Genomic DNA, 906,833 nt, shown 5'->3' on the forward strand with positions numbered 1-906,833 from the left:
TATTTAGTTGTTTTTAGTATAATAAATAAAAAACTTAACAACTTTGATAGTTTGTTAATGATAAATCTCTATATCCTAATTCCTACTAATCGTCAGACTTCTTTATAGAATTTACCTTTACACCAAATTTCTCAAAGCTTTCTGGCATAAGCACAACATCAATACCTGAATTTAAGGATTTTTTAATTGCATCTACTAAACTAAAATTATTCACAATTGCTCCCATATCATACGCATCTGTAATTATAACACTACAAATATTTAAATTATGCCTTATAATATTTACAATATCTCTTGACATACTAGTTACATCTCCAGAAATTTTAGGTACAAGTACATGCGCAAGCATAATAAATTTTGCTTCCTTTCCAAAAATAAATGGTACAAAATTATTTATCATCAAAAAATTTTTACTATAAGGCAGTAAAGCTAAATCTTTATGAGTATCAACTTTTGTGCCTCCAAGTCCAGGAAAGTGTTTCACTGCAGCAAAAACACCTTGTCTTTGAATTCCATCGATAAATGCCTCTATCATAAGACCAATATTATAAGATGAATATCCAAAGGTCCTACTACCTAAAGGACTATCGGGGGAAAATTTAGCATCTGCTACAGGTGCCATATTTAAATTGATACCAAGGCGTCTAAGCTGTTTGCCAAGAATTTCTCCAATCTTATATGCAAGTTGAGCATCTCCAGTCTTACCAACAGACTCCATAGCAGGAAATTTATAAACCCCTAACTTCTCATTCTCACCAGTCCTACTAACCAGTCCTCCTTCTTCATCAACAGCAATAAAAATATCAGAACCAAGATATTTCTTTAATTCGCTAATTAATTTTTTGGTTTGTTGAGCATCCTTAAAATTTTCTCTAAATAAAATAATTCCTACTGGGTTTATCTCTTTTAGCTTATCAATCGCATCTTTACTAAGCGATTGTACAGCGGTAGGATTAGAAACATTTCTAATACCAACAAAAAAATAACGTTCCCTCAAAACGTTACTAAAATCAACCCTTCCTAAAAATACATTAATATCTACAAGATCAGACTTATCATTTTCAAAATAACTATATTCTATTTCAGGAACAGCCCCTAATAAAACTAAACTATGAAATAAAAGTCTAAATACTAAAAATCTAAACATTCCATCTCCCCCCTCCAAATACCAAACCACATTTATTCTTTAACACATTACTAAGAGCATTATTCAAATATTTGGAAATATCAGAAAGACTACCTAACAAAAACTTACCATTTATATAATCACTCATAATAAGAACATCAACAAACAATTTTGCAGGCAAGAATCTATCGCCTCGATCGACCTCAAAAATCAACGGATTATCTACTATCTTTATAACTTCCCAAGTTATCTGTTCAATTGCAGTATATTTGCCAAACTCTTTATTCTGTTCAACAACCCTTATAGGCATATTTAATATTATTTCATCGATATGTTTTATCAAATATTCTAAATTAAAAAGACCGGTAGCACAATTAAACAAAATCTTGTTCCCACTATACTCAGCTTGTAGTATAATTTCTTTAGAAATTGTACTACCAATATCAACACAAGCCAAATGATCATCATCTAAGACTAAAACCCCTCCTTTTGTATCCAATGAGGTTTTAACACTAAATTCAAAGCCAGCAGAATTGTTTGTTATAGCCATTATAGCAAGGGCTTTTAAGTTAACAGTAAAACCAATATTATCAACATTACCAATATAAACAAATTTTTTTCCGGAATTATAAAGTTTTAAATAAACATCCCTTAGAACTTTAAAATTTTGACCATGACCAGCAGGCAAAGCTAACAGAGTTTTCTTACCATGATTATTATAATTAAAATACTCATATTGACCGTTGTCTAGTTTTTTATAACAATAAATCAAAGGCTGAATAGCTGTAAAAATATCTTCCTTTTGCAAGCCACAATAATTTAAATCTTTAATCAAGGAATCATCAAAAATATTATCAAAAAAATTAGAAATCAATTTATAAGTCTTAAAATTTGTCATCTGAAAAATAGAAGGCTTAATAGTTTTACCATAAAGATCACAATACTTCTTAGAAAGCATTAAAAGATGTCGTATTTTTAATGCTAAGAATGAAAATCCATAACTACCATCTTTATTAATATATGCAGGTGTTATTCCCTTTGGCAAATCTCCAAAAGACTCCCTAGCCTCAAGTATTTTATCTTTGCACAAAAAATATAATTCTTCATGAAAATCACTATTTTTCAATATATCAAAATAACTAGTTGCAGAACCCCCATTTAGAATACCAAATGAAAGATAAGGATAAAGCAATAAGCCTAGTTCTTCTAGCTTATCACCAGTAAAAACATAAAAATCACCTTCTGATGACAACACAAATCTTGTAAAATCATCAATATATTTCCTTAAATTATATTCAACAAGTTCTTTCTTAAACTTTAATTTAATAGGAGTATCAGCAAGATTTAAAATATTACTATGATTCTCATCAGGAAAATTTTTAAAAGACATGTTTAAAGTCTCAAGTTTATGCTTATTAAGCATATCAAGCATTCTTTTCGAAAAGATCTTATCTATCACTTCACACATACTAAAAACCTCATCTAACACAAGGTAAACAACAACTAATATTTTAAAGCATCATAAGTAATGATTCTTATAATAGAATATGTTAATATAATTATGCTACTACAATAAAGAAAAAATATAAACATATAATAATAAAAAGGAAAATATGCTAAAACACTATGTCTTAAACATGCTAAACTTAAAACATGCTATCAATGAAATGATATTTTCACCTTCAGGATTTAGAAAAATATTTGCAAAATCAAAAGATGAAAATTCAACAGATTATGAAATAAATGATGATGACAAAATACTAATTGCTCTTATAACCTTTACAATATCAAATTATCTCAAAGACAAACCAAAAGAATATATCAATATAGGACTAGATTCAAGAGCAACTGGAAATATAATCTCAGAGATAACAATCAAGACACTAATCTTAAATAATGATAATGTCAATTTTTTTGGAATACTCCCAATACCAGAAATCCTAGCTCACACAAAGATAAGCCAAAATTCAAAAGGATTTATATACATTTCCGCAAGTCATAATCCCAAAGGATATAACGGCATTAAAACAGGCTTAGATGATGGAGGAGTATTAAATTCAAATGAAATAAAGAAAATAATATCTCAAATCAAAGTCAACATTAAAAATAAAAATCTAATAAATAATCTAATAAAAAAGCTACAAAATTTTAATACTAATGCTTCGCACTTAAAAACATATGAAACAATTATCACTACACAGAACCAAAACAAACTAAAATCTTATAACTCATATAAATCACTAATGCAACAAATAATATATTCAGATAAACATAATCAAAAAAATATTGATATCTTAAAAGAAAATATCAAAAAAGAACCCATAGGAATAATAGGTGAAATGAATGGTAGCTCTCGTATTAACTCAATCGATAAAGAGATAATTGAATCTCTGGGAATAAAATCAGAATTTCATAACACTGAAATTGGTATCTTTAAACACGGAATGACTCCTGAAGGAACCTCTTTAAATATGTGCAAACAAATACTAGAACAAAAGTTTAAAAAAGACAATGATTTCCAATTAGGATATGTCCCTGATTGTGATGGAGATAGAGGCAATTTGGTTACTATTCAGAAACAAGAACAAGCAACTATTATTGCACCACAAAAAATATTTGCACTATCAGTACTCTCAGAACTTAGCTATCTATACTATATGGATATTAAAGATAACTTGGCCGTCGTAGTTAATGATGCAACCTCACTAAATATTGAAAAAATTGCCTCTTTATTCAACACAAAAGTTTACAGAGTTGAAGTCGGTGAAGCCAACTTAACTGAAATGGCCGACATTTTACGAAACCAAGGATTAGTAGTAAAAATTTTTGGAGAAGGCTCAAATGGAGGAAATATTACATACCCCTCAAAAGTAAGAGACCCACTAACAACTGTCCTTAGTATCATAAAACTTCTTAAAATTAAAGATCTTTATAAAATATGGTGTAAACTTTCCAATAATTCATAATCAGTTAGCATAACATAAACTATATGTTTACATTACTTTCTAAAATTTTCTCCACATTTCTCCTCACATCATTCCATGTCTTTGATATACCCATTAAATTTTTAGCATTTTTCACAACTTCTACTGCAACTTTTCTAGTCTTACTTGTACCTTCAAATATCACCTCATCAACATAACCTTTTTTGGATTTAAAAAATTCTCTTCTTTCCCTAATTGGCATTAAAAATTGATTCAAAACTCCAAAAAGCCTCTTTTTAACTTCAACATCTCCAATTGTACCTTTTTTATATCTAGTCTTAAGCTCATAAAGCTCATCAATATTACTATTAAAAAGGTCATGATAAATAAAAACAGGGTTGCCATCAACTTCTCCTGGCATATCTGCTCTCACCCTTTTAGGATCTGTAAACATAGACATAACCTTCTTGCGTAATGTTTCCTCATCATCACTTAGAAATATTGCATTACCAAGGCTTTTGCTCATCTTAGTCTTACCATAAATGCCCACAAGAGCCTGAGAATCTGTAAAGATAGCTTCAGGAATTGGAAAAAAATTTTCTCCATAAAGATAATTGAATTTCCTTGCAAGTTCCCTTGTAAGTTCAACATGAGCTTCATTATCACGCCCAACTGGAACTAAATTAGACTTTACCATCAAAATATCCGCACTCATAAGAACAGGATAACCTAAAAGTCCATAAGGAACTTCAGTCAACCCAGCAGCGATACTCATGTCCTTTATACTAGGGATCCTTTGCAGGCGATTAACCATAACAATCATTGACAGTATTAAATTTAACTCCAAAAGCTCAGGTATAGCTGATTGCAAATAGATATTAACTTTTTCAGGATTAATTCCACAAGCTAGATAATCCAAAACCATTTCTCTAACATTAACAGATATCTTACTAATATTTTCTAAATATGGCTTTGTAGTAAGAGTATGCAAATCTGCTATAATAATATAGGTTTCATATTCTCCCTGATATTTTAATCTATTAACAATAGAGCCAACATAATGCCCCAAATGAAGAGGACCCGTAGGCCTGTCTCCTGTAAGTATAACTTTTCTCTGCAAACTTAATTCTCCTTATTACTTACACTATCAATGCCTAATATCTTCGACCCACTTAAAAACACAGAAAAAGGTTTTAAGTACTCTATATTATCTACTATCACTTTTATAATAACTGTAAAAGGATAAGCTATTAAAAGGCCCACAATACCCCACAGCCATCCCCAAAAGAAAAGAAAACAAAGCAACAAAAAAGGAGAAAGATCAAGTCTATGTCCTTGCATCTTTGGCTCAAGGATATTGCCAATCAACATTTGCACAAATGTATTATATATAAAGATATAAAACACCAAATTTAAATTAGGATAAAACTGTACTAAAGCAGCTATCACAATAAAAAAAACAGCCAAAATAGAACCTATACTTGGAATAAAATTGAATACAAATGTAAGCACAGCCCATACACGAGGAAAATCTTGCCCAAACAAATTGAGACCTATAAATACCAAAAAACCTGTAAGAAAACTAACAAAGACCTTTATCCCTAAATATTTACTAATCTGAGTATTGATCGTATTTAAAGCTTCAATAAACATACTCGAAATAGACTGCCTAAAAGCATTTTTAACCTTGATATCAAAGATATGTATCTCTGATATCAAAAAATATAACAATAAAAATAACACTACCAAACTACTTGCAAAACCAATAATTTCATTAGATATCCGCGTTAAAAAAGGATAAATATATTTAGAAAAATCTATATTACTAATAATAGCACTATCTAACTTATATTTTTCAAGGATGTCTATCATAATAAAAATTAATTGCTTTTGATAATAAGGTAATTGCTCAATCAAAGTAGTAACACTATAATAAACAAAACTAAAAACCAAATAAGAAAATGAAAAAAGAACAAAAAAAATCACAAAAACTATCAAAACCCTTGGAATCTTTAATCTTTTAAGAAAAGTATAAATGGGATATACTAAAAATCCAAGAACCACTGCAATAGCTAAAGGTTTAAATATCGTTTGTGCTATTTTTAAAATAGAAATTAACATTATAATCAAAGCTACAACATAAAAAACAGACTGAAGTTTAACAAACTTTAACTTATCAGTTGGTTTCAGATCTAAAGACATCTAAATCTCTCCTTAATACACTCTAACCGTTATTGAGAAATACTTAAAATACTTAAAGGTAGAATCATATTCACTCAAGAATATTTATTTAATTTATTTAAATTTATAACCAAATTATATATTTAAATAAATCTTTTCCATTATCCAATTATATAATTTAGTTCCCTTACTATAATTTGCTTCGGCTAAATCCCCCACTCTTTTCTCTCTAACCAGCCTTTTAGCATTTTCATCATTTCCATAATAAACCGTCAATGTATTTTTATAATGATTTAAATTATTATTCAAAATTTCAAAAGCCGGGATATCACTAAAACCATCCGCAATATAAAACATATTTTCAAAAGGAATGTCTCTCCTACTTTTTGGAATCCTCTTATTAATTTTATCATAAGATCCCTTATTTAACTCAAAAATAACCCGAGTTTTTATTGTATGATCCACGAAATAACATACGCTACTTAAAACACTATTTACTGAAAACTTATTATCCAAATTCTGATAAAAAGGCACAAGATATGTATCTATAAATTCACAAGCCCAAACTTTAGTAATATAAGAAGCAATACTACTTCCCAAAATCATCTGTCTAAAACCACTTGAAACAATATAAACATTTACTACAGTATCTGACTTCTTCAAGCTCCTATTTATTTCATTTATCTCTTTAAATAAATCAATCACACCTTCAAAAAACTTTAATTTCGAGCCTAACGCGAATAATATTTTATTATTGAGCCCTTTAAAAATACCTTCTCTAACATATGTTAAAATATGTGATAAATATATCATCTCATTAGCAATGATATTATAATGATTTTTGTTATAAGTAATAGATAAATTTTCAACCTCATCCCAAAACAAGCCAGCATCAACATTATACTCATCAAAAAGTACCTGCTGCATATTGCCATAAATTAAAGTATCATCAAAATCAAATATCAAAGCTATAATCTTTTCTTTTTTAGCCATAAACAAAAAATAAATTCAAATCAACATTAACTTGTATTAAAATATATATACAACTATGACTATATTCAATATATTGTATATAGCAACAATATTATATAAAACAAATTAAATAGAAATGCTTATGATAGACATGGGTAGTATAAATCAAGTAAAAGATATTTTTTCTAGAGTATTAGATGTAAGTCTAATCAGCATTTTAGTTTATTATATCTATAAAAATGTAATTAATTCTTATTCTATAAACTTACTTAAAGGAATGATCATTATTACATCCATCGGAATCATATCCTACTATTTCAACTTATACACAATAAATTGGCTATTAAATTACATAGCAAATATACTACCCATTGCAATGCTCATCTTATTCCATCAAGAAATAAAAAAGATAATAATGCAAATTGGGAATTTTAACTTATCTTTTAAACTTGCAAATAATAAAGAAGAAACCATTAAAACCATTGCTGAGATAATAAAGGCAATCAAGCATTTATCAGAAAATAAATCTGGTAGCTTAATATGCATAGAAAAAAAAATACAATTAGATCAAATAATAAATAAAGGTATAAAATTAGACTCCATTGTATCTAATGAAATCTTAATATCAATTTTTGATTATGAAACACCTTTACATGACGGAGCAGTCATTATTAGCAACAACAAAATAGTCTATGCTGGTTCTTTTTTACCATTATCCAATATTGAATCTATCAGTAAAACTTTTGGAACAAGACACAGAGCAGGCCTTGGAATTTCTGAAAACTCAGATGCAATAACAATAATAACATCCGAAGAAACTGGTTCTATTTCACTCACACAAAATGGAAAATTAGAATATAATTTAAGCTTAAATGAAATCAAGAAAAAACTAAATCTTGCATTAATAGAATAAATAATGAATATAACTAAGAAACTTAAAAACTTAATGAAATTATTATTTGAAGATTGGCAAAATAAAGCCATTTCTATCTTAATAGCAATTATTATGTTCACAACATCTTACTTTAATAACATAGAATCAATCAAAATAGAAAAAAAATTCAATATTTTATTAGAAGATGAAGTTACACTAGGTAAAATTCCTGATTTTAACAAAATATTGCTCATAGTCAAAATTAATAAACAAGACTTAAAATATTTAGACCTTGATCGAATAGCTCTATTCGTTGAAGCTAATAACATAAAAAAAGCTGGGCAATATGAGCTGCCAATAAAGATCAAAAATTTTAATCCTGTACACATTGTTGAATACAAACTTTCAAAAAACAGAATTGTACTCAACCTCGATAAAAAAATTTCAAAACTGGTCAAAGTTGAACCTAAATTTAAACTAATTGAAAAAGAAGGTAAAGGAGAATACTTCATTGCCAAATATAATATAGTACCTGACAAATTAACAATACACGGCCCTGAAAAAGTGATAAAAACAATAAACTCAATTAAAACCGAAATAAAAGAATTTGATATAAATACTGTATTCATCTCAGAACATCTTGAAGTAATTTCTCCAAACCCACTTATAACACTTGACAAAAACCACGTAATTGTTAACATCACGCTAGGCAAAAAATATATACAGACAACAATAAAAAATCCTAATTTAACTTTCAATAATCTCAAAAATGGATTGAAGATAAAAAACAAAGAAAAAATTTTAGACCCAGAAAATGAAATGTTTATTAAGATAAGAAGCGGACTCTCAGAGAAGATAATTAAAATGTATATAGCCAATAAAAATGTTAACCTCAACCTCGATCTAAGTCAAATTGAAACACCTGGAACTTATGACATCAACACAGATATCTTACTTAAAAATGATACTTCTGGTATAGAAGTATATGAATATGAACCTAAAACAATAAGAATCGAAGTAATTTCAACAGAGCAATAAAATGACGAAATCAATAGGATGTGATATAATAAAAGTTACAAGATTAAAAAGTTTTTTACAAAATAGAAAAAAATTAGAAAGATTTTTTACACAAAGAGAAATTAAAGACTTAGAAATGAAAGGAAAAGGAATTTTAGAAAGTTTAGCTGGCAAGTTTTCAGCAAAAGAATCATTAATTAAAGCAATAAGCCCACTAATAAACACTAAAATAAAATACACACTTAAAGATATTGAAATCATACAATCGCCAAAGGGTAACATAATATTCCAACTATACAATGATATTAAAGCTTTGATCGACAAAATGAATCTAAAATTATATTTGACAATTTCTCATGAAAAGGAATATGCTATTGCATTTGTAATAGTAGAAAATTAACTCATGAAAAAGATATCATACTTCACAAAATATAAAATTGAATGTCCTTTATGTAAGCATAACTTTAGAAAAGAAGAACTATTAACAGGCAGTAGTAGATTAATATCTGGAGAGTTAAAAGTTGATTTAAAAAGAGAATATATAAAAAATGAAAAATATGGTAATATTTATCCCAGAATATACTCAATAACAGTATGTCCTAATTGTTATCTGGCTACCTTCCCAAACGAGTTTAATGCGATATTACTTGTTAATAATAACATCAAGCAAACCCTAATAAACCGTATTGATGAACGCAAAGAAATAAAATCAATTTTTGAAGACGACCTAAACTTTAATGAACCAAGAAGACTCCAAGAAGGAGCTGCAAGCTATATCCTCGCTATCATGTGTTATGAATACCTGGATAAAAATCATAATCCAACTCTCAATCAAGCAAAATGTGCAATAAGATCAGCCTGGACATTTGAAGATCTAGACAAGGAATACCCAAACCAAAATTATAACTATTTGCAAAAAATATTTTATTATAAAGCAGCATATCTTTACAAATTAACAATTGAAAAAGAACAAAATAATTCAGAACCAATTAATGCTGAAACAGTATTTGGTCCTGATACAGATAAAAATTATGGCTATGACAGTGTTTTATACCTATCAGGTTTACTAGAATATTTTTATGGAAATAAAGAAGATAGACAATACAGATATAATCAATTAGTCGAAATAAAAAATTTACTTTCTAAAATAGCCGGAATGGGAAAATCATCAAAAGAAAAACCCTCAATACTCATAGATAAAATAAAAGAAGTTTATTTTAAAATCTCAAAAGAAATAAAAACTTTCAAATAAATGAAAAAAATACTTGCAGAAATAGCATATGATGGTTCGCTATATTACGGATTTCAAATCCAACCCAACAAGCCAACAATTCAAGGAGAAATTGAAAAGGTATTAGAGAAAATAACCAAAACAAAGACTAAAATTCATTCAGCAGGTAGAACAGATACGGGAGTTCACGCAAGAAGACAAATAATATCATTCTATATAAGAATAAATATTAAGCTTAAAAATTTAAAAAAAGCCATTAATTCTCTCTTAAAGGATGATATTAGAATAATAAAGTTAAAGTATGTAGCAAATGAATTTCAACCTAGATTTAATGCCACAAGAAGAAAATATAGCTATTACATACTCAACAATGAAAATTATTATCCTTGGGAAGGATATCAAGCTTACTATGTGAAGAAAAAATTAAATGTTAACAGATTAAATGAAATGGCTGAAATGCTAATTGGAATACATGATTTCACTACCTTTTCATGTATAAGAGACCAAACAAATTCAAAATTAAAAGAAATTTACATTGCCAGATTTAAGAAAAAAAATAAGTTTATAATCTTTGAAATAATAGGTTCTTCATTTTTATGGAAAATGGTAAGATCAATAGTAGGAACAATAATTGATATAGAGATAAAAAATGAACCTGTTGATACTTTTAAGAAAATCTTAAACTCGAAAAATAGAAAATTTACAAGAACAACAGCACCTGCAAAAGCTTTATTTCTAGATAAGGTTTTTTATGAATAAAAGCAAACTGCTAAAAAAACTGATACTTCTCACAATACTTAAAAATAATATATCGGGGAAGATTTATAACAAACAAGAAGAAAAGCTTGAAAAGGTCAAAAATAAAATAATAATAAAAACCAGAAATACAAAAATTTTAAAACACATAAAACAAAAAAACATAAAAAAAAATAATAGACCAATAAAATCCACAGAACATAAAACAAAAAAAACTGACAAAAAAGATCTACTAATAGTATATATAGACGAAAAATATTTAAACCAAAACACAAAAATAATAGTAAAAAAATGGTGTGAAAGCATTAACATTTTAAACTATAAGATAATAGATAATCCCAACACTTTAACATTAGAGATTAACAACAAACAACCCAAAGCAATCCTTGCTTGTGAAGAGGTAGAACTATTCTTAAAACAAAATTTAAGAATTCAAATCGTGCGGGGATTCGAACTAAACTTCAAAGGAATTCCAATAGTATTTACATATCTTCCCAAAAGTCAAATAACAAATCCAGAACTCAAGAAAGAAATCTGGCAAGACTTAAAAATCATAAAAGGTATAATAAAATATGGATAATATCTTAATGCACAATTTTTACTATGAAATTGCGTTTAATATTCCTATAAATAGACTTTTTTTTTATAAATACAACTTAAAATTAGAAACAGGCACAAGAGTAATAACAAACTTTAATGGAAAAAACACAATTGGAATAATAATAAAAAGATACGCCAAGGAAGAATTTAATTCAAATTTTAAGTTTGAAATAAAAAATATATTAAAAATTATTGACGAGAGTGCAATAATAATAGAACATAATATTAATCTTGCACGCTGGATTAGTCAAAAAACATTTTCGAGCTTTGGAGAAGCTCTATTTTGTGGACTACCTAAAATCTCAAATTCAAATAAAGTAATAAAAAGTGATGACAATGAAAATTTAAGCCATAAACTATCTATCCAATTAAATGAAGAACAAAACAATATTTATAAAGAAATTATTACATCAAATACAAAAAAGACATTCTACCTATTCGGGGTTCCTGGTTCTGGAAAAACAGAAATATTTATCAAACTATGTGAACACTACTTGGAACAAAAAAAACAAATAATTTTCTTAATTCCTGAAATTTCCTTGGGCTACCAAATAATTAAAAGAATTAAATCGCACTCAAGCACAAACAAAGTTTATGAATATAATTCAAAAGTATCAAACTCAAAGAAAGCCTTAATATGGAATAAAGTCAAGAATGGAGAGAGTTTAATCATAATTGGTATTAAGAGTGCACTCATGTTGCCATTTCAAAATTTAGGGTTAATAATAATGGATGAAGAACATGAACACACATATAAATCTGAAAACACCCCAAGATTTCACTCAAGACATATAGGATTTTTTCTACAAAAAAGCTTCAATGCTAAATTTGTCATGGGAAGTGCAACTCCATCACTCGAAGCATATCTTGCTATGGAAAATAATCATATCAAAAAAATGGTTTTAAAAAACAAATTCTTTGAAAGAACATTTAAAGAACTTAAAATAATTGACATGAAAAAAGAATGCCAAACAATATCTTCAGAATTGCTTTACAGCATACAAAAAAGCTTAATTGATAAAAGACAATCATTAATATTTATTAATAAAAGAGGATATTCAAAAACACTTGAATGTAATACTTGCGGGCATATAATCTGCTGTCCAAATTGCTCCTTTAATTTAACTTACCATAAGATCGAAAATCAACTCATTTGTCATTATTGTAATCACAAAAAAAACACAACAAGCAACTGTCCTGATTGCAATTCACAAGACATCGTATACAAAACATATGGAATTCAATTTATTGAAAGAGAACTAAAAAAATTCTTGCCAAATGCAAGAATAGCAAGAATAGACTCCGATCTTAATAAAAAAGAAATTATCCAATCAATTAATGAATTTGAAAATGGGCAATTAGATATCTTAATTGGAACACAAATTATTGCAAAAGGTTTCAATTTCAAACAAATCAAAACACTAGGTATAATTAACGCAGATATTGGAATGGGACTTCCTGATTTTAGAAGTAGTGAAAAAATTTTTGCAATAATTTCACAAGTATTAGGAAGAGCTGCAAGATTTCAAAGCGATAATACAATTATCATCCAAACAAAAAATCCTGATTATTATGCTATAAAATATGCATACGAAGGAAAATATGAAGAATTTTACAAAGAAGAAATAAAAATTCGAAAAGAATTAAATTACCCTCCCTTCAAAAAAATAATTAGAATAGTAGTGAGAAGTTACAAACAAGAAGTTGCTAGAGATAAATGCTTAGAATTTTTCGAAATATCCAAAAAATTATTAAATGACGAAATCGAATATCTTGGTCCATCAGAGGCTCCTATGTCAAGGATATCTAAATATTATAGACATAACATAATATATCTATCAAAATCCTTCAATTTACTTGAAAAATTAATACACAATACAAAAGAAAAAGTAAAAGCAACAAGAGATACCTACATCGAAATAGACTACTACCCACTTTCACTACTTTAAAAAAAATCTACACTTTCTTTACCAAGACTTCTTAAGAAAGAAGAGAGAACATAAAGAGCCTTATCATTATGCCCTCCTTCAGGAATAATAAGGTCAGCATATTCCTTAGTAGGCTCAATGAACCTATAATATCCTGCCCTAGTAGTATTCAGATATTGATCAATAACAGACTCCAATGTACGCCCCCTTTTAGATATATCCCGTTCTAGTCTCCTAATAAATCTGATATCACTAGGAGTATCAATATATATCTTTAAATCTATCAAATTGCGCACTCGCTCTTCAACAAAAATCATAATACCTTCAACAATAACAACAGGGGTTGGAACTACCTCAACAGTTTCAACTTTTCTTCTATGATTAATAAAATCATAAAGAGGCATATGAATTAACTTATTTTCTTTTAATTCCTTTAACTGATTGTAGAACAAATTATTATCAAAAGCATCTGGATGATCAAAATTAACATCTAGAAATTCATATTCACAATCACTAACACTTTTATAATAATTATCTTGCGATATAAGAACAAATTCAGGAATAACCTCACTAATTTTATTAACAACTGTAGTTTTCCCACTTCCAGACCCACCAGCTATTCCTATAATCTTAGCCATTAATCTCTTCTTTAGCTTCAAGCAATTTAGGCATATCCTTTAATGTTCCTGCAACAAATACATTTTTAAATCCTAATCCTTTTAAAATCTTCTCAGCTTCAAAAGATTTGCCAAAACTCTTACCATAAATTATTATCTGAGTCTCAAGGCTACCTAACTTATCTTTTTTAGCAAATAAATTATTAAAAGGAATATTAATTGCCTTCGCATAGTGAGACTTATTATATTCCTTAGGAGATCTAATATCTAATATTTTTGCACCATTTTTAATCTTTCCTAGCAAAGCTACGCTAGTCCTTTTCACCTTTAAAATAATAAAGAACCAAATATAAAAAAATAGGAAAACTATTAACCCTATAAGCTTTATATAATTAACAATCATATCTTTATGTAAGATAATAATATCAAAAAAAAAGAAATAATTGCAATAAAATTGAATTGTTTTTTAGTAAAATTAATATAAAATTCAAGTGAACCAATGATTTTATGCCGAAGAGTAAATAACAAAAAATGAAGAAAAAAAAGAACAAATGGACTAAAATAAAGCAAAAAGTCAAGTTTATTATATTAAAAATACTAAGGAAACAACTTAAAAATATCCTCAAAGATCCAAAATTAATACTGATCAGCACATTGCAAATAACAACAGGTTCACTTCTGATGGCAATATCTACAAATATTTTATACATACCACATGGACTCTTAAGTGGAGGTATTGCGGGAATTGCACTTATGTTACATTACCTCTTAAGCTTTAATCTAGGAATTACAATATTCATGCTAAATATCCCTCTATTCATTATTGGAATTAAATTCCTAAATATAACATTTGTAATTCAAAGTTGGATTGCAATGGCTTTATATTCCCTAATAGTCAACTATTCACAATTTTTGCAATATAAAATGCAAATAAATGATATGATACTTGTATCAATTCTAGCAGGGCTCATATCAGGTCTTGGCCTTGGTCTAATATTTAGAGCAAAAGGGTCCTCAGGTGGTACGGACATCATATCTATGATAATTAAAGAAAAATACTCAATTAGTATTGGAACTACAAACTTCCTTTTTAACTTTGCAGTATTACTAATTGCAACTGCCTTTTTCAACATTGAAATTGCTCTTTACACTTTAATTGCTTCATTTGTAACAGCTGTAATGACAGATAAGACAAGCACAGGATTTGGTAATCAAAAAGCAATTTTTATTATCTCAGATAAAGGAAAAGAAATATCTTATTTACTTACCAATAAATTAAAAGTAGCAGCCACACTAATTGATGGAAAAGGTGCCTGGATTGGAAACGATAAAACTATAGTCTTCATAGTAGTACCTACAATGCGTATGTCCAGAATTAAATATATTTCTCAGAAAGTTGATCCTAACTGCTTTATCACAGTACTTAATACAAACGAAATAACTGGTGGAAAAAAAATTATTGAACCAGCTACAAATAAACATGACATTGACTCCTAAAACCTATCTAAAAAAACAATAAAATCATCAATAAGCATACTTATTGATGATTCATCATAAAATAGCGATAAAAAATCAATGAATCTTTGTGGAAATGCTGAAACAAATTTCCTAAAATAACCATCTTCAGTATTAATTTCAAGCTTGAAAGCATGAAGCATCAAAGACATTTCCCTAAACTCTCTGTCCAATTTAGCATAAATACTATCCCCTAATATTGGATGATTTAAATGCTTCATATGAACCCTCAATTGATGCGTACGTCCTGTCTTAGGCTTTAGAGCCACTAAGGAATAATTCCCTACATTAGCTAATACTTTATACTCAGTTAATGCCTTCTTGCCCTTACTCTTATGTACAGCGAATTTTTTTCTATCATATTTATCTCTATCTATAAAAGTCTCAATAATACCAGACTCATCTTTAAAATTACCCTTAACAACCGCAATATAAACTTTGTTTACAAATCTTTCTTTAAACTGTTTAGACAAAAAATTTAAAGTTGTCAAATTTTTAGCACAAATCATTATACCAGATGTTTCTTTATCTAATCGATGTACAATTCCGGGCCTAATTTCATCCTCCTGAAAACTATTTTTCAAGCCTGAGACATGATATAAAAGAAAATTTACAACAGTATTTTCTAAGTTAGATATACCAGGATGACTTAAAATACCTTGAGGTTTATCCAGAACAAGAACATTTATATCCTCATAAAGAATAATAATGGGCAAATTCAAGGGTTTTATATATCCCTTTAAATCAATTTCTTCATTAAACTCTATTAATATTTTATCATTCACAAAAACAGGCTTTGACAACTTTATTGCAACAAAAACACCATTATTACCTTTAAAAGCTTTTACTTGTCTTTTCTTAATTTGACTTCTATTAAAGATACACAAATTTTCAGATAAATAAATATCTAATCTTCTAGAATCTTCATGTACAATAAACTCTCTTGTAAGCTTTTTCATCTAATCAATAAAACAATCAATTAAAGCAATTATTAAAGATAATGTTAATCCAGCTGAAGTCGATATCACAAATTTTTCAAAGGTCTTATCTTTTGAAAGAGCAAAACCATTTGAAAAAGGATATGGAAAATCTTTTCCATCCATATCACTAAAATAATAAAACAAATCAAAACAAAACAAACCTACAAATAAAACTATAGGAAAAGTGCCTACACTTATTGCTGAAAATCTAAATAATTTTTTACCCCAATTAGAATTAATACTCTTTTCTACATTTAAATCCTCATTTTCCTGAATATTCCTATAAAGAAAATCATCATTATCTCCAAATTTCAAAAAGATTTCATTACCAAAACCAATATTATTTTCGCTGGAAGAAATTGTATCTCTCAGCGAAAATTTTTGACTTAAATTCAAATATTCAAAACCAAATTTAGAATAATCTAAAGATTTTGAATAAAGAATAAAAACATTAAATAACAAGAGAAAAAACCTAATAATCATTAATAATTTAATTTTCCAATTCTAATTTTAATGTTAACGTTATCTCATCAACGAGTTTAGAAATACCAAAATATTGAATGGGTCCTGGGTAAACATATAGATTATTTACAGCCCATTCTTCACGATTCTTTACAAACTCATTAAAAGGCGCTCCATTCAAATCGACAAGAGCCTTTTTAATAACAGGTTTTGCAACACCATATCTCTCTTCCATATCCATCATCATTGTTAAAGGTACTCCACCTGCAAGCCACTCAGTAGTACTCTTATTTAAATTTTTAATACTGGACATATAACCTGTTAAACCATTTAAAACAAGTACTGCAGCATTATATCCTAAACTATAGCAATAATCACTATCAAAATTTGAAGGAGCAACACATCTACCTTCATAACCAAAAAAGTGATTAATAGGAATAAACTTACCACTATACTCACCAAGCTTTCTTAATTCTTCTAATCTAACATTAACCATTTCCATAAATAACTTCTCAGTAGGAACTCTTGACAAATTAAAATTACCATGAGGATCCCTTTCTAATACGGAATTTACAAGTTCAATTTGAATAAATAAAGGCAAAGACATATAAAGCTCTTTCATATACCTATCAAGATTAGATATAAAAAGCTCTCTTATAGAGTCAGTATCTAACTCCTTAAACTTACCTTCATTAACATCAAATATACTACACAACTCTGTCATTAAAGACTTAACTTCAGGAATAAACTCAATAACACCTTCAGGAATTATGATAATACCAAAATCATACCCTTTCAAAGAACGCTTTACTACAACAGAAGTTATATCTCCGACAAGTTCTGATAAAGTTTTACTTTTTGCCAAAATCTCCTCAGATATAATGCACACATTAGGATGTGTTTTTAATGCACATTCAAGAGCAACATGAGACGCACTTCTTCCCATAAGCTTTACAAAATGCCAATACTTCCTAACCGACATAGCATCACGACATAAATTACCTATCATTTCTGAATAAGTCTTAGTAGCAGAATCAAATCCAAATGAAATCTGAATATGCTCATTTCTCAAGTCAGCATCAATTGTTTTTGGAACACCAATAACTTGAATATCACAATGTTGTTTCTTAAAAAACTCTGCTAATAAAGCTGCATTAGTATTTGAATCATCCCCACCAATAACAATAAGAGCATTAAGATTATTTTTAAGCATAACAGATAAAGCTTGACTATATTGATCATCAGTTTCTATTTTAGTCCTACCAGAAGATACAATATCAAAACCTCCAGTATTCCTGTAAGAATCTATCAAACCCTGTGTAATCTCAATTCTTTTATCTTCTAATAAACCTGAAGGTCCACCTTTAAACGCAAAAATTTTTGAATTTGAATTAGACTTTTTTATCGCATCAAAAATACCCGCAACAACATTATGTCCTCCAGGAGCAGGTCCACCTGAAAGAATTATTCCCACATTTAAAACCTTTGTAAAATCTACATCTGAAGACCCCTGAGTAAAATTTACAACTGGAAAGCCATAAGTATTCTTAAAAAGATCCCTTAAAGCATCTCTATTCCCAAAAGCTTCCGTTTTTTCACCAATAACCACACTAATATTTTGCAAGTCACATTCTAAAATTTTCGGCAATTTTGGAACATATTTATATCTTTCTTTTTGAAAAATTGACATCATATACCTTCTCCTTTCAAGATGTATCTTAATTATTTTATTAAATAAATAGTAAAATAATTAACCATTAATATCTATATATGGTTTAAAAATAAAGTAGCATCACCATAAGAGAAAAATTTATAATTCATTTTTACAGCTTCTCTGTAAGCATTAAATACAAAATCTTTACCACCAAATGAAGAAACCAACATTAAAAGAGTTGATTCTGGTGTATGAAAATTTGTAAAAAGCATATCAACAAACTTAAATTTATAACCCTTGCCTGGATAAATAAAAAGATCGGTTTTTTGCTCACCTCGCACAAACCCTTTATGCTTATCATAAGCAGATTCCAATGCTCTAAGAGTAGTAGTTCCAATAGCCAAAATTTTCTTACCTAAAGCCTTTGCCTCCTCAAGTCTAAGAGCTACAGAATTCTTTATTGAAAAACTTTCAAAATGCATTTTATGTTCTTCTATCGTCTTAGTTCTCACAGGAAGAAAAGTACCAAGTCCAACATGAAGTGTAATAAAATCGTACTCAATATTATTTTCATCCAATTTATAAAATAGTTCTTCACTAAAATGTAAACCAGCTGTAGCTGACGCTGATGAACCAATATACTTTGAATAAATCGTTCGATAACGATTTTCATCTTCTCTATCATAATTTCTCTTAATATAAGGTGGCAAAGGAATAAGTCCATACTGTTCAAAGTAAGACTCATCCACACACTTATTAAATTTAAGCACAAATTCATTACCTAATTTTGAAATTATTTGGGCCAATAAACCTTGAGGGAATGTATAAACCCTACCAATACTTTGCTTTTTAGCCTTAGAAATCAAGGATGTAAATGTATCCCCTGCCAGTTTATCTAAAATCAAAAACTCAACACTACCTCCATATTCCGTCTTGGCATATATTCTAGATTTTCTCACCCTTGAATCATTAAATATTAAAAAAGTATTGCTATCAATATACTTCAAAATATCGTTTATCGAATCATTATGATAAATTCTCTGATTGCCAGAATCTAGGACCATTAATCTTGATAAACCACGTTTTTTACTTGGATATTGTGCTATTAAATTATATGGTAAATTAAAATAAAACTCCTTGGTATTCATCCTGCCCACTATTCAAATCATTATGACTATTTTTATTCAAATTCAGATGTAAATATGCAAAATCAGTAGCCTTACGACCTTTGCTAGTTCTCTCAATTAGACCCTTCAAAATAAGATAAGGTTCATAAAAATCCTCAAGAGAATCTGCAGTCTCACCAACAGAAATTGCTAAAGTTTCAACACCTACAGGTCCACCTTTAAATTTCAATATTAAAGTCCTTAAAATATTTCTATCTTGATCATCAAGCCCTTCATGATCAATCTTTAACATTTCAAATCCAGATCTTACAATATCCTCTGTAATTAAATCATAACCACCAACTTGAGCAAAATCTCTCATACGCCTTAAAAGCCTATTTGCTACACGAGGAGTTCCCCTAGAACTTTTTGCAAGAAGATAGGCAGCTTTATCCTCTAACTTAATATTTAAAATAATAGAATTTCTTCGTATTATCTTCACAAGTTCCTCTTCCTTATAAAGATCAAATCTAGATACAATACCAAATCTCGCATAAAGTGGAGAAGCAACTTTCCCCGGTTTTGTAGTAGCACCAATCAAAGTGAATTTAGGAATTGGCATTCTTAAAGTCCTTGCAGCAGGACCTTGTCCAATTATCCAATCTATCTTATAATCTTCCATCGCAATATAAAGCATCTCTTCCATGACAGGTTTAAGTCTATGTATCTCATCAATAAATAAAATACTTTTATCATCAAGTGTTGTTAAAATACCAACAATATCCTTTGGCTTATCAAGAGCTGGAGCTGAAGTAACCTTAATTGTAGTATTCATTTCAAAAGCAATAATACTAGCAAGGGTAGTTTTCCCAAGCCCTGGAGGACCACTTAAAAAAACATGATCAAGCGCTTCACCTCTATCTTTAGATGCCTTGATAAAAATATCTAAATTTTCCTTAATGTGAGCTTGTCCTGCAAAATCTCTAAGGGATTTTGGTCTAAGTTCACTTTCATTTCTATCATACAGAAAATTTTCATCAGAATTTAAAAACTTAGATCCATCTCCAAAATCCATCCAAGCTCCCTCTCTTTAATAAAGAATCACTATCTCTGAAATCTAAAATCTAGCTTGAAAGCCTTCTTAAAGTTTCTCTGAACAAAAATTGTTCCTGATCAACTTCCTTCAACATTAGAAATTCATTGGTAAGTAAAATTTCCTTGATCGCAGATACAACCAATTTTCTGTCAAAGCCCATATTAACAATTGACTGCTCAAGATCTTTAAATTTAAACATATCTGAACTCAAATCATCAGTCTTAACAAGTTTTCCCCTAAGCTTTAAAAATATTTTGCCAGCCTTTTTACTTCCAATACCTTTAACCTTAGAAATAAGTTCAACATCCTCCCTCTCAATTGCATCTCTAAATTTATCATATTTCATTCCAGATAATATCTTTAAAGCTGCTCTTGGACCAATTCCATCAACACTAATCAGCTCCTCAAAAATTTCTCTCTCTGATATATCTAAAAACCCAAAAAGTTTAATTTCATCTTCTCTAAGATGAAAATAAGTCAATATTTCAACATCTTCCAGAAGAGCCAATTCCGCCTTGCAAAAAGAACTAACTAAAATCTCAAATTCAAAGGGAAGTGCTGAAATGACAATACTAGAATCTCTCTTTTCTACAATTTTACCATAAATTTTATTGATCATAAAACTCAATTATAATACATAAAAACTCAAGTTTGTCCTACTCCTATTAACAGCAAAATTAACAGTACAAATAAATTCATTATCAGTTACTTTATACCCATACAATACATTCATAATAAATTCAGAGTGAAAAGCCTCAAACATCAACCCAAACACAAAAACTACAATAAATAATAATATCTTTTAACTGAGTTTTTCGATCTTAATAAACTTCAAAAACTGCTGATATAGTCAGTTACAACAATACTACTAATATTTTTTTATTCTTAAATGATTTAGAAACAAAATATAGAGGTATATTATAATCGATGATTGCAATGACAAATTGCAAGCGCCAATGCATCACTACTATGATCACTAGTAAAAACAAAATCAGATTCCATTTCAAGTAAAACACGCATAATGTACTCTACTTGCACTTTTTCAATCCTACCAAATCCAGAAATTGAATTCTTGACCTGTATTGGGGTATATTCATAAAAATCTAAATTCTTCAAAGCAAAGGTTAAGAGAATAGCTCCTCGTGCTTCAGCAACCCTTATAGCTGTTTTCTTATTCTTAGCTAAATAAATATCTTCAATGCTTGCAACATCAGGTTTAAATCGATCAATAATAAGAGCAATCTCATTAGAAATTAATTTTAGCCTATCTTTCAAAGACATAGAAGACTTAGTTATGATAGTTCCATCTTTAACATACATGTAATTACTACCCTTTCGATCTAAAAGTCCCCATCCAACATTTGCAAGACCAGGATCGATGCCTAATATCCTCATACCCAATCTCCAGAAAAAATCCAATCAAAAACTAATCAATTTCATTAACAATCTCTAAATTATGCACAACTTCTTGAACGTCATCAACATTTTCTAATTTTTCAATAATAGCAAGGACTTTATCAATCTGTTCCTTATTCAAGGAAACTTTACTCTCAGGAATAAGAGCAATTTCAGCAATATCCTCCTCAAATTTAGCCCTTAAAACAGATAAAATAGCTTCAAAACTATCAGCACTTGTTATCACCTCTACTTGAGAACCTTCACTATAAATATCTTCTGCACCTGCTTCTAACGCAAGATCCATTATTTCATCTGCAGGATATTTATCCAAGCTATAAGAAATCAATCCCTTTTTGTGAAACATATAAGATACAGAGCCTGGAAACCCAAGCGAACCACCACTTTTTGAGAGCACACTACGTATCTCACTTGCCGTTCTATTTTTATTATCAGTTAAACAATGAATTATTAAAGCTACACCATAAGAAGCATAAGCCTCATAGGTAAGCTCACAATATTCTGCACCTATATTATCACCAATTCCTTTTTTTATTGCTTTTTCAATATTATCCTTAGGCATATTAGAAACCTTAGCCTTATTAACAGCAAGTCTCAATCTAGAATTAGAATTAATATCACCTCCACCCATCTTAGCAGCAATACTTATCTCACGAATTAATTTAGTAAAAATTTTATTTCTCTCAGTATCAAGAGCACCTTTCTTCCTCTTTATAGTTGACCATTTACTATGACCAGACATTTAAACCTCCACTAACTTTAATAACTGTTCTAAAACATCAAACTTATTATGCCTAATTAGATGTGCCTTAATTGTATTAAACATCAACATGAGAACTGTAACAGGACCAATTCCACCTGTTACAGGAGTAATAAATTTAACATTATCTTTAATTGCTTCAAAATCAACATCTCCTACAAGAACATTATTACCATCAATTTCTACCCCAGAAATACCAATATCAATGACACAAGGATGACCAGCAATCATGCTAGCATCTATTAACTTAGGCTTTCCAACAGCAGAAATAATAATATCTGCTTGCCTTACATAAACACCTAAATTAACACTCTTACTATGACAAGTAATTACGGTTGCATCATAGGGTTTACAAGAAAGCAAAATAGAAATAGGCCTGCCAACAAGAGAACTCCTTCCAATCACAACAACAGTTTTACCAGAAATTTCTATTCTCTTATCATACAAAACCTTTAAAACAGCAAGGGCTGTACAAGGAATAAATCCTCTCCTATCACCCAAAACTAATTTACCCAAGCTAATATCAGAAAGTCCATCTACATCTTTTGTACTCACTATACTGTTTAAAACCATATTTACATTTATTTCGTTAGCAAGAGGAAGCTGAACAATAATTCCATCAGTATTTTCATTTACATTTTCAGATTCAATCAATTGTAAAATATCCTCTTGTCCTGAATCTTTGGCTAACTTAATAACACGAAAATTAATACCAATACTCTTAGATACTCGCTCCTTAATAGCAACATAAAGCTTACTTGAAGGGTTATCATTCGCCAAAACTACTTTTAAAGAAATTTTATCTACCAAATCATGGTGTATTAAAAACTCTTTCAATAATAAATAATATCGATTTGCAAAAAGTTTACCATCAAAAACATTGCTCAAGTCAAAACCTCCACCAATTCAGATCAAAACACTATATATTATACTATACTTGAATTTTAAGCATAAATAAAAATAGACTTATACAAAAATCAATTGTAATAAAAGCTTTTTTTCAATATAATAACCTTAAAATAAAAAGTTTTTAAAATGTAGAGAGTAATGAAAAAGAATCTTTTAGTCGGGCTCATCCTATTATCTTTGTCTTATGCAAATGTTAAAAGAATTGAAGCATATTCAATTGATAAAAAAGGAAATTCTATCATAGAAATAGACCTAAGCTTAGGAATTCCCCTCTTTTACAATGATTTATTAAATATCTTTTCTTCAAATCTATACCCAGGAGGAATTGGATCACTTAAATATAAATATCACATACTAAGCGCCTTATCTATAGGTCTCGAGCTTAGATATTTATTTAATTCCGACATCAATCATTCATTTAACTTATTAAACCCCGATTCTGGCATAGGTAAAACGCTCAGCATAGTACCTATCACATTCTTAACAACCTATATCTTTGACATAGGTGAACTTTTTCAAATACCCATATTTTCAAATATAGGATTTGCATTAAGTTCTTACGGAAATAAAAGCGATAGCATCTCAAATTTAAGAACTTTTGATATAATACCTGTAATATCCATTGGTTCTGGAATTTTATGGAATTTCAACTACCAATGGGCTTTAGGACTCACAACTGCATGGTGGACAATGTTTGAATTCGGAAATTCGGCTAAAACCGGTCATTTTTTACTAATATCACTCTCAGTAATGGTAAATATAAACAAATTGTAGGTAAATATGGATAAAAAAGATTTTAAAAAATTTATGATAAAACTAATAGTGTTAGCTTTATTACTATCATGTTCAAGTGAATCTATCTTTTCCCAGCTTAGCAAGCTGCAAAAAATAAATAGCAATAACAACATCTTAGACAGTTCAAGCCCAAATGGCATCTCATTAGTCAATGATACTCTCTATATTGCAGCTATGCATCTATTTAAAAAAGAAAATGGCAATGTTGAAAGAGTAAACTTTAGCAATTCTTACAAGTTTGTCATTGACCTTGTCAATGTATCAGGAATAACATACTTATTAGCTCAAAATAAAAATGGACAATTAGAACTCTATACCCTTGATAAAAACAATTGGAAACTTCTATTTCAAAAGAATCTAATTCCAATGAAATTCTTAAAATCCATAGATAAAAGTGGTGTTAATTCTGCTTTAATTCTAGCATTAGGAGAAAATGACAAGCAAATTATTCTAGATATAAATGGAAATAATAAAACTCCTCAAAGTGCAACTAATAATGACAAATTTTATCAACTCTCAAATGACACTAAATTAATTACAGGAAGATTTGCAAAAATTTGGCAATTAAATGGTATAGGCCCTATAAACGTAAACTCAAAAAATGAAATAATGGCAATAATAGAAACAAGCATTCACGGGAACAAAGAAACTTTAGTATTCACTGGAAGAGAAGATGATACCTTAGATAACAAATTCAAAATATACTCAAGTAAAGATAATTACCAAAACCCAATATTTAATCGCGACGGAATAGGAGAATTTACTGCATACTTTGCAAGAGAAGTTGACGGAGTAATACTTATAGGAAGCAACAATGGATTCGTAGAACTAATCAAAGATAAAGATACGTTTGCTCTGCAATCACCTTCACAATCTGTATTACCAGGCTCCTATAATGGTTCACAATTAAGTAAAACAAAACTTAATGACATTATACCTATATCAAATAAAACCGTCTACATACTAACCCAAGGAAAAGGCTTATGGAAAATCGAAAATAAAAAGTTAACTAAAGAATAAACGATGAAAATTTATTGTGAAATTTGAATATCTAACCTTATTAACTTCCTTATGAAAATGTTTTTTTAATTTAATATCTAAATTAACATTTAATTTAGATCGAAAATACAAATAGTTTATATTATTCACATCAAAAATTTGACCCTCATCATTCATAACTTTAATTTCCAAATCCAATAAATTTTTAACAAATAGTATGTCCCTAGTAATCACCATACTATTCTTATCAACTAAGCCTAAAATAAAAGAATCAACATCGCTTACAGCTTTAATAAAAGTATTCTTCGTCATCTCTAAATTTAACTGTCTATTTGCAACTAAAACAAGTTCCATACTTCTATTTAACACAAAATTTTGTAAAAATCTTATTATCTGCAAATTACAAGAATCAGCATCAACAAAAATTCTATTTAACAATCTTATAACCCATTATCCTTAATACCAAAAAATACAAAATATGGGACTGTTTAACAGGCCCAAACACTCTAGAATCATTTAAAATTCTTGAATTCTCATTCAAGAGAAAAAATTCATTTTTTTTTAAATCAAAACACTTAACCACCTCATCTAATCTAAAAAAATCGTCTAATCTATAATCACGCATAAAATTACCATTCAAATAATAAGAATTGTTAGATTTCCTATGAACCAAGACATCAAAACCCCTAACATAAACTAAATCTCCCTGAGTAGCAGCTATTTTTGCAATTTTATAACTTTTTGCATTAAAAAACTTGTTTAAAAAAAATAAGTCCCTAAAAAAACTTAAAATAAAATTGTTCCTCAAAGTTAAATCTTCATAAAGCACAATATCATTTACTTTTAAAGGAATAAAAAAAGAGCGCATATATTTTGAAATAAAAATTAAACTATGATTCTTTGTTATTAAAGGTAACATATCATCACCTTGAAAAGTAAAAATTTGTAAAACAAATTTTGTAAAAACATAATTTAATATTAAAAACAATAAAATAATCTTAAAAAGTTTTTGCTTTCTCTTTTTTCTTAAAAGTCTTTGTTCGAAGGTTAAATACGCCGCCATATTTAAATCAAACCTACTCTAGAAAAAGGGAAATACACGAAAAAAGCTCTACCAAGAATCTTACTTTTATCTATGACACCAAAAAATCTACCATCATAAGAATTATCCCTATTATCCCCAATAGGTAATATATATCCATAAGGAACATATATCCCATAATCTCTCATTATTGCTTTCTCCATATAATAATCAACATATGGCATAAAAGCCACCAAATAACGGTACTCCAATCTCTCAATTTCAAATTTATCAATTTCCCTAACATTAAAAAATGAAAAATCAGACATATTTTCTAAATTAATGTTTAATTGATTTAATGCAACAAACATAGCAAGATTATCATAAACCTTATAATCCGTATCTTCTATAATCTTTCTAATACTAAAATTATACCCTAATGAAGATTTATAAGAATTTTCCTCCATAAAGCCTTCTTCACCTTCCTTTTGAACCAACACTATCCCATGTCGAAATCTTACAAGCTTACCATCTGCAAACAACGCTCTTTTGACAAGAAACCTAACACTAGAATTTCCATCTTCATCTCTATCAAGATCAATAAAACTAAAAGTCAACATATAAAGTAATCTATGCAGAATATCAAAAAAAAGCCCTTTTGATTTATATTCCACATTTTCAAAAATAACAATCTCTGTTTCATCTGGTTCTTTGATCCCATTTACCTTATATAATCCTGGCAAAAGTTCAGGTCCATAAGAAAATTTGTCCACAAATAATAAGTCTCCAATCTGAAGAGTATTTTCCATTGATCCTGACGGAATTCTATATGCTTGTAAAAAATACTGATTTACTGCTAAAACAAAAACCGAAGCACCTAAAAGTTCAAGCAAAAAGTTAAGAACAAAACCTCGTCTTTTAGCTTTCACCTTATAAAGGTATTTTTGTCTCTTCCTATAAGTCAAATATTTTTCAATGATCTTCACTAAAAAGCTAGCAAACCTATCTAATTTTTCTAAATACATATACTTATCCTCAAAACTAAATTATACATAAAACTAATAATTATCAATACTTTCATAACACAAAGAATTATTAAAAAGAACAAAATCTGCAATTGCATACATAATACTATTTATATTTTTCCCAATTAAAGATAAACACAAACAAAGAAACATATAATATTGAATTTCTTCTAATACTTTTTTATAATCACCTTATATGCTCAACGAAAATGGTAATCTTAACATTAATGAGAAATCATTTATAGTAAAATTAAAACCAATATTAGGAATAAGCCCAAAAATTTACGTTTCATTTATAATACTTATTCTACCCTTAATGATAGCATTTAGTTTAATCGTAAATACCAAAGCAAGTAATCCTGGAGCATACTTAAATATAAAAACTAATATTAATAATGCACATGTTTATCTAAATGAAAAATATATTGGAAGAACTCCTCTCAAAAAATATATAAATGCTACCAAAGGAACCTTAAAGATTCAAAGACTAGGATTTGAGACTTATGAAAAGAAAATTGAGATACAAAACAGGTTTTTCACAAGTTACAAATTCAATATTGACTTAAAATTAAAAAATCCTGATAAGATCATCGCTCAAAGACAAAAAGAACTCTCAGTTATGACAAAAATTAAAAATACCAATGACAATATAAAATTAATTCCCGTCTTCTCGCTAATTGTAAACGACTTACAAAATAGCCCAGAACACATAAAAAAATTTTTTAAAACTTCAATTCCATATATACATTCGAGTACAATGTTTAAAGAATTCCTTGTATCATATAAAAACATCTATTCAATAAACAGTAATAATAACAAAGAAATATGGGAATCCCTACAACAAAACTTTCATATAGGAAATAGAGCAATAATTTGGTTTTTTGAAAATTTAAATAAAGAACAACAAAAACAAATATCCAACGAAAAATGGTTTCAAACATTAATAGAAAATTTAAATAATGAAAATCAAATACTAGAATTTGAAAATAAAAATATAAATTTATACCTAAAGAATTTTAAGAAAATAGCATCACAAAAAATTGAAATTATCCAAAATCATAAGTTATACTCAAAAGACATTACACTCAAAACTACATATAAGTTAAAAGACTTTTTAATCCAGAATAAAAATGTTACTAAAGCTGAATATCAAGATTTCTTAAATGAAAATCCAAAGTGGGCACCAAACAATAAAGATAATCTAATAAAAGAAGAACTTGTAGATGAAAGCTATCTTAAAACTTTCAAACAAATGTCATCAAATGAAGATATCACTTACATATCTTATTACGCAGCAATAGAATATGCCAAATGGTATTCCTCAAATCTACCTAAAGGATTTAAAGCAAGACTTCCTATATCTCAAGAATGGGAACTATATCAAAGAGAAGTACCAAAATCTATAAAGAATATAAATGCCAACGAAATATCTAAAAAAGTTGGATTTTGGAATCTAATGCAAAATTCAAGCCTCAATGATCTCATATTATTTCAAAACGAAAATGATATATATTCTACAAATTCAAACTTCAACTCACTAATTACCGAAATTAGAACATATAACTACAATACCTCAATACTAAAGCCTTCAACAAAAGCTTCATTCTTAAAATATTGGAGCTCGCCCAACATTGGATTTAGATTAGTTATTGAAAAGGAATAGATGTGAGCTCATTACTCCTCGAAAATAAAAAAGCAAAATTTAATTATTTTATTGAAGAGAAAATAAGATGCGGGATTGTTTTAAAAGGAACTGAAGTTAAATCCATCAAGCTAAAAAAATTTTCATTCAATGATAGCTTTGCTAACATTAAAAAAGATGAAATATGGCTTGAAAATTTACATATATCAAAGTATAAAGGAGGTAATATTTTCAATCACGAAGAAACAAGACATAGAAAACTCCTTATAACAAAAAAAGAAATACAAAAGCTAAAAAAGTTTAAAGAAAAAGAAGGATACACATTAATTCCTATATCAATTTATCTGCAAAATTCACTAATCAAAGTAGAACTCGGAATATGCAAAGGTAAAAAATTATTTGATAAACGGGAACTATTAAAACAGAAAAGCATAAAAAAAGATTTAAGTCGTGAAATTAAACAATATAGATAATAAATACAAATTCTAAGCTTAAAAATACAAGTAAAAATAACCAAGATCTTAAAAATATACTCTCACGAAGGTATTTAAGAACAAGTAACTATAAAAATTAATAACATAAAGAGTAGTTATAAAATAAATTATAACTACTCAAATTTTGGTTTAAGCTTTATAATCAATATCTCTTAGTGAAATAAAGATCAAACATCAAATCACCATCTCTGTTAAAATTCATGTCAAAACCAGGTTGCAATCCTCCCAACATAATTCCTAAATTCTGTTGAAGTCGCTTGTTATAACCAGACACATATGTAAAGGGAAGTATAACTTCAACAATTCGGGTTAAAGCCATAGTAACCCCTCCTAACGTCAATATAGATAAACTAACTACTGATGGTTTCTTATCAACACTTTTATAATAAGATTGATACACAGAATATGCACCATAACCTACTAAACCTAAACCCAAAGTATCAAATCCTAAAGACAGTAGCCCACCAGTAATATCACCCTGCACTAAAGAACCTACCCCGAAACCTACAAAAAGATTCAATAAGAAAGGTAATAAAGAACTCTTCTTATAGGTCTCATAAAGTAACATCTTTTCCACATTACCAGAACTATTTGGATTTACCTCATCATAACCTTGGGCAAAGCCAAAAATAGTACTAAGTAAAAACAACACCAAAATAAACATTCTTTTCATAAAAACCCCCATATAACCATTCAATACTTGATTATACACACATCAAGAAAATTATTCAATATTTAATTTGCCATAAATCTATTTAAACCTAACTTTCTTAATAACACTGCTTGAAATCCTCTTACCCAAAGAAAGTCGTGATTTAACCATAAAATCATCAATATTAATCACTTTAATAACATTCTTGCTAGTGGAAAATTCTACAAATTTTGGATTTAAAGCAAAATTTATAAATTCATCCTCATCATTTAAAAAATTATAAACCTTATCTGTAATAAATTTATCTATCCTAAACCTCTTAACATAATAAAAATTATCTGATTTATTAAGATAGATTATAGAAAACACTTGATCTTTAGAATTATTTATATCATATACTAAAACATTCACATTATTCTTATCAATAAAGGTTTTATCCTCAATATTTTTTAAAATATAAGAATTCTTTCTAAATATCAGTATTTTATCATAATAGCTAGCATTACCAATAAAATCACCATCAATAAGACTGGTTCCCACAAAACCTGACTTTAGGTTTAAATAAACCTTCATATTCTTAGTAGCTATTTCTTTAACACTTTTTGACTTAATAAAAGAGATTTCCGTCTTTCTCTGATAAACTTTAGAATATTTTGCAAGAAGCTTATCAATAAAATTTATTGAATAACCCTTAATTGACTGAATATTGCTCTCTACACTTTTTAATTCTTTACTTAAAGTCCGAATATCTTTATTATTTTTATCAATATCAAACATACTTATCTTTCTAATAGGAATTCTAAGCAAATTTTCGATATCATCTAAAACAACCTCTCTAGATAAGCTATCTTTATACTTTAAAATTTCATCCATCACAATACCAATAACATCAGATTCTCTAGAAATAACCTCAAGAATTTTATAAATTTTTTTCTCAATAAATATTTGTTCTAAAGTTTTAGAAAATATCTTCTCAAGTATTTTATTCTTTTCCAATTCAAGTTCCATCTTTAAAACTTTTTGCAAATGCTCAGCATGAAACTTGATAATATCTGTGACAGTATAAATGACAGGATATCTTTCACTCAATAAAAGCAAATTGACAGAAATAGAAATTTGACAATTTGTATAATGATATAACTTTTCAATAACTTCATTCACATTCACTCCTCTTGGAAGAGTTAACTCAATTTCAACATTCTCAGTAGTAAAATCGTTAATGCTTGAAACTTTAATATAATTTTTTCGAATTGCTTTCTCAATTGAAGCTATCAAACTCTCAGTGGTTTCTCCAAATGGCAATTCTTTTATTAAAATGGCCTTATTATCATCTGTAGGCTCAATTCTTGCACGAACCAAAACCTTCCCATTTCCATCAGAATATTCATTAACGTCTACTATTCCACCTGTTGGAAAATCAGGATAAAGTTCATAAGTTTCTCCAAGTAACTCACTTTTAACAGCACTCAAAATCTCATTAAAATTATGAGGAAGAATTTTAGCAGCCATTCCAACTGCAATTCCTTCACTCCCCTGAACAAGTATTACAGGAATTTTGGCAGGAAAAATTAAAGGTTCATCATTTCGACCATCATAAGAAGGTTCATAAGATGTTATTTCCTTGCTATAAAGTACCTCAAATGCCAAAGGAGTTAACCGACATTCAATGTAACGTGATGCAGAAGCAGGGTCACCTGTTAAAAGATTACCGAAATTTCCCTGTTTTTCAATAAACAAATCCTTATTTGCCATATTAACAAGCGCTTCATAAATCGAAGTATCCCCATGGGGATGATATTTCATCGTATTTCCAACAACATTTGCAACTTTATGAAAATTGCCATCATTCATCTCAAAAAGAGAATGTATGATACGTCTCTGGACAGGCTTAAATCCATCAATAATACTCGCGATCGCACGATCTTTAATAACATAAGATGAATATTGTAAAAAATTATCATTAAGTAACGTTTTAATATCCATTAAATTAAATTCTCCATAATAAAGTTTCGCCTCTCAGGAGTATTTGGCCCCATATAAAATCCTAAATGCTCTTTTATTTCCTTAATGTTGATAAGATCTACTTTTGTAAGCTTAATATTAGCAACATCAATAAAACCTCTAAACTCACTTGGAGAAATCTCTCCAAGTCCTTTAAATCTTGTAACTTCAGGATTTTTAAGCTCAAGAATAGCTTTTTGCTTCTCTTCCTCAGAATAACAATAAATAGTAGCATTTTTATTCCTTACTCTAAAGAGTGGTGTCTCTAAAATATACATATGCCCATTTAAAATCAAATCTTCAAAATAAGTCAAAAAAAAGGTTAAAAGCAAATTTCTAATATGAAAACCATCAAAATCCGCATCTGTAGCAATCACTATTTTATTATACCTCAAATTCTCAATTGACTCTTCAATGCCAAGTGCTACCATCATATTATAAAGTTCTTCATTCTTATATATTTCTGACTTACTCTTTTCAAACATGTTTTGTGGCTTACCACGAAGAGAAAATATAGCCTGTGTATAAACATCTCTACAAGACACCATTGAACCTGTTGCAGAATCTCCTTCAGTTAAGAAGATCATAGTAGCATCAGATTGTAGACTCTTTTCATTAAAGTGAAACTTACAATCCTTAAGCTTAGGAATCTTAAAAGATATTTTCTTTGCTCTCTCTTTTGCCTCTTTACGTACACTACTTAATTCTTTTCTAAGACGTTCATTATCAACAACTTTGTTCTCAATTACCTTTGCAAGTATCTTATCCTTATAAAGGATTTCTAAAATTATTCTTTGCACTTCCTTAGCAACATTACTTCTAGTCTCAACATTACCAAGCTTATTTTTAGTCTGACTTTCAAACATTGGGTCTTTTATCTTAACCGAAAGAGTAGCTACAAGTCCTTCTCTAATATCAGTAGATGAATATGTCTTTTTTAGAAAATCATTAATACTTCTAGCAAAACCTTCTCTAAATCCCGTCTGATGAGTACCTCCATCACTAGTATACTGCCCATTTACAAATGAAAAATATGTCTCGCCATAATTATTTGTATGAGAAAAGGCAAATTCCAAAGTCTTGCTAGAATAATAAACAAAATCATAAAGCAAATCCTCAGATTTAATCTCAGCATTCATAAAATCTAAAAGCCCATTATTTGATTGAAAAATTTGATCATTATAATTAATTTTTAAACCCTTATTTAAACAAGCATAATGAAAAAATCGCCTCCGTAAGAAATCTTCACTATATTTATATTTACCAAAAATTTCCGCATCAGCTAAAAATTCAATATAAGTGCCATTTGGTTCATTAGATTTGCCCTCTGTAGTATTAATTAAATTTCCTTTTGAAAAAATTGCCTCAAAAAAGTTACCTTCCCTTATTGACCTTACTAAAAACTTTGAACTCAAAGCATTAACTGCTTTAGTTCCAACTCCATTAAGTCCTACAGAAAATTGAAAAACATCATCATTGTATTTAGCACCAGTATTAATAATAGAAACACTCTCTACAACCTTTCCAAGAGGAATCCCACGACCATAGTCCCTTACACTAACAACATTATCTTCCTTCTTTATAAAAATTTCTTTGCCATAACCCATGATAAATTCATCAATTGAATTATCAATAATCTCTTTAACTAAAATATAAATACCATCATCAATATTAGAACCATCTCCCAATCTCCCAATATACATCCCAGACCGTAATCTAATATGTTCAAGAGAAGACAAGGTAACAATTTTGCTCTCATCATAACTATTTATCTTCATTTAAATTCCCATCAATATTATATTGAATTTTCATTTCTTCTAGTTTTTTAACTATCCTATCTCTAACAATAACATGAAGCTTATTTTTTTCATCATCTGTCAACTTAGAAACATCTATTAAAGAATGAACATGTACATAGATAGATAATCCTGAATTCAATATCCAATTGTTAATAAAAATTTTATGTGTATTAAGCAAAGTAACAGGCATAATTGGAGAATTCGTCTTTAAAGCTAGATTAACAGAACCTCTTTTAAAATCTCTTGTTTTTCCACCTCGATTTCTAGTTCCTTCAGGAAAAATTACAATAGCCCCTCCTTCTTGAATAACCTTAGCAGCTTTCCTTTGAGTAATAGCAGAAGATTTTATACTATTTCTATTTATAAAAATAGATCCCATAGAAATTAATAAGAAATTAATTAACGGAATATATAAAAGCGATCTCTTAGCAATTACAACAAAGGGTCTTACAAATATATATATTAAAAAAAGTGGATCCATCGAAGCAATATGATTTGACATAATGACTACACCACCCTTATGCAAATAACAATCATTATCACTTGTAACAACAACCTTAATTCCAGAAAGCCATAAACTACCCTTAAGAACACATCTAATTAATGGAAAACTAAATTTCATAAAAAAACTCTCAAGCTTAAAAAGCTTAAAAACTAAAAATACTGGAAATAAAACTGCAAAAATCAAAATAAATAGAAAAAAATTAATATAAGTAACAATACTTCTTAAGATTTTCATAAAATTTACCCTAGTTTCTCTATCCTTTCAAGTTTTAATTTTTGACCTTTCACCAAATTTATTTCATCTTTCAAAATTTTAATAGGATTAAGAATAAGCGTGGAAAATTTTTGATTCTGCATTATTTTCTCGCTAAACTCAACAATAAAAGCTTCGCTTATCTTATTCTCACCCATTCTAATTTCATACTCAAGTATTAAATTATCATTTAAACTAAAAACATCAAAAATTCCATAATAAATGTTATCTTCAGCCATATAAATAAGATTAGGATAAGAAAAATCATAAATGACATCCTTATACGCATAATTACCATTTGGAATAAACAAAGAATCCTTACCATCCTCAACTAAAACAGAATCATCAAACCTCTTAAAAAGACCTGAGAATCCATACTTATCATAAGCATCTGTTCCAGTATCAATTTTTATCTCAATATTATTGATATCAATAATTTTAATCCAAAAATTATATACTATCAAATCTGAAAAAATAGATTTAGTACTAATATTAAGAATATTATAGGCAGGTTTCGAGATATACTCAATGTGTGCAATTTCTTGAGAATTGTTTTTTAAAATACTAATTTCATTAAGATGTCTATTAAATGACAAAAATAAAATATTGTCAACATTTGACTTACCTGAATGTTGATATGCATCTCTATCATACCAAACACCATATAAAAATTTATAAACTTCATCTTTTGACAAATTCCCTAAAGTCTTATATACATCATTATCCATTCGTCTGATCTTCTCACTAGTAGACGAAGGATGATATATGCCTTGTAATTGAGAATACTCATACTTTTCTATTTTACTGATCATCATATCTTCACCCTGCTTTTCATATCTTTCTAAAGAAATAGAATAACTCTCATTTGATTGTTTATCATCATAAGCCGAAGATCTCTCATACTTATTTATAATAATACTTCCATTGACTCTATCAAAAAATATAGGCCTATACGATGAAACATCATTAGCAACTGCCCTTTGAAAGACATACAAAACAGAATCCTCACCTAAAAAGCCTTGAACTACTATATCAAGATTATAATCACCAGTAATATCTTCAAGATACATATTGTAAGAATTTTTAGAATCAATATCTACTTGTGCCTTAAAAAGGACTACTTCCTCATGACTTTTTGGATCAAAACCAATAATAAATAAATAGGTTTTAAGATCTGAAAAATTCTGCGCTAAAACCACCTTCTCAAAGTAAACATCTAAATTTAAATTTTCTTGATGAACTGACAAAATCTTGTAACCCTTAAGGTCAATAAGAGAATCAAAAACATCCTCTCCTGTATCGCCACTTGCATCTAAATTAGAATAATTTATCTTACTATTATTTCTAACATCTTTATTAAAAACAACAAAATCCTTATTCCCTTTAACACAAGAAAATAAACTTAAAAAAAGAAATATAATCCATTTTCCAAAACACATACCACATGATTTTTATCTATTATTTATAATAATAACAACATAAATGTCTAAATATACTAATTGCTAGTCTTTAACGCAAAATCTTGTAAAGAAAAGAATGCATCATTAAAATTTTCCTTAAAATTATTTTTACTTAAAATATAATCTAACACTAACTTATTATTTGCCTGATAAAGACTATCAAAAATATGATTTTCCTCACCTAAATTATCAGAACTCACAGAAGTCTTACCACTTGAACGCAAATAAAATAGATAAACTTTGCGATCTGCTAAAAAGGGCTTAGACCACTGATCTTCTTTCAAACCAAAAATGACATCATAAAAATCCTTGCTATTGACAAAAACTGATAACCCTTTTAAAGTGCTAGGATAAATACTTATATTATATGCAAGATTAACAACATCTTCTTTTAATTCCAACTTATGTTTCTTAAAAACTTGTTGCGGTCTACCAGAATTAATTTCAGCTAGAATAGCATTAAGCTTATTCTCAAGAAACGTCTCAATAACATTTGGTTCGTAAGTTTCTATATACCTCCTAACAGAACTAATATCATGTTCTAAATCCTTATCAAAATAATAAATATCACTCAATACCTTGTATATCTCATATTCATTTCCATTCCTAGATTTAATGGGACTTGTAAATTCATTCATATTAAGAGCAAAAATTGCAGCAAGATCTTCCTTTTTCTCAAGCATAAGATCCAAATCAAAATAATATTTCTTAGAAGAAGCAATACCTTTAAAATTAGCAACATCCTCAGAATAAAATTTAGCAATCTCTTCAAAAGGCACACCCTTAGACAATTTCCCATAAGCATCACTAGCATCCCTTAAATTCTTAAAACGAATAGACACAACATCCAAACTCCTAAATAATTTCTGTTTCTGGTTGGCATAAGAGATCACCTCATCTTTCGGAAAATCCTGGTATGAGAGCACAACATATGCAATCTCTTTTCTAACTTCATTCATCCTCTTAATAGAGTTCAAAATAGAATCTGGCAATATGAAGCTACTATTTAAAAAAATTTGCATGTTCGAAGAGAGTAAATTCTCCACTGCTTCACGATGAATTTTAAACTTCTGATAATCAGAAATTTTATTGTATCTCTTGGGACTAAAAGTACCGCTAGAGTCCAAATACACAGGAGAACTCATTAAATTTTTATTCAACATACCTTTTGAAACATAAAAATTATTAGTCTTTGCCAAATCAAGAAAAGCAACATCTTCAATATACTTTTTAAAAGCTAAGTGCCAAATAAAATATTCCATATCAAAATTATTATCTTTTTTCAGCTTAGAATAAAACCTTGAGTAAGAATTAACATATTGAGCAAATTTATTATCTTTTTCATAATAAATCGCTTGTCCTTTATAAGATCCAAACTTTACATTAGATGAACCAGTACTATCAAATAAACCTGGCATTAAGGGTGCAATAATAAATCCAAATACAATTAAGATAAGTGCTAAAAGCCCCCATATCCCAACTCTTTTATCATTAAAATCAATTTTGGATATCACTTCTTTTGTTTGCCTTCCTTTTCTACGCATAAAAACAACCCTTATCATGTAAGTAAAATAACACTTTAGATATTAAAATAACATAATTAAAACATTATTTCAATTAAAACATTTATATCAAAATACATTTTTGATATGATATAAAATATCATATCAAAAATGTATGTAAAATATTTTTGGAACTCAAAAGTTCCCTACAACTTAATAATAAAAAATATGATAGAAAATAATACATATGAATAACGAGTTTAATATAAAAATAAACCAAGAAGAACTAATTAGACTCACCAAAATAATTTATAATAATTTCGGTATTAATCTTACCGAGAAAAAAAAATTATTAATTGAAAGTCGACTATCATCGATAATCAAAGCAAAAAATTTAAATAGTTTTACAGAATATATTAATTACTTAGAAAATCAAAAAAACAAAATATCTTTAATAGAATTAGTGGACAAAATATCGACAAATCATACTTATTTTTTTAGAGAACCTAATCATTTTAAATTTCTAGAGGAAAAACTCTTACCCAAAATGTTTAAACAAATGTCTCAATCAGGAGAAAAAGAAATAAGAATATGGTCAGCCGGATGCTCAAGTGGAGAAGAACCATATACAATTGCAATGATAGTAAATGAACATATAAAAAGCAATCAAATTAATTGCAAAGCAAAAATCCTAGCAACAGATATCTCAATTACCGTTCTTAATGAAGCTAAACAAGGAATCTATACTGAAGATCGAGTAAAGACACTCCCAAAATATTTAAAAATCAAATATTTGAACAAAATCACAAACGACAAATTTGAAGTCAAAGATACACTTAAAGGAATGATTCAATTTAAAAAATTAAACTTAATAAATGAATTTTTTCCTTTCAATAAAAAATTTGACTTGATCTTTTGCAGAAACGTAATGATTTATTTCGATGAAAAAACTAGAAATAAACTCACTGAAAGATTTAATCAGTATTTAAAAGATGGTTCTTACTTACTTATTGGTCATTCAGAAACAATTAAAGGCAATAAAAACCTAGAGTACATCATGCCAGCAACATATAAAAAAATCAGATAAATAGAGTAACTTATAACTGTTTATTCAATAATTAGATGCACACCTACTTAAGTTAGATTTACTTTTTCTCCCACTTTAACAAAATAAAGTAACTCACCTATAGTTGCAACATGGTCTCCAACTCTTTCTAAAAAACTATTTAAAAATAGTATATTTAAAAGATAATCCAAATTCTCTGGATTATTTTTCATTGCATCAATCACAACTGTCTTTTGTTTCAAAAATAATTTATCTATAATATTATCATACTTTACTATTTTAAGTATTTTAACAAAATCTCCATCAAAGTAAGCATCAAAAATATTTGCAAGCATATCTTTTGCTGTATCAGCCATTTCTCTTAAAGGCTTTTGATAAGTATCAACTGAAAAAAAATCTTCTACATTAGATTCTAAAAGGAGTGCAACCTTTACAATTTTAGTAGAATGATCTGCAATACGTTCAAGGGAGTTAATTATCTTAATAATCGCCAAAATTTCTCTAAGTTCAGTAGCAACAGGATGTTCAGTAGCAATTATGCGTCCACACAGATCCTCAATATCATATTGATAATCGTCTATCATTTTTTCATCTTCATTGATAATCTTTTTAGCCAAATTTTTGTCTCTAGATTCCAAAGCTATTAAAGAATTTTCAATTATTTTAAGAACACATTCCTTCATATCCCAAAGATAATCTTTAATCACTTCAAGTTGTTTAGTAAGTTTACGCCTAATCATACCAAATTCTCCTAAAAAAACCTTTTCAAAAACAAATATCTCAATTTAGAAAGATCATAATAACTGCTAAAAGGATAGTCATCAATAACTCTTTTATAGTAACTAATAGACTTTACAAAATCTTTATACTCACTCTCAGTCTCATACAACTTGCCCAACAAATAATTATATCTATCTGAAAATTTTGAGTCCAAATACTTAGGGTAGTATAACAAACTTAAATTTAAAAAAAAATCATATTCACCATTTATTAACAAAAATTCAAGAATATCAAGATAAATTTCCTCACCAAAATCAATATCATTCTTTATCAAAAATCTAACATCTCTTAATACATTCTCCACTTTATTTAACTTAATTCCAAGATTAATCAAATTTAAAAAAATCTGATTAAAAGATTTATCCCTCAAACTCAAATAATTCAAATAAGAATTCAAATAATCTCCATTTTTATAATAAAGTTCAGCCTTTAATAAAGTATACTCATTATCATCAAAATCATACCTACTAAGCAACTCAATAGCTCCTTTATAGTCATTAATATAAGACAAATTCAAAGCCCTTTTCATAACATCTCTCAAGCTTAAATTATTAGCACTCTTGTTACCTAACCCTGAGCTTTTATTAGTTTCAATACCTTTATTTACATCCAAATTATCCCCTAGATTAATTTCATCTAACTTGGATATTCCTTCTTTCTTAACAATCTTCAAAATTACATTTTTGGTAAACTCTCTAGAATCTTTCACATTTTGATATTTAAAAGTCAACATAATACTTCCAAAATTGCTTGAAGTTTGAAAAGTAAATATGGCTACTCCATCCTGGTAAGATTCTGCTAAAAGCTTAATAAAAGACTTATTGTTATCATTCTTAATATAAATCCAAGCATCATCCTTAAAAAAAAAATTAAATTTTGAATTAGTATTTACCAAAAATTCTTGATTCTCACTACTAAAATCAAGATTATAAGTAATGTATTTATTATCAAAGGCTAAAGAAGATGCTATATTAACAATAAACAATAAAAAACTACAATAAACAAAATATTCTTTATTCACTTATAATTTTCCAAAATTTTATTAACTAAGGATTCACTCTCTTTTTCCAAATCAATATTAAATAAATTATCTGACTTTATCCAAAGACTCTTAAGCAGCTCCTCACTAACTGACTGATGATGCATTATACTATCACTTAATTTACCATCAGGAAAATTAAGTTTGGGAAAGAAAAAATCATCCATATTTAGACTAGAATTCAAATCAAAATAAAAATCTTCCATATTAAATAATTTTGATTTTCGATTTAAATCTTTTTCCGTATCTCTGCGAGTCTCTTCAATCATTTTATATGTATAAAAATAAGTAATAAAGGAAATAATAATTACCAAAAACATCAAAACTAAAAAATACGTTCGAAAATGAAACTTTGTCTCTCTCATAATAAATTCCCCAACATATCTAATAAATTATATATTAAATATTACACTTTCTCCATTATCACTAGTAATACCTATTAAATTTTCACTCCTTTGAGCAACATACATATTATGAGTTATTATCAACAACTGAACTCTTTGACCAAGCTCCTTTAGAAATACAGACAGCTTATTACTATTTTCAAAATCAAGGGAAGCATCTATTTCATCAAGCACACAAAATGAAGCTGGTGAATAATAATACAAAGCAAACAAAAATGCTATACTAATTAAAGAATGTTCTCCCCCCGAGAACATTTTATTTCCCTTAGTTAACTTATCTTTAAAGTCTATTTTGATCTCTATATCACCTGAATCCTTACTATAAAAAAGACTCCCATTGCCCTTAAATATTCGATTAAAAAAATAAATAAAATGATTATTAACTTCAACAAAAGCGTCATTAAATCTCTTATCAATTTCCCTCTTTATTCTTCTCCTAAGCTTATTTAGAGATTCCTTAGTCAAATTCAAGTCATCTATTTGCAAATTTATTTTCTCAACTTTTTCTTTTATCTCATTATATTCTCTCTCAACATTAAAGAAAACATAATTATTATTTTCAATCATATTAATTTCTTTTTGTAAAGCATCTATTTTTGCCATATCCTCTGTAAGTTCAAATTTTTCCAAATTCTTATTAACAAGAATAAAATTCTTTATATCATCTTCAATATCTAAGCTAGAATTGAATAAAATATCATATTCTGCCTGTTTTTTCATATATTCATAGTAAGATGAATTTTTAAAAGCATTTAACAAATTTAAAGAGTTAATCTCGTTACTAGAAACCAATTCACTACCTTTAGCTTCACTTAAAAATTTGTCCAAATTAACATTAATATCACTCTTTTCCAGACTTAATTCGCCCAGTTTTAAGTCCAAATTATTCAGTCTTTCTCTAAGTTCATCTCTAGTTTCAAATAAAAATTTCAAATTACTATCTATTAACTTAATCTCATCTTCATTTTTAAGCCTAGAGAGTTCTGTATATTCAATTTCACCTAATATCTCATTTAACTTTGCCGTTTTATCAGATACTAAAGCCTCAATAGTAGTTATTTCCTTTGCAAGACTAGTCTTAGAACTATTCTTTGAAAGCAAAAATTTCCTTAAATCAACATTTTGTTCAAAAATAGGTTCAATTTTTTCTTTCAATAAATTTAAAAGCCTATCTTCCTTGACTATATATTTAAGTAAATTTTCCCTAATCTCTTTAATATACTTTATGCTTAAGGTGTCTTCAAAAAGTTTTAAGGAATTTAAAATATTCTTCTTTAATAATTCAAATTCCTCCATATTACTCTCCTTAGAAATTGATAAAACTAAATCAATAAGTTCAAAAAAACTCCTAGTATACCTATTTATTTCATCAGTAAGAGCAAAAAAATCTCTCTTCTTAGACTGAAGAGAATTATTCAACTTCATTAGTTCCTCATTTACGCTGACCCTTACTGATTCAATTTGTGCCTTATTACTAATAAGGATGTTTATCAAGTTCAATTTTCCTTTTCTATCATGCTCTAATTTTTGAATCTTGATATCCATTTCAAGCAATTTGGATTTTAAGGTTTCAATTTCCTTTTTAATTACTTCAATATTTTTAATAACATTTTTCTCCCTAAAAGAATAAAACTCTAACTTTTCCCTAACACTTTCAATGGAAAAGCTATTTAAAGATAATATCTTATCTATATCCTTAATATCCAACTTACTCTTAAGTTCATTCAACTCAAAATTGATATTAAAAAGTTTTTTTAATCTTAACTCCTTTTCAAACTCTTCCAAATCGCGCTTTAATTTTTGATACTTATCTTTAAGCAAAAAATCATTCCTAATTTTTTCATATTTCTCATTCAGCTCGTTTCTTAAAGTCCAAAGAGAATTTAAATTCTCTTTGGACTTTTCTAACTTTTTATATGCCTGCTCTTCTTCAACCCTAAGCATATCTATTCCACTTGCCTCTTCTACCAGAGTCTTCAAATTAACATTTCCACTTGAAGAAATCCTTTCAATTTTACCCTGATTAATAAACATATAAGGCGAATTCTTCAATCTCAATTTGTTTATAAGACTCATATAACTTTTAAGATTTAAAGTATCTTCATTCAAAAAATATTCACTTGTACCATCTTTATAAAGTCTCCTCCTAATGTAAAACCTATCTCTAAAATCACTAACAGATAAATCTTCATTATTAAAGAAAAGAGTCACTTCAGCAAAATTTGCTTCTCCAGACTTTGAGGCAGAAATCAAATCTGTAATATATTTAACTCTTAGAACATTTAAATTATCTTCCCCTATACAAAAACGTATTGCATCCAACAAATTACTCTTACCACAACCATTAGGCCCAACAATAAAATTTAAACTACTATTTAATCTGAGTTCCTGAATTTTAACAAAAGATTTAAAACCCAAAAGTTCTATTTTCTCTAAAAACAAAGCTACTCCCAATCAAATTACAAATAATATTAATTTATTAAAGATAATTTTATATTATAATGAATAATGATGATTTGTGGAATTGATGAAGTCGGTCGAGGTTGTATCTTCGGACCTGTACTAAGTGCAGCTGTTATTTTTAAAGGGAAACCTAACTTTTTAAATGAATTAGATGATTCAAAAAAACTCAATAAATCAAAAAGAGAATATCTATCATCACTAATACTTGCAAATTCATATTACGAGTTTGCAAAAATATCTAATGAAATTATCGATAAAATCAATATCCATCAGGCTTCACTTCTTGCGATGAAAATTGCATATGAAAAATTAAATATAGAATGCAACTTGGTACTTGTGGACGGCAAATTTATCCCAAAAATAAAAGCTAAAAAGATCCAAGCAATAATTAAAGGAGATTCTTTGATAAATGAAATAAAAGCAGCATCAATCATTGCAAAAGTACAAAGAGACAAATTGATGGATGAATACGATAAAATTTATCCTCTATATGCACTTAAAAAAAACAAAGGATATCCAACAAAAGAACACAAAGAAGCAATAAAAAAATATGGAATTTCAAATCTGCATAGAAAAAGCTTTAAACTAATTTGAACAAAATTCAAATTATTCTCCAAACTACGATTGTCACTTCCAGATCTTTAACCATGACAATCGTAATCATTATGATATTCCTCTCTTGCAACTGAATTTTCAGAAACCTTTTTCTTAATTACAGAAATTGCTCTTAATAAATTTAACTCAAATTTTTCAATATTTTCTTCATAAACAAAAACTGAATGTCTCTCAAAATTTCCATTAACACCTCTTTTGCTCTCTACAATATTCAAAAAATAATCGCCCTTTCTATTCTCTTTAACATTAAAAAAGTAAGTTCTATCAGAATTTGTAAATAACTTATCAGAGTATACTTCCCCTCTCTCTCCCATTAAATCCTCCACACAATAAAAAGCCTTCATAATCATGTCAGCTTTCACAAAAGTTAACATAATTGTACTTACTAAATAAAAAAAATACTAGACAAAATTAACAATAAAATCAATTGACATAAATTGTATTTTTTTATACAATCATCTCTATTCCTTATGCGTCCTTAGTATAATGGCTTATTACCTTAGCCTTCCAAGCTAATGATGTCGGTTCGATTCCGGTAGGACGCTTTTATTCTAAATGACATGTGTTTTAACACAAAATAATAATGGAGATGGCGGGGATTGAACCCGCGTCCTAAAAATAATATCATAAGTATCTACAAGCTTAGCTAGTATTTTTTTTAAGTAATAAGGCTTGGAAAACTAGCAAACCACCAAATTACTCTCAAGTTTAAAAAGTCCCCAAAAACAAACTTGAAATATTTTTAAGCAAGCTTTGATGTCTTGAAAGAGTATAAGCTGAATCTCAAAGCAAAACCCAACAAAACTCTCTGCTAATTTAAGCAGCCATTACAAGATTTGAACTTGTAAAGTTATTATTTTTTGCATTTATTAAAGAAGTTTTAAGAGATTCCCTCTGCTTGCCACTTATGCTACTAAAGTTTTTAGTCAAATCCAAAACATCCCCCTATAGAATATTCTTTAGATAAAAATTATAACATAAACACGTCTTTAAAAAAATAATACAATTTGCAAAACAACATCTAAAAGATTATAATAAGCCTTATATATTAATAAATACATAAATGACGAGAGGAATCCTTTTGAATAACGAAATTTTATGGTGCATCATGTTAATTTGTACCTATTCAATTTTAATTATTATATACAAACTTTTTGGAAAAAAAGGACTATTCACATGGGTAACATCATCTGTAATAATTGCAAACATTCAAGTTTTAAAGCAAATCACAATATTTGGACTTAATGCCACCCTTGGAAATATTATCTATGCATCATCATATGTTGCAACAGACATTTTATCAGAACTCTATGGTCGCAAAAGTTCAAAAAAAGCAGTTTATATGGGATTTATAAGCTTCTTAAGTTTTGCATTCATAACAAATATTCAACTTTATTTTTCAACAAGTAATTCTGATATATATCTAAAAAACCTAGAAAGCATTTTTTCTTCGATTCCAATTTTATTAGCTGCATCAATTATTGCATACATAATATCTCAATTAAATGACATATACCTATTTCAATTTATTAAAGATAAATTTCCAAAATTCCTATTTATAAGAAGCAACGGATCAACATTAGTAAGCGAGCTAATAGACACAATAATTTTTGTAAGCATCACAACTTATTTTAATATATTCCCAAAAGAAGCTTATATGGATATCATAATCACCACATATCTAATTAAAGGACTTGCTGGGATTTTAGGAACTCCATTCATTTATATTGCAAAATATATTCATCAAAATAAAAAAAATTCAACATACTAGCAATATTTGTTTAACTATTACCTACTTAATCTGTTATAATTCACAACATGATGGACATAATCTTGTGGATAGCCTTAGTGGCATTTGTATACCTACAATTAATATTACTATATTACTTATTTGGAAAGTCAGGTCTTTTTTGTTTTAACATCATTATGACAATACTTTCAAATCTTATTATATTGAAAAAAGTATTTATATTAGAACATCAAATAAATCTATCAGGAATAACATTCCTCTCAATTCTTTGTTCATTAAATTTGATTACAGAAAAATACAATGATAAATTAGCAATAAAGTCTATAACATTAAATATGTTTATTCATATAACTTTTGTAATCATGACGTATTTTACATTACATTTTCAACAAAACGAATTTGACACTTCTAACATACACTTAAAAGTATTGTTCTACAATATTTCCTATATTTCAATAATTTTCACCGGAACATATATTATATTTTTATGTAATTACGTTAATATAAAAATATATTCTACGCTCAAGAAGAAGAATATAAGTAATAAATGGATAAATCATAACGTGTCAAGATTATGCTCCTCATTTATAGCTTATGTATTAGCTAACATCTCAATGCATACGATATCACAATTATACCTTGGAACTAACATCAATGTGGTAGAAAGCTCATGGATTTTTACCATTGTAATCATGGTAATTGATACTTTCATCTATTACTTCTTAAATGTTATAAAAGTTAAACAAACTTGGATTCTTCAATAGCATGATATCCTTTTACCATTTTCCTATAATAATCAAGTTTCAAAATAAGTTTCTCATCCTCATTTAACAAGTACTTAATAGAACTTTTTCTTAAACGACTAATCAAAAAATAAAAGACTATTGCAACAGCTACAGAAAGATTATAGCTTTTCGTAAAGCCATACATTGGGATTTTTAAATGCAAATCAGCATTTTCTAAAACCGTATTACTAAGTCCTGTTAATTCTGTCCCAAAAAATATTGCCATTTTAGTATCGATAGGAAAATCTTCAAGAGATATAGCTTTATTATCAAAGGATGTAGCTACTAATTTATACCCATTACTTTTCAGGCAATCAAAAGCAGTCTTAACACATTTATATTTGATTATATTGATCCATTTTGAAGCTCCAAGAACAACACCTGGATCTAAAACATATTTATTATTAGCCTCAATAATATGAATATTACTAAGTCCCAAAATTTCAATTGTACGCATTGTAGCACTTGCATTTTGAGATTGAAAAATATCTTCAAGTACAAGTGTCAAATAATTTGTACGATTATCTAACACCTCATCTATTCTTTTTTGCCGCCTTTGAGTAATAAATTTAGATAAAATTTCTACTTTCTTAGATATGTTATTGATCATGAAATATAATATTATATAAAAAAAACAATAAAATCAAATTTAAATATAAAAAATAAATTATTTTTTATATAATACTAAAGGTGGAAGTAAAGATTGAAAAGTCTTGGAAAGAAATGTTAAAAGACGAATTTTGCAAAGGATATTTCAAAAGACTTGTAAACTTTATCAAAAAAGAATATAAGACCAAAAAGGATCAAATATTTCCACCCCCAAGGTTAATATTCAATGCATTTGATTCTTTACCATTCAAAGACATAAAAGTAGTAATACTCGGTCAAGATCCATATCACGGAAGAAAACAAGCTAACGGCTTAGCCTTTTCTGTTAACTCAGATATCAAAATACCGCCGTCACTACAAAACATTTTCAAGGAAATAGAGAGAAGTTTAAAAATCAAAACTATTCCAAATGGAGACCTAAAACGATGGGCAACACAAGGTGTATTTTTATTAAATTCAATACTAACAGTAGAAGAAGGCCGTCCATCATCTCACAAAGATATTGGTTGGGAAATTTTTACAAACGAAGTAATAAAAATCATTTCAAAAAATCTAAACAATGTTGTATTTATGTTATGGGGTAATTTTGCAAGAGGAAAGAAAGAATTAATAGATAAATCAAAGCATTTAATTCTCGAAACAAGCCACCCGTCTCCCTATTCTGCACATAATGGATTTCTAGGTTCAAATCATTTTAGAGAAACTTTAAAATATTTAAAAGAACACAACAAAACACACATAGATTTCCAATAGATTTATCTAATATTCACTAACATATCAAACAAACTACGGTAATTTAAATCATTTTTTTTCCTTATCTGAAATCTCTTCATTAATAACTTTATTTTCATTTGAATCATCATCCCAAAACGTTGAACCTTCTTCATTGACCTTAACATCTTTTAATAAACTGTCATCAACTCGTTTAGTGTTAATAAAAGATAATGCTATCACAAAAATAAAAAAAAGTATTATAAAAAATGATGTAATTTTTATAGCAACACTTGAAGACTTAGCTCCAAAAATAGAAGAACTACCACCTCCAAATACTCCTCCAATACCATCACCCTGGTCATCTTGAAATAACACTAACAAAATAATTATAAATGAAGTAATAATAAAAAATACAAATATTAAAAACTTAATTAACTCCAAAATCAACCTCTCTATTTGGCCACCTTATTAATTATACTTAAAAATGAATCGGCCTTTAAAGATGCGCCACCAATCAATGCTCCATCAATGTCATCTTCTCCCATAAGTCTCTCTATATTATAAACATTAACAGAACCACCATACTGAATAATAATATTATCTGCTGCCGATCTTGAATACAATGCTTCAATCTCAAGCCTAATTGCTCTGTGAACCTCCTGTGCCTCTTCTTTTGTTGCCGTTTTTCCAGTTCCAATTGCCCATACAGGTTCATAAGCTAAAATTATCCGTTTAAGATCAGATTCAGATACAGAATCCAATCCTCTTCTAACCTGATTTAAAACAATATCTAAAGTCTTATTATTTTCCCTTTCCTCAAGAGTTTCTCCAATACAAAGGATCAAGTATTTAAATGGATATTTAAGTCCCGCAAGAACCTTTTTATTTACCACTTCATCAGTATCTCCAAGATAAGTCCTACATTCAGAATGACCAAGTATCACATAATCAACCCCAAATTCCAAAAGCATAGAAGGTGAAATTTCACTTGTTCTTGCTCCACTATCCTCATAAGACATATTTTGCGCACCAAGAAGAACATTACTTCCTTTAGTAATTTCAGAAACCTTATAAAGAGATGTAAACGTAGGTGTTATCATAACCACAATATCATCTTTAATATTTCGCACCCCATCTACAATTTGTTTAGCAACACCAGCAGCTTCTATACTTGTATAGTGCATTTTCCAATTTCCCGCTAAAAAAATCTTTCTCATTCTATTTCTCCAACACTTTTATACCTGGTAAAATTTTTCCCTCAAGATATTCAAGAGAAGCACCACCCCCTGTAGAAACATGAGTTATCTTCTCAGATAACTTAAATTTATTTACAGCAGCTACTGAATCTCCTCCACCAATAACTGTAATTCCAGAACAATTAGCCATAAATTCTGCAACCTTTGCTGTGCCTTTAGAAAAAGCACTAAACTCAAAAACTCCAAGAGGCCCATTCCAAATCACAGTTTTTGCACTAATGAGAGCTTCCTCAATTTTTTTCAAAGTCTTCTCACCAATATCCATTCCAATCTTATCATCAGGGATATCAACAGAATCAACATATTCAGGAATAGAATTTTCCTTAAACTCACTTGCTACCACATGATCAATAGGCAAAATAACTTTTACACCTAATTCTTTTGCCTTTTTTAAAAAAGATGCAGCCACATCAATATATTCACTCTCTAAAAGAGATTTTCCAATAGAATACCCTTCCACCTTTAAAAAGGTATATGCCATTCCACCACCAATTACCATCACATCTGATTTTGACAAAAGAGATTCCAATACTGCAATTTTTGAAGAAACTTTTGAACCACCAATTATTGAAACAAATGGATTTTCAGGATTCTTTAAAATTTTACCCAAAAATTCATCTTCCTTTTCCATTAAAAATCCACCAACAGCTGGTAAATAAGCTGCAAGCCCCGCTGTAGAAGCATGCGCTCTGTGAGCAGTTCCAAAAGCATCATTTACAAAAACATCACCATTCTGAGCTAATTTCTTTGCAAAAATATCACAGTTTTCTTCTTCCTCTTTATAAAACCTTACATTTTCAAGTAAAACAACATCTCCATTCTTCATGCAAGAAATAGCAGTAGTTACCTCATCACCTATACAATCAGAGAGCATCTTAACATCCTGTCCCAATAGCACTGATAACTTTTTAGCAACAGGCATAAGAGAATATTTAAGATTTTTCTCTCCTTTTGGCCTACCCAAATGACTCATAAGAACAACTTTAGCTCCTTGAGACTTAAGATATTCTATTGTAGGTAATGCGGCCCTAATTCTAGTATCATCAGTAATGTTCCCTTCTTTTAAGGGAACATTAAAATCACATCTTACTAAAGCACGTTTACCTGAAAAGTTAAAATCCTTTACTGTTTTAATTGACATTTATAACTACCTCAAGATTATTTTAGCTCTTATCTAACTAACTTTTGTGCAAGGTCAACTACTCTTGTAGAATACCCAAATTCATTATCATACCATGAAAGTACTTTTACAAAACCATCTGATAACACCATCGTTTCAAGACCATCAACTATCGAAGAATGAGAATTTCCCTTAATGTCTGAAGACACTATTGGATCTTCTGTATATCCTAAAATACCACTAAGCTCTCTAGATTGTGATGCTTTCCTAAACACAGAATTGATCTCTTCTTTTGTAACATCCTTTTTCTTAAGCTGAACTGTAAGGTCAACAATAGAACCTGTTGGCACAGGAACTCTCATAGAGGTACCATTAAGTTTACCCTTAAGCTCAGGCAAAACAAGTCCCACAGCCTTAGCAGCACCTGTTGAAGTCGGAATAATCGAAAGAGCCCCAGCTCGTGCTCGTCTAAGATCAGAATGTGGTAGATCAAGGATTTTTTGATCATTTGTATAAGCATGAACAGTAGTCATAAGTCCTTGTTCAATACCAAAAGTTTCATGCAAAACTTTTGCAAGAGGTGCAAGACAGTTTGTTGTGCATGAAGCATTAGAAACAGCTTTTAAATCAGAAGTAATTTCATGATCATTTACACCAAGTACGATTGTCTTAATCTCATCCTTAGCAGGTACTGTCAAAATTACCTTCTTAGCACCAGCATGTTCAACATGATCAAGATAACCACCTCTATCACTTGTTGCTGATGAAAACACACCTGTCGATTCAATTACAACATCAACTCCAAGTTTACCCCAAGGAAGATTTTTTGGATTACGCTCAGCAATAATCTTTATTTCCCTTCCATCTACTACAATTGCTCCATCTCTTGCCTCGACTTTTTTGTTATATATTCCAAAAGTTGAATCATATTTCAAAAGATGAGCAAGCGTCTTAGGATCTGTTAAGTCATTTATCGCAACAACTTCAATTCCTCTTTCAAAAGCAATTTTAAAAACATTTCTACCTATACGCCCAAAGCCATTAATAGCTAGCTTCATACAAATCCTCCATCTATTATTTATGAGATCTAGAATTATTAAATAATAAATTAATTAATCACAAGTGTCAAACTATTTTTTTATAAAAACAGTATATCCTTCCTGAATATAATCTCTTAAAAGTGCAGATGCTTTTAAAACTCCCCTGGAAATGTAATCACCAATCTCTTCAATCAGAATTTCACCAAGAATATCTGACTTACTATAACTAATAAAACTGGAACTATCACTATTATAATTCAAAGCTCCCTCTTTGAGAACTAAAAATATATCTCCCTTTTTTACATCATTTATATAACCAAGGTTAATGAGAACATCATCTTTCTTAATTTGAAGAATTTCCCCCTTTTTAGGCAAATAATCATTAAAATCTCTAGAAAAGGAACTTAAAATATCACTTAGATATAGCACTCCTCCCGAATTATAGTCAAAAGTCTTAACTTTAATTCCCGTTTTACCTGAAAAAATATCTACCCTTAAATTAGCCAAATTTTTAAAAACATCTACATCAAGATTGAACATTAAAAATAAATCAAGATTATTATTTCTTGCATAAGAGAATTCTTCAGAAAAATTACTTACCAAATAATCTTTATCCTTATTATAATCAAATCTATAATTAACTACTTCTATATTTAAATTACGATCAAGTATCCTCTCAGCATATTTCAAAATTAAATCATTTGCACCAAAAACTTTATTTTCATTTTGAGTAAAAATACCTACTCTATAAACTGTTTGATCATCATAAAGCTTATTTAAATCTCCAATAGTCTTATAACCATACCTAAAAAATAAAGAACGCCTAATATCAAATGCAACCACATCATACAAATCCAAAATTTTAGTATCTGTAACCTTCCTCTGCTCTACCAAATAATACAACTCTTCATAAGCCATCACATCCAACTTCATAAACTTGTAAATTTTAGCAAGTAAAAACCTAGCACTATCATTATCGGGATAAATATCAATAGCATTCCTTATATTAAATACTGCTCTTTCTAAGTTTAAATTTTTAAAAGCCTTAAGGCCTTCGTTTTCATACCTTTTAGAAATTTCTACATTAGTACTATTCTTTCGAAATGAACTCCTAAAATTAGATACGAAAAAACTCTCCTCAAGAGCTATATCATAAAATTCTAAATCCTTTTTCATACTTTTAGCTCTTTCCAAGTTTAAAACGGCTTTATCAACTTTTCCAAGTTTCAAATAAGAATATCCAAGCAAGTAATAAAGTTCATCGGAATTTTGATCAACAAGTATTGCCTTTTGAAGAACATCAGTCGCATCCTCATATTTAGACTGATATAAATATACAAGAGCAAGTAAATGGTAAGCATCAACAAGTCCAAAATCTCTATAAGTAGTTTTCACTAACATTAAATAATTTTGAGCATATTTCTCAGCAATTCCCAAACTATTCGTCTTAATAGAAAATTCTGCTACCCGTTTATGAAAATCTGGCAAAGAAGTAAAGTTACTTCTCACTTTGTTTATTAAATGTTGAGCCTTATCATTCATATTCAATTTTTCATAAATGTTCATAAGACGCTCAAATGCATTATAATTTGTCTGATTATACTCAAGAACAGATAGATAATAATTGGCAGCTGCAATAAGTAAACCTTCTTTCTCAAAGATTGAAGCAAGCCCCACTAAAGCATCAACATTGTTTTTTTGCTTAACTAAAACTTCCGAATAAAATTTCTTAGCCTGTACTGTTACATTATTTTTAAGCAATATATTTGCATAAAGAATTTTATACTCAGTATCATCATTTGACATTTTATACGCTTTCTCTATAAAAAACTGAGCTTGATCATATATCTTTAATAGATAATAAATTTCTGCAATAAACTTATATGCCTCATAATAATTAGGATTAATCCTAACAGCTTCAAGAAGCTCGTCAATAGCATCATAATACCTTTGCATAAGATAATATGCTTGTGCCTTTTGATAATACTCGATTGCAGTTGTAGTGGCGCCCATCAAACTCCCAAAATTTAAATTAAAAATAAAAAGCATTGTCAAAAATCTCTTTAAATTCATAAATCTTCCTTCTGGGAAATTTTTATTACTTTAATGTTCCTTTGATGCATATTTTTAATGGTAAATATTAAATTATTATATTCTATCTTCTCATTTTTCAAAGGAATTCTTCCAAATAAATCGTAAACAAATCCTCCAAGAGTATCAAAATCCCCATCTGGAAGACTCAACCCAAGCTTTTCATTTAAATCTTCAATTAAAACCCTAGCAGTACAAAGATAACCTCCATCATCAAGAGGTTCTATTTCATCAAGTTCATTATCAAACTCATCTTGAATATCTCCTACAATCTCTTCAAGGATATCTTCAAGTGTAACAAGACCTGAAACCCCCCCATATTCATCAACTACAATAGCAATATGAACATGATTTTCTTGAAATTCCTTTAAAAGTGAATCAATCTTTTTACTCTCAGGAACGAACATAACCTTTCGCATAATATCTCTTAAATCTATTTCATAAAAATCTTTCTTACACATATGCAAAAGTATATCTTTCGTATGAATTATCCCAATAATATCATCTATTGTCTCTCTATAAACGGGAAATCGTGAATGATTGCTAGATGTTACAACCTTTAAAATTTCATCTTTACTTCCAGAATAATCAACAAAAACCACACTTATTCTTGGAATCATAATTTCTTTAACAATTGTTTCTTTAAGAGAATTGAAATTCTTAAGCAAAGATGTTTCAAATTTTGATTTTTCCTCAATATTTTTATACTCAATATCCTTTATCCTCTTATTTTTAAAATTCAAAAATTTGAACATTAAAATATCCTTTTAGTTTCTCTTAAAACTCTTTCTTGAACAATTAACATCTCCTCACTTTGAAAATCATTTGTCTCATGATTATACCCTATTAAATGTAAAATACCATGTATAGTATTTCTTTGAAGCTCATCATACATTTCAACATTAAATTCCAAAGAGCTAAACTTTAAGTATTCAAGAGATATTATAAGATCACCTTGTATTTTATGATTTATTTGTCCATTTTCTTCAAGATAATTAAAAGAAAGAACATCAGTAGGCTCAGCTTTTTGTCTAAATTCACAATTCAAATTTTGGATGTATTCATTGTTACATAGGATAACAGAAAGCTCATATTCTTCGATACAAAGAAAACTTAGAACAGATAAAATAAAATCACGATAAGAATCCCAATGTTCAAATTCAATATCCTCTGCCCATAAGTTTAACTCTTCTTTTAACAATTCACTATATCCTAGGACAATTATAACTTAAAAAGAATATTACACAAATAGACAAGATTTCAATTTTCTATTAAAACTTATTACAAATACTAAACTTTAAACAAATCTTTAATTGCATCTTCAAAAGAGTCCTGTTGAATAAAACCAACAGAAATCTTTGGCTTTCCTTCAACAGGAATAAAAATAATAGTAGGAAGACTCCGTACACCAAGTGCTATAGAAACCTCTTGTTCCTTATCAGTATCAACTTTATAAAAATCAATCTTATCTCCATATTTTTTTGAAAGTTCATCATAAATCGGAGCAAGCATCTTACATGGACCACACCAATCAGCATAAAAATCAATTATCGCAGGCTTTTTACCCCTAAAATCCCACTTCTTATTATTCTCATAATCAAAAACCTTATCAATAAATTCCTGTTTAGTCAAACTAATTGCCATATTTTCTCCTAAATCAATTAATTTTTGATTATAACATAAATAAAATATAATTATAATTAATAAGAGATTAGATATATAAATGAACCTAATATTAATAAAACCAGATGAATTTGAAAATGGAATCATGCTCAATGATTCAAGAACAAAACACATTACTGAAATATTAAAACTTAAAAATAATGAAACATTTAAATTTGGTATTCTTGGGAAAGAAAACATTTACTCATGCGTATACAAAAAAGATATAAAACTTTTTTTCAAAGAAAATCATAAAATAGCAAAGTCAAACAAGTTACAAAAATTAAAAGTAATAATCGGTTTAGTGCGCCCAATTGCAGCAAAAAGAATAATCTCACACCTTGGAAGCATAGGAATATCTGAACTTATCTTTTTTAATGCCCTACTTAGCGAAAAATCCTATTCGTGTTCCAAGCTCTTTAAAGAAAAAGAATATGAAAAATACCTAATAGAAGGTGCTATGCAAGGCGGAATTACTTACATACCAAAAGTAAACATCTTTAATAATATAACAGAAGTACTAAACAATATAGAATACAATAGCTCTAATACCACAAAAATATTACTTGATATAAAAAGCACAAACAAATTAGTCGACTTAAATATACAAACAAAAAATACTGTTGTTATTATCGGACCAGAGAGAGGTTTCATAACAAAAGAAATAAACTTAATCAAGAAATTTAACTTTAATGCCTATAATATCTCATCAAATATCTTAAGAACAGAAACAGCCACAATCGTAGCATCCACTATTATCACATCTAAAATGAATAGTAAATAATATATTTTCAAAGACACCAAAACCCAGGTAAAATCTTTTATCTCGAACATCTTAACAAAACAATATACATCATCTTATTAAGATATCCCAAATAACCAAAAGCTAAGTTCCTAGATATTAAATTGTAAATAGATCAGCATCACCAAACATTTTCCTTTCAAAATTCATTTTAAAAGGAACGAACCCAAATATAAGTCATAATTAAGAATAACTTATGATTTAATAAAGCAAATAAACCTAGCACTCAATTTATCACTGTTTGATTTACAAGCTTATCATAAATATAAAGCTCAATTATCGAACCTTTTAATGCCTCATAAGGCAATTTAACAATTCCACCCTTAGATTTAAAAGAATAAAGCAAAGAACTACTACCACTAGAACTCTTCACTTTAACCATCATATCTACACTAGATGGATACATACCTAATTTATAAGTCAAAATTCCAAAAACACCTGCATCACTTATTCTTGGTTCATTAATAGTAATTATTAATTTATCTACACTTTCTAGTTTAGTACCGGGAGACAAAGACTGAAAAACAACACTCCCAAAATCACTACCAGTTGACAAATTTATATCAAAATCAATCTCATCATTTAAAAGAGAAATAATCGCATCTTTATAATAAAGCCCAACATAATTTTTTACATACTTAATAGGAACCTCTCCTTGACCCTTGCTTACTAAAAACTGAAGATCTATTAAGCTTGTAATCTTAGTCCCTGGAGATGGTTCTTGACGGATTATTATACCCTTTGGAAGCATACTCTCAACTTCAATGGGTTTTAACAAATGATAAAGCATTCTATTATTGTTAATTGAATTGGCTTCTAAATTAACCATCACATCATCAACATTCTTCCCAATAAAATTGTCAACCTTATTGATCACAGCTCCTTTACTAACAAAAAGCTTAACCTTACTATCAAGTCTTAAAACAGTACCTGACTTAGGATTTTGATCTATTACTTTCCCTTTATCAAGAGAAGTTGATGAAAATTTAAGCTCAACATAAGGAATAAGTTCTTTATTTTGAAGCTCAGCAATTGCATCCTCAAGATAAAATCCACTAAGATTTGGAACAACAACAATATCATTACTTTCTAAGAATATAAAAAATATCGCACACGAAATAACTAAAGAACCAAAAATAGTCAGTACTAAACCTTTAGTCACATGTTTAGGCAAAATGAGAACCTTGCCATCAAAATTTTCATTATGTCCATACAAATTACTACTACTATTTAGATTTTTACTATCTAAAAACAACTTACTATGTGGTTTATTATCACTCAATATTACACTATCTCCTTACATACAAGACTTAAGAAAAAATTTTACCTATCAAATCTCTATTTCCATTATAAAAAGATTTATAATCCATAACCTTTCTACCAGCCCTTTGAAGTTCTAAGAGCAATAAAATTCCATCTCCCGTATTTACTAAAATACCCCTATCAGGCTCAAAAGAAACAATCTTGCCTATCGCTTGATCTCTATAATCATTACTATTTATAAAATCAGCTCTATGAAAAATAATTTCAACTCCATCAAGCTTAGCTCTTGCCAATGGCCACGGATTGCACGCATTAATCCTATTCTTAATCTCAAAAGCACTCAAACTAAAATCAAGGATCCTATATTGCTTATTTAAAAAAGAACAATATGTGACCTGACTCAAATCCTGAGCAATTCCAATATTTCCTTTACTTAACTTACTTAAAGCTTCTAAAACAAGATTAAAACTATTTAAAGAAACATATTTAAAAATATCAGAACTTGTATTATAACTCCTTATTGCAAACTGACTTTGTGCTAAGATGTTGCCACTATCCATCTCTAAGCCCATTTTTTGAACAGTAATCCCACTAACAACATCACCATTTAAAATGGCAGTTTGAATAGGAGAAGGTCCCCTATATTTTGGTAAAAGAGAGGGATGTACATTAACACAACCCATCGGAAAAATATCCAAAAATTCTTGCTTAAATATCTTTCCATAAGAAAAAACCAACATAAGATCAGGATTTAATCCCTTAACCATTGCTATTACATCAGCATTAAGTGAAACAGGATCTAGAACAGTAATATTTCTATTCATAGCATAAACCTTAATGTCATTGGCTCTTAACAAGAGACCACGACCACTAGGCTTATCAGGAGCAGTCAGCACACCAACTACATTATATTGCTCTGCTACTTTCCTTAAAACTTCCAAAGCAATACTATCAGAACTTGCAAAAAAAATTTTCACAATTTAACAACCCTCCTTTTTTTCATATAAGGACTTAACAATTTATTCCTAAGTTGATCCTCATAATAGTCAATAAAAAGCACGCCTTTTAAATGGTCCATCTCATGCTGAACAATTCTGGCTAAAAAACTTGAATTCTCAATCTTGAAAAACTTACCATTCTCATTATAAGCCTCAACTACAATAGATTTTGGCCTAGAGAGATCATAATAAACCCCAGGAATACTTAAACAACCTTCTCTATAAACAGAAAGCTCAAAAGAAGTTTCTGTTATTAAAGGATTAACAAAAACTAAAGGCTGTGCCATTACATTTTCTCTAACTACAAAAAGAGACAAATCAAGACCTACTTGAGGCGCCGCCAACCCAACACCATTATTAAGATCCATCAAATCTACCATCTCAAAAACAGTCTTTCTAAGTTCATCATCAATATTTAAAACTGGATTTGCGTTTATCCGCAGCAAATCATCAGGATAAAAAACTATCTCCATAAAATCCCCAAAAAAATTAAACTATGATTTTATTTGTCCGAAAAGCTTCCATTCCTCATTTTCTGTCTCTGAAAAATAAATACTACCCTTTCTAGACTTAGGAAAAGCGTAAAGCTTTCCCTCATTTTCATCTTTAAATACTAAAAACTCCTTAAGCTCTATTTTCGAAGGAAGGAGTGTTTTATCTTGACCATTCATTCTTAATTTCCAATGACCATCCAATGTTTTATAAAAAAAAATCCTATCATTAAGGGTATTAATCTCATAATTATTCTTTTTGTGTACATTATCATCTAATTTAAAAATTCCCAACGCATAATTCAAAAACTCTTTATTGCACTGAACAGTATTCTTAATAGACCCAACATATGCGGCCTTAACCTGCTCACTTTTTGAATCAATAAAAAATAAGGCAGGACTTCTTTTTAAATTAATCTCACTAAAAATCTCATTATTGATGTCAATAACCAAAAAAACATTGTTTTTAGCAATAGTTTCAAGCAACTTGTCATCTTCAAAGGACTTTAAAAAATCCTTTATTAAATTATCCTTAATGTCTCTTCCCACTAATATTAAAACATTCTTACATAACTGCCGGGCTTCATCAATAGCATCCTTATAAGAATTATGAAAAATAATATCAAATGAAAGCGAAAGTAAATGCACAAAGCTAAAAACAATCAATATTGTAACTAAGCTTACAAATCTCATATCTTACTAGTCGATATCTCTAAGAACTTCAACTCGTCACCACTAAAATATTCTCTTAAACTAAAATACACAAATTTATGATAACTATTGACATATTCTAATTCATCTTCTGAAAGCATTTCAGTAACTATTAATTCTTTTTCAAAAGGCACAAGAGTTAAATTTTCAAACTCTAAAAAAGTTCCAAATTCATTTGAATAACTTTGCTTCACAAAAACTAAATTTTCAGTCCTAATGCCATATTTAGAGCTTCGATAGATCCCAGGCTCAATTGAAGCAATCTCAGAACCTTTAAAAGGATAACTAGACAAAGGACTAATAGAAACAGGAGGTTCATGAACATTAAGAAAAAATCCTACTCCATGACCCGTTCCATGAGCAAAATTTATTCCCTGTTTTAACAAAGGAAATCTAGCAATCCCATCAAGAGAAGCACCTAAAGTCCCAAACGGAAATTTTAAAGACGCAAGAGCAATAAAAGACTTAAGGACTAAAGTATAATCTTCTCTCTCCTCACAAGATGCCTCTCCAACTAAAATAGTCCTTGTAATATCTGTTGTACCAAGTTCAAGGTAAGAACCCCCAGAATCTATCAAAAGCAACCCATTACTATCAAGATTTTTAGATCCTTTTTTAGGTCTATAATGAGGCAATGCTGAATTTTCTCTAAATCCAACTATTGAATCAAAACTAGAACTGAAAAATTCACTTCTTGCTGCCCTAACATCTAAAAGCATATTAGCAACATCTACTTCATCTAATCTAGAAAGCTCATCCTTACTTAAACTCTTAAATTTATATAAAAATTTAATCAAACTCACAGCATCAATAATATGAGCCTCTTTCATCTTACTAATCTCATAATCAGACTTCATTGCCTTAAGTTCATTAACAATACTTGATCCAAGCACCGCATTTGACTGACCAACAGATTCTAATATCTTAATATTACTTTCAACTGGTATAAAAAATTTTCCTTCACGATTAATCTCGGCTAAAAATGAATAAAAATTACTATAATCCTCAATTTCAAAACCCTCAGCCTCAAGCCTCTCCTTTAAATCAGAATCAAGTTTATCAAAATTAACAAAGAGAACATTCTTATATCTTTCACTTCTAGCAATAAATAAAAACGAATAAAACAAAGCTGATGACTCAATATCCAAACCTCTTAAGTTCAAAAGCCAAGCTATTTCATCTAGAGAACTTATAACATAAAAATCAATGGCATTTTCTTTTAACTTTGCAGTAACTCTATCGATTTTATCTGTTCTCTTATCATTTTTTTCAGCTCCACTTAATTCAAATATTTTATTACTTTCTAAGTTAGGCCTATCCTGCCAAATTTTAGAAACCAAATCTTCATGCAAGATTTCAATATCTGTATACCTACAATTCTTAACCAAATCATTATAAAATTTTATACTAACATCTTCAGAATAAATTCCAAGTCTTAAGCCCTTAAGATTTGCATTTATATAGCCAAAAATATCCAGACACCCCTTAACTCCAAACTTCATCAATTTAAATTCGGTTCCTTCAAGTTCACTTGATGCCTGCAAAAAATATCTTCCATCTGTAAAAAGCACTGCCTCTGTTTCTGTAACAATTACTGTCCCAGCACTTCCTGTAAATCCTGTAATAAATTCCCGAACATTAAATCTAAAATGAGGATATTCACTCATATGTGGATCATAACTTGCTATTAAATATGCATCAATCGCGCTCTTCATCATCAAATTTCTCAAAGACAATATTTTTTTACTAGTCTCCATATAAGCAAGCTCCTTAGATTTTTTAAAATAATTTTTATTTAATTATAACAAATAATTCAATTTTAAAAAATTCCCTTATTTGTTATAATTAAATTTAAAAGTAAAATCAAAGGACAAAATTATGAAAGATATTAAAGCCGTTATCTCTGATCTTGATGGCACACTTTTACTCTCAAATAGTCAGATAGGAGCTTTTAGTGAGCTTGTAATAAAAAAATTAACAAAAGAAAACAAAAAGTTTATTATTGCAACAGGAAGAAGTAAAAATGAAATAATATCTCTTATAACAAACTTAAACTCACATGTTTCATTTTTTATAACATTAAATGGAGCAAGGGTCTACAATAACCAATGGCAATTAATAAGCAGTTACGATCTGTCCTCTGAAATTGTAACTGAGATTTTAAATCTCAGAGAAAACAAATATAAAGACATACCCCACTTTTTACAGAAATCTGAAGATATAGATGAAAGGCTTTACGCTGACAACATAACTAAAAATGCTATAAATAACATGCTAAAAAAACAGGCACTACTAAGAAGAAACTACAAATATATAGAACATGAACTAAAAGATATAGACATAAAATACCATGGAATCAATCATTTCAGAGAAATTAAAAATTTTAATAACATAGCAAAAATTCTATTGTTACATGATGAAGAACCACAACTAATAAAATATGAAGCAATGATTTTAGAAAAATATAAAAAAGAAATAAACGTTTATCTATCAACACCATATTCACTTGAGATTGTTAATAGCAAAGTTTCAAAGGGAAATGCATTAAAAGATGTACTTAAAAGAATAAATATTAGTCTAAATGAAGCCATTGCATTTGGAGATGGATTTAATGACGTTGACATGCTAGAAAATGTAAAAAAAGGATTATTAATGGGAAATGCAAATTATAGACTAAAGAAAATACTATCATATCTAGAAATAATAGACACTAACGATAATGAAGCTGTTGCAAACTACATTAACGAAAATATTTTAGAAGACCCTGTACAGTAATAGGATACAATATGAAGAAAGACTTAATAAAATATGCAGAACTCATTATCTTAAAAGGAATCAACTTACAAAAAAATCAATGTGTACTTATTACAGGCTCAATTGAAAATTACGAATTTTTAAGAATTGTGGCACAAAAAGCTTATGAGTATGGAGCAAAGTATGTAGAATTAAGCATTGAAGACACTGAAATTTTAAAAACAAGATTAAAATCATCACCAGAAGAGTTTTTAAAGTTCATTCCCGATTTCAAGCATAAATTTTTTGAAGAAATCGTAAATGAGAAATGGGCAAAGATACGAATTGATAACACAGAAAATTTAGATGCATTAAAAGACAGCAATAGTAAAAAAATCTCAACATACTTTAAGGCACTAAGTTTAGCATCAAAAAAAGTTTCAAATGCAGCAATGAATAACAAATTATCATGGTGTACCATTTGTGCCCCAGGACCAAAATGGGCTGCAAAAGTATTAAATAAACCTGAGAGTAAACAAACATTAGAAGAATTTTTCGAAATTCAAAAAAAAATCATGCTACTCGACTCAGAAAATCCAATAAAGGCCTGGAACGATCACAACAAAAAACTTCACCAAAGATGCGATATCCTAAATAAACTCAAACTAGAAAAAGTAATCTTTAAAAATCAGAAAACAAATCTAGAAATATATCTTTTAGAAAACTCCATTTGGACAGGAGGAAGCGAAAAAGTAATAGGAACAGATATTGAATTCAACGCGAATATGCCTACTCAAGAGATTTTCACAACTCCAAACTACAAAAAAACAAATGGAATTATGCATATCACTCGTCCAGTCACGATACTCGGACACCTAATAACTGGAATATGGCTAGAATTTAGAAAAGGCAAAATAATCAACTTTGGATGTAATGATGAAAAATCAAGAAATATATTAAAAGAACACATAGAAACTGACATTCAAGCACAATATGTAGGAGAAGTTGCATTAGTAGACAACAGTTCTCCAGTATATCAAAGCGGACTTACATTCTACAACATATTATACGATGAAAATGCAAGTTGCCACATTGCGTTAGGTCATGCTTATTCCTCTTGCTTAAGTAATGAACAAGAACTAAAAACTGACTCTGAAAAATTAAATTATGGATGTAACGTCTCTTTAATTCATACAGACCTTATGCTCGGCAGCAATGACATAAATGTTATTGGCATCGATAAATCAGGCAAAGAATATATAATAATACACAACGGGCAATTCGTAATATAAAACGGAGTAATCAAATAGTGCTAAAAGAATTATTTACAAATGAACTTTTCTTATCTTGTTTCGTTTCAGGCATCACCGCACAAATTATTAAATACCTTATTCAAACAATAAAAATACAGAAATTAAAAATTCATCCAAAATACTTTTTAAAAAGCATCCTCTTGGAAACAGGTGGAATGCCTAGCTGCCACTCTTCAACAGTAACAGCTCTTGCAACATCAATATTAATAAAAGAAGGAATAAATACTAGTTTTATTATCGCTCTGGCGTTTGCATTAATAACAATACGAGATTCGTTTGGAGTTAGATATATGGCAGGAGTTCAAGCAGAATATTTAAACGCTTTGTCAGAACAATTAAAAATGAAAGTCAAAATTGAACCTTTAAAAATTAAAGTAGTTAAAGGCCATAAAAAAAAGGAAGTACTTACAGGAATAATTATTGGAATAATTACTGCATGGACAATATGTAATTGAATAACATAAATAATAGATTTTATAAAGGAAAAAATGAACTTACTAAAGTTTTTGTATATATTGCTAATACCATTACTAATCTCTTGCAACATGCCAAAATTTGGAGATTATAAGCCAATATATTTTAAAGGAGAAAAAGATTTAAAAATCGCAAATGATTATATAAACTCATTAGGATATAAAACAATATCTGAATACACAACAAAGGTAAATATATTAGACTTTCCCAACTTTAAAGAGATAACAATAGATAAGTTAACCAACCTTAATGACTATGATCTACGAAAAGACCTTTTTTTAAAAAAATTGCCCAACCTCTTTAATCTAAGAAATAAGAAAATACTCTACGTTGAATCAGCATTCACTAGTAGCGATCTGAGAAAACTAAATCAAGATAAAAACATTGAAGCAGAAATGCACTCTTTTAATTACAAAACTAAAATCAAATATTTTTCAATAATAACATTCATAATAATCACAATACTTTTATTACTACTAAATATCAAATATGCACCTTTCATAATACTTTTTCTAATAAGCTCATGTACAATATTCATAATTAGCGATGAGACATTATATTTTTATCCTTTAACTATACTTTCTTACCTATTATTCACATTAATTGATAATTTCAATAAAAATTACAATAAAATATACCTAAGAGATATAAGTTTTACAATATTAACCAAGAAAATTAAAGTTCCAATATTTTTATTTCTATTAATAGTACTGTACTTTATTGTGATCATTAACTTTTTAAATACTAATCTTGAATCAATTCTTATCATTTGTGTATCAATATCAACACTTTGTATTTTCCTAATATTCATCTGGATAAAAACTGAAAGCAAGTCTAAACATACATTCTTATCCTTAATTGAAATAAAAGAAAAAAAACAAGGAACAAAAAACCTAAAATTCAAGATCCTAATACATATAATGCTATTTACAGTATCCTTAATGCCATTTTTCTATGCACAAAACATACTAAATTCTTATAAAAATTTTAATTACTTTTACAGCAAAAAATTGAACTATTTTGACTATTTAAATCCAAATAGCATCTACTTAATGGTAGGACATAATGAAGAAATTCCAAATATTGTAGGTTATATGTATCATATATTGTACCAAAATGAGCTTAAATATAAAATCACATCTCAGTATGGAAAAGTAAATACAAATGTAAAAGAAGATTATTTTGAAATAGAAAATAATAAAATAACTATCAATCCAAAAATCGTATATAAAGTAGATAGAGAATTTATATCTCAAAATCTCAATAAAGAACTCTCAAAACTATTTTTAGATAATGGAAAGCCAATCTTAATATACAAAGAAACTCCCAAGAATATCACAATCAATAAAGACAATTTCAAAATTTTATTCATGGTTTCATTGCCATTTTTCTTATTACTATTCCTATTTAAAGCAATAAGATTTACAATTCTTTTAAAAATGAATGAAAAAAACTACAAAAAATATATTATAGGAAACAGTTGATGTTTAACTCAGAAATTCCAAAAATAAAAAGGCAGTACAAAGTAAATATAGATGAAATTCAAATACCTGAATGCGTTTTAATTCCACTAGAAACAGAAAATTCAAATTCCACGATATATATTATCGAAAATCAAAAAATTGTAGAAGGACAAATACTATCAAAAAATAAAAATGCAGAACTATACACATATGCTCCAATATCCGGAACAGTAGAAAAAATATATATGGCGAATCTTCCAAACGGACATCAATTAAAATCAGCATTAATAAGATTTCATGGAAGAATTAATAACGAACAAGAACTCTCAGTTGAAGAAGAATCAAGAGAAAAAACACTAGAAAAATTAATTCGATTAGGAATCCCTTGGTTTAACGAACATTCACTGTTTCAATATATAAGTAAATGTAAAAAAATAGATAAAATGCTGTTGTTAATAAATGGAAAAGATGCGTTTACAAACATATCAGAAATATTAATAAAAGAAAAATTAGATAAAATTATCTATGGATTCGAAACAATAGATAAAATATTCAAATTTAAAGAAATACTGATAGTAATTAACAACTATAATCTCAAAAAACAACTTGAGAATCTAAATACCTTTAACAACAAAAGATTAAAAATCGTATTAATTCCCAATATTTCATATCCATATTCAAATCATGAAATAATAATGCACTTCTTATATAATGAAGAAAGTACAAAAGACAATATAAACCCAAATAAAAATATACTTTTGACTAACGTCGAAGATCTCTACAATGTATATAGTACGCTCAAAACAAACTCTCCATACAAAGAAAAGCTTATAACCATAAACGACAATAAAACAACACAAAGCAAAATAATCAAAGTAAAAATCGGAACATCTATCCAACAAACAATAAATGAAAATATTGATACAAAAAAATACGATATATTTTTAAACAATCCTGCAAACAAGATAAAAATAAATAACTTAAATATGCCTATAACAAGAGACATATATAGCATCACAATATTAAAAAAAGAATCAATCTTTAGTAAAATGAGAATTTTCAAAACACCTAGTTTTTCACCAGTACATATGGAAGAGATCATTTTATCAAAGATTAAAGGCAAAAATAAACTCGCAAATAAACAAGCACAAAATCTCCAATATACTAACACTGAAATAGAAGATGAAATAAACAAAGTGAGAAAAGAAATCAAGGAAAAAATCTTAACTCTAGGTTTAAATAATGAACCAATATATACTGAAAACAATCTAAAAGATATTTACTTAACTATTATCTTAGCCTTAATGCCCAGTTTAATATTCTCCTTTACAAACAACATAAAATTTTTAATTGACACTCTCATATTAACATTCATAAGCTTGTGCGCATACATCTTAACAAGGTTAAAATTCAAACATAAATATCTCTCTTTTTTCATGTATAATGCACTAATAATCAATATAATCTTGCCTCTAAACTTCCCTACTATATTAAAAATAATAGCACTACTTTTTACATTTTTAATATTTTTCTATTTCTCAAAGCTTCACAAAATCCTTGTAAACCCCACATTAATTTCATTTATATTTTTACTACTCAATTTCCCATTAAGCTTTAAACAGACATATCCTAAGGAACTCTCAAAACAAGAAAATATAATTCCTACCTGGAATAAAATAATTAACCAAAATCCAAATATTCAAAGTTTAGAAAGCTTAAAAGAATTCAAAAGACATGAGAATAAGAACATTGATATGATTGAAAAATTTATAAACGACAAAATATTGTCTCATCTAAACATAACAATACCAAGATTTCACACTGAAAATTTGCTTGGACTACAAAACGAAAAATATTTATCTCCTATTTTAATTTATATTGGCTTTTCATTTATCCTTGGAAAATTCATTATATATAAATTAATACCACTATCTTTTTATCTAAGTCTGCTAATAATTACTTACATACTAAAAAATCTTGGTCTTTACAGTTATATAAGTTCGGATATGTTAACTCTAATAACATCACCAATTACAATGATCTTAGTATTTACAATGGGCACAGAGCTCCAAATAGCTCCCCACTTCAAATTCGAACAAATTCTTTATGGAATTGTATTATCTTTAGCATATTTTATAACATTAAGCTATATTCCACTTGAAACTATATCCGCCGTAATATCTATTTTTATACTACAAGTAAGTTCAACTTTAATAAAAAGATATAGCTTAACATTTCAAATTAAAAAAATATTACATCGTTTAAACATTAACGAAACAAAAGTCATAAAACATAAAAAAGACAATGGAGAAGAAATTATAAAATTATGAAAAATAGTTTAATAATGTATTTATTAATAAATAATATGTTACTAATACACTTTATAGGCATTGAAGATATAAAAATAAAAGATAATAAGGCATTATCAAAAAAATATTTAATTATAATAATAACTTCTCTATCAATTTACTCATGCCTTTTTTACATTTATAAGTTATTCTCAGAACATAACTTATCATTTACAATACCAATTATATACACATCATTAATCTATATACTAACGATAATATTAAGAATATTAAACAATATCTTAATTGCTTATAATAACAAACCAAAATATCCAAACGATTTTCTACTATCCAATAGTAGTTTAATTGCAATAACATTTTTTGCCCTAGATAAAAGTCACAACTTTTTAGAAGGAATTAAAATACTCATTTTATCTTCATTTAGCGTCCTAATAGCCCTTACACTAATAATACTAATAAAGAACAGTTTTGAAAAAAGATTAACATCAAAACTACTAGCTAATGAAACAATGTATTTTTTTATAATGTTCATTTTATCTTTAATTCCAAATATAATTATATTAATAAATAAAAGCGAGAGTTTATAATGAAAGAAAAAATAAATGAACTTTTAGAACAAATTGAAAATGTCTGGAGGAAGCTTTGACAGTGATAAGATTAAAACACAACTCAAAGAATATGAAAAACAAATAAATAACGAAAATTTCTGGAACGACAATAAAAAAGCACAAGAGATTCTTAAAAATCAAAAAATCCTAAAATCTAAAATTGAATCTTGGGAAAGCCTAATATGTAAACTCCAAGAATTAAGAGAACTCCACGAAATTGCAGAGAGCGAAGAAGACACAATATTATTAGAAAAAGATATTCATAAAATAAGAGAACAATACAATCATCTCCTTATATTATCTTATTTTAAAGAAGATATTGATATAAGCAATGCGTTTTTAACAATCCACTCAGGAGCAGGTGGCACAGAAGCATGTGATTGGGTTAATATTTTATATAGAATGTACCTAAGATATTCTGAGAGACGTGGATATAAAACAGAACTCATAGACCTAATGGAAGGTGAAGGAGGCATTAAATCTGTTACAATTGAAATAAAAGGAGAATATGCTTACGGATTTTTAAAAAGTGAAGTAGGAATACATCGACTTGTAAGAATCTCTCCTTTTGATGCTGCAAGAAAAAGACACACATCCTTTGCATCTGTTTTCATTGATCCTATAATTGATGACAAAATTGAAATAATAATTAAACCAGAAGACATTAGGATTGACACATATAGGGCCTCAGGAGCAGGAGGGCAGCATGTCAATAAAACAGCATCAGCCGTTAGAATTACTCACCTTCAAACAGGTATAGTAACTCAATGTCAAACTGATAGAAGTCAACATAGAAATAAAGAGCTAGCAATGAAAGTATTAAAATCAAGACTTTACGAACACTACAAAGCACTAGAACAACAAAAAAATAAATCTAAACAAGAGGTAAAAAAAGATATAGCTTGGGGCAATCAAATAAGATCTTATATCTTCCAACCTTATACCTTAGTAAAAGATCACAGAACAAAATTTGAAAATCCCAATATTATCTCTGTCATGGATGGAAATATTGATAATTTTATAGAAGAATATCTAAAATGGAAAAATTTAAGTTTATCATAATAATATTATTCTCAATCTTAATAATAAAATTAGCATATCCTCAAAGTAACATTGAGTATGGTTTTTCTTATATCATAAATACACAAGATGAAAATAAAAATATTAAAGAGGGTATTGAAAAAACACTAGATAAAATTTACATGACAATCAATGAACATATTGTAAATGACAATGACAAAGATTTCATAAGGCGCATCTACATACACCAAAATATACTCAACAAAGAAAAGGAACTCAGCAGTTTAAAAGAAAATATGGACAAAAAAAGACTTCAAAACACAATAAGTCCCAAAAAAGAAAATGAAACAGAAATAAAAATTAATGAAATTAAAAACAACATTGAAAAAATTAAAATTAAACAAAAAGAACTTGAAAAGTACCTTATAAATTTAAAAAAGATGAAAGCAAAATATAAAAAAAATCAAGAAAAAATATATCTATCAAATTTGAATACAGAATTCCTAATAAGCGAAGAATTATTCTTTATTAGCTATATACACTTGAAAAAGATAGAAAAACACTATATAGTCGAAATTAGCAATATCACTCCACAAGGAGTCATAGTTCAAAAAGAAATTTTTAAACTATCATCATCCGTTGATGATATTGCAAATAAAATAGCAAAACTTAGTCTTAAAGAAATACTAGGAAGAGAATTTATTAAGATTAAAATCGATGTAATTAATAACTTAGATGCCAAAATATATATAAACGAAGAATTTGTATCAAAAGGGCTATATAACAATGACACATGGGATATTTCTGAAATCCCAAACAAAGAAATTACCATTAATATTACAAGCACAAATTACAAACCTTACACAATAAAACAAAAAGTAAAAAGCGGCGACACAATTAAATTAAACATTAATTTACAAAAAACAAATTCAAAAAAAATATTAATTAAAAGTAATGTAAAATCTAAGGTATTTAAAAAGGGAATATTCATAGGAGAAACACCAATTGAAATTGAAGAACCTGAGAATACAGAATCTATCTTATTACAAGCGCAAGGATATAAAAATATGTTCAAAATAATAAACAAAGAATATAAAGAAATTAATGCAGAAATGCAAAAAGACAATAAAAATGAGCTTATGAGAAAAAGAGATCTCTTCTATATCAACCTCGGAATCTTTTCATTAAGCTTAATAGGTACTGCCTTTGCCATAACAAAATATAATGAAGCATCAGAACTTTATAATATAGCTCTAAATAACATACTCAAACATAAAATAACACTTCAAGATCTATACAACACAAAAGCAGAACAAATAATTACAATATTTTTACTTGGTACAGGAATAACACTTTCTACTGGAAGTTTTATACCATTAATAATTCATTTGGTAAAATATATTCAAGAGGCAAGTAAAAGTGAATAAATTATTGTAAAATACTTGGGAAACAATAAAAAGATAGGAGAATTAAGATTTTGGGTATTTTTGAGAAAATAAAGAATTTATTTAAAAACAAAGAAAAGACACAAATATTTGAAAATTTGGAAGATATTCTTTTAGAAGCAGATATCAAAAATGACATAGTAATTGAAATATTAGAATATATAAAAAAAGTTAAGGTCAAAGATGAAGGAGAAATACTCTTAAAACTCAAAGAATTTCTGAAAAGTTACATAAACCAACAATCCTTTAACTTAGAAAATAAAAGACTAAACATCTTACTAATAATTGGGGTAAACGGAGTTGGAAAGACTTCAAGCATCATTAAACTTGCAAATAAACTTAAAAATGAAGGTAAAAACGTACTAATAGCTGCAGCAGATACATTCAGAGCAGCAGCAATTGAACAAATTAAAATACAAAGCGAAAAAATTGGAATTAAAGTTATATCTCAAAATCAAGGAAGCGATGCAGCAGCAGTAATATTTGACAGCATTTCAAGTGCAAAAACCAAAAATTATGATATATTAATAATTGACACAGCAGGAAGACTTCAAAACAAAGAAAACCTAATTAAGGAACTACAAAAGATGGATAACGTAATAAAAAAGCAAATAATTGAGACAGATATTAGCTATAAAAAGATACTAATAATAGATTCTATCTCTGGCAAAAATGTAAATAATCAAGCAGAAATATTTAACAAAGCAATAGAAATCGATGGAATAATAGCCACAAAATTTGATTCATCATCTAGAGCAGGTGGAATAATAAATATCTCAAAGTTATTTAAAAAACCAATATACTTCTTTACATTTGGAGAACAAGTAGAACATATCAAAGAATTTAACACTGATGATTACTTGAACAACCTATTATGACAAAGATAGCAACATTACTTCTAACATTTATAATGCCAAGCGCGTATGGACAAAGATATTTTATATCAGACGCCTTTTTCAATAAATACCAAGAAATACATGAAATTCCAAAAACAGGATTTTATATTGAATACACAACAATTGATGAAATTGAAAAATTTATTCTCTTTAAAGACTCAAAACTCATAAAATATAAAACACAAAAAATCATAGAAGATAATAAAAAAAAATTAACATTTTATACTGAAAAAGATATCAAAACAAAAGAAGAAATCTATGATAATTTAAACAACAAAATACAAGAAATAAAATATAGTCCCAAAGGAATAATACTTGAATCTGTAGATTACTTTTACAAAAATAATGATTTAACTCATAAAGAAATCAAAATTTTAAATCAAAAGCCAAAAACAATACACTACATGAAAGACACTAATGGAAAGCTCCTAAAAATAACAGGCTCAGATTTTCAAGTTTGGAATTATGGAACCAATGGAGAAATAAAGTCAACATACTTTGACATAAAAAAATCCAGAACAAAAGTAATCCGATATGATGATCAAAAAAGAAATTTAGAATGCATAACATTAGGCAATGACAAAATCAAATACAGAGAAAAAAATAAATATCTAGATAATAATGAAATCATTAATACTGCCGAAGAAGGAGAGATAAAAACTATATCAAAATATAAAGACAAAAACTTAATCAGAAAAGAAGTATACAAAAATAATGAAATAACAGAGATAAGTGATCTTGAATATAATGAATCCGGAAACGTCATATTTGAAAATATAACTGCAAAAAGAAATAAAAAAGAATATAATACCAAAACAAAATATGAATACGACTTTAACAATAAATTAAAGTCAAAAACAACTTATGAAAATGACTTAATACTATTAAAAACCGACTATTTTAATGACAATGAATACGAGCAAGAAATATACTACAATGGAAATCCTATCTTAAAAGTAAGATACAAAAACGATGAAATTATTGAAGAAATAAATAAATGAAAACAAATATAACTAGAGATAAAAATGGGACTAAATAAACTTTTACTGAAAAGATTAATCTTAGATGAACAAAATAGCTTAACACTAACAATTGTAATAATATTAAGCATAGTACTTGGACAAATAATTATCATCATAACAATATCGATAATGAATGGTTTTCAAAACGACTTTTTCTCAAGTATATCTACCTTAGAGAGTGGTAATTTAAAAATTGAAAGCGAATTAAATATACAAGAGATTAATGCTCTTAAAGAAATTAAAGAAATAATTCAGATAAATAGAATCTATGAAACACAAGGTATTGGAATTGAACACTATTACTATCCAAGTATATTGAATATCATAGCACTTGACACAAAAGATATCATAAAAGATAAAAATTTTATCCTCCTAACAGGTCTTAAACAATCTGAACTCCAACTTAACGATGATGAGATAATAATAGGAGATGTACTTTCACATAATTTAGGTCTATTTGAAGGTGATACAATAGGATTAATATTAAGTGATGAAATAAAAAACTTACAAACACTAAAAAATGAAGTAAAACAATTTAAAATAAAAGCTATTTTTAAGAGCAATTATGCCAAAACAAATGAATCAACAGTGTTTATGAATATTAACTACTTTTTCAAAAAACAAATTATCAAAGACTCAGACATTAGTTATCAAATAAAAACACAAAACTTACATCCTAGCAAAAAATTAATAAACAAAATAAAGAACATTAATCCAAACATTCAATTCAAATCGTGGAATGAATATAACAAAGAATTATATAAAGCTCTAAAAATAGAGAGGAATACAATGTTAATCATCTTAACAGGTATATTCCTAGTCATTGCCGTTAACACATATTATTTCCAAAAAAGAATAATAATAAATAAAAGTAAATCAATTGCAATACTCTTATCCCTAGGTATCAAATCTAAAAAAATTAGGCAAATCTTTTTAATCCACTCAGTAATAATCTGCACATTCGGTGGCATTATTGGGCTTATTGCAGGAATCATAATATCTTTAAACATCAATGAAATCCTAAATGCAATTGACATTTTAATAAACAATTTGATTAACACAATCAATTATATAGCAAAATTAAACCTGGCTAACATAGAAATAAAAATAGTAAAAAATATAATTACACCTAAAATATTCTTAAGTGATTTAATGTTTACATTATTTTTTGCTTGTTTGTTTACAATATACTCAAGCCTAAAGGTAACAAAAAAGATCAAATATGTTGATAAAATCAATGGAGCATCATAAATGAAAAACATATTATGTATAAAAGAAATACATAAAACATACATCAAAAACAAAACAAAAATAAAAGTACTAGAAAATTTGAGTCTAAACATAAAAGATGGAGACTTCATTTCAATTCAAGGAAAAAGCGGATGTGGAAAATCAACCCTTTTTAACATTATATCAGGAATTGATAAAATGGATTCAGGTGATATAATCTCATGCGGAATATCCCTAAAGAATGCAAATGAGAAAACTTTAAGCTTATATAAAAACAAAAAAATAGGTCTCGTATTTCAAAATCACAATTTAATTAATGAGTTTAATGTATTTGAAAATATTATTTTACCTAAAATCATCGAAGGAAAAGATAACTCACAAACAATAAACAAAAAAGCTCTACGCTTAATGAAAATACTAGAAATAAACACAAGATCAGAACACTACCCTTCAGAACTCTCAGGCGGGGAAGCACAAAGAGTAGCAATTGCAAGAGCTTTAATAAATGAACCAAATATAATCTTATGTGATGAGCCTACTGGTAATCTGGACACCAACACTGCTAAAACAGTAGAATCTCTATTAATAGAGACAGCTAAAACATTTAACAAAACACTAATTTTAGTTAGTCATAATCCAGAATTTTCAAACAAAGCAGACATAAAATATGAACTCAAGGAAAAAACACTAAAGAGAATATGACACATCCAAATATCAAAGAACTCTCAAAAATAGCATATATAATATTTCTAAACTCAAAAAACAAAAAAGCCCTAATTGGTTCTGGAATATCCTTAAGTTTAGTCATGATTCCTTTAATTATTGTTTACTATATGTCAAACAATATCATGAATTCCACAATAGAGAAATATATTGAAAATGAAGGATTTTCAGTACAAATTGAATATAATGATATTCAAAAAGACACACATCTTAGATCTAAACTAGAAAAATTTAAAAAAGAATACCAATATAATGAACTAAGATATTTTTTTGAAAGAAGAACCTATGGAATAATCGGAAATAAAAAAAAACAAGGTATACTAATAAGAGCAGTAGAGAACAAATTTATTGATGAAAATAAGCATATAAAATTAATAGATGGCAAAAAGAGCCTCAATAAAAATGAAATATTAATATCAAAACAAATTAAAGACAATCTTAATTTAAATATCAATCAACCCATTTATATAATAGTACCAAATAATAAGAATCAAAAAATACTCCCCAAAGCAAAAAAATTTAATATATCTGGAATCATAGAAACAGGTTTAAGGGAAGTTGATAAAAACTTGGTTTTCATTTCACTACAAGACTCAAATATAATGTCAGAAAAATTTTCTAAAAGTATAATTGGAATTTATATCAAACCCAAAACTAAAGAGCAAGTAAATAATCTAAAGCAAAAAGTTGAAAAAGAATTCCAAGAATACAAAACAAAAACATTTTATGAGCTCTACTTAAATAAATATATGAACTTAGATACCAGCAAAAAGCTCTTAATTTTTATTATGGCATTTATTGTAATATTTTCAAGTATTAATATATCTTCATCTATTTGTATGTTAATACTTGAAAATAAAAATAAAATTGCAATATTTAAGTCAATTGGAATGAACAACTCAAGTCTTAAAATAATATTCATATTAATAGCGCTTGTTCTAAGTTCAACATCTTGCATAATAGGCATAATCATCGGTAATTACATAACTATTAATATAGAACATCTAATTAACATGATAGATATCATTATCAATACAACTTTAAAAATATTTGGAGCTGATAACATGGAACTTTTAAACTCTGATTATTACATCTCTGAATTTAACATCAAAATAAGTACCAAATTTAGCTTAATTATTCTCTTATCCTACACACTCATTAGTGTCACAATAACACTTATTCCTCTCAATATTATTTCAAAGCTCAAAGAAAAAGAAATTTTATAGATCCTATATAATAAATATCAATACTTCTATAAACAAAAATACTATCTTGCAACTACATTTATAATCTTAATAGAAGATACCTCTTCTTGAATGTTTGGATAAATCTCTTTTGGAAAGATAGTCTTTAACGAAAAACTCTGCCTAGAGTAAGGTTTAAGAAAAGAATCGGATTCAGAAATTAATTTCCGTCGTAAAGATCTAATAATCTGACTATCCCTAGAAACATAAACCACTTCAATATCCAAATCTCGAATATTATCCTCTGAATTATTGCAAACCTCTATTAAAGAATGAGCCTCATAAACTCCAAAAGTTTCATTAAAATAACTTCCAAGATATTTAAAATCCAAAATTGAGGAACTCGTCTCTAAATTAACACTAGGAAAATTATTAACTCCATTAAAAAATTCAACTAAACGTATATCAAGAACCACCTTCTTAGGATGTTCATTAATCTCTTTAGCAATATTATATATAAAGTCAATTGGAACATACACACCTTTACGCCACTTATTAGGAAAATTACTCGTCTTTTCAAAAACCTTATTTAAAATAGAATTTCCTAAATCATCATAAATAGTAATACTATAAGAAACCTTTTTAATAGGTTTCTTATCTGAAACAACCCCTGCCCTTAACTGATAAGCATGTGCATCTTCAAAAACTAACACTTTCGCATCTTCAACTTCAACATGATACAAACTATAAGGACTTGCAACAAGATCAGCAGATTCAACCATTAAATCAGACGCCCTTGTAACTGAAGGTAAGCCTTGAACTATAATATTTTGAACATTTTCTACTTCACCATCAAGCTCTTCATATCCAATAAAGAAATGCATCACTTTATATGTAACAAACGCAATAATAAATATTAATATAAAACTTAAAAATAATACTAATAATCGATGTTTTAACCTCTCAGTTTCATAATCATCTCTTAAATTAATTTCACTCACTATTCCAAATTCTCGAGCCTGTAAACTTACATGCACAAACTTTTTATTTACCTCTTTACTATTTATCCTTTTCACAAGTCTATTATAAAAATTAAAAAACGAATCAAAAATAGATTTATCATGCAGAGAATATAAATATATAGTTTCAAGTTCTCTTAAAGAATCGTCCAACTCACCCATTCTCTCTAATTGCAAAGCTCTATCATACACCTTAGAGAAACGCATTTTAATATTTTCAATATCAGCATCAGAAATATCTGCCTGTTCAATAATCTCTTTTATATTTTTTTCTCTTAAAACCCTATTCCTATATTTAGACAGCTTAGATAAATAAATTCTAATTCTATCTTCAGAAGTTTTACTCATTATCCTCTAATTCATCAACTTTCTTTAAGAGCCAATAAGCAATATTTTTGGCAGTATCTTTTGTAATAGAAATTCCAACAAAAGAATTTATTAAAATTATCCTCTCTTTAGAACCCTTAAGATCCCCAGAAATTTCTTCTAAAACACCCTCTTTAGTCTTAGTATAAACAATCTCTTCAGGAATCTCTGTAGATTCAAAAACAAGATCACAAAAAATCTCTCCAGTATTAGTCACACTACCATAAATATTATTAACAGGCACTAATTTATAATCCTCTGCTTTTTCAAATCTATAAATTATTTCTTTCATAAGACGAATTATAACACAAACATATCTTTAAAATACAAAACCTTAAAGTTATAAACAATTATCAAATATCAATCTCAAAACACAAATTGATCTAATAAAAACATAAACATACAAAAAGAAAATATAAGAAGTTTTATATATATAAAACTATAAATTTAATAATAATGATATAATTTTTATAATAAAAATTACTAAATAAAAATAAAGAATACTAAGCAAATGAATCCTAACTTTGTAAAAGATAATAATGAAAAGGCAAGTATCCTAAGAAGAGATTTCCCTATTCTTAACAAAACTATCAATAATAAAAAAATCATTTATTTTGACAATGCAGCAACTTCTCAAAAACCACAAACCGTGATTTCATCTGTAATCGAATACTACTCAAACTATAATGCAAATATTCACAGAAGTGGATATGAGCTTGCAATACAAGCTAGCTTGAAAGTAGAAGAAACAAGAAAAAGTGTTAAAAGATTTATCAATGCAGAATCTTATAAAAACATAATATTCAATTCCGGAACCACAGACGGAACAAATACAATAGCAAATTCATTGCTATTTTCAAAACTTTTAAAAGAAAATGATGAGATTATAACTACAACACTTGAACACAATAGTAATTTACTCCCTTGGATAAATATCGCCAAATTTTTAAACTTAAAAATTAAACTTGCAAAATTTAACGAAATGGGAATAATTCAACCAGAACAAATAAAAAAGTTGATTACAGATAAAACAAGAATTATTGCTATATCTGGCATAAATAATATATTAGGAACCGTACAAGACTTAGAAACAATTGGCAAGATTGCTACAGATAATAAAATTATGCTGTTCATAGATGCAGCTCAAATGGCACCACATATGAACATAGATGTAAGAAAAATAGGCTGTGATTTCCTAGTATTCTCAGGACACAAAATGCTTGCTCCAACAGGAATTGGGGTCTTATACATATCAGACAAAATTATCAATAAACTTAATAGTTCAAAACTAGGAGGCAACACCATAGAAGATATCTCAATAAAAAATGGAGAACTTAACTTCAAAACTCTTGAATCCCCAAATAAATTTGAATCGGGCACACCAAACATCGCAGGAATTATTGGCCTTGGCAAAGCAATAGAATATATTAATAACATCTCAATGGAATTTATTCAAGAACATGACAGCGAACTGACTGAATACTGTGTTGCAAGATTAAAAGAAATCGATGAAGTTGAATTCACCCTCAATAAAGATATAAAACGAAAATCAATAATCTCATTTACAGTAAAAGATATACATTCACATGATGTTGAGACATATCTTGATACAATGGGAATTGCAATTAGATCTGGTAAAACTTGTGCTTACATTACATTTCTATCAGAAAATATAAAAAAAGATCATTTATTAAGAATAAGCTTCTATTTATATAATACAAAAGAAGAAATTGATATTTTTATATCCTGTCTAAAGAGAACAATCAAAGAATTTCATTAAATTTACCTTTAAAAATTTATAAGATCTATTAATAATATCAAATAAATATTCCATTAATTAAATAATGATCAAAGATAATTAGATTTACTCACCAACATTACACAAACTTTAATTAAATCAATAATAATGTTTATTGATTTAATTAAGCAAACTTCTTAAAATTGAAACATGCTTTCAGAAGAAACAAAAAAAGAACTAATAAGACTTAGCAAAATAAAAAAGTATTATTTTCAAACAGATAAAAATCAAAGTTCAGTGTATTATCAGTCTAAATGTGGAGATCAAATAACATTCAAAATTAATGAAATTAAAGAAAAAATCAGACTACAGTACAACGCACATGGATGCATAATACTTCTCTCAAGTGCCTATGTCCTAACTAAGATATGCAATAATAAACCCAGAAAAGCAATACTAGAAATTATAACAAAAATAATCAATCAAAATTTTGAAAACTTAGAAGAAATTGACAAAAGCCTTAAAAATTTTGAAACCTTTTTATATACAAATAGAAAAGATTGCTTTACATTGCCTCACAAAGCTCTAAAAGGGATCCTAAATACCATTGAATAACTCTTAACTTAAGGAGAATTATATGAAAATATGCTCTCATTCATCAATAGGATATAAAGGAGAACTAATTGAAGTTGAAGTAGATATTAAGAAAGGAATACCAGGAATTGATATTGTTGGTCTAGCTGGAAGTGAGATCAAAGAATCAAGAGCAAGAGTAAAAGCAGCCATTAAAAATTCAGGATTTATTTTCCCAAAAGACAGGATATTAATAAATCTTGCACCAGCTGGCATTAAAAAAATTGGAACCGCAGTTGATCTCTCAATCGCAACAAGCATCATGACCATAAAAGAAAATCAAAATAATAATTTAGAAGTTTTAATATTAGGAGAATTACAACTAGATGGACAAATAAGAGCAATCAAAGGAGTATTACCTGCAATTTCACTTGCAAAGGAAAGAGGTATTAAATGCACAATAATACCTTTTGACAATCTAGAAGAAGCTCTTCTAATAGAAGATCTCAATATTTGGGGAGTAAAAACCTTAAAAGAAACTCTAGAAATATTAGAACATCTCAATAATAATATATTCCCACCAAAATCCAAAATCAACTTCAAAATAAAAGACAATGAAAAAAAATTTGAATATGATTTCAAAAATATCAAAGGACAACACAGAATTAAAAGAGCACTCGAAATTGCAGTCGCTGGAGGACATAACATTATGATATTCGGTCCTCCTGGAAGTGGTAAAACTCTCAGCATTAAATGCGTACAATCGATACTACCCCCACTTACAAACAAAGAAATAATCGAAACAAACAGAATTTGGTCAGTTGCTGGCAAATTAATAGATACAAAAATAATAAGACAAAGACCATTTAGACAACCTCATCAAACTGCAAGCAAAGAAAGAATCATTGGTGGTGGACCAAATGTACTCCCTGGGGAAGTATCACTTGCCCACAATGGAATTTTATTCTTAGATGAAGCTCTAGAATTTCAAAAATCAATATTACAATCTCTTCGAGAACCAATAGAAGATAAGACAATTTCAATAGTAAGATCAAGTTCAAGATCATTTAAGTATCCTGCAAATTTTCAGTTAATGATTGCTACAAACCCCTGCCCCTGCGGCAACCTTGGAAAAAACGATACAGAATGTTTTTGCTCACAACAAGAAGTTTCAAACTATTGGAAAAAACTTGGAGCAGCAATGCTTGATAGAATTGATATTAGAGTCCCAGTTAAACCAGTAAATAATGCACAATTATTCCAAGAAAACAACGAAGATTCAAGTGAGATAAGAAAGAGAATAATAAAAGCAAGAAACATACAAAGTAAAAGATACGAAGATATTGCAAATCTTCACAAGAATTCCGATCTTAAACCAGAACATATTGCAAAATTTTGTGAATTAGATAAAATACTACAAGATGAAATGATTTATATATTAAATAAACTTAATATATCATCAAGAGCAACTCATTCAATCTTAAAATTAGCAAGGACAATAGCTGATTTAAAAGAAGAAGACCATATCTTAAGAGAATCATTAATAGAAGCAATTGAACATAGAAAACATGGGGAAAAATTACTAGAAGAATAAAAAAGCCCCAATTGGGGCAACATTAAAATTCTATTTTATCAATATAAGTCTTCAACTGATTAGCAGAAGACTTAAACTTTTCAAGTTCCCTATCACTTATTTTAAATTTAAGAACCTCTTTTACGCCATCTTTACAAACTACAGAAGGTGCTCCAATATAAATATCCTTAATAGAATCCCCATACTGGCCATTAATATATGAAGATATCGGCAAAATAAGGTTTTGATCACTAATTATCGCATTAACAATTCTTTTAATTCCAAGTCCAATAGCATAATAAGTCGCTCCTTTAAGTTTAATCACCTCATAAGCAGCATTAACAACATTTTTATGAATCTCATCAAGTTCTGATTCCGATATTTTCCCTTCATCAATGTATTCTGATAAAGATTTCATAGCTATTTTAGTTTCATCCCAAGTAGCAAAAGAACTATCACCATGTTCACCCATAATATATGAATGTATATTTTGAGTATTAACATTAAGACGCTCAGCTAAAAAATATCTAAGTCTTGAGGTATCAAGTGTTGTTCCTGTACCAATAACTTTATGATTTGGAAAATTGGAATATTTCATTGTTACATAAGTCATAATATCAACAGGATTACTTGCAATTACAAAAATACCACTAAATCCACTCGCAACAATACCCATTACAATGTCCTTAAATATTTTAGTATTCTTGCCAACCAAGTCAAGTCTTGTCTCACCTGGTTTTTGATTAAGACCAGCAGTAATCACAACAACATCTGCATCAGAACAATCATCATAATTGCCAAATGTTATTTTAATATTTTTTTCTAAGAACATCTGACCATGATTTAAATCCATAACTTCACCCTTGGCCTTGTCCTGAGCTATATCAATAATTACAAGTTCATGAACAAGTGAGTTATCTATTGTCAAAGCATAAGCAAAACTTGAACCAACACTACCAGCTCCAACAAGAACAACCTTATTACGTTTAAGCATAAAATATCTCCATATAAAATTATTACATTGATATTAAATAATATTATAACACTTTAATAATATTCTATAACCCGCTGCCTACATATTCAAACATGAAATTAATTATCATCTGATTTAAGAACAGCAAGAAATGCACTTTGTGGTATCTCAATATTCCCTATCATCTTAAGTCGCTTTTTACCTTCTTTTTGCTTCTCTAAAAGCTTTCTCTTCCGAGTAATATCACCCCCATAACACTTAGCAGTAACATCTTTTCTAACAGGTGAAATTGTCTCACGAGCAATAATGTTTGAACCAATAGCTCCTTGAATCGCTATTTTAAACTGTTGTCTTGCAATCTCATCCTTTAATTTTTTACAAACACTTAAAGCCTTTGCTCTTGCACCATCACGAAAAATTAACTGAGATAATGCATCAACTCTATCCCCATTAACTAAAATATCTAACTTAACCAAATTTGTTTTTTCATATCCTAATAGTGCATAGTCAAAAGAAGCGTATCCACGACTCACAGATTTAATCTTATCGTAAAAATCAAAAAGTATCTCTGCAAGCGGCATTTTATAAATAACTTCAACACGTTTTTTATCAAGATAAATCAAATTTTCTTGAACGCCTCTTTTAAGTAAACAAACACTCATAACATTCCCCAAAAATTCAGTGGGAACAATAATATTAGCTCTGATATAAGGTTCAAGTGCAACTTCAATATTTTCATTTCCTGGAAATTGTTCAGGACTTTCAATAAAATAAGGAATCCCTTTGTTAGGAACAATTTTATAACGAACTGATGGTGATGTTAATATCACATTAAGATCAAATTCACGCTCAATTCTTTCCTGAATCACTTCTAAATGTAAAAGTCCTAAAAATCCACATTTAAATCCATGTCCAAGAGCAACTGAAGAATCTTTTTCAAAAGTAAGTGATGCATCATTCAGTTTAAGTCTATCCATTGCTCTTAAAAGATCATCATATTGATTAGCATCAACTGGATAAATAGAAGAAAACACTACAGGCTTAACTTCCTTAAAACCTTCAAGAGGTAAACTCGCTGGATTATCAACAAGAGTTATAGTATCTCCAATCTTAACATCTGATATATTCTTTATTCCCGCAATAAAATAACCAACATCACCGGCTTCCAAAATATCTCTCTTTTCAAGAATTATTTTAAAAATTCCAATCTCTTCCACTAAGTATTCCCTATCTGCATGCATCAACTTAATCTTATCACCAGTTTTGATTTGTCCTTCAAAAATTCTAAAATGCACAATAACACCACGATAAGAATCGTAATGCGAATCAAAAATTAAAGCCTTCAATGGATTATTAACACTTCCCTTAGGAGAAGGAACGTATTTACAAATAGCCTCAAGCAATTCATCAATTCCAATACCATTTTTAGCAGATATAGAAACAGCAATATTTGCATCTAATCCTAAATCGTGTTCTATTTGTTTTTTTACAAAATTAACATTTGCACTTGGCAAATCTATTTTGTTAATCACAGGAATAATTTCGAGATTATGTTCAAATGCCATATAAAAGTTTGAAACAGTTTGAGCCTCTATCCCTTGGCTCGCATCAACAAGCAAAAGCGCTCCTTCACAAGATGAAATTGCCCTTGAAACTTCATAAGAAAAATCGACATGCCCTGGGGTATCTACAAAATTAAGTTCATAAATATTGCCATCACTACACTTGTAATCAATAGTAACTGCTTGACTCTTAATTGTAATCCCCCTTTCCCTCTCAATATCCATACTATCAAGAATTTGACTCTTAAATTCACGATCTGAGATCAGCTTAGCCTTTTGTATAAATCTATCTGCCAAAGTTGATTTACCATGATCAATATGTGCAATAATACAAAAATTTTTTTTATAATAACTAATTTTTACCCCCCTAAGTGAAAATAGGATATTGAAGAATAAATTATATTAATACACATTTTTATTCAGCAAAAAATTTTTGATATGAATCTTTGATTTTGAAAAATAAGGGGAAAATTTAGGAGCAAGATCAACTACTAACTTCCAAGTATCTATAGCCCTCAACTTATATTTATAATCATCATAAACATAAGTTGCAGAAGCGATATTATATACTATTTCCCAAAAATCTGTAGATTCAAAACTAGTTTGAATATCAACATACTCATTTATTTTTTGAGCAAAAGACCTTAAATTTTTAAACTTATAAAAAGGTTCATAATAGCTAACATAATCATACATTCTGGTTAAAATACCAACTGCAGCTACAAGCCCATGAGTAATTGCAAGTTCATAAGCACCAATCTTTAAATATACTTTTGATAATAACCGATGAGTATCGATAATATTATAATTCTTAAACCTATAAAGCTTAAAAGTAAAATCTAAACCTGAAGTTCCTCTCACCTGCTTTAAATAAGAATGCAAATAAAAAGAAATATTAAATTCAAGTTTATTATCTAAAGTATCGTCATATTTTTGAGCGAGATAGTGATACTTATAATAATCATCACCTTTTGAGAATTTACTTAAAATTTCATTTAAGTAATCAACCATATCAACATAATTATCTTCAAGTTCAGCTATTTTTGCCAAAGAAAAAAGCATATTTTGCTCAAAAGATTTATCCAATAAATACTCTTTATTTTCCAAAGCCTTATGAAGATGTAATTTTTCAAGCACAACATTACCAATCATACCATAAGCAATGGACAAATAATAATTGGCCTCTGGATATATTCCTTTTTGAAGCAAAGCTTCCTGTAAATAACTCATTGCATTAGTAAGATTAGATTTAGTAAATCCTTCCTTAGAATAAATAAGTTGTCGCCCTTTTTCAAGCAAAATCCAATACGGAAATTCCTTCATACCTGATGAATTTAAATTTAACGCAAAAACGAAAATAAAAAAAAGTAAGAAAGATCTTAACATACCTATAAACATATTAAATTTTCTCACAAATTGCGAGAAAATTTAATGCCTAAATGCTTTAAAGTCAAACAAATTTAAATATCATCAAAAATACCATTACAAAAAGAGCAACTGATTCTATTAAACCTAAAACCAAAAGATTTGTTGCAAATCCCTTTCCAGTCTCAGCAAAAGCATCACAAGCTCCTGCAGCAGCTCTCCCTTGTGCAAAAGCGGAAATAGAAATTGCAATACCACCACCAAAACCAGCTCCAAATAATAACCAAGGATTAGCCTGTGTCATTATCCCCGCTAAAGTATTCATCAATATATAACCATATATTATTTGTGTCAGGGGTGCTGAAACAAAAACAATTAATAAGAAAGGAGCTGGCTTACCTTGCATATAACACCTCTTCCATGCACCAATAGCAGCACTTCCAGCAGCTCCCATACCCAAAGCTGACCCTATGGCAGCTATTGTTAAAGCCGAATTAACTCCTATCAAACCTATATCCATAGTTCTCTCCTTACTTAATCTTTAATTTTTCTAAAAGGCCTATAAGAATACCCATTCCATTCTTGACCTAAATGGTTTGAAAATTCAAGCATATTAAGTCTTACTCCATGAACAACAACAGATAACAAAGATAATGTTATATTAAGAATATGTCCAAACAGCATTACAATAATACCACTTATTATAAGGCCAATATTAGATGATTTTAATAAAGATGCTGACATACTATTAAAACTATCAGAAATTGCAAGCCCTGCAAGTCCAACAGCAAAAAGTCTAATATAAGATATTATGTCTGCAAATCCTGATACAGTAGCTAAAAACTGCTCTATTATTCCCCCAAAACTCTTCAATATACATACAAAAAAGTTTGAACCATCCTGTCTTGCAAAAACAAAGACAAGTACAACCCCAACATATATCATATTAAGAATAACACTATGCATAGGGAACTTACTTCTGCCAAGTATTAAATTTAAAACAAGATAATAAAGCCCCGGAATTACAATAAGCCAACCAATTTGAGCAATTGAATGTATATGAGGTTTCTCCTTCACTCTTTGAATAAAATTCCAAATGTGAGCTAATGATATTTGTAAAACACCTATTGTAAAACATATAAACATAATATTTTGCATACTATTCTTTCCTGTCAGATACTCAAGTCTAAAAGACCTTAAAATAGGAAAGAAGTCAAGGAGAAAAGAATCACTGCCAAACCAAGTACCTGTCATCGAACCATATATCACTGCAGACGTACTTAAATAAAATATTAAAGCATGAATAGATGTTAAAGGCTTACCTCTCATTAAATTGACTAAACTGAGAAAAATTCCCACTATTAAGAATATTACTCCATAAGCAGCATCACCAACTATCATTCCAAAAAATACAAAGAAAAACAACATAAAAATATAACTAACATCTCTTTCTCTGTATCCAGGAATTGTATCTAAAACATCAAAAATAGGCTTAGCAAGCTTAGCAATACCCCCTCTTTTTATATAAGTTGGAACAAAATCATTATCATCTGGCTCTGCAAATTGTACCACAAAATTACCATTAAGAGTTGCACTTTTGAGATTTTGCTGGTTATCTTCTGGAACAAACCCTGTAATATATACAAAGTTATCACACTCCACATCCATGTCAGCCATAACTTGTTCAAACTCAATAACTTGATCATACTCTTTTATTTTATCTTTTAAAATATCTCTATATTTATTCAAAATTGACAATTGAGTTAGCTTTTGATCTAAAATTTCACTAATAACCTTTAATTTATTTTCAATAAACTCAAGGTCAAACTCAAAATCATATTCTTCAGCTGAATCTATTGTCTGCTTAGAATCATTAATAGCTATAAAATAAGCCGTACCTTTAAAATTATTAACAAGAGCAACTCTAATTTCAGGCAATGCCAATAACTTTTTATATTCACTAATTTCAGACTTAAAAAATTGAACATAGACATTACTATCTCTCAATTTATTGATTAGGTCAAGAGAGAAAGATCCCCAACAAGATATAATGTCTCTTTTATGAAACAATGACTGTTGCATATCCCTTAAATCTTTAATTTCAGAACCTAAATTAACTATACTTTTTGCAACAGCTAAAAAATTCTCATTTGAAGAGCTTAAGATTTTTACTTCAGAGTCATCTCCAAGCAAAGATAAAGCCTGAATTAAAACTCCTCTTTCTTCAACAACTCTTTCTAAAGACTCTAAAACTCTATTGCAAAAATTAATATGAACAACTCCTAATTCTCTTAAAATTTCGATTGACTCCCTTTTATATTTGAGTAAAGTTAAAATTAGAACTTTCTTCATTTTTACAATCATAAACTCATTCCTATCTACTTTTAATCAAACCAGCCTTAGCTATTTTACCTCTTACAACAGCCGCTGTCTGTTGATCACCAAGATAAACATTAATCTTCTTTATATTAATTTTAGCATCAGGTATCATAACTTTTTCAAATAAATTTACCCTCTGAGAAGTAGCGTTAAGTTCTATTTCCAATAATCTAGTTTGCTCATTTAAAATTTCAAGCTCCGCATTTATCTGAACTATACTCCTAATAGCCTCTATTCCCCTATCGACCCAATAAGGGGTATATACAAGGTCATGCTTAATATCTTCATATTCAATAGAATCAAATACAGGAATAGTAATACCTGCAATATTTGTAAAGCTCTTTACCACTTTTCTAATTTTAATCCAATCCTGAAAGGGAAATCTTTCACAAAATAAAGAAACCCAAGATTTAACATACTCCTTAAACCTCTCCTGCTCAAGCTCCTTAGCTCTCTTAAGAGCCTCAACCTTTCTAATCTCCAAATGAAGTTGCTGTTTCTTAAGCTGCAATGTAGGCAAATACCTGCTAAACATCTTAAGACTATCTTTTTGTTTTTTAAGTTCATTCTTAGTTAACTTAACTTTAGGCATTTTTAATCCCTTTTTTGAGGCCAATATTTTTCTACAAGCTCTGTCTTAATTCCAGTTTCTTTAGGGTTAAAACAACTAGAGAGAATCTCCCAACCCAAATCCAAAGCTTCCTCCAGAGGAATATTAACAGATAAGTCCATCAGCTTACTCTCAAACATACCACTGTACTTAAGAAGTTTTTCATCCCACTCTGTCATATTAAATCCCATAGCCTTTTTCTCTACAGATTCCTTAGAAGATGCATAAAGCTTAATCATTGAATCCATAATAGTCCTATGATCATCCCTTGTCTTCCCGTTAACCATTTGCTTAAGTCTTGAAAGAGAACCAAAAGGTTCAATTCTACCCCCCTTTAAATAATACTGTCCTTCAGTAATATAACCCGTATTATCAGGAACTGGATGAGTAACATCATCTCCAGGCATTGTAGTAACTGCAAGTATAGTAATCGATCCTGCTCCTTCAAAATCAATAGCCTTTTCATACCTAGATGCAAGCTGAGAATATAAATCACCGGGATAACCTCTATTAGATGGAACTTGCTCCATAGTAATAGCAATTTCTTTCATAGCATCTGCAAAATTGGTCATATCAGTCAAAAGTACCAAAACCTTTTTCCCTTGCAAAGCAAATTTTTCAGCAACAGCAAGAGAAATATCAGGCACCGTTAAAGACTCAACAACAGGATCATTAGCTGTATTCACAAAAAAGATTGTCCGACTTAAAGCCCCACCCTTTTCAAGCGAATCTCTAAACGTCAAATAATCATCATTCTTAAGTCCCATCCCTCCAAGAATAATTAAATCAACTTCTGCCTGAAGAGCTATTCTTAAAAGAAGCTCATTATAAGGTTCTCCAGATACAGAAAATATTGGTAATTTTTGAGATTCAACAAGAGTATTAAAAACATCTATCATTGGAATCCCTGTTCTTATCATGTTTCTTGGAACAATACGCTTTGCAGGATTAGCTGAAGGACCTCCAATTTCAATTAAATTATCCTCAAGACGCGGGCCTCCATCCTTTGGATTTCCAGCACCATCAAAAATCCTACCAAGCAAATTCTCAGAAAATGTTACTCGCATTGGATGCCCTAAAAACCTAACTTTGTCCGAAGTTGAAATGCCTATAGTGCCATTGTAGACCTGAAGGGAAACTTTATCCCTATCCAACTTAACAACCTCAGCTAAAGAACTTACACCTTTTGACTCCACAATAGCAAGTTCTCCATATTTAACATCTTGTGCCATAACAGTTATTACATTCCCAACAATAGATTCTATCTTGCTATATATTATCTTCATTTATACACCTCAAAAATCCAACCTTTTAGAACGTACTAAATTCTTTAAAATCACTTCTAAATTATTAAACTTTTCTTCCTTAAAGGGAGCAAGATTCATATCCAAAATATTTTGCCTCAGTTCATTCACAAAACCTCTTGCTTCCAGTTTATTCTCAAATTTAAAATCTGACTGTAAAATATCACAAAGTATATCAAACATATAATTCTGACGCTCAGGACTTACAGCAGCATCAACGCTATCAAATGAATTTTGCTGCAAATAACATGAATCCAAAAGCTCAGCCTTCAAATAAATTAAAAAGTCATCAATACTTATCCCTTCCTCACCAACAACCTTCATCATCTGATTTATCTCATTTCCCTTTGCCAAAAAAGCTCTTGCATATTCTGTCTTTCCAGATTCAATAATTCCTCTATATTTACTCCAAGATTCAAGAGGATTAATGGCTGGAAATTTCCTAGCATCTGATCTCTCTCTTGTAAGACCATGAAACGCTCCTACAACCTTTAAAGTTGCCTGAGTTACTGGCTCCTCAAAATTACCTCCAGCAGGACTAACTGAACCCCCAACAGTTACAGAACCAAAATTACCATTATTTAAAATAACAATACCTGCCCTTTCATAAAAAGATGCAATAACAGATTCAAGATAAGCAGGAAATGCTTCTTCACCGGGTATTTCCTCAAGACGACCTGACATCTCTCTCATAGCCTGAGCCCATCTCGAAGTTGAATCAGCAAGCAAAAGTATATCAAGACCCATTTGTCTATAATATTCACCAATAGTAATAGCTGTATAAACTGATGCTTCACGGGCAGCAACCGGCATAGAAGACGTATTACAAATAATGCATGTTCTCTCCATTAATGATTTGCCTGTCCTTGGATCTGTAAGCTCAGGAAATTCCTTAAGGGTTTCTACTACTTCACCTGCTCGTTCACCACAAGCAGCAATAATTACAATGTCAACATCAGCATTACGACTTGTAACCTGCTGAAGAACTGTTTTTCCAGCACCAAAAGGCCCAGGAATACAAAATGTACCACCCTTTGCAACCGGAAAGAACGTATCTATTATTCTTGTTTGAGTTACCATAGGCTCACTAGGTATAAGTCTTTCTTTATAACTGGTAATTGGAACTTTAACAGGCCAATGAAACGACATAGTAATGACATGCTTACCACCAACATTATCCTCAATCACAGCAATTTTATCATCTACAGCATAACTACCACAGCTAACTATCTCCACAATTCTATAAGAATCTCTTTTATCAAATGGAATCATGATTTGATGCTTAATCGTACCTTCAACAACAAACCCAAGATAATCTCCTGCAACAACAACATCTCCAACCTTTGCAGTTGAATTAAAGATCCATTTTTTTTTCCTATCAAGTGCACTTAAATACAAACCTCGCTCCAAAAAAAACCCACATTGAGCAGCAAGTTCTGGCAATGGATTTTGAAGACCATCATACACCTGACTTAAAAGGCCAGGACCAAGCTCTACTGTTAAAAGCTTACCTGTAAACTCAATATCATCCCCAACAGCAATTCCTTTAGTCATCTCAAACACTTGAGCATCAACCTCCCCATCCCGAATACGAATTATTTCAGCTTTTAAACTACGCCCACCTGTTTTAATAAAAACAATTTCATTCATGGAAACCGTATCAACTACCTCAATAGTAACCAAATTTCCAATAACTCCTACTACTTTTCCTTTAGCTTCCATTCAAATTCCCTTCAAAAATTTTTAGTTATTTGCATACTTAATTCTTGACAAACATCATCAAAATTCTTCTCGCCAATCTCTTCTCTAAAGAGACTTCTTCTTGAAATTAACATTAACTTTAAAAAATAAATCACTAATTTTTCAAAGTTAAATTCATTTCCAACTTCAAGTTCTGTTAAAAACAGCCACTTTAACATATCAAGCCCTAAGTCCACCTCAAAAGGATTTTCCTTAAGACAAAGAGATTTTAAAATTCCTAAATAATAACTAGAAAAATAAGAAGACTCCAAATACACATCTCTTGGAAACCCTAACCTCTCAGCTCTAATAACTGCCAGAGTATACCTTATCATTTCTTCAAACTCAAGAAATTGATCAATTACCTTCAAATTTCCTCTAGTCAATCTAGATTCTGATAAGCCCTTTAAAAAAAGAAAATCTTTTCTGCTTAAAACAATCTCAACATTATCAAAAAAATCTGATATACTCCACACTTTGCCAATTTTTAAATCAAGATAAGGTAATGACGATATAACATAGTAATATGAACTTAACATACCACATCTCCTAAACCAACTTTAAAACCTCTTTAAACCTTGGGTTTAAATATTCAAAAAGAACATCAGCAATAGTTTCTGATGTAAAATCATAATATAAATTACCGTCTCTTTGCTGAATTTTAAAACCTTTATTTATTTCTTTGAAAGGTTTAATCTCAATTGTATTACCAAGTCTATTTCCTATCTTTTTTCTTAAAACAGATAATAAATTAGAAAAATCAGACTCATTAAGGATTATATCTATCTTATCACCCTTATTCCAAATATCTACAACCTTAATAATGATTTCTCTCAAAAAATTATCATCATAAACCTTAGAAACAGAATCCTCCAAAGCAGTTTTAAAAAGGGATTTAATACTCTTTTCAGTACCAATAATCAAATCTCTAACTGCTTGACGAGATGCATCAAGAGAATTTTTTTTATATTCACTAGCTTCCTTTTCAGCTTGCATTTTTAATTCCTTAGCATCACTTTCGGCCTTCAAGATAATAGACTCAGCCTCTCTTTTCGCATTAAGAATAATATCATTTGCTAATTTTTCAGCTTCCTCAAGTCCATCTTTCTTAATTTTATTTATCAAATCTTTAACTTCAAACTGCACTAGAACTCCTCAATATATAAAAAAATAACTCAAAATACTCATTAAATAAAGTATATCAACAAATTTTTAATTACTAAAAGTCAAAATACCCAGATTATATATCACCAAAAAAACCTCCAATAATTTTGTAAACGTTAATATCATGAACTATAGAAAGGTTTCTTTCTGGAAACTTTTCTCTCAACTTTTCACTAAAAACCTCAATACCCCTTTCTATAACCCTATTATTAAATTTTATATCAACTACATCAAGAGTTATTATTTCAATGATGATTAAATATCCCCTTCCAAATTTAGAACCATACCCAAGGGTAAAAGAAGTAGTAACACGAAAAAGTCCATCCAAAAGTCCATTGGCTGCCTTACCTCTCGATAGCCTGTTTGGATGCACTTCATAAGAATTACCAAACTCATCTTCAAGAACACAATCAACATAAAGACAAATATTAAACAACTCATTTTCAAATTCCTCAAATCTTGATATACCCATTTAAAATTCTACTATTGTTTTTCCAACTCCCCCATCACTTGGATGAGCAAAATAATATTTCTTAATAAACTTTACATTTTTTAAGAATGAATGTACTCCTTTCACAAGAAGACCCTCTCCTTTGCCATGAATGATTTCAAATCTGCAAACATTTTTCAATAAAATATTATCTATCTTCCTATTTAAAAAGTCTATAGCCTCAAACACTCTCATTCCTCTAATATCAATAGTTAAGTTCAACTCATCATCTTGACCTTCAAAAGAAAAGCTAAAATTTTTCTTATAACCATTTTTAGAATTCTTATTATCAAATATTTTCTCTAAATTAGAAGATGAAACTGTAATATTAAAAACACCAGTATTTACAATAAATCCTTTCTTAGTAACTCCTATTATTTCTCCTGAAGAATTTGAACCAGACACTCTAACCTTGTCACCAACTTTAAACTCAACCCCAACATTAGTAACAACCTCTTGATTAAGCAATTTAATTTTAATAGCCTTGGCAGTTATATTATCCATAATATTAGCTATAAATTCCTTGTTCTTAACAGTACAAATACTTCCCTCTCTGACCTCTCTAACCAAATTTTCTAAAATTTTTCTTGAGCCTTTTAAAAACTCTTTTTGCTCATTTATAAGTCTCTCCTCTAAATCCCTTTCTTTTAAAATAATATTATTCCGAATATTATTAATCTCAATTTCCTTAAGTTCAATAAGATGAAGCTTATCTTTCAATTTCTCTTCAAGTAAATGTATTTCTCTCTCCTTATCTGAAAGCCTTTCCAATATTTCATTAACTTCTGTCTTATTAGATGAATAAATCTCTTTTGCTTTAAGTAATATTTCAGGACTAATAGACGCATTATTTGCAACACTAAAAGCAAAACTTTCACCTGGAACAGAAAAGATTAAATTATAATTAGGTTCCATTTTATCTAAATCCATCTGCATAGAAGCATTAATCACAAATTCATGAGTGTATGCAAAATATTTAAGAGCATTGTAATGAGTTGAGACAATAACAAAAGAGCCAATATTCATTAAATGCTCAAGAATAGCCACAGCCAGTGCCTGTCCTTGTTCAATATCAGTACCTGAACAAAATTCATCAAATATTAAAAGACTATCTCTTGTTGCACACTTTAAAATATAAGCAATGTTATTCATATGACTTGAAAAAGTTGAGAGTGAATTTGCAATTGATTGATTATCGCCAATATCAACTAAAATATTATCAAAAATCTTAAAAGTACTAGACTCATCAACTGGAATAGGAATTCCAAATTGAAGCATGGCACTCAAAAGAGCAACTGTCTTTAAAGTTGCCGTCTTTCCACCAGCATTAGGCCCTGTAATAATTACAGCTCTATTATTTAAAGGACAAAAACTTACAGATTTTGCATTCTGTATCAAAGGATGACGAGCATTAACAATATTAAGATTACTACCAAACTTAGGAAATATTCCTTGACTTTTTATTCCGTAAACTGCTCTGACCCTTAGAGAATCATAATATAAAAAATTATTATAAAGAGTTTCTAAAAGAAGAATATGTTGCCGAATCTTATCTGAAAGTTCTTGCAAAATTCTTAAAACCACACGTGTCTTTTCAAAACTCAAAAAACACAATTTATCATTTTCACTTATTATCTCATCTGGTTCAACATAAAATGTTTGCCCAGAGGATGACATAGACACAATATTACACTTGATTTTATTCTTAAAACTAGATTTAAGCGCAATAGTATATTTACCTGATTTGTAATAAATAAGTGTAGAGGTTAAATATTCTGAATTTAAACCTATTATCTGCTTAATCTTCTTCTCAATCTTCTTACTTAAATTTTTGATTTCAAAATCAATCTCATCATACTCCTTAACAACACCTAGTTTTATTTTAAGTTCATCAACATCAATATACATGCATAAAGTTTCTAATAAATGCTCCAAACTTGAATCCACAAATAGTAATTCCCTTAAAGTTTTAACTTCACTTTGAACTTTGAACTCATTTCTATCTAAAAAAAACACTATTTTCAAAACTTCCCTTAGAAAGACAATAATATTTTTAATCTCTTCAATAGAAACTCTTGAGTTTTCCTTAATAAGTAAAGCAATAGAATCACTTATACTCTCAAGACAAGAACTTGGATATTCATCATAAACTTCAATAAGATTTTTAATCAACTGAACACAAAGACATATTCTATTAACTTCTTCCTCGGTCTTCCATATTTGCTGCTTACTTAGAAGATTAACAGTATCTGAAATAGCTACATAAGAAGAAACTGAAGATAAAATTTGATAAAAATCAATTTTTTCCAAGTATATCTCTTGCATAACTTTTATATCTCTTAAGTTCATTTACAATCTTTAAATAACTATTGTACCTAATTTCTGAAATTGTAAAGCCAATTTGACTTATTATAAAACAATTTGGTTCATTTATATGCACACAAGAATTAAATTTACATAAATCATTTAAATCTTTAAATTCCCTAAAATAACATCTAAGTTTGAGATACTCTAAGCTTTCAATGCCAAACTCCTTTATACCAGGAGTATCAATTACCACCCCATTAGAAGAATGAAAAGCCATAGCATAAACTGTAGTATGTCTACCCCTTGCATATTTATAAGATATCTCATTTATGACCTGTGCTGCATTCAAATCTATTATATTTATAAGAGACGACTTGCCAACCCCAGACTGCCCAATAAAAGACGCTCTTGAATTCTTAATAATTTCTCTTATTTCCTCAATACCCTGAAAAGTAATAGCAGAAGTCTTAATAACCCTATAACCTAAATTTTCATAAATTTTAATAAAAGCATCAACTTTAGTACTTATACCCTCATCAACCTTATTTATCAAAATAATAGGAGTGATTCCCTGTTCCTCAGCAACTATTAATACTCTATCAATAAACGAATTTTTAATCTCAGGAAGATTAGCAGAACTAACAATTAAAACATTATCGATATTTGAAACAATAACCTGCCTAAGAGAAGCCTTTTTATTATAACGCCAAAGCACATTCTTGCGTTCTAATCTCTCTTTAATATATACTTTGCATTCATCATAAATATCCCCACAAACAAAATCACCAGTAACTAAAGGACTATACTCTTTATCCTGAGTATTTAAAATCTTACCCTTAATAACTCCCTCATAAATTAAACCGGTATTAACTTCAGCAATAGAATAGATATTATTAACACCCCATAGGACCTCAAATCTAAAATTATTCAATCGATTATTCCTTTAAAATGCAAATCATAGTTTTTACAAAAATTTTTATAAAAACACAAATTTTTATCTTGTGTCAAATAAAAATAACGTGTAAAAGAAACACCATTACTCTCAATAAACTTTAATGCTTTACCAAGTTCATTGGTCACACATGCACGATTCTCATAAACAGGAATTCCCAAAAAGCTTTCAATCATGTCTTTAATATGCAGATAATGTGTACATCCTAAAAAAATCATATCTCGATTACTAGTTTCAACTTCTAATTTTAACCATCTTAAACATCTCAGTGCATCTTCCTTAAATCTATCTCCATATTCTACAAAATTCACAAGCTCGCTTGCAGACTTTAAGATTAAATCCCAATGACAACTTTTTTCTCTCTTAACAAATTCACTATTAATGGTAAAATCCGTTGCAATTAAAATAACCCTTTTAAATGCAAGACACTTAACTAAATTAACCGAAGGCAAAGTATATATTATAGGAAAACTAAAATTTAATTTGCCATATACACTAATAGAAGCTGTATTACAAGCAATAACAATTGCAACAATGTTACACATTTGTTCCAATTTTGCAATTAACTCTAAAATTTCCTTTAAAAGAAAATCAGAGCTCTTCTCACCATAAGGAAAATTCTTATTATCTGCAATATAGACATAGTTCCTATTAAAAAGTCTTCTATTTATATACTCAAAATAAGAAAGTCCACCAATACCTGAATCAAAAATAACTATAACATCCTTTAAATTGCTCATCAACCTTGCTCAAATTTAAGTATAAAAACTAATTTATTCTCTTTCAATTGCAATTAATAATATTCATTAATTAACAAATCTTAAAACCACAATAATTTATAAAACCACAATAATTTAAACTATAATTAGTATAATACCAAGTTAGATAAGAGGCAAATATGCACAAAAGTATCAAAGAAATTTTAAGTAACCCCGCAATAGATAGTACAATCACAGTAAAAGGATGGATTAGAACAAAACGCAGTAATGGTAAAATCTCGTTTGTAGAAATTAATGATGGATCAAATATTAAAGGAATCCAAGCAGTTATTGATGAAAAAGATCCTCAGTTTAAAGAAAAAGAACTGAAAAAGCTTACAACAGGTGCCAGCATATCTTTAACCGGAATTTTAATATTAAGTCCAGCAAAAGGACAAACCTATGAAATCAAAACAACAAGTTTTAATGTAGTTGGAGAAGCAGATCAAGAAACATATCTTTTACAAAAGAAAAGGCATACCTTTGAATTTTTAAGAGAAATTCCTCATTTAAGAATCCGTACTAACACATTTGGGGCTGTAGCCAGAATTAGAAACCAAATTTCTTATAAAGTTCATGAATATTTCCAAAAAAATGGATTTTTATATATTCATACCCCAATTATTACATCAAACGACGGAGAGGGCGCTGGTGAAATATTCCGTGTCTCTACCCTAGATTTTAATAGCATTGTGAAAGGAAAAGAAGTTGACTTCAAAGATGATTTTTTTGGCAAACAAGCATTCCTCACAGTAACTGGACAACTCCATGGAGAAGCTTATGCAATGGCGTTATCAAAAATATATACATTCGGACCAACATTCAGAGCAGAAAATTCTAATACAACTCGCCATGCCTCAGAATTTTGGATGATTGAACCTGAAATGGCATTCTTTACACTTGAAGATAATATCAATTTAGCAGAAGATTTCCTTAAGTACATTCTAATAGAAACTTTAAATAATTGTAGTCAAGATATGGAATTTTTTGATAATTTTATTGAAAAAGGTTTAATTAAAAAACTTGAAAATATAATAAACTCCAATTTTGAAGTTATTACCTATACCCAAGCTATTAAACAACTTGAGAATGCAACGAAAACATTCGAAGTAAAACCCCACTGGGGGATAGATTTACAAACAGAACATGAAAGGTACTTAACAGAAGAAATTGTAAAAAAACCTACAATCATTATTGATTATCCAAAAGCATTTAAAGCATTCTACATGAAAATGAACGAAGATAACAAAACTGTCAAAGGAATGGACATTTTAGTCCCACGTATCGGAGAAATAATCGGAGGCAGCGAAAGAGAAGATAATCTAGATAAGTTGAATAAAAGAATAAAAGAACTAAACTTAGAAGTAGAAACCCTTAATTGGTACTTAGATTTAAGGAGATTCGGGTCAACACCTCATTCTGGCTTTGGACTTGGACTTGAAAGACTAATACAATATACAACAGGAATGAATAACATTAGAGATGTCATTCCATTCCCAAGAACTCCTAAAACTCTTTATTTCTAATAAGAACCTTTGGAGGAAAAAATTGAAAATCAACATCTTATATAAAATGCTATTAATGTTATCAACGTCCATACTATTTTCGAGTGAACAACTAGAAAATAACATAAAACAACTTTCAAATATAGAGGAAGAAATTATAGATCCAAAACCAAATCACCAATACATTAAAGAAAATCTTAAAATAACTCAATCCAATAAAATAAAATACCCATATAAAAAAGAAGATTACAATCATAAAATTGTCGAGAAAAAAGAAAGAAATCGAAGAATTGATCAAATTAATAAAAAAGATATTAAAAAACCTGAAAATAATATAGTTGAGATAAGAAAAACAAACAAAATATATTATCCCCAAGACAAAACCAATATACAAATATCACATTCAGAACAAAATGTATGGTATAATATAAAGGTTTATCCAACTCATAAAAAAGACAGATTTAAAAAAATAAAAGAACTAAATAAAATTAACATGGAAATAAAAAAAGATTTTGCTTTAATTGGTCCCATCTTAGAAGATAATTTAGGAGAAATAACAAAAGCATTACACATCAGAGGATATAATGAATTAGAATACATAAAAATCAAGCAAAACTAAAGTTTTTTGGACAAAAATCTCAAAATATTACTCAATTCATCATCTAAATTAACAAAATTCAATTTATATTCGTTTTCTGATAAGCCTATTAACTCATGGTTACTATAATGTATCCAAGTATTTAGATCATCTTCACTGGAATATTTATTAACATAATAATCGGGTTTATAATCCATAAATCCACGCTCTTTATAATCATAAACAGCAATCTTAACATTTTGACTATCTATTCCTCTCTTTAAAACTTCCTCTCGCAAATGAATAATTGTACGCCCAGTATCAAAGATATCATCAACAAACAAAACATTATCTCCTGCTCTTAAATATTTTGGATCATAAGTCCATCCATCTATCATTATTTCTTTTTGCTTATTAGAAACATCATATGATCTTGCAACAACAGCAGCATAAAGAAGAGGTTTTTCTACCTTAACAAATTTAAAGAACTCACTAATAATATTACCAAGATAAGCTCCTCCTCTTAAAGAAACATACATAATGTCAGGAATAAAGCCATCTTTATAAATCTTATAAGCAAGCTTAAGACCATTTACCCTTATATCTTCATAAGAAACAAATTTTTTCATCAAGATAACACCTCAAAACATATAAAATTAATATCGCTACCGATATCTTAATCTTCTAAAATTAAAGAATAATTTATATTACTATCTTTAGTCCAAACTTTAATCTAATTATGTTAAGCCTTATTAAAATTTATAAATTACAAAATTATTAACTTAATAGCTAAATAGGCTTAAAGATATTTACTCTTTAAGCCTTATACAAAAATATTATAACACAGTAAAACTTAACTCCTAAAAAGACACTTCAATAGTTTTACCATCTCTTAAAATACTATAAGAATTCTTCTTGAACTCAATAGCATCATAAAAATCCCTTAAGTTTTTAATACTCTTTGAATTAACAACCATAACGATATCTCCTGTTAAAATTTTAGGATTATCACCTAAACTTGAGTCAACACTGTCTACAACAACACCATTAATCCAATTTCTCAAACCAAGTTGAGTCTTAACCTCCTTAGTTAAAGGGTAAACAGTAAAACCAGGTACCAACCTTAAAGTTGAAATATATTCCTTATTATTGTTTATTTTCGGTTTAACATCAAGTTCTATTTCAACATTCTTCTTCTCTTTCCCTCTTAAAATTTCAACTTTAATTTTCTCCTTAGCGTAAAAATCACTAATATAACGAATAACATCATAATAAAAATCCATTGGAACACCGTTAATCTTGCTTACTATATCTCCCGCTCTAAGTCCTGCCTTAAAAGCAGCCATACCATAATAAATACCTGAAATAACTGCAACCGAACTAAAACCATCTTCATAACCTAAACTTTTAATAATTTCTGAATCCCTACCTCTTATATTATAAAAAGCAACTCCCATCCAAGCCGATTCATTCTGCTTACCGCTCATCAAAATATTAAAAATGCTCTTAGCGTCATTAATAGGAATAGCAAATCCAAGCCCAACATTACCACCTCCAATATTAGAAGAGAATATCCAAGTATTGATCCCAATAACTTCTCCCTTAATATTTACAAGAGGTCCTCCAGAATTACCACGATTAATAGCTGCATCTGTTTGAATAAACAAATTCCTTGCTTTTAAATTAGGATTTGCTGAACGATGAAGCCCACTTATAATACCTGCTGTAACTGAAAAACTAAAGGAATGAGGACTCCCCACAGCTATAACCCAATCCCCCACTTCAAGTTTATCACTATCACCAAGTTCAGCTATCTCAATATTTGCATCACCAGATTCAAAACTAATAAGTGCAATATCCTTTTTATCATCCTTACCTATTAGTTTTGCTTTATAACTTTTCTTATCATAAGTTCTAATTTCAAATTCAATAGTATTATCGACAACATGACTATTTGTAAGAACATAAAACAAATTTGATTTTTTAGAATCTTTCCCAATAATTACTCCAGAACCAATCCATTCAGTCTGTCTTTCAACATTAAGTCCTGGCATATCAAAAAAGAAAAGAAAACGAAAAGGATCTCGTGTCTTAACTATCCCAGTAGCATAAATTTCAACAGTTGATGGTAAAATCTTTTTAGACACATTTCGAAAAGAATCTTGAAAAGATTGTACAGCATCACCTTTTTCTTGTGCAAAAACAATAGTACTTTTATCAAAACCTAAATAATATATTCCAACAAAAAATCCACTAATTAAAGCCAAAAAGCTTGCAAAAAATATAGAAATAAAACTTTTATTCATCTTATAGACCTCCTAATATAAACCCAAATCTTTTAAATAACATTTACTTAAAATCATATCTATACATCATATCTATCAAATCCTACTTAAAATTAAAGGCAAACCATCAACAACAGCAACAGTATGCTCAAAATGAGCAGAATAACTAAAATCAGATGCAAACACTGTCCAACCATCACTTTTAACAGAGACTTTATGTCCTCCTAAATTCACCATTGGTTCAATTGCTAAAACCATACCTTCCTGAATCCTAACATTTTTAAAAAAAGACTCATAGTAATTGGGAATACTTGGGTCTTCATGCAAAGCAAACCCAACACCATGCCCTGTATACTCTCTAACAATTCCGAAACCAAATGGTTTAATATAATTTTCTATAGCTTTTGAAATATCTAAGATTCGATTACCAACTTTCATCTCAGTAATTCCTCTATAAAGAGAAGCCTCTGTAATTTCTAATAATTTACTGATCTCAGGGCTTACTTTACCTACTCTAAAAGTCTTAGCCATATCACTATAAAATCCATCCAAAACAATTCCACAATCAACACTAATAATATCCCCTTCTTTAAGTTTTTTATCTCCAGGAATTCCATGAATAACTTCCTCATTTACAGAAGCACAAATAGTTCCCTTAAATCCATTATATCCCTTAAAAGCAGATTTTGCTCCATTTTTAGCAATAAATTCACTAGCAACCAAATCAAGCATTTGAGTGCTAATTCCAGGAGCAACATTTTTTTCAATCTCTAAAAGAGTCTGAGCCAAGAGTTTTGCAGATGCTCTAATTTTCTTAATCTCTTCTCTAGACTTCAATCTTAATTTCAAATATTTAGTTCCTCTCTTTAAGTATTTCCATCATATTCATATAAAGCTTGCCTTTATTAGTTTCATAAAAAGAATGAGAAGTTAAAATGGCCTCTCGTCCTTTTTCAAATTCACCTAAATAAAGATAATTAATTCCCCTCTTCAGATACACTTTTGCCACATCTTCACGTTCTATTAAAGTGATTTTACTTTTATCATCAAGACCGAAAGGTAAAAAATAAACGGCCTTATTAAAATATTCTTCAGATTCTTTGTAATTTTTTTGATAAAATTTTAGAACTCCAAGATTATAATATACACCATACAAATACTTGCCACCTTGATCTTCAAAAATCACATTTTCTGCGGCAATTAAATCTTTTTTAAGAAAAAAATAATAGAACCTATAAAAATAATACCACTCTGGAATCTCACCAACAGGATTATAAAGCCTAAAAAATAAATCCAAATCCTTAAGATCAGAACAAAGAAGCAAATTCCAAGCCAAAAACTGAGCAATGTCAGTACTATAATTTGATCTATAAAATAGACGCCATAAAAAAGATTTTTTAGCCTCATACTTTAAATTAGAATAATTCAAAACAAAATAAAGCTTAAAAAACAAAGGATTATCTTTATACTTTCGTGCAATCTCATTTGCATTAAAATAATCATTAGCTACAAAATAGGCATTGGCCAAATAATAACTTATTATTTCATTTTCTTTAAACTTTTCATTAGCCTTATTTAAATAAGCAATAGCACGTTGCAGATCATTCTCCTTCTTAGCAATAAATGCCAAACCAAGATATACCATCATGCTATAATCAGGAAAATGGGTATAAAGTTTTAAATATTCATTCTTAGCATTGTGAATATCACCCTTTTTCAAGTAAGCATCTGCTAGCAAAAATATCAAGCTTGGTTCATCATCATTATGAATAAGCTTAAGATTGGCAATAACAAAATCTAAATTATCAAGACCGTAAGAAATATAGGCAAGTTCCTTGGCAAAATCTTTATCCTCTGCTATTTTTAAAAGTATTCTTTTAGCAGAATCTAAGTCCTTTTTCTCTATATACAAAAGCATTGCATTAATTAAAAATGCATTATTTTGAAGATTTAAACCTATAGTCTCAAAAGCAAGGACATCTCTATCTTGTTCTATTTTGACTAAAAAGTCTTTAATATCTCTTATATCATAGCTTAAAATTAAACTTTTAATAAAAGCCTCATCATACAAATGCTTATATTCCTCATACCCTAAAAGGTATTGTTTTGCAATATCATAAGCCTCTAAAACAGCGCCTACCCTAAGTTTTGAATATACCTCAAGTGCTCTAAGCTTTAAATTTCCTGGCAAACTCTGAACACTCAGATCTAAAATATCTCTCATCAATAAATAATGTTTAACTTTAGTAGAATAAACTTTTGCCCTTTTAATAAGAGAAAGCCATTTAGATTCAGTATCAGCATAATAAGAATAAAATCTTATTGTCTGTTCAACTCCCTTTAAGTTTCCATTTAAAAGATAACTATCAATTTCTACAATAACCTCATTAAAATCTCTCTCACCCTTTAACACATATAAAACATATGGATTCAAACTCAAATAAACAAAAGTTGATATAAAAAAGACTAAAAATAAAATAAAAAATAACAATACCTTACTTACTTTCAAATGAGCTCTCCATATCTTTCAACAAAGCATCAAGTATCCCATTAATAAATTTATAAGAATTTTTGCTACCATACTTTTTGGCAATTAAAATAGCCTCATCTATTATAACTCTCTTGGGAACATCTAAACTTTGAAACTTCAGTGAGTATACACTCATCCTTAATATAGCAAGATCAACTTTATCCATACGGTCTAAGCGCCAATTAAGAGATATATCACTAATTAACTTATCAATAGACTCTAAATTATCATAAGTACCATTCACCAGAACAGAATAAAACAATTTTAATTCGTCTTTTAAATCCACCCCATGGCCTTCAAGACTAAAAATATCGTAAATATTATCTCTTGCCTTACAATTAACATCAATGCTGTAAATTTTTTGAAAAGCTAAAACTCTAGCTTTATGTCTCAAGTCCATAACCAATATTAATATTTTTTTATTTTAGCTTAGAATCCAAAATTTGTATACTAGCAGATTTACTCAATTTATCATAAATCTCTTGTTGTATTTTAGCAATAATTTGCTGTTGTTGAATATTAATCATATTATTTTTTATGGCATCCTTTACAGTCATATTAACATTAGGAGAGATCTTATCCTGAATACTCAAAAACCTCTGAGAATATGTTTCAGTAACTTTAACTATATGGAAACCTTCCTTTGACGATATTGGCTGAGAAATATCCCCTTTATTCAGCAAAAATACTTCTTTAATAAAATCTAATCCAAGAACCTTTTGTGCATTCTGATCACCCCTTGCCAAGAATCCAAGATCACCATTTTTAACCTTAGAACCTTCATCATCTGAATATTTTCTTACAGCTTCCTCAAAGGTAAGCTTTTTAGATTTTATCTGCTTTACAATATCCTTTGCCTTTGCAAGAACTTCTGATCTCTTTTTATCCTTTGAAGAAAAGAAAACATGACTAATTCTTGCTATATCGGGATTAACAAAACTAGTTTTATTAGCCTCATAATATTCAATCACTTCTTTTTCGGTTGGGGTTTTTATTTCTGAAAACTTAGGCTGAGCTTCTTTTAAAATCAATTTTTGTGCAGAAAGAGACCTCTTCATTGAAGATAAAAGTTCATTCCAATTTGTACCCTGACTCTCTATCATTTGTTTAATTTGTTCATCTGTAAGATTTGCAAGTCCAAACTGAGCTCTAATTGTTTGCATAACTTCCTCATTTTCAACCTTTATTCCCTGTTTTAATGCCTCTTGACCAAAGAGAACATCAGCTATTAAAATTTGCAAAACTTGTTTTTTTTCAGCATCAATTAAATCTTTACCTCGCGTTTTTTTTAATGTATCTACTCTAGAATCAAATTCTTTTTTAGTAATAATTGCGTTACTGTGCAAATTAATAATTGCAATAGGAGTATTTTGAGCAAAAGAAGTTATTCCTACAACAAAAAATAATAGAACATACAAAAACTTACCCATAAAAATCACCTTTATATCAATCATAAACCAAACCAATCAATAAAATTCTAACAAAACATTAAATTTAAATCTAGTCCAAAATAAGAACACCTTTTATCTATATAAAAATGCTGCCATACCTTGCCCTCCTCCAATACAAAGAGAAGCAATTCCTTTTAATTTATTATTTATTCTCATAAGGCGCGAAAGAGTTAACAAAATCCTTGAACCACTAACTGAAAACGGATGACCTAAAGCAATAGCTCCTCCATTAACATTAATAATGCTATCTTTAACGCCATATTTTTGACGTAAAGCTTTCAATACACTCAAAGCTTGTGCAGCAAAAGCTTCATTTGTTTCAATAAAATCAATCTCACTTGGAGTTAAATTAAATTCCTCTATAATTTTCTCAATAGCAAGGAAAGCACCAAATCCCATATAAAGAGGATCTAAGCCTACACTTTTAAAACCACCGATATAAGCTAAAGGTTGTACTCCCATCTTACAAACAAAATCCTCACTAGCCAATATTAAAAAACAAGCTCCATCATTCAAACTAGAAGAATTACCGGCAGTAATAGTACCTCCCTCCCTAAAGACAGGTTTTAAAGAAGCAAGTTTTTCCAAACTTAAACTATCACGTATTTCTTCATCACTACATATAACACTTTTAAGTCTTGTTTTTTTATCAAAAACTGATAAAGGATATATTTCATCATTAAAATATCCTGTGTCCCTGGCTGCCGCTGCTTTTATATGAGAATTATACGCAAACTGATCCTGCATCTCTCTCGTAATTTCGTAAATTTCCGCTAAATTCTCTGCCGTAAGTCCCATTACAGTACTACTTGGAGTATCAACTAAAGCATCCTTGTATATTGTATCCTCTATCTTAAAGTCACCAAATTTTAAACCATCGAACCGAACACCCCTCGGCAAAAGATAAGGTGCATTACTCAAATCTTCTACACCACCTGCTAAAACAATTTCATTACCACCAAGAGCTATAGAGTTAAACGCAAGTTCTAAAGACTTAAGTCCCGAGCCACAAACTTTGTTTACAGTGAATGCAGGAGTAACTTCGTCCAAACCAGCCTTTAGAGTAATCTGTCTGGCAATATTTTGACCAAGCCCTGCCGAAATTACATTTCCAATAATAACCTCATCTACCCTATCAATATTATATTTTCCAAGCAAAGCCTTAACGATATCTGAAGACATATCAACAATGTTCATTCCCTTTAATGCTCCCCCAAACTTAGTAATTGGAGATCTAAGTCCATCAATAATTGCTATTTTCTTCATATAAAACCTCAAATAAAAAACTGATCTTCAACTACATAATAACAAAACACCATCAGAAAAAACACAATATAGATATCATAAATTATTGATAAAAATTATTATCAATAATACTGATTATTAAATACACCTAAATATAATATATGATATATTAATTATACATGTATTTATCAAAATTCAATCTCAAAACGCTTATTATAATGTTAGCAATCAATTCCTACGCATATAACCACTTAATAAAATATCAAAATGATGGAGTTAATAAATATCATTTTAACAACCTAAACGACGGTCTTGGATTTGCACTTTCTGATTTTTTTGATGATCTAAGAAGCGGCTCTTTAATGTTCATCTACGAATCAAAATATAATTTTATTATAAATGCAGAAGCACACATGTTGACTTTCAGAGGAGACAAAGATGATCCTGAACAATCAAGAACAAGAATTGATCTTTTAGAAATTGGCTTTATATATTTTTTTCCATTCTCAATAAAAACGAAAACACAATATTTCGGAAACATAGATATTGGTATTGGTATTAAAAATTTACTCTATGGAAACTGGGGAGGAAAACTGATACAAAAAGCCGTGCATTTTACCCTAAGACAATTACGACCGATTCCTCAAAATTATGAAAATTACAACTATAGAGGATTTTTAAGCACAGCTATCAACTACTCTTACATGAGATTTCTAAACTTTGAAAATTACATAGATTTATCTTACTTTGCAGACTATTTTTTTAAGACAAGTATTGCAATGAACTTTAGAAATAAATCTATAGGAATTGAAACTCAACTCTTCTATCAAACTCAAAGCAAAATAAATAGCATAGAAACATATGCGAAACTACAAGAAGCAGAAAGTGGAATTGGAATTCAATACAGACTTTATTCCAAAAACTTTTTCACAATAAATAACCTTAATTTAAACAATTTCTCAAACAAGGAAAAATTTTTCAGTGTAGGAGGGTTTGGCATAATCTTTTCTGAAGAATATGAAAATACTTCAGAAAATCAGTTATATCTTCTAAGCCAAAATTTCTCTCTCAGATATGATCTTATGATCCCATTCCAAACCAGAAACTCAATATATTATAGAATAATGCCACAATTAAAGTACTATTTTTCCATTGCAACAAATTATGATATCAATTTAGCTATACTAAATAGTCGTACAAATAGATTTTCATCTGGATTAACATATGAATTATTTACAAAAGACAGATTTATGTTATACATATGTTCTGGAATATTTTTGTCTTACAATAAAGACAAAAAAGATGTGAAAGCTATTTATAGACCACTAAAAATGAACAGTACACTACAAGCAGGATTCGAACTTGAACCTGGAATATCAATAAACACAATTACATACAATAAAGTAACATACAATATAAAAATATTTACAAAAATTAATTATTCTCCAATTGCTTATAGCACAACTAACTATACCTTAGAAGCACACAAACTCACTTTTAATTATCTTGGAATTGGAATAGAATTCAATGTCTAAATAACTCAATTTATATAAATATAAAAACACTCTCTTAAAAACTAATAGTCACTTTCATGTTCCTTATTAACAAATTTAACAACATGTGGCAAAAATAATATATCAGCTCTTCCCGTAGGTCCATTTCTATGTTTAGCAACAATAACCCTAGTATCGATAGCACTCATCACCCCCTCATCATCAGAACTGCCCTTGAGATCCTTATCTCTATGAAGTAAAATAACAATATCTGCATCCTGCTCTAGTGCGCCTGATTCTCTTAAACTAGCAAGATTAGGTTCTCTACCTTCAGTATCTCTTGTAAGCTGTGAAAGGGCAATAATTGGAATCTTAAGTTCTCTTGCAAGTTCTTTGAGTGCTTTACTAATTGAGGCCACCTGCTCATGCCTTGGAATATTCCTAGATTCAAGAGAAATAAGACTAATATAATCGACAAACAGTATATCTATATCAGAAAATCTCTTCAGTTTCCTAGCCTGAGTTGAAAGAGTTAATAAACTAATATTAGCAGTATCTTCAATATAAAACTCAGAATTACTAATATCATTTACAACATCATTGATTGCTTTAATCTCATGACCTGACAAAATACTATTTTGAATCTTAAAACTATCAATATTAGCTTGAGCCGATATTATTCTTTTAATTAAAGCATCTGAAGTCATTTCAAGAGAAAAAAAGCCTACTTTTCGTTTTTTATTACTCCTTAATGCAATACTTGATGCAATATTAAGTGCAAAGGCAGTCTTACCAACACTCGGACGAGCACCAATAATAATAAAATCACTCTCCCTAAAACCTCCAATAAGACTATCAACCTTTTTAAAACCACTTGGAATACCAAAATTAACCTCTCGTTTATTTACACTTCTCTCATATATCTCAGCATGTACCCTTTCAGCAACAACTTTTGCATGATTAAGATTTTTACTAGAACAATCTAGCTCAATTGAAAGAATTTGTCTTTGCGCTTCTTCTACAAATTGACCTACTTTCTTTGTAGAATCATTAGCTAAATCATTCAGTTCTCTAGAAATTTTGGAAATATCTCTTCTAATTCGATGTTCCTTAACAATTTTTGCATAGACATTTATAGTCTTGTCAGTAGGAAGATATCCTGAAAGAAAACTTAAATAATCCTGCAATCCTGTTAAAGCTTTAAAATTATTTAAAAGCTGTGATTTAGGCATTAAAGAAGATATTTCCTCAAATACAGTTATTGGATCAATATTTTCCCTTTTTTCATAAAGAGAAATCATAGCTTTAAAAATCATCTCATGATTCTGACTATAAAAATCATCTGGCTTTAGATATAGAGATGCCTCCTCCACTTTATCTGGATTATAGAATATACTTGAAATAACTGCCTTTTCTGCACCGTCGTTAAAAAGAAGTGTAGAGGCCGAATTTACTGAAGTAAAAGCCACAAGCTATACCTCTTAATCAAACTTCTTTTTCAACACTTTTAGACTTCTTAAGAGATTTATTTTTCTCTTCCCTTTTTATCTCAACTTTAATAAGAGCACTAATGCCTTCATAAAGCTTAATAGTCACATCATAAACTCCAAAAGTTTTTAATGTACCACGATGTATATCTATTCTTCTTCTTTCAATCTCAAACCCAAGCTTTAAAAGCTCATCAGAAATATTTAAGCTATTAATACTATGAAATAATTTTCCACTATCATTAGACTGCATTATGAATTCTAAACTAACCTTATCAAGTTTTTCTTTGAGTTCAAGAGCCATTCTCTTTTTTGTTTCCTGTCTCTTAAGTATTGACCTCTTTTTTTGATTAAAAATATCAATATTATGTTTATTCGAAAAAACAGCAAAACCCTTTGGCAATAAATAATTCCTTGCAAAACCATCCTTGACATCAACAATATCACCTTCTTTGCCAAGCTTAATGAAATCTTCTTTTAAAATTACTCTCATAAACCCTCCTTAATTATTGCTTCACAAAAGGAAGTAAAGCCATATATCTAGCTTTTTTAATCTCTAATGCAAGACGTCTTTGATGCTTAGCAGAAGTGCCTGTAATTCTTCTAGGCAATATTTTGCCTTGTTCTGTAACAAACTTTCTAAGGAAATCAAACTCCTTATAATCAGGAACTCTGTCCATATCACAAAACTTGCATGTCTTTTTCTTAAAAAATCTAAAATTAGGGTTTTTTTTAAAACCATCTTGATGTCCATCAGTCCTTGAATCTTTCTGATGTAAATCTATATCTTTATGCATAAATCTAAACTCCTAAAAAGGTATATCCTCATTAAAACTATCGTCAAAACCAACATCTGTAAACGAATCTGGTTTTTTATAACTCTCAAAATCAACACCATTCGTGCCTTGAGCAGCAAGAGGTGATCCAAACATCTGAATTTCATTTACTAAAATACTATACTTGTTTTTCTTATCTCCAGTATTTTTATCTTGCCAACTCTCATATCTTAAAGAACCACTCACTACAACTTGTTTTCCCTTCTTAAGAAAAACACTAAGACTCTCAGCTCTTTTGGCAAAGATTACACACTCAAAAAATTGAGCATAATCTACCCATTCATCATTTTTCTTTAACCTTCTGTTATTCGCCAAGCCGAATTTAAGAATAGCCATACCTGCTTCAGTATAAGTAAGCTCAGAATCTCTCGTAAGTCTACCTGACAAGACTAAAGAATTAATATCGGCCATCTATAACCCCCCAAACCATTTAATTTTTATCGGAAAGATCAGAATCAACGACAGTAGCTTCTGTAAGTTCCTTTTCTTTAATATCTTTATTATCCTTGAACTCTCTAAAATTTCTCTTTCTAACTTTTTTGACATTAACTTTCTTGTTAATCTTAACTAAAATCATGTATCTTAATAAATTTTTAATAAGTTTTAATTGAACCTCAAGCTCTTTTAAATCATTACTATCCATATCAAATTCTATTATCTCATACCTACCACGCGACTGCTTTTTAATAGGATATTCTAATGCTCTCTCTCCAAGAAAATTTTCAACAAAATCACTCGCATTAAAAGCTGTTAACTGTTTCTTAACCTCTTCTAAAGCAGATTTATATTCAAGCTCCTCACTCTTAAATAAAAAACACGCCTCATACTTCTTTATCATTTTAACTCCTCACGGTCTTAATCGTACCATAACTCTCGCGAATTTATGGCAAAGGTTACATTAATACTATAATAGATTGTTCAAATAATAAATAAAAATGTTCCTTTTTTCAAGATTAATCAAAAAATTTTAAAACACTTTTCCAGACAGAGCAAAAATTTTAACTTTTCAGTCTTCAAAAATTATTTGATGATAATACATTATAAAGTAACATATACCATGAAATAAACCATAACTCTAGCATAAGTAATTTCTATTAACATAACTAGAATAAACTACTCCTAAAATAACCCTCGATATCTTCAACAACTCAAAAGCAATTTTAGTTTCTTTAAAAAGCCCTTTAAAACAAAGAACAAAAAAATAATTTATTTAACATAAAAAATAACTATAAATAAATTCTAATTATCTTCATCATCCTTATTAAGTTTATAAAGCTTTCCTGTTACACCTTGCTTTTCAAGTTTATCATCTTCTTTCATCTCAATATACGCTTTAATTCCCTGTTTTACACTATCAGATGCAACAACGACACTAGCTTTAAAGAGCTTTTCAGGAGAATAATTTTCAATAGCTCGTCTTATATAATTAACATTTGCTCCATAATCAATTTTAATTGTATTATCAACTAAAACAATATTTAAAGCACCTGCTTTCTTAAGAAGATCTTCGGATATAAGCTCAGGACTAAAAACCATAAAACTTAAGTCTGTTGAGATAACACCAAACTCCTGAATATTATCAAGACCTCCAAGACCTTGAACTACCAGATGTGCAATACCTATCCCTTCAACTTCCCCTTCAATACCTGTAAAAAACGGCTCATCAATATTAAAAATCTGAAAATCAAAATAATTATAAACCCATTTGAAAGTAAAATAATACAAAATAAAAAATGCAACTCCTAACGGTAACAAATAGATCCAATTTGTCTTGTCATGTCCTTGTAATATTCCAAACATAAAAACATCAAAAAATCCAGCAGAAAAAGTCATTCCAACTGCAATATCAAATACATTAGCAATCAACAATGCAAATCCAGTATAAACAGCATGTATAAAATATAGCAAAGGTGCTGTAAAAACAAATAGAAATTCCAAAGGCTCTGTAATTCCAGTCAAAAAAGCTGCAAAAGCCCCTGAAAATAGCAGAGGAAAGATCTTACTCTTATCATCATGAATGATCCCCCTATAAACCCCAAATACTGCTCCAGGAAGCCCAAACATAATAGAGAGGTAAAATCCACTATTGAATCTTGAAATACTTGAAGAAAATCTTGTAAGATATGGATCTGATAACTGAGCATAAAATATATTCTGAACCCCACCGACAACCTGACCATTAACAAATTCAGTCCCACCCAACGAAGTAAAATTAAAAGGAAATGCAAGAATGGAATGAAGCCCTAAAGGGATAAAAATCCTATTTAAAAATCCATAAAGAAAACTGTCAAAATAGTTAAACTTAGCAATAAAAAAGCCTAAAAAAGTAATCAATCCATTAAAATACGGCCAAACTAAAACAAATGTTATACCTAATAAAACACAGAAAGGAAAAATTATTATAGGAACAAACCGCACCCCAGATAAAAAGCTAAAAGGCCCAGGCAACTCAATAAAATAAAATTTATTATGTAAATATCCAACTAAAAGTCCAACTGCTAAAGCACCAAAAATACCTGTGTTTAAAGTTTGAATTCCTAGAATATTTACTTGACCAACAGAAGACATTAAATTAGGCTCAGCAAGCTCTGAAAACATATCAAGAAAATAATTTTCAGTAATATTAAAAATCAAATACCCAATAAGACCAGAGAGTGCAGCAGGACCCTTTTGAACTCTAGAAACTCCAATAGCAATTCCTATAACAAAAAGCAATGGAATATTTACAATAATAATATTACCTATGTTTTTAATAAGTCCTAAAATAACTTTAAAGCCAATGTTATCAATGTAAAATAAATTAGAAGGATTCGACAGTGCAGATCCAATTCCAAGCATCAAACAGAAAATCGTCAAAACAGAAATTGGTAATCTTACTGCATTAGAAAATTTTTGCAAACTTGCAAATCTAAGAACTTTAAAAGCATCTATCACTCTGGGCCTCTCCCTTCGAAAACTTAAGACAATATCATTATATTGCTTTTTTTACAAAAATCTAGCCTTGAAAAGAAAAATTTAATAAAAAAATTATTTAATAACACCAACTTAATTCTTAGCTTTACATCAAAACATCCTTGATCACTGATCACTTGATTTATATTTTTTTTTGTACTAATATACCTAGGATAAATAAGCGAAAATGAATATTTTTAAAAAAATATGTAGCAAAGAGCAAATCTATGTTTGAAAAAGATAAAAAATATAAGTTATATAATAACGTAGTACCTAAAAACGAATTATTCAGCTCAATATCTCACCTGATTGGTATTATTTTATCGATAATAGGAACAACAATTCTCATTACTTTATCAACTACAACAAAAAAGTATCTCCATGCAGCATTATTTTTTATCTATGGCTCATCAATGACATTACTATATACAATGAGTACTCTTTATCATATCTTTGCGAAGGGAAGCAAAATAAAAGAACTCTTTAGAAAACTTGATCATATCTCAATATTTATACTGATAGCAGGAACATACACTCCACCATGTCTAATTCTCATACCAAACGTTTATGGAAAAATAATCCTTACAACAGTTTGGGGATTTGCTATTTTAGGAATCATTTTTAAGTCAATATACATAAATAGTCCCGGATGGATTAACGGATGCATGTTCATACTTATGGGATGGAGTGCCATATTTGGAGTTAAACTAATTTATAATAGTATTCCTATCCAAGGATTTATATGGCTAACTCTTGGAGGCATTTTTTACACACTAGGAGGAATAGTATATTCAGCAAGCAAAAAACTTAACCCAATAGCAAACATGAGAATGCACGATTTTTTTCACATTCTAATATTGCTTGCATCTTTTGCTCACTTTTGGTTCATGCTAAAATATGTACTCCCTATAGGTTAATATTAGATGACCCATGCTCAAACAAGAAGTAAATAATTACCCTAAATTGTGAAAATCATTTAAAAACCCTAATATAAAAAGAATTAACATCAATAAAATACCAACAATATAGAAATAATAAACAAATTTTGCTCTAAATCGCTTTCCACGCAAGATTTCAATTAAAGTAATAAGAATTTGACCTCCATCAAGCATTGGAATTACAACAAAAAATAAATTCATACCAGCAATAAGTAAATTAAAAATAGCAATAGTATCAAGCCAATATAAAATACCAAAAGAAAAAGATCCAACAAGGATATTAACCACACCAATAGGTCCTGTAAAATTCTTAGCACCACTACTAAAATCAATGAATAACGCAACAATGGAATAGAGAATATTCCCCAAAATACCCAAAACTCTATTAAAAGAATTTCTAATAGCAATTCCCAAATTATCGGCTTTAACCACCCGATTTAAACCAGGCAATAAATAAACTCCTAAACTCTTATTAATATCTTGAAACACTAACTTCGAAGTTAAAATCTCCCCATCTCTTTCATACTTAATATTTACTAAATTAACATTAAGCCGAGCAATCAAATTTCCTAATTCCTCATTATTATTTACAACTATATCATTAATGCTTATTATCCTATCATTCGGCTTAAGACCAGCAACTTCGGCTGAAGAATTCGTCTGAACTTTGGCAATAACAAGATCTACCCAAGGACTAATTTCTTTTAAAAGCTTATCTAAATTTGTATGTTCCTTAAAACTAATACTCTTACCGTCTCTTAAAACTGTAAAAGTTATTCTGGAATCTTCTAATGGGACAACTCTCTTTAAATCAGAAAAATATCTTATATCACTATCATTAATATTTAAAATAACATCCCCATTTCTAAATTTACTCAAAGCACTATTACTAATAACGACTATCTTACTAGAATAATCAGGATAAACAATACCTAGCATTTCTATTACAATAAAAATGACTAATGCAAAAATTAAATTAAAAAGAGGTCCTGCAAAATATATTAATATTTTTTTAAAATTAGAAATACCAAAAATAGAATCCTTATCTGCTTCAAGCTGTCTATTTAATCTAAGCTCATTTTCTAAGTGTTCAGCCCCTTTAAGCTTACAATATCCCCCCAAAAAAATAGGAGAAAATCTATATTCTGTGTCTTTTATTTTAATTTTAAAAAGACTAGGTCCTATCCCTACAGAAAAAACTTCAACCTTAACTTTAAAAAGCTTGGCAAATAAAAAATGCCCCAACTCATGGATGAATATTATAAAAGAAAAAGATAAAACACTAAGAAAAATAGACATTTAAATACCCCTAGAAACTACGATAAATATAAATAAAATATAGGTCCTGTTAAAAGGTATGAATCAATAGAATCAAGAGCACCGCCTCTACCAGGGATAATGTTACCAGAATCTTTAACTCCTGCACTACGCTTAAGCCCAGATTCAAACAAATCACCAATGATAGTAAAAAATCCTATTAAAACACCAAAAATAATAGCTTCTCCATAAGTTAAATTTATAAACCCTAGACATACCACAACCATTGAAAAAATCACAGAAAATAATATACCACCTAAAAATCCCATTATCGTCTTATTAGGACTAACAATTGTAGGTCTATAACTATTTTTGCCAAAGAAATACCCAACAAGATAAGCAAAAGTATCATTACCACTAACCATAGAAAAAAGGACTAACAAAAGAATAGGTGCTCTTGGTAAAGTAGTAATAGCAACAACAAATGACATCAAAACACCCGGATATATAAGTATAAAAATTATTGAGGATGCCTGTGACAAAAAATTAACAATTTCATTCTCCTTAACGAAAACCAAATTAACAATCCAGTTACTAAAAACTAAAGTTATAACTAAGTAAAATACTATGTTTATACCCAAGTCAAAAATATTGCAATGTATATATGTCAAGACCGGAGGAAACATCCCTAAAAAGAAGGATAAAGTATTAGAAAGATAAGAAGACTTAATCTTAAGCAAATCATTAACTTCCTTTGCAGCAACTCCACTAAATATAAAAATTAAAATATTAATTAATAAATAATTCTTAAATTCTAAAAATATTAAAAACAAAATTAAAGGAACAAAAAATAAAAATGTCCCAAGCCGAGCAATAAATGTTAATTTATTAGACCCAAGATTAAATAAATTTTTATCTCCCAAAATTTCTCTTCCTATTCTTAAAACATCCTAAGTCACTCTCATAATGAGAAATAGAATATTCTGGCCATAAAGTACTTGAAAAAACAAGTTCACAATAAGCAATTCTCCACAAAAGAAAATTACTCACTCTCATATCCCCACCAGTACGGATTAAAAGATCAAGATCACAAAGTTCTGGATTATCCAAAAATTTGGAAAATGTAATCTCATTTAAAGCATCAAAAGACAAACCACTTTCCAGAATCTTCTTAGAAGCTCTAACTATCTCATTTCGACCGCCATAATTAATGGCTAAATTCAATACAAGACCATCAAAATTTCTCGTAAAACTGATAGCACCAATAACTGAATCTCTTACTTCCTTACTTAAATCCTCAATATCTCCTGATACTAGCAATTTTATATTGTTTACACTATAAAACTCAAATTCAGCACTCAAATAATCGGCAATCAAAAACATCAAATACTCTACTTCAGACTTTGTTCTATTCCAATTTTCTGTAGAAAAAACATATAAAGATAAATACTTTATGCCTAATTTAACAGAATGCTCAATTATCTCCTTAGCTCTTCTTAACCCTTCTTTATGTCCTTCACAAAATGACAGACCTTTTTTTAAAGCCCATCTTCTATTTCCATCCATGATGATTCCAACATGCATTGGAAGGGAATCACTATTCATAAACTTAAACTTCCATTATCTCTTTTGTTTTTAAATCAAAAACTTCATCTATTTTCTTGATGTAAACATTAGTATCTCTTTGAATATCATCTAAAATCCGCCGCAAATCATCCTCAGTAATCTGAGAATCTCTTTCTTGCTTTTTAGCCCTATTATTTAATTCCTGTCTCACATTTCTGGCTGCAACCTTATATTCTTCAGCAATCTTTTTGGCCTGCTTTACTATTTCCTTACGTCTCTCAACAGTCAATATAGGAACTTTAATCCTAAGAACTGACCCATCATTTGAAGGATTCATAGAAAGATCTGAATTAAGTATAGCCTGCTCTATCTTAGATAATAAACTTTTATCCCAAGGTTGGATTACAATAAGTCTTGCCTCAGGAATACTAACATTGGCAATTCTAGTTAAGGGAACTTTTTCCCCATAACAATCAACTAATACTTTATCAAAAAAAGCACCACTCATCCTGCTAGTTCTTAAAGATTTATATTCACTCTCAAGAGATAAAAGAACTTTACTCATCTTCTCATCTAATAAAGCCTTATATTCCTCCATTCAAGCCTCCTAAAAAATCAAAAGCAAAAAATTCTAACCAACACTTAAATATTTAAAATCTACTATGTCTATCTTAGTTAAAATTGATCTAGAAACCTCTTCAATCTTTTCTTTGACAGTAAGTTTATCATCTTTTACAAATCCTTGCTCTAAAAGAGTAATCTCACCTAAATGCTTCTTAAGCTTTCCAGATACTATGCCTTTGATTACATTTTCAGGCTTTCCGCTGGCTTGTATCTGTTTCACAAAAATTTCTTCTTGTTCTTTAATGTAATTAGGACAAATATCACTAACACTTAAATATAGTGGAGCAAAAGCTGCTATATGTAAAGCCAAATCCATTGCAAGACCATTTAAGTTTTTATCCCCTATTTTTAAAACATCGTCTACCTTCAATTTAACAAACACACCTATCTTAGACTGCTCTCCATGAAGATAGCTCTTTACAAGTTCATTAGATGCAATATTTGAAACATAAAGCTTACTTACATGAATATTTTCTTTGATAGTAGCAGCCAAATTTTTGATTTCAAGTTCTTGCTGCTCATCTAAAAAATTTTGACCACTCTCAACTAGCTGTCTTATCAAAGAATTCCCAAAAGTCACAAAATCATTATTCATAGCAACAAAATCTGTTTCACACGAAATAAGCAAAAGGCCAACTCTCTCCTTACTTACATAAGAAAAAACTCGTCCCTCTTTAGCATCTCTACCACTCCTTTTATCAGCGGCTGAAATACCCATCTCCCTAAGCTTCTTCTTAGCCAATTCAAAATCACCATCAACAGCATCTAATGCTTTCTTACAATCGCCAAATCCAGCTCCAGTTGCATCCCTAAGCTTTTTTACTTCCTGAGGACTAATACCCATATCACTCTCCTTATAATTCCTTTTTTTCATTCTTAACTTCTATCTCATTCATTAAATCTTCTTCATTCAAATTTTCAACTATTTGAATTCCAACCTCTTTATCACTCTCCAAGATAGCATCAGAGATTATTTTAGTAAATAAAGCAACAGAACGAATTGCATCGTCATTTCCAGGAATTGGACAATCAATTACATCTGGATTACAATTTGTATCAACAACTGCGATTATAGGAATACCAAGCTTCCTAGCCTCATTAATAACTATTTGCTCTCTTTTAGGATCAATAATAAAAATAACACCGGGAAGTTCTTCCATATCCTTAATTCCCGTTAAGTTCTTAGCTAATTTTAATTTCTCACGATTAAGTTGAGAAACTTCCTTCTTGCCAATCATATCGAAAGTTCCATCAACTTCCATTTTCTCTAATTTCTTTAATTTTTGAACTGACTTCTTAATAGTATTAAAGTTTGAGAGCATTCCACCAAGCCATCTATTATTAACATAAGGCATATCACTTCTCTTAGCTTCCTGTTCAATTATTTCACTTGCCTGCTTCTTAGTGCCAACAAATAAGACTTTCTTACCACTCTTTATAACACTTTGAACAAGTTCATAAGAATCTTTAATACCTTGCAAAGTTTTTTGCAAATCTAAAATATGTATCTCATTTCTTTCTGAAAAAATAAACCTTTTCATTCTTGGGTCAAGCCTTTTTACCTGATGTCCAAAATGAACTCCAGCCTCTAAAAGGCTCTTCATAGTAATAACTGCCAAAATGACCTCCTAAATCCTTCGCTTTTACTCACTACTTATATAGCGGAAATTACATCCTCTCTAATAAGAATATCATAAAATAAACCAATTGGTAAGCCTATTATATTTGAATAACTACCATTAATATACTCAATCAAAATTTCTGCAACACCATTCTTCAAACTTATACCTCCTGCTTTACCCTTCCAATGTCCAAGCGAAACATAATGATAAACGATATCTGAAGTCAATTCTTTAAATTTAATAAATGAAACCTCGCATGCTTTAACTATTTTCTCTTTCGTTGGAATAAACACACAAAAACTAGTCTCCATCTCAACAAGCTTATTACTATATCCCATTACCTTACTAAAAGCTTCTTTCTCATCTCTTATTTTACCAACATAAACTGAATCATTCTTTAAAAGAGTATCAACAGTAATTAAACACATATCCTTGCCATATTTCTCAATAGCGCTCATAAGTTTAAGAACAGCTATCTTTTCTGTAACACTAACTTCACCTGAATTTATTATTGAATCTTCATCTACATCAACACTAAGGGACAAAAAACTAATCTTTAAAGCCTCTAAAAACTCAGCTCTAGCAAGAGAATTTGACACAAGTGCAATCTCAAAATTCTCCTTATAAATCATTCTTACTCCTCTCAGAAAATCTTAACAAAGATATCAAAACTATCGAACCAATCATTGGAAATAGATAAAACAAAATATCTATTTGCCTATTATAATAATCGGAATAAAAAAAAGGTATAAACAATAAAAATAAAACACTTCCTAGAAAACTTATCAAATAAATTAGCAAAAACCTAAACCTCAATATACCCCCAAAAAAAACAAAAAAACTTACTACAAACGAAACAATAATATTAGTTAAAATTAAATGAAAAAAAAATGTTACCATATGCTGCCTTCAATTAATTCAATAACTCAAAACTATGTAAACTTCCTAAATTTACAATAACACTATACAAATCACTTTCAATAGCATTACCTACCGCCATTACAAAAATTACTAAATTATATTTAGGAGAAACATCTTTTGTAAAAAAACTACCTCTAATATGTCCAAGATCAAATGGCCTATTATCCTTATTTGCAACTTCAGATTTTTTCAAAGCTTCATAAAATTCTCTATACAAACCATCAACAACATAAGACCTATAAATAGTCTTAACACTTCTAAGAAGAGGTGCTGAAGAATCACTACCTTTCTTTATACTAATAAAAGCTGAACCAGGAATATTCTTCCTCAAGTTTTCAAAATTAAGTTCAAAATATAAAGGAAATTTTTGATCAATCCAATGCTTATCCAATTTCAAAGTAGGTTTTCCTGAAAAACGGTCTCTATCCAAATTGATTTTATAAAATCCTCTTTTGTTAAACTCATTAACATTATTAAAAACACTCTTTAAAGCATCAAAATCTCTCTGAACACTCCTCATAAAACTATCAAGATAGTAATTTGAACCTTCTGGATAAAATTTATAATATATATCAATACCCTTAACCTTAGAATTATTTTGCTTACTAAAATACCAAGAAGGTAATGAAAAAGCAAGAGTATCCCTCGAAGCTATATTATCAATTTTCAAAGGAGAATCAACTATGACAATATCATCAATACCACAACTAAAAATTAGTAAAAAAACACCTAAAAATATATCATAATAAAACTCCTATATCCTAAAACAACAAACAAAACAAACTATTTAAGCTCTAAAAGCTTATTCTTGGCAATATTAATATACAAATTATTTTCATAAGGAAAATTAACAATTTGCTCATATGCATCAATAGCCAATTTTTTATCTTTAGTTTCAAGCAATACTGCCTTACTAAGCAAGGCCCTAATTTTAATAAAATCTAACTGAGTTTGACTAATTATATTATTATATATCAACAAAGACTCTTCCAAGTGTCCCATTTTTTCATAAACCACAGCTTTATTAATATAGGCAAGTTCCTTTTCAATCCACTTTGAACTAATCACAATCTCTAAATCTTCAAGAGCTTCTTTGTACAACCCTCTACTTTGAAAATAAGTAGATCTTGCAAGATAAAACCGTGGAAGAAACTCACTCGCAACATCATCTATCTTATTTATATATTCCTCTATTTTAATCTCCAATGTGCGTCTCTCTTCGGTATTATTTGTCCTCAAATAAAGATTTAAATCCTTCTCAAGACTTTCTACTACTCCTCCCCCCACCTTAACATAATCTATATCCATAGAACCATAAAAAAAAACGATAATTCCCACAAAAACAATGACTATAAGAATACCCATAAAAAACTTATTCTTAAACATCAGCATTCCTCTTTAATAAATTCGCGAATGGCTTATAAGATTCTTCATCATCTTCTTTAAATAAATAAGAAGAAATTTCTTCACTCGATTTTTGCTCCTTATACGCCCTATAAGAAAGTAAAACTAACTTATTTTTAAAATCAATATTAGTAATTATAACTTTAAGCTTGTCTCCAACATTTAAATTTTCAAAAGTTTCTAAACTAGACTCTTTTGTAACTCCAAGTTGAATTTTACTAATAAATCCCATTATTTTACCATAAACCCTTACCTGAATTCCTTTAGATTTCTTCTCTACAATTTCAACTTCAAGAGTATCACCCTTCTTATAACTCTTAGAAAAATCATCCCAAGGATTTTCTTCTAACTGTTTAATTCCCAACCTAATGTTTTGCTTCTTTGCATCAAATTCAATTACCTTACCACTAATTAAACTTCCCAATTTAAAGTATTCCTCAGGATTAATTTCGTCCAACCAAGAAATATCAAATTTACTAATATATGCATCTATGCCCTCTTCAATACTTACAAAAGCACCAGTTTTTGTAATATTTTTAACAACACCCTGAACAACCTTGCCAACAGCACACCTCTCAGCTAAACTATGCCATGGATTTTCATTAATTTGCTTAATACCTAAAGATATTCTTTGATTGTCTTTATCTATATCCAAAATCTTAACTTCTACGATTTGTCCGACCTTAACTAATTCTTGAGGGCTTTTTATTACCCTTACCCAAGAAAAATTGCTTATATGCAAAAATCCTGATATCTCACTATCAAGTTCAACCACAACACCAAAAGGTAATATCTTGGCAACCTTGCCCTTAACAATACTCTCAAGCTTATACCTAGATTCAACAGAATCCCAAGGATTTGTCTTTAAAGCTTTAAGAGACAACTCCATCTTTCCTGTATTAACACTTAACTTAATAATTTTCAACCTTAACTTATCACCAACATGAATAAAATCCTCAACATTATCAACACGATTAAATGCAATATTCCTTTTATGCAATATTCCCAAAACAAGATTTTTAACCTTTATAATAGCACCATAACTTGTAATTCTTTCAACAATACCATCAACTATATCTCCCTCACTATAAGAACTAACAATTTCTCTCTTCTTCAAAAGCTCCCGCTCTCGCTCTAAAGTTCGTCTATCAAGAATAAGCCTAAGGTTATTATCTGTTTTATCTGATTGGACAACATAAAACTCAACGATTGACCCTCTTTTTAATTTTTCATCTTTAGACATAGAACTCAAATAAGATGGCATAAATCCAGTAATATTTTCATTAACTTGAACTTTATAACCACTTGAAAGTTCAACTAAAATCTTGCCTTTAAGCACCTTTTTATTTGCAATATACTCATCAATCTTATCTTGTAAATTGATAGAATCAAGCTTTGAAACACTAAGACCTAATCCTAACTCTCCTCCTACTTTTGTAACTATTGCATCAATCTCATCCCCAATCTTTGGAATAGTTTCAAATTCATCGATCTTAATAAAACCTTCAGACTTATAACCAATATCTACAAGCACATAATCTTTCATAACGTTTATAACAACACCAGAAACACTACTACCCAGTTCTACTTTTTCAAGAACCTTTAAATAACTTTCTTGTAAATCTTCTTGATTTTCCATCCTCACCTCTCTATCACTTTTTTTTCAAATTAAACGTCTTCATGATAACATCACATACATCATCCAAGCACTTATAGCTTGAATCAATATAAAAAACTTCTTTATCTAATTTCAATTTACCGTACTCTCTATTTTGATCAATTTCATCTCGTCTCTCTAATGCCTGCTCTAACTTATTTAAGGTTGAAGCATTATCCCTCTGATCATACCGTCTTAAAGCTCTCACTTTAACAGAAGCATCTAGATATATTCTAATACTAGCTTCTGGAAATACCACAGTAGTAATATCTCTACCTTCTATTATATAATCATCATCCTTGAATTTAACTATTTCTCTTAATTTTTTATTCACAATATTCCTAACACCTATATAAGAAGAATAAAAAGAAACCTGAAGATCTATTTTTTCATTTAAAATATGACTCGTAACATTTATACCATTAAGCAAAAAATCAACACCATTAAATTCAATATCATTTTTTGATATAAGCTCCAAAATTTTATTTTCACTAAGTAAATCATATTCGTTTAAAGTAAACCTTTGAGCAATTAAAGTTATTATTCTATACAAATAACCGGAACTAATAAACTTAAAACCCAAACGCATTCCTAACGCTTTCGCAACCGAACTTTTCCCCGAAGCTGAAGGACCATCAATTGCTATTATCATTAACACTTCCCCGAAATCTGTGCCTTAAGCCTATTAATTTTAGCTAAAGATACAATTCTAATTTGTCCCTCTTTTAAACTGTCCAATTTAATATTACCTATTCTGATTCTGTGAATTCTCTTTAAAAAAATATTATTACTTAAAAAAACTTTCCGGATTTCCCTATTTTTACCTTCCGTTAAGATCAACTTAACAGAACTATCACTAAGCATCACATAAGATTTTAACTTAAAAACTTCTCTTCCTATTTTTATTCCATGCTTAAAATTAATAAGCAAATCCTCAGTAATAGTCTTTTTTGCGTCAACAATATACTCCTTTTCAACCTCACTTTTTGGATGAATAATACTATTTGCAAACTGACCATCATTAGTAAAAAGCAAAAGACCAGAACTTTTAAAATCAAGCCTACCAATCGAAAATAAACGTTCTTTAAACAAAGGCTGAACTAAAGAGACCGCCAATTTTCTCCCTTCTGGATCAAAATTGGAACACAAATAATTTTTAGGCTTATGAAGAGCAATATAAACCTTACTTTTAACTTTAAAATCCCTAAAAACAAATACTTGCCTTTTATACTCTACTCTATCGCATAAGAAAACCTTATCCCCAAGCTTTGCAAAATTACCATTTATTTTGACAAGATTTTTTCTTATAAGATCTTCACAAAATCTCCTAGAACCTACACCTCTATCTGCTAAAAAAACATGAACTCTAATCCCTCTGCTGTTTATATTCGTCAATACTCTTTCCTTTTCTTAAAACCAACTCATCATTTACATAAACTAAATCTATAATATTTGACATTTGATATTCAAGGACCACCAAAAAGTAACAGAATCTCTCAAAAAAGTAAAACTCATCATTGCAATTCAATAAAAATTCAAAAATAAAATTATCTTCCTTTGTCAAAAGCGCAATAATCCTTGCTTTTTTATCCAAAATTTTAGCATCATATGTACCTAAAACATTGGACCTAAATTTATTACTACATAGCATATTATCATGCTTTTTAACTACCCTTTTCGCTCTGGTTTTACTCCTAGTCTTATTAATATCAACCTTATAACTCTGAACATTACCCACATTTTCCAAAAAAACACCATTTTCTCTACAAAAAGAAGATTTCAGTACATTTATATGTAAATTCTGAGTTGTAGCTTTGGACTCTGCACATTTTTCACTGAAATTTATTAATTTCTTAACTATCTCCCTTTCAATCAACTTTTTATCTTTTAATTTTATTGGATAAAGAATTTGCGTCTTTAAATAAAGCAGACTGGTTGAAAAAGAATAAAATTTAATTAATTCTTTAACATCCATCTCAATACTCTCAGAAAATACCAAAAAATCTTCTATTATTTTACTTAAATTAAAAGTCTTTAAAATCTCTCTTCTATTTCTCACATAATCAAAAAAAAATTTCATTCCTCCTTTAAAATCATTACAAACAATCAAATAATCATCTAAACTTACCATTTATTCTTTATCCTGCTTAGCATTCGTACCAACTTTAAGAGAATCTGGATTAAATCCTTCAAAAATTATCTTTCTAAGTTGACGCTCAAGATCATAAGTAAGCTCTTTTTCTCTAACAAGATAATTAATAGCATTCTCTCTACCTTGACCTAACTTATCATTTCCTATAGAATACCAAGAACCTGTCTTCTGTACCAAATTATACTTAATAGCAGCATCCAATATACTAGCTTCACGTGAAATACCTTTACCGAAATAAATCACAAGCTCTACTTTACGAAAAGGAGGCGCTACTTTATTTTTTACAACCTTAACTCTTATCTTATTACCAACAATGTCATCCGAAGAAGTACCCGTTACCTGATCAATTTTCCTAACTTCAAGACGAAGTGAAGAATAAAACTTCAAAGCATTTCCTCCGGTAGTAGTCTCAGGATTACCAAACATTACACCTATTTTCATTCTTATTTGATTAATAAACATGATACAAGTATTAGATTTTGAAAGTATGCCAGTAATCTTCCTCAAAGCTTTACTCATTAACCTTGCTTGAAGCCCAATCTGCGAATCACCCATCTCGCCATCAATCTCTGCTTGTGGCGTCAAAGCCGCAACAGAATCAATAATAATTAAATCAATTCCACCACTTCTAATTAAATATTCAGCAATCTCAAGAGCTTGTTCCCCTGTATCAGGTTGACTAAGCCAAAGCTCATCAACATTAACACCTAGAGCTCTTGCATAAACAGGATCAAGAGCGTGTTCAGCATCAATAAAAGCTGCTATTCCACCATTTTTCTGAACTTCAGCAATCGCTTGAAGAGTTAAAGTAGTTTTACCAGAAGACTCAGGACCAAAAATTTCTATTATTCTTCCCTTCGGATATCCCCCAATACCAATTGCCTCATCAAGCAAAATAGAACCACTCGATATACTCTCTATACCCTTACCTACAGGAGACTCTCCCATTTTAATAAGACTTCCTTTACCAAAATCCTTTTCTATCTGAACCCTAGCAAGTTCAACGGCCTTCTCTCTACTTAATCTATCATCTAAAGAAATCTCTACTTTATCTTTTAATTTTGACATTTCACTCTTTCTCATTAATCTTGGCAGATTCTATCTTTTTAACATAATATTGAAAATGAGTATCATTGATCACAAAATCAAGCTCATCACCTTCTTTTGCATCCAATAAATTCTCTCCAAAAGGAGATTTATAAGATATAATACCTTCATCAGGGTTTGATTCCCAAGGTCCAAATATCAAATAAGATTCTTCACTATCTGTAATCTTATTAATCATAGTAACTTTTGTTCCAAACCCAACAACAGAACTTTGAAGTTCTTTAGTATCAACAACTTTTGCAATATCTATCTCCAACATAAGAGCATTTAACCTCTTTGTTAAGAATTGCTGTCGTTCCTTTGCAGAATGATATTCTGCATTTTCTTTTAAATCACCAAGCTCACGGGCTTTACCAATTTCTTTAGAATTCTCTGGTATTTCTACATCTTTTAAGTACTGCAACTCTTTTTGCTTTTTACTAAGAGAACTTAAAATAGTTAAAAATCCTATTTCAACTTTATCCCCCGAGAATTGCATCTTTTCATCTTCAAATTCAATATTACTAAACACAGTTCTTATTGAAGTTTTAATGTGCAAAAGATCCTTTGGAGGAAAATCTCTTATATAAAAACAAGTCATATATATCCTTTTAGCAAGCTCTTCATCCATGACCTTACTTAAAACGATACTAAGATATTCATCCTTTATTAGAAGATTAATCACCATTTTATAAATTCTTTTATTAGCAACAGAATTATTTTTATTATTAATCTTAATAACACTATCTGTTAAAATCTTAATCACATTTACCAACAACTCTGAATCAGAATAATCTAAACTAAGTGAATAAGAAGTATAATGCTTTAAAATCCAAATATAAGCATCCCTATAGACTTTATAATTCTTTATAATATAATTAAAAAGTTGTTCAGTTTCTTTTATATCTTCTTTATAAAGAGAATCGATCAACTTCTTGTTAACATAACAAGGAAAAAGCTGCTTATAATAAGCAACCCAATCAACCAACTCTTCCTTAATTAAGGATACCAACTCTTTTTTAATCTCTGCATTCAAGATTGAAGCAAAAAGATCAACTATATTCTTGGAATATTCCTTAAAGAGAACCTCCAAATTAATATCTTTTTCAAGATTAATCTTAAAAGCAACTCCAATCTCAGAGTTTTTTAAAGCTTTAAGTATCACATAAGAACTGATAACATAATGATCGATCTTTGTAAAATTATTAACATAAATCAAAAAATAATTAAGCATTTCTTCTTCAACATGTAAATCCCTCTCAACACCACTAGTGGTACAATAGTGCATAAAAATTTCATATCTTTTATAAAAGTCCTTTTCTACTTTAAATTTATCATAAATTTTTTCATTAAAGTTGGAAGCTCTTTCATTATATATATAATAATCAACTTTTTCAGATGCCATAACAAAATGGGGATTATCTTTTAGAATTTGCTTAGCTTTTATACTCCAAGAATTCCATGTACTCTGAGACATTAAACTTGGGACAAGTTCTCTTTTTATTCCTTTAAGATCAATTGACTTATAGCTCTTAATAATTATCTTTAAGGCCCATTCAACATCTCTCTTCAGATTTTCTACAAGCTCCTCTTTTGGCTTAATTGCTTTTAAAACTCGAATATCATCCTTTTCAAGAGGAGTTAAAGCAGACATAGCCATATCAAAACTAATAAAATGCCCCCGCTTAGAAACAAAATCAACCACAATACCTTGTTCATTTACATCTTTCACTATTCCTACAAACCAGGTTTGATGATATACAAAATTACCTTTAGCAAAAAATAAATATTTCTCAAAGTCAGAATAAACATCAAAAAAATTTTTGTCAAGATTCTCAATGTCAGATTTTTCAAGATACTCCTCAATATTTTTAACATCCTTATATTTTTCCCTCAAGAAAAGAACTAAATTTTCTCTTGCTTTCTGGTTTTTATTATCAAGCTTTAAAATGCCCTTCAAAATTTCTATTGTTTCATCGATATTTCCGCTCAAAGAATAATGTTCATATAAATCCTCATAAAGAACAACAACCTTTTTAAAGCCAAGTTCTTTCTCAACTTTCTGCAGTATAAGAAGAAAAGAATCAAAATCATCAGAGACATACTTGATCAACTTAGACCATATCTCTCTAATACCTGACATTTGTTTTTTATCAATAAAACGGTAAATAGCTTTTCTAAAAAAATATATTGATTTCTGTAAATCAATATTCTCATAATGCGTAGCAAGTTGCCTTACAAATACAGTATCATCAACATCAGCTTCAACAATGCGCATCCAAATAGCTGGAAGCTTATCATTCTCATTATTCTGCGCATATATCTTTGCAAGCGTATAAAGTGCATGCTTATTTTCAGAAGTTAAAAGCATCTTGTTACATATATGCTCAACAAGAGACCACTTCAAGTTCTGAGAAAATAAGTCTACAACTGTAAGTAAACTCATATCATTAAGCGGCCGCCTACTATATATAAGCATGCCTGAAATATAAAGACCAGCAATACTCTTCTTTATGTCTTTTAAATGCTTACCACAAATATCCAAAGCCTCTTCTGTTAAATTTTCAGAAATTATACTACCTATTAACTCATCCAATTCCTTTATCTTAGCAAGAGAATAATTATTAACAACTATCCTTGTCCATTTATCCTCTTGCAAGATATTATCTAATCTTTCCATAGTAATATTAGACATTCAACTCTCCTAATATCAATTTTATTAAAATCAATCTAATTAACATATTGCTGATATATTCCTATATCTATTTCTTTAATATAAGATAAAATTTCATCAATTCGAACACGATCTTCTTTTATCCTTACATAATGATCAATAAGCCAAAAATACTTATTAATAAGTCTTGGAAGCAATATGCTCTCATTGATTGACCTATAAGATTTCTCCTTAAGCTCATTACGCAAACTATAAACAGATTGCTTTAAATGACCAAGCTCAATAGGCCTTAATTCTCTTTTTATATTAAAAACACCATTGAGTGCCCCATAAACAGGTATCCACTCTTTAACAAGAGTATCGGAAATATTCCTGTCACTCTTAATAGCTTCTATCAACTTAAGTATCATCTCAGATTCAAGAGCATCTATATCTATCCTTTGGGGATTAATAAAAAAAGCCTCTCTAAATAATACCTTAGCCTCCTTAATCTCATCAATAAGGGCATAAGAATCGGCAAGCTCAGCAACTACATCTGCATTGTCTTTTGCATCTCCTAATATCCGCAAAAAAACAGCTATAGCTCTATCATAATTCCCCACTCCCTTGTAAGACTTAGCAATTTTTACTAAAATATCTAAATTTTCTGGTTGTAATTTATATATATTTTTATATATATCTAAACATAACTGAAATACAAAATACTTAATCGAATTACGACCTTGTATAAAATCAAAATTCATCTTTTTTAAATATCTTCTAGCAAAATTATTCCATTCTCTTACTAAAAATTCAGCTTTCTCATAATCTTTATCTATCCGATCAAGACTCTCAATTTGACCATTCCAATATACAGAGCTTTTTAGAGCCGTCAAAATCTCAATATTATCAAAATCAAGAGAATGTGCTTCTTCTGATTTCATTAAAGCTACCTTAAAATCACCCTTCCTGAAGCTTAAATAAATGTCCTTGATTAATTCCGCGATTTTTTCTGATGACACATTCCCACCACTTTTAAAAATATGTATAAATCCCAAACGAGCTTATATAATTATAACATTAATAAATTTTTAGTCAAACCAACCTTTTTAAAACAAAAAATAATATTCTATTTCTTATTTTTTTAAGATAATATTTATATATAAAACAATAATCATGAGGGTAACTTCAAATTTATGGAAATAGAACCTAATAAGCTTATAAATAAATCTATTCGCTATTATAACTCTCACAGATACTCAGATGTAGTAAAACTTCTAGAAAAGGAAATTTTTTTTTATAAGAATTACTATTTCTATCATTATATTCTAGGAATGTCTTATCTTCGAATGGGAAACCTAGGAAATGCTCAGACATATCTAAAAAAAGCTTATACTCTAAATCCAACAGAACCAGATGTCAAACAATCAATCGCAATATTATTTGCAGCTCAAAACAAAGAAGATAAGGCCATACAGATATGGCTTAAAATGATAGAAGAAAATCAAGAAATAAAACGATCAGAACTTTCCCTAGAAACCATTCGAAAAAATCCTATCCAAGGAGCTCTATTCTTAAATAGAAACAAAATATATGATAAGATATTCCCAGAAATTAAAGTCAAAACAGGAAAAAATTTATCTAAACTAATAAAAATATTATTAACATTAGCAATTCTTTCATTCTTATTGATATCAACATTTTTACTTATACATTCCAAAGAAACAATTAAGGTAACATCAAACAACTCTCAAGCAAAAGAAAAAAAAGCTATTAACAACATAGCAGCATACATTGACGATATTAAAATAAATAACAAAGAAAAGATTGAAAACCATGAGGGACAATTCGTATTTATACTCACTGGAACTGAAATCAAAAATTCATTTCAAAAAATAAAAACCTACCTGAAAAAAGGCAAAGACAATTTTGCAAGGATTGAAATAAATAAGATATTAAATTCAAATGCATCAGAATCAATTAAACTTAAAGCTAAAAATCTTGCAAGTTTCATCTCAAGGCCAGACTTTCTCACATTCAACGATCATATAATCTTAAAAGAAATTAAAAAAAATCCACTAATATATTCAAATGTATATGTCAAATGGGAAGGCATTGTAAATAACATCGAAAAGAAAAATAACATAGCCTGCTTTGACTTTTATGTAGGATATAACAAAAATTCTCTTGAAGGCATAATAACAACAAAAACGACTTTTGACATTGATATTAACTTTAAAGATTGCGTTGAAATATTAGGACAAATAGAATATGACTATGACAAAAATATACTAACTCTAAATGCAATCACAATCCGAAAAATAGAAAAACAAAAGAACTAACATTCGCTAAGAAAGCAAATCTACTGACAATCAAGCTTCAAGTTAAAAAGGTGTATATAAAAATTTGTCATTACCCTTAATAAATTTGATAGCCTCATCAAAAGATAATAACAATTCCTCCTTTTTAGTCAGGTCCCTTACCTTCAATTTGTCCTCTCTATATTCCTCCTGACCTACAAAAATCAAAAATCTTATAGATTTATCAAGAGCATATTCTATTTGAGTTTTAATATTTTTACCATCTTTACTCTTAGGATATACCTCACAAGCAATGTTACTTACCTTGGAATAATCATGTCTCCTAAATTTATCTGCAAGCTTATAATAATAATCTTGTAAATTATCATCTATATTGACAATTAATACTCTAGAACTAGCTTTAACCACAAACAATTTAACATAATTAAATTTTTCAATTTCAATTATATCCCGAATCCTATCAATACCAAAAGATCCCCCTACTCCTGAAACTTTCTGCAAAGAGCTAGAAAATAAGGATAATAAATTATCATATCTCCCACCACTACAAATACTCCCCATATTAATGCCCATCATCTCAGCCTCAAATACAAGTCCGGTATAATAATCAAGTCCACGAACTACCTTAAGATTAAAATTAAAAGCATCTTGAATCCCTAATGTACCCAGATGTACAAAAATATCTCCAATTCTCTTAATAGCATCATTATGTCCCAAGATACCTTTTAAGGCCTCCAATTTATCCCAAAAAGTTCCTTCTAAATTGATAAATGCCAATATTAACTCAACATGTTCTTCGCTTAATTGTGAAAGCAAATTTTCTCTTACACTTTCAATGCCTATTTTATCTAATTTATCTATATTTCTCAAAATAAAAATGGCTTTATCCTTTAATCCCAACTGATCAATATAAGCATTCAATATACCAATATGAGAAAAATGAATAACAAACTTTCTATTAATACCTTCTATAAAATTTAAAAAAATCTCTTCAAGTCCACGATATACAATAGACAAAATCTCAGCATCACTACGAAAAGTATCCTCACCTACTATATCAAAATCAAATTGCATAAACTCTCTATACCTACCCCTCTGAGTATTCTCTCCCCTAAATACTTTTCCTAGCTGAGATCTTCTAAAAGGAAATTTAAGCTTAGACCTATTAGTAGCCATAAATCTTGCAAAAGGAACCGTTAAATCAAAACGCATAGAAATATCTCTATCTCCATTATCATTAAACCGATAAATCTGTTTCTCTACATCGTCCCCACCTTTTCTGAAAAGAAATTCAGAATACTCAAGGATAGGAGTATCTATCAAATCAAAATTATACGAAAAAAGAACACTATATATCTGTTTTATAACATGGGTACGAATTAACGCTTCTTTTGGTAAATAATCCCTAAAACCTTTTAAAGTTTTAATATCCACTATATTCAAACCTCTATTAATTTCAAATTTAATCTTTTCATAATATAATATTATAAATATGAGAAAAAATTAATAATCAAATACTAATATTAAAATCCTTAACTATCAAATTTCTAATATAATGTAAGGAGTATATAAAATACTTAATGCATAAAAAGTCTAATAGTAAACTAAGATTAAATTTCATTTTTACAATTTTCTTATTAATAACGCTATTGACAATCTATAAATATTTCATGCTCATGTCTTCAAAAGACATACAATATTTCTCTCAAAATATAAATCACATTTCAAAAAGAGGCAACATTTATGACAGAAATGGTAAAATAATAGCCTTTTCTTCAAAATCACATTCAGTAGGCACAAACCCAAATAAAATAAAAAATATTGTAAATACATCAGAAACCCTTGGTGCAATACTGAAAATTGAACCTCAAATACTTAAAAAAAAACTGTCCTCTAAAAAAGGATTCATATATATAAAAAGAAAAATAACAAGAGAAGAATCTGAATTAATTAAAAGAATTCAATCAGAAGGAAGATTAAAAGACATCATACTTTATCCGGACTACACAAGAATTTATCCATTTAAAGAATTGACAAGCAATATTACAGGATTTGTCGGAACAGATAACATCGGACTTACAGGAATTGAGCTTTCTCTAAATACCTTACTAAATGAAGATCTTACAAAACAAAAATCTATAAATGAAAAACTAAGCACAAACAACATATATCTGACCATAGACATAGATCTTCAAAAAAGTATAAACCAAATAGCAAAAAAATACTTCAAAGAAAACAATCCTGAAAACATGATCACCATAGTAATGGATGCTAAGAATGGAGAAATTTTATCAATGCTTCAATTTCCACAATATGATGCTAATTACTACTCAAAATATCCTAAAGAAATATGGAACAATTTTGCCACTTCATTAACCTATGAACCTGGTAGTATTAATAAAATTTTTACAGTAGCCATCCTATTAGATAGTGGATTATTAAAATTAAATGAAAAATTTTTAGATAACGGCATATACCAAAAAAAATTTAAATCTGGAGAAATAGTTACAATCAAAACTTTAAATCCCCCTTATGACTACATTGATTCTAGTGGGATCCTAATCTATTCATCAAACGTAGGAATAGCTTACATTACAGATAAGGTAAGTAATGAATATTTCTATAACAAATTAATAGACTTTGGTTTTGGAGAAAGGGTCGGATTTCCTTTCCCCGGAGAAACAAAAGGCCTCTTAACACATTATTCAAAATGGTCAGGAAGAAGTAAAGCCACAATAGGATTTGGACAAGAAATAGGTGTATCTGCAATTCAAATACTACAAGCTGCTAGCGTATTAAGTAATAACGGAATTATGTTAAAACCCAAAATCATAAAAAGAATAAGCGATGAAATGGAAAATACAATCCAAGAACTCCCAAATGAAGAAATTAAAAGAGTAATATCTAATCGCACAGCAAAAGAAGTTTTAAAAATAATGAAAGAAGTCGTAAATAAAGGAGGAATACCAAAACTTAAAATGAAACACCTAAACATCTCAGCGAAAAGTGGAACTTCTCAAGTAATTGATAAAAACACAGGCAAATACTCAGACAAAGATTACACTTCCTCAATACTAGTAATATATCCTACAGAAAATCCACAATACATTATATATATAGTATACAGATATCCTAAAAAGATAATATATGGAACAAGAATTGCTGCACCCATGGCAAGAGAAATAATAGAACTAATTGAACATCGAAAAAATAAAAATAAGTATAATGAAATTAAAATTTCTTCAAAAATTAGAATACCAAAACCCACAATAAAACGTGAATCAATGGAATCCCTACCAAATCTTATAGGACTTTCCAAAAGGGATTTAATGAAAATTCTAAAAAACTATAAAAAGAAAAAAATAAAGATAAAAGGAAATGGCTTTGTCTATAAACAATCTAAACAACCTAACACAAAATTAAAAGATATAGATGAACTTGAAATATTCTTAAAATAATTTATGAAAATAAATTATTTATCTCATCTTTATAAAAATTTAAAATATAATTACGCTTAACATCCATCTTAACAGACATCTCCTTACCTACTTCAAATGGCTTTTCCAAAAGAACAAATTTTAATATTTGCTCAAAAGGCTTAAACCCATTAGCCCTACTAATAAGCTTCTTTATCTCATCACTAATGACTTTAATAACAATATCATTCATAATAATTTGTCGCTTATTTTGAACATCAAGAACTTGCTGACCTATACTTTCTAAATACTTATTTATCTCCTCAAAATTAGGAAGAATTAATGCACCTAAAAACTTCTGATCCTGACCCACAACAACAGCTTTCTCAATCAATAAAGATTCTTCAAGTCTAATTTCAATCGGAGCAGGTTCAATATTTTCCCCATTATTCAAAACAATAGTATCTTTTTCTCTTCCTATAATCTCAACAACATTATCTTTTGACAACTTAACAATATCACCCGTATTCAAAAACCCATCAGATCCAATAACCTGTCTGGTAGCATCTTCGTCTTGATAATATCCAATCATAATTTGAGGACCCTTAATAAATAGGACTCCTTTACCTGGTTTTTTAAGTTCATTACCATCCTCATCCCTAATCTCAGCAACAGTTCCAGGCAATATTCTACCACAAGTGCCAATCATTACCTTTTTATGCTCATTAGAAGCAACACCAGGGGATGCTTCTGTTAATCCATAAGCATTAGCAAGCTCAATTCCAATTGAGTTAAAAAATCTAACAACAGACGAAGATATGCTACCCCCACCAGTTATTCCAACAACAAAATTATTGCCTAAAACCTTCCTTATCTTATTAAAGATGATTAAATCTCCCAAAATTGTAACAGGAAATAAAATTATTAAGCCCAAAATACTTAAGATTTTTTTTATAGGAATTAACAAAGTAAATCCGTTATCAGGGTACAATCCTAAAGTTATCCTATAGCAAATATCATTCAAACATGCCGCCTTAACAAAACTCTTAAATGACAGCCTTGCCAAGAACGATTTCTTGGCAACCGCTTTAAAAATATTTTGCTTTATTGCAATCCAAAGCCTAGGAACAGCTGCAATATAATGAGGATTAATATTCTTAATATCATCAAGCATGTTTCTTGGAACAATACTTGAAAATAAACAAGTCATGCCTTTAAGAAAAATGTGATAAGAAAATGATCTCTGAAATGAATGCCAAATTGGCAAAATACACATAAATACTTGTCCTTCACTAACACTAACCATCCGACTAAAACTAGATACTTGATAAAGAAAGTTAGCATGAGAAAGCATTACTCCTTTAGGGTTACCTGTAGTTCCAGAAGTATATATTATTGTAGCCATGTCATTAGGATTAACATTATTTAAAGTTTCAATAATTTCTTCATCTCGTCTTGACTCATCCCCAATTGCAACACACTCTTTATAAGTATAAATTTTAAAATCGTTAAACCGCAGCTTTTCTCTTTCATCTAAATCATCAATAATGATAAAAATAGGGTTAACTTTAAAGTTAACACGAATAACCAAATCAAGAAGACTCAAATTTTCCACTATTACTATACTAGGACGAATATTATTGATAATTACTTCGGCTTCAAAAAGAGTAACATCAGCTCCCTTTGGAACATCTACAGCACCTAAAGCTAAAATCGAAAAATCTATAACACTCCATTCAATTCTATTCTCAGAGCAAATAAATACTTTATCCTGATATCCCAAACCTATCTTTTTTAAGAAAGATGCAAATTTCAAAACATCATTTTTCAAATCCTCATAAGTAACTCTAACATAATCCTTATTGCTTCTATATATCTGTGCAACTTCATTACCACACTTACTAGCAATTCCAAAAAAGGTTTTTACTATTGACATATGATCTCACTATACACTAATAATAACGAATACTACAAATAAATTATAACTCAAATTACCATTAAATATAAGCTTTATAAAGTAAATACATATCATCAAAAACAAACAAATATCTAACTGCCCATAACAAAAAACTGAATTCCCTCAGTAGGACACTCTTGCCTCAAAATCTCAACAGCATTTTTCAATCTTTCTATAACATCCAACTTATCAGTATAGATCACAAGAATAAAATTCTCTTCAGGCCAAATTCCATTACCTTGCTTCTCACCCGTTCTACCTTTTCCATGGACATTATATATCTTAGAATAATATATACATTCTCCCAAATCTTTCTCTATCTTATTCATATATTCATGAAGATCAAGCTCTAAAGATAAATTAGAAATTATTTCCGCTCTATACATACATTCCCCTTATCAATCTCAATCCTCGTCAATAAAAGCATTTTCCGAATTACCATTAACCTTATCCTTTTCCTTAGTACTATCTTTATTATCTGAATCCTTACTTTCACTTGAAAGATCCTCACCTACTCTCTTAAGATCAATCTTATCAACAGAACTCCATAAACGAAACAAGATAAAATCTTTTAAAGAAAGCCCAGAAAAAACTTCAAAAATCATAGGAATAAGAAGCAAAGTCAAAAATGTACTAGCAACCATCCCACCAATAAAGGTAAAAGCAATTGGCTTTACAAGATTAGTATCACTTGAACCTGAAAACACAAGAGGCAAGAGTCCAATTATTGACGTTAAAGCAGACATTAAGATTGGCCTAAATCTAGAACGTCCTGCCTCAAGTACGGCCTCTCTAAGATTAAAGCCTCTATTAAGCAACAAATGAATATAATCTACCAACACAATACCTGTATTAACAACAACTCCAACAAGCATAAGCATACCAACAGCAGTAAAAACAGAAACATTTTCTCCTGATATAAAATAACTCAATACAACACCTATCAAAGTCAATGGCAAGGTAAAAAGAATAATGAATGGTTTTAAAAGAGATTCAAATTGTGCTGCCATTACTCCAAACACAAGCAAGATAGCCATAAAAATTATCACTCCAAATTGCTTCATACTACTTGCAAATTCATCATATTCTCCCCCAAACTTAACCAATATACCATCTTTCTGAGGAACTCTATTAGATACAAAATCCATTACCTTTGCCGTAACCAAAGCCAAATTCTCACCTGGAGCAATACCTGCTGTAAGTTTAACTACCAAGGCTTGATCCTCTCTAGGAATCTTGCTAATTCCTCTTGTTTTTTTCAATCTAACTACTGAAGAGAGAGGAATTTTAACACCAACTTCATTTGTAATAAAGATTTTATCTAAATCTTTCAAACTAGCAACATTGTCTCTATTAAGCCTAAGTAAAATATCATAACTCACACCATCTTCAATATACTTTCCTGCTAAAATCCCATTAATACTAGCCCCAATCTCTCTTGAGAGAGTTTCTATATTAATTTTATAAGCATAAACTTTTTCCCTATCTACTTCTATATCAATTTGTAGCTGTTCCTGTATATCAAGTGTAGGATTAACAAGATTGGGAAACTCTCTTTTTAAAAGATTAACTAATAATTCTCCATATTCTCTTGCATACTCAAAATCCAAAGCAGTAATTTTAATCTCAATAGGAGGACCACCAAAAGAACTTCTTTCTAAAGAGGCACTAGGATTTAAATTAGGATAAAGACTTTCAACTCTCTTATAAACTCTATATTGAATATCTTCTTCACTTTCAACAAATTTCTCATCAATTTCTTCTTTTAAAGGTAATATAACACTAAACACAAAACCACTTGAATCTATTTCAGCAATGATACTCTTATAAACTTTAATCTCACTTTTCAAAATTTCTAAAACTTTATCTGAATAAGATTTTGAAATTTCTAAGCTCGTTTTATGGGGAAAATTAAAATTAAAATGAATTAAAGAAGAACTATCATTGGGCATAAAAGATACATTTAAAAAAGGAAATAAAACTAAACTTAAAATAAAACTAAAGAGAATAATAAGAGAAAAAGCCATTTTTCGAATTAAAATATAGTTCAACAGCTTAACATAATACATCTCTCCAATAGAATAAATTCTATAACAAAAGTCATCAATACGCTTAATCAACTTATTTTTGATAGGTCTTTGAAAGGTAGTATAAAGTCTAACATAATAACTTGAAAGCACAGGAACTAAAAATACTGCAATAACTAAAGAAGCCGTCAAAGATATGACAATAGTAAAAGCAAAATCTCTAACAAAATCACCAATAATACCCAACTCAGCCCTAAAAATAAGCATGGGAGCAAATACACAAATCGATGTTAGAGTCGCAGCTATAATTGGCAGCATCATTTCCTGTGTGCCAAGAATAGCAGATGAAACAAGCTTTGCTCCCTTCTGCCTATATCTATATATATTTTCTATTACAACAATAGAACAATCCACAAGCATACCAACACTCAAAGCAAGACCTGAAAGACTCATAACATTCAGTGAAATACCTGCAAAATACATTAAACAAAAAGTAAGAACAATAGCTATTGGTATTGCAATACCAATAATAACCGTCGCTCTAAAACTTCTTAAAAAGAAGAATATAATACATAATGCAAGAATTGCTCCAGAATAAGCTGAATCAGAAACAGAAGAAATAGCCTTTTTAATATGATTAGCATTATCATAAAAAACATCTAAAGATATATCCCTTGGAAGCATAAGCTTAATTTTCTCAATCTCTGAATTTACTGCATCGGAAACAGCAACAGAATTTGCATCACTTTGTTTTTGTATAGATATCACAATAGAAGGCTTACCATTATAATATGCATAACCCTGTAAATCTTTAGCTGTGCTCTTAACACTTGCAATATCTCTCAGCCTAACCTGAACAAGAGAATTATCGCCCAAAGAATAAGTACTCGATTTTCTATAAGCAACAACCACATCTTCCAAATCTCTAATCGAATTAAATTTTCCTAATACTTGAGTTTGATACTCCAAATTGCTATCTAATATATCACCAACAGAAAATTCAAAATTTTGAGAAGAAACAAACGGAACTATCTCTGATAAAGTAAGTCCATATGCTTCTAACCTATTTTGGGAAACCTCTATTAAAACATGTCTATCTCCACCCCCAACAACTTTTACCTGGCCAACTCCGTTAAGTCTCTCTAACTTCGGTTTAAGAACACTATCTGCATACTTTTTAAGTTCCAAAACAGACCTATCTGCATAAATAACAAATGTTAGTACTGACGAACTATCTAAACGTCCCCTATAAATCCTAGGCAAGTCTACTTCTTTAGGTAGAAGGTTTTTTGAAAGCTCAAGTGCATCTCTTATTTCATTCAAGGCCAAATCCAAATCGGTACCATGATAAAATTGAAGATTAATACTACTTTGACTCTTAAAAGAACTACTAGTTATCTTCTTTATATTCTTTACTGAAGCTAAACTACCTTCTAAAACACTAGTCACTTTCTCTTCAACTTCTTTTGCAGAACTTCCCGCATAATGTGTAGACACAGTGATGTAATTTTCTTCAATGCTGGGCAGTAGATCTATCTTTAATCTTGAAAAAGTATAAACACTAATCATAACCAACAATGAAAACAATATTAACATCGTTATTGGTTTGCCAACAACTCTCTTTACTAACACACTTAACCTCAAAAATCAAACATTGCCTGCAACAGCAAGCCCATCTTGAATATCAACTATATTCACATAAGCTCCATCAGAAAGCGAAGAAATACCCTCAATTACAATTAAATCATCTTCATTAATACCATCATGAACAGCCACAATATTATCTACCCCAAAGCCTATTAAAGGAAAAACCATCTCAACTGTTTTCATATCTGCACTTACCCTAAATACACAAGGTTTACCACCTCGTTCAATAAAGGCATGACTTGGAATTTTAATAACATTTTCTAAACGTTTAGTAATAAGTTTAATCTTAACAAACATACCAACAATCATCTTATTTGTATTGTTCCCTATAGGTTCAAGATATACTACAGCAGCACGACTCTTAAAATCTAAAACGGGAGACATTTCTGAAATTTTAGCTCTAAATTCTTCATTAGGATAGGATTCAAGCTCAATAATTGCATCATTACCAATCTTAATATCTAAGATATCTTTCTCAGAAACATAAGTTTTAATCTGTATTAAATCCATTTTACCTATTAAAGCAATACTTGTTTGAGGCCCAACTATTTCTCCAATTTTTCGACTAATAGATAAAACATATCCAGAAATTGGAGATCTCACTGAATTTTTTAAATAAAGAAAACCTGGCTTTGAAGCATCAAGCGTTGCAATTATTTGGCCCTTCCTTACATAAGTTCCAAGCTTGATATTAAGAGATACTATTTTGCCTGTAACATCTGGAAATACCTCAGCTTTAATTTTGGTCTCTACATCACCATTCAAAGTAATATAATTACTCAAAACACCCCGCCGAACTTTCATTGCAATAACTGGAAATTTATAAACCATATCAGCATCATTAGTACTAATATCTTCTTGAGCTTCACTGTCAAGCTCCTCATTACATGAAAAAGTAAATAACAAAACTAAAAAAAATAAACAATAATTTAAATGATACTTAATATTAAAAATTAAACTCATAAAATATCCTTACCAATTTAACTAATCCAGTAAATCTTGATATTCAAGTACTGCATTAGCATAATTTAGTTTATCTTTTATAAATTGCAAATTACTCTGTTTATAGGAAATTTCTATGTTATTTAATTTTATAAGATCCACAGCCCCTCCATTAAAGGCATCAAAAACCAGATGATAATTCTTCTTAGCAATTTCCAAATTCATCTTAGAATGCTTTAACATAGATTCATATAATCTTACAATTTTACGCTTCTGCACAATGTTGAATTTAAATTCACGTATCTTATTTTCAATTTGACTTTTTAATATTTTTAACTTACAATCTTGTTCCCATATCTCCACAAAGCTTTTAGAAAATGGCAAAATTTCAGTTAAATTATAAGTCAAGCTGAAAGAAAACTGAAATCCCCCTCCCCGATTCAATAAACCTCCCCAATCATTACCCAAAAAAATACTTCCAGGATTATAAGAAACTGATAACGATAATCTTGGCAAGAAGACATTCAGCCAACGATCATCAAGAGAGAGTTGAGTAATTTTAAAAAAATTATTCAACTCTCTTACCTCTAGATGTTCGTTAACATCTATGACTTCATTAAACAATGAAACATTTGACACCTCATCTGATAGTTCTCCTATAGTTTCAAAATCTTGAGAAACATCCAACCCTAACAATAGTTTTAACCTATTTTTTGTCTCCTCAAATTTAATAATTTGTTCATCTAAATCAAGCTGCACTTTACCATACTTTAGTTTAGCATCAAGATAATCTATCTCAGTAATAAGTCCAGAATGATAAGCTACTTTCACTTGATCAAATGTAAGTTTGCCACTCTTAACCTGACTTTTAAAAAAGTCCAAGATACTTTTAAAAGCCAAAAGTTCATTATAAATTTTAAGAACACGCAATTTAATAATTTTAGTAGCTTTCTCTCTGTTTATCTTGGCATTTTCATATTCCAAAATGGCAAATCTAATTTTACTAAAATCAGCAGGAGATATTGCAATATCAGCAGAAACACCAAAACTTAAGCTCCAATCCCCAATTCCTCCCATATTAGGCATAAAAGAGTTTTGTCTTGAAAAATTTGAACTAAACGCTATATTTGGAACAAAAATATTCCATGAATTATCCTTGTATATTTCTTTTATCTTTTCTTTATACTCAGTATCCTTAGGATCCAAACTGTTTTCCAAAGCCATACTAACAGCATCTTCAGCAGATATTTTAATAATTACTTCTGCATAAGAAGAATAAGAAAAAAACAACAAAACAAAAATTAATAATAAACCTTTAACCCTTATTCTATCTATAAATAATAAATAAAGTAAAACATCCATTTGTCACTAATTATATTATAAGATTTAATAATAATAATATATATGTTATTATTATGCACATGTACATCTTACAAAAGATTTTGATGATATCCAATCTAATATTTGTCCTATTGATAAAAATATACCAAAGTACTTTCTCTAAAATTATTGGACCTTGCTGTTTATATAAACCCAACTGTTCAAATTACGCATTAAAATGCCTAAAAAAATACAACATTATGATAGCCTTTATTCTAATTACATTAAGACTGGTTAGATGCAATGCACTATTTAAAGGAGGAGTTGATCCAATACCAACCAAAAAGCCAATACTAAAATCATTAAAAGAATTTAGAACAAGACTAATCAAATAAATGCTTATATTTATCTGGAACCCAATTTTTAACATATTCTTTATGAGTATTAACAAATTCAACAGCATTTCTATATTCCTGTCCAGGCTCCTTATAATTTTTCTCTATTAAAGGCAACAACAAATCATCACCCCAATAAAAATTATCAAATAAATAATAAGCATCAGGATCATCCTCTTGAAGTCCAATCCTAACAAGCGAATGAACATTCTCAGGCCCCCCCATTGATAACAAAGGATCATCTAAAAATTTAATATCATATTTAGCAAATGCCCAATGGGGCTTCCATAAAGGGATTAAAATCCACTCACGCTTCTTAATTGCAGATTCTAGACTCGCAAGCATCACGCTCTCGCTTGAAGAAATAAGTTCATACTCTTTATCTAATTCATAACGATTGAGGGTTTCTTCCACAGAAAGCTGCGTACCTGCTCCAGCATCTATGCCCACAATTTTATTTTTAAATTCAGCTCCTCTACCCTTAAGTTCAGCAATGCTCGAAATTGTAACATAACTTGGCACTACAAATCCTTGCAATGTTCCCTCATAATTAGCACCAAGATCAACAAATTTACCTTTAAATTTTTCATAATAAAATTTATCGGCAGTAGGAATCCAAGCAGATACCATACCATCTACCTGTCCCGATGCCAAATATTGATACATAATAGATGCTGTAACAGGCAATATCTCTGCACTATATCCTATCTTCTCAAAAACAACTTTCATAATATTAGTAGCAACTGTTTCTCCTATCCAATTAACATACGCAATTTTGACCGATCTTGAACTCTGTAAATCACTATCCTTAGAATCATCATTTTTATTACAAGAAAACAAAGTTAAAATAAAGATCATAAAAACAGATATTAATAAACCTTTCATATATTAATCTTCCTCCTATCAAATAAAAATAAAATACTATTTATTATACATTTCTAAAAATCTTTTGAACCTATTTTCTTTTTTTATCCCATAATTATCAGTATTTAAGTAACTAAACTTAATAAAAATAGCCTGCATGATTCTATCTAAAATAATAGCTATTATCACAACAGCTAACCCAGATATTAAACCCTCGCCAAAATGCAATCTTTCAACAGAATATATTACAGTCCTACCAAGCCCCGATGAACCAACCATTGCCGCAATTACTATCATAGATATCGCCATCATTATGGATTGATTAATCCCTTCTATTATGCTTTGAAGAGCCAATGGTAACTGGATCTGAAAAAGAATACGAACATTACTACTTCCAAAAGACTTAGCAGCCTCAATAACTTCACCTGGAACTTGAATAATTCCAAGTCTTGTGTATCTAATAACCGGCGGCATTGCAAAAATTATTGTAGCAAAAATAGCTGAAGACGTACCCATACCAAAAAAAGGTATTGCAGGTATTAAATAAATAAATGGAGGCATTGACTGCATCAAATCAAGCAAAGGTTTTAAAAATACATAAGACTTTGAGTAATATCCACTTAAAATACCTATTAAAATTCCCCAAATCACTGAAAAGAATACAGACACAAAAATAATTGATATCGTATCCATGGAAACTTCCCAAAGATTAAAATATAAAATAAAGCAAAATCCTAACATAATCAAAAGTGCCAATCTTTTTTTTAAAAACAAAAAGCTTAAAACACAAATTATAATAATAAAAAGAACAGGATTAATGAAAAGAAACAATTTTTTCAAGTTGTCATAAAAAAAATTAACGCTCTTTGCAAAACCTATACCGCTAGAATTTGAATAATTGTCAACTAAAAAATTAAAAACTTTATCTATATTAGCAACTATAAAATCTCTACTCATAAACCACTATCTTGCTAATAAACTAGCAAGCTCTCCTAAATCAATATATCCAATAATACTACCTTGCTCTTCTTTTACAATTAAATAATCTAATTTATTCAAATACTGAACAACACTTTTGATCTCATCATCTAAACCTAAATTCAAAGAAACAATATTACTATACTTTTTATTGACAGACATATTATACAGATTAAAATTATCATTCTCTTTTTCAATAATAACATTAAACTTATTAGCATTCCCACTAAGAGTAAAATCCATTTTAATAATATCCTTAATTTTTAAAATATTTAAAACAGGAAGATTCTTAATAAAATTAGCTATAAAATCTGTTCTAGGCTCCCTTAATATTTCTAAGGGCCTACCTACCTGAACAATCTCTCCATCTTTCATAAAAGCAATTCTATTACCTAACTTGAAAGCTTCAATTAAATCATGAGTAATAAACACAACTGTCTTTTTTAACTTATCCACCAACTTTAAAAGCTCACTTTGCATTTCCCCTCTAATCAAAGGATCAAGAGCTGAAAAAGCTTCATCCATCAAAAGTATATCAGGGTTAACCACTAAAGCTCGTGCTATGCCCACTCTTTGTTTCATTCCACCTGAAAGCTCATTGATATACTTATATTTATAATCTTCAAGACCCACCAGCTTTAAAATATCAAAGGCTCTTCGTATCCTAATTTTTTTAGGTACATTCTTAACTTCAAGTCCATAAGTCACATTCCTTAAAACATTCATATGTGGAAAAAGTCCAAAATTCTGAAAAACCATGGCAAATTTATCTTTTCTAAGAGCAGAAAGATCCTTTTGATTAATATCATTCATTTCAATATTATCCACCAAGATAGATCCAGAATCTATCTTGTGTATACCATTCAAACATCTAACAAAAGTAGATTTACCACATCCTGACATACCCATAATAACTAAAATTTCATTCTCATAAACATCAAGATTAATATTTGCATTTGCAATAAAAACAGAAAATTCTTTGTAAATATCAGCTCTATCTTTACCACTTTCATAACTCTTTATGGCCTTAACTATTTGTCTTTTATTTTTATTATAAGAAAATGTTTTATAAAGGTTCCTGACTCTAACACTAGCCTTATACAAAGTGAACTCCTACCATGAAAACATTATAATTCTATATAAACCACTATTAACTATACTAAAATATCAGAATTTTGATTGACACAAACAAAAATAAGGGTCCATTAAGAGACCCTTATTGAAAAATCACACCTATCTAAGCAATGACAATACATATTGAGGCACTTGATTTGCCTGTGCAATCATAGCCATTGCGGATTGTGTTAAAATACTGTTAGTTGTAGATGCTACAATTTCATCTGTCATTGTTGCATCTTTAATTTGAGCATAAGATGCTTTTAAGTTTTCAATAGCATATTCTGTGCTATCCTTAATAGATTCAAGCCTATTTTGGAAAGCACCAAGGTTTGCTCTTTGATCACTTACCATTCTAATAGCATCTTCTATCTTTGCAAGTGACATATTAGCATCAACAGCAGTTATAACATTAATTGGAGAATTAACCCCACCTGGAGCTGGAGCAGCTACTGGAGCTGGAGTTGCTTGCACTCCCTCTTGTTGTGCTCCCTCTTGAGCTGGAGCAGCCTGAGCACCTTCACCTGCAAAAAGATTTGCAACATTAGCTGCATAAATATTAACAGCAATTGCTTCATCCTGATTTGCACCCACATGTACTCTTAATGTCCATGAAGCTTGTGATCCAGATAGTGATGCTGGTGTATTAATTTTTGCAGGCTGCATTCCAAGCTCTTCAGCTGTTCTTACATTTTGAGCAGCTGACTTGTTAGACAACATATGCATTTGATTATATTGAGCTTGATCAGCAATTCTGTTAATTTCATCTGTAAGTTGCTCAATTTCAATTTGAATGGAACCTCTATCTGCATCTGAATACGTACCATTACCAGATTGAACAGCAAGTTCTTTCATTCTTACTAATACTTTCTCTACCTCATTTAAATTTCCTTCTGTTGTTTGAATGAAATTTATAGCTTTTGAAGTATTTCTAGAAGCTTGAGATAATCCTCTAATTTGAGCATTAATCTTTCCAGCAACACCCATACCAGCAGCATCATCAGATGCACGATTAATTCTATATCCACTAGAAAGTTTCTCTTGAGTTTTGCTAAGATTAGTAGCATTAATGCCATTATTTCTTGAAGCATTAATAGCTGACGTATTATGATTTATGATCATATATCATTTCCTCCGTGATAAGTTAATATAATTTTTGATGTTTTTGACAAATCCATTTGTCTCTTTAAAAGGATATCACAAAAACAAGAAAAAAATAAATACTATAACTTTAATTAAAGTTGCTATCTATTCTGTCTATGCAGATTTAAAGATTTAAGGATTTCTTCTTGTTCTTTCATTTTCTTTACAGTGAAATCCAAAGTGTTAAGCTCCCCTTCAATCTTTTTTTCCCTTTCTTCATACTTCTTTTTATAATCCTCAACCACATTTTTTTGATTGGGAATTTTAAGATCATAACTCCTTATCTTATTATAAATAAAACCTCCAGAACTTACTAAAGGAGACAGATATTCGCCAAGCATCTTAGCAATCCCATCATCATAAATTCGGTCATCATTAAAATCAATTGCAAAAAGCTCTTTAACCGAATTAATATTACTTTGTATTATTTCATTAAACTTCTTATCATCAAGTTTCAAATAACGAGAAAGTCCCCCTGATGAAGATATAGAATTAGTAAATACACCCATTTGATTAATAATTGAAAAATTAGGATCATTAGTCCTATAAGCATTAAACATGATTGATTCTAATCTTGATTTAAGATTTTTTAATGCAAACTCAGCTCTAAGGATTCCTAAATTTTTGTAAGCTTCGCTCTTTTCTTCCTCACTCAAATAAGACCACTCTTCCAACACATCTGATTTTTGACCTTCTGAATTACTCTCATTTGAACTTACAATATTAATCTCAGCAAGAACCTCATTATAAGCTACTAAAAAATCTAATAGAAATTTCTTAATACCTTCATAATCAGGCTCAACTCTAACAACAAGAGTATCATCTGATGATTGTTTTAAATTCAACGTGACATTAGGAATTAAATCATTAATAGTATTTGAATCACGATTGACATCAACTCCATCAAATTTTAACTTTGCATTTTCTGCAAAGCTCTTAGCATTTATTGGCAAATAACCATCTCTATTCCTTGGATCAAAAATCTCAATATTGCGAATCATACAAACCTTATTATTCACTTTATTTTCAATATTAATCTCTTTTAAATCCAAAAGTGAACCAATTTCAACTTCAACTTTCTCAAAATCACTTGAAACATTTATTGGAGGCAACTCCAAGGACTTCGTACTACTGTGAATTTTAACTACACTCATCTGAATATAATTCTTTTCTTTCAAAGAAGACTTGTGATCAGATCCAAGATTAATGATGCTATCCTCACCTTCAACCTTAGCATCTTCAAACGTGGCCCCACCAGGATTAAAAACAATTTCATTTAAAATACTCTTATCATTTGTATCATAATACTTAATTTCAAATTTGATCTTACTTTCACTACTAATCTTAATATCCTCTGGAATACCTATTGCAATCTCTGAAAGAGGCTCTAACACAACACTATCATCGTCAAGAAAAATCCTATTACTACTACTTTGCTGACTATTAATAATTTCTGTTAAATTCGGACTAAAATTTGTTGTCAGCTCACTTAAAATACCTATCTGTTTAGCAAAATTTAAAGCCTCATCTTTCATAATAAGTTTATTATCCTCACCTTCCTTTAAAGAACGTAAAATCAATCTACTATTTCCAGCACTATCACTCTTGATAATCTTAGCAGACAAAAAACCTTTGCCCCGATTATTAATATCCTTTACAAGAGACTCAATATCTCCATTATTTTTAACCTTAATTTCTTTATTACCGACTAAAAATGTATAGTCCCCTGCAGGAATACTAATTTCCTTCTGTTTAAAATTCGCAGATAAAAAAACATCAGAACCTGCTATCTGACTCACATCAATTTTATAAGTTTCATTTTTAGATCCATAACGAGCAGATACGGAGAGAACATCTTCATTACTAGAATTACCTGACATATAATGAAAAGGACTATTAAGAGATGTAATTTGCCTTGCAAGTGAATTTAGAGTAGATATTTTTTTATTGATAATTTGCCACGCTCGTTTCTCTTGCTCCAGGCTTTCAAGCTTCTTCACAGATGAATCTATTTTAGCCTTGTCAGACTTAAGCATAGTCTCACGAATTTCTTTAGTATTATATTTACTATCCACACCTGGAACAAAAAATCCCGAAGACATTACAACACCTCTTGATTAGAAAGTTTAACATAAAAATATATAATTATTACACGCAAAATTATATCCTATTTTAAAAATTAACAACAAACACACTGCTAAAGGACACATAAAAAATAATCATCTTTAAAAAACACATTTGCTTATAGTAGAATTTAAGTTTATAGGAGAGTAAATATGCCAAATTTTTGTTTATTCAATGCAAAATCTGTGCTGACAGGAAATGACAAAATAGACAATTCTGCTGTCCTTATCAAAGACAGCAAAATTTTTGATATCGTAACAGCCAATAGACTTGAAAAAATCAATCTACAAAACTATGAGATGATTGATGTTAAGAACAACTATATCACACCTGGTCTTTATGATAATCACATACATGGATTTTACGGATATGGAACTGATCAATGCTCAACAAATTCAATACTTAAAATGTCACAACACTTAGCAGAATATGGGGTGGTAGGATTTTTACCAACACTTTACCCACGTCCAATTGAAGAAATGATTGCAACAATTAAAGCATGCACTGAAGCAATAGGCAAAGAAAAGGGCGCAAAAATTTTAGGACTTCATCTTGAAGGTCCCTTTTTCTCTCCCGAAAAAAAAGGTGTTCATCCTATCTCCTATCTCCAAAAACCAAATATTGAGATCATGAAAAAATTCATAGACGCCGCAGGGGGTACTTTTACAGATTCTTTTGGGAAAAAAAGAACCAACATCGCAACAATGACAGTTGCACCTGAACTTAAAGGAATGAGAGAACTTGCAATGTTTTGTATGGAAAATAATATCACACTTCAAGCAGGACATACCAATGCAAAATATGAGAATATGATTGAGGGTTTCCAAGTAGGCATACTCCACACAACTCACTTTTTCAATGCAATGTCAAAACTCGATCACAGAAATCCAAATGCAATAGGATCGGTTTTAATTCATGGAGATGTATCTTGCGAATTTATTGCCGATGGATATCATGTTCATCCAAAACTCGTTTTAATGCTTAGAAAGCTTAAAGACATAAGCAAATTAGTACTTGTAACTGATGGATTAACTCCAACACTACAACCATCTGGAAAATTAATAGCTAATGGAGAAGAAGTATATCTTAAAAATGACGGATTATTTCATCTTGTAGAAAACGACACAATAGCAGGCTCAGCTCTCACAATGATACAAGGCATTAAAAATCTAGTAGAATTTGGATATAGCTTAAGCGATGCTATTCAAGTAAGCTCATATAACCCAGTAAGGATAATTAATCTTGAAAAAAAAGGATTAATATGTCATGGATATGACGCAAACATAAATGTCATTGACAAGGACTTGAACTTAAAACTAACAATGATAGAATCAAAAATAATTTTCAATAAACTTTGATCTTATTCGTATACAATAGATAAGGAGAAATCAATGAGACTAATCATTAGACCTAATTATAATGAAATTTCAAAATGGGCTGCTAATCATGTAGCTATGAGAATAAAAGAATTTTTACCTACAAAAGAAAACCCATTCATTCTAGGACTTCCAACAGGTAGTTCACCAATTGGTATGTATAAAAATTTAATTGAACTAAATAAGCTTGGAAAAATTTCATTTGAAAATGTAATCACATTTAACATGGATGAATATATAGGACTAGCTAAAAATCACCCTGAAAGCTATCACTCATTTATGTGGAGCAATTTTTTTTCACATATAAACATCAAAAAAGAAAATGTGAATATATTAAATGGTAATGCTGCTAACCTTATAAATGAATGTGAAGAATATGAAAAAAAAATTAAATCTTACGGCGGAATTATGCTTTTTGTGGGAGGTATTGGACCTGATGGTCACATTGCCTTTAACGAACCTGGATCATCACTACAATCAAGGACAAGAATTAAGACCTTAACTAAAGATACAATCATCGCAAATTCAAGGTTTTTTGAAAATGACATTAATAAAGTTCCCAAAAGCGCATTAACAGTAGGAGTAGGAACAATCATGGACTCTAAAGAAGTAATGATCATAGTAAATGGACATAGTAAGGCAAGAGCATTAAAACATGCTATTGAAAAAGGAATAAATCATATGTGGACAATTAGCGCTCTACAATTACATAAAAGTGCAATTATAGTATCAGATGAAGCTGCAACACATGAACTAAAAGTTGGAACAGTAAAGTATTTTAACGATATTGAAAAAGATAACTTCAATAATGACATATAAATATATTTTTTAAAAGAGTAAATACAACATAAACTAAGCACAAGAAATCAATATCTTTAAGCTTAGTTTATGAAACGCTTAAAAACACTATCCTACGATTTCATTATATACCCTTGAAACCTCTTCCCAATTTAAAACCTTAAAGAATGCATCAATATACTCACCTCTTTTATTTTGATACTTAAGATAATAAGCGTGCTCCCAAACATCAATACCCAAAATAGGTTTATAGCCTTCCATTAAAGGACTATCCTGATTTGATCTTGATATTACTTGCAATTCTTTATTTGCATAAATAACTAGCCAAGCCCAACCACTTCCAAAGATACTCATAGCTGAATCTTTTAAAACGATCTTAAGATTATCAAGACCGCCAAAAGTAGCATTAACATGTTCTTCAAAATTTCCTAAAATATTCTTCCTATTTCCAGGTTTTAAAGTCCTAAAATACAAATTATGATTAGAATATCCACCAGCATTATTCTTGATAGCTGGCTGAAATTCTTTAGGAAATCGCTGAATATTTTTTAATATACTTTCAATATCTTGAGAATAATTTATTTCTGTCTTCTCAAGAACGGAATTTAAATTTACGGTATATGCATTATGATGTTTACTATGGTGAATCTCCATTGTCTTAGCATCAATATACGGCTCCAAAGAATCATAAGCATAACCAAGTTCTGGTAACTTAAACACAAAATCCTCCTTTTTAATTTCTTCCATGACAATTTTTATATTTTTTACCACTGCTACAATAACAAGGTGTATTCCTCCCAATTTTAGGAGCACTTCGAATTATTTGAACCCCTGATGTATTATCCCTCTCTCCAGCAACAATACTTGAAAATTTTTTGTGAGTAGCATGAATATTTTTAAGTTTTTTATTTTTATAACCACTAGAATCAATATCAACTTTCATCTGTAAAGTTCGCCTTAAAGTTTCAACCTTAATATCTTTAACAAGATCACTAAAAATTGCAAAACCTTCTTCTTTATATTCAGTAATTGGATTTTTATTAGCATAAGATCTCAGATAAACTGATTCTCTTAAAGAATCAAGATTTGCAAGATGATCTTGAAACTTAGAATCAATATTCTTTAAATACTCATGTCTCAAAAATTCATTTAAAAGTTCAGATCCAATCAATTCTTCCTTTTTATCCAAATTAGCCTTTGCAACTTCCACTAACTTATTTTTCAAATCCAAAATACTCATGGTTTCAACAGAGCCAACATCCTCCATCATATAAGCAAAAATTGAGTTTATTTCATTTAGAACAGAGATCGTAATTACTTCTCCCTTAACTTGATCAAATAAAAAATCAAGATATTCTCTTAAAGAAAGAAGAATACGATCCTTAATATTTTCATCAACAAGAATTGAATCCCTTTGAGAATAAATAAACTCCCTATGCTTTGTTATAACATCATCATACTCTAAAAGATGTTTTCTAATCTCAAAATTTCTATCCTCCACTCGCTTTTGTGCATTAACCAAAGATTTCGTTAATAAAGAATGCGTAATAGGCTCACCTGTTGCCATCCCAAGTCTGCCCATCAAAGCTCTCAAGTTATCGCCTGCAAAAAGTCTCATCAAATCATCTTCAAGCGACACATAAAATCGCGATCGGCCAGGATCCCCCTGTCTTCCTCCTCGTCCTCTAAGCTGATTATCTATTCTTCTTGACTCATGACGCTCACTACCAATAACATAAAGCCCACCAAGAGCTTTCACCTCTTCATAATCTTTCAAATACTGTTCTCGTTCACTCTGCATAGCTCCCTGAAACTCTTCAAGACTCATACTTGTTCCGAACTTTTTACGAACCCGATGCTCAAGATTACCCCCAAGCTTAATGTCAGTACCACGTCCAGCCATATTTGTTGCAATTGTAACAGAATATTTTGCTCCCGCCTCAGCAATAATTAACGCTTCACGAAAATGATTTTTTGCATTAAGAACTTCATGTTTAATACCTTTACTTCTAAACATGTCTGACAAAATTTCAGACTTCTCAATAGAAACAGTTCCAACAAGAACAGGTTGTCCTCTCTTATAAGCCTCATAGACCTCATCAGTAATTGCTTTAAATTTAAACTCTTCAGTATAGTAAATAATATCATCTTCATCTACCCTTGCTACCAACTTATTAGTTGGAACGACTATAACATCAAGATTATATATCCTATGGAATTCTTTCGCCTCTGTATCAGCTGTACCAGTCATGCCCGAAATCTTATTAAACATTCTAAATAAATTTTGAAATGTAATGGTTGCCATAGTTTTATTCTCACTTGCAATCTTTACACCTTCCTTAGCCTCAATAGCTTGATGCAATCCATCAGAATATCTACGTCCCTTTAAAATACGACCTGTAAACTCATCAACAATTTCAACACCAGAATCACCAACAATATATTCTCTATCCTTTAAGAAAAGCAAATGGGCTTTTAATGCTTGAGTCATATAATGAACGTAATTAAAATTAGAACCAACATACATAGAGCCCTTAATTATGCCTCTTGAAGTCAAAATTTGCTCAAGATTATTTAAACCACTTACTGTAAAAGATACTCTCTTACCCTTCTCATCAATTGTATAATCTCCATCAAGCTCATCAACCTCTAAAGGATAATCTCCAGTCTTTGGATCCTTAGAACATTCCTTTAAGAGCGAAACAAGAGAATTAACTTCAAGATAAGCACTAGTATCTCCCTCAGCAGAACCTGAAATAATTAAAGGAGTTCGAGCTTCATCAATCAAAATAGAATCAATTTCATCGATAATACAATAATTGAAATTCCTTAAAGACTTTTGAGATAAATCAACACACATATTATCTCTTAAATAATCAAATCCAAGTTCATTATTTGTAACATAAGTAATATCCTTGCTGTATTCTACCTTCCTCTTAGAAGAATCCATATTTGATAGTACAACACCAACACTAATACCCAAAAGCTCAAAAACTGGTTTCATCCACTTTGAATCACGCTCTGCAAGATAATCATTAACAGTTACAACAATAACACCATTACCTGTCAAACTATTAAGGTAAGCAGCCTGCACTGAAGACAAGGTTTTACCCTCCCCAGTCTTCATTTCTATTATTTTGCCCTGATGAAGCGCAAGTCCAGCAACAAGCTGAACATCATAAGGCCTCTCTTTAAGTCGCCTTCTAGCAGCTTCTCGCGAAAGCGCAAATGCTCTCTCTAAAATATCCTCTAAAGTTTTACCTCTCTTAAGTTCATCTCTAAACTTTTCTGTTTCACTAATAAAATCTTCATCCGACAAAGACAAGGCCCAAGACTCAAGCTTGTTAATATTCCGCAAGATGGGAAGATAACCCTTCAGATCTCTCTTACTCTTTGAACCAATAGTTGCTTCAAATATCGCTTTTAACATATCAGGTGCAAATTCTCCTAAAATAATTGACTTTCTCTCATTTAAAATAATAACATCTAAAACATGAAAAAGTGCTATAAAATTTACTTAAGTCTATTTTTTGTAATTATATCATGTAACAGCAAAACTTTAAACGAACTTGGAGAACAACAATTCAAAATACCATTTGGAACACTACCCGAAGAAATAACACCACTTGCAAACAAATTTACTAATTCAAGCTTTGATATTAAAACATACAACGGACTTGTATACATAGTAGAGACAAAAGCAAATAAGCTCATGATTTTTAACTCATACGGAAAACTAATCCAAACTTACCAAAACGGAATATTCAAAACAAACGCTGACCTTAAAATCAAAAAAGTAGATTTTGAAAATATTCAGGCAATTTATCCATCAAAAGACTTTATTGTAGTATCAGACAAAATAAGTAATAAAAAGTCTAAATTTGATGAGAAAGAAAATATAGCATATTCTACACAAATATTTATTTTAAATAAAGACTCATCTATAGAAGTATTGGGACAAGAAGGACGAAATGGAATACCATTCCCACAGGTTTACGATATCAATATTGATGACGGAAATAATATGGCAATAATAACCATATATCATGAAGGATATATAATATACTCTTATGACAAAGATCTATCACCCCTTTACAAGATTTATGTCAATACAAACATACTACAAATACCGGAAGAAGAAAGAAAAAAATGTAACATATCAATAGATAAAGTATTTTTTGAAGTAAACAAGAAAATTATTTATGTAAAAACAACCCACTACGAAAATATTAAAACCAATGAAAATATTAACGATCTCGGAGTAAGGATCAAAAACCAATATTTCTATACAATTCAATTAAATAAAAACAAAGAATTCGAAATAAAAAATAAAATTACATTGCCTCAAAACCTATTAGATGATCAACAAGAAAGTTTCATTAATATCATTGGAGTTCAAAAAGACAAAATAATTGCATCTACTAACATGAAAAACTTGACTAACACCTTAATATGGAAGCTGGACAACAATGGCAAGATAAAAGAACAAATGATATTAATTGAACCACCAAATCTCAAATTTCTAGCTGAAAGCCTATCTAAGGATGGAATACTTAGCATACTTTATGGAGAAAAAAGTGGAGTCAGCGTTTATTGGTGGAATTTAAATGCTTTACTTAAACTATGAGATATCTAAAAATTAACATCTATGAAAAATAAGCATCGCAAAATACACAATAGACATAGACAACTATTAAAAAAAATCTAATTCTTGGAATAATTTTTATCATCATGCTAATCATTATCAAAATTGTATTAATTCCCAAATTACAAAAATTGGAAAGCAGATACAAAACTATCATCACAATAAAACACAAAATAAAGAATGAAAACCCACATAACAAAATCAATATAAAGGTTGCAACATAAAAGAACTAAGAAAAGCCAATATAGACGTATATTTATATAATAAGATAATAAACTTATCGAAAATGATATGATTTACATAGACAAGATTAACTATACATTATATACTAATGTTGCATACAGGAATGAAAGTTTGCTCAATATAATACTAATAAATCAGAAAGTCAATAAGTCATATTTTAGTAAAAGATTAGATCTTGGAGGATAAGAGATGTTACAAATATATTTTATATCTGTTTTACTCAATATTTTAGGGGGGCTCATATTAGCATTTCCAATTTTGGAAGGAAAATTTAAATGCTTAATCATCTTTGAAGAATTTGTAAATCTAATTAATCATAACAAAAACGTAAGAAGTATTTTCGGAACAATATTCTTAATAATTAGCATCTTTGAAATAATAATACCTTATGATTTACCAATAGTTGGGAATTTACTTCCTGCCATCAGTCTATTTCTTATTGGTTTTATCCTATCCTTAAGTCAAAAAGTGCCCATAAACCTTCAAAATAATAAAGAATATGGCAAATTTACATCTTTCATTGAAAGCAACAAAAAATTAATAGGAATTTTAGCATTAATTATTGGAATAATGCATTTCCTTGCGCCAAAAGTACCCCTTCTGTAAAATCTAGCTCACGGTATGCAATTACAATTTCAAACAATAAGATAATAATATAAAAATTAATATCATGAAACAAAAAAAGGACAATTTAAGTAAAATACTAAAATCTTGTTAAAATCCTATCAATGTATAATGTACTATAATAAACAAAATGGCTAAATATAAAAAAATAATAATAAACCTCAAAAACTTAGAGGATAATATAACCTCAATTAAAAACCATATTCAAAAAAGAGAATTAGTAGCTACCCTAAAAGCTGATGCCTATGGACATGGACTTATTCCAACATTTAAATTCTTAAAAGAAAAAGGAATAAATTATTTTGGTCTTTTTGACATAGATGATGCTTTAAAGCTTAAAAAAATAGATAAAAGCACATCCATATTACTCTACATTAACACAGATAAAAGTACAATAAAAAATTTAGTCAAATTCAATATTACACCCTTTATTGCCGATTTTCAGTATTTATCACTCATAGAACAAGAATGTAATAAACAAAATAAAAGAATCAAGGTTCATCTAAAAGTTGATGTTGGCATGAATAGATATGGAATCAAAATAGAAAATGCACTTAATCTAGCAATTAAAATTCAAAATTCAAAATTAGTAGAATTTGAAGGAGTTTGCACACACTTACCAACAACAGAAAATACAAAAATTACTCAAGCACAACTCGAAAAATTTGTCTATTTCATAAATGAACTTAAGGCCAATAAAATAAATCCAAAGTTCATACATGCTTCCAATTCAGAACACATAGCAAACTACACAATAAACTCAAAATTTAATATGGTAAGACCAGGTCTAATTCTATATGGATATCATACACATTCAAACAGCCCAAATAACAATTTACAACTTAAACCAGTACTAAGCTTATACTCAAAAATCGTATTTCTTAAAAATATAAAAAAGGGAGAACAAATATCATATTCTGGTCTCTTCACAGCAACAGAAGATATGCAAATAGGACTTATACCAGTTGGCTACTTCGACGGAATTCCACAAAACACATCTAACAACTTTTATTGCCTAATAAGAGATAAAAAATGCTTTATTAGAGGAAAAATATGTATGAATATTTCAATTATAGAAATACCCAAAGATTTAAAAATCAACATAGGGGAAAAAGTAGAAATCATCTCCGAAAGATTAAGCTTAGATATACTTAGCAAGGAATCTGGAATAAGCAAATATGAAATACTTTGTTCTATTGGAAAACATGCAAAGAGAAAATATTTATATTAAGTTCCCTAAAGAATTAAACTTTTGAAAATCAACTAAATCTCCCTTACTATCATAAATCCATCTATAAACCGATATACCCCCAATATCATCTCTTAACCTTAAATCTGGACCATGATTCGTTTTTTTCGAAATTTTACCAAATTTATTATACTCATACCTATATACACTAACACCATGAATATCATCTTGTAACTGGCCTAGATTACCAAAATTTTTCTGACTAATAAGTCTATTTTGCTTATCATACTCATAAGCATACTCAAAAACAGCATTCCGATCTGCAACCAAAATCCCATTATTAGAATAATTACTCTTTAAAATCACATTACCATTAACATCATATGCAAATTTATATCTAAAAACACCCTCAGCATCAGCTATAGGATTATCAAAACCTCCATAATGCTCTTGATATTCAAGTAGCCCATCTTCATTATAAGCATACTTATAAATCATTACTCCATTAGAATCACTAATTAAATTAAAATTTTTATCAAAGAAAAGATTCTCAATTAAATAAAATTTATTATCATATTTATAACTATAAACCGCAATACCCTTAAAGTCATCCATTATTTCATATTTTTCCTCATAACTAGCAGGAACATCACTATTATAATTTTTATTTATTATGTTACTGTAGTTTATTACCCTTTTTTCATTATTTTGTATATAAAAAATAGTTTTCTTCATGGCATAACCATTCTGACTAACAGTTAAATTATTGTTAGCATCATAATTATACTCCTTATAAAAACAATCCTTTTCTTTTAAATTATACTCATATCTATATATTGATACATTATTCTCATCAGGAGTTAAATTATTTTTGATATCATAATTCAAAACTTCAATGAGCTTGCCATTAAAATCATAACGATATGTCTTACTTGCCACAGAAAAAGGATTTGTATACAAAGCAGAAACAGAATCTAAATACTCTTCCTTTACAACATTATGTTTACTATCATAAGTTAGCCGAAAACCATATATTCCATTTTTAGCCTTTATATGATAGTTTCTATCATCGTAATATAAAACCGTTTTTGTCCGATCATAATCATCATAAATAACCTTAGTATAACAAACATCATTTAAATCCTTAATCTGCAAACCAACTTCACTAAACCTATAAACATCAAAACTACCATTATCATGGTAAATAAAATGATAATAAGCAACTCCATACTTATCTCTTATAATCTCATTAGATTTATTATAATTAAAAATATTTTTAGGCCTTCCATTTGAAAAGTATTCTACTTGTTCAATATGAACATCTTTTGAATTCTTAACAGCAAAACCCCCATTTAAAAATAATCTTCTCTCTATATCTTTTAAATGTTCTATTTTGATCTGATTTGCACCAAAAATAGAAGGCATCAAAATACCTAGTTTACCAACATAATCAACAAACACAAGTTTACCATCATCATAAGTAAATTTATATCCACACTCCTCCTCTGCATCTTCCTTACTTATTTCATATCTACCAACTAACCTATAATTACTATCATATCCAGCCAATCTATAGTAAATTTCTTCTGCAAAAAGAGCATAAGCCACAAAAAACATAACCAAAAACATAGTCATTCCTTGATCAACAAACCTTATTTTGATAAATTTATTATACAATAAATCAGTATAATGAGGAGTCTAAGATGGCAAAAATTTCGAAAAATGCTCAAAGAATCGGATCTAAAGAGTTAATAAGCAGGTGGGGCGGAAAAATTATAATGAAATCTAAATTTGAAAACGGTAAAATCAAACACTATGCTGAATGTCAAACATCAAAAAATACAGCAAGAAGACCTAAAGATTTATTTTAAAATTTATTTTTTATTCAACTTATCTTCAAATTTTAACCAAGCTTCATCTTGCTCACTTTTAGTATAGGTGCGGTTTAAGGGTTGTTTCTTAGGAGTTCCATTGCTTTTTTTAACATAGGAATTCCTAATTTGATCCTTCATATCTTCCCTCCGTCTTCGTCTTTTATCTAGCTGTCTTTTCACTCTCTCACCTGGATCAAAAAGTCCAATATGACTTTTAGCTACAACCTTAGAATTCAATCTGGATAAAGCCTCCTTATAACTTTGATGTTTCCCCGTTAAGAATAACAAAACCCTCTTTAACAAAGGCAGATCTCTATAAGCAGAATCTAAAAGATTAGGCAAATCAACTTTATAAATCTTATAAAGCTGTAAAAATGTATTACTATTTTTAAAATATTTAGCAGCTTCTGTTTTTATTATATCCTTAAGATGAGTTTGAATATTTTGTGTTTTAGAAACTCGTCTATAATGCGAAATAATAAAATCAAGCAACGCAACCTTATTTTTTAAACAATAATTACTTATATCATAATTAGTTACGAATTCACTTAACATTTTTTCAAGACCTTCTTCTATGAGAACATCAGAAGAATTTTTCCTGTTAACAAACATCTTTGTGAACTCATTCCTCAATTTATCCCTAACATCAACTAAAATCTGATCATATTCCTTTAAAAACATAGAATAAGCACATGGCTTATATAAATACATGCCACGCTTAATGCTAAATATTTTGGGCAACGAACCCTTGATACTAGACTCAAAAAAGTATTCATTAGCTACCTTTAAAAAATTCCTAGGATCAGATAACCCTTCAGCATGCTCTTGAAGAATAACCTTAAATTCCTCTATATTAATAAATCCTGGCTTAAACTCTATTGTTTTTTCAATTGCTTTTAAAGTTTCATCAATCTTAATACTTTCTAAATTTTTAAGTTCTTCTAAATTTTTTTCATTAGTAATATAAATATTCAACATATCTAAAAAAGTAAAGTAATGTTTAGAAATATTAACACCTTTCTTATTTAAAATCTCATCCTTATTTTCTAAAATACCTAAAAGAAGATTATAAGCAACTCCAATACCATTGATACTCTCATCTAAAATTCGATCATACTCACTAAGTTTCAAATTCTTAGCTCTCATAAAAACATCCTTAACTATTCTGTTAGAAGCAATTTTGAATAAAATTCTCTTCATAAATTCGACAAAGTATAAAGCTTGACCTGAAGGAATTATTAAAGAATCCAGCACAAATATCTTCTTTAAAGAAGAATTCTCTTGAAAATATTTAAGATTAACATCTGAATTTGAAAGAGTGATAAACTCTTTTTCAAAAGCTAAAAAATTTTTATCTATATTCTTAATAGTAAGTAAAGTACTAAAAAGTTCTATTCCTACATAATGTTTTAAAAACAGATCCTCAATAGCATAATAATAAAAATCATAGCTATTTTCATCTGTTATGATTATCTTATAAGGTGATAATTCTCCATTTGACGTTGCTTGGTTAACAATAATTCCCCTCTTAACCTCATAAAGCTTGCGAAACAAAAAATCTAACTCACCTTTAAGAGCACGAACTTTAACAGAATAATCCTCAATAAAATTAGCATAATCTATAACGTTATTCTTATATTCCAAAATAATTCTTAAAATCATTTTCTGAGCATCTGAAGAAATCCCTATCTGAGAAATCAAAATATCTACTTCCTTATCATTTAGATAGAAAATTTCAGGTAACTTTTTCATCTTATACTTATAATCTCCTCATATGAAAAACAATAATACCATAATACATGATAACATATTGATAAATGTAATAAAATTAAAAAGCACCAAATAAAAATGAATTATATAAAACATAAAAACATAAAAAAAGAACTGCAGGACCTCGATTAAAAGCTCCTCTAAATCTTACTATGAAGAATAACACTAAAGATACAGCAAACATGATACTAAAATCACCAAAATAAATATCACTCATAAGCACTGGACTTACAAAACTACTAATAGATAAAATAAATCCAATATTAAATATATTACTTCCAATAATATTGCCAAGAGCAATATCCGACTCCTTCTTAATTACTGCAAAAAGAGAAACAACAATCTCAGGTATGCTGGTTCCAAAAGCTACAAAAATAATTCCAATAACTTTCTCACTAATATTGAAAACATTGTGTGCAATATATATTGAATTATCTATTAATAATTTTGAACCTAAATACAAGAAATATATACTTAACAATAGGAGTAAAACATTCAAAAATAAAAACTTAAAACCATAATTATAATTAAGATCCTTTAAATCTTTTGTAACAGAATTATATTTTTTTTCTTCTCTGTAAAATAAAAATAGATAAGATAAAAACAAAACTAAAATCAACAATGAACTGGTCCTATAATAAGGCATCTTAAAAAAAGCCAAAACACCAAAATCAAAAGAAAGCAATAAAAGAAGAGACATCAACAAAAATAAAACTATAAAAGAAAATTTAAGTCTCTTAAAATTAGTCTCAATCTTTAAAAACAACCCTGTTAAAGGCAGTGCAAGTAACATATTAATAATATTACTTCCAATGATATTAGAAACAATAATCTCATTTCTACCCTTAAGCGATGCTATTAAACTTGTAAAAAGTTCAGGAGCACTTGTTGATAATGATACTATTACAACTCCGATTAAAAGATTAGGAACTTGAAAATAAGTAGCAATGTTAACAGAACTTTTTAAAAGATAACTTCCACCAAGATATAAAAAAAATATGCCAAGTATTACATACAAAAAATGAATATACTCCAAAAAAATCTCCTTCCACAAATAATAAAATACATATTAAGAAAAACCTAAAAACTCACTTAAATCATTCTCAACCATATAGTAAATATTAGATGCATTCCATAAACTAAAGCCATTACCTAAAGACTCTTTGACACCTTTTAATTGATGAGAAAAATATTCCAAATAAACCTCCTTACTCACACGGCGTTCAGGACCAAGTAAAAAAGCTTGAACATAAGGCCTAATTATAACATTACCTGAAGCGAATACAGAAGCTCTATTGCTCCCTTCTCTATAAATCTTATAAGCTCTGGTAGTATAATATAACTCATCCTTCAAAAAATCATTAGTGTAATGCGAAGGATAAAACATTGGGGAAATAACGTCAACATAATCTGCAATCATAGAAATATTTTGACCAATACTATTCGTAATAAACCATCCATTATTTCCATAAATATCAATAGAAATAGGAACAGAAAGATTTTTCCTAGCCATAATTAAAAAAGATTCAAGAGCATCAATTGATCGCATATTATATTTGTTAAATCTTGAACTTATAAGGGACACAGGACCATCTGTTGGAAATCTAATATAATCAAACTGAATCTCATCAACTCCAAGAGACTGAATCTCCTCTGCAATAGACAAATTATAATGCCAAGTGTCTGGAGAAAATAGATCTACCCAATGTTCCTTTTGAACAGATTTAAAAGAATCACCTTGCTTAATTTTGACAATATTTGCCCACGGTTGATTGGTCTTTTTATTCCAAAGGGCATACTCACAATTATTATAATAATAGAGCTTTTCATCTTTAAACACAACCACTCTAGCAATAACATATATTCCAAGGTTTTTTGCTTTATTTAAAATATAAGGAACATCTATCAAATTTTTAACAGCTTTTATTTTATTAGGCAAAGCCAATTTACTTGAATAAGTTAAAATACCACCATCATCTTTAAAATCAATAATAACAGCATTCATACCCAATCTCCTTATAAACTCAAGTCTCTCATCAATAGCTGTTTTATTCCGAAGAGTATAAGCCGTTAAATAAATCGAACCCTTATTAGAAGCAAGACTCATCCTATTTGACTTTTGAAGAGAATCATCTATATAAATAGAAAATTGACTACTAAAAGTCCACTTACCATCAACATAGAAATAAAAATGATTATCATAAGTTTTAACTAAAAGTTTTTCTTTCCTTGCATCTGACAAATCAATAATGCACACTATCTGTTTTTTAAAGGGAAAGTCTAACTCCTTAATAACCCCCAAAATTGTATCAATTAAAATAATATTTCCATAAATTCCATGAGAACAATACAATTCATTCGCATTGTTTCTGGAAAACTCTATTGCACTAATCACATCATAATAACCAGCACCAAGATATATTTTAGAAATTAAAGAATTTAAGCTCTTAAAATCCAAATTATCATTAACACTTAAGTAAATTCCACTATTAGAAGTACCAATAGCAATACACTTAGATTCTCCTCGAGATAACGCACTTGATGTAATATAAGAATTTTTATTAAATTTATCATTACCAACTAATTTTATAAAACTTTTAAAATAATCATAAGAAACATAAACAGAGTCACTAGTTGTTAAAAGAGAATTTGGAGAATAAAAATCCTCATAAACAGAAGTTATTCTCTTAGACACAGGTCTTGCAAATGGATATACCCATCTGGTCTCTAACCCCTTAGGTTCAACCTTAAATATCGTATTATTATGCTTCTTATATAAAGCACCTTTATGTATGAAAAACAAATCACCTTTCTTAAAATAATCTACTTTATCTAATGAATGTAAATGAAAACATAAAAAAAAATAAGAAAATAACAAGCAAATCATATAAAAACACATTATACATGCATTAAATTTCATATAAATAACATCCCACCCTTCTTAAAATAAATTCAAAAATAATATTTAAAAAACAAATATTATTCTAACAAATTATTGAAGTTACACTATTAAGAATTAAGATCTTCCATAAAGTTTAGTAATGTTACTTATCTTTTTACTTAAATCATCACTTAAATCACTATTCAGTATCCTAAAATTATTATGCATCGCACCATTCATCCTAAAATCAGCTACCAAATCAAGATAATCTTGCATTAAAACTATTACACTATCTGCAACACTAGACATCGCACCTCTTATCATATCCCAAACAACAGTATCCTCATTGGTATTAAAATAATCAAAAATATATTTTTTATTATCATTATCAATTTTATTGATAAATCCACGAATAGTATTATTCTCACTAATACTTGTATAAACAACACAATTTTTTATATAATTATAAGGAAGGTATATATTTTGGGAATCAAAGTCAAATGCAAACTGCATAACTCTCATTCCAGGAAAACCAAAATGATCTCTTAACCTAAATGTATCCCCAGGATCCTTCACAAGATCTTCAACCCAAATTTCTAAATCATCAATCTCATTTAGAACATAATTAAAAAAATCTTTTCCAGGACATTTCACCCATCGTCCACTAAATACCGAAGATTCTTCTGCAGCAACCTCCCAAGTTGATACAAATCCTCTAAAATAGTCAATTCTAATAATATCTACGTATTTATGCAAAAAACCAATGCGATTAATCCACCATACATAGCCATCTTTTCTTAAAGCCCTCCAATTATAAGCTGCATTATCCCAAAGATATTCTTTATTAGACAAGCAACCATAAGGCATACCTGTTACCTTATCTTTACTTGCATCAAACCTCAACTTAAAATATTTTTGGTGCGCCCAAACATCAGCAGAATCATAAGGCACAAAAATAGGAATATCACCTACTATTTTAATCCCGGCATTATTAGCATATCTTTTTAATGCTTTAAACTGAGAAAAAAAGAAATATTGTAAAACTTGCTGAACCTTTATCTCAACCTCGAGAGTTTCTCTAAGTTTAGCTAAAGCCCTAGTATCTCTTTTCAAAATCTCTTTACTAAATAAAACATTAAAAGTACATGGAGATTGAAATTTAGAATAGTACTCTTTAAAAGCAACAAAACTTGCAAAATCCAAAAGCCAGTAAGCAGCAGATTTCCTAAATTTTTCAAATGCATGCATCTCATCAACTGTTGCTCTATTCAAAAAATTCAAAGCAGCATTTCTTAAAATAATTTCTTTAGCTTTCAACTTATCATAATAAATACATCGACCTTCCAAGCATTCAAGGGTGCTTAAGTCTATGTCAACAAACCTATCAATAGCATCCAAATCAATATAATTAATATTACCAGCAAAAGCAGAACAACTTGGATAAGAAAACCCTATAAAATCAGGAAACGAATAAGATAATATTTGCCAATAACTTTGCGATGAAGCGGCAAGAAAATCTACAAATTTATATGCACCCTTTCCCAAATCACCAATACCATACCTAGATGACAAAGAACTAATACTTAGTAAAATTCCACTTTTTCTTTTCATTTTTTATACCTCAAAATAATTGACTATTTAATTAATATATTAAATCAACTATCCATATACAACTATTATAACTAAAATGTAAAACTCACAAAGCATTATTAAAAAGATTTAACGAAATATTTCTCAAAAAATATTTATTCCAATCATGATATAATTCGTTAAATGAACATTAAAATTGTCAAATTACTACTTTTCACAAACGCTTTAGCATTTTCATCTGAAATATTGGAATTTAAATACACTAAGGGAGCTAAATTCAGAATAGAAATCACAGACAACCAAGCAATTTACCTAAATAAAACATTTGATTCAAGAACTAAGACTAATATCCAAGTCTCAAGCGAAATAAAAGATATAAAGGACAACTTTGCAGATATCAAATCTTACTTCAGAATATTCAAAAGAGATGATGAGAGTGATCTTTACTTACTTAAAGAAGAACTTGAAGAAAATTTCAGTATAAACAAACAAGGCGAATACAAAATTAATAATACTCAAAAAAGACCTTCTGTTAGAGGAATTCCAAGATTTCCCAAAAAACCTATAAGAATAAATGATACTTGGACATATCCAGCAGAAGAATATATTCAAGCATCCGAAATTTCAAAAGAAATAAAAGATTTTATTACAAAATTTGATGTACATTATGTCTATAAAGGCAAAGAAAAAATAGACGGCAAATATTATGAAATAATTCACTCAAATTATGAGTCTAAATATAATATAAAAAACATATTATATTTTCAAAAAGTTAATCAAATAATCTACTTTGATTCAAAATTAGGCAATATACATAAATATAATGACACATATGAATTTCAAATGCAAAATGGCAATGATAATATCGAAATGATTGGAAATTCATATGGAAAAATCATCTCTATTGAATTGCCAAATAACAACACAATAGAAAACGAGGTAAAAGAATATATCAGCAAAAAACAGATAGATTCTATTAACATAGAAAACAATGAAAATGGCATCAAATTAAGCTTAGATATTGAATTCTATCCTGATTCTTTTCAAATTCTTGAAAAAGAATACTCCAAACTACAACAAATAGCCAATTTATTAGAAAAGTTTAAAGACAACAACATTCTCATAGAAGGACACACAACAAAGTTTGGAACAGAAAAAGCAATGCAAGAACTCTCTGAGAAAAGAGCTCACTCAATTGGAAGCTACTTATTAAAAATGAAAGTAAAAAATAAAACCCAAATATTTTTCAAAGGATGGGGTGCTAAAAAACCTAAGTATGCAAACTCATCTCCCTTAGCATCAAAAAATCGAAGGGTAGAAATTACAATCCTAAACAATTAAATACTAACCTGATCGTCTGCTTTTTTTCTCCTTTTTAGTTTGACAATTTATACATAAAAATGCATAAGGAATAGCTTCAAGTCTTTCTCTTGCAATACTTTTATCACAAGCTAAACAACTACCATAAGTATTTTGGGAAATTCGATAAAGAGCCTGATTTATTAAATGTAACTTCTTTTTCTCAACAGAACTTAAAGCTTCAAGATTATTACCATCCATATTGTCAAACGCAATATCAACTATGTCTTTTAGATGCATATCATTATTAATGATCTCTCGCTTACTATCCTCAACAGATCTTATAGAGTTCAATATTTCTTTTTTTGATTCCAAAAGAAAATTTCGCATCCTTTCAATGAATTCATGCTCAAAACTACTTTTCTGCATGATATTACCTCCCTATAATAAATTACAATTTTTAAAAAACTCCGTGTAATTATATAAACAATCCCATATAATGTAAACTAGTACATTAATTCTCAGTAAAAAATAATTGCAATGATACTGTTAATTGTGTAAAATGTATTTTATTATACAATTAACAGGAGGCATTTTGAACACCAAAGAAGAAGCTATTGAAACTGAAGGTACCGTTAAAGAATCTCTCCCTAACACAATGTTTAGAGTAGAACTCAAAAACGGACATTTAGTTCTTGCACATTTATCTGGAAAGATGAGGAAACATTTTATAAAAATAGTTCCTGGAGATAAAGTAAAAGTTGAATTATCACCTTATGATCTTACAAAAGGAAGAATAATATACAGAGAGAAATAAATTATATATATATATATATATAAAGACAACTTAAATCAATTAAAATTAACATTATTCTATATTAAATTATCTTTAACGGATGCAATAAAGTTCTTATGAACCCATCCTTGAAGTCCATGACTTGTTTGAATCAGAACAAAGTCATCTTTTCTATTGAGTATATAAACACTTATATTCCCGTTTAAAAATCGCCAGCTTCTTGAAAAACTATCAGGAACTCTATAAAGAGAAACTAGATCACCTCTAATAATTCCAATTTCAGATTGCTGATCAACATAAAAGTAATATGTTTGAAATAGCGTAAAGCATATAACAGATAAAAGCAAAAATAAAATAATTCTCTTTAAATTTTTTGCATAAAGTTTATAAGAAATAATTACTACTAAAATATTTATTAAAATTAAACTAACAATAAAAAAACTATTAGATAAAACAAAACTATTGTTCCGAATATTGTCATTAACTCCATTTCTAGACTCAATAAAATCAATTACCTTGTAAAAGGTATCATTACTTGGTGAGGTAAAAAATGCTTTATAAGCTGAATAAATTGCATCAAAATATCTATCCATTCTACTCAAAATGAGAGCTCTATTTAACCACAATCCTGAATAATTTGGATTCTTTTTAAGAATATTGTCAACTTTATTAAGAGCAACTTCATAATGACTTAATTTATAATCTTCAATCAAGTCATTTATGTTATCTTCTGATAAAGAACCATCGTTCATGGCATTAAGACTAACAGCAAGGGTTAATATTAAAATAACCAACCCACAACCTGATGCAATAAAGAATTTTTTATACTTAATAAAAATAGCTAAAGAGAACAAGATTCCTGGTATTAAAATTAAGTAATAGATAGGTACAAAAAACAAAAAAGTTTTATTCTTATGCTTCAAAATATCACGATATGAAAGCAAATTAAGATCTGACAATAACTCTTTACGAGAATCATCACTCTTTTTAAATTCTCCGTAATATTCATATTTCAAACGTTTACCACCAAGTTTATAAACCTTCCCATCATCAGGATCTAAATAAGTAAAATCACCAATATTTAAGAATAAATTACCCTGATTATCTGGCTTAATAGTATATACCTCAGATATATTACCCCTATATCCATCTTTTGAAGGCTCAAAATTATAATTTTTTTTCTTATAAATAACTTTCGAATTATAAGTTTCAATTTCTGGAAAACGAATATGTGGAAGATTTCCTTGCCCTATAATTTTTATTAAAATGGTAAACGTATCTTGATTAATTACAGCTGAATTAGGAAATTCATAGTCAATCTTAAAAGCTCCAACAGCTAAAGATTTTACCTCATCAGGAATTGGTTTAACTTTTAAAGAAATCTCAGAACTCATACGAATAACATTTTCACCTATATTAAAAGAAATACTGGGAATAACAATACTCTTTGAGCCTCTAAGAGGAGTTAAAATAAAGTTATAAATGGGTACATCCAAAATTTCTTTACCATTAAAAGTCCTATACCTAATATTTTCAAATATAGGAGTTCTATCAATCATTGCATCTTTGACAGCATTAAAAGAACTGGCGATAGAATTCAAATTATTATTCACAAGCCAATTGGAACGCAGAACAAACCCAATACTCTGATATTCGTAAATTTCCTCTTTATCAAAATCCCAATATAATCTAACTGGCAAGCCAAAGGACTGCAACTCATCTTCTTTTAAAACGACCACTTCAAACTCTGAACTTAAATAAACTTCATTAAGATAAGCCACTTTTAATGGAGGAATCTTAACAAATCCTGGTTCATCAAAATCATATTCAATTTTTATTTCTATAACAACATTATCTTCATATGGTACCTTAGATATTGAGACAACTCTTGCCTTCTCACTAATATCTCTATTTATTTCAAACTTCAATGATTCCTCATCAATATCTTGAGGTAGATTTAACTTAATAATATGTACAAATTTAGAACCCTGAAGCACCTTACTAGATACCAAATAATCAATACCAGATAAAGAGTAAATTTCAAAATTTATAAAAAATAAAACTAAAAAGATTACCAGTCCTCCTTTAAGGATACAGTTTGTTCTTCTTCCGTCATTACCCATAAAACCCTCTCAAGACTTTCAATATACCTTAAAAAATTCTCGTTGTTATCAACAAAATTTTGACTTCTATTAACACTTAAATTATATAAATCATTTGGAATAGTTCTTTTCTTAATTATTGTAAGTTCAAGATTATATTTAGCATTATAACTTGCAGGATTAATCCTTAAAGCTTCTTTAAATGCCACCTCTGCTTTCCTATAAAGCCCTTGATTATAGTATATTATCCCTTCATTGTAGCTTATGCTAAAATTTAAAAAAAAATCATTATCCCTTTTTGCATATGAAAACATTCGAAGAGAACTTTCATATTCTCCTAAAGAATAATATACAATTCCAAGATTATAATAAGCCCACGCAGCACTTTGCTTACCATCCACAAGATTATAATAAGTGGAAATTGCACCTTGATAATCGCCTCTAATATACTCATAATTACCAATAGCCATAAGAGACATAGCCTTAATATTAGAGCAAGATAAAAAGAATGCAAATATAAAACTTATTAACAAACAAATTAAAAAGTTTCGTCCCATTTAATGACCTTAACAAATACATATAGTACTATAAACAAAAAAGAGATAGCTAAAAAAAGCTTATACCTTAGAATACCAATAAGCAAAATATCACTTGAGCTCTTTTTCATTATATCATTCCTTATCTCATCAATAACATAACTGGTACCTTTCAAATACAAATTATAGTAAGAACCCTTAAGAGAGGATGTGAGAAGACGTAAATTATCTTCATCAAGCATGGTTTTCACAACATTGCCTTCTTTATCTTTAACGTTTAAATTATCATCAACTAAGGGAAATGGATTATTACTGCCAATTCCAATTACAAAGCTTGTAACATTAAATGCATCAACCAACTTAGAAAAAGTATAATAATTATTTTCACCCCATTCATCTCCATCAGTTAAAACTATCAAGAAATTATAATAAGAATTATCTTTTATTCCCTGCAAGGCACTAAACACGCCCTCACCCAAAAAGCTACCAGGAGCACTTATTAACTTAGGCTCAATATAATTTAATATCTTATGCAAGCTAGATTTATCCTTAGAAAACGGTAACACTAAAAATGACTTGCCTTTAAAAACAGTAAGCGAATATTCAGCATTCTCAAAATTATTTAAAATCAAGCTAATTAAACTTTTAGCATTCTCAAGCCTGTTAACCGATCTTCCCTCATCAAAGGTTAACATACTACGAGAAATATCAAAAACAAAAGATATCCTTAGATTAGATCTCTCATCCTCAGTAGCTTTTTGCCCCCAAGAAATATCCAAGATAGCAACAATTAAAAAAAACAGATTCAACACAAAAAATAACATCATAAGAATTTTTTTTATATAATAATTTTTAATGTAAGCATTATTAACATACATAAGACTCAAAGTCTTAAAAAGTGGAAGAGATTTTCTAAAATTATAGATATATATAAAAAGCACTAAAAATAAAATTATAAATAAGTAAAAAGCATAATAATTGCCTACACTCATAACACTTCTTTTAAGAATATCTTAGAAAAAATAAAATAAAGAATTAATAAACAAAATATTACTAATAAAAATTCGTTGTAAACATCATCATTATCAACTGCAATTTTAACTTTTCTCTCCACATTTTCCCTCTTAGAAAAATCTTGAATTGCAAGTTTAAACGAAAAATCATCGCCCACAGAATAAAAAACCCCCCCTGTCTTACTTGAAATCTCAAAAAGCATACTAGGATCATAAATCTCCCTTAGAATACCTTGATAAAACTTACCAGATCTCAACTTAAACCCAACATTAAATTCTTCACTGCTGCCAATTCCAACAGAGTAAATTTTAACATTAACTCCTTGAGCAAGACTTATTACCTGATCCTTATAAACTTCATCTGAATTAACCACACCATCTGTTAAAACAATAACTGATCTCTTAGGCGCTTCAGAATGCTTCAAATGAGAAAGAGCAATGGAAATTCCAAGTCCCAAAGCAGAACCATTCCCAAGATCCATGATGTAAATATCATCCAACTTTTTAGAAAAAAAATCTCTGTCAATTGTAAGTGGAACTATCAAAGAAGCTTCCTTTGCAAAAGCCACTAAGCCAATATTATCATTTTCTCTCTGCCAAACAAAATACTTAATCAATTCTTTTGCAAATTCAAGTCTATTTTTAGATGAAAATTCAATAGCACCCATGCTAGGAGATATATCTAGCACAATAACAATATCAGCTCCACTACTAATATAGGTTATTTTTTTCTTTGAAATAGAAGGACCTGCTAAAGTCAAGATCATCACTGTCATTGCCAAATAAAAGAAAACATAAGTTATAAAATATAACAAATTCAATGTATAATCTCTTAATTTGATAGAACCAAAATTCCCGTAAATTGATATTGGGAACCTAACTTTTCCTCCTCTATGCCTAAAAAAATGGCTAAAATAAATTATTAATGGAAGAATTATAAGTACGAATAAATATAAAGGTTCATTGAATGTTAACATTAGTACCTCTATTAAATTCTTCAAAATTAAAAGCTGCCTTCCTTAAATCATCTAAAACAAGCGATAAATTCCCACCTGATAAATTAACTCCACTAAATTTGCTAAAATCAGAGAGTCTAAGCATATTAACAAAAGTTGAACGAATTTCATAAGGAACGTTAAGATTCTGCAAAATCTCAGAAATTTCTGTCGTAGTAATTGCATTAAAATCAAAACCTGTTTTTTTAGATAAATAAACTCTTAAAGATGAATTTAATAAATTATAAAAGATAATTAATTCTTCATCACTTTTAATATAATCAGATAGAATAATTAACTGTTTCTGAAAAACTTTATAAGGCTTTCTCAAATTATGCTTCATTATTAAAAACACTAATAACTGTTTTATAAACTTCAAAAATTTAATAAAAAGATAAGGAAATAATACAAAAGCTAAAACAAAAATAACAAGATAAGTATTTGTTCCTGGAAGGAAAAGTACTCCCTCTATATCCTGAATCTTAAGAGAATTATCATCTGCAATTAACTTGCTAGTATTTATTTTTATGTTATTCAGAACTAATTTAAAAGATTTATCATTGCTGATAATATCTCCAACATAAATGCGCGGAAGAGTATTGCTTCCTACATAAAATGAAACAAAATATATTATTATCTCCCCACTCTCAGGTCTGTAAAGCATTGAATTAACCTCAACAAATTCATTCTTAATTCCCTCAAACTCGGCAGGAACAAATTTTTCATCCTCACCAAGAATTAACGAAAATTTAAACTCAACAGTATCTCCCACATAATAACGAATTGGAATAAATATTTCATTTTTCATCTCATAAGAAGATAGGCTAAAAGATAAAAAAGACATGACAAAAACAATGATATATCTCAAAAACTATTCTCCTTTTTTAAAAGCGCTTTTAGCTTTCTGAAAACATCATCTCTTGTACTAATTTCTATAAAATTAATACCTCTTTTTATGCACTCTTTCCTCCATTTTATTTTATCTAGTGTCCAATAGTTTTTATAACTATTTAATATAGTTTTACTAAACCCTGAAGTCAAAAACTCTTCACAAGTCTCAATGTCTTCATAAGTTAAAACTCCATATTGAGGAAGATTTTCATCAAAAAAATCTGTAAGTCTTATTGCAATAATATTATGACGTTTACTAAGAACAGTTAAAGACTTAAAATAATCACTAGCCTTAAAATCTGAAATAATTATAATTAAAGACCTTTTCTTATAATATTCAGCTGTATTTTTAAATATATAAGGTAAATTACTACCCTCCTTAAGCTGCCTATTTATTGTTTCATTTAAAATACGTCCTAAATGTGAATGACCCTTTCTAGATGAAATAAACTTATCCGTTTCACTTGAAAAAAAAGTTACACCTATCTTATCATTATTAAAAAATGCCATATGAGCAAAAATAGAAACTAATAAATCCTGAATTTCTTTTTTACTAATCAAACTCCCAAGGCTCATTGACAGAGAATTATCAACAAGCAAATGAAGATTCATTCCCCTATCTTCCTTAAACACTTTTGAGAATATACTATCCGTCTTTGAACTAACATTCCAATCAATAAGCCTAGCATCATCCGTATCCTCATAGGGTCGAAATTCATGAAATTCAAGGCCAAGACCCCTAAAAATAGAACGATACCCACCAAAATTAAGCTCCAAAAGCATTTTCCTGGAGAAAAATTTTAAAGCTTTTATTTTGGTTTTAGTACTAGCATTTGACTCATTACTGTAGTGCATATAAAATTAAAATCCTAAGGAAGTGCAACAGCCGAAAGAAGTATCTTAATAATATCGTCAGTATTCATCTCTTCAACCTCTGCTTCATAAGATGGAGTAATTCTATGCCTTAAAACATTATAAGCTACAGCCTTAACATCTTCAGGAAGCACAAACAATCTCCCCTCATAAAGAGCATTAACACGAGCACATTTAAGTAAACTAAGAGATGCCCTAGGAGACGCTCCAAATTCAATATATTTAGTAAATGGATAAGTTTTTTTATCATTTTCACGAGAAGCTGCTATTAAAGTCACAATATAAAGCATTATCTTATCATCTACCTTAACCTTACCAACTATACGCTTAAGATCAGCTAAAGAATAGGAATTCATTACCTTCGCAACTCTAATATTCTCAAGCCCACCATCAACTGAAAATATTTTAAGAAGCTTAATTTCATCTTGAATAGCAGGATATTTCACATTCACTTTCAACAAAAACCTATCAAGTTGAGCTTCTGGCAAATTATAAGTCCCCTCTTGCTCAATTGGATTTTGTGTTGCAAGAACAAAGAATGGATCAGGCAACTTATGTGTCTCATCTCCAAGCGTTACCTGACGTTCACTCATTGCCTCAAGAAGTGCTGACTGAACCTTAGCAGGCGCTCTATTAATTTCATCTGCCAAAACAATATTTGAAAATACAGGACCCTTTCTAACCTTAAAAGTTCCCGTCGTACTCTTATATACCATGTTACCCGTCAGGTCAGAAGGCAAAAGGTCTGGAGTAAATTGCACTCTCTTAAACCCAAGATCAAGAACATCTGAAACTGTTTGAATTGTCAATGTTTTTGCAAGTCCCGGCACCCCTTCAAGCAAGACATGTCCTTCAGTCAAAATTCCCATTAAAATGGCATCTATCATTTCCTTCTGACCAAGAATTCTACTTGAAACTTCTCTTCTAAACTTATTTATTAAACTTAATGCATTTTCTACTTCAGAATCTATTTGAAAACTACTTTTCATACCACTCCTATCGTACTAAATTTTTTTCATTAAAAACAAAATATAAACGATAAAACGCAAAAATAAAATCACTATTTATAAAGCAAAAGAAAATTTCTTTCTTTACCGCCACTTATCGTCGATGATTTTATTTCTATATTATTAAACAAACCTTTAATATGACTAATCTCAAACTTAATATTATCAAATTTTCCTTTATAAGCCATAATCAAACCTCTATCCTCTAAAATCAATTTTAAAATGCTTGCATATTTTCTTATATCTCTAAAAGCCCTAATTGTAATAAATTCATACTTATTTTGCTCCTTCTCAACATCATGTTCTAAAACTTTCACATTAGCCAAATCAAGTTCCAAAATAATCATCCTTAAAAAAGTCGCCTTTTTATTACTACGTTCAAGAAGAATGTATTTTCTAGAATTATCAAAGAGAGCCAAAATAATCCCCGGAAATCCAGCTCCACTACCCACATCAAGTACTTGATGTGGATTATTATCTCTAATAATAGGCAATCCAGTCATAGAATCTAGAGCATGCAAAAGTACTGCATCAAAGTTTCGATCATTACTTGATACCAAGTTAAATCTAGCACCAAATAACAAAACTCTACCTATATAAAATCTTAACTTATCAATGCTTTCTGAAGTAAAAGACACTCCCAAACTTTTCAAAGAAAGTTTAAAGTTACTCATCATAAAGACAAACTAAGCGCTACCTTATTCTTAGAACTTGAAAAATATATAAGCAAAACCTGAATATCTGTATTTCTAACACCAGAAATCCTACTTGCCTGAGCAAGATTAGCTGGCTGAATTTTAACAAACTTTTCCTTAGCCTCTCTAGATAGCCCATCAATCTCGTAATTGAAATTAACTGGCAATTTAATAAGCTCAAGATTATCCATTTTCCTAATCAAATCTCTTTGTCTATTAATGTAGCCCTCATATTTAATATCTAACTCAACCTGTTCAAGAATTACTTTTGAAACATTCAATTTAGGATCTATATTAATAAGATCACCTAAACTAATATATGGATCTTTTACAATATGATAAAAATCCTTGTTAATGTGTCTTCTCAATTGTAAGGTACTAGCTTCCTTTTCTTTAAGACGCCTCTGCCGCAAAAGCTCTTTAATTTCCTCTACTTGTTTCTCCTTTGAAAAATATTTAGAATATTTTTCTTCACTAACCAGTCCAACCTCATATCCCCACCTAATCAACCTCTTATCACTAGTATCATGTCGCAGATTAAGCCTATGTTCAGCCCTTGAAGTAAACATTCTATAAGGCTCCTTAGTCCCCTTGGTAACAAGGTCATCAACAAGCACTCCAATATAAGAACTAGTCCGTGGAAGTATCATCGAATCTTTCCCTTGCAGTTTAAGTGCCGCATTAATTCCAGCCATCAAGCCTTGAGCTGCAGCTTCCTCATATCCTGATGACCCATTAGTTTGCCCTGCAACAAAAAGTCCCTCAACTCTTTTAGTCTCAAGACTTGCATATAATTCAATAGGATTAATGTAATCATATTCAACAGCATACCCAGGTCTTGTAATAACTGCATTCTCAAGTCCATCAATACTATTGATCAACCTTTTCTGAACATCTTCAGGCAAAGACGAACTTAAACCATTAAGATACATCTCTTCAGTACTCAACCCTTCAGGTTCAATAAATATTTGATGTTTATCCTTATCTTTGAATTTTACTATCTTATCTTCAATTGAAGGACAATATCTTGGACCATTCCCAACAATTTCACCAGAATAAAGAGGAGAGAGATGCATATTATCACTGATTATCTCATGGGTTTTTTTATTAGTATAAGTGATATAACAAGAAAGTTGAGCTTTATCTATCTTAGTATTTGAAAAGGAAAAAGGAATGATATCAGAATCTCCAAATTGAACTTCTGTTTTTTCAAAATTTATACTTTTCCTATGAACCCTAGCAGGAGTACCTGTTTTAAGCCTACCCATCTCAAATCCAAGATCAAGTAAAATCTTTTCAAGACCATAAGCAGCAGGCTCAGAAATTCTTCCCATACAAGCTCTATACTCACCAATGAATATTTTACCCCTAAGAAAAGTTCCGGTAGTAAGCACCACAACATGAGATGTAAATTTATTACCCCTCTCTGTAACCACACCTTCTATTTTATTCCTCATAGAATTAAGCAAAAAGTCACTAACAGTATCTTGAAAAAGATCAAGATTACTTTGTCTCTCCAATGTTTCTTTTGCCTTAACCTGATACACCAATTTATCAGCCTGCGCACGCGGTGCTTGAACCGCAGGTCCTCGACTTTTATTTAAAATTCTAAATTGAATCATACTAAAGTCAATAAGACACCCCATTTCTCCCCCAAGAGCATCAATTTCACGTACCATATTTCCCTTAGCAAGCCCACCAATAGCCGGATTACAAGAAAGCTTACCAATTGTATCTAAATTTTGAGTAATCATGAGTGTCTTAAAATTTAATCTTGAAAGAGCTAGAGATGCCTCAATACCAGCATGTCCTCCTCCAATAACAATAGCATCGAAATCCATATCTATTTTCCTAAACAAAAATTCTTAAACATATTGTTAAGTACATCCTCACTAGTAACTTCACCTGTTATTTCACCTAAAAGATTAATCACTTCATAAACATCAAATGCTAACATATCATAGCTTATATCTCGTTCTATTTTATTTAACAACTCAATAACCAAATTATAAGCTTTTTTTAAAAGTTCTGCCTGGCGACTTGATGAAACGACAACATCATAACTATCAATATCAACATAATCAAAACACGCCAATGATCTTATCTTATCATAAAGAGCATCTATACCAAATAAAGTTTTGGTACTAATCCTTACCAAATTTGATGAATTTATATTACCTGAATTAAAAAATTCAACTGTTTTGTCATTTTGTCCTAAATCCATCTTATTTAAAACAAAAAGTACCTTAGAATGTCCTACATAAGAATTAATAAATTTTAAGTCGTCATTCGTTAGTTTCGAACTTAAGTCAATAACATAAAGAACCAAAGATGCTTCCTTAATTAAGGAATTACTCCTAACTATACCCAACTGTTCAACAAAATCACTAGTCTCCCTAAGCCCTGCTGTATCAAAAACGTTAAACAAAATACCATCCAGTTCAAAACTAGCTTGAATGTAATCTCTCGTAGTGCCAGCATAAGAAGAAACTATAGCTCTATCTTCCTTTAGTAACAAATTAAAAAGAGAAGACTTGCCAACATTAACAGAACCAGCTAAAACTAATGTAATTCCATGATCCAACTTCCTTGAAGCATCATAAGAATCAATCAACCTTTTAAGCTCATCTTTACTTTTTGAAATAGCCTCAAAAGGAACCTTAATCTCATCTTCATTGGTTTCATAATCAAGATAAACACTAAGTGCTGAAAGAAAATTTAAAATATCTTTCTTGATTAAATCTATTTTCACAAACAAAGAACCTGAAAGCTTGTTAACAGCAAGAGTATGGGTCTTATTAGTTTTAGCAGCAACTAACTCATTTACTGCTTCTGCTTTAGTAAGATCAAGTTTGCCAGCCAAAAAAGAACGCAAAGTAAACTCACCTGGCTCAGCCATCCTAAATCCCACTTTCAAAAAAAAATCTATAATCCGTTTTATACCAACAAGAGATCCATGAGCCATAACTTCTATTGAATCTTGTCCTGTAAAACTTTTTGGAGCTCTATAAAGACAAACAACAACTTCATCTAACTTTTCACAAGTCTCTTTATCCACTATATACCCATAATGAATCGTATGTCCGGGTGCTTCAAGAAGTCTCTTAGGATCTGAAAATATTTCAGAAAACCTCTCAATTGAAGAAATCCCACTACTACGAATCACACATAACGCACTACTAAGAAAGGGTGTAGCAAGTGCAACAATATCATCTTCTCTTTGAAAAAGCTTATTCATAGACTCAAAAAATTATAACATAGCATAAATAACAATGACAAAGACCAAAACAAAAGAAAAAACTCAAAAAAATAAATAAGATAAATAACTTCAATTTGTAAATATTATAAATTTCACCTATAATTATATTTTGTAAAGATGAAAACCGAATTAGAAACTGAACTGAAAAATACTTTAAAAGAAGAAGTTTTATTAGTAGAAAAGATATATGATATGTATCTAAATATAAAAAAATATCTTGATGAAAAAGATGAAATTATGTTTAAAGAAACAATAAATAAAACGAACACTTATCTTAACAAGTTTAAAGACATCGAGCAAAAGAGAAATGAAATTTGGAGAGAATTTACAGATCATGAAACATTCGACTCAACTTACATGGCTATAGAAAAACTGTGTTCTATTTACAAAAAAGAGATATATAGTTATCTTCATCGACTAAGAATAGGAGTGGTCAATATTCAAAACTTAAATTACCTAATATCAAGTTATGTAGAAACATCACTTGATATCTTAGATCTAATATTTAAAGATGCTCAAGAAAGCGTAGGAAATATAACGTATAAAAACCCCTATGGACCAAGAAGTGGAAGATTAAATGAAACATCCGTCTTAATAAATAAAAAACTTTAACTGATTAAGGAGTTTAAAATGAATTCAACATTCTCAGGAATAGAAATTGGAAAGAAAAGCTTATTTGCACATAAAGATGCTATGAATACAATTGGACATAATTTAACTAACGCCTCAAAACCCGGATATTCAAGACAAAGAGTTATAATGAAAACTGAAATGCCAATTTATGCCCCTCAATTAAATAGAGCAAACAAAGTAGGTCAATTAGGCCAAGGAATAATGGTACAATGCATAGAAAGAATAAGAGACGATCTACTTGACATAAAAATAGCTGAAGAATCACATCGCCTCGGCTATTGGAATTCAAAAGACAAATTTATTTCTCTGCTTGAAAATGTATATAATGAGCCGGAAGAACAATCAATTAGAAAAAGATTGAATGACTTTTGGGATAGCTGGCAAGATCTGTCAAGACAACCTCAAGGATTAGCTGAAAGAAACATTATCCTAGAACGTGGAAAAGCTTTTGCAGAAACAATAAAAAGCAGATTTCACTCCCTTGAACGAATATACACAATGGTAAATGATGAAGTTAAAATTACTACTGAAGAGATAAATAATTACCTTAGAAATATTAGTGATCTTAATAGGCAAATTGCAAAAGCAATCGCCATGAAAGATCAGCCAAATGATTTAATGGATGAAAGAGACTTAATAGTCAACAAACTAAGCAATTTAATTAGTATCTCCATAGAAAATAAGCGAGATCCTAATGAATTCTTAATTCATTCAGAAGGAAAACATCTCATTCAAGGCACAATCGCAAATGAATTCATGTTAGAAGCAGTTAATGGTCCTACAAGAACCAAATGGAATGTTTTATGGAATAATGGAGAAATGACTAACATTGATACAGGAAAATTAGGAGCTCTTATTAATGTAAGAGATAACGAAATTAAAAATGAGATTAATGAGCTAGATAATATGGCAATCAATATCATAGAGCTTGTAAATGAAGTTCATGTATCAGGCTACGGACTTGACAAAAAAAATGGAAGAATTTTTTTTGATCAAGAATACAAGCTAACTGATGAGCTCGGACGATATGACAGCAATGGAAATGGTCAGTTTGATTCCGTTCATATATTCAAAATAAATAGTACAAATGAACTTATTCCAGAAGAAAAGCTAGGATTTGCAGGAATACTCAGATTTCAAACACTCAACACAAATAATTTCATAGAAATACCTTACCATACAACAGATACCGTTCAAGATGTAATAAATAAAATCAATAATTCTAATGCACAAGTTACTGCAAGAATTAATGAAGAAGGAAAATTTGAAATCAAAGCAATCAAAGAAGAAGAAAAAGATAGCGCTGTCTTTAGAATTAGATATATTGAAGATTCTGGGCTATTCTTAACAACTTACACAGGCATTTTAGATGCATCGGGAGCTGAAGGTGCTTATAACTACCAAAACATTAATACTACTAACCAACTAACAAATACAGCTAGCTATTCAATATCTCCTTTAAAAAATCCAGCTGCATGGCTTAAAGTATCTAAAGAAATTTTAGAAGATCCGTCAAAGATTGCATCAGGAATTAGAACTCCAACAAATAATATTCCTATTGGAGATAACGAAGCAGCACTACGTATTGCATCTCTTGTAAACTCACAAATCATGATCGGAAAGAATGAAACACTAAATGACTACTTCGCAAACACAGCTTCCAATATTGCAATAAAAGGACAAATAGCAGAAGTTACAAAAAATAGTCAAGAACAAATACTTAAAAGCTTAACTGATTTAAGATTATCAATATCTGGTGTAAATAAGGATGAGGAATTAGCAAACATGATAGAATTTCAACAATCATTTATTGCTGCAAGTAAATTCATCACCGTTTCTGCTGAATTAATAGATACAATTATAAATAAAATGGGAGTATAATACATGATAAACAGAGTAAGTCACCCTTTAACATATGAAAATTTAAAAGCATCTTCAACAGGAAAAGAAGTAAAAATAACGAGACTCTTAGAAAGTCTATATCAAGGTGGTAAAAAAATCATAAATCTTCGAGATGATCCAACTGGTGTCACTCATGCAATAAGATTAGACAGTGATATGTTTAAACTTAACACTTATGTCAAAAATATCAATAACGCCAAAGGAAAATTAAGATATATAGAAGGATATTTACAATCCCTAGCAAATATTTTAACCCGTGCAAAAGAAATAACTGTCCAAGGATCAAACGGTACATACGGAGCTGATGATAAAAAAATGATAGCAAAAGAAATAAACGCAATACTTGAAGATGTACTTGCAATAGCAAATGCAAAAGGAGCAGATGGATGCAGCATATTTGCAGGAACTAAAGTTGATGCCGAAGCATTCAAAGTAACTAGAGAAAACAGAATAAACAGATTAACCCAAGATAGAGCAGAAACGCAAATAGTAAGAATAGACTACAATGGCAATCAAGCGGAACAGACAACTGAAATATATAATGGAATTTATATCCCAACCAGCTATCCTGGAAGTGAAATATTCTTTTCACAAAATCACTACATAATATCATCAAAAAGTGTTAATGGATTTACTGTAAAAGAAAATACCAAAATATATATCGATAATATTGAAATAGCATTAACACAAGGAGATACTGCTGCTGACATTATTGCTAAGATTAATGAATCAGCTGCTCCTGTTGAAGCTATCCTTGATCCTATTCTAAATTCAATAGCTATAAAAACAACCACACCTCATCAAATATGGATAACAGAAGAAGGTTCAACAGTACTACAAGATCTTGGTATTCTTACCCAAAACAATGATACCAAAGAACCTCCCTATAATATTGCAAGTAACACTGAAGTTAGAAATAGAACTATTTTTGATAGCTTAATTGATCTGAGGGATACTCTAGAAGAAAATAGAGAAGGGATTATTGGAAGTAGAAGTTTAGCTGAAATCGACGAAAGTTTAAATAAAATCTTTTCAACATTGGCTGATCTTGGAACTAAAGATAACAGACTCGATCTAAATCATGAAAGGATCAGTAAAGAAATAATAGATATGAAAGATGATATTGTTAAATATACCGATTTTGACGTAACAAAAACAATAACAGATCTTAATATGACAAGTTTAGCTTATCAGGTATCTTTAGGGGTTTCTGCAAGAATAATGCAAACAACACTATTAGATTTCCTAAAGTAAAATGAAAAATAAACTTAGTATAAAATTCAACTTCCCTGAAGGAATACCAGGGTTTGAAGATATCAAAGAATTTATAATCAAAGACTCTGAACATAAACCGTTCTCTATCATGCAATCAATAAATGGAGAAATAAATTTCTTAGTAACATCTCCCCTTAACTTTTTAGAAAAATATATTCCAAAAATAGAGGAAAAAGATTGGTTAGATATTCAAGCAGAAAATGAAGATGAAAAGGTTATACTATGTATAATTAATATGCATGTAAAAAATTATAAGGAAATAACAGCCAATTTAAAAGCTCCAATCATATTAAACAAAAAGAAACTAATCGGAAAACAAGCTATATCCACAAATGAAGAGCATTATCTTAGATATAGAGTCTTTAAGGAATAAACATGCTAATATTATCAAGAAAAGCAAAAGAAAGCATAAAAATAGACTCCAACATTGAAATTTCAATATTAGAAATAAAAAAAGATAGTGTCAAAATAGCTATAAAAGCTCCTGAAAATATTAAAATACTTAGATCTGAAATATATGATATCATTAAAGAAGAAAACAAAAAATCAATTTTACAAGACAAGAACAACATGCATAAAATAAAAAATTTACTTGATCATCTCAATAAATGAGACTTAATCTCAGCATCACTAAGTCTTACATAAAAGGGTCCTGCCAAAATATTATCGCCATGTCCGCTTTCCAAGTACTTACATTCACCAAGATCCCTCAAAACTGAACCAAAAGATTCCATATCAGTAATAATCTCAAAATTATATTTTTTATATTTAAGTTTTTCATAAATAAATTCAACGCCGTTACCCACAATAACAAATTTCAAGTCAAGACCATCCAAATAGTCAAATAACTCCAATTCAGAAAAACAAAAAATTTTGCCACATAATTTAGAATTTTTATAATACCCAAGAAAATACCTACCAGCTGTAAAACTTAAAGTCAGAACATCCAATCTTGTATGAATTAACCTTGCAAAAACATCAAAAGTAGGTACATTAACAAAAGGAATTGAAAGCCCTAAAGAAAGTCCCTTAATAAAACTTAAACTAATTCTCAAGCCCGTAAAAGAACCAGGTCCAGACGAATTAATAAGTAAATCAAGATTATTAAGATCAATATTATGTTTTAATACAAAATCATTAAATAATTTTGGAACACTAAGAGTATAATTAATCTTATCTTTAAACTTAACTAAAGATAAAACTTCACCATTAATTTTAAAATGAATTAGTAAAGTTTTATATGAATATTCAACTGAAAGAGTATTCATCACTAAATTCTAAAATCCTACTAGTATCTTGTACTTTAAACTTCAAAAATTTCAACCTATTCCGGGGCAAAACATCAATAATCATCTCTGGCCACTCAATAGCTATTATAGATGACATATCTAAGAAAATCTCCATTCCACCAATAAGCTCAAACTCATCTAAACTATTTAAACGGTACAAATCAATATGATAAAATTTAAAATCTACAAAATCATAAACATTAATAATGTTATAAGTTGGACTTGTAAAATAAGAAATACCAAGATTCAAGGCCAAACCTTTTAAAAAGGTTGTTTTTCCAGCACCCATATCACCACAAAAACCAAATACCTTGCCAATAGGTAAGGGACTAAAAAAAGACTTAGAAAAGCCTATCATTTCCTTTTCTGTCTTAAAAAATAATTTCAAGGAAGTTCACCTTTCATATCAAGATCAATGACACATCTCTTGATTGCAATCATTAAACTAAGAGCAGGATAATTTAGAGATTCTAAGAAATCAATAGAAATATGTTTTTCACCCAAAGGAGTCACTTCTATTATAAATTTTACTTGCTTACTCTCCCTAGATCCTTTACATTCATAAAAAGCATCAGCAAAATACACTCTCCTATAATATATATGACTATCTTGCTTTCTAATATTATCAATAGAAATAAGTCTCACAACAGTATTCCTTTAAATAAATCCCAAGAAGCCAACATAGGAACATTTTCATTTAGCGCTATTTGCAAAGGTGGGACTCTCATTTTTAACTTTTAGTTCACCTTACGAAACCATTCATTAAAAAAATACTTAAGTCCCCAACTTTAGTAAGATGTCGCAAAAAATAACTCTAATCCCTATAATTAAACTTCCCAGGAAGCCTTCAACTTTTTATCTCATAAACAATCTTTTTAAAAGTCGTAATATCTTCAATTGCTAGATTAGATAAAATTTTTCTATTAAGCTTAATATTAGCCCTTTTTAAACTTTCAAAAAATCTTGAATAATTAATTCCCATGCCTGTTAAAGCAGCAGAAATTCTTACAATCCATAAGCTTCTAAAATCTCTCTTACGAACCTTCCTATCTCTTGTAGCATACATCATACCTTTACGAAGAGTATCTTTGGCCTTCTTATAATTACTTTTCTTAGTACCCCAAAAACCCTTAGTTTTACTTAAGATCTTTTTTCGTCTTGCAACATGAACTATCCCGTTCTTCACTCTAGCCATATAATCTAATCTCCCTAAATAAATATTCAAGCATAAGGTAACAAGGTCTTGATTCTCTTAACTTCAACACTGGAAACCAAACCTAACTTACCCAACTTCCTTCTTCTTTTTGAAGACTTTTTTGTCAAAATATGCCTTAAATTTTGTCTTTTATGTTTAATTTTACCTTTTGAAGTAAAAGCAAACCTCTTTCTTGCGCTTTTGCACGTTTTCATTTTTGACATTCACATCTCCTTATTACTTACTTCTTAGACTTAGGTGCAATAATTAAAAACATTGTCTTGCCTTCCATCTTAGCTGGTGATTCCAAGACATAATTAGAATCACCTACCTTTTCAAGAATACTCTCCAAAATTCCATAACCCAAATGAGTATGAGCAAGTTCACGTCCCCTAAATCTTATAGTAACTTTTACCCTATTACCTTCTTTGAGGAATCCTAAAATATTTCTATACTTAAAATCAAGATCATGAACATCTATTTTTGGCTGCATCCTCACCTCTTTAAGCTTAATTATCTTTTGATTTTTTCTTTGCTCCTTTTGACGCTTCTCTTGATGAAATTTATATTTTCCATAATCGATTATTTTACACACAGGAGGCAATACATTCGGCGATACCTCAACCAAATCAAGTTCAGCATCCCTAGCATATTTAATAGCATCTTCAATTAACAAAACAGATTGGGTGCCATCATCAAAAATAACCCTAACCTCACGAGCCTTAATCTTATTATTAATTCTTAACTCTTTACTACTTGACTTCGACCTATCTTTATCCTTACCGAAACTTCTATTTATCATCTAAAAATATGAACTCCTCAAACAGCATTAATCAATAACTAATTTTAATATACCTTTACTAAAAAGTAAATTCGAACATGTATTTCTTAAACAACAATAATAGAAAAAATCCTGCAAAACTTTAAAAAGTAAAAATCTAGTTGATTAATACGCCATTTAAAAGTAAAATTTATTTACCATGAATATATTCTTACTAACAAGTCTACCTCTAGTCCTTAAGATATATATGCTAATAAAACACCATCAATCCAAACTCATCAAACAAAAATATATCCTAGCAACATCAATATTACTTGCAATGACTATCTTCTTCCTATTATATCTAATGGAAGAATTCATACTATACAAGAGACTACTAATCAACTATCAAACAAAATCCAGCTTAGCATATTCAATATTCATTAAAGAACAAATATACTATTATGTCTTACCATTATTTATATTCACATTTTTTTTCACATTCAATCCAAATTCATTGCTCAAAAAAAATCCAATATTTTTAATATACTTTGCATTTGGATTAATATTCTCTAAAAATTTAACACTCATCATAACAAACAGTAAAGTTTTTGGCACATATGAGTATATCAAAATACCGCTTTTACATATATTAGAATTCATATTTACAGCAATCATATGTGAAAAAGGAATAAACCTTTATATCACACAAAACATGAATGGATATCAATTAATTTTTATCCCTATCTTAGCCTTAGAAACAATCATCACACTTTTAAAAGTATTAATTTTAATAAACTCACAAATCTATGTTCTAATTATATTTATAATACTACTAGGAATCACAATCTTTCACAAGAAAGCTATTAGAACTGTAAAATAATGCTAAATATAATAAAGAGCCTTACTATTGCAATTGTTTTAATGCCATTTTTTAACTGCAAAAACAATAAAATTATAGACAAGAATTTCAGTTATATCATAATTTTTTCAGATACTACAGAATATTTTTTCAAAATTAATCATACTCCATTTATACAAGAGGAAACACTATTTATCAATGAAAAAGATATCGAACTCATTAAAGGTAAACTCAATAATGTACAAAAAATACTCTTAACACATAAATCAAGTAATGAAATATTTAATGTCAATAAAATCAAAAATAAAACTTTCTATCTCTCTGAAGTAAAATTTTCATTAAGAAAAGCAATAGATTTTATATTAAATGACCCCTCAATAGACCTAAAAACCTCATTAATCATGACAGATAATACACTCAACAAAGAAGATTTAGAGTACTTAGAGCAAAGTACAAGAGCTCAAAACATAAACATTACTGTAATAAACGAAACAAACATTCCGTATCTAAAAAATTTGATTGTTCCTAAAATAACAAGAGTTATCCTATTTTCAATAAAGAATAATCACGTTTTTTTAAAAAAATTATCAGGATCACCTTTTTTTAAAAAAATAGACTTTATACTTATTGGAAATACTAAAAAAAATTTAAAAGAGATTAATGCAAAATATATAATCGGTATTGACGAGCTTAATTTAATCGAAATGACAAAAAAAATTAATAAAAATTTTCAATATGAATTTAACATTTATAAAAAACAAAATAAATTTGACAATAAATCAATATATATTCAAGTAAACTAATGAACAACAATTGACAAACAAAAATCTATCTTTGATAAAAATAATCGTCAAATCAAACCTTCAAACAAATCTTTAAAGTTATCATACAACGCAATCACAACGTCACGCAAATCACAATTTTTAATTTTTGCAATCTCAAGACATGTATATCCTAAAAAAAGCGGAGCATTAATTTTACCCCTTAACGGAACTGGGGCTAAAAATGGACTATCTGTCTCTATCAAAATATCTTTAATATTTAATTTCTTTAAAACCGCTCTTAAAGGCTCCGAATTTTTAAAAGTTAAATTACCTGCAAAAGATATCTTAAATCCAAAATCAATAAATTTTTTAGCATACTCATAAGTACCAGAATAACAATGCAATATTCCTCTACTTATAAAATTGGAAGATTTAATAACATTATAAACATCATCATAGGCATCTCTGACATGCAAAATGACAGGTTTATTGTACTTGCTAGCTAAATCTAACTGAATACTCAAAGCCTCAATCTGTTCAACTTTATTGTCTGCTTTAAAGTAATCAAGACCAATTTCACCAACAGCAACAATGACCTCCTTTGCCAAAATTTTCTCAATCAATTCAAAATCGCACTTTGAAGCCTCATTTAAAGGATGAATCCCAACTGTTAGCAAAATATTAGTATAAGCACCTAGAAGTTGCTTTCTTTCATAAAAATCACTAGGATGTAACCCAATATCGAGAAAATAAGAAAATCCATTTTTAATACATTCATTAATAAGATAATGAACATCGATAAAATTTTTCCTAAGTTCATTAAAATGAACATGAGTATCTACTAACTTTTCTAAAAAAAGAGCTCTTCCAAAATCAAGCTTCATGCATCCATCTTCTTTTTAAGATTATTAATATAATCAATAATGGTAACATTCTTCATTCCAAGTTGCAAAAAACTCGACAAAATATCTACAGCATCTCCAATTTGACCTAACGCCTCATAACACTCAGCAGCATTTACATATAATATTGAGTTCTTAGGATTGGTTTTTATCAAATTTTTAATAGCTGCCAATGCCTCTTTATACTGCCCCTGTTCTTTTTGAAGTAATGCAAGACCAAGTATAGCAAACATATCAAAATCAATATCAAGAGCTTTCTTATAATAAATTTGTGCATTATCATAATCTTTTAAGCAACGGTATGTATCCCCTACTCTCGTTAAAACCAAATTATTTTTGGGGTCTCTATCTATTATTGTAAGCCAATATCTCAAGGCCTCATGATACTCCTTATTTCCCCTATAGCAATCAGCAAGCCCAAAAATAGCATAAAAATTATTGGGAGAGATTTCTAAAGCTCTCCTGAAAAAATAAATTCCTTTACCAAATTCCTTCAATTTCCTATAACAATTTCCAATTGAAGTTAAAACACGAACATCAATCTTAACTTGATTTATTTCATATACCTTAAGCCAATATTTCAACGCTTCTTTATACTCCTTAAAGTCATAATATAAATGTCCAATACCAACAAGAGCATAATCATTATCAGGTGCCAATTCTAATACTCTTAAGTATGATTGTCTAGATTTTTGAAAATCTTTTAACTTCCTATAAGAAGAAGCAATTCTTGTAAGAACCGTAATATTTTCAGGATCATACTTCAAATATTCTTCCCATATATCTGTAGCCTTTTTATAATCACCTAAGCTTCTATAACAATCTCCCAAACCAAAAAGTGCATAATTATTATTTAAATGTTTAGCAAGACATCTTTGATAATAAATTATAGCCTTATCAAAGCTTTGCTTTTTACGTTCAATGTCTCCAAGTCCAACAAGAGCATAGTTATTATTATCATCCTTTTGCAAGATATCATTAAACAATGCTTCTGCTTCAGAAAGTCTATCTTCTTTGATCAACTGATATCCTCTTTTGGATTTTTCAGTAACATCAAGAAGCTCACTATCAGAAATTCGCGAGATATCCTCAAAATCACTTAAAAGTTTTTTGTTTAACATAAATACCCCTTCTTAACTGGTTTATTAAAGACATAACATTCATTTCATATATGCTATTTAACATATAATTCATATTTATATACAAACATATCAAGATATTAATAAATCTTTAACATCCAATCTTAATAAACATATTATATAAAAAATTAAAAAATTATACTTAATTTATATACTTAAACTTACTTATTTAAATGTATATATAAAGCCTATTAGATAAAATCTTGGCCAATTATAACAAAAAATGCAAAATATAGGATAAAATAATACTACTTTACCAGGAGAAAATTCAGATGTTTTTAGAAAAATTAAATCCTATTGAAAGCAAAATAAAAATACTTGAAGAAAAATTACAAGACACAAAATTAGTTAAAAACCAAAAAGAATATGCAAAAATAGTAAAAGAATATCATTATTTAGAAAAAATCAAAGAAAAAAAAGATGAATATGAAAACATATTAAACCAAATAGATGAGCATAAAAATATGCTATCTGAAGAAGAAAATTTAGAAATGAAAGAATTAATCAAACAAGAATTATCTCATTTAAGCCTTAAAAAAAACGAAATTGAACATACAATCAAAATATTACTCTTCAACCAAGACAAAAATGATAATAAAAATACCATTATTGAAATTAGAGCTGGAACAGGGGGAGAAGAAGCTGCGCTTTTTGCACATAATCTTTATGAAATGTACACAAAATATTCTGAGAAAAAAAAATGGAAAACAGAAATCATTAACTTTAATGAAACAGAACTTGGCGGATTTAAAGAAATAAGCTTTGAAATAAAGGGCAAAGATGTATTTAAAAAATTAAAACACGAAAGTGGAGTACATAGAGTTCAAAGAATTCCTATAACAGAATCCAATGGAAGACTTCAAACCTCGGCAGCAACCGTTGCTGTAATGCCTGAAGTTGAAGATACCGAAATTGAAATCAAGGAAAAAGATTTAAGAATAGATGTTTATAGATCTTCTGGTGCTGGGGGTCAACATGTAAACACAACAGACTCTGCCGTTAGAATTACACATTTGCCTACAGGAATCGTGGTACAATGTCAAAATGAAAGAAGTCAGCATAAAAACAAAGATCAGGCCATAAAAGTATTAAGAGCAAGACTTTATGAATTTGAAAACCTTAAAAAACAAGAACAACGCTCAAATAATAGAAAGCAACAAGTAGGTTCAGGTGATAGATCTGAAAGAATTAGGACATACAACTTTCCACAAAACAGAGTAACAGACCATAGAGCAAATATTAGCATTTATAAATTAGAAGAAATTATGCAGGGAGAACTTGATTTGCTCCTTGACACAATAGCATTAAAACTTCAAGAACAAGAATTCAAAGATAACCTAGTATAATTCATAAATTCATAATGACAATAAAAGAAGCCATAAAGAGTTCAAAAAAACATAATCTAAAAACTCTTGAGATTTTACTACTACTTGAAAAAATATTAAAAAGTAGAAAAGAATTAATTCTTGCAAATATAAATAAGAATCTAACAAAACAAGAAGAACATAAATTATTGATTCAAATAAACAATATAAAATTAGGCATACCTATACACTACATAACTGGAAAAAAGGAATTTATGGGAATTAAGTTTTATATAAACAAACATGTATTAATTCCTAGAGAAGATACAGAATGCCTAGCAGAAGAAGCTTTAACCCAAATTAGAAAACATAACTTAAATAAAATTTTAGATTTATGTTGCGGGAGTGGCTGTATTGGCTTAACAATTGCATATTATCTCAAACGCAAAGTAATACTATCAGATATTTCAACTAAAGCCTTAAAAGTCTCACTCAAAAACACACAAAGACTAAAATTAGAGAACTATGTAGAAATACAACATTCAGATCTGTTAAAATGTATAGATAAAGGGTTTGAGCTAATAATAACTAACCCTCCTTATTTAAATAAAAATGAACTAAAAATAAAGGAAAAATTAGCAAAAGAACCAAGAGTAGCTCTTTTAGGATTTGGAAAAGATGGGCTTGGAATTTCAAAAAAAATAATACGCCAAGCAAAGCACAAGCTCACAAAAAATGGACTCTTAATAATAGAAATGGCTCCATGGCAAACAGAATCTCTAAAAAAGTTTGCAATCCAAAAAGGTTTTGAATATCTAAAAACTATATATGACATTGAAAATAGAGAAAGAGCACTGGTACTAAGGATAAAGCATGATACAAGTCTATGAAATTGCATATTTACTTAAAATAACTAACATTGATAAACTAAAAAATATTTTCAGAAAAACAGTTGATAACACTTATCAAGATGAGATTCAAAAAAAATTAATATTTAAAGCTCTAGAAATATCAGAACAATTACACTACGGGCAATATAGGGAAAGTAAAGAGCCATATATAATCCACCCAATAATGGTTGCATTATTCCTTATAAAATTTCAACTAGATTTTAAAACAATAATAGCTGGCTTACTGCACGACGCTCTGGAAGACACAAACATTGAAAAGGAAGAAATAATTAAAGAATTTGATCAAGAAATTTTAAGTTTAATTGATGGTGTAACCAAAATTCATGACTTACACAACAAAACAAGAGCAATAAAAGAAGCAAATACCATTTCAAAAATGTTTTTTGCAATGACTCACGATATTAGAATAATAATCATCAAACTTGCAGACAAACTACATAATATGGCAACACTTTCTCACTTACCTAAAAACAGAAGGGAAAGAATTGCACGAGACTGTCTTGCCACCTACGTACCAATTGCAGAAAGACTTGGTATTTCATCTCTTAAAATATATCTTGAAGATTTATCATTAAAATATCTATATCCTAAAGAATATAAAGAAATCAAAAATTTTCTATCCGCAACAAAAATAGAGAGAGAAAAAAAATTATATAAGGGGAAATTACTCATAGAGAAAGAACTCAAAAAAATTGGAATTGATGTCGTAATCACAGTACGTTCAAAACATTTCTACTCAATATTTAGAAAAATGAAAACAAGGAATAATAATATTTCCCAAATCTTTGATACTCTGGGAATAAGAATAATTTGTAAAAAACAAAAAGAATGTTATGAAATACTAGAAATCGTACACAAGGTCTGGAAACCAATACCTGGAAGACTAAAAGATTACATAGCAATTCCTAAAGAGAACAAATACCAATCGCTACATACTACCGTGAGAATACCTGAAGATAACCAATTGATTGAAGTACAAATTAGAACAGAAGAAATGGATAAAATAGCTAAATACGGTGTCGCTGCTCACTGGCTTTACAAAGAGCAAGTTGAATTAAGAGCTGATGACATATCATTTATTAACCGAATCAAAAAATGGCAACAAGAATCAGTTAATAAAATTCAGTACTCAATGCATGATATACACAAAGAACTCCTAAATACATTTATATACGTCTATACACCAGAAGGAGAAATAGTAGAACTTCCATTTGGCTCAAACTCAATCGATTTTGCCTACACAATACATACAGATATTGGAGATCAAGCGCTTTATGCAAAAATTAATGGTAAAATTAGCTCACTAACCAAACCATTAAAAAATGAACAAATTGTTGAAATATTTACCTCTCCAGAGGCAAAACCTGACTTAATTTGGCTAAATAGCGTTAGGACAAAAAAAGCACGCTCAAAAATTCGATCCTGGCTTAATAAAAATGACGATACAATATTTGTCGATAACAACATAATTGCATATCTTATTGGAGAAAATAAGGAACAAAAAAGACTTTTTAGTTTGTTTAAATCTTTAACAAAATCTAAAATAAAAAGTATTACAATAGCATCTGATTGCACCCCATTAACAGGTGAAGATATCATAGGAATAATACAAAAAGATACAATAGTAGTTCACAAAGAAAATTGCAAAGAAACTACTTATCAGAAGAAAAACCATCTTGTAGAAGTAGAATGGGAAGCAACACCAACAAGGAAGGTATATCATATTATAATATTCTTAAAAAACTTAAAAGATCTCTTTAATTATCTAGATAATATTTTTACAACCTTTGATGCAAAACTTATTAGTAAAAAAATAGAAGACTGCGGAAATGGACATGGAATAATCAATATAATTATCTTATCAAATGACAAAAACGTATCAATGATTTTTACTGCACTTCAAGATAATCCTAACGTACTACAAATAATGCAAGTAGAAGAAGATATAAAAAATTATGATAATTAAGATATTACTCTTAATTTTAACACACATATTCATCTCACATAAAGTAATAAAAGCAGATGAGAGAGCACAATGCATCAAACAAATAAATAAACATATCACAAAAATTAATGAATTAAACAACTCCTTAGACAAAATAAAACGAGTAGAAAACACCTATGATTATATAAAAAACTACTTTTTAAAAAATAAAATTCCATACAAAGAACATTCACTCCAAGAAATTGGATTTATTGGATACTCACAAAAGACAATTCACGTAAAAATAAAAGGCAAAGACAAAACTATTTATAACATTATCATCCCAATCGAAGCACAACATGACTTAAAAAATAACTTAGCAATCGCTATTGCAATCACACTAATAAATAACTTAAAAAACAAAGAGCTCAATAACAACCTAAACATCTATTTCATAAAAGACGATTCATACAAACAAATATCAATGATAAGCAGCAGATTATTATTAAATACAAATGCTCTTGAAAAAAATACAAATACAATATATTTAATGTTAAATGAAAACAAAGAAAATAACCCAATAGAATTTAAAAATCAATCAAATATCATAAACTCAAAAACACCTCTAAGCTTTTTAAAAACCTTTATAAAAACATTTGAAAACAATAAAGTAAATTTTAACATATCAAAAATAAATGATAAAAATATTAATAAAATATATAATTTGCATTTAAAAGAAGAAATTCCAATTTTAATAATAAGCAACAATAAAGAACCTTCTCTCTTAAACAATGTAAAGAATAATAATATTTATAATATTTATAAATCAATTGAAGAGGCAATTAAAGTTAAAAACACAAAAAATGAAAAGACACTGCATTATATTATTATAAATACTCCTTTTAAAAAGTGGATAATAAACGAAACTACACTCATTATAATAATATATATTATTTACAACTGTACTCTCTTAGTGTTAATTACAAGGTTTAAAAGAGCTAGCATCATACTAAGAAAAACTAAAGAAAATTACCATAAAATCATAAAACTATTTTTTATATTATTACTAAGCACATATATGTCTACTTTAATTACAAATAAAATGCTAATAGCATATGAAGATTTCATAGATTATAAAATTATAAACCCAATATACTTGGTAAATTTCCTACTAACACTACTTAACTTCAATATTATATCTTACTTTACATATAACCTTAAAATACATTTAAACCTTAAAGAACTCAAATATTTAGCAATATCAATATCACTAATTGAACTCATTATGGTGTTATATATTAAAATAGAACTCATCTTAACCATAATCTTTAAAAAGATACTAATTTTAATTACTCCTAACAAAGGTAAGATTTTACAAAAAACAGTAATATTACTCATTTGGATAACAAATTTCATGCTAATAACATCAATACAAACAACTTTCATGATCTCAAAACCGCTTGCACTAAGCTATTTTATATCAATATTACTTTTCCCAGCAATACTTACCAATATCACAGAACATTTAAAACATAAAACTGCAACAATAAGACAAGAATTTAAAAAATCCGAAAAAATTGAATCTATAATCCTTTTTTTAATAATCACTATTACCGTAATATCAAATAACATAGAAAAAATTTCAACAATAAAAATAGAACAAATAATAAGCTTTCCAGAAAAAACCAACAAAATTAGAGTAGAATGCTTAAAAGACAATAAAAATACAATTCAAATCTTGACAAAAGATTTTTATTTAAACTTAGAAAAAAATAAAAAATATACAGAAAAGGAAATTAAAATACAAGAAAACTTAATAGATTTATCTGTGCAAAAAACAGATGCTGCTAAAAGAACTATCTACGAAATTAAGATTGCCACCAATAAACTTGCAAAGCAAATTCATCTACTGCTAAAAAATGCATCTGGATTCATTATATATCAAAGTAACACACCATATAAAATAACAGCCAACAATATAATATTCACAGTAGATAATATGAAATCAAATACAGCAAACATAACTTTTACAGCTAAATCTCAAAAACAAATCAAATACGATGCTTTCGCTTACTTTGATACTAATAAACACCATGTAAAAATATATGATCATAAAACAAAAAAAGAAGTTAAAAACATTAACATAGATTATTCATACATAATAAAGTATTCTGGAGTACTTCCAAAGTCTGAAAAATATGACCAAGATCTCTTTTTCAAACTCCAAAATGACAAAGAAATTGAAAATTTAAAAAACTTGAAAATAAATTAGTTTTATAACCGTTCAAAATCAATTCTCTCCTTTCTCTTTGCATAACTTTGTAAAGCTAAGACTATCAATTTATCAACCAAAGACGCATAATTAAGGCCATCATACTCACACATCTTAGCAAACATAGAAATATCTGTAAATCCTGGAATTGTATTCACCTCATTAACATAAATTAAGTCAGTACCTTTTTCAACAAAAAAATCAATTCTTGCCATACCTCTAAGCTCTAAAAACTTATAAGTTAAGAATGCATATTCCTTAATATCCAACAAATGTTTCGTATCAAGCTGAGCAGGAATATTAAAGACAACTGAATTCCCAGGAGCAACAGAATACTTAGCATCATAATCATAAAATACAAAATCCTGTATAACAATTTCCCCAGGAGTAAATATTTTAATTTGCTCATTCCCAATAACAGAACATTCAATCTCTCTTACTTTTACAAACTTTTCTACAACAACTGTTAAGTCATACTCAAAAGCTTCTTCAACACATTTTTCAATCTGAGTATCATCATATGCAATATTGATCCCAATTGAAGAACCAAGCACAGCTGGTTTAACAATTACAGGATACCCTAAAATTTGCTTTATATCCCTTTTAATGCCTTCTCTATCTAAAATATAATCATATTTTCTAAATCCAACAAAGGGTACTAAAGGAACATTAAAACTTTTAAGCAAAAGCTTGAAGAAGTACTTATTACTAGCAATAGCACTTCCTAAAATACCAGAACCAACACAAGGAAGATCCATTATTTTTAAGAGTCCCTGAATAGAACCATCCTCACCTGTCCTTCCATGAATAATGGGAAACACAACATCAATTTTAAGATCCCTACCATTAACAAATATCCCACGACCAGGAACCAAACTAATAACGGAAGAACTATCCTTTTTAATTAACTCAGGACTATCAGGAACAGAATCCAACAGATACCAAATCCCAGTAGTCTTATCAACAAAAATTGAAAACACATTATATTTATCAAGTTTCATAAGAGCCAAGTAAAGCCCATAAGCAGACCTAAGAGAAATTTCATGCTCAAAAGAAACTCCTCCAAATATTAGCATAAGATTTTTTCTCATAAAGTCAGTTCCTACTTCTTGCACTTAAAATAATATCTTTAATAACAGATTGTTCATCCCAAGAAACAATTCGATCTTTATATATTATTGAACTTTCATGGCCTTTGCCAAGAGTAACAACTAAATCGTTAGCACATGCAATATTTATTGCCTTTTCAATTGCACTTTTCCTATCAGGAATGAAAAATAAATCTTTATTTAAAGTCTTTTCTGAAATTCCTTTTGCAATATCTTCAATTATTTGCATACTATCTTCACTTCTCGGATCTTCATCACAAAGAATTATTATATCTGAATACCTATCTGAAATCTCTCCTTGCAACTTTCTCTTAAGAACATCTCTCTCTCCGGCAGAACCAAAAACAGAAATCAACCTATTTTTTGAGAGTCTTTTAAAGATAGGGAAAATTTTAAGAAAAGCCCCAGGAGTATGCGCATAATCAATAATTAAAGAAAAATCCTGTCCAAGATCAACACCTTGCATTCGTCCACAAAGACCTTTAATATTTGCAAGCTTATCAATAAGTTGTGAAATATCAATACCCATAATTTGACTCACAACAATTAAAGCCGCCATAACATTCTCGATATTGAAACTGCCAGTTAAATTAACCCTAGCATCATACTTAATATTCTTATGATAAAATTCAAACTCAGTAAAACCCATATGTTCATTAATCTTACTTACAAAAAAATCAGCATTTTCATTATTTAAACTATACGTATAAACTCTATTAATAGCATTTAAAAAAACAGAAAAATTACTATCATCCATATTGACAATTCCAAAACCACCATTAGCATCTGCAGAAGAAAAAAGACTAAGCTTAACATTCAAATAATTCTGCATGGTACCATGAAATTCAAGATGTTCATGACTAACATTAGTCAAAACAGCAACAAAATACGCAACATCAATGAGCCTTGATGTTCTAAAATCAAGACCATGTGAAGTCGATTCAACAATAGCATATTCAACATTATTTTTTACCATTTGACCAAGAACTAAATGAATTTCTGTTGACTCTGGGGTTGATTGCCTATAAGGATTTTTAACTAAAGTTCCACTTCCATCTTCAAAGAATACCGTTGAAATAAAGCCGACCTTAACACCCATAGATTTCAAGAGAGTATAGATATAAAAACAAACAGAACTTTTACCATCAGTTCCTGTAACCCCTATGATTTTAAGCTTTTTTGAAGGCTCATTATAAAAAATATGAGAAAAATTTGACATAAATCTTCTTATGTCACAAGAATCCACTCTAATATACGTCACATTCGGATCGTAAAAATCAATATCACTTGTATGAACAATAACATTACTACCACGTTGAATTGCTGACTTGATAAATTTTTGACCATCAAAATGAAGTCCTGGAAGAGCAAAAAATACAAAATTAGATAAAACACATCTTGAATCATATGCAAGTCCCAATATTTCTACATCACAAGACCCTATAATTCCCTTTACTAGATTTTTATCTAACCTAGATAAAACATTACTAAGCATTTTTTTATTCATATTTATAAATATTACAAAAATAAAACCCATTTTCATAGAAAAATGTCAAAAGAGCATATTAAAAAATATTTCAATTATAATCATTAAACTAAAAAAGATTAAAATGTACTGTTTACAATTTAAATATTTTTTAATAAACTAACTAATGTTTAACATGGCGCTGTACCCAAGTGGCTAAGGGAGAAGTCTGCAAAACTTCGATTCGCCGGTTCGATTCCGGTCGGCGCCTTGTCACTTTACAAACCTTAAATAAAACCCAAGACAATTTTTTTACAAAGACAAACAAAATTAAAGAAAATGATTTAAAGATAAATTAGAATAATAATTATGTTAGAGTTAATAATTATATTAATATTTATAATACTCTCAGCAATTTTTTCAGCATCAGAAACAGCCTACACATCATTAAGCCTAATGCAACTGCAAGATATAAAGAAAAAAGGCAAACTAGGAACAATGGCATATAATTTATCCCAAAATCCATCAAAACTGGTCACAACAATTTTAATTGGCAATAATATTGCTAATATAACAGCAAGTACACTTACAACAAAATTTGTTCTCGACAAATATGGAAACAATGCACTTGCCTTATCAACTGGACTTATAACAATAACAGTGCTCATACTCTCAGAAATATTTCCTAAACAGATTGCAATTCTGAATAACGAAAGCATAGTTTTATCAACTTCAATCTTACTCAAGATATTAACAATTATATTCACACCAGCAATATATATAATTAACGGAATAGTTAAGATCCTCCTAAACTTATGTAAAATAAAAACAAATCAAAAAATGACCAAAGATAGCATAAAAAACATGCTATTTTTAGCTGAAAAATTAGGAATTTTAGAAAATGATGATAGAATATTTATGCAAAAAATGTTAAATATAGGAGAAGTCAGAGCCTCAGAAGTGATGACACACCGAACAGAAGTATTTTCACTCTCAAGTACATCAAAACTAAAAGATAAGATCAAATTAATTAAAAAAGAAGGATATTCTAGAATTCCTGTATATAAAGGTCAAAACAGAGAACAAATAATAGGAATTTTAATAACTAAAGACTTAATTGAAATAAGCAAAAAAAAACTTGAAAACAACATTATTAAATTTGTAAAACCTGCTGTTTTTGTACAACAAAACAAAAGGATAAAAGACATATTAGATATCATGAAACAAAAACAAAAAATAATGGCCATTGTAATCGACGAGTATGGAGGTTTTTCAGGAATACTTACAATAGAGGATATAGTAGAGAAAATTTTTGGTGCAATATTTGATGAATATGATCTAGAAGAAAAAAAACAACTCATTACTAAAAAAAATGAAAACACTTATCTGATATCAGGGGAGACCACATTTGATGAAATCGAAGAAACAATCGGAATAAAAATTCAACACAAAGATTACATAAACACAATTGGAGGATACATAATGGATTTACTTGATAAAATACCCACGAGTGGAGAAAAGGTTAACACAGAACATGGAGAATATTTAATAGAGGAAATCCAAAATCATAAAATAAAAGAAATAACATTTAAAAAATGTGCAAAGGAATAAGAATGAATAAAAATATTTGGATCAATATTTTTTTATTGCTTAAAGTCCAACCCAAAAATAAAATATACTCTGAAAAAAACATTAAAATAAAAAGGACTTAAGAAAAAATCCAATGATTTTCTAGGAAAAAAGAACAAAAAGGAGGCAAAATGTCAAATAACATCTTAAAATTTTTTAATAAAACATACGAATATATAACAATTTTAATTGTATTAATAACAATATTAATAATAACTATAGCAAATGTTTTTGTGGTTGGACCATCTGATGAAGCTATTGTTCTTCGTCTTGGCAAGTTAAATAGAATACTTGAACCAGGAATCCATATAAAAATTCCATTAATTGAAGAAAAATTAATTGTACCAGTAAAGATAGTACAAGAACTTAAATTTGGTTTCAATACAAACGACAACATAGGAGATAACTTTGTCAAAGATGAAGGCACTATTATTACTGGTGATTTAAACATAATTAATGTAGAATGGTTAATACAATACAGAATCAGTGACCCATATTCTTTCATGTTTAAAGTAGAATACCCAGAAGAAACTATAAAAGACATTGCAAAATCATCTATGAACAGATTAATTGGAGACAACACTATTTTTGAGATCATTAATGATAATAGAGTTGGTGTTACAGAAGGAGTACGAACTTCTATGAATGAAATTATAAAAAAATATGACTTAGGAATCGATATCGTGCAAGTACAAATCAGAAATGCTATGCCACCAAGGGGAAAAGTTTACGAAGCATTTGAAGATGTTAACATTGCAACCCAAGATAAAAATAAATTCATTAATGAAGGAAGGAAAGAATTTAATCAAATTATTCCCAAAATTAGAGGAGAAGCACTTAAATTGATAGAAGAAGCTAAAGGATATAAAGAAAATAGAATAAATACCGCATTAGCAGAGACAGCAATTTTTAATGCAATTTTAAACGCGTACATCAAAAATCCAGAAATCACAAGAGAGAGAATATATAATGAAGCAATGAAAGAAATCCTAGAAAGTAAAGACAATGTTGAAATAATTGATAAAAACTTAAATAATTTCCTTCCATTTAAGGAGGTCAAATAAATGAAATACATACTAAAATTTTTATTCTCTATTACTAAGATTTTAGCTTTTACACTAACATTCGGATTAATATTGCTAGCCATAATACAACCCATCTATATCCTAAAAGAAAACAGAATTTCAATTATTACAAGACTTGGCAAAATCGAGAGAACTGAAAACACTGCAGGACTCAAATATAAAATCCCATTTATTGAAAATGTACAAACATTTCCCAAAAACATACTTAGATGGGATGGAGAACCTCAAAGAATTCCAACAGGAGGAGAAGAAAAGCAATTAATCTGGATAGACACAACTGCCAGATGGAAAATTGCAGACATTAATCAATTTTATACAGCAATCAAAACAATGGACAGAGCTTACAGCAGAATCAATGCCGCTATTGAACCTGCTGTTAGAGGTGTTATCGCTAAGTATCCTTTACTTGAAATTATAAGAAGCTCAAATGATCCAATTCAACACCTATCTAATGGAATTTTAACACCAAAAAAAATTCAAGATAACAAAACTTACAAGATCACAAAGGGTCGAAAAATAATTGAAAACGAAATAATTGAAGTATCAAATAAAAATACAAAAGACATTGGAATCGAAATTGTTGATGTTATCATTAGAAAGATCGGCTACGATCCAAGTTTAATCGATTCTGTACATAACAGAATGATTTCAGAAAGGCAACAAATTGCAGAAGAACAAAGAAGTAGAGGAATTGCTGAAAAAACGGAAATACTTGGTAGCATTGAGAAAGAAAAGCTAAAGTTACTAAGTGAAGCAAAAGCTAAGGCAGCTAAAATTAAAGCCGAAGGAGACAGTGAGGCTGCAAAAATCTACGCAAATGTCTATGGTAAAAATATTGAATTTTACAGATTTTGGCAAGCACTAGAGAGTTATAAAGCAACACTTAAAGACAAACGTAAAATACTCTCAACAGATATGGATTTTTTTAGATACTTACATAATAAGAAATAAAATAACACAAATTAAAGAAAACATTAAATGAAAAAATATAAAAAAACAAGTTACACAAAATGAGCTAATATTTATTTGAATATTAGCTCATTCTAGCAAACACCTAAAGGTAATACTACTACTACAAACACCAAACTTTAATGAGAAATTATAAGTTTAAAAAAACATAAATAACCAGCCTAAAACTTAATGACACTGATTTTAGAGTCACATCCTTTAAACTGAAATAACACTAAATATCAATGCTTTAAAGTTAAAATCACAAATACTTTTTTATTGACAAAAAACTCTGTTTATGAAAAAATTATTTTGGCTAGCCAAAATTCTGATATATTAGAAAAAAGCCAGCCGCTGTAGCTCAGTCGGTAGAGCAGAGGACTGAAAATCCTTGTGTCAGGAGTTCGATTCTCCTCGGTGGCAATTAAGTTAAGAAGTTTTGTCTACACAACATAACCTCAGTTAAAAGGAGTAAGAATAGACTTAAAGTCCAAAGCTACTAAGAGACTATGAAATTATGTAATAAGTATAGTTACATCAGTTATATCCAGTTTGTAAAACATAGGAAAAAAGTCATTGCTTTGCAAATTCGATTGTTTTAAATAACAATAATTAAAGCTTTAAGAGGACTCCCAATGATTTTCAAAGAAATAAAAAAAGTAGAAAACCTAACAGAAGAAGATATAATCTTCTCAAATATCGGAAATCTAGCTAAGTTAAGTACAAGAGTAAATGAAAAGATAATTAAATTTCTCAATAAAGGCAACGTTTCACATATACATGTAATAAATAATTATAACAATATTCCACATGAAACATTAATAAACACAATTAATAAAGAGCTTCTAAATAATGAAATAAACCTTCTAAAGGATGAACTAAAGGAAGCCTTAAAAGATATATATAAACCATTCTCAGAAAAAGATAAAATTTTTACAATCGCAGGTAGAAAAACAATAATTAACTTAAACACACTAATGGAAAAAGAACCTGATCCTATTTACTATAAGGAAATAATTGAAGGCAGTTTCAAGATCTTACCAAGACACAAAATAATATCTATTCAAAAAATACTACTCAAAATATATGATTATTTCGATTTTCAAAAAACCATAAATTCAGATAATTTTCATAATAAAAAAAAGATCAAAAAACTGTATCTACACTCAATCAGAAGAGATTATGAATTTTTCAGAGGACAAATAAAAACAGAAGGAGATTCCATATTGACACATGCAATTGATACTATGATCTACTTCTTAATAACTATTGCACAATTAAATAAGGAACGAGCAGCAAAAGATGCTCCTCGTTCAACATCAAAATTTTTTATTAATAAATCAAACTATACAGAATTTACAGAATTTTTCTACGATAATGATACCATACTGCAAGCTGCACTTGGAGTGCTATTGCACCCAATCGGACTCATGCATACCACAATACTACAAAAATTAAGCGAAAAGATCAGCTTTAAAAACAAAGCAACAAAAGAAAAATATTTCTCTAAAATAGATATTTTAGAGAAAAGTATCAATATTTCTAAAAACTTATTCAGAATGAGAGAAGATATTTCTGCCATTACAAAGATGATAATAAATGGACAAAAAAATTATCTTAATATTAAAAATAGTACAGAGCTGATAACAAAAAAATTTACCCACGAGCTTGTTAGAATTTTCTGTATAATAGATGCTTATGATGAAATGGTCAATCCTATAATCATTAAGGAACCTGTTAATCCTTTAGAAGCCATCGAATTTTTAAAGAAAAACAGTGAAAAATACTATTGGGATAAAGATAAAATAGAAAAATACTCAAAAAATAAAAGATTTGACTCAGAAATGCTAAAAAATTTTTTAAAAATACTTGCACCATTTGACTATGGAACAATATTAAACGTATGCACAAAAGATTGTAATGAGCCTTTATTTAAAGCAGTTGTTTTAGAGTACACAACAGGCATTTTACCTATTTTATCCATAATAAAACAAAATGACAAATCCTACAAAATTGGAGATATAATACTAAACCTTGATTCTAAAGAAACTATCATAAAGGGACAAAATGGGAACATCAAGAAAAATCCAATTAAAAATACTGATAAACTTGAATTAAGACACAACATCGAAGAACTTAAAAGTGATGAATTGCAATTTTTGACTTCTATACAAGATGAATAATCTTATAAATAGGAAACAACTTTAAAAAAATCAAGCCTTGAACCTCCATATTTTCTACAATCGTACTTAGAAAGTCTCAAGATATTGCTGTCCAAATTTTCCCTTGAAGGATAATGAATAATAATTTTTGCATCTTTATCTAAGCTTTTATTTTCTGAGATTATTCTAAGTAAATTCTCTTTAAAAGAATAGCCAAAAGGAGGATCAAGATAAATAAGATTATAAAAAAGATTACTATTTTTAAGAAACAATTCAGCCTTCTTGAAAAAAAACTTGTAAGGTTCACTCACAGCCTCAAAATTCTTAATCAAAACATTCTTAGAAGATCTATTATAATCAACAAGATGAGCAAGACTAGCGCCCCTACTTAGAGCCTCAAGAGACATTATTCCTGTACCTGCAAAGACATCAAGAAAATTTGATCTTAAAACTTGATCAAAAAGAATAGAAAAAAATGCCTCCCTAACAATAGCCATCACAGGACGCACGCCACCTGTTTTAGGAAAAGCAACCCTCCATCCCTTATACTTACCTGCACTCACATGCATAAGAGCAAATTTTAAATCATTTTTAAAAAATATTAAATATTTACAATCCAAATTTTTGATATAATGTTACTTAAGAGAGACGTAACATGAAAGGTATTATCTTAGCAGCAGGATATGGAACAAGGTTCCTACCTATAACAAAAACCATTCCAAAGGAAATGCTACCTATCTTAAATAAACCATCTATTGATTACATTATTGAAGAATTCACTAGCTCTGGAATCAAAGAAACACTAATAATAACCTCAAGGAGAAAGGAAGTTTTAGATAATTATTTTGATAAAGACATTGAACTTGAAACTGCATTTAACAAAGAATGCAAACAAGATTTGCTAGATAAAATTAAGCTTAAAGATATCAAGATTAGTTTTATAAGGCAAACTGAAATGATGGGAACCGGTCATGCTTTACTATATGCAAAACCTTGGATAGGAACTGAAAGCGTAATAGTTGCATACCCTGATGATTTACACGTTGGATCTCCACCCTTAACATCACAATTAATAGAACTGCATAAAAAAACTGGAAAAAACATATTATCTGTAATTACAAATCCTAAAAACATCAATAGATATGGAGTAATAGCATTAAATAAAGATAATATTCATGTAAAAGATATTATAGAAAAACCAGAAGTGGGAAAAGAACCAAGCAATAAAGCATCTGTTGGAAGATTTTTATACACGAATGAATTTTTCAAATTTTTAGAAGAAGGGTTTAAATTCCATCAAAAAGGAGAATATCACCATATTTATGCTTTAAAAAAACTAATGTCTGAAAACAAAGTATTATACAAAGAAATAGAAGGCGAAAGACTTGACATAGGTGATGTTGAAAGTTATTTAGAAACAATAATCAAAATTGCAAAACGTGATGACAAATTACTACAAATAATCAAAGACTCACTAAGGAAATAAATGAGAATAGTAACAAAATATCAAGAATATTACAATACTCTTAGCAGATTAAAAAAATATATACATATGAACATAGAAGAAAAAATCTTAAGATATAGCATCTTATCAAAACTTTACAAACTCAATGAAAAAGAAATTAAAAATCTTATCAAAATAAGTCAAGATTATGAACTTAAAAAAAATAAAATAAATGTCACACTTGAAGAATACTATTACGAAGAAACACAAGATAAAAAGATCAAAGAATGGATACTAGAAATAATTAGAGAAAAAAATTTATTACAAATAAAAAAAGAAACAAATCTTATTAGTAAGAGACATGAAATAACATACAAATTAAACGCCACCAATTTCCTAAAAATTATTGAAATACAAAATAATAGTAAATACACACAAGAAAAAAAAGAACTATACAAACAATTAATACTAAACTTCTCTAGTAACTTAAAAACAGAAAATCTAGAACCAACAATAGATATACTAATAGCTGTAAAATATCAAAACAAAGAAAAAATTAAATATATACTAAGAAATAACCAATCATTTCAAAGATTATTCAAATCAAGCTTAAGCAAAAAACAAAGTAGAGTAATCAAACTAAAAAAATTACTCATTCTAACCTACTGGCCAGTAGGGTGTTTGTCAAAATCACTTTTCAATAAAATTTTAACCAAAAATTACAGATACATAATAGACGAAGTTTTAACCTTAAAGTACGATGAGATTCTAAAATATTTAAAAACAATCAAAACTTTAAGTCTTAATGAAATTTTTTACAAAGGATCAAATAAAAATTCTAATTTTAACTACTTTTTGAGCAAATTCACAAGATATACCCCAAAAGATTTTCAAAACACTTTAAAAACTTATTTATTTTCACTTGAAAAAACTGCAATAAAACAATATTTAGGATGGTTTTTTAAAGACAAAGTCCCAAATGAATGGGAAGATTTCATCTTTGCAATTGAATATATCGAAACACATAAACTACTAAATCTAAATGCAAATATAAGAGATATCATCACAGCAAAATTTAAAGCAGAAGAATTTTTTGCATCTTTCGAAAAAATGAACTTCAATCCATATGAAAGTTCAAAAATATTTCAAAACAAATACATAAAAAGAATATTGCTAAAAAACATAATAAATTACATAAAAGAAAATATAAACAAAATAGATACATATGGATGGATTGCATTTTACATTTATTCAGATAAAGATGATAAGGCAAAATACTCAAAAGACATAAAAAACTTTTTTAAGAGCAAAAATTTTGAAATTCAAAACCAAATATTTATATACTTCCTTTCTTTCTATCCAAATATTGATAAAAAACATTTTGAATTCATATCAGAAATAATGCTACATCTTGATGAAGATAAACTTACAATACCTAAAGAAATAATAAAAATGCAAAAAACAAGTTCCTATGGATTAAATTATTGCAAATCATATATTTTTATCAAATCATTAATTTTAAGAACAAGGGTATTTAAAAAATTACATAAAAATATTAAACCAGAACTACTATTTAAACTAGAAAAAATTAAAAACGAAACATTACTACCTGCAATATGTTATATTACTTATTACTCCAAACCAGATGCATTTAAAGAGGAACTAACAATATCATCAGAACAAAAAGAAGAAATAATGAAATTCATCTCATTTTTAATTAAAGAATAAAACAAATTCGATTGCGAGATACTATGAAATATGGAAATATTTACTTGAAAGTAATAAAATGGTATTTATAAAGTATATGAAAAAACGTTTATTACTGCTTAGAAATTTAATCATCTTACTTATCTTAATACTGAATTACAATTTGGCATACTCTCAAAGACTAATTAAGATTGGACAAGAAGAGATAAAAAATAAAAACTATCCACAAGCAATAAAAATCCTCAGCGAGGCCATTCAGAAATATCCAAAAGTACAAAACGGATACTACTTGTTAGCAATAGCTTACAGAGAAAATAATCAATTAACAGAAGCAGAAGGAGCTCTTCTCGACGGAATTGCAATAGGAGGAGAAATTGATTACAAGTTATATTTTGAACTAGGCAACATAATGTTTAAACGAGGCAAAGGTTACTATAATTTAGCAATCAAATATTATTCCAACTCAGTTAAAAACATGCCCAATTATGACAAAGCACTTCTTAATAGAGCAAATTCCTATGTCGAACAAGGAAAAATTAATTTTAAGGAAAAAGATTACAAAAATGCATGGGACTCATACACCATGGCAATCCATGATTATTCGCAATTTATTACACTAAGATATGACAGCGAAAAAAAAATGATATTCTCTACATGATCAATCTTTTAAGAAATAAAAAAGCTGCTCTTGAAGAACTTGACAAAAGTCTCAAGAACAGAAATGAATATATTGCCGAAAAACAGCAACAAGATCAAATGAATAAACAAGATCAAATGAATAAACAAGATCAAATGAATAAACAAGATCAAATGAATAAACAAGATCAAATGAATAAACAAGATCAAATGAATAAACAAGATCAAATGAATAAACAAGATCAAATGAATAAACAAAATCAAATGAATAAACAAGATCAAATGAATAAACAAGATCAAATGAATAAACAAGATCAAATGAATAAACAAGATCAAATGAATAAACAAAATCAAATGAATAAACAAGATCAAATGAATAAACAAGATCAAATGAATAAACAAGATCAAATGAATAAACAAGATCAAATGAATAAACAAGATCAAATGAATAAACAAGATCAAATGAATAAACAAGATCAAATGAATAAACAAGATCAAATGAATAAACAAGATCAAATGAATAAACAAAATCAAATGAATAAACAAGATCAAATGAATAAACAAGATCAAATAAATAAACAAGATCAAATGAATAAACAAGATCAAATGAATAAACAAGATCAAATGAATAAACAAGATCAAATGAATAAACAAGATCAAATGAATAAACAAGATCAAATGAATAAACAAGATCAAATGAATAAACAAGATCAAATGAATAAACAAGATCAAATGAATAAACAAGATCAAATGAATAAACAAGATCAAATGAATAAACAAGATCAAATGAATAAACAAAATCAAATGAATAAACAAGATCAAATGAATAAACAAGATCAAATGAATAAACAAGATCAAATGAATAAACAAAATCAAATGAATAAACAAGATCAAATGAATAAACAAGATCAAATGAATAAACAAGATCAAATGAATAAACAAGATCAAATGAATAAACAAGATCAAATGAATAAACAAGATCAAATGAATAAACAAAATCAAATGAATAAACAAGATCAAATGAATAAACAAGATCAAATGAATAAACAAAATCAAATGAATAAACAAAATCAAATGAATAAACAAGATCAAATGAATAAACAAGATCAAATGAATAAACAAGATCAAATGAATAAACAAGATCAAGAAAACAAAAAAAAGATGATTAAAGAAAAATTCGAAGACAATTTAAAAACGGATTTTTTAATTGAATTAGACAAAATTAATTGGCAAGAGGAGTTAAACATAGATGAATAAGAGAAAAAATTTATCCATACTAGTAATTTTAATAGTATTACTTACTGCCTCATTTGGAGGCTTTGGTTACTACATATATAAAGAACGACTAAACAAAAATAACCAAGAAATAATGCTAAATGAAGTAAAAAATAGTGTTATGGACAGAAACTATAAAAAAGCACATTCAATAACAAAAATTCTAAAAGAAAAATATCCACAAAATACAGACATTGCAATGCTTGAAAATACTCTCTCAGAACTTGCGAATAACAGTCCTTTTGAATCAAAAGATTTACAAAGAGATACTGCTAATCAGATACTAGATAAAATACAAGGAAAAGAACAATCAATACCTATTAACAATGAAAATTCTGAAATTGCTTTTAATAATAAATATATCAAAGACACTATAAAGATAGAAAATTATGCTGATAGGAAAAAAGATAATGGAATTGAAAAAGAAGACATTCTAGACTTCAATCAAACTACAGTGCCTGAAAACCTAAGCAATAAAATAAGTAAAATAGTAAAACAGCAAGAAGCAAACTCAAACAGCAATGAATCTACTACTAATAGAAATTTATTTAACTTAAAAAAACTAAAAGAGAACCTCAACAAAGAATTAAATCAAGCAAAGATTAACACCAATCAATTAAACACTCCAAAACAAGTCATAAATACACAAAAACAAAATGAGGCCAAACCTATAAAAAAGAATACAGATGACTTTAGAGAAAATAAAACAAAACAAATTAACGAAATCTCTATTATTAAAAAACCAAAGACTAAAATAGAGAGTACAAACATAAAAAATACTCCTCAAAATCAAATAACTGAAACAATAAGGAGCCCTTACAACTATGCAACAAAAAAAACACTCTATGAAATATTAGATAACATTAATACTGGCAATCTTTCTCTCGCCAAAGAAAGACTCAACAAGCTCATTAAAAAGGGCTTGGATGCTAAATTCAATAAGGTCATTGACCTCATTGACAAACTAAAAAACCAAGAAGCATCTAATCTATTAATTAAGTTAATAAAACAAGATATCGAGCCAAATTCAGCTAGCACAGAAAAAGCTCCTTTCAAAAAGGGGCTTTTAAAACAAGAACACCCTAAAAAAACAACTTCTCCTACTAAAGATCATTCAATAGACAATCAAGCCAAAGTAGAAGAAGCTAAAACATATGTAAACCAATCTAGACAAACATTCACAGATTTAAACTCCCTTAAAATGATAGCATCAGCAAATGAGGAAAATAAAGACTTTAAAAAAGCTGAAGAAATTTACGAAAAAATTGCAAGTATTACAAACAATGAAGAAGATCACTACAAAGTTGGCATAATGAAATTTAAACTTAAAAAATATGAAGAATCAATAAAAGCATTTGATAAAACAATATTACTAAATCCAAAGCACAAAAAAGCATATACAAACATAGGAACAAACTTAATATTATTAAACAAACCAAAACAAGCAATTGAAGCTTTCAAAAAGGCAATTGCAATCGACCACAATTACGATACTGCCTACTACAAAAAAGGAATAGCAGAAGAACAAAGCAATGACAAACAAAATTCTTTTTTAAGTTTTAAAAAAGCTTATGAAATTACAAAAAATCCTCACTACGCTTCAAAAGCAGGAATCATAGCAAACCATCTTGGAGATTTTAAAAACGGTGAAAAATACCTAGACAAGGCAATCGCATCGATAAAAGAGAAAAACGATATTATATTTTACAATCTAGCAATGGCAAAATTTGAAAATGATAATCTTAATGAATCATTAAAAATCATCAATAAAGCCCTTAATATAAATCCAGAAAAACCCGAATACTTATATTTAAAAGCCTCTATTTATTTGACTAAAGAAAATTATAATGAAGCAATACCGCTCTACAATGCTGTGATCTTAAAAAACCCCGACAACATTACAGCTCACATCAATTTAGCAAGAGCATATGAAAAGTTAGGTAATGAACTAAAAGCAATTGAGGTTCTTGAAAAAATCAAAAATAAAAATCATTTAACAGCATTAAACAACCTTGGCATACTTTATAAAAACAAAGGAAACTATAAAAAAGCAATAGAAATTTTCCAACAAGCAGAAGCCAACTCAAGTCTTGAAGCAAAATATAATCTTGCAACTACCCTGCTTGCCATTAAAGATAATAAAAGAGCCATGGAAAAGTTAAAAGAATATATCAAAGTCAATCCAAATAACCCAGAAGCTCTACATGCATTAGGCATAATAGAATATAATGAGAATGGAAATGATAAAATACTTAAAGAAGTTATTACCAAATTTCCTAATTATAAAAAAAATAAAACAATAATAAAAATACTAGGTAAATGAATAAAATAAAATTTCTAGATAAAAGTCTAGTACAAAAAATAGCGGCAGGAGAAGCCATAGATAGGCCTTGCTCTATTTTAAGAGAATTACTTGACAATGCAATAGATTCTGAAGCAGATAAAATAGAAGTTTTTCTTGAAGAAGGTGGCATTCGAAGAATACTAATAACAGATAATGGTAGTGGAATAAGCAAGGAAGACTTAAAGATATGTTATCTACCCCACACCACTTCAAAAATAAATGAAGCAAAAGACCTTGAAACAATCCAAACACTAGGTTTTAGAGGCGAAGCCCTTTCAAGTATATCAATTTGTGCAAATCTCATAATAACAAGTTCAACTACAGGAGAAGACAGCTACCAAATTGAAGTTGAAAATGGAATTGAAAAATATCTAAAAAAACAATCAGCAATAAATGGAACAATAGTAGATGTCACAAATCTATTTCACAATTTTCCAGCAAGAAAAAGATTCTTAAAAAAAGATTCTGTTGAGACAAAAATGTGCCTAAAAGTCTTTGAAGAAAAGGCTGTTACTCATCCTAATATTAACTTTAAGCTAAGTATAAACAACGAATTAAGAAAAGTTTACTTTAAAGAAAGCTTAAAAGATAGAGTTCAAAGTGTATATGGAGAAATAATAGAAAATAATAAATTTGGAAAAATAGAAGCTGAATACGAAAATGTCAAAATGAAGATCTTCCTTTCTCCACCCAACTTTTCAAGAAAAGACAGACGCAACATAAAAATATTCATTAATAGAAGACCCGTTGAGGAGAGAAATCTAACTGAAGCAATAATTGACGGGCATAGTAGAATACTAACAAGTAGAAACTTTCCAATATGTTATCTATTTTTAGAAATAGATCCCAGGCATATCGACTTTAATATACACCCTCAAAAAAAAGAAGTAAGATTTTTTGACTTACCATTTCTTTCCAAGCAAATTTCAAACAACATTAACGAATTCTTTGACAGAGAACAAAACGAAATTTTACAAGACTACCATAACATAATAATAAAAAGACAACTAACAAATGATGCCCATCTACTATATCCCAAGGATGCCAACCTAAAATCAGATTTTCAAGCCTACGAAATCACACAAAACGAAGCATCAATGCTAAACAAACCTCAAAACAATAAAATAACAAACATCATAGAAGATAAGGTAAAATTTGAAAATTATAATCCAATTCAAAAAGATAAGCCATCATTCAAGAAACAAATCCAAAAAATTTTTTTAGAAACTTCTACAACACCAAATGATTCCCAAACACCAATAGAAAAACATAAGCTTAGATATATGGGACAACTATTCTCAGAATTCTTAGTAGTAGAAAATGATAATGAAGTCTACTTCATAGATCAACATGCACTCCATGAAAAAATAATATATCAAAGCCTAATAAATTCAAAAAAAACTATTCAAAAACTTTTAGTCCCAATTGAATTTAAAGTAGAATGTGAAGATATAGATAAAATACTAGTAAGTGAACTTAAAGAATATAAAAAAATAGATATTATAGTTACCAAAACAAAGGAACAAACCTATCAACTTGAATCAATTCCAAATATCTGCAATAAATATGAAAATGTTATCATTCAATTTTTAAAGACAAGAAAAAGCAAAACAATTGATTCGCTAGAAGCCGACTTATATGCAACAATTGCATGCAGACAAGCTATTAAACGCAACGACATAATAGGTTTTGAATTTAGTCAATTTTTAATAAATGAATTTATCAACCTTAAACTAAAATATTGTCCACATGGAAGAAAAATTTACCATAAAATATCTAAATTTGAGCTTGAAAAAAGTGTCAACAGAAAATAAAATAAACATGGAAGCTTATCATGACAAAAGATCTTAAATTCAAAATTCACAAACTGATGCTTGAGAGAGATAAAAAATTAGTTGAACTTGGAAAAGTACTCAAAAACAACAATATAATAGAGCTTAAAAAATTAGAATCTTACACATCCCTAAAGCTCATTGAAAAAGAAATATCACAACTTAAATCAAACTTAAACAAAGCAGAAGATAATGAGAGTCAACTAAAAGAATTACATCAAAAGGTAAGAACCTATAAAGAAAGCAAAAAACATATTTTAAAAGCATATCAAATAAAACTGAAAAAAATTATTGAAATAATAATAAATAAATATCCAAATAATTTATCATTAATTCTAGAATACAAAATGAATTTTACCAAATCAACACTTGAAAATCATAAATACAAAACAACAGAAATAATAAAGTTCAATGAAAAAATCAACTTCTTAAAAAAGCTTAGCATGAACATCAAATTCATGCTAAAAGATATAATAAACAAAATAAATATGGCAAAAATGGCAAAAGAATTTGAAAAGAAAATATTAAAAGAACATTTATTCTCAGAAAATTTAAAAAAATTAGTAGACGAATTTGTAGGCAACAAAGATTTAAGCAAAGAAATTATCGAAGAATATAGGTTAATGAATGAAATTCAAGCAGAAATTATAAAAACAAATAATGAAATTAAACATAAAAACCTAAAAGATAATACTAAAAACAAAAATAAAATAGAACATGCTATTAATGCCATGCAGACAAATAAAGAATTAATTTTAAAAAGAATTGCTGAAGAATTTATTGAGATGTCAAAGACAGAAAAGGGATTAAATAAAACCGGAACAATTAATTCATTATTAGAAGTAATAAAAAATATAAATCAACAAATATCTAAATTAAATAAAAATATAATAAAAACAACAAAAATAGAAGAAATTACAAAAATGAAAGTAAAGATGCAACAACTAATAAAAAACAAAGAATCAATAGAGATCAAATTAAACACACTAAATTCAAAAATAGAAACCATACAAAATGAAATTGATAAACTTGACAATCAATAAAAAATAAATATAATGATCTAAGGTATTTTCAAGCTTCAAGGGACATAAAATATGTTTAGTAGCTTTCAAAGAAGACTTCTCTAGCTTGTCTTTACTTACAGGGCCTATAGCTCAGTTGGTTAGAGCACCCGACTCATAATCGGGCGGTCCCAGGTTCAAGTCCTGGTGGGCCCAAACTAACTTAATTTAAAAAATAGATTAGAATGTTTACCTATATAATAAAATCCTATATAAGTATCAAAGTTCAAACTATCATCCGGCTGAACATTCATTAAGTCATCTATCTTAACAACTGAATATACAATACTAATTTCATCTTTAGGAGTCTTAATTAAATACAAATTATTACCACTAATCTCATTTAACTTAAACATATTTTTTGATTTATAAACATAATCATGAACTAAAGCCAATTCTTCTTTTGCTAAACTTAAACTTATAACAATATCTTTACTATATACTCTCATTCCAGAATCAACAAGATGAACTTGTGCCAAAAAATTTTCAAAAGTCTCATCAGCAACATTAAATCTCAAATCTTTACAATAAAGAACATCTTTTCCAAGAACAGAATTAATGAAAGAAGAAACGTATTTGTCCTTAACTACTTCAATAACCTCTTTACTATCAACATTTTCAATAACAAATTTAATCACATTACTAGGATTTAAAACTTTAACGGCAACATCAAAAGTCATAAAATAGTCAAATCTATCTTTAATAAAATAATAATTAATTACATAATCAACTTCCTTTATATCAGGATAATTCAGTTCACAAGAAAAGAAAATAGTAAAAAATAATAACAATAGGTTAATCTTTAACTCTCTCAGCATATTCCTTAGTTTCAGAATTAACTAAAATTTTATCTCCAACATTAATAAAAAGAGGTGCTTTTACAACTAATCCTGTATGAAGGATAATATTCTTCATCGCATTAGTTACAGTATCTCCTTTAACAGCCACTTCAGCATCTACAACTTCAAATGCAACTTTCGAAGGCAATTTAAGATCAATCACCTTATCATCCCATTTAACAAGAGAATAAACCTCAGCTTCTTGCAAAAATAGAACTTTATCTTCAATGTTTGCAACCTCTTTTAAGTTTACATTAAATTGATCATAAGTTTCCAAATCCATAAAAATAAGATTTTCATTCTCTTTGTAAAGGTATTGAGAACTAACTTCTAACACCTCAATTTCTTCTACTGTATCAGAACCCTTTAAAGTTTCCTTAATAACAGACTTATTTTTAAGATTTTTAAGCTTCAATCTTACAATAGAGCCGCCCCTACCCATCTTCGAAAATTCCCGCTCAAGAACAATATGTGGCATACCTTTGAAAAGTAAAAAAGAACCTTTTTCAATATCCCCAGATTTAATCGTACCCATCTAACACCTCAAATTTTAATGTGTATAATAACTTATATCAAAAAATCAAAATATTTACTATTCATTGACTTATCTAAGATTAATGATATTATATATAGTTATAAAAGGAGTTAATTTAATGCAAGCTAACAAAATACTCTTTACCATTTTACTAGTTTTTTTACTTAGCAACTGCACAAACAAAGGCAAAGAAAATGTTATTGCAATTGGTGGGTCTACCTCAACAACCTCTATTATGGATGAAATGATCCTACGATATCAAAAAATAAATGATCAAATTAAAGTAACTTATGATGCCCAAGGAAGTAGTGTTGGTATTAAAGGACTATTTGATGGTATTTATAAAATGGCAATTTCTTCAAGAGACGCAACCGAAGAAGAAATAGCTCAGGGAGCAAAAGTAACAGTTATTGCTTACGACGCTTTAATATTTATTACAAGTCATGATGTCAAGATCACAAATATTACAGAAGAAGACTTAGTAAAAGTACTTAACGGAAGCATCAAGAATTGGAAACAAATTAATGGACCTGATGCTAAAATTAACCTCATAAACAGAGATTCATCATCAGGATCATACTCATCTATTAAAGAACTAGTTCTCGAGAAAATACTAAAAAATCCTGAAGAAGCTCAATTCAGAAAGGATAGTATCGTAGTAAAATCCAATGGCGAAGTAATTGAAAAAGTTAGTCTTACACCCTACTCAATTGGTTACATTAGTTTTGGATATGCAAGAGTTGCAATAGAAAAAGGTCTACATACACTCTCAATAAACAACATATATCCTACAAAAGAAACAATAATAAAGGATAAATATAATATAAAGAGAAAAATAATAGCAATCACAAGCAGTATTTCTGAGGATACAAACACACTTGAATTTATCAACTTTATGCTAAGTCCAAATGGACAAGATATTGTTGAAGAACAAGGGTTCATAAGGATCCATGCAACTGAAAATAATTAAAATTATGACACACTTGACTTAAGAATCTAAGTTAAAATAGACTTAGCAAAATGTGATTTCTATAGGGGAACTCTTTTAAAGAATGAAATTAACCTTAAAGACAAAACGAAATATTGTGAGATTGACTTTCAACTGTTTTATCTTCACATCCGCAGCAATTAGTACTTTGATAATATTATTATTAATCTTATTTATTATTAAAAGTGGAATATCACCTCTACTGCATAATAGAATTAAAATTTTTAATTTCCTATTCAGTACAAACTGGGATCCTACTAGTAAGTTACAAAAATCTTACGGCATTTTATCTTTCATTATAAACTCAGCTTTAACAACATTCTTCTCTGTTCTAATTGCATTACCAATTGGACTTGGATTCGCAATTTACCTGTCTGAAAAAACCAAAGGCATTTATCAAAAAACATTACAAACTATAACAGAACTCTTAGCAGGAATCCCAAGCGTAGTATATGGATTTTTTGGAAGTACATTTATAGCTGCCCTTATAAAGAATATTTTTATAAGAGAAGATAACTTAGGTTATAATTTAATAACCTCAGTAATAGTTTTAAGCATAATGATACTCCCAACAATAATTAGTGTCTCATACACATCACTTAAAGCTGTCCCAAAATCATACAAACTCGCCTCACTTGCACTAGCTGCAACAGAATGGCAAACAATATATAAAGTAATGATTCCTTCAGCTAGAAGAGGCATTTTAGCAGGAGTAATACTAGCAATTGGAAGAGCTATTGGCGAGACAATAGCAGTTTTAATGGTTGGTGGTGGTTCACCTCTATTTATAAAAAATATATTCTCACCCATTAGAACACTAACAGTAAATATTGCAATAGATATAGGATATGCATCTGGAACTCACAAAGAATCCTTATTCTCTACAGCCCTGGTCTTGCTAGTATTAGTAATAATAATAAATTCAATTAAACATTTTATTCTATCTTCATCTAAAAGGCTAAAAATCAAGTGAATACAATCAAAACAAATAAACTATTTAATAAGATTTCATTTTGCATAATCAAATTCATTGCTTATTCTTTGATAACAATACTACTCTTTCTAATATCCTATATCGTATACAATTCATTGTTCTTTACTAGTAAAAAACAAACACTATTTTTAGATGAAACAAAACATTTTTTACCATTTAAATCAAATAATAAAATAATTAAAATCACCTTTATTGTTAATAATAGCATAAAAACAGAAGAAATTACCACTCAAGATATCTATAATATATACAACAATAAAATTTCACATTGGGGAAGCATATCAGATCAAAGTATAGACATAGTTCCAATTGCAAGCTCACAGTCAAGCCTACCCACTAAGATCATACTACAAACTTTCACCAAAGACAATCAGTTCAACAAAAGGTATATAAATATTGTAGAATCAAATGAAAAGATGATAGAAACTATCAATAAAACAGCAGGAGCCATTGGTTACATAACAAAAGAAGAACTCGAAAAATTAGATTTTAAAAAATATTCAGAGATTAAATCCCTAAAAATCAGATCTATGTCTATCTTAGTAGGCAAAAAGACACTAAAAAAAAGTGAAAACGCAATTATTAATACTTTGGGCCTTAATGAGATAAAGAAGTTACTCATAGGAAAGACAGATTGGAATGAATTAATATCTAAAGACATTAAATTGAATATCATAAAATGTCCAGATTACAATCAAAATGTAATACAAGCAGTAGAAAAACACGAAGGAACAATCGCAGTTGTTCCTTGGCATTCTTTCTATAAAAGTAATGCACCCTTTCTTAAATTATATTATATGAAAAAAAGTATGCCTTTAAACCTAAATTTCATACTATCTACTCCAAGAAATTCTGGAAGATATGGAGGAATTTCTTATTTAATCTTAAACACATTCTACGTTATATTACTAACAGCAATAATCTCAATTTCGATAGGAATTGCTACAGGGATAATGCTTGCCGAATATGCCTCAAACAAAGTACTTTATAAAACAGTATCTATGAATGTTGATATCTTATCATCCATTCCTGCTATTATTTTTGGAATCTTTGGACTTATCTTTTTTGTTCCAATTTTTGGCATGGGAATACTTTCTGGAGCATTAACAAGTTCTTTAATGATATTACCAATGATTATTAAAACAACTGAGGAAGCATTAAAATCAATTCCCAAATCATACAAATATGCTTCGGTTGCTCTGGGTGCTAATAAAACAGAAACTATAATTAAAATCTTACTACCCGCCTCTAGCCCAGGTATATTAACAGGAATCGTGCTTGCAATAGGACGTGCTCTTGGAGAAACCGCTATACTCCTTTTTACAATGGGAACAAATTTAGGACTTGCAAGTACTTTAAATGAACCTTCAAGAAGTTTAACTGTACATCTACTCTTACTATTCCAAGAAGGATATTTAGATAAAGGTTTTGCAACAGCATCAATACTCATAATAATGATACTTGCAATAAATTTAATATCAAAATTTTTAATCAATAGACTATATAGGATTAAGTAAATGAATCAAGACAAAGCAATTATTAAAACAGAAAATTTAAACCTATTTTACACAGATTTTAAAGCATTAAATAATATTAATATATCAATATTAAGAAATAGCATTACAGCCTTAATAGGACCATCAGGTTGCGGAAAATCAACATTCCTTAGAACACTTAACAGAATGAATGATCTAGTAGAAGGCGTTAAAATAGAAGGAAAAGTAATGTATGAAGGTAAAAGTATTTACTCCAATAATTTCGATGTTCTAGAACTTAGAAGAAAAATTGGAATGGTTTTCCAAACTCCCAATCCATTCCTAATGTCAGTTTATGACAATATAAGTTACGGACCTAAAATCCACGGAATTAAAGATAAAAAAAAGCTTGATGAAATAGTTGAAAAATCTCTAATAAAAGCCGCACTATGGAATGAAGTAAAAGATAAACTTAATAGCAATGCCTTAAGTCTTTCAGGAGGACAACAACAAAGACTCTGTATTGCAAGAACTTTAGCAATTGAACCAAATGTAATACTAATGGATGAGCCTACTTCCGCTCTTGATCCAATCTCAACAGGTAAAATTGAAGAGTTAATAATAAATTTAAAAGAAAGTTATACAATTATCATAGTAACTCATAATATGCAACAAGCTGGACGTATATCTGATAGAACTGCATTCTTTCTTAATGGTTATATTGAAGAAGAAAGCCAAACAGATGAACTATTCTTCAATCCTAAAAATATTAAGACAGAAGAATACATTACTGGTAAATTCGGCTAATTAACCTAAAGAAACATCAAGAAACATCATTAAAGAAAATCCAATCACTCCAAATATGGTTGGGACTTTATTATCAATATCCTTTCTTTTAGCCTCAGGTATCAATTGCTCAATTGAAACATAAATCATTGCTCCTGCAGAAAAAGATAGAGCAAAGGGTAAAATTCTAGTAAAAGTATAAACTGCATAAGACCCCAAAAATCCCCCAACAATTTCTACTAAACCTGACATCTGACCATAATTAAAACACTTCCATAAAGTAACATTACCTCGCCTTAAAGGCAAAGAAATTGCTGCACCTTCTGGAATATTCTGAATACCAATCCCCAATGTAAGAATCATGGCTCCAACTAAAGTATGAATATCAGGAGAAGAAGCTAAAGCACCAAAAGCAACCCCAACAGCAAGTCCTTCTGGAAAATTATGTAACGTAACAGCTGTAAAAAGCAAAAAATCCTTTTTACCATGTCTTGTTAAATCTTCATCAATAAATGTTAGCTTATCAAGATCTGGCACAAATACATCCACAATATATATAAAAAATGCTCCCAAAAGAAACCCAAAAACTGCTGGTATCCATACAACATAACCAAGACTTTCTGCCATCTCTATTGCTGGTTTAATAAGTGAAAAAAAACTAGCAGCAATCATAATGCCTGCTGAAAAACCAAGCATAGCATCCATTATTTTATTATTTACTCTTCTGAAACAAAAAACAGCAGCAGCTCCAAAAGCTGTAGTAAACCAAGTAAAAGTAGAACCTAAAAATCCTAAAAAAATAGGATGCAAAGTCAACAAATAATCACCTAAATATTTAAACATAAAGTATCCTCCATTAATTCTTAAGTAATCAATCGAGCAGAACTGCCTTTATTCTTCTTACACCTGAAGATGAAGCTTGTTCTTTTTGTATCTTAAAAGTACCAAGCTCACCAGTATTCTTAACATGTGGACCACCACAAACTTCAATTGAAAACCCATCTATTTCATATACACTTACAATATCTTCATATTTTTCACCAAATAGAGCCATAGCACCCTTGGCTACAGCATCATCCAGACTCATCACAAATCGCTTTACAGACAATTTATTTTTAATCTGTAAATTAACCAAATCTTCAACTCTCTTTATCTCACTATCTGTCATCTTACAAGGATGATTAAAATCAAATCTTAGCCTCTCAGCAGTAATATTGCTACCCTTCTGTCTTACATGATCACCTAAAACTAACTGAAGCGCCTTATGAAGCAAATGAGTAGCTGTATGTAACTTAGTAGTTTCATATGTACAATCTGAAAGTCCTCCTTTAAAGATCTTATCAAGTCCTTTCTTAGAAATTTCCTGATGCTTTTTAAAATGCTCTTCAAAGCCTGTTTTATCTACACTAAACCCATGTTCGGCTGCAAGTTCTTCCGTTATTTCATAAGGAAACCCATAAGTATCGTAAAGTTTAAAAGAAATATCACCAGGAATTACTTTTGATGGTAACTTATGAATTAATTTAAGAAACTCTTGCTCACCATGACGCAAAGTCTTTAAAAATTTTTCTTCCTCTACATTTAACTCAGCCTTAATAAAATCTTTCTTTTCTGTTAACTCCTTATAAAAAGACTTATAAACATCTTCAACCGAATCAACAAGATCTGCTAAAACATAAGATTCCATTCCAAGTTTCTTTGCATATCTAATGGCCCTCCTAATTACCCTTCTCAAAACATAACCTTGTCCCACATTAGAAGGAAGAAATGAAAAATTATCAGCTAAAATAAAACAACTAGCTTTAATATGATCAGCAATTATTCGAATAGCTCTATCATCTTTTAAATTCTGTCCATAAATCTTACCAGAAAATTCCCCTATCTTATCAATTATCGGTTTAAAAGCATCTGTGTCATAAACTGAAGACTTTCCTTGTAAAAAAGTAATTGTCCTCTCAATTCCCATGCCTGTATCCACGCATTTCCGATCCAGTTCTTCGTAATTCCCATTTTCATCTCTTTTATATTGCATAAAAACATTATTCCAAATCTCAAAATACTTACCACAAGCACATGTAATATCACATGTACTGGAACATTTCTCTTTACCCGTATCCACAAATATTTCAGTATCTGGCCCACAAGGTCCTATATTCCCAACAGGCCCCCAAAAATTATGCTCTCTTGAGAGATAAAATATTCTATCTTTAGGTATTCCAAGACCTTCCCACACCTTAGCAGTCTCTATATCCCGAGGCACATTCTCATCACCCTCAAAAACACTAACATAAAGTTTATCTTTTGAAATATTTAAATAATCAGGCGAAGTTAAAAACTCAAAACTATATTTTACAGAAAGTTCTTTAAAATAAGCACCAAGAGACCAATTTCCAAGCATCTCAAAAAAAGTTAAATGGCTCAGATCTCCCACTTCATCAATGTCTCCTGTTCTTAAACATTTCTGAACATTAACTAACATATCTCCAGATGGATGTATCTCTCCAAGCAGATAAGGTACAAGAGGCTGCATGCCAGCCGTATTAAAAAGAACTGTAGAATCATTATCAGGAATTAAAGACTTTCCTGCAATTTCACAATGACCTTTACTCCTAAAAAATTCTATATACTTTCTACGTAATTCATCAAGTTTCACTAAACAAACTCCTCATTCTTTCTATATATTGTCAACTTACCATTTAAAGTTAATTCCTTAATATACTTAACAAAAGATGTAGTCATTGCCTTTATATCTCTCTTCTTGACTTTCTTTAAAAAAGACTCTTCTTCTAAGATAATATCCTTACGCCTTCTTGAAACGTTGAAAAGAATTTTATCCCTAACTTCATTACTCTTATCTTTAATAATAATCGCGATATCGTTATCTGAAAATCTTCTTAAAATATTATGCATATCATTATCTGTAATCCTAAGTATTACATTAATGTCAAATATTTTTTCTTTAATTTCACTATCCTTAATAGGATCTAAAGATTTCAGATCAATCTTACTCAAAAGATTTTTTTCATCCTCAGAATCCATGTAGCTTAAAATATCAACAAGTATTTTAGAACCATCCAATTTTTCTGTCTTAAGCTTTCCCTGCATTTCAAATCTGCTCTTCAATCTATCAGAAATAATCTCAACCATATCCATATTTAATTGCCTTGGCTTAGCAAGCTCCTTAATAAACAGTTTCTTAATATCCTTTTCCAACATAGAAAAAACATATTTTTTCTGTTCTTTGGTTAAATAATAATATACTATCAATAGTGTTTTAATATTTTCTTTGCTAATTAATGCCCAAAGTTGCTCATTCTCAATACCAGACAAGTAATCAAAAGGCAAAAACAAATCAACTCCTGTAACTTTTTTATAAATCTCCCTCGCCTTTGCCTTACTTAAAGATTTATTCAATAACTCATAAGCAAACTTATCATCAATTTTTAAATATTTTTTCTCACTTCTTACTAACTCTTCAAATTCTTTAATAATGCGTTTTTTATCATCAGGAGTAATATACTTAACTTTCGTAATTTCCCTAGTAATTGCAATTATATCAGCATCATCAAGCTCAGCCATAATCTCTGCCGATCTTTCAAGACCAATAGCTAAGAAGTACTTTGCTATTTTTGATACCTTACTCTCTTTACGAATAAATCCTGACTTTTCAATCCCTCTCTTAGAAGGATTTGATTCACCAGAACTCTCTCTCTTTCTTCTTCTAATAAGATCAACCCACGATTTAAGAAGTGAACCTTGTATCTCAGAATCGGAAAAATCATTATGCAAACTCCCTTTTTCAGCATTCGTAAAAGAGTTTACTCCTAAATTTTTTGCACTTTGATATTTAAAAAGCCTAGGATCCTGCATATACTCCCTCAATATTTGTAAGAACTAATAAACTCGAATGGTCCTTGAAAATCTTAGCTGGACACCTCCTCAAAGAAATTTCTGAATTTAAAAAATTTTCTAAAGCATCTTTTTTTTCATGACCAATAAATAGTAACACAGCAGCTCTAGATGCAAGCAAAGATTTAGGTGTCAAGCTAATTCGCTTACTCGGAATCTTTGGTGAATCATACTCATATTGATATCCCTCCATCTCAGAGAACAAAAGTTTTTTTGAAGGAAAAAGAGAAGCAATGTGACCATCCTCGCCAACAGATAAAATGCAAAAGTCTAACCTTGTAAATCTAGAATTGAATTCAATATTATAATTATGAATAGATAATGCTTCATCAAATTCACTGTAAATAAACGGATGCAAATTAGAACCACAAATCAAATTCTTTTCCATCATCTTAGAAAAAAATCCTTCACTTAAAAGTTTAAAATTACTATAATCACTATTCAAATCAACACAACGTTCATCTACCAAAAAAAAATGTGATTTTTTAAAAGAATAGTTCTGTTCATTAAAGACATCAAGAAAAGAAATAATACTCCTACCACCACAAACTCCAATACTAGCAAAACCATCTTGACTAACATTACCTAAAAAAAAATCAAAAAACTTTCTTCTTAAATCACTATCTTTATTAGAATACAAAAATTCCATCACTATTCCTTGCAATAAAATTAATTTAAATAATAAGAAACTGTTGTAACGACCCTTAAAATCTTTTTTGAATAACGCTCATGCTCCCCTGAACTCCTATCAATTGGAAGAAACTCAAAGTACCCTTGATTTGCAGTCTTAATTCTTCCTAAAACAGCACCAGAATTATTTGCAAACTCCAAAGCTGCCCATTTAGCATTCTGAATAGAATCCGCTAGCATTTCAGGTTTAACCTCATTGATTTTATCAAAATAATAACTCGGTCCATCATTACCACTGAAAAGTACTCCTTTATTGTAAAGTTCAATAATATTTCTACTTGCCTGCTCCATTTTGTCAATATCTTTAGTATAAATACTCAAAGATACATACGCATTGTACTTATAAAGAATGTCACGATAGTTTGCAATGTGAAAATTCATACCTCTAATATTTATATCATCTTTATAAAATCCATAACTAACAAAAAAATCTCTTATTGCCAAGAAACTTGCATTATTTAATTTATTAATCTCATCTACAGTATTTCCACCCAACTCATACTGCAAGTTCCAACTTGAGGAGGTTGCAGTAACTTCTTTTTCACTCAATCCTTTAACAGTAATGTAATTTTCATTTTTAGTCCCAATATTTCTTATGCTATCAGATATGATAACTACTGCCATAAAAAAAACTAGGGACGACAATAAAAATAACAGCCTCTGCCTCAACATAAACTTGACCTCCAGTTTTTATTAACACAATATTGTCAACTTAAGAAATTTATTTTAACATATAATGTCATGTTAATAAACCGAAAAATAGCAATAGCACCAATGGTAGAAATTACCGATGAACATTTTAGATACCTAATAAGATTACTATCCAAAAAAGTTACTTTATATACCCCAATGATTTCTGCGAAATCAATCATAAAAGGAAATTTAAACACAATTGTTAAAAAAAACTCTACTGATTCTCCAATTGCAATTCAAATAGCAACAAATTGTGAAAATGATGCTGCAAAAGCCATAGAAATTCTTGAAAATAAATTTAACTTTGATGAATACAATCTTAACGTTGGTTGCCCATCACCTCGGGTACAAGAAGCAAATTATGGTGCCTGTCTCATGCGCACTCCAATTCAAGTAGGTAAAATCTTGCAAAACATGAAGAAAAATACAAACAAACCTGTTTCAGTTAAACATAGAATAGGCATAAGAGATAATAAAAGAGAATATTACGAAGAAAACTACACAGAGCTTAAACACTTTGTAGAAAAAATTATAGAATGTGAAATAAAAAATTTTACAGTTCATGCACGAGTAGCCATACTAAATGGATACTCTCCTAAAGATAACCACAATATCCCGAGACTTAGACATGACCTTGTATATCGATTAAAGCAAGATTATAAAGATATATTTATTGAAACAAATGGGGGAATTACTAGTAGCAATCACATAGAAACACATCTATCTCATGTAGATTCTGTCATGATTGGAAGGAATGCAGCAAGAGATCCATATTTTATTGCAAAAATTTCAAGAGAATTTTTAGAAGAGAAAGAAAAAATTCCAACAAGAGAAGAAATATTGCTAAAAATGGTAGAATATATCAAAGAATATGACAAATCCTTTTCAATTAACATCATACTACAACACATAATGAGAATAGTATTTGCTAAAAAAGATGCTTGCAAATTTAGACAAGCCTTAAGTGCACCTTTTCCTAAAAACCTTAAAAACCATGAAATACTCTTAAGTGCAATTGAACACTTAAGAGAAGATACTTTAAAATCTAATTCTTAGGTGATATATAATCAAAACCTGTATATTTAACCAAATTCTTAGGTATCCTTACTCCGCCTCTTTCATCCTGAAAGTTCTCAAGTATAGCAATGATAGTCCTAGTTGAGGCTATTGCTGTCCCATTGATCATATGTACAAACTTACTCTGACCATCATCTTTATATCTAATCTTAAGGCGCCTTGACTGATAATCTGTACAATTTGAAGTTGAGGTTACCTCCCCATACTCACCCTTATCTCCCCTACCCGGCATCCAAGCTTCAATATCATACTTCTTGTAAGCTGGTGCACCAAGATCAAAAGAACAAATATTTAAAACTCTATATGGAATCTCAAGATCGGTATAAATCTCTTCTTCTAATGCCAAAAATTCATTGTGAATACGATCAGAATCTTCACTCTTACAAAAACAAAACATTTCAACCTTACTAAACTGATGCACTCTATAAAGTCCCTTAGAAAATTGTCCAGCTGCCCCAGCTTCTCTACGAAAACAATGAGAAAGTCCCGCCATCTTTAATGGAGACTCAAGATCTAATATAGTATTATAATAATACCCACCAAGAGTAATCTCAGCTGTACCAACAAGATATTTATCTGTATCTTCAATTTTATAAATATTACTCTCAATGCCACGCGGATTAAATCCAATTCCATCAACTATAAATTCCCTTGCAACATCAGGTGTGATGAATAAATCAAATCCCTTGAGTTTAAGCTTATTTAAAGCAAAATTAATCAATGCAAGCTCTAAAAAAACAGCTTCATTTTTAAGATAATAAAACTTATTGCCGCTAACCTCACGTGCCCTCTCAAAATCAAAAAGATCTAAACTAATCCCGATCTCTAAATGATCTTTTGGTTTAAAATCAAATTTTGGAATATTTCCTGACACTTTTAACACAACATTCCCATCCTCACCAATAGGAACATCAGGAGCAAAAATGTTTGGAATTCGCTTGTGTTCAACCAAAAGCCTAGATGTTAAATGACTCAATTTATCTTCTAAAGTTGCAATTTCAGACTTTAAAGCCTTACCTGTTTCTATTAAATAATGCCTACGAGAATCATCCATTTTTCCTTTCATAGCATTAGCGTTTTCATTTCTTGCTGAATTCAACTCGCCTATCTTAGTAACAAGTTTCCTACGTTCATTATCAAGCAAAATTAACAGATTAATATCTAATGTCAACCCTCTAGCTTTAATATTTTTTCGAATAAGCTCTAAATTATCCCTTATAAACTTCAAGTCAAGCATTGCAGAACTCCCAAAACAAAATTAACTAAACATAATTAAAGTCAAATAAAATGAAAAAAATTATATTAAATTTAACACAAGAAATATTATATAATATTTAACAATGATAACAGAACAAACTTATGCACGGAGAAAAATATCTTTATGATAAAATCGTTAAGATCCCAAAAAATTTTAATTTTAATATCGCTATTGATGATTTTTATAGGGTGTACAAAAGAAACAAAAAAGATAAGCTTTAATGACATTGAGCCTCTTTATAATGGAAAAGATGCTATGACAATTCAATCAATTCTAACAGAAGAAGAAAATAAATTCTTTGAATACAAAATTAGAATACCCAAAATAATAGATGCCAAAACGAAGAACAATAGCATAAAAAAATTCAATGATGAAATTGAAAGTTATGCAAATGAAATAGTCAATAACCTAGAAAGTGCAGCTCAAAACACACTTCAAGATTCTAAAAAACCAAGTCTAAACATAGACTATGAAATCTACCATGGATATGACATTTATACAATAATACTAAATGCCACTCAATTAATCAATGATATATCGATCACAAACCATAGAAGTTACTACATTAACAATGATGGAAATTACATTTACAATATAGATGAAATCATTAACGTAGAAAAAGCATTCCCATACTTTACTCAAAAGATTAAAGAAAAAATCGAAAAAACTCAGTCAAATAAATTACTCTTTGATTTACAGCAAGCAGTAATTTATTTTGAAAATAAAAAAATCATAATAAAATTCCCACTTTACGTGTTTAGTTTAGACGATACAAAGAATACCGAAAACATATTCGAATTTAGCGAAGAGGAAACAATAAAATACATAAAATAAGGATAAAACAAATCATAAATGAAAAGAAAAAAAATTTTTAGCTTAATTTCAAAAACCTACCTAGAAGAGTATGATGCTGAAGGATGTTATTTTAAGCATGAAAGCGGATTAGAAATATTTGAATTAAAAAGCAACTCATTTAAAGAGAATGCCTTTGGAATAGCATTCAAAACTATTCCCACAAATAACACTGGAGTCGCCCATATTTTAGAGCACACAATTTTCTGCGGTTCAAATAAATATAAAATTAAAGACCCGTTCCTTTATTTGATGAAAGGCAGTCTAAACACTTTCTTAAATGCAATGACATTTCCAGATAAAACTCTCTATCCAGCAGCATCCACAATCCAAAAAGATTACTTTAACTTATTCAAAATATATGCCGATGCTGTTTTCAATCCATTACTTAAAAAAGAGGCTTTCATGCAAGAAGGTTACAATATAAATCCAACTAACTTTAAACTATCTGGCATTGTTATAAATGAAATGAAAGGTAATTATTCTAATAAAAATTCCTTAATTAACGAAATTGCTATCAACTCCCTCTTTTGTGAAGGTACATACCAATACGACTCTGGTGGCAATCCTATCAATATTATTGACCTTACATATGAAGAACTTATTGAATTTTATAAAAAACACTACACACTAGAAAATTGCAAAATATTTTTATTTGGCAATATCGACACTAATAAAAACCTCAACTTTATTGAAAAATATATAATTAGACCTTACACAAAAGAAAAATTAAATATCAACTATACCATAGATAAAACCACAAGATGGGAGAAAGGCAAAACATTAAGTCACAACATTCCAAAAGAAACTGAAAATACACTCGGAGTATATGCAATAAATTGGCTATGCACTGATATTAAAAATACAAAAGAAAATATTGGACTTGAAATTCTATCAGAAATTCTCCTAGACAGCTCCTGTCAATTCACCATAAACATGCTAAAAAGTGAAATCGGTGATGTAATAGCCGATGTTAGTGGAATCAACACAGACATAAAAGAGTGTGTATTCTCATTCGGCTTACAAAACGTACTTCCAGGCAAAGAAGAAGAATTTAAAAATATGGTTTTTAATGAACTCAAGAATCTTGTTAAGATAAAAATCCCAAAAGAATTAATACAAGGTATTCTCTTTGGTTATGAATTTGCATTAAAAGAAGAAAAAGGACAAGGTTGGTTTATTTCCTTGATGATAAAAAGTTTTAAAGGTTGGATACATGGTATGCATCCAACTGAAACATTACAAATCAATCATCATCTAGATGAGATTAAAAACAAACTAGAAAGAGGAGAACCTTACTTTGAAAACCTAATAGAAAAATACCTACTAAACAATAATCATTACACCTTAATCCATTTCAATCCATCAGATACAATCCTTAAAGAAATGGAAGACAAAATCGAAAAAAAATTAATGGATAGAGAAATTGATATCAAGAAAAATCCAGAAAAACTTGCAGAGTTTACAAAAGATTACAATAAATTTAAAGACTATCAAAAAAAGGCAGACCTAAAGTCCGACATTGTCAAACTTCCCATGATAAAAATAGAAGACTTACCAAAAGAAGTTGAAAAAAGTTTGATTCTTAATGAAACTCCTGAACTTAAAGCACATACATTTGAATTAAAAAAAAATAATAATATCTTCAATGTGTATTTATTCTTTAAATTAGATTTTCTACAAAAAGAAGATTTTATGCATCTCTCTTTGCTAAAGAGGGCCATTCAAGAATTATCTACTCAAAATTATTCCTACGTAGAATTAAATAATAAAATACAAAATACCTTAGGAGAATTCAACATATATGAGAGTTACGAGGAAGATATTCAAGGAAATATGATAAATTTGTTCAATATAAATTTCAAATCATTTAACAATAAAATTCAAGAATCATTTATATTAATTAAAGAAATTTTAATCAATATAAACTTTCATGATTACGATAGATTAAAAGAGATAGTCTTAAGTCTAAAAAATGATTTTAAATCAAGATTAATCCCCAAAGGACACATATTCGCAACAACAAGAGCAGAATCAAAATTAAGTCAAAGCAAATATCTACGAGAACTTCAATTTGGAATTACAGGCAGAGAATACTGGCAAAAAGTCAAAACAGACATAGAATCTTTAAAAGAACTTGCATATAATTTAGAAAATCTAAAAAACAAAATAATTTTTAAAAATAATCTTTCATCATTGCTCATAGGTAATACTAATGATGTCATAAAAAGATTAGAAAGCAAATTATTTATATTAAGAGAAAGCTTAAGTGAAAAGACTTATATAAATACCTCGATTATAATACAACCACCAAGTAATACTTTAAAAGAAATAATTATTATCCCATCGGAAATATCTTTCAACTCAATGTGCTTTGTAAGCTACAAAATAACAGATGAAAATTATCCAAAAATAAATTTCTTAACACATATATTAAGAAGTGGAACTTTATGGGAAAAAATAAGAGTTGTTGGTGGAGCATACGGAGCATTTGCATCCATTACAAACGGAATATTTTCTTTTACATCATATAGAGATCCGAACTTTGTAAAAACATATCAAGCTTTTGAAGCATCCTTGGAAGAACTAGCTAATCATGAAATCAAAAACGAAGAGCTTCTCACATATTTAGTAGGAGTAATTGGTATGAGTACAAATGTAAAAACTAAAGCCACAGAAATATTAGAAAGCTATAAGAGAAAAATGCTAAACATTAGTGACCAACTAAGACAAAACATAAGAAATGCTTACTTTCAAATAACAGGCAGAGACATTAAAAATATCTCTGGACAATTATTATACCAATTAAAACACAAGAACAGCATTACATCTCTTGTAAACAATACAAGCTATGAAAATGAGAAAGAAAAATTAGAATCACTCATTGGAAAAGAATACAGATTAAAAAAAATCTATTAAATTTAACAAAAAGTATAAAAAACTATTTAAGCTTTTTATACTTTTTGTTAAATTTATCAATTCTACCTGCTGCATCCACAAACTTTTGTTGACCTGTATAAAAAGGATGTGATTTACTTGTAATTTCAACAGTAATTAATGGATATTCTTTATTATCATTATATTTAACTGTTTCCTTCGAAGTTAAAGTAGATCTAGTTAAAAACATTGTGCCATTAGCACCATCTTTAAACACTACCAAATTACTAACAGGATGTATATTTTTTTTCATAAAGTCCCTCTCAACTTAAGTTAACTTAATCAAAGTTTATTCTAAATTTCAAACAAAGTCAATTTTACTAATCCCCATTACTCATAGTCTTTAAGAAAATTTCATTGTTTTTACTCTTTTTCATTTTTTCAACCAAAGCCTCAACTCCCTCGTAATCATCAACACCACCTAAAATTTTCCTAATAAGCAAAATTTTAGAGCGTTCCTCTTCATTTAAAAGCAGCTCTTCTTTTCTTGTCCCAGATTTCTTAATATTGATAGCAGGAAAGAGCCTTCTATCAGCTAAACTTCTATCAAGAATCAACTCCATATTACCAGTACTCTTGAATTCTTCAAATATAACTTCATCCATCTTACTACCAGTATCAACTAAAGCTGTAGCTATAATAGTAAGACTACCACCTTCCTCAATATTTCTAGCAGAACCAAAAAACCTTTTTGGCTTATGCAAAGCATTAGAATCAACTCCTCCTGAGAGTATCTTACCAGAAGTTGGCATAGTCTGATTATAAGCTCTTGCAAGTCTCGTAATAGAATCTAAAAGAATAACAACATCCTTTTTGTTTTCAACAAGCCTTTTTGCCTTCTCAATAACCATCTCTGCAACTTGCACGTGCCTACTAGCTTGCTCATCAAAATTAGATGCAATTACCTCTCCCTTAACACCACGAATCATGTCAGTCACCTCTTCGGGTCTCTCATCAATGAGTAAAATCATTAAGACAATGCCTGGATAATTTGTAGTAATTGCATTAGCTATTTTTTGAAGCAAAGTAGTCTTTCCAGCTTTTGGAGGTGATACTATTAATGCTCTTTGTCCTTTTCCAATAGGAGCAAAAAGATTAATAAGCCTAGTGGAGATATTACAATTCTCATATTCAAGATTCAACTTTGAATTAGGATATAAAGGGGTTAAATTATCAAAAGGTATCCTATTTTGTGCAAACGTAGGATCTTGAGCATTAATGCTCTTAATCTTAATCATTGCAAAAAATCGCTCTCCATCTCTTGGAGACCTGATCTGCCCATATAAAATATCACCCGTCCTTAAATTAAAAAGCCTAATCTGAGAAGGTGAAACATAAACATCATTACCTCCTGAGAGATAAGAATTAGATGCTGTACGTAAAAAACCATACCCATCACTCAACACATCGAGAACACCAGTAAATAAAACATCAATATTATGTTCAGTTAATATCTTGACAAGCAGAAATATTAATTCTGTCTTTTTCATTGTTACTGCAATAGTATGATTAGTACCAAGTCCTTCAACAACTTTCCTAATTTCAGTAATTGGCTTATCATAAAGACTGTCAATAACTATAAAATCTTTGCCATCTAAAAAACTAATAATATTACTTTGTTCAAGGGTCTTAATACTGCATTCTAAATCCGGATCAGACATATCATAATCAAAATCCGATGAGCCCCCATGAGATTCTTTTAATTTATCAATATCAGAGTTCTTAAGTCCACCAGAAACAGATTCTTTCTTAGTGACAACCTTAACCACCTTTTTCTTAGAATGATCATCAATTTTTAATTCCTTAGAAGAATTTAAACGCTTCATTTCATCCTCTAAATCAAATTCCTCAAATTTTTTATCCATAATCTCCTCTATGAGATAATTTTTAAGAAGGGTATTTTATCAAAAACTATCAAAAATAATAATTAAACATTAAATAAACATAACACTAATTCATTGTAAAGTATCTTTTAGTTGTGAAACTGTAAAAGAAAATAAATCTATACTCTCATTAGACTTAATCATCTCACACTTACCATCAAAGACTATATTATCATTAATAAATATTTTTTTTGCCTTAACATCACCATATATCTTACAACCACTATTTAAATAAACCTTATTACTAGCATTAACATTGCCCTTCAAAATTCCTTCAATTATTAACGTATCGCACATTACTACATCTGTAACAACTTTACTGTTTTTGCCTATAAAAAGTATTCCTCTTTTTGAAAATATCTCACCTTCAAAAGAAGAATCAAGATATAAAGCGCCTTCAAATTTTAACTTCCCCCTAAAAATCAAGCTTGAATCTAGCCTACAATCCCATTTGTAAGAACCTTCAAAATTAACAGGCATTAACTATCCCTTAATGCTCCATACTCGTTCTTTTAAATCTTTCCCTGGACGAAAATAAGCAACATAATGATCATCAACGTTAACATATTCACCTGTTTGAGGATTGCGAGCATTTTGACGACCCTTTCTTTTCCTAAGCTCAAATGTTCCAAAAGATCTAAACTCTATAACCTTATTAAGACAAAGACTATTTTTAAGCTCTTCAAAAAAAGCATCAACTACAAGTCTTATATACTTTTTTTCTAATCTTTCGTTACCATTTTTAATATTTAAAGATATTTGGTCTACAATATCTGATTTAGTAATTTTGGGTCTTCTTGAAAAAGACATAAATTAATTCCTTACCGTAATAACAAAATACTCAAATTTGACTTTTTACGCGCAGCTTTATTCCTATGAATTATTCTTTTCCTAGCAGCAGTATCTAATTTTTTTGCAACAAAATTAAAAAATTTCAAAGCTTCTTCTTTTTTGCCTTCCTTTATAAGACTCCTACAACGTTTCTCTATCGTCTTTAACTCACTCTTAACACTCACATTTCTCAAATTCCGTTTCAAATTCTGACGAGCTCTCTTTAATGATGATGGATTATTGCCCAAACTAAACTCCTTAATGCAGCAAACATGATAATAAATAAATATATCAACTAATCATAATATAGTCAATCATATATTAAGCACAACCATTACAATATTTCTCAATATAAGCAAATACTTTATGTATCGAATAAGACATTCTCTCATTTCTGATATATAACTTTTGAAAAGCACCTTTATGATTATAAATAAAAGACAAATAACTATTTTTACAAAGCCCATAACCATGAATAGACACATTATCAAAAAATTTATAAAAGTATTCTTTCCCAGAAAAGATTTTTCTCTCATAAACAGAATTCTGTCTAAACTCATAAAAAATAACCAAATCTTTAATAACTAAAATATCATCTATCAAAACCTTAATACCAATAAGTAAAATAAGAAAAAATATTATTATACTACTGAATGCAATATAATATACAAGAATGCTAGTTAAGAGTTGAAATAAAAATACCAATAAATAAATACCCGAGATATAATACCTCATTGGAAACTCTTGAGCCTTTGCAATAAATAAATCACTCTTAATATTCCTAAGCTCCCTTAAAAGCTTGCTTAAATATTCTTTTCTTAAAAAACTCACTTTTATTTTCAATCCATTATTTAAGCCTAAAACTAAAGTATTATCTAATAATCTTTTTTCAATCCATACAATATCATTAAAATCAAAATTAATCCTGAAATAAAATTTTTTATAAAAAATTTTATTTCCCTTATAATCAATCTTATAAAAATATCTTAGACAAGAAATTATTACAAAAAAACTAATCAAAATTAAAACAAGGATAAAAGTACCAAAAATATTGCTATATAACAACATGTAAAATACAGAAAGACTCGCATTAAGAAGAAAAATAAAAATCAATCTGATTTTATCAAAAAACAACTTATTCATATTAATATTACATTAAACATTAAACTTAAAGAAAATTATATCCCCATCTCTTACCAAGTAATCTTTACCTTCAAGCCTAAGACGCCCTTTCTCCTTTACACCTTGAACACCCTGAAACTCAACTAAATCGTCAAATGAATATACTTCTGCTTTAATAAAACCTCTACGAAAATCACTGTGAATTATACCTGCAGCTTCTGGAGCTTTCATTCCATTCATAAAAGTCCAAGCCCTAACTTCTTGCTCGCCCGCCGTAAAATAGGTTCTCAAGCCCAAAGCATAATAGGTTTTTCGTATTAAATTGTTAAGACCACTATCCTTTATTCCCATAAACTCAAGCATTTCCTCACGCTCACACAAATCCTTAATCCCAGCAAGTTCTGCCTCAATCTTAGCACACAAAATTAAGCAATCATTACCTTCACTTAAAGCTATATCCCTCACAATATCTGTATATTTATTACCACAAAGAGAATTTTCATCAACATTACAAAGATATATAACCTTCTTAATAGTCAAAAGATTTAAAGATTTAATAAAATTATATCCAAATTCATCAAACTTAAATTCAATTGCCGGTCTAACATCCATCAAATGTTTCTCAAGACTCTTAAGCATAGTAACAATCATCTTTGCATTATCACTAACCTTTTTATCAAAACTCTTTACATTTTTTTCATTTTTTAAGATGCTCTTCTGTACAGTATCAAGATCTGCAAGACATAATTCTGTATTAACTGTGCTTATATCTCTTTGTGGATTCACATCTCCATCAACATGAATAATTTCTCTATCTTCAAAACATCTAACAACATGTACAATAATAGAAACTTCACGAATATTTGCAAGAAATTTATTACCAAGTCCTTCCCCGTTGGAGGCACCCTTAACAAGACCCGCAATATCAACAAATTCCATTACAGCAGGAACTATTTTCTTTGATAAAACCAAACTAGCAATTTTTGGAAGCCGCTCATCAGGAATTTCCACTATACCTATATTTGGATTAATAGTACAAAAAGGATAATTAGCAATATCTGCTTTTGATGCTGTCAAAGACGAAAACAAAGTAGATTTGCCAACATTAGGCAATCCAACTATTCCTACATTAAGTGACATAAATCAAACTCCATAAATTAAAATCTAATTAACTAAATATGCAAATTCGCCTCTACCTACCTGTTGATTAAAATTCACTTCGACAGACAGATTGTAATATCCATTAGGTTCTTGGGGACCTGGATAATCATATTCAAGCAAATAAGTTCCTGTTTTTTGTTCCATCATCAAATCATAAACTTTAGACACTCCTTCATAAGATGAAAAAGGAATAATTGCACCACCGGTTTCATTCACTAAATATTGAAATTTAGAATCAACAGGATTATTTCCAAATAATATTAAATAAAATCTAATATCATTATTCTTATAGTAACTTAAAATAGTACCCATAGAATATCTATCAAAAGCAGATCGACTTAAAGCCCCATTACTAAAATAAAGCACAGCCCTTCTTGCACTCTTTGACATAAGCTCAGAACCTGCAAGTTTAAGACTAACATCGGTCTTTACATAACTCGAATCATAATTTCCAAGAGAATTTGTCTTATGAATAGTACTTACCAAACTCTCAATATTATCTACCAAAGGCACACTTGTTGCATTTATAAAACTAAATTTCTTATTCTTTCTAGACTTTATAAGGGTATTCACACCCATAATCTGTTCTGACTCATAATCTTTCATAACAAAAGATTTATCAAAAACAATTGCAATATTCATATTATTAGAAGTATTAATATCATAAGCAACTTTAGGCTTAACAATGTAATATTCTTCATTAGCAATCGCAAAATTCTCGCTCTTTAAACCTATTACTGGCAAGCCATTTCTATTACTAACATTAAGCTCAACATAAATTTTAGAACCTCCAACTCTAATCACTCGACGCACATCAACATTTAAACTATCATAAACACTAACATCACTTTTATAAATCGAAATCTTAGCATTGTCAAAGTCTGAAACAATCATTTGATTATTAACATCAACAATTGAAGACAAAATTTTGGAATCAATCTTCTCTGCTTTTAAAAGTCTAACAAATGTTTTTCTTAAAACACTGTACTTATAAACACCATACTTTGAAGATATAATAATATTATTGCTCGCAAAATCACTACTAAGACCTTCTATCCCCTCAAGGGAAGTTGCAATAGAATACAAATGATTACCACTAGTATCAAAAACCTCAATGGAATTTTTAGGAGCATCAGCAACATAAATATTTCCATTTAAATATGTAATACCTGTTGGACCTAGAAGCCCCATATACCCAACTGTTTTAATACCAAAATGTAAAATAAAATTACCCTTAGTATCAAATTTACTTATTCTCTTATTTCCCCATTCACTAACATAAATATAATCTCTCCCATCAACTGTCATATACTGAGGAGCAAGCAATTCACCAGCCTCAGTACCTTTTTTCCCAATTGAACCTCTTTTAATACCAAAAGTTTTATCATATATGCCAATTTCATCATTTGAATAAAGTGTAACATACAAGAGATCACCAAGCTCAATTACGTCATAAGGTGACTTCAAAGAAGTAATCCCATCCTTAATCAAAACATTAACATTGTTATTAGCATCAAAATGTAATATTTCATTTCCTACAAAATTAACAGCATAATATCCACCATATTGATCAGCTTTCAAAGATGTAATCTGGCATCCATTTGGCCGTCTATAAATAGAATTACTAAGCGAAGCAACTTGAATGAACCTTTCAACATCAAGCTCATTATTCAATGATATGCCTCTTCTCTGTTCAATTATAGATATTAACTGCCTAAAATAAGCTGCCTTATACCCTTGGGATTGCAAATTTCGCCACTCTGTCAAAGCTTCTTCAATATATCCCAATCTATAATAAACATTACCTATCCAAAAATGATAATTAAGATTGCTGGGATCAAAACTTAAAACCCTCTTCAAAGATAATAAAGCATCATCATAACGCCCATTATTATAAGAATTCAGTGCCCATTTAAACTCTTCTTGGGCATCATTGTTGGTAACTATAGCCTGAGAATGTAAAACAAATACACTACAAAAAAATAAAATACACACATTAAAAATTATATTAAATATCACTCTCTTTATACTTAAACAAACACTATATAAATTTGATATTATCATACAAAACATATTATATTTATTATACTACGCAATGGTACATATTAATATCTGTAATACTTAATATGCAATACGTTTTTACAGACAAAGAGTAGTAAAAAAGAGATGAAATGAAAACAAGATACTTCTACCTAGCTGCATTTTCCGGAGTACTAACAACTTTGGCAATTCCAAATGAATTGAAAAACATGGGATATTCAAGCATTGGTTTAGTCGCATACATACCACTTTTCATGGCACTAATACAAATCAAGAATAAAACAACTCTCATTCATTTAACAATATTTTACTTCTTAATAGCCAATAGTCTACAAAATTTTTGGCTTGCATTCTTTCATTCATTTGGACCAATTACATTCTTAGGAGCAGTATCTGGATATATCCCTTACACCTTAGTTTTAGGTTATTTGCTATATTATTCATTGAAAACTTTTAAGAATCAAACATTAACTTTGGCCATACTTTTCACATTTTATGACTACTCAAAATCAATCGGATTTGCAGCATATCCTTGGGGATTTTCAGCATTCATGGTAAATAATTTCAATGATTTAATACAAGTAGCTGACATTTTTGGTGTCTTTTTCATATGTTTTGTTGTTTACTTTCTTAACGCAGGAATTGCAAATTTTATCATAAAACAAAGTAAAACAAATACATTAAGTGTGTTACTCTCAATCTTATTAGTAAGTACATCTTTTGCCTATGGAATCATTAAAAAAATAGAATTAAATCCAATTTTAAGTCAAGAAATAGACACTCTAAACATTGCAGCAATCCAACTTAATATTGATCCTTGGTTGCTTGGAAATCATAAAGAAGGCATTAAAAAATCTATAAAACTCACAAAACAAGCCTTAGAAAAACATCCAGATACAGAACTTGTACTTTGGAGCGAAGGGGTATTAACCCTGCCATTCGATTCTTACACAGATTACATTTTTTATGATAAAGAACTGCTCGAACTATATGATTCAATAAACAAATTGATAATAAACAACAAATCCCACTTTGTCATCGGTTCACCTTCCAATAAGGATCAAAAATTATTAACACATCAAAACTCAGTTTATGCAATTAAACCCAATCTTAAGATAGAAAATATATATTCTAAAATATTCTTAGTTCCTTTTTCAGAAAAAATACCATTTTATGAATATCAATTTGTAAGAAAATTTTTCCTTCAAAACTTTAACCTTGTAGGACAAATTAATGGTAATAGGCTTGAAATCTTTAAACTAAAAAAATTCAACTTGGGTCTATTAATATGCTATGATGATGCCTTCCCAGATCTTGCAAGAAACTATAAAAAACAAAACGCAAATCTATTATTAAATTTTTCAAATGACTCGTGGTCACACACAAATTCATCAGAATGGCAACACTTTGTAGTAGCGAAATTCAGAAGCATAGAAAATGGAATTAAAACTGTTAGAGCTACAAACTCAGGAATAACCGCCATAATAAATGAATATGGAGAAATTGTTAAAAACCTGGAACCATTTAAAGAAGGATATCTAATCTCAAGAATAAAATTGCCTCCAAGATTCACAACAATCTATGAATACATTGGAGACTTATTTATATATGCCCTGGCAATAGCAATCGTAATTATGACGCTAAGATCTTATTTTATTGAAAAAAGTACCCATTTATCATTCTTATTTACAAAACATAAAGTCTGAACATCTTTCCAAAATGGGATATTCTTAGTAACATCACTTTTCTTAGCTTTAACTATAACATTATAAGAGGAATCTGTATTTTTCATAATTTTTAAAGATTTGAGGTCATAAAAATCATCAACTGCAAGATAACTCAAATTGTCTTTACCAACGTCATTTAAAGCAAGCCCTAAATCTGAAATCAAACCAGCTTTAGGCTCAACCTTTCCCAAAATTTCAACTTCATCAGCTATAACAGAACTAAGTAAATTTAGATTCTGCAAAAGAAGAGCTCTCACAAATTTGCCGAAATGAAATTTAACTGTCTGTTCTTTATGTTTCTCCCTCTCCCTATCTGCAATATACTCTATCTTAGGAGCATTTGTTATTTCACTAATTTCAATCTTATCATGAGTTATCCCCGGAATATCATCGAGCTTAACATCATCAAATGAAAAAAAACTAGACTCACTCTCCAATTTCATCCTAGAATCAATTCCCTCTACAGCAGCTTTAAGATCAACTTCTTCTTTCAATTTTGGATAAATCTTCAAAGCCTTTTCTTGAAAAAGTTTACCCTTCTTAACTTTACCAACATCAATGTATCGCTGTCCAACTTCATAATAAAAAATAGCAAACTCTTTTTGTTTATCATCAAGTAAAGAACTATTTCCTGCAAATAAACTTGTAAAAGCAAAAGAAAAAAACAATAATACCAATTTTTCCATGCTAACCCCCACTAAAATCTAGATATATTCAAAAAACAAAACTTAAATTATAAACGATTCATAAGCAATTATATTACAAGTTTATCTTTAATGAAAGAAATAAGCCTACTTTTATGTTTATCATCAAAAATATTGATGCTATTGTAATCGAACCTCAATTTAGGCGATAAATTATAACTATCATACCAGCTTAAATATTTCTTATGAAGACCCTCAAGATACTCTCTAGGAATACCTGTCTCAAAAGTCCTATTTCTATTCTTAATGCGACGCTCAGCTTCATCAACACTACAATCAAGATAAATCATCAATACGGGCCTTTGAGAATGTTCCAGCATATTATCAAGCAAATCAAGATATATCTTATATTCATAATTGGAAATATATCCACTATCATTTAAAAGAGAAGCAAAGACACGATCACCATAAAGAGACCTATCAAGTATACCCCTTCTTGTAGTCTTAAATATACCCTTGAGAAGCTTAAATCTTTCATTTAAAAAATTAATCTGAACTGAAAAAGCCCACCTGAACTTATCCTTATAAAATTTATCTAACATAGATAATGTAAATTCATTATTTAATTCACTGTAAAAAGGAATATCAAGCTCATTAGATAAAATATTCCCAAGAGTAGTTTTTCCTACTCCAATTAAACCTTCAACTACAATCACCAAACTTGCCTCCAAAATTACTAACTAATAATTAATGATAATTAAAAATAACATCATCTAAACACATAAAAACATAAATTATTAAAAAAAGATCAAGTAACAAAATATTTAAAAATACGACAAAAGCTTTAACAAAATCAAAAACTTTTCCTAATGAAATTATAGGAATTGAAACTACAAATGACTGAAATAATATTTGTGACTGATATTCTTACTACAACACTTACATATTAGTAATCACCAAAAAATAACTCAAAACTTACAACTATTCTCTCAGAAAAAATAGGACCCTTTAATCTACAGGCCTGTTATGCTTATTAAACTTCATCTTGACCTCACACCAAAAAAATTAGGCACTGCTACAAAATTTACAAAACCATTTAGATATACAGGATAATATATTACTGCTAGTACCATTGCAGAATTTGTGTTGCAATATTTTAGTTGAGATGTTTACTTGTATCTATTAATAGCTGTATATATTGACAATAATATTCATAAGCCTAACAAAATGTACTATAATGTAGTTATCACAATATAAGAGGTTAAATTAAATGAAATTAATAAGATTTAAATTACTAATGTGCGTAATGAACATTTGTCTTATCACTTCCTGCGAAAATGAAAAAATAAGTATGAACAAAAAACCACCATTAGTCATAGCTCACAGAGGTGCCAGCGGATACCTGCCAGAACATATTTTAGAATCTAAAGCATACGCTTACGCTCTAGGAGCTGATTACCTAGAACAAGATGTAGTTTTGACAAAAGATGATATTCCTATTATTATGCATGACCCAGAAATTGATACAACAACAAATGTTGCAAAATTATTTCCCGAAAGAGCTAGAGAGAATGGAAGATATTATGCTGTTGATTTCACGCTAGACGAACTTAAATTACTAAATGTTAGCGAAAGATTTGACCCTGAAACTAGAAAACCAATATATCCTAACCGTTTCCCCTTAAATGAGTACAATTTTAAAATTCCAACTTTAGAAGAAGAAATACAATTGATACAAGGACTTAATAAAAGTACAGGAAAAAACGTTGGAATTTACCCTGAAATTAAAAAACCACTATGGCATAAACAACAAGGTAAAGATATATCTAAAATCGTAATAGAAATTTTAAATAAATATGGATACAAGTCAAAAGAAGACAAGTTTTATCTTCAAACATTCGACTTTGATGAATTAAAGAGAATAAGAGAAGAACTTGGATATCAAGGAAAACTCATAATGCTTATTGGCGAAAATGACTGGGATGAAGCACCAACAGACTATGAATACATTAAATCAGAAAAAGGTATGGAGGAAGTTTCAAAATATGCTGATGGAATTGGACCTTGGATACCCCAAATCATAATTGATGGAAAAATAACAGATCTTACAAGATTAGCACATAAATATAATATGGAAGTTCATCCTTACACATTTAGAATTGACGAATTGCCTTCATATGTAAAAGATGCAAATGAGCTATTAGACCTATTATTTAACAAAGCCAAAATAGATGGCATATTTACAGATTTCACTGACACAGTAGTACAGTTTATTAAAACAATAAAACTATAATTCAAAACAGAACATCTAATTTTATAGAGAAAAATGACAAAAAGCATAAAAGTACTTAATAAGCAAGATTTTGATTTTATCTTATGTAAGATAAAATTTTAATTGTAACAAATGCATCCTTATTAATATAAATTGAGGCTGCATTTGTTACATTCATATACAGCACCTCAAATATCCTTACTACTTGGGATTAAGTTAGTACCTTATGTAATAAGATAAATAACAACAGAATCTTATTTGTTATATTCTGATATTTCAATAGATAAAACTAGAGAAAAATCTAATAAGTTAGAAAGTGAAATTAAATTCATAATAGAAAACATAAATAATTACTTTTATAAATCAAAATAACGCTATACATTATAAATATTAACTCCACTCTTATCTAAGCAAATTGACAAGTAATCCTTGAATTTCCTCAAGACTACTTAAAAGCTTAATCTGAGAAACTTGATTTTGCAAAACAGAATAAGCAAGTTTGTCAAGCTTTTCATTAATAATCCTAACAATTCGATATTTGGGTCTCTTGTGCTCTCCACTATTACCTCCCCTTTGTTCCTTAAGAGAAACAGAGAATGATAAAACAACAGATAAAAATTCCCCTATAGCTTTTCTATAAAAAACCACATTTTGACGAGAAGGTTCACTTAAGAGCTTTTCACCAACATTATTAATTTTGTCTAACATATACTTAATTAATTCAAGATTAAACTCACCATTTTCAAGAACAATAAAATGCTTGTCTTCTTTTATAAGTTCAGATCTCAATATAGAAGAAAAAATACTTGATTTATTAGTAGTACCAACCTTTTTCTTAGTAGTTTTATAATCATTTAAATCTAGATTTAAAGCTCCTGCAACTAAGTTATTAATCTTCATCTCTCTTGCTCATATCATTAAATAAATACTTATCACCATCATCCATACCAACATTTTTAGATGCTTCTTCACGCTTCATTCCTTTATTCACCTCAATCAAAATATCTTCATTAACCTTATAAGAACCTGTATAAATTAAGACATCCTTTTCAGAAAAGCTAAGACTTTCAATACCAATATTCATATACCCATCAATAATTGCACCTTCCTCAACCTCGATTGACCGACATGAAATACTACCAATAATACATCCCGATTGAAAAACTTTAATCTTATTACTAGCATACACATTGCCAAGAATTATACCAGAAACCACAACCTCATTTGCATTAATATTTGACTTAATTCGTCCTGTCTCTCCAATTATAACCCTTTTGGTAGAATTAATAGTCCCTAAAAAATCACCATCAATTCTAATAAAATTATTTGAATTTAATTCTCCTTTAAAAAAATCACCTTTTCCAATAATTGTCTTTACCTCATCAAAAAGAAAAGACGATGAAATATTATTATCCTTCTTAATACCCAATAGATTCAACATTTACTTCGAAGCCCCCGTTGCTAAATTTAAATACATATCAGGATTTACAACTTGAGATCCTATGCGAACCTCATAGTGCAGATGTGGACCTGTCGAATATCCTGTCTGACCAAGAAAGCCAATAACTTGACCCTTCTTAGCATAAGAACCCTTAGAAATGTTCAAACGAGACATATGAGCATAAAGGGTTGAAAGTCCATACTTATGCTTAATTTGAACAAAATTACCATAACCTGTCACCTGATAACTAGCTCTAACCACTTCACCATCAGCAGCTGCCACAATGGCTGTCCCAATCCTCACGCCTGCAAGATCTATACCTTTATGAATATACCATTGTCCGGTGAAAGGCTCAATAGCCGGCCCAAAATGCAAAGAAACAATACCATCACCTTTAACAATTGGCCAAAGAGAAGGAATATCATTTAATAATTTATTTTGAGAGTGAAGTAATTGAACTATATTCTTAAGAGGAGAAATTGAACCCTCTATTGTATTCTTAACATTTCTAAGATCATTTAATTCTTTAAGTACATTGGCTTCCAACATTTGCAAATCAATAAAATCTGCAAGATCCCCATCTAATTTACTCCGATTAAGACCAGCATTATTACCCTTTATTTTTAAGGAAGCACTAAGTTCATCTAAAACTTTAGAAAAATTACTAGCAACAGAATTAATCTCTACAACTGTATTTCTAAAATCCTCAATCTCAGACTCTGCAAGTGCATAGCTTTTCTCAGTAGACTTAACAATAGATTTAAGAGTAACATAATTAACGGAAAGCAAAACAAACCCTATAAAAATCAAAATAAAAAACAAAAAAAATAAAAATAGAGTTAAAAAAGAAATCTTTATAGTTTTAACATCCCCCTTAACATGAGGAATAATCATAAAGCTAATGTTTTGCCTAAAAAAAGAATAAATATTATTTAAAAGCTTAAAAAAGAAACCAAAAATTATAAAAAAGACTTTATCTAATTCTTTTAAAAACGATAAAATTTTAAAGCCTCTTCTTCTCATCACAATCCTCTCACCACACACTCACTAATAAACAGAGGTTTTTAATATTTAAGCCTATTTGAAAGCCATAAATCTTGATTTAATGGTCTAACATCAAATAACAACACCACTAAAATTTACCTCCCATATAACTACTATCATATCCATTAAGTCATAAACCATCTCTATAAATGCAATATAAACACACAAATAAAAATAAATGATTTATTATTATATACAATGAAAACATTGTTATTTGCAACTACTAATGTAAACAAAATAAATGAAGTAAAACAAATTTTAGATATACCAAACATAAAAATAGAAATTCACAAAAATTTTGATGTCAAAGAGACAGGTAAAACTTTTAAAGAAAATTCCTCACTAAAAGCAAAAGCTTTATTTAAATCTTTAGATAAAAAACAACCTGTTTTTAGTGAAGACTCTGGATTATGTATAGAAGCTTTAAATATGGAACCTGGAATTTACTCTAAAAGGTATGACCAATATAAATTAGGGAAAAAATTAGAAGCTAATGAAAAAAATCAGCTTATTATAGACTTAATGAAACACAAAGAAAATAGAACAGCATATTTCATATGTATAGTCACTCATATCTCCGTAGATGGAGTAATAACTAATTTTGAAGGCATATTCAATGGAACAATTGCTCTAGACATTGATTGTTACAAAAAAAATGGATTTGGATATGATCCAATCTTTTTAACTACAAATAATAAAAGACTCAGTGAATTAAGTCTTGAAGAAAAAAATAAAATATCTCATAGAGGAATCGCATTTGCTAAATTTAAAAAATTCCTAATGCAATCTTTAAATTGATATCAGACAACTAAATTTTAAAAACCAATACAAACTAAATTTTTAATTCAATTGTAAAATTGCACGCAAAGATTTAAAATGATCATTATCCATAAATTAATAATTAACATCATATTAAATTTAAAGAAAAGGAGAAAGTTTAGTGACAGAGAGAAGCAAAATCAATGAAGATGACAAATGGGACTTATCTTCTCTATTCAAAAATGATGAAGAATACAAGGCAACAGTCAAAAAAATAAAATCAAAACTCCAAGACTTCAAAAAATATGAAAAACTAGAATTCAATTTAAATACATTTAAGCAGGCATTAAATGATTACTATGAAATTGAAGAAGAGCTAGAGAAAACAATATATTACACAAGCATTCAACTAGAAACAGACGTAAGCAATAAAACTGCAAATGAACTTCGCACAATTAATGTTAACTTAGAAACAGATGCATCAAATGCCACTTCATTTTTTATTCCAAAAATTTTCAAAACAGATACACAAAAAATAAAAGAATGGATCAAAGATAAAGAACTTAAAGATAAAAAAATAGCTATTGAAAAAATACTTAGAGAAAAAGAACACATTTTAAGTGAAGACGAAGAGAAAATATTAGCCAACTATACATCTCTTTATTCATCTTATAATGATATATTCTCTGCCTTAACAAATGCTGACATGGAATTCGGAGAAATTGAAGGAAAACCATTAAGTAACTCCACTTACAGTCTGTTTCTTCAAAATGAAAATCAAGAAATAAGAAGAGAAGCTTTCTTAAAATTTTATAAAGAATATAAAAAACACGAAAATACATTAGCCAACCTCTTAATTTCTGATATCAATAAAAACAAATTCCTGGCAAAAACAAGAAAATTTAAAGATACTATCTCCATGAAGCTTTTTCAAAATAATATTGATAAGAAAGTTTACACAAACTTAATCGAAACGGTTAACGAAAATTTATCCGTACTTCATGAATATTATGAATTTAGGAAAAATACACTTAATCAAGAATATCTTAATCATTATGATATCTACGTTCCTCTAACAAAAGACATTAAATTCAAACACTCTTTTAAAGAAGCTTGTAATAAAATTTTAAAATCACTAGAAATACTAGGAAGCGAGTATACTGAAGTACTTAAAAAAGGACTCTTAGAAGAACGTTGGGTTGACAAATATGAAAATAAAGGAAAAAGAGCAGGGGCCTTTAGTGCAGGCTCATACAATGGCAAGCCTTACATATTAATGAACTATAAAGATGAATCAATAAGAGATATGTTTACCCTAGCTCATGAAGCAGGACACTCCATGCATTCCTATTTCAGCATTAAAAATAATCCATTTCCGCAATATAAATATTCTATCTTTGAAGCAGAAATAGCATCTACAGTGAATGAACAAATACTTGCAGACTATCTACTAAAAAATGAAAATGATATTGAAAAAATAAAATATATTAAGATAAACCAAATCGATGACTTACTTGCAACATTTTTCAGACAAACAATGTTTGCCGAATTTGAATATATAATTCATGAAATGATAAATAAAGATGAACCAGTAATAAAGGAAACAATAAAGACAACTTATTTAAAGTTATTAAAAAAATATTTTGGTCCAAGTCTTAAGTTTGACGAAAATAGTTCATTAGAATGTTTTAGAGTGCCTCATTTCTATTCGTCATTCTACGTATATCAATATGCAACAGGTATTACGGCTGCGCTTTTGATATATAAAAACATAAAAGATAACAAAAAAGATGCTACTAAAAATTACATGGAATTTTTAAAAACAGGAGGTTCAAAATACCCTTTAGAATCTTTAAAAGTTACTGGTGTTAATTTAAGCTTAAAATCAACAATACAAAATACAATTAACATATTCAAAGAGCGTCTTGATGACGTAAAACAACTATTTTAATAAAGGAGTAAGCTTTGAAAATAAACCTTATTTTAGCTTGGTTAGTACATATTTTAACAGCCTCTGGACTAATAATCAGTCTTTACTCAATAATTTCAATAATAAACACAGATTATAGTCTCTTATTAAAACTCACAATTTTTGGGCTTGTAATTGATGGTATTGATGGCACACTGGCGAGAAAATTAAAAATAAAAGAAATAATACCAACAATAAATGGAGAACTTCTTGACAACATTGTAGACTATATAAACTACACATTTATTCCCACATTATTCTTTTATTACGGCAACTTCATAAGAGATGAATACAAATCAATAACTTGTATCGGAATTTTATTATCATCAGCATACCAATTTTCAAGATTAGATGCAAAAACTAGTGATGATTACTTTAGAGGTTTTCCATCTTTATGGAATTTTTTAATAATCCTTAACATAATCTTTAAAATGAATCAAATCACCAATCTTAGCATAATATTATTATGTATCGTATTCAGCTTTGCACCAATTAAATTTATTTACCCTTCAAAAACGAAAGAACTTAGATATATAACACTTCCTGTAACATTAATGACTTGTCTATCAGTAATACTTATAACATTTGTAAGGTTACCAGAAACTTATCTAAAGATAGGCAAAACACTAATAATTTTCTACTGCCTATACCTAATTTTAATAAGTGCATATTTAACTTATAAGACAAGAAAAAAATAATGCGAGGCTCTTATGCATAGCATACTAGAATTTATAGATGTCAATATAAATTATGCACCAATTGTATTTTTCGGACTACTTATTCTTGCAGGATTTAATATTCCAATTTCTGAAGATGCAATAGTGATAATGGGAGGCATACTTTCTAGCCGAAAAAATGAGTATACAATTTTAATATTCCTAGGAATTTTCTGGGGCGCTTATATTGGCGATATAATTTCATTTTATATAGGCAGACTCTTAGTTAACAAACTATTTAAACAAAAAACAAAAACAAATAAACTGATCGATAAAATAAATCAATACTATAAACGCTATGGAAGCTTAACTTTATTATTTGGCAGATTTATCCCTTTTGGCTTTAGAAATGCAATATTTATATCAGCAGGAATGGGAAAAATGAACACTAGTAACTTTTTTACAATTGACTTTTTTGCAGCCATGATATCGATTACAACTTACTTTACACTAAGCTTTAAAATAGGCGAATCATTTAAAATGATAATTCCCAAAATCAGATTTATATTACTAATAACACTTATTATAATCACAACATTAATTTTAATAAATTATATTATAAAGAGAAAAAAGAACCAAAAAGTTGACAAACTTTTTAAATAGAAAATATAATATGTATGCGCTGTGGTGGTGGAAGTGGTATACACGCTAGCTTGAGGGGCTAGTGAGCGTAAGCTCATGCTGGTTCAAGTCCAGTCCACAGCATGCTTTAGGAAAAAAACTAATGTTAAGTTAATAACAGAAATAAATTAATTTACTTTTCAATAAAGTAAATATAAAATACTATATAAATCTTAAAAAAAAGATTACTATTCACCGAGGAACAGATGTCTGAGTACAATTTTACCAAAATAGAAAAAAAATGGCAGAATTATTGGGATAAACACAAAACATATAAAGTTAATGAAGATCCAAGTATTCCCAAAGAGAAAAGAATTTACATTCTTGATATGTTTCCTTACCCCTCAGCTAATGGGCTCCATGTCGGTCATCCTGCAGGTTATACAGCAACTGATATATTAACAAGATATAAACTCTTAAAGGGGTTTAATGTACTTCACCCAATGGGATTTGACAGCTTTGGGTTACCAGCAGAAAATTACGCAATACAAACAGGAGAACATCCAAAAAAAATAACAGAAAACAATATTGCAAGACTGAAAGAACAAATTAAAGCATTGGGATTCGCCTATGATTGGGATAGAGAAATTAGAACTCACGATGAAAATTACTATAAATGGACACAATGGATTTTCTTAAAATTATACAAAAAAGGTTTAGCTTACACAAAAGAAATGCCTGTATGGTACTGCCCTGATCTTGGAACAGTACTCTCAAATGAAGAAGTGATTCAAACACAAGAGGGCCCCAGATCTGAGAGAGGATTTCACAAAGTAACAAGAAAGCCCTTAAGACAATGGATACTAAAAATCACAGAATACGCAGAGAGACTAATTAAAGACCTTGAAGATATAGATTGGCCTGAATCTGTTAAAGAAATGCAGAAAAATTGGATTGGAAAATCAACAGGAGTCGAGATTGAATTTTCAGTAAAGGCAAGCGAAGAAAAGATAAAAGTGTTTACAACAAGACCAGACACAATTTTTGGAGTAACATATTTAGTACTTGCACCAGAGCATAAAATAGTAGATAAAATCACAAAAGATGATCTTAAGCCTATAATTAAAGAATATATAGAAAAAGAAACTCTTAAAAGCGATCTTGAAAGAACATCCCTTGAAAAAGACAAAACAGGAATATTTACGGGAGCATATGCTATTAATCCAATCACCAAAGAAGAAATTCCAATCTGGGTAGGTAGCTATGTACTTGAAACTTACGGCACTGGAGCCATAATGAGTGTTCCAGCACATGACGAGAGAGATTTTAAATTTGCCAAAAAATATAACCTACCAATTAAGCAAGTAGTGTCTCAAACAGGACACAATGAAATACTAACAAAACCATTCACTGAAAATGGCATTTCAATTAACACACCTCAAGAATTTGATAAACTTAAAACCGAAGAAGTAAAAACAAAAGTAATAAAATGGCTTACTGAAAATAAAAAAGGTCAAAAAAAGGTTAATTACAAAATTAGGGATTGGATTTTTTCAAGACAAAGATATTGGGGAGAACCCATTCCTATTATGATTGACGATAATTTAAATGAAATACCACTAGAAGAAGATGAATTACCTTTAAAACTTCCAGAAATAGCAAATTATAAACCATCATGCACAGGTGAATCTCCTCTATCAAAAGTCCAAGATTGGGTAAATGTCAAGCAGAATGGCAAAATATATAAAAGAGAGACAAACACTATGCCTCAATGGGCAGGATCTTGCTGGTATTACATACGCTACCTTGATCCAAATAACGAAAAAGAATTTGCAAATAAAGAAAAAATTAATTACTGGCTGCCAGTGGATCTTTATATTGGTGGTGCTGAGCACTCAGTATTACACTTACTATACGCAAGATTTTGGCACAAAGTTCTTTATGATCTAGGATATGTAAATACAAAAGAACCCTTTCAAAAACTCATAAACCAGGGAATGATAACATCATTTGCCTATCAAGACAAAAATGGCATATTAATTCCCAATGATAAGGTTGAAAAGAAAGGCAATAAGTTTTTCTCCAAAGAAAATAATAAAGAACTAAAACAAATAGTTGCAAAAATGTCAAAATCACTAAAAAACACAATAAATCCAGATGATATCATTAAAGAATATGGAGCAGATTCAATGAGAATCTACGAAATGTTCATGGGACCTTTAACTGATTCAAAACCTTGGAATACTCAAGGATTAATTGGAATTTTTAGATTCTTGAACAAAATATGGACTATTAAGAATAAAGAACTAACAAAAGAATCAGCACCAAAAGAAATAATATCCGAACTTCATAAAACAATCAAAAAAGTAACAGAAGACATAGAAAGTTTAAATTTCAATACCGCTATTTCATCGTTAATGATATTTATAAATGAACTATTAAAACATGAAAAAAATTACTTAGAAATATTCAAACCCCTAACCATTATTATCTCACCATTTGCACCTCATCTAGGAGAAGAATTATGGGAGTATATGGGAGAAAAATCCAGTATATTCAAAAATGCAAAGTGGCCTAAATATAATCAAAATCTAATTATTGACAATACAAGAGAGATTGTATTGCAAGTCAATAGTAAAACAAAAGACAAAATCATGTTAACCAAAGGTACAAATGAAGAAACTCTTAAAGAGATTGCACTCAAAAATCACAAAATCATGAAAAATATACAAAACAAACAAATAACAAAGATCATTACGGTCAAGGATAAACTCATAAATATAGTAACAAAGTAAAGAGGCAAAAATGAATTTAGAAACCTTAAGCATTAAATACAGAATCTTTATAATAATAATATTCACATTAATAACAATTTTATTAGTATCCTTTTTGAAAAACATAGAATTCGATCCTGATATTATAAAACTTATACCAAAAAACGCAAAGACTGAAAAAATAACAGACACAAACAAAAACAATTCTATCTTATCACTAATAGTAATGTTTAAAGACAAAAAGAATATCTTTCATAAAGAAACCTTTGAAAAAATTAATAAAGTAACAGATGATATAGTGAAGATACTAAAAGTAAAACCCAACTCTGTTACAAGCATATTTACTTACTTCCCACAATTCAAAAAAGACACATATACAGATGAAGATATAATTAAAATAAGAAACAAAATCAATTCATCATCATTTATAAAAAATATATTTATAAATGATGATGAAACTTTAATATACTTTCTAATCATACCAACAACAGACGACAAAACAAACTTTAGCAAAAGTTTAAAAAGTGAACTTGAAGAAATGGAAGCAACAATTAAAAGATATGAAACTGATGATCTCAAACTTTACTTAACAGGAGATCTTGTAATAAGGGAAAAAATACTCAGCTATATGGGAGATGACTTTAAATTGTTAGGTCCAGTTGCCACTCTTATAGTCATCCTATCACTTTATCTTATTATAAAAAATATATGGGGCGCAATAATTCCTGTACTCATTGCAACACTTGCATTAGCTTGGACATTTGGAATTAAAAGCCTCGTCATGTCTCCAATTACTGTTCCAGAAACTACAATGATCGTTCTCCTCATCTCTATTGGATGTGCTAATGCTGTACATATAATAAATGGAATACTAAAGAGGATAAAAAACGAACCTTTTACCGAAAAGACAATAATAAATACAATCAAAGCCCTAAAGACACCAATAATTTTAACCTCTCTTACAACAGCTTTAGGATTTTTATCATTAATAAGCTCATCAATTCAGGCATACAGAACAATGGGGATTTTTATGTCAATAGGAGTCATTGCTGCAATGCTTATGTCACTATTAATACTGCCTGGAATATTAATCCAGATACCATTTAAACATAAAAATAAAGACAATAAAAATGCAACAAACTTGCTTCTTGAAAAATTTTCGATAACAAACCAGAAAGTTACAAAATGGATGCTAAATAATAAATATCTTTCATCTATCATAACTATCATTATTCTATTAATCTCAATTGTAGGTCTCTTCAAAATAGAAATTAACTTTGATGAAAAAGAATATTTCAAAGAAAATACAAGTGTCAAACAAACACTCAATCTAATGCAAAAAGAAATAGGGGGAACCTCTATCATCAAAATTGAAATCAACGGCAATCCAGGTGAATTCAAAAATGAAAAAAGTATGAAAAATTTGGATTTACTTACAGACAAACTTGATAAAGTTAATGACAAAACACAATCTAGTTCAATAAACGGAATTATAAGATTTATGAACTTTAAATTTAAAAAAGAAAATCCAAAAGAATATAGACTTCCTGAGAATCAAGTTATCTTAAATAAGCTAATACTGTTAATCAGTAGAAGCAATTCTATCAGAAACATGACTAAGATGTATGTTAATGATGATTGGTCTCAGATATCAATTATTATAAGAACTGATAAAACCTCAACCGAGGAAATCAACAAACTTGCTAACTATGCAAGTAATTTCATTGAAAAATACATGCCTGGGCATGAATATCGATTCTCAGGAGCATATGACAAAATATTAATATCCAAAACTATGGTGATGGAACAAATTACAAATATCATAACAACACTCAGTGCAATAACAATATTGTTAATGGTATTCTTCAAATCTATAAAAACCGGAATAATAATTGTAATTCCAGTAGCATGGTCAGTATTTCTAAATTTTTCTGTAATGAGACTTTTTGGAATAACACTCAATCCTGCAACAGCAACAATTGCATCCGTTAGTATGGGTATAGGAGTAGACTACTCTATCCATTTCTTCAATGCATTTATATCAAATTATCGAATAATTAAAGATTACAAAAAAGCTTTAATTGAATCAATTTCTAATGTATTTAATGGTATATTTGCAAATTCAATATCAGTAGGAATAGGATTCTTAACATTAATATTTTCTACTTATAAAATAATAGCAACACTTGGTGCCATCATAGCCTTTACAATGTTAACAACCTCTATTGCATCATTAACACTACTTCCATTACTAATTTACCTATTTAAACCCACAGTTCAAACATCAAAGTTAATAAATATCAAAACAATAGAATAAAAGAATAGTAAAAGCCAAAATAAAACTCAAAGTCATTTATTATTTTAAATGTTTTAAAATAATAATTTAATTACTTCTTTCATATTATCTACAAGATGAAAATTTATACCATTCCTAATATTAATCGGAATATCATCAAGATCCACTTTATTTGATTTAGGAATAATAACATGCTCAACACCACTTCGCTTAGCAGCAATTATTTTTGCTCTCAATCCCCCAATAGCCATTACATTACCTGTTAATGACAACTCCCCAGTCATAGCCAAATGAGGTCTAACTGTTTTATTAAGAGCTAGAGATATAAAAGCACTAGCAATAGTAATCCCCGCCGAAGGTCCATCTTTTGGGGTCGCACCTTCTGGGATATGCAAATGAATCATATACTTTTCAAAAAAAGACCCATCCAAATTAAGATCATTACTAATACTATTCACGTAAGTAAACGCAATATTTGCAGATTCCTTCATCACATCTCCAAGTCTACCCGTTAACTTGATACCAGGTGACTTAGACTCAGTTTTTACAGTTTCAATTACCAAAGTTGATCCACCATAATTAGTCCATGCTAAACCCCTTACCATACCTGGAGACATACCCTTATTCAAAAACTCTTCTTTCCTAAACACAGGAATACCAATATATTCCTCTAAATTTTCCTTAGAAATTTGGTATGCTTTAACAGACTTATCTTCAACAAGTTTCCTTGCAACTTTTCGAACAATTTGCTTTAAATATTTCTCAAAATTCCTAAGTCCATTATCTCTGGCATATTCCCTAGCGATTTGAACAAGAGCTGAACCCTGAAATTTCAAAGAATCCTTATCAACACCATTTTCATTTAAAACCTTTGGTATCAAATACTTTCTTGCTATCTCTATTTTTTCATCATCAATATATCCTGAAAGATGAATTACCTCCATTCTATTTAGTAAAGGTGTAGGTATTGTCTCAATAGAATTAGCTGTTAAAATAAAGAACACATTAGAAATATCAAAAGGCAAATCAAGATAATGATCTCTAAAATTAATATTCTGCTCAGGATCCAAAACCTCAAGAAGTGCTGAGAATGGGTCTCCATAATTAGATGACGAAATTTTATCAATTTCATCTATTAAAAAAACAGGAGAGTTTGTCTTAGTAATTCTAAGTCCTTGGATAATTTTACCGGGCAATGCTCCAACATAAGTTCTTCTATGTCCCTTAATCTCTGACTCATCCCTCATACCACCTACAGAAAATCTAAAAAATTTTGTCTTAAGAACCTCAGCAATAGCTGTTCCTATAGAAGTTTTACCAACCCCAGGAGGACCAACTAAAAGCATTATAGCTCCTTTCTGAGATTTTCTTAATTTCAAAACAGAAATATACTCAATAATTCTATCCTTAACTTCTCTCATGCCGTAATGCGTTCTATCTAAAATTTTTTCTGCCTTTTGCAAATTAAATCTATCAAAATTAACCTTAGATTCTCCCCACGGAAGATTAGTGATAAGTTCAAGATAATTTCTAACCACAATATATTCAGATGAATGTTTCTCAAGAAATGAAAATTTTTCAAGCTCCCTCTCAACTGTTTCTAAAGCTTCTCCTTTTAAGTCTAAAGAATCAATCTTAGATTTAAGTTTTAAAAACTCACTACTCTTTTCATCTTCAACACCAAGCTCATCTTTAATAGCTTTAAGTTGTTCCTTTAAAAAGAATTCTTTTTGTTGTTTTTCTAACTTTTCCTGAATACCCTTAGCAATTTTATTTTGAATCTCAATTAAATTTAATTCTTCATAAATCAACTCCAAAACCTTTTTAAGCCTATCCTTGACACTCAAAGTTTCAAGAACTTCTTGATGAGACTCCTTTGAAGATGAAATCATTCCTGCAACAACATCACACAATCTACCCTTATCCTCAATGTTCACCATATTTAACTGAAATTCAGGCATCTTTCTATGTGAGAATATTTCCTTAGTTCTAAGCAAAATGCTACTATAAATTGCTTTTGATTGAAGATCATCTTTTTCAATCGGAATTTGCTTTAAATAATCAACTTCAATTATCGGAAAATCTTCATTAATAACAACCTTGACAAACTTAACTCTATCAATAGTTGAAACAAAAATATTATATCCACCATCAGGAAGATTAATCTTCTTTACTATTTTCGCAGTAATACCAACAGAATAAATATCCTTTTTATAATTGATAATCAATTTACCACTCTTATTCCCTGCTTTTTCCAAAAACTTATCACGCAATACAAATAAGGAAACAATACCATTACCTTTAATCACATAATCAACAGCCTTAATATCAGTATCAGAGACTATAACAATTGGAATAAACATACCTGGGAATACAGGATGCGATGGTACCGCAATTAAAGGCACTCTTACAGGTTTATCAAAATGCGGCAAAATGCCTCCAGAATTTTTTGAACGCTTCTTCCCCTTAGAAACAGTATCTTTTACTTCCTCCATAGAATATCCAATCTCCTTAATCATCATTATAACAAAAGAAAATTTTTATGAGAATTCATTTAATAATGAATTCTTTTATTATACAATAATGTATAATGCAGTTTAATAAAATCAATGCTATAATAACAAACTTGTATCATAAAAAAAGTTATTATCTCTTAAGCCTGTTTCATTCAAAAGGAATTACTCACACGATAATTTATAATTCTACTATAAAAAAATTTAAATCAAACATCAATAACCTAGTAAAAGCTAATTTTGAAATAATAAAAGAAAATAATTTATGCAAAATAATAGAAGTTAACGATGAAGAATTTATTGTTAAAGATTTAATCTATGAAAAACTAATAATCATTAATTTTTGGACCAAGCTTATTAATTTAAGTTTTGATGATGGGGAATGCTTTACACTATTTAATGAAGCTATAGAGATTCTAAATACTGCAAGCTTAGAAAAAGCACAATTAATTGACTTACAATATAAAATAAGATTTCTAATAATAAAGGGATTTTTATACTTATCAAAACTATGTTTTCAATGCAATAAAAAAATAGATGAGCATTACTACTATAATACCCACATTAGTGGATTTAATTGCATAAACTGCACATATAATAAAAATAATTATATCAATACAGAAAGTTTTAGATATTTAGAATATACAACTCAAAAGAACATCAATGCAACCTTAAACGTAAATTTAAATAGCAAATCACAAGAACTTATCAAAGCCATAATCAAAAATAAAATCAATACAGAATTTGAACAAACACTCATATAACTCAAGCAAACTGGAACAAAACATGAAAATTTGGAAAAAAAAAGAAACTGATGCCAAAAAAGAAAATATAGTAAATATCGCAAAAAAATATAATATTAGCATTCTTGAAGCAACACTACTACTTAGAAGAGAAATTAAAGAAGAAGACTTCCTATTTTTTATTGAAAGTAGTGTAAATTTAATGCACAATCCATTCTTACTCAAAAACATAGGTAAATTCATTTATAGAATGAATGAAGCCATTGCAAAAAAGGAGAATGTATTAATATTTGGCGACAAAGATGCTGACGGAATTACAGCTACAATCATAATGTATGAAACCCTTAAAGATTTTGGAATCAATGTAACTTATAAGATACCTTCCAACGGAGAATTTTATGGCCTTACAAAAGAAGTTATCGATAAAGCATTTGAAGATAAAATATCAATAATAATTACTGTTGATTGTGGTATCTCTAATATAGAAGAAGCAAATTATGCAAGATCAAAAAATATAGAAGTCATAATAACAGATCATCATCTCCCAAATAAAGAAATTGACACAGAAAATATTATTATTGATCCCCACCTAAAAGGAGATAACTCTCCATTTAAAGAAATAGCTGGATGCTATGTCAGTTTTAAAGCATGTCTTGCACTCTACTTATCTACTACTAATCTTTACAATGAAAATATGATATTTCTATTCCTAGAAAGATTAAGTAACAACATTACGCTTCATGCAATAGAAATAAACAACTATATTCTTAAAAAGTATATAATCCTAAAAAGCAACAATGATTTGCAAATTAATATTAATAAGCTAGAAGAATTTTCAAAGGGTAAGTATATAATCGTATTTAATAAATATGAACAAAATCAACTCATAAATGAATTCTTTAATAAACAAATCGATATCGAAACAATTGATATAAGTGAAAATTTTATAAAAAAATATCCTCAACTTGCCAAAAAAACACTAAAAGAACTAATGCAAATTACTAAATATTTCAAATATAAAGAAACTGATATGAAAGAAAAACTATATTATATGTTTTATAATATAATATTTGAAATAAATAAAGATTTAATCAAAAACTGCCTAAAGAGACTTAAATTTGTTGCAATAGGAACCATAGCTGATAACATGCCTATTATTAATGAAAATCGAATAGTTGTAAAAGAAGGACTTAAAGAAATAGCACTAAGAGAGCACATATCCATTAACTACCTGTTAAAAGAAGTTAATATACTAACAAAACCAATCATCACTTCAACTGATATTGCATTTAAAATTGCTCCAATCTTAAACTCAACAGGAAGACTTGAAAAAGCAGATATTACAATTCAATTCTTATTAACTGAAGATATCAATAAAATAGAAAATAAGTTTAAAGAAATTAAAAACATAAACATTTTAAGAAAACGCAAAGAAGATATATCTTGGAACACACATAATGAAAATACTATTTTCAAAAATGATAAATTCATAGTATGTTATGACAAAAATACTCCAAAAGGAATTAGTTCTCGAATGGCAACAAGACTTTCAGCTTATTATCAAAAAGTTGCCGTCTTCTTAACAAAACAAGAAAATATTATTAAAGGATCCATAAGATCAAATAATAAAGTAAATTCAAAAGAATTAATTTCAATGATACCAACTCATTTAATAATAAATTCTGGAGGACACAAAGCTGCTGCCGGGTTCACACTTTACGAAGATGTATTAAATGAATTCATAAAAGAACTTGAAAATGTTCTTAAAAAGATAGAATACAAAGAATTATATGAAAATTCAATACTGATCGATGCGATTATACCTAAAGACTTCAACAAGAGAGAACTTTTAAAAATAATAGACTTATTCGAGCCTTACGGACACTGTTTTAGAGAATTCATACTAATGATGAAGGATGTATGCATTCACGATCTCAGAACAATTGATAAAAATGGCAATTCAAAACACATAAGCATGAAAATCCAAAATAACAGAGATTATTACAAAGCCATTTACTTTAATGGCACTCACAATATTCAAGAACTTGGTATTAAAAATGGACAAAATATAGACATAATATTTACAGTTGGCGAAGACCTTTACACCCAAAATGACAAAATCTTAAAAATTCTTGACATCAAAAAGAGCAACAATTAGTGTTTAAGATTAAAAACCTTTTATTTACATTTATAATTGGACTAATAAACATAAATGCAACAAGTAATGACATTATAAAAATTTATTATAAAAAAGAAGCTTTCCAGGGAGAGAGTGTTTACTTTGCAAGCAATAAAAACTTCAAAAAATTATCCCTTTTAGGTATAAATCAAAAACCTATTTTAGATGCTTCTCCTTTCAAATTTAACATAGGAAATAGAGAATACTACATAGCTCTAATAGGAATCACACCTATGATCAAAGAGGGAAAAAGGAAAATTAAAATAGAGTTTGAAAACAAAAAATATATAAAGGAAATAGAAATAAAAAAATTCAAATTTAAAAAAACAACAATCAAGCTTAACAAAAAAAAATCCAATCTTATTAAAAGTCAACAATCACCTAAAATAAAAGAACAAACTATCACGTTATGGAATATTATTGGAAATAAAGGAGACACAACAATCTACCACTATGATACATTAGTTCATCCAATCAAAGATCAATATCAAATAAGCAGTCCCTATGGAGATCAGAGAATTTATATGCAAGACAATAAAAAAATATCAAGCAAAATGCATAATGGTAAAGATTATGCTCCATTTAAAAGAGAGAAAACATCTATTTTCGCAGCCGGCAGAGGAAAGGTAGTATTTGCAAGAGATAGAGAAATTACTGGCAAAACCATCATTATTCAACATTTACCAGGAGTATTTACAATTTACTTACATCTTTCCAAATTTGGAGTCGAAGAGAATAAAATAGTAAATACAGGCGAATATATTGGTCATGTTGGTAACACAGGAATCTCAACAGGACCTCATCTACATTTCGAAGTTAGAATCAATGGAGTTGCAATAAACCCTGATTTTTTATTAGAAAAAATGCTTATTGACAAAAATCAAATAATCAATAACATTAAAAGGGTACAGTAAAAAATAAGGGGGTGATTTTTTGGTAACTGTCAATGTTGACAAAAATGAAGGATTAGAAAAAGCATTGAAACGCTTCAAAAGAATGATTGAAAAAGAAGCAATAATCAGAGAATGGAAAAGAAGAGAATATTATGAAAAACCATCTACCATTCGCGTCAAAAAAGAAAAAGCATTTAAAAGAAAACAAGCAAAAAAAGTAAGAAAGTTAAAACAAAAAATCGGAAAATAATAAAACAGGGATATTCACATCGAATGTCCTTTTAAATCTTTTTAACATTTAAATAAAAACATCTCTCGGTTTAGAACCATTTGCAGGGCCTATATACCCCATTTCTTCCATAAGCTCAATAATACGTGCAGCTCTATTATAACCTATCTTTAATCGCCTTTGCAGATAAGACGCAGATGCTTTTCTTGTAGAACGAACAATTTCAAGAGCTTCCTCAAACATTGGCTCATCTGAAGGATTTAAAACCACAGTATCAGCCTCCACAACACTATCAATAAATATCTCATCATCAATATAGTTTGGAGGACCAAATTTTTTAACTTCTTCAACTAATTTGTAAACTTCCTTTTCATTTAAAAAACCACCTTGAATTCTCTGAGGAAAAGGTGTCGTAGGGCTAACGTAAAGCATATCACCTTTTCCTAAAAGTTTTTCAGCACCTGACACTCCAAGAATTATTCTTGAATCCATAGAACTAGCAACCATAAAGGAAATTCTTGAAGGAAAATTAGCCTTTATTACTCCCGTAATAACATCAACAGATGGTCTTTGAGTAGCAAGAACTAAGTGCATTCCAACGGCTCTAGCCATAGCTGCGAGCCTAGAAATTAAATTTTCTAAATCCTTCCTTGCAGAAAGGATTAGATCCGCAAATTCATCAATAATAATTACCAAATAAGGCAGTGGTACTTCATCCAGATTCTCTTCCAGTATTTTTTTATTATAAGCATTAATATCCCTAACAAGAAAATTATCAAGGAGAACATATCTCCTTTCCATCTCATCAAGACACCAACGAAGAGCCTCTAATGCTCTACTTACATTAGTAATAACCGGCGTTAATAAATGTGGAATATCATTAAAAAGCTTAAGCTCGACCACTTTAGGATCTATTAGCACAAGCTTAACATCATCTGGAGATTTTGAAAAAATAATTGAAGCAATTAATGAATTTACACAAACCGACTTCCCAGCACCAGTAGCACCTGCTATTAAGAGATGAGGCGCAGTAATAAGATCAAAAATAACATTACTTCCATTAATTTCTTTACCAAGTGCAAAAGGCACCTTAAAATCATTCTTAAACTCTTTACTATTGATTATTTCTGAAATCAAAATAAATTCTCTTCTTTTGTTAGGAATTTCAATTCCAACAGCTTCTTTACCAGGTATTGGTGCAATAATTCGAACTCGAACTGCCGCAAGCCTTAAGGCAATATTATCAGATATAGAAGTTATTTTTGAAAGCTTAATACCCTTATCAGGACGCACAGCATACATTGTAACAACAGGACCTCTAATAACATCAATAAGCTTAGCATTAATATTAAACTCTCTAAAAGTTTCCTGTAAAATCATCGATTGTTTTTGAATTTCTCTCTCATATTCAATATCTTCAACTTCATCTTTGGGTTCTCTTTGTTCAAAAACAGAAATATCTATCGAGTAAGTACTACTACTATTATTTATTAATAAGTCTTCATTATGACCCTTAGCAATATTATTTATTATTCCCTTATTCCTTATATCACTAGCCCTAATTTTTCCACCAGCCACTAATTTATTATCTTCAAATTCTGTTAATGATTTACATTTATAATCACACTCATCATTTAAATCACACTGAGATTCCTGCGAAGATTGTTCTTCTGACAATTTTTCATCTCTAACTTTTAACTGACAAAAAATAGTTTTATCTAAATCAACATCTAAAGGTTTATTAGGTTTTCTCAAAAAAGATTCAAAAGACCACAAAGCTCGATATTCTTCATCATTAATAATATCATCTTCTTGATCAGAAGTCTTACCTGCATCCAAATTACCATCACAATCTTTATAAATCTTAATATTTTTTTTAATCTCTAAAGTACTTAAAAATGGCAAACAAGCAAATACGCTCTCAAACAAGATTTTAATTTTAAATACTATAAAATGGAAAGTACCTGAAATAAAGCTAGCATCCTTAAAAAACATATAGTTTAAATAAATCCAAATAACAAGTTCCAAAACTAAGACAAGACAAACAAACAAATTGCCAAGCACAATCCCAAAATTGTTCAAAAACCAATTGATGAACTTAGAACCCTCAAGATCAGAATTAATTCTTAACCAAAATGTTAAAGTAAAAAATAGAATAACTGTATAATTCCAATTAAATATAAATTTTTTGCTAAGCATATTATTTCGATAAACATACCAATTTATAAGCGGATAAAGTATCAGATAAAATGATAAAAATGAAAAAGTATTTAAAAGCATATGACCTATGAGATTAAAAATAAAAAAAAAGAATATATTTCCTATAGGAGTTAATGCCACAAAAAGAGAGAATGATATAACAGCCAACATAAAAAAAAATAAAAACTTAAAATAACGATAAAAATTTTTCATACCCTATTAAAATCAAAAAAGGAAATAACCTATACTTGAAAGTATAATTAAATAAACTGAAAAATAATAAAGTTTACTAATTTTAAACATTCTAACAAAAAAATTTATTGAAAATAACCCAACAATAAAAGCAATAATAGCCCCCAAGTTTATCTCAAAAATACTAAAAAGCATATCTGATTCAAATAACTCCTTATATTTCAAAAGTAAACTTCCAAAAACGATGGGAATCAAAGATAAGAAAGAAATTTCAAATGATTCTGATCTGCTAAATCCAAGCAAAACTGAGACAAAAATTGTAATCCCTGAACGAGAAATACCTGGCATAGATCCAATGCCCTGCATAGTTCCAATCAAACACCCTGCAAGCAAAATATTATCTTTCAAATCAAAAATTACAATTCTAGACTCAAGTAAAAACAACAAAATGCTTGTCAAAAAAAAATTAACCAAAACTAAATCAACGGTAAATACTTCCTTAAACCTTTCTATAAAAAATCCAACAAATGCTGTAATAAGAGTGATTATCAATATAAGCAATATTAATCTTAATTTAGCAAAATCTATTTCAGTAACCCTTCCTAAAATAAATTTAACCAAAACTAACATGAGCTCTAATATTCGCCTGCGATAATAAATAATTACAACCAAAACAGTTGAAAAATGTAAGTAAATATCAAATACAATTGGAATATCAATATGCATAAACTTTTTTAAAAGCAATAAATGTCCTGAACTAGATATAGGCAAAAATTCAGCAATCCCCTGAATAAAGCCTAAAATCATAACTCTTAAAACATTTTCCATCTAACTCTCAAAAAACTAAAAACTCTTGGGAAATTTGCCCATAATATACTCTATAATAAAATCCATTCCCTTATTATCATATAAAGCATCATACAATACACAGTAAACCAATATCTTTTTAACATAATTTCTAGTTTGCCCAAAAGGAATTGCTTCAATGAAAAGCTCTTTAGGTAAATGCCCATAATCTTTTTCCCATTTACGCATATTTCCAATGCCACCGTTATAGGATGCAAGAGCTTTATATACTTCTCCTATCATTTTTATCCTTTTATTCAAATAATAAGTCCCTATAATAACATTATCTTTTGGCTGCTTCAAATCATAATCATAATATTTAATTTCTCTAGAAACATCAACTGATGTTAAAGGCATAATCTGCATAAGTCCGATAGCACCAGGCTTAGATACAGCATCTCCTTCAAAACTACTCTCAGCCTTTATTAAAGAAAACACAAGACTAGGTTCAAGGCCTCTTCTCTTTGACCAATACCTAATCAAAGCATTATACAAACATGGATAGAGACGCTTATAATCCTCCCTACTTAAAGCTGCACTATCTTGTCTTACAAGATAGTTAATAGCAAGTGTAGATTCATAATAATACTCATGTTTCACAAGTTCATCATAAAGATTACGGTAAAAATTAGAAGAAAACCTATAACCATTTTTAAAATCATTAGCAACAAAAGCACTAACATAAGAATGAAGATTAAATTTAAAAAACCCCTCTAAAAACCTTTCATAATCAGATTGATCATAATTAACATCTAAATTATTTTCAAAAAAATCATTAATACTTTGATTCAATAAATATTTACTCATAAATGAGGAATAAGATGTACGACTATACCTAATAGCAGAACGCAAAAGTTCAACATACTCATCTTTTGATTTAAGATTAATAAATTTATGATATATAAGCCTTGCATTAATAAAGGCAAGTCGAGATAAAACAGCACTGTCAATAACACCTTGACCATTATGATAAAGTGCATATAAATTATCATAATCCTTAAGCTGAACAGCTTCTAAAATATACTCATCTAATACTTTAATAAAACCAAGATCACTCTTATCCTTATCAGTATAAAATCTAGCTATGTTTTGGGCAAAATAATCTCTTGTATTTTGTAGAAATATTAAATTGCCAAAAATTTCATTAAGCATGCTTAATCTATAAGGTTCATTTTCAAGAAAATTATTTTCTAAATATTTAACTATGGTAAGAAAACCTACATCCTTTTTTAATCTTAAATTAATAAGCCCTAAGTAATAATCCCTATAAACACTATTCAAACTGCTAAAAAAAGATAACGCCTTACTAATATATCCCAAACCCATAAAAGCTTTATAAACATCATTTAGAAATACAAAATTATTATAATATCCTTTAAAACCATCATTTAATATATTAATTGCACCCCTTAAATCTCCATTAGCCATCAAGGTTTTAAACTTAACAAGATTCAAAAAACTCAAATTTAAAAGACTAGACCTCTCTTCAAGAACAAGATAATCATGAGCCCTGACATGCAAATATTCTGCTGGCAAATCTTCAAACAGTTTCTTGAAATAAACCAACGCCGAATTAATATCAGAAGCATTAAAATAAAGCACTGCCTTAAATAAAAGATTTTCATTCTCCTGATACTGTTCAAAATCCATCTTTTCAAGCTTATTTAAAACTAAAAGAGCCTTATCATTCTTTTTCTGCCAATAAAGACTTTTAAAATATCCTAATATAATAAATTTATTATTATATCTTTTGTAAAGCTCACGTCCAAGAAGTTCAGCTTCAGGATATTCTCTTCTAGCATTATAATATTCAAGAAGTCTAACACCAGCAAATTGAGATACAATATCATTACTACTTTTTATTGCCTTATACATATATTCTTTAAACTTTTCATCATATCCTATTTTTTTAAAAAGATAAGCAATATATACATAAGAATTTACATCTATACCAAAATATTCATCGAAATTCTGACTCAAATAGTCAAAATTCCATAACCAATTTAGATGACTCAAATCAAAATCATCTATATTCCTTTTAACTATATTGTTACCTAAAGACCCTTTTCCAAAAGAACAAGACAATAAGCTCAATAAAAACAAACAAAAAAATTTCCTAAGCATGATTACTCTTTTCATATTTAGTAATTTTTGCTTCCCTACAAAAAGAATAATAGGAAACTACAAAATTTTTCGGATTCAAGAGTTTAGAAAAAATCAAAAACAATGAAAAGAATATCAAAAGAAAAAAGGAAATAAGACTTAAATACAGCATAGAAGTTTCAATGAAACCTTCTTCCGGATCTAAATCCAACTGATTCTCTTTAATATCTGTGACAAAACCTTCCTTACTAAAATCCAAAGTAACATCATCAACTCCGTTCCCACCCAAATCCTTATTAATATCTGTAATAATATCATCAACACTCCAATCATCAGAATAAGAATCTTGCAAAGCATGAACATTAACACTACTAAAATTAGTGTTCGAATCCTCAACTAATTTCAAAACATTAGAATCAGAATCATCAGTAACTACATTCGTATCATTAATATCAACAGGAAGGTTATTGAAATCGAGAGTATCTTGACTAACAATATCTTCCTCATCACTAAGGACATGTCCAATACCATCTTTAGATTTATCTCTTTTAAATTCTAATTCTAAACCAAGATTAGAATCAGAATTTAAACTTTCACTTGCCAATGTGTCATTATCTGTACTTAAAGAATCCGATAACAAATCTAAATTCTCAATATTACTAGAAAGCTTTTCATCTTCAAACAAATCTTGAGAATCAAGTAAATTATCAATATTGTCCCCTAAAGAATCATCTTGTTCCTGCACCACAACATTATCTAATTCTTTAACAAACTCATTTTCACGGTCACGATCTACACTACTAAAATTAACAGGCAAATCATTTGATTTAGCATTTTCAAAAGAATCACCTATGTTTCCCGAATTTACATCAAGACTAATAGAGCTTAAATCAAACTTAGATTTACTTGCAATCTCATCACACTCACCGTAAACATAAAGTATCATAGACTCTATTTTAAAATAGATATTTATATTAGAATTCTCTTTTCTAAGATCATTTAAGAAAAAAGACCCAATAAAAACGGAATTAGAAAAGTCTTCATATTCACTAATATAAAAATCTAACTTCACATTAGTTTCATCTTTAAGTCTACCCAATACCACTCTCTTCACAGCAGTATCATCTAAACTTAAAATTGAAAAATACTCATTATTAGAAAGCCTTATGCCTAAAAACCCTTTCAAAAATTCCAACCTTTTTGTTCTTTTGTAAAAAACAAATTTATATATAATTAACTATATCAATAATATAATTATAATATAATTAATATCATATTCAACTTATAAGTAGCTTTCATTTAAAAGAAAAAATACTTAAGGCTATGAACTACTATTTCATATGATATTGATAAATATTTTTCTAGGAGAAGTTAGGGTGTTACCATTATTCATAATACTTTCCTCAATTACAATATCTGTTTTGGTCTTTTTATTCTTTAAAATTGTAATATCAAGCACAAAAATAAGGAAAAAAAGTAAATATAACAAAACATCAGATAAAACAAAAAAATTAATAGAAAAAGCTGTAAACATATTAAAAATAAACCCAAATGATATAAGAGCTTTACAAACTTTAAACGATCATTATTATTCCAATAAAGACTTCGAAAATGGAATTAAATATGCTAGGAAATTATGTCAACTTATAGAAGAAAACCCCACAAATCAAGGAATAGATTCTTTTAAGGCTTTTCTAAGTTACGGTGTTTATAATCTTGAGAGGAACTTTAACGTAGAAGCACTAGAACTTCTTAAAAAAGCCTACATCATGAAAAAAAATGATATAGATGCAAATTACTATCTTGGAATAGCCTTCCTACGAAATGAACATTACAAAGAAGCACTCCATTATCTCACAAAGATATATAAACTTAATAAAAACAAAGATGCCTTAAAGTACATAGGAATAATACTCTTTTATACGGGGAATTATACCAAAGCCGTTGGAATATTTAATAGCATAAGCAAGTACATACAAAATGATATCAATGCTTTATCAGCATATGCTCAATCTCTAGCTCAACTAAATCAAGATCAGCTTGCACTTGAAATTGCAAACAAAATAAAAAATAGAGATGGAATGATATACGAAGCTCTTTTAATTGAATCTGAGATTAATTCAAAAAACAACAATTTGTCGAAATTAGAAAATAATATTAGAGAAATAATGAAAATCAAACCTGATTTACCTACAAAAATATTCCTTAAACTCTTTTACAAACTAGGAGAGCTTTATATAGAATATGAAAACTATAAAAAAGCAACTGAAGTTTTGACTCAAGTTGAAAGAATTGATCCACACTATCAAAAAATAGCTGAAAAACTAGAATTTAGTAAAAGACTAAATGAAAACCTAGCATTAAGAATATATCTTAAAAGTCCAAAAGAAAAATTTGATAGCCTAGCCAGTGCAATTATCCTTAAACTTTATAAAAATAAGTTCCAAATAAGAGATAAAAAGATAAATGAAATAACCTCACAATTCATAGACATAACTTTTCAGCTATCAAATAATCAATGGGAAGAAAATCTAATAGTCCGATTTGTCAGAACAGATCAAAAAAATTTTGGAGAATTATTTCTAAAAGATCTTGTTTCAAAAACCAAAGAAAGCAAATTAAAAGGACTTTGTATTGCACCAGCGACATTCTCTGATAAAGCAAAACAAATCATTGAAGGTAGGTTAATTGACCTTATAGAAGGAAAAAAATTAATACAAATATTAAAAACATTAGATGTATCAAAGTATATATAGCCACTATCTGAGATACTTCATAGGATTTCCTGTTTTTCCATCTTTAAAAATAGTGAAATGCAAATGATTACCTGTACTATGTCCCGTACTACCCATACGTCCTATTATTTGTCCTCTTGAAACTCTTTGTCCCACTTTAACTGCAAAAGAACCTAAATGAGCATAAAGAGTTTGAAATCCATTATTATGAGAGATAATAACATATTTTCCGTATCCTCCGACACTAAATCCAACTGTCACCACAACACCCTCTTTTGCTGCAAGAATGGGTGTATTAGCTGCATTCGCAATATCAACTCCATTGTGAAAACTAATAGTCTTAGTAAAAGGATCACGACGATAGCCATAACCTGAAGTAATAACTCCTTGCGCTGGGAACAAAAAAGTCTCTCCTAAAGCACTTCTAAGTAAATCTTTAGCCATTCTTCCACCTGGAATAAATAACTTTTGACCTAAATATAGAACTTCATTATCAAGATTATTAGCATCAAGAATTTCTACCTTGGGTACATTATATTTATTTGCAATTGATGAGAGAGAATCATTTTTTTCAACAGTATAAAGAATTCCCTTCATATTAGGCACATTAATAACAAAATTGGGCCTAAGACTCCTTACATCCTTAATATTATTATAAGAGATCAAGGTCTCACTTGTTATGCTATATCTGGCTGCAATATGAGAAAGTGTCTCCCCTGGCCTAATTTTATGTTCAACTACCTTTAAAACAAAAGGTTTCTTGACAGTTGCCTTATAATTATTTGTATCAACCCCAAATAGATGGTTATCGCTCTGTCTTAAATCTTGATCGCTATAGTACAAAAAAGTATCAATAAAATAATCCTTAGGAAAACTAAGCTTATTGAGAAAAATATACGAACCATAATACGAAAAAATATCTAAATAAAAGATTAATATCAAAACAAAAATTATTGCATTAGACCTAAAAATAAAACTATAAGTTAAATTAATACTATAAGAATTAATTATTTTAAAGCGAATATCTTTATAACAAGATCGAGATTTATAGTTACCAATACTTACCACTCTATTACTTAAAGCTAAAAATAAAAATTCGATTACATCAAAAATTTCCTTTGGAATATTTATAAAACGAACAAAATTCTTCCGTTTCTTTCCATGAAAGTTGCGAATATTACTAAAATCTCTCAATTCAAAATCACCTTTAAAGGCCCTATCAAATACAAAATTTCTATTTCGTTTTAATACATTTTGATCCTTTTTTGGTATAATCATAACATGCCCTATTATACACTATATACTAGAAATTACAATTTACGAAAAAATCTCAAATGGAAATTTTAAAAATGCACAAAATACATAAACAAGTATTAATACCCATTATACTAGCTTCATTACTCATGCTAGCTATCATCAAAGTATTTCTGTCTTTTCATTTAGTCAAAGGCTCTTCAATGTTACCAATAATTTTAGAGAAACATTGGATAATAAATAATAAACTAGCTTACGGAATAAGACTAAACAATAAAGGAAAATATCTTGTATTATGGAGCACACCTAAAAAAAACGAAATGGTACTTATTAAAGATCCTATAACAAGAAAAATATCCGTTAAAAAAATTTTTGCCATACCAGGAGAAAAATTCAAAAAGTTACAGAAAAATGTAATATCCATACATAACCTAAACTTTAACATAGATAAGAAACATCTTGAAAAACTAGAAAGCATATATATTCCAAAGAATTACTACTTAGTAATAGGAGAAAATAAACAGGTTTCTCTTGATTCAAGAGAATACGGATTTATCAACATCAATGACATTATTGGGAAAATCATATATTGCCTGTAAAAGATCTTAAAATAATAAAATCAATATCCTAATCTAAATAAATTCTTAAAGTATTTCAATCCTGTCTCCCAAAGACACATTCGACTTAATGTCATCTAAAGAAGCAAGAACTCCTTCCTTTTGAAAATTACAATCAGAAGAAGCACTTGTCATTCTTATTTGAATTGACTTAGCAACACTAGTACCTAAATCTTTTGCAGAAATGCTTAAAATACCACTTTCATCCAAACTAAAAAGTATTTCTATCTTGGGAACACCCTTTAAATCCTTCTGTATATTACTAAAGAAAAATCTACCTATAGAATAATTTAAAGATGCCTTTTTATGATCACCTTGAAGTATATGTATTTCAATCTCTTCCTGATAATCATTAGTTGTTGTAAATATTCTTCGCTCACAAACTGGCAATAAAGTATTTTTTTTAATTAATGCAAAAAATCCATCATTACAAGTCTCAATGCCAAGAGAATAAGGCGTTACATCCCTAAAGTCAATAAAAGTATTATTATTTGAAAGACTAAAAGCATGAATGCCCGCCCCATTTGCAACAACTTCATCCTGATTTAAAGAATCCAAAACTTCAATTTTAGGGAAAAATTCCTTCAATCTCTCTTTAACTAAAGGAATTCTCGTTGAACCTCCTGACAATATTATTTTTGAAATATGTTCAAGCTCAACACCTGAATCAACAATACATTCATTCGTAAGAGCAATAGTTTTCTCTATAAATTTCTCAATCATAGAATTAAAATCATCTTTATTAAGCTTACAACTCAAATGCTTACCATCAAGAAAAGGTAATACAATACTAACTTCATCCATAATAGATAAATTCTTTTTAGCTTCCTCAATCCTATCTCTTATTTGCTCAAGAAGAATAATATCATCTAAATTGATATCAGGACATTCCTCTTTAAAATTGGTTAAAACATACCTTTCTATGACTTCATTAAAATTATTTCCACCAAGTTTATTTTCACCCTTAATTGCAAGAACAGTATAAGTATCATTTTGTTTTTCTAAGAGTGTAACATCAAAAGTTCCACCGCCAAGGTCATAAACAAGAAATAACCCATCTATTTGTTTTTCAAAAGCATAAGACAAAGCAGCTGCTGTTGGTTCATTAAGTATTGCCCTGCAGTTCAACCCTGCAAGTCTTGCAGCTTCTACAGTACCTCTTCTTTGAATTTCAGAAAAATAAGCAGGAACAGTGATCACAACATCACAAACCTCTGAACCCAAAAATTTTTCAGCATTCATCTTTACATTCGCAAGCACACAAGAAGCAATATCCTCAGGTTTATATGTACTACTACCCACTTTATAAGAAACTTCAGTACCTATATTAACTTTAAAATTATGAAAAGTTTTATCTGGATTTGCTAATATCTGATGTTTAGCAACACTGCCAACAATCACACCAGAATCTGTAAAAGAAACAACAGAAGGAGTCATTCTCTCTCCCCTATCATTTAATATCACTCTAGACGTAGCATCAAAATAAGATGCTACAGTATTTGTAGTCCCAAAATCTATGCCTATCCATTTTTTCATCAACTACCCCTATGAATTGAAATAATTAATTCAATTTCACCCAAATCCAATTTCAACTTTTTAGCAATAACTTCTAAAGACATTCCTTGCTCATAAAGCGAAATCACCTGCTGGCGAATATTATATCCTTCCTTGATTATATTTTTCTCAATAGTAGGTATTGAATAATCTAAATTACTCTTATAAGCACTACTATCACTTTTCATGCCAAAATTATTATTCCCCATTGAAATTGAATGGGTATTAAAACCTAATAGCCTCTGATCAAGTATTTCTATCCTCTCATCAACTTCTTTAATAATCCTATTTAAACTCTCAATCTTTATTTCAATGATATTTATATTCCTATCAGTAGCTTGATTAATCTCAATAATAGTCTTATCTACCTCGCTCCTAAATTTTCTCAGTATACTATTAGATCTTATTTTTAAACCAATATAAATATGAAAATATATAAAGACAAATATAATCAAAATAAAACAAAAAACAACAAACATAAAATGTCCTATACTAAACTATCTTTCAACATCGACGTTTCTTCCAATTTTTGGATCACTAAACTTAATATCATTCTTAGGCAAATCTCTCTTACTAGTCTTAAGCTTTGACATTGTAAAATCAAGTTTACCATCTATAATATCGCCAGTTGGATATACACTATTTATTTCAGAATCAACATGATAACTCTTGCCTTGATTTAAACTCAGATTTTTATCTTCTTTTATCTTTTTCTTCCTTATATTTTCACTTGAAATTTCACTAGCCCTAAAAGCAGCCTGTGTAATCACCTTTAAAACCTCAGACGAATTATTAATCTCCATAAATCTCCTCTTCAAATTAGTAACCTATTTGGCTTCAAAAGGAACATAAGCTACCATTTTGATAATATTATCATCCTCTACAAAGGTGATATTATGATAGTCTCTTGAAAGCTCATAATAAGTATCTTTAATATGTAACTTAACACCAGCATAAGCTATATATTCAACAAAAATCTTGCCATCAATCTTACTATTCTCAAGCGCCTCTTGTAAACTTTCTTGTCTATCTTTTACCATCTTTATCTCTAAAATCAAAATATCTCTCTCATTAATAAGCTCATTACAACTATCAATCTTTAAAGATTTTTCAGCTTTATCAACAGTCAGTCTAATATTCTTCTTTAAAGCTGAAATATCTTTTGTTAGAACTTCCAACCGTCTCTCAATCTTTACAAGATATTCAGTAAAATCAGATAGTAAAGCTTTTATTGAAGGATCATACCCAACATAAATAGAAGTCTCGGCATTACCCTCAGACCCAATAGAATATGCTCTAACCTCTTCCCTTGAATGAACTTCAGAACCAACTATCTTAGATTTTTTTCCAATACAGAGCACTTTTTTTGTACAAGAAACAAAAGAATTAACAATCCCTCTTACAACTTCAATATTGCCTTCACATCGTACACTAACATTCTCCAAAAATTTGGACTTAATGGATTTCTTTGCATAGATCTCTGAACCACCCTTCCCATTAGCTCCACTACGGAGAACAATAGACCCATCTGTCCTTAAATTACATCTACCAACAAGTCCATTAACTTCTATCCCACTCTTAGCCATAACGTTATAGCCATCCAGAATACTTCCCTTAACAAGCACTTTACCATTATTAACTATATTACCAGTACCAGGTCCAACATCACCTTCAATAACATAAACTTCATGAACAGAAATCACTCCCTTTTCAACAGATATATATCCATTACAGCATGCAATAATCTTAGTCCCTCTCATTAAAGTATTATCTCCCAAAATTAAATCCAATTCTCGACCTTTCTCTGCTTCTAATACTTTCCCAAAAACAGTATATCCATCAATACCCTCTGATAAGGGAATAATTTCTGCCAATTCATCTCCTTCATTAACATTTCGAAACTCATTATCTACAGTATCATACTCACATGAATACTTACTCTTAGCAATAAAATTAAGATAAGAATCTCTTCCCCTAACAGGATTCATTCCTTTTGCCATCTCAACTGGTTCACCATAAAACGGACAATCTACAAATTCTTTTATCTTATCCTCAAGTAATGCTCGATCGGCTATTCCATACTTTTTAAGAATATTATAAATATCTTTTTCTAGAACTTCAGCACCATTAGGCCCAGGAGAAGTAAATTCAACAGTCACTGACATCGAATCTTCTGATATATGAACCATCATAGTTACACTCTCAGCAAGATCAGCCTCAAAAGCAGATACTTGTTCATACTCACCATTAGCATTTGTAACTACCGATCTAACAAAATTTGCATCCAAATTTTTGATGTTACTATATAAAGCAAACTTATCCATCACATCTTTAAACTCAACAACACGTCCATTTCCCTGAGCAGGAGTAACTTTCAAAAATACCCCCTTGACAGTTCTCCTGATAAAAAATTTGCCATCTAAAGATACAACCTCTTCAGAACCACCCTGTGAATTTAAAACATGAGTAGCACTAAACTTTGAATAAGAATTCCTATAAGCAATTATTCTCCATTTTCTCTTACCATATCCAAATAGACCATTATGTCCACGTACCAACACCTCATAATCCAAGTCCTTATAAGGAACTGAAAGTTCTAAAGAAGCATCATTTAAAGCCTCTTCAAGTGTATCTGCTTCTACTTCTATTAAACTAACACTATTCTCCCTTTCTAGATAATGCTTAATCCTATTTCTCAAATCGGCAAAACCGCTAACGTCAGTCATAATTATTCCTTTTTATTAATCAAAGTCTTAATAGCCTCAGCAACAACCTTTGGATCAGCCCTCTCAACATATGAAATCTGATCTGGCAGTTTACCATTAAATTCATTGTTAGATTTACTCTCTTTAGGCACAGTTTTACTTTTACTCAATTTTTCTACAGAATCATAATTATCACTCTTGGTATCCTCATTAGTAGAGACATTTTCAGAAAAAGAGTTCATATTATCCGATTTGGAATTACAGTTATTACTTTCATCAATATCGTCTTCTTTATCATCACTCAAAGTATGATCTTTAAAAAGATCATATAAATACTTCTTATATATAAACTCAAGTAACAATCCAATACAGAAAAAAAATACAAACTGAAAAAATGCCCTAAACAATATTGTAATAAAAGGCACGCGAGCAAGAATACCAAGTACAACTGAAAGAACAAATGCAAATGAACTAAATAATAAAACATATTTGCTTCTCTTATTAAATAACATATGAATTATTCCATGCCAAAAAATTTAGATATAAAACCTATTACGCCCCTTCTTTTTTTATTATCAACAGTAATCTCTTCAAGAGCAGCTACAATAGAATCAAGGCAATAACTCGCCTTGCTATTAGGATTTAATAAAATAAAAGGCCTTTGTTTAAAAACAGAATTCCTAATATTCTGGTCTTCATAAACATATCCCAAATAATCAATATTTAAATTTAAAAACTGATTTGATATATCAATAACCTTTTTAGCCACTATCTTTCCTTCACTTACATTAGCCACTCTATTTACAACTAACCTTAAATTTTTTAAATTTTCCATTCTGTGAGATAAAACCTTAATTATTCCATAAGCATCAGTTATAGAAGTAGGCTCAGGAGTCGTCACAATAACTACATCATCGCTAGAAAATAAAAATGAAATAACCTGTCTTGAAATTCCAGCACTAGTATCTATTACTACTATATCATATTCATAAACTTTTAATAACTCCTTTATAAACTGATTCATCTCAGACTCTGATAAATCTAAAAGCTCTGTTGTTCCAGAAGCACCAGCTAAAAGATCAATATTATACTCTGTCTTTGTTATTACATCCTTAATGCCTCGACCCTGCATAATCATGTGATAAATACTGTATTTTGGAATGACTCCAAGTAAAATATTAATGTTAGCCATACCAATATCTGCATCAAAAACTAAAACTTTCTTACCAAGACTTGCATACTTAAGAGCAAGACCCACAGCAATATTACTTTTTCCAACTCCACCTTTACCACTAGTAATAGCAATAAATCTCGTTCTACTATTTTGAATTTTATCATCAATAACAAAACTAGCCCTATTATTCAATCTCATAATATCACGTAAACTTTGAGCTTGATCTTCCATTATACATTATCCTTAATAATAAGATTTACTTTTTAGCTTTCGAATAAATTCAACATCATCACTTATTCTATATCCATTTATCTTCCTAATAAAGGTAAGCGGCTCTGCAATACTAATATTATGAGGCACAATTTGCCCATCAGTAACATAGGAAACTTCCTTCCTCATTTCATGAATTAAACTTATTAAATTACCAACACATGTTGTCTCATCCAGCTTAGTAAAAATCACAGTCTTATAGCTGAAGGGAGAAAATTGATGAAATATTTCTTTAATATCTGCTGTCTTCGTGGTAGAACTCACAGCTAAGTGAAATTCAGCATCACGACCACAAGCATTAAGAAGTTCCTTCATCTCAGCAAGTTTCATGAAATCCTTAGGACTCTTACCAATTGTATCAATAAGAACAAGATCAAAATCCTTAGATTGTGTAATTTCTTCTTTTAAGTCCTTAAAAGATTCAATTGCCTTAACAGGAATTCCCATAATATCGCCATATGTCTGAATTTGTTTCTTAGCTCCTATACGATAGTTATCAATAGTAATAATCTTAATACTTAAACTCTTATCATCACCATTAATTCCATAAATCGCTGCAAGCTTTGCAATAGTGGTAGTCTTACCAACACCTGTTGGTCCAACTAAAATAAATATTCTTTTCTTCAGATTATCAATAAGAGATCCTGAACATTTAATAGTCTTAGCAATATATATTATAACACTATCTTTAACTTTATCATAATCATCAAGATCTGATAAACTAAACTCCCTCCTAATAAAATTATTAATATCTTTAATATAACTTTCAGAAAAATCATTACTACGCAAAATATCTTCTATCTTTAGAATTGTTGGATGATTAACTTCTTCCTTCTTATGCGCAAGCTCATTTTTAAGCGATTTAACTTCCTTAATTACATCCTCAATTGAAGAACTCTCTTCTTTTTTAATGTTTTGAAGAATCTTGCGCTTTTCCTCTTCAACATTTAGCTGTTGCTGTCCAATATCATATCTAACATAACCTGATACTTCTATCCAATCTCTACTAAATAAGCCAAATATCCCTCCACGAGATATTGTCTTATAAGTCATAACCCTAGCATTCTTTCCATATTTCCTCTTAACGGTTTCTATGACCTCATTATAAGTAGGACCTCTCTCTGTAAAATACTGAACCATAATACTACTCTTCAACCTCTACCGTTTTAAGCACATTAACTTTAACATTTTTAGGCACCTCTAAAACAGATATAACTACAATATCTGAAAGTTCTCTGCCAGTTAATACCCTTATCACAGGTCGAGCGGATTCACTCGATAGTATAACAGGATAATACCCTTGTGATTGAATTTCATTTGCAAGTTTAAAAAGTTCATAAATAAATTTAGTCTTCAAACTCGGATCAAGAGAACTGACAAGATCGTTATTGACCTCAAGGCGTGAATCAATTATTTTCTGCTCAAATACTGGATTTATTGTTATCACATTAAGCTCAGAATTAGAATCTAGATATCCACTAATTATTTGCCTTCCAATTGCTTGCCTACATTTTTCAATTAAAAAGAATGTATCTTTAGTAATACTTGTAAAATCTGCTATTGTTTCAAAAATTGTAACTAAATTACGTATTGAAACTTGTTCTCTTAAAAGACCCTGTAACACTCTTTGAATCTCTCCAACTGAAAAATCCTTTAAAACTTCTTCAACAATAGCCCCATAATCCTTTTTAAACAAATCAAGAATATTTTGAACATCTTGACGAGTCAAAATTTCACAAGCATGCCTCTTAATAAGCTCAGTCATATGAGTAGCAATGATTGAAGGAGGATCAACTACAGTATACCCCAATTTTTCAGCAATTTCTCTCCCACCGTCATTTACCCAAAGAGATGGAAGTCCAAATGAAGGATCTTTTGTAAGATCTCCTTCAATACCAGAATCAGAACCTACATTTATAACCAAAAACTTACCTAACTTAATTTCTCCATGTCCAATCTCCACTCCCCTCAGCTTAAATGAATATTTATTCGGTTCAAGTCTCATGTTATCAACTATTCTAATTTTAGGCACGACTATCCCAAATTCAAGAGCAACCTCCCGACGTATCTTTACAATTCGATCAAGAAGTTCTGAAGTCTTTGAATCATCAACTAATGGAACAAGATTATACCCAATCTCTAAAGCCAATGGATCTAGTGGAACTACCGGTGCAATCTCCTTATCGGAATAACTTAAAACTTGCTCTTCTGCTTTTTGTTTCTCAGCAAGTTCTCTATCCCTAGCTAAGTTAGAAAGTGAATAAGCCAAAAATGCTACCAACAAACCCAAAAAAATAAGTATCAATGTAGGAAATCCTGGAAGAAATGCCAAAAATAATAAAAACACAGATACAATCCAATATATCCCTGAATAAGAAGTAAATTGCTCAATGACTTCTCCTCCAAAACTATTTTTTGATATAGATCTAGTAACAATAAGCCCTGTAGCCGTTGAAATTAATAGTGATGGAAGCTGAGACACAAGTCCATCCCCAACAGTCAAAGACACATAATTATTGACTGCATCGTTAAAACTAAGTCCTTGCAAAGTAATCCCTATAAAAAACCCCCCTAGAATATTTATAAGAGTTATCAAAAATCCAACCTTTACATTACCTGAAACAAATTTAGAAGCACCATCCATAGCACCATAAAAATTTACTTCTGCCTGTAACTCATTTTTTTGTCTTGTAGCTTCTTCCTCTGTTAAATTCCCAGAACTATAGGCAGAATCAATAGCCATCTGTTTTCCAGGAAGAGCATCAAGAGCAAAACGAGCAGCCACTTCAGCAACTCTTGTCGCACCCTTAGTAATAACAATAAACTGAACTGCAATTATAATAAGAAATATTATAAATCCAACAAAAAGACCTTGAGTGCCAGAACTTCCAACAACGAACGTTCCAAAAGCCCTTATCATTTGACCATCAAAACTTATTCCTTTTATTAAGATTAATCTAGTAGAAGAAATATTTAAAACAAGCCCAAAAATCGTCATAATAAGCAGAAGTGTTGGAAAAACTGAAAAATCAAGCGAACGCTTAGAATAAAGAACAATAAGAATAATTAAAAGACTTACTAACAAATTAACCGCAATCAACGCATCTAAAATAAACGCAGGAAGTGGTAAAATAAAACTAGCAACAACAAGTATTAAGCCAACTGAAACTATAAAATCCGCTTTATTATTAAGACCAAAATATCCTAGTACAGAATTTTTTTTTACATCCAAAAACTTAACCTCTAATTAAATTTTTTAGCAATAGAATATACTTTCACAAGAATTTTAGAAACAACCTCCCAATATTCTCTTGGAATTTCTTCATTAACATTAACATTAGCATAAAGACCTCTTGCAAGCGGCTTATTTACCATTACAGGAATATTATTTTCTCTTGCAATTTGTTTAATTACAAACGCAATTTCATCTTGCCCCTTTGCAAGCACCCTCGGTGCTAACATAGTATCACTATCCCACTTAATAGCAACAGCAAAATGCTCAGGATTCGTAATTACCACATCTGCTTGAGGAACTGCTATCCTCAAATTAGTAGTTAAAATCTCTCTCATTCGCTCACGCATTCTAGAACGAAGCAGAGGATCCCCTTCCATTTCCTTTCTCTCTTGCTTTATCTCTTCTTTTGTCATTTTTAAATTCTCAATATAACGAGCTCTTTGAAAAAGATAATCCAGTATACCAATCCCCACCAACACCATTACTGAAAAAAAACATATTCTATAAGCAAGAATTAATATGACAGAAATACCATTTTCAAGACTATACTCAGACATTCTCGATATTTTACTTACATTACTTTTCAGCATAATATAATATATAAAAGATATTATAGCAATTTTTGACAAACTTTTAAATAAATTAAAAAAAGCATCAAACGAACCAAAAGAATTTTTTATCCACTTTGAAAAGTTTGGGCTTACTCTATCCCACCTAGGAATTACAGGTTTAAAGGTTATCAAAAAACCAACTTGAATAACATTAATTAAAAAATTCACTATAAATGATACTAAAAGAAATAAAAGCAAATATCCAAACATCGGCCTGATATATGCGAAACTCAATGAATAAATACTAATAGACATTATTTCTGGAAGCTTATCAGCTTGCCATCTAAAAATATCCATCAATTCTCGAGCAAAATAAGATAGCATAAAGAAAAATACAGCAAATAATATCAAAAGAGTAGTTGCTGCATTAATTTCAGTTGATCTTAACACTTGCCCATCCTCTCTTGCTTTTTGCTTCTTCTGCTCAGTAGGAAGTTCAGTTCTGCCCTCATCCTCTGCAGCAAAAAAATTAAGAGGTATATACCAATATTTACTTAAAAATTCATTCTTAGCACTCATTCCAAGGTCTCAGAAAATAAATTTAAAGCACTTCTCATAGATTCTAAAGCAAGTTCAATTACCCTTTGAACAGACATGACCAAACTTGGAAAACCAATATATAAAACAATTAATCCCAACCCCAATGACACTGAAAAACTAATCATTAACAAGTTAATCTGAGGAGAAGTCTTTGCAAGTATACCTAAAATCAGATACAAAAGTAAAAGTATTCCCAATATTGGAAATGAAATCACTAAAGCCTTTTCAAAAAGAATAGCAAAAGAATAAAATATTAATTTAATAAACTCATAATTTTTGATATTAACCATATGCTCAACTCTAACATTTAAAACAGAATCATGAACTCCAATCATAAAGAAACGCAACAAAACATTATTTGATAAAAATAAAAGCAAAAAAAGATAAGTAAATATCTGAGATATTATCAAACTATCTTCTTCTGCAAAAATATCAAAAATATTTGCGTAAGCAAGCCCCATCTGATTTGAGAAAAAAAATCCAATCAAATGAAAGACATTAAAAATTATACTTACAAAAAAAGCCTGAATAAGACCTAAAATGGCTTCCCCTACCAATATCAATGAAAATGAAATCAAACTATCTAAAGGATAAACAACATTTATCTTGTCTGCAACAATAATCGACAAAATTAAAGCAAAGAAAAAATTTAAATAACTCATTCTAATAGTCGCAAAAAAAGGTGAAAATCTTAAAAAAAGAAAAATCCTAACAAATACAGGTAGGACTACAAAAGCTTTTAAAACTAAAAAATTCATATCCATGTTTTATCCATACATTACATATATTGTATTTGACTAAAAACCAAAAAAGCAAATTGCATAAGCTTTTTTAAAATCCAAGGACCAAATATAACAAGAGTTAAAAGTATTATAATAATCTTGGGAATAAAACTAAGAGTTTGATCTTGAATTGATGTAACAGCTTGAAAAATTGAAACTAAAAGACCAACTATAAGAGCTGTAATTAACATCGGTGCTGAAAGAATAATAATATTCTCAATAGAAATCCTAATTAGATGAACAATTTGTCCTGTTGTCATTGCAATTCTCACATGAAGCTTTTCACAAGCCCACTAGTAATCAAAGTCCAACCATCTACCATTACAAAAAGAATAAGTTTAAATGGCAAAGATATCATCACAGGTGGCAACATTATCATTCCCATTGCCATTAAGACTACAGATACAATAATATCTATTACTATGAATGGCAAAAATATCAAAATACCCATTTTAAAAGCAACTTTTAACTCATGTAAAACAAAAGATACAATAAGAATATGGGTCGGCACTTCACTGAAATTTTTAGGCCTAGAATAATTGCTCATACTCATAAATAATTTAATCTCATCATGCCTGCTATTAGACATCTGCTTATACATAAAATTTCTAAGTGGAGCAATACCTTTATCATAAAATTCATTAAAACCTATTTTTGAATCCTTAAGAGGCAAATATGCGTCTTTATATATTATATTAAAAGTTGGCCACATAGTAAAAAGAGTTAAAAATAAAGCCAGTCCCATTATTACCTGATTGGGTGGAGACTGCTGAAGGGATAATGCCTTCCTAATAAAATCTAATACTATTACTATCCTTAAAAAGGATGTCATTAAAACTAAGAAAGCCGGAGCAAGAGTTATTATAGTTAATACTAATAAAAGTTGTAAAGGAAAAATTATCCCACCACCGACAGAATTTACAAAATCAACAAAAGGAAAATTTATACCAGTAGTAGTCTGAAAAGACTTAGTTTGAGCAAATGAAAAATCTATAACCCCAAAAAACAAAAAAAAACTTAATTTTCTATTTAAATTGAACATCTAAAACTTTTTCAACCTATCCTGCTTACTCTTTAAAGAATTCTCAATATCATGTTCTAACTCCGCACATTCTGATCTATCAAGCAAAAATTCATTTTTTTTGTCCTTATGCAATAGTTTATTTAAAATTGACTTAAACGAATTTATATTACTACGACTATTAGCCTTTTCAAGTTCAAACTCTAAATTATCTAGATCTTCATCCCGTTTAATTTCTCTTAACAAAATAGCAGAATTACTTGATATTAAAAATACATAAACATTACCCAGTATACTGATAATTCTTATAGAATTCTTATTGTCTATTTCATAAAAAGCAAGCTCTCTTATAAGATTTGATTTATCATTATTTTTTGTTTTCTTATAATTTAAAATTATTTTTTTAAGCAAGAAAATACAAACAAAAAAGAAAAGAAAGAACAAAAATATAGTAACTAAATCTGTAATATTGAAAAGAGAGATACTATTCTGTATATCTTTATTATTCAAATCAGCCTTATCATCATCCCCAAATACCGGCAAATCAACCTCATTTTCTAAGCTAGAAGCAGAACTGCTCAAATCAAAGTTACTTTCCTGCGCAAATAAACTTTCAGAAAAAAAACTTAAAAAAATTAGAAACAAAAACTTAAGTGAAATTAACCTACTCATTTCTAATTTTAATTATTTCAGTAATTCTAACACCAAAATTCTCATCAATTACAACAACCTCTCCTTTAGCTACCACTTTGCCATTTACCAAAATATCCACTGGCTCACCAGCAAGTTTATCAAGTGTAATAATTGTTCCCTCAGACATCCCAAGTATATCTTTTATTTTACGCTCAGTCCTACCAAGTTCAACAGTAACCTGCATAGAAACATCCATCAAAAGACCAAAATTACTAGGATCAACACCTTCAGGCAAAGTATCAATTAAATCAGGAAGCTTAACACCTTTTATCTCAGGCTTCTCTTCACCAACATCACTTTTATCATCTACAGACATTAATTTACCTCTTCATTAAACTTATTAACACATTTAAACTTTTAATAAATTACTCAACTTCTTCTGTTAGCTCCTTTAACAAATCAAAACCTTCTATCTCACCTACTTTTTCTGTAATTTGAACCGCAACCTTATTTCCAACAAGACCCATCCTACACTTAAATTTTTCTTTAGTCCCTACCCTTAAAATTAAGTCCTTATCTATTGGGGAATTCTCAAGATTAAGTACATCCCCCTTTTCTAAGGATAATATTTCTCTAACCTTTAATTTCACCTCTCCGATTTCAGCTACTAAAAGCATATCTGTATTTTCAAGCTTTTCCCTGAGTACATCAAGATTCTCACTAGTAGTCCCCACACCAATCAAAGAATGCCAATACCTTGTTGAAAGCTTAGAAACAATAGGTTCTATCGTAATATAAGGCAAACAAAAATTCATAAGCCCTTCAACTTTACCTATTTTAACTTCAAGAGTTACTAAAATAACCATTTCTGTAGGAGGAACTATCTGAGCAAACTGAGGATTAACCTCTATATGCCCAAAACGAGGCCGAAGATCGACTACTTGAGACCAAGCTTCTCTCATATTAGCAAGTATACGGATAATAACACTTTCCATCACAGATTGTTCTATTTCTGTTAAATCTCTACTCTTATCCTTAATAGTATCCCCATCTCCTCCAAATAGCCTATCGACTATTGCAAATGCAATAGTTGGATCAACCTCAAATATAGCAGAACCCTTAAGAGGATCCATGTTAATTATTGCTAAAGTAGTAGGATTTGGGATAGATCTAATAAATTCTTCATAAGTTAACTGATCAACTGAAGCCACATGTACATGAACCATCTTCCTTAAAAGTGCTGAGAGTGAAGTAGTAGTATACCTTGCAAATGCTTCATGAAAACTTGATACTGTCCTTACCTGTTCTTTTGAGAATTTATCCGGTCTTTTAAAATCATAAACTTTAATTTTCTGCTTCTTACCCATAGGACTAGATATGATATTAGAAAGAGAATCATCTGATGATAAGTTATCAGATGCATTAATAGATTCCAAAAGACTGTCTATATCATCTTGAGATAATGATCCTGGATTACCTGCCATTCAAAATTCCTTTTAAAAAATCACATATCAAAAATATCAATTTGCGTCAATGCTATCTCTTTTATCTCACCATTTCTAAGAATACTATTAATCCTAGCCTTAATCTCTGCTTTAATCTGACTTTCATTTTTTATTTCCTGTCCTGTTCTTTGACTAAAATACTCTCTAATAATATCTTTTAACCGTACTTTCTGTCTTCCAAGCTCACTCAAAATATTTACATTATTCTCAGCATAACCTAATGCAAGTTTTATGACAAAAGTCTTTGGGGGAGTATCTTGAGTAGTGCCCCTAATTTCATCTATACTTTCATACCATATAAGCATAGGGGGTTTCCCCAAATATTCATTAGAAAAAATTGGAAAATTATTAGGTGCCCCACTTTGACTTACTACCATCTTAGAAACAAAATAAGAAACTATTATCATGATGACAACGGTAAACAAACCTATTGATAATATTTGCAAAACTTTTATTATAACATCAGGTAGCAAGCCAGTTCTCCTATTATCAGAACCACCTACATCAATATTACCATCATCTTTATCAGACATATTACCTCCTATATAATTTCTTCTTTCATTACTAAAATATTATTATTGATTAATACCTTTAGTAGAACTCAAAGAAGCATCACTAGTAATCAAAATATCTATTCTTCTATTATAAGCCCTACCTTCAGGGGTATTGTCTGTAGCAACCGGCCGGCTACTTGCAAATCCAGACACCTCAAATTTACTTTCAATGCTCTTTATTTTAGACTGATCAGTGTAATTCAAAATCTGCTCTAACATATTTACTGCTCTTGCTGATGAAAGCTGCCAGTTGCTTTTCCAAATTCCATTTATATCAACATCAACACTATCTGTATGTCCTTCGATTTTAAAATTATATCCTTGATTATCTAAAAACCCAATAAAAGAAGCTATCTTTTGTATAGTTTCTCTATTATCATCAAGTTTAACCTCAGCACTAGCTGAATCAAAAAAAGCATCGGCTAAAAGAGATACAATAACACCCTGTTCATGCTGCCTAACAATAACCCTATTAGACTGAATTTTCTCAATAAACTCAATAATAGACTTATTTTTAGACGCCTGAGAAGCTTGCTTATTCTTCTGAGAAGAAGGCAAAGACATAAAACTATTACTCAAATACGAAAGCTTATTAATATCTAAGGTCTTACCACCCTTAAAAAATCCGGAACCTGTAAATGAAGCTGACACTATTTTTAATATATTTTCTTTGACAATAATATCATTTAATGAAAACATAGTAACAAAAAAAACAAGCAACAAAGTAACCATGTCTCCATATGTTAACATATAATCAGGAGCGCCTTCTTCACATTTTGAACGCCTCTTTTTAATTCTCAACGCCATCATTCGCCCCCAAGAATACCACTTCCAAGCTGACTCCTATCTTTAGGAGTTAAAAATGTTACTAATTTTTGTTCCAAAATCCTAGGGTTATCCCCTGCCTGAATTGATAAAATACCCTCGACTATCATCGTTTTAATTGACGTCTCCTCAAGATCTATAGTTTCTAATTTAATTTGAATAGGAAGCAACATTAAGTTCGCCATTATTGTACCATAAAGAGTTGTAATAAGAGCAACAGCCATAGAAGAACCAAGAGCTGACCTGTCTTCCAAATTTCCAAGAAGAGCTATAAGTCCAATAAGTGTACCTGTCATTCCAAAAGCAGGAGCAAGCTTTGCCCAAGTTCCAAAAAGATTAGAACCTACTTTGTGTCTTTCTTGCATTTGGTCAAGTTCAAGATAAAGCATAGTCCTAATGATCTCAGGATCAGCACCATCAACGACAAGTCTCATTCCAGACTTAAAAAAGGGATCATTGATTTGATCAAGTTCATCATCAAGAGATAAAAGCCCTTCTTTTCTAGCTTTTTCTGAAAGCTCCACTAAAGTTTTTATAATAGAAACCTTACCAAAATAACTTTTTTTAAAGAAAAATCCTAAATATGTAGGAATTTTCTTAACAGTGGGAATCTCTGAAGAAGCCACAAGTGCAGAAAAAGAACCAACAACTGTAATAAACACAGAGCTCAAATCCCAAAAAACTCCTAATCCTGTAGGAGTAAATGCCATAGAAATCAAAATAGCACCAAATCCAACTCCCCATCCAATTATACTAGCCAAATTCATAACCCAACTCCCTTATTCTCTTGTGTAATTCTGTTCAACAAAGCAACCTCTCCCCTATATATCTTGATCCTTTCTACCACCTCTACTACACTTTCTTTTACAACTAATTTTTTACCATTCATAAGAAGAATCGTAGTATCAGGATTAGCCTCAATACTCTCAATATGACAAGGATTTAAATAATATCCATCGCCATTAAGCTTAGTTACATAAATCATAAACTACAAACACAAAATTAATTCTTAAGTCTCACAAGCTCTTGTAATAACTGATCCGAAGTTGTTATAGTCTTAGCATTAGCCTGAAAACCTCTTTGAGTCACTATCATGTCTGTAAATTGTTCAGCAAGATCAACGTTAGCCATTTCTAAAACTCCTGCCCTAATAGTACCAAGACCTGCTAAACCAGTTTCACCTATTTTAGCCTGACCTGAATTACTTGTTTCACTAAAATTAGTATCACCTACTTTTGCAAGCCCCCCAGGATTAACAAATGAGGCAAGAGCGATCTTTCCAATATCTCGTCTAATACCATTTGAATAAATTCCTGTTATTACCCCATTTTGATCGATTTCATAGTTTTCCATATATCCCATACCATAGCCATCCTGAATAATAGCCTTTGTAGTACTTGTATCAGCAAATTGAGTAATTGAATCAGTATAGCTACCAACATTCCCAAGTCTAAGATTAATAGTTTGTTGAGCGCCAACTTCTTCAGCATTAGCATTCATAACATTAAAAACTATAGGAAACTCTAATAAATCACCTAGCTGACCTGGTTGACCATTTAAAGAAAGTAATGCCCCTTCATTATTAAAGCCCATCGTAAAACTAGAATTTGCCTCTCCATTTACTAAAACTGTAGCGTTCCATGTATTAGGAGTAATTGCATCCTTTACAACTCTAAGTTCAACAACATTAGTATTTCCAAAACTATCGTAAACAGTCTTATTAACAACCCAAGTACCACGAGCAATATCCACTTCGCTTGCACCTTCTGAAATTATGGGCAATCTCTTATCAAGATTGCAAGCAAAAGTAATGTGTTCAGTAGCCTTAGCAGCTTCTTTATTTCCAATAGAAATAACTAAATCTTCAATATCAGCAGATGTATTAATAACCTGTTCTCCTCCAATAGATTTTGCCATCCAACCTTGAATCCTCATACCATTTGCAGGATTTACAAGATGCCTATCGGAATCAACATCAAATGTACCAGCCCTTGTATAAAAAGAATTATTGCCATCTCTTAAGATAAAAAAACCATTACCACTAATTCCAAGGTCAGAAGCTTTCTGAGTACTTTGAAATGCTCCTTGAGTATGAATAGTATCAATAGTAGCAACATTCATTCCAAGACCAACCTGCTTTGGATTAACACCTCCACGCCCATCAGCAGGACGAGATGCCCCCGAAATACTTTGAGATATAATATCTTGAAAATTAACTCTTCCTTTCTTAAATCCAATAGTATTCACATTTGCAATATTATTACCAACAACATCCATCCTTGTTTGATGATTCTGAAGACCAGAAACACCAGAATATAAAGATCTCATCATATAATTACTCCTCCAATCCTACTGACAAAATATTATTATAAACATAATACTTCCCATCAATCATAATTTGTGGCACCACTCCGGTTTTAACATTTGTAACCTTACCTTTAATAATCTCTCCATCAACATGCTCAAATTCAACTATTTTACCTAATAGATCCAAATTTTTATTGATACCAAGAGCAGACGAAAGATTTTCAAAAGATTTACTCATATTGGTCATTTGCTCAAGAGCTGAAAATTGTGCCATTTGAGCAATAAACTCTTTATCTTTCATTGGATCTGTAGGATCTTGATATTTAAGCTGAGTAATAAGCAATTTCAAAAAATCATCTCGCCCAAGATTGCTTCCTTTAACATCCCTTTCTACCTTAGAATTATACATTTTCCTAGTCTGCCCCATACTAAACAAATGATTGATATTATCAATTGTACTCATATATCCCCTCCACTTTAAACAATAAAATTAATATTTTTTTCCAAATCATCAGAAATTTCAACATCATCTTCAATCTTAAAGACCTTATTCTTACTTAAATAAGAATTCTGACTCTCAACACCGTCCTCAAAATTACCAGAGAAAAATCCAGAACCAGTACCTGCAAGAGAAAGATTCAAACTAGTATTAAAACCATTATCATCTAACATCTTACTAATTGAATACATATTTTGTTCAAAAAGAGTTTTAACATTATGATTATCAACTATTATCTTACCTAACAAATTATTATTAGAATCAAGATTCAAATTAATTCTTATACTACCAAGCCTCTTAGGCTTTAAAATTAACCTAATTTCTCCTGTATCATTCGATTTTAACACAACTTTAGCTTTATTAACAATATTGTGATTAACTTTTAAGTTCCATTCTGAAATTAGATTATCAGCAATTTGACTCACAGAAGATTCTCTAATATACTTCGCATCAGAACTAGAAAGATCGCCTATAAATTTTGCAAATCCATCAAAAGTTTCTTTAAGGTCATATCTACCAACAGAATTCTCACCATTAATTAACCTAAGCCTAGACCCTGAATCAAGAAATTCCTTAACGCCATCATTTTTCTTAAAATTTTTAACATCAATATTAATAACATTCTTTCCCCTATTTCTCTTTACAGCATTTAAATCTTCATGACTAGAATCAATATCAATACCTAAAACATCAAAATTAAAAAGAGAATTTACATTACTAAACAAAATATTAAGATCAGATAAAACCTTCTCAACATTCTTTAACATTTCCGTTTTATCAACAAGCTCAGACTTAAAAGACAAACTTTCACTCAAAACTTTCAAACTTTCGAAATCAAATAAATTATCTACCCTTTTTATTAAAGATTTTAAATCAGAAACAAACTCGTTATCACTAAGTTTTTCAAAAGCCAAAGGACATTTTAAAGACACACTATTAAAACTCTTATTTATAAGGCCATTACTTTTTAAAAATCTTACAAATTCCAGTATTGAATCTCTAAATTTAGACAGATTTTGACTTTCTAAGGAAATAAAATTTGCAAAAACACACCCTTTAGATTGATTCAAGACACTTCCCACATTCAAAATATTAAAATCCCTGCTTAGATTTAACAAATTAGCAGAAATAACTTCTCTTAAATTATTCATATGTTATCACTCCAATGAACTAACAGACATTTTTCTAATCAATACAGCAGCCTTCTTAGAATCCATAAGAGATAGCCAATAAGGAACAATAGATGCCCGCCCTTCCTTTTTAGCCATATCCTCCACCTTACGCATATAAGATATAGCTATTTCATCATTAAGTTCTTCAAGTCTCTTAACAGCATCCTCCGGTGGCATGTTAATTAAATATAAAGCAGCTTGTGCAAAATTTGTGTCTTCGTCTCTATATTTATTGACAATATCATCTATCACTTTCTGTTTCAAATCTAAATCTTTTTGCTTTTGATTAAGTTCAGCTTCCAACTTATTTAAACTATCTTCTCTCTTTTTTAGTTCCTCTCTCAATTTTTCAACCTGCTGGCTTTTAATATAAATAGCCTCTTTTTCCTTTATCATTCTAATCTCGTCAAGACTAATATTTGTATATTCAAGCGACTCAGTATCTTCTCTAAAAAGTAAAGCCCTGATATACACAGGCAAATAATCTCTAGTATGATATATACCAAATAAATCAACCAAAAAAAATGAAAATCCTAAGAAAAAAATAACTAAAAATAACCACAAAAAAAATCTAAGAAAAAATGACAAAAAACTATTCATTACTATTTCCTAATCCCTTACAAATTTTGCAACTAACGTATTCATCTAAAAATAATCTTGCGCTCCTTATTTTTTCTCTAGTTATAGTATTATTTAAAGTTTTTATTAATATGTCAACCCTTTTTTCGTCTCCGTATTTCTTCAAATAAATATCATGGTATTGTTCATACTCCTTCTTAAGTTTTGCAAGCTTTTCTAACTCTTTCTTTTTCTTAAAAGCCAAATAATCCAAACAATTTCCTTGTAAAAAAATATCTATATTATTTAACTTTTTTAAATCTTTAGAGCTTTCTACTAAAAATTCTTCTATTTCTGAAATTTTGTTATTGACTCTCATCAGATCATTTTCGCTAGATTTCTTATTATAAGCTCTAACACCCAATATTTTTTCAAATTTTTTTTTCTTAAAAATTAAATCATTCAAGACAATATCTCTCTCATTTCATTATCCAGATTTTCAAAATCAAATTCTTCATGTATTCCTTGAGACAAAAAATCAATAATCTTTGGATATTTTTCAATTGCCAAATCAACCTCCTTATTAGAACCTTTCATATAAATTCCCGCCTTAATCAAATCCTCATGGCTTTTATAAATTGATAATAAATTTCTAATTTTAGCTATCAATTTCTGTCTTTCAAAATTTACTATTCTATGAAACGATCTTGAAGTTGAACTCAGAATATTTATCGAAGGATAAATTTTTCTATCAGATAAATCCCTATCTAAAATAATATGTCCATCCAAAATAGCTTTCATATTATCAGCTACTGGTTCTGTAAAATCATCACCTTCAACAAGAACAGTATAAAACCCTGTAATACTGCCCTTACTATTAAGGCCTGAACGCTCAAGTAAAATAGGAAGTTCTACAAAAACAGAAGGAGGATATCCTTTAGTAGCAGGTAGTTCTCCCATAGAAAGACCAATATCTCTCTTGGCATTTGCAAATCTTGTGATTGAATCAAACAATAACATAACATCCATACCACAATCCCTAAAGTACTCAGCTATCAACGTTGCAGTATAAGCACCTTTATACCTTGAAATAGGAGATTCATCAGAGGTTGAAACAACCAAAACACTTCTCTTAAAGCCTTCTTCTCCAAGATCATACTTAATAAACTCATTAAGCTCACGACCTCGCTCACCAATCAATGCAATAACATTAACATCTGCCTTAGAATTTTTAGCTATCATACCAAGTAAAGTAGATTTACCAACACCAGAGCCTGAGAAAATACCTACACGCTGCCCCTTTGCAACTGGCAAAAACCCATCAACCACCCTAACACCGGTAACTATCTGCTCAGAAAAAATACCCCTATTTAAAGGATTAATACTACTAAAACTTAATTCCTTATAATAATTACCAAGAAATTGACCCTTATTATCAATAGGTCTACCAAGAGAATCAATCACTCTTCCAAGTAATTCATCGCTAAGATTAATTTGAGGTTTTTTACTTAAAGAGTAAACTTTATCACCAACTTCAATCCCATCAAATCTTTCATAAGCCATAAGACTAATAAAAGGTCCATTAAAACCCAAAACTTCAGCATATATTTTTTTTTCATTCTTAACAATTAAACATAAATCACCAATACCACATTTTGGTCCCAAACTCTCTATTAAAAGTCCTCTAATTTTCTTTACCTTACCAACAAGAGATATAGTCTCAATATCATCCAATACTTCTAAATAACAATTAAAAAAGTTGTCCATCAATATTCCTCTAATCACTAGAATATAGAAGACAAATTCTTAAATTTTTCCTCTATTCTATCAAGTTGAGAAGAAATTCGCGCATCTATTTCTCCAAAATCAGTCTCAATAACACAACCACCTTTTCCTACATTAATGTCTTCAATAACTTCCAGATTGTCTATAAAATCAAATTTCGAAATAAACTCATGCTTCTGATGATTCACAATATCTATGTCATCAAGATTGACACGAATAACAATATTTGTTTTACTTTTGATTTTCTTTAAAGCCTCATTTACATTTTCTATAACAACACCTTTTTGAGAATCTATAATCTTTTTAACAACTTTAACTGCAATCTGCATCACAAGATTCATTATATGCTCACCTGAAGATTCAAGAATTTCCTTTCTTTTTGCAACCAAAGAAGATACCATATTATTTAATTTACCTAATACTTGATCAAAATCTTCACATCCCCTCTTAAATCCCGCATCATATCCTTCATTCCTTCCTCTTTCAAGCTCTATCTCAAACTCTCTTTTTAATCTCTCTTCATGTTCTTTAACTATTTGTTCAATTTTTAAATTAGATTCTCGCTCAATTGCCTCTTTTTTATCCTCAGCTTCTTTCTGCAAAAACTCAGCTCTTTCACTAGCCAAATTTACTATTTTATTAGCTTGTTCTTTAGCTTCTTCAAGAAGCTTAGAACATTCAGTATCTATCTCCTTTTTAGCAAGCTCACGCTCATGTTCAATTGCTTCTCGAAGTTTTGCCCTCTGATTTTCTAAGTCTTCAAGCTCATTGCGAAGCTTAAGGCTGCGGCTATCTATATCAGAAATTTCACTTTCTTTTTTCTTAATTTCCAAAGACTTAAAAATAGGATTTGCAATCTCAACAAATTCCAACTTTGCTACATTTACAACTTCTTTTGATTTATATAAAACCCTAGGCAAATATAACTCCTTTCTCAGACAAGTACATCTTCTTCGCCACCCCTTGAAATTACTATTTCACCCTGCTCCTCTAACTTCCTAATAAGAGAAACAATTTTTTGCTGAGCTTCCTCAACATCCTTACGCCTAGTAGGACCTAAAAACTCCATATCTTCTTTAAGCATACCAGCAGCTCTCCTAGACATATTTTTAAAAATCTTATCTTGAACAGGCACATCAACTGATTTTAAAGCTTTTGCTAATTCCTGACCATCTATTTCTCGTAAAATTCTCTGTATCGATCTATCATCAAGAAGAACAATATCTTCAAATACAAACATCTTCTTCTTTATTTCTTCTGCAAGCTCAGGGTCTTCCTCTTCAAGAGACTCAATAATAAACTTTTCTGTCTTTCGATCAGCCATGTTAATTATCTCAACGACATTATCAACACCTCCAGCTGAAGTATAATCCTCTGAAGATAGTGAAGCTAGCTTTTTCTCAAGCACTCTTTCAACTTCTCTTACTACTTCAGGAGAAGTCCTATCCATCAATGCAATCCTTCTTGCAACATTAGTCTGAATTTCAGTAGGAAGACTAGAAAGAATAAATGAAGCCTTTTGAGGATCAAGATACGAAAGTATTAAAGCAATGGTCTGCGGATGTTCTTGTTGAATAAAGTTTAAAATATTAGCAGGATCTGCTCTTCTAACAAATTCAAAAGGCCTTGACTGCAAAGCAGAACCTAAGTTGTTAATAATATCTACTGCCTTTTGAGTTCCAAGAGACTTTTCAAGAAGCTCCCTAGCATAATCTATGCCACCCTTTTGAATAAACTCTTGAGCCATCATTAACTCTTTAAACTCCAAGAGAACACTATCTTTAAGCTCAGAAGTAACGACATCAAGTCTTGCTATCTCAAATGTTAAAGCTTCTATCTCCTCTTGAGATAAGTACTTAAATATTTTAGACGAAATTTCAGAACCTATTGAAACTAATAAAATAGCTGCTTTCTGTTTCCCTGTTAAAGTAGAAACACCAAATATTTCTTTGTCCTTTTGCTCTTCCATATAAATTATTACCCTTTATACATTCTTCACAATCCATGTTCTAATAAGTTTAGCAACATCTTCGGGTTTTTCTCTAGCTAAAAGTTCAGCATTACTCTGAAGCTCATCTTCTTCTCTAAGTCCACCAACAACATCATCAACACCAATATCCTCATTATCCATTAATACCTGCTGGCGTCTTAAATGTGCTTGCCTTGCAAACTCTTCTTCTCTAAGACGCCTTCTTCTCTCAAGCTCTCTAGACAAAACGAAAAATATTGTAAATATTAATATTAATAATGCGAATATTATACTTGCTATAAAAGCGAAAAATTTAAATTTTTCGCTCGCAAAATAAGCTTCATCTATCTTTCTAAACTCATTCATTCGATCAAAAGCAATATTCCTCACAGTAATTGAATCACCCCTCTCTGGCTTATACTCAAAAGAACTTTGCAAAACATCTGTAATGTTTTTTAAAGCTTCATCAGAAATAGGCTTATACTCCCTCTTGCGCATACCATTTTCCATAACAAAATTGCCAGAATCATCATAAACAAAATCCCAAACACCATCTATAAAGACACCAAGAGAGATTCCTGCAATTCTAGCAGGCTCCTTCTCACTTAAAGATTTCTTCTCATTAAGAGCAACATTTTTTATTTCCTTAAATTCATTTGACTTGCCAATAATATCACTTAAATCCCGGTACTCAGGTGGAGTGTTACCCTCCTGACCAGGTGGTCCCCATGGACTATAACCTTGTCCTTCATACTCTCTTTTATGTACTTGAGAAGAAATCAATGTAGAATCACTAACTTTTCTTGTGTTATAAGAAACTTTTGGATCCTGAGGCTCAATCTCAATAGGCGCATACTCCTTTGATTCTGTAGTTTGACGAGAAGTATCAAGTGTCACATTAACTCTTGCAATCATAAATCTATCAACAGATAAAACCCTACCTAAAGCGGAATCGATTTCATCTCGAAGCATAGATTCATATTTTAACTTGAGCTTTCTTTCCTTTTCAGCTAAATCAATTCTATCAATGCCACCCAAATTAGAAAAATCATTTAAAATAGTCCCTTTATTATCAACAATAGCAATATTATCTGATTCAAGACCCTCAATAGCGTATTGAATCAACTTAACAAGCCCTTCTACCTTTTTACGATTAGTGATGATATCAGACCCTGGCTTAGGAGTAATTCTAACAGAAGCTTTAACTGGCTCTTGTGATTCCTTAAAAATAGCCTTTTCAGGCATAACAAGATTAATACTAACAGCATCAACATCATCAAGAGCAACAATATGCTGCTCAACAGCTCTTGTAATTGATCTTCTAAGATTAACATTTCTCTCGAAATCTGTAATAGTCCATCTATCAATATCAAAAAGAGACCAAGGATCCATATGCACAGGCACAAGCTCCTCTCTTACAAAAATTGCTCTCATCCTCTTCGATATATTTTCGTCACTTAAGTAAATCTTTCCATCAGAAGTAATAGAATATTCAACATTTTCTTTATCTAATCTTTGAACTATTCTATCTAGCAAGTACTGATCCTTAATGCCAACACCAAAAAGAGCAACCCCCTGTTTTTTAGTAGAAAATTTTATGAGAAAAATAAGTGCTAGAATTACAAATAAAGCAATAACACCAAAAGCCATTTTTTGAATCATACTGGCCTTTTTCAAACTCTCATTTACTGATGCAAAAAACTTAGTAATCAAATTGCCCAAAATGTCTAGCTCCTTAACGAATATTAATTACATCTTGATAAGCCTTTATACTTTTCTCAACAATAGCTTTTGTAATACTTAAATTCATATTAGCCTTAGCCATTGCTATTACAATATCATGCACATCAATACTATTTGGGTGCAAAATAGCTTGCTGTGACATTTCAAATACATTTAATTGACTATTATTCACCTCAGATATCAAATTAAAGAATAACTCTTTAAAAGTTTTAGCCTTTTCCTCATGCTTAACATCAAAATCAGAAAAATTTCTATCAAAATGCAAAGGATTTTTACGAATTAAATAAATATTATTATCTGCAAAAAAAGAATCTACTTTCATTTTCTACAAACCCCCCTCTAATTCTGCAGTATTGATAATGCACTTCTAAACATTGCTTTACTACTATTAATGACAGTAGAATTTGCCTCATAAGAACGGGCAGCAGATATCATATCTACCATCTCTTCAACGGCATTCACATTAGGAAATTCCACATAACCTCTTAGATCTCCAGACTTTATTGCATCAGGATGAGTAGGATCATACTTTAGCTTTAAAGGAGACTTGTCTTTCTCAATACCAGCAACTCTTACACCTTGACCAACCCCATTATCAAGATAATCAGGAATAAAAGGGCCCTTCCAATATGGACTTACAACCCTTGGAGCAAAAATTATTCTCTGTCTCCTATAAGAGCCCCCTTCAGAAGTTCTAGTAGTCTCCACATTTGCAATATTATTTGCAATAACATCTAGCCTTAATCTTTGAGCTGTTAAACCTGTTGAAGCAGTATTAATACTTGAAAATAATCCCATATATAATATCCCTTAAGGTTATAGTTTATTTTATTACAATATTTACACTTTTAAAATGATGGGCCTGAATATTTGTAAACAAGTTATACATCATTTGATTCTGAAAAAGGTTTTTCATCTCAGAATCAATATCAACATTATTGCCATTGTTATTAAAAGTAGAAAGATAATCAAGCATTCTGCGAGGTTTAACGTCTAAATACTCTAATTCTTTAAAGCCATCTAAATGTTTATCATTACCTTTTACCAAAGCTAAATTACTTGCTCTTTCACTTAAAATTGCTTGTTCAAATTCAGCTTCAAAAGTGACTTTACTCCTCTTAAAATTCGGAGTATCTACATTTGCAATATTATCAGCCATTACACTTTGTCTTAAACTAAGAACATCTAAATACCTATGTGTCAAATCGATTGATCTTTCAAAATTATTCAAGCTAGTACCCTCACATTAAAAACTAACTTTTACTATATTATATAATAATTTAAGTCTTTTTGTTCGTTAATTTTGATTTTTTCATTAACATAATCCAAATTTATTTCGACTCTTTTTAACTTGCTACCGGGAGCCTCGAAAAAAAGATCGGCAAGAATCTTTTCCATGACCCCATGCAACCTTCTTGCTCCGAGATTTTCTCCCTCAGAATTCATATCAAAGGCAAGCTCAGCTATTCTATCAACTGCCTCTTCACTAAATGTTAAAGTCAAATCATAAACTTTAAACATTGCAACATATTGCCTTATTAAGGAATTTTTAGTGTGCTTTAAAATATTTTTGAAGTCACCCACACTTAAGCTCTTAAGCTCAACTTTAATTGGAAACCTACCCTGAAGCTCCGGTATTAAATCAGACGGTTTTGACAAATTAAAAGCACCTGCAGCAATAAACAAAATATGAGAAGTATCTACTATACCATATTTCGTATTAACCTTAGAACCCTCAACAATTGGCAAAATATCTCTCTGAACACCTTCTCTGGATACATCATTTCCAGTCCTATTTTTAGTAACTATCTTATCGATTTCATCAATAAAAACAATTCCCATATTCTCAACTCTTGATTTAGCAATCTCTACAATATTCTCATGATCAACTAATTTATCAAGTTCTTCAGATATGATTATTTCCCTGGCTTTTTTGATTTTCAACTCCCTTCGCTTCTTCCTATCAAATATATTATTAATTAACCCTCCAATACTCATATCAATCTCTTCAAAATTACTACCAGAAAATATCTCTATAGTAGAAACAGGCATCTTGCCTGAAACATAAACATCAATAAGATTGTCATCAATAGCCCCACTTTTTAATTGTTTTCTAAACTTTTCTCTTAATTGTTCACGAACCCTTTTTTCCTCATCACTTGCATTATCATCCTCAGAACTCTCAGAAGCTTTTAAAAGTTTATCGATAATTCTCTCTTCAGCACGCTTAATAGCCTCTTCACGAACAGAATCATACATTTCTTCTCTGACCATATTCACTGCAATACTCATCAAATCACGAATCATAGACTCAACATCACGACCCACATAACCTACCTCAGTATATTTTGTAGCTTCAACTTTAATGAAAGGAGCCTTAATAAATTTCGAAAGCCTTCTTGCAATTTCAGTTTTACCTATTCCAGTTGACCCAACCATAATAATATTTTTAGGCATTACATCATCCCTTATTTCTTTAGGAAGCTTAGATCTTATATACCTATTAACAAGAGCAATTGAAACCAATTTTTTGGCTTCGACTTGTCCTATTATATATTTATCTAATTCTGCAACAATCTCTTTAGGTACTATATTTTGATTTTCAATCTTATCCATTAACTAATCTCCTCAAGTACAATATTTGAGTTTGTATATATACAAACTCTTGCTGCCACCTTTAAAGACTTAAAAGCAATATCAGAAGCACTTAATTTTTTATTTTCCATATAAGCAAGCGCCGCTGAATATGCATAATTTCCTCCACTACCAATTGATATTACATCCTCTTCAGGTTCGACAACATCTCCAGTACCTGAAATTAATAAAATATTCTCAGAATCAGCGACAAGCATCATTGCTTCAAGTTTATGAAGTATTTTGTCAGATCTCCAATCTTTAGCAAGCTCCACAGCAGCCCTTTTAATATCAATAATTCCATCTTCTCTAGCTTTAACTTTTTCCTCAAATTTCTCAAAAAGAGTAATAGCATCAGAAGTTGAACCTGCAAATCCTGCTAAAATTTTTCCATTAACTAATTTTCTTATTTTTACAGCATTGGACTTTAAAACAGTATATCCAAAAGTTACTTGCCCATCTGCTGCTACTACAGTTTTCCCTCCCCTCCTTATTGCAATAACCGTAGTTCCTTTAAAACTCATGATATCCCCCCCTATTTAGATATTTCATTCAATAATTCATTAATAAGCATACTCGATATATCTTTACCTACACAACAGACATCTAAATCACCACCAATTTCTGGCTCATTATAATGAACATTTAATATCCTATAAAGATCTGGTACTGATTTTATCTCTTGAGCTCCAGAATCATATAAAATCCTAGCACCATCACCAGAATAATCAATGTTATAGACATAAATATCAAGACCTAAATCAAGTCCAAGCTCAGCAGTAATCAAGGCCCCTGATTTCCTCGGTGCATAGGTAATAAAAATAGCATCCGAAAGACCAGCTACTATTCTATTCCTCTTTGCAAAAAAGTAACTCTGTATCCTCTCATAAGGCAAAGTTTCAGTAAGAACACCTCCACCATTTTCTAAAAGACTAGCGACATATTTCCTATTTCGCTTTGGATAAATATTATCAATATCTGTCGCAATAACTGCATATGTTCTTTTTCCCTCATTGATTGCACCTAGATGTGCTGCAATATCAGCTCCTATTGCAAATCCAGATATGACCTCCACATGATTACTAACAAGGTGAGATGACAACTCTTTAATTTTATCGACCAAATCCCTACTGATTTGCCTTGAACCAACAACAGCCCACGACAAGAAATTAGGGCTTGGAAGATTACCCTTATAATAAACAGCAAATGGAGGGTCATAAATCCTCTTAAGCTTTAAAGGATAATCTTTAGAGCCAAGACTCACAACCTTTGCACCTGTTTTATTAATAATTTTTTGCTGCAATTCTACCAATTTTAAATTAGGAAGTCTATGAATTTTTCTAAAATCTCTAGATAAATAATTAGAAATATCTTTTAAACTTAACTTACAAAGATCACTTAAATCAAAAGCATTAAAAATCTTAAGTTTTTCTTCACTCCTTAAGAACCTTAAATTATCAACATAAATCAATTTAAACATAAAAGTTACTTAAAATTATTCATTATTTTATCAACTCCCTCTATTTGCTCTTGAGTTGAAGCTTTACTCTTTGCCTTTCTGTAAAACAATAAAGCATTATCAAAATCTCCAAGAGAATAATAATTTGCACCTCGCAACATAAAAAATTCAAAATAATCCTCTCCCATAGACTCAAGCTTACTTAAATATCTCTTAGCTTCTAACTGTTTATCAAGATCATAAACATACATAGTAGAGAGAGCAAAAATAGCTTCCTTAAAATCACCTTTAATAGAAATTGATTTTAAAAAAGAATTCTCGGCAAGAATGAAATACTCCTCAATTTTTTCTTTAGTCGCCATCCCTTTAGCTAAATTATAAGAAGAAATTCCTATATAAAAATGCGAAAAATAATTATCTGGCCCATACTCTAAATTTTTATTAAAATACTCAATAGCAGGTCCATATTGACCAAGCTTAATAAGTTCAAGTCCAATTAAACTAAAAAATCTAGCCTTTTTATCAATGGAATTTATTACTTTTAAAATATTTTGCTCTTCTTTATCAATAAATTCCTTATAAACTTCAATTTTTTCTAACGACTTCCCCCCTGCTAGCTCGATTTCTCTTATTCTAAGTCCAAGATTGACTTTTTCCTTAGATCTATCTCCACAAGAAACTAAAAACAAAAATATTAACGCCCATTTTTTCATTCAATTGTCACTACTCTTTTTATTTAAATTTCTAAGAAATGTAGGAACATCAATATCATCTTCAAAATAATTAACACTTCTTGACTTAGCTATAAAATTATCATTAGCCTCATAAGCACTCCCTGAAGCATCTTGACTACCTGACATTAAACTATCAAACTCTTTTGAACTTAAAGTATTATTTTCAAGAGTTCCAGACAAATCACTCTGCCTCTTAGAAGAAAAACCAGTAGCAACAACTGTAACATAAATTTCATCATCAAGATTTGAGTTAATTGCATGACCATATATTACGGTAGCTTCATCATCAACACTAGCAGTAATTATTCCCATAATTTCTTCAAGCTCAAGCAATGAAAAATCTTCACCTCCGGTTATATTAACAAGAAGCCCTTTAGAACCTTCTATTCTAACTTCTTCAAGCAAAGGATTACTAATAGCAGAAGTGGCTGCATCAACTGCTCTATTTTCACCTTTACCATAACCAATACCCATTAAAGCATCACCTTGTCCTTGCATAATGCTCTTAACATCAGCAAAATCAATATTAACTTCGCCGTGCTCAATAATAAGACCTGCAATTCCCTGAACACCCATTCTTAAAACATCATCAGCTCTCTTGAAGGCATCCTTAATTGTAGTTCGCTTATCAACAACAGTTAAAAGTTTTTGATTTGGAATAATAATTAAAGTATCAACAGATTTTCTTAAGTTGTTTATTCCCTGCTCAGCTAGACGCATTTTTTTAGGACCTTCAAATTTAAAAGGCTTAGTAACAACTCCAACAGTTAAAATTCCAAGTTCTTTCGCTACTTGAGCAATAACAGGAGCTGCTCCTGTTCCAGTACCTCCACCCATCCCAGCAGTAATAAACACCATATCAGCACCTGCTAGATGATTCTTAATAATATCAATATCTTCTTCTGCCGCAGCTTGTCCAATTTCAGGTCTACCACCGGCTCCAAGACCTGAGGTAACTTTAGCTCCAAGGGCAATCTTTATTGGAGCAATAGAAGTTTGAAGAGCTTGAAGATCAGTATTTGCTACAATAAATTCAACATCCCTCACTCCATATTCAATCATACGATTGACAGCGTTACTACCTCCACCGCCTGCACCAATTACTTTAAGAACCGTAGGATTTGTAGCAGAATCAAACCTTTTTGAATGACTATCAATAATATTATAATCTTTCATTAAACTTCCTCCATGATTGGTCAAAACCACTCCTTCAAAAACCAACCTTTCAATTTTGAAGATATTTTACTTTGTTTCTTAGATTTATTATTTCCTTTATTTAATTTATTGAATTTTTGCTGTTCATGTTTATAAAGAACAAGACCAAGAGCTGAAGAAAATTTGGGATCAATATATTCCTCTCCAACTCCATTAATATTCATTGGAAATCCTATTCTTGATGGATATTTAAATATCTCTTCTGTTAAATTAGAAAGACCAGGAAACAAAGTTCCTCCTCCAGTTAAAACAATTCCCCCATTAATCTTATTATAAAAACCTCGTTTCATTATTTCAGCTTTTATCATCTCAAAAATCTCGCTTAGTCTTGAACTAATTATTATAGCCAATTCTTTTCGACTCTTCTCTTGAGGCGGTCTAGTCCCAAGATTAGGAATAATAACGCTCTCCATTTGACTCTCAAGGGCAGAAATATGAGCAACGCCAGCTGTTATTTTAATATTTTCAGCAACATCTTCAGGTACTTTCCATACCTGTGCAATATCAAGAGTAACTCTATTTGCGCCAATAGGAATTACACCAGTATAATAAGGAGAACCATCAACATAAAGAATTATGTCTGTTGTACCTTTACCCATATCAACAAACAAAACACCCATTTCTCTCTCTTCCTTAGATAAAGTAGCATAAGATGAGGCCAAGCTTCCAAGAACAACTTCATCAACAGAAAATCCAGCACGATTAACACATCTAACTAAATTTTGACTCGAAGAACTAGATCCCGTAATAATATGCACCTCACCTTCAAGACGAATTCCCATCATATCTATTGGATTTTTTATATGAGGAATTCCATCCACAATAAATTCTTGAGGAATCACATGTAAAATTTCTCTATCCATCGGAATTACAATTGCTTTAGCAGCTTCAATAACACGCTCAACATCTTCATTATCAATTTCTCTAGTTTTTGAATTTATTGCAACAACCCCACGAGAATTAGTACCTTCAATGCTACTACCCGACATAGAAACAGAAAGAGTATTAATATCACACCCAGAAATAAGCTCAGCAGCCTCAATAGAATTGGAAATTGAATCAAGTGCCGCTTCAATATTTATAAGGACTCCTTTCCTAACGCCTCTTGATACACTAGTGCCTATTCCTACTATTTCTAACTGATTATTCAAATTTACCTCAGCAACAACAGTACAAATCTTGGAAGTTCCAACATCTAATCCTACTATTAAATCTCTAGACACTAATTCTCTCCTAACAAAATGATATCACCACTTCTTAAATCAACAGCACCAGACGTTCCCTTAAGTAAATCAGATATCATGAATACCTTATGCATTACACTTATTAAATTCATATCCGTTGTTATTAATATCTTATTATATATATTTTTTATATACAAAATAATCTTGTAATCATAAAAATTCAACTTCAAAAAATTAATTTCCGATATTAAATTATACAAAGTATTTTGATTTATTTTAACATAGTTAAGGTTCTTTATAATAGCCAGTATTCTATCCTCTAAAAAATCACCAACTTCATTACCATTTAAGTTCAACCCACTAACTATAGGCAAATCATAAATTAAATCTTTACACTTCTCTAAAATTACACCATCTGAAGAAATAAAATAATAGACAAAACCACCATCAATATTCTCATAAGCAGTAACGATAGGAACTCTTCTTTCTATATTAATTCTAATAGTATTAGGAAATTTAAGTTCTACTTTCACATTCTTCACTCTCAAATCCCTCATAATATTTTTCTCATAAGTACTAATATCAGCATCATAATAATAAGTATTAGGTCTAATTCCTGAAATACTTAATATATCTTCTTTAGAAATATGAATACCATCATTAAAACTAATGTACCTAATTAAGAAATAAGGGGAAATAAAAATAATAAAAATAATTTCAAGCAATATGATAGAAATTATTACGTAAATATACATAATCAAAAATTTTCTATAAATCAACATAGATTTAAAATTAAACTACCATTTTGATAAAAATTTAACTATCTACCTTCAATATCTCTAGAAACATTTGCAATAAGTCCAGAAAGCGCCATTGTAACAACAATAGAAGAACCACCTGATGAAAAGAATGGTAAATTTATACCTGTAGGAGGCAAAAGTCCAATCGCAATTAAAATATTCATGATACTTTGAAGAAAAATTGTAAGACTTGAAATAAATGCAATAAAAAACCTAAATCTAGTCTTAGCAAAGATAGCAACAAAATATCCAAAATAAAAAAATAAAAAAAACAATACAATAGCAAAACAAATTCCTAAAAAGCCCAATTCCTCTCCAAGAACAGAAAAAATAAAATCAGAATTAGCCTCAGGAAGTTTACCAAGCTTGATTTCACCCATTCCAAGACCCTTTCCCACAAGACCACCACTCTTTAAAGCATTAAGTGATGCTATTATTTGATATCCCTTTCCCAAAGGATCATCATAAGGATTTAAAAATGCAAAAATTCGAGCAACCCTATAAGGTTCAAATATTAAAAAAAGCATAGAGATCGGAACAAAAGTGAATAAAATAGCAAAAATATATCCTAACGATATTCCAGAAACAAATAAAACAATAAAAAAAAGAATAGCAAAATAAATAGCTGTTGAATAATCATTTTGCAAAATTATAAGCAACCAAAAAATACCAAAAATTAACATAGGTTTAAGCCAATAAAAGATATTATTATCGAACTTTAATCTAAACTTACTCAAATAGCTTGAAAGATAAATCGTAAAAGACACCTTAAAAATCTCTGAAGGCTGAATACTAACTCCTTGTACAAATATCCACCTTTGCGCCCCAGAAATACTAGGGGAAAAAAAAGTTGCCAAAACTAATGTAAAAGTCAAAAGTAGTATAATAGCAACAGTCTCTTTTAAAAAATTTAAAGAAATTCTCTCAAAAATAAAAAACACAGTAAAACTTAAAAGAAGGTATTTAAGTCGCATTAAGAATAGAAAATTAGGATTCCCTGTAAGCTCTAGACTTAAAAAAAATGAGGATGTATAAAATACAATAATACCATAAGCAATAAGAGACCATAAAACAAGCAAATAACATTCCCTAAGATAGGATTTCTCCACAAACATAACGGCCAATTTAAACTCATCTAATCTTAAGAGTACTTAAGGCAATTATAGCAAATATTAGACCCATTATCCAAAATCTAATAACAACCTGCATTTCAGACCACCCAAGTTCTTCGAAATGATGATGAAGCGGTGCCATTTTAAACACTCTTTTCTTAGTTTTCTTATAAACTAAAACTTGAATAATTACAGATAAAGTCTCAACCACAAAAACTCCTGCAAGAATTGCAAAAAGAATCTCACTTTTTAAGATCAAAGCTGTCATTCCGAGAACTGCTCCGATTGAAAGACTACCGGTATCACCCATCATTATTTTAGCAGGATACGCATTAAACCATAAAAAACCAAAACTACCACCAAGCAAAGCTCCAAGAAATATCACAAGCTCTTCAGAACCCTTAATATTTGGAATATTTAAGTAAAACGCAAAATCCACTCTACTTGTAAGATATGCAATTATGACTAAAGCCCCCGTTATAACAATACTAAGTCCAATAGCAAGTCCATCAAGTCCATCTGTCAAATTAAAAGCATTAGAAGCAGATATTAAAATAAACATCCCAAATGGAATATACAAAATCCCCAAATCCAATTTGAGAGACTTAAAAAATGGAAAATAAATTACGCTAACATGCTCTCCGCCAAAATAATAAAGCATAACAACTGAAGTAAAAGAAAATAATATCTGACCATAAATCTTAAACTTAGGATTAAGACCATCTGAATTTTTTCTTTTTATCTTAAGAAAATCATCTATAAATCCTAAGCAGGCAAAACTAACCATGACAAAAAGTATAATTAAAAAGTAAATATTCCAAAGATTAATCCAGAAAATCAAAGAGATTGAAACACAAAAAAAAATAAGAATACCACCCATAGTAGGAACTCCCGCCTTCTCACTTAAATGGCGCTTTGGACCATCTTCCCTTAAAATTTGATCTAGTTTTAGTTTTTTAAGCCTTAAGATAATAAACGGACCAAAAATCAAAGCAAGCAAAAATGCAAAAATAGTAGCATAAGCGGCTCTAAAAGTAATATATTTTAACAATCTAAGACCTAAAAGATAAAACACAAATCCTCCCCCGTTAACCCTTAAAGATAGCCAAGCACCCTTTCAAGCCTATTTGCCCTTGATCCTTTAATAGCAATAAAACATCCAGATTCCAAATTATTCACAAAACAGGCAATAAAATCCGCAAAATTACTAAAGTAAAATAAATTATCTAAGGTTAACTTTTCAATCCTCTTTACTTCTTGAAATTCCTCACCAATTAAAAATACTTTATCAAAATTCATTAAAATAACCTCTTTAACTGCCGTTTTATGTACTTCATACTCAAATTTTCCAAGTTCTTTAAAAGAACCAAGAACAATAAATTTTTTACTTCTAATTTCAAGATCTAAAACCATTTCCTTTAAAGCCATAAATGAACTTAAATTACCATTATAAGAATCATTTAAAACCAAATAGTCCTTTACTCTTAAAAGCTCTGCCCTACCCTTTTGAAAATCAGCATGTATCAGTCCATTACGAATCTCATTCTCGCTAAGTCCAAGCAATAAGGCTAAATTAATACAAGATATTGCATTAAAAATGTTATGCTTACCAGGTAACAAAATAGAGTAATCAAACCCTTTATAAGTAAAATCATAAGAAAATTTCTCATTTAAAAACGTAAATGACCTAATTTGAAGAGCATGAAAATCAAAATAAAAAATATTAATCCCCGAACTAATAGACTTGGCTATATCTCTTAAACGAGAATGATAAGGACAGTTCTCATTCAAGATGACTACCTGAACACTTTCAGTTATTATCTTGCCCTTCTCAGAAGCAACAACTTCTAGATTCTCAAAAGCTTGCATATGAGCATAACTTACATTTGTTACAATAACAATTTCGGGATTTAATATCTTAGCAAGCAAGTTCATCTCTCCAACGTAACTGATACCAACTTCAAAAACAGCATACTCTTCATCTCCCTTAGTTCTTAAAACACTCAGAGGAAGTCCAATATCCGAATTTAAATTGCCCCAAGTCTTACAAGTTTTATACTTCTCTGACAATATGCTGTAAAGCATTTCTTTTGTCGTAGTCTTTCCATTACTACCAGTAATAGCTATCCTCTTAAAACTTGTTCTTTTAATAAAATGGGCTGCCAAGTTTTGAAGAAAAATGACTACATTACTAGTAAGCAAAAAAACCAAATCTTTATTCCTGTTTAAATACTCAACACACAAATGCTCACAATCCTTAGAACAAACAAAACATCTAACACCAACACCAATTAAATATTCAACAAAACAAAATCCATCTATCTTGTCACCTTTATACGCAAAATAAAGACTAGCACTACTATTCTCTGCATTTATCTCACGACTGTCAAGTGAATAAAACGATACAAACCTTTGCATACTACTTGAATAACCAATAAACTTAATATCATCTAAAGACTCTACAATATCCCCAATTTTTATATCCACCAAACACCCTCACAAATCCTATCGCCTAATAACATTAATATCCTTACTATCCTTTTTTTCTAAATCCAAATAATCTCGACTAAGTTCTTCTATTCTATCAATACTTTGAAGTTCATATATTATGGTTAGCAACCTAAAATTCTCATCAATAATATTATCTTGTTCATCATTTAAATCATCAAACTCACGCAACTTTACAACATACCTAAAATTAAGATAAATATTTAGACATATTACAATTGTTAATATCAAAATTAATACAAAGTATAACCTAACTTCAATTTTTCCTATCTTACTCATACTAATTTTTTTATGGCTCTAAGCTTAGCACTTCTTGATGCATTATTGCATCTTTTCTCTTCAAAGCTTGAGATTATAGGCTTTTTAGTAAGTATACAATATTGTTCTTTATCTAAAGCTTTAAAAAACTCTTTTACAATCTTATCTTCCAGCGAATGAAAGGTAATAATAGCTAAGATCCCATTCCTTGATAAGCTTTCTACCCATAATGGCAAGCTTCTCTTTAAACGAAAAAGCTCGTCATTAACATAAATTCTTAGCGCCTGGAAAGTCTTAGTTGCTGGATTTATCTTAAGTTTTATTTTAGGATATGCTTTGCTAACTATGTTTTGAAGTTCTCTTGAAGTTCTTATTTTTTTAATTTTTCTATATTCTAAGATAGATTTAACAATTCTCTTAGAATAATATTCACCACCTAACTCATATATTAAATTTTCAAGACTTTCCTTATCAAAAGTATTAACAATCTCATAAGCACTAAGACCTCCAATATCAGGATTAAGTCTCATATCTAATCTTTCATCTTCAAAAAAAGAAAAACCCCTCCCACTCATCTTGTAATGAAACATAGAAATACCAAGATCAGCCAAAATAAAATTGGCTTTATTACCTAAAGAATATTCACAAAAGAAATCATCAAACCAGGCATTAAAATATGAAATTTTCCCTTTAAATTCTGCAAGAGACTTTTTTGCCCTATCTAAAATAATAGAATCCCTTTCAATTCCAATAACACTTATGTTTTGATACTTACTAAGCACTGCCCTTGAATGCCCACCTTCCCCGAGAGTGCAATCAACAAAAACGAATCTTTCAATTATATTTACAGTTTCTAAAAGATCAATAATTTTATCAAGAAGTACAGGAGTATGAAAAATGTTATTCATTAAGTGTAAACCTATAAGTTAAACTATGCTCAGTACTATAAACATCTCCATACTTGATCTTAATCTCATTACTACCACTAGTAAATTCAAGACTATTTATCTCAATGCTTCCTTTATTTTTTTTTATGTTAAAAATATCTAAATTATAATCCTTATTTTCACATAAAATATATGAATTATCCTCTAAAGACATACTCTGAAAATCAGCACGAAAGATACTATTATTATTTAGAAATACTTCAAAATAATAAATACCATTAAGAGATTTTAAACTACTAACGTCTTTTTTCAAAAAATTTAGAATAAGACTATAATTACCCAACTCTAAATCTAGATTTACATCTCCTTTTAACTCAAACATTGTATTATCCTTACCTTTTAAAAGGATATTACCCAAAAAAAAGGAAGACCCAATATTTAAATTATTCCTATTCTTTATCACAAATAAAGGATTAACTATCTGACCACTATACTGATCAATAACTACCACATCAAAAACTCTATTATTATTTTTCAAAAAAACTTTCTCATTTTTATGTACAAAATCACCAAAAAATTCCAAACAAAGACTCAAATCTTTATCAAAAATGATTAAGATGCTCCCATCGTATTCACTCATCTTATTTCTAGAATATAAAATTTCATAATTGTCTGAAAAAATAGAAAAGTGCGTATCTAGAGATCTCAATCTTATACCAATACTTAAATCGCCATCTCTTGATTCTCCAAAATCACTCACCAAATCAAATTTCTCACCCTTTTGAAACTCCAAAAATGAATATAAATTAGAAAAATTAAATAAATAAAGAAGAACGGCAATTATCATTATAACTACAGCCCTAAATACTTCAAATTACCCTCATCATTAAAATATAAAATCCCTTCATCAAATTCAACATACGAACTTATCTTATCTTTGAAAAATATATTATCAAATAACTTATAAGAATTTACAAAATAAGTCCTTATATTAATCATATTACTACTCAAATCATAAAAATATATCCTATATAATCTAGAAAAAGCATCATAAGAGGCTTTTAAAACAGAATTTTTATTATTAATTCTAAAAATTTTACCACTTTCAATATTAAGTATTAAGAATGAATCTACAGTTTCAACGAATAAATTATAAAACTTATCAAGCTTAAAAAAAGGACTAAAATCCTTAAGCTTTAAATTGTGCAAATATAAAACCTGATTATATCTATCTTCTAAGTTAACCACCTCTAAAGAATATTCTCCATCTCCTCTTAAAATACATAAATACTTATTATCCAAGCTTAACTTAACACATATAACTGGAAAGCCAATACTTGATAAACTACTACTATAAAACATCTTTCCACGCTTATATACATAAATCTTGCCATCAGAGAGTCCTAAAGTCAAAACATCATTATTATAATCAATGCTTAATATTGAAGCTATAAACTTTAAAGACAAAATTTTACTTCCATCTGCCTCATAAACTGCTAAAGACTTATATAAATTATCTAAAGCAAAAATAGCATTACCTTTTGTAAAAACAAAATCTTTATGTACCAAAGAAAACAAAAATTTATCTGTCTTTTTAGAAAAAACAGAATAATTACTCTTAAACTTGTTAACCACATAATAATGGTCTGAAAAACTAACCAAACGATCACTTACAACATGATAATAAAATTTATCTAGATCTAGATTTAAGATTTGATCTTTAATAAAAACATTCTTTTTTGAAATAATATCAACCAAATTATCAAGTTTCTCAAAATGATTGAACTTATAAAAGGTTGAAATATCAATCGTTGATCTCAGGACAAAATCAACTAGTACTATGAACATCAACAAAAAAATCAATAACAAAAAAGACTTAACTCTTTTAAATTTAATTAAATCTTCCCTATAAAGACTCACAACTATTAACATCCTCCCTCTTGGACTTACTTACTCTTACCTAAATCCGATTGAAACTTAATAGACCAAACTTCATAAAATTTTGCAAACTTATCAGATATTTCTTTTTGAGAAGTAACAGTAGCTAAAATTCGGCCAGCTTCAATATAACTTAAAATCTGCTCTGAGAGCCCATAAAATCCATTTGCTTCATATCTTGCCCTTAACAAAAAGGCTCCTTCTTCCAAGAGATCTAAAGATTTAATAAGATGAGCCAATTGGGCTTTATAAAAAGGACTATCAATAACTAAATTCTTTGATAAATTCTTAAAATCAATAAAATTTTTAGCCAAAACAATAAATTTAAGATATATATCTTCTAAAAAAAGAATTGATTTAGAATCGCCTTTGCCAAAATAAATTCCCAAATCAATAAGATATCCCAACTTCTTAATGATCAAGAGTCGCTCATTAGGGTTTAAATCAATCACAGATTCGCTCACCATAAGTTTGCTAATAGGAATAAGCAAAACTGGACTTACAAACAATGAAAAATCGGAAATAAAACTAAAAAGATTTGTTCTAAAATCATAGTTAACTTTTAATCTAGGCTTTGTGTAAAAATAATTTAATGAGGCAATATAACTTAGAACATTTAAATTTAAATTAATAAACTTAAATGCTACAGCCGAATCTAGCATAAGCTTACCGGACGTCTTTATATCTTTTATACTGTTTAAAGTTTGCAAAATTAGATCATCAATAAACAAAATTCTTTGATAATTTTCATTATGAACCAAATCCATAAATACCCACTTATAATTAATTATTACTCTTTAAAAGCTCTTCTGCATGTCTAAAGCTAATATCATTAATGTCTCCACTAAGCATTCGAGCAACTTCTGAAGCACGATCACTACCCAACAATAAAGAAGCGTGAACATAAGTCTTATTTTCTATACATTCTTTTCTTACTAAAACATGATAATCTGAGAGACTTGCAACATTAGCAAGATGAGTAACAACAAATATCTGCATATTGCCTGACAAGCCCTTTAAATACTTACCCAAACTTACTCCAGATTCACCTCCTATGCCAGAATCAATCTCATCAAATATAACAAGTTTACTCTCATCAACATTCTGAACACTCTTAATGGCTAACATTATTCTTGAAAGCTCACCTCCAGACGCAATTTTATAAATTGGCTGGGCTTTTAAACCAACACTACTTGAGATTAAAAATTCTACCTCATCTATACCTGTTGACTTAATTTCTCCCTTATAGACTGACACAAAAAACTCCGAATGCCCCATGTTAAGCATATGCAAAATCTCAGTCACTCTAGATGCAAAGCTTAAGGCAGAAACTTGTCTAATACTTGAAATATCAGATGCTAATTTTTTCACTCTCTCAAACAAATCTTCTAACTTTTGCTCCCTACTTAGTCTTTCAGTCTCAAAATTAAGTGATGAATCAATAATGTCATCACACCTTTTCCTTAATGCTATGACATCCTCAAGACTTGGTCCATATTTTTTCTTAAGACGAGATAGCTCATATAACCGACTTTCTGTTGATTCAACTTCTTTTGCATCATAGGCTTTGTCAAAAAGATATCTATTATAAATTTGCCCAATATCCTCAAGCTCATAGTAAGAGTTTTTAAGACGATTTTCAAGCTCAAAATAACTATTATTAATTCCTGAGAGATATTCAGCATCACAAATCACTTTTTTTATCTCACTTAAAGCAGAAACACTACTATTTGAGCTTAAAACATCCTTTAAATTCGAAAATGCACGACATAAAGATTCATGATGCCTAAGCTCGTCTAACTTAGTCTTTAAAATTTCCTCTTCCCCCATCTTGGGACTAATAGCATCTATTTCCTCAATTATTTTCTGACACTCTTCTCTACTATCTTTATGTAACTTCTCTTTTAAAATAAAATCGTTATAATCATTTAAATATTGAACATACGATTCATAAGTTAACCTATATTCTTCCAATTGAGCATTTAAATTAGCGTAATTATCCAAAACCTTTAGATTATTGGAAGGATTTTTCAAAATTAAATACTGTTGATTTTGAGAATGCACCTCAATCAACATATTAAAAAGTGGCTTTAATATGATACTAGAAATTGGCTCATTATTAATATAATAATTACTTAAAAGAGTATTTGAAGATTCAAATCTAATTACCCTCTTTATAATAATAAAATCTTCCACAACTATATCTTTAGAAAACAGATAATTCCTCACATCTTCATTTACCCTAAACTGACCAAGTAAAATACACTCTTGCTCTCCATCAATAATTATATTATCTTTAACTTTTCCACCAAATAAATAATAAATTGACGACAACAATAAACTTTTACCACTTCCAGATTCACCTGTTAGTGCTATCAAACCAGTACCGAGCTTAATAGATACTTCTTTAATTAAAATAAAATTTTTTATAAAAAGTTCAATCAACATATAAAATTTAAAAATAAGATATATATTATAATAACTTATTTTTAAGTCTTCTAACAAAAGTATCCGTACAAAATGATGCAAAACGCAAACTCTTATTATCAAGTCCTAACTCAAAAACAATATCAATCCCAAATTTACCAATATTAACGCCATCAACGAAAATCGAGGCTGAATTTAACGCATACCCTTTCTGAAATGAAAGTGAAAGATTACTCCCGCCTGAAAAAACGAAAGAACGATTATAAACAGAATGCGGAGAAATAGGTGTTAAGATAAAAGCCTTAAGATCTGATTCTAAAATAGCACCACCTGCTGAAAAAGAATACCCAGTCGAGCCTGTAGGAGTGGCAAATATTATCCCATCACTCCTATATGAAAGAAAATCTTCCGAATTAACCTTAAGATTTACATAAATCAACTTATTAAGAATACTAGAACGAATAATCACATCATTTAAAGCATACCTAGTAAATATATTATTTCCATTCTCATAAGCACTAATATTAAGCAAATATTTTTTATGAATAACTAAAGAATTATCAAAAAACTTATCTATTACTTCCTTAAAATCTTTAGGTTTTATGTCCGCTAAAAATCCCACTTTTCCCAAATTTATAGAAATAATTGGGATATCGATATCATTTTTCAAAAGCAAGCTACTAGCTAATAAAACTGTACCATCCCCACCCAAGGTTATTGCAAAAATCAAATTATCCTCAGTTAATGACTCCGAAGATTGATTAATCCCTGCAAACAAGCTTAAAATACCATATTTATGCTCTAGATATGTCTGTATCTCACAAGCAAGAACTTCAGCATCTGAGCTTGAATAATTTACATAAATGAGAACCTTACTCTTCATCTTTATCCTTGTATGGAATCCTATCAAATTCACTCTTGTCAAATATCCGTTCAATATCAATTAAAATTAAATATTCACTATCAAAATTTTCATTATCCTCAATCCTAACAATACCAGATATATATTTTCTATCCAAAGTTTGCAAAGTAGCAGGAGGCTCCTGTATCTTAGATGCATCAAAGCTAATAACCTTTAAGACCTTATCTACAAATATCCCTAAAAGCTTACCTTTAATATTAACTATTAAATAACCTGTTAAAAGCTTATCTTCTTCCGTCGTATAAACAGAAGGAATTTTAAATCTCACATTTAAACTCACTAAAGGAATAACATTCCCCCGAAGATTATAAATACCAGTAATATAATCAGGAACATTGGGTACTGCATATATACCTTCTAAAGGAACTTTAATTACTTCTCTAATGTGCTCTATTGCAACTCCATAACTCTCTTTGCCTATTTTAAAACATGCAACTTGCAAATTAAAATTTTTTTCCATAACTTTTTCTTTTACAAACATATCCCAATACCCTTAAAGTAACTTAAATATTTACCTCCAATCCAATAAAATCTTTAGACAAAAAATAAATTTCAAATGAATTTTTTCGAACAGCTTTAGGCCTAATTTTTTTGACAAGCCTGAAATAACTCTTAAGCCTATAAAAAAGCTGTTCTTCTTCACCTCCTTGAAAAACCTTAATTAATAAATTTCCACCTTTTGCTAAGATCCCAAAAGCCAATTCAACTATTCTCATATTCAAGTTAAAAGAAATGCTTGTATCAACTAATCTATTACCAGTGGTTTTAGGAGCCGCATCACTCACAATCAAACTATAAGGTGCAAAAGTCTTGACATTTTGACAAACTTCATCAATATATATATCACCTTTGATAAAATAGAAATTATTAGCGAAATTAAGATTTATATCATTAAGGTCAACGGCAACAAGTACCCCTTTTTTAAGTCTACCATAAGCATATTGAGAAAAACTGCCAGGAGACGCACCAATATCTAGTACATTACCAGAAGAAAACAAAGAAAATTTCTTATCAATTTCAATCAACTTATAAACAGATCTAGCAAGATATCCTTCTTTTTTAGCTCTTTGTGAATACTTATCAACAACATTATACATATTGATTCTCTCTTAAATAAACCCAAAACTTATACTTTTTATTATAATTATAATTATGCAAAATAAATCATTTTTAGATAAGATCGAAAAAAATATTAATAACATTTTTTCAAAAGATTATTTTCTCAACCTCTTTAAAGACAAAGACTTAAAGTTAAAACTTAATATAAAAGAAAGTATAATAAAGACAATCCAAGCGCCAGCAATTGAAATTATAAATAGAGGCGGAAAGAGAATAAGACCGATGCTAATGATTTTACTAGCACATGCATTAGGATATAACAATAGTTATACCGAGGACCTATACAAACTAAGCTTGCTACTTGAATTACCTCATTCTGGAAGTCTAATTATCGATGATATAGAAGATGGAGCTACTAAAAGACGGGGTAGACCTGCTATCCACTTAATTTATGGACTAGATAATAGTATTAACACAGCAAATTTAATTTACTTTCTGCCTGCAAAATTAATACAAACTTCAAACTTAAAGACAAGTCATAAATTATTAATCTACGAAAATTTCTTTACAACTCTCTTAAATCTTCACTTAGGACAAGGAACTGATATTGCATTGCACAATGGAACATATATTCCAAACGTTGAAGAATACATATCTTTAGTTGAACTTAAAACAAGCTCTCTTTTTGGAATGGCTGGATTTTTAGCTGGAATACTCACAAACAATGAAAATAAAGCAAAAAACCTTTATAACACATTCTCAAAACTTGGAACCTGTTTTCAAATAATAGACGATATCAAAAATATTAAAGATGGAATTGATGGCAAAGATTTTGGAGATGATTTAATTGAAGGGAAAAAAAGTCTGCCTATAATATACTTTTTAAAAGAAAAAAAATTTAATGAACAAATTATTCAAGAACTAGACAAAATTAAAAACAAACCTATAGATAAATCAAGGGAAAAAATATTAAAATTGAGCAATATGATTAACTCATCAAGAGCTATCCAAGATGCTTCAAGCCTTGCAATGTCATACCTTAACAAATTCATAGAAGAATTAAATTCATATACATTGCTAAACGAATATAAAGAAATGATAATAGATATTGTCAAAAAAATAAAAGAGGAAAATTTATGAAAAAATATGCAATCATATTAGTCTGGATAAACATCACCACTACTCTCTATGCAACAACTTCTACAAAAGATAAAGGTACAGATAGAAAAAAAATAGATGAACTTTATACAAAATCAATCTTACTCAAAGAGCTAAAAAAATATAATGAATCTAAAGCATTGTTAATGCAAATTATAGATAAAGATCCAAAACAAGTTGACGCATACTTACTAATAGCAGAATTAGAATACTTACTAAATAACTGGTTAGAAGCAATTAAACAAACAAAAACTTATCTACAAATAATTGATTTTAAAGATACAAAAAATTATCTTGACATTTCATGGGCATACTTTCTCATTGGAGAAACACAAAACTCAATGGACCATATAATAAAATTTATTCAAGATAATCAAGAATTACTAAATACAAATATATATATATTAATTGACACTATCTTAAAAAAAGGGTTTTATCATTTCATACAAGATGAAGATTTAATGTTTAATTTAATACTAAATACTATTTTTCAAATAGAAACATATGATGACACAATATTAACTATTTTGCTAAATAGTTTAGCTATCATCAAACAAATTCCCTTTTATGAATTTAATAAAATCAAAATCAAAGACCTAGAACTACAAATTAGATGCTTAAAAAAACTCAAAAACTCAATAAATGATATTGCTAAAATAGCTTAGTTTTCCTAAAAATAGAAACAAATATATTAACTAATATAGCCATATAAAAGGGTAATGAAAGAGCAAAATAAGAATTAACATAATCCTGCAAATTGAAAAACTTATATTCAACAAATACCATAAAGAATGCAATTGGAAAAATAAGCCAAGGATTTGCAAATGCAATATATAATATACAAACAGCAAGCCAACCATTATTTAGACCCAAATTATAAGAATAAACATTAAAATTTATAGCAAGAAATGAACCTGCAATACTTGACGAGATTACGGATATAAAAATAGCAAAAGATTTAAAATCATTACTAATTTGCTCACCCAATATATTTTCACAATCACTCGAACGAATAAACTCAAAAACTATTCTAACCCTTGAATAACTTATTACATAAATACTAAAACCTAAGAAAATGAAAAAAAATATAACAAAACAAACAATAGAAAGATCATTATGAATATTCAAACTAAATCCTGGAATAAAATCGAAATTAGATGTCATTAAAATTCTGACTAAAAAATAGCATAATATATTAATTCCTATACCCGCTATAAAAATGTTATAACCATTCCTTACAATCAAAGATAAAAAAAACCCAAAGATCAAATTAATCAGAACCGTTATAATAACTGAGGGAAAAATCCCATATCCCAAATAAATAAAAAGAGATGTCAAAAAAGCAGATAAAAAGGAAATTCCTTCAATCGATATATTTAGAAGTCCTACTCTTTCGGTATAAAGAATTCCGAGTGCCAAATATGCAAATATTATAGAATGCAAAAAAATACCAAACATCTACTTTTTACCTGAATTAATCAAAAATAATGAGACAAAAATCGAAATAGCCTGATATAAACCAATAAATTCAAATTTAAACGAATAATTTATTTTAAGATAATTATTAAACTCATTAAGTGTTGCAAAAAATAAACTAAAAAATAATACATACGCATAACTAAAACCTGAAACTACAGCCACAACAAAACCATTCCAACCCAGCCCAGAGGTTAATCCTAAAAATAAATAGTTCTTAAAAAAAATTAAAAATATTGAACCCACAAGTCCATTTAAAAAAGCACTAGAAAATACTGTAAAAAACTTATACTTAAACTCATTAATACTAAAAAATTTGCTTAGTGTCTTCCTATCACTTAATATCTCAAGTTTTAATCCTAAAATAGTTCTTTTATGAACAAATACATAACATCCCCAAACCACAATACTAAAAAAAAGCAAATATGGAAAAGCAGTATCAAGAGCAAATATCTTATTAATACTTTTTGTCTGATTTAAAAGTCCATTTGTACCTAAAAGCTTTGATATAAATCCATCAACCAACCTCTGATTTCCATAAGACATCAAAAGGCCTGTAAGCATTCCATTAACTCCACAAAAAAATGTTAACAAAAAAGGAATAACTCCTATCACACCAACCAAAAATGAGCTTAATACCATTATTAATACAAAACTAAAGTATGTAAGTCCACAAAATTCACAAAACACATATGATAAAAATGCTCCACAATAAACTTGACCTTCATCGCCAAGAGTTAAACTATTACTCCTAGCACAAGTTGAAATTCCTGTTGCAATTAATAAGAGCAACATAAAATTCCACAATATCACCTTTATATAAGAAAAACTAAAAAAGCCATCAAAAAAATAGCTAATACCTAGTACACTAAGTGAAAATATTAACAAAATATATCCTCTTCTAAATTTCTTCATATAAACAACATTTCCTTTAAAGTTGCTTTGTTAACATGTTCCCTTTTTAAACTCAATACAACCTCACCAGCCTTTATTGCTAAAATATCATCTGATAAAAGAAAAAGCTCATCTAAATTAGGAGTAATTAATAATATAGGTTTCTCATTAGAAAAATTACGGATAAAATTAGCTATCTCAATATATGCCCTATAGTCTAAATTACTAAGAGGTGAAAAACAAATTAAAAAGCTTTTTGTAATATATTTCTCTCTAAAAAGAGCAAGTTTTTTTAAAGTCCCTCCAGAGAATGCCAAAGACTTAGAATAAAAAGTCTTAAATATCTTGCTATCACAATATTCCATATCGTCCTTAAAAGATTTTTTAAGCTTATTAATGGTAGATTGCTTAATAAAAACTTCATTTTCAAAAGTCATTATCTTAACTAAAAAGCCATCCAATATAGTAGTATTATCAGAAAACAAATTACCAATTCCTAAAGGTAAAAATCCGGCCTTTAGTTCACAAAAATTAATATGCTCATATCTATAACCATTCATTTTTATGCATCCCACAAAAGGAATTTTACCCAAGAATAGTTTTTCCCATGTTTTTATTGCTGCATCTTCTGCAATAATTCCTAAAACTCCTCTTTTTTTTAAAGAAAAACTAATATCATACTTCCAGAAATCTTCAAAAAATAAATTAAATTTTATAAAATCTTCGTTTGACAACCTACAATGTCTAATACTCGTATCAATAAACTTATCAGCAGGAATTTCAAGCTTGCTAAGTATTATTTCTTTATTTGTTGTTCTGAAACATTTTCCCTCTTTTAAAATAATAAATTCGTCACTAAACTTTATGGCATCCCCAATCTCTCTATGCGTAACAAAAAGAGAAGTAATGCCTGCCTTTTTGAGATCTTGAAGCAATTTAATAAACTCTTTAGCCTCTTTTTGGGAAAAGTAAGCCACACTCTCATCAAAAATAATTATCTTTGCATTTTCCTTAAGAGAAGAAATAATAAGCAAAAGATATGTTTCTTTAATATTCAAATCTTGTATACAGATCTCTAGATCAAAATCAATATTATAAAATTGCCTAAGCCATTTATAATATCTATAAGTTTTAGATCTACTTATTGGCATAAAAAATTGAGAATCAAACCAATAAATACTAAGATACTCCCAAACTTTTAAGTTCATATCAAGTTTTGGAACCTGCGACACAATATAAATGCCATTACTTTTTGCCATGTCCACATTCCAGTTTTTCTGCCTATTACTGTTTACAAATACATCACCACTATCAAAATGAATAAATCCAGCTATAATTTTTGATAAAGTACTCTTACCTTCCCCATTTCTTCCAATTACAGTCAAAATTTTAGCTTCCTCAATTCTTAAATTAACACTATCCAGAATAGGCTTTTCAACATCAGGAAAGGATTTTACTATATTTTTAAACTCTACCATAAATCATTCTAAATCTATTTTGATTCCAGTATCATTAATCTCTATCATCTTTTCTTCAAGACTCTTTTTAAGCTTTACATCAATCTTCTCTAAATAAAATTTATTGAACATATTAAACGAGATCCCCTTTTCTTTAAAGCCAAGCACCTTATAAGTTCCATATTCAAGATCTCCTTTGAGAGCATCACTTAAAACTTTTTTTAAATAAAGCCCTTGATTTGTAATGCCTGAACCAATAATATTATCTTTATTATCCAAATAATCCTCACTATCAAAAAGAACAGCAAAAACACCATGCTCACGAACCGACGAGAGAACTCCTTTAATAGCTGTACCCACAATTGGCAGAATTACGGAAACTCCCGAACTTAAAATTAAAGAGTCAGATAAAATTTTTGCCCTATTACTATCATGCCAATTTCCCAAAGTTCTAAAGAATACTTCTGAATCTATAATTTCTTTAACACCATTTTTGAAATAAGGAAAAATATAATTATTCATAACAGGATACTCTTGTCCAGCAATCAAAGCAACATTCTTATTAGATAGACTAGCATCCTTTAAAAATAAACCCACATAATAACCCAATATGTAAGCTTCTTCTGCAACATTATAAGAGAGTGAATACACCTGAGGATTAATATTCTTAACCAAAGAATCAAAAAGCAAGAATTTAGTATAAGGATAATTTTGGGAAATTTTATCAATAATGCCCTGCATTGAATTATTTGTAGTTATCAAAAAATCATAATTTTTAGAATTTAATAATTTTTCAAGCAATTCTATCCATTCATGCTGATTAAACCCAGCTTCGAATAACTTAACCTCAATATCACTCCTACCCTTTTCAAATTCAATCAAAAAATCATACATCGCTTTATAAGAAGGTGAACCACTAATGATTCCAGGAATGAACAACGCAATTTTTTTATTATTAGATAAAGACTTATATTCTCTAATTTTAAAAAAATTAATATAAACAAACAAGAATAAGCAAGTTATTGAAACAAAAATCCAAAAAATCCTAAAGAAAAGAGATCTATTCACAGAAATAAAACACCTTTTTCTCATATAAACGAAATCAATCCTGATAATATGAGAGCAAAACGGCATAACATCAAAAACCTAAAACTCAAAATAAAATCACCTTCCTCAAAAAAGTTTCTTTGTAAAAAGATATCATAAAAGTCTCTATCACGTCTAACTCTATTGATCAAATTTTCTTAAAAATATTAGCCCGCAAGATAATCAATATAATAAAAATTCAAAAGAGAAACTTTCAAAATAAAAATTCCTTAAGATTATACCATAAAAATTACCCAAACTCATGATAAAACACTTAATAACCAATAAACTGAAACCACACACAAAAATTACATAAAATAATGTTAGAATTTGACATTTATATTCTTAATAAATTTAGCAAATTTCATATCTAAATGCATCCACACCAAAATTAAAACTCTCCAGGTCTTAACAAATAAAATTCGTTAATATTCAAATTACTAGGAATATCACCATTCGTACGAACCAAATACATTTTAAAAGAATGAATGGTTTTAAAAAACTTTTTTATTAAAGATGATTGATTTTTTCTATAATTTTCGAAAAATTTTAACATAGACCTATGAATAGATGCTTTATTAAACACATCAGAAGAAAGATTAATAATATCTTCTGTAAAGAAAAACACGTTAGCCAAAAAAATGAAATTATTAAAAAGAATACCTATTCTACCCCTTAGATAATGAACATAATTTACCATGTCAACTCTATTTCCTAAGGTATAATTTTTATCTTCTAAACCCCACTTCGAATATATAGTATTAAATTTAGGGTCTCTTAATAGGTAATCATATATAAAATTAAATCTAAAACTATATTCAACATACTTTGAAAATATGCTATTCAATTGCCTATCATACATAGAAATAAAAGTTTCACGAGAAACCTCTTTCAAACTTTGAATTACATTTTGTGAAACAGAGTCATTAGTTTTATATAAAAAAGAATTACCATCCCAAAGTAAAATGCTAGTGCCTGCCGAGATCCAATATTCATTCTTGTTATAATGTTTAACAAGCCCATCAAAAACACTAACAAAATAATTATTAAAGTATTCACAATTGACATAAAATTTTGCTGGCGAATCAGTCATAAAAAAATAATTATTTATATCCACAGAAAATGAGGAACCTTGAACAACCTCATAAATCACTACCTCTAAACTACCCTTAAATAAATATACTTTTGCATCCTGCATATCTTTAAGAGAAGAATAACAAATAAGACTATGCGTATTAGAATATAAGGTCAAATCCGATGCAACACCATTTATTCCATATAAACCTATTTTAATTTTAGAATTATCTCCCACTTCAATAAAATCATACTCAAAAATCTCATCCCCCAAATCTAGTTTGACAGGAATGGCATTCCTTATAATATTAATACGTCCTTCTATTTCTTTAATAGACGCTACTTGAGAGAATAAGAATAATTGCGAGGATAAAAGCAAAAGGATAACGATATATGATTTCAAAATCAAATCTTCCTCTTTTCTCAAATTTTATGAGATTAATTATATCTTTTTTTAAAAAGATTTACTAACTTTAATAAAAATAAAAAATACGTTATAATTTTAAGAAAGCATAAAAATAATACTTGACATCAAGCCTATTCTTTAGAGAACTTAAGGCTTGACAAAAGCTATACAGTTTATGTAGGTAATCTTATATCAAAAGGATGTATCTATTATGAAAAAAAACAAATTATTATTTTCAATATTGGCCATATTTACTCTTTCACTAATTTCATGTGAGACACCTCCAGAAGAAAGAACATGTGGAAATTACAAAATTTCAAAGACATCTCAAAGGAAAGGAATCTAGACTAGTGATAAAATAAAATGAAACATAATATGTGCAGCAAAAATTGCATAATGTAAAATTGTGTAATAATATACTACTTAAAGACTTTATACAAAGATAAAAGAATTGCTGCCTAAGAGCAAAAATTATTAATTTATGTGGCCAATATCACACAAAAAGGATGTATTTATGATAAAAACAAGCAAGTCATTATTTTTAATATTATCCATATTTACTATTTCACTAATTTCATGCGAGACACCTCCAGAAGAAAAAAAGAGTGCAAACTCCAAAATTTCAAAGGAAGAAACTGGAGATACAAAAAGAGATATTGAAAAGATAAAAAGTGATGTCATAAAAGAGAGAGGGAACATTTTCTATTCTAAGGAATTTAATGAAGCTGAAAAGCTTGAAAAAAAGATGAGAAAAGAATTCGAAGAGGAAAAAATTAAAGAAGGAAACGAAACTGCTCTAAAAGTATTAGAAAGGTATAGAAACATTGCAAGAGACACAATTGAAAAAAAAGAAAAAATAAATTATCTGAAAGAAAACATTGAAAAATACCTAAATGATGCTGAAATTAATGAAGCATATATATGGATCCCGTTAGAAATCGACGAAGTAAATAACTTATATTTTGAGGCAACAAGAAAATACAAAATGTATGATATCGAAAGTTCTCTTGGAATGTATAGTAAAGCATTTAATAAGGCACAACACACTGCTAAAAAAGCAAAAGAAGCAAGAGCCCTTAAGGAAACAGAAGAGAGAATGTATAAACAATTAAAAGCATTAGAAGCTGCTTCTAATCTTCCCATTTACAACAACAACAAACTTATTAAACCATCACCATGGAACGGAAGAGCTTTACTTAAGGATAAAGATGGACGCGTAAACCTTTTAGATTCCCAAGAAAAAATTTACTTACTTGGGCAGCTAGATTCATTAGTACTCGCTTATGAAGAGCAAACTGAAGAGGTAAAGAAACCAGATTCAAATAAACTCAAAACACTTCAACTCATCGAAAAAGCCAGACAACTATGGGAACAAGGACTTGAAGCTAAGCATCTTAATAATCTTAGACTTGCAAACGAACTATTTTTAGATTCTGCAAGATACTTAAATGCTTATCAAAGCTATGCAAGTAAGGAATTATATATAATTCAAATTGGAAATACCTTATGGGGCATTTCTAAGAAATTATATAATGACCCTTATTTATGGCCTAAAATCTGGTTTGCAAACAGACAAAAAATTCAGAATCCAGACTTAATACATAAAAATTGGAAAATAATAATTCCTTCTAAATAAAAAAACAAAAAAAGGAAACAGGCTCATGCTTGTTTTCTTTTTTTATATCTAATAAAATTAATTTAAGTAAATTTTTCTTACAAAAATAAAATAAGAGAATAAAAAATGAAGAAATTAACATTAACATTAACAAGTATAATACTCTTTTCCTGTTACACAGCAGCCCACTTAAACAAACAACTCACAAAAGAAACCCCTTACAGGATTTACTTAAGAGAAGCCCAAAAGACAACTAATGTTAATGATTATCAATCTGCTTTAAAAATATATGAAAAAATGATTGAAAACTACAAAGACAATGAAAGTATTATTGCCATTGGCAAGTATGAAATTGCATTCATATATTACTTGACAAATAAAAAAGAAAAATCAAAAAAGCTCCTTGAAGAATTAATACAATCTAATATACAAACACCTAAATGGATCATCCCTCTATCGAAAAAGATAATAGAAAAAATAAAAACCAAATCAAAAGATAAACCCTAACACTCAATTAATAAAAACAACTACTTAAGCAATATTCCGTAAATTGTAATATCTTTTTCTTTAGCCGCTCTAATAACATCTTCATAAACTATAGGACCTCGGGGATACTCATGTGGAGGTGCATCACCTAATACAATAATAAACCTATTATCTGCCCTCCAATCAAACTGAGTAATAGCAGCATTAACTCCTTCAAATACTGCTTCAGGATAATCTCCTCCACCACCTATATTAATACTTTCAAGCATATTGAGCAAATATTCTTTACCATTAAAATCAAAAGATCTTGTTAAAAAATCTTCAAGATAATCTTTATAAAATACAAAACCTACCCTATAAGACTTAAATTGATTTAGATGAGGTTCTACCATATCAAAAAGATGCTCCTTTAAAATTTCAATATGACTCTTCATACTATCAGTCACGTCAATAACAAAAACAAGATCTAAATCAGCAAGTGAATCTTCTGATTTTTCTAAAATATTTTTTATTTTATCGATAACATCAAGTCCTTTCTCAGCAGTAACAACATTATCAGAAAACCTAGAAAATCCCTCTTTAAAATCATTACTCTCAATCGTACCTTCCAGTTGAGTGTCCCCAAAGAATAGCTCATAAGCATTATCCTTATACCGACCTAAATAATCATTATATTTTTTCTCAAAAGTTCTAATTGAAAACCAAAAAGGCTCTCCCTTTCTCTTTAAAACCTCTAAATCAATATCACCACTTCTTGTTGAAAAATTAGGAAAACCATATCTCAATTTCTTAGGTATTAAGATATGAAAAACTTGTCCAAATCTTTTATCTTGAACAGGTGTAGAAGATGTCAATGATAAAAGATGTCTATTTTGAATAACCCTACCATTTAAAATTCTAATCTCATCTCCATTGACTCTATTATATTCTAACGTCCTAAATGAATAAGTAGAAACATCCTTACTTTTATCTGGAATTTCAAAAGACTCAGTTAAAATAACTGATTCAATACCTGGTTTTTTTCTAACAAAAAGATGAAAACCATCCTCATGAGCTTCAACATATACATCGTCATTATTAATACTTAAGTGGTCACTCATTGAAAAAAATAAATTTAATGTAATCAACAAGGAAATAACAAAGACAGCTTTTTTCATATAAACCCTTACACATTAATTAGGCAACCTTATATGCCACCTTAAAACTAACAAACTCTAAAAAATTTAAAGATTATCAGCCAAATTATCATAAAACAAAATCTTAGAATCAACAAAATCATTCTTAAAAACACTTCTAAGATTTAAACTAGCAAGATCTTTCTTAATATTTTTCACCATATCATCATCACGATTTAATAGATCAAACATTCTAGAAGATTCGGTCAAATTTGCAATTCCCGAATCAAAAAGATTACTATCTTTAACAACGTTATATCCAGCTCTATCACCAAAAGATGCTCTTATTTCAACAATACCAAGATTATTGTAAATCTCAATTTGTTTTACCAATAAAGCTTTATGATGATCATTCTCTTTGGGTTTAAAACCCAAAATGCTAGACTTTTCTGATTCTAAATTCTGCAATACTCTTAAATAATAAGTCCTAGCAGCTTCAAAATTACCCATTTTATAAAGAACAGACGCAATTGAATTTAAAACTTTATTACTATTTGCAAATCCGAACATGTTTTCAACTTTAAATAAATAAGTTAATGCATCTTTATAATTACTTTCCTTATAATTGAGCAATGCCAACTTATAATAAACATCTGGAGAATTCACCCCTTCATTTATTGCCATCTCATAAGAAGAGATAGCTGCTTTAAAACCATTTAAATATCTAAGAATATCTCCCTGTTTTTCATAAATCAAAGCAAGCTCTCTAGATCCTTTAACAATACCATTTCTCCTATAAAAATCATATTCATTTAAAGCCAGATTAATAATGTTACTTGCTTTAAGAGTATCATTTCCTTTTTCATAAATATCTGACAAAATTCTATAAGCAATAATCTTTTCAGAGGCATTTTCAACTAAATCTTCCTTTCTAAAGCTATCTAATGCTGTTAATAAATAACCTTCTGATTTTTTAAGATCGCCCATATAATAAAAATATCTACCACTCTCAAAGAGAGCCTTATTATAATAAGGATTTTTCAACAAAATCCTTCTAAGAATATATTCAATCTCTGAATTTAGATTAACATCACTTAAAGTATTAGATACACTTTTTTCATTTCCTGTTTTAAGACCAGGAAACTCTTTATTAAGTAAGTTCATTTGAGCACTTAAATGTTTCAGATTTCTAGAAAGAGTATTTATCCTTTTATTATAAACTGTAAATCTAAGATATCTATCTATCAATTTTTTAGCATATCTAGTATAAACTACCTCATCAATATCTAATCTTTCATTTGCCTTAATAAAAGCATTCACATTTTCTGCCTCTCTCTCAGCACCAGCTTCAATATATACATTAAAAAGCTTAAATAAAATTTCCTTTCTACGCCCATATTTTGAAAGCAAAATAGTGTAATTATTAATGCTATCTTTGTAATAGGCAGGATCTATCTGAGCCCACTGAAAATAATTATTACCCTTAGTCATTAATGCTTCATAATCATAAATAGCATGAGATATAACCTCATCCAAAATCGAATTGGCAGCAGCATACTCACCAAGTCTCATTTTCATAGAAGCATAAGATATATACCCATCTTTATCAAAATTTTTGCGCCGTCTATCATCAGCTCCCAAAGAAAATGGATCAATGGTAAATAATTCTTCGTATTTTTCCTCAGCACTATCAAAATCTCTCACATCTTCAAAAGCCTTAGCATAAGCTAGAAACCATCTTTTGTTAGGACGCATATAATATGCATCTTTAAAAGCAGCTTTAGCAAGATCTCTTTTATTTTCATATATATATGATATTCCCTCTTTATATTTTCTATCAGATGCAATATAAAAAAACATAACATCAACCAAAAAATAAAAAGATAAAAAGGTTAAAATAACAAAAAGGAATGCAATCTTAAATATTGAAGATAAAGCTTTATAAGCTCTATAGCTAAATTTCCTTTCAAGTTTACTAAATTCCTCTGCTTTATAATACATAACTGGCAACTGAACAGAACGGCCAACGATATCTCCAACAAATTTAGCAATAAACCTAAGTCCCTTGTTATTTTGTTCAATAAGATCAACTAATGCTTCAATCTTATATCTAGAAACATTTTCTAACATCAAAGCCTCAGCAATAGCAATTCTCAAATTTCTAGGATAAGAATTTAAATTTTTAAAAAATAAAGGATAATTAATTTCAAAATCATATTTACCAGAAAATCCTTTCTGGCCATCTTCCAAAAATCTAAAATCATCAGAAAGATTAGACCAATCATTCTCTTCATCATCACTAAGATTCGCAGAACTTTCATTAGAAATGCCAGAAACAGATTCATTACTAGAAGGAATTTCTAACTGATCACTTTTCTCATCTGATACAGTTAGACTACTAATCATATTCTCAAGGTCAAAATCATCATCACTATCATTAACAGATTCCTGGTTCAGATTATCATCACCAATCTCATCATCAAGAAGTTTACTAGAATTTAATACATCTGAATCCAAATCACTACCTGCATCTAAATTTTGCAAACCATTAGCATTATCTAAATCGAAATTAACAACACCATCTAAACTAACAGAATTATCATCAAGAACTTTATTAAGATTTTCTTCAAGATTAGGACTTAAAACATCAAAATCATTATTTAAATCATTAAATTCAGGCTTAATATCTACCCTTTTAGAATCTTTTAATAAAATATTATTCTCATCATATGAGTCCTTCTGAACTTCCTCACTATCCAAGGCACCAAGAATAGAATCTAAATCAAGCTCTTCCTCATCAGGTTCTTCTCCTAAATCAAAGACTTCTCTCTGACTTTCCCAAGGAACAATAATTTCCCCTTCCTTAGGAGGTTCAATATCCATGTTAATACCAAAAAGCTCTTTTTTAGCTCTCTCATCAGAAATACTATCTAATATTTCTCTTTTAAACTTATTTATTTTCTCTATATCAGGCATACTACAAACAGAACCCTAACTTAAATCATTATATATCTTGGATCCCTCTTTATGAAGAACCTCAAAACGTTTTTCTAAATCATCAGCGATTCTAGAACCCAAAATTTCTTTTGTCGGTTTTAATCCTTCCTGACTTAACTTCTCTAAAATTAAATTTTTGTACTCAAATATATCTAATATTTCTGTTGCATTATACACAAGAGTATCCTCTTTAAAAACATCACAAGACATATCTTCGTTTGATGCAACTTCAAGAATGTTTCCGTTAATACCAACCATCATAAAATAATCAAAAAGCTTAAAGTAACTTGAAATTTCTGAAATTATTCTTTTAGTCTCAGGCCTACCTTTCCTATATCTTGTGGCAGTTGGAAAAATAAGAATCATATACCCACTACTCTTTTTATCCACAATACATCTCATAGAATTAGAATTAAAAACTCGCCTTTCTCTGATTGTCTCCTGATCTACTCCAACAAATGCATGCGGAGGATAAATAAATATTACGCTATAACCCAAAGATAAAGTCTTAATTAACAAATCATCTTTAAAAAGTTTAACACCAGCTATAGGAACAATATGCTCTGCAACTTCTTCATAGCCCATTTTATTAAGCAAAAACTGAAAACAAGGAAAATCAAAATTGCTATAGTGTTCCATTAATATGATTGAGGACTTGCCAGATTTGGATTTTTCATAAAGTTTCAAAACATTTTGAACACCAACAATAGTAGAATTCTCCTTAAGAAGCCTTTTAATCATTGTATCAACCAAACTCCTGCTAACAGAATCTGCTTCATGATATGAATTATTCAAACAATTCATCTTTTCAATAGCTTTAAATCTACTAAGGAACTCACTCTTAATACCTTTAAAATATTTGTTAAAACTCTCGTTCTGTATAAACATAAAACTCAATCCTTTAAAGTTCTTGAAAAACAATATACTAGCATATCAAAAATATTTCATGTAACATATGTGTATGTAAACGTTCTATATAATTATACTTTATTTATTTAGCAAATTAAAGTAAAATCCACTCAAGTATGTTAAACAAGAATAATTCAAAAGAAACATAAAAAACACTTAATGAAATAAGGAGAATGAATTATGAAATACAAAATAATAATTATTTTATCTTTTTTGATTGCATGGTTAGCTTCCTGTTCCAATGATGAGCAGAAAGATAAAATAACATTTAGGGTAACGAATGAAGCTGAGCCCGATTCACTGGATCCCCAACTTGCTACATCTTCTCAATCATTTAACATAATTATGAACACATTTGCAGGTTTAACAACAAGAGATACAAAAACCGGGGGACATAAACCAGGACTAGCTAAATCGTGGGATATATCTGATGATGGAACTGTATATACATTTCACTTAAGAGAAGGTGTCATTTGGAGTGATGGAGTTCCTATTACTGCTGAAGGTATTCGCAAGTCTTACCTTAGAATATTAAATAAAGAAACAGGTTCACAATATGTCGATATGGTAAAGTCAACAATCAAAAATGCACAGGATTACTTTGAGGGTAAAATATTGGAATCGGAACTTGGTATCAGAACTATAAATAATTCAACCTTAGAAATAACTTTAATTGCTCCAAAACCTTACTTTCCTGACATGCTAATCCATCAAACATTCATACCAGTACCAATTCATGCTATTGAAAAATATGGAAATGACTGGACAAAACCTGAAAATATGGTAGTAAGTGGCGCATACAAATTAAAGGAAAGAATCCCAAACGAAAAAATAGTGCTTGAAAAAAATGATAAGTACTATAATGCTTTAAATGTTGACATAGACGAAGTAATATTTTATCAGGTACAAACCAATACTGCTTATAATATGTACATAAATGATGAGCTTGACTTTTTAATGAAAATATCAACAGAATATTTAGATGAAGCTAGGCTAAGAAATGATTACTATTCTCACCCTATAAACAGAGTAAACTACCTGTCATTTAATATCAATGCTAAGCCACTTGATAATGTAAAGATTAGGGAGGCTTTAAGTCTTGCCATTGACAGAGAAGCACTCAACAAGATTACTCTAAAAGGACAATCAGAACCAACAAGAAACTTAACCCCAAATTTGGAAAACTATTCTTACGGAAAACAATTAAAATTATTTGACCCAAATAGAGCAAAACAACTACTAGCTGAAGCTGGCTACCCTAACGGAGAAGGCTTTCCTACTCTTAAATATAAGACCCCAAAACGCGATGGAATGGCAATAACCGCAGAGTTCTTACAAGAACAATTTAAAAAAGTACTAAACATCAACATCGAAATTGAAATTGAAGAGTGGAATACATTCCTAAGCAATAGAAATATAGGTAATTACCAAATGTCACATATGGGATGGGCAGGAGATTATATGGATCCACTAACATTCCTTGAAAGTCTATTTACAACAGAAAATCAAGGATTTGGAGCATATGGTTATTCAAACAAAGAATATGACAATTTAATAAAACAATCTAATTTTGCAAAAGATCCAATAGAAAGGCAAGAAATCTTAAGAAAAGCTGAGGCAATAATCATAGAACAAGACTTCCCCATAGCTCCATTATCAATACTTAAATCACACTATCTATTCAGAAATGATAAATGGACTAATTGGATTCCTAATGTTGCAGAAGCTTATCTCTATGAAGAAATAAAATATAAGAGAGAATATACTAATTAACAAAATGATAATAACTTAAGAGTTAATAAAGTAATAAGAAAAATAACAAAAGATCTACCACTTCTATAGATTAGTTTATAGGAGTGGTAAGTGTAACATAATCTTAGATTGTAAAATCACTTCAAATTTTCTGTAGTTGTATTTCTATTTAATAGTAGTTAATTATTTTATCCCGTAAATTATACTATTTACCTAATATAATCTCATCCATTATCTCACAATATCCTATATTGTAGGCTTCCCTCATTGATCTCTTTATACTTATAAATAATCTATGGTATAATTAATTTTCTTATCAATAAATTAAATGGTTCAACTAAAACTTTTAGTTGGAAAAACTTTTAGTTGGGTTAGGGGTAACTTTAATAGACAGGAGATAAAAGAATGAAAATAAAACAACAGCTATTTATAATATTTTTCTTCATAGCTATTTTATCCTGTAGCAAGGAAAACAGCAAAGAACATTCATCATTCAAAATCACAATGGGAGGAGAACCTAAATCAATAGACCCTCAATTAGCTGAAGATAAAATAGGTGCCCATATAATTGCACAAATGTTTAGTGGCATAGTAGAAGGCGATTCAAAAACTGGCGGATACAAACCAGGATTAGCTAAATCGTGGGATATATCTGATGATGGAACCGTATATACATTTCACTTAAGAGAAGGTGTTATCTGGAGCGATGGAGTTCCTATTACTGCTGAGGGTATTCGCAAGTCTTACCTTAGAATATTAAACAAAGAAACAGCATCAAATTATGTTGGTATGGTGAAGTCAACAATCAAAAATGCAAAAGATTACTACGAGGATAAAATATCGGAATCGGAACTCGGTATCAGAGCTATAGATAATTCAACTTTAGAGATAACTTTAATTGCTCCAAAACCTTACTTTCTCGACATGCTAGTTCATCAAACATTCACACCAATACCAATTCATGCTATTGAAAAATATGGAAATGACTGGACAAAACCTGAAAATATGGTAGTAAGTGGCGCATACAAATTAAAGGAAAGAATCCCAAACGAAAAAATAGTACTTGAAAAAAATGATAAGTACTATAAATCTAAAGATGTTGAATTACAAGAAGTAATTTTCTATACAATAACTGATGCTTCAACTGCATACAGAATGTATGAAAATAACGAAATAGATGCACTCTCAATTATCCCACCTGACTTAATAAAAGAAATAAAACTAAGAAATGATTATTACTCATCTGCTATTAATGGTCTTTACTACTTTTCATTTAACACACAAATTAAGCCACTTGACAACGTAAAAGTCAGAAAAGCTTTAACACTTGCGATTGATAGAGAAACATTAATGAAAAAAGTTATAAACAATGGCTCTATTCCTACAAGAAATATAACCCCAACCTTTAATCACTATTCTTACGGAAAACCACTAAAATTATTTGATCCAAATAGCGCAAAACAACTACTAGCTGAAGCTGGTTATCCTGATGGTGCAGGTTTTCCTGAACTAACAATCAAATATAATACAAGTGAAAGTCACAAAAAAATTACTGAATTTATTCAAAATCAATGGGCAAGAATTTTAAATATCAAAGTTAAACTTGAAAACGAAGAATGGGCATCATTCTTAGAAACTAAACAAAAGGGAAACTATGAAATAGCAAGAGCTGGTTGGATAGGAGACTACTCAGATCCATTAACATTCTTAAGCTTATTTCAAAAAGAGTTTTCCCACTTTTCATCATATGAATACTTTAACAAAGAGTATGAAAATTTAATAAATCAATCTGATATAGAACAAGATCCAATTAAAAGACAAGATATTTTAAGAAAAGCCGAGGCAATAATTATAGAACAAGATTTTCCCATTGCACCAATATACATATATGCAGGAAATTACTTATTCAGAAATGATAAATGGACTGGTTGGTCACCTAATATTTCAGAAAGATTTTATTTCTCTGAACTTAAAAGAAAATAATCAAATAACAAATGAACAGACATCTACCATAAATATCCTAGTGGATGTCTGTTCATTAACGATATTTAAAAAAATCATTACACACAAATAAACACTAATTTGCAAAACAAATAAAATAAATTTAGACTTTTTTGAAAAATATGCAATTTGATATGTTATAATGATTAATTATACAATAAAAATTTCTATCAAAATAGGAGCTACTATGTTAAAGTTTACTGTGCAAAAGTTAATGGAAGCAATACCAACTTTAATAGTAATAACTTTTTTGTGTTTTTTAATAATGAAACTTGCTCCCGGAAATCCATTTGATTCTGAAAAACCTATAGACCCCCAAGTAAAAGAAAAACTAATGCAAAAATACCATCTTGACAAACCTTTTTATATACAAGCTTACTACTACATCACAAACATTTTAAAAGGAGACTTTGGACCATCATTAGCAAAGAAAGATTTTAATGTAAATCAATACATAAAATTAGGATTTCCTAAGTCATTTACAATCGGAATAATAAGTTTAATAACGTCTCTTACACTCGGAATTTTTCTTGGATCATTGGCAGCAATCAATAAAAATACTCCCACCGACTATATAATAAGAACAGTAGCAATATTTGGACTTTCCGTACCCACCTTTGTAATTGGACCTGTTTTACAATATTTTCTATCTGTCAAGTTGAAATTATTATATACTTCTGGATGGATCTCAGAACGTGGAGGTCTTACAAATTTAATTATGCCAATATTAACAATGAGTTTGCCATGGATAGCGATTTTTACACGCATTATTAGAGGTTCTATGTTAGAAATACTAAAGAGCGATTTTGTAAGAACAGCAAAAGCTAAAGGATTAAGCTTTAATGTAATAATAAGAAAGCATGTATTAATAGGCTCCATACTACCTATAGTAAGTTATATAGGCCCTGCATTTGCTGGCATAATTTCTGGCAGTATGGTTATTGAACAAATATTTAGAATTGCTGGAATGGGTACATTTACAGTAGAAGCATCTCTAAACAGAGATTACCCTCTACTCATGGGTTCACTATTAGTATATTCAACAATATTGCTCATTTCCATTTTAATATCTGATATTACCTACAAAAGACTTGACCCAAGAATATAGGAGAACAAAATGAACAAATATGAGGAACAAGACACACATTTTGAAATCCAAACAGCAAACAAAAGAGCTTGGTTAAGATTCAAGGAAAACAAACTCGCATTTTCCAGTATATTTATCATTGGATTTTACGTCTTAATCGCAATACTTCAGCCAATACTACCAACATACAAATACTACACTCAAGTAGTAGAACATGCGGATTTGCCACCATCTTTTAGGCATGCTGGACAACTCTGGTATGAAAAGGAACTCAACTTTATAAAAAGATTATCATCAAAAGAAAAACGAGAAATAAATGAAGAAGAAAAAGCAAAATTAGAAGACATAAAAAATAAAATAGAAACTGATATTCAAAAAATTAATGGAAAAGAAGTTAAAATACACAAAAGAATATATTTACTAGGAACAGACAGTCTTGGACGAGACTTGCTTGCAAGAATAATACAAGGAAGTCAGATATCAATATCTATAGGATTTATAGGAGCATTTATATCAATGATTATAGGCACCATAATAGGTGCAATAGCAGGTTTTTTTGGTAGTATTATCGACAAAATAATAACAAAAATAATTGAAATCCTTTATGTCCTACCCACTTTGCTTGTCATAATCACTTTAATGACTGTTATGGAAAGGAATATTATTGGATTATTTATTGCAATTAGTATTATTTCATGGCTAACAATTTCTAGGATTGTAAGAGGTCAAGTAAAATCACTTGCAAAATCTGAATTTATACAAGCTGCTAGAACGCTAGGCGCAACAAATAGAAGAATGATATTCAAACATTTAATTCCTAATAGCCTTGGCATGATAGTAATTATCACAACAATGAACGTCCCATCATTTATTATGCTCGAATCATTTTTATCATTTCTAGGCCTTGGAATATCAGCTCCAATGACAAGTTGGGGAGAATTAATAAAAAATGGAGTTCCAACATTCATTGAATACCCATGGAAAATTTTCATCCCAGCAGCAGTTATGACAATATTCCTACTATTCATGAACTTTTTAGGCGACGGATTAAGAGATGCGCTTGATCCAAAAGACAATCTTTAGGAGCAACTAAATGAAAGAAGACTATATACTAGAAATAAAAAACTTAGCAATTGAATTTAAGTTAAAACATACAACAATAAATCCTGTAAACAATATAAACTTAAGGATTAAAAAAGGAGAAATTAGGGCTATTGTTGGAGAATCTGGAAGTGGAAAATCCGTTACAAGCATGGCAATATTAAAACTATTGCCATCCACAACAGTATATCAAAATGGAGAAATAATATTTGAAGGGCAAGACCTACTAAAGCTTAGCGAACAAGAGATTCAAAACATTAGGGGAAATAAAATAGCAATGATATTCCAAGATCCAATGACTTCTTTAAACCCATACTTAAGAATATCCACACAAATCGAAGAAACAATAATGATACATCAGAAATTAGATAAAAAAACAGCAAAGCAAAAAGCAATAGAAATGCTAAAAACAGTTGGTGTTATTAACGCAGAAGAAAAAATAGAATATTATCCACATCAATTTTCAGGAGGAATGAGACAAAGAGTTATGATTGCAATGGCTCTGAGTTGCCACCCATCATTATTAATTGCAGATGAGCCTACCACAGCCCTTGATGTTACAATCCAAGAACAAATATTACTACTCATTAAAAGCTTATCTAAAAAATTCAATACCTCTACTATATTAATAACCCATGATCTAGGAGTGGTTGCAGAAGTATGTGACACAGTTTCTGTAATGCACCAAGGAAAATTTGTAGAAGAAGGTACAGTACAAGAAATATTTAAAAATCCCAAACATCCATACACAATTGGACTTTTAAAATCAATACTTACTCTTGATAAGGATCCAAATGAAAAACTCTATTCAATGAAAGATTATCCTATCGAAACTACTAAAAATGGAATTGGAGAATGCTAAATGAAAAATGAAAAAGACATAATTCTTAAGGTGGAAAACTTAGTACAAACATTCACAATTGGAGAAGACTTTTTATTTTGGAAAAATAAGCGTAAAGTAAATGCTTTAAATGGTATAAGCTTTGAAGTTGAACGTAACAAAACATTAGGACTTGTTGGGGAATCTGGCTGTGGAAAATCAACAACCTTAAGAACAATAATGCAACTCCACAGACCAACATCTGGTAGCATATATTTCAATGGAAAAGATATGACTAAACTATCAAAAAGAGAACTTCTAAAGACAAGAAAAGACATGCAAATGGTATTCCAAGACCCACACACATCTCTCAATCCAAGAATGACAATAAGAGAGATAATAGAAGAACCATTAGTGATATACAATGAAAACAAAATCCTTCCAAAAACTAAACAAGAAATAGAAAAAAGAGTAAATGAATTAATGAATCTTACCGGACTTGCAAAAAGCATGTTATCTAGATATCCACATGAATTTTCAGGAGGACAAAGACAAAGAATAGGAATAGCAAGAGCACTTGCTTTAAATCCAAAGCTATTACTGCTAGACGAAGCTGTATCTGCGCTAGATGTATCAATAAGGGCACAAATTTTAAATTTGCTTAAAGATTTACAAAAAGAATTGAGTCTATCTTATCTATTTATCTCTCACGACTTGGCAGTAGTAAAATACATGAGCGATAAAATTGCAGTAATGTACATGGGGGTCATCCTAGAAATTGCACCTAGAGAAATTTTATTCTCAAACCCTAAGCATCCATACACAAAAACATTAATAGCATCTATTCCTGAAATTGATCCTGAAAAAATCAAAACTAAAACTATCAAACTTGATGAACCATCTCTAACAACTATACGAAACACATCCTTAACACCAGAAAATGCACCTCTTGAAGAAGTAGAAAAAGATCATTTTGTATCTAAGTATCTTTTTGATGAAATGAACAGCCTGTTAAATAAAAATGAGACTTAATGCAAACAAAAGGTTAAAATTTTACTCGTTCTTAATCTAAAATTTTCCTTTTCAAATTTATATACCTTACGCTATTTATTTAAGTTTAGTTAATGCTTATCTCCAGACGATTATATTTAAGGATTACTACAAGAATTTTAGTTCTCTCCTCTACCTTAAATTTAATTATCGAAATAAGAGACTTCAAAATCTATCTTATTATCAATACCTTCAACCGAATACAGATTAATCCTATTAACATTATTCTTATCTATAACTTTATTTCCAGAATCGACAAAATAATAATAAATTCTACCCTTAGGAAGATCTTTAAGCTTAATAGTATATACACCTTTATAGGGTTCTTGTTCAACCAATCTATTTAAAAATGGATTAAAATTATTAAAGTTGCCAGCTATTGTAACAATCTGTCCAGGACGACCTATATAAAAAATTTCAACTTCTCTACCATCAGAAGAATCAATTGGATTTCGTAAAGACACATAACTATGATCTACATCTATATCAATTATAGAGAATGGTATTAAATCTTTATTAAACACTACATTTCTATTATATTCATCATTTGTCCAAATACCATCTACAACAAGCCTATACTGAATCCTACCAACTCCATGGGGAAGATTTACTTTTACAAAAAAAAGTCCATATTTGTTTTTCTTAAATAAGTACTTTTTTGTATAACTATCAAAATCAAAAGCAGCAAAAATTTTCCTAATGCACTTATTAGAAGGATAAAACATAATGACTCTCTTAGAATCAACAATTGGCTCTAAACTATCCTTTCTAGTTGAAACTTCCAAAAATTCATTTAAAGACAAATCAAAATTTTCAATCACATGAGTCTTTGAGCAAATATTACCAATACCCAAGAAAAAGAATATAAAATAAAATAACCGTCTCAACATCCTTTCCACAATTTAATTGTAAAATTCAATAAACAATTCTTTTATCAAAATACTACACATTTGTCTAATTTGCTATTATACTGAAAACATATACTAAAGTAAATATACAAATATTAACCAATAAGGAGTGTAAAATGGGCTTTCATATTTATGAAATAAAAGCTAGGCAAATAATTGATTCTAGAGGAAATCCAACCGTAGAAGCAGATGTAATACTCGAAGATGGTTCTATAGGTAGAGCAGCTGTTCCATCAGGCGCATCAACAGGAACAAATGAAGCTGTTGAATTAAGAGATGGCAATCAATCTGTTTATATGGGTAAAGGAGTACTCAAAGCAGTTGAAAATATAATAAATATTATCTCTCCAGAACTTGAAGGAATGAGTGCTTTAAACCAAGTAGAAATAGACAAAAAGATGCTCGAACTTGATGGAACTCCTAATAAATCAAAACTTGGAGCTAATGCTATCCTTGCAGTTTCAATGGCTACGGCTAGAGCAGCAGCTGAACACCTTGGGTTAAAAGTTTATCAATATCTTGGTGCCTACAAAGCTAACATTTTACCTACACCTATGTGTAACATTATAAATGGCGGTGCCCACTCTGATAACTGCATTGATTTTCAAGAATTTATGATAATGCCAATTGGAGCAAAAACTTTTAGTGATGCTATAAGAATGTCTGCTGAAGTTTTTCACACACTCAAAGGTATTTTAAGCAAAAGAGGATACACAACATCCGTTGGAGATGAGGGTGGATTCGCACCAAATTTAAAATCAAACGAAGAAGCTTGTGAAGTCATTATGGAAGCCATCAAAAATGCAGGATATACACCTGGCACAGATATCGCAATCGCTCTTGATCCAGCAACGTCTGAATTATATGATTCAAAAACAAAAAAATATGTACTTAGATGGTCAACAAAAGAAGAACTCACTTCTGAAGAAATGGTTGAATATTGGGCAAAATGGGTAGAAAAATATCCTATTATATCAATTGAAGATGGCATGGCTGAAGAAGACTGGGATGGATGGAAAAAACTTACAGATAGGATTGGAAATAAAGTTCAACTTGTTGGAGACGATTTATTTGTAACAAACACATCTTTCCTTAAGAAAGGAATTGAAATGAAAGTTGCAAATTCAATCCTCATTAAAGTAAATCAAATTGGAACATTAACTGAAACTTTTGAAGCTGTAGAGATGGCAAAAAAAGCAGGATATACTGCAATAGTCTCACATCGCTCAGGAGAAACAGAAGATACAACCATTGCTGATCTTGTTGTCGCACTTGGAACAGGACAAATAAAGACAGGCTCCCTATCAAGAACAGACAGAATAGCTAAGTACAATCAACTCTTAAGAATAGAAGAAGAATTGGGAAGTACTGCTGAATACCATGGAAAAGATGTTTTTTATTCTATTAAAAAACAACAATGATACAACTAAGGCCCTCTTATGAGGGCCTTAGTTCATACAAACAAAATATAAAAACAAATACTTATCTTTTTGAGAATTGAAAACTCTTCCTAGCCTTCTTCCTACCAGACTTTTTACGTTCAACTCTCCTTGGATCTCTTGTTAAAAATCCATTGGATTTAAGAACTATCTTATACTCTTCATCAAGATCAAGAAGGGCTCTTGCAACACCATGCCTAATAGCACCAGCCTGACCCGAAATACCCCCACCATAAACATTAATATAAAGGTCATACTTACCAAGAGTCTTTGTTAAAACCAGCGGAGATAGAGCAATCGTCCTAAACTTTTCAAGTTGAATATAAGAATCAAAATCCTTACCATTAATCTTAATATCACCCTTACCTTCTCTAATATAAATTCTAGCAACAGAAGACTTTCGCCTTCCCGTACCCATTCCTAAATTAATACCCTTAACACCTGACTTTGACATTTTGCCTCTCTTAATTTGCTTCTAATTTACAAAGATTTTGAGATGTAAACGTATGCTTAGAATCAGCAAAAACTTTAAGATTTCTAAAAAGCTCACGTCCCAAAGATCCTTTTGGTAACATACCCTTAATAGCTATTTCAAGAGGAGCCGTTGGTTTTCTCGCAGATAATGTTCTAAAAGTATCAGAGTAAAGACCTCCAGGATATCTTGAATGCCTATAATAAATCTTCTGAAAATATTTCTTACCAGTAAGTCTAACCTTTGAAGCATTAACAATTATAACATTATCACCTAAATCCTGGTGAGGAGTATAATAAGGCTTATGCTTGCCTCTCAAAATTTTAACAGCTTCTGTAGCAACTTTACCAAGAACTTTATCTGAAGCATCAATTACATACCATTTTTTCTCTACATACTTCGGCTTAATCCATATTGTCTTATTATTCGTGATCTTATTCATAATAATATATAGCCCTCACTTAGATATCCTATCAAGTTACGCTTCTTAATTGTATTATTTGTAAGTTAATCTGTCAATACTAACAGCCAAATTTATCCCATAGCTTCAGAGAAACTTTTTTAAACCCATCTAAATCTCCCCTAGAAAATTTTAAAGGAACAAGAGAAGGAACATCAAAAACAGGACTAATTAAATAGCCATTTTTTAAATACTCATTAAAAACTTCATCATGATACTTAGAACTATAAAGAGGAAACATATATCTACCAATAAGTCTAAAAATAGGCGTATCAAAAATATCAAAATTAATCTTTAAATTTTTCTCATAAGACAAAATCTTAGTAAGCATATGTCTGGCAACCGCCAAAGTCAAAGCATCAAAAAGATCTCTAAATTCGATTTTTCTAGACAAATTATCTACCACAGCGATGCTAATAGACATGCATCCAGGCATTGGAATATTTATAAGCATAGGATACCTAAAATTATCAAATCCGACCTTGAACTCATACACCCCCTGTTTTTCTTCCCAAGGATTACTAAAACAACTCTGACCTGTTAAAGACAATAAAAAATCTCTGGCATCTCTGTCAAACTTAAAAACATAAACAGAACCCGCCTCTTTAAAAAAAGAAAAAAAAATATTTTCAAACTGTTTCCTAAAAACAGAAGGATAAGAAGCCGTAAGACCTCTTGAAAAAGTCTGCTTAATAATAAGATTTAAACCTTGAACCCTATGCCCTAGAAAGTTCAGTCCACCATTTAAATATAAATCTAAATACCGGTTACCATTAATATCATAAAGATAAAAAAACCTTGCTCTTCTAATTATTGGCAAACAACTAAATGGAGACTTGCTACACATTCCTTAACTTGCTCATTAAAATTTCATTTGCAAGAACGGGATTTGCCTTACCAGAAGTTTTACGCATGATCTGACCCATCATAAATTTAATTGAATGACTCTTACCTCTCTTATAAAGCGCTATGGATTTAGGATTTTCATTTAAAACTTCAAGCACAACTGATTCAATGAAAGATTCATCACTTATTTGCTCTAAATTTTTTTCATTAATAATAACAGAAGGAGAAACATTTCGATCAAGCATTTCTAAAAATATTTCTTTCGCAATCTTACCACTTATCTTGCCATTAACAATGCATTCAACAAGTTCACCAACATATAATGGTGATAAATTAAAATCAAGTATACTTATTGCTCTATCATTTAGTACACTCAACACTTCAGATAGTACCCAATTTGCCACTCTCTTAGGTTCACTCGCACCCATAGCCGCTTCTTCAAAATATTTAACTAGATTTTTATCAGAAGTTAAAGTCACAACATCAAAATCACTAAGACCATATTGATCTTTTAATCTCATTCTCGCATCAAAAGGCAACTCTAACATTCTATCAAAATTTATGCTCTCAATATAAGCATCATCAAGCTCGATTAAAGGCAAATCAGGATCCCTCATATAACGATAATCAATTATCGTTTCTTTACTCCTTTGCAGTACTGTAATACCTCTTTTATCATCAAAGCCCATTGTATGCTTACCCACACTCTCAAAAGTTTTTCTGTGTAAAATCCACTCTTCTTTTTGCCTTGACTCTTCATAATCAATTGCCAACCTCACTGATTTAAAAGAATTTAAATTTTTTATCTCAGAAATAGGAGTTTTATACTCAATATCGTTTTCGTTAATAAGTAAATTAACATTAACATCACAACGAAATGACCCGTTTTCCATATTACAATCAGACAAATCAAGATATCTGAAAATTTCTCTTAAAGCACTCAAATAAGCTATAGCTTCTTCTCCACTATTAATATCTGGTTTTGAGACAATCTCTAGCAATGGTGCACCTGCACGATTAAAATCAATATAACTTTGATTCTCACTCTCAAGCAAATGCAAGCTCTTGCCAGAATCTTCTTCCATATGTATCCTATCAATATTAATTTTTTTTAAACCTGAACTAATTTCAATTAAGATGAACCCATTTTCACAAATTGGCTCATCATTTTGTGATATTTGATATCCCTTAGGTAAATCAGGATAAGCATAATGCTTTCTATCAAACTTAACAATATTTCTAATCTTAGAATTAGTAGCATGCCCAGCCAAAATCGCACTAATAATAAGTTCTTTATTTACACTGGGCAATGCTCCAGGAAGCCCAAGACATATCGGACACGTACGAGAATTTGGAATTCCACCAAAATCATTCTTACATCCGCAAAAAGCTTTAGTCTTTAATCCCAATTGCACATGCACTTCCAAACCAACAAGCAATTTATATTCCATTTACTCCCAATTCCTCTATTACATTTTTCACAAAATTTAAAAGCTCAAAATCTCTCTTAAATTGACCAATTATCTGCATACCAATAGGTAAGCCCCTATCATCTTTAGCAAAGGGAATAGAAAGTGCAGGGACTCCAATAAGATTAGCAATCACAGTACATAAATCAGAATAATACATTTTTATAGGATCATCAAAATTCTCACCAATTTTAAAAGGTTTCACAAAACTTGTAGGAGTAATAATATATGAACAACTACTAAAAATTTCATTGAACTTTGGAATTAACACATTTTCAATAATCTTGCAAGCTTTTGCATAATATTGCAAATCATAACCTTCTGAGCACAAATAATTACCAAGCACAATACGTCTTTTCACTTCTTCTCTTAAAAATAAACTCCTATGCTTACAGTAAAAATCATTAAGACTTAATTCATCATTCAACCTTTTTCCATAATGAAGACAAGTATAACGAGCAAGGTTAGAAGCAGCCTCAACTGGAGATACTGAATAGTAAAGGGAAAGTACAAAATTAACTGCCTCTATTGAAACTTCATGTATTTCAACTCCTCTGCTTAAAAGTTCAGATTTAAATCTAGAAAAATTGCAGGCAACCTCTCTTTCCATCAAATCCTCACTAAGTTCTTTAATTACAGCCACTTTGATCCCTGATAAAGGCTTACTCAACAATGGATAAGGTTCTTGGATAATATCTACGCTAGTAGAATCCATTCTGTCAATTCCACAAGTATATTTTAATATTAAAGCCACGTCATCAATAGAATTAGCAAAAAATCCTATTTGATCAAGAGAAGACACATATGATGCAAGTCCATAACGAGATAAACCTCCATAAGAAGGTTTAAAGCCAATCAAACCTGAAAAGGAAGCAGGAAGTCTAACAGACCCTCCAGTATCGCTACCAAGTGCAAAAGGAGCCTGATTACCAGCAACAACAGCTCCTGAACCACCAGAACTACCACCTACAACATACTCTTTGTTTAAAGGATTAAGAGTAGCACCATAATAAGAAAATTCACAAGAAGATCCCATTGCAAACTCATCCATATTAGTTCTACCAATTAAAATTGCACCGTTATCTTTAAGTCTCTTAATAACAGTTGCATCATAAGGAGAAACATATCCTTGCAAAAGCTCAGATGCACAAGTTAAGCTTTTATTCTTAATAGAAATATTATCCTTAACAGCAATGGGCATACCAATCAAAGGCAAATTTTGTTCTTTACCTTTACCTAAAAGCTCATCATATTCTTTTGCCAATTCTAACGCGTCATCAAAAAACTCAATATATCCATTAATATCTTTATTGACTTCGTAACGCTCTTTATAAAAGAGAATAATATCATAAATCTTGCAGCTTCGAGTCAATATTAATTCTCTAAGTTTTATTAAACTTAAACCTCTTAAATCCAACTCAATACCCCTCCTAATCAAGTACTCTAGGTGATGAAAAGTAACCATCCACAAATACATCACTAAAATTCTTGATAGACTCAATAGTCAAAGAAGGTAAAATCTCATCGTTCCTTAAAGTAGAAAGTTTACATGTTTTTCGTTGAAATCCATCTTTTACTTTAAATTCAGCAATTTTATTTAACATATCAATGATCTTTTCAAATTTCATGACAAACTTCTGTTTTTCACTATTACCTAATCTTAATAAACTTAACTTCAAACTATCTTCTAAATGAATATCTATCAAATTTCACCTCTAAATCTTAGAAAGTCCTTTAATATAGTTCGAGCTTAAAATAGCTTTCCTTCCATTCTTTAGACTAATTTTAATAAATTGCTCGCTATTTTGATACCACTTATCAATCACTACACCATTTTCACCATTATAAGTTATATAATCCCCAATGTTAAAGCTTTTATTAACACTTCCTGAAAAAAAATATTTGAAATTATTTTTTAAATATTCCGGAACAAAAACAATATCATAATTGTCTTTGGCAATATCTTGAAAAAAGACTGACATAGCCGTATTCCTCAGCATACCTCCAAAAAACCTCTGCAAATTCATCGTAACAATAAGTTCAAATTTAGCCCTAGTAATAGCAACATAAAAAAGCCTTCTTTCCTCTTCAAGTCTTTCCTGGGTCAATTCCTCAATCTCAGCAGGTAATAAACCTTTCTCAAGCCCAGATATTATTACTCTATCAAACTCAAGTCCTTTAACTCCATGAATTGAAGAAAGGAGTATGCTAGACTTAGAATCTCCATGAATTAAAGGTGAAAGAGATGAATTTTCCAAAAATATCACAAGCCCTTCAAAACTGCCTGAGTATTCAACCCCACTACTAATAAGTTCATCAATATTTCTAGATTTTTCATCTTTATCAAATTTTTGATAATAAGCCCAAAATCCAGATTTAATTACAACATCCTTAATAAATTCAGATAAATTTATATAAGAAGCTCTTTTTATATTCTCTTCTAGATCATCATATAAATTTAAAAAAGCAACAAGAGAATCTTTTGCTTTACCTTTAAGACCCTCAACAACTCTTCTACTTGCAAGAATTAAATCAAGATTGACACTAAGATCATTTAACATTGCAATTATCTTATCCGTAGTAGTTTTCCCAATTCCCCTAGCAGGCTTATTTATGACTCTTAAGAAAGAAATTTTATCTTTTTTATTTACAAAAAGTCTTAATAAAGAAATTATATCTTTAATCTCCTCTCTTTCATAAAATCTAATTGAACCTAATACTTTATGTGGAATGTTGTGTTTTAAAAAAGATTTTTCAAACTGCAAAGATTGATGATTAAATCTGTAAAGGATCGCTGTCTCAAGTTCATCTTCAAGAAGGAAGTTAGAAAAATAGTCAGCTTCCTCTATAGGATTTTGGAAGACAAACAATTTCATCTTCCTTCCTATCTTGTTCTTCGTAATTATCAACTTTTTATACCTATTTCTATTTTTTGAAATAACATCATTTGCAACATTAACAATACTTAAACTGGAACGATAATTTTGTACCAAAAAATATTTAGATACATTACTAAATACTTTTTCAAATTCAAGAATATTTTCAACTCTAGCCCCTCTGAAAGAATAGATAGACTGATCCTCATCTCCTACTACTATAAAATGCATATCCTTGCAATAAAGCTCTTTTAAAAATAAAAATTGTGAATAATTAGTATCTTGGTATTCATCTACAAAAATGGCTTTAAACTTTTTCTGAACTTTCATCTTGATATCTTGACAACTTTTTAACATCAATACAGCTTTAAGAATAAGATCAGCAAAATCAAAAGCATTGTTTCTAGATTTCTCTTGCTCGTAAAACTTAATATCTCCATGGATCTTCTCATCAAGATTACAATAACAATCTAAAAGGCAATTTTCTTTATGCTTAAGTATAAAAGACGCCACATGCTTTGCAAGCTCAATTGTTGAAGCAAGCCCAATTTGTTTAATAAATCTAACAACATCATTAATATCCCAAATTGTAAAATTCGAATCATAATCTTTATCAAATTCTTTAAAGTAAAGCCTTAAAAGCCAAACACCAAAAGAATGAAAGGTCTGAATATGTAGGGTTTTATTAAAATCAAAAAGATAATTTAGTCTCAAATTCATCTCATTTGCAGCTTTATTTGTAAATGTTAAAGCAAGAATCTCTTCTGGCCTCAAGTTCATTTCCTTTATTAAATAAGCTATTTTAGCCGTTATAACCCTTGTTTTACCACTGCCTGGACCTGCCAAAACAAGAATGGGATTCTTAGTATCATCTAAAACAACTTTTTTCTGATCATAATTTAAACTAAAGATAAATTTTTCTATTCTATCCATTAATAAACTTCAGACACCTTAAGCTCGAAACTTCCAGGAGTTTTTAACCAAAAAAATTGGATTGCCATCACTTCTCTTCCATAATTCTTCAAAATAGAAGTAATGTCTTTACCTTGAAGAAAAATATTAACATCTGAAAGTCTTGATAAAAATAGTATTAAAGATTTTCCAAAATTTAAATGAAGAGGAACACCCTTAGATGCAAGCAAAGATTTACCATAAAGATTATTCTCATCAGCATATCTTAAAAATGTATCATTTAAAAAATTAATTACTAAATCAACTCTGGAAATATCTTGAACAGAATATAAAGTAGGATACTCATTAATTGCTCTACTCTTAGGACCACTAACTTCAAAGCCCCAATTTAAAACATTAAACCTACTAGCAAGACTAGTTTCAAGCACATATTCAATATTAAGCATAAAAGATTCTAAGCCTACATGAGCTTTTTTAACATCACCTTGAGAATAGTTATCATATACAATCTTGACCTTGATATTATCATTCAAAACTATTTCCCGAGATTCGCCTAATTTAAAAATATATCTTCCCTTTCTTAAATCATTTATAATAATCAAATCATCATTCATAAAAGAGATTTTATACTTTGCAATAGAATTCCCATATACTAAGGACAAAAAATCCCCATCTCCAAGAGTAACATTCCAAAAACTTTCCCTATCAAAAAGAACTTCATGAATTTTTGGGGATTGTCTTATAACATTATCTGCTTTGAAAATTTTTCCTAAAAATTGCTTAATCCCAATGAAATTTACAATTAAAATAACTAAAAATATAATGCTAATCATTCCTATCAATATCTTAGTATTCCTAGGAAAATTTATCTTATCAATATCCAAATACTTACCCCCAGGCCTACCTTTAACAAAATTTGAATTGCCATTTTGATCCTCAGTCTTAATTCCAATATAACTACTATTAAGTCTTTTTTTATACTCTTTAAAAAGAGATGAAACATACCAAATATCAACACCTAAATACTCACTATAAGTCCTTAAGAATCCCACAGCTAAAACTTCATTTGGAAACAATTCGACATTAGAATCTTCAAGTGCTTTAAGATATTCGACAGAAATTTTAATATCATCAGATATCACATCAAGAGTCAGTCCTTTATCAATTCGAGCTTTCCTTAAAAAATCTCCAAATCTAATGAAATTATTTATTTCCATCTTTCAATACCTCAAGTTTTTTTGATATCATATAAAAAGCTATCCACCTTATTTGAAGTTTTTGGCAGATCATATTTAAACTTATTATCAGGAATACCAACATTAAACTTCACAGATAAAAGATCAATAATTATTTCTCGACCACCACCCGTAGGATAAGCAATAACTCTCCTGATTGCACCACTTGGAGTAAAAGCAATCATAAAGGAATCAATCGTAGCAGCCCCCTTATAAAGTCGTCTTGAAAAAGTCAATTTTATAACACTCTCTGTATTTCCTCCAGATTCATCAAGAGGTTCTAAATTGGGAGAATTAGTATAAGATACACTATACTCAGTACTTAAAATCTTCATAAAGCCACTCTCCCCTCTTCCTATAGTCAACTGTTGTCTAAAAGAAGTTCCAAGAGCTGGAACATAAACAGTTAAAACTTCACCATCACTCACAAAAACCTGATTATTTGAATCTAAACTAATAATAAATTTATCGGGAAATTTATATAACAAAGTTCCTGTTTGCTTCAAGCCTTTTATGTTCAGGTTAATCTTAGCCTGCATATCTTCTATATTCTTGTACTTTGAATAAACATCCTCGAAATACTGATTGGAAGATACTTGAGCGAAAATCAAACAAGGACAAAAAATAAATATTATCTTTTTCACCATAAAATCGCATCTCACCATGCTAAATTCAACAACAAATACACTTCAAGCCCTACCTTTAATACTCAATAAGTAAAACTTTCTATAATAAGTTATCATTTATAATATAACATTTTGCAAATTAATAATAAACATATTTATCAAAAGACAAAAGGAAAAAAAATGTCATTAAACTACAATGAAATAAACATCATACTTAAAGAACTGCCGTTACAAAATTCATTCTTAAGAAAAATCAAACAGCCCAACCACAAAACTTTGGTTATGGAATTTTATAATAAAGAAATAAATGAAAAAAATTTTAATGTATTAATCGCACTAGATCCAAAAAAAACAAGGATTCAAAAAACAAGTAAGAAATTTGAAAATATCAAGCCCTCTTTAAGATTTTTTGAATTCTTAAAATCAAAAGTTCAAAATGGTAAAATATCTGAGGTATATCAAATAAAAAATGAAAGAATAATTTTAATTAAAGTAATCAAAGAAAAAATAATAACCCTTATCTTCATAAAGTTATGGCCATCATCTCCTAACATAATTGCTACAGACACAAATCTCAAGATCCTCGATGCATACTACAGAAGACCAAAATCAAGAGAAGTTACAGGTGAAATATTCACAAAAGTAAAAGAAATTATTGAAAATAATAATATAACTGACAAACAAGAAGTCAAACTCAAAGATGGATATAACAATAAACTACCCTACTGCGAATTTATTGAAAATTACTATGAGGATTTAGAAACAAAAGAAATCCAAGCAAATAATACAGAACTACTCATAAGAAAATATGAAAAAGAAAAAATAACCCTAGAAAAGAAAATAAACGCCTTAGAAAAACAAATAAATTCAATTAAAAGAATCGAGACTCAAAAAGAGAAAGGCGAAATAATCTTATCAAATATTAACAAAATAAAAAAAGGTATGGATGAAATCATTTTAGAAAACAGCAATGGAAAACAAATTAGAATAATACTGGACAAAGTACTAACTCCTCAAGATAATGCTTTAAAATACTTTAAAGAATACAAAAAAAATAAAAATTCCCTAAGGATCATGCAAGAACAATTAGAATATGCACGAACACAATACGATCTGTTAATATTAAAGGCAAATTGCACAGATGAACAATACTGTAGTAACCCCGAAAATAAAACAACAAAAAAACGAAAAATTATAAAAAAGACCTCTATTGGTCTTAATTTTCTCTCTTGTGGATTTGAAATTGCTGTAGGCAGAAATACAAACGAAAATGATGAACTTTTAAGAAGGTGGGCAAAAGGAAATGATTACTGGCTACACACAAGAGACTATCCCGGTGCTTACGTATTTATCAGAAACAAAAAGGACAAAACACCTCCTCTTAAAGTCTTAATAGATGCAGGAAACCTATGTGTATTTTATACAAAACCTGCAAGACAAGCAGGCGAAGCTGATCTTTACTATACTAACGTCAAACATTTAAGAAGAGTTAAAGGAGAAGGAAAAGGACTTGTAATACCCAATAGAGAAAAAAACTTAAATATCAAACTAGACAAACAAATATTAAACAAACTAAAAAACAAAAGTTAAGTTTATAATATACGCTAACTTGATCTTAAAATAAAATGACAAGTTCTTAAAAAATATTGTTATTGAAGATTAAAAAGAATAAAATTTAACATTGTAGGAGAAAAATAAATGATACAAAAATTAACAAAAATAGTAGCAACAATATCTGACCTTAGATGTGATCCAGAACACATAAAAGAGTTATATAAAGCAGGAGTAAACGTAATAAGGCTTAACACTGCTCATCAATCTCATGACGATGCAATAAGAGTAATAAACAATGTTAGGCAAGTTTCAAATAAGATAGCATTAATGATTGATACAAAAGGACCAGAAGTCAGAACAGCTAATATTGAAAAGCCTATCACAGTTAAGGTAGGAGATAAAATAATAATCTCAACATCTCCTATCAATGATCCTAATGCATTGCAAACCAACTATGATAAATTTGTAAATGAAATTCCAAATGGAGCAAAAATCCTTATCGATGATGGCGAAATTGAAATGATTGTCACTGAAAAATTAGAAGACAGATTAATTTGTGAAGTTAAAAATGATGGACAAATCAAAAATAAAAAATCAATCAACACACCAGGAATTTCACTTAAACTAAAATCCGTCACTGAGAAAGACAAAGGATTCATTGAACTTGCAGCCAAACAAAATATTGATTTTATTGCTCACTCATTTGTAAGACACGAAAAAGATATTCAAGATGTTAAAGATATATTAAATGCCGCTGGAAATCCAGACGTTAAAATTATTGCCAAGGTTGAAAATCAAGAAGGAATTGATAACATTGAAGAGATTGCAAAAGCTGCTTATGGAATCATGGTTGCAAGAGGCGATATGGGAGTTGAGATACCTGCTGAAGATGTTCCTTTAGCACAAATGAAAATAACAAAAACCTGCATTAAATATGGAGTACCTGTAATTACCGCAACACAAATGCTGCACACAATGATTGAAAATCCAAGACCTACAAGAGCAGAAGTATCTGATGTTGCCAACGCAATTCTAAATGGAACTGATGCCATAATGCTATCTGGTGAGACAGCTTATGGTAAATATCCAATTGAAGCTGTCAAGATGATGACTAAAATTGCCAGAGAAGTCGAAAAATATAGAGAAAAAACAATATTTCGAGATGAAATTTTCTGTAGTAAAAAGCTTATTAGAAACTATATTATTAAATGTGCAATTGATGCAACCAAGATAATGCCTATTAAGGCTATTATTGTTGATTCACTCAAGGGAAGAACCGCAAGAATAATGGCAACATATAGAGCAAGTGTGCCTCTATTTATTACAACAAACAATGAAAGAATAGCAAGAGAACTATCACTCTCTTACGGCGTCCATTCTAATCTTGTCGATCACAATTTCAAGAGAACAAATGAATTTGTAGTAACTTCTATTGAAATACTCAAAGCCCAAGGAATAGTTAAAGATTCAGATATCATAGTAATTATCTCTGGAAATCCAAATAGAGATACTAACAAAGGCACAGAATTTATGGAAATAAATACAGTAGAAGAAGCAATTAAGGGGCACAAAATATAGATAAAATAAGAAACAGTTTGGTTAATAATATATTTTATTCAACCAATGATTCTAAATTAAAATCATTCAACCTAAATAAAAAAAAGACTCATAAAGCACTTTTGAGTAGTTATGGTGCTTATGAGTTTTTCTTAGATAAGATTGACCTATTTCAAAAAATAATAACACATAATACAAAGAATGTGTTTATATTCTCACAAACAAAAGAAAATTCACAAATTAATATCTCAGATCATAAAGCTTGGAAATTCCTTAATAAAACAATTGACGTTAATCTAGATATAGTAAGTTTAATAAAAAATCTTGAATTTACAAGCATAGAAAACAAAATAATGGAGAATGACCATAAAATTGAAATTACATTAAATTTTATTAAAGATATAACACAAGATATAAAAATTATCCCTATTATTTTGGGCCAACCAAAAAATCAAATTTCAAGAGAATTTTGTAAATTTTTAAATCCATTTATAACAAAGGAAGAAAATTCTTTTATATTCCTCTGCCACTTCATCGCATGCTCTAAAAACTTAAGAAAAGCCATTCAACTAGAAACAACATTAAAAGAATTCCTAAATACACCTAATTCAAATTCATCCACTTTATTAGAATATTACAATACACACAAAATATTTCCTGAAAATATAAGCGCACTGACCATAATTCATAAGCTTTTCAAAAAATTTGAATTCATAAACCACACACTCGTCAATAACGAGAATGAATATTTAATAATAGAGAATATACTATTAAACTGAAATTGGAAACATGCAATTTTTACATAAAATCTTCTATCTTTTTATAATTTTTCTTCAAAAAAACACTAAGACCTACCTTTGAAATACTTCTTAAGGCACTCGCAGAAATCCTAATGTTAACGCTTTTTCTAAGCTCAGGAACAAAAAATTTTTTATTGATTAAATTTACCTTAAAAGTTCTCTTGGTCTTCACACCAATGTGCTGTCCTGCTCCACCCTTTTTTTTAGCAAGTCCTTTTCTTGGAACATTGTTTCCAAACATCGTCTTTTTACCTGTTATTTCACATTCTCTTCCCATTTAAATCTCCTAAACTGTATTTTTCTTCTCTAAATATAAATCCATCAGCTTTAAAAATAAACTTAAACCATCAACTACATTTTCAATTATACTACCAAAGTTTACATTATTGCCACAACTTTTTACAAGATCAGCATCAAGCTCTTTCCAATTATAAATAAGCTCCTTTTCTGAAGAAGGTTTCAGATAATCTTCCAAACAATCATTCAAACGTTGTCTTAAAGAATTTATTTTTGAATAATATTCATTAAGTAAAACAAAAGCCTTTTTATTAACATCTGTTATTATACTCAACAATAATTTTTCCGACGATTTGTCCCCAACAGAAACTCTGTGCAAAAGAGCATTAATTCTATTACCATAAGTACCCTGTTCACCAAGATTATCATCAAAATCAATAAGATTGGAATAAATACCAATTAAGGAATGAATATCATTAGAAACATCTCTAGACATTTCCATATCCTCCCACTGTCCCTTAATAATAAGGATATTAACAATATCACTGAGATCCTTTTTTACAAAATTAACTGCATGGGTTTTTAAATAACCTAAAAGATCAGAGTAAACATACCCAGTAGTATTAACAACTTTAGATGTAATCTTATCATTCATAAGTTCATTGTAATTATCTAAAGTTGCAATAGTAATTCCGGGAAACAATTTTGCTGCTAAAACCTTAGATTTACTATTCTTTTGAAAAATCTCAATTTTTGATATCTCATTTGAAACATGTTTAGCAAGGTCATTAAAGAAAATTTTTGCCTTGGCCTTCGACTTTTTGACACCAGACATGGGCAAATAATCAGGATCACCACTAACATATCTTATAAGATATAAAATTTCTTTATTTTTATTGATCTCAATTATAGAGGTTAGTATTTTAAGCCAAACATTTGGCTTAACAGGAAAATTTTCTCTATCTCCATATATCTCTAAAAGAACATCGTATAGATTTCTCCAAATAGAAATATCTCTAATAGAATATATACACTCCAAAAAATCTTTAATATCATCAAGAATCACGCCACAATTAACAGAACTAAATCTTGGTTTATATACAAAGTCATCTTCCGGAAATAAATTATCAAAATTTTTCACAATTGAATAATATTGATATGAAACTAAATCAAAAAAGATATCTAAAGCTCCACAAGTCTCATCTATCAACCTGATTTGCTCCTGAGTTACGTTCTTCAACAAATAATTCAAATTATTATCCAAATTCTTAGACATATCAGGCGTAAAATTAACTACATCATTAGCTGAAAAAGAATAAATACATTCCAAAGCTTGCCTTTGATTATCACTCAAATACTTTTCAACAACAAAGTGAATTATTTTATTTGAATTTCGATATCTCTGTGCAAAAAACTTAAAAGGAATAAAAGCCTTATAAAGATTATAAATAAACTTAGCAAATTGAGGCAAAGCCTGAATCTTCGAAGCATTAAAAAAACTACTTATCTTACTTAGATTATTTTTAACTTCTCTAAGTCTTCTTTGCTTCACTTGTTCAGGAGTAAGCTCTCGACTAAAGATAGAAAACAAAAAATCAACCAAACCCAAACTCGTGTACTCTCCTTTAAGACTAAAATCCAGAGTTTTCAAAGATACCTAAAATTATAAAATAACTATAAGAATTATACATAATTTATTGTAAAATAAAAGGAAAAGAACAAATATTTTTTTATGTACATAAAGAAGCTAGTTTTAATCATAATTTTTACATTGATTTTTAGTTGCTCACAAGATGATGCCATCACCATATTAACTGATAATCAAATTATTCCGTTTTATATAAACCAATTCAATATCCAAAATAAAGAAAGCTTTATCATTAAATATAAAGAGCATATTAACATGCAAACGATTAATGAAGAGAATGTGCAAATAATTATATCAAAAAATATAGATAACATAAATATAACTAAAAACTTAAAAAACATCCAAAAATATTATTATCCAGACTATCCAATACTGAATAATATATCGGGAAAGTTTGCATACAGAATTGCCCCCTTAAGCTTTGATATTCCAATATTAATGTATAAAAAAGAGTATGATATACAAAAATATATTGATGTACAAAATATAAAGGAAATATATAAAAGCTTTCAAAAGAAGAAAAAAATTTTTATCTCTCCATATATCTCTGAAAATCTACTTTACACAATATCTGAAATCAATGACATAAACTTTTACTTTAGTAACAACAGACCATCATATGATGAAAAAAAAATGTCAAATATGATAAATCATTTTAAATCTTTCATGGATGTAAATGAACTCAAACTACACAAAAGCTTCACGGAAAAATATAAATATCTAACTCTAGAAAAAATATTGCTTCAAAATAAAACTATTTTAATTGCAGGCTTAACTAACTTAACATATTACAACAGCTTAAACAAAGATATAAGAGACAAAATCAATTTTTCATACCTAACAAATAACGAAAAAAAGTCGTTGGTATGCAACATAAACTTTATTGGAGTTAAAGAAATATCAAAATCTATAGAGAAATTTATCCAATGGATACTGAACCAAGAAGTACAAAAATCCCTAATTAAACTTAAAGAAAAAGCAAAATTCAACGAATATTTTGGATTTGCAAATGGATTTACACCTTATAAAAGTCTTAACTTAAAATTAAAACATATAATAAAAGAAATACCTTCATTTATTGTAGATGAAAATTATCTGAACAAAAATTCGTATATACTAAATACAGAACAAATAACCAAAGAAAATCGCATGATCAATGAATTATTTCTATTAAACCCATAAACAAATAAATATTATACTTCTTGATAATTAACTCGCATTATATACAATATAATACAAAACAAGATAGCAAAAATAAGAATAAAAGATATGTATATATTAACAGATATCTGAATCAAGAGAGCTATCAAAATAAATAATAAGTAATTCATAAAAAGTGAAACGATAACTGAAAAAATAGCTATTATTAAGGATATAAGGAATATCACAATTTTTGAATCAAATTCAAAATTAACCTTAGAAGCCACAGCAATAAACAAAACACCCAAAAAAACTAGTAAAATAGGAGTCATCATTAAAAAAAGACTTGAAGAAAAAATATTTATCAGCCCGAAGCTAAACATTTCAACTTGGCTGAAAGCATTTAAAAGAACTTGAATGGGCAGAAAAATACCACCCTTAACAGAATTTGCAAATAAACGCAAGTTATTAACATCCTTATTAATATTAACGATATTTGGATCACTTAAGTCAAAGTTAATAAGCGATACGATAACCTTAGTAGCAGTAATATCACTATTTTCATTCTTCTTATCTAAAACATTTTGATAAACACTATTACCCTTAAGACTAGCAAATGGCACTTTAATGTGCAATATAATATTTCCTGAGTTATCAAACCTAATAAGCTCAAAATTTTTAATCATCTTAACATAAGAAGAAACAGTATTGACAACCTTTTGCATATAAATATAATCATATGTTTCATTACTAGAATCACGTTGAAATAAAAATATATCGTTAATACCATAATGCTCATAATACTTTTCAATTTCATCAAAAAAGAAATACTCTCCTTTCAGTTTTTCTAAAGATTTATTCTTATAACTCAAAATCTCATTATCATTCGGAAATAAATTATGAAGCTTTAAAAAGCCATAATACGCAGGTTTAAATTTTTCTGTATTAAAATATAAAAAATTTTTTTGTTTTTCTCCAAAAACTAAAGATTTCTTTTCGATTTCGACATTTTTATATTCACGAATAGACTTAAAAGTCAAATCTAGAAGTGCAACAAATTCATCATCTTTAGTAGCAACAAATCCCACATAAGCAAAATAATTAGCTGTAGAATAATCACCTTTATCAATAAATTCATTCACAATATCTTGAAAATCTTTCTTCGTTAGACTTTTAATAAGATACGTTTTAAAAGTCTTTCTAACTTTTTCTAAATCAACATCATAGATAGGCATCCTATCATATTCAGATCTAGCCAAATAATAATTAATTGAAAGCTCATCATTATCAGAAATAAGTCTCATCTTTTCATACATTCTAAGCAATTCGTCAAGGTACTTTCTTTTCTGCTTCAAAATTTCTATTAATTCATCTACATCTAACATCTTATTTGAAGCTGATAAATTTATATCTATGCTTTTAAGCTTACTGTCTATTTCACTCACCTGATCTGAAAGAAAATTATACCTCTCATAGTTATATTCATATTCACTTCTTTGAGAAAGAATATAAGACATAATAGAGTTAAAAATAAACATAAAAACAATACCTATTACAAAAAATAGAAATACAAATGGATAGAGTTTTTTAAATAAATATCCTCTATATTCCCTCAGATAAAGTCGTGTTTCATTCTTAGCTAAAAAAATAAAATAAACTAAAATAAAAAAAACAAAAAATCCATTAAAATAATGATAAAAACTTAAAACAGTATCAAAAAATTTAGCTACCAATATATGCTTGTCTAAATAATTCATCCCAAAGAAATATGTATAACAAAAAATAAAGCCAATAAATAAAAATAAAAAAATAAAAAAATTACTTAAAAATGCATACAATTCTCTTTTCATATCCAACAAATTAGTTTAATGCAAACTATTATCAAATCCTTCACTTATCTTAACATACTCGGAAATAAAACTAACTAAATAAGTAGAAAAGAAAGTAAGTAGACAAAAAATAAAAGGAATATAATTAGAGAGTACATTTTCTCCCATCATCAAATCCAAACTTCTAGGAAATTCGATCGCATAAATGTTATAAACCCTAAAAAACAGTATAATAAAAATAGGATAAAGAAATAAAGACAGACCACCTGAAAATATAAAGTTAAAAAGATAAAGAAATGAAAATAAAAGTAAAGCAAATCCAAATATGTTCAAGATCAAACTAAAAGATGATAAAGAAAACAAAAAATCATTTAAAGCATCCAAATCATTAAAAACATAACTACTTATATCAGTATATAACTTCTGCGCAAAAAACACATTTTCATTAAAATGCATAATATCAGATTCAGAAAAACCCGAATTATACGAAAAGGTTTTAAAATCTTCATCATAAAACTTACTATCTTCAACTTTTAGAATACCTCTAAACCCAAACAATTTAGCATTATCACTATGAAAAAATATCTTATCATCAAAAAAATGCACTACCCCATCTTTAATATTTTTTTCATCTCTACTATAAAAGTCCAAAAAAACAGAATTAAGATTAGCAGACACCAAGAATCCAAAATACGCCAACAGCAATATAAAAATAAAAATGACACCATACATAACCCTGGATACACGTAACGTTTCCACATTAAAAGGATAAGCAATTCTCATGAAAGTAATAACTAAAGATAAAGGAAAGGCATAAAGATAAGCCTCATAATAAAGCTCAAAACTCATAATAGAAAAATTCACATATAACAACTTATATCTTAAGTAAGAGGTACAAATAAAAATTAAGGCAAAGAACAAAAATATAGAAATGAATCTACAGGATATTAAGAAAATAAACCTTACAACAGTCAACATAATAACCTACACGTTATAAACAATCTAAGACTTTCCCATAGATAAAACTTCCTTCATTTTCTGCTTAGCCTCTTCAAAGCTGATTTGCAGTGCCAAACTAATTTCATGCTGCAAAATTAATTCAAAATCATTTAAAATCCTTTTCTCATAGAAAGGCAATTCTTTTTGCATAGATTTTGTATATAAGAACTTATACAATTTAGCAGTATTTAATATATCACTTTGTTTATAAAAATCATGGCTACCATCCTTTATCTTCTTTTGATCTATTTGACCTTCAAAGTCTTTAATGATATCAAAAACTTCTTTTATCTTTTCCTTGCTAACTAAAGCCCTAATTCCAAGATCATCTGCTCTAGAAACTGGAACCATGAAAGTCATTTCATTGAATGGAAAATATATTTCATAATAATCAATAAACTCACCATTAAATTCTTTATTTTGGATATTTTTTATTTTTCCTACTCCTTGCATTGGATATACTACAGCTTGATCTAATACAAACGCCATTTTTTTACCTCATATAAATTTTACCATTGCTTAAAACTAAAAGAAATCACAAAAATACACTTAAATTAGTTCTAATACCAAATTTATTTACATAAAACATATTTTCAAGATAATCATCGCTGCAAAAACTGACTATCATACTAGGAGTAAGTTTATTAATATTAGCAAAAAACATTTCCTTGTTTCTCTTAATAGCTTTCAAATCATAGTAACCAATAAAGTTAATCTCTTTATGTGACTCTTTTAATCTTAAAAAATTTTTCTTAGAAATTACCTTATCTTTATCAATAATATAACACGTTTTATATGTATTTTCCAATACACTCATTAAAACAAGCAAAATCGAATTCGAATTATAGCAACCAACATCTACTCTTTTAAAAAATTTACAAAGAGATCTTAACAAAACAGAATTTGAAAAAACAAGTGAAGCACTCCTAACAAGATTTCGAAACTTTTTAAAAATCAAAAATTTTATTAAAGACTTACAATCAATAAAAATAACCATTGAATGATATGGATGGGACACAAGATATTCAAATCGAGTGATCAATTTATCACTATTTTTAAATACATCTATTGGAACTCCAAAAAAATAAATCCTATCTGGTTTTGAATATATGTCTTTTAAATTAGCCACTTTTACCCTCTAATAATAATTTAAAATGAGCAAGTGAATAAACAATAGCCGTATCTGCTCTTAAAATTGGAGTATTAAATCTTACAAACTTAAAATTTAGTTTTTTAAATAAATTTACTTCTGATTTTGAGAAACACCCCTCAGGACCTACCAAAATCCCAATCTTACCAAAAGTACCAAGATCATCACCACAACGTAGCAAAACACCTTCCTTGTGAGCAACATAATAATCTACAGATGAGGAATAAGGAATGCTAAAAAAATCCTTGTAAAAATTGATGCCAGGCACTCGAGTATTGCCACTTTGCTTTAAAGCTTCATCAATCAATTTTAAAAACCTTGAACTTTTAAATTCCAAATTATCCATATCAATTCTAGCAACAGAATTATCAGCATTAACAATATTGATCTGATCTACTCCAATTTCAACAACTTGTCTTAAACTTAAATCCAATTTCCTACCCTTAAGGTTGGATATAAACATATTTATTTCAAAATCACGTTTGTTAAGCTTCTCCACTCTAAGAGTAGAAAGCCTAACAACATTATTATTTATACTAGAAATCTCAGCAAATCTTACTTCCTTGCCCTTTAAAAGAACGCTTAATGTATCGCCTACCTTAAATCTTCTTACATCAACAAGGTAATGATACATCTTAAAATCATCAATAATGATATCATCATCAAATAGACAACTATCATCTAAGACTATTTGCTTCACAGATCAATTTTTATCCTATTGGCAAGATATTCACAAGCAGCTCTTAAGGACTTATCATAATGTAAATTATAAATTGGCATTTCATTATGGGTGTCTTGATAAAATTGTAAAAACACATAACGCCCTAAAATATCTCTGTCTATATTGTAAGATGGATATTCCTTAATAACTTTATCAACAAAAGCATCTATCTCATCCTCAGTAATTGACTCTTTATCTTTCCTGCCATTTAAGAAATTTTCTATTAACTTCTTATCAACAATTTGCTTGTATGCTGCAATTTCAGCTTCAGAAAACTCTCTCTCTCTAACCTCTAAATCAGGCTTAATCCCAATATTATGAATACTCTGCCCAGAGGGAGTATAGTATTTTGAATTTGTAATCTTAAATCCCCCGGTATAGAAAGGCAATATACGTTGAATCACTCCTTTGCCGTAAGATTTTTCCCCTATAACATAAGCTCTTTGGTTATCTTTTAAGGCTCCCACTAGAATTTCCGACGCTGATGCTGAGTATCTATCAATTAAAACAACAACTGGCATATCCAAAGGTACTATATGTGAAGAACTAGCCTTATACTCTATAGGGATCTTAGAATCTCTTGCCTTCGTTGACACAATAACTCCTTCAGCCAAAATATCATCTGCTATCTCTATTGCATCCTTCATATAACCGCCAGTATTAAACCGTAGATCTATAATTAAAGATTTGATGTTTTGAGAATGCAATTTCTCAAACGCTTTTTCAAAATATATATTAGTATTTGGATTAAAACTTAGTATCTTAATATACCCAACGTCTCTATTAATAATGTCATGCTTAACAGTCTGGATATCTACTTTTTCCCTAACAAGTTCAAATTCAAGTTTTAAATCTTTGTCTCTTAAAACAGAAATCTTAACTTTGGTACCTGCTTTTCCTTTTAAAAGTTCACTAATTTGTTCTATTGTCATTAAAGAAGTACTCTTGCCATCAACAGACATAATGTAATCACCAGATTTCACTCCGGCCTTATAAGCAGGTCCCTCTTCAAAAGCAGTAACAACCATAACGTAGGAAACATCAGAAACACCATTACCAGATTTAACAGAAAGATTCTTTTTAACGATAGCAACTCCAATCCCAACATAATTTCCTTCTGTGGTCTTTGAAAGTTCTAACAAATCTTCTTTTGTCAAATACTGAGAATAAGGATCATTTAATGCCTTAAACATACCCTTTAAAGCCCCTTCAAAAATAGCTTCATCATCAACAGTCTCAACATAAGTTCTCTTAATAAAAGAGAAAGCTTCCATCATCATCTGACCATAATCTGACTCAGACATCTTTCCTTTAGCTAAATCTGATCGTGCAAAAATAGACTCTACAATGACTGCAGAACTGATCATTAAAGCTAATACAAAATATACAAATACTAAAGATTTCTTTTTCATTGAATAATTCCTACAAAAATAAAACTTGATTTTATCTCCATAATATAATATTTTAAGATTATGTTAAAGGCAAATAACACAAAAACAACAAGAATAATTACAGGCCTTATCGCTGTTTTACAAATAGTATCAAGCATATTGATATTAACAGCATTATTTATATTTGCTGAAAGAACAATACCAATACAAAGCCATTCTATCAGGCTAATGATAGCATTCATCATATTTTCGCCAGAATTATGCGTATCAATGCTCACAATACACTATGTAAGTTATGAACAATTTAAAATACTTCATAACTTAATTACTATAACAAAAACTTTTCAAATAATAATGAGTATTTTGCTTATTATACTAGGACTAAGCTTGGACTTAATAAAATTATTGCACATACACCAACTATGGTTCCTTATTCTTTTAGTAATAATAATAACATACGCTATATTTAACACAATGATTTTAATTTTAATCAAAGTAAAAAACAAAATAATGGAGTAAAGGTTTGATTATCATTCCTATAGCTAGTGGAAAAGGAGGTGTTGGAAAATCTATATTTTCGACAAATATTGCAATTTGCCTTGCAAATGAAAGGAAAAAAGTCCTACTCGTAGATCTTGATCTTGGCGGTTCAAATTTACACTCTATGCTAAATATCACTCCTAAGAAAAGTATTGGTACTTTCCTTAAAACAAAAATCCCATTCAAGGATGTAATAATTGAATCAGGAATAAAGAATTTAAGCTTTATCGCAGGAGATTCAGATATCCCCGAACTTGCAAATATAGGAATTTTTCAAAAGAAAAAAATAATAAATAACTTAAAAAATTTAAGTTATGATTACCTAATAATTGACCTTGGTGCTGGTACAACATTTAATACAATAGACTTTTTTCTCATGTCAAATCGCGGAGTAATAGTAACAATCCCAACAGTAACAGCAACAATGAATGCCTATTTATTTTTAAAAAACACAATCTTTAGGCTTATATCAAAAGTATTCACAAAAGAAACAAAAGCATACAAAATAATATCTGACATAAAAAAAGATTCTAGCGATCTACAAAGAATATACATACCGAATCTATTACTCAAAATAGAAACTTACGATCCTGAAAATTATGAAAAATTTATGAAGATATTCTCACAGTTTAGCCCTTTCATGATATTTAATATGTTAAATAAACCTGATGACATCAAGAAAACTGAAAGAATAATAAAATCTGCAAAAGACTATTTAAATATAAAATTACAAAGCATAGGTTCAATTTATAAAGACGAACTTATTGATAAAGCATTAAACCATAAAATACCAATAACTATTTACAAACCAACAAGCTTAACTTCCAAAAGTATTAAAAAAATAGCAAAAAAACTAATTGAACTTGAAACTGTAATAAACAACGTAGAACTATTAAGTGAAGACGATCTAAATGAAAGTCACCATTTTATAATTAAAGAAGCACAAGACGAATATCTAGAAAAGTATGCATATCTTGAATCATTATTAATGAATAAAACAATAGATAATAACGCAATTATTGATATAATAAAATCTCAACAAAAAGAAATTGCAACATTAAGAAAACAAAACATGATGTTAAAAAAAAAGTTATTTATACAATTGAAAAAAGACTGAGGAGAAGAAAATGCCAAATTATATAAATTACCCCAGCTGGTTACATCCTGAAATAATCAAAGGGATCCCAATTACATGGTACAGCCTATCTTACATTATAATAATAATTATTTCTTACAAATTTATTTGGTATCAAATACAAGCTGACAAACTTGATATAGAAAAAAGTGATTATGAAAAACTAATGTTTTCAGCTATTATGGGAGCAATACTTGGTGGAAGACTAGCATCTACATTGATTTATGACAGAAGTGGCATTTATTACACACACCCTTGGCTAATCTTCCTACCATTTGACCAAAACTGGAATTTCACAGGATTTAGAGGAATGGCAATACACGGGGGGTTTTTCGGAATCATTATTACATCAGTAATAATGATAAACACCAAACTTAAAAACACAAATATAAAAAAATATTTCAGAAAGCTAACAGATTATGGATCAATAGCTTTCTCTTCAGGATACATACTTGGCCGACTAGCTAACTTTGCAAATGCAGAGCTTTACGGAAGACCAATGAAAGGCGGAATAATATTTCCCAATGCAGAACCCTTCAAAGTAACTCAAAAAGGAGTAAAAGAATTCGCAGAATCAGTTGGAATGGAAATATCACCTCATGACGTATTTATTAATCTCCCAAGAATTCCATCACAACTCATTGAAGGATTATTTGAAGGCACTGTAAGCTTTTTATTACTATGGTTTCTCTTCAAGAAAATAAAAAAATATGATGGTTTTATCTTTGGAATATATACAATTCTTTATGGATCATTCAGATTCCTAATAGAATACTTAAGAGAACCAGACAAGGAAATAGGATTTGTTATAACTTACAAAACACCTGAGAGCATATTGGATTTCTCATTTCTAAACATATCAATGGGACAAATATTCTCATTAATCTTAATAGTATCGGGAATAATCTGGCTCGCATGGGCTAAAACAAGAAAAGAAAAACTAAAGAAATAAATCATAAAAATATAGATTTATATCAAAATTAATATAAATTTATTTAAATAAGATGAGGAATTCAAATGCAATTGTAATATCTGAAGGAATCATTAATGATAATGATATTACAAAGATAAAATCCATTTTTAAAATATCAAAGATAGTAAAATCTAGAAAAAATATCTCTAGTGAATACATCAAACAAAGTAAAATTAAGTTTGCTATTATTTACAACCATAAAAGACCAATAGATTTTTCAATCAACATGGCAAATGACCTAAAAAGCATTAATAACATTCACTCTATCATCATAAATAATAAGCCTATATATAAAGCAATGTATCAACCAAACTACATAGAAATATTAAATAATATCAATGAATTAAACGATAAACATACACTAATACAACAAAAAAAAATTTACTATGACAATAATAATGCTAATCTTGATTTTTTCTTAAATTTATCTGAACTTATTCAAGAGATCGTGATCATCACAAATACTGACAACGACATCATATACATTAATGAAAAAGGCAGCAAAGAACTCGAACTCCCAATAAAAATTAGAGGAAAAGCAAATAAAATAAGTGAAATAAAAATCATAGACTTAGAAAAAGAAACTAAAATAGATCTAAGTTACAACACAAATGATATTCCTGAATTCAGAAACATATTGATAACCGACTGCATTTTAAAGGTTAAAAATAACAAAAAATTAATTGTAGACTTATTCATCAGTACAATTGCTCAAAACAATATTGATAAGTTAATTACAATAAAAGACATATCAGACTTAAAATCTAAAAACAATACTCAAGACCTCGAAATCATCGATCAACAAACAGATCTGTATAATATTAAAGGACTTGAAAAGCTGTTAATAAACCAAATTGAATCTGCCCATAAAAAAATATATTTATTTGACCTAGATTTACACATAAATACAGAATGTGAAATAACAGGCAACAGAGCAAACGTAGACTCAAAAATACTTAAAAAAATCGCTTTCAGGATAATGTCATTTTATTCAGAGTACATATTTAGATTAAAAGACAATAATTTAATAGTCATTATATCCACAAGCGGAGGAGAACAAAGACTAATTTCAATTGCAGAAGACATTAAAAAAACCATTTCTAGAGAACTCAAAAAAGAAGGTTTTATAATATTTAAATTCAATATAGGAATAATAGAAGTAAACCTAAAAGAAGATATAGAGAAAAAGCTCGCAAAATTAAAAATAGCAACAAAAATATCTGATGAATATAAAGATTCTATGCCTATTTTATATAAAGATGAATTACCAGAAACAATTCTTATTAAAAATCAAAATAAAATATTTGAATATATAGTAAAAGCAATAAAGAATGACTTTTTTAGTCTCTATTACCAAAAAATTACTCCTCTCAAAAAAGACCTAAAACCAAAAATTGAAATATTAACAAGACTTTTTGACTATACAGGAACTCCCATCCCAAACAGCAATGTCTTTAGCTTAATAGACAAGTATAACCTAACAGTTGAAGTAGACAAACTAGTAGTTACTAAAGCTTTAAGAGAATATACAAATTTCGTAGCGAAAAATGGTGTTCATATCTTTTCAATCAACATTTCACCATACTCACTCAAGTCTAAAAACTTCAGAATGTTCTTAAAAGAAACACTTATTAAAAGTCATGTTCCACTTCAGAATATATGCTTAGAAATAACAGAAACTGGAATCTTAGAAAATTTTGAATTAATCAAAACATATTTCAACGAACTTAAAACCTTTGGAATTAAACTTGCACTTGATGACTTTGGCAGCGGATATACATCTCTCTCATATATTAAAATTTTACCAATAGATATCATCAAAATAGATGGTTCCTTTATTCAAGTAATTAACTCTAGTCAAATAGATCTCGTAATAATAAAATCAATAAAAGACATTGCTGATACAAGGAGAATCAAAATTATAGCTGAATTTGTATCGAATGAAGAAATACTTAAAAAGATAAATGAGATCGGAATAGATTATGGACAAGGATTCTTATGGCATAAACCAGAACCAATCTAAAAACAAGAAAATATTTTTTAATGCCAGCAAAAATTAGAAGATCTCTAATTGCTAAATCAATTAGCCATAACAGCATTTAAACTCATTTCACCTTAAAAACAATACTTTAGCTTAAACTTGCCCATAGACATCTGTTTTTCATTGATCAGACCACATTTTAAAAATAATAGAATGTTATAATAAGTAATTAGGAGGAAAAATTTCAATGGTAAAAAAAAATCCTTGGACTTCTTTAAAAGAAGAAGAGAAAAACAATATTTTAGAATTTACCCAAAAATACAAAAAATTTTTAAGCTCAGTTAAAACTGAACGAGAAACAACCAACTATGCTATACAAAAGGCAAAGGAAAAAGGCTTCATTAATACTTGCGAAAAACAAGTACTCAAAACTGGAGATAAAATTTTTTACACATGTCGAAATAAAAATGTTGCTATTGTATTTATTGGAAAAGAACCTATTGAAAATGGAATAAACTTCATCGTATCACACACAGATTCACCAAGACTTGATGCTAAACCATCGCCAATTACTGAAGAGAATGAATTGACACTGATGAAAACAAATTATTATGGAGGCATCAAAAAATATCAATGGTTATCCCTTCCTCTATCAATACGGGGTACAGTATTTTTACAAAACGGAGAAAAAGTAGAGATCAAAATCGGTGACGATAACAATGATCCCGTATTTATAATTCCTGATGTTTTACCACATCTTGACAAAAAAGTTCAAAGAGATAAAAAAGTCGAAAACATCATTGAAGGCGAAAATTTAAAAATCATAATTGGAAGCCTGCCCATTGAGACTAAAGAAAAAGAAAAAGTAAAATCTGCTACTCTTAAGTTACTAAAAGAAAAATATAAAATAGAAGAAGATGATTTCATCTCAGCAGAAATAGAAATAGTGCCAGCAGGAGAAGCAAAAGATGTAGGATTTGATAGGGCACTCATCGGCGCTTATGGCCAAGACGACAAGGTTTGTGTTTATACCTCACTAGAAGCCATACTAAATTTAGAAGAAACTCCAAACAAAACTGCTATATGTTTTTTAGTTGATAAGGAAGAGATTGGATCAACTGGATCAACTGGACTAAACTCAAGATACCTTGAATACTTCGTATCAGACATAATATTTAAACTTGAACAGACTAAATATAATAATCTCTTAGTTCAGAAAGTACTATGGAACTCAAAAAGCATATCTGCTGACGTTTGCAGTGCAATAAATCCCTTATTTAAATCAATTCACGATGAACAAAACGCACCCAAATTGGGATATGGAATATCTGTAATAAAATATACAGGTCACGGAGGGAAAATCATGGCCAGTGACGCTGATGCAGAACTTGTCTCTTACATCAGAAATTTGCTAAACAAGAATAATATAGCTTGGCAAGTAGCAACACTTGGTAAAGTAGATGAAGGCGGTGGAGGAACTGTTGCAAAATTTTTAGCACATTATGGCATAAGAACAATTGACATGGGGCCTGGTGTAATTAGCATGCATTCACCATTCGAAATAACCTCTAAATTTGATGTATATACCTCCTATATGGCTTACAAGGCTTTCTTCAAAGGATAATAAACATGACCAAAGATATAACCAAAACGTCAAAACACATTTTAGAATGCTTTGGAGGCACTTCAAACATCAAAAAAGTGGAAAAAGATCTAACTAGAATAAAAATATTAGTTGATAGTAACTCTTTAGTTAAGAGAGAAAATTTAACAAAGGATAAAAATATCATAGGGGCAATTAAGTCAAACGAATTCACAGAAATTGTAATGAACTTTGAAGTAATTGACGACGTTTATAGTAATATCATGTATATGATAAATGAAAAAATATAGTAGGATCCCGTTTGGGTCCTAAACTTTAAAATTTCTTATACAATCAACAATGGCTTCAGGCTTTAATTCTTTATTCAAAATTTTATACACTATATTCGCTAAACTATGATCATTGGAATCACTACCTAAAGATTTAAAAAGCAAAGAAACTTCCTTAGCAGCAAATATTCCCTCTGGCAAATAACCAATTTTATGGATATTATTTATTAAATCATCTATATCCACTAAACCTTCCAAGATATTTTTATTAACAATTTCACGACCAAATCGTCGATTTCTCCCAAAAACGCTTCTACAAGTAACATCTAAATCCCCAGAACCAGCTAAAAATAAAAATGTTTCTGCATTGCAGGTACCAAGCTTAAAAGCAATATTTTTCATATCACTTAAAGAAACTGAAAATAAAAAAGACTCCGTATTATCGCCTATCAAATTTGTATTTTTATATTCATCTAAAATTCCAAATGCAATTGCAAATATATTTTTCAAAGCTGCTGCTATCTGTACACCAAGAACATCATTACTATAAAACATAGAAATAGAAGTGTCATTAAATAAATTAATAAATTCAAAAGCATTGTCTCTGTTATTACTAGCAGCCACAAGTCCTGTAATCACTCCAAGTCCAACTTCTTCAGCATGACTTGGCCCTGCAATATAAGTAATTTCATCTTTATATCCACTTAAAATACTCTCTGCAGCCTCTACAATCGTGCAAAGTTTGCCATCAATTGTTATAAAACCTTTTGTAAGTATTGCCAATTTAAACTTTTTGGTATAGCATACGTTTTTTAATTCATTCAAAATATTTAAAGTATAAAGGGAAGGTGTCACAACAAAAACATAATCAGACTGGCTTACAACATCAAACAAATTAGAACTTGCAATCAAATTATCAGGCAACCTAATGTCCTTTAAATACTTGACATTCTCATGATCATTATTAATACTATCTCTAACATCTTTTTCAAAAGACCATATCAAAATATTATGTTTAAATTTATCTGCCAAAACCTTAGCAACAGCCGTTCCCCAAGCTCCTGCTCCAACTATAGATATTGTCATATATATGTCTCCTTATAATCAGGAATTTATAATAACTCATACTTCATTGTCCCGTCTAGATAAACTCTGATCTTGTCATCCTCTTTAAATTTTTTTAAAATCATATCGCTAACCAACAAACTTCCAACTTCCTTAACCACAAGCTTACGCACACTCTTAATACCAAGTCCATCTCTATAAGTTTTATTCCGAAAATAATCAATAATATTTTTTTCAAAAAAAATATCAACTTTTTCATTTTTTAGTACCTTAACGAAATTATTCATCTCTTCAATAATAACCTTTTCAAGGTCACTCTCGCATACAGGCTTAAAGAAGAAAATATGATCTATAAGATCTAAAAATTGACTAGAAAAACGTTTTTCTAGCAAACTTCTGCAATTTACTGTTTCACTTTTAAATCCAATACCAGCAAGTTCCCTATATTCTATATTAATATCTATTATTATTATACTATCCGACAAGCTCACACTTCTACCAAGACTATCATAAAGTTTACCTGTATTAAACCCCTCAAAAAAAAAATCTATAACCCTCTTGGAAGATTTATCAAAATCGGAAAGAAAAATAATTGAACTTGAAGATTTACTTAAAAATTTAAAAAATTTAGTAGGTTCATCATAAGATTCAGAGCCATACATAGGCCCTATTAATCTATTAATGCCATCAAAATCACTATACTCACTCATTCCCAAAGTCAATTTAGGAATCTTAAGTTCTTCTGATAAAATACATGCAAGCTTACTCTTATCTACATCTGGAGAACCTATTAAAGCGAAAATACCAAGGGAATTACTTTGAAAGAGAAATTTAATCCTTAAAAGTTTGATGTTCAATATCAAATCAGATAAAATCTCCTCATCAATTATTATGCCTTTTCTTATTTTACGCTCTAGATTAATCAGTAAGTCATTATCATAGCTATCAAAATTAAAAACATTTGTATCAATTATAGATTTAACAAAATCTTTCATATCATCGCCCGTTATAACTTTCTTGTTATTACTCTCACACTTAAATTTAGCCCCAATACCATCTAATAAATCGAAAGCTTTATCAGGAAGGCATCTATCTTTAATATACTTAGACATAGTAATTGAAACCCATATGGCCTCATCTGTGTACTCTACATTATGATGCATCTCATATTGTTCCTTAGCACCTTTTAAAATATAATAAGTATCCTCAAAACTTGGTTCCTTAAGTTCTATACTATGAAATCTTCTTATTAAAGCTTTATCTTTTAAAAAGAATTTTTGATATTCATATTTGGTAGTAGCACCGATTAACTTTACCTTACCTAAAGTTAATATAGGCTTCAACAAATTTGAAACATCTACATTACTAAAAGATGTAGCACCAGCTCCAACTATCATATGAATTTCATCAATAAAAAGAATTACCTTTTTTTTAAAAAATAAAAAATCTAAAAGCTTATTCACTCTATCTTCAAGATCTCCCCTATACCGAGTTCCAGATATAAGTCTTCCTATATCAAGAGAATAAACCTCATAACCCATTAACTCCCGAGGTACTTGACCTGTCTTTATCATATAAGCAAGTCCTTGAAGTAATATTGTTTTTCCAACTCCAGGCTCTCCAAAGATAATTGGATTACTCTTATATTTGCGAAGCATTACCTGAATCAACTTACATAATTCTTCATTTCGGCCAACCAAAGGACTCTTCTCTAAACTTGGATCTAAACTATCAATAACATTGGACAAAAAATCTTCAGCAAAATTGTTCTTATCCAATGAATCATCATCTTGATCTAATTTAAAATAATCTCCTTCAAAAATACTCAAACCTCCATTACTATCTATCTCTTTATTCAAAAGATCGCTTGCAACAAGTAGCCTATCATTTTCAAGAAAGCTTAAATCCAAGTCTGAACCCAAGTAATCATAAACCTCAATTATCTTGTCAAAGATAGTTAAATTAAACCCTGACTTCAACAAAGAATCTAAAATTATGTTTTTTCTTTTCCTAATTAACACCCATAGCAAATCTTTCTCTTGTAATATACAAGGATTTTTATAATAAAAAATTGTATTGATTATCTCTTGACATAAATCATTCATCTGAAAATGATAATCCGAAATATCAGAACCTTTTAAAGGCACCTGATTGAAAAAATCTCCCAAAATTTTATCAAAAGTATAAAAATTAAGAGTACATAAACCAAGCAGCTCTTTAATTTTTTCATCTCTAATTAAACTGTAAAAAATATGCTCTTCAGTAAAAATAAGATGTTTGCGTTCCATAAAAAACAGAAATGATTTAAAAAATAAATTATTTAAAGCTCTTCTGTTATACATGAAACACCAACTACAAAATGATTCTCAAAATCTTTTTCTTACCAATTTTAAGTTCAATTTCACCATTGGTAAAATTATCCTTACTAAGGTAATAATCCTTATTTCCTATTCTTACCCTGTCTATATAAACTCCACCGGAATCAATCAATCGCCTAGCTTCCGATTTGCTAGATGCAACTTTTGAAAGAACCATTAAGTCAATCAATAAAATACCTCTTTCTAAATTAGTCAATGACAACTTAAAGAAAGGCATATCGGATTTATTACCTTTATCTCCTTTAAATACAACTTTAGCTGTTGAGGATGCCTTTAAAGCTGCATCTTCTCCATGAACAATCTTTGTTATCTCAAATGCCAAGGTTTCCTTTGCCCTATTTAATAAACTGCCTTTAAAACTTGCAATATGCTCGATCTCATCATCTTCCAAAAAAGTAAATAGATATAATAAACTCTTAACATCCAAATCTGGAACATTTCTAAAATATTGATAAAAATCATAAACACTACAAAGTTTTGAATCAAGATAAACTGCTCCCTTCTCTGATTTACCCATCTTTTTGCCATCACTTCTTGTAATAAGCGGAAGTGTCAGGCCAAAAACTTCTTTTCCTAATTTCCTCCTAATTAAATCAATACCTGAAACAATATTTCCCCACTGATCATCACCCCCAATTTGAAGCTTACAATTCTTAATTTTATTTAACATATAAAAATCATACGATTGTAAAAGTTGATAATTAAATTCAATAAACGAAAGTCCTTCCTTAAACCTTTTCTTATAAGTCTCAAACCCCAACATACGATTAACAGAAAAATGAATTCCAACATCTCTTAAAAACTCAATATAATTAATATCATCAAGCCATTCGGAATTATCAAGGACATATCCTTGACTAAAATCTATTATTCCAAGCAGTTGATCTCTTATTGCCTTAACATTTTCTTTTATATCCTCTTTCGATAAAATCTTTCGCCTCGTATCTTTACCTGAAGGATCTCCTATCTTTGTAGTTCCACCACCAACTAAAGCAATTGGAATATGACCTTGCCTTTGAAGGTGTGCCATTGCCATAAAAGGAATTAAATGTCCAATATGTAAAGAAGTAGAAGTAGCATCAACACCAACATAAAAAACTATCTTTTCCCCATCCATTAATCTATTTAAAGCTTTCAAATTTGTACACTGTTTTAAAAATCCTCTTTTCTGCAAAATTTCTAAGGCAAGATTCATCTACTTGCAACTCCCTTATAATTTAGAATTTCAGTCCTAATATGTGAATATAAATCATCAATAGAAATTCTTATTTGATTCATACTGTCTCTATCTCTTAAAGTAACAGTTCTATTTTCAATAGTATCATAATCAACTGTTACACAATAAGGCGTACCAATTTCATCTTGACGTCTATAACGCTTACCTATTGTACCATTGTCATCATAAAACATGTAAAAATCACCACTAAAATGCATAAACACCTTTCGAGCAAGTTCAGGCAGTCCATCTTTCTTTACAAGAGGAAGTATTGCTACTTTATAAGGAGCAAGTTTAGGATGCAAACGTAAAACTATTCGCTTATCTCCTCCCTCAAGTTCTTCGTGAGTATAAGCATCACAAAGAGCCATTAAAACACTCCTTGTAAGTCCAAGAGACGTCTCAATAACATACGGAATATATCTCTCACCGCTTATCAAATCATGATATTCAAATAACTTAGGCTTACCGCAAAACTTAGCATGCTGAGACAAATCATAATTACCCCGATTATGAATTCCCTCAATTTCTTGAAAACCAAATGAAAATTTATACTCAATATCAACTGCAGCTTTAGCATAATGAGCAAGTTCATCCCCTTTATACTCTTTAAATCTAAGATTATCAGCTCTTATTCCAAGAGTTTCAATGAAAAAACTCATTCTCTTTTGTTTCCAATAATAATACCAATCATCCATCTGATTAGGATGCACAAAAAATTGCATTTCCATTTGTTCAAATTCACAAGTCCTAAATATAAAATTTTTCGCTAATATCTCATTTCTAAATGCCTTACCAACTTGAGCTATCCCAAAAGGAATCTTAAGCCTTGTAGAATCCAATACATTTCGAAAATTAACAAAAATACCTTGAGCAGTTTCTGGCCTTAAATAAATTTCACTAGAACTATCTTCAACAGCTCCAATATTAGTCTTAAACATTAAATTAAAACTTCGTGGAGTTGTAAATGTACCTGCAGCATTACAATTAGAACAACCTTTAGATAAATCAATAGAATCAATCCTAAATCTACACTTACAATTTTTGCAGTCCACTAATAGATCTAAAAAATTCTCAACATGCCCTGACGCTGCCCAAACCTCAGGCCTCATCAAAATAGAACTATCTAACCCTACCACGTTTTCATGCAAATAAACCATGTTCTTCCACCATTCTTTTTGTATATTTTTCTTAAGCTCAATACCTAAAGGTCCATAATCCCATACGCCTGATAGACCCCCATAAACTTCTGAGGACTGAAATACAAAACCTCTTCTCTTAGCTAGTGAAATAATATCCTCCATTCTGATCATATCAAAACCCCCAAAATTTATTCATAATCCATGTCTTTTTAAAAATTTCTGTGCCTCATTTATTCTATGAAAAACTTTAATCTTCCCAAGTAATTTCAAAGAATCAAAAAGAGGAGGTGATACCTTACTTCCAAGAACTGAAATCCTAATTGGAAGCAAAACTTCCCCTATTTTTAGATTATTCTCCTTAGCAAAGTCATAAAAAATTTTTTCATTTTCATGAGATATCCTTGTTTCAAATCCCTCCAATACTGGCTTAATCTTTTCTAAGAGCAAATAAATATCACCTGCAGTTCTTCTCTTACCTAAAAACTCATCCAAATTCCACGTTTTAATATCCTCATAAAAACACTTAAGCATAGTTACAGCTTCACTAAGTTTTCTAATCCTTGTCTTTATTAGAGGAACTAAAAGCATTAATTTTTGCTCATCACAAGAACTAAGGTCTTTTTTAATGTAACCTACATTTTGTAAGAACGGAATTAAAAGCCTGGCCAACTCATTATCTTCTTTTGCTCTAATATAATGACTATTAAAAAAATCTAATTTAGTATAGTCAAAAACAGCAGGAGATTTATTGACTTTTTCAATAGAGAATAGTTTTTTAAGTTCATTCGCCGTAAAAAATTCACTCTTACTATCATAAGACCAACCAAGTAAGGTAATATAATTAACAATAGCTTCAGGAAGATATCCATCATCAATAAATTGTTTTAAAGCTGTAGCACCATGTCTTTTACTTAATTTTTGCCCATCACTTCCCATTACCATTGGAAGATGACAATAAATGGGAGGCTTCCATCCAAAAGCATTATAAAGAAGTACATGCAGAGGACCTGAGGAAACCCACTCTTGAGCTCTTAATACATGAGAAACTTCCATTAAGTGATCATCAACAACATTTGCAAGATGATAAGTTGGAAATCCATCGGATTTAAGAATAATCGGATCAGGATTAATATCCCTATTTGCCCATGTAACTTTGTCAAGTAAGACATCGTTAAAACAAGTCTCTCCATCAAGAGGAACCTTAAATCTAATAACAGGATTTATTCCTGAATTTAAAGCTTCCTTCACCTCAGATTCACTCAAGTTCCTGCAATGTCTATCATAACCCGTTGCCATCTTATTAACAGCTTGAATCTTTCTGATCCTCTCTAATCTCTCAGGCATACAATAACAATAATAAGCATTACCCAATTCAATCAATTTTTTAGCATACTCTTGATATATTTCTGTTCTTTGTGACTGAACATAAGGGGCATAAGGACCTCCACAAGTAGGGCCCTCATCAAAATCAATACCAAGCCATTTTAAACTTTGATATAGATCTTCTTCTGCCTCTTTAAAATATCTAGTCTGATCCGTATCTTCTATTCTAAGCAAAAATTTTCCACCACAAGATTTGGCAAAAAAATAATTAAATAGAGCTGTTCTAATCCCTCCAATATGCTGTAAACCAGTAGGAGAAGGTGCATATCTAACTCTTACACTCAAAACATAACCTCTTCTAATAAAAAATATCCTTTTGTGAAATATCATAAATGTAGTAAAAAACTAAAAAAATAAGTTTGAATTAAGCAACCTAGTGTGATTAATATTTAATCGATCTTTATATTTAAAATATTTGTCTCTAATTTTAAGTCTATTCTCTTTAATTAGTAGGCATCCTAAATTCGATTTTTTAAAGATATAATAAAAATAAACTGTAAAAACAGGATCCCTTAAAAAATGATTCTTTAAAAAGCTTATTTCATCACTCAATTTTGCATATTCTTTTTCAGCAATAGCATTAAGTCCCACACAATACCTTATCCATTTATCCTTACTATCTGTACAATTTAAAATCAAATTAGAAGCTTTTTCTTTCTCTCTAAAACTAATACACATAGAATAAAGTTCTGCTATTGTCTTATTACTCATTTTAATATCTTTCAAGATAAAAATAAATCTTATCAAGACTATTTTTATCTTGTTTAATTAAAATTATTTTCAAAAGAAGAAAAATATCAAACACACTCTTAAGTGTCTTACGAATTACCTTAAGCGTTAAAAAAGTATAAGTATGATCCACATCATTAAATATGAAATATAATCTCGAATATAAAAATTCAGAATAAAAAAAATTAAAAACAAATATAAATACGATAAAAGTTAAAATAATATAAAAATTCAAGAGAATAAAATCTAAAAAATTTGAAAATCTTAAAATTTCTAATAAATAAAAACAACATAGAAAAGCACCAAAAAACATGATATTAAAAATAAAAAGTATTTTGTAAACCACAAAAAAGCTCTTATAATAAAGTTTAATTTCAAAATTGATATATACATGTTATATTATACTATAATAGATATACAATTAATAAATAATATGATATATATGCTTATTACTAAGTTTGAAGCTTAAGGGAGAAAATGCAAAGCTTTGATGATTTAACCAAAGATATAAAAAATTTTTCATATGTAATAGATAAAGATTTCCTAGTATGGCCTATAAACTCTCTTTTAAAACCTGAGAATATCGAACTCATTGAAAAATGGGATCTCAAACATGAACTCAAAATTCAAAGAACATTCTTTAATGAGGCATTAATACGAGAAACAGAAAAGCTTATCAATATAGAATATGATGAGGAGTCTATTGCAAACTATCACATACTAATAAGCAACTTAGAAGAAATATACGAAACTTGCAAAAAAAACAAAAAAATTTACTACCAAGACGTACTTCCAACTGTCAAAAAAGTAATAGAATTTTATAAAAAAAACCAACAAACATTCATCAAATATATGAAACTACCTAAACTCTTATCTGACTACCATATTGTCCACTCAATAAATACCGCAATACTAACTGTTGCGCTTGGAAACGAGATGAACTTAAACAACCATAAAACGGTTGAACTCTGCACAATAGCTCTCCTACACAAAATAGGTTTCTTATTTATCCCTTTAAAGATAAGTGCAAAAAAAGAAAAATTAAGCAATGAAGAATTTGAAATAATAAAAAAATATCCCGTGCTTGGCCATCAAATACTCTCAACCACTAATTTTTCACAATCGATCTGTTCAGCAATTCTAACCCATAAAGAAAACTTAGATGGTTCAGGATATCCCAACCAGCTTAAAAGTGAAAATATAAATATTGAAGCCAATATAATAGGTGCTGCTAGTTCCTACAGTGCAATCCTTCTAGATCGAATATATAAAGGAGCTCTAAACTCTGGTGCATCCCTTATCGAACTAATACAAGATGCTGATAAAAAATTTGATAAAAGAGTTCTAAAACTAATAATCAAGGTGCTCTCTCAATGCCCTATAGACTTTATTGTTGAACTTAACGATAACTCAATTGCTAAAATAATAAAAATTAATGAAACGAATATTAATACTCCATATATAAAATACATAATAAAAGACGGAAAGATCGTATTTCCCTCTAGTGAAGAGCAAAACTATATCAAATCCATACCTAAAACAGAAACAGGAATAAAAAAAATACTAAGACAAGATGAAATAGAATTTATTTTAAAAAAATATGAATTAAAAGAAATGTAAAAGGAGTAAATATGATTTTAATAACATCAGCAATGGATGAAGAAGCAACAGAAATAAATAAGATTATAGAAAACAAAAAAGAAATTACATTAAATGATTATTCAAGTGAAAAAAAAATCTATAAAGGAGAAATTGCGGGACACGAAGTAATTTCTCTAACTACTGGCATTGGAAAAGTAAATGCTGCTATGTGGAATAGCTACATCATATCAAAATATAAAATCACTCACATAATCAACTCAGGAACTGCTGGTGGGATCAAAGAATATGCAAATCTTAAAATAGCAGATATCATAGTATCATCACAAATAGCATTTCATGATTTTAATTTAACTAAATTTGGACATAAAATAGGACAAGTACCAGGTTTTCCACAAAAATTTAAAGCAGATGAAAATTTATTAAGCAAAGTTGTTAATATTATTAAAGACAAACTTCAAAAAATTAATGTTCATATCGGTTTAATACTTACAGGTGATCAATTTATTGGAGATGAAAAACAATTAGAAGCAATAAAGACTAATTTCGCAGATGCCTTAGCTGTAGAAATGGAAAGTGCCGCAATTGCACAAATAGCATACACATTCAAAATACCTTTTATTGTCACTCGTTCTGTATCTGACTTAACAAATATCAAAGATAATCACATAGACTTTAACAAATTCTTACAAGATGCATCAATTAACTCAGCCAAGCTAGTAAAAGAGCTTATAAAACTCATATAGTTTATAAAGGTAATATATATATGCTTAATAATAATCTAACATCAACATCTGAAGCTGTATCCGAAGGACATCCTGACAAAATTGCAGATCAAATTTCTGATGCTATACTTGATGAAATACTCAAAAGAGATAAAATGGCAAAAGTCGCATGTGAAGCTTTAGTTTCACAGAACTTAGTAGTTATAGCAGGAGAGATAAATAGCAAAGCAAAAAATGAACTAGATGTAAAAGAAATTGCAAAACAGACAATAAAAAATATTGGATATACAAACATAGAATACGGACTTGACTATAAATCCGCTACAATAATCGATGCAATTGGTTCCCAATCAATTGACATTACAAATGCAGTTGAGAAAAAGAATACAAAAGATATAGGAGCAGGAGATCAAGGAATAATCTTTGGTTATGCATGTAATGAGACTGAAAATTTCTTACCTATAGCATATGAACTATCTAACTTAATCCTGCAAAAAGCTAGCAAACTCAGAAAATCAGGTGAAATTAAATGGCTACGCCCTGATGCAAAATCCCAAGTCACCATTGAATATGATGCTAACAAAAATCCTATTAGAATCAATAATATTGTTGTCTCTCATCAACATGATCCTGATATCCCTCAAGATTTCTTAAGACAAACGATTATTGAAAAAATTATAAAACCTACAATTGCAAGCAAATCAATGCTTGACGAGAATATCAAATATTATATTAACCCCTCAGGCAATTTTGTCATCGGAGGACCCACTGGAGACACAGGTCTTACAGGAAGAAAAATTATTGCTGACAGTTATGGTGGATTTGCCAGACATGGCGGCGGTGCTTATAGTGGCAAAGATGCTACTAAGGTCGACAGATCAGCAGCTTACATGGCAAGATACATTGCCAAGAATATGGTAGCAGCAGGTATTTCTAAAGAATTTGAAATACAACTTGCTTATGCTATTGGAATTTCCAAGCCAATATCTATTAAAATAACCACAGGTATAAGTAACAATGAATATGAAAAAAAAATATTAAGTTTTATTATAAATAACTTTGATCTAACTCCCAACGGCATAATCAAAAAATTAAAACTAAGAGAAGCCATTTACTCTAAGACATGCACATACGGACATTTTGGGAAAAATGAACTAGAATGGGAAAAATTAGATTTTGTAGATATAATAAAAAAGGAATTCAAAATATGAATAAGATACCAAGCTTTGCAATTGATCACACAAAATTAAAACCCGGAATATATATCTCAAGAAAAGATACATTTGAGAATTTAATACTCACTACTGTGGATATTAGGATGAAAACTCCTGGCAAAGAGCCTGTAATCAACAATGCAGAACTACATACAATTGAACACATAGGAGCAACGCTGTTGAGAAACAACAAAGTCTGGGCTGAGAAAATACTGTACTTTGGACCAATGGGCTGCAGAACTGGATTTTACTTAATTCTTATAGGTAATTACGAAAGCCAAGATCTTATTGATTTAATATCTTGGCTTTTTCATGAGATCGCAAATTTTCAAGGAAATGTTATAGGAGCAACTGAAAAAGAATGTGGTAATTATCAAGATCATAATCTAAACATGGCAAAGTATGAATCCAAGCGGTATTTAGCAATATTAGCAAACATCAAAGAAGAAAACCTAATATATCCCTAAAGAACAATAAAGATCTATTCATACTCCAGAAACAACACATCATTTGCAAAAATACAGGAAAGGTATGTTTTTATTAGGTCATGAAACTTAAATGCACCAGACATAATAAAAAATTCATACCCTAACTTTAAGAAAAATCTTCAATATTTTGACTTATCTTTTTAGATAAATTCAAAAATTCATCTCCTGAAAGTTCAATGTTACTATCTTTTGTAAAAACAAAATTATCGCCCTGAAATCTCGGAACTACATGAAAATGAGTATGAAAAATAACCTGCCCGGCATCGGAACCAATTGCACTATAAATATTAACTCCACTACAAATATCCAACCCCAACCTTTTCAAAGAAAGGGCTACTCGCTTACAAACCCTAAATACCTGTCCATTAAGTTCATCACTCATATTCAAAGCATCATTGCTATGTTGCTTTGGAATAACAAGAGTATGTCCAATATTTAAAGGATTAATATCAAGAAAAGCAAGTACTAAGTCATCCTCATAAACTTTATAACAGAAAATCTCATTCTTAACAATTTTGCAAAAAATACAATCACTCAAAATTTTCTCCAATCTAATTTTATCTCCAATCCTACCAGAAATACACCTAAAAATAATTAGTCAATATTAAGCTCGCTATATTAAAATAAGCAATTAAGGTAACAACGTCAGCAATAGTAGTAATTAGAGGTCCTGCCATTAAAGCTGGATCTAGTCTCACAAACTTGGCTAAAATAGGTAAAAGACCTCCCAATACTTTGGCTACCATCAACCCTATCATCAAACATGCAGAAACAACAAAAGCTATTCTAAATCTCTCATTATGCTCAGGAATTACAAAAAGTACAATTCTTAAGAAATTAACACTAGCAAGAATTGAACCAACTAAGATGCTAACACATACTTCTTTAAGTAGAACCCTAAAAAAATCCTTTACCTTAAGAGTCCCAAGCGCAAGCTCACGAATAATCAATGCAGATGCCTGAGAACCAGCATTACCTGCAGTATCCATTAAAAGTGGAATAAAACTAGCTAAAATAACTAAAGATAAGAACAAATTCTGATAATTAGTAATTATAGTGGCAGTCAAAGTAGAAGATATCATAAGTATCAAAAGCCAAATTATTCTGTTTTTTGTCATGTCAAAAATAGAAGTATCAAGATACGACTTACCTAAAGGAGTAACCGCAGCCATTATTTGAAAATCTTCCGTATTTAAATTCTGAATAACCTCAAGAATATCATCAATAATAATGACTCCTATCATTCGTCCTTCATTATCGACAACAGGAACACTCGAGATATCATGATTCTGAAAGAGAAGAGCGACATCTTCTTTCTCATCACTAACTCTTACAATATAAAATCCGCTACTCTTCATTATTTCAGAAATAATAACATTATCACTAGACAATATTAAATCATCAATCTTTACAACACCTTTTAACCGTTTTTCTTCATCTGTAATATAATAGGTATAAACATCCTCCTTAGTTTTTGCAACTTTCCTAATATAATCAAGAGCTTCTCCAACACGAAAATAATCTTTAAGTTCAATATATTCTATTGTCACAATTGAACCAGCAGAGTCATCACTATAAGACAAGAATTTATTAATAATTTCTCTATTTTCCTCAGTAGAACTTGCTAAAAACCTTTGCACAACATTCGCCGGAACTTCTTCTAAAAGATCAATAACATCATCAAGATTTAATTCGTCTATCATCTCTCTTATTTCTCTGTTTGTAAAAGAATTAGCCAATTTATTTTTTGTGACTTGATCAAAGTTAGAAAAAGCTTCAACAGCAACCTTTTTGGGGAGAAACCTATAAAGCAAAATCAAATCAGAACCACTAAGTTTCTTTAAAGCTTCACTAATATCAAAAGCATCGTATTTTAAAAGCTCTTCCTTTATATCAGAATATCTCTTCTCTTTAAGCAAGGTTTTTAAAAATACAACATCTATCATAATAACAATATCTCCAAGATTCTAATTTTGAATAAATATTTGCTAACCTATTAATTAAAGCTTATCTAAAAGCATTGAACATCTACCTGAAGGTATAGGCAAAGTCTTTTCTTTTTTATTCAATATATTTATTGTAAAGTAGTAAAGTTTTTCAGATTCCATTTTGATCTCCCAGCCCCTCTTTCCCTTATTACATATAATTGTGGTTTGATTCTTCTTAAGTGATAGGCTCTCTATGCCCATGACCTCAAGAGCAGGAATATTCCAGTAAACTGTTTTATCGGGCAAACTAATCGTAAGTCCAATAATGTTTTCTATCATCAGACTAATACTAAAAAGTGAAAGATAACAAATAACATCTTTTTCTGGAAGAACTTTTTTCTCAACATCAAAATATGCAGGTCCTTCTTTCATTGGCTTATAAGCCTCCCAAATATGTCCCTTGACTTTACCATCAGGCAATAAAGTATCCAGTATATAATACAAATGTCTTATTGTAAATTCCCTTGCGATATTTGCACGTCTACAATATTCAAGTCCTTTAATAACAAAAAAATTCATATAAGTATAAACAGAACCATAATACCCATTTCCATCTAAATTAAAGTTAGGGTCATTAGCGGCAAGGGTAGGAAAAGGATTGGGTGTTCCAAAATATTCATGACTTTTTAAATAAAAAATCATTCTCTCTATCCTATCCTCACTTGGAATTCCAGAAAGAAGTGGTAAAAATCCTACTATTGTCTTACATCTAACAATATTTTCATTAACATCAAGATCATAATAAAAGCCATCTTTTTCATCCCACATCAATGAATTAATTTTAGCCTTAAGAGAAAAAAATCTTTTTTTATATTCAAGGGATAAATTTTTATCATTTAGTATATCTGCCAATTTTGCAATACAATATGCACTGTGCACCTGAAATGAATTAAAATCTATAGGGTAATAAGCATCCTTTCTGGGAGAATTTTTATAAAAAATTTTATTCATATCAATTGAATAAAGACCATTCACTCTTAAAAACTTTTTTTCTATCCACTTATAATACTTATCAAGAACTGGCAAAACATCATAGATACGCCTCTTATTACCCGTTTTATGATATAAATTATATTCAACCCAAGCAAAAATTGGCAATCCAATACCATCATCATTTCCTTCTATACGAACAACATTATTATTGTGATCATAACGGGCTCTAATTGCACCAGATGCCTCTTGAAGCTCATAAAATTTATCGATAGTAGATGTGGGAGAATATTCTCCATTACTGTAAACAAGAAAGAAGCTAGAAAGACAAGCTTGAAGCTGATCTATAAATCCAATATTTTCAGAATAATAATTTTTATCCTTTTTACCCCTCTCTAAAGACTGAGGAAAAACGATTTTGTCTCGAATCCAGGAAAGACTTTTATTATAAATATCAATGAAATCCTGATCGTAATAGTAAATTTTAGGAAACACACTCTTATTCAATGCTTAAACCTCTGAAAAATAAATATCAATCAACTTCTATTCATTATACATTATTATAATAACAAAATGAGACTTAAAACCAAAAGTTTTAACACTAAGCATAATTTTAAAGCTAATAAACGTCTAATCAAGATGGGTTAATTAAAACTATAAATTATAAAAACAGATTGATAAACTAAAAATTAAAAAAGCTTAGGCATGAAAACCTAAGCCCCTCTAATATTTAGAGAATATGCAAATATATTTTTAATAATTATTCACATTAACTAAATAATATTGTAGCCTACCAAAAATGCTCCTTCTTCAGTTCTAAAAGTTATGGCTAACAAGTTCTCAGGAATTACTAAATCACTACCATAAACAGGATCAATAATTGCATACTTAATCTCCGAACTCTCTAAAGCAACAATAATAGCGAAATTACTAAACTCATATCCAATTAACCAGTAAAACCTATACTATCAATCTTTAATGATTCAAGATCAGCTAAATAGGAACTTGCATTAGATTATTTCATAACTATTTTCAACCCGAATTCTTTTTTCAACTCCTTAACACCTTTCCAAGCACTTCCATTAAAAGACGCGTCATCAAAGGTTCATTCACTAAAACAGCTACTTTAATAAGCCTACCACCAAATTTAGAATCAGAACATGCAAAACAAAAAACACATAAAATTAAAAATAAAGTTCTCAAATATATTTTCCTTTAAGCTAATGTAATCACAAAGTCTATAACCTTGTTCTCAATAAATCAAGTTCATATTCAGTAGAAGGTATAATAAGAGTACCATTAACTATCTCAGTCTGAATCTTTGTAAGAGCATCAAACAAATTATTACCAATAATACTAGGATCTTTAACAACATCTACAACACCATCCTTAATTCCCATTTCAATGATCCTGCCACCATGAAATGCTCGAATTTTTATAACATCCAACGAAAAATTATATATTACCTTCCCTACATCCTTAATCACAGAAGTAATAACATTTCCAGGTGCAAGGTACGACTGATCTCTGTTAACTCCAACAACATAATAGCCATCTCCAAGACGCTTTGCAGCATCAAACACACCAAGCGAAGCAGGACCCATTACAGGAAAAATAACATCAACACCATCATCAATGTACATACGCTCAGCCACAAATCTACCATTATCCTTACTCATTTCATCTAAAATTCTCTTTAAAATTACTCTTGTCTTGGGATTTGCATAAAAAGCTCCTGCCCTAAATCCAACTAAAAATCTCTCGACATAACCAACATTAACGCCAGTAACAAATCCAATCCTATTTCTCTTACTCATCTTAGCAGCAAGATATCCAGCTAAAAACGCTCCTTCCTCAGATTTAAAATTAATAGCCAAAAAATTTTTAGGAATTAGAACATTATTGTAATTAAAAGGATCTATAATCCCATAATAAATATTCGGATTCTCATGAGAAAACCTTACTGCAGAATCAGAAAAACGAGCACTAATAAACCAAATAAGATTGGCACCATCCTTTTGTAATGAATAAACATCTTCTGCTAACACTTCATCAGATGTCATCAATCTTTTACCTTCAACAGGATAAGGTGTTAAAACCTTTGGAACAAGTTTAATTCCAAACTCATTCCTTATTTTAACAGCAGACTCAAAAGCACTTTGAAGATAACCCTCATCATCAAAATTACTTTGAGCCACAACTCCCATAACAACTTGCTTATCAATAACAGAAGAAGATTCTCCTGAAGAAAAACAAGACACAAATAAAAAACCAAATAAAATCATAAAACATAAATTTTTTAACACAGACCATCCTCTCCTCATAAAACAAATGCAAACATTTTTAAATTTTAAAATAAAAATATCTAAGCAAACTATCAATAAAAAAAAGCACCCAGTCATAAATATTTAAATCTACCTTACATAAAAGTAAAGGTAAAGGTAAATTTAAAAAAGAAATACCAATGAATTACCTACTCTTAAAGCAAGTAATTAGTTCAATGGGTTATAAATATCTAAAAACTTATTATATTCATCAAGATTGTTTGAAATCAAAATATTCCCACTAACTATTTCATATTCTATAGCCTCAATCTTAATTCTCATGTCATCCTTGATTCTGACACCATGCTTAATAACACCACAGCACCATCTCTAATAACCTAATTTTTACTTTTCCACCATCAAAATTATTTGTATCCAAATAGTCCTTTGTTATTTCATAAAGATAACTTCCGACATTTTTAATAACTGACATTAAAACATTATTAGGCGCAAGACATGACTGATCCTGATCAACCCCCAATAATATAATATCCAGCTCCAAGTTCCTTTGCAACCTCAATAACCCCAAGACCTGCAAGGCCTGCTGCTTAAAAATATGACATCAGTATCATCTCCGTACATCCTTAAAGCAATAGTTCTAGCTAAAGATAAATCTACAAATGATCCCAAATACTGATAATTTAAGTTAATATCTTTATCTGCATATTTAGCAACAGATTCATACTCATATCTAAATGAATTAATAACCATACCATCCATTCCATCCAAAAATCTAATCTTACCTGTCTTAGATGTCTTAGCAGCTATATACCCAGCTAAAAATGAAGCCTCTTAAACTTTAAATGAGAGGCTAAGCAAATTATCAGGAAAACTGACGTTATCCCCATAAGTAACATCAATAAGATCCATAATTAACATCCTTATTAAGCACAGCTGCCTGTTGAATAACCTCTTGGAGAACAAAACCAACTCCCCAGATAATTGTAGAACCTTTATCTTTAAGAGCTTCTAAATCATTATCATAAGCAGAGCTTGTTGAAGCCTCTCCAACAAGCTCGACTCCAAAATTCTCTTTTAGCATTTGAAAACTATTCCAATCATCTCCACCAAATGACTTGCCATCAAAAGTTCCATTAACTATCAGAGAAATTGCAGGCCTTTGCAAAGAACAAGAAGTAGATAACTTCTTGCTATAACCTAAAGTTAACACAAGAGAAATGAACAACATAAATTTATTCACATACAAAAGACCTGCACCTCTATCATCATCTCAACTCTTATTTGATAGACTAACAACAAAGGCATTATAAGATTTTTCATCCTTGGGAACTTCAATCTCATCACCAATGATTTTATCTTTAATCTCTGAAAGGGAATCATAATCCTTTATTAAATCCATATTTACCAGTTGATTATTAAAAATCAAATCAAGTGCACCATCTTTAAGACCTAAGTTTAATACTTTTCCACCATCAAAATTATTTGTATCCAAATAGTCCTTTGTTATTTCATAAAGATAACTTCCGACATTTTTAATAACTGACATTAAAACATTATCAGGCGCAAGATATGATTGATCCTGATCAACTCCAATAATATAATATCCAGCTCCAAGTTCTTTAGCGGCCTCAATAGCACCAAGCCCTGAAAGACCTGCTGCTGCAAATATAATGTCAACTCCAGAAGCATACATCTTACTTGCTATTGAACGTCCAAGTGAAAGATCAGAAAATGTCCCCACATATTGGGAATTCAATTCAATATCTTTATTTGCATATTTAGCACCAGCTTCATATCCATATCTAAATGAATTAATAACTACACCATCCATTCCACCTAAAAATCCAATCTTACCTGTCTTAGATGTCTTAGCAGCTATATACCCAGCTAAAAACGCTCCTTCCTCAGATCTAAAATTCACATTCACCAAGTTGTCGGGCAACTTGACATCTCCTGAGTAAGAACCCTCAACAATCCCATAATTCACATTAGAATTTTCAAGAGACTTTTGCAAAAAAATATCTGTAAACTTAAAACCGACTCCCCAAATTAAACTAGAACCACTTTCTTCCATTCCTCCAATATCTGCCACGTAGTCAGAAACTTTGGACTCTTTCTGAATTATGTTGACTTTAAAATCTTCCCTAATTTGAGACGTTGCCTTAAAACAACTCTCATTAAAACCCCTATCATCAAAAGTTCCATCAACAATGAGAGAAACAGTCTTAGATAATGAAGCTTGATCTTGTGAACCTGAACAACCCACAATCAAAATACATAAAACAACCTTTTTTAACATATACACGAACTCCTGATCAATTATATCTAAAATTAATCAAACTCACAATATTAAAAGTATTAAAAAAGTTGTCCTATTTCTTACCATCTATAGTGTGTAAAAGCCCTATTTGCCTCTGCCATTCTGTGAGTATCTTCTCTCTTTTTAAAAGCAGCACCTGTTGAATTATAAGAATTAATAAGTTCATTTGTTAACTTTTCTTGCATTGACTTTCCACTTGCCTTTCTGGCAGCTGAAATAATCCACTTCATTGCCAATGCTTCACGCCTTTCCTCTCTAACTTCAACTGGAACTTGATAAGTGGCACCACCAACTCTTCTACTTCTAACCTCTACAAGTGGTTTAACATTATCCAAAGCCTTACTAAAAGCAACAATCTTATCAACTTCTTCAATCCTTTCTGCAAGCATATCAATTGAATTATAAACTATAGCTTCACTGACAGATTTTTTGCCATCATACATCATTCTATTTACAAATTTAGCAATTACCTGAGAATCATACTTAGAATCTCTAAAGACTTTTTTCTTAATTTTTTTACTCTTTCTTGACATACAATTTATACCTCTTAAGCTTTTGGTTTCTTAGTCCCATATTTAGAACGACCTTGCTTTCGATTATTAACACCAAGAGTATCCTTAGCTCCCCTGATGATATGGTACCTAACACCTGGCAAATCTTTAACTCGTCCACCTCTAATCAGAACAACCGAATGTTCCTGTAAATTATGACCAATTCCTGGAATATAAGCTGTTACTTCAAATCCATTTGAAAGCCTAACACGGGCTACTTTTCTTAAAGCTGAATTAGGTTTTTTAGGCGTTACTGTCATTACACGAGTACAAATTCCTCTCCTTTGAGGACAATTTTGAAGCGCAGGAGATGCTGTCTTTTCTTTTTGACTCTTTCTTGGCTTCCTAATTAGTTGATTAATTGTAGGCATCTATGCTCCCCTTTTCCTAATTTTACCAATAAATGGTATCAAATATATAATTTATTTTCAAGCTAAACTTCAGAGCTTGAATTTTCCTTCACATTAACCCTTTTATATAAATTCATACCTGTTCCGGTAGGAATTAAATGTCCAATTACAACATTTTCCTTAAGACCTTTAAGATCATCAACACTACCTGCAATTGAAGCATCTGTTAGCACCTTAGTTGTCTCTTGGAAAGAAGCAGCTGAAATAAACGAATCAATATTAAGAGACGCCTTTGTTATTCCAATAAGAATTGGACTAGCTACTGCAGGCTCACCACCTTGCTCAATAACCCTTCTATTTTGCTCACAAAAAGTATGTTTATCCACTTTTTGATTATAAACAAAATTAGTATCACCTACAGACACAATCTTAACTTTTCTCATCATCTGCTTAATGATCACACCAATATGCTTATCATTAATACTTACACCTTGCTTTCGATAGACATCCTGAATTTCTGCTAATAAAAACTCTTGCAAACTAATCCCACCAAGAATTTCAAGAACATCATGAGGATTAATCCTTCCATCACAAAGCATATCTCCAGCCTTAACAATATCGCCATCCCTAACTAAAAGATGTTTTCCAGCAGGAATATAATGCTTATGCTCAACTCCATACTCATCTAAAATATTAATAAGTCTTTTACCTTTCTGAATTGCTTTAAACTGGACAACTCCACTCACCTTAGCCATCTCAGTTAAGTTCTTTGGAATTCTTGTTTCAAATAAATCATTAACTCTAGGAAGACCACCAGTAATGTCTTGAGTTTTCTCAGAACCTTTAGAAAGCTTAGCAATGACCTCTCCTATATTAATATCTTGTCCATCTTCAACTTGAAGATAAGCATCTCCAGGAAGAACATAAGATGCAATCTCCATTCCTCTATCATTGATGATTAAAATTCTAGGATCAAGAGACTCAAAAATTTGATCTGTAATTCGCTTTTCAATATTGCCTGTTTCAAGATTTATCTCCTCTTTAAGTGTTGTCCCTAAAATAATATCTTTAAACTTAACTTTTCCCTTAACTTCAGCAATAATTGGTTCTGCAAATGGATCAAATGTTCCAATTATACGCCCAGCTTCGATATAATCACCTACATTTATTTCAAGTCTTGTACCAGCCTTTAGAGATATTTCTTGTTCCTCAGAAACAATCATTAGTTTGTCATCTTTAATTTTAATATAACCAATATGAGATGATAACACTTCAACACCACTCTCATTTACGAATAAAGGCATTCCCTTAATTACTTTTTGAGAATCTAATACCTTAAGTTCTTTAATTCCCTTAATATCTTCCTCATGAATAACATTGATTACTTTTAAAGTTCCTTTCCTTGTAAAAAGCAACTCGCCATCAATCTGAACATTAAATCCCTCTATCCCATTAAGAATAAAAGCGTTCTTAAGTGCAATTTTATCATCTTCACTGCCAGCCTGTGCAACTCCCCCAATATGAAAAGTCCTCATGGTAAGCTGTGTTCCTGGCTGGCCTATTGACTGAGCAGCTATTATACCGACAGCTCCTCCAATATTGACAGGCCTATTATTTGAGAAATCTCGTCCATAACATTTCTGACAAACTCCATGCTCAGCCTCACAAGTCAAAACAGATCTAATTACAAGCTTGTCAATACCAATAGTTTCTAACAACTTTATTTTATCCTCTGTAATCTCTTCATTTACATCCAAAACAATCTCACCAGTAATAGGACTTTTTATTCTCTCAATTGAATAACTTCCAACAGCCTTTTCTCTCAAAGGTTCAACTATTTCCTCTCCATTCTTTAAAGCCTCAACCTTTATACCATTAATAGTTCCACAATCTTCTATTCTAACAACAACATCTTGAGCAATATCCACTAACCGTCGCGTTAAGTACCCAGCATCTGCCGTCTTAAGAGCTGTATCAGCAAGCCCCTTCCTTGCACCATTTGTAGAAATAAAGAATTCTATGACAGATAGTCCTTCCTTAAAATTAGAAATAATTGGAAGTTCAATAATATCCCCAGAGGTTTTAGCCATTAATCCCCTCATACCTGCAAGCTGTCTTATTTGATTTCTACTTCCACGAGCACCAGAATCAGCCATCATGTAAATTACATTAAACCCATCTTTATCTTTTTTAAGAACTTCCATCATCTTATTGGTAAGCTCTTCATTTGTTTTTGACCAAACAGAAATAACATTGTTATATCTCTCTTCTCCGGTAATAACACCTTTAGTATAATCATTCTGAATTTTTGAAATTTCTCTATTAGCCTTATCCACATATACTTTCTTCTCTTCAGGTACAATAATATCACTCATACTTATTGTACATCCAAACTTAGTAGCATATTTAAATCCAAGTTCCTTAATAATATCCAACATCTCAATTACAATAGAGGAACCATACACAACATAAACTTCAGAAATCAAGTTCTGTAACTCATAATCACTAAGGGTTTTATTTACAAATGAAATCTTCCCCGGTAAAGCCTCATTAAATACAACACGTCCTGTTGTGGTTTCTATATACTCACCATCAACTTTCACATAAATCCGTGCATTATAGTCTAAACTCTTATTATTAATTGCAAGAATAACGTGATTAAAATTAGAGAATTTACGTCCTTCTCCAACTACATTTTTTTTCTCCATAGTTAAGTAATAAAGACCTAACACAATATCTTGAGATGGAAATACAATAGGATGACCGTTTGCAGGATTTAACAAATTATTAGTTGACAACATCAAAGCCCAACTCTCGGCCTGTGCTGCAGGTGTTAAAGGAACATGTACAGCCATCTGATCACCATCAAAATCAGCATTATATGCATGACAAACAAGAGGGTGAAGTTTAATTGCCTTTCCTTCAACTAATACTGGTTCAAAAGCTTGTATTCCCAGCCTGTGAAGCGTTGGAGCTCTATTTAAAAGCACAGGATGCTCCTTAATAACGTTATCTAAAATCTGCCATACTTCATCTACTTCTTGTTCAATTAAACTTTTTGCTCTCTTTATATTAAAAACAGATTCACTCTCAATTAATTTTCTAATTACAAATGGTTTAAAAAGTTCAAGCGCCATCTTCGCAGGAATACCACACTGATGCAACTTAAGCTCAGGTCCAACAACGATTACAGAACGGCCTGAATAATCAACTCTCTTTCCAAGAAGGTTTTGTCTAAATCTACCTTGTTTACCCTTTAATGCGTCAGAGAGAGATTTAAGAGGTCTATTGGATGTACCTTTAACAACTTTTCTCTTATGTGAATTATCAAAAAGAGAATCAACTGACTCTTGTAACATGCGCTTCTCATTTCTGACGATAATTTCAGGTGCATTAAGGAGTAGAAGTTTTCTTAACCGGTTATTCCTATTTATTACTCTCCTATAAAGATCATTAAGATCAGAAGTTGCAAATCTTCCACCGTCAAGCTGAACCATCGGCCTAATTTCTGGAGGGATAACAGGAAGAACATCCATAATCATCCATTCTGGCTTATTTCCAGAAACTTTAAAATTCTCAATAATTTCAAGACGCCTTAAGAGTTTTTTATCCGTTTTATCATCTTTATCGATCATTTGAAGTCTAAGCTTAGATGAAAGTTCATCAAGATCAAGATTTTCAAGTAAAGTTTTAATTGCCTCAGCACCCATTGAAGCACTAAAAGACATACCATATCTCTCTTTTGCTTCAGAGTATTCATCTTCATTTAAAAGCTGCATCTTCTTAAGGTCAGTATCACCTGGTTCAATTACGATGTATTTTTCATAATAAAGAATAGAGTTCAAATTAGAAGCTGTAATATCAAGTAAAAGACCAATTCTAGAAGGAATATATTTATAATACCAGATATGAGCAACAGGAGCTGAAAGTTCAATATGTCCCATCCTCTCACGCCTAACTTTAAAATGAGTCACCTCAACATTACAACGATCACAGATAATACCTTTATACCTTATTGACTTAAACTTTCCACAATAACATTCCCATTCTTTAGTTGTTCCAAAAATTCTCTCACAAAAAAGACCATCTTTCTCAGGTCTTAAAGTTCTATAATTAATAGTTTCAGATTTTTTAACTTCTCCATAAGACCAACTCCTAATCTGATCAGGAGATGCTATCTTTATTTTTATCTTTTCAAAATCTTTTATCTCTTTCATAAAACCCTCAAAACCTAAGTCTTATTAATTAATTCCTCTTCTTTTTCTGTTAAAGGAATTTGATTACTCTTATCATCATAAATTGACAAATCAAAACCAAGACCTCTTAGTTCCTGCATTAAGACATTGAAAGACTCAGGAATTCCAGATACATTGGTAGGAATACCTTTAACAATATTTTCATATATCTTAACCCTACCTGACATATCATCTGATTTTACCGTTAATAGCTCTTGAAGAGTATGAGCAGCTCCGTAAGCTTCAAGTGCCCAAACTTCCATCTCTCCAAGTCTTTGACCACCAAACTGCGCCTTTCCTCCAAGAGGTTGTTGAGATACAAGTGAATAAGGTCCCGTAGACCTTGCATGCATCTTATCGTCAACAAGGTGATGAAGTTTAAGCATATATATAACTCCAACCATCACCTCATTTTCAAATGGCTCTCCTGTATAACCATCATATAAAACTGCTTTTGATGTTTCATTAAATCCGGCCTTTTTCAACTTTTCTTGAATGCATTCATTTGTAGCAGACTCAAAAACAGGAACATTATAATACTCACCAAGATATTTACCAGCAAGACCAAGCTGAGACTCCATTAATTGTCCAATATTCATACGAGATGGAACCCCTAGAGGATTCAAACATATATCAAGAGGAGTTCCATCTGCAAGATATGGCATATCTTCAACAGGAAGAATCTTTGCAACTACACCCTTATTTCCATGCCTCCCTGCCATTTTATCACCTTCTTTAAGTTTCCTTTTCTTAGCAACATAAACCTTCAATATCTCATCAACACCAGGCGGAAGGTTACCAACATCCTCCTTAGTAATTCTTTGAACATCAATTACAGTACCTTCAGTACCATGTGGAACTTTGAGTGAATTATTCTTAACATCTTTTGCTTTCTCTCCAAAAATGGATGTCAAAAGCTTAAATTCAGGAGTAATATCTCCCTCTGATTTTGGCGTAACCTTACCAATCAAAATGTCACCCGGCTTTACATAAGTTCCTATGCGTACAATTCCATTTTCATCAAGTTTATTTAATATCTTTCCACTAACATTGGGAATATCAGCTGTAACTTTCTCAGGTCCAAGTTTAGTTTCCCTTACCTCAATACTAAATTCTTTGATATGAATCGAGGTGTAAAGGTCTTCCTTTACAATCCTCTCAGAGATTAATATAGCATCCTCATAATTAAATCCATTCCAAGGAATGAATCCAACTAATAGATTATTTCCAAGCGCCAGCTCTCCATACCTAGTAGCAGGACCATCAGCTATTATCTCATCCTTATCAACTACCTGACCCTCTTTAACTAAAACTGAATGATTAAAAGAAGTATCTTGATTGGTCCTATCATACTTTGCAAGTTCATATTCATCCAAATCATTTTCATCAAGCATGTTATCAGGCCTGATCACTATTTTTTGGCTAGTTGCTAATACAACTATACCTGATCTTTTGGCCTTAACAACAACACCAGAATCCTTTGCAACTATCCTTTCCATACCAGTACCAACAATAGGTGGTTGTGGAAATAGCAAGGGCACTGCTTGACGTTGCATATTTGAACCCATAAGAGCACGATTTGCATCATTATGTTCAAGAAAAGGTATTAATGCTGAAGAAACAGAAATTAATTGTCTAGGCGAAACATCCATATAATCAATATTCTTAGGAATCATTGTAGTATAATCACCAGACACTCTAACAGAAATTAGATCATTAATGTAGTTATCTTCAGAATTAACAGCAGCATTCGCCTGAGCAATACATTTTTTTTCCTCATCAATCGCAGATAAATATTCGATTTCATCAGTAATCTTACCGTTAACCACCTTTCTATAAGGGGTTTCTAAAAACCCATAATCATTTACCCTTGCATAAGTAGCCAAAGAAACAATAAGACCAATATTTGGCCCCTCAGGAGTCTCAATAGGACACATTCGGCCATAATGAGTATAATGCACATCTCTTACTTCAAAACCTGCGCGATCCCTTGAAAGTCCCCCAGGACCCAAAGCATTAAGACGCCTTTTATGTGTTAATTCAGCTAAAGGATTAACCTGATCCATAAATTGTGAAAGCTGACTGGTTGCAAAAAATTCTTTGACAGCAGAAACAATAGGTTTAACACTTATTAATTCTTGGGGTTTAAGATTAAACACTTCTTTATTAGACATTCTATCCTTCGCAATTTTTTCTACTCTGGCCATTGCACCTTTATATATATTCGTAAGCAACTCACCAACAGAACGAACTCTTCTATTTCCAAGATGATCAATATCATAAAGAACATCATGACCATCATATATTCTTAAAAGATGAGATATAGTATTTACTATATCTGTAATAGTAAGAACTGAGGTTGTTAAGTCATCAAGACCAAACTTTTTAGAAAGCTTATATCGTCCTACACGACCAAGATCATATCTCTTCTCTGAAAAAAATACAGTTCTTAAATCATTCTCAGCACTATCAATAGATATGGGCTCACCAGGCAAAAGCACACTATAAACTGCAAGCATCACAGATTCCCTTGAAAGCTCTTTAAATCCATCCTTTAAAGAAAAGTAGGCATCTTCTTTCTCAAAACAATTCAAAATGACATCAGAGCTAATAAAATGTTTACCAGGAACACTATCATATCCATCAAAATCAATAAGATCTATTTCTTTTAGACCACTTTGTAAGAAATCTTCAACATCTTGCAAAGTTATCTTATCACCCGCCCGATAAGTCATATTTTCTTTTATAGTAATGTTAACTGCTAAATATTGCCCTGTAATTTCTCTTTTGGCATCTTCATTTACTTCAATTCTCCTAACCTTATAAAAAGTTTCAATTATTTTTTCTCTAGTATCAAGACCTAAAGCTCTTAAAAAGAGCGTAACAAGTATTCTCTTTTTTCTATCTATCTTAACATAAAGGTAATCTCTCTTTGAATCTATTTCGAACTCCAACCAAGAACCACGATAAGGAATAATACGAGCATAATACAAATCTTTTTCTTTGTAAAAAACAACCCCAGGAGACCTATGAATTTGCGATACAATTACCCTTTCAGCACCATTAACAATAAATGTTCCTCTGTCAGTCATCAAAGGAATAGTCCCCATATAGACATCCTTTTGTCTTATTTCTCCTGTTGTTAAAAACTGCAAATTTAATCTTATCTTTAAAACAGCCTCATAACTTTGCCCCTTTCTCTTGCACTCTTTTTCAGTAAAACTAATAGAATCATACTCAACATAATATTTTTCATATTCAAGCACAACTTCACCATTGCCACTTTTAATAGGAAAAACATCTCTAAAAACGGATTCAAGGCCTTCATTAAGCAAAGGCTTATTATTTTTTAATCTCTCAAGTTGTAAAAATTTCTCATAAGAACTTAATTGTATTTCTATTAGGTCAGGTAAGTCTAAGATTTCTTTGGCCTTTCCTTGTCCTAGATGAACTCTTTTTATCATTGAAAGACTCCTTTTTTAAGACACAACAAACCACATGCCAATAAATGACATGTGGAATAATAAATTTGGCATATTGCTAATGTTTTATTTAATTTCAACTTTTGCACCAATTGCTTCTAGTTTCTTCTTTATTTCCTCAGCATCCGCTTTTGAAACACCTTCTTTAACTGCCTTAGGAGCAGCTTCAACTAAGGCTTTAGCTTCGCCAAGTCCAAGTCCAGTAATAGTTCTTACTTCTTTAATAACGTTTATTTTACTGTCTCCAAAAGAAATAAGCATTACATCAAATTCTGTCTGCTCTTCAGCACCATCAGCATCAAGACCACCAGGCCCAGCAGCAACTGCAACTGCAGCAGCAGTAACCCCAAATTTTTCCTCAATAGCTGTTATAAGCTCAACAACTTCAGCTGTTTTAGCTTCCTCAAGCCATGTTAAAATATCTTCTTTACTTAGTGACATATTAACTTAACTCCTTTTATATTATTTTAAACAGTGATAGCATGCACTCTGTTAAGACTAACACTGTTATGATTAAACTTTAGCATCAGATAAAGCCTTCAAAGTTCTCGCAAGCTTTGAAATTGGTGCCTTAAGCACACTCATAAATAAAGAAATGGCTTCTTTCTTGGTCGGAAGTTTACTATACGCATTAAGCTTAACCTCATCATAAACCTCTCCTAAAACAAAGCCTCCCTTAACCTTTAAAGTACTAGTTTTCGTAAACTCGTAAAAAATTTTTGCAATCACATTAGCCTCATCAATAGCAGTAACAACAGCTGTCGGTCCTAAAAGATAAGAATCAAGATCTTTAATATGTTTGTCTTTTAAAACCCGCTTCATTATATTATTTTTTACAACTTTTAACTCACCTTTTTCACTTTCAACTCTATTTCTCAACTCAGTAAGTTCTGCTACTGTTAATCCCCTATAATCTAGAAAAAAAATATTATCCTTACCATCTAAAAACTCTTTCAATGAATTAAACATTTCAACCTTTTTAGGATTTATCTTTACATGCATAACTCAACTCCTAAACAAAATCAATCTTTACAGAAGGCCCCATGGTAGACGAAAGATAAACACTATCCACAAAAGTACCCTTTAAATCACTCGGACGCCTTTTAAGTAATTCTTTAATGAATTCATCATAATTTTCCTTTATCTTCTTGTTATCCATAGAAGACTTACCAACAGAAAAATTGATCACACCATTTTTAGTTGCCCTAAATTCTGTACGTCCTTTCTTAAGACTACCTATAGTACTCTTTAAATCATTTGTAATCGTTTGCGTCTTAGGATTTGGCATCAATCCCCGCTTACCCAAAATAGGACCAAGCTTCCCCACATCCTTCATCATATCAGGGGTTGCAACAACAATATCAAAAGAAGTAAAACCTCCTTTAATCTTATTAATAAGATCATCATCTCCAACATAAGCAGCGCCAGCTTCCCTTGCCTCCTCAGCTTTATCACCCTTTGCAAAAACAAGTATTCGTTTCTCTTTCATAAACTGATTTGGCAAAACAACTGTATCTCTAACTGTATGATTCTTCTTTAAATTAAGATTAACAGATACATCTATGGTCTCATCAAACTTAACAAATGTAATTTCCTTTAATAAGGATATTGCCTCATCTACACTGTAAGATTTACGCTTATCTATCTTAGATAGCGCTTGAATATATTTCTTTCCACTCTTAGCCATTATTTTTCCACCTCAACACCCATAGAACGAGCACTTCCTGCAATAATTTTAAACGCTGCCAGTTCAGTTTTTGCATTCAAATCAGGCATTTTAAGCCTTGCAATTTCCATTACTTTTTCTTTTGATATAATACCAACTTTTTCTGTGTTTGATTTTTTAGAACCTGTCTCTATTCCAACAGCCCTCTTAATCAAAACTGAAGCTGGTGGAGTTTTTACAATAAATGAAAAACTCTTATCGCTGTAAACAGTAATAATAACAGGCACAACAATCCCTGGCTCCATCTTAGCCGTTCTCTCATTAAATTCCTTAACAAATTGAGGACCACTAACACCATGAGGCCCAAGAGCTTGACCTATCTTAGCTCCTGGAGCGGCTTGAGCAGCCGGAACCTGAAGCTTAATCCAAGCAATTCCTCTCTTTTTCTTAGACATAAATAACAACTCCTTATGGTAATAACGCCCTTAAGCTCCCATTAATTTTGATTAATATTATTTAATTACTAAATTTTTTCTATATGCTGAAAGTCAACTTCAACAGGAGTTGATCTCCCAAAAATTTGAACCGCAACTTTCAATTTTTTCTTTTCATAATCAATAGATCCAATGACACCCTCAAACGAATCAAAAGGTCCTCCCTTAATTCTAACTCTCTCACCCTCTTCAAAATCATAAAGTATAAAAATAGACTTATCTGCCTTAATCTCGCCAGTAAGCATAAAAACATTTTTAACTTCTTCATCGCTAATTGGAAGAGGTTTTTGTTCTTTATTGGTGCCAACAAAATTCACAACACCTGGAATCTTAATAATTCTAGCTACTGTACTCCTCCAGTCCTGCTCAGGAAGGTCTAACTCAATAAGAATATATCCTGGCCAAATTTTCCTTTCCCGTATCCGCTTTTTTCCATTCTTTATCTCTTCTACCCTTTCAATAGGAGCCTTAACATCTAGAACATCATTACCAAAAACACCTTCATTGATTAAAAGTCTTATCTCTTGTTCTATTTTTTTCTCATATTGAGAAAAAGTTTGCAATACATACCAGGCCCTGGACATACACTTTCCTTAAAATACATAAGTTATAGCGAGATACATAATATAGTCTACTATACCTAAAAAAATAGAAATGAAAACAACCAACCAAAAAACTTGTTTTCCGCTGCTCATTACCTCACTATATTTAGGCCATGTTATTTTTTTAAGTTCTAAAACACTTTCCTTAACAAATTTAAACATTTAAAAGCCTCTCTTTAACAATACAAACAACAGGCCAGGAGGGATTCGAACCCCCAACAAGCGGTTTTGGAGACCACTGTTCTACCATTAGAACTACTGACCTATTACTCTAATTATTTTATTTTACCTTCTTTATGAAGAGTATGTCTCCTAAGAATTGGACAATACTTCATTAACTCTAATTTTTCTTGCTTATTACGTCTATTCTTAGTAGTCGTATAATTTCTAATTCCTGTTTCTTCACATACTAAAGCTATAAGCTCGACAGCACCTTTGCCTTTTTTCTTGCCCATAATAACACTCCTGACTATAAAAGCCCTCAATCGGACTTGAACCGACGACCGCCACCTTACCATGGTGGTGCTCTACCTCTGAGCTATAAGGGCATTCCTTCCCTTTATAATAAACTCTTATATCATGTTAATTTATTATATAAAAAAAGACAAGCCCCCCCAAACTATATTTCTAAACTCTTATTTAATAATAACAAGCTTACCTTCCCTTAAAAGATTAACATTATCATTATCTGAAAATATCTTACTAATAGAATATTTATCAAGTATGATATCTGAATGATTTTTACCATAAACTCCTTTGGCGATTAATCTTAAAGGATAATTCCCAACTCTATCCTTATTTTTGTAAAATATGTCATTTGTATATTCAAGCATTCCCCATTTCCTAAGTGCATCTGGATCAACCATTCTTTTATCAAAGTAAAGCTTGATATCTTCATTATAAATTTTAATAAAGAACGCATCTGTTAACTTCACAACATCACCTGAGGAAGATTTATAATCATCACCTGCATAAATAATAATTCCCGTATAAACAGTCTTATTAACATTAGTATTTATTAATGGATAAAAAACTCTATAAGGCTTACTATGAGAGAAAAACAAGTCTATAAAATCAGGAAAAATACAAAGTTCATATCTAACAGTTATATTTTTCAAATCTTCTGAATACTTAGTATATCCTCTTTTTAAAATACTATCAAGTCCTGAAAAATAAAGTATTAAATGAGGATCAGAATCAAAATAATCTTTAAAACTATTATCAGAATCAATTATCATTTCAAAAAGAGACTGCCTTATTAAAGTATCTTTAAAATCATTAACGCTAAACACCAATTTAGATGTAGTATCAAACCCAACTTTACCAAATCTATCCTCATCTACTAGTTTAATAATATCAAAATAAATGACCTTCGTATCCCAATCAATTATTCTCTTTATACTCGACTTCGATACAGAATCATTTATAACAGAAACATTAGAATAAAATAAAAATAAAAAATTCAAAAGACTATTAAGCAAATTCACATTAAATCTCCCTATTTTTTCCCCAAATAAACACCTATCCAAGCCCAACCATTATTAATCTCAGGATCCTTTGGATAAGCAACTTTTTTAAAGACAAAATACCATTCCCAAATGTGCTCCCAACCACTAGAACCAAGATAAGATATATCATCACTAGAATCAGCTTCAAAATTACTTGCAAACTGTATTCCATTTTTTCGTCTACTTCCAAGCTTAATCATCGTTGTCAAAAAACTGTTTGTATTAATTGAATTGCCTCTACCACCTCTTTGATCCCAACTTTGAATAAAAAAATTGTGTTTATCCCTTATACTTAATAACTTTGCAGTATTTCCAGAATAAATATATCTCTTAACATCTCGTATCAAATCATTCAAATTTCTATAAATTGTAAAGTCCGGATTATCATAATAATTAATCTTAGTAACAACACCAGAATAGTCTATGGAATCTATTCTTAAATCTGACCTTGGTATTGAAAGCAACTTTTTATAATAAAAATAAGCCTCATCATAATCTTGAATATTCTCTAAACTTAAAGCAAGATTGTAATAATAATTGCCTCTATCTGCATTTGTAAGACTCTCATCAGCAGCATCAAGCAATAATTTATAGTAACGTATTTTATACCCAGCTCCAATACTTAGATTGATCACCCTTTTTGCAATATCTAATTTTACAGAACTATTTTCATAAATATAATCATCAAAATTATCAAAAACATATCTGTAATAAGTAAAAGCTACTAAATCTTCATTAATGAATGAATACACATTACCCATCAAATAAAAATACAAAGGATAATATTCCCCACTTTCATCATTAACAATTCCTTGATTTACAATTCTCAAAGCATCTTTATAATCTTTATTACGCATGTGAATATCAACTATTCTATCAATAATAAGGAATCTATCTAAACTCTTTTTATTTGACTTTTCTAAAAGACCTATGAGACTATGAATTTCGCTCTGCTTAATCTTGCAACAGATAAAAATCAGAACTATCCCAAACGCTTGAACTAATAACCTCATTGTTTTTATTATATAATAAAGCAATGTATAACAAAACACATTTTAAGGCTAATAAAAACTACCAGAACTTTAACATGGATAAAAAATTAATTTATATTTTACTAATCATATTATTTCTTTCTTATCTCTCTTGTTTCAATAAGAATAATAAATACAAATACGGAATTGTTCTAGATTCAAACAATAGAGAAAAACTTCCAAATGGATCACTTGTAAACATAGAAGATACTAATCAAGAAAAAAAAACAATTACAATAAGCTATAATGGGATAAAATTTATCGTACATAAATTCATAATAGAAAAGTTTCAAACAAAAAAAGAAGCAGAAAAATTTCAAGTAAGTATTCAACCATATGTAAGCAAATATGCTATAAGTAAAAAAGATCTCTTGCCCCTTAGAACCTCTCCAGACAGCTATGTAGAAAACATAATATATCGCATTCCAAAAGAAACCATATTAAAAATAATATATATTGGAGAAGAAACAAAAGCAGGTTCACTTAAAGGAAGATGGATACAAGTCTTAACAAAAGATGGATACAAAGGTTATGTTTTTGATTACTCACTTGAAGTGTTCGATAATATTACAGGCACAATAATCACAAGTCCATTAGATCAAGCTTCCCAGGATCATGCAACCAACACATTTAAAAACATTAAATATTTAAGACCACTCTACTACGAAAAAATGATAGCCAATAACACTTATAATACCAACTTATTAAGAGAAGATTATGGGCTATTTTTTACTCACAAAAATGAAATAAAAATCAATATACCTGAATTAACCCTACACTTCAAATTCAATGCTGTTGAAGAGGTAAAACCTAATGGATTTTTATTTAGATCTGAAACCTCAAAGGAAGATTTTATTCTCTTATTAAAAGAAACCCAAAACTACTACAAGTCAATTATAAAAGCTAAAGAACGAAACCTCGAGGCAACATTCGTTATTATTGAACAAAATATTAAAAAAATTATTCTTGAAGCAGAAAAACAAAATCAAAATCTAATAAGTAGATTAATATCCTATGGAACATTAATAAACAAACAATATGGAAATCTTGAATTTAAAAGCGATAAAACCTTTGTTTGGGAAATAGATAAAAAAATTTATAATCTCCCAAATTCTGGAACATTTGAAATAATAGGACTTAACCCAAAGCTACAAATTTCATATAAAAACGCCATCAAATTAATAACTAAGGAAAGAAAAGAATACTTTTGTCTACTAGACTATACAAATAATGCCTTACAACTCATATTTATATCCCCTAAAAGTGTTGAAGACGGTTTAATAATCACTGATGACAAAGACAAAATGGCAGTCATACTGTTTAATAACGATCAACCTAAGCAAAATATGCTTACAAAACAATCTCAACACACTACTTAAAAGTTAAAATCAATGAAAACATTGTTAATGCTACTCTTAACACAACTTATTACATTTTCAAATGTAAATGAGAACATAAAAATCATAAAAGAATTATCACAAACAATTTATAGTCTTAGCAGCAGAGAATATGAAATAAACAAAAAAAAATTCGATAAGTTTGTAGAGTCAATAGACTTAAATAACAGTAATCTGTTAAAAGAGTTACAAAAAATAAAAAATGAATTTCTAATTACATCTGTATACTTCCAAAACATAACAGGTACTTTAATATCACTAAATCTCGCTGCAGAAATAAATTTCAAATACAAAATATCTCCCCTATCAATCTCAATAATCAATAATGATTTTCAAACTACAAAAACATTAATAGAATACGGAATGCAAATCAATAAAATAGATGAAACAGAACATTCATCAATATTTTGGGCAATATACTTAAGCAATAAAAAAATATTTAATCTTTTAAAAGAAAAAGGTGCTGATTTAAGTCTTACTCTTAATAATGGAAAAACACCTATACAAGCTGCAATAGAAACTGAAAATGCTGATTTAATAGAGTTATTACTGAAACAAAACGTTTATATTAAAGATGAATATAAAAAAGAAGTTAAGAATTTAAAAAATAAAAAAATAAAAAATCTTCTAAAAAAGTATAAAATAATATAAGACAACTAATATTCATCTAATATTTCAATATTCTTATCCTTCTCAAAAAGATCTTTATACACAAAAAACTTTTTACTAAGCTCTTCCTTTAAATCCTTAGAAAAAGGAGCATTGCATCACATTATCCTAAGAAGCATTTTCTCAAGTATTGGAACTCCCCCTATTCTACTTATCTAACCAAAGGAAATAATCATCTACAAAGAAATTATTAATATTGCCTTTCTTAATAAATTTAGAATAGTACTCATAATATTGACTGGTTATTCCTTTTTCCATACATCTAAAAGATGCTTGATCTTTTGCAAGCTGCCAAAAAAATCTCCAATACCAAAAATGATAGCTTTTCTTAAATCCTTAGAATACATAGGTATTAATATCTTACCTCGCCCTATAGCTCGATTTCTAATATCAATATGAAATTAAAGATTTAAGTTCATTACCGAGAGTACTTGAAAGAAAGGCTGCAAATCTCAATAAAATTTTCTGTTCAATAGTCAAATTCAAGACATTTTTGATTATTGATTTCAAAAATTCCCAATAAATGTTAATTATTCGTCTATATTTATCAATTCTGTTACCTTCTTGTTCTGATTGTGAACTCAAATAATCCAACAACACTTTATGAAGTCTTAAACCAATATTCTTATCACTCAAGATAAGATTCCTGTAATAACCATCGATAAAAAAATTTTTATCATGTTCTTCTACGACATCAATTTCAGATAACTTTAAATTCAAATCTGTATTAACCAAGTCAGGATACTGACACAAAAACTTTCCTTTCCACTCTTTAAAATCGAAATTACCTATATATTTTAATATAAATAGGATTGCTAAAAGTTTATATTTAACAAAAAATCTAGTAAGATTTATTATACTATGAATACTATTTTTCAAACTTACAAAGGAACAACTTATGAATACAAAAGTAAAATTCTTTCTAACAATGCCTATTGGAATATTACTTGGATTGTTTCTTCCCTCTGAAGCTTATAATATACTGTCACAAATATTCATAAGGTTAGCTTATTTTTCACTAATTCCTTTTTTAATATTCTCAATTCCACTTGGAATAGAAAACATTATTGAGAATAAAAAATTCAGAAGATTATTTGGAAAAACAATATATTATGGAATCTTAATTAACATCATAGGAGCACTCATATCAATTGCAATTGCAACAATATATCTACCACAAAGAATTCCAATACTAGACAAAAATATTCGAAATCTATATACGTTTGATAAAACAACATTTCTTGAAACATTTTTTCCAAAAAATATTTTTACAATACTAACAAACAGTAATCCAAATCTTTTAAGTATCTATATTATTTCAATCATCATTGGCACTAGTTTTTACTATGCAAAACAAAAAGGAAGAATTGCTAGAGAACTTATTTTAAGCATCTCAAATCTCTTTTACAATGCAAACGGAATAGTTGTCAAACTACTCCACTTTGGAATTATTTTCATTACAGCATCATATACTATAAATTTAACAAAATTTAAAAACTATCAATATTACATTGACAGCATAATTTTCTTATCATTATGGACAATTATTATTATCCTAATAATAATTCCAATGATTAGCTATCGATTTACCAAAAACTTTAAATTATCATATAAGAACATCTTAATATCCATACAAAACATAATATTTGCAGGTTTAACGATGGACACCTATGCGCCCTATTCTATTTTAATAGAAGATATTAAAAATGAAAAAATAAAAGTAAAAAAATCAATAATAACAAATATACCGATAATCAACTTTATTTCCAAATCTGGAACAATTTTTATATCAACAATTTCATTTTTCATTATTTTAAAATCCTACTCTAGTTTGCCCATATCAATCTATGAAATAGGCTATATGAGCGTATTAGCATTTCTCTGCATTTTCGCATTCCCACACATACCAAATAGTTTAATTTACATAATCACAATGCTATGTTCAACTTACACAAAAGGAATTGAGCTTAGTCATTCTAATATAATACCAATACTCCCAATCTTAACATCTCTAGCTCTAATGATAGATTTCACCTCCAATATTGCAATAATGCAAATAATAGATTTGAATGAACTAAAAGATACTTAAATTAATTTTTAAATAAATTTAAATGAACTAAACATTAGTAAGCTCTTGCAAACAAGGCAAGGTCCTTGGCTGCTGAGTTGCAATAAATACAAGTCAAATTATCTAAAGTCCTATTTTTAAAATCTTCAGGAATGCACCGTATTGTAGCCTTTGTATCATTTTTAATACTCTCTTCACAAACTTTATTTCCACACCATGAAGAAAGCACAAATCCCAAATGCTCACTGATATAAGTCTTAAAAATGTAATAGTCATCTTCTTTAGACCCAATAATTTCTTTAGTATGCAAATTTCTAAACCTTAGTGCCCTATTAAACAATGCACATTGCATAGCCTCAAGCTCATGTCTCATTTTAGATGACAGCTCTCTAACTGATACCTGATACTTAGAGTTTTTATCCTTATCCCTTCTAGCAACAGTTACACAATCCATAAGAATATCATTAGAACCTATCTCAATACGTATTGGAATACCCTTAAGTTCTGCAGCCGCAAATCTAAATCCTGGAGAATTCTTAATATCCCTATCAAGTTCAACTCTAAACTTTTCCCTTTTTAAAATATTAAAAATAGTAGTAGAATATTCAAGTACCTTTTTATTAGCCTCATCATCTCCTTTAAAAATAGGAACAATAATAATTTCAATTGGTGCTATTTTTGGGGGCAATATCAAACCTTTGTTATCCGCATGAACCATAATCAATGCCCCAATTAACCTAGTTGAAACTCCCCAACTAGTTGCAAAAACATATTCCATCTCACCTCTCTTGTTCTGGAACTTAACATCAAAAGCCTTAGCAAAATTTAATCCTAAATAATGAGATGTTCCTAATTGTAAAGCTTTTTTATCTTGCATCAATGCTTCAATTGTGTAGGTAGACACAGCACCTGCAAATTTTTCACTTTCCGTCTTTTGCCCACAAAATACAGGAATAGACAAATAATCTTCAACAAACCTTTTATAAAGATTTAAAATAAATAAAACCTCCTCTTCAGCTTCCTTAGCAGTTTCATGTGCAGTATGTCCTTCTTGCCACAAAAATTCAGTGGTACGGAGAAATGGTCTTGTTCTTTTCTCCCAACGAATAATATTTGCCCATTGATTTATCTTAACAGGCAAATCTCTATAAGACTTTATCCATTTGCTATACATATTCCAAATAACCGTCTCAGAAGTAGGCCTTAAAACCAAAGATTTTGACAATTCTTCACCACCAGCAGTTGTTACAATAGCAAGCTCTGGTGAGAAACCCTCAACATGTTCCTTTTCTCTTTCCAAAAACTCATAAGGAATAAGCAATGGGAAATATGCATTTTCATGTCCTGTTTCTTTAAACTTACCATCAAGCACACTCTTAATTCTCTCCCAAATAGCATATCCATAAGGCATAATAACCATACACCCTTTAACAGGGCTATAATCAACTAGTTTCGCCTTTTGTACTATATCCAAATACCATTTAGAAAATTCTTCTTCCTTTGAAGAAATAAAATCACCCATAAACTTCACCTTTCTTTTAAAAATTTTCATTATAAAAAACAATGCAATTTGCTTTGAAAAGAAAAAAATCTCTTCCGACTTATAATTAATGACATTTTATCTACAATAATTATCCATCTAAATACTACTTAATCTTTAACCAACAAGAAAATAGTAAAAGTACTAAATAAAAATTATTATACAATAAAAATATGCCTCTAAAACCTATAAACAAGATAAAAAAGTAAATTTACTCACAAGACAAACCTATACGTAAATTTATATTTATTTATATTTATATTAAAAATATGTTTGACATATTTTTAATATAAATCTTTGCTATAATATTTACTTTATAAATTGTAAAGATATTGTCTATGTTCTATAACAGGTATTTGAAAAAGATATGTAGAAAACCATTTATAAGTTTAATCATAATGTCATACCAAAAATCCAAACCAAAAGGAAATGTCAAGAATACTATGCATAAATCTACGTTCACCAGTTCTAAAAAATCAGGACGACATGTCATCGACACTGCTAGTTTCTTAACTTATGACATTTTAAAACTGAACCAAAAGCTAATCTTAACTAACAAACAAAATTTTAATACTAAAAATATACAAAATAAAAAAAGCACAGAAATATTAGATACTGGAGAATCTCTTCATACACTATATTTCATGAAACATAATGTTAAGAATTGTAACCACTTAATCAGATATAATTGGAGGAAAAATTATGAAACCATTATTAAAATTGATTATGATCTTTTTAGCAAGTCTATCTGTTGCAACAACAATTGATACATCAGCGCTTAATAAGATATTAAATGAGCAACAAATTCAAGATAGGTCATTTGGAATAGGGTTTGGAATTGGTAACCCTATCACCAATATTATAATTAATTTTCCATATGTAGACATAGATTTTGGATATGGAGGATTTAATGGATTACAACCCAACAATTTCATCCCCTATGTTGTCTTTGGAATTGACATCCTCTTTAAAGAAGAAATTTATCAAAACACAACAATTACTGGTGGACTCGGAATAGGCACAGACTTGTCTCAGATAAAATCAAATGATCAAGATGCTTCAAATATACAACAAGGAAATAATAACACTAAGAAAGATCAATTCTCAATAACCTCATCTAACAATAGATTGGGAATTGTACTTAGACTTCCTATTATACTAGAATACAGTTTCTTAACTAACGTTGTAATAGGCTTCAAGGCTGTAACAACACTTGGAGGAACAATGACATTAAATCCCACATCAATGGAAGGAATAAGATTTGGATTTTTTGGTTTTGGATTCATAAAAATATACATATAAGGAAAAATGAATGGAAAAAAAAGCAAAAAAAATAGTCATATTATTGTTAATATTTAATTTATACTATTCTGCTTTTTCTCAATCTAACAATGCTTATTCCATAGAATGTAAAAAAAAAGATGATGGAACCATATGCATCACAAATGATAAACCTACCTCTGAAAAACCTAAACCTACCTCTGAAAAACTTAAACCTACCTCTGAAAAACCTAAACCTACCTCTGAAAAACCTAAACCTACCTCTGAAAAACCTAAACCTACCTCTGAAAAACCTAAACCTACCTCTGAAAAACCTAAACCTACCTCTGAAAAACCTAAACCTACCTCTGAAAAACCTAAACCTACCTCTGAAAAACCTAAACCTACCTCTGAAAAACCTAAACCTACCTCTGAAAAACCTAAACCTACCTCTGAAAAACCTAAACCTACCTCTGAAAAACTTAAACCTACCTCTGAAAAACCTAAACCTACCTCTGAAAAACCTAAACCTACCTCTGAAAAACCTAAACCTACCTCTGAAAAACCTAAACAACACATCACTAAAAAAAATCATTACGCAATCAAAAGTATAAAGAATCCTTTTTCATTTGCAGTAGGAACAGGAACTGGAAATCCCCTTATTAATCTTTTAATTTCAATTCCGTATATAGATATCGATCTGGGATATGGTAGTTTCCTATACTTCAGTTCTGCAAATTTTAAGCCTTACAATTTAATTGCTGTTGACCTAACTTTTAGACAACAAATAGGAACATCTTTAATAATCGGAGGAGGGTTTGGAATTGGGATAGATTGGTCCCAAGCAAATTTAATTCCACCTGGAGCTCAACAACCCTCCCCTTATAATAGAATAGGAATAGTCGCCAGACTACCTTTATCAATTGAATATAAAGTTGCAAAAAACTTGTCATTAGGATTTAAAACTTATCCTACAATTGGTCCAACAATACTCCTTACAGAACCAAAAATAATATTTGAAGGACTGCGATTTAAATTCTTTGCAATTGGATTCATCAGAGTTTTTATATAAATTTATACAAATAATTAAACCCTTACTAAATTCAAACGACCAAAATTCTGTTATAAAGAGAGTGCAATAAAAATTTCGCCCTCTCCACAAATTAATAATTCCTCACCAAAATTTCTTATAAATACGCTCTCTCCCTTCTTAAGGAAAAACTTATTATTAATCTGAATTTTCCCATTCATAACTAACAATATCATTACACCATCTTGTTTAAAGCAAATTTTTTCATTTATGTTTCTCTGTAATAAACTCAAATCAGTACCTGGAAGCTTAAATACATTAAAACCATCAATATTTTCACTCCTTAATAAGGAGACCATCCCCTCTTCAAACTTACCAACCTTAAGCATCTCATCCTTATCAATATATTTAGTGGTAAGACCTGCTCTAATCACATTGTCCGAATTAGTCATAAGTTCAAGGCATTCACCCTTAAGATAAGCATGAACTTCTTGACTTTCTGTATAAAGTACTTCGCCCGGATTTAATTTAAAAATACGCATCCCTAAAAACACTAAAAGACCAATATCTACCCCATATATCTTATGAATTTCATTAAACCAATAAGCTCTAAAATCATCTATGGAACCCAAATTTTCTTTTATTTTACTAATAGCATTCTCGATTTCATACTTTTGCAAACTAAATACATTTCTTATAAACTCTTTATGTGTTGTAAAATGAAAATCTAATTTCAACTTTCTACATATACTGATAATTTCAAAGAGAGGCAAAAATCCTTTAAGAGCATAAAAATCGCTTAATGCATAAACAAGCTCTACCTTTGGATTCTGATCCTTATAAATCCTCTCAAAATCATTAATACCTATGCCTTTAACATTTTCAAGTTCAAAGCCTTTTAAAGCAGTCTCTTTTGAAGGATGTATCTGAATTGATAGAGGCCTTTGGGCTGAGAGAACCTTAAATAAAAATGGTAATTCACCCTTACATCCCAAAAGATCATCATAATTTTCTAAAAAATCACAAAGAGCAATATACTGACCATCAACTAATATCTTACTAGAAAATGTCTTATGTGCTCCAAGCCACATCTCGGCCTTAGGTAAACCATCTTCCCTCTGACCCAAAAGATAGGGGATGAAACTAATTCCACCCCAATCGTATTCCTTAATTTCATTTCTCATCAAAAATATATTATCAACTCTCATTAGATTCCTTAACTTTTAAAGATTTTAAAAAGATAACCAAACTTGTCGCAACGGCAACACCAACAGCTATTGCAATAACAAATCCTAATTTATTATCAACTACAGGAAGAACTATTGGCCCTCCGTGTGGAGCATGATCTGCAACCCCTAAAAATGCCGCAATAATACTTGCAACAGCACCTCCAATTACTATTGAAGGTAACACCCTTGCAGGATCACTAGCAGCAAAAGGAATAGCTCCCTCACTAATACCAATAAATGAAATTAAGAAAGATATTTTTCCAGACTCTCGCTCTTCCTCTTCAAATAATTTAGGCATAATTAGAGTAGCAAGTCCCATAGCCATAGGAGGAACAGGAATAGCTGATGCAACCATACCCATTATCTGTGGAACTTGAGGAATCATACCGACACCAAAAAGGAATGCAACTTTATTAAAGGGTCCTCCCATATCAACTGATACCATAGCACCAAGTATTAATCCAAGCAATAATTTCCCTATAATACCATAAGCCTGTGAGTCATTATGAAGCGATTTAAGGCTACTTTCAAGTAATTCCATAAATTGACCAATATAAACACCCACGTAAATCATGAAAAGTCCAATAATAACAGTGCTTATTAACGGAATTACAAATATAGGCATTACAGGCTTAAGCCATTCAGGAATCTTTCTCTTTGCTATCCATTTAGCAACAAAACCTGCCATAAAACCCACAAGTATCGCTCCTAAAAATCCTGCCTTGGTATCTCTGGCAAGTACACCACCTACAAGACCTGGTGCAAGACCTGGTTTATCAGCAATTGCCATAGCAATAAATCCTGAAAGCACTGGCAACATCATGCCAAAAGCCACACCACCAATATCTGTAATTGTCTTATAAAAAGGATAATCATTAAAATTTGGACCATCAGAACCAACTCCTGCAAAGGATATCCCAAGAGCTATCAAAATACCACCACTTGCTACAATTGGAATCATAGGAGAGACACCACTCATTAAATACTTATAAAAACCAAACTTACTCTCACCAGATTTACCTTTATTAATATGAACATTTTCATAATTTAATATGGGAGCCCCAAATGCTTCTTTAATAACATTTTCTACATTGTTGATAGCCCTTGAAGTTGAAACCTTGTAAACTCTTTTACCACTAAATCTCTCTTCATCAACATCCTTATCCACCGCAAGTATTACAACATCAGCAGCTTTAATATCTGTCTCTGTTAAAGGATTATCAATACCAATAGATCCTTGTGTCTCAACTTTAATGCTATACCCTTGTTTCTTAGCTTCCATTTCAAGCTTCTTAGCAGCAATATATGTATGAGCAATTCCTACAGGACAAGCACAAACAGCTAATATTCTTTCTGGCTTAGATACACTGCCAGAATCATCTGTAGAAGTGTTTTCAACATTTTCTATATAAGAATAAATCTCATCAGAATTATTAATAACTTTTAATACATTTTTAAAACAATCGTTTTCAAACAACTTGGCTATGAAAGCTATCGATTTGATGTGATCACTACCTTGTTGACTTCTAGACATACAAATTAAAAATATCAAATTAACAGGAGGATTATCATCAGACCATTTTATGCCTTCGCCTTTTATATAAAGCAAGGAAATAAAACTTGATTCAACAACATCCCCTATAAAATGAGGAATAGCAACCCCATTCTCCCAAGATGTATCACTGATATTCTCTCTTTCAAGCAATCCCTTAAGAAATCCAGACCTATCATTTGTATATCCTCTCTTACTTACTTGATCAACTAAAAAATTAATTGCCTCATCCTTGGAACTTATTTCAGTAGATATAAAAATAAGTTCTTTCTTTAAAAAATCTAAAAACATAACCTTAACCTCCTAAGCACCTATACTAATTTTACCATAGTACAAACATCAAACATCTTCTTCCTCACCCCCACTTCTTTATTTCCAAATTATTTTATATGATTTAATTTAATTCTATTATGAAAAAAATAATCAACTTTTGCTTTTTATTACTATATACTAATTTATATTCTGCAAATAATGAAGTACAAAAGAAAGACAAAGCAAATACAAAAGAAAGTCTTACACTAAAAGAAAGATCAAGTAATAATGAAAATGATTTTCTCTCGGTCAACAGAGGATTTACCTATTCAACGGGAACAGGAATTGGAACAGGATTTTTTTTAAATTCAAAAATCAATCACATAATATTTAGACCTTATTACGTATTTTCTATTAACAATCTTGATTTAATGGCTGTTTGTATGATCTTAATGATTGAAGAATACAACATATCTAAAAAAATAAAATACTCAAGTTCCCATATTGGAGCAGGAATAAACTGGCACATCATAAATTTGTCTAAAAAAATGAAATATTTGTCTTCCACTACAGGTATTGGTATACGATTTTACCTCTCAACAAACATAATAGGAGATTTCAAATTTTATGGCAAATTACCTTATACAATAGAACCATACATATTCTTTGAATTCTCTACAAAAAAAGCCACACCCTATTTAAACATATACTCAAAAATTGAATGTCTATTGCTCGATACATTCAATATTTCTTTTGATTTTGGCATTAGATATAATCTTAAAAATAGCAAAGAGGTAAACCCATGAAAAGGAAGTTAAAAATCTTATTATGTTTTTATATATTAATCTTACTGGGAACTTTATTCCTATATCAAAACCCTAAGATCTTAAATAAAATAAAAGAAATAGCTTCTAATTATTTAGAAAAACTCAAAGATAGAATATACGAACCTGAAATTCCAGCAGAACTAGAAGAAAAATATCTCTTACCAAAGGGATATCTTACTACCCAAGTTCTACATAAAAAATACTACTCCTTAGGGTATGCTGAGAGTGCAAGACAATCAGAATGGGTCGCTTATCAATTAAAAAGAGAAATGGTTGAATTAGCTTTAAACTTGCTTAGAACAGGTAAAATAAAGAGAAGTAAAACATTTTTTGAAGATAAAGACATAAAAGGAATAGCTCCCAAGCTAAGCGATTATCTAAGAAGCGGATATGACAGAGGTCACATAGTTAGTTCTGCTGACATGTCTTTTTCCAAAGATGCAATGCTAGATACCTATTTTCTATCAAATATATCTCCTCAACAAAGAGAATTCAACTCAGGGATCTGGCTTAAACTTGAAAAACTAGTTAGAAAATGGGCTATATTAAAAAAAAAGCTATACATTGTTAGTGCAGGAATTTTAACAGAAAATAAAGGATTTATTGGAAAGAATAAGATTTTAGTACCAAAAAATTTTTATAAAATAGTACTATCATTAAACAACAACTCTTATGATATAGTAGCTTTCATTATTCCAAATGAAAAAGCTGAAAACTTAGAATTAAGAAATTACACTGTGAATGTTAACTTAATTGAAGCAAAAACTAAAATAGATTTCTTTGCCAAACTTGATGCTAGAATAAAAAAAATAATTAAAATGAGAAAAACACTAAATTCTTGGGAATTCAGATGAAAACACTCTTTACAAAATTAAACATTTTCTTGCTTACAACCGTCACTTTAGGAATAATTGTTATATCAATATTTATATATTACGTAAACTTTAGTATAAACTTCTATACCTACCTTGTTAAAATTTATAATCAAAACTTGTTAATTTTGGTTAATAAATTCTTTATCTTCATCATTGGAATCATAGGCTCCATTTGGGCATACATTAACTATAAAAGAACAAACAACATACAATTTGTATTTTTTTATTGTTTTACTTGTATATATATACTTGATCCCATTTCAATTTTTAAATATTATCTTTTAAATAATATATTAAGCCTAGAATTTTATTATTTCATGAAATTTTATCACCTAATAACCGTATTTTCATCACTAAATTTATTTTTTCTTAGCTTATATATATGTGATTTCAAGATAAAATCAATAACTTATACTATTTACTTAATTTTTACTTTTTCGATGCTCTATATCTCTCTAGTCCCTATTAATGCTTATGAACACACATATAATTTCTTCTCTTCAACAGTAAACAACAAATTTTATGCTTATTTATTCTTGCTACTAATACCAATAAACTTTTTAGTAGCATGCTTAAGGAAAAAAAACCTCAGCTACTTTTTACTGTTTGTATCAATATTACTAATAGTATTAGGAATTTACATCAATTCTATTGAAATATCCTATGCCTTTATCCCAATCTTAATAGGAACACCAATATACTTAAAAGAAGCAGGTAAACTTTTCTTCTATTGGTTATAACATTAAGCAATCAACACAAAAGACAAAGTCGATACTCCTATAGGCAAAAACAAATTATCATATTTTGCAAAATCAAAAAGTTCTACAAACACGGCTCCTATCCCAACAACTGATGCTAGCATGAAGCTTGGAAAAAAGTAATAACAAACAATAAAAGCAACCCAAAAAACAGTCACACTACCTGAGAATGTTTTATTATTTACAAGTCTAAAAGATGGAATGAGTTTTCCAAAAAGACTTGCAAGTCCATCTCCAAGACATGCAGAAAATATCCCAATATAACTAAAAGGCTTATCTATAAGAAAATAAGTAAAAAACATACTCACTATCAAAAATATTGGTGAGAGAGATATTTTGCATGAAGACGCTTCTCTAGACTTTACTATTATTGTTGATATAGCTTTGATAAAAAACAAATTTATTCCCATGATTCTAAATACTTCTAAAATTAAGTATACAAACATAAAAAATAGGCTAGATGCAAGACCTACCCAAAAACTTATCTTATAGAAAAATAAAAATATTAAAGCAGAAATATGAAAGAATTTTCTATAAATCTCATATTTAATACTTTCGTTTAAAAAAATTTGATTAAACATTAATTAATTTTCCTCAAAATAACATTAAATTTTACAAAAGAGTTTGCCTTTATAATCTCACCAATGCTTCTCTCTCCATAGGCAAGACTTGGTGGGATTATTATTATCCTTTCTTCCCCCTCACACATATCTAACAACATTATATCCCAACCTTTAATTACTTGACCACGACCAACCATAAACTCTATTGGCTCCCCCCTGTCAATCGAACTATCAAACTTTACTCCACTCAGCAAAAATCCTTCATAATCTACTTTTATAACATTGCCACTTTTAACACTTTTACCATTTCCTCTTTTATTTATCTTGTATAAGATACCACTTCTGTCTTTTTCAAAATCTCTGTAATCCCTATCAATTATCTCAAGCTGATAAGTAATATATTTTTTAGCCTCATCAATTTTTATTTCTTCATAACTCTTTTTTAATTTTAAAAATTCTTTATTGTCAACCCTAAAAGCTTCTGCATCCTCACCAACACGAACAATCCTTACTCTCTCTATTTTATCTCCTTGACGTATACTGCGAACCGTATCCATCCCAAGAACTACCTTACCAAAAATTGAGTGTTTAAGATCAAGGTAAGTAAGATTATCTGCAAGAGTAATAAAAAATTGACTTCCATTGGTGTCAGGGCCTGAATTGGCCATAGAAACAATTCCCGGCTCATTATGACTTAAATCCTTGCTCAATTCATCTGGAAAAACATAACCAGGGCCTCCAGTACCCGATCCGGTAGGATCTCCTGTCTGAATAATAAATCCATCAACAACTCTATGAAAAATAATATTTTCAAAATAAGGCCGATCTGTAACAGAGTTTTTAATAGTACCTTCACTAAGACCAATAAAGTTCATGACTGTCAAAGGTGCAATTTTATAGTAAAGTTCAACTTCTATAGTACCTTTATTTGTATCAATTAATGCAAATATTCCTTTTCTTTCCACTAAATCTTTCCTTTTGTTGCTACAACCTACTAGAACCGAAATCAATAAAAAATAAAACAAACATTTATTCACAAACATATTCCTTAATTTAACAATTATAAATTGCTAGTTAATTGTACTATTTTTATGAAAAAATAGTACAATTAACTAGCAATTTATAATTGTTAAGTACTACTATTTACTAAAGAAATTTACAAAGCTTGGATTTTATAAATGTTAAACATCAGCAATGAACTCCTTATGAAATTTTGTAACTTCATATATGAAAACAGTGGGATCAAATTCGACGAAAAAAATAAAATTGTATTAAAAGGCCGGATTAATGATGCAATACATGAACTTGAGAACATCAATACTCCAAAACAATTATATGAATTAATAACTTTTGACAAATTCAAAAAAGAATACTTCTTAGACCTCGTTACTACTAACTTAACACGATTCTTTAGAAATGAGACTCATTTTGCAACATTTGAGAAATTTATAATTCCAAACTTAATAAACATCAAAACTAAAGAAGGCAAGAATAGAGTTATTATATGGTCTGCTGGATGTTCAACAGGAGAAGAGCCATATTCACTGGCATTTGTTCTTAAATCTCATCTCCCAAAAAATTTTGATTTTATCATCATCGCTTCAGACTTAAGTTTAAAATCCCTAATGATAGCAAAAGAAGGATATTATTCTGTACAAAAATGCGAACATATTCCAATACAATATAAACAGTATATTAAACCCAAAATGGATGGTTACAAGGTAATAGACGATATTAAGAAACACATAAGATTTGACTATCATAACTTAAACTTCGAAAGTGGCTTTTCAAACATAGATGTTGTTTTTTGTCGAAATGTTTTAATATATTTCGATGAAAAGTCAAAAATAAAGGTCTTAAAAAAATTCTACTCCTCTATGGCTGCAAAAAGTTACTTATTCATTGGACACTCAGAATCACTTTTTGGTCTCAATCTTCCTTTCAAATTTTTAAGAACACCTTGGGCAATAATATATGAAAAGGATAATCACAGTGCTTAAAAAAGAAAGTCTAAGTTGTAAAACAAATGTAAGTTATAACTTAATACAAACAGAATCAGAAAAGCAAATCAGAAATGCAAACAAAATTTACGTACTCGTCATTGAAGCTTCTTCTGTTAATAGAAAAGCCATATCAGATATAATAAACTCATCTCCAAAACTTGAAGTTATTGCAACTGCAGCCAATACAGATTTTGCCCTTAAAAAACTTAAAAAACAACCAGACGTAATAATGCTTAGTTTAGAAACAGAAACGCTTAAAGAAATTAATTTCATCAAAAAAAAGAAAAATATTAATAACAAACTCCCTGTTATTATCCTTTCGTCAAACAAAGACATAGCAAAAACCGCTCTCTTAAAAGGTGCTGACGACTTCATAATAAAAACTGAGAACAAATTAGATAGCATAAAAGATAAAATGATAAACTTACTCTCAGTTTATGGCAACAAAACTATAAAAAACAGAATCATATATAACATGAATTCAGAACTCAAAACAAATAAAATTTTGACAAAAAATAGAGACAAAAAAGAAACCTTAAATATAACAGAAACAACAGATATAAATTTAATAATTAAAAAAGATACACCTGAAACTAAAAATCTCAATCAAGAAAAAATAATAGACAAACAAGATTTAAAAAAACTTAAAAAAAGAAAATTCGAAATAGTTGTTATTGGAATATCTACAGGAGGTCCTACAGCACTAAAGGAAATACTACCAGAAATTCCTAAAAACTTTCCTGTTCCAATAATAATTGTTCAACACATGCCCAAAGGATTTACCACAGAATTTGCAAGAAGTCTTAACAATATTTGCAATTTAGTTGTCAAAGAAACAAGTAATAAAGAAATACTTCAAAGAGGATTCATATACATAAGTCCTGGGGGATATCATACAAGAATTAATAAAATAAACAAAAACTACCAAATAGAAGTCTTTGACGCTGAGAATATAAATGGACATAAACCTTCTATAGGCGTGCTATTTAAATCAATATCAGAAAATGTGAAAGAAAAAGCAATAGCTTTAATAATGACCGGAATGGGAAGTGATGGCTCTAGAGAAATTGGAGAAATTAAAAAAGCTGGTGGACTAACTATCGCACAAGATGAAAAAAGTTCATTGGTTTTTGGAATGCCAAAAATAGCAATAGAAGAAAATAATGTAGACTATATAGTTTCAGTAAGCCATATGGTAAAATTATTAAAAGCCATCCTTATTGATGGTTAAATTTTTAAAGACAAGGATAAGCTTTGAACAGCAAAAAAGAGAACAATGAAGACCATTTTTCACATGTCAGCACCCTTGACATAAATCATGATAAAATATACATACTAGGAACAGCACATGTATCAAAAAAAAGTTCACAAGACACAGCAACTTTAATTGAGACAATAAAGCCAGACTTTATTGCCGTTGAACTTGATGAAGCTCGATATCATGCAATCCTAGAAACAGATGAAAACGAAAAGTGGAGAAATTTAGATATATATAAAGTAATAAAGCAAGGAAAAACATTTTTATTAATAGTACAAATCATTTTAAGTAACTTCCAAAAAAAACTAGCAAAAGAACAAGGAATTAATCCTGGAGAAGAGATGAAAACGGCCATTTTAAAATCTAAAGAACATAACATACCGTTAATACTTGCAGACAGGAAAGTCGAGACAACCCTAAAGCGAGCTTGGAATTGTGTTCCTATTCTTGAAAAAGTCAAAATAATATCAAGCCTGTTTTCATTTTCAGATGTAAAAGTTACGAAAGATGAAATTGAAAAGTTAAAAGAACAAGATGTTCTATCAAACATAATGGAAGAACTTGCAAAAGAAATTCCTAATGTAAAAAAAGTTTTAATCGATGAAAGAGATGAATTTATAGCAAGTAAAATACTTGAAGGCTCAGGAAAAATCCTTGCAGTTGTTGGAGCTGGCCATGTAAAGGGAATAATAGCAAACTTAAAAGAAATTAAAGAAAATAAAAAAATTATCAACATTGATGCTCTTAATAGCATACCTAAAACTACCTTTTCAATAAGTAAATTGATATCTTACCTTATAACAATTGCAATTGTTGTACTGATGGCAAGTTCATTCTACTTTAAAGGATTTGATTTCGCCTACAAAAATTTAAAGCTTTGGATAATATATAATTCTGTACTTGCCGGTCTCGCTGCTCTTTTACTAAGAGCCAATATTATAACGGTATTAACAGCATCAATTGGTGCTCCAATATTTTCCCTAATTCCATTTATTGGCACAGGTATGGTTGCAGGTCTTGTCGAGGCTTACATAAATAAGCCAAAAATAAAAGATTTTGAAAAACTACAAGAAGATTTAGATAACATAAAAGGATATTTTAGAAACAAAGTTACAAAAATTTTATTAATAGTATTTTTCGTAAACATTGGATCTGCAATTGGAACAATTGTTGGATTTAAATCTTTGTTAAATATCTTTAGCTAAATGCCAAAAAGAAAAATAAGAGTATACAGGAGTTACACTATGAAACTTATTTTTTTAGGGCCCCCAGGTTCTGGAAAAGGTACAATTGCCAAGATACTCTCAAATAAATTAAATTACTACCACATCTCAACAGGAGATCTATTCAGAGAAAATATATCAAGTGCTACCCCTCTTGGCAAGGAAATCAAACAAATAGTTGAGCATGGACAATTAGTACCCGACTCAATCACAATAAAAATTGTTAAAGATAAAATCGATACCCTCGAAAATAAGGATAACTTTATCCTTGATGGATTTCCCAGAAATATCAATCAAGCCAAAGCTTTAGATCAGTTCCTGACAGATATCACAATCATTAACTTTTTAATTGACAAAGAGATATTAATAAAAAGGCTTTCTGGAAGAAGAATATGCCAGTCCTGCGGCGAAATATTTAATATATACACATTTCCTACAAAAGAAAAGGGGGTTTGTGATCTTTGTAAGGGTATCCTTTACCAAAGAAAAGATGATACAGCAGAATCTTTGAAAGTCAGACTTAAAGAATATCATTTGCAGACAAAACCACTAGTAGATTTTTACTCAAAGAGCAACAGACTCAATAATATAAACGCATCAAAAGAAATTGACAAAGTGGAAAAAAGCTTAATGGAAATAATACTAAAAAATTAGAAAATATTCACTAAAAATAATAATGCTAATAATCTACTTTTTTATTTAAAAAATAAAGTATAATATAAAAAGGATAAGAGAATATCTTATAGGAGCAAGAACTTATATGATAAAAAAATTATTCATGACACTACTCTTTTTACAGACCATGATAATCTATTCAAAAGAAAACCAAGATAAAACGGAATATTTTTATATTAACTTTCAAGCGGCCTATTATCCACCACACGCACTCGGAACCGGGGAAAGCAAGTTTTCTCCAAGTTTTATATCCCCCCAATTTCAATCGGTAGCACCCAATAAACAGATTTCACCTAATTCTTGGGGAAGCATAAAACTAGTATCATATTTGGGTTACTATCACTTTTTTGAGCTTTTAAACAATCCTGATTCACCCTTGCTTAAAAATAATGGAATAGATATTGACTGCCATATTGGAATTTCACCTGTTGTTGCACTACTTAAAGGTAAAATTAGTTTTACTCCCATTGCATTTATCAACCTATACACAGGAGTCGAGTTTGGAATAGGTTGGGAAGGATTTGGATTTAAAGGCATTGGGGTACACATCGGTAATGGACAATACTCAAGAAATCCAGAATTTTACTCTGAAACAATAATAGGAGGAAGACTACAATTCGATCTGAATGCTGTGCTTGACGGAGACTGGACGCATATTATTGCAGTTGCTGGAAACAATATTCTGTATATAAACAATCCACATGCTGATGATAATCAACTTTGGAAGTATAAAGCCGACGAAGGCAAAAATGTAAATGGATTTAAAATAACTCCCTATGCACTCTTAGCCTACAAAATGCCCCTGCCCCTTAATACGATCGGACTTTTATACGAAGGCCAAACATACATTGGACATGCAAGATATATAAGTACAATACAAAATAAAGGATGGGGAAGCAACTTCTTTTATCATAATATCTCCCTTATTTCAAAAGTTGAAATCAAGGAAAATTTAACACTAGACATGCAATTTAAATTCTCAACGGCGCCTATGTATACAGCAAATACATTAGGAATGGCTGATGTCTCAAAAAGGATAAGTGCAAACAATTCATATATTTACTACGATTCTATTGGATTTTCTTTAACTTATAAGATTTAGCTTTAATACTTAAGTTGATTACGACCAAAAATTTTAGCTTCATATAACTTATCGTCAGCACGCTTAATAATATTGGTAAAATTAGAATCATGTGGAATTTGTTCAGCTAATCCAACTGAAACTGTTACAAAATTAGAAATACTACTATACTCATGCACTATAGCTAAATTTCTAATGTCTTCAATTAGAATATCGACAATCTTAATCATTTCATCCAAACTCTTGCCTACAGAAAATAAAATAAATTCCTCACCACCATAACGAGCAATATCTATCTTATATCTAACAGCAATTTTATTTAAACTCTTTGCAATCAACTTAAGACATTCATCACCATTGGTATGTCCATAATTATCATTATATTTTTTAAAATAATCGATATCTAACATTCCCACAATGACGTTACGGCTATGCTCCAAGGCCTGCATCCAAAACTTAGCAAACTTATCTGTGAAAAACCTTCTATTAGGAATTTGGGTTAGACCATCAATTCTTGCAAGATTCTTAAAATAATCCCTAAGTCTCTTAAGTTCAAGATGAGTTTTAATTCTTGCATTAATAATTCTGCCATTAAAAGGTTTTAGAATATAGTCTACTCCACCGACATTAAACCCTTCTAGTTGAGCATCAATAGAATCTCTTGAACTAATAAAAATTATAGGAATATCTCTCGTCTCAGGATCACTTTTAAGCCTTTTACAGACCTCATAACCACTAACATCTGGAAGTAGTATGTCAAGAAGGATTAAATCAGGACTAAAAATTTCAACTTGTTTTAAAGCATCAATACCATTTAATGCAATTCTAATTTCATAATTATATTGCAAGATACCTACCAATAAATCCAGATTCGTAGGTGTATCATCTACAAGCAGCAACTTATGAGGTTCAACTACAGCTCCATCAAAATCATCTAAAATCATATCTTCCATCACGATTTCTCTGCTTTAACAGTATTCATCATACGTTTAACAATACTAGCGCTTTCTTTAAAATTGTATACTCTTAAATATTTAATAAGGTAATCAAGTAATATAATATTATTGCCATCCAACCTATATCTCTTAAGAACGTTAAGTACTTTCTTATATTCTTTGGGATTTCCATTCTCTATGCCATTTAAAAGCTTCCGCATAAGAACCAGGAATTCATCATTGCTTTTAAATTTTAATTTTTTCTGATCGTCAGCACCAATAACATTTAAAATACGCTCTCTTATATTCTTAACAAGTATGATCAAATCTTTACGTGCCTTAGAATACAATATTTTTAATTCATTTATTGAATCTGTACTTGTCTCAATCTGCTTAAACTTTTCAAATAAGTTACTACGCATATTACCAAGAGCTCCAGCAATTGAATGAGCTAGGTCTTTTATTAATTCTTCATTATTTAAATTAAAAGCCTCATCCAAGTCACGTATTAGACTATCACTAATATCAGCAAATCCCCTGCATAAATCAACATACATATCATATGTGATATTTAAATCCATTAAAGCACTAGTAACATCTAAATTAGGCAAATCAAAAAATCCATCTAATTTCTTATCTGCCATAATTTTATTATCTCCAATTTCAATATGTAAATATTTTCTTAATATGCAGTTAATTGAACTAATATGTATTGGTTTTGCAAGATAATCATTCATCCCATTTTCTAAACATCTATCTTTATATTCCCTTAATGCATGTGCAGTTACAGCTATTAACACACATGGATTTAAGTTATTCTGGCTTTCAAATTTGCGTACTTCTTTAGACACCATAAATCCATCACAACTTGACATTCTTATATCAATAAAAGCTACATCATATCTTTTGGTTTTTAAAAATTCAATAGCCTTAGCACCATCATCTACAATATCAATGGAATCTTCTTTAATACCTATAACAACTAAAATATCCTTTAATATTCTTTGATTAATTTCATTATCCTCAGCTATTAAGATGCTAACATTATCTTTAATCTTAAGAGAACTAGACTCACCTATTATTGGAACATCGACAATTGGACCATTTTTAATCCAATCAGAATAAAAATCCCACCTTTTAAAAGGTTTTTGCATATATTCATATTTAAAACCTATAATCTCATCACTCTTTAAATAATAGAACACAAATACTATTCTTACATCATAATTTAAATTGTCAATTCTCTCAGCAAACTTAAGACCTTCGTGCAAACCAGAATCACTAACATTTATAAAAATAAAATCATAATAAGGATACCTACAATACGCTTTATAAGCATCCTCATAAGAGTAAAAATAATGTATGTTCCTATAATCAAATATATTACTTATTTCTCTTAAGACTTCAACAGTCTTTTTACTTAAAAATAAACTTAAAATCTTTTTGCTTGTTACCAATTCCAACTTACTTAATTCTTTGTTTTGAATCTTATTACCCAAAACAAAAGGCAACATAAATGAAAAAGTTGTTCCCCTCCCCAATTCACTCTCAACCGTAATGCCAGGACCGCCCATTAAACTAACAAGCTTCCTAGATATCGCAAGCCCAAGACCAGTCCCTTCATACTTTCTAGCATCAGAATCATCCCCTTGCCTAAACAATTCAAATATTCTCGGTATATTACTCTTTTTAATTCCTTTACCAGTATCGGTCACCTTAAACTCAATAACTATTTTAGTACTATTACTATCTTCTGTAATGCTTATAACCTCATAGTTTAAAACTATTATTCCGTCTGCAGTAAATTTAAAAGAATTGCCTATTAAATTAATAAGTACCTTCTTAAGTCTAGATCTATCTCCTATTAAATAACTCTCTAAATCTGATTTTGAGTAAAAAATTAAATCAAGATTCTGTTTTGCGCTTTGGGATTGAAAACTCCTCACAATACCTTCAATTTCACGTTCCAAATCTATTTCATTATTTTCAATATATATCCCATTCATGTCTATTTTAGAGATATATAATATATCATCAATTAAAGAAAGCAATGAGATAGATGAATAATTTATCATTTGTACATACTCTTTTTGAACACCTAAAAGTCCGGTATTCTCCAAAAGCTCGGTAGCAGCTATTATACCATTAATGGGAGTACGAATATCATGACTCATACTTGCTAAAAAAATAGTCTTAGCAACAATAGCATCCTCAATAACTTTTTTCTCACTGATTGCATAAGAATACATTTTTTTCCTAAATCCTATCTCCTTCCATAAATTAAATAGGAAAAAGACAAAAATAGTAAAAACAAACATGCTGATGGTTAATACTGCTATACCAGACTTTTTTAGTCGCATATCTTTAGAACTCTCATGAACACTAAATACCCAGTCATCAAAATATAATTTATTGTTCACATTTGTACGGAATAAAATCTTTTGTACAATCCTTCTTAAAATATGATCCTGGTTATAAACTGCAACATTTACATTAAACGTTAGATCTGGAACGGTAAGAATTTTTTTAATATCCCTAATATCTAGGTCTTCAAAATTAATAGTAGCAGTATATTCATCGCTAACAATCCCACTGACCTTACCTCTATAAAGAAGATCTAAAGCTTCTTTAAAACTATCAACTTGTACCAGCTGTGTTCCTATTTGAGTTTCTAATTCCTTGGTATACAAAAATTTCAATACTGCAATACAATCAGACGACCTAGATGTAAATAATCTAGATTTATTTGAGAAAAGATGTAGTGGAATTTCTGAAACTGCTTTGACATTAAAAACATAATCTGAATTTGAATTATCTAAATTAGCAGATAATATATCTATTTTTCCTAATTTAACTAATTCTTCAATTTCGCCCTCAGGCACACTTACAATATTAAAATCCAAATTTGTCAATCGTCTTATCTTATTAATTAACCTCTCATTAATCCCTTTATAACGACCGGAATCAAAATAATCAATAGGATACCAATTTTTAACAGCAAGATTTAATTTTCTATTACTTTGTAGCCAAATTTTTTCCTCAATATTAAAATTAGTGATATTCATGTGTCCATAAAAATTATCTTGATAATCTTTGATTTCACCTTGTCCAAGCCAATTTTTACCTATTTGTAACAAGGTATCAAATAAAATGTTAGGTATTAATGAATTAAGCATATATGTAAACAATTGTAATCGTTCATTATTGGCAGCTAATACCAAAGATTTTCTTTTGGTTAAACTGGAATCTCTAAAACTCAATATATTATTATATCCATGTAGTCTTGACAAATAGTTTGTAGTAATGGAATTTTCTACGAATCCATATGAACGATTGATGATATCTAAAAAATTACTTACTATATCTGTATTTTTATCTAAGAGAATACCATTAAAATTAAAATCAATAATTTGTGAATTTATAACTTTATTACTATTTTTAGCATTAGTTAAATATAAATTAAAATCCAGTGAGCATATTGGAGCAATTACTCTATACTTTTGAGAACTTAAAATATTATTATCCTCAATAATTCCTCCCCAAATAGATACATCCTTATCGTCTAGGCTTCTTTTAATACTCTCCTTTGGAAATCCTATAAATTTCACTGAAAAACCATATTCTCTAGCAAGAGCATTCCATAAGTCAACTAAAATTCCTGAAAATTGACCCTTAGAATTAATAAAACTAAAAGGAGGATAATCATTATATATTCCAACATCAAGCCTAAATAAAAAATCTAATTCTTTAAAAGAATCATATTTTTCTTTAGGAATAGATTGTAGATAATTTAAAAGATCCAGATCTAAATCTCTTAACTGAATGCCAGCATTCTTACTAATAGCAGCTCTTATGCCAAAACTATAAAAATATTCAGAATTAAAAACACTAACAAAATACGGATAGAAAGAATTATACCACACACAAGATAATGACTTATAACTCCCATAAACCAAGTCAATATTATTTTCTCTTAATGCTAGAAGTAATCTTTCAGTATCTGGAAATAAAGAAACATTATCAACATAACCATGAAATCTCAAAATATCCTCATATATAGTATTCTTTACAACACCTACACGTAACTTACTTGAAAAAAATAAATCAGAAGGTTTTTGCCCTTTTGATGGATTATAAATTAATGCAGTTACACATTTTCCAACCTCATTTTTAAAATAAAGATATTCATTTAAATATGAATTATAAGTTAATCCCAAATACACTACATCATCTTCAATGCTATTTTGATCAAGATACTCAATAGCTTCTACACTAATGTCATAATTATGATCTTGTGCCCATTTATCTAAAAGATCAAAAATTATGCCAAACATTTTACCTTCTCGATTCTTATAATAAAGAGGATAGTATTGATCTACAAGTTTAAATTTAAGAGTTTGATTAGCAATCAAACTGACATGAGATAAAAAAAATATAAATATAAAAATACCCAAACCACGCATAATCCCATACTATTCACAGCACAATACAATATGACATTAAAATACAATATATTTTAATGTATATTAAAATGAAAACAAAAAACCCTGGCAATAACCTACTCTCCCGCAAACTCGCAGTACCATCAGCGAATAAGAGCTTAACTTCTGTGTTCGGAATGATAACAGGTGTTTCCTCTTTTCTTTAATCACCAGGGTGTATTTATAAGGAAGACAAAAATATGGCCAAAGATTCGGGTAATTAGTATTAGTCAGCTTAATATATTACTATACTTACACTTCTAACCTATCAACCTGGTCTTCTTCCAGGACCCTAATAGGATATCTCATCTTGAGGAAGGCTTCCCACTTAGATGCTTTCAGCGGTTATCCCTTCCGAACGTAGCTACCCAGCACTTACCCTTGGCAGGATAACTGGTACACTAGAGGTTCGTCCATCTCGGTCCTCTCGTACTAGAGATAGCGCCTCTCAAATATCCAACGCTTGTGGCAGATAGGGACCAAACTGTCTCACGACGTTCTGAACCCAGCTCGCGTACCGCTTTAAATGGCGAACAGCCATACCCTTAGGACCTGCTCCAGCCCTAGGATGCGATGAGCCGACATCGAGGTGCCAAACCCTTCCGTCGATGTGAACTCTTGGGAAGGATAAGCCTGTTATCCCCGGAGTACCTTTTATTCGTTAAGTGACGGCGCTTCCACTCGCTACCGCCAGATCACTAAGACCTACTTTCGTATCTGCTCGACTTGTCAGTCTCACAGTTAAGCTACCTTATGCCTTTACACTTACAGAGTGATTTCCAACCACTCTAAGGTAACCTTTGCGCACCTCCGTTACTCTTTAGGAGGCGACCGCCCCAGTCAAACTACCCACTTGGCACTCTCCTCATATTCACTATGAGTTAGAAACTTAATTAAACAAGGGTGGTATTTCAAGGATGACTCCACTATCCCTGACGAGATAGCTTCAAAGTCTCCCACCTATCCTACACATATTTAACCAAATCTCAATACCAAGCTGTAGTAAAGGTTCACGGGGTCTTTCCGTCTAACCACAAGTAATCGGCATCTTCACCGATACTTCAATTTCACCGAGCTCCACGTTGAGACAGCGTCCAAATCGTTACACCATTCGTGCGGGTCGGAACTTACCCGACAAGGAATTTCGCTACCTTAGGACCGTTATAGTTACGGCCGCCGTTTACTGGGGCTTGAATTCAATGCTTCGCTTTTACACTAACATTTCCTCTTAACCTTCCAGCACCGGGCAGGTGTCAGTCCCTATACTTCTCTTTGCAGATTTGCAGAGACCTGTGTTTTTGGTAAACAGTCGTTTGGACCATTTTTATGCTACCTAATCTCTTAGGTCATACTTATCCCAAAGTTACGTATGTATTTTGCAGAGTTCCTTAACGTGGATTCTCTCGCGCGCCTTAGAATTTTCATCCCACCTACCTGTGTCGGTTTGCGGTACGGTCCCTTATAGCCTAACCTTAGAAGTTATTTCTTGGCACCTTGACTACCTACATTTCATGTTGCCTAAACAACACTCATCATCACATCTCAGCTCTCTTAGCGGATTTGCCTACTAAAATCAACACCTTAATGCTTAAACTAGGACTACCATCGCCTAGCAGTAGTTAACCTCATGCGTCACTCCAATCGAAACTATAAGAGGTACGGGAATATTAACCCGTTTCCCATCGACTCCACTTTTCAGCTTTGCCTTAGGGGCCGACTAACCCTGGGAAGACGACCTTTACCCAGGAAACCTTAGGTTTTCGGCGAATGGGGATCTCACCCATTTTTTCGTTACTCATACCTGCATTCTCACTTCTGATACCTCCATTAAACTTTCCAGTTTAACTTCTCAGGCTTACAGAACGCTCCTCTACCATTCTAACATAGATTAGAATCCAAAGCTTCGGTAATGTATTTAGCCCCGTTACATTATCGGCGCTTAAGTACTCGACCAGTGAGCTATTACGCACTCTTTAAAGGTATGGCTGCTTCTAAGCCAACCTCCTGGCTGTTTACGTACCTAAACCTCCTTTTCCACTTAACACATTTTTGAGACCTTAGCTGTTGGTCTGGGTTGTTTCCCTCTCGACCATGGACCTTATCGCCCATAGTCTCACTCCTATTCATCATGCAATAGCATTCGGAGTTTAACTGAGTTTGGTACCCTTTGACAGGCCCTAGCTCAATTAGTGCTCTACCTCTATTGCACTAAAATAAGGCTGAACTTAAATCCATTTCGAGGAGAACCAGCTATCTCCGAGTTTGTTTAGCCTTTCACTCCTATTCACAGCTCATCCCTGCCTTTTTAAACAGACTAGAGTTCGGCCCTCCACTTGGTTTTACCCAAGCTTCAGCCTGGCCATAAATAGATCACTCGGCTTCGGGTCTACCACATCTAACTAAATCGCCCGTTTAAGACTCGCTTTCGCTCAGGCTCCAGCACTACTATGCCTTAACCTCGCTAGACATGATAACTCGCAGGTTCATTATGCAAAAGGCACGCCATCACCATGAATAATCATGGCTCTGACTGCTTGTAAGTCTACGGTTTCAGTTCTATTTCACTCCCCTCCCGGGGTTCTTTTCACCTTTCCCTCACGGTACTCTTCACTATCGGTAGCTTTATAGTATTTAGCCTTGGAGAGTGGTCTCCCCAGCTTCAGACAGGGTTTCTCGTGTCCCGTCCTACTTAGGAACATCTTTAAGAAGATATTTATATTTAAATTACAGGGCTATCACCTTCTTTGGCTAACCTTTCCAGGTTATTCTTCTATATAAATATTTTGTAACTTCTCAGCTTATTGCAGACTAAGCTTCAAGCGTCCTGCAACCCTCTAAATGCAACGCTCTGCAGCTTGACACATTTAAAGTTTAGGCTACTCCCCTTTCGCTCGCCACTACTTAGGGAATCTCTTTGATTTCTTTTCCTCAGGGTACTTAGATGGTTCACTTCCCCTGGTATTGCCTTTACTACATAAGTAGTAAATAATTAGCATCTAGCTAATTGGATTACTCCATTCGGTGATCTTGGGATCATAAAATGTTTGCTTCTCCCCCAAGCTTTTCGCAGCTTACCACGACCTTCTTCGCCTTAAAGCTCCTAGGCATCCACCATAGACTCTTTATTACTTTGACCATATTTTTATCTTCCATCTCTAATTTGCCAATCGTTTATACAACATAAAATAATATATACTTTTAGTTTTACTATGTCAATACTATTATCACACTTTTTATTAAATAATTTTTTCAAAATTAAAGCATACATATAAAAAGCACTAAATCAAGTATGCCTATAAAAAAACAATCTCATAATTTAAACATAAAATGACTATGAAAAACACATAAATCATATGGAATCATAATTAAAATATTTATTTTAAAAAAAGTAAAATAGACACTTATAACCTAAGTGGTTTATATCTAAATTAGTTTAGATAAGATATAAGAGAAAGATTACCTAAAATAAATATCAAGGTTAAAAAACTCAATTAAAAACCTTGCAACTCCATCTTCATCATTACTAAATTTCGTAAGCTCATTGCTTGGCAAATTATTCTTAACAAACTCGCTTGCATTTTTCATGAGAATACCTTTGCCAACATTCCTTAACATATCATAATCATTGCCACTATCTCCAAACGCCAAAATATCATTAATATCAATACATTCTAAAACAGAAATACTTTTAATAGCATTGTACTTACTAGCATCAATACTTGTAATTTCCAAAAGATCGTTAGCAGAATAAAACACATTTATATTCCTAAAATTTTTCTCCCTAATTTTATTTGCAAACCCTTCTAGTTTAGAAAAATCATGAGAATAATAAACAATCTTAGAACAAGAATCTATTTTAAGCTCAAATAAATTAGTAATAACAGGTTTTATTCCTAAATTCCTAATAAAATAACTCATAATTGGACTTCTAATCTCTCTATCAGAATACCAATCATTAAGAGTATAAAGACTAATATCAATATCCCCTTTTTCTACCTTAATAATTTCTCTTACTACATCATAATTTATATTACATCTCAAAATCAGATCATTTTCTAAAAATACCTCAGCCCCATTGGCTGTTACAATATAACGCTCATCAATTTGAGCTTCTTTAAGAAGCATTAAAATGTCCTTAATTTCACATAATCTCCTACCAGTAGCAATAACTATATGAAAATCATCTTTTAACTTTAAAAGAACTTTAAGAGTCAACGGCGTAATTCCATGACTGCTATTAAGTAAGGTTCCATCAAGATCAAAAACTAACATCTTATATTTTTGATAATTGGCATTCATAATAATTCCCTCTTTTTCAATAAATGATATCACATTAAATTTATGACTTTTAACTCTGACTTGAATTAAATTAACAAAAAAAATATAATGATGATGTCAAAATATTGAAGATAAAAAGCTAGATATAAATCTGGATGGTCTATGAAATCACAAGTTCACTTAAAAAGAAGCAAAATTAAAAGTCTAGCTCAAAAAGGTTAGAAACTACAATAAAAATAATATAGTTTTTACCATATTCTTAAAGGCTCTTTCATGTTTTTTCAGATATTATAAGAAAGATTGGACTGAACATAAAAATGGATTTTTTGCAAGACTCAAGTTATATAAATAACACTTATTCTTCACTGAACGTGATGATAAAGAAAGATATTAATATAGAAAACAGATATATAATAATCTTTGATGACACCATAAACACCGGAGCGACACACAATAAAATTGTTGCATGCTTAAAAAGCAAGAATTTCAAAGAGATTAAAATTTTTATCCCTTTTAACAAATTACATAGAAGATTAATAAAATTAAAAATAGACTACACTGAATTTGAAATCAAAAATGTTTTAATAGTAGGCCATGGTATTAAGCTTAACAAAAAATACAGAACTTTAAAGAACGTAGTATAAATAAATAACGAAGAGGAGAAATAAATGTCAATTTATGCAGTTATTGGTACTCAATGGGGAGATGAAGGCAAGGGAAAAATTATAGATTTTCTCTCATCAAAATCAGATTATGTTGTAAGGTTTAATGGAGGGAATAACGCCGGACATACAATCGTTGTCAATAATAAAAAATTTATTTTCAATCTATTACCATCAGGTGTTTTACAAGGAGCAAAATGCATACTTGGACCTGGTGTAGTAATTAATCCATTAATCTTAATTGAAGAACTTGAAACACTCAAGCACAATAACATAAAGACAGAAATACTCATAAGTGACAAAGCTCACATAGTAATGCCTTATCACATTAAACTTGACGAGCTAAGCGAACAAAAAAAGGATACATATAAGATTGGAACCACAAAACGAGGCATTGGTCCTTGTTATGCCGATAAAATCAACAGAACTGGTATAAGAGCTACTGACCTACTTAATATGGAGATTTTTAAAAAAAAACTCAAAATAAATTTAGATGAAAAAAATGAAATCATAGAAAAGATATACAACGATAAGCCTCTTAATTACAACGACATCTTAAGCAAATATAAAGAATATGCAGTAATGCTTCAATCTGCAATTACAAATACAGAAGAAATATTAAATCATGCAATAAATTCAGGAAAAACTATCTTGATAGAAGGAGCTCAAGGTACAATGCTTGACATTGAACATGGAACGTTTCCATTTGTAACATCAAGTAATACATTAATTACGGCAGCAACAGGATGTGGTATTCCTATCTCAAAAATAAAACAAAAGATTGGTATAATAAAAGCATTTTCATCAAGAGTTGGTTCAGGACCTTTTATAACTGAAATCTCAGGTCCTATTGGGGATAAAATTAGGGAAAAGGGACAAGAATATGGTTCAACAACAAAAAGACCTAGGAGAATTGGCTGGCTTGATCTTTTAACAATTAAAAAATCGATAAATCTTAATGAATTAAACCATTTAGCATTAACTAAACTAGATATATTAAACGATATTGGAGATTTTAAGATATGCACAGCCTATGAATTTCAAGGAAAAATATATAACTATATACCCTCTTCTTGTGAAATACTTGAAAAAGTTCAACCTGTATACAAAGTCTTTAAAGGATTTAAACAAGATATTAGAAATATCAAACATTATGATGAGTTGCCTATTGAAGCTAGAGAGTATATCGAATTTATAGAAAGAGAAGTAGGAGTTCAAATCTCAATTCTATCTCTTGGAGCAGAGAGAGAAAAAACCATTTTCAGGAATAAAAAGTGGATAAATATATAAACCCCCTAAAATCAAGATATGCAAGCAAAGAAATGCTTTACATTTTTTCACCAAAATTTAAGTATACTACATGGAGAAAATTGTGGTACAACTTAGCTTTAGCTCAACAAGAATTAGGAATAGATATTGACAACAAACAACTCAATAAGCTATACAAACACATTGAAGACATTGATTTCGAACTCGTGGAAAAATATGAGGCAAAATTTCAACACGAAGTCATGGCACATCTTTACGCTTATGCCGACTTAGCCGGAAATAATGCTAGAAAAATCCTACACCTTGGTGTTACAAGTGCGTATTTAATGGACAATACAGATCTAATACAAATTAAAGAAGCCTTATTAATCATTAAAAATAAACTGGTACAACTTATCAAAACTTTAAAAGAGTTCTCAATAAAACACAAAAATCTGGCAATACTTAGCTTTACACATCTACAAGAAGCACAATTAACAACTCTTGGAAAAAGAAGTAGCTTGTGGCTTCAAAGTCTAATTTTTGACTTTGAAGAACTTAATTTCATTACATCCAATATGTGTTTTAGAGGAGTCAAAGGAACAGTTGGAAACCAAAATAGCTTTAAAGAGTTATTTTTATCTAACTTTGAAAAGGTTAAAACCCTAGACATTAACCTTGCAAAAAAAATGGGATTCGATAAAGTTTATAAAATAACTAGTCAAACTTATGATCGCAAATTTGATTCATTAATATTAAACTTACTAAGCAATCTAGCCCAAAGCGCACATAAAATTACTAATGATATTAGATTTATGCAACATCTTAAAGAAATTGAAGAGCATTTTGATAAACATCAAATAGGTTCATCAGCAATGCCCTACAAAAGAAACCCTATTTATAGTGAAAGAGTAGCTTCTCTTGCTAAGTTTATAATGAGCCTACAATCAAGTGGTGGATTTATAGTGGCAACTCAATGGCTTGAAAGAACTCTTGATGATTCAGCTTGCAAGAGACTAAATATTGCTCAAACATTCTTAGCTGCTGATGCCATATTGATATTACTAAATAAAATATTTAACAATCTTAAGGTAAACAAAAAAATAATTGAAAAACATGTTAAAACAGAAATGCCATTCCTATTAACAGAAGACATATTAATGAAAGCAACAAAAAATGGAGGTGACAGACAAACTTTACATGAAAAGATAAGAATTTATTCAATGCAAGTAAGAGAAAACCTTGATTCAGGAACAACCGAAAACGACTTAATTAAATTAATCCTTAACGATAAAAGCTTTAAATTAACACCTAAAGATATAGATGAAATTTTAAATCCAAATGAAAATATAGGTTTTGCCTCATATCAAGTCGAAGACTTTGTCAAAGAAATAATTGATCCTATTCTTGAAAAGTAATAAAGAATACTAACATCTAGAAACAAACCTATTGCCCTTTATGTAAAATCGCCAGAGTTTACTCGCATACTCTTCACCTGCATAATCAACATTTATTCTTTTTGAACATGAAACTTCAAAATCAAAAGATAAACCTTTTCGTAAAAAAAGCTCACAATTATTAATAAGATCCACTTTATTAAACTTCAAATCTATATTTAAAAATCTAGTAAGTTTACCGGGTCCATTAGTAAATACGCCATCAATTTTTGGTGAAATCGGTTCAACACCTCTTATTAAAACAGCATGGGGATTATGTTCATTAGATGCTACAACATTCAACATATAATACACACCATAAATCATATAAACATAAGCATATCCCCCAATACTATACATGGCTCTGGTACGACTTGTCATTCTACCTCCATAAGCATGACAAGCCCTGTCTATTATACCCATATAAGCTTCTGTTTCAACAATCCTTGAAATAAGTTCTTTACCATCTATTTTTCGAACCAACAAGTGACCAAGTAGAGACTTGGCCACACTAACAGCATCTTGCATAAAAAATTCTCTATTCATCAATACAATTCTAAACCAAAATAAAAATCAAATTCAAAACTTATTATAATTGAAACAAGTTTGCAATAAAAATCGAAAATAATAGATAAATACAACAAACTGCTATAGAAAAATGCACTGTATTATTGACAAACATCATAAAGTTAAATAGAATCTTAAAGGATAAGGATAGTTTAGGGATCATAGCTCAGGTGGTTAGAGCGCAGGTCTGATAAACCTGAGGTCGGAGGTTCAACTCCTCCTGATCCCAATAACTAAGCTTTAATCCCTTTAATTACTCAGCGATTTCAATCAAGTAATCCAAAATAAATTTAATCAAGAGTTTTATATCTATAATAATCAACTTATAACAAGAAGCATTAAGAAAATAAGTAAAATAAAAACATGATCTGCAATATCAAAACATACATTATACCCATTTAATAGAAACAAAAACATTTTAATTTATATGAAGTAAAAATTATCTCCTACAAGTCATCAATTAAATATATTAGGTTACTAAGTAAAATAATTTTCAACAAAAGAAAAGATACTCTTACTATTTAATCGTGTGTCATATTAAGAAACTACTTCTGATTAACAAATCATTGGATTTAAGAAACTCTTAAAAAGAAATACAAAAGATATTTATCTGGATATTAAAAAATTATCCGAATCTTTTTAATGCTTAAAACCAACTCTAACTGACCCAAGACAACAAACTATTTATAAGACCTAACCTCCATTCATTTCTACAATAAATAAATGGAGGTTAAGGGACTCGAACCCTTGACCCCCGGCTTGCAAAGCCGATGCTCTAGCCAACTGAGCTAAACCCCCAAAAAAATTACTAGAAAAAACAAAGGAAGAGTTAAAATTAAAACAACATTTTACCTTAAATAATATCTTTCTCTTAGAAAGGAGGTGATCCAGCCACACTTTCCAGTACGGCTACCTTGTTACGACTTCACCCCCCTCACCAAACATACCTTAGATATCTTCCTCCCTTGCGGGTTAGAATAATAGCTTCGGGTATCCTCAACTCGGGTGGTGTGACGGGCGGTGTGTACAAGGCCCGAGAACGTATTCACCGTATCATTCTGATATACGATTACTAGCGATTCCAACTTCATGAAGTCGAGTTTCAGACTTCAATCTGGACTGAGACCTGCTTTATGCGTTTTGCTTCACATCACTGTTTCGCTTCGCTTTGTACAGGCCATTGTAGCACGTGTGTAGCCCAGGACATAAGGGCCATGATGATTTGACGTCATCCCCACCTTCCTCCGGCTTATCACCGGCAGTCTCGTCTGAGTCCCCATCTTTACATGCTGGTAACAGACAATAAGGGTTGCGCTCGTTGCGGGACTTAACCCAACACCTCACAGCACGAGCTGACGACAACCATGCAGCACCTGTATACAGACCCCAAACGGGGAATAGTTATCTCTAACTACATCCTGTATATGTCAAGCCCTGGTAAGGTTCCTCGCGTATCATCGAATTAAACCACATGCTCCACCGCTTGTGCGGGCCCCCGTCAATTCCTTTGAGTTTCACTCTTGCGAGCATACTCCCCAGGCGGCACACTTAACACGTTAGCTTCGGTACTAACCTTTCGATTAACACCAAGTGTGCATCGTTTACAGCATAGACTACCAGGGTATCTAATCCTGTTTGCTCCCTATGCTTTCGTGACTCAGCGTCAGTCTTGACCTAGAAGTTCGCCTTCGCCTCTGGTATTCTTCCTGATATCAACAGATTCCACCCCTACACCAGGAATTCTAACTTCCCCTATCAGACTCTAGTCATGCAGTTTCTAGCATAGCTCCACAGTTGAGCTGTGGTATTTTACGCATAGACTTGCATATCCGCCTACTCACCCTTTACGCCCAATAATCCCGAACAACGCTCGCCCCTTACGTATTACCGCGGCTGCTGGCACGTAATTAGCCGGGGCTTATTCATAAATTAACGTCATCGCTTTATCATTTCCTACAAAGCTTATTCCTCATTTATAAAAGAACTTTACAATCTTTCGACCTTCTTCGTTCACGCAGTGTCGCTCCGTCAGGCTTTCGCCCATTGCGGAAGATTCTTAGCTGCTGCCTCCCGTAGGAGTCTGGACCGTATCTCAGTTCCAGTGTGACCGTTCACCCTCTCAGGCCGGTTACTTATCATAGCCTTGGTAGGCCTTTACCCCACCAACTAGCTAATAAGACGCAGACTCGTCTACAAGCGAAGCTTTAAAGGCTTCCTTTCATCAATTAACATCTTAATTGACCTTATTCGGTATTAGCTACTATTTCTAATAGTTATCCCCATCTCATAGGTAGATTATCCACGCGTTACTCACCCGTTCGCCACTGAATGTATTGCTACATCCCGTCTGACTTGCATGCTTAAGACGCACTGCCAGCGTTAGTTCTAAGCCAGGATCAAACTCTTCGTTATTTTTATTTTTTAATTTTAAAATTAACAGGTTATTTATTTTATTTGGCTATTAAACCTTACTTAACTCTTCCCTTCTCTTCTCTTCCAATTCTCAATATCAACTCTTATCACTTTATAACATACTTTATGCTTTGTCAATACTTATTTTTATTTTTTTATATTAATATTTTTTAACAAACTGTTTTTATGATCATTTACCTTTTTATCTTGCACTAATCGCCTAACAATACCTAAAACATTGCCTACACCTTCATATCCGTCATAACAATTATCTCTTAAATTAGCACCCCAAACACTCTTAAATCCAGCTTTCCTAGCTGTAACAACCTTACTCTCAATACTAGAAGAAGTTTTGATTTCTCCTGAAAGAGAAATCTCACCTGTAAAGATCAATTCTTGATTTATAATGACATTGGTCTTAGCAGAAAATAATGCAACTAAAACAGCAAGTTCAATTTCTATGTCGTCAACCCTAATCCCTCCAGAAACATTAACATATACATCATCATTATTAAAATTAAGATTTAAATATTTACTAAGAACGGCTAAGATTCTTGATATTTTTTTAGAATCTATTTTTTCAGAAAAAATTCTAGGAATACTCATGCCTGTCCTTGTAATTAAAGCTTGTATTTCAACAAACAAAACTCTACTCCCTTCATTAATGATGCCAATAGCAATACCCGAAGATATTTCTTCCTTTTTTTCTAAAAAAATAGCAGAAGGATCTTTAATTTCAACAAGTCCCAAATTCGTCATTTTAAAGATACCTATTTCATTAATAGCACCAAATCTATTTTTGGTAGCCCTAAGCATACGTAAAGATTTTTCTGCTTCCTCAAAATAAAAAACAGAATCCACCATATGTTCTATTATCTTCGGTCCGGCCAAAATGCCATCCTTTGTAATATGTCCCACTAAACATAAAGTTATATTTCTACTCTTTGCCCACTCTACAAGCTTGTAAACACAATGTTTTAACTGAGAAACCCCTCCAAAACCACCTTGAACCTCTCTTGAATGCAAAGTTTGAATAGAATCAATAACCACAAAATCAAGCTCAACTTTTGCAAGTATCTCTATTAAAGAATCAACATTTATCTCATTAGTTATTAATATATCAGAAGAAATCTTTAGTCTATTTGCTCTTAATTTAATTTGTAGAATCGATTCTTCACCTGCAAGATAAAGTACATTCTTGCCCGAAAGTGAAAGAATATTAGAAATTTGAAGTAAAAAAGTTGATTTTCCAATGCCAGGCTCTCCCGATATCAAAATTACACTACCAATTACAATACCAGCACCAAGCACTCTATCAAACTCATCAATACCTGTTAAATGCCTAACATTGTCAACTTGATTATAATCCTTTAAAGACAATATCTCTTTTTGCTGCTTACTCAAATTCCTATCATAGCCAGATTTAAATTCAGTATAATGCTCTAGGCTTTCCCAACTAAGGCACTCAGGACACTTTCCTAACCATTTTAAAGATTTATATCCACAATTTAAACATTTATAAATTTCCTTATCTTTATTTTTTGCCATAAAACATCAATAAATAAATTTCTCTCATAATTGCAAAACACATGTTATTAGAATATATCAATTATACAAAGCTTTAGATTTTCTACTAACCAAAACCGTAAATTCTCCTTTACTTTTGTTATTTACCTCAAAATATTTTTTTAATTCTAAAGGCTTACCAACTTTATATTCCTCATATAATTTCGTCATCTCACGTCCAACAAGAACATTAGCATCTAAATTTACTAAAGAAATCTCAAATAACAATTTCAAAATCCTATGACTAGATTCAAGGAGAACAAACGCATCGCCTTTATGGTAAAGTTCCTCAATTCTTTTTATCCTTTTAATCCCTTTGTTCGGCAAAAACCCTTCAAAGACTATAACTTTATCTTTAAAAGGATTTACACTAATAATTGCATTAAAAGAACTAATACCTGGAATAGGACAAACCTTATACCCATTTTTAAATGCTGCATCAACAAGTAAACCACCAGGATCACTAAGACAAGGTGTTCCCGCATCACTAACAAAAGCTACATTTTTTCCATTAGATAAGTATTCTAACAATAACCCAATTCTCTTATGCTCTATTACTGCATTACAGGAAATTAACTTTTTAACAATACCATAATGAGATAAAAGCCTATTAGTAATTCTTGTATCCTCAGCAAAGATAACATCAACTAACCTTAAAATATCAATCGCACGATACGTAATATCACCTAAATTACCTATGGGTGTTCCCACAATGTATAACACATAATCTCCTTAAAATTTCAAAATACAACTCATCAAAATTGAATTAAATTACCATTTCATAAGAATGATATTTAATACCCAAATTCTCATCACAAAAATTCCACATAAATTAATTATCCTTGAAATACCTTGTAATTTAATAAAAATAATTAGTTTTTATATGACTATATAATAAAATATCCATTTTTATGCTATATTTATATTGTTATTTAATTTTAACGACTGCAAACTAAAAGGCGGTAAATTTTTATGTTTAAACTCATCAAAAAGATATTCATGATTTATTTCCTGTGCATCACGCTTGCTGGACTTGTCATGATTTTCATCGACAGTAAATTCTCTGAAAGAGAAACTACCCGAAACGGCAAAACTCAAATTACTAAACATACAATCGATCCAAATTTAGTTATGTTTACCTCTGCAATAGGAGGATTTTTGGGAATTTATTCCGGAATATGGCTTTTTGATCATGAAAAAGACAATTTTTACTTAAACTGGGGAAGCCTATTAACATTAATATATAATGTGATATTAATTCTCTCTGTATATCCTAAAAGTAAAAACAAATAAATTGAATTTTTAAGAAGTTTTAATAATTGCTTACAATAATCCCTCTCTTAATCATATATTTATAAATTTCTTCTGGATTTTCTAAACTTTCTATTAAATTTTCAGTCTTATCATTTATTTTTTCCACCAGTCTTTTAAAACTTACTTTTATCCCTCTACTTTCCAAAAAGTCCTTTGCTGGTTGAGAAATGACACCTGCCTGCAAATTTTGAAGTCCAATATTATAAATAATAACAGCAGCAGCCTTACCTACAACTTTATCATAAATTTCCAAACCTTCTTTATTTTGAATGTATTTATTAATGAAATTATCAACCTCCAAGAGGGGCTTTAAACCTCTTTCCATATTAGAGTAAAGTATTTTATGTTCTTTAAACAATCTTAATGTAGGATTTAAACCTGATATCATTTTTAACCCCTCTTAAAAACTTGCAAAAAAATAATCACTATTAATCATATACATAAATTAAAAATACTTCAACACACAAAATATGATATATTATTAAACTAAATGATACTAATTCCTAAAGAAAATATTTATGCAAAAATTGAAGTTAAAAAATCAATTTTTTCATCATATATTTTTTATGTAGAGAAAAGAGAAGAGATAAACAAAATATTAAGAGAATATAAATTGAAATTTAAAAATGCAACTCATGTAGTATACGGATTTAGAATTGGTAATTCAAATTCATTTATAAATGGAATGAGCGATGGCAAAGAACCACGATTAACAGCTGGAAAACCTACTCTAGACGCCATATTAAATAAAAATTTAACAGACACATTAATTATTACAGTACGCTATTTTGGAGGCACTCTACTTGGAAAAGGAGGTTTAACAAAAGCATATTTCAAAGCAGCACAAGAAGTAATTACAAAATCAAAATTAATAGCAAAGGAAGAAATTGAAACATTATATCTTAACTTAGATTACAACCAATATAATTTATTTACACGAATAAAAAATAAAATAGGAATTAAAATTACAAATGCAAATTTTCTAGACAAAATAAACATCACAGTACAATTTAACATAAAAGACAAAGAAAACATCATAACATTTTTGAAAGAAAATTTCATAATCTAATTTTACTTAATCAATTCATTACAGTAACTTAATTAAATTTCAAACCCTATTAACATCTAATTAGATTAAATGTCTAAAATGCATAAATTATTTTATCGTTTCAACAATAATTTTATATACAATTGTTATCATTTTTATTAGTTATGTTCTACAATAGAATATTATTAATATACACAATAAGAGAAAACTTTTATGAAAATAATATCCATTATTAATCAAAAAGGTGGTGTTGGTAAAACAACCAGTGCTATAAACATTGCCTACTCAATTACACTGCTTAATAAAAATGCTCTCCTAATAGACATTGATTCACAAGGAAATACAAGTAGCGGAGTTAATATTTTAAAAAAAGAAGATATAAATTCAAGTTATGAACTTATATATAAAAAGAAAAAAATCAAACCCATTAAAAATTTTAACTTGGATATCATTCCTTCAAGTCTTAAGCTAGCACTACTTGAGAAAGAATTAGTACACGAAATCGCAAGGGAGAATTTTCTAAAAAACGCCTTAGAACAATATAAACAAGATAATTACGATTTTATTATTCTTGACTGTCCTCCTACTCTATCAATAATCACAATAAATGCTCTTGTTGCAAGTAAATACCTTTTAATACCAATAGAAACAGAATTTTTTGCATTTGAAGGAATTAATCAACTATTAGATACAATAACTGCTGTCAAGCAAATAAATAAAGACCTAGAGATTGCCGGTGTTTTTATAAATAAATATGATATCAGAAATAAAAGCAAAGAAAAATATATTGATTATCTAAAAAAAGTATTCAAAGAAAAATTTTTAAATACAAAAGTAAGAAAAAATATAAGCATTTCCAAATCTCAAGAAAAAAATGTACCAGTATACATGTATAACAAAAAAAGCAATGCAGCAAAGGATTTTTTAGAGCTTACAAAAGAAATAATAAAAAAAATCAAAGGATAGAAATGTCAGATAATTTAGAAACTCTAATGGCTTTAATGGGCCAAAAGTTAAAAAAAAATGAAAAAAAAGAAAACACCTTGACAAAACAAGAATTAATCTTAGTTCAAAACAAAAGTTTTAAATACGAAAAATTAGACAAAGAGATAGCCAATTTTTTAAAAATAAAGCAATATGAAATTTTCAACATATTCAACAACACATACACAGAAATTGGAAGAATACTAAAAGAAGCACAAGAAAAATTACGTGGAAGCAATCAACATGACGGACTTTTTTACAAATGGTTTACTAGTATGGGCTTTAAGAAGGATAAAGTTTATTCATTAATATCAAGATATGAATTGCTTATCGAAAATTCCGACAAGCAATTCATAATAAAAAACTTACCACTATCGCTCTCATATGAAATTTCTAAAAAATCCTGCCCTACTCATTTAAAAATGGAAGTCCTTAATGGTAAAATAAAATCTTTAAAAGAATTTAAATCACGCTACCAAAAAGATGAACTCGATAAAAAAAATTCTAGAATCAACCTTAACAAAACACAACTTAAAATAGAAGATACTACAAAATTAATAGATATACTATTACAAGAACTAAAAAATATTAAAAAAATTAAATTAGAAAATTTAGAAAATAAAAAAAATTTTTTGATTATTTTAAAAGAAATACAACAAAAAATAAATCATATAAAAAAACTACTTAATACTATCAAAGATAGCAATAATTCTTTCTAAATCAGATGCTGTAAAATAACTTATCTCAATCTTACCTTTTTCTTTGCTTCCCTTAATGCTTATTTTAGTTTGTATTCTACTTATTAAAAATTCTTTAATACTATTTAAAAAAGGATCCCTTAAAATTTCTGATTTATCATTAGCAGGTTTATAAAAATTTTTAACATAATTTTCCGCATCCCTAACGGACAATTTCTTTTTTATTATTAAAAGATAAAGTCCATATCTATCCTGATTATCCTTTAATGATAATAAAACCTTAGCATGACCTAATGATATTTCCTTTTTATGTAAAGAATTCAATATTTCTTGTTCAAGTTCCAAAATTCGAACTAAATTAGCAATATAAGATCTATTTTTTCCTATTCTTTCAGACAAAGCTTTTTGAGTCAAAGAATGCTTATCCATAAGATTCTTATAAGCATAAGCTTCTTCAACAGGAGTTAAATTTTCCCTTTGAATATTTTCAATTAAAGACATAAAATCTTTATTTTTTCTAGTTGTCTCTATTTCTATAATAGGAATTTGCTTCATGCCAGCTAATTTAGCAGCTCTAAATCTTCGCTCACCTATTACTAGGTTATATCTACCATTATCATGAAAAACAACAATAGGTTGCAATATTCCATTCTCTTTTATAGAAATACTTAATTCCTCAAGCTCAGCAAGATTAATAGACTTTCTAGGTTGAGATTTATCCACATTTAAAAGATCAATATCTACCATTTTAAAAGCCTCTTTCATTATTATCAAAGCCCTCCTTGTAATAATACAAAATTTTGTAAAGTTGTTCTATGTCAATTTCAAATAAAGAAATAATAAAAAAAAAGAATGTTCCACGTGGAACATTCTAACAACATAACTAAAATTAATTTATCATTTAATAAATTTTGAAACAGATATCAATTTATCTCCCCCATCAAGAGATAATACTTGCATTCCTCTAGCATCCTTACCTTGTTCAGATATTTTGTCAACTAATGTTCGTAAAATTTTTGAACTCTTACTTACAAGTAATATTTCATCATCCTGTGCAACTGTAATAGCATCAACAACTGCACCTGCCTTCTCATCAGATTTTTTATAACAAGTATAACCAGTAGCTCCCCTTTTAAGTTCAGATACTTTAGATATTTCTAATCTCTTTCCATATCCATTCTCAGAAACAACTAGAAGATGAGATCCTTGCCTTATTGCTAACGCCTTAATAAAAACATCACCTTCTCTTACTTTCATGCCAGACACACCCTGAGTCCCTCTATGTGTAAGCCTAATATCATTTGAATTAAATGTAAACGCATTGCCTTTCTTAGAAATACAAATAACTTTTTCATCCTTAGAAACAATTTCAGCACTTGTAACAAAATCCTTATCATCAAGTTTAATGACAATTACACCCCTTGATTTAATTGTTTTAAAATCTTCTGTTCCAATACGAGCTATTTTCCCATTTGCGGTAGTTATTAATAAATAATTATTCACAGATAATTCATTGCAATTTTTAATAGCCAATATTTCTTCTGTTTCCCCCAGATTAACAAGTTTACGAATATCTTGTCCTCTTGAAGTTCTAGAAGTATCTTTAATTCCATAAACATTAATTACATAAATTTTCCCTTCATTTGAAATCATTAATAAAAAATCATGGGTATTTACACATAAAGCAATATTAACTTGATCTCTATCTTGTAATTCAAAAGAACTAAGGCCCTTACCACCTATACCTTGAAGTTTATACTCATCCTGTAAAATTCTTTTAATAAAACCTTGCTTTGTAAGAATAACAATAACATTTTCCCTCTGCATTAAATCTGACATACTAGTTTTTAAAACCTCCTCATCATAAATTATTTTTGTTCGGCGCTCATCGCCAAATTTCAAACTTAAATTAATAATCTCTTCCCTTACAATATTAACAATTCTCTTTGGACTAATAAGAATATCTTCATAATCCTTTATTAAAGCTAAGATAACTTTAAATTCCTCTTCAATTCTTTCGATTTCAAGAGATGTTAATTTTTGTAATTTCATATCCAATATAGAATTAGTTTGAATTTCTGATAAACTAAATTCTTTAATAATACATTCCTTAGCATCCTTTATAAATCTAGAAAATCTTATTATTTCTATCACCCTATCAATACTTCTTAAGGCAACATTTAACCCTTCAAGGATGTGCGCCTTTTCTCTTGCCCTCTTTAAATCAAACTCTACCCGCCTTCTAACAATTTCCTTTCTATGCTCAATAAACTCAGATATAAGATCTCTTAAATTTAATTGTTTTGGAATACCATTAACAAGAGCCAAGTTATTTATGCTAAAATTTTTCCTCAGTTCAGTATATTCATAAAGCAAATTCATAACAATATTAGGATCAAAGCCTTTTTTAATTTCAAGGACAATTCTAATACCCTCACGATCCGACTCATCCCTTATATCAGATACACCTTCAAGCTTCTCTTCTTTCACCAACAATGCAATTTTCATAAGCAAAAAAGACTTATTAACAGCATAAGGTATTTGTGTAATTATAATAGTACTATGATCTTCAAACTTTTCTTCAATATGATATCGAGCTCGAATAACAACATTGCCTCTCCCTGTAGTATAAGCTTTAACTAAACCATCATTATAAACAATTTCAGCATAAGTAGGAAAATCTGGCCCTTTAACTATTTCAATTAAATCATAAACAGAAACATTATCATGATCTAACATATAAACTATGGCATCACAAATTTCCCTCAAATTATGTGGAGCCATATTTGTTGCCATTCCAACGGCAATTCCACTAGAACCGTTGACTAATAGAAATGGAAAAGCAGCTGGCAAAACTTCAGGCTCAAGCAAAGAATCATCATAATTGGCTTTAAAATCAACAGTTTGCTTATCTATATCTCTAACAAGCTCCTCAGCTATTTTTGCCATTCGAGCTTCAGTATACCTCATAGCGGCAGGAGGGTCACCATCAATAGAACCAAAATTTCCCTGTCCACTTACTATAGGGTATCTTAAAGAAAAATCTTGTGCAAGCCTCACAAGTGCTTCATAAATAGATTGATCACCATGAGGATGATATTTACCAAGAACATCTCCAACGATTCTTCCAGCTTTCTTAAATGCCTTTTCAGACCTAAGCCCCATTTCGTGCATTGAATAAAGAATCCTTCTGTGAACCGGTTTAAGACCATCCCTTACATCAGGAAGGGCTCTAGAAATAATAACAGACATTGCATAATTCAAATATGAAGTTTTCACTTCATCTTCAATTTTTATATTTAATATTTGCTCTTTATTTTCTTCAACTGCCATTAATGCTCCAATTATACATCCAGATTTACTACATCAAGCGCATTTTGTTCAATAAATTCTCTTCTAGGCTCAACATCATCTCCCATAAGAGTAACAAAAATTTTTTCAGCCTGTATAGCATCATCTATCTCTATTAATTTCATCTTTCTAGTAGCAGGATTCATAGTAGTTTCCCAAAGTTGTGCAGGATTCATCTCTCCAAGTCCCTTATACCTTTGAAGACTAATTTTATCTCTCTTGCTAGCTTCAATCGAGTTTAAAAAATCTTCTTTTCCCAAATCATCATAAAAATAATGCACTCTATTTTCATATTTAATTTTATAAAGAGGAGGCATAGCTATATATACATGTCCATTATCAATTAACCCCCTCATGTAACGAAAGAAAAAGGTAAGAAGCAATGTTCTAATATGTGACCCATCAACATCAGCATCAGCCATAATAATAATCTTATGATAGCGAAGTTTTTCAATATAAAAATTTTTTCCAACACCAGCACCAAGAGATGCAATTATTGGAATAAGCTTATCATTTGTAATAACCTTATCTTCTCGTGTCTTTTCAACATTAAGCATCTTACCCCACAATGGTAAGATAGCTTGAGAAAACCTATCTCTTCCCATTTTTGCGCTTCCCCCTGCAGAATCACCTTCCACAATATAAATCTCTCTCTCAACCGGATTTTTAGAAGCACAATCTGCCAATTTTCCAGGCAAAGCTAAGCTTTCAAATGCACTTTTTTTCCTCTCAGATTCTCTTGCTTTTCTTGCAGCCTCACGCGCACGGGCAGCCCTTATTGCCTTATTAATAATAATATCTACTTCTAAAAGATTATCACCAATAACTTTCAAAAGTCCATCATGTACAATATTTTCAACAATTTTTCTTACATAAGAATTTCCCAATTTTCCTTTAGTTTGGCCTTCAAACTGAGGATCTGGAATCTTAATAGAAATTACCGCTGTTAAACCCTCTTTAAAATCATCTAACGTAAGATTTGGAACATCTTTCTTACTTATCTTTGAATCCTTAAAAGCTTCAATCATGGCTTTCAAAAAACCATTCTTAAAGCCAGCAACATGAGTTCCCCCCTCCCTAGTATTAATATTGTTTACAAACGACAAAATATTATCCGAATATCCTTCAGTCCATCTAAGTCCAACACTAACACTAACATCATCGCAAGCTCCTTCAATAAAATAAGGCTTGCTCTGAATATTTTTGTTACCATTTGTTATATAGTCTACAAAAGCCCTTATTCCACCTTCGAAATAAAATTCTAAAAACCTTTCCTTCCCCAATCTCCTATCTTCAATTGAAATTCGTACATTATCATTTAAAAACGCAAGTTCTCTGAATCTTTTAGATAAAGTTTCAAAATCATATTCTAAAGTTTCAAAAATCTCACAGTCAGCTAAAAAAGTAACCTTAGTACCCCTAGAAGAACTTACTCCAACAATCTCAACCCCAGATGTCGGAACACCTTTTGAATAACTCTGCTTAAAAACCTTTCCATCCCTACTAACAATCACTTCTAAAAAAGATGATAAAGCATTAACAACTGAAATACCAACCCCATGAAGTCCACCAGAAACCTTATAAGTACCTTTATTAAATTTTCCTCCAGAATGTAGCTTAGTCAAAACAAGTTCAAGAGCACTAATTCCTTCCTCTTCATGAATATCTGTAGGAATTCCTCTACCATTATCATTTACTGTTATAGAATTGTCTGAATTTATAATAACCTCTACTTTATCACAAAATCCTGCTAAAGCCTCGTCAATGCTATTATCAACCACCTCATAAACCAAGTGATGCAATCCATTAATTGAAACAGATCCAATATACATACCAGGCCTTTTTCTAACAGCTTCAAGGCCCTTTAACACTTGAATATTACTAGCAACATAACTCATAAACCTTCCACACAATTAATCATAATATAGATATAAGCAAATTTTACATTAAAAACAATATAATATCTATTAAATAGCATAAATTACAAAACACATTTACATGCGTATTAAAAACAATAAATTTTCAATGCCCATACAAATAGTTAAGGTAATGTTCCAGTTTATTATTATACTATATACTTATACATACATAATGCTAATAATCAAAAAGATATAATAATAAAGAGCCAAAATAAATGAGGATAAGATATGCAAGAGGGAAAAAACATATGGAGTTTAATTTTAGCAGCAATAAGAAAAGAGCTTTCTGAAGAAGAATTTTACATATGGTTTGAAAATTTATATTTCACAGATGCAAATAGCAAGAGTATAATAATAACCGCTCCAAATTCTTTTCATAAAAATCAAGTAGAAAAGAGATTTTCCAAAAGAATAAAAGAAATTCTCATTGAAAAAGGCCATAACACAATTAATGTCGAATTTATAAATCCACAAAATGAATCCAAGGACCATAACATTGAACAAAAAAATACTCCAGTAAAAGACAGTTCTATACAACAAGATTCACTATCAAAAAGAGAAACCTTTAAAATCAATACTAAGAACATAATAGATAGCACAAAACAATATGCTATGAAAGAAGAAATTCATACAAAATATAGAAATCCTTTTCTTAAGAAGAAATATACATTTGAAAATTTCATTATAGGCCCAAACAATAAGCTTGCATATAATGCAAGCTTATCAATTGCAAAAAATCCTGGTAAAAAATATAATCCATGCCTAATTTATGGTGGAGTTGGACTTGGCAAAACACATTTACTTCAAAGCATAGGAAATAAAACAGAAGAATTACATAAAGACTTTAAAATACTATATGTAACTGCCGAAAATTTTTTGAACGAATTTGTAGAAAGCATAAAAACAAATGAAACAAAAAGATTTAAAAAGAAATACCGGCATCTAGACATGCTACTACTAGACGATATTCATGACTTACAAAAAAAAGAAGGTATACAAGAAGAACTTTTTCACACTTTCAATGCTCTTTATGAAGACAATAAACAAATGGTATTTACATGCGATAGACAACCCTCAGAACTCATAAATTTTACAGATAGGCTAAAAAGCAGATTTACAAGAGGATTAAACGTAGATATATCAAAACCAAACTTTGAACTAAGAGTAGCTATTATAGAAAAAAAAGCAGAAGAAGATGGCATTAAAGTTCCAAAAAGCATTCTCAATTTAGTTGCTAAAAAAGTTACAACAAACATAAGAGATCTTGAGTCTGCTGTAACAAAATTAAAAGCCCACATAGATCTCGAAGACATAGAAATTGATACTAGTATAGTAGACAAAATAACCAAAGAGATAATAGCCTATGAGAACGATAATAAAAATACACATCACAAAATAAATATTGAGAGCATAAAAAAAGTCATATTAAGGGAATTAAAACTTACAAATAAGGACATTGAAGGTAATAGTAAAAAACCTGAAATCACAAAAGCAAGACATATTTACGCTTATCTTTTGAGGAATTTTACAGAGCTTTCAACAATTGAAATAGGTAAAATCATTGGAGGAAAAACCCATTCAACGGTACTTTATTCAATAAATAAAATAGATAAAGAAAGAAACAATGACCTAGAAATTAACAATTTAATCACAGAACTTATGAACAAAATAAACAAAAACTAACAAAACTCACAAAATTTAAAATATCTTTGAACAAATTAAACAAATAATTCATCAAAAAACATAAACAATTAAACATACCTATCTAATTATATTACAATAAAATATATAGAATTAAACAATTAGACAGCCTTCTACTAACACAACTATTAAAATATAATAAAAAGACATACGAATAACAAAGACAAAATTTGCTCTCGTAAAACCTGAGAGATGATAATATAATAAAAGGGGGTGAAACATTGAATGAAAAATTTATACTGTGCGATACGGGACAAATCTCAAACGAGGTTGATAAAGCCAAAAGCATAATTCTGAACAGAAACATAAATGATATATGGAGCGCAATACTGCTTGAAGTAAAAAATTCTAACTTAACAATAAAAGCAACAGATAGGAACATCTTTTTCGAAAGTACAATTCCAATTGTCTCAACAGAAAATTTTAAGGTACTCATCAATGCTTCAAACTTCTCAGACGCAGTAAAGGCACTAAACTTGTACAATGAAATAAAGATAAAGTTTATCGAAGATAAAAGTAGACTGAACATTATTGGAGAATCAGAAAATAAAAATGAAAATTACTTGAGCGATCACTCAAGCGAGCCGACTTTCTCCAATGAAGAGATTGAAAATTACAGTTATGACATAAATGGAGATACTTACAACATTATATTTGAGTTAAGCCAGAGAGAGTTCAAGAAAGTTATAAACAAAGTCTCATTCTCAGCCTCACATGATGAATCTAAGAATGTCTTAAATGGGATTTACTTTACAAAAGACAAGAACTCTGTACTAACACTTGTTTCTACTAATTCGCATAGGATGTCCATATATAAAACAGAGTTAATACTTGAAGAGGACATTAATTTCATTGTACCTGTTAAAATGTTTAACCTTTTAAGGCAAATGATGACAGGAGAAGGCATGATAAAAATCAAAGTTTCTAATAGAAAATTTTATGTCGAGTTTAACAATTATAGGATAGCTTGCAGCTTGATAAGTGGAAACTACCCTGATTATGAAGGCATAATACCAAATGAGCAACAAAACAGAGCATTAGTCGAGGCTAGTATTTTAAAAGATAGGCTTTCAAGAGTAAACTCTTACACAGACAAAAGATCTAAAAAGGTTATTCTAAATTTTTCCAGTACTCAACTGAGACTTAAAGCAGAAGATCCAATCATAGGAAGGAAGGGGGAATTTTTTATACAAAATCCCAATTATGATTATGATGGAGTCGAGGAAATTATCGCTATTAATAGTGCTTATCTTGTGGAAGCAATGAGCGTGTTTCATACTTCAAGGTTAGAGATAAAATTTAGTGGAGGAGGTATCTTAAAACTAAGTGAACCGGAGAATTCTGACTTTATTCATTTAATAATGCCCATGGTACTAAACTAAAATACATTTTTATTGGTAAGATGATAAAGAAAATTGAACTTTTTAATTTCAAAAATATAGAAAATCAGGTCATTAATTTTGATTTTAATCATATTTATTTTTGTGGAGAAAACGGTTCAGGTAAAACTAACATTCTTGATGCTATTTATTGTCTTGCTTTTGCATCTTCGTTTTTAGTCAATACCGATAGAGAGCTTATTACGTATGGTAAGACTGAATTTTATTTAAAGTGTTTCTACGAAACTAAAGGAAGTGATGGGGAGATTAGTTTATCGTTTAGGAATGGAAAAAAAGAAATAAAGGTTAATAATAGTCTCATAAAAGATAGGAAAGATTTGATATTAAACATTCCAACAATTGTTTTTTCAAATTATGATACTGATTTTATCATTGGAGCTCCAGCTAAGAAGAGATGGTTTTTCGATCAGGCAATAAGTTTTATTTCGTTAAGTTATTTAGATTCTCTGAGGAAATATCGAAAGATTTTGAAACAAAGAAATTTAATTTTAAGACAAGGTGATAGGGATTTACTTAAAGTTTACAATGAAATTTTCGTTGATTATGCTCTTGAGATAACAAAAATGAGGAAAAATTTTATAAAGCATTTTTATGAGTTTTTTAAATATTATTATTCACTTATTTTTGATGTTTCTTATAATTTAGAAATTAAATATTTACCTTCTGTTAAATTTTGCGGAAGAGATGAGTTTTTAAAAACTTTGTTTTTAAAAGAGAAAGATGAACTTTTAAATGAGGTCACTTTAATAGGCCCGCACAGAGATTTATATGAAATATTAAGTGGAGCAAGAGTGTTTACTCATCATTCTTCAACAGGACAAATCAGGGCACTTGCTTTGATTTATAGGCTTGTTCAGGTTATTATTTTTAATAAACGATTTGGTATAGCTCCTATTTTGCTTTTTGACGATGTGTTTTTAGAATTGGATAGTGTGAGAAGAAAGAGGGTCTTTGATATATTGCCAAAGGATTCACAATGCTTTTTTACATTTTTGGATGACTGTTATGATATTAAACAGGATAATAATTTTGTAGTATACAGGGTTAAGAATGGAAGGTTTGAGCTTTAAAAAAGCTTCTGATATAATTAAACAATATTTAGATTCGGATATATATGCTAATGAAAAGCTAAATGCCAGTTTTATTCTGTCTAAAAATTGGCAAATTATCTTTAAAGACCTTGCGGATAGTGTAAAATTGTTGAGTTTGAAGGATAATAATATATTATTTGTTGCTGTGAAGAATTCAAGTATTTTATATAACATTTCCCTTAATAGATCAAAAATATTAAAATTGATAAAAGAGTCTACAGGTCTTGAGATAGTAGATATAAAGGTTTTGATAAAGTAGTTTTATTGACAATTGTGATTGTATAATATAATATTGTAGTGTTTAACTTACATCTTATAAGTAAAGAATGTTTTTGATTGGAGGACTTTTTTGAAGAGGACTTATCAGCCGAGTCGGGTTAAGAGGAATAGAAAATTTGGATTTAGAGCTAGGATGAAAACTAAGGATGGAAGACTTATTCTTGCCAGAAGAAGAGCTAAGGGAAGATCAAAATTAACTGTTTCCGATGAAAAAAAGAAATATTAAGATAAAATCGAAGGTAGAAATTCAAGAGCTTTTTAAGAAAGGTAGATTGATTAGGATCGAAGGGATTAATGTATTTTATAAGTTTACAGGTTTATCGCTCTCTAGGATACTTGTTACGTTTCCTAGAATTTTTAAAGGTGCTGTTAAGAGAAATCGTGTTCGGAGAATTTTTAAGGAATGTTTTAGGAAACAGCTTGCTTTATTCAAAGATAGGTATTTTGATTGTATTTTCGTAATTTATCCTCAAAAAGCAAATGTTAACTACTACGAAGTTAAGGGTATACTAAAAAGTATAAGTGTATATATCATGGAGAGGAAGATGTGAGTCATAGTAGAAGAATTTTAAGAGCTATTTATTTATCTTTATTTTTTATTGGTATGTTTATGCTTATTGATGATATTTTTTTCTCTCGGAAATCTCCTTCTATAATGGGTAGGGAAATTGGGTTTGACTTAGATAAAAATTTTGGTATTGATGCTTCTTTAGTTGATGAGGATTATACCTTAAGTTTGATTGCTCATTCTAAAGATATTATTATTGAGACTAGCATATATCGTGCTACTTTTTCTACGTTTGGTGGAAATTTAATTTCTTTAAAGCTTAAAAACCATTTAAATTTAGAGAAAGAGCCAACCGAGATTGTTAAGGTTGGTGTTGCCAGGGAAGGTCTTTTTTATATTACTTTTGATAACTTAACCAAGAGTGTGTTTTTATATGACAGAGTGGATGACTATACGCATGATTTTAAGACTAATTTTGAATATAATGGCAAGCATTATGAGTATATAAAGAGGTATACGTTTTCAGATAGAAATGAATATTTAATTAAGCTTGAAATTTTTTTAAATAATGTTGATGTTAATAATAATCTTGGTATTGATTCTTATAATTTTGTATTGAGTTCTAATATTGAAAAGTTAAGCGAGAGAGGTAAGCTACAATATAATAATTATTTATCTCAGGCTATTTATTATGATAATAAGCTTAGATATGGTAAGGATGGTTTGAGTGTTATTAATCCTAGATGGGTTGGTGCAGGTACTAAATATTTTGGAGTTTTAGTTTGCAAAGAAAACATGGATATTGAATTTAAGCAGGAGGATGAAGTTTTAAAGGCTTTTATTTTAAACAAAGTAGATGGCAAAAATATTAGTGATACTTTCTATATTTATGCGGGTCCTAGAGATAACAGATATTTGGATATTTTTGATGAAGAGAATCTTAATAATTTTGGTTTATATAATGTTGGATTTGGAATGTCTGTAGAAAAGAGCTTGTTATATTTTATTCAAGCTCCTATGAATTTGATAATGCAAACTTTCTATAATGTTATTCCTAATTGGGGACTTTCAATAATGTTTTTGACAATTGTTGTAAGAATACTTATATTCCCTTTGACTTTTAAAAGTTTTAGGGCTACAGCAGAACTTTCTAAATTGCAGCCAAAAATGAAGGAGATACAGGTAAAATTTAAGGATGATCCTAGAAGATTAAATGAAGAGATGAGTAAACTTTATAGAGAAGAGGGTGTTAATCCTCTTGGGGGATGTTTGCCTATTCTTTTGCAACTGCCTGTGTTTTTTGCTCTTTATGGGCTTGTAAATAATTTCTTTTTACTAAGGGGGGCTAGTTTTATTCCAGGTTGGATTGATGATTTGTCAATTGGTGATAGTATATATCATTTTGGGTATAAAATTTTTATGTGGACTGATATTAGAATTTTACCTTTTATTATGATGATTACTCAGTTGTTATCTACAATGATTAGTTCTAATGTGAATTTTAAAAGTCTTGGATCACAACAGAAATTTTTATATTTTGGTATGCCCATTATGTTTTTTTTCATACTTTATGATATGCCCTCAGGGCTTTTGATCTATTGGATTACAACCAATATTTTTACTATTTTACAACAATACTATATAAAGATGAATGTATCTGAAAGGAGGAACAGATGAGTTATGAGTTTTATGGAAAAACAGAACAAGAAGCAATTAAAAAGGCAATGAGAGATCTTGATTTAAGGGAAGGCGAGTTTGATGTAGAAATTTTGGACAAGGAAAAGGTTGGTTTTTTATTTAAAAAAGAGATGATTAAGATAAAGGTGTCTCCTCATATTAAAGAAGATGTACTCAAATCTGAGGTTCAGATTGATGAAGAGATTTATAATAAGGTTTTAGATTTTATTAAGGAAATGATAAATAAAATGGGTTATTGCGTTGATTTGAAGATTGGATCTAGAGAAGGTGAGTATATTAAGATTGCTATTGAGACGGATAATCCAAATATCTTGATTGGAAGAGAGGGTAAAAATTTAGATGCGTTGCAGCTTTTGGCAAATGTTTACATGTCTAGGCTTATTGGCGATAATGGTAATTTTAATAGGATAATATTAGATATTGAAGATTATAGAGAAAGATTTAAATCAAGATTTATTAATTTGGCAATAAACTCCTTGCATAAGGTTAAGAGAAGTAGACGTTCTATTCTTTTACCAACGATGAATCCTTTTGAGAGAAGAATTATTCATACTACTTTGAATCGTTATAGTGATATTAAGACAGAGAGTGAAGGAGATGGAAATTTAAAGCGAGTCAGGATTTCTTATGTTAGAAATAGCAAATATAATAGTAATTTTCGCAGTTATCAAAAAAGAGATGCTAATGTTAGAAAGTAAAATATTTGCTTTCAATATTTATAAACTGGTAATTTATGATTGTTTGGACTTTGCTTGAATTATGAGACAGATGTTTAATTAGTCGCTTTGTAGTTATGAGACAAGGATGGTTAATTTATTGTTTAGTTAGTAATTTATGGTGGTTGTTGTATGAGAGTATTTTTAACGGGTATTGCGGGATTTATTGGATTTCATGTTGCTAAGAGGCTTGCTGATGATGGGCATGAAGTTTTAGGTATTGATGTTCTAAATGATTATTATGAACCTAATTTTAAATATGAAAGGTTAGAAGTTTTAGGATTTGATCGTGAGGACATAAGTAGTGGAAAAGTTATTCAGAGCAATAAATATAGTAATTTAAGTTTTATTTATCTTGATATTTTAGATAAAGAGCAAGTTTTATCTCTTTTTGCTGATTATAAATTTACGCATGTTTGTCATTTAGCGGCTCAAGCTGGCATTAGAGATAGTATTAAAAATCCCGATAGTTATATTTCAGTTAATATTGTTGGTTTTTTTAATGTTTTGGATGCATGCAGAATATATAAAAGTTGTATTGAGCATTTTGTCTATGCCTCAACATCTGCAGTGTATGGAATAAATGAAAATATGCCTTCAGATGAAGATAGTATTACGGATCATCCTTTAAATTTGTATGCGGCTAGCAAGAAATCTAATGAGGTAATAGCACATGCTTACAGTTCATCTTTTAATATTCCGACAACAGGACTGAGGTTTTTTACGGTTTATGGTCCTTATGGACGACCTGATATGGCATTGTATTTGTTTGCAGATGGTATTGCAAAACAAACTTCTATTAATGTTTTCAATAATGGAAATATGGCTAGGGACTTTATATATGTGGATGATGTTGTAGATTGCATATATAATGTACTTAGAAAGCCAGCTGAGAGTGATAGTAATTTTGATGTACGAAATCCCAATTCTTCAAGTTCTCTTGCTCCGTATAGAATATATAATATAGGTACAGGATATGCCATTAAGCTTACGGATTTTATTAATGAACTTGAAGTCAATCTTGGAAATAAAGCTTGTAAAAATTTTTTATCTATGCAAAAAGCAGATGTTGTAGAGAGCTGTTGTGATATTTCAAAACTTAAAAATGATTTTGCTTATGAGGCCTTAACCTCTATTAAGGACGGGATAAAAAAATTTGTAAGTTGGTATAAATCCAAGATGGTTAAGTAATGTATTTATCGGCATTCAGTCTTTATATTTTTTAATTTTTTGAGGTTTTATTTTTATAAAATAAAATCAATTTTATGGTTAAGGTATATAATAAAGATATATGTCAGTTTATGAGGAAGGAGGTGTTAGAGGTGGGTGTTTTAGATAAGATTAAGCCAGGAGTGGTTTATGGTGAGGAACTCCATACTTTATATGAAATATGTAAGAGTGAAGGCTTTGCAATTCCTGCAATTAATTGCGTAGGTACAAACTCAATTAATGCTGTTTTAGAAGCAGCAAAGGAGATTAATTCTCCTATTATGATACAGTTTTCAAATAGTGGTTCTAGTTTTATTTGTGGTAAGGGATTGAAAATTGAAAAACCTCAAGGAACTTCTATACTTGGAGCCATTTCTGGTGCTATGCATGTTCATTTAATGGCAGAATATTATGGAGTACCTGTTGTTCTTCATACAGATCACTGTGCAAATAAATTAATTCCTTGGGTTGAAGGGCTATTAGAATATGGCGAGAAATATTATAAAGAGCATAAAAAACCTTTATTTTCTTCACATATGCTAGATTTATCTGAAGAGCCAATTAAAGAAAATATTGAGATATCAAAAAAGTTCTTAGAGCGAATGTCTAATATTGAAATGTTTTTGGAAATTGAGCTTGGAATTACTGGTGGTGAGGAAGATGGTGTTGATAATTCAGATAGAGCACATCATGAATTATTTTCTACACCTGAAGATATTTACTATGGGTATTCTGAGCTTATGAAAGTTAGTCCTAATTTTCAGATTGCAGCAGCTTTTGGAAATGTCCATGGAGTTTATAAACCTGGAAATGTTCAACTTACTCCTAAAGTATTAAGAGATGGACAAAATTATGTTATATCAAAGACTAATTCAAGTAATCCAAAGCCTGTTTCTTATGTATTCCATGGTGGCTCTGGATCTACAATAGAAGAGATTCATGAGGCACTCTCTTATGGTGTTGTTAAAATGAACATTGATACAGACACTCAGTGGGCTGCTTGGGAAGGTATATTGAATTATTATAAGAAGAATGAAAATAGATTACAAGGACAACTTGGTGATGGTAGTGATGCTGATGTTCCAAATAAAAAGTTTTATGATCCAAGAGTGTGGCTTAGAGAATCTGAGATTAGCATGAAAGAACGTGTAAAACTTGCCTGCAAGAACCTTAATAATGTTAATAGAAATTGAGATAAGTGTAATTAATAATTTTAGCTTGTCGCCTATAAAGGCGACTTTTTTATTTGTGTGTATTTATTATACATAAATACACTTTCTTATTAGATTTATGTTCCATTTATTCTCATTGCAGTTATGATTCTTGTTTGTTTGTTTGAATAGTTATTTAATATTTGATTTGAATATTTGGTATGGTTTTTGCAAGAGGTTTTTTATAAATTTATAAAAAAGGAGTTTTATATGTTGTTGACAAATTATAAGAAAAATTTTCTGGATTTTTTAAATGATGATTTTGATTTTATGAGTCCTAGAGGTATTCAAGATGTTCCGGTTAATATTAAAGATGAGGGAGATTTATTTACTCTTGAAGTTTACTTGCCAGGAATAAAAAGAGAGGATATTTCAATTTCAATTAAAAATGATTATTTGACAATAAGTTATGATAGTAAGGATGAAACAGAAGAACAAAATGATAAGTATTTAAGAGTGGAGAGAAGAGATGTCTCTTTTACAAGAAGTTTTAGATTGTCTGGTAATATTGACCAAAATAAAATCAAATCAGAACTAAAAGATGGTGTTTTATTTGTTAAGCTTCCTAAAAAGGCAGAAGCTATTGAGAAAACTCAAGAGAAAAAGATTACAATTGAATAAGATAAGGGTGCTGTAGCATCCTTAATTTTTGTAATTTTCAATTGTTAAATTTAGTTCTCGTAGTTGTTCGTTTGAGATGGGGGAAGGGGATTTGTCAAGTGGACTGGCTGAAAATGAATTTTTTGGAAAGAGTATTACGTCTTTTATTGAAGTTGAATGGGTCATTAGCATTAAAAGTCGATCAATTCCAATGGCTATTCCTCCATGAATAGGAGCTCCATATTCTAGTGCTTTTAAAAAGAAACCAAATCTCTCTTCTGCTATTTCATCGTTAAATCCCACTATTTTGAAAATTCTTTGTTGAAGTTCTCTTGTATGGACTCTGATTGAACCTGAGCCAAGTTCCATTCCGTTTAATACAAGATCGTAAACTTCGCCTAATACTTTACTTGGATTGTTTTCTAGCATATGGATATATTTTTCTTGAGGAAGTGAGAACATATGGTGGGCTGCTTTATAGCTTTTTGTATCTTCATCATACTCAAATAAGGGAAAGTCATAAATCCATAAAAACTCAAATACATTCTTGTTTATTAGATTAAGTTCATTTGCAATCCTGGTTCTAACTTGTCCCATGGCTTTGCAAGCAGTCTTCCATGAATCCGATATAAAGAATATTATATCATTGTTTTCAAGTGAATAAGTTTCAATTAGAGTTTGTTTTATTTCATTTAAAAATTTGGCAATGCCTCCTGAAAATTCATTATTCTCTATTTTTGTGAAGTAAAGACCTTGTGTCTTGTAAATTCTGGCATGTTCTTCTAAGTTATTAATCTTACTTCTTGAAAAATTATGAGCTTGGTTTTTTATTATAAGTGCTTTTATTGTGCCTTTATTTTGTAATGTATCTTTGAAGATACTAAATGAAGATTTCTTGAAATGTTTGCTCATATCTTGTATTAATAATTTATATCGAGTATCTGGTTTGTCACTTCCGTATGTATTCATTGCATTTTTGTAAGTCATTCTTTTGAAGTTTTTGGGTAGGGTAATGTTTAGTGAATTTCTGAAAACGGTGAAAATAAGATTTTCTATTAATTTAAATATATTTTCCTTTTTTACAAAGCTCATTTCAAGGTCAAGTTGCGTGAATTCTGGTTGTCTGTCACCTCTTGAGTCTTCATCTCTGTAGCATCTAGCTATTTGAAAGTATTTATCAAATCCAGCTATCATTGTAAGTTGCTTATAAATTTGTGGTGATTGTGGTAATGCGTAGAAGTGTCCTTTGTGTATTCTTGATGGGACAAGGAAGTCTCTTGCGCCTTCTGGAGTTGATTTGACAAATGTTGGGGTTTCTAATTCTAAAAAATCTTTTTTTGTTAAGTAATTTCTAATTATGTGTATTACCTTGCTTCTTAGTATTATTTTTTGTTTTTGCTCTTCGCGTCTTAAATCCAAGTATCTATATTCAAGTCTTGCATTGTCATTCGCATTGTTATTTTCAATCATAAAAGGCAATTCATTACATTTTGTAATTATATCTATATTCTCTGCAAGTATTTCAAATGTTCCTGTTTTCATTTCTTTATTTACAAGCTCTGAAGGTCTTAACTCTAATCTCCCTTGGACTTTAATGCAGTATTCCATTTTTATTTGTGATGTTATCTTTAAAAGCTTTTCATCATTTACAATCACCTGTGCTTCATCATATCTGTCTCTGAGATTAATAAAGGTAACTTTTCCATGATGCCTTATTTTTTTTACCCAGGCATTTATTTCTACTCTTTTGTTTACAAATTTATCGTTTATTTGGTTGCATTTAATGATTTTGAACATAATTTATCCTACTATTATATTATAAATTTCTTTATTAGTTGTAGCTTTAAGCATTGCTTTTTTATTGGATCCAACCTTACCTACAATAGATGCTAAAATTCTAGGATAATTAATATACTCTTTTGCTGGGTATAGTATTAATATAAAGATGTGACTTAGATTTTTATCAATGGCATTAAAGTCGATTCCATTATGACTGATGCCAATGGCAATATGCATTTTTTTAATTAAATTAGTCTTTAAGTGAGGTATTGCAAATCCTTCTTTAAGGGCTGTAGTTATGAGTTTTTCTCTTTCCATTAAGTCTTGTAATATTGTTTCTTTGTCAATTTCAACTTTTATTACACCTAGTAGTTCTCTTAGTACTTCTATTTTATTTGTTGCTTTTAAGTCTAAAATAATATTTTCCTTTTTAATTCTTTTATCTAAGGCAATGTTACTGTGTATTTTATCGTAATTGATTGAGTAGTCTAACTTTTGTGCCTTTACAGAAACAGTTTTAACTTCTTCGGTTATTCTTTCTAAGTTTAAAATAGTTTCTCTAAACAAATCTTGTATTATGATTAGATGTTTGTTTGGACATTCAAATGTAATTTTACTTCCTTCTCTTTTTATTGATAGTGAAATATCATTTCGTCTTGCGTTTATGTATTGTGAGAAATCATTTTTTACTTGTTGAGTGAAGAATCCTTCGTTTCTTAGTTCATTTTTTAAGTCCCATACAAGTATTTTTGTTAGGTTGTCATATTTAAATGATACCGTGATTTGAGTATTCTGTTCTGTTTTCATTTCTTTCTTTAATCCGTTTTTATTTATTTGGAATAAAATATTGATTATTGGTGTTGCAATTATTGTTGGCAGGAAGACTATAATTATTATTATTCCAAATATTTTTTGAGTTATAAATTCAGAAGATAATGCTACATTTGCAATGATTAGTGATATTTCGCCTCTTGGCACCATTCCAAAAGCTATTCTTAATGCACCTAGCTTATTAAAGCCTAAAAAACACGATGGAATAAAGCAATATATGAGCTTTGTTGCTATAGCCATGAGACTTAGAAGGGTTCCCAGTATTAAGACTTCTTTTGATAATATTACATTAATGTCGGCCATGAGTCCTATTGATGTAAAAAATACTGGTATAAAAAATCTTTCAAATATTGTTAATTTATCTTGGATTACATATACAATATCTGTTTTTGACATAGCTAGTCCGAATATATAAGCTCCAATTACAAATGACATTCCTATGTTTTGGAAAAAGCTTGCAATAATAAAGGTGAAAGTAATAGTTATCACGGTTGCTAATGAGACACTGTTAAAACTTTTGAGTAATTTTGAAATTGGTTCTGATAAGGAGATCAATATAAATGTTAGACAAAACCAAATTAGTATGTTTTTAATTGTAGCTGTAATTGAAATTGCAATATCAATGTCTGAGAGTGATCTTGATATTGTTATTATACTTGTCAACATAATCATTGAAAGGACATCATCAATTATTGAAGTTGATATTATTGTAACTCCTTCTGATGTACTCATTTTTTTCTTAGCTGAGAGTATGCTTGCAGCAATTCCTGCAGAAGAAGGTGTTGCAATTATTCCTATAAAAAGAGCTATAGGACTAATGAATTGTACATCAAACAAAATAGTAGATAGTAGTGCAAAACTTGTAAAAGTACCCATGACTTCTGTTATTCCTATTAGTCCTCCACGTGGTAGGAACTTAAGGAATAATTTTAAGTCAGTTTCGAGACCTGCCATAAAGAGTAGAATGATTGAAGCTATTGTTGATATTGCAAATATTTCTTCATTTATTAGGTAATTATCACCAACACTAATGATTCCTGATGGGAATAATAAAGGCATTTTAATCTTTCCAAGAAATGTTGGACTTAATAATATGCCTGCTGTTATTTGTCCTATTACTTTTGGGATTCCAAGCTTGCCTACTAAGTTACCAAGGAGACTGGCTGATATTACAATGAGTGCTAGACTCATTATGAAGGAAGAGATTTTGGCATCAATATTGTAGCTAGTATCTTTCATATAATCTACTGTTCCAAATGAGAGAATTGGGTTTATTATGAATAATATTTTGTATAAGATTTTTTTGTTCATTCTTTAATCTCTTCTTTAAAGTTTGATTTTAATAGTTCTGATAGTTTATCAATTATTTCAGTTTCTTCTTTGCCATTTGCAATGATAGTTATTTTTTCTTTGTATATGACCCCAAGTATTATAATTTCGACTGTAGATTTGGCATTAGCTTTTCTTCCATCTTCTGTAACTAATTTTATATTACAAGAAGGGTATTTGCTTGCAAGTTCTGCAATCATGCTTGATGGTCTTGAATGCAGGCCCTCTTTATTAGTTATTTCAATTGTTATTGTTTGCATTTAGTTTTACTTGTTTATTTTTACTGTGTTTTTTTATCTTTTTCTTTATTTGCTGTGTTTTGTAGTCTTTCTACTAAGTGTTCTATTAAAGCATATAATTCTTTGCCCTTTTCTGTAATATGTATTATTTTCCCCCAGTTAAAGTGAAGGTGAGCATCTATATCAAAAATATCGTGTTCTTTTTTGATTGTAATTTTGAGACTTTCTGAGTTTTGTTTAATATGTGTCCCAAGTTTTTCTAATTTTTTTATGATAAATTCTTTTGTGTCATTATTTAAATGATAATTAATGGCTTGTATTTTAGGTTCCATAAATTTCTCCTTCAAGTTTTAATTCATTTCTATATTTATTTACAGTTCTTCTTGAAATGGTGATTCCTTTAGATTTTAGTATAGCAGAAATTTGACTATCTACCATATTTTTATTTTGCTCTAATATTTCCTTTATTATTAGTTTAATACTTAATTTTGGAAATTCATTTGTTTTAGCACCTCCAATTGAATTAAATAATTTTCTAATTGGGATTGTGCCCCAGTCAAATTTTAAGTATTTATTTTTTATTGTTCTTGATATGGTTGATTTTGATAAATTAATTTTTGCAGATATGTCAGCTAGTTTCATTGGTCGTAGACTTTTAAACCCTCTTCGTAAGAATTCTTTTTGCAGTGTATATATTGCTATTCCTATTTTAGCTAATGTTTCATCCCTGTATCTTAAAGATTCAATTAACCATTTGGCTTGTTTATATTTTTTTGAATCTTGAACTTCTTGTTTTTTAATTTCTTTTTTGAAAATATTTACCTCTTTGATTTTTATCTTCAGTTTATTGTCTTTGTTAACAACAATAATATCTGGTTCAATATAGTTGTTTGTGTCATTTTTGTCTTTAAACTCAAATGTGGGATTAGGGTTAAGCTTAAGTTTAATTGTGTTAAGAGCATCATTTAAGTCTTGGGTATTAATGTTAAGTTCTTCTTTTAGTCTGTCTTGAGTATTTTCAAGCAAGTTTGCTCTTTCAAGGATTTTAATTATATTAGTATCCAGTTTATGATATTTTGCTTGTAGTATTAATGATTCTATTATGTTGGGCACGCAAATTCCTATTGGATCAAATTTTTGAATTAATTCAATCATTTTAGTTACTAGAGGCCAATCTTCTTTTTTAAAAAAATCATAAGGGTTGATTATATGAAATCCTTTGCTGTTTAGATTATTTATTATGATTTCTCCTATATTGATCTCAGTTTTACTGAGTCTTTGGATTCTTAGCTGTAATAGGAGGTGTTCTTTAAGAGAGGGTTTATGTGATTTTTTGGCCAGTGCAATTTCATATTGTGTTTTGTTATTATTATCTTCTCTATAAATCAATTTTCTAAATTTATAAGTTTTTAGTGTCTCAAAAAATATTTTATTTGAGTCTACTTGGAGGTATTCATTATGTTCAATTTCATTTAACATAATTTTTATTAGTTCTTTTTTGTCAAGACTTAGCATTTTGAGTGTATTAATTTGTGTTATTTGTAATTTTTGCATTAGCTTTAAGTTTTGTTTAAGCATCTTTACATAAAAGTATATATTATTCCACTGGATATTATTAGTATTGCAGGGATGGTGTTTCTATAAAGCAATAGAATTATTAAGTTCAATCCTGCAATTGCGATGCTTTTTAAAAGTTCTGTAGTATTATAGCTTATTTTTAAGGATGTACTTTTCAATAGAATAACTATAGTCATTATCCATAATGCTATAATGACAGGTTTTAAGTGTTTAAAATAGTAATTTAAGAAATTTATCTTATGCAGTACTGATATTATAAGGGTAATAATTAATATTGGTGCGGTTATTAGAGCTATTGTGGCAATTATTGCACCAGTAATTCCTGCTACTTTTGTGCCGACGTATGTTGCTACATTGATAGCAATAGGTCCAGGAGTAATTCTAGATATCGTAATGATATTAATAAATTCTTCTTTTGTTATCCATTCCTTATTAGCAACAATTTCCTTATTAATTATCGTTGCAATTCCGTTTCCTCCTCCGAAATTTAGAATTCCTATTTGAAAAAATGTAATGAATAAATTTATTAGGATCAAATTTATACCTTTTTTTGAAGAAATATTTTCTTTGCTATATATATTACAAAGCATATTAGTAAAAATGTTAATAATATGTATAATATATCTGTATGAAACTTGTATAGTACATATGTTACCAGTAGGCACGTTATCCATTTTGTTATTGATTTCTTGAGCATTTTTTTTGAGAATTCAAATATAGTAATTGACATTATTATTGTTGATGATATTTTTGCACCTTCAAGGAATTTTTGAAAGTAGGTATTATTTGAATTTAAGTTTATATAAAGTGTTATTATTGTGATTATTACTATGGATGGTAGGATGCCAGCAATAGTTAATAGAATCGCACCTTTAAATCCTTTCAGTTTTTTACCAATTAAGAATGCAAAATTGATTGCTGTTACTCCAGGAACTACGTTTGATATTGCAAGTATTTCATTGAAATCTTGATCAGATATTAATTTCTCTTTGTTAACGATTATTTTTCTAAGTTCAGATATTATTAATAAGCCTCCTCCGATTGTGATTGTTGTAATTTTTAATACAATATAGGCTAATTTTAGTAAATTATAACAAGATGTTTCCTTTGTTGTATTCATGCAGTTTTTATCCTAATTGTGAGAATGTGAGATTAGGTTACATTGTATCATAGTGGCTATTAATATATTATTAGTATAGGTGTTTTTGTATATTAATTTTTTGTTTTGGTGATTAAAGATTGTATTTTTTTATTATTTTTATGCTATAACCATAGTAGTTTATGAATGAAAATCTAAAAGTGTTAAATGTATTTAAAGAAATATTTGTTTTTCGTAATTATATTAATGAAATTTTTGAAACGATCATAGGTTATGGGTTAAAAGTTATTGTGGCACTGGTAGTGTGGTACGTTTTAAGGTTTTTTATTAAGAGAGGAGGTAAGCTTTTATTTAAGGCTTTTGAAAAATCCAAGTTGGAGACAAAGTTAGATTCTGCTGTGCTTAATTTTTTGAAGTCGTTTTTTGAAGTGATGACAGATGTGTTTTTAATTTTAGTAATTTTGCCTTATCTTGGTGTTTCTACGGCATCTATTTTTGCTGTATTTGGTTCTTTAGGTCTTGCAGTTGGTCTTGCTGCTCAGGGGATTTTATCTAACTTTGTTAGCGGATTTGTTGTGTTAAATTCCAATTTCTTTAGAATCGGTGATTATATTAGTTGTGATGATGTTGAGGGAGAAGTAAATGATATTCAGATATTTTTTACTACACTTAAGACTGTGGATGGTAAGCTTATTAAGATTCCAAATGATAAGTTTACAAGTAAATCAGTTACTAATTTTTCTGCAAATCCACAAAGGAGGATTGCATTTGTTTTTCAGGTGCCTTATGATACGGATATTAATTCTCTTAAAATCAAGATAGAAAATTTGGCATTCTCATGGGATTGCGAGCGATATGGTATCAGGAATCCTAGTGTTGTTGTGAGTAAATATACTCCTTATTACATAGTCATGCAGGTTAGATGTTTTGTAAAGACTGAGTTTTTTTGGGATTTTCAATATTTCATGGCAGCAAATGTTAAAGTTATTTTGGATGATATGGGAATAAAATTTCCTATCCATGTTGTGGATTTTAACAAATTGAGTTAACATTTTTGACTTGCAATGATTTCAGAATAATACTGTTCAATTTTTTCTACAAAAAATGAGTTTGAAAATCTCATAGATGTTTCTTCTGCGTTTTTCTTTAAAGTTTTTAATTTTTCATCGTTTTCAATTATTTCTTTCATATATTTATATATGTCTTCATAATTGTCTAGCAAGAATCCATTTATTCCTTGACAGATTACATCTTTATATATTATGTCATTGATAAGCACTGCAGGTATTCCAGCAGTTAGGGCTTCAATTATTGTCATTGGATATACCTCACTTCTTGATAGACTTGCAAATACGTCAGATATTTTATAATAATAGTACATTTCTTCCCAGGGAATTGTTCCAATTAGTATTATTTGTTCTTCAAGTCCATACTGCTTTCTAAATCGTATTACCTTGGTTTCTTCTTTTCCCTTTCCTATTAGGATTATCTTAAGATTTTTATTCTCAATGAGAAGTTTCTTTAAATGTTCTATTAAGGGGCATATATTTTTTTCTTTATTTATTCTTCCAACAAAGATTATAATCTTATCGTTTTTGCTTATTCCATGTTTATTTAAAATTTCTTGTCTTTTATCTTGACTTAGATCTTTTATAAAAAGTTTTCTGTCTACCCCATTTGGGATTATTTTGTAGTCGGCATCTTTTGCAAAGTTGAAATATTTATTACGTGCCTTAATTGATGGATAAATAAAATGATGTATTTGATCATAATATTTCTTCATCATTTTGTCTGGATCAGTTAAGTATTTAAGAATTCCTAAGTAATGTAGGTAGTAATTCCACATTGTATGGTTCGTATGAACGATTGGGATATTGTATTGTAAGGCTAACTTTTTTCCGATTTTTCCCATAGTAAATTCCGAATGCGTATGAATTATTTCAGGCCTATATTCTTGTATTATCTTGCTTATTTTTTTTTTGTTTGGAAAAGCCATTTTGGCATCTACTGTGTTATTCAATTTAATTGAGAAGCATCTGTAAATGTTCTTTTCTTTTAAATCTATTTTTTGATATTGTGGGCAAAAAATATAAACGCTGTGACCTTTTCTTTCAAATCCTTCTTTGATTTGTTTTATGGATGTTGCTACTCCATTTTTGTCTGGGAGGTATGTATCCGTGAATATCGCAATTTTCATATGTCCTCCTGATAGTTGAAGTATAACATATTTGAATTATAATATTACTTAAATGCAAAAAGTTTATTTACTTTTGGGAAAAGAACAGGGATTAAAAGAAACTTATTTAAATACTATTTTTAGCAATTTAAATACTGATGATATATGCATTACTAAGCTTTTTTTATCAGAATTGTCATCCATAGAGCTTTCTGAACGGCTCTTAACTAATTCTTTTTTTTCTAAAAAGGAAGCCTTTATTATTTATGAGGCTGAAAATCTAAAAAATAAGGAGGATTTAGAATTAGTTTATAATACAATCTTAAAATCTTTAAATAAGATTATTATTTTTGTCTCTAATGAAAATACGATTAGTTTTGATCCTAAGGGTTCTGTTAGTTTAGTTAAAAAAATTTTTTATGAGTTATCTGGTGCTGATAAATTTTTATTTGTAAAGAAAAGTTTTTTCAATCTTGGAATTAAAATTACAGATAAAGCTGTAAATTTGATGCTTTTTATGTTGGATGCAGACACTAAGGTTTTGCAGTTTTATATAAGATCCTTTGCCCTTATGATTAAAGATAAGATCATAGATGAACATGATGTAAGTTCTTGGCTTAGTTTTATGCGTTCTGAAAATCCTTTTTCCTTGTTTGAGTCGATTCTGACAAAAGATATGGAGTGTGCTTTGGTTAAAGTTAGGTCTATCTTGGAACAAGGAGAAGATTTGAGCAATATTTTAATGAGTCTTGGTTGGCAATTCAAAAAATTTTTAAAGGTAAAAGTAGATTGTGAAGTTTCTCATAACATTTCAGCTGTCTTTAAAAAGCATAGGATATTTGTATCACTGGAGAGAAGTTATAGGATAGGATTTAAAAATTACTCGGTTTTTGATATCAAATTTATTTTGAAAATTTTAAATAAGTTTGATTTATATTCAAGAGTTTATAGTAAAAATCTGCATTTGAATTTATCATATTTTATGATATTCATATTATTAAGTCAGGATGATACTATTTTGGACAATTTTTCGTTTAATTTTGAATTTGATTTTTAAGGTATCCGATTGTCCTTTAATTTAGTTCAAAGGTTCTAGGTTAAAGAATATAGTATTTGTTTTATATAAAATAAATTTAAGTTTAGCATTATTGCTAATATTTTATGATTGCTTATATGTCAAATCGTAGTTTTTCATAGGTTGTTGATGACTTCATTTTTTTAGGCGTTGTTTTTTATGCATGTTAAATGTGAAGTCAAGACTCTGTGGAATTTGTATTTTTCAAATTTTTATCTTCTGAAAATTTTTTTATTTTTTTTGCCATTTCAATATTTATTTTCATTTTTTTGGCTATTTCTTCCTCGTTTAATAATAATATGTCTTGATATGTTCCAAGTGTTTTTAAAATGTTTTTAGCTTTTTGTTTCCCAATATTTTCTATTTGACTGTAATATAGTTCTATGTTTTTGCGTAGCTTTTTATTAAAGCTGTTTGCTCTTCGGTGAGCTTCATCTCGAACATTTTGTAATATCTTAAGAGCAGAATTTCCTTTCGGAAGTTTAATGCTTTGTGTTTTATTTGGTAAAAATATTGTTTCTTCCCTTTTTGCTAATGCACAAATAGCGATCTTATCTTCAATTTGTAATCCTTTTAAAATAGAATAAGCAGCATTTAACTGCCCTTTCCCTCCATCTATTAGTATTAAATCAGGTAATTCTAATTGCTCATTAATGAGTTTTGAGTATCTTCTTGATATGACTTCTTTTATTGCCTTAAGGTCATTAATCTTTCCATTATTTAATGAGTTAATTTTGTACACTCTATATCTATCTTTAATAGGTTTACCCATTTTGAAGGTAACAAGTGATGCTACTGTTTTATATCCACTAAGATGAGAGATATCAAATCCTTCAATTGTTTTTGGTAATTTTGTCATCTCGAGAATGATCTTTAAACTCTCTGTTGCTTTATTCTTTTCATTATCATATGATCTTAATGCTATTTCTGCATTAGAAATTGCCGTTTCCATTATTTTTAAAGTGTCTTTAGTTCCTTCATAGACTACTTCAGTTTTTGTACTTTTAATTTCATTTATTAATTTTGTGATATCTTCAGTTGCAATTTTTTTAAAAATACATATTTTATTAGGTACTATCATGTTTAAAGACGTGTAGTATTGTGTTATAAATTTTTCTGTTAGTTCATCCTTTTCGTATATGCTTTCATCAAAATTTATATCTTTTTCTACTAGTTTACCGTCTTTATATTTAAGTATGACTATTACATTTAGACTATCAGTTTTATGAATGTATATATAGTCTGTACTAAGTTTATTTATTTTTGTAATTATTTGTATTTGACTTATCTCAATTAATGATTTTTTAGTTTCTTTAAGCTTTATTGCTGATTCGAAATCTTCCTTTTTAATTGCTTCTTTCATTTTTATTTCAATGGTATCTAAAAGATTAGATATATTTCCATTTAAGATATGTCTTATTTTTTCTACTTCTTTTTTGTACTTGTCTTCAAGATCTTCTCTGTAGCATACCCCAAGACATTGATCCATGTGGAAATAAAGACATGGAGTTTTTGATTTTTTTTTGCATTTTCTAGTTTTAAATGTTTTGTTAATAAGGTCTAGTACTAAGTCTAGGTTTTTTGTATTAACATATGGACCGAAGTATTCACTTCCATCGTTTATTATTTTTCTGGTTTTAAAGATTCTTGGGTATTTCTCACAAGTGATTCTTATCATGGGGTAGCCTTTATCGTCTTTTAACTTGATATTATAGTCTGGTTTGTATTTCTTTATTAAGTTGCATTCTAAGAGTAGAGCTTCATATTCACTATTTGTGCTAATTACTTCTATATTTGCTACGTTTCTCATTAGTATTTTTACTCTTTTGCTAATTCGCTCTGAGAAGTAGTTTTTTACTCTCGCTCTTAAGTTTTTTGCTTTTCCAATGTATAGTATTTTGTTTGCTTGTGAGTACATCTTGTAGCAGCCACTTGTTGTTGGAAATTCTTGTGCTTTTTTGTATAAACTGATTAAATTTTCTCTCATGTTATGTCTATTATTGCTTTTAAATAATGATTTATTTTTGTGATATAATGCTATATTATATCGAAATTATTGTATATTTTGATTCTTTTTATGTTAAAAAAGATAAAGGTTTGTAATGAGATTGATTTTTATATGTGCAATATTTTGTTTGTTTATTTCTAGTGTTTTTCCTCAAGAACTTAAATTAATTCTTGATGCTAAAGATGGGTTTAAATTTATTCAGGAAGCTCATAATATTAGCTTTGCAAGAGATGGTAGAGGTGTTCTTGGTATTTATTTGGATAGATATAAGGGAGTCTTAGATTTTAATAATGTTGATTTTAGATTGGAAATAGAAAAAGATAATATTGTTAAGGATGCTGCTTTAAACTATTTTGTTGACTCAAATAATGCAAAGGTTTCAAGTTCTTTTCATAATATTTCAGGCAATTCTTTAATTTTTTATTCAAGTCGCAATACTATTAAGCTTAAGCCACTAACAAAAAAGGCTTTTTTCTATTCGGGTAATGTAATTTCTGATTTTACTATCCAGTTTTGGGCATATCGTTCTACTTCTGTTACTGGGGAGATTATTGTAAGTTGGAACGGGTATAAGAATATTAAGGGCGTTTGGTTAGATCAAGCTATTCGGTTAGAGAGTGAAGGTGAAACTTTTGTTTGGAATTTTAATAATGTGTTTTTAAATGATAGTGGAGAACCTGTTAAGGTTAAGTTGAAAAGTGATGATGATTTTATTCCAAAAGAGTGGCATTTGCACACTGTGAGGTATAGGCAAAAAGATGGCTTGCTGGAATATTTAATAGATTCTAAACCTCAGGCTATAGAATATGTTACTGCTGACAGGAAAGAAGGTTCTGGTTATTTGTTGAGTATTGGTAATTTTATTGATTTTACTTTAGGGCAATATTTTACAGGGGCTATTGAGAATTTTGAAATTCATAGAAGTTTTGAGGAAGTACATAATGCTTTCTTTTCAAGAGATAAGGGATATATTATTACAGAGCCAATCAAGTTATCTAAGGATTATTCACAGATTTTATCTGTTGAATTTGATAGTGATAAGCCAAGAAATACAGATATTTTTTATTATTATAGATTAAATAATAAGGTGTTTTATTCAACAGATGAAAATGGAGACATAAAAAAGAATTTAACAGGAGATTGGGTTCATTTTGATCCTAAGAATGCATTTCATAAATTTGATGTGTCAAAATATATTCAAATTAAGGCTGAATTTTATCCAAGCGGTGATCCTTTGGAGAGTCCAGCTCTTTATGGTATGATTGTTACTTACATACCTGAGGCTGCACCTTTTCCACCTTTAATAACAAAAGCTGTTCCAGGATCTGGTGAAATATTGATTGAATGGTTTCCGGTTGTTAATAATAATGTTGGAGGTTATTATATTTATATTGGGATTAGCCCTGGAAATTATCATGGTAAAGCTGGGAGTATTTTTACATCTCCTATTGATGTTGGTAATCAGACTTCTTTTAGAATTACAGGTCTTGAGAACGGAAGGCTTTATTATATTAGTATTGCTTCTTACAATTTAGATAAGAGTGTAAATGAGACATCTTTCTCAAAAGAGATTTCTGTAAGACCTATGGAGTTTTTTAAGCAATATGAATAATATTGATTTTGAAAAGGCCTTGGAGCTTTGTAAAAAGGGTGATTTTAAGAATGCTCTTTTAAAGCTGGATGTTTTTGATGAAAGTTTTGATTCTCTGGCTCTTAAATCTCTAATTTATTTTAAACTAAAAGATTATAAGGCGCTTTTATATGTATTAGATACTTATCCTGTTTTAAGTGAGTATAGTTTTTTAATGAAACTCTTACATTATGGTAATCCTGAAATTCAGGAAGATAGATTGAGTTATTTCCAAAATTATAATCTTGGTGTTTTTTATTTTGGGTTAAGAAATTATGAAAATTCTTTGAGTTGTTTCTTAAAGGCTATTGAACAGTGTCCCAGCTTAATTCAGGCTATTAATAATGCTGCTATTGTGTTTGAGATACTTGGCAGAAAAGATGAGGCTGGCCAGATGATTGTTAAAGCGGCTAATGTGGATGAAAATAATGCTCTTATTAAATTGAATGCTTGGTTTTTAAAAAGTAATTGTATATTCAAGGGCACTAAGCCATTTGAGATAGATAAGAACTTTTCAGGGGTTAATCTTGCTCTTATTGTTAATTATTTAATGTATTATCTTTATTCTATTGGAGAGATAAGTGTTGCAATTAAACTTTCCGAGAGGTTTTTAACAGATTTAAGTTATTCTAAATATATTTGGCATAATAGGGCAACTATTTTGCATAAGATAGGTAGTATGACACAAGCCACTAGATCTTATGTGAAAGCTATTTTGAGTTTTCCTAATATCTACACAGTATACAATATGCATATTGCTACAATAGAACTGTTAAATTTTTCTCCTAAAAAATCTATTGATAGGTTGTTATTAGATTATCATGATATAAATTTGGTTTATTTTTATGCTTTTTTATTTTTTTTAAGGAATCGTGATCTTGAAGATGCTCATTTTTATATAAAAAAACTTTGTGAGATTGAACCGGATACTTATTCTGAATTCTTGAATTTACTCGAATTTAGAGAAGATATTTCAATTGAAGAATTATTAAATGAGTTTGCAATGGCTTTAAAGGGCAAGTGGGCATTGGAGTATTTGTTCTTTATTGATAATTCCTTGAATTTGAAAGATCCTGTTTTTATATTTGACTATGATATTAGGCTTTGTCCATATATTTGGAAAATTAAAGATGAACATATTGAACTTAGAGCTAGCAACAGTGAAGTAGAGACTATCGAGAGAATTTTTTCAGATGAACTTACAAGAATTAAAATGGATGTTGCAATTAAAGATATTAGGGATTTAATCGTAGCTTATAGGGATTTTAGGATTAATTATTAGGATTGAAAATTTTTGTTGACAATATATATTACTCTAATATACTATTTTATTGGTATGGATGTAAGGAGAGATGCCAGAGTGGCCGAATGGGGCTTCCTGCTAAGAAGTTGTCCTCTCAAAAAGGGGACCATGGGTTCGAATCCCATTCTCTCCGTAGAGAATTTTTATTAAGGATTATCTTGACAAAGATTTCTTTAGTTTATTAGTATGATAATAACTTGGAGAGGTGGCAGAGTGGTTTAATGCTACGGTCTTGAAAACCGTCGTAGGTGTAGCCTACCGTGAGTTCGAATCTCACCCTCTCCGTTGCTTGTTTTATTATAAGCAAATGAAGTTATCAAGTTTCATTAGTATTGTCTATTGGAAATGTAAATTCAGCTTTTCTATCTGAGTGTGAGCCTATTATGAGTGTGTCATAAAAAATGATCACATTATTATTTTTAAAATAATATTTATATTTTTTGAAAGCTTCTTCAAATTCTTTTTCAAATTCAGATTCGTTGTTGGCATAAATGCTAAATTTTCTAAAATCTTTCTTTACCTGTTCTCTTAATACCTGTATCAAAGAGTCTAATTGATCTTTTGAAATTATATTTGATAATTTTATTTTTTCTTGTCCACGTAGATTGACTGGATGATATGTTGTAAGTCCATTTGCATCATTTTTTGCTGTTGTGTATTGGCTATATAGAATTGATGTTATTTTAAGGTCTGGGTTTGCGAATATTTCAAAATTAGAGTAATAAGAAAATTCATATGTATGTTTTTGTGATTTTCTTGTTTTAAGAAATTCAGTTTCATTATAAATTTTCCATTCTTTTATAAGCTCTTCAAAACCAAGTTCTAGGCCTTTTATGATGGGGATTTTAGCATCTATATGAAAAATATTGTTATTTGCATCAGTGATAGTTTCTTTAATAATTTTTTTTTCAATATTAACTTCAGAACTTTCTACCTTTTTTTCATGTTTTTTACATGATATTAATAGTAATAATATTGATATTATAATTGGAAGTTTAATTGGCATTCATTGCTCCTTTTGATAAATGAATTAATGTTTTTATTTCTAAGAATATTTTTGAATATTTGTTATAAACTTGATTTTATTGTAATAAATAATAATTTTTATTACAATAAAAATTAAGTACTTGTGCCCATAGCTCAGCTGGATAGAGCATTAGATTGCGGTTCTGAAGGTCAGAGGTTCAAATCCTCTTGGGCACGAAAGTTATTGGATTTTGGAGAGATGGCCGAGTGGCTTAAGGCGCACGCTTGGAAAGCGTGTATACATGAAAATGTATCATGGGTTCGAATCCCATTTTCTCCGATTCCTAGGATCCGCACTATTGAGTGTTACCTAATCCCGTCAGGACTGGAAAGTAGCAGCGGTAAGTGATTACTCAATGAGTGTGTACATCTTAGGATAAATTTTTTGTTTTGTTTAAATTGGTAAGTATATTTTTAAAATTAATACTAAAAAGAGATTGACATTATTGATATATATCTTGTCAAGGAATAATTTTGATTGTTTTAATACTTTTGATTTTATGAGATTTAAGGTTTAAGTGAGATTTCTGTTAGTGTATGGGGGATGGGATGATATCTGTAAGAGGTACTGCCATTAAGAGGCGTCCTAGAGATTTTAATTCTCTTGAGGGGCAAGATTTTGTTGTTGAAACCTTAAAACATTCAATAGAAAATAATAAGATAGCAAATGCTTATATATTTTCAGGCCCACGAGGAGTTGGTAAGACTTCTTCTGCAAGGGCTTTTGCACGGTGTTTAAACTGCCATGCAGGACCAACAATTACGCCTTGTGGTATGTGTTTTAGTTGTAAATCGATTGATAATGATAATAGTATTGATATTATTGAGATTGATGGTGCGTCAAATACTTCTGTTCAAGATGTTAGACAAATTAAAGAAGAGATAATGTTTCCTCCTGCTAATTCTAGGTATAGGGTTTATATTATTGATGAAATACATATGCTTTCAAATTCTGCTTTCAATGCTCTTTTAAAAACAATTGAAGAACCTCCTAGTTATATTGTTTTTATTTTTGCTACGACAGAGGTGTACAAGCTTCCTGATACAATAAAGAGTAGGTGCCAACATTTTAATTTTAGGCTTTTGCCTTTAGATAAGATTTATAAGATGTTAAGGCATGTTTGCATTGAAGATAACATTCAATATGATGATGAGGCTTTGAGGTGGATTGCTTATAAGAGTGGAGGGAGTGTAAGGGATGCTTATACTCTCTTTGATCAAATTGTGTCATTAAGTAATTCCAACATAAAATTTGAACATATTAGATCTAAGATAGGGTTAACTAATGATGAATTTTTAGAAAAATTGGCATTAAGCATTCTAAGTGATGATTTAAAAGGATTGCTTTGTGTTTTAGATTCTGTCTTTTTAACTGGGATTTCATGTGAGCAATTTTTGCTTGATGCGATTGAATTTTTTAGAGAAATATTATTTCTAAAATTAGATATTAAAAATCTTACGTTTATTGGTATTAAGTCTGAGAGTTTAAAAGAAAAGTTATTAAGTTTTGATTTAAAACATGTTGAGCGAAGTATTAGTGTTTTGCTTGAAACTTATAGGAATTTGCAGTTTTCAGTAAATCCTAAATATGAACTTGAGATTAATTTTATTAAGATACTTAGACTTAAAGATTATGTGCCAAGTCATGTTTTAATTAAACAAATTCAGGATATCGAAACTAAGTTGCTTGATGAGATCAGTTTTAATTTAAATGATGCTGATTTTGATACTGATTTAAAACCAGAATTAGATAATATTTCTTCAGGAGAACCGGTAGAACTGGGTTTAGATGAAGTTGATACTGTATTAAAGAATGAAGTTAAAGACTCTACATATCTTGACTTTGATGATGGTGGTGATATTGATGAGATTTTTGTAGAGCCTAAAGATAGTTTTGATAAGGTACATGATAATGATAAAATTAAAGAAAGTTTTATTTATTTAGTATCTAAGTATGTTCAAACTTTAGTATATTCAGGAGAGGTATTGATTGATAATGGAGTGCTTTATTATAAGATTTTTAGTGGGTTTGAGTATAATCAGTTACAAGCTTATCAGAATGAAATAAGGGCCGAATTTTATAAAGAATTTCCTAGATTGAATGTTGTCTTTCAAAAGGAGTTTAAAGATAACGATGAGTTTGATAATGAGGTAGTGAAGATCAAGAATATTTTTGGAGCAAGTGAGGTGAAAGAGTAAGACATGGGAGTAAATCCATTAGATTTTTTAAAGAGTATGTCTAGTTTTAAAGATAATATTGACAATATTAAGAAAGAAATATCTCAAATCATTGTCTATGGCAGAGCAGGAAGCGATGTTATTGTTGTTGAGATGAATGGAGAGTTTATTGTTAAAAAAGTTTCAATTAAAGAAGAGTTTTTTAGTGACTTAGATAATGAAGCTCTTGAACATATGATGAAATCGGCTTTTAATGATGCTATTTCTAAAGTTAAAGAAGAAATAAAATCGAAGACAATGGGTTCTATTCCGTTTGGGATTTAAGATTTGTGATTATACAAGATTTAATTGTTTTGGTTTCTAAGTTGCCAGGTATAGGTAAAAAGACTGCAGCACGAGTGGTTTATGATATTCTGTATAACGGCGAAGGATATGCAAAAGATCTGGGACAAATGTTAATTAAGCTCCATTCTAGGATAAAACAATGTAAAAGTTGTTACAACTTTTCTGAGGGAGAATTTTGTGATATTTGTGTGGATTTAAGTAGAAATAAAGATATAATTTGCGTTGTGGAGATGCCACAAGACTTAGAGGTTATTGAGTCTACTAAGGAGTATGATGGATTCTATTTTGTGCTTCATGGTCATCTTGATCCTTTAAGAAATATTGGTCCAGGTAGGTTAAATATTGACAAATTAGAAGATTATGTTAGAACACTTGGGGCTAGGGAAGTGATTGTTGCTACGGAATTTAGTATTGAAGGAGATGTAACGGCAAATTATATTAGTAGTGTTTTAAAGAATTTAGATATTAATGTTACAAGAATAGCGTCTGGTCTTCCTGTTGGGGGTAGCATTAGTAGTGCAGATAAGATTACTGCTATGAGGGCTTTGCGTTTAAGACTTAAGATGTAATATTTGAAAAATATTTTTATGGCTTTTAAAAATTGTTTTGAGTAATTTTTCGATTGTTTAAATATTAGCTTTAATTTTTGGTTTTTTTGGGTGGGTAAGGCTTATTTGTAAGTGTATCTTTTGTAAATCTAATTGACTATGTGGTAGAGTACTTTAATATTTACTTATATTTATTATGTTAATTTAAAAAAAAATCAGCTTTTTTTGATAATTTTTTGTTTATTGTTTTGAAATTAATGTTTTTAAAGTCAATAAATTATGTCTTATAATTAACTTGAATTTTGTTGAAAACGTTAGGAGGTCTTTATGTCTACTTTGATACAAAGAACTTTGTGTATTATTAAGCCTGATGGCGTTAGAAGGGGTTTGATTGGTAATGTAATTTCTAGATTTGAAAGGGTAGGATTGAAAATTGTGGCCACTAAGATGATTTTAGTTAATAGAGAAATAGCTGAGACTCATTATGCGTATGATGATATTGCTTTAAGGCATGGCGAGTTTGTTTGGCAGGCTTTGATTGATTTTATAATGAGTTCTCCAGTTTTTGTGTTTGTTGTTGAGGGTATTGAAGCTGTTGAGGTTGTTAGAAAATTTTGTGGTTCTACAGAACCAAAAATAGCTTCTCCTGGAACAATAAGGGGTGATTTTGCTTATCATAGTTTGAAGTATGCTAATGAGAAAAAGTTTGCGATTTATAATGTAATCCATGCTTCTGCAAATATTGTTGATGCTCTTCGTGAAATACCTATTTGGTTTAGAGAAGATGAAATTTTAACTTATAAAAGGGATGATGAACTTGAGCATTATTATAGTTGAATATGAATGCTACAATATAGTCTATTTTGAAATGGATTGGTGGTAAGGAAAATTTATCGAAAGCTATTTTAAGTAATATTGCCTTTCCTTTTAATAAGCATAATGGACTTTTTATAGGAGGAGTATTATTATATTGTGGGGTAATTTTATTAATGAGGATTTAACTAATTTAGAAAAGATATGTATTTTCCCTTTATTTAACTAAAACTTGTTATAATGATCTTTATGAGGAGAATAGAAAGGGGAGATTTAATATACCTTTTAGTAAACATAATAAAGTTGACCTTTATAGAATTGAAAATTTGTAATTGGCTTTTAAGCTTTTGGGGGAGGTTAAGGTTGTGAATCTATTTTTTTTGTGTGATTGATTTCATAGATAAAGATGATTTTGTCTATCTTGATCTATCTTATGTATCTCTTGTTCAGAAAACAAATAACTTTGAAAGTTGTAGTAGATATAGGTTGGATTTAAAAATGTATAGTAACTTATTAAGTTTTTTAAACAAGATGGATAAGAAAGGAGCTAAGTTTTTGCTTTCAAATTTTAATACTGATTCTGGTCTTTAGCTATTAGAAACTATAATTTTAATTTTGTTGATTCTAAAAGATTTGTATTTGTTAATTCAAATCTAGTTAAACATGGTAGTATGAAAGCATATTTAGTGAAAAATTTTTATGGATATTTCATAATTTTTACAGTATTCGTGGACAAGCATAAAAACGAGCTGTTTTAAAGGAAAATATGGATTTCATAAGCGATTTATATTATTAATCTTTTATATTTAAAAGATGTAAATGATGGTTACCTAAACTTGATGAATGATATTTGTATTAAATTTTAGGTATTTACTTTTTAATAGAGGAGTTTAAGGGTATTTTTTGGTGAGTTTGTGTAAGGACTTGTATGATGGGATTTGCTTGGTTTTATTGTTTGCTACCTTTTCTTTTCTTAAATTGCACTTTCGATTACGAAAAATATTCTGATAGGACAGAGACAGCTAAGGAGACTCCTTCAATACAAATATTGGGTATTAGTTATCATAATGTTTTAGGTGGCAAAAAGCAAACTATATTGGAAGCTTTAAGCTTTAATTATTTTAATTATTATAAACTTTATAAAGTTGACAATGGAAGATTTTTGCATCATGTTTTAAAAAATCGATTTTCAGGTAAATTTAATAGATTAGAGGGTTCTCATGTTACTAACGATTTAGACATGAAAGATTCTGTGGAGTTAAAGGTAGAAGATTTGGATAACTATTATTTAATTAATACCAATAGACTTTTATGGAAAGATGGTGAGAAAAAATTATTCTCTCCTCCAAATGAGTTGGTCTCGATTAGATTTGATGAGAGTAATGTAATTGGGCATGGATTTTCATATTTTTTAAAGAGTAATAATTTTTATTTTTATTCTGGCATTGAAGGATTTATAAAATGAGAGCTTTGATTATCTACTTGGTTTGTATTTCTTTTTTAGGTGCTCATGCACAAGATAAAGTGTCTTCAAAGTTGGGAACTGTTGAAGAGGGTTCACAGAGAAAGAGTGAATTTACTTTTAGGGCAGATTTTTCTCATGGTATTTTTTCCTCTCTTTATAGAAAAATTATTTTAAAAGGTAATCCTGAGGTAATTTCATCTGATTTTAAACTTAGGGCTGATGAAATTGAAATTTATGGTGAAGGGAGTTCTTATATTGAGGCCCGTGGCAATGTTTATTATGAAAATTATAAGGATAAAATGAATGTTAAGTCGCAATTTTTATTTTTTAATAGAAAATTAGATAATTTTTATCTTCAGGAAGGTGTTGAGCTTGAGGATTTAGAAAATGAACTTGTTGTTAAAGCTGAAAGGATTGAGGGTAGTCGTAAGACAAGTGTTTATATTATGCAGTATTCTGTTAAGATATATAAGGGTGATATTTTTGCACGGGCTGAAAATGGGATTTATAATAAGGAAGAAAAAGAAGTTGTTCTTGAAGGTGTTCCAGTGATTTATCAAGATAATAATTATTATTCTGCTTCAAGAATAATTTTTAATACAGAAACCAAAAAATATGTTCTTGAGGGCGATGTTGAAGGTAAATTTACTCAATTGGAGGAAGATATTCCTCAACAGGAAAAATAGAATAAAATTAATTAAAGAAAAGCTCAGTCTTGATACTGTTAATGATATTGTTCTTAAGGCAGATAATATTGTGAAGAAGTATGGAGAGAAAGTAGCTGTTAATGGTGTAACTATTGATATTCATAGAGGTGAAGTTGTAGGTTTACTTGGTCCAAATGGTGCTGGGAAAACTACAACATTTTATACTATTGTGGGTTTTATTAGGGCTAACAGTGGGCGTGTCTTGATAAATAGTCATGATATTTCTGGTCTTAACATGTATGAGCGATCACGGCTAGGCGTTGTATATCTTCCCCAAGAACCATCTATTTTTAGGGAGCTTACAGTTGAAGATAATATTTTAGTTGCTCTTGAGAGGCGAGAAGATTTATCTCAGGCTGAGCGTAAAATTGAACTTGTAAGTCTTCTTAAAGATTTTGAAATTAAGAGAATACAACATCAAAAGGCTTATACTCTTTCTGGTGGAGAAAGAAGGCGAACTGAGATAGCACGAGCTTTGGCGGTAAGTCCATATTTTTTATTGCTTGACGAGCCTTTTGCAGGTATTGATCCTATTGCTATTGGAGATATAAAAAATATAATAAGGATTTTAAAGAGTAAGAATATTGGTGTTTTAATTACTGATCATAATGTAAGAGATGCTTTTGATATAATAGATAGAGCTTATATTATTTATCAAGGGCAAGTACTTGATGCAGGGAATGTTGATTATATAATCAATAGCGAAAAAGCGAAAAAGCTTTATCTTGGTGAAGAATTTAGATTATGAGAGTAGTCGAAAGAGAACTTTATTATGAGTTTGAATTGGATCCTAGTATTAAATTGATCTATACTAAGAAACCTTTTAATTTGGATATAAGGTATATTAGTAATGATAATTTAAGTTTTATTCCTAAGGATAAAAAGATAAAATATCTGAAACAATTACATACAAATGTTGTTTATAGAGTTTCTGATGATTTTGTTAATTTTCAGGAAGGAGATGGACTTGTATCTTCTTCTAACAATGTTGCTCTTCTTGCTTACTATGCAGATTGTCTCCCTATATATATGTTTGACAAATTAAAAAAATATATTGGACTTGCTCACAGTGGATATAAAGGTAGTTTTAATCTTATCATTTTAAAAATGTTATTTATGTTTGTAAGTATGGGCTCAAAGTTTGAGGATTTGAAAATTGTATTTGGTCCTTATAATAGATCATGCTGTTATGAGGTTTTACCAGAATTTCTATCAGAAGCAAGTTTAAAATTTAGTAAAAAGTTATTAAGTATGTCTTTTTATAAAAAGGATGGTAAAATATATTTTGACAATGCTAATTTTAATTTAGGGTTGATTTCTAATTTTAATTTAGATGTTGAGGATTCGGGATTGTGTACTTATTGTAACTACAACCTTTATTCTCATAGAAGATTGAAGGGTAAGAGAAGTTACGCTTCAATTTGGAGAATTTAATTTGACTGTTAAAGAATTATCATTCAATTTAGATGAAATATTCAAGGTAAAGGATTATAAAAATATTGATAAAAGTCTTAATGGCTTACAAGTAGGTAATTTAGAGAGTGAGGTTAAGAAAATTGCTTTTGCTGTTGATGCGGGTATGGCAACTTTAAGAGAAGCAAAAGATTATGATTTTTTGATAACTCATCATGGTATTTTTTGGTCAAATTCAGAAAAGATTGTTTCTGGAATATATGAAAAAGTTAAATGGCTGATTGACAATGATTTAGCACTTTACTGCGTGCATTTACCTATGGATGTTCATCCTATTTATTCTCATAGCAAGGTATTTTCTGATTTTTTTGGTTTTCATGATCCTATTCCCTTTGCAAATTATAAGGGAATTAATTTGGGTATTATTTCTATTGCTGACTATAATTTTTCTGAAATTTTGGAAAAAATTAAAGCTCACAATAGACATATTCTTTATTACAAAGGGTTTAAGGAATATGTTAAGAGGGTGGCAATTGTTAGTGGTTCTGGGTATTCTTTTTTCGAAGAAGCATTAGAATATGGTGTTGATCTGTTTATAACAGGAGATACTTCTCATCAGATATATTCTTTAGCTGAAGAACACTGTGTAAATTTAATATTTGCTGGTCATTATTTTACCGAAACATTTGGCTTAATAAAGTTAATGGAGTATTTTGGGAGCCAGAGGGAATTAGAGGTTAAATTTATTTTAAAAGATACTAATTTATAAGGATTGTATATGAATATAGACAAAAGCAGATTAGTTAATAATTTTATATTTATCTTTATTTTGGTTTTTTTTGATCAATTTTCTAAGTATTTAGTTATTAAATATATCAACATTGGAACTGAATATTTTTCTTTTTTTGGAGATTTTTTTAAAATCATACATGTAAGAAATACTGGCATTTTATTCTCAATAGGTTCTAATATTGATTCTAGCTTGAAAAATTTATTTTTTCTTATAATTCCTATTGTTATTTTGATTTTTGTTTTTTATTTTGCTTTAAAAGAGACGACTACAATAGTTAGAGTTGCTCTTTTACTTATTATATCTGGTGGTATTGGGAATATTATTGATAGAATTTTTAAACCCTTGGGGGTTGTAGATTTTTTGGATGTAAAGTTTTTTGGTATTTTTGGGCTTCAGAGATGGCCAACTTTTAATTTTGCAGACAGTTATGTTGTTATAGGAATAGCTTTATTTGTGATTTACGATTTGTTTGCCAAAAATAAAAGTACTGATTTATGAAAATTTTATATTTTATTTTGTGTTCATTAATTAATTTATCTTTGATGTTTTTTGTTTTTTTTGTTGAGTTTCTTCTTATTGCCAGGCTAAATATTATCGTTTCTTTTGTTTTTCAGTTTGTGCTGGTTTTTTTTATGATTATTATTTCAATTTTGATAAGCTATTTTTTATCAAGTATTATTTTAAGACGTGTTATTTTTAAGTTTTTTAATCTGGATTAATAAAGAGAGGGGATTTGGTGAGTTTGCGGGTTTTAATTGCTGGGGAGGTTATAGGTAAGCCTGGCATTGTTGCGATAAAAAATTTTTTGTCTTCTTTTAAAAAAAGGAAGGGAATCAATTTTGTGATATCTGGTAATAATTTTACCACAGGGTTTCGGGGTCTATGTAAAAGGCATGCATTTTTGCTTAAAAAGTATGGTGTTGATGTTTTGACTTTAGGAGAAAATGCGTTTGTGAGAACTGGACTGAGTGACGAACTTGATAAATATAATTTTATTTTGAAGCCTTTAAATTGTCCTTCCAAATTAAAAGGTTATTCCTATTTTATTTACAATATTAATGGTAGTAAGCTTGCCGTGATTAGACTTGTTGGACAAACAGGTATTACAAAATATAATTTTAATAATCCTTTTTTTGCTTTTGATTATTTTTACGAGAAGATCAAGTTGCATACTAACAATATAATTGTGCTTTTTGACTCAAATACTACAGCTGAAGTTAATGCTATGTTTTTTTATCTAAAATCTAGAGTTAGTGCTTGTTTAGGTATTGGTAAGAGAATATTAACAGCAGATCTTAGAATTTTTAATAGTACTGCAGTCATTACTGACCTTGGTAGAGTTGGTAGTTTAAATAGTGTTATTGGATACGCTCCCAAATTTGAAACAGATAAATTCTTAAGAGGGTTGTTTAATAATCGATTTACTGAATCTTGGGATGGTCTCGGTTTTAATGGTGTTATAGTTGAGATTGATGGTGGTAAAGCTTTGGTGGTTGAAGTTGTAAGGGAATGTATTGATTTTGATGATAGCCTTGAGAATAGGGATATTTAAATAGTACCCTTATTTTCTAAAATGAGGTTTATTTATACGAGTTTTATTTATTTTGGAGGTAGTAATGTATAGCTATCTTGTGGAGGGTGGTTTTAAAATAGGTGGAAAAATAACAGCTAGTGGTAATAAGAATGCGGCTTTGCCTTGCATTACAGCGGCTTTGCTTACAGATGAAGAAGTTATTTTAGAAAATATTCCAAATATTCAAGATGTAGAAGTTATTTTAAACATTTTAAAAGACATAGGGGCCGAGGTTTTAAGAGAAGGTAATATCCTTAAAATTAGAGCCTTAAATATTGTCAAAACAGATATAGATTCTAATTTGACAGATTTAATTAGAGCTTCTATTTTGTTTGTGGGTCCCATGCTTGCTAGGTGTGGTAGAATCGATATTGCTCCTCCTGGTGGAGATGTTATTGGTAAAAGACGTCTTGATACTCATTTTTATGGACTTGGTAAGCTTGGAGCTAAGTTAATAGAGAGTGAACGAATTGTTTTAGAGATAGATAAGTTAGTTGGTGCTGAGATGTTTTTAGATGAGGCATCAGTTACTGCCACTGAGAATATTGTTATGGCTGCTGTTCTTGCTTTTGGTGAAACCGTGATAATGAATGCTGCATGTGAACCGCATGTGCAAGATTTATGTAATATGTTAAATTCTATGGGTGCTGATATTTGTGGTATTGGCTCTAATATAATTAGAATAAAGGGTGTTAAAAAATTAAGTGGCACTAAATTTCGCATAGGGGCTGATTTTATGCAAGTAGGTTCTTTAATTAGTCTTGCTGCATTAACAGGTGGTGAACTTGAAATTAATAAGGCCGATCCCCAGAACTTTATTTTAATAAGACATGTATATTCAAGGCTTGGTATTAATTTTGAGTATGACGATGATAATATATATGTTAAAGAAAAACAGGTTTTAAAGGTAAAATTAGATTTTGGGGGACATATTCCTAAAATTGATGACGGGCCATGGCCAGCTTTTCCAACAGATCTTATGAGTATAATGATAGTAACTGCGACTCAAGTTCACGGGACGGTTCTTATTTTTGAGAAAATGTTTGAATCAAGGATGTTTTTTGTAGATAAGCTTATTAAAATGGGAGCTCAGATCGTTCTTTGTGATCCTCATCGTGCGGTAGTTACAGGAAAAACTATTCTTAAGGGAAGTAGTGTATCTTCTCCTGATGTTAGAGCCGGCATGTCTTTGCTTATTGCAGCTCTTTGTGCTGAAGGTGAGAGTCGTATTCAAAATATTTATCAGATTGAGAGAGGATATGAAGATGTTGTGGCTAAGTTGGGATCTTTGGGTGCGAAGATTAAGAAATTGGAAAATAAATAATTTTTATATTTTTATTTGGTGAAAATAAAGCTTGTCTTTTTAAGAAATTCAAAATAGGCAAATGTTATTGGTAATATTGTTAAGACTTATAAGTTGGTCAATATGTTTTAAATTAAAAAATGTTGTGTTTTTTGCGTTGATATCTCTTACTTGGTTTTGGAAAATTAAAGTTTTTGTAAATTTCATAACTTGATTTGTTTGTTTTTTAAATTTAAATGAAGACATTTTTTTATAAAACTTAACAATTTATAAGTATAATATGACATAAGGTGTATTTTTATGTTAATAAGTGAAACTAAGGCGAAAACTAGAGAACTAATATTGAAGGGTAATTTATATCGAGTTCTTTTGGTTGTTAGCTTTCCTATTGTAGTAACTAATGCTCTTCAGTCTGTTTATGAGCTTGTAGATATGTTTTATGTTGGAAAGTTTGGGTCTATGCCGCTTGCTGCATTATCTCTCACTGGGCCTATTAATTTTCTTATTATGGTTTTTGGTATGGGAATGGCTACAGGAAGCGTATCATTAATGTCTAGGTGTATTGGAGAAGAGACTTTTGCTAAATTTTCAAAATATGCAGGGCAATTAATATTCTTAAATTTTATGTTATCTTTGTTTGTTGCAGGTTTATTTTTAATATCTATAGATCTTATTTTTGATGTTATGGGTGTAAGTGGTGAACTTAGGGAACTTGCAAGATCCTATTTTTATATCGTAATTTATGCAATACCTATAATGTTTTTAAGTATTTCTGTTGTATACATACTAAATGCTCAGGGAGAAACTTTTATTGCAATGATATTGATTTTGGTTGCAAATATTGTTAATTTTATCCTTGATCCAATTTTGATGTTTACTTTTGATTTAGGTATTGCTGGTGCTGCTTGGTCTACCCTTTTTTCGAAATTAATTACAGTTATTGCTTATCTTTTTTTTACTTATAGATTAAATTGTGGAATTAAAGTGCACTTGAAGGATATTGTTCCAGATATTGCTATAATAAAAGATATTTTTAATTTAGGATTCCCAGTGGCTTTTGGACAAATTATGGCTTCCCTTTCATTTTTGATTTTTAATTATATTGCAATTCGAATCAGTCCAAAATTTTTAGCTGCTTATGGTATGTCTAATAATATTATTTCTTTTTTACTTCTTCCTGGAGTAAGCATTGGTACTGCTGTTATTTCAATTGTTGGACAAAATCTTGGTGCAAAGAATATTAATAGAGTAGGAGATACTCTAAAGAAGGGATTTTTTATTACTTTAATAATAATGTTCACAGTTGCTTCATTTGTAATCTTTTTTAAAGGGATTATAATAGATATCTTTACAGATGACTTAGAAGTTTTTAGTTATGCTAATGATTATCTTTTATTGGCATCGATTGGGGCTATTGGATTTTGTCTACAGCAGGTTTTTTTTGGAGGATTGATTGGTACAGGGCTTACAAAACTTGTTATGGTGATCGTTTGTATTCGTCTTTGGATTATTCGCTTACCAGCTGTGTTCATCTTTCAGTATTTTGGGATTATGGAGAATTCATTAGGATATGCTTTTATAATTTCAAATTATGTGGCTTTAATTATCTTGTTATGTTTAACTATTACTAGATATTGTGCAAAGATAAATTTAAGACACTAAATACTTACATTCATTTATATTGGTTTATGTTAGTTGATTAAGATCTAATAGCGGGCTAATTTGTATTAAGCAGGTAGAAAAATATTGGATTAAGATTATGTAAATCAATCTTGCTTTAGAAATATATAGAATATATTTTTTTGTTTCTTATTTATATTGATATTTAATTTGAAGGTTTTTTCTTCACCTGATTTAAGACTTCCTTTAATTATGTGACCGGTTTTATTTCCTTTCTTAAAGATAGCCAATGAGTTTTGTTTTATATCTGTTTTTTTATTGTTTTTAAGAGTAATTACTAACTCATTTTTATTATTACTATGAAATCTTATGATTTCGACTTTTTCTATATTTTTCTTTATACTTATGATATAAGTAATCTCTTTGGCAATTTCTTTTGATTTTACAGAATTGTTTTTTATGCAAGATATAAATAAGGATAAGATTGATATTGTAATATTGTTTAATCGTATATATCTTAAGTCATCCTGTGACATATTATTATCTCATTGTAATTATTTTTAATATGAATTTATTATAATCATTTCACCTATAAATTTGGAATAATTAATAAGTTTTAATGTCTGTATCGTTATTATTTTTATATTAATGTCTTAAAATTTGGATTGTATTTATTATTAACTGTGCGTTTGTAAAAATATTATTGATTTTGAGTAAATTTTATATTAAAACGTTGAATATATTGACTATATTTTAAATAATATGTAAACTAATGAGATCAATAAGAATTCTTTTAGAAAAACACGAAAATCGGGTCAATTTCTAAGGAGTTATGTTTTTTTAATATGGTAGTTTTGCTTATTGGCATAATTGCTGTATCTTAATAAAGAAACAAGATAGAATTCTTAAGGTAATAGTTTTGAAGAATAGGTAAGGATTTAGAGTACAAACTTTTGGGAGGTGATTCATGGCTAAGGAAGTTTTTCAAAGAACAAAGCCGCATATGAATGTAGGTACAATAGGGCATGTTGACCATGGTAAAACAACATTAACCGCAGCTATTAGTATTTATTGTTCAAAGGTAAATAAAGATGTTAAGGCGCTTAAGTATGAAGATATTGATAATGCACCTGAGGAGAAAGCTAGAGGCATAACAATTAATGCGAGACATATTGAATATGAAACTTTAAATAGGCATTATGCTCATGTTGACTGTCCTGGACATGCTGACTATATTAAAAATATGATTACAGGTGCAGCTCAGATGGATGCTGCAATATTATTGGTTGCTGCTGATAGTGGGGCAGAGCCTCAGACAAAAGAGCATTTGCTTCTTGCGCAGCGAATGGGGATAAAAAAAATAATAGTATTTTTAAATAAGCTGGATTTAGCTGATCCTGAGCTTGTTGAACTTGTTGAAGTTGAAGTGTTAGAGCTTGTTGAAAAATATGGATTTCCTAGTGATACACCAATAGTAAAGGGTTCAGCTTTTGGGGCTATGTCAAATCCTGATGATCCTGAAGCTACAAAATGTATAAAAGAACTTCTTGATACTATGGATAATTATTTTGATCTTCCTGAGAGAGATATTGATAAACCGTTTTTGCTTGCTATTGAAGATGTTTTCTCTATCTCTGGACGTGGTACTGTTGCTACTGGTCGTATTGAAAGAGGTATTATTAAAGTTGGACAGGAAATTGAAATTGTTGGAATTAGAGAGACTAGAAAGACAACTGTTACTGGTGTTGAAATGTTTCAAAAGATTCTTACACAAGGTGAAGCAGGGGATAATGTTGGTCTTTTATTAAGAGGTGTTGATAAAAAAGATGTTGAAAGAGGTCAGGTTATTGCTGCTGTTGGTACAATTACTCCTCATAAAAAGTTTAAAGCTTCTATATATTGTCTAACTAAAGAAGAAGGTGGAAGACATAAGCCATTTTTCTCAGGATATAGACCACAGTTTTTCTTTAGAACAACAGATGTTACAGGTACAGTTAGCTTAGAAGGTAAAGAAATGGTTATGCCTGGAGATAATGTTGATATTGTCGTTGAACTTATATCTTCAATTGCTATGGATAAAAATGTTGAGTTTGCTGTTAGAGAAGGTGGTAGAACAGTTGCTTCAGGAAGAATTCTTGAAATATTGGAATAATATGGGTTTTAGAAAGTTTTGTATCTCTAAAGTTTAGGAGAATAAATTGGTTACTAAAGATAAGATACGGGTAAGGCTTTTTAGTTTTGATGTTAAGATATTAGATCAGAGTGCTGAGTCTATTGTTAAGGCTGTTCAAAAGTCTAAGGCACAAATTAAAGGTCCTATTCCTTTGCCGACGAAGATAAGAAAATATACTGTTTTGCGTTCTCCTCATGTAAATAAAAAATCAAGGGAACAGTTTGAAATGAGAACTCATAAGAGGCTTATTGATATTTTAGAGCCTACTTCTGCTTTAATGGATTCTTTGATGAAATTAGAGCTTCCTGCAGGGGTAGAGGTTGATATTAAACAGTAAATAGATTTTTTAAGTTATGAATTTGAGGTGTTTTTAATGTTGGGATTGATTGGAAAAAAAGTTGGCATGACGCAGGTTTTTCAAGGCAATGGAGTTGTGGTGCCTGTGACAGTGATAGAATTTGAGCCCAATTATGTTATAGGAAAAAAAACGGTAGAAAGAGATGGATATGATGCCCTAATAATGGGTTCTGTTGATCTTAAGAGTTCTAAAATTTCAAAACCTATAAAAGGTCAATATAAAAACTTAAAGAATATTGAGCCTAAAAGATATGTTATAGAATTTAAGGGACTTGACGGTTATGAAACAGGAGATGAGGTTGGTCTTGATGCTTTCAGGGAGATTAAGTATGTAGATATTACTGGTACTACTAAAGGTAAAGGTTTTCAAGGTGCTATGAAAAGGCATAATTTTAGTGGTGGTCCATCTTCACATGGTTCTAAATTTCATAGACATCTTGGTGGTACAGGTCAGGCTACTACACCTGCTAGAACTTTTAAGGGAACTAAAATGGCTGGCAGGATGGGTGGAGAGCAGCAAACTATTCAAAATCTTGAAGTTGTTTTTATTGATGAGAAAAAAAGGGCCATTTTGGTAAAAGGAGCTGTACCAGGGGTTAAGGGTTCTTTTGTTATCGTTAAAAAGGCAAAAAAAGTAGGTGTTTAATATGGAGAGAAAAGTTTTTTCTAAGGATGGAAAGGAACTTCGAACTATAGCTTTAGAGGATAAAGTTTTTAATATAGATGTGAGTTATGGTTCTATATATAATGCTATCAATAATGAGCTAGCTAATCTTAGAGTTGGTACAGCTTCAACTAAGACTAGATCTGAGGTTAAGGGTAGTTCAAAGAAGCCTTGGAAACAAAAGGGTACAGGCCGTGCAAGAGTTGGTACTAAGAGAAATGCAATTTGGGTTGGTGGAGGTATAGCTTTAGGGCCAAAGCCAAGAGATTATAGCTATAAACTTCCAAGAAAAGTTAAGCGACTTGCTTTTAGGTCTGTTTTAAGTCTGTGTACATCTGTAGAAGATAGATTAAGGATTGTTGAAAATTTTACTATTGAATCAGGAAAGACAAAAGAGCTTGCTTTGATAATGAAAAAATTTATAAATGTTAATGGTAAAACAATAATTTTACTGGGTAATGATGATCATATGATTAAAAGGGCGGGGAGGAATATAAAAGATTTAAAGATTTTGTCTTTTAATAGACTTAGAGTTGTTGATTTGTTTTATGCTAAGAATTTAATAGCGCTTGAATCTGCTATTAATGGACTTAATGAGCTTTATATTAAATAAGATGGCTAGTAAGGATGAGTTATGAGAGCTTATGATATAATAATTTCGCCTATGCTTACAGAGAAAACTAACATTCAAAGAGAGAATATGAATGTTTATGCTTTTAAGGTTAGAAAGCAAGCAAATAAAAAAGAGATTGGTGCTGCGATTAAAGAACTTTTTAATGTTACTCCAATATCATGTAATTTGCTTAATGTTAAGAGCAAGGTTAAAACGGTTGTGTCGAGGAAGGGGTATCCTATTGGTAAAGGGAAAACTTCTTCGTGGAAGAAGGTGTATGTTTATCTTAAAAAAGAAGATAAGATAGATATTTTTTAGTGATTTTGGAGAAAAATATGGGTATTAAGACTTATAAGCCAAAAACTTCATCTTTGCGTTATAAGACAACTTTGTCTTTTGATGAATTAAGTAAAGGTAATAGTCCTTTGAAGTCTTTAACTAAAGGGAAGGTATCTAGGGCTGGAAGAGATTCTTCTGGAAGAATTAGTGTTAGAAGGAAAGGTGGGGGACATAAAAGACGATATAGAAAGATTGACTTTGGCAGAAGGGATAAGTTTGGTATACCTGCTCAGGTTGTATCTATTGAGTATGATCCAAATAGAAGTTCTAATATAGCTTTGCTTGTATATAGAGATGGGGAGAAGAGGTATATTATTTCTCCTAAGGGAATTAAGGTCGGTGATATTTTAGAAAGTGGTCCGACTGCTCCAATAAAGGTGGGTAATGCTTTGCCACTTGAAAATATTCCTGTTGGTAAGACAGTGCATAACATTGAACTTAATGTTGGGAAAGGTGGTCAGCTTGTAAGAGGGGCTGGGGGATATGCAATGGTAATTGCTTCTGAGGGAGATTATGTAACAGTTAAACTTCCATCAGGTGAGGTTCGCATGATTTTTAAGAAATGCATGGCTACTCTCGGACAGATTGGTAATGAAGATTATGTAAATGTTTCTATTGGTAAGGCTGGTAAGAGCAGATGGCTTGGCAGGAGACCTAAGGTAAGGGGTGTTGCTATGAATCCTGTCGATCATCCACATGGAGGTGGTGAGGGTAAAACTTCTGGTGGTCGTCATCCTGTGTCTCCTTGGGGACAGCCAACTAAAGGATATAAGACTCGGAAAAAAAATAAGTATTCAGACAAATTTATCATCAAAAGAAGAAATAAGTAGGAGCGTATAGTGGCAAGATCTATTAAAAAAGGACCTTTTATAGAAAAAAGTCTTTATCAAAAAGTTTTAGCTTCTTCTGGTAAAGAGAGAAAGATAGTGATCAAGACTTATTCTAGAGCCTCAACAATAATTCCTGAAATGGTAAGTCTTACTATATCTGTTTACAATGGGAAATCTTTTATTCCTGTGTATATTAGTGAAGATCTTGTTGGGCATAAACTTGGAGAATTTTCGCCTACAAGAATTTTTAGAGGTCATGCTAAATCAGATAAGAAGGGAAGGAAGTAAAGTTTATGTTTGTAAATAGAAGATATACTGCAAGAGGCAAAAATTTGCCATCTTCTCCAAAAAAGGTGAGACCTATAGCCGATAATATACGAGGCAAGCCTTATACTGAAGCTGTTGCAATACTTTATTCTATGCCTAACAAAGGTGCTAAGCTTTTAGGTAAAGTAGTTAAATCAGCAGCATCTAATGCTATGTATCATAATAGGAATCTTTCAGAAGATATGATCGTTGTAAAGACAGTCATGGTGGACGATGGAAGGAGACGTAGGAGTATCTGGCCTAGAGCTAGAGGTAGGGCAGATAGGCTTATTAGCAGAAGTTGTCATATTTTTGTTGAAGTTTATGAAAAGACGTATGGTGGAGAATAAGATATGGGTCAAAAAGTACATCCTTACAGTTTGAGAATTAAAATCAATAGGGATTGGAAATCAAAGTGGTATTTTCATCAAAAGTTATACTCTGAGATTCTTCACGAAGATTTCTTGATAAGACGTGAAACTATGAAGTTTCTTAAAGGAATTAGATTTGATATTTCTGATATAGAGATTATTAGAAATAATCTTCAAAGGGTAACAGTAATAATTTCTACTCCAAGGCCTGGATCTGTTATTGGGATTAAGGGTGCTAATCTTGAGAAAATTGGACAATTATTAACTAAAAAAATATCTAAAAAAATTAATATTAAAATCAAAGAGATTAAGAAGCCAGAATGTGATGCTCAGATTGTTGCTAATGGAATAGCAAAGCAGTTGGAGAATAGAGCTTCTTATAGGAAACTTTTAAAGTCTTCACTTTCATCTTCTATTTCCAAAGGTGTTCAAGGTGTAAAAATTAAAGTTTCAGGTAGACTTGGTGGAGCTGAAATTGCTAGAAGTTTTGAAGTTAAAGAAGGACGAATCCCTCTGCATACCCTTAGAGCTAATATAGATTATGGTTTTGCTGAGGCTCAGACGACTTATGGTATTATTGGTGTTAAAGTTTGGTTGTTTAAAGGAGAGGTTTTGGGAAAACAGACAAATTCAGATGCTGGTCAAGTGATTAATAGGAAATCTTCAAAGGAAAAGAATGAGTATTTTAGTAAGAGCAAGATAGATGATAGGAATGATGATAAAGATAAAAGATAGGAAAAGTTTAAATGACGATAATTTTTCTAAAGAAAAATTAGAGGTTGGATCTAAAGCCAATAGTGATTTTAAAAAGAAAAATGGTTCTGATGTCTAGAATCTTTAAGGAGCGTTAAATGTTAAGTCCGAGAAAGGTTAAGTATAGAAAGAAACAGAGGGGAAGACTTTCTGGGGAGGCTCAAAAAGGTAACAAAATATCTTTTGGAGAATATGGGCTTGTTTCTCTTGAGACATATTTTATTACTGCGAGGCAAATTGAAGCAGCTCGTGTTGCTATGACTCGTAGAGTTAAAAGGGGAGGTAAGGTTTGGATCAGGATATTTCCAGATGTGCCCTATACCAAAAAGCCAGCTGAAACGAGAATGGGTAAAGGTAAGGGAGGGGTTGATCATTGGAATGCTCCTGTTAAGCTTGGAACTGTTATGTTTGAGATGGCTGGGGTATCTAGAGAGCTCGCTGAATCAGCTATGATGCTTGCAAGTTCTAAACTTCCGGTTAAGACTACTTTTGTAGTAAGGCGAGATTTGAGGTGAGTTATGTTAAAAAAATTTAAGGATCTTACTTTTGAGGATATAAAAGCTAAGAAATTGGCTTTAAAAAAGGAATATATGGACTTAAGATTTAAGGCTGTAGTTGGTCATGTTGAAAATCCTTTGAAAAAAAGAGAGTTAAGGCGGGATATTGCAAGGCTTAATATGATAATTCATGAATATGAAATAGGTATTAGGAAGGTTTAGATATTATGGCAAGAGAAAATAAGAAAGAATTAATTGGTAAAGTTGTTAGTGATAAGATGAGTAAAACAATAGTTGTTGAAGTTGTACAAAGAAAAATGCATCCTATTTATCATAAATACTTAAAAGTTAGCAAAAGAGTTAAAGCTCATGATGAAAGGGAGGAATCAAGACTTGGAGATAAGGTAAGGATTATTGAGGCCAGACCTATTAGTAAGGAAAAAAGATGGATGCTTGTTGAAATTTTGGAGAAGTTAAAATAATTCTATTCATTTTTATAGAGGAGATTAATTATGATACAGATGCAAACATATTTAACAGTTTCTGACAATACAGGCGGTAAGATAGCACAGTGCATAAAGGTTCTTGGTGGGAGTAAAAAACGATATGCTAAGGTTGGGGATATAATAGTTGTTGCTGTCAAGCAAGCAATTCCTAATTCACCTGTTAAGAAGGGAGATGTACATAAAGCTGTGGTTATTAGAACATCAAAAGAGATAAGACGTAAGAATGGTACTTATGTTAGGTTTGATGATAATGCATGTGTTATACTTGATGCTAATTTAAATCCAAGAGGTAAGAGGGTTTTTGGACCTGTTGCAAGGGAGTTAAGGGAGGCTAACTTTATGAAAGTTGTTTCGTTAGCTTCAGAGGTAATATGAGGAGTTTGCTTATGAATATAAAGTTGAAAGTAGGCGACAATGTAAAAATTCTTTGTGGCAAGGATAGAGGTAAGACAGGCGAAATTCTTAGTATAGATAGAAAAAAGCTTAAGGTTGTTGTTAAGTCTTGTAATATGGTCAAAAAAGTTATCAAGGCGAGAACTCCTCAGGAGAGAGGTAAGATAACCTCAAAGGAAGCACCTATGGATATTTCAAATGTAATGTTATTTTCAGGTGGTATAGCTTCAAGGCTGGGAATTAAATTTGAAAATAATGAAAAAAAGAGATACCTTAAAAAGAATGGGGAGAATTTTTAGATTATGAGTTATATTCCTGAGTTAAAGAGGCATTATAAAGATAAGATTGTAAAAGAGTTTGTTAGTGAATTTCAATATAAATCTATTATGCAGGTTCCAAAGGTAGAGAAAGTTGTTGTTTCTATGGGAGTGGGTGATGCTGTTAAGAATAAGAAGCTTTTAGATTCAGCTGTTTTTGAGCTTAGTCAAATTACTGGACAACGGGCTGTAAAGACAAAAGCTAAGAAAGCTATTGCTGGATTTAAGATTAGGCAAGGTCAAGAGATAGGGGCTAAGGTTACGCTTCGAGGGAATATTATGTATGAGTTTTTATATAAACTTATTAATTTGGCATTGCCTCGTGTTAAGGATTTTAGAGGTTTAGATGGTAATGCTTTTGATGGTAATGGCAATTACTCTTTTGGAATAGCAGAGCAAATAATATTTTCTGAGATTGATTATGATAAGATAGAAAGGATATCTGGCTTGAATATTACGATAGTGACTACGGCTTTAAATGACAAAGAGGGTAAAGCTTTGCTTTCTAAGTTAGGTATGCCATTTAGTAGTTAGAGGAGTTTTTATTTATGGCTAAAAAATCAATGATAGTTAAGGCCTTACGAAAGCCAAAATATAAAACAAGACAAAAAAATCGATGTAAATTGTGTGGGCGTCCAAAGGGGTATATGAGAGATTTTGGTATGTGTCGTATATGCTTTAGGAATCATGCATCTGCAGGATTAATTCCTGGTGTCTCAAAATCAAGCTGGTAAGGAGAATTTATGGCTGTTACACATTCAGTGGGAGATATGTTAACTAAGATAAGAAATGCAAGTAGGGTTAAGCATGAGTCTGTGGACTTAAAGATGTCTAAAATAAATAAGTCTATCTTAAATATTCTCAAGGAAGAAGGATATATTAAAAATTATAGCATCTTTGATAAAAAAGGCATTTCTTATATTCGGGCAATACTAAATTATGATAAAAATAGGAATCCGGCTATAAATAAAATAGATGCCATTTCAACTCCTGGTAGAAAAGTTTATTCTTCATATAAAAATATGCCAAGAATAAAAAATGGGTATGGCATATTGATAGTGTCTTCTTCAAAGGGTGTTATCACTGGCAAGCAAGCCAGAGATAGTAAAGTAGGTGGTGAGCTAATTTGCTCAGTTTGGTAAGGTTAAGAGGTAGGTAAATATGTCACGTATTGGTAAACTTCCTATAAAGATAGTTGATTCTGTGAAAGTTGATATTAAAGATAACGTAATATCAGTTGAAGGTAAGAGGGGTAAATTGAGCCAAGAAATAAATAGTAGTATTCAGGTTAAGATTGAGAATAGCAATATTATTATTGAGCGTTCTTTTGACGACAAACAGACAAGAGCTTTCCATGGGCTTTATAGAAGTTTGATTTTTAATATGGTTAAAGGAGTGTCTGATGGGTTCTCAAAATCTCTTATTATTAGTGGTATAGGATATAGGGTTGAACAACAAGGAAAGAGTCTTTTTTTTAATTTAGGATATTCAACTCAATTTGAGTATGTAATTCCGGAAGGAATTAATATTCAACTTGATGGTAATACTAAAATTTCTGTTGAGGGTATAGATAAGTGTAGAGTTGGGCAGGTGGCTGCTGAGATTAGAAGTTTGAAGGTTCCAGAACCATATAAAGGTAAAGGAATTAAATATGATAATGAAGTAAGCAGAAGAAAAATAGGAAAATCAGGAGTAAAAAAATAGGTTTTAGGTGAGCATTTATGAAAAGAATAGAAGAAGCTGAAAAAAGAAATATAAAGCGAAAAAAAAGGATAAGAAGTAGGATTGGATTTGGTATTGCGGAGAGACCGAGGGTTACAGTTTTTAAGTCTAATAAATATTTTTATGCTCAAGTCATTGATGATGTAGCAGGTCATACTCTTGCAAGTGTCTCTACTATTGAAAGGGATCTTAAATTGAATAAAAATGTTGAAGATGTAAGGAAACTTGGTGAGGTTCTTGCAAGGAGGCTTAAAGATAAAAATATAAGTAAACTTATTTTTGATAGAAATGGTTATAAGTATTACGGTCTTATTGCAAGTTTTGCAACTTCCTTGCGTGAAGCCGGAATTGATGTTTAGGGAGGAATTATAGTGGAATCTCAAGTTCATAAAAAGCAAGTAGAGAAATTAATATCATTAAATAGAGTTACTAAGGTTATAAAGGGTGGAAGAAGGTTTTCTTTTTCTGCTTTTATGGTTGTTGGTGATGGTGAAGGTCAAGTTGGTTGGGGATTTGGTAAGGCCAATGATGCTAGTGATGCAATAAAGAAGAGTTTAACGAATGCCAGGAAAAATTTAAAGTTTATTCCTGTTAGGAAAGGAACTCTTCCTCATATGGTTGTTGGAGATTTTAAGAAAGCTAAGGTTTTGATCAAGCCAGCTACTCAAGGTACTGGTATTATTGCAGGGGGACCTGTTCGTGCTGTCATGGAGGCGTTGGGAGTTCATGATATTTTAAGTAAATCTCTTGGTTCAAATAATTCTATGAATGTAGTAAAGGCAACTTTTAAAGCATTTGACTTGGTTTTAGATGCTAAAAAGGTAGCGGATATAAGAGGTAAAACTTTAAGGGCTTTATGGAGTTAGTTTATGATTAAGAGAAAATTGCGACTTCAGCTTAAAAAGGTTAGGTTTAAAGCTTCAAGGTCTAGGATTAAGAATAGGGCTTTTGCTAGAAGAATGGAAAAGAATAGGGAAATTCTTGCTAAGAGCAATATTACAGTTAAGGTTGAACTTAGGAGGAGTCTTATTGGAAAGTTAGACAGTAAGGTTAAGACATTGAAAGCCTTAGGTTTAAAGAGAATAGGAGATAAAAAAGTTCATATTTTAAACAAGTCTCTTCAAGGGATGCTTAGTAGTGTAATTAGCATGGTTTTATTAAGTGAGGTAAATAATGATTAATCTAAAGAGGCCTTTGGGTGCTAATAAGTCTAGAAAAATTGTTGGTAGGGGTCCAGGTTCTGGACTTGGGAAAACCTCTGGACGAGGACAAAAGGGGCAGAAAGCTAGAAATAGTTCGCCAAGGGTTGGTTTTGAAGGAGGACAAACTCCTCTTTATAGAAGACTTCCAAGGCGAGGTTTTTCTAATCATCGTTATAAGGTAAGATACGAAATTGTGAGACTTGGAGATATAGATAAAAAATTTGAAACTGGAGACTTAGTAAATTATAGTACTTTGTTACAAAAAGGACTTGTAGGTAAAAACAAGAAGAATATTAAAATTTTGGCTAATGGTGAACTTACTAAAAAGGTTAATCTTGAAGTTTCTAGCATTTCAAAATCTGCTGAAGAATTGGCAACAAAAATTGGCTGTAGTATTAAATTGATTTAAGATGGTAATGAGATGAAAGGTTTGGTTTTTAATTTATTGACAATTAAAGATTTAAGGAGCAAGTTCTTATTTACTCTGTTTATTCTTTTTATTTTTAGAGTAGGATCTTACTTGCCGATACCAGGAATAGATCCTGTAGCTCTTAGGAGTTATTTTAAATCTCAGTCAGATTTTTCAATTACTAATTATTTTGATTTTTTTTCAGGTGGTGCTTTTAGTAATTTTTCCATATTTATGCTTAGCATAGGACCTTACATTTCAGCATCAATTATTGTTCAACTTCTTATTTATTCTTTTCCTTCTCTTAAGAAGATGCAGGAAGGTGATAATGGAAGAAAAAAAATAAAAAAATATACAAAGTATCTAACGATTGTTGCTTCAATAGCTCAAGGGTATGCTACGAGTCTTTATGCCAAGAGTATTCCTGGAGCAATTAATATGCCTTTTTATAGATATATTTTTATTTCTATTTTAACGGTTACAACGGGTACTTTTGTTCTTTTATGGCTTGGTGAACAAATTAATCAAAGAGGAGTTGGAAATGGTGCATCTTTGATAATTTTTTCAGGGATAGTAGTTAGACTTCAAGCTGCTTTATTTAATCTATTTCAAAGCATGAGAGATCCATCTCAAAATATTAATCCTGTCTTTGTAATATTAGTTTTGAGTGTTTTTGTTTTGGTTATAATATTGATCATATATGAGTATAAGGCACAAAGACGGATTACTATTCATTATGCTAGAGCAAACTCACGCAATACAGTTAGTTCATACCTACCAATTAAACTTAATCCATCAGGTGTTTTGCCTGTTATTTTTGCATCTGTGCTTATTACGTTGCCTTTGCAAATTTTGAGTGGATTTGCTGGGACTTCTGTTATTTCAAGACAGATTTTATCTTATTTAAGACCTAATGGATTTTATTATACTTTATTGAATGTGATTTTAATTATAGGTTTTACATATTTTTATTCAAAGATACAATTGAGTCCAAAAGATATAAGTAATAATGTTCGAAAAAATGGGGGAACTATTCCAGGTATAAAGGCGAGTGATGTGGAGGCTTATTTGGATAAAATAATGAACAGAACATTATTTTCAGGTTCTATTTTTTTGTCTATTATTGCAATTATTCCGTTTTTAGTGCAAAATATTTTTAGATTTCCTTATGATGTCTCAAGGATTATGGGTAGTTCTTCACTGCTTATTATGGTGGGTGTAGCTCTTGATACATTAATTCAGATTGATGCATATTTAAAGACTCAAGGATTGTCTCATGGAACTAGTAAAAAGTATGCTTTTTTACAGAAAATTTAGGAGTAATTTATGAAAGTTAGGGCAAGTGTAAAACCAATTTGTGAAAAATGTAAAGTAATAAAAAGAAAAGGTGTTTTAAGAATTATTTGTGATAATCTTAAACACAAGCAAAGACAAAAATGAGGGGAAAAAATGGCTAGAATAGCAGGAATAGATTTGCCAAATAACAAACAACTTCAGATCGCTCTTACATCTATTTATGGCATAGGAAGAGCTAGGGCTTTAGAGATTTGTAAAAAAACAGATATTTTACCAGATAAAAGAGCTAAAGATTTGGATAATGATGAAGTTAATAAGCTTAGAAAAATAATTGAGAGTAACTATGTTGTTGAAGGAAAACTCAGAAGTGAATTAGCTATGTCGATTAAGAGACTTATGGATATCGCATGTTATAGGGGACTTAGGCATAGAAAAGGTTTGCCTTTAAGAGGTCAAAGAACTAAAACTAACGCAAGAACTAGAAAGGGAAAGAGAAAAACTGTGGCTAATAAGAAAATGGCTGCTAAATAAAGTTGTTTTGCTTATGAAGGAGAGAGAAGTTTGAGTGCAAAAGTATCAACTAACAAGAAAAAGGTGATAAAACGAAGTATTGGTGAGGGTAATGTTTATATACAGGCTACTTTTAATAATACAATCGTAACTGTATCAGACATAAAAGGAAATACTTTAGCTTGGGCAAGTGCAGGTGGAATGGGCTTTAAGGGTGCTAAAAAATCAACTCCTTATGCTGCTCAGATGACTGCAGAAGCGGCTTTAGGTAAGGTTAAGGATTTTGGTATTAATTATGTTCATGTTTTTGTTAAAGGACCAGGAATTGGTAGAGAGTCTGCCATACGAGCTGTTGGATCGACAGGTGTAATTGTCAAATCAATCTCAGATATTACTCCAATACCACATAATGGGTGTAGACCTAAGAAAACTAGACGAGTTTAGTTAGAGGAGCTATTGATGTCTTTAGGAAAATTTTTGAAAGATTTTACTATACCTGATAGGATTGAGTTTTTAAGGGAAGAAGATGATGGTTCTTATGGAAAGTTTATAATATATCCTTTTGAAAAAGGTTTTGGTGTTACTATTGGAAATACTTTAAGACGGGTTTTGTTATCTTCTATTGAAGGATATGCTATTTCTGCTATGAGAATTCAGTCTAATCAAGATGGATCTTTAAAGGTTGTTTCAAGTGAGTTTGATTTGATACCTGGTGTTGTAGAAGATACTCTTGAAGTAATCGCTAATATTAAAAATATTCATTTAAAGTTAGATGAGGGAGTTAACAGTACAACAATCAGTCTTTCTGTTAATGGGAAGGACACTAATGTTTTAAAGGCAGCTCATCTTGAGAGAGAAGGTGTTGAAGTTTTTAATAAAGATTTAGTTATTGCTACACTTTCAAGTGAAGCAAATTTGGATTTTGAATTTCAAATCGATTATGGTAGGGGATATGTTTCTTCTGAACAGAATGCAAAGTATTTAGAAGAAGTTAATACCATTGCTCTTGATTCTATATTTTCTCCAATAGAGAAGGTGACTTATTCTGTTGAAGATACTAGAGTGGGGCAAAGGTCTGATTATGATAAGCTTGTTATGGAGCTTTGGACAACAGGTGTAATTAGTGCTAAGGATGCAATTAAAAAGGCGGCGTCTATAGTAAGGGAATTTTTGCTTCCATTGGTTAATTTTGAGGATAAAATTGTACATTCTGCTGATGATTCTGGAGTTAGGGAGTCTGATATACTTAGTATGAGTATTGAAAAGTTAAATTTATCTGTCAGATCTCTTAATTGTTTAACCAAGGAAAATGTTAAAACTTTAGGCGAGCTTATTAGCAAGAGCGCAGAGGAGCTTTCAAAAGCAAGAAACTTTGGGAAAAAGAGTTTAGAAGAAATAGTTGAAAGGCTCGGCTCTTATGGATTATTTTTAGGAATGTCTAAGGCAGAAGCTTTAAAAGTATTGAATAGAAACAATAAAATATCTCATTAGAAGGGAGACCATTTTTATATGAAGACTAAGGTAGGATTTAATCGGTTAGATAGAAAATCAAGTCATAGAAAGGCGCTTTTGAGAAATATGGTAATTTCTCTTTTTAGATATGAAAGAATAACTTCTACTAAGGCAAAATTGAGTGAAGTTAGAAGATTTGCTGAAAAGTTAATTACTAGGGCTAAAGTTGATAGTGTACATAATAGGAGAGAAGTGTCAAAATTTATACATGACAAATATATTCTTAATAAATTATTTACTAAAATTTCCCCTATCTTTAAAGAGAGAAAGGGTGGTTATACTAAGGTTATTAAGCTAGGACAAAGGTATGGAGATGCAGCTGAGATGGCAATTCTTGAACTAGTTGATAAAACCTTAGAAGAAAAGTAACGGTCTTACATATTAAATATTTACTTCTAAGAGAGTTATATTTAATTAGTTTGGTAGAATAGGGGGGGGGTAAGTTATATGTCATATATTACTTTTTCTTCTATTCTTGTTGGTATCTTAGGTGTTATATTAGGTTTTATAATAAGAGTTATTTTAGGTAGATTTTCTTTATTAAGTTTAGATAGAAAGCTAAAAGAAGTACAAGAAGAGTCAATCTTAGAGATAGAAAATGAAAGAAAACGAGTTATTTCACATGCAAAAGCTCAAATGCTTAGAGAGAAGAACCAGCAGGATAGGGAATTAAGAGAACGAAAAAATGAGGTTTTTAATTTAGAAAGAAGATTATTACAAAGAGAAGAGACTCTAGATAAGAGGATATCAGCTCTTGATAAGCAGCAAAGTAGAATTGATTTTAAGCTTAAAGAGTTGGAGCAAAAAGAAAAAATAATACGAGATAAGGAATTATCTCTTGTTAAAAAATTAGAAAATATTGCCGGTCTTACAAACGAAGAGGCAAGAAAGATTGTGATTGAAAAGGTTGAGAATGAAGTTAAAAGGGATGCTCAAATAATTATTAATAAAAGTGAGCAAGAGGCTCAGCTTTTGGCAGATAAGTTAGCAAAGGAAATATTAGTCTCTACTATGCAACGCATAGTGACAGAGGTTAGCTCTGAATTTACAGTTACTTCTGTTGAACTGCCTAATGATGAGATGAAAGGTAGGATCATCGGTAAAGAAGGGCGTAATATTAGGGTTCTTGAAACATTAATAGGTGCAGATATTATTATTGATGACACTCCTGAGGCTGTTGTTATATCTTGTTTTGATCCAGTAAGAAAAGAGATAGCGAGAAGGACCCTTGAGAGGCTTGTTGCAGATGGGAGAATTCATCCTGCAAGAATTGAGGAGATTGTTTATAGCGTTACTAATGAGATTAATAATATTATTCTTGAAGAAGGTGAGAAAGCAGTATTTGATTTAAATATACATGGATTTGATAAAAGGCTTATTAGAGGCCTTGGAAGACTTTATTTTAGAAGCAGTTATGGTCAAAATGTTCTAAGTCACTCAAAAGAAACAGCAATAATCGGAGAAATTTTGGCTAAAGAGATGAAGCTGGATTCTATTGTTGTCAAAAGGGCATGTCTTTTGCATGATATTGGAAAGGGGATGGAAAGTATTTCTGAGAATAGTGAGGGCCATGCTATTACAGGTGCTGAACTTGCTCAAAGTTGTGGAGAGAGTGATATTGTTGTCAATGCTATTGCTTCACATCATAATGAAATAAAGCCAGAAAGTTTAGAGGCTATTGTTGTTCAGGTTGCTGATGCTATTTCTGCATCTCGTCCTGGTGCAAGACGTGAGAGTTTAAATAATTATATAAGTAGGCTTAAGAGACTTGAAGAGATTGCATATGGATTTGAGGGTGTTCAGAAGTGTTATGCAATCCAGGCAGGACGTGAAGTTAGGATTATTGTTGACAATTTATTGGTTAATGATGAGAAAGCTACTATGCTTGCAAGAGATATTGCCAAAAAAATAGAAGCTGAAGTAAGGTATCCTGGTAAAATAAAAGTTACTATTATTCGTGAGACTAGAGTTATTGAGTATGCAAGATAGTAATGTTATTAGATCTTTAATAATTGGCGATGTAATAGGTGAAGGAGGACTTAAAAAGATTTTTTTTAATCTTAAGAGTCTTCAAGAGAAATATAATATAGATTTGACAATTGTTAACGGAGAAAATTCTTCGAGTGGTTTTGGGATTACTCCAGAAATAGCAGAAAATCTTTTTAGAGCAGGTGTGAATGTTATTACTACAGGTAATCATGTTTATTCTGATCATAGTATAAAAGAATATTTAGATCGGCAGGAGTATATTTTAAGGCCAAATAATTTCTCAGATTTGCTTGAAGGGCATGGGTATTGTATTTTAAATGTCAAGAGTGAAAAGGTTGCTGTTGTAAATATTCAGGGATTTTTAGGGATGACTTTTATTGTTAAAAATCCTTTTGAAAATATAAAAAAAGTTGTAAATATGATTAAGAATAAGGTTAAGACTATTTTTGTTGATTTTCATGCTGAGAGTAATTATGAGAAAGAAAGTTTTGGATATTTTCTGGATGGATTGGTAACTGGAGTTGTTGGTACTCATACGCATGTAATGACACAAGATGAGAGAATTCTAGATAAAGGGACTGCTTATATTAGTGATCTTGGGATGACTGGTAGTTTGGATTCTGTAATAGGATTTAATCCTGAAATTTCTCTTAAAGGATTACTTGAATACGTAGCTTTACGAACAGAAACTGTTGAAGAGAATGTGATTATACAGGGAGTTGTTATTACTTCACATTTAAAGACGGGGCGTGCTCTGAAAATTGAAAGAATACAGAAATAGTTTGTTAAATGTGCTTTGTAAAAAATATCCAAGACTTACAAGAGAAGAATTGAGAATTCTAGTTTTGACTGGCAGAGTGTATGTTAATTCTCATAAAGAAAGAAACCCTAAAGTTTTGCTATTGAAAAATAGTAAGATAGGCTTATTAGAGGGCAAGTCTAGACAATTTGTTTCAAGAGGAGGAAATAAACTTTTTGAATCTTTAAAGACATTTAAAATTACAGTTGAAGATAAAATCTGCATTGATGTTGGTGCTTCAACAGGTGGGTTTACTGATTGTCTTTTGCAAGAAGGTTCAAAGTTGGTTTATTCAGTTGATGTTGGATTTAATCAACTTGCTTATAAACTAAGAGTTAATCCAAGGGTTAGAGTTTTTGAAAAGACTAATATTTTTGATATTAAACAATTTGACATACAGCCTAATTTAGCTGTTATTGATGTCTCTTTTAGGTCTGTAATAAATATATGTGCAGAGTTAATTGATAGACTTTCCGATAAGCTTATCGTTGCTCTTATTAAACCTCAATTTGAGCTTAAGGGATTAGGTTTGGATATAAAGCATTTTAATGGTGTAGTTGAAAATAGATATTTAGGTAAAATATTGGATAAGTTAATTAGAAGGTTTTATGATAATAATTTACAGATTAAAAATGTTTTAAAACTTACAACCAAAGGACGGAAGGGAAATCAAGAATTTATGTTTTTAGTTGTCAAAGATAGTGGAGTAAATCTTAAACAATCTCTTGCACTTCTTAGAGACATTAATTTTTAATATTTTGTGAGTTTTTTGCTATCTAGAATTCCTGAAAAGTTCAAATTTAAATCTTCAAGTATTATTGGATTGTTTTCAATTTTTAAAGTTATTCCATTGATGCCTTGAATTTCAAGACATGTTAAAGTAATTTGTTTCATTTGGTTGATTATTCCTTCTATTCCGAAACTATTTTCGTAAAACTCTTTAGACAAATTTATGTGAGCAATTCCGTCATTTACTATTAAGTTTAATATTTTGGTATTGATGGGAATGAGACTTAAAAAATTATTTTTAAGTTCATATTCATTTGGACCATTGATTAGTGCTTTTAATGTTTCTTCAAGGATATTTTCATCATATTGAATAGTTCTCTTAGTTCCTTGTTTTAAAAAATGTCCCTCAGCTGTGACTTTGATAAAATATAGCTTAACCTCTTTTTTGTTTTTTAAATGTTTTTGTTCTTGATGTTTGAATTCTTCTTCGATTTTTTGTATTTCAGGTGGTTTAATTAAAAATTTTTCATTACTGAGTATTTTAAAAGTTTCACTTTTTGTATTGTCTAATTTTGTTTCTATCTTTTTAGGTTTTGATTGGTTAAACTCAAAATTGTTATTGTTGTCAATTTGTTCATTAAATATATTTCTAATTATTGAATTTTGAATTATTATTAATAAGCACAGTCCTGTTAGGAATATTGCAAATAGTACTAGGAATATATCTATTTGATTGAAATTGTTTTTCTTGCGCTTACTGTTACCTTTTTTCCTTATCAATTGGACATCCATTTATAATTGGCATAAAGCTTAACATTTGATATTATAATAAAAATATATATATAAAAGAAGAGGCAGGTTAGCTTTGATTGATTTCGGAGTTCAAAATTATAAAAGTGTACTTATTGCTGGCAGGCCAAATGTTGGAAAGTCGACTTTGTTTAATAGGCTTTTAAACTCGAATAGAAGTATTACTGATAAAAGTTATGGAGTTACTAGAGATTTAATAAAAGAAGTTTGTACAGTAGATTTTTATAGGTTTTATTTGATTGATGCTGGTGGATTTACCCTTCTAAGGGATGAACTTAGCAGATCTGTGGTTAATAAAGTTATGAGCTTGCTTGATAGCATTGATTTAATCTTACTTGTTTTAGATGTAAATGAAATTTTATCAGAAGATTATGAGCTTATTGAGAGGTTAAGAAAATACAGTGATAAGATAGTTTTGGTATTAAATAAAATAGATAGTCACCATAAGGAAGCTTTAACTTACGAGTTTCAGAAGTTGGGCTTTAAAAAGAGCTTTTTAGTTAGTGCAACTCATGGAAAGGGAATTAGTAGCTTAAGAACTTTTTTGAAAAACTCAGTAGGCAAATTAGTCAATGATGATAATATTGATGTTAAGATCGGTATTATAGGGAAACCGAACTCAGGCAAATCTACTCTTGTTAATTCTCTGGCAGGACATGAAGTTTCAATTGTGTCCCCAGTAGCTGGAACCACAAGGGATTTTATTAAAGCAAGATTTCGTAAGTATGGTAAGACATTTGAGCTTATTGATACAGCTGGAATAAGACGGAGGTCAAGAGTAAATGAACTTATTGAACATTATTCTGTAAGTAAGGCTTTAAGAGTAGTTGATATGGTAGATATTATCTTTTTACTTGTTGATGTTAAGGAAGACTTAACAGCTCAAGATAAAAAGATTGCTCATTATGCGACTAAACGAGGTAAAGGAATTATTATTGTGTTTACCAAGTGGGATCTTGTAAGGTCAGAGAGTGATTATTTTAAAGCTTTAAAGAGTCGTGTTAAGTTCTTTTTCCCAGTTTTAAGTTTTGCTCCTATATTAAGAATATCCGTTCATAAAAAAGTGGGATTAGACAATCTTTTTAAAGAAGCAATTAAATTAAAGAAACAACTTGAACTTAAGATAAATACTTCCGATTTGAATAAGATGTTAAGTTTATGGATTAAAGATTACCATTTGAATGCTTTATGTAAAGTGAAATATATAACCCAAGTTAATGTTAATCCTGTTAAGTTTATTTTATTTGCAAATAAAGTAACTAATTTCCCGAATTCTTATTATAATTATTTAGTAAATAATATTCGTAAGATTGGTTATTACAATATTCCAATTTTAATAGAATTAAGAGACAAGACAAGAGACTTAAGGTGAAATACATATTTTTATTTTTGATAGTTGGCAATCTAAATCTCTTCGCGTTTGATAATTTTTTTTATGATTTTAGTGTCCGTTCAAATTATGCAAAGTATTTTAATTCAAGTAGCACTACTTTTAAGATAAAATCTCAAAAATATTATATTGGAGACAAGTTTTATGTTGAAGTATCAAGTTCAAGATTAGGAGATTATGCTTATTATGCTTTTTTTAATCGGAAAGATGGCGCGTCTTACATTCTTCCAGGTTCTTACGTAATTAAGGTTGGGAGATATGGTATTGAACAGGTAAAAATATTTTTTCTAAATAGAGCAGATACTTTTATTAGAATAAAAGCCGGTGATGTTTATTCTAGTGCTGACTTTTATTTAATCAATACTTTAATTCATAGAGATATTAAATTGCCTTTTAAAATTAGCGACATTGCTACTGGCTCTTTTTTGGAAATAGCTAAGTATATTAGTGATTTTATTGATTTGGAACTTTTTATTCCTAAATATCTTGAGGCTTATGATAATGTTTCTAATATGATTAACAGCCTGAGAGAATTTTTAAAGCTTTCTTCTTTAGTGTTTGAAGTGAATGATGGAGCAATGAATGAACTGGGTGAAATGGTGTATATTAAGACTGGTGAGCCTCAAAGAGGGCCTATTGGATTTAATTGTTCTGGATTTGGTAAGTGGATAGCAGATTCAATTTATAAGGCAATTACAGGTAAGCTTTTGAAGATAGAGGATCTTAAGGTTAAGCATATTGGGATTCGAGGTAATAGTTTTACGGAATACTATGAATTTAGTAGAGATCTATTTTTTGGACTTGACTGGACTCGTAATATTGCCTATAAACTGAAAAATATTAATGCTAATCTGGATTTATCTAGGGTTAAGGATTTGGATGTAAATAATATTGATTTTCTTAAATATATTGAAAATCGTGGATATAAGATTGATAATTTAGAGTTTATTTTATATTATTTAGCTGTAAAGGAGCCTGGTCATATGTATTTTGGCTCTGTTAATACAACAATTAATGGGTTTCCAGGAAAAATTTTTCATAGACATGTTGTTGTGTTATTTCCATTTATTGATAGAGAATCTGTTTTTAGAGTATCTTTAATGGAAGTTAATAGTGAAACTTCAATTAAATCACTTAGAGGTAGATATTCAAATTCATATATTCATTTAGTTAGGGCCAAAGTTCCAAAGAATATATCTATAGTTCCAATACCAAAAAGGATAAATAATTAGATATTATGATAAAGGCTGTAGTGTTTGATCTTGATGGAACTCTTTATCCTGAAATTAGTATTAATTTAATAATGTTGCCTGAATTTTTAAAGAATATTAAATTTTTTTTAGCTTTTAAAAAGGTAAGAAAGGAAATAAGAGTTTTACAAAGCGGAAAAATTATTCCTTCTAATAGAGACGAGTTGATGTCTGTGCAAGTTACAATGCTTGCTGATTATCTAAGATATAATAAGAATAGGTGTGAATTTTTATTAAATAAAATATATTATGGTGAATCTTTTAGTAATAAGTTTAAAAATCTCAAACCTTATGTTGGTGTTCATGATTTGATTTATTTTCTTAAATCTAAGGGAATAAAATTGGGGGTTATGTCAGATTTTCCGATTGCAGCTCGTTTGAGTAATTTATTAGGTATTGAGGATAATTTTTGGGATGTTCTTTATTCATCAGAGGAGACAGGTTACTTAAAACCAAACAAAATAGCTTTTTCAAGGATTATGGATGAATTGGGTATAAATAGTAATCATATTTTATATGTCGGTAATTCTTATGAATATGATATTTTAGGTGCCAGTGATGCATGTATGAGAACAGCTTATTTTTCTAGGAGAAGGTTGCTTAAGAATGTAAGGTGTGATTTTATCTTTAGTGATTATAAAGACTTGCAAAGATATATTCTTTTAAATATGTAACGTGTGGGTAAAATATTTTATGATAGATTTTGTAACCATTTTGGTTAATCTTTTATTAGTTTTTGTGATTTTGTTTATTTATAGGCAGTATGATAGACGTTCAAGGGCTTTATATAAGATTAAAAAGTTTATTGATATTGCCAAAGATAACCTTGAAGATTTTATTGATGAGAAGACAAAGGAGATTAATAATCTTGCCGTTGATATGGAAGCGTATCAACGTTCAAGTATAGAAATCATAAAGAGAATAGATGAAGTTCAGCGAAAGATTGAAAATAAAAGTAATGATTTCGCAGAGGTTGAGAAGAAAATTGCTTATCATGATTCTATGCTGAAAGATCTGGATGACATGGCCCTTAAAGTGCAAGATAATATACAAAGACTTCAAGTGGATGGAAAGATAGTAGATAAACTATCAAAAACTTTAAAGAATTTTAATACTCAGATTGATTCTATTGATTCTAAATTAATTACAGTTTTTGAGCAATTCGATAAGACAAATAAGGAAAATCTTGAGGCTATTAAGATTGAGAGTTGGGATAGGTTTGATAATACTATTAAAAATTTTATTGCGAGAATGGATGATTTGGATAGAAGGCTCATATCTTATCAGGAATCATTGGTAATGATTGAAGAGAGGAAAGAAGAAATTCTAAGTAAGGGTAATGAAAAGCTCGAAAGTGAGTTTAAAGAGTTTGTGTTGAAAATTGAATCTAGCATAGATAGTTATGATAAGTCAATGGAAGATTCTTTTAGTATGTATGAAGATAAATACAAATCGATAGAAAATTCTCTTGATCTTATTATGGAACAAGCTAAGGCTAAGATTAATAATAAGGAAGATTTTATTTTAGCTAGGTTGAATGAGGAGCTAAAGATAAAATTTGACGAAGTCTTTATATATGTAGATGATCGCTCTAATCAAATAAGAGATAAGCTTGAAGGAAAATTGACTTTAATAGATAATGAAATTTCTTCTTTAAGTTCTATTTTTAAGGACGATACCTATTCTAGACTAAATTCTCTTGAAGAAACTATCAAACAAGAGATGAGACAGTATGAAGAGCAATTTGCAGATATTTTGGGGCAGTTTAGAGTTCAAATTGAGTCTAATGTTGGTGATATTTACAGAGAATATGATGGTAAAATAAATCAGTTCAATAAGGATATAAAAGAGAGGTTAGAGGGTAGTCTAAATGATGCTGATTCTAGAATAGAGAAAGTTCAATATGACGTTAAGACATTGCTTAATGATTTTGACGATGCTTCTAATAAGATATATGTTGAATTTAAGGAAAAAATTCAAGGTGATATTGATAGTTTTAGCGAGAATGTATTTTCAAGAATGAATGATATTGGAAATGAATTGGAATTGAGACTTTCAAATATCAATACTGATATTCAAGATAAGATTTCCAATTTGAATAGTAATTTATACTTAGATCTGAAAAAAGTGAATGAAAGGATTATTCATGACTATTCATGTTTAGATGATAGCATTAACTTAAAGTATGAATCTCTCTTAGAAGTTCTGAATTTAAAAAGTGGTGAATTAGAAACCCAATTGGAGAGTAAGTATAAAATTATTGCAGATAAGTTTGAGCATGATATTGATGACCTTGCTTTTAAATGTGATGAAAAATTTAGTAAACTTTCTGAAAAGTCAAATCATGATTATCAAAATTTTGAAATTACTAGTAAAAACATAAAGGAAAGTGTAGTTTCCTTAAATGATTCATTGGTGCGAGACTTTGAGGCTTTAAAGAGAGATTTTGAGTCCAAATTGATTAGCATAAGTTCTGAGATTAATAATGAAGTGTCTAATTTAAAGAGTAATTATGGAGAGGATATAGGTAAATTTATTAGGCAAATGGAAGCTAGTAAATTGCAACATGAACATTTGCAAAGGGAAGTCTCTTTGAATTTAGAGGATATTAAATCCCATTTAAATAAGACTAATGAAGAATTTTTAAATTTGGTTGAGACTCAAAGGATTAGAGGTAAAGAGCTTAGTGAAAATATTTTTAATGAACTCTCAGAGCATATTCAAAAGAAAGCAATGGATATGCATATTAGTTGGAAAGATGAACTTATTGTTTTAAACAAATCTTTACTTGATATTAAGATTTCAAGTGAGGAATTGCTTTTGTCAGCTTCTTCGAAGATAGAGTCTTTTGAAAAGGATGTTAATGAAAGACTTGAGTATATTACCTCAAAGACCGAAGACTTTGAAAGTTCAGTATTAGGTAAGTATAAAGAATTAAGAGATATATCATATAAGAGTAGTGAAGATACTTTATCAGGTATTAGGGAATTTATTGATAATCAAGCTGAGATAATTCACGATAAAGTTATTATGATGCTTAATGGTCTTAATGAAGACTTTTCTAATAAAGAAGAGTTAATTAAGGGTAATATATCAGAACTTGATTATAGACTTAAAGACTTCAAAGTTGAATGTGAAGATGTTTTAAATAATCTTAGGTCAGATCTTGATGCATTTATTGAAACTAGAGCACAAAAAGTTTCTGAAATTAAGATAGATAATCAGAGACAGATAGATGATTTTTTAAATAAAATATCACAAGACATTTTAAGTAGAAGGGATATGTTTGATAGTGAAATAGATAGTAAGCTTGGTGATTGGCAGGGTAAGTTAAGTGAAATATCGGTTAATATTGAGAACGTATTATCTTCAGGAAAGCTTGATATAAGTTCGATCAATTCTGATATGACTTTAAAGATTAATGATCTTAAGACTACTTTTGAAGAGCTTGAGAGTTATTATCTTGAAAAAATAGATGAATTTAGAAATCAGGGAAATTTATATGCCGATGAGCTTCTTAAAAACATTATGAGTCATTTTGATGCAGATACTAAGGAGCTTGAGGAAAATTTATCTAAAAAATTTACTACAGTTTTAGAAAGGTCAGAAGAGTTTGTTAAGGAAGTTGACAGTTTGCTTAAGGATAAGAGGGCAGATATTGCTTCATTTCAGGCAAGTATTGATATTACCATTGATTCTCTTAATTCAAGATTTAATGATGTGAATAGAGAAATTAATGAAAAATATAGTAAAGTCATATCTGATTCTAGGGGATATTCAGAAACCCTTGCAAGTAAATTAGAGGATGAGATAGGATATGAGATTGAAAATGTAAATAGAAGGTTGACAGACAAAATAGATGTTCTTAGCAAGAATATGGATGAAAATCTAGAGCAGTTTAAATCATCTTTTGATATATCAAAGTATCGAGTTGAGAATTTTGAAATTAAAATTAAGGATATAATAGAAAAAGAGGAAATAAGAATTGCTGAATTGCTTGGAGAAATTGAGAAACAGTATAAATTTAGGCGGGAAGAGGCAATTGATTACAAGAAAACTATAGACAGTGATATCATTCAGTTAAGGGAACAATTTATAGGAGTGATTAACGAACTTAGGAATAGTATCGAGGATAAATCTGATTTTTTAAATGATCTTTATAAAGAAAGATTTAAGATTATTGAAAATAATTTTGAAGAGAGATATTCTACATTTTTTATTGAGAGTGAAGGGGCTATTTCGAAGATTAGAGATGAGATATATAAGATACTTACAGATAACGATGAGCATTTGAGGGCAAAAATTTCTGAAATGGATCGAAATTTTGAGGTAATCGAGGAAAGGTCAAAAGAAGTTCTAAAGATTGAAGAAGATTTAAGAAAGCAGATACAGGAAAGTAACAATGAAATACATCATCAATTTGATGTCATTAAGGCTGGTATTGAAAAAGAGATGAAAGATCAATTTGATATTTACATGAGAAAAGCTATTGCTACAATTAATGAAGAGATTGAAAGGTATGAGCATGGTATTAATGGAAAAATATCTGCTCTTAAGTCAATTGAAGACAATTTTGAGCTGATAGAGGAAGATTTAAAGAATAAAATTAGTGAATATCATGATAAATTGGGTAAAACTATTGACTTAAAATATGCTGAGCTTGAGGGAAAATGTGACGAGGAGCGTTTTCTTGTGGAAAAGAAAATAAATGATAAAGTTAGTTCAATTGATGAGCTAATTACAAGCAGGTATGATGAGCTTGATAGCAAATATTCTAATATTCACCTTAATATGGAAAATAGGTTAAATACGTATATTTCTGATCTAGGAGCAGAACTTTCTCTTTCAAGTGAAAAGATAAATAGTGAGATTAAGGAACAATTAAAAAATCTTAGTGAACTTAAGTTAGTTTTGAATAATATTGAGGGAGATGTATTAAAACTTAAAGAAGATTCTTATCATAATATGTCATCCCATCTCAAACTTCTTGAAGAGGATTTTTTTAAAGATTTAAAGGAAAGAAATGATAATTTGAAAAATTCTTTGGAAGATTTTGTAGCTTCTTCAGATCAAAAAATTGAGAATTTAGAGAGAGATATAATCAGGAGCTTAAAAGATAAAGAAATCCTTATGAATAATTTTAGGGTTGAAATCGAACAGGAGCTTCTGCTTAATAAAGAAAATTTTTACTCAGAATTTAACAAAGAGTTTGATATCAGAAAAAGAGATGTAGAGGATAAGATAGTTTTAATGGAAACTAATATTACCAATAAAGTAGATGAGTTTGTTAAATTTATGGACAATAGTCAAAATAACGTTGCTTCTTGGTTTTTGAAAGTTAAAGATGATATGACAAATTGGCAAGAAAACACTTACAAAGAACTTGAAGAACAGACAAGTATTTCAAAGAAGAGTTTAAATGAAATTGAAGGTAATGTTTCTCTTATTAAGAGTGATTTGGAGGTTATTAAAGATAGTGTTAATCAGAGGGCGAGAGAAGTCTTTGAGCATTTTTATGCAGATATTAAGGAATTTGAGAATAGCTCTTACCTTAACTTGAAGAATATTTCAAATGAGGTTCAGGGGAAAATTTTGGGTATTGAAAATTTCATGGATTCTAAGATTAGATCCATAAATGAGAAGATAAATTCTCATTTGGAAGATCTTGCAACACAAGTTGAGATTAAGTTTTTAAGTCAGCAGAAAGATATTGAAGATAAGATCAGTGAGGCTAATAAAAAATTGGAATATGAATTCAATCTGATGGCTTCTAGAATTGAGGAAGAAAAGCAAGTCATTATAGGTAGATTTTTGGATAATAAAGGTGGTTTTGAATCTCAAGTAAAAGTGATCCAAAATGATGTTTTAAGACTTTCTGAAGAAGTTAGTGCATATAGAGTTAATTTTGAGAAAACAATTAGAGAAAATTATGATGCTTTTTCTAGTGCTATAAGAGAGGAGTATACTGCGTTTGAGAATGGAATTAAAAATAGTTTGAATTATTCAGAAGAAGAGATAAAAGCTTTAAGGGATAGTTTAAAATTGCAAGTTGATGACATAGAATCCGAGTTTAAGGATAAATATAATCTGATGATTAAAGGTATTGATGATAATGTATCACAACTTCAATTGAGGGTTTTAAACTATAATAATGAGCTTAATCATTTTATGGATGAGGTTAAAGATAATTTAGTTGTATATAAGGCTGATTTGAGAGAAGAACTTGATAATCGTTATGCTGTCATAAGTGTTAAGCTTGAAAGCTTTAGGGGATTTGAGTTTGAACTTGATAGAAATAAGGAGCTTATTAAAGAAGTTTATTCTTTCAAGGATGAGTTGGAAGAGTTACGGGAAACTTTAGCTAATGAAATAAATCTTGTTAAGGTATATAAGAGTGATTCTGAAGATATTATTAAAGAAATTGGAGATATTAAAGCCCAGTCATCCAGTATTATTGAAGTATTTAATGACTTAAAGACGCATCAAATGGATATTAAAGGAATTAAAAGAGATCTTGTTCAATTCCTTGAATTTTACGATTCTTTTAAGGAAAGGTACAAAAAGTTTACAGAAGCTTATGATGAAATGCAGCTTTACAAAGCTAAAATTAAGGAAATAAAGGAAAAACAGAATGCTATTCTTGATAATTATGATAGGATTAGTAATAAAGATAGCATACTAAAGTCTACGTTAGAATCTGTTGATAAAAATTTTGATTTGATAAATGAAATAGAAGATAAAATGCATGTGTTATTTAAAGAAAGTTCTGAATTTCAGGATAGTCTTAATGAGTTGAAAGGTATTATGTCAGAGTTGTTGGTAAATAAAGATTTATCGCAGGAAGTGTTGAATGATGCTCAAACTCTTAAAGAAATTCTAGGAGAGATTGACAGTAAATTGACGCATATCAAGGATGTAAGAGAAAAGGTTGCAAAGTCTGAAACTCGACTAGAAAATTTAAATATCGCGGCGGAAGAGAGAATCAAAACTCTTGGAATTCTTGTAAAAACAGAATCTAGGTATAAAGATAATGTTGGGCTTAATAATGAAACGGTTAGAGATTCTGTAATTAAGCTTATGAGACAAGGTTGGAGTGCCTTGGAAATTTCAAGGGCTACTAAATTATCTGTTGGAGAGGTTGAGCTTATTTTGGAACTTGGAATTAGTAGTAAAACTGATAATTAGAGGGATAGTTTTTTGGAGAATAAATTTGAGATACTAAAAGCATTACACCCTCTTGAGATAAAGGCGATTTTAAATTATAAAGAGGGGGATGAAATTTTTGCATTAAGGCTTGCTGCTGACCTATTTTACAATGAGGGCCAGTCAAATAAAACAATTGAATGGCTTGTTTCTAAGGGTATTCTTAGGGAGACCTTTAGGAAGATTAATGTGTTTTATCGTCTTACTCAAAAAGGTATTGATGCTTTAGATAATGGTTTAATTGAAGAAAGAGTTATCAATCTTGTATCTAGAAAAACAGTTTTAATTGCTAATTTATCGTCAGAATTAGCAATTGATGCTAGGGATGCTGGTAAGGCATTTGGCAATTTATCTAAAGAGGGAGTTCTATCTTTGGGATTGAGTAAAGAAATTGTTGTTAAGGATTTAAAGCGCGCTAGTTGCAAGATAGTTAAAGAATTGCTTATAAAAGCTAAAGAAAGCGATCTTTCAGAAGATAATTTGTCTAATGATGAATTGTTAGTCATTTCTAATTATTCTAAGAAGAAAGGCGCTAGTGATGCCTTATTTAAAGTGGTAGAAAAATTGGACTTAAAATTTAGATTTTCCGAGTTTGGGTTAGAAATAAGATCTGAACTTAGAAAGAATAATTTAACGGGTGACGAGATTGTAAAATTAACCCCTGAAATATTGAAAGATAAATCTTATAAAGATAGAAATTTTAGGGCTTATAATATTCATGTTTCATCAAGGAAGACCTTTATTGGACGTGCAAATCCTTATTCAGAATATATTGCTAAAGTTAAGGATAAGCTTGTAAGTCTTGGTTTTGAAGAGTTTGATGGACCTTTAGTTGAGAGTGAATTTTTTAATAATGATGCTCTTTTTATGCCCCAATTTCATCCTGCACGTGATTTGAAAGATGCTTATTATATCAAAGAACCTAGCTCGCTGAAATCTTTGCCTGAGCCTTATTTTTCTAATGTTAAGGCTGTTCATGAAAATGGTTATACTACAAGTTCAAGAGGTTGGAGATATGATTTTAGTGAAAGTCTTTCAAAAAGACTAGTACTTAGAACCCAAGGTACGGTGCTTTCAGTAAAGCAATTAATTGATGTTAAGAATCCTGGTAAATATTTCGGAATTGTTAGGTGTTTTAGGTATGATCAGGTTGATGCTACTCATGGAGCCGATTTTTATCAAACAGAAGGGATTGTTATTGGTGATGTTAACATTAAAACCTTATTGGGTCTTCTTGAAATTTTTGCTAAGGAACTAGCTGGTGCTACTGAAGTTAAATATGTTCCTGCTTATTTTCCATTTACAGAGCCCTCAATTGAGGTACATGTGAAGCATCCTGTGCTCGGTTGGTTTGAGTTGGGTGGAAGCGGTATTTTTAGACCAGAAGTTACAAAACCTTTTGGAATTGATGTGCCTGTTATTGCTTGGGGTATTGGCATTGATAGGATGGCTTTAATGCATTTAGGTTTAAGTGATTTAAGGGAACTTTTTACCCATGATATTGGTGATGTTGTGTTGAGACGAGGGAAAGTAAATGCCTAAGATAGAAGTTTATAAGAGTATTTTATTAGAAAAGATAGGAAAAGATTTAACTAATTCTGAGCTTATATCTTTTCTTGAAATGGTTAAGGCTGAAGTTTGTGAACTTGATATGGTTAATGATAAAATAAAAATTGAATTTAATGATACAAATAGGCCTGACTTGTGGTCTTATACAGGACTTGCACGTCAAATTAAGACATATCTTTTTGGTGAATTACCTTTGTTTAAATTTTTTTCAATGAAAGATAATGCACAAGAATTTTATGGTGAAATTTTGGTTGGACCTGAAGTATTTAGTATCAGGCCTTTTATTTTTGGATTTTTAGCAAAAGGGATAATTTGCAATGAGCAAATGCTTGAAACTTTAATTCAGTTGCAGGAAAAGCTTTGTTATAATTATGGGCAAAAGCGTAAAAGGGTTGCAATGGGAATGTACGCATCAGGTTCTATTGAGTTTCCGTTGAGTTATATTGCGTGTAATGCTGATTATAGATTTATTCCTCTAGGTATGGATACTGAAATGTCTATTAAAGATATTAATAAGAAACATCCTAAGGGAATAGAATATGCATCGATTCTTGAGAATTTTAGTAAATATCCTTTGTTGTTAGATTGTAAGGGTAATGTGCTCTCTTATCCGCCGGTAGTCAATTCGCATGATATTGGAGCTTTAAAGGTAGGTGATTCCGATTTGTTTGTTGAAGTTAGCGGAAATAATCTAGAGGCTACGTTGTTGTCTTTGTCAGTTGTTGCCTGTGATTTTTATGATATGGGATTTGAAATTTTGCCAGTAAAGACAATTTTTCCTGAGGAGACTTTATTTGGGCAAGAAATAGTTTGTCCTTATTATTTTCAAGATACTCTAGAGGTTAATGTTGATAGGGTTAATAGGGTACTTGGTAGTAATTTTACAGTAAATGATATGTGTCTTGACTTAAAAAAATTGGGGGTATCAGCTTACTTTAAAGAGTTAGGTAAATTTTATATTATTCCTCCTGTTTATAGAAATGATTTTCTTCACGAAGTAGATGTTATGGAGGAAATAATGATAAGCAGAGGATTAAGTAGTTTTAAACCTGAGCTTCCCAAAGATTTTACTTTAGGAAAACTGAGTTTGGTAGAAGAATTTTCAAGGAAAATTAAAAATTTACTGATTGGAATGGGATTTCAAGAGATGATTTATAATTATCTGGGTTCCAGGAGAGATTTTATTGAAAAAATGAATATTGAGGATGGTGACTTTTTAAGTATTGCTAATCCGATGACAGAAGGGTATGAGTATGTTAGAGGCTCGATAGTGCCTAATTTGCTTAAATCTGAAAGTATTAGTTCAAATTTTCCTTATCCACATAAGATTTTTGAGATTGGTAAAGTAGCTTTAAAGGATTTAAATAGTGTTGATGGTACTGTTACTTATGATAATTTAGCTTTTTTGATGGCTGATAGGGAGGTTTCATTTAATGAGATTAATTCTTTAGTTGCATCTCTTTTTTATTATTTAAATATTGAATTTGAGTTAAAAGAATCAAGTAAAACTCTTTATATATGTGGCAGAGGAGCCGATATTTTAATCGGTAATACTGTTTTAGGTAGTTTTGGTGAGGTGTCTCCTTACATATTGAGCAATTTTGGAATTATAGTTCCATGTTGTGTGCTAGAAGTTAACATTAATAAGCTTTTATATTGAGGCAAATATTTTTGTGTTCAATATTTTGCATTAGTGTGACATTTAAAAAAGGAAGTGTATTTTTTTAGTGTGTTTTAAGCAAGTTAATGAGGGTTTAGGGATATATTTATGTTAGATTTTGAAGAGCTTGATATAAAAAAGAGTAATAAAAATATTTTAAGAACAGAGATAGATTCTATTGAGGATGTGATCATTGTTGGTTCAGGGCCTGCAGGACTTACAGCTGGAATTTATACTGTTATGAGCGGATATAAAACAGTTATTTTAGAAGGACCTGAGCCTGGAGGGCAGCTTACAACAACGACTGAAGTGTATAATTATCCAGGATTTAAAAATGGCATTAATGGAAGAGAATTGATGTTGAACATGAAAGAGCAGGTGTTGAATTTGGGTGCTACTACCTATCTTGAGACTGTAAGGGCCATAGAAAAGAGAGATAATATTTTTTATCTATTTACTGACAATTATATTTATAAAAGCAAAGCTGTTATTGTTGCAGTAGGCTCAGTACCTAAAAAACTTGATACTCTTAAGAATTCAGATTTGTTCTGGAATAAAGGTATTTCTGTGTGCGCAATTTGTGATGGGCATCTTTTTAAAGGAAAAACTGTTGCAGTGATTGGTGGGGGCAATTCAGCAATCACAGAAGCTATTTATTTGAGCAAATTAGTAAAAAAGGTATATCTTATTGTAAGAAAGGATTATTTAAAAGCTATTTCTACGTTGAGGAGAAATGTTGAAAAATTATCTAATGTTGAGATCTTATATAACTGTGAAGCTATAGAAGTTAATGGAGATGATTCTATATCTAGAGTTTGGATTATGAATAATAAGGATAATTCTACTTTTGAATTAGTGTTAGAGGGTATATTTATAGCTATTGGTTATAAGCCAAATACAGAGTTTTTAAAAGGATTTTTGGAATTGGATGAAGATGGGTATATTTCTACTCGAGATCTTGTTAAGACTAGTGTTGAGGGGATATTTTCTTGTGGTGATGTTAGTAACAAGCTTTATGCACAAGCTATTACGGCTGCTGCTGAAGGATTTCTAGCTTCTGTTGAGTTGAGAAATTTTCTGAGATAATAGATTGGGTTAGTTATAAAGAGTGTGTTAAAGCAAATTGAGTTGTCTTTTAATTTCGAATATTAAAATTCCTGTTGAAACTGAGACGTTTAGTGAATCTACTTTGCCCTTAGTTGGAATTCTTACTAAAAAGTCTGAGTTTTGTTTTGTTAATTTATGTATTCCTTTTCCTTCATTGCCCATGATAAGTGCTATTTTAGTATCTCTTATTTTAATGGTATTTATTGCCTTTCCTTTGATATCGCTAGCATATATCCAAAATCCATTTTTTTTTAAATATTTTATTACGTTATTTATGTTTGGAACTATCAATTTACTGACATATTGACTTGCACCAGAGCTAGTGCGCAAGATGGTTGCATTATCTTTTGCAGTTCGTCTCTGGCTGGTAACTATAAGATCAATGTTAAATTGCTCTGATGTTCTAAGAATTGCTCCAAAATTTTGAGGATCCTCTATTCCATCAAGTATTAAGATAAATACATTGTTTTTGTGTTGAAGTTCTTCTAAAAATTCTTCCAAGTTTTTATCTTGTTTGTTGGTATTATTATATTTTGAGATTTTTAATTTTAATGCAAAACCTCTATGGTTATGGTTGCCAATTATCTTAGCAAGGTTGTTTACTTTTATTATTTTAATATTGTGTTCTTTAGCTAATTTTTCAATGCTTATGCTTTTTGAACTTGCCTTTGAAATATATAATTCAACTCCTTGATTGTTTTTTATGCTTTCGATTATTGAATTGGCGTGTGTAATGTACATACTAAACTTTATTTAAAGTAATTTCATCAATATCTTTGAGTTCCTTGCTTAAAGCTTCCAGGAGATTAGTGGCGTTATGACTTAGATATTTAGGGGTTTTGATCTTAACAATCAAAATGATATTTCCAAATTTTTCTGTATGTAATATTGGCATTCCTTCATTCTTTATGATAATTTGTTCATCATTTTCTATACCCTTTGGAATCTTTATCACAGTCTTTTTCCCCGTTATTGTTTGTATTTTTATCTCTTTCCCAAGTGTTGCTTGAGTGAAGCTTATTGGAAGAGTTGCATATAGATCTTTTCCGTTTCTTTTGAAAATTTTATGGGGTTTTATTAATACTCTTATATAGAGATCTCCATATTGTTGATTGTCAGGATTTACGCTACCTTTTCCTCTCATTTTTATTTGTTGGGAGTCATCAATTCCTGCTGGGATATTAAGAGTAATTGTTTCTTTATGTTTTGTACTTCCAGTACCTTTGCATGATTTACAAGGATTTGATATTATTTTTCCGTTGCCATAACATTTTGGACATGTAGTTGTAACCCTAAAAAAGCCTCCTCCTTGCATTACTCTGCCACTTCCATTGCATATGTTACATATTGAAGGCCCAGTTCCTTTTTCTGATTTTTTTCCTAAGCACGATTCACATAATACATTTCTTGTTATGTCAATGTTATTTTTATAACCCAAATAGGCATCCTCAAGTGATATTTCTATTTGGTATGTTACGTCTTGGCCTTGTGCATGCTGTCTACTTCTATCTTGTCCACGTCTTCCAGTAAAAAATGAATCAAAGATATCTCCAAAATCCTCAAAGATGTCTGAAAATCCACTGAATCCTGAAGTTCCACCTTCAAAAGCTGTATGTCCAAGTCGATCGTATTGGGCACGTTTTTTATCATCTGATAGAACTTCATAAGCCTCTGTTGCTTCTTTAAAAATTGATTCGGCCTCTTTGTTATCTTTATTTTTGTCGGGATGATATTTAATTGCTATTTTTCTATATGCTTTTTTTATTTCATCTTTTGAGGCTCCTTTTGAGAGCCCCAAAATTTCATAGTAATCTCTTTTCACTATTTTTTATCCTCATCAACAACTTCGTAATCAGCTTCTTTACTTTCACTGCTTGCATTGTTTTGATCATTACCTTGGTTCGATGCATTGGCTTGAGTGTCTTTGTACATCATTTCAGCTATTTTATAAGAAGCTTGTTGAAGTTCTTCTGTTTTTGATTTAATTGAAGATGCGTCTGAGCTTTCTAGTGCGTCTTTAAGTTCCTTGATTTTATTTTCAATAGTTTCTTTGTCTTCACTTGTTATTTTATCTCCATGTTCTTTTAGCGATTTTTCGGTTTGGTAAATTAAGGAATTAGCTATGTTCTTTGCTTCTATGCTTTCTTTTAGTTTTTTGTCTTCCTCAGCGTGTGCCTCGGCATCTCTAATCATTCTTTCAATTTCATCTTCAGATAGTCCTGATGATGATTCGATTCGAATTTTTTGTTCTTTTCCAGTTCCCATATCTTTAGCAGAAACATGAACTATTCCATTAGCATCAATGTCAAAACTGACCTCTATTTGTGGCACTCCTCTTGGTGCTGCTGGTATTCCGTCAAGAATAAAATTACCTAATATTCTGTTTTGTGATGCCATCTCACGTTCACCTTGCAATACTTTAATATCTACAGAAGTTTGGTTGTCTGCTGCTGTTGAGAACACTTGGCTCTTTTTAGTAGGAATTGTAGTATTTCTTTCAATTAGTTTTGTCATAACTCCACCAAGTGTCTCAATACCTAGTGAGAGAGGTGTAACATCAAGAAGCACCATGTCTTTAGTTTCTCCTGTTAAGATTCCACCTTGAATTGCAGCTCCTATTGCAACAGCTTCATCGGGGTTTACACCCTTATTTGGTTCTTGTCCAAATATTTCTTTTACAATTTTTTGAATGGCTGGTATTCTTGTAGATCCTCCAACAAGTATGACTTCATTAATGTCAGAAGCTTTAAGTCCGGCATCTTTAATAGCCTTAATGCATGGTTCTTTCGTTTTTTGAACTAAATAATCTACCATTTGTTCAAATTTCGCCCTTGTAAGAGTATATTGTAGATGTTTAGGTCCGTTTGCATCGGCTGTGATGAATGGAAGGTTTATCGATGCTTCTTGAGCGCCTGAGAGTTCTATTTTTGCCTTTTCCGCTGCTTCTTTGAGTCTTTGAAGTGCCATTTTGTCGTTTGATAGGTCAATGGCACTATCTTTTTTAAATTCAGTAATTAAGTGTTTGATGATTTCATCATCAAAGTTATCTCCTCCGAGATGGGTATCTCCATTTGTTGATTTAACTTCAAAAACACCGTCTCCAAGTTCAAGTATTGAGATATCAAATGTTCCTCCGCCAAGATCGTAAACAGCAACTATTTCTTCCTTTTTTTTGTCAATCCCGTAGGCAAGAGCTGCAGCTGTTGGCTCATTAACAATTCTCTTAACATCCAGTCCTGCAATCTTTCCGGCATCTTTTGTTGCTTGTCTTTGTGCATCGTTGAAATAAGCTGGAACGGTAATTACAGCTTCAGTAACTTTTTCTCCTAAGTAAGCTTCAGCTGTTTCTTTCATTTTAGTGAGAGTCGCAGCTGATATTTCTGGTGGTGACATTTGTTTTTTTATGTTGGAAATATTGACTCGAGCATCTCCATTTTTTCCCTTTTCTACTTTATAAGGAACCATTTTGATTTCACTTGTAACTTCCTCAAATCTTCTTCCCATAAATCTTTTTATTGAATATATGGTATTCTCAGGGTTTGTAACCATTTGGTTTTTTGCTACTTGTCCTACAAGTCGCTCACCCTTGTTTGTATAAGCTACAATTGATGGAGTAGTTCTTCCTCCTTCTGAGTTTTGTATTACAACAGGTTTTCCATGTTCCATTATGGCTACACATGAATTTGTTGTCCCAAGGTCAATTCCTATTATCTTTCCCATATAAAGCCTCCTTTTGTTATTTTTTAAATATTAAGAAATATTAATTTTTGCCTTGTGCAACTTTAACTTTTGCAGTTCTTAATATTCGATTGTTGTAGCAGTATCCTTTTTGGTATACTTCTACGATTTCAGGGGTTTTAATCCCTTCTTTTTCTTCTATGCTTATTGCTTCATGTTGACTTGGATCGAAGTTCTCTCCCGGCCTACCAAATTTTTTTAGATTGTATTTTTTGTCAAAACTTGAGAGTACTTCACTTTCAATCATACTAATTCCCGATAGTAGAGTGTCAAAATCTCTTGATTGTTTTGATGAATCTATTGCCCTTTCTAAATTATCAAGAAAGTTAATTATGTCTTTCATTATGTTTTCATTTGCAAATTTAATGAAGTTTTCTTTATCTTTTTCAAGTCTTTTTCTAAAGTTTTCAAATTCTGCTTGTTTCCTTAAATACAAATCTTTTAAATTTGAAACTTCGTTTTCTAGTTCAGTGATTTTTTTCTCCATGTTAGTACTGTCTTTATTTGAGAGAGTGTTATTTTCTTGTTCTTTAGTTTTTTCAGATTCTTCACATTTGTCCTTTTCTTCCACTTTGGCCTCCTTTTATAAAGCATTTTATCTTTAAAGAGAATATTTTACAAATTTTTAGTTTAAAGAATTTTTTAAGAATTTGATTCATTTTAATTATCTTTGAAAGATTCAATTTTGACTATTTAGCCATAATAGTATAATATTGACACATATTTCGGGCTTAATAAATTCTTATGTGTACTTTTTTGTCAAAATAAAAAAAATATGTTATTTGTTCATTTTATTGAAAATTATGCCTAAAAATTTGTTTGAGTATGTTGAAGTAGTTTTTATGAGTTTGTATGTTTTTGGAGCTTGCATCAGGAGTTTAGATTTTTCTTGCAGATTGTATTTTAAAGGTATTGCTTGTATTAGATGTGATGGCCAACTCTAGTTATACAGATCATTAGTATTGGAAATGTTCTACAGGATATATAATAATAAGTGGAAAGACTTTTTAAGTTTGATATTTATTTGTAATTAGTTTGGCTTTCAGCAACCTGGATTGAATGATAAGATTTCAAAATTTTGTAAGACAATTTACAGTTATGGTATTTCATTTTTTATTTTTTCAAAATTGGTGTTAGTGGTGGAAGCTTATTAAGTATCTAAAAAAGAATTTTTCAAGGGCGTTAAAGGGAGATATCCATTGAAATTTTACTTAATTTTTATAACCTGAGCAGGTAAAGTAGTTGATGAGTATGATTCTGATTTAATGAGCATTAAAGGTAAGACTTGAGAAATTGTTAAGTGTGATTTATGGTTTTCTTGTAATTTTTTCTGTTATTTCTTATGATTTACTTTGTGAAAATATGTATAGCACAAACAAAGTGTAATGTTTTTAAGTTTAAACAGATTTTAGATGAGTTTAGGGAAAATTATGAGTATGCTCTTCAACATAAAGTTGATATTTTAGTTTTTCCTTTTATTTTTGTTGGGATTATTGAATACGAGAGTTTGTTTCAGAGACCAGAATATTTGAAAAAAATTCTTAATTACCTTGATTTTATAAAAGAGCAAGTTGATGATAGGCTTTGTGTCGTATTTGGACATTATAGTTTTCATGAAGGCAAATTATTAGACTCTGTATCTGTAGTGAGTGATCACAGTTTTATATTGACAACTAAAGAAGTTAATGTGCCGGTCTTATTTGATTATAAGGGTCACAGTGTTGCTATCTTGAACTTGAACGATGAGCTTTTGTTTCAGGGATTTGAGGTAAAATTTAATGAACTTTTAAGTAAAGCTGATTATCTCTTAGTTCCGTCAAAGTCTTATTTTACTTGTGATAAAAATAACTTAAGGATTGAGTTCTTTAGAAAAATAGCTATGAAAAATGACTTAGAAGTTGCTTATGCCAATTTATGTGGTATTTATGATTCTACTGTATTTGATGGTTTGAGTTTTTTTATTAATAAATATGGAAAAATAAAACAGGCTAAGGAATTTGAAAACGATATTTTATTTAATGAAGAATTTTATGTTTTAGAGCTAGACTGCGAGTCTAAGATTTTTGATAAACTTATTGGGGCATTGGTAAGTGCTTTAAGAGAATATGTTAGGTTATCTGGGTTTGATAAAGTTCATTTTGGTATTTCAGGAGGCATTGATTCTGCTCTTGTTGCTTATATTGCATGTATTGCTTTAGGGTCTCATAGAGTTGTGGGCATTTCTATGCCTAGTAGATTTTCATCAAAAGGATCTGTTTCTGATGCAAAGGAACTTTCAAGGGAACTAGGATTTAAATTAATTGATATGCCTATTGAGAGTATGTTTCAATCTGCTTTGGAATTTTTTGATGGGTATTTTAATACGAAAGGAATTACTGAAGAGAATCTTCAATCCAGACTTAGAGGTCTTTTTTTAATGTCTTACAGTAATGCAAATAAGTCTTTGCTTATCAATACTGGGAATAAGAGTGAAATTGCTGTTGGTTATTTCACTCTTTATGGTGATTCTTGTGGTGGAATTTCTTTGATTGGCGATTTATTTAAGCGCGATGTTTATAATCTCGCAAGATATATTAATTTAAAAGAGGGAAAAGAAGTTATTTCTGTTAATATTCTTTTAAAGGAACCTTCTGCTGAGTTGAGACCTGATCAAAAAGACAGTGACTTTCTTCCTACATATGAAGTTCTTGATGAGATATTGAGTCAATATTTACTTAAAAATGAGCCCTTGGAAGTGCTTTATAAATCTTTTGGAGAAGAAGTAGTCACAAAGGTGTTAGATCTTTATTCTAATAGTGAGTATAAAAGGAGGCAAAGTCCTATGATAGTTAAAATTTCTAGGAAAGCCTTTGGTAATGACATTTTACTTCCTATTTTAAAAGTTGCGTTGACTAAGGATGAATAGTAATAATGTTATTAGTATATTAAATGAGTTTAGTTTAAAATTAGAAGAGATTTTCTTGCTTATAAATACTTATTCTTATGAACTTTACAAAGAAACACCTAGGTATTTTTATGATGATATTACAAATTATCTTGAATTAACTTTGGAGGTTGCTAATAAGTTCCAGGGAGAATTTGAAGGCTTTCAAGAGTTGAACTTAGGTAAATTTCTAATTAGAAGCATGAAATGTGATTTAATTTCTTATTTGTATTTATCTTTGGAATTAATAGAGAATTCTATGCTTTATAGTGAGATTAAAGATACTGGTATAGCTTTTTTTAAGGCCATTGCTTGTAAGATCTCATCGATAATATCTTATGTAGAGGTTGAGATTGAGAATATAGTTCTCTCTTCTGCTCTTTCAAGTAGACAGGCTTTCAGTAAAGATGGACATAAGATATTGATTTTCTCCTTTGATATCATTTATAGTGCAAGACTTAAAGATCATTTGGTTTTAAAAGGTTATGGTGTTGTGTCTACAGATACTGTTGACTTGTTCAATCAGTTACTCTGTAATGATTTTTATGATTTAATTATTCTTGATTTAAATTCGGATGAATATATACAGTTAATTTTAAACTTGCTTAGAAATGTTAAGAATCATGGTCTTTATGAGATGATTCCTGTTATTGTTATTTCTCAGATAAATAGGACAGATATTATTCAAACTTTTATTGAAGAGCAAGTTGATGATTATTTTTTGAGAAGTTTGGATTTTTTAGTGTTGGATATTAGGATAAATAGTTTTATTGAAAAGAAAAAGGTTATAGAACAGGGACAGAAATATTTGGATCTTGTGCTTCATGGTAGAAAATATTTTGAGAATGAGCTAATTGAAGCTGGAAATTATATTGAAAATTTATTGCCAAAGAAGATACAAAATGAATTCCTTAGTTCTAATTGGGTTTTTGTTCCATCAGAGAGAATTGGAGGTGATTTTTTTAATTATTATTTTATTAATGATGATTTAATAATTTATTTGATAGATATTTCAGGTCATGGAATAGGTTCTGCACTTTTATCACTTAGCGTTTCAAGTGTTATTAATTCTTATATTATTAATACTAATGATGTTACTCCATCTAAAGTTTTAAGGTATGTTAACAGTTATTTTGTTAAGTTTAAAAGTGATATGTTTATTACATTGTGGTATGGTGTTTTAAATGTAAAAACGAGACATCTAAGGTTCGCGTCGGCAGGAGCACCTCCGGCTGTTGTTTTAAATCATCAAGATAATATTTATCTTCAGTCAAGAGGAACTATTCTTGGAGTTGGAGAAATATATTCTTATGAGGAGAATGAATATGTATTGAGTAAATTTTCACACCTCTTGCTTTTTAGTGATGGTGTTTATGAAGTTGAAAATAAGCAAGGTGTAATAATGTCTATTGATAATTTTTATAATGTATTGAAAGAAAGTTCATATGATTTAGATGATTTTATTTTAGTGCGCATTTATGAAAAGATGTTGGATTTATCAAGATATAATGCGTTTAGAGATGATTTTTCTATTTTAGAGTTTATCCTTAATTAGTAAGTGAGTCCCTCAAGGCAAGGGTTGCATATTTTTTTAAATGATGCTGTTATTTTGGACATTAAAGCTCAATTGTAATTTATATTGTGACTTTAAGCCTTAACAACTTATCTTGACTTATGTAAAAAGATTGTTTAGATATTCCTTGTTATTTATTTAAATCAGTAGAGGGAATGTTTATTTCCTTATTCCTTTATGTTTTTTTGGGCTGTTTTTTTCTTGAGTTATAGTGGAATTATTAATAGTTTTTAATAGCTTATTTAGTGTCCAAGTTGAAAACTTGATATAAAGTTTTTTAATAGGATTTTTTGTATTTCTCAGTAGTACTTTTAGAGATTCTATGTTCATTATAGTTATTATTTCTTTTAAGATTCTTGGTAAGTTGTTAAAAATTTTGGAACCAACTTTGTGTCCTTCCATTATGAAGTTCTGAAGCATTATTTGTTCTTTCTTTTGTAATCTTCTCATGTATAATTTTAGTATCCTTTCTTGCACATTCATTATTTCTGAATTTATTAGTTCTTGTTTTTTCGATATTTTTTTTGATTCAATAATAGGTTTCTTAGGGAGGGATTTATATGGATTTGTACCTGGAATATAGTTTTTTGGAATCTTCATTTGTTTTTTTACTCCTATCCTTACTCATCATGTATGCTTTTATTAATTTTATTAAGTTTTTTGCTTTTATACAACTGATGTTGATATTTTAATTCTTTGTTATTAATATTAGATGATATGAATAAATATTTGAGTTTAAGTGTTTTTTACTTGTTAATTGGCATTCTGTTTTTATTTTTGGTTATTTTTATTCAGTTTAGAGACTTAAATTTAAATATATTTTTATTAAAGGATTTAAAATTTTTGGTTAGCAATAGAGTTGAAGATAATCAATATGTTTTAGACAATCTTACTCTTAGTATAAGAGGAATTAAGATAAATTTATCTAAAACTAAGCCTCTGATTATTCCTGAAAATGATCTTCATCTTTATCCCATTTCTTATAAAGTTCAGGATAATGCAATTTATGTTTATTTTGAGAATAATATTTTCTTACTGTTTTCATTTGATTCAGATAATAATTTTAATGTTAGCTCAAATCTTTCTAAAAAACTGTTAATGAGTTATGAAATTGAGGATGATTATAAAGTTTTATTTGATAAAAATATTATCATTAAGGGCTCCGGTAGTCATTTTGATGTTTCTTTAGGAAAACATAGTCAAATGAGCGAGAGAGAAATTTCAGTTAGTCCTCAGGAAGTTTTTCAAATCGGAAATTTGGTTGAAGAATCTAGAACTTCAGAGGAATTGGTTTTTAAAGGACATTCTAGGGATATTAAGTTAGATGTAAATTCTAATCTTATATATTCATTGATTAGGAAGGTAAGTAAAGAGAATTTTAACTTGGCGTTGATTAGGTTTAGAGATAAAGCATATGCTTCATGGAGTGACAAGTCAAGTTTTAGTGTTGAGAAAGGTGGATGGCGTAGAGGCGATGTGTACTTCTTTGATGAGGATATATTTATTTATCTTTTAGCCGAGTCTTTAACAAGGCCTAATTATGAAGATATATTTTCAAAGCTTAAATCTTTAGTGAGTCTTAATGAAAATCATTTGACATATTTAAGTGCAAGTTACTATGTTGATGCGGATAAGATAGATAAATTTTTTCATTATTTATCTGTAAATAAAACTTTTATTAATTCTCTTGAGACGGATAAGCTTTTAAGGTATTTGAAAGAAGATTCATATCTTCTGGAGAAGATTTTTTTATCTGAAAATGTTTCTATTTTGAATGATGCATTAAATATTTTGAGGGAACCGGAAGTAATATTGACTTCTGGATTTAATTTAATTCAAGCTTATAATGTGCTTTCTAATTATATTATATTTTTGCAGTTTGATAATAATAGTTTTGTGCTTGATAAGTTGAAAGAGGAGTTAATTAAATTTGTGTCTACTTTATTTTCTGTAACTAGTGATGGAAAGGTGTATGTTTCTGGAAATAAGAATGATTTGTCTTGGGATTTTGAATATACACTTAAGATTGCAGGCTTGATTAAAAGACTTGCTGCCCAATTAGGATGTGATTTGATCTTAGATCTTGCTTTTAATGCTATTTATTATTCTTTACTTAAGCCTGATATTGATAAAATTCCGTATGAGAATTATTATGCTGATATTGTTGAAAATGATTATATTCCAAAATTTAGTTTGTTTCCAAATCTTGGAGTTGGACATTGGATATATGGTGCGTCAAAGATTGTAAATTTTAAATTTTCTGATACTTTTTATTCTATTGATTTTAATCATAGTTTAAATTCTCCTGGGTACTTCTTTTTTAAAGGAATTCCACGTCCTACATTGGTTAGGTTTAGGAATATTGATTGGTTTACAGATCCCCAGTTTTATATATATTCTGATGGATGGAGATATTATTTAGATAATAATATATTGGTTTTAAAAATAACACCTAAGAAGTCCGACGATACAAAAATTCTCTTAAGATTTGATGATTTAGAGGTATTTGGCAAGATTAATGAGTAAGTTTGTTGATGCAGTTCAGTTAATCATTGATATTGGTAATACAAGTATATCTTTTGCATTGTATAGGTTGGATAAAATGCATGTATTTTGCAAGCTTGGCACAAAACATGATTTGAGTTTTAAGGAGCTTTATGAGTTTCTTAAAGTTAAATTTAACTATAAGGTTGATCAAGTATTTGTAAGTAGTGTTGTACCATCAATTGATAAATTACTTATGAATGTTATTTTTGCTCTTTATAAGGTAACTCCTTTGTTTATTAGATTTGATTTAAATTATGAGTTAAGTTTTAATCCTTATAATGGCAATCGTTTTGTATTAGGGTCAGATGTTTTTGCGAATCTTATTGGAGCTATTGAGTATTATAATGTTAATGATGCTTTGGTGTTAGATCTTGGAACTGCTTGTACTATTTTTGCAATTAGCAGGAAGGAAGGCATACTTGGTGGTCTTATTAATGGTGGACCTTTTACAAGTTTAAATGCATTAATTCATAAAGCATATCTTTTAAAAGATTTTAATCTTACAGTACCAAAAAAATTGTTAGGCTTATCAACTATTGATAGTGTAAATAGTGGTTTAATTTATCAGTATAAATATTTAGTAGAGGGTGTTTATCATGAACTTATGCGTAATTATGATAGGAAATTTGAATTGATAATTACAGGTGGTAATTCTTATTTAATTTTACCGTTAATAAATATAGATTTTATATCTAATTTGTATTTAACTCTTGAAGGCATTAGGATTTTGGGAAATGCTTTTAGAGACAATTGTTAATATTTTGATGCTAATTTTAATTCTTGGTATTAAAGTTTAAAAAGGTTTGTAAATAGTTCTTTCTTATTAAATTTTCTGTTTATTCCAAACCGGGTCAAGGAAAAGTCATATTTTACAGGATCATCTTTATTCATTTTTGAGAAATGTTTTGTGATTTCTATTGCTCTTTTAAGGCTTACATTTTTGGTGGTTTGGAGATTAAATAGTTTTGATGAGATATCTATCATGTGAGTATCCATTGGAACTATTAAATTTGATGGGTTGAACTTATTCCAAATTCCTAAATCAACATCATCTTTTCTTATCATCCATCTTAAGAATAGAAATAATCTTTTACAGGCACTTCCCCTTGAGGGTTTTGGGAGTATTATGCCAAATGGGTGCCCATTGATGTTTTCCATTTGCGTTATTAAATCTTCTAAGCTTGATATGAGGTTTTGATTTTTCTTGTAAATATTATAAAGTAAATTCTCAATTGTTAAGTATTTTTCTTTTATTTTCTTTAAAGACATTAATAAGTTTACAATATCTTCTGTTTTGAAAAATCGATAAGTAAAATCTTTATATATTATGTATAAATCTTTTTTTTTAAGTGTTTTGAGTGTTTCTGAAGGCTTATTCCCAAGTGGTTTTAAAACTGTATCAATTGCTGCCAGTATTTGCTCAACTCTTCCTAGTGCGATTGATGAGCTAATAAGACCTGCAAGTTCGATATCTTCTTTATTTGTATATTTGTATAGAAATTCTAGTGGATCTGGATGAATAAATTCTTGTTTATTGTATTTACTATATATAAATTCTAGTATTTCTAGCATAGTATCTTTATTTTTTTGCATTATCAAATTCTAATAATCCAAGTAGTATTCTCTTTAACTTTTTATCGTAAAGTTCGTCTTTGGCCCATTTTCCTGTAAGATCATATATTGTTGGAGCAGAGCCTCTCTTGACTAGGTAAAATCTAGGGTCAACCATATTGGAGTTTATGTTTTGTTTTGAAGCATAAGCTTTTAAATGTTGAATGTGTGCTCTTATTCCTTCTTTGATATTTGCAAAAGAATCTCCCTTTGTCGAGTTATCAGTAGCTCCTATGCCTGAGAAATTATATTGTTCTTTAGAGACAATACCATTGAATTTTAAGATGCCCGTTTCAAGTAGCATTTGAGCATATGCAATGTCAGAGTTTATTCCTTCAATTAGGGATTCATCTATGTAAGTTTGTGCAATTGTTTTGACGTATTCAGCTTCAAGGTAGGGATTCATTTTTAATGTATATTTTACCAGATCTTCTACTTGGCTTTTTCCTTTACTTAAGAGAAAAGGAATATATTTTTCTTTTTGCATTTCAGTGTTTATTTCAATTATTTCTTCTATACAATAGCTTTTTACGGTTATTAATATCAATGATATTGATATTAATAACCGTATGAATTTTTTTTGCATTTTTAAGACCTTTCAATGAATTTGTCGATTTCGTTGATTACAAAATCAAATCTTGATAACACTAACTTTTTATCTTCAAAAACATTGAAACTTTCTAAGTAGCCTCTACTGAAGATGAAATCAGAAATTTCACCAATGTTATTTATGTTTGTCACTTTTATGGAAGATGGATCTGTAACCGTTTTTTGCCATTCATTTTCGTCTTGTTTTAGTAGTAGTTGTAATGTTAGTATTTTTGAGTTTTGAGGCTTTCCACCGATGTTTATATATTTCTTTATTTGTTCGTTTTTACTAATGATTTCGTTTGCAATGTTTGCTTGATTTCCCATTGTAATTAGGATTAATTTATTTAGATCCATTCTTAGATCTAGAAATTTTAATTTTTGAGTTGATTTAATAAGCTCAAGAACATTTTGAATTTCTGTAACTTCAGATGTTTTATCCTTTCTGTCACTAAAAATTTTTATAGGTTCTATTAAATATTTAATAGTTGCGTTTGCAATATAATTTAACAAGCTCTTATTTTTGGTTTTAGTGAAATCGTGAGTATTTATGTGTTTGTATTGTGGGGTGTATAGATATACAATATTTCCTTTTTTAACTAGTCTGTTTACGAATGATTTAAACATTGAATCATGAGAATAAAAGGGCAGGATAATTAAAATGCTATCGTATAGTTTTTGGTTTTTGCTAATTGGGGCTTCTTTATATACATTTTCATATTTTGGTAGATAATTCATTTCATTTATGAACAATGGATTAAAATCGTAGTAAAAAAAAGGATTTTGATGTCTAATTCCTAAGGTGAGACTAATTGGGTACCAAACTGATAGATTTAAATTATTACTGTGATCTTTAATTTTTGTAAAGCCTACTTTGTAGTTGGGATTTGCGTCTTTTGGGTAATTTGTGAAGAGGCCAAGGTATGAAAATACTGTTGCAATTAGTACTATAATTATCGATGGTAATACTACCATCATTTTAAATGGGATTGTAAAAATGATTTTTTTAAGTTTATTTTCCTTTTTCTTTGTTTGTCTTCTAAGAATTATTGTTTTTATGATTTTCATAGTGGTTGTTATTAGAAAAAATAAAAATATAGGACCAATATAAATCATGAATGGTCTAATTTCTGTTAGGTATAGGGTAATTATAAAGAAGATTCCTGGGAAGATTATGAAATAATCTTCATAAGAAAATTCTCTTTTAAAATTGAAGAAATTTATTACCAAAAATATGCTAAAGCCTAGTAAAAATATTATTTCGTAAGATTGTTCATTCATAAAAAATAAATTTTCCTTAAGTAATTATAAGCATAAAAACGATATTTACAAAATAATTTATTTAGTTATAAAGTAAATTGTAATGATTGATGTAAGCGATAATTATATAACTCAAGCTAGGTTGATTTGTGATTTAGTGAATTATATTGGCTCTATCTTAATTGATTTTAAATGATTTGTTGTAATTTTTTGAATTTTGATTTGAAAATATATAATTAGAGTTATAGTTAATTGTAATTGGTTGATTTTATAATTTCTTTTTCTGAAGGGTGGCGATTTTATGATTTAAGTTTCTATCCATTAGGTTTGATTTATTCATTAATTCTTGTTTTATTTAATATTTTTTTCTTTTATCATTTGTTTTTATTGTGTTATAATTTGACCTTCAAGAGGCAATAGTAATACATGTTTGGAATCTTTTTAGGAACCGGTGCATCAAGTGGTGTTCCTATGTTGAATTGCGATTGTAGAGTATGTAGTTTAAACTTTGGTAAAAACAAAAGACTTAGAAGTGCATTTTTCATCAATTCATGTGGAATGAACTTATTAATTGATACAGGTCCTGATATCAGGACACAGCTTTTAAGAGAAAAGATCGTTAAGTTAGATTTGATACTCTATACTCATGAGCACTATGATCATATTATGGGTCTTGATGATATTAAGTTTTATACAAGGACTGTTCCTTTACCTATTTATGCTAGAGAGAGTACGATGCAGCATATTAAAAATGCCTTCCCGCATAATTTTTCATCAAAAGTGTCTATAAGTGGAAAAGCAAACATTATTCCTAATTTGGTAATGGATTTACAACAAATTTTTTTTAGAGGAATAAAGATAATGCCAATTCCTTTATTACATGGGGATATCATTAGTTTAGGGTATAGAATAGATAATCTAGCATACCTTACTGATGTTAAATCTATTCCTGAAATTTCTTACAACTATTTAAAAGGATTAGATGTACTAGTAATAGATGCTTTAAGGGTTAAACCTCATCCTGGTCATCTAAATTTTGATGATGCTATTATTGAGGTTAAAAAAATAAATCCTAAAATTGCTTATTTTACACATATTGCACATGATATAATGCATGAAGAATTTGATTATCTAAAGCGAGATAATATTTATTTGGCTTATGATGGTTTGAAGATACATGTTTAAATTGGTAGGTAATTGTGAATTTAATTTCTTGGAATGTCAATGGAATAAGGGCTGTTCTTGGTAAAGGTTTTCTTGAGTTTGTTAAAAAGTATAATCCAGATATTTTGTGTCTTCAGGAAACTAAGGCTTGCAAAGAACAGTTACCAAAAGAGCTTATAGATATTGAAGGATATTATTCATATTTTGCAGAGTCTGTAGTAAAGGGTTATAGTGGGGTTGGTCTTTATTCAAAGATTAAGCCTGTTAAATTAGAGAATATGAATGTGGAAGTGTTTGATAGGGAAGGAAGATGTCTTATTGCTCATTACCATGATTTTATTCTTATTAATGCGTATTTTCCTAATTCTCAGGCTTTAAGAAAAAGACTTACTTATAAGCTTGAATTTTTAATGGCTCTTGAGTCTATTGCAAATTCATTTGTAGATTCTGGAAAAAACCTTGTAATTTGTGGTGATTTTAATATTGCGCATATGGAGATTGATTTATCTAATCCTAAAACCAGCAGAGAATCTGCTGGTTTTTACATTGAAGAAACTACTTGGATGGATAATTTTTTAAATGGGGGTTATGTGGATACCTTCAGAATGTTTAATAAGGAGCCGGGTAATTATACTTGGTGGGATTATAGAACAAGGGCAAGGGAACGTAATATAGGTTGGAGGATTGATTATTTTGTTGTTAATGAAGTCTTTAAATTTGAAGTAAAAGATGCTTTAATTTTAAGGGAAGTATTGGGTAGCGATCATTGTCCTGTTTTTTTAGAGTTGAGATAGTGAAATTAAAATAATATGTGTGGAGGTGATGTATATGGGTAGGTATTTTTTAGTTATCCTTATTACTTTTATTCACAGTTTTGTTTTTGGGATTAATTTAGAGGATATTGATTTTTATCGCAGTCTTGAGAAGAAAGATCTATTGTTAGTGATCCACTTACTAGAGAGAGAACAATATTTTACTCAAAAGAATGAACTTTTTACATATATCGATTTGGCTAAGCAGGCCTTGGCTGAAAGAGATGTGCAATTTGTAAGTGGCAGTGATGAGTTAGATGAGATACAACATATTAATAATACTTTACAACGTCCAAAAAATTTTGATAGTTCAAAATTTATCTTAAAAGCTTCGAAAGCTTTAAACACTTCTATTTATTTTGACAGTGGTGATGGATTTTTGAAAACTTTAGATGGGCGTAATGTAGGTATTCAAGATGGTAATTTTGTTATTTTAGATTCAGTATCTTTTAAAGCTTATGATGGTGTATCAAGTGAATATACTACTATCGAAATTTATGAGAAGAGTATTTTAAATCCTGATTTTAGTAAATTGGTTTTAGATAAATTGGAACCTTTTGTTTATGTTGGGGAATTGAATAAGAGAGTTTATTTTGATGACATTTTAAAGTTATCTAAGGAGGAACTTTTGTTCTTATTTTATGAATTGTTCCCTATTTCTAAGTTAAAGGGCATAAAGGATTGGTACGATTTTGGATTTTCATCTATGCTTAGAAAAATTCAAGAGATGTATAATGTAATAATCAATTCAAGGAAAGTAAAATGAAATATAAATATATTAATGAATATGTTAATAGTATGAATGTATTAAAGTTTATCTCTTTAATTTTAGCCTTTCTTATTTTATCTTGTTTGCCTGTTAGTTTAGAGATTGATAAAAACTTAGTAAGTGGTCAACTTGAGAATGGGCTTAGATATTATATTTATGGCAATCAAGTTCCAAGTAAGGCTGTTTACATGGGAATTTTGTTTAATGTTGGATCTTTAAATGAAGAGGAAAATGAACGAGGTTTAGCGCATTATCTTGAGCATATGGCTTTTAAGGGTACAAAGGATTATCCTGGTGGTGAAAATATTTTGGAAGTTCTTAAAAAATTTGGAATGGAATTTGGAGCTGATATTAATGCTTATACTAGTTTTGATAAAACTTATTATCGTCTTGATTTGCCGGATGGTGGTAATGAGTCAGAGATTGATGAGGCTTTGAATTTATTAAAGAACTGGGCTTTCCAAATCGAATTTGATGAAGTAGCAATAGATAGAGAACGTAATATCATTCTTGAAGAGAAAAAGCTTCGAGAAAATTATTTAGGTCGATTGAGAGAAAAAATGTTTAGGATTGTTTTGAAGAATAGTAAATATGAGGTCAGATCCCCTATTGGACTTGAAGAGAGAATTTTATCTTTTAAGTCAGCAGACTTTAAGAAATTTTATAAAAAATGGTATAGACCAGATCTTACTAGTGTCATTATTGTGGGAGATATTGATCCTTATAAAATTGAAAAGAAAGTCAAAGAACGATTTTCATCTTTTGCTAAACCAGTAGGTGATCCTGAAAAAATTAAAATAAATTTGAATACAGTCATTGATGAAGAATTTGTAAGTATAGAGGATTTTGAGACTCCATTTCCTAGTATGAGTTTTGTTGTTAAAAAAGAAATTGAGGAGAAATATAATTTTGCTACTATTAGTGAAGTTAAAAGATTGGTTGAGGAAACTTTATTAGACGATCTTTTTATAAATAGATTTTATGAATTAAAAACCTCTGGGACAAATTATTTTATGTCATTTAATAAATCTAATTCACATTTTGCATCAGATGATAATAATTATATTTTGCTTAATGAAATTTCCTTTAATATTAATCCGAAGCATTTTAAAGAAGCTGTTGAGGGGTTCTTCTATGAAATTGAGAGAATCAAGAGGTTTGGTTTTACAAAGGGCGAGGTTGATAAGATTAAGTCTAAGCTTATTAGTTATTATAGGCTTAGTAAGGATAATATCAATAAACGACATTCATCTAGTATTGTGGACATTTTAGTAGATGTTGCTTCTGGGGGCTCTCAGATGTTTGATATGAATGAGTACTTTGATATTGCTATTGATCATCTAAATAAAATTAGCTTAAGAGCAATATCAGATTTGGCTAGGAGTGAGGCATCCTTAAATAATATGAGCATTATTTATTTTTATTCTAAGAAGTCTCATCCCAACTTGACTCTTGAAGAGGTAAAAGAATTACGTAACCTTGCTTTGGATAAAGAAATTAAGCCTTATAATGATATATTAATTCAGGGAGAATTCTTTGAAAAGTCTCTGGAAAGTAAAAATATTGTTGACGAGAAAGAATTATCTGATGGAATTTCATACTTTATGTTAGAGAATGGCGTTGAAGTTTACTTTAAAAATAATGAGCGTCAGAAAAATGTAGTCAATTTTAGAGCATCTTCTTGGGGTGGTTTGTTGAGTGAGAATGCTGAACTTGTGCCTGTTTTGTCTTTGGCACCAAGAGTAGTTTCTAATTCAGGGTATGGAGATTATTCTAAGCTTCAAGTTGATAAATATTTATCAGATAAGGTTGTAAGTTTGATCCCAACAGTTGGTGATCAAATGTCAAGTATTGGTGGTAGTGCTGATGTTAAGGACCTTGAAACTCTTTTTAAGCTTATATACTTTACATTTAATGAGCCAAAGATAGATGATGTTATTTTGCAAAGTATGATTGAGGATGTAAAAGCAGTAATTAAGAGTAGGCAAAATGATTCTAAGCATCTCTTTTATAGTGCTATTAATCGATTTTATAACAATGATGACTATCGTTTGAGAGATATTGAATACTCTGATTTAAAAAATGTGTCGAAGGAGCTCCTTTTGGATTTCTATAAAAAGAGATTTACTTATGCAAACAACTTCAAGTTTATCTTTGTGGGAGATGTTAACTTAGAGACAATAAAAAGTCTTTCAGGTAAGTATTTGGGTAATTTAAGTTCTAAAAATTTGGATGAGTTTAGGGATTTGGATTATTCTTATAAGAGAAATATAGATAGGATAATTATAAGGAAGGGTGAGGATTCAAGTAGTACTGTGTGTATTTTGTATCCTTTTAAGTTCAATTATACACCTGAGAATGTTTTGAATTATGAAGCTTTGGCATCGCTATTAACAGAAGGTCTTGTTAAAACCATTAGAAGGAAGCTTTCTAGTGTTTATTCAATAGGAGCAGCTTTTGATTGTTTACTTAGAAAACATTCTGATTCAGATGGTTTTATAAGTATATCTTTTATGGTTGAGCCTAAGGTGCTGGATAATGTTTTAATGGCTGTTCATGAGTATATCTTAGAAAAACAGAAAATAGGTGTCGTGGACGAGGATTTTGATTATATTAAGAGAAATATTATTAAAAATAATAATATTGGTTCTGAAAGTAATGGATATTGGCTTTCAAAAATATTAAGTTCAGTTCTCTGGTATGATGCTTTTAAAGACACTTTTAGTGTTAAATTTATCGAAAATAGTTTAAAGAAAGATATCATAAATACCTTGTTTAAGGGCATTAATTTTGGTCAAAAGACAGAGATTGTGTTGATTCCAGAAAAGAGCAGTTGATTTAAAATTTTGTTATTTCATTATTTTGCCTTTGAAGAGGATTAATAGTTTTGCAGCTATTAATCCTCTTGATTTCCATATTAATTCTTCTAATTTTATAGTCCATTTTGTGTATCTTTTTATTTCAATTGTAGAGAACTATTGTTAGTTAAATGGTTTGTAATATTCTCTTATGGAATTTGGGATGTGTGGGTTTAGAATTCGTTCTTTACTAAGTATTTAAACTTAACATCATAATCTTGTCGTCTAAAAGTTTAATCTAGAATTTTTTATCTTTTGATAAGATATTTTATTCTAGGAATTAGAGATTACTTTATTAAAGTTATACATGTGTAAGATTTCATGCAATAAAAATGATCATTTGGGTTATTTTTTACGTAGTTTTATCTTTTGAATAAGTTGTAAACAAGATGTTTCTTAATTTTAGATTGGAATTGATTGGTTTGTTTATATCATTATAATAATTCCTGCCAATATACTCAATGTAGCTTATTTAAATCATATTGTTGTTTGTTTTATTCCATCATTCTTATTTTTTAGTAGTGTGTACTTTTTTAAATTAGATACTATTATTTTTTGAGATTCTTTTTATAAACATCTTTGTGTGAAGACTAAATTTAATAAAATATTCATTTTGACTAATTAATATTTTAAATTTTTGGAGATTTGAAATTACTGTTTTAATATCCATATTTTTTATTTCAACAACATTATTTGGTCTGATAAGTTTGATATTATTCATTTGAATCTCTATTGTTAGTTTTTTGTTTTTATTATCATGTATTGTGTGGAAATTTATTAGTATCGTTAAAATAATTACTAAGATGGCGATAGCTTTTGTTATTTTACATAGAATAAATATATGATAATGCCAATAAGAGAACCCCTAGAGTTTTCTCTATGTACATCCTCTAGGGGGCTCGAACCCCTGCTGCCAGGATGAAAACCTGGAGTCCTAACCACTAGACTAAGAGGACAGAAAATTGAGCTCAGTAGGACTCGAACCTACGGCCACCGCCTTAAAAGGGCGATGCTCTAACCAACTGAGCTATGAGCCCATGGATAACACTCAAACTTGACAGCCTTAATTATACCATTTATTTCAAGTTGTGTCAATTACTTGAAATAAATAAAGCTTTCACTTGACTTATTATATAGTGAGCTGCACAGGACTCGAACCTGTGACCTACGGGTTAAGAATCCGACGCTCTAACCAACTGAGCTAGCAGCCCTCTGTTTATTAATAAACTAATAAATAGGATAAATGCTTATAGGTGTAATGTCAAGGATTGTTATTATTTTTTTCTATCTTTTCTAATAGATTTTTTGCTTCTAAGTGATTGGGATTTAAAGTTAGCAATTGTGTTAGAGTTTCTTTTGCTAAGCTTTTATTTTTTGCATTGATTCTTGCTTTTGCTAGCTTTAATAGTATGCTTTGGTTGTTTGGCAGAAATCTTAAAGCATTTTCATATGCAAAATCAGCTTCGTTGTATCTTTCAAGTTTATAAAAGGAGTCTGCAGTTAAGATGTATACTTTAGCTATTCGAGGTCCATTAGGCTCAAGACTAATATATTTTTGAAAATATTTAAGGGCGTTTTTGTATTGTCCTTGAAAAAAGTATGCTTCTCCTAGTGCTTGTATTATTCTTGCGTCATGCTTTTTTATTTCAAGGCCCTTAATAGATTCTATTTCAGCTCTTTTGTATTCTCCTGTTGCTATTAAACTCCATATGAGTATTACTCTTGCATCTAAATTATTTGGATTGTATTTTATTTCGTTTTGGGTATTTATAATGGCTTCTTGAAATTTACCTTGTCTATAGAGTAAAAGTGAATCTTCTTTTTCTTGTGCTTTTAGTAGGCTTAAGCATAAGAGTAGCATAATAATTATTTTTAAGCCAAAATTTTTGTTTATCATTTTTCCTCCATTTCACAATTTCCATTAAATAGTGCTCCTGGATCTATGAAAAGTTCTTTTGTTTTGATATTGCCAATTAACTTTCCAGTTTTATAAATTTTTATTGTCTCTAAAGCCTCTACGTTACCTTTCATTGTTCCATGATTTAGGAAGTTATTGCACTTGATTTCTGCTTCTACATTAGCTTTTTCTCTTAGGTATATTGAGCTTGTGGAGTTTATAAGTCCTTTAAATATTCCTTCGATGATTATTGGCTTATTGCTTTCTACATATCCTTCGAATTCAAAATTGCTCTTTATAACATTTTGAATATTGCTTTCTTCAAATTCTAGGGTATCTATGCTCAATTTAACTCCTAAAAATGAATGCTTAATTAAAGCATTCATTTTTACTTTAACGTTAATTTTAAGTTTGTCTTTTGGCTCTTAATCTTTTCTTTGGCCTAAAAATCTTAGTAGGTATAGAAATAAATTTATGAAATCCAGGTAAAGTTTTAAAGAAGCCACAATTGCCATTCTACTTTTAATTTCAGTACCATCTTCTAGCATTCTATTCATTTTAGAGATATTCTGAACATCATAAGCCGTTAATCCTGTAAATAATATAACACCTAGAATTGAGATTAAAAAATCTAGTCCTGAACTTCTAAAAAATATATTAAAAATAGATGCAATAATAATACCCCATAAGCCCATGATGAAATAACTTCCCATTTTTGTAAGGTCTGTGCTTGTTGTATATCCGTAAAAGGACATTGCAAGGAAAGTTAAAGAAGTAATGCCAAATGTATAAACTATTGAGCCTTGAGTGTATATCATAAATACAGAAGATAGTGTCACTCCTGTTAAAGCTGAGTATCCTAAGAAAAGTGCTGTTGCTGTACTACTTGATATTCTTTCAATTGCTCCACTTATTGCATAAACTAGTCCAAATTGTACAATTAGTATTGCTATATATGACATTGGATTTGTAAATATTATGGCTCGCATTGTTGCGTTTTCAGATGTTGTGTATGCGAATATTGCGGATATTAAGAGACCAATTGCCATTAGCCCAAAAACTTGAGCTAGAAATTTGTTTTTTATCTTTATTTCTTGTTTGTCTTGCGTTAATTCAAACATAATTCCCTCCTTATTTTTTTTGTTCATTAAATTTTTTACATAGTTCATTAAATATTGTACTTGGAACTTTCCCATATCTTAAGAATTCCATTGAAAATTCGGCTTTCCCTTGTGTGGACGATCTTAAAATAGTTGAAAATCCAAACATCTCGCTTAAGGGTACCTCGGCTTCGACTTTTGAGAAATTGCCCTCTTCAACAGAGCCTACAATTATTCCTCTTCTTTGGTTTAAAAGACCAAACATATTGCCTTGGAACTCGGTTGGTCCTTCAAGAGTTACTCTCATTATTGGTTCAAGTATTGTGGGTTTTGCCTTATTATAAGCTTCTCTGAATGCTCCAATGGCTGCAAGTTGGAATGCAATGTCTGATGAGTCAACAACATGATATTGGCCATCATTAATTGTGATTTTAATCCCTACTATTGGAAAACCAATCAAAGTTCCCTTTTCCATAGCTTTTTGGAATCCTTTGTCACATGATGGAATATATTCTGTTGGAATTACTCCACCCTTTATAAGATTTACAAATTCATAAGTTTGTCTTTCTGTATCGAGTGGTTCCATAAATCCAGCAACCCTTCCGAATTGGCCTGCACCTCCTGATTGCTTTTTATGAGTATAATTAAATTCTGCTTTGTCTGTAATGGTTTCTCTGTATGCTACTTGGGACATTCCTGTTTCCACTTCTGCTTTAAATTCTCTTTTCATTCTTTCAATGTAGACTTCTAAGTGTAGTTCACCCATTCCTTGTATGATTGTTTCTTTTGATTCGGGATCTATATAAGTTTTGAATGTAGGATCTTCTTTGGTGAACCTTCCAAGAGCTTTTGCCATGTTATCGGCTGATTTTTTATCCTTGGGTTTTATTGATAAAGATATTACTGGCTCTGGGATGTACATTGACGTCATTGAATAGTTAATTGAAGGGTCACAGAATGTATCTCCTGATGCACATTCTATTCCAAATAATGCAACAATATCGCCACTATTCCCGAATTCTATGTCTTCAGTATTATTGGCATGCATTCTAATGAGTCTGCCGACTTTAAATTTTTTAGAGGTCCTTGAATTTATGAGCTCTTGTCCCTTTTTTAAAATCCCTTGATATATTCTGACATAAGTTAATTGTCCGTATTGTCCATCTTCCAGTTTAAAGGCTAGTGCCACAGTTGGTAATGTATCATCAGTTTTAAGTTCGATTTCTTTTTCGTTTTTGTTTAAATCAAGTGCCACATTTTTAATATCATGAGGAGCGGGTAAAAATCTATTTACAGCATCAAGTAAAAGCTGAACACCTTTATTTTTATAAGCAGAACCCATAAATACTGGACAAAGTTTTAAAGCTAAAGTACCAGTTCTAATAGCATCATATATTGTCTCTATAGCTATATCTTGTCCCTCCATATGGAGTTCCATAAGTTCGTCGTTAAAGTCAGACAATGCATCTAGCATTATTTTACGCTTTTCTTCAGTCTCATTTAATAGTTCATCAGGAATTTCTTTCTCTATAATTTCTGTTCCATCTTTACCTTCAAAATAATAGGCTTTCATTAAAACAAGATCGACAACTCCCATATGTTTATCTTCGAGTCCGATTGGAATTTGCATTAGAACCGCATTTAAGTCAAGCTTATCTTTAAGTTGATCTTTTACATTATTAGGATTTGCTCCAGTCTTATCACATTTATTTATGAATGCAAGGCGCGGTACATTGTATCTTTTCAGTTGTCTATCAACTGTAATTGATTGAGATTGAACTCCTGCAACAGAATCAAGAACAAGTATTGCTCCATCTAGAACTCTAAGTGAACGTTCAACTTCAATTGTAAAGTCGACGTGACCTGGAGTATCAATAATGTTGATTGGATGATTTTTCCATTCCACATGAGTTGCAGCCGACGCTATTGTAATGCCCCGTTCTCTTTCAAGTTCCATTGAATCCATTGTTGCTCCAACTCCATCTTTTCCCTTGACTTCATGGATTGCGTGAATTTTGTTGCAATAAAAAAGAATACGTTCTGTGAGTGTGGTTTTGCCTGAATCAATGTGAGCACTGATACCTATATTTCGCAATTTTTTATAGTCCATGGAATATTTTTCCTCCTGAGTATGTGTATAGTTCGAACACGAATTACTTCAAATTCTACATGATTTTTAAAAAAAAGTCTATTTTAAACTATTCCAGTTGATTTTGACTTAAGAGAATTGTGGTGTCTAAAAGGTAAGTAATTTTTTCTAATTGCCTTTTTTTAGCAGGAGAATTTACGGTTTATTTGAAGTATAAAGTGTGTTTATTTAGTAATTATGAAGAAACGTTTGATATAGAAGTTATTGTTTTCTTAAATTTTAGTTTTTTGTTTATGTGATACAAATATGTTCGTTTTCTGTTTGATCTCGTGAAAGACTTTAAGTTATTTAACATACTTGCTTGACTTAGATTGTGTTAAACATATACATTTAATTATAAGGAATATATCATTTAGTAAATTTTGATTTTATTGATTAAGAATGTTTATCATTTAATGAATTTATTCTTTCTTTACTTTATATTTTATACTCCTAAAATAACTATTGGAGGGTATAAGTTTGAATACTTTAATAATATCTCATGAATTGAGCAAAATATGTCAGATTGATTACGATTCTGCTTTGTTTGAGCTTTCTGTATTTTTTAAAGATGGGAGAGCTTACAAATATTTTAAGATTGAACCGAGGCATTTTAATATAATATCTAAGCTTGTGCAAGATAAAAAGTCAGTTGGCAGATATTTAACAGAGCACATATTTAACAGATATGATCAGGAGAAGCTTTAATTGTGTTATTGAGTTAGTCATTCAAGAAAGATTCTTAATATATAGGAATCTTTCTCTATTTGTTTGCTTTAATATTTATGTTAATTGAATAATGTGATGCAACTTAAAAGTATGGTTGTATTGCATTTTTTGCAATAAAGGTTGTTATAATTGAATTATGTTGTATAATTATATAATATAATTCAATTATTTGATATTTTTTTATCCATTTGATCAAGGTTTAGGCTATGAAACGATTTTTGATTTTCATAATATTGTTTTTATTATTTTTTAGTACTTCTTATGCTAAGGTTTTGTATTTTTCGGCAGGTTTTACCACACAAATTAGTATTGAATCACTTTATTTATTTAATAAGGAAACAGGTACAGTTTTAGATAAGTTAATGAGTCCTAGATTGTTTCCTATTTTGAGAGATTTTCAAGGTAATTTTTTGCCTCGTTTAAATGTATTTGAGGACAATTTATCTAATTTATATGATTCTTTTCAGCAAAATTTAGCTATTTTATTTCAGTTTTATAGGAAGAATCAAAATAAAGCTTCACAAGTCGATAATGGTATCAATAAGTTTAATTTGGATGATTTAGAGCCACTTATTAATAGTACTCATGATTTAAGAAAGTTTTTGCTTGAACTTAGGAAGTTAGATAAAGAGAAATTGTTGAAGAATTTAGATAGAGTTGGATTGAATATGAGAGAATTTTTGACTCAACTAGAAGAAACAACAAAACAGGCTCTTGAACTAAATGATGTGATATTTGATCAATTAAGTGAATTTGGGATTGGTAGTCTAGATGATTTTACGGTCTTGTGGAATGATGTGTCTACATCAGGAACTGTTTTAAATGAGTCTTTAAGACAAAAATTATCACCTTTATTTAGTGCTGGTTTTCAAGGTTATTTTCAAATAGGTTTTCCTATTTTTATCAGTGATTTTTATTATGGATTTGAACTTGGATTTGGTTTTAATCTTGGAAGGATGATGATTCCCGATTTAAACCTTTTGAAGTCTCCTTATGATTTTGATTTGGGTTTTGGGGTAATGCCTAGATTATTCATAAAATATGATATTTATTATTTAGCAGCTACTTTGTTTGCAGGTTTTGGTGATAGATCTTTGGTTATAGATCCTCTTTATGTAGGTAATTTACTTGGTCATAGCAGAGTGACTAATCCTTTTAATATTATTGAATCAGGTCTCAGGTTGAGATTAGTCTTTATTAATTTGGAATCATCAGTATTATTTTCTATTAATGATCTTAAGTATAGAGACTTAAGGGTTGGACTTGGATTTGAGATTCCAGTAATTATTTAAGTATTAATTTAAATTGATGTTTTAAGTTGGTGATATTAGCTTAAGCTAGTATTCAGGTTTTACTTTGATGTATAAGATATTGTTTATTTTTCTTTGTTGTTTTGTATTTTCTTGTGAAACTCTTTCTAAATCTTATCAAGATATCTCAGATGAGTATTATAAACTTGCCAAATTAAATGAGGAGCTTGGTAATGATCAAGCGTCTGTTGCACTTTATGAACAGGCTATTAAGTTTGATTCTAGTGTTAATAGGGTGTCTAGTTATAATTTTATTTTGGCTTACATCAATTTAAAGAAATATGATGATGCTGAGTTAAAACTTGAACCTTTGTTAAAGAATGATCCCAATAATATTTTGTTAATTAATTTAAAAGCTTATTTATTCTTGAGAAAAGATGATTTGGAAGGAGCTTTAAATTTTTATTTAAAAACTTTAGAGATAGCACCTGCTAATCAAGAAGCGTTATTTAATGTTTTTTATATGTATTATTTAAAGAAAGATCTGAAAAGTGCAAAAAAATATATATTGAAATATAAGGAATTAAAATATTCAGTTCCTTCTAATGCCATTGAAATAGTCTCATCTGTTTTGGAGGAATAATGTTGGAGATCATTTGTATTAATTTCGGTATTTTTTGTTGTATGGGTTTAATTTATAAATTCGTTTCTAAGTATCTAGAGGATTGAAGTATTATGCGGATAAAGGTTTTATTTTTAAGCTTTTTGATATTTATTACAAGCAATGCATTTTCAAATGTTATTTTTGAATTTAATTTAGGATTTGGTTTGGATTTTCCAATTAGTACTATTTCAAACTTTTATAATACAGCTTTAGATATTGGTGCAAAACTTGAAAGTGAGATATCTACTTTGGAGAGAGAACAAATTGTTAAAAATTTTGCAGAGATTGTTGACATTTCTAAGAGCGGTTTAACTTATGGAGGATATGCTCAAATGGGAGCGGGATTTGATGATTTCCTTTCACTTGGTTTTGAACTTGGATTTGATTTTAATGTATTTAGAAGTGTTAATCATAAAGGACGATTGAATGATATTTTTTCATTCATTGCGGCTATTGAGTCTAGATTTTATACAAGGTTAGACTTTTTTATTGGGGCTATTTTATTATTTACTGGGCCTAGAATTAATATGGCTACTTCTGTTCAAGATTCTATTTTGACTGAATTTGGTATGTTTGGTTGGGATCTTGGTATGAGAGCTACATTTGCTTTTTTGGCACTTGAGGGATATTATTGTTGGAATATTCAAAATGATAAATTTTCTGATTTTAAGTTTGGGATAGGTTTTGAGTTTGAAGTTATTTAGGTAGGTAATAAATAAGTTCTTATGTTATCTAATTTTTAATTTATACATAATACACTTTTTATTGTTTTAACTTTAGATATATGTCTTGAGCTTGTTTGAATTGTTTATATTAATGTACAATGAAATAAAGATTTTTTGTTCGAGTTAGGGAGCTTTAAAATTGAGTTTGCTTATTAAAAAATCAATAGGTATTATTGCCTGTCCTGGTGGAAGGGTATTTGCAGATAAAATAATGGAAGAACTTAGGAAAATATTTTCCGATACTGAGAGTAGGGCTATTGAAAAAATTTCTCAAACTTCTCATTGTTTAAAAGAAGATATTTTGAAATTTGAGGGAATTTTATCTCTTTTTTTAGAGGGATTTAAGTTTTCTGACTTAAATTTTGATAAGACTATAGAAGTTCCTGCAAATTTTATTAAGTTTGCTAATGGTGAATTTAAAACAGAAATTTTAAAAACCATAAGAAATAAAGATATTTTTATTGTTCAAGACGTTTCTAATACTTATCCAGTCAATGTAAATAATGATGAAAAAGTAGTAATGACAATTAATGATCATCTAATGAATTTGATGACTACAATAGATGCATGCATGCAAGCTAAGGCTAATTCTGTGAGTGTTATTGTTCCTTCTTATCCTTATTCAAGGCAAGATAAAAAGCATTCCAGGGAAGGGTTAACAGCAAGTCTTTTTGGTAGATTGCTGGAAGAATTGGGCGTTAAACATATTTTAACACTAGATATTCATTCAAAAGCAATTGAAAATGTCTTTAGAAAAGCTTATTTTGAAAATTTGAATGCATCTTATGAAATTTTCGATGCTTTAGCTGAATTAATTGATATTAGAGATTCAAATTTGGTAGTTGTTTCTCCTGATACAGGAGCTGTTAATAGGAACAAGTTTTTTGCGTCTAATCTTAAAAGGCCCTTAGCTTTGCTTTATAAGGAAAGAGATTATTCAAAGGTAACCCATAATGTTAACGATTCCAATATTTCTGTTACTAAGCTTTTGGGAGATGTGGAAGGTAAGAATGTTTTTATGAGCGATGATATTTTGGCTACTGGTGGAACCTTTATTAAGGCTATGAAACTGTTAAAGAGTATGGGTGCTAAGAAGATTATATGTGCAGTAAGTTTGCCATTTTTTAATGGGGATGCAATTAGGTATTTTGATAAAGCTTATGAGGCAGGCTATTTTTATAAGGTGATTGGAACAAATGCTGTATATCATGATGATAGGCTTGTCAGCAAGCCTTGGTATTATGAAGCTAATGTTGCACATCTTTTTGCTGGTGCAATTTTTGCAATTCATAATAGAGTTAGTTTGCAAAAGATTCTTGATAGAAGTCAGGATATTCAAAATTTAATTTCTAAGAGTTAGTTTTATGAATGTACTCAGTATTGATATTGGTACTAGTACTTTGAAATCTGCTTTGATTAATTCTCATCATGGGATTTTAGAGAGTTTTGATGTAAACTATTTTGATTATTTTAGTGTTGATTTTGAGAACTTTGACTACAAAATATGGTTTTTTGCTTTCAAGAGAGTAGTTTCTAATTTTAGGGAGAAAAAAATTGATTGTATTTCTATTAGTGGTATTTCTCCATGTCTCATAGCTCTTGGTTCGGATTTAACTCCTTTGGAAGTTTTACATTGGAATTCTTCTAAGATAGTTGATAATTTTCAAGGGAAATCAGCTTTCTTACCCTTTGTACTTAGCACACTTGAGAGGGGGATTTATGATAAGGTTAGGTATTTTGTATCTTGTTTTGAGTATTTTATTTATTTACTTACAGGTAATCTGATTACAAGCTATCCAAGTTTGTCTTATATACCGTTTATTTGGAATGATATTGAGATAAGAGAGTATAATCTTGATACGAATAAATTTCCTCCTTTCTTAAGGATGGGGGAAAGTGTTGGCTGTGTTACTACTAGTGCTAGTAGTGAATTTGGCATCGATAGTGGGATAGAGGTAATTAATGCTGGAATGGATTATTTAAGCGTGCTTGTTGGAAGTGGGGCATTCTTTTCTGGGATTGTGTCAAATAGAACAGGTACAAGCGAAGGTTTTAATTTTGTCTCGGATGCATGCTTGCCAGGCTTTTCTTTGGTATATCCTTATTTTTTAGATAATTTGTTTGTTATTGGAAGAATAGTTCCTTCGGGATATTTATTGCAGTTGCTTAAAGATAGATTGTTTAAAAATAAAAAGTCGTTTGAAGAATTTCTTAAAGAAATTTCTAAGGTATGTGGTTTAGGTAATGTTTGTTTTTATCCAAACAATAGGGAGGTTTTTTCTGACAGTATTGTAATAGATTCACAAGTAAGAGGTAATTTGAATAAAGGTATTTTTGGTAAAATAGATAATCCTTTACAGATTGGAGTTGCAATTCTTGAGTCTTCTTATTTTTCATTTTATAATAGAATTCTTCAGCTTAAGTCTATTGGAAGGGATGTCGTAGATATTTTTGTGAGTGGTTCTAATTCAAATAATTTATTTTTAACTGAATTAAAAGCTAATATTATTGGTAGAGATTTAAAGATTTTTGAATTTAAGCATTCCGAGCTTATTGGTAATGCAATCTTAGCTTTTTGTTGTTTAGGAGAGTTTGACAGTTTGGATAAAGCATTTAAAAAGATTGCTAAATTTAAACAGGTTATATTTTTTAGTGCTAGTATACATGAGCTTTATTTGGAGAAATATCATAAGTATGTTTCTAATTTTAATTTATTTGTTAATGGTTAATATATAAGCGTCCTTAAACTCGCTTGATCCTGATACTTTTTTAAGATCAAGTTTTGCCTCGGTTATGGTTTTGTAGGGTCCAGATCTAACCCTGTAGGTGTCTTTGTCGTTTACTGTTGCTGAATAGATTTTTGCACTTATTTTATATTTCGTTAATTCTTTAATGTTATTGTCAGCAGAAATTGGATCTGAGAACGATGCAAATTGTATGTAATACTCTTTTCTGGGATCATATTTGTTTTCATCAGACTTATTATGATTTTGTTCTTTTTTTATTGATTTCTTTGTCTTTGCAATGGGTTTTGTTTTTTGATATGTCTCTTCCTTTTTGTGTGTTATTGTAGGTTCGTGTTGATTTATAACTTGTGGTTCTTTTTTGTTAATAATTTTTTTATTATTTTGATTTATCCTACTACTAAAACTTTGATCTTGTTTGATGTCTTGTGTGAGGTCAATTATAATTTCATTTGGTTTATCAGTGATTGATAAGGTTGCTTCAGTATTTTCATTTTCTATACCTTTTTCATCTTTAGTCTCTTGTAAAATGATGTTTTTACTTGCAATATCAGAAGCTAAGTCTTTGTTTGGGAAAAAAGTAATTATTCCAAGAAATATGATTGTACAAACGATTACAATTGAAGTTAATGCTACTAAAAATCCTTTACTATTATTTTCATTAAAATCTCTCATTTAGTTTTACCTCTTTCATTTTTGCCCTAACCTCTTTTTCTAGGTGTTCATAGTTATTATTATTAATTATATTTATTATTTTTAAATTTATGATTTTTTTATTTAAAAAAATATCTTCTTGCCACCTAAGGATATTGGTAATTAAATTTTCATCAAGATTGCGGCTTGAGCTTAATCTTTTCTTTATTATCTCATCATTTGTTTTTATTATAAATATATACTTACAGAACTTTTCAAGATTTAATTTAAAAAGTAGCGCAGAATTAATTATGATTCTATCAAGTTTTTTCTTTGATGTTAATTGTTCTACTTCTTTATATATAAGGGGATGTGTTATTGCTTCTAATTGTTCTAGTTTTGCTTTATCATTAAATACAATATTTCGAAGTTTTACTCTGTCTATTTCATTGTTATTATTTAATATTTGCTTGCCAAACGTCTTAACTACTTTATTTTGTTTTGCTTGTAGGGCCATATGTCCGATTTTATCTACATTTATTTCATGAAAACCATATTCACTACTAATAATTTTTGAAACGGTATCTTTGCCAGTTGATATTCTACCAGTTATGCCAATTACCGATGAATTTCTCCCCATGATTTTCCAGTCTCAATATTTGTTCTTAGGGGTAGCTTTAAAGGATAAGAGTTTTCCATCATTTCTTTTATTATTTTTTTTGCTTCTTCACATTCTTGCTTTGGTGATTCGATTAGCATCTCGTCATGTACTTGTAAGAGTATTTTTGACTTGAGGTTTTTACTTTTAAATTCATTATGTACTTTGATCATTGCGATTTTCATTATATCAGATGCACTTCCTTGGATTGTACTATTTATTGCTATTCGTTCAGCTCCCGATCGTTCCACGTAATTTTGACTATTAATTTCTTTTATATATCTCCTTCTTTTTAAAAGGGTTTCACTGTATCCATTTTTTCTTACAAACTCTATTTGATTTTGTATAAAAGTTTTTATTTTAGAATAAAGATTGAAATATGAATTGATAAACTTCTGAGCTTCTTCTCTTTTAATAGATAGTTCTTGTGAGAGTCTGAAGGCTGACATTCTGTAGATTATTCCAAAATTAATTGATTTTGCTGTTCTTCTCATGGAAGGTGTTACTTTTTCTTCATCTACTTTAAAAAGTTGAGATGCTGTTTTTATGTGAATGTCTTTTTTGTTTTGAAATGCTTCAATGAGTGATTCGTCTTCCGATAGGTGTGCTAGTATGACAAGTTCGATTTGTGCATAATCAGCAGAAATAAAAATATTACCTTCTTCAGGTTTAAAGGCCTCTCTTATTCTACGTCCTTTTTCATCTTTGATTGGAATGTTTTGTAGGTTGGGTTCGGTACTTGAAATACGTCCCGTTGATGTTCTTGTTTGTATAAAGTTTGTATGTATTTTATTCGTTTTTTCATTTATAAACTCTATTAAATTATCCGTATATGTATTTTTTAACTTTGAGAGTTGTCTATATTGTATGAGTTTTGGTATAGCTTCATGTTGATCTTTTATTGTCTCGAGTACTTTAATATCTGTTGAATCTTGCTTGGTATTTTTGGGTATTACCAGATTTAGTTTTTCAAATAAGATTGTATGCAGCTGTTTGGGTGAATTTAGATTAAATTCAATTCCTATACTTTTTATTATCTCATTTTCAATTAGTTTTAGTTCTTTATCAAGTTCTTTTGCATATTTTTTTAGGTAATCTTTATCGAGGTAAATTCCGTTTTCTTCCATTTCTGTAATGACATTGCTAAATGGTAGTTCTATATCTGTCATTAGACTTTCAAGATTATCTTCTTTAAGCTTTTTTTTGAGGATTTTAAATAGTCTAAAAGTAATATCAGCATCTTCAGCAGAATAATTGGAGACTATCTCAAGTGGTATGTCTTTCAGAGTACCATTTGCTACAATTTCTTCATACTTGATGTTTTTATGCATTAAATACTTTTCTGCTAAAAAATCAAGAGATACTCTTGTATTTGGGTTAATAATATATGCTGCTATCATTGTATCAAAGTAGGGGAAAATTGCATTAAATCCATGTTTTTTGAGTATTTTATAATCGAATTTGTAGTTTTGACCAATAAGTTTAGGTTTTGTTTTAAAAAATTCGTTGAATTTTTGTATTATGTATTCTTTTTCGATAGAATTTTTTTCTTTATTTTCTATGGGAATGTAGTAGCCTTCAAATTCTTTGAATGAAACTGAAATGCCGATTATTTGTGCTTCATAGATATTAATGGAAGTTGTTTCTGTATCTATTGCTACATAGCTTGCTTTTTTTAGTTTCTCTATTAGTAAGTCTAGTTGATCTTTTTGTAATATTGTTTCATATTTAATACTTTCTTCTTGTATTGTTTTAAGAGTATTTGAGTATGATGTTGTTGTTTGTAAAGTTTTTGTGCTTGTTTGGTTTAGTTTTGTCATATTTGTTTCGAAAATTGATTTTTGTTTTTGATTTATTGTGACATATCTTTTTTTTAATATAGCCTTGTAAGATTTAATTAGAGTCGTTGCAGAGTGTTCTTCAAATAATGAAAAGATGTCTTCTTTCAAGTTTTCTAGTTTGAATTTTTCAAGTGTTGGTAATTCTAGATCTTCTATAAGACTGATAAGTTCATAACTTAAGAAGGCATTTTTTTCCTCTCTTATTAAAATTTCTTTATATTTATTATTGATAGAATCTAAATTTTTGTATATTCCATTTAATGTTTGAAACTCATTTAGTAGCTTAGCGGCTCCTTTTTCTCCAATTCCTTTGATACCTGGTATATTATCTGATCTGTCTCCAACAATGGATAAATAATCTTTTATTTGGGATGTATTTATCCCAAATTTTTTCATCACATAATCGTTATCTATTTCTACAAAGTTGCTATTTTCAATTTTAAGTATTTTGGTTGTGTTTGACATCAATTGCAATAAATCTTTATCTGGAGAAATGATATAAGTTAAGTAATTATTGCTTTCTGCTTTTTTTGAAAAGCTGGCTATAAGATCGTCAGCTTCATATCCTTTTATTTCAAACATTGGAATATTTGCTTTTATTAAACCTTCTTTTATCCAATGGATTTGTGGAATCAAATTATCCGGAGGGTTGTCTCTTGTTGCTTTGTAACTTGGATACTTTTTTTGTCTGAATGTTTGCGTTTCTGAATCAAAAGTTACAATTAGATTTTCTGGATTTTTTTCTTTTATTATGAAAAAAAGAGTTTTGAAAAATCCAATAAATGCATTAACATTTTGTCCTTTACTATTTGTTAAAGGATTATTTTTCATTACATGATAGTTTCTAAATATTATATTTAGAGCATCGATTAGATAAATTTTTTTCATATTTTGACATCAACTAAAGCTGGGATATTATAATCAAAAAGATTTTTAGGGAATTTTATTTTTGGTATTGTTTTCTTTTGATCAAATATTTCTTTTAAGGTTTTGTATGTATTTTGATATTGAATGCATATCTCTTCTTTTAAGAAACAAATATCTTTGATTAATTGTTTAACTTCTTCTTGTATTTTATCTTGTCTCTCTAGCCATGAATTTGTAGTTATATAATAATTATTTATTGAGTTTAAGATTATATCCTTTGCAGGGTTTGTGATGGCTAATATATCTAGCATTCCTTTACTAATTTCTTTATCTTCAAACTCTAAAATGGTTTTTAGTTTTTTTAGTTCAAGTATTAGATCTTTTAAATATATTTCTAATATTCTATTAGCTGACAATATTTATCCCTAATTTTTTATTAATAGTATTATCTTCTTTTTTAAGTAGTACTTTCCAAGCTGTATGCAGGCTTTTAAGGTGCTTTAGAACTTCTTGAATGTTATCTCTATTTTTGTCTAGTGTAACACTTTCTAATGTTTTGTTTAAAAAGGAATATATTGAAAATAGGTTATTTGAAATATTCCCACCATCTTCAAAATTTAGTGTGGACATTAATTCAATGATTATGTCTTGTGCATGATAAACTTTTTCATCAGCTTTTGTTATACTGACTGGATCTTCATTTTTGTAAAATTCTTTGGCAATTTCTAGATCTTGTATTGCTTTCTCATAAAGCATTACCAATATTGATATAGGACTTGATGTGTTGATTTGTGTTCTTTTATAAATGTCTTCTTTCGTTCTCAAAAATTTGCTCCTCATTTAATCTTTTTATTTGTTCTGCTATTTGATCTTCTCTGAAAGGTTTTGTAATGTATCCTTTTGCTCCAAGTTCTAAGGCTTTTGCAATGAGTTCTTGCTTCCCAAGTGCTGTAACCATTAATACATTCATTTTTCTTGAAAGCTTATTGTTAACTTCATTTATTTTCTCAAGGGCTGTAATACCATCCATGCCCATCATTGTTATATCAAGGGTTATTAGATGAATTTCTTCTTGTTTTTCGAATTCTTTAATAGCTTTTATTCCATCTTCTGCTTCAAAAAATTCGCTAAATCCTAACTTTTTCAATATCTTGATTAAGTTTTTTCTCATAAAAATGGAATCGTCAACTATCAGAGCCTTTCTGTTCTCTTCCAAATCTCACTCCTTACTTAATTTTAACATAATAATATATTAAAATCATTTAATATAAATAAAGATATTATGAGAAATATCATGTGTAAGTATCTGTTTTGTATTTTTTACTCATAAAGTTTAATATGAATAAGTTTATTACTCAAGGATTTGGATTGGAAATTTATATTTTTATTTACGTTATTTTGTTAAAATATAGTTTGAATTTTTAAGTAGATTTGATATTAAATTTATGATCAAAGATATAGAGGATGAAATCTTAAGTTTAAGAGATATTATCAGAAAGTGGAATAAAGAGTATTATATTGATTCTGCACCTAGTGTAAACGATTTTACTTATGATAAGGCTCTTTTGAGGCTTCAAGATTTGGAAAACAAATATCCTGAGTATAAAACCTTGGATTCTCCTACTCTTAAGTTTGGGAGTGATCTTTTAAATGATTTTAAAGAAGTTGAACATTCTTTTCCTGTATTAAGCCTGGATAAGGTTTATGATATTAAGGGATTGTTATTGTGGATTGATAAAATGGTCTTAGAAGGTTCTATCTTAAGATTTGATACTGGCATCTCAGTTGAACCTAAAGTTGATGGATGCTCAATTGTTCTCTATTATAAGGATGGGATACTTCAGAGAGCTTTGACTAGAGGAGATGGTAAGGTTGGTAATGATGTTACTGAGAATGTTAGAACAATTAAAAATGTTCCTTTATGTATTGATGAGAAGGTTGAATTGGTGTTACGGGGTGAGATTTATATTACTAAGGAAAATTTTTTGAAAATTAATCAAACATTAACAAGTCCTTATGTTAATGCTAGAAATTTAGCCTCAGGTATACTGAGGAGAATAAATAGTAAAGAAGTTGCTAATTTTCCTTTAGATATTTTTGTTTATGATATCTTATATTCTAGTTTTAAATTAAGTACTAATCATGATGCTTTTAATAAACTTAGGAAATTCGGATTTAAAATTAATCCTCTTTGTAGATTTTTTGATGGAATGAACTTGCAAGATGATATTATGAGGCATGTTAAAAGTATAGAGGCACAAAGAGATGTTTTTGAATATGAAATAGATGGTATTGTGCTGAAGGTTAACAGCTTTGTTTTAAGAGATATTTTGGGATATACTTCTCATCATCCTAAGTGGTCAATAGCTTATAAGTTTGAATCTTACACAGGAGTTAGCAAGGTGGTTGATATAGTTGTTCAGGTTGGCCGTAGTGGTAAGATTACTCCTGTTGCACGTGTAGAAAAAGTACTTATTGCTGGGGCTTTTATTACTAATGTAAGTTTGCATAATCAAGATTATATAGATTCTATTGGTTTAAATATTGGAGATGTTGTTTCAATTTCAAGGCGTGGAGATGTAATACCTGCTGTTCAATTTGTTGTAGAAAAGCTTGTGGTTGGTAATTTTAAAATTCCTAGTGATTGTCCTTCATGTAGAATGACTTTAATGAAAGAAGGAGCACATCTTTTTTGTGTAAATAGACATTGTCCTTATCGTATAATTGAGCAGATAAAATATTTTTGTAGTAAGAAGTGCATGAATATTGTAGGGCTTGCAGAGAAAACAATAGAATTTCTTTTTGAGATGAAGTTTATATCTTCGGAGATTGAACTTTATACTTTTAATTTTGATAGACTTATTCATTTGAGAGGTTTTAATCTTAAAAGGGTAGATAATTTGAAGCGGTCAATTAAAAATAGTAAAAGTCGGCCGTTTAGAAAGTTGCTTCTTGGTATGGGAATTAAAGATCTTGGAGCGACTACAATATTAATATTAATTAATAATAACTTAAACTCTTTTGATGCAATTAGTACTCTTTGCAAAAATAGAGAAGATGCTCTTGCCAAGCTTTTAAAGATTGAAGGAATAGGGGAAAGGATAGCTTTGAATATTATTGAGGCATTTAATGATAAAACTATTCTTGATAAGTTCAATTTTTTTAAAGAATTAGGGTTTAAAATGGGCGAAGATAATACTAATTGTACTGTAGGTTCCTCCTTTTTATTTGGAAAAAGATTTTGTATTACGGGTTCTTTTGAGGGTCATTCTAGACATATTCTTGTTGAAAAGATTACTAAAAAAGGTGCTCTTTTCAGCAGTTCGGTTACTAAGCATTTAGATTTTTTACTTGTTGGTAAAAAGCCTGGATCAAAATTGAAGAAGGCTCATGATTTGGGTATTAAAATCCTTGGTCTTTCTGATATTATGGTTTTTGTGGATTTAGATGATTAGACTTATTTTATTATTCTTATATTTTTAAATTCTGATGATAAATTTTTGTATAGAGTACTTATATCATTTGTATGTTCTATTTTGATTAAGTTTCTAAAAAATGCCTCTTTATGTTTTAATGATGGATTGATAAAATGGTTTTTGACATTATATTTTGGAATTAATTTGTAAATTTCTTTTGCTCTGTATAAATTTTTCGTTGGTTCTATTTCAATATAATATCCGTTAGATTTTTTAAAATCAAATTCACTACTACTTTGATCTTTGAAATTATAGTTATTTGAATGTGTATCTGGATATATTTTGAATTCAGCAATTTTGATTATGCTATTTTTGTTAATCGTTTTTTTATTTTTAGGATAAAATTTCTGTTTTGTGTATTGCACTTCTCTATTTTTATGCGTTAAATTATCTTTGTTTTTATATTTTGTGAATTCCTCTTTAATTGTTAAAATGTTATTTTCATTGTCTGTTAATCTTTTATTTAATATATTTGTTTTGTCTTGATTTTGTTGAATTATATCTTTATTCTCTTTGTATAATTCTTCATTTTTCTCAATCTTATCTTTGAGTGCTTTTATTGTTCTATCTATTGAAGATAAATTATTTTCGATATTTTTTAATTTAGTATTATTATTTTTTAAATTTATTAATTCTTTTTGGAATACTAGTAGGATGTCTTTATTATTATTGATTTTATCGTAAATTTCACTTAGTCTTTGAATATTATCATTAATGGCATCTTTATTGTTATTGATTTTATCGTCAATTTCACTTAGTCTTTGAATATTATCATTAATGGCATCTTTATTGTTATTGATTTTATCGTCAATTTCACTTAGTCTTTGAATATTATCATTAATGGCATCTTTATTGTTATTGATTTTATCGTCAATTTCACTTAGTCTTTGAATATTATCATTAATGGCATCTTTATTGTTATTGATTTTATCGTCAATTTCACTTAGTCTTTGAATATTATCATTAATGGCATCTTTATTGTTATTGATTTTATCGTCAATTTCACTTAGTCTTTGAATATTATCATTAATGGCATCTTTATTGTTATTGATTTTATCGTCAATTTCACTTAGTCTTTGAATATTATCATTAATGGCATCTTTATTGTTATTGGTTTTATCGTCAATTTCACTTAGTCTTTGAATATTATCATTAATGGCGTTTTTATTGTTATTGGTTTTATTGTTAATTTCACTTAGTCTTTGAATATTATCATTAATGGCATCTTTATTGTTATTGGTTTTATTGTTAATTTCACTTAGTCTTTGAATATTATCATTAATGGCGTTTTTATTGTTATTGGTTTTATTGTTAATTTCACTTAGTCTTTGAATATTATCATTAATGGCGTTTTTATTGTTATTGGTTTTATTGTTAATTTCACTTAGTCTTTGAATATTATCATTAATGGCATCTTTATTGTTATTGGTTTTATTGTCAATTTCACTTAGTCTTTGAATATTATCATTGATGGCATCTTTATTATTATTGATTTTATCGTAAATTTCACTTAGTATTGGGTTTTCTGGATTAAAATATTCTTGTTCTTGGGGATACATATCATATGTGTTCTCTTCAGGTGGATAATTATATTCTTCATTTTCTATATATCCATTTAGATTTGCTTCATGTTCTTGGTCATTGTTATAGTAAGTACTGTTTTTTGATTGAATATCATTGTCCAATAAGTTTTGTTTTATGTTAATTAGATTTTTTATCTTTTCGATTTCTTTTTTTAAGCTTTTTATTATAAATTCATATTCTTCATTCTTTTTTTTAAGTGATTTTATACTTGTATGACTTAGAATATTTTCTATATTTTCTATTTTTTTCTCGTAATCTTCAATTCTAATCTTTAAGTTGTCTATACTTTTTATAAGCCAGTCATCTATATTTTCTTCTGTTAAGTAAAAATTTTTTGTGTTTGGGCTTTGTGTATGTTGTAATTCTTCATTTGTTAAAATATTGTTTCTTGATTGTCCGTTGCTTTTTAGAATTGCATTTTTTTTATGGTAGTTTGTATCTTCTTCATTGTTGAAATCTTCACTTAAGTCTTCCTTGGGAATATAAATCTTTGAATAATTTATTATATGATCAGTTGTATTTTTTTTGGACACTCCAAAAAGTAATGTACATAAAAATAACATAAAAGTTTTAGGGAGCATTAGAAGTATCTTTTTATCTTTACCCATAAATATCCTATTGATATAATTTGATATTCATTTTAATTTTAATGCTATCATAGTTTTTAGGATTTATCAAAAAAAATTATAATGATATGAAAGAAATTTAAGTGTTTAGATCTATATTTTAAGCTTTTAGGTATTATTGGTTGTATTAGGTCAATTGTTCATCATATTTTGATTTTCAATAGTAATTTTGTTGGTATTGTGCCATAATGATACATATGAAAAATAAATTAGAAGATAAAGTGTAAATTTTTGACTTTTTATTTTAATAATTATTTATAAAGCTATGAAATATGAATGAAGTTTGGGCTTTGCCAGTTTGTTGTAATATCAAAAATTCTATCATTGAGGATTTTGAGATTTCAGACAAATATAAAGATCAGGTTTCAAATGTAAGTTATAAAGATGGCATTATCTTAAAGTTTATTGATATTGTTGATTCTAATGTATTTTATTTGAAACTTTTTGATAATAAAATAAATTTTGAAGGGCAAATTCCTTTAGTTTTATATTCTGATAACTTGGACTCTTTATTAAAAGCAGAAGCAAGTATTATTTTTAAATTAAAAATTACTGAGCCAACAGATGTTTTGCCTGATTCTAGCTTAAAGGAACCAGGTGAGTTTAGAAATTATAATTCTTATTATGAGTTTTCAGATTCTTTCAGTTATCGCAGTGATATTCTTTTGGTTAGTGTGTGCTTTAAAGATGATAGTTTAATTATTAATGCAGACCTTGATAATATTGCTATTGTAAAGCAAATTATTAGTGATAATTTTTGCATTGATAAAGATAAGATTGTTATTAATCCTATTAATAATGATTGTGTTAGCATTTTATTTTCAGTTTCTTTTAATGCTATCTTACAAGGCATAATAATTGCTAAGAAACTTGGGCAAAAGGTTAATGTTCTTTATTATGAAAGACACTTTTTAATGACACAATCCTTAAGTTTAAAGTTTTCAGTTGTTAATTGTCTATCAGTAGAAAATAGGCTTGCTAGTATTATGTTAGATCTTGAAATCAATAGACCACTAAATTTTTTATATAAATTTTATTTTAACTACCTCAGGCGTATGTTTAGTAATTTATTTTTTGATGTATGTATACATATTAATTTTATATCAACTAAGAGTGATGCTGTATTTTTTTATGACAATCAATTTTTATTTGGATTTTCTATTTATAGTTTTATTTATTCAAACTTTTATAATCTTGCAGTTAGTTTGTCAATTGAGCCTATTAGTTATTTACTCAGTCATGTTAAGAGTGAATATAATATTTTTTTAAAGCTTTTTAAGGCAATGGATTTAAAAAATTCTATCATGCGTAAGTCATCTTCTATAAGCTTAAATAACAAATATAATATTTTCGATGTGAGAAGAAAAGGCGTAGGATTTGCTTTTTTAAACCTAAATTCCAGTCTAGAATCTGATTTCTTAGGTGGTAATCAGACTATTTCTGTGAGTTTACATAAAGATAAATTAGATGTATTTATTCCTTATAAATTGATAGATATCAACTTAATGAACTATTTAAGGAATACTTTAGCTAGGACTTTTAGCTTGTCTTATGATAATGTCAATTTTATTGTTAGTGGTTCTTTGATAAATGATGTTGGACTTTATTATACGTTTATCAAGGAATCTTATATTATTGAAAAAGAAGTTTTGGCTATTAAGGATGATCTTGTCATGATTACTGGTGAAAATTTTAAGGGAGAATATCCTGTTGTAATTGGTCGAGACTTTGTTTTAGATGTAGATAAGCAATTTAATGTTGCATGTTCTCTTGAGATTGATATAGAAATAAATTCTTTTAATATTATGTTTAGTAATGTTGATTTTTTTGTTGAAAATGGCAAGTTTGATAAACTTAGGATAAATAATAAACGTGCATTTTCGGTTTTTAACTTGGCAGTTGACTATGTATTTGGAAATATTACTTATGATGTTGTTGATTCTGTAGAGCTTGAATTTATTGAAGATGGTGAATTTGTGTTTTCTTTTAGAGTATTGTTTATTGCAGCTGTTTCTGCAATAAAAACAGCTTTAATTCAGGCTTTTGACTTTAATATATGTAAAACTCCTATTGTTCTTAAGGATATTCTAGGTAGTTGGAGTGTGCGAATTGATACTAATTAGCTTTAATTTGAATGGAGAGACTCTTTCGAAAAGTATTGAACTTTCTTTAAGTGCTAAAGAGCTTTTGATAAGTATTTTTTATTCATGTAAGCGTAACTTTATTGAAAGCATTAGTAAGAAATTTTCATTAGTGCTTTTAGACTTAAAACCTGTATATTCATCTTTAGTGCCAGCTTTTATGTTAAATGGGCGTAGCATTATTACTGTTGAGGGTTTACAAAATACAACCTTTTATGAGACTTTGCTTAAGGTTTTATTAGAAAATGATTTTGGTTTTTGTACAAATTGTTTTTCATCTAATGTATTGTTGTTTTATTATCTTTTAAAACGTAAAGTTATAATTAGAACGGATATTGTAGGATATTATAATGCATTAAAGTGTCATTGTCTTGATGTTAATACTTTTTTAGAGCTTTATTTGCGATTGGAAGAGTTAGAGAGAAAATGAGTGATGTGAAGGTATATTATCCAGAAAGTTTTACTGCTCTTGTTAGCTTATTTAATGAAGATCTAAACAATTATGTAATTTATAATGAGATTGATTTTCATAAAAATCTTGAAATTTTTATGAAAAATGAAATTAACAATAACTTTTTTATAATTAATAATTTTGAAAGATTTAATAAGGTTTCTCTTAAGAGTAATTTTTTAGAAATGGGTCCATGTGTTACTTATGATGCTATATTGCAATTTGGAGAGCGGAACATTCCAAGATTATTTTATGAATTTATTTCAAAATTAAATGATAGGATATATCTAAATAGTATTAATATTGCTAATGGTTTTTATTATAAGAATACAGTATTTGATTTATATCCTTTGTTGTTAAGTCTTGATGCTCAGCTTGAGTTTAAAAATATTTTGACTAAAAAAACTTATACTTATAATGCTTATAGTATTAACAGAGATGATTATATACAAAGTCGACATACTTTATTTTTGAGTAAGTTAAAATTTCCAATTACAAATTTGTGGAATAAGAGTTTTTATAGCAAGATATTTGTTGATACTTTTTCATTTGAGATCTTAGAAGAGGTGAACATTGTTTTTATTTGCGTTCTTTTAAATGTTAAAAGAGATATTATAAGTGATTTTATAATGAAAATATTTTATAATGATAAGGTTATTACTTTAAGAGATTTGCAAGTTTTACTTCTGAATAAATCTTTACCTTTATCTTTAGTTGAAATTGAAGATTCTATTAAGATGTTAGACAAGCATATTCGAGATGTTAAAAACTTTAATTTAGGAGAGAGGAGTTTAAGGCTTATAAAAAATTTTTATTTTGATATATTATTTAGTTTTTAATATTATGAAAATTAGCACTATTAAATAATTGCTGTTATTTTGGTATAGTTTTAATATAAAAGAAGGAGAATTAATTTATCAATTTGGTTTTATGCATTATAATATTTATTTGTTAATAACTTAATCAAAAAATAATTATTCAAATAAGGGGCTTAAGCTTATGGTGAAAAAAGAAGCTACAATTAAAGCTGTTAATGGTTTGCATGTTAGACCAGCATCAACGTTTGTAAAAAAGGCTAAAGAGTATGTTAGCGATATAACTATCGAAGCTGATGGAAAATCTGTTAGTGGAAAAAGTTTGTTTCGATTACAGACCTTAGAATTATCTTCTGGTAAGAAACTTATGGTTTGTGCTGAGGGTGATGATGAAGAGAAAGCTGTTACTGAACTTGTTGAGCTTATTGAATCTTTTAAAGAGTAAGTGTGGAAGGTTGATATGACTTTATTGGGGAAAAGAATATCTAAAGGGATAGGTATAGGAGAGGCTCTTTTTATTAAGAAAGATTTTGATAAATTCATTGATAAGTCAAAAATTACTTCTCTTCAAATTGATGGTGAGATAAAAAAATTTAATGATGCTAAATCAAAGTCTATATCTGTGCTTAAGGATCTTACAAAAAAGGCTGTGGAACAGCTTGGTGCTGATAAGGAAGGTATTTTTGAAGGGCAGATGTTGGTTATTGAAGATGACGAACTTTCTGATTCTGTTATAAGCTTTATTAAACATGAAAATTATGGTGCCGCTTATGCTGTTTATTTATCTTTCAAGGAATTGATTTCAAGTGTAGAAGAATATACAGATGCTTATTTAAAAGAGAGAGCTGCTGATTTTAAGGATATTAGGAATAGGCTTATTGCAAACATTTTAGGTCATGTGACAGATCTCTCTGAGATTAAGAGAGATGTAGTTCTGATTACTGAAGAATTGACGCCTTCTGATACAATACAAGTTGATTTAAGTTATGTTAAGGGATTTGTGACTGCGGTTGGTGGTGAGACTTCCCATGCTGCTATTTTGGCAAGAACGATGGGGCTTCCGGCTCTTGTTATGAAACCTCTTGATATTGCTAAAATTAAAGAGGGTGAGCAGTTAATAATTGATGGGTTGTCTTCACTAGTTATTGGTAATCCTTCATCCAGTGAACTCGATAAATATGCGCATAAAATATTAAAGTATAATGAGCATGAAAGGGAACTTTTTACATTAAAGAACCAAGATGCAAAAACAAAAGATGATATTAAAATATCTCTTAAGGCTAATATTGGAACTCCTTCAGATATGTTTTATGTTAATAAATATGGGCTTGATGGTATAGGGCTTTTTAGGACAGAGTTTTTATATATGGAATCTGTAAAGCCACCAACAGAAGATGAACAGTTTGAAGCTTATAAGAGAGTTGTGGAAACTCTTGAGAAGAAAGGTGTTGTTACTATTCGTACTCTTGATATTGGAGGAGATAAGGAGATTCCATATTTTAATTTTTCGAAGGAAGATAATCCTTTTCTAGGATACCGTGCTCTTAGAATGTATATGGACTATGAAGATTTAATACAAAGTCAGTTTAATGCAATTTTTAGGGCTAGTTATTACGGCAAAATAAGAATTATGGTTCCTATGCTTACTAGATATGAGGAGATTGATATAATTGACTATTTTGTAGATAAGGCTAAAATGAATTTAAGGTCTAGGGGTTTGCCTTTTGATGAAAATTTGGAAGTTGGTTGTATGATAGAAGTTCCTGCAGCGGCTTTGATGGCTTCTGAATTTGCTCGGAGATTAGATTTCTTTAGCATTGGTACTAATGATTTAACTCAGTATACTTTAGCTGTAGATCGGGGTAATCAGAAGATATCAAATTTATACGATAAATATAATTCTGCTGTTTTGAAGCTAATTAAGAATGTTCTTGATGCTGGTAATAGTGCTTGCATTGATGTTTCTGTTTGTGGTGAACTTGGAGGGGACGAGGCTGGGGCTTTGATTCTTATTGGACTTGGATTTAGATCTTTAAGTATGGTTCCTAGTGCTTCCCTTCGAATTAAGTACTTACTAAGAAGATATACAATGTCTGACTTAAGTGAATTAGCAAGTAAAGTGTTAAATAGTAATTCAGTATCAGAGACTTTAAAAATTTTAGATAAATATATAGGAGATTAGTTTATGGGGTTTTTGGGTTTTTTTAAAAAGTCTGCTACTTTAGATTTAATGGCGCCTGTTAGTGGAAAAGTTGTTTCAATTGATAAGGTTCCAGATGAGGCTTTTGCTGAGAAGATAGTTGGTGATGGAATTGCGATTATGCCGACTGGAAGTGAGTTAGTTGCACCTTGTGATGGAAATATTGGGAAAATTTTTAAAACTAACCATGCCTTTAGCCTTGAAACTAAAGAAGGTGTTGAGATTTTTGTTCATTTTGGTATTAATACTCTTAATTTAAATGGTAAAGGATTTACGAGAGTTGCTGAGGAGGGAATGAATGTTAAGCAGGGCGATGTTATTATTAGGCTTGACCTTGAGTATTTAAAGGCCCAGGCAGAATCAGTAGTTACTCCTGTTGTTATTGCAAATTGTGATGAAGTTGCAAGTATTGAGTATGTGTTTGGGAAGTTTTCTGATGGTTCTGAATATATCATACCTTCTTCAGCTACTTTAACTGAAGACGTTAAAACTAAGATATCTCAAACCAATCATGTTGAAGCGGGTAAAGATTTAGTTCTTAGGGTTAGAAAGTAAGTTTGCAGCTTATACTGCAAACTTACTTTCATGATATGTTTTTCTCTAACATTTCATTTATAATGCTTATAAATTGGCCTGGGTTTTTACTTGGCAAGCCTGAAGTTATCATTGCCTCTTCAAGGAGAATGATACTTATTTTTTCTAAGTTGTTATCATCTAGGTTTTTTAAATTTTGAATGATTTTATTGTTTGGATTGAGCTCAAGGATAGGTTTTATCTCTTGGACTTCTTGACCCATTGATATCATAACTCTTTGCATTTGGTAAGTGGGATCAGAGCTATCGATGATTATTGCTGATGGTTCTTGTGTTAGCGTTGCTGATAGTGAAACGTCTTTGACATACTTTTTAAGTATTTCTTTTACTTTGAGTAAAATATCTTTGAATTCTTCTTCCATATGTTTGAAATTTTCGTCTTTTAGTTCATCACTTGTTTCGTTTTTATTTATTGCTTTCAACTTTATGCCATCATATTCTGTGATGAAATTCAAAATAGCTTCGTCAAGTTCATCATCCATGATAAGAGTTTCGTAGCCTCTTTCTTTATAAGCATTTACAATTGGGTTGCTTTTAAGTATGTTTTCTTTTCCTCCGGTTATGTAGTATATGCTTTTTTGTCCTTCAGGCATTCTCTCTTTGTATTCTCTTAAGGATACAAGACCTTCTACGTGAGAAGATTTAAATCTAATTAGGGATATAAGTTTGCTTCTGTTATCAAAGTCAGAATAAACTCCCTCTTTTAAACATCTTCCAAATTCTTTGGAAAACTCATTGAACTTAGAATGATCGGTTTCACTTAGCTTTTCAAGTTCATTAAGTATTTTCTTTACAGAAGATGCTTTTATTTTGGCTAATATCTTGTTTTGTTGTAAAATTTCTCTACTTACGTTTAGAGGTAAGTCTTGACAATCTATTATTCCCTTTATGAATCTTAAGTAATTTGGAAGTAAGCTGTCTGCAGAATCTGTGATAAAAATTCTATTTATGAATAACTTTACACTGGTTTTAGGTTTTGGATAGTACAGGTCATAAGGGGCTTTACTTGGCACATAGAAAAGGCTTGTATACTCAATACTTCCTTCAGCTTGTGTATGAATATGGATTAATGGATTTTCATAATCAAATGTTATATTTTTATAAAATTCGTTATATTCCTCATCAGTTATTTCATTTTTATTTTTTATCCAAATTGCTGTTGTGTCGTTTAGTTTATCTTCTTTTTCTTCAAATCCTTCTTGTTTGCCATCTTTCATTAAAGGTTCTTTGTACTTAATGAAGATAGGATAACTTATGTGGTTTGAATATTTTTTGACAATTTCTTGGATTTTCCATTTATTAGCATATTCGGTGCCTTCTTTGTTAAGATAAAGGGTTATCTCAGTTCCACTTTCATCTTTTTCTGTTTTATCTATTTCATATCCTGTTTTGCCATCACTAGACCAAATGTAGGCAACATCTTCCAATGTTTTTTTTGTTATAACCTCAACTTTGTCTGCTACAATAAAAGAGCTGTAAAATCCAACTCCAAACTGTCCAATTAAGCTTGCGGCTTTTTTTTCATCTTTTTTTAATTTGTTTATAAATTCTTTGGTTCCTGATTTTGCAATTGTGCCAAGGTGATTAATCAGGTCTTCTTTGTTCATCCCAATTCCATTGTCTTTTATCTTAATGAGTTTCTCGTCAAAGCTTATTTCGATTTTTGGATCTAGTTTGATATCCTTAAATTTTTCGTTTGTTAGGTTTAAAAATTTAAGTTTATCAATGGCGTCAGAAGCATTTGATATTAATTCTCGTAAAAATATTTCTTTATGAGAATAAAGAGAATGTATGATTAAATAAAGTAAATCATTAACTTCTGTATCGAATTGTTTTTTCATATGATTCTCCTGTCTTGTATTCGTTTTAATCTTTACTTTTTTTATAATATAACATAATCTAAAAATAGTGAATAAAATAAATTTGTCTATAGTGAAAGATTAGAGTAGGGGATAATACAATGGATATTGGTGTTTATGGGCTAGGAGTTATGGGCAGCAATTTGGCGTTAAATATTGCTGATAGCGGGTTTAATGTTTCTGTCTATAATAGGGATTATGATAAGACGGAGATTTTTCTTGTCAATAATGCTCATAAAAAGATTCATGGATTTAAAGATATCGGGACTTTTATTGAAAGCTTAAAGAAACCTAGAAAAATTATTTTAATGATATCAAGTTCAGCTGTGGATGAGGTTATTGGACAGATTTTACCTTTAATTGAAAAATTAGATATTATTATTGATGGTGGAAATTCTTATTATAAGGATACGATAAGGAGAGAACAAGAATTATCTTCTAGGGATATTTATTTTGTTGGACTTGGAATTTCAGGTGGTGAAAAGGGTGCAAGGTTTGGTCCTTCTTTGATGTATGGTGGGAGTAAAAAGGTTTATGGGTTAATTGAGCCTATTTTAAATAAGATAGCTGCTAAGACGAATGTAGGAGATATTTGTTCTACTTATGTTGGTGAGAATGGAGCTGGACATTATGTAAAGATGGTGCACAATGGAATTGAGTATGCAGATATGCAACTCATTAGTGAAGTATATTTTTTTATGAAAAGGGCTTTTAATTTAGATAATTTAAGGATTTCTGAAGTATTTGACAAGTGGGGAGAAGGTGATCTTTCTAGTTATTTGATAGAAATAACGTCCAAAATTTTAAAATATAAGGAGAATAATGAATATTTACTTGATAAGATTTTAGATGTTGCAAATCAAAAAGGTACTGGGAAGTGGGCATCAATTGAGGCATTGCAATTAAATGTACCAGCAAATTTGATTTTTGAATCTTTGTTCGCAAGATTTTTATCAGGATTAAAACATGAGCGGGTAATTGCTAGTGATATTCTTAAGATGGAAGTTGATGCTGTTGAGTTTGATCTTAGTGATTGGATTTTAGATCTTTATTATGCTCTTTTAGTTTCTAAAATATTAGCTTATTCTCAGGGTTTTATGATGCTGAAGAGTGCATCTGTTAATTATGCTTGGGACTTGAACTTAGGAAAAATTTCTTTAATTTGGCGTGAGGGTTGCATAATTAAAAGTGTTTTTTTAGAAAAGATTAAATTAGCTTATGATAAAAATCCACATCTTATTAATTTGATTTTTGATGATTACTTTTTGGATATAATAAAAAGTCATCATAAATCTTTAAGACGCATAATCTCAAAAGCTAGTGAAATTGGTATACCTTTGCCAGTATTTTATTCAAGTCTTTCTTTCTTAGATTCTTATTCTACTAATTACTTGCCAGCTAATTTAATTCAGGCTCAAAGAGATTTCTTTGGTGCTCATAATTTTGAAAGAATTGATTCAAAGAGAGGTGAATTTTTCCATAGTACTTGGGAATAATTTGAGTTTGGTATTTTTTAGATGTAATATTTGATTAATATTCCGCCCATTATATTTGTTTTAAATCCTGCATGTGAATAATGATATGCGATGGATTTTGCATTTGATATAACTTCTATTGAAGTCGCTATTTTAAATCCTGCTTCTATGTGTTCTGTTAAATCATAGAAAATAGTAATAGGAATTCTAAGTCCAAATCCTATTTCAATGTTTGCTAAGTTTGATTTGTTGGATGATATATGTACATTTCCACCGATTCCTGTTCCAATAGATAATTTTTCTATTAATGGTATTGTAAATATTAAATCTAAGGCTGAGAGTACAAATGCATGGAAATCATAATTTTTTGATTTGAGGTTTCCTGCTGATAGGTTTATGCCATTAGTTCCTCCATATCCTATTTCTAGGTCGATAAATGGAAATGACATAATATAATTAAATATTGGATTTCCAATACTGAGTCCAAATCCTATTTGTCTATTGGAGTATGAGCTTTTTCCAAATGCACCAATCCACATGATTGGTATTAATATCATTGTTATCACTAATTTTTGCATTAAATCTCCAACAATTAATATTTTTGTATCATTATATTTGATTTTTAATGATTAATGATATCTTATATGAAAAATTCGTTTGATTTAAATTTTACTTGAAAGTTTGTTGTGCTTTTATAATATTGTTGATTTTTTGCGAGTTATGGTATGATTCCAAGTGTAGCAAGTTGATTGATTTCAACCTGAAGTAAGAGTATTAATTATCATATTTGAAGTAAAGTACATGTATGCATGGCGTTGAAGTTGTTTAAAGTTATAGTTAAGCTTTTATAATTTTAATTTTATGTTTTATTTAAATTTGTAAAGAGAAGTACTTTAGTACTTCTCTTTATATGATAGTCAGTTTGTTTATGTAAACCAAAATCTTATCCCAAGCCCAGCAAATACTTCCCATCTAAATCCAACACCGCTACTCCAGATATTTAATCCAATGCCAGGTGCTACTTTTAAGAATATGTCAAATTTTTTTCTAGCTATTGCAAGATTTAGAATTAATGGTAATCGTGCTCCTAAGCTCATTGGGCTATTGTTTAATTGACTATTGTTCCATCTTGAGAGCCATATTGTTCCATAACCACCACCTCCGACAGAGAAATCTAGCATGTTATCTGCCCCTTCAAAAGTATGTGTGTAAAAGATGTAATCTATCGCTAGAAACAAGGTTTGCCAATTCTGAAAAAGATTGTTTGTTCCACTGTAGATACCTAAGTCTATATCAAAGTTTTTAATATTAAATTCTAATGCTATTGGGAATGGCAATAAGATTCCCATTCCAAATTTGCTTCTTGCCATTGATGTTGAATTTGCAAAGGCAGATATTGATAATAACATAAACATTGAGATAAGCATACTCTTTTTTTGCATAATTTTTTTTCCTTTGTTATAAAATTTGTTATAAACCATGATTATAACAAATTTTATTCTGCATTTTCCTAATTTAATAGTTTTTTTGATAAAAATTGTTCCTTATCATTGATTATCTTTTGTTGATGTTGTTTGTAACAGTTGCTTAAGTTATCAGATATTCTTTCCAACAGTTTAAGGATTAATATTTATAGTTTTGCTTTACTATATGGGTTAATTATATTAGATTTCATTTATGTTATGTATGATGTTTTACGTTTTATATTTGTTTAGTATTTAAATTTTTGGTTTATAATTTATACATGGCAGTATATGAGATACGGGAAGTTTGAATAAGACTTATGGACGTTCTTATTTATTATGAGTTATATTATTGAGAGGCATTTATGGAATTACAAACCAATGTACAAGGTAAATTAAATCAGTATCTTTTGTTTAGTTTGGATGAACTTTATGCGATTGAGATTAAATATGTTGTTGAAGTATTAGAGTATACTAAAATCTCAAAGATACCAAGAACTCCTGATTATATGGCTGGGATAATCAATAATAGGGGGAAAATAGTTCCAATAATTGATATTAGGAAGCAGTTTGGTATGGAAAAGCGTAAAGTTAGTGATAATGAAATTAAGAAGAGAGATGTTAATGTTTCAAATATCATCATATTAACTTTGGAATGTGAAGGTGATGAATTAAATCTTGGAATTTTGGTGGATTATGTTAATGAGGTTCTTGAGTTAAATTCGTCTAATATTGATGATGCTCCAAAGATTGGTACGGGGTTTAATTCAAGATTTATATCTGGAATTGGTAAAGATGATAATAAATTTATTATTATCCTTAATATAGAAAATCTATTTGATATTAAAGAACTATCCAGATTTAAAAATACTACAGTATGTGATCCTGATGAGCAGTAGGAGTTGTATGTGTTATGATTTATAATCCAGAAGGAGAACTTGTAGTAAACAATATTTTCAAGGTTAAAGAGGATCTTTTAAGTATTCTTAAGGAGATGAAAGAAAACGAGACACTGGTAATTAATCTTTCAAATGTAGAAAAGATAGATGTGACTTTTATACAAATTTTGTATGCTTCTAATAAATATGCTAAAGATAGGAACTTGTTTATAAAGATAGAATATCCATCTGATGAAGTTTTGAGTTCATTGATATATGGTGGATTTTTAAATGATATTGAAGATATTGATAACTTGGATTTAGGCCTTAGTTTAATTGAATTTTAGTTTTATGTATGTATTTAAGGACAATTTATGAATAGTAGTGATGTGATAGATAAATTTAAAGCTTCTTTTAAAGAGGAGTCTATAGAGAATATTTCAGATATTGAGCATGCACTTCTTAATATTGAGTTTGAATCGGGAACAGAGGTTGTCAATTCTATTTTTAGAAATTTACATACAATAAAGGGTAGTGCTGGGATGTTTGGTTTTAATTTGACAGCATCTCTTGTACATGAAATAGAAACAGTTCTTGATCCTATCAAGAAAGGTTCTGATGAATTTAATCAGAATACTGTTGATGCTACTTTAATGGCAGTTGATTTTATTCGTGAACTAATTGAAGGAGATGAGGTTATTGATGAGAGTGTATATAAGGATCGTGAAAAAAATTTGATAGACTCAATCAAGAAAGGGCTTGAGCTTAGCGTTGGATTTAATAGTGATTCAGTTTTAAATTATACTAAGGGAAGTCAGATAAGTTTACCTAATGATTTAAATATTCAAGAATCTGGCTTGAATGAGTCTTTGGAGAAAGGTAAGTTTGATGATGAAGCTTTAAGTATTGAGACTAAAGTTTACAGGATTCTTTTCGCGCCTTCAAGGGGAATTTTATTTCATGGACACAAACCAATAAATTTTTTGAAAAAATTATTAAATTTAGGAAATGGACAAGTTAGAGCTAGAGTAAAAAATATTCCTGATTTGGAATTAATATCTCCTGATAATGTTTATGTTGAGTGGGAAGTCAAGTTAGAAACGGAAGAGAGTAAAATTTCTATAGAAGATATTTTTATATTTTTGGATGGACAGTCAAAGTTTGTTGTTGAAGAAGTCGATGCATCTTATGAGATACCTGAAGCTTTTGAAGTTGATTCTTTGATGAAGGATAATTTAAATGAAGTCTTTGATAAAAACTTTTCTAGAGAAGATCAAGTCTTATTAAAATCAAAAGAGCTATGTGATAAGGATGATAGGATAGTTAAGGGTGGTGGCAATAATTTTGGTTTTGATACTGCTAGGAGTAAAGTAAACATTGCAAGTATTAAGGTTGATTCAAAGAAATTAGATCATTTAGTAAATCTTGTTGGTGAGCTTGTTACAATTCAATCTAAGCTTGCAAAAGAATCCGAGAATATGAATAATAATGTGTTAAATTCGATTTCAGCTGAATTTTCTTTGATTATTAATGAGCTTAGAGATTATACGACAGGACTTAGAACAGTTCCCATTGAGATTTTATTCGTCAAATTTCAAAGAATAGTTAAGGATTTATCTGTTCAACTTGGCAAATCAATTCGTTATTATTCTCAAGGTGGTAACACTGTTCTTGATAAGAGTATTATTGAAAGATTGAATGAACCTTTAGTGCATTTAATAAGAAATTCAATTGATCATGGCATCGAATCAGTTGAAGAGAGAATAGAGGCAGGAAAGGAACCTCAAGGTGTCATTAAGCTTTCTGCGCATCAGTCAGGTGATTCTGTGATTATTATTATTGAAGATGATGGGAGAGGGCTTGATAAACAGAGGATAATTAAGAAAGCTATAGAGAAAAATGTAATATCTGAGACTGTTTCAAAAACTTTGTCAGATAAGGATGTTTATAATTTAATTTTTGAATCTGGATTTTCAACAACTGATATTGTGACAAATATATCAGGACGTGGCGTTGGAATGGATGTTGTTAGAAAGCAGGTAGAGTCTCTCAGAGGAAATGTGATTCTTGAGAGTGAATTTGGCAAATATACTCGCATAAAGTTGGTTTTCCCCTTGACTTTGGCAATTATTGAAGGATGGCTTGTTAGGGTAAAAGATGAACATTTTATTGTACCTCTCTTTAGTGTTGAGTCTTGTCTTGAGGCTGATAAGTTGATTTCTCAAGTATGTGGATTTGCAAATAAAGGTAATGTCATGGATTATAGAGGGAATATGATTAGCTTTATACGCCTGCGAGAATTTTTTGAAATATCTAATGAAAAAAGTGATAGTGAGCATGTTGTTATTGTTAATACAAATAGTGGCAAAATAGGGATTGTGGTAGATGAGGTATTAGGACAACATCAGACCGTTATAAAGACTTTAGGTAAACTTTATTCTAAAGTAGAAGGAGTATCTGGAGCTACAATACTTGGAGATGGTAGCCTAGCATTGGTAATTGATGTTGACACAATAACCAAGATTATAAGGTAGTATATTTAACATAATATATTTTAGGCTTTTGTGAGGTTAGTTTATACTAAATAATAATGAAAATATTGGTAATTGATATTCAGGGTCTTATAAGACAGGTTTTTGTTAGGGCTTTTTCTAAGGATTTGGATGTTGAAGTGTTAAATCCAGGTTCTAATTCTTTGAACCTCATTAATGTTTTTTTACAGAAATTTCCTGATTTGGTTATTATTGACGAGAGTACGGCTAAGTCACATTTTGGAAATGCTCTTAATAATGTTCTTAATAATATTTCACTTCCTGTTATCTTTATAGCAGAAGATGAGATTCATCCTAAATTTGGATTTCTTGAGCCTAAGAAAGATAAAATTAAATTAATAATAAATAAACTTAATTTTAAACTTACAATTAATTTATTTAGAAGCGATTATTTGGGTTTAATAAAATCTGAGATAAGGAAACTTGCTGTTAATAAATTTATTGCTTCTTGTGAGATTAGAAGAATAAAAGCTCCTGATTTTTTTGCTAAGTCTGAGAGTAAGAAGTCTGATAGTAACGTTACTGGTATAACGAGAAGCTATAAGGTTGCGGATGTTATTAATGTTGCTCCCAAGAATGATCCAGATGTTGTTTTGAAATATCAAGGTGTTATTAACAAGAATAAAACAGGAAAGGTTATTTTTGTTGGTTCTTCAACCGGTGGTACTGAAGCTTTGAGAGTTTTTTTGAAGTTTTTTAAGAGAGACTCTCCTCCGATTGTGATTGTTCAACATATGCCAGGTGGATTTACAACATCTTTTGCAAAAAGTCTGAATAATGAACTTGAGGTTGATGTAAAGGAAGCTGAAGATGGAGATATTTTAAGGCCCGGTCTTGTGATAATTGCAAATGGTCATTATCATTTAATTGTGAAGTATGCTAATGGGAGCTATTTTGTTAATTTGTTAGACGGTCCTTTAGTTAGCAGACATAAGCCTTCTGTTAACGTTTTATTCCGTTCTGCTGCTATGTATGCTGGGGAAAATGCCATTGGCGTTATGCTTACGGGTATGGGAGATGATGGTGCTTGTTGTATGCTTGAGATGAAGATGAATGGTGCATATAATATTGCGCAAGATCAGGCAACATCTGTGGTATTTGGTATGCCTATGGAGGCAATAAAAATAGGCGCTGTAGATAAGGTTCTTCCTTTAAATGAAATATCTGAATATATTTTAAGGAGATCTTAATGGAAGATCATGATGATTTTTTGGATATTGACCCGCATATTAATAAATTATTTGATGGACTTGAGGCTTTTGATAGTCGTTCAAGACAAGTTTATGCTAGTTTAAGTAAGTCAATTCCTAAATTAATAGATAAACTTTCTAAGGATATTAAAGATTTATCTTTTAATATTGAGTTTATTTCTAATCTCGATGTTGATAATGAGTATTCTTTAAATATTTTTATCTCTAAAGTAATAAGTGTACTAAATGATTTTGTATCTTATTTTAATTCCTCAACTAAATTACTAGAATCTCAGTTTGGAGTGATAAGGGATAAAGTTAAGGACATAGAGATTCTTGAAGATGTGATTGGAGAGATGAAAAAAAGTTCTATTGATATGGAAATCATGTCTATTAATACATTAACTGTTGCCATGAGAGCTGGGAGAGCAGGAAGTGCTTTTTCTTATATTACAAATGAGATTAAAACTTTAACTCAATCTATGATTAAGCAAGCAGATCAGCTTACTAGTAGGGGTAGAGATATTAAAGTTGGACTTGATCGTGCTAAGAACCAGGTACTTGAAAATAATATGGCTGAGAATAAGATTCTTGAAGAATTTAAAGATACTTTGATAAAAAATATAGATGAATTTGCGGGGTGTATAGGGGAAGTTATTGCCTTTTATGATAACATATTGAATGTACTTAATGAGTTTAAATTTAAGTTTGTAAATGCTGTTTCTTATTTACAGTTTCAAGATAGGCTTACTCAGTCTTTGTATCATTTAAATATTATGTATTCGAGTATTGATGTTTTTAAGTTCAGAGATACAAGTGAGATTCAGAAATTAAAGGTTTTATCTTTATTTACAGATTCTTCCAAAATGATAATTAGCGACGTGATTTCTAAATTGGATGAAAATTTGATGTCTTTTGAAGAATTCATTGATACATCTATTTCTTCTATTCAGCTCATTAATGATTTAAGATCAGATAATGCTTTGTATATTGATATTTCGAAAGCAGTGGATTCTTTTTCAGTTATTTTATCGGATTTGCTTAAAAGGATTGATGATGTTGAAAAAAACAATTCTAATTTTTTAAATCTTTATTATGAGCAGATTAAGCTTGTTAAATCTTTAGAATTGATGTTTTCAAATATTTCATCTATTTCTTCTAGGTTTCAAAATATTAATATAGCTTCCAAAATAGAGGTTGTAAAGAGAGTTGAGCTTGGGGATATGGAAGGTAATATTTCTGAAATGTCCAAAATTATTAATAATATTGATTTAAATATTACTAAAGGACGGGAATTTTTATCTCAAATAATATTTTTCTTTGAAAAGGTTGTAAAAGATTGTGATAATAGATTTTATCTTGAGAGAAATTACTTTAATAGGTTTAAAAAACTCTTTCTGGAGATCAAGAATAATATTTTTGAGATAAAAAAGATTGCTCTTGATAATGTATTATCATATGAAATATTTCCAATTGATTTTTTGGAAGTATTTGAAGAAATAAAATTAGATATTCATAATATTAAGAATTTGAAAATGGATCTTTTAAACCTTGAAAGGATTTTAATTGAAATGGGAAATGATATTAATAGTAGTCTTGACTCAAAATTATTGAAAAATGGTCTTAATTATGTTGAAATTGAAGATAAAGAATTTATTCGCAGAATTTCTAATAGGTTTACTTTATTTGTTCACAAGAAATATTTATTGTCTCTTATTGAGGATGAAAAAGAGATCTATTCGTTTGATGAGGGTAGTGTAATTTTATTTTAACTTTATGTATACTTTTATATGGGTTTAGGAGCGTTGCATGCAAAGAAGGATTTTGGTTATAGATGATAATAGAGCTATTAGGCAAAGTGTTGCTTATATTTTAGAGCAGAATGGTTTTGAGGTTTCCGAAGCCCAAGATGGGCTTGAGGGTGTATCTAAGTTTAAAGAAGCTGTTGGACAGAGTGATAAAGATTTTGATCTGATTATTACAGATATCAATATGCCTAATTTAGATGGAATAGGTGTAATTAAACAGATAAGAGAATTTGGAAGTTTTGTGCCGATACTTGTTTTAACAACTGAATCTGAACAGTCAAAAGTTGATGAGGGACGTAAGGCTGGTTCTACTGGTTGGCTTGTTAAGCCTTTCAATCCTGATACTCTTATGCAAACATTATCAAAGATATTTTAGTTCTTATTTTTAAGTTTTCTTAAGGTTATATTTAGGCTTTAGTTTTATGGATTTTAATTTAGAAAAACAGTTTTATTTCCATCTAGGAGAGTTGGTAAAATTTAATAGTGTTAATGCTTTTGCTTCAGAAAATAAGCCTTTTGGGGAACAGATTGATTTATGTTTAGATAAAGTCTTAGAAATAGCTCAAGGTATTGGTTTTAAAGTTTATAAAGATCGAGATGGATATTATGGTTTTGCTGATATAGGGCAGGGTGATGAAATTATAGGTATTTTGACTCACATTGATATTGTTGATGCTGGTAATTTGTCTAATTGGTATTCAGATCCTTTTAAGCTTAGTTTTAAAGATGGAAAAGTGTATGCTAGGGGTGTTTTGGATGATAAGGGACCCTTGATGACTATTCTTTATGCTTTTAAATTATTAATTTTAGAGGGAATTTTTTTTAAGAAACGATTTAGAGTGATTTTTGGGACAGATGAAGAGACTTCATGGCGTTGTATTGAAAAATATAAGCTTAAGGAAGAGATACCTGATTTTTCTTTTACACCTGACGGTGATTTTCCTGTTGTTAATGCTGAGAAAGGATTATTGCAGTTCGATGTTATTAGTAATGAAAGATTTTTTATGGATTTTGAGCTTGGGACTGGATATAATGTGATTCCTGACAAGTGTTCTTTTGTGCTTGGTGATTCTAATAAGGATGATTTTAGAATTTTGCTTGACAGTTTTGGTGGTAAGATTAGATATAAATTTTTAGAGAATAATGTTTTAATTCACGGCACTTCTGCACATGCTTCATTACCTGAACTTGGTGTTAATGTTGCTCCTTATGCATTAAGTATTATTAAGTCTTTAGGTGTAAAAGCCGATTTTATTAACTTTTTTGAGGACAAAATTGGTTTTACTGTTAATGGTGAGAAACTATTTGGGAGAGTTTTAGAAGATTCAATATCTGGACAACTTACTCTTTGCTTGACTAAGATTAAGTTATCTAAGATATCTAAGCAAATTTTATCTTTTGATATGAGATATCCTGTAAGTTTTAAACGAGAAGAGCTAGTTAGTTTGATAAAGGGAATTTTAAGTTTATATTCCTTAGATTATCATGAAGTTTCTTTTCTTGAACCTCTTTATATTGATTCTAGTTTACAGTTTGTTGAGTCTTTGCTTGAAGTTTATAAGAACTTTACAGGTGAGAGTGATGTTAGTCCTATTGCTATTGGTGGTGCGACTTATTCGAGATCTTTAAAAAATTGTGTTGCTTTTGGTCCGTTATTTAAAGGTTCAGATAATACAGCTCATAAAACTAATGAGTGTATTGATGAGGGTGAACTTGTAAATCTTATTTTAATTTATAAGAATGCCATTGAGAAACTTAATACTTAAAGAATTTATCTTTAGAAAGATTTAGTATTAGTAATTTTAATTCTATTAGACGTCATTAGTGCTCATTTTGGCGAGTGACATTTATTTAGATTCTTCTCTTAATATAAGAACCTTTTATTATTTAAATTAACTTGATTACCGGTAGTCAGAGTCGAACTGACATGAAGTTACCCTCATCAGATTTTGAGTCTGACGCGTCTACCAATTCCGCCATACCGGTAACAGATTTTATTTTACTACAATAGTGCCTAAAAAATCATCATTTTGATCAAAAACTTTCTTTAAGTTTTGAAGTTTAGTTCCATTTAATATATAAGCCTTAAGACCAAGCTTAAGTGCCAGTTTGGTTGCTATTGGATCGAATGGTAGGTTTGAACCAGGTTCCCAATTGTTTCCAACGATATCTTGTAATTCATTCCAAGTAATATTTTTTAGTCCTTTTGCGTCATTAAATTTTTTTGGATCTTTATCATAAATTTGATTTACGTTGGTTAAGTTAATTATTTCAGCTGATTTAAACCTTTCGGCAAACTTTACAGCGATGTAGTCTGTTGAGAATCCTGCTTTCCATCCTGATGCAACTAATATTTGTCCTTTAAAGTTAAAATCTTGAGTTGGATCACTTACTATATTATCAATGCAGAATGGTTGCATTGCTTTGCTTATAAGTTTGGCATTCAGTTTGGTTGCCATTATTCCAATCTCATCGAGTTCATGATTTTTAAAATTGGGATTGATTTGTTTATAAGCATCTTGGTATTCTCTTGCTGTTTTGCCTCCTCCTGTGATTAAGATAATTTTTCTTTTATTATCTTTTTGTACCCATTGAAAAATAAGATTTTTAAGATTTTTAATATATTTTATGTTTATTTTATTGGGATTGATTATGCTACCCCCAAGGCTAATTATTTTTATCATTTAAATTCCTTGTTCTTTAAGTTCTATCTGTTTCTTTAATTTGTATTATATAGTATATTTATATCTAGTTTTTTGGAAAAGATATTTTAAATCATATAAGCTTATTAATTATGTTGTACGATGTTTATACAATATTTCCTTATATCTTATAATTAAGAGTATTTAGTATATTCAATTGTTGATACAGTCTTTTTATTTATTAGGTTTGTGTTTATTTGGGAGGGTTTTATGTATAAGTACAAGGTCTCTGTGATTATTTGTTTTTTTAATTCTGAGAGTACCCTTGAAGTGATTATAAAAAATGCTGTTAATCAAACATTAAGAGATAAAGAAATTATATTGGTGAATGATGGTTCTTACGATAACAGTTTAAACCTAGCTCAAAAATATGCTGATCAATATGATTTTGTGAAGATTATTAGTCAGAAAAATTTAGGAATAGCTGCTTCTAGGAATATTGGACTTGAAAAGTCTGAGGGAGAATATATAATTTACTGGGATAGTGATGATTCTGTTGAGAGTACTATGCTTGAAGTATTATATAATAGGGCAAAGGCTGATAATTCAGATGTTGTTTGTTCTCAGTTTTATATTTACTTTCTTGCAAGAAATATTAAAAGAAAATCTGCGCTTCCTTTTCCAAATTATCCAATAGCTGGAGAAGTTGCTTTTAAAAATTTATTATTGACTGTTTTTGCTAGCTTTTGTAAGAAAAATTTTGTTGTGGGTACATTTTGGGATAAACTGATTAGGAGAGATTTAATAATAAAGAATAATATTAAGGTAAATGATGTAATATTAGAAGACATAGTTTGTATGGTGCATATTTTTTTAAAAGCAGATAAAGTTTCTTTTGTAAATAATTATTTTTATACTAATTTTCAGCGGATGGGAAGGGCCAGTTCATCTATTAGTGTAATTAGTAAACTTAGTGTATCCCTTAAGGTTGTAGAGAATTTTCTAAGGGACGAAGGACTGTTTGAAAAATATTTTGAATATTATAAAAAGTTTTATTTGCAGCTTTACTATTATATTTCTTTTAAGCAGGTTTATATTATAGGTTGTCATATTAAGGATCGACTTGTTTATAAGGCATATAAAGAGAAACTTATTTCTGTTCTTAATGAAGTTCGTAATTCTAAGGAGTTTCAAAGCTATTATTCAAGTCTGAAGGGTTCCAGGTTCAGTGAGATTCAAATTTTACCAAGAATGATGTTGAAGGTTTGGCATTTTAGTTCAAGACTTTATGTTAATTTTTCTCTATTTATTTATAGATTTTTTTTAAAGAATTAGTGTTTTATTCTTGTGTTTATTATAAACTCCTTTTAAAATTAGTATAAAGAGAGAAGTTTAATTGAAATTAGCATTTATAGGTGTTTCATTTTTTTATTATAATACTAAATTTTATTCAGATTTGAATTTAAATTATTTGATGCTTTTCAAGAACATGATAGAAAAAATTGTTCTTTTTAAGCTTTTTGGTGGATTCTTAGGTGCATAAAAGAGAGAAAAGTTTTTTAATTCTTTAAAAGTTTTTCCAGGAGATCCTCTAAATTTGTTTTTTTAAAGGATGTTATTCTTTTTTTGGTGTTGGTATTTGTATTTATTTTTTATACATTTCATTCTTAGAGTAAATAATAATTATGTATTTGTATGAAGTAAGTATTGCTATCTCATGGCTAGCAGTTTTTATTAAGATAATGTTTTTGGGATAGTTTTTGTTTGTATATAAATTATTATTATGAAAAATTTATTTTTATAAAAACATAGAAAATATTATTCTTAAATTTATAAATCTTTTTGTAATTTATATGTTACCTAAACAATTATGGTACTAAAGATTTTGATTTAAGTATTTTTAAGTGTTAATAATTGATTATTGGGTTTTTTTGGAGAGTGTTAATGATAGATAATCTAAAAATTTTGGTAGTAACAGGTGGTGTGATTTCTGGGATAGGTAAGGGAGTTACATCTGCAAGTATTGCACGATTATTTAAGGACGATTTGAAGATAACACCAATTAAATGTGATGGTTATTTAAATACTGACCCTGGAACCATTAATCCTGTTGAGCATGGAGAGGTATTTGTTCTTGATGATGGTGGAGAAGTTGATATGGATTTTGGTCATTATGAAAGATTTTTAAATCTGAATTCTAAGTCTAATTGGAACATTACAATGGGAAAGATATATAAAAATATTCTTGAAAATGAAAGACATGGAAAATATTTAGGCAGAACTGTGCAGCTTATTCCTCATGTTACTGATGAGATTAGAGATACAATTTTTAAGATTGCCAAAGAAGAGTGCAGTGAACTTTTGGTAATTGAGATTGGTGGCACTGTAGGAGACATGGAAAATATTTTGTTTATTGAGACGATGAGACAGATAAGATATAAGATTGGGATTGATAGTATTGCTTTTGTGCACTTGACTTATATTCCAAATCCTGCTGGGATAAATGAGCAGAAATCTAAGCCTACTCAACAGAGTGTGAAAACTTTAAATAAAGCCGGAATTTTTCCAGATTTAATTATTGCAAGAAGTTCTCAACTTCTGACAAAGCAGATGAGACAGAAGATAGCAATGTTTTGTAATGTTGATGAGATGTCCATTATTGATAATACTGATGTTTCAACTATTTATGAAATACCTATATCTTTTTATAAACAGGGATTACATGAGATTTTGGGTTCAAAGTTGAAAATAAATGTTAAACCTAAGGTGGATAGTCTTGAGCAATTAGTAGGTGTAATAAAGAGGAATCTTATCTTTCCTCAGAAGGTCGTGAATATCGCTGTTTGTGGCAAATATACTAATCTTGGCGATTCTTATGCATCAATATTTGAGTCTTTAACTCATGTGTCTGCTAATTTAGATATTTTAGTTAAGACTATCGTGATTGATAGCACTGATTTTGATGAAGAGATGTTAAAAGGTATAGATGGTATAGTAGTGCCTGGTGGGTTTGGGAGTAGAGGATATGAAGGTAAAATTCGTGCAATTAGATATGCTCGAGAAAATAATATTCCTTTTCTTGGCATTTGTCTTGGTATGCAACTTGCAATAATTGAGTTTGCACGTAATGTTTGTGGAATACTTGATGCTGATACTGAAGAGAATTTGTCTGAGGAGCATTCTACATTTAGTTCTATAACTCCTGTGATTCACTTATTGACTGAGCAAAAGGAACTTAAGGATAAGGGTGCTACAATGCGACTTGGAGGATATCCTGTTTTGTTAAAGAGAGATACACTTGCTTTTAAGCTTTATGGAAGTGAGATGATTGTTGAGAGGTTTAGGCATAGGTATGAAGTGAATAATGATTATCTTGATTTGTTTAATAAGCATGGTCTTATTGTATCTGGAGTTTCTGAAGATTCCCAAATAGTAAAGATAATAGAAGTACCAAAAAATAGGTTTTTTGTGGCTTGTCAATTTCATCCTGAGCTTATTACAAGGTTGGAAAGCCCATCTAAGCTTTTTGTAGGATTAGTAAAAGCATGCCTTTGATTTTTTCAAGTTATGTTATTTGGATTAATTTATTAAATTAATTTCATTAATTTAATAAATTAATATAATCTATAAGTGTATTTCTTTAAGAAAATTTGTTGGGGGGATAATGAAGGAGCATGATGTTAAAAAGGCAATTTTGATGAAAAGATTAGTCAAATATTTCTTTGATGAGCTTAAATATAGAATGAAAATACCTTGTCTTAGACCTAATAATAAAGATATGAGTAAAAAGTATATATTACTTAATCTTTTAAGGAAAATAGCTAGTCTTCCATTTAATAAACAATATGAAATTGAGGAACAATTTCCTCTTGATATTTCAGGAAGGGGCATGCTTACAGATGCAGTGCTCATTAAGAGATTGGATTATGAAAGATGTATTATTGCTGGTATTGTTGAGGCAAAAGCAGATCATGTAGACCTTGAGTATGAACTTAGTCGGTTTTTGATTCAAAGCGGTAAGATTAATGTTCTTTTTTGGCAACCTAGGAGAGTTATTTTAAAGCAGGATGAGGACTTGATTGTATTAGATGCAGATGATATTTTTAATCTTGATAATGATTTTTATTTGCCAGTGGTTAAAGAGAAGCTAGAAGATTTTATTAATATTTTTATGAAATTTTTCTCTTATGAGCATGTTTTGTTTGAGTATAATAAAATGTACAGTAAATATTCTTTAGTTAAAAACAAGTAATTTATTATTTATATGCAATTTTATTGGTGATGTGGAAAGTATTATTTAGCTATTTTATGTTAGGTTTAATTTTATAAGTTTGTGTTAAAATATCTTTTCTTGAGTGTTCTTCTTAATTTATTGCATTAAAGTACGTTGATGTTGTTAGAAAATTATTTTTTGTGGTAGAATTTTTTCATGTATAAATTTTCATTTTTTGGTAGTAAAAAATCTGATGGGTCTGAATCATTTAAAAACGATTTGTTGAGTGATATTGAGGATGATAGTAAAGATTTAAATGTATGTGAATATACAATCCCTGTTAAAGAGATAATAAAGGGAGTGTATCACGCTAAGTCTTCTATTAGTAATGTTTTAGTCCATATTGAGTTTTTATGTAATAATTTATTTTCTAGCTTTGAGAGTATTGACAAGGTCTTTGGGTCACTTATTGAGAGAGCAAATGATGCTCGTAATCAGGTAAGTATTATTTTCGAAGATCTTGAGAAGAATAATGAAGAGAAATTGAAAAGTGTTAGTACTGTTATTGTAGGTGTTCAAGGAAGCCTAGAGACAATCAATAATTTTTTAGGTGCAACTAATATGATTTCTCTTAATGCTAAGCTTGAAGCAGCAAGAGCAAAAGAGTACGGAAAAGGATTTTCTGTTGTTGCTGATGAGATTAAGCGACTCTCGGATCAGGCAAAGAATGTTATGAATATGATTTCCGTTAAGGAAATTGAACAAGTATCTAAGGATTTAGTTTCTAATAATATTAAGAAATTGCAGTTAGATATTGATAGCTTTTTCTCAAGTTTGATTGAAGAGCTTACTTCTATTGAAGATTTATTCAAGCATTTTGTTGGGCAGCAAAACGATTTTTCAACATTAATTAGTGATCTTGAGAATGTTGAATCTAACGTTTCTTACTTGGCAAGGAGTTGTGATTCTTTATCTAGTTTTAAAGCTTTTATGTATTCTAATGATGAGTTTTTAAAGGAATTGGAATTTAGCATTTCAGAACAGATGTCTTGGATGAGTATTGTAAGATCAATTGTTGAGAATCAAAAAATGATGGCAATTCAAACTGATCCTATGAAACATGGGTTTGGATTGTTTTATAAGGGATTTATTCCAAATGTTCATGAGGTCAAGGAAATTTGGGAGAATATTTATTCTTGTTATTTAGATATTCATAAACTTGTTGTTGAAATAATAAAAGTGTTTGCACATGATAATTCTAGTAATTTGGACTTGAAGCGAGCAAAGGATTTTTTGGTACAAGCTGAAGGTTTATCAGATGAAATTATTAGCAAACTTGAGTCTGTTAAAAAAATAGTAGTTGAATGTGAAAATCAGGGTATTAAAGTTTTTGCATAGTTTTTCATTTATTTTAATTGTTTTTATTAATTTAGATTTTTAAGTGATTTAAGCTCTCTATTTAAGGGTTTATTATTTAATATTCTGTTTTAAGCATAAAGTATATCTATGCAAAATTAATTTTAATTTTGATAAAATAAGTATAAGTATGGATTTAAAAGTTAAGTTTATTCATTTGCATGTGCATTCAGATTATTCTCTTTTAGATGGAGCTGCTAAGATTACAGATATTGTAGCAAAGGCAAAAAAATGTAATATGTCTCATATTGCATTAACAGATCATGGTAATCTTTTTGGTGCTGTTAGATTTTACAGAGAAGCAAAAAGGGTAGGAATAAGACCCATAATTGGTATTGAAGCTTATATGTCAAGTACTCCAAAGACTATAAAGAAAAATGATGAACTAGGGAAACCTTATTATCATTTAATTCTTCTTGCAAAGAATGAGTTAGGCTATAAGAATTTGTTAAAATTGACAAGTATTTCTTATCTTGAGGGATTTTATTACCGTCCAAGGATCGATAAGAATGATATTGAAAAATATTCTCAGGGACTTATTTGCACTTCTGCATGTATTGGTGGGATTATTCCGCAGTTAATTCTTGCAAATAGGTTTGATGATGCAAAAAATACAATTCTTTGGTTTAAGAGTGTTTTTGGTGATGATTTTTATCTTGAACTTCAGCGTCATGGGATTAAACAGCAGGATATAGTAAATGAAAAGTTAATCGCTTATTCTAGAGAACTTAATATCCCACTAACTATAGCTAATGATTCTCATTATGTGAATAAGGAAGATGCGATGGCTCAAGACATTATTGTCTGCATTGGAACGGGTGCTAAGAGAAGTGATCCTAATAGACTTAAAATGGAGACAGATGAGTTTTATATTAAATCTCAAGAAGAGATGTGTGAACTCTTTAAGGATTTGCCAGGAGCTTTAGCAAATACTTTAAAGATTGCTGAAAAGTGTAATGAATTTGAGATTAAATTTCCAGGTCCTATTTTCCCTGAATATCAGGTGCCTAGTGAGTTTGCTACTCTTAGTCAGTATTTAGAGTATTTAACACTTGAAGGTTTAAAGTTTAGATATGCAAATGTAACTGATAGTATTAAGGAGCGTGCTTTTTATGAACTCTCAACAATCATTAAGATGGGATTTGAGGCGTATTTTTTAATTGTTTGGGATTTCATAAAATTTGCACATGATAATAGTATTCCAGTTGGTCCTGGGCGTGGTTCTGGAGCTGGTTCTATTGTTGCATATGCTCTTAGAATTACTGATATTGATCCTTTAAAATATAATCTACTTTTTGAGAGATTTTTAAATCCTGAACGTGTGTCTATGCCTGATTTTGACATTGATTTTTGCTTTGAAGGTAGAGATGAAGTTATAAAATATGTTACAAGAAGGTATGGTGAGGATAAGGTTGCACAGATAATTACTTTTGGGACTTTAAAGCCTAAGGCTGTCTTTAAAGATGTAGGAAGAGTTCTAGATATTCCTTTTGCTCAGTCTAATGAACTTACTAAGCTTATTCCTGATGGTCCGAAAGTTTCCTTAAGAGAAGTTTTTGAGGATGGGTCTTTAAAGGCGTATTTTAATAAAGGTTCTATTTATAATGAATTAATGGAAGTGGCGCTTGTTCTTGAAGGCATGAATAGACATGTTTCAACTCATGCGGCAGGTATTGTTATTTCTAGGACGCCTTTAACAGATTATGTTCCGCTTTATAAGGATTATAAGCAAGACACGATTTCTACACAGTATACTATGGATTTGCTAGAAGATTGTGGTCTTGTGAAGATGGATTTCCTTGGGCTTAAGACATTAACTTTAATAAAGAATGCAGAAAATCTTATTAGAATTACTAATCCTGACTTTAGCATTGCTAATATTTCTGATAGTGATGAGAAAACTTTTAAGATGCTTTCTGAAGGGCGTAGTGCTTCTGTTTTTCAATTTGAATCTGAAGGTATGCAGCAAGTTTTAAGAGAAGCAAAACCTGACAGTATTGAAGATTTAATTGCTTTAAATGCACTTTATCGTCCAGGTCCTATGCAGTTTATACCTCAGTTTATTGCAGCTAAGACAGGAAATAGGCAGATTAAATATCCTCATCCAGATTTAAAAGAAGTTTTAAAGCCAACATATGGGGTTATTGTTTATCAAGAACAGGTTATGGAAGTTGCAAGGATTATTGGCGGATTTTCTCTTGGGAAAGCAGATATTTTAAGACGTGCAATGGGAAAGAAGAAAGAAGATGAAATGAATAAAATGAAAGTTGATTTTATAAAAGGTGCTGTTAGTAAAGGTTATGATGAAACTCTTGCAAATGATATATTTGAACTTTTAAAGCCCTTTGCTGGTTATGGCTTTAATAAATCACATGCAGCTGCATATTCTTTAATAGCTTATCAAACAGCTTATCTTAAGGCCAATTATCCTGAAAGTTTTATGGCTGCTAACTTAACAAATGAGATTAATAATACTGAAAAGCTGTCTTATTATATTGAAGAAGCAAGGTCGATGGGGATCAATGTTTTAAAACCCGATATAAATCAGTCTTTTAAAGAGTTCCGTGTATTGGGTTCTGATATTTCTTATGGTCTTAATGGTATTAAAAATATTGGGGGTTTAATAGTTGATCTTATAATTACTGAGAGACAAGAGCATGGAGCGTATAAATCCTTTGAAGAGTTTATTCGAAGAGTGGATGATAAGGTTATAAATAAAAAATTTCTTGAGACTGCAATAAAGGCTGGTCTTTTTGACAGTCTTGGCCAAAATAGAAAAACACTTTTTGAGAATCTTGATAAATTAATAAATTTTGTAGTAAAAGATAAGAATGATAAGAAATTTGGGCAAAATAGTTTATTTGGATCTTTTGACTCTCAAGATATTACTCAAGAAAGTTTTAGTTATCATTTATTAGAAGAATATTCTTATCCTGAACTTTTAAGATTTGAGAAAGACCTTTTAGGTTTTTATGTATCTGGACATCCTCTTGATCCTTATAAACTCGAATTAGAACGGTTTACAAACTTTAATATTTTAGAGGAGCTTGCTGTTAAGAAGGATACTATTGTTAAGTTTGCTGGTAGTTTAAATTCAGTAAGGGTTATTTATACTAAGAGAAATAACGATAGGATGGCCTTTGGAGTTGTTGAAGATTTGAAAGGCGCAATAGACATTGTAGTTTTTACTGCAATTTATGAAAAATATAGACATTTATTAATTGAAGGTGAGGTGATTGGTGTTATAGGTAAGCTTACATTTAATAGAGATAAATTTTCAATAGTCGTTGAAAAAGTTTTAAGTATTGAAGAAATTTCTGTTAATAAGATTAATAATCTTCATATTAGATTTTCTAATGAAGGATTAAATGATTCGCATCTTCTTTATTCTTTAAAGGATAAGATCTTTGATCTTGAAGATAATACTGGATTTTCACATGTTTATCTTTATTTAAAAAACGATGATAAAATCTTGAAGCTTAAGATGGATTTAACCTTAAACTTTAAGCCTGATGAGTTTAAACTTAATGAGTTGAGATGTCATAAAATAGTAGAGGATATTTGGGTTGATTAGGAGGATTTTTTGTGATAATAGAGATTTTAATTGCATTTTTAAACATTTATAGAATTTTGATTTTGCTTAGAATTCTTTTTAGTTGGCTTGTATCCTCAGGAATTAATACTAGTGTGTTTTTTAGATTTATATATAATTCGACAGAGCCATTTTTGTCTATTTTTAGAAGGATTCGGGTTTTTAAGCTTGGCATATATGATTTTTCACCAATTGCAGCTTTAGTTACTCTTACAATAGTTGAGAGAATGTTGTCTTATGGTGATTATAAACTTTCCACATTTATTATATTATTTATTATTGAAATCTGGGGGATATTTAGAGGTGTTTTTTTTGCTCTTATTTGTTTCTTTATTTTAAGATTAATATTTTTGTTTTTACATCTATTTGATGGTACTGATTTCATGAGAAGCGTTGACTCATTGTTAATTCCCTTGTCTGTTAAGATAAATAATATAATTACAGATAAAAATATGTCTTATGTTCTTAATTTAATTGTTGCAGGATCATTGTTGATAGTATTTATAATCATTTTTGAACAGGTTATATGGGCTATTAGTGTCTTAGGTTCTTATTTGCCTTTTTAGGAATTTTTCATGTTTTTGCATGAGTTTCAGTATGACTTGCAGGGTATAAGTGGTCTTGGTAAGAAAGGGATTAGTAGATTAAATAGTCTTCACATTACAAATATAAAAGAACTTATAGAATATTTTCCTAAAAAATATGAGGATCGTCAAAATATAAAAACTTTTCCAGATCCACTGGAAGCGAGAAATTGTGAACTCATGACAGTTTTTACTGTTTTGGAACATAGAGATCTTAGAAGTAATTTTAATAAGAGGAATTTAAAACTTATAGCTCGGAGTGAAAATGGTGAGATATTTGAAATTCTTCTTTTTAATAGGAGCTTTTTAGAAGGAATTTTTAAAGTAGGTCATAAATTCTATATTTATTCTAGATTCAATTACAACAATTATACTCAGATGTGGAGTTGTTCTAATTTTGATAGTGAGGTGTTTAGTTGTAATCCTGAGAGATTTAAAAAGATTATTCCGGTTTATTCTCTTAGTGAAGGGTTGACTTCTAAAAAGGTATCCTCTTATGTAAAAGAGGCGCTTAGTTATTTTTTAAAGTTTGGTCAGTCAGACATACCTGAATTCTTAATAAATAAATATTCGTTATTGTCTTTGCATGAGGCTTTAAATGAAGTGCATTTTCCAAGTTCTCTTGAAATGCTTGATAGAGCAAAAAAGACTTTGGTTTATAGGGAGATTTTTTTGCTTCAATTGTTTTCAAGAGGGAGAAGTTCTGCAGTTTTTTCAAGGAGAGAAAAGGATTTATCAAGGGATTTGCTTGATAAAATTGTTTTGAAACTTCCATTTAGGCTTACTAGAGATCAAGAAGTTGTCATTGATGAGATAATTAATGATCTTAAAAGCAGTAAACCAATGAACAGGTTATTGCAAGGTGATGTTGGAAGTGGAAAGACTCTTGTTGCTTTTCTTTCTAGTATTCCTTTAATTGAAGCTGGATATCAAGTCGCATTGATGGTACCTACTGATCTTTTGGCACGGCAACATTATAATAATTTAACAAATATATTGAAAGGTTTTGATGTTTCTATAACTCTTTTAACTGGTAGTTTGAATAAGAGAGACAGAGAGAACGTTTTGGTAAATATTCAAAGTGGAACTTATGTTTTAGTAATAGGAACTCATGCTATTCTTTCCCAAGAAACAAGATTTAAAAACTTAGCTTATGTCATTATTGATGAACAGCATAAATTTGGTGTTGAGCAGAGAGAGGAGCTTAAAAACAAAGGGGAAGGAGTGGATGTTCTTTTAATGTCAGCAACTCCTATTCCTAGGAGCTTGGCTTTGACTTTCTTTGGTGATCTTGAAGTCTCTTTAATTAAGAGGGGTCCTGCAGGTCGAATACCTGTTACTACTTACTTAGTAAAGCATGGCAATGAAGAGAAGGTATATGAATTTTTAAGAAATGAACTTTCAAAAGGACATCAGGTTTATTTTGTTTATCCACTAATATCATCTTCACAGAAGTTTAATTTAAAAGATGCTACTAGTATGTGTTTGAAGCTTAAGAATATTTTTGTGGAATATTCTGTTGCAATGATTCATTCTAAGCTTGAATCTTGTGTCAAAGAAGAAATTATGCATGATTTTTACTTAAAGAAAATAGATATTTTAGTTGCAACAAGTGTTATTGAAGTTGGTATTGATTGCCCAAATGCAACTTGCATAGTTGTAGAGCATGCTGAGCGTTTTGGACTCTCTACTTTGCATCAGATTAGAGGACGTGTTGGTAGAAGTAACTTAAAATCTTTTTTATTTTTGCTTTATAAAGAGCCTTTAACAGAATCGGGAAAATTTAGACTTAAGACTATAAAGGAAAATATCGATGGATTTAAAATAGCAGAGGAAGATCTTAAGTTAAGAGGTCCTGGAAATTTATTTGGTATTGAGCAGACTGGTTATTTAAAGCTCAAGATATCTGATTTTGTTGGAGATAGGGATGTTATAAGATTGATGAGAGAAGAACTTAACAGTTTTTCTTTAAATCGGTCTTCTTATGGTAAATCAGATATTGATTTACTTGATAGTCTTTTACTATCATATTTAAGATCTGTTGCTAAAGAGAATGAACATTAATTTGTATATTTTTGAATTAATTTTGAAAGTTCTTTTTTATGTTCGTTCCAAAATGTGAGAAGTTTATATTGTAAATTGTTAAAATATTTTTTTTGTAAGATACATGCTTGTTTGCCAATGTACATGTAATGCCAAGGTTCTGCCTTATAACCGGTTTCTCCTTTATGATTTTTTGGATACGATAATGAGAATCCATACTTTGATGAGTTATCATAAAGCCATTTGCCTGCTTTTGTATTTAGTAAGTTGTCATCTATATTTATAAAATCGATGGTTGTTCCTAGTTGATGTTGTGAATGATCGGGACTTGCTGATTGAATTTTTGCTATATTAAGTCCATAAGTTTTGACATTATATTCAAATAAAAATTTTTGATATTCTCTTGTTCTGTATGCCGACACTATTTTTATTTGAAATCCATTTTCTTTTCCTGCCTTTACAAGGCTGATTAAGTCATCTATTACTATTTTTCTTAATCTTAAGTTTTCTTTCCCAATGCCCTTTAGTTCTTTAAAATCTTTTAAATAAACTAAATCAGTTGGATTATATCTTTTAGGAATTGGAAATTTTTTATTTACAAATATTAAGAGATCATTCTTTTCTGCTTTAAGTAGTGGTTTAAGTTCTTTTATGAATTGAATGGGCTTATTTTTTATTTTTTTTTGATGGGGAATGTCCAGGGTTTTTATGGCTTTAAGTAAAATTTCTAAATCTTGCTTTGATATTGTATTTGCTTGCAAAATCAGGTTGTGAGTTAATAGTATTAGTGAAAAAATATGTAGTGATCTCATGAAAGTGTAATTATATTATAATTGCTTTTTAATTCTGGGAGTGATTTTTAGATTTTATTAATGTTAATTTTAAATTTTTTTTGTAAAGATGGTAAACTAAACGAGATATGCTAAAAAGGGTTAACAATTATAATTCGATACTAGGAGAATTATTTGTATTGGCTGTTCCTACAGCTTTTGAATCTTTCTTATTTCAATTGGTAACATTTTTTGACAATTATATGATTGCTTATTTGGGATCTGTACAAGTGACAGGGGTTTCTCTTGCTAATAGAATAACTTTTCTTTTCTTTATTGTTATGTTTGGCTTGGGCACTACACTTAGTGCTTATGTTTCTCAAGCGTTTTCGAGAGAAAAATTTGTACATGTTAAACAAGCATTTGCTTATGCTTTTAGAATAGGAACAATTGTTGGAATGATTTTTTTCTGTATTTCTTTTATCTTTTCAAGAGATATTATTAAGTTATTTGTAGGAGAAGACAAGTCTTTAAATTTTGGAATAGAGTATTTAAGGATTGTTTCCATTTCCTATATTTTTATGTCTTATTCTTTTCTCTCTGCCATGGGTTTTAAAAGCATTAAAGATATAAGAATACCTTTAGTTGTTACTATGTTTGTTGTATTAATAAATATTGTTTTAAATTACATTTTTATTTTTTTGTGCAGTATGGGAATAAGTGGGGCAGCATATGCTACTTTGCTTGCTAGAATTATTGAATTTGTTTTTTACTTTTTTTATAACTTTTTGAATATAAATTCTTATTATCACCTTAAAACAGGTGACTTTTTTGTCTTAAAAAGTATTAAGATAGCTTATTTAAAGATACTGATTCCTGTTTTGTTGCATGAAATTTGTTGGGTTTTAAGCATAACTATTTTGCATGCTTTTTATGCTAGACTTGGAAGTAGTGAGTATGCATCTTTTGCAGTGGCATCTAATATTTTAGATTTGTGTTTTGTTGTGATGCATGGGATGGCAGTTGCAACCAGTGTTATTATTGGACATTTAATGGTCAATGATAAGGAACATGTTAGGACTTTAGGAGTATTTTTGTCAGTTATTGGAGTTATTTTGGGATTTTTTGTGGCCTTTATTCTTTTATTGATATCTAAATTTGCTCCTATTATTTTTGTTAATTTGGATTCTCCTGAACTTGTGGATACCTTTATCTCTATTTTTGCAAGTATTGTTGTTTTTAAGGGTTTTACTGCTCAGACACTGGTTGGTGTTTTTAGAGCTAGTGGAATTCCTAATATTTGTTTTTATATTGAGGTAGGAATAATTGTTTTTTATACATTGCCTGTTGCTTATTTTTTAGTTTTTTTTACAAATTTTAGATTGCCATTAATAGTGTTTATTGTAAATCTTGAAGAGATTCTTAAAAATATATTTATTTTAATAGAATTTTTTAAAGATAATTGGATAAAAGAAATTCATTATGAAGAACTGACTTAGTTTTTAAAATATGTTACAATAACAATTAAGGTTATTATATGATCAATATGAATTTAAAATTTATTTTAATTTTATTTAATAAGGGAATTTCCTCTACTTTTTTATAGTGTTTTTGTTTTGATATATGCTTCTGTTTTTTAGACAGCTTGAAAATTTGCTGTTTTTATTTTTAGGAGAAGATTATGTATTCATTAAGCAAATCTAAGAAAAGCAGCGTGTATCGAGATATTTTAAATATTGCAATTCCAACGGCCATTGAATTATTTTTATTTAATGTTGTTGCATTTACAGATAATATTATGGTGTCTTATCTTGGCGATTATCCTGTCGTTGGAGTTTCTCTTGCAAATAAATTTTTTGAGATTTTTAGTGCTATTGCTTTTGCTTTAATGGGAGCTTATAATATATTGGCAGTAAGGCAATATACTCAAGGTGATATTGATAAATTTAAAAATACATTTTTTATTAGCATTTTGATTCTTTTATTTTTCTCCTTTTTGTTTATGTTAGTTTCATTGTTCTATTCAGATTTTTTGCTTGGATTGTTATCTGATGACCTAGTTGCTATTTCTTATGGAGTGTCTTATCTTAATATTGCTGTTTATTCATTTGTATTTGCAATTTTTAAGGGAATTATTGCTAATTCGTTAAAAGTTGTTAAGATAACTAAAATTCAAATTGCTACTTCTTTTGTTGCAGTTGTTTTGAATGTAATTTTTAACTATTTATTTATTTTTATATTTAATATGGGTGTAATTGGTGCTGCTATTGCCACTACATTGGTTCGTTTGGTTGAATTTATTTTTTATTTTATTTATACTATCTTTAATACGGATTCATATTTTCATCTTAAACCTGAAAACTTAAAAATCAATCCTGTTATATTTTATGAGTTAATTAAGGTTTTTATTCCAATCTTCGTGAACGATTTTATTTGGTATTTGGGATATTTGGGATTAATTGCAATCTTTTCAAGAATTGATATTGCTAAGTATGCAGCTTATAGTGTAACTCTTTCTACTTATTTTATCGGATTTAATATAATTTTTGCTTTTTGCATTGCTGTCAATATTGTTATGGGATATGAAATGAATAATGATAAAAGAGAGATAATGTCTGTTGCAGTATATTTGAGTAAGATAGGTTTTATTCTTGCTGTTCTAACAGCTGTCATGATGTTTGTTTTATCATTTTTAGTTCCCTATATTTTTTATAAGTTGGAGTATGCAGATCTTATAGGAGTGATGCTAAGATATTATTCTATTTCATCTTTTTTTACATCACTTACGTTTCAATATTTATTTGGTTTTTTTCGTGCAGGTGCATCTCCAAACTTTGGGGCTTTTATGGAAGGTTCCATAACTTTTATTTATACCTTTCCTATTGCGTATTTTTTAGCAAATTATACCCAAATTTCTTTTGAAATTCTTGTTTTTATTCCAACTCTTGAAGATGTGATTAAACTTGGTATTTCTCTACCTTATTTTTATAGTACTAAGTGGATTAAATCTATTAAAACAGGCTAATTATTTTGTTATAATACTGATGCTATGTATTTAGATGATATAAGAGATAAAAATTTTTTGATTATGGGTTTGGGGCTTCATGGAGGGGGGCTCGCTGTTGCTAAGTTCTTATTAAAACATGGCGGCAACTTAGTAATCACTGATTTGAAGAATGAGTTGGAATTAATTCCAAGCATTAAGGCTTTGGAGCAATTTGGAGATAGAATTCGATATGTTTTAGGATATCATGATGAGGATGATTTTAAGAAAGCAGATGTTGTTATTAAAAGTCCTGGTGTAAGCTCTGATAATAAATATTTGGAGCTTGCAAAAAGGGTTGAGACTGATATTAGTTTATTTTTAATGTTTAATCGAAACCCCATAATTGCTATTACAGGAACTAAGGGGAAATCAACTCTTGCATCTCTTTTACATAGGGTTTTACTTGTTAGGTATCCAAATTCTAAGCTTGGAGGTAATATTGGGATATCTCCTTTAAGTTTTTTAGATGATCTTGATGGAATATCTCCTATTGTTCTAGAGCTTTCTTCTTGGCAATTGCATGATCTTAAAAATTTGTCTCCTATTATTAGTGTTATTACAAATATTTATTGTGATCATCAAAATTATTATTCAAGTTTTGATAGCTATATAGAAGATAAGTCAAAAATTTTTATAAATCAAAATTCGGGAATTTTGATTTCCCAGGATAGAGCTTATTATAATTATTTTTCTAGACTTAGACCTAAGTCTAAGGTCGTTTTATTTTCAGAAACTGTGCCTTTAAACTTTGAAAATGATATTTTTTATTTTAGAAGGGGCAAAGTTTATCTAAATAATGAAGTTTTTGGTGTTCTTGGTGAGTCAAGAATTGTGCTATTGATCTCTAAGATGATCTCCATGTTTGTTTCAGATTATTTATGCTTAGATTTAAGTGTTGTATCTGAGATTGTGACTAATTTTGATGGAATTGAGCATCGGTTAGAATTTGTAAGAGACTTTGGGGGTGTTAAGTATTATAATGATACAGCGTCGACAATTCCTGATTCTACAGTTATGTCTGTTAAAAGTTTAAAGACCAATCAAAATTTTATTAATCTTGTTACTGGTGGAACTGATAAAAAGCTTGATTTTGCAGTTTTTGGTGATATTTTAAGCATGGTTAAAACATGGATTTTATTAAGGGGAAGTGCTACTTTAAAGATAGTTAAATTTTTAGAAGAAAACAATATTCATTATTTTATCTTTTCTTCTTTAGAAGAATGTGTTTGTTATGCTAGAAAAATTTCTGTTCAGAATGATATAGTTTTATTTTCCCCTGCTAGTGCTTCTTTTGAGCTTTTTAAGAATGAATTTGATAGAGGACTTCAATTTAAGAATTTTGTGAGTATTATGACCTAAAGTCTTTTTTTTATGATTTTATAGTAGACATATCTTAGTACTTCAAGAATACTGTAAATTTTATATAAGAATTTTTTGTATACAAAGTCGTAACATCCAATTCTGTGGATAATTATGCCTCCAAATCCGGTTTTGAATTGAAAAAGACCAAATAAGGGGTGTTTTGGATCATAAGTTGGGGGAATTCCTAGAAGATCATATTCTTTTATTGCAAGGCTTTTAAGTAATTGTATTGCTTTGAATTGAACTGCATAATTGGGCATTAAGTGTTTACTTTCTCTACTTGAGGCTCCATAGAGGTATGTGGCCTTATCTTTATATATGCCGACAATGATTCCAGATATTAGTTTTTCATTATATAGTGCAATTATTAGTTTGATGTTGGAATTCTTGTCTTCTCTGAATGCTTTTATTAAATCCTTGATATAGTCTTTTGAGTGAATAGTAAATTTGTCTCTTTGGGCTGTTTCTTTATAAAGTTCATAAAATTCATTAAAGTATTTAAAGTCGTCATCTATTATTATTTTAATGTTTTTTTTACTGCTAAGATTTATATTATATCTTGTTTTCTTTTTCATCTTAGTTTTAATCGTGTCTAATGAGTCGTTTAGATATATTATAGTTGTATTTGATGGTTGTATATCATCGAACGTTTTTTTGAGGTTTTTAAACTTAATTTTTAGTGGGATATAGTCTTCTTTTAGGTTTCTTGAGATATAAAACATTAAGTCGTATCGTATAAAGATGGTATTTTTATGTAAGTATTGCCTTATATTTTCACTGAATTTTTTGATTTGGATATTAATTTCATCTACATTAATTTCTTCGATTTTCTTATTTGAAAATTCTGGATGGGCAATGTAACTTAAGTAGAGATTTCCGAAGATCTTTCTTTGCATCACAAGAATTTTGTTAAAATGATTACTACTTAATGCTATAGCTTTCCATGGACTTTTATTATTTGAGGCTTTTTTTACAATTGTCCATAGTTTGCTTTGTAAGTAATTTTCATTTAAGCTTTCTATTTCAATTTTTTTTATATCCATTGGTTTTGCTTGATTTTAGACTTAATACACTTTTCCATTTGGAATTTCTCGGGATAGTATTTTTTCTTTAGAATGCTCTAATATTAAGTTAATACCATTTACTTTAAGTTCTCCGTTTTCTGCTACAATTTGTGTTTTAAAGAATTTGTCTATGCTTATTTTTGAGGGTGACTTTAATTCTTTACCATTATCACTCTCAAGTATTATTCGCTCTCCAGGGATGGGGTTGTCTGTGCAGTCTTCTACAATTATTACTTTAAAATTCTTATTTTTATCCTCAGTTGCGATTAACATTCCTTCAGATTTTATTCCTCTAAATTTAGCAGGTTTTAAGTTGTCAACTATTATTATGTGTTTTTCAATTAATTCTTCTTCTTTATAATGGTCTGCAAGGCTGCTTACAATTTGTTTTCCGTTCGGAGTTCCGTCATCAAGTTTTAAAATGAATAACTTTTCTGCATCTGGAGTTCTCTCTATTGTTTTGACTTTTACGACTTTTAAGCATACTTGGTTGCTAAATAAATTTATTGGATTGTTTATTAGTTCGTCTTGCATATTTTTGCTCCCTGAATATTTTGATTTTAAACTATCAATTAATTGCTTTTCTATCTTTGTAAATAGTACTTCTGTGAACTGAATTGTGCTTAGACCTAGATTTGTTCCTAAAAATCTGTTAGAAATTTCATAACTTTCGCCAAAAAATTTTCTTATTTTGTCACTTGTGTGCGGTATAAATGGTGAGATTAAAATGGACAGATCCCTTATTAAGTATATTAAGTTTAATAATAATTTTTTTGTTTCTTGAGGTGTATTGTCCTTTGTTTTCCATGGTTCTTTATCTTGAAATATTTTATTACCTATTCTTGAGATATCAAGAATCTCTTTTAATGCCGATTTGAGTTCTATTTGTTTGAAAAAATTAAGAGTTCTATTATATTTAATATTAATTTCTTGCCAGAAGTCTTCTTTTATTTCTATTTTTTCTATTTTTTCTCCAAAGTATTTTTTATAAAATGTTAATATGCGGTTAACAAGGTTTGAGAAATTTCCAATAAGTTCGCTGTTTACCCTTTCCATAAAATCATCCCACATAAATTGAAAATCAGATTTTTCAGGTCTGTTGTAATATATGTAGAATCGCCAGGCATCAGAAGGTATGCCAGTAGTAATGACATCGTTCCCAAATATTCCAGTTCCTGCAGATTTTGAAAATTTTAGGTTTTCATAGTTTAAATATTCGCTTGAAGCTAGCTTGCTTAGCATTGTCCAGTTTTCCTTGCTTCCCAGCTTTATGGCAGGAAATATAACAGTGTGAAATAAGATATTGTCTTTTCCGATAAACTGTACTAAATTAGTCTCTTCATTGTTTTTCCACCATGATTCCCAATATTTTGAAATTTCTTTTGTAATTGAAATATATCCTATTAGTGCATCAAACCATACATAAAATACTTTATTTTCATATTCTTTTTTGGGTACTGGTATTCCCCATTTTAAATCTCTTGTGATTGCCCTTTCTTTAAGGCCATCTCTTAAAAATGCGTTTGTTATGCTAATGGCATTGGTATTCCAGTGCGTATTTTGTTTAGTTGTTTGTATCCAGTGTTCAAGTTCATTTTTTATCTTTGGTAAGTTAATGTAGAGATGTTTAGTTGTTTTTATAATGGGCATATTTTTGCAGATTATACATTTTGGGTTTATTAAGTCAGTTGGAGCTAGTAACTTAGAACAGTGTTCACACTGATCTCCTTTTGCATTATTTTTACAATTTGGGCAGTTTCCTGTTACATATCTATCGGCTAAAAACATTTGATCTTGTTGGCAAAAAAATTGTTCACTTTCTTTGTCTGTGATATAACCATTTTTTTCTAGATTTAAGAAAAAATTTTGTACAGTTTCTTTGTGGTTTTTATTAGTTGTGCGTCCAAAGATATCAAATTTAATGTTAAACCATTCGTAGATTGATTTGTGTATTTCATAATATCTGTTGCATAGTTCTTCAGGGGTGATTTTTTCGATTAAAGCCTTAGTTTCTGTGGCTGTACCATATTCATCTGTTCCACAGACATAAAGTGTATCTATTCCCATCATTCTTGAATATCGTGCAAAAGCGTCTGCTGATAGGACTTGTACTAAGTTTCCAAGATGAGGTATGTTGTTAACGTATGGCAATGCAGCTGTAATTAAGTTCTTTTTTTTCACTTGATTTATGTTTTCCTTTTTTGATGTATTATATTCATATTTTAATACCAAAATAAGTTATTTTATTCATTTTGTTTATTAAATAATTTATGCTTTTATTAATAGGCAGATATAATATAGAGAATATTATGAAGTTTTTTAGTTTTAAAGATTATGTGTGTAGTAAAGCAAAAAAGGTTGTTATAGAAAAGGGAGATAAAGCTAGTGTAGTTTTTCCTGAAAGTACTGATATTAGGATTTTGAAAGCGACTGTTGATATTTTAAAGGAAAGCCTTGCAGGACTTGTGGTGCTTATTGGACGTAAAGATGAAGTTTTTAGAAGGCTAAAAGAACTTGTGGGTTTTAAAAGTAATATCTTAGAGATGATAAAAGTTATAGAGCCCGCTTCGTTTAAAGATTTGAGCAAATATTTAGATGAATATTTAAGTTTACGGTACAATAGAGAATTAACTCTGAAGAAAGCTAGAGAGGAGCTTTTAGATGAAATTGTTTTTTCTATGATGATGGTAAGGCTTGGTGAGGTTAAGACTTGTGTTTGTGGTGCATTAGCGTCTTCTGCTAAAGTTTTAAGGAGTGTGTTTAGAATACTTCCTAAACTTAACGAAACTAAATTTGTTTCTTCTTTTATGATTGTAGATACTGGAGATGTTCTGAATAGGTCTGAAGCTTGTTTTGGATATGGTGGGATTTTAATGTTTGCTGATTGTGCTGTAATAGTCAATCCTGATTCTCTTCAGCTTGCAGAAATTGCAATACAAAGTGCTAATTCATTCAAGAAGATTTTTGGTGCAGAGCCGAAATTAGCCCTTTTAAGCTTTTCTACAAAAGGGTCTGCTCATTCCGTGGAAGTTGAAAAAGTTAGAAGTGCATTGGAAATTGTTAAGAAGAAATGTGCGGATTTGCTTGTTGATGGTGAACTTCAAGCTGATGCGGCTTTAGTTAAAAGTGTTGCAGAGAAAAAGTGTAGTGATTCCTTGGTTGCTGGTGATGCAAATATACTTATTTTTCCTAGTTTGGAGTCTGGTAATATTGGGTATAAGCTTGTTGAGAGATTGGCCTTTGCTAAAACCTATGGACCTTTCTTGCAAGGACTTAAAAATCCTGTTAGTGATCTCTCAAGGGGTTGTTCTGTAGATGATATCGTATTAACAAGTGCTTTGATGGTTGGTAGTTAGTTTATTTGCAATTGTAATGAATTCTTTGACAGAAATTTCTTCAGGTCTTTTATCTAAAAATATTTTTAAGAAATCTTCTTCAAGAATGCTTGTATCTTTGATAAATTTGGTGATTGTATTTTTGAGTTTTTTTCTTCTACTTGTAAATACTGTTCTCACTAGTTTGTTGAATACTTTAAAATTTCTGATTGCTTCATTGCAAGGAATGAGTTTGATAGTTGTTGATTTTACTTTAGGAATTGGATAAAAATTTTTTTTATCAATATCCATTATTTTAATTACATTAAAGTGTGATTGAACTAACACTGTGAATGATGAATAATTTTTATTTCCCTCTTTTGCAAGTATTCTGTCTGCTAGTTCTTTTTGTACTGTAAATACCATTTGAGTTAATATTTTATTTTCAATAAGTACTGATATTACTTTTGATGCAATATTATAAGGTAAATTTGAAAATATTTTGTTAACATTGTGTTGTTCTTTTTTATATGTCTTTAAAAAATCGCCTTTTATTAGCTTAAAATTTTTGAATTGTTCAAATTGTTCATTTAAAATTTCTGAGTACTTAGGGTCAATTTCAAAAACCGTCAAAAAATTTGTTTTCTTAAGTAAGATTATTGTCATTGCTCCAAGGCCTGGTCCTATTTCCCAAATTATTTCATTTTCTTTAATTTCAAGCGCATCTACTATTTTCTCTCTTATATGTTCATTAATTAAGTAATTTTGTCCCCATATTTTTCTTGGAGCTATATTTTTGTTTTCAAGTACACATCTTATGCTGTTTGTACTGTTATAATTTATGTTCATAGATAGTAAAAATGATATCATATTGCGAAATTAGTGTGTCATGCTTTTGTTGTAATATTTTTTTTCTTGTTCTAGTTTATGGATTATATAAAATATCATTAGAATGCTTAAGATTAAAAATATTCCTATATTATGATTTTTAATTGATGGAAATTTGCTAAAGATAGTAGCTGTACCTTTTATTGTCTTAAATATGTAAGTGTTTATTAAGTCAAAGAATAAAAATAGATGTGTGTTGATTGCATAGCTTCCTAAACTTAGTATTGTTATTATTAAGAATACTAGCATTAAGGGAGTAACTATTAGGTTTGATAGTATTGAGATTGGCTGAAGATTAAGATTATTAGCATAAAGAACAGGAGCTGTTGAGACTTGAATCAAAAAGGTTGTGAAAATTGGAGATATGAGGCTATTTAAGTTATATCTTTGATTAATGGTAAGAGAGATTGATATTCCAAGTACCGCAAGATAGGATAACTTAAATCCTATTGAATTTAGTGTATGTGGTAAGATTATGGCATTTATGATGAAGCTAATTGATAATGTACTGAGTAAGTTAATTTTTCCATATGTTAATTTATAGATTATAAGCGTTTCTATCATTATAAATGCTCTTAGTGTAGATGGTGAAAAGCCTGTTAGTATTAGATAATTGAGTAGTATTGTGCTTAAGATTGAATATTTTAGTTTTTCATTTTTGATTATAAAAAGTAAATAGTAAAATATAAGGTAAATTAGGTAAAAGTGTAAGCCAGATACTATTAAGATATGTGATATACCTGCTTTTTGAAATAAGTGACTTTCATATCTTGTTATTTCTGATTTATTGTTTGTGAGAACTGTTTTTGAGAAGTAAGAATATTTGATGCTGGTTGATTTTAAAAACCGATTTATTAGTTTGTTATATTTTTCTTGGATCTTTACTAGTAGTGATCTTTTAATGAGTTGTATTTTATTATTTTGTATTTTGATGATATCTCCGACTTTATATTCATCTTCAATATTTTTAAAGATAAATTTATATTTTTGTCCAAATCCATCTATTGACTCAATTTTGGTGCTTGAATATTTTGTAAGATAGGTAATATTTGTTATTTGATAAAAATTATCTTCAAGTCTTTTGGAATTTAGAATAATTTCAAAGATAATTAGCATACTCATACTAATCATGAATGTGAGTGATAAGTGAGCATTTCTTTTTATTAGGAAAATTAACATTAAGATTAAGTTTAGATATATTGGGTTTAATCTTAAGTAATATCTTATTGATAGATTTAATGCACTTATAATGAACAATAAAATCACTTGAAATCTCTCTTTAAGAATTATATTTTAAAAATATCAAAAATATATCAAATTGTTTTAGAGCTTAATTATTGTAGAGTTTGACAATCTTATGTTTATGTATCTATAATTTATTATGATATTAAACAAGTATCCTTCAAAATCTGCTTATTTAGAGATTGTATTATGTTATTTTATAGTTACTCGTATCTCTCCTTTTGATGATATTGATGTTGATCTTTGGAATTTTAGTAAAAATCACTATTATTATTGGTTATACAGTGTTTTTTTAATTTTTTTCATTGTACATTTTTCTAAGTTAACGAGTTCTTATGATTTTAGAAGTGAGTTTTTTATACCTGAATTTAAGCTCATTTTTATTTGGCAAGCATTTTTAATTTTTGTTAAGTTGCTTATTTGTGTTTTTCTTCTATTAAGTATTGTTTATTTATGTCTTTTATGCTTTTTCCCAAGATTATTGCAATTGTGGGTTGAATCAGATGGAGTTGGTTTTAGATGGAATATAGGTACTAAACAATCGCTTTATTTAATGGCTATTACTTCTCTTTTTACAGGAGGAATCGAAGAATTGTTTTACAGGGCTTTTATTATTACTAAACTTAAGCAGGTAGGAATTTCTTCGTTGATTGCAGCCATTATTAGTAGTAGTATTTTTGCTTATGGGCATTTTTATTATGGATTTATTGGGTTTTTTGTTGCATTAATTTTTGGGGGATTTTTAGCTTGTATATATTTAATATATAAAAATATCTATTATTCAATTTTTGTTCATAGTTTTTATAATATCTTTGTTAGTGTTTTACTCTTTTTGTTAGATTAGTTAAGGAGGATTTATGCTAGATACTATACCTAAGCGTTTCAAGGAAGTTGCGGGATTTTATGGTGATCTTGATATCTTTATTTATAGAGAGAATGAGTCTAAAGATTTTAAGAGACAGGTATACTCTGATTTTTGGAATGAAGTTAAGAGTATTGGGTCTGGTCTTTTGCATTATTGTATTAAGAAAGGCGATAGAGTAGCTCTTATTTCTGATTCAAGAAGAGAGTGGATCATTATTGATATTGCTGTTATGAGCTTAGGGTGTATTGATGTTCCAAGAGGTAATGATTCGTCTGAGGATGAGTTATCTTATATTATTAATCATTCTGAGTCTAGTTTTGTCTTTGTGGAAAATGCTAAACAGCTTCAAAAAATCCTTTCTAAGAAACATGATCTTAAATTTGTTAAATATGTCATCATTATTGATGATGATAAACTTTATGAAGATAAATTGGGAAGTATCACAATAATTTCTTATAAAAAGTTGTTAAGTTTGGGGTATGATTATTTAAAAGATAATCCTAAAATGTTTGATTCTGAGCTTGAAAAGGTTTCTGGAAAAGATATTGCTACTATAATATATACTTCAGGGACAACAGGATTGCCAAAAGGTGTTGTGCTGCGTCATGAATCTTTTATTTTTCAACTAGATAGGATTTATGATTACTTGCCAACACTTGAACCAGGCAAAATAATGATATCTGTTCTTCCTCTTTGGCATTCATTTGAGAGAACTTGTGAATATATAGTTGCTCTTAGTGGTATATCAGTTGCTTATTCAAAGCCTATTGGGCCCATCTTACTTAAAGATTTTGCAGCTTTAAATCCCCATGCAATTATTTCTGTTCCGAGAATTTGGGAGGGAATAAGGTTGGGTATTATTAAGAAGGTATCAGAGTCCTTTTTAAAGAGGTTTTTATTTGATATTTTCTTAAAAGTGGGAATTATTTATGCAAAACTTAAGGAAAAATTTTTAGGACTTGTTCCTGTTTATAGAAAATCAAATTTTTTATTTTTATTTTTTATGAAGCTTATTTTTCTTACTGGATTGATTTTGATTGCACCTTTTAAATTTTTAGGGTATGTTTTAGTTTTTAGAAAGATCAAGAAGGCACTTGGAAAACGATTTGAATTTGGTGTTTCTGGCGGTGGAGCTTTGGTAGAGTATGTTGATTATTTTTTCAAATCTATAGGTATTGTGGTTCTTGAAGGTTATGGTCTTACGGAAACGGGACCCGTTTTAAGTGTAAGGCGTCTTAAGAGTCCTGTTGCAAATACTGTTGGGCCTTTGTTACCAGATATTGAGTATAAAGTGGTTGATAATTACGGTAATTCTTTATCTCCTGGTGAAAAGGGTGAACTTTGGGTAAGATCACCTCAAGTTATGAGTGGTTATTTTAAAGATGAAGCGATGACAAGGGAAGTTTTAACAAGAGATGGTTGGTTTAAGACGGGTGATTTAGTTTGTGTAACAATTAATAGTGAAATTTCAATTGTTGGAAGAATTAAAGATACGATTGTGTTGAGAGGTGGAGAAAATATTGAACCTGAACCCATTGAGAGAGCTTTATCAAAATCTTTATTTATTGAGAATGTTTTGATTGTCGGTCAGGATCAAAAATTTTTGGGAGCCATTATTGTACCTAATTTTGAAGTCCTTGAAAAGTGGGCCATTGCTAATGGAATAGTATTTTCTTGTCATGATGATTTATTATCTAATGAATCTGTTAACAAACTTTATTCCAAATATATTTCAGATCTAATTAGTCCTAAATCTGGGTTTAAGAGCTTTGAGCGAATTGCTGGATTTGTTTTACTAAAAGATTCTTTTGTTATTGGTGAGGAACTTACTAATACTCTTAAGCTTAAGAGGCATTATATATTTGAAAAATATCATAAAAAGATAATGTCAATATTTAATAAGGATGAGTGTGAATTATTATAATATAGGTTTGAAATTTACATTTCTTAGGGTTACATCTTTTTTATGTAGGGAATGTTAAGTAAATGCATGCAGTTTTTTATTGTTTGTAGAACTGCTTTTGCTAGAGCTATTCTTGAGTTTGTGAGCTCAGGGTTTTTATCAATTATTTTTGTGCTTTGGTAGTATGTACTGAAACTTTTTGCAAGTGAGTAAGAATAGCTTGTTATTACTGAGGGATTACGTTCTTTTGAAGCTTTAGTTATATGTTCTTCAAATTCAGAGATAATCTTAATTATTTCCCATTCGTTTTCATTTACTAGGAGATCAAAATTAATATTTTCATTATATTTTTCATGAGATGAGTTTAATTCATTATATTTTTCAAGTATGCTATTAATTCTTGCTCCTACATATTGAATGTATGGACCTGAGTTTCCAGTAAATGATAAACTTTCTTCTTTGTTAAACAGTATATCTTTGTATATTGCTGTTTTGAGTAGATAATAATGAATAGCTCCTAGTGATATATTTAATGCTATTTGTCTAGAGTCTTTCTCGTTTGAGTTTCTCTTTTGTATTTCTAGTATAGTTGATTCAGTTAGATCATAAATTAGATTGTCAGCATCGATTACATTGCCTTCTCTTGATTTCATTTTACCTTCAGGTAAATTTACCATTCCATATGATAGGTGAACTAGATTATTTTCTTTTGTGATTCTTAGTTTATCTGCAATGTAAAACAAAGTTTTAAAATGGTTAATTTGTTCACTTCCAACTACGTAAATCATCTCATCAAAATCAAATTCATTCTTTCTAGTTACTATATTGCCTAAATCTTGGGTTAAATAAATGGATGTACCATTAGCTCTCAGGAGTACTTTCTGTTTAAATGTTTGCTCGTCCTTTTCTTTTTTTTCTGTGGGTATATTGATACATATTGCTCCGTCTTTTCTTCTATAGCATAAACCTTCTTCTAATCCTTTAAGTATGATTTCTCGTCCGATCTTGAATATTTCACTTTCAAGATAAATTTTGTCAAATGTAATATTTGTGAGCTTGTAAGTTTCTTTGATTCCTTCAATTGCCCATTTATTTAGTTTGTTCCAAAGTTGAATAGTTTCTTCATGTCCTTTTTCCCATTTGCATAGCAATTGTTGTATTTCGTTCTCTGCCATTTCATTATCTTTAGCATATTTGTTGTATTGTACGTAAAAATCTCCGATTAGATGATCTCCCTTTTTTGAGGAGAGTTCGGGAGTTGTATTATTGCCAAATTTTTTGTAAGCAAGCATGGATTTGCAGATATGTGTTCCTCTATCGTTTATCAAATTTATTTTTGTTACCTGACCACCAGAAGCTTTTAGTATTCTTGATAAACTTTCTCCTATAATGTCGTTTCTAAGATGCCCTACATGTAATGGTTTGTTTGTGTTTGGTGAGGAAAACTCTATTATTATCTTTTTGTCTTTAAGTAGATTATTTGTTCCATATTTTTCTTTCTGTTCATTGACTTTATTTATTGTATCTTTAACATATTCTTTTCTGTTAAATTTTATATTTAAGTAAGGTCCTATTGAGTTAGTTGTGTATTGCTTTCCAATCTGTTTAATGATCTCTTTAGTAATTACTGATGTACTGAGTTTTAAGATTTTACTAAATTCAAATATTAGTATTGATAAATCACCCATCTCACTTTTTGGAGGTTTTTGCATAATTATATTTATTTTTTCTAGTTTAATGTCTTTTCTTAATGCAAGTTCCTTTATTATCTTACTAATTTTGTCTTCTAAATCTTTTTTTATTTTATTGATCATTCTTTTTCCCCTTAATATTAATTAATATATTAATTAGCAAGAAGGCTAAGGATGCTACTAGGAAGACATTTGAGCTATAAGCTGGTGTTTTGATTATATTGCTATCTTTAATTATTGATAATTTAATATTGAAAAATTGTAAGCTCCCAGTATTGAGTATTTCTCTAAATAGTGAAATTACTATGCTTAGTGATATGAATATTATTATTGGTGATTTGGAGTCGTTCAATATGCTTAATGAGTCTTTTGAATTTTTAAAAGGTTCATTTTTGTTAAATGAGATTATTATAACTGTTAAAATAGGGATTGAAAATCTTAAGTTTTCATAAAGGATGGGAGTTACATAGTACATGAATAGGTCAGTTAAACTTACAAAAATTCCTATTATGAATAAGTAAATTCCTAGTATTTGATTTCTTAATCTTATTTGTTTAATAATTATTGCTGGAAGTAAAATGCAAAGTGAAATCCAAATCGATATCATGGTTCCTTCTAAGAAATTTTTTGTATAGGCAAAGATTGGAAAGAGCATTAAGGGGGTTTTTAAATATTTGTCTGTAATATAAAAAGTTTTATGATTCATAAGATTTACCTTTATTTATTTTGTTTTAAATTGATTTGTATCTGTGTTAATTGCTTTGATATGACTTGAGTTTGTTGTTCCAAAAGTTTTAATGCTCTCAATTGCTTCTATTAATTTTTTGATTTCTTCTTTTAATCCTCTCATTGAATTTGAAACTGTCATGTTAATTTCTTCTAAAACAGAAACTGTTTTGATTATTTCTTTATTTCCTCTAAACATTTCATTTGAACCTATTTTTACCTCATATGTTATTTCTCTCATTGTGTTTAAGGCTTTTAGAATTTCTTGGCTACCAATTGATTGTTCTTGCATAGTATGATTTATTTCTTCTATAACTTGAACTACGAGGTTAATTGAGTTAAATATCTGATTGAAAGCTTTATTTGTTAATTCTGATGTTTTTACTGTTTGATTGATTGAATCCATTATTTCATTTATTGATGCTGCTACTGACTCAGATTGTGAAGTAACTTGCTCTGCAAGGTCTTTAATCTCTTCTGCAACAATTGCAAAACCTTTGCCAGCTTCTCCAGCATGAGATGCTTCGATAGCAGCATTCATTGATAGTAAGTTGGTTTGGCTGGCAATAGATGATATTAATGCATTAGCTTCTTGAAGTCTTGTTGAATTTTTGTAAATATCTTTAATTTGCATGATAATTTCTTCTTGCTTTTTTCTACCATCATCGGAAAATATTTTAAGTTCTTCTGTGCTTTTTGCAGCTTTTTGTGTTATTTCTGTAACTGATTGTATGCTTCCTATCATTTCTTCAATAGCTGAGGACGATTCTTCAACGCTTGCAGCTTGTGTTTCAATTGAATTGTCAAGTGATGCGATATTTTTAGATAAACTTTCTATTGTGTGTGTTGTATTTGAAATAAACTCAACTTGTTTTTCTATTTCTTCTTGTGTTTTTTCTATGTACTTGTTTGAGTTTGTTATTGTATCGTAGGCTTTGTTTATTTCATTAAAGAGCAAATCACCGTTATCTTTTAATAATTTTACTCTGCCTTGTAGTGAGTTTATTACATTTTTTAAGTTTTCAATGAAATGTCCGAAATGATTTATTGTAGCACTTATTGAGTCTTGTCCTTTTGATACAATCTTGATTGTTAAATCACCTTCTTTTACTTTTGGGATGATATTATTAAGTTTTTCTATTTTTGATATGATTAATTTTTTAATTGTAATTATCATTATCAATATAAATAATATTATGAATAATGTTATTATTGATATTGACATTACTTTGATACTTTTAAGTTCATTTGAAAATATGTGGTTATGGTTCATTTTTATCGCTAAATACCAAGGTGAAGATGTAATTCTTGTTATGGATATTATGTTGTTATTGTAGTTGGTACTATAATTGTTTTTTCTTTTAGCTATTGCATTTAATACGAGAGTTGTCATTTTTGAGTTATATTCAAGTAAGCTATTTATTGATAATTTTATAGGTTTGAGTGTTTCTTCATCTTGTTCACCAAAAATATCTCCTTTATTGTTGATTGCGTATATTCTGAAGTAGTGAGAACTTTTATGTTTATTTCCCTTGTCTAATAAGGACCTCTCCATAAGCATAAATATATTGTTTCTTAGTTGTCTTATCTGTTCTAATATATCTACATAGAAAACAATATATCCATCATGATTTATGATCATTTCTTTTTCTAACTTTGTGTTTTCATTACTTGTAGGGTATATATCATTTTGCTTTTGTTGAGGAACCTTGTAAAGCATTGGTATATAGGATTTATTATTTATCGTTGTGAAATCTTGATTTAGTGTAAGTGTATTGTAATTATCTGTGTTATTGCCTGTTTTCATTTCTTGTAAGTTTATGTATGTGTTTAGTCTGTTCTCATCACTTGAATGCAATATTTTGCCGTTTTTGTTTATGTATTCTATTATTTTTATGTAGGATGGAAATAAGCTTAACTGGTCAGTAGATATTACGTTTGGTAAACGATCACTTTTTTGTGTGTTTAAGTTTTGGTTATATTGTTTAATAAAGTTATCAATAGCAATTAACATATTTCTTGTGTCTCTAGAAAAACTTTTGATCATGATATTATTGACGAATTTTGTTAAGCTTTGAAGTTCTTTTGTTATTATTTTTCTATATCCATGATCTAATAGTAGAAAAATGGTCATAGCAATAATTATTGTATAGATCACAATAACAAAATTAAACTTATAAAAAAGGGTGGAACTGGAATGATTTCTTTTCACTTGAAACCTCACAAAACTTTTTTCAAAATATCATAATTAACTAGTATTATATATGTAATATATATATTATATACATATATTGATATAATCAATATATGTATATAATATATACTTTGACATAGCTTGAAACTTTATTTTTATGGCTTTAATTATTGGAGAAATTTTTTTATGAATGAGGCTTTGGTTAATTTTAAATTAAGGAATATGAGCTTTTTTCTTTACATTATACTTTTTATTTTTATTTGCTTTGGTTTATTGTTTTTAGGTCAAGCTTATTTAGACTATAAAAATAGGTATTTGGAGCGTGTTGAGTCTGATTTTAAGTTGTTTTCAAATAATTTAGCTTTTCGGATTAAAAATAAGTATGATGGTGCTGTTGGGGTTTTAAAAAATCTTATTAAAAGTGATAAGGTGTTAAATGTCTTACATAATGTTTCGAGCAATTTTATTGCAAGTGTTGACTCGAGTTTCCTAGATTTAGATACAAGTATTGCTTTATTTTTAAGTTCTAAGGGATTTGGTGAGGTAAGCAGAGTTTTGCAGCATATACCCCTTGAAGAGAATTCTTTAGAAGGGATTTTTTACATTCCTGTTGGGCAAAATGTTTTGATTTCAAATAAAAACTTTTCATTCTTGGGTATAAATAAAATTATTGAAGATCCTATTTACTTTGTTCCTGCGGAGAATCGAGTTGTGTATTATTCAACTTATAAGAGAGTAAAAGATAGGCTATATTCTGCTGTAAGTATGCCGGTTATGAATAATAGTTCTGACATGTTGGGTGTAATCTGTTTTTTTGTTTGTTTTGATGATTTGTTTGTTGATATTGCAAATCAATTTAATTCTTATCTTAAGTTCATCAATGAAAAGTATGAGTTTTTTATGATTGATAGGGAGTTTAATCCTTTATTATTAAGTCTTGATGATTTAAATATTAGTAATTTTACGGAAAACTATACAAGTAGTGTTTTAAGTAAAGTTATAGATCGTGTTAAGGATAATCCCAATATTTCCAAAAGTATTTTAGAACATAATAAGAAGTCTTATGTTCTAAATACTGCTCAAATTGATGGAGGTGAGATTCAAGGTATTATTTTAAATATGGATTATCTTCCCCTTAGATTTCAATCAAATGCAATATTTTTCTTAGGGTTTATATTGTCTGCTTATCTGATTACGTTTTATCTTTATAGTGGATTTATTTTACCCTTTGTTAGAGATTTTAGGATGTTTCTTAAGCATAAAAAGGACAAAGAGGATATTTTAAATTTTGATACTACGTTAGAGGTTCAGTATAAATCTTTTATTTTTTCTTATATTAGTGCTGAGTTTGATGTTCTTTTTTCAAAGACTATTAATGTTCTTAATAGTCTTAAAGGTTATGCACAGGAATTTAGTAAATATTTAAGTGAGATGAGTATACCTGTAGAGAATATAGATAGGGTGCATAATAGTCTTGCTGTTTATGATAGAATAGGAGATGCTTTTTCTAAGTTTGAGAAAGCAATTATGAATATTTTAAAAGATTTTGAGTCGATATCTATTCCAATTAGTGAGCATAATAAAAATATATTGGATATTGCTACTAAATTTGCAGACAATGCTAATGCTTTTTATGCAATAGATAAGAATTTAGAGGTTTTTAATAAAGTTGTTGCATCAAATTCTACAAGTATTGACAGTGTTAAGAATAAGGTTTTTGCGTTGAATTCTGTTTTTGAGAGTGTTAATAAGAATTTTTCTGAGCTTTTATCTCAAACTAATAATCTTCAGAGTGCGAATAAGCTTTTAGTGTTAATATCGGCTCAGACTAATATGCTTGCAATGAATGCAGCCATTGAGGCAGTCAAGGCTGGAGATGCTGGTAAAAGTTTTGCTGTTGTTGCAGAGGAGATTAGGAAACTTGCCATTAATTCTGGCAAATATTCTACGGTTATTAAGGATGAGCTCAAAATGATTAATAATGTCATTTCAGTTGTAAGTTCAGAGATTAATGCTGTTTATAAGGATTTTATTAATATCCAGGATGATATTAATGATAATTATGTGCAGAATGAGAGAATTAATATTATTCTTGCTAAGCATGTAAAAGAAATTGAGGAATTTAAAGACAAGTATTTGTCTCATGATATTAAGATTAAGGATGCTAAGAACATGTGCAAGGAGATATTTAATAGTTACTTTGTTATAAGTGGGAAGTTTAAGAATTTAAATAATGATCTGGGTGAATTTGAGGTTTCTAAGATAAGTTTGGATGCCTTAGAGCCTTTGCGGGAATATATATCTTTGGTTGATGAGTGTAGAGAAAAAGTTGTTAGTATGAAAGATATTGTTGAAAAGATTAATGATGAATTTTGAGATATATTATTAATTTCTGTCATGAAATCCAATATAGAGCACTTCTTCTTCAAGTAAAAAACCTGTTTTTTTTTGAACTTCAGTTTTTACTTTCTCAATTAGGGTTTTAATATCTTTTGAGGTAGCATTATTATTATTTATAATAAAATTGCCGTGGTAGGCTGATACTTCTGCCCCTCCAATTTTTAGTCCTTTTAGATTGCATTCTTCGATTATTTGCCCAGTAGGTTTTAAAAAGTTTTTATTATTTTTAAAAGTGCTTCCACTACTTGGAAAGAGGTAGTGTCCTTTATCTATTCTATTTTGTTTATTATTTTTCATAGTTTCTTTAATATGTTTTTTATTTCCCTTCGTCAAATTTAGGGTTGCTTTTAGTATTATAGTGTTTTTATTCTGAAATGGGGAAATTTTATATGAGAATTCGTTTATTTCAAATTTTTTACAAATAGTTTTTCCATTTTCATCTACAAAAACGATTTGATCTAATATTTCAGAGATTTCGTTTCCAAAACATCTAGCGTTCATCCAAACTGCTCCCCCAAGTGTTCCAGGGAGTCCGTATATAAATTCCAATCCACTTAATTCATTTTGTAATGCAAAGTTACATAGGTCTTCAAAATTAGTTCCGCATTCAGCAGTAATTTGGTTACCTTGAAGTTCAATTTTATTTAAGTGTCCGGTGTATATTATGGGGAAATCAATTTCTTTCTCATCATTGATTAGCAGATTGGAGCCTCCTCCTAAAATAAATATTTTAACTTTTTCTTTTATTGCTGTTTTAAATATAAGTTCTGTGTCTTTAAGTGTTTTAGGGGCTAAGAATAATTTTGAGAGTCCTCCTATTTTATAGGTTGTATATTTTGCGAGATTTTCTGTTTTAGTTTTAATATTAATTTTTTTAAGAAAATTATTTATGTTGTTAGGCATGTTTTTAAATTTTATATTGGATGATTACTTTTTTCAAATTTGAGGTAGAGTTTCAGAGGTTTATGTAGATTTAATTATTATTGAATTTGTCAAATTGTTTTAAATATACTAAACTTGTATAATAAGCTATATAGAGATTATTATGATATTTTTGATCTCTAGAAGTAATTTTTTTCACGGGATTTATGCTTCTTAAATTATATAATACTAAAACAAAGAGTTTATGTGAAGTAAAGAAACAGATTGATACTAAGGTATATGCTTGTGGTCCTACTGTTTATAATTATGCTCATGTGGGCAATCTTAGGACATATATTTTTGAAGATATCCTTATTAAATCTTTAAGGCTGTTAAAATATAATGTTAATTATGCAATGAATATTACTGATATTGGTCATTTAACAGGCGATTTTGATGAGGGTGAAGACAAGATGGTTAAAGCTGCAAGGGAGAGAGGACTTACTGTTTATGAGATTAGTAGGTTTTTTACAGAAGTTTTTTTTCGTGATTGTGAAAAGTTAAATATTGTTCGTCCTGACAAGGTGCTTATTGCGAGTGAATATATTGATAGCATGATAAAGGTGGTTAAGATTCTTGAGCAAAATGGCTTTACTTATTTTGTTAATGGTAATGTTTATTTTGATACTTTTCGTTTTAAGAATTATGGGCAAATGGCTGGCATTAATTTAGATAATTCTGGATGTTTTGCAGTTTCCAGAGTTGAGGTAGATCCATCAAAAAAGAATAAATCAGATTTTGTTTTGTGGTTTACAAATTCAAAATTTAAGAATCAAGAGATGAAATGGGATTCGCCTTGGGGATTTGGTTATCCAAGTTGGCATTTAGAATGTGCAGCAATGAATTTAGATTATTTTAAAAGCAACCTTGATATCCATTTGGGGGGGGTTGATCATATTGGTGTTCATCATATAAATGAAATAGCAATAGCGGAATGTTATTTAAATAAAATGTGGTGTGAGATGTTTGTTCACGGTGAGTTTTTGATTATGGAAGATGAAAAAATGTCTAAATCAAATAATAACTTTGTTACCATTAAAGATTTAGAAGTTAGTGGATTTTCGCCTTTAGATTTTAGATATTTTTGTTTAACTGCACATTACAGAAATCAACTTAAGTTTACCTTTAATAATCTGACATCTTGCAGGATTGCTAGAGAAAACATGCTTAAGAAATTGATCTCTCTTTATTCTTCATTAAATCAATCTGACATAGCATTACTTAGTGAGATTTATGAAGATGTTGAGTGTGATTTGGAAAATGAATATTATGATAGTTTTTTGGAGAAAATAGCTTTTGATTTAAATATTCCTCAGGTATTAGCCTTGCTATGGGATGTTATTAGGGATGACAATTTGAATGCTCTTTTAAAGCTTAAACTTGCATTTAGGTTTGATGTAATTTTATCTCTTGGTTTAAAGGAAGAAGTTCTTAGAGATATTGAGAGGGATATAATTAATATTGATGATACTATGAATGCTTTGCTGGAAGAGAGACGACTTGCTAAGTTAAGAAAAGATTTCGATCGTGCTGATGAGATTAGGGAATATTTTTATTCTAAGGGTTTTGTATTAATTGATACTCGAGAAGGAACTAAGGTTAAAAGAGGATAGTTTTTGGCAGTATTTTTAAAAAGTCAATATTTTATTTTATGTTTAGTTTTTTCGATTTTTTTGATTTTGTTTATTTTTTCTGGATTTTTGTTTTATTTAAAGCCTGTAATTTATGAAATATCACCAATGCCTGCTTCTCATGAAAATGTAATTGTGATTAAAGGACGTAATTTAGGTAATAAAATTGGAGGGATTAATATCAATGATCATTATTTAATGAAAAGTAGTGTTATTAGCTGGAGTAATGAAAGGGTAGCTTTCAGGATTACAGATGAGATCAATTCTGGCCTTATTTTTATAAAGAGCGATAAGGGAATTAGTAATGAACTTTTTTTTGTAATTAGTAGACAAGTACCAATTAGGGTTGAGGAAAAAAACAAGCCTTTTCTTTTTGCTGATCAGAGTTTGAGTTTAATGACAAATGTTCCTGTGACATTAAGAGGCAGAAATTTATTATCAGATTCTGATGTTGTTGAAGTATTTATTCAGACCAAACATGAACTTTATAAAGTCCTTTCTAAAGATGTATTTATATTGAGTGGAGAAGAAATAAGATTTTTACCTCCAAAGACTTTACATATTGATGGTGAAATTTTTTTGCTGGTTGACGGAATTGAGAGTAATAAAATTCCTTTTAATTTTAATACAAATTTTTTTAGGTGGAATTTAAGGAAAACTCAAAATTTTAAAATATCTCACGAAATTTACTTTGTTCAGTCTCGCAGTAAAGATTTTAGTTTGACATCAGATGACATTAATTTTAATATTTTTTATTTAGCTCCAATTGAAAATGAAAGACAAAAAATTAAGTTTTCAGATAATAATGGAACTGTATTGAATGTAGATAATTTGTTTTTTAAAAGTTTAAAATTAGATACATATCGTTTAAAATTTGAAGTTGAGACTTGTAGATTAGACTTAGATATTTTTGATAGAAAAGCTTTGGAGCGTATTAAAGTAAATACAGATAGTGATACGTATGAATTTAAAACTTATGTTTTAAATAAGAGAAATAGTTATTTGTCTTATGATTCACTTGATTTAAGTCCTATTAATTTGAATATAAACAAACTAAACAGTGGTGATTCAACTTATAAATTGGCAAAATCTATTGTTGATGCTTTAGTTTTGTATTTTACGGTTATAGATAATGATTTGACTTTGGATGAATCTATTGAGATGAGAAAAATTTCGCCTGATAATTTGATTTTACTTACGAATTTATTGTTCTTACGTAACAATATACCTTTAAGAAATGCGGTTGGATTTTATTTTGATTCTAATTCTTCGAGTCTTAAAGAACATACTTGGTGTGAATTTTTTTTAGAGAAGGTTGGGTTTATTTATTTTGATATAGTAAATGCAGTATTATTTAAGGATAGTTCTAATTATTTTTTGAATATGTCTGAAGATTATATTCATTATGGCTATAAGGAAGATTATGAGAATGACTTATTATTTAATGAGTATTTAGACTTGAGAATGTTTAAGTATAAAAGCTTGACAAATAGTAATTATTCTCTAAATTATAGAGTTATTTTGGAGGGCCATATTGATGGTAGATAGAATTGTATTTGATTTAATTGAAAAGGAATTTAAAAGGGAAAGAGATAATATTGAGTTAATTGCTTCAGAAAATTTTGTTTCAGAAGGTGTAAGACAGGCTGTTGGGAGTATTTTGACTAATAAATATGCTGAAGGTTATCCTTCAAAGAGGTATTATGGTGGGTGCTTTGTTGTTGATGATATTGAGAGTTTAGCTATATCACGGGCGAAAGAGCTTTTTGGTGCAAGTTATGCTAATGTTCAACCTCATAGTGGGTCTCAAGCTAATATGTCTGCTATCATGGCACTTATTAAGCCTGGAGATAGAATTCTTGGAATGGAGTTATCACATGGTGGTCATTTGACTCATGGTAGTAAGGTTAGTTTTTCTGGGATGTTTTTTGATGCATATTCTTATGGAGTGTCAAAGGAATCCGAGATGATTGATTATGACGATATTATGAGAATAGCTAAGAAATGTAGGCCCAATTTAATAATCGCTGGTGCTTCTTCTTATTCAAGGGAAATTGATTTTAAAAAATTTCGTGAGATAGCGGATGAAGTGTCGGCTTATCTTTTGTGTGATGTTGCCCATACGGCGGGTCTTATTGTTACAGGTTTTCATAATTCTCCAATTGATGTTGCACATTTGACTACAAGTACTACTCATAAGACTTTAAGAGGTCCTAGAGGAGGATTGATTCTTGCAGGTAAAGAATCTCGTATGATAATTAATTGTAATAATAAAGAGAGAACTCTTGAAGATGCTGTTAATTCTTGTGTTTTCCCAGGAACTCAGGGTGGGCCTTTAATGCATGTTATTGCAGGAAAAGCAGTTGCTTTTAGGGAAGCCTTGATGGATGACTTTAAAGATTATATTTCTAGAGTCATAAGTAATACTAAAGCTATGGCTGAGTGTTTTATTTTAGAAGGTTTTAGAATAGTTAGTGGTGGAACTGATAATCATTTATTTTTAGTTGATCTTAGTATTTTGGATATTACAGGAGTTGATGCTGAGAAAATTCTTGAAAGTGTAAATATTACTCTTAATAAGAATACAATTCCTTTTGATTCAAGAAATCCTTCTGTGGCATCTGGTATTCGAATTGGAGCTGCTGCTATTACTTCGAGAGGTTTAAATAGAGATGATTCTGTTAGGGTTGCTTATTTTATTATTAGAGCTTTGAAGACTAAATCTAATGATGAGCTTAAAAAAATAAAAAGAGAAGTTATAGAATTTATTAGTAGTTTTAATATGCCTTAATTTTGATTTACGGATATTTGTTTAGATGTCTAATTTGTTTCAAATTTTCTTTTTATTATTACCATTTATTTTAATTTTTAGTCCCTTTTTTTTAAGTTTGTTCTTCATATTTTTTATTTTTTTCATGATCTCCAGCATTTTAGGTGGATTTAGAATATATGCTACGAGAGATTACTCTTATGCTAGATCAAGAGAATTTGAATTTTATAGATTATCTTTTTTACTAATGGCCAAGTTGATTTCTATTTTGGGGTCAATGACTGGTGAGCAGTTAAATTATATTAGTTTTATAGTTAGTTCTTTGAATTTATCTGAGAGACAGAAGACAGAACTTTATAATATATTTCATTTTTCTGTTACGCAGAATAGGAATGCAGACAAAATATTATATACGTTAAAACTTGGATACTTCCAGCATAAAGATCTTTTTGTGTGGCTTGTTTCAGTTCTTAAGGAGATTAATAATTTAGCTAGATATGGAAACTTGGAAGGGGATAAATTTATTCGATATGTTAGTTCATTTCTTGAGCTTGATTTTGAGAATCAACATGCTTACAAAAATATTAATATAGAGATTATTAATCCTTATGAGATATTAGGTTTGAAATATAATGCTAGTGATGACGATATAAAGAAGGCTTATAAAAAGTTAGTTATACAATATCATCCGGATAGGTTTGCAAATGAACCTATGAAACAAAGAGAAGCTAATGAAAAATTTATTAAGATTCAAGATGCTTATGAAAAGATATGTAAAGAGCGAAATTTAAAATAGCAGTGTTACTTTCCTATGATTTATTATTTGAAATAAATTTTATGGATTGTTTAAAGAGTAGACTTTTACTCTTTAAACAATTTTTTTTATTCATCAAAAGATATTTGAATTTGTAAGAAAACACTTCCTTTTTGGTCTTGGTATGCAAGCAAATTGTTTGAATCCCATCCAAGTGATATTGTTGTTAATTTGATTAATTTATCTAACTCTAGTCCGGCTTTGAGATATACTTTTTTGTCTGAGCTTGTAAGTGAGCCTAAAAGATGAGCTCCTGCATATGGGGTTATATATGTATTTGGTGATATAGATTCTATAGGTATTGCGTAGTCTATATATAGGGCACCTCCAATCTTAGCTGCATCAGTAAATGAAATTGTTGTCTTTGTATCAATTAGTTTAAGAATATCTGTTGTATCTGCTTGAGGTTGTCCTTTTAATAGGTCGTAAACCCCAATTGAAGCTGTCCATCCAAGATTAGGAATAATTCCTTTTTTGTTATCTTCGTAAGTTGAGATCTCAGCATTAAGAGTTTTAAATGTTTTTGCTGCGATTTCTTGTATTGCTGTTCTTGAAGATGTAGGCTTATATAAGTTTTGTCCGTATGTAATTCCAATGCCAATTCCAGATTTTTTATCTTGTTCTCCAAATATTCTTGTACTGTAAGAGTCCTTTCCTTTAATTGCCCATGATTCTTTTTCACCATCATCTATATTCCAAGCTAGGCCGATGCCAGCTCCTATGGAGAATGCAAAATTAGTGGTTCTCCATTTATTAAGGCTAAGTTTGTTCTCTTTTGGGTTGAATTGATTTTGCTCGTTTGTGTTTGCCTTTTTAGAGAGGTATCCAAATATAGAGAAGTCACTTGCGAATGGATCTATTCCCAGATCAGAGCCTGTTTGTAATAAGAGGTAAGTGTTTTTGTTGTTGATTTTTGTAAGACCAAGTTTGTAAACAAGTCCTATAGAGGCCATAATAGCTGCATTTGATAAGGTTGGACTAAAGAGTTTTGAGTCATCAATAGGTTTGTCTTGAGGCGCACATATTATTGATGACTGATTAAATGTTGAATTTCCTATTGCTCCTGAGAGTCCAAAATTTAATTCAAGTGGAGTTTCTGCAATGACTTTTAAGCTATGTTGTTCTAGTTCATTTTTTATTGGTTTCCATTGTGCTTTAGTTCCATAGAGTATGCCTTGGTAAGTATCGTTGTAAAGGGGTTGTTCTTTTTGATCTTGATCCTTTTTGTTGACATTTTTTTTATGATTTCTATTACCTGTTCCTGTTGCTCCAATTGCAAGTACTAGTTCTAATTGTGGGAGAGTGTATCCAAACTGAATTGTGCTGACTTTGTTTTCTGTGCTTCTTGCAAGGATTGTTCTTCTTATGGCACTGTCATTGCTTGAGAAGCCGTAGTATTCACTTTTAATACTAGTTAGTGGTGCAAAACCAAATAGTGACTCTTGATTAAAATCGAAATTAGTCATTGATTCCATTTTAATATAAAAGTCATATATGTTTATTCGTGTTGTAATGTTTCCTACATTGAGTTTGAGTATGGCATCTTTGTTTCCTTCAGCTTTTAATGATAGATTTTCAACTTTAATATAGGCTGAGAAAGGATCATCCTTGCCTATTTCTTTATTTTTTTCAGATGGTTCAAATTTAATTTTTATCTGGCTTTTATTTTCCAAACCAGGAATGAGTTCGTCCATGTCAAATCTGAACTCATTGCTGTTTTTGAATGTTAGTTTAGGCAGCCATGGATTTAATTTAGTTGAATTGTTATCTTGATCTGTTTCTTCTGCCAAAATTGTGCCAGTACTTACTAGCATTATAAAGACATATAATATTATTTTTTTCATTTTTATATCTCCTTTATTATAAGATTTTGGACTTCATTAGAAGCTTTAAGTGATTATGTGTTTTTAGTTTTTGGGTATTAATTTCATGATATTAATTTTTGTATAAAAATTCAAGTACTTTTATAGTTTATTATGTTGATATCTTTTAAATAATACTAACAGAATTATTTTGTTAGTATTATTTATATGTTTAAATATTTGGTTTATTGATTATTTAGGATAAGCAATAAACTAGAACCCCTGATATCAAAATATAGCCAAGAGCATAGGGAATGGTCTTTGATAGTAATTTGCCTTCTTGTCCAATGAGTCCTGCAGTTGTTGTTGCTATTGTAATGTTTTGAGGTGAGATCATTTTACCTCCAGTTGCCCCTGTTGTATTTGCGGCTGAGAGCCAGTAAGGATTAGCATCTATATTTGCTGCAATTTGTGTTTGCAAGGGTCCAAATAAAACATTTGAAACAGTGTCGCTTCCTGTGAGGAAAGTACCCAAAGTTCCAATTAATGGACTAAATAATGGGTATAATGTGCTTGTTAATGTTGATATGCCATCTGCAAGATCTTTTATCATGCCACTATGTGTCATTAACCTTGATATTGATACTATGCAAATAATTACGAAAGAAGAGAGTGCCATTTTTTTTATTGTAAGTATAAATACTTTTATTTGTTCGATTATAGAAACGCCTCTGATTAAGTAAGACACTACTGTTGCAATAATAATTAATAGTCCTGGTGAAGTTAACCATTTCAATTGTAATGGGGTTGCTTCTGGATAAATCGAAAGAGTGGTTTTGAAGGTTGATACATATTTGTTTATTTCATAGAAGAGTGGTGAAATAATTATTATAAGTGAGACCATTAGAGTATAGGGTAAGCACGCAAGAAAACCTTGCATTACTGATACTTTTATATTTTTATTAGTTGTATCTTTTGTTTCAAAAAGCTTTGCATAAATTACTATTATAATCATTGCAGTTATACTACCAAGTATTGCAGGAAGTTCTGGTCCTAAGGTTTTTGAAATATAAATTTGGGATATTGCTATTGATGCTCCTGAGAGGAGTGTAAGTATAAACATGCTTCCCTTAAGCGCTTTAATTCCACCTCCTACAAGCATGACTAGTACAAATGGTACAATAAGAGTTGGAAGGATTAGTTGTAAAGAGATATTATATGATAACATTTTAATATCTAATTCTGTTGCTTGGGCTAGAGATATTATGGGAATTCCTACTGAACCATAGGCAGTTGAAGATGTATTCATGATTAAACATATAAGACAGGCAAAGAATGGTTCAAATCCCATTGCTATTAATATTGATACAGGAATTGCAACTGCAGTTCCGTATCCTGCAACTCCTTCTAAAAAGTTACCAAATCCCCATGCTACAAGTAAAACTATTATTCGTTTGTCAGAGGATACATTTGATAACATGACTTTTATAATATTCATGTCATTTTGACTTTCAGCCATTTTATATGTGAATATGGCAGCTATAATTACAATAACTATTGGCCATATTCCCATTATTGTTCCCTCAAATATTGCAAGGCTTGTATTGACTATTCCTAAATTTTTGTCAAATAAAGTTATTGCAATGGTGACTATTAAGCATATTGGTATCACATAATATGATGGTTTTTTTATTATCCCAAGTCCAATAATTATTAGTATGATTGGTACTAAGGCCTTAATAAAATCATAAAAATTCATAATAATAGTACTCCTTTCTAGATTTGCTATTTAATTTTATAACAAATTTTTGTGCAATAAAGTATAATTTTACTCTGTGAAAAGTATTTCCAATATTTTTATCATTTTAGTTCTATTTATTTTATTTGGTAAGCTTTTTGCGGTTGATTTATTTGAGATTGAAAAAATAGTGGAAGATGCTAAGTCAGTTGTTTTGCTTGATTATAATACTAAATGTATTGTTTATGCCAAAAATCCAAGTTTAGTTTTTCCACCAGCATCGCTTACTAAACTTGTTACTATTTATACTGCTTTAATTGAGGCAAGGAAAAAAAATATAGATTTGAAGATTAGTGTTCCTATTAGCAGTGCTGCATCATATTATAATCTTCCTTTAGATTCTTCATTGATGTTTTTAGAAGAGGGTCACAAGGTAAGTTTTGAAGAGTTACTTAAAGGTCTTGTAATTTCATCAGGTAATGATGCTGCTATTGCAATTGCTGAATTTATAGTTGGGAAGGATTTAAGCAATTTTATTAATTTAATGAATATGAATGTTTTAAATTTGGGACTTGTGAATATGAGTTTTGTTGATACGTCGGGTTATAGTAGTAATAATAAGATCACAGCGTTAGAAATGGCATTGTTTGCAAGGATCTATATAAAAGAGTTTGAATTTATGCTTGATATGCATTCTCTTAGGGATTTTGTTTATCCAAGATCTGAAAATTTAGGCGATACTTCTTCTTGCAAGATGTTAAATTTAAGGCAAGAGAATAAAAATATTTTGATATTTAATTATCCTTATGCTGATGGATTAAAAACAGGTTATATTAAAGTATCTGGTTTAAATTTAGTTGCTACAGCTAAAAAAGATGGTATAAGATTAATAGCGGTTGTTTTGGGAGTTAATAAGGGAGTGAATAATGTTGGCGAGAGAAAACGTGCTCTTATTGCCCAGAAATTATTTGAATATGGCTTTAGTAACTATACTCAATTTTCTTTTATTGGCAAAATTAAATAAAAAGAGCTATAATGGGGAGGGGAAAATATATGTAGTATTTCTTTTCAAAGTCTTTTGAAATATGTCTTTTAGAGCATACACTTTGAGTAATAGAGTCTGGTATAAAGCTGTAATTTATCCACTTAGTCAATAATTAGATAGTGGGAAGATACTTTTAAGTTAGAGGTTCTAAATTTATTTGTTTAGTTACGTTTAAGAATTAGAACTTCTAATAGTTATTAGGTATTTTATAGAAATTTTTTAAGAGAGTGATTAGTTTTATGTTAAATCATTTTAATTTTAAGTTAAAGAGAGATGTCACAATAATCGTCCCAGGTGAAGCTTTTGTGTCAAATGATAGGGTTATTTCTACAATACTTGGTTCTTGTGTTTCTGTTGTGCTTTATGATGGGATTCGCAAGCTTATAGGCGTGAATCATTATGTTTTAGTGAAATCTGATTCTATAGTGAATGCTTCACAGAAGGGTAGATATGGAGTTTATGCTATTCCTATGTTAATTGATGCTATGATAGGGAGTGGAGCGTCAAAGAGTGATCTTAAGGCTAAACTTTTTGGAGGTGCTAACTTTATGGCCAAAGGGACAATAAGAGTGGGCGTTGAAAATTCAGAGTTTGCTGTTAATTCTTTAACTAAATATGGTATTCCAATTGTAGCGCAAGATTTTGATCAGTCTAAATCCAGAAAGATTTTTGTTTTTCCTGAAAATTTTAAAGTTGTTGTGGAATATCCAGATGGAGCTAAAGTTTTTTAATCTTGCTTTAAATTGATTTAGTAGCAGCTTAATGAATTTTAGTGTGAGACTGTGATTAATTAGATTTTTTTATTATTATATGCGATAGTAGTATGAAGGCCAAGGTTGTTAGAGGGATTGTTTATATAAGTTTGAAATTTTAAAGGCACAGATGTTTTAGGTTAATTCTTCGTTCGTTTTGAGGTTAGTTTTTATCATGTGCTATTATAGTATATGATAAATGATCTTTAATTTTAAGTTAATTCTTATTAAGGGATAAAGATGGAAAGTATTGTAATTCGTTATTTTAGGCAAATAACTCGAATTCCTAGGTGTTCGAAAAATTTAAAGGGTATTAGTGATTTTATTAAAGAAGAAGCTAAAAAATTCGGACATTCCTTTAAAGAAGATGATATTGGCAATATTGTAGTTGAGGTTAAGGCTAATGGTTGTAGCAAGGTGTTTCCTATTATTTTGCAAGCTCATATAGATATGGTTTGTGAAAAGAATGAGTCTATTGTGCATGATTTTGAGAAAGATCCTATCAATATCATTGAAGATAATGGATATTTTTTTGCGTCAGGTACTACTCTTGGTGCTGATAATGGGATTGGGGTGGCTATGATGCTTGCCATTATGAGTGAGTCTTCAACTTTTAGACATCCTGATTTGGAGCTTCTCTTTACTGTTGATGAGGAAATAGGATTAATAGGTGCTATTGGACTTGAATCTCATTTCTGTAGGGGGCAGATGTTGATTAACCTTGATGGAGAAGAAGAAGGTTATTTTTTGGTTGGTTGTGCTGGTTCGCGACTTGTCCAGATTAGCTTTGAGCCGCAGTATCGACAGGGTAAAAAAAGAATAGGTGTTGAAATTTTGTTTACAGGTCTTAAAGGAGGCCATTCTGGTGCGGACATTCATATTGATTTAGGAAATTCTTTGAAGTTGATGTTTTTTGCTTTGAATACGCTCAGAGGAAGTATGAGATTTGAGATTGGGTATATATCTGGTGGAGACAAGAGCAATGCTATTCCTAGGGAGGCAAAGGCATTAATATTAATTGAGGCTGAGCATTATGTTTTATTAGAGAAGGAATTAGAATCGTTTAAATCTTGTGTGCAAGAAATGTGTACTCTTGATTCTGATTTTGAAATTATTTTAAGAAAAGTAGATTTTTTTGGTGATGTTTTGGATGATATGGATCAGAATAAGCTTTTAAGTATGGGCATGGCTTTTTTGCATGGAGTTCAGAAAGTTGAGAATTATGATGAAAAACTTATTAGGACATCTTTAAATTTTGCTAGTCTTTTAAAGGTTGGTAATGAGTACCAATTTGTATTTACAATAAGGTCTCTTTTAGATATTGAAAAGGAGTATATTTTTAATCATTTAAAAGCTATTAGTAGTCTCGCAGGTGCTAATTTTAAAATCGTTTATGATTATTCTTCGTGGAAGCCGTCGAAGGATAGTAAACTTTTGAATCATCTGAAGAATGTATACAGAGATATGTATTTGGAAGAGGCTAAAACCGTAATGATTCATGCTGGTCTTGAGACTGGGATAATATCTACAAGATTTGGAGGGATAGATTCAGTTACAATTGGTCCTTGGATTGAGGCTCCTCATACGCCAAGAGAGCGAGTTAATATAGCTTCGACTATTAGAGTTTATAATTTCTTAAAGAAGAGTTTAGAAACTTTATCATAAGTTTTATATTTTAATGTTGTTTGATTTTGATTGTGTGGTTTAGTTGACTTAGGTATCAAATATGATAAAATAAGTTTACGCATAGTTGCATATAGTTGGTGATTGTAGCTCAGTGGTTAGAGTCCCGGGTTGTGGTTCCGGTTACGCGGGTTCGAGTCCCGTCGATCACCTTTTATTTTGTTAAACTGCACCCATGGCTTAATTGGATAGAGCGTTGGACTTCGAATCCAAAGGTTGCAGGTTCGAGCCCTGCTGGGTGTAAAACGTTAGTTTCATACTTGAAAAAGCTTTTTAAGTTTTGTATACTACCTAAAGTAGGCAGGAGTGGTGGAATTGGCAGACACGCTAGACTTAGGATCTAGTGCCTTAGGCATGTGGGTTCGAGTCCCACCTTCTGTAATGAATGCGAAAGTAACTCAGGGGTAGAGTGCCACCTTGCCAAGGTGGAAGTCGCGGGTTCAAATCCCGTCTTTCGCTTAGGTTTAGTAATTATTAACATTAATTCATTTTAGTTAGAGGAATATTGTGATATTAAATAATGATGTAAAATTGATTCCCGGTTCTAAGGTTGAGGCTGTTATTAGAATTTCGAAAGAATTTGTTAAAGGTAAGTACAATGAGATTTTGCAAGATTATGCTTCTCGTATTAAGGTTAGAGGTTTTCGGGTAGGGAAGATTCCTTTTAGTATTATTGAAGGTAAATATTCCGATAATATAAGAACTCTTACCATAGAGAGAGTCATTCATAAGTCTTTAGAGGAATTTTTTAAAAATGCAACTTATAAGCCATTGGGTTATGCTGTTCCTAAGATATTAGATGAAAAATTAGAAATAGATTTTGATAAGGATTTTGAATTTACTGTTGTTTATGAAGCTTATCCTGAATTTGAGATACCTAATATATCTGATATTGAGGTAGAAATTCCAGACGTTATTATTTCTGATGATGATGTGGAAGCTGAGCTTAAAGTATTACAGCTTGAAAACGCAATCGTTGTTGAGGATAGTGGTGATGTTAAGATAGGCAGTATTGTTAGAGTAGATTTCGTTGAACTTGATGATTCTTTAAATGAGATTTTAACAACTAAGAGGCAAGATTTTGTTTTTACTGTTGGTGAGTCTAATAATTATTATGGATTTGATGATGACATTATTGGGATGAAAAAGGATGAAGAGAAAATAATAGATAAAAATTATGGTGTGGATTATAAATTCACTGAGCTTGCTAATTCTTTTAAGAGATTAAAGGTTATTCTTAAGGAAATAAAAAGACGTGATATTCCTGATCTTGATGATGATTTCGCAAAGGATATTAAAGATAGTTTTAATACATTAGCTGAGCTTAAAGAGCATATAAGAGAAAACATGCTAAGCCTTATTAAGGAAAGAAGTAAATCTCTTAAACTTTCTAAATTGTTGTCTAGTATTGCAGAGAATCTAAATATTGATATTCCGCCTACTATGTTTGAATCTGAACTTAAGAATGTTTTAAATGGATTTTCAAATCAAAGTAAAGTTAATCTTGAGCAATTAAACAATGCTTCTATAAGCTTGGAAGGTGTTAGTGATGTTTTTAAGGCAAATGTACTTAATAAGTTAAAGTCTAAATTGGTTTTCCAAAGAATAGTAGATAATGATTTAACAGAAATTACGGATGTTGATTTGGAAAATGAGCTTGTTAAGCAAGCTGAGAATGCAAATATGGAACTTACAGAGGTTAAGAAATTCTATCAAGAGAAAAATTTGTTTGAAATTTTAAAGGATGAAATTAAAAGGCAAAGGGTTAAAGATAAAATTTTAGAAAATGTGAAGGAAATTAAGCTTAAAAAAGTTGCCTTTAGAGATTTTATTAATTATGAAATAGGTGAATAGTGATAAGAGAATATATGTATAATTTGGTACCTACTGTTGTAGAACATACTGGAAATTATGAGCGTGTGTTTGATATATATTCAAGATTGCTGAGAGATAGAATAATTTTTTTGAGTGGTGAGATTAATGATATGAAAGCAGACACGGTAATTGCTCAACTTCTTTTCTTAGAGTCTGAAGATTCTAAGAAAGATATATATATTTATATCAATTCTCCTGGAGGTAGCATTACTTCAGGACTTGCAATCTATGATACTATGCAGTATGTTAAACCAGATGTAAGAACTATTTGTATTGGTCAAGCGGCTTCAATGGCTGCATTCTTGCTTGCAGGTGGTGCTGTCGGCAAACGAGAGTCATTATCATATTCAAGAATAATGATCCATCAGCCTTGGGGTGGAATAGGCGGTCAGGCTAGTGATATTAGCATACAAGCCAATGAAATTATAAGACTTAAAAAGTTAATAATAGATATTATGTCTGATAAGATAGGGGTTTCTAAGGAAAAACTGTCTCTTGATATCGAGCGAGACTATTTTATGACACCAAAAGATGCTCTTGATTATGGAATTATTGATGGCATCTTGGTAAGGGATTAGTTTTATTTAGGTGAGATTTTATATGGCAAGAAGTAAAAGTCAAAAAATTGAGGGTTGTTCTTTTTGTGGACGTACTAGTGTTGAGGTTGAGGGGCGAATTATTTCGGCAAAGTCTGTAGCTATTTGTTTTGAATGTTCTAAGATATGTCATAATCTTTTTCAAGAAGAGGTAGAAAAGCCTGAAGGTGGTGGATCTTTGAGAGAGCTTCCGACTCCCAAGCAACTTAAGATCCATTTAGATAATTATATTATTGGCCAGGAAGATGCAAAGAAAGTATTGTCTGTTGCTGTTTATAATCACTATAAAAGGATATCTAGAGGTAGTAAGAGAGAAAATGGAGTTGAACTTGAAAAGTCTAATATCTTGCTTGTAGGACCTACTGGAAGTGGTAAAACTTTGCTTGCAAAGAAGTTAGCAGCTGAGATGAATGTTCCATTTGCAATTGCGGATGCTACGACGCTTACTGAGGCTGGGTATGTTGGGGAGGATGTTGAAAATATTTTACTTAAGTTAATCCATGCTGCTAATGGAGATGTAAGTTTGGCAGAAAAAGGTATTATTTACATAGATGAAATAGATAAAATTGCAAGGAAAGGTGAAAATGTCTCAATTACAAGAGATGTGTCTGGAGAAGGTGTTCAACAATCTTTATTGAAAATAATTGAAGGCACTATTGCGAATGTTCCTCCAAGAGGTGGGAGAAAACATCCTTATGAGGACACTATTGAAATCAATACGCAAGACATATTATTTATATGTGGTGGGGCTTTTGTAGGACTTGAAAATATTATTAAAAAAAGAATTAATAAAACTTCTATTGGATTTTCGTCTTCTGTTAAGAGAGATTTGAGTAATGGTTATATTTTAGAGTATTTAGAGATGGAAGATTTGGTTAAGTTTGGCCTTATTCCAGAATTTGTGGGTAGATTGCCTGTACATTCTTATCTTGAGAAGTTAGAAAAGGAAGATTTAATTAAAATATTAATTGAGCCTGAAAATTCTATTGTGAAACAATATTGTTGTATGTTTGAGATGGATAATGTTGAGTTGGTATTTGAAAAAGATGCGCTTGATGCAATTGCAGAAGAAGCCATGCTTAAAAATACAGGTGCTAGAGGTTTGCGTTCTATTTTAGAAGAATTACTTAAAGATGTGATGTTTGAGATACCATCAACTAAGCAGATTAAAAAGGTTATTGTTACTAGAGAGTCTGTTTTAAATCGTAATATTGAGCCCTTGATCTTAACAGGAAAGCATATTAATAAGCCTTGGGCAAAAGAACTTTATGAAATCAATTCTAAATCTCATTAATTCTAAACAAGATGATCTTCCAGTTATTTTCTTAAGGCAAAACGTTTTTTTCCCCAATGTGGCTTTGTGGGTTAATTTTGATGATAGTGTTTCAATTAATGCAATATGTCAATCTATGCTAGAAGGTAGATTGATTGTATTTCTTTATTTTAACGATCTTAAATCTGGTAATGATGAAGAAATTAATTTAGAAAATTTGTATCCTATTGGTACTTATGCAAAGGTTATTCAAGTTATAAAGGTTAGTGAAACTTTAGTTAAAATTTTAGTTGATTTTCAGGATAGAGTTATTATTAAAAGTGTTTTAAAAAAGGATAATTATTTTAGGGCGAAAGTTGATTTTATATCTGATAAATGTGAATTTAATAGCGAACTTTTTACTTATTCTAAATTCTTAAGAGAAGCTTATGAAACTTATAGATCTTATTTACCCGTTAAAACATTAGAAGAAGATGGAAGTAGCAATTTTTTTGATAGTCCAGTTAAGTTTGTTGATGTTATAGCGTCTAGTGTGAATTTAGGATATAAAGTCAAGATGGAGCTTTTACAGGAATTAGATGTTAAAGTTAGAATAGAAAAATTGATCATAAATTTAAGCATTGAGACTGAACTTTTAATTCTTAAGAAAGATATTAAGACTAAGGTTAAGACTAAACTTGATAAGGGACAAAGAGAATATTTTTTAAATGAGCAAATTAAAGAGATTCAAAAGAGGTTGGGTAGGGATGAGGCTGATTATCTTGAAAGATTGAGCTTTAAGAATATTCCCGAAGCTATTAAATCTAGAATTGAAAAGGAAATATCTAGGTTGACTCATATGAATACAAATTCACCAGATGCTAATATTGTGAGGAATTATGTTGAATTGTTGCTTGACTTACCTTGGAATGAAAATACTGTGATGAATAATTCTTTAAGAGATATTGAACTTGTTTTAAGGAATTCTCATTATGGTATGAATGAAGCTAAAGAAAAAATAATAAATTTTTTAGCTGTTTATTATATTAATTCTAAAGTTCAAGCTCCTATTTTGTGTTTAGTGGGTCCACCCGGTACTGGTAAAACTTCTGTTGCTTTATCTATTGCTAAGTCTCTTTCTAGGGAGTTTGCAAAAATTTCTCTTGGTGGATTGAGAGATGAAACAGAGATAAGAGGGCATCGGAGATCTTATGTTGGAGCTCTTCCAGGAGTTTTTATTAATGCTATTAAAGTGGCAGGAAAATCTAATCCTGTAATTCTTCTTGATGAAATAGATAAAATTAACAGCACTTATAAGGGAAATCCGGAAGCAGCACTTTTAGAAGTTTTAGATGCTGAGCAAAACACCAGATTTGTTGATCATTATTTAGAAATCCCTTATGATCTTTCTAATGTGTTATTTGTAGCAACAGCTAATTCTTTGCATGAGATTTCTAAACCCCTTCTTGACAGGATGGAGATCATTAAAGTAGAGGGGTATTCTTTTATTGAAAAATTAGAAATTGCAAAAAATTTTTTAATACCAAATATAATTAAAGAGAGTTTTTTAAATAAAGTTTATGTAAAAATAGAAGACGATGTTGTTTTGCACATAATCAGGAATTATACTATGGAATCTGGAGTTAGAAATTTAAAGAGAATTCTAACTAATTTGTTTAGAATGATTGTAAGAGAGTTGCTTTATACTTACTCAAAGGAAGATATAATTAGAGGAAATTTTTATTTTCCAAGTTCCTTAATACATGGTAGCAATATGCTCTTTACTCATGATCCTGATATTCCTGGTATTTATAAAATAATTAATATGAATAATTTTCATGTATATATGGATTGTGAATATAAATTTAATTTAGTGAGAAGTGATTCTTCTGGATTTGTTTATGGTCTTGCTTGGACAAGTTATGGGGGTGCTGTACTTCCTATTGAGGCTATTAAGTTTGATAAGAAAGGAGATATTATTTTAACGGGTAGTCTTGGTACTGTTATGAAGGAAAGTGTCCAATTGGCTTATTCTGTTGTGAAAACTTATTCTTCTGAACTTAATTTTAATGTAAATGAGATTCCTGAGATTCATCTTCATTTTCCAGAAGGAGCTACACCAAAAGATGGACCTTCAGCGGGGATTACTATTGCAACAGCCATAGCTTCTGTGCTGTCTGGTAAGAAAATACCTTTGGATCTTGCTATGACAGGGGAAGTTACTCTTAAGGGTTCAATTCTTCCTGTGGGGGGCATTAAGGAAAAGGTGCTTGCAGCTTATAGGAGTGGTATAAATAAGATTATTATTCCAAGAGATAATGAAAAAGATTATGTTAAGATTCCAGAAGATATTAGGTATAATATTGATGTTAGGTATGTTTCTCATGTGGGAGAGGTGTTTGACTATTTAAATATCATTTAGGGTTTGATGTACTATGAAGTTTTATAAAGGAGGAAATATAATATGAAAGATGGGGTTAGGAAACCTTCAGGTAGTAGAATATCATTTAATTCTCAGCGTTCTACTAAGAATACAATTCAAAATAATTTTTTACATTTTTCTAATAATAATTTTAGAAAGAGTTTTACTAAAAGGAAGAAAGGCAAGTAACATGATTACTTGCCTTTCTTGTCTTATGCTCTCTTAGAATAATATTCAACTATCATTTGTTCATTTGCAAGCGTAGGTATTTCATCTCTTGAAGGCGGACGGGTTACCTTTACATTTAAGTTATCAGCGTTTACTTCTATCCAATTTGGCAATTTTCGAAGAGCTGATGTTTTTTCTATGTTGGATCTAACTAGTTTTTTTAGACTGTCTTTTTCTTTTACTTGTATCATGTCATTTGCTCTTAGGGTAATAGATGGAATTGTAACTCTTCTTCCATTAAGCATAATAATTCCATGTGAAACTATTTGTCTTGCGTGAGCCCTTGAAATGGCAAATCCAGCTCTGTATACAACATTATCAATTCTTCTCTCTAGTAATGCTAAAAGATTATTTCCTGTAACTCCATGCTGTCTTCTTGCTTCCTTGAAAATATTAGTGAGCTGTCTTTCACTTACACCATAAGTGAACTTTACCTTTTGTTTTTCTATGAGTTGTTTTCCATATTCCGTGATTTTAGCGCGCCTAGACCGTCCATGCATTCCAGGTGCATTAGGTTTTTTTTTAAGCAGTTTGTCATATTTAGGCTGTTCGAAAACATTTACACCAAATCGCCTAACTAATTTTCCTTTAGCTATATTTTTTCTGTTCATTTATTCCTCACATTTAAATTGCAGGAGTAGGACTCGAACCTACGACCTTCGGGTTATGAGCCCGACGAGCTACCTTTCTGCTCCATCCTGCTTTTTACAGTATAATTTAACACAATTTTACTTTAGTTGTCAATGGATTTTATTTTTATATTAGGATATATATTTCATATATTTCTTTATGGTGTTTCTTTACAGTATATTTTATTTTTTCTATTTTGTGTATTAACTTTTTTAAATCATTTTCATAGTTTAGATCTAATTTTATATAGAGATTTAAGTCGTTTCCTTGATACAAAAAGTTAAGCTCTTTAAAATTGACATTGATATCTTTTAATGTGTTTTTTATTTCTCTTTTTAAGTCTATATCTTGTTTTGATAGAAGGTTATTAGCATTGTTTATGATCACATGGAGTCCTTCTTTAATCATCATAAAGCTAATAAATATAGATATTATTTTATCAAATCCTGTCCATATATAATTTGCGAGTAATAAACTTAGTGTAGTACCTCCGTGAGAGAATATGCAGTTTTTGTCAGATGATGATAGTGCTAAAAGTAAGTAGTTGTTGTACCTTTTACCAATTTGGAATTTTACTAGATATTCGACTATCTTTACTAAAAAAAATATAAAAGGTATTAATGGTATCCAGATACTCTTTTTAAAAGAATGATTTGAGAAAATTTCTAATATATTTTTTTTGTCTTCATGATAATGCTTATGGTTATGATGGTGGATATGTAATCCGTATTCACTTTTAAAACTTGTTAATTTGTTTAGTCCTGTTGTATTTAAAAATATTGTAAATCCTGATGTTATTATAATTATTCCTATGATCAATGATATCAAGTTTTCCATTTTTTTATATCCATAAGGATAATAAATTGTTTCAGGCTTATTTGTAATTTTTAAACTAAAATAGGTAATTGTAGATAGTATAAAATCTGATGTAACATGAAGTGCATCTGCGATGAGTGCGAATGAATTAAAAAGCATTCCAACAGTGAGTTTAGATGTTATTGATGCTACTTCTGCTAATACTGAGATAAGTCCTATTCTCATTATGAGTATATTTTTTTTTGTTTCGTAAGTTAGATCTTTCTTATATACATTGTTGTCATTTACAAATCCTAGACTTTTTAGTTCTTCTTTTATATCATTAATTTCGCATAAGACTTTGTGCAGTTTGTTTTTTTTGCTGTAATAAATTAAGTTATTAATAAGTATTCTTTCTATTCCTTCTGCTTGAAAGTTTGGATCAATATAGAAATTGTTAATTTTAATTTCTTTGTTTTGTATTTTGGCTTTCAAATATGAAATTGTTTTAATATTATTTTCTATATATGTTATGTAAATCTCGTTTTTCTTTAAGCTTTCGAGTTTTAAGTGAGTGTATTTGTTGATATTTTTGTTGTTGATCATCTTTACCATGTTTGCATTTTCTCTTTTTTGTATTGTGTAATCCTGTTATATGTAAAGATAGCATTATTTTTTTTAATGTTCAATTGATTTTTAATATCCTAAATGATTCGAGAGGAGGATTTATGTTAAAATCTCAATTCTTTGTTAAGAAATGTAAAAGATGTATTTCTGAAAATGAAGTTTTAATAAATAATGTTAAGAGTGTTGAGAATGTTTTTTATGATTTTCTTAAAATTTTTGATAGAAAAGCTTTAGAGAGTGCATTTAATTATTATTATGAAAATTTTGACTTTGATGAAGGAATATATTCTTTTATCGATAGATTTATTCCAATTATTGATTTTTTGTCATTAGAGGTATTGGATTATGAATTTAATATTAATGAGAAAAAGCTTATATTAGAAATTTTTGATTCTTCAGCATACTCTTTTGAGGTTGACAAGTTAAATGAGTTCGCTAGAGCTGTTGTTTCTCTGGGTATTTTAAATTGATATCCAGATTTTGTTTTTACATGGGTTTTTGAATTATGTTGCTTGATTTGTCTTAAGTATTCTTGATAATTCTTCCTTATTGAATGGAATTTTCAGTAAATCTTTAAGTGTATAAATTTGTGAAACTTTTTTATTGGTGTTAAATTGATAAGGATCTGTTATTAATATCTGAGTATCTTCTTCGAAGAATTCTGACATTACTTGACGACATATTGCGCATGGAACACTTGCTGGAGTTGTTGTGATTAATATAAAATCTATTTTCTGTGTACCTACAGATGATATCATATTTATTATTGCGGCTTGCTCTGCACAACGAGTTGCTCCAAAACTTGCGTTTTCAACATTTGAACCTTGGAAGAATGAGTTGTCTTTAGTTTTAATGCAGGCGCCCACTTTAAATTTTGAATATGGTGAATATGCATTATTTCTTGCAGTTTCAGCCAATTGAAATGCTTTCTCAATTGCATTTTGTTTGACATTTTCCACTTAAATCCTCCTAATTTTTGATATTATCAATTATAGCACGTGTTTATAATTTTCTGTTAAAATATTGTAGAATGTTTAGTTATAACGTGTAATTGTTGATTTATGTGAAAGGTTTATGAATATTTTTTTATGATAGATGTTATTGAATTTATTAGGAAATATAATAATTTTATTATTGTGGGACATAAGGATCCTGATTTTGATTGTATTGGCTCATCTTTGGCTTTAGCTTCTTTTTTATCTAGAATAGGTAAGAAAGCTATAATGTTAAATGAAGGTCCTTTTGTAAGGAAGGAGATAATTCCTTTTAAAGATAAATTTTTGTCTAAATGGCCAGATATTGATTCTTTAGATCATGGTGTTATTATTTTGGATTGCTCGATATTTGATAGAATAGGAGATGAATTTGTTTTTTATGTGAAAGATATGCCTATTCTTGTTATTGATCATCATGCATCAGGTGATAAGTTAGATGCTCCTGGATATATTGATCCTTTTGCTCCTTCAACTACTTTTTTGATTGAGAAATTAGTTAGAGCATTCGGATATGAAGTCACTAAAGAAGAAGCATGGTACATTTTGGTTGGATTTTGTACAGATACAGGATTTTTTAGATTTATTTCAAGAAGTGATCCTGAACCTTTTGAGATGATAGCTAGGCTTGTATCTAAGGGTTTGAGCCTTAAAGATATTTATAATTATGTTGAATCTGTTAAGAGTTTATCTTCAATAGATATGCTTAGTACTATGCTAAACAATCTTAAATCTTATTTCAATGGCAAGGTATTGCTTACTATTTTACCTTTTGATTCTAAGAAGGAAAATAATGTCAGTGGTGTTAATGACCTGTTTTATTCACTTCTTGCTAATGTTGAGAATAATGAAATATTGGTTGTTTTGAAAGAGACGGAAGATGGTTCTGTTTTGGTGGGGCTTCGTTCTAGAGAATATTTTGATGTTGGCGAGCTTGCAAAATATTTTGGAGGTGGGGGACACAAGCATGCCAGTGGGTTTAAAGTTAAAAATAGTTCTTTAAATTTTTTAGAGAATCAAATTATTGCATACATCAAGGATACTATTAAGTCTTAAAGTTTGTTAAGGGAATTTGTCCTTTTGGATTAAAATCTTCTGTCAAAGTTAGGAGTCCAGATTTAAATGATAGTGTTGTTGTTCCGTATACTATTACTATATTTTGTATCCAGTCTAGTTTTTTTATGTGTTGAGGTGTAAGTGAGACGATTGTACTTATTTTATCCTTATATTCTTTTAGGTTTTCTATGTATTTTCGACTAGCAGGTGTTGAAAGATTAAAAATGACTTGTTCATGTTTTTCAATTAGGTTTTTTATTTCTTTTAGTTTTGTAGGGTTTATTCTGTTTAAGGGGTAATAATCATAGTAATAGACAGAACTATTTTGAAATATTTTCTTACCTTCTTTTATCATTGTGTGATAAGGTGATATTAAGAGTGTTTTTTTATGCTTTGATATCTTTTTTGATAACTTTATTTTCGTTATTCCTCTTAATGTACTTTGTTCAAAGAATTTTTCAGCTTCTTTAGTAGGTATTTTTTGGGCATTTTTATAATTTGGATAAATTTCAGTTTCGTTTTTTTTCTCTTTTAAGTATTCTAATTTTATTCGAAGTATTCTTTTGTTAGATTTTATAATATTTTCTTTTATTTCATTATCTTTTTGCATGAGGTTTAGTAATTTATTGTAGGCGTTATCTTGTATGTCTTCGTTTAATGATATTAATAAAATATCAGTTTCAGTTCTAATAATTCTTTCTATTGTGTCATAAATGCTTTCATTTTTATATTTTACTGCATTCATTAATAAATCGTCTGTTATTATTAAATTGTCATATTTTAATTGTTTCCTGAGTAGTTCCTTTATTATCTTAATTGACGATGATGCAGGTATTTCTTTGCCATTTGTAAGCATTGGGTAAGCTAAGTGTCCACTCATAATCATTGGAATATCTTCTTGTATTAATATTTTGTATGGCAATAGTTCGTTTAAGTGCACTTCTTTTAAATTTGAGTTTATTATTGGCATTTCTATGTGAGAATCGACAGTGGTATTGCCATGTCCAGGGAAGTGTTTTGCTGTTGAGATTATTCCTGCTTGTTTTTGTCCTTTGTAAAAAGCTAAAGCAAAAAGAGAAACGATTTGTGGATTATTTGAATATACTCTTGGTCCTATTAGAAAATTTTCTTCATTGCTGTAAATATCTGTTATAGGTGCAAAATTTAGATTGATTCCAAGTTGTCTTAACTCATTTGCTATGTGATATCCTGTAAGATAAGAATCATTTGGTGATAAAGTAGCTGTAATTCCGAGATTTCCTATTGTTTTTGATGTTTTGAGTTTTATATGTTGTGTCCATCCACCTTCTTGATCTGTTGCTATGAATAAAGGGATTTTAAATCTATTATTTTGAGATATCGATTGTGCTTTATTTATGCTGTCTAATAGTTTATGTAAGTTTTTGGCATTCCATCCAAAGATTTTGATTCCTCCCAAATTTTTCTTCTTTATAAAGTTCAGAACAAACTTTGTTATTTGTTCTCCTGGATAACTTATCATAAACATTTGACCCAGTAATTCTTTGTTATCCATCTGGCTTACTATTTTGTCTATTAATTTTTCTTTGTCTTCGTTGGTCCAAAAGTTGTAGGAAAAGCCATTATTGTGTATAAAAAAGATAGCTATACAGATAATTTTTTTCATTTAAACCATACCAATCTTTTGTATTTTTTAATTCATAAATATATCATACTATTTTAAGCTTGTTAATTTCAGGTTTTTTATTGTTTTTAAAACCATTCCAATTAATTATCATACTTAAAATTATAAATTTTTTGTTTTCATTCTAATTCATGTTAAGAAATTTAATTTAGTGTTAATAATAATTTTATTATTATTGATAAAAAAATGCCAAGCACTTATTTGTCGAGTTAAATTTTTTATTATATTTATTGGTTACAGTTATTTAATAAAATAGATGTGTATCTTTGGGAATATGTTTTTATATTGACAAAATATCTTTGAATTTATACACTTAAAGGCTGCAAGCTGATGTAGCTCAGTTGGTTAGAGCACTCGGCTCATATCCGGGTTGTCGTGGGTTCAAGTCCCTCCATCAGCATTAAGGAGTTTGTATTATGAGAGTAGCAGTTGTGCTTGCAAATGGTTTTGAAGAGATTGAAGCTATAATTCCTGTTAATATTTTAAGACGTGGTGGTGTTGATCTGAAGCTTATAAGTCTAAATGATGATAGGGTTGTTGCAGGTGCTAGGGGAGTTACTTTTTGGGCTGATGAGAAAATATCAGATTGTAGTGCAGATGATTTTGATTTAATAATACTTCCTGGAGGAATACCTGGTGCTACAAATCTTTTTGAATCTAAATATTTGGATAATATTTTAAAAAATATGAACTTGCAAGGTAAGTTCATTGCAGCTATTTGTGCATCGCCAGCGGTTGTGCTTTCTGCAAAGGGGCTTTTGGGTTCAAATAAATTTACTTGCTATCCAGGATTTGAAAAAGGTGTTATTGATGGTGAGTTTGTGGATGAGGATGTTGTTATTAGTAATAACTTTATTACTTCTAAGGGTGTTGGTACGGCTTTTGAATTTGCTTTTGCTTTGCTTAAGATTATTAGAGGCGAGAAGGTACTTGAGGATGTTAAGAAAAAAGTTTTGCTTTGATATTATTGATACTATTTTGTTTGGATGAATCAATTGTTTAGTCCTTAAGAATAAGATTGACTTTGAGTTGATTTGTAAAATTTCTGTGTAATCTTTGTTGAATATTCTGAAAGGTATATATTTTTTATTTTAAGCATTCATGAATGCTCTGTAATTAGATTGTAGGTGTCTTCTAGTATAGTTAATTCTTCATTTGTTGGTATTACTAGTATTTTTGTCTTACTTTTTTCACTTGATATATCAGATTCTATGTTTTTTTCTCTTGCTAAATTGTTCTTTTGAATGTCAATTTTTATTCCAATTTTTTCAAAGCCTTTTAGTGATAGTTCTCTAATTCCATAGTCGGTAACACCGATGCCAGCTGTGAAAACTATTGCATCAATATTGAAGTTGAGTACTGCAAGGTAAGATCCAATATATTTCTTGATTCTGTAAGCCATTATTTCAACTGCAAGTTTAGAGTTATATTCATTATTTTCCACCCCTTGCCAAATATCTCTTAGATCATTTGACTTAAGAGATATTCCAAGCATACCACTTTCCTTATTGAGGATTTCTTCAATCTTTCTTGGGGTTTTGTTTAGTTGTTTACTCATTAAAGGAATGACTGAAGGATCTATGTCTCCACTTCTTGTACCCATTACGAGCCCTTCAAGGGGAGTAAGGCCCATGCTTGTGTCGTAGGATATTCCATTTTTGACTGCATTGATGCTGGATCCATTACCTAAATGTAGTATTATCAAGTTTAAATCTTTTATGTGTTTATTAAGTATTGTTGCAACTCTTTTAGTTATGTATGCATAGGATAGGCCGTGAAATCCGTATTTTCTGATTTTGTAGTCTTTATACCAAGAGTATGGTGTGGCGTATAAGAATGCATTTTCATTCATGGTTTGATGCCATGATGTATCAAAACATAAAACTTGTTTTATATTTTGAAATATTTTAAGTGTTGTTTCTATGACTTTTATTGCAGTTGGATTGTGGAGAGGTGCTAGCTTTGATATCTTTTTGAGTTCGATTAAAACATTTTCATTAAGTATTACTGAATTTTTGAAATTTGGCCCTCCATGTACAATTCTGTGTCCTATTCCTTGGATTTCATTTAAGTTGTCTATGATTTTTAATTTCTTGTTTGTAAGCACTTTAATCAGTCGTTTTAATGCTTCTTTATGTGATTTGATGTTTTCATTTGTTCTTTCTAATAATTCGTTTTTGGTTTGAATTTTAATTATTGCTTTGCTTGTTTTTATTTTTTCGATTATTCCAGATACCAGTATTTGTGTGTCTTTATATTTATATTCTTTATATTTATATAATGTAAATTTTAATGAAGAACTTCCTGTATTAAGTGTTAGTATTATCATGTCTTTATATCCTATCGTTATAATAATAGATTCAAATTTTTATATATACATTTGATTTTCTCTGATTCTTTCACATTTTTTAAGTTTAGAAAAACTGAATTTTTATATTCTGGGTTTATTTTCATTATAGTAGGATTGTATTTTATTATTTGTATTATTTTTGTGACAGGAATGCTGCTTGTGTTTAAATATTCGATTTCGAGTAATCCATTTCTTTCTTTAAGACTAGCAATATTAAGTTTTTTAACAAGTAATTTTAATTCTGATAACATAAGTAGAGTGTTAAGCTCTTTTGGGATTGGTCCAAATCGATCATAGATTTCAGATCTTATTTTATTATTTTCTTCTTCATTTTGAATTGCTGCAATTTTTTTATAAATTGATATTTTGTCTTGTTCACTATTTATATAACTGTCGGGTATAAATCCGTTATAGTTGATTTCAATAGTGATTTTATCTTCCTTAGAATTTTTACCCATTCGTTTTTCAATTGCTTTGTTTAACATTGTTAGATAGTAATCCAATCCAATAGATTCTATCTCTCCATGTTGTTCTCTTCCAAGTAGGTTTCCAACACCCCTTATTTCCATATCTTTCATTGCAATTTGAAATCCTGCTCCAAGTTCTGAAAGCTCAGATATTGCTTTTAGTCTTTCAATAGCACCTTCATTTAGGCTTGAGTTTTCTTTGTATAAAAAATAGGCAAAGGCTTTCTGTGAACTTCTGCCGACTCTTCCTCTGAGCTGGTATAGTTGTGCAAGTCCAAATCTGTTTGCATTGTTAATTATTATTGTATTTGCGTTTTCAATATCTATTCCGTTTTCAATTATTGTTGTTGCTAGTAGTACCTGGTATGATTTATTTATAAAATCATGCATAATATTTTCAATTTGTTCACCTGTGAGCTTTGCGTGGATAGTTGCAATTCTTGCATAAGGGACCACTTTCTCTAGTATTGCTTTTATTGAATCTAATTCTTGAATATTGTGATGTACAAAGAAGACTTGTCCATCTCTGGAAAGCTCATTTTCTATTGCATGTTTAATCAGTAGTTCGTTAAATTCTTCTACGTAAGTTTCTATTTTAATTCTGTTTTGGGGTGGAGTTTTTAGGACAGAGATGTCTCTTAATTTGATTAATGACATATGAAGAGATCTAGGAATTGGAGTTGCTGATAAGGAAAGACAGTCAATAGAGACTTTTATTTCTTTAAGTCTTTCTTTTTCTCTTACTCCAAATCTTTGTTCTTCATCAATTATGATGAGTCCTAAGTTCTTGTATATTATTTTCTTAGAGAGTATTTTGTGTGTTCCAATTATTATGTCAATTTCGCCTGTTTCTAAATTTTTAATAATTTCTCTTTCTTTTGATTTTCCTATGAATCTGCTAATCATTGCAATTTTGACTGGAAAGTTTTTAAATCTTTTCTTGAATGTATTGAAGTGTTGTTCTGTAAGAATTGTTGTTGGAGAGAGTATTGCTACCTGTTTTTTACCCATGACAGCTTTGAATGCAGCTCTCATTGCAACTTCAGTTTTACCAAATCCAACGTCTCCGCATAGGAGTCTATCCATTACTTTTGGACTCATCATATCTTGTTTGATTTCTGATATTGCTGTTAATTGGTCTGGAGTTTCATTGTATGGAAATTCTGCTTCAAATAATAATTGCCATTCATCATCTTGAGGATATTGAAATCCCTTAGTGCTTTCTCTTTCTAAGTAAAGTGAGACAAGCTTATCAGCAATTGCATCAATTCTTTTCTTTGCATAAGCTTTTTTCTTTTCCCAGGTTTTTGAGCTGATTTTATCTAATTTTATGTTTTGAGTTTCATTGCCGATATATCTTTGAATGAGGTGTGTTTGCTCAATTGGAATAAATAATTTTTCGTTGTCTGCATATTCAATTTCAATGTAGTCTTTTTCAAGAAGACTTGTTTTAATTCTTTTTATCTTTCTAAATATTCCAATTCCATGGTTTATGTGAACAATATGACTATTTTTTTCAATTTCAATGAATGAATCAATGGTTTTTGTTTTTGATGATTCGAAAGCTTTATTTGTTTTTTGTATTCTATTGAAGATATCTGATTCAAGAATAATTGCTATTTTTTCTTTGTTTATTATAAGTGAGCTTGATATTTTTAATACTTCAATTTTGATTTGATGTAGCTCTTTGAATATGTATTTTAATTTTTCTTTTTGTGAGTTAGATTCTGCTGCAATTATTACTTTAAATCCATTATTTAGCCAATTTTGTATTTTCTCCTTTGCAAGTGCAATGTTTGAAAAACATTTACATTCACTTTCTATTTTAAATTCTATGATTTCTTCTGTTTTTGTAGGGGCAGGGGTTTTGGCGAATAAGATGTGAGTTTTTAATCTTAGATTGTTTAGGTTCGTGAAAATTTTTTTTGGGGCAATTGTTTTTTCTCCTGTCTCTATTGCTTGATTATAGAGTTTTTCATATTCTTTATAGATATTTTTTATCTCTGCTTGTAAATTTGGTATTTCGAAATTTATAGTAATTATGTCTGCATTTATTTCTTGACTTAAGTATGTATTGCCTATTAATGGATAGAACATTTCTTCTGCTCTTACATTATATTTTGTTTGAATTTGTTCAAATAATTTTTTGTATTCATTTTCTTTTATGTGTTGTTTTAGTATGTTTATGCTTTCGTTATTCCAAATGATTTCTTTTGTAGGAATTATATCAAATTCTAAAATTTCATTTTCTTGTTTTAATTGAGTTAAGGGATTAAAATATTTGATTTCTTCTATTTTATCGACATGCATCGAGATTCTTATTGGTTGTGCTTTGTTAAATGGATATAGGTCTATTGTTGTACCCTTTATTGTAAATTCGCCAGGTAATGCAACCCTAGTTGTTTTTTCATATCCTAATTTTATAAGATTAATTTCAAGATTTTCTATGTTTATGATCTTACCTGTATGAATTTTATAAATGTTGTTAAATAAATTTTCTTTTGTAGGAATTTTGCTAAGTAGAGATTTAAGCGAAACAATGTAGATTCCAGAATTATTTTCATAAAAATTGATTAAAAATTTTACTCTTTCGCTAAAGATTTTGCTTTTTGAACTTATTCCTTTATATGTAAGGGAATTAAAATAATTAAGTTCATATATTTGATCTGTAATTTGCATTAAGTCATTTTTGAGTTCACTGGAAATATTTTCGTTTTTTACTATTAATATAACTTTATTTTCTTTGCTGTATTCCTTTATTTTGTTGATTAGAAAAGCCTTAAAAAATCCTTCATGCCCTGTTATTACAAAGGGTATATTATTTTTAATAAATTGTTTTATTTTTTTTAAATTTTGATTTTCACTTAGTCTGACAGTTATTTCTTTTTCTATATTCATTTTTTACCTTTTTGTTTCTGTAGTTTAGTATAATATTATATATGAATAGATAATGTTCTGTTTCGTTGTGTATAATATAGTTAGATTTGAGGAGTTTATGGAATTTAGGAAGTTATTGTTTGTTGTATCTCTTATGCTTGTTCCTTTTATTCTTTTTCCTAGAGATTATAAGGGTCTTGATTTTAATATAAAGTTTTTCAATCAATCAATTTATCGTGTTAATAGTAATGTTTCTGTTGAAGTTTCGCTAGGTAACTCATCTGATGATTTAATTACTCTTGAAATAGGAGATATTCATACTTTCGGTTTTGATTTTGATGTTACAGATGTTACTAACATAAAAGTTAAAAGGTCTCTCGAGTATGTTAAGAATAGGTCAAAGAATGTTGCAATTCCTGTAAGAACTCTGAGCTTGAGACCTAGTGAGAGATTTTCTGTAGTTATGAGTTTAAATCAATTTGTACAATTCGATAAAGATGGGGTTTATTTTGTCAAAGGTATGTTTTTTCCAGATATTTCAGATCCACAAAAGCGTTTAGAGTCTAATACGATTACCTTGTTTTTAAAACCTAAGACAGATGATATTGCTGGAAAATTTGACTTTTCTAATTTATCTTCCAATCGTGATATTCAGAATGTTTTAAAAAAAGAGGATTTATCTCCTGATAAGGTTGTTGAATATTTATTTTCAGCATTGCGGCTTGGGGAGAGAGAGAAATTCTTTTTATATGTTGATATTGAAAGTCTTATTTTAAATGATCAAAATAAATCATATCTTTATAAGCAAGAACTTAAGTCAGGTTCTAATAGTATGCTAGAAGAATATAAGGAATATTTATGGAATGATAGTAATTCTGATATTTCAAAAGTTCCAAGTAAATTTTCTATTGTTGAAACAACTTATACAGATTCTACAGGGAAGGTCGTGTCTGATGTGTATTTTGAGGATGGTAATTTTTATGTAGCTAAACGATATGTCTTCTTTTTAAGAAAGTATGATTATTACTGGATCATTTATGATTATACTGTTCAAAATACTGGAATTAAGGAGAAATATTAGGTCTTTTATTTTTAGGATTAAAGGAATTGGTGTTATTTTATGGATAATGAGTTCCTTTGATTTATATGCTGATTTTAAACATAAAGTAGTAAGGGGTGATACCTTATATGCAATCTCTGTGAAGTATAAGGTTCCAATAGAAGAACTTAAAAATAAAAATAATCTAAAGTCTGAGAAGATTAGAGTAGGGAGTATATTAATTATTCCAAGTTCTTCTAAGGTTAACACGATTGTTGTTGGTAAAATTGGTGACAAGTTGGGTAAGCTTGACACTGATGCTAAGGTTCATGTTGTTGAAGTCGGTGATACTATTAAAAGTATATCGAAAAGATATGGCATTAGGGAAAAAGAATTGGTTGCTTGGAATAATTTAAGTTCTAAGATTCTTAAAGTTGGTTCTAAGTTGAATTTGGATGAGCCTGACTTTTTAAAACCGTATATAGTTAAAAAGGGTGATTCACTCTCTAAACTTTCTGTAGATTTTGATATTAGTATTGAAGATATTATACGATTTAATTCTCTAGAGAGTAAAAATTTAGTAATTGGTCAAAAATTATATTTGAAAAGGGCTTCTAGAGATATTAATTTTCATTATGTAAAGCGTGGAGAAACCCTTGGAAAGATTGCATATGTTTATGGTGTTACTGCAAAGCATCTTGTCCGTCTTAATGGAGAGAGGGCAATAAATTTAAAGGCAGATTCTATTTTAGATGTTTCAAAAATTATTGAAGGAAATTTGTCAAGTCCTAAGTCTTTACAATTAAAGACTCGAAAGCACGTTCATGAGACGTTTACATCCCATAGGGTGTCTGTTGGTGAGACTTTATATAGCATTGCCCGCAGATATGGGGTTTTGCTTGAAGATCTTAAGAGATGGAATAATTTAAGTGGAAATAGTATTTTTAATAATCAGGAACTTAAGATTTATGATAAAAGCAAGGGGTCAATTGTTGCAAATGAAGATTTAAAGGAGTTTGTGGATAATGCTGGTGATTCTAAGACTAAAGTTGAAGCTATTGCAAATATTGTCTCTAATAAGAATAAAAAGTTAGATTTGAATTTTTTAGGTGTTTTAGATAGGAGAGATGCTTTTGATATTAGTGCTTTAGTTGTATTGGAGCCTAAGATACCTATCTTTGAAGCTAATGGGGTTTTTCATTATTGGTATAAACCTAAAAAAGTCAGTCAGCCAAGTGAATTTTATTCAGAAGATTGGTATTCTCCTCTAAACGCTTATAAAAAAGCAAGTCAGCTTTTTAAGAGTTTTGAAATTCTTGTACAGTCCCGACCGATTAAAAATAATAATCTAGAAAATAAATTAGTAATTATTGATCCTGGGCATGGGGGACTTGATCCTGGTGCTATTGTTAAAGCTAGAGATGGACTTAATAATGAAATTTTTGTTGTCGAAGATGAATATGTTTATGATATTGCTTTAAGACTCTATGTGTATCTTAAAGAGTATGGAGCTAATGTTGAGCTTACTATTTTATCACCTGATCATTTAATTAGAGATAGCGTATCTGCTAATAATACATTTGTGAATGTTAAGAATGAAATTTATAATGATTATGATTTGAATAAAACAGATACAGTTGACTCTTGGATAAACGGTACTCAAGAGGGTTTGAGAAAAAGGTTAGCTGTTGTAAATAAGTTTGTAAATAAGTACAAAAGTATTAAGGCAAAAGATGTTCTTTATATTAGCTTACATTCTGATAATAGTGTTGGTGCACCTCGATGTATGGGATTTTATTACCAATCTGAAAATGGAAAAGGCTTTGATGCTCATTCTAAGAATATGATTGAAAAAATGACAGAAGGTTTTAAAAGAACTCCTTATATTAAGGGACAAAATCTTTATATGCTAAAAAATAACTTTGTTAAGACCAAGTTATTAGTTGAAGTTAGGAATTTGGCATTTGATGAGGACGCTTGGGCAATTAGATCTTCTAAGCTTAGAGATCGGGATTCTAAGATCCTTGCTGATGCCATTTTGAAAATATTTATAGGTGACTAAATCACTTTTTATGGCATTTAGAATACTTGACAAAAAATTTTTAATTTAGCATAATATTTAGACATTGAATCCCTCATAGCTCAGCGGTAGAGCAGGTGGCTGTTAACCACTTGGTCGGAGGTTCAAGTCCTTCTGAGGGAGTTTTGAGTTTGTTGCCAATATTATTTTTTCTATTTCTTCTCGTTTTATTTTAAAGTAATTAAGTCTTTCTAGGAGTTTTTTGTTGTTTCCATTCCCCAAATGGAAGTATTCTTGTATTTGTTCTCTTCTTTTTTTAGATTTATCTCCTGTGATGCCGAGTTCTATTAGATCATTTAGACTTAAGCTTTTAATTTGTTTTTCATTTTCAAAAGTACTTATTTTTTTTAAGGTTGTTATTATTTCGAGTTTTGAAGATATTTCTACTTCTTGATTTTTGCTTTTAAGATGAGCATGCTTGATTTTATTTTGGTCTACGTTGCCCATCCTTTTAAGTATTTGCTTTCTGATTAAGTTTCCCGCCTTGTCACTGTCGGTAAAAATAATAATACCATTTGTTTTTATTGCTTTTTTTAAAACGTTAATGGTTGCTTTCTTAAGATATAATCCACCAGTTTCAACTATAGTGCACTTAAATATTTCTTTTATTCTCTTAGCGTCGTCTTTACCTTCGACGACAATTATTTCTTTTATATGTTCCAGTTTTTAATTCCAGTTTTCAAAAAATGTTCTTAAAAGTTTTATTGCTTCTATGTGATCTGATATTGCAATAGTTTCTCTTAAAGAGTGCATTCCCCACATTGGGATTCCAATATCTATTGTTTCAATGCCTGTTTGGGAGTTTACAATTGGTCCAATTGTACTTCCGGCATTGATATTTGCTTTCAGCATTATTTCTTGAATTTTGATATTATTTTTCATAGCTAAGGCTTTAAGTTTTGCACATCCATTTGCTGTTGTTGCATATTTGAAATTGGCATTGCTTTTAATAGTTACGCCTTTTCCTAGACTTATTTGGTAATTTGGGTCATGTTTACATAGGTAGCCTGGATGCACTCCGTGTGCTCCATCCATTGAAATAATGAATGATCTGTTCAATTTGATTATGTGTTCTTCTTTCTCTAAATTTAAAACATGATCAATTCTTTCTAAGATTTCTGTTAATAATTTTGAGTTAGCTCCTCTAGAGGTTACAGATCCAATCTCTTCGTTGTCAAAGAATATGGCTACTTTATTTTTGTTGTTATTTGTGTTAACAAATGCATTTATGATGGCATGACATCCTGATTTGTTATCGAGATTTTTAGATGCTAAAAATTCACTTTCGCTACCTATAATTTTGGAAGGTTCGGACGCTGTGAATATTAGATCGCATGATAAGAAATCTTTTTCAGATATTTGTAGTTTTTTTAGAATTTTTTCTTTAATACTTTTTTTGAAACTCGTGATTATCATAATATTTTCATGAGCATCATATGCAAATCCTTCATTTGCCTTTCGGTTTAAATGAATAGCAACATTTGGTATTATTCCAATATTTTCAATTGTTATTAGTTCTGAGTTAGTCGTTCCATCTTTTTGATTAAAGTATACAACTCCTGCTAAGCTTAGATCTCTGTCAGTCCAGGTTGAAATTATTGGGGATCCATAAACTTCGATGTGGTGAGCGAATACATTACCTTTGTGTTCTGTAGATTCTATTTTAAGTTTTAAGCTAGGACTGTCAGAGTGTGCTGCTGCTATTAGGAATGGTTCATGTATCTTATTTGTATTAATGTTGAAGGCAATAAGACTTGTTCCTTCTTTTTTTACATAATAATAACCTGTTTCTAATGTCCATTTATCCTCAAGTTTTAATTCTTTTGCATTAAGATAGTACATCAATTTTTGTTCAATGTAGTTTACTAGATGGTATGGTGTTAAGCTTTTATCTAATAGGTTTTGGAAGTGTGATATATCTAATGTATGATCATTCATCTTTATTTTCTCCTATATTTTTATTGTTTTGATATCTAATATTTTATTATAATAGCTAGCACATGTATATAATAGTATATGTTAAGGAGATTATTAATGTATGTATTTTTTAAGTTTATATTTGTATCTCTAATATTTGTTTCTTGTACTACAGTTTCAGAAATTAATTTACAGGATAATATGAGTGGAACAAGTTCATTAGTATTTAATGTTAATAAGGAATTTGAAAAAATAAGAAAAGAACTTGCGACAACTCTTGTGGGAGAGGAAGCTGCTAAATTACCTCTTTTCCCTATTGATGCAATAAGGCAATATTTTGGAGGTGAGGGGAAAAAATTGGGTTTAAAACTCTTAGCTCTTAAGTCAAATGGTGATTCTCTTGAGTTAAGAATTCAATTTGATGATTTAGTTAAGGTTGTAAAGAAGTATCTTATAAATGAGACAATGCCTATATTTGGGATAAAAAGCAATAATGGAAGAAATATTCTAGATTTTAATTTTAACTTAGAAAATGTTACCCGAGTGATTAATGAAAATAGGGAGTATGTAAATGACGCTTTTGCAGCACTCTTGCCATCAGAGGAGATTCCAATGTCTGAGAAGGAATATAAAGATGTATTGGTTTACTTTCTATCTGACTTTACCTCACATGCAAATGAGCTTATTGATAATTCTAATATCTTAGTTAGAATTAAGACTTCAAGGAAACTTCAAGAACAGTTTGGGTTTAAACAGATTAATCCAAATACTTTAGAACTTAAACTAGACATGATTAGGACTTTAAGCCTTGAAACACCAATAAAGTTGAGATTGGTTTATTAGGTTAAAGGGATATAAGAAGTTATTTCATATCCCTTTTCATAAATCCTATTAATAAGCCTGTTATCAAGGCGCCTATTAAAATAGATATTATCCACATTAATGGATTGGTTACTATTGGAAGAATGAAGATACCTCCGTGTGGAGCCATAAGCTTTACTTCAAATAATGCAGATAGAAACCCTCCTATGGATGAGCCTATTATGCAAGCAGGTATTACTTTTAAAGGATCTGTTGCTGCAAAAGGAATTACTCCTTCTGTTATAAAGCATGCACCTAAAAAGTAACAAACTTTTCCAGCTTCATGTTCTTCTTGGGAGAATTTGTTATTGAACATGCTAGTTGCAAGTGCAACTCCAAGTGGAGGAATCATTCCTCCTGCCATTACACTTGCGTGGGGAATATAATTTCCTGCAGTTATTGTTGCTATTCCGAATGCATAAGCCGCTTTGTTTACGGGGCCACCCATATCTATTGCCATCATTCCACCAAGCAATGCACCTAGTAGTGCCATATTTGTTCCACTTAGTGAGTTTAACATATTTATTATAGATGTATTAATATATGCAATTGGTGCTAGTAAGAAATATGTTAGAAAACCTGATATTATTACTGAGAAAAATGGATAGATTAAAACGGGATTGATACCACTTATTTTTTGTGGTATCATTTTTTGGCTGATTGATTTTATTGCTGAAGTGACGTATCCTGCAATGAATCCTGCTAAGATCCCTCCCAGAAAGCCTGCATTTCCTTTACTCATCATTAAGCCTGTAATCATTCCAGGTGCAAGTCCGGGACGTTCTGCTATACTGAATGAAATGTATCCAGCAAGTATTGGGATCATTAGGAAAAAGGCATTACCACTGCCGATTTGCATTAAAATGTCTGCTATTTTATTGTAGCTTGGATCATTTATATCGAAAGCTTTTATTCCAAACATGAATGATATTGCAATAATTATTCCTCCGGATACTACAAATGGAAGCATAAAGGACACACCGTTCATTAAATGCTTGTATGTATTTGTTGTTTTGACAGTTTTGATTTTGCCTTTTAGTTCTTTGCTCTTATATATTTCTGCCTTGTTATCAAGAATATTTTGAATGAGTTCTTTTGCTTTGTGTATGCCATCTTTTACACCAACTTCGATTAGTTGTTTACCATTAAACCTTTCTTTATCAATGGTTTTGCCGGATGCAATGATTATTCCTTTTGCTCTTTTTATTTCTTCTTCTTCTATTGAATTATCAACTCCACTAGAGCCATTAGTTTCTACTTTAATTTCTACATTTAATTCAGCTGCTGCCCTTTTTAGGCTTTCAGCTGCCATGTATGTATGTGCAATTCCTGTAGGGCAGGCAGTTACTGCTAGAATGAAATTTTTTGAACTATTTTCATTTGTTTTTACATCTGAGTTGCTATTTAGAAAAATTTCTAAAAATCTATTTGTATCATTTGTACTCATGATTTCTTGTCTTAAAGTTTCATTGTTAAATATATTGTTAAGATAAGATATTGTTTTAATATGAGTATCGCCTGTAATTTTTTCAGGAACAGCTATCATGAAGAATAGTTTTGAGGGTTTTAAATCGGAAGAGTTAAAATCAAATCCTTCTCCTTGAACTCTTAATATAGCTATTCCATGTTTTTTAACAAAACTACCTTTTGCATGTGGCATTGCAATATATTCTTCAAGGCCTGTTCCGCTTATTTCTTCTCGCTTTTTGATATCTGTTATAAAATCTTTTTTATTTGTCAGATATCCATTTTCATTGAGCATATCGGCCATTTTTTCAATTACATCATCTTTACTTTTGGCTTTATAGTTCAATAGTATTAATTTTTTAGAAAGTAAATCTTGCATAGGGATCTCCTTGCTATACTGTAATATCCATATTATTTACTATATGTTATAATTACTATATATTATAACATATAGAACATATAGTAATTATATATTCAGTTATTTAATAATTTTACTTAATTATAAAGGAGATTAGATTGATATATACGCTTACCCTTAATCCTGCTATTGATTATAAGATAGTTGTGGACGGGTTTCAAAAAGGGTGTCTTAATCATGTTGTTAATAGTAATATTTTTGTTGGTGGGAAGGGGATAAATGTAAGTAGTGTTCTTAAGAATTTTGGGAAGGAAAGTGTTGCTTTTGGATTTTTAGGTGGATTTACGGGTGATTATATAAAGGCTCATCTTGATTTAATAGGAATAAAACATGATTTTGTTTATATATCTGAAAATACTAGAATCAATATTAAAATGATGTCGGATGGAAAAGAAACAGAGATTAATGGGAATGCACCTACAATTCTTGAGAGTTGTTTTCAGTCTTTGATTTTAAAATTAAAGAAATTGGATAATGATTTGTTAATCATGTCTGGGAGTATTCCAAGCTCACTTGGGTGTCGGGCTTATAATGAAGTAGCTAAAAATCTTTCAATTAATGTTAAATTAGTGATTGATACTAGTGGTCTTGCCTTGCAAGAGATTATGAATCTTAAACCTTTTTTGGTAAAGCCCAATATTAATGAATTTAGAGAGCTTTTAGGTATTAATTTGTGTTCTAATAGGGATCTAGTTAATGCTGCGGGTGAGCTTATAGCAAGGGGTGTGCAAAATATTATAGTATCAATGGGGAGTGAAGGAGCTATTTTCATCAATAGTAATGATGTTTATGTAGCTAGTGTTCCAAAAATTAATTCTTTAAGTACTATTGGTGCGGGAGATTCTGTTGTTGCTGGATTTGTATATGCATATCAAAATGGGAATTCTCTTCGTGATTCTTTTAGATTTGGCGTTGCATCAGGTACTGCAACAGCACTTAAGGGAGAACTTTGTAGTCTTGATGATGTTACATATGTTCTTGATAAAGTAAAGCTTGATCAGCTTTCTTTAGGGTAACTTAAATGGTTGTAAATATTAATAAATGTTATATGGTAGGAGTTTTGTAAATTTTTGTCTTGTTGATGCAATTTAAATTTTGTTCTTGATATATTTCTTTTATGATCAGTAGTGGGATAAAAGTAAAGTAAGCTTAAAATAGGAATTTTTAGGCTTAAGTTGTTGTCGGGAGCGACGGGACTCGAACCCGCGACCTCCTGCGTGACAGGCAAGCATTCTAACCATCTGAACTACGCCCCCAAATGCAATACTTTAAAATTATATTGTGTTTCTTTTTTTTTGTCAATTTATTTTAATGTATCTATATGTTCTGAGATTTTTGAGTCTCTTTCTATTTTTTTTAAGCTTACATTTTTAATAATATCTTTGCTTGATATTATTTCTATGTTTTTTTGAGCTCTTGTTATTGCAGTATAGAGTAATTCTTTTGTTAAAAATGGGTGATTTTCTATTATTATTTGTACATATTGATATTCAGATCCTTGACTTTTGTGTATTGTTGTTGCAAAATTAAGTTCATATTTGTTTATTAGATTTAAATTTATTCTTTTGTATTTTTCGCCTTCTCTTTTAATTAAAGCATAGATTTTAGAATTATCTTTAAAAAGAATTCCCCTTTCTCCATTAAATATGTCATTTTTATAGTCATTTTGTGTAATCAGAATTATTTGCCCAACTAGATCGCCATAGATTTTTTTTAGATATAGTTTTATTATTTCATTTATTCTTTTTGTTCCAAATTTTCCAAAATTTCTTGAACATAAGATAACACTATTAAGCAGAGTATTGATGATTAATTTAATTTCTTCATTTTCTAGTGAGTTGAGATCGAAATTAGAGATATTTTTGTATAAATTTTTTGTGTGATTTAATAATTCATTTTCAAGATTTATTTTATTTATGTCCTTTAAAATTATGCTTTTGTTGCTATTGAGTTGGTTATAAATTAATTTTGTGTTTTCGTTATATATTGCTTCGGCTAATAAATTTATCTCAGTGTTGCTTCTGAAATTTTTTTTAAGTATTTCTACATTCTCGTCATTTATTTCTTTTATTTTCATAAGGCTTGAGTATACATTTCCTCCGCCTATTGGTGGAAGCTGGTTTTTGTCTCCTGTTATTATGAGTTTTGCGCTTATTTTGACTGCCTTTAGTAATTTTAAGAAGGTACTTGCATCTATCATAGACGCTTCATCAATTATTATTATTTCAAATTTTAAAGGGTTAGCTTCATCATATTTAGTACCTTTATTAATGAATGACATTTGTAATAATTTTTGTACTGTGCTATGTTCTGTTTCAAGATTTTTGAATGGTTCTTTTAGACTTAATTTTAGTTTTTGACTTGCTTTTCCAGTTGGTGCTACAAGGGCTACCTTTTGCTTGATATTTAAGTGGCTATCAATTGCCTTTAGAATATAATTGATAGTTGTTGTTTTTCCTGTACCTGGTCCGCCACTGAGTATAAAAAAATTACTTTTTAGAGATTTCTTGATTGAATTGATTTGTTCTTCACTTAGGTTCTTGGTGTTTAAATTATCCATGATATTTTGTATTCTTTGATCTTTTATTTCACTCTTGTTACCTTTAATTCTTTGTTTTATTTTTTTTATTAGTTCTTCTTCTTCTCTAAAGTTTTTTTGTGTGTAGATATAAATATTATTTTCTAGTATCAAAGGTGTGATAATTTTTTCATTTTGATTAAAGTCTTTCATTATATTGTTTTCTTTTAAATGTAGGATGATTTCTTTTATTTTTGTAAATTTTGTAAATTTTTTTAGTTCTTTTAGTATGTTTATTGATGTTTGATAGAGTTGATTTTTTTCTTCTAGTTCAAGGGAAGCACATTCGATTGTATTTTGAATGTCTTTTATTAGTAAATTAACATTAGCTCTTAAATGGCCTTTGGAAAAATAATTAAATAAAAATATTAAAAAGATGGTAAGTTCGTTATACTTTTCATTTTTTATTTTTCTTGTGAGTAAATATGATTTGTAATAGTTTTCTATGTTTATGTTTAAAGTTTCAATTATTTCATAAATTTTGAGTTCTGGATTTAAATAATTTCTCTTATGATCTTTAAGGAACTCTCTTAAAACCAAATAATTTCTCATATTTTTCTCTTAAGATTTAAATTGCAAATGTATTTGTTCTAAATCTAATTCTTTAAAATTTGGTATGCTAAAATAAATTCCATTCTGGATTTTAGATTGTTCTTTAATATTCTTTTGAAATGCTCTTGTAAATAGATATATTACTCCTCCGAAATGTTCGTTATACTCTTTTATGTTCTTAAAGAGTATTTTTTTTACTCCTAGCGTATAAATTTTATATTGTAAGTCATACTGTTCTTGTTTTATCTTATTTTTTAAGTTTGTTAAGTTGTAATCTTTCAAATTTTCTCCAAGATAATTTGTTTTATAGTCTAGAATGTATACTTTATTATTTATCTTGAATATGAGATCAATAATTCCTTTGATATATCCCTCATTTAATATTAAATTTGTTTTATTGTAGTTTTTAATTAAAGATTTTTCTTCATGAATTTTTGTATCTATTTTAATTAAAAATTCCATTTCTTTTTGCAATTCTTGAATATCACATAATCTTGCGTTAATAAATCTAATTTTTGTACTTAATATGTTATAAACCATCTTTATTAGCATTTCTTGTATCTTAGGTGTGTTTAGCTTTGAATTGAAATATTCTATTCTTTTTTGTACAATGGAAATGTTGCTTTTTTTAAAATCGTTTAGGCTATCTTTTGCATCGCTAAAATTTATATCTTTCATGATGGCATGTAAAATATTACCAATATCTTTGCCCTTTGGTAGTGATTCTTCAGTACAAGTGGCATTATTGTCATAAGTTTCATCTTCTCTTGTTGCTAGGTTTGCGTTATGTTTGGATTTATAAATTGATGTAAGACTTGTATAACTATATGTATATTCTTTTCTAAATAGATATTTATTTATTGGTGTTGGGGGAATTAATTTTATCTTTTTATTTTCATTTATATCTAATTTATTGAATTGGCGGGTTTTAATCAGGTTGTATACGTTAAAGTCTAGGTTTATTCCTCCAATTGTTTTTATTTCTGCTAGCTCTAACATTTTATTTATTATTGTGCCTTTATTGATAATAAATAGTGCGAATCTAGAACGCGTTGTTCCTACGTAAAAAATGTTTTTTTCTTCGTTTAAAATTTTTTGTTTTGCAAATTGTTTATTCTCTTTTAATTTTAAAAAATCATATTTTATCTTGTTATCTGAGCAGAATTTATAAAATGTATCAGATTTTTTTAGTAGGTTATTGTTGAGTTGAGTGTCACCTATCAAAAATACGATATTCATACTTAGTCCTTTTGATTTGTGAATTGTCAGTATTTCTATCGATTGATCACTCTGAGTAGTGGTTTTATCTTCATCTTGTTTAGTGTCTTGATTAAGTATTAGTTCTTCTAGAGTACATATTAACGATTCTATATTTTTGTCTTCATAGTAAATTTTGGAAATAAAATCTAGACTTGTTTCATAGTTCTTAAGTTCCTCAAATTTTTTCTCATTTATTAGGATTTCCCTGTAACTTTTTTTTGATTTTGCAAATTCGGTGAATTTAGTATTATTCAAAATTTTTGCTAGATTGAGCCATAAGTCTTTTTTTGATACAATTTCTTCTATTGCTTTTATTAATATTATCTCTTGATTTTCAAGTAAATATATTATGTCACTAAGGGCTTCTTCTATATGCTTAATTTTGTCATTTTCAAGCAAACTTAAGTATATCTCCCATGGAAGGTTGATTATTTTGCTTGTTAAAATGTAGTTTAGAGTTTGAAAGTTTTGTTTTCTATCTAGACATTTTATTAAGTAAAAGATTTCGTTGAATTCTTTCGTCTTTAAAAATGATTTCTCGAGTTTATTTGTTTTTATATTTTGATTTTTAAGTTCCCTATCTATTAAATCTATTTCCTTACTTGTCCTGCAAAGTACTTTTATATCTGATTCTTTAATTTGTCTTAGTTTATTATTATCATAAATTTTTCCGTTTGTTAGCAGATATTTTATTGTTAGTGCCGTTTTTTGTAAAACATTATCGTTTTTCTCAGTTTCTATTATATTTATTGCTTCTATTTCTTGATCATTTATAAAAATTTTGTTTTCGTCATTCTTGGGTTCCGGTTTTGACTTGATAAATTTTATTTGTTCTATTTTAGATGTAACTGCTTTATTATATATATTATCAAACATAATATTTAAAGGTTCGACTAATTTTTTGTTTGATCTGTAATTTGTAAACAAGGTTATTCTTGCATCATCTTTGATTTTATCTTTTATGCCTTGGTTGTAAAATGATACATCAGCATTTCTAAATGTATAAATTATTTGCTTGGGATCGGCTATAAATACTAGTTTTATGCCAAAGGAGTTTAGCACTTCAAATATTGCTATCTGTATTATATCTAAGTCTTGTGCTTCATCTATTAGTATTATTTTATATCTGTTTTTTATTGAATTTAATAATTTGTTATTGTAAGATTCTAGCTGTTTTTTAAAGTTTAACATTATATGTTTTTGGTCTATTGTGTTTGTTATGTTAATAGTATTTTTAAGTTCTCTTTCTATATATTTAAGTATTTTATATTCAACTTTGAGGTTAATATACCGTTTAAGTTTGTTTTTATCTTCTTTATTTGTATTTGTTTCATAACTAAGTTCTCTTAGGGCAGTTTGTATTTTTAGTTCCTTAGGTAGAAGAATAGCATTTTTATTAAGATTTGCTTCTATTATTTTAGATAAAAATTTGTTGTTTGTGAGTATGTCTATTATTTTTATTATATCTTTCTCATGACTGAGTTGTATTTCTGGTATTTTAATTCCTTGGTTATATTTATTTAGGAAAGCTCTTTTTGTTTGCATAGTCATTTTGTTTAGTTCCTCAATTATTGAGTTGTACTTGCAAATTAACCTATCCTTATTTATGAGAATTTTTTTTAGGATTATTTGGTTTTCTATCCAATTTTCAAGTTCTTGTATCTTATCTTTTTTATACTCTTGTCTTAGATATTGGGTCATATCTTTCGTATTTTTAAATTTAGACTTAAAGATTTCAAATTCGTTATCTTTGATTTTTAATTCTTTTTTTAATGAATCTGCTTTTCTTAAAAATTCATAAACTATTTTATCTATTTCTGATGTGAAACTTTCTTTTACACTATACTTTGAAAAATTTTCTGTCTCAATTTGAAAATTATTTAGAGAATATAGTGCAAATTTATTTATAGTTGAGATAAAGATTTTATTTGATTGTTCATAAATAGTTTTTAAGGATTTATCTGTTTTTGAATTGTGATATGCATTCTCAATTGATTTTAGTATTCTAATATACATCTCTTCTGTTGCTTTTTTTGTGAATGTTAGCACTAATATTTCGCTTGGAGAATACGTTTTCTCTATGAGTAAGTTTGTAATAATATTCTCAAGTGTATATGTCTTTCCAGTTCCTGCTGATGCTTCAATTAATATTTTGCTGTTATATTTGATTTTGTCTGTTATTTCTCTCATGAAATTAAATTTATAGCTTAATAAATTTGGTATAAAAGTCTTGAAGTAGTTTTTCTAAATTTTGATCTATATCTAAGTCATGGGTATCTTTAAATCTGTTGTAATATGGACACCATGTTATATCTCTTTGTTTGAGGATAAATTCCATACCTTTATTAATGCTAATGCTTTTATGTGGATATTTTATTTGTTTTTTTAGTACCGTTGGAAATTTGTTTATATCTTTTATTTTAAGTAGACTTTTCTGTATCAAATCCTTATAAATGGGAGTAGGATAGCTTGATATGTATGATATTTGTTTTAGTAAATTTGTAAGATCAGAAGAGTTTATTGCTTCGTTTGTATATTGGTTATCAAGTGATAATTTGGAAGTTTCATAATTTATTTTTATTTCTTGAATTAAATCTATGTTTTCAATCTCCTCTTTTAACATTAATCCTATTATGTATAGGTCTATTTTCCTGCTAATTTTATCTTGACTGTAATCTTTTTTTTCTATGTTGAGGTAAAAATATCGATTATCAATTTTGTATACATTTTTAAGTTTTCCATTTAACTTAAATTCTAGTATTTTACCTTTGAAATTAACGGGTATGTTTTTATTTAATATAATATCGACCTTTTGTAAAATGCAAAATTCTTGAAAATTAATATCAATATTATTTTTAATTTCTTTGAATTTTGCTATGAATTCTTCTTTTATAGTTGATTTTTTAATATTCGTAGGTATTATTCCCTTTTGAATTTGGTTTTCAATTATTTCATCTATTCTTTCCAATATGTGCTGTTCGTTCGTTTTATCTTTTAGGCATTCATATATTGGTATGAAATTAGTCATGAGCTTATAATTGAAATTATCAGTATTAATAATCTGTTCTTCTTGTTTTTTCTTAATTTCACCAATTTGGCTTATGTCTTTAATATATACATTTAATATTTCTTCGTAAAAGTATTTGTAAGGATTAGTTATGGCTTTATTGATATCTTCTATTCCTAGTGTAATTTGTTTTTTTAATTTAAGTCTTTTCTGTTTAAAGGTTAGATGTTTGCTTTTTTGTAGTGATTTTGCAATATTAAAAGCTTCTATGTCATAGTTGATTAGGTAATTTGCTTTTTTGTGTTTGAAATATTCAAAATTGTAATTTTCATTTGGGTGTATTTCAATTTTGAATTCTTGTCCCATTTCTCTTATGTAACTTACTATTTTGTTTATTACTTTAGGTTGATTAATATCTGGGTTTAGAGATTCGCTTAGTGAGTAATAGAAATAGAACTTGTTTGATGCTGCAAAAATTATTTTAATTAGATTTGAAATATTATCTTGAGTTATATTGGTATAATCATAGTATTCATTTAATAAGTCCATGTTGTTGAAATTAATGTTTGAGTTTAATTTGTGAGTTCCTAAAAAATGAACTTCAGATTTTTGTAAATATTCGATTTTATCTGAGCTGGCTATAAGTATGCTTGTGTTTTGGTTGCTTGATTGATAATCTTTTTTCTCTATGCTCTCCTCAAGCATTATTTTGAAAAGTGCAAAATCAACTTTCCTGTTCTTAACTGTTGCCATGTAATCTTTATGAAGATTTTCATTGAAATCTCTTGAAAAATTTTTAAGGTATTGTATTCTTGTTTTTATGTATTCATCGATTGTATTGTTGTCTTCAAGTTGAATATATTTATCTATGAATATATCTATTATTTCTGCCCATTCATATATTGTATATTCTTGTTCTTTAAAGTATGTTATGTCTTCATATAGACTTTTTATTATGCTTATTAATCTTATTATTGAATCTTGATCTTGAAAGCTTATACTTTCTTGGCAATTGTTGCATTCATATTTTTCATCAAAAATTGTGGATGTGAGAAATCTGTTAAAACCATCTTCCCATGAATTTAGAAAATTTGTGTCATAAGATGAGCTTTCTTTATGACTGTCATTTATTCCAAAGTGAATATTCACTGCGTCGCTAAATTTTATCAGATATTCTAATTCACTTATTGAGATGTTGAATTTATTCATTACTTTTGTATTACTTAAAAAGTCAATTATTTCTTTTCTGTTAAAATCACTAATAGTTCCCTTATTTGAAATGAAAAGTTTCATTAATTGTTTTAATGCTATTATGCTCTTATTTTTTGAGGTTTCTTTGGGATCTAAGATAGTAAATTCAAGTTCGTATTTGCTTAAAAATTCTTCTATGTATGGCAAGTATGTGTCTATATCTTTTGGTAGGCAAGTTATTATAATGTCATTTATTTTTAAATTGTTATTTTGTGTTGAGTATAAAATATTGTTTACTAGAATTTCTACTTCTCGTTTTTTTGTGCTTGCTTCTATTATTTTAAAACTATTGTCTAAGTTTAGTAAAGGATTGCCATTTATAATATTATTTTTAAAACTTGCTAAGAAATTTTTCTCTTCAAATAATTGGATATCAATTTCTTGTTTTATTTGTATGCTTGAATTAAATCTTTTGATTTTTACTGGTACTAGTTCATCTATGAGTTTAGATTGGATGTGAGTTATATCTTCGAGTATTAATTCGTATATTGTGATGTCAAAGATTTTTTGCAAGCAATGTAAAATTTTTCTGTCAATTTCTCTGCTTTCTCCTATAACTATTATTCTTTTTGTTTCAATGCTTTGCTTAGTGTTTGTTATCTCTTGTTCTATTGTTTTGTGAAAATCAAAAATGTTAATTTGATTTTCAAATAGTTTTTCAAATAGTTCCTTTTGCATTGATTCATAGAAAATCTTATTCTTGTCTTCAAATAAAAGTTTATTTTGTCTCCAATTATCAATTAGATTTGAAAATTTAGAGTAGTATTTGTGAAAAAGAGTTATTATTTTGGATGCAAAGATATATCTGTTTTTTGTTGATTTAAATTGTTTGATATCTTTTATTTTATTGTCTTTTAATATGTGATATAGAATAAATTTTTCTGTTTCTGAGTAAAGAAGCAAGGTGTTGTTTTCTAAGAAATTCTTTATATTGTGATTTTCTATTGAAAGGTTATATATTGTTTTCATTATATTTTTTTTTATATGAAGGTTATATGAAACTTCATTCATGGTTGCTAGGTATTTTTTAATTTCTTCTTCTAAAATATTGCTTTTTGAAATGATGATGGTTTCTTTTTTAAATATGTCATCATTTTTAATTATCTCTTTGATTTTATTGTAAATTCTACTTACTTTGTTTGTTTTATATATCTTATACATAGTGTTATAGTGTTTTGTTTGCTTTGGTGAGTTTGTTTCTTAATTTTTTTAATTTTTCTGTGATGCTTACTTTGTACATATGTGGATTTATGAGTCTTTTGTATGTAGGATCAATTTTTTTAAGATCGCTTTTAACTCTTTTTCTTATATTCTCTAGGGTTAATTTATTATTGTTATAAATTTTACCGTTTTCAAAAATTGTATGTGTTAGGAATTCAAAGCTTTCGTATGTTTTTATTTTTTTAAGTATATTTTCTTGTGTAGGGTGGAAGATTGTAAATTTCTTTTTTGAGCTTAACATTTTTTTTATTTCTTCTTCTTCTTCTTTTAAAAAAATTAGGTCAAAAATCATTTGTTCGTTTGAATATATTCTGACAACCCCTTTTTCAGAAGGGAGGGTTGCTTTGTCAATGTTATTTGATATTTTCATTTTAGGGATAAAGTTTCCGTTTTGTTGAATTGATATCATTTTATATACTCCTGAAAGATTGGGATCTCCTTTTGCAGTAACTAGATTTGTTCCTACGCCCCAACAATCAATAGGGGCATGAATTGAGTTTAGATACATGATAATCTCTTCATCAAGTTCGTTTGATATAATAATTTTCACCTCGGATAATCCATTTTCGTTGAGCTTTTTTCTTACTTCTTTGCTTAAGTATTCAAGATCGCCACTGTCAATTCTAACAGAAAAATTTTGGCTTCCTTTGTTCTTTAGTGCTCTGAAAACTTTTATTGCATTTTTAAGTCCGCTGTTGAGTGTATCATAAGTGTCAATTAGTAAACTTACGTTGTTTGGATATGTTTTTGCATATTCCCAAAAGGCTTCTTCTTCACTTGTGAAACTCATTACCCAGCTGTGAGCCATTGTGCCAATTACGGGAATGTTGTATTTATATCCTGCAAGTACATTGCTTGTAAAGTCAGCACCCCCTATGTAAGCAGCTTTACTTGCTGAGAGTGCTCCATTAATTCCTTGAGCTCTTCTAAGACCAAATTCAGCTAGGTTTTTAGCTCCAGCTTCTTTTATTCTTGCTGTTTTAGTTGCGATTAGACTTTCAAAATTTATTGTATTTAATACCAAGCCTTCTATTAGTAAAAGTTCGATTAAATTTCCTTCAATGGTTAGTATGGGTTCATGGGGGAAAACGATTCTTCCCTCTTCTATTGCACTTATTTTGATGTTTAATCTAAGTTTTTTTAAGTATTCTAAAAATTTTTTGTCGAAATACTTTAGTCCTTCTAGATATTCAATCTCTTCTTTTCTGAAATATAGTCCTTTTATAGTATTAATTAATGTATGAATTCCTGCTAGAATTATGTATCCATTTTTAAATGGTGTTTTTCTGAAAAACATTTCAAATTTGGCTTTTGGATTGATATCTTTTGTTAAATAAGCATTCATCATTGAAAGCGCATAAAAATCTGTAAATAGTGGTAAATTATTCATTGTTTTTACATTATACACTATCTTGATTAACATTTGATCCTAGAATTTTGTTGCATTTGTCTTAAACTGGCTTAGTCGTTAAGTTTAAGGTAGATGTAGTTATTGCTGCAAAATATGATGTTATATCATGGTTTTTGATGCGACAATAATAGTATAATTATCTGTTGGAGATATTTTATGAGTGAAAAGAATGTATCTAATTTTGATATTGTGATATTTGGTATTACTGGTAATTTATCTAGAAGAAAACTTATTCCTTCTCTTTTTAATTTGTATAAAGATGGTTATATTAGTAATTTTAGGATTATTGGATTTTCACGAAGATACTTTACTGATGAGGAACTTAAGATTTATATTAAAGATTCTTTGTGGCAAGAAGAGTCTACTGCTTTAATTGATGATTTTCTAAAATTTTTTGTTTATTTGTCAGGAGATTTTAGGGAAAGGAGTGCTTATTTAAAATTGTCATATCTTTTAGCTAATAGAGAGAGAATATATTATCTTTCAACATCTCCTGAATTTTATGAGGCAATAATTGAGAATTTGAAATCATGTTTATTTAATGATACTTCTTGTTTGTCTAAGATCATTCTTGAGAAGCCTTTTGGTAGTAGTCTTGATACGGCTAGGTGTTTAAACTCGCTTCTTTATTCTGTGTTTAAAGAGGAACAAATCTACAGGATAGATCATTATTTAGGCAAAGAAACGGTTCAAAATATTTTTACATTTAGATTTGGGAATTCTATTTTTGAGCATATTTGGAACAGTCGTTATGTGGATTTTATTCAAATTACCGTAGCAGAGGAGGTCGGGATTGATGGTAGAGCTGAGTATTATGATTCTGTTGGCGCCTTAAGGGATATGGTGCAGAATCATATTTTGCAACTTTTAAGTCTGATTGCAATGGAGCCTCCTATTGGTTTTAATGCTGATTTTATTCATGATGAGAAGGTTAGGGTTTTAAAGAGTTTGAGAAAATTCAATAGAGAAACTGTGCTAGATCATATTGTTAAAGGACAATATGTGCGTTCTCAAGTACAAGGAATTTTAAAGAAGGGATATAGAGAGGAAGCTAAATTTTTAAGTACTTCAAATACTGAAACTTATTTGGCTATGAAATTGTTTATTGATAATTGGCGTTGGTTTGGGGTTCCTTTTTATATTAGAACAGGAAAGGCACTTGTGAGGAAATTTTCAGAAATATATATTCAGTTTAAAAAACCTGATTTCAATATTTTCAATATTAAGTCGAATAATCTTTCAAATGCTTTGATTTTTAGAATTCAGCCAAGGGATGGTATTGAAATTAAGTTTAATGCTAAACGTCCGGGATATAATTATGAGATTCAGGAAGCTAATATGGGATTTTCTTATCATGTTTCATTTAACAAATTTTTTGGTGAATCTTATGAGAGATTGCTATTTGATGCTTTTTGGGGTGATAGGACTTTGTATGCTCGTAATGATGAGATTGATAGTTCTTGGGAATTTGTGTCAGATATTCTTGATAAGTGGGAAGATATTAAGAATTGGGATTATTTTTATGGCTCAGAAGGACCAGTTGAGGCAAATATGCTTTTAGAAAAGGATCATTTTTGGCGTAAAATGTAGATATTGAATATATGAGTTTTATAATTACTAAGTGAATAATATGGAATCGATGTTTACTTTATTTATTTTTTATGTTTACTGTTGTTTTGAATAATTTTCTTGTTTTTTTGTCTAGTTTAAGAATACTTTTGCTTTAGATTTTTATTGCAAGATTGATTATATTTTTATCTTAAGAAGAATAATCTTGGTATAGATTTAATATTTAATTTTTCGTTTATGTTTAGCTTTCTATCCAGTATAGGTTTGTTTTTATTTTTTTTATATAAAGGTTCTTAAATATTTTATTTTGTGGTATAATATCAAGAATATATATAATTAATGAAGACAATTTATTGTACTGACTTTTGTCTTTTTAGTTTTAGTTAAGGGATGTTAATATTAGGCTCGATTTTGTTGGGTTTTTTCCCTTTGTTGTTTTCTTGATAATAGGGGCTTTTTCTATTCTTTATAAGAGATAGAATTAGGTAGTATTGGAACTAATTAAAGGTTTGAAGATATGTGAATTTTGTATATATAGATTGTTTGTACAAATATTATGAATTATTTGTCTTATTTTCTTTCATAGAAAGACTTTTATTGAAGGTATCGTAACGTATTATGGGGGGGGTATGAAAACTTGTGATTGGTTTGTATTTCATATGTAAAGAAGATTTGCTGGGGTAAAAAATAGGAATGGTTTATTTAATTTTTCTCTTTTGATATTGATATTTCTTAATGGTACGATCGCTATGCTTATTTGTATTAATCTTGAAAGGAAAGTATCTATTTGTGGTTACATTTCTTATTGTTAAAAGTGTTCCTTTTTGGGTATATTTGCATTTTGTCAGGTTACGGATTTATATGATGCTTGTGGGATGTAAGGAGATTGTTCTTTACATAGGTAGTTATATTTTTAGTTTGTCAGTTATTTTTCTGTTTTTTTATTTTATCTATGGTTGGTCTTGAGATAGGGTTATTTTTTGGGTTATTGCTGAGGATTGAATTTATTTGAGATTGCTTAAATTGCATGAGGGATCTGAGTAATGATTCATAGGTGTGTGGATTATATATTTATAGGGGGTTTAAGATGGGTAAAGTTAGTCATGTAAAGCCAAATTTTTTAGGGCTTGTGCCTTTTCTTGTTTTTATTGTTGTTTATATGGGAACAGGATTGGCTTTAGAGATTCAGGGTGTAGAGATGGCTTTTTATCAGATGCCACCAATAATTGCTATGGTATTAGCTATTGTTGCATCATTCCTTTTATTCAAAGGTTCATTTACAGATAAGCTGAATGAATTTATCGAAGGATGTGCACAGAATGATATTATGTTTATATCTTTCATCTTTCTCATTTCAGGTGCTTTTTCTGCTGTTTGTAAGGAAATAGGTAGTGTTGAAACCGTAGCAAATATTGGACTTAAGTATATACCTGCTAATTTGTTGGTAGCAGGCATATTTTTAATATGCCTTTTTCTTTCTACTGCAACTGGCAGTTTTCTTGGTACTGTTGTAGCTATTACTCCAATTGGCTTTGATATAGCGAATAAAAGTGGTATTCCACTTCCAATGGTTGCAGGGGCTGTGCTTGGAGGTGGTGCTTTTGGTGATAGCATGTCTTTAATATCAGATACAACTATTATTGCAAGTCGTACCCAAGGGGTTAAAATTATAGATGTTTTTAAGAATGGTGCTTTTCTTACATTCCCTGCATCCATTTTATCAATTGTAGCATTTGCTGTTTTAGGCTCTTATGTTGATAGTATAGGGGTTAATGTTGATCTTGGTGAGATAAGTTATGTGAAGGTAATTCCTTATCTTTTTGTTATAGTTTTTGCATTTTTAGGAGTAGATGTATTTTTAGTTTTATTTTTTGGAATATTGATTGCTGGTAGTATTGGTATTTTAAATGGCGATTTAACTTTACTTTTAATGTGTAAAAAGCTTAATGAGGGACTTTTAGATTTAAGTGAGATGCTTATTCTTGTTATTTTTACAGGGGGAGTCTCTTATATGACCATTAGGCATGGAGGTTTTGAGTGGGTTTTAACTAAGTTAAAGTATTTGGCTAAATGTAGGAAGAGTGCTGAGTTTACAATTACTTTTTTAATAATGATGGTGACAGGGTTTCTTTCTAATAGTGGTCTTGCAATTTTAGTTAATGGGACTGTTACTAAGGGTATATCTGAGGCTAATTCTGTATGTCCTAAGCGTTGTGCGGCATTACTTTCAATTTCTTCTTGTGCTTTGATTGGTGCTTTACCGTATGGCATGCATATGATAAGTGTAATAAATATTGCCAAAGGCACTATATCTCCAATTGCCATTATGCCATTTTTATTTTATCAAGTGTTTTTGGCTGTTATTATTATTTTGTCTATAGCTTTTTTTGGATTAAAAAGTCGACTTTTAAATTCTTTTAGAAGTTGAGTAATATGAAGGCACCTTTTATTTAAAGATGCCCTAAATTTTGTTAGGATGATAATTCTATGTATATTCTCATTTGTTCTTCTTTTACTTTTTTGGGTATTGTTTTAAATACTTCGTATTTTGAAAAGTCTTTTGGAACAAATTTTTCTTCTAAGTATAAATTGATTTCAGGATTGTTCTTTGCTTCTTCCTTTAATTGACTGAATACATTTTTGTTTGGTGAATTATATCTTGTCTCTTCGAAGTTTGCGTAAGATGCCTCATTTTCATAAAGAAAGTTTATGAATTTATAAGCAAGTTCTTTATTGGGTGCATCTGATGGAATGACCATGACATCAATCCAGATATTTGTATTCTGAGGTACATAAAAATCTAAATTTGGATCTTTGAGCATTGCATCTAATGCTTCTCCGCTCCATGTTAGTTGGATAGATGCTTCACCATTAAGCACTAGCGATTTTGCGGCGATATCTGAGAAATAACCTATTACTAAGGGAGCTTGTTTTTTTAATAATTCTTCGGCTTTTTTGAGTATGGATATGTTGTGTTCATTGAAGGAATATCCAAGTTTTTTAAGTGCGACTCCGATATTTTCTTTTGGAGAGTCTAGCATTGCAATTTCTTTTTTGTATTTTTCGTTAAATAATATATCAAATTCATTCATGTCTTTTATGTCAACTTTGGTTTTATTGTAAAGTATTCCCATAACTCCCCAAAATAGAGGTATGGAATAAGTATTATCAGGGTCGTATTCTAGTGTTTGAAGTTCGTCTAACAGATTACTTTTTACATTCGGTAATTTAGAATGATCTAGCATTTCAATTTTTTTTGTACTTGCTAATTCTCCAACTAGATATTCTGATGGAACTATGATATCATAATAGCCTTTTGTATTATTGAATTTGGCCATCATTTCTTCATTATTATTGAAACATTCATAATTTATTTTCACATTATTTTCTCTTTCAAATTGGGCTAGTAGTTTCTCATCAATATATTCTGCCCAATTGAGAATATTAAGAGTACTTTGTGTCTTTTTTGAAGAACAAGATATAACTATTAAAATTATTATGGATACTAAAATTTTTTTCAACATTTAACTCCTTTTTATTAAATTTCTGTATCTATTGTTAATTTTTTAATACCTATACATTTATTAATAATAAATAAGAGGCTTAGTATTACAAAAAATAGTATAGAAGAGATTGCGTTTATTGTGGGTTTTATCCCTTTCTTAGTTAAAGAATTTATGAGTATTGATAAATTATTAAATCCTTGACCCGTTGTGAAAAATGATATTAAAAAATCATCAACTGATAATGTAAATGCAATAAGACTCCCTGTTATTACGCTTCCAATTATTTCTGGGTATATTATGTTTTTAAAAATTTGACTATCTGATGCACCAAGGTCTCTAGCTGCTTCAATAATGTTTTCTGGAAGAGAATATAGCTTGGGCAAAATTATTATTATTATGTAAGGTGTTGAGAAGATTATGTGTGATACTAGCATTGTAGAGAAACCTAGCTGTATTTTTATTAGAGAATAAAATGTCATTAAGCTAATTCCTGTTACAATGTCAGGATTAATTATTGGTATTTTATTTATTGATAACAGGATGGTTTTTATTTTGTTGTTTTTTGTTTTGTAAATACTGTAGGCCCCTAGGATGCCAATTGCAGTAGAGATTAAGGATGATGTTGTTGCTACTAATAAGGTATTATACATGGCTGTTTTTATTTGCTGTGATAGAAAGACTTCTTTGTACCATTTTAGGCTAAATCCTTGAAAGAAAAATCCATTATCTCCTTTATTAAAAGAATAAACTACTAAAATTAGTATGGGAGCATAAATAAACCCAAATGTTAAAAATAAGAAAGTATTTTTTAGTATTTTTAGCATATGAGTATCCTTCTATCCTACGTTGCCTTATGCATTAACTTAAGTATTGTTAAGTTAAATGTTAATATTACTATCATGACAATAAATGAAATAGCAGCTCCAGTGTGCCAATCCTCTACGAATAAGAATTGTTTTTCGATTAAATTTCCGATTAAAATTTGTTTAGAGCCTCCTAGCAAGTCTGAGATAATAAATACTGTGATTGATGGAATGAATACCATCATTATTCCTGTTGCGAGGTATGATAGTGTTAATGGCAGCTTTATATATAATAATATTTGCCACATTCTTGCACCAAGGTCTCTTGCAGCTTCAATATACTCGTATTTTATTTTTGAGAGTCCTATGTATAATGGTAAGATCATAAATGGTAAGAAGTTATATACCATGCCGATTACTACAGATTTTTCATTATAGATTAATTCTATGGTTTTAAATCCCATTGCTTGAAGTAAGTTATTAATAATTCCATTTTTTCCTAATATTCTGATCCAAGCATAAGTTCTAAGTAGAGTGTTGATCCACATAGGAAGTATTATCATTATTGTAAGCATATTTTGAACGCTTTTTTTTGACATAGATATAAACCATGCTGTAGGATATCCAATTAGCATACAAAAAATAGTTGTGATTAGGGCAAAATTTATGCTTCTTGAAAAGATTTTTAGATAGCTTGGTTCTAGTAATCTTAGAAAGTTTGCAAATGTGAGCTCATTACGCTCATTTAAGAATCCTAAAGCTATTATTATTACTAGTGGTAAAATAATGAGGAATAATAGAAATAAAGTATATAGCACTAAAACTGCTCTATTCATGTTTATTGTTCCTTACACATTACATGAATGTCATCAGGTCCTAATGATATATCAACTTCTTCACCAACTTTTGTCAGTTTTGTACTTTGAACTAACCAATTAGATTTTTGAATTTCTAGTGTCATTTCATAGTGCACGCCTTGGAATACTGCTGAAGTAATTATTCCACTTAAATCTCCTTGTCCTTTTGGCAGTATTTTTACATCTTCTGGTCGTATTACAAGATCAACAGGCTCTTTATTTTTAAATCCTTTGTCAAGGCATTTGAAATCTTTACCAAACATTTTGACGACGAATTCTTTTTCATACGTTCCTTCAAAAATGTTGCTTTCTCCAATAAAACTTGCCACAAATTTTGTTTTGGGTTCATTATAAATTTCCTCAGGTGTTCCAATTTGAAGGATTACTCCTTCATTCATTACTGCTATTCTATCGCTCATTGTTAGTGCTTCTTCTTGATCGTGTGTGACATATATAAATGTTATTCCAATCTTTCTTTGTATTTTTTTAAGCTCTCTTTGCATTTCTTGTCTCATCTTTAAATCAAGGGCCGAGAGTGGTTCATCTAGTAGTAAGAGTTTAGGTTCCATAATTATTGCTCTTGCGATTGCAACTCTTTGTTTTTGTCCGCCTGATAGTTCATTTATATTTCTATAGGCGTATTTTTGCATATCAATTAGTGAGAGTACATCTTTTACTTTTTCTTTTATTAAATTTTTATTTATCTTTTTCATCTTAAGTCCAAATGCGATATTTTCAAAAACATTCATGTGTGGAAAGAGTGCATAGTTTTGAAATACGGTGTTAATCTCTCTTTTGTTAGGCGTAATTTTTGAAATCTCTTTTGATAAGAAATAGATTTCTCCTTCAGTTTGATTTAAAAAACCTCCTATTATTCTTATTAATGTTGTTTTGCCACATCCTGATGGACCAAGGAGAGTAATAAATTCATTCTTTTTAATTTTTAAATTAATTGTGTCTAGAGTTTTATTATCACTATTAATGTAATAATGACTTAATTCTTTAGTCTCTAGGATGTTATTATTCAACTAATAGGGCCCTCCTTTTTACATATGCCTATTAAGTCATATGCAAATAGATTATACTTTATATTAATGCTTATGTAAATGGCTTTTATTTATTTTTATTATGATGTTTTACGTCAAGTATAATTTTCCCAAATTTTCCTTCTCTATATTCTTTTATTAGTATTTTTGATGCTTGTTCAAGATCTATTTCATTTTTTTTATTTATGAATCCTCTTGTTCTTGCAAATTTTTCTAAAATTTCAAGTGAGTCTATTGACGTTATATTGTATTTGTTTAGTAGTTTAGTTTTGTTATTTATGTGCATTTCTCTGAGTAGATATAGTGCAAGTTCTGTGTTGTCTATTGTTTCATTTTTTATCATATCTAGTATTGCAAGTTTTTTTGCAATCTCTTGGTCTTCTAAATTATGCCATAATATTCCTGGTGTGTCGAAGATATTAATTTTTTCATTTACTTTCACTATTTGTATATTTTTTGTGTATCCTGGTTTGTTTGCAACACTTGTGCTTTTTCTTCCTACCAATAAGTTAATTATTGATGATTTTCCGACATTTGGCACCCCAATTAATAAGGCTTTTATTTTTTCTCTGTAATTTCTAATTTTTTTTACGTTAACTGTTTTCTTTATGTTATCTATTATTTGTTTTCTCATTCCTTTTTTATATATGTTTGTTATTAATACATTATTTCCAAGTGTTTCAAAATATTCTTTCCATTTTAAAATTTCTTCTTCTTTTACAAGATCTGATTTGTTTAAAAGTATTATTTTATCTTTATTTGAGTTTTTAATTATTTTTTCAATTAATGGATTTTTACTGCTAAGTGGAGCTCTAGCATCAAGTATTTCTAATACAATATTTGTTCTTTTAAGATTTTCTTTGATTAAGTCCGAGGCTCTTTTCATGTGGCCAGGGAACCAGTTAATTTTGCTTGACATTTTTAAATTATAACTTAATTTAATAGTATATGAAATTTGTGTTTTATGTGTTTAAGTTATATAACTAATTGTATCTTTTTTGAAAATATTATATTTTATAGGCCTAATCTTTTTTGAATGATTAAGTCATAGGAGGTTTGATATTATTGGAGGAAAAATTAAAAGAGGTTTAATTGTTTCTTGCCAAGCACTTGAAGGGGAGCCATTACATAGTAGTTTTATTATGTCTAAGATGGCCTTAGCGGCAAAGATGGGCGGGGCGGTTGGAATTAGGGCCAATAGTATTGTAGATATTCATCAAATAAAATCAGAAGTTGATTTGCCCATAATAGGTATTATTAAGAGAGTTTATAATGATTCTCCTGTTTTTATTACCCCTACTATTAAAGAAGTAGATGAACTTTGTAGTGAAGGAGTTGATGTGATTGCTATTGATGCTACTCTTAGAGAACGTCCCGATGGTGTTTTGTTGTCTGAGTTTTTTAATAAAATTAAGGAGAAGTATCCCAATCAGCTTTTGATGGCAGATATTGCTTCTTTAGAAGAAGCTGTTAATGCAGATAAGCTTGGATTTGATTTTATTGGTACTACTTTACATGGATATACTAAGGGTACTGAAGGGTGTAATATCGCAGATAATGATTTTGCCTTTTTGAAAAATTTAATCAAATGTAATTTTAAATCGAAGTTGATAGTTGAGGGGAAAATTGATACTCCTCTTAAAGCTAAGAGAAGCTTTGAGTTAGGAGTTTCTTTAGTTGTTGTAGGTGGGGCTATTACTCGGCCTATGGAAATTACAAAAAGTTTTGTTGATAAAATGAATGAGGTTAAGTAGATTGGAGAGTGTTTATAATACTTTAATGTATTTCTTTTTTAAACATATAGGAGGGTTTTATGGGGAGATTTTTTGAGAGTGCCCAAAAATTTGGGCGTTCTTTTATGTTGCCTATTGCTATTCTTCCTGCAGCAGGATTATTTTTGGGTGTTGGAGGTGCTTTCTCTAATCCGGCAACTATCAGTGCATATTCGTTTTTGGATTTATTTTTCCTTCAGGCAGTGTTTAATATAATGAGTACTGCAGGTGCTGTTATTTTTGTTAATTTGCCTCCAATATTTGCAATTGGGGTTGCTGTTGGGCTTGCAAAATCAGACAAGGGAACAGCAGGACTTGCTGCTTTTATTGGATATCTTGTTTTAAATTCTACTGTTGGTATTTTAATTGATATGTTTGGGAAAGCTGAGGATCTTTCAAGTGGAGCTGTTGGGTCGATCCTTGGGATTAGAACTTTAGAGACAGGTGTTTTTGGTGGGATTATTGTTGGTATTTTGACTTATTATCTTCACAATAAGTTTAATAAAGTTGAATTTCCAAGAGTTCTTGGATTTTTTTCAGGGTCTAGGTTTATACCAATAGTAGTTTCTTTTTCAAGTATTCTTCTTGCTATGTTTATATTTATGTTTTGGCCTTTCATGCAGTCTGGAATTAGTAGAGTAGGTGTGTTAGTGGATGCAACAGGCTATGTTGGTACTCTTATATACGGTATTTTTTTACGAATGCTTGGTCCTTTTGGGCTTCATCATATATTTTATTTGCCCTTTTGGACAACTGGTCTTGGTGGTTCTGAAATTATTGATGGTAAGTTAATTGAAGGAACTCAGAATATCTTTTTTGCTGAACTTGCATCTCAAAGTACTGATAGATTTTTTGTTGGAACTAGCCGTTTTATGAGCGGAAGATTTATTACTATGATGTTTGGACTACCTGGAGCTGCTCTTGCGCTTTATCGTGTTGCAAAGTCTAGTCAAAGAACAAAGGTTTTTGGTCTTTTATTTTCATCAGCTTTAACCTCCTTTTTAACGGGAATTACGGAACCACTTGAATTTTCTTTTCTCTTTGTAGCACCAGTTCTTTATGTGGTTCATGCAGTGTTTGATGGTTTTGCATTTATGATTTCTCATATTTTGCAAATCACAATAGGACAAACTTTCTCTGGAGGCTTTATTGACTTTGTTCTTTTTGGTATTTTGCAGGGGAATTCAAGAACAAATTGGGTTTTAGTTCCAATGGTAGGCGTTTTTTGGTTTTTCCTATATTACTTTAGTTTCACTTTTTTAATATCTAAATTTGATTATAAAACTCCTGGTAGGGAAGATATTGAAGATTCTAATAGTACATCTCTTTCTGATGCAAGTGAAAAGGGAGGTAACATTGCTTCTCAAGTGGTTATGGGTCTTGGAGGACTTGATAATATTATCGAACTTGATTGTTGTGCTACAAGGCTTAGAGTTACTGTAAAGGATTCTTTGAAAGTTGCAAAAGAGACTTTGGAGGGTACTGGGGCTAAAGGGATTCTTGTGAAGAGTGGTGGTGTTCAAGTGATTTATGGTCCTGATGTCAGTGTACTTAAAAATGAAATAGAAGAAATTCTTGGTGATTGATAATAATTTAGATTCTTGAAGCAAGTGTATAATTATGAATATCACTTGCTTTTTATTTGTTTAATAAAGTCAACTGCGTGTTTTGTTAAATAAGATGTATTTTGAGCACTTCTGTAACTGTGGTTGCCAACGGGAACATGAGAATAGAGGCTTTCAACAAGAATCATTGGTATTACTTTTTTGTGTCCTCCATATTCACTTATAAATTTATTTATTTCCATGGAGTCTACTGTGGGGTCTTTTGGGGAATAAGCTATTGTTAACGGAGTTTTGAGATCATTAAATCGACTAGTATTGATTAATTTAACAAGTCCCATCATTGCAATTATTGAATCAACTTGTCGTATTGGTGAATGGAATGTTGTAACCTCTTCGTGTTCTGTTCTTTGATTTTTGCTTGTTGCAAGTTCATTATATCCGCCTGTTATAAGGTAAGCAATTTGTTGTCCCCAAGGGTAGTAAACTAAACTTGTTCTTTTATCTTTAGGATAGATATTAGGTGATATTAAAACAGCAGAATATATCTTATCTGGGTAGTTTTTTAATGCCCAAATAGCACAAGTTCCGCCATTTGAAGTTCCAATGAGTATTAATTTTTCTCCTATTAATTGGCCAATTTGAATGGCTTCGTCAATATCTCTTAACCAGTCTTGAGTTTTAACGCCTTTAAATGAGTCTTTATTGTTAATTCCGTGTCCTTTAAGTCTTGTGAAGAAGATATTTGCGTTTAATTCTTTAGCTATATTGTGTGGAATAGGGTAGATTTCATTTTTAGATGCTCCAAAGCCATGAATGTATACTACTGAGTATTCTGTTTTTGTGTAAGCTTTGTTCCATATGATTTCTTTTCTTGTGTTTTCTTGTAGATTGAATTTAGATTCCTCGATTAATAGGTTTTGATCAATTTCTTTGAGATTGTTGGGAACTTTGGTTTTTTCAAATTCATTTCTAAATTTCAGTCTTGGGCCTACTATTGTTAATAGAAGTAAAAATATAAAGATAAAAATGGCATTTTTTATATTCATATGTTGTTTTCCTTTAATTATTTTCATGTTCAACACTAGATTTTTCTTTTTTAGATTCTTGATGGCAATTATTGCATGATCCTGAGTAGATAATTTCGATAGATTTGGTTTTCCATTTTTCTCCAAGTTTGTCTTTCAGAATATCTTTAATGTCATCAAGTTGGATAGGATATACTTGATTGCATTTGTTGCATTTAAAGTGAGCTATTGTAGAAGTCAAACTTAGATAAAATCTTGTTTCTTTTTGATCAGTTGTTTTTATATCTTTAAGAATATTACGTTCTTTCAATATGTTTAATGTATTATATACTGTTGCTTTTGACAAACTAGGTATTTCTTTTATTAATTTATTGTAAATTTCTTTTGCTGTAAAATATTCTCTTGGATTTGAGGCAATGTGTAAAATTATTCTATTTCTTGAATGTGAGGCTTTCATGCCCAGCTCGGTTGTTAGTGATTTTAGCAAGATAGGGTCATTAGTAATTCCAACTTTTTCTAAAGTAGAATGTACCTCTATTGTATTGTTGTTCATATGTGATACCCTTTATTATTTAAGATTAAGTACTTTAATGTCCTTATAGAAATAATTTTATAACGGTTTGTTAATATTTTGCTACTGATAGCTATTTATTTTCATTTTTTTTTATATTTGGGTAAAAAAGTAGGGGCTTGATTTTTGAGTTTAGCTTTATTTTATTATCGAAATTATTATTAATTGGGAGTAATAGTAAGTTTAAACTCAAAGAGTAATTTTTCAAATCCTCAGCTTTTACTATATTGTAAGATCCTCCTATATTTAAAATAAACCATCTCTTAAAGCCTCTTTTTTCAATCTTATAATTGATAGTGTATATAATATGTTTTTCAATATTTAAGAAACTAATGAAGAAATTACTATTTTTATCGTTTCCTTTAGATATTAAGAATTCTGTACCATTAATGTATCCTTTTATGTCTTTTTTTGTTTCAATAATTTTTTCATAAGTATCAGAGTCATTGTATCTTGCTGTAATTTTTAAATTAGTCCCTTTCTCAACTTCGAAAATGGGTATCTCTAGAGCTGAATATTCAAGTAAGTAATTTGTGTTGCTTGTCTTTAAGTTTTTATTATTGCAAGTTATAATGGAAGGCCATGCTATTTTAATTGATATAAAGAAGCTTCCTAAACTTTCGTCTAGGAAGAAGTCAATTATTGATTTTTCTTTTGCATTGAAACTTAAGTATTGTCTAATTCCTATTATTTTCTCATTTGAGAATGAAAATGAACTTTCAATAGTTGGTTCCATAATTATATCTTTTTTTGATAAGATCTTAATGTAAGTTCTACAAGAATCTAAAAATTCAGCTTTTCTCTCTTTATATTTGATCTTATTTAATTTGCCTTCTGCAAATTTTACATAGTATTTTTCATGAAATAATGTGAAGTTGCCTTCCATGTTATATTCAAGGTTTTTACTTACAATAGGTTCTATATTTATTGATTGACATTCGACATTTTTATTGACTAAGAATTCTCTTAAAGAAGTTTCATTTATTTGATATTCTTTTAGTCTTTTATTTTGGAATTGTAGTATTAATTCTTGTTCTTTTAATGAATTGAACTCTGGGATTTCTAATAGCTCTGTGTTTATTTTTTTACCTTCTAGATTTTGTATTTTGATACTATAAAATTTTGTGTCTAGTTCTTTTAAAGCCAGTAAAAAATTTTTTAGTTCTTGATTGTTGTATGCGTCTTTAATTTCATGGAAGTAAATAAGCGTATCTGTATTTTGCTTTTGTATTTCATGTTCTTGGATCTCTGATAGAAATTGACAGTTATTTTTATAGAAAACTAAATATTTTTTATTATTTTTTGCAATTCTTACTCCTTCTATGTAATTAAAATTAAGCTTTCTATATAGTTCAAGTACTCTCTTTCTTAGTTTTTCCATATTGTATATGTAAAATATATGTGGATTATCTTTAAATAAATCTGTATATCCGCTTTTAAATGGATTCTTTAAAGCCCAGTATAAATCTACATGTATTTCGTCATGTAACATATATTCATGGGGACTACCACTATATGTGCTTGGAATATAGATATCTTCGTTATTTTTAAGCCTTTTAAAAAACCATTCATTTAGTTCTGGATTTAATTTTAGAATTTCGAAAAAGTATGTTGGGAATGTCCAATGTATCTTATAGCTTAAGTTTTTGTTTTCGATTAAATATTTACTATTTGATAAAATGGAATGTAGTTTGCCCTCGGCAAATGCAGTTATTGAGATAATAACGATATAAGTTTTTGAGTTTCTAGATTTCCTAAATATCATATAAAGATCTTTATATTAAGTATATATTACTTTAGTATAAATGGTATTGATTTTACAGTAAACTACTGCTATGAGGTTTCTTGATTTTTATGTTATTTTGACTTGATTAATGAATGAAAAAAAATTATATTTTTATAGTGATATGTATGAAGTTCATGCTAACTTTATAATGTTCTATTTTTAATTTAAATTTAATTTTTATGCTTGAAAGGAGTAAAATTTATGGCTAAGGACATATATTTTAATGAAGATGCTAGAAGAAGTTTGCTTAGCGGCATTGAAAAATTATCAAATGCTGTAAAGGTAACTCTTGGTCCTAAGGGGAGAAATGTTTTAATTGATAAGAAGTTTGGTTCTCCTACTGTTACAAAAGATGGAGTGAGTGTTGCTCGTGAAGTTGAACTTGAAAATGCGTTTGAGAATATGGGAGCACAATTGTTAAAAGAAGTTGCAATTAAGACAAATGATCTGGCTGGAGATGGAACTACTACGGCTACCGTACTTGCTTATGCAATTGCAAGAGAGGGACTTAAGAATGTTTCTTCTGGGATTAATCCAATTGGAATAAAGAAAGGAATAGATCGTGCTGTGGCTTTAGCTGCTGATCAAATTCGTAAATCTGCTAAGAAAATTACTACTAAGGAAGAAATTGCACAGGTAGCATCTATTTCTGCAAACAATGATGCTTCAATAGGTGAAAAAATTGCGGAGGCAATGGACAGAGTTGGAAAAGATGGAGTTATTACTGTTGAAGAATCAAAAACTTTTGATACCACAATATCTTATGTTGAGGGAATGCAATTTGATAGAGGATATTTATCTCCTTATTTTTCTACCAATAAAGAAAATATGAGTGTGAGCTTTGATGATGCTTATATTTTAATATGTGAAAAGAAGATTAGTGCAATTAAAGAACTTTTACCAGTGCTTGAGAAAGTTTTAAATACAAGCAAACCTTTATTGATTATTGCTGAAGATATTGAAGGGGATGCTCTTGCTGCACTTGTTTTAAATAGTGTTCGTGGGGCCTTGAAGGTCTGTGCAATTAAAGCTCCTGGATTTGGTGACAGACGCAAGGCAATGCTTGAAGATATTGCTATACTTACAGGAGGAGTGCTTGTTAGTGAGGAATTGGGACTTACTCTTGAGAATGTTGAACTTGAACAACTTGGCCAGGCTAAGTCAGTAAAAGTTGATAAAGACAATACTACAATTATTAATACTGGAAATAAAGAGCAAATAAAAGAGCGTGCAGAGCTTATTAAAAGGCAAATTGAAGAGACAAGTTCTGAATATGATAGAGAAAAGCTTCAAGAGCGTCTTGCAAAACTTGTTGGTGGAGTTGCTGTTATTAATGTTGGTGCTGTTACTGAGGTTGAACTTAAAGAGAAAAAACATAGGGTGGAAGATGCTTTATCTGCAACTCGTGCTGCTGTTGAAGAAGGTGTTGTTCCTGGAGGTGGATCAACTCTTGTTGAAGTAGCTATGTATCTTGATACAGTTGATATAAGTAAACTTAGTTATGAAGAGAAGCAAGGGTTTGAAATTGTTAAGAGAAGTCTTGAGGAACCAATGAGACAAATAATCTCTAATGCTGGATTTGAAAGTTCTATTTATATTCATCAGATTAAGACTGACAAAAAGGGACTTGGTTTTGATGCAGCTAATTTTAAATGGGTAAATATGATTGAGAGTGGTATAATTGATCCTGCGAAGGTTACAAGAAGTGCACTTCAGAATGCGGCTTCAATTGCAGGATTGCTCTTGACAACAGAATGTGCTATTACCGAAGTTAAAGAAGAAAAGAACAATGCTGGTGGTGGTTACCCTATGGATCCTGGAATGGGAATGATGTAACTTAATCTTACTTGCAGATTTTTTCTTTATTTGAGGTTTGTGTTGTGGTAAGGAGCTAGATTTGGGTGAAAATGAGTTTGTCTTTTGTATAGGTTATGATGGCTCTAGGGCGATAGTAGATAAAGAGCTTTTGAGTCAGCATAAAGATAAGAGTGTAGAAGAACTTTTTGAACTTGGATTTTATAGGAGTGCTTTTAGCAAGGCTCTTTATAAAAATGATAATACTCTTATTTCATATTTAATTGACAGTTATAATAAAATTAGCAAGTCTAGTTATACTACGAAAGAGGAGCTTGAGCTCCTCTTTGGGGTAGTTTACCCGGATAATATTGTTAGTATAAAAGTTACTTATGTTTAAAAGTTAGGAAATTTTATGTTTTTATTACAAGAGTTTAGTCATAGTAGTGGTTTTTTTAGGAGCTTATTGGTTTTTGTCCCAGTGCTTGCTATATTTTGGTTTTTAGTAATATCACCTCAGCGTAAAGAAGAGAAAAAAAAGAAGGATATGATCAAAAGCCTTAAAAAGGGTGATAGGGTCTTAACTATAGGTGGAATTTTTGGGGTTGTTAAGAAAGTTGGTGATTCTGAGGTTGTTCTTGAGCTTAGTTCGACTTCTGAGGTAAGATTTATAAAAAGTTCAATTGAAAAAGTTATTCTTAACGAAATTAAAGATAAAAATTAAGGCGTTAGGGTCAATTAACATTATAATATAATCTGATAACATTTAAATTTAATTTGAATTAACATAAGAAGGTGTTATTTATGAATAAAGTCTCTCGATTTATATTGATACTATTTGTGACATTATTTGCTTATATTTTGATACTTCCTACTTTAAAATGGTATTTTTTTACTAATGATGAAGATAAAAAAATTAGTTCGTATTCAAAAGAGGCTTTAAGAGATTATTCTAAGAATAAGGCCTTGAGTTCTCTTGTTAAACTTAAAGCTTTGTATCAAAAAGATCCCGATGCTCAGATTCCAGATGATTTGAAACATTTAATTCCAGTTGCAAAAAATAATTATAGAATTTATGGAAAGGAGTTACCTAAGTCTTTTAATATCAAAGCCTTAAGGGATGGGTTTTTAACAAATTCTGATATTGAAGAGCTTAGTCTTGAAATTTATAGGTATTATGAAGAGATAAAGAAGAATAAGAGCAGAATAATACAACTTGGACTTGATTTATCTGGGGGAATGAGTATTACTATTTCTCTTGATTACTTAGGGCTTGAACAAAAGTTAGGAAGAACTTTGAGTTCTTTAGAAAAGCAAGAAGCTCTTGAACGTACAATGCAAATACTTAAGGAGAGAGTAGATACGTTTGGGCTTACAGAACCTAATATTACAAGGGAAGCAGGTGGGAATAAGATTTTTTTAGATATTCCTGGGGAAAAGGATGAGAAGCATATTGATTCTCTTTTAAGTGGTAAAGGGAATTTAACCTTTTATGTGGTTGATGATGAAGCTACTTCTATGCTTAATTCTAAAATATTAAAAGCTGGCCCTTTGTACTCAATTTTTGATATTAAGAATAGCATGGGACTTGGAGATAATAAGAAAATTTTTCCATGGTATGTTAAGGATTCTTATGGTATTGATGATGAATCTACAGTTCGTTACTATGTTGTTGATTCTAGTGTTGAAAATTCTTTTGATGGTTCCTATATTAGAGATGCTGGCATTTTAAATGATCATAAAACAGGTAGAGATATGGTTACGTTTAATCTCGATACTGAGGGAAGTGAGAAGTTTTTTGAATTTACTCAAAAGAATATTGGTAAAGCATTAGCTGTGGTCATGGAAGGGAAAGTTAAATCTGTAGCTAATATTAATCATGCTATTGTTGGTGGAAATGTTTCAATTCAAGGAGATTCATTTGATAAAAAAGAAGCCACTGAGCTTGCACTTGTTTTTAAAACAGCAGCTTTTCCAGTTGATATAAAGATAGATGACTTGAGAGTTATTGGACCTACTATTGGGAAGAAAACAGTTGAGCTTGGAATAAAAGCATCGTTTCTTGCGCTTGTTTTAGTTTTTTTATTTATGTTTGCATATTACAAGATGAGTGGTTTTGTAGCAGGATTTTCATTGGTTATTTATAATCTATTTTTGATATTGTCAATTCTTTCAGCATTTAACTTTACTTTAACTCTTACAAGCATTGCAGGTCTTGTATTAACAATGGGGATGGCTGTTGATATTAATATAGTTATTTATGAACGTATTAAGGAAGAGATTAGAAATGGTCGGAGATTTGAGAGAGCCTTTGAAGATGGATTTAAAAAAGCTTTTTGGGCAATAATGGATTCAAATGTTACAACGTTTATTGCTGTTCTTTTTTTAACTCTTCTTGGAACCGGAATTATTCAAGGTTTCGCTTGTTCTTTGTCTATAGGGATTGTGGTGTCACTTTTTAGTAGCTTAGTTTTTTCAAGATTTATTTTGGAAGTGATTATGTCTTTCAGTAAGAACAAATATGTAAGTATCTCTTGGAGTTCAAATTATGCAAAAGGTGTTTAATTTTTTAAAATGTGGAAATAAAGTTACTGTAGTTAGTCTTTGTATTATTTTCTCAAGTTTTATTTATACTTTTATATGTCATGGTGGTTATAATTGGGGAATAGATTTTTCTTCAGGAGTTAATGTTAATTTTGTAATAGATAAAGTAGGTGTTAAAGATTATGATGTTAAAAAGGTACTCTCTCCATTTTATAAAACGTTTGATGTGAATGAAATTATTTCAAGTGATTCTTTTAAGAGCCAGTTTTCTATTGTGGTGAAGTCAGACATTACTGATTATGCTTTTAAAAAAGAGATTCATAATATTCTAGTCGATAGATTGAGTGCTGAATTCGGTGTTAATGTTGAAATTCTTGATTCTTATTTTATTGACTCAAATTTTTCATCTATTTTAAGAACAAGATCAATTTTATTGGTTTGTTTAACGTTTGCACTTATTTTGGTTTATGTGGCATTAAGGTTTAGGTTAAGTTATGCTGTTGCATCAATATTTGCAACGATGCATGACATACTTTTTGTGATTGCTTTTTTAGGGGTATTTAGAATAGAGATAAATAGTACAATCATTGTGTCTATATTGACGATTGTTGGGTATTCTTTAAATGATACGATAATTATTTTTGATAGAATTAGGGAAAATTCTAGAAATATGACTGATGTTTCATTTTTGAATGTTTTAAATGTAAGTATCAGTCAAACTTTATCAAGAACCATTTTGACATCTGTTACAACATTTGTAACTGTATTTTCTATTTATATTTTTACTGAGGGTGCTATTAAAGATTTTGCTTTGGTATTTATGGTAGGTGTTATTGTTGGTACTTATTCTTCAATTTTCATAGCTTCTCCTATTCTTTTAAGTTGTTATAAAAAAATTAGATAGATGTTTTGTTATAATATCATCATATGAAGTTTTTTGATTTTGGCTCATTAGGGTTTTATAGATTTTTTGATTTTCAAAAGCATCTAAATTTTAGTATTTTTAGGTATAGTTTAATAAATTATTATTCTTATAAAGAGCAGTCAATCCTTATTAATGATGCCAATTTGCTTAAAAATAAGATTGTCTTTTTAGATAAGACTTATAAGGGGATTGTTAAAATTGCCAATGCTTCTTCTTCAAAGTTAAATAATAGTTTAGATATTAATAAGAAGATATTCTATGATGCTTTGAGTACTGTTCAAAATTTGATAAAAAAGTATTATCCAGAGTCAGAATTGCTAAACTTGGGATATGATGTACTTTTAAGTGATGATGATACTTTTAATAAATTTTTAGATAAACTTAGATATTTGAATTTTAGGATAGATATTAAGAAAAAGATAGAGGAATTTGATAAGCGCAATAAGACATCATATTCTTGCATAAAGATTGCCACTTTTTTTATTAAAGAAGAGTTTTTAGAGCGACTGGCAAATTCAATTGATTTCTTTTCTAATGAAGCTAATAATAGTAGCTTAGATTTGATCAATAAGGAAATAGGTGAGTATTGTGAAAAAGTTGAGCAGGTTAAAGTAAGCGAGTATATTAAAGATACGCATAAAAAATTTGTTGTAGAATATGCAAAAGAAAGAATAGCAAAAATTATGAAAGAACATAGTCTTGATATATCTAAATTGCTTATTAAAGTTTCTTTACTAGATATTACTATTGAGTGTTTTGAAAATTATTATTTGAATTTGCTAGAGGTCCTTGGTATTCTTTTGTCAATGAGTAATATTATTGAGATTGGCTTAGATGAGTTACCTGATGCTATTTTTAATGAGTGGAATGAGCTTATTTACTTGCGTAGGAAAGAGTTTCAAAAACTTGTTTTAATATCAGATTATGTTTTTCAAAAAAGGATTATATCTACTATAAATTCTGGGGGATGGAAATTTACTTTCTTTAGTCTTTCGCCGCGTCAAGGTGATATTATTCAATTTTCAATAGATATTAATAAAAGCTTTAATAACATTGAGGATGGAATTAAAGAGTATGAACTTAAAATAGATAGATTTAATAAGCTTAAGCTTGATTGGGAGAGAAGCTTAAAAGATTTTGAACATTTATTTGCTTAAGATCCCTAATTATATATTTCTTTTAACCTTTCGTATATCTTTTTTACTTCATCATTAATAATTTTAGGTACCTCTATTATTAGTTTTACTCTAAGGTCTCCTTTAATGCTATTTCCAAGCGCAGGCATTCCAAGGCCTTTTAAACTGAGTATTTCTCCATTTTTTGTGTTTTGTGGAATTTTTATTTTTATTTTTTTGCCTTCTATTGTTTGAAGGATTTTTTCACTACCTAAAGCTATTTCCCATGGATATAAATTAATTGTTGTTTCTATATTTCGTTCCTTTAAAGTGAAATTTTTGTAACTTGATATTTCAAATTTGATAATCAAGTTACTTCTTTTCCCAGAAATCGGATGTATGTTTCCTTTTCCATTAAACTTTAGTTTAGTAGTCTCAGTTGTTCCCTTTGGGATATTAATTTCGATTTTTTCGTTGTTGATTAGTATAGTTTTTGTTCCTCCCATGTAAGCTTCATATAGTGAAATTTTAATAGTTATTTCTTTATCTTTAAGTATTCCTTTTGTAGATTCTCCGAAAATCTCAGAGAATAAATCGAAGCTTTCAAAATGGTTAAAGCCAGTATTCTTAAATTCTTTGCTGAATGGTTCTGTGTTAAAATTATTATTAAAATTTGCACTTCCAAAATTATCATAATTGGCTTTTTTTTGCGGGGATGAAAGTACTTCATAGGCTTCATTTATTTCTTTAAATTTTTCTTCAGCAAGTTTGTTTCCTTTATTTTTGTCAGGGTGATATTTTATGGCTAGTTTTTTGTAGGCTTTTTTGATTTCTTCTATAGTAGCGTTTTTATGTATTCCAAGTGTGTTGTAATAATCTTTAGACATTCAAACCTCTTATTTTTATTTTCCATTTTATATCTAAATTATTTAAATTCATTATAATTGATGCCTATTATTATATATATTATAATTAAACTTAAATTTTTTAAAGGTCATTTATAGAAGAGTGAATTTTTTATGTTTATCGGATTTAAGTATTTATATTGATCTTACCAGATGTTTGAACTATGTTTTTTTTGATAAAATATTGAAAGAGTTATCTTATTACCTAAAAGTTTTGGGTTTTTCAAAAATCAAGACTCTTTATATTAAATACTACAAATATGAAACTTTGGAGTTTGGTAATGGATTTGATTTGAAGTATTTTTTGATTTCTCTATCTGAGAATTTTGATTTTAGTAAATTGGATGAGTTTACATTTGAGTTACATCCTGGAGAAATTACACCTTCGCTTTTAACAATTTTAAATGATTTCTCTGTTAGTAGGATTAGTCTTGATATAAAGAGTTTTTCTTCAAAATTTTTAAGGATTATGGGTGCTTCTAGAATACCTATGGGTAAATTGGGTACTGCAATTGATAATATTCATAGGTTTAATTTTGATTTGAATATTGATTTAAATGTTAATATTCCTTATCAAGAAAAAATAGATCTTAAGAAAGATTTGGTAAGTGTAATTGCATGTGCTCCTGGACACGTTTGTCTTTCAGAAGTTCTAATTGATGAGGGGCATTATATTTTTAATAATGTTTCTTTTAACTATGATGAGGCTAAAGCTGAGGATTTTTGGTTTTATGCTGTTGATTTTTTGCAGTCTAATGGCTATATGAATTATGAAATTTCAAATTTTGCTTTAAAGGGGCATGAGAGTAAACATAATTTGCGATATTGGGCACTTAAACCATATTTAGGTCTTGGGCTAAATTCTGTTAGTTTACTTATTGCAGCTAAGGGGGATGGTCTTGAGCCTGTAATAAGGAGAGATGATGATTTTTTAGGTAATGAAGAAGCATCTGCAGTTTTTGAGAGTTTAAGTGATTTAGATTTTTTTATTTGTCATTTTATTACAAACCTTGGTACTAAAACAGGTCTTGATGTCTCTGTTTTGAAGCGTAGATTTATATATGATCAGAAAGATTTTGGTAAGTTTATTGATTATCTTTTGAGTTTAAGTAAAGCAATTGTTTTTAGTAATGATATTCTCTATTTAGATGGGCATGAACGGTTTAAATTAAATTTTTATCTTCGGTTGATTAGAGAATATTTAGTTAATACTTCTTTTAAAGTGAATTTTAAGCTTCTTTAATCTGTCCATTTCGGTAGTATATAATTTTGGTATTTTGATGGTTAAAAATACCAATTTCAATTATTCCTGGAATTAATTTAAAGTATTTCTCAGTTCCTTTGGGATTTTCAATCTTCATTTTTACATCTAAGATATAGTTATTATTATCAGTTATTATTGGTCCTGCTTTCGATTTACAAGTCCTTAAAACAGGGTTAAAGTTCATTTTTTCTAGATTGGCTGTGGTAAATGCAAGAGCGTTTGGGACAATTTCAATTGGTACAGGTACTTTTTCTCCTAAAGTTTGTACAATTTTTGTTTCGTCTGCAATGATTAGTAATTGATGAGAGTTATATGCTACTACCTTTTCCATTAAATGAGCTGCACCACCACCTTTGATTAGGGATTTATTTTCTAATAAAATTTCGTCAGCTCCATCAATTGTGATGTCTATATTTTTGCTAAATTTTGTAAATTTGGATTCATATTTAATATTTTCTCTTTCAAGTAAGTATTTTGTATTACTACTTGTTGGATAGAGTTTTAGTCCTTTTAATTTTCCTGATTTTATTTTTTCGCTTAAATATTTGATTGCATAAAAAATGGTTGTGCCTGTTCCAATTCCAAGGTGCATGTTGCTTTTTACGTAATGATCAATTGCATGTTGTGAAACTAACTTTTTTTGTTCTTCCATTATTTATCCTTAATAATATTAATGGACTTTCAGTGTTGATTATTATATCATTTTAACGGTATAATTAATAGTATTGAGTTTTTAGAAAATAGTTTAATAAATTATTAAATAATTTATTAAATTTATATATTTATGGCTGTTGAGAGATTTTTGAGTATTAACATTGGTTAGATTTTGTGTTAATTTATAATTGATCAAGTGTTATTAAAGTAATAAAAACATTTAGTAGGAGATTTTATGTATAAATTAGTTTTAGTACGGCATGGTGAGAGTGAGTGGAATAAAGAAAATTTTTTTACCGGGTGGACTGATGTTAAACTTTCTGAAAAAGGTATTTCTGAAGCTTTAGAAGGCGGTAGAGTGCTTAAACAAGAAGGTTATTCTTTTGATATTGCCTTTAGTTCAGTTTTAGTAAGAGCTAATGATACTTTGAACATTATTTTGCGTAAATTGGGTCAATCTTATATTGATGTAGAAAAATCTTGGAGACTCAATGAGAGGCATTATGGAGCTTTGCAAGGGTTAAATAAAGCTGAGATGGCTGAAAAATATGGAGAAGAGCAAGTTTTACTGTGGAGACGTAGTTATGATGTCCCTCCTATGCCTTTAGATGAATCTGATGAGCGTCATCCGATTCATGATTTAAGATATAAGGGAATTCCTAAAAGTGTGCTTCCTTCAACAGAATGTTTAAAGGATACTGTTGCAAGAGTTATACCATATTGGACAGATAAAATTGCTAAGGCTATTCTTGAGGGTAAAAAAGTTATTGTTGTTGCTCATGGTAATTCTTTAAGAGCTCTTGTTAAATATCTTGATAACATGAGTGATGATGATATTTTAAAACTCAATATTCCAACTGGCATTCCTTTAGTTTATGAGCTTGATAAAGATTTAAAACCTATTAAACATTACTATTTAGGCGATGAGGATAAGATTAAAGCAGCTATGGAATCTGTTGCTAATCAAGGAAAGAAAAATAAATAATAAATGGTTTTGAGAGTATTAAAGAAAAGGGATATTATTTGACCTAGTGATCTCTTTTCTTTGTATTTTAATATCTTGATACTAAAGCTAAATTTAAATATAGTATTTTACAATTTTTTCGAATTTTTTGATGCCAATTGTTTTAATAAACCCTGCTAATTTTGGTCCCTTATCTTTGTTAATTAATATATTGTAAAGTTGTTTAAAGAACACTGGGGGTTCAATATTATTGTTTCTTGCAATATTATAAATTTCATCTTGAATTTCTTTTTCAGTAATATTGTTAAAATCTTTTTTTAAGAAATCTAATAATTGTGTTACTCCTTGTTTGTAGGTACCTTTTAAAGGTTCAATGTTATCAAATGTAGACCTTAATGAAAATTTGAAATCTTCAGGTGCAAACTTTTTGATCCAGTTGATGGCACAGTTAATTTTACTTATGAGTTTTGCTTTTTGACTTTCTTTTACGTCGTTTAAAAAATTAAGGATTTTGTCTTTGTCACCCTCAAAAATTTGACAAATTACGCTTAAGTGTCTAAAGCCGATTTGATAGGGGATTTCTTTATCCGGTGCTTCTGGTTGGGACAGTTCATAAATCCTTTTGAAAGCTTCTTTTTTGTTTTCTTTAATTGTCTCAATTCCATAATATACTCTTTCAAATTTGTCGTAATCTTCATAGATTTTTATTACGTCAAGGTCGAATGATATTGAAAATTCTGTGTTGGGCTTTGTCGATGCAAATAAGAATCTTGTAACTTCAGGAGTGTATATTTCAAGAACATCTTTTAGTGATATGACATCTCCAGATGATGATGATATTTTTCCACCACGTCCCTTTATTGATATAAAATCATATTGAAATGTCACAGGGGGAGTTCCTCCAAAAATTTTTACGATTTCTTTTGAAGTATCAAAACTTCCTCCACTACTGTGATGATCTTTTCCAGCAGGCTCAAAGTCAACGTTTTCGTATTTCCATCTCATTGGCCAATCAATTCTCCATGGAAGTTTTACAGCCCATGTTTTTCTTAAGTCGAGTGATTCCTTATTACCACATTCGCAGCAGTATTCAATGGAATAACAATGATTATAATTTTTTACTTTTGTGGTGTCTCTGTTACATTTGGTGCAAAAAATGCTGATAGGATACCAGTTATCTGCAAGTTTTGTTGTTCTATGTGCATTAAGGACTTGTGCTATTTCATCTTTATGATCTAGTGCAAACTTAATTTGACTTGAATAATCGCTAGACATGTATTTTAGACTTTGGTCTATAAATTCTGGTTTAATACCTACAATAGGTAAGTATTTTTCAAATTCTATTTCATTTGCTCTTGCATAGCTTGATAGGTTAGCTTTGGTATCAGGAACCCTTGTGATTGCTTGTCTTAAATAGGTTGTAAGTAATTCTTGATCAGGCATATTATCAGGGACTTTTCTAAATACATCGTAATTATCCCATGAGTATATAAACCGTACATTTTTGCCTGCATCTTTTAATGCTCTTGCTACAAGTTCGACGGAAATTACTTCCCTAAAATTTCCAATATGTACAGTTCCTGATGGAGTAATGCCTGATGCAACTGTATATTTTGCCTTTTCGCCTTTTTCTTCTATGATTTTTTTTGCATACAAATCTGCCCAGTGTGCTGTTTTCATAATGTTATCCTTGCTTAAAACTTAATTTTATCATTCTATGTTTTTTGTTTCAAGATTTTAAATAGATGGTCCATGGTGTGATTTTATTAATTGACTAAATTTTTAATTAATTTAGTGTTTTTATTCCAATTTTTCCTTAATTTTACTTGTAAAAATAAATCACATTTCTTTTCAAATATTTTTGATATTATCCGTCTTGCTTCTTCTCCAATTGATTTTATTCCTTTGCCTTCTTTTCCAACTATTATTCCTTTTTGGCTCTCTCCGGCTACAATAATATTTGCTTTAATAAGAAGTTTGTTTTTTCTATCTTCTAAAAGTTCAATTTCTGTATATAGAGAATATGGTAGTTCTTCTTTGAGCTTTTTAATCACAACACCTCTAATTATTTCACTAGTTCTTAAGTTCATTGTTTGATCTGTATAATATTCTTCTGGGTAATAAAGGGGCCCTTCTTGAAGATTTTCATAAATTTTATCTTTAAGTATTTCGATATTGGTTTTTTTCTTGGCAGAAATTTTTATGATACTATCTTTTTTTATTCCTTTTTTTTCTAAAAATAGCATTATTTCTTTTTCTTTTGTTTTTAGAATATCAATTTTGTTGATGACTACTATTAAATTAGTTTTGGTTTTACTGATAATTGTTAATATTTCATTTTCTTCAGTGCTAGGTTCGTCTTGAATATCAATTACATAAAGAATTAATTCTGTTTCTGTAATTGCAGAGTATATATTATTCATCAGGGCTATATTGAATTTTTTTTTACTTAAATGAAACCCAGGTGTATCTATGAAAATGATTTGACCCCTTTTATCTGTAAATATTCCTTTTATTTTGTTTCTAGTTGTTTGTGGTGTGGATGAAACAATAGATATTTGGTGTTCACATATTGAATTTAAAAGCGTGGATTTTCCTGTTGAAGGTCTACCTATTATTGATACAAATCCTGATTTCATGTTAGACTTCCGTAAATATGATAACATATTTTATATCATAATTAATGTATGCCATCTTTAAATGTAATTAAGGATTATTAGTTTGAAAGAAGTCAATTTTGAGGTTTTTTGTGAACAATGTGAGGAAAAGGTTGGACTTAATAAATCTGTGTGTTGGAATTGTCATTCTAAATTAGGAGATCTTGAGTGTCCAAATTGTGGGTATTCAGATGTTGTTTCTGCATTTGAGAGGGGTTGTCCAAGATGTGGTTATAGTCCTTTTGAAGAACAGTTTAAAGGGCGTCCTTTTAAAATAAGGCAGAGAGTAAGATTTAAGGACTCCGGGAATAATAATAAATTTTTTAAATCAAGGTTTGATTTTGGATTAAATATTAATGTTATGCTTTATTTATTTTCGAGTTTTTTAATAGTTGTGCTTTTTGTTTACATTCTGTTTTTCTAGGGATTAATTTATATGGTAATTACAGTTTCTTATTTGTTTTCTATTTTCTTATCGTTTAAGATGGGAGAGGGTGTTAAATCTGTTGAGAATAATATTCATCAAAACTCTATTTTTTATTATAATGTTGAAGAAGTTGAATTTTCTTATGTTAAAACACAGACTTTAAGATTTGAAGGCAAGCGTTCTGTAAGGTATGCTTATTTTAATTTTGATAAAGATAAGCTTTATTCATATACTTTTGTTTTTGATAGAAAATCAATTTCTCAGTATTCTGTTTTTCTTAGTATTAAGGAAAAATTTGGTAATGCTACAGTTGTAACTCCTTTTAATTATATTTGGGATATTGGTAGCTCTATTATTGTTTTAAATAATAATATCTTAAGGATGACATTGAAGTCTTATGTTAATAAGGAGAGTTGATCTTGGTGTTTCTTTTTGCATTACTTTTTTATATATCTTGTGCTGCTCATGTATATGATAAGGAAATTGTGATCAACGATACTAAGTTTTTTGTTAAGCTGGCACTTGATGAGTTTACTAGGGCTAAAGGATATATGGAGACTGAGAGCATAAATGAAAATAATGGCATGCTTTTTATTTTTAAGGGAGAGAGAAATTTGTCTTTTTGGATGAAAGATACTCCTGTACCACTTGAAATTGCTTATATTAATGCTGAAGGTGTTATTAAGGAAATTTATAGCTTGGTTCCTTTTTCAGAAAAAGTTGTAAGTTCCAAGTATAAGGTTAAGTATGCTCTTGAGGTGCCGAAAGGTTCTTTTTCTAAATTTAAAATTAAGGTGGGTGATAGGGTAAATTTCAATTTTGATGTTGATTCTTTGAATGTGAAATAATGCAGAGAAATTTACTCAGCTTTTATTTTTTGAAGCTCTTCTTCTGAGTGGTCTTTTATTTCGCCTTCATTTTGTAAGGTATTGTGTAAGGTATTATTAATCTCATTGGGTGCATTTTTAATATTAGCTTTTGTGTCATTATCCTTTATGACCTTTTTGAATATAGATACTGTTGCTGCAATTTCTTCAAGAGCGTCAAGCAAAAATGTTTCTTTTGAATTTTCTTCGGCTTTAATAATATATACTAAAGAATTGTTACCCCTTTCAGGATCATGAATAATTTCCCATGATCCTAAAACTCTGTTATTGTAGCTATCATTCATTAATGATTCTGATATTTCTTGTATTTTGCTTGAATTGACATCGAATATTTCTACAATGCCAAAAATTTCTCTTATTTTTGAATTTTGATATGAATTTAGTTTTGATCTGACTATTATTTCTGTTTTTGTATCATTGATGATTTTTGATACAATGAAGTCATTTTCTTTGTCTATTCTATATTCAATTTTGTTCTTATCGAGTATTTTTTTTATTCTCTTGTCGTAAGTTATATTTTTATCTTTGCAACTTATCAACATTGTTATTAGTGTTAAAATGACAATAACTATGCTATATTTTAATTTATTGATGTTTAGAATACTTGTTTTGAACATTTTAGTGCTTATCATGTAATCATTGATTATAGTTTAATTATGAGGATTTTTGAAGTAGGTTTATGTATTTTAAGAGTAATGACTATTCTTATACAGTTATTCAGTCTAAAAATAATTACGTGCAAAGATCAACTTTTGGGATTTCTTTTGTAATCTTAAATAGAGGTACAAAAATTTTTAGGGAAGATTTATTTAGATTCCTCTCTAATTTTGATTTTATAAGAGAAATTATTTCTATTGAAAAGCAAAGTAATAGAAATTCCCTTCAATTTATGTCAGAGAGTTATGATAAGTTGAAATTTATTTTACTTTCTGATGATTTAAATTCAGGTGAGAAAGTTAACTTAGCTATGAAAGAATCCATTTGTAGTTTTGTTTTTGTATTACAAAGTGATATGTACTTGTTAAATCCTTTTTGGATTCCTAATATATTTGATGAAATAGTTAAAAACAATGTACTTCTTGTTGGCGGAGAATTTTTTGACAAAGAGGAGGAAGTTGTTCCATCAGTTTTTCTTCCCACCATTGATAATCAGCAGAAATTAAAGGTAATTTTAATAAATTCTGAGAAGGATTATGAGAAGACTTTAGTTACTATGGACTATTGTGGTCTTTATTCTAAAGAGAAGTTTGTTCAGCTAGGGGGTTTTGATAGGAGGATAAAAAACGAATATTTTCAAAGATTGGATTTTGGACTTAGGGCTATTTATTTTGGAGAAAGTATTCATATCTATAGGAAACTTCGGATACAGTATACTGCTTTAAATGTTCCAGAAGATTTGACAAAAAATAGAAGCTTTTTGATATTTTTACTTAAAAATTATGTTCCTATTTTTGTCGGGAATGGGGTAAAGTTTTCGTTTTTTAGGTTTATGAAACTGTGCTTAAAATATGGAATTAACCCTTTCAAGTTTGGTCGAGAATTTAAGGAGATCAAACGTGAAACTATTAAGAATAGCTTGAGGTTTAAAGGTGATTTGAAGAGTGCAATTGAACTTTGGGAAAATAATATTATTGATTAATTTGATCTTTGTCTCTTTGTTTTTAGATGCTCAGGAAATTGGTTATGTTAATATTATAGATTCATTTGATAGTAAGTTCTTTAAATTCAATTTTAACATTGATAATGATATTCTTACAATTGAACATGAGAAGGGACATCTTAAGCTTAAGGTAGGCTTTGAATATGGTCTCTCATCTATTGGTTATTATATTTATGTAGATCCTATTATTTTAAAGGATGGGGAGATCTTGATAACCAAGAGAGCTTTGATTCAGATTGAAAATCATTTTAGATCTTTGCAAAGCTACAGTAAGCCACGGATAACTTCGATAGTAATTGATCCTGGTCATGGCGGACATGATAGAGGAGCTGTTGTAACTCATAGCATAAACAATCATGATGTTACTCTCTTTGAGAAAGATTTTGCTTTAACTTATTCGATTCATCTATATAAAATCTTAAGTAATTATTTTTTAGACAGGAATATTTTGTTAACACGTGTAGATGATGTTTTTGTGCCGTTACAAGATAGGTCTGAACTTGCGAATGCAATTAAACCAGATTTTCCAAATAATGTTATATTTTTGTCAATGCATGTTAATAATGCGCCAAATCCTGAAGCTAGGGGAGTTGAGTTTTGGTATCTTCCTCAGGGTTCGAAAAGGGAAGTTGTAAGAAATTTGAAAGGATATGATATTAGAGGTAATAGATACTTAAGGGAACTTAATGATATACTGGATATTAAATATAAATATGAATCAAAGAAATTAGCTGAGATTTTATATGAGACTTTTATTGATGTTTTGTGTGAAACTAAAGTTCGATCAATTAGGGAAGAGCAATGGTTTGTGATAAAAAATAGTAGTATGCCTGCTGTGTTAATTGAAATTGGATTTTTATCTAACATTGCTGATGCTATGTTAATTTTGGACTACAATTATATGAGTAAAGTGAATGTGTTAATACTTAAGTCTTTAATTAAATTTATTGAATTTTATGAAAAATAATATTTTGAATATACTTTTTAAAAATAATCCTTTATATCGTGGTTTTCTTGTTTGTAATGGGACAAAATATTTACTTGAGAAATTAGTTGTGCTTTTATTGTTAAGTTTTCTGTTATCTTCATGTATAATCTTGTTTAATTATGAGAATATCTTTTTTAGGAAAGTATTTTATTTTTATTCTGATAATGAAGTAATTTCTGATTTGAGGTATTTAAAGGAAAAAAAAACTCTTAAAGAGAATTTGGATTTTCTAGTTAAGGATTTTCTATTAGGTAATAGCAAGGGTTTTTCTTTGCAACTTAGCACAAAGAATGTGAAACTTTTGTATTCTTTTATAAGTAATGATATATATTTTATAAATCTTTCAAAAGAGTTTTATGATTCTTTTGAAGATGGTGTTTACAATGATTATGATAGACTTAGAGTAAATTTGTTTGTCAAATCTTTAAAAGAAACAATTGATTTTAACTATCCTGGAAATGTTAAAAAAATTGTTATTTTTATTGAAGGGTATATTCTGAATGTTTAAGGTTTTTTAGTCAGCCTTGAGTATACTGTAAGAATTAAAAAATGAAAATATTAAGTTATTTTGTAGAAGGAGTTGATTTTTATGGCTAAAGTAAAAAACATTATTTTTGTTTTATTTTTTCTTATTTTCTTAAGTCCTCTTTTTGGACAAGAAACATCTGGAATATCATCAAGTGATAATGTTTCGAATATTGAGCCTGGCGAGTTAGTTCTTGATTTTGCAGAGCTTGCAAGAGATCCAAGTTCAACGAAACTTGATCTTACAGATTATATTGATCTTGTATATTCTGGTGCTTCAGACATTGTTAAGCCAGAAGATATGGTATTAGATCTTGGAATCAATAATTGGACAGTTCTTTTAACCCCTTCAGCTAGAATGCAGGCTTATGTAAAAAATTCTGTCGTTGCTCCAGCTGTTGTTAAGGGTGAATCCAAAAGATATGCCGGAGATACGATCTTAGGGGTGAGAGTATTGTTTCCAAGTCATTCTCGATCTTCTGCAATGATTTTGCCTCCATTTAAGATCCCTTTTTATGCTGGGGAAGATGGTAAGCAGTTTTTAGGTAAAGGTCTTATTGACAATGTTAAGACTATGAAAGAGGTTAAGGTTACTGTTTATAGTTTGGGTCATGATGTCGATCTTGAAGTTTTGTTTGAAGATATGAGTGGTATGGAATATGCTTATCCTTTAGGTACGTTAAGGTTTAAAGGTTGGGCAGATTTGGTGTGGTCAAATCCTAATTATCTTCCGGGTGTAAGTGTTAGAATGACTAGAGACAATATTCCCAATTATCCTTTGCCTTCAAGTAAGATGAGGTTTAAGGCATTTAGAGTTTTAAAGTCTCACAGTTCAGGAGATCAGAATTTTATTTTTTATGTTAAGGATGTGAGAGTTATTTATGATAAGCTAACTGTTTCTTTAGATTCTGATATTGATAATGAGTCTATATTTAAGATTTATAAAACACGTGGAACAGAATCACTTCGAAAATTAAAGGCACAAGAAGCGCTTAAGAGAGTTTTAAAGATTAAAGAAGATGTGTCAATGCCAGATGAATCTTTCCGGGATTTATTAGAGAAAGGCAGTAATGATGGATCTGGCGCTCGCACTCAAGAAAAATAAATTTAATTTGTTAATAGAGCTAAATCTTTCATGATTTGCTCTATTAAGCTTACAATGGGGAAATAAGTTAATGTTAGATTCAGAAAACGCAGAGCTTTTAGAGATTTTTTTTGAGGAAGCTCAAAATCTTGTGGATACTCTTGAAGAGAATATTATGTCGTTAGAAGATGATCCCCATAATTCAGAAACTATTGATGAGATATTTAGGGCAGCTCATACTCTGAAGGGTAGTTCAGCTTCTGTTGATATGATGGAACTTTCAGGGTTTACTCATGTTATTGAAGATGTATTTGATGCTGTTAGAGATAATAAGTTAAAGATATGTAATGGCCTTGTTGATTTACTTTTGAATTCGCTTGATGTAATAAAAGATATGCTTAATGCACGTCTTAATGGAGATGTTTATTTACAGGATGTAAGCGAGCTTGAAAATAAATTAAGAGGATTTTTAGGGAATAAATATCAGACAACTTTTGTAGAATCTGTAGATAGTACAAATGATAATGAATTTTTGCTTTCTTCCCTTGAGCTTAGTGATATGCGTGAAGTTGTAGGACTTGGACAGAAAGTTTTAAGAGTTGTTATTCACTTTGATAAAGATAATCCTATGTCAACAATTGCTGGTATACAAATGTTTCAAGCTTTAAAAGACTTAGGGCCAATTCTTTGTACTGTGCCTAATTATGAGCAACTTATTGCAGGGGAATTTTTAAAAAGGGTTGATTATTATTTAATGTGTTTAAATAATCGTAATGTTGAGGACAAAATAAACTTGTCTGATGTTGCTTTGAGTTATACAATTGATGAATTTGATATTGCTAGCGAGTTGACAAAGGCAGTTTCAAGGGAGAGGGATACTGTTGTTCATAATACTGCATCCCAGGAATTGCAACTTTCTAATGATGAGCTTATAAGTTTAAGAGAAATTGTGGGTGATGCTAAGTTATTTGAAGTGAAGTTAAATTTCAATAAAGATAATCCTATGTCAACAATTTCTGGACTTCAGATGTTGCAGGCGTTAAAAAGCTTGGGAGAAGTTTATAAATCTATTCCTGATAGTGAGGATTTATTGTCAGATAAGTTTTTTGATTGTATTGTATATTATTTGATATCCAATACTTCAGTTGATAGTATTTCTAGAAAGGTGGATTTATCAGATGTTGTTGTTAGTTTTGATATTAAAGAAATTGATTTAAAAAATGTTAAGGATGTGGATTTAAGTATTGAAGTTAATAGTAATGTTTCTGTTAAGGAATCTAAGAAAACACCTGTAAATGTTAATTTAATTAGGATTGATAGTAAAAGGATAGATTCTATATTAAACCTTGTAAGTGAGGCTGTTATAAGTAAGTCAGCTTATAATCAGATAAATTCTGATATGACATCTTTTCTTTATGGTTTTAATTATTTTTATGATTATCAAGAAAGTTTTTACAATAGTTTCTTGATAGATTTAAAGATGATTTTTAAGGATATAGGTTTAGAATTGGAAAGTTCTGTTGAAAATCGAATAGCAAGTTTGGTGGGACATAATATTGATAAAGCTTTACATGATATGGTGGGATTAAGAGATTTGTTGGTTAAAATCCTTCAAGATTCTAAATTTGCCTCTAATAGACTTTCTAGGATAATTACTGATTTGCATGAGAGTGTTTTGAAAACGAGAATGTTGCCAGTTTCTGGTATTTTTTCAAGATTTGCAAGAGTAGTAAGAGATCTTTCAAAGAAGTTAGGCAAAGTTGTAGAACTTAGTACTGAAGGTGAGGATACAGAGGTTGATAAATCTATCATAGATGATCTTGTAGATCCTTTGATGCATTGTGTTAGGAATTCTATGGATCATGGACTTGAAACTGTTGATGAAAGACTTAGCAAGGGCAAGAATAAAACTGGTCATATAATTTTGCGTGCCAAGCATGAGGGTAATGTGATATCAATTGAGATTGAAGATGATGGAAGAGGGATAGATTCCAATGTTATTAGACAAAGGTCAATTGAGAAAGGTTTAATAAAGAAAGATTCAGTTCTCTCTGAGAGTGAAATTCTCAACTTAATTTTCGAACCTGGATTCTCAACAGCTAGTCAGGTTACAGATGTTTCTGGTAGAGGTGTGGGACTTGATGTCGTTAAAAACAGTGTTAAGAAATTAAATGGAACTATTGTTATAGATTCAAAAGTTAATGTTGGTACTACTTTTAAAATAAAGCTTCCTTTAACATTAGTGATTGTGCAGGGTCTTCTTGTAAAATCTGGCAGTGAGATTTATGTTTTTCCTTTAAATAGTGTTCTTGAAACACATAGGATTAGTGAAGACAATATAAAGCTTATTGAAAATAACCATGAGGTTTATGATTTAAGGGAAGAAGTTTTATCTGTTCTTAGACTTGATGAGCTTTTTAATATCAAAGGTGATCAAAATTTATATGATAAGTTTTTAATAGTTATTAGCGTCAATGATAAAAAGGCAGGGATAGTTGTAGATGCTATTCTTGGAGAAGAAGATTTTGTTGTAAAGCCTATTAAAGATAAGTATGCCTCAAGTCCAGGGATAGTTGGAGCTACTACACTTGGTAATGGTAAGGTTGTCTTGATTATTGATGTGTTTAGACTTTTTTACCTAAAGGATATGAAAGGATAGTCTTATGATGGAAATAAAAGAGATATGTTTAGGTGAGCGTAATTTAAGTAGCCGGGATAAAAGATTAAGTTCTATTAATTTGGATTTTAAAGTAGTATCTTTCAATATTGGTAATGATAATTATCTAGTAGATATTATGCAAGTTAAGGAGATTAGGAAATCTAGTAATTTTACATCTATTCCAAATGCTAAGAAATATGTGGTTGGTCTTGATAATTTAAGAGGGGAGATAATCTCTATTATTGATTTGAGAATAATGTTCAATTTGGAAGTTGTTGAGAAAGACCTTGAAGATATTATGGTCCTTAAAAATGACGATTTATTAATAGGGGTCATTGTTGATAAAGTTAATAATGTCTTTTCAATTGATTCTTCTCTAATTCAAGATCCTCATCCTATTTTATCTCAGGAGGCACTTATACATTATATAAAGGGAGTAGTGAAATATGGTGAAAAATTGTATATTCTTCTTAATGTTGATAAGATTTTTAATTATGATGATAGAGAAAAAGAGTTTTTATTGGAGGATGGTAACAATAATGCGGATGAGATAAATGCTTTTGGGAATGAAGGCAAGTCGTTATCTTATAGCAATGATTCTTTAGGCTTATCAGAAGTATCTGCTAGTGAGTTTGCAAGGTTGTCTAAAGATGGTTTGGATGATTTGAAGGTTGTTAAAGAAAATCTTTTTAAATATTCTTTCAATGCATCTTTAGTAAGTGACGAGTTTTTAAGAGAAGTTAGTGTGAAATTAGATATTGCAAATATTAATGATTTGGCTTATGATAACTTTTTAAATGAATTTTATTCAAAATCATCAGGATGTTTATGGGATGATGAGTATTTAGAAAAGTTTCAAGATGAAATTGTTAAAAGATATGTTAATAATATGAGTGATATTGGTACTGTTTTGAATATTTTCGAGATTGGTTGTGGTAATGGGAAAGAGACGATATCTTTTGTAAATGCTTTGTATGAGTCTTACAAAAATCCTTTTAAGGTGATAGCCATTGATAATGATTTAGTTAAAGTTATTGGAACTTCTAGTTTAGTTTTCTCAGAGTCTGAGATTAATTTGAGCGATATTTATAGGAGAAATTCCTTTGAACAAAGCCCAGGAGTTTATAAATTCAAGCCAGAGATCATGAACAGTATTTTATATGAATATTCAGATGCTATTTTATCAGAATTTCCAGATAACTTGGGAATTATCTTTTTAAGAGATGTTTTATGTTTCTTAAATGATGATGGACAATTCTTGATTTTGGATGCGATTGCGGAAAGATCTGTTAGAGGTGCGATTTTGATTTTAGGAGATCATGAAGAACTTAAGAACAATGATATCTTTGTAAAAGATAGATCTATAAAGTATTTTAACCTATATAAAAAGATCGAAAGGAGAAATTAATGAGGATAGATTATATAGAGCCATTTTTAGATGCTGCTTCTTCAGTTTTAAGGGATATGTTGCTTGTTGAAGATATTCAGATGGGTAGTCCTGGTCTTAAGTCGATTAATCAAAAGATCAGAGGTGTGTCTGTAATTGTGGGACTTGCGGGTTCTGTTGAGGGTAGCATTATTATTGATATGGATATTGATACTGCGCTTTTTGTTGCCTCTAAGTTGAATTTTGAGGAGTATGTTGACTTTGATGATGAAGAAACTAAAGAAATGGTAGCTGCAACTCTTACAGAAGTTGGTAATATTATTGCTGGTAATTTTGTTACTACTTTACATGCAAAGGGTTTTGTATTTGATATAACCCCACCAGCTTTTATTTATGGAGAAAATATGAAAATAAGTAATAAGGGTTCTGAAGCATTGATAGTGCCATTTACTTTGCCAGATGGTAAAATTATTGAAGTTAATATTGCAATAAGAGAGAGGGTTTGATATGATTATAAAGCTGAAAATACTTGTTACAAGAAAAGAGGGTTTAATATGATCCAGAAAACTACGATTGCTATGGATTCTTCAAATAAACCAAAGGGGATTAATTATGAAACGGGTGTTCCTTTTAATGTTTTGATTGTTGATGATTCAGTTTTTACTGTAAAACAGCTTACGCAAATTTTTACTTCAGAAGGCTTTAATATTATTGATACTGCTGCTGATGGTGAGGAAGCTGTAGTTAAATATAAAAACTATTATCCTAATATTGATATTGTCACTCTTGATATTACTATGCCTAAGATGGATGGGATAACTTGTCTTTCTAAGATTATTGAATTTGATAAAAATGCTAAAGTAATAATGATTTCTGCTTTAGGTAAGGAACAGTTAGTTAAAGATTGTTTGATTAAAGGTGCAAAGACATTTATTGTAAAGCCTCTTGATAGAGCTAAGGTTCTTCAAAGGGTTATGTCTGTGTTCGTTAAATAAAATAGTATGGCTTATTGATTTAGTAGGATTTATAAAAAATCATCTCATTACTTATTTCACTTAAGTTTTGTGTGAAGTATGAGATATTGATGTTGAAAATATCCATTTCGTTTTTGCCGTTATTGCTTATATATAGCTCTAGTTTGTAAAATCCCCTTTTGGTATATATTAATGCTGAGCTTTTGAAAATTGAATCTATAGTTTTTATTTTAAATATTTTATATTTTAAAAAATCCTTGTCAAGGATTTCACTTTGAATTAAATATTTATTTGCTTCTCTGTAAGTTGGAGTTATTTTATTGTAATCAATTTGATCCTTTAGTATGCTTTTTAGAAAATTTTCTGTTAATTCGTATATTTGTATTTCATGTGTGCTTTTTGGATGTTTAGTATAATATTCTTCTTCTATTATTAAATTAAAAGAGGAATATTGTCTTGTTGTTTCGGATGATCGTTTTTTTATTGAGGTTGTTATTAATTTTGAATGAATTGATGTGTTAATAATTAAGAGCAGAAATATTTTTTTTATCATATGCGTTCCTTATTGCTTTTTATTATTTTTTTAACTTTTTCAATTTCTAGGGGAAGTTTGCTTCTTCTTTTTGCGTTTAGCTTGTCTTTTAATAAAACATTGTTAAATGTTTTTGCCATTTCATATACTTTTTCTTCACTGAAGTGGGATGGAATTTGAATTTTTCTATACTCAATTGGATCTTGTAAGACTTTTTGCATTAATATAATTGGATTTAGAAAACTTGCTTTAAAAAATTTATAAAAATTTGTTAAGAACAGCGCAAATGATATAAAGAGTGTAAATAGGAATATTCCAATTACAGAGTCATTTTTTCTTTGTAGATATTTATCTATATAAAATTTTGTGTTATCTATTTCAATAATTTTGTATTCACTAGGACTGTAGTAGAGGAATATATCATCGGACTTAGAATATATTGTTTTATTTTTATCTTTAATTATTAATATAAAGGGATACATTTCTTTAATGTAGTTTTTTTCAGTTGTTATAGATATATTTTTTATGATATTAAATTCTTGTTTTTCTGGCATTGTGTTTGCAAAACTTGAACTTGAAAATATTATGAAAAATATAAATGGAATTAGTAAACTTATTGAGAAGGTTCTAGCAAATGCAATTAATATTAAATTTTTTTCTTTTGGATTATAATAAATTTCAATCATTAAGTCATTAAATCTAAGGAGTCTTAAGAATCTTAATTTAAAAAGTGAAAGTATGATTGGGCTTGAAATTGTTTCATGGGGATTGATTATATTTTGAATTTGATTAGAGCTGTAGAATATTAGGGGAATTAAGCAATGGATTAGATCAAAAAATAGATTATTTCTTATGTATATTTTTAATGTTCTTAAAAAATAAGCTTTTGAAATTTTATATAAAAAAATTAATATTAATATCATATCAAATAAAAATCCAATGAATATTAGTGCAAATCGTATTTTGTATGGCAGAAAAAGTATTATTGACAATTCCTCTGTTAGAAATGTAATTATTGAAGCAATTAAAGTGGCTTTAAAAAAATTTGCGAGTATCTTTACCATTTATTTTTCCTAGCTATTTCTAGAAGTTCTTTAATAATTCTTGGATCATGTTCTTTTGAGCTTGATTGTTTTATTGAAAACCAGCTTTCATCATATCCTCTAAATCCTTTTATTTTATTGTTTTTAATGCTAGGTATTCTGGTTCTATTTGAAAAGATAGATATTAATGTTGCAATTGGTGACATGTTACTTAGATTTTCATATCTAAACAGACTTTGAGTTATTAGTTTAACTGTGTTGTTATCTAGGAAATTAATTTCTCTGATAACTAGTTTTGCTGAATCTTCAATATTTTTCGGAATTAATTTTATATCTTTTTCTAAATAAAATTTAATTATTACTACTCTTAATAAGAGTAAGATTTTTATGTAGTTTTTTACAAGTTTTGAAGAATCAAGAATACTATTTTCTTTTTTAATTAGGTATATTGTATAAGAATTTTTGTCTTCAAAGAGTTTGTTTATGTAGAATGCTATGTGTCCACTACTACTTATAGCATTGAAATTATATAAAAATTCTTTTCTTAAATAAGGATTTGCTTTGATAGAGTTGAATATTAATTTTAGGTTATTCTTATTAAATTCTTTGTTAAATAGGTCTTTTACAATATTTAGATCAATAGAGTCAATGTTTGACAAAATCAGAGGAGCAACTATTATATCTGTTTTTTCTTTAACGTATTGAGTAAGTAAATCGGTGTCAGATTTAAAATTTTCATCTATAAATATTGAAATAGTTTTTTTATTTTCTTCTAAATATTTAACTATTTCGATTTCTTTTTCAAAAACCGATAAACCTTTTATGCTTTCATGGTTAAATAAATAATGATACAGATGTGGGAAATATGCTTTTAAATTCATTTGATTATTTCTAGGAGCTCAGATGGATTGTTTAATATATATTTTGCTCCGCTTGCTTTTAATTCTTCTATTGTTCTAAATCCCCATGAGACGCCTATAGGCAAAAATCCAGCATTCTGAGCAGTTATCATATCAATATCGCTGTCTCCTATGTATGCTATTTCTTGTGGTGTAAGATTTAATTCTATTATCATGTCTAGAGCATTTGCAGGATCTGGTTTTGCCTCAAATCTTTGAGAGTATCCTCTCACTTCAAAGAAATTTATGTCTTTAAATATGTCTTTTGATATTATTAGTAGTTCTTCATGATTTTTGTTGCTTAATATTCCAATAGGGATATTAAGTGAGTTTAGTTTTCTTAAAAGTTCTGGTATGCCATCATATGCTCTTGTTCGGTAGGAAATATTTTGATTGTATGCTTTGACAAATTCTTGATAGAGATTATCTTTGATATTTTTGTCATCTAAGTTTATGTTAAGATATTCTAAGGTATTCTCTACTAATTTAGAATACCCTCTTCCAACAAGTGTGTTAAATTCATCTGTTTTAATTTCTTTATACCCTAATTTTTTTAGGGCAAAGTTCATTGAGAAGGCAATATCCATGATACTGTTTATTAAAGTCCCATCCATGTCAAAGATGCAAGCTTTGATATTCATATTTTAATCCTCTTGAAATTAATCATTATTGTAATGTGCCTTCATTTTATCATTATTTTTTGTTTTTTATTAAGTTTATTTCATGATTTTTAATATTTTGCATTATTTTGAATCTTTTTTAAAAGATATTCTTGAAAATATTTGTGTTTAGTTTTAGCATTCTTGGTTAGGGTATAGATAAAATGTTATTTACCTTTATTAACTTACAGGCTATTTTTAATGAGGGACATATTAATTTTAGATAAAGTTACTAAGCGATATGGTGGCTTTATTGCTAATGATAATATTTGTATGAGTTTTAAAGAGGGGGAAATACATGCAATCCTTGGTGAAAATGGTGCTGGCAAAACCACTTTAATGAAAATTATTTATGGAATTCACAGACCCGATAGCGGACAAATTTTTTTAAGAGGAAGTGAACTAAAACTTAAAGATTCAAGTGAATCTATTCGTAATGGTATTGGGATGGTTTTTCAACATTTTATGTTGATTCCGAAATTTACAGCTGTGCAAAATATTATTTTAGGATATGAGGATTCAAGATTTGGCTTTATTAATTATAATCGTGCAAGAGAGAAGATATTTAACCTTTCTGAAAGGTATGGTTTAAAAGTAGATATTGATAGGCCTATTGAAAATTTGAGTGTTGGGATGGGACAGAAGATAGAAATACTTAAAGTTCTCTATCGGAATGCAGATATTATTATTTTTGATGAACCTACAGCAGTTCTTACATCTAGTGAGATTAATGAATTTATGAATGTTTTAAAAATGTTAGCTGTAGAAGGGCATACTATAATACTTATTACACATAAAATAAAAGAAATAAAGGCTGTGGCTAAAAAGTGTACAATTATGCGTCTTGGAAAAGTGGTTGGAACTTTTGATGTTGCTGATACGGATGAGAAGATGCTTACTAAATTGATGATAGGCAAAGGTACTTTTCTTGATATGTCTAAAAGACGTTTTATTGATCGCACAAACGTTCTTGAAATTAGAGATTTAAATGTTAAAGATGAACGGGGTGTTTTGAAAGTTAAGAATATTAGTTTTGATCTTAGAGAAGGTGAAATTTTTGGGATAGCTGGGATTGAAGGAAGTGGTCAAGAAGAATTAGTCGAAGCAATTCTTGGCATTAGAGATATCTTTAGCGGAGATATAATTAAGAAGATTGATGGAAAATTTGAGTCAATCAAAGGTCTTAGTGTTAAACAAATAATAGATAAGAAAATTGGCTACATTCCATCTGATAGACAAAAACATGGTCTTATTTTAGACTTTAATATTTTACAAAATATTGGAATTAAGAGTTTTGATGATGCAAATTATTTACAAATGAAGAGTAGTGGTATATATAATGGTAAGTTTGAGTTTTTAAATACTGTTAAGAAACAGTTTGTTGGTTTTAATTTAACTGTTCTTAAGAAAATAAGTGAGCAACTTGCAGTTTCTTTTGATATTAGACCAAGAGATATTTCGAGCAAAGTCAAAGATCTGTCTGGCGGTAATCAACAGAAGGTAATTGTTGCTCGTGAGATTAATTTGAAACCCGAAGTTCTCTTAGCAGTTCAACCTACAAGGGGACTTGATGTAGGTGCTATTGAAAATATTTATAAAAAAATGATGGAGCAGAGGGATGCAGGAATGACAATTCTTCTTGTATCTCTTGAACTTGATGAACTTATTAGTGTTTGTGATAGAATAGCTGTAATGTATGATGGAGGAGTTGTCGGTGTTTTGGAGAGTGATTTTGATGTTGATGTTATTGGCAAGATGATGATAGGTATAATATAAATGAAGTTTGGTGAGCATAAGCATAAACATAAAGAGGTAATTGTAGCATTTTTAAATTCATCGATATTTGTTAATTTTTTTGCATTTTTTTGGGGAATTTTAATTCTTGGATTAATAGTGTTGCTTTTTGGATATTCTCCTTTTAGGATGTATTATATAATGATAGAGAATGTATTCTCTTCTCCTAAACATTTTGGGTATATTATAAGCTATGCTACTCCATTGATTTTTACAGGTCTTGCGGTTGGTATTGCCTTAAAAGTAGGGTTTTTTAATATTGGTGTGGAGAGTCAATTTATACTTGGTTCGATTTCAGCTTTGATAGCTGGAATTTTTTTTGATTTACCCCCTTTATTACATGTAACTTGCATTTTCCTTTTTGCCTTTTTGGCAGCGGGAATTTTAGGAGTTTTAATTGGGTATTTGAAAATTAAATTTAATATAAATGAAGTAATTTCAGGGATAATGTTTAATTGGATTTTATTTCATATAAATAATATAATCGTAGACTTGCCTGTTATTAAAAAGGAAAATAGTGATTTATCTAAGCCAATTCGAGAAAGCGCTTTTATTGATTTTTTTGGTTCTTGGAAACTTTCATCTGAAGGACTTGCTTATAGAGCAGAACATCCATTTATTAATGATTTATTAAGGGCTCCTCTTAATTTTGGAATAATTATTGGAATTATTATTGCTATTTTGATGTGGATTTTATTGGATAAGACTATGCTTGGTTTTAAAATAAGTGCTGTAGGACATAATATTGCAGCTTCTTATCGCTTGGGAATTGATATTAAAAAGGTTTTGATGTTTACTATGTTTCTTGCTGGTGCACTTGCAGGAGTTGCGGGTGCTATACAGGTTATGGGTGTTAATAAGGCAATATTTAAGCTTGCTTATATGGAGGGGACAGGTATTAATGGCATAGCTGTTGCTTTAATAGGAAATAATTCTCCAATAGGAATAATATTTTCAAGTATTTTATTCTCAATTTTGATTTATGGTAGTAGTAGAGTTCAGAGTTTAATGGGTTTATCTTCTTCAATTGTGTCTTTGATGATAGGGATAGTGGTTATTGTGATTTCTGCTAGCCATTTTTTTAATAGGCTATTGTTAGGTTGGTATAAAAAATGTTAAATACATTAATATTTTTGCTTAGTGAAACCCTGGTGAATTCTCAGGTCTTAGTTTTAGCTGGTCTTGGGGGGCTTATAAGTGAGAGGAGTGGAATAGTCAATGTAGGTCTTGAAGGTACAATGGCTCTTGGGGCATTTGTTGGTGCTACAGTTTCATATTTTTATGGTAGTCCATTATTTGCACTTTTTGTTGGGGGTTTTTCAGGGTTTTGTCTTGCTATTCTTCATGCTGTTTTTACTATTTTTCTTAAATCGAATCAGATAATAACTGGTATGGCTATTAATTTTTTGGGACCTGCTATTGCAATGTTATTTGGAACTTTTATTTTCGGTTCTGCTTCAACTCCCCCAATAGATATTAAATTACCCATACTTTTTGAGGGAATTTTAGATAAAAGGTCTGTTATATTTCAGGTTTTTGGTAAGAGATATTCATTCTATATTGCGATAATGTGTGTTGTTCTTTTTCATGGTATATTTGAATATACCAAAATTGGACTTAGAATTAAGGCTAGTGGTGAGGAGCCAGAAGTTTTAGAATCTCTTGGAGTTAATGTCATTATGATTAGGTTTTTTTGTGTCCTTCTAAGTGGTTTCTTTGCAGGATTTTCTGGTGCAGTGCTTTCTACTGTGATTGCTTCAAGTTATATGCAAGGAATTGTTGGTGGGCAAGGTTTTATTGCCATTGTTATGTTAATTTTTGGAAATTGGCAACCTTTTGGAATTTTGATAGGTAGCTTGTTATTTTCTTTTGTAAGAACTTTAGTTGTTGTAATGTCTCAAGTTTCTTTTTTTTCTTTAGTTATTCCTCTTAAGATATTAATTATTTTGCCTTATTTTATTGTGCTTTTGAGTCTTATGTTTTTTGCAAAAAATAATTATGCTCCTAAAGCTTTAGGTTTACATTATAAAAGAGATTGATTTTTATATTTATTTCTTTTAGTATATAGGAATACAGGTGAGATTATTTAGAGTTTGATTGAGAATTATATTTTTTGAGATAACGTTATGAGAGATATCTACTTAATTCTTATTTTTATTAACTTTAGTTAAGTAAGTGATTGATTTACGGGGTAGTTTTATGTTGAAAATTAAGCATAGGTTTGTTGGATCTTTGTTCTTATGTTTATTGATAACTATATTATTTTTTTCTTTGATTTTTAAGTTTATTTTGGGTAATTATTTAGAACGTTACTATAAGCAAGTTACAAGAGCTCAAGTAAGGCGTGCTGCTTTTGCTATGCAAGCTTTGTTGGATACATTTTATATCATAATTGACGGTGCAAGTTCTAATTTAGCTCTTGAGACTATGGATGAATATTTGAATATTAAAAATGGTGGACAGATGGTTTCAGAAGTCGAATTAGACAGGCTTAGAGAAAATTCTAAGCTAGTTCTTAATGCTGTTAAGGGAAATAAGAAATATAGAAATCGGTTGTATGATATATTGTGGGATTTAAAACTTGATACGTTTTATGAAGAGTTTGCATTTCTTGATTTTGAAGGTAAGGTAATTGTTACTACAAGACATGAGAATAATATGGACTTTGGTCAATCTGAGTCAGATACTGGGTATTTTAAAAGATCTATGGAAGATTATGAAAAAAGTAAATTAGATTTTGTTGGCTGGTATCCTAGTCTTAATGAAGGAATAGCAAGGGAAGTTGCTGTTAGATCTCACTATGAGGATAAAAAAGCTGCTGCCATAGTTGTTCCTGTGCATTCGGCAGAAGATAAAGTTTTTCTTGGCTACTTAGTAGGTTATTTACTTGACGACATTATAAGGGATAAATTAGATAGATCTAGATTTGGTTTTTATAATAGAGGAAATTTGTTTTATTTGGATCCGTATAACACTCTTGTTAATCCTTTATTGGAATATAATGAGAGTTCTCAACTTAATGCTAGATTTATTTCACTTTTAAATGATACATTGTCCAAGTCTCCTAAGCAACCTTCTGTGTCAACCGAGGTTCCAGTTTATGAGATTGAAAGAGCATATCATCAAGATATGGGGTTGTATCACTATTGTGCCCTGTTGCCTATTAGTAGCGAGCTTGGGAGTAATAGTGGAATTCTCGTTGCCAGAATCCCTTATGAAGATATTTATGGGGTTATTAACAGTTTAGCTTTTAAGTTTATTGCATGTTCTATTTTGGGAATTATTATGTTGAGCATTATTCTTTCATTAAGGATAGGGTTCGTTATTAGTTCTAGATTAAATTTAGTTAGAAATTTAGTAAAAGAGCTAGTACGAGGAAATTTAGATAAATCGTATGTTATTGGTAATGATAAGTATTCTGATGAGTTGAGTTTATTAGGTTTACAAATTGTTAAGATGAGAGATGCTATTGCAGATGCCATTACAAGTGTTTTCAGGAATATTAATTATGTTAATAAGGCAAGCGTTGAAGTTGCTAATTCAAGTCAAAATTTAAGTTCTAGTGCATTACAGCAAGCTTCAACACTTGAAGAGATGTCAGCCAACATTGAACAGATATCAGCTGGAGTTAAATTGAGTGCAAACAATTCCCAGGAAACAGAACGAATTGCTTTAATTACTAATGAGAATGCTCAAATAGGGGGTAAGGCTGTTGAAGAGTCTGTTGTAGCTATGCATGCCATTGTTGAGAAGGTTAGTGTTATTGAAGAGATAGCTAGAAAAACTAATTTGCTTGCTTTAAATGCAGCTATTGAAGCTGCAAGAGCAGGAGAGGAAGGCAAGGGATTTGCTGTTGTAGCAAGTGAAATTAGGAAGCTTGCTGATCTTAGTAAGGAGTCTGCCCTTGAGATTAGTGAATTAGTAGAAAAAAATTCTAGGTTGGCAACAGAAGCTGGATTAATATTTAAGGATATGTTACCTGAAATAGAAAAGACCACTAATCTTGTTAAGAAGATTTCTGAGGGAAGTTACAAACAAAATGAGCAGATCATACAGTTTAAAACGGCCCTTGATCAAGTTGGAGAAGTTGTTCAAGCTTCAGCATCAAGTAGTGAAGAACTTTCAAGTATGGCTGATAGGATGCTTGAAAAGGCTAAAGAGCTTAAACAGGTAATATCTTTTTTCAAAGTTAAAGATTTTGATATTGATGCTTCTGATGAACTAAAAGCTGTTAAGGATGAATTTGTGACTACCGAAGGGTATACCTGTTTGGATATGGCAGGTAATCCATCTTTAAAAGATAATCAAGGTGATATGCATGATGATTTAAATGTGAGTTATAAGTCTATTAATAAAAGGGTAGATCCTAAAAAAGCTATTGATATTGCCGATAAGGATTTAGATTTTGATGAGGACTTTTCAGATTTTTAGAATTTATTTTTTTAAGAGGTGTTTGATTATATGAAACTGAAGCTGAAAGTTAGGATATTACTTCTTGTTAGTATTCTTATCTCAATTTTTATTTCTATATTGTTTTTTATATTTGGAATGTTAATTAACTCTAATTTAGTGGCTCAGCAGTTAGATCTTATGAAAAATCTTATTGGAAATGTTAAACATTCTTTAACAATTTATCTCTCTTCAATGGAAGAAAGGGTAAAAATTAATTCAATGTATTTGGACTCTTTAGATAGGTTTGAATCCATTGCTAAAAGTAAACCTAGGAGAATGGAAGCTATTTTGGATCAAATTGAGATATTACTTAAAACAGGTAGAGGCAATAACTTGATGATAGTTGATAAGAAAGGAGAAATAGTGTTTACTACTGCTGTTAAAGATAATAGTGATTATGGTATTTCTATTGCAGATAAAAAATATTTTCTTGAGTTAAGTCAAACTAGTTCTATTTATAACTCTTCTGTTCTTTTGGCAGATGCTGGTTCTGTTGAAGAGGTTTTGGTGAAAGATGTGTCTAGTATAAGAAATAAGTCAGGACAGATTCCTTATTTGTTAATAGGCATTCCTTTAAGGGATCATGATACCGATGTTATTTTTGGTTATTATATGGTCTTTTATGCGATAGATTATCTTTATAATTCATTTAAAGGTATTAGTTTTGGAACATTAGGTAGTGGTAGGGTTATGGTATTTGATCAAACAGGTCAGTTTCTTATTCATCATACTTGGTTCCCTGGTGATAACTTAGTTAATATTAATCCTTACTATGATAGTGTGGTTAAGGGTATTTCTGAGGACTTGCTGCAGAAGAAGAAAGAAATCAGCTTAAGACGTTATGTTGATCCTAAGGGACAGGAATTTGTCGGATTTGCACAAGAAGTAAAATGTCGTTTGTCTAATTACCCGTTTATGGTATATTTAAGAGCTAATGTTCATGATTTTTATTATATGACTAGGCTTACTACTTTGATTTTAGGAATAAGTTTTGTGGTTACTTTAGTTTTTCTTGGATTAGTTACTATTTATCTTGTAGGCAAACTTGGTGCTGTTTTAAATGGAATTTTAAGTCATTCTGAAAGGCTTGCTTCTGGGGATTTTACTGTTTCAGATTATTCTTTAAAGTGGGAAACGTTAGAGCTGTATGGATTATATGAGGATTTGGGACTTTTGAGGTCTAATTTTTCATCTGTTGCAAGAGGAGTTATTGAGAATCTTGATTATCTTTATGAAAATTCAATTCAGATAGCAAATGCAAGTCAGAATTTGAGTTCTGGGGCAGTTGAGCAAGCATCTACATTAGAACAGATGACAGCAAATATTGAGCAGATATCTCAAGGTGTAACTGAGAATACTGATAATGCATCTACTACTGAGAGTATTGCTGTTAACACTAATAAAAAAACCAAAGATGGGCATCAATCTGTTATTAAAGCCATTGAGGCGATGGAAGTTATTACGGATAAAATAAGTATTATTGATGAGATAACAAGGCAAACCAATTTACTTGCTTTGAATGCTTCCATTGAGGCTGCTAGAGTAGGGGATAAGGGTAAAGGATTTGAAGTTGTTGCTGCTGAGGTTAGGAAGCTTGCTGATCAAAGTAAGGAGTCTGCTAGAGAAATTATTGATATTGCACATAAGAGTTTGACTATTGCAGGTAAAGCAGGTAATAATTTTGAACAGATTGTTCCTGGAATGGAAGAAACAGCTAAGCTTGTTAAGAATATTACTCGTGAGAGTTCTAACCAGAGTAATCAAATCGAACAATTTAAGAGTGCAATAGAACAAGTTAGTCAATTGGTTCAAACAACAGCATCAAGTAGCGAGGAACTCTCAGCAATGTCTGAAAAAATGTTGGAAAGTGTTAAGCATTTAAAGGAATCAGTCGATTACTTTAAGATTGATAAATAATTTATAGGGATAATTTGAATATCCCTATAAATTGTGATGTTAAAATATGTCTTGTTATATTAATTATATTAATGTTTTAAGGATTTTAGCTCCTCCTAGGCACTCATCTTCTTGATAAAATATGCAAAATTGTCCTGGTGAAATTCCATAGTCTTTTTCTTCTAGATTGACTTTTATAATATTGTTTTTTAGTGTTTCTGTTTTGCATTTTATTTTCTTTTCTCCATGTCTTATTTTGACTTTTAAGTCTTCGTTATTTAATGGTTTGTTTATCCAGTTTATTTGGTGCACTAGAAATTGTTGTTTTCCTTGTTTCAAGTAATTTGTACTGTTTGAGATGTAAATGATGTTATTTTGAATATCCTTTTCTGTAACAAACCATGGTCCATGGCTGAGCTTGATGCCTTTTCTTTGTCCAATTGTAAAAAACCAATATCCATTATGTGTCCCGAGTATTTTGCCTGTTTCTTGTTCGACGATATTACCTTTAAGTTCTCCTAAGTGGTATTTTATAAATTCATCATATTTAATCTTTCCAAGAAAGCAAATTCCTTGACTGTCTTTTCTATTTTTATTGGGTAAATCTATTTTGTGTGCTATTTGTCTTATTTCAGTTTTTAATAGGTCTCCTAATGGGAAGTACAATTTTGATATTTGTTCTCTAGAGAGATGAGATAAAAAATAGCTTTGATCTTTTATTTTGTCTTTAGCTTGTTTAAGTATGTAATTGTTATTTTGATTTTCTATTTTGGCATAGTGTCCTGTGACTATTAAATCATAATGTTCATTTATCTTTTCAAAGAATGCACCAAATTTTATTCTTTGGTTGCAAAATATATCTGGACTTGGGGTATTACCTATTTTTAATTCTTCAATAGCATAATTTACCACTCTTTTATAATACTCTTCTTGCAAGCTAATGATTTCATATGGTACATTGAATTTTTCACATACAGCCTTTACATAACGGATATCTTCTTCCCAAGGACAATTTCCTAGGTAGGAGAGTTCGTCTTCAAGCCAAATTTTTAAATAATAACATTTTATATTTTTATGGCCTTTTTGTATCATTTTATAAAGAGCTACAGAGCTGTCCACTCCACCGGATAGAAGTACTGCTATTTTCATAAATTTGCTTTTTTTGTTTATTATAGCATATTGAGATTTAATGTTTTTATAATCTATAGTAATAATAATATTTATAGATTGTTTTTTTATTGGGGGTTAGTGATGAGGGTAGGTATTAGTGATATTAGAGTTTTTTTACCTTTAAATTGTTTAGATTTGAATGTTCTTTTAAGTAATTCTTTATATAATTCTAATGAAAATTTTTTTAGAAAGTTTAATAGGGCAATTGATGCAACACTCCAGAAATCATTTAGGTTTACAAGTCTTAATGAAGATAGTGTTACAATGGCTAGTTCTGCTGTTAAGCTAATTTTTGATAATAATAATCTTAAGTTAGATAAGATGAAGATATTTTTAGGTGGTACTGAAACGGGGGTAGATTATTCAAAGTCAATTTCATCTTATGTTTATGGAGCTTTAAAATTGGCTGGCATTGATTTAAAAAATCATTTCTTAACTTTTCAAGCTCAGCATGCATGTGCGGGTTCTGCACTTGCTTTGTATAGTGCTGCGAGTGTTTTGAGTCATTTAGATAAGTCTGAATATGGTATAGTATTTTCTAGTGATATTGCACATTATGGTAATCTAACTACAGCAGAGATTACTCAAGGAGCTGGCGCAACAGCAGTTCTTATTGAGCAGAATCCAAAAGTTTTATCTATTAATTTATCTGAATTTGGGGTTTATACTGATGATGTTGATGATTTCTTTAGGCCATTTGGTAGTCTTGTGGCTAAAGTAAAGGGGCGTTATTCTATTGAATGCTATAATAAGGCTAATGAGGAGGCTTTGGCAGATTTTGCATATAAGAAAAATATGAGCATTAAAGATTTATTTTCTAAGTATAGGTTTATTTTACATGTACCTTTTGCAAAAATGCCTATAGATTCAATGCATTATGTTTTAAAGAAATATTATAGTGAAGATGAATCTGAACGAAATGCTTATTTAGAATCAATAGATTTTTATGATTCTGTCGAGGCTTCTAAAGAAGTGGGCAATTTATATACAGGATCAATATTTTTATCTTTAATGTCTTATTTAAAGCGAGTATTTGCCAAAAAGGATATTAGTGGAGAGAAGATACTTTTTTGTTCTTATGGATCTGGTAATATTATGGTTATTTATGAACTTACAGTTGAAGAGAATGCTCATTGTGTTGTTAAGACTTGGGATATTGACAGAATACTTTCAGTAAAGCATAATGCATCTTTTGATGAGTATAGAGATTTTTTTGAGAATAGAATTGTCCCTGGTGAATCCCAAGGCTTTTATTTAAAGGAGATCAGAGAAGATGGGTACCGGGTTTATGGGTATCGAGCCTAATATCTTAACTAATAAGAAGCGGCATATTGAGATTTGTTTAAGTAAAGAGGATGTTAGTAAAAGTGATAATCTTTTAAATTTTGTTAATTTAAAGCATGATGCACTTAGTGATCTTGATTTTTATGAAATAGATACGAGCGATAGTATATTTGGTTATAGTATTGCTATGCCTATTTTTATCTCATCAATGACAGGAGGCGTTAAAGAAGGTAATAAATTTAATAAGGTACTTGTTAAGATAGCAAATGATTTAAGAATTCCAATGGGTTTGGGATCCTTTAAGCTTTTATTTAAATATCCTGAATATGTTAAAGATTTTTCCTTAAGGAAGTATGCTGATAATATTCCTTTATTTTCAAATATTGGTGCTGTTCAGTTAAGAGAATTAGGAATTTTTGAAATAATTGAGATGAGTAAGAGACTCGAGGTTGATGCTGTAATCGTGCATTTAAATTCAGGTCAGGAATTGATGAATTTGAGAGGGGAGAGAAACTTTAAAGGCATTAAGCACTCAATTGCTAAGCTTTGCTCTGTTTCAAGTTTGCCAGTAATTGTGAAAGAAACGGGTTTTGGGATTTCCCCCGATTCTGTTATCAGATTACTAGATCTTGGAGTTTCTTATGTTGATCTTGCTGGTAGTGGAGGGACTAACTGGGTTTTAGTTGAAGGAATTAAAGAAGAAAATTTGGGAGTTGCATCTTGTTTTTCTAATTGGGGTATATCTTCTGTTTTGACATTACTGAGTATTAAAGATTCTTATAAAAATAGGATTTTTGCATCAGGAGGATATGAAACTGGGATGGATATTGCTAAAGGTATTGCTCTTGGGGCTAAGTTAGTGGGTATTGCATCAGTCATTCTTAGGACTTTTCATGCAGGGGGTGAAGATGCTTTATATAAACTTTTCAAAGATTATGAATACGTTTTAAGGATGTCTATGCTTTTAAGTAATAGTATAGATTTAGCACAGTTTAGGTTAAATAAATATTTTTTAAGTCATCCTTTGCTATTTAATGTTAAAAATTTTAAAGATTTTTATGAAACTTAGTAAAAATTTTAGAAATGAAAGTGTTTTAGATAAAAGACAAGAGATCAAAAGTCTTTTAAAATTGAATTCTTACGATTTTTTTTATGATTCTACTGATGAAAATTTGCTTTGTAATATGATAGAAAATTACGTTGGTTATTTGCCCTTACCTATTGGTATTGTAAAAAATTTAAAGGTAAACGGGAAGTATTACATTGTACCCATTGCTACGGAAGAACCATCAGTTATTGCTGCTTTAAATTTAGCAGCTAAGATTCTTGAAAATGCTAATTTAAGTTATTCTGTGGGTGAAGTGTTAGGCGTTGCTCAAGTTTATATAAAAACAGATAAAGACTTAAGTGATATGTTTCTTGGTCTTTTTGACAAAATTGATCTTTGGTCTAAGCCTCTTTTACATAATATGGAACGTAGAGGAGGAGGATTTAGAAGACTTTCATCTAAGTTTATTAAGGAAATTGGCATTCAAAAATTAAATATCTATGTAGATGTTTGTGATGCTATGGGTGCAAATTTATTGAATTCAGTGGCTGAGAGAGTTGCTCATCATATTACTCTAGAGTTTGGGTATGAGTGTATTTTAAAAATTTTAAGCAATGATTCAAATGATTTTGTTGTAAGAGCTAATTTTAAATTAAATGTTAATGATTTGCTTAAAGGTAATGAAGAATCTTTAGCTTTGGCTCGAAATATTGAGCTTATTTCCAAGATAGGATTTTTTGAAGAAGAACGTGCTGTTACTAATAATAAAGGTATTATGAATGGTATAACGGGTTTATGTATTGCTACACTTAATGATACAAGGGCTCTTGAGGCATGTGTACATAAGTTTGCTTCAAAAAGTGGGAAGTATTTGCCCCTTAGTAAATTTTATCTTTCTAATGAAAGTTTGATTGGAGAAATTGAGCTGCCTTTACAAGTTGGAGTTAAGGGGGGGGTGGTCAGTTCTCATGAAGCAGCTATATTGAGCTTTAAGATTCTGGGTATTGATTGCAAAAGGGAGTTTATGGGTATTCTCTCTTGTATTGGTCTTGCAAGTAATTTTGCGGCTTTGAGAGCACTTGCTCTTGATGGAATTCGAAGAGGACATATGAAGTTGCATGTTAATAAAATTTTATATCTTCTTGAGAGAGATTATAATATTTCTAGTAATGAAAGAGAAAAAATAATATTGAAAATGAGTGAAAGTAGTATTTATTCTTTTGATTTTGCTCTTAAACTTTTAAAGGATATGAGAACTTGCTATGAAGATTAAGTGTAAGGTAAATCCTAGTCTGGCGTTAATTAAGTATTGGGGGAAGCGAGATAAATTTTTAAATATACCAGCTACTTCAAGCATTGCTGTAAGTGTTGATAAATTTTATTCAATAAGTGAGCTTGAATTATCATGTAAGGATGAAATAATTTTAAATTCAAGGTCTGTTATATTGAAAGAGAGGGAGATAAATTTCTTTAACTATGCAAGAAAAATCTTAAATAAATCGGATGTCGGGTTTAGAGTGATTAGTGAAAATAATTTCCCAACGGCTGCGGGACTTGCAAGTTCAAGCTCTGGTTTTGCATCTATTGCTGCTTGTATTTTGAAATATTTTAATCAATATTCTCATCAAAAGGCTTCAGATCTTGCGAGAATTGGTTCAGCTTCAGCATCAAGAGCCATTTATGGTGGATTTACACTTTTAAAGGAAGGATCTAAGAGTGCATTTCAGTTAAGTAGTATCAATTGTTTTAATGATCTATGCATAATATTTGCTATAGTTGATGGCAAAGAGAAAGAGATTTCTTCAAGAATTGCTATGGAGATTTGCACGCAAGAAAAATTTTATTGGGATGCTTGGATTGGGTCTAGTCGGCGTTTATTTAAAGAAGCTTTATATTTTTTTTTAAAAGGTGATTTTAATGAATTTGGTCTTAAGATTGTAAAAAGTTATCAGCGTATGTTTGCTTTAATGTTATCGTCTTCCATTATTTATTTTAAAGGTAATACTATAGAATTAATAAAGTATATTGCTGATCTTAGAAATAAAGGTATTCCTGTTTTTGAAACAATGGATGCTGGGCCACAGGTTAAGGTGTTATGTTTAGAGAAGAATTTGGAATTAATTTTGGATAAACTTACCAATAATTTTAAAGATATTGATTTTATTGTTTCAAGAATTGGAAGTGGTTTAGAATGGATATAGTTAATTTTTCAGTGCCTGGCAATTTGCTTTTAATGGGTGAATATTCTATTTTAGAAGAAGATGGTCTTGGACTTTCAGTTGCAATTAAAGAGAGAGCTTATTTTTCTTTTAAACGCAGTGGTAGTTGGCGTTTTTTTGCTAAAAAAAACAAAATTGATAATTTTACTTTAATAGAAGATGATAATAATTTTGTTTTTAAAATGTTTAGATATTTAAAACAAAATTATTTTTCTAATCTAGAAGATTTTCCCTTTGATGTTTATGTTGATACAAGTAATTTTTTTTTGAGTAGTGGTGTAAAAAAAGGGTTTGGTTCTAGTGCTGTTGTTGCTGTTGGGATTGTATATGGGATTTTTTTGATTTTAATTGGCAATGATTGTTTGGTTAAAGATAAAGTTTTTATGTATTGTCTAGAAGCTTACAGATATGCGCAAGGAGGTATGGGTAGTGGATATGATATTGCCACAAGCCTTTTTGGGGGTGTTATTCGATTTAAGGGAGGAAATTTTCCTAAGTATGAACTTTTGGGCAAAATGTGTTTTAATAATTTTTATTTAATGCAAGGTCCTACTTCAGTTAAAACTACTAGCTCGATTATTGAATATGATAAGCATAGAATTTCTTTAATGAATTTTATGAAAGATGTCAATATTGTAATGAAAAAAATGATTCTTAATGCTAGTAATTCTCCTTCTTGTTTACTGTCTGGTTTAAGGTTAGCAAAAGATATAGGATTAGAAATTGGGAAAAGGATAGGTATTTCTGCTGATTTGCCCTTAAATCTTTCTTATCTTAAAAATGAATGTAGCTTGATTAAGGCTTTGGGTGCTGGAAATGAGACTTTTTTGGTCTATAAACCAAATTTTGAAGTTTTTAAACAATTTAATATTGAACCGATAAATCTAGATTTAGAAGGTGTTAAATTCAGTGGATGTTTGTAATTAAAAAGCCTTCCAAAATATTATTCCTAGGAGAACATAGCGCTGTTTATGGTTTTCCAGTGATTGGTATGACAATACCTCTTTATATGTGTTTAGTTTATACTTTTTCTAATTCTTGGAAGTACTTAGGCATTCCTTCTGTAAAAATAGATAAGGTAATACATTTTATTAATAAGAGATTTAATAAAGTTAGACCTATTGAATTTTTGATATTTTCTCAGATCCCGGTTGGATTAGGATTTGGTTCTTCTGCTAGTCTTAGTTTATGTTTTGCTGAGTATATTGTAAGTCATGATGAATATAATGCTTACGATAAAATTTTGTTGGCAAAAGAAATTGAAAATATTTTTCATGGTAAATCTTCTGGTATGGATATTTTGCTTGTTGAGTTGGATGGAACTTTTTATTTAGAAAATAGAGATTCTACTTTAAGTTATCTAAAAATAGCGCCTTGTGGTTTTTACTTTTTGATTGGAGCAGTCAGAAGAGAGTCTGCGACAGATGACATAATATCTGATTTGAATCATAAGATTTCTATTAATAAGCGTCAATTTGAAATGATTGAAAAGCTTGGTCTTGTTGCTAGGGATTCTTATGTTGCTTTTGTTAAACGAGATATTGCTTTATTAGCAAATAATATGAATGTTGCAAATAATCATTTAAATTCCTTGGGTTTGTCTTCAAATAAACTTGATTATATAATAAATAGGGGGATAGAGTTTAATGCTCTTGCTGGAAAATTGAGTGGTGCTGGTAAGGGTGGGGCTTTTATTTTGCTTTTCCAAGGTAAGAATGAAGCTAATTTGTGCTTGGAAAAATTAAATAAGGATTTAGATGAGAATAATATTAGCTTGATTTCTAGACTTAGAATATTTAAGTGTTAAATTATATATATTAAGGACCTTACCTGGAGAAAGATGTTTTTATGGAGCTTAAAGGTTGTATCATGCGATTCTTGCCTGGTGACTAAAAAAGTAGTACCTTTTAAAAGTTAATAAAATTATCTAAGGTAATTTCGATATATAACGTATAATTTTCTATTAACAAAAAGTGTGTAGCATTGAAAACATGCTTTATTGAGCTTAGGTATTCTTAATAAAAGGTTTTGGGTTCAGAGGGATTCGAACCCCCGACATCCTGCTTGTAAGGCAGGCGCTCTGACCAACTGAGCTATGAACCCTTTTTAATACTAAAGGACATTATATAAAATAAATTTGATTCATGTCAATTTATTCATGATTTTTCTCCAAAAATTACTACAAATATATTTTTTTTGTCTTTTGTTAGTAGTACGTATCCGCCGATTTTACTTGTGTCTTTGTTTAGAAGAGCTTCTTTGTGTCTTGGGCTTTTAAGCCAGGCATTAGTTACATCTTGGATATTGAGTCCTAGTGCTAAGATTTCTCTTATTCTATAGAAATGTTTATCATATTTTTTGACTCTTTGCATGGGAGTTGTACCAAAGAGTGTATGAGTTAGTACTTTATTTTCGTTAAGACTTATTGCATATTCTTTTGCTACCATCTCAAGAGTTTTATCTATTTTTAGCTTTTTTAAGTTTAAATCATCTCTTAGTTTATGAATTGATGAATAAAGAGATTTTAGGTCTTCATTTATACTTAAAAGTGTACATTGACTTGTAAAAATTAAAATAATGATAATAAATTTTTTTTGCATAATGTGTTTAAGTATACTAAAATATCATTATAACATTTGTTTAATTTTAAGGAAGAGAATAGTATGACAAATCATTTAAGTTATTTAAAGAAGGATGATTTAGATAAAGTTAACTTAAAACTTCAAGAATTGTTGGCAGGGCTTCATGTTTTCTATGCTAATTTAAGAGGTATTCATTGGAATATAAAGGATATCAATTTTTTTGTAATTCATAAAAAAACTGAGAAGCTTTATGATTATGTTTCAGAGGTTATTGATATTCTAGCTGAGCGTTCTAGAGCACTTGGGTATGATTCCGAGTTTAGATGTTCTGAGTTCATTAAGAAATCCTTTATTGAAGAAATTAGTTTGGATATTACTTCAAATCTTGTGCTTTCAATTAATAGTATTGTTTGTGGTCTTAATGACATTCTTAAAAAGATGTCTGAGATAAGGTGTTTTGTTGATAATACATGTGATTATGGAACAGCTAATGTTTTAGATGATATTATTGTTTCTTTTGAAAAGTATTTATGGATGTATGGATCTTTATTAAGTGATTGTGACTGTCCATGTCATAAGAAGGAATGTTGTAGTAAAAAGCATTGAGCTTGTGATATGATATAAAAATAAGTTTTAATAATTTATTTTGTATGTATGGATTAATCATATAATAATTATGATTTAACTGAAGAAAGCTATAGCAGGATCTATAGCTTTCATGATATTTGAGGGCTTTATGGAAATTAGAAATATTGGGATTATGGCACATATTGATGCTGGAAAGACTACTACTACAGAAAGAATTATATATTATACTGGTAGGACTCATAAAATAGGTGATGTTGATTCTGGCAATACTGTTACTGATTGGATGCCACAAGAGCAGGAGAGGGGTATTACGATTAGTTCTGCTGCTATTACTTGTTATTGGAGAAATCACCAGATAAATATTATTGATACTCCTGGTCATGTTGATTTTACAGCTGAAGTTGAAAGATCTCTTCGTGTTCTTGATGGTGGGATTGTTATTTTTAGTGCTGTTGATGGAATTCAGGCACAAACTGAGACGGTATGGAAGCAGGCATCAAAATATGGTATTCCAAGACTTGCTTACGTTAATAAAATGGATCGTGTAGGAGCTAATTTTTTTAAGTTAGTTGAAGATATAAAAAATAAATTTGGTATAGTTCCAATTGTTTTACAAATTCCAATTGGGAGTGAGAATGGATTTGAAGGAGTTATAGATATTATTCGAAATAAGGAATTGCATTTTGAATTTAGGGATGGCAAGCCCATTTTACTTGAGGATGTAGTTCGTGAAGAATTTGTTGAAAATGTCAAAATTTTTAGGACTAATTTAATAGACTCTCTTAGTAATTTTAGTGAAAGAATTACTGAGCTTTTTCTTGAAAATTCTGTTATTGATAATTCTCTTATAATTGAAGAGATCAGAAGATGTACTATTAATGGTTTTATTGTTCCTGTTTTGATGGGAACCAGCCTTAAAAATATTGGTATAGAGCCTTTAATAGATGCTATTGTGGATTATCTTCCAAGTCCTTTTGAAAAACAGATTAATGCCCATTCTTTAAAAATGGGTAGAAGTGTGTCCATTGATCCTAAAAATGAGAAAAAATTATCTGCACTTGTGTTTAAGGTTCAATATTTTAGCGCAATTGCTGCCCATCTTTATTTTATTAGGGTATATTCAGGGGAATTGAGTTCATCTAAGCGAGTTATTAATGTTTCTAATAATAAACGTGAAAAATTTACAAGAATTTTTCGAGTTTATTCAAATAAAAATGAGCAAATTAATGAAGTTAGAGCAGGCGATATTGGAGCAGTTATTGGACTTAAATATTCTATAACGGGAGATACTCTTGTTGAAGAGGGAAATGAGATTATACTTGAACCTTTAGTATTTCCAGAGCCAGTTGTTTTAATGTCTATTGAGCCAGAGAGAGCATCTGATGATGCTAGACTTAAAGAAATTCTTGAAATCATTGCTAAAGAGGACCCTACGTTTGGTTATAAGGAAAGCAAAGAAACAGGACAATTGTTGGTATCTGGAATGGGTGAGCTACATCTTGAGATTATTACTGTAAGAATTAGAGATGAGTTTAAACTTAATGTTTATACAGGCAAGCCTCAAGTAAGCTATAGAGAAAGTTTAAGTTTGGCAGTCAGTGATGTATTTGAATTTATTAATATATTTGCAGGTAAAGAAATTAATTTAAAAATTGGCATGATTCTTAGTCCTTTAGCAAGAGGTGAAGGAAATAAAATTGAGTTTGAATGTGATGTTGAACCTTTGCTTAAATCTGCGATATTAAGGGGTGTTACTTCTTCCTTTGCAAGTGGCATTATTGGATATCCTATTATTGACGTGGAAGTTAAGATTACTTCATTGGATTATGACAAATCTAAGGTTAATGATTCTGTTATTGAGTCAATATCAAGTCTTGCTTTTAATGAATTTTTTAAGAAAGCAAATCCTATTAAGCTTGAGCCAGTAATGATGTTAGAAATTAGAACTCCCATTGAGTATACTGGAGAGGTTGTTTCTACATTGAATTTTGTTGGTGGAATGATTCACTCTATTAGTAATGTTGGAGGGTATGAGATGATAAAGGCTGAAGCAGCTTTTGAAAAACTTTTTGGGTATACTTCTGTTTTAAGAAGTGCTACTAAGGGTAGAGGAGCTTTTACTATGGAATTTTCATACTTTAAAGAAAAGTATGAGTGATATTATTAAAAATATTTTGAAGTAATTTGTGTGTAACTTTATATCTTTGAATGAGATAGTACACATTTATTTGTATTTGATTTTGTAAAGTTTGGGTAGTATTTTCCTTTAGTTTATTAGCTTTAAAGTTTGTATTTTAATGCTTTGTTGGATTATTTTAATGGTGAGGGAAATATAAGATATTTTTCGTTATTAAAAAAGATTCTTTTTGTCTTGTAAGTGCTACTAGAATATTAAGGTGATTTTTTGATATCATGTCTTATTATTAATATTTTTTTATTTTAAAAATAAAGGAGGTTGTGTTATGCAGGGTGAGAACATGGTTTCAATTAGAGGTGGTAATAGAAAAAAAATACTCCTTAGTTTAAAGAATATGCAGTATTCGAGGACGGATTTGGCTCGTAAGTTATCATTGACGAATGCAGCTGTGACTATTCTTACTAATCATATGATTAAGGAGAATATCTTAGTTGAGGTTGGTTCAAAGGAATCAGGTATTAAAAAGCATGGGCGAAAAGAGATACTTCTTGATATTAATAAGGATTTTGCGTATTCAATGGGAGTAATTATTTCGAGTAATTATTTTCAAATAGGAATTGCAAACCTTAAATGTGAGGTTTTAATAAGTGAGACTTATTCTTTTGAGCCACCAGTTAGTGCTTATGAGATCTTGGAAAAAATTAAAGATCATATGATTGAAATTATCTGGAAACATAATTTTTCAAGGGATAAATTTATTGGTTTGGGATTTAGTATTACTGGTATCATTAAGGATAAAGAATCTGGTATTGTTAATGATAGTCATGGTGCATGGATTGAAAAGGATGTGCCTGTTAAAGCTATATTAGAAGAGTATTTTTCGCTTACGGTGTATCTTGAGAGTTATGTTAAAAACCTTTCTCTTGCTGAGTTTATGGGTAAAAATGTGGATAACATTATGTTTTTTGATTATACAGATACCGCAGAGCTTTCTATTTGGTCTGATGGTAATGTTTATTCTGGTTTTAATAATAAATCTGGTATGGTTAGTCATATGGTAATTGATTATGGAGGGGAGAAAAATTGTCCTACATGCGGAAATAAGGGTTGTGTTAATATGTTGATATCTAATTTTGCACTTCAACGTTTGATTTCAAAAGAGTTTATGAATGGAGAGATTCCTGAGCTTTATGACAAGTATGAAGGTAGGCTTAAAAAAGTTACGATATATGACATTTTTGCTCTTCATGATAAATATGAATTTATACATAAAATAATGGAAGATACGGTAAAGTGCTTGGCAATAGTTATTATTAATATTCAAAGGGTTCTTGATTTTAATTATTTAGTGCTTTATGGGCAAAGTTTTAAGCTTAAGAATTTTTTTGACTTGTTAAAAGAAGAAATCAAACGTTTGAATAAAGAGAGAATAATACTAAAGCTTAGTTCTCTAGATACTGAGGTGTCTGTTGTTGGACCTGCTTCTAGCGTTATATTTAATAAATTCTATCTGACAGGGGGAGATATTGATTAATATTTTCTTTTTTTGTATTGTATATTTTATAGGATTTTTTTACAAATGAAGGTGATTTTTGGTGTTTGAAAATTTAGGTACAGGCTTTAAAGATTTTGTAAAGTATATCTCTGGAAAATCTGTTATAAATGAGAAAAATATTAAAGCAGCCATTGACACTATTAAAAATGCCTTAATTGAAGCTGATGTTAATTTAAGAGTTGTAAGGCGTTTTGTAAATTCTATTGTTGAAGAAGCAAAGGGGATTAAAGTTTTAAGAAGTGTTGATCCTAAGTCTCAATTTATTAAGATTGTTAATGATAAACTTGTAGCTTTTTTAGGTGATAAGCAATCTGAGCTTGTTTTAAATCCCATTAATAAATTGTCATGCATTTTGATGCTTGGCCTTCAGGGCTCTGGAAAAACTACAACATGTGCAAAACTTGCGATGCGACTTAGATCAGAGAATCGGAAAATCCTTCTTGTTGCTGCAGATACTTTTAGGGCAGCAGCAGTTGATCAGCTAAAGGTTTTAGGTATGCAAATAGGTGTTTCCGTTTTTGCTCTTGAGGATGAGACTGATCCTATTAGAGTTGTAAAGAAATCCATTGAGTATGCTAAGAAGGAGCTCTTTAATACCGTCATAATAGATACTAGAGGTCGCCTTGAAGTTGAAGATTTATTGCTAAAAGAGGTAAGAGAGATTAAGAATATTGTGACTCCTACGGAAACAATATTAGTTGCTGATGCGATGACAGGTCAGGTTGCTGTAAATGTTGCTAAGGAATTTAATGAAAGTGTTGGGATTACAGGTGTAGTTTTTACAAAATTTGATTCTGATGCTAGAGGTGGTGCAATACTTTCACTTAAAACTATTTGTGGAGCTCCTATTAAATTTATTGGAATTGGAGAGAAACCAGAAGATCTTGATATTTTTTATCCAGATAGGGTTGCTTCACGGATTCTTGGAATGGGGGATATTGTTAGTCTTGTTGAGAAAGCTCAGAGCGTCATAGATAGGGAGGAAGCTTTAAGACTTGAAGAAAAAGTTAGAAAAGCTAGTTTTAATTTTGAAGATTATTTAAATCAATTTAAGTATATGCGTAATATGGGAGGAATTTCTAAGTTAATGGGGATGATTCCAGGTGTTTCACCAGAAATGTTAAGTCATGGTATTAATGAAAGAGAACTTAAAAAAGAAGAGGCTATTATCCTTTCTATGACTAAAAAAGAAAGGTTAAATCCTGTTATTTTAAATAGTCCTTCAAGGAAGAAAAGAATAGCTTTGGGGAGTGGGACAACAATTTTTGAGGTAAATAAGCTTATTAAAAAGCTTAATCAGACAGTTTTAATGATGAAAAAAATGAAAAATAAAAGTTTTCAAAATAAAATAGCATCTATTTTAGGAGGTAAAGGAGGAATGGTAGATTGAGTGTGAGAATAAGATTGAAAAGGATGGGGGCAAAAAAGAGACCTTATTATCGAATTGTAGTAATGGATTCTGCTTCGCCTAGAGATGGACGAGCTATTGAGGAGCTTGGATATTATCATCCTGTTGAAAGTCAAAATCAAATCAAAATAAGCGAGGATAAAGTTAGAAATTGGATAAGCAAAGGCGCTATTCTAAGTGATACGGTTAAGAGAATTTTAAATAAGAAGAATTTTAAAGTTAAGAGTTAGGAGGACTTAATGAAAGAGTATGGCAATGAAATTGAGCTTATAGAATTTGTAGTAAAGTCTCTTGTAGATAAAAGGGATGAGGTTAAATTAAATGTAGTTGAAGGTGAGAAGTCTACTATTTTAGAATTAAGAGTTTCTGCAAATGATGTAGGTAAAATAATTGGAAGAAGAGGACGTATCGCAAGAGCTATTAGGACACTTCTTAGTGCTTGTGCTGCAAAGACAAATAGGAGAGTTCAGTTAGAAATTTTGGACTAATTTATGTTTATAAAGGGCATAATATTGTCATCTTATGGGGTTAATGGATATGCTAAAGTTAAAAGCATATCCAATAATTTTGATGATTTTTTTGGGTTAAAGGGTAATAAATTAGTTTTAAAGAAAAACAGTTGCTCTTCTATTGAGGTTAGGGTTGAAGACATATCTTTAATGAATAATTCGTTATTGTTGAAATTTGAAGAATTCAGTACTCCTGAGCCTATTAAGAATTTAATCGGCTTTGAGTTATGGGTAAGTGATGAATTTGCATCTAAATTGGAAGAGGGTGAATATTATTTTGGAGAGCTTATTGGTTATAAGCTTGTTAATAACGGAAAAGAGTTAGGCATTGTTGTGTCCTTTTTCGAGTGTGTAAAATCGATTCTTCTTGAAATTAAGGTTGAAAATAAGTTATTTTTTGTCCCCTTTTTAGATGTTTATCTTGGGGATATTGATAGAGAATTGAAAACTATTGAGCTTAAGGTATTAGATCTCTTAAAATGAAAATTACTATTCTTTCTCTATTTCCTTCAATCATTACTCCATTTTTTGAAAATTCAATAATGAAAAAAGTTATAGATAGAGGCATTATAAGTTATGAAATTATATATATTCGTGACTTTTCTAATGATAAACATAAAAAATGTGATGACATTCCTTATGGTGGGGGTGCAGGTATGGTTTTAACAGCCCAGCCTGTTTCTGATGCTCTTGAATACATAAATGCTAAATCTAAAACCACGATATTTGTAAGTCCATCTGGGTTGAAATATACCCAAAAATTGGCTTATGACTTGTCAAAAAAAAGTGAACTTGTTATAATTTGTGGAAGATATGAAGGGCTTGATCAGCGTGCAATTGATTTGTATGTTGATCTTGAAATTTCGGTTGGGGATTATATATTATCTTCAGGTGAAGTTGGTGCTCTTGTTATAATAGATAGTGTATATAGGTTGTTAGATGGTGTAATAAATCCAAATTCCTTGCAAGAGGAGTCTTTCAGTTTTGAGTATGGCTTACTTGAGTATCCTCATTATACTAGGCCTTATGAATTTAAGGGATTGAAAGTTCCTGATGTGCTTTTATCAGGCCATCACGAGGAAATAAGAAAATGGAGATTTATTAAGTCTGTTGAAAAGACAAAGAAAAATAGATATGATTTGTACCTTAAGTATTTGGAGATGAGAGGAGAAGATGATGGATTTAATAAGAAAAATTGAAGCTCAAGGAAAGAGAACAGAAAATTTTGATTTTAGAGTAGGAGATACTATACGTGTTAGTTATAAGATAATTGAAGGCGCTAATGAGAGAGTTCAAAATTTTGAGGGTCTTGTTATATCTATTCAAAATAAAGGGATTGGACAAACTTTTTTAGTTAGAAAAATTTCATCGGGTATTGGAGTTGAGAAAATTTTTCCAATGCATTCACCTATTATAGAGAAAGTTCAGATTTTAAAGCGAGGAAAGGTAAGACGTGCTAAGCTTTACTATATGAGAGATAGGATTGGTAAAGCTGCTATGAAAGTAAAAGAGCGTTTTAATTTTAATAAACTTAAATAGTACTCAAATATCTGGACTTACTTTGGGTAAAACTCTTGCTCTAAATGGGAAATTAGAAATTATTAAATTTCTTTATGATAGGTTACTTTTTGGTGCAATTGTTATCAAGTAAGTAGTGGCTTACCTTTAATAAAGGTAAGGAACACAAAACTTTATTAAAATTTATGATTATTTTGGTAGTGGGTTATAATTATAAGGTAAGATAATAAGCTAACGGTTTTTATTGCAAACGATGATAATTTATAATTTCATTATTTTGATTCCCTTCAGGTATTGGCTTATTTTTTTATTTTCTTATGGATATTTGAAAATAGTTTATAGATAGAGTTTTATTTGTTATTTTAATGGTCGGAAAATTATTTTTGGATTAATAAGTACAATTTTTATTGTAAATCAGAATATGTGCATTAGAGAGCTGATAAGTTCTCTTTTTTTGTTATAATATAATTTGATATAAACATATTAAATTCAATCTAGAAATTTGAGAATTGTGATTGTAAAGTTCAATATATATAGTGAATATGGCATGAGGATATATCATATTTATTGCTTTAAGTCATTTGATATGTTACTTTTGACCTTATATTTAATTTTGAGGGAGAGATTACTTATTTGACTGATGTAATTGAAGGAGATAGCATTGAAGTTTGATCAAAGGAAAGCTTATGGTGGTAATGATTTAAGAAATGATGGTAGAAGTCATTATCGAAAAATGAGAAGAATAAGATCTGATCTTAAAAGACAAAATAATGCAGTTTTCAATGTTAATGATAACAAATCTGTGAACACTAATTTTAATAATCAAAAGAGTTGTGAGGATAATAAACAAAGAGGTTTTAGTAAGGATCGTAGATCGCGTATAAGGTTTACAGGGGTTTGCCCTATTTGTGAGAAACCGATTAGATGTGTTATTTCTTGTATGTCTATGAAATTTAATGGTGAGGATAAGCCTATACATTTTGATTGTGCTATTGGTAAGGTGAAATCTGAGAATGAGCTTTTAAAGAATGAAAGTCTAGTGTACAGAGGTGTTGGTAAATTTTTTGTCGTTGATAAATCTGTTAAAGGGAATAACTTGGCTTTTAAAATAGTTAAAGAGATTGATTTTGAAAATTTAGAGAGTCGTCCTATTTGGCGAAATAAAATTCTTCAAGAAATAAATAAAGGATTTAAATTTTAATTATGAGGGTAGCATTATTCCCTGGTTCATTTGATCCTATTACTTGGGGACATATTGATTTAGTGAAGAGAGCATCAATGGTTTTTGATAAAATTATTGTTCTTGTTGCTAATAATAGTGCAAAGAATTATTTACTTAGTGATATTGAAAGATATGAACTTGCTTCTGAGGTTATTTCATCTTTAAAATTGCCAAGAGTTATTGTAGATAGGTATGATGGAATTATTTTGGATTATGCTTTAAAAAATAGTATTGGTTTTATTGTGAGAGGTGTTAGGGCTTTTCATGATTTTGAGTTTGAATTTGAAAGATATGTTGTTAATAATAAGCTTAGTCCTTTGGTAGACACAATATTTTTACCAAGTAGTAATAAATATTTGTTTGTAAGGTCAGATCTTGTTAAAGAATTGATGAAGAATAAGAATTTTGATCTCTCAAGTTTTATTCCTGAGTTAGTGCAAAAAAAGTTAAAATCCAAGTTTGTTGACAAATTATCTTAATAATATATATATTATTAAGATATGTTTGTTTATGTTTAAGGAGACAAAGAGATGGCTGTTCCAAAATTTAAGCCTTCAAAGTCTAGAAGTAGGACAAGGCGCAGTATAAATATGAAAATAAAAACACCTCAACTTCAAGAGTGTTCAAATTGTAGCAATCTTGGAGTAAGACACAGAGTATGTGTGAAGTGTGGTTATTATAGAAATACTCAATATTTAAAATTAGAATTGTAGTTTAAACGAGGAATATTTTTTTATGGATCAAAGTGAGATTTTTAAAAAAGTTAGGTCGATCATATCCGAGCAGCTTGATAAAAAAGAAGACGAAATTACTATGGAATCTAGATTTGTTGAGGATCTTGGTGCAGATAGTCTTGACATTTATGAACTTTTATATTTGCTTGAGGAAGCATTTGATGATAAGATTCCAGAAAATGAGGCTAGTGAATTTGAAACTGTAGGTGATGTTGTCGCCTTTATTGAGAAAAAAAAGGATTAAATATAGTGGGTTTTTCTGTCATAAATTTGGACGTAGAGAGGAGAAGAAAATTAAATGAGTTTTTGATGGGTTTACATATTGATTTTAATGATATTAATCTATTGAATATGTCTTTAAGCCATTCATCATATGCAAATGAGTTTGATCAGAGGTATGTTAATAATGAGAGATTAGAGTTTTTAGGAGATTCTGTTCTTAATCTTATTATTACAGATTACTTGTATAAATTTTATCCTGGTAAGAGTGAAGGTGAGCTTAGTAAAGCCAGATCTTATATTGTAAGTGAAGAGTCTCTTTCAAGTATTGCTAGGGAAATTGGTCTTGGTGAGTATATTTTACTTGGTAAAGGCGAGGAGAGTAATGATGGACGCAATAAGAAAGGTATTCTTGCAGATGCTATTGAGGCTTTTGTAGGTGCACTTTATCTTGATGGTGGTTTTTTAAAAGCTTCGGCTTTTGTGGTAGAGCTCTTTGAAGTGCACATAAGATTAATGTTTAATCGTGGTGATTTTAAAGATTATAAAAGCCTTTTACAAGAATATATTCAAAAGAAGTATAAGATTTCTCCAAGTTATAGGTTGGCCCAAGAGTTAGGTCCTGATCATAATAAGGTTTTTTGTGTTGAACTTTATGTGAATGATAAATTTGTATCTAATGGTAAGGGAAAATCTAAAAAAGAAGCAGAAATGATAGCAGCTGAAATGGCACTTAAAAATATTTCAAATATTGATCTTTAATTTTTTTAATTAGAATCTCTTTTTTGTTTAATTTGGGATTAATTAGTACTTCTCTTAATAGATAGTTAAGGATTTGTCCAATTTTTTTATTATCTGTTAATTGAATGTTTTTAATATCATTACCATTTATTTTCAGTTCTTTTAAAGATAGTGGGTCATTTAGTAACTTTTTGCTTTTTATCTTATTTAGAATAAACTTGAGTTTTTTATCTTTTCCTTTAAGAGCTTTATATATGTCAAGTATTTCTTTGTAACTTTCTCTGGTGGCTTTGCTTAACATTATTCGGATGTCATGTAGTTTTTTAATTCTTAGAGTGTTAATTTCATTAACAACGGTTTTATAAAATAATATTAATTTAATGTCTTTATTTGAAAATCTGAGTAATTTTAAATTTTCTTTTAAGCATGAGATGTCTTGTTTGATTGTAAAAATGACTATTGCTTTTAAGTAAAATTTGTCTCTGTTTAAGGCGTTAATTTGATTTTTTGATTTTTTGTTTATTTTTATGTTAAAAAAGTAATTGAAGAAATTTACTTTTTGTAGGTAGTTGATTCCGTTTATTGGATTTTTGCCTTCTAGAAGTTTAATAAGTTCATTGTTTATTCTTTCTTTTGATAAGAATAAGATGTTTTCTTTTTTATATTTCATGGATGTTAATGTATTCTTTTCAATTGTGAAATTGAGAGTTGATGCGAATCTGGCGGCTCTGAGTATTCTAAGGGCATCTTCTTCAAATCTTTGATTTGGTTCTCCTATACATTTTATTCTTTTTTTATTAAGGTCTTGCCTGCCATTATAGCAATCTATTATTTTTCCATTTAGTGTATTCATTGCGATTGAGTTTATTGTAAAATCTCTTCTTTGAAGATCGTCATTTAAGTTTTTTGTGAATTTTACTTTTTTAGGAGATCTTTTGTTTTTATAGTCTATGTCTATTCTGTAAGTTGTAACTTCGAAAATATTTTTGTTGAAGATTATACTTATTGTACCATGTTTTATTCCCGTTTTCATATTGTTCGGGAATAGTTGCATTATTTCTTCTGGAGTTGCATTTGTTGTAAAGTCAAAATCATTAGGTATCTTCTTAAGAAGCAAGTCTCTTAAAGCACCTCCGACTAGAAAAAATTCATAATTATGATCATTAAAAATCTTGCTAATTTTTATTATATCTTTAGTATTAGTGCCTAGATTCATATAGAAATATTATAGTTAAAATACTATTTTATAAGGTTAAAATATAGGTTGCAATACTACTTTTTCTAAGGTTAAAATATAATTTTAGTTTATTCTTAAAATATCATAAAATAATATTTGTTTGATTTTGTATTTTATATTTAGACATTATTTATAAATGGGGATTTATGGGCAAATTTAATATTAGCATATATGATTCTATTGAGAAGCTTTCAAAAGATTCAAGGGCCAAATTAGTAAAAGAGATTAAAAAGAATCTGAGCTTAAATTCTTCAGTATTATCTGAAAATAATTTTCATTACTTAGATTCAGGTTCTGCTGTTCAAATTGATGATTTTCTGTCTAAAAAGTTTATGGAAGAATCATTTTGGGTAAGAATATGGGTGTATATTTTAAATTTTTTCCAAAGAGATAAAACTAAAGAAGAGATTTATAAAGTGCATCTTATAAGAAATTTAGAAAATCATGTTAATGGCATGTACAAAAATCCTGTTATAGATTTTAGGAAAGGGTATCTACGGGTAGGTTTTATAGAGATGGTTTTTGGACTTTATTGCCATTTAGTGAAACTTAAAGAGTATTTTAAGATGCTGGAGACAGGCAATATTGTTGAACAAGCAATGTTTGAGGTTATTCAAAATAAGATCCCTGATGCTTTGTTCAGGATGGAAGATTTTTTAGCACTTGAAGAGTATGAACAATTCTTGAGAAAAGATAAAAGTCAAAATGAGTTAGAAGAGATTATTAAAGTAAAAATTAGCAATTATATTAATTCAATTCCTGCACAAACTTATGCAGTTGTAGAAAATATGTTTGAATTTTTTTATGTTTTAAATAGTATTGCGTTTTTTCCTTACAAGTCTTTTTTTGCTTTCTTTAATTTTGAGCTTTTAGACGATACAGATAATTTTGATGTTGCAAATCTTGATGGAACAGTTAGTACCAGTTTTGAGAGTGTTGATAAGTATTTTAAGTGTTTTTTTGAGCTTTTGCATGCACTAAAAGATGTTGAGATAAATGAAGAAGTTTTAAAAAATATTGTTAAGAATTATTTTTTAATAGTGAAATCAAATGATAATGGCATTTTAAGTGAAGAGAATCTTTTAGAAATTGATTTTATGTTCAAGAGAATTTTGGATATTATGACAAAAATTATTAGCTTGTCAAGAACTTTGCCTTATTTAGATGTTTTTAAAATTTATCATGAAAATCCAGTCTTAAAACCCAGGAAGTATGTTCCTTGCTTTGATGTAAGGAGTTTTTATGAAAATGTTTTATTTTTAAATGTTAGTGGTCAACTTATTAAAAACTATGCTAAGTCTTTGACGATACTTGTAAATAAAGAGCTTAGAAGCTTAATTAGAAATTATGGTGTTGTTATGGATGTAGAAAATACTCTTTTTAAAGGGCTGGAAATTGAGTATTCAATTTTTAAAAAGCTTTATTTTTTAAATGAGTTCTTTAGAGACATTTATGATGTAAAAATGATAGAAATATTGCGCACTGTCAACAATGTAGTACTGATAAACAATACTGATTTGAGAGGTTTATATATTAAACTTGAGAGAGATATAAGTGTACTGAGAAAAGAGGTTTATGATTTTTATTTCGAACTTAATGATAAAAAGGAGGAATATGAGAAATATAACAGAGATTATGATGGTGATGATTCTTATAGGGAGAGAATTTTGGAATGGTGTTTGGAAGAGGTTGGAACTGTTAAAAGGCTAATTTTTAATTTTATGAATTATTTTATTAATCTTAAGGAAAAATATATTGCTCTCTTGGAAAATAATAATGCTTTTATACAAAGTGCCCTTAATATTTCTCATAAATTATCTACAGGAGATAATCCGAAAATTAGTTTAAGTTATGTTATTAGCAATATTTTATTTATAATTAAACAAGCTCTTTTTATACTTAGGAATTTATAGGTTATTATGAAGAATTCTAGTGCAAATGATTTACGTTTATTGTCGGTTTTTATTAGGATTTTAGTAATAATTTTGTTTTTTAATTCTGTGCTTAGTTTGTTTATTTTTTTAGCAGGTGCTTATAATGTTTTTATGCCTTCTTTTCAGAAATTTTCACTTGAATTTGCAATTGTACTGAGTTCTGTTTCCTTTGGACTTGAATTTACTAGATTACTATTATTTTATCTTTTGCAAGGGAAACGGATTAATCATTATATAATTTTAGTGTTTAGTTTTATTATTTGTTTTTGTGCTTTTTTTATAAAAATTTTTCTTTCTCTTGAAGTTTGATTAATTTATTTTGATCCTGCTATTGACTAATATATTTTATTTTTATAAACTAACCATTAGCTTTATTGTGCCGACTTAGCTTAGCTGGCTTAGAGCAGTGGTCTTGTAAACCACAGGTCGTCGGTTCGAGTCCGACAGTCGGCTTTATGGGGCGGTACCGAAGTGGTTAACCGGGGCAGACTGTAAATCTGTTGGCGTTGCCTACGTGGGTTCGAATCCCACCCTCCCCAATTTGGAGTTATGATTTGTGTAAATTTCGTATGAGGTTTGATTTTTTTTCTTAATTCTTTGGGATGTAATTTTAATGTTATGTTTTTTGAGTATTTTGGCATTCATTTTAATGGGCTTTTAGTTAATCTTTATAATTTGTATTTGTAGAGATAATGTGCTTATTTAATTGAGGGCATGGAAGTGGGATTTTTTTCTTTTTAAATAGATTTTGAGTTCTTATGATAATGAGAAAGATTTTCATTTTCCTTTGTGTTTTGTTTATTATTTGCTCTGCCTCAGCAGTTTTTTTATGTTTCTTAAATTCTTCTCCTTTAAAGTCTGATTTGGTATATGAATTTGAAGTTCAAAAGGGATGGGGAGTAAAAAAAATTGCTTGGGAACTTAAGAAGAAAGGATTAATTAGGTCTGACAAACTATTAATAGCCATTTCCTATCTTTTTGGTAGTGATAAAAATTTTAGGGATGGTAAATATTTGATCAATGGTAATTGTTCAACTTTTGATGTTTATAAAGAATTTTTGAAAGGTAGACCTATACTCCCCATTAATATTACCATACCCGAGGGGTATACGGGTAGGAGAATAGCTTTAAAACTTCATGAATTAGGCATTATTAGTGATGTGCATAGTTTTATTAATTTAATAAATGATGTTGAGTTTATTAGTAAACTTGGACTTAGTTATAATTCTCTTGAAGGTTTTTTATTTCCAGATACTTATAAATTTTATAAGGATATGGATATGAGAGAAATAATTCAAATTTTTGTTGGCAATTTTTTTAGCAAACTTGGTTCTATTGGTATAGAGCGTAAGGCTTATTCTAGTGAAGAGCTTTATAATAAAGTGATAGTTGCTTCTATTGTTGAGCGTGAATATAGAGTTAAGAGTGAAGCACCAATAATGGCATCTGTTTTTTATAATAGGATAAAGTCTGATATGGCATTACAGTCTTGTGCTACAATTGAATATATTATTACTGAAGAATTAAGGAAACCCCATCCTGAGAGAATTTATTTTGCAGATTTAGAGATTAATTCTGTGTATAATACCTATATTAATAAAGGTTATCCTCCAAGTCCAATTTCTAACGCTGGTATTGTATCTTTAAAGGCGGCTTTTTTCCCTGATAATACAAATTATTTATTTTTTGTTGTGAAAGATCCAAAGATAGGAACTCATAAGTTTTCTTCAGATTATAGTGATCATCTACTAGCTGCAAATAGTTATATTCGTAATTTTATTACTAAGGATTAGAAAAGTATGGAATATGCTAAGGTTATAGATTTGATTAGACAGAGAGTTGATATTGTATCTTTAATAGGCGAACGTGTTAGATTGGTTAAATCGGGATCATCTTACAAAGGGCTTTGTCCTTTTCATGCTGAAAAGACACCTTCTTTTTCTATAACTCCTGCCCAGGGACTTTTTTATTGTTTTGGATGTAAAAAGGGAGGAGATGCTATAAAATTTTTGATGGATATTGAAAAGCTTGGTTATAATGATGCTATTAAGTCTTTATGCAGTAGGATAGGTATTGCATATGATGATATTAAGAAAAATAAGTCAGCTAGGGGTAAAACTCAAGATGAATCACTAACTTCAAAAATATATGATTTGAACTTTAAATTGATTAAGACCTTTTTATTTTTTTTAAATAATAGTCAAATAGTTTTGAATTATATTTTGCAGGAGAGAAAGATATCTAGAGAAGTTATTGATTTATTTAGTATTGGTTATTTGCAATACGATGTTTTAGATAAGTGGAGTTTTTATGATTTTTTGCTTTCAAAAGGATATTCTGATGAATTTTTGTGTAAAAGCGGTTTATTTTCAAAAAGAAAACGAAGATTTTCAATTTTGTCTGGAAGATTGATTTTTCCAATCAGAGATTTTAAAGGAAATGTGGTAGGCTTTGGAGGTAGGGATTTAGGTAAAGATAGTAAGATTAAGTATATTAATTCAAGTGAGACAGAGATTTTTAAAAAAAGGGAATTGCTTTATGGACTTTATGAAGGCTTGTCTGTAATCAAGGAAAGTAAATCTGTAATTTTGACAGAGGGTTACATAGACGTTCTTTCCTTTTTTACTGCTGGCATAAAAGTTGCGGTTTCTACGCTTGGTACTTCTTTTTCAAAGGAGCATCTTGCTTTAATTAGGAGATATGCAAATAAGATAATAATGTGTTTTGATGGTGATGATGCTGGGCTTTTGGCTACCTTTAAAGCTTATCAAATTTGTTTGCCGTTTGATGTCGATGTTAGTGTGATTAAAATGCAGTATGGGATTGATCCAGCAGATGTTTTAAAGAATGAGGGTGCTTCTGCCTTAAAGAGTATGCTCAATGATAGCTGTGATGCTTTTGAATATCTTTTGGAGGGATATTCAGGTAAATATGATTTAACTAAAACAATAGATTTGAATAGTATGATTGGATTGTTCATAAATTTGATAAGTTTTTCAAGTACTAATACGCAAAGGGATATTCTTTTAGGAAAACTTGAGAGAAAAGTGGGTATTAAGTTAGAGACTTTAAGAGCAGATTATTATAGTATGAGGGAAAAGAATGTGATTGTGAATTACAAGAGAAATACATGTTCTTATGAAGTAAACACTTATGAAAGATATTTATTAATTGCCTTATTGAAAGACTTTAATTATTTTACTATAATAAGGCGTAATATTAGTGATAGTGACTTATATGACGTTAATGTAAAAAAAATTTTTGTGTGTTTTGAGGACCTATTTGAAAATAATAAAGGTTTTTCATTGCTTAATTTAAAAGAATTATTAAAAAATAAGTATGATGTTAGTGAAGTTTTTTTTGAAAATATGCTGCAAGTAGAGTTTGAAGTAGATGATGAGATGGTTAAGCAAATTTTATTTGCAATTAAAAAGAGAAGAGTGGAGAATCGAATTTTAGTATTTAAAGAAATGAGCAAGGATAGTTTTTCGATAGATGCTAAAACCCAAATAAGAGAATTGATGTTTTTAAATATGCAACGAGAAAACTTGAGGATATGTTTGAATGAATAGTGTAGAAAGTAAAGATTTGCAGGCTTTTAAGAAGAAGAATTCAAAGATAATAAGGACTATTTTAAGTTATTTGAGAGACAAAAAGACAATTACATTTGAAGAATTATCTACCTTTTTATCAGGAGATATGTTAGAACCTGAAAATATTGATTATATTTATGGAGTTCTTGAGAATGAGGGAATAAGTTTGATTAATGAGAAGGCGGATTCAGATATCTGTGATATTGATGAGTTAGGTGATGTAAGTAAACTTGATAATCAGTGTATGATATTGGATGATGTTATTCATAGTGATGATGAAATTGATGATAAATTAGATGAATTTGATGATGAGACTTTAGATAAGGAAGATTTTAGTTCGGGATATATTAAGAGTAGCTTATTGAAAGATAGTAATTCTGAAGATCCGATAAGACTTTACTTAAAAGAAATAGGAAAGGAATTTTTATTAACTGGGAATCAAGAGGTTGAGCTTGCAAAGCAAATGGATTCTGGCGAGAACATAATTGAAAATATTCTTAAAAATGAAGGACTGGTTATAGAAAATTATTATAATTTATTTAATGCTATTTATTCAAGAGTAGATAAGGAAGAGTTTTTTAAAAAAGAAAAGGAAAGAGAAAGAGATAATAATTTTGATTATTATAACAAAAAAAAAAGAATCACTTCTTTTTATAAGGTTTCATTAAAGCCATTTCAAGATTGTTTAGTAAGATATATTGAAAAGAAACATAGATTGTATGAGCTTGGAGAAGATATTTTTGAAGAGAGTATTACTAAAGAAAGATTATATATAAAAGAGATGCTTAAGTCTGTTCCTTTATATCAAGAGGAATTACGCATTTTTTCAGATGATTACATTGATTCTGCTACCAAAATAAAGGATTTAAAGAGACAACAAAAGTCCATATTGGATAGATTAAAGGTTGATAAAGTAAGGAATCTTAGAATTCTTGGGAGAGATTTAGCTATTCCTGAGAGGCGGGAGAGGATAGAGAAATCTCTCAATATTCGAGAAGATCTTATTAAAGAGCAAATTACAGAAGCTCAACTTGCTCAAAAGGAGCTTGAGAGAATTGAGATGTATTATGAATATCCGATGGATAAAATAATAAGTATGTCGGAAGAAATTCTTAAGGGCAAGCAGATGATGCAGCATGCAAAAGATCAGCTGATTAAAGCTAACTTAAGGCTTGTGGTAAGTATTGCTAAAAAGTATGCTAATAGAGGATTACATTTCTTTGATCTTGTTCAAGAGGGCAATATTGGCTTAATTAAAGCAGTTGAGAAATTTGAGTATAAGCGGGGCTTTAAGTTTTCTACTTATGCTACATGGTGGATTCGTCAAGCAATAACGAGATCAATTTCAGATCAGGCACGTACTATTCGTGTGCCTGTACATATGATTGAGCAGATAAATAGGCTGAATAGAGAAACAAGGTACTTAGTTCAAGTTTTAGGTAAAGATCCTACGGATGAGGAGTTATCAGCTAGACTTGGGTGGGATCTTAAAAAGGTGAAAACTGTCAAAAATGTTTCAAGAGAGCCCGTTTCTCTTGAAACACCAATTGGGGAGGAAGAAGATTCTGTTCTTAGTGATTTTATTGAGGATAGGGCAATCAAAAATCCTGCGAAACACACATCTTTTGTGGTATTGCAAGATCAGATAAGGTCAGTTCTTGGTACTCTTCCAGAGAGAGAACAGGAAGTTGTTAAGATGAGATTTGGACTTGAAGATGGGTATTCTTTAACCCTTGAAGAAGTTGGACTGCATTTTAACGTTACAAGAGAGAGAATTAGACAGATTGAGTCTAAGGCTTTAAGGCGTCTTAAAAATCCTAAGAAAACTCAAAAACTTAAAGATTATTTAGAAGATTTAAATTGATAGGAGGAGACTTTATGGAAAGTAATATTGATGTATTGAAGAATCTTGAGGGCATATATAAAGCTAAGTTTGAGCTTGAAGAAAGGCAAAAAAATATTCCTAAATATTTGCAAACCAAGAAGGCTCAAATTGATGGACTTATTGAGACTCTTGCAGAATTACAGTTCAAATTTCAAGAGTATCAAAAAGAAGATGCATCTTTGAAATTAGATATTCAAGACATTAATGTTCGAAAGAGTAAGGCAGAAGAGAAAATTGATAGCATTAAAACTCAAAGGGAATATGAAGCTCTTGAGAAGGAATTGCAGACTATTATCGATGATGAAGTTACTATTAGAAAAAAAATGACACATATTACTGGACTTAAGACAAAGGTGGATAGAGAAATAGTTGATATTAAGAGTAAGCTTGAAGTTGAGCAGGGTATTTATGCTACTGAGAGTAATGATCTTGAAAATGAGCTTTCAGAGATTTTAAAAAAGCTTGATTCTATAAGGGATGAAGAGGAAAAATATGCTTCTCGAATGGATGAGGACTTTTTGTTTAAATTTCAAAGAATTATTAAAAATAAATCCAATGGGGTTGTGCCTTTAATTGAAAATGTTTGTAAAGGTTGCCATATGATACTTCCTATTGAGTTTGCAAATAAGGTAAGGCGTGAACCAGATGATATTAATTTTTGTCCTTATTGTAGTAGAATACTTTATTACCAAGATAGGTTTGAAGTTGGCTTAGACATGGTTCCTGGTGGTTTGGCAGATCTTATAGAGTAAAGTTTTTAATTTTGTTTTTTAAGTTGATATCCAGTCATCGCTTAATATACTGAATTAAGTATATTAAGAGGAAAGTCCGAGCTCCAATAAGAGCATAATGCTAGGTAATGCCTAGGAGTTTGAAGCTTAAGAGAGTGTCACAGAAAATTACCGCCTTCGGGTAAGGGTGAAAAGGTGAGGTAAGAGCTCACCGCTTATTTAGTAATAAATAAGGTCAAGACAAACCTCATTAGGAGCAAAATCGAGTAAGCAAGCTTCCTTAGCTCTTGAGGGTATGCTTGCGGGTGGATTGCATGATTTTTTCAGTGATGAAAAAACAAGATAGATGATGACATAATACAGAATTCGGCTTATGGGTATCAACTTGATTTTTTTGTAGAGAGTTTTTATGAGGATCAATTATCTGAAGTGTACTTTTTATTTGATTATAAGTTTGTCACTTTTATTCTTTATTTTTTATATGTTATCTTATTTTAAAGCCTTTTCTAACTCTTATTTAAAGGCAGGACCTACTGAGGTAAATTTGCTTTTTCTTTGGGATAATAAAGAATATAAGGAAGTAATAGACTATGCTGAGAATGGTCTTAAAAAAAATAGGTTTGACTTTAATCTAAATTTGCTTCTTGGATTTTCATATTTTTATTATTCCTTAATGTTGAATGATAGTTATTTAAAAAATCAATTTTTGGATAACGCAATAGAAAGATTACGTTTTTTAATGTCAATTAGTGGTGACGTTCCTATGGGTTCACTTTATTATATTTTGGGTAAAGCTTATTCTCATAAGGGAGAATATTATAGTGATCTTTCTGTTAAGTATTTAAGTAAAGCTTTATATTCAAGTAACTTTGACTTTATGAGTGTAAAGGAAGATATTTTTGAGTATTTGGGGTATTCTTATCAACTTTTAAAAGACTATGATTCTAGCTTAAAGTTCTTTGAGAAAGCTTATCAAGAGAATAAGTCCGATATTGTTCTTTGGAGTTTGGCATATGTGAATTACAAGAAGGGAAATATTGACAAGAGCGTTGGATATATAAATAAGTTTTTACAGGAAGAGAGTGAATCATTAAAAAATGAGAGAAGTGATGATAATTTGATGCAAAAGGTATATTTATTATACGGAGATATCTATTTGGAGAAGGGTGCTTATGAGGATGCTTTTGATTGCTATGATAAAGTCTTGAAAATTAATAGTTTAAATCCTAATGTTTATGTTAAAATAGGAGACGTGTATATAAAGAGAGATAAAGATTATCCTAAAGCTAGAAAATATTGGAGAGAGGCATTGAGCATTAATCCTTATTTAGAAGAAGCAATGGAAAGACTTAAAATTAGTCTAGAGGATTTTTAGGGGGAGCTTGAGTTGAATTTTTTTAAATCTTTTTTGATAGATATTGGTATTGATCTTGGTACATGCAATACTTTAGTTTACATTAAGGATTATGGTGTGGTGATGAGTGAGCCTTCAGTAGTTGCTATTGATGTTAATAAGAGTAATAGAGTTGTAGCTGTTGGGCGTAATGCAAAGAAGATGCTTTGGAAAACACCGGAAAATATTAAGGCGGTAAGACCACTTCGGGATGGTGTTATTGCTGACATTGAAAATACAGAGAAAATGATTAGATATTTCATAAGTCAGATTTTTTCTCGAAAGAAATTGTTTTTTAAACCGAGAATGGTAATAGGAGTTCCAACTTGCATTACAGAAGTTGAGAGGAGGGCTGTAAAAGAGAGTGCAATGAATGCTGGTGCTCGCGAAGTTAAGGTTATTGAAGAATCTCTTGCAGCTGCCATTGGATCTGATATTCCCATTTTTGAACCAACAGGTCATATGGTGTGTGATATTGGTGGGGGAACTACTGAAATATCGGTTATTTCTCTTGGTGGTATGGTAGTAAGTAGAGCTATTAGAACAGGTGGAGATGAGTTTGATGAGAGTATCATCAAGTATATGAGAAATGCTCATAATATTATTATTGGACAGCAAACAGCAGAAAAGTTGAAAATTAAGATAGGTAATGTTTATCCAGATACTCATAATTTGAAGGTGGAGACAATAGATATTAAGGGAACAGATGCTGTTACGGGTCTACCTAGAAAACAAATTATTGATTCTATGGAAGTTCGGGAGTCTTTGCAAGAGCCTATTGGTACTGTTGTTGATGAGGTTAAACGAACTCTTGGCGCAACTCCTCCAGAGCTTGCAACAGATATTGTTGAGCGTGGAATCATATTAACAGGAGGTGGAGCTCTTCTTAAAGGGCTTAGTAGGCTTTTATCAAAAGAGACAGGAGTTCCAGTTTACGTGGCAGATAATCCTCTTTTATCTGTAGCTGTTGGGGCTGGTTTATTTTATGATTATGCTAATAGAATTGATATTAGTAAAAACATATATAGCTTTATTAATGAATAGATATGAAATTGCTTGTTAATTTCAAGAATTTTATTAAGGTATTTAGCGTATTGGTATTTGCTATTATTCTTATGATTTATGATTCGAGTACTTCTAAGAGAAACAAGAGGGATGATTTTTTCATTTTTACTTTAAATTCATATATTCAGCGGAATATGCATAAATTTTTTAATTTTGTTTCTAATGTTTTTAAGGCGATAAATGAATATAAGGATTATGGCGACACAATAGAAGCTTATAAGAAGAGGATACAGCAACTTGAGATAGTGATTCAGAATGTGCAAGTGTTAAGACAGGAGAATGCTAGGCTTAAAGAGCAGCTTGGATTTTATTCAGTACATTCTAATGAATTTATTTCAGCTGAAGTAATTTACTTGAATTATGCAAATGTTTCATCTTTAATGTCAATTAATAAAGGATATAATGATGGTGTCCAAAAAGATATGATAGCTGTTGCTTATCAGGATGGATTTAGTGGTCTTGTTGGGAAAGTTGTTAAAGTTTATGCAGATACTGCAAGAGTTTTGCCTTTAACCAGTTATGAGAACTATGTTTCTGCAAGAATTCAAAATAGTAAATTTATTGGTCTTGTTGAAGGTAAGGGATATGGTAAAGTTCTTGAGATGAACTATGTTAATAAATTAGCTGAAAATGCTCTAAAGATAGGAGATTCTGTTGTTACTGCTGGATTTAGTGATTATCCTAGTGGAATTTATATAGGAAAAATTATTGATTTTAATGTTCTTGAATATAATTCTCTCTTAAGTATTAAGATAGAACCTATAATAGTTTTAGATAAATTGGAATATGTTTTTCTGATTAATGGCGATCAGAGGCTAAGAAAGTGATATCTTTTATACTCTATTATATTGCTAGTGTATTTCTGGGACAAGTTTTTCAGTATTATTGTGATATTAGTTTTTCTTTTTCAATAGACATATTTTTAATCATTTTAATTTTTAATTCTCTAAACTTTGTTTTTAATGTAGGTTTGATGTCAAGTATTTTACATGGTCTTATTATGGAATATTTCAATGGAATGCCGCTTGGATTTTTTGTCTTTAATTATGTTTTGATATTTTACCTTCTTGAGAAGGCTAAGATGATTGTGCCTAAGAGCATGTTTAGTATAACAGTGTTTTTTGTTTTTGCAAAATTTATTATTTGGTTTGTGGCAATGATTGTTGCAGACTTTATTGATCTTAAAGGATTCAATTATTCAATATTTGACATTAATCTTCTCATAAATATAGTATTTTTAAATTTCTTATATCCGATTTTAAGTTATTGTACTAGAAGTCTTTATACTATTAAAGAGGAATATTAAAATGAAAGTTATCTTGAAGGGTAGATATAGATTTGGAATGTTTCTTTTATGTTTCGTTTTTTTTTCTTATATCTTTACCTTATTTAAAATGCAGATTGGAAAGCACTTATTGTATGATAGAGAAGCAACAGTTCTTTTATCTAGAGTTGAGAAAATTAAGGCTTCAAGAGGTGAAATTCTGGATTCAAATTTGAATGTCCTTGCAAATAATCTTACGGCATTTGTTCTAAAGATTAGTTTGGAGCAGTATTATGGTATGTCTATTGAAGATAGAGATGAGATGTTAAGCTTTTTATCAGGCATTTTAGGTATTGAGAAAGAACTTATTATCTCTAAAATTGAGGCTCCTAGAGGATATTTGAAGGATGTAGAAATAGTTGAATTAAGTCCAGAAGTGTTGTTTAGAATTGCTGAGAAGAGAGTTTATTATCCTGCACTTTTGTGGACATATTCTTTTAAGAGAAATTATTTGGTAGATGATTCTTATTCTCATCCTATTGGATATGTCGGTAAGATTAATCAAAGGGAACTTCGTGCTTTTTATAATGTTAAAGGATATGATAATAATTCTACAATAGGAAAATTGGGAGTTGAACAGACTTATGATAGTTATATTAGAGGAAAGGAAGGTTTAATTAAGTATAGAGTAGATTCTAGGGAGAGGAAAATCGATAGTGGATTTATTATAGAGCATATGACTCCTGGTAATAATATTGTTTTAAATATAAGTAAGGATATTCAAATGCTTGCTAAGAGTGCCTTGGGTAAGAAATATGGAACTGTAATAGTGTTAAAACCTTCAACAGGAGGTGTATTAGCTCTTTATAATTATCCTTACTATTCAATGAGTGATGTTTATAACAAGCATTCTGAAGAAGATTATTCTTTTCTAAATAGAGCAATACAATCAGTTTATCCTCCTGCATCTGTTTTTAAGTTAGTTATGGCTACAGCATTATTAGAAGAAAAAGTTATTGATAAGGGTAGGAAGGTCCATTGTCCGGGATATTTTAGAGTAGGCAACAGAGTGTTTCATTGTTGGCAGCGAGGTGGTCATGGTTATGTCAATTTGGAACTTGCTATTGCTCATTCATGTAATGTTTATTTTTATGTATTGGGACTTAGATACCTTGGTATTGAGAAAATTGTTAAATATGCGAAGGAATATGGTTTTGGTGAGAAAACGGGAATTGATTTACCAAATGAGGTCTCTGGAATTCTTCCGAGTCCAGAGTGGAAGGAGAAAACTTTTAATCAATCTTGGGTAGGAGGTGATACTGTCAATTTTTCAATAGGTCAAGGATTTTTAAGTGCTACTCCTATTCAGGTTGCTAATATGGTAGCTATGATTGCAAATGAAGGTATTATTTATAAACCAAGAATTGTTAATAGGATTTTGAATGGTAATACTAACGAAGTTATCCTTGAAAATGTTCCTGAAATTCTTAAAAAGACAAATCTTATTAGTCAAAGGACTTTTAAGCTTTTAAAAAAATATATGAGAAATGTCATAACTTATGGTACTGCTAGAAATTCAGTTCTCACAAAAGCTGTAGAAGTTGGAGGAAAGACAGGTACAGGGCAAACAGGTGTTATTGGACTTGAGAATAGTTCTTTTGTTGGGCTTGCTCCTTATGATGCTCCATCTAATAAACAAATCGTTATTTTTAGTTTGGTTGAAGGAAGAAGTAATGCAGATATGTGGCCTGCTAAGTCTGTAGATTTAATGATGCAAGGAATTTTTGCTAAGCAGAGTTATGAGGATATGCTTAAAGAATATAGGACATGGTATATTAGGTAAGGTAAATGGCTGTTTTTAGGAAAAGTTATGATCGCTTTGCATTATTTAGTTTGGTAATAATATCTTTTATTGGAATCTTGCTTATATATTCTAGTGATTATACTTCTAATGGTTCTTTAATGAAAATTGAATATATCAAACAAATTGTATGGGTTCTTATTGGATTTTTTGTAGTCTTTATGGTAGGAAGATATGACCTTAAGATTATACATGGTATGATCTATCCTTTATATTTTTTGTTGGTTATTTCTTTGGCTTTTACTGCTCTTTTTGGTGTTACTGTTAATGGAGCTAAGTCTTGGATTGGAATTTGGAAATTAGGAGGTCAACCTTCAGAGTTTGGTAAGATTATTAGTATTTTAGCTCTTGCTAAATTTTATAGTAGTAAAAGTGAGCGTAATAATTTATTTGTTTTTATTTTTGCTTTTATTTTAATTTTGCCTGTTATTTTGTTTGTGTTTTTACAACCTGATTTTGGTACAGCTGTAGTCTATTTGAATATGTTTATATTTATTTCCTTTTTTGCTGGTATAGACATACACTATATTTTATCTTTTGCTTTAACGGGATTCTTTTCGTTTCTTTTTGTAGTTTTGCCGGTTTGGTATGAATATAAGGCGGATATGGGCAATGTTTTATATTTGATTTTTTCTAATAATTTTTATTTTCAAGTAGCTTTTTTAGTATTAATTTTGGTATTTTTATCTTCTGCTATAGGTTTTTTTGTTTCAAAGTATAATTTGAGTATTAGACTTATTTACTTTTACATATCATTTGTGAGTTCAATTTTAATGATTTCAGCTTTTTTGTCTAAATTTCTCTCAAAATTTATGAAACCTTACCAAATCAAAAGGTTTTTGGTTTTTTTAGATCCGAATATTGATCTTAAAGGAGCTGGCTGGAATTTGAATCAAGTTAAGATTGCAATTGGTTCTGGAGGTGTTTTTGGTAAAGGATTTTTAAGAGGGCCCTATACTCATGCAAATTATGTTCCATCTCAGAGTACAGATTTTATTTTTTCAATCTTGGCTGAGGAATTTGGTTTTTTGGGAGTTAGTGTAGTTTTAATATTGTTTTTTATTATTTTTTTTAAAATTTTAATGATGATGCATAAAAGCAAAGATAAGTATATGTCTTTGGTACTTGCTGGTGTATTGGGTATTTTATTTTTTCATACCTCTTTTAATATTGGTATGTCTTTAGGATTATTGCCAATTACAGGCATACCTTTGCCTTTTTTATCTTACGGTGGGTCATCTACTATTACTTTCTTTTTGGCTATGGCTCTTTATTTTAATATTGAATCTATAGTAACTATAGATTAGAATATTAGAAAATTTTGTTTATTGGTTCTTATTATTTTATCTGTTTTTTTAGTAAATTTTTTTGTATATTGGTATTGAGAGGATGTTTTGTTTGTTTATGAGTTTGTTAAGGCTTGAATTGTTTTAGATTTAAAATTTTAGAGTTTGTAAGGTGTTTTTATGATTGAAAAATTAGATAAAGAGAGCATTCTGTATAAGAAGAGACATTCGATTGCGCATGTTATGGCAGAAGCTGTGCTTGAGTTATTTCCCAATACTAAGCTTGCTGTAGGTCCTCCGATTAAAGATGGGTTTTATTACGATTTTGATTTTGAAAAACATATTATAGAAGATGATCTTTTGTTAATAGAACGAAAGATGAGAGATATTCTAAAGACAGGGAGTGCTTTTATAAAGGAAGTGGTAACTAAAGAACAGGCTTTAATGCTTTTTAAAGATCAACCTTATAAAATAGTTTTAATTCGAGAGCTTGATATTACGGATGAGATTTCGATATATAAAAGTCATAATTTTACTGACCTTTGTAAAGGTCCTCATGTTGATAATATGGGAAAAATTGATCCAAAAGCATTTAAGTTAACTGGTATTGCTGGTGCTTACTGGCGTGGTAATGAGAAAAACAAGATGCTTACTCGTATTTATGGAACTTTATGGAATAATGAAAAGGAATTGAAATCATATCTTGAGTTAAGGGAAAAGATAAAGAAGCGGGATCATAGAAAACTTGGTAGGGAACTTGATTTGTTTTCTGTTCATGAGGAGATAGGACCTGGTCTTATATTTTTGCATCCAAATGGTGCCAGAATAAGATCTTTAATAGAAGATTTTTGGAGGGAAGAGCATTTTAAGAATGGTTATGATATACTTTTTACTCCTCATGTTGGTAAATCTTGGCTTTGGGAAACTTCTGGGCATTTAGATTTTTATGAAGAGAATATGTTTAAAAAAATGGAGATGGATAAAAGTAGTTATTACGTTAGACCTATGAATTGTCCATTTCATATTACGATTTATAATTCTGGCAAGCATTCTTATAGGGAATTGCCGTTTAGGTGGGCTGAGCTTGGTACGGTGTATCGCTATGAAAAGATAGGTTCTCTTCATGGTACTATGCGTGTTAGGGGATTTACTCAAGATGATGCACACATTATATGTACTTGTGAGCAAGTTAAGTTTGAAGTTCAAGAAGTTTTAAGATTTGCTATTTATATGTGGAATAAATTTGGATTTACTGACTTGAAGGCATATCTTTCAACAAAGCCGGAAAAATCTGTAGGGGATGAGGATGATTGGGAAATGTCTGTAAGAGTTTTGGAGGAATCTTTAATTGATCTTAATATTGATTACGATGTTGATGAAGGAGGTGGAGCTTTTTATGGACCTAAAATTGATCTTAAAATAATTGATTCTCTTGGGAGAGCATGGCAAATGAGTACAATTCAATTTGATTTTAATCTTCCTGTAAGATTTAAGATGACTTATACAGGAGAAGATGGTAAAGATAAGCGACCCTTTATGATTCATAGAGCTCTTCTTGGTTCTATTGAGAGATTTTTGGGTATTTTAGTAGAACATTATGGTGGAGCATTGCCTGTGTGGTTGGCACCTCTTCAAGTTATAATTATTCCTGTAAACGGTGTTGTAGAAGAATACGCATTAGAGGTATTATCTCGGTTTAAAAATGAAGGGATTAGAATAAAACTTGATAATGATTGTAATATGAGGATGAACGCAAAAATTAGACAATATCAATTCCAAAAAGTTCCCTATATGTTTATTATAGGAGAAAAAGAGATGCTGGGAGGGAAAGTTTCAATTAGAACTAGAGCAAATGATCAGATCAATGGACTCGGATTGAAAGAAGCACTTGAATTTTTGAGATTAAAGATAAATAATAAGGAGATTTTATAAATTGAATAGCAAAGGCATAATTAGTCCAAATAAAATAACTTGTTTTAGAATTATATTATCTTTTGTTATTTTGATTATATTACATCTTGAAAATTTTTGGAATCCTTATTTATTTTTGATAATAATTTGGTTTTTAATTATTGTTAATGAAGTAACGGATATTATGGATGGATATATTGCCAGGAAGTATGATTTGGTCACTAATGTGGGTAAGATTCTAGATCCTTATGCAGATGTGTTACAACATTTAACATATTTTGTTTTTTTCTTTTATAAAGGTATTACTCCATATTATTTTTTTGTGATATTTATATATCGTGAACTTTCAGTTGGTGTTGTTAGGAATTTAATTATTCAGTTTGATGTAGTTCAGCAAGCTAAGTTGTTGGGAAAAATAAAATCGTTATTTTATGCTATCGCAACGTTTTCTAGTCTTTTTATTTATAGTTTAGACAAGTTAAAAATTACTATATTTATTGAGGATTTTATTAGTTCAATTTTAAATATAGATTTTAATTTTTCTTTTATTGTTGGAATGATATATGCTGTGTCTGCCTTTCTGACTGTCATATCATTAGCTGATTATGCTATGGTATTTTTGGATCTTAGCAAGTATGAGAAATAATATATTATTAATATTTGTTTTTCTACTAATTGGTTTTTATTCTCATGCTCAGTTAAAGCAAATGTTAACGGAATTTAAGCCTTTGAGTATTTCAAGTGAAAGTGGGAAAGGAAGTGTTTATTTAAGAGTTAATAAGTCTTCTAACTATATCTTAACTTTTGATATTTCTCTAGATTCAGATTTTGTCTATATGGTGTATGATGTCTTTAATAAGAAGTATTTAACAGATAAGATAAGAAAGAGGGATGTCAAACTTAAATTGAATAAAGATATTCTTTATGCTGTGATTTATGTTACATCTGCTAATGTAAACATTAATTTTACCCTTACTGATTTAGATTTATCAATAATAAATGATAGTGCTTTGAAAGCCAAAATGTCTAATATAAAAAAACAAGATAAGACTTTTTTATTAAGGGATTTGTCAAGTTTTCAGCTGAGCTCTAAGCTTAAGAAATATATTTTAAGAACTTATAATCGAAATATTTATATTGCTTATCAGCTGGAAGATAGTGATAGTATTAAGGTTTCTTCATTTATTGAAAATATTGGTTGGTTTGATATAAGTACTTCGGTTAATGATAATATTACTGATATTGCATATTTTGATTTTGCAGTTAATTCTAAAGGGGAATTATATGTTATATTTACTACTAAAGGTAACGATTATTTTTCTAGCGAACTTATAGTTAAGAAATTTAATAGTCGAAAGTGGATTGATATTAGTCCTAAATTCAGGGATGATGTTGGATTTTTGGTAAATATTAGCATTGATAAAAGAGATAATTTGTATGTAGCGTATTTAAAGAAAATAGGTAGTGAATATAAGATAAATTTTTTTACAAATAAGGGGTATAGTAATATTTGGAATAGCGTTATGGATTCTTATATATCCAAAGGTGATGCTAATGTTAATGTTTCGAGTATTGGTATTATTTCTGAGCCCTTTTTAGGAGTTTTTTATAATTATAAAATGCAAGATTATGTTAATTCTGAATTTATTATTGATAGAGGTGACAAAACTTGGGCAAATGCAAATATTCAGTCTGCAAATATGGCAAATTCTGTTAACATTCTTTATAATGCTAAATCTGACCAAGTGATTTTGGGTTATATAACAAATGAGAGGCTTATTGTAAGTATATCTACCTTTCAATATGATAGATGGCAAAATATAAGTCCAAATATTAAAATTAAGGGAATGACTAGTGATATTTTAAATTATAGGGATGATTTATTCTTAACTTTTGAAGATAGTAATAATATTAGGCTTATTTATTTTAATGATAATAATTGGTATTTTTTTAATGAGTCTGAAATTTTTCAAAAATTTGCCTGTAAGCCTCAATTTGCAGGATATCACGATGAAGGATTTATATTATCATATCTGAGCTTAGATTCTAAAGTTTTATTCTTTAAGTTGGTTAGCTAGTATTAGTTCAAAGTAGGATTTTTTTTCAATATTGTTTTGTAGTTTGAATTCTTTTATTGTTTCATAAATTTCTTTCTTGGCAAGGCTTAATTCATTTTTATCATGAATTATTTTTTCGATTTCTAAGAAAAAACCAAGATTTTTAATTAGATTAATTTCTATATTTAAATTTTCTTTTTTGTAAATTAAACTTTTTTTGATTTTTTTGTATAAAATTTTAAAATCCATTTCTTCTAAAAAAGATATAAAATTGTTTATTTGGTCTACTTTAAATTCAATTTCTTTGTTTATTTCTATGTAACTTTCTAAAGATTTGATTTTAAATGTTACAATCGCTTCTGCAATATTTGATTTCCTTATTCTTATTACTTTTTCTGTATTGCAATAGTAAGTATCATCTTTAATTTCTTTTTTTATAAATTTGAATTTTTGATTAGCTATTTTTAAAATTTTTTTGATTTTATTTTTGGGAATACAAGCTTTTGATTCAATTTCAAACATGTATTAAAAATAATAAAATTATGGTAATATTTCAATGTTCTTTAATTTTGCTATTTTGATGATGATTTCTTATATTTTATGTTTTTATGTTGAAATTTGAATTTAGTGATAGGTCTTTTCTTTTCAGTTATTTTGTCTTGATTATGTTTTTAGGTTCTCTTTTTTTGTCATTGCCTATTGCTTGGAATGGTGAGAAAAAATTAGAGTATATAGATGTTTTGTTTACATCCGTATCTGCTGTTAGTATTACGGGACTTGTTACTGTTAAAATAGAAGATTTTTCCACTTTTGGGTTTATAATTATAATGTTATTGATTCAGTTCGGGGGTCTTGGTTTTATAACGATTGCAACTTTTTATTTGCTTATTCCTAAGCGTAAGTTAAAATTAATCGATGCTAGGATAATAAAACAATATTCACTTTCAAATATTGAATATAATCCCGTTAAGATTTTGAAAAGTATACTTTTTGTAACTTTTTTCATTGAATTACTTGGGGTACTATTAATATTAGTGTGTTTCAAATTACGAGGTGTTAGTATTTCTTTATTTGAAGCTTTGTTTACTGCAATCTCAGCTTTTTGTAATGCAGGATTTTCTATGCATTCTGATAGCATTTATGCGTGGCGTGATGTTCCTGAGGCTATAGCTGTTGTTGCTATTTTGGTTATTTGTGGGGGACTTGGGTTTATGGTATATCGTGATGTTACGAATACTATTAAATATCGAAAGAAATTGTCTCTTCATGCTAAAATTGTTTTTTTGCTGAGTTTCTTTTTAATTGTTTTAGGTTCTATTTTATTTTTTTTCTCAGAAGTTCATAAACTTGAAAAAGGTTATTCACTTGGAACTCTCATATTTAATTCAATATTTTATTCAATAAGTACAAGGACTGCTGGTTTTAATTATCTTGACAATTCTCTTATTACAAGTAGAACCCAAATGCTTTCATTACCATTCATGTTCATTGGTGGTGCTCCTGGTTCAACTGCTGGGGGAATTAAGATTACTACCTTTTTTTTAATTATTCTTGCAGTAATAAAATCTCAAGATGGTAATGGTTATATTATTGGTTCTTATAAGGTTTCCATTGATAGTATAAGGTTTGCGCTTTTATTTTTTGTAAGGGCTGTTTTTATTTTATGTTTTTCATTTTTTGTTCTTCTTGCTGCTGAGGGTGGTGGGAAGTGGAGAGTGATTGATTTGGGATATGAAGTTTTTTCTGCTTTTGGTACTGTTGGTTTATCAGTTGGTGTTACACAGGATTTGTCATTTTTAGGTAAAGTAATTATAATTTTTACTATGTTTGCAGGTCGGATAGGACTTTTTTCTATGGCAATTTTTGTTTCACGAAGATCTCGTTTTGAAGAATTTACAAGGCCAAGACAGGATATTTTGGTAGGTTAGAAGAGAGTGAAAACGTTTGTTATTATTGGTCTTAGTAATTTAGGAATTCATATGCTTGAAAATTTGAGTAAGCTTGATTGTCAAATTATTATTGTTGACACATCAAAGGAATTAGTTGAAGAATATGATGTTATTGCTACGGAAAGCTTTATTTTGGACCAATTTACTAAAAATGCTTTAAAAAAAGTTATTCCTGTAGATACTGATGCTGTTATTATTGATTTTGATAATGATCTTGGCAAAAGTGCTCTTATTACTCATTATTGTAATCTTTTAGGTGTTAAAGAGATATGTGTTAAGACTGAAGATAGGGATGATGCTGAGATATTAAAAACTCTTGGTGCTACAAAAATTATATTTCCAAGTAAGGATGCTGCAAGAAGGTTAACCCCACTATTATTATCTCCTAATCTGTCAACCTACAGTATTGTTGGTCATGACATCATTGTTGCTGAGACTGTTATTCCAAAAGAATATGTAGGAAAAACTCTTCTTGAGGCTGATCTGAGAAGAGAGAAAGGTATTACAGTTATTGCTGTTAGAAATTTAAGCAATTCTAGGTATGAGTTCGTAGATGGAGATTATTTTTTCTTGAAGGATGATAAAATTGTAATTTGTGGTAAGCCTGATAGAATTGAGAGTTTTACAAATAATAAAGATTTGATTAAAGATTTAATATCAGTTTCTAAAGCAGAAGATGCTTCTTCCAAGGAAGATTCTAAGAAATTAGGATTTTTAAGGTTTTTTGATTTCATGAAAAAGTTTAATAAAGATAGTAAAAATGATTAATAGGATTTGAAGATGACTAAGATTATTCCTGTTGCAAGCGGAAAGGGAGGTGTTGGAAAAACATCTTTTGTTGCTAATATTGGCTATAAACTTTCACGTTTGGGCAAAACTGTAATACTTGTTGATCTTGACCTTGGTGGTTCTAATCTGCATACATGTTTAGGAGTTAAAAATACTGGTGTTGGAATAGGTTCTTTTATTAATAAGCGAGAGAAAGATTTTTCAAGTTTAATTCTTAAAACACCTTATGAGAAGCTTTATCTTGTGCCAGGAGATGTTCTTTATACAGGAACAGCCAATATTCCTTTTTCTATTAAAAAGAGGATAATAGATGCGATTCAAAGAGATCTTGTTGCTGATTTTGTTTTCATAGATTTAGGTTCAGGTACATCTTATAATACAGTGGATTTTTATTTGTCTGCTTATAGTGGTATAATAGTGACTGTTCCAGAAACTCCTTCAATACTTAATGCTTATTCTTTTTTAAAAAATGCGTTATATCGGCTTTTATATCTGGCTTTCGCCCCAAAGAGTGCTGAACGTGAATATATTAGTAATTTTTTTAAAAACAAAATAGAAGGTACAAACGTTAAGTTTAAAGATTTAGTTACGGGAATTGAAGTTATATCTTTAAGTTCATCTCTTAAGATCAAGAGGATTATGAATAATTTTTACCCTAGAGTTGTACTAAATAGGATAGAATCTAGTGAAGAGATAGCTATGTGTGAAAATTTAATAAATGTTGTTAAAAATAATATTAATATACCAGTCGAATTTATTGGTTTTATTCCATTTGCAAAGAGTTTTAGAGAATCTGTTAATAATAGAGTTCCATTTATTGATTTTGATAGAAATTCAAAGCTCAATAAGTATTTTGAGTTTATTGCAGGTAACTTAATTAGGTCTCCTGTTGAGGGGTCGCCTTATATTTATGATGATATATACGATATGATTAAGGATCAAAGTCAATTTATTAGGAAGTAATTGAATTATAATGATATTTATTATGGAGGAATAACTTAATGCATAGATTTAAGGGTAAGAATTTAAATTTTGAAATAGAAAATTTAGGAGAATGTAATCAAGACAATCCTTTAGTTAGTTTTTATGCTGGAGAGAGTCACGGTCACTTTACTGATGAGACTAATAAGATTAGATTTAGTGTTTATAAGAATGAAGAGAGTTGGGAACAATATGAGAATGTTTTTTTAGAGAAAGCTGGACCTAGACATAAGATTTATTTTGCTCCAGAACATGTTAGGGCAGCAGTTACTACTTGTGGAGGTCTTTGTCCAGGCTTTAATGATGTTATTCGTTCAATTGTTAGAACCCTGTGGAATGTATATGGGGTACGTAAGATTTGTGGAGTTAAATTCGGATATCAGGGATTTTTGCGAGAGTCTAATTTGAATTTTATTGAGCTGAATCCTGATGTAGTAGATGATATTAATCAGCTTGGTGGTACAATACTTGGGTCATCAAGAGGGGGAATTAGGCCTGTTGAAATAGTTGATACTTTGGAAAGAATGGGAATTAATGTGCTCTTTAATATCGGTGGAGATGGAACACAGAAGGGCTCTGTTTTGATTGCGGAAGAAATAGAGAGGAGGAATTTAAAAATTGCTGTTGTAGGTATTCCAAAGACAATAGATAATGATCTTATGTTTGTTCAAAAATCTTTTGGATTTGAAACGGCTGTAGAACAAGCAGTTGCTGCAGTTGCTGGTGCACACTTTGAGGCAAATAGTGCTTATAATGGGATTGGTCTTGTTAAGGTTATGGGTAGAGATTCTGGATTTATTGCTGCTCACACTGCTTTATCTTCTAATGATGTTAATTTTTGTTTAATTCCAGAACTTGACTTTGATATTGAGGGGCCTAATGGACTTCTTGTGCATCTTGAAAGACGACTTTTAGCAAAAGAGAATTTGGATGAAATTCCTCATGCAGTAATATTGATAGCAGAAGGAGCAGGACAAAAACATTTTGATCCTAGCATTCGTAAAAGAGATGATTCTGGTAACTTGCTTTATGAAGATATTGGACTTTATATTAAAGGTAAGATTAATGCATATTTTAAGTCAAAATCTATTCCAGTTAATCTTAAGTATATTGATCCTAGTTATATTATTAGAAGCTCACCAGCTAATGCTAGTGATTCTCTTTATTGTGCTCGTCTTGGCTCAAATGCTGTTCATGCTGCTATGGCAGGTAAGACTAAGTTGTTAATTAGTTTGTGGAGTACAAAGTTTGTACATGTTCCAATAAAAATGGCAGTTGTCGACAGAAATAAAGTCAATATAAATGGTTCTTTCTGGCGAGATGTTCTTGCAAGTACCGGGCAGCCATTTAGCATGAAAAACTGAAATATAGCTTGTTTAAATTTTCTTTTATTTATTTTGCTGCATTGCCTACAATATTTAATGCATCCCAGGTTTTAGAGAATGGTGGGGAGTATGCAAAATCCATCATTCCAAGTTCATTTGTTGTGAGTCTTGAGTAAATAGCAAGGGATAATGCGTGCATTCTTATCGCAGCTCCATTCTTGCCAACTATTTGTGCCCCAATTATTTCTTTTGTTGATTCATTGTATATCAATTTAATATATAAATCTTCTTGATTTGGATAATAATTTGTATGGTTTTTATCTTTTATGAATACTGTTTTATATTTAATTCCAAGCCTTAAGGCGGTTTGTTCTGTAAGACCGGCTCTGGCTGCTTCAAGAGACAGTACTTTAATTGATGCAGATCCTAGTGTTCCTTTAAAAGAAACGCGTCTTCCTGCCAGATTTTCACCGATTACCTTTCCTAGTTTATTAGCTGTTGTTGCAAGAGGGATATAATCATTTTGTTTACTTACAATATTATAAATTGTAGCGCAGTCACCTGCAGAGAAGATGTTTTTTATATTGGTCTCGCCATATTCATTAACAATTATTGCGCCATTTTTTAAGGTTTTAAGTTGTCCTTCTAAAAATTCAGTGGCAGGTTTTATTCCCGTAGAAAGGATTACGAGATCTGCCTTGTATTCAGATTTATTTGTAACTATTCCTTCGACTTTTTTGTTTCCTATTAGGCTTTTTACAAATTCGTCTGTGTGTAGTAAAACATTGTTTTTTATTAATTCTTCTTCCATTATATCAGTGATTTCTTTGTCAAACGATCCAGTTAAGATTCGTTTATCTAGTTGAATTATTCTTACATTTTTTTCTAAGGCTTTGGCAGCTTCTACCATTTCGATTCCAATATATCCAGCTCCAATTATTACTATATCTTTTATATCTTTTTTCTTTAAAAGTTCTCGTATTTCCTTTCCATCTTTCATATTTCTTAGAGTATAAAAGTTTTTCAGTTTAATGTTGCTAATTGGAGGGATGATAGGGTTACCTCCTGTTGCGATCATTAGTTTATCATAATTATCATTGAATATCTGTTTTGTTTGAAGATCCTTTACTTTAAGGGTATTATTTTTTGTATCTACTTTGATTACTTCATGTTCAGTAAGTATTGATATTCCATTTTGTGCGAATTCATCAGGAGTTCTAGCTATCATTTTGTTAGGTTCATCAAAGAATCCTCCAATGAAATATGGTAGCCCACAAGCTCCGAAAGATGTAATATCTGTCTTCTCATAAATGGTGATGTTTAACTCTTTATTTATTCGTTTTGCTTTTGCAGCGGCACTGGTACCTGCAGCGGTTCCTCCAATAATTATTATTTTCATAAAAATTCCTTATTTTTCTATTTCATTTTGATTGTTATAAATATTGATGTTTAATTGATTAAGGTTTTTGGCTGTTATTACTCCTGCAACCATTGAATCGCTGACATTAACAGATGTTCTGCCCATGTCAATTAAGGGTTCGATAGATATTAATAGGCCAACAAGCTCAACGGGTAGGTTCATTGATGATAAAACCATTAAGGATGTTATTGTTGCGCCTCCTCCAGCTCCGGCTGCTCCAAATGAGGCTATTATTATTATTCCTATAAGTTGGAGTAAGAATAAAGGATCTGTTGGGTTTATTCCTTGGGTAGGAGCAATCATGATTGCTAGCATGGCAGGATGTAGCGCTGCACAACCGTTTTGCCCAATGGATGATCCAAATGCACTTGCAAGATTTGCAATTCCCTCACTGACTCCTAGTTGTTTAGTTTGTACTTCTATATTAATGGGTATTGTTGCTGCGCTAGAACGAGATATGAATGCAAATGTTAATACTGGCCATGCTTTTTTGATGAAGATAATTGGATTTAATCTGTTGAGTGCAATTAGTGTCATGTGCATTAAAAGTGTAATGCTAATAGCAACATAAGAAGCAAGTGCGAATTTCCCAAGTTTCATGATGCTTGAAATATCGTTTGTTGCTGATATTTTTGTGATCATTGCTAGTATGGCATAAGGTGTTGACTTTAAAATTAAAGCTATCATTCCTGAGGTTAAATCTTGCGCTGTGGATATTATTTGTTTGAAAAATTCTATTGATTCTGGTTTTTTCTTTGCAACCCTAAGAGCAACGATTCCTACTAAGGCAGCAAATATTACTATTCCAATTGTTGAATTTGGTCTTATGCCTGCCATATCTGCAAATATATTTTCGGGGATGAGTTCTGATAATTTTTGTGTAATTGGGGTTTCTTGTAGGCTTTCAAGTTTTTGATTTAGTTTTTTGCCTTGTATAATTTCATCTATTCCAGATTGGAGTCCTTCTGCTGTTAACTTAAAGAAGAGAGATGTGCAAACTCCAATTATTGCAGCAATTCCTGCTGTAAATATAAGTATGAAGATTACCGATAAGCTCATTTTCCAAATATCTTTATTATTTGTTAGTTTTACTATAGCAGATGTTATTGAAACTAGTATGAGTGGTATTACCAGCATTTTAATAAGTCTTATATATCCTATGCCTAAGATATTAATCCATTTAATAGTTTCTTTTAATATTGTTGATTCTGATTCATAGCAGTATTTCATAGTCATTCCAAAGACTATTCCTAATACTAAGGCTATAATTAGTCTTTTTGTAAATGAGACGTGTTTTTTGTGTAGGAAGTATAAAAATCCTATTAATGTAAGCATGATTGTAATATTTATTAATATGTATATTATCGTTGTATGCATTTTTTACCTCTTTTTTATTAGTAGCATTAATATATTGTGTGTAATTTTTATCATGTGCAGTCCTTATGATTTAGCCATATTACTTTTTTATTATTGAAGTACTTTAGTGTAAGATTTTATTATTTCATCTTTTAAGTTATTGTTTTTTAAAATTTTAGTTGAGATGACTTTACCAAGTTGAACTCCCTCTTGGTCGAATGAGTTTATATTTAGTAAAAATCCTTCAAACATTACCTTATTTTCATAGTGAGATAGTATTGCACCTACTGTATAAGGTGTAAGTTCTTTTGAGTATATTAATGCAGAAGGTCTCTCGCCTTCAAAATTTTTGTTTTTGTTTGTATCTTTTTTTCCGAAAGAAAAGGCAATTATTTGAGCTATTAAATTTGCTTTTAACTTATCATTGTTTGATGTTTCTTCTACAATGATATCTTGCTTTAGTTGAGATTCACTAAAACTTATTAAATCCATTGGTACTATCTCAGTTCCTTGGTGAAGCATTTGGAAGAATGAATGTTGGACATCTGTTCCGATACCTCCCCAAATGATTCTTACTGTTTTATAATCAATTTTTTCTCCGAATCTGTTTACACTTTTCCCGTTGCTTTCCATTTCAAGTTGTTGCAGATGAAGATAAAAGTTTTCCATTGCTTTTGAATATGCGATAATACAGTTGCTGCTGTAATTTAGGATATTACTTTCATATATGCTAATTAGTGCTGCTAAAAGAGGAGCATTTTCTCTTACATTTTTGTTTAGTGCTTTTTTATCAACTTCATGGGCCCCTTTTAATATTTCTTTTGTAATATTTTCTGTAAAGCAAAGGGTAATTAGTGTAAGACCAACAGCTGATGTTGGTGAGAATCTTCCACCAATTGAATCGTGCATAAAAAAGTATTCAAGATATTCTTTCTCAAGTGCTAGTGTACTTCCTTTTGAGGTGATGATTATAATTTGTTTTTGGTATTCTTTGATTCCATTATCTTTTAATTTTTTGATTAAAAATTGCATATTAGATGCTGTTTCTAATGTAGTTCCGCTTTTTGATACTATGATAAATAGGGTTTCTTGAAGTTCAATTTCGCTTAAAACTTCTTCTGCTTCGTCTGGGTCAACATTTGAAATAAAGTAGGCTTTCATCAGATGTAAATTTTTATGCTTAGCATAGTTTTTGATTGCAGTATATAGTGCTTTTGGACCAAGACTTGAACCGCCAATTCCAATTTGTACTACATTTTTAAAGACCTTGTCATTTGTGCTCTTAATTGATCCGTTTTGAACTTGTTTTGCAAATTCAAAAATTCTTTTAAGTTCTCTTTCAAAGAATTCTCTCATATTTTCATTGTTCTCTATAACTTTTATACCAAGTTGCCCTCTTGTCAAATGGTGCAAAACTTTTCTATTTTCGCTGATATTAATATGTTGGCCGTTAATGATTTCTTTATATTTTTTTATTAGATTTGCTTCATCACTTAAGCTTTGAAATATTTTTAGGTGATTCTCGTTGATTTGTTTTGTAGCATAGTTATAATGTACATGATGTCCTTCTATTTTAATGTCGTATGCTTTTATTCGTTTCTCATCTAAAGTGTTCTTTAGTGTTTCGGGATTGGTTTGCTTTAATTCCTGAAAACTTTTAAGTTTATTAAGATTTATGTAATTAAGCATGAAGTATCCTCCAATAGTTTTTGTGTATTTAAATTTTATTTTGTTTTTTGTGTTTAAAGAATTTTTTTATTTTGAGTATAACAAGTTTTATAAATCTTATTATTATGTTTTTTTCAGAATAATTTTTTAGTTGCTCTTCTCCTGTCTCTGCTTCACTTTTTGTAAATGATTTTCTGACATTATTCTCATCAAGTTCAATCTCAAGTAGAGTTTTTTTATCTTCTATGGGAATTACCTTAACATCGACTTCTTTATATCCAAGTTCTTTTAATACTTGATACCTTCTAAAGCCTGCTATTAGATTTTTGTCTTTATCTATTATTATTGGATAGATTAAACCATGTTTTTTTATGCTTTCTTTAAGAGTTGTGGTATCTCCTATATTTTGTCTGATTCGTCTTTTAATTTTTATTTGTTCTAAGTCTATTAACATTTTTATTAATCCAATTGAATATTTTCTCCATTAACATCTTTGTGTTTATTGTTATCAATAAAGGGGTTTTCTTTGATTTCTATATTATCTTTAGATTCATTTTCCTCAGTTTTTGTATCATTTTCTTGATCTGTTTTGTTTGTGTCAGTATTATATACATTTTTAGTGTTATTATCTGTTTTTTGCTCGTCTGCTCTTGTATCATTGGTATTATTGTCTATTTTTGTATCTGGCATATCATGGTTCATGTTTTCATTTTTTAAGCTACTATCTAAACTCTTATTGTTCGTTTCACGAGTATCATTTTCAGGTTCTGTTTTATTTTCTGTTTCATTTAATTGATTAAAATCATCCATCAAATATTCAAATTCATTAGTTTCAATGTTTAGTTCATCATTGTCATCGATTGTATCGATTCCATAAACATTAAATTCCATTTTGTTTAAAAATTCAGACTTGTTTTCATAGTATTTTGACTTTTCAATCGGTTCAGTTCCTGAGATAAATATTTCATTTATTATTGTTTCATTAGGTACTCCTTCTGGTAATAATCCTGTTTCTGATTGTACTTCTACATTGACTATTCCTTTAGGTTTTATAAAAACTTTTTTAGGTAAGTTCTTGTGGTATTCTGCCATAAACTTGCCCCAACTAGGACCAGCAAGGCTTGTTCCTGTTCCAGCAGTTCCTAATGAATATCCCTTTTTATCAAAACCAACCCACATAGCCGTTGTTATGTAGGGTGAATATCCTATTGCCCATCCGTCTGCCCAGTTTTGGGTGGTTCCTGATTTTCCTGCAATGTCAGATTTGAAGTCTTTAAGATTTGTATATCTTTGATTTGATAAAGTTCCGTATTGGATTGTTGATTTCATCATGTCTGTCATAATATAGGCAGTTTGAGGAGATACTATTTGTGCATTAGTCCCTTTATTTTTGATTGCTGTTAATATTTCAGATTCTACGTTTGCTATTACTTTTCCGTTTCTATCTTCAATATATCTAATTCCATATGGTTCTACTTCTTTGCCATTATTCCCCAAAATTGCAAATGCTCTTGCCATTTGTATTGGGGATGTTGATATGATGCCAAGTGCAAGAGGATATACTTTAGGGAATGTTTTGTTGATTTCATTTTGATCTTTGATTCCTAATAATTTAGCAGAATATTTAATTGCGTTTTCAAATCCTAGTATATCTAATATTCTAAGAGCGGGAATATTTAGGGATAAAGCTAGTACTTTACGTGTTAATATATTTCCTCTCCATTTTCCTCCGTAGTTTTCAGGAGCATAAACTTCTCCATCTTGATTTAAGAAAGCTACTGGAGAATCTGAAAACATTGTTGCAGCTGTGATTTTTTTTAAGTCAATAGCTGCTGAAAAGTATAGGGCTTTAAATGCACTTCCAGGTTGTATTTTTGCTTGGGTTGCTCTATTAAATTCGCTTCCCTTTCTATATCCACTTCCTCCAACCATTGCTTTTATCGCTCCTGTTGTAGTATCTATTGCTATGAATGCGCCTTCTGGTTGTACAGTTAAGTTTGGATTTGTTTTATTGTTTATTGTGTATTCTCTTGTTGCTTTGTCTATTTTATCAATGCCTAATATTGCTGCAAAGCTTGCAATTAAATCAATATTGTCTTCATAGAATTTTTTTGTTCTTAATTTTTTGTATTGCCTACCATTTATTCTAGTGCTTCTTATTCCAAGTAAATCAGCTATTGTATCAATTACGGGAACTATTTCTGAGTTAATTATCAGTGTCTCAGATGATTTGGTAGAGTTATACATTTTTCTTGCTCTTGTAATCATTTCTTGTGTAACTTCATCTGCATACTTTTGTGCATCAAGGTCAAGTGTCGTGTATATTGAGTACCCGTCTTTGTATATATTGGTTCTGGCTGGAAGATGCTTAATGATTCTTTGTCTTATATATTCTGAGAAATAAGGTGCGTGATCTTCTTTATCAGAGATAGCTGATGTGTCTGCCATGCGTGTCCAGTCATAGGTCCTCCAGTATTCATTAAATTCTGTCTCAGCTAATTGGGGACTGATAATTCCATGAGATACTACTTGATTTAATACTGTTTTTTGTATTTTTTTAGCAAATTCTGGATTGTAAAATGGTGAGTAGAGTTTTGCGTTTGGTAATTGTATAATCATTAAAACAGCTTCTGCCGTGTTAATATCTTTAACGCTTTTGTTGAAAAAGAATTTTGAGGCTGCTACTACTCCGTAATTTCCGTTTCCAAAATAGACTTTATTTAGATATTTTTCAAGTATTTCATATTTTGATAATTTTTTTTCAAGTTGTATAGCCCACCAAATCTCGTTTAGCTTTCTTAAGATTGATCGTCTTGCTTGATTGGTATAGAGAAGTTTTGCTAATTGTTGTGTTAAAGTACTTCCTCCTGAAAAGTATCTTCCAAGAATAATATTAAAAGCGGCTCTGAAAATACCTATAAGTGAGAAGCCTCTGTGAAAGAAAAAGTTAAGATCTTCGCGTATTAGAAGTGTGCTTATTAAGTTATCAGGCATTTCTCTTAAAGAGAGTAGTTCTCTATTCTCATCGGATATAAATTGTGTTATTAGTCTTCCATTTGTATCAAAAAGTTTTGATGGTATGGCAGGGTTTACTTCGCCAAATTTTTTATCTCTTTGTATGTTTATAGTCTCAACTATGGCAATTGATAGTAAAATTATAGAGAAACTAATGGTGAAGTATGTTAAATAAATGAGTATCTTAGTTCTTGTTCTAAATTTAAGACTTTTCAAATTATACCCTTTTAATATAATTATACTATATATTAATAAATATTATTTATAGAATTGACATTTTTCATGAGTTGTTATTAATGTGAATATATTGTTATAATTTCTTTTCATATATGTTATGTATTCTGTAATTTAAGTTGGCAAGGATTTAGTATTAATTAAAATTAGGTCTGTTTTTTATGGATATTATTTTTTGATTGGTAAGTGAGAATTATGTATGACCAGTTACTTTTAATTAATAATTGATCTTTTGGTTAAGCTTTTTTGTGGTTCTTGTTTATACAATTGATTCAATATTTTGATAGATGTTTATGTTTAATAAATTCTGCGCTATTGGTTGTATCTAATATTTTGGGATAGAATTATTTTAAAGTGTACTATGCATAACTTGAGATTTTTGAATTTTATTGCTTTAGAGTTCCTGGATTTCATTTTTAACATTTTTGCTAGATTTCAAAGGAGAGGTTTATGTTTTTTTCTAGAAAAATAAAAGATTATGAAACTAAATATCGAGGTAAGGAAATTAAGATGAGCACTGAAATCAACAGTTTCCTTAATATTAAAAATTCTGTTGAACTGAGAGTTGGTACTTATGTATCACGAGGTGTAATTTATTCTATTTCTATGAATGCTATTAAGCTTATTTTGCAGGAAGATGAAATTTTGCCTGTTTTAGCACAAAATGGAAATTCAGGAAGTATTCAGCTTACGAACTTTGATAGTTCTGGGGATGATTCTTTTTTTATTCCCTCTTTGGTTGTTAAGTTAGTTAATACATCTTCTTGTTCTGTTCAAGACAAGGAATATAATTTACTTACTCTAGATTTTTTATCTCCTATTCCGGAAGAGTTTGCAGTTAAGATTGGCAAACTGCTTGATTTGAAACTTGGGCAGAATCAAAGAATTCATGAGCGTATTATTATTAGTAAAGATTCACTTAGAAAACTTAATATTGATTCTGATAAAGCTTTTGTTGAAGTTAAGGGTGTTAAGTATAAATGTTTGATTAAAGATCTATCTTATGGAGGTGCACTTTTAATATCCTATTTTGATTATGAGGTAATAGATGAAAGTAATATTGATTTGACTTTAAGTTTTAATATTGCAGGCAAGGAAGTGTCTATTTTGGGTAAGACAAGAAATTTGAGTGTTATTCAAACTCCTAATGGTAAAGTTTTAGCTTTAGGTGTTGCATTCTGTGAAGAAAAGATTCCCCTTGACTATACTATGTTAATTCATGATTATTTTAATTAGAGGATTTATGCTTAAAAATATTGTTTATATTTCTCTTCCAGAAAATTTTACAAGTCAAATTAAAGATTTTATGTTTGATCCTAGGATACTTCTGCCCGTTGAGGTTGGTGATGTTCAGAATTTTTCTCAGGATGAACTTAGTTTTGAAGCTGTTATTTCTGCGATCCTTAAAATTTCGGCTTATGATCAAGGTAATATTAATTTCCCTTATTATAAGGAGCTTCTTTTGGCTTTAAATCCCAATATTGTCAATACGCTTATTCATGTTGGAATTACTAAAATTGATGAGGGGGATTATAATTTGGCACTTGAGATTTTTCTGGCATTAAAAGGTATTGATGGTGAGAATGAGGTTCTTCTTGTTAATTTGGCATTATTATATGAGAAGATGGCTGAAAATTTCTTAAGAGTTGAACAAGATATGGATGCTCTGAATAGTAATCAAAATGCTTTAAAGATTTATGAGAGACTTTTAGAACTTGAAAATCCAAATGAAAATGTTTTTGTAAATGCTGGCTTTTTCTTTGTTAAGCAATACAAATTGGACAAGGCACAAGAGTTGCTTAAGCATTATTTGAAAATTTCTAATAATTTAAGATTAAAGAGTAAGGTAAATGAAGTTTTAAATGCTATCGGAGTTCATAAAGGTTTGGCCTTAAATCTTGAGAGAGTATATAATCTAATAATTTTGTCAAAGGAAGATGAAGCTATTTCTGAACTTGTTGAACTGTTAAAATATCATGGAGATTCTTGGAATGCTTGGTTTTTACTTGGATGGGGGTATAGAAGAAAGGGGTTTTATTCTGAGGCAAAAGATGCTTTTCTTAGAGTATTATCTTTTAAAGCTAAAAATGTCGATGCTATGAATGAGCTTGCAATCTGTTTTATGGGACTTTTTGAATTTAATGATAGTCTTAAATATTTACTTAGAGCTTTAAAACTTGAACCTGATAATATAAAAGTTATTTTAAATCTTGGGATTCTTTATCTAAAGATGGAACATAGAGAAGAGGCTAAGGGTTGTTTTAAAATAGTTCTTGAATATGATGCAATTAATCCTATTGCCCTTAAATATTTAGAACTGTTAGGTGGGTAATTTTAATTCATATTGTATTGATTTAACTAATAAATTTATTCAGACTGGCTTTCTTAAGTCTATTATTAATTGAGTATCCAAGTTGGCTGTCATCTACAAGTTCAGCAATTATTTGGTTGTATTCTTTCTCAGATTCTACAAATACTTTATAAATGTTTTTTGCATATTCTTCTAATGTATTAAATACGCAAATATTATTCATATTCCAAAAACTATTAAACCAATATGAATTAAGAGTATCTCGCATAATGAGCACTTTTGTGTCTTTTCTTAATGCATACTGTTTTATATTATCTGTTTTCTTAAATAGATAAACGGGTATGCGTGGTCTGTAATGTTCTAGTAAATTTCCAGGTGATTTGGATAGCATTTCCTTTCCTGTTGAATATTCAACTTTAAATTCTCCTTTAAGTTCTTTTTCTATCATTTCTTTTGTGATTAAACCTGGTCTTAGTATTGATATGTTTCCTTTAAGATCGAATCTTATAACGGTTGATTCTATGCCAATTTTTGACTCTCCATCTTTTTTGATGATCCCCTTAACTAAACCATCGAGTTCACTAATTGCCATTTTAAAATTGGTAGAGCTGGGACGTCTTGATAAGTTTGCTGATGGAGCTGCTATTGGAACTCCGCTCATCTTGATTAACTGTATGGCTACAGGTTCTGATGGTATTCTTACTGCTATGCTGTCAAGTCCTCCGCTTATGAAGTTAGATATTTTGCCTGCATTCTTTAATATAAATGTTATTGGGCCTGGGGTGAATCTTTGCATTAAAATCAGCGCACTTTTTGGTATGTGCTCTACAAGCTCATTTATCTTTTCTATTGATTCGACATGCACTATTAAAGGGTTTGTAATAGGACGTCTTTTTACTAGAAAGATCATTCGCACTGCATCATCATTGTATGCATTAGCACCAATTCCATAGACTGTTTCTGTAGGAAATACTACTAGCTCTCCTGTTCTTATAAATTTTGCTGCCTTACTTATTTCCGATTGTTCTATGATTTCTGTTTTCATTGATATTATTTCCTATTGATTTTACTTACTTATTTATTAAAGCAAAAAAATTGCAAATAAACAATTTAAGTTAACTTAGATGATTGATTTTATGTTATGAGTCTTAAGCTTTATATTATAATATACAATGTAGTATAATAATTATTAATATGATAAGCTTTTTTGATATTATGGGTATTAGATTTAGGTTTTTATTTTTGTTTTTTGCTGTTGCTCAGTTGAACAGTGCTACTGTGGGACTTGCTTCATGGTATGGAGAAGCTTTTCATGGCAAGTCTACTGCTAATGGTGAAAAATTTGATATGACAGCTCTTACGGCTGCTCATAAAGAACTTCCATTTAATACTATTGTAAAAGTTACTAATTTACTTAATAATAGGACAGTTGTTGTAAGAATTAATGATAGGGGGCCTTTTAGGAAAGATCGAATAATTGATTTGTCAAAATCTGCTGCTGAAAAGCTAGATTTTCTGGGTATAGGAGTTGCACCTGTAAAAATTGAAGTATTGGAACAATTGAATGAAAAAAGCATTACAGCTCAAGAATCTAAGAAAACTTTTAAGGTAGTTGATCCTTCTAAGGATGATTCTGTTATTGCAGATTCAAAGTTAAATATAGGTTCTTCTTTAAATAAAGATCATTCTGAGGTTGCAGAAAAAATCCTAGATAATTCAACTAGAGAACCAGACTTTTACATACAAGTTGGTTCTTATAAGACTAAAGATTATGCTCAAAGGGCTTATAAAATACTTCAGAAAACTGGGCTTAATGTTTTAGTAAATTCTCATGGCCCTTTTTTTACAGTATTCGTTCCTACTTATGCTGATGATGTTCATAGGAATGTTGAACTTATTAAATCTGCGGGATATAAGGATATTTTGGTAAGAAAGACTAAGATTCCAGGTGATAATGTTTCTATAGATTAGTATTCTGATCTATATTTTTAAAGAATGTATTTATTGTTAGTTTGATATTTTCAAAAGTTGAGTAATAAGTCTTAATTTTAGGTAAGGAGTAGATAAATAGTTTGCCATAATTTTTTTCGAAGATTCTTTTATCAAAGCATACTATAATTCCATAGTCTTTTGAATCTCTAATTAATCTTCCAAATCCTTGTTTGAATTTCATTATTGCTTGTGGCAGTGTTTCTTGCGTAAAGAAATTTTTATCCGATTTTTTGGCTAATTCTTTTTTTGCTATTAAAATAGGATTTGAAGGAGTTTGAAATGGCAGTTTGGGAATTATTACCATTGTTAATTTATCTCCTTTAATGTCAATTCCTTCCCAAAAGTTTTTTATTCCTATAAGTACACTTTTTTTTGTTGATTCTTTAAAAGAGTTTATTAGTTCATTTTTTGGAAGTTCTCCTTGTATGAAGAGGTTTATATCATTTTCAAGTAAGAAATCTTTAATGTTTTTGCCTACATATTCTAAACTCTTAAATGAGGTTAGAAGAATTAAGGTCCCGCCTTTGTTTAACATTGCGAGTTCTTTAATATATTGTGTTGATTGGTTTAGAAATTTTTCTTCTTTAGTAGGATCTTCAATATTTGATATAACTGTGAGTATTGATTTTTCTTTATAAGGGAAGGAGTATGGCAATTTTTCAGTTGTGATGTTTTGGTCAGTTGAGTTTAGTCCAGTTTGATTTAAAAAGTATGAAAATGATTGATTTATCATGAGAGTAGCTGAGGTAAAAATTATTCTTTTTGCTCTTTTATACATAATTTTGTTTAGTTCAGGACCTAAATCAATCTCTGATGTTTTAAATATGGGTGTATTTTTTTTATTTTCTATCCAAGAACAAAGATTGTCATATTGGTTTTCAGAGATGAAATTTTTAATTAATGATTCTTTAGATTCTATATTTCGAATTAATCTGTCTATTTCAATTTTTGCTGTTTTGTTTTCCATATCTTTTGTTATTGACATTACAGTAGCTTTATAATTTTCTAAGTTATATATTATCTCTTTTAGGTGTGTTTTAATTTGTGTGTAAAAATCTGTTTTATGTATGTCATTAGTAACTCTATAGATTGATGGAAAATTTTTTTGTGTTTTTATTGCATATTCTATATTTTCGAAGCTTAGCATCGTTGCAATTTCGACATTTGTTTTGTATTTACTATTTATGTTTTGTTTTTTTATTATTTTATCTATCTTTGTAAAAATTTGTTTTATCCCGATTCTTGAAAAATTTCTGCTAAATAGAGTTCTTGCAGCTTCTTCTAAATAGTGTGCTTCATCAATTATCATATTTTTTATATTAGGTAAGATTAAATTAATCTCTTCATCATTTTTTTCAGAGTCATTTTTATAGTTTTCTTTTTCTTTTAATATTTCGTTTTTTATATAAAGATCAGTTAGGAGTAGATGATGATTAGTGATGATAATATCACATTCTAGTATTTTTCTTCTTGCCTTTTTAAAAAAGCATTTATTTTCATCGGGGCATGTGAGACCTGAACATGTCTCAGGATTTGCCGATACTTCCTCCCATATTTGTTCATCTATGAAATTGAGTTCGTCTTTATCTCCTATTTTTGTATTTTGTGCCCAGTATATTAATTCTTCTAAGTTTTTTTTGTTGAATGTATGTTTTAGGAGGTTGTTTTCAAGTTCTTCAAGTCTACGAAGACAGAGATAGTTCCTCATGCCTTTAATGATTCCAAACTTCATTTTAAAAGGGATGATTTTTGCCAAAGACTCGATGTCTTTTTTAATGAGTTGTTCTTGAAGATTAATAGATGCTGTTGAGATTATTACTTTTTCTTGTGTTTTTTGAATGAAATCAATAGCAGCAATTAGATAAGCAAGGCTTTTTCCAGTTCCTGTTGGTGCTTCAATGACTAAAAATTGTTCATTTTGAAAGGCTTTTCTTATTTTTTCTATCATTTTTAATTGTGTATTTCTCTTTACAAAGCCTTTGATGTTTAATTCTGCTTTTGTTAGTATATATTCAATTAATTTCAATTTTGTTAAGTATCCTTTTTAATTAATGTATTATGTTTTTATTGAATTTATTTTAACCTTTTTTATGATGTAAACTTCTTTTTCTATATCTTCGTATTTTGTATTTATAATATAAAATAGTTATTAAAATAGTGACTGTATTCATTTTAAGATATAGTTTAATGGCTATCTCAGATATTATTGATATTTTATTTAATTTTATATTTATTGCATTAAAAAAATTGTTCTATTTATTATTGTTGTCTCTAGTTAAGGGGGGGGGTATAAGATTTATGTAGTTTTTTATTTCAATGTTAGTATTGTTATGAATGTTTGTATCTTGATTGATTTTTGATATATCCTTAAAGTTGTGCACAGTTGATGGTGAAAATTTTTTATTTTTCTGCAAAGTACGTGTGTTTCTTTGTCATAATACTATCTTATTATATATTTATTTTATGAATTTTGTAAGTAATATGAGTCATTCAATTATGATTTTAGCTCCGATTGAAGATGTTACAAATATTGTTTTTAGAAATTTGACTTATTTGATAGTTTTATAGGGAGTGGAAAAGATGGTCCTGATATTTATTTTACGAAATTTATTTCTGTAAAAGGACTTTTAAATAAGTCAAATCAGTTAATGCAACATGTTTTGACAAAAAATGATGAGATTAGTAGGTCCTTGATTGCTCAGATTTGGGGCAATTACCCTGAAAAATTTTTTAAGGCAATAGAAATTTAAGTAATTTGGGATTTTGGGGATATTGACCTGAATATGGGATGTCCTAAAAAAATAGTTAAAAAGGGAGTTTATTTTGCTTTAATTAATAATAAATCCTTAGTCCGTACAATAATTATGGCAAGTAAAGAGGTATGTGTGAAATTTGGGTTGCCTCTTAGTATGAAAACGAGACATGGTTTTTTATGATGAAATTGAAGATTGGTTAGGATTTTACTTGAATTGGATGTGGATATTTTGACAGTGCATCCCAGGCTTGCTATTAACCAAGGTGAAGGTCCTGTGGATATTGTTGTATTTGATAAGCTTGTTAAGCTGAGGGATCAAATCAGTTTTGCTGTATTAATTATTGGCAATGGGGATATTTTAAGTTTAGAGCAAGCGCATCAAATTGTAAAAGAATATTCTATCGATGGAGTAATGTTTGGTCGTGGTATTTTTAGAAATTTAAACTTATTTAAGCAAGGTTCACCCAACTTTTTGAGTAATGATTTGAATTTTAGATTAAATATATTAAAATTGCACATAACAGATTTTCATTCTACTTGGAGTCTTACTAAAGATTTTAATAAACTTAAGAAGTACTTCAAAATTTATTTTAATGAAGATGAAAGATGTAGTGAGTATTTTCATAATATTATGAATTCAAATAATTATGATGAACTTTTTGAAAATTTGTGTCGAATGGATATTATAGGAGATTCTTGAAGTAATGAGTGATGAACTTTCAAAAAATTATGATCCTAGGGTTTTTGAAGATAAAATTTATCAAAAATGGCTTAATAATGATGTTTTTATCCCTAATGAGGGTCTTGGATTAAGATTTAGTATGGTAGCACCTCCTCCAAATGTTACAGGCATTCTTCATATGGGCCATGCCCTTAATTTTACTTTGCAAGATATTTTTGTTCGTTATCAGAGAATGAGGGGAGCTAGTACTCTTTGGCTTTTTGGAACAGATCATGCTGGAATTGCAACCCAAGCTGTTTTTGAGAAACATCTTAAAAAACTTGGAAAAAGTAAGGATGATTTTAGTCGTGAAGAATTTGTTGAGGAAATTTTTAAATTAAAAGATAAGCATAGAGAGATAATTGTCAATCAAGTAGAGAGACTTGGTGCTTCTTATGATCATTCTAGGGAGAGATTTACTCTTGATGCTGGGCTTTGTCGGGCTGTTAATAAAGTTTTTATTGATTTATATAATAAGGGATTAATTTATAAAGGAGAATATCTTGTAAATCTTGATCCTGGATCTGGGAGTGTTGTTAGTGATGAAGAGGTTGAATACAGAGAAGTTATTGGAAAGATTTATTTTATTAAATATTTATTAAATGATGGTAGTTTTATTGAGGTTGCAACCACTAGGCCTGAGACAATGTTTGGAGATGTAGCTGTTGCTGTTAATCCTAATGATAATCGGTATAAGTCTCTGATTGGTAGAGATATTATAGTTCCTATTGCAAATAGAAAGGTTAAGATAATAGCAGATAGTCATGTCGATATGGAATTTGGTAGTGGTGCTTTAAAAATAACACCTGCCCATGATCCTAATGACTTTGAGATTGCAAAGAGACATAATCTTGCTATGATAAATATTTTAACTAAGAAAGCGAAACTTAATGAAAATGTTCCAATTGAGTATCAAGGCTTAAGTGTTAGTGTTGCTAGGAACAAGATAGAGAGAGATTTAAAAGATAAAGGATTTTTAATAGATGTTAAGAGTCATAAACATCAGGTTGGGCATTGTCATAGATCTGGAGAGATCATTGAGCCTTATTTATCAACTCAGTGGTTTGTAAAAATGAAACCATTGGCTGATGCTGCTTTGAAGGCTTTAATGGATGGTGAGATTAGGTTTTATCCTAAGAAATGGGAAAATACATACAAACATTGGTTATTAAATATTAAGGATTGGTGTATATCTAGGCAATTGGTTTGGGGTCATAGCATTCCTGCTTGGTATGATATTAAGACAGGAGAAATTATTGTTAGTGAGTCTGATCCTTCATTAAATGAGGAGTATAAGGATAGGAGCTTTGTTAGAGATCCGGATGTGCTTGATACTTGGTTTTCTTCTTGGTTATGGCCCTTTTCTTCTCTTGGTTGGCCAGAACTTACTCTTGATTTTGAAAATTATTATCCTACGAATGCTTTGATTACTGCTTATGACATAATATTTTTCTGGGTAGCAAGAATGGTAATGGCAGGACTTGAGTTTACAGGACAGGTACCTTTTAAGGATATATATATAACACCCCTTTTAAGAGATAAAAAGGGTAGAAAAATGTCAAAATCTTTAGGTAATGGCATAGATCCTCTTGAAATTATTGATCAGTATGGCAGTGATGCTTTGCGTTTTACTCTTGCATTTTTATCTGTGCAGGGTCAGGATTTGAATATCGATACTAAAGATTTTATGTTTGGAGCTAGGTTTTTAAATAAAGTATTTAATGCCTCTAAATTTATTTTATCAAACTTAGAGGGTAGGGTAATATTAGATAACTTGGAGTTTGATAGTATTGATAAATGGTTACTTACGAGCTTAAATTCAACTGTTGCCTTTTTAGATTGGGCTTTTAAAAATTATAAGTATAATGAAGCTGCGAAAGCAGTATATGAATTCTTTTGGAATAATTTTTGTGATTGGTATATTGAAATCAGTAAAATTAATTTGGGTAGTAATGATATTGATCTTCAGAATATGACTATTTCTAAGCTGATTTTTTTCTTAAAAGAGTCTTTAATCATTATGCATCCCTTTATACCTTTTATTACTGAAGAGATTTATTCTAAGTTTATGCCTTTGAAAGATGTATTGGCTTTGGCAAAGTATCCTGAGTTTGTGAGTCAGAGGGATTTTAAGGAAGAGTTTCAGCAGTTTAATTTGTTTAAGGAATTTATTATATCAATTAGAACTCTTAGGAGTGAATTTAGTATAGTTCCTAATATTAAGATTAATGTTGCTTTGAGATTTGGTGATACTTTTGAGTACGAGAAGTATTTTAAAGATCATGAACATATTGCAAAAAAACTTATTAACTTTGATTGTATTTTTTACAATGAACGTTATTCTGATATGATAGGCGTTCCTAGTGTTTGCTTTGAAAGTTTTGCTGATATTAAGAGCTTAATAGATACTAATAAGGAGCTTGCAAGGCTTAATAAACAACTAGAAAAATATGAGAGACTTAAACATTTAACTCTTTTAAAGCTTCAAAATCAAAACTTTTTGTCAAATGCTCCTGTTGAAATTATTGATCTTGAGAAATCAAAGTTAGAAGAATTTGATTCTTTCATTTTAAAAATTAACATTTATATTGATAATTTAAGGAGATAATATTAATCTCTTTAAATTTGTTTTTGAGTAAGTTGATTTATTTATTTCTCCTTGTGTGCTTTGATCATATGTCTTTTATTGTTGAATCCTTTTATTCTGGAGTAGTTAAAATTGCCGAGTTTTAATCCATCTTTGACAATTCTTGCTGCAGAGAATGTTGAAAGTTTTGTTCCGATTTTGCTCTTTTTTGAAATTATAGCAAATATTTCCTTATTCCACATTTTTGGATTTTTGCTTGGACTAAATCCGTCTAAAAACCAGTAATCTATGTGTTTTGGTAACTCTTTAAGTTTTTCCCTAACGTCTCCAACTAGGATTTTTAAATTAATATTTTCTGTTATTTTGTACTTTATGTTTTTTGTTGGTTTGTTGGGGTATTTTTTGAGCAATGCCTTAAAATAGTGTGTGTCTTTACTAAAAAATTGTGATATTTTTTTGATTTTTTCTTTTTTTAGAGGAAACTTTTCAATTGAGTAGTAGTTAATTTTTGTTTTGAGGTTATTTTCTTTTAGATATTTTGAGAGTGCTATGAAATTAAGTCCAGTGCCAAATCCTAGTTCTGCAATTGTTGCGCTTTTTAGAGTCGCAAGTTCCTTATCTAGGTCACAACCTTTAATGAATACATAAGTACTCTCTTCAATTCCGTATTGTGGATCATAATAGATATCTTTAAATCTACTTGAGTATATGGTTTTACCTTTAAATCTTAATTTATTCATTCTTTATTTTACAAATGAATAAATTAAGAAATGATTTTTTATTTAGAAAAAAAAGTAAACTTAGAAAAAATACTAGTTTTAAAAGCACCACTATCATTTTTATGTATTGATCTTAACTTAATTTGTTTGACTCGGATAATAGGATGTAAAACGTTAACTTTTTAAGGTTTTTGCCCTTTTAAGAGAAACTAAAACGTAAGTTTAGTTTCTCTTTCCTTTTATTCTTCTATAATAGCTATTATTTCTTTGGCTTTTAAAATTAAGTGTTCCTTATCGTCAATCTTTACAGCAGCTCCAGCATATTTTTCATAGAGTACTTTGTCTCCAATTTTAACAGTAATATCTTCTTTGTTAGAGCCAACAGCTACGACTGTTCCAATGTTTGTTTTTTCTTTTGCATTCTCTGGTATATATAACCCTGAAGTTGTTTTACTTTCGGCTTCTTTTATTCTTATTAAAACTCTATCGGCTAAAGGTTTAATATTTTTCATTTTCAAACATCTCCTTAATTTGATAATATAAATAATACGAAAAAGTTAAGTATTAAGTCAATATATTTAGATAATACTTGAAACTTCATCTAATTTTAAAGATAATTTTTTTAATAAAATGTTAAGTTTAGGTGGATAAAGAGTTTGATAGCGGTAAGTAATTTAGAAGTTGCATTTGGTGAAAGGATTTTGTTTAAGGATGTTAATATTAAGTTTTCTTCTGGAAACTGTTATGGGATAATTGGGGCTAATGGTGCAGGAAAGAGTACGTTTTTGAAAGTTCTAGGAGGAACGATTGAACCTAGTAAGGGTGAAGTGTCAATTGCTAAGAATCAAAGAATGGCTGTACTTGAGCAGAATCAATTTGCTTATGATGATTTTAAGGTTATTGATACTGTGATCATGGGTCACAAGAAGCTTTATGCTGTGCAAAAGGAAAAAGATGAAATCTATGCAAAGTCTGATTTTAGTGATGAGGATGGAATTAGGGCTGGAGAGCTTGAGGCTGAATTTGCTGAACTTGGAGGTTATGAGGCTGAATCTAATGCTGCAGTACTTCTTAAAGGGTTGGGTATAGGTGAATCAGTTCATTCTAGTTTAATGAGAGATCTTGAGGCAGCTTTAAAAGTAAGGGTACTCTTATCGCAGGCTCTTTTTGGAGATCCTGATATATTACTTCTTGACGAACCTACTAATAATCTTGATATTCAGTCCATTAAGTGGCTGGAAGAATTTTTGATTAATTTTGAAAATACAGTTATTGTTGTTTCACATGATAGACACTTTTTAAATCAAGTTTGTACTCATATTGTTGATATTGATTATGGGAAAATACAAGTTTATCTTGGTAACTATGATTTTTGGTATGAAACTAGTCAAATTCTTAATAAGCAACTAAAAGATGCTAAGAAAAGGTCTGAAGAAAAAATCGCGGAACTTAAGACTTTTATTCAGAGGTTTTCAAGTAATGCATCGAAATCTAGGCAAGCAACTTCACGAAAGAAATTAATTGATAAAATTAAAGTTGAAGATTTAAAACCGTCTTCAAGAAAGTTTCCTTATATTAGCTTTAAGAGTGATAGGGACCTTGGAAAAAATGTTCTTACAATTAAGAATCTGACTAAAGAATTTGAAGGGCAATATATTTTAAATAAATTTAGTATTGTTATAGAGCCTGGACAAAAGGTCGTATTTTTAGGCAGCCCTATATCAGCAAGTTATCTTTTTGATGTGATTACCAATGAAGATAGAGATTATAAGGGTCATTATGAATGGGGTGCTACTGTTAATTTTGCGTATTTTAAAAGAGATAATGAACGGTATTTTGGTGTAGATTTAAGCTTAGTAGATTGGCTGAGACAATATTCAAAGGAGCAGGATGAAACTTATATTAGAGGGTTTTTGGGACGAATGCTTTTTAGTCAAGATGAGGCCTTAAAAAAAGTTGCTGTCCTATCAGGGGGTGAAAAAGTAAGGTGTATGCTTTCAAAGATAATGCTTAGTGGAGCTAATGTATTATTATTCGACCAACCAACTAATCATTTAGATCTTGAGGCAATTACATCTTTAAATACCGGTCTTCGAGATTTTAAAGGGGTTGTATTATTCACTTCTCATGACCATCAGTTTATTGATACCATTGCTAATAGAATTATTGAATTTACACCTAATGGAGTAATTGATCGTTTTATGACTTTTTCAGAATATATTGATGATTTTAGAATTAAGGAATTAAGAGATAATCTTTATGAAGGACATGCCAGCTTGAAACTTTGATTTATGAATTTATGTGTTTAACCATTATAGGATATTTGTGGTTTTGAAGGTAAATGTTGGTATTTTTATATTTTTAGGTTCTTGTTTTTGCCTTTCAGCAGATGTTAATCTTTATTTCCAGAAAGCTTTAACAGGACAAGTTCTAGGGAATCCTGTTCTTGATGAGAGACGTGATACTATTACGGTATTAACGAAGGATAGGTGGTTGATAACTTATACTATGGCTTTAGATGAAAAATATTCTTATAGGTTAAACCGGACCCCATATCCTTTCCTTTTAAAGGATTTTGGTAGTGGTTATTATGTTATTACAGTACGTAATGAAGTTCAAAAAATTAGAAGAGGAAAGCTTGTATGGAGATATAGTTTAGATGCTTCTCCTATAAAAGCTCCTTCAATAGGAAATGGTTATATTTTAATTCCTAAAGTTGATAATAAAGTTATTGCTTTAAGACTTGGTGATGGTCAAAAGGTTTTTGAGGTGAATATAGAAGGGAAGGCAACAACTTCTTCTGTTGTTCTTGAGAATGGCAATTTTTATGTTGCAAATGAAAATTATCAAATGTTTGCTTTTAATTCTAAGGGAGAGAAAATATGGAATGCTGATCTTGTATCTCTTCCCAAGGTATTAATGATAAGTACTAATAATGAGATAATTGTTGGGTATCAGTCTGGAGATGTTATTTTGTATGATAGTGATTTTGGTAATATATTAAGTTCCATTAGTTTAAAATATCCCATTAATTTTTTATTTGAAAAGTTTAATGGGGAATATATTGCAGTGTCTGATGTTGGCTTTTTTTTTAATTTAAGTAGAAATCTTGAGCTTATGTTTTCTAAAAGTTTGCCATTGAAGCTTAAGGAAGCTGTGCTTTATGATAACGAAAAGCTTTTTATTGTCATAGATTCAACTGGCGTTTTAGTTCTTGATGAATATTTTAGACCAGTTGATAGGTATGATGGTATGAAGGAAATATCGGGACTTGTAGCTAATGTTGGAATAATTGCTACTGGCGGATTTAATTGGATACTGACTACTTATTATTATAAATATAAAGATGAGCTTGATATACTTGTTTGGAATCATAAACTAGGTAATAGATATCATCAAAATAGGATAGATTTTAGAGAAAAATCTTTAGTAGAGTATGATGATGTTTATTTAGCCCTTGATGAAATGTTAAATGTTGCATATAGTAAGAAAGCTTATAATGACTTTTTAAGTACTCTAGATTCTTTAGTAATGAAATATGGTAGTTTTCCTAAAAAATATTTAGATTTATATAAAAAGGCTATTAATAATTGGCTGGCTCCAAGTGTTGGAGTTGATAGAATATTGCAAAGGGGTCAGCTTTATAAGTATTATATGTATGTTGATGATGCATCTTCGATTAAAAGTTTTATCAATATGGCAATTGAAGAAAGGGATATCAACAATGTAATTCAATTAATTAAAATGATTGCTAAGTTTGATTATTATCATGGGCAAGATGATCTTGTGTATGATTATATTCAGTATGTAATGTTTAATTATCAGGGTAATCTAGAAATAGCTTATGCTGTTCTTTTGAGTTTGCGCAAGATAATTTTGAATGCTACAGAGGGTACTCTTAAAAGGTATAGGAATAAATATTTAACTCTTTTGAAATTTATAAAACGACAAAATTTTTCTGAAAAAATTAATCAGTGTGCTAATGAAATTATTGTGACTCTTTAATTCATTTTCTTACTGGTTTTATGTTATATTTATTTAATATGTCTTATAGTATGTTAAAATTGATATTTACTTTATACCGATTTAGTTAGTAATAGGGTTTATAATTAAGTAGGGAGAATTTTATTATGAAAAAAATATGGGTAGTTTGTGTTTTTTTATTCGTCTTTTTAAATGTTTTTACTTTTCATGCTAGAGAAGTTGATAAAAATAAGTTGAAAAATTTTGTTAATATGGATCTTGAGTTTATAGATTATCAGGGGCCTTATGATTCTACAGATACGTACCAGCAGATAATAGGTATTGGCGAATTTTTAGCTAAAAACTTAATTAATAATAAGTCTAATTATTATAACAAATATTATATTAATAGATACATCGATAGTCAGGATGCAAAGAGTAGTTCAGATGTTTTTATTATTAGTGGAAGATCTTCTCTTGATAGTATTTTAAATCTTAGAAGAATACTTACAGGCTATTTAATGGAAGGTTTTAGTTATAGTAAAGAAAGTGCAGAATTACTTGCTAAAGCTATTACAATATATAATGCTACTTATCGAGGTGATTTGGATTATTATAGTGATTCTTATATTCAACCTGCTCTTGAAGGTTTAAGTAAACATAATGTGGGACTTTCAAGGGTTTATAGCCACTGGGCTGGGAAGACTCATATTTTTATTCCTCTTAAGAGGAATATTTTATCAGGAGATATTGAATCAGATGTTGATCTTGAAAAAATAGTTACAGATAAAGTAGTGTTATCTCTTTTGAGTGAAAATGAAAGAGTTGGTACGGACTTTGCAAGGGATCTGACTGATATTCAGGATGAAATTCGTGATGTTGATCAAGAAAAAATTGATATTGAGTCTGTTACTTTAAAAAACATTGATGATGAACTGACCGAGACTATTGATAACTTAAGGGAAGAACTTGAAAAAGCTACTGATGAGTCTGAGAAGGAAGGTATTAAGAAGCAAATTGATGATAAAATAGTTGAGAGGGATGCTTTAGAAGATAAGGCAAAGGGTATTAAGGAAGCACAGAAGAAATTAGATGGTTCACAGAAGAAATTAGATAAGCAAAGAGATGCAGTTAGAAATAAGATACAGGAGAGTATTGATCAGGAAAACAAGAATAAGAATTTGCCGCAACCTGGTAAGGTAAGTTCACCAAAAGTAGATAAGAAATTGCAATTAACCGAGACTATTGATAACTTAAGGGAAGAACTTGAGAAAACTACTGATGAGTCTGAGAAGGAAGGTATTAAGAAGCAAATTGATGATAAAATAGTTGAGAGGGATGCTTTAGAAGATAAGGCAAAGGGTATTAAGGAAGCACAGAAGAAATTAGATGGTTTACAGGAGAAATTAGATAAGCAAAGGGATACAGCTAGAGATGAGGTTCAAAAAAGTGGTACTGAAGGTATCAAAAATAAGAATTTGCCGAAGCCTGGGAAAGTAAGTCTATCAAAAAGAGATGAAAAATTAAATTCGGCGGCGGAAGCGTTGAAAAGACAGCTTAAGAAAACTACTGATCCTAAGATTACTCCTAATGTTATAAATAATCAATCTTCTAAGCGCTTTACTGATAAACCTTTAGCTTCTAAGGAGCAATTGAATCATTCTAAAGATTTGGGTAAATCTCTTGAGAATAAAACTTATAGACCTGTGTTTTTAGAGGTTTTAAATCTCAATACAAATTTGGGAGTTCTTAGATTTATTGACTCTGATGAAGGCCAATTAGAGGGAACTTCTCAATATGGTATTAGAAGGTATGGAGTTTATGAGAGGGAAGATGATTTTGTAGCTATAAAACTTTGTTCAGGTATTGCAAAGCTTCAATTGCTTAGTAAGTCAGAAAATTTAAAAGTTGAATCTGAAGCAGATTTTGAATTAAGTAGAGATTCTTCTCTTTTTGTTGATTCAGAAATGATTTTGGTAGTTGTTAAGGATAATAATGTTTGGAAATTGGCAAAGTTTTCTTCAAAGGATTTAAGTAAATTTATTCTATCAGAAGATGAAGTTTTGCCATTTACAAGTTTTACTGTTAATGCAGGTCATGTTTATTTGCAAGATATATCTAAAAAGATTATTACTTTGGATCTAAATACTTTAAAGAAAGTGTCTTAATATTATTTTGAAGCAAAAAGTTTAGACGAGTTTTAAAGTGTATTTTAAAAAAAGAAGGAAAAACAAAATTTTGTTCTTCCTTTACATTGTCTTCCTTGATATTATATATATTATATAAACAATCGGGACAGTGAGATTCGAACTCACGATCCCCTGCTCCCAAAGCAGATACCTTACCGCTAGGCCATGTCCCGAAAGAATTACGCGCCAATTAGGACTCGAACCTAAAACCTACAGATTAGAAGTCTGTTGCTCTATCCATTGAGCTATTAGCGCTTTTAAGCCTAAAGCTAATTATATTATGTTGCAAAGCTATTGTCAATAAAAAGATTATTACTTATGTTTTTTAGAATTACGGATGTTTTATAATTATTTTATGCTTAACATAGATTTAATTGTAGATGAAACTTTATCTAGATATCCAGATGTTAAACCTTTTTTGAATTTTAGGAATAATTATGAGCTTTTGATAATGGTAATTTTGAGTGCAAGGACAACTGATAATATGGTCAATAGAATTACACCTGAACTTTTTAAGAGATACAGAGATTTTGAAAGTTTGGCTAATGCTGATTTGATAGATGTCGAGAAGTTAATTTATAAACTGGGATTTTATTCAAATAAAGCTAAAAATATTATAAATTGTGCACGAATGATTTTAGAAAATTTTAAAGGTATTATTCCAAATAATATTTTTGATCTTGTATCTTTGCCAGGAGTGGGTAGAAAAACCGCTAATGTTATTCTTGGTGTTGTTTATGATAAGCCAGCTATAATTGTAGATACTCATTTTAGTAGAGTTATTATTAGGCATGGTCTCACTTGTGAGAGGACCCCTTTAAAAATTGAGCTAGATTTAAAGAGTAAAATATCTGCTTGTAAGCAGTATAGATTTTCTATGGCTATTAATAAACATGGGAGGGAGATTTGCACGTCACGTAGTGAAACTTGTAAGAATTGTTTTTTAGAGAAGTTTGCACCAAGACTTACTTAATTATGGCTTTATGATGAAATTAAAGGTTTCATGTGTTTTTTAAATTTTAAACTTATTGATGTTAGTATTATGTTGATACTGAGTAGTATGATTAGGGGATTTATCCATATCCAAAAGTATTCTTTTCCCATTTCCATGTACCCTAAAAGTTCTCCAAGACTTGGATAAGAGCTTTTGTCGTCTTGTTGTAAGAAATTTATTATTTCAAAAGTCGTTAGACTTTTAGAGATCTGTAGGGGAATTATTGATGAGATTGATGAAAAGACTTCTGGAAAGATATGATATATTATTATCCTAAATTGACTTGCACCAATAATCTTGCTTGCTTTTATATAATCAAGGTTTTTGATTAGTAGTGTAGTATTTCTTGTTATGAACGAAAATGTAATCCATCCGTGTATTAAGGCTAAGGTGGATGCAACTGTCAATATATTATAGCTTTTTTGTTTTGAAAAGTAGTAATAAATTAGCATTAATATATAGGTAAATGGTATTGTTTGCAGTGATTCTATTAGTTTTGAGATTATCAAACAAATTTTAAGTTTTAAGCTTCCTATTATTATTCCTATAAATATTCCAATTATTGCGGAAATCGTTGCATAACTAAATGCAATTAAAATAGAATTTCTAGTAGCAAGTATTAGTCTTGCTAATATATCTCTGCCTATTTTGTCTGTTCCTAGGGGATGTATTTTTGTTGGTGTTTGAGGTAATTTATTGATTGTCTGAATATATGTTTTATTTGGATCTTTTTTGTATATTGCTAATTTTGAACTTTCATTAATTAATTTAGGAGTTATTATTAAAAATAGAAAGAAAATTCCTAATAATATAAGATATATAGGACTTAATTTTTTAAGTTTATACATTATTCTAGCACGTCCTTATAAGGGTTAATCTTATATGTTAGGATATCTGTTATTAAATTTGGTATGAGCATAATAAAGACACCAATGAAGAGTAAGTCTTTGTAAACAAAATAATCATTATTTTTAATTGCATTAATTGTTAGAGCGCCAATTCCATCAATTCCAAACATTTTCTCGATAAAAGCCGAACTAAAGAAGGCTGTTGCAAGGGTGGTTCTAAGATTGGTGATTAGTGGTACTATAGAAGGAATTAGTACATGAAGTGTTATTATTTTGAAATTTTTTATTCCCCTTGATTTTGCAGCTGTTATGTAAAATTCAGATAAATTTTCGTCTAGGGATTGTTTAAAAATAACAGCATTAAATATGAATGGTGAAAAAAACCATGCAAATCCACCTATTATTAGATTTTTTGGGTTTATTTTTAGATAGTGGAGAAGTGCAATTGTTAGTATTACAATTAGATTTCTTGGTAGTGAGTATAAGAATAACATTATATATTCTAGAGTATTATTTAAGATTTTATTTTTGATAAATAAGGTCCAAATGATAATACAGAAAATGGCCATTGTATAGGAGAGTATAATGCCTGGGATTGATATTGTTAATGTGTTTTTCATTTTGCTAAAAATTACGCTCATTGTTGATTTGCCTTTTGTGAGTGGGGAATCGTGAGGTGTTCCCCATATTAATCCTTTATACTTTGTTTTGTAAACTATGTATAGGCTACCTGAAATATGTTTGGCAAAATGATCTTTGTTGAGGGGTATATTTGGATCAAAGTCGTATACTAGCTTGTAGCTTTCAATGCTCTTGAGTATTCCAATATATTCTAAGTAATCCCTAAATATATTCTTTTGTATAAATGGTATATGTGCATTGCTATTCGAAAACATATTTAGCAATGATATGCAAAAAAATGTTGATATAATAGCATTGAGCATCATGTATAATATATTCTTTAAAATAAAGTTATCTGTAACCCTGACTCCTTTGATGAATATTTCTTATTTTATCAAAATAACTTAGTAAAAAATAAAAGATTAGCGAAATTAGTATTGATATTAAATAAAAATTTTTATCTACGTTTTGATTTCCTGATATGTTTTTGATGCTTAAAACATTACCCTGATGGTAATTTTCTTCTTCATCAAAATTTTTTATGACTGTAGAATTTTTAGGGTAATATCCTAATTTACTTGCTTCTCTTAAAATTTCTGATTTGGATATTTGTAAGTTGATATACTTTGTTTTTAAGGTTTTTTGTATTGCTTTTAATTTTTTAATGTGATTTTTCATTAAGGTTAGATTACTATTTAATTTTTTGTAGTTAATAATTCCTGTTTCTCCGAAGATAGGAGTGATTATGAAATAAATTATTATTCCTGTATAGATAGATAACATAATCTTTTTTATTAAAAACATATTGCCTTGTAATTATATCTTAAATATATTATATTTACAAGTATATAGTCATTGACTGCAAGTGTTTATAACCTTTGTTTAAGTAAATTTGGAGAAGAAATTTTAATATGACAAATCATAAGAATTCTTTTTTTATTAAAGAAGGCCCTAAAGAAGTTAATTTTGATATGAGTAGTGTGTTTTTAGATCACTTAGCTGATGGTGGTAAAACTGTTTCTCTACATTCTGAAGAGATTAAAGATCTTTTAGATGAGAAATTATTGAGACTTGATGATTCTTTAAAGCAAAGACATAGTGAGTTAGTTGATTATTTAAGGAAGGTTGAGGGTCGTATCTCAAGGGTTGAAGACGAAATACTTGGACGTGGTGTAAACTCTCTTAAGGAACTTGATGGTCTTAATGTTAAAGTAATTAATCCAATGGGTTCTCAGAATGATCCTAATGTTAAAGATAATGATTTTGATGAATTGGTAAAAAAGGACAGTAATTTACCTAATGTTTCGCTTGACCAAGAAGAGTTAGATGCTTTGCTTGAAGGACTTAATGAAATTTCAAGGGATGACAAAAAAGGTTTTAGTAGTAATTTGGAAAATGATTCAGATATAGATATCTCTTTTGAAACAACTTCTAAAAATGAGTTTAATAGTTTAGATGCTAATAATAATTTATATTCAGGAGTAGAGAAGAATATACATGATGTTGTTGGTGAACCGTTTAACAAAGAAGGTAAAGTATCTTTAGGTGTTGATTCTACTATATTTCAGGATAATGATTCGTTGGGTCAATCTCCTGATCTTGGTATGTCTAATGTTATTCATAGTGATGGTAATAAGCTTCAAGAAGATTTCATTACAAATTTAGGGGAAGATAATCAAGGTTTAATAGAGCCTACTGTTGATCAGAGTTTGATTAACTCTGATTCAGATATAAATGTTAATTCTCATTTAGATAATTTTATTTTTAATGAAGTTCTATCCGATGTAACAAACTTACAGGAAGGCAATAGTTCATCTTACAAGCAAGATAATTTTGATAAACACGATTTTTTAGATTATAGTTTATGCACAGTTAAATATTCGGACAAAAATTTAGAAGATTTAGATAGTAGGAAATTTGAGGAAGAAGAGGATAAAGAATTAAGTAATTTTAATGATATTAATGCTTCTAAGATGGATGGTGTGGATGTAAATTTGAGTGATAATGCGTCTTTGCATAAAGGAAATGATGGTATTGATAGTGGTGTTCTCAAGCAGAAACAGGAAATTGATGATATTTCTTCTGGTTTAAAAAAGCTTGATAATTTTGAAGATGTATTAAAAGCGGATTTGAATTGTGTTGACTTACAAGATTGTATTCAAAATTTTGAAGAGAAAAATCTTTATGATAATGAGGCGAGTGATTTGGAGGAGAAGGTGGATCAGTATGATTTAAAGGATCAAGATATTGGAGATAATAGTGCTTCTGATTTTAGTTTTGCTGATGTTGAGGCTATAATAAATAAGTTTGATGATAATGAATATTTAAGTAAGATTAAGTTAGGAGATAAAGAAAGAACTGTATTAGTTAAGTTTATTAGTAGGTTAGAAAGCGATCTTGATTCTAGTCCCAAAGGCAATAGTTTTAAAATTAAAAAAGAGTATGAAATCTTGCAAAAAATCAAGCGTTTACTAATAAGAGAGTAGGGTTATTTATTTAATAAGATATTATTTTTTATTTTTCATTACTTCTTTTTTGTTTTTATTTTTAACTTTTTTTTATTTCATAAATAAATTTTTAAATCAAATTGATCTTGATATTAATGATTTAATAGACGATGTAAGGTCGTATAGTATAAATTTTTTTAAGGATTTGGATTTAGAGAATTATTTCAATAAAACTTTATTTGATAATGACTTGGTCAATTCTTATTATTTAATCTCATCAGTTAATGGAATGTTAGTTTATAAGGCAAAAGATGATTCAATTTATAAACTGACTGATAAATTAGAACCGGCTTTTTTAAAGAGTAGTCTTTTTATAAAAAGAATTAAAGTTAATTTTGAATTAGATGATAATTTTATTAGTTTAGTTGTATATTACAATATCCTGCCAAATAGCAGGATACTTTATATTTTATATTCTTACCTTTTTTTAATATCTCTTTCTTATTTTTGTTTTTCTATCTTTGTTTTGTATCGTCTATATCGAGATATTAATGATAGTGATCATAACGATTCATTGTTGTCTTTTGAATGATCTTCATTAGAATCATTATCTTTTGTTGTTATTTTTTTGTTTAAATTGAATACATTGAAAAAAGCCCACTTATTGGTGATATAGTAATATATGTCATTATCCTTCTTCATTAGGATGTCTCTGTTTTTTTCATCTTTATTGAAATAAATGTCAATATTATTAACGCTTTTGTTATCCCATTGTATTTCAATATTGTATTGAAGTTTGTAATCGTTTATTTTGGTTTGATCTATTTCAAGTCCATCTGTTGTGAATTCTTGAATCATTTGTAGGAGCTTTTCATTGCGTAATGCTTCTTGATTAAAAAGGTAAAGACCATCTTTAATAGATACATTATAATCGTTTTGTATTGCATCTTCTTCATCTTTTTTGGGTTTGTTGATTACTTTGAGAGATAAATTTTCTATTTTTGTGTTTTGTTCTTCAAAAAGTTTAGTATTTGCGAATGTATTGTAAGAGTTGCCTTTATATGATAAGAAGATGTTATTTGTTAGATATACATTAGCATCACTGCCCTTTATGTAGGATAATCTTGAATCTCCTTCTCCTGAATTTCCAATAAATATTTCTGTTAGCAAATTATTTTTATCGTCAAAGAATTTAAAATCTGGCTTTTTGTTGATACCTAGTTCTTTATGTTTTTTTGGATCTCTACTTACAAGTTTATTTTTTTGAAGTGTTTTTAGGTCTTGAATCATAGAGTTAACTCTTTTTTCATCAATTGGAAGCTTTGTATCATTATATTTGAGTTCCCAACTTTTTCCTGATTTTATAATTGTTCCTTCATCTTCTGTCTCGATTTTAGCAGTTTGATTGAAGTCGATTGTAAAGAATTTTTCTTCTAAAAGCCTTGCAACTTGATTTTGATTGGAAAATATTATTCCATACAAAAATGTAAATGTTAATATTACAATTATTATTATTTTGATGTTTTCTTTCATTCCTAGCAATATTTCTTTGTTTTTCATAAACTCTCCTTTTAGTTGATTCTTCTTTTTTTGGTAAATCTGATAAGTCCAAATATTATTATTGCTATAGGCAATATAATTAAATTGATGATTATTAATGAAAGTTTTGCATTTAACATTTCTTTTGATGAATTTATAAATTTCAGTTTTGAACGTACTTCTCTTGATTTAATGCTAAAAAACGCTTCTTTTTGCATCAAGTAATCTGAAATTCTTCCGGCAAGTTCGAAGTTTGAAGGTGAACCATTATACATGTAATCACTAAATATCATGCTTGATCCTAGTAAGATTATTTTTGAATTTTCAGATTTTTTGTCCTTATATAAACTTTTAATTTGTCCTTCAACTAAAATCCCAAGAATTTTTTGCTTGTCTGCTATGTCAAAGGTTTTTGGAACGTTAAATGAATGCATAGCTATGCTTGCAACTTCTTCATCGTTAACTTGCCAAGATTCTTTGGAGCTTGAAAATAGTGGTGAATATTTGATATTACTATTATCTTTTTTTGCTTCTATAAGATCTAGTGAATTACTCCAAGGGAGTATAGCATCATAGAAATTTGTAAGTAAGGGATTATTAGGTTCTATGATGTTGCTTTTATCAATTAGAATCCATGGGTAGTAAGTTTGAAAATTCCCTCCTAAGAAAAGACTTGGTGCTCTTTTATCAAGTATAATGTTGTCGTTATATTTGATACCGTAGCTTTCAATTAGATTGAAAAGTTCAGATTTGATTGATGTTGTTGAATATGGACTTTGGGGATTGTAATCGATTTTACTTGTAGCAAGTAATGCTCTTCCATTATTGACAATGAACTCATCAATTTTTTGTGATTGCTTTTCATTTATTTCTTTAGCCCCAATTATAAATAATCCATTTATATCGTTTAATTGCTCATTGCTGAGATTTATTTCTTTAACTTCGGTTTTAAAAACTTTCTGCATTATTTCTGTGAAGTTTTTATGTTTTTCTTTTAATTTGGCGTCTCCAAATACAAGTCCTAGCACTTTTTTTGTATTATTTATTAACTTATCTAGGATGCTTGCAAGATCATATTCTAAGTTGCTAATTTCTGTTACTATTGGTAGTACTTCACGTTTGCCTTCATAAGTTATTTCAATTCCTGAATATATTTTGAGTATTGAAAGTTGATTAATATCTCTTAGATCGATTTGTTGGGAAGGAATTCCAATTTGCTCTAAAGGAGTAGTTAATTTGTCAGCATCTATTTCTCTATAAATTACTTTTCCGCTTGAGGAATCGGCAAAGCTTGTTAGAAAATTTTTTATTTGTTCTGGGAATGCAAAATAATTTCCAAGACTTGCAGAGTTATAATAAGTAATATATATATTTTCATTTGCGTTTTTAAATAAATCTTTTGTGACTTTAGAAATTGTAAAAGCCTTATTTTTGGTTAAATCTATTTTAAAGACTAAAATAGATGTGTTACAAAATAGCAAAAATGCTATTGCAAGATTTAAAGCTAAATTTAGAATCTCTTTACTTTTGTTTTTCATAAAATAATTATCTCCATTTTTTTAATCTTATGCTATATGAACTTAACATCAAAAATGTAACTGAAAATGTAATGAAGTAGATAAGATCTGCTAAGTTTAATATTCCCATGTTAAAGTAACTAAAATGGTTAGTAATTGAGATAAAGTTTAGTATTTGTCCAAATATATTGTCTTTTCCAAATATCATTACTAGCTTTCCTGAAAATACTATTATGATTAAAATAAATACACTTAATATGTAAGATACTATTTGACTTCTAGTAATAGATGATATAAATACTCCCATGCTAAGCACTGAGTAAGAATAAAGGAGTATTCCTAGATATTGAAGGAATATTATGCCAAGGTCAAATTCACCCATAAAAGTTGCCATTATTGTTAGTGGTAGTGTGAGAGCGAAAAGTATTAATGTAAATATTTTAAGTGTAATAAATTTGCCGAGTACTATTTCCTGTGGGTTTATTGGTAGTGCATAAAGTAATTCAATACTTCCTGTTTTATACTCTTCTGAGAATATCCCCATACTAAGAGCCGGGAGCACTAACATTAAGATAATAGGCATTGATGAAAAGTAAGACATTAATGAAGCATTATCTTTAATAAAAAATCCTGATAGGAAAATGAAAGAAAAATTTACAAATATTAGGAAAAATAACATTGCAACATATGCAGTCAGTGTACCAAATAAGACTTTTAATTCTTTTTTTGACAAAGCCAACGATTGTTTTAAATCTATTTTCATTATTTTTTCTCCTTTGTTAGTTTGCTAAATATTTTTTCTAAACTTTCATGTTTTGGAATCATTGCTTTTAGTATCATTCCTTTACTTACAATATAATTAAAGAGCTCTTTTTCAGTTTTATCAGGTGCAAGCTTTAATGAAACATTTATTTCTTTATCATATTCTTCTATTTTAATTAAGGTAAATATATCATTTTTACTTAAATGTTCTTTTGTTATTTCAGAATCTTTGTAAATAATGAGGTCTAACTCAGTTTCTTGAAGTCTATTTTTAATTATATTTTCCTTTGTATCATCAGCAATGATTTCTCCATTATTAATAATAATTATTCGCTTACAAATTGATTCAACTTCGCTTAAAATATGAGAAGAAAACAGTATTGTACTGCTTTTTGCAAGTTCTTTTAGAAACTCTTTAAATTCTATAATTTGATTTGGGTCAAGTCCATTTGTAGGTTCATCGAGTATTATGAGTTTGGGATTATTGATTAAAGCACCAGCTATTCCTACTCTTTGTTTAAACCCTTTTGATAGTGTAGATATTAGTTTATTTTTTACACTATCAAGCTTGAAAATACCTATTGCCTTGTCTATTTCTTTTTTTGGATTTTCAACTCTTTTTATTTCTGATATGAAATTTAAGTATTCCTTAACAGATAGTTCGGGATAAAGAGTCAGTTTTTCAGGTATATATCCTACATTTTGCAATATTTCTTTTGGATTTTCTGTAATATCTTTTCCAAAGATTTTTACATTTCCTTTGTTAGGATAGTGAAATGATGTTAGAATTTTTATTAATGTTGATTTTCCTGCTCCATTTGGGCCTAGTATTCCAAGTACCTCTTCTTCGTTAACTTTAAAGCTAACATTAAAGAGAGCTGTAAATGAACCATATGTTTTAGTAACATTTTTTACATTTATCATGTTCTATCTCCTTAAATACTTATTATTTTATAATAAATTTATCTTTATCTGCTGTAAGTCTCATTCCATCTTTTGTTAAAAATATTTCTCCATTTGGATATTCTTTTTGTGCTTCATCTAGCAGCTCGCATAAATCTTGATTTAATGTATATCTTTCACTAAAATGGATCAATCCTGTTTGATGCACTTTAGCCTTTTTTGTAATGTTTGCTGCTAATTTTGCTGTTAAGTGTAGTTTTTTTTTAGCCTCTTCTTTTAAATCATTTTTGAATGTACTTTCAATAATTACTAAATTAAAGTTTTCAATGTATGTGCTTAGCTTTTCAAAGTAGGCTGTATCTGTGATATATGCGAATTTTAGTCCCTTTTTGGGTTTTCCTAATATTTCAGAAGGTAGTATTTTCCTTCCATTAAGTATTACTTCATATCCATCTTGTAATTTTTTTCGAATAGACCCTTTTGGTATATTTAAACTTTCTGCTCTTTGGATATCGAATTTTCCGGGTTTATCTTTTTCTATAAATAGGTATCCAACACAGTCTATTGAATGTTTAAGTTTTATATATTCAATTCTTTTCCTTTTATCTTCATATAGAATAGAGTCTGTTTTATTGATTATTATTTCTTTGTATATTATGTCATAATTTTTGTGTACTCGTAGGAGTTCTATGTTGGTTTCTAAATATTTTTTTATGCCGATAGGTCCAATTATAGTTAGAGGTTCTTTTCTTGTATCGCCACTTTGTGCCATAAGCATTACTATTCCAAGTAGACCTGTGATGTGATCGGCATGTAAATGTGTAATACAAATTACTTTAATTTTTTGCCATGATATTTTTTGTTTTCTAAGGGACATTTGGGTAGCTTCGCCACAATCAAACAGGAAGCTTTCACCGTTATGTTCTATTAAAACTGAGGTTAAGTATCTGTTGTATAGTGGCCTTGTGCCTCCCGTACCAAGAATATTGACATTAAAGTTCAAAAATAATCCCCCAATTTTTTTTGTTAGCACTATATGGATACGTTTCAAGGTTGATTTTAAAAATGAGCATGGAATTTATGTTGGTATTTTGCATTTTTTTTAAATAATTTTTTAACTTAATAGTACATGCTCCTTAATATTTTATTTAGGGTGCTTGTTTCTACAAATGATAGATATGCATTATTTTGATTATTAGATTTTATTTTTTCGTACACCTAAGTATTGTACTATTTTTTTGTGTATTTGAAAATATTAATAATGAATTATTTGTTGAAGTTAAGTCTTAAGAGAGAACTATTAGGCATATAGGATAGGTTGATTATCTTAAGGCATTATATAAGTTTTCATATCTTTTAATATCATAATAAATTGGAAGATTAGATTTATTTTCAATATAATCTAAAATTTTTTTAGATAAATAAGCTGCCATTGATATCCCTCTTGTTCCAAATCCATTTAGTATAAATATATTGCTGTATTGTGGATGTTCGCCAAGGAAAGGTTCTCGGTCAAGTGTAGAGGGTCTTATGTGTGCTTTGTGTTGTATTATTTTACAATTTAGATTTGTGATTTTTTTGAGTTTGTTTAGTAATTCTTTCTGTGCCCATTCATTTGTGTTTGTGTCTAGTGTTTCCCATTCATAAGTTCCTCCAAGATAGAACTTATTATCTTGTAGAGGTATTAATGATACATGTCTGTTATAAATTTCTTTAAGATATAATCCTTTAATTTCTACTATAAGTATTTCTCCTTTTGCTAGTTTGAATGGAAGGTATGAAAATGGTTTGGCGATTTTTTCTTTGTATCCTCTTGTCAATATTAATTTTTTGAATTTAAATCCATTAATTGTAAAAGATTTATCATTTATTTTAATTTCGTCTTCATTGATTTCTGCTTTTATGTATGCGTTATTTTGTAAAAGGTACTTTTTAAGGGTTTGTATATATAAATTAGTATTCATTATTGCTCCCTTTATTAGTATGCCTCCATCATTGTCGTTAGAAAAGTCATATACTTTTCCGTTCTTTATTTCCATGATGAAATCTTTTATATTTTCATCGTTTTTGATTTTTGCAATTAATTCTTCTTTTTGTATTTTTGTGGTAAATGGTCTGAAAATAAGATTTTCTTTTAAAAAATTACAGTTAATATTTCTTTCCATTTCTTTGTAGTATTGAATTGCAAATGAGAAAATTTCAGGTTCTCTCCAAGCAATTTTCATTTTTCTTCCCATAATAGGGTTAATAAGTCCTCCTGCTATGGTTGTTGCTTTTTCAGCTTCGTTGTCAAAGAGAATTACACTTTTTTTTCTTTGAAGTATTTCATAAGTTAAAGTGCTTCCAGCAATTCCACCACCAATAATCGCAAATTCATGTTCCATTGAATATTCCTTTTTTTAAGACTTTGTTTTTTGTAATTTTAAAAAACTATTTTTAAGTAATCAATTTATTTGTAACTTATTTTGATAGCTTTAATTATTATAATTTTTAGGTTGTTTTTTGCAAGGATTGGCCACTCTTTGTATTATGTCTATCTTACTTTTATGCGGACATTTAAAAACCTTTTGTTTTTAATTATAATATTTATTAAATTATGTTTGTTGGAAAGGTAAGTTTATGGATTTTAAAGATATGAAGATGCAAACAGAAATACAACAATCATTAGAGTTTGCATTAAAGAGTAGATCAATAATTATTACAGGGGAGATTAATAAAGATACTTCTAAGTTATTTCAAGAAAAAATATTATTTTTAGAAGCATTAGATTGCAATAAGCCGATATTTGTTTACATTGACTCAGAGGGCGGGGATATTGATGCTGGGTTTGCTATTTTCAATATGATACGCTTTGTAAGGCCTAAAGTTTTTACAGTTGGAGTTGGACTTGTGGCAAGTGCTGGTGCTTTAATTTTTCTGGCTGCAGATTCAAAGAGTAGGTTTTCTTTGCCTCATGCGAGATATTTGTTACATCAACCTTTAAGTGGTTTTAAAGGAGTTGCTACAGATATTGAGATTTATACAAATGAACTTAATAAGGTTAAGAGTTATCTTAATTCTATTATTGCAAAGGAGACGGGGCAAGAACTTGATAGGGTTGAAAAGGATACTGATAGAGATTTTTGGTTGGATAGTGAATCTGCAATGAAGTATGGTCTTGTCTTTAAGATTGTTACAACGAGAGTTGAGCTTGAGAAATTTATTTCTTAGTTTTTTGGTATTATCTTGTAGTTCACTGAAGAGAGATTTTAGCATTTTGGAATTTGGTGTTGCTGATCTTCCAAAGCATTTTACTTCCCTTAATGTATTGGTAGATGTTGCTTATAATATGTTTTTGTCAGATTTTGTTTTAGTTGTTATTAAGGATATAGGTAGTAGGGAAGAGTTAGATCTCATTAATAACAGAGTTGCATTTGGAAGTTTTGAAAATGCATATTTCATTAGACAAAATGGTAGATCTTCTATTGGTATTCTTTCTAAAGAAAAGGTTAAGATTCAAGTTTTAGATTTTATCGAAGGATTTTATGAGTGCAGGTTAGGTGTGGTTGTTGACTTTATGTTTAAAGATCATCATTATGGTATTGTTATTTTTAATTTTGATGAGAAATTAGCTGATAATTTAGATATTTCTATTGTTGATGATCAGATAACATATTTAAATTATAGATATGAAAATTTGCTTTTTGTTTTAGATAAGCGTGAACTTAGTATATTAGATATGGTTATTAGGAATGGTTGTTTTAATTTAGTTTATGACTCAACAAATCCTATGCATATAATTAATACCATTGATGATAGGGTTTATGCTAATTTTTCAGCCCAAATATCTCTTCATGCTTTGAGTTATGTTATTTTAAGTTATTTGTATGATAATTTTTATATAGATAGTTTGCCAAAACGTATTTTGATTAAATAAGTTTTGTAGATGTTTAGTTCTTGACATCATGGTTTCATTATTATATCATTACTAGCGATAGTGATGCCGAAATGGTGGAAATGGTAGACACACAGGACTTAAAATCCTGAGGAGGAAGCTCCGTACCGGTTCAAGTCCGGTTTTCGGTATTTAGAGTTTCAAAATTTTTGTTTTTTCTATTCTCAATCTTTCTGTTTATGTAGGTTCCTATAATAAATAGAAAGATTGAGAATAGATTAAGCATTAAAGTGGGTTTTGCGTTAAGTTTTATTATAATAAGTAACATTTGTATGATTGATCCCAAGATTAGTCCTGTAGATAAATAAAGAAATTTGACAAGATGTTTGTCGATTGTTTTTTTGATAATTAATATTGTGATGCTTATTCCTATTATTGTAGATATGCCAAATATTATGCATGGCATTATGTTAAATTGTGAAATGATGTTAATAATTTCTTTGTAAGTTCCAAGACTTAACAATATGAGTGAACCTGAGATGCCTGGGAGAATCATTGCACAACCGCTAATTGCTCCTGAACCAGCGATTAGTAAATAGTATTTAATTGAAGTTTTATTTTGATATGTGACTATGTCTAACGATATGTTGTAATTTCTTAATATTAGAAGAAATGGTAAAGTGAGAAATCCAGTTAGGAATAAAAGATATGTCGTAGTTGCTTGATTCTTATTGATTTTTTTTTGGATATTGATTTCTTTCTTTAATGTGAATATGCTTCCTGTAGTTAGGCCTATGAACAATGCGTTCAAATATATCTCTCTTGTTACTTGATCTAAAATATAGCTTTTGAATATTTTTGCAAGTATTGTTGACGAAGTCAAGATTCCAATTGATAGTATCACAAGGAAAATTGTATTTTCTTTTATTCTTTTCAATTTTATAAGATTTGCAGATGAATATATTATTTTGTAGTAAATTCCTAGTATTAAAGCTAGTGTTCCACCTGAGACCCCTGGAATTATGCTGACGCTACCAATTAATAAACCTTTTATATATATGGCTATCATTTTTGTATACTTATATAAAACTTAATGTCTTTTATCTTTCGTCGCCCTCTCCATTGATTGTTCCATTTTCGTGTCTTTTTTGTAATTTTTCTAGATTTGTAATGGCAATATCTTCAAGTGTTAGTCCAAGATTATTACTTAAATTTGAAATGTACCATAACACATCACCAAGTTCTTTCTTAATTGACAATAAATATTCATTATCAAGTACATAGTCCTTATCACGACCTAATTTTTTTATTTTCTCTACGACTTCACCTGTCTCTCCAGCAAGTCCAAGGGTTGTTAGAATTAATTCTTCCTTTTTATTTTTATATTTAGCAGTTTGTTTCGCTTTTATTTGGTATTCATTTAATTCCATAATTAAAATTAGTTTAATACAGTTTTTATTTATTTACAAGTTTATTTATTATTTCTTTTTTTTTAAATTTTTATTATATCATATATTAATTGGAGTTAGTCTTTGGGTAATGTTGCTATTTTTTTAGTGTTTGTATCTTTTTTGTTGCAATTTAATTATGTCTATTCTTATCCTGAGATAAAAAATTTTTCAAATAAGGATCCTATTTTTTGTGATCTTAGAGCGAAAATTGCTAAATATAATAAACGAGAAAGTGTTCCTTTATTTATTTATTCATATAAAGTTAAAAAGGATGATACTTTTTTTAAGATTGCAAATAAGGTAAATGGGTGGCAGGCTAGTATTTCGACAATTAATTTATTAGATTCTCCTTTTTTAAGGATAGGACAAGAAATTTTAATTCCTAGTAAAAAAGGTATTTTCATTCTTAATGATAAGGGGTATAGGTTTAATAATTTACTTTTAGCAACAAGAGATTTAACAAAGGCGGAAAAGATAAAGATTAGGAGAAATAATAAGATTTATGAGTTTTATTTTTTTGATTCTCTGAAGCAGCCAGAGTTAAGTTTTTTTTCAAGTACAGAGATGCTTTTCTTTTTAAATTCTGATTTTATTTTCCCTTTAAAGAGATTTATTATTAGCTCTGATTTTGGGTTTAGACCAGATCCTTTTACTGGTATAGGAAGTTTTCATACAGGCATAGATCTTGCAGCACCAATTAATTCTTTAGTCTTTTGTTCAGCTTATGGTGTTGTAGTTATAGTTGGCTATAATGATATTTATGGAAATTTTATTGTGGTTGAGCATAAAAATGGTATTAAATCTCTTTATGGTCATCTTAGTTCTTATATTGTAAGGAAGGGAGATGTTCTAAGAGCAGGGGATACTATTGGAAGGGTAGGTCAAACTGGTCGTTCAACAGGTCCCCATCTTCATTTTGAGATATTGAAGAAAGGTGCACCTATTAATCCTATTAAGATTTTAAAGTAGATATTTACTTATTTTTATTATTACTTGTTATTATGTGATAAGATTGATCTTAAGTTGTATTTATTATGATTTAATAATTTAAATAGTACAGGTGTGGGAATATAATTTTTTGTCATATTTTACTTGAAATTTTTTCAAGCTTGGTGTGATATATTGTTATTCGGTGGTCTTATTATAAAAGCTATACATTAACAATAGTCAATATTTTTCTATTGATTGCTAATTAATAATACTTTATTTAGCTTATATCATAATCTATTATTTTATTGTGTAGAGTTTTTCTTCCTATCTTAAGTATTTCAGCACATTTGCTTTTATTGTTTTTGGAATGTAAAAGTGTTTGCTTAATTATTTCTTTTTCTGCTTCTCTTAAGCTTATGCCTATTGGTAGTGTTATTTTAACTGTTTGGTTTGTGTTATTTCTAATTTTAGGAGGTAGATCATCTTTTACAATTTGCTTTCCCTTAGATAATATTAAGGCACTCTCAAGTACATTTTTGAGTTCTCTAATATTTCCCGGCCAATCATATGTATAGAGTGCTTTTAGCGCATCATGAGACAGACTTTTTTCTTCTCTATTATTTTCACTTGCAACACCTTTAATTAGCATCTTTGTTAGATTTGGTATGTCATCTTTTCTCTCTCTTAAAGGTGGAATATTAATATTTATTATGTTAAGCCTGTAAAATAGATCTTCTCTAAATCTTCCTTTTTTGATTTCTTCTTCAATATTTTTATTTGTTGCTGTTAGTAGTCTGATATCAATTTTTATGGTGGTTTCTCCACCAACTCGCTCGAATGTCTTATTTTGAAGCACTCTTAGTAGTTTTACTTGAATTTCAGGTGATATTTCTACTATTTCATCTAAAAATATTGTTCCTTTATCTGCTAATTCAAATCTACCTTTTTTTTGAGATATTGCACCTGTGAATGCTCCTTTTTCATGTCCGAAGAGTTCACTTTCAAGTATGCTCTCAGATAGTGCAGCACAATTGACTTTAATGAAAGGTTTGTCATTTCTATTTGATAAGTCAAATATGGCATCTGCTATTACTTCTTTTCCAACTCCGCTCTCTCCAGTTATTAGGACAGATGCTTTTGATTTTGCTATTTGTTTTACAAGTTCTAAAGTTTTTTGCATTATAAGAGATTTGCCGAATATTCGTTCATAATATTTTAAATCTTTTCGGATGAGGACATTATCCTGGGATATATTTTCATGCCTTCTTTCGTTTTTACCATTTAATGCTCGCTTTATTATTAGTAACAGTCTTTCAAGGTCGACAGGTTTTGTTAAGAAGTCATAAGCACCTTCTCGCATGGCATCAACTGCTGAATCAACAGTTCCATGAGCTGTAAGAATAATGAAAGGTATTTTTAGATTTTTATCTTTTACAATTTTTAGTAGTTCTTCTCCAGATATTTGGGGCATTCTAAGGTCAGATATTATAGCATCAATCTTTTCATTTTCAATTGTTTCAAGGGCTTCTTCTCCATCACTGGCAGTGAATACAAAGTAACCTTCTTCTTCAAGATAGGTTGCTATTCCTTCTCGTATATTTTTTTTATCGTCTGCTACTAGTAGCTTACTCATTTTCTAAACATCCTTCAATTAAAATCTTGTCTGTATTTAATTTTGGAAGTGTGATTGTAAAAGATGTTCCTTTCATCTCTTTACTTTCCACAAAAATTTCACCTCCATGTTCTTTAACTATTTTATAAGAAATCGTAAGTCCTATTCCACTTCCACTTTCTTTTGTGCTAAATTGAGGCTTGAATATGTCATCTTTTGTTTCATTTTTTATTCCATTTCCATTATCTTTAATACTAAAATATATTTTCTCTTCATTTTCGTATGTAGAAATTTCTATTTTTTTTATTTTTTTGTTTGATTCAACTAGTGCTTCTTCTGCATTTTTTACTATATTGATTATTACTTGCCTGATGAGTTTTTCATCAATTAGTGCAAGGCTTAATTTGTTTAAGTTGAGCAGGAATTTGATATCTTTATTTTGTAATTCTGGATTTAACAAGTTATAAACGCTTTTTATGATTTCAGTGATGTCTTTCTTTTCTGGTATTATCTTTATTGGTCTAACTGTTAATAAAAAATCTGTTATAGTTTTATCCATTCTATTTATTTCTTCTTTTATTATTTGAAAATAATTATTTGCTTTTGTACTTTTAATGTCGTGCCTATCTATTTCTTTCTTTAGTAGTTGTAAGTTTATATCAATTGCTCCTAGTGGATTTTTAATCTCGTGTGCAATATTTCTTGCATGTCTTGTAAAAGCAGCTAAAGCTTCAGCTCTTCTGAAAAGTTCTTCTTTATGTTTTTTATCTTTAATATCTTCAATTAAAATAATATTTCCCTCAAGCTTTTGATCTCTAACGTATGGCATGAATGATATTTTAATGTATATGTTTGTTGAAATTTGTACTTCAAATCCTATTATTTTATCTTCATTTATTGCTAGTTCTTCTATTAAGTTTGTTAGATTTGGGATTTGGATATCTTGAAGGGTTTCTAGTTTGTATTTAGGACTTATGGCTAGAATTTGAAATAGCATTTTGTTTAGATAAATTATGTTATTGAGTTTATCAAGCACCAGGATCCCTTCATTAATGGATGCGAAAATACCATCGTATATTTCTATTTTTTTATAGATGTCTTGAATAAACTTAAGTTTTTGTTCACTTGATAATTTGTTTAATTTGGTTAAGGTTTTCTTTAAAAATTTACTCATTAATCTTCGTAATTTAACATTAAGTCTTCGATTATTAATTTTTTATTCTGATTGTATGAATTGTGTTTCAAGATATGTTTTAGATATTCTAATCTTTTTATATATGTATGAGTGTCTAAATTTTGGCTTAGAAATTCATATCTAAGTTGATTTGTGAGCTCTTGTAAGAATAATTTAAATATATTTTCATCTTTTAGGAAATTCAATGTATCAAGGTTAAATATACTCTGTTTTTCTTTTATTATATTTAGAATTCTTTTAACTTCTTCTTTTAATTTTGTGTGTTCTTCACTATAAAATGAGTTGAAGTATTCTTCTGTTGTCAGGTCATCATTTTTATTAAAGATTGCTTTGAATTTTGTAATCTCAAAATCTCTATTTTCTTTTCTAAATTTATATACTCTGAGTCTTGAGAGGATTGTTTTTGGAATTTTATTTTTATTTCTTGTAGCTAAAATAAAGTAAATGTTTAAAGGAGGTTCTTCTAGTATTTTTAGTAGTGCATTGTAGACATTAAAATTTAGATTTTCAATTTCATTGATATAGATTACTTTGATTTTATCTTTCTCAGATAATGCCCAGGATTTAATTTTCCTAATGTCGTTAATGGTGACATTAAAGCTTATGTTTTTAATTATTCCTTCAATTCTTTGAATAAGTTCTTTTATAGTAGTCTTATTATATTTGTTCTGATAATATAGATCATTGATAAAGTTGATATTTGTTTCTATTTTTTTTAAGTTTTTATCACTGCTGAAGTTGTATTTAGTAGAAATAATATTTTTAACATATTCTAGATATTCATTTGTAACTTCATTTGAGTTGGCATTAAGATATGCCTTTGTCTCGACTATGTTAAGACTTGATAAAATTATTAGATTTGGATTTGTTATATTTTTTGTGTTTAAGATTCTTTTTGCAAGTTCAATTGCGGTTGTTTTTTTAGAAGAGAATCTCTCTCCTGAAAAAAGTATTGCATTTGGCAGTCTTTCATTTTCATATTCATTAATTATTTCTTGAGCTATTTCGGGTAATCTCTTCATGTTTTTAATCCCTTTATGATTTGTTTGATATTTTAAAAAAGTAGTTTATGCTAGGATTGAGGTATTCCAGAAATTTGCTTCCTTCTAAAAAGTAGTTGGGATTAAAGATTTGTTGTGAATGAATTATATATACTACGATTGCAATGATTCCGAAAGCTTCAAATAAACCAAGCATTAGCCCAAGTATCCTGTTAAAAAATAATAACTTTAGATGATTTACTATTGATTCCATTAATGCTTCTAAGATTAAGAATCCTATGTGTATTATTAAAAAAAATACTAATAGTGCTTGAACGTATGATAAATCAATAATGGGTGATATTAATATTTTAAAATCATTGGTTTTATTATAAAGTAGGAATATTAAAGTGAAAATCTCAACGAATCCAGCAATTTCTTTGATAAAACCTCGTAAAAACCCTCTAAGACCTAGTGATACAAAAATTATTATTATTAGTATGTCGACTATACCAGTTATTTTAAAAGGGTTGTTAGTTAGCATTTGTTTCCTCAAATTCTCTAAGCAATAGATTAGCTATTAAGCTTGATGAATTTTTATTGTGAAATTTTTTTATGTTATTTTTTAATGTATTAGACTTTTCTTTATTTCTTAGAATTTCTTTTATTGTATTTATGATTTTGCTAACGCTTAAATTTTCTTCATCTATTTTTAAACATGCATTTTGTTCTTCTAATAGTTTTGCATTTCTGACTTGGTCTCCTCTTGAGCCTTTTACAAATGGAATGAAGATTACACATGCACCAGCATTAGCAAATTCCTTAATAGCTCCTGCTCCTGCTCTGCTTATTATTATGTTTGAAAATTGTATTATGCTTGCCATTTTTTTTGCATTAAAAAATTGACTTCTTAAATAATTATTTTCCCTGGTTGCATCTAGATTTCTTCCGCATTGATGAATAAAATACGCATCAATTTGGTTTTTGATATTTGCAGTTAATTTATTTAAAACTTCTGCTCCTAGAGAACCTCCAAGTATACTAATTATAGGCTTTTGTGTGTTTTGAGTTAATTTCTTGATGATATTTGGATTTGGATTTAAGAATTCTTTTCTTATTGGTGAACCTGTATATAAGACGTTTTTTTGCTTGAAATATTTTTTGCTTTCTTGAAAGCTAATATGTATCTTGTTTGCGAATTTTGAGTTGATTTTTGTTGCAAGTCCCGGATCGAGATCCATTTCATGAGTTATGCTTTTTACCTTAAGTATTCTTGCTGCGATAATTGGAGGAGTTGATACAAAGCCTCCCGTTGCGTATATAATTTGGGGTTTATACTTTTTTATTATGAAAAAGCTTTTGATTATTCCAAATATGACCTTAAAAAAATCAGTAAAGTTTTGTAGCGAGAAATATCTTCTAAGTTTTCCTGATGGAATTGCAATGAATTTAATGTATTTGTGTTCTTTTATAATCTTGTCTTCCATTGAACCTTTTTTTCCTAACCAAAAAAATTTAATATTTGGTTCAATTTCCCTTAGTTTTGAAATTATTGCTATTCCTGGGAATACATGGCCTCCTGTGCCCCCTCCTGTAAAAAAGATTATTTTCTTAGCTTTTATGTTTTCTTTCATATATATATATATCGTATTGAGTTTGCATATAATTGCTCTATTTTTATATTTTAATTTAATAATATATCTTAATGCAAATTTTATATGTTCTTTTTCTTTTTAGTTATGAAGTTTGTTTGTTTGTTTAAATGTTTTATTTAGTTTTATAAAATGGCAGAATGTTTTTTTACTAAATTATTTTATTCTTTAAAAATTGCTGTTTGACGTGGGAGTAGAGTAGGTAATATTTTCCTAAATAAGTTAGAAGATATTTGTTAAAAATTGCTCAATTTGGATACCTTCTTTTTTAGAAGTATTATTTTCAATGGAATATTTTATTATCGAATGAATTACTTTAATTGCTTTTTCTAAGGCATGTTCTATCTCCAATTTTTCCAAATATCCTATAAGTAAACTTGTAAATAAATCTCCTGTTCCACCAAAGTTTTGCTCTAATTTTTCTAAAAAAATCTCTGAATATTCGTTTGTTTTTTTGTTATAAGCAACAGCTCCTATAAGATTTTCCCTTTCTACACTTGTAACTATAGTTATTCCATTTACATCAAGATTTAATATTGCTTTTATTATTTCATCCTTATTTTTTATCTCTTCAGTTTTAGCTAACATTTTTAGTTCTGTGATGTTAGGTGTTATGATATCTGCATGTTTGATTAGGCTTCTAAATCCACTTACTATTGTGTTGTCAAAAGTAGGATAGAGTATTCCATTGTCTGCAAATACGGGATCAATTATTATTTTTTCAAATTTTAATATCTTGAACATGTTTTCTATTATTTTTTGTTGATTGTTGTTTCCAAGAAATCCACTATAGAATATATCAAAGTTTTCATTTTGATTTTTCCAAGATAAAATGAATTTTTCTAATTTGTTTGTTAAATTTATTATTTCAAATTCTTTGTAATCTGTTGTTGCTGATAGAACAGCAGTTACAAATGGACAAACTTGCATATTAAATGATGATATAACTGGTATGCATATTGTAAGTGATGCTCGACCGATAGTTGAAATATCATGCATAGCTAGTACTCTTTTCACAGTTTTTATCCTTTTATGTATTTATAGTTTTTTATTCTTGAGTTTGCATCAGTTTCAATTGGACTTGCTCCGTATTTTAGGTACATAAGATAGCCAATTCCTGCAATCATTGCTCCATTGTCTGTGCAAAGGTCAATTGGAGGATAGTATGTTTCTATTCCAAGATTTTTGATCTTTTCTCTTAAATAAAGATTACTTGCAACTCCTCCAGATATTATTAGTTTTTTTATTTTGGTATCCTTGATTGCTCTTTTAATTGGTATAATTAAATTTTCAAAGGCTACTCTTTGGAAGCTTGCAGCAATATTGTTTTTTGTTATGTTTGCATTTTTATCTTTAAACTTTTTAAGTTGATGTATGCATGCTGTTTTGAGTCCTGAATATGAAAAGTTGTATTTGTATTCTTTTTTGTCAAGAATTGTAATTGGAAAATTAAATGCATATTGATTACCATTTTGGGCTAATTTTTCTATTTTGGGTCCGCCTGGGAATCCCATTTCGTAGTATTTTGCTACTTTGTCAAATGCTTCTCCACAAGCATCGTCGAGTGTTTGTCCAAGTATTTCAATCTCATCAAAGTTATTTTGTTTTGCAAGGATTGTGTGTCCTCCACTGAGTATTAGGGATAAAAATGGATATTCTATTTTTTGAGTCATTAAGGGGGCATAAAGATGTCCTAAAATATGGTCAATACAAATTAAAGGTTTTTTAAGGGCGATTGATAAGCCTTTAGCAAAGTTTACTCCAACTATTAAGGAACCAATAAGACCTGGTTTAGATGTTACTGCTATTAAGTCAATTTCTGAGGCTTGTATTTGAGCATTCTTTATTGCCTTTTGACAAACAGACATGATGGATTCTGTGTGTAGTCTTGAAGCAATTTCTGGAACCACGCCATAATATTTTTTATGTTCTTGTTGACTAAGCTTAATATTACTTAAAATATTGGTACCATCTTCTACTATAGCTGCGCAGCAGTCATCGCACGAACTTTCTATTCCAAGTACTCTCATTGTTTTTCTCTCTTTGATAAAGGTATATTAAATTTTTAAATTCAAATTCTTTATTTAAGTTTTCTGACTCTTGTTTTAGTATTTTAAGAGTATTTTTTGACCAAATATGACCTATTACTTTTACAACTCCTTTTGTTCTTGCTATTTGCTTTGCGCTCTCGAGTGCTTTCATAACAGCTTGTTCATTATCCTTGTTGTCAAGAAATATATCTCTTTGCTCTACGATAATTCCAATGTCTTTGCCAGTTTTTTCAGATATGCTTTCTTTGGTGGTTAGGCTGTCAAAAAAGTATTTATTTTCCTCTTTAAGTTTGATTAGTATGGTTTTCATTATGTTTTCATTTGAGGTAATAAGACTTCCCATGTGATTATTCATTATCTTTGCATTGGGGTAAGTTTTGAATGTCTTTTCAATTTTTCTTCGTATTTCAGATTCATTGTCATTGATGTTTATGTGAAATTTTTCTATTGAATTGTTATACTTTGATTGCATTGGAAAATGAATCATTGTAATTTTGTTTTTGCTTGTTAGTTTGTTATAAAAATCCATTGATTTTGGTAAAAATGGGATGATTGAAAAGTTGATATTTAAGTTAATTTTGATGAATTCATTTAGCATAAATTCATCATAGCCAACATCATCAATTATGAGATAAAATTCAGGTTTTAGGTTATTGAGTTTTAGTTTTTTTTGTATTTTCATTAAATTTTCTTTTCTAATTTTTTCTAATTTATCTTTAAGATTTAGATTAATTTTTTTTGCATTCGATTTTATGTATATAAAACTAGAAAATAATACGATTATTGAAGCAAAGGATGTAATGATAATAAATAGTATCGTAATTTTTAATTTATTTTTCTTAAGCAAAATAAAAGCATTCTGAATATTCATGTTCAGTAGCTTCTCATTATAGCAAAATCTATTACTAAGTCAATGTTTATTGATAGAGTTCGTCTCTGAGCTTTTTAAGTACTCTTTTTTCAATTTGTCTTACGGTTTCTGAAGAGATTCCAAGCTCACTAGAAATGTCTTTTAAGGTGCTTTTTTTGTCATTGTTATCTAAATTATATCGTTTTCTTATAATATACCTTTCTTTATCGTTTAGTTTTGTCTCTAATATATGATTGAGATGTTTTAATGTTGAGTTTTGTTCAAGAGTACTCTCAGGATTGAAAGAATTGTCTTCATAAAGATTGAGGAGTGTAGAATTTTCTGAACCTTCGATCTTTTTATCAAGGGAATATTCTTTTTCGAGATAAGGTATGATTTTGATATATTGAGCAGTTGTTAAGTTAAATCTTTCCATTATATCTTCTTTTTTTGGTGATTTTTCTTCTTCCATGAGATATTTGTTTATTTGGAGTATTAAATTTTCTTTTCTGTATGGTACCTTTACAAGTCTTGTTTTGGTATTTAATGCTCTTTGAAGAGATTGCTTAATCCAAAATGAAGCGTAGGTTGAAAATTTGGTATTCTTGCTTGGGTCGTATTTCTCAGCAGCTCTAATTAGACCTAAATTTCCTTCTTGTATTAAGTCTTCAACTTTTAATCCTTTGCCTGCATATCTTTTAATAATTTTTAATACAAGGCGTAGATTAGCATTTATCATTTTGTTTTTGGCTTTCAGGTCTCCGCGTTTAATTTGTTTTGCAAGTTCAACTTCTTCTTCGTGAGTTATCAGTCTATGTTCTCTTACGGATTTTAAGTATATGTTTAAATCTTCATTGCTAAATATATTCACAACACCTCTCCAATCTTTTAAATTTGTGTATCAACATCTTTTTTCTCCCCCCTTTGATGTGACGCAAAAATCGTGCCAACTTAAGAAATAATTAATATTACTATTAAATATGAATTATTTCTTAAAGTTATTTACTTCTGTTATCTGGTTGTGGATTAGCTCAGCAAGTCTGAAGCTTTTAGATTTGGCTATTTGTTTTGCTCTTTCTAAATAGAGCATATCTTCAAAGATTTCTTCTGTTTGCCCTCCATTAATTAGATTATTTTCTTTTTTTAAAGAATTTCTCATGCTCTTGAGCATTTGATTTACAAACATTGCCTCAAATTCTAGTGCAGCTTCATAAAGTTTATTATCATTTTTATATTGATTTGTTTTTTTTACTTTATCTTTTAGGGTTTGAACCTGTTTGATTTGTTTTTTTGCTTCTAATCTTTGTAGATTAATTTTGTTTATCATTTTTATTCCTCCAGAATTAATTCTCCATGTAATTTATTGATTTTTTTAGCTGCCTTAATTACTTTTATTAATTCTTCATTGTTGAGATTATCTGAATTTTTTGATATAAATTCATTTATTTTCATTTTTTGTATTTCTATTTTTACCTTTTCATTGTTTTTGTTGCTAAATAAATTTTTTTCATTTCTTTCAATTGAAAATATAAGGGGTCCTATTTCTGCATTTTTACTTGCTATAATGATTTTGTTTTTTTCGTTTACTAGCACTTTAGGTATAGTTTCTATTTCTATTTTTTCAATTTCGCTTAGCAAATTGGTTTCGTTAATTTCAATTTCTATAATATTTCCTGATTTTATATTATTTTTTATATTTTTGCTTGTTAGTTTTTTACTTATTGAATTTACTAAGGTATAATCTTCCTTTTTGAGAATTATGTTGTAATTTTTGTATTCTTTATTCTCATGTATGATTGCTCCGTCTAGTATGTATCCTGTACCTTTTGATTTTTCATTAATTGTTATTGGACCTGATGCTATTGCTAGTATTTTTCCTTCTTTATCTTTTAATTCTGTTCTTAAAAGCATACCATTTGTTAAGTCTTTTGCGTCTAGCATAGATGCTATGTAAACATCTTGACTTGCACCTTTAATCATGTTTCCATTTATCTTGATTGTTACACTTACTAATGCTATGTTTTTGCTTCCTATATTTGTTAGATCTATTTCATTTATTCCAATTTTATTTAAAGTTTTGTTTAAAATTTCTTTACCTTTAAGCGAATCCCCTTTATCAGTAAGTCCTGCTACTATTCCAATTCCTGTTAACGTGTATGAGTTGGTAGATCTTATTTCTGCAATATTTTTCAATTTTATTTGTTCACTTATTTGGTTAGGAGTAATATTTTCATTGTCAGGAGTCTTTGAAGGTTGATTTTCTTGTGCAAATGAACTTAAAGTTATCTTTAAGCTTAACATTGCTAATATTGCCAGTTTTTTCATGATTTTATTCCTTGTATGGCAATATAGTTTACCTTTATTTTTATATTATTGCAATTGCTTTTGGTTTATTCATTTATGCTTTAGATTTGTTCGATAGTTTGAAGCTTATTTTTATGACATAAAGGAATTTTAGGAAGATTTCCATAGTTATTTTATTGTTATAATGGATGAATGAAATTAGTAATGGAATTAGGACTTTGTATTTTGAAACGTATTATTGTTGTTGTTTTTGTATTTTGTTTAGCTTTATTTCGTTATTTTTCATTATATCTTGTATCACTATGTATTTACTTTGATTTAATTCGTTTAAGTTTAAAATCTCATTGTTTCTAGTTGTGTTTGTTTTATATTTAAAATAAACATTGTATTCATTTAGGTTTTGGCATACCTTTAAATCTGTTTTTGCAAATACAATCGGTTCTATTATGTCAATGTATACATTTACTTTGTTATGTTTTTTATAGTCTTCAAATTTTTTTGCATAATAAACCAAAGTCTTTTGTATTGGTATATTTTTATATGATGTGCTTTTTATTGCTTTAAATTTTAGATTGGTTAAGAATTTATTTTCTATGTTGATTTCTGATTCATCGAAACTGAATTGCAATATATAAATATTTTTACTTGCTAGATCCTTTGTAATATAACTAATCATTTCAAATATTATTTGTTTTTTCTTAAAATATGGGCCTATGTAAATTTGTGATAGGTTATTATTGCTGCATATTTTTGAATATTCTTTTGAGAAAAAGTATATCTTATTAGGGGATATTGTAAAACAGGTATCATAAGATATTATTTGCGATAAATTTATTGTAAGTAGATAGAATAATACAACTTTATTGGTAAGTGTTTTCACTGCCTTTTTAAGTTATTTGCAATTCCTAGCATGTTGTCTGAGGTTTGAATTGCTTTTGAGTTTATTTCATAAGCTCTTTGTGCAACAATCATTGTTACCATCTCTTCTGCAATTGATACGTTTGACATTTCAAGAATACCTTGTCTTAGTCTACCCATTCCGTTACTTCCTGGAGCTCCTGATATTTCTTCTCCGGAGCCAATGGTTTCTTTAAATATATTATTTCCAATTGCATTTAGCCCTGCTGGGTTCACAAATCTTACGATTTCTATTTGACCAAGTTCAATTGGATCAGGACTTTCACCAATTTTTGCAGATATTATCCCCTCTTGAGATATGGTAATAGAATCTTTTATATATCCTTCAGGAAAGGATATATCAGGTAATAATTTGTAACCTTGACTTGTTACAAGATCCCCATTTGCGTCGATTTTAAATGAGCCATCTCTTGTGTATCCATAAGTGCCATCTGGTAGAAGGAGTTTGTAAAATCCATCACCTTCAATTGCAACATCAGTGTTTATATTGGTGGCTTGCAAGTTTCCTTGTTCAAAGATTCTGTGCGTTGCTGATACTTTTGTTCCATGTCCAACTTGATTGCCAAGAGGACTTACTGTGTCCTCAGTTGCAGGAGTCCCTGCTCTTTTTTGTGTTTGGTATATTAGATCTTCGAATTCTGCTCTTACCTTTTTAAACCCTGTAGTATTCACATTTGAAAGATTATTAGCAATTGTATCTACATTATACTGTTGTGCTTTCATTCCGCTGGCTGCTGTCCATAGTGCCCTCATCATAAGCTAATCTCCTTAAAACTTTGCAATTTCATTAATTAATTTACCAAGAAGTGAGTCCTCGGTTTGTATTGTTTTTTGATTTGCTTCATATGCTCTGTTGACTGTTATCATTGATACCATTTCGTTAATTGCATTTACATTTGATCCTTCTAAAGCTCCAGTTTCAATTTTAGGTCTTGAATTTATTGCGATGTTTTTAGCTTGTCCAGATATTTCTGTACTCTGCCAGAGTGAACTTCCTTGCTTTTTCAAAAATCTTGTTTTTTTAAAATTTACAATCTTTAAGTTATCAAGAAGTTCATAATTTTCCCATGAATTTTCATATTCACTTACAAGTCTTTTGGGATTTTCTTCAAATGTTGTATTGTGAAATATTTGCCCTTGATCTGTTATTTTAAAGTTATTGTCTTTTAGATATATGTATCCCTTTTCTCCAAGTACAGGATATCCGTCTTTTGTAACGAGCATGCCTTCTGGACCAAGTGTGAAAGAGCCATTTCTTGTATATCTTTCTCCTTCTGGTGTTTGAACAACAAAAAATCCTTCATCAGTTAATGCTAAATCAAGAGGATTTTCAGTTATTTTTAATGGTCCCTGTTCAAATGAAGTGTATATTTCATTTTCTTCAACTCCTGTGCCAAGCTTGCCAATCACAGGTGCTGTTTCTAGATATCCTTTAGGAAATTTGTAAAGACCATCATCATTGATTCGTCTGATTAACATTTCAGGAAAAGCCTTTTGGACAGACAAATCTTTTTTATATCCTGTAAGGTCGATATTTGCCAAATTATTAGCAATAACATCTAATCTATGTCTTTGTGCTGTCATTCCGCTAGCAGCAGTATAAATGCCTCTTACCACATGGAATCCTTATTACTTTTGTTTATGTTATTAATATTATCACTAAAACTATTATATATCAATTCTGATTTATTTAGTTTACGTATTTTTGCTATAAGCTTAAAGCATTGGTTTATATTTAATAGTTTAAATCATACAGGTAAATTATCTCTTTTGCAAAAAGTATGAAATAAATGTATAATTTTTTCTTGTCATGATCTATTTAAATTGTTGGTTTAGAGATTAGTTTTAGGAGTTTGTATGCATAAAAATGCGTTAAAAATTATATTTTTATTTTATTTTTCTTGTTTTGCATTTGCAGAGTCTGAAAAAATAGATATTAAAAAAGATGGTAGTGAAGTTTTGGGATATTGGGTTGGCTATGATGATACTACCAATGTTAAAAATTCTGTAATTTATGTTTATAAATATAATGATAAAGTTTATGGACGGATTTTAAATGTAATAAAAAATGGGAAAGTTTATGATGTTGATAATCCTTCTAATTCTAAGGTGGTAGGTTTTGAACATTTAACTATTGAAGGTCTTGATTTTATGTGGGGGCTTAAATATGTTGAGTCTGCTGGCAAGTGGGATAAGGGTAAAATTATTGATCCTAATAATGGTAAGATTTATACTTCTGAAATGAGAGTAGATCCAAAAACGGGTAATCTTATTACCAAGGGTAAGGTTTGGATTTTTGGTAGGAGTAAAATTTGGACAAGAGCTAGAGAAGATGAAATTCCAGAGTTAGATGTAGAAAGCATAGTACCAAATCCGCCTGTGGCAGAAAAGTGAAGAAGAATAAATATTTAATTTTTGTGGGAAGTCTTAATGAGAGATAAAACGGAATATTATGATAAGTTTATTATGAAAGTGCCTAACTTTCCAAAGGAGGGTATACTTTTTTATGACATTACTAATGTTTTACTTGAAGCAGAAGCATATAAATTTTTAATGGAAGATGCACATGCTCTTTATTCATCAAGAGAAATTGATTGTATTGCCGCTATTGAATCAAGAGGCTATCTTATTGGTGCTCCTTTGGCTTTGAAAATGGGCTTGCCTCTTTTACTAATTCGAAAAGGAGGTAAGCTTCCAAGACAAGTCTTAAGAGAGGAGTATGAGCTTGAATATGGATTTGGTAGTATTGAGATACATAAAGATGATGTTAAACAACATTCAAATATTTTGTTAGTCGATGACATTTTAGCTACTGGAGGCACTTTAAAAGCAGCTGCTATGTTGCTTAAAAAGGCAGGCGGTGTAGTATCTGATATATTTTGTTTCATTGAACTTGTGAGTATGAATGGTAGAGATATTTTGAAGGAGTATAGTTTGAATTCTCTTGTTAAGTACTCTTAATGATTATTTAGCAATTAATTTTGTGTTATTAAGTGGAATTAAGTAAGTTAATTGAGTTTGAATAATTGACTTTAAATTCTGTTAAAGTTATAATATTTGTCTGAACATGAGAGGTGAGTGTGATGTATGCGTTATTGGAAATTAAAGGTAAACAGTATAAAGCTGTTATGGGAGAGATGTTAAAGATAGATAAGATTGGAGCTTGTGAAGGTGATAAGTTAGAATTTAAAAGTGTTATGCTTGTAAATAAGGATGGAGATGTAAAGATAGGAAAACCTTATGTTTCAGGTTCTTGTGTAAAATGTACTTATATAGAAGACAAGAAAGATAAAAAGGTTGTCTCTTACAGGTATAGAAGAAGAAAGGCTAGTGAGCGAAAGGTTGGACATCGTCAATCTTATTCTTATGTTTTGGTTGATGATATAATTGTTAACTAGTGATTAATGTTTTAATAAGGACTCGTAATGATATAGTTATTTATATTTTAGCTAATGGGCATGCTAAGGGAAGTAGTTATGTTAATGTGGTTTGTGCTTCTTTTTCTTTTATTTTAAGGACTTTTTTTAGTATTCTTGATTATGAGAGAGAGGTGTTTATTATAGATAATTCTGTAAAAGGTTATGTAGAATTTGATGCGTCTTTTGGGGATTTGAATAAGCAAAATCTCTTTTATTATAGTAGATTTTTAATACAAGGTGTAAAGGATTTATGCTTTGAATATCCTTATGATATTAAATTAGTTTTGGAGGAAAGTAGTGGCAACAAGTAAAAGTGGTGGTAGTTCTAAGAATGGAAGAGATTCTATATCTAAGAGACTTGGTGTTAAGAGAAGTGGTGGGCAATTTGTAAGAGCTGGAGAAATAATTGTACGACAAAGAGGTACAAAATTTCATGAGGGAAAAAATTCTGGACTTGGTAGGGATTATACAATATTTGCATTAAAAGACGGTATAGTAGAGTTTAAAACTTCTAAAGGCCGGAAGTATATAAATATTATTTAATATTATTATAATTGAGGTTGATTTGCATACGTTTAAAGACTCTTTAAACATAACTGTGTCGTCAGGTGATGGAGGTGCAGGGTGTGTTTCTTTCTTGCGTGAAAGGTTTAAGTCTAAGGGAAGTCCTGATGGCGGTGATGGGGGAAGAGGTGGAGATGTAGTCTTTAAGGTCAATCCAAATCTTAGAACTTTGTCTCTTTATAAAAATGGACAGATTCTTGCTGCTAATAATGGCAAGCCTGGTATGGGTTCTAGAAAGAGTGGAACTTCTGGTGAAGATTTAATTATTGTTGTTCCTCCTAATACTTATATTTATGATGTTGATACTAATTCTTTGTTATTTGAGCTTCAGAGCTTTGATGATGAAGTTATTGTCTTAAAGGGTGGAAAGGGTGGACTTGGGAATGTAAATTTTAAAAGTTCTATAAAACGTACGCCAAGGTTTGCTCAGCCTGGAGAATCTGGTGCTACTTTGAATTTACGTCTTGAATTATCGTTAATAGCTGATGTTGGGCTTGTTGGGTTTCCTAATGCAGGCAAGTCTTCTCTTATTTCTACAATAACTGCTTCAAAATCAAAAGTTTCAAGTTATCCTTTTACTACTAAGGTTCCACATCTTGGTATTTTGAATAATTCTTATGATGATTTAGTAATTGTTGACATACCTGGGATAATTGAGGGTTCAAATCGAGGTATAGGTCTTGGTTTTGAATTTTTAAGACATATTTCAAAGACTAAGATTTTGGTCTTTTTGATTGATATTGTTAGTGATAATTTTATGAGAGCTTATGATATTCTTGTCAATGAGCTTAGTGTTTATAATTTGGAACTTTTAAGTAAGAAGCGGATAATTGTTGCTAATAAACTTGATTTAGAAGGTGCAGTTGAAAATTTTAGTCAGTTAAAAAGAGCTTTGGGTAGTGAGAAAGTTTTAGGAATTTCTATTTATGATAATAGTGGAATAGACGAGCTTGTTAATGAGCTTTTTGCTTTATCAAGAATTTGAAATAATTGTCTTTTTTAGAAGCTTAAAATTAATATTGTTTGGATTTTAATTAGTATATTTAGATGTTATATATGGAAAATGTATGAAAATAGCAATATTGGGTGGTACTTATAATCCTGTTCATATTGGGCATTTGTTTTTAGCAAAGGAAATAGAGCATTTTCTAAATGTTGATAAAGTACTGTTTATTCCTACTCATAAACCTGTTCATAAACGTGTTGAAAATATTAGTATTAAAGATAGGATTGCAATGCTTGAGTTGGCATTACAATATGAAAATAATATGTTTATTGATGAATGTGATATGATAAATGGCGGAATTACTTATACTATTGATACTATTACTTGTATTAAGAATAAATATGTGCATGATGATATATATTTGGTTATTGGAGATGATCTTTTTGAGGATTTTGATTCATGGAAAAATCCAGAGAGAATAGTTGAATCTGTTAATCTTGTAGTAGTTCACAGAATTTATAGTGAAAGATTAGTTAGTCGTTTTAGGCATATTTATATTGAGAATAAAATATTTCCTGTTTCTTCTTCAGAGATTAGAAATAGGATTAAACAAGGATTGCCAGTTGACTATTTGCTTCCCTTTGATGTTTTACAATATATTAAGAGTAATAATTTATATATTAAAGGTGAGTAGGTGAGGAGAGAGTTATTTTTTTTAGTTTTAATTGTTTTAATAGTTCTTGGTATTGTAATTTTTTTTGTTGATAGTTCTAAAAGAGAGCAAATATATTTTGAACTAAATACTAAGAATAATGTTAGCTTTTTATTTCTTATAGAAGATGACAATGATAATCTTTTAAGTATGCAAGAAATTTTTATTAGTGTAAAAACAGGAAATGTCGGATTTTTGGATATTCCTGTTTATACAGGTTATGAGGATTTAAAGGGAAATGTGTCTTGGTTTGAAAATTTGTATAAAAAAAATAGCTTTAGTGAGTTTTTGTCTAAAGTATCTAGACAGTTAAATCATGAACCTGATTATTATATTCGTTTTAAAAAGAATAATTTTGTGAAGTTTGTTGACTATCTTGGGGGAGTACGACTTTTTGTTAAAAATCCTGTTAAAGTATATAGTTTGGTGCGTCCTATCTTAATACCTTCTGGTAATTCGGTCTTTGATGGGGATAAAGCTTATGATTATTTGGGTTATTTCAGGGATATTGCTTCTTATGATGAAAGATTCGAGTTTTTTAAAGAATTTTTCAAAAAAATTTTAACACAATTTTCTGACTTTAAGGAGGAGTATGATTACTTTTCTAAGATGTATTTCATGTTGGATACTAATCTTTCTGAAACTGTATTTAAGTATATTCTTGCTAATTATAAAATCAATAATGAGAAATTTATTTTTATTGATATTAAGGGGCAGGAGGAGATATTTAAGGATGATGATAATAATTCAATAAAAGTAGTTTTTCCTTATTATGGGGGAGCAATTCTTAAGGAGTCGATAGAAAATTTAAATAAAGATTTAATGGGTGAAACTAGAAATGAAGAGGTAATCAAAGTTGTTGTTTTAAATGGTACTAAGACTACTGGACTTGCAAGAAATGCAGCAGATATTTTTAAATCTTTCAAATTTAAGGTTGTGAGGTTTGGTAATGCAGATAGACATAATTATGATCATACTTTGATAATAAATAATTCAGATAATTTGGAGATTGCCATTAAGGTTGGTGATGTAATTGGAGCAAAAAAAATTAAACCAATTTCTGAGTTTCATATAGATGATACTTTAGGACTTGATATACCTGATATGAGTCCTGATGTAATAATCATTTTGGGAGATGATTTTGATGGGAGATATGTTAAGAGTAGATGATATTAAGAAGTTATGCAAAATTGTATCTGATTTTGGTGGAGCTGATGTTTTAAGTATTAATGTTAGTTCTATTTGTAATTGGGCTGATTTTTTTATTTTTGTTACGTGTCTATCATTTAGGCAAATGGAAGCTTTGTATACTGAAAGGTTGGTAACATTCTTTAAGGAAAGGGATTTTAATTACTGTATTCAAGGCAAGGGCTTTATTCCTGATTGGACGGTTATTTCATGTGAAGGCTTAGTTATACATTTGATGAGTGCAAATGCTAGAGAATACTATGAACTTGAAAAGATATGGGATAAGGGCGAAGTTATTTATCCTTAAGAGTTGTTTAATTAAAAAAAATAAAAATATCGTAAGAATTATTTACAAAAAATTAAAAATATTTTAGATTTAGAACATGTATTTAGGGAGGCCTGGACGTGGATATTACAGATATAAGAATTAGGAGAGTTGATAATAAAAGTCCCAGTTCAAAGTTATTGGCATATGTGACAGTTACTTTTGATGATTGCTTGGTTTTGCATAATATTAGAGTTATTAGGGGTCATAAGGGTGTTTTTATTGTTATGCCTAATAGAAAAACTAAGGTCGGTGAGTATAAGGACATTGTGCATCCTATTAATCAAAATTTTAGAGAGACTTTGCAAAGTGCTATTTTTAAAGAATATGTAAAGGAAAATCCTTCGAGTTTTGAACTTGAAATAGGTTAGGAAATAATTGACAAACTGTGGTGTATTTTGTATCCTTTTGACTTATGGATAATTAAGTATTTGGGACGTCGACAAGTGGTAAGTCACCTGGTTTTGGTCCAGACATGCGAGGGTTCGAATCCTTCCGTCCCAGTATTTTAGTATGAGGAGTTTCATTGTGGATAGTAGTAAGATTTTAGGATATGAAGATAGGCTAGGTTTTGGTTCTTTGTGTGCTCGTAGAATACGAGCAAAGTCTGAAATACCGGCTGTTGTGTATGGAAAAGAGAGTGATGTCTTGCATATAAAAATTAAGCATAATGAATTTAATGAGAAATTTTCAAAATTTACAGATAATACTGTTTTGGTTTTAAGTAACGGAAAAGTTGAGAGGTGTGTTTTTATTAAAGATGTGAGTGAAAATCTTACTAAAAGGTTGATTTATCATGTTGATTTTTATGAAGTGGATAGGACTAAGGATGTTGAAAAAGATATTGCAATTAAATTTGTAGGAGCTTCTATTGGTGTTAAAGAAGGGGGTACTTTAAGTGTGCTTCGAACTAAAATTAAAGTTAAGTCTTTACCTTTGGATTTGCCAGAATTTATTGAAATAGATTTGACTCCTGTTAAGAAGGGAGATAAGGTAACTTTTAAAGATATTGTACTTCCTAATAATGTTAGGCTTGCTGAAAGGGATGAAAATTTGGCAATTTTACTTGTAAAGTAAAGAATTATGGATTTATTAGTAGTTGGCCTGGGTAATCCCGGGTCTAATTTTTTTCATACTAGGCATAATGTTGGTTTTGAATTTATAGATAAGTTGGTTGTGAAAAATGGTCTTTCTTTGACAAAGGTAAAAAATTATGAATACTCTGATTTTAAGCTTGGAAATAAACGGATAGTTTTAATTAAGCCTTTAACTTATATGAATTTGAGTGGTAATATTTTTCCTTCTGTTTTTTCTAAGTTTTGCATGAATGTAAATAATCTTTTGGTTGTAGTTGATAATGTTGATTTACCTTTGGGTAAGTGTAAACTTAGAAAGGTGGGAGGTATTTCTACGCATAATGGACTTCGTTCCATATCTGGGAGTCTGGGAAGTGTTAAATATAGTAGACTTTATATTGGGATTGGGGTTTGCAGTAACAATCAGTTTAGCCTTAAGGATTTTGTTCTTGCAAAATTTAGCGATAGTGAGATTAAGCGTATTAAAAATGCGTTTGAATTTTTAAGTGAAGAGATGTTAGATATCGATGAGTTAAACTTTGAGCATAAAGTTGCAGTTATTAATTCTAGTAGTTTTTGATGTTTTGGAATAATATAATAACAAAAATAGACAGTTTTTATAAAAAAAATTATTTAATTAAAAGAAAAGTAATTGTTGCTTTTTCTGGAGGTGCAGATTCTACTACTTTGCTATTGGGTTTAAGGGAGTATTTAAATAATAATATAGTTGCATTTTATTTTGCGCATTATATAAGGTCAGAATTTGAACAAAATCTAGAAATAGAGCATATAAAAAAGTTTTGTAATTTTCATGATATTGCTTTTCAAATAAAGAGATGCGATGTTGATATAAAGGAAAAATCTAGGCAGTTTAATATGTCAGTTGAAGAGTTAGCTAGAAAATATCGTTATGATGCTTTGTTAAAGGCTCTTGAAGAAAATAGGGCTAGTTATATTGCTCTTGCACATAATGAAAATGATCAATTTGAGACTTTAGTGATGAGATTTTTTCAAGGCTCATTTTTAGATGGATTTTCCGGTATTCCAGTTGTCAATAGCAATATTATTAGGCCTTTACTTGAGGTATCAAGGAAAGAGATTGAAGAATTTCTTTCCTTGAATAATATCGTCTATTTTATTGATAGTACTAATCATGAAGATTTGTATTTAAGAAATAGAATTAGAAATAATCTTATGCCAGTTATTGGAAAAATTTTTAAAGGATATGCAAAAGGTTTAAAAAGAATATCTAATTTTTCAAGTGAACTTGTAGATTATTTTGACAGAGAGAATTTTCTTCCCCATGTTAAGGGTAATTATTATTATTCTTTTGATGCTATGACTTTTTTTAGATTGCCTCGATATTTAGTTTTTAGGAGTCTTTTTAAGATTTTAAATTTGAAAGGAATTGTATCTGGTTTATCATATGGAGCTTTAGGTGAGATTTTTAGGGTAAATCTTGCTGATAAAAAGAGTCAGATTTTACTTAAAACTAATGAATTTTTTTTGGAAAAGCGTAAGGATAAAGTTAATCTTGTCTTTAGAGAAGCTGAAGAGATGCGTGAACCTTTTGATTTTTTTTTAAGAGTTAATGAGTATCATAGTTTATCTTTGGGTAAGATTTTGTTAGAATATTTGGAGTGTAAGGATGATTCTATATTGACAGTGAGATGTTGTTCTTATGAGTTTGGGCATAGATTTTTTAAAAATAAGTTACAATCAAAAAAGTTCTTTTCTAAGTTTGTAAGATGTAATCCACTTTATTTAATGTTATTAGTGTTAAATGATAAGATAATTGGAATTATTGATTTAAATACTTTAAACTTAATGTGGAGTAATAAGAGTATTCTTACAAGAATTAGTATATCTTTGTTCGGAGGATTTTTAAAGGAATGAATATTAATGATAATAATTTGAATAATAATGGTAAATCTAATAACAAAAAGAAAAATAAGAATTGGATTTTAGTTCTTGTTATAGTTTTCTTAATTTTAGCAATATTCATGTCTTATTTTATACGGGGCGGAGAGAATTATAAGAATGTGCCTTATAGTACGTTTCAAACTTATCTAGATAGTGGTTTAATTGAGTCAGCTGTCATAATTGATAAAAGCCAGATTCAATTTGTTGTTAAAAATTTAAATTCGGGGAAATCTTATTTCTCTACTAGTATTCCTTATTTTGATATTAATCTACTTTCTGAACTTAGGGCTAGGAGAGTTGAGTTCAGTGCTGGTAAGAGTCAATCATCTTTAATTGGTGTTGTTCTTCAAACTTTACCATGGGTATTATTTTTTGTTTTCTTCTTCTTTATATTTCGTCAAACTCAAGGTGGTGGGGGCAAGGTTTTTTCATTTGGGAAAAGCAATGCTCAAAAGTATGAGGCAGGCAAAAATAAGGTTACATTTAGAGATGTTGCTGGGCAAGAAGAGGCTAAGCAGGAACTTAGAGAAGTAGTTGAATTTCTTAAAAATCCTAAGAAGTTTGAAAAGATAGGTGCTAGGATTCCAAAGGGTGTTCTTTTAGTTGGATCTCCTGGAACAGGAAAGACATTGCTTGCCAAAGCTGTCGCAGGTGAGGCGGGTGTAAATTTCTTTCATATGTCTGGTTCTGATTTTGTTGAGATGTTTGTGGGAGTTGGGGCAAGTCGTGTTAGAGATTTGTTTGATAATGCAAGAAAAAATGCTCCTTGTATAATTTTTATTGATGAACTTGATGCTGTGGGAAGAAGTCGTGGAGCTGGTCTTGGTGGTGGTCATGATGAGAGAGAGCAAACTCTTAATCAGTTGTTGGTAGAAATGGATGGTTTTGGAACATATACTAATGTGATTGTAATGGCAGCAACAAATAGGCCTGATGTTCTTGATTCTGCTTTGCTTAGACCTGGTAGATTTGACAGACAGGTAACAGTTACTCTTCCTGATGTTAAAGAAAGAGAAGCAATACTTAATATACATGCTCAGAGGACTAAACTTTCAAAGGAAATTGATTTAAAGATAATAGCAAGAGCTACTCCTGGTGTTAGTGGTGCTGATCTTGCAAATTTGATTAATGAAAGTGCTTTAATTGCTGCAAGGAATAATCAATCCGAGATTCTTATGCATGATTTGGAAGAAGCTAGAGATAAGATATTAATGGGTGTTGCTAAAAAATCTATGACTATTACTGATAAGCAGAAACTTGAAACAGCTTATCATGAGGCAGGACATGCGTTATTGCATTATTATCTTGAACATGCTGATCCTTTGCATAAGGTTACTATTATTCCTAGAGGTAGAGCTCTTGGGGTTGCTTTTTCTCTTCCTAGAGAGGATAGACTTTCAATAAATAAAAATCAGATTCTTGATAAGATTAAGATATGTTATGGAGGTTATGCTAGTGAGAAGATTAATTTGGGCTTTACTACAGCTGGTGTGCAGAATGATTTGATGCAGGCTACTAATTTGGCAAAGAAAATGGTTACAGAGTGGGGCATGGGAGAAGATGTAGGACCAATATTTTTAGTAGATGATGAAGCTCCGATTTTTCTTCCAAAAGAATTTTCTAAGCCAAAAGCATATTCTGAGAATACTGCTGATAGAGTGGATAGAGAAGTTAAAAAAATTCTTGAAGGATGTTTGAAAGAGGCATCGGATATTTTAATGAAACATAAGGAGCAGTTGGTTAAGCTTGCAGAAGCCTTGGTGGCAAGGGAGACTTTGACAGATAATGAAGTAAGAGAGCTTTTAGGGTTTGAAATGATTGAGGGTGATAATGAAAAAATTTTAAAGGAGTCTAACTTAGGGATAGTCAATGTGTGAATAAAGTTTTTAAGGAGTCTTATGGGTGTCTTAAAAATTATATTTTTGGTTTTAAGTTTGGCAAACTTGAATGCTGGTTTAAAGGATATAAATAATCATATATCGGAAATTCTTTTTATTGAAGCTAAAAATTTTGCTGGTACTCAGAGGGAGCTTGATATGCTTTATGGTTCTCTTGAGTTTAATTTAAAGAACTCAGATTCCCTTTATAGACTTTCATTAAGAAATGATATTTCATTGTTAGATAGAATTTATTTGTTAAGATCTGCTATAGAAATTGATAATTTTAAGTTTGTAAAGCCTAGAGATTTATATTATCAGTATTTTTCATTGATTTTGAGTCAAAATGAAGATATCTCTGAAAATAGAAATATTATTGAGCTTTATGATAAACTGGACGGTGACTTGCAGAATGATAAAGATTTGGTTTACATGAGGCTTGAAGCTTCTAATAGACTTAAGGATTTTAAGGGGAGTTTTGATAAAGTATTAGAAAATTCTTTTGCTATGTATGGTGATGATTTAAGGTTTTTTAAATGGTTTCTGAGAGAAGATAAGTTTTTTCCAAGTCTTTTTAGTAAACTTAAATTAAAAGAAGATTCTTTTTTCAAAAGTGATAATATTGATTTTATTTTTAAAAATACAACATTAAATGAATCTAATTCCATTGCTTTATTTACTTTTTTAAAGAATAAGAGTAAAAAATTAAATGGTGTACAGAGTACATATTTGCTTAAATATAAACTCTTAACACCTGATGAAGCTTATATGTTTTTTAAAGATGAGCCTCCCGAAATAATAGGTGAATATAAAATGTTTTATGAACTTTTAAGAGATCCTATTATACAAGATGAATTTTTAAGTCATTATAAGAATTTGTCTGGCACATATTTTGTGAATGATAAAAATAGTGTTGTAGTATTTGAGGATGGAAGTTTAGTAAGTTTTTTTTCACAAATAGTGAACTATTCTACAGATTTAAGCTTAGAAGAGAAGTATTTTAATAAAGTTTATTTCAAAGATAAAATTCCTATTCGTTATGAAAATACCTTGCTTGGTTATAAGGTTAGTTATTCTGTTTATCCTTATGTTAGTATGATTGAGGTGGATTATCCAGATAAAAGATGTGTATATACTTTTGCTTTAGATTCTTTTCGATATGAAATTTTTGATGATTTTGGTTATAGTTTTGATTATGTAGGTATTAATGAATTTTTAATGGCTGATGTTCCAGAAATTTTTCGTCCTATTATGTTAAGCTTAAATCCAAAACGAGTGTCTGATTTAAAGATTCAAAAGAGTTTAATAGAGAAGAGAGTCTTTAATAATTTTGATGTTATTGAAATTAAAAATTATTCTTTTGGAGATTTGATTTCAGTTTATAAAAAGATTAATGGTGCTAAAAGGTTTAATTATGTTGAAATTTATGATAAAGGAGTTTTAAAAGTTAGGAGAGTTATTTTAGATGATAGTTTTGATGTTTATCATAACTTTAATTAGCTTTTAAAAGTTAGTTGTTGATGCATAGGAAAATTTTTATTATTTTGATGTTAATTTTTTCATGCAGTACAATAAAAGACGTCGATGATAAGCAGATTTATTATATTCCATCTGAAAGTATAAGTAAGCATATAGAAGATAATAATTTTGAAGTTGCTCTTTCAAGTTATTACAATCTAAAAAATAGTGGTTTTGAGATGGATCAATCTATCTTAGACTTGAAAGATAGAGCTTTATCTGAAATCAAAAATGAATATCTTAAATTTTGTAGGGAAAAAGATTATGAGAGAGCATTCTTTAAGCTTGAGACTTTAAATTTATTTGGTATCATGCTGGGTGAGAGTAAAGAACATTTAATTTTGAATCATCTTAAGAGTTTAAGGCTCAAGGACCCAATGCTTGCAAGTTTTTTTGCAAAGTATTACTTATTTGATAATGCTTTTGATTCTTTAAAAAATTTTTTTGTTAATGAAAAATATCTTTCAAGGAATATCTTGCTTGATACGGCTGTTTTAACAGTTTGGGTAGATATGGGTACTAAAATTTTAAACGGCCATGTACTGCCAAATATTGTTTTGGGATCTGCTTTTGTTATTGATAGTCTTAACGGATATGCTTTAACCAATTATCATATAATTAGTTCTCAGGTTGATAGTGATTATCATGGAGTTTCCAGTCTTTATGTAAGACTTCCAAGAGGCAAAGGTGAGAAATTGCCTGCAAAAGTAATTGCTTATTCAAAAGAAATGGATCTTGCTTTAATTAAGATTCCATTTAAATTAGATCATCAATTTAATTTGAGTTATTCTTCAAATATTAATGTTGGTGATAGAATTTATGCTATGGGTTCTCCCATGGGCTTCGAGAAGACTATTACTTCAGGGATAATCTCTGGCAAGAATAGAAATTTGTTATCTGTGGGTGATTCTTACCAAATTGATGCTGCCATTAATCAGGGAAATTCTGGGGGGCCTGTTGTAAATGAAAATGGTAAGTTTGTTGGGCTTACATTTGCTGGTATTGTGCATTCTCAAGGTCTTAATTTTGTTATACCGTCAAAATGGGTTTTAAAGGTCTTACCATTTATGTATGGAGGTGGCATTTTGAGAAATAAGTGGTTAGGATTTACTTTTTTTGAAAGTATGAAAAACCTGGAGATATCATATGTAGCTCCTAATTCTCCTGCAGATATTGGTGGATTGAAGAGTGGAGATTTTATCCTGAGTGTTAATTCTTTGAAATTTGAGAGCTTAAAAGATCTTCAATATTATGTTTTACAAAGAAAGTCTATGTTAAAAATTAGGTATAAGAGAAATGATAAGGAGTATGAGAGTTATTTATATCCACAAGATCGGCCGGAAGATATTATTGAGAGTATTGTAGAACGAGATTCTTTTAGGAATTTGATGAGAATTTTTTTGGGTTTAAATTTAAGTTTAATTTCTGGGAGAGAGTATAGAGTTTCTAAGGTGTTTTTTAATAGTCTTGGGGATGAACTTAATTTTAAGGTCAATGATGAAATTTTTGTTTATGATTTTAAATATGTTAAATATAAAAGAGTATTTATCTTATTGCTTTATGTTAAAAGATTGTTTTCAGGATATTTAGGAACCCCTATGCAGTTTATTATTCCTTTTGATTCTATTGTATTTGTGTAAAAAATGTTTAATATTTGTGGAGTTGATTTTTATGAGCTTTTATCTGAATTTGGTAAGTGGAGGTACTGAATCTAAGCTTGATAATATTTTATCTATTAGTCACTTTAATTTTAAAGATAATTTGAATTTAATACTTATAATTGGTCCTATGGGTAGTGGTAAGACAGAATACGCTGCTAAGATCTATAAGGATTCTCTTGTTATTAAGAGTAAATCTTCTAAAGTTTTAAGTTCCATTACCAAGGGACGTAGAAATAGGGCTAATGTATTCTTTATTAGAAATGTTCTTGATAAGAAGAGGTTTAATGATTATCCTGAAAATGTTATTCCTTATAGGGGTGGTGGGAGTGATAAGATTGATGGAATTGATTTTGCAGGTAGTTCTTTTGATGTAGATCAATTAATAGATAATAATCCTGAATATGGAACTTTTATTATTGATGAAACTTGTTTTTATGATGAACGTTTGGTTTTTATTTTAAATAAAATTGCATTAGATTCAAATGTGTTATTTGTACTTCCTACTTTACTTTATAATTTTAGGAAAGAGATATTTAATAATACTGCTAAACTGTTGATAGAATATTCAGATAAAATTTGTCGTCTTGGTGCTTATTGTGAGCATATTAATTGTATGGATGAGTCTTTTTTAACATACAGATATTATTTTTATAGAGGAAAGGAAATAGCTGCACCTTATTTTGATCCTTTATTGATTGTTGGTGGTGATGAGATTGTTGAGTCTGCTGTTTATCCAAATTATGCTACAAGGTGCTCTAAGCATCATTATCTTGTTGGTAGGGAATATTTTTTTACTATTCTTAAACCTTTTGCATTATTATATGCTCAAGGTGATAAAAAGTTGCTTGAGGCAGAGATTGTCGGCTTGAGCAGTAATGTGAGGAATTCAAATTTTGCAAATTCTCTTTTAATTGAGTCTAGGGGAAAATATGATATTGAGGTTTTAGAAAATTTGTTAAAATTGCCTTTCTTAGCTGAGAGGGCTTTGATTACGCTTTCATTAGAGTATAATATCCTTAGCAAGGAAGATTTTAAAGAGCTTATTAATAAATTTTCTCTTAGTAAAGACTATATTCGAAAAGTAATTGTTTTAAGAGAGCATAAATGGATCCTTTAAAAGGATATTAATAGTAATTTGGTCTTTTTTGAAAAAAATTCTTTGTTTTTTCAATACGCATTAATTCTTTTTCAATAATATCATAATAGTTAAGTTCTTTCATTTTAATTCTATGATATTCATTTTCCCAGTTTGTTATCATATCACCTTGCATTTTAGTGAATTTATATTTGTCCAATTGTTCGTAGTATTTTAAAGCTTCTGTGTAGTAATTAGCAGCTATTTTATAAAAATTTGTAGCTTGATTTAAGTTTTCAAGGAACCCTTTTTTTTGGGGGGTTTTATAAAAATATGCATATCGTATATCGAATAAGTCTCCTAAGTATAGATGTTGCTTGACAAGAAGCAGATTTACATGCATTTTAAAGAGGAGTTTATATTTATCCCATTCTTCTCTTGTTTCTGTTTTTGCTAAAGAGTAGTTTGGGTTGCCAAATGGGTATTTTAATGCATTTTGTAAAAAAAATATATTCCTTTTATAGTTATCGGGTTTTCTTTTCATTTGTTCATTAAAAATGACATACCATTGTTCAGCATAGAAAAATTTTGATGATGCATTTATATTATTTATAGGTAGAATTGAAAATATTACTAGACATGATGCAAAAAAATTTTTATGGTGCATATTTGTGCTCTTCCCTTTAATTTATTATATTAAAATTTTATTAATTCAAAGATTTTTTGTGCGCTTATTTCTAAGTCTTTTTCATTTGAATTTACAAGGTATATAATGTCAATTAGGTCGTTAAACATTTTGAGTGTTTCTGTATATCTAGAATTAATTTTTTTAAGTTTCGTTACTTCAATTTCAAAAAGATCAGCCTTTCTTCTATTATCTTGAATGCGCTTATAAGCAATGTTGGGGTCTGTTTTTATGAAAAAAATTTTTTCGGGCAGGGGGAAATCTTTGTTTAATTTGTATCCTAATTCTCCTTGATATGCTATAGATGAAAATAAGTATCTGTCGGTTATCACTTTTGTTTGACCTTTATTTAGTATTTTTATTATTCCGTTCTTTGTATTGTATAAATGTTCATATCTATCCGCTAAGTACAAATAGGTCAATGATACTTGACTTAAAGGATTTTTAAAATTAGTTAGTTGCTGTCTTATGAATTCTCCAATTATTCCTTTTGATGGTTCTTGTGTAAAATGGTACTTTAAGTTGTTATTACATAATTTTTTTAGCCTTTGAGTTATGCTTGTTTTTCCACTTCCATCAATTCCTTCTATGCAATAGAAGTTTTTTAGGATCTTGTTCACAAAATTTTCTCCTTAGATATTTTAATTGGTTAGATACTTACTTTAAGTATTATATAATAATAATACTTGCGTAAATATATGAATTTGTTTTTTATAAGGAATCAGATTACTCTGTCTTTTCTTTTTTCAGTTTTAGTCTTTATATCAATTCTTATAACTTTTATCTTATTTGTTCAATTTCAAATTTATTCTGCTAGATTTCTTATTATAAATTATTTTGAATCGAAATCTGGCTTTAAAATTAAATATGATAAGATTGATCCTTATTTTTTATCTTCAATAAAAATAGATAATTTGGAGTTGAGCTTGAATGATGAAGATAAAATATTGATAGGTACTGTTAAGGTTAATTTGGATTTGTTTAGGTTGTTATTAGGAGATGAAAATATTATTTTGGATATTTTTTTGAGGGGCAGTACCTTAAATTTTGATTTAAATAATTTTAAGTTTCTTGAATCTCAGGATTTATATTCTAGTGAATTGAAGTTGAGTGGTGATAGTATTTGTCGTGCGATACTTAGCAAAATGTTTAATTCCTTTGATAGTATTCATGTGTGTTTAGAAGATATTGATATGAATCTTAAACTAAATTCTGATAATTTTTTGAGGTTTCAGATTAAGAGTTTTGTATTAAAGACATTCGATGATGATTTTTTATTTAGTTTTGTTATTGATTTTAGTTCTCTTGTAGTTTTAAACTCTTCTGTTAGCCTTAAAAGTATTCTTGATTCAACTTTTTATTTTGAAGGTAAGTTTAAAAAAGATCTTGAAGATGGATATATTAATTTTAGTTTTTTAGAATTACATACAGATCATTTTAGTTTGCTTGAACAAGGATTTCAGATAAATTATTCGAAGGGAAATATTGAAATTTTTAATATTATAAGAGAAAATTTGGATTTTAATTTGAGATATGATTTTAATAAAAATTTTTTGAGATTGGAAGCTTTATTCTTTGATTTAAATCTTTTAAGTTGGATAAGTCTTAATAAAAATTTAAGTAATTATAAAAACTATCTTGATACAAGTTTGAATGGTCAGTTGGCATTGTCTTATGATTTTAAAGATAAAGATTTACGGTATGCATTCTTATTAAATTCATCGTCAAATGCTAATATGATAAACAAAGAAATTCAAGGGGTAAGAGTACAAATTAAAGGTAATGAAGAAATTGCGAATGTACAGGATGCTTTTGTGAAACTTAAGAGAGGGTTTGTTGGTTATAAGGGCTATTATTCTTTAAAAGATTTAGTGCCGATGGGAAGGCTTGATTTTAGATCTGCAAAAATCTTTAGTTTTAAGGATCTTAATGGATATTTAGATTTTAGTAAGGAAGGTCAATTTTTTTGTGTAAAGTCTGATGATTTTAGGATCGGCAGGCTTAAAATTCGAGATTTGGATATGAAAACGAGTTTTGCTCAAGATATTATCCATGTTGATTATTTACTGAATTTTGCTAGCAATAATTCTAAAATTTCATTGAAGGGTAATTTTGATAAGGAGAATTTTAATCTTAATTTGAGCGTTAAAGAGTTTCCTATGCTTTTCTTAAAGGATGTACTTCCAGAAACCCTTATAACTAAGATTATTCCTGAACATTTTTTGTCAGGTAAGTATTTAAATTTAACTTCAGAGTTTAATTTAAATACTTTTGATTATACTAGGAGCAAATTGAATAATCTCAATTTTTCTGTCTTATCAAAATTGGATAATTTTAATTTAATGTTTGATGCAAGTGGGGAAAAAGATGTTTATAAAGTAAAACACTTTAATTATAGTAATGGGGATTGTAGTATAAATTCTAATTTTTTGATACGGTTGTTTGATAATAGTTTAAATATAAATACTGAGTTTAATTATTTAGGCAAGAGTTATCCTTTGTATTTTGAGTTAGATTTCAAAAATAGGTATTTTAACTTTCAATTTTCGCCTAGATCACTAGTAAGTTTAAATTATTCTGATTCATCTATATCTTATTTTTTAGATATTAATGATTTTCATTTTTATAATGGGGATTCTGAGATTTTATTAAATGTTAATTCTTCTGGAGATTACCATAGAATACATAATGATTTGAAGGTTACATTTACTAAGTTCAGCTTAGATAAAATTTCTAGTAATCCTGCTTATAATTTTAATTTTAGTTTTGAGGGCATATATGAGAATAAAAAAATTAGTCTTTCAAACATTAGATTTACGAATAGGATTTCAAGTTTACAAGGGCAAGGATATTTTAATTTAAATGATAAACTTAGTGGTAATTTGAACTTGTTTTCGTATGTGAATTCAGAGCGTTATTTCTTGGGTGTTGACTCTAATGAAGATGGAAGTTATTTTGTTGGTAGATTTCAGGGATTTGATTTTAATAATTTAAGATTCTTTTCGTTCTTAAATGGAAAGATTAATGGTAATTTTATATTGAGCTTTAAAAATAGTGATTTGTTTAATTATTCTCTTAGTGCTTATCTTGCAACAGATGACTTGTCTTTGTTGGGTGTTCCCACAGATTGCTCTTTGAATTTGGGATTGGTTGATAATAATCTTAATATTTATAATATAAAGGCAAGTCAGAATGGAAAAAAAGTTTTAGCAGGTAGTTTCAGGTATGATATTAAGAATTTTATTGGTATTGCTAATTTGAATGTTGATAGCAAGATTTTCTCTTCAAAGGTGAATGCAAGTTTTCAAAAATTTGAAGAGAAAATTGATGAAGAGCTTGGTATTTTAAAGAGTAAAATTGATGGAGAGATTGCTTTAAGAGATTTAAAATATAAAGATAAAAATCTTTCTGATCTTACAATTGAATTTAAAAATAATAGCGAAAAGTTTATTATGTCATCAATTGAATATGATCTTATTAGTTGTTTGTATGAGTATAATGATGGTAATTTTTATATTAGATTAAATGATTATTTGCCTCTTAGTTTCTTTGCATCAGGTAATATTTTTAATAATAAAATTACCAGTAATGTGCAGGATATTAAATTTAGTTCAAGTTCAATTACAGAAGATTTATTGGGTTCAAAAACTTTTTTTAATATTAAGGAACATTTTATTCTCTATAATCTTGATTTAATTGGTTCATTGGATGTTAATGGTGATTTATATAATCCAAATCTTAATGGAGAGTTTAAGTTAATACATGCTTTGATAAGTACTGAATATCTAAGACTTTCTAGACAGAATGGAAGAAGTAGAATTTTAGAGTTGATTGATGTACCAGTTACCATTAAAGATAACAGTGTAATTATTGAGAACAAATTTAATTTAGATTATTATTCTGATATCAGTGTTGCTGCCCATTTGAACCTAAATTTTCTGAGTGATAGTATTGTTGACTATTATAAGATAGATATCGGTGTTTCTGAAGGTTCTGGAGTACCTATTCAATTTGATAAAGTAACTATAAATTTTGTTGGACATGCTTCAGGTTATTTTTTTATTGAAGGTAATCCTGAAGAAATTATGTTTAGAGGAGATCTAAATGTTTCAAATGCTTGGGTTTATTTACTTGAAAATTCGATTGTTGATCTATTAATAAATCCTTATAAAAGATTCAAGAAGAAAGTTGGAGTATCTGATGTTAATTATAAGGGTTTGGATATTGCTACAGATTTTAAAATTAATTTTGATAGTAATGTTGCTTTTCATTGGCCAGATAATAAGATTTCCTTCTTGAATGCTATTATTACAAGAGGAAATAAACTTGAGTTTAAATCTGACACTAAAACGGATGATTTTACCCTTAAGGGAGATTTAAGTATTTCAAATGGTTCTTTCAATTATAATAATAAACAATTTACCTTTAAGAGTGGTTCATATATATCTTTTAATGAAAATAAGAACAAATTTGATCCGTGGGTAAAAGTTGAGGCTACAAATGTGATTAAGGGTGGTAGTGAAAATTTTTTAATAACAATGAGCATGAATGGTCCTTTGAGTTTATGGGATCTTAAGTTTTCATCTTATCCTGCGAGAACGGAACAAGAAATTAAATATCTTTTATCAAACGCAATAATTGGAGGTGAATATGGACTACAGTCAGCAGGTACGAATACAGCTGAGATGGCACTTGGACTGGCTAGTGATATTTTAGTTGATCTGATAGTACAGCCTATTGAAGATTATATACGTTCTGTATTAAAATTAGACCTATTGAGTATAAAAACGGATATATTAAGGAATGCTATTGGTGTTTTAGGTGGTCCAACAACTTTTGCAGGTGTTCTTGATAAAACAAATGTTAAAGTGGGTAAGTATATTGATGATGGTGTTTTTTTGAAGGCGGGATTTGGATTTTTAAAAGAAGAAGTAACACCATTTTCTCAAAATTTAAGTTTTAATGTTAATTTTGGTCTTGAGCTCAATTCACCGTTTTTCTTTGTTGACTATACTTTTGATTATAATTTTAAGGAAAATGGTCGTGGTATAGGCAATCAGATATCTATTTTTTGGAAATTTAGATACTAAATTATGTAAGGGGTTTGGGGGGTGAAGTTATTTAGAATCTTTGTTGTTATGGTTTTTTCCTGTTTTGTGTTTGATTTGGTTTATTCTCAGGAGCAATATAAGGGTAAGATAATAAAGAGTGTGAACTTTGATGGTCTTAAAAATATAAGGGAAAATGATCTTGGACCTATTTTGAATGTTTATTTGGGACAAGCTTATTCTGATGAACTTTTTGATAAATTGCAAGTTGACCTTTATGCTCTTGATTATTTTGAAGGACTTATTCGGCCTGAGTTTAGAATAGAAGATGATAAGCTTGTAATTACATTTTTTGTGAAAGAAAAGTCCTTAGTAAGAACTGTTACTTTTGTTGATGATAGTAGGGTTTTTTGGAATAGTGAACTGCGTGATAAATCACATATTAAGGCAAAAGAAGCTTTAAATCTTGCAAAAATTAAAAAGAGTGTTGTTAAATTTGAAGAAATGTATAAAGATGCTGGATATCTTGATGTTACTGTTGAGTTTGAAATTAAAGAGGAAGATAGTTTAGTAGATATTATATTTAAAATTAATTCTGGTTCTAAATATGTTGTTAAAGAGGTTTCTTTTGAAGGAAATTTGAACTTTAAGAGTCATGTTCTTAGAAAATATTTAGTATCAAAACCAGCATCTTTATTTTCTGACGGTAAGTATTTAGAATCAAATGTTGATAAAGACAAAGATCAACTTGAATCTTATTATAGGAATAATGGATATATTAATGCTAAAGTTGTAAAGAGTACTGTAGATATACAAGTTCCCAGAGATTCTAAAAAATTAGAAAAAGAGGTTTACTTAAAATATTTTATTTCAGAGGGTAGTGTTTTTAAATTTGGTAAGTTTGAGATTACTGGTAATCTAGTTTTTAAATTAGAAGAATTGCAATCTCTAATTACTTTTAAAGAAGGAGATATTTTTGATGATTCAAGATTTGAACAAGATTTTAAGAAAATTAGGGAAAAGTATTACTCAGATGGTTATATCTTTACAGAAATTGTGCCTTCTAGGACGATAAGAGATGAGTTTGTAGATCATGATATTAAGATAGTAGAAAAAGATAAAGCACATATTGAATCCATTACTGTTTCAGGTAATAAAAAAACAGCTTCTCATGTAATACTTAGAGAAATTCCGTTAATGGAAGGTGATGTTTTTAGTTTAGAAAAACTTAGGATGGGATTGTTTAACTTGCAGAGACTTGGTTATTTTGGAAATGTTGTTCCCTATGCTGTTCCAAGTAATATTGAGGGTTTAATGAAAATAGATTTTGCTGTTGAAGAGAGAGAGACAGCTAGCTTTAGGTTTGGTATGAATTTTGGTGGGGTGAGTAATTCTTGGCTTCCATTTTCAGTTTTTGGACAGTGGGAGCAATCTAATTTCTTAGGTGAGGGGTATTCTTTGTCTGCAAGACTTAATCTTGCTTTTTCAGAGCAAAGCTTTAGATTGATGTTTGAAGATAATTGGTTTATGCAGACTAGATGGACTATTGGGGGATTTTTTGATTTCTCACATTCTGTAAATACAGCTTATCAAGATATTAATGGACCTATATTTACAGGCAAAAAGGAGGTACCAGATCCTTTTGTAAGTTGGGAAGAATATAATAATTCTAAGAATTTTTCAGATTTTAATATTATGAATTATTCTTTAGCTAAATTTAGCATTAGTGGGTTTACTGGATATACTTTTTCTAATTATCTTGGAAAGCAGTCATTTGCTGGAACTGTTCAAACGGCTTTGAAATATGTATATTATGATGATAATGTTAATAGACCTTCAAATTATTATTTGAGGGATAATTATAATACTATTCGATTTGAAAATTCTCTTGGTATTAGTATTGCGTGGGATACAAGAAATTCTCATTCTTTATCTAATAACGGTTTTTTGCTTAAGCAGCAATTTGATTTTTTTGGCGGGTTTTTATTTGGACAGAGTCATTTTTCAAAAGTTACAACTACTTTTGAAAGGTATTTCTCTCTTTTAGGTTATCAAGATGTTTTTACTCCAATTTTTGATTTAATCTTAACTTTACGAAGTGTTTATTCAAATATTTTGCCACCACTTGGAAATGGTTTTGAAATAGAAATACAGCCGCATCATCTTATAGTTATTAGTGAAAACTTTATGATTGCAAGAGGATGGGGAACTTTGAATAATATTTATAGTTCGTTTGTAAATACTATTCAGTTATCAATGTCTTTGATTAAAAATATTTTAGTTTGGGATATTTTGTTTCTAGATATAGCTTCATATGCTTTGGAGAAGCAAGAAAATGCTTTATTTGTTCCCTTTAATAATTTTATTTTTAGTTGGGGATTTGGAATTAGAAGTGTACTTCCTCAAATGCCTTTGTCTTTTGTGATAGCTTATCCATTTTATTTTAATGATGCAGGGGTTAATAGGTATTATAATTACTTTGGTGGATTCAAATTTTTCTTAGCCATTGATATGAGATACTAATATAATTTAGCTAGCTTTTCATAAGGAGGGTTTTTATGGCTTTTATAGTTCTTTTATTTGCATATTTCTTTCCATTAAATCTTTTTCCATTGAATGTTACAAAAGTAGGTATTGTTGACTTTGAAAAAGTTGTAATTGAATTTTTAAGTCCGCAATTAAAATCTAATCTTGATCAATTAAAAAGTCATTATCAAGAAAAAATAGATGCCTTGAATTCTGAGATCAAGGATTTGAGAAAAATGTATGATGAATCTATTAGTGCTCATGATATAGAGAGTGCTAGATTATATGGTAATCAATATAACCTAAAGGTTGATGAACTTAAGAAGCTTAAAAGTTTGGCTAGGGGTAATCTTGAACAGCAGAAGCAAATTAATATGAATAGTTTAAATAGCGATGGGTCGCTTCGAAATAAGATACTTAATGGCATTCAATATGTTGCAGAGACTAATGGTATTTCTTTAGTTATGAAAAAGGATAATCCTTATATTCTTTATTATAATAGTACTGTTGATATAACAGATGATGTTGTTAGGTATTTGAATGAACAGTAGTACATTGTAGGGTTTGTCTTTAGTTATTATTTTCTTTTCTAAGTCGCCTGATTAGGGTGCAAAATTCTTTTTTGTTGTTTTTATTAATATTTGATAGTAAAATATGTGATTTTAACATTGATTTAAATATTGTATTTTTATGTACATTTAAGCAAAGATATTCTTTCATGTTACTTTTTTGTAGCTTTTCTTCTCTATTTTCTATTTTTAATATCTTTTCAAGACCAAGGGATTTTAAGTTTTCAAGTGCTTCTTTGCTTGAATTTATTATTTTAAAAGTTTTTTTGCGTTCATTACTTTTGTTATCAATATACAATAGCACGCCCATAAAAGTTGAATCTAAGTATTTGGTTTCTGATAAGTCTACGTATAATTTATTGATTTTATCATCATTATCTATAAATATATTTTTAATAAATGTTTTAAAATTTACTGAATATAACGCAGTAAGTCTGTTAATTAATTTTATGAAAATAGAATCACCTTTACATATATAAAAGACATTATTTTGAGAACTATCTTTTTCCATTTTTACATTCTTTTGATAATTTTAAGTATATTGTAAAGTTTTAATAATATCAATTATAATTTTATTATTGTCTATATGAAAAAAGATATTACGCCGATGATGAGGCAATATTTAGACATTAAGAGTCAATATCAAGACGCTATTCTGTTTTTTAGAGTAGGTAGTTTTTATGAAATGTTTTTTGATGATGCTCTTGAGGGAAGTAAGCTGTTAGGATTAACTTTAACTAAAAGAGAGAGTGTTCCTATGTGTGGTGTGCCTTGTCATACAAGTAAAGAGTATATAAAAAAGTTAATCCTACTTGATAAAAAGGTTGCGATTTGTGAGCAAGGATTACAAACAGATTCTAAAGGGCCTTTAGAAAGAGAAGTTGTTGAAGTTATAAGTCCTGGAGTTGTTGTCGATGAGGATTTTTTACAAGATGATGCTAATAATTACTTGGTAGCTATTAGTGATTATAAGGATTATTATTCGTTTTCTTATATAGACTTGTCAACTTCTAAACTTGGGATAATCCTTTATGAGGAAAGTTTTTTAGAAAGGTTAAGACGGGATATTGAGAAATATTATCCAAAAGAAATAATAGTTTCAGAGAATTTCTACTATGAGTATTTAGAAAAACTTTCTCTTGATCGATTTTTAGTCAATAAGGTTCCCCATTGGAATTTGGATCAAGAAGTTGCTAAAAAAACATTAAAAGAACATTTTAATGTTTTTAGTTTGGGTGCTCTTGGGTTTAAAGAGGATGAGCCTTATTATATTTCGTCTTTTTTAATAATAGATTATATAAAAAATAACTTGAAGAATTTATTGATCAATATTGACACGATTCATATTAATAATGATTCTGCATATATGTTTCTTGATGATGTTACTCAAATAAATCTTGAACTTGTTAAAAACAATAATGATTTGACGTCTCGTTATTCTCTTTATTCAGTGTTAAATGATTGTAAGACTCCGATGGGGAAGAGACTTTTAAGAGAATATATATTAAATCCGCTTCTAAATATTGCTGAAATTAACAATAGATTAACTCATGTAGAATTTTTACACGATCATGTTAATTTAAGTATGAAATTGAGAAATATTCTTAGTGATGTTTGGGATATTGAGAGAATAATCTCGAGACTTCAGATGAAAAAATATGCTAAAAAAGATTTTTTGTTTGTTAGAGAAACTTTGATATCATTTTTTTCATTAAAAAAGCTCTTTAATGAGCATTCTTTTAATTATTGGATATTTGATGTTGATGATGAAGATAACATAAGAGAAGTTTATTCTTTAATTGATAGCTCTATCTCAAATGAGCAGGATGAGCTTATTAAACGTGGGTATAATTCTGAGGTTGATCGTTTAAGAGAAATTAAAAATAATGCAAGTAAGTATGTTGATGATTATCTTAATTTTGAAAAGAATTTTAGTAAAATTAATAGCCTTAAAATTAAGAAAACTAATATTAGAGGGTTATTTTTTGAGGTTACAAAGAGTTATTATGGTCAAGTTCCTTCTCATTTTATAGAAAATCAGGTTTTAAATTCTGTTAAACGATATAAAACTAACAGACTTATTGAACTTGAAAGAGAAATTAATGATGCTGAGGATAATTTATTAGCTCTTGAGCAAGAGATCTTTGATGACGTATCTTTAAAAGTTGTTAAGCACAGTTCGGTTATTAAGAAGATAGGTGAGTTTTGTGCATATATTGATGTGGTCTCTAATTTTGCGTATTTAGCTAAAAAGAACGAATATGTAAGGCCTATTTTAACTAATAATAAAGAAATTATTCTTGAATATGCTAGACATCCTGTTGTTGAGCATTATATGAGAGGAGTGGAGGCTTTTACTAGAAATTCCGTGAGGATTGATAGTGATAAGTATTTTTGTTTAATTACTGGTCCTAATATGGCAGGTAAGTCAACTTACTTGCGTCAGACTGCTTTAGTTGTATTAATGGGGCATATTGGTTCTTTTGTGCCTGCTGATAAAGCTATAATAGGGATTACAGATAAGATTTTTTGTAGGATAGGGGCAAGTGATAATATTTCCAAAGGTGAGTCTACATTTTTGGTAGAGATGAATGAAACGGCTAATATTTTAAGGAATGCAACTCAGGATAGCTTAATAATTATGGATGAGGTTGGGAGAGGTACTAGTACTAATGACGGACTTGCTATTGCATGTTCGATTGTTGAATACATCTTGGAACATATCAGGGCTAGGAGTTTATTTGCGACCCATTTTCATGAGCTTTCTGCTATTAATCATGATTCTTTTATTAATCTTTCAATGAAAATTGAAAAACAAGGAAATGAACTTATTTTTTTGAGGGAAGTTGAAGAAAAGCCTTCTCTTAATTCTTATGGAATTTATGTTGCTCGCATAGCTGGTATACCTTTAAAAGTTATTAAAAGAGCCGATATTATTCTTAAAAGTTTAACTAGTCGAGAGCGCTTTTGTGCACAGACACTTTTTACTTCATTTACTTCTGTTATTAATGATGGTGAAGAAGAAAGAAAAGAAAATTTAAGTTATGAGTCAGATCTGACAGCTTATTTAGAACTTAAGAATTTTGTTTCTAAGATAGATATCAATAACATTACTCCTTTTCAAGCTATGAGTTTACTAAGTGAAATAATTTTAAAGACTAGAGGATAAATATTAGGTGTGGGATTGGTCTGTTTTAAAAAGCATATTTCTTCCTTTTTGTTCTTGTTGCCATAGAAATTATGTTTATTCTTATGCTCTTTGCAAGGATTGTATTGAATTTTTTCGTTTTGATGTTAGGTTAAGAGATGATGTTTGGTATTTTTTTGACTATAAAGATGAATATAAGAAATTGGTTCTTGCTTATAAGAGAGATGGTCAGAGATTACTAGGCCAGTTTTTTGCAAGTGCGATTTTACAATTTTTGATGAGTATTGATTTTGACTTGGTTGTTAGTGTTCCTTGTAGTTTTAAAAGAAAGATTTTTTATAATTTTGACCACATGGAATATATTGGAGATTTGTTAAGTCATGGTGGAATAGATTATGTTAATATTTTTAAACGAGGATTAGGGAAGAGTCAAAAGTTGTTGCGTGGGGATTTAAGGCATAATAATTTAGAGAATAAAGTTAAATTAAAATTAAATTATAAAAATATCAAGTTTAAGAAGGTTGTGCTTATTGATGATGTTGTGACAACAGGAGTATCTATGACTTTTTGTGAAGATATTCTTATGGAACATGGGACTTGGAGTGTGATAAAGCTATCAATTGCTCGGGTCTAGTTGTAATTATTGTTATCTTGACATTTGTTGTCATTAATGTTATCCTCAAACTGGATTGATGATTTAATTTAATAAGGTTCTTTTAAAAAGAGCCTTATTCTTTTTGGGAATGTTATTGGTTAAAATTATTGATAATAATGAAATTTACAATCTAGTAAAAAATGTAACAGATCGATTGGGAATTGAAATTATAGAAATTAATATTTTCAGGAAAAGGGATAGAGGAAAGATTCAAATAGTTCTTTATAAGGGAAATGACTTTGGAGTTGATACACTTTATGATTTACATAAAATGTTTTTATTAAGCTTGGAGTCAGTTTTTAAGTGTAATTTTAGTTTAGAAATCTCTACACCTGGGATAAATAGGAAAATTAAGAGTGATAGAGAGTTTAAAATTTTTGAGGGTAGAAGAATTAAGTTGATGTTAAATAATGATTTTGAAGAAGGCCTGATCTTAAAGGCAGATTCAGGTAGCTTTATTTTTAAGACAGATAATGAAGAAACAAGAATTCTTTATAGTGATGTTAAGAAGGCTAAATTATTGTGAAGGAGTCTTAAGTATGATAAAGGGTACTGGTCAAATGATTTCCAATATTGCTAGTGAGCGTGGAATGAGCGTGGATGCTATTCAAAAGACAGTTAAGGAATCTATAATAATAGCTTATAAGAAGTATTTTGGAACTAGTGATAATGCTTTTATTAAATTTGATGAAGATACTGGAGATTTAATAGTTTATTCTAAGAAGAAGGTTGTGGAGAAAGTACAAGACGATGTTCTTGAGATATTGAAGGAAGATGCTCAAGAATTTGAAGTTATGGGAGATGGATATGCATATATTGAGATTGATCCTAAGATTTTTGATAGGCTTTCAATTCAAGTTGCTAAGCAGAGAACTAAAAGTGATTTGCGAGGAATTGAAGATAATGAACTTTACTTAGAATTTAAACACAAATTGCATAAGATTGTTATTGGTTATGTTCAGCAAAATAGGAATGGAGATCTCTATGTTAATCTTGGGAGTACAGATGGTGTTATTCCTAAAAAATATCAATCCCCAAGGGAAGTTTATGGACTTAATGATAAAGTTCGAGTTCTTGTTTACAGTGTAAAGAAGGGGAAAAATGGAATAGAGGTGATTTTATCAAGGACTCATCCTAGATTTATTGAAGAACTTCTTAGTCTTGAAATTCCCGAGATTGAAGAAGGTATTATTAAGATTCATAAGATAGTAAGGGATCCAGGTTATAGAACTAAGGTTGCTGTTTACTCTGAGAAAGAAGAGATTGATCCTGTAGGTCCTTGTATTGGACAAAAAGGAGTTAGGATTCAAGCATTAATTAAGGAACTTGAAGGCGAAAAAATAGATATTATTCCTTATTCTAAGGATATTAAAGAATTTATTAGAGATGCCTTGACTCCTGCTAAGATAGATAATGTATATATTATTGATGAAACTTTGCATAAAGCTTTAGTAGTTGTTAGTGATGACCAACTTTCTCTTGCAATAGGTAAGATGGGACAGAATGTTAGACTTGCCAATAGACTTCTTGATTGGGCAATTGATGTTAAGACTAATAGTCAGTTTTCAGAGATGAAAGCAAGTGGAGAGTTTAAACAAGAGACTGTTGAAATGTTTAACAAGATTATTCAGGATAATGTTCAGGAGGATGAATTTGAAGAAATAAACAAGATTAGTGAGCTTAAGATTCTTGATAGTGATATTGTTGATAAATTGATTGAGGCAGGTCTTGATGATATTGATAATTTTTTAGATGCTAATGAGGAAAATCTCTTTGAGTTAGGAATAAGTTATGAGAAGCAAGAGGAGATAAATAAAATATTAAAAGAAGGAATGGTGATAATTTCTAATGATGATGACTCTATTGAAGGCGTAAAAGATGAAGAGGAATTGCTTTGTCCTGAGTGTGGGGCTGTTATTAATGAAAATATGACTTTTTGTCCAGGTTGTAAGATAGGGCTTAGCTTTGAATTTGAAGAGGAGTGGTAGTTTGTCAAAAAGTATTGATGATAATTGTAATGAAGATGAAAAGAAGATTAAAGTTGTTAAATTACGAAAGAAGGTAGTAAAGGTTGTAGCCCATACTGATAACAATTTAGATAAATCCAAGAATGGTCTTGTTGGACCCTCAAATTCATTGAGTAATCAAACTTCTAATAGGAGGTACTCTTCTGGCAGTAAAGACAGGGGAGGGGTGAAGTCTTCTTTTGTGCGTGGAGATAAAGATATTACTGGAAGTCAGATCCAGCAACAGCAGGGTAGTAGAGGATCTTTCAATAAAAATTATGCTCAAAGCAGAGATAATAGGAGGTACTCTTCTGGCAGTAAAGACAGGGGAGGGGTGAAGTCTTCTTTTGTGCGTGGAGATAAAGATATTACTGGAAGTCAGATCCAGCAACAGCAGGGTAGTAGAGGATCTTTCAATAAAAATTATGCTCAGAGTAGTGGTTCTCATACATTTAGACGAGTAATAAGGGCTAAAGTAGTTTCTAGTGTTGCGATATCGCCTTCTGATTCTGATAACAAGGGCCTTAATAGGAAGCTTGGAGAAAAGAAGAAGCAACAACAGGAGAGTCAAAAGGGGTATAAGAGGAAAAAGGAAGAGATTGAGAGTCAAACAATAGAACAAAAAGTTTTTGAGCAGCTTCAGAAGAAGAAAAAAGAAAATCTAGCAAATCCAATTCCTAAGTCAATTGATATTATGGGAGCTATTACTGTTGCTGAACTTGCAAAAAAAATGAATTTAAAGTCCTCAGACTTGATTTATAAATTGATGACTTTGGGTGTGATGGCAACTATTAATGAGAAGATTGATGCTGATACTGCTACTATTCTAGTTGAAGAATATGGGTCTAGAGTGAATGTTGTATCAATCTATGATGAAACAGTTATAGAGATGGAAGAAGATGATGAGAGTAAGATGATTGCAAAGCCTCCTATTATTACAATAATGGGACATGTTGATCATGGAAAGACTAGGCTTCTATCAGTGTTGCGAAATATTGATATAAATAAAACTGAGTTTGGGGGGATTACACAACATATTGGTGCTTATACTATTAATTATAATGATCATGAAATAACATTTTTAGACACTCCGGGACATGAAGCTTTTACGATGATGAGAAGTCGAGGAGCACAAGTTACAGATATTGTTGTCCTTGTTGTTTCTGCTGTGGATGGAGTAATGCCACAGACTGTCGAGGCTATTAATCATGCAAAGGATGCAAAAGTACCTATTATTGTTGCAATCAATAAGGTTGATTTGCCAGATTCGAATTTGGATAGAGTTAAACATCAGCTTTCAGAGTATGATTTGATTCCTGAAGATTGGGGTGGACATACAATTTTTGTTGCAATTTCAGCTCTTAAAAATATTGGTATTACTGATCTTCTTGATATGATTATTCTGCAATCTGAAGTAATGTCATTGAAGGCAAATCCAACTAAAAGGGCTATTGGTAGGGTTCTTGATGCTAGAATTGACATGGGTAGAGGAATAGTTTGTTCTGTTATAATTGAGGATGGAACTCTTTCTATAGGAGATTCTTTTGTTGGAGGAATTTATCATGGTAAGGTGAGAGCATTAATTAATGAGAGAGGAATATCTGTTAAGAGTGTTGGTCCTGCAAAGGCTATTAGTGTTTTAGGTTTTTCAGCAATTCCTCAGGCTGGTGATCCTTTCCAGGTTACAAAGACAGAAAAAGAAGCTAAATTAATTAGTGCTAAGAGACAAGATCTTAGAAAATATGAAGATGCTAAAAATGTAAAAAAAGTTACTATGTCAAATCTTTATGATTCAATCAAGGATGGAGAACTTAAAGAACTTAAGATAATTTTAAAAGCAGATGTGCAGGGTTCTGTTGAGGCTTTAAAGCATTCTCTTGAAAAATTAACTAACAGTGAGATTAGAGTGAAAGTTATTCATTCATCGGTAGGAGCAATAACAGAAACTGATATTGATTTTGCAGCAGCAAGTGAGGCAATTATTGTTGGTTTTCATGTACGACCTACGGCCAAAGCGCAATTGTTGGCTAATCAAGAAAAAGTTGAGATTAGAAAATATAATATCATTTATGATGCAATTAATGATATTAGATCAGTTCTTGAGGGCATGTTGGAGCCAGATATTGAACAGCAATTTATTGGATTTGCTGAAGTTCGTGCTGTTATTAGTATTCCTAGGGTTGGAGTGGTGGCTGGATGTTATGTTTCACAGGGATGTATAAAACGGGATTCTATAACTAATGTTATGCGAGAAGGAGTTCAGGTACATTCTGGTAAAATTTTCTCATTAAAGCGCTTTAAAGAAGATGTTAAGGAAGTTAATGCACAATATGAGTGTGGAATTATGATTGATAATTATTTTGATATTAAGGAAGGAGATATCATTGAGGCATTTGAAATTAAACAAATAAAGAGATGCTTTAGGTTTTAAGCATTTGCTTTATTGTCGTTATTTATGGAAAAGAAGATAAAAAAATCAAAACTCGAAAGTTTATTAGTTCAAGAGATTGGTAATTTAATAGTAACAAGGGTTATTAAAGATCCCAGGGTGCATGAATTCTTAACTGTTGTGAGGGTTGAACTTTCAAATGATTTAATAAATGCTAAGGTATTTATTGGTTCTATTAAAGAAGGTTCATCTCTTGATAATGCTGTTAAAGCGTTAAATAATGCCAAAGGATTTATTCAAGGAAAGATTGTTAAACGTATTAGAATTAAAAATACTCCAAAATTAAATTTTTTAAGAGATAATACTATTTCTAAAGCTTTTTATATTAATAAAATAATTGAAAATTTGAATATTGGTGAAGAATAGTAGAGTTTAATGAATGGAATTATTTTATTAAATAAGAGAATTGGAATAACTTCTTGTGATGCTCTCTTTCCTTTAAAGAGATATTTTTCTAAAAGCCGAGTTGGGCATACAGGTACTCTTGATAAGTTTGCAAGTGGTCTTTTAGTTGTTCTAGTTGGCAAATGTACTAAACTTTCGAATTATATTACATCTTTAGACAAAGAATATATATCAGAGTTTGAGTTTGGAATTGAAACTGATACTCTTGATCCTAATGGTAAAATAGTAAATACGACATCTTATATTCCTAGTTTTGAAGAGCTAAGGCTTGGTATTAAATCTTTTATAGGTGAAATTGATCAAATTCCACCTAAGTTTTCTTCAGTGCATGTTAAAGGAAAAAGGGCTTATAAGTTGGCTCTTAATGGGGACTCTTTCAGTCTTCAGCCTAGAAAGGTTACTATACATGATATTCAGATCTTGAGTTATAGTGTTGATTTGCGTATTTTGAAGCTAAAAATAAAATGTTCTAAAGGAACGTATGTTAGAAGCATAGCAAGAGATTTATCATTGGCTTTAGGATCATTTGCTTATGTTAAGACCCTTGAAAGAGTTAAAATTGGCGATTTTAGATTAGATAATGCTTGTTCTTGTGAGGATTTCAATAGTAATTCTTTGATAAGTGTAGGATCTTTAGGACTTTTCGAAAAAATTTATGTTGATAATGGCTTGATTAAGCCTATTCGAAATGGTGTTTATGTTAATATTGTGATCAATGTTGGCGAGTTTAAGATTTTGAAATCTGAAAGTGAGGAAGTATTAGCAGTAATTTGTGGCATTGGTTTGAATAAGTATAAGTATATTATTATTTTTTGATGTTTAATTTCCGAAAAGTAGTGAGTCTATTATTTCTTATTGCAGTACTTTTTACAATTATAGAAATTTTTTTGTAGGAAAATGTTTAATATGTTAGGATTACGATTGATAATTAGCTTGGTTGATATGAGAGGTAGTTTATGCAACTTGAGAAAAAAGTCTTTGATTTGTTTTTGTTATTTGCATAAAAAAATATTATAATTTACTTTAAGTATTTTAATTATAGCAAGAGGGTCTATTTTAGGCTTTGTTATGATGGTATAGGAGTCATTTTTATGATTAGTAAAGAGCAAAAACAAAGAATAATTGTAGAATTTGGGAAAAATTCAAATGATACAGGTTCAGTTGAAGTGCAAATAGCGTTAATTACAGATAGAATAAAGTATTTGACAGAGCATTTGCGGATCAATAAAAAGGATCATAGCTCTAAAAGAGGTTTATTAAAGTTGGTCGGGCAGAGAAGGAATTTGTTAAGGTATTATCAGAAAAAAGATTTAGAAGCTTACAGAACCTTAATAGCTAAACTTGGACTTAGAAAATAATAAGGGGTTAATTTTGAGAAAAATTTTGAAGTTGAAAGTAGGAAGAGAAGATTTAGTTTTAGAAACAGGATTATTGGCTAAGCAAGCAAATGGTGCAGTTCTTGCTACTTATGGCGGTTCTACTGTTCTTGCTACGGTCTGTTGTTCAGATTCATTTCGTGAAGGTTTGGATTTTGTCCCTTTATCTGTTGAGTATAATGAGAAGTATTATGCTGCTGGAAAGATTCCTGGGGGATTTATTAAAAGAGAAGGTAAACCAAAAGATAAGGAAGTGCTTGTTTCTAGATTAATAGATAGGCCTATGAGACCACTTTTTGATAAAAGATTTGGTAGAGAAATTCAGGTTGTTCCGACGACTTTATCTACAGATCAGATGAACCCTCCTGATATTGTTGGGATGAATGCTGCTTTTGCGGCAGTTTTTTTGTCAGATATTCCGTTTAATGGTCCAATTGCGGCTGTTAGGATGGCTTACTTAAATAATGAGTTTATAGTAAATCCTTCTTTTGATGAGATACAAAATTCGATTTTGGATATTGTTGTTGCCGGAAGTTTAGATGGTATTACAATGGTTGAAGGTGGTGCTAATGAGGTTAGTGAGGAAGTGTTACTTTCTGCAATAGATGAAGCTTATGAGTACATTAAACAAATTTGTAATCTTCAAAAAGAATTTTTATTTGTAATCGGTGAAAGAGAGAAATTGCCACTTGCTTATGAAGAGAAGGTGTTTGAATTTAAGAATGAACTTAAAGATTTAATTTACTCTGAACTTAAGGATGCTTGTTTTGTAAAGGGTAAGCTTAATAGAGATAAGGCCATAAGATTAGTTAAACAGAAAGCTTATGAGCATTTTTCTTCTATGGATCAGATAAATGAAGAGAATGAAGCTCTTTTTTATAAAGCTTGTGCTGATTTTGAGCAAGAAATTGTTAGAAGATCAATCCTTGAGAATAATTTTAGGACTGATGGGCGCGCTCCTACACAGATAAGAGATATTTTTGCTGAAGTTGATCTTTTAAAGAGAACACATGGTTCGGCTCTTTTTACAAGAGGTGAGACCCAAGCATTGGCTGTAACGACTTTAGGAACAAGTATTGATGAGCAAATAATGGATGATATTGATGGTGATAAGCGTCTTAATTTTATGCTTCATTATAATTTTCCTCCGTTTTCTGTTGGTGAGACAGGTAGACTTATGACTGGTAGGCGTGAAATTGGGCATGGACATTTAGCCCAAAGATCTTTGGAAGCTATGTTACCTAAGAAAGATGATTTTCCATATACTATTAGGGTAGTATCTGAAATATTAGAATCAAATGGTTCATCATCAATGGCTACGGTATGTTCTGGAAGTATGTCTTTAATGGCTGCTGGGGTTCCTGTTAAGGAGCAGGTGGCAGGAATAGCTATGGGACTTGTTAGTGATGGTAATAAGTATGTGATTTTAAGTGATATTCTTGGAGAAGAGGATCATTTGGGTGATATGGATTTTAAAGTTGCAGGTACTAAAAATGGTATCACTGGTTTTCAGATGGATATTAAGATTTCAAACGTTACTAAACAGTTAATGAAGGATGCTCTTGAACAGGCACGAATTGGGAGAATGCATATTTTATCTGTTATGAATTCTGTGATTTCAAAATCAAGAGATGATATTTCTGTTAATGCTCCTAAGATTCTTCAGTTGCAAATTGATATTGATAAAATTTCTCTTGTTATTGGGTCTACTGGCAAGACAGTTAAAGCAATTACGGATGAGTTTGAAGTCAGGGTTCAAATTGAGCAGGATGGTAAAATTACTCTTTTTGGAATTGATAGCTTAAAGATGCAAAAGGCTAAGGCAAAGATAGAGAGTATTGTCAGGGAACCTAAAATAGGTGAGGTTTATGAAGGAATTGTTAAGAAAGTTAATAGTTTTGGAGCTTTCATTGAACTTACTCCTATTAAGGAGGGATTTTTAAGTAATCGATTAAGATCAAGAAATGATAGATATGGTGATATGAGACATTCTAGATATGGTAGAGATGGTAGGAATACATTTGGTGTTCGGCCTCCAAGGTTAGAAGAGGGACAAATTGTTAAGGTTAGGATATCTGATATCGATAAGTTTGGTAAGATTGAGCTTGAATTGGTTAGAGATTAAATTATTATGAAATTTGTAGATCATATAAATATTATTTTTAAAAATAAGCTTATTTTTGTGAGCTTATTTTTATTTTTCTCATGTCTGACTAGTAGAGATTCTGATTTATCTCTTGATTTTGTCGATGGTATTCAAGAGTCAAATGTTGATGAACTTGATACTGATGGGTTAAATATTGATAAAAGAACTTATTTGTTAGGTCTTGACGATGATGAATCTTTTTTCTTAAGTGATGCTTTCTTAAAAGAGGATAATCCTTATTTTAAAAGTGCTAAGGAGAGTTATGCCCAAAAAAATTTTGGCATGACCAATTATTATTTGAGTAAAATAGTAGCTGATGAGAAAAGTTATTGTAAGGAATTAGTTGCTAAAACTAATTTGTTTTTTGGTTATGTGAATTATAGTATTGGTGCTTATGATCTTGCTGAATATAACTTTGATAATTTTTTAAAGAATTATAAATATTCTCATGCTAGTCTTAGGGTTGCTGAACTGAAATATTTTGTCAAAGATAGGATAGGTGCAATCTCTGCATTAAAGGAGGTTAATCAAGCTTCTCTTAAGTCAGACTATGATCTAGGAATTTATAATTTCTTGAATAATAAATTTGGAATAAATTATTTAAATTTAGAGGCTTTAGGATTTTTGGATAACAGTGTTTTTGATATGTTTATTTTAGGGAGTAATATTTTTGTTTCAAACATATTTGGTGGTCTTTTAAGATATGATGTTACGAATAATGAGTATAAGATTTATGTTAAAGATAAGAAAAGTATTGTTTTAAATGGATTTAGAGGGTTTGCAGAGTGTAAAGGAATTGTATATATTGGTGGAAATAATGCTCTTTATTATATTGATGATTTGGAGGGTCCCATCAAACAAGTTAGGATACCTGCAAAAGTTAACTTAGGTAGTCTACAGGTTTTGCTGGGTGTCGAAGATGGAGTTTTTGTTGGTACTTTAAATTCTGGATTATGGTTTTATTCTGATATGGATAAGTGGACTTATATTGAGCTTGGTTCTAATAAGATATCATCACTATATTTAGATGAGCAAAAAAATTTATTATTTGTAGGAACGATGGATAAGGCTATTTATAGCGTTGATTTGACTGATTTTAGTAATGTTAGGCATTTAAATTTTTTTAGTAAGACAGAGAATGAAAAAAATATCAATTTTGTAAAGAAGCAAGATGGTGATTATTATGTTGGAACTTATGGGGGTGGTCTTTTTAGGTTGAATTTGGATAATTATACATATGTAAAATATGGAGTTGAAAATGATCTTAGTATTGGGTATTTTCTTGATATGGAGATTAGGAATGATAAATTATTATTTGCAACTTTTGAGCATGGTCTATTAATTTATGATACGGTTAATGATAATTGGGATTATTTAGGTCCTGAGGATGGGCTTATTAGTTTGAATTTAGTAAAAGTTTTAAGTTTTGACGATTATGTTGTACTTGGCACTCTAAATAATGGTTTGGTTTTTATAGATGAGGGTATTAAGAAATAGTTATGAATCTTATATAATTGTTGAATTTTTTAAGTATTTTTTAATTACTTTTTTATTTTTTTTCTTTGTATTTTTCATAAACCAAATACTTTTTTTTATGAGAATACTACTTCAAAATTATGTTCCGTTTTTAAAAGCTTTTATTTTTGTTATATATTCACTTCCTATGGTCATTGCTCTTTCACCTCCCTTTTCAGCTTTACTTGCAGTGATACTTACCATTTATAGATTCAAGCTTCATAATGAAATATTGGCTTTTAGATCAATTGGGATATCTATTTTTGGTCTTTTAGTACCATTTTTTAAATTAGGAGTACTTATTGCATTTATTTCTTTTATTATGAATGATTTTTTGCTTCCTCTTGGTTCTATTGGTAGGTTAAAAATTTTTAGTGAAATAAAAGAAGAAGTCCCTCATCTGGTGTTGAAACCTTATTCAAGTAAACAATATGGAGATTTAATATTTGTATCAGGGGAAAAGTCTGAGATGGGGTATAAAAATGTTACTTTTTTTGATAATACTAATCTTAGGGGTTATGACAGAATATTTATGGCTAGGGAACTTAATATTAAAAAAGAAAATTCTCAGGTGTATTTTATTTTAAATGATGTTTTATCAATTGCTTTAACAGAGGATGAGAGTGGTTTTTATGATTATTTTTATGCTGATCAGATGAAATATTCAATTGATCAAGTCACATTTAGTGATAGTTGGTTGTTAAATCATGTGACACCATCTCAGATGAGTATAAGAGATGTTTTTAAACTTATTGCTACCCAAAATAAGTTATTTGAAGATCTCAATATGAAGAATGCTTTAGAGGAAGATCTCTTATATATAAATTTTTTAAGTACTTATTTAAATTATTTATATGATGAGAGTGGTGTTTTAGATAAAGAATCTGTTCTTGAAACTTTAAATTATATATATAATTTAAACTTAAATTATATTCCTTATGAAGATCTAAGTCTTAATAGAAATAATGCTCTTTATTATCTTGAATTTTATCAAAAAATTAGCTTGCCATTGTCAGTTTTATTTTTTATTTTTTTAGCTTTTGGTATGGGTATGTACTCAAATAAAAGATATTCTATCATTCTTGAACTTGTGATTTCAATTCTTGTTTGTGTTTTTTATTGGGTTATGTTTATTGGTGGAAAGGTTTATACCTTTCACTATACTCCAAGTCCTTTTATTGTTACTGTTTTACCAAATGTATTCCTGGTTTTTGCAGGTTCAATACTTTTCTTAAGACTTTTAAAAAAATGAAAGTAGATAAACTTTTTATAAGTAATATATCATTGACTTTTTTATTTATGAATTTTCTTTTTATGGTCTTAATTGTACTTCTCGATTTATTTACAAATCTGTTTAATTATATTGATCATAATCTTAGTATTGATGATATTGTTTATATTTATTATCTTTATTTGCCAAAATGTTTTTCAGATGGTTTAGCCTTGTCTTTTCTTTTTGCTGTTTCTAATCTTATTGGCAATCTTTCTATGAGAAATGAAATAATAGGACTTTTTAGTTGTGGCATTTCTATTTTTAGAATATTAATGTCAATAATTATGCTTAGTATTTTAATCTCAGTGATGCTTTTCTTTTTTGATAATTATTTGGTTATAGATACTGTTGCTAAGAGGGATTCTTTTCTTAAAAATAGTATTGGCAATCAGGGTTTAGCTGATAGGAATATAATCATTAGGAATTTTGCAAGAGAAATTTATAATATTAAACATTATAATGTCGAGAATGACACTATTGCTAACTTGATGATTATTTTAAAAGATGGAAATGATAATTTTAAAAAGAGGTATGATATCACTAAGGCTGAGTGGGTTGATTCTAGTTGGAGGCTTTATGGTGTAAGAGAATTTTTTAGGGTAGATCGAGATATAGTAGAAAAATTTCATGAAGTTCTTGATGGTGAGGGCATTATTAATTTGGAGCCTGAATATATTAAAATAGTTATGCTTTCTTCAAAAACGCTGAATTTTTCAAAGCTTATTAGTTGGATTGGGGCTCTTAGACGGGAAAATTTAGATTATTCTGAAGCTTTGTTTGATTTGTTAAGCAGAATATTTTTTTCATTTAGATTAATACTTCTTAGTTTTACTGTGGGTTTTATAAGTCTTGCTTTGAAAAAGAATATTTTTATATGGAGTTTGTTAAATAGTCTTGCATTTGCAGTTGTGTATGTTATTTTAATTATGATTTTTAGCTTTTTAGCAGATCTTGGTTATTTATCTATAGCAGTTGCAAGTTCGTTACCTACTGTTTTGTTTGTTATTATTAATTTTGTCATTTATAATCTTGTATGTAAGTAGTGGGTTTTTTGGGAGTTTTATGTTTAATATTCTTAGGACTGATAGAAGTTCTGCTGCAAGAGTTGGTATTCTTGAACTTCCTCATGGGAAGGTGACGACTCCTTGTTTTATGCCAGTTGGTACTGTGGGTACAATGAAGGCTTTAAAGCATGATGTTCTGGATAAATTGGGATGTAATTTAATGCTTGCAAACACTTATCATCTTTATTTAAGACCTGGCATTGATGTAATAAAAGAATATGGAAGTTTGCATAGTTTTACAACTTGGGATAAAAATTTTTTGACAGATTCTGGAGGTTTTCAAGTTTTTTCTTTATCTAATTTGAGAAAGATTGAAATTGAAGGTGTAAATTTTAAGTCTCATATTGATGGCTCTAATCACTATTTTACACCTGAGAGTGTGTTTAAGATGCAAGAGATTTTTGAAAGTGATATTATTATGGCACTTGATATTTGTAGTTCTTATGGTATTGATTACAGTGAGGCGAGTTTGTATACGAACATTACGACTTCTTGGGCCCGTCGTACATTGCGTGCTTATGAGAATAGAAAAGAAGGATATAATGGTCTTTTATTCTTAATAACACAGGGTAATTTTTTTAAGGATTTGAGGAAAATGAGTACTGAAGCGATTTTAGAGTTAAATAGTCCTGGTATCGCAATTGGTGGAATTTCTGTTGGGGAACCAAGAGATAAATATTTAGAAATTCTTGAGTATAATTCTTCATTAATACCTAAAGATAAGCCAAGGTATGTAATGGGAATTGGTACACCCCACTATATATTAGATGCAATATATTATGGTATTGATATTTTTGATTGTGTGAATCCTACGAGGATTGCTAGGCATGGTTCACTTTTAACTGATAATGGAATATTGCGTATTAAGAGGGCTGAGTTTAATGTTGATACTTGTCCTGTTGAGAAAGATTGTTCTTGTAGTTTATGTACAAGATATTCAAGAGGATATTTAAGACATTTAATTAAATCAGGAGAAACTCTTGGAGTGATGTTGGCCAGTGAACATAATATTCATTATATGTTTAGACTTATTCAAAAGGCACGAGATGCAATTATGAATGATAATTTTACGAAATTTAGGAAGCTTTATTTAAACAAGTATGATGAAGGCAATTTGAATGAATAGAGATATTATTTCAGCAGTTATTGTTATGATTTCGATCTTTTTTTCACGTGTAATGGGTTTTATTAGGATAAAAGTATTTTCTTATTATTTTGGTGCAAATCTTGAAGCAGATATTTTTAATTATGTTTTTAATATTCCTAATAATTTAAGAAAGATTATTTCAGAAGGTGCAATGACTTCAGCTTTTATTCCTGAATTTACTTGTGAGAAAAATAAATCTAATAAGCATGCTATTAATTTTTTCAGACTTGTTGTGACTTTTAGTATTGTTAGTATTGGTTTTATTATTTGCATTTTGATTCTTTTTTCTCGGCAGATTATGTATTTTTTATCTTCTTATAGAGGTAGTCATTTAGATTTGGCTAGTTGTATATTTAATTACTTAATATTGTATGTGTTACTTATAAGTTTGGCATCGATATTTGCATCAGCTCTAAATTCTTATAAGTTTTTTTTTATTCCGTCATTTTCTCCCGTTTTGTTCTCTTTAAGCATTATATTAAGCATATATTTCTTCTATAGGCAATATGGAATATATAGTGCTGTTGTTGGAGTGATTTTTGGTGGGATTTTGCAGTTTTTGGTTCAGATGGTAAATTGTATTTGGATTGGTTTTATATATAGACCAATATTTAACTTTAATGATTCTGCGTTTTTAAGGTTTTTAAAGAGATGGATACATATTATTTTATCAGCTTTGGTTACAGTTGTTACTCAGCAAATTTCGTTTGCGTTGGCATCTACTTTGGATGTTGGAAGTGTTTCTGTTTTAAGTAATGCAATTGTTTATTACCAACTTCCTGTTGGGATTTTTTATGTCTCTATTTCTACGGTTATTTTTCCTAAAATGGCTGAATATGCTTCTTTAGGTAATAAGAAAGGATTAAATGCGATTTTGAATCAGGGAATTGATATTTTAATTTTTATTTTAGTTCCAATATCGTTTTTAATGTATATTTGGGCTGGTCCTATTTTAAATTTGTTGCTTACAGGGGGTAAGTTTTCTGTGTATGATACCCAAAGGACCGTGGGTATACTACAATATTTTTTGGTTGGATTGCCATTTTATTCAATTTTTGGACTGTTTCAGAAGTATTATTTTTCAGTGCATAATTCGAGAATTCCGCTCTACTTTAATCTTCTTTTTGCTTCCATTGATATTGCTATCTCAGTTTTTGGCCTTAAATTTTATAAGGTGGACATTCTACCTATTGCACAATCAATTTCTTTTGCTTTATGTGTAGTTATTTTTTATTTTGTGGGATTTAAAATTGGGATGAAGCTTGAACTTATTAGATCTTTAGTAGCACTTATGAAGGCATTTATTTCTCTTTTTCCTTTATATTTATTTTATGCTCTTTTTAGGAATTTTAATTGGGATGTAGGTTTTAGTTTTAGTAATTTTTTCCTATTAAGTGTTGTAGGTGCAGTTAATATTATCATTTTAACACTGTGTTATTATTTGCTTGGTGTTATTAGTGTATTTAAATTTATAGGTAGGGAGATTACGTGAGATATTTAAAGTTTATTTTCCTATTTTATGTTGCATTTGATGTTTTTGCTATTAAGACTTTAATATTGTCAACTGGGTCTTTGACATTCCCGAAGCCTGAACTTAAGACTGGTAAGCATGTTAAGGAAAATTATTTTGAAAGAGATACTTCTCTTAAAAATTCTGATTTTAAAGGTATTGACTTCCATGTAAAGCAGGTAAATGATGCTATTTCTTATGGACTTGATGCTCAAGTTATTGAGATTGTGAGTAGTCTTAAAAAATCAGGTGATGGTGAATATAATGTTTTGCTTGAAAAAAGATTACAGAAAACTTTTAACGTTGATCTTAAGCGGGCAATTCTTGATTTATTTTTATCACTTAAGTATCCAGGCGGTATTGATACTGCTAATTATATTCTTGATAATTATGAGAATAATAGATATCCTAGCAATTTGATTAATTTAGCAATTTTATATCTTAAGGAATTTGGTAATAAGGATTCCTTGAAGAAAACTCTTGTTAGTATTCTTGAGAGTAAGGAAGGGAATATTGCTGCTACTGCTGCTTATTATCTTGGTGAGCTTTCTTCTTCTGAATATTCACAAGATATGATGAATGTTTATGATAAATATTCTGTTAATGATGGAGTTAAATCAGCAATACTGATTGCTCTTGGCAAATCTAATGCCATTGATTATGCAGATAGACTTTATGAAATTTCTATTGATACTTACGAAAATCCAGCAATTAAAGCCTCATCTATTAGAGCATTATCGTATCTTATGCCTGAAAAGGTTGTGGAGAATGCAGATTTATATCTTCAAAGTAGTAATAACAATTATAATATTAAGATTGCTATTGTTGAAGCACTTTCAAGAGATATATCTTTGAAATCAAAAGAGATTTTACAAAATTTTTTGAGAGATTCTGATGTTAATGTTAGGATTAATGCTGTTAATGCTATTAAAGATCATGGTGATATTGCCTCAAAAGAGATATTAATTTATAAGGTAAAAAGTGATCCTTCTTTAAAGGTTAGAGAAGCATCTGGGAAAGCTTTAGTAGATATGGGACATGGTTATGAAGAGATACAAAATATAATGTTTGATTCTGGTGTTGAAAATAACTTTAAACTTACTATGTTTAGTTATATTTTAGATAAAGATGCAAATTTTGCACATTTGATTGCTTTAAATCTTGTGAAAAAGGAAAATATCGATAAGCCTTCAAAGTTACTTACAGGGGTTGCTATGTTTCTTTCAGCTAGGAAAGGTAATTTTGGTGATTTTTATGCTAAAATCATTGATAGTAAAAATATTGATTTGATGAATCTTGCAATTAAAGGAGCTGTTTATAATAAATCCTCATTACTCTCAGTTAGACTTAAGGAAATTAAGAGAACAACTCATTCAGAATATTTAAGAAAACTTTTAGCAGATTATTGATATAAGATTTTTAAAATCTCCATTGCTGTTTCTTTTTTTGACATTTCAGGAAATTCTTTGATATCATTTTTATCTATTATATAAATTTTGTTTAAATTTGATCCTACATATTTTAAATCGTTTGCAATAATATAGTCTAAATTTTTTGTTTCTAGTTTTTCTTTGGCTTTTTCTATTAGGAGATCATTTTTTTGAGCGCAAAATCCAATAATAATTTGGTTTTTAGTTTTGTTTGTGCCTATATGTTTTATTATATCTGGATTTTTGATTAACTTAATATTAAGCTCTTCCATGGTATTTTTTTTGATTTTAGTCTTATAAGCTTTTTCAGGTCTAAAATCTGCAACCGCAGCAGCGCCAATTATTACATCGAATTCTTGGTATATGTTTATTGCTTCCTTATACATTTCTGATGCTGTTTTTATTCTAATAACGTTTATTCCATAAGGTGTTTTTTCATTACTAGGGCCTGTAATTATTGTTACATTGGCTCCTAGATCTCGTGCTTTAATGCCTAGGCTGAATCCCATTTGTCCTGTTGATTTATTTGAGAAGTAGCGGATTGGATCTACTGCTTCTTCAGTTCTGGAAGCAGTTATTAGTATTTTTTTGTTTTTTAATGGTGTTTTTTGTTCTAATTCGTTTAGTATTATATTTAAAATATCTTTTTCATTTTTTAGGCGTCCGGTAGCACTTAAAGAGCATGCTAGAAATCCTTCATCGGGTTCAATGAATTTGTAATTGTATTTTTTTAATTTTTTAATGTTTTCTTCTAAAATTGGGTTTTGATACATTATGTTGTTCATTGCTATTGCAAAATAAGTTGGAGCAGTACTTGCAGATATAACTGTGCTTAAAGCATCATCAGCAATTCCTGATGCGATTTTGGAAATAATATTGTATGTTGCTGGAATAATTAATATTAAATTTGCCCATTTTGCTAAGTTTATGTGTTCTACTTCTTCGTGTGTTGTGTCCCACAGGCTTTTAATCACTCTGTTTTTAGATATAGTTTCTAATGTTAATGGGGTGATAAATTTATTAGCATTTTCTGTCATTATGATTTTAACATTATGTCCCATCTTTACTAGACTTGAGATAATATAGACTGACTTGTAGGCTGCGATTCCTCCGCATACTCCTATTAATATATTTTTGTTTTTCTTCATTTTGATTTTGTACAATATTATATAATTGCATGTAATATTTTTGAAAGGATTTTTGATTGATAAATAAATTATTTTTTGCAGGCATGTTATATTTATTTTTGTTTGTTTGGTGGCTTTCTTCAGCTTGTTTATCTTACTTTTCTGTTATGATATTTAATATTCCACTTTGGTTTTTTTTATCATGTATCTTTTTTCCTATTTTAAGTTTGTTATTGGTGTGTATTTTTGTAATTTTTTGTAAGAATGACTAGAGGATTTTTTTTATTTTTTATCTTTTTGATTTTATATTGTGTTTTTGGCATCTTTTCTGGAAAAAAAAGAGAAGGAACTTTATTTTTGCAGAGTTATTTTCTTGCAAATCGGGGTTTAAATTTTTTTGTAATGGCATTAGTTGTTGCCTCTAGTTATGTTAGTGCTAGTAGTTTTATTTCAGGGCCTTCGGCTGTTTATAGATATGGATTGTCTTTTATTTTTTTGGCTGTTATTCAGATTCCTACAAGTTTAATTTCATTTGTCATTATTGGTGAGAGATTGAATTTGGAAGCTAAAAAAATTAATGCAATAAATATTATTGATTATATTGGATATAGGTATAATAGTCATTCTTTAGTTTTAATTAGTAGTTTTATAGTAATTTTTTTCTCTTTATTTTTACTCTCAGCTCAGATTATGGGGGGTGCTAAACTTTTAGAGGTGTTTTTCCAAATTAGTTATACTGATGCTCTTGTTTTGTTCTCTCTATTTGTTTTCTTTTATGTTTGTTTGGGGGGATTTAAGATAATAGCATATATGGACTTAGTACAAGGCATTTTGATGGTTATGGCGTCTATACTTTTATTTTCAAGATTAGTTGATTTGGGGGGTGGAATTAATAATCTTTTTAAGATGGCTCAGTTAGATCTTAGAGATGATTTGTTTTTGCCATCAACTTTGGATTTGAAAATTGGGTATATCATTTCTTTTTGGGTATTAATAGGAATTGGAGTGTTGGGACTACCTCAATTTGTTAATAATTTTATAGCGTTTAAAGATATGAAATCTATGAGATTTTCTCTTCCCATTGTGACCTTTGTAATAGGATTTTTAGTTGTTATTATGCATTTGATAGGTTTTTTTTCTCTTGTTATTTTTCCTGAATTTGAACCGAATGATAAAGTTATTTTGAATGTAGCATTCAAAGTATTAAATCCTAAGGTATTTATATTATTTTTTGTGGGGCTTTTATCAGCGATAGTGTCTACAATAGATTCAGGTTTTCTTTTTCTGTCTTCTATTTGGGTAAAGGTCATATTGTCGTTGAGTAAGAATATTGGTACTAATATTGGAGTTAATAGAATTACTGTTATGTCTAATGTTTGTTTTATGTCAATAATAATTTTTTTATCTTTAAAACCACCTGACTTTTTGCTTTTTGTAAACGTTTTTGCACTTGGAGCTTTGGAAGTTTCATTTTTCTGTATTATTGTTTTTGGACTTTATTTTAATTTTGTAAGTAAAATGTCAGCTTTTATTTCTCAGTTTTTGGGACTTTTGAGTTATTTGGCTCTAATTTTTTATGGTGATACTGATAGTTATTATTTTCATCCTGTTGTTCCTTCACTTTTTATTTCTGTATGTTCATTTTTGATAGTTAATTTTATGTGTCGAAAATGTAGTAAAGTTTAGTTGTATGGTGTCTTTTAGTTCTGAAAGTGTTGGTAAATATATTGTTATTGATGTGCTGAAGAATGACGATGGTAAAAGGTTTGATGCAGTTTTAATAAAATTTTTGAAATTCCCTAAATCAAAAGTAATCAGACATATTAGAAAAGGAGATATCCTTTTAAATAATTTAAAGGTTACTTTTTCTCATAGAGTTTCCAAGGGTGATAAGATTTATTTGTATAAACCTTTACTGCAGGGTTTGAGTTTAGACAAGGTTACAGTCGAGGATGAGGCTGCTATATTGAGAGATGTAAAGAGAAGAATAGTATATGAAGATGAGGATTTACTTGTGGTTAACAAGAGAAAGGGGATTTTAGTTCATGGAGGTAAATATTCACTTGATATTCTTATTAATGCTTATCTTTTAGATAAAAATCTTGAGTCTCTTAGTTTTAAACCTTCAGCTGTGCATAGATTAGATAGAAATACTTCAGGACTTATTATTTTTGCAAAAAATATAGATTCTGCAAGACTTTTAAGTAAGGCATTTAGTAGTGGTATTGTTACTAAGAAGTATTTGGCTTTACTTGATGGTAAGATTAAAAAACCTTTGACTTATATGAACTTTTTATATCGAGATAGAACTGCAAAAAAAACTTTTATTATCGGCAATATAGATAAATTTAATGCTATAACTTATGTTAAACCAATTTTGGTGTCTCAGTCTTCGACACTTGCGGAGGTATCAATTAAGACAGGATTCACACATCAAATAAGAGCACAATGTGCTTTTAATCAACATGCATTGATTAATGATGGGAAATATGGTTCTAAATTTGGAAAAACCAATTACTTTTTACATTCTTTTTTGATAAAATTTAACCAGTCTTTATTTTTGAGAAATGAGTTTTTTGCTGAACCTAGTTCGGATTTTTTAAAACAGATAAATAGTATTTTTGGTGTGTATGATTTTAAAAGATTTATTTAATAAGTTCACATTTAAGAATGCGTTAGGTGCAGTTAAGGACATCTCGATTGCTATTAAACATAGGTTTGTAAAGATTAAGGTTTATTCTTTAGTAGGTGTTGCTGGTACTGGGAAAAGCTTTAGGTCTCATTTAATAGCAGATAAATATTCTATTCCTTTAATCATTGATGATGGTGTTTTAATAAAAAATATGAAGATTATTGCTGGGAGTTCTGCTAAGTTTGAGGATAATGTGTTTGATGCAATAAAGCGTTCTATTTTTGAAGATGATGCTCATAGAAATGAAATTGTTGAAGCTCTTCGTAGAGAGAATTTCAATAAAATATTAATATTAGGGACAAGTATTCGTATGATCGATAAAATAACGTCTAGACTTTTCTTACCCCGTTCTTCCAAAATTATTTATATAACAGATGTTTCTACTAAAAAGGAAATAGAAAAGGCAAGGATTTCAAGACAGATGGGTGAACATGTTGTTCCAGCAGCTACCTTTGAGATAACGTCTATTAAGCCGAATTTATTATTAGATTCAATTCGAGTTTTTTTTAAAAGTAAAGGTTTTCTATCAAAGAAGAAAAACTATATTCGTTCTATTGTAAAGCCTCATTTTCATGAAGAGGGAGGGATTTTATCTGTTTCCAAAAATGCTGTGAGGCAAATTATTGAACATTGTGTTTCTGAATATAACAAAGATTATATTGTCTATAATTTGAAGATTAAAAAGAATCAGGGTAGTTATTCTTTTAAGCTATTCTTGGATGTTCCGCTTGAGAATGATTTACTAGGTAATGCGGAAATGCTTAGACATTATATTATTGAGAACGTACTAAAATATACGGTGATTAATATATCTGGTATTGATGTTATCATACATAGATTTTATGATCAAAAGGGTGATTTGGGAAAAAAAGATGAATTTTGACTTGGATAATTTAGGTAATATCTTTTTAGTTGGCATTAAGGGCTCTGGACTTTGTTCACTTGCCTGTTTTTTAAATGCCAAAGGATATTTTGTAGAAGGAATAGACATTCCTTTAAAGTTTCATACGGAAGATGTATTAAATAGCGATAATATAACTTATTATGAGAATATTGATGAATTTTCACTAAAGAATCATCATATATCTTATGATATATTAATATATTCACCAGCTTATGATAAAGATAATTTAGCTGTTTTGTTAGAAGCACGTGAACTTGGCATTCCTGTTCTATCTTATCCTGAGGTTATTGGGGAAATTTCTAAGAAATATTATAGTATCGGGGTTGCAGGTTCTCATGGCAAAACTACTACAGCAGCATTCTTGGGTATACTGTTTAATAGTTTGGGACTTTATCCCAATGTAATATTAGGTGCTAGTGTTAAAGATTTTGGAGATAAATCTAGTCTTGTTGGTCATGGCAATATATTTATTGCAGAGACTTGTGAGTATAGGAATCATTTTTTGCACTTTTCACCAGACATGATTGTTTTAACTAATATTGACTATGAGCATGTTGATTTTTTTGAAAGTTATGAAGCAGTTGAGAGTGTTTTTTTAAAATATGTTAATAATTTGAAGAGAAATGGGATTTTGATAATAAATGCTGATGAAGTTAATTTGCTTGAAATTAAGAATAAAATTTCAAGGAAAGATATTAAAGTGTTTAGCGTTGGATTTAGTTTTTTGGCCGATTTTAGGATTGAACATTTTGAGGTGATAGACGAATTTTTAAAGTTTGATTTTTTAGGGATGGGTGATATTAAATTAAGGACACCTTTAATTCATAATGTTTTCAATTTTTCGTCAGCACTTTTAGCTTTAAAGTTATTTTTAGAGGAACATAAAAAATTGGTTTGGGGTTTTGATGAGAAAATAAAGATAGTAGCTAAAGGGTACATGGGCATAAAAAGAAGGATGGAATTTATCATGGAAAAAGATGGAGTTATATATATTGATGATTATGCCCATCATCCAAAGGAAATTGAAAGTACACTTTTTGGACTTAAGAGTTTTTATAGGGGTAGGCGTATTATTTTAGATTTTATGCCACATACATTTACGAGGACAAAAACTCTTTTTAATGAGTTCGTTAAGGTTTTAAGTAGTGTTGATGTTTTAGTTTTGCATAATATATATCTATCAATTAGAGAAGATTTTGATCCTAACGAACTTTCTAGAGAACTATTTTTGGCTATTAAAGATTTAAATCAAAATGTTTATTTTTTTAAAGAAGTTGTCGATTCTGTTGATTTTATAAAGAGTGTGTTAAAGAGAAATGATTTATTTGTTACAATGGGAGCTGGTAATAATTTTATATTACATGATTTTTTATAAAGGTATTTTGAATGAAAAGTATGACAGGATTCTTTCACTTAGAGAGAGTAATTTCAAATTATATGTTTAGTATTAACTTAAAGTCTTATAATGGTAGATTTTTGGAATTTAAGTTTAAATTACCTGAAATTTTATATGCCTATGAACTTGATATAAGAAATTTTATTTCAAATTATGTTAAAAGAGGAAATGTTTTCTTAGGGGTAGGATATAAAGAAATAGTTCCAAGTATTAATTTTAGTTTAAATCCTAACTATATTGAGGCTATTACTCGTCTTAGGGATAGCTTATCGCATATTAATTTAAACATTAAGGATGAATTAAATCTTAGTGATTTTTTATCTTTAAAAGGGGCTTTAGTTATTGATGAAGATGATGTTAGTAAAGAAATGGTTTATAGTGCTTTTAAGGAAGTTTTAGAAGAGACTTTATTAAATTATGATAAGAGTAGAACCTTTGAGGGTGAAAATACTAAGCAGGATATAAGTTCAATTCTTATGTTAATAAGGAAGGATTTAGATCTTTTAAAGGAATCTCAGAGTAGTATTAATAATAAACTTTTCTTTAGTATTAAGGAAAATTTATTAAAGTTACTGGATGATTTTAATGATGTTAATGTTGTAGAAGAAGCTGCTAAGATGTCAATTCGGTTAGATATTAATGAGGAAATAGTAAGATTATATTCACATATAGATAATTTTTATAAAAACCTTGAAAATGAAACATGTGGAAAGATTTTAGAGTTTATTGCTCAAGAAATGCATAGAGAGGTTACAACAATGAGCAATAAGGCAATTGATCTTGATATTAGGAATTTAGTTTTAAATATGAAGTTAAATTTAGAGAAAATAAAAGAACATCTGAGGAATATTGAATGAGAATAGCTATTTCTAGTAAGAGCGGTTGTGGTAGTACAACTATTAGTGGAATGCTTGCAAAGCATTATGGTCTAAAGCTTATTAATTATACTTTTCATGATATTGCTAGGGAAAAAAATATTCCCTTTGATACATTTTATGAGAAAGAAATTATTTGTAAAAATGATTATTATTGGGATGAGTATCTTGATAATAAATTATTGGAGCTTTCAAAGGAGGATAATACAGTTCTTGCATCTCGTCTTGCAATTTGGCTTTCAAAAAATGCTGATTTAAAGATATATCTTTATGCTAAGATAGAAATGCGGGTAGAGAGAATAATAAATAGAGAAGGTGGCATGTATTCTGATGTTTTAAGTAGGACTTTTAATAGAGATTCTCATGATTTAAAGAGGTATTTGTCTATATATAATATAGATATTGATAATTATTTAGATGTGGCCGACTTTATAGTTGATACAACTGATAGATCTGCAGACAAAGTTTTTGAGTTGATAAAGGATGAAATAAAGAGAAGGAGTTTATATATTAAATAAGTTAAGGAGGTTGTAGGGGGGATGAAAATACCTTTAAAAGAGATACAAGATTTTGATGGCAATTATTATGAGCTTGTTATGGCGGTGATAGTTCGTACGGAGCAAATTATTGATCAAATTTCTTTAGCGGGGCATACTACTTCTGACGAAAGAGTGGTGGGACAAGCTTTTAATGATATTTTGACAGGCCGGTTTACGTATTCAATTGAAGAAAAATAAAATAGTTTTTATATTTGGACCTACAGCCGTAGGCAAAAGTGATATTCTATTTAATTTTCCAAAGGGTGTAACTGAAATAATTAATGTTGATTCTATTCAAGTTTATAGAGAGTTTGATATTGCTTCTTGTAAGCCCAGTTTTGAATTAAGATCTCATATAAAACATCATTTAGTCGATTTTTTGGAACCGACTGAAGAGTATAATCTTGGAATTTTTTACAGAGAGGCATGTAAACTCATAGAGAATTTAAAGGAGCAAAATAAGCTTCCTGTATTTGTAGGTGGATCGGCTTTTTATTTTAAGCATTTAAAATATGGATTGCCTGCTACGCCGCCTGTTTCTTCTGAAATACGGTGTTATATAAATACTCTTTTTACTCTAAGAGGTAAAGATTATCTCTTAGAGGAGCTTAAGAGAGTAGACTTTGAAAGATATGAATCAATCAGTAAAAATGATATTTATAGGATTAAAAGATCGCTTGAGGTTTATTATCAAACAGGTATTTCAATTAGTCAATTCCTAAAAAGAGGTCAGATGCTTGAAAATATCTTAGCTATTGGGTTGAAGAGGCCGATGGAAGAAATGAAGTCTAGGATAATATCTAGGGTAAATGATATGATTGATTGTGGATTACTTGAAGAGGTTAAGAGATTATTGGGGAAAGGATACAATGATACAACGCCGGCTTTTAAAGGAATAGGATATCGTGAATTTTTATTGTGGAAGAGTAGACCTTATTATATGTTAAATGATATAATAGACTTAATAGTGAAGCATTCATTTTTGTATGTAAAAAGGCAGATGACTTTTTTTGACAAAATTCCTAATGTTTTGTGGTTTCATCCTGATGATGACTTAAAGGACATTTTGGATTTAATTTTTGGTAGTAAGGAGATATGAGACATGCCTTGTGGAAGAAAAAGAAAGTTAAAAAAAATATCTACTCATAAGCGCAAGAAAAAGAGAAGACAGAATAGACATAAAAAGAAGAATAAGTAATTAAAATGTTTGTTAGTTGGTTTTTTGTTAGCTAACATTTTTATATTATTAGCTGCTTATTCAATAATTATGTTATTTATTATGTTTATATCTTTGCTAAAGATGTATCCTTTTTTACCTTTATATGTTGCTAATATCCATTTACCTTTAATTCCGTGTTTTTCTGTGCTTTGCATGATTTTTTTGATTTTTACTATTTCATCTTTTCTGATTATTGTCAGATAATCGTAATCGGTATTGTCTATTTTAGGTTTTTTATTTAAAAGGACATAATTTTTTGTTATGATTCCTACTTTTCTTGAAAATCCTAAGATGCTGCTTTTGGGTAATTTGCATTCTTTTATTAAGGGAATTTCTAAGTTCTTGTTGCATGTTAAAAACATTATAGAAATTAAGGATAGCAATTTTATTTTCATAATTTGTGTTTGTGTTACTTGATATACAGTTGTATATAATAATATAATGTTTTTTTAGAAAGTTTAAGGATTTTCAATGAAAAGATGTATTTTTTTATTGTTTCTATTGTTTCCTTCAAGTGACTTAATATTTGCATATCCATTGTCTTTTGGAGGGGGGATTTCTTATCAGTTCACTAATTATGCTAGTAAGGACAATATAAGTGATTCTGCAGTAACTTATAGTAGAGTAGATAATGGGATAAATTTGAATTTGTTCTTTGATGTTAATTATCTTATTTTAGATATATCTTATAAAGATGCTTTTTTGTCTGGTCATCATAGTAGATATTTTGCTTTTGGATTTTATGGAATTTATCCGATTATTTTTAGGGAATATGTTAGAGTATTGTTTCCTCTTCTTGGAATTAAATATACGATTGATTTAAGTATTAAGAGAATAAATTTGTTGTTTTTTTCTTTGGGATTTGCTGCAGATCTTTTCGTTCCTGAAGTTGAAGGGCTTTATATTAGACCTTTATTTATGCTTTCAATTTCACCTACTTCTTTTGCTGTAGAAAGTTTTTCTTCTTTAACAACTGAGATTACGCTTGGAGTTAATATTGGTTGGAAATTTCTCAGTTAGGTAGTTTTATTCCTAAGTGAAAAGGAACGATTCTTTCTTGTCCAAAGATATTAGATGTGGCATTGAGTTTTTGAGATGAGTTATTTGATTTTGTTACAAGTGTACTTGAACCACCTCCATCTAGGTTAATAGAATTGGTAATACCATAGCTTAGTGAGAGATCTATTGCTTCATTTAATGAGATACCTTTGCTATTATTAACGCCTCTTCCTTCTACTGTTATTAGATATAGGTGTTTGTTTTTTTGATCAGTACCTATTATTGTTCTTGGATGTTTATTTTCTTTAAAATTTTTAGTGTATTTTCCATTTTTGATTAGAGGAAAGAAACCACTAAAACCATAATCAGAATTTTTAATCTCATCTTTATTAGGATTTAATATTATTTGGTTATTCTTGATTATAATTATTCCTCGATCTTTTTTTGCATTGGAGATTATTTTTTTATTATATATATAGAGACCATTAGGGTAGAACATATTTTCTTTAATCTTATATGGGCTAGTGTTAATGGCAATATCTATTTCGTTAGAAAGTAAGAATTCACTTGTTGTTTGACCTTTAAAGTAATAATTATTCTTTTTTTTGTCGTAAATAGGCTTTGAGATTGTGAACTTTAAATTTTCATTTTTTATCTTGACAATAATATAGTTACTTTCTTTGAAAGATCCTTTAATTATTTTATATCTTGTTCTTATGTCTTCTGGATTGATTGATTCTTGTGCTGAAAAGATGATTAATATCAGAATTAATATTGTTGTTCGTAATGTTGTTTTATTCATTTCTTTTTATTTTATAAGAATAAATACTTTTAGGATAGTTTTTTAAGATTATATTTTTGATCTCTAAAGATATTTTGTCATTTTTTATTCTTGTAATATTATATAACTGATAGATTATTTTTATGTCTAATTCTTTGTGTTTTTGTAGAAGATTATTGATTTCGTTTTCACTTATGTTTGGTTCATTAATTCTAAGTTTTAGTAATAAAATTTCATTTTTTATGTTTTTATCTTTAGGTTTGTTCATTTTGTTTAAAAAGTTATTGGCTTCTTCATATTTCTTTATTTTAAGTAGATACTTGGCCATAAGTAAATAATAGTATTCTAGGTTTAGATTTTTAATTGCATTTATTGTTTCAAGTTCTTTTGGTAAGTTGTTATTTAGGTTATATAACATGTATAGTTTATTTAGTTTTTCAAAATTTTCTTTGGATGTGCCGTATATTGGAATACTTGAGACTATTAGTAGTAAAATTAATAATATTTTAGATGGTTTTAAATTCATATAATTTTATTTCAGGTATTATACACTATTTTTGGTTTGAATAGGAAGAATGGAAGAATAAGAAAAAATTTTCCTAATTTCTTCTTATTCTTTTTAAATTTAAAGTTTGGATTTTATGTAATTTGAGATTTGTTCAGATTTTGCCCCGAATATTACTTGGGCTTGATTTCCTGATGTAATAATTGTTCCAGTAGCTCCAAGTTCGGTCATTAAGTCTTTATTTACTAATGAGGGCGATTTTACATCTACTCTTAGTCGTGTAAAACATGAATCAACATTTGTTATATTGTCAAGTCCTCCAAGGGCTTGAATGATTGTATCAAAATCTTCATTTTGAAATATCTTAGAAGTATTACTAGAAATTGTGCTCTGTTGAGTATCATCTTCACGACCCGGTGTTTTGATGTTAAATGCTTTTATTAATGTTATGAAAATAGTGAAGTAGATAATTCCAATTACAAGTCCTATTGGGAATATTAGCAAAGCGTTTGTTGATTTTGGGAACATTAAGAAGTAATCTATAATTCCTGCTGAGAGTGCAAATGCTATACGTATTTCAAATATATTAGTAATGATTAATGATATTCCAGTTAGAGTAGCGTGTATTAAATAAAGTAGAGGTGCTATTAACATAAATGTGTACTCTATTGGTTCTGTAATTCCTGTTAAAAATGAGGTAAGGGCTGCTGAGAGTAAAATACCACCTATTTCGTTTCTATTTTTTGCCTTGGATGTTAAGTACATTGCAAGGGCTGCACCTGGTAGTCCAAATAGCATGATTGGATACATTCCTGATGTAAATGAGCCGGCAGTTGGATCTCCATTTAAATATCTTGTAATTTCTCCTTGAATTATGTTTCCGTCGCTTGTGGTATATTCTCCGAATACAAAATATACTAAAGTGTTTAGAAGCTGATGTAGACCTGTTATTATGAGAAGTCTATTTAGAAAACCAAATACAAACAATCCGAGATTACCAGCTTCTATCATCCAGATTCCAATTTGATTGATAGTTATTTGTATTGGTGCCCATAGGAGACCAAATATTGTGGCAAGTATTACAGACAGCATTCCATTAGCTATTGGTACTAATCTTTGTCCTGAGAAGAATCCTAAAAATTGTGGCATTTTGTAGTTTACTACCTTGTCGCTAAGAATCGCTGAGCTTATGCCTGTAATAATACCACCTAGGACTGACATGTTAACAGGTTCTGATTTTCCATTAACTATTATTGTAAATGTAGATAGCCCTGCATTTAAAATTAGATATCCTACAGCTCCTCCGAGTGCTGCAGCTGCTTTGTTATTTTTAGATAATCCCATTCCAGTTCCGATTGCGAATAGTATTGGTAAGTTTCCTAAAATAGCACTACCTGATTGTTCCATTAGTTTACCAATTTGTCTAAGCATGACATAAGACTCTGTAGTTTCTATTATTAAGTAACCAAAGCCAAGTAAAATTCCAGCGATCGGCAAGACAGCCGCGGGAGTTTGCAAAGCTTTTCCAAGATTTTGCATATTTTTCATTAACTTATTCATTATTTGCCTCCTTTAATTTATGTTTTTTATTATTTAAAGTTTATATTAACTTTAAATATGATTCTAGTTTAAATATCGTTCATTTATTTATGTTTTTTAAATATTTATTTTGTAACTTGCAATGTGGTATGTATATTTTGGATTTTTTAAAAAAAGAAGTTTAATTTTTTGTAAACTTTATTCACTGTTTTTTTAATAGGGGCAATTTTTTTAATATTATCTTGATTGTCAATCAGGCTTTTGATGCTATTCATTGATTCCTCGATTGCTACGCTAAAGTTTTTTTGAGGTTTTAGCCAAAAATTATTAGAGTAATCGCTTCTGAGTGATAGGAAAAGGACAGATTGTTTATTGGGATGTTTAATGAAATTCATAGTGCATTCTAAAATATTTCTTATCTTATCAATTTCGGTAATATGAACATTTGTGTTTTCATATGCTTTGATAAGCGTCCAATCTGGTTCCATACTATTTACTATTCGCATTATTTCTATTAGCTTCTTGTTTTTGAGTATGATTAAATTTTCATGTGTTAAGTTTACAAAAATATTCTTTATTGCTTTTTCCTCTTCGCTTTTTAGTCCTTGTGATATTAATTCTTTAACTTCTTTTAAGCTAAGTGTTAATTGATTTTTGTGTTCATTGTGAGTGTTAAATTTTTTTCTTCCAATTATTATTTCATTTTTTGATGGAGGATTTTTATCGTTTTTTATTATATTTTTATGGGTGTTAATTGATTTTTTATTCTCTTTGTGAGTGTTTTTCTGTTCATTTTTTTCAAGTTGAATATCATTGATCCATTCTTTTTTAAGTACTCCAATTGATCGGGCATATCTTTTACTTGTCTCTATGATTTCTCCTGCGACGAAATATTTTACAGAATCTGTGTTAATAAGTGAACCAGGATGGATTACGACATTTTTAGCTTTTATCGTTTTATATGTATTTTTTGAGGTTTTAAAGCAAATGTAATCTTTCATTCCTCTCATTATAGATTTTAAGTAACCTTCGTAATCAATCTCGCTTTTACGTACTATTGGGATGTTGAAGTTACTTACAATGGTTTCGAGTTGTCTTTGTACGTTAGTAATTTCTTCAAGGCCTTGTAAGTCTAGATAATTCTCTTTGGCAAAGGCTTCTTTATTAATGGCTTTTTTATAATCTTCGAATATATTAATAAATCCTATTAGATCGCCTAGTGGATTTTTGTATTTTAAATGAGCTTGTCTGGCTTCCATTTCTTCGTTTTGGGGTAGTAAAAAAATTCCACTTGTGGATAAAAACGATAATCCAATTGTGGTTGGGTATATTGCTTGTTGATAGTTCAGCATTGCCTCAACTAAAGCTCTTGAATGAATTGGTATTAGAGGAAAAATTATCATATATTTTCCAATTTCCGTAAGCTCATTTTTTTCATTTATTGCATCTAGAGATCTTAATATGTCACTTGCTGTTTGAATAGATTTAATTGATGGTTTGGAAATAAAATCAAATTTTGTGAAATTTCTAATTCCTATGTCTGCCATTCTTAGTATTACTTCAGAGAGATCTGTTCTGTATATTTCTTCCTTTTGATATTCATCTCTTAATTGATATTCATCTCTTTTATATAATCTGTAACATGTTCCCTTTGCGAGTCTTCCTGCTCTTCCTGCTCTTTGTGTTGCAGATGATTTTGAAATTGGTACTTCTTGAAGTGAATAAGTATGTGTTTTCATCTGGAATCTATTTGTTTTGACTTTTCCGCTATCAATTACTATCTTAATATTTTCAATTGTAATTGAAGTTTCTGCGATATTTGTTGATACTATAATTTTTCTTTTATTCTTTGGAGTAGGCATAAATATTTGTTCTTGTGCTTCTTTTGCCATTCGACCATATAAAGGCAATATTACTAAGTCTTGCTTGGAATTTAATTCATGAATTTCTTTTATTGTTTCTTTTATTTCTTTTTCTCCAGATAGGAATATAAGAATATCACCTTCTTTTTTTTCTTTGATTATACCGCTAATTATTTCTTTTATTTTTAATATCATTAACTTTGATGTATTAAGTTGTGGTGGATTGTAGATTATTTGTACAGGATAAGTAATTGTTTCTATGCTAAGTATTGGTGCATTGTTAAAATATTTTGAAAAAACTTGCGTATTTATTGTGGCAGATGAAATTATAACTTTAAAGTCATCTCTTTTTTTTAGTATGTCTTTGATAAGCCCTAGTATAAAGTCTATATTTAAACTTCTTTCATGCGCTTCATCTATTATTATTATGTCGTATTCATAAAGTAGGGAGTCCTTTTTGAGTTCTTGTAATAAAACTCCGTCAGTCATTAATTTGATTTTGGTCTTGGTACTTGTGATCTCTTGGAATCTTATTTTGTACCCTACCTCTTCTCCAAGATTTACTCCGATGTGTTTTGCAATATATTCTGCTATTGATACTGTAGCTATTCTTCTTGGTTGTGTTACACCAATTTTACCAAACTTTGCTAGTTCTGCTTCATATATTATTCTTGGTATTTGTGTGGTTTTTCCGCTTCCTGTTGGACTTTCTACTATCAGAACATTATGTGTCCTTAACTTTTTAATTAATTCATCTTTATATTTGTAAATGGGAAGCCCAAAATCATTCATATCTTACATTAGTCCGAAAACGTAAGTTGCATCTATTTGATTAAGATCAATATCAGTAGGCAAATCAATCTTTTTCCTATTAATTTTAGCATAAAATCTATCATTTTGTTTGTAAACATAGATTTTATTTCCAACTTTATTTTTTGATAGTAAAATTGTTTTTACAATAATTCCGTTTTTTTCTAATTTTGCGTCTAGCAACTTAATTGCTTCTTGCAATGTTATTTCATATGCTTTTATATCTTTCTTTAGTGGGCATATTATGCTGTTATTTTCAGTTTTAATATAATCTCCAAAAATGCCTGTTGTGGCAATTATTTTTTCATTGGTTTTTGGATATTCTCCAATTATTTTTGGAAGAGAGAGTAGTTTAAGAGCAAGTTCTAGGGTTATGTTTTCATATTCTATGTTTTTTGTAGAAACTTTTTTAGCTTTTATTATTTTAGGTTTTTTAGGCTTGCCTGTTTTTGTGAATTCTTGTGGAGCATGCATATCCTCTCCAAGTTGAATAATTCCTCCATATTTTGAATTTTTATATATTATGTTAAGTCCTGTTGCAGGATCTATTCCTAATATATTAGGTTGTATTTCTTTTTCTGATATTATTTTTTTTATTTCATCTTTTTTATATAGGCTTTCTAATGGTGTTGTTACATCAATTGAGTAATTATTTCCATTAAAAATTAGATAAGGACCAAACTTGCCAATATTGATTTTATAATTAAAATTCTCGTCGTTTTTATATTCGTAGACTATTCTAAATTCTTCAGGACTTATAATGGGTTCTATTTTGTTGATTGTATTCCTTAGTCCTTCTTTTCCATTATAAAATTTATTTAGATATTTTATTTTGTCTAGTTTGCCTATTGCGATCTTATCTAGATTTTCTTCCATATGGGATGTGAATTGTAGTTCAATTAGTACTGGGAAATATTTTTTTAGTAGGTTGATGACAGCAGCTCCTTTTATTGTTGGTACTAAGGTATTATTTTGCTTAAATATATATTCTCTCTCAAAGAGTGTTGAGATGATAGTCGAATAAGTTGAAGGGCGACCTATACCTTCTTTTTCAAGTTTTTGTACTAATGATGCTTCTGTGTATCTAAGTGGAGGTTTTGTCTCATGTTCTTCTGGTTTTATATCCAGTATGACGAATTTATCACCTTCTTTTATGAGTGAAAAATCTATAAGGCTGTTTTCATGAGACTCTTTGCTATTTTTTAGGAAGCCATCAAAAATGATTTTTGTGAAGCTTGATTTGAACGTTAAATTGTCATACTTTAATGTTATTTTAATAACTTTTTTTATTGTATCTTTCATGATAGATTCAATAGTTCTGTTCCATATTATTTTATATATTTCTTTTGCAGTCTCGCTTTCTATTTGTATTTGTTCAGGTGGAGTGAACATTTCAGAAGGTCTTATGGCTTCATGTGCATCTTGAGCCATTTTAGCTTTAGCATATACTCTGTCATTTATTTCTATATATTCTTCGCCATATTGTTGTTTTATAATAGTTTTTATTTTTTCTCTAGCGGTCTTTGCAATATTATAAGAATCTGTTCTCATGTAAGTTATGTAGCCACTCTCATACAATTTTTGTGCATAATTCATGATTTGTTTGGTTCCTATTTTTAGTCGTCTGTTTACTTCTTGTTGCAGGGAAGATGTAATGAATGGTTTAGGAGGAGATTGTTTTACTTCTTTCATTTCAATTGAAATCACTCTGAGCTCTTTTGTTTTATTTAACTCTTTTGTAAGCGTATTCATCAATGTTTGATCTATTACAATTGTCTTATCAGGATCATGTAAAGTCCCTGTATCATTTACAAAATCTTTGCTCTCGGCTACATTTTTGTTTTCAATCTTTTCTAATATTGTCCTAATCTGTGTATCACTTTTGTTATGTTTGCATTCAAGTGTGATGGAGTAATAGCTGGCTTTTTTGAAGTTTATTCTTGCCATTTCCTTTTCTATAATTAATTGAAGGCCAACGGATTGTACTCTACCAGCGGAGAGTCCGTAAGCAATTTTTTTCCAAAGTAGAGGAGAGATAGTGTATCCGTAAAGTCTATCTAGTATTCTTCTTGTCTCTCCAGCATTAACGAGATTCATGTTAATTTCTCTTGTATTATTAAGTGAATCAATTATTGCACTTTTTGTGATTTCATGAAATACCATTCTTTTATAATTTTTAATTTGTAACACTTCTTTTAGGTGAAATGCTATTGTTTCTCCTTCTCTATCTTGGTCAGTTGCCAGATATATTTCATCTTTATCCTTTATGAGATTTTTAAGTTTTTCAATTACTGTTCTTTTATTTGGGGGGATAATGTATAGTGGTTTAAAATCATTTTGATAGTCTATGGATAGGCTTGACCATTCAAATTTTTTGTATTCTTCAGGTATTTCTTTAGCACTATTTGGTAGATCTCTTATGTGTCCTATACAAGCTTCTATTGAAAATGAATTATCAAGATACCTTTTTATTGTTGTTGCTTTTGTTGGTGATTCTACTATTATTAATTTTCTTTGTTGCATAAAACCCTTATATGTATATAATATAACATAATGTGTGAATTATTGTAATTTTTCGATAAAAATTGTGCGGTATTTATGAGTACTTATAGAGTTTTGCATACATCTGATTGGCATATTGGTAAAAAGATCGGGCATTTTTCTAGGCTTGGAGAGCAGAAGAGTTTTTTAATTTTTTTATTGGAATTTATTAAAAATGAGAAAATTGATCTTTTGCTTATTGCTGGTGATGTTTATGATTCAAAGAGACCTGGGTTTGAGGAACAAAAATTAATAAATGATTTTTTTTATGAATTATCTTTTACGTCTTGTAAGTGGTGTGTGGTTATTACTGGAAATCATGATAAGAGGGATTATTTTAATATTAATAAAAAGATACTTTCAAAGTTTAATTTTTTTTTAGTTACTGGAAGTGAATTTTCCAATCAAGTGATCTTTTTGAGAGACCTTTGTGATGTGAAATTTATTATTGTCTGTATGCCTTATATTAATGAAAGGCTTATTGTGGATCAAGAGTGTAGAAATATAGAATTACAAGATGATATTTTTCTTAAAAACCTTCAAAAGGCCTATAAAGATAAGATATCAGATATTGTTAAGTCTCTTGATGAGAAGTATCTTAATGTTCCTAGAATATTTGTTGCTCATTCTTTTTTTTCTAATATTAGTGTAATTAGTAGTATTGGCAATAGTCCTGTTTTGCCTGTTAGTATTTTTGACAATATTTTTTTTTCTTATGTTGCACTTGGACATATTCATAATTTTAGGAAATTAAGAGATAACATAGCTTATTCGGGTTCGCCAATTCAATATTCGTTTGATGAGGATGTTAGAAAATATGTGAATGTATTGTTTTTTAGTGACGGTAAATTAGTTGAACAGAGTAAGGTTTTACTTCCCATATTTGGTAAACTGCAATTTTTACAAGGGTCTTTTAGTGAGATTATGGATGATTTATATAAGCTTAAGGCTAAGATTTCTTATCTTTGTTACTTGAAAATTCAACTTAATGAGAAAGTGGAATCCAAGTTTGAAGAGCAGATTTATGCTCTAGTGAAGTCAAGTCTGATTAATATATTTGATATTTATTATAATTTGGTGGATTCAGGCGAAGAAGTTTTAAAGGAAGGTCGGAGTAGATTATTTAGTAGAGATGAAATACTAAATAGGGATGAGAAGTATTTTTTCCAAGAAAAATTAAGAAAAGATGTTATGAGTGGTTTTAGGAGAGGAAATAAGTTTAAGGAAGAAGAACTTGTTGCTCTTTTTGAGGAGGTATTACTTAAAGGAAGAGCAGGCGAGTATGAGGATAAATAAGTTAATATTTAAAAATATTGCTTCCTATAAAGGTGAATATGAGATAAATTTTGATGTTTCTGTTTTAAAGCAGGCTGGTATTTTTTTGATTTCAGGAAATACTGGATCTGGTAAGAGTACAATTTTAGATTGTATCACCCTTGCTCTTTATGCACGAGTTTATAGACTTGATAAAAATATTTCAGATTCAATTTCGAAAGGTTTTGATAGTGCTTATGTTAAACTTACTTTTACTGTTTCTGATAAAGTTTATGAGTCATTTGTTGAACTTCACTTAAGACAAAAGGAAACACCAAAAAATATGGTACTAATTTGTCTTAATGATGGAAGTTTGATTGAGAATAAAGATGATGTTTTAGCTTATATAAAGAGTCTTTGTAGATTAAATTTTGAACAGTTTTGTCAAACTGTTATTTTGCCTCAAGGTAATTTTCAGGAATTTTTAATTTCAAAGCCAAAAAGTAAGGCAGCAATAATTGATAATATTTTTAATTTAAAAAAATATGATGATATAGAAATTTTTTTGAAAAGAGAACTAGATCTTACAAAATCCAATGAAGAAAAATTGGAGTTATTGTATACAGAGAAAAAAAACAGGCTTGATGTTAGTAAAAAAAAAATAAATGAATTGACTGATTTTTTGAGTTCTCTTGATATAGAAGCTTTAAGAAAAAATCTTGACGATATTTATGAGTTAATAGGTATTTGTGACAAAATAATTAAGTTTAATCAAGATTATTTAGCTATTCGCTATAGGATAGATAATTTAGAGTTGGAATTATCTTCTAAGGTTGCGAGTAAAGAAAAATTAAATCATGAGTATTTTTTACAAGAGGATATTAAATCAAAGTTAGACGAAAAGCTTAAATTGTATAATTCTAATGATTTTTTGAATTTAGAAAATTTTGTTAAAAGGTACCTTGAACTTATTAATGATAAGAATCGGTTTTCATTGGAGCTTTTAAGTATTCAAAGGGATTTAGAAGAATTAAAATATCTGGATTTAGACAATTTTGATTATGTAAAAGAATTGTATTATGAAAATATTCTTTTCTGTGAGATAGATTTTGATGAGAAGGCTTATAATAGCTTGCTTGTAAAAGAGAAGCAATTGGAGTCACAAAAAAAGAAATTATTGGTAGATCAGAGGAGAAAAAATTTAGAAATTAAAAGTATTACTTCAGAAGAGACGACATTTAATTTTGATAAGTATATTTATTATGAGGCATTAAAGTTATTAAGGGGTTTTTATGAAGAATTAACATTGGATTATAAAAATGAATTAGAGTTATTATTAAGGTCAAATGATAGTGGTTCGTTTCAAGATGTTGGTATAAATATTAAAATTAATTTACATAGAAGATTCTTAGAACATCTTAATAGTAATAAACAGTCTGTTGAAATAGATATAGAGAATCTTAGGCATATTGAGGATTCGTATAAAGTATACAAAAAAAAAGAGAAATTAAAAATTAGTAATTTAAATGGACTATTAGAGTTAAACTCAAAGCTTCAAATTTTGCAATCTAAGTTAGATAATCTTAAACAGGATATTTTGAATAGTAAAGAAAATAAGATTAAATGGGAAGGTTGTGTCTTAAATTTTAATAAAAATAATGCGGAAATTTTAAAAAGAATTGGCCATGATTTGTTTCATAAATATATAGATTATTCTAATAGAGATAAGATTTTGCTTTTTGAAGATAAACTTAAGGAAGTTGAGAATTTAAAATCAATGTTTAATGACTTAAATTCCAAAATTTCTTTAAAGGAAATAGAGATTAAAGAAATTTTGGACAAGATAAAAGATTTATTATCTAATCTTGATTTAAAGATAAGTTTAAGTGAGCCTGCTTTATTGGAAACAGAGTTTGAAAAATTTTTGCTTTCAAAGAGCGACGTAAAAGATATTCATGTTAAATTGGACTTACTTTGTAATGATATAAGTAATAGGAAACTTGAATTGGAAAGTCAAATTGAGCTTATGAATGAAAGCATGATGAGTTTTAAAATGGAGCTTAAAGATAATTTTGATAAGTTTACTTCTAATTTTTTAGATTTGAAAAAATTCATGGGAAATAATTTTTATGTTAAAGATTCTATTTTTTCTCTTGATTCTTTAGAGCCTAGTAAGAATAGTTTAGATTATTTTATGAAGTTGAAATCTAATTTTATGTCTCAGATTAAGGTTTTTTCCGGAGATATTATTAAATATGAAGCAACTTTTTCAAGTTTGCAAACTCTTGAAGTGGAACTTAGTAGTCAGGAGGTTGAGTTAAAAGATATTGAGAATGCATTAAAGAGTGTAAATGAGCGTAATGATAAATTGGAAATTTTAAAGAAAGTTATTATTACTTCTCCTAGTTTAAAATATTATGTTCAAAGTTTTTTGATCGATGAGATCTTAAGTATATCAAATAAAAAGTATTTAAGTGTTATTCTGCCTGATTTTAACCTTGAAATTAATACAGATAGTAAAGATTTTAGTTTTTTAGTTAGGAGTAAAAGAGATGGAAACATGACTCGTAGTGTTAAAACTCTGTCTGGGGGTGAAAGATTTCTTGTATCTTTATCGCTTTCCTTAGCTTTATCAGATATGATAAGAGATAGCGATCTTAAAATAGAGGCATTTTTTCTTGATGAGGGATTTGGAAATCTTGATGAGGAGACTTTAAAAATGATTATTCCAAAAATTTTTGACTTGCAGCGTGTTGATGGGCGTCAAATAGGTGTGATATCACATGTTTCTTATTTGAAAGAAGAGATTAAGACTCAGATAGTTGTAAGTAAAATTGCAACAGTTTCTAAGATTACTATAGAGAGTTTTTAATTTTTTATTGTATAATTACTTGGATATTTTAGAAAATGGAGATTTGTATGGAACGTTATATTGCAATTGATGTTGGAGGTACTAATACTAAATATTCTCTTGCAGATAGTGGCGGTAATTTCCTTGATAGACATGAAGTTAAATCGGGTACTACTCATGATGAGCAGGTTGGTATTTTAGTCGATATAATTAATTTTTATAAGAGAGACGGAAATATCAAAGGTGTTGCAATTTGTATGCCTGGGTTTGTTGATCCTAGGGGGATTGTGATTAGGGTTAATGCTATTAAGGGATTTAATAATTATCCTTTAAAGGAAAAGCTTGAGACTTTAACGGAAGTGAATGTTGAAATTGAAAATGATGCTAATTGTGTAGCGCTGGCAGAAAAATTTAAAGGTAATGCTATTCATTCTAATGATTTTATTGCTTTAACTCTTGGAACGGGTATTGGTGCCGGGATATTTATGAATGGAAAACTTTTAAGAGGCTATTCTTTTATGTCTGGTGAAATTGGATTTATGATTACTAGAGGACTGAGTAATAATGTTCCTTTTAATTGCAGATGGGAGTCTATAGCTTCTGTTGCAGCTTTAAGGAAGAGGGTTGCTGAGCGTTTGGAGATGGAGTTTGATGAACTTTCTGGAGAATATGTGTTTGAGCTTGCTGAAAGTGGTAATATACATGCTAGGAATGAAATTGAGCATTTTTTTGAGACTTTATCATTTGGAATTTTTAATTTAACTTTTATTTTAAATCCTGGAAAGATCTTGATTGGAGGAGGAATAAGTTCCAGACCGGATCTGATAAGTAAAATATATGATAAATTAGAGAATTTATGGTCTTTAGAATTGGCTCATATTTATGATAATGATATTAAGAAACTTGTTAAACTTGAGACAACTAAATTTAATAATGATTCTGGTAAAATTGGAGCATTATATCATTATTTTGTTGAAAATAACTTATTATGTGGTTTAGATGATAAAAGAGGCATGTGTTTTTAATATATTGGAGGCTTTAAATGCTGTTGAGCTTGGTGCTAGTAGGATTGAGCTTTGTGAAAATACGACTTGTGGGGGAACTACACCTTCTTATGGTACCATAAAAGTTTTGAGAGAAATTGTACGGGTTCCTATTGTTGTAATGATTAGACCAAGATGTGGGAATTTTGTATATTCTAATTTAGAATTTCAAGCTATGAAAGAAGATATTAAGCTTTGCAAGAGTTTTGGAGTAGAAGGTGTAGTTTTTGGAATTTTAAAAGATGATCATAAAATTGACATAGATAGAACTAGAGAATTGCTAAGCTTAGCTTATCCTTTAAAAGTTACTTTTCATAGAGCAATCGATGAGACTTATGATATTAGATCTTCTGTGTCTAAGCTTTTAGATATTGGTGTTCATAGAATATTGACTTCGGGAGGAAGATCGAAAGCTTCAGATTCACTTGTAGTACTTCAAGATTTAATCTTAATGGCTGGAGATAAGTTAGAAATTGTTGTTGCGGGTAAGGTTAGTAAGGATAATATTGATATTATTGATGCTATTTTGGGCGCAAGAGCTTATCATGGAAGACTTATTGTTGGTAATTTAAACGCATCTTAAGGTATTTGTTAGTTAATTTTAAGATTAAATTAAGTGATATTTAGTAGTAGATTGGTATTTAGTATTTTGATGATTATACATTTTTGTGGTAAAAGAATATGATTATATTTGACCTTGAAAATGATTGATTCTGTAGGTTATGTGGAATTAAGTTTATGTGGAGGATAATTCTAAGTTAGACTTCTTAGTAATTTGGTTATTTGATGCTAGATACTTGAAACCCCAATTTTTGTTTAAGATTATGTTTGTTATGAGTTTTTTAATGCTCATTTTGTTAACATTAAATTTAAGTTCTACGGTATTTTGATCTTGTATCCTAGATTGTATGGAGCTTGAGATTATTATATTTGTTGTGCTTGCTAGGAGTATTGGTATTAGTTTTTTGGATAAAATGGATAGGATTTCTGGGTTATTAGTGTTTAGATAGGCTTTTAAGTTATAATCAGTGTCACTTTTGCTATTTGCAATGAATATTCCTTTATTAAGGGGAATTGTATTTGTTTTCTTCATTTTGGTTGGTATTAGTTTAACGATATCTTTTATCCAAATAAATATTTCATTTTGCTCGAGTATATCAATATATTTTGTTGTTAGTATGTTTTCTCTTTTATGGGTTATTTCTCTTTGATTTATTAGAATTCCTCTTTTATCTTTAGTTGGAGTGACGTATATATTTGAATTTTTGATCTTCCATTTTGGATTTGTGAAGATGTTTCCATAGGATTCAAAATTTGGATTATTTTGTATTCCCCAGAAGATGTTTTTAGGGAAATTTCCTGTTATGATTGATGAAAAAGTTTCTGGATTTTTTGTGTAACTTAAGTATATATTACCAATAGTGTTAAGTCCAATTTTGTATTTGAGTTTGAGTTCATTATGGATGAATCTGTTTTTTGATAGATTTATATAGGCGTATATATCTGATGAGGGATCTAATAGCATAATTGAAGATATGTTCTTCTTAGGTGGACAGTAAGTTAATGTTTCACATCCTATTACAAGAATAGCTGTGCAAATGTTGATAATTAGTCTGACCATCTTTCAATACCTATATTAATTGATATTCCATCATCTATTTCTACCTTTTCTAGTGCCTTTTCTTGATTAATATCTATTTTTAGTGTTAAGGTTTCAGTCTTAATGTAGCTTTCAAATTGACTTATTATTTTTTTCAGTATTTCATTGCCATCTGTATGTAGTATTATGCGATCACTGACATTGAAGTTATTTTCTTTCCTTAAATTTTGTACTTTTCTTATAAGTTCTCTTGAAAGTCCTTCTAGATATAATTCTTCTGTTATCAGTGCATCTAGTCCGATTGTAATGGAATCTTTGTTTATTACTTTTAGATTTTCTCTTTCGTGTCTTTCCAGGATTATATCCTTTAATGTAATATTATATTCATTTTCTTTGATTTTAATCATATATTGATTATTATTTATTATTTTTAATATGTCTTCGTTATTTAGTTTCATTATTTCTAATGATACCGGCTTCATATTTGTACCAAGTTTACTTCCAAGTTCTCTGAAGTTTGCTTTTGCTTTATAAGTTACAAGATCTTCTTCATTGGATTTTATTTTTATTTCTTTTGCGTTAATTTCCTCAAGTATTATTTCTTGCATTTCACTTAGTATTTGTTGTTCTTTTTTATTTTTGGTAACAACATAGATTGTACTGATAGGTTTTCGTATTTTGATGTTATGTGATGCTCTAAGTGCTCTTGCAATTGAGATTACTTTTCTTATAAAGTTCATTTTATCTTCAAGGTCTGTATTGATAAGCTCTTTAATCTCTTGTGGATATTGTTCTAGATGGATTGATTCTTTTTCGCCTTGTATCTTCAGATTTTGATAAATTTCTTCTGTTAAGAATGGGGTAAATGGTGCAAGCATTAACATTAGGTTCTTTAGCGCGTAATATAGTGTTTCATAGGCATCTATTTTATCATGATCATTCTCAGATTTCCAGAACCTTCTTCTTGATCTTCTGATATACCAATTGTTTAACTTGTCGATAAATTCAAGAAGCTCTTCTATTGATTTTGTTAAATTATACTTATCTATTTCTTCGTTTAATATTTTTTTTAGACTTTCGATTTCGCTAATTATCCATTTATCGAGGATATTGGTTTTGTGTAGATTCATGTTATTATTAGGTTCAAAGTTGTCGATTATTGCATAGGTTATGAAAAATGAGTAAGCATTCCAGATAGGGATTATAATATTCTTTAAAACATCTCTAACTCCTTCATCGCTGTACTTTAAATCATCAGCTCTTACTACGGGACTCATTATTAGATACAGTCTTAAAGCATCTGCTCCAAATGTGTTTATTACTTTCATTGGATCTGTGTAATTTCTAAGTGATTTTGACATTTTTCTTCCGTCACTAGATAATACTAGGCCGTTAACTATTACATTTTTAAACGCTGTGCTTTCAAAAAGGGCAGTTCCTAGAATTGTTAATGTATAAAACCAACCTCTTGTTTGGTCTAGACCTTCTGCAATAAAGTCAGCAGGGAAAATATTGTGAAATTTATCTTTATCTTTAAATGGATAATGCTTACTTGCGTAAGGCATAGAACCAGATTCAAACCAGCAGTCTAAGACTTCGCTTGTTCGAGTATATATACCACCATATTCACTAGGCCACATGATTTTATCAACTTTATCTTTATGTAAGTCATTTACCTTTTGTCCTGAAAGTCTTTCAAGTTCTTCTTTAGAGCCTATGCATATTTTGTTTCCTGTTTTTGAACATATCCAAACTGGTATTGGATTTCCCCAGAATCTGTTTCTACTTATTGCCCAATCGCGTGCATTTTCTAACCATTTGCCAAATCGGCCTTTTTGTAAGTGTGAAGGCATCCAGTTTATTTGTTCATTTGATCTTATGAGTTTTTCTTTTATTTTTTCAATATTTACAAACCATGAGCTTATAGGTCTGTAAATTAGGGGTGAATTTGTTCTATAGCAAAATGGATATCTGTGTAGGAAGTTTTCTCTTTTGAATAAAAGGTTCATTGATTTTAATTTTTCGATTATTTTGTTATCTGCATCTTTAACAAATAGTCCTTCAAAATCTTTTATTTCATTTGTGAATCTGCACTCGGCATCTATAGGTATTTTTATGTCAGTTTTTGTATTTTTTTTTATTATATTATAATCTTCTTCTCCAAATGGTGCGATATGTACTATTCCTGTTCCATTGTCAGTTGTTACATATTCTGCTGTATGTATCCTGAAAGCTCCTTTATTTCGTTGATTTAGAAAATAGTTAAATACGGGTTCATATTCTATTCCTTTAATGTGTTCACCTTTGAATTGTTTTATTACTGTATATGCTTGTTCGTCTTTATAGTAATGATTTAACCTTTTTGTGGCAATTATAAATGTTGAGTCTTTTTCTTTATCAAATATTTTAGAATAATCTATGTCTTTACCAACAGCGATTCCAAGATTTGTAGGTAATGTCCAAGGAGTTGTTGTCCATGCAAGTAAATATTCATTTCTATCTTTGATTTTAAATTTTATAGTTAGTGATGGATCGTGAACTTCTTTATATTCTCCAAGGTTAACTTCAAAGTTTGAGAGAGGTGTTGCAAGTTTTGGTGAATATGGTAATACATAGTAGCTTTCATAAATTAAACCCTTATTGTAGAGTGTTTGAAATACCCACCATACAGATTCCATGAAGGTTATATCCATTGTTTTGTAATTGTTCTCAAAGTCAACCCATCTACCTAGTCTTGAAATTGTTTTTTGCCATTCTTTTGTATATCTAAGAACTATGTTTCTGCATTCTTCGTTAAATTTATCAACTCCGTATTGTTCTATCTCGTATCTTCCAGATATTTTTAAGGATTTTTCTACTTCATATTCTACGGGTAAACCATGGGTATCCCATCCGAAGTGTCTCTTAACATGTTTTCCTTTCATTGTTTTATATCTTGGAATTATATCTTTGATTGTGTTTGGAACAAAATGTCCAAAGTGAGGTAGTCCTGTCGCGAATGGTGGACCATCATAAAATGTAAATTCCTCACAACCTTCTCTTTGTTGCATTGATTTTTCGAAAATTTTATTATCATTCCAAAATTTTAGTATTTTTTCTTCTATCTTAGGAAAATTTACTTTATTTTCTACTTTTTTGAACATAAGATTTCCTTTTGTTTGGTTTTTATGTCATTTTGGTCTAAATATATTTTTATTAGATTAATGTTGGGATTATTGAATATTTGATTAATAATTTTTTCTTCTATTTGTTCTTTTATTGCATTTAAAATGCTTCTTGCTCCAGAATTTTTGTCGTAATATTTTTTTATTATGTGATTCTTGAGAGTTTCGTCAATTTCTATTTTAATGTTCTTTAGGCTAAATTTTTGAGTAAGTTCTTTGCAATAATGAGTATAAATTAGGTTAAGATCTTCTTCTTTTAAAACATTAAGAATTATTTTTTTTTGTATTTTATCTAGTAGTGATGATTTGAATCTTGTTTTAAGTTCATTGTTAATTTCGCTTTTGATGTTTGTATTGTTTTCTCTATTATTAAATCCGATACTTCCTTTTCCAAGTAGTGTTTTAGTCCCAATGGATGTACTTAGAATAATAATGGCATTTTTGAAAGATATTTTATCTTCTTTATTACCAATTAGCTCTCCATTTTCAAGTATTTGTTCTATCATATTAAGTACGGAATTGTGAGCATGTTCGATGTTTTCAAATATTATGAAGGCTCTAGGATTATATTTTAATCTATTTGTTAAAATGCCGCCGTCAGTATAGCCTGTGTATCCTGGATTTGTTCCTATTAATTTTGATATGGAAGTTTCTTCTCTATAGTCTGACATGTCTAGTTTTAGTATTGAGTTTTGATCTTCAATAATGATTTTTGATATTTCTTTTGCTATCATTGTTTTTCCACTTCCGTTCGAACCTATGAGTAGTATTGATGTTAAAGGTTGCGTTTTGTTATTTATATCGACTTTTGTTTTGACTATCTCTATAATTATTTCGTTTATAGCATATTCTTGGCCGATTATTTTTTCTTTTATATTAATTGCTTCTGATTTTAGTGTATCAATCTCTTCTTTTATATTAGATTTTATCTTAATATCTAATAGTTCATCTGTTGCGCTTTTAATATCCTCAACATTGACTATCTTTTTATTTATTGCCTGTTGTTTTTTGTGAGCTCCGGCAATGTCAATTAGATCAATTGCTTTATCGGGAAATCTTTTATTAGTTAAATATTGTGATGATAGATTTATAACATGTTTTATGGCTTCTTTTTCGTAAGTGACACCATGATAGTCTTCAAAGTTTTTTATTATGTTATTGATTATGTTGAGTGTTTCTTTTTCATCGGGTTCTTTGATTGATATTGTTTGAAACCTTCTAGTAAATGCTTTGTCTTTAGAGATGTATTTCCTATATTCATCGTAAGTTGTTGCACCTATAATTTGTATTGCAGAGCGAGACAAAACAGGTTTTAAAATGTTTGCTGCATCAATAGAACCTTCAGAGTTTCCAGCTCCTATTAAAGTGTGTATTTCATCAATAAATATTATTATGTCTTTATTATTTTTGATGAATTTGATTATGTTATTTAGTCTTTCTTCAAATTCACCTCTATATTTTGTTCCTGAGACTAAGTCAGAAGCATCAATTTGTAGTATTGTTTTGTTTTGTAATTTGCTTTTTATTTCTTTATTTGCAATTTTGATGGCAAGTCCTTCAACGATTGCCGTTTTTCCGACACCAGGCTCTCCTATTAGGATTGTGCTATTTTTATTTCGTCTCTCAAGTATGTTTATTAGTGTCTGGATTTCTTTTTCACGACCTACTAAGGGGTCAAGTTTTTTTTCCTTTGCAAGTGTTGTTAGGTTTTTAGCATATCTGTCAATTTCAAAGTGGTCATTTGTAAGTCTTATTTCATCTTCGAATTCTTTATATGTTTCAATTAGCCTTATTTTGTCTATGCTTGCTATAATATTGTCTTCGTTAAAGTTGAAGCTTAATTTATTAAGTTTATATTTCTTTAGAAGTTTTTTCGTTTTTAAAATTTGATAAAAAATTTCTTTTATGCCTATTGAGATTTTAGACTTGAAGTCTTTTTTTGTTTGTTCAATAAGGATGAAAATTTCTCTGTTTATCTTTGGAATTATAATTTCGTTGGCACCGATTAGAACTTTTTCTAACTTTTCTATTTCGTATAATGTATCTTGCTTGATATTTTTTAAAGTCTTGGCGTCTATGTTTTTTATCTCAGACTTTTTGGGGCAAACTAATATAGACATTAATAAATGCCAGATTGAGACTTCTCTATTTTTGTTTTTTCTAGCAACTTCTCTCGCGGATACTTCGACTAGGTTTATTAAGTTTTCTGCTATATTAATATTTTTCTATCTCCATCTTTATATTATTCATTATATCAGAAATATTATTTTTTTGTTCGTATCTTGAATATATGGATACATAAAATTTAATTTTTGGCTCTGTTCCAGATGGTCTAATGGTTATTTGTATTTCGTTTTCTAGTAAAAATCTTATTGCATTTGTAGTATATTTGTATTCTTTTATTTCGTATATGTTGTTGTTCATATCGGTTTCTTTTAATGTTTTATAGTCTATTTTTTTGATTATATTAATTCCTGCAAATTCTTTTTTGACTTCGTTTCTAAATTTTGACATTAGTTCTTCTCTTAAAGAATACCAATTACTTCCTTTAAAACTTTTATTAATTGTAAAGTCTTCATAGTATCCAAACTCTTTGTACATTTCTTGAAGATATTCACCTATTGTTATTTGATTCTTTTTTAGTGTAAGCATTAAATCACAGAATCCTTTTATGGCTGAAAATGCGTCTTTATCCCTGGTTCCAGTGCCGATTAAGTATCCATGACTTTCTTCACATCCAAAAATAAATTTTTTGTTTGGTTCTTTTAGTTTTATCTCATCTATTAAATGTCCTATCCATTTAAATCCTGTGTATGTTCTAAGTAATGTTGAGTTGTATTTTTGGGCTATCTTATCTAGCATTGGTGTTGTAACGAAAGAAGCTATTACAAATACTTTTTTGGGATCATTTTCTCTAGATAATAAGTAATTCATTAAAATAGATGCAATTTGGTTGCCGTTTAAAATTTTCCATTCTTTACTTTCATTAAAGGCTATGCCTACCCTGTCAGCATCTGGATCTGTTGCGAATGCAATATCACAGTTTTCTCTCTTTGCAAGTTCTATTACTCTTGCCATGGTTACATGTTCTTCAGGATTAGGATAGTTGACTGTAGGAAATTCTGGGTCAGGGTTTATTTGACTTGGTTCAGTTATAAGTTCTACTTTACTGCCTTTGAATAATATTTTTATTATTGTTCCTCCTGTTCCATGCAAAGGAGTATATGCTACTTTTAAGTTTACATTTTTGCTTTTTTTATTGAAATCAGGAAATTCTTCATTTATTTTATCTACATATGTCATGTCAATTTCATCATTAATCTCAATTATTACTTGCTTATTTATCCCTTCTTCTTTTGTAAGTGTCTTTGTAATATTGGATACCTTTTGAATTTCCGATATTATACGTGTGTCGTGAGGGGATATTACTTGAACACCTCCTTTCCAATATACTTTATATCCATTGTATTTTTTTGTATTATGGCTTGCTGTTATCATTATTCCAAGATCGCATTCTAATTTTCTGACTGTATAGGATAATTGTGGTGTTGGTCTTAGATGCTTATATATATAAACTTTGAGTCCATTTGATGCAAAGATTTCAGCAGCATCATATGCAAATTCTTTCGAGAAATGTCTTGAATCGTAACTTATTACAACTTTAGGATTTTGTATTATTTTAAGGATATAATTAGCAATTCCTTGGCTTGCTTTTGCGACATTATAGGTATTTATATAGTATGTCCCAGCTCCAATGATGCCTCTCATTCCGGCAGTGCCAAATTCTAGTTCTTTATAAAATCTATTGTATATTTCTATCTTGTTATTTTCGATGAGTAATTTTACTGCTTCGTCCTTGAAGTATCTGTTTTTTTCAAGTTGAATATATTTTTCTAATTTTTTTTGAAGTTTGTTATTTTTCATGATATTTTCCTTTAGTTTGTTATTTGAGAATTTATAATTAAATTATAATATAATGATGTCTAAATATATAATTTATAGGATTAGTTATTATATTGTGATTTGCAATATTTTTGTTTGAGGTTTTCATGCAATTTTTTTTAAAGTCTGATTATTCTCCTTCTGGTGATCAGCTAAAAGCAATTAGAGAAATAGAAAAATCTATTCTATTTGGTAATAGATATCAGACTTTAAAGGGTGTTACAGGTAGTGGTAAAACTTTTACAATAGCTAATATTATTAGAGATTTAGAGAAACCTTCTTTAATAATTAGTCATAATAAGACTTTAGCTGCTCAGCTTTATAGAGAATTTAAGGATTTTTTTCCAGAGAATGCCGTTGAGTATTTTGTTTCTTATTATGATTATTATCAGCCTGAGTCTTATGTTCCATCAAAAGATTTGTATATAGAAAAGGAAGCTACTATTAATGAAGATATTGAAATTAAGAGAATAAGGACGGTAACATCTCTTTCTAGAAGGCGAGATGTTATTGTTATTGCTACAGTTTCTTCAATTTATGCGTTAGGTTCTCCAGAATTTTTTAAGAGCTCTGCTTATGCTTTTTTTGTAGGACAAAAAATTTCTATTAAGGAGATGGCAGATATTTTTGTTAAACTTCAGTATGAAAGGACACTTGTGAATCTTGAGCATGATAAGTTTTCTATTAAAGGTGATGTTATTGAAGTATGGCCTAGTAATGAACATGGTTACTTTGCATATAGGATTTGTTTAGATTTTGATGAGATTGTTAAAATAAATAGGATTAGTCCACTTACAAAAAAGATTTTGGGATCTACTGACGAATTTACTCTTTTTGCTAAATCTTATTTTATTATTCCTTATGAAAATATATTAGGTGCTCTGCCTAAAATACAAGTTGATTTAGAAATGCAATATCGTTATTTTAAGGAAAATGGTAAGCTTTTTGAGGCTGAAAGACTTAGACAGAAAGTGGAATATGATATTGAAATGTTACGAGAAACTGGGTTGTGTCAGGGTATCGAGAATTATTCTAAGTACTTTGGTGAAAATGAAAAGAATAGACCTTATTGTCTTTTTGATTTTTTTCCTAAAGATTATTTGCTTTTTATTGATGAATCTCATGTTACTTTACCTCAGTTTAGGGGGATGTATAATGGAGATTATTCAAGAAAATTGAATCTTGTAAATTTTGGATTTAGACTTCCATCAGCACTTGAAAATAGACCCCTTAAATATCATGAGTTTGAATCTTTAATTAATCAGGCTGTTTTTATTTCAGCAACTCCTGGCCTTGAAGAGTGTGAAAAGAGTAGTGTTATTGTTGAGCAAATAATACGTCCAACAGGTATTGTTGATCCAGAAATTATTATTAGGGTTTCAGACGGACAGATGGAAGATCTTTATAATGAAATTCAGAAAAGAGTAGCTTTAAATGAAAAGGTTTTAATTACAACTTTGACTAAAAAAATGGCTGAAGATTTGACAGATTATTTGTTGAGTCTTGAAATAAAGGCTAGGTATTTGCATTCAGAGCTTAATATTCTTGAAAGAGTAGAGATTATTACATCGCTTAGAAGATCAGAAGTTGATGTTATTGTAGGAATTAATTTGCTAAGAGAAGGTTTAGATATTCCTGAAGTTTCTCTTGTTGTCATATTAGATGCTGATAAGGTAGGGTTTTTAAGATCTACTACTTCTCTGATTCAAATGGTTGGTAGAGCTGCTAGAAACTTAAATGGTTGTGTTATAATGTATTATGATCAAGTAAGTTGTGCAATGCAAGAGGTTATTGACGAAACTAATAGGAGGCGGAATATTCAAATTGAGTATAATAAAAAGAATAATATTATTCCAAGGACTATTATTAAAAAAGTACAAAATATTTTAGAAGAAGAATTAAAAAATAAGACTGTTGATTATGATATTGAAAAGATTATTTTCAATAAAAAGTTATCTAAGAAGGATCTTATCGCGAAGCTTAAGTTTAAACTTGAAGAGGCGGTTAGTGATGAAAGATTTGAAGATGCTATCTTTTTACGAGATAAAATAAAAAATCTTGTTAAGGGACGGGATTTTTTTTGAAAACAAGGAGTTTATATTTTTGAGCGAAAAAATTACTGTCAGGGGTGCAAGAGAACATAATTTAAAAAGTGTTGATGTTGATATTCCAAGGAATAGTTTAGTAGTGATATCTGGTAAGAGCGGTTCTGGCAAGTCATCCTTAGCTTTTGATACAATTTTTGCAGAAAGTCAGAGGAGATATATGGAATCTGTGTCATCTTATGCAAGGCAATTTTTGGGAGTAATGAAAAAACCTAACGTTGATTATATAGGAGGACTTTCTCCTGCTATTTCAATCGAGCAGAGAACAATAAGCAATAATCCAAGGTCAACTGTTGGTACAATTACTGAGATTTATGATTATTATAGGTTATTATTTGCGAAAATTGGCAAGCCTTATTGTCCAAATGATGGAAGCTTGATAGAGGAGCAATCTTTAGATAATATGATTAATACTGTTTTAAGCTATGCTGAAGGGTCTAAGGTTATATTATTTGCTCCTGTTGTTATGGGTGCAAAGGGTACTCATAAAAAAAATCTTGAAAAGATGTTAAATCAAGGGTTCAGTAGAGTAAGAATAGATTCTCAAGATTATTTGATAGAAGATGCTATTAATTTGAGCTTAGATAAAAACAAAAAACATAATATAGAAATTATAGTAGATAGGATAAAATTGAGTAGTGATTCAAGGATTAGGCTTGCAGAATCTATTGAGACTGCTTTATCGGTTTCTAATGGATATTTACGTGTAGAGATCGAAAATAATTTAGAATATCTAGATAAGATCTTTACAGAACATAATAGTTGTCCTTTATGTGGGTTTTCTCTTTCTGCGATAGAGCCAAGACTTTTTTCATTTAATAGTCCATTTGGAGCTTGTAGTGAATGTTCTGGTCTTGGTATTACACTTGACTTTGATTTTGAAAAGATTTGTCCTAATGTTAAGCTTTCTTTTTACGATGGTGCATTTATTCCTTTTAAACCTAGTTCTTCGTGGGCTTTAGCGATTTTTAAAGGACTTTCTAAGCATTATGGTTTTAGTTTAAATACTCCTGTAGAAAATATTCCTGGAGATATTCTTAGAAAAATTTTGTATGGTGTCAATGAAAAGATAGATTTTATCTATAAGTCTAGAGAAATGGAAAATAAAGAGATAAAAGGTGGTTTTCATTACTCTAAAAAATTTGAGGGTCTTATTCCTCTTTTAAAGAGACGTTATCTTGTAACTGAATCTGAGAGTGCTAAATTGTTTTATGAAGGTTTAATGTCTCGCAAGATTTGTAATTTTTGTAAAGGCAAGCGATTGAGCCTTGAAGCTTTATCTGTTAAGTTAGGTGGAAAAGATATTCAAGAACTTAGTAATCTTTCTGTTATGGATTCTTATTCGTTTTTTGAAAGTATTGAGCTTAATGATCTTGATACAAAAATTTCTAAAGAAGTTTTGAAAGAAATTAAAAGTAGGCTCAAATTTTTAATTGATGTTGGACTTTCTTATTTATGCTTAGACAGAATGTCTGGGACCCTTTCAGGAGGAGAGGCTCAACGTATTAGACTTGCTACTCAGGTCGGATCAGCTCTTTCTGGGGTTCTTTATGTACTTGATGAACCTAGTATTGGGTTGCATCAGAGGGATAATGAAAGATTAATAAGTACTCTTGTTAATTTGAAAGAACTTGGCAATACTGTAATTGTTGTAGAGCATGATGAGCAAACTTTGCGCATAGCTGATTATATTATTGATGTTGGACCTGGGGCTGGGATTTATGGTGGTGAGATAGTTGCTAGAGGAAACTTATCTGATATTTTGAGTAATGATAATAGTTTGACTGGTAAGTATTTAAGTGGTCAGCTTAAAGTAGAAGTGCCAAAAATAAGGCGTAAGGGGGGAAAAGCTGAAATTGTGCTCTTGAATGCTAATAAAAATAACTTAAAGAATATTAATGTAAACATTCCTTTGGGAGTTTTTACTGTAATAACGGGAGTTTCTGGTAGTGGAAAGAGTACCCTTCTTAATGAGGTGTTATATCCTGCTCTTGATAGTAGGTTAAAATCAAATACAAGTTATTTTAATGGTTTTAAGGATATTATTGGATATGAGCAAATTGATAAAGTTATTCAGGTAAACCAAAAACCAATAGGCAGGACTCCAAGATCAAATCCTGCAACTTATGTTGGATTTTTTACAGAAATTAGAGAGCTCTTTGCAAAGCTTCCAGAGTCTAAAGCAAGGGGATTTAGGTCAGGTAGATTTTCTTTTAATGTTAAGGGTGGACGTTGTGAAAAATGTCAAGGTGATGGGCATTTGAATATTCAGATGCATTTTTTACCTGGTGTTTTTGTCCCTTGTGATTTGTGCAAGGGTAAAAAATTTAATGAAGAAACCTTGAAGATTAGATATAAAGGAAAAAATATTTATGATGTTTTAGAAATGAGTGTTCTTGAAGCTAAAGATTTTTTTGACAATATTCCAAGGGTTAATCATTATTTAAACGTTTTGAAGGAAGTGGGACTTGAATATATTAAATTAGGTCAAGCATCAACAACCTTTTCAGGGGGAGAGGCTCAGCGGATTAAATTGGCTTTTGAGCTTGCCAAAAAGAGTACAGGAAAAACTTTTTATATTATTGATGAACCAACAACAGGTTTACATTTTGATGATGTAAGAAAATTGTTAAAAGTATTGCAATTGATTGTTCAAAATGGAAATACCGTTGTTCTTATAGAACATAATTTAGATGTGATTAAACAAGCAGATTATATAATAGATTTAGGTCCTGAGGGTGGGGTGTCTGGAGGAAATATTGTTGTATCTGGAACTCCTGAAGAGGTTTCGAAATGCAAGAGTTCCTATACAGGAATGTTTTTAAAAAGTCTTTTGTAATATTATTTTTAGTAAGTGTTTTTAATTATTTTATCTTATTTGCTCAAGATATTAATGATAAAAAAAATCTAACTTTGATTCAGAAAGCTAATTTAAAAGAACTTGAGTTTTCTAGTGATGAAGATTTGAAAAGATGGGCTTTAAAAGAGGGGATTGAAGAGAAAGATGTTTCTAAAATAAAAGCATTGCTTTTAGAAAAGTTTGGTATATCTCCTGATCTTTTTTCAAAAGATGGCAAAGATGTGGGCAGGTATAAGATAATCATTGAGAGTACAGGCAATCTTGAAAATTTTACTTATGAGATTACTGGGGATGAAACTATCATATTTAAAGGTAAAGTTAGTATTGTTATTGAAGATATTCAAGAAAATAAAAAACATAATATTAAGGGTGATAAAATTATTTTTAATAAAAAGGCTAGGAAGCTTTTTGCTAGTGGAAGTGTTAACTATAAGTTTGATTTAAGTACTGATGATAATATATATTTTTATGGCAGTGAATTATTTATTGATTTTGATTCTCAGAATTTTTTGCTTAAAAATGGAATTGTTCAAAAAAAAATTCATAAAAATTTAGTTGATAATATTGTTTCATTTGGAGGGAAAGTTTTAAAAAGATTGGATAATGATGTAAGCATATTGGAGCATGCTTTTATTACATCTAGTAAAATTCCAGAACCTTATTATTCTATTAGAGCTTCTAAGATATGGATTTTGCCATCTGGGGATTTTGGTATTCTAAATGCTGTGTTTTATATGGGTAGAGTACCTATATTTTATATTCCATTCTTTTTTAGGCCGGGTGATAGTTTGTTTTTTAATCCTTCTTTAGGATATTCTTTAAGGAAAGGTTTTACTCTTTTTAATACTGTATATTTACTTGGTAAAAAGTCTGTCGATCTTGATGATATTTCCTTTTTAGATTTTGACTTTCACTCAATTTATGATTCATCTAAGAAGTCTTATATTAGAAATGGTTATTTAACTTATTTCTTTGCAGAAGATGTTTTATCTAGAATTAATAAAGATTATGTTAAATTGATTTTTGATATTTATTCTAATTTGGGGTTTTATTCAGGTATTGATTTTAGTTTAGGTGATACTTTAGATTTTTTTAAAACCTTTGAAGGTAAGTTTGGCATAGGTTTGACAAGGACTCTTCATAAGAATAACCTTTCTGGTGGTTATCATCCTTTTAGTAGTGATAGTATCAATTATTCTCTTTTTAGTTTTGGTAATATAAATAAGGGTGACATATTTGGAGTTGAAGTGCCTTTTAGATATTTGTTTAAATCCAAGTCTGAATTTTTAGTCAGTGATGCACTTTTTGCACTGGTTTTTGAGCATTATTCAGATCCTTATGTGGTAATTGACTTTGAAAATAGATTAGAGAATACCACATTTTTTTCTGTTTTAAGTTCACAAAGAGATTTGTCATTAAGAAAAGGTATGATAAAGACATTTGATTGGAATATATCTTCTTTTTATAATCGAACTTTTGGTAATGATATTCTTTTTGATTATAGATTAAATAATCTTGGACTTACTTTTAAATTGGCAAATTATGAGAATATCTTTGGTAAAAGTCCTAAAAATATTAAGGATCCAACTAGGAAATGGTTTTATTTAGAGAGAATTTACTTGCCTTATATTGATTTAAATTTTCAAAAAGATCTTTATAATAGTAGTTGGACTTCGGATTCTAAGTCGGATTCTGAGGATAAAGAAATAATTATAAGACCCAAGCTCAAAAATATTGGAGATGTCTTTGAGGATGCTAAAAATAAGAGTAATTCTAAGGGATTTGAGGGAGAAAAATATTTGGCTAAAAATTTATATTTATCTCCTAATCCAATTGTCTCTCATGAGCTTAGCAAGAAAGATTCTTTTTATATAAGATTTGGTATTAATCCTTATTTTAAAAATAATGTATTTTTTGATGACTCTAAAGCTAAATCTCCTCAAGAATTTAACTATGATGTAAAAAGTTATTTGTTTGATATTAAAAATAAGATAGATTTAAAATTGCATGCTGATTTTTATAATCAACTTATTACTTTTGAGGACATATTGTGTCTTAATACTGTTGAGTATAGTCCTTTAGATAAAGATTATAATTTAGTTGATAAAGATAAGAAGAGTGAGCATTCAGTTGTTAATAAAACAAATTTAGTTTTATTGCCTTTCATGATGTATCCTGCTTTTTCTCGGAGTAGTATTAAGCTTGAGAATAAAGTTACTATTTATTCATTTGACAAGAAGTATGATGAGAATTCTAAAAAGTTAGATGGTAAAAATAGTACCGTTTTTTTGAAGAGTCCTGAAACTTTTTATCAAGAATTTAATTTTGACTTGATTTATGACTACAGGGTTTTTACTGCTGGTCTTTCAGGAATATTGGAAAATACTTTTGAGAATATATATACTTCTTCTAAGCTTAAATTTGCGTTGGAGTTTCCTTATTTATTACAAGAATTAGGTGTTGGAATTGAATATGGTAAAAAATTTGAGGAGAAAGGAAGGAGGGCTCCTTTTATTCAAAAGACATCTGTTGTTAATTTAAAGTCTTCAAAATCAAAGTCTTATAAGGATCTGAAGATGAATCCTGCTTTATATTATAAGATAGAACCAAGATATTTAGATTATTTAAAACTTGTCTTTTTAATTGCTTATGATCCTTTAATGAATGGTTTGTCCGAACTTTCGTTTAAGTTTAATGCTTATGACTTTAGCTTTGAATTTGCTATGAAAAACGATTTTGAGTATAAGTATGATAAACTGCTTGGTGATTTTGCAAAGGTAGGGTCTACAGCTAAGCTTGTACCGTATTTTTTAGGTGTTCAGTATAAGAGAGATTTATATGGGTTTAAATTCTCTGATGAAAAATTTTCAATTGGATTGGGAATAGATACTGGGTGGAAAATGAATTTACAAAAATTTGTTGATGGTGAATTTTGGGCTGAGTTTGCTTTTAAGTTTAATTATACTAAATTTTTTGAATTGAGCTTGTCTACTCGTTCTATTAATACAAAAATTTTTAGATATTTTGGAGGGTACATGGATCAGCTTGGGCTTGAAACGGTTAATCTTTTTATAGATCTGTTTAAATCATTTAATTTCTTTAATATTCAGGATAGAAAAGACTCGTTGTTTAAAATTAAGAAAATTAGTGCAAGCTTTAAATTTAATTTTTATGATTGGAAGTTTGTAGGAGAGTACGATTTAAGGCCATATGTTTTAAAGGATAATAGCGGTAGATATTCTTCTGTTTGGAGAAATAATTTTTCAATTTATATTTCTTGGAATTTCTTTGAACCTGTTAAGTCGTCATTAGAAAGTAATTCAAGTACTAATTATGAACTTTTAGTTAATCATAAATCTGAGAGGTAGTAAAAAAATTTATATTTAAAGATTGTCTAATATCTAGTGATATCCCTTAGAAAAGATTATTTTTTAGATTAAGATTTTGTTATGTTTTTGGGATTCTTGATATTAAGATATCAATGGTTTGTTGTGGCTTAATATTAATTTTTGTTATGCTTAGCTTTAAAATAGCTGGATATTTGATTTTGTTAAGTGAATGTTTTTGTACTTCTGATCTATTAGTTGGGGTTTTAGTATTTTGTTTAGGTTTGTTCATTAAATAGATTTTAAATGTTTGAGAAGTTCCTGGTCCTATTAATAATTCTTTATATTTATTTTTATAAATTCTTAGATTATTTATTAATTGAGTATCATTTTTTGTTGTAACTATGTTCTTAGAATTTAGATTCGTATATTGCCAGTTTATTTTTACTATTTCATCACTTGTATTTGTGTATTCAATGTGGATATATTCGTCTGTTGCCTCAATATTGTCTATGCTGATATATTGGGCATGGGATTTTATTATCTTAAAGCTTGTCTTGTATTTTTGTGTAGGCTTTATTGTAGTACAGGAGATTATATTTAGTATAATTATACATATTTTTAAAATATTTTGTATTTGCATATGTATTGCTTTATAAATTATGATTTTATCTTTTATGAAAGCCGAGATCTGCAACATTATTGTCTCCTGATATTAATAATATATGTCCTCCTTGTTCCTCAAAAATATGTCTTAGCTTTATCACATTTTGAATTAATTGAATAGTGTTTTTGTTTAAGTTTTTATTGTAAAATCCTTTGGACCAGTAATCAATTACGAGTTTGCTATCTCCGAATATATTCTTTGTGTTTTCTTGTAATGCTATTTTGAGGGCAATATATAATCCCAAAAGTTCTCCATAATTGTTACTGATTCCATTAAAGTCTTTGACATAATAATTATCATGATTATTAATTAGATTTTGGTTTATTACCTTATTTATTATTGATATTCCTTTTTCATTAACAATTCTAATTTCTACTCCTTTGCCTCTTCCAGTTCCAGAGTCGAAATATATTCCTTTTGGGTGGATACCAGGCTTTCCATCTCTTGAGAGCCAATTTTCTGCTTCTTCTCGTGTTTTGAAGCTTTTTATTTTATTTTTTTGTCCCGTGATTTTGTTTTTACATTCTTCCCAAGATGTGAAAATGAATTTTTCATTTTTATTATTTAATATGCATGCATAATACTTTTTCATGTTTAATTAACTCCCTAGACACCAAGCATTAGTTATATTGCAAGGTCTACCAAATATTTTTTCGTTTGAACTTTGGTTTTCTATTGAATTTTTTACTTCTCTATTATATCCTATGAACTTTTCTATAAGAGTTGGTTTGATAAGTCTTTTTGGGAGCATGCTGGGCAATATTCCTGCTATTGTATATGACATATAAAAATCATAAGCAGCTGCGTTTATCTCTCCAGGAGTAACTATACCAGATATTTCATAATTTCTTGATACATTAAGGCCAGCTATTTTGTATATTCTATCCACTACTAACGAACAGTAAGTTTTATGATAAATCTCTTCAAGATTAATTGCATCAGTCCACATATTAGAAGACAACAAGGGTACCATGTACCCGAAGTTATTGTCAACATATCTGTTTCTGGCAAAATTTATTGCTTTTTGAATGGTTCTTTTATCTGTTATTGGTGAGAAGATTTTTAGTATCCTTGATTGTACATAAGTTGTGAGTTTTTCGTAACCTGAACCTTGAACAGATGCTGTGTCAAATTTGATTTGATTACTTGTGATTACTGATTTTATTTCAAAACTGTCTTTTCCTTTAAATGCAATTTTTTTTGTATTGTCATACTTGTCAGCATCAAATACTCCTGTGTGTTGCCAAAAATAAAAAAAGTCAGTCCAGTCTATTTTTGGTTTTATTAACAGTATATCTCCATTTGATAAAATGGATCTTAGTTTCTGCGGTGTTATTTCATTTTTTGTTTCTGGATCTATGATATTAGGGATTAGTCTATGATTGTTTATAGAGTTTAATTTTTGTTTTAAGTTTGTTGAATAGTATGAATTATTGTATTCATCAGAAGTTTTTTGTTTTTGTAAGATTTCTGTTATTTTGTTGTTTTCAATTTGCAGATGAATCATGAATTTGTTGAAGTATTGTTTGTCTTTAATTTTTAGTAGTTGGTTTGCTATTATGTGCGGTGATATATATTCTATTCCATTGATTATGTCTTTATGGATAGCATAGTTTGTTATGCTATCTTGAGGAAAAAAGGATTTTATGTTTTCAATAGGTATATATCCCATATTTTTTTCATAAAATACTTGTTCTAATAATGCTAAGATTTCTTTTTCTAAATACATTTGTGTTTCTGTTAGTTCTGTGAAACTTTTGTTGATTGAACCTGATGAAATTTCATCAGATTTTTTTCTAAAGCTTGTATTGACTTTAATGATTAAATATCCATTTACATTGCTTTGTTCAAGGAATTTTTTCCATTCTTGTGAATTATTTAAATGTCTTTGATAAGCTAGTAAGTAATTTTTTATTTCTTCTATTTTTTGGGGACTTATTTTTAAGTTTATTGCTAGCATTTTTAATTCATTAGGAGATCCTGTGTGTTCTAATATTGTGTTTATTAGGTGCAATGGTATGTGATATGTAGTGTATGTTATATTGGTTACAAGGGTATGATTTGGTGGATAGTGATGGGTTAAGAAGATAGTATTTGAACTGTGGCTTTTTTGAGAATTTTCATTAAATAAAGCACAAGAACATATTAGGTATAAACTTATTAAGTTAAATATGTATGTAAGATATTGCATGTCAATATTTTATCATATTTGTTGTCGAGTGCTGGGCCCATTTATTTTTTATAAGTTTTAATTATATTGATTTTTTGTAATTTAAGTTTTAAGATGTTAATTAAATATAATTAAATTAAAACTTTTTTATAAGGATAGGGGTTTTTGTTATGGGATATTTGAAACCAATAAATGTATTCTCAGAAATAGGTCGTTTGCGGAAGGTATTACTGCATAGGCCAGGTGAGGAATTGGAAAATCTCACTCCTTCAATAATGAAAAAATTATTATTTGATGATATTCCTTATCTTGAAGTGGCAAGGCAAGAACACGATGTTTTTGCAGATACTTTGAGGCATAATGGAGTTGAGGTTGTCTATATTGAAGATTTAGTTAGTGAGACTCTTTCTGAGAGTAATGATATTAAAGAACAGTTTATATCTCAGTTTATTCTTGAAGCAGGAATTAGGACTGAAAATAAGACCAAAGCTTTAAAAGACTATTTTTATAATATGTCTGTTAAGGATATGATTTCAAAAATGATAGCAGGGGTTACAAGGGATGATCTTAAGGGTTATAGATCTGGTTCTCTTAACTCTTTGGTAAATAGTGAGTATCCTTTAATTGTTGATCCTATGCCCAATATACTCTTTATAAGGGACCCTTTTGCTAGTGTTGGTCATGGTGTAACAATAAATAGGATGAAAACGAAAGTTAGACGTAGGGAGACAATATTTGCAGAATATATTTTTAAATATCATCCTATTTATAAAGAAAATGTTCCTATATGGTATACTAGGTATGAAGATACTACTTTAGAAGGTGGAGATGAGTTAATTTTAAGTCGTGATGTTTTGGCTATTGGTGTTTCTGAGAGAACCGATGCTGAATCTGTTGAGAAAGTAGCCCACAAACTTTTTCAACAAAAAACCTCTTTTAGTACTATTTTAGCTTTTCAAATTCCACAGAGTAGATCTTATATGCATTTGGATACAGTGTTTACTCAAGTGGATTATACTACTTTTACAAGTTTTACTAGCGATGATATGAAGTTTACAATTTATGCTTTGACTTATAATTTGGATTCTGACAGTATTAAAGTTAAATGTGAAAAGGCTAAATTGGAAGATATTTTAAGTTTCTATCTTGGCTGTAAGGTTAATATAATCAAGTGTGCTGGAGGGAATTTGATTCATGGAGCAAGAGAGCAGTGGAATGATGGTGCTAACACTTTGGCAATAGCACCTGGAGAAGTAATAGTTTATTCTAGAAATTATGTGACTAATAGATTGCTTGAGGAATGTGGGATTAAGGTTTATGCAATTCCTTCTAGTGAGCTTTCACGAGGGAGAGGAGGTCCAAGATGTATGTCTATGCCTTTGATAAGAGAAGATATTTAGTTAATGGGGGAATGATTTATGTGTAATTTACAAAAGAGGAGTTTTTTAAGGCTTTTAGATTTTACCCAAGAGGATATTAGGTATTTACTTGATTTATCTCATAAATTGAAAAAAGATAAGTATTCAGGATTGGAAGAACAAAGGCTTAAGGGGAAAAATATAGCTATGATTTTTGAGAAAGATTCGACAAGGACGAGGTGTGCATTTGAGGTTGCCGCTTATGATCAAGGAGCTCATGTGACTTATTTGGGACCAACAGGTAGTCAAATAGGTAAAAAAGAGTCGATAGCTGATACCGCAAGAGTATTAGGAAGAATGTATGATGCTATTGAGTTCAGAGGATTTTCTCAGAAAGTAGTTGAGGATTTAGCTAAGTATTCTAATGTTCCAGTTTATAATGGGTTGACAGATATTGCTCATCCAACACAAGTACTTGCTGACTTTATGACTATTGAAGAACATAAGGGATGTTTGAAAAATTTAAAGATGGTATTTTGTGGCGATGGTAGAAATAATGTTGCTAATTCTTTAATGGAAGGATGTGCTATTATGGGAATGGATTTTAGAATATTTGCGCCAAGGGAACTTTTTCCTGATCCAGAATTGGTAACTAAGGCAAGATTGATAGCTAGCAATAATGGAGGTAATATTACTATTTCTAGTTTGCTTGAGGAAACAGTTAAGGATGTTGATGTTATTTATACTGACGTTTGGGTATCTATGGGTGAGACTAATTGGGATGAAAGAATCAAGCTGTTAAGACCATATCAAGTTAATAGTCAGCTTATGTCTTTGGCAAAGACAGATGTGATATTTATGCATTGTCTACCAGCTTTTCATGACTTAAATACGTTACTTGGTAAAGGAATATTTGATAAGTATGGGCTTGAGGGTATTGAGGTTACACATGATGTTTTTGAGAGTGACCGATCTGTTGTATTTGATGAAGCTGAAAATAGGTTGCATACTATTAAATCTGTAATGATTGGGACCTTAGGATAATTAGTTGTAAAATTTAGGTTAGGAAAATATAGTATATATTAGGAGAGGTAAGATGGTTAATAAGAATAAGATGCCAAGTAGTTTTACAATAATATTTGCTTTAATAGTGATTATGACTGTGTTAACTTATATAGTTCCTGCTGGTGAATTTTATAAAGAAATGAGAGATATTAATGGGAATTTGCGAGAGGTTGTTGTGGCTGGGACTTATCATACAGTAGAAAGAACCTCACAAGGATTTTTAGGTGGTATTGTTACTATTTTAACAGCGATGGCTAAAGGTATGGAGCATGCTGTTGAAGTTATTGTCTTTATTTTGATTGTTGGTGGAGCTTATGGGGTGATTTTGGGGACTGGTGCGGTTGATGCAGGAATAGCAGCAGCAATTAAGAAAATGGGAAATAAGGATAGACTTTTTATACCATTTATGATGTTTATTTTCTCCATAGGGGGAACTATAACGGGTATGTATGAGGAGACACTTCCATTTTATCTTATTATGATTCCACTAGTAATAGCCTTAGGCTATGATAATATTGTAGCTGTTTCAATTATTGGATTAGGGGCCGGTGTGGGAACTATGGCATCTACTATTAATCCATTTGCTACGGGAATAGCAGCAGCAATAGCTGGTATTGGAATAAAGGAAGGTTTTTATTTTCGTATTATTTTGTATTTAATTTCTGTGTTTGTAGCTATAGTATATGTGTTGATATATGCGATTAGGGTAAAAGATAATCCTAAGAAATCTATTGTATATGAGCAAAGAGAAGAGCATTATGATCTATTTGTTAAAGGTAATAGGGGAGGTAAAGGAGATAGTATGCCGGAATTTACAAATAGACGAAAGATGGTGTTAATGTTATATGCTGTGATGATTGTATTTTTAATATATAGTATTTTGGAGCTTGGTTGGTGGATGAAAGAAATGACTATGTTATATCTTGGCACAGCAATTTTATCAGCATTTATATGTAAGATGAGTGAATTACAGATGTGGGAAATGTTTGTGGAGGGCTCTAAAGATATGATTACAGCAGCTCTGATTATAGGCATGGCTCGAGGAGTGATGATAGTGGCTGATGAAGGAATGATTACGGGAACAATATTAAATGCAGCGTCGGAATTTTTGTATGGAGTACCTAAAGCTATGTTTATAGTATTAAATGAGCTGGTACAGATTTGTATAGGATTTATTGTGCCTTCTTCATCAGGGCATGCAAGTTTAACAATGTCAATGATGGCACCGTTGGCTGACTTTTTAGATATGCCAAGATCTTCAGTTGTTTTGAGTATGCAAACAGCGTCAGGCTTGGTTAATTTATTAACTCCAACAAGTGGAGTTATAATGGCTGTATTAAGTATAGCAAAAATCAGTTATGGTAGTTGGTTTAAGTTTGTAATGCCTCTATTTGTAATTGAATTTTTAATATGTATTTTAATGGTAATGGCAAATGTGTATTTATAAATTGTAAATTGGGAGGTATGTGTATGAGTAAAAGGGTTGTAGTAAGTTTTGGAGGAAATGCGTTAGAAGGTGGAGATGGGTCATTTAGCGATCAATTATCCAGAATAGAGAGTAGTGTGTGTGAGATAGTAGATTTGGTCAAGTATGGTTATGAGGTGATTATTAGTCATGGTAATGGCCCACAAGTAGGAAGGATCTTACTAGAGAATGAGATGTGCAAAGAGACACCATTGGTGCCACTTGATGTATGTGTTGGTATGAGTCAAGGCATGATAGGATATTATATTGAGCAGGCATTAAGGAATGTGATGTATAAGCGAAAGATTAAGCGAAGAGTGGTAGTAGTACTTACTCAAGTTATTGTAGATAAGGACGATGAGTGTTTTGGAAAACCTAGCAAACCCATTGGACCATTTTATGATAAGATAAGAGCAGAGGAGCTTGAGGGTAAGGGATATATTCTAAGAGAAGATAGTGGAAGAGGTTATAGGCGAGTAGTAGCGTCACCCAGGCCAATTGAGATTGTAGAAATTGAAGAGATAAGTGAGTTAATGAAGAAAGGATGTATCGTTATTGCGTGTGGAGGAGGAGGTATACCTGTTATACGAGATGAAAGAGGAGTGATTAAAGGAATAAGTGGAGTAATTGATAAAGACTTTGCGTCATCTAGATTAGGACAGGATATAGGAGCAGATAAATTATTGATAGTCACTGCTGTTGATCATGTAGCATTAAATTTTGGAAGTAAAGATGAAGTTTTGCTTGACAAGGTTAATATTATTGATTTAGAGAGATATATGAGAGAAGGACATTTTGCAGAAGGATCTATGTTGCCTAAAGTAAAGGCAAGTATTGAATTTGTAAAATCTAAAAAAAATAGGAAAGCAATTATTACATCATTAGGGAAAGTTATTGAAGGAATAAATGGTGTTACAGGAACAATGATAACTAGATAGGGAATGTTATAGCTATATCAATTAAGAAATACTCACGTAATGAGGAGGAAAAAGTAGATATTATAAAAAATAAGTTGTTAATTGGAATATTAAGTTTAATAGAGACAAAGGGTAAAGCAGGGAAAAGGAATGCAGATATATTGTTACCAGTAATTATAGCAGTTCTGAGAGTTATAGGTAATTGAGTGCCTAATAAGATATTAATAATAAGGGGATGTATTTGTATTTGATATTTCAATATATAAAGAGATATAGATAGGGCAAAGTAGGCATTTGAGAATAAGATTGGGTTATGAGGATAAAAGTGAATGGGGATGATATTAAAATCAACCCATTCATTGTAGGTCATGGTTATTCCAATAAAGGCGTTATATTTAT

At 29.5% G+C, this 906,833-nt stretch carries 806 protein-coding genes, 32 tRNA genes, 3 rRNA genes, 3 other RNA genes and 12 pseudogenes; 428 read left to right on the forward strand and 428 right to left on the reverse strand.

Annotated features, from left to right (window positions below):
* Nucleotides 1–85 precede the first annotated feature (85 nt).
* Together N187_RS00005 and N187_RS00010 are read right to left on the reverse strand one after the other, a co-directional pair.
* On the reverse strand, nt 86–1,147 hold the full coding sequence (locus N187_RS00005; protein ID WP_075550291.1) for a glycoside hydrolase family 3 N-terminal domain-containing protein: 1,062 nt from the start codon (nt 1,145–1,147) through the stop codon (nt 86–88).
* Nucleotides 1,140–2,594, reverse strand: a complete 1,455-nt coding sequence (locus N187_RS00010) for a UTP--glucose-1-phosphate uridylyltransferase (protein ID WP_025419241.1) — start codon at nt 2,592–2,594, stop codon at nt 1,140–1,142. Before N187_RS00010 ends, N187_RS00005 begins: the two co-directional genes overlap by 8 nt.
* Before the next feature lie 145 nt (nt 2,595–2,739).
* On the opposite strand from N187_RS00010, the pseudogene N187_RS00015 reads away from it, so the two are divergent.
* Nucleotides 2,740–4,089: pseudogene (locus N187_RS00015) on the forward strand (phosphoglucomutase); the annotation flags it as partial.
* A 22-nt stretch (nt 4,090–4,111) separates the two neighbouring features.
* Here the strand turns inward: N187_RS00015 and trpS are convergent.
* The 3 genes from trpS to N187_RS00030 all read right to left on the reverse strand — a co-directional run bounded on the left by trpS (nt 4,112) and on the right by N187_RS00030 (nt 7,224).
* Nucleotides 4,112–5,170, reverse strand: coding sequence for a tryptophan--tRNA ligase (gene trpS / locus N187_RS00020; RefSeq protein WP_025419243.1), 1,059 nt, complete (start codon nt 5,168–5,170; stop codon nt 4,112–4,114).
* 2 nt (nt 5,171–5,172) lie between these two features.
* Nucleotides 5,173–6,252: an AI-2E family transporter gene (locus N187_RS00025; RefSeq protein WP_025419244.1), complete on the reverse strand. Its 1,080-nt coding sequence runs from the start codon at nt 6,250–6,252 to the stop codon at nt 5,173–5,175.
* Between the two features lie 114 nt (nt 6,253–6,366).
* The gene (locus tag N187_RS00030; protein ID WP_025419245.1) at nt 6,367–7,224 is read right to left on the reverse strand and encodes an HAD family hydrolase; all 858 of its coding nucleotides are present in this window, start codon (nt 7,222–7,224) and stop codon (nt 6,367–6,369) included.
* A 115-nt stretch (nt 7,225–7,339) separates the two neighbouring features.
* Here N187_RS00030 and cdaA point away from each other — a divergent pair, with 115 nt between their 5' ends.
* The 7 genes from cdaA to priA are packed head-to-tail and all read left to right on the forward strand — an operon-like array spanning nt 7,340 to nt 13,630.
* Entirely contained in the window at nt 7,340–8,116 is a 777-nt protein-coding gene (gene cdaA, locus N187_RS00035) for a diadenylate cyclase CdaA (protein ID WP_084797368.1), read from the forward strand.
* Between the two features lie 3 nt (nt 8,117–8,119).
* Nucleotides 8,120–9,115 carry a YbbR-like domain-containing protein gene (locus tag N187_RS00040; protein WP_025419247.1) on the forward strand — a complete coding sequence of 332 codons (996 nt, stop codon included), beginning with the start codon at nt 8,120–8,122 and terminating at the stop codon, nt 9,113–9,115.
* Nucleotide 9,116: 1 nt separating this feature from the next.
* Entirely contained in the window at nt 9,117–9,494 is a 378-nt protein-coding gene (gene acpS / locus N187_RS00045; protein WP_025419248.1) for a holo-ACP synthase, read from the forward strand.
* Nucleotides 9,495–9,497: 3 nt separating this feature from the next.
* Nucleotides 9,498–10,346 (forward strand): DUF2225 domain-containing protein, encoded by an 849-nt coding sequence (locus tag N187_RS00050; protein ID WP_025419249.1) that lies wholly within the window; start codon nt 9,498–9,500, stop codon nt 10,344–10,346.
* Complete coding sequence (gene truA, locus N187_RS00055; RefSeq protein ID WP_025419250.1) at nt 10,347–11,084, forward strand: tRNA pseudouridine(38-40) synthase TruA; 738 nt, start codon at nt 10,347–10,349, stop codon at nt 11,082–11,084. It abuts the gene before it with no gap.
* Nucleotides 11,077–11,661, forward strand: coding sequence for a uracil-DNA glycosylase family protein (locus N187_RS00060; RefSeq protein ID WP_025419251.1), 585 nt, complete (start codon nt 11,077–11,079; stop codon nt 11,659–11,661). Before truA ends, N187_RS00060 begins: the two co-directional genes overlap by 8 nt.
* The gene (gene priA / locus N187_RS00065) at nt 11,654–13,630 is read left to right on the forward strand and encodes a replication restart helicase PriA (RefSeq protein ID WP_025419252.1); all 1,977 of its coding nucleotides are present in this window, start codon (nt 11,654–11,656) and stop codon (nt 13,628–13,630) included. The genes N187_RS00060 and priA overlap by 8 nt, the downstream gene beginning before the upstream one ends.
* Here priA and udk read toward each other — a convergent pair.
* Both udk and N187_RS00075 read right to left on the reverse strand, forming a co-directional pair.
* On the reverse strand, nt 13,627–14,247 hold the full coding sequence (gene udk / locus N187_RS00070; protein WP_025419253.1) for a uridine kinase: 621 nt from the start codon (nt 14,245–14,247) through the stop codon (nt 13,627–13,629). The two genes, priA and udk, sit on opposite strands and share 4 nt — an antisense overlap.
* A complete protein-coding gene (locus N187_RS00075) occupies nt 14,240–14,629 on the reverse strand; it encodes a rhodanese-like domain-containing protein (RefSeq protein ID WP_025419254.1) in 390 nt (129 codons plus the stop codon). The genes udk and N187_RS00075 overlap by 8 nt, the downstream gene beginning before the upstream one ends.
* Nucleotides 14,630–14,757: 128 nt before the next feature.
* Here N187_RS00075 and N187_RS00080 point away from each other — a divergent pair, with 128 nt between their 5' ends.
* Complete coding sequence (locus N187_RS00080) at nt 14,758–15,723, forward strand: YitT family protein (protein ID WP_025419255.1); 966 nt, start codon at nt 14,758–14,760, stop codon at nt 15,721–15,723.
* Here N187_RS00080 and N187_RS00085 read toward each other — a convergent pair.
* The 9 genes from N187_RS00085 to N187_RS00125 all read right to left on the reverse strand — a co-directional run bounded on the left by N187_RS00085 (nt 15,720) and on the right by N187_RS00125 (nt 24,103).
* The gene (locus tag N187_RS00085; RefSeq protein WP_025419256.1) at nt 15,720–16,700 is read right to left on the reverse strand and encodes an RluA family pseudouridine synthase; all 981 of its coding nucleotides are present in this window, start codon (nt 16,698–16,700) and stop codon (nt 15,720–15,722) included. The genes N187_RS00080 and N187_RS00085 overlap by 4 nt on opposite strands.
* Entirely contained in the window at nt 16,701–17,204 is a 504-nt protein-coding gene (locus N187_RS00090; protein WP_025419257.1) for a hypothetical protein, read from the reverse strand.
* A 7-nt stretch (nt 17,205–17,211) separates the two neighbouring features.
* Nucleotides 17,212–18,876, reverse strand: a complete 1,665-nt coding sequence (locus N187_RS00095) for a diphosphate--fructose-6-phosphate 1-phosphotransferase (protein WP_025419258.1) — start codon at nt 18,874–18,876, stop codon at nt 17,212–17,214.
* A gap of 71 nt (nt 18,877–18,947) precedes the next feature.
* Nucleotides 18,948–19,985, reverse strand: coding sequence for a tRNA preQ1(34) S-adenosylmethionine ribosyltransferase-isomerase QueA (gene queA, locus N187_RS00100; RefSeq protein WP_025419259.1), 1,038 nt, complete (start codon nt 19,983–19,985; stop codon nt 18,948–18,950).
* Nucleotides 19,960–21,018 carry a Holliday junction branch migration DNA helicase RuvB gene (gene ruvB / locus N187_RS00105; RefSeq protein ID WP_025419260.1) on the reverse strand — a complete coding sequence of 353 codons (1,059 nt, stop codon included), beginning with the start codon at nt 21,016–21,018 and terminating at the stop codon, nt 19,960–19,962. Before ruvB ends, queA begins: the two co-directional genes overlap by 26 nt.
* A 49-nt stretch (nt 21,019–21,067) precedes the next feature.
* On the reverse strand, nt 21,068–21,658 hold the full coding sequence (ruvA, locus tag N187_RS00110; RefSeq protein WP_025419261.1) for a Holliday junction branch migration protein RuvA: 591 nt from the start codon (nt 21,656–21,658) through the stop codon (nt 21,068–21,070).
* Between the two features lie 299 nt (nt 21,659–21,957).
* On the reverse strand, nt 21,958–22,434 hold the full coding sequence (gene ruvC / locus N187_RS00115) for a crossover junction endodeoxyribonuclease RuvC (protein WP_038443329.1): 477 nt from the start codon (nt 22,432–22,434) through the stop codon (nt 21,958–21,960).
* 31 nt (nt 22,435–22,465) lie between these two features.
* Nucleotides 22,466–23,197 (reverse strand): YebC/PmpR family DNA-binding transcriptional regulator, encoded by a 732-nt coding sequence (locus N187_RS00120; protein ID WP_025419262.1) that lies wholly within the window; start codon nt 23,195–23,197, stop codon nt 22,466–22,468.
* Nucleotides 23,198–24,103: a bifunctional 5,10-methylenetetrahydrofolate dehydrogenase/5,10-methenyltetrahydrofolate cyclohydrolase gene (locus N187_RS00125; protein ID WP_025419263.1), complete on the reverse strand. Its 906-nt coding sequence runs from the start codon at nt 24,101–24,103 to the stop codon at nt 23,198–23,200.
* Between the two features lie 159 nt (nt 24,104–24,262).
* Between N187_RS00125 and N187_RS00130 the strand changes: the two genes are divergently transcribed.
* Both N187_RS00130 and bamB read left to right on the forward strand, forming a co-directional pair.
* Entirely contained in the window at nt 24,263–24,898 is a 636-nt protein-coding gene (locus tag N187_RS00130; RefSeq protein WP_025419264.1) for a BB0027 family outer member beta-barrel protein, read from the forward strand.
* 6 nt (nt 24,899–24,904) lie between these two features.
* A complete protein-coding gene (bamB, locus tag N187_RS00135) occupies nt 24,905–25,939 on the forward strand; it encodes an outer membrane protein assembly factor BamB (RefSeq protein WP_025419265.1) in 1,035 nt (344 codons plus the stop codon).
* On the opposite strand, the gene N187_RS00140 is transcribed toward bamB, so the two are convergent.
* From N187_RS00140 to lepB (N187_RS00150), 3 genes are read right to left on the reverse strand one after another with little or no spacing between them, the layout of a single operon-like run.
* Nucleotides 25,925–26,356 carry a DUF188 domain-containing protein gene (locus N187_RS00140; RefSeq protein ID WP_025419266.1) on the reverse strand — a complete coding sequence of 144 codons (432 nt, stop codon included), beginning with the start codon at nt 26,354–26,356 and terminating at the stop codon, nt 25,925–25,927. The genes bamB and N187_RS00140 overlap by 15 nt on opposite strands.
* On the reverse strand, nt 26,346–26,981 hold the full coding sequence (lepB, locus tag N187_RS00145; protein ID WP_025419267.1) for a signal peptidase I: 636 nt from the start codon (nt 26,979–26,981) through the stop codon (nt 26,346–26,348). The genes N187_RS00140 and lepB (N187_RS00145) overlap by 11 nt, the downstream gene beginning before the upstream one ends.
* Before the next feature lie 2 nt (nt 26,982–26,983).
* Nucleotides 26,984–27,964 carry a signal peptidase I gene (gene lepB, locus N187_RS00150; protein WP_025419268.1) on the reverse strand — a complete coding sequence of 327 codons (981 nt, stop codon included), beginning with the start codon at nt 27,962–27,964 and terminating at the stop codon, nt 26,984–26,986.
* A gap of 196 nt (nt 27,965–28,160) precedes the next feature.
* Between lepB (N187_RS00150) and N187_RS00155 the strand changes: the two genes are divergently transcribed.
* On the forward strand, nt 28,161–29,627 hold the full coding sequence (locus N187_RS00155) for an SUMF1/EgtB/PvdO family nonheme iron enzyme (RefSeq protein ID WP_025419269.1): 1,467 nt from the start codon (nt 28,161–28,163) through the stop codon (nt 29,625–29,627).
* A 2-nt stretch (nt 29,628–29,629) separates the two neighbouring features.
* Nucleotides 29,630–30,079, forward strand: coding sequence for an SsrA-binding protein SmpB (gene smpB / locus N187_RS00160; protein WP_407918941.1), 450 nt, complete (start codon nt 29,630–29,632; stop codon nt 30,077–30,079).
* A gap of 163 nt (nt 30,080–30,242) precedes the next feature.
* Here smpB and N187_RS00165 read toward each other — a convergent pair whose 3' ends face one another.
* The 6 genes from N187_RS00165 to N187_RS00190 form a co-directional block, all read right to left on the reverse strand.
* Nucleotides 30,243–30,773, reverse strand: coding sequence for a P13 family porin (locus N187_RS00165; RefSeq protein WP_025419271.1), 531 nt, complete (start codon nt 30,771–30,773; stop codon nt 30,243–30,245).
* 78 nt (nt 30,774–30,851) lie between these two features.
* Nucleotides 30,852–32,735: a DNA topoisomerase IV subunit A gene (locus N187_RS00170; RefSeq protein WP_025419272.1), complete on the reverse strand. Its 1,884-nt coding sequence runs from the start codon at nt 32,733–32,735 to the stop codon at nt 30,852–30,854.
* The gene (locus N187_RS00175; RefSeq protein ID WP_025419273.1) at nt 32,735–34,531 is read right to left on the reverse strand and encodes a DNA topoisomerase IV subunit B; all 1,797 of its coding nucleotides are present in this window, start codon (nt 34,529–34,531) and stop codon (nt 32,735–32,737) included. Before N187_RS00175 ends, N187_RS00170 begins: the two co-directional genes overlap by 1 nt.
* Nucleotides 34,518–35,291, reverse strand: coding sequence for a lysophospholipid acyltransferase family protein (locus N187_RS00180; RefSeq protein WP_025419274.1), 774 nt, complete (start codon nt 35,289–35,291; stop codon nt 34,518–34,520). Before N187_RS00180 ends, N187_RS00175 begins: the two co-directional genes overlap by 14 nt.
* A gap of 5 nt (nt 35,292–35,296) precedes the next feature.
* Nucleotides 35,297–36,748 carry a pallilysin-related adhesin gene (locus N187_RS00185; protein ID WP_025419275.1) on the reverse strand — a complete coding sequence of 484 codons (1,452 nt, stop codon included), beginning with the start codon at nt 36,746–36,748 and terminating at the stop codon, nt 35,297–35,299.
* A 56-nt stretch (nt 36,749–36,804) separates the two neighbouring features.
* Nucleotides 36,805–38,313: a foldase protein PrsA gene (locus N187_RS00190; RefSeq protein ID WP_025419276.1), complete on the reverse strand. Its 1,509-nt coding sequence runs from the start codon at nt 38,311–38,313 to the stop codon at nt 36,805–36,807.
* Nucleotides 38,314–38,518: 205 nt separating this feature from the next.
* On the opposite strand from N187_RS00190, the gene N187_RS00195 reads away from it, so the two are divergent.
* Nucleotides 38,519–39,358 (forward strand): CheR family methyltransferase, encoded by an 840-nt coding sequence (locus tag N187_RS00195; RefSeq protein ID WP_025419277.1) that lies wholly within the window; start codon nt 38,519–38,521, stop codon nt 39,356–39,358.
* Between the two features lie 47 nt (nt 39,359–39,405).
* Here the strand turns inward: N187_RS00195 and phoU are convergent, their stop codons facing one another.
* From phoU to N187_RS00215, 4 genes are read right to left on the reverse strand one after another with little or no spacing between them, the layout of a single operon-like run.
* Nucleotides 39,406–40,077 carry a phosphate signaling complex protein PhoU gene (phoU, locus tag N187_RS00200; RefSeq protein WP_025419278.1) on the reverse strand — a complete coding sequence of 224 codons (672 nt, stop codon included), beginning with the start codon at nt 40,075–40,077 and terminating at the stop codon, nt 39,406–39,408.
* 11 nt (nt 40,078–40,088) lie between these two features.
* A complete protein-coding gene (locus N187_RS00205; protein ID WP_025419279.1) occupies nt 40,089–41,138 on the reverse strand; it encodes a hypothetical protein in 1,050 nt (349 codons plus the stop codon).
* Nucleotides 41,135–41,521 (reverse strand): hypothetical protein, encoded by a 387-nt coding sequence (locus N187_RS00210; RefSeq protein WP_025419280.1) that lies wholly within the window; start codon nt 41,519–41,521, stop codon nt 41,135–41,137. The genes N187_RS00205 and N187_RS00210 overlap by 4 nt, the downstream gene beginning before the upstream one ends.
* 27 nt (nt 41,522–41,548) lie before the next feature.
* Nucleotides 41,549–44,002 (reverse strand): AAA family ATPase, encoded by a 2,454-nt coding sequence (locus N187_RS00215; protein WP_025419281.1) that lies wholly within the window; start codon nt 44,000–44,002, stop codon nt 41,549–41,551.
* A gap of 69 nt (nt 44,003–44,071) precedes the next feature.
* Between N187_RS00215 and N187_RS00220 the strand changes: the two genes are divergently transcribed.
* Nucleotides 44,072–44,617 carry a ribonuclease HII gene (locus N187_RS00220; protein WP_025419282.1) on the forward strand — a complete coding sequence of 182 codons (546 nt, stop codon included), beginning with the start codon at nt 44,072–44,074 and terminating at the stop codon, nt 44,615–44,617.
* A 68-nt stretch (nt 44,618–44,685) separates the two neighbouring features.
* On the opposite strand, the pseudogene N187_RS00225 reads toward N187_RS00220, so the two are convergent.
* Nucleotides 44,686–44,952, reverse strand: a pseudogene (locus N187_RS00225) (DUF3276 family protein); the annotation flags it as partial.
* A 158-nt stretch (nt 44,953–45,110) separates the two neighbouring features.
* Here N187_RS00225 and N187_RS00230 point away from each other — a divergent pair.
* Nucleotides 45,111–45,183: transfer RNA gene (locus N187_RS00230), tRNA-Gly, on the forward strand.
* A gap of 36 nt (nt 45,184–45,219) precedes the next feature.
* On the opposite strand, the gene ssrA is transcribed toward N187_RS00230, so the two are convergent.
* Nucleotides 45,220–45,583, reverse strand: a transfer-messenger RNA (tmRNA) gene (ssrA, locus tag N187_RS00235).
* Nucleotides 45,584–45,719: 136 nt separating this feature from the next.
* Here ssrA and N187_RS00240 point away from each other — a divergent pair.
* The gene (locus N187_RS00240) at nt 45,720–46,409 is read left to right on the forward strand and encodes a queuosine precursor transporter (protein ID WP_025419284.1); all 690 of its coding nucleotides are present in this window, start codon (nt 45,720–45,722) and stop codon (nt 46,407–46,409) included.
* Nucleotides 46,410–46,564: 155 nt separating this feature from the next.
* Nucleotides 46,565–47,152, forward strand: a complete 588-nt coding sequence (locus N187_RS00245; RefSeq protein WP_233275065.1) for a VUT family protein — start codon at nt 46,565–46,567, stop codon at nt 47,150–47,152.
* On the opposite strand, the gene N187_RS00250 is transcribed toward N187_RS00245, so the two are convergent.
* Complete coding sequence (locus tag N187_RS00250; protein WP_025419285.1) at nt 47,127–47,783, reverse strand: TrmH family RNA methyltransferase; 657 nt, start codon at nt 47,781–47,783, stop codon at nt 47,127–47,129. The genes N187_RS00245 and N187_RS00250 overlap by 26 nt on opposite strands.
* Nucleotides 47,784–47,863: 80 nt before the next feature.
* On the opposite strand from N187_RS00250, the gene ung reads away from it, so the two are divergent.
* Nucleotides 47,864–48,535 (forward strand): uracil-DNA glycosylase, encoded by a 672-nt coding sequence (ung, locus tag N187_RS00255; RefSeq protein WP_025419286.1) that lies wholly within the window; start codon nt 47,864–47,866, stop codon nt 48,533–48,535.
* Between the two features lie 48 nt (nt 48,536–48,583).
* On the opposite strand, the gene secG is transcribed toward ung, so the two are convergent.
* The 8 genes from secG to trxA all read right to left on the reverse strand — a co-directional run bounded on the left by secG (nt 48,584) and on the right by trxA (nt 55,647).
* Complete coding sequence (secG, locus tag N187_RS00260; protein ID WP_025419287.1) at nt 48,584–48,937, reverse strand: preprotein translocase subunit SecG; 354 nt, start codon at nt 48,935–48,937, stop codon at nt 48,584–48,586.
* A gap of 11 nt (nt 48,938–48,948) precedes the next feature.
* Entirely contained in the window at nt 48,949–49,713 is a 765-nt protein-coding gene (gene tpiA / locus N187_RS00265; RefSeq protein ID WP_025419288.1) for a triose-phosphate isomerase, read from the reverse strand.
* 1 nt (nt 49,714) lies between these two features.
* Nucleotides 49,715–50,893, reverse strand: a complete 1,179-nt coding sequence (locus N187_RS00270; RefSeq protein ID WP_025419289.1) for a phosphoglycerate kinase — start codon at nt 50,891–50,893, stop codon at nt 49,715–49,717.
* Between the two features lie 29 nt (nt 50,894–50,922).
* Nucleotides 50,923–51,930 carry a type I glyceraldehyde-3-phosphate dehydrogenase gene (gene gap, locus N187_RS00275; RefSeq protein ID WP_025419290.1) on the reverse strand — a complete coding sequence of 336 codons (1,008 nt, stop codon included), beginning with the start codon at nt 51,928–51,930 and terminating at the stop codon, nt 50,923–50,925.
* Between the two features lie 72 nt (nt 51,931–52,002).
* Entirely contained in the window at nt 52,003–53,985 is a 1,983-nt protein-coding gene (locus N187_RS00280) for a tetratricopeptide repeat protein (RefSeq protein ID WP_025419291.1), read from the reverse strand.
* Complete coding sequence (locus tag N187_RS00285) at nt 53,982–54,758, reverse strand: hemolysin family protein (RefSeq protein ID WP_025419292.1); 777 nt, start codon at nt 54,756–54,758, stop codon at nt 53,982–53,984. The genes N187_RS00280 and N187_RS00285 overlap by 4 nt, the downstream gene beginning before the upstream one ends.
* A complete protein-coding gene (ybeY, locus tag N187_RS00290) occupies nt 54,758–55,204 on the reverse strand; it encodes an rRNA maturation RNase YbeY (RefSeq protein WP_025419293.1) in 447 nt (148 codons plus the stop codon). Before ybeY ends, N187_RS00285 begins: the two co-directional genes overlap by 1 nt.
* Before the next feature lie 89 nt (nt 55,205–55,293).
* Nucleotides 55,294–55,647 carry a thioredoxin gene (gene trxA, locus N187_RS00295; RefSeq protein ID WP_025419294.1) on the reverse strand — a complete coding sequence of 118 codons (354 nt, stop codon included), beginning with the start codon at nt 55,645–55,647 and terminating at the stop codon, nt 55,294–55,296.
* 79 nt (nt 55,648–55,726) lie between these two features.
* Here trxA and N187_RS00300 point away from each other — a divergent pair, with 79 nt between their 5' ends.
* Nucleotides 55,727–56,449 (forward strand): 16S rRNA (uracil(1498)-N(3))-methyltransferase, encoded by a 723-nt coding sequence (locus N187_RS00300; RefSeq protein WP_025419295.1) that lies wholly within the window; start codon nt 55,727–55,729, stop codon nt 56,447–56,449.
* Between the two features lie 244 nt (nt 56,450–56,693).
* Here the strand turns inward: N187_RS00300 and N187_RS00305 are convergent, their stop codons facing one another.
* The 5 genes from N187_RS00305 to N187_RS00325 form a co-directional block, all read right to left on the reverse strand.
* The gene (locus tag N187_RS00305; RefSeq protein ID WP_038443463.1) at nt 56,694–57,683 is read right to left on the reverse strand and encodes a PASTA domain-containing protein; all 990 of its coding nucleotides are present in this window, start codon (nt 57,681–57,683) and stop codon (nt 56,694–56,696) included.
* Between the two features lie 94 nt (nt 57,684–57,777).
* Complete coding sequence (gene fmt, locus N187_RS00310; RefSeq protein ID WP_025419297.1) at nt 57,778–58,707, reverse strand: methionyl-tRNA formyltransferase; 930 nt, start codon at nt 58,705–58,707, stop codon at nt 57,778–57,780.
* On the reverse strand, nt 58,704–59,201 hold the full coding sequence (gene def, locus N187_RS00315; protein WP_025419298.1) for a peptide deformylase: 498 nt from the start codon (nt 59,199–59,201) through the stop codon (nt 58,704–58,706). Before def ends, fmt begins: the two co-directional genes overlap by 4 nt.
* A 21-nt stretch (nt 59,202–59,222) precedes the next feature.
* On the reverse strand, nt 59,223–59,912 hold the full coding sequence (locus tag N187_RS00320) for a hypothetical protein (protein ID WP_025419299.1): 690 nt from the start codon (nt 59,910–59,912) through the stop codon (nt 59,223–59,225).
* Nucleotides 59,909–61,687, reverse strand: a complete 1,779-nt coding sequence (locus N187_RS00325) for an aminopeptidase P family protein (RefSeq protein ID WP_025419300.1) — start codon at nt 61,685–61,687, stop codon at nt 59,909–59,911. Before N187_RS00325 ends, N187_RS00320 begins: the two co-directional genes overlap by 4 nt.
* 121 nt (nt 61,688–61,808) lie before the next feature.
* Between N187_RS00325 and N187_RS00330 the strand changes: the two genes are divergently transcribed.
* The 13 genes from N187_RS00330 (at nt 61,809) to N187_RS00390 (ending at nt 76,392) form a co-directional block, all read left to right on the forward strand.
* Nucleotides 61,809–62,705 carry a Cof-type HAD-IIB family hydrolase gene (locus N187_RS00330; RefSeq protein WP_025419301.1) on the forward strand — a complete coding sequence of 299 codons (897 nt, stop codon included), beginning with the start codon at nt 61,809–61,811 and terminating at the stop codon, nt 62,703–62,705.
* An 11-nt stretch (nt 62,706–62,716) separates the two neighbouring features.
* Nucleotides 62,717–63,955 carry an aminopeptidase gene (locus N187_RS00335; RefSeq protein WP_025419302.1) on the forward strand — a complete coding sequence of 413 codons (1,239 nt, stop codon included), beginning with the start codon at nt 62,717–62,719 and terminating at the stop codon, nt 63,953–63,955.
* Nucleotides 63,956–63,972: 17 nt separating this feature from the next.
* The gene (locus tag N187_RS00340; protein WP_025419303.1) at nt 63,973–64,431 is read left to right on the forward strand and encodes a divergent PAP2 family protein; all 459 of its coding nucleotides are present in this window, start codon (nt 63,973–63,975) and stop codon (nt 64,429–64,431) included.
* A 33-nt stretch (nt 64,432–64,464) separates the two neighbouring features.
* Nucleotides 64,465–65,934, forward strand: a complete 1,470-nt coding sequence (locus N187_RS00345; protein WP_025419304.1) for a hypothetical protein — start codon at nt 64,465–64,467, stop codon at nt 65,932–65,934.
* Nucleotides 65,934–68,243: an RnfABCDGE type electron transport complex subunit D gene (locus N187_RS00350; protein ID WP_025419305.1), complete on the forward strand. Its 2,310-nt coding sequence runs from the start codon at nt 65,934–65,936 to the stop codon at nt 68,241–68,243. The genes N187_RS00345 and N187_RS00350 overlap by 1 nt, the downstream gene beginning before the upstream one ends.
* Nucleotides 68,240–68,809 (forward strand): hypothetical protein, encoded by a 570-nt coding sequence (locus tag N187_RS00355; protein WP_025419306.1) that lies wholly within the window; start codon nt 68,240–68,242, stop codon nt 68,807–68,809. Before N187_RS00350 ends, N187_RS00355 begins: the two co-directional genes overlap by 4 nt.
* Nucleotides 68,809–69,892 (forward strand): peptide chain release factor 2 gene (gene prfB / locus N187_RS00360; protein WP_162271514.1). Its coding sequence is split into 2 segments (ribosomal slippage): nt 68,809–68,865 and nt 68,867–69,892, totalling 1,083 coding nucleotides; the frame shifts between segments, so codons are not numbered across the junction. Before N187_RS00355 ends, prfB begins: the two co-directional genes overlap by 1 nt.
* Entirely contained in the window at nt 69,868–71,277 is a 1,410-nt protein-coding gene (locus tag N187_RS00365) for a hypothetical protein (protein WP_025419308.1), read from the forward strand. The genes prfB and N187_RS00365 overlap by 25 nt, the downstream gene beginning before the upstream one ends.
* A gap of 50 nt (nt 71,278–71,327) precedes the next feature.
* Complete coding sequence (ftsY, locus tag N187_RS00370) at nt 71,328–72,173, forward strand: signal recognition particle-docking protein FtsY (RefSeq protein ID WP_025419309.1); 846 nt, start codon at nt 71,328–71,330, stop codon at nt 72,171–72,173.
* Nucleotides 72,170–73,192 (forward strand): hypothetical protein, encoded by a 1,023-nt coding sequence (locus N187_RS00375; protein WP_025419310.1) that lies wholly within the window; start codon nt 72,170–72,172, stop codon nt 73,190–73,192. Before ftsY ends, N187_RS00375 begins: the two co-directional genes overlap by 4 nt.
* Nucleotides 73,193–73,216: 24 nt before the next feature.
* Entirely contained in the window at nt 73,217–74,464 is a 1,248-nt protein-coding gene (locus N187_RS00380; RefSeq protein ID WP_025419311.1) for an ABC transporter permease, read from the forward strand.
* A complete protein-coding gene (locus N187_RS00385; RefSeq protein WP_025419312.1) occupies nt 74,465–75,145 on the forward strand; it encodes an ABC transporter ATP-binding protein in 681 nt (226 codons plus the stop codon).
* On the forward strand, nt 75,142–76,392 hold the full coding sequence (locus N187_RS00390; protein ID WP_075550293.1) for an ABC transporter permease: 1,251 nt from the start codon (nt 75,142–75,144) through the stop codon (nt 76,390–76,392). Before N187_RS00385 ends, N187_RS00390 begins: the two co-directional genes overlap by 4 nt.
* A 41-nt stretch (nt 76,393–76,433) precedes the next feature.
* On the opposite strand, the gene N187_RS00395 is transcribed toward N187_RS00390, so the two are convergent.
* Nucleotides 76,434–77,717, reverse strand: a complete 1,284-nt coding sequence (locus N187_RS00395) for a hypothetical protein (protein WP_038443337.1) — start codon at nt 77,715–77,717, stop codon at nt 76,434–76,436.
* Complete coding sequence (locus N187_RS00400; RefSeq protein WP_025419314.1) at nt 77,710–78,027, reverse strand: hypothetical protein; 318 nt, start codon at nt 78,025–78,027, stop codon at nt 77,710–77,712. The genes N187_RS00395 and N187_RS00400 overlap by 8 nt, the downstream gene beginning before the upstream one ends.
* A gap of 219 nt (nt 78,028–78,246) precedes the next feature.
* Between N187_RS00400 and N187_RS00405 the strand changes: the two genes are divergently transcribed.
* The 3 genes from N187_RS00405 (at nt 78,247) to N187_RS00415 (ending at nt 81,640) form a co-directional block, all read left to right on the forward strand.
* Nucleotides 78,247–79,515, forward strand: coding sequence for a cysteine desulfurase (locus N187_RS00405; protein WP_025419315.1), 1,269 nt, complete (start codon nt 78,247–78,249; stop codon nt 79,513–79,515).
* 168 nt (nt 79,516–79,683) lie between these two features.
* Nucleotides 79,684–80,088 (forward strand): iron-sulfur cluster assembly scaffold protein, encoded by a 405-nt coding sequence (locus tag N187_RS00410; RefSeq protein WP_025419316.1) that lies wholly within the window; start codon nt 79,684–79,686, stop codon nt 80,086–80,088.
* Between the two features lie 22 nt (nt 80,089–80,110).
* Entirely contained in the window at nt 80,111–81,640 is a 1,530-nt protein-coding gene (locus N187_RS00415; protein ID WP_025419317.1) for a YifB family Mg chelatase-like AAA ATPase, read from the forward strand.
* 22 nt (nt 81,641–81,662) lie between these two features.
* Here the strand turns inward: N187_RS00415 and N187_RS00420 are convergent, their stop codons facing one another.
* The 14 genes from N187_RS00420 to murI all read right to left on the reverse strand — a co-directional run bounded on the left by N187_RS00420 (nt 81,663) and on the right by murI (nt 97,205).
* The gene (locus tag N187_RS00420; protein ID WP_025419318.1) at nt 81,663–82,613 is read right to left on the reverse strand and encodes an L-lactate dehydrogenase; all 951 of its coding nucleotides are present in this window, start codon (nt 82,611–82,613) and stop codon (nt 81,663–81,665) included.
* A gap of 98 nt (nt 82,614–82,711) precedes the next feature.
* Nucleotides 82,712–84,538 (reverse strand): translation elongation factor 4, encoded by a 1,827-nt coding sequence (lepA, locus tag N187_RS00425; protein ID WP_075550294.1) that lies wholly within the window; start codon nt 84,536–84,538, stop codon nt 82,712–82,714.
* Between the two features lie 18 nt (nt 84,539–84,556).
* Complete coding sequence (locus N187_RS00430; protein WP_025419320.1) at nt 84,557–85,540, reverse strand: hypothetical protein; 984 nt, start codon at nt 85,538–85,540, stop codon at nt 84,557–84,559.
* Between the two features lie 64 nt (nt 85,541–85,604).
* Nucleotides 85,605–86,039 (reverse strand): ATP synthase subunit K, encoded by a 435-nt coding sequence (locus N187_RS00435; protein WP_025419321.1) that lies wholly within the window; start codon nt 86,037–86,039, stop codon nt 85,605–85,607.
* A gap of 14 nt (nt 86,040–86,053) precedes the next feature.
* Entirely contained in the window at nt 86,054–87,883 is a 1,830-nt protein-coding gene (locus N187_RS00440; RefSeq protein ID WP_025419322.1) for a V-type ATP synthase subunit I, read from the reverse strand.
* 10 nt (nt 87,884–87,893) lie between these two features.
* A complete protein-coding gene (locus N187_RS00445) occupies nt 87,894–88,490 on the reverse strand; it encodes a V-type ATP synthase subunit D (RefSeq protein WP_025419323.1) in 597 nt (198 codons plus the stop codon).
* Between the two features lie 2 nt (nt 88,491–88,492).
* A complete protein-coding gene (locus N187_RS00450) occupies nt 88,493–89,794 on the reverse strand; it encodes a V-type ATP synthase subunit B (RefSeq protein WP_025419324.1) in 1,302 nt (433 codons plus the stop codon).
* A 9-nt stretch (nt 89,795–89,803) separates the two neighbouring features.
* Nucleotides 89,804–91,534, reverse strand: a complete 1,731-nt coding sequence (locus N187_RS00455) for a V-type ATP synthase subunit A (RefSeq protein WP_025419325.1) — start codon at nt 91,532–91,534, stop codon at nt 89,804–89,806.
* An 11-nt stretch (nt 91,535–91,545) separates the two neighbouring features.
* Complete coding sequence (locus N187_RS00460; protein WP_025419326.1) at nt 91,546–92,091, reverse strand: DUF2764 family protein; 546 nt, start codon at nt 92,089–92,091, stop codon at nt 91,546–91,548.
* 10 nt (nt 92,092–92,101) lie between these two features.
* On the reverse strand, nt 92,102–92,698 hold the full coding sequence (locus tag N187_RS00465; protein WP_025419327.1) for a V-type ATP synthase subunit E: 597 nt from the start codon (nt 92,696–92,698) through the stop codon (nt 92,102–92,104).
* A gap of 94 nt (nt 92,699–92,792) precedes the next feature.
* The gene (locus tag N187_RS00470; RefSeq protein WP_025419328.1) at nt 92,793–93,188 is read right to left on the reverse strand and encodes a hypothetical protein; all 396 of its coding nucleotides are present in this window, start codon (nt 93,186–93,188) and stop codon (nt 92,793–92,795) included.
* Nucleotides 93,189–95,531: an endonuclease MutS2 gene (locus N187_RS00475; RefSeq protein ID WP_038443467.1), complete on the reverse strand. Its 2,343-nt coding sequence runs from the start codon at nt 95,529–95,531 to the stop codon at nt 93,189–93,191. It abuts the gene before it with no gap.
* Nucleotides 95,503–96,444 (reverse strand): ribosome small subunit-dependent GTPase A, encoded by a 942-nt coding sequence (gene rsgA / locus N187_RS00480; RefSeq protein ID WP_025419330.1) that lies wholly within the window; start codon nt 96,442–96,444, stop codon nt 95,503–95,505. The genes N187_RS00475 and rsgA overlap by 29 nt, the downstream gene beginning before the upstream one ends.
* Nucleotides 96,441–97,205 carry a glutamate racemase gene (gene murI, locus N187_RS00485; RefSeq protein ID WP_025419331.1) on the reverse strand — a complete coding sequence of 255 codons (765 nt, stop codon included), beginning with the start codon at nt 97,203–97,205 and terminating at the stop codon, nt 96,441–96,443. The genes rsgA and murI overlap by 4 nt, the downstream gene beginning before the upstream one ends.
* A gap of 158 nt (nt 97,206–97,363) precedes the next feature.
* On the opposite strand from murI, the gene asnS reads away from it, so the two are divergent.
* Together asnS and N187_RS00495 are read left to right on the forward strand one after the other, a co-directional pair.
* Nucleotides 97,364–98,749 (forward strand): asparagine--tRNA ligase, encoded by a 1,386-nt coding sequence (gene asnS, locus N187_RS00490; protein ID WP_025419332.1) that lies wholly within the window; start codon nt 97,364–97,366, stop codon nt 98,747–98,749.
* A gap of 22 nt (nt 98,750–98,771) precedes the next feature.
* Nucleotides 98,772–99,347: a hypothetical protein gene (locus tag N187_RS00495; protein ID WP_025419333.1), complete on the forward strand. Its 576-nt coding sequence runs from the start codon at nt 98,772–98,774 to the stop codon at nt 99,345–99,347.
* Here N187_RS00495 and N187_RS00500 read toward each other — a convergent pair.
* From N187_RS00500 to N187_RS00530, 7 genes are all read right to left on the reverse strand, one after another.
* On the reverse strand, nt 99,344–99,934 hold the full coding sequence (locus tag N187_RS00500) for a phosphoribosyltransferase (protein ID WP_025419334.1): 591 nt from the start codon (nt 99,932–99,934) through the stop codon (nt 99,344–99,346). The genes N187_RS00495 and N187_RS00500 overlap by 4 nt on opposite strands.
* A 231-nt stretch (nt 99,935–100,165) precedes the next feature.
* Entirely contained in the window at nt 100,166–101,611 is a 1,446-nt protein-coding gene (locus N187_RS00505; protein WP_025419335.1) for a trypsin-like peptidase domain-containing protein, read from the reverse strand.
* Nucleotides 101,612–101,686: 75 nt separating this feature from the next.
* A complete protein-coding gene (map, locus tag N187_RS00510) occupies nt 101,687–102,439 on the reverse strand; it encodes a type I methionyl aminopeptidase (RefSeq protein WP_025419336.1) in 753 nt (250 codons plus the stop codon).
* A 4-nt stretch (nt 102,440–102,443) separates the two neighbouring features.
* Nucleotides 102,444–104,099, reverse strand: a complete 1,656-nt coding sequence (locus N187_RS00515; protein WP_025419337.1) for a tetratricopeptide repeat protein — start codon at nt 104,097–104,099, stop codon at nt 102,444–102,446.
* Entirely contained in the window at nt 104,086–104,520 is a 435-nt protein-coding gene (gene nusB, locus N187_RS00520) for a transcription antitermination factor NusB (protein ID WP_025419338.1), read from the reverse strand. The genes N187_RS00515 and nusB overlap by 14 nt, the downstream gene beginning before the upstream one ends.
* Before the next feature lie 19 nt (nt 104,521–104,539).
* Complete coding sequence (locus N187_RS00525; protein ID WP_025419339.1) at nt 104,540–105,550, reverse strand: peptidylprolyl isomerase; 1,011 nt, start codon at nt 105,548–105,550, stop codon at nt 104,540–104,542.
* A 93-nt stretch (nt 105,551–105,643) separates the two neighbouring features.
* A complete protein-coding gene (locus N187_RS00530; protein WP_025419340.1) occupies nt 105,644–106,837 on the reverse strand; it encodes a thiolase family protein in 1,194 nt (397 codons plus the stop codon).
* A 158-nt stretch (nt 106,838–106,995) separates the two neighbouring features.
* Between N187_RS00530 and N187_RS00535 the strand changes: the two genes are divergently transcribed.
* Nucleotides 106,996–108,351: a hypothetical protein gene (locus tag N187_RS00535; protein ID WP_025419341.1), complete on the forward strand. Its 1,356-nt coding sequence runs from the start codon at nt 106,996–106,998 to the stop codon at nt 108,349–108,351.
* Between the two features lie 41 nt (nt 108,352–108,392).
* On the opposite strand, the gene dnaB is transcribed toward N187_RS00535, so the two are convergent.
* The 6 genes from dnaB to N187_RS00565 form a co-directional block, all read right to left on the reverse strand.
* The gene (gene dnaB, locus N187_RS00540; RefSeq protein WP_025419342.1) at nt 108,393–109,778 is read right to left on the reverse strand and encodes a replicative DNA helicase; all 1,386 of its coding nucleotides are present in this window, start codon (nt 109,776–109,778) and stop codon (nt 108,393–108,395) included.
* 16 nt (nt 109,779–109,794) lie between these two features.
* A complete protein-coding gene (rplI, locus tag N187_RS00545; protein WP_025419343.1) occupies nt 109,795–110,289 on the reverse strand; it encodes a 50S ribosomal protein L9 in 495 nt (164 codons plus the stop codon).
* Nucleotides 110,290–110,302: 13 nt separating this feature from the next.
* On the reverse strand, nt 110,303–110,593 hold the full coding sequence (rpsR, locus tag N187_RS00550; protein ID WP_025419344.1) for a 30S ribosomal protein S18: 291 nt from the start codon (nt 110,591–110,593) through the stop codon (nt 110,303–110,305).
* A gap of 12 nt (nt 110,594–110,605) precedes the next feature.
* The gene (locus N187_RS00555; RefSeq protein ID WP_025419345.1) at nt 110,606–111,043 is read right to left on the reverse strand and encodes a single-stranded DNA-binding protein; all 438 of its coding nucleotides are present in this window, start codon (nt 111,041–111,043) and stop codon (nt 110,606–110,608) included.
* Between the two features lie 19 nt (nt 111,044–111,062).
* Nucleotides 111,063–111,470 (reverse strand): 30S ribosomal protein S6, encoded by a 408-nt coding sequence (gene rpsF / locus N187_RS00560; RefSeq protein ID WP_025419346.1) that lies wholly within the window; start codon nt 111,468–111,470, stop codon nt 111,063–111,065.
* Between the two features lie 401 nt (nt 111,471–111,871).
* Nucleotides 111,872–113,566, reverse strand: a complete 1,695-nt coding sequence (locus N187_RS00565; protein ID WP_025419347.1) for a PTS transporter subunit EIIC — start codon at nt 113,564–113,566, stop codon at nt 111,872–111,874.
* A gap of 245 nt (nt 113,567–113,811) precedes the next feature.
* On the opposite strand from N187_RS00565, the gene trhA reads away from it, so the two are divergent.
* A complete protein-coding gene (gene trhA, locus N187_RS00570; protein ID WP_025419348.1) occupies nt 113,812–114,501 on the forward strand; it encodes a PAQR family membrane homeostasis protein TrhA in 690 nt (229 codons plus the stop codon).
* Nucleotides 114,502–114,537: 36 nt separating this feature from the next.
* Here the strand turns inward: trhA and rseP are convergent, their stop codons facing one another.
* From rseP to N187_RS00655, 17 genes and pseudogenes are all read right to left on the reverse strand, one after another.
* Nucleotides 114,538–115,821: an RIP metalloprotease RseP gene (rseP, locus tag N187_RS00575; RefSeq protein ID WP_025419349.1), complete on the reverse strand. Its 1,284-nt coding sequence runs from the start codon at nt 115,819–115,821 to the stop codon at nt 114,538–114,540.
* Nucleotides 115,822–115,838: 17 nt separating this feature from the next.
* Complete coding sequence (locus tag N187_RS00580; RefSeq protein ID WP_025419350.1) at nt 115,839–116,702, reverse strand: phosphatidate cytidylyltransferase; 864 nt, start codon at nt 116,700–116,702, stop codon at nt 115,839–115,841.
* Nucleotides 116,692–117,384 (reverse strand): polyprenyl diphosphate synthase, encoded by a 693-nt coding sequence (uppS, locus tag N187_RS00585; protein WP_025419351.1) that lies wholly within the window; start codon nt 117,382–117,384, stop codon nt 116,692–116,694. The genes N187_RS00580 and uppS overlap by 11 nt, the downstream gene beginning before the upstream one ends.
* A gap of 4 nt (nt 117,385–117,388) precedes the next feature.
* Complete coding sequence (gene frr / locus N187_RS00590) at nt 117,389–117,943, reverse strand: ribosome recycling factor (RefSeq protein WP_025419352.1); 555 nt, start codon at nt 117,941–117,943, stop codon at nt 117,389–117,391.
* Between the two features lie 33 nt (nt 117,944–117,976).
* A complete protein-coding gene (gene tsf / locus N187_RS00595; RefSeq protein WP_025419353.1) occupies nt 117,977–118,813 on the reverse strand; it encodes a translation elongation factor Ts in 837 nt (278 codons plus the stop codon).
* Nucleotides 118,814–118,823: 10 nt separating this feature from the next.
* The gene (rpsB, locus tag N187_RS00600) at nt 118,824–119,588 is read right to left on the reverse strand and encodes a 30S ribosomal protein S2 (protein WP_025419354.1); all 765 of its coding nucleotides are present in this window, start codon (nt 119,586–119,588) and stop codon (nt 118,824–118,826) included.
* 35 nt (nt 119,589–119,623) lie between these two features.
* Nucleotides 119,624–120,223 (reverse strand): Maf family protein, encoded by a 600-nt coding sequence (locus N187_RS00605; protein ID WP_025419355.1) that lies wholly within the window; start codon nt 120,221–120,223, stop codon nt 119,624–119,626.
* Entirely contained in the window at nt 120,213–120,491 is a 279-nt protein-coding gene (locus tag N187_RS05010; RefSeq protein WP_075550295.1) for a hypothetical protein, read from the reverse strand. The genes N187_RS00605 and N187_RS05010 overlap by 11 nt, the downstream gene beginning before the upstream one ends.
* Before the next feature lie 13 nt (nt 120,492–120,504).
* Nucleotides 120,505–121,182 carry a hypothetical protein gene (locus tag N187_RS00615; RefSeq protein WP_025419356.1) on the reverse strand — a complete coding sequence of 226 codons (678 nt, stop codon included), beginning with the start codon at nt 121,180–121,182 and terminating at the stop codon, nt 120,505–120,507.
* 113 nt (nt 121,183–121,295) lie between these two features.
* Nucleotides 121,296–121,898, reverse strand: coding sequence for a hypothetical protein (locus tag N187_RS00620; protein WP_025419357.1), 603 nt, complete (start codon nt 121,896–121,898; stop codon nt 121,296–121,298).
* Nucleotides 121,891–123,555: a 30S ribosomal protein S1 gene (locus tag N187_RS00625; protein WP_025419358.1), complete on the reverse strand. Its 1,665-nt coding sequence runs from the start codon at nt 123,553–123,555 to the stop codon at nt 121,891–121,893. Before N187_RS00625 ends, N187_RS00620 begins: the two co-directional genes overlap by 8 nt.
* 13 nt (nt 123,556–123,568) lie before the next feature.
* A complete protein-coding gene (gene cmk / locus N187_RS00630) occupies nt 123,569–124,225 on the reverse strand; it encodes a (d)CMP kinase (protein ID WP_025419359.1) in 657 nt (218 codons plus the stop codon).
* Nucleotides 124,209–124,959, reverse strand: a pseudogene (locus N187_RS00635) (pseudouridine synthase). The gene cmk (N187_RS00630) and the pseudogene N187_RS00635 overlap by 17 nt, the downstream one beginning before the upstream one ends.
* Nucleotides 124,940–125,704, reverse strand: a complete 765-nt coding sequence (locus tag N187_RS00640; RefSeq protein ID WP_025419360.1) for a hypothetical protein — start codon at nt 125,702–125,704, stop codon at nt 124,940–124,942. Before N187_RS00640 ends, N187_RS00635 begins: the two are co-directional and overlap by 20 nt.
* Nucleotides 125,705–126,793 carry a recombinase RecA gene (gene recA, locus N187_RS00645; RefSeq protein WP_025419361.1) on the reverse strand — a complete coding sequence of 363 codons (1,089 nt, stop codon included), beginning with the start codon at nt 126,791–126,793 and terminating at the stop codon, nt 125,705–125,707.
* Between the two features lies 1 nt (nt 126,794).
* Nucleotides 126,795–129,506 (reverse strand): transcription elongation factor GreA, encoded by a 2,712-nt coding sequence (gene greA / locus N187_RS00650; protein WP_025419362.1) that lies wholly within the window; start codon nt 129,504–129,506, stop codon nt 126,795–126,797.
* A gap of 35 nt (nt 129,507–129,541) precedes the next feature.
* The gene (locus tag N187_RS00655; protein WP_025419363.1) at nt 129,542–130,486 is read right to left on the reverse strand and encodes a tetratricopeptide repeat protein; all 945 of its coding nucleotides are present in this window, start codon (nt 130,484–130,486) and stop codon (nt 129,542–129,544) included.
* A 180-nt stretch (nt 130,487–130,666) separates the two neighbouring features.
* On the opposite strand from N187_RS00655, the gene N187_RS00660 reads away from it, so the two are divergent.
* A complete protein-coding gene (locus N187_RS00660; RefSeq protein WP_025419364.1) occupies nt 130,667–131,806 on the forward strand; it encodes a tetratricopeptide repeat protein in 1,140 nt (379 codons plus the stop codon).
* Between the two features lie 42 nt (nt 131,807–131,848).
* On the opposite strand, the gene hisS is transcribed toward N187_RS00660, so the two are convergent.
* Complete coding sequence (gene hisS / locus N187_RS00665; RefSeq protein ID WP_025419365.1) at nt 131,849–133,219, reverse strand: histidine--tRNA ligase; 1,371 nt, start codon at nt 133,217–133,219, stop codon at nt 131,849–131,851.
* Nucleotides 133,220–133,365: 146 nt separating this feature from the next.
* On the opposite strand from hisS, the gene N187_RS00670 reads away from it, so the two are divergent.
* A complete protein-coding gene (locus tag N187_RS00670; protein WP_025419366.1) occupies nt 133,366–135,243 on the forward strand; it encodes a penicillin-binding transpeptidase domain-containing protein in 1,878 nt (625 codons plus the stop codon).
* A 1-nt stretch (nt 135,244) separates the two neighbouring features.
* Here N187_RS00670 and N187_RS00675 read toward each other — a convergent pair whose 3' ends face one another.
* From N187_RS00675 to N187_RS00695, 5 genes are all read right to left on the reverse strand, one after another.
* A complete protein-coding gene (locus N187_RS00675) occupies nt 135,245–137,137 on the reverse strand; it encodes an AMP-binding protein (protein WP_025419367.1) in 1,893 nt (630 codons plus the stop codon).
* Nucleotides 137,138–137,250: 113 nt separating this feature from the next.
* On the reverse strand, nt 137,251–137,544 hold the full coding sequence (locus N187_RS00680) for a PG0541 family transporter-associated protein (RefSeq protein WP_025419368.1): 294 nt from the start codon (nt 137,542–137,544) through the stop codon (nt 137,251–137,253).
* Between the two features lie 18 nt (nt 137,545–137,562).
* Nucleotides 137,563–140,817, reverse strand: coding sequence for an efflux RND transporter permease subunit (locus tag N187_RS00685; RefSeq protein WP_038443346.1), 3,255 nt, complete (start codon nt 140,815–140,817; stop codon nt 137,563–137,565).
* 15 nt (nt 140,818–140,832) lie between these two features.
* A complete protein-coding gene (locus N187_RS00690) occupies nt 140,833–141,795 on the reverse strand; it encodes an efflux RND transporter periplasmic adaptor subunit (protein ID WP_075550296.1) in 963 nt (320 codons plus the stop codon).
* A 21-nt stretch (nt 141,796–141,816) separates the two neighbouring features.
* Nucleotides 141,817–143,136, reverse strand: coding sequence for a TolC family protein (locus N187_RS00695; RefSeq protein WP_038443348.1), 1,320 nt, complete (start codon nt 143,134–143,136; stop codon nt 141,817–141,819).
* A gap of 83 nt (nt 143,137–143,219) precedes the next feature.
* Between N187_RS00695 and yidD the strand changes: the two genes are divergently transcribed.
* Nucleotides 143,220–143,489: a membrane protein insertion efficiency factor YidD gene (gene yidD, locus N187_RS00700; RefSeq protein WP_233275038.1), complete on the forward strand. Its 270-nt coding sequence runs from the start codon at nt 143,220–143,222 to the stop codon at nt 143,487–143,489.
* Here the strand turns inward: yidD and N187_RS00705 are convergent.
* From N187_RS00705 to fliD, 5 genes are all read right to left on the reverse strand, one after another.
* Nucleotides 143,478–144,374, reverse strand: a complete 897-nt coding sequence (locus N187_RS00705) for a glycine betaine ABC transporter substrate-binding protein (protein ID WP_025419369.1) — start codon at nt 144,372–144,374, stop codon at nt 143,478–143,480. The genes yidD and N187_RS00705 overlap by 12 nt on opposite strands.
* A 36-nt stretch (nt 144,375–144,410) precedes the next feature.
* Nucleotides 144,411–145,310, reverse strand: coding sequence for an ABC transporter permease (locus N187_RS00710; protein ID WP_025419370.1), 900 nt, complete (start codon nt 145,308–145,310; stop codon nt 144,411–144,413).
* Nucleotides 145,311–145,316: 6 nt separating this feature from the next.
* Nucleotides 145,317–146,435 (reverse strand): ATP-binding cassette domain-containing protein, encoded by a 1,119-nt coding sequence (locus N187_RS00715; protein WP_025419371.1) that lies wholly within the window; start codon nt 146,433–146,435, stop codon nt 145,317–145,319.
* A gap of 129 nt (nt 146,436–146,564) precedes the next feature.
* On the reverse strand, nt 146,565–147,569 hold the full coding sequence (locus N187_RS00720) for a flagellin N-terminal helical domain-containing protein (protein WP_025419372.1): 1,005 nt from the start codon (nt 147,567–147,569) through the stop codon (nt 146,565–146,567).
* 122 nt (nt 147,570–147,691) lie between these two features.
* Nucleotides 147,692–149,692 carry a flagellar filament capping protein FliD gene (fliD, locus tag N187_RS00725; protein WP_025419373.1) on the reverse strand — a complete coding sequence of 667 codons (2,001 nt, stop codon included), beginning with the start codon at nt 149,690–149,692 and terminating at the stop codon, nt 147,692–147,694.
* 174 nt (nt 149,693–149,866) lie between these two features.
* Between fliD and nagA the strand changes: the two genes are divergently transcribed.
* Both nagA and nagB read left to right on the forward strand, forming a co-directional pair.
* Complete coding sequence (gene nagA / locus N187_RS00730) at nt 149,867–151,072, forward strand: N-acetylglucosamine-6-phosphate deacetylase (RefSeq protein WP_025419374.1); 1,206 nt, start codon at nt 149,867–149,869, stop codon at nt 151,070–151,072.
* Nucleotides 151,073–151,105: 33 nt separating this feature from the next.
* Entirely contained in the window at nt 151,106–151,909 is an 804-nt protein-coding gene (gene nagB, locus N187_RS00735; protein WP_025419375.1) for a glucosamine-6-phosphate deaminase, read from the forward strand.
* A gap of 87 nt (nt 151,910–151,996) precedes the next feature.
* Here the strand turns inward: nagB and N187_RS00740 are convergent, their stop codons facing one another.
* Both N187_RS00740 and secA read right to left on the reverse strand, forming a co-directional pair.
* Nucleotides 151,997–152,608 (reverse strand): superoxide dismutase, encoded by a 612-nt coding sequence (locus N187_RS00740; RefSeq protein WP_025419376.1) that lies wholly within the window; start codon nt 152,606–152,608, stop codon nt 151,997–151,999.
* Between the two features lie 13 nt (nt 152,609–152,621).
* Nucleotides 152,622–155,318, reverse strand: coding sequence for a preprotein translocase subunit SecA (gene secA / locus N187_RS00745; protein WP_025419377.1), 2,697 nt, complete (start codon nt 155,316–155,318; stop codon nt 152,622–152,624).
* Nucleotides 155,319–155,381: 63 nt separating this feature from the next.
* On the opposite strand from secA, the gene N187_RS00750 reads away from it, so the two are divergent.
* From N187_RS00750 to alr, 3 genes are all read left to right on the forward strand, one after another.
* Nucleotides 155,382–156,515, forward strand: a complete 1,134-nt coding sequence (locus N187_RS00750; protein ID WP_025419378.1) for an LIC_12708 family protein — start codon at nt 155,382–155,384, stop codon at nt 156,513–156,515.
* Between the two features lie 450 nt (nt 156,516–156,965).
* Entirely contained in the window at nt 156,966–157,382 is a 417-nt protein-coding gene (locus tag N187_RS00760; protein ID WP_025419379.1) for a hypothetical protein, read from the forward strand.
* A gap of 148 nt (nt 157,383–157,530) precedes the next feature.
* The gene (gene alr, locus N187_RS00765) at nt 157,531–158,631 is read left to right on the forward strand and encodes an alanine racemase (protein ID WP_025419380.1); all 1,101 of its coding nucleotides are present in this window, start codon (nt 157,531–157,533) and stop codon (nt 158,629–158,631) included.
* Here alr and N187_RS00770 read toward each other — a convergent pair.
* Complete coding sequence (locus N187_RS00770; protein WP_025419381.1) at nt 158,623–160,218, reverse strand: hypothetical protein; 1,596 nt, start codon at nt 160,216–160,218, stop codon at nt 158,623–158,625. The genes alr and N187_RS00770 overlap by 9 nt on opposite strands.
* 74 nt (nt 160,219–160,292) lie before the next feature.
* On the opposite strand from N187_RS00770, the gene N187_RS04935 reads away from it, so the two are divergent.
* Nucleotides 160,293–160,460, forward strand: a complete 168-nt coding sequence (locus N187_RS04935; protein WP_156922684.1) for a hypothetical protein — start codon at nt 160,293–160,295, stop codon at nt 160,458–160,460.
* A 3-nt stretch (nt 160,461–160,463) separates the two neighbouring features.
* Here the strand turns inward: N187_RS04935 and N187_RS00775 are convergent, their stop codons facing one another.
* The 4 genes from N187_RS00775 to malQ all read right to left on the reverse strand — a co-directional run bounded on the left by N187_RS00775 (nt 160,464) and on the right by malQ (nt 166,725).
* The gene (locus tag N187_RS00775) at nt 160,464–162,215 is read right to left on the reverse strand and encodes a hypothetical protein (protein ID WP_025419382.1); all 1,752 of its coding nucleotides are present in this window, start codon (nt 162,213–162,215) and stop codon (nt 160,464–160,466) included.
* Between the two features lie 76 nt (nt 162,216–162,291).
* Entirely contained in the window at nt 162,292–163,269 is a 978-nt protein-coding gene (locus N187_RS00780) for a calcium/sodium antiporter (protein ID WP_025419383.1), read from the reverse strand.
* Nucleotides 163,270–163,302: 33 nt separating this feature from the next.
* Nucleotides 163,303–165,153: a putative glycoside hydrolase gene (locus tag N187_RS00785; RefSeq protein WP_038443351.1), complete on the reverse strand. Its 1,851-nt coding sequence runs from the start codon at nt 165,151–165,153 to the stop codon at nt 163,303–163,305.
* 96 nt (nt 165,154–165,249) lie between these two features.
* Nucleotides 165,250–166,725, reverse strand: a complete 1,476-nt coding sequence (gene malQ, locus N187_RS00790; protein ID WP_025419385.1) for a 4-alpha-glucanotransferase — start codon at nt 166,723–166,725, stop codon at nt 165,250–165,252.
* A gap of 162 nt (nt 166,726–166,887) precedes the next feature.
* Between malQ and N187_RS00795 the strand changes: the two genes are divergently transcribed.
* Nucleotides 166,888–168,045 (forward strand): OmpA family protein, encoded by a 1,158-nt coding sequence (locus tag N187_RS00795; RefSeq protein ID WP_025419386.1) that lies wholly within the window; start codon nt 166,888–166,890, stop codon nt 168,043–168,045.
* A gap of 3 nt (nt 168,046–168,048) precedes the next feature.
* On the opposite strand, the gene N187_RS00800 is transcribed toward N187_RS00795, so the two are convergent.
* Nucleotides 168,049–168,432 carry a TraR/DksA family transcriptional regulator gene (locus N187_RS00800; protein WP_025419387.1) on the reverse strand — a complete coding sequence of 128 codons (384 nt, stop codon included), beginning with the start codon at nt 168,430–168,432 and terminating at the stop codon, nt 168,049–168,051.
* Nucleotides 168,433–168,598: 166 nt separating this feature from the next.
* Between N187_RS00800 and infA the strand changes: the two genes are divergently transcribed.
* Nucleotides 168,599–168,820 (forward strand): translation initiation factor IF-1, encoded by a 222-nt coding sequence (gene infA / locus N187_RS00805; RefSeq protein WP_025419388.1) that lies wholly within the window; start codon nt 168,599–168,601, stop codon nt 168,818–168,820.
* A gap of 56 nt (nt 168,821–168,876) precedes the next feature.
* Here the strand turns inward: infA and N187_RS00810 are convergent, their stop codons facing one another.
* From N187_RS00810 to mnmE, 10 genes are all read right to left on the reverse strand, one after another.
* Complete coding sequence (locus N187_RS00810) at nt 168,877–170,922, reverse strand: BatD family protein (RefSeq protein ID WP_084797375.1); 2,046 nt, start codon at nt 170,920–170,922, stop codon at nt 168,877–168,879.
* A complete protein-coding gene (locus N187_RS00815; protein WP_075550298.1) occupies nt 170,871–171,458 on the reverse strand; it encodes a tetratricopeptide repeat protein in 588 nt (195 codons plus the stop codon). The genes N187_RS00810 and N187_RS00815 overlap by 52 nt, the downstream gene beginning before the upstream one ends.
* Entirely contained in the window at nt 171,440–172,429 is a 990-nt protein-coding gene (locus N187_RS00820; protein ID WP_025419390.1) for a vWA domain-containing protein, read from the reverse strand. Before N187_RS00820 ends, N187_RS00815 begins: the two co-directional genes overlap by 19 nt.
* Complete coding sequence (locus N187_RS00825) at nt 172,426–173,427, reverse strand: vWA domain-containing protein (protein ID WP_025419391.1); 1,002 nt, start codon at nt 173,425–173,427, stop codon at nt 172,426–172,428. The genes N187_RS00820 and N187_RS00825 overlap by 4 nt, the downstream gene beginning before the upstream one ends.
* Entirely contained in the window at nt 173,411–174,313 is a 903-nt protein-coding gene (locus tag N187_RS00830; protein ID WP_025419392.1) for a hypothetical protein, read from the reverse strand. Before N187_RS00830 ends, N187_RS00825 begins: the two co-directional genes overlap by 17 nt.
* A complete protein-coding gene (locus tag N187_RS00835) occupies nt 174,310–175,191 on the reverse strand; it encodes a DUF58 domain-containing protein (RefSeq protein WP_025419393.1) in 882 nt (293 codons plus the stop codon). Before N187_RS00835 ends, N187_RS00830 begins: the two co-directional genes overlap by 4 nt.
* Nucleotides 175,192–175,205: 14 nt before the next feature.
* The gene (locus N187_RS00840) at nt 175,206–176,198 is read right to left on the reverse strand and encodes an AAA family ATPase (protein WP_025419394.1); all 993 of its coding nucleotides are present in this window, start codon (nt 176,196–176,198) and stop codon (nt 175,206–175,208) included.
* A 71-nt stretch (nt 176,199–176,269) separates the two neighbouring features.
* Nucleotides 176,270–176,893, reverse strand: coding sequence for a 16S rRNA (guanine(527)-N(7))-methyltransferase RsmG (gene rsmG, locus N187_RS00845; RefSeq protein WP_025419395.1), 624 nt, complete (start codon nt 176,891–176,893; stop codon nt 176,270–176,272).
* The gene (gene mnmG / locus N187_RS00850) at nt 176,890–178,752 is read right to left on the reverse strand and encodes a tRNA uridine-5-carboxymethylaminomethyl(34) synthesis enzyme MnmG (protein WP_025419396.1); all 1,863 of its coding nucleotides are present in this window, start codon (nt 178,750–178,752) and stop codon (nt 176,890–176,892) included. The genes rsmG and mnmG overlap by 4 nt, the downstream gene beginning before the upstream one ends.
* 2 nt (nt 178,753–178,754) lie before the next feature.
* Entirely contained in the window at nt 178,755–180,149 is a 1,395-nt protein-coding gene (gene mnmE, locus N187_RS00855; protein ID WP_025419397.1) for a tRNA uridine-5-carboxymethylaminomethyl(34) synthesis GTPase MnmE, read from the reverse strand.
* Nucleotides 180,150–180,287: 138 nt separating this feature from the next.
* On the opposite strand from mnmE, the gene N187_RS00860 reads away from it, so the two are divergent.
* Genes N187_RS00860 through csrA form a run of 5 tightly spaced genes read left to right on the forward strand, consistent with a single transcriptional unit; the run spans nt 180,288 to nt 184,592 of the window.
* Entirely contained in the window at nt 180,288–180,782 is a 495-nt protein-coding gene (locus N187_RS00860) for a hypothetical protein (RefSeq protein WP_025419398.1), read from the forward strand.
* A gap of 18 nt (nt 180,783–180,800) precedes the next feature.
* Nucleotides 180,801–182,684: a flagellar hook-associated protein FlgK gene (gene flgK / locus N187_RS00865; RefSeq protein ID WP_025419399.1), complete on the forward strand. Its 1,884-nt coding sequence runs from the start codon at nt 180,801–180,803 to the stop codon at nt 182,682–182,684.
* Nucleotides 182,685–182,687: 3 nt separating this feature from the next.
* Complete coding sequence (locus N187_RS00870) at nt 182,688–183,959, forward strand: flagellar hook-associated protein 3 (RefSeq protein WP_025419400.1); 1,272 nt, start codon at nt 182,688–182,690, stop codon at nt 183,957–183,959.
* A gap of 1 nt (nt 183,960) precedes the next feature.
* Nucleotides 183,961–184,353, forward strand: coding sequence for a flagellar assembly protein FliW (gene fliW / locus N187_RS00875; RefSeq protein WP_025419401.1), 393 nt, complete (start codon nt 183,961–183,963; stop codon nt 184,351–184,353).
* A gap of 2 nt (nt 184,354–184,355) precedes the next feature.
* Nucleotides 184,356–184,592 (forward strand): carbon storage regulator CsrA, encoded by a 237-nt coding sequence (csrA, locus tag N187_RS00880; protein ID WP_025419402.1) that lies wholly within the window; start codon nt 184,356–184,358, stop codon nt 184,590–184,592.
* Here the strand turns inward: csrA and tsaB are convergent.
* The 6 genes from tsaB to infC all read right to left on the reverse strand — a co-directional run bounded on the left by tsaB (nt 184,577) and on the right by infC (nt 187,266).
* Nucleotides 184,577–185,251 carry a tRNA (adenosine(37)-N6)-threonylcarbamoyltransferase complex dimerization subunit type 1 TsaB gene (gene tsaB, locus N187_RS00885; protein WP_025419403.1) on the reverse strand — a complete coding sequence of 225 codons (675 nt, stop codon included), beginning with the start codon at nt 185,249–185,251 and terminating at the stop codon, nt 184,577–184,579. The genes csrA and tsaB overlap by 16 nt on opposite strands.
* Nucleotides 185,229–185,657, reverse strand: coding sequence for a tRNA (adenosine(37)-N6)-threonylcarbamoyltransferase complex ATPase subunit type 1 TsaE (gene tsaE, locus N187_RS00890; protein ID WP_025419404.1), 429 nt, complete (start codon nt 185,655–185,657; stop codon nt 185,229–185,231). Before tsaE ends, tsaB begins: the two co-directional genes overlap by 23 nt.
* On the reverse strand, nt 185,654–185,914 hold the full coding sequence (locus tag N187_RS00895; RefSeq protein WP_025419405.1) for a hypothetical protein: 261 nt from the start codon (nt 185,912–185,914) through the stop codon (nt 185,654–185,656). Before N187_RS00895 ends, tsaE begins: the two co-directional genes overlap by 4 nt.
* A gap of 202 nt (nt 185,915–186,116) precedes the next feature.
* Complete coding sequence (rplT, locus tag N187_RS00900; protein ID WP_025419406.1) at nt 186,117–186,464, reverse strand: 50S ribosomal protein L20; 348 nt, start codon at nt 186,462–186,464, stop codon at nt 186,117–186,119.
* 26 nt (nt 186,465–186,490) lie between these two features.
* The gene (rpmI, locus tag N187_RS00905; RefSeq protein ID WP_025419407.1) at nt 186,491–186,688 is read right to left on the reverse strand and encodes a 50S ribosomal protein L35; all 198 of its coding nucleotides are present in this window, start codon (nt 186,686–186,688) and stop codon (nt 186,491–186,493) included.
* Between the two features lie 17 nt (nt 186,689–186,705).
* A complete protein-coding gene (infC, locus tag N187_RS00910; RefSeq protein WP_025419408.1) occupies nt 186,706–187,266 on the reverse strand; it encodes a translation initiation factor IF-3 in 561 nt (186 codons plus the stop codon).
* Between the two features lie 178 nt (nt 187,267–187,444).
* Here infC and N187_RS00915 point away from each other — a divergent pair, with 178 nt between their 5' ends.
* Nucleotides 187,445–188,107: a hypothetical protein gene (locus N187_RS00915; protein ID WP_075550299.1), complete on the forward strand. Its 663-nt coding sequence runs from the start codon at nt 187,445–187,447 to the stop codon at nt 188,105–188,107.
* A complete protein-coding gene (locus tag N187_RS00920) occupies nt 188,107–188,889 on the forward strand; it encodes a hypothetical protein (RefSeq protein ID WP_025419410.1) in 783 nt (260 codons plus the stop codon). The genes N187_RS00915 and N187_RS00920 overlap by 1 nt, the downstream gene beginning before the upstream one ends.
* A gap of 47 nt (nt 188,890–188,936) precedes the next feature.
* On the opposite strand, the gene N187_RS00925 is transcribed toward N187_RS00920, so the two are convergent.
* Entirely contained in the window at nt 188,937–189,734 is a 798-nt protein-coding gene (locus tag N187_RS00925) for a TatD family hydrolase (protein WP_025419411.1), read from the reverse strand.
* On the reverse strand, nt 189,731–190,873 hold the full coding sequence (locus tag N187_RS00930; protein WP_025419412.1) for a tetratricopeptide repeat protein: 1,143 nt from the start codon (nt 190,871–190,873) through the stop codon (nt 189,731–189,733). Before N187_RS00930 ends, N187_RS00925 begins: the two co-directional genes overlap by 4 nt.
* Nucleotides 190,874–191,163: 290 nt before the next feature.
* Between N187_RS00930 and prfA the strand changes: the two genes are divergently transcribed.
* Genes prfA through N187_RS00950 form a run of 4 tightly spaced genes read left to right on the forward strand, consistent with a single transcriptional unit; the run spans nt 191,164 to nt 197,302 of the window.
* Nucleotides 191,164–192,237 (forward strand): peptide chain release factor 1, encoded by a 1,074-nt coding sequence (prfA, locus tag N187_RS00935; protein ID WP_075550300.1) that lies wholly within the window; start codon nt 191,164–191,166, stop codon nt 192,235–192,237.
* 11 nt (nt 192,238–192,248) lie between these two features.
* Nucleotides 192,249–193,085, forward strand: coding sequence for a peptide chain release factor N(5)-glutamine methyltransferase (prmC, locus tag N187_RS00940; protein ID WP_257787721.1), 837 nt, complete (start codon nt 192,249–192,251; stop codon nt 193,083–193,085).
* On the forward strand, nt 193,069–195,072 hold the full coding sequence (locus tag N187_RS00945; protein WP_025419414.1) for a RelA/SpoT family protein: 2,004 nt from the start codon (nt 193,069–193,071) through the stop codon (nt 195,070–195,072). Before prmC ends, N187_RS00945 begins: the two co-directional genes overlap by 17 nt.
* Complete coding sequence (locus N187_RS00950) at nt 195,062–197,302, forward strand: hypothetical protein (RefSeq protein WP_025419415.1); 2,241 nt, start codon at nt 195,062–195,064, stop codon at nt 197,300–197,302. The genes N187_RS00945 and N187_RS00950 overlap by 11 nt, the downstream gene beginning before the upstream one ends.
* Before the next feature lie 2 nt (nt 197,303–197,304).
* Here the strand turns inward: N187_RS00950 and N187_RS00955 are convergent, their stop codons facing one another.
* Together N187_RS00955 and N187_RS00960 are read right to left on the reverse strand one after the other, a co-directional pair.
* A complete protein-coding gene (locus tag N187_RS00955; RefSeq protein ID WP_038443353.1) occupies nt 197,305–198,393 on the reverse strand; it encodes a D-alanine--D-alanine ligase in 1,089 nt (362 codons plus the stop codon).
* 4 nt (nt 198,394–198,397) lie between these two features.
* Complete coding sequence (locus N187_RS00960) at nt 198,398–199,918, reverse strand: UDP-N-acetylmuramoyl-L-alanyl-D-glutamate--2,6-diaminopimelate ligase (protein WP_025419416.1); 1,521 nt, start codon at nt 199,916–199,918, stop codon at nt 198,398–198,400.
* 156 nt (nt 199,919–200,074) lie between these two features.
* Between N187_RS00960 and N187_RS00965 the strand changes: the two genes are divergently transcribed.
* From N187_RS00965 to N187_RS00990, 6 genes are all read left to right on the forward strand, one after another.
* A tRNA-Cys gene (locus N187_RS00965) sits at nt 200,075–200,147 on the forward strand.
* 98 nt (nt 200,148–200,245) lie between these two features.
* On the forward strand, nt 200,246–201,487 hold the full coding sequence (locus tag N187_RS00970) for a hemolysin family protein (RefSeq protein ID WP_025419417.1): 1,242 nt from the start codon (nt 200,246–200,248) through the stop codon (nt 201,485–201,487).
* Between the two features lie 149 nt (nt 201,488–201,636).
* Complete coding sequence (gene hflK, locus N187_RS00975; protein WP_025419418.1) at nt 201,637–202,569, forward strand: FtsH protease activity modulator HflK; 933 nt, start codon at nt 201,637–201,639, stop codon at nt 202,567–202,569.
* Nucleotides 202,570–203,541 carry a protease modulator HflC gene (gene hflC / locus N187_RS00980; RefSeq protein ID WP_025419419.1) on the forward strand — a complete coding sequence of 324 codons (972 nt, stop codon included), beginning with the start codon at nt 202,570–202,572 and terminating at the stop codon, nt 203,539–203,541.
* A gap of 347 nt (nt 203,542–203,888) precedes the next feature.
* Nucleotides 203,889–203,961, forward strand: a tRNA-Phe gene (locus tag N187_RS00985).
* 212 nt (nt 203,962–204,173) lie between these two features.
* The gene (locus tag N187_RS00990; protein WP_025419420.1) at nt 204,174–205,721 is read left to right on the forward strand and encodes a hypothetical protein; all 1,548 of its coding nucleotides are present in this window, start codon (nt 204,174–204,176) and stop codon (nt 205,719–205,721) included.
* 2 nt (nt 205,722–205,723) lie between these two features.
* On the opposite strand, the gene rsmD is transcribed toward N187_RS00990, so the two are convergent.
* The gene (gene rsmD, locus N187_RS00995) at nt 205,724–206,269 is read right to left on the reverse strand and encodes a 16S rRNA (guanine(966)-N(2))-methyltransferase RsmD (protein WP_172641799.1); all 546 of its coding nucleotides are present in this window, start codon (nt 206,267–206,269) and stop codon (nt 205,724–205,726) included.
* 86 nt (nt 206,270–206,355) lie between these two features.
* Here rsmD and N187_RS01000 point away from each other — a divergent pair, with 86 nt between their 5' ends.
* The 7 genes and pseudogenes from N187_RS01000 (at nt 206,356) to N187_RS01030 (ending at nt 216,155) form a co-directional block, all read left to right on the forward strand.
* Entirely contained in the window at nt 206,356–207,186 is an 831-nt protein-coding gene (locus tag N187_RS01000; RefSeq protein WP_025419422.1) for a sugar phosphate nucleotidyltransferase, read from the forward strand.
* Nucleotides 207,187–208,872 (forward strand): BB_0208 family protein, encoded by a 1,686-nt coding sequence (locus N187_RS01005; protein ID WP_038443354.1) that lies wholly within the window; start codon nt 207,187–207,189, stop codon nt 208,870–208,872.
* Nucleotides 208,873–208,948: 76 nt separating this feature from the next.
* Nucleotides 208,949–209,584 (forward strand): annotated as a pseudogene (locus N187_RS04950) (tetratricopeptide repeat protein); the annotation flags it as partial.
* 1,152 nt (nt 209,585–210,736) lie between these two features.
* A complete protein-coding gene (locus tag N187_RS01015; RefSeq protein WP_025419423.1) occupies nt 210,737–213,085 on the forward strand; it encodes a tetratricopeptide repeat protein in 2,349 nt (782 codons plus the stop codon).
* Nucleotides 213,082–214,920: a DNA mismatch repair endonuclease MutL gene (gene mutL / locus N187_RS01020; RefSeq protein ID WP_025419424.1), complete on the forward strand. Its 1,839-nt coding sequence runs from the start codon at nt 213,082–213,084 to the stop codon at nt 214,918–214,920. The genes N187_RS01015 and mutL overlap by 4 nt, the downstream gene beginning before the upstream one ends.
* A 20-nt stretch (nt 214,921–214,940) precedes the next feature.
* The gene (locus tag N187_RS01025; RefSeq protein ID WP_025419425.1) at nt 214,941–215,981 is read left to right on the forward strand and encodes a coiled-coil domain-containing protein; all 1,041 of its coding nucleotides are present in this window, start codon (nt 214,941–214,943) and stop codon (nt 215,979–215,981) included.
* Nucleotides 215,982–216,081: 100 nt separating this feature from the next.
* A tRNA-Ile gene (locus N187_RS01030) sits at nt 216,082–216,155 on the forward strand.
* A gap of 2 nt (nt 216,156–216,157) precedes the next feature.
* Here N187_RS01030 and N187_RS01035 read toward each other — a convergent pair.
* The gene (locus tag N187_RS01035; protein WP_025419426.1) at nt 216,158–216,817 is read right to left on the reverse strand and encodes a hypothetical protein; all 660 of its coding nucleotides are present in this window, start codon (nt 216,815–216,817) and stop codon (nt 216,158–216,160) included.
* The gene (gene efp, locus N187_RS01040) at nt 216,795–217,373 is read right to left on the reverse strand and encodes an elongation factor P (protein ID WP_025419427.1); all 579 of its coding nucleotides are present in this window, start codon (nt 217,371–217,373) and stop codon (nt 216,795–216,797) included. The genes N187_RS01035 and efp overlap by 23 nt, the downstream gene beginning before the upstream one ends.
* A 118-nt stretch (nt 217,374–217,491) precedes the next feature.
* Between efp and N187_RS01045 the strand changes: the two genes are divergently transcribed.
* From N187_RS01045 to pstB, 4 genes are all read left to right on the forward strand, one after another.
* The gene (locus N187_RS01045) at nt 217,492–218,343 is read left to right on the forward strand and encodes a PstS family phosphate ABC transporter substrate-binding protein (protein ID WP_025419428.1); all 852 of its coding nucleotides are present in this window, start codon (nt 217,492–217,494) and stop codon (nt 218,341–218,343) included.
* Nucleotides 218,344–218,425: 82 nt separating this feature from the next.
* A complete protein-coding gene (pstC, locus tag N187_RS01050) occupies nt 218,426–219,334 on the forward strand; it encodes a phosphate ABC transporter permease subunit PstC (protein WP_025419429.1) in 909 nt (302 codons plus the stop codon).
* 56 nt (nt 219,335–219,390) lie between these two features.
* Nucleotides 219,391–220,872, forward strand: a complete 1,482-nt coding sequence (gene pstA, locus N187_RS01055; protein ID WP_407918943.1) for a phosphate ABC transporter permease PstA — start codon at nt 219,391–219,393, stop codon at nt 220,870–220,872.
* Nucleotides 220,873–221,637, forward strand: coding sequence for a phosphate ABC transporter ATP-binding protein PstB (gene pstB / locus N187_RS01060; protein ID WP_025419431.1), 765 nt, complete (start codon nt 220,873–220,875; stop codon nt 221,635–221,637).
* Here pstB and N187_RS01065 read toward each other — a convergent pair whose 3' ends face one another.
* The 5 genes from N187_RS01065 to N187_RS01085 are packed head-to-tail and all read right to left on the reverse strand — an operon-like array spanning nt 221,638 to nt 226,839.
* The gene (locus N187_RS01065) at nt 221,638–222,459 is read right to left on the reverse strand and encodes a ZIP family metal transporter (RefSeq protein ID WP_025419432.1); all 822 of its coding nucleotides are present in this window, start codon (nt 222,457–222,459) and stop codon (nt 221,638–221,640) included.
* A gap of 28 nt (nt 222,460–222,487) precedes the next feature.
* Nucleotides 222,488–224,269, reverse strand: coding sequence for an alanine--tRNA ligase (locus tag N187_RS01070; RefSeq protein WP_025419433.1), 1,782 nt, complete (start codon nt 224,267–224,269; stop codon nt 222,488–222,490).
* Nucleotides 224,269–225,486 (reverse strand): flagellar motor switch protein FliG, encoded by a 1,218-nt coding sequence (locus tag N187_RS01075; protein WP_025419434.1) that lies wholly within the window; start codon nt 225,484–225,486, stop codon nt 224,269–224,271. The genes N187_RS01070 and N187_RS01075 overlap by 1 nt, the downstream gene beginning before the upstream one ends.
* Complete coding sequence (locus N187_RS01080) at nt 225,473–226,174, reverse strand: 6-phosphogluconolactonase (protein ID WP_025419435.1); 702 nt, start codon at nt 226,172–226,174, stop codon at nt 225,473–225,475. Before N187_RS01080 ends, N187_RS01075 begins: the two co-directional genes overlap by 14 nt.
* A gap of 20 nt (nt 226,175–226,194) precedes the next feature.
* Nucleotides 226,195–226,839, reverse strand: a complete 645-nt coding sequence (locus N187_RS01085; protein WP_233275043.1) for an SIMPL domain-containing protein — start codon at nt 226,837–226,839, stop codon at nt 226,195–226,197.
* A gap of 117 nt (nt 226,840–226,956) precedes the next feature.
* Here N187_RS01085 and dusA point away from each other — a divergent pair, with 117 nt between their 5' ends.
* Nucleotides 226,957–227,964 (forward strand): tRNA dihydrouridine(20/20a) synthase DusA, encoded by a 1,008-nt coding sequence (gene dusA / locus N187_RS01090; RefSeq protein WP_025419437.1) that lies wholly within the window; start codon nt 226,957–226,959, stop codon nt 227,962–227,964.
* Here the strand turns inward: dusA and serS are convergent.
* Nucleotides 227,954–229,222 carry a serine--tRNA ligase gene (gene serS / locus N187_RS01095; RefSeq protein WP_025419438.1) on the reverse strand — a complete coding sequence of 423 codons (1,269 nt, stop codon included), beginning with the start codon at nt 229,220–229,222 and terminating at the stop codon, nt 227,954–227,956. The two genes, dusA and serS, sit on opposite strands and share 11 nt — an antisense overlap.
* 144 nt (nt 229,223–229,366) lie before the next feature.
* Here serS and N187_RS01100 point away from each other — a divergent pair, with 144 nt between their 5' ends.
* Together N187_RS01100 and N187_RS01105 are read left to right on the forward strand one after the other, a co-directional pair.
* On the forward strand, nt 229,367–230,077 hold the full coding sequence (locus N187_RS01100) for a hypothetical protein (RefSeq protein ID WP_025419439.1): 711 nt from the start codon (nt 229,367–229,369) through the stop codon (nt 230,075–230,077).
* A gap of 18 nt (nt 230,078–230,095) precedes the next feature.
* Nucleotides 230,096–233,014: an insulinase family protein gene (locus N187_RS01105; protein WP_075550301.1), complete on the forward strand. Its 2,919-nt coding sequence runs from the start codon at nt 230,096–230,098 to the stop codon at nt 233,012–233,014.
* Nucleotides 233,015–233,036: 22 nt separating this feature from the next.
* On the opposite strand, the gene N187_RS01110 is transcribed toward N187_RS01105, so the two are convergent.
* From N187_RS01110 to N187_RS01145, 8 genes are all read right to left on the reverse strand, one after another.
* Nucleotides 233,037–233,285, reverse strand: a complete 249-nt coding sequence (locus N187_RS01110) for a type B 50S ribosomal protein L31 (protein ID WP_025419440.1) — start codon at nt 233,283–233,285, stop codon at nt 233,037–233,039.
* Nucleotides 233,286–233,352: 67 nt separating this feature from the next.
* Nucleotides 233,353–234,897 carry a transcription termination factor Rho gene (rho, locus tag N187_RS01115; RefSeq protein WP_025419441.1) on the reverse strand — a complete coding sequence of 515 codons (1,545 nt, stop codon included), beginning with the start codon at nt 234,895–234,897 and terminating at the stop codon, nt 233,353–233,355.
* A gap of 90 nt (nt 234,898–234,987) precedes the next feature.
* Nucleotides 234,988–235,395: a bactofilin family protein gene (locus N187_RS01120; RefSeq protein ID WP_025419442.1), complete on the reverse strand. Its 408-nt coding sequence runs from the start codon at nt 235,393–235,395 to the stop codon at nt 234,988–234,990.
* 3 nt (nt 235,396–235,398) lie between these two features.
* A complete protein-coding gene (locus N187_RS01125; protein ID WP_025419443.1) occupies nt 235,399–235,725 on the reverse strand; it encodes an HU family DNA-binding protein in 327 nt (108 codons plus the stop codon).
* 11 nt (nt 235,726–235,736) lie between these two features.
* Nucleotides 235,737–235,994 (reverse strand): 30S ribosomal protein S20, encoded by a 258-nt coding sequence (gene rpsT, locus N187_RS01130; protein WP_025419444.1) that lies wholly within the window; start codon nt 235,992–235,994, stop codon nt 235,737–235,739.
* A 73-nt stretch (nt 235,995–236,067) separates the two neighbouring features.
* Complete coding sequence (locus tag N187_RS01135; RefSeq protein WP_025419445.1) at nt 236,068–236,889, reverse strand: hypothetical protein; 822 nt, start codon at nt 236,887–236,889, stop codon at nt 236,068–236,070.
* 12 nt (nt 236,890–236,901) lie between these two features.
* Nucleotides 236,902–238,008 (reverse strand): redox-regulated ATPase YchF, encoded by a 1,107-nt coding sequence (gene ychF / locus N187_RS01140; RefSeq protein ID WP_025419446.1) that lies wholly within the window; start codon nt 238,006–238,008, stop codon nt 236,902–236,904.
* Between the two features lie 24 nt (nt 238,009–238,032).
* Nucleotides 238,033–240,102, reverse strand: coding sequence for a tetratricopeptide repeat protein (locus N187_RS01145; RefSeq protein ID WP_038443357.1), 2,070 nt, complete (start codon nt 240,100–240,102; stop codon nt 238,033–238,035).
* Nucleotides 240,103–240,200: 98 nt separating this feature from the next.
* Here N187_RS01145 and lnt point away from each other — a divergent pair, with 98 nt between their 5' ends.
* Nucleotides 240,201–241,775 carry an apolipoprotein N-acyltransferase gene (gene lnt / locus N187_RS01150; RefSeq protein WP_025419448.1) on the forward strand — a complete coding sequence of 525 codons (1,575 nt, stop codon included), beginning with the start codon at nt 240,201–240,203 and terminating at the stop codon, nt 241,773–241,775.
* Here lnt and N187_RS01155 read toward each other — a convergent pair.
* On the reverse strand, nt 241,718–242,482 hold the full coding sequence (locus tag N187_RS01155) for a hypothetical protein (RefSeq protein WP_025419449.1): 765 nt from the start codon (nt 242,480–242,482) through the stop codon (nt 241,718–241,720). The genes lnt and N187_RS01155 overlap by 58 nt on opposite strands.
* Before the next feature lie 68 nt (nt 242,483–242,550).
* The gene (locus N187_RS01160; protein ID WP_038443359.1) at nt 242,551–243,156 is read right to left on the reverse strand and encodes a deoxynucleoside kinase; all 606 of its coding nucleotides are present in this window, start codon (nt 243,154–243,156) and stop codon (nt 242,551–242,553) included.
* Between the two features lie 554 nt (nt 243,157–243,710).
* Between N187_RS01160 and glpQ the strand changes: the two genes are divergently transcribed.
* A complete protein-coding gene (gene glpQ, locus N187_RS01165; RefSeq protein ID WP_172641796.1) occupies nt 243,711–244,733 on the forward strand; it encodes a glycerophosphodiester phosphodiesterase in 1,023 nt (340 codons plus the stop codon).
* Between the two features lie 381 nt (nt 244,734–245,114).
* On the opposite strand, the gene N187_RS01170 is transcribed toward glpQ, so the two are convergent.
* The 3 genes from N187_RS01170 to N187_RS01180 are packed head-to-tail and all read right to left on the reverse strand — an operon-like array spanning nt 245,115 to nt 247,176.
* The gene (locus N187_RS01170; protein ID WP_025419452.1) at nt 245,115–245,612 is read right to left on the reverse strand and encodes a YaaR family protein; all 498 of its coding nucleotides are present in this window, start codon (nt 245,610–245,612) and stop codon (nt 245,115–245,117) included.
* Nucleotides 245,602–246,153 carry a bactofilin family protein gene (locus N187_RS01175; RefSeq protein ID WP_025419453.1) on the reverse strand — a complete coding sequence of 184 codons (552 nt, stop codon included), beginning with the start codon at nt 246,151–246,153 and terminating at the stop codon, nt 245,602–245,604. The genes N187_RS01170 and N187_RS01175 overlap by 11 nt, the downstream gene beginning before the upstream one ends.
* Nucleotides 246,154–247,176 carry a M23 family metallopeptidase gene (locus N187_RS01180; protein WP_418214815.1) on the reverse strand — a complete coding sequence of 341 codons (1,023 nt, stop codon included), beginning with the start codon at nt 247,174–247,176 and terminating at the stop codon, nt 246,154–246,156.
* Between the two features lie 219 nt (nt 247,177–247,395).
* Between N187_RS01180 and rdgB the strand changes: the two genes are divergently transcribed.
* From rdgB to N187_RS01215, 7 genes are all read left to right on the forward strand, one after another.
* On the forward strand, nt 247,396–247,995 hold the full coding sequence (gene rdgB, locus N187_RS01185; RefSeq protein ID WP_075550303.1) for an RdgB/HAM1 family non-canonical purine NTP pyrophosphatase: 600 nt from the start codon (nt 247,396–247,398) through the stop codon (nt 247,993–247,995).
* A gap of 142 nt (nt 247,996–248,137) precedes the next feature.
* The gene (pepF, locus tag N187_RS01190; RefSeq protein ID WP_025419454.1) at nt 248,138–249,907 is read left to right on the forward strand and encodes an oligoendopeptidase F; all 1,770 of its coding nucleotides are present in this window, start codon (nt 248,138–248,140) and stop codon (nt 249,905–249,907) included.
* A gap of 14 nt (nt 249,908–249,921) precedes the next feature.
* A complete protein-coding gene (gene pcsA / locus N187_RS01195; RefSeq protein ID WP_025419455.1) occupies nt 249,922–250,623 on the forward strand; it encodes a phosphatidylcholine synthase in 702 nt (233 codons plus the stop codon).
* 12 nt (nt 250,624–250,635) lie between these two features.
* Entirely contained in the window at nt 250,636–251,244 is a 609-nt protein-coding gene (locus N187_RS01200; protein ID WP_025419456.1) for a DedA family protein, read from the forward strand.
* A gap of 18 nt (nt 251,245–251,262) precedes the next feature.
* Nucleotides 251,263–251,346 (forward strand) — tRNA-Leu (locus N187_RS01205).
* A 122-nt stretch (nt 251,347–251,468) separates the two neighbouring features.
* Nucleotides 251,469–253,997 carry a leucine--tRNA ligase gene (gene leuS / locus N187_RS01210; RefSeq protein ID WP_025419457.1) on the forward strand — a complete coding sequence of 843 codons (2,529 nt, stop codon included), beginning with the start codon at nt 251,469–251,471 and terminating at the stop codon, nt 253,995–253,997.
* A 10-nt stretch (nt 253,998–254,007) separates the two neighbouring features.
* Nucleotides 254,008–256,293: an efflux RND transporter permease subunit gene (locus N187_RS01215; protein WP_025419458.1), complete on the forward strand. Its 2,286-nt coding sequence runs from the start codon at nt 254,008–254,010 to the stop codon at nt 256,291–256,293.
* A gap of 53 nt (nt 256,294–256,346) precedes the next feature.
* On the opposite strand, the gene lon (N187_RS01220) is transcribed toward N187_RS01215, so the two are convergent.
* The gene (gene lon, locus N187_RS01220) at nt 256,347–258,794 is read right to left on the reverse strand and encodes an endopeptidase La (RefSeq protein ID WP_172641797.1); all 2,448 of its coding nucleotides are present in this window, start codon (nt 258,792–258,794) and stop codon (nt 256,347–256,349) included.
* Nucleotides 258,795–258,898: 104 nt separating this feature from the next.
* On the opposite strand from lon (N187_RS01220), the gene N187_RS01225 reads away from it, so the two are divergent.
* The 4 genes from N187_RS01225 to rpsU are packed head-to-tail and all read left to right on the forward strand — an operon-like array spanning nt 258,899 to nt 262,850.
* A complete protein-coding gene (locus N187_RS01225) occupies nt 258,899–259,549 on the forward strand; it encodes a hypothetical protein (RefSeq protein ID WP_236844017.1) in 651 nt (216 codons plus the stop codon).
* Between the two features lie 22 nt (nt 259,550–259,571).
* Nucleotides 259,572–261,686 carry a single-stranded-DNA-specific exonuclease RecJ gene (gene recJ / locus N187_RS01230; RefSeq protein WP_025419461.1) on the forward strand — a complete coding sequence of 705 codons (2,115 nt, stop codon included), beginning with the start codon at nt 259,572–259,574 and terminating at the stop codon, nt 261,684–261,686.
* The gene (locus N187_RS01235; protein WP_025419462.1) at nt 261,686–262,621 is read left to right on the forward strand and encodes a M23 family metallopeptidase; all 936 of its coding nucleotides are present in this window, start codon (nt 261,686–261,688) and stop codon (nt 262,619–262,621) included. The genes recJ and N187_RS01235 overlap by 1 nt, the downstream gene beginning before the upstream one ends.
* A gap of 19 nt (nt 262,622–262,640) precedes the next feature.
* Nucleotides 262,641–262,850 carry a 30S ribosomal protein S21 gene (gene rpsU / locus N187_RS01240; protein WP_012422030.1) on the forward strand — a complete coding sequence of 70 codons (210 nt, stop codon included), beginning with the start codon at nt 262,641–262,643 and terminating at the stop codon, nt 262,848–262,850.
* A 48-nt stretch (nt 262,851–262,898) separates the two neighbouring features.
* Here rpsU and N187_RS01245 read toward each other — a convergent pair whose 3' ends face one another.
* Genes N187_RS01245 through N187_RS01260 form a run of 4 tightly spaced genes read right to left on the reverse strand, consistent with a single transcriptional unit; the run spans nt 262,899 to nt 269,355 of the window.
* A complete protein-coding gene (locus N187_RS01245; protein WP_075550304.1) occupies nt 262,899–265,241 on the reverse strand; it encodes a DNA translocase FtsK in 2,343 nt (780 codons plus the stop codon).
* Nucleotides 265,242–265,253: 12 nt separating this feature from the next.
* Nucleotides 265,254–266,048 carry an undecaprenyl-diphosphate phosphatase gene (locus tag N187_RS01250; RefSeq protein ID WP_025419463.1) on the reverse strand — a complete coding sequence of 265 codons (795 nt, stop codon included), beginning with the start codon at nt 266,046–266,048 and terminating at the stop codon, nt 265,254–265,256.
* A gap of 15 nt (nt 266,049–266,063) precedes the next feature.
* Nucleotides 266,064–268,205 (reverse strand): flagellar assembly lytic transglycosylase, encoded by a 2,142-nt coding sequence (locus N187_RS01255; RefSeq protein WP_025419464.1) that lies wholly within the window; start codon nt 268,203–268,205, stop codon nt 266,064–266,066.
* Nucleotides 268,183–269,355 carry a hypothetical protein gene (locus N187_RS01260; RefSeq protein ID WP_233275044.1) on the reverse strand — a complete coding sequence of 391 codons (1,173 nt, stop codon included), beginning with the start codon at nt 269,353–269,355 and terminating at the stop codon, nt 268,183–268,185. Before N187_RS01260 ends, N187_RS01255 begins: the two co-directional genes overlap by 23 nt.
* Nucleotides 269,356–269,545: 190 nt before the next feature.
* On the opposite strand from N187_RS01260, the gene N187_RS01265 reads away from it, so the two are divergent.
* A complete protein-coding gene (locus N187_RS01265) occupies nt 269,546–270,925 on the forward strand; it encodes a tetratricopeptide repeat protein (RefSeq protein WP_025419466.1) in 1,380 nt (459 codons plus the stop codon).
* 3 nt (nt 270,926–270,928) lie between these two features.
* On the opposite strand, the gene N187_RS01270 is transcribed toward N187_RS01265, so the two are convergent.
* Nucleotides 270,929–272,182, reverse strand: coding sequence for a peptidoglycan DD-metalloendopeptidase family protein (locus N187_RS01270; protein ID WP_025419467.1), 1,254 nt, complete (start codon nt 272,180–272,182; stop codon nt 270,929–270,931).
* A 71-nt stretch (nt 272,183–272,253) separates the two neighbouring features.
* Between N187_RS01270 and lepB (N187_RS01275) the strand changes: the two genes are divergently transcribed.
* Nucleotides 272,254–272,757, forward strand: coding sequence for a signal peptidase I (gene lepB / locus N187_RS01275; RefSeq protein ID WP_038443364.1), 504 nt, complete (start codon nt 272,254–272,256; stop codon nt 272,755–272,757).
* 45 nt (nt 272,758–272,802) lie between these two features.
* On the opposite strand, the gene N187_RS01280 is transcribed toward lepB (N187_RS01275), so the two are convergent.
* The 50 genes and pseudogenes from N187_RS01280 to N187_RS01525 form a co-directional block, all read right to left on the reverse strand.
* On the reverse strand, nt 272,803–274,311 hold the full coding sequence (locus N187_RS01280; RefSeq protein ID WP_025419469.1) for an Hsp70 family protein: 1,509 nt from the start codon (nt 274,309–274,311) through the stop codon (nt 272,803–272,805).
* A pseudogene (locus tag N187_RS01285) lies at nt 274,253–274,808 on the reverse strand (DUF6115 domain-containing protein). The gene N187_RS01280 and the pseudogene N187_RS01285 overlap by 59 nt, the downstream one beginning before the upstream one ends.
* Nucleotides 274,809–274,826: 18 nt before the next feature.
* The gene (locus N187_RS01290) at nt 274,827–275,132 is read right to left on the reverse strand and encodes a hypothetical protein (protein WP_025419470.1); all 306 of its coding nucleotides are present in this window, start codon (nt 275,130–275,132) and stop codon (nt 274,827–274,829) included.
* Between the two features lie 24 nt (nt 275,133–275,156).
* On the reverse strand, nt 275,157–277,055 hold the full coding sequence (locus tag N187_RS01295; protein WP_025419471.1) for a FapA family protein: 1,899 nt from the start codon (nt 277,053–277,055) through the stop codon (nt 275,157–275,159).
* Nucleotides 277,056–277,057: 2 nt separating this feature from the next.
* Entirely contained in the window at nt 277,058–277,546 is a 489-nt protein-coding gene (locus N187_RS01300; RefSeq protein ID WP_025419472.1) for a hypothetical protein, read from the reverse strand.
* Between the two features lie 5 nt (nt 277,547–277,551).
* Nucleotides 277,552–278,439 (reverse strand): MinD/ParA family protein, encoded by an 888-nt coding sequence (locus N187_RS01305; protein ID WP_025419473.1) that lies wholly within the window; start codon nt 278,437–278,439, stop codon nt 277,552–277,554.
* A gap of 12 nt (nt 278,440–278,451) precedes the next feature.
* Nucleotides 278,452–279,618 carry a flagellar biosynthesis protein FlhF gene (gene flhF / locus N187_RS01310; protein WP_025419474.1) on the reverse strand — a complete coding sequence of 389 codons (1,167 nt, stop codon included), beginning with the start codon at nt 279,616–279,618 and terminating at the stop codon, nt 278,452–278,454.
* A gap of 4 nt (nt 279,619–279,622) precedes the next feature.
* Entirely contained in the window at nt 279,623–281,710 is a 2,088-nt protein-coding gene (gene flhA, locus N187_RS01315; protein ID WP_025419475.1) for a flagellar biosynthesis protein FlhA, read from the reverse strand.
* Between the two features lie 11 nt (nt 281,711–281,721).
* A complete protein-coding gene (gene flhB, locus N187_RS01320; protein ID WP_025419476.1) occupies nt 281,722–282,843 on the reverse strand; it encodes a flagellar biosynthesis protein FlhB in 1,122 nt (373 codons plus the stop codon).
* Entirely contained in the window at nt 282,840–283,628 is a 789-nt protein-coding gene (gene fliR, locus N187_RS01325; protein WP_025419477.1) for a flagellar biosynthetic protein FliR, read from the reverse strand. The genes flhB and fliR overlap by 4 nt, the downstream gene beginning before the upstream one ends.
* 14 nt (nt 283,629–283,642) lie before the next feature.
* Nucleotides 283,643–283,906, reverse strand: a complete 264-nt coding sequence (fliQ, locus tag N187_RS01330) for a flagellar biosynthesis protein FliQ (protein WP_025419478.1) — start codon at nt 283,904–283,906, stop codon at nt 283,643–283,645.
* A gap of 8 nt (nt 283,907–283,914) precedes the next feature.
* Nucleotides 283,915–284,688, reverse strand: coding sequence for a flagellar type III secretion system pore protein FliP (fliP, locus tag N187_RS01335; RefSeq protein WP_025419479.1), 774 nt, complete (start codon nt 284,686–284,688; stop codon nt 283,915–283,917).
* Complete coding sequence (locus N187_RS01340) at nt 284,689–285,339, reverse strand: flagellar biosynthetic protein FliO (protein WP_084797378.1); 651 nt, start codon at nt 285,337–285,339, stop codon at nt 284,689–284,691.
* On the reverse strand, nt 285,332–285,676 hold the full coding sequence (gene fliN, locus N187_RS01345; RefSeq protein WP_025419481.1) for a flagellar motor switch protein FliN: 345 nt from the start codon (nt 285,674–285,676) through the stop codon (nt 285,332–285,334). The genes N187_RS01340 and fliN overlap by 8 nt, the downstream gene beginning before the upstream one ends.
* A gap of 49 nt (nt 285,677–285,725) precedes the next feature.
* A complete protein-coding gene (gene fliM, locus N187_RS01350; protein ID WP_025419482.1) occupies nt 285,726–286,784 on the reverse strand; it encodes a flagellar motor switch protein FliM in 1,059 nt (352 codons plus the stop codon).
* A 20-nt stretch (nt 286,785–286,804) separates the two neighbouring features.
* Nucleotides 286,805–287,338: a flagellar basal body-associated protein FliL gene (gene fliL / locus N187_RS01355; protein WP_025419483.1), complete on the reverse strand. Its 534-nt coding sequence runs from the start codon at nt 287,336–287,338 to the stop codon at nt 286,805–286,807.
* Nucleotides 287,339–287,380: 42 nt separating this feature from the next.
* Complete coding sequence (gene motB, locus N187_RS01360; RefSeq protein WP_025419484.1) at nt 287,381–288,166, reverse strand: flagellar motor protein MotB; 786 nt, start codon at nt 288,164–288,166, stop codon at nt 287,381–287,383.
* Nucleotides 288,166–288,951: a motility protein A gene (locus N187_RS01365; RefSeq protein ID WP_025419485.1), complete on the reverse strand. Its 786-nt coding sequence runs from the start codon at nt 288,949–288,951 to the stop codon at nt 288,166–288,168. The genes motB and N187_RS01365 overlap by 1 nt, the downstream gene beginning before the upstream one ends.
* On the reverse strand, nt 288,948–289,169 hold the full coding sequence (locus N187_RS01370) for a flagellar FlbD family protein (protein ID WP_025419486.1): 222 nt from the start codon (nt 289,167–289,169) through the stop codon (nt 288,948–288,950). Before N187_RS01370 ends, N187_RS01365 begins: the two co-directional genes overlap by 4 nt.
* A gap of 17 nt (nt 289,170–289,186) precedes the next feature.
* Nucleotides 289,187–290,515: a flagellar hook protein FlgE gene (gene flgE, locus N187_RS01375; RefSeq protein ID WP_025419487.1), complete on the reverse strand. Its 1,329-nt coding sequence runs from the start codon at nt 290,513–290,515 to the stop codon at nt 289,187–289,189.
* A gap of 4 nt (nt 290,516–290,519) precedes the next feature.
* A complete protein-coding gene (gene flgD, locus N187_RS01380) occupies nt 290,520–290,918 on the reverse strand; it encodes a flagellar hook assembly protein FlgD (RefSeq protein ID WP_233275066.1) in 399 nt (132 codons plus the stop codon).
* 50 nt (nt 290,919–290,968) lie between these two features.
* Entirely contained in the window at nt 290,969–292,141 is a 1,173-nt protein-coding gene (locus tag N187_RS01385; RefSeq protein ID WP_025419489.1) for a flagellar hook-length control protein FliK, read from the reverse strand.
* 6 nt (nt 292,142–292,147) lie between these two features.
* Nucleotides 292,148–292,762, reverse strand: coding sequence for a periplasmic-type flagellar collar protein FlbB (locus N187_RS01390; protein WP_025419490.1), 615 nt, complete (start codon nt 292,760–292,762; stop codon nt 292,148–292,150).
* Entirely contained in the window at nt 292,755–293,186 is a 432-nt protein-coding gene (locus N187_RS01395; RefSeq protein ID WP_075550305.1) for a flagellar protein FlbA, read from the reverse strand. The genes N187_RS01390 and N187_RS01395 overlap by 8 nt, the downstream gene beginning before the upstream one ends.
* Nucleotides 293,183–294,487, reverse strand: coding sequence for a FliI/YscN family ATPase (locus N187_RS01400; RefSeq protein ID WP_025419492.1), 1,305 nt, complete (start codon nt 294,485–294,487; stop codon nt 293,183–293,185). The genes N187_RS01395 and N187_RS01400 overlap by 4 nt, the downstream gene beginning before the upstream one ends.
* A 17-nt stretch (nt 294,488–294,504) precedes the next feature.
* The gene (gene fliH / locus N187_RS01405) at nt 294,505–295,425 is read right to left on the reverse strand and encodes a flagellar assembly protein FliH (protein WP_025419493.1); all 921 of its coding nucleotides are present in this window, start codon (nt 295,423–295,425) and stop codon (nt 294,505–294,507) included.
* A 14-nt stretch (nt 295,426–295,439) separates the two neighbouring features.
* A complete protein-coding gene (gene fliG, locus N187_RS01410) occupies nt 295,440–296,474 on the reverse strand; it encodes a flagellar motor switch protein FliG (protein WP_025419494.1) in 1,035 nt (344 codons plus the stop codon).
* Nucleotides 296,475–296,489: 15 nt separating this feature from the next.
* Entirely contained in the window at nt 296,490–298,196 is a 1,707-nt protein-coding gene (gene fliF, locus N187_RS01415) for a flagellar basal-body MS-ring/collar protein FliF (protein WP_025419495.1), read from the reverse strand.
* 13 nt (nt 298,197–298,209) lie between these two features.
* Nucleotides 298,210–298,539 carry a flagellar hook-basal body complex protein FliE gene (gene fliE / locus N187_RS01420; RefSeq protein ID WP_025419496.1) on the reverse strand — a complete coding sequence of 110 codons (330 nt, stop codon included), beginning with the start codon at nt 298,537–298,539 and terminating at the stop codon, nt 298,210–298,212.
* A gap of 17 nt (nt 298,540–298,556) precedes the next feature.
* Entirely contained in the window at nt 298,557–299,015 is a 459-nt protein-coding gene (gene flgC / locus N187_RS01425; RefSeq protein WP_025419497.1) for a flagellar basal body rod protein FlgC, read from the reverse strand.
* Nucleotides 299,016–299,040: 25 nt separating this feature from the next.
* A complete protein-coding gene (gene flgB, locus N187_RS01430; RefSeq protein ID WP_025419498.1) occupies nt 299,041–299,448 on the reverse strand; it encodes a flagellar basal body rod protein FlgB in 408 nt (135 codons plus the stop codon).
* 32 nt (nt 299,449–299,480) lie between these two features.
* On the reverse strand, nt 299,481–300,833 hold the full coding sequence (gene hslU, locus N187_RS01435; RefSeq protein WP_025419499.1) for an HslU--HslV peptidase ATPase subunit: 1,353 nt from the start codon (nt 300,831–300,833) through the stop codon (nt 299,481–299,483).
* The gene (gene hslV / locus N187_RS01440) at nt 300,833–301,375 is read right to left on the reverse strand and encodes an ATP-dependent protease subunit HslV (protein ID WP_025419500.1); all 543 of its coding nucleotides are present in this window, start codon (nt 301,373–301,375) and stop codon (nt 300,833–300,835) included. Before hslV ends, hslU begins: the two co-directional genes overlap by 1 nt.
* An 11-nt stretch (nt 301,376–301,386) precedes the next feature.
* Nucleotides 301,387–302,331 carry a DNA-processing protein DprA gene (dprA, locus tag N187_RS01445; RefSeq protein WP_025419501.1) on the reverse strand — a complete coding sequence of 315 codons (945 nt, stop codon included), beginning with the start codon at nt 302,329–302,331 and terminating at the stop codon, nt 301,387–301,389.
* Nucleotides 302,332–302,336: 5 nt separating this feature from the next.
* Nucleotides 302,337–303,023 carry a tetratricopeptide repeat protein gene (locus N187_RS01450; RefSeq protein WP_025419502.1) on the reverse strand — a complete coding sequence of 229 codons (687 nt, stop codon included), beginning with the start codon at nt 303,021–303,023 and terminating at the stop codon, nt 302,337–302,339.
* Nucleotides 303,024–304,220, reverse strand: a complete 1,197-nt coding sequence (gene ftsZ, locus N187_RS01455; protein WP_025419503.1) for a cell division protein FtsZ — start codon at nt 304,218–304,220, stop codon at nt 303,024–303,026. It abuts the gene before it with no gap.
* 20 nt (nt 304,221–304,240) lie between these two features.
* The gene (ftsA, locus tag N187_RS01460) at nt 304,241–305,482 is read right to left on the reverse strand and encodes a cell division protein FtsA (protein ID WP_025419504.1); all 1,242 of its coding nucleotides are present in this window, start codon (nt 305,480–305,482) and stop codon (nt 304,241–304,243) included.
* Entirely contained in the window at nt 305,482–306,225 is a 744-nt protein-coding gene (locus N187_RS01465; protein ID WP_025419505.1) for a cell division protein FtsQ/DivIB, read from the reverse strand. Before N187_RS01465 ends, ftsA begins: the two co-directional genes overlap by 1 nt.
* 38 nt (nt 306,226–306,263) lie before the next feature.
* Nucleotides 306,264–307,322 carry a putative lipid II flippase FtsW gene (gene ftsW, locus N187_RS01470; RefSeq protein ID WP_157883980.1) on the reverse strand — a complete coding sequence of 353 codons (1,059 nt, stop codon included), beginning with the start codon at nt 307,320–307,322 and terminating at the stop codon, nt 306,264–306,266.
* Nucleotides 307,323–307,374: 52 nt separating this feature from the next.
* On the reverse strand, nt 307,375–308,430 hold the full coding sequence (gene mraY / locus N187_RS01475; protein WP_025419506.1) for a phospho-N-acetylmuramoyl-pentapeptide-transferase: 1,056 nt from the start codon (nt 308,428–308,430) through the stop codon (nt 307,375–307,377).
* Between the two features lie 20 nt (nt 308,431–308,450).
* Nucleotides 308,451–309,842: a UDP-N-acetylmuramoyl-tripeptide--D-alanyl-D-alanine ligase gene (gene murF, locus N187_RS01480; protein ID WP_025419507.1), complete on the reverse strand. Its 1,392-nt coding sequence runs from the start codon at nt 309,840–309,842 to the stop codon at nt 308,451–308,453.
* Nucleotides 309,843–309,860: 18 nt separating this feature from the next.
* Nucleotides 309,861–310,142 (reverse strand): hypothetical protein, encoded by a 282-nt coding sequence (locus N187_RS01485; RefSeq protein ID WP_025419508.1) that lies wholly within the window; start codon nt 310,140–310,142, stop codon nt 309,861–309,863.
* Entirely contained in the window at nt 310,139–311,029 is an 891-nt protein-coding gene (gene rsmH / locus N187_RS01490) for a 16S rRNA (cytosine(1402)-N(4))-methyltransferase RsmH (protein ID WP_025419509.1), read from the reverse strand. The genes N187_RS01485 and rsmH overlap by 4 nt, the downstream gene beginning before the upstream one ends.
* Nucleotides 311,022–311,855, reverse strand: coding sequence for a hypothetical protein (locus tag N187_RS01495; protein WP_025419510.1), 834 nt, complete (start codon nt 311,853–311,855; stop codon nt 311,022–311,024). Before N187_RS01495 ends, rsmH begins: the two co-directional genes overlap by 8 nt.
* Nucleotides 311,856–311,860: 5 nt before the next feature.
* Nucleotides 311,861–312,940 (reverse strand): hypothetical protein, encoded by a 1,080-nt coding sequence (locus N187_RS01500; RefSeq protein ID WP_051483117.1) that lies wholly within the window; start codon nt 312,938–312,940, stop codon nt 311,861–311,863.
* A gap of 14 nt (nt 312,941–312,954) precedes the next feature.
* Nucleotides 312,955–313,713 carry a hypothetical protein gene (locus N187_RS01505; protein WP_025419512.1) on the reverse strand — a complete coding sequence of 253 codons (759 nt, stop codon included), beginning with the start codon at nt 313,711–313,713 and terminating at the stop codon, nt 312,955–312,957.
* A 16-nt stretch (nt 313,714–313,729) separates the two neighbouring features.
* Nucleotides 313,730–315,394: a DNA repair protein RecN gene (gene recN, locus N187_RS01510; protein ID WP_038443478.1), complete on the reverse strand. Its 1,665-nt coding sequence runs from the start codon at nt 315,392–315,394 to the stop codon at nt 313,730–313,732.
* A gap of 25 nt (nt 315,395–315,419) precedes the next feature.
* The gene (locus tag N187_RS01515) at nt 315,420–316,256 is read right to left on the reverse strand and encodes an NAD(+)/NADH kinase (RefSeq protein ID WP_025419514.1); all 837 of its coding nucleotides are present in this window, start codon (nt 316,254–316,256) and stop codon (nt 315,420–315,422) included.
* Entirely contained in the window at nt 316,246–316,776 is a 531-nt protein-coding gene (locus N187_RS01520; protein WP_025419515.1) for a chemotaxis protein CheW, read from the reverse strand. The genes N187_RS01515 and N187_RS01520 overlap by 11 nt, the downstream gene beginning before the upstream one ends.
* 22 nt (nt 316,777–316,798) lie before the next feature.
* A complete protein-coding gene (locus N187_RS01525) occupies nt 316,799–317,392 on the reverse strand; it encodes an SAM-dependent methyltransferase (protein WP_025419516.1) in 594 nt (197 codons plus the stop codon).
* 55 nt (nt 317,393–317,447) lie between these two features.
* Between N187_RS01525 and N187_RS01530 the strand changes: the two genes are divergently transcribed.
* Together N187_RS01530 and N187_RS01535 are read left to right on the forward strand one after the other, a co-directional pair.
* Nucleotides 317,448–318,494, forward strand: coding sequence for a polyprenyl synthetase family protein (locus N187_RS01530; protein ID WP_075550307.1), 1,047 nt, complete (start codon nt 317,448–317,450; stop codon nt 318,492–318,494).
* The gene (locus tag N187_RS01535) at nt 318,491–319,177 is read left to right on the forward strand and encodes a tetratricopeptide repeat protein (RefSeq protein WP_025419517.1); all 687 of its coding nucleotides are present in this window, start codon (nt 318,491–318,493) and stop codon (nt 319,175–319,177) included. The genes N187_RS01530 and N187_RS01535 overlap by 4 nt, the downstream gene beginning before the upstream one ends.
* Here N187_RS01535 and N187_RS01540 read toward each other — a convergent pair.
* The 5 genes from N187_RS01540 to N187_RS01560 form a co-directional block, all read right to left on the reverse strand.
* Entirely contained in the window at nt 319,164–319,970 is an 807-nt protein-coding gene (locus tag N187_RS01540; protein WP_025419518.1) for a membrane protein, read from the reverse strand. The two genes, N187_RS01535 and N187_RS01540, sit on opposite strands and share 14 nt — an antisense overlap.
* Nucleotides 319,971–320,903: an ABC transporter permease gene (locus tag N187_RS01545; RefSeq protein WP_025419519.1), complete on the reverse strand. Its 933-nt coding sequence runs from the start codon at nt 320,901–320,903 to the stop codon at nt 319,971–319,973.
* Nucleotides 320,900–322,360 (reverse strand): ATP-binding cassette domain-containing protein, encoded by a 1,461-nt coding sequence (locus tag N187_RS01550; RefSeq protein ID WP_025419520.1) that lies wholly within the window; start codon nt 322,358–322,360, stop codon nt 320,900–320,902. The genes N187_RS01545 and N187_RS01550 overlap by 4 nt, the downstream gene beginning before the upstream one ends.
* 3 nt (nt 322,361–322,363) lie before the next feature.
* Nucleotides 322,364–323,407, reverse strand: coding sequence for a BMP family ABC transporter substrate-binding protein (locus N187_RS01555; RefSeq protein ID WP_025419521.1), 1,044 nt, complete (start codon nt 323,405–323,407; stop codon nt 322,364–322,366).
* A 409-nt stretch (nt 323,408–323,816) separates the two neighbouring features.
* Entirely contained in the window at nt 323,817–324,908 is a 1,092-nt protein-coding gene (locus N187_RS01560) for a hypothetical protein (protein ID WP_025419522.1), read from the reverse strand.
* Nucleotides 324,909–325,116: 208 nt separating this feature from the next.
* Between N187_RS01560 and N187_RS05000 the strand changes: the two genes are divergently transcribed.
* The 3 genes from N187_RS05000 to N187_RS01570 all read left to right on the forward strand — a co-directional run bounded on the left by N187_RS05000 (nt 325,117) and on the right by N187_RS01570 (nt 327,027).
* Nucleotides 325,117–325,251 carry a hypothetical protein gene (locus N187_RS05000; protein ID WP_257787719.1) on the forward strand — a complete coding sequence of 45 codons (135 nt, stop codon included), beginning with the start codon at nt 325,117–325,119 and terminating at the stop codon, nt 325,249–325,251.
* 168 nt (nt 325,252–325,419) lie between these two features.
* Nucleotides 325,420–326,541 (forward strand): LysM peptidoglycan-binding domain-containing protein, encoded by a 1,122-nt coding sequence (locus N187_RS01565; RefSeq protein ID WP_025419523.1) that lies wholly within the window; start codon nt 325,420–325,422, stop codon nt 326,539–326,541.
* A gap of 105 nt (nt 326,542–326,646) precedes the next feature.
* Nucleotides 326,647–327,027 (forward strand): outer membrane protein assembly factor BamD, encoded by a 381-nt coding sequence (locus tag N187_RS01570; RefSeq protein WP_025419524.1) that lies wholly within the window; start codon nt 326,647–326,649, stop codon nt 327,025–327,027.
* Nucleotides 327,028–327,047: 20 nt separating this feature from the next.
* Here the strand turns inward: N187_RS01570 and N187_RS01575 are convergent, their stop codons facing one another.
* From N187_RS01575 to N187_RS01585, 3 genes are all read right to left on the reverse strand, one after another.
* A complete protein-coding gene (locus tag N187_RS01575) occupies nt 327,048–328,163 on the reverse strand; it encodes a vWA domain-containing protein (protein WP_025419525.1) in 1,116 nt (371 codons plus the stop codon).
* A 66-nt stretch (nt 328,164–328,229) separates the two neighbouring features.
* Nucleotides 328,230–331,097: a periplasmic flagellar collar protein FlcA gene (gene flcA, locus N187_RS01580; protein ID WP_075550308.1), complete on the reverse strand. Its 2,868-nt coding sequence runs from the start codon at nt 331,095–331,097 to the stop codon at nt 328,230–328,232.
* Between the two features lie 15 nt (nt 331,098–331,112).
* Entirely contained in the window at nt 331,113–332,006 is an 894-nt protein-coding gene (locus N187_RS01585) for a 1-acyl-sn-glycerol-3-phosphate acyltransferase (RefSeq protein ID WP_025419526.1), read from the reverse strand.
* 201 nt (nt 332,007–332,207) lie between these two features.
* On the opposite strand from N187_RS01585, the gene N187_RS01590 reads away from it, so the two are divergent.
* From N187_RS01590 to N187_RS01615, 6 genes are all read left to right on the forward strand, one after another.
* Nucleotides 332,208–333,800: a peptide ABC transporter substrate-binding protein gene (locus tag N187_RS01590; RefSeq protein WP_025419527.1), complete on the forward strand. Its 1,593-nt coding sequence runs from the start codon at nt 332,208–332,210 to the stop codon at nt 333,798–333,800.
* A gap of 384 nt (nt 333,801–334,184) precedes the next feature.
* Nucleotides 334,185–335,762, forward strand: coding sequence for a peptide ABC transporter substrate-binding protein (locus N187_RS01595; RefSeq protein ID WP_025419528.1), 1,578 nt, complete (start codon nt 334,185–334,187; stop codon nt 335,760–335,762).
* A 205-nt stretch (nt 335,763–335,967) separates the two neighbouring features.
* Nucleotides 335,968–336,888, forward strand: coding sequence for an ABC transporter permease (locus N187_RS01600; protein WP_025419529.1), 921 nt, complete (start codon nt 335,968–335,970; stop codon nt 336,886–336,888).
* Between the two features lie 9 nt (nt 336,889–336,897).
* Entirely contained in the window at nt 336,898–337,950 is a 1,053-nt protein-coding gene (locus N187_RS01605) for an ABC transporter permease (protein ID WP_025419530.1), read from the forward strand.
* Nucleotides 337,951–337,960: 10 nt separating this feature from the next.
* The gene (locus N187_RS01610; RefSeq protein WP_025419531.1) at nt 337,961–338,830 is read left to right on the forward strand and encodes an ABC transporter ATP-binding protein; all 870 of its coding nucleotides are present in this window, start codon (nt 337,961–337,963) and stop codon (nt 338,828–338,830) included.
* Complete coding sequence (locus N187_RS01615; protein ID WP_025419532.1) at nt 338,831–339,820, forward strand: ABC transporter ATP-binding protein; 990 nt, start codon at nt 338,831–338,833, stop codon at nt 339,818–339,820.
* Between the two features lie 161 nt (nt 339,821–339,981).
* Here N187_RS01615 and N187_RS01620 read toward each other — a convergent pair whose 3' ends face one another.
* Nucleotides 339,982–340,728 (reverse strand): early set domain-containing protein, encoded by a 747-nt coding sequence (locus tag N187_RS01620; RefSeq protein WP_038443370.1) that lies wholly within the window; start codon nt 340,726–340,728, stop codon nt 339,982–339,984.
* A gap of 134 nt (nt 340,729–340,862) precedes the next feature.
* On the opposite strand from N187_RS01620, the gene eno reads away from it, so the two are divergent.
* Complete coding sequence (eno, locus tag N187_RS01625; RefSeq protein ID WP_025419534.1) at nt 340,863–342,167, forward strand: phosphopyruvate hydratase; 1,305 nt, start codon at nt 340,863–340,865, stop codon at nt 342,165–342,167.
* Nucleotides 342,168–342,228: 61 nt separating this feature from the next.
* On the opposite strand, the gene rpsI is transcribed toward eno, so the two are convergent.
* The 9 genes from rpsI to N187_RS01670 form a co-directional block, all read right to left on the reverse strand.
* A complete protein-coding gene (gene rpsI / locus N187_RS01630; RefSeq protein WP_025419535.1) occupies nt 342,229–342,639 on the reverse strand; it encodes a 30S ribosomal protein S9 in 411 nt (136 codons plus the stop codon).
* A 10-nt stretch (nt 342,640–342,649) separates the two neighbouring features.
* Nucleotides 342,650–343,099: a 50S ribosomal protein L13 gene (rplM, locus tag N187_RS01635; protein WP_038443373.1), complete on the reverse strand. Its 450-nt coding sequence runs from the start codon at nt 343,097–343,099 to the stop codon at nt 342,650–342,652.
* Between the two features lie 79 nt (nt 343,100–343,178).
* The gene (locus N187_RS01640) at nt 343,179–343,964 is read right to left on the reverse strand and encodes a hypothetical protein (RefSeq protein ID WP_075550309.1); all 786 of its coding nucleotides are present in this window, start codon (nt 343,962–343,964) and stop codon (nt 343,179–343,181) included.
* Nucleotides 343,957–345,414: an Asp-tRNA(Asn)/Glu-tRNA(Gln) amidotransferase subunit GatB gene (gatB, locus tag N187_RS01645; protein WP_025419537.1), complete on the reverse strand. Its 1,458-nt coding sequence runs from the start codon at nt 345,412–345,414 to the stop codon at nt 343,957–343,959. The genes N187_RS01640 and gatB overlap by 8 nt, the downstream gene beginning before the upstream one ends.
* A complete protein-coding gene (gene gatA, locus N187_RS01650; RefSeq protein ID WP_025419538.1) occupies nt 345,404–346,849 on the reverse strand; it encodes an Asp-tRNA(Asn)/Glu-tRNA(Gln) amidotransferase subunit GatA in 1,446 nt (481 codons plus the stop codon). The genes gatB and gatA overlap by 11 nt, the downstream gene beginning before the upstream one ends.
* A 13-nt stretch (nt 346,850–346,862) precedes the next feature.
* On the reverse strand, nt 346,863–347,138 hold the full coding sequence (gatC, locus tag N187_RS01655) for an Asp-tRNA(Asn)/Glu-tRNA(Gln) amidotransferase subunit GatC (RefSeq protein WP_025419539.1): 276 nt from the start codon (nt 347,136–347,138) through the stop codon (nt 346,863–346,865).
* A gap of 9 nt (nt 347,139–347,147) precedes the next feature.
* Complete coding sequence (locus tag N187_RS01660) at nt 347,148–349,241, reverse strand: ATP-dependent helicase (RefSeq protein ID WP_025419540.1); 2,094 nt, start codon at nt 349,239–349,241, stop codon at nt 347,148–347,150.
* Nucleotides 349,241–350,437, reverse strand: coding sequence for a helix-turn-helix domain-containing protein (locus N187_RS01665; RefSeq protein WP_025419541.1), 1,197 nt, complete (start codon nt 350,435–350,437; stop codon nt 349,241–349,243). Before N187_RS01665 ends, N187_RS01660 begins: the two co-directional genes overlap by 1 nt.
* A gap of 11 nt (nt 350,438–350,448) precedes the next feature.
* A complete protein-coding gene (locus N187_RS01670) occupies nt 350,449–351,102 on the reverse strand; it encodes a LolA family protein (RefSeq protein WP_025419542.1) in 654 nt (217 codons plus the stop codon).
* A gap of 159 nt (nt 351,103–351,261) precedes the next feature.
* Between N187_RS01670 and N187_RS01675 the strand changes: the two genes are divergently transcribed.
* The 3 genes from N187_RS01675 to amrB all read left to right on the forward strand — a co-directional run bounded on the left by N187_RS01675 (nt 351,262) and on the right by amrB (nt 354,971).
* Entirely contained in the window at nt 351,262–352,671 is a 1,410-nt protein-coding gene (locus tag N187_RS01675) for an NFACT RNA binding domain-containing protein (protein WP_025419543.1), read from the forward strand.
* Nucleotides 352,672–352,779: 108 nt separating this feature from the next.
* Nucleotides 352,780–354,213, forward strand: a complete 1,434-nt coding sequence (pyk, locus tag N187_RS01680) for a pyruvate kinase (RefSeq protein WP_025419544.1) — start codon at nt 352,780–352,782, stop codon at nt 354,211–354,213.
* A 17-nt stretch (nt 354,214–354,230) separates the two neighbouring features.
* Nucleotides 354,231–354,971: an AmmeMemoRadiSam system protein B gene (amrB, locus tag N187_RS01685; RefSeq protein ID WP_025419545.1), complete on the forward strand. Its 741-nt coding sequence runs from the start codon at nt 354,231–354,233 to the stop codon at nt 354,969–354,971.
* A gap of 19 nt (nt 354,972–354,990) precedes the next feature.
* On the opposite strand, the gene rpmB is transcribed toward amrB, so the two are convergent.
* Nucleotides 354,991–355,269, reverse strand: coding sequence for a 50S ribosomal protein L28 (gene rpmB, locus N187_RS01690; protein WP_025419546.1), 279 nt, complete (start codon nt 355,267–355,269; stop codon nt 354,991–354,993).
* Nucleotides 355,270–355,278: 9 nt separating this feature from the next.
* On the reverse strand, nt 355,279–356,838 hold the full coding sequence (locus N187_RS01695; RefSeq protein WP_025419547.1) for a hypothetical protein: 1,560 nt from the start codon (nt 356,836–356,838) through the stop codon (nt 355,279–355,281).
* Between the two features lie 123 nt (nt 356,839–356,961).
* Between N187_RS01695 and N187_RS01700 the strand changes: the two genes are divergently transcribed.
* Entirely contained in the window at nt 356,962–358,059 is a 1,098-nt protein-coding gene (locus N187_RS01700) for a hypothetical protein (protein ID WP_025419548.1), read from the forward strand.
* An 11-nt stretch (nt 358,060–358,070) separates the two neighbouring features.
* Here the strand turns inward: N187_RS01700 and N187_RS01705 are convergent, their stop codons facing one another.
* The 7 genes from N187_RS01705 to N187_RS04895 are packed head-to-tail and all read right to left on the reverse strand — an operon-like array spanning nt 358,071 to nt 364,385.
* Nucleotides 358,071–359,867 (reverse strand): membrane protein, encoded by a 1,797-nt coding sequence (locus N187_RS01705; protein WP_025419549.1) that lies wholly within the window; start codon nt 359,865–359,867, stop codon nt 358,071–358,073.
* 15 nt (nt 359,868–359,882) lie between these two features.
* Nucleotides 359,883–360,824, reverse strand: coding sequence for a hypothetical protein (locus N187_RS01710; protein WP_025419550.1), 942 nt, complete (start codon nt 360,822–360,824; stop codon nt 359,883–359,885).
* 24 nt (nt 360,825–360,848) lie between these two features.
* Entirely contained in the window at nt 360,849–361,334 is a 486-nt protein-coding gene (locus N187_RS01715) for a CarD family transcriptional regulator (RefSeq protein WP_025419551.1), read from the reverse strand.
* A gap of 46 nt (nt 361,335–361,380) precedes the next feature.
* Nucleotides 361,381–361,974: a hypothetical protein gene (locus N187_RS01720; protein WP_025419552.1), complete on the reverse strand. Its 594-nt coding sequence runs from the start codon at nt 361,972–361,974 to the stop codon at nt 361,381–361,383.
* Nucleotides 361,967–362,695, reverse strand: coding sequence for a 16S rRNA (uracil(1498)-N(3))-methyltransferase (locus N187_RS01725; protein ID WP_025419553.1), 729 nt, complete (start codon nt 362,693–362,695; stop codon nt 361,967–361,969). The genes N187_RS01720 and N187_RS01725 overlap by 8 nt, the downstream gene beginning before the upstream one ends.
* Nucleotides 362,692–364,128, reverse strand: coding sequence for a S41 family peptidase (locus N187_RS01730; protein WP_025419554.1), 1,437 nt, complete (start codon nt 364,126–364,128; stop codon nt 362,692–362,694). The genes N187_RS01725 and N187_RS01730 overlap by 4 nt, the downstream gene beginning before the upstream one ends.
* A complete protein-coding gene (locus N187_RS04895) occupies nt 364,125–364,385 on the reverse strand; it encodes a hypothetical protein (protein ID WP_156922694.1) in 261 nt (86 codons plus the stop codon). The genes N187_RS01730 and N187_RS04895 overlap by 4 nt, the downstream gene beginning before the upstream one ends.
* A 245-nt stretch (nt 364,386–364,630) precedes the next feature.
* Between N187_RS04895 and N187_RS01740 the strand changes: the two genes are divergently transcribed.
* The 5 genes from N187_RS01740 to N187_RS01760 all read left to right on the forward strand — a co-directional run bounded on the left by N187_RS01740 (nt 364,631) and on the right by N187_RS01760 (nt 370,629).
* The gene (locus N187_RS01740; protein ID WP_075550311.1) at nt 364,631–365,764 is read left to right on the forward strand and encodes a P-loop NTPase; all 1,134 of its coding nucleotides are present in this window, start codon (nt 364,631–364,633) and stop codon (nt 365,762–365,764) included.
* Between the two features lie 10 nt (nt 365,765–365,774).
* A complete protein-coding gene (lgt, locus tag N187_RS01745; protein ID WP_038443377.1) occupies nt 365,775–366,734 on the forward strand; it encodes a prolipoprotein diacylglyceryl transferase in 960 nt (319 codons plus the stop codon).
* 52 nt (nt 366,735–366,786) lie between these two features.
* On the forward strand, nt 366,787–368,778 hold the full coding sequence (locus N187_RS01750; RefSeq protein WP_075550312.1) for an EAL domain-containing protein: 1,992 nt from the start codon (nt 366,787–366,789) through the stop codon (nt 368,776–368,778).
* 205 nt (nt 368,779–368,983) lie between these two features.
* Entirely contained in the window at nt 368,984–370,360 is a 1,377-nt protein-coding gene (locus N187_RS01755; RefSeq protein ID WP_025419556.1) for an aminopeptidase, read from the forward strand.
* Nucleotides 370,361–370,365: 5 nt separating this feature from the next.
* Complete coding sequence (locus tag N187_RS01760) at nt 370,366–370,629, forward strand: PTS sugar transporter subunit IIB (protein ID WP_084797382.1); 264 nt, start codon at nt 370,366–370,368, stop codon at nt 370,627–370,629.
* Between the two features lie 18 nt (nt 370,630–370,647).
* Here the strand turns inward: N187_RS01760 and N187_RS01765 are convergent, their stop codons facing one another.
* Genes N187_RS01765 through N187_RS04955 form a run of 6 tightly spaced genes read right to left on the reverse strand, consistent with a single transcriptional unit; the run spans nt 370,648 to nt 378,503 of the window.
* Complete coding sequence (locus tag N187_RS01765) at nt 370,648–371,694, reverse strand: NAD(P)H-dependent glycerol-3-phosphate dehydrogenase (RefSeq protein ID WP_025419558.1); 1,047 nt, start codon at nt 371,692–371,694, stop codon at nt 370,648–370,650.
* Between the two features lie 26 nt (nt 371,695–371,720).
* Nucleotides 371,721–374,015: an AAA family ATPase gene (locus N187_RS01770; protein ID WP_075550313.1), complete on the reverse strand. Its 2,295-nt coding sequence runs from the start codon at nt 374,013–374,015 to the stop codon at nt 371,721–371,723.
* A gap of 10 nt (nt 374,016–374,025) precedes the next feature.
* On the reverse strand, nt 374,026–375,246 hold the full coding sequence (tyrS, locus tag N187_RS01775; RefSeq protein WP_025419559.1) for a tyrosine--tRNA ligase: 1,221 nt from the start codon (nt 375,244–375,246) through the stop codon (nt 374,026–374,028).
* On the reverse strand, nt 375,243–376,580 hold the full coding sequence (locus N187_RS01780; RefSeq protein WP_025419560.1) for a glycine--tRNA ligase: 1,338 nt from the start codon (nt 376,578–376,580) through the stop codon (nt 375,243–375,245). The genes tyrS and N187_RS01780 overlap by 4 nt, the downstream gene beginning before the upstream one ends.
* 21 nt (nt 376,581–376,601) lie before the next feature.
* The gene (gene gltX, locus N187_RS01785) at nt 376,602–378,122 is read right to left on the reverse strand and encodes a glutamate--tRNA ligase (RefSeq protein WP_156922695.1); all 1,521 of its coding nucleotides are present in this window, start codon (nt 378,120–378,122) and stop codon (nt 376,602–376,604) included.
* 15 nt (nt 378,123–378,137) lie between these two features.
* Nucleotides 378,138–378,503 carry a hypothetical protein gene (locus tag N187_RS04955; RefSeq protein ID WP_233275048.1) on the reverse strand — a complete coding sequence of 122 codons (366 nt, stop codon included), beginning with the start codon at nt 378,501–378,503 and terminating at the stop codon, nt 378,138–378,140.
* 495 nt (nt 378,504–378,998) lie between these two features.
* Here N187_RS04955 and N187_RS01795 point away from each other — a divergent pair, with 495 nt between their 5' ends.
* The 4 genes from N187_RS01795 to N187_RS01810 are packed head-to-tail and all read left to right on the forward strand — an operon-like array spanning nt 378,999 to nt 382,526.
* Entirely contained in the window at nt 378,999–380,141 is a 1,143-nt protein-coding gene (locus N187_RS01795; protein ID WP_075550314.1) for an HD-GYP domain-containing protein, read from the forward strand.
* Nucleotides 380,142–380,152: 11 nt separating this feature from the next.
* Entirely contained in the window at nt 380,153–380,866 is a 714-nt protein-coding gene (locus N187_RS01800) for a 5'-methylthioadenosine/adenosylhomocysteine nucleosidase (RefSeq protein ID WP_025419562.1), read from the forward strand.
* A 20-nt stretch (nt 380,867–380,886) separates the two neighbouring features.
* A complete protein-coding gene (gene metK / locus N187_RS01805; RefSeq protein ID WP_025419563.1) occupies nt 380,887–382,056 on the forward strand; it encodes a methionine adenosyltransferase in 1,170 nt (389 codons plus the stop codon).
* Complete coding sequence (locus N187_RS01810; protein ID WP_025419564.1) at nt 382,053–382,526, forward strand: S-ribosylhomocysteine lyase; 474 nt, start codon at nt 382,053–382,055, stop codon at nt 382,524–382,526. Before metK ends, N187_RS01810 begins: the two co-directional genes overlap by 4 nt.
* 127 nt (nt 382,527–382,653) lie before the next feature.
* On the opposite strand, the gene N187_RS01815 is transcribed toward N187_RS01810, so the two are convergent.
* The 25 genes from N187_RS01815 to N187_RS01920 all read right to left on the reverse strand — a co-directional run bounded on the left by N187_RS01815 (nt 382,654) and on the right by N187_RS01920 (nt 403,980).
* Nucleotides 382,654–383,085: an HIT family protein gene (locus N187_RS01815; RefSeq protein WP_025419565.1), complete on the reverse strand. Its 432-nt coding sequence runs from the start codon at nt 383,083–383,085 to the stop codon at nt 382,654–382,656.
* A gap of 46 nt (nt 383,086–383,131) precedes the next feature.
* Complete coding sequence (gene mgtE / locus N187_RS01820; protein ID WP_025419566.1) at nt 383,132–384,493, reverse strand: magnesium transporter; 1,362 nt, start codon at nt 384,491–384,493, stop codon at nt 383,132–383,134.
* A 54-nt stretch (nt 384,494–384,547) separates the two neighbouring features.
* Nucleotides 384,548–385,972 (reverse strand): MGH1-like glycoside hydrolase domain-containing protein, encoded by a 1,425-nt coding sequence (locus tag N187_RS01825; protein ID WP_025419567.1) that lies wholly within the window; start codon nt 385,970–385,972, stop codon nt 384,548–384,550.
* Nucleotides 385,973–386,238: 266 nt separating this feature from the next.
* Complete coding sequence (locus N187_RS04960; protein WP_324608759.1) at nt 386,239–386,412, reverse strand: BMP family ABC transporter substrate-binding protein; 174 nt, start codon at nt 386,410–386,412, stop codon at nt 386,239–386,241.
* A 103-nt stretch (nt 386,413–386,515) separates the two neighbouring features.
* Nucleotides 386,516–386,668: a hypothetical protein gene (locus N187_RS04965; RefSeq protein ID WP_233275049.1), complete on the reverse strand. Its 153-nt coding sequence runs from the start codon at nt 386,666–386,668 to the stop codon at nt 386,516–386,518.
* 35 nt (nt 386,669–386,703) lie between these two features.
* Complete coding sequence (locus N187_RS01835; protein ID WP_025419568.1) at nt 386,704–387,771, reverse strand: BMP family ABC transporter substrate-binding protein; 1,068 nt, start codon at nt 387,769–387,771, stop codon at nt 386,704–386,706.
* Nucleotides 387,772–388,096: 325 nt separating this feature from the next.
* Complete coding sequence (locus N187_RS04970) at nt 388,097–388,303, reverse strand: BMP family ABC transporter substrate-binding protein (protein WP_233275050.1); 207 nt, start codon at nt 388,301–388,303, stop codon at nt 388,097–388,099.
* Nucleotides 388,304–388,305: 2 nt separating this feature from the next.
* On the reverse strand, nt 388,306–388,557 hold the full coding sequence (locus N187_RS04990; protein ID WP_324608760.1) for a BMP family ABC transporter substrate-binding protein: 252 nt from the start codon (nt 388,555–388,557) through the stop codon (nt 388,306–388,308).
* Nucleotides 388,558–388,645: 88 nt separating this feature from the next.
* Nucleotides 388,646–388,990: a BMP family ABC transporter substrate-binding protein gene (locus tag N187_RS04995; protein WP_250637844.1), complete on the reverse strand. Its 345-nt coding sequence runs from the start codon at nt 388,988–388,990 to the stop codon at nt 388,646–388,648.
* Between the two features lie 30 nt (nt 388,991–389,020).
* The gene (locus N187_RS01845) at nt 389,021–390,049 is read right to left on the reverse strand and encodes a BMP family ABC transporter substrate-binding protein (protein ID WP_025419572.1); all 1,029 of its coding nucleotides are present in this window, start codon (nt 390,047–390,049) and stop codon (nt 389,021–389,023) included.
* An 80-nt stretch (nt 390,050–390,129) separates the two neighbouring features.
* On the reverse strand, nt 390,130–390,603 hold the full coding sequence (gene rpsG / locus N187_RS01850) for a 30S ribosomal protein S7 (protein ID WP_025419573.1): 474 nt from the start codon (nt 390,601–390,603) through the stop codon (nt 390,130–390,132).
* Between the two features lie 14 nt (nt 390,604–390,617).
* Nucleotides 390,618–390,992, reverse strand: coding sequence for a 30S ribosomal protein S12 (gene rpsL / locus N187_RS01855; protein ID WP_011772336.1), 375 nt, complete (start codon nt 390,990–390,992; stop codon nt 390,618–390,620).
* Nucleotides 390,993–391,054: 62 nt separating this feature from the next.
* On the reverse strand, nt 391,055–395,188 hold the full coding sequence (rpoC, locus tag N187_RS01860) for a DNA-directed RNA polymerase subunit beta' (RefSeq protein ID WP_025419574.1): 4,134 nt from the start codon (nt 395,186–395,188) through the stop codon (nt 391,055–391,057).
* Between the two features lie 14 nt (nt 395,189–395,202).
* The gene (gene rpoB, locus N187_RS01865) at nt 395,203–398,670 is read right to left on the reverse strand and encodes a DNA-directed RNA polymerase subunit beta (RefSeq protein WP_025419575.1); all 3,468 of its coding nucleotides are present in this window, start codon (nt 398,668–398,670) and stop codon (nt 395,203–395,205) included.
* Nucleotides 398,671–398,754: 84 nt separating this feature from the next.
* A complete protein-coding gene (gene rplL / locus N187_RS01870) occupies nt 398,755–399,129 on the reverse strand; it encodes a 50S ribosomal protein L7/L12 (RefSeq protein ID WP_025419576.1) in 375 nt (124 codons plus the stop codon).
* Between the two features lie 72 nt (nt 399,130–399,201).
* Nucleotides 399,202–399,690, reverse strand: a complete 489-nt coding sequence (gene rplJ / locus N187_RS01875; protein WP_025419577.1) for a 50S ribosomal protein L10 — start codon at nt 399,688–399,690, stop codon at nt 399,202–399,204.
* Between the two features lie 10 nt (nt 399,691–399,700).
* Nucleotides 399,701–400,375 carry a 50S ribosomal protein L1 gene (rplA, locus tag N187_RS01880; RefSeq protein ID WP_025419578.1) on the reverse strand — a complete coding sequence of 225 codons (675 nt, stop codon included), beginning with the start codon at nt 400,373–400,375 and terminating at the stop codon, nt 399,701–399,703.
* A complete protein-coding gene (gene rplK, locus N187_RS01885) occupies nt 400,375–400,809 on the reverse strand; it encodes a 50S ribosomal protein L11 (protein ID WP_025419579.1) in 435 nt (144 codons plus the stop codon). The genes rplA and rplK overlap by 1 nt, the downstream gene beginning before the upstream one ends.
* Nucleotides 400,810–400,877: 68 nt before the next feature.
* A complete protein-coding gene (nusG, locus tag N187_RS01890; protein WP_025419580.1) occupies nt 400,878–401,432 on the reverse strand; it encodes a transcription termination/antitermination protein NusG in 555 nt (184 codons plus the stop codon).
* 9 nt (nt 401,433–401,441) lie between these two features.
* Entirely contained in the window at nt 401,442–401,612 is a 171-nt protein-coding gene (secE, locus tag N187_RS01895; protein WP_025419581.1) for a preprotein translocase subunit SecE, read from the reverse strand.
* 30 nt (nt 401,613–401,642) lie between these two features.
* Nucleotides 401,643–401,715 (reverse strand) — tRNA-Trp (locus N187_RS01900).
* Nucleotides 401,716–401,725: 10 nt separating this feature from the next.
* On the reverse strand, nt 401,726–401,905 hold the full coding sequence (rpmG, locus tag N187_RS01905; protein ID WP_025419582.1) for a 50S ribosomal protein L33: 180 nt from the start codon (nt 401,903–401,905) through the stop codon (nt 401,726–401,728).
* 21 nt (nt 401,906–401,926) lie between these two features.
* Nucleotides 401,927–401,998, reverse strand: a tRNA-Thr gene (locus N187_RS01910).
* Nucleotides 401,999–402,085: 87 nt separating this feature from the next.
* Nucleotides 402,086–402,937, reverse strand: a complete 852-nt coding sequence (locus N187_RS01915) for a hypothetical protein (protein WP_025419583.1) — start codon at nt 402,935–402,937, stop codon at nt 402,086–402,088.
* Nucleotides 402,938–402,948: 11 nt separating this feature from the next.
* Entirely contained in the window at nt 402,949–403,980 is a 1,032-nt protein-coding gene (locus N187_RS01920) for a tetratricopeptide repeat protein (RefSeq protein WP_407918944.1), read from the reverse strand.
* Between the two features lie 65 nt (nt 403,981–404,045).
* Between N187_RS01920 and N187_RS01925 the strand changes: the two genes are divergently transcribed.
* Nucleotides 404,046–405,368: an SH3 domain-containing protein gene (locus N187_RS01925; protein WP_236844018.1), complete on the forward strand. Its 1,323-nt coding sequence runs from the start codon at nt 404,046–404,048 to the stop codon at nt 405,366–405,368.
* A gap of 12 nt (nt 405,369–405,380) precedes the next feature.
* Complete coding sequence (locus N187_RS01930) at nt 405,381–406,037, forward strand: ankyrin repeat domain-containing protein (protein ID WP_075550315.1); 657 nt, start codon at nt 405,381–405,383, stop codon at nt 406,035–406,037.
* A gap of 5 nt (nt 406,038–406,042) precedes the next feature.
* Here the strand turns inward: N187_RS01930 and N187_RS05025 are convergent.
* Nucleotides 406,043–406,450 (reverse strand): annotated as a pseudogene (locus tag N187_RS05025) (hypothetical protein); the annotation flags it as partial.
* A complete protein-coding gene (locus N187_RS05030) occupies nt 406,446–406,808 on the reverse strand; it encodes a hypothetical protein (protein ID WP_233275053.1) in 363 nt (120 codons plus the stop codon). The gene N187_RS05030 and the pseudogene N187_RS05025, both read right to left, overlap by 5 nt.
* Before the next feature lie 145 nt (nt 406,809–406,953).
* On the opposite strand from N187_RS05030, the gene N187_RS01940 reads away from it, so the two are divergent.
* Complete coding sequence (locus N187_RS01940; RefSeq protein WP_025419586.1) at nt 406,954–408,144, forward strand: dicarboxylate/amino acid:cation symporter; 1,191 nt, start codon at nt 406,954–406,956, stop codon at nt 408,142–408,144.
* A 34-nt stretch (nt 408,145–408,178) separates the two neighbouring features.
* On the opposite strand, the gene proS is transcribed toward N187_RS01940, so the two are convergent.
* The gene (proS, locus tag N187_RS01945) at nt 408,179–409,645 is read right to left on the reverse strand and encodes a proline--tRNA ligase (protein ID WP_025419587.1); all 1,467 of its coding nucleotides are present in this window, start codon (nt 409,643–409,645) and stop codon (nt 408,179–408,181) included.
* A gap of 461 nt (nt 409,646–410,106) precedes the next feature.
* Here proS and N187_RS04900 point away from each other — a divergent pair, with 461 nt between their 5' ends.
* The 3 genes and pseudogenes from N187_RS04900 to N187_RS01955 all read left to right on the forward strand — a co-directional run bounded on the left by N187_RS04900 (nt 410,107) and on the right by N187_RS01955 (nt 411,995).
* The gene (locus N187_RS04900; protein ID WP_156922696.1) at nt 410,107–410,430 is read left to right on the forward strand and encodes a hypothetical protein; all 324 of its coding nucleotides are present in this window, start codon (nt 410,107–410,109) and stop codon (nt 410,428–410,430) included.
* A gap of 46 nt (nt 410,431–410,476) precedes the next feature.
* Nucleotides 410,477–410,965: pseudogene (locus N187_RS01950) on the forward strand (BAPKO_0422 family outer member beta-barrel protein); the annotation flags it as partial.
* 10 nt (nt 410,966–410,975) lie between these two features.
* Nucleotides 410,976–411,995, forward strand: coding sequence for a DUF3996 domain-containing protein (locus N187_RS01955; protein ID WP_075550316.1), 1,020 nt, complete (start codon nt 410,976–410,978; stop codon nt 411,993–411,995).
* Between the two features lie 50 nt (nt 411,996–412,045).
* Here N187_RS01955 and manA read toward each other — a convergent pair whose 3' ends face one another.
* Together manA and N187_RS01965 are read right to left on the reverse strand one after the other, a co-directional pair.
* Nucleotides 412,046–413,161, reverse strand: coding sequence for a mannose-6-phosphate isomerase, class I (gene manA / locus N187_RS01960; protein WP_025419590.1), 1,116 nt, complete (start codon nt 413,159–413,161; stop codon nt 412,046–412,048).
* The gene (locus N187_RS01965; RefSeq protein WP_025419591.1) at nt 413,151–415,025 is read right to left on the reverse strand and encodes a fructose-specific PTS transporter subunit EIIC; all 1,875 of its coding nucleotides are present in this window, start codon (nt 415,023–415,025) and stop codon (nt 413,151–413,153) included. The genes manA and N187_RS01965 overlap by 11 nt, the downstream gene beginning before the upstream one ends.
* Nucleotides 415,026–415,144: 119 nt before the next feature.
* Between N187_RS01965 and N187_RS01970 the strand changes: the two genes are divergently transcribed.
* From N187_RS01970 to N187_RS05020, 3 genes are read left to right on the forward strand one after another with little or no spacing between them, the layout of a single operon-like run.
* Entirely contained in the window at nt 415,145–415,792 is a 648-nt protein-coding gene (locus N187_RS01970; protein WP_025419592.1) for a hypothetical protein, read from the forward strand.
* Nucleotides 415,789–416,667: a DNA/RNA non-specific endonuclease gene (locus tag N187_RS01975; RefSeq protein WP_025419593.1), complete on the forward strand. Its 879-nt coding sequence runs from the start codon at nt 415,789–415,791 to the stop codon at nt 416,665–416,667. The genes N187_RS01970 and N187_RS01975 overlap by 4 nt, the downstream gene beginning before the upstream one ends.
* Nucleotides 416,664–417,428 carry a hypothetical protein gene (locus tag N187_RS05020; RefSeq protein WP_075550317.1) on the forward strand — a complete coding sequence of 255 codons (765 nt, stop codon included), beginning with the start codon at nt 416,664–416,666 and terminating at the stop codon, nt 417,426–417,428. The genes N187_RS01975 and N187_RS05020 overlap by 4 nt, the downstream gene beginning before the upstream one ends.
* Nucleotides 417,429–417,430: 2 nt before the next feature.
* Here N187_RS05020 and N187_RS01985 read toward each other — a convergent pair whose 3' ends face one another.
* Nucleotides 417,431–418,027, reverse strand: coding sequence for a diacylglycerol/polyprenol kinase family protein (locus N187_RS01985; protein ID WP_025419594.1), 597 nt, complete (start codon nt 418,025–418,027; stop codon nt 417,431–417,433).
* The gene (locus N187_RS01990) at nt 418,027–418,974 is read right to left on the reverse strand and encodes a peptidylprolyl isomerase (RefSeq protein ID WP_233275054.1); all 948 of its coding nucleotides are present in this window, start codon (nt 418,972–418,974) and stop codon (nt 418,027–418,029) included. The genes N187_RS01985 and N187_RS01990 overlap by 1 nt, the downstream gene beginning before the upstream one ends.
* A gap of 213 nt (nt 418,975–419,187) precedes the next feature.
* Between N187_RS01990 and N187_RS01995 the strand changes: the two genes are divergently transcribed.
* The 5 genes from N187_RS01995 (at nt 419,188) to N187_RS02015 (ending at nt 424,270) form a co-directional block, all read left to right on the forward strand.
* A complete protein-coding gene (locus tag N187_RS01995; RefSeq protein WP_038443384.1) occupies nt 419,188–420,009 on the forward strand; it encodes a protein-glutamate O-methyltransferase in 822 nt (273 codons plus the stop codon).
* Nucleotides 419,984–421,243, forward strand: coding sequence for a chemotaxis-specific protein-glutamate methyltransferase CheB (gene cheB / locus N187_RS02000; protein WP_084797385.1), 1,260 nt, complete (start codon nt 419,984–419,986; stop codon nt 421,241–421,243). The genes N187_RS01995 and cheB overlap by 26 nt, the downstream gene beginning before the upstream one ends.
* 23 nt (nt 421,244–421,266) lie before the next feature.
* Nucleotides 421,267–422,475 carry a TraB/GumN family protein gene (locus N187_RS02005; RefSeq protein ID WP_025419596.1) on the forward strand — a complete coding sequence of 403 codons (1,209 nt, stop codon included), beginning with the start codon at nt 421,267–421,269 and terminating at the stop codon, nt 422,473–422,475.
* A gap of 39 nt (nt 422,476–422,514) precedes the next feature.
* Nucleotides 422,515–423,147 (forward strand): adenylate kinase, encoded by a 633-nt coding sequence (locus tag N187_RS02010; RefSeq protein WP_025419597.1) that lies wholly within the window; start codon nt 422,515–422,517, stop codon nt 423,145–423,147.
* 106 nt (nt 423,148–423,253) lie between these two features.
* Complete coding sequence (locus tag N187_RS02015; RefSeq protein WP_025419598.1) at nt 423,254–424,270, forward strand: hypothetical protein; 1,017 nt, start codon at nt 423,254–423,256, stop codon at nt 424,268–424,270.
* Nucleotides 424,271–424,272: 2 nt separating this feature from the next.
* Here N187_RS02015 and N187_RS02020 read toward each other — a convergent pair whose 3' ends face one another.
* From N187_RS02020 to N187_RS02040, 5 genes are all read right to left on the reverse strand, one after another.
* Entirely contained in the window at nt 424,273–425,202 is a 930-nt protein-coding gene (locus tag N187_RS02020; RefSeq protein ID WP_025419599.1) for a GGDEF domain-containing response regulator, read from the reverse strand.
* Nucleotides 425,202–429,647, reverse strand: a complete 4,446-nt coding sequence (locus N187_RS02025; protein WP_025419600.1) for an ATP-binding protein — start codon at nt 429,645–429,647, stop codon at nt 425,202–425,204. The genes N187_RS02020 and N187_RS02025 overlap by 1 nt, the downstream gene beginning before the upstream one ends.
* Before the next feature lie 82 nt (nt 429,648–429,729).
* A 5S ribosomal RNA gene (rrf, locus tag N187_RS02030) occupies nt 429,730–429,840 on the reverse strand.
* A gap of 25 nt (nt 429,841–429,865) precedes the next feature.
* A 23S ribosomal RNA gene (locus N187_RS02035) occupies nt 429,866–432,801 on the reverse strand.
* 320 nt (nt 432,802–433,121) lie between these two features.
* Nucleotides 433,122–433,964, reverse strand: coding sequence for a Cof-type HAD-IIB family hydrolase (locus N187_RS02040; RefSeq protein WP_025419601.1), 843 nt, complete (start codon nt 433,962–433,964; stop codon nt 433,122–433,124).
* Nucleotides 433,965–434,260: 296 nt separating this feature from the next.
* On the opposite strand from N187_RS02040, the gene N187_RS02045 reads away from it, so the two are divergent.
* The 3 genes from N187_RS02045 to purB are packed head-to-tail and all read left to right on the forward strand — an operon-like array spanning nt 434,261 to nt 437,271.
* The gene (locus tag N187_RS02045; RefSeq protein ID WP_233275056.1) at nt 434,261–434,587 is read left to right on the forward strand and encodes a phosphoribosyltransferase family protein; all 327 of its coding nucleotides are present in this window, start codon (nt 434,261–434,263) and stop codon (nt 434,585–434,587) included.
* A gap of 24 nt (nt 434,588–434,611) precedes the next feature.
* Nucleotides 434,612–435,895, forward strand: coding sequence for an adenylosuccinate synthase (locus N187_RS02050; RefSeq protein WP_025419602.1), 1,284 nt, complete (start codon nt 434,612–434,614; stop codon nt 435,893–435,895).
* On the forward strand, nt 435,880–437,271 hold the full coding sequence (gene purB / locus N187_RS02055; protein WP_025419603.1) for an adenylosuccinate lyase: 1,392 nt from the start codon (nt 435,880–435,882) through the stop codon (nt 437,269–437,271). Before N187_RS02050 ends, purB begins: the two co-directional genes overlap by 16 nt.
* 9 nt (nt 437,272–437,280) lie before the next feature.
* On the opposite strand, the gene N187_RS02060 is transcribed toward purB, so the two are convergent.
* The gene (locus tag N187_RS02060; RefSeq protein WP_025419604.1) at nt 437,281–437,835 is read right to left on the reverse strand and encodes a DNA-3-methyladenine glycosylase; all 555 of its coding nucleotides are present in this window, start codon (nt 437,833–437,835) and stop codon (nt 437,281–437,283) included.
* A gap of 176 nt (nt 437,836–438,011) precedes the next feature.
* Between N187_RS02060 and N187_RS02065 the strand changes: the two genes are divergently transcribed.
* Nucleotides 438,012–438,085 (forward strand) — tRNA-Ile (locus N187_RS02065).
* Nucleotides 438,086–438,580: 495 nt separating this feature from the next.
* Here N187_RS02065 and N187_RS02070 read toward each other — a convergent pair.
* The 4 genes from N187_RS02070 to rsmI form a co-directional block, all read right to left on the reverse strand.
* A tRNA-Ala gene (locus N187_RS02070) sits at nt 438,581–438,654 on the reverse strand.
* A gap of 77 nt (nt 438,655–438,731) precedes the next feature.
* Nucleotides 438,732–440,268: ribosomal RNA gene (locus tag N187_RS02075) — 16S ribosomal RNA — on the reverse strand.
* A 147-nt stretch (nt 440,269–440,415) separates the two neighbouring features.
* On the reverse strand, nt 440,416–441,816 hold the full coding sequence (gene radA / locus N187_RS02080) for a DNA repair protein RadA (RefSeq protein WP_025419605.1): 1,401 nt from the start codon (nt 441,814–441,816) through the stop codon (nt 440,416–440,418).
* A 57-nt stretch (nt 441,817–441,873) separates the two neighbouring features.
* Entirely contained in the window at nt 441,874–442,557 is a 684-nt protein-coding gene (gene rsmI / locus N187_RS02085) for a 16S rRNA (cytidine(1402)-2'-O)-methyltransferase (protein ID WP_025419606.1), read from the reverse strand.
* Between the two features lie 249 nt (nt 442,558–442,806).
* Here rsmI and N187_RS02090 point away from each other — a divergent pair, with 249 nt between their 5' ends.
* Nucleotides 442,807–443,127, forward strand: a complete 321-nt coding sequence (locus tag N187_RS02090; protein ID WP_025419607.1) for a hypothetical protein — start codon at nt 442,807–442,809, stop codon at nt 443,125–443,127.
* Between the two features lie 19 nt (nt 443,128–443,146).
* On the opposite strand, the gene N187_RS02095 is transcribed toward N187_RS02090, so the two are convergent.
* Entirely contained in the window at nt 443,147–443,536 is a 390-nt protein-coding gene (locus N187_RS02095; protein WP_025419608.1) for a DUF1893 domain-containing protein, read from the reverse strand.
* A 102-nt stretch (nt 443,537–443,638) separates the two neighbouring features.
* On the opposite strand from N187_RS02095, the gene N187_RS02100 reads away from it, so the two are divergent.
* The 3 genes from N187_RS02100 to N187_RS02110 all read left to right on the forward strand — a co-directional run bounded on the left by N187_RS02100 (nt 443,639) and on the right by N187_RS02110 (nt 445,899).
* Entirely contained in the window at nt 443,639–444,217 is a 579-nt protein-coding gene (locus N187_RS02100; RefSeq protein WP_025419609.1) for a YigZ family protein, read from the forward strand.
* Between the two features lie 192 nt (nt 444,218–444,409).
* Entirely contained in the window at nt 444,410–445,162 is a 753-nt protein-coding gene (locus N187_RS02105) for a ParA family protein (protein WP_025419610.1), read from the forward strand.
* Nucleotides 445,163–445,164: 2 nt separating this feature from the next.
* Nucleotides 445,165–445,899 (forward strand): hypothetical protein, encoded by a 735-nt coding sequence (locus N187_RS02110; RefSeq protein ID WP_025419611.1) that lies wholly within the window; start codon nt 445,165–445,167, stop codon nt 445,897–445,899.
* On the opposite strand, the gene N187_RS02115 is transcribed toward N187_RS02110, so the two are convergent.
* From N187_RS02115 to gyrB, 3 genes are all read right to left on the reverse strand, one after another.
* Nucleotides 445,861–446,643, reverse strand: coding sequence for a ParB/RepB/Spo0J family partition protein (locus tag N187_RS02115; protein WP_025419612.1), 783 nt, complete (start codon nt 446,641–446,643; stop codon nt 445,861–445,863). The two genes, N187_RS02110 and N187_RS02115, sit on opposite strands and share 39 nt — an antisense overlap.
* A 132-nt stretch (nt 446,644–446,775) precedes the next feature.
* Nucleotides 446,776–449,211 (reverse strand): DNA topoisomerase (ATP-hydrolyzing) subunit A, encoded by a 2,436-nt coding sequence (gene gyrA, locus N187_RS02120; RefSeq protein WP_025419613.1) that lies wholly within the window; start codon nt 449,209–449,211, stop codon nt 446,776–446,778.
* A gap of 11 nt (nt 449,212–449,222) precedes the next feature.
* A complete protein-coding gene (gene gyrB / locus N187_RS02125; protein ID WP_025419614.1) occupies nt 449,223–451,127 on the reverse strand; it encodes a DNA topoisomerase (ATP-hydrolyzing) subunit B in 1,905 nt (634 codons plus the stop codon).
* Nucleotides 451,128–451,376: 249 nt separating this feature from the next.
* Here gyrB and dnaA point away from each other — a divergent pair, with 249 nt between their 5' ends.
* From dnaA to N187_RS02180, 11 genes are all read left to right on the forward strand, one after another.
* A complete protein-coding gene (dnaA, locus tag N187_RS02130) occupies nt 451,377–452,831 on the forward strand; it encodes a chromosomal replication initiator protein DnaA (RefSeq protein WP_025419615.1) in 1,455 nt (484 codons plus the stop codon).
* A 239-nt stretch (nt 452,832–453,070) separates the two neighbouring features.
* Nucleotides 453,071–454,231: a DNA polymerase III subunit beta gene (dnaN, locus tag N187_RS02135; protein WP_025419616.1), complete on the forward strand. Its 1,161-nt coding sequence runs from the start codon at nt 453,071–453,073 to the stop codon at nt 454,229–454,231.
* 20 nt (nt 454,232–454,251) lie between these two features.
* Complete coding sequence (recF, locus tag N187_RS02140) at nt 454,252–455,319, forward strand: DNA replication/repair protein RecF (protein WP_025419617.1); 1,068 nt, start codon at nt 454,252–454,254, stop codon at nt 455,317–455,319.
* Nucleotides 455,300–455,599: a DciA family protein gene (locus tag N187_RS02145; protein WP_025419618.1), complete on the forward strand. Its 300-nt coding sequence runs from the start codon at nt 455,300–455,302 to the stop codon at nt 455,597–455,599. The genes recF and N187_RS02145 overlap by 20 nt, the downstream gene beginning before the upstream one ends.
* A 90-nt stretch (nt 455,600–455,689) precedes the next feature.
* Complete coding sequence (rpmH, locus tag N187_RS02150) at nt 455,690–455,845, forward strand: 50S ribosomal protein L34 (RefSeq protein WP_025419619.1); 156 nt, start codon at nt 455,690–455,692, stop codon at nt 455,843–455,845.
* Nucleotides 455,826–456,170, forward strand: a complete 345-nt coding sequence (gene rnpA, locus N187_RS02155; RefSeq protein ID WP_025419620.1) for a ribonuclease P protein component — start codon at nt 455,826–455,828, stop codon at nt 456,168–456,170. Before rpmH ends, rnpA begins: the two co-directional genes overlap by 20 nt.
* Entirely contained in the window at nt 456,167–457,804 is a 1,638-nt protein-coding gene (yidC, locus tag N187_RS02160; protein WP_025419621.1) for a membrane protein insertase YidC, read from the forward strand. Before rnpA ends, yidC begins: the two co-directional genes overlap by 4 nt.
* A complete protein-coding gene (jag, locus tag N187_RS02165; protein WP_025419622.1) occupies nt 457,801–458,523 on the forward strand; it encodes an RNA-binding cell elongation regulator Jag/EloR in 723 nt (240 codons plus the stop codon). The genes yidC and jag overlap by 4 nt, the downstream gene beginning before the upstream one ends.
* Nucleotides 458,524–458,673: 150 nt before the next feature.
* Nucleotides 458,674–459,732 (forward strand): NAD-dependent epimerase/dehydratase family protein, encoded by a 1,059-nt coding sequence (locus N187_RS02170; RefSeq protein WP_025419623.1) that lies wholly within the window; start codon nt 458,674–458,676, stop codon nt 459,730–459,732.
* A 131-nt stretch (nt 459,733–459,863) separates the two neighbouring features.
* A complete protein-coding gene (gene fbaA, locus N187_RS02175) occupies nt 459,864–460,943 on the forward strand; it encodes a class II fructose-bisphosphate aldolase (RefSeq protein ID WP_025419624.1) in 1,080 nt (359 codons plus the stop codon).
* Between the two features lie 228 nt (nt 460,944–461,171).
* A complete protein-coding gene (locus tag N187_RS02180) occupies nt 461,172–461,582 on the forward strand; it encodes an Hsp20/alpha crystallin family protein (protein ID WP_025419625.1) in 411 nt (136 codons plus the stop codon).
* 21 nt (nt 461,583–461,603) lie between these two features.
* Here the strand turns inward: N187_RS02180 and aspS are convergent, their stop codons facing one another.
* The 7 genes from aspS to N187_RS02215 are packed head-to-tail and all read right to left on the reverse strand — an operon-like array spanning nt 461,604 to nt 468,437.
* Nucleotides 461,604–463,358: an aspartate--tRNA ligase gene (gene aspS / locus N187_RS02185; RefSeq protein WP_025419626.1), complete on the reverse strand. Its 1,755-nt coding sequence runs from the start codon at nt 463,356–463,358 to the stop codon at nt 461,604–461,606.
* Nucleotides 463,359–463,361: 3 nt separating this feature from the next.
* The gene (locus tag N187_RS02190) at nt 463,362–465,482 is read right to left on the reverse strand and encodes a cation:proton antiporter domain-containing protein (protein ID WP_025419627.1); all 2,121 of its coding nucleotides are present in this window, start codon (nt 465,480–465,482) and stop codon (nt 463,362–463,364) included.
* Nucleotides 465,479–465,760, reverse strand: a complete 282-nt coding sequence (locus N187_RS02195) for an HPr family phosphocarrier protein (protein ID WP_025419628.1) — start codon at nt 465,758–465,760, stop codon at nt 465,479–465,481. Before N187_RS02195 ends, N187_RS02190 begins: the two co-directional genes overlap by 4 nt.
* 20 nt (nt 465,761–465,780) lie before the next feature.
* Nucleotides 465,781–466,071 (reverse strand): HPF/RaiA family ribosome-associated protein, encoded by a 291-nt coding sequence (locus N187_RS02200; protein ID WP_025419629.1) that lies wholly within the window; start codon nt 466,069–466,071, stop codon nt 465,781–465,783.
* Nucleotides 466,061–467,317: an RNA polymerase factor sigma-54 gene (rpoN, locus tag N187_RS02205; RefSeq protein WP_025419630.1), complete on the reverse strand. Its 1,257-nt coding sequence runs from the start codon at nt 467,315–467,317 to the stop codon at nt 466,061–466,063. Before rpoN ends, N187_RS02200 begins: the two co-directional genes overlap by 11 nt.
* Before the next feature lie 2 nt (nt 467,318–467,319).
* The gene (locus N187_RS02210) at nt 467,320–467,853 is read right to left on the reverse strand and encodes a chromate transporter (protein WP_025419631.1); all 534 of its coding nucleotides are present in this window, start codon (nt 467,851–467,853) and stop codon (nt 467,320–467,322) included.
* A gap of 2 nt (nt 467,854–467,855) precedes the next feature.
* Nucleotides 467,856–468,437, reverse strand: a complete 582-nt coding sequence (locus N187_RS02215) for a chromate transporter (protein WP_025419632.1) — start codon at nt 468,435–468,437, stop codon at nt 467,856–467,858.
* Between the two features lie 161 nt (nt 468,438–468,598).
* On the opposite strand from N187_RS02215, the gene N187_RS02220 reads away from it, so the two are divergent.
* Entirely contained in the window at nt 468,599–469,465 is an 867-nt protein-coding gene (locus N187_RS02220; RefSeq protein WP_025419633.1) for a mechanosensitive ion channel family protein, read from the forward strand.
* On the opposite strand, the gene N187_RS02225 is transcribed toward N187_RS02220, so the two are convergent.
* Nucleotides 469,462–470,613, reverse strand: a complete 1,152-nt coding sequence (locus tag N187_RS02225) for a glycosyltransferase (protein WP_075550318.1) — start codon at nt 470,611–470,613, stop codon at nt 469,462–469,464. The two genes, N187_RS02220 and N187_RS02225, sit on opposite strands and share 4 nt — an antisense overlap.
* A 52-nt stretch (nt 470,614–470,665) precedes the next feature.
* On the opposite strand from N187_RS02225, the gene holA reads away from it, so the two are divergent.
* Nucleotides 470,666–471,649 (forward strand): DNA polymerase III subunit delta, encoded by a 984-nt coding sequence (holA, locus tag N187_RS02230; RefSeq protein ID WP_025419634.1) that lies wholly within the window; start codon nt 470,666–470,668, stop codon nt 471,647–471,649.
* A 196-nt stretch (nt 471,650–471,845) separates the two neighbouring features.
* Here holA and uvrC read toward each other — a convergent pair whose 3' ends face one another.
* A complete protein-coding gene (gene uvrC, locus N187_RS02235; protein WP_025419635.1) occupies nt 471,846–473,654 on the reverse strand; it encodes an excinuclease ABC subunit UvrC in 1,809 nt (602 codons plus the stop codon).
* 115 nt (nt 473,655–473,769) lie between these two features.
* Between uvrC and N187_RS02240 the strand changes: the two genes are divergently transcribed.
* The 4 genes from N187_RS02240 (at nt 473,770) to N187_RS02255 (ending at nt 476,893) form a co-directional block, all read left to right on the forward strand.
* Nucleotides 473,770–475,287, forward strand: coding sequence for a fibronectin type III domain-containing protein (locus N187_RS02240; RefSeq protein WP_025419636.1), 1,518 nt, complete (start codon nt 473,770–473,772; stop codon nt 475,285–475,287).
* Nucleotides 475,280–476,587, forward strand: coding sequence for a tetratricopeptide repeat protein (locus tag N187_RS02245; protein ID WP_025419637.1), 1,308 nt, complete (start codon nt 475,280–475,282; stop codon nt 476,585–476,587). The genes N187_RS02240 and N187_RS02245 overlap by 8 nt, the downstream gene beginning before the upstream one ends.
* Before the next feature lie 64 nt (nt 476,588–476,651).
* Nucleotides 476,652–476,741 (forward strand) — tRNA-Ser (locus tag N187_RS02250).
* Between the two features lie 66 nt (nt 476,742–476,807).
* Nucleotides 476,808–476,893, forward strand: a tRNA-Ser gene (locus N187_RS02255).
* A gap of 31 nt (nt 476,894–476,924) precedes the next feature.
* Here the strand turns inward: N187_RS02255 and N187_RS02260 are convergent.
* Entirely contained in the window at nt 476,925–477,614 is a 690-nt protein-coding gene (locus tag N187_RS02260) for a hypothetical protein (RefSeq protein WP_025419638.1), read from the reverse strand.
* Nucleotides 477,615–477,737: 123 nt separating this feature from the next.
* On the opposite strand from N187_RS02260, the gene N187_RS02265 reads away from it, so the two are divergent.
* The 17 genes from N187_RS02265 (at nt 477,738) to N187_RS02350 (ending at nt 490,434) form a co-directional block, all read left to right on the forward strand.
* Nucleotides 477,738–477,811: transfer RNA gene (locus tag N187_RS02265), tRNA-Arg, on the forward strand.
* A 16-nt stretch (nt 477,812–477,827) separates the two neighbouring features.
* A tRNA-Ser gene (locus N187_RS02270) sits at nt 477,828–477,914 on the forward strand.
* Nucleotides 477,915–477,916: 2 nt separating this feature from the next.
* Nucleotides 477,917–478,014: signal recognition particle sRNA small type (gene ffs, locus N187_RS02275), an RNA gene on the forward strand.
* Between the two features lie 169 nt (nt 478,015–478,183).
* Nucleotides 478,184–479,833 (forward strand): DNA polymerase III subunit gamma/tau, encoded by a 1,650-nt coding sequence (dnaX, locus tag N187_RS02280; protein WP_025419639.1) that lies wholly within the window; start codon nt 478,184–478,186, stop codon nt 479,831–479,833.
* A 3-nt stretch (nt 479,834–479,836) separates the two neighbouring features.
* Entirely contained in the window at nt 479,837–480,136 is a 300-nt protein-coding gene (locus N187_RS02285) for a YbaB/EbfC family nucleoid-associated protein (RefSeq protein WP_025419640.1), read from the forward strand.
* A gap of 5 nt (nt 480,137–480,141) precedes the next feature.
* A complete protein-coding gene (gene recR, locus N187_RS02290) occupies nt 480,142–480,726 on the forward strand; it encodes a recombination mediator RecR (protein ID WP_025419641.1) in 585 nt (194 codons plus the stop codon).
* A gap of 306 nt (nt 480,727–481,032) precedes the next feature.
* Entirely contained in the window at nt 481,033–481,542 is a 510-nt protein-coding gene (locus N187_RS02295; RefSeq protein WP_025419642.1) for a nucleoside-diphosphate kinase, read from the forward strand.
* Nucleotides 481,543–481,902: 360 nt separating this feature from the next.
* The gene (locus N187_RS04980) at nt 481,903–482,109 is read left to right on the forward strand and encodes a DNA adenine methylase (RefSeq protein ID WP_025419643.1); all 207 of its coding nucleotides are present in this window, start codon (nt 481,903–481,905) and stop codon (nt 482,107–482,109) included.
* A gap of 337 nt (nt 482,110–482,446) precedes the next feature.
* Nucleotides 482,447–482,983 (forward strand): hypothetical protein, encoded by a 537-nt coding sequence (locus N187_RS02305; protein ID WP_038443390.1) that lies wholly within the window; start codon nt 482,447–482,449, stop codon nt 482,981–482,983.
* Complete coding sequence (locus tag N187_RS02310) at nt 482,980–483,669, forward strand: LptA/OstA family protein (RefSeq protein ID WP_025419645.1); 690 nt, start codon at nt 482,980–482,982, stop codon at nt 483,667–483,669. Before N187_RS02305 ends, N187_RS02310 begins: the two co-directional genes overlap by 4 nt.
* On the forward strand, nt 483,647–484,438 hold the full coding sequence (lptB, locus tag N187_RS02315) for an LPS export ABC transporter ATP-binding protein (RefSeq protein ID WP_025419646.1): 792 nt from the start codon (nt 483,647–483,649) through the stop codon (nt 484,436–484,438). Before N187_RS02310 ends, lptB begins: the two co-directional genes overlap by 23 nt.
* Nucleotides 484,435–485,124, forward strand: coding sequence for a peptidoglycan editing factor PgeF (gene pgeF / locus N187_RS02320; RefSeq protein ID WP_025419647.1), 690 nt, complete (start codon nt 484,435–484,437; stop codon nt 485,122–485,124). Before lptB ends, pgeF begins: the two co-directional genes overlap by 4 nt.
* A gap of 1 nt (nt 485,125) precedes the next feature.
* A complete protein-coding gene (locus N187_RS02325) occupies nt 485,126–485,872 on the forward strand; it encodes a Nif3-like dinuclear metal center hexameric protein (protein ID WP_025419648.1) in 747 nt (248 codons plus the stop codon).
* Nucleotides 485,873–485,881: 9 nt separating this feature from the next.
* Nucleotides 485,882–486,394, forward strand: coding sequence for a signal peptidase II (gene lspA, locus N187_RS02330; RefSeq protein ID WP_025419649.1), 513 nt, complete (start codon nt 485,882–485,884; stop codon nt 486,392–486,394).
* 238 nt (nt 486,395–486,632) lie between these two features.
* Nucleotides 486,633–487,448: a YmdB family metallophosphoesterase gene (locus N187_RS02340; RefSeq protein WP_025419651.1), complete on the forward strand. Its 816-nt coding sequence runs from the start codon at nt 486,633–486,635 to the stop codon at nt 487,446–487,448.
* A 64-nt stretch (nt 487,449–487,512) separates the two neighbouring features.
* Entirely contained in the window at nt 487,513–488,793 is a 1,281-nt protein-coding gene (murA, locus tag N187_RS02345) for a UDP-N-acetylglucosamine 1-carboxyvinyltransferase (protein WP_025419652.1), read from the forward strand.
* A gap of 285 nt (nt 488,794–489,078) precedes the next feature.
* The gene (locus N187_RS02350; RefSeq protein ID WP_025419653.1) at nt 489,079–490,434 is read left to right on the forward strand and encodes an MATE family efflux transporter; all 1,356 of its coding nucleotides are present in this window, start codon (nt 489,079–489,081) and stop codon (nt 490,432–490,434) included.
* A gap of 104 nt (nt 490,435–490,538) precedes the next feature.
* Here N187_RS02350 and N187_RS02355 read toward each other — a convergent pair whose 3' ends face one another.
* Nucleotides 490,539–490,928 (reverse strand): hypothetical protein, encoded by a 390-nt coding sequence (locus N187_RS02355; protein WP_025419654.1) that lies wholly within the window; start codon nt 490,926–490,928, stop codon nt 490,539–490,541.
* A gap of 431 nt (nt 490,929–491,359) precedes the next feature.
* On the opposite strand from N187_RS02355, the gene tuf reads away from it, so the two are divergent.
* The 31 genes and pseudogenes from tuf to N187_RS02510 all read left to right on the forward strand — a co-directional run bounded on the left by tuf (nt 491,360) and on the right by N187_RS02510 (nt 508,704).
* Entirely contained in the window at nt 491,360–492,544 is a 1,185-nt protein-coding gene (gene tuf / locus N187_RS02360) for an elongation factor Tu (RefSeq protein WP_025419655.1), read from the forward strand.
* 46 nt (nt 492,545–492,590) lie between these two features.
* Nucleotides 492,591–492,902 carry a 30S ribosomal protein S10 gene (gene rpsJ, locus N187_RS02365; RefSeq protein WP_025419656.1) on the forward strand — a complete coding sequence of 104 codons (312 nt, stop codon included), beginning with the start codon at nt 492,591–492,593 and terminating at the stop codon, nt 492,900–492,902.
* Nucleotides 492,903–492,938: 36 nt separating this feature from the next.
* Nucleotides 492,939–493,568, forward strand: coding sequence for a 50S ribosomal protein L3 (gene rplC / locus N187_RS02370; RefSeq protein WP_025419657.1), 630 nt, complete (start codon nt 492,939–492,941; stop codon nt 493,566–493,568).
* Between the two features lies 1 nt (nt 493,569).
* Nucleotides 493,570–494,199, forward strand: a complete 630-nt coding sequence (gene rplD / locus N187_RS02375) for a 50S ribosomal protein L4 (RefSeq protein WP_025419658.1) — start codon at nt 493,570–493,572, stop codon at nt 494,197–494,199.
* 21 nt (nt 494,200–494,220) lie between these two features.
* Complete coding sequence (rplW, locus tag N187_RS02380) at nt 494,221–494,517, forward strand: 50S ribosomal protein L23 (RefSeq protein WP_025419659.1); 297 nt, start codon at nt 494,221–494,223, stop codon at nt 494,515–494,517.
* Nucleotides 494,518–494,534: 17 nt separating this feature from the next.
* Nucleotides 494,535–495,368 carry a 50S ribosomal protein L2 gene (gene rplB / locus N187_RS02385; protein WP_025419660.1) on the forward strand — a complete coding sequence of 278 codons (834 nt, stop codon included), beginning with the start codon at nt 494,535–494,537 and terminating at the stop codon, nt 495,366–495,368.
* A 9-nt stretch (nt 495,369–495,377) separates the two neighbouring features.
* Nucleotides 495,378–495,656: a 30S ribosomal protein S19 gene (rpsS, locus tag N187_RS02390; protein WP_025419661.1), complete on the forward strand. Its 279-nt coding sequence runs from the start codon at nt 495,378–495,380 to the stop codon at nt 495,654–495,656.
* Between the two features lie 5 nt (nt 495,657–495,661).
* Complete coding sequence (rplV, locus tag N187_RS02395) at nt 495,662–496,024, forward strand: 50S ribosomal protein L22 (RefSeq protein WP_025419662.1); 363 nt, start codon at nt 495,662–495,664, stop codon at nt 496,022–496,024.
* A 3-nt stretch (nt 496,025–496,027) separates the two neighbouring features.
* Nucleotides 496,028–496,877 (forward strand): annotated as a pseudogene (gene rpsC, locus N187_RS02400) (30S ribosomal protein S3).
* Between the two features lie 19 nt (nt 496,878–496,896).
* The gene (rplP, locus tag N187_RS02405; RefSeq protein ID WP_025419664.1) at nt 496,897–497,313 is read left to right on the forward strand and encodes a 50S ribosomal protein L16; all 417 of its coding nucleotides are present in this window, start codon (nt 496,897–496,899) and stop codon (nt 497,311–497,313) included.
* A gap of 3 nt (nt 497,314–497,316) precedes the next feature.
* Nucleotides 497,317–497,517, forward strand: coding sequence for a 50S ribosomal protein L29 (gene rpmC, locus N187_RS02410; RefSeq protein WP_025419665.1), 201 nt, complete (start codon nt 497,317–497,319; stop codon nt 497,515–497,517).
* Nucleotides 497,518–497,522: 5 nt separating this feature from the next.
* Nucleotides 497,523–497,777, forward strand: coding sequence for a 30S ribosomal protein S17 (rpsQ, locus tag N187_RS02415; RefSeq protein WP_025419666.1), 255 nt, complete (start codon nt 497,523–497,525; stop codon nt 497,775–497,777).
* A 30-nt stretch (nt 497,778–497,807) separates the two neighbouring features.
* On the forward strand, nt 497,808–498,176 hold the full coding sequence (rplN, locus tag N187_RS02420; protein ID WP_025419667.1) for a 50S ribosomal protein L14: 369 nt from the start codon (nt 497,808–497,810) through the stop codon (nt 498,174–498,176).
* An 11-nt stretch (nt 498,177–498,187) separates the two neighbouring features.
* Nucleotides 498,188–498,493, forward strand: coding sequence for a 50S ribosomal protein L24 (gene rplX, locus N187_RS02425; protein WP_025419668.1), 306 nt, complete (start codon nt 498,188–498,190; stop codon nt 498,491–498,493).
* Between the two features lie 3 nt (nt 498,494–498,496).
* On the forward strand, nt 498,497–499,045 hold the full coding sequence (rplE, locus tag N187_RS02430; protein ID WP_025419669.1) for a 50S ribosomal protein L5: 549 nt from the start codon (nt 498,497–498,499) through the stop codon (nt 499,043–499,045).
* Between the two features lie 14 nt (nt 499,046–499,059).
* A complete protein-coding gene (locus N187_RS02435; protein ID WP_011772438.1) occupies nt 499,060–499,245 on the forward strand; it encodes a type Z 30S ribosomal protein S14 in 186 nt (61 codons plus the stop codon).
* A gap of 9 nt (nt 499,246–499,254) precedes the next feature.
* Nucleotides 499,255–499,653 (forward strand): 30S ribosomal protein S8, encoded by a 399-nt coding sequence (gene rpsH, locus N187_RS02440; protein ID WP_025419670.1) that lies wholly within the window; start codon nt 499,255–499,257, stop codon nt 499,651–499,653.
* A 19-nt stretch (nt 499,654–499,672) separates the two neighbouring features.
* Nucleotides 499,673–500,215: a 50S ribosomal protein L6 gene (gene rplF, locus N187_RS02445; protein ID WP_025419671.1), complete on the forward strand. Its 543-nt coding sequence runs from the start codon at nt 499,673–499,675 to the stop codon at nt 500,213–500,215.
* Nucleotides 500,216–500,232: 17 nt separating this feature from the next.
* Nucleotides 500,233–500,592 carry a 50S ribosomal protein L18 gene (rplR, locus tag N187_RS02450; RefSeq protein WP_025419672.1) on the forward strand — a complete coding sequence of 120 codons (360 nt, stop codon included), beginning with the start codon at nt 500,233–500,235 and terminating at the stop codon, nt 500,590–500,592.
* A 12-nt stretch (nt 500,593–500,604) separates the two neighbouring features.
* Nucleotides 500,605–501,099, forward strand: a complete 495-nt coding sequence (gene rpsE / locus N187_RS02455) for a 30S ribosomal protein S5 (protein ID WP_156922699.1) — start codon at nt 500,605–500,607, stop codon at nt 501,097–501,099.
* Between the two features lie 3 nt (nt 501,100–501,102).
* Nucleotides 501,103–501,414: a 50S ribosomal protein L30 gene (gene rpmD, locus N187_RS02460; protein WP_025419674.1), complete on the forward strand. Its 312-nt coding sequence runs from the start codon at nt 501,103–501,105 to the stop codon at nt 501,412–501,414.
* Nucleotides 501,407–501,844: a 50S ribosomal protein L15 gene (gene rplO / locus N187_RS02465; protein WP_025419675.1), complete on the forward strand. Its 438-nt coding sequence runs from the start codon at nt 501,407–501,409 to the stop codon at nt 501,842–501,844. Before rpmD ends, rplO begins: the two co-directional genes overlap by 8 nt.
* Nucleotides 501,845–501,856: 12 nt before the next feature.
* The gene (secY, locus tag N187_RS02470; protein ID WP_025419676.1) at nt 501,857–503,161 is read left to right on the forward strand and encodes a preprotein translocase subunit SecY; all 1,305 of its coding nucleotides are present in this window, start codon (nt 501,857–501,859) and stop codon (nt 503,159–503,161) included.
* Between the two features lie 9 nt (nt 503,162–503,170).
* Nucleotides 503,171–503,284, forward strand: a complete 114-nt coding sequence (gene rpmJ, locus N187_RS02475) for a 50S ribosomal protein L36 (protein WP_004790059.1) — start codon at nt 503,171–503,173, stop codon at nt 503,282–503,284.
* 9 nt (nt 503,285–503,293) lie between these two features.
* Nucleotides 503,294–503,671: a 30S ribosomal protein S13 gene (gene rpsM / locus N187_RS02480; RefSeq protein WP_025419677.1), complete on the forward strand. Its 378-nt coding sequence runs from the start codon at nt 503,294–503,296 to the stop codon at nt 503,669–503,671.
* Nucleotides 503,672–503,701: 30 nt separating this feature from the next.
* Complete coding sequence (gene rpsK / locus N187_RS02485) at nt 503,702–504,094, forward strand: 30S ribosomal protein S11 (RefSeq protein ID WP_025419678.1); 393 nt, start codon at nt 503,702–503,704, stop codon at nt 504,092–504,094.
* 15 nt (nt 504,095–504,109) lie between these two features.
* The gene (locus N187_RS02490) at nt 504,110–505,141 is read left to right on the forward strand and encodes a DNA-directed RNA polymerase subunit alpha (RefSeq protein WP_025419679.1); all 1,032 of its coding nucleotides are present in this window, start codon (nt 504,110–504,112) and stop codon (nt 505,139–505,141) included.
* Nucleotides 505,142–505,159: 18 nt separating this feature from the next.
* Nucleotides 505,160–505,531 carry a 50S ribosomal protein L17 gene (gene rplQ, locus N187_RS02495; RefSeq protein ID WP_025419680.1) on the forward strand — a complete coding sequence of 124 codons (372 nt, stop codon included), beginning with the start codon at nt 505,160–505,162 and terminating at the stop codon, nt 505,529–505,531.
* Nucleotides 505,532–505,609: 78 nt separating this feature from the next.
* Nucleotides 505,610–507,151 carry a ribonuclease Y gene (rny, locus tag N187_RS02500; RefSeq protein WP_025419681.1) on the forward strand — a complete coding sequence of 514 codons (1,542 nt, stop codon included), beginning with the start codon at nt 505,610–505,612 and terminating at the stop codon, nt 507,149–507,151.
* Nucleotides 507,141–507,932 (forward strand): TIGR00282 family metallophosphoesterase, encoded by a 792-nt coding sequence (locus tag N187_RS02505; RefSeq protein WP_025419682.1) that lies wholly within the window; start codon nt 507,141–507,143, stop codon nt 507,930–507,932. The genes rny and N187_RS02505 overlap by 11 nt, the downstream gene beginning before the upstream one ends.
* Nucleotides 507,913–508,704 (forward strand): TlyA family RNA methyltransferase, encoded by a 792-nt coding sequence (locus N187_RS02510; RefSeq protein ID WP_025419683.1) that lies wholly within the window; start codon nt 507,913–507,915, stop codon nt 508,702–508,704. Before N187_RS02505 ends, N187_RS02510 begins: the two co-directional genes overlap by 20 nt.
* Here N187_RS02510 and N187_RS02515 read toward each other — a convergent pair.
* On the reverse strand, nt 508,701–509,459 hold the full coding sequence (locus tag N187_RS02515) for a GerMN domain-containing protein (RefSeq protein ID WP_025419684.1): 759 nt from the start codon (nt 509,457–509,459) through the stop codon (nt 508,701–508,703). The two genes, N187_RS02510 and N187_RS02515, sit on opposite strands and share 4 nt — an antisense overlap.
* Nucleotides 509,460–509,544: 85 nt before the next feature.
* Between N187_RS02515 and der the strand changes: the two genes are divergently transcribed.
* From der to trxB, 7 genes are all read left to right on the forward strand, one after another.
* Nucleotides 509,545–510,861 (forward strand): ribosome biogenesis GTPase Der, encoded by a 1,317-nt coding sequence (gene der / locus N187_RS02520; protein ID WP_025419685.1) that lies wholly within the window; start codon nt 509,545–509,547, stop codon nt 510,859–510,861.
* Nucleotides 510,858–512,111 carry a hypothetical protein gene (locus tag N187_RS02525; protein WP_025419686.1) on the forward strand — a complete coding sequence of 418 codons (1,254 nt, stop codon included), beginning with the start codon at nt 510,858–510,860 and terminating at the stop codon, nt 512,109–512,111. Before der ends, N187_RS02525 begins: the two co-directional genes overlap by 4 nt.
* 5 nt (nt 512,112–512,116) lie before the next feature.
* Nucleotides 512,117–512,803 carry an HAD family hydrolase gene (locus N187_RS02530; protein WP_025419687.1) on the forward strand — a complete coding sequence of 229 codons (687 nt, stop codon included), beginning with the start codon at nt 512,117–512,119 and terminating at the stop codon, nt 512,801–512,803.
* A gap of 19 nt (nt 512,804–512,822) precedes the next feature.
* Nucleotides 512,823–519,314 (forward strand): SpiroCoCo family coiled-coil protein, encoded by a 6,492-nt coding sequence (locus N187_RS02535; RefSeq protein ID WP_075550319.1) that lies wholly within the window; start codon nt 512,823–512,825, stop codon nt 519,312–519,314.
* Between the two features lie 12 nt (nt 519,315–519,326).
* On the forward strand, nt 519,327–520,874 hold the full coding sequence (pheS, locus tag N187_RS02540) for a phenylalanine--tRNA ligase subunit alpha (protein ID WP_025419688.1): 1,548 nt from the start codon (nt 519,327–519,329) through the stop codon (nt 520,872–520,874).
* Entirely contained in the window at nt 520,867–522,561 is a 1,695-nt protein-coding gene (gene pheT / locus N187_RS02545) for a phenylalanine--tRNA ligase subunit beta (protein WP_025419689.1), read from the forward strand. The genes pheS and pheT overlap by 8 nt, the downstream gene beginning before the upstream one ends.
* A gap of 108 nt (nt 522,562–522,669) precedes the next feature.
* The gene (trxB, locus tag N187_RS02550) at nt 522,670–523,647 is read left to right on the forward strand and encodes a thioredoxin-disulfide reductase (RefSeq protein WP_025419690.1); all 978 of its coding nucleotides are present in this window, start codon (nt 522,670–522,672) and stop codon (nt 523,645–523,647) included.
* Nucleotides 523,648–523,674: 27 nt separating this feature from the next.
* Here trxB and rlmB read toward each other — a convergent pair whose 3' ends face one another.
* Genes rlmB through grpE form a run of 4 tightly spaced genes read right to left on the reverse strand, consistent with a single transcriptional unit; the run spans nt 523,675 to nt 527,977 of the window.
* The gene (gene rlmB / locus N187_RS02555) at nt 523,675–524,409 is read right to left on the reverse strand and encodes a 23S rRNA (guanosine(2251)-2'-O)-methyltransferase RlmB (protein ID WP_025419691.1); all 735 of its coding nucleotides are present in this window, start codon (nt 524,407–524,409) and stop codon (nt 523,675–523,677) included.
* 1 nt (nt 524,410) lies between these two features.
* Nucleotides 524,411–525,490, reverse strand: a complete 1,080-nt coding sequence (gene dnaJ, locus N187_RS02560) for a molecular chaperone DnaJ (RefSeq protein WP_025419692.1) — start codon at nt 525,488–525,490, stop codon at nt 524,411–524,413.
* Nucleotides 525,490–527,388, reverse strand: a complete 1,899-nt coding sequence (gene dnaK / locus N187_RS02565; protein WP_025419693.1) for a molecular chaperone DnaK — start codon at nt 527,386–527,388, stop codon at nt 525,490–525,492. Before dnaK ends, dnaJ begins: the two co-directional genes overlap by 1 nt.
* Nucleotides 527,389–527,428: 40 nt before the next feature.
* On the reverse strand, nt 527,429–527,977 hold the full coding sequence (gene grpE, locus N187_RS02570) for a nucleotide exchange factor GrpE (RefSeq protein ID WP_025419694.1): 549 nt from the start codon (nt 527,975–527,977) through the stop codon (nt 527,429–527,431).
* Nucleotides 527,978–528,209: 232 nt separating this feature from the next.
* Between grpE and N187_RS04930 the strand changes: the two genes are divergently transcribed.
* The 3 genes from N187_RS04930 to N187_RS02580 all read left to right on the forward strand — a co-directional run bounded on the left by N187_RS04930 (nt 528,210) and on the right by N187_RS02580 (nt 531,884).
* The gene (locus N187_RS04930; RefSeq protein ID WP_162271515.1) at nt 528,210–528,350 is read left to right on the forward strand and encodes a hypothetical protein; all 141 of its coding nucleotides are present in this window, start codon (nt 528,210–528,212) and stop codon (nt 528,348–528,350) included.
* Between the two features lie 410 nt (nt 528,351–528,760).
* On the forward strand, nt 528,761–530,311 hold the full coding sequence (gene nadE / locus N187_RS02575) for an NAD(+) synthase (RefSeq protein ID WP_025419695.1): 1,551 nt from the start codon (nt 528,761–528,763) through the stop codon (nt 530,309–530,311).
* Nucleotides 530,304–531,884 (forward strand): PP2C family protein-serine/threonine phosphatase, encoded by a 1,581-nt coding sequence (locus N187_RS02580; protein ID WP_025419696.1) that lies wholly within the window; start codon nt 530,304–530,306, stop codon nt 531,882–531,884. The genes nadE and N187_RS02580 overlap by 8 nt, the downstream gene beginning before the upstream one ends.
* Before the next feature lie 177 nt (nt 531,885–532,061).
* On the opposite strand, the gene N187_RS02585 is transcribed toward N187_RS02580, so the two are convergent.
* Nucleotides 532,062–532,502 (reverse strand): hypothetical protein, encoded by a 441-nt coding sequence (locus N187_RS02585; protein WP_025419697.1) that lies wholly within the window; start codon nt 532,500–532,502, stop codon nt 532,062–532,064.
* 117 nt (nt 532,503–532,619) lie between these two features.
* Between N187_RS02585 and N187_RS02590 the strand changes: the two genes are divergently transcribed.
* Together N187_RS02590 and N187_RS02595 are read left to right on the forward strand one after the other, a co-directional pair.
* Nucleotides 532,620–534,428, forward strand: coding sequence for a hypothetical protein (locus tag N187_RS02590; protein WP_025419698.1), 1,809 nt, complete (start codon nt 532,620–532,622; stop codon nt 534,426–534,428).
* Nucleotides 534,421–535,206, forward strand: coding sequence for a type III pantothenate kinase (locus N187_RS02595; RefSeq protein ID WP_025419699.1), 786 nt, complete (start codon nt 534,421–534,423; stop codon nt 535,204–535,206). Before N187_RS02590 ends, N187_RS02595 begins: the two co-directional genes overlap by 8 nt.
* Before the next feature lie 29 nt (nt 535,207–535,235).
* On the opposite strand, the gene N187_RS02600 is transcribed toward N187_RS02595, so the two are convergent.
* From N187_RS02600 to N187_RS02610, 3 genes are read right to left on the reverse strand one after another with little or no spacing between them, the layout of a single operon-like run.
* Nucleotides 535,236–536,042: a TIGR02757 family protein gene (locus N187_RS02600; protein ID WP_025419700.1), complete on the reverse strand. Its 807-nt coding sequence runs from the start codon at nt 536,040–536,042 to the stop codon at nt 535,236–535,238.
* Nucleotides 536,029–536,646, reverse strand: coding sequence for a glucosaminidase domain-containing protein (locus tag N187_RS02605; RefSeq protein WP_025419701.1), 618 nt, complete (start codon nt 536,644–536,646; stop codon nt 536,029–536,031). Before N187_RS02605 ends, N187_RS02600 begins: the two co-directional genes overlap by 14 nt.
* Nucleotides 536,647–536,648: 2 nt before the next feature.
* Nucleotides 536,649–537,929, reverse strand: a complete 1,281-nt coding sequence (locus N187_RS02610; RefSeq protein WP_025419702.1) for a hypothetical protein — start codon at nt 537,927–537,929, stop codon at nt 536,649–536,651.
* Nucleotides 537,930–538,334: 405 nt separating this feature from the next.
* On the opposite strand from N187_RS02610, the gene N187_RS02615 reads away from it, so the two are divergent.
* From N187_RS02615 to N187_RS02630, 4 genes are read left to right on the forward strand one after another with little or no spacing between them, the layout of a single operon-like run.
* Nucleotides 538,335–539,093, forward strand: a complete 759-nt coding sequence (locus N187_RS02615) for an MBL fold metallo-hydrolase (RefSeq protein WP_025419703.1) — start codon at nt 538,335–538,337, stop codon at nt 539,091–539,093.
* A gap of 14 nt (nt 539,094–539,107) precedes the next feature.
* A complete protein-coding gene (xth, locus tag N187_RS02620) occupies nt 539,108–539,866 on the forward strand; it encodes an exodeoxyribonuclease III (RefSeq protein ID WP_025419704.1) in 759 nt (252 codons plus the stop codon).
* Between the two features lie 34 nt (nt 539,867–539,900).
* Nucleotides 539,901–540,650 (forward strand): hypothetical protein, encoded by a 750-nt coding sequence (locus N187_RS02625; RefSeq protein ID WP_025419705.1) that lies wholly within the window; start codon nt 539,901–539,903, stop codon nt 540,648–540,650.
* A complete protein-coding gene (locus N187_RS02630; RefSeq protein ID WP_025419706.1) occupies nt 540,647–543,490 on the forward strand; it encodes a M16 family metallopeptidase in 2,844 nt (947 codons plus the stop codon). Before N187_RS02625 ends, N187_RS02630 begins: the two co-directional genes overlap by 4 nt.
* 905 nt (nt 543,491–544,395) lie before the next feature.
* Here N187_RS02630 and N187_RS02640 read toward each other — a convergent pair.
* From N187_RS02640 to fusA (N187_RS02670), 7 genes are all read right to left on the reverse strand, one after another.
* Nucleotides 544,396–544,467: transfer RNA gene (locus tag N187_RS02640), tRNA-Glu, on the reverse strand.
* Nucleotides 544,468–544,474: 7 nt separating this feature from the next.
* A tRNA-Lys gene (locus N187_RS02645) sits at nt 544,475–544,548 on the reverse strand.
* A 100-nt stretch (nt 544,549–544,648) separates the two neighbouring features.
* Nucleotides 544,649–544,722: transfer RNA gene (locus N187_RS02650), tRNA-Lys, on the reverse strand.
* Between the two features lie 50 nt (nt 544,723–544,772).
* Nucleotides 544,773–545,408 (reverse strand): tetratricopeptide repeat protein, encoded by a 636-nt coding sequence (locus tag N187_RS02655; protein WP_025419708.1) that lies wholly within the window; start codon nt 545,406–545,408, stop codon nt 544,773–544,775.
* Nucleotides 545,405–545,794, reverse strand: a complete 390-nt coding sequence (locus N187_RS02660) for a bactofilin family protein (protein ID WP_025419709.1) — start codon at nt 545,792–545,794, stop codon at nt 545,405–545,407. The genes N187_RS02655 and N187_RS02660 overlap by 4 nt, the downstream gene beginning before the upstream one ends.
* Before the next feature lie 39 nt (nt 545,795–545,833).
* On the reverse strand, nt 545,834–546,529 hold the full coding sequence (locus tag N187_RS02665) for a Bax inhibitor-1/YccA family protein (protein WP_075550332.1): 696 nt from the start codon (nt 546,527–546,529) through the stop codon (nt 545,834–545,836).
* A 10-nt stretch (nt 546,530–546,539) separates the two neighbouring features.
* Nucleotides 546,540–548,618: an elongation factor G gene (gene fusA, locus N187_RS02670; protein WP_075550320.1), complete on the reverse strand. Its 2,079-nt coding sequence runs from the start codon at nt 548,616–548,618 to the stop codon at nt 546,540–546,542.
* Between the two features lie 498 nt (nt 548,619–549,116).
* Between fusA (N187_RS02670) and N187_RS02675 the strand changes: the two genes are divergently transcribed.
* The 6 genes from N187_RS02675 to N187_RS02700 all read left to right on the forward strand — a co-directional run bounded on the left by N187_RS02675 (nt 549,117) and on the right by N187_RS02700 (nt 554,733).
* Nucleotides 549,117–549,344, forward strand: a complete 228-nt coding sequence (locus N187_RS02675) for a KTSC domain-containing protein (protein WP_025419711.1) — start codon at nt 549,117–549,119, stop codon at nt 549,342–549,344.
* 227 nt (nt 549,345–549,571) lie between these two features.
* Nucleotides 549,572–550,657 carry a hypothetical protein gene (locus N187_RS02680; RefSeq protein WP_025419712.1) on the forward strand — a complete coding sequence of 362 codons (1,086 nt, stop codon included), beginning with the start codon at nt 549,572–549,574 and terminating at the stop codon, nt 550,655–550,657.
* Nucleotides 550,658–550,724: 67 nt separating this feature from the next.
* The gene (locus N187_RS02685; RefSeq protein WP_025419713.1) at nt 550,725–551,258 is read left to right on the forward strand and encodes a tetratricopeptide repeat protein; all 534 of its coding nucleotides are present in this window, start codon (nt 550,725–550,727) and stop codon (nt 551,256–551,258) included.
* A gap of 89 nt (nt 551,259–551,347) precedes the next feature.
* Nucleotides 551,348–551,983: a hypothetical protein gene (locus N187_RS02690; protein ID WP_025419714.1), complete on the forward strand. Its 636-nt coding sequence runs from the start codon at nt 551,348–551,350 to the stop codon at nt 551,981–551,983.
* A 160-nt stretch (nt 551,984–552,143) separates the two neighbouring features.
* A complete protein-coding gene (locus N187_RS02695; protein ID WP_025419715.1) occupies nt 552,144–553,364 on the forward strand; it encodes a ribose-phosphate pyrophosphokinase in 1,221 nt (406 codons plus the stop codon).
* Between the two features lie 4 nt (nt 553,365–553,368).
* A complete protein-coding gene (locus tag N187_RS02700; protein ID WP_025419716.1) occupies nt 553,369–554,733 on the forward strand; it encodes a xylulokinase in 1,365 nt (454 codons plus the stop codon).
* Here N187_RS02700 and N187_RS02705 read toward each other — a convergent pair.
* Genes N187_RS02705 through N187_RS02730 form a run of 6 tightly spaced genes read right to left on the reverse strand, consistent with a single transcriptional unit; the run spans nt 554,716 to nt 559,963 of the window.
* On the reverse strand, nt 554,716–555,423 hold the full coding sequence (locus tag N187_RS02705; RefSeq protein ID WP_025419717.1) for an SPOR domain-containing protein: 708 nt from the start codon (nt 555,421–555,423) through the stop codon (nt 554,716–554,718). The genes N187_RS02700 and N187_RS02705 overlap by 18 nt on opposite strands.
* Nucleotides 555,410–556,021, reverse strand: a complete 612-nt coding sequence (gene coaE, locus N187_RS02710) for a dephospho-CoA kinase (protein ID WP_025419718.1) — start codon at nt 556,019–556,021, stop codon at nt 555,410–555,412. Before coaE ends, N187_RS02705 begins: the two co-directional genes overlap by 14 nt.
* The gene (gene polA, locus N187_RS02715; protein ID WP_025419719.1) at nt 556,000–558,768 is read right to left on the reverse strand and encodes a DNA polymerase I; all 2,769 of its coding nucleotides are present in this window, start codon (nt 558,766–558,768) and stop codon (nt 556,000–556,002) included. The genes coaE and polA overlap by 22 nt, the downstream gene beginning before the upstream one ends.
* Complete coding sequence (locus tag N187_RS02720) at nt 558,765–559,163, reverse strand: hypothetical protein (protein ID WP_025419720.1); 399 nt, start codon at nt 559,161–559,163, stop codon at nt 558,765–558,767. The genes polA and N187_RS02720 overlap by 4 nt, the downstream gene beginning before the upstream one ends.
* Nucleotides 559,153–559,572, reverse strand: coding sequence for a flagellar export chaperone FliS (fliS, locus tag N187_RS02725; RefSeq protein WP_025419721.1), 420 nt, complete (start codon nt 559,570–559,572; stop codon nt 559,153–559,155). Before fliS ends, N187_RS02720 begins: the two co-directional genes overlap by 11 nt.
* Nucleotides 559,547–559,963 (reverse strand): response regulator, encoded by a 417-nt coding sequence (locus tag N187_RS02730; RefSeq protein ID WP_075550321.1) that lies wholly within the window; start codon nt 559,961–559,963, stop codon nt 559,547–559,549. The genes fliS and N187_RS02730 overlap by 26 nt, the downstream gene beginning before the upstream one ends.
* Before the next feature lie 229 nt (nt 559,964–560,192).
* On the opposite strand from N187_RS02730, the gene ligA reads away from it, so the two are divergent.
* Nucleotides 560,193–562,202: an NAD-dependent DNA ligase LigA gene (gene ligA / locus N187_RS02735; RefSeq protein ID WP_075550322.1), complete on the forward strand. Its 2,010-nt coding sequence runs from the start codon at nt 560,193–560,195 to the stop codon at nt 562,200–562,202.
* A gap of 2 nt (nt 562,203–562,204) precedes the next feature.
* On the opposite strand, the gene N187_RS02740 is transcribed toward ligA, so the two are convergent.
* On the reverse strand, nt 562,205–564,415 hold the full coding sequence (locus N187_RS02740) for a coiled-coil domain-containing protein (protein WP_075550323.1): 2,211 nt from the start codon (nt 564,413–564,415) through the stop codon (nt 562,205–562,207).
* Nucleotides 564,416–564,705: 290 nt separating this feature from the next.
* On the opposite strand from N187_RS02740, the gene N187_RS02745 reads away from it, so the two are divergent.
* The 6 genes from N187_RS02745 to crr all read left to right on the forward strand — a co-directional run bounded on the left by N187_RS02745 (nt 564,706) and on the right by crr (nt 570,595).
* Nucleotides 564,706–566,556: a hypothetical protein gene (locus tag N187_RS02745; protein ID WP_038443407.1), complete on the forward strand. Its 1,851-nt coding sequence runs from the start codon at nt 564,706–564,708 to the stop codon at nt 566,554–566,556.
* Nucleotides 566,543–567,004 (forward strand): hypothetical protein, encoded by a 462-nt coding sequence (locus N187_RS02750; RefSeq protein WP_025419723.1) that lies wholly within the window; start codon nt 566,543–566,545, stop codon nt 567,002–567,004. Before N187_RS02745 ends, N187_RS02750 begins: the two co-directional genes overlap by 14 nt.
* Nucleotides 567,001–567,864: an FAD binding domain-containing protein gene (locus N187_RS02755; protein WP_025419724.1), complete on the forward strand. Its 864-nt coding sequence runs from the start codon at nt 567,001–567,003 to the stop codon at nt 567,862–567,864. The genes N187_RS02750 and N187_RS02755 overlap by 4 nt, the downstream gene beginning before the upstream one ends.
* Nucleotides 567,865–568,024: 160 nt before the next feature.
* Nucleotides 568,025–568,285: an HPr family phosphocarrier protein gene (locus N187_RS02760; protein ID WP_025419725.1), complete on the forward strand. Its 261-nt coding sequence runs from the start codon at nt 568,025–568,027 to the stop codon at nt 568,283–568,285.
* A 15-nt stretch (nt 568,286–568,300) separates the two neighbouring features.
* The gene (ptsP, locus tag N187_RS02765; protein WP_025419726.1) at nt 568,301–570,022 is read left to right on the forward strand and encodes a phosphoenolpyruvate--protein phosphotransferase; all 1,722 of its coding nucleotides are present in this window, start codon (nt 568,301–568,303) and stop codon (nt 570,020–570,022) included.
* A gap of 3 nt (nt 570,023–570,025) precedes the next feature.
* Nucleotides 570,026–570,595, forward strand: a complete 570-nt coding sequence (gene crr / locus N187_RS02770) for a PTS glucose transporter subunit IIA (RefSeq protein ID WP_025419727.1) — start codon at nt 570,026–570,028, stop codon at nt 570,593–570,595.
* 28 nt (nt 570,596–570,623) lie between these two features.
* Here crr and htpG read toward each other — a convergent pair whose 3' ends face one another.
* On the reverse strand, nt 570,624–572,474 hold the full coding sequence (gene htpG, locus N187_RS02775) for a molecular chaperone HtpG (RefSeq protein WP_025419728.1): 1,851 nt from the start codon (nt 572,472–572,474) through the stop codon (nt 570,624–570,626).
* A 119-nt stretch (nt 572,475–572,593) separates the two neighbouring features.
* Between htpG and gnd the strand changes: the two genes are divergently transcribed.
* A complete protein-coding gene (gene gnd, locus N187_RS02780; RefSeq protein WP_025419729.1) occupies nt 572,594–573,988 on the forward strand; it encodes a decarboxylating NADP(+)-dependent phosphogluconate dehydrogenase in 1,395 nt (464 codons plus the stop codon).
* Nucleotides 573,989–574,005: 17 nt separating this feature from the next.
* On the opposite strand, the gene N187_RS02785 is transcribed toward gnd, so the two are convergent.
* Together N187_RS02785 and N187_RS02790 are read right to left on the reverse strand one after the other, a co-directional pair.
* Nucleotides 574,006–574,545 (reverse strand): BAPKO_0422 family outer member beta-barrel protein, encoded by a 540-nt coding sequence (locus N187_RS02785; RefSeq protein ID WP_025419730.1) that lies wholly within the window; start codon nt 574,543–574,545, stop codon nt 574,006–574,008.
* 348 nt (nt 574,546–574,893) lie between these two features.
* Entirely contained in the window at nt 574,894–575,409 is a 516-nt protein-coding gene (locus N187_RS02790; RefSeq protein ID WP_025419731.1) for a DUF3996 domain-containing protein, read from the reverse strand.
* Between the two features lie 386 nt (nt 575,410–575,795).
* On the opposite strand from N187_RS02790, the gene N187_RS02795 reads away from it, so the two are divergent.
* Genes N187_RS02795 through N187_RS02825 form a run of 7 tightly spaced genes read left to right on the forward strand, consistent with a single transcriptional unit; the run spans nt 575,796 to nt 583,624 of the window.
* Nucleotides 575,796–576,329, forward strand: a complete 534-nt coding sequence (locus N187_RS02795) for a chemotaxis protein CheW (protein WP_025419732.1) — start codon at nt 575,796–575,798, stop codon at nt 576,327–576,329.
* A 14-nt stretch (nt 576,330–576,343) separates the two neighbouring features.
* Nucleotides 576,344–576,655, forward strand: coding sequence for an STAS domain-containing protein (locus N187_RS02800; RefSeq protein WP_025419733.1), 312 nt, complete (start codon nt 576,344–576,346; stop codon nt 576,653–576,655).
* A gap of 27 nt (nt 576,656–576,682) precedes the next feature.
* Nucleotides 576,683–578,842 (forward strand): chemotaxis protein CheA, encoded by a 2,160-nt coding sequence (locus tag N187_RS02805; protein WP_025419734.1) that lies wholly within the window; start codon nt 576,683–576,685, stop codon nt 578,840–578,842.
* 56 nt (nt 578,843–578,898) lie between these two features.
* A complete protein-coding gene (locus N187_RS02810) occupies nt 578,899–580,050 on the forward strand; it encodes a chemotaxis protein CheB (protein ID WP_025419735.1) in 1,152 nt (383 codons plus the stop codon).
* A complete protein-coding gene (locus tag N187_RS02815) occupies nt 580,050–581,822 on the forward strand; it encodes a BB0569 family chemotaxis protein (RefSeq protein ID WP_025419736.1) in 1,773 nt (590 codons plus the stop codon). Before N187_RS02810 ends, N187_RS02815 begins: the two co-directional genes overlap by 1 nt.
* Before the next feature lie 37 nt (nt 581,823–581,859).
* On the forward strand, nt 581,860–582,234 hold the full coding sequence (locus N187_RS02820) for a response regulator (RefSeq protein ID WP_025419737.1): 375 nt from the start codon (nt 581,860–581,862) through the stop codon (nt 582,232–582,234).
* A 46-nt stretch (nt 582,235–582,280) separates the two neighbouring features.
* Nucleotides 582,281–583,624, forward strand: coding sequence for a Sapep family Mn(2+)-dependent dipeptidase (locus N187_RS02825; RefSeq protein WP_025419738.1), 1,344 nt, complete (start codon nt 582,281–582,283; stop codon nt 583,622–583,624).
* Nucleotides 583,625–583,760: 136 nt separating this feature from the next.
* Here N187_RS02825 and N187_RS02830 read toward each other — a convergent pair.
* Nucleotides 583,761–583,844: transfer RNA gene (locus tag N187_RS02830), tRNA-Leu, on the reverse strand.
* Between the two features lie 8 nt (nt 583,845–583,852).
* Complete coding sequence (pyrH, locus tag N187_RS02835; protein ID WP_025419739.1) at nt 583,853–584,542, reverse strand: UMP kinase; 690 nt, start codon at nt 584,540–584,542, stop codon at nt 583,853–583,855.
* 228 nt (nt 584,543–584,770) lie between these two features.
* Here pyrH and N187_RS02840 point away from each other — a divergent pair, with 228 nt between their 5' ends.
* The 8 genes from N187_RS02840 to recG all read left to right on the forward strand — a co-directional run bounded on the left by N187_RS02840 (nt 584,771) and on the right by recG (nt 596,369).
* Nucleotides 584,771–585,835 (forward strand): glycosyltransferase family 2 protein, encoded by a 1,065-nt coding sequence (locus N187_RS02840; RefSeq protein WP_025419740.1) that lies wholly within the window; start codon nt 584,771–584,773, stop codon nt 585,833–585,835.
* A gap of 61 nt (nt 585,836–585,896) precedes the next feature.
* Nucleotides 585,897–586,043, forward strand: coding sequence for a hypothetical protein (locus N187_RS04905; RefSeq protein ID WP_156922702.1), 147 nt, complete (start codon nt 585,897–585,899; stop codon nt 586,041–586,043).
* 401 nt (nt 586,044–586,444) lie between these two features.
* Complete coding sequence (pyrG, locus tag N187_RS02845) at nt 586,445–588,055, forward strand: glutamine hydrolyzing CTP synthase (protein WP_025419741.1); 1,611 nt, start codon at nt 586,445–586,447, stop codon at nt 588,053–588,055.
* Nucleotides 588,056–588,164: 109 nt separating this feature from the next.
* Nucleotides 588,165–588,752: a hypothetical protein gene (locus N187_RS02850; protein WP_025419742.1), complete on the forward strand. Its 588-nt coding sequence runs from the start codon at nt 588,165–588,167 to the stop codon at nt 588,750–588,752.
* Nucleotides 588,753–588,929: 177 nt separating this feature from the next.
* Complete coding sequence (locus N187_RS02855; RefSeq protein WP_025419743.1) at nt 588,930–590,111, forward strand: methyl-accepting chemotaxis protein; 1,182 nt, start codon at nt 588,930–588,932, stop codon at nt 590,109–590,111.
* Between the two features lie 148 nt (nt 590,112–590,259).
* A complete protein-coding gene (gene dnaE / locus N187_RS02860) occupies nt 590,260–593,703 on the forward strand; it encodes a DNA polymerase III subunit alpha (protein WP_025419744.1) in 3,444 nt (1,147 codons plus the stop codon).
* An 11-nt stretch (nt 593,704–593,714) separates the two neighbouring features.
* Complete coding sequence (locus N187_RS02865; protein ID WP_025419745.1) at nt 593,715–594,287, forward strand: YggT family protein; 573 nt, start codon at nt 593,715–593,717, stop codon at nt 594,285–594,287.
* Between the two features lie 9 nt (nt 594,288–594,296).
* Nucleotides 594,297–596,369, forward strand: coding sequence for an ATP-dependent DNA helicase RecG (gene recG, locus N187_RS02870; RefSeq protein WP_025419746.1), 2,073 nt, complete (start codon nt 594,297–594,299; stop codon nt 596,367–596,369).
* Here recG and N187_RS02875 read toward each other — a convergent pair.
* Nucleotides 596,366–597,160 (reverse strand): M15 family metallopeptidase, encoded by a 795-nt coding sequence (locus N187_RS02875; RefSeq protein ID WP_075550324.1) that lies wholly within the window; start codon nt 597,158–597,160, stop codon nt 596,366–596,368. The genes recG and N187_RS02875 overlap by 4 nt on opposite strands.
* 107 nt (nt 597,161–597,267) lie before the next feature.
* Between N187_RS02875 and N187_RS02880 the strand changes: the two genes are divergently transcribed.
* The 3 genes from N187_RS02880 (at nt 597,268) to murD (ending at nt 601,523) form a co-directional block, all read left to right on the forward strand.
* Complete coding sequence (locus N187_RS02880; RefSeq protein WP_025419747.1) at nt 597,268–598,617, forward strand: MATE family efflux transporter; 1,350 nt, start codon at nt 597,268–597,270, stop codon at nt 598,615–598,617.
* Nucleotides 598,618–598,799: 182 nt separating this feature from the next.
* On the forward strand, nt 598,800–600,143 hold the full coding sequence (locus tag N187_RS02885; protein ID WP_025419748.1) for an MATE family efflux transporter: 1,344 nt from the start codon (nt 598,800–598,802) through the stop codon (nt 600,141–600,143).
* A gap of 24 nt (nt 600,144–600,167) precedes the next feature.
* A complete protein-coding gene (gene murD, locus N187_RS02890) occupies nt 600,168–601,523 on the forward strand; it encodes a UDP-N-acetylmuramoyl-L-alanine--D-glutamate ligase (RefSeq protein WP_025419749.1) in 1,356 nt (451 codons plus the stop codon).
* Here murD and N187_RS02895 read toward each other — a convergent pair.
* A complete protein-coding gene (locus N187_RS02895) occupies nt 601,520–602,569 on the reverse strand; it encodes a lipid II:glycine glycyltransferase FemX (RefSeq protein WP_025419750.1) in 1,050 nt (349 codons plus the stop codon). The genes murD and N187_RS02895 overlap by 4 nt on opposite strands.
* Nucleotides 602,570–602,590: 21 nt before the next feature.
* Nucleotides 602,591–604,780, reverse strand: coding sequence for a methionine--tRNA ligase (gene metG, locus N187_RS02900; protein WP_075550333.1), 2,190 nt, complete (start codon nt 604,778–604,780; stop codon nt 602,591–602,593).
* A 119-nt stretch (nt 604,781–604,899) separates the two neighbouring features.
* Here metG and pta point away from each other — a divergent pair, with 119 nt between their 5' ends.
* Nucleotides 604,900–605,946 (forward strand): phosphate acetyltransferase, encoded by a 1,047-nt coding sequence (pta, locus tag N187_RS02905; protein ID WP_038443411.1) that lies wholly within the window; start codon nt 604,900–604,902, stop codon nt 605,944–605,946.
* Here the strand turns inward: pta and rsmA are convergent.
* Both rsmA and N187_RS02915 read right to left on the reverse strand, forming a co-directional pair.
* A complete protein-coding gene (gene rsmA / locus N187_RS02910; protein ID WP_025419753.1) occupies nt 605,917–606,774 on the reverse strand; it encodes a 16S rRNA (adenine(1518)-N(6)/adenine(1519)-N(6))-dimethyltransferase RsmA in 858 nt (285 codons plus the stop codon). The two genes, pta and rsmA, sit on opposite strands and share 30 nt — an antisense overlap.
* 9 nt (nt 606,775–606,783) lie before the next feature.
* Nucleotides 606,784–608,058, reverse strand: a complete 1,275-nt coding sequence (locus N187_RS02915) for a ComEC/Rec2 family competence protein (RefSeq protein WP_025419754.1) — start codon at nt 608,056–608,058, stop codon at nt 606,784–606,786.
* A gap of 115 nt (nt 608,059–608,173) precedes the next feature.
* Here N187_RS02915 and N187_RS02920 point away from each other — a divergent pair, with 115 nt between their 5' ends.
* A complete protein-coding gene (locus N187_RS02920) occupies nt 608,174–608,878 on the forward strand; it encodes a CPBP family intramembrane glutamic endopeptidase (protein WP_075550325.1) in 705 nt (234 codons plus the stop codon).
* Nucleotides 608,879–608,891: 13 nt separating this feature from the next.
* Nucleotides 608,892–610,823 carry an AMP-dependent synthetase/ligase gene (locus N187_RS02925; protein ID WP_025419755.1) on the forward strand — a complete coding sequence of 644 codons (1,932 nt, stop codon included), beginning with the start codon at nt 608,892–608,894 and terminating at the stop codon, nt 610,821–610,823.
* A 29-nt stretch (nt 610,824–610,852) separates the two neighbouring features.
* Here N187_RS02925 and argS read toward each other — a convergent pair whose 3' ends face one another.
* Genes argS through N187_RS02940 form a run of 3 tightly spaced genes read right to left on the reverse strand, consistent with a single transcriptional unit; the run spans nt 610,853 to nt 615,431 of the window.
* Nucleotides 610,853–612,616, reverse strand: coding sequence for an arginine--tRNA ligase (argS, locus tag N187_RS02930; protein WP_025419756.1), 1,764 nt, complete (start codon nt 612,614–612,616; stop codon nt 610,853–610,855).
* Nucleotides 612,606–613,199 carry an Rnf-Nqr domain containing protein gene (locus tag N187_RS02935; RefSeq protein WP_025419757.1) on the reverse strand — a complete coding sequence of 198 codons (594 nt, stop codon included), beginning with the start codon at nt 613,197–613,199 and terminating at the stop codon, nt 612,606–612,608. The genes argS and N187_RS02935 overlap by 11 nt, the downstream gene beginning before the upstream one ends.
* Before the next feature lie 15 nt (nt 613,200–613,214).
* The gene (locus N187_RS02940) at nt 613,215–615,431 is read right to left on the reverse strand and encodes a methyl-accepting chemotaxis protein (protein ID WP_025419758.1); all 2,217 of its coding nucleotides are present in this window, start codon (nt 615,429–615,431) and stop codon (nt 613,215–613,217) included.
* A gap of 168 nt (nt 615,432–615,599) precedes the next feature.
* Between N187_RS02940 and N187_RS02945 the strand changes: the two genes are divergently transcribed.
* Nucleotides 615,600–617,789: a methyl-accepting chemotaxis protein gene (locus tag N187_RS02945; RefSeq protein WP_038443416.1), complete on the forward strand. Its 2,190-nt coding sequence runs from the start codon at nt 615,600–615,602 to the stop codon at nt 617,787–617,789.
* A 9-nt stretch (nt 617,790–617,798) separates the two neighbouring features.
* On the opposite strand, the gene murB is transcribed toward N187_RS02945, so the two are convergent.
* Nucleotides 617,799–618,716 carry a UDP-N-acetylmuramate dehydrogenase gene (murB, locus tag N187_RS02950; protein WP_025419759.1) on the reverse strand — a complete coding sequence of 306 codons (918 nt, stop codon included), beginning with the start codon at nt 618,714–618,716 and terminating at the stop codon, nt 617,799–617,801.
* Between the two features lie 185 nt (nt 618,717–618,901).
* On the opposite strand from murB, the gene N187_RS02955 reads away from it, so the two are divergent.
* Genes N187_RS02955 through N187_RS02970 form a run of 4 tightly spaced genes read left to right on the forward strand, consistent with a single transcriptional unit; the run spans nt 618,902 to nt 623,931 of the window.
* Entirely contained in the window at nt 618,902–620,347 is a 1,446-nt protein-coding gene (locus tag N187_RS02955; RefSeq protein ID WP_025419760.1) for a cysteine--tRNA ligase, read from the forward strand.
* A gap of 3 nt (nt 620,348–620,350) precedes the next feature.
* Nucleotides 620,351–621,913 carry a DNA-binding protein gene (locus tag N187_RS02960; protein WP_075550326.1) on the forward strand — a complete coding sequence of 521 codons (1,563 nt, stop codon included), beginning with the start codon at nt 620,351–620,353 and terminating at the stop codon, nt 621,911–621,913.
* Nucleotides 621,903–623,156, forward strand: coding sequence for a serine hydroxymethyltransferase (gene glyA, locus N187_RS02965; protein WP_025419762.1), 1,254 nt, complete (start codon nt 621,903–621,905; stop codon nt 623,154–623,156). The genes N187_RS02960 and glyA overlap by 11 nt, the downstream gene beginning before the upstream one ends.
* Before the next feature lie 25 nt (nt 623,157–623,181).
* A complete protein-coding gene (locus tag N187_RS02970) occupies nt 623,182–623,931 on the forward strand; it encodes a J domain-containing protein (protein WP_025419763.1) in 750 nt (249 codons plus the stop codon).
* Between the two features lie 86 nt (nt 623,932–624,017).
* Here N187_RS02970 and N187_RS02975 read toward each other — a convergent pair whose 3' ends face one another.
* Nucleotides 624,018–625,793, reverse strand: a complete 1,776-nt coding sequence (locus N187_RS02975) for an integrin-binding adhesin P66 family protein (RefSeq protein WP_025419764.1) — start codon at nt 625,791–625,793, stop codon at nt 624,018–624,020.
* A 214-nt stretch (nt 625,794–626,007) separates the two neighbouring features.
* Complete coding sequence (locus N187_RS02980; protein ID WP_025419765.1) at nt 626,008–627,510, reverse strand: lactate permease LctP family transporter; 1,503 nt, start codon at nt 627,508–627,510, stop codon at nt 626,008–626,010.
* 76 nt (nt 627,511–627,586) lie between these two features.
* Between N187_RS02980 and N187_RS02985 the strand changes: the two are divergent.
* From N187_RS02985 to N187_RS04940, 12 genes and pseudogenes are all read left to right on the forward strand, one after another.
* Nucleotides 627,587–628,529: pseudogene (locus N187_RS02985) on the forward strand (D-alanyl-D-alanine carboxypeptidase family protein); the annotation flags it as partial.
* Nucleotides 628,530–628,773: 244 nt separating this feature from the next.
* Nucleotides 628,774–629,265 (forward strand): chemotaxis protein CheD, encoded by a 492-nt coding sequence (locus N187_RS02990; protein ID WP_025419767.1) that lies wholly within the window; start codon nt 628,774–628,776, stop codon nt 629,263–629,265.
* Nucleotides 629,266–629,526: 261 nt separating this feature from the next.
* A complete protein-coding gene (gene pepD / locus N187_RS02995) occupies nt 629,527–630,951 on the forward strand; it encodes a beta-Ala-His dipeptidase (RefSeq protein ID WP_025419768.1) in 1,425 nt (474 codons plus the stop codon).
* Between the two features lie 98 nt (nt 630,952–631,049).
* Nucleotides 631,050–631,121 (forward strand) — tRNA-His (locus N187_RS03000).
* Between the two features lie 17 nt (nt 631,122–631,138).
* Nucleotides 631,139–631,212 (forward strand) — tRNA-Arg (locus N187_RS03005).
* Between the two features lie 57 nt (nt 631,213–631,269).
* Nucleotides 631,270–631,350 (forward strand) — tRNA-Leu (locus N187_RS03010).
* A gap of 6 nt (nt 631,351–631,356) precedes the next feature.
* Nucleotides 631,357–631,428, forward strand: a tRNA-Gly gene (locus N187_RS03015).
* Between the two features lie 48 nt (nt 631,429–631,476).
* Nucleotides 631,477–632,823 carry a trigger factor gene (gene tig / locus N187_RS03020; protein WP_025419769.1) on the forward strand — a complete coding sequence of 449 codons (1,347 nt, stop codon included), beginning with the start codon at nt 631,477–631,479 and terminating at the stop codon, nt 632,821–632,823.
* A 14-nt stretch (nt 632,824–632,837) separates the two neighbouring features.
* The gene (gene clpP, locus N187_RS03025) at nt 632,838–633,422 is read left to right on the forward strand and encodes an ATP-dependent Clp endopeptidase proteolytic subunit ClpP (protein WP_025419770.1); all 585 of its coding nucleotides are present in this window, start codon (nt 632,838–632,840) and stop codon (nt 633,420–633,422) included.
* 22 nt (nt 633,423–633,444) lie between these two features.
* Complete coding sequence (clpX, locus tag N187_RS03030) at nt 633,445–634,734, forward strand: ATP-dependent protease ATP-binding subunit ClpX (protein ID WP_025419771.1); 1,290 nt, start codon at nt 633,445–633,447, stop codon at nt 634,732–634,734.
* A complete protein-coding gene (gene lon, locus N187_RS03035) occupies nt 634,709–637,114 on the forward strand; it encodes an endopeptidase La (RefSeq protein WP_025419772.1) in 2,406 nt (801 codons plus the stop codon). Before clpX ends, lon (N187_RS03035) begins: the two co-directional genes overlap by 26 nt.
* 42 nt (nt 637,115–637,156) lie before the next feature.
* Entirely contained in the window at nt 637,157–637,303 is a 147-nt protein-coding gene (locus N187_RS04940) for a hypothetical protein (RefSeq protein WP_172641798.1), read from the forward strand.
* Between the two features lie 23 nt (nt 637,304–637,326).
* Here N187_RS04940 and rpsD read toward each other — a convergent pair whose 3' ends face one another.
* The 3 genes from rpsD to N187_RS03050 form a co-directional block, all read right to left on the reverse strand.
* Entirely contained in the window at nt 637,327–637,953 is a 627-nt protein-coding gene (gene rpsD, locus N187_RS03040; protein ID WP_025419773.1) for a 30S ribosomal protein S4, read from the reverse strand.
* Nucleotides 637,954–637,971: 18 nt separating this feature from the next.
* Nucleotides 637,972–638,045, reverse strand: a tRNA-Met gene (locus tag N187_RS03045).
* Nucleotides 638,046–638,098: 53 nt separating this feature from the next.
* Nucleotides 638,099–639,382, reverse strand: a complete 1,284-nt coding sequence (locus N187_RS03050; protein ID WP_025419774.1) for a cation diffusion facilitator family transporter — start codon at nt 639,380–639,382, stop codon at nt 638,099–638,101.
* A gap of 113 nt (nt 639,383–639,495) precedes the next feature.
* Between N187_RS03050 and N187_RS03055 the strand changes: the two genes are divergently transcribed.
* Nucleotides 639,496–639,864 (forward strand): hypothetical protein, encoded by a 369-nt coding sequence (locus tag N187_RS03055; RefSeq protein ID WP_025419775.1) that lies wholly within the window; start codon nt 639,496–639,498, stop codon nt 639,862–639,864.
* Between the two features lie 33 nt (nt 639,865–639,897).
* Here N187_RS03055 and cdd read toward each other — a convergent pair whose 3' ends face one another.
* Complete coding sequence (gene cdd, locus N187_RS03060; protein WP_025419776.1) at nt 639,898–640,353, reverse strand: cytidine deaminase; 456 nt, start codon at nt 640,351–640,353, stop codon at nt 639,898–639,900.
* Between the two features lie 129 nt (nt 640,354–640,482).
* Here cdd and N187_RS03065 point away from each other — a divergent pair, with 129 nt between their 5' ends.
* Nucleotides 640,483–641,442 carry a DHH family phosphoesterase gene (locus N187_RS03065; RefSeq protein ID WP_025419777.1) on the forward strand — a complete coding sequence of 320 codons (960 nt, stop codon included), beginning with the start codon at nt 640,483–640,485 and terminating at the stop codon, nt 641,440–641,442.
* Here the strand turns inward: N187_RS03065 and N187_RS03070 are convergent.
* The gene (locus tag N187_RS03070) at nt 641,432–642,976 is read right to left on the reverse strand and encodes a glycoside hydrolase family 3 N-terminal domain-containing protein (RefSeq protein ID WP_051483127.1); all 1,545 of its coding nucleotides are present in this window, start codon (nt 642,974–642,976) and stop codon (nt 641,432–641,434) included. The two genes, N187_RS03065 and N187_RS03070, sit on opposite strands and share 11 nt — an antisense overlap.
* Before the next feature lie 455 nt (nt 642,977–643,431).
* Between N187_RS03070 and N187_RS03075 the strand changes: the two genes are divergently transcribed.
* A tRNA-Met gene (locus N187_RS03075) sits at nt 643,432–643,505 on the forward strand.
* Between the two features lie 16 nt (nt 643,506–643,521).
* A complete protein-coding gene (locus N187_RS03080; protein ID WP_025419779.1) occupies nt 643,522–644,067 on the forward strand; it encodes a DJ-1 family glyoxalase III in 546 nt (181 codons plus the stop codon).
* A gap of 137 nt (nt 644,068–644,204) precedes the next feature.
* On the opposite strand, the gene N187_RS03085 is transcribed toward N187_RS03080, so the two are convergent.
* Nucleotides 644,205–645,434 (reverse strand): acetate kinase, encoded by a 1,230-nt coding sequence (locus N187_RS03085; RefSeq protein ID WP_025419780.1) that lies wholly within the window; start codon nt 645,432–645,434, stop codon nt 644,205–644,207.
* A 17-nt stretch (nt 645,435–645,451) separates the two neighbouring features.
* A complete protein-coding gene (gene mfd, locus N187_RS03090) occupies nt 645,452–648,820 on the reverse strand; it encodes a transcription-repair coupling factor (RefSeq protein ID WP_025419781.1) in 3,369 nt (1,122 codons plus the stop codon).
* 97 nt (nt 648,821–648,917) lie between these two features.
* Between mfd and N187_RS03095 the strand changes: the two genes are divergently transcribed.
* From N187_RS03095 to N187_RS03105, 3 genes are all read left to right on the forward strand, one after another.
* On the forward strand, nt 648,918–649,880 hold the full coding sequence (locus N187_RS03095; RefSeq protein WP_025419782.1) for a hypothetical protein: 963 nt from the start codon (nt 648,918–648,920) through the stop codon (nt 649,878–649,880).
* Nucleotides 649,837–651,900, forward strand: a complete 2,064-nt coding sequence (locus N187_RS03100) for a LysM peptidoglycan-binding domain-containing protein (protein WP_038443419.1) — start codon at nt 649,837–649,839, stop codon at nt 651,898–651,900. Before N187_RS03095 ends, N187_RS03100 begins: the two co-directional genes overlap by 44 nt.
* 69 nt (nt 651,901–651,969) lie before the next feature.
* A tRNA-Asn gene (locus N187_RS03105) sits at nt 651,970–652,041 on the forward strand.
* Here N187_RS03105 and rnmV read toward each other — a convergent pair.
* The gene (gene rnmV / locus N187_RS03110; RefSeq protein ID WP_075550334.1) at nt 652,003–652,581 is read right to left on the reverse strand and encodes a ribonuclease M5; all 579 of its coding nucleotides are present in this window, start codon (nt 652,579–652,581) and stop codon (nt 652,003–652,005) included. The genes N187_RS03105 and rnmV overlap by 39 nt on opposite strands.
* 3 nt (nt 652,582–652,584) lie before the next feature.
* Nucleotides 652,585–653,856: a M18 family aminopeptidase gene (locus N187_RS03115; RefSeq protein ID WP_025419785.1), complete on the reverse strand. Its 1,272-nt coding sequence runs from the start codon at nt 653,854–653,856 to the stop codon at nt 652,585–652,587.
* A gap of 96 nt (nt 653,857–653,952) precedes the next feature.
* On the opposite strand from N187_RS03115, the gene N187_RS03120 reads away from it, so the two are divergent.
* Nucleotides 653,953–654,678, forward strand: coding sequence for a hypothetical protein (locus N187_RS03120; RefSeq protein ID WP_025419786.1), 726 nt, complete (start codon nt 653,953–653,955; stop codon nt 654,676–654,678).
* Nucleotides 654,679–654,697: 19 nt separating this feature from the next.
* On the opposite strand, the gene N187_RS03125 is transcribed toward N187_RS03120, so the two are convergent.
* A complete protein-coding gene (locus tag N187_RS03125) occupies nt 654,698–656,542 on the reverse strand; it encodes a fructose-specific PTS transporter subunit EIIC (RefSeq protein WP_025419787.1) in 1,845 nt (614 codons plus the stop codon).
* A 137-nt stretch (nt 656,543–656,679) separates the two neighbouring features.
* Between N187_RS03125 and pfkB the strand changes: the two genes are divergently transcribed.
* The gene (gene pfkB, locus N187_RS03130; RefSeq protein ID WP_025419788.1) at nt 656,680–657,597 is read left to right on the forward strand and encodes a 1-phosphofructokinase; all 918 of its coding nucleotides are present in this window, start codon (nt 656,680–656,682) and stop codon (nt 657,595–657,597) included.
* 166 nt (nt 657,598–657,763) lie between these two features.
* Here pfkB and N187_RS03135 read toward each other — a convergent pair.
* The 5 genes from N187_RS03135 to N187_RS03155 form a co-directional block, all read right to left on the reverse strand.
* Nucleotides 657,764–657,837 (reverse strand) — tRNA-Asp (locus N187_RS03135).
* 47 nt (nt 657,838–657,884) lie between these two features.
* Entirely contained in the window at nt 657,885–659,711 is a 1,827-nt protein-coding gene (gene recD, locus N187_RS03140) for an exodeoxyribonuclease V subunit alpha (protein ID WP_025419789.1), read from the reverse strand.
* Between the two features lie 9 nt (nt 659,712–659,720).
* A complete protein-coding gene (gene recB / locus N187_RS03145) occupies nt 659,721–663,161 on the reverse strand; it encodes an exodeoxyribonuclease V subunit beta (protein ID WP_025419790.1) in 3,441 nt (1,146 codons plus the stop codon).
* A 10-nt stretch (nt 663,162–663,171) separates the two neighbouring features.
* Nucleotides 663,172–666,390 (reverse strand): exodeoxyribonuclease V subunit gamma, encoded by a 3,219-nt coding sequence (locus N187_RS03150; protein ID WP_025419791.1) that lies wholly within the window; start codon nt 666,388–666,390, stop codon nt 663,172–663,174.
* 4 nt (nt 666,391–666,394) lie between these two features.
* A complete protein-coding gene (locus N187_RS03155; RefSeq protein ID WP_025419792.1) occupies nt 666,395–667,840 on the reverse strand; it encodes a nicotinate phosphoribosyltransferase in 1,446 nt (481 codons plus the stop codon).
* A gap of 177 nt (nt 667,841–668,017) precedes the next feature.
* Here N187_RS03155 and zwf point away from each other — a divergent pair, with 177 nt between their 5' ends.
* Both zwf and N187_RS03165 read left to right on the forward strand, forming a co-directional pair.
* A complete protein-coding gene (zwf, locus tag N187_RS03160; RefSeq protein WP_025419793.1) occupies nt 668,018–669,451 on the forward strand; it encodes a glucose-6-phosphate dehydrogenase in 1,434 nt (477 codons plus the stop codon).
* Nucleotides 669,452–670,517: 1,066 nt separating this feature from the next.
* On the forward strand, nt 670,518–671,858 hold the full coding sequence (locus N187_RS03165) for a Na+/H+ antiporter NhaC family protein (RefSeq protein ID WP_025419794.1): 1,341 nt from the start codon (nt 670,518–670,520) through the stop codon (nt 671,856–671,858).
* A 43-nt stretch (nt 671,859–671,901) separates the two neighbouring features.
* Here the strand turns inward: N187_RS03165 and N187_RS03170 are convergent, their stop codons facing one another.
* The 5 genes from N187_RS03170 to ylqF form a co-directional block, all read right to left on the reverse strand.
* Complete coding sequence (locus N187_RS03170; RefSeq protein ID WP_025419795.1) at nt 671,902–672,951, reverse strand: ABC transporter substrate-binding protein; 1,050 nt, start codon at nt 672,949–672,951, stop codon at nt 671,902–671,904.
* A 17-nt stretch (nt 672,952–672,968) separates the two neighbouring features.
* A complete protein-coding gene (locus tag N187_RS03175; protein ID WP_025419796.1) occupies nt 672,969–673,760 on the reverse strand; it encodes an ABC transporter permease in 792 nt (263 codons plus the stop codon).
* 17 nt (nt 673,761–673,777) lie between these two features.
* Complete coding sequence (locus N187_RS03180) at nt 673,778–674,575, reverse strand: ABC transporter permease (protein ID WP_025419797.1); 798 nt, start codon at nt 674,573–674,575, stop codon at nt 673,778–673,780.
* A 2-nt stretch (nt 674,576–674,577) separates the two neighbouring features.
* Entirely contained in the window at nt 674,578–675,624 is a 1,047-nt protein-coding gene (locus tag N187_RS03185) for an ABC transporter ATP-binding protein (protein WP_025419798.1), read from the reverse strand.
* Nucleotides 675,625–675,709: 85 nt separating this feature from the next.
* Nucleotides 675,710–676,561 carry a ribosome biogenesis GTPase YlqF gene (ylqF, locus tag N187_RS03190; RefSeq protein ID WP_025419799.1) on the reverse strand — a complete coding sequence of 284 codons (852 nt, stop codon included), beginning with the start codon at nt 676,559–676,561 and terminating at the stop codon, nt 675,710–675,712.
* 142 nt (nt 676,562–676,703) lie between these two features.
* Between ylqF and N187_RS03195 the strand changes: the two genes are divergently transcribed.
* The gene (locus N187_RS03195; protein WP_025419800.1) at nt 676,704–677,396 is read left to right on the forward strand and encodes an N-acetylmannosamine-6-phosphate 2-epimerase; all 693 of its coding nucleotides are present in this window, start codon (nt 676,704–676,706) and stop codon (nt 677,394–677,396) included.
* 59 nt (nt 677,397–677,455) lie between these two features.
* Nucleotides 677,456–679,000 (forward strand): PTS transporter subunit EIIC, encoded by a 1,545-nt coding sequence (locus N187_RS03200; RefSeq protein ID WP_025419801.1) that lies wholly within the window; start codon nt 677,456–677,458, stop codon nt 678,998–679,000.
* Nucleotides 679,001–679,041: 41 nt separating this feature from the next.
* Here the strand turns inward: N187_RS03200 and N187_RS03205 are convergent, their stop codons facing one another.
* The 3 genes from N187_RS03205 to N187_RS03215 all read right to left on the reverse strand — a co-directional run bounded on the left by N187_RS03205 (nt 679,042) and on the right by N187_RS03215 (nt 682,337).
* Complete coding sequence (locus N187_RS03205; RefSeq protein WP_025419802.1) at nt 679,042–680,025, reverse strand: alpha/beta hydrolase; 984 nt, start codon at nt 680,023–680,025, stop codon at nt 679,042–679,044.
* Between the two features lie 13 nt (nt 680,026–680,038).
* Nucleotides 680,039–680,557 (reverse strand): transcriptional repressor, encoded by a 519-nt coding sequence (locus N187_RS03210; RefSeq protein ID WP_025419803.1) that lies wholly within the window; start codon nt 680,555–680,557, stop codon nt 680,039–680,041.
* Nucleotides 680,558–680,648: 91 nt separating this feature from the next.
* Entirely contained in the window at nt 680,649–682,337 is a 1,689-nt protein-coding gene (locus N187_RS03215) for a hypothetical protein (protein ID WP_025419804.1), read from the reverse strand.
* Nucleotides 682,338–682,562: 225 nt separating this feature from the next.
* Here N187_RS03215 and groL point away from each other — a divergent pair, with 225 nt between their 5' ends.
* The 6 genes from groL (at nt 682,563) to N187_RS03245 (ending at nt 688,781) form a co-directional block, all read left to right on the forward strand.
* Nucleotides 682,563–684,197: a chaperonin GroEL gene (gene groL / locus N187_RS03220; protein ID WP_025419805.1), complete on the forward strand. Its 1,635-nt coding sequence runs from the start codon at nt 682,563–682,565 to the stop codon at nt 684,195–684,197.
* Nucleotides 684,198–684,258: 61 nt separating this feature from the next.
* Nucleotides 684,259–684,555, forward strand: a complete 297-nt coding sequence (locus tag N187_RS03225) for a hypothetical protein (RefSeq protein ID WP_025419806.1) — start codon at nt 684,259–684,261, stop codon at nt 684,553–684,555.
* 15 nt (nt 684,556–684,570) lie between these two features.
* Complete coding sequence (gene yajC, locus N187_RS03230; protein ID WP_025419807.1) at nt 684,571–684,879, forward strand: preprotein translocase subunit YajC; 309 nt, start codon at nt 684,571–684,573, stop codon at nt 684,877–684,879.
* An 80-nt stretch (nt 684,880–684,959) separates the two neighbouring features.
* On the forward strand, nt 684,960–686,720 hold the full coding sequence (secD, locus tag N187_RS03235; protein ID WP_025419808.1) for a protein translocase subunit SecD: 1,761 nt from the start codon (nt 684,960–684,962) through the stop codon (nt 686,718–686,720).
* Nucleotides 686,704–687,603 (forward strand): protein translocase subunit SecF, encoded by a 900-nt coding sequence (secF, locus tag N187_RS03240; protein ID WP_025419809.1) that lies wholly within the window; start codon nt 686,704–686,706, stop codon nt 687,601–687,603. Before secD ends, secF begins: the two co-directional genes overlap by 17 nt.
* 23 nt (nt 687,604–687,626) lie before the next feature.
* Nucleotides 687,627–688,781: a hypothetical protein gene (locus tag N187_RS03245; RefSeq protein WP_025419810.1), complete on the forward strand. Its 1,155-nt coding sequence runs from the start codon at nt 687,627–687,629 to the stop codon at nt 688,779–688,781.
* Between the two features lie 5 nt (nt 688,782–688,786).
* On the opposite strand, the gene N187_RS03250 is transcribed toward N187_RS03245, so the two are convergent.
* A complete protein-coding gene (locus N187_RS03250) occupies nt 688,787–689,626 on the reverse strand; it encodes a DnaJ C-terminal domain-containing protein (RefSeq protein WP_025419811.1) in 840 nt (279 codons plus the stop codon).
* 121 nt (nt 689,627–689,747) lie between these two features.
* Here N187_RS03250 and psgB point away from each other — a divergent pair, with 121 nt between their 5' ends.
* Nucleotides 689,748–690,887: a HemN-related non-iron pseudo-SAM protein PsgB gene (gene psgB / locus N187_RS03255; protein WP_025419812.1), complete on the forward strand. Its 1,140-nt coding sequence runs from the start codon at nt 689,748–689,750 to the stop codon at nt 690,885–690,887.
* On the opposite strand, the gene rpiA is transcribed toward psgB, so the two are convergent.
* Nucleotides 690,874–691,560, reverse strand: coding sequence for a ribose 5-phosphate isomerase A (rpiA, locus tag N187_RS03260; protein WP_025419813.1), 687 nt, complete (start codon nt 691,558–691,560; stop codon nt 690,874–690,876). The two genes, psgB and rpiA, sit on opposite strands and share 14 nt — an antisense overlap.
* A 237-nt stretch (nt 691,561–691,797) precedes the next feature.
* Between rpiA and gpmA the strand changes: the two genes are divergently transcribed.
* On the forward strand, nt 691,798–692,547 hold the full coding sequence (gene gpmA, locus N187_RS03265; RefSeq protein WP_025419814.1) for a 2,3-diphosphoglycerate-dependent phosphoglycerate mutase: 750 nt from the start codon (nt 691,798–691,800) through the stop codon (nt 692,545–692,547).
* A 93-nt stretch (nt 692,548–692,640) separates the two neighbouring features.
* Here the strand turns inward: gpmA and lysS are convergent, their stop codons facing one another.
* Both lysS and era read right to left on the reverse strand, forming a co-directional pair.
* Nucleotides 692,641–694,206, reverse strand: coding sequence for a lysine--tRNA ligase (gene lysS, locus N187_RS03270; protein ID WP_025419815.1), 1,566 nt, complete (start codon nt 694,204–694,206; stop codon nt 692,641–692,643).
* An 86-nt stretch (nt 694,207–694,292) separates the two neighbouring features.
* A complete protein-coding gene (gene era / locus N187_RS03275) occupies nt 694,293–695,165 on the reverse strand; it encodes a GTPase Era (protein WP_025419816.1) in 873 nt (290 codons plus the stop codon).
* 82 nt (nt 695,166–695,247) lie between these two features.
* Here era and N187_RS03280 point away from each other — a divergent pair, with 82 nt between their 5' ends.
* The 3 genes from N187_RS03280 to N187_RS03290 are packed head-to-tail and all read left to right on the forward strand — an operon-like array spanning nt 695,248 to nt 696,458.
* Nucleotides 695,248–695,607, forward strand: coding sequence for a hypothetical protein (locus N187_RS03280; RefSeq protein ID WP_025419817.1), 360 nt, complete (start codon nt 695,248–695,250; stop codon nt 695,605–695,607).
* A gap of 12 nt (nt 695,608–695,619) precedes the next feature.
* Entirely contained in the window at nt 695,620–696,027 is a 408-nt protein-coding gene (locus N187_RS03285) for a hypothetical protein (RefSeq protein WP_025419818.1), read from the forward strand.
* A complete protein-coding gene (locus tag N187_RS03290; protein WP_025419819.1) occupies nt 696,024–696,458 on the forward strand; it encodes a DUF192 domain-containing protein in 435 nt (144 codons plus the stop codon). The genes N187_RS03285 and N187_RS03290 overlap by 4 nt, the downstream gene beginning before the upstream one ends.
* An 11-nt stretch (nt 696,459–696,469) precedes the next feature.
* On the opposite strand, the gene N187_RS03295 is transcribed toward N187_RS03290, so the two are convergent.
* On the reverse strand, nt 696,470–697,129 hold the full coding sequence (locus N187_RS03295) for a hypothetical protein (protein ID WP_038443426.1): 660 nt from the start codon (nt 697,127–697,129) through the stop codon (nt 696,470–696,472).
* Between the two features lie 47 nt (nt 697,130–697,176).
* Between N187_RS03295 and N187_RS03300 the strand changes: the two genes are divergently transcribed.
* The 8 genes from N187_RS03300 (at nt 697,177) to N187_RS03335 (ending at nt 705,795) form a co-directional block, all read left to right on the forward strand.
* Nucleotides 697,177–698,136 (forward strand): hypothetical protein, encoded by a 960-nt coding sequence (locus tag N187_RS03300; RefSeq protein WP_025419821.1) that lies wholly within the window; start codon nt 697,177–697,179, stop codon nt 698,134–698,136.
* Complete coding sequence (locus N187_RS03305) at nt 698,129–699,124, forward strand: N-acetylmuramoyl-L-alanine amidase family protein (protein WP_025419822.1); 996 nt, start codon at nt 698,129–698,131, stop codon at nt 699,122–699,124. Before N187_RS03300 ends, N187_RS03305 begins: the two co-directional genes overlap by 8 nt.
* Nucleotides 699,114–699,653 carry a flagellar filament outsheath protein gene (locus tag N187_RS03310; RefSeq protein ID WP_025419823.1) on the forward strand — a complete coding sequence of 180 codons (540 nt, stop codon included), beginning with the start codon at nt 699,114–699,116 and terminating at the stop codon, nt 699,651–699,653. Before N187_RS03305 ends, N187_RS03310 begins: the two co-directional genes overlap by 11 nt.
* Before the next feature lie 81 nt (nt 699,654–699,734).
* Nucleotides 699,735–700,775 (forward strand): flagellar filament outer layer protein FlaA, encoded by a 1,041-nt coding sequence (locus tag N187_RS03315; RefSeq protein ID WP_025419824.1) that lies wholly within the window; start codon nt 699,735–699,737, stop codon nt 700,773–700,775.
* Nucleotides 700,776–700,845: 70 nt separating this feature from the next.
* The gene (locus N187_RS03320) at nt 700,846–703,413 is read left to right on the forward strand and encodes a chemotaxis protein CheA (RefSeq protein WP_025419825.1); all 2,568 of its coding nucleotides are present in this window, start codon (nt 700,846–700,848) and stop codon (nt 703,411–703,413) included.
* A 7-nt stretch (nt 703,414–703,420) separates the two neighbouring features.
* Nucleotides 703,421–704,821, forward strand: coding sequence for a CheR family methyltransferase (locus N187_RS03325; RefSeq protein WP_025419826.1), 1,401 nt, complete (start codon nt 703,421–703,423; stop codon nt 704,819–704,821).
* Nucleotides 704,821–705,306 carry a chemotaxis protein CheX gene (locus tag N187_RS03330; protein ID WP_011772606.1) on the forward strand — a complete coding sequence of 162 codons (486 nt, stop codon included), beginning with the start codon at nt 704,821–704,823 and terminating at the stop codon, nt 705,304–705,306. Before N187_RS03325 ends, N187_RS03330 begins: the two co-directional genes overlap by 1 nt.
* 48 nt (nt 705,307–705,354) lie before the next feature.
* Nucleotides 705,355–705,795 (forward strand): response regulator, encoded by a 441-nt coding sequence (locus N187_RS03335; RefSeq protein WP_025419827.1) that lies wholly within the window; start codon nt 705,355–705,357, stop codon nt 705,793–705,795.
* A 19-nt stretch (nt 705,796–705,814) separates the two neighbouring features.
* Here N187_RS03335 and N187_RS03340 read toward each other — a convergent pair whose 3' ends face one another.
* The 4 genes from N187_RS03340 to N187_RS03355 are packed head-to-tail and all read right to left on the reverse strand — an operon-like array spanning nt 705,815 to nt 708,889.
* The gene (locus tag N187_RS03340) at nt 705,815–706,327 is read right to left on the reverse strand and encodes a hypothetical protein (protein WP_025419828.1); all 513 of its coding nucleotides are present in this window, start codon (nt 706,325–706,327) and stop codon (nt 705,815–705,817) included.
* Entirely contained in the window at nt 706,324–707,370 is a 1,047-nt protein-coding gene (locus tag N187_RS03345) for a hypothetical protein (RefSeq protein WP_025419829.1), read from the reverse strand. The genes N187_RS03340 and N187_RS03345 overlap by 4 nt, the downstream gene beginning before the upstream one ends.
* Nucleotides 707,364–708,230, reverse strand: coding sequence for a hypothetical protein (locus tag N187_RS03350; protein WP_025419830.1), 867 nt, complete (start codon nt 708,228–708,230; stop codon nt 707,364–707,366). The genes N187_RS03345 and N187_RS03350 overlap by 7 nt, the downstream gene beginning before the upstream one ends.
* Complete coding sequence (locus N187_RS03355) at nt 708,227–708,889, reverse strand: HAD family hydrolase (protein ID WP_025419831.1); 663 nt, start codon at nt 708,887–708,889, stop codon at nt 708,227–708,229. The genes N187_RS03350 and N187_RS03355 overlap by 4 nt, the downstream gene beginning before the upstream one ends.
* Nucleotides 708,890–709,108: 219 nt before the next feature.
* On the opposite strand from N187_RS03355, the gene N187_RS03360 reads away from it, so the two are divergent.
* The 5 genes and pseudogenes from N187_RS03360 to N187_RS03380 all read left to right on the forward strand — a co-directional run bounded on the left by N187_RS03360 (nt 709,109) and on the right by N187_RS03380 (nt 717,070).
* Nucleotides 709,109–710,683 (forward strand): ABC transporter ATP-binding protein, encoded by a 1,575-nt coding sequence (locus N187_RS03360; protein ID WP_025419832.1) that lies wholly within the window; start codon nt 709,109–709,111, stop codon nt 710,681–710,683.
* Nucleotides 710,684–711,842: pseudogene (locus tag N187_RS03365) on the forward strand (ABC transporter permease). It abuts the gene before it with no gap.
* Nucleotides 711,814–712,740, forward strand: coding sequence for an ABC transporter permease (locus N187_RS03370; RefSeq protein ID WP_025419833.1), 927 nt, complete (start codon nt 711,814–711,816; stop codon nt 712,738–712,740). The pseudogene N187_RS03365 and the gene N187_RS03370 overlap by 29 nt, the downstream one beginning before the upstream one ends.
* 160 nt (nt 712,741–712,900) lie before the next feature.
* The gene (locus N187_RS03375) at nt 712,901–715,132 is read left to right on the forward strand and encodes a methyl-accepting chemotaxis protein (RefSeq protein WP_025419834.1); all 2,232 of its coding nucleotides are present in this window, start codon (nt 712,901–712,903) and stop codon (nt 715,130–715,132) included.
* 36 nt (nt 715,133–715,168) lie between these two features.
* Entirely contained in the window at nt 715,169–717,070 is a 1,902-nt protein-coding gene (locus N187_RS03380; protein WP_025419835.1) for a methyl-accepting chemotaxis protein, read from the forward strand.
* A gap of 63 nt (nt 717,071–717,133) precedes the next feature.
* Here N187_RS03380 and mnmA read toward each other — a convergent pair whose 3' ends face one another.
* Nucleotides 717,134–718,198, reverse strand: a complete 1,065-nt coding sequence (gene mnmA / locus N187_RS03385; RefSeq protein WP_025419836.1) for a tRNA 2-thiouridine(34) synthase MnmA — start codon at nt 718,196–718,198, stop codon at nt 717,134–717,136.
* A 102-nt stretch (nt 718,199–718,300) separates the two neighbouring features.
* On the opposite strand from mnmA, the gene N187_RS03390 reads away from it, so the two are divergent.
* From N187_RS03390 to mvk, 6 genes are read left to right on the forward strand one after another with little or no spacing between them, the layout of a single operon-like run.
* Complete coding sequence (locus N187_RS03390) at nt 718,301–719,524, forward strand: hydroxymethylglutaryl-CoA synthase (RefSeq protein WP_025419837.1); 1,224 nt, start codon at nt 718,301–718,303, stop codon at nt 719,522–719,524.
* Nucleotides 719,508–720,572, forward strand: a complete 1,065-nt coding sequence (fni, locus tag N187_RS03395; protein ID WP_025419838.1) for a type 2 isopentenyl-diphosphate Delta-isomerase — start codon at nt 719,508–719,510, stop codon at nt 720,570–720,572. The genes N187_RS03390 and fni overlap by 17 nt, the downstream gene beginning before the upstream one ends.
* Nucleotides 720,562–721,824, forward strand: a complete 1,263-nt coding sequence (locus N187_RS03400; RefSeq protein ID WP_025419839.1) for a hydroxymethylglutaryl-CoA reductase, degradative — start codon at nt 720,562–720,564, stop codon at nt 721,822–721,824. Before fni ends, N187_RS03400 begins: the two co-directional genes overlap by 11 nt.
* A complete protein-coding gene (gene mvaD / locus N187_RS03405) occupies nt 721,814–722,752 on the forward strand; it encodes a diphosphomevalonate decarboxylase (RefSeq protein WP_025419840.1) in 939 nt (312 codons plus the stop codon). Before N187_RS03400 ends, mvaD begins: the two co-directional genes overlap by 11 nt.
* Nucleotides 722,743–723,693, forward strand: a complete 951-nt coding sequence (locus N187_RS03410; RefSeq protein ID WP_025419841.1) for a GHMP family kinase ATP-binding protein — start codon at nt 722,743–722,745, stop codon at nt 723,691–723,693. Before mvaD ends, N187_RS03410 begins: the two co-directional genes overlap by 10 nt.
* Complete coding sequence (gene mvk, locus N187_RS03415; RefSeq protein ID WP_025419842.1) at nt 723,684–724,577, forward strand: mevalonate kinase; 894 nt, start codon at nt 723,684–723,686, stop codon at nt 724,575–724,577. Before N187_RS03410 ends, mvk begins: the two co-directional genes overlap by 10 nt.
* A 222-nt stretch (nt 724,578–724,799) precedes the next feature.
* On the opposite strand, the gene N187_RS03420 is transcribed toward mvk, so the two are convergent.
* Together N187_RS03420 and N187_RS03425 are read right to left on the reverse strand one after the other, a co-directional pair.
* Nucleotides 724,800–724,873, reverse strand: a tRNA-Val gene (locus N187_RS03420).
* Nucleotides 724,874–724,926: 53 nt separating this feature from the next.
* Nucleotides 724,927–725,370, reverse strand: a complete 444-nt coding sequence (locus N187_RS03425; RefSeq protein ID WP_025419843.1) for a CAP domain-containing protein — start codon at nt 725,368–725,370, stop codon at nt 724,927–724,929.
* 63 nt (nt 725,371–725,433) lie between these two features.
* Between N187_RS03425 and N187_RS03430 the strand changes: the two genes are divergently transcribed.
* The 14 genes from N187_RS03430 to rnc all read left to right on the forward strand — a co-directional run bounded on the left by N187_RS03430 (nt 725,434) and on the right by rnc (nt 736,004).
* Nucleotides 725,434–725,958, forward strand: coding sequence for a Dps family protein (locus tag N187_RS03430; RefSeq protein ID WP_025419844.1), 525 nt, complete (start codon nt 725,434–725,436; stop codon nt 725,956–725,958).
* A gap of 130 nt (nt 725,959–726,088) precedes the next feature.
* Nucleotides 726,089–728,098 carry an elongation factor G gene (fusA, locus tag N187_RS03435; protein WP_025419845.1) on the forward strand — a complete coding sequence of 670 codons (2,010 nt, stop codon included), beginning with the start codon at nt 726,089–726,091 and terminating at the stop codon, nt 728,096–728,098.
* A gap of 304 nt (nt 728,099–728,402) precedes the next feature.
* On the forward strand, nt 728,403–729,611 hold the full coding sequence (gene badR / locus N187_RS03440) for a host adaptation transcriptional regulator BadR (RefSeq protein ID WP_025419846.1): 1,209 nt from the start codon (nt 728,403–728,405) through the stop codon (nt 729,609–729,611).
* 61 nt (nt 729,612–729,672) lie between these two features.
* On the forward strand, nt 729,673–731,022 hold the full coding sequence (ffh, locus tag N187_RS03445; protein WP_025419847.1) for a signal recognition particle protein: 1,350 nt from the start codon (nt 729,673–729,675) through the stop codon (nt 731,020–731,022).
* A complete protein-coding gene (gene rpsP / locus N187_RS03450) occupies nt 731,019–731,270 on the forward strand; it encodes a 30S ribosomal protein S16 (protein WP_025419848.1) in 252 nt (83 codons plus the stop codon). The genes ffh and rpsP overlap by 4 nt, the downstream gene beginning before the upstream one ends.
* A gap of 9 nt (nt 731,271–731,279) precedes the next feature.
* Nucleotides 731,280–731,528 (forward strand): KH domain-containing protein, encoded by a 249-nt coding sequence (locus N187_RS03455; protein WP_011772630.1) that lies wholly within the window; start codon nt 731,280–731,282, stop codon nt 731,526–731,528.
* A gap of 3 nt (nt 731,529–731,531) precedes the next feature.
* Nucleotides 731,532–732,032 (forward strand): ribosome maturation factor RimM, encoded by a 501-nt coding sequence (gene rimM / locus N187_RS03460; RefSeq protein ID WP_025419849.1) that lies wholly within the window; start codon nt 731,532–731,534, stop codon nt 732,030–732,032.
* Nucleotides 732,029–732,748 (forward strand): tRNA (guanosine(37)-N1)-methyltransferase TrmD, encoded by a 720-nt coding sequence (gene trmD / locus N187_RS03465; protein ID WP_025419850.1) that lies wholly within the window; start codon nt 732,029–732,031, stop codon nt 732,746–732,748. The genes rimM and trmD overlap by 4 nt, the downstream gene beginning before the upstream one ends.
* Nucleotides 732,726–733,088: a 50S ribosomal protein L19 gene (gene rplS / locus N187_RS03470; protein WP_025419851.1), complete on the forward strand. Its 363-nt coding sequence runs from the start codon at nt 732,726–732,728 to the stop codon at nt 733,086–733,088. Before trmD ends, rplS begins: the two co-directional genes overlap by 23 nt.
* A gap of 640 nt (nt 733,089–733,728) precedes the next feature.
* On the forward strand, nt 733,729–734,268 hold the full coding sequence (locus tag N187_RS03475) for a hypothetical protein (protein ID WP_025419852.1): 540 nt from the start codon (nt 733,729–733,731) through the stop codon (nt 734,266–734,268).
* A gap of 2 nt (nt 734,269–734,270) precedes the next feature.
* Nucleotides 734,271–734,768, forward strand: coding sequence for a pantetheine-phosphate adenylyltransferase (coaD, locus tag N187_RS03480; RefSeq protein WP_025419853.1), 498 nt, complete (start codon nt 734,271–734,273; stop codon nt 734,766–734,768).
* Between the two features lie 51 nt (nt 734,769–734,819).
* Nucleotides 734,820–735,002 (forward strand): 50S ribosomal protein L32, encoded by a 183-nt coding sequence (rpmF, locus tag N187_RS03485; RefSeq protein WP_025419854.1) that lies wholly within the window; start codon nt 734,820–734,822, stop codon nt 735,000–735,002.
* A gap of 22 nt (nt 735,003–735,024) precedes the next feature.
* The gene (gene acpP, locus N187_RS03490; protein ID WP_025419855.1) at nt 735,025–735,267 is read left to right on the forward strand and encodes an acyl carrier protein; all 243 of its coding nucleotides are present in this window, start codon (nt 735,025–735,027) and stop codon (nt 735,265–735,267) included.
* Between the two features lie 65 nt (nt 735,268–735,332).
* On the forward strand, nt 735,333–736,004 hold the full coding sequence (gene rnc / locus N187_RS03495; RefSeq protein ID WP_233275075.1) for a ribonuclease III: 672 nt from the start codon (nt 735,333–735,335) through the stop codon (nt 736,002–736,004).
* Here rnc and N187_RS03500 read toward each other — a convergent pair.
* Entirely contained in the window at nt 735,976–737,199 is a 1,224-nt protein-coding gene (locus N187_RS03500) for a CCA tRNA nucleotidyltransferase (RefSeq protein ID WP_025419857.1), read from the reverse strand. The two genes, rnc and N187_RS03500, sit on opposite strands and share 29 nt — an antisense overlap.
* Nucleotides 737,200–737,366: 167 nt before the next feature.
* On the opposite strand from N187_RS03500, the gene N187_RS03505 reads away from it, so the two are divergent.
* The 18 genes from N187_RS03505 (at nt 737,367) to N187_RS03590 (ending at nt 756,221) form a co-directional block, all read left to right on the forward strand.
* Nucleotides 737,367–739,133 carry a hypothetical protein gene (locus tag N187_RS03505; protein ID WP_025419858.1) on the forward strand — a complete coding sequence of 589 codons (1,767 nt, stop codon included), beginning with the start codon at nt 737,367–737,369 and terminating at the stop codon, nt 739,131–739,133.
* Between the two features lie 6 nt (nt 739,134–739,139).
* Nucleotides 739,140–739,463 (forward strand): hypothetical protein, encoded by a 324-nt coding sequence (locus N187_RS03510; RefSeq protein ID WP_025419859.1) that lies wholly within the window; start codon nt 739,140–739,142, stop codon nt 739,461–739,463.
* 69 nt (nt 739,464–739,532) lie between these two features.
* Nucleotides 739,533–739,607, forward strand: a tRNA-Thr gene (locus tag N187_RS03515).
* Between the two features lie 4 nt (nt 739,608–739,611).
* Nucleotides 739,612–739,693: transfer RNA gene (locus N187_RS03520), tRNA-Tyr, on the forward strand.
* Nucleotides 739,694–739,912: 219 nt separating this feature from the next.
* Complete coding sequence (gene mltG / locus N187_RS03525; RefSeq protein WP_025419860.1) at nt 739,913–740,947, forward strand: endolytic transglycosylase MltG; 1,035 nt, start codon at nt 739,913–739,915, stop codon at nt 740,945–740,947.
* A 6-nt stretch (nt 740,948–740,953) separates the two neighbouring features.
* Nucleotides 740,954–742,726, forward strand: a complete 1,773-nt coding sequence (gene dnaG, locus N187_RS03530) for a DNA primase (protein ID WP_025419861.1) — start codon at nt 740,954–740,956, stop codon at nt 742,724–742,726.
* Nucleotides 742,719–744,611, forward strand: coding sequence for an RNA polymerase sigma factor RpoD (rpoD, locus tag N187_RS03535; RefSeq protein ID WP_025419862.1), 1,893 nt, complete (start codon nt 742,719–742,721; stop codon nt 744,609–744,611). The genes dnaG and rpoD overlap by 8 nt, the downstream gene beginning before the upstream one ends.
* Before the next feature lie 14 nt (nt 744,612–744,625).
* The gene (locus N187_RS03540; RefSeq protein WP_025419863.1) at nt 744,626–745,384 is read left to right on the forward strand and encodes a zinc ribbon domain-containing protein; all 759 of its coding nucleotides are present in this window, start codon (nt 744,626–744,628) and stop codon (nt 745,382–745,384) included.
* 21 nt (nt 745,385–745,405) lie between these two features.
* Nucleotides 745,406–745,753: RNase P RNA component class A (rnpB, locus tag N187_RS03545), an RNA gene on the forward strand.
* A 19-nt stretch (nt 745,754–745,772) separates the two neighbouring features.
* Nucleotides 745,773–746,738 (forward strand): tetratricopeptide repeat protein, encoded by a 966-nt coding sequence (locus N187_RS03550; protein WP_025419864.1) that lies wholly within the window; start codon nt 745,773–745,775, stop codon nt 746,736–746,738.
* A gap of 12 nt (nt 746,739–746,750) precedes the next feature.
* Nucleotides 746,751–747,800, forward strand: coding sequence for a rod shape-determining protein (locus tag N187_RS03555; protein ID WP_025419865.1), 1,050 nt, complete (start codon nt 746,751–746,753; stop codon nt 747,798–747,800).
* Nucleotides 747,801–747,802: 2 nt separating this feature from the next.
* Nucleotides 747,803–748,648 (forward strand): rod shape-determining protein MreC, encoded by an 846-nt coding sequence (mreC, locus tag N187_RS03560; protein ID WP_025419866.1) that lies wholly within the window; start codon nt 747,803–747,805, stop codon nt 748,646–748,648.
* Complete coding sequence (locus tag N187_RS03565; RefSeq protein ID WP_025419867.1) at nt 748,645–749,127, forward strand: hypothetical protein; 483 nt, start codon at nt 748,645–748,647, stop codon at nt 749,125–749,127. Before mreC ends, N187_RS03565 begins: the two co-directional genes overlap by 4 nt.
* 1 nt (nt 749,128) lies before the next feature.
* Complete coding sequence (gene mrdA, locus N187_RS03570; protein WP_025419868.1) at nt 749,129–750,928, forward strand: penicillin-binding protein 2; 1,800 nt, start codon at nt 749,129–749,131, stop codon at nt 750,926–750,928.
* Nucleotides 750,929–750,933: 5 nt separating this feature from the next.
* The gene (rodA, locus tag N187_RS03575; protein ID WP_075550327.1) at nt 750,934–752,253 is read left to right on the forward strand and encodes a rod shape-determining protein RodA; all 1,320 of its coding nucleotides are present in this window, start codon (nt 750,934–750,936) and stop codon (nt 752,251–752,253) included.
* Nucleotides 752,254–752,412: 159 nt separating this feature from the next.
* Entirely contained in the window at nt 752,413–754,164 is a 1,752-nt protein-coding gene (gene thrS / locus N187_RS03580; protein WP_025419869.1) for a threonine--tRNA ligase, read from the forward strand.
* Nucleotide 754,165: 1 nt separating this feature from the next.
* Complete coding sequence (pgsA, locus tag N187_RS03585) at nt 754,166–754,789, forward strand: CDP-diacylglycerol--glycerol-3-phosphate 3-phosphatidyltransferase (protein WP_025419870.1); 624 nt, start codon at nt 754,166–754,168, stop codon at nt 754,787–754,789.
* Complete coding sequence (locus N187_RS03590; RefSeq protein ID WP_025419871.1) at nt 754,779–756,221, forward strand: hypothetical protein; 1,443 nt, start codon at nt 754,779–754,781, stop codon at nt 756,219–756,221. Before pgsA ends, N187_RS03590 begins: the two co-directional genes overlap by 11 nt.
* Here the strand turns inward: N187_RS03590 and cyaB are convergent.
* Nucleotides 756,198–756,722 (reverse strand): class IV adenylate cyclase, encoded by a 525-nt coding sequence (cyaB, locus tag N187_RS03595; protein ID WP_025419872.1) that lies wholly within the window; start codon nt 756,720–756,722, stop codon nt 756,198–756,200. The genes N187_RS03590 and cyaB overlap by 24 nt on opposite strands.
* 86 nt (nt 756,723–756,808) lie before the next feature.
* Between cyaB and N187_RS03600 the strand changes: the two genes are divergently transcribed.
* From N187_RS03600 to N187_RS03615, 4 genes are read left to right on the forward strand one after another with little or no spacing between them, the layout of a single operon-like run.
* Nucleotides 756,809–758,128: a TrkH family potassium uptake protein gene (locus tag N187_RS03600; RefSeq protein ID WP_025419873.1), complete on the forward strand. Its 1,320-nt coding sequence runs from the start codon at nt 756,809–756,811 to the stop codon at nt 758,126–758,128.
* 6 nt (nt 758,129–758,134) lie between these two features.
* Nucleotides 758,135–758,917 carry a potassium channel family protein gene (locus N187_RS03605; protein WP_025419874.1) on the forward strand — a complete coding sequence of 261 codons (783 nt, stop codon included), beginning with the start codon at nt 758,135–758,137 and terminating at the stop codon, nt 758,915–758,917.
* A 12-nt stretch (nt 758,918–758,929) separates the two neighbouring features.
* Entirely contained in the window at nt 758,930–759,901 is a 972-nt protein-coding gene (locus tag N187_RS03610) for a nucleotide-binding protein (protein ID WP_025419875.1), read from the forward strand.
* A 38-nt stretch (nt 759,902–759,939) separates the two neighbouring features.
* Nucleotides 759,940–761,283 carry an ATP-dependent 6-phosphofructokinase gene (locus tag N187_RS03615; RefSeq protein WP_025419876.1) on the forward strand — a complete coding sequence of 448 codons (1,344 nt, stop codon included), beginning with the start codon at nt 759,940–759,942 and terminating at the stop codon, nt 761,281–761,283.
* Between the two features lie 28 nt (nt 761,284–761,311).
* Here the strand turns inward: N187_RS03615 and N187_RS03620 are convergent, their stop codons facing one another.
* The 5 genes from N187_RS03620 to N187_RS03640 form a co-directional block, all read right to left on the reverse strand.
* Nucleotides 761,312–762,643: a CoA-disulfide reductase gene (locus N187_RS03620; RefSeq protein ID WP_025419877.1), complete on the reverse strand. Its 1,332-nt coding sequence runs from the start codon at nt 762,641–762,643 to the stop codon at nt 761,312–761,314.
* Nucleotides 762,644–762,652: 9 nt separating this feature from the next.
* On the reverse strand, nt 762,653–764,041 hold the full coding sequence (locus tag N187_RS03625; RefSeq protein WP_025419878.1) for an L-cystine transporter: 1,389 nt from the start codon (nt 764,039–764,041) through the stop codon (nt 762,653–762,655).
* Nucleotides 764,042–764,131: 90 nt separating this feature from the next.
* Nucleotides 764,132–765,709, reverse strand: coding sequence for a glucose-6-phosphate isomerase (locus N187_RS03630; RefSeq protein WP_025419879.1), 1,578 nt, complete (start codon nt 765,707–765,709; stop codon nt 764,132–764,134).
* Nucleotides 765,710–765,737: 28 nt separating this feature from the next.
* Nucleotides 765,738–766,142 (reverse strand): ParB N-terminal domain-containing protein, encoded by a 405-nt coding sequence (locus tag N187_RS03635; RefSeq protein WP_025419880.1) that lies wholly within the window; start codon nt 766,140–766,142, stop codon nt 765,738–765,740.
* A 5-nt stretch (nt 766,143–766,147) separates the two neighbouring features.
* Nucleotides 766,148–768,919: a PBP1A family penicillin-binding protein gene (locus tag N187_RS03640; protein WP_038443436.1), complete on the reverse strand. Its 2,772-nt coding sequence runs from the start codon at nt 768,917–768,919 to the stop codon at nt 766,148–766,150.
* Nucleotides 768,920–769,387: 468 nt separating this feature from the next.
* Here N187_RS03640 and plzA point away from each other — a divergent pair, with 468 nt between their 5' ends.
* Both plzA and N187_RS03650 read left to right on the forward strand, forming a co-directional pair.
* A complete protein-coding gene (gene plzA / locus N187_RS03645; protein WP_025419882.1) occupies nt 769,388–770,173 on the forward strand; it encodes a c-di-GMP-binding receptor PlzA in 786 nt (261 codons plus the stop codon).
* 7 nt (nt 770,174–770,180) lie between these two features.
* Entirely contained in the window at nt 770,181–771,269 is a 1,089-nt protein-coding gene (locus N187_RS03650) for a tetratricopeptide repeat protein (RefSeq protein WP_233275059.1), read from the forward strand.
* Nucleotides 771,270–771,291: 22 nt separating this feature from the next.
* Here the strand turns inward: N187_RS03650 and N187_RS03655 are convergent, their stop codons facing one another.
* Nucleotides 771,292–772,293, reverse strand: coding sequence for an L-threonylcarbamoyladenylate synthase (locus tag N187_RS03655; protein ID WP_025419884.1), 1,002 nt, complete (start codon nt 772,291–772,293; stop codon nt 771,292–771,294).
* Nucleotides 772,294–772,442: 149 nt separating this feature from the next.
* On the opposite strand from N187_RS03655, the gene N187_RS03660 reads away from it, so the two are divergent.
* The gene (locus tag N187_RS03660; RefSeq protein ID WP_038443438.1) at nt 772,443–773,219 is read left to right on the forward strand and encodes a septal ring lytic transglycosylase RlpA family protein; all 777 of its coding nucleotides are present in this window, start codon (nt 772,443–772,445) and stop codon (nt 773,217–773,219) included.
* On the opposite strand, the gene N187_RS03665 is transcribed toward N187_RS03660, so the two are convergent.
* A complete protein-coding gene (locus tag N187_RS03665) occupies nt 773,209–775,266 on the reverse strand; it encodes an ATP-dependent DNA helicase (RefSeq protein ID WP_025419886.1) in 2,058 nt (685 codons plus the stop codon). The two genes, N187_RS03660 and N187_RS03665, sit on opposite strands and share 11 nt — an antisense overlap.
* Nucleotides 775,267–776,023: 757 nt before the next feature.
* On the opposite strand from N187_RS03665, the pseudogene N187_RS03670 reads away from it, so the two are divergent.
* Both N187_RS03670 and valS read left to right on the forward strand, forming a co-directional pair.
* Nucleotides 776,024–776,695 (forward strand): annotated as a pseudogene (locus N187_RS03670) (tRNA-dihydrouridine synthase).
* 4 nt (nt 776,696–776,699) lie between these two features.
* Entirely contained in the window at nt 776,700–779,324 is a 2,625-nt protein-coding gene (valS, locus tag N187_RS03675) for a valine--tRNA ligase (RefSeq protein ID WP_025419887.1), read from the forward strand.
* 41 nt (nt 779,325–779,365) lie between these two features.
* On the opposite strand, the gene mnmC2 is transcribed toward valS, so the two are convergent.
* Complete coding sequence (gene mnmC2 / locus N187_RS03680; protein ID WP_025419888.1) at nt 779,366–780,043, reverse strand: tRNA (5-methylaminomethyl-2-thiouridine)(34)-methyltransferase MnmC2; 678 nt, start codon at nt 780,041–780,043, stop codon at nt 779,366–779,368.
* Between the two features lie 218 nt (nt 780,044–780,261).
* A complete protein-coding gene (groES, locus tag N187_RS03685) occupies nt 780,262–780,534 on the reverse strand; it encodes a co-chaperone GroES (RefSeq protein ID WP_025419889.1) in 273 nt (90 codons plus the stop codon).
* A 144-nt stretch (nt 780,535–780,678) separates the two neighbouring features.
* Between groES and N187_RS03690 the strand changes: the two genes are divergently transcribed.
* The 3 genes from N187_RS03690 (at nt 780,679) to N187_RS03700 (ending at nt 786,153) form a co-directional block, all read left to right on the forward strand.
* A complete protein-coding gene (locus tag N187_RS03690; protein WP_025419890.1) occupies nt 780,679–782,310 on the forward strand; it encodes an ABC-F family ATP-binding cassette domain-containing protein in 1,632 nt (543 codons plus the stop codon).
* Between the two features lie 43 nt (nt 782,311–782,353).
* Nucleotides 782,354–784,027, forward strand: a complete 1,674-nt coding sequence (locus tag N187_RS03695) for an outer membrane protein assembly factor BamB family protein (protein ID WP_025419891.1) — start codon at nt 782,354–782,356, stop codon at nt 784,025–784,027.
* A 125-nt stretch (nt 784,028–784,152) separates the two neighbouring features.
* Complete coding sequence (locus N187_RS03700; RefSeq protein ID WP_025419892.1) at nt 784,153–786,153, forward strand: P83/100 family protein; 2,001 nt, start codon at nt 784,153–784,155, stop codon at nt 786,151–786,153.
* A 122-nt stretch (nt 786,154–786,275) separates the two neighbouring features.
* Here the strand turns inward: N187_RS03700 and N187_RS03705 are convergent.
* Nucleotides 786,276–786,347 (reverse strand) — tRNA-Pro (locus N187_RS03705).
* 9 nt (nt 786,348–786,356) lie between these two features.
* Nucleotides 786,357–786,429, reverse strand: a tRNA-Arg gene (locus N187_RS03710).
* Nucleotides 786,430–786,511: 82 nt separating this feature from the next.
* On the opposite strand from N187_RS03710, the gene N187_RS03715 reads away from it, so the two are divergent.
* On the forward strand, nt 786,512–787,147 hold the full coding sequence (locus N187_RS03715) for an endonuclease III domain-containing protein (protein ID WP_025419893.1): 636 nt from the start codon (nt 786,512–786,514) through the stop codon (nt 787,145–787,147).
* Between the two features lie 8 nt (nt 787,148–787,155).
* Here the strand turns inward: N187_RS03715 and N187_RS03720 are convergent, their stop codons facing one another.
* The 3 genes from N187_RS03720 to N187_RS03730 are packed head-to-tail and all read right to left on the reverse strand — an operon-like array spanning nt 787,156 to nt 789,441.
* Complete coding sequence (locus N187_RS03720) at nt 787,156–788,016, reverse strand: ABC transporter permease subunit (RefSeq protein ID WP_025419894.1); 861 nt, start codon at nt 788,014–788,016, stop codon at nt 787,156–787,158.
* Nucleotides 788,016–788,963 (reverse strand): ABC transporter permease subunit, encoded by a 948-nt coding sequence (locus N187_RS03725; RefSeq protein ID WP_025419895.1) that lies wholly within the window; start codon nt 788,961–788,963, stop codon nt 788,016–788,018. Before N187_RS03725 ends, N187_RS03720 begins: the two co-directional genes overlap by 1 nt.
* A 25-nt stretch (nt 788,964–788,988) precedes the next feature.
* Nucleotides 788,989–789,441, reverse strand: coding sequence for a septum formation initiator family protein (locus N187_RS03730; protein ID WP_025419896.1), 453 nt, complete (start codon nt 789,439–789,441; stop codon nt 788,989–788,991).
* 107 nt (nt 789,442–789,548) lie between these two features.
* On the opposite strand from N187_RS03730, the gene N187_RS03735 reads away from it, so the two are divergent.
* Together N187_RS03735 and N187_RS03740 are read left to right on the forward strand one after the other, a co-directional pair.
* On the forward strand, nt 789,549–791,123 hold the full coding sequence (locus tag N187_RS03735; RefSeq protein ID WP_025419897.1) for a hypothetical protein: 1,575 nt from the start codon (nt 789,549–789,551) through the stop codon (nt 791,121–791,123).
* A 49-nt stretch (nt 791,124–791,172) separates the two neighbouring features.
* Entirely contained in the window at nt 791,173–791,676 is a 504-nt protein-coding gene (locus N187_RS03740; RefSeq protein WP_025419898.1) for a hypothetical protein, read from the forward strand.
* Here the strand turns inward: N187_RS03740 and N187_RS03745 are convergent.
* From N187_RS03745 to N187_RS03770, 6 genes are all read right to left on the reverse strand, one after another.
* Nucleotides 791,646–792,644, reverse strand: a complete 999-nt coding sequence (locus tag N187_RS03745; protein ID WP_025419899.1) for a DUF4340 domain-containing protein — start codon at nt 792,642–792,644, stop codon at nt 791,646–791,648. The two genes, N187_RS03740 and N187_RS03745, sit on opposite strands and share 31 nt — an antisense overlap.
* Nucleotides 792,645–792,655: 11 nt before the next feature.
* Nucleotides 792,656–794,161, reverse strand: a complete 1,506-nt coding sequence (locus N187_RS03750; protein WP_025419900.1) for a GldG family protein — start codon at nt 794,159–794,161, stop codon at nt 792,656–792,658.
* Nucleotides 794,162–794,168: 7 nt separating this feature from the next.
* Entirely contained in the window at nt 794,169–794,903 is a 735-nt protein-coding gene (locus tag N187_RS03755; RefSeq protein WP_025419901.1) for an ABC transporter permease, read from the reverse strand.
* Nucleotides 794,903–795,826: an ABC transporter ATP-binding protein gene (locus tag N187_RS03760; protein WP_025419902.1), complete on the reverse strand. Its 924-nt coding sequence runs from the start codon at nt 795,824–795,826 to the stop codon at nt 794,903–794,905. The genes N187_RS03755 and N187_RS03760 overlap by 1 nt, the downstream gene beginning before the upstream one ends.
* A 22-nt stretch (nt 795,827–795,848) precedes the next feature.
* Nucleotides 795,849–796,808, reverse strand: coding sequence for a ribonuclease Z (locus tag N187_RS03765; RefSeq protein ID WP_025419903.1), 960 nt, complete (start codon nt 796,806–796,808; stop codon nt 795,849–795,851).
* A 319-nt stretch (nt 796,809–797,127) separates the two neighbouring features.
* The gene (locus N187_RS03770) at nt 797,128–798,189 is read right to left on the reverse strand and encodes an NAD(P)/FAD-dependent oxidoreductase (RefSeq protein WP_025419904.1); all 1,062 of its coding nucleotides are present in this window, start codon (nt 798,187–798,189) and stop codon (nt 797,128–797,130) included.
* A gap of 235 nt (nt 798,190–798,424) precedes the next feature.
* Between N187_RS03770 and N187_RS03775 the strand changes: the two genes are divergently transcribed.
* From N187_RS03775 to N187_RS03785, 3 genes are all read left to right on the forward strand, one after another.
* A complete protein-coding gene (locus tag N187_RS03775) occupies nt 798,425–799,015 on the forward strand; it encodes an ATP-dependent Clp protease proteolytic subunit (protein ID WP_025419905.1) in 591 nt (196 codons plus the stop codon).
* Nucleotides 798,996–799,721 carry a hypothetical protein gene (locus N187_RS03780; RefSeq protein ID WP_233275060.1) on the forward strand — a complete coding sequence of 242 codons (726 nt, stop codon included), beginning with the start codon at nt 798,996–798,998 and terminating at the stop codon, nt 799,719–799,721. The genes N187_RS03775 and N187_RS03780 overlap by 20 nt, the downstream gene beginning before the upstream one ends.
* 65 nt (nt 799,722–799,786) lie before the next feature.
* A tRNA-Leu gene (locus tag N187_RS03785) sits at nt 799,787–799,870 on the forward strand.
* Here the strand turns inward: N187_RS03785 and N187_RS03790 are convergent.
* Nucleotides 799,852–800,748, reverse strand: a complete 897-nt coding sequence (locus N187_RS03790; RefSeq protein ID WP_025419907.1) for an undecaprenyl phosphate translocase family protein — start codon at nt 800,746–800,748, stop codon at nt 799,852–799,854. The two genes, N187_RS03785 and N187_RS03790, sit on opposite strands and share 19 nt — an antisense overlap.
* Before the next feature lie 31 nt (nt 800,749–800,779).
* Nucleotides 800,780–801,109 (reverse strand): nucleoside triphosphate pyrophosphohydrolase family protein, encoded by a 330-nt coding sequence (locus N187_RS03795; protein WP_025419908.1) that lies wholly within the window; start codon nt 801,107–801,109, stop codon nt 800,780–800,782.
* Nucleotides 801,110–801,211: 102 nt separating this feature from the next.
* On the opposite strand from N187_RS03795, the gene N187_RS03800 reads away from it, so the two are divergent.
* On the forward strand, nt 801,212–802,099 hold the full coding sequence (locus N187_RS03800) for a LysM peptidoglycan-binding domain-containing M23 family metallopeptidase (protein WP_025419909.1): 888 nt from the start codon (nt 801,212–801,214) through the stop codon (nt 802,097–802,099).
* 238 nt (nt 802,100–802,337) lie between these two features.
* Here N187_RS03800 and N187_RS03805 read toward each other — a convergent pair whose 3' ends face one another.
* From N187_RS03805 to flgF, 14 genes and pseudogenes are all read right to left on the reverse strand, one after another.
* Nucleotides 802,338–803,693 (reverse strand): sigma-54-dependent transcriptional regulator, encoded by a 1,356-nt coding sequence (locus N187_RS03805; RefSeq protein ID WP_025419910.1) that lies wholly within the window; start codon nt 803,691–803,693, stop codon nt 802,338–802,340.
* Nucleotides 803,686–804,846, reverse strand: a complete 1,161-nt coding sequence (locus N187_RS03810) for a two-component system sensor histidine kinase NtrB (protein ID WP_025419911.1) — start codon at nt 804,844–804,846, stop codon at nt 803,686–803,688. Before N187_RS03810 ends, N187_RS03805 begins: the two co-directional genes overlap by 8 nt.
* Nucleotides 804,846–805,889, reverse strand: coding sequence for a hypothetical protein (locus N187_RS03815; protein ID WP_075550328.1), 1,044 nt, complete (start codon nt 805,887–805,889; stop codon nt 804,846–804,848). The genes N187_RS03810 and N187_RS03815 overlap by 1 nt, the downstream gene beginning before the upstream one ends.
* A 13-nt stretch (nt 805,890–805,902) precedes the next feature.
* A complete protein-coding gene (locus N187_RS03820) occupies nt 805,903–806,391 on the reverse strand; it encodes a CvpA family protein (protein WP_025419913.1) in 489 nt (162 codons plus the stop codon).
* Complete coding sequence (gene murG, locus N187_RS03825) at nt 806,381–807,469, reverse strand: undecaprenyldiphospho-muramoylpentapeptide beta-N-acetylglucosaminyltransferase (RefSeq protein WP_025419914.1); 1,089 nt, start codon at nt 807,467–807,469, stop codon at nt 806,381–806,383. The genes N187_RS03820 and murG overlap by 11 nt, the downstream gene beginning before the upstream one ends.
* Nucleotides 807,470–807,721: 252 nt before the next feature.
* A complete protein-coding gene (locus N187_RS03830; protein ID WP_025419915.1) occupies nt 807,722–808,516 on the reverse strand; it encodes a pyridoxamine kinase in 795 nt (264 codons plus the stop codon).
* A pseudogene (gene tsaD, locus N187_RS03835) lies at nt 808,491–809,529 on the reverse strand (tRNA (adenosine(37)-N6)-threonylcarbamoyltransferase complex transferase subunit TsaD). The gene N187_RS03830 and the pseudogene tsaD overlap by 26 nt, the downstream one beginning before the upstream one ends.
* Nucleotides 809,495–810,421, reverse strand: coding sequence for a divergent polysaccharide deacetylase family protein (locus tag N187_RS03840; protein WP_025419916.1), 927 nt, complete (start codon nt 810,419–810,421; stop codon nt 809,495–809,497). Before N187_RS03840 ends, tsaD begins: the two are co-directional and overlap by 35 nt.
* 46 nt (nt 810,422–810,467) lie before the next feature.
* Complete coding sequence (locus N187_RS03845) at nt 810,468–811,271, reverse strand: sigma-70 family RNA polymerase sigma factor (RefSeq protein ID WP_025419917.1); 804 nt, start codon at nt 811,269–811,271, stop codon at nt 810,468–810,470.
* Nucleotides 811,272–811,385: 114 nt separating this feature from the next.
* On the reverse strand, nt 811,386–811,727 hold the full coding sequence (locus tag N187_RS03850) for a rod-binding protein (protein ID WP_025419918.1): 342 nt from the start codon (nt 811,725–811,727) through the stop codon (nt 811,386–811,388).
* Between the two features lie 2 nt (nt 811,728–811,729).
* Entirely contained in the window at nt 811,730–812,725 is a 996-nt protein-coding gene (locus N187_RS03855) for a flagellar basal body P-ring protein FlgI (protein WP_025419919.1), read from the reverse strand.
* Between the two features lie 214 nt (nt 812,726–812,939).
* On the reverse strand, nt 812,940–813,584 hold the full coding sequence (locus tag N187_RS03860) for a hypothetical protein (protein ID WP_084797397.1): 645 nt from the start codon (nt 813,582–813,584) through the stop codon (nt 812,940–812,942).
* Nucleotides 813,581–814,378 (reverse strand): flagellar basal-body rod protein FlgG, encoded by a 798-nt coding sequence (gene flgG / locus N187_RS03865; protein WP_025419921.1) that lies wholly within the window; start codon nt 814,376–814,378, stop codon nt 813,581–813,583. The genes N187_RS03860 and flgG overlap by 4 nt, the downstream gene beginning before the upstream one ends.
* A gap of 12 nt (nt 814,379–814,390) precedes the next feature.
* Nucleotides 814,391–815,239 (reverse strand): flagellar basal-body rod protein FlgF, encoded by an 849-nt coding sequence (gene flgF / locus N187_RS03870; protein WP_025419922.1) that lies wholly within the window; start codon nt 815,237–815,239, stop codon nt 814,391–814,393.
* A 240-nt stretch (nt 815,240–815,479) separates the two neighbouring features.
* Here flgF and N187_RS03875 point away from each other — a divergent pair, with 240 nt between their 5' ends.
* From N187_RS03875 to N187_RS03960, 18 genes are all read left to right on the forward strand, one after another.
* Complete coding sequence (locus N187_RS03875; protein ID WP_025419923.1) at nt 815,480–816,016, forward strand: DUF2147 domain-containing protein; 537 nt, start codon at nt 815,480–815,482, stop codon at nt 816,014–816,016.
* A 36-nt stretch (nt 816,017–816,052) separates the two neighbouring features.
* Nucleotides 816,053–816,583 (forward strand): adenine phosphoribosyltransferase, encoded by a 531-nt coding sequence (locus N187_RS03880; protein WP_025419924.1) that lies wholly within the window; start codon nt 816,053–816,055, stop codon nt 816,581–816,583.
* A gap of 122 nt (nt 816,584–816,705) precedes the next feature.
* On the forward strand, nt 816,706–817,020 hold the full coding sequence (gene rplU / locus N187_RS03885) for a 50S ribosomal protein L21 (protein ID WP_025419925.1): 315 nt from the start codon (nt 816,706–816,708) through the stop codon (nt 817,018–817,020).
* On the forward strand, nt 817,020–817,352 hold the full coding sequence (locus N187_RS03890) for a ribosomal-processing cysteine protease Prp (RefSeq protein WP_025419926.1): 333 nt from the start codon (nt 817,020–817,022) through the stop codon (nt 817,350–817,352). The genes rplU and N187_RS03890 overlap by 1 nt, the downstream gene beginning before the upstream one ends.
* On the forward strand, nt 817,339–817,584 hold the full coding sequence (rpmA, locus tag N187_RS03895) for a 50S ribosomal protein L27 (protein WP_025419927.1): 246 nt from the start codon (nt 817,339–817,341) through the stop codon (nt 817,582–817,584). Before N187_RS03890 ends, rpmA begins: the two co-directional genes overlap by 14 nt.
* A 22-nt stretch (nt 817,585–817,606) precedes the next feature.
* The gene (gene obgE, locus N187_RS03900; protein ID WP_025419928.1) at nt 817,607–818,590 is read left to right on the forward strand and encodes a GTPase ObgE; all 984 of its coding nucleotides are present in this window, start codon (nt 817,607–817,609) and stop codon (nt 818,588–818,590) included.
* A gap of 82 nt (nt 818,591–818,672) precedes the next feature.
* Nucleotides 818,673–819,245 carry a nicotinate (nicotinamide) nucleotide adenylyltransferase gene (gene nadD / locus N187_RS03905; protein ID WP_025419929.1) on the forward strand — a complete coding sequence of 191 codons (573 nt, stop codon included), beginning with the start codon at nt 818,673–818,675 and terminating at the stop codon, nt 819,243–819,245.
* Nucleotides 819,246–820,433 carry an LCP family protein gene (locus tag N187_RS03910; RefSeq protein WP_025419930.1) on the forward strand — a complete coding sequence of 396 codons (1,188 nt, stop codon included), beginning with the start codon at nt 819,246–819,248 and terminating at the stop codon, nt 820,431–820,433.
* Nucleotides 820,408–820,758: a ribosome silencing factor gene (rsfS, locus tag N187_RS03915; protein WP_025419931.1), complete on the forward strand. Its 351-nt coding sequence runs from the start codon at nt 820,408–820,410 to the stop codon at nt 820,756–820,758. The genes N187_RS03910 and rsfS overlap by 26 nt, the downstream gene beginning before the upstream one ends.
* Before the next feature lie 98 nt (nt 820,759–820,856).
* Nucleotides 820,857–821,147 (forward strand): septation regulator SpoVG, encoded by a 291-nt coding sequence (gene spoVG, locus N187_RS03920; protein ID WP_025419932.1) that lies wholly within the window; start codon nt 820,857–820,859, stop codon nt 821,145–821,147.
* Nucleotides 821,148–821,208: 61 nt separating this feature from the next.
* Nucleotides 821,209–821,280, forward strand: a tRNA-Gln gene (locus N187_RS03925).
* A gap of 24 nt (nt 821,281–821,304) precedes the next feature.
* Nucleotides 821,305–821,853, forward strand: a complete 549-nt coding sequence (locus N187_RS03930) for a 50S ribosomal protein L25/general stress protein Ctc (RefSeq protein WP_025419933.1) — start codon at nt 821,305–821,307, stop codon at nt 821,851–821,853.
* 6 nt (nt 821,854–821,859) lie between these two features.
* Nucleotides 821,860–822,432 carry an aminoacyl-tRNA hydrolase gene (gene pth, locus N187_RS03935; protein ID WP_025419934.1) on the forward strand — a complete coding sequence of 191 codons (573 nt, stop codon included), beginning with the start codon at nt 821,860–821,862 and terminating at the stop codon, nt 822,430–822,432.
* The gene (gene tilS, locus N187_RS03940; RefSeq protein WP_038443449.1) at nt 822,432–823,748 is read left to right on the forward strand and encodes a tRNA lysidine(34) synthetase TilS; all 1,317 of its coding nucleotides are present in this window, start codon (nt 822,432–822,434) and stop codon (nt 823,746–823,748) included. The genes pth and tilS overlap by 1 nt, the downstream gene beginning before the upstream one ends.
* Nucleotides 823,745–825,652, forward strand: coding sequence for an ATP-dependent zinc metalloprotease FtsH (ftsH, locus tag N187_RS03945; protein ID WP_025419936.1), 1,908 nt, complete (start codon nt 823,745–823,747; stop codon nt 825,650–825,652). Before tilS ends, ftsH begins: the two co-directional genes overlap by 4 nt.
* Before the next feature lie 21 nt (nt 825,653–825,673).
* Nucleotides 825,674–827,152 (forward strand): hypothetical protein, encoded by a 1,479-nt coding sequence (locus N187_RS03950; RefSeq protein ID WP_025419937.1) that lies wholly within the window; start codon nt 825,674–825,676, stop codon nt 827,150–827,152.
* Between the two features lie 20 nt (nt 827,153–827,172).
* The gene (locus tag N187_RS03955; RefSeq protein ID WP_233275061.1) at nt 827,173–828,810 is read left to right on the forward strand and encodes a S1C family serine protease; all 1,638 of its coding nucleotides are present in this window, start codon (nt 827,173–827,175) and stop codon (nt 828,808–828,810) included.
* Between the two features lie 31 nt (nt 828,811–828,841).
* The gene (locus tag N187_RS03960; protein ID WP_025419939.1) at nt 828,842–829,948 is read left to right on the forward strand and encodes a thymidine kinase; all 1,107 of its coding nucleotides are present in this window, start codon (nt 828,842–828,844) and stop codon (nt 829,946–829,948) included.
* A 7-nt stretch (nt 829,949–829,955) separates the two neighbouring features.
* Here N187_RS03960 and N187_RS03965 read toward each other — a convergent pair whose 3' ends face one another.
* Nucleotides 829,956–830,573, reverse strand: a complete 618-nt coding sequence (locus tag N187_RS03965) for a hypothetical protein (RefSeq protein ID WP_025419940.1) — start codon at nt 830,571–830,573, stop codon at nt 829,956–829,958.
* A gap of 29 nt (nt 830,574–830,602) precedes the next feature.
* Nucleotides 830,603–831,211, reverse strand: coding sequence for a dTMP kinase (gene tmk, locus N187_RS03970; protein ID WP_025419941.1), 609 nt, complete (start codon nt 831,209–831,211; stop codon nt 830,603–830,605).
* A gap of 78 nt (nt 831,212–831,289) precedes the next feature.
* Between tmk and N187_RS03975 the strand changes: the two genes are divergently transcribed.
* From N187_RS03975 to N187_RS03985, 3 genes are read left to right on the forward strand one after another with little or no spacing between them, the layout of a single operon-like run.
* On the forward strand, nt 831,290–835,681 hold the full coding sequence (locus tag N187_RS03975; RefSeq protein WP_025419942.1) for a translocation/assembly module TamB domain-containing protein: 4,392 nt from the start codon (nt 831,290–831,292) through the stop codon (nt 835,679–835,681).
* 48 nt (nt 835,682–835,729) lie between these two features.
* Nucleotides 835,730–838,162 carry an outer membrane protein assembly factor BamA gene (gene bamA / locus N187_RS03980; RefSeq protein ID WP_162271518.1) on the forward strand — a complete coding sequence of 811 codons (2,433 nt, stop codon included), beginning with the start codon at nt 835,730–835,732 and terminating at the stop codon, nt 838,160–838,162.
* Nucleotides 838,163–838,197: 35 nt separating this feature from the next.
* On the forward strand, nt 838,198–838,716 hold the full coding sequence (locus N187_RS03985) for an OmpH/Skp family outer membrane protein (RefSeq protein ID WP_025419944.1): 519 nt from the start codon (nt 838,198–838,200) through the stop codon (nt 838,714–838,716).
* 19 nt (nt 838,717–838,735) lie between these two features.
* Here the strand turns inward: N187_RS03985 and N187_RS03990 are convergent, their stop codons facing one another.
* Complete coding sequence (locus N187_RS03990; RefSeq protein WP_025419945.1) at nt 838,736–839,245, reverse strand: STAS domain-containing protein; 510 nt, start codon at nt 839,243–839,245, stop codon at nt 838,736–838,738.
* Nucleotides 839,246–839,320: 75 nt separating this feature from the next.
* Between N187_RS03990 and mutS the strand changes: the two genes are divergently transcribed.
* The 15 genes from mutS (at nt 839,321) to N187_RS04065 (ending at nt 858,837) form a co-directional block, all read left to right on the forward strand.
* Nucleotides 839,321–841,903, forward strand: a complete 2,583-nt coding sequence (mutS, locus tag N187_RS03995; RefSeq protein WP_025419946.1) for a DNA mismatch repair protein MutS — start codon at nt 839,321–839,323, stop codon at nt 841,901–841,903.
* A gap of 7 nt (nt 841,904–841,910) precedes the next feature.
* On the forward strand, nt 841,911–842,516 hold the full coding sequence (locus tag N187_RS04000; protein ID WP_025419947.1) for an amidophosphoribosyltransferase: 606 nt from the start codon (nt 841,911–841,913) through the stop codon (nt 842,514–842,516).
* Between the two features lie 115 nt (nt 842,517–842,631).
* Nucleotides 842,632–843,063 (forward strand): ribosome maturation factor RimP, encoded by a 432-nt coding sequence (gene rimP, locus N187_RS04005; RefSeq protein ID WP_025419948.1) that lies wholly within the window; start codon nt 842,632–842,634, stop codon nt 843,061–843,063.
* 13 nt (nt 843,064–843,076) lie between these two features.
* Entirely contained in the window at nt 843,077–844,525 is a 1,449-nt protein-coding gene (gene nusA / locus N187_RS04010; RefSeq protein WP_025419949.1) for a transcription termination factor NusA, read from the forward strand.
* 1 nt (nt 844,526) lies between these two features.
* Nucleotides 844,527–846,974, forward strand: coding sequence for a translation initiation factor IF-2 (gene infB / locus N187_RS04015; protein WP_025419950.1), 2,448 nt, complete (start codon nt 844,527–844,529; stop codon nt 846,972–846,974).
* Between the two features lie 24 nt (nt 846,975–846,998).
* Complete coding sequence (rbfA, locus tag N187_RS04020; protein WP_025419951.1) at nt 846,999–847,358, forward strand: 30S ribosome-binding factor RbfA; 360 nt, start codon at nt 846,999–847,001, stop codon at nt 847,356–847,358.
* 9 nt (nt 847,359–847,367) lie between these two features.
* Entirely contained in the window at nt 847,368–848,213 is an 846-nt protein-coding gene (gene truB, locus N187_RS04025) for a tRNA pseudouridine(55) synthase TruB (RefSeq protein WP_025419952.1), read from the forward strand.
* Nucleotides 848,214–848,488: 275 nt separating this feature from the next.
* On the forward strand, nt 848,489–848,755 hold the full coding sequence (rpsO, locus tag N187_RS04030) for a 30S ribosomal protein S15 (RefSeq protein ID WP_025419953.1): 267 nt from the start codon (nt 848,489–848,491) through the stop codon (nt 848,753–848,755).
* Nucleotides 848,756–848,768: 13 nt separating this feature from the next.
* On the forward strand, nt 848,769–850,898 hold the full coding sequence (pnp, locus tag N187_RS04035) for a polyribonucleotide nucleotidyltransferase (protein ID WP_025419954.1): 2,130 nt from the start codon (nt 848,769–848,771) through the stop codon (nt 850,896–850,898).
* A 6-nt stretch (nt 850,899–850,904) separates the two neighbouring features.
* Entirely contained in the window at nt 850,905–852,416 is a 1,512-nt protein-coding gene (locus N187_RS04040; protein ID WP_025419955.1) for a ligand-binding sensor domain-containing protein, read from the forward strand.
* A complete protein-coding gene (locus N187_RS04045) occupies nt 852,397–853,686 on the forward strand; it encodes an LptF/LptG family permease (RefSeq protein ID WP_025419956.1) in 1,290 nt (429 codons plus the stop codon). The genes N187_RS04040 and N187_RS04045 overlap by 20 nt, the downstream gene beginning before the upstream one ends.
* Nucleotides 853,683–854,750, forward strand: a complete 1,068-nt coding sequence (locus tag N187_RS04050) for an LptF/LptG family permease (protein WP_025419957.1) — start codon at nt 853,683–853,685, stop codon at nt 854,748–854,750. The genes N187_RS04045 and N187_RS04050 overlap by 4 nt, the downstream gene beginning before the upstream one ends.
* A 19-nt stretch (nt 854,751–854,769) precedes the next feature.
* Nucleotides 854,770–855,897, forward strand: a complete 1,128-nt coding sequence (gene tgt / locus N187_RS04055) for a tRNA guanosine(34) transglycosylase Tgt (RefSeq protein WP_025419958.1) — start codon at nt 854,770–854,772, stop codon at nt 855,895–855,897.
* Nucleotides 855,890–857,410 (forward strand): murein biosynthesis integral membrane protein MurJ, encoded by a 1,521-nt coding sequence (gene murJ / locus N187_RS04060; RefSeq protein WP_025419959.1) that lies wholly within the window; start codon nt 855,890–855,892, stop codon nt 857,408–857,410. Before tgt ends, murJ begins: the two co-directional genes overlap by 8 nt.
* Nucleotides 857,407–858,837, forward strand: a complete 1,431-nt coding sequence (locus N187_RS04065) for a HEAT repeat domain-containing protein (RefSeq protein WP_025419960.1) — start codon at nt 857,407–857,409, stop codon at nt 858,835–858,837. Before murJ ends, N187_RS04065 begins: the two co-directional genes overlap by 4 nt.
* Here N187_RS04065 and coaBC read toward each other — a convergent pair.
* Nucleotides 858,831–860,006, reverse strand: a complete 1,176-nt coding sequence (gene coaBC / locus N187_RS04070) for a bifunctional phosphopantothenoylcysteine decarboxylase/phosphopantothenate--cysteine ligase CoaBC (RefSeq protein ID WP_025419961.1) — start codon at nt 860,004–860,006, stop codon at nt 858,831–858,833. The genes N187_RS04065 and coaBC overlap by 7 nt on opposite strands.
* Nucleotides 860,007–860,089: 83 nt before the next feature.
* Here coaBC and N187_RS04075 point away from each other — a divergent pair, with 83 nt between their 5' ends.
* The 9 genes from N187_RS04075 to miaA are packed head-to-tail and all read left to right on the forward strand — an operon-like array spanning nt 860,090 to nt 867,490.
* Nucleotides 860,090–860,257 carry a DUF997 family protein gene (locus N187_RS04075; RefSeq protein WP_233275077.1) on the forward strand — a complete coding sequence of 56 codons (168 nt, stop codon included), beginning with the start codon at nt 860,090–860,092 and terminating at the stop codon, nt 860,255–860,257.
* Nucleotides 860,250–861,671, forward strand: coding sequence for a sodium/pantothenate symporter (panF, locus tag N187_RS04080; protein WP_025419963.1), 1,422 nt, complete (start codon nt 860,250–860,252; stop codon nt 861,669–861,671). The genes N187_RS04075 and panF overlap by 8 nt, the downstream gene beginning before the upstream one ends.
* 4 nt (nt 861,672–861,675) lie before the next feature.
* The gene (locus N187_RS04085; RefSeq protein WP_025419964.1) at nt 861,676–862,638 is read left to right on the forward strand and encodes an RluA family pseudouridine synthase; all 963 of its coding nucleotides are present in this window, start codon (nt 861,676–861,678) and stop codon (nt 862,636–862,638) included.
* Entirely contained in the window at nt 862,616–863,560 is a 945-nt protein-coding gene (locus N187_RS04090; protein ID WP_038443454.1) for a hypothetical protein, read from the forward strand. The genes N187_RS04085 and N187_RS04090 overlap by 23 nt, the downstream gene beginning before the upstream one ends.
* Nucleotides 863,550–864,956 (forward strand): UDP-N-acetylmuramate--L-alanine ligase, encoded by a 1,407-nt coding sequence (gene murC, locus N187_RS04095; protein ID WP_025419966.1) that lies wholly within the window; start codon nt 863,550–863,552, stop codon nt 864,954–864,956. Before N187_RS04090 ends, murC begins: the two co-directional genes overlap by 11 nt.
* Before the next feature lie 11 nt (nt 864,957–864,967).
* A complete protein-coding gene (locus N187_RS04100) occupies nt 864,968–865,834 on the forward strand; it encodes a YicC/YloC family endoribonuclease (RefSeq protein WP_025419967.1) in 867 nt (288 codons plus the stop codon).
* Nucleotides 865,831–866,370: a (d)CMP kinase gene (gene cmk / locus N187_RS04105; protein WP_025419968.1), complete on the forward strand. Its 540-nt coding sequence runs from the start codon at nt 865,831–865,833 to the stop codon at nt 866,368–866,370. Before N187_RS04100 ends, cmk (N187_RS04105) begins: the two co-directional genes overlap by 4 nt.
* A gap of 21 nt (nt 866,371–866,391) precedes the next feature.
* Nucleotides 866,392–866,589 (forward strand): DNA-directed RNA polymerase subunit omega, encoded by a 198-nt coding sequence (locus N187_RS04110; RefSeq protein WP_025419969.1) that lies wholly within the window; start codon nt 866,392–866,394, stop codon nt 866,587–866,589.
* Complete coding sequence (gene miaA / locus N187_RS04115; RefSeq protein ID WP_025419970.1) at nt 866,576–867,490, forward strand: tRNA (adenosine(37)-N6)-dimethylallyltransferase MiaA; 915 nt, start codon at nt 866,576–866,578, stop codon at nt 867,488–867,490. The genes N187_RS04110 and miaA overlap by 14 nt, the downstream gene beginning before the upstream one ends.
* Before the next feature lie 155 nt (nt 867,491–867,645).
* Here miaA and N187_RS04120 read toward each other — a convergent pair whose 3' ends face one another.
* Nucleotides 867,646–868,005 (reverse strand): hypothetical protein, encoded by a 360-nt coding sequence (locus N187_RS04120; protein ID WP_025419971.1) that lies wholly within the window; start codon nt 868,003–868,005, stop codon nt 867,646–867,648.
* A gap of 76 nt (nt 868,006–868,081) precedes the next feature.
* On the opposite strand from N187_RS04120, the gene N187_RS04125 reads away from it, so the two are divergent.
* Nucleotides 868,082–868,630 carry a hypothetical protein gene (locus N187_RS04125; protein ID WP_025419972.1) on the forward strand — a complete coding sequence of 183 codons (549 nt, stop codon included), beginning with the start codon at nt 868,082–868,084 and terminating at the stop codon, nt 868,628–868,630.
* Here the strand turns inward: N187_RS04125 and N187_RS04130 are convergent.
* The 5 genes from N187_RS04130 to topA all read right to left on the reverse strand — a co-directional run bounded on the left by N187_RS04130 (nt 868,623) and on the right by topA (nt 876,629).
* The gene (locus N187_RS04130; protein WP_025419973.1) at nt 868,623–869,411 is read right to left on the reverse strand and encodes a phosphodiester glycosidase family protein; all 789 of its coding nucleotides are present in this window, start codon (nt 869,409–869,411) and stop codon (nt 868,623–868,625) included. The two genes, N187_RS04125 and N187_RS04130, sit on opposite strands and share 8 nt — an antisense overlap.
* Nucleotides 869,404–869,916: a hypothetical protein gene (locus tag N187_RS04135; protein ID WP_025419974.1), complete on the reverse strand. Its 513-nt coding sequence runs from the start codon at nt 869,914–869,916 to the stop codon at nt 869,404–869,406. Before N187_RS04135 ends, N187_RS04130 begins: the two co-directional genes overlap by 8 nt.
* Nucleotides 869,917–870,015: 99 nt before the next feature.
* Entirely contained in the window at nt 870,016–871,455 is a 1,440-nt protein-coding gene (locus tag N187_RS04140) for a PTS transporter subunit EIIC (protein WP_025419975.1), read from the reverse strand.
* A gap of 146 nt (nt 871,456–871,601) precedes the next feature.
* Complete coding sequence (locus N187_RS04145) at nt 871,602–874,088, reverse strand: ATP-dependent RNA helicase (protein ID WP_075550329.1); 2,487 nt, start codon at nt 874,086–874,088, stop codon at nt 871,602–871,604.
* A 3-nt stretch (nt 874,089–874,091) separates the two neighbouring features.
* The gene (topA, locus tag N187_RS04150; protein WP_025419976.1) at nt 874,092–876,629 is read right to left on the reverse strand and encodes a type I DNA topoisomerase; all 2,538 of its coding nucleotides are present in this window, start codon (nt 876,627–876,629) and stop codon (nt 874,092–874,094) included.
* 75 nt (nt 876,630–876,704) lie between these two features.
* Between topA and sbcD the strand changes: the two genes are divergently transcribed.
* Genes sbcD through N187_RS04170 form a run of 4 tightly spaced genes read left to right on the forward strand, consistent with a single transcriptional unit; the run spans nt 876,705 to nt 882,378 of the window.
* Nucleotides 876,705–877,943 (forward strand): exonuclease subunit SbcD, encoded by a 1,239-nt coding sequence (gene sbcD, locus N187_RS04155; RefSeq protein ID WP_025419977.1) that lies wholly within the window; start codon nt 876,705–876,707, stop codon nt 877,941–877,943.
* The gene (locus N187_RS04160) at nt 877,930–880,773 is read left to right on the forward strand and encodes an AAA family ATPase (protein WP_025419978.1); all 2,844 of its coding nucleotides are present in this window, start codon (nt 877,930–877,932) and stop codon (nt 880,771–880,773) included. The genes sbcD and N187_RS04160 overlap by 14 nt, the downstream gene beginning before the upstream one ends.
* Nucleotides 880,774–880,820: 47 nt before the next feature.
* On the forward strand, nt 880,821–881,777 hold the full coding sequence (locus N187_RS04165; RefSeq protein ID WP_025419979.1) for an ROK family protein: 957 nt from the start codon (nt 880,821–880,823) through the stop codon (nt 881,775–881,777).
* Nucleotides 881,752–882,378: a copper homeostasis protein CutC gene (locus N187_RS04170; RefSeq protein ID WP_025419980.1), complete on the forward strand. Its 627-nt coding sequence runs from the start codon at nt 881,752–881,754 to the stop codon at nt 882,376–882,378. The genes N187_RS04165 and N187_RS04170 overlap by 26 nt, the downstream gene beginning before the upstream one ends.
* Before the next feature lie 153 nt (nt 882,379–882,531).
* On the opposite strand, the gene N187_RS04175 is transcribed toward N187_RS04170, so the two are convergent.
* From N187_RS04175 to N187_RS04190, 4 genes are all read right to left on the reverse strand, one after another.
* A complete protein-coding gene (locus tag N187_RS04175) occupies nt 882,532–883,416 on the reverse strand; it encodes a hypothetical protein (RefSeq protein ID WP_025419981.1) in 885 nt (294 codons plus the stop codon).
* Complete coding sequence (gene ileS, locus N187_RS04180) at nt 883,404–886,538, reverse strand: isoleucine--tRNA ligase (protein WP_025419982.1); 3,135 nt, start codon at nt 886,536–886,538, stop codon at nt 883,404–883,406. Before ileS ends, N187_RS04175 begins: the two co-directional genes overlap by 13 nt.
* Nucleotides 886,523–888,679: an AAA family ATPase gene (locus N187_RS04185; RefSeq protein WP_025419983.1), complete on the reverse strand. Its 2,157-nt coding sequence runs from the start codon at nt 888,677–888,679 to the stop codon at nt 886,523–886,525. Before N187_RS04185 ends, ileS begins: the two co-directional genes overlap by 16 nt.
* Before the next feature lie 94 nt (nt 888,680–888,773).
* Nucleotides 888,774–890,483, reverse strand: coding sequence for a phospho-sugar mutase (locus N187_RS04190; RefSeq protein WP_025419984.1), 1,710 nt, complete (start codon nt 890,481–890,483; stop codon nt 888,774–888,776).
* Between the two features lie 125 nt (nt 890,484–890,608).
* Between N187_RS04190 and uvrB the strand changes: the two genes are divergently transcribed.
* From uvrB to N187_RS04205, 3 genes are read left to right on the forward strand one after another with little or no spacing between them, the layout of a single operon-like run.
* A complete protein-coding gene (gene uvrB / locus N187_RS04195) occupies nt 890,609–892,585 on the forward strand; it encodes an excinuclease ABC subunit UvrB (RefSeq protein WP_025419985.1) in 1,977 nt (658 codons plus the stop codon).
* Between the two features lie 19 nt (nt 892,586–892,604).
* Nucleotides 892,605–895,445: an excinuclease ABC subunit UvrA gene (gene uvrA / locus N187_RS04200; RefSeq protein WP_025419993.1), complete on the forward strand. Its 2,841-nt coding sequence runs from the start codon at nt 892,605–892,607 to the stop codon at nt 895,443–895,445.
* Entirely contained in the window at nt 895,400–898,834 is a 3,435-nt protein-coding gene (locus N187_RS04205; protein ID WP_038443459.1) for an LPS-assembly protein LptD, read from the forward strand. Before uvrA ends, N187_RS04205 begins: the two co-directional genes overlap by 46 nt.
* A 79-nt stretch (nt 898,835–898,913) precedes the next feature.
* On the opposite strand, the gene N187_RS04210 is transcribed toward N187_RS04205, so the two are convergent.
* Genes N187_RS04210 through N187_RS04220 form a run of 3 tightly spaced genes read right to left on the reverse strand, consistent with a single transcriptional unit; the run spans nt 898,914 to nt 901,650 of the window.
* On the reverse strand, nt 898,914–899,492 hold the full coding sequence (locus N187_RS04210) for a hypothetical protein (protein WP_233275064.1): 579 nt from the start codon (nt 899,490–899,492) through the stop codon (nt 898,914–898,916).
* Complete coding sequence (locus N187_RS04215) at nt 899,461–900,051, reverse strand: ribonuclease H family protein (RefSeq protein WP_025419987.1); 591 nt, start codon at nt 900,049–900,051, stop codon at nt 899,461–899,463. Before N187_RS04215 ends, N187_RS04210 begins: the two co-directional genes overlap by 32 nt.
* A 6-nt stretch (nt 900,052–900,057) precedes the next feature.
* The gene (locus tag N187_RS04220) at nt 900,058–901,650 is read right to left on the reverse strand and encodes a hypothetical protein (RefSeq protein WP_025419988.1); all 1,593 of its coding nucleotides are present in this window, start codon (nt 901,648–901,650) and stop codon (nt 900,058–900,060) included.
* A gap of 149 nt (nt 901,651–901,799) precedes the next feature.
* On the opposite strand from N187_RS04220, the gene arcA reads away from it, so the two are divergent.
* Genes arcA through arcC form a run of 4 tightly spaced genes read left to right on the forward strand, consistent with a single transcriptional unit; the run spans nt 901,800 to nt 906,455 of the window.
* On the forward strand, nt 901,800–903,029 hold the full coding sequence (gene arcA, locus N187_RS04225; protein ID WP_025419989.1) for an arginine deiminase: 1,230 nt from the start codon (nt 901,800–901,802) through the stop codon (nt 903,027–903,029).
* 18 nt (nt 903,030–903,047) lie between these two features.
* Nucleotides 903,048–904,031 (forward strand): ornithine carbamoyltransferase, encoded by a 984-nt coding sequence (gene argF, locus N187_RS04230; protein WP_025419990.1) that lies wholly within the window; start codon nt 903,048–903,050, stop codon nt 904,029–904,031.
* A gap of 52 nt (nt 904,032–904,083) precedes the next feature.
* Nucleotides 904,084–905,499 (forward strand): YfcC family protein, encoded by a 1,416-nt coding sequence (locus N187_RS04235; RefSeq protein WP_025419991.1) that lies wholly within the window; start codon nt 904,084–904,086, stop codon nt 905,497–905,499.
* Between the two features lie 23 nt (nt 905,500–905,522).
* Nucleotides 905,523–906,455, forward strand: a complete 933-nt coding sequence (gene arcC, locus N187_RS04240) for a carbamate kinase (RefSeq protein WP_025419992.1) — start codon at nt 905,523–905,525, stop codon at nt 906,453–906,455.
* Here arcC and N187_RS04945 read toward each other — a convergent pair.
* On the reverse strand, nt 906,448–906,833 hold a 386-nt coding region (locus N187_RS04945; RefSeq protein WP_075550335.1), incomplete at its 5' end, for a hypothetical protein. The two genes, arcC and N187_RS04945, sit on opposite strands and share 8 nt — an antisense overlap.

Origin of the sequence: Borrelia anserina Es (assembly GCF_001936255.1) — a bacterium.
Lineage (GTDB): Bacteria > Spirochaetota > Spirochaetia > Borreliales > Borreliaceae > Borrelia > Borrelia anserina.

What these genes read in the sequence shown, in the direction of transcription:
- N187_RS01590 (WP_025419527.1), top strand. Translation starts at nt 332,208, where the DNA reads ATGAAATACAAAATAATAATTATTTTATCTTTTTTGATTGCATGGTTA.
- N187_RS02795 (WP_025419732.1), top strand. Translation starts at nt 575,796, where the DNA reads ATGGAATTACAAACCAATGTACAAGGTAAATTAAATCAGTATCTTTTG.
- N187_RS02590 (WP_025419698.1), top strand. Translation starts at nt 532,620, where the DNA reads ATGAATAAATATTTGAGTTTAAGTGTTTTTTACTTGTTAATTGGCATT.
- murB (WP_025419759.1), bottom strand. Translation starts at nt 618,716, where the DNA reads ATGCCTAACAACATAAATAATTTTCTTAAAAAAATTAATATTAAAACT.
- N187_RS00770 (WP_025419381.1), bottom strand. Translation starts at nt 160,218, where the DNA reads ATGTTTTTGGTTATGTTTTTTGTGGCTTATGCTCTTTTTGCAGAAGAA.
- N187_RS02115 (WP_025419612.1), bottom strand. Translation starts at nt 446,643, where the DNA reads ATGAAAGAGGCTTTTAAAATGGTAGATATTGATCTTTTAAATGTGGAT.
- ileS (WP_025419982.1), bottom strand. Translation starts at nt 886,538, where the DNA reads ATGTTCAAAAAAGTAGAAAATAAAGTAAATTTTCCTAAGATAGAAGAA.
- N187_RS03120 (WP_025419786.1), top strand. Translation starts at nt 653,953, where the DNA reads ATGTATGTATTTTTTAAGTTTATATTTGTATCTCTAATATTTGTTTCT.
- pyrH (WP_025419739.1), bottom strand. Translation starts at nt 584,542, where the DNA reads ATGATAAAAATAATTAGCCTTGGGGGTAGCATAATCAATCCCAATAAA.
- bamB (WP_025419265.1), top strand. Translation starts at nt 24,905, where the DNA reads ATGGATAAAAAAGATTTTAAAAAATTTATGATAAAACTAATAGTGTTA.
- rpsF (WP_025419346.1), bottom strand. Translation starts at nt 111,470, where the DNA reads ATGATAAAGAAGTATGAGGCGTGTTTTTTATTTAAGAGTGAGGAGCTT.
- frr (WP_025419352.1), bottom strand. Translation starts at nt 117,943, where the DNA reads ATGGAGGAATATAAGGCTTTATTAGATGAGAAGATGAGTAAAGTTCTT.
- arcA (WP_025419989.1), top strand. Translation starts at nt 901,800, where the DNA reads ATGGGATATTTGAAACCAATAAATGTATTCTCAGAAATAGGTCGTTTG.
- N187_RS02245 (WP_025419637.1), top strand. Translation starts at nt 475,280, where the DNA reads ATGAATAATATTGATTTTGAAAAGGCCTTGGAGCTTTGTAAAAAGGGT.
- arcC (WP_025419992.1), top strand. Translation starts at nt 905,523, where the DNA reads ATGAGTAAAAGGGTTGTAGTAAGTTTTGGAGGAAATGCGTTAGAAGGT.
- N187_RS05010 (WP_075550295.1), bottom strand. Translation starts at nt 120,491, where the DNA reads ATGGTAACATTTTTTTTTCATTTAATTTTAACTAATATTATTGTTTCG.
- N187_RS02925 (WP_025419755.1), top strand. Translation starts at nt 608,892, where the DNA reads ATGCTAGATACTATACCTAAGCGTTTCAAGGAAGTTGCGGGATTTTAT.
- N187_RS03990 (WP_025419945.1), bottom strand. Translation starts at nt 839,245, where the DNA reads ATGGAAAAAGATAGTTCTCAAAATAATGTCTTTTATATATGTAAAGGT.
- N187_RS03325 (WP_025419826.1), top strand. Translation starts at nt 703,421, where the DNA reads ATGGAAATAAAAGAGATATGTTTAGGTGAGCGTAATTTAAGTAGCCGG.
- N187_RS02740 (WP_075550323.1), bottom strand. Translation starts at nt 564,415, where the DNA reads ATGGGTAAAGATAAAAAGATACTTCTAATGCTCCCTAAAACTTTTATG.
- N187_RS03455 (WP_011772630.1), top strand. Translation starts at nt 731,280, where the DNA reads ATGAAAGAGTATGGCAATGAAATTGAGCTTATAGAATTTGTAGTAAAG.
- N187_RS00250 (WP_025419285.1), bottom strand. Translation starts at nt 47,783, where the DNA reads ATGATCAATAACATATCTAAGAAAGTAGAAATTTTATCTAAATTTATT.
- bamA (WP_162271518.1), top strand. Translation starts at nt 835,730, where the DNA reads ATGGTTTTTTCCTGTTTTGTGTTTGATTTGGTTTATTCTCAGGAGCAA.
- N187_RS01365 (WP_025419485.1), bottom strand. Translation starts at nt 288,951, where the DNA reads ATGAATTTGGCTAGTATAATTGGATGGGGAGTTGGATTTGGTGCTATT.
- N187_RS00640 (WP_025419360.1), bottom strand. Translation starts at nt 125,704, where the DNA reads ATGGTAAGTTTAGATGATTATTTGATTGTTTGTAATGATTTTAAAGGA.
- rplB (WP_025419660.1), top strand. Translation starts at nt 494,535, where the DNA reads ATGGGTATTAAGACTTATAAGCCAAAAACTTCATCTTTGCGTTATAAG.
- N187_RS00555 (WP_025419345.1), bottom strand. Translation starts at nt 111,043, where the DNA reads ATGGCCGATATTAATTCTTTAGTCTTGTCAGGTAGACTTACGAGAGAT.
- serS (WP_025419438.1), bottom strand. Translation starts at nt 229,222, where the DNA reads ATGCTTGACTTGAAGTTTATAAGGGATAATTTAGAGCTTATTCGAAAA.
- recG (WP_025419746.1), top strand. Translation starts at nt 594,297, where the DNA reads ATGTTTTTGCATGAGTTTCAGTATGACTTGCAGGGTATAAGTGGTCTT.
- N187_RS02895 (WP_025419750.1), bottom strand. Translation starts at nt 602,569, where the DNA reads ATGGATATAAAAAAAATTGAAATAGAAAGCTTAAATGAAAATTACTTA.
- N187_RS03335 (WP_025419827.1), top strand. Translation starts at nt 705,355, where the DNA reads ATGATCCAGAAAACTACGATTGCTATGGATTCTTCAAATAAACCAAAG.
- N187_RS03625 (WP_025419878.1), bottom strand. Translation starts at nt 764,041, where the DNA reads ATGCATACAACGATAATATACATATTAATAAATATTACAATCATGCTT.
- argF (WP_025419990.1), top strand. Translation starts at nt 903,048, where the DNA reads ATGTGTAATTTACAAAAGAGGAGTTTTTTAAGGCTTTTAGATTTTACC.
- N187_RS01250 (WP_025419463.1), bottom strand. Translation starts at nt 266,048, where the DNA reads ATGGAAAATGTTTTAAGAGTTATGATTTTAGGCTTTATTCAGGGGATT.
- leuS (WP_025419457.1), top strand. Translation starts at nt 251,469, where the DNA reads ATGTCTGAGTACAATTTTACCAAAATAGAAAAAAAATGGCAGAATTAT.
- N187_RS02700 (WP_025419716.1), top strand. Translation starts at nt 553,369, where the DNA reads ATGAATGTACTCAGTATTGATATTGGTACTAGTACTTTGAAATCTGCT.
- N187_RS03790 (WP_025419907.1), bottom strand. Translation starts at nt 800,748, where the DNA reads ATGATAGCCATATATATAAAAGGTTTATTAATTGGTAGCGTCAGCATA.
- N187_RS04160 (WP_025419978.1), top strand. Translation starts at nt 877,930, where the DNA reads ATGAGGATAAATAAGTTAATATTTAAAAATATTGCTTCCTATAAAGGT.
- N187_RS02295 (WP_025419642.1), top strand. Translation starts at nt 481,033, where the DNA reads ATGTCTACTTTGATACAAAGAACTTTGTGTATTATTAAGCCTGATGGC.
- N187_RS01245 (WP_075550304.1), bottom strand. Translation starts at nt 265,241, where the DNA reads ATGAAAAATTTTTATCGTTATTTTAAGTTTTTATTTTTTTTTATGTTG.
- uvrC (WP_025419635.1), bottom strand. Translation starts at nt 473,654, where the DNA reads ATGAGAGAAAATTTAATCAGTTTATACAAAAAAGCACAAGAATTTCCA.
- lon (WP_172641797.1), bottom strand. Translation starts at nt 258,794, where the DNA reads ATGATGATTAAGGAGATTGGATATTCTATGGAGGAAGTAAAAGATACT.
- N187_RS04185 (WP_025419983.1), bottom strand. Translation starts at nt 888,679, where the DNA reads ATGTCTATATTAGTTTGCCCCAAAAAGTCTGAGATAAAAAACATAGAC.
- N187_RS00220 (WP_025419282.1), top strand. Translation starts at nt 44,072, where the DNA reads ATGATTTGTGGAATTGATGAAGTCGGTCGAGGTTGTATCTTCGGACCT.
- ruvB (WP_025419260.1), bottom strand. Translation starts at nt 21,018, where the DNA reads ATGGATTTTGGAGATGGATCTAAGTTTTTAAATTCTGATGAAAATTTT.
- N187_RS00605 (WP_025419355.1), bottom strand. Translation starts at nt 120,223, where the DNA reads ATGATTTATAAGGAGAATTTTGAGATTGCACTTGTGTCAAATTCTCTT.
- panF (WP_025419963.1), top strand. Translation starts at nt 860,250, where the DNA reads ATGACTAGAGGATTTTTTTTATTTTTTATCTTTTTGATTTTATATTGT.
- murC (WP_025419966.1), top strand. Translation starts at nt 863,550, where the DNA reads ATGAATTTTGACTTGGATAATTTAGGTAATATCTTTTTAGTTGGCATT.
- truB (WP_025419952.1), top strand. Translation starts at nt 847,368, where the DNA reads ATGAATGGAATTATTTTATTAAATAAGAGAATTGGAATAACTTCTTGT.
- N187_RS00075 (WP_025419254.1), bottom strand. Translation starts at nt 14,629, where the DNA reads ATGATTGTTAATTATATAAAGCTTATAGGGTTAATAGTTTTCCTATTT.
- N187_RS00625 (WP_025419358.1), bottom strand. Translation starts at nt 123,555, where the DNA reads ATGGAAAATCAAGAAGATTTACAAGAAAGTTATTTAAAGGTTCTTGAA.
- N187_RS01065 (WP_025419432.1), bottom strand. Translation starts at nt 222,459, where the DNA reads ATGTTTAAATATTTAGGTGATTATTTGTTGACTTTGCATCCTATTTTT.
- rplK (WP_025419579.1), bottom strand. Translation starts at nt 400,809, where the DNA reads ATGTCTAAGAAAAAGAGAGGAATTGCTTGGATTAAGCTTCAGGTTCCG.
- N187_RS00445 (WP_025419323.1), bottom strand. Translation starts at nt 88,490, where the DNA reads ATGCCTAAAGTTAAGTTAACTAAGAATGAACTTAAAAAACAAAAAGAT.
- N187_RS02180 (WP_025419625.1), top strand. Translation starts at nt 461,172, where the DNA reads ATGTTGTTGACAAATTATAAGAAAAATTTTCTGGATTTTTTAAATGAT.
- rplS (WP_025419851.1), top strand. Translation starts at nt 732,726, where the DNA reads ATGGATTTAATAAGAAAAATTGAAGCTCAAGGAAAGAGAACAGAAAAT.
- N187_RS03550 (WP_025419864.1), top strand. Translation starts at nt 745,773, where the DNA reads ATGAGGATCAATTATCTGAAGTGTACTTTTTATTTGATTATAAGTTTG.
- malQ (WP_025419385.1), bottom strand. Translation starts at nt 166,725, where the DNA reads ATGAAAAGAAAAAGTGGAATTTTACTAAGTATTAGTTCTTTGTCATCT.
- N187_RS02990 (WP_025419767.1), top strand. Translation starts at nt 628,774, where the DNA reads ATGTTAAATCATTTTAATTTTAAGTTAAAGAGAGATGTCACAATAATC.
- pstC (WP_025419429.1), top strand. Translation starts at nt 218,426, where the DNA reads ATGAAATTAACCTTAAAGACAAAACGAAATATTGTGAGATTGACTTTC.
- N187_RS01155 (WP_025419449.1), bottom strand. Translation starts at nt 242,482, where the DNA reads ATGGAAAAATTGGTATTATTGTTTTTTTCTTTTGCTTTTACAAGTTTA.
- N187_RS00800 (WP_025419387.1), bottom strand. Translation starts at nt 168,432, where the DNA reads ATGCAGAAAAGTAGTTTTGAGCATGAATTCATTGAAAGGATGCGAAAT.
- N187_RS02110 (WP_025419611.1), top strand. Translation starts at nt 445,165, where the DNA reads ATGTCAGATAATTTAGAAACTCTAATGGCTTTAATGGGCCAAAAGTTA.
- N187_RS02745 (WP_038443407.1), top strand. Translation starts at nt 564,706, where the DNA reads ATGAATGAAGTTTGGGCTTTGCCAGTTTGTTGTAATATCAAAAATTCT.
- uppS (WP_025419351.1), bottom strand. Translation starts at nt 117,384, where the DNA reads ATGAATAGTGATTCCCTTCCAATGCATGTTGGAATCATCATGGATGGA.
- ylqF (WP_025419799.1), bottom strand. Translation starts at nt 676,561, where the DNA reads ATGTCAAGCAAAATTAACTGGTTCCCTGGCCACATGAAAAGAGCCTCG.
- recA (WP_025419361.1), bottom strand. Translation starts at nt 126,793, where the DNA reads ATGTCAAAATTAAAAGATAAAGTAGAGATTTCTTTAGATGATAGATTA.
- N187_RS04045 (WP_025419956.1), top strand. Translation starts at nt 852,397, where the DNA reads ATGAGGGTATTAAGAAATAGTTATGAATCTTATATAATTGTTGAATTT.
- N187_RS00815 (WP_075550298.1), bottom strand. Translation starts at nt 171,458, where the DNA reads ATGGGACGAAACTTTTTAATTTGTTTGTTAATAAGTTTTATATTTGCA.
- N187_RS03815 (WP_075550328.1), bottom strand. Translation starts at nt 805,889, where the DNA reads ATGAAGAGATTACCCGAAATAGCTCAAGAAATAATTAATGAATATGAA.
- lepB (WP_025419267.1), bottom strand. Translation starts at nt 26,981, where the DNA reads ATGGCGGCGTATTTAACCTTCGAACAAAGACTTTTAAGAAAAAAGAGA.
- N187_RS03300 (WP_025419821.1), top strand. Translation starts at nt 697,177, where the DNA reads ATGTATTTTAAGAGTAATGACTATTCTTATACAGTTATTCAGTCTAAA.
- fliE (WP_025419496.1), bottom strand. Translation starts at nt 298,539, where the DNA reads ATGAAAGTAGATTCTTTTTTTGCAGATAATAATATTTATTTAATTCGT.
- lspA (WP_025419649.1), top strand. Translation starts at nt 485,882, where the DNA reads ATGAATATAGACAAAAGCAGATTAGTTAATAATTTTATATTTATCTTT.
- cheB (WP_084797385.1), top strand. Translation starts at nt 419,984, where the DNA reads ATGAAAAGGATAATCACAGTGCTTAAAAAAGAAAGTCTAAGTTGTAAA.
- N187_RS00760 (WP_025419379.1), top strand. Translation starts at nt 156,966, where the DNA reads ATGTTACAAATATATTTTATATCTGTTTTACTCAATATTTTAGGGGGG.
- valS (WP_025419887.1), top strand. Translation starts at nt 776,700, where the DNA reads ATGAGTGATGAACTTTCAAAAAATTATGATCCTAGGGTTTTTGAAGAT.
- flhF (WP_025419474.1), bottom strand. Translation starts at nt 279,618, where the DNA reads ATGGTTCAGTATTTTACAGAGAGAGGTCCTACTTATAATGAGGTCATA.
- pta (WP_038443411.1), top strand. Translation starts at nt 604,900, where the DNA reads ATGAAGTTTTTTAGTTTTAAAGATTATGTGTGTAGTAAAGCAAAAAAG.
- rsmA (WP_025419753.1), bottom strand. Translation starts at nt 606,774, where the DNA reads ATGATATCATTTTTACTATCTATGAACATAAATTATAACAGTACAAAC.
- rpsR (WP_025419344.1), bottom strand. Translation starts at nt 110,593, where the DNA reads ATGCATAAAGATATAGATTTACATCAGAAAGATTCAAGGACTGATGGA.
- N187_RS03880 (WP_025419924.1), top strand. Translation starts at nt 816,053, where the DNA reads ATGAGAGATAAAACGGAATATTATGATAAGTTTATTATGAAAGTGCCT.
- flgK (WP_025419399.1), top strand. Translation starts at nt 180,801, where the DNA reads ATGAATTCAACATTCTCAGGAATAGAAATTGGAAAGAAAAGCTTATTT.
- N187_RS02680 (WP_025419712.1), top strand. Translation starts at nt 549,572, where the DNA reads ATGAAACGATTTTTGATTTTCATAATATTGTTTTTATTATTTTTTAGT.
- N187_RS03850 (WP_025419918.1), bottom strand. Translation starts at nt 811,727, where the DNA reads ATGATAAACAAAATTAATCTACAAAGATTAGAAGCAAAAAAACAAATC.
- N187_RS03390 (WP_025419837.1), top strand. Translation starts at nt 718,301, where the DNA reads ATGAGGGTAGGTATTAGTGATATTAGAGTTTTTTTACCTTTAAATTGT.
- rplW (WP_025419659.1), top strand. Translation starts at nt 494,221, where the DNA reads ATGAGAGCTTATGATATAATAATTTCGCCTATGCTTACAGAGAAAACT.
- N187_RS03975 (WP_025419942.1), top strand. Translation starts at nt 831,290, where the DNA reads ATGAATTTGTTTTTTATAAGGAATCAGATTACTCTGTCTTTTCTTTTT.
- rpsL (WP_011772336.1), bottom strand. Translation starts at nt 390,992, where the DNA reads ATGCCTACAATTAATCAACTAATTAGGAAGCCAAGAAAGAGTCAAAAA.
- N187_RS01530 (WP_075550307.1), top strand. Translation starts at nt 317,448, where the DNA reads ATGCAAAATAAATCATTTTTAGATAAGATCGAAAAAAATATTAATAAC.
- tgt (WP_025419958.1), top strand. Translation starts at nt 854,770, where the DNA reads ATGTTTAATATTCTTAGGACTGATAGAAGTTCTGCTGCAAGAGTTGGT.
- N187_RS01925 (WP_236844018.1), top strand. Translation starts at nt 404,046, where the DNA reads ATGGATAAAAAATTAATTTATATTTTACTAATCATATTATTTCTTTCT.
- N187_RS03655 (WP_025419884.1), bottom strand. Translation starts at nt 772,293, where the DNA reads ATGAAAACAGAAATCATAGAACAATCGGAAATAAGTAAGGCAGCAAAA.
- N187_RS00810 (WP_084797375.1), bottom strand. Translation starts at nt 170,922, where the DNA reads ATGGGTAATGACGGAAGAAGAACAAACTGTATCCTTAAAGGAGGACTG.
- N187_RS02215 (WP_025419632.1), bottom strand. Translation starts at nt 468,437, where the DNA reads ATGAATACAACAAAGGAAACATCTTGTTATAATTTACTAAAATTAGCC.
- murJ (WP_025419959.1), top strand. Translation starts at nt 855,890, where the DNA reads ATGAATAGAGATATTATTTCAGCAGTTATTGTTATGATTTCGATCTTT.
- N187_RS02505 (WP_025419682.1), top strand. Translation starts at nt 507,141, where the DNA reads ATGCAAGATAGTAATGTTATTAGATCTTTAATAATTGGCGATGTAATA.
- N187_RS01730 (WP_025419554.1), bottom strand. Translation starts at nt 364,128, where the DNA reads ATGAAAAAGAAATCTTTAGTATTTGTATATTTTGTATTAGCTTTAATG.
- rplP (WP_025419664.1), top strand. Translation starts at nt 496,897, where the DNA reads ATGTTAAGTCCGAGAAAGGTTAAGTATAGAAAGAAACAGAGGGGAAGA.
- N187_RS01200 (WP_025419456.1), top strand. Translation starts at nt 250,636, where the DNA reads ATGCATAGCATACTAGAATTTATAGATGTCAATATAAATTATGCACCA.
- N187_RS02310 (WP_025419645.1), top strand. Translation starts at nt 482,980, where the DNA reads ATGAGAGCTTTGATTATCTACTTGGTTTGTATTTCTTTTTTAGGTGCT.
- N187_RS00300 (WP_025419295.1), top strand. Translation starts at nt 55,727, where the DNA reads ATGAACCTAATATTAATAAAACCAGATGAATTTGAAAATGGAATCATG.
- N187_RS03165 (WP_025419794.1), top strand. Translation starts at nt 670,518, where the DNA reads ATGGGTAAAGTTAGTCATGTAAAGCCAAATTTTTTAGGGCTTGTGCCT.
- N187_RS00955 (WP_038443353.1), bottom strand. Translation starts at nt 198,393, where the DNA reads ATGAGAAAAAATCTTATGCTAATATTTGGAGGAGTTTCTTTTGAGCAT.
- pgeF (WP_025419647.1), top strand. Translation starts at nt 484,435, where the DNA reads ATGAGAGTAGTCGAAAGAGAACTTTATTATGAGTTTGAATTGGATCCT.
- N187_RS00990 (WP_025419420.1), top strand. Translation starts at nt 204,174, where the DNA reads ATGATTTTCAAAGAAATAAAAAAAGTAGAAAACCTAACAGAAGAAGAT.
- N187_RS04935 (WP_156922684.1), top strand. Translation starts at nt 160,293, where the DNA reads ATGGCAAAAATTTCGAAAAATGCTCAAAGAATCGGATCTAAAGAGTTA.
- rplT (WP_025419406.1), bottom strand. Translation starts at nt 186,464, where the DNA reads ATGGCTAGAGTGAAGAACGGGATAGTTCATGTTGCAAGACGAAAAAAG.
- N187_RS04090 (WP_038443454.1), top strand. Translation starts at nt 862,616, where the DNA reads ATGATTTTAAAAGATTTATTTAATAAGTTCACATTTAAGAATGCGTTA.
- gatB (WP_025419537.1), bottom strand. Translation starts at nt 345,414, where the DNA reads ATGGAATATAAATTGCTTGTTGGTTTGGAAGTGCATGTGCAATTGGGA.
- N187_RS00945 (WP_025419414.1), top strand. Translation starts at nt 193,069, where the DNA reads ATGATACAAGTCTATGAAATTGCATATTTACTTAAAATAACTAACATT.
- rpoC (WP_025419574.1), bottom strand. Translation starts at nt 395,188, where the DNA reads ATGAAAGAGATAAAAGATTTTGAAAAGATAAAAATAAAGATAGCATCT.
- N187_RS02010 (WP_025419597.1), top strand. Translation starts at nt 422,515, where the DNA reads ATGAAACTTATTTTTTTAGGGCCCCCAGGTTCTGGAAAAGGTACAATT.
- N187_RS00010 (WP_025419241.1), bottom strand. Translation starts at nt 2,594, where the DNA reads ATGTGTGAAGTGATAGATAAGATCTTTTCGAAAAGAATGCTTGATATG.
- tilS (WP_038443449.1), top strand. Translation starts at nt 822,432, where the DNA reads ATGTTTTGGAATAATATAATAACAAAAATAGACAGTTTTTATAAAAAA.
- N187_RS01535 (WP_025419517.1), top strand. Translation starts at nt 318,491, where the DNA reads ATGAAAAAATATGCAATCATATTAGTCTGGATAAACATCACCACTACT.
- N187_RS03715 (WP_025419893.1), top strand. Translation starts at nt 786,512, where the DNA reads ATGTTTTATAATTATTTTATGCTTAACATAGATTTAATTGTAGATGAA.
- N187_RS01620 (WP_038443370.1), bottom strand. Translation starts at nt 340,728, where the DNA reads ATGTTGAGACGGTTATTTTATTTTATATTCTTTTTCTTGGGTATTGGT.
- N187_RS00355 (WP_025419306.1), top strand. Translation starts at nt 68,240, where the DNA reads ATGAAAAATAGTTTAATAATGTATTTATTAATAAATAATATGTTACTA.
- N187_RS03340 (WP_025419828.1), bottom strand. Translation starts at nt 706,327, where the DNA reads ATGATAAAAAAAATATTTCTGCTCTTAATTATTAACACATCAATTCAT.
- N187_RS03430 (WP_025419844.1), top strand. Translation starts at nt 725,434, where the DNA reads ATGACAAATCATTTAAGTTATTTAAAGAAGGATGATTTAGATAAAGTT.
- N187_RS04110 (WP_025419969.1), top strand. Translation starts at nt 866,392, where the DNA reads ATGAAAATACCTTTAAAAGAGATACAAGATTTTGATGGCAATTATTAT.
- rpsD (WP_025419773.1), bottom strand. Translation starts at nt 637,953, where the DNA reads ATGAACAGAAAAAATATAGCTAAAGGAAAATTAGTTAGGCGATTTGGT.
- N187_RS04170 (WP_025419980.1), top strand. Translation starts at nt 881,752, where the DNA reads ATGATAAAAGAGGCATGTGTTTTTAATATATTGGAGGCTTTAAATGCT.
- rho (WP_025419441.1), bottom strand. Translation starts at nt 234,897, where the DNA reads ATGGATAAAAAATTTGAGGAATTTGATTTAGAGGATGAAATGAAGCGT.
- N187_RS00130 (WP_025419264.1), top strand. Translation starts at nt 24,263, where the DNA reads ATGAAAAAGAATCTTTTAGTCGGGCTCATCCTATTATCTTTGTCTTAT.
- rsmD (WP_172641799.1), bottom strand. Translation starts at nt 206,269, where the DNA reads ATGCATGTGAGTGCAGGTAAGTATAAGGGATGGAGGGTTGCTTTTCCT.
- N187_RS01035 (WP_025419426.1), bottom strand. Translation starts at nt 216,817, where the DNA reads ATGCTGAGAGAGTTAAAGATTAACCTATTGTTATTATTTTTTACTATT.
- N187_RS00415 (WP_025419317.1), top strand. Translation starts at nt 80,111, where the DNA reads ATGAAAATATGCTCTCATTCATCAATAGGATATAAAGGAGAACTAATT.
- N187_RS03540 (WP_025419863.1), top strand. Translation starts at nt 744,626, where the DNA reads ATGGAAAGTAATATTGATGTATTGAAGAATCTTGAGGGCATATATAAA.
- N187_RS02825 (WP_025419738.1), top strand. Translation starts at nt 582,281, where the DNA reads ATGGATTTTAATTTAGAAAAACAGTTTTATTTCCATCTAGGAGAGTTG.
- phoU (WP_025419278.1), bottom strand. Translation starts at nt 40,077, where the DNA reads ATGATTAGGCGTAAACTTACTAAACAACTTGAAGTGATTAAAGATTAT.
- cmk (WP_025419359.1), bottom strand. Translation starts at nt 124,225, where the DNA reads ATGATAATAGCAATTGATGGTCCTTCAGCTTCGGGGAAAAGTTCGGTT.
- N187_RS01400 (WP_025419492.1), bottom strand. Translation starts at nt 294,487, where the DNA reads ATGGACAACTTTTTTAATTGTTATTTAGAAGTATTGGATGATATTGAG.
- N187_RS03115 (WP_025419785.1), bottom strand. Translation starts at nt 653,856, where the DNA reads ATGAATGATCATACATTAGATATATCACACTTCCAAAACCTATTAGAT.
- coaE (WP_025419718.1), bottom strand. Translation starts at nt 556,021, where the DNA reads ATGGGGAGAAATTCATCGGTAATTGGCATAACTGGTAGAATATCAACT.
- N187_RS00870 (WP_025419400.1), top strand. Translation starts at nt 182,688, where the DNA reads ATGATAAACAGAGTAAGTCACCCTTTAACATATGAAAATTTAAAAGCA.
- N187_RS04040 (WP_025419955.1), top strand. Translation starts at nt 850,905, where the DNA reads ATGAAATTTGTAGATCATATAAATATTATTTTTAAAAATAAGCTTATT.
- fliP (WP_025419479.1), bottom strand. Translation starts at nt 284,688, where the DNA reads ATGTTCAATTTAAATAGAAAATTAAGTTTTTTTTTGTTTTTTGGGGTT.
- N187_RS00210 (WP_025419280.1), bottom strand. Translation starts at nt 41,521, where the DNA reads ATGAGAGAGACAAAGTTTCATTTTCGAACGTATTTTTTAGTTTTGATG.
- coaBC (WP_025419961.1), bottom strand. Translation starts at nt 860,006, where the DNA reads ATGAAGAAAAACAAAAATATATTAATAGGAGTATGCGGAGGAATCGCA.
- N187_RS03360 (WP_025419832.1), top strand. Translation starts at nt 709,109, where the DNA reads ATGAGGGACATATTAATTTTAGATAAAGTTACTAAGCGATATGGTGGC.
- rplN (WP_025419667.1), top strand. Translation starts at nt 497,808, where the DNA reads ATGATACAGATGCAAACATATTTAACAGTTTCTGACAATACAGGCGGT.
- N187_RS03635 (WP_025419880.1), bottom strand. Translation starts at nt 766,142, where the DNA reads ATGTTAATAGACTTAGAACAAATAAAAATTAAAAGACGAATCAGACAA.
- nagA (WP_025419374.1), top strand. Translation starts at nt 149,867, where the DNA reads ATGCCAAATTTTTGTTTATTCAATGCAAAATCTGTGCTGACAGGAAAT.
- hflK (WP_025419418.1), top strand. Translation starts at nt 201,637, where the DNA reads ATGTCAAATAACATCTTAAAATTTTTTAATAAAACATACGAATATATA.
- N187_RS02655 (WP_025419708.1), bottom strand. Translation starts at nt 545,408, where the DNA reads ATGATAAACAAAAATTTTGGCTTAAAAATAATTATTATGCTACTCTTA.
- nagB (WP_025419375.1), top strand. Translation starts at nt 151,106, where the DNA reads ATGAGACTAATCATTAGACCTAATTATAATGAAATTTCAAAATGGGCT.
- proS (WP_025419587.1), bottom strand. Translation starts at nt 409,645, where the DNA reads ATGGGTGATTTTATTTCTTCAAAGGAAGAAGAATTTTCTAAATGGTAT.
- N187_RS03745 (WP_025419899.1), bottom strand. Translation starts at nt 792,644, where the DNA reads ATGAAAAACAAAGAAATATTGCTAGGAATGAAAGAAAACATCAAAATA.
- infC (WP_025419408.1), bottom strand. Translation starts at nt 187,266, where the DNA reads ATGATAAATAGAAGTTTCGGTAAGGATAAAGATAGGTCGAAGTCAAGT.
- N187_RS00820 (WP_025419390.1), bottom strand. Translation starts at nt 172,429, where the DNA reads ATGAGTGTAGGCAATTATTATGCTTTTTACTTATTTATAATTTTATTT.
- N187_RS04140 (WP_025419975.1), bottom strand. Translation starts at nt 871,455, where the DNA reads ATGAATAAGTTAATGAAAAATATGCAAAATCTTGGAAAAGCTTTGCAA.
- N187_RS00835 (WP_025419393.1), bottom strand. Translation starts at nt 175,191, where the DNA reads ATGCACTACAGTAATGAGTCAAATGCTAGTACTAAAACCAAAATAAAA.
- N187_RS00710 (WP_025419370.1), bottom strand. Translation starts at nt 145,310, where the DNA reads ATGAGTAGAGATTTTATAGTTGCTAATATAGATAAAGTTTTTAATTTT.
- pyk (WP_025419544.1), top strand. Translation starts at nt 352,780, where the DNA reads ATGATACAAAAATTAACAAAAATAGTAGCAACAATATCTGACCTTAGA.
- N187_RS05000 (WP_257787719.1), top strand. Translation starts at nt 325,117, where the DNA reads ATGAAAAAAAACAAATTATTATTTTCAATATTGGCCATATTTACTCTT.
- N187_RS00175 (WP_025419273.1), bottom strand. Translation starts at nt 34,531, where the DNA reads ATGAAGATAAATAGTTATGATGAGAGCAAAATTGTTACCTTGTCTTCT.
- rplU (WP_025419925.1), top strand. Translation starts at nt 816,706, where the DNA reads ATGTATGCGTTATTGGAAATTAAAGGTAAACAGTATAAAGCTGTTATG.
- fliW (WP_025419401.1), top strand. Translation starts at nt 183,961, where the DNA reads ATGAAAAATAAACTTAGTATAAAATTCAACTTCCCTGAAGGAATACCA.
- N187_RS04955 (WP_233275048.1), bottom strand. Translation starts at nt 378,503, where the DNA reads ATGAGTAATAAGACAATAGCAGAACTTTATTCTATGTGTATTAGTTTT.
- N187_RS03840 (WP_025419916.1), bottom strand. Translation starts at nt 810,421, where the DNA reads ATGAATATTCAGAATGCTTTTATTTTGCTTAAGAAAAATAAATTAAAA.
- N187_RS00430 (WP_025419320.1), bottom strand. Translation starts at nt 85,540, where the DNA reads ATGTTAAGATCTTTCTTACTTTTTTTTATTTTCGTTTTTGCGTTAAAT.
- dnaA (WP_025419615.1), top strand. Translation starts at nt 451,377, where the DNA reads ATGCAAGAGGGAAAAAACATATGGAGTTTAATTTTAGCAGCAATAAGA.
- N187_RS03370 (WP_025419833.1), top strand. Translation starts at nt 711,814, where the DNA reads ATGTTAAATACATTAATATTTTTGCTTAGTGAAACCCTGGTGAATTCT.
- N187_RS01700 (WP_025419548.1), top strand. Translation starts at nt 356,962, where the DNA reads ATGTACATAAAGAAGCTAGTTTTAATCATAATTTTTACATTGATTTTT.
- N187_RS04120 (WP_025419971.1), bottom strand. Translation starts at nt 868,005, where the DNA reads ATGAAAATAAAATTGCTATCCTTAATTTCTATAATGTTTTTAACATGC.
- mutL (WP_025419424.1), top strand. Translation starts at nt 213,082, where the DNA reads ATGAATAAAATAAAATTTCTAGATAAAAGTCTAGTACAAAAAATAGCG.
- N187_RS01465 (WP_025419505.1), bottom strand. Translation starts at nt 306,225, where the DNA reads ATGTTGATTTATAGAAAATTTTTGATTATGTATATTTACGTAATAATT.
- N187_RS02955 (WP_025419760.1), top strand. Translation starts at nt 618,902, where the DNA reads ATGCTTCTTAAATTATATAATACTAAAACAAAGAGTTTATGTGAAGTA.
- N187_RS01280 (WP_025419469.1), bottom strand. Translation starts at nt 274,311, where the DNA reads ATGAAAAAATGGATAGGCATAGATTTTGGGACTACAAATACTGTAGCA.
- N187_RS00950 (WP_025419415.1), top strand. Translation starts at nt 195,062, where the DNA reads ATGATAATTAAGATATTACTCTTAATTTTAACACACATATTCATCTCA.
- N187_RS02855 (WP_025419743.1), top strand. Translation starts at nt 588,930, where the DNA reads ATGTATAAATTTTCATTTTTTGGTAGTAAAAAATCTGATGGGTCTGAA.
- hslV (WP_025419500.1), bottom strand. Translation starts at nt 301,375, where the DNA reads ATGAGTTTTAAAGGAACTACGGTTATTGCAATAAGGAGGGGAGGGAAA.
- mutS (WP_025419946.1), top strand. Translation starts at nt 839,321, where the DNA reads ATGAAAAAAGATATTACGCCGATGATGAGGCAATATTTAGACATTAAG.
- fliR (WP_025419477.1), bottom strand. Translation starts at nt 283,628, where the DNA reads ATGGATATGAATTTTTTAGTTTTAAAAGCTTTTGTAGTCCTACCTGTA.
- acpP (WP_025419855.1), top strand. Translation starts at nt 735,025, where the DNA reads ATGGATCAAAGTGAGATTTTTAAAAAAGTTAGGTCGATCATATCCGAG.
- N187_RS01370 (WP_025419486.1), bottom strand. Translation starts at nt 289,169, where the DNA reads ATGATTTATGTAACTAAGCTTAATGGCGATGGATATTATTTAAATCCT.
- dnaX (WP_025419639.1), top strand. Translation starts at nt 478,184, where the DNA reads ATGATATCTGTAAGAGGTACTGCCATTAAGAGGCGTCCTAGAGATTTT.
- N187_RS04190 (WP_025419984.1), bottom strand. Translation starts at nt 890,483, where the DNA reads ATGAAAAATAACAAACTTCAAAAAAAATTAGAAAAATATATTCAACTT.
- N187_RS02045 (WP_233275056.1), top strand. Translation starts at nt 434,261, where the DNA reads ATGGATTTTTTGCAAGACTCAAGTTATATAAATAACACTTATTCTTCA.
- N187_RS02755 (WP_025419724.1), top strand. Translation starts at nt 567,001, where the DNA reads ATGAGTGATGTGAAGGTATATTATCCAGAAAGTTTTACTGCTCTTGTT.
- N187_RS02625 (WP_025419705.1), top strand. Translation starts at nt 539,901, where the DNA reads ATGGGTAGGTATTTTTTAGTTATCCTTATTACTTTTATTCACAGTTTT.
- N187_RS00330 (WP_025419301.1), top strand. Translation starts at nt 61,809, where the DNA reads ATGAAAGATATTAAAGCCGTTATCTCTGATCTTGATGGCACACTTTTA.
- N187_RS02060 (WP_025419604.1), bottom strand. Translation starts at nt 437,835, where the DNA reads ATGAATAGAGAATTTTTTATGCAAGATGCTGTTAGTGTGGCCAAGTCT.
- N187_RS01965 (WP_025419591.1), bottom strand. Translation starts at nt 415,025, where the DNA reads ATGTTTTTAGATTTTTTAAAGAAAGAACTTATTTTTATATCTACTGAA.
- N187_RS02585 (WP_025419697.1), bottom strand. Translation starts at nt 532,502, where the DNA reads ATGAAGATTCCAAAAAACTATATTCCAGGTACAAATCCATATAAATCC.
- N187_RS01600 (WP_025419529.1), top strand. Translation starts at nt 335,968, where the DNA reads ATGTTAAAGTTTACTGTGCAAAAGTTAATGGAAGCAATACCAACTTTA.
- rplR (WP_025419672.1), top strand. Translation starts at nt 500,233, where the DNA reads ATGAAAAGAATAGAAGAAGCTGAAAAAAGAAATATAAAGCGAAAAAAA.
- rpmD (WP_025419674.1), top strand. Translation starts at nt 501,103, where the DNA reads ATGATTAAGAGAAAATTGCGACTTCAGCTTAAAAAGGTTAGGTTTAAA.
- mnmC2 (WP_025419888.1), bottom strand. Translation starts at nt 780,043, where the DNA reads ATGAATAAATTAAGATTTAAAGGTAAAACCATATACTCAAGTAGATTT.
- N187_RS02100 (WP_025419609.1), top strand. Translation starts at nt 443,639, where the DNA reads ATGATACTAATTCCTAAAGAAAATATTTATGCAAAAATTGAAGTTAAA.
- N187_RS00450 (WP_025419324.1), bottom strand. Translation starts at nt 89,794, where the DNA reads ATGAAGATAATATATAGCAAGATAGAATCTATTGTTGGGAATGTAATA.
- N187_RS01305 (WP_025419473.1), bottom strand. Translation starts at nt 278,439, where the DNA reads ATGGAAGATCAAGCTCAAAGTTTACGTGATATTATGAGATTGAATAAT.
- N187_RS01385 (WP_025419489.1), bottom strand. Translation starts at nt 292,141, where the DNA reads ATGAATAATTTAAGAGAAGTTATTTCTGCTAATTTGTTAAATCTAAGC.
- def (WP_025419298.1), bottom strand. Translation starts at nt 59,201, where the DNA reads ATGGAGATAGTTTTTTATCCTGATGATTTGCTGCGGATAAACGCAAAT.
- jag (WP_025419622.1), top strand. Translation starts at nt 457,801, where the DNA reads ATGAGTTATGAGTTTTATGGAAAAACAGAACAAGAAGCAATTAAAAAG.
- N187_RS01715 (WP_025419551.1), bottom strand. Translation starts at nt 361,334, where the DNA reads ATGGCGTTTGTATTAGATCAAGCTGTAGTATATCCAATGCAAGGAGTA.
- N187_RS00690 (WP_075550296.1), bottom strand. Translation starts at nt 141,795, where the DNA reads ATGAGTTTAATTTTTAATATTAAGTATCATTTAAATTATTGTTTATTT.
- N187_RS04175 (WP_025419981.1), bottom strand. Translation starts at nt 883,416, where the DNA reads ATGGTCAGACTAATTATCAACATTTGCACAGCTATTCTTGTAATAGGA.
- N187_RS00795 (WP_025419386.1), top strand. Translation starts at nt 166,888, where the DNA reads ATGAACATTAAAATTGTCAAATTACTACTTTTCACAAACGCTTTAGCA.
- N187_RS00385 (WP_025419312.1), top strand. Translation starts at nt 74,465, where the DNA reads ATGAAAAACATATTATGTATAAAAGAAATACATAAAACATACATCAAA.
- htpG (WP_025419728.1), bottom strand. Translation starts at nt 572,474, where the DNA reads ATGAAAAAACAATTCGATACAGAAGTTAATGATTTACTTTATTTAATC.
- N187_RS02820 (WP_025419737.1), top strand. Translation starts at nt 581,860, where the DNA reads ATGCAAAGAAGGATTTTGGTTATAGATGATAATAGAGCTATTAGGCAA.
- N187_RS00180 (WP_025419274.1), bottom strand. Translation starts at nt 35,291, where the DNA reads ATGAAAATCTTAAGAAGTATTGTTACTTATATTAATTTTTTTCTATTT.
- udk (WP_025419253.1), bottom strand. Translation starts at nt 14,247, where the DNA reads ATGGCTAAGATTATAGGAATAGCTGGTGGGTCTGGAAGTGGGAAAACT.
- mvaD (WP_025419840.1), top strand. Translation starts at nt 721,814, where the DNA reads ATGAAGATTAAGTGTAAGGTAAATCCTAGTCTGGCGTTAATTAAGTAT.
- N187_RS02170 (WP_025419623.1), top strand. Translation starts at nt 458,674, where the DNA reads ATGAGAGTATTTTTAACGGGTATTGCGGGATTTATTGGATTTCATGTT.
- gnd (WP_025419729.1), top strand. Translation starts at nt 572,594, where the DNA reads ATGGATATTGGTGTTTATGGGCTAGGAGTTATGGGCAGCAATTTGGCG.
- N187_RS00455 (WP_025419325.1), bottom strand. Translation starts at nt 91,534, where the DNA reads ATGGAAGCTAAAGGAAAAGTAGTAGGAGTTATTGGAAATTTGGTTACT.
- trhA (WP_025419348.1), top strand. Translation starts at nt 113,812, where the DNA reads ATGTTTGAAAAAGATAAAAAATATAAGTTATATAATAACGTAGTACCT.
- N187_RS02190 (WP_025419627.1), bottom strand. Translation starts at nt 465,482, where the DNA reads ATGAACAAAAAAATCTTATACAAAATATTATTCATAATAAACCCAATT.
- N187_RS04235 (WP_025419991.1), top strand. Translation starts at nt 904,084, where the DNA reads ATGGTTAATAAGAATAAGATGCCAAGTAGTTTTACAATAATATTTGCT.
- N187_RS02355 (WP_025419654.1), bottom strand. Translation starts at nt 490,928, where the DNA reads ATGTCACAGGATGACTTAAGATATATACGATTAAACAATATTACAATA.
- N187_RS05020 (WP_075550317.1), top strand. Translation starts at nt 416,664, where the DNA reads ATGAAAACACTCTTTACAAAATTAAACATTTTCTTGCTTACAACCGTC.
- greA (WP_025419362.1), bottom strand. Translation starts at nt 129,506, where the DNA reads ATGTCTAATATTACTATGGAAAGATTAGATAATATCTTGCAAGAGGAT.
- rnpA (WP_025419620.1), top strand. Translation starts at nt 455,826, where the DNA reads ATGAAAAAAAGAAATATTAAGATAAAATCGAAGGTAGAAATTCAAGAG.
- N187_RS00040 (WP_025419247.1), top strand. Translation starts at nt 8,120, where the DNA reads ATGAATATAACTAAGAAACTTAAAAACTTAATGAAATTATTATTTGAA.
- dnaE (WP_025419744.1), top strand. Translation starts at nt 590,260, where the DNA reads ATGGATTTAAAAGTTAAGTTTATTCATTTGCATGTGCATTCAGATTAT.
- flhB (WP_025419476.1), bottom strand. Translation starts at nt 282,843, where the DNA reads ATGAGTGCTAAGAATGAATTTTTAAGTAAATATTGGTATATACCTCTT.
- N187_RS03150 (WP_025419791.1), bottom strand. Translation starts at nt 666,390, where the DNA reads ATGTATAAGATATATAAAACAAACAAAGTAAGTAGAATTTACAATAAA.
- N187_RS02530 (WP_025419687.1), top strand. Translation starts at nt 512,117, where the DNA reads ATGATAAAGGCTGTAGTGTTTGATCTTGATGGAACTCTTTATCCTGAA.
- rny (WP_025419681.1), top strand. Translation starts at nt 505,610, where the DNA reads ATGTCATATATTACTTTTTCTTCTATTCTTGTTGGTATCTTAGGTGTT.
- N187_RS02880 (WP_025419747.1), top strand. Translation starts at nt 597,268, where the DNA reads ATGCTAAAAAGGGTTAACAATTATAATTCGATACTAGGAGAATTATTT.
- N187_RS00185 (WP_025419275.1), bottom strand. Translation starts at nt 36,748, where the DNA reads ATGTGTTTTGGAAAATGGATTATATTTCTTTTTTTAAGTTTATTTTCT.
- ptsP (WP_025419726.1), top strand. Translation starts at nt 568,301, where the DNA reads ATGACTTTATTGGGGAAAAGAATATCTAAAGGGATAGGTATAGGAGAG.
- N187_RS02785 (WP_025419730.1), bottom strand. Translation starts at nt 574,545, where the DNA reads ATGCAAAAATTAGTGATAACAATGATATTAATACCAATCATGTGGATT.
- badR (WP_025419846.1), top strand. Translation starts at nt 728,403, where the DNA reads ATGCAGGGTGAGAACATGGTTTCAATTAGAGGTGGTAATAGAAAAAAA.
- N187_RS04900 (WP_156922696.1), top strand. Translation starts at nt 410,107, where the DNA reads ATGCATAAATCTACGTTCACCAGTTCTAAAAAATCAGGACGACATGTC.
- N187_RS00670 (WP_025419366.1), top strand. Translation starts at nt 133,366, where the DNA reads ATGCATAAAAAGTCTAATAGTAAACTAAGATTAAATTTCATTTTTACA.
- mnmE (WP_025419397.1), bottom strand. Translation starts at nt 180,149, where the DNA reads ATGAATAAGCTTTTTCAAAGAGAAGATGATATTGTTGCACTTGCTACA.
- rpsQ (WP_025419666.1), top strand. Translation starts at nt 497,523, where the DNA reads ATGGCAAGAGAAAATAAGAAAGAATTAATTGGTAAAGTTGTTAGTGAT.
- N187_RS00365 (WP_025419308.1), top strand. Translation starts at nt 69,868, where the DNA reads ATGGAAAAATTTAAGTTTATCATAATAATATTATTCTCAATCTTAATA.
- N187_RS02535 (WP_075550319.1), top strand. Translation starts at nt 512,823, where the DNA reads ATGATAGATTTTGTAACCATTTTGGTTAATCTTTTATTAGTTTTTGTG.
- N187_RS01520 (WP_025419515.1), bottom strand. Translation starts at nt 316,776, where the DNA reads ATGTTTGTAAAAGAAAAAGTTATGGAAAAAAATTTTAATTTGCAAGTT.
- rplA (WP_025419578.1), bottom strand. Translation starts at nt 400,375, where the DNA reads ATGGCTAAGAGTGGAAAGAAATATATTCAAGCGCTATCTAAGATAGAT.
- N187_RS02490 (WP_025419679.1), top strand. Translation starts at nt 504,110, where the DNA reads ATGTCTTTAGGAAAATTTTTGAAAGATTTTACTATACCTGATAGGATT.
- dnaK (WP_025419693.1), bottom strand. Translation starts at nt 527,388, where the DNA reads ATGGGAAAGATAATAGGAATTGACCTTGGGACAACAAATTCATGTGTA.
- N187_RS03085 (WP_025419780.1), bottom strand. Translation starts at nt 645,434, where the DNA reads ATGATAATACTAACACTTAATACAGGAAGTTCTTCATTAAAATTTACA.
- yidD (WP_233275038.1), top strand. Translation starts at nt 143,220, where the DNA reads ATGATATCCAATCTAATATTTGTCCTATTGATAAAAATATACCAAAGT.
- N187_RS01175 (WP_025419453.1), bottom strand. Translation starts at nt 246,153, where the DNA reads ATGTTGAATCTATTGGGTATTAAGAAGGATAATAATATTTCATCGTCT.
- N187_RS02685 (WP_025419713.1), top strand. Translation starts at nt 550,725, where the DNA reads ATGTATAAGATATTGTTTATTTTTCTTTGTTGTTTTGTATTTTCTTGT.
- N187_RS00325 (WP_025419300.1), bottom strand. Translation starts at nt 61,687, where the DNA reads ATGGAGACTAGTAAAAAAATATTGTCTTTGAGAAATTTGATGATGAAG.
- N187_RS03795 (WP_025419908.1), bottom strand. Translation starts at nt 801,109, where the DNA reads ATGGAATTAAATGAATACCAAATAAAAGCGAAACAAACTGCTAAATAT.
- ychF (WP_025419446.1), bottom strand. Translation starts at nt 238,008, where the DNA reads ATGTCACTTAATGTAGGAATAGTTGGATTGCCTAATGTTGGCAAATCT.
- rsfS (WP_025419931.1), top strand. Translation starts at nt 820,408, where the DNA reads ATGGGAGATATGTTAAGAGTAGATGATATTAAGAAGTTATGCAAAATT.
- N187_RS04050 (WP_025419957.1), top strand. Translation starts at nt 853,683, where the DNA reads ATGAAAGTAGATAAACTTTTTATAAGTAATATATCATTGACTTTTTTA.
- N187_RS00535 (WP_025419341.1), top strand. Translation starts at nt 106,996, where the DNA reads ATGTATTTATCAAAATTCAATCTCAAAACGCTTATTATAATGTTAGCA.
- N187_RS00345 (WP_025419304.1), top strand. Translation starts at nt 64,465, where the DNA reads ATGAACTTACTAAAGTTTTTGTATATATTGCTAATACCATTACTAATC.
- N187_RS03855 (WP_025419919.1), bottom strand. Translation starts at nt 812,725, where the DNA reads ATGAAAAAACTGGCAATATTAGCAATGTTAAGCTTAAAGATAACTTTA.
- rpsG (WP_025419573.1), bottom strand. Translation starts at nt 390,603, where the DNA reads ATGTCAAGAAAGAGTAAAAAAATTAAGAAAAAAGTCTTTAGAGATTCT.
- N187_RS01550 (WP_025419520.1), bottom strand. Translation starts at nt 322,360, where the DNA reads ATGGTAGAGTTTAAAAATATAGTAAAATCCTTTCCTGATGTTGAAAAG.
- rodA (WP_075550327.1), top strand. Translation starts at nt 750,934, where the DNA reads ATGGCTGTTTTTAGGAAAAGTTATGATCGCTTTGCATTATTTAGTTTG.
- recF (WP_025419617.1), top strand. Translation starts at nt 454,252, where the DNA reads ATGATAAAGAAAATTGAACTTTTTAATTTCAAAAATATAGAAAATCAG.
- N187_RS04930 (WP_162271515.1), top strand. Translation starts at nt 528,210, where the DNA reads ATGCCTAAAAATTTGTTTGAGTATGTTGAAGTAGTTTTTATGAGTTTG.
- N187_RS01845 (WP_025419572.1), bottom strand. Translation starts at nt 390,049, where the DNA reads ATGTTAAAAAAGGTTGTTTTATGTATTTTGATTGTGGGTTGTTCAGGT.
- fni (WP_025419838.1), top strand. Translation starts at nt 719,508, where the DNA reads ATGGGTATCGAGCCTAATATCTTAACTAATAAGAAGCGGCATATTGAG.
- N187_RS01300 (WP_025419472.1), bottom strand. Translation starts at nt 277,546, where the DNA reads ATGTTATTTAATAAGAGAAGCAAATATGTTTTATTATTTAGTTCATTT.
- N187_RS01340 (WP_084797378.1), bottom strand. Translation starts at nt 285,339, where the DNA reads ATGAGTAGGTTAATTTCACTTAAGTTTTTGTTTCTAATTTTTTTAAGT.
- nadD (WP_025419929.1), top strand. Translation starts at nt 818,673, where the DNA reads ATGAAAATAGCAATATTGGGTGGTACTTATAATCCTGTTCATATTGGG.
- secF (WP_025419809.1), top strand. Translation starts at nt 686,704, where the DNA reads ATGCAAAAGGTGTTTAATTTTTTAAAATGTGGAAATAAAGTTACTGTA.
- secA (WP_025419377.1), bottom strand. Translation starts at nt 155,318, where the DNA reads ATGTTAAAAGCGATATTTGAAGCAACTATTGGTTCAAAGAGTAAGAGA.
- N187_RS01565 (WP_025419523.1), top strand. Translation starts at nt 325,420, where the DNA reads ATGATAAAAACAAGCAAGTCATTATTTTTAATATTATCCATATTTACT.
- rpsM (WP_025419677.1), top strand. Translation starts at nt 503,294, where the DNA reads ATGGCTAGAATAGCAGGAATAGATTTGCCAAATAACAAACAACTTCAG.
- N187_RS03955 (WP_233275061.1), top strand. Translation starts at nt 827,173, where the DNA reads ATGCATAGGAAAATTTTTATTATTTTGATGTTAATTTTTTCATGCAGT.
- N187_RS00620 (WP_025419357.1), bottom strand. Translation starts at nt 121,898, where the DNA reads ATGTTTAAGAATAAGTTTTTTATGGGTATTCTTATAGTCATTGTTTTT.
- N187_RS00960 (WP_025419416.1), bottom strand. Translation starts at nt 199,918, where the DNA reads ATGAATAAAAAAATGCTTAGTAATGTTTTATCTAGGTTAGATAAAAAT.
- N187_RS00705 (WP_025419369.1), bottom strand. Translation starts at nt 144,374, where the DNA reads ATGAAAGGTTTATTAATATCTGTTTTTATGATCTTTATTTTAACTTTG.
- rseP (WP_025419349.1), bottom strand. Translation starts at nt 115,821, where the DNA reads ATGTCTATTTTTCTTAGTGTTTTATCTTTTTCTTTTATAATATTCATC.
- glyA (WP_025419762.1), top strand. Translation starts at nt 621,903, where the DNA reads ATGGTAGATAGAATTGTATTTGATTTAATTGAAAAGGAATTTAAAAGG.
- N187_RS03210 (WP_025419803.1), bottom strand. Translation starts at nt 680,557, where the DNA reads ATGAACAACAATACAATAGAGGTACATTCTACTTTAGAAAAAGTTGGA.
- nusA (WP_025419949.1), top strand. Translation starts at nt 843,077, where the DNA reads ATGATAAAGGGTACTGGTCAAATGATTTCCAATATTGCTAGTGAGCGT.
- aspS (WP_025419626.1), bottom strand. Translation starts at nt 463,358, where the DNA reads ATGTTCAAAATCATTAAATGCAACCAAATAAACGATAAATTTGTAAAC.
- rpoD (WP_025419862.1), top strand. Translation starts at nt 742,719, where the DNA reads ATGAATAGTGTAGAAAGTAAAGATTTGCAGGCTTTTAAGAAGAAGAAT.
- N187_RS03725 (WP_025419895.1), bottom strand. Translation starts at nt 788,963, where the DNA reads ATGATGCTCAATGCTATTATATCAACATTTTTTTGCATATCATTGCTA.
- N187_RS02805 (WP_025419734.1), top strand. Translation starts at nt 576,683, where the DNA reads ATGAATAGTAGTGATGTGATAGATAAATTTAAAGCTTCTTTTAAAGAG.
- lnt (WP_025419448.1), top strand. Translation starts at nt 240,201, where the DNA reads ATGAAAACAAGATACTTCTACCTAGCTGCATTTTCCGGAGTACTAACA.
- N187_RS00245 (WP_233275065.1), top strand. Translation starts at nt 46,565, where the DNA reads ATGACAATACTTTCAAATCTTATTATATTGAAAAAAGTATTTATATTA.
- N187_RS01505 (WP_025419512.1), bottom strand. Translation starts at nt 313,713, where the DNA reads ATGGATTTGGTTCATAATGAAAATTATCAAAGAATTTTGTTTATTGAT.
- N187_RS00320 (WP_025419299.1), bottom strand. Translation starts at nt 59,912, where the DNA reads ATGAGATTTGTAAGCTTAGTTACAATATTGATTGTTTTTAGCTTTGTG.
- N187_RS01085 (WP_233275043.1), bottom strand. Translation starts at nt 226,839, where the DNA reads ATGGCAGTAGTTATCATATCTGATAGCATAAGAAATATTGGGACTAAA.
- rplI (WP_025419343.1), bottom strand. Translation starts at nt 110,289, where the DNA reads ATGAGAGTAATTTTAAAAGAAGATTTCATTAAGCTTGGCAAAGAAGGT.
- thrS (WP_025419869.1), top strand. Translation starts at nt 752,413, where the DNA reads ATGATTGAAAAATTAGATAAAGAGAGCATTCTGTATAAGAAGAGACAT.
- N187_RS00375 (WP_025419310.1), top strand. Translation starts at nt 72,170, where the DNA reads ATGACAAAGATAGCAACATTACTTCTAACATTTATAATGCCAAGCGCG.
- rplX (WP_025419668.1), top strand. Translation starts at nt 498,188, where the DNA reads ATGAATATAAAGTTGAAAGTAGGCGACAATGTAAAAATTCTTTGTGGC.
- N187_RS03375 (WP_025419834.1), top strand. Translation starts at nt 712,901, where the DNA reads ATGTTGAAAATTAAGCATAGGTTTGTTGGATCTTTGTTCTTATGTTTA.
- fusA (WP_075550320.1), bottom strand. Translation starts at nt 548,618, where the DNA reads ATGGACTATAAAAAATTGCGAAATATAGGTATCAGTGCTCACATTGAT.
- rlmB (WP_025419691.1), bottom strand. Translation starts at nt 524,409, where the DNA reads ATGTACATTACACACGCCAATTCAATAATCGAAAGCATAAAAAACAAT.
- cdaA (WP_084797368.1), top strand. Translation starts at nt 7,340, where the DNA reads ATGCTTATGATAGACATGGGTAGTATAAATCAAGTAAAAGATATTTTT.
- rpiA (WP_025419813.1), bottom strand. Translation starts at nt 691,560, where the DNA reads ATGGAAGAACAAAAAAAGTTAGTTTCACAACATGCAATTGATCATTAC.
- N187_RS02660 (WP_025419709.1), bottom strand. Translation starts at nt 545,794, where the DNA reads ATGAATGCTTTAATTAAGCATTCATTTTTAGGAGTTAAATTGAGCATA.
- N187_RS02760 (WP_025419725.1), top strand. Translation starts at nt 568,025, where the DNA reads ATGGTGAAAAAAGAAGCTACAATTAAAGCTGTTAATGGTTTGCATGTT.
- N187_RS03755 (WP_025419901.1), bottom strand. Translation starts at nt 794,903, where the DNA reads ATGAAAATAGATTTAAAACAATCGTTGGCTTTGTCAAAAAAAGAATTA.
- gyrB (WP_025419614.1), bottom strand. Translation starts at nt 451,127, where the DNA reads ATGAGTTATGTTGCTAGTAATATTCAAGTGTTAAAGGGCCTTGAAGCT.
- trmD (WP_025419850.1), top strand. Translation starts at nt 732,029, where the DNA reads ATGAAAATTACTATTCTTTCTCTATTTCCTTCAATCATTACTCCATTT.
- polA (WP_025419719.1), bottom strand. Translation starts at nt 558,768, where the DNA reads ATGAAAAAAATTTATCTAATCGATGCTCTAAATATAATATTTAGAAAC.
- N187_RS02945 (WP_038443416.1), top strand. Translation starts at nt 615,600, where the DNA reads ATGAATGAGGCTTTGGTTAATTTTAAATTAAGGAATATGAGCTTTTTT.
- N187_RS00095 (WP_025419258.1), bottom strand. Translation starts at nt 18,876, where the DNA reads ATGATGTCAATTTTTCAAAAAGAAAGATATAAATATGTTCCAAAATTG.
- recD (WP_025419789.1), bottom strand. Translation starts at nt 659,711, where the DNA reads ATGAGAAATTATTTGGTTTTAAGAGAGTTCCTTAAAGATCATAAGAGA.
- N187_RS00840 (WP_025419394.1), bottom strand. Translation starts at nt 176,198, where the DNA reads ATGAAAAGTAGTTTTCAAATAGATTCTGAAGTAGAAAATGCATTAAGT.
- mreC (WP_025419866.1), top strand. Translation starts at nt 747,803, where the DNA reads ATGAAATTGCTTGTTAATTTCAAGAATTTTATTAAGGTATTTAGCGTA.
- N187_RS00500 (WP_025419334.1), bottom strand. Translation starts at nt 99,934, where the DNA reads ATGAAAAAATTTGTTTCTTATGAAGATATAAGGGTAAATGGTCTTAAG.
- N187_RS00335 (WP_025419302.1), top strand. Translation starts at nt 62,717, where the DNA reads ATGAAGAAAGACTTAATAAAATATGCAGAACTCATTATCTTAAAAGGA.
- N187_RS01135 (WP_025419445.1), bottom strand. Translation starts at nt 236,889, where the DNA reads ATGAATAAGTTGTTTTTTGATAAAATCAGATTGATTTTTATTTTTCTT.
- N187_RS02840 (WP_025419740.1), top strand. Translation starts at nt 584,771, where the DNA reads ATGTATAAGTACAAGGTCTCTGTGATTATTTGTTTTTTTAATTCTGAG.
- N187_RS01660 (WP_025419540.1), bottom strand. Translation starts at nt 349,241, where the DNA reads ATGGATAGAATAGAAAAATTTATCTTTAGTTTAAATTATGATCAGAAA.
- trxA (WP_025419294.1), bottom strand. Translation starts at nt 55,647, where the DNA reads ATGGCAATTAGTTTGACTAAACAGGAATTTATTGATAAGGTTTTTGAT.
- acpS (WP_025419248.1), top strand. Translation starts at nt 9,117, where the DNA reads ATGACGAAATCAATAGGATGTGATATAATAAAAGTTACAAGATTAAAA.
- N187_RS01705 (WP_025419549.1), bottom strand. Translation starts at nt 359,867, where the DNA reads ATGAAAAGAGAATTGTATGCATTTTTAAGTAATTTTTTTATTTTTTTA.
- N187_RS01390 (WP_025419490.1), bottom strand. Translation starts at nt 292,762, where the DNA reads ATGAATAGTTTTTTGTCATTTTTTCTTAGATTTTTTTTGTGGTTATTT.
- N187_RS01015 (WP_025419423.1), top strand. Translation starts at nt 210,737, where the DNA reads ATGAATAAGAGAAAAAATTTATCCATACTAGTAATTTTAATAGTATTA.
- N187_RS02800 (WP_025419733.1), top strand. Translation starts at nt 576,344, where the DNA reads ATGATTTATAATCCAGAAGGAGAACTTGTAGTAAACAATATTTTCAAG.
- glpQ (WP_172641796.1), top strand. Translation starts at nt 243,711, where the DNA reads ATGAAATTAATAAGATTTAAATTACTAATGTGCGTAATGAACATTTGT.
- N187_RS02610 (WP_025419702.1), bottom strand. Translation starts at nt 537,929, where the DNA reads ATGAATGAACAATCTTACGAAATAATATTTTTACTAGGCTTTAGCATA.
- N187_RS02240 (WP_025419636.1), top strand. Translation starts at nt 473,770, where the DNA reads ATGAGATTGATTTTTATATGTGCAATATTTTGTTTGTTTATTTCTAGT.
- truA (WP_025419250.1), top strand. Translation starts at nt 10,347, where the DNA reads ATGAAAAAAATACTTGCAGAAATAGCATATGATGGTTCGCTATATTAC.
- plzA (WP_025419882.1), top strand. Translation starts at nt 769,388, where the DNA reads ATGTTTTTTTCTAGAAAAATAAAAGATTATGAAACTAAATATCGAGGT.
- N187_RS03505 (WP_025419858.1), top strand. Translation starts at nt 737,367, where the DNA reads ATGGGCAAATTTAATATTAGCATATATGATTCTATTGAGAAGCTTTCA.
- N187_RS01270 (WP_025419467.1), bottom strand. Translation starts at nt 272,182, where the DNA reads ATGATTATACCAAAAAAGGATCAAAATGTATTAAAACGAAATAGAAAT.
- N187_RS00085 (WP_025419256.1), bottom strand. Translation starts at nt 16,700, where the DNA reads ATGAAAAAGCTTACAAGAGAGTTTATTGTACATGAAGATTCTAGAAGA.
- secD (WP_025419808.1), top strand. Translation starts at nt 684,960, where the DNA reads ATGAATAAAGTCTCTCGATTTATATTGATACTATTTGTGACATTATTT.
- N187_RS03295 (WP_038443426.1), bottom strand. Translation starts at nt 697,129, where the DNA reads ATGATAAGCACTAAAATGTTCAAAACAAGTATTCTAAACATCAATAAA.
- N187_RS03720 (WP_025419894.1), bottom strand. Translation starts at nt 788,016, where the DNA reads ATGTATAAACTTAAAAAATTAAGTCCTATATATCTTATATTATTAGGA.
- N187_RS00525 (WP_025419339.1), bottom strand. Translation starts at nt 105,550, where the DNA reads ATGGGTAAGTTTTTGTATGTTCTATTATTTTTTGTTGTAGGAATAACT.
- N187_RS01215 (WP_025419458.1), top strand. Translation starts at nt 254,008, where the DNA reads ATGAATTTAGAAACCTTAAGCATTAAATACAGAATCTTTATAATAATA.
- N187_RS03350 (WP_025419830.1), bottom strand. Translation starts at nt 708,230, where the DNA reads ATGAATTTAAAAGCATATTTCCCACATCTGTATCATTATTTATTTAAC.
- N187_RS03500 (WP_025419857.1), bottom strand. Translation starts at nt 737,199, where the DNA reads ATGAATCTAGGCACTAATACTAAAGATATAATAAAAATTAGCAAGATT.
- N187_RS00680 (WP_025419368.1), bottom strand. Translation starts at nt 137,544, where the DNA reads ATGTATAGAGCGGAAATAATTTCTAATTTATCTTTAGAGCTTGATCTT.
- groL (WP_025419805.1), top strand. Translation starts at nt 682,563, where the DNA reads ATGGCTAAGGACATATATTTTAATGAAGATGCTAGAAGAAGTTTGCTT.
- N187_RS00120 (WP_025419262.1), bottom strand. Translation starts at nt 23,197, where the DNA reads ATGTCTGGTCATAGTAAATGGTCAACTATAAAGAGGAAGAAAGGTGCT.
- N187_RS03050 (WP_025419774.1), bottom strand. Translation starts at nt 639,382, where the DNA reads ATGGTAAAGATGATCAACAACAAAAATATCAACAAATACACTCACTTA.
- N187_RS00720 (WP_025419372.1), bottom strand. Translation starts at nt 147,569, where the DNA reads ATGATCATAAATCATAATACGTCAGCTATTAATGCTTCAAGAAATAAT.
- N187_RS02595 (WP_025419699.1), top strand. Translation starts at nt 534,421, where the DNA reads ATGAGTAAGTTTGTTGATGCAGTTCAGTTAATCATTGATATTGGTAAT.
- N187_RS04145 (WP_075550329.1), bottom strand. Translation starts at nt 874,088, where the DNA reads ATGAATGATTTTGGGCTTCCCATTTACAAATATAAAGATGAATTAATT.
- rpoN (WP_025419630.1), bottom strand. Translation starts at nt 467,317, where the DNA reads ATGCTTAAACAAAACTTAAAGCTAATGCAAAAATTACAAATAACACAA.
- N187_RS02605 (WP_025419701.1), bottom strand. Translation starts at nt 536,646, where the DNA reads ATGCAAAAAAAATTCATACGGTTATTAATATCAATATCATTGATATTA.
- N187_RS03095 (WP_025419782.1), top strand. Translation starts at nt 648,918, where the DNA reads ATGGAATTTAGGAAGTTATTGTTTGTTGTATCTCTTATGCTTGTTCCT.
- pstB (WP_025419431.1), top strand. Translation starts at nt 220,873, where the DNA reads ATGAATCAAGACAAAGCAATTATTAAAACAGAAAATTTAAACCTATTT.
- N187_RS04085 (WP_025419964.1), top strand. Translation starts at nt 861,676, where the DNA reads ATGGTGTCTTTTAGTTCTGAAAGTGTTGGTAAATATATTGTTATTGAT.
- rnc (WP_233275075.1), top strand. Translation starts at nt 735,333, where the DNA reads ATGGGTTTACATATTGATTTTAATGATATTAATCTATTGAATATGTCT.
- N187_RS03320 (WP_025419825.1), top strand. Translation starts at nt 700,846, where the DNA reads ATGTTAGATTCAGAAAACGCAGAGCTTTTAGAGATTTTTTTTGAGGAA.
- N187_RS00825 (WP_025419391.1), bottom strand. Translation starts at nt 173,427, where the DNA reads ATGTTAACATTCAATGAACCTTTATATTTATTCGTACTTATAATTCTT.
- N187_RS01770 (WP_075550313.1), bottom strand. Translation starts at nt 374,015, where the DNA reads ATGTATAACAGAAGAGCTTTAAATAATTTATTTTTTAAATCATTTCTG.
- era (WP_025419816.1), bottom strand. Translation starts at nt 695,165, where the DNA reads ATGAAATCAGGATTTGTATCAATAATAGGTAGACCTTCAACAGGAAAA.
- pheT (WP_025419689.1), top strand. Translation starts at nt 520,867, where the DNA reads ATGCCTAAGATAGAAGTTTATAAGAGTATTTTATTAGAAAAGATAGGA.
- pepD (WP_025419768.1), top strand. Translation starts at nt 629,527, where the DNA reads ATGGAAAGTATTGTAATTCGTTATTTTAGGCAAATAACTCGAATTCCT.
- gap (WP_025419290.1), bottom strand. Translation starts at nt 51,930, where the DNA reads ATGAAGCTAGCTATTAATGGCTTTGGGCGTATAGGTAGAAATGTTTTT.
- asnS (WP_025419332.1), top strand. Translation starts at nt 97,364, where the DNA reads ATGCACAAAAGTATCAAAGAAATTTTAAGTAACCCCGCAATAGATAGT.
- N187_RS00530 (WP_025419340.1), bottom strand. Translation starts at nt 106,837, where the DNA reads ATGAAGAAAATAGCAATTATTGATGGACTTAGATCTCCAATTACTAAG.
- rpsO (WP_025419953.1), top strand. Translation starts at nt 848,489, where the DNA reads ATGATTAGTAAAGAGCAAAAACAAAGAATAATTGTAGAATTTGGGAAA.
- argS (WP_025419756.1), bottom strand. Translation starts at nt 612,616, where the DNA reads ATGATCAATAAAATAAAAAAAGATTTAGAAGACAAAATTAGTAAGATA.
- N187_RS01100 (WP_025419439.1), top strand. Translation starts at nt 229,367, where the DNA reads ATGATAAAATCGTTAAGATCCCAAAAAATTTTAATTTTAATATCGCTA.
- rpmF (WP_025419854.1), top strand. Translation starts at nt 734,820, where the DNA reads ATGGCTGTTCCAAAATTTAAGCCTTCAAAGTCTAGAAGTAGGACAAGG.
- N187_RS00475 (WP_038443467.1), bottom strand. Translation starts at nt 95,531, where the DNA reads ATGCAAGAGATATACTTGGAAAAAATTGATTTTTATCAAATTTTATCT.
- nusB (WP_025419338.1), bottom strand. Translation starts at nt 104,520, where the DNA reads ATGGACTTGAGACATAAAGCTAGAGTTTTAGCTTTTCAAAAAATTTAC.
- N187_RS02020 (WP_025419599.1), bottom strand. Translation starts at nt 425,202, where the DNA reads ATGGAAGATATGATTTTAGATGATTTTGATGGAGCTGTAGTTGAACCT.
- topA (WP_025419976.1), bottom strand. Translation starts at nt 876,629, where the DNA reads ATGCAACAAAGAAAATTAATAATAGTAGAATCACCAACAAAAGCAACA.
- mgtE (WP_025419566.1), bottom strand. Translation starts at nt 384,493, where the DNA reads ATGATAGATGTTGTATTTTTAAAAACCTTGCTTAAAGAGAAGAGATAT.
- crr (WP_025419727.1), top strand. Translation starts at nt 570,026, where the DNA reads ATGGGGTTTTTGGGTTTTTTTAAAAAGTCTGCTACTTTAGATTTAATG.
- N187_RS01025 (WP_025419425.1), top strand. Translation starts at nt 214,941, where the DNA reads ATGACAAAAGATCTTAAATTCAAAATTCACAAACTGATGCTTGAGAGA.
- queA (WP_025419259.1), bottom strand. Translation starts at nt 19,985, where the DNA reads ATGAATACCAAGGAGTTTTATTTTAATTTACCATATAATTTAATAGCA.
- N187_RS00775 (WP_025419382.1), bottom strand. Translation starts at nt 162,215, where the DNA reads ATGAAAAAGTTACCTGAAATTTTCTATCTAAATGATAAGGAAGTAGAT.
- N187_RS03590 (WP_025419871.1), top strand. Translation starts at nt 754,779, where the DNA reads ATGAGAAATAATATATTATTAATATTTGTTTTTCTACTAATTGGTTTT.
- N187_RS04135 (WP_025419974.1), bottom strand. Translation starts at nt 869,916, where the DNA reads ATGAATTTAAAACCATCTAAAATATTATTAATTTTACTACTAATAGTC.
- N187_RS01605 (WP_025419530.1), top strand. Translation starts at nt 336,898, where the DNA reads ATGAACAAATATGAGGAACAAGACACACATTTTGAAATCCAAACAGCA.
- N187_RS02015 (WP_025419598.1), top strand. Translation starts at nt 423,254, where the DNA reads ATGATAAAAAAATTATTCATGACACTACTCTTTTTACAGACCATGATA.
- mrdA (WP_025419868.1), top strand. Translation starts at nt 749,129, where the DNA reads ATGAAAGTTATCTTGAAGGGTAGATATAGATTTGGAATGTTTCTTTTA.
- N187_RS01570 (WP_025419524.1), top strand. Translation starts at nt 326,647, where the DNA reads ATGAAGAAATTAACATTAACATTAACAAGTATAATACTCTTTTCCTGT.
- N187_RS04075 (WP_233275077.1), top strand. Translation starts at nt 860,090, where the DNA reads ATGTTATATTTATTTTTGTTTGTTTGGTGGCTTTCTTCAGCTTGTTTA.
- N187_RS00915 (WP_075550299.1), top strand. Translation starts at nt 187,445, where the DNA reads ATGAATATATTCTTACTAACAAGTCTACCTCTAGTCCTTAAGATATAT.
- N187_RS00405 (WP_025419315.1), top strand. Translation starts at nt 78,247, where the DNA reads ATGAATCCTAACTTTGTAAAAGATAATAATGAAAAGGCAAGTATCCTA.
- rplC (WP_025419657.1), top strand. Translation starts at nt 492,939, where the DNA reads ATGTTGGGATTGATTGGAAAAAAAGTTGGCATGACGCAGGTTTTTCAA.
- rbfA (WP_025419951.1), top strand. Translation starts at nt 846,999, where the DNA reads ATGGAAAAGAAGATAAAAAAATCAAAACTCGAAAGTTTATTAGTTCAA.
- N187_RS03400 (WP_025419839.1), top strand. Translation starts at nt 720,562, where the DNA reads ATGAAACTTAGTAAAAATTTTAGAAATGAAAGTGTTTTAGATAAAAGA.
- N187_RS03985 (WP_025419944.1), top strand. Translation starts at nt 838,198, where the DNA reads ATGGCTTTTATAGTTCTTTTATTTGCATATTTCTTTCCATTAAATCTT.
- N187_RS00930 (WP_025419412.1), bottom strand. Translation starts at nt 190,873, where the DNA reads ATGTTAAACAAAAAACTTTTAAGTGATTTTGAGGATATCTCGCGAATT.
- N187_RS00005 (WP_075550291.1), bottom strand. Translation starts at nt 1,147, where the DNA reads ATGTTTAGATTTTTAGTATTTAGACTTTTATTTCATAGTTTAGTTTTA.
- prfA (WP_075550300.1), top strand. Translation starts at nt 191,164, where the DNA reads ATGTTTTTAGAAAAATTAAATCCTATTGAAAGCAAAATAAAAATACTT.
- N187_RS02600 (WP_025419700.1), bottom strand. Translation starts at nt 536,042, where the DNA reads ATGCAAAAAAATAAAGATACTATGCTAGAAATACTAGAATTTATATAT.
- N187_RS03330 (WP_011772606.1), top strand. Translation starts at nt 704,821, where the DNA reads ATGAGGATAGATTATATAGAGCCATTTTTAGATGCTGCTTCTTCAGTT.
- N187_RS01995 (WP_038443384.1), top strand. Translation starts at nt 419,188, where the DNA reads ATGTTAAACATCAGCAATGAACTCCTTATGAAATTTTGTAACTTCATA.
- ftsH (WP_025419936.1), top strand. Translation starts at nt 823,745, where the DNA reads ATGAATATTAATGATAATAATTTGAATAATAATGGTAAATCTAATAAC.
- rpmC (WP_025419665.1), top strand. Translation starts at nt 497,317, where the DNA reads ATGTTAAAAAAATTTAAGGATCTTACTTTTGAGGATATAAAAGCTAAG.
- tuf (WP_025419655.1), top strand. Translation starts at nt 491,360, where the DNA reads ATGGCTAAGGAAGTTTTTCAAAGAACAAAGCCGCATATGAATGTAGGT.
- yajC (WP_025419807.1), top strand. Translation starts at nt 684,571, where the DNA reads ATGTTTTTATTACAAGAGTTTAGTCATAGTAGTGGTTTTTTTAGGAGC.
- N187_RS00440 (WP_025419322.1), bottom strand. Translation starts at nt 87,883, where the DNA reads ATGATTGTAAAAATGAAGAAAGTTCTAATTTTAACTTTACTCAAATAT.
- flgD (WP_233275066.1), bottom strand. Translation starts at nt 290,918, where the DNA reads ATGGGGCAGACTAGGAAAATGTATAATTCTAAGGTAGAAAGGGATGTT.
- ftsZ (WP_025419503.1), bottom strand. Translation starts at nt 304,220, where the DNA reads ATGAAAGATTATAATATTATTGATAGTCATTCAAAAAGGTTTGATTCT.
- rplD (WP_025419658.1), top strand. Translation starts at nt 493,570, where the DNA reads ATGGAGAGAAAAGTTTTTTCTAAGGATGGAAAGGAACTTCGAACTATA.
- N187_RS03155 (WP_025419792.1), bottom strand. Translation starts at nt 667,840, where the DNA reads ATGAATAATTTACCACTATTTACAGATTTTTATGCGCTTTCAATGATG.
- N187_RS01595 (WP_025419528.1), top strand. Translation starts at nt 334,185, where the DNA reads ATGAAAATAAAACAACAGCTATTTATAATATTTTTCTTCATAGCTATT.
- N187_RS03310 (WP_025419823.1), top strand. Translation starts at nt 699,114, where the DNA reads ATGAAAAATAATATTTTGAATATACTTTTTAAAAATAATCCTTTATAT.
- N187_RS01615 (WP_025419532.1), top strand. Translation starts at nt 338,831, where the DNA reads ATGAAAAATGAAAAAGACATAATTCTTAAGGTGGAAAACTTAGTACAA.
- lysS (WP_025419815.1), bottom strand. Translation starts at nt 694,206, where the DNA reads ATGAAAACAGCACACTGGGCAGATTTGTATGCAAAAAAAATCATAGAA.
- N187_RS03875 (WP_025419923.1), top strand. Translation starts at nt 815,480, where the DNA reads ATGCATAAAAATGCGTTAAAAATTATATTTTTATTTTATTTTTCTTGT.
- N187_RS03065 (WP_025419777.1), top strand. Translation starts at nt 640,483, where the DNA reads ATGATAGATGTTATTGAATTTATTAGGAAATATAATAATTTTATTATT.
- rpsH (WP_025419670.1), top strand. Translation starts at nt 499,255, where the DNA reads ATGGCTGTTACACATTCAGTGGGAGATATGTTAACTAAGATAAGAAAT.
- N187_RS00400 (WP_025419314.1), bottom strand. Translation starts at nt 78,027, where the DNA reads ATGAAAGAAATAATTTATAGATTTGAAAAAGCAGAGGATTATAAATTA.
- N187_RS00925 (WP_025419411.1), bottom strand. Translation starts at nt 189,734, where the DNA reads ATGAAGCTTGATTTTGGAAGAGCTCTTTTTTTAGAAAAGTTAGTAGAT.
- N187_RS03950 (WP_025419937.1), top strand. Translation starts at nt 825,674, where the DNA reads ATGGGTGTCTTAAAAATTATATTTTTGGTTTTAAGTTTGGCAAACTTG.
- N187_RS03510 (WP_025419859.1), top strand. Translation starts at nt 739,140, where the DNA reads ATGAAGAATTCTAGTGCAAATGATTTACGTTTATTGTCGGTTTTTATT.
- N187_RS01610 (WP_025419531.1), top strand. Translation starts at nt 337,961, where the DNA reads ATGAAAGAAGACTATATACTAGAAATAAAAAACTTAGCAATTGAATTT.
- N187_RS01000 (WP_025419422.1), top strand. Translation starts at nt 206,356, where the DNA reads ATGAAAGGTATTATCTTAGCAGCAGGATATGGAACAAGGTTCCTACCT.
- N187_RS00270 (WP_025419289.1), bottom strand. Translation starts at nt 50,893, where the DNA reads ATGTCAATTAAAACAGTAAAGGATTTTAACTTTTCAGGTAAACGTGCT.
- rplJ (WP_025419577.1), bottom strand. Translation starts at nt 399,690, where the DNA reads ATGCATGTAAAGATAAATCCTAAAAAGGTTGAAATGTTTAATTCATTG.
- N187_RS03960 (WP_025419939.1), top strand. Translation starts at nt 828,842, where the DNA reads ATGAGCTTTTATCTGAATTTGGTAAGTGGAGGTACTGAATCTAAGCTT.
- N187_RS03285 (WP_025419818.1), top strand. Translation starts at nt 695,620, where the DNA reads ATGGTAATTACAGTTTCTTATTTGTTTTCTATTTTCTTATCGTTTAAG.
- N187_RS02630 (WP_025419706.1), top strand. Translation starts at nt 540,647, where the DNA reads ATGAAATATAAATATATTAATGAATATGTTAATAGTATGAATGTATTA.
- motB (WP_025419484.1), bottom strand. Translation starts at nt 288,166, where the DNA reads ATGGCGTTGAGAATTAAAAAGAGGCGTTCAAAATGTGAAGAAGGCGCT.
- N187_RS03355 (WP_025419831.1), bottom strand. Translation starts at nt 708,889, where the DNA reads ATGAATATCAAAGCTTGCATCTTTGACATGGATGGGACTTTAATAAAC.
- N187_RS01105 (WP_075550301.1), top strand. Translation starts at nt 230,096, where the DNA reads ATGAAAAGAAAAAAAATTTTTAGCTTAATTTCAAAAACCTACCTAGAA.
- N187_RS00420 (WP_025419318.1), bottom strand. Translation starts at nt 82,613, where the DNA reads ATGCTTAAACGTAATAAGGTTGTTCTTGTTGGAGCTGGTAGTGTTGGT.
- N187_RS01075 (WP_025419434.1), bottom strand. Translation starts at nt 225,486, where the DNA reads ATGCAGGATCCTAGGCTTTTTAAATATCAAAGTGCAAAAAATTTAGGA.
- pyrG (WP_025419741.1), top strand. Translation starts at nt 586,445, where the DNA reads ATGATAGATAATCTAAAAATTTTGGTAGTAACAGGTGGTGTGATTTCT.
- N187_RS02885 (WP_025419748.1), top strand. Translation starts at nt 598,800, where the DNA reads ATGTATTCATTAAGCAAATCTAAGAAAAGCAGCGTGTATCGAGATATT.
- N187_RS01975 (WP_025419593.1), top strand. Translation starts at nt 415,789, where the DNA reads ATGAAAAGGAAGTTAAAAATCTTATTATGTTTTTATATATTAATCTTA.
- N187_RS03250 (WP_025419811.1), bottom strand. Translation starts at nt 689,626, where the DNA reads ATGTCTAAAGATTATTACAACACACTTGGAATACATAAAAACGCTACT.
- flgC (WP_025419497.1), bottom strand. Translation starts at nt 299,015, where the DNA reads ATGGGATTATTTTCAAGTATTAATACTGCTTCAACAGGTTTAACAGCT.
- N187_RS02025 (WP_025419600.1), bottom strand. Translation starts at nt 429,647, where the DNA reads ATGCGTGGTTTGGGTATTTTTATATTTATATTTTTTTTATCTCATGTC.
- mfd (WP_025419781.1), bottom strand. Translation starts at nt 648,820, where the DNA reads ATGAATATAGAAAAAGAAATAACTGTCAGACTAAGTGAAAATCAAAAT.
- murI (WP_025419331.1), bottom strand. Translation starts at nt 97,205, where the DNA reads ATGAGCAATTTAAAGGATGTTATAGTTATTTTTGATTCAGGTATTGGT.
- N187_RS00410 (WP_025419316.1), top strand. Translation starts at nt 79,684, where the DNA reads ATGCTTTCAGAAGAAACAAAAAAAGAACTAATAAGACTTAGCAAAATA.
- lepB (WP_038443364.1), top strand. Translation starts at nt 272,254, where the DNA reads ATGCACAAAATACATAAACAAGTATTAATACCCATTATACTAGCTTCA.
- N187_RS00970 (WP_025419417.1), top strand. Translation starts at nt 200,246, where the DNA reads ATGTTAGAGTTAATAATTATATTAATATTTATAATACTCTCAGCAATT.
- N187_RS02105 (WP_025419610.1), top strand. Translation starts at nt 444,410, where the DNA reads ATGAAAATAATATCCATTATTAATCAAAAAGGTGGTGTTGGTAAAACA.
- N187_RS01760 (WP_084797382.1), top strand. Translation starts at nt 370,366, where the DNA reads ATGACCAAAGATATAACCAAAACGTCAAAACACATTTTAGAATGCTTT.
- N187_RS03620 (WP_025419877.1), bottom strand. Translation starts at nt 762,643, where the DNA reads ATGAAAATAATAATTATTGGAGGAACCGCTGCAGGTACCAGTGCCGCT.
- mnmG (WP_025419396.1), bottom strand. Translation starts at nt 178,752, where the DNA reads ATGGATTTCGATGCTATTGTTATTGGAGGAGGACATGCTGGTATTGAG.
- N187_RS02810 (WP_025419735.1), top strand. Translation starts at nt 578,899, where the DNA reads ATGAAAATATTGGTAATTGATATTCAGGGTCTTATAAGACAGGTTTTT.
- mltG (WP_025419860.1), top strand. Translation starts at nt 739,913, where the DNA reads ATGATAATGAGAAAGATTTTCATTTTCCTTTGTGTTTTGTTTATTATT.
- fliL (WP_025419483.1), bottom strand. Translation starts at nt 287,338, where the DNA reads ATGTCTGATAAAGATGATGGTAATATTGATGTAGGTGGTTCTGATAAT.
- N187_RS02145 (WP_025419618.1), top strand. Translation starts at nt 455,300, where the DNA reads ATGGAAGGTTTGAGCTTTAAAAAAGCTTCTGATATAATTAAACAATAT.
- murD (WP_025419749.1), top strand. Translation starts at nt 600,168, where the DNA reads ATGTATTTAGATGATATAAGAGATAAAAATTTTTTGATTATGGGTTTG.
- N187_RS02850 (WP_025419742.1), top strand. Translation starts at nt 588,165, where the DNA reads ATGAAGGAGCATGATGTTAAAAAGGCAATTTTGATGAAAAGATTAGTC.
- N187_RS00080 (WP_025419255.1), top strand. Translation starts at nt 14,758, where the DNA reads ATGAAGAAAAAAAAGAACAAATGGACTAAAATAAAGCAAAAAGTCAAG.
- N187_RS03125 (WP_025419787.1), bottom strand. Translation starts at nt 656,542, where the DNA reads ATGCAAGATTTACTTTCTAAAAAATTAATACTATTGAACTATAAAGCC.
- radA (WP_025419605.1), bottom strand. Translation starts at nt 441,816, where the DNA reads ATGGCAAAAAATAAAGATAAGGAAATTTATAAATGTTTAAATTGTGGA.
- N187_RS02705 (WP_025419717.1), bottom strand. Translation starts at nt 555,423, where the DNA reads ATGAGAGATTTTAATGAAAATAATAGTAAAGGATTTTTAGTAGCATTA.
- N187_RS01585 (WP_025419526.1), bottom strand. Translation starts at nt 332,006, where the DNA reads ATGTTTATACAGAACGAGAGTTTTAACAAATATTTTAAAGGTATTAAG.
- N187_RS00785 (WP_038443351.1), bottom strand. Translation starts at nt 165,153, where the DNA reads ATGAAATTTAATGCATGTATAATGTGTTTTTATATGATTTGCTTGTTA.
- N187_RS02975 (WP_025419764.1), bottom strand. Translation starts at nt 625,793, where the DNA reads ATGAAAAAAATAATATTATATGTCTTTATAATGCTAGTAAGTACTGGC.
- N187_RS01800 (WP_025419562.1), top strand. Translation starts at nt 380,153, where the DNA reads ATGATTTTAATAACATCAGCAATGGATGAAGAAGCAACAGAAATAAAT.
- N187_RS03650 (WP_233275059.1), top strand. Translation starts at nt 770,181, where the DNA reads ATGCTTAAAAATATTGTTTATATTTCTCTTCCAGAAAATTTTACAAGT.
- N187_RS00695 (WP_038443348.1), bottom strand. Translation starts at nt 143,136, where the DNA reads ATGGATGTTTTACTTTATTTATTATTTATAGATAGAATAAGGGTTAAA.
- recB (WP_025419790.1), bottom strand. Translation starts at nt 663,161, where the DNA reads ATGAGAGAAATAACAGACAAAATCAAATATAACAGCAAAATATTAATT.
- rpmJ (WP_004790059.1), top strand. Translation starts at nt 503,171, where the DNA reads ATGAAAGTTAGGGCAAGTGTAAAACCAATTTGTGAAAAATGTAAAGTA.
- hslU (WP_025419499.1), bottom strand. Translation starts at nt 300,833, where the DNA reads ATGGATAAGATTGAAAATCAAAATATAGTACCTAAAGAGATTGTTGCA.
- N187_RS01080 (WP_025419435.1), bottom strand. Translation starts at nt 226,174, where the DNA reads ATGGAATTTTTGTATTCTAATAAAGATAGTGATTTAAGAAGAAAGTTT.
- groES (WP_025419889.1), bottom strand. Translation starts at nt 780,534, where the DNA reads ATGAAAAATATTAAACCTTTAGCCGATAGAGTTTTAATAAGAATAAAA.
- N187_RS04215 (WP_025419987.1), bottom strand. Translation starts at nt 900,051, where the DNA reads ATGAAAAAGTATTATGCATGCATATTAAATAATAAAAATGAAAAATTC.
- N187_RS03770 (WP_025419904.1), bottom strand. Translation starts at nt 798,189, where the DNA reads ATGGAACATGAATTTGCGATTATTGGTGGTGGAATTGCTGGAAGCACT.
- N187_RS01780 (WP_025419560.1), bottom strand. Translation starts at nt 376,580, where the DNA reads ATGATCAGAATGGAGGATATTATTTCACTAGCTAAGAGAAGAGGTTTT.
- N187_RS03700 (WP_025419892.1), top strand. Translation starts at nt 784,153, where the DNA reads ATGAAAAAAATATGGGTAGTTTGTGTTTTTTTATTCGTCTTTTTAAAT.
- N187_RS01450 (WP_025419502.1), bottom strand. Translation starts at nt 303,023, where the DNA reads ATGAAAAAATGGGCGTTAATATTTTTGTTTTTAGTTTCTTGTGGAGAT.
- N187_RS03630 (WP_025419879.1), bottom strand. Translation starts at nt 765,709, where the DNA reads ATGCTTAATTACATAAATCTTAATAAACTTAAAAGTTTTCAGGAATTA.
- tyrS (WP_025419559.1), bottom strand. Translation starts at nt 375,246, where the DNA reads ATGAATCTTGCCTTAGAAATTTTGCAGAAAAGAGGATTTTTAAAACAG.
- fusA (WP_025419845.1), top strand. Translation starts at nt 726,089, where the DNA reads ATGGAAATTAGAAATATTGGGATTATGGCACATATTGATGCTGGAAAG.
- lon (WP_025419772.1), top strand. Translation starts at nt 634,709, where the DNA reads ATGAAATCAATTCTAAATCTCATTAATTCTAAACAAGATGATCTTCCA.
- N187_RS00750 (WP_025419378.1), top strand. Translation starts at nt 155,382, where the DNA reads ATGAAAAAGTGCTATAAAATTTACTTAAGTCTATTTTTTGTAATTATA.
- sbcD (WP_025419977.1), top strand. Translation starts at nt 876,705, where the DNA reads ATGAGTACTTATAGAGTTTTGCATACATCTGATTGGCATATTGGTAAA.
- N187_RS03600 (WP_025419873.1), top strand. Translation starts at nt 756,809, where the DNA reads ATGTTGAAATTTGAATTTAGTGATAGGTCTTTTCTTTTCAGTTATTTT.
- N187_RS03175 (WP_025419796.1), bottom strand. Translation starts at nt 673,760, where the DNA reads ATGCTAAAAATACTAAAAAATACTTTCTTATTTTTAACATTTGGGTTT.
- N187_RS02580 (WP_025419696.1), top strand. Translation starts at nt 530,304, where the DNA reads ATGAATAGTAATAATGTTATTAGTATATTAAATGAGTTTAGTTTAAAA.
- N187_RS02195 (WP_025419628.1), bottom strand. Translation starts at nt 465,760, where the DNA reads ATGCAAACAATAACAATTGAAATAACTAATAAAGAGGGCCTGCATTCA.
- N187_RS04220 (WP_025419988.1), bottom strand. Translation starts at nt 901,650, where the DNA reads ATGCAATATCTTACATACATATTTAACTTAATAAGTTTATACCTAATA.
- rplO (WP_025419675.1), top strand. Translation starts at nt 501,407, where the DNA reads ATGATTAATCTAAAGAGGCCTTTGGGTGCTAATAAGTCTAGAAAAATT.
- N187_RS03070 (WP_051483127.1), bottom strand. Translation starts at nt 642,976, where the DNA reads ATGGATAACAAAGAATTACTGGGTCAAATGTTTATGATAAGTTATCCA.
- N187_RS00025 (WP_025419244.1), bottom strand. Translation starts at nt 6,252, where the DNA reads ATGTCTTTAGATCTGAAACCAACTGATAAGTTAAAGTTTGTTAAACTT.
- N187_RS02980 (WP_025419765.1), bottom strand. Translation starts at nt 627,510, where the DNA reads ATGAATTTTTATGATTTTATTAAGGCCTTAGTACCAATCATACTAATA.
- coaD (WP_025419853.1), top strand. Translation starts at nt 734,271, where the DNA reads ATGAGGGTAGCATTATTCCCTGGTTCATTTGATCCTATTACTTGGGGA.
- N187_RS02285 (WP_025419640.1), top strand. Translation starts at nt 479,837, where the DNA reads ATGGGAGTAAATCCATTAGATTTTTTAAAGAGTATGTCTAGTTTTAAA.
- trxB (WP_025419690.1), top strand. Translation starts at nt 522,670, where the DNA reads ATGTTAGATTTTGAAGAGCTTGATATAAAAAAGAGTAATAAAAATATT.
- N187_RS00470 (WP_025419328.1), bottom strand. Translation starts at nt 93,188, where the DNA reads ATGGGTATATCAAGATTTGAGGAATTTGAAAATGAGTTGTTTAATATT.
- N187_RS04940 (WP_172641798.1), top strand. Translation starts at nt 637,157, where the DNA reads ATGAAAGATGGGGTTAGGAAACCTTCAGGTAGTAGAATATCATTTAAT.
- fliN (WP_025419481.1), bottom strand. Translation starts at nt 285,676, where the DNA reads ATGTCTGTAGATGATAAAAGTGATGTTGGTGAAGAGAAGCCTGAGATA.
- N187_RS02220 (WP_025419633.1), top strand. Translation starts at nt 468,599, where the DNA reads ATGAATGAAAATCTAAAAGTGTTAAATGTATTTAAAGAAATATTTGTT.
- recN (WP_038443478.1), bottom strand. Translation starts at nt 315,394, where the DNA reads ATGTTGATTGAACTTTTTATAAAAAATTTTATTTTAATTAAAGAAGTA.
- N187_RS00860 (WP_025419398.1), top strand. Translation starts at nt 180,288, where the DNA reads ATGAAAACCGAATTAGAAACTGAACTGAAAAATACTTTAAAAGAAGAA.
- uvrB (WP_025419985.1), top strand. Translation starts at nt 890,609, where the DNA reads ATGCAATTTTTTTTAAAGTCTGATTATTCTCCTTCTGGTGATCAGCTA.
- csrA (WP_025419402.1), top strand. Translation starts at nt 184,356, where the DNA reads ATGCTAATATTATCAAGAAAAGCAAAAGAAAGCATAAAAATAGACTCC.
- N187_RS04165 (WP_025419979.1), top strand. Translation starts at nt 880,821, where the DNA reads ATGGAACGTTATATTGCAATTGATGTTGGAGGTACTAATACTAAATAT.
- clpX (WP_025419771.1), top strand. Translation starts at nt 633,445, where the DNA reads ATGGCAAGAAGTAAAAGTCAAAAAATTGAGGGTTGTTCTTTTTGTGGA.
- eno (WP_025419534.1), top strand. Translation starts at nt 340,863, where the DNA reads ATGGGCTTTCATATTTATGAAATAAAAGCTAGGCAAATAATTGATTCT.
- N187_RS01670 (WP_025419542.1), bottom strand. Translation starts at nt 351,102, where the DNA reads ATGGTGAAAAAGATAATATTTATTTTTTGTCCTTGTTTGATTTTCGCT.
- N187_RS00435 (WP_025419321.1), bottom strand. Translation starts at nt 86,039, where the DNA reads ATGGATATAGGTTTGATAGGAGTTAATTCGGCTTTAACAATAGCTGCC.
- rpmG (WP_025419582.1), bottom strand. Translation starts at nt 401,905, where the DNA reads ATGGGCAAGAAAAAAGGCAAAGGTGCTGTCGAGCTTATAGCTTTAGTA.
- N187_RS02790 (WP_025419731.1), bottom strand. Translation starts at nt 575,409, where the DNA reads ATGCAAAAAAAGAGTATGCTTATCTCAATGTTTATGTTATTATCAATA.
- N187_RS02665 (WP_075550332.1), bottom strand. Translation starts at nt 546,529, where the DNA reads ATGTTTGAATTAACGCAAGACAAACAAGAAATAAAGATAAAAAACAAA.
- mnmA (WP_025419836.1), bottom strand. Translation starts at nt 718,198, where the DNA reads ATGAAAATAGCAGTACTTCTATCCGGTGGAGTGGACAGCTCTGTAGCT.
- N187_RS04100 (WP_025419967.1), top strand. Translation starts at nt 864,968, where the DNA reads ATGAAAAGTATGACAGGATTCTTTCACTTAGAGAGAGTAATTTCAAAT.
- fliD (WP_025419373.1), bottom strand. Translation starts at nt 149,692, where the DNA reads ATGTCTTCGGGATTTTTTGTTCCAGGTGTGGATAGTAAATATAATACT.
- dprA (WP_025419501.1), bottom strand. Translation starts at nt 302,331, where the DNA reads ATGTTTAAATTGATTTATGTTGATAATTTAAGGTTCTTAAGGAGTGAA.
- nusG (WP_025419580.1), bottom strand. Translation starts at nt 401,432, where the DNA reads ATGTCCAGGGCCTGGTATGTATTGCAAACTTTTTCTCAATATGAGAAA.
- N187_RS01495 (WP_025419510.1), bottom strand. Translation starts at nt 311,855, where the DNA reads ATGATAATTGCCGTTCTTCTTTATTTATTTAATTTTTCTAATTTATAT.
- fliQ (WP_025419478.1), bottom strand. Translation starts at nt 283,906, where the DNA reads ATGACAACAGGACAAATTGTTCATCTAATTAGGATTTCTATTGAGAAT.
- ruvA (WP_025419261.1), bottom strand. Translation starts at nt 21,658, where the DNA reads ATGATCAATAAAATTTATGGTAAAATTGTAGAAAAGAGAGATTCTAGT.
- N187_RS00165 (WP_025419271.1), bottom strand. Translation starts at nt 30,773, where the DNA reads ATGAAAAGAATGTTTATTTTGGTGTTGTTTTTACTTAGTACTATTTTT.
- rplE (WP_025419669.1), top strand. Translation starts at nt 498,497, where the DNA reads ATGAGTTATATTCCTGAGTTAAAGAGGCATTATAAAGATAAGATTGTA.
- rplM (WP_038443373.1), bottom strand. Translation starts at nt 343,099, where the DNA reads ATGAATAAGATCACGAATAATAAGACAATATGGATTAAGCCGAAGTAT.
- holA (WP_025419634.1), top strand. Translation starts at nt 470,666, where the DNA reads ATGCAAAAAGTTTATTTACTTTTGGGAAAAGAACAGGGATTAAAAGAA.
- N187_RS03205 (WP_025419802.1), bottom strand. Translation starts at nt 680,025, where the DNA reads ATGAATATAAAAAATGCCATTTTTATCTTTATATTTTTACTTCTATTA.
- N187_RS01180 (WP_418214815.1), bottom strand. Translation starts at nt 247,176, where the DNA reads ATGAGAAGAAGAGGCTTTAAAATTTTATCGTTTTTAAAAGAATTAGAT.
- N187_RS02815 (WP_025419736.1), top strand. Translation starts at nt 580,050, where the DNA reads ATGGAAGATCATGATGATTTTTTGGATATTGACCCGCATATTAATAAA.
- N187_RS01045 (WP_025419428.1), top strand. Translation starts at nt 217,492, where the DNA reads ATGCAAGCTAACAAAATACTCTTTACCATTTTACTAGTTTTTTTACTT.
- N187_RS03345 (WP_025419829.1), bottom strand. Translation starts at nt 707,370, where the DNA reads ATGGTAAAGATACTCGCAAATTTTTTTAAAGCCACTTTAATTGCTTCA.
- N187_RS01170 (WP_025419452.1), bottom strand. Translation starts at nt 245,612, where the DNA reads ATGAAGATTAATAACTTAGTTGCAGGAGCTTTAAATCTAGATTTAAAT.
- N187_RS03760 (WP_025419902.1), bottom strand. Translation starts at nt 795,826, where the DNA reads ATGATAAATGTAAAAAATGTTACTAAAACATATGGTTCATTTACAGCT.
- N187_RS01540 (WP_025419518.1), bottom strand. Translation starts at nt 319,970, where the DNA reads ATGTTTGGTATTTTTTTGCATTCTATAATATTTGCATATTTGGCACTC.
- N187_RS01955 (WP_075550316.1), top strand. Translation starts at nt 410,976, where the DNA reads ATGGAAAAAAAAGCAAAAAAAATAGTCATATTATTGTTAATATTTAAT.
- N187_RS00050 (WP_025419249.1), top strand. Translation starts at nt 9,498, where the DNA reads ATGAAAAAGATATCATACTTCACAAAATATAAAATTGAATGTCCTTTA.
- N187_RS01750 (WP_075550312.1), top strand. Translation starts at nt 366,787, where the DNA reads ATGAGGAATTCAAATGCAATTGTAATATCTGAAGGAATCATTAATGAT.
- flgE (WP_025419487.1), bottom strand. Translation starts at nt 290,515, where the DNA reads ATGATGAGATCTTTATATTCTGGTGTTTCTGGTCTTCAGAATCATCAA.
- N187_RS01640 (WP_075550309.1), bottom strand. Translation starts at nt 343,964, where the DNA reads ATGTGTAGCAAGTCTCCATTTAGTTGTTTGCCAATAATTAGAAGAGCA.
- pth (WP_025419934.1), top strand. Translation starts at nt 821,860, where the DNA reads ATGGATTTATTAGTAGTTGGCCTGGGTAATCCCGGGTCTAATTTTTTT.
- N187_RS03750 (WP_025419900.1), bottom strand. Translation starts at nt 794,161, where the DNA reads ATGAAAAACAAAAGTAAAGAGATTCTAAATTTAGCTTTAAATCTTGCA.
- N187_RS02920 (WP_075550325.1), top strand. Translation starts at nt 608,174, where the DNA reads ATGATATTAAACAAGTATCCTTCAAAATCTGCTTATTTAGAGATTGTA.
- N187_RS01710 (WP_025419550.1), bottom strand. Translation starts at nt 360,824, where the DNA reads ATGTTGACTGTTGTAAGGTTTATTTTCTTAATATCCTGTAGATTCATT.
- N187_RS01930 (WP_075550315.1), top strand. Translation starts at nt 405,381, where the DNA reads ATGAAAACATTGTTAATGCTACTCTTAACACAACTTATTACATTTTCA.
- flgG (WP_025419921.1), bottom strand. Translation starts at nt 814,378, where the DNA reads ATGATGAGGGCACTATGGACAGCAGCCAGCGGAATGAAAGCACAACAG.
- N187_RS01500 (WP_051483117.1), bottom strand. Translation starts at nt 312,940, where the DNA reads ATGTTAATAGTTGTGAGTCTTTATAGGGAAGATTTAATTAAATTTAAA.
- rpoB (WP_025419575.1), bottom strand. Translation starts at nt 398,670, where the DNA reads ATGATAAAAAGAGTTCATCTAGGACAAGGAAAGGCCAAAGAAATCTTA.
- N187_RS02095 (WP_025419608.1), bottom strand. Translation starts at nt 443,536, where the DNA reads ATGATATCAGGTTTAAATCCTACATTAAGATTGTTTAAAGAACATAAA.
- N187_RS03100 (WP_038443419.1), top strand. Translation starts at nt 649,837, where the DNA reads ATGATTATACTGTTCAAAATACTGGAATTAAGGAGAAATATTAGGTCT.
- N187_RS01145 (WP_038443357.1), bottom strand. Translation starts at nt 240,102, where the DNA reads ATGTTTTGTATGATAATATCAAATTTATATAGTGTTTGTTTAAGTATA.
- N187_RS02970 (WP_025419763.1), top strand. Translation starts at nt 623,182, where the DNA reads ATGTCTAATTTGTTTCAAATTTTCTTTTTATTATTACCATTTATTTTA.
- N187_RS02260 (WP_025419638.1), bottom strand. Translation starts at nt 477,614, where the DNA reads ATGCCAATTAAACTTCCAATTATAATATCAATATTATTACTATTAATA.
- N187_RS03805 (WP_025419910.1), bottom strand. Translation starts at nt 803,693, where the DNA reads ATGAGTAAGCTACTAGTAGCAGACGATAAAAAAAATATACGAGAAGGA.
- gpmA (WP_025419814.1), top strand. Translation starts at nt 691,798, where the DNA reads ATGTATAAATTAGTTTTAGTACGGCATGGTGAGAGTGAGTGGAATAAA.
- secY (WP_025419676.1), top strand. Translation starts at nt 501,857, where the DNA reads ATGAAAGGTTTGGTTTTTAATTTATTGACAATTAAAGATTTAAGGAGC.
- N187_RS01970 (WP_025419592.1), top strand. Translation starts at nt 415,145, where the DNA reads ATGAAAAAAATAATCAACTTTTGCTTTTTATTACTATATACTAATTTA.
- dnaG (WP_025419861.1), top strand. Translation starts at nt 740,954, where the DNA reads ATGGAATATGCTAAGGTTATAGATTTGATTAGACAGAGAGTTGATATT.
- N187_RS01665 (WP_025419541.1), bottom strand. Translation starts at nt 350,437, where the DNA reads ATGGAAATAAATAATTTCATTAGATTTGGAGATTTTTTAAGGAAAGCT.
- N187_RS01255 (WP_025419464.1), bottom strand. Translation starts at nt 268,205, where the DNA reads ATGAAAAGAGTAATCATGCTTAGGAAATTTTTTTGTTTGTTTTTATTG.
- N187_RS02050 (WP_025419602.1), top strand. Translation starts at nt 434,612, where the DNA reads ATGTCAATTTATGCAGTTATTGGTACTCAATGGGGAGATGAAGGCAAG.
- N187_RS01485 (WP_025419508.1), bottom strand. Translation starts at nt 310,142, where the DNA reads ATGAGTAAGATAGGAAAAATTGAAGTTAGGTTATACTTTGTATTAATT.
- alr (WP_025419380.1), top strand. Translation starts at nt 157,531, where the DNA reads ATGGCTAAATATAAAAAAATAATAATAAACCTCAAAAACTTAGAGGAT.
- N187_RS01795 (WP_075550314.1), top strand. Translation starts at nt 378,999, where the DNA reads ATGCAAAGCTTTGATGATTTAACCAAAGATATAAAAAATTTTTCATAT.
- N187_RS03810 (WP_025419911.1), bottom strand. Translation starts at nt 804,846, where the DNA reads ATGAGTAAATTTTTAAAGAAAACCTTAACCAAATTAAACAAATTATCA.
- N187_RS01525 (WP_025419516.1), bottom strand. Translation starts at nt 317,392, where the DNA reads ATGTATAATGTTGTTGATAAGTATTCACAAAGAGCTAAAAAAGAAGGA.
- rimM (WP_025419849.1), top strand. Translation starts at nt 731,532, where the DNA reads ATGTTTATAAAGGGCATAATATTGTCATCTTATGGGGTTAATGGATAT.
- murA (WP_025419652.1), top strand. Translation starts at nt 487,513, where the DNA reads ATGTATAGCTATCTTGTGGAGGGTGGTTTTAAAATAGGTGGAAAAATA.
- metK (WP_025419563.1), top strand. Translation starts at nt 380,887, where the DNA reads ATGCTTAATAATAATCTAACATCAACATCTGAAGCTGTATCCGAAGGA.
- N187_RS01940 (WP_025419586.1), top strand. Translation starts at nt 406,954, where the DNA reads ATGAATACAAAAGTAAAATTCTTTCTAACAATGCCTATTGGAATATTA.
- efp (WP_025419427.1), bottom strand. Translation starts at nt 217,373, where the DNA reads ATGGGTACGATTAAATCTGGGGATATTGAAAAAGGTTCTTTTTTACTT.
- tsf (WP_025419353.1), bottom strand. Translation starts at nt 118,813, where the DNA reads ATGGGTATTAGTCCTCAGGAAGTAAAAAAGCTTAGGGATGCAACTGGA.
- N187_RS01125 (WP_025419443.1), bottom strand. Translation starts at nt 235,725, where the DNA reads ATGTCTTTTTCAAGAAGACCCAAAATTACTAAATCAGATATTGTAGAC.
- N187_RS03055 (WP_025419775.1), top strand. Translation starts at nt 639,496, where the DNA reads ATGTTAAAATCTCAATTCTTTGTTAAGAAATGTAAAAGATGTATTTCT.
- N187_RS03410 (WP_025419841.1), top strand. Translation starts at nt 722,743, where the DNA reads ATGGATATAGTTAATTTTTCAGTGCCTGGCAATTTGCTTTTAATGGGT.
- N187_RS02615 (WP_025419703.1), top strand. Translation starts at nt 538,335, where the DNA reads ATGTTTGGAATCTTTTTAGGAACCGGTGCATCAAGTGGTGTTCCTATG.
- N187_RS00390 (WP_075550293.1), top strand. Translation starts at nt 75,142, where the DNA reads ATGACACATCCAAATATCAAAGAACTCTCAAAAATAGCATATATAATA.
- N187_RS01110 (WP_025419440.1), bottom strand. Translation starts at nt 233,285, where the DNA reads ATGAAAAAAAATATACATCCTGTTAGTAATTTGGTAGTGTTTAAAGAT.
- rsmG (WP_025419395.1), bottom strand. Translation starts at nt 176,893, where the DNA reads ATGATGAGTAACTTTAAACTTTCTTTGAAAAGTTTGGGAGTGTCTTTT.
- priA (WP_025419252.1), top strand. Translation starts at nt 11,654, where the DNA reads ATGGATAATATCTTAATGCACAATTTTTACTATGAAATTGCGTTTAAT.
- N187_RS00280 (WP_025419291.1), bottom strand. Translation starts at nt 53,985, where the DNA reads ATGAATTTAAAGAGATTTTTGACAATGCTTTTTATTTTTAATTTAAAT.
- N187_RS01675 (WP_025419543.1), top strand. Translation starts at nt 351,262, where the DNA reads ATGTCATTAAACTACAATGAAATAAACATCATACTTAAAGAACTGCCG.
- N187_RS03820 (WP_025419913.1), bottom strand. Translation starts at nt 806,391, where the DNA reads ATGCTAACTAACAACCCTTTTAAAATAACTGGTATAGTCGACATACTA.
- N187_RS00190 (WP_025419276.1), bottom strand. Translation starts at nt 38,313, where the DNA reads ATGCGTAGAAAAGGAAGGCAAACAAAAGAAGTGATATCCAAAATTGAT.
- N187_RS00195 (WP_025419277.1), top strand. Translation starts at nt 38,519, where the DNA reads ATGAATAACGAGTTTAATATAAAAATAAACCAAGAAGAACTAATTAGA.
- N187_RS00060 (WP_025419251.1), top strand. Translation starts at nt 11,077, where the DNA reads ATGAATAAAAGCAAACTGCTAAAAAAACTGATACTTCTCACAATACTT.
- ruvC (WP_038443329.1), bottom strand. Translation starts at nt 22,434, where the DNA reads ATGAGGATATTAGGCATCGATCCTGGTCTTGCAAATGTTGGATGGGGA.
- gyrA (WP_025419613.1), bottom strand. Translation starts at nt 449,211, where the DNA reads ATGGCAGTTGAAGAAAATAAAGAGCAAATATTAAATATAAAAATTGAA.
- zwf (WP_025419793.1), top strand. Translation starts at nt 668,018, where the DNA reads ATGAGTGAAAAGAATGTATCTAATTTTGATATTGTGATATTTGGTATT.
- N187_RS00170 (WP_025419272.1), bottom strand. Translation starts at nt 32,735, where the DNA reads ATGGATATTAAAACGTTACTTAATGATAATTTTTTACAATATTCATCT.
- N187_RS04125 (WP_025419972.1), top strand. Translation starts at nt 868,082, where the DNA reads ATGAAAAGATGTATTTTTTTATTGTTTCTATTGTTTCCTTCAAGTGAC.
- N187_RS03615 (WP_025419876.1), top strand. Translation starts at nt 759,940, where the DNA reads ATGCATAGATTTAAGGGTAAGAATTTAAATTTTGAAATAGAAAATTTA.
- N187_RS03315 (WP_025419824.1), top strand. Translation starts at nt 699,735, where the DNA reads ATGGCTAAAGTAAAAAACATTATTTTTGTTTTATTTTTTCTTATTTTC.
- N187_RS01985 (WP_025419594.1), bottom strand. Translation starts at nt 418,027, where the DNA reads ATGTTTAATCAAATTTTTTTAAACGAAAGTATTAAATATGAGATTTAT.
- lgt (WP_038443377.1), top strand. Translation starts at nt 365,775, where the DNA reads ATGCCAAATTATATAAATTACCCCAGCTGGTTACATCCTGAAATAATC.
- N187_RS01515 (WP_025419514.1), bottom strand. Translation starts at nt 316,256, where the DNA reads ATGAAGAGTAAGGTTCTCATTTATGTAAATTATTCAAGCTCAGATGCT.
- N187_RS00155 (WP_025419269.1), top strand. Translation starts at nt 28,161, where the DNA reads ATGCTCAACGAAAATGGTAATCTTAACATTAATGAGAAATCATTTATA.
- rpmB (WP_025419546.1), bottom strand. Translation starts at nt 355,269, where the DNA reads ATGGGAAGAGAATGTGAAATAACAGGTAAAAAGACGATGTTTGGAAAC.
- secE (WP_025419581.1), bottom strand. Translation starts at nt 401,612, where the DNA reads ATGTTTAAATTTGTTAAGGAAAGTGTTTTAGAACTTAAAAAAATAACA.
- lepB (WP_025419268.1), bottom strand. Translation starts at nt 27,964, where the DNA reads ATGTATTTAGAAAAATTAGATAGGTTTGCTAGCTTTTTAGTGAAGATC.
- rsmH (WP_025419509.1), bottom strand. Translation starts at nt 311,029, where the DNA reads ATGAATAACATTTTTCATACTCCTGTACTTCTTGATAAAATTATTGAT.
- N187_RS02875 (WP_075550324.1), bottom strand. Translation starts at nt 597,160, where the DNA reads ATGAGATCACTACATATTTTTTCACTAATACTATTAACTCACAACCTG.
- rpmI (WP_025419407.1), bottom strand. Translation starts at nt 186,688, where the DNA reads ATGTCAAAAATGAAAACGTGCAAAAGCGCAAGAAAGAGGTTTGCTTTT.
- N187_RS00285 (WP_025419292.1), bottom strand. Translation starts at nt 54,758, where the DNA reads ATGTTCAAATTTTTGAATTTTAAAAATAAGAGGATAAAGGATATTGAG.
- N187_RS03245 (WP_025419810.1), top strand. Translation starts at nt 687,627, where the DNA reads ATGAAGTTTTTTGATTTTGGCTCATTAGGGTTTTATAGATTTTTTGAT.
- N187_RS02305 (WP_038443390.1), top strand. Translation starts at nt 482,447, where the DNA reads ATGATGGGATTTGCTTGGTTTTATTGTTTGCTACCTTTTCTTTTCTTA.
- rplV (WP_025419662.1), top strand. Translation starts at nt 495,662, where the DNA reads ATGTTTGTAAATAGAAGATATACTGCAAGAGGCAAAAATTTGCCATCT.
- rplF (WP_025419671.1), top strand. Translation starts at nt 499,673, where the DNA reads ATGTCACGTATTGGTAAACTTCCTATAAAGATAGTTGATTCTGTGAAA.
- N187_RS01575 (WP_025419525.1), bottom strand. Translation starts at nt 328,163, where the DNA reads ATGAAAAAAGCTGTCTTTGTTATTTCCTTGTTGATTACATTAAATTTA.
- recJ (WP_025419461.1), top strand. Translation starts at nt 259,572, where the DNA reads ATGAAAATTTGGAAAAAAAAAGAAACTGATGCCAAAAAAGAAAATATA.
- rplL (WP_025419576.1), bottom strand. Translation starts at nt 399,129, where the DNA reads ATGTCACTAAGTAAAGAAGATATTTTAACATGGCTTGAGGAAGCTAAA.
- N187_RS03730 (WP_025419896.1), bottom strand. Translation starts at nt 789,441, where the DNA reads ATGTTTTTAATAAAAAAGATTATGTTATCTATCTATACAGGAATAATA.
- N187_RS00505 (WP_025419335.1), bottom strand. Translation starts at nt 101,611, where the DNA reads ATGAATAAAAGTTTTATTTCTATATTTTTTGCAAGCTTTTTGGCTTTA.
- N187_RS01290 (WP_025419470.1), bottom strand. Translation starts at nt 275,132, where the DNA reads ATGGAGATTAATAATTCGTCTGAGGTTTTAAAGGTGATTACACAGGCT.
- N187_RS00460 (WP_025419326.1), bottom strand. Translation starts at nt 92,091, where the DNA reads ATGTTAAGTTCATATTACTATGTTATATCGTCATTACCTTATCTTGAT.
- cmk (WP_025419968.1), top strand. Translation starts at nt 865,831, where the DNA reads ATGAGAATAGCTATTTCTAGTAAGAGCGGTTGTGGTAGTACAACTATT.
- N187_RS01120 (WP_025419442.1), bottom strand. Translation starts at nt 235,395, where the DNA reads ATGCCTGTTAATTTTGAAGGTTCTTACAAATGGGATTGTAGGCTAGAT.
- N187_RS02225 (WP_075550318.1), bottom strand. Translation starts at nt 470,613, where the DNA reads ATGAAAATTGCGATATTCACGGATACATACCTCCCAGACAAAAATGGA.
- N187_RS01755 (WP_025419556.1), top strand. Translation starts at nt 368,984, where the DNA reads ATGGTAAAAAAAAATCCTTGGACTTCTTTAAAAGAAGAAGAGAAAAAC.
- N187_RS00395 (WP_038443337.1), bottom strand. Translation starts at nt 77,717, where the DNA reads ATGAGTAAAACTTCTGAAGATAGAATTAGAATTTATTTATCTAAGCTG.
- fliM (WP_025419482.1), bottom strand. Translation starts at nt 286,784, where the DNA reads ATGGCAGGTAATCCAGGATCATTATCTCAAGATGATATAGACAGTCTT.
- rplQ (WP_025419680.1), top strand. Translation starts at nt 505,160, where the DNA reads ATGAAGACTAAGGTAGGATTTAATCGGTTAGATAGAAAATCAAGTCAT.
- N187_RS01545 (WP_025419519.1), bottom strand. Translation starts at nt 320,903, where the DNA reads ATGAAGAAATTTAGAAGAGGATATATTTTGTTAATATTTTCACTTAGT.
- N187_RS02200 (WP_025419629.1), bottom strand. Translation starts at nt 466,071, where the DNA reads ATGGAACCTAAAATACAAGCCATTAATTATCATTTAAATAATGACACA.
- N187_RS00030 (WP_025419245.1), bottom strand. Translation starts at nt 7,224, where the DNA reads ATGGCTAAAAAAGAAAAGATTATAGCTTTGATATTTGATTTTGATGAT.
- cyaB (WP_025419872.1), bottom strand. Translation starts at nt 756,722, where the DNA reads ATGTTTGAAATTGAATCAAAAGCTTGTATTCCCAAAAATAAAATCAAA.
- N187_RS00675 (WP_025419367.1), bottom strand. Translation starts at nt 137,137, where the DNA reads ATGTCAATAGTAAAAACCTTTTTTGGAATTGCTAGTAAGTGTGGTAAT.
- tpiA (WP_025419288.1), bottom strand. Translation starts at nt 49,713, where the DNA reads ATGAGAAAGATTTTTTTAGCGGGAAATTGGAAAATGCACTATACAAGT.
- N187_RS03200 (WP_025419801.1), top strand. Translation starts at nt 677,456, where the DNA reads ATGGGGAGATTTTTTGAGAGTGCCCAAAAATTTGGGCGTTCTTTTATG.
- N187_RS02435 (WP_011772438.1), top strand. Translation starts at nt 499,060, where the DNA reads ATGGCTAAAAAATCAATGATAGTTAAGGCCTTACGAAAGCCAAAATAT.
- gltX (WP_156922695.1), bottom strand. Translation starts at nt 378,122, where the DNA reads ATGATATTTCACAAAAGGATATTTTTTATTAGAAGAGGTTATGTTTTG.
- N187_RS01810 (WP_025419564.1), top strand. Translation starts at nt 382,053, where the DNA reads ATGAATAAGATACCAAGCTTTGCAATTGATCACACAAAATTAAAACCC.
- N187_RS00380 (WP_025419311.1), top strand. Translation starts at nt 73,217, where the DNA reads ATGGGACTAAATAAACTTTTACTGAAAAGATTAATCTTAGATGAACAA.
- N187_RS03610 (WP_025419875.1), top strand. Translation starts at nt 758,930, where the DNA reads ATGACTAAGATTATTCCTGTTGCAAGCGGAAAGGGAGGTGTTGGAAAA.
- N187_RS02935 (WP_025419757.1), bottom strand. Translation starts at nt 613,199, where the DNA reads ATGAATCATAAAACTTTTTATATTACAGACAAATATTTAAAAACCCCC.
- N187_RS00090 (WP_025419257.1), bottom strand. Translation starts at nt 17,204, where the DNA reads ATGATTATTAGGTTTTTTCTCTTGTTATTTAATGTTTTTATTCTTTAT.
- clpP (WP_025419770.1), top strand. Translation starts at nt 632,838, where the DNA reads ATGTATAATTTGGTACCTACTGTTGTAGAACATACTGGAAATTATGAG.
- mvk (WP_025419842.1), top strand. Translation starts at nt 723,684, where the DNA reads ATGTTTGTAATTAAAAAGCCTTCCAAAATATTATTCCTAGGAGAACAT.
- rdgB (WP_075550303.1), top strand. Translation starts at nt 247,396, where the DNA reads ATGAAAACATTGTTATTTGCAACTACTAATGTAAACAAAATAAATGAA.
- N187_RS03775 (WP_025419905.1), top strand. Translation starts at nt 798,425, where the DNA reads ATGGATTTTAAAGATATGAAGATGCAAACAGAAATACAACAATCATTA.
- N187_RS03425 (WP_025419843.1), bottom strand. Translation starts at nt 725,370, where the DNA reads ATGCAAAAAAAATTTATTATCATTATTTTAATTTTTACAAGTCAATGT.
- fliG (WP_025419494.1), bottom strand. Translation starts at nt 296,474, where the DNA reads ATGGAAGAGCAAAAGGACAAAGAAATATTTGGTGTTTCTACTTTAACA.
- N187_RS02090 (WP_025419607.1), top strand. Translation starts at nt 442,807, where the DNA reads ATGTTTAAACTCATCAAAAAGATATTCATGATTTATTTCCTGTGCATC.
- N187_RS00920 (WP_025419410.1), top strand. Translation starts at nt 188,107, where the DNA reads ATGCTAAATATAATAAAGAGCCTTACTATTGCAATTGTTTTAATGCCA.
- N187_RS04210 (WP_233275064.1), bottom strand. Translation starts at nt 899,492, where the DNA reads ATGTTGCAGATCTCGGCTTTCATAAAAGATAAAATCATAATTTATAAA.
- N187_RS03080 (WP_025419779.1), top strand. Translation starts at nt 643,522, where the DNA reads ATGAGAGTAGCAGTTGTGCTTGCAAATGGTTTTGAAGAGATTGAAGCT.
- N187_RS02040 (WP_025419601.1), bottom strand. Translation starts at nt 433,964, where the DNA reads ATGAATGCCAATTATCAAAAATATAAGATGTTAGTTTTTGATCTTGAT.
- N187_RS03735 (WP_025419897.1), top strand. Translation starts at nt 789,549, where the DNA reads ATGACAAATCATAAGAATTCTTTTTTTATTAAAGAAGGCCCTAAAGAA.
- rpsI (WP_025419535.1), bottom strand. Translation starts at nt 342,639, where the DNA reads ATGTCAAAGTCAGGTGTTAAGGGTATTAATTTAGGAATGGGTACGGGA.
- flcA (WP_075550308.1), bottom strand. Translation starts at nt 331,097, where the DNA reads ATGCCTGATATAGAGAAAATAAATAAGTTTAAAAGAGAAATATTAGAT.
- N187_RS01295 (WP_025419471.1), bottom strand. Translation starts at nt 277,055, where the DNA reads ATGACTGACGTTAGCGGTTTTGCCGATTTGAGAAATAGGATTAAGCAT.
- N187_RS01005 (WP_038443354.1), top strand. Translation starts at nt 207,187, where the DNA reads ATGAGAATAGTAACAAAATATCAAGAATATTACAATACTCTTAGCAGA.
- N187_RS03180 (WP_025419797.1), bottom strand. Translation starts at nt 674,575, where the DNA reads ATGAATAGAGCAGTTTTAGTGCTATATACTTTATTTCTATTATTCCTC.
- N187_RS04205 (WP_038443459.1), top strand. Translation starts at nt 895,400, where the DNA reads ATGCAAGAGTTCCTATACAGGAATGTTTTTAAAAAGTCTTTTGTAATA.
- ligA (WP_075550322.1), top strand. Translation starts at nt 560,193, where the DNA reads ATGATCAAAGATATAGAGGATGAAATCTTAAGTTTAAGAGATATTATC.
- N187_RS03965 (WP_025419940.1), bottom strand. Translation starts at nt 830,573, where the DNA reads ATGCACCATAAAAATTTTTTTGCATCATGTCTAGTAATATTTTCAATT.
- N187_RS00350 (WP_025419305.1), top strand. Translation starts at nt 65,934, where the DNA reads ATGTTTAACTCAGAAATTCCAAAAATAAAAAGGCAGTACAAAGTAAAT.
- N187_RS01765 (WP_025419558.1), bottom strand. Translation starts at nt 371,694, where the DNA reads ATGACAATATCTATAGTTGGAGCAGGAGCTTGGGGAACGGCTGTTGCT.
- N187_RS03660 (WP_038443438.1), top strand. Translation starts at nt 772,443, where the DNA reads ATGATAAGCTTTTTTGATATTATGGGTATTAGATTTAGGTTTTTATTT.
- hflC (WP_025419419.1), top strand. Translation starts at nt 202,570, where the DNA reads ATGAAATACATACTAAAATTTTTATTCTCTATTACTAAGATTTTAGCT.
- manA (WP_025419590.1), bottom strand. Translation starts at nt 413,161, where the DNA reads ATGAGAGTTGATAATATATTTTTGATGAGAAATGAAATTAAGGAATAC.
- N187_RS04130 (WP_025419973.1), bottom strand. Translation starts at nt 869,411, where the DNA reads ATGAATAAAACAACATTACGAACAACAATATTAATTCTGATATTAATC.
- dusA (WP_025419437.1), top strand. Translation starts at nt 226,957, where the DNA reads ATGTTAATAAACCGAAAAATAGCAATAGCACCAATGGTAGAAATTACC.